Source organism: Paenibacillus sp. FSL L8-0436 (genome assembly GCF_038593025.1).
In the GTDB taxonomy this organism is placed as follows: domain Bacteria; phylum Bacillota; class Bacilli; order Paenibacillales; family Paenibacillaceae; genus Paenibacillus_AQ.
The window spans coordinates 2877402-3800147 of record NZ_CP151955.1; the positions used below are offsets into that span (position 1 = coordinate 2877402).

General features: G+C 48.6%; 844 protein-coding genes, 2 tRNA genes, 20 pseudogenes, 3 riboswitches and 4 other annotated features (2 of these 873 running past the window's edge). Of the genes and pseudogenes, 669 read left to right on the plus strand and 197 right to left on the minus strand.

Going from position 1 to position 922746, the window contains the following annotated elements; all coding sequences use genetic code 11:
- Together NSS79_RS13095 and NSS79_RS13100 are read left to right on the plus strand one after the other, a co-directional pair.
- Positions 1–325 carry the 3' end of an ABC transporter ATP-binding protein gene (locus NSS79_RS13095; protein WP_342439679.1) on the plus strand. 437 nt of this gene lie to the left of the window's left edge, so the window shows 325 of its 762 coding nt (coding positions 438–762); its start codon lies off the left edge, out of view; its stop codon occupies positions 323–325.
- A gap of 1 nt (position 326) precedes the next feature.
- A complete protein-coding gene (locus NSS79_RS13100; RefSeq protein ID WP_342439680.1) occupies positions 327–2666 on the plus strand; it encodes an FtsX-like permease family protein in 2340 nt (779 codons plus the stop codon).
- A gap of 72 nt (positions 2667–2738) precedes the next feature.
- Here the strand turns inward: NSS79_RS13100 and NSS79_RS13105 are convergent, their stop codons facing one another.
- Complete coding sequence (locus NSS79_RS13105; RefSeq protein ID WP_342439681.1) at positions 2739–3731, minus strand: acryloyl-CoA reductase; 993 nt, start codon at positions 3729–3731, stop codon at positions 2739–2741.
- Between the two features lie 83 nt (positions 3732–3814).
- Here NSS79_RS13105 and NSS79_RS13110 point away from each other — a divergent pair.
- The 7 genes and pseudogenes from NSS79_RS13110 to NSS79_RS13140 all read left to right on the plus strand — a co-directional run.
- Positions 3815–3898: pseudogene (locus tag NSS79_RS13110) on the plus strand (TetR/AcrR family transcriptional regulator); the annotation flags it as partial.
- Positions 3896–4351 carry a TetR family transcriptional regulator C-terminal domain-containing protein gene (locus NSS79_RS13115; protein ID WP_342440362.1) on the plus strand — a complete coding sequence of 152 codons (456 nt, stop codon included), beginning with the start codon at positions 3896–3898 and terminating at the stop codon, positions 4349–4351. The pseudogene NSS79_RS13110 and the gene NSS79_RS13115, both read left to right, overlap by 3 nt.
- A gap of 47 nt (positions 4352–4398) precedes the next feature.
- Positions 4399–5808, plus strand: coding sequence for an NAD-dependent malic enzyme (locus NSS79_RS13120; protein WP_342439682.1), 1410 nt, complete (start codon positions 4399–4401; stop codon positions 5806–5808).
- 170 nt (positions 5809–5978) lie between these two features.
- Positions 5979–6515 (plus strand): AAA family ATPase, encoded by a 537-nt coding sequence (locus tag NSS79_RS13125; RefSeq protein ID WP_342439683.1) that lies wholly within the window; start codon positions 5979–5981, stop codon positions 6513–6515.
- Positions 6516–6639: 124 nt separating this feature from the next.
- Positions 6640–7125, plus strand: a complete 486-nt coding sequence (locus NSS79_RS13130; protein ID WP_342439684.1) for a hypothetical protein — start codon at positions 6640–6642, stop codon at positions 7123–7125.
- A 3-nt stretch (positions 7126–7128) separates the two neighbouring features.
- Positions 7129–7677: a histidine phosphatase family protein gene (locus NSS79_RS13135; protein ID WP_342439685.1), complete on the plus strand. Its 549-nt coding sequence runs from the start codon at positions 7129–7131 to the stop codon at positions 7675–7677.
- Between the two features lie 20 nt (positions 7678–7697).
- On the plus strand, positions 7698–8141 hold the full coding sequence (locus NSS79_RS13140) for a GNAT family N-acetyltransferase (RefSeq protein ID WP_342439686.1): 444 nt from the start codon (positions 7698–7700) through the stop codon (positions 8139–8141).
- A gap of 196 nt (positions 8142–8337) precedes the next feature.
- Here NSS79_RS13140 and NSS79_RS13145 read toward each other — a convergent pair whose 3' ends face one another.
- Positions 8338–8565 carry a DUF2651 family protein gene (locus tag NSS79_RS13145; RefSeq protein ID WP_076114540.1) on the minus strand — a complete coding sequence of 76 codons (228 nt, stop codon included), beginning with the start codon at positions 8563–8565 and terminating at the stop codon, positions 8338–8340.
- 148 nt (positions 8566–8713) lie between these two features.
- On the opposite strand from NSS79_RS13145, the pseudogene NSS79_RS13150 reads away from it, so the two are divergent.
- Positions 8714–9209, plus strand: a pseudogene (locus tag NSS79_RS13150) (DinB family protein).
- Positions 9210–9286: 77 nt separating this feature from the next.
- Here NSS79_RS13150 and NSS79_RS13155 read toward each other — a convergent pair.
- Positions 9287–10963: an ABC transporter substrate-binding protein gene (locus NSS79_RS13155; protein WP_342439687.1), complete on the minus strand. Its 1677-nt coding sequence runs from the start codon at positions 10961–10963 to the stop codon at positions 9287–9289.
- A gap of 113 nt (positions 10964–11076) precedes the next feature.
- Here NSS79_RS13155 and NSS79_RS13160 point away from each other — a divergent pair, with 113 nt between their 5' ends.
- Positions 11077–12576 (plus strand): DUF4173 domain-containing protein, encoded by a 1500-nt coding sequence (locus tag NSS79_RS13160; protein WP_340898917.1) that lies wholly within the window; start codon positions 11077–11079, stop codon positions 12574–12576.
- An 89-nt stretch (positions 12577–12665) separates the two neighbouring features.
- Positions 12666–13364 carry a cyclic nucleotide-binding domain-containing protein gene (locus NSS79_RS13165; protein ID WP_340898914.1) on the plus strand — a complete coding sequence of 233 codons (699 nt, stop codon included), beginning with the start codon at positions 12666–12668 and terminating at the stop codon, positions 13362–13364.
- Positions 13365–13447: 83 nt separating this feature from the next.
- Here NSS79_RS13165 and NSS79_RS13170 read toward each other — a convergent pair whose 3' ends face one another.
- On the minus strand, positions 13448–13924 hold the full coding sequence (locus tag NSS79_RS13170; protein WP_342439688.1) for a M24 family metallopeptidase: 477 nt from the start codon (positions 13922–13924) through the stop codon (positions 13448–13450).
- Positions 13887–14147 (minus strand): M24 family metallopeptidase, encoded by a 261-nt coding sequence (locus NSS79_RS13175; RefSeq protein ID WP_256718296.1) that lies wholly within the window; start codon positions 14145–14147, stop codon positions 13887–13889. The genes NSS79_RS13170 and NSS79_RS13175 overlap by 38 nt, the downstream gene beginning before the upstream one ends.
- A 29-nt stretch (positions 14148–14176) precedes the next feature.
- Here NSS79_RS13175 and NSS79_RS13180 point away from each other — a divergent pair, with 29 nt between their 5' ends.
- Positions 14177–14446 (plus strand): helix-turn-helix transcriptional regulator, encoded by a 270-nt coding sequence (locus tag NSS79_RS13180; RefSeq protein ID WP_256718297.1) that lies wholly within the window; start codon positions 14177–14179, stop codon positions 14444–14446.
- Between the two features lie 233 nt (positions 14447–14679).
- Complete coding sequence (locus tag NSS79_RS13185; protein ID WP_076114546.1) at positions 14680–15129, plus strand: hypothetical protein; 450 nt, start codon at positions 14680–14682, stop codon at positions 15127–15129.
- Between the two features lie 128 nt (positions 15130–15257).
- Here NSS79_RS13185 and NSS79_RS13190 read toward each other — a convergent pair whose 3' ends face one another.
- Positions 15258–16481 carry an IS110 family transposase gene (locus tag NSS79_RS13190; protein WP_342437010.1) on the minus strand — a complete coding sequence of 408 codons (1224 nt, stop codon included), beginning with the start codon at positions 16479–16481 and terminating at the stop codon, positions 15258–15260.
- A 386-nt stretch (positions 16482–16867) separates the two neighbouring features.
- Between NSS79_RS13190 and NSS79_RS13195 the strand changes: the two are divergent.
- The 3 genes and pseudogenes from NSS79_RS13195 to NSS79_RS13205 all read left to right on the plus strand — a co-directional run.
- Positions 16868–17842 (plus strand): annotated as a pseudogene (locus NSS79_RS13195) (sigma-70 family RNA polymerase sigma factor); the annotation flags it as partial.
- A gap of 79 nt (positions 17843–17921) precedes the next feature.
- Positions 17922–18344: a VOC family protein gene (locus tag NSS79_RS13200; RefSeq protein WP_076114664.1), complete on the plus strand. Its 423-nt coding sequence runs from the start codon at positions 17922–17924 to the stop codon at positions 18342–18344.
- 169 nt (positions 18345–18513) lie between these two features.
- Positions 18514–18897 (plus strand): collagen-like protein, encoded by a 384-nt coding sequence (locus tag NSS79_RS13205; RefSeq protein ID WP_342439689.1) that lies wholly within the window; start codon positions 18514–18516, stop codon positions 18895–18897.
- Positions 18898–19203: 306 nt separating this feature from the next.
- Here the strand turns inward: NSS79_RS13205 and NSS79_RS13210 are convergent, their stop codons facing one another.
- Positions 19204–19641, minus strand: a complete 438-nt coding sequence (locus tag NSS79_RS13210; RefSeq protein WP_076114639.1) for a MarR family transcriptional regulator — start codon at positions 19639–19641, stop codon at positions 19204–19206.
- A 98-nt stretch (positions 19642–19739) separates the two neighbouring features.
- Between NSS79_RS13210 and NSS79_RS13215 the strand changes: the two are divergent.
- Positions 19740–20710, plus strand: a pseudogene (locus tag NSS79_RS13215) (aldo/keto reductase).
- A gap of 399 nt (positions 20711–21109) precedes the next feature.
- Positions 21110–21931 carry an acyltransferase domain-containing protein gene (locus NSS79_RS13220; protein ID WP_342439690.1) on the plus strand — a complete coding sequence of 274 codons (822 nt, stop codon included), beginning with the start codon at positions 21110–21112 and terminating at the stop codon, positions 21929–21931.
- Positions 21932–22123: 192 nt separating this feature from the next.
- Here NSS79_RS13220 and NSS79_RS13225 read toward each other — a convergent pair.
- Positions 22124–23301: pseudogene (locus NSS79_RS13225) on the minus strand (IS110 family transposase).
- A 394-nt stretch (positions 23302–23695) separates the two neighbouring features.
- On the opposite strand from NSS79_RS13225, the gene NSS79_RS13230 reads away from it, so the two are divergent.
- From NSS79_RS13230 to NSS79_RS13250, 5 genes are all read left to right on the plus strand, one after another.
- The gene (locus tag NSS79_RS13230) at positions 23696–24550 is read left to right on the plus strand and encodes a DUF1835 domain-containing protein (RefSeq protein WP_342439691.1); all 855 of its coding nucleotides are present in this window, start codon (positions 23696–23698) and stop codon (positions 24548–24550) included.
- A gap of 148 nt (positions 24551–24698) precedes the next feature.
- Positions 24699–24938 (plus strand) — a binding site (T-box leader).
- A gap of 164 nt (positions 24939–25102) precedes the next feature.
- Positions 25103–25969, plus strand: a complete 867-nt coding sequence (locus NSS79_RS13235) for a GNAT family N-acetyltransferase (protein WP_342439692.1) — start codon at positions 25103–25105, stop codon at positions 25967–25969.
- Between the two features lie 451 nt (positions 25970–26420).
- Positions 26421–26906 carry a VOC family protein gene (locus tag NSS79_RS13240; protein ID WP_342439693.1) on the plus strand — a complete coding sequence of 162 codons (486 nt, stop codon included), beginning with the start codon at positions 26421–26423 and terminating at the stop codon, positions 26904–26906.
- Between the two features lie 388 nt (positions 26907–27294).
- Entirely contained in the window at positions 27295–27741 is a 447-nt protein-coding gene (locus tag NSS79_RS13245) for a GNAT family N-acetyltransferase (RefSeq protein WP_342439694.1), read from the plus strand.
- Between the two features lie 136 nt (positions 27742–27877).
- Positions 27878–28426 carry a histidine phosphatase family protein gene (locus tag NSS79_RS13250; protein ID WP_342439695.1) on the plus strand — a complete coding sequence of 183 codons (549 nt, stop codon included), beginning with the start codon at positions 27878–27880 and terminating at the stop codon, positions 28424–28426.
- 183 nt (positions 28427–28609) lie between these two features.
- Here NSS79_RS13250 and NSS79_RS13255 read toward each other — a convergent pair whose 3' ends face one another.
- Positions 28610–30097, minus strand: a complete 1488-nt coding sequence (locus tag NSS79_RS13255; protein WP_342439696.1) for an alpha-galactosidase — start codon at positions 30095–30097, stop codon at positions 28610–28612.
- Positions 30098–30402: 305 nt separating this feature from the next.
- On the opposite strand from NSS79_RS13255, the gene NSS79_RS13260 reads away from it, so the two are divergent.
- From NSS79_RS13260 to NSS79_RS13275, 4 genes are all read left to right on the plus strand, one after another.
- The gene (locus tag NSS79_RS13260; protein ID WP_342439697.1) at positions 30403–32097 is read left to right on the plus strand and encodes a methyl-accepting chemotaxis protein; all 1695 of its coding nucleotides are present in this window, start codon (positions 30403–30405) and stop codon (positions 32095–32097) included.
- A gap of 595 nt (positions 32098–32692) precedes the next feature.
- A complete protein-coding gene (locus tag NSS79_RS13265) occupies positions 32693–36598 on the plus strand; it encodes a discoidin domain-containing protein (protein ID WP_342439698.1) in 3906 nt (1301 codons plus the stop codon).
- A gap of 283 nt (positions 36599–36881) precedes the next feature.
- Positions 36882–37802, plus strand: coding sequence for a cysteine synthase A (gene cysK, locus NSS79_RS13270; protein ID WP_342439699.1), 921 nt, complete (start codon positions 36882–36884; stop codon positions 37800–37802).
- Positions 37803–37826: 24 nt separating this feature from the next.
- Positions 37827–38822 (plus strand): hypothetical protein, encoded by a 996-nt coding sequence (locus NSS79_RS13275; protein ID WP_342439700.1) that lies wholly within the window; start codon positions 37827–37829, stop codon positions 38820–38822.
- A gap of 40 nt (positions 38823–38862) precedes the next feature.
- Here NSS79_RS13275 and NSS79_RS13280 read toward each other — a convergent pair whose 3' ends face one another.
- The 4 genes from NSS79_RS13280 to NSS79_RS13295 all read right to left on the minus strand — a co-directional run bounded on the left by NSS79_RS13280 (position 38863) and on the right by NSS79_RS13295 (position 42192).
- Entirely contained in the window at positions 38863–39360 is a 498-nt protein-coding gene (locus NSS79_RS13280; RefSeq protein WP_342439701.1) for a VanZ family protein, read from the minus strand.
- 38 nt (positions 39361–39398) lie between these two features.
- The gene (locus NSS79_RS13285) at positions 39399–40265 is read right to left on the minus strand and encodes a M15 family metallopeptidase (RefSeq protein ID WP_076112170.1); all 867 of its coding nucleotides are present in this window, start codon (positions 40263–40265) and stop codon (positions 39399–39401) included.
- A gap of 150 nt (positions 40266–40415) precedes the next feature.
- Positions 40416–41504, minus strand: a complete 1089-nt coding sequence (locus NSS79_RS13290; protein ID WP_076112169.1) for a HAMP domain-containing sensor histidine kinase — start codon at positions 41502–41504, stop codon at positions 40416–40418.
- Complete coding sequence (locus NSS79_RS13295; RefSeq protein WP_038590252.1) at positions 41497–42192, minus strand: response regulator transcription factor; 696 nt, start codon at positions 42190–42192, stop codon at positions 41497–41499. Before NSS79_RS13295 ends, NSS79_RS13290 begins: the two co-directional genes overlap by 8 nt.
- 292 nt (positions 42193–42484) lie before the next feature.
- Here NSS79_RS13295 and NSS79_RS13300 point away from each other — a divergent pair, with 292 nt between their 5' ends.
- From NSS79_RS13300 to NSS79_RS13310, 3 genes are all read left to right on the plus strand, one after another.
- Positions 42485–43261: a histidine kinase gene (locus NSS79_RS13300; RefSeq protein ID WP_342439702.1), complete on the plus strand. Its 777-nt coding sequence runs from the start codon at positions 42485–42487 to the stop codon at positions 43259–43261.
- Positions 43258–43926, plus strand: a complete 669-nt coding sequence (locus tag NSS79_RS13305) for a response regulator transcription factor (RefSeq protein ID WP_342439703.1) — start codon at positions 43258–43260, stop codon at positions 43924–43926. Before NSS79_RS13300 ends, NSS79_RS13305 begins: the two co-directional genes overlap by 4 nt.
- Before the next feature lie 65 nt (positions 43927–43991).
- Positions 43992–44642, plus strand: coding sequence for a DUF1775 domain-containing protein (locus tag NSS79_RS13310; RefSeq protein ID WP_342439704.1), 651 nt, complete (start codon positions 43992–43994; stop codon positions 44640–44642).
- 502 nt (positions 44643–45144) lie between these two features.
- Here NSS79_RS13310 and NSS79_RS13315 read toward each other — a convergent pair.
- Genes NSS79_RS13315 through NSS79_RS13325 form a run of 3 tightly spaced genes read right to left on the minus strand, consistent with a single transcriptional unit; the run spans position 45145 to position 48512 of the window.
- Positions 45145–47034, minus strand: a complete 1890-nt coding sequence (locus NSS79_RS13315) for a CotH kinase family protein (RefSeq protein ID WP_342439705.1) — start codon at positions 47032–47034, stop codon at positions 45145–45147.
- Between the two features lie 54 nt (positions 47035–47088).
- A complete protein-coding gene (locus tag NSS79_RS13320; RefSeq protein ID WP_342439706.1) occupies positions 47089–47799 on the minus strand; it encodes a DUF4956 domain-containing protein in 711 nt (236 codons plus the stop codon).
- Complete coding sequence (locus tag NSS79_RS13325) at positions 47799–48512, minus strand: polyphosphate polymerase domain-containing protein (protein ID WP_342439707.1); 714 nt, start codon at positions 48510–48512, stop codon at positions 47799–47801. The genes NSS79_RS13320 and NSS79_RS13325 overlap by 1 nt, the downstream gene beginning before the upstream one ends.
- A 277-nt stretch (positions 48513–48789) precedes the next feature.
- Between NSS79_RS13325 and NSS79_RS13330 the strand changes: the two genes are divergently transcribed.
- Positions 48790–50040 (plus strand): metallophosphoesterase family protein, encoded by a 1251-nt coding sequence (locus NSS79_RS13330; RefSeq protein ID WP_342439708.1) that lies wholly within the window; start codon positions 48790–48792, stop codon positions 50038–50040.
- Positions 50041–50280: 240 nt separating this feature from the next.
- Positions 50281–53610, plus strand: a complete 3330-nt coding sequence (locus NSS79_RS13335) for a X2-like carbohydrate binding domain-containing protein (RefSeq protein WP_342440363.1) — start codon at positions 50281–50283, stop codon at positions 53608–53610.
- Between the two features lie 152 nt (positions 53611–53762).
- Here the strand turns inward: NSS79_RS13335 and NSS79_RS13340 are convergent, their stop codons facing one another.
- Positions 53763–54503 carry an SDR family NAD(P)-dependent oxidoreductase gene (locus tag NSS79_RS13340; RefSeq protein ID WP_342439709.1) on the minus strand — a complete coding sequence of 247 codons (741 nt, stop codon included), beginning with the start codon at positions 54501–54503 and terminating at the stop codon, positions 53763–53765.
- Between the two features lie 127 nt (positions 54504–54630).
- Between NSS79_RS13340 and NSS79_RS13345 the strand changes: the two genes are divergently transcribed.
- The 4 genes from NSS79_RS13345 (at position 54631) to NSS79_RS13360 (ending at position 60208) form a co-directional block, all read left to right on the plus strand.
- Positions 54631–55515 (plus strand): LysR family transcriptional regulator, encoded by an 885-nt coding sequence (locus tag NSS79_RS13345; protein ID WP_342439710.1) that lies wholly within the window; start codon positions 54631–54633, stop codon positions 55513–55515.
- A 107-nt stretch (positions 55516–55622) separates the two neighbouring features.
- Positions 55623–56333, plus strand: coding sequence for an SAM-dependent methyltransferase (locus tag NSS79_RS13350; protein WP_342439711.1), 711 nt, complete (start codon positions 55623–55625; stop codon positions 56331–56333).
- Positions 56334–57226: 893 nt separating this feature from the next.
- On the plus strand, positions 57227–57850 hold the full coding sequence (locus tag NSS79_RS13355) for a hypothetical protein (RefSeq protein ID WP_342439712.1): 624 nt from the start codon (positions 57227–57229) through the stop codon (positions 57848–57850).
- 168 nt (positions 57851–58018) lie between these two features.
- Positions 58019–60208, plus strand: a complete 2190-nt coding sequence (locus NSS79_RS13360) for an alpha-galactosidase (RefSeq protein WP_342439713.1) — start codon at positions 58019–58021, stop codon at positions 60206–60208.
- A gap of 82 nt (positions 60209–60290) precedes the next feature.
- On the opposite strand, the gene NSS79_RS13365 is transcribed toward NSS79_RS13360, so the two are convergent.
- The gene (locus tag NSS79_RS13365) at positions 60291–60908 is read right to left on the minus strand and encodes a nitroreductase family protein (RefSeq protein ID WP_342439714.1); all 618 of its coding nucleotides are present in this window, start codon (positions 60906–60908) and stop codon (positions 60291–60293) included.
- Between the two features lie 326 nt (positions 60909–61234).
- Between NSS79_RS13365 and NSS79_RS13370 the strand changes: the two genes are divergently transcribed.
- From NSS79_RS13370 to NSS79_RS13445, 16 genes are all read left to right on the plus strand, one after another.
- Positions 61235–61672 (plus strand): DUF1641 domain-containing protein, encoded by a 438-nt coding sequence (locus NSS79_RS13370; protein ID WP_038590287.1) that lies wholly within the window; start codon positions 61235–61237, stop codon positions 61670–61672.
- Between the two features lie 40 nt (positions 61673–61712).
- A complete protein-coding gene (locus NSS79_RS13375; RefSeq protein ID WP_342439715.1) occupies positions 61713–62891 on the plus strand; it encodes an NAD(P)/FAD-dependent oxidoreductase in 1179 nt (392 codons plus the stop codon).
- Between the two features lie 201 nt (positions 62892–63092).
- Positions 63093–63836 carry an alpha/beta hydrolase gene (locus NSS79_RS13380; RefSeq protein WP_342439716.1) on the plus strand — a complete coding sequence of 248 codons (744 nt, stop codon included), beginning with the start codon at positions 63093–63095 and terminating at the stop codon, positions 63834–63836.
- A complete protein-coding gene (locus tag NSS79_RS13385) occupies positions 63833–63997 on the plus strand; it encodes a hypothetical protein (RefSeq protein ID WP_342439717.1) in 165 nt (54 codons plus the stop codon). The genes NSS79_RS13380 and NSS79_RS13385 overlap by 4 nt, the downstream gene beginning before the upstream one ends.
- A 4-nt stretch (positions 63998–64001) precedes the next feature.
- Positions 64002–64367 carry a DUF2785 domain-containing protein gene (locus NSS79_RS13390; RefSeq protein ID WP_342439718.1) on the plus strand — a complete coding sequence of 122 codons (366 nt, stop codon included), beginning with the start codon at positions 64002–64004 and terminating at the stop codon, positions 64365–64367.
- A gap of 93 nt (positions 64368–64460) precedes the next feature.
- Positions 64461–65090 (plus strand): SGNH/GDSL hydrolase family protein, encoded by a 630-nt coding sequence (locus NSS79_RS13395; protein WP_342439719.1) that lies wholly within the window; start codon positions 64461–64463, stop codon positions 65088–65090.
- Positions 65091–65471: 381 nt separating this feature from the next.
- Positions 65472–66218, plus strand: a complete 747-nt coding sequence (map, locus tag NSS79_RS13400) for a type I methionyl aminopeptidase (RefSeq protein ID WP_342439720.1) — start codon at positions 65472–65474, stop codon at positions 66216–66218.
- Between the two features lie 32 nt (positions 66219–66250).
- Positions 66251–66835, plus strand: a complete 585-nt coding sequence (locus tag NSS79_RS13405) for a DJ-1/PfpI family protein (protein WP_076112184.1) — start codon at positions 66251–66253, stop codon at positions 66833–66835.
- A 27-nt stretch (positions 66836–66862) separates the two neighbouring features.
- The gene (locus NSS79_RS13410; RefSeq protein WP_076112138.1) at positions 66863–67678 is read left to right on the plus strand and encodes a hypothetical protein; all 816 of its coding nucleotides are present in this window, start codon (positions 66863–66865) and stop codon (positions 67676–67678) included.
- Positions 67679–67742: 64 nt separating this feature from the next.
- Positions 67743–68165 carry an Rrf2 family transcriptional regulator gene (locus NSS79_RS13415; RefSeq protein WP_038590310.1) on the plus strand — a complete coding sequence of 141 codons (423 nt, stop codon included), beginning with the start codon at positions 67743–67745 and terminating at the stop codon, positions 68163–68165.
- Positions 68166–68586: 421 nt separating this feature from the next.
- Entirely contained in the window at positions 68587–68766 is a 180-nt protein-coding gene (locus NSS79_RS13420) for a hypothetical protein (RefSeq protein ID WP_076112136.1), read from the plus strand.
- Positions 68767–68782: 16 nt separating this feature from the next.
- Positions 68783–69331 carry a GNAT family N-acetyltransferase gene (locus NSS79_RS13425; RefSeq protein ID WP_342439721.1) on the plus strand — a complete coding sequence of 183 codons (549 nt, stop codon included), beginning with the start codon at positions 68783–68785 and terminating at the stop codon, positions 69329–69331.
- 11 nt (positions 69332–69342) lie between these two features.
- Entirely contained in the window at positions 69343–69729 is a 387-nt protein-coding gene (locus NSS79_RS13430; protein ID WP_342439722.1) for a hypothetical protein, read from the plus strand.
- A gap of 42 nt (positions 69730–69771) precedes the next feature.
- The gene (locus tag NSS79_RS13435; RefSeq protein ID WP_076112130.1) at positions 69772–70509 is read left to right on the plus strand and encodes a metallophosphoesterase family protein; all 738 of its coding nucleotides are present in this window, start codon (positions 69772–69774) and stop codon (positions 70507–70509) included.
- Between the two features lie 196 nt (positions 70510–70705).
- Entirely contained in the window at positions 70706–71581 is an 876-nt protein-coding gene (locus NSS79_RS13440; protein WP_342439723.1) for a VOC family protein, read from the plus strand.
- A gap of 67 nt (positions 71582–71648) precedes the next feature.
- Positions 71649–72524 (plus strand): beta-1,6-N-acetylglucosaminyltransferase, encoded by an 876-nt coding sequence (locus NSS79_RS13445; RefSeq protein ID WP_083675740.1) that lies wholly within the window; start codon positions 71649–71651, stop codon positions 72522–72524.
- Between the two features lie 120 nt (positions 72525–72644).
- Here the strand turns inward: NSS79_RS13445 and NSS79_RS13450 are convergent, their stop codons facing one another.
- Positions 72645–73400 (minus strand): MBL fold metallo-hydrolase, encoded by a 756-nt coding sequence (locus NSS79_RS13450; protein WP_342439724.1) that lies wholly within the window; start codon positions 73398–73400, stop codon positions 72645–72647.
- Between the two features lie 258 nt (positions 73401–73658).
- Between NSS79_RS13450 and NSS79_RS13455 the strand changes: the two genes are divergently transcribed.
- The gene (locus NSS79_RS13455) at positions 73659–75680 is read left to right on the plus strand and encodes a Na+/H+ antiporter (protein ID WP_342439725.1); all 2022 of its coding nucleotides are present in this window, start codon (positions 73659–73661) and stop codon (positions 75678–75680) included.
- A 2-nt stretch (positions 75681–75682) separates the two neighbouring features.
- Entirely contained in the window at positions 75683–76204 is a 522-nt protein-coding gene (locus tag NSS79_RS13460; RefSeq protein WP_342439726.1) for an N-acetyltransferase family protein, read from the plus strand.
- A gap of 155 nt (positions 76205–76359) precedes the next feature.
- On the opposite strand, the gene NSS79_RS13465 is transcribed toward NSS79_RS13460, so the two are convergent.
- The 5 genes from NSS79_RS13465 to NSS79_RS13485 all read right to left on the minus strand — a co-directional run bounded on the left by NSS79_RS13465 (position 76360) and on the right by NSS79_RS13485 (position 80279).
- Positions 76360–76782 carry a threonine/serine exporter family protein gene (locus NSS79_RS13465; RefSeq protein ID WP_339225855.1) on the minus strand — a complete coding sequence of 141 codons (423 nt, stop codon included), beginning with the start codon at positions 76780–76782 and terminating at the stop codon, positions 76360–76362.
- A gap of 24 nt (positions 76783–76806) precedes the next feature.
- On the minus strand, positions 76807–77574 hold the full coding sequence (locus tag NSS79_RS13470; protein ID WP_038590337.1) for a threonine/serine exporter family protein: 768 nt from the start codon (positions 77572–77574) through the stop codon (positions 76807–76809).
- Between the two features lie 130 nt (positions 77575–77704).
- The gene (locus tag NSS79_RS13475; protein WP_342439727.1) at positions 77705–78967 is read right to left on the minus strand and encodes a DNA polymerase IV; all 1263 of its coding nucleotides are present in this window, start codon (positions 78965–78967) and stop codon (positions 77705–77707) included.
- Between the two features lie 98 nt (positions 78968–79065).
- Complete coding sequence (locus NSS79_RS13480) at positions 79066–79647, minus strand: YitT family protein (RefSeq protein ID WP_342439728.1); 582 nt, start codon at positions 79645–79647, stop codon at positions 79066–79068.
- 113 nt (positions 79648–79760) lie between these two features.
- Positions 79761–80279: a DUF3231 family protein gene (locus NSS79_RS13485; protein WP_342439729.1), complete on the minus strand. Its 519-nt coding sequence runs from the start codon at positions 80277–80279 to the stop codon at positions 79761–79763.
- 185 nt (positions 80280–80464) lie between these two features.
- On the opposite strand from NSS79_RS13485, the gene NSS79_RS13490 reads away from it, so the two are divergent.
- Entirely contained in the window at positions 80465–80677 is a 213-nt protein-coding gene (locus NSS79_RS13490; protein ID WP_038599512.1) for a hypothetical protein, read from the plus strand.
- Between the two features lie 6 nt (positions 80678–80683).
- Here the strand turns inward: NSS79_RS13490 and NSS79_RS13495 are convergent, their stop codons facing one another.
- Positions 80684–81556: an AraC family transcriptional regulator gene (locus tag NSS79_RS13495; protein ID WP_342439730.1), complete on the minus strand. Its 873-nt coding sequence runs from the start codon at positions 81554–81556 to the stop codon at positions 80684–80686.
- Positions 81557–81726: 170 nt separating this feature from the next.
- On the opposite strand from NSS79_RS13495, the gene NSS79_RS13500 reads away from it, so the two are divergent.
- A complete protein-coding gene (locus NSS79_RS13500) occupies positions 81727–83691 on the plus strand; it encodes a beta-L-arabinofuranosidase domain-containing protein (RefSeq protein ID WP_342439731.1) in 1965 nt (654 codons plus the stop codon).
- 229 nt (positions 83692–83920) lie between these two features.
- Here NSS79_RS13500 and NSS79_RS13505 read toward each other — a convergent pair whose 3' ends face one another.
- Both NSS79_RS13505 and NSS79_RS13510 read right to left on the minus strand, forming a co-directional pair.
- Positions 83921–86356, minus strand: coding sequence for a glycosyl transferase (locus NSS79_RS13505; RefSeq protein ID WP_342439732.1), 2436 nt, complete (start codon positions 86354–86356; stop codon positions 83921–83923).
- A gap of 181 nt (positions 86357–86537) precedes the next feature.
- Positions 86538–87593 carry a LacI family DNA-binding transcriptional regulator gene (locus NSS79_RS13510; protein ID WP_342439733.1) on the minus strand — a complete coding sequence of 352 codons (1056 nt, stop codon included), beginning with the start codon at positions 87591–87593 and terminating at the stop codon, positions 86538–86540.
- A 390-nt stretch (positions 87594–87983) separates the two neighbouring features.
- On the opposite strand from NSS79_RS13510, the gene NSS79_RS13515 reads away from it, so the two are divergent.
- Entirely contained in the window at positions 87984–89003 is a 1020-nt protein-coding gene (locus NSS79_RS13515) for an ABC transporter substrate-binding protein (RefSeq protein WP_342439734.1), read from the plus strand.
- 106 nt (positions 89004–89109) lie between these two features.
- Here NSS79_RS13515 and NSS79_RS13520 read toward each other — a convergent pair whose 3' ends face one another.
- Both NSS79_RS13520 and NSS79_RS13525 read right to left on the minus strand, forming a co-directional pair.
- Positions 89110–89499 carry a hypothetical protein gene (locus NSS79_RS13520; RefSeq protein WP_342439735.1) on the minus strand — a complete coding sequence of 130 codons (390 nt, stop codon included), beginning with the start codon at positions 89497–89499 and terminating at the stop codon, positions 89110–89112.
- Positions 89496–89702 carry a helix-turn-helix transcriptional regulator gene (locus NSS79_RS13525; RefSeq protein WP_342439736.1) on the minus strand — a complete coding sequence of 69 codons (207 nt, stop codon included), beginning with the start codon at positions 89700–89702 and terminating at the stop codon, positions 89496–89498. The genes NSS79_RS13520 and NSS79_RS13525 overlap by 4 nt, the downstream gene beginning before the upstream one ends.
- Positions 89703–89877: 175 nt before the next feature.
- On the opposite strand from NSS79_RS13525, the gene NSS79_RS13530 reads away from it, so the two are divergent.
- From NSS79_RS13530 to NSS79_RS13560, 7 genes are all read left to right on the plus strand, one after another.
- Positions 89878–91479, plus strand: a complete 1602-nt coding sequence (locus tag NSS79_RS13530; RefSeq protein WP_342439737.1) for a helix-turn-helix domain-containing protein — start codon at positions 89878–89880, stop codon at positions 91477–91479.
- A 223-nt stretch (positions 91480–91702) separates the two neighbouring features.
- The gene (locus tag NSS79_RS13535) at positions 91703–91990 is read left to right on the plus strand and encodes a hypothetical protein (RefSeq protein WP_342439738.1); all 288 of its coding nucleotides are present in this window, start codon (positions 91703–91705) and stop codon (positions 91988–91990) included.
- A gap of 377 nt (positions 91991–92367) precedes the next feature.
- Entirely contained in the window at positions 92368–93579 is a 1212-nt protein-coding gene (locus tag NSS79_RS13540) for a copper amine oxidase N-terminal domain-containing protein (RefSeq protein ID WP_342439739.1), read from the plus strand.
- Between the two features lie 337 nt (positions 93580–93916).
- Complete coding sequence (locus NSS79_RS13545; RefSeq protein ID WP_342439740.1) at positions 93917–94546, plus strand: hypothetical protein; 630 nt, start codon at positions 93917–93919, stop codon at positions 94544–94546.
- Entirely contained in the window at positions 94539–95063 is a 525-nt protein-coding gene (locus NSS79_RS13550) for an accessory gene regulator B family protein (protein ID WP_342439741.1), read from the plus strand. Before NSS79_RS13545 ends, NSS79_RS13550 begins: the two co-directional genes overlap by 8 nt.
- Positions 95064–95065: 2 nt before the next feature.
- Positions 95066–95200 (plus strand): cyclic lactone autoinducer peptide, encoded by a 135-nt coding sequence (locus NSS79_RS13555; RefSeq protein WP_081965804.1) that lies wholly within the window; start codon positions 95066–95068, stop codon positions 95198–95200.
- A 16-nt stretch (positions 95201–95216) separates the two neighbouring features.
- On the plus strand, positions 95217–95612 hold the full coding sequence (locus NSS79_RS13560) for a LytTR family transcriptional regulator DNA-binding domain-containing protein (protein WP_076112094.1): 396 nt from the start codon (positions 95217–95219) through the stop codon (positions 95610–95612).
- Between the two features lie 192 nt (positions 95613–95804).
- Here NSS79_RS13560 and NSS79_RS13565 read toward each other — a convergent pair.
- Positions 95805–95876: transfer RNA gene (locus tag NSS79_RS13565), tRNA-Val, on the minus strand.
- Between the two features lie 136 nt (positions 95877–96012).
- On the opposite strand from NSS79_RS13565, the gene NSS79_RS13570 reads away from it, so the two are divergent.
- From NSS79_RS13570 to NSS79_RS13595, 6 genes are all read left to right on the plus strand, one after another.
- Positions 96013–96549: a cupin domain-containing protein gene (locus tag NSS79_RS13570; protein WP_342439742.1), complete on the plus strand. Its 537-nt coding sequence runs from the start codon at positions 96013–96015 to the stop codon at positions 96547–96549.
- A 168-nt stretch (positions 96550–96717) separates the two neighbouring features.
- The gene (locus tag NSS79_RS13575) at positions 96718–97152 is read left to right on the plus strand and encodes an NUDIX domain-containing protein (protein WP_342439743.1); all 435 of its coding nucleotides are present in this window, start codon (positions 96718–96720) and stop codon (positions 97150–97152) included.
- 21 nt (positions 97153–97173) lie between these two features.
- Positions 97174–97656 carry an NUDIX hydrolase gene (locus NSS79_RS13580; RefSeq protein WP_342439744.1) on the plus strand — a complete coding sequence of 161 codons (483 nt, stop codon included), beginning with the start codon at positions 97174–97176 and terminating at the stop codon, positions 97654–97656.
- A 199-nt stretch (positions 97657–97855) separates the two neighbouring features.
- On the plus strand, positions 97856–98593 hold the full coding sequence (locus NSS79_RS13585) for a creatininase family protein (RefSeq protein ID WP_342439745.1): 738 nt from the start codon (positions 97856–97858) through the stop codon (positions 98591–98593).
- A 182-nt stretch (positions 98594–98775) separates the two neighbouring features.
- Complete coding sequence (locus NSS79_RS13590) at positions 98776–98895, plus strand: aldo/keto reductase (protein ID WP_342439746.1); 120 nt, start codon at positions 98776–98778, stop codon at positions 98893–98895.
- Between the two features lie 31 nt (positions 98896–98926).
- Positions 98927–99148 carry an aldo/keto reductase gene (locus NSS79_RS13595; RefSeq protein ID WP_342439747.1) on the plus strand — a complete coding sequence of 74 codons (222 nt, stop codon included), beginning with the start codon at positions 98927–98929 and terminating at the stop codon, positions 99146–99148.
- 78 nt (positions 99149–99226) lie between these two features.
- Here the strand turns inward: NSS79_RS13595 and NSS79_RS13600 are convergent, their stop codons facing one another.
- Both NSS79_RS13600 and metG read right to left on the minus strand, forming a co-directional pair.
- Entirely contained in the window at positions 99227–99682 is a 456-nt protein-coding gene (locus tag NSS79_RS13600) for a hypothetical protein (RefSeq protein ID WP_342439748.1), read from the minus strand.
- A gap of 221 nt (positions 99683–99903) precedes the next feature.
- Positions 99904–101568 (minus strand): methionine--tRNA ligase, encoded by a 1665-nt coding sequence (gene metG / locus NSS79_RS13605; protein ID WP_342439749.1) that lies wholly within the window; start codon positions 101566–101568, stop codon positions 99904–99906.
- A 166-nt stretch (positions 101569–101734) separates the two neighbouring features.
- Positions 101735–102000 (minus strand) — a binding site (T-box leader).
- Positions 102001–102158: 158 nt separating this feature from the next.
- Between metG and NSS79_RS13610 the strand changes: the two genes are divergently transcribed.
- The 3 genes from NSS79_RS13610 (at position 102159) to NSS79_RS13620 (ending at position 103222) form a co-directional block, all read left to right on the plus strand.
- Positions 102159–102374 (plus strand): hypothetical protein, encoded by a 216-nt coding sequence (locus tag NSS79_RS13610; RefSeq protein ID WP_342439750.1) that lies wholly within the window; start codon positions 102159–102161, stop codon positions 102372–102374.
- A gap of 82 nt (positions 102375–102456) precedes the next feature.
- The gene (locus tag NSS79_RS13615; protein WP_076112079.1) at positions 102457–102900 is read left to right on the plus strand and encodes a GNAT family N-acetyltransferase; all 444 of its coding nucleotides are present in this window, start codon (positions 102457–102459) and stop codon (positions 102898–102900) included.
- Positions 102901–102985: 85 nt separating this feature from the next.
- Entirely contained in the window at positions 102986–103222 is a 237-nt protein-coding gene (locus tag NSS79_RS13620; protein ID WP_038590405.1) for a DUF3892 domain-containing protein, read from the plus strand.
- Between the two features lie 115 nt (positions 103223–103337).
- Here the strand turns inward: NSS79_RS13620 and NSS79_RS13625 are convergent, their stop codons facing one another.
- A complete protein-coding gene (locus NSS79_RS13625; RefSeq protein WP_342439751.1) occupies positions 103338–104075 on the minus strand; it encodes an MBL fold metallo-hydrolase in 738 nt (245 codons plus the stop codon).
- A gap of 167 nt (positions 104076–104242) precedes the next feature.
- Between NSS79_RS13625 and NSS79_RS13630 the strand changes: the two genes are divergently transcribed.
- Together NSS79_RS13630 and NSS79_RS13635 are read left to right on the plus strand one after the other, a co-directional pair.
- On the plus strand, positions 104243–104794 hold the full coding sequence (locus NSS79_RS13630) for a copper amine oxidase (RefSeq protein ID WP_342439752.1): 552 nt from the start codon (positions 104243–104245) through the stop codon (positions 104792–104794).
- 91 nt (positions 104795–104885) lie between these two features.
- Positions 104886–105209 carry a DUF1292 domain-containing protein gene (locus NSS79_RS13635; protein ID WP_019911532.1) on the plus strand — a complete coding sequence of 108 codons (324 nt, stop codon included), beginning with the start codon at positions 104886–104888 and terminating at the stop codon, positions 105207–105209.
- A 120-nt stretch (positions 105210–105329) separates the two neighbouring features.
- Here the strand turns inward: NSS79_RS13635 and NSS79_RS13640 are convergent, their stop codons facing one another.
- Positions 105330–106805 (minus strand): aminotransferase class I/II-fold pyridoxal phosphate-dependent enzyme, encoded by a 1476-nt coding sequence (locus NSS79_RS13640; protein ID WP_076112074.1) that lies wholly within the window; start codon positions 106803–106805, stop codon positions 105330–105332.
- A 90-nt stretch (positions 106806–106895) separates the two neighbouring features.
- On the opposite strand from NSS79_RS13640, the gene NSS79_RS13645 reads away from it, so the two are divergent.
- Entirely contained in the window at positions 106896–108185 is a 1290-nt protein-coding gene (locus NSS79_RS13645; RefSeq protein WP_076112072.1) for an MFS transporter, read from the plus strand.
- A gap of 108 nt (positions 108186–108293) precedes the next feature.
- On the opposite strand, the gene NSS79_RS13650 is transcribed toward NSS79_RS13645, so the two are convergent.
- Positions 108294–108497, minus strand: a complete 204-nt coding sequence (locus tag NSS79_RS13650) for a DUF1054 family protein (protein WP_340898841.1) — start codon at positions 108495–108497, stop codon at positions 108294–108296.
- A gap of 309 nt (positions 108498–108806) precedes the next feature.
- On the opposite strand from NSS79_RS13650, the gene NSS79_RS13655 reads away from it, so the two are divergent.
- The 3 genes from NSS79_RS13655 to NSS79_RS13665 all read left to right on the plus strand — a co-directional run bounded on the left by NSS79_RS13655 (position 108807) and on the right by NSS79_RS13665 (position 111781).
- The gene (locus NSS79_RS13655; protein WP_038590415.1) at positions 108807–109403 is read left to right on the plus strand and encodes a hypothetical protein; all 597 of its coding nucleotides are present in this window, start codon (positions 108807–108809) and stop codon (positions 109401–109403) included.
- Between the two features lie 266 nt (positions 109404–109669).
- Positions 109670–111082: an NADP-dependent phosphogluconate dehydrogenase gene (gndA, locus tag NSS79_RS13660; protein WP_342439753.1), complete on the plus strand. Its 1413-nt coding sequence runs from the start codon at positions 109670–109672 to the stop codon at positions 111080–111082.
- Positions 111083–111238: 156 nt separating this feature from the next.
- Positions 111239–111781: a shikimate kinase gene (locus tag NSS79_RS13665; RefSeq protein ID WP_342439754.1), complete on the plus strand. Its 543-nt coding sequence runs from the start codon at positions 111239–111241 to the stop codon at positions 111779–111781.
- A gap of 25 nt (positions 111782–111806) precedes the next feature.
- Here NSS79_RS13665 and NSS79_RS13670 read toward each other — a convergent pair whose 3' ends face one another.
- Positions 111807–112115 carry a rhodanese-like domain-containing protein gene (locus NSS79_RS13670; RefSeq protein ID WP_038590436.1) on the minus strand — a complete coding sequence of 103 codons (309 nt, stop codon included), beginning with the start codon at positions 112113–112115 and terminating at the stop codon, positions 111807–111809.
- A gap of 112 nt (positions 112116–112227) precedes the next feature.
- Here NSS79_RS13670 and aroA point away from each other — a divergent pair, with 112 nt between their 5' ends.
- From aroA to NSS79_RS13700, 6 genes and pseudogenes are all read left to right on the plus strand, one after another.
- Positions 112228–113520, plus strand: a complete 1293-nt coding sequence (gene aroA, locus NSS79_RS13675) for a 3-phosphoshikimate 1-carboxyvinyltransferase (protein ID WP_342439755.1) — start codon at positions 112228–112230, stop codon at positions 113518–113520.
- Between the two features lie 95 nt (positions 113521–113615).
- Positions 113616–114050: a CoA-binding protein gene (locus NSS79_RS13680; protein WP_340898839.1), complete on the plus strand. Its 435-nt coding sequence runs from the start codon at positions 113616–113618 to the stop codon at positions 114048–114050.
- Between the two features lie 233 nt (positions 114051–114283).
- Positions 114284–114952, plus strand: a complete 669-nt coding sequence (locus tag NSS79_RS13685; protein ID WP_342439756.1) for a hypothetical protein — start codon at positions 114284–114286, stop codon at positions 114950–114952.
- Between the two features lie 614 nt (positions 114953–115566).
- Positions 115567–117453: a glucose PTS transporter subunit IIA gene (locus NSS79_RS13690; RefSeq protein WP_038590448.1), complete on the plus strand. Its 1887-nt coding sequence runs from the start codon at positions 115567–115569 to the stop codon at positions 117451–117453.
- Entirely contained in the window at positions 117450–119216 is a 1767-nt protein-coding gene (gene ptsP, locus NSS79_RS13695; RefSeq protein ID WP_342439757.1) for a phosphoenolpyruvate--protein phosphotransferase, read from the plus strand. The genes NSS79_RS13690 and ptsP overlap by 4 nt, the downstream gene beginning before the upstream one ends.
- Before the next feature lie 204 nt (positions 119217–119420).
- Positions 119421–119666 (plus strand): annotated as a pseudogene (locus NSS79_RS13700) (sigma factor); the annotation flags it as partial.
- 249 nt (positions 119667–119915) lie between these two features.
- On the opposite strand, the gene NSS79_RS13705 reads toward NSS79_RS13700, so the two are convergent.
- Positions 119916–120440 carry a type 1 glutamine amidotransferase domain-containing protein gene (locus NSS79_RS13705; RefSeq protein WP_038590459.1) on the minus strand — a complete coding sequence of 175 codons (525 nt, stop codon included), beginning with the start codon at positions 120438–120440 and terminating at the stop codon, positions 119916–119918.
- A gap of 213 nt (positions 120441–120653) precedes the next feature.
- Here NSS79_RS13705 and NSS79_RS13710 point away from each other — a divergent pair, with 213 nt between their 5' ends.
- The 3 genes from NSS79_RS13710 to NSS79_RS13720 all read left to right on the plus strand — a co-directional run bounded on the left by NSS79_RS13710 (position 120654) and on the right by NSS79_RS13720 (position 123241).
- Positions 120654–121106 (plus strand): hypothetical protein, encoded by a 453-nt coding sequence (locus NSS79_RS13710; protein WP_342439758.1) that lies wholly within the window; start codon positions 120654–120656, stop codon positions 121104–121106.
- A gap of 336 nt (positions 121107–121442) precedes the next feature.
- The gene (ccpA, locus tag NSS79_RS13715) at positions 121443–122453 is read left to right on the plus strand and encodes a catabolite control protein A (RefSeq protein WP_038590464.1); all 1011 of its coding nucleotides are present in this window, start codon (positions 121443–121445) and stop codon (positions 122451–122453) included.
- Positions 122454–122545: 92 nt separating this feature from the next.
- A complete protein-coding gene (locus tag NSS79_RS13720; RefSeq protein ID WP_038590467.1) occupies positions 122546–123241 on the plus strand; it encodes a 5'-methylthioadenosine/adenosylhomocysteine nucleosidase in 696 nt (231 codons plus the stop codon).
- 19 nt (positions 123242–123260) lie between these two features.
- Here NSS79_RS13720 and NSS79_RS13725 read toward each other — a convergent pair whose 3' ends face one another.
- Positions 123261–123893 (minus strand): GNAT family N-acetyltransferase, encoded by a 633-nt coding sequence (locus NSS79_RS13725; RefSeq protein ID WP_342439759.1) that lies wholly within the window; start codon positions 123891–123893, stop codon positions 123261–123263.
- A 161-nt stretch (positions 123894–124054) separates the two neighbouring features.
- Between NSS79_RS13725 and acsA the strand changes: the two genes are divergently transcribed.
- Positions 124055–125779: an acetate--CoA ligase gene (gene acsA / locus NSS79_RS13730; protein WP_342439760.1), complete on the plus strand. Its 1725-nt coding sequence runs from the start codon at positions 124055–124057 to the stop codon at positions 125777–125779.
- Between the two features lie 101 nt (positions 125780–125880).
- On the opposite strand, the gene NSS79_RS13735 is transcribed toward acsA, so the two are convergent.
- On the minus strand, positions 125881–128790 hold the full coding sequence (locus tag NSS79_RS13735) for a transglycosylase domain-containing protein (RefSeq protein WP_342439761.1): 2910 nt from the start codon (positions 128788–128790) through the stop codon (positions 125881–125883).
- Between the two features lie 137 nt (positions 128791–128927).
- Positions 128928–129182, plus strand: a binding site (T-box leader).
- 68 nt (positions 129183–129250) lie between these two features.
- Here NSS79_RS13735 and tyrS point away from each other — a divergent pair.
- A complete protein-coding gene (tyrS, locus tag NSS79_RS13740; protein WP_342439762.1) occupies positions 129251–130504 on the plus strand; it encodes a tyrosine--tRNA ligase in 1254 nt (417 codons plus the stop codon).
- 400 nt (positions 130505–130904) lie between these two features.
- Here the strand turns inward: tyrS and rpsD are convergent, their stop codons facing one another.
- Complete coding sequence (rpsD, locus tag NSS79_RS13745; protein ID WP_038590482.1) at positions 130905–131504, minus strand: 30S ribosomal protein S4; 600 nt, start codon at positions 131502–131504, stop codon at positions 130905–130907.
- A gap of 391 nt (positions 131505–131895) precedes the next feature.
- On the opposite strand from rpsD, the gene NSS79_RS13750 reads away from it, so the two are divergent.
- From NSS79_RS13750 to NSS79_RS13770, 5 genes are all read left to right on the plus strand, one after another.
- On the plus strand, positions 131896–133908 hold the full coding sequence (locus NSS79_RS13750) for a diguanylate cyclase (protein ID WP_342439763.1): 2013 nt from the start codon (positions 131896–131898) through the stop codon (positions 133906–133908).
- A gap of 139 nt (positions 133909–134047) precedes the next feature.
- Positions 134048–134938, plus strand: coding sequence for a hypothetical protein (locus NSS79_RS13755; RefSeq protein WP_342439764.1), 891 nt, complete (start codon positions 134048–134050; stop codon positions 134936–134938).
- A gap of 98 nt (positions 134939–135036) precedes the next feature.
- Positions 135037–136152 (plus strand): aminopeptidase, encoded by a 1116-nt coding sequence (locus NSS79_RS13760; protein WP_038590487.1) that lies wholly within the window; start codon positions 135037–135039, stop codon positions 136150–136152.
- Positions 136153–136256: 104 nt separating this feature from the next.
- The gene (locus tag NSS79_RS13765; RefSeq protein WP_038590490.1) at positions 136257–136502 is read left to right on the plus strand and encodes an HPr family phosphocarrier protein; all 246 of its coding nucleotides are present in this window, start codon (positions 136257–136259) and stop codon (positions 136500–136502) included.
- A gap of 148 nt (positions 136503–136650) precedes the next feature.
- Positions 136651–136953: a YlaN family protein gene (locus NSS79_RS13770; protein ID WP_038590492.1), complete on the plus strand. Its 303-nt coding sequence runs from the start codon at positions 136651–136653 to the stop codon at positions 136951–136953.
- Positions 136954–137058: 105 nt separating this feature from the next.
- On the opposite strand, the gene cax is transcribed toward NSS79_RS13770, so the two are convergent.
- The gene (gene cax / locus NSS79_RS13775; RefSeq protein WP_342439765.1) at positions 137059–138129 is read right to left on the minus strand and encodes a calcium/proton exchanger; all 1071 of its coding nucleotides are present in this window, start codon (positions 138127–138129) and stop codon (positions 137059–137061) included.
- A 155-nt stretch (positions 138130–138284) separates the two neighbouring features.
- On the opposite strand from cax, the gene NSS79_RS13780 reads away from it, so the two are divergent.
- Positions 138285–138650 (plus strand): Asp23/Gls24 family envelope stress response protein, encoded by a 366-nt coding sequence (locus NSS79_RS13780; protein WP_019911482.1) that lies wholly within the window; start codon positions 138285–138287, stop codon positions 138648–138650.
- A gap of 132 nt (positions 138651–138782) precedes the next feature.
- On the opposite strand, the gene ftsW is transcribed toward NSS79_RS13780, so the two are convergent.
- Both ftsW and NSS79_RS13790 read right to left on the minus strand, forming a co-directional pair.
- A complete protein-coding gene (ftsW, locus tag NSS79_RS13785; protein WP_342439766.1) occupies positions 138783–140027 on the minus strand; it encodes a putative lipid II flippase FtsW in 1245 nt (414 codons plus the stop codon).
- Positions 140024–140371 (minus strand): YugN family protein, encoded by a 348-nt coding sequence (locus tag NSS79_RS13790; RefSeq protein ID WP_342439767.1) that lies wholly within the window; start codon positions 140369–140371, stop codon positions 140024–140026. Before NSS79_RS13790 ends, ftsW begins: the two co-directional genes overlap by 4 nt.
- 239 nt (positions 140372–140610) lie before the next feature.
- Between NSS79_RS13790 and NSS79_RS13795 the strand changes: the two genes are divergently transcribed.
- From NSS79_RS13795 to NSS79_RS13850, 12 genes are all read left to right on the plus strand, one after another.
- Positions 140611–141780, plus strand: coding sequence for a M20 family metallopeptidase (locus NSS79_RS13795; protein WP_342439768.1), 1170 nt, complete (start codon positions 140611–140613; stop codon positions 141778–141780).
- Between the two features lie 78 nt (positions 141781–141858).
- On the plus strand, positions 141859–142290 hold the full coding sequence (locus NSS79_RS13800) for a CBS domain-containing protein (protein ID WP_038590501.1): 432 nt from the start codon (positions 141859–141861) through the stop codon (positions 142288–142290).
- A 125-nt stretch (positions 142291–142415) separates the two neighbouring features.
- Positions 142416–144125: a DNA repair helicase XPB gene (locus NSS79_RS13805; RefSeq protein ID WP_342439769.1), complete on the plus strand. Its 1710-nt coding sequence runs from the start codon at positions 142416–142418 to the stop codon at positions 144123–144125.
- Entirely contained in the window at positions 144122–146110 is a 1989-nt protein-coding gene (locus tag NSS79_RS13810) for a helicase-associated domain-containing protein (RefSeq protein WP_342439770.1), read from the plus strand. Before NSS79_RS13805 ends, NSS79_RS13810 begins: the two co-directional genes overlap by 4 nt.
- Before the next feature lie 46 nt (positions 146111–146156).
- Positions 146157–146597: a YlbF family regulator gene (locus NSS79_RS13815; protein ID WP_340898813.1), complete on the plus strand. Its 441-nt coding sequence runs from the start codon at positions 146157–146159 to the stop codon at positions 146595–146597.
- Positions 146598–146636: 39 nt separating this feature from the next.
- The gene (locus NSS79_RS13820) at positions 146637–146900 is read left to right on the plus strand and encodes a YlbG family protein (protein WP_020432997.1); all 264 of its coding nucleotides are present in this window, start codon (positions 146637–146639) and stop codon (positions 146898–146900) included.
- Positions 146901–147411: 511 nt separating this feature from the next.
- A complete protein-coding gene (locus tag NSS79_RS13825; protein ID WP_342439771.1) occupies positions 147412–148323 on the plus strand; it encodes an EAL domain-containing protein in 912 nt (303 codons plus the stop codon).
- The gene (locus NSS79_RS13830; protein ID WP_342439772.1) at positions 148304–149272 is read left to right on the plus strand and encodes a GGDEF domain-containing protein; all 969 of its coding nucleotides are present in this window, start codon (positions 148304–148306) and stop codon (positions 149270–149272) included. Before NSS79_RS13825 ends, NSS79_RS13830 begins: the two co-directional genes overlap by 20 nt.
- Before the next feature lie 115 nt (positions 149273–149387).
- Positions 149388–149825: a hypothetical protein gene (locus tag NSS79_RS13835; protein WP_340899849.1), complete on the plus strand. Its 438-nt coding sequence runs from the start codon at positions 149388–149390 to the stop codon at positions 149823–149825.
- A gap of 186 nt (positions 149826–150011) precedes the next feature.
- Positions 150012–150911, plus strand: a complete 900-nt coding sequence (locus NSS79_RS13840) for a selenium metabolism-associated LysR family transcriptional regulator (RefSeq protein ID WP_342439773.1) — start codon at positions 150012–150014, stop codon at positions 150909–150911.
- An 85-nt stretch (positions 150912–150996) separates the two neighbouring features.
- Positions 150997–151566 carry a GNAT family protein gene (locus tag NSS79_RS13845; RefSeq protein WP_342440364.1) on the plus strand — a complete coding sequence of 190 codons (570 nt, stop codon included), beginning with the start codon at positions 150997–150999 and terminating at the stop codon, positions 151564–151566.
- A 22-nt stretch (positions 151567–151588) separates the two neighbouring features.
- Entirely contained in the window at positions 151589–152476 is an 888-nt protein-coding gene (locus tag NSS79_RS13850) for a PHP domain-containing protein (RefSeq protein ID WP_342440365.1), read from the plus strand.
- Positions 152477–152668: 192 nt separating this feature from the next.
- On the opposite strand, the gene NSS79_RS13855 is transcribed toward NSS79_RS13850, so the two are convergent.
- The gene (locus tag NSS79_RS13855) at positions 152669–154579 is read right to left on the minus strand and encodes an NFACT RNA binding domain-containing protein (RefSeq protein ID WP_342439774.1); all 1911 of its coding nucleotides are present in this window, start codon (positions 154577–154579) and stop codon (positions 152669–152671) included.
- A 192-nt stretch (positions 154580–154771) separates the two neighbouring features.
- Between NSS79_RS13855 and NSS79_RS13860 the strand changes: the two genes are divergently transcribed.
- The 5 genes from NSS79_RS13860 (at position 154772) to NSS79_RS13880 (ending at position 162735) form a co-directional block, all read left to right on the plus strand.
- Positions 154772–157588: a calcium-translocating P-type ATPase, SERCA-type gene (locus NSS79_RS13860; RefSeq protein ID WP_342439775.1), complete on the plus strand. Its 2817-nt coding sequence runs from the start codon at positions 154772–154774 to the stop codon at positions 157586–157588.
- 140 nt (positions 157589–157728) lie between these two features.
- Entirely contained in the window at positions 157729–158565 is an 837-nt protein-coding gene (gene dapF / locus NSS79_RS13865) for a diaminopimelate epimerase (protein WP_342439776.1), read from the plus strand.
- A 193-nt stretch (positions 158566–158758) separates the two neighbouring features.
- Positions 158759–160411, plus strand: a complete 1653-nt coding sequence (locus tag NSS79_RS13870; RefSeq protein WP_342439777.1) for a spore germination protein — start codon at positions 158759–158761, stop codon at positions 160409–160411.
- A complete protein-coding gene (locus tag NSS79_RS13875) occupies positions 160401–161612 on the plus strand; it encodes a Ger(x)C family spore germination protein (RefSeq protein WP_342439778.1) in 1212 nt (403 codons plus the stop codon). The genes NSS79_RS13870 and NSS79_RS13875 overlap by 11 nt, the downstream gene beginning before the upstream one ends.
- Before the next feature lie 19 nt (positions 161613–161631).
- Positions 161632–162735, plus strand: coding sequence for a GerAB/ArcD/ProY family transporter (locus NSS79_RS13880; protein WP_342439779.1), 1104 nt, complete (start codon positions 161632–161634; stop codon positions 162733–162735).
- On the opposite strand, the gene NSS79_RS13885 is transcribed toward NSS79_RS13880, so the two are convergent.
- Positions 162708–162965 (minus strand): hypothetical protein, encoded by a 258-nt coding sequence (locus NSS79_RS13885; RefSeq protein ID WP_340898794.1) that lies wholly within the window; start codon positions 162963–162965, stop codon positions 162708–162710. The two genes, NSS79_RS13880 and NSS79_RS13885, sit on opposite strands and share 28 nt — an antisense overlap.
- A gap of 384 nt (positions 162966–163349) precedes the next feature.
- Here NSS79_RS13885 and NSS79_RS13890 point away from each other — a divergent pair, with 384 nt between their 5' ends.
- The 16 genes from NSS79_RS13890 (at position 163350) to spoVM (ending at position 180631) form a co-directional block, all read left to right on the plus strand.
- On the plus strand, positions 163350–165224 hold the full coding sequence (locus tag NSS79_RS13890; protein ID WP_342439780.1) for a bifunctional homocysteine S-methyltransferase/methylenetetrahydrofolate reductase: 1875 nt from the start codon (positions 163350–163352) through the stop codon (positions 165222–165224).
- Between the two features lie 38 nt (positions 165225–165262).
- Entirely contained in the window at positions 165263–166159 is an 897-nt protein-coding gene (locus NSS79_RS13895; RefSeq protein WP_342439781.1) for a YicC/YloC family endoribonuclease, read from the plus strand.
- A gap of 51 nt (positions 166160–166210) precedes the next feature.
- The gene (locus NSS79_RS13900; protein ID WP_006209218.1) at positions 166211–166471 is read left to right on the plus strand and encodes a DUF370 domain-containing protein; all 261 of its coding nucleotides are present in this window, start codon (positions 166211–166213) and stop codon (positions 166469–166471) included.
- 18 nt (positions 166472–166489) lie between these two features.
- A complete protein-coding gene (gene gmk, locus NSS79_RS13905; protein ID WP_038590557.1) occupies positions 166490–167059 on the plus strand; it encodes a guanylate kinase in 570 nt (189 codons plus the stop codon).
- Positions 167060–167113: 54 nt separating this feature from the next.
- A complete protein-coding gene (gene rpoZ, locus NSS79_RS13910) occupies positions 167114–167314 on the plus strand; it encodes a DNA-directed RNA polymerase subunit omega (protein WP_038590559.1) in 201 nt (66 codons plus the stop codon).
- 338 nt (positions 167315–167652) lie between these two features.
- A complete protein-coding gene (gene coaBC / locus NSS79_RS13915) occupies positions 167653–168888 on the plus strand; it encodes a bifunctional phosphopantothenoylcysteine decarboxylase/phosphopantothenate--cysteine ligase CoaBC (RefSeq protein ID WP_342439782.1) in 1236 nt (411 codons plus the stop codon).
- Entirely contained in the window at positions 168888–171419 is a 2532-nt protein-coding gene (priA, locus tag NSS79_RS13920; protein WP_076111298.1) for a primosomal protein N', read from the plus strand. Before coaBC ends, priA begins: the two co-directional genes overlap by 1 nt.
- Before the next feature lie 111 nt (positions 171420–171530).
- Positions 171531–172016, plus strand: a complete 486-nt coding sequence (gene def, locus NSS79_RS13925) for a peptide deformylase (RefSeq protein ID WP_076111299.1) — start codon at positions 171531–171533, stop codon at positions 172014–172016.
- Positions 172017–172021: 5 nt separating this feature from the next.
- The gene (gene fmt / locus NSS79_RS13930) at positions 172022–172960 is read left to right on the plus strand and encodes a methionyl-tRNA formyltransferase (RefSeq protein ID WP_076111300.1); all 939 of its coding nucleotides are present in this window, start codon (positions 172022–172024) and stop codon (positions 172958–172960) included.
- The gene (gene rsmB / locus NSS79_RS13935; RefSeq protein WP_076111301.1) at positions 172957–174441 is read left to right on the plus strand and encodes a 16S rRNA (cytosine(967)-C(5))-methyltransferase RsmB; all 1485 of its coding nucleotides are present in this window, start codon (positions 172957–172959) and stop codon (positions 174439–174441) included. Before fmt ends, rsmB begins: the two co-directional genes overlap by 4 nt.
- Positions 174442–174620: 179 nt before the next feature.
- Positions 174621–175661 carry a 23S rRNA (adenine(2503)-C(2))-methyltransferase RlmN gene (gene rlmN, locus NSS79_RS13940; RefSeq protein WP_218642525.1) on the plus strand — a complete coding sequence of 347 codons (1041 nt, stop codon included), beginning with the start codon at positions 174621–174623 and terminating at the stop codon, positions 175659–175661.
- Positions 175662–175667: 6 nt separating this feature from the next.
- Positions 175668–176444 (plus strand): Stp1/IreP family PP2C-type Ser/Thr phosphatase, encoded by a 777-nt coding sequence (locus NSS79_RS13945; protein WP_076111303.1) that lies wholly within the window; start codon positions 175668–175670, stop codon positions 176442–176444.
- On the plus strand, positions 176441–178681 hold the full coding sequence (gene pknB, locus NSS79_RS13950; protein ID WP_342439783.1) for a Stk1 family PASTA domain-containing Ser/Thr kinase: 2241 nt from the start codon (positions 176441–176443) through the stop codon (positions 178679–178681). Before NSS79_RS13945 ends, pknB begins: the two co-directional genes overlap by 4 nt.
- A 106-nt stretch (positions 178682–178787) precedes the next feature.
- Positions 178788–179693, plus strand: a complete 906-nt coding sequence (gene rsgA / locus NSS79_RS13955) for a ribosome small subunit-dependent GTPase A (RefSeq protein WP_342439784.1) — start codon at positions 178788–178790, stop codon at positions 179691–179693.
- Between the two features lie 3 nt (positions 179694–179696).
- Entirely contained in the window at positions 179697–180365 is a 669-nt protein-coding gene (rpe, locus tag NSS79_RS13960) for a ribulose-phosphate 3-epimerase (RefSeq protein WP_342439785.1), read from the plus strand.
- 185 nt (positions 180366–180550) lie between these two features.
- Positions 180551–180631: a stage V sporulation protein SpoVM gene (gene spoVM, locus NSS79_RS13965; RefSeq protein WP_020431362.1), complete on the plus strand. Its 81-nt coding sequence runs from the start codon at positions 180551–180553 to the stop codon at positions 180629–180631.
- A 100-nt stretch (positions 180632–180731) separates the two neighbouring features.
- On the opposite strand, the gene rpmB is transcribed toward spoVM, so the two are convergent.
- A complete protein-coding gene (rpmB, locus tag NSS79_RS13970) occupies positions 180732–180920 on the minus strand; it encodes a 50S ribosomal protein L28 (RefSeq protein WP_019911441.1) in 189 nt (62 codons plus the stop codon).
- 191 nt (positions 180921–181111) lie between these two features.
- Between rpmB and NSS79_RS13975 the strand changes: the two genes are divergently transcribed.
- The 4 genes from NSS79_RS13975 to NSS79_RS13990 all read left to right on the plus strand — a co-directional run bounded on the left by NSS79_RS13975 (position 181112) and on the right by NSS79_RS13990 (position 186253).
- Positions 181112–182890 carry a DAK2 domain-containing protein gene (locus NSS79_RS13975; protein WP_342439786.1) on the plus strand — a complete coding sequence of 593 codons (1779 nt, stop codon included), beginning with the start codon at positions 181112–181114 and terminating at the stop codon, positions 182888–182890.
- 83 nt (positions 182891–182973) lie between these two features.
- Complete coding sequence (locus NSS79_RS13980; RefSeq protein WP_342439787.1) at positions 182974–183834, plus strand: DegV family protein; 861 nt, start codon at positions 182974–182976, stop codon at positions 183832–183834.
- A gap of 13 nt (positions 183835–183847) precedes the next feature.
- Positions 183848–185899 carry an ATP-dependent DNA helicase RecG gene (gene recG / locus NSS79_RS13985; RefSeq protein WP_342439788.1) on the plus strand — a complete coding sequence of 684 codons (2052 nt, stop codon included), beginning with the start codon at positions 183848–183850 and terminating at the stop codon, positions 185897–185899.
- 66 nt (positions 185900–185965) lie between these two features.
- The gene (locus tag NSS79_RS13990; protein WP_342439789.1) at positions 185966–186253 is read left to right on the plus strand and encodes a stage VI sporulation protein F; all 288 of its coding nucleotides are present in this window, start codon (positions 185966–185968) and stop codon (positions 186251–186253) included.
- A gap of 128 nt (positions 186254–186381) precedes the next feature.
- On the opposite strand, the gene NSS79_RS13995 is transcribed toward NSS79_RS13990, so the two are convergent.
- The 4 genes from NSS79_RS13995 to NSS79_RS14010 form a co-directional block, all read right to left on the minus strand.
- Positions 186382–187251, minus strand: coding sequence for a YitT family protein (locus tag NSS79_RS13995; RefSeq protein WP_342439790.1), 870 nt, complete (start codon positions 187249–187251; stop codon positions 186382–186384).
- A gap of 31 nt (positions 187252–187282) precedes the next feature.
- Positions 187283–188530, minus strand: a complete 1248-nt coding sequence (locus tag NSS79_RS14000) for a cation:proton antiporter (protein ID WP_038590603.1) — start codon at positions 188528–188530, stop codon at positions 187283–187285.
- A gap of 3 nt (positions 188531–188533) precedes the next feature.
- Positions 188534–189028 (minus strand): cation:proton antiporter regulatory subunit, encoded by a 495-nt coding sequence (locus NSS79_RS14005; RefSeq protein ID WP_342439791.1) that lies wholly within the window; start codon positions 189026–189028, stop codon positions 188534–188536.
- A 75-nt stretch (positions 189029–189103) separates the two neighbouring features.
- On the minus strand, positions 189104–189469 hold the full coding sequence (locus tag NSS79_RS14010; RefSeq protein ID WP_342439792.1) for a hypothetical protein: 366 nt from the start codon (positions 189467–189469) through the stop codon (positions 189104–189106).
- Between the two features lie 181 nt (positions 189470–189650).
- On the opposite strand from NSS79_RS14010, the gene NSS79_RS14015 reads away from it, so the two are divergent.
- Together NSS79_RS14015 and NSS79_RS14020 are read left to right on the plus strand one after the other, a co-directional pair.
- Positions 189651–190070, plus strand: a complete 420-nt coding sequence (locus NSS79_RS14015; RefSeq protein WP_342439793.1) for a DUF2500 domain-containing protein — start codon at positions 189651–189653, stop codon at positions 190068–190070.
- Positions 190071–190254: 184 nt separating this feature from the next.
- Positions 190255–192942 carry a calcium-translocating P-type ATPase, SERCA-type gene (locus NSS79_RS14020; RefSeq protein ID WP_342440366.1) on the plus strand — a complete coding sequence of 896 codons (2688 nt, stop codon included), beginning with the start codon at positions 190255–190257 and terminating at the stop codon, positions 192940–192942.
- A 104-nt stretch (positions 192943–193046) separates the two neighbouring features.
- Here NSS79_RS14020 and NSS79_RS14025 read toward each other — a convergent pair whose 3' ends face one another.
- Complete coding sequence (locus NSS79_RS14025; RefSeq protein ID WP_342439794.1) at positions 193047–193985, minus strand: NlpC/P60 family protein; 939 nt, start codon at positions 193983–193985, stop codon at positions 193047–193049.
- Between the two features lie 412 nt (positions 193986–194397).
- Between NSS79_RS14025 and NSS79_RS14030 the strand changes: the two genes are divergently transcribed.
- The 20 genes and pseudogenes from NSS79_RS14030 to NSS79_RS14125 all read left to right on the plus strand — a co-directional run bounded on the left by NSS79_RS14030 (position 194398) and on the right by NSS79_RS14125 (position 215693).
- Positions 194398–195468 carry an ABC transporter substrate-binding protein gene (locus NSS79_RS14030; protein ID WP_342440367.1) on the plus strand — a complete coding sequence of 357 codons (1071 nt, stop codon included), beginning with the start codon at positions 194398–194400 and terminating at the stop codon, positions 195466–195468.
- Positions 195469–195534: 66 nt separating this feature from the next.
- Complete coding sequence (locus tag NSS79_RS14035) at positions 195535–196461, plus strand: ABC transporter permease (protein ID WP_342439795.1); 927 nt, start codon at positions 195535–195537, stop codon at positions 196459–196461.
- Positions 196448–197242 (plus strand): ABC transporter ATP-binding protein, encoded by a 795-nt coding sequence (locus tag NSS79_RS14040; RefSeq protein WP_342439796.1) that lies wholly within the window; start codon positions 196448–196450, stop codon positions 197240–197242. Before NSS79_RS14035 ends, NSS79_RS14040 begins: the two co-directional genes overlap by 14 nt.
- A gap of 242 nt (positions 197243–197484) precedes the next feature.
- A complete protein-coding gene (locus tag NSS79_RS14045) occupies positions 197485–197730 on the plus strand; it encodes a hypothetical protein (RefSeq protein ID WP_342439797.1) in 246 nt (81 codons plus the stop codon).
- A 23-nt stretch (positions 197731–197753) separates the two neighbouring features.
- On the plus strand, positions 197754–197957 hold the full coding sequence (locus tag NSS79_RS14050; protein ID WP_342440368.1) for a histidine kinase: 204 nt from the start codon (positions 197754–197756) through the stop codon (positions 197955–197957).
- Positions 197929–198228 (plus strand): annotated as a pseudogene (locus NSS79_RS14055) (ABC transporter permease); the annotation flags it as partial. The gene NSS79_RS14050 and the pseudogene NSS79_RS14055, both read left to right, overlap by 29 nt.
- Positions 198229–198231: 3 nt before the next feature.
- A pseudogene (locus tag NSS79_RS14060) lies at positions 198232–199005 on the plus strand (carbohydrate ABC transporter permease); the annotation flags it as partial.
- Positions 198982–199968, plus strand: coding sequence for a rhamnogalacturonan acetylesterase (locus NSS79_RS14065; RefSeq protein ID WP_342440369.1), 987 nt, complete (start codon positions 198982–198984; stop codon positions 199966–199968). The pseudogene NSS79_RS14060 and the gene NSS79_RS14065, both read left to right, overlap by 24 nt.
- Positions 199969–200086: 118 nt before the next feature.
- Entirely contained in the window at positions 200087–200878 is a 792-nt protein-coding gene (locus NSS79_RS14070) for an SDR family NAD(P)-dependent oxidoreductase (RefSeq protein WP_076111320.1), read from the plus strand.
- A gap of 261 nt (positions 200879–201139) precedes the next feature.
- The gene (locus NSS79_RS14075; RefSeq protein WP_342439798.1) at positions 201140–201862 is read left to right on the plus strand and encodes an MgtC/SapB family protein; all 723 of its coding nucleotides are present in this window, start codon (positions 201140–201142) and stop codon (positions 201860–201862) included.
- An 86-nt stretch (positions 201863–201948) separates the two neighbouring features.
- Positions 201949–202941, plus strand: coding sequence for an aldose 1-epimerase (locus NSS79_RS14080; protein ID WP_342439799.1), 993 nt, complete (start codon positions 201949–201951; stop codon positions 202939–202941).
- Between the two features lie 182 nt (positions 202942–203123).
- On the plus strand, positions 203124–204929 hold the full coding sequence (locus NSS79_RS14085) for an LTA synthase family protein (RefSeq protein WP_342439800.1): 1806 nt from the start codon (positions 203124–203126) through the stop codon (positions 204927–204929).
- Between the two features lie 78 nt (positions 204930–205007).
- Positions 205008–206021 (plus strand): substrate-binding domain-containing protein, encoded by a 1014-nt coding sequence (locus tag NSS79_RS14090; protein ID WP_342439801.1) that lies wholly within the window; start codon positions 205008–205010, stop codon positions 206019–206021.
- 31 nt (positions 206022–206052) lie between these two features.
- Positions 206053–207912 (plus strand): sensor histidine kinase, encoded by a 1860-nt coding sequence (locus tag NSS79_RS14095; RefSeq protein ID WP_342439802.1) that lies wholly within the window; start codon positions 206053–206055, stop codon positions 207910–207912.
- A gap of 26 nt (positions 207913–207938) precedes the next feature.
- The gene (locus NSS79_RS14100) at positions 207939–209162 is read left to right on the plus strand and encodes a response regulator (protein WP_342439803.1); all 1224 of its coding nucleotides are present in this window, start codon (positions 207939–207941) and stop codon (positions 209160–209162) included.
- A 255-nt stretch (positions 209163–209417) separates the two neighbouring features.
- The gene (chvE, locus tag NSS79_RS14105) at positions 209418–210506 is read left to right on the plus strand and encodes a multiple monosaccharide ABC transporter substrate-binding protein (protein WP_342439804.1); all 1089 of its coding nucleotides are present in this window, start codon (positions 209418–209420) and stop codon (positions 210504–210506) included.
- Between the two features lie 40 nt (positions 210507–210546).
- Positions 210547–212097 (plus strand): multiple monosaccharide ABC transporter ATP-binding protein, encoded by a 1551-nt coding sequence (gene mmsA / locus NSS79_RS14110; RefSeq protein WP_342439805.1) that lies wholly within the window; start codon positions 210547–210549, stop codon positions 212095–212097.
- A complete protein-coding gene (mmsB, locus tag NSS79_RS14115) occupies positions 212084–213247 on the plus strand; it encodes a multiple monosaccharide ABC transporter permease (RefSeq protein ID WP_341092486.1) in 1164 nt (387 codons plus the stop codon). Before mmsA ends, mmsB begins: the two co-directional genes overlap by 14 nt.
- Before the next feature lie 169 nt (positions 213248–213416).
- On the plus strand, positions 213417–214085 hold the full coding sequence (locus NSS79_RS14120) for a TraX family protein (RefSeq protein ID WP_342439806.1): 669 nt from the start codon (positions 213417–213419) through the stop codon (positions 214083–214085).
- A gap of 93 nt (positions 214086–214178) precedes the next feature.
- Positions 214179–215693: a copper amine oxidase N-terminal domain-containing protein gene (locus tag NSS79_RS14125; RefSeq protein ID WP_341092491.1), complete on the plus strand. Its 1515-nt coding sequence runs from the start codon at positions 214179–214181 to the stop codon at positions 215691–215693.
- Positions 215694–215757: 64 nt separating this feature from the next.
- Here NSS79_RS14125 and NSS79_RS14130 read toward each other — a convergent pair whose 3' ends face one another.
- Positions 215758–215973: a DNA-binding protein gene (locus NSS79_RS14130; RefSeq protein ID WP_342439807.1), complete on the minus strand. Its 216-nt coding sequence runs from the start codon at positions 215971–215973 to the stop codon at positions 215758–215760.
- 30 nt (positions 215974–216003) lie between these two features.
- A complete protein-coding gene (locus NSS79_RS14135; RefSeq protein WP_342439808.1) occupies positions 216004–217425 on the minus strand; it encodes a metallophosphoesterase in 1422 nt (473 codons plus the stop codon).
- 270 nt (positions 217426–217695) lie between these two features.
- Here NSS79_RS14135 and NSS79_RS14140 point away from each other — a divergent pair, with 270 nt between their 5' ends.
- Both NSS79_RS14140 and NSS79_RS14145 read left to right on the plus strand, forming a co-directional pair.
- The gene (locus NSS79_RS14140; RefSeq protein WP_342439809.1) at positions 217696–218295 is read left to right on the plus strand and encodes a nitroreductase family protein; all 600 of its coding nucleotides are present in this window, start codon (positions 217696–217698) and stop codon (positions 218293–218295) included.
- Positions 218296–218370: 75 nt separating this feature from the next.
- Entirely contained in the window at positions 218371–218565 is a 195-nt protein-coding gene (locus NSS79_RS14145) for a DUF2188 domain-containing protein (protein ID WP_342439810.1), read from the plus strand.
- 78 nt (positions 218566–218643) lie between these two features.
- Here the strand turns inward: NSS79_RS14145 and NSS79_RS14150 are convergent, their stop codons facing one another.
- Both NSS79_RS14150 and NSS79_RS14155 read right to left on the minus strand, forming a co-directional pair.
- The gene (locus NSS79_RS14150) at positions 218644–219855 is read right to left on the minus strand and encodes a peptidylprolyl isomerase (RefSeq protein ID WP_342439811.1); all 1212 of its coding nucleotides are present in this window, start codon (positions 219853–219855) and stop codon (positions 218644–218646) included.
- A gap of 316 nt (positions 219856–220171) precedes the next feature.
- On the minus strand, positions 220172–220507 hold the full coding sequence (locus tag NSS79_RS14155; protein ID WP_038590681.1) for a hypothetical protein: 336 nt from the start codon (positions 220505–220507) through the stop codon (positions 220172–220174).
- A 223-nt stretch (positions 220508–220730) separates the two neighbouring features.
- On the opposite strand from NSS79_RS14155, the gene NSS79_RS14160 reads away from it, so the two are divergent.
- Entirely contained in the window at positions 220731–221840 is a 1110-nt protein-coding gene (locus NSS79_RS14160) for a lactonase family protein (RefSeq protein ID WP_342439812.1), read from the plus strand.
- 138 nt (positions 221841–221978) lie between these two features.
- Here the strand turns inward: NSS79_RS14160 and hfq are convergent, their stop codons facing one another.
- Complete coding sequence (hfq, locus tag NSS79_RS14165; RefSeq protein ID WP_038590687.1) at positions 221979–222200, minus strand: RNA chaperone Hfq; 222 nt, start codon at positions 222198–222200, stop codon at positions 221979–221981.
- Positions 222201–222311: 111 nt separating this feature from the next.
- Here hfq and NSS79_RS14170 point away from each other — a divergent pair, with 111 nt between their 5' ends.
- Positions 222312–222992, plus strand: coding sequence for a phosphatase PAP2 family protein (locus NSS79_RS14170; protein WP_038590689.1), 681 nt, complete (start codon positions 222312–222314; stop codon positions 222990–222992).
- Positions 222993–223041: 49 nt separating this feature from the next.
- On the opposite strand, the gene NSS79_RS14175 is transcribed toward NSS79_RS14170, so the two are convergent.
- Positions 223042–223512 (minus strand): hypothetical protein, encoded by a 471-nt coding sequence (locus NSS79_RS14175; protein WP_342439813.1) that lies wholly within the window; start codon positions 223510–223512, stop codon positions 223042–223044.
- Positions 223513–223715: 203 nt separating this feature from the next.
- Between NSS79_RS14175 and NSS79_RS14180 the strand changes: the two genes are divergently transcribed.
- The 3 genes from NSS79_RS14180 to NSS79_RS14190 all read left to right on the plus strand — a co-directional run bounded on the left by NSS79_RS14180 (position 223716) and on the right by NSS79_RS14190 (position 228816).
- A complete protein-coding gene (locus tag NSS79_RS14180; RefSeq protein ID WP_342439814.1) occupies positions 223716–224747 on the plus strand; it encodes an aromatic acid exporter family protein in 1032 nt (343 codons plus the stop codon).
- A 247-nt stretch (positions 224748–224994) separates the two neighbouring features.
- Positions 224995–227346 carry an RNA polymerase recycling motor HelD gene (helD, locus tag NSS79_RS14185; RefSeq protein WP_342439815.1) on the plus strand — a complete coding sequence of 784 codons (2352 nt, stop codon included), beginning with the start codon at positions 224995–224997 and terminating at the stop codon, positions 227344–227346.
- Between the two features lie 189 nt (positions 227347–227535).
- Positions 227536–228816: an MFS transporter gene (locus NSS79_RS14190; RefSeq protein WP_342439816.1), complete on the plus strand. Its 1281-nt coding sequence runs from the start codon at positions 227536–227538 to the stop codon at positions 228814–228816.
- A gap of 37 nt (positions 228817–228853) precedes the next feature.
- Here NSS79_RS14190 and NSS79_RS14195 read toward each other — a convergent pair whose 3' ends face one another.
- The 3 genes from NSS79_RS14195 to fsa all read right to left on the minus strand — a co-directional run bounded on the left by NSS79_RS14195 (position 228854) and on the right by fsa (position 231311).
- Positions 228854–230056, minus strand: a complete 1203-nt coding sequence (locus NSS79_RS14195; RefSeq protein ID WP_342439817.1) for an MFS transporter — start codon at positions 230054–230056, stop codon at positions 228854–228856.
- 8 nt (positions 230057–230064) lie between these two features.
- A complete protein-coding gene (locus tag NSS79_RS14200) occupies positions 230065–230514 on the minus strand; it encodes a MarR family transcriptional regulator (RefSeq protein ID WP_342439818.1) in 450 nt (149 codons plus the stop codon).
- A gap of 149 nt (positions 230515–230663) precedes the next feature.
- Positions 230664–231311 carry a fructose-6-phosphate aldolase gene (gene fsa / locus NSS79_RS14205; protein WP_342439819.1) on the minus strand — a complete coding sequence of 216 codons (648 nt, stop codon included), beginning with the start codon at positions 231309–231311 and terminating at the stop codon, positions 230664–230666.
- A gap of 274 nt (positions 231312–231585) precedes the next feature.
- On the opposite strand from fsa, the gene NSS79_RS14210 reads away from it, so the two are divergent.
- Genes NSS79_RS14210 through NSS79_RS14220 form a run of 3 tightly spaced genes read left to right on the plus strand, consistent with a single transcriptional unit; the run spans position 231586 to position 233107 of the window.
- Positions 231586–232053, plus strand: a complete 468-nt coding sequence (locus tag NSS79_RS14210; protein WP_342439820.1) for a hypothetical protein — start codon at positions 231586–231588, stop codon at positions 232051–232053.
- A gap of 4 nt (positions 232054–232057) precedes the next feature.
- Positions 232058–232591: a macro domain-containing protein gene (locus NSS79_RS14215; protein ID WP_342440370.1), complete on the plus strand. Its 534-nt coding sequence runs from the start codon at positions 232058–232060 to the stop codon at positions 232589–232591.
- 39 nt (positions 232592–232630) lie between these two features.
- On the plus strand, positions 232631–233107 hold the full coding sequence (locus NSS79_RS14220) for a GNAT family N-acetyltransferase (protein ID WP_342439821.1): 477 nt from the start codon (positions 232631–232633) through the stop codon (positions 233105–233107).
- An 8-nt stretch (positions 233108–233115) separates the two neighbouring features.
- On the opposite strand, the gene NSS79_RS14225 is transcribed toward NSS79_RS14220, so the two are convergent.
- A complete protein-coding gene (locus tag NSS79_RS14225) occupies positions 233116–233313 on the minus strand; it encodes a hypothetical protein (RefSeq protein ID WP_038590720.1) in 198 nt (65 codons plus the stop codon).
- Between the two features lie 84 nt (positions 233314–233397).
- On the opposite strand from NSS79_RS14225, the gene rpiA reads away from it, so the two are divergent.
- The 7 genes from rpiA (at position 233398) to NSS79_RS14260 (ending at position 240871) form a co-directional block, all read left to right on the plus strand.
- Positions 233398–234078 carry a ribose-5-phosphate isomerase RpiA gene (gene rpiA / locus NSS79_RS14230; protein WP_342440371.1) on the plus strand — a complete coding sequence of 227 codons (681 nt, stop codon included), beginning with the start codon at positions 233398–233400 and terminating at the stop codon, positions 234076–234078.
- Positions 234062–234565: a VanZ family protein gene (locus tag NSS79_RS14235; protein ID WP_341118634.1), complete on the plus strand. Its 504-nt coding sequence runs from the start codon at positions 234062–234064 to the stop codon at positions 234563–234565. Before rpiA ends, NSS79_RS14235 begins: the two co-directional genes overlap by 17 nt.
- Before the next feature lie 160 nt (positions 234566–234725).
- Positions 234726–235166 carry a GNAT family N-acetyltransferase gene (locus NSS79_RS14240; protein ID WP_038590727.1) on the plus strand — a complete coding sequence of 147 codons (441 nt, stop codon included), beginning with the start codon at positions 234726–234728 and terminating at the stop codon, positions 235164–235166.
- A 226-nt stretch (positions 235167–235392) separates the two neighbouring features.
- A complete protein-coding gene (locus NSS79_RS14245; protein WP_038590729.1) occupies positions 235393–235845 on the plus strand; it encodes a MarR family transcriptional regulator in 453 nt (150 codons plus the stop codon).
- A complete protein-coding gene (locus tag NSS79_RS14250; protein WP_342439822.1) occupies positions 235842–239000 on the plus strand; it encodes an MMPL family transporter in 3159 nt (1052 codons plus the stop codon). The genes NSS79_RS14245 and NSS79_RS14250 overlap by 4 nt, the downstream gene beginning before the upstream one ends.
- A gap of 195 nt (positions 239001–239195) precedes the next feature.
- On the plus strand, positions 239196–239729 hold the full coding sequence (locus NSS79_RS14255; RefSeq protein ID WP_342439823.1) for a sigma-70 family RNA polymerase sigma factor: 534 nt from the start codon (positions 239196–239198) through the stop codon (positions 239727–239729).
- Positions 239726–240871, plus strand: a complete 1146-nt coding sequence (locus tag NSS79_RS14260; protein WP_342439824.1) for a DUF4179 domain-containing protein — start codon at positions 239726–239728, stop codon at positions 240869–240871. The genes NSS79_RS14255 and NSS79_RS14260 overlap by 4 nt, the downstream gene beginning before the upstream one ends.
- 123 nt (positions 240872–240994) lie before the next feature.
- Here the strand turns inward: NSS79_RS14260 and NSS79_RS14265 are convergent, their stop codons facing one another.
- Positions 240995–241666, minus strand: a complete 672-nt coding sequence (locus tag NSS79_RS14265) for a hypothetical protein (RefSeq protein ID WP_341092535.1) — start codon at positions 241664–241666, stop codon at positions 240995–240997.
- A gap of 176 nt (positions 241667–241842) precedes the next feature.
- On the opposite strand from NSS79_RS14265, the gene NSS79_RS14270 reads away from it, so the two are divergent.
- Together NSS79_RS14270 and NSS79_RS14275 are read left to right on the plus strand one after the other, a co-directional pair.
- Positions 241843–242838: an aldo/keto reductase gene (locus NSS79_RS14270; protein ID WP_342439825.1), complete on the plus strand. Its 996-nt coding sequence runs from the start codon at positions 241843–241845 to the stop codon at positions 242836–242838.
- A gap of 177 nt (positions 242839–243015) precedes the next feature.
- Positions 243016–243177, plus strand: coding sequence for a hypothetical protein (locus NSS79_RS14275; RefSeq protein ID WP_342439826.1), 162 nt, complete (start codon positions 243016–243018; stop codon positions 243175–243177).
- Positions 243178–243262: 85 nt separating this feature from the next.
- Here NSS79_RS14275 and NSS79_RS14280 read toward each other — a convergent pair.
- Positions 243263–243736 (minus strand): annotated as a pseudogene (locus NSS79_RS14280) (manganese catalase family protein).
- A 184-nt stretch (positions 243737–243920) separates the two neighbouring features.
- A complete protein-coding gene (locus NSS79_RS14285) occupies positions 243921–244133 on the minus strand; it encodes a hypothetical protein (protein ID WP_342439827.1) in 213 nt (70 codons plus the stop codon).
- 241 nt (positions 244134–244374) lie between these two features.
- On the opposite strand from NSS79_RS14285, the gene NSS79_RS14290 reads away from it, so the two are divergent.
- The 15 genes from NSS79_RS14290 (at position 244375) to NSS79_RS14360 (ending at position 264187) form a co-directional block, all read left to right on the plus strand.
- Positions 244375–245736: an extracellular solute-binding protein gene (locus NSS79_RS14290; RefSeq protein WP_342439828.1), complete on the plus strand. Its 1362-nt coding sequence runs from the start codon at positions 244375–244377 to the stop codon at positions 245734–245736.
- A 145-nt stretch (positions 245737–245881) separates the two neighbouring features.
- Positions 245882–246835: a sugar ABC transporter permease gene (locus NSS79_RS14295; protein ID WP_340898740.1), complete on the plus strand. Its 954-nt coding sequence runs from the start codon at positions 245882–245884 to the stop codon at positions 246833–246835.
- Positions 246832–247695, plus strand: a complete 864-nt coding sequence (locus NSS79_RS14300) for a carbohydrate ABC transporter permease (protein ID WP_076111354.1) — start codon at positions 246832–246834, stop codon at positions 247693–247695. Before NSS79_RS14295 ends, NSS79_RS14300 begins: the two co-directional genes overlap by 4 nt.
- An 85-nt stretch (positions 247696–247780) precedes the next feature.
- On the plus strand, positions 247781–249505 hold the full coding sequence (locus NSS79_RS14305; protein WP_342439829.1) for a sensor histidine kinase: 1725 nt from the start codon (positions 247781–247783) through the stop codon (positions 249503–249505).
- Positions 249506–249543: 38 nt separating this feature from the next.
- Complete coding sequence (locus NSS79_RS14310) at positions 249544–250890, plus strand: extracellular solute-binding protein (protein ID WP_340898735.1); 1347 nt, start codon at positions 249544–249546, stop codon at positions 250888–250890.
- A 17-nt stretch (positions 250891–250907) separates the two neighbouring features.
- Complete coding sequence (locus tag NSS79_RS14315) at positions 250908–252503, plus strand: response regulator (protein ID WP_342439830.1); 1596 nt, start codon at positions 250908–250910, stop codon at positions 252501–252503.
- A gap of 114 nt (positions 252504–252617) precedes the next feature.
- A complete protein-coding gene (locus NSS79_RS14320; RefSeq protein WP_342439831.1) occupies positions 252618–252806 on the plus strand; it encodes a hypothetical protein in 189 nt (62 codons plus the stop codon).
- Positions 252807–252944: 138 nt separating this feature from the next.
- Positions 252945–254009, plus strand: coding sequence for a fatty acid desaturase (locus tag NSS79_RS14325; protein WP_342439832.1), 1065 nt, complete (start codon positions 252945–252947; stop codon positions 254007–254009).
- A 162-nt stretch (positions 254010–254171) separates the two neighbouring features.
- Complete coding sequence (locus NSS79_RS14330; RefSeq protein ID WP_342440372.1) at positions 254172–255308, plus strand: sensor histidine kinase; 1137 nt, start codon at positions 254172–254174, stop codon at positions 255306–255308.
- Positions 255308–255910, plus strand: coding sequence for a response regulator transcription factor (locus NSS79_RS14335; RefSeq protein ID WP_342439833.1), 603 nt, complete (start codon positions 255308–255310; stop codon positions 255908–255910). Before NSS79_RS14330 ends, NSS79_RS14335 begins: the two co-directional genes overlap by 1 nt.
- Positions 255911–256176: 266 nt before the next feature.
- Positions 256177–257616 carry an SWIM zinc finger family protein gene (locus NSS79_RS14340; protein WP_342439834.1) on the plus strand — a complete coding sequence of 480 codons (1440 nt, stop codon included), beginning with the start codon at positions 256177–256179 and terminating at the stop codon, positions 257614–257616.
- A 51-nt stretch (positions 257617–257667) separates the two neighbouring features.
- On the plus strand, positions 257668–259506 hold the full coding sequence (locus NSS79_RS14345; protein ID WP_342439835.1) for a HEAT repeat domain-containing protein: 1839 nt from the start codon (positions 257668–257670) through the stop codon (positions 259504–259506).
- A 23-nt stretch (positions 259507–259529) separates the two neighbouring features.
- Positions 259530–260633 carry an AAA family ATPase gene (locus NSS79_RS14350; protein WP_076111361.1) on the plus strand — a complete coding sequence of 368 codons (1104 nt, stop codon included), beginning with the start codon at positions 259530–259532 and terminating at the stop codon, positions 260631–260633.
- On the plus strand, positions 260630–262975 hold the full coding sequence (locus NSS79_RS14355; RefSeq protein WP_342439836.1) for a DUF5682 family protein: 2346 nt from the start codon (positions 260630–260632) through the stop codon (positions 262973–262975). The genes NSS79_RS14350 and NSS79_RS14355 overlap by 4 nt, the downstream gene beginning before the upstream one ends.
- Positions 262976–264187, plus strand: a complete 1212-nt coding sequence (locus NSS79_RS14360) for a VWA domain-containing protein (RefSeq protein WP_038590780.1) — start codon at positions 262976–262978, stop codon at positions 264185–264187.
- Positions 264188–264251: 64 nt separating this feature from the next.
- Here NSS79_RS14360 and NSS79_RS14365 read toward each other — a convergent pair whose 3' ends face one another.
- Complete coding sequence (locus tag NSS79_RS14365; protein WP_342439837.1) at positions 264252–264389, minus strand: hypothetical protein; 138 nt, start codon at positions 264387–264389, stop codon at positions 264252–264254.
- Positions 264390–264593: 204 nt separating this feature from the next.
- Here NSS79_RS14365 and asd point away from each other — a divergent pair, with 204 nt between their 5' ends.
- The 3 genes from asd to NSS79_RS14380 all read left to right on the plus strand — a co-directional run bounded on the left by asd (position 264594) and on the right by NSS79_RS14380 (position 266798).
- On the plus strand, positions 264594–265679 hold the full coding sequence (gene asd, locus NSS79_RS14370) for an aspartate-semialdehyde dehydrogenase (protein ID WP_342439838.1): 1086 nt from the start codon (positions 264594–264596) through the stop codon (positions 265677–265679).
- Positions 265680–265826: 147 nt separating this feature from the next.
- Positions 265827–266006: a DUF3934 family protein gene (locus tag NSS79_RS14375; protein WP_038590786.1), complete on the plus strand. Its 180-nt coding sequence runs from the start codon at positions 265827–265829 to the stop codon at positions 266004–266006.
- A 96-nt stretch (positions 266007–266102) separates the two neighbouring features.
- Positions 266103–266798: a pseudouridine synthase gene (locus tag NSS79_RS14380; RefSeq protein ID WP_342439839.1), complete on the plus strand. Its 696-nt coding sequence runs from the start codon at positions 266103–266105 to the stop codon at positions 266796–266798.
- Positions 266799–266909: 111 nt separating this feature from the next.
- Here NSS79_RS14380 and NSS79_RS14385 read toward each other — a convergent pair whose 3' ends face one another.
- Together NSS79_RS14385 and NSS79_RS14390 are read right to left on the minus strand one after the other, a co-directional pair.
- Positions 266910–268739 carry an ABC transporter ATP-binding protein gene (locus tag NSS79_RS14385; protein WP_342439840.1) on the minus strand — a complete coding sequence of 610 codons (1830 nt, stop codon included), beginning with the start codon at positions 268737–268739 and terminating at the stop codon, positions 266910–266912.
- A 33-nt stretch (positions 268740–268772) separates the two neighbouring features.
- A complete protein-coding gene (locus NSS79_RS14390; protein WP_342439841.1) occupies positions 268773–269228 on the minus strand; it encodes a MarR family winged helix-turn-helix transcriptional regulator in 456 nt (151 codons plus the stop codon).
- Between the two features lie 127 nt (positions 269229–269355).
- On the opposite strand from NSS79_RS14390, the gene NSS79_RS14395 reads away from it, so the two are divergent.
- Positions 269356–269901 (plus strand): GNAT family N-acetyltransferase, encoded by a 546-nt coding sequence (locus NSS79_RS14395; protein WP_342439842.1) that lies wholly within the window; start codon positions 269356–269358, stop codon positions 269899–269901.
- A 70-nt stretch (positions 269902–269971) separates the two neighbouring features.
- Here the strand turns inward: NSS79_RS14395 and thiE are convergent, their stop codons facing one another.
- The 6 genes from thiE to NSS79_RS14425 all read right to left on the minus strand — a co-directional run bounded on the left by thiE (position 269972) and on the right by NSS79_RS14425 (position 275376).
- Positions 269972–270631 carry a thiamine phosphate synthase gene (thiE, locus tag NSS79_RS14400; protein WP_342439843.1) on the minus strand — a complete coding sequence of 220 codons (660 nt, stop codon included), beginning with the start codon at positions 270629–270631 and terminating at the stop codon, positions 269972–269974.
- A complete protein-coding gene (gene thiD, locus NSS79_RS14405; RefSeq protein ID WP_342439844.1) occupies positions 270628–271446 on the minus strand; it encodes a bifunctional hydroxymethylpyrimidine kinase/phosphomethylpyrimidine kinase in 819 nt (272 codons plus the stop codon). Before thiD ends, thiE begins: the two co-directional genes overlap by 4 nt.
- A 25-nt stretch (positions 271447–271471) precedes the next feature.
- On the minus strand, positions 271472–272269 hold the full coding sequence (thiM, locus tag NSS79_RS14410) for a hydroxyethylthiazole kinase (protein ID WP_342439845.1): 798 nt from the start codon (positions 272267–272269) through the stop codon (positions 271472–271474).
- A gap of 533 nt (positions 272270–272802) precedes the next feature.
- Positions 272803–273861 carry an ABC transporter substrate-binding protein gene (locus tag NSS79_RS14415; RefSeq protein ID WP_342439846.1) on the minus strand — a complete coding sequence of 353 codons (1059 nt, stop codon included), beginning with the start codon at positions 273859–273861 and terminating at the stop codon, positions 272803–272805.
- Positions 273858–274634, minus strand: coding sequence for an ABC transporter permease (locus tag NSS79_RS14420; protein WP_342439847.1), 777 nt, complete (start codon positions 274632–274634; stop codon positions 273858–273860). Before NSS79_RS14420 ends, NSS79_RS14415 begins: the two co-directional genes overlap by 4 nt.
- The gene (locus NSS79_RS14425; RefSeq protein ID WP_342439848.1) at positions 274615–275376 is read right to left on the minus strand and encodes an ABC transporter ATP-binding protein; all 762 of its coding nucleotides are present in this window, start codon (positions 275374–275376) and stop codon (positions 274615–274617) included. Before NSS79_RS14425 ends, NSS79_RS14420 begins: the two co-directional genes overlap by 20 nt.
- A gap of 151 nt (positions 275377–275527) precedes the next feature.
- A riboswitch (TPP riboswitch) is annotated at positions 275528–275631 on the minus strand.
- 276 nt (positions 275632–275907) lie between these two features.
- On the opposite strand from NSS79_RS14425, the gene NSS79_RS14430 reads away from it, so the two are divergent.
- From NSS79_RS14430 to NSS79_RS14440, 3 genes are read left to right on the plus strand one after another with little or no spacing between them, the layout of a single operon-like run.
- Positions 275908–276741 (plus strand): amino acid ABC transporter substrate-binding protein, encoded by an 834-nt coding sequence (locus NSS79_RS14430; protein ID WP_342439849.1) that lies wholly within the window; start codon positions 275908–275910, stop codon positions 276739–276741.
- Positions 276742–276795: 54 nt separating this feature from the next.
- A complete protein-coding gene (locus tag NSS79_RS14435; protein WP_038590815.1) occupies positions 276796–277464 on the plus strand; it encodes an amino acid ABC transporter permease in 669 nt (222 codons plus the stop codon).
- Between the two features lie 12 nt (positions 277465–277476).
- Complete coding sequence (locus NSS79_RS14440) at positions 277477–278229, plus strand: amino acid ABC transporter ATP-binding protein (protein ID WP_342439850.1); 753 nt, start codon at positions 277477–277479, stop codon at positions 278227–278229.
- Positions 278230–278355: 126 nt separating this feature from the next.
- Here the strand turns inward: NSS79_RS14440 and NSS79_RS14445 are convergent, their stop codons facing one another.
- The 3 genes from NSS79_RS14445 to NSS79_RS14455 all read right to left on the minus strand — a co-directional run bounded on the left by NSS79_RS14445 (position 278356) and on the right by NSS79_RS14455 (position 280673).
- A complete protein-coding gene (locus tag NSS79_RS14445; protein ID WP_342439851.1) occupies positions 278356–279030 on the minus strand; it encodes an S-layer homology domain-containing protein in 675 nt (224 codons plus the stop codon).
- A 115-nt stretch (positions 279031–279145) separates the two neighbouring features.
- Positions 279146–279721 (minus strand): hypothetical protein, encoded by a 576-nt coding sequence (locus NSS79_RS14450; protein WP_342439852.1) that lies wholly within the window; start codon positions 279719–279721, stop codon positions 279146–279148.
- A gap of 79 nt (positions 279722–279800) precedes the next feature.
- Positions 279801–280673, minus strand: a complete 873-nt coding sequence (locus NSS79_RS14455; protein ID WP_342439853.1) for an AraC family transcriptional regulator — start codon at positions 280671–280673, stop codon at positions 279801–279803.
- Positions 280674–280885: 212 nt separating this feature from the next.
- Between NSS79_RS14455 and NSS79_RS14460 the strand changes: the two genes are divergently transcribed.
- Positions 280886–281356, plus strand: coding sequence for a transcriptional repressor (locus NSS79_RS14460; RefSeq protein ID WP_038590839.1), 471 nt, complete (start codon positions 280886–280888; stop codon positions 281354–281356).
- 98 nt (positions 281357–281454) lie between these two features.
- Here the strand turns inward: NSS79_RS14460 and NSS79_RS14465 are convergent, their stop codons facing one another.
- The gene (locus NSS79_RS14465; RefSeq protein WP_342439854.1) at positions 281455–282000 is read right to left on the minus strand and encodes a hypothetical protein; all 546 of its coding nucleotides are present in this window, start codon (positions 281998–282000) and stop codon (positions 281455–281457) included.
- Positions 282001–282098: 98 nt separating this feature from the next.
- On the opposite strand from NSS79_RS14465, the gene NSS79_RS14470 reads away from it, so the two are divergent.
- Complete coding sequence (locus NSS79_RS14470) at positions 282099–282689, plus strand: TetR/AcrR family transcriptional regulator (RefSeq protein ID WP_342439855.1); 591 nt, start codon at positions 282099–282101, stop codon at positions 282687–282689.
- A gap of 56 nt (positions 282690–282745) precedes the next feature.
- Here the strand turns inward: NSS79_RS14470 and NSS79_RS14475 are convergent, their stop codons facing one another.
- Positions 282746–283426: a TIGR00266 family protein gene (locus NSS79_RS14475; protein WP_341378370.1), complete on the minus strand. Its 681-nt coding sequence runs from the start codon at positions 283424–283426 to the stop codon at positions 282746–282748.
- A gap of 431 nt (positions 283427–283857) precedes the next feature.
- Positions 283858–284676: an AraC family transcriptional regulator gene (locus NSS79_RS14480; RefSeq protein ID WP_342439856.1), complete on the minus strand. Its 819-nt coding sequence runs from the start codon at positions 284674–284676 to the stop codon at positions 283858–283860.
- Between the two features lie 309 nt (positions 284677–284985).
- On the opposite strand from NSS79_RS14480, the gene NSS79_RS14485 reads away from it, so the two are divergent.
- From NSS79_RS14485 to NSS79_RS14520, 8 genes are all read left to right on the plus strand, one after another.
- Entirely contained in the window at positions 284986–285753 is a 768-nt protein-coding gene (locus NSS79_RS14485) for a sugar phosphate isomerase/epimerase (RefSeq protein ID WP_342439857.1), read from the plus strand.
- Positions 285746–286843 (plus strand): Gfo/Idh/MocA family oxidoreductase, encoded by a 1098-nt coding sequence (locus tag NSS79_RS14490; protein ID WP_038590903.1) that lies wholly within the window; start codon positions 285746–285748, stop codon positions 286841–286843. The genes NSS79_RS14485 and NSS79_RS14490 overlap by 8 nt, the downstream gene beginning before the upstream one ends.
- A gap of 44 nt (positions 286844–286887) precedes the next feature.
- Positions 286888–287958 carry a Gfo/Idh/MocA family oxidoreductase gene (locus tag NSS79_RS14495; RefSeq protein ID WP_342439858.1) on the plus strand — a complete coding sequence of 357 codons (1071 nt, stop codon included), beginning with the start codon at positions 286888–286890 and terminating at the stop codon, positions 287956–287958.
- Positions 287959–287997: 39 nt separating this feature from the next.
- The gene (locus tag NSS79_RS14500; RefSeq protein ID WP_342439859.1) at positions 287998–288966 is read left to right on the plus strand and encodes a sugar phosphate isomerase/epimerase; all 969 of its coding nucleotides are present in this window, start codon (positions 287998–288000) and stop codon (positions 288964–288966) included.
- Between the two features lie 4 nt (positions 288967–288970).
- Positions 288971–289951 (plus strand): aminoglycoside phosphotransferase family protein, encoded by a 981-nt coding sequence (locus tag NSS79_RS14505; protein WP_342439860.1) that lies wholly within the window; start codon positions 288971–288973, stop codon positions 289949–289951.
- 91 nt (positions 289952–290042) lie between these two features.
- Positions 290043–290582: an HXXEE domain-containing protein gene (locus NSS79_RS14510; protein WP_342439861.1), complete on the plus strand. Its 540-nt coding sequence runs from the start codon at positions 290043–290045 to the stop codon at positions 290580–290582.
- Between the two features lie 138 nt (positions 290583–290720).
- Entirely contained in the window at positions 290721–291791 is a 1071-nt protein-coding gene (locus tag NSS79_RS14515; RefSeq protein ID WP_342439862.1) for an ABC transporter ATP-binding protein, read from the plus strand.
- A gap of 186 nt (positions 291792–291977) precedes the next feature.
- Positions 291978–293411, plus strand: coding sequence for a glycoside hydrolase family 43 protein (locus NSS79_RS14520; RefSeq protein WP_342439863.1), 1434 nt, complete (start codon positions 291978–291980; stop codon positions 293409–293411).
- Positions 293412–293525: 114 nt separating this feature from the next.
- Here NSS79_RS14520 and fabF (NSS79_RS14525) read toward each other — a convergent pair whose 3' ends face one another.
- On the minus strand, positions 293526–294767 hold the full coding sequence (gene fabF, locus NSS79_RS14525; protein ID WP_342439864.1) for a beta-ketoacyl-ACP synthase II: 1242 nt from the start codon (positions 294765–294767) through the stop codon (positions 293526–293528).
- 136 nt (positions 294768–294903) lie between these two features.
- Between fabF (NSS79_RS14525) and NSS79_RS14530 the strand changes: the two genes are divergently transcribed.
- Together NSS79_RS14530 and NSS79_RS14535 are read left to right on the plus strand one after the other, a co-directional pair.
- The gene (locus NSS79_RS14530; protein ID WP_342439865.1) at positions 294904–295755 is read left to right on the plus strand and encodes a helix-turn-helix transcriptional regulator; all 852 of its coding nucleotides are present in this window, start codon (positions 294904–294906) and stop codon (positions 295753–295755) included.
- 118 nt (positions 295756–295873) lie between these two features.
- Positions 295874–296977 (plus strand): citrate synthase/methylcitrate synthase, encoded by a 1104-nt coding sequence (locus NSS79_RS14535; RefSeq protein ID WP_342439866.1) that lies wholly within the window; start codon positions 295874–295876, stop codon positions 296975–296977.
- Between the two features lie 308 nt (positions 296978–297285).
- Here the strand turns inward: NSS79_RS14535 and NSS79_RS14540 are convergent, their stop codons facing one another.
- Complete coding sequence (locus NSS79_RS14540) at positions 297286–297771, minus strand: MFS transporter (protein ID WP_342439867.1); 486 nt, start codon at positions 297769–297771, stop codon at positions 297286–297288.
- A gap of 138 nt (positions 297772–297909) precedes the next feature.
- Here NSS79_RS14540 and NSS79_RS14545 point away from each other — a divergent pair, with 138 nt between their 5' ends.
- The gene (locus NSS79_RS14545; protein WP_342440373.1) at positions 297910–298674 is read left to right on the plus strand and encodes an exodeoxyribonuclease III; all 765 of its coding nucleotides are present in this window, start codon (positions 297910–297912) and stop codon (positions 298672–298674) included.
- An 89-nt stretch (positions 298675–298763) separates the two neighbouring features.
- On the opposite strand, the gene NSS79_RS14550 is transcribed toward NSS79_RS14545, so the two are convergent.
- Positions 298764–299900: a VanZ family protein gene (locus NSS79_RS14550; protein WP_342439868.1), complete on the minus strand. Its 1137-nt coding sequence runs from the start codon at positions 299898–299900 to the stop codon at positions 298764–298766.
- Positions 299901–300089: 189 nt separating this feature from the next.
- Between NSS79_RS14550 and NSS79_RS14555 the strand changes: the two genes are divergently transcribed.
- From NSS79_RS14555 to NSS79_RS14580, 6 genes are all read left to right on the plus strand, one after another.
- Positions 300090–300437, plus strand: a complete 348-nt coding sequence (locus tag NSS79_RS14555) for a hypothetical protein (RefSeq protein ID WP_342439869.1) — start codon at positions 300090–300092, stop codon at positions 300435–300437.
- A gap of 144 nt (positions 300438–300581) precedes the next feature.
- On the plus strand, positions 300582–301073 hold the full coding sequence (locus NSS79_RS14560) for a sigma-70 family RNA polymerase sigma factor (RefSeq protein WP_342439870.1): 492 nt from the start codon (positions 300582–300584) through the stop codon (positions 301071–301073).
- A complete protein-coding gene (locus tag NSS79_RS14565; protein WP_342439871.1) occupies positions 301066–301716 on the plus strand; it encodes a hypothetical protein in 651 nt (216 codons plus the stop codon). Before NSS79_RS14560 ends, NSS79_RS14565 begins: the two co-directional genes overlap by 8 nt.
- A 111-nt stretch (positions 301717–301827) precedes the next feature.
- Complete coding sequence (locus NSS79_RS14570; RefSeq protein WP_342439872.1) at positions 301828–303060, plus strand: aminopeptidase; 1233 nt, start codon at positions 301828–301830, stop codon at positions 303058–303060.
- A 168-nt stretch (positions 303061–303228) separates the two neighbouring features.
- On the plus strand, positions 303229–303765 hold the full coding sequence (locus NSS79_RS14575) for a sigma-70 family RNA polymerase sigma factor (protein WP_342439873.1): 537 nt from the start codon (positions 303229–303231) through the stop codon (positions 303763–303765).
- The gene (locus tag NSS79_RS14580; RefSeq protein ID WP_342439874.1) at positions 303755–304903 is read left to right on the plus strand and encodes a DUF4179 domain-containing protein; all 1149 of its coding nucleotides are present in this window, start codon (positions 303755–303757) and stop codon (positions 304901–304903) included. Before NSS79_RS14575 ends, NSS79_RS14580 begins: the two co-directional genes overlap by 11 nt.
- Positions 304904–305247: 344 nt before the next feature.
- Here the strand turns inward: NSS79_RS14580 and NSS79_RS14585 are convergent, their stop codons facing one another.
- On the minus strand, positions 305248–305790 hold the full coding sequence (locus NSS79_RS14585) for a GNAT family protein (protein WP_342439875.1): 543 nt from the start codon (positions 305788–305790) through the stop codon (positions 305248–305250).
- Positions 305791–306500: 710 nt separating this feature from the next.
- On the opposite strand from NSS79_RS14585, the gene NSS79_RS14590 reads away from it, so the two are divergent.
- From NSS79_RS14590 to NSS79_RS14635, 10 genes are all read left to right on the plus strand, one after another.
- Positions 306501–306836 carry an antibiotic biosynthesis monooxygenase gene (locus NSS79_RS14590; protein ID WP_342439876.1) on the plus strand — a complete coding sequence of 112 codons (336 nt, stop codon included), beginning with the start codon at positions 306501–306503 and terminating at the stop codon, positions 306834–306836.
- A gap of 159 nt (positions 306837–306995) precedes the next feature.
- Positions 306996–308138, plus strand: coding sequence for a metal-dependent hydrolase (locus tag NSS79_RS14595; protein WP_342439877.1), 1143 nt, complete (start codon positions 306996–306998; stop codon positions 308136–308138).
- 13 nt (positions 308139–308151) lie between these two features.
- Positions 308152–309168 carry a LacI family DNA-binding transcriptional regulator gene (locus tag NSS79_RS14600; protein ID WP_342440374.1) on the plus strand — a complete coding sequence of 339 codons (1017 nt, stop codon included), beginning with the start codon at positions 308152–308154 and terminating at the stop codon, positions 309166–309168.
- 106 nt (positions 309169–309274) lie between these two features.
- Entirely contained in the window at positions 309275–311458 is a 2184-nt protein-coding gene (locus NSS79_RS14605; protein ID WP_342439878.1) for a serine hydrolase domain-containing protein, read from the plus strand.
- A 631-nt stretch (positions 311459–312089) separates the two neighbouring features.
- Complete coding sequence (locus NSS79_RS14610) at positions 312090–313334, plus strand: sugar ABC transporter substrate-binding protein (RefSeq protein ID WP_342439879.1); 1245 nt, start codon at positions 312090–312092, stop codon at positions 313332–313334.
- 163 nt (positions 313335–313497) lie between these two features.
- A complete protein-coding gene (locus NSS79_RS14615; RefSeq protein ID WP_342440375.1) occupies positions 313498–314352 on the plus strand; it encodes a sugar ABC transporter permease in 855 nt (284 codons plus the stop codon).
- A gap of 42 nt (positions 314353–314394) precedes the next feature.
- Positions 314395–315219: a carbohydrate ABC transporter permease gene (locus NSS79_RS14620; RefSeq protein ID WP_038590959.1), complete on the plus strand. Its 825-nt coding sequence runs from the start codon at positions 314395–314397 to the stop codon at positions 315217–315219.
- Between the two features lie 42 nt (positions 315220–315261).
- Positions 315262–316254, plus strand: coding sequence for a LacI family DNA-binding transcriptional regulator (locus tag NSS79_RS14625; protein WP_342439880.1), 993 nt, complete (start codon positions 315262–315264; stop codon positions 316252–316254).
- Between the two features lie 231 nt (positions 316255–316485).
- A complete protein-coding gene (gene bglX, locus NSS79_RS14630; protein WP_342439881.1) occupies positions 316486–318654 on the plus strand; it encodes a beta-glucosidase BglX in 2169 nt (722 codons plus the stop codon).
- Between the two features lie 70 nt (positions 318655–318724).
- The gene (locus NSS79_RS14635; protein ID WP_342439882.1) at positions 318725–322114 is read left to right on the plus strand and encodes a cellobiose phosphorylase; all 3390 of its coding nucleotides are present in this window, start codon (positions 318725–318727) and stop codon (positions 322112–322114) included.
- A gap of 103 nt (positions 322115–322217) precedes the next feature.
- Here NSS79_RS14635 and trpS read toward each other — a convergent pair whose 3' ends face one another.
- Complete coding sequence (trpS, locus tag NSS79_RS14640; RefSeq protein ID WP_342439883.1) at positions 322218–323207, minus strand: tryptophan--tRNA ligase; 990 nt, start codon at positions 323205–323207, stop codon at positions 322218–322220.
- A 727-nt stretch (positions 323208–323934) separates the two neighbouring features.
- Between trpS and NSS79_RS14645 the strand changes: the two are divergent.
- A pseudogene (locus NSS79_RS14645) lies at positions 323935–324312 on the plus strand (GNAT family protein); the annotation flags it as partial.
- A 12-nt stretch (positions 324313–324324) separates the two neighbouring features.
- On the opposite strand, the gene NSS79_RS14650 reads toward NSS79_RS14645, so the two are convergent.
- Both NSS79_RS14650 and NSS79_RS14655 read right to left on the minus strand, forming a co-directional pair.
- Complete coding sequence (locus NSS79_RS14650; protein ID WP_342439884.1) at positions 324325–325917, minus strand: DUF4179 domain-containing protein; 1593 nt, start codon at positions 325915–325917, stop codon at positions 324325–324327.
- Positions 325886–326467, minus strand: coding sequence for a sigma-70 family RNA polymerase sigma factor (locus tag NSS79_RS14655; protein ID WP_342439885.1), 582 nt, complete (start codon positions 326465–326467; stop codon positions 325886–325888). Before NSS79_RS14655 ends, NSS79_RS14650 begins: the two co-directional genes overlap by 32 nt.
- A gap of 121 nt (positions 326468–326588) precedes the next feature.
- Between NSS79_RS14655 and NSS79_RS14660 the strand changes: the two genes are divergently transcribed.
- The 4 genes from NSS79_RS14660 to NSS79_RS14675 all read left to right on the plus strand — a co-directional run bounded on the left by NSS79_RS14660 (position 326589) and on the right by NSS79_RS14675 (position 330216).
- Entirely contained in the window at positions 326589–327356 is a 768-nt protein-coding gene (locus tag NSS79_RS14660; RefSeq protein WP_342439886.1) for a nucleotidyltransferase domain-containing protein, read from the plus strand.
- A 126-nt stretch (positions 327357–327482) separates the two neighbouring features.
- Positions 327483–327574, plus strand: a riboswitch (cyclic di-GMP riboswitch).
- Between the two features lie 50 nt (positions 327575–327624).
- A complete protein-coding gene (locus NSS79_RS14665) occupies positions 327625–328680 on the plus strand; it encodes a hypothetical protein (protein ID WP_342439887.1) in 1056 nt (351 codons plus the stop codon).
- A gap of 139 nt (positions 328681–328819) precedes the next feature.
- The gene (locus NSS79_RS14670; RefSeq protein ID WP_342439888.1) at positions 328820–329179 is read left to right on the plus strand and encodes a hypothetical protein; all 360 of its coding nucleotides are present in this window, start codon (positions 328820–328822) and stop codon (positions 329177–329179) included.
- A 38-nt stretch (positions 329180–329217) separates the two neighbouring features.
- Positions 329218–330216 carry a ketoacyl-ACP synthase III gene (locus tag NSS79_RS14675; protein ID WP_342439889.1) on the plus strand — a complete coding sequence of 333 codons (999 nt, stop codon included), beginning with the start codon at positions 329218–329220 and terminating at the stop codon, positions 330214–330216.
- Between the two features lie 274 nt (positions 330217–330490).
- On the opposite strand, the gene NSS79_RS14680 is transcribed toward NSS79_RS14675, so the two are convergent.
- Together NSS79_RS14680 and NSS79_RS14685 are read right to left on the minus strand one after the other, a co-directional pair.
- A complete protein-coding gene (locus NSS79_RS14680) occupies positions 330491–331297 on the minus strand; it encodes an alpha/beta hydrolase (protein WP_342439890.1) in 807 nt (268 codons plus the stop codon).
- A gap of 16 nt (positions 331298–331313) precedes the next feature.
- Positions 331314–331859, minus strand: coding sequence for a PadR family transcriptional regulator (locus NSS79_RS14685; protein ID WP_342439891.1), 546 nt, complete (start codon positions 331857–331859; stop codon positions 331314–331316).
- 572 nt (positions 331860–332431) lie between these two features.
- Between NSS79_RS14685 and NSS79_RS14690 the strand changes: the two genes are divergently transcribed.
- Both NSS79_RS14690 and NSS79_RS14695 read left to right on the plus strand, forming a co-directional pair.
- Positions 332432–333514: a hypothetical protein gene (locus tag NSS79_RS14690; protein ID WP_342439892.1), complete on the plus strand. Its 1083-nt coding sequence runs from the start codon at positions 332432–332434 to the stop codon at positions 333512–333514.
- A 163-nt stretch (positions 333515–333677) separates the two neighbouring features.
- On the plus strand, positions 333678–333809 hold the full coding sequence (locus NSS79_RS14695) for a hypothetical protein (RefSeq protein ID WP_342439893.1): 132 nt from the start codon (positions 333678–333680) through the stop codon (positions 333807–333809).
- 42 nt (positions 333810–333851) lie between these two features.
- Here the strand turns inward: NSS79_RS14695 and NSS79_RS14700 are convergent, their stop codons facing one another.
- Positions 333852–335072: an IS256 family transposase gene (locus tag NSS79_RS14700; RefSeq protein WP_342435582.1), complete on the minus strand. Its 1221-nt coding sequence runs from the start codon at positions 335070–335072 to the stop codon at positions 333852–333854.
- An 81-nt stretch (positions 335073–335153) separates the two neighbouring features.
- On the opposite strand from NSS79_RS14700, the gene NSS79_RS14705 reads away from it, so the two are divergent.
- Both NSS79_RS14705 and NSS79_RS14710 read left to right on the plus strand, forming a co-directional pair.
- Entirely contained in the window at positions 335154–335894 is a 741-nt protein-coding gene (locus NSS79_RS14705) for a copper amine oxidase N-terminal domain-containing protein (protein ID WP_342439894.1), read from the plus strand.
- A 237-nt stretch (positions 335895–336131) separates the two neighbouring features.
- Positions 336132–336830 carry a thioredoxin domain-containing protein gene (locus NSS79_RS14710; protein WP_342439895.1) on the plus strand — a complete coding sequence of 233 codons (699 nt, stop codon included), beginning with the start codon at positions 336132–336134 and terminating at the stop codon, positions 336828–336830.
- Between the two features lie 251 nt (positions 336831–337081).
- Here NSS79_RS14710 and NSS79_RS14715 read toward each other — a convergent pair whose 3' ends face one another.
- The 5 genes from NSS79_RS14715 to NSS79_RS14735 all read right to left on the minus strand — a co-directional run bounded on the left by NSS79_RS14715 (position 337082) and on the right by NSS79_RS14735 (position 340487).
- The gene (locus tag NSS79_RS14715) at positions 337082–337378 is read right to left on the minus strand and encodes an ATP-binding protein (protein ID WP_342439896.1); all 297 of its coding nucleotides are present in this window, start codon (positions 337376–337378) and stop codon (positions 337082–337084) included.
- A complete protein-coding gene (locus NSS79_RS14720; RefSeq protein WP_342440376.1) occupies positions 337363–337977 on the minus strand; it encodes a histidine kinase dimerization/phospho-acceptor domain-containing protein in 615 nt (204 codons plus the stop codon). The genes NSS79_RS14715 and NSS79_RS14720 overlap by 16 nt, the downstream gene beginning before the upstream one ends.
- 14 nt (positions 337978–337991) lie before the next feature.
- Positions 337992–338789, minus strand: coding sequence for an ABC transporter permease subunit (locus NSS79_RS14725; protein ID WP_342439897.1), 798 nt, complete (start codon positions 338787–338789; stop codon positions 337992–337994).
- Positions 338782–339708 carry an ABC transporter ATP-binding protein gene (locus NSS79_RS14730; RefSeq protein ID WP_342439898.1) on the minus strand — a complete coding sequence of 309 codons (927 nt, stop codon included), beginning with the start codon at positions 339706–339708 and terminating at the stop codon, positions 338782–338784. Before NSS79_RS14730 ends, NSS79_RS14725 begins: the two co-directional genes overlap by 8 nt.
- A 104-nt stretch (positions 339709–339812) precedes the next feature.
- Positions 339813–340487, minus strand: coding sequence for a response regulator transcription factor (locus NSS79_RS14735; protein ID WP_342439899.1), 675 nt, complete (start codon positions 340485–340487; stop codon positions 339813–339815).
- Positions 340488–340721: 234 nt separating this feature from the next.
- On the opposite strand from NSS79_RS14735, the gene NSS79_RS14740 reads away from it, so the two are divergent.
- The gene (locus NSS79_RS14740; RefSeq protein WP_342439900.1) at positions 340722–341570 is read left to right on the plus strand and encodes an alpha/beta hydrolase; all 849 of its coding nucleotides are present in this window, start codon (positions 340722–340724) and stop codon (positions 341568–341570) included.
- 303 nt (positions 341571–341873) lie between these two features.
- Here NSS79_RS14740 and NSS79_RS14745 read toward each other — a convergent pair whose 3' ends face one another.
- A complete protein-coding gene (locus NSS79_RS14745) occupies positions 341874–342734 on the minus strand; it encodes an alpha/beta hydrolase (protein ID WP_342439901.1) in 861 nt (286 codons plus the stop codon).
- A 304-nt stretch (positions 342735–343038) separates the two neighbouring features.
- On the opposite strand from NSS79_RS14745, the gene NSS79_RS14750 reads away from it, so the two are divergent.
- From NSS79_RS14750 to NSS79_RS14775, 6 genes are all read left to right on the plus strand, one after another.
- Entirely contained in the window at positions 343039–343401 is a 363-nt protein-coding gene (locus tag NSS79_RS14750; RefSeq protein ID WP_342439902.1) for a BlaI/MecI/CopY family transcriptional regulator, read from the plus strand.
- Positions 343402–343403: 2 nt separating this feature from the next.
- Positions 343404–345470, plus strand: coding sequence for a M56 family metallopeptidase (locus tag NSS79_RS14755; RefSeq protein WP_342439903.1), 2067 nt, complete (start codon positions 343404–343406; stop codon positions 345468–345470).
- A 182-nt stretch (positions 345471–345652) separates the two neighbouring features.
- Positions 345653–346456 carry a MerR family transcriptional regulator gene (locus NSS79_RS14760; RefSeq protein ID WP_342439904.1) on the plus strand — a complete coding sequence of 268 codons (804 nt, stop codon included), beginning with the start codon at positions 345653–345655 and terminating at the stop codon, positions 346454–346456.
- Positions 346431–347075 carry a GNAT family N-acetyltransferase gene (locus NSS79_RS14765; protein ID WP_342439905.1) on the plus strand — a complete coding sequence of 215 codons (645 nt, stop codon included), beginning with the start codon at positions 346431–346433 and terminating at the stop codon, positions 347073–347075. Before NSS79_RS14760 ends, NSS79_RS14765 begins: the two co-directional genes overlap by 26 nt.
- Before the next feature lie 7 nt (positions 347076–347082).
- Positions 347083–348099 carry an alpha/beta hydrolase gene (locus NSS79_RS14770; RefSeq protein WP_342439906.1) on the plus strand — a complete coding sequence of 339 codons (1017 nt, stop codon included), beginning with the start codon at positions 347083–347085 and terminating at the stop codon, positions 348097–348099.
- Between the two features lie 121 nt (positions 348100–348220).
- Positions 348221–349288, plus strand: a complete 1068-nt coding sequence (locus tag NSS79_RS14775) for a GNAT family N-acetyltransferase (RefSeq protein WP_342439907.1) — start codon at positions 348221–348223, stop codon at positions 349286–349288.
- 77 nt (positions 349289–349365) lie between these two features.
- On the opposite strand, the gene NSS79_RS14780 is transcribed toward NSS79_RS14775, so the two are convergent.
- Positions 349366–350610: an MFS transporter gene (locus NSS79_RS14780; protein ID WP_342439908.1), complete on the minus strand. Its 1245-nt coding sequence runs from the start codon at positions 350608–350610 to the stop codon at positions 349366–349368.
- Between the two features lie 194 nt (positions 350611–350804).
- On the opposite strand from NSS79_RS14780, the gene NSS79_RS14785 reads away from it, so the two are divergent.
- The gene (locus NSS79_RS14785; protein WP_038591021.1) at positions 350805–351788 is read left to right on the plus strand and encodes a diaminopimelate dehydrogenase; all 984 of its coding nucleotides are present in this window, start codon (positions 350805–350807) and stop codon (positions 351786–351788) included.
- Positions 351789–351932: 144 nt separating this feature from the next.
- On the opposite strand, the gene gdhA is transcribed toward NSS79_RS14785, so the two are convergent.
- The 3 genes from gdhA to NSS79_RS14800 all read right to left on the minus strand — a co-directional run bounded on the left by gdhA (position 351933) and on the right by NSS79_RS14800 (position 355717).
- Complete coding sequence (gene gdhA / locus NSS79_RS14790) at positions 351933–353306, minus strand: NADP-specific glutamate dehydrogenase (RefSeq protein WP_342439909.1); 1374 nt, start codon at positions 353304–353306, stop codon at positions 351933–351935.
- Between the two features lie 418 nt (positions 353307–353724).
- Positions 353725–354777: a suppressor of fused domain protein gene (locus NSS79_RS14795; protein WP_342439910.1), complete on the minus strand. Its 1053-nt coding sequence runs from the start codon at positions 354775–354777 to the stop codon at positions 353725–353727.
- 19 nt (positions 354778–354796) lie between these two features.
- Positions 354797–355717, minus strand: coding sequence for a phosphotransferase (locus NSS79_RS14800; protein WP_342439911.1), 921 nt, complete (start codon positions 355715–355717; stop codon positions 354797–354799).
- 228 nt (positions 355718–355945) lie between these two features.
- Between NSS79_RS14800 and NSS79_RS14805 the strand changes: the two genes are divergently transcribed.
- Complete coding sequence (locus NSS79_RS14805; RefSeq protein ID WP_342439912.1) at positions 355946–356899, plus strand: NADP-dependent oxidoreductase; 954 nt, start codon at positions 355946–355948, stop codon at positions 356897–356899.
- A 416-nt stretch (positions 356900–357315) separates the two neighbouring features.
- A pseudogene (locus NSS79_RS14810) lies at positions 357316–357998 on the plus strand (AraC family transcriptional regulator).
- A 13-nt stretch (positions 357999–358011) separates the two neighbouring features.
- Here NSS79_RS14810 and NSS79_RS14815 read toward each other — a convergent pair.
- A complete protein-coding gene (locus tag NSS79_RS14815; protein WP_342439913.1) occupies positions 358012–358389 on the minus strand; it encodes a PilZ domain-containing protein in 378 nt (125 codons plus the stop codon).
- 185 nt (positions 358390–358574) lie between these two features.
- A riboswitch (purine riboswitch) is annotated at positions 358575–358685 on the plus strand.
- Between the two features lie 75 nt (positions 358686–358760).
- On the opposite strand from NSS79_RS14815, the gene NSS79_RS14820 reads away from it, so the two are divergent.
- Both NSS79_RS14820 and NSS79_RS14825 read left to right on the plus strand, forming a co-directional pair.
- Entirely contained in the window at positions 358761–359717 is a 957-nt protein-coding gene (locus NSS79_RS14820; protein WP_052092047.1) for a DMT family transporter, read from the plus strand.
- A 160-nt stretch (positions 359718–359877) separates the two neighbouring features.
- Positions 359878–360432: a CueP family metal-binding protein gene (locus NSS79_RS14825; RefSeq protein WP_342439914.1), complete on the plus strand. Its 555-nt coding sequence runs from the start codon at positions 359878–359880 to the stop codon at positions 360430–360432.
- 97 nt (positions 360433–360529) lie between these two features.
- On the opposite strand, the gene NSS79_RS14830 is transcribed toward NSS79_RS14825, so the two are convergent.
- The gene (locus NSS79_RS14830; RefSeq protein ID WP_038591044.1) at positions 360530–360892 is read right to left on the minus strand and encodes a helix-turn-helix domain-containing protein; all 363 of its coding nucleotides are present in this window, start codon (positions 360890–360892) and stop codon (positions 360530–360532) included.
- 123 nt (positions 360893–361015) lie between these two features.
- On the opposite strand from NSS79_RS14830, the gene NSS79_RS14835 reads away from it, so the two are divergent.
- Positions 361016–361642 carry a nitroreductase family protein gene (locus tag NSS79_RS14835; RefSeq protein WP_342439915.1) on the plus strand — a complete coding sequence of 209 codons (627 nt, stop codon included), beginning with the start codon at positions 361016–361018 and terminating at the stop codon, positions 361640–361642.
- A 94-nt stretch (positions 361643–361736) separates the two neighbouring features.
- On the plus strand, positions 361737–362807 hold the full coding sequence (locus NSS79_RS14840; RefSeq protein WP_342439916.1) for an ankyrin repeat domain-containing protein: 1071 nt from the start codon (positions 361737–361739) through the stop codon (positions 362805–362807).
- Positions 362808–362836: 29 nt separating this feature from the next.
- On the opposite strand, the gene NSS79_RS14845 is transcribed toward NSS79_RS14840, so the two are convergent.
- Positions 362837–363349, minus strand: coding sequence for a MepB family protein (locus tag NSS79_RS14845; RefSeq protein WP_342439917.1), 513 nt, complete (start codon positions 363347–363349; stop codon positions 362837–362839).
- A gap of 685 nt (positions 363350–364034) precedes the next feature.
- Between NSS79_RS14845 and NSS79_RS14850 the strand changes: the two genes are divergently transcribed.
- From NSS79_RS14850 to NSS79_RS14860, 3 genes are read left to right on the plus strand one after another with little or no spacing between them, the layout of a single operon-like run.
- A complete protein-coding gene (locus NSS79_RS14850; protein WP_342439918.1) occupies positions 364035–364646 on the plus strand; it encodes a TetR/AcrR family transcriptional regulator in 612 nt (203 codons plus the stop codon).
- Positions 364624–365322, plus strand: a complete 699-nt coding sequence (locus tag NSS79_RS14855) for an ABC transporter ATP-binding protein (protein WP_342439919.1) — start codon at positions 364624–364626, stop codon at positions 365320–365322. Before NSS79_RS14850 ends, NSS79_RS14855 begins: the two co-directional genes overlap by 23 nt.
- 36 nt (positions 365323–365358) lie before the next feature.
- Positions 365359–367602, plus strand: a complete 2244-nt coding sequence (locus NSS79_RS14860; protein WP_342439920.1) for an FtsX-like permease family protein — start codon at positions 365359–365361, stop codon at positions 367600–367602.
- Positions 367603–367724: 122 nt separating this feature from the next.
- On the opposite strand, the gene NSS79_RS14865 is transcribed toward NSS79_RS14860, so the two are convergent.
- The 3 genes from NSS79_RS14865 to NSS79_RS14875 all read right to left on the minus strand — a co-directional run bounded on the left by NSS79_RS14865 (position 367725) and on the right by NSS79_RS14875 (position 371616).
- The gene (locus NSS79_RS14865; RefSeq protein ID WP_342439921.1) at positions 367725–369788 is read right to left on the minus strand and encodes a methyl-accepting chemotaxis protein; all 2064 of its coding nucleotides are present in this window, start codon (positions 369786–369788) and stop codon (positions 367725–367727) included.
- Positions 369789–370073: 285 nt separating this feature from the next.
- Positions 370074–371054, minus strand: a complete 981-nt coding sequence (locus NSS79_RS14870) for a BtrH N-terminal domain-containing protein (protein ID WP_342439922.1) — start codon at positions 371052–371054, stop codon at positions 370074–370076.
- Positions 371044–371616, minus strand: a complete 573-nt coding sequence (locus tag NSS79_RS14875; RefSeq protein WP_342439923.1) for a PadR family transcriptional regulator — start codon at positions 371614–371616, stop codon at positions 371044–371046. Before NSS79_RS14875 ends, NSS79_RS14870 begins: the two co-directional genes overlap by 11 nt.
- Positions 371617–371839: 223 nt before the next feature.
- On the opposite strand from NSS79_RS14875, the gene NSS79_RS14880 reads away from it, so the two are divergent.
- Both NSS79_RS14880 and NSS79_RS14885 read left to right on the plus strand, forming a co-directional pair.
- Complete coding sequence (locus NSS79_RS14880; RefSeq protein ID WP_342439924.1) at positions 371840–372217, plus strand: BlaI/MecI/CopY family transcriptional regulator; 378 nt, start codon at positions 371840–371842, stop codon at positions 372215–372217.
- A 41-nt stretch (positions 372218–372258) separates the two neighbouring features.
- Positions 372259–374487, plus strand: a complete 2229-nt coding sequence (locus NSS79_RS14885; protein ID WP_342440377.1) for a M56 family metallopeptidase — start codon at positions 372259–372261, stop codon at positions 374485–374487.
- On the opposite strand, the pseudogene NSS79_RS14890 reads toward NSS79_RS14885, so the two are convergent.
- Positions 374474–374641 (minus strand): annotated as a pseudogene (locus tag NSS79_RS14890) (N-acetyltransferase); the annotation flags it as partial. The gene NSS79_RS14885 and the pseudogene NSS79_RS14890 overlap by 14 nt on opposite strands.
- A 200-nt stretch (positions 374642–374841) precedes the next feature.
- On the opposite strand from NSS79_RS14890, the gene NSS79_RS14895 reads away from it, so the two are divergent.
- The 12 genes from NSS79_RS14895 to NSS79_RS14950 all read left to right on the plus strand — a co-directional run bounded on the left by NSS79_RS14895 (position 374842) and on the right by NSS79_RS14950 (position 385528).
- Positions 374842–375576, plus strand: coding sequence for a LuxR C-terminal-related transcriptional regulator (locus NSS79_RS14895; protein ID WP_342439925.1), 735 nt, complete (start codon positions 374842–374844; stop codon positions 375574–375576).
- 92 nt (positions 375577–375668) lie between these two features.
- Positions 375669–376313: a hypothetical protein gene (locus NSS79_RS14900; protein ID WP_342439926.1), complete on the plus strand. Its 645-nt coding sequence runs from the start codon at positions 375669–375671 to the stop codon at positions 376311–376313.
- Between the two features lie 277 nt (positions 376314–376590).
- Positions 376591–377517, plus strand: coding sequence for a hypothetical protein (locus NSS79_RS14905; RefSeq protein ID WP_342439927.1), 927 nt, complete (start codon positions 376591–376593; stop codon positions 377515–377517).
- A gap of 439 nt (positions 377518–377956) precedes the next feature.
- Positions 377957–378253, plus strand: a complete 297-nt coding sequence (locus NSS79_RS14910; RefSeq protein ID WP_340893796.1) for a transposase — start codon at positions 377957–377959, stop codon at positions 378251–378253.
- 11 nt (positions 378254–378264) lie between these two features.
- On the plus strand, positions 378265–379122 hold the full coding sequence (locus NSS79_RS14915; protein WP_342440378.1) for an IS3 family transposase: 858 nt from the start codon (positions 378265–378267) through the stop codon (positions 379120–379122).
- 141 nt (positions 379123–379263) lie between these two features.
- Positions 379264–379770: a hypothetical protein gene (locus tag NSS79_RS14920; protein ID WP_342439928.1), complete on the plus strand. Its 507-nt coding sequence runs from the start codon at positions 379264–379266 to the stop codon at positions 379768–379770.
- Positions 379771–380012: 242 nt separating this feature from the next.
- Positions 380013–381383, plus strand: coding sequence for a hypothetical protein (locus NSS79_RS14925; RefSeq protein ID WP_038591087.1), 1371 nt, complete (start codon positions 380013–380015; stop codon positions 381381–381383).
- Entirely contained in the window at positions 381376–382011 is a 636-nt protein-coding gene (locus tag NSS79_RS14930; protein ID WP_038591089.1) for a hypothetical protein, read from the plus strand. The genes NSS79_RS14925 and NSS79_RS14930 overlap by 8 nt, the downstream gene beginning before the upstream one ends.
- Positions 382012–382105: 94 nt before the next feature.
- The gene (locus tag NSS79_RS14935; RefSeq protein WP_342439929.1) at positions 382106–382687 is read left to right on the plus strand and encodes a hypothetical protein; all 582 of its coding nucleotides are present in this window, start codon (positions 382106–382108) and stop codon (positions 382685–382687) included.
- A gap of 92 nt (positions 382688–382779) precedes the next feature.
- Positions 382780–383412: a hypothetical protein gene (locus NSS79_RS14940; RefSeq protein WP_342439930.1), complete on the plus strand. Its 633-nt coding sequence runs from the start codon at positions 382780–382782 to the stop codon at positions 383410–383412.
- Between the two features lie 95 nt (positions 383413–383507).
- Positions 383508–384089 carry a hypothetical protein gene (locus NSS79_RS14945; RefSeq protein WP_342439931.1) on the plus strand — a complete coding sequence of 194 codons (582 nt, stop codon included), beginning with the start codon at positions 383508–383510 and terminating at the stop codon, positions 384087–384089.
- Between the two features lie 218 nt (positions 384090–384307).
- Positions 384308–385528, plus strand: coding sequence for an IS256 family transposase (locus NSS79_RS14950; protein ID WP_342435582.1), 1221 nt, complete (start codon positions 384308–384310; stop codon positions 385526–385528).
- Between the two features lie 83 nt (positions 385529–385611).
- Here NSS79_RS14950 and NSS79_RS14955 read toward each other — a convergent pair whose 3' ends face one another.
- The 3 genes from NSS79_RS14955 to NSS79_RS14965 are packed head-to-tail and all read right to left on the minus strand — an operon-like array spanning position 385612 to position 387495.
- Positions 385612–386253, minus strand: coding sequence for an ABC-2 transporter permease (locus NSS79_RS14955; protein WP_342439932.1), 642 nt, complete (start codon positions 386251–386253; stop codon positions 385612–385614).
- Position 386254: 1 nt separating this feature from the next.
- Positions 386255–387118: an ABC transporter ATP-binding protein gene (locus NSS79_RS14960; RefSeq protein WP_342439933.1), complete on the minus strand. Its 864-nt coding sequence runs from the start codon at positions 387116–387118 to the stop codon at positions 386255–386257.
- Positions 387115–387495 carry a GntR family transcriptional regulator gene (locus NSS79_RS14965; protein WP_342439934.1) on the minus strand — a complete coding sequence of 127 codons (381 nt, stop codon included), beginning with the start codon at positions 387493–387495 and terminating at the stop codon, positions 387115–387117. Before NSS79_RS14965 ends, NSS79_RS14960 begins: the two co-directional genes overlap by 4 nt.
- 256 nt (positions 387496–387751) lie before the next feature.
- Between NSS79_RS14965 and NSS79_RS14970 the strand changes: the two genes are divergently transcribed.
- On the plus strand, positions 387752–388120 hold the full coding sequence (locus NSS79_RS14970; RefSeq protein WP_342439935.1) for a hypothetical protein: 369 nt from the start codon (positions 387752–387754) through the stop codon (positions 388118–388120).
- 326 nt (positions 388121–388446) lie between these two features.
- Here the strand turns inward: NSS79_RS14970 and NSS79_RS14975 are convergent, their stop codons facing one another.
- Together NSS79_RS14975 and NSS79_RS14980 are read right to left on the minus strand one after the other, a co-directional pair.
- Positions 388447–388911 carry a hypothetical protein gene (locus NSS79_RS14975; RefSeq protein ID WP_342439936.1) on the minus strand — a complete coding sequence of 155 codons (465 nt, stop codon included), beginning with the start codon at positions 388909–388911 and terminating at the stop codon, positions 388447–388449.
- Between the two features lie 235 nt (positions 388912–389146).
- The gene (locus NSS79_RS14980) at positions 389147–390229 is read right to left on the minus strand and encodes a YiiG family protein (RefSeq protein WP_342439937.1); all 1083 of its coding nucleotides are present in this window, start codon (positions 390227–390229) and stop codon (positions 389147–389149) included.
- A gap of 377 nt (positions 390230–390606) precedes the next feature.
- On the opposite strand from NSS79_RS14980, the gene NSS79_RS14985 reads away from it, so the two are divergent.
- The 5 genes from NSS79_RS14985 (at position 390607) to NSS79_RS15005 (ending at position 394981) form a co-directional block, all read left to right on the plus strand.
- The gene (locus NSS79_RS14985) at positions 390607–391362 is read left to right on the plus strand and encodes an N-acetylmuramoyl-L-alanine amidase (protein WP_342439938.1); all 756 of its coding nucleotides are present in this window, start codon (positions 390607–390609) and stop codon (positions 391360–391362) included.
- A 157-nt stretch (positions 391363–391519) separates the two neighbouring features.
- Entirely contained in the window at positions 391520–392389 is an 870-nt protein-coding gene (locus NSS79_RS14990; protein WP_342439939.1) for a copper amine oxidase N-terminal domain-containing protein, read from the plus strand.
- Between the two features lie 84 nt (positions 392390–392473).
- Positions 392474–393325, plus strand: coding sequence for a hypothetical protein (locus tag NSS79_RS14995; protein WP_342439940.1), 852 nt, complete (start codon positions 392474–392476; stop codon positions 393323–393325).
- Positions 393326–393434: 109 nt separating this feature from the next.
- A complete protein-coding gene (locus NSS79_RS15000) occupies positions 393435–394097 on the plus strand; it encodes a DUF2625 family protein (protein ID WP_342439941.1) in 663 nt (220 codons plus the stop codon).
- Positions 394094–394981: a metallophosphoesterase family protein gene (locus tag NSS79_RS15005; RefSeq protein WP_342439942.1), complete on the plus strand. Its 888-nt coding sequence runs from the start codon at positions 394094–394096 to the stop codon at positions 394979–394981. Before NSS79_RS15000 ends, NSS79_RS15005 begins: the two co-directional genes overlap by 4 nt.
- Before the next feature lie 181 nt (positions 394982–395162).
- Here NSS79_RS15005 and NSS79_RS15010 read toward each other — a convergent pair whose 3' ends face one another.
- The 3 genes and pseudogenes from NSS79_RS15010 to NSS79_RS15020 all read right to left on the minus strand — a co-directional run bounded on the left by NSS79_RS15010 (position 395163) and on the right by NSS79_RS15020 (position 399230).
- Positions 395163–397439 carry a DEAD/DEAH box helicase gene (locus tag NSS79_RS15010; RefSeq protein ID WP_342439943.1) on the minus strand — a complete coding sequence of 759 codons (2277 nt, stop codon included), beginning with the start codon at positions 397437–397439 and terminating at the stop codon, positions 395163–395165.
- A 121-nt stretch (positions 397440–397560) separates the two neighbouring features.
- Positions 397561–397743, minus strand: a pseudogene (locus NSS79_RS15015) (helix-turn-helix transcriptional regulator); the annotation flags it as partial.
- 626 nt (positions 397744–398369) lie between these two features.
- The gene (locus tag NSS79_RS15020) at positions 398370–399230 is read right to left on the minus strand and encodes a sulfurtransferase (protein ID WP_342439944.1); all 861 of its coding nucleotides are present in this window, start codon (positions 399228–399230) and stop codon (positions 398370–398372) included.
- A gap of 244 nt (positions 399231–399474) precedes the next feature.
- Between NSS79_RS15020 and NSS79_RS15025 the strand changes: the two genes are divergently transcribed.
- The 3 genes from NSS79_RS15025 to NSS79_RS15035 all read left to right on the plus strand — a co-directional run bounded on the left by NSS79_RS15025 (position 399475) and on the right by NSS79_RS15035 (position 402237).
- Positions 399475–400434 (plus strand): phosphotransferase, encoded by a 960-nt coding sequence (locus NSS79_RS15025; RefSeq protein WP_342439945.1) that lies wholly within the window; start codon positions 399475–399477, stop codon positions 400432–400434.
- Between the two features lie 202 nt (positions 400435–400636).
- Positions 400637–401197 carry an AAA family ATPase gene (locus NSS79_RS15030; RefSeq protein ID WP_342439946.1) on the plus strand — a complete coding sequence of 187 codons (561 nt, stop codon included), beginning with the start codon at positions 400637–400639 and terminating at the stop codon, positions 401195–401197.
- 68 nt (positions 401198–401265) lie between these two features.
- Complete coding sequence (locus tag NSS79_RS15035; protein ID WP_342439947.1) at positions 401266–402237, plus strand: alpha/beta hydrolase; 972 nt, start codon at positions 401266–401268, stop codon at positions 402235–402237.
- A gap of 76 nt (positions 402238–402313) precedes the next feature.
- Here NSS79_RS15035 and NSS79_RS15040 read toward each other — a convergent pair whose 3' ends face one another.
- Entirely contained in the window at positions 402314–402685 is a 372-nt protein-coding gene (locus NSS79_RS15040; RefSeq protein WP_076109215.1) for a hypothetical protein, read from the minus strand.
- Positions 402686–402899: 214 nt separating this feature from the next.
- On the opposite strand from NSS79_RS15040, the gene NSS79_RS15045 reads away from it, so the two are divergent.
- Genes NSS79_RS15045 through NSS79_RS15065 form a run of 5 tightly spaced genes read left to right on the plus strand, consistent with a single transcriptional unit; the run spans position 402900 to position 406424 of the window.
- Entirely contained in the window at positions 402900–403871 is a 972-nt protein-coding gene (locus tag NSS79_RS15045; RefSeq protein WP_342439948.1) for an ABC transporter ATP-binding protein, read from the plus strand.
- On the plus strand, positions 403864–404610 hold the full coding sequence (locus NSS79_RS15050; protein WP_342439949.1) for an ABC transporter permease: 747 nt from the start codon (positions 403864–403866) through the stop codon (positions 404608–404610). The genes NSS79_RS15045 and NSS79_RS15050 overlap by 8 nt, the downstream gene beginning before the upstream one ends.
- Positions 404610–404984 carry a GntR family transcriptional regulator gene (locus tag NSS79_RS15055; protein WP_341092758.1) on the plus strand — a complete coding sequence of 125 codons (375 nt, stop codon included), beginning with the start codon at positions 404610–404612 and terminating at the stop codon, positions 404982–404984. Before NSS79_RS15050 ends, NSS79_RS15055 begins: the two co-directional genes overlap by 1 nt.
- Before the next feature lie 13 nt (positions 404985–404997).
- The gene (locus NSS79_RS15060) at positions 404998–405699 is read left to right on the plus strand and encodes an ABC transporter ATP-binding protein (RefSeq protein WP_342439950.1); all 702 of its coding nucleotides are present in this window, start codon (positions 404998–405000) and stop codon (positions 405697–405699) included.
- Positions 405693–406424, plus strand: coding sequence for a hypothetical protein (locus NSS79_RS15065; RefSeq protein ID WP_342439951.1), 732 nt, complete (start codon positions 405693–405695; stop codon positions 406422–406424). The genes NSS79_RS15060 and NSS79_RS15065 overlap by 7 nt, the downstream gene beginning before the upstream one ends.
- A gap of 154 nt (positions 406425–406578) precedes the next feature.
- On the opposite strand, the gene NSS79_RS15070 is transcribed toward NSS79_RS15065, so the two are convergent.
- A complete protein-coding gene (locus NSS79_RS15070; RefSeq protein ID WP_038591155.1) occupies positions 406579–406953 on the minus strand; it encodes a PilZ domain-containing protein in 375 nt (124 codons plus the stop codon).
- 127 nt (positions 406954–407080) lie between these two features.
- Between NSS79_RS15070 and NSS79_RS15075 the strand changes: the two genes are divergently transcribed.
- From NSS79_RS15075 to cysK (NSS79_RS15110), 8 genes and pseudogenes are all read left to right on the plus strand, one after another.
- A complete protein-coding gene (locus tag NSS79_RS15075; RefSeq protein ID WP_342439952.1) occupies positions 407081–407686 on the plus strand; it encodes a pentapeptide repeat-containing protein in 606 nt (201 codons plus the stop codon).
- Positions 407687–407842: 156 nt separating this feature from the next.
- The gene (locus NSS79_RS15080) at positions 407843–409474 is read left to right on the plus strand and encodes a sensor domain-containing diguanylate cyclase (RefSeq protein WP_342439953.1); all 1632 of its coding nucleotides are present in this window, start codon (positions 407843–407845) and stop codon (positions 409472–409474) included.
- 522 nt (positions 409475–409996) lie between these two features.
- Positions 409997–410800: a glycoside hydrolase family 73 protein gene (locus tag NSS79_RS15085; protein ID WP_342439954.1), complete on the plus strand. Its 804-nt coding sequence runs from the start codon at positions 409997–409999 to the stop codon at positions 410798–410800.
- A 5-nt stretch (positions 410801–410805) separates the two neighbouring features.
- The gene (locus NSS79_RS15090) at positions 410806–411084 is read left to right on the plus strand and encodes a holin (protein WP_342439955.1); all 279 of its coding nucleotides are present in this window, start codon (positions 410806–410808) and stop codon (positions 411082–411084) included.
- A 135-nt stretch (positions 411085–411219) separates the two neighbouring features.
- Positions 411220–411611: pseudogene (locus NSS79_RS15095) on the plus strand (hypothetical protein).
- 178 nt (positions 411612–411789) lie between these two features.
- Entirely contained in the window at positions 411790–411924 is a 135-nt protein-coding gene (locus NSS79_RS15100; RefSeq protein ID WP_342439956.1) for a YjcZ family sporulation protein, read from the plus strand.
- 128 nt (positions 411925–412052) lie between these two features.
- Complete coding sequence (locus tag NSS79_RS15105; RefSeq protein ID WP_342439957.1) at positions 412053–412505, plus strand: GNAT family N-acetyltransferase; 453 nt, start codon at positions 412053–412055, stop codon at positions 412503–412505.
- 34 nt (positions 412506–412539) lie between these two features.
- Positions 412540–413478, plus strand: coding sequence for a cysteine synthase A (gene cysK / locus NSS79_RS15110; RefSeq protein WP_342439958.1), 939 nt, complete (start codon positions 412540–412542; stop codon positions 413476–413478).
- A gap of 1594 nt (positions 413479–415072) precedes the next feature.
- On the opposite strand, the gene NSS79_RS15115 is transcribed toward cysK (NSS79_RS15110), so the two are convergent.
- From NSS79_RS15115 to NSS79_RS15130, 4 genes are all read right to left on the minus strand, one after another.
- Positions 415073–415552, minus strand: a complete 480-nt coding sequence (locus NSS79_RS15115) for a ferritin-like domain-containing protein (RefSeq protein WP_038591176.1) — start codon at positions 415550–415552, stop codon at positions 415073–415075.
- Between the two features lie 365 nt (positions 415553–415917).
- Positions 415918–416355 carry a GNAT family N-acetyltransferase gene (locus tag NSS79_RS15120; RefSeq protein WP_342439959.1) on the minus strand — a complete coding sequence of 146 codons (438 nt, stop codon included), beginning with the start codon at positions 416353–416355 and terminating at the stop codon, positions 415918–415920.
- 1248 nt (positions 416356–417603) lie between these two features.
- The gene (locus NSS79_RS15125; protein ID WP_342440379.1) at positions 417604–418104 is read right to left on the minus strand and encodes a site-specific integrase; all 501 of its coding nucleotides are present in this window, start codon (positions 418102–418104) and stop codon (positions 417604–417606) included.
- 9 nt (positions 418105–418113) lie between these two features.
- The gene (locus NSS79_RS15130) at positions 418114–418809 is read right to left on the minus strand and encodes a phage integrase SAM-like domain-containing protein (RefSeq protein ID WP_342439960.1); all 696 of its coding nucleotides are present in this window, start codon (positions 418807–418809) and stop codon (positions 418114–418116) included.
- A 76-nt stretch (positions 418810–418885) separates the two neighbouring features.
- Between NSS79_RS15130 and NSS79_RS15135 the strand changes: the two genes are divergently transcribed.
- Positions 418886–419182 (plus strand): hypothetical protein, encoded by a 297-nt coding sequence (locus NSS79_RS15135; RefSeq protein ID WP_342439961.1) that lies wholly within the window; start codon positions 418886–418888, stop codon positions 419180–419182.
- Positions 419183–419433: 251 nt separating this feature from the next.
- Here NSS79_RS15135 and NSS79_RS15140 read toward each other — a convergent pair whose 3' ends face one another.
- Both NSS79_RS15140 and NSS79_RS15145 read right to left on the minus strand, forming a co-directional pair.
- The gene (locus tag NSS79_RS15140; RefSeq protein WP_342439962.1) at positions 419434–419808 is read right to left on the minus strand and encodes a hypothetical protein; all 375 of its coding nucleotides are present in this window, start codon (positions 419806–419808) and stop codon (positions 419434–419436) included.
- 611 nt (positions 419809–420419) lie between these two features.
- On the minus strand, positions 420420–420611 hold the full coding sequence (locus tag NSS79_RS15145; RefSeq protein ID WP_342439963.1) for a hypothetical protein: 192 nt from the start codon (positions 420609–420611) through the stop codon (positions 420420–420422).
- Positions 420612–420687: 76 nt separating this feature from the next.
- On the opposite strand from NSS79_RS15145, the gene NSS79_RS15150 reads away from it, so the two are divergent.
- On the plus strand, positions 420688–421044 hold the full coding sequence (locus NSS79_RS15150; protein WP_342439964.1) for a hypothetical protein: 357 nt from the start codon (positions 420688–420690) through the stop codon (positions 421042–421044).
- Between the two features lie 151 nt (positions 421045–421195).
- Here the strand turns inward: NSS79_RS15150 and NSS79_RS15155 are convergent, their stop codons facing one another.
- Positions 421196–421483 carry a helix-turn-helix domain-containing protein gene (locus tag NSS79_RS15155; RefSeq protein ID WP_342439965.1) on the minus strand — a complete coding sequence of 96 codons (288 nt, stop codon included), beginning with the start codon at positions 421481–421483 and terminating at the stop codon, positions 421196–421198.
- Between the two features lie 351 nt (positions 421484–421834).
- Entirely contained in the window at positions 421835–422224 is a 390-nt protein-coding gene (locus NSS79_RS15160; RefSeq protein WP_342439966.1) for a helix-turn-helix transcriptional regulator, read from the minus strand.
- 118 nt (positions 422225–422342) lie between these two features.
- On the opposite strand from NSS79_RS15160, the gene NSS79_RS15165 reads away from it, so the two are divergent.
- From NSS79_RS15165 to NSS79_RS15225, 13 genes are all read left to right on the plus strand, one after another.
- Positions 422343–422576, plus strand: a complete 234-nt coding sequence (locus NSS79_RS15165; RefSeq protein WP_342439967.1) for a helix-turn-helix transcriptional regulator — start codon at positions 422343–422345, stop codon at positions 422574–422576.
- Between the two features lie 129 nt (positions 422577–422705).
- Positions 422706–423038, plus strand: a complete 333-nt coding sequence (locus NSS79_RS15170; RefSeq protein ID WP_342439968.1) for a hypothetical protein — start codon at positions 422706–422708, stop codon at positions 423036–423038.
- Between the two features lie 106 nt (positions 423039–423144).
- Positions 423145–423435 carry a hypothetical protein gene (locus NSS79_RS15175; RefSeq protein ID WP_342439969.1) on the plus strand — a complete coding sequence of 97 codons (291 nt, stop codon included), beginning with the start codon at positions 423145–423147 and terminating at the stop codon, positions 423433–423435.
- Positions 423436–423469: 34 nt separating this feature from the next.
- Positions 423470–423820: a helix-turn-helix domain-containing protein gene (locus NSS79_RS15180; protein ID WP_342439970.1), complete on the plus strand. Its 351-nt coding sequence runs from the start codon at positions 423470–423472 to the stop codon at positions 423818–423820.
- A 212-nt stretch (positions 423821–424032) separates the two neighbouring features.
- The gene (locus NSS79_RS15185; protein ID WP_342439971.1) at positions 424033–424590 is read left to right on the plus strand and encodes a hypothetical protein; all 558 of its coding nucleotides are present in this window, start codon (positions 424033–424035) and stop codon (positions 424588–424590) included.
- 22 nt (positions 424591–424612) lie between these two features.
- Positions 424613–424921 carry a hypothetical protein gene (locus NSS79_RS15190; protein WP_342439972.1) on the plus strand — a complete coding sequence of 103 codons (309 nt, stop codon included), beginning with the start codon at positions 424613–424615 and terminating at the stop codon, positions 424919–424921.
- Positions 424918–425241, plus strand: coding sequence for a hypothetical protein (locus NSS79_RS15195; protein WP_342439973.1), 324 nt, complete (start codon positions 424918–424920; stop codon positions 425239–425241). The genes NSS79_RS15190 and NSS79_RS15195 overlap by 4 nt, the downstream gene beginning before the upstream one ends.
- A 202-nt stretch (positions 425242–425443) precedes the next feature.
- Positions 425444–425920 carry a hypothetical protein gene (locus NSS79_RS15200; protein ID WP_342439974.1) on the plus strand — a complete coding sequence of 159 codons (477 nt, stop codon included), beginning with the start codon at positions 425444–425446 and terminating at the stop codon, positions 425918–425920.
- Positions 425921–425939: 19 nt separating this feature from the next.
- Positions 425940–426428, plus strand: a complete 489-nt coding sequence (locus NSS79_RS15205; RefSeq protein ID WP_342439975.1) for a helix-turn-helix transcriptional regulator — start codon at positions 425940–425942, stop codon at positions 426426–426428.
- Between the two features lie 255 nt (positions 426429–426683).
- Positions 426684–427274, plus strand: a complete 591-nt coding sequence (locus NSS79_RS15210) for a hypothetical protein (RefSeq protein WP_342439976.1) — start codon at positions 426684–426686, stop codon at positions 427272–427274.
- A gap of 476 nt (positions 427275–427750) precedes the next feature.
- On the plus strand, positions 427751–428266 hold the full coding sequence (locus tag NSS79_RS15215; RefSeq protein WP_342439977.1) for a hypothetical protein: 516 nt from the start codon (positions 427751–427753) through the stop codon (positions 428264–428266).
- Between the two features lie 88 nt (positions 428267–428354).
- Entirely contained in the window at positions 428355–431228 is a 2874-nt protein-coding gene (locus tag NSS79_RS15220; RefSeq protein ID WP_342439978.1) for a phage tail tape measure protein, read from the plus strand.
- 263 nt (positions 431229–431491) lie between these two features.
- The gene (locus tag NSS79_RS15225) at positions 431492–431815 is read left to right on the plus strand and encodes a hypothetical protein (RefSeq protein ID WP_342439979.1); all 324 of its coding nucleotides are present in this window, start codon (positions 431492–431494) and stop codon (positions 431813–431815) included.
- 345 nt (positions 431816–432160) lie between these two features.
- On the opposite strand, the gene NSS79_RS15230 is transcribed toward NSS79_RS15225, so the two are convergent.
- Together NSS79_RS15230 and NSS79_RS15235 are read right to left on the minus strand one after the other, a co-directional pair.
- On the minus strand, positions 432161–432571 hold the full coding sequence (locus NSS79_RS15230) for a hypothetical protein (RefSeq protein ID WP_342439980.1): 411 nt from the start codon (positions 432569–432571) through the stop codon (positions 432161–432163).
- Positions 432572–432658: 87 nt separating this feature from the next.
- Complete coding sequence (locus tag NSS79_RS15235; protein WP_342439981.1) at positions 432659–433111, minus strand: DUF3102 domain-containing protein; 453 nt, start codon at positions 433109–433111, stop codon at positions 432659–432661.
- A 391-nt stretch (positions 433112–433502) separates the two neighbouring features.
- On the opposite strand from NSS79_RS15235, the gene NSS79_RS15240 reads away from it, so the two are divergent.
- From NSS79_RS15240 to NSS79_RS15270, 7 genes are all read left to right on the plus strand, one after another.
- The gene (locus NSS79_RS15240) at positions 433503–434867 is read left to right on the plus strand and encodes a hypothetical protein (RefSeq protein ID WP_342439982.1); all 1365 of its coding nucleotides are present in this window, start codon (positions 433503–433505) and stop codon (positions 434865–434867) included.
- A gap of 174 nt (positions 434868–435041) precedes the next feature.
- Positions 435042–435112, plus strand: a tRNA-Trp gene (locus NSS79_RS15245).
- Between the two features lie 94 nt (positions 435113–435206).
- Positions 435207–436019: an SEC-C domain-containing protein gene (locus NSS79_RS15250; protein WP_342439983.1), complete on the plus strand. Its 813-nt coding sequence runs from the start codon at positions 435207–435209 to the stop codon at positions 436017–436019.
- Positions 436020–436091: 72 nt separating this feature from the next.
- A complete protein-coding gene (locus NSS79_RS15255; protein ID WP_342435582.1) occupies positions 436092–437312 on the plus strand; it encodes an IS256 family transposase in 1221 nt (406 codons plus the stop codon).
- Positions 437313–437994: 682 nt separating this feature from the next.
- On the plus strand, positions 437995–438243 hold the full coding sequence (locus NSS79_RS15260; RefSeq protein ID WP_342439984.1) for a hypothetical protein: 249 nt from the start codon (positions 437995–437997) through the stop codon (positions 438241–438243).
- A 630-nt stretch (positions 438244–438873) separates the two neighbouring features.
- Positions 438874–439674 (plus strand): hypothetical protein, encoded by an 801-nt coding sequence (locus NSS79_RS15265; RefSeq protein WP_342439985.1) that lies wholly within the window; start codon positions 438874–438876, stop codon positions 439672–439674.
- Between the two features lie 52 nt (positions 439675–439726).
- On the plus strand, positions 439727–440104 hold the full coding sequence (locus NSS79_RS15270; RefSeq protein WP_342439986.1) for a helix-turn-helix domain-containing protein: 378 nt from the start codon (positions 439727–439729) through the stop codon (positions 440102–440104).
- A 528-nt stretch (positions 440105–440632) separates the two neighbouring features.
- Here NSS79_RS15270 and NSS79_RS15275 read toward each other — a convergent pair.
- Both NSS79_RS15275 and NSS79_RS15280 read right to left on the minus strand, forming a co-directional pair.
- On the minus strand, positions 440633–441928 hold the full coding sequence (locus tag NSS79_RS15275; RefSeq protein ID WP_342439987.1) for a site-specific integrase: 1296 nt from the start codon (positions 441926–441928) through the stop codon (positions 440633–440635).
- A 618-nt stretch (positions 441929–442546) separates the two neighbouring features.
- Positions 442547–442963, minus strand: coding sequence for a helix-turn-helix transcriptional regulator (locus NSS79_RS15280; RefSeq protein WP_342439988.1), 417 nt, complete (start codon positions 442961–442963; stop codon positions 442547–442549).
- A 107-nt stretch (positions 442964–443070) separates the two neighbouring features.
- On the opposite strand from NSS79_RS15280, the gene NSS79_RS15285 reads away from it, so the two are divergent.
- From NSS79_RS15285 to coaD, 43 genes are all read left to right on the plus strand, one after another.
- Entirely contained in the window at positions 443071–443292 is a 222-nt protein-coding gene (locus NSS79_RS15285; RefSeq protein ID WP_342439989.1) for a helix-turn-helix transcriptional regulator, read from the plus strand.
- A 143-nt stretch (positions 443293–443435) separates the two neighbouring features.
- Positions 443436–443738 (plus strand): helix-turn-helix domain-containing protein, encoded by a 303-nt coding sequence (locus tag NSS79_RS15290; protein ID WP_342439990.1) that lies wholly within the window; start codon positions 443436–443438, stop codon positions 443736–443738.
- A 170-nt stretch (positions 443739–443908) separates the two neighbouring features.
- Entirely contained in the window at positions 443909–444067 is a 159-nt protein-coding gene (locus NSS79_RS15295; RefSeq protein WP_342439991.1) for a hypothetical protein, read from the plus strand.
- Positions 444064–444612: a spore protease YyaC gene (gene yyaC / locus NSS79_RS15300; protein WP_342439992.1), complete on the plus strand. Its 549-nt coding sequence runs from the start codon at positions 444064–444066 to the stop codon at positions 444610–444612. Before NSS79_RS15295 ends, yyaC begins: the two co-directional genes overlap by 4 nt.
- A complete protein-coding gene (locus NSS79_RS15305) occupies positions 444605–444823 on the plus strand; it encodes a hypothetical protein (protein ID WP_342439993.1) in 219 nt (72 codons plus the stop codon). Before yyaC ends, NSS79_RS15305 begins: the two co-directional genes overlap by 8 nt.
- A 96-nt stretch (positions 444824–444919) precedes the next feature.
- A complete protein-coding gene (locus NSS79_RS15310) occupies positions 444920–445321 on the plus strand; it encodes a hypothetical protein (RefSeq protein ID WP_342439994.1) in 402 nt (133 codons plus the stop codon).
- Entirely contained in the window at positions 445318–446499 is a 1182-nt protein-coding gene (locus NSS79_RS15315) for a DUF2800 domain-containing protein (protein WP_342439995.1), read from the plus strand. The genes NSS79_RS15310 and NSS79_RS15315 overlap by 4 nt, the downstream gene beginning before the upstream one ends.
- A 42-nt stretch (positions 446500–446541) precedes the next feature.
- Positions 446542–447105 carry a DUF2815 family protein gene (locus tag NSS79_RS15320; protein ID WP_342439996.1) on the plus strand — a complete coding sequence of 188 codons (564 nt, stop codon included), beginning with the start codon at positions 446542–446544 and terminating at the stop codon, positions 447103–447105.
- Positions 447106–447169: 64 nt separating this feature from the next.
- Complete coding sequence (locus tag NSS79_RS15325) at positions 447170–447547, plus strand: hypothetical protein (RefSeq protein ID WP_342439997.1); 378 nt, start codon at positions 447170–447172, stop codon at positions 447545–447547.
- Between the two features lie 105 nt (positions 447548–447652).
- Complete coding sequence (locus NSS79_RS15330) at positions 447653–449596, plus strand: DNA polymerase (protein WP_342439998.1); 1944 nt, start codon at positions 447653–447655, stop codon at positions 449594–449596.
- Between the two features lie 38 nt (positions 449597–449634).
- Positions 449635–450279 carry a hypothetical protein gene (locus tag NSS79_RS15335; protein WP_342439999.1) on the plus strand — a complete coding sequence of 215 codons (645 nt, stop codon included), beginning with the start codon at positions 449635–449637 and terminating at the stop codon, positions 450277–450279.
- Positions 450280–450400: 121 nt separating this feature from the next.
- The gene (locus tag NSS79_RS15340; protein ID WP_342440000.1) at positions 450401–450910 is read left to right on the plus strand and encodes a hypothetical protein; all 510 of its coding nucleotides are present in this window, start codon (positions 450401–450403) and stop codon (positions 450908–450910) included.
- 4 nt (positions 450911–450914) lie between these two features.
- Complete coding sequence (locus NSS79_RS15345) at positions 450915–451271, plus strand: hypothetical protein (protein WP_342440001.1); 357 nt, start codon at positions 450915–450917, stop codon at positions 451269–451271.
- A 9-nt stretch (positions 451272–451280) separates the two neighbouring features.
- On the plus strand, positions 451281–453647 hold the full coding sequence (locus NSS79_RS15350; protein WP_342440002.1) for a virulence-associated E family protein: 2367 nt from the start codon (positions 451281–451283) through the stop codon (positions 453645–453647).
- 289 nt (positions 453648–453936) lie between these two features.
- Positions 453937–454437, plus strand: coding sequence for a VRR-NUC domain-containing protein (locus tag NSS79_RS15355; protein WP_342440003.1), 501 nt, complete (start codon positions 453937–453939; stop codon positions 454435–454437).
- Positions 454427–455809, plus strand: coding sequence for a DEAD/DEAH box helicase (locus NSS79_RS15360; RefSeq protein ID WP_342440004.1), 1383 nt, complete (start codon positions 454427–454429; stop codon positions 455807–455809). The genes NSS79_RS15355 and NSS79_RS15360 overlap by 11 nt, the downstream gene beginning before the upstream one ends.
- 6 nt (positions 455810–455815) lie before the next feature.
- Positions 455816–456286, plus strand: coding sequence for a sigma-70 family RNA polymerase sigma factor (locus tag NSS79_RS15365; protein ID WP_342440005.1), 471 nt, complete (start codon positions 455816–455818; stop codon positions 456284–456286).
- A 119-nt stretch (positions 456287–456405) separates the two neighbouring features.
- Positions 456406–456657, plus strand: a complete 252-nt coding sequence (locus NSS79_RS15370) for a hypothetical protein (protein WP_342440006.1) — start codon at positions 456406–456408, stop codon at positions 456655–456657.
- Entirely contained in the window at positions 456644–456916 is a 273-nt protein-coding gene (locus NSS79_RS15375) for a DUF2829 domain-containing protein (protein WP_342440007.1), read from the plus strand. Before NSS79_RS15370 ends, NSS79_RS15375 begins: the two co-directional genes overlap by 14 nt.
- Positions 456913–457140: a hypothetical protein gene (locus NSS79_RS15380; protein ID WP_342440008.1), complete on the plus strand. Its 228-nt coding sequence runs from the start codon at positions 456913–456915 to the stop codon at positions 457138–457140. Before NSS79_RS15375 ends, NSS79_RS15380 begins: the two co-directional genes overlap by 4 nt.
- Before the next feature lie 21 nt (positions 457141–457161).
- Complete coding sequence (locus tag NSS79_RS15385) at positions 457162–457845, plus strand: terminase small subunit (RefSeq protein WP_342440009.1); 684 nt, start codon at positions 457162–457164, stop codon at positions 457843–457845.
- A gap of 170 nt (positions 457846–458015) precedes the next feature.
- Entirely contained in the window at positions 458016–459836 is a 1821-nt protein-coding gene (locus tag NSS79_RS15390; RefSeq protein WP_342440010.1) for a hypothetical protein, read from the plus strand.
- Entirely contained in the window at positions 459830–460108 is a 279-nt protein-coding gene (locus NSS79_RS15395; RefSeq protein ID WP_342440011.1) for a hypothetical protein, read from the plus strand. The genes NSS79_RS15390 and NSS79_RS15395 overlap by 7 nt, the downstream gene beginning before the upstream one ends.
- The gene (locus NSS79_RS15400) at positions 460108–460353 is read left to right on the plus strand and encodes a hypothetical protein (RefSeq protein ID WP_342440012.1); all 246 of its coding nucleotides are present in this window, start codon (positions 460108–460110) and stop codon (positions 460351–460353) included. Before NSS79_RS15395 ends, NSS79_RS15400 begins: the two co-directional genes overlap by 1 nt.
- Positions 460346–462148, plus strand: a complete 1803-nt coding sequence (locus tag NSS79_RS15405) for a hypothetical protein (RefSeq protein WP_342440013.1) — start codon at positions 460346–460348, stop codon at positions 462146–462148. Before NSS79_RS15400 ends, NSS79_RS15405 begins: the two co-directional genes overlap by 8 nt.
- Positions 462149–462157: 9 nt before the next feature.
- Positions 462158–462814: a head fiber protein gene (locus NSS79_RS15410; protein WP_342440014.1), complete on the plus strand. Its 657-nt coding sequence runs from the start codon at positions 462158–462160 to the stop codon at positions 462812–462814.
- Between the two features lie 93 nt (positions 462815–462907).
- Entirely contained in the window at positions 462908–463702 is a 795-nt protein-coding gene (locus NSS79_RS15415; RefSeq protein WP_342440015.1) for a hypothetical protein, read from the plus strand.
- A 13-nt stretch (positions 463703–463715) separates the two neighbouring features.
- The gene (locus NSS79_RS15420; RefSeq protein WP_342440016.1) at positions 463716–464678 is read left to right on the plus strand and encodes a N4-gp56 family major capsid protein; all 963 of its coding nucleotides are present in this window, start codon (positions 463716–463718) and stop codon (positions 464676–464678) included.
- A gap of 60 nt (positions 464679–464738) precedes the next feature.
- Positions 464739–465089 (plus strand): hypothetical protein, encoded by a 351-nt coding sequence (locus tag NSS79_RS15425; protein ID WP_342440017.1) that lies wholly within the window; start codon positions 464739–464741, stop codon positions 465087–465089.
- Between the two features lie 50 nt (positions 465090–465139).
- A complete protein-coding gene (locus tag NSS79_RS15430) occupies positions 465140–465724 on the plus strand; it encodes a hypothetical protein (RefSeq protein ID WP_342440018.1) in 585 nt (194 codons plus the stop codon).
- The gene (locus NSS79_RS15435; RefSeq protein WP_342440019.1) at positions 465721–467895 is read left to right on the plus strand and encodes a hypothetical protein; all 2175 of its coding nucleotides are present in this window, start codon (positions 465721–465723) and stop codon (positions 467893–467895) included. Before NSS79_RS15430 ends, NSS79_RS15435 begins: the two co-directional genes overlap by 4 nt.
- Positions 467896–467952: 57 nt before the next feature.
- A complete protein-coding gene (locus NSS79_RS15440) occupies positions 467953–468948 on the plus strand; it encodes an acyltransferase (RefSeq protein WP_342440020.1) in 996 nt (331 codons plus the stop codon).
- A gap of 12 nt (positions 468949–468960) precedes the next feature.
- On the plus strand, positions 468961–470352 hold the full coding sequence (locus NSS79_RS15445; RefSeq protein ID WP_342440021.1) for a hypothetical protein: 1392 nt from the start codon (positions 468961–468963) through the stop codon (positions 470350–470352).
- Positions 470352–471107: a hypothetical protein gene (locus NSS79_RS15450; RefSeq protein ID WP_342440022.1), complete on the plus strand. Its 756-nt coding sequence runs from the start codon at positions 470352–470354 to the stop codon at positions 471105–471107. Before NSS79_RS15445 ends, NSS79_RS15450 begins: the two co-directional genes overlap by 1 nt.
- 43 nt (positions 471108–471150) lie before the next feature.
- On the plus strand, positions 471151–471678 hold the full coding sequence (locus NSS79_RS15455) for a hypothetical protein (protein WP_342440023.1): 528 nt from the start codon (positions 471151–471153) through the stop codon (positions 471676–471678).
- Positions 471679–471750: 72 nt separating this feature from the next.
- Positions 471751–473319 carry a hypothetical protein gene (locus NSS79_RS15460; RefSeq protein WP_342440024.1) on the plus strand — a complete coding sequence of 523 codons (1569 nt, stop codon included), beginning with the start codon at positions 471751–471753 and terminating at the stop codon, positions 473317–473319.
- Positions 473320–473717: 398 nt separating this feature from the next.
- Entirely contained in the window at positions 473718–478250 is a 4533-nt protein-coding gene (locus NSS79_RS15465) for an LPD38 domain-containing protein (protein WP_342440025.1), read from the plus strand.
- 112 nt (positions 478251–478362) lie between these two features.
- Positions 478363–478716: a hypothetical protein gene (locus tag NSS79_RS15470; RefSeq protein ID WP_342440026.1), complete on the plus strand. Its 354-nt coding sequence runs from the start codon at positions 478363–478365 to the stop codon at positions 478714–478716.
- A 2-nt stretch (positions 478717–478718) separates the two neighbouring features.
- The gene (locus tag NSS79_RS15475; RefSeq protein ID WP_342440027.1) at positions 478719–479396 is read left to right on the plus strand and encodes an N-acetylmuramoyl-L-alanine amidase; all 678 of its coding nucleotides are present in this window, start codon (positions 478719–478721) and stop codon (positions 479394–479396) included.
- Positions 479397–479398: 2 nt separating this feature from the next.
- Entirely contained in the window at positions 479399–479680 is a 282-nt protein-coding gene (locus NSS79_RS15480) for a holin (protein WP_342440028.1), read from the plus strand.
- Positions 479681–479815: 135 nt separating this feature from the next.
- On the plus strand, positions 479816–480214 hold the full coding sequence (locus NSS79_RS15485) for a hypothetical protein (protein ID WP_342440029.1): 399 nt from the start codon (positions 479816–479818) through the stop codon (positions 480212–480214).
- 520 nt (positions 480215–480734) lie between these two features.
- A complete protein-coding gene (gene rsmD, locus NSS79_RS15490; RefSeq protein WP_038599635.1) occupies positions 480735–481343 on the plus strand; it encodes a 16S rRNA (guanine(966)-N(2))-methyltransferase RsmD in 609 nt (202 codons plus the stop codon).
- The gene (gene coaD, locus NSS79_RS15495; protein ID WP_144024236.1) at positions 481327–481845 is read left to right on the plus strand and encodes a pantetheine-phosphate adenylyltransferase; all 519 of its coding nucleotides are present in this window, start codon (positions 481327–481329) and stop codon (positions 481843–481845) included. The genes rsmD and coaD overlap by 17 nt, the downstream gene beginning before the upstream one ends.
- On the opposite strand, the gene NSS79_RS15500 is transcribed toward coaD, so the two are convergent.
- Positions 481817–483046, minus strand: coding sequence for a nucleoside recognition domain-containing protein (locus tag NSS79_RS15500; protein ID WP_342440030.1), 1230 nt, complete (start codon positions 483044–483046; stop codon positions 481817–481819). The two genes, coaD and NSS79_RS15500, sit on opposite strands and share 29 nt — an antisense overlap.
- Positions 483047–483200: 154 nt before the next feature.
- Between NSS79_RS15500 and NSS79_RS15505 the strand changes: the two genes are divergently transcribed.
- Complete coding sequence (locus NSS79_RS15505; RefSeq protein ID WP_342440031.1) at positions 483201–484238, plus strand: SepM family pheromone-processing serine protease; 1038 nt, start codon at positions 483201–483203, stop codon at positions 484236–484238.
- Here the strand turns inward: NSS79_RS15505 and NSS79_RS15510 are convergent.
- Entirely contained in the window at positions 484228–485466 is a 1239-nt protein-coding gene (locus tag NSS79_RS15510; RefSeq protein ID WP_342440032.1) for a nucleotidyltransferase, read from the minus strand. The two genes, NSS79_RS15505 and NSS79_RS15510, sit on opposite strands and share 11 nt — an antisense overlap.
- A gap of 149 nt (positions 485467–485615) precedes the next feature.
- Between NSS79_RS15510 and NSS79_RS15515 the strand changes: the two genes are divergently transcribed.
- From NSS79_RS15515 to hydF, 18 genes are all read left to right on the plus strand, one after another.
- A complete protein-coding gene (locus NSS79_RS15515) occupies positions 485616–486125 on the plus strand; it encodes a DUF177 domain-containing protein (protein WP_038591190.1) in 510 nt (169 codons plus the stop codon).
- Positions 486126–486187: 62 nt separating this feature from the next.
- On the plus strand, positions 486188–486361 hold the full coding sequence (gene rpmF, locus NSS79_RS15520) for a 50S ribosomal protein L32 (RefSeq protein ID WP_019911234.1): 174 nt from the start codon (positions 486188–486190) through the stop codon (positions 486359–486361).
- A gap of 268 nt (positions 486362–486629) precedes the next feature.
- A complete protein-coding gene (gene fapR, locus NSS79_RS15525; RefSeq protein ID WP_038591193.1) occupies positions 486630–487226 on the plus strand; it encodes a transcription factor FapR in 597 nt (198 codons plus the stop codon).
- Positions 487210–488199, plus strand: a complete 990-nt coding sequence (gene plsX, locus NSS79_RS15530) for a phosphate acyltransferase PlsX (RefSeq protein WP_038591196.1) — start codon at positions 487210–487212, stop codon at positions 488197–488199. Before fapR ends, plsX begins: the two co-directional genes overlap by 17 nt.
- An 8-nt stretch (positions 488200–488207) precedes the next feature.
- The gene (locus tag NSS79_RS15535) at positions 488208–489197 is read left to right on the plus strand and encodes a beta-ketoacyl-ACP synthase III (protein WP_342440033.1); all 990 of its coding nucleotides are present in this window, start codon (positions 488208–488210) and stop codon (positions 489195–489197) included.
- Positions 489198–489294: 97 nt separating this feature from the next.
- Positions 489295–490227 carry an ACP S-malonyltransferase gene (gene fabD, locus NSS79_RS15540; RefSeq protein WP_342440034.1) on the plus strand — a complete coding sequence of 311 codons (933 nt, stop codon included), beginning with the start codon at positions 489295–489297 and terminating at the stop codon, positions 490225–490227.
- Positions 490228–490261: 34 nt separating this feature from the next.
- On the plus strand, positions 490262–491011 hold the full coding sequence (fabG, locus tag NSS79_RS15545) for a 3-oxoacyl-ACP reductase FabG (RefSeq protein WP_342440035.1): 750 nt from the start codon (positions 490262–490264) through the stop codon (positions 491009–491011).
- A 121-nt stretch (positions 491012–491132) separates the two neighbouring features.
- Positions 491133–491366 carry an acyl carrier protein gene (locus NSS79_RS15550; RefSeq protein ID WP_019911228.1) on the plus strand — a complete coding sequence of 78 codons (234 nt, stop codon included), beginning with the start codon at positions 491133–491135 and terminating at the stop codon, positions 491364–491366.
- A 221-nt stretch (positions 491367–491587) separates the two neighbouring features.
- The gene (fabF, locus tag NSS79_RS15555; protein ID WP_342440036.1) at positions 491588–492826 is read left to right on the plus strand and encodes a beta-ketoacyl-ACP synthase II; all 1239 of its coding nucleotides are present in this window, start codon (positions 491588–491590) and stop codon (positions 492824–492826) included.
- A 12-nt stretch (positions 492827–492838) separates the two neighbouring features.
- Complete coding sequence (rnc, locus tag NSS79_RS15560) at positions 492839–493543, plus strand: ribonuclease III (RefSeq protein ID WP_038591210.1); 705 nt, start codon at positions 492839–492841, stop codon at positions 493541–493543.
- Between the two features lie 278 nt (positions 493544–493821).
- Positions 493822–494172, plus strand: a complete 351-nt coding sequence (locus NSS79_RS15565; protein WP_342440037.1) for a Na-translocating system protein MpsC family protein — start codon at positions 493822–493824, stop codon at positions 494170–494172.
- 133 nt (positions 494173–494305) lie between these two features.
- Positions 494306–496450: a formate dehydrogenase subunit alpha gene (fdhF, locus tag NSS79_RS15570; RefSeq protein ID WP_342440038.1), complete on the plus strand. Its 2145-nt coding sequence runs from the start codon at positions 494306–494308 to the stop codon at positions 496448–496450.
- On the plus strand, positions 496447–497037 hold the full coding sequence (locus tag NSS79_RS15575; protein WP_342440039.1) for a 4Fe-4S dicluster domain-containing protein: 591 nt from the start codon (positions 496447–496449) through the stop codon (positions 497035–497037). Before fdhF ends, NSS79_RS15575 begins: the two co-directional genes overlap by 4 nt.
- A 32-nt stretch (positions 497038–497069) precedes the next feature.
- Positions 497070–498467, plus strand: coding sequence for a [FeFe] hydrogenase, group A (locus NSS79_RS15580; protein ID WP_342440040.1), 1398 nt, complete (start codon positions 497070–497072; stop codon positions 498465–498467).
- A complete protein-coding gene (locus tag NSS79_RS15585; RefSeq protein WP_342440041.1) occupies positions 498464–499048 on the plus strand; it encodes a 4Fe-4S dicluster domain-containing protein in 585 nt (194 codons plus the stop codon). Before NSS79_RS15580 ends, NSS79_RS15585 begins: the two co-directional genes overlap by 4 nt.
- A 36-nt stretch (positions 499049–499084) precedes the next feature.
- Positions 499085–500116, plus strand: coding sequence for a GTP 3',8-cyclase MoaA (moaA, locus tag NSS79_RS15590; RefSeq protein WP_342440042.1), 1032 nt, complete (start codon positions 499085–499087; stop codon positions 500114–500116).
- Between the two features lie 22 nt (positions 500117–500138).
- Positions 500139–501542, plus strand: a complete 1404-nt coding sequence (locus tag NSS79_RS15595; protein ID WP_342440380.1) for an aspartate ammonia-lyase — start codon at positions 500139–500141, stop codon at positions 501540–501542.
- 33 nt (positions 501543–501575) lie between these two features.
- A complete protein-coding gene (hydF, locus tag NSS79_RS15600; RefSeq protein ID WP_342440043.1) occupies positions 501576–502838 on the plus strand; it encodes a [FeFe] hydrogenase H-cluster maturation GTPase HydF in 1263 nt (420 codons plus the stop codon).
- Positions 502839–502926: 88 nt separating this feature from the next.
- Here hydF and hydG read toward each other — a convergent pair whose 3' ends face one another.
- The 3 genes from hydG to fdhD all read right to left on the minus strand — a co-directional run bounded on the left by hydG (position 502927) and on the right by fdhD (position 506396).
- Positions 502927–504342, minus strand: a complete 1416-nt coding sequence (gene hydG, locus NSS79_RS15605; RefSeq protein ID WP_342440044.1) for a [FeFe] hydrogenase H-cluster radical SAM maturase HydG — start codon at positions 504340–504342, stop codon at positions 502927–502929.
- A 100-nt stretch (positions 504343–504442) separates the two neighbouring features.
- Positions 504443–505519: a [FeFe] hydrogenase H-cluster radical SAM maturase HydE gene (gene hydE, locus NSS79_RS15610; RefSeq protein WP_342440045.1), complete on the minus strand. Its 1077-nt coding sequence runs from the start codon at positions 505517–505519 to the stop codon at positions 504443–504445.
- Positions 505520–505640: 121 nt separating this feature from the next.
- A complete protein-coding gene (gene fdhD / locus NSS79_RS15615) occupies positions 505641–506396 on the minus strand; it encodes a formate dehydrogenase accessory sulfurtransferase FdhD (RefSeq protein WP_342440381.1) in 756 nt (251 codons plus the stop codon).
- A gap of 270 nt (positions 506397–506666) precedes the next feature.
- Here fdhD and smc point away from each other — a divergent pair, with 270 nt between their 5' ends.
- The 13 genes from smc to NSS79_RS15680 all read left to right on the plus strand — a co-directional run bounded on the left by smc (position 506667) and on the right by NSS79_RS15680 (position 522754).
- Positions 506667–510236, plus strand: a complete 3570-nt coding sequence (gene smc, locus NSS79_RS15620; RefSeq protein WP_342440046.1) for a chromosome segregation protein SMC — start codon at positions 506667–506669, stop codon at positions 510234–510236.
- A 67-nt stretch (positions 510237–510303) separates the two neighbouring features.
- A complete protein-coding gene (gene ftsY, locus NSS79_RS15625; protein WP_038591243.1) occupies positions 510304–511302 on the plus strand; it encodes a signal recognition particle-docking protein FtsY in 999 nt (332 codons plus the stop codon).
- A 455-nt stretch (positions 511303–511757) separates the two neighbouring features.
- Positions 511758–513221: a circularly permuted type 2 ATP-grasp protein gene (locus NSS79_RS15630; RefSeq protein ID WP_342440047.1), complete on the plus strand. Its 1464-nt coding sequence runs from the start codon at positions 511758–511760 to the stop codon at positions 513219–513221.
- Positions 513222–513288: 67 nt separating this feature from the next.
- Positions 513289–514242 carry an alpha-E domain-containing protein gene (locus NSS79_RS15635; RefSeq protein ID WP_342440048.1) on the plus strand — a complete coding sequence of 318 codons (954 nt, stop codon included), beginning with the start codon at positions 513289–513291 and terminating at the stop codon, positions 514240–514242.
- Positions 514239–515105 carry a transglutaminase family protein gene (locus NSS79_RS15640; protein WP_038591251.1) on the plus strand — a complete coding sequence of 289 codons (867 nt, stop codon included), beginning with the start codon at positions 514239–514241 and terminating at the stop codon, positions 515103–515105. Before NSS79_RS15635 ends, NSS79_RS15640 begins: the two co-directional genes overlap by 4 nt.
- A gap of 207 nt (positions 515106–515312) precedes the next feature.
- The gene (locus tag NSS79_RS15645) at positions 515313–516122 is read left to right on the plus strand and encodes an SDR family NAD(P)-dependent oxidoreductase (RefSeq protein WP_038591254.1); all 810 of its coding nucleotides are present in this window, start codon (positions 515313–515315) and stop codon (positions 516120–516122) included.
- 65 nt (positions 516123–516187) lie between these two features.
- The gene (locus NSS79_RS15650) at positions 516188–516331 is read left to right on the plus strand and encodes a hypothetical protein (RefSeq protein WP_342440049.1); all 144 of its coding nucleotides are present in this window, start codon (positions 516188–516190) and stop codon (positions 516329–516331) included.
- A 169-nt stretch (positions 516332–516500) separates the two neighbouring features.
- Entirely contained in the window at positions 516501–517295 is a 795-nt protein-coding gene (locus NSS79_RS15655) for a DUF2087 domain-containing protein (protein ID WP_342440382.1), read from the plus strand.
- A gap of 49 nt (positions 517296–517344) precedes the next feature.
- Positions 517345–517728, plus strand: coding sequence for a GIY-YIG nuclease family protein (locus NSS79_RS15660; RefSeq protein WP_038591260.1), 384 nt, complete (start codon positions 517345–517347; stop codon positions 517726–517728).
- Positions 517729–517793: 65 nt separating this feature from the next.
- A complete protein-coding gene (locus NSS79_RS15665) occupies positions 517794–518192 on the plus strand; it encodes a DnaJ family domain-containing protein (protein ID WP_342440050.1) in 399 nt (132 codons plus the stop codon).
- Between the two features lie 189 nt (positions 518193–518381).
- Positions 518382–520871 carry an ATP-dependent helicase HrpB gene (gene hrpB, locus NSS79_RS15670; RefSeq protein WP_342440051.1) on the plus strand — a complete coding sequence of 830 codons (2490 nt, stop codon included), beginning with the start codon at positions 518382–518384 and terminating at the stop codon, positions 520869–520871.
- Positions 520872–521087: 216 nt separating this feature from the next.
- A complete protein-coding gene (locus NSS79_RS15675; RefSeq protein WP_342440052.1) occupies positions 521088–521663 on the plus strand; it encodes a general stress protein in 576 nt (191 codons plus the stop codon).
- Between the two features lie 731 nt (positions 521664–522394).
- Positions 522395–522754 carry a helix-turn-helix transcriptional regulator gene (locus NSS79_RS15680; protein ID WP_020432045.1) on the plus strand — a complete coding sequence of 120 codons (360 nt, stop codon included), beginning with the start codon at positions 522395–522397 and terminating at the stop codon, positions 522752–522754.
- 2 nt (positions 522755–522756) lie between these two features.
- On the opposite strand, the gene NSS79_RS15685 is transcribed toward NSS79_RS15680, so the two are convergent.
- Positions 522757–523320, minus strand: coding sequence for a conjugal transfer protein TraR (locus tag NSS79_RS15685; RefSeq protein WP_342440053.1), 564 nt, complete (start codon positions 523318–523320; stop codon positions 522757–522759).
- 186 nt (positions 523321–523506) lie between these two features.
- Here NSS79_RS15685 and NSS79_RS15690 point away from each other — a divergent pair, with 186 nt between their 5' ends.
- The 10 genes from NSS79_RS15690 to NSS79_RS15735 all read left to right on the plus strand — a co-directional run bounded on the left by NSS79_RS15690 (position 523507) and on the right by NSS79_RS15735 (position 534189).
- Positions 523507–523890 carry a DivIVA domain-containing protein gene (locus NSS79_RS15690; protein ID WP_038591281.1) on the plus strand — a complete coding sequence of 128 codons (384 nt, stop codon included), beginning with the start codon at positions 523507–523509 and terminating at the stop codon, positions 523888–523890.
- Positions 523891–523933: 43 nt separating this feature from the next.
- The gene (locus NSS79_RS15695; protein ID WP_342440054.1) at positions 523934–526681 is read left to right on the plus strand and encodes a CHASE3 domain-containing protein; all 2748 of its coding nucleotides are present in this window, start codon (positions 523934–523936) and stop codon (positions 526679–526681) included.
- A gap of 211 nt (positions 526682–526892) precedes the next feature.
- Positions 526893–527759 (plus strand): PRD domain-containing protein, encoded by an 867-nt coding sequence (locus NSS79_RS15700; RefSeq protein WP_342440055.1) that lies wholly within the window; start codon positions 526893–526895, stop codon positions 527757–527759.
- 22 nt (positions 527760–527781) lie between these two features.
- The gene (locus NSS79_RS15705; RefSeq protein WP_342440056.1) at positions 527782–528300 is read left to right on the plus strand and encodes a PTS glucose transporter subunit IIA; all 519 of its coding nucleotides are present in this window, start codon (positions 527782–527784) and stop codon (positions 528298–528300) included.
- Positions 528301–528334: 34 nt separating this feature from the next.
- Complete coding sequence (gene nagE / locus NSS79_RS15710) at positions 528335–529789, plus strand: N-acetylglucosamine-specific PTS transporter subunit IIBC (protein ID WP_342440057.1); 1455 nt, start codon at positions 528335–528337, stop codon at positions 529787–529789.
- A gap of 114 nt (positions 529790–529903) precedes the next feature.
- The gene (locus NSS79_RS15715; protein ID WP_342440058.1) at positions 529904–530218 is read left to right on the plus strand and encodes a hypothetical protein; all 315 of its coding nucleotides are present in this window, start codon (positions 529904–529906) and stop codon (positions 530216–530218) included.
- A gap of 400 nt (positions 530219–530618) precedes the next feature.
- Entirely contained in the window at positions 530619–531143 is a 525-nt protein-coding gene (locus NSS79_RS15720; RefSeq protein ID WP_342440059.1) for a sigma-70 family RNA polymerase sigma factor, read from the plus strand.
- Positions 531144–531197: 54 nt separating this feature from the next.
- Entirely contained in the window at positions 531198–532319 is a 1122-nt protein-coding gene (locus tag NSS79_RS15725; RefSeq protein WP_342440060.1) for a hypothetical protein, read from the plus strand.
- Entirely contained in the window at positions 532316–533305 is a 990-nt protein-coding gene (locus NSS79_RS15730; protein ID WP_342440061.1) for an ABC transporter ATP-binding protein, read from the plus strand. The genes NSS79_RS15725 and NSS79_RS15730 overlap by 4 nt, the downstream gene beginning before the upstream one ends.
- Positions 533302–534189, plus strand: a complete 888-nt coding sequence (locus NSS79_RS15735; RefSeq protein ID WP_342440062.1) for an ABC transporter permease subunit — start codon at positions 533302–533304, stop codon at positions 534187–534189. Before NSS79_RS15730 ends, NSS79_RS15735 begins: the two co-directional genes overlap by 4 nt.
- Before the next feature lie 94 nt (positions 534190–534283).
- Here NSS79_RS15735 and NSS79_RS15740 read toward each other — a convergent pair whose 3' ends face one another.
- Positions 534284–534610, minus strand: coding sequence for a helix-turn-helix domain-containing protein (locus NSS79_RS15740; protein WP_038591312.1), 327 nt, complete (start codon positions 534608–534610; stop codon positions 534284–534286).
- Between the two features lie 166 nt (positions 534611–534776).
- Between NSS79_RS15740 and NSS79_RS15745 the strand changes: the two genes are divergently transcribed.
- From NSS79_RS15745 to NSS79_RS15795, 11 genes are all read left to right on the plus strand, one after another.
- Complete coding sequence (locus tag NSS79_RS15745; protein WP_342440063.1) at positions 534777–535559, plus strand: GTP cyclohydrolase II; 783 nt, start codon at positions 534777–534779, stop codon at positions 535557–535559.
- A 165-nt stretch (positions 535560–535724) separates the two neighbouring features.
- The gene (locus tag NSS79_RS15750; RefSeq protein ID WP_340898532.1) at positions 535725–536789 is read left to right on the plus strand and encodes an ABC transporter ATP-binding protein; all 1065 of its coding nucleotides are present in this window, start codon (positions 535725–535727) and stop codon (positions 536787–536789) included.
- A gap of 70 nt (positions 536790–536859) precedes the next feature.
- Positions 536860–537654 carry an ABC-2 family transporter protein gene (locus tag NSS79_RS15755; RefSeq protein ID WP_341097659.1) on the plus strand — a complete coding sequence of 265 codons (795 nt, stop codon included), beginning with the start codon at positions 536860–536862 and terminating at the stop codon, positions 537652–537654.
- A 49-nt stretch (positions 537655–537703) separates the two neighbouring features.
- A complete protein-coding gene (locus NSS79_RS15760; protein ID WP_342440383.1) occupies positions 537704–538447 on the plus strand; it encodes an ABC-2 family transporter protein in 744 nt (247 codons plus the stop codon).
- A 182-nt stretch (positions 538448–538629) separates the two neighbouring features.
- A complete protein-coding gene (locus NSS79_RS15765) occupies positions 538630–539376 on the plus strand; it encodes an AzlC family ABC transporter permease (protein WP_342440064.1) in 747 nt (248 codons plus the stop codon).
- Positions 539373–539687, plus strand: a complete 315-nt coding sequence (locus NSS79_RS15770; protein WP_340898529.1) for an AzlD domain-containing protein — start codon at positions 539373–539375, stop codon at positions 539685–539687. Before NSS79_RS15765 ends, NSS79_RS15770 begins: the two co-directional genes overlap by 4 nt.
- A 28-nt stretch (positions 539688–539715) precedes the next feature.
- Positions 539716–541245 carry a PLP-dependent aminotransferase family protein gene (locus tag NSS79_RS15775; protein WP_342440065.1) on the plus strand — a complete coding sequence of 510 codons (1530 nt, stop codon included), beginning with the start codon at positions 539716–539718 and terminating at the stop codon, positions 541243–541245.
- An 82-nt stretch (positions 541246–541327) separates the two neighbouring features.
- Complete coding sequence (locus NSS79_RS15780; RefSeq protein ID WP_342440066.1) at positions 541328–542323, plus strand: ROK family protein; 996 nt, start codon at positions 541328–541330, stop codon at positions 542321–542323.
- A 35-nt stretch (positions 542324–542358) separates the two neighbouring features.
- On the plus strand, positions 542359–542841 hold the full coding sequence (locus NSS79_RS15785; RefSeq protein ID WP_342440067.1) for a hypothetical protein: 483 nt from the start codon (positions 542359–542361) through the stop codon (positions 542839–542841).
- Positions 542842–542890: 49 nt separating this feature from the next.
- Positions 542891–543403: a GNAT family N-acetyltransferase gene (locus tag NSS79_RS15790; RefSeq protein ID WP_342440068.1), complete on the plus strand. Its 513-nt coding sequence runs from the start codon at positions 542891–542893 to the stop codon at positions 543401–543403.
- 71 nt (positions 543404–543474) lie between these two features.
- The gene (locus tag NSS79_RS15795) at positions 543475–544011 is read left to right on the plus strand and encodes a hypothetical protein (RefSeq protein WP_342440069.1); all 537 of its coding nucleotides are present in this window, start codon (positions 543475–543477) and stop codon (positions 544009–544011) included.
- Positions 544012–544146: 135 nt separating this feature from the next.
- On the opposite strand, the gene NSS79_RS15800 is transcribed toward NSS79_RS15795, so the two are convergent.
- Positions 544147–544587 (minus strand): DUF4395 domain-containing protein, encoded by a 441-nt coding sequence (locus tag NSS79_RS15800; RefSeq protein ID WP_342440070.1) that lies wholly within the window; start codon positions 544585–544587, stop codon positions 544147–544149.
- Positions 544588–545090: 503 nt separating this feature from the next.
- On the opposite strand from NSS79_RS15800, the gene NSS79_RS15805 reads away from it, so the two are divergent.
- The 14 genes from NSS79_RS15805 to NSS79_RS15870 all read left to right on the plus strand — a co-directional run bounded on the left by NSS79_RS15805 (position 545091) and on the right by NSS79_RS15870 (position 559885).
- Positions 545091–545750: a response regulator transcription factor gene (locus NSS79_RS15805; protein WP_342440071.1), complete on the plus strand. Its 660-nt coding sequence runs from the start codon at positions 545091–545093 to the stop codon at positions 545748–545750.
- Positions 545751–545830: 80 nt separating this feature from the next.
- The gene (locus NSS79_RS15810; protein WP_342440072.1) at positions 545831–547123 is read left to right on the plus strand and encodes a HAMP domain-containing sensor histidine kinase; all 1293 of its coding nucleotides are present in this window, start codon (positions 545831–545833) and stop codon (positions 547121–547123) included.
- Between the two features lie 60 nt (positions 547124–547183).
- Positions 547184–548266: a hypothetical protein gene (locus NSS79_RS15815; protein WP_342440073.1), complete on the plus strand. Its 1083-nt coding sequence runs from the start codon at positions 547184–547186 to the stop codon at positions 548264–548266.
- Positions 548267–548473: 207 nt separating this feature from the next.
- Positions 548474–548749 carry a hypothetical protein gene (locus NSS79_RS15820; protein ID WP_342440074.1) on the plus strand — a complete coding sequence of 92 codons (276 nt, stop codon included), beginning with the start codon at positions 548474–548476 and terminating at the stop codon, positions 548747–548749.
- A 1327-nt stretch (positions 548750–550076) separates the two neighbouring features.
- Positions 550077–551225 carry an acyltransferase gene (locus tag NSS79_RS15825; protein ID WP_342440075.1) on the plus strand — a complete coding sequence of 383 codons (1149 nt, stop codon included), beginning with the start codon at positions 550077–550079 and terminating at the stop codon, positions 551223–551225.
- A gap of 87 nt (positions 551226–551312) precedes the next feature.
- Positions 551313–551957, plus strand: coding sequence for a phosphoribulokinase (locus NSS79_RS15830; RefSeq protein ID WP_342440076.1), 645 nt, complete (start codon positions 551313–551315; stop codon positions 551955–551957).
- 296 nt (positions 551958–552253) lie between these two features.
- Entirely contained in the window at positions 552254–553033 is a 780-nt protein-coding gene (locus NSS79_RS15835; RefSeq protein ID WP_342440077.1) for a CPBP family intramembrane glutamic endopeptidase, read from the plus strand.
- Between the two features lie 31 nt (positions 553034–553064).
- A complete protein-coding gene (locus NSS79_RS15840) occupies positions 553065–554225 on the plus strand; it encodes a sensor histidine kinase (protein WP_342440078.1) in 1161 nt (386 codons plus the stop codon).
- A gap of 26 nt (positions 554226–554251) precedes the next feature.
- The gene (locus tag NSS79_RS15845) at positions 554252–554881 is read left to right on the plus strand and encodes a response regulator transcription factor (protein ID WP_342440384.1); all 630 of its coding nucleotides are present in this window, start codon (positions 554252–554254) and stop codon (positions 554879–554881) included.
- Between the two features lie 259 nt (positions 554882–555140).
- Positions 555141–555710 (plus strand): TetR/AcrR family transcriptional regulator, encoded by a 570-nt coding sequence (locus tag NSS79_RS15850; RefSeq protein ID WP_342440079.1) that lies wholly within the window; start codon positions 555141–555143, stop codon positions 555708–555710.
- Between the two features lie 61 nt (positions 555711–555771).
- Complete coding sequence (locus NSS79_RS15855; RefSeq protein ID WP_038599661.1) at positions 555772–557226, plus strand: DHA2 family efflux MFS transporter permease subunit; 1455 nt, start codon at positions 555772–555774, stop codon at positions 557224–557226.
- A gap of 164 nt (positions 557227–557390) precedes the next feature.
- Positions 557391–557723 carry a PadR family transcriptional regulator gene (locus NSS79_RS15860; RefSeq protein WP_342440080.1) on the plus strand — a complete coding sequence of 111 codons (333 nt, stop codon included), beginning with the start codon at positions 557391–557393 and terminating at the stop codon, positions 557721–557723.
- Positions 557723–559057, plus strand: coding sequence for an FtsW/RodA/SpoVE family cell cycle protein (locus tag NSS79_RS15865; RefSeq protein WP_342440081.1), 1335 nt, complete (start codon positions 557723–557725; stop codon positions 559055–559057). The genes NSS79_RS15860 and NSS79_RS15865 overlap by 1 nt, the downstream gene beginning before the upstream one ends.
- A 57-nt stretch (positions 559058–559114) precedes the next feature.
- On the plus strand, positions 559115–559885 hold the full coding sequence (locus tag NSS79_RS15870; RefSeq protein ID WP_342440082.1) for a M15 family metallopeptidase: 771 nt from the start codon (positions 559115–559117) through the stop codon (positions 559883–559885).
- A gap of 64 nt (positions 559886–559949) precedes the next feature.
- Here NSS79_RS15870 and NSS79_RS15875 read toward each other — a convergent pair whose 3' ends face one another.
- A complete protein-coding gene (locus NSS79_RS15875) occupies positions 559950–560852 on the minus strand; it encodes a DMT family transporter (RefSeq protein ID WP_342440083.1) in 903 nt (300 codons plus the stop codon).
- 126 nt (positions 560853–560978) lie between these two features.
- Here NSS79_RS15875 and NSS79_RS15880 point away from each other — a divergent pair, with 126 nt between their 5' ends.
- The 3 genes from NSS79_RS15880 to NSS79_RS15890 all read left to right on the plus strand — a co-directional run bounded on the left by NSS79_RS15880 (position 560979) and on the right by NSS79_RS15890 (position 564732).
- Positions 560979–561857 carry a LysR family transcriptional regulator gene (locus NSS79_RS15880; protein WP_342440084.1) on the plus strand — a complete coding sequence of 293 codons (879 nt, stop codon included), beginning with the start codon at positions 560979–560981 and terminating at the stop codon, positions 561855–561857.
- A 21-nt stretch (positions 561858–561878) separates the two neighbouring features.
- Complete coding sequence (locus NSS79_RS15885; RefSeq protein WP_342440085.1) at positions 561879–563429, plus strand: YcdB/YcdC domain-containing protein; 1551 nt, start codon at positions 561879–561881, stop codon at positions 563427–563429.
- Between the two features lie 142 nt (positions 563430–563571).
- Complete coding sequence (locus NSS79_RS15890; protein ID WP_342440086.1) at positions 563572–564732, plus strand: Gfo/Idh/MocA family oxidoreductase; 1161 nt, start codon at positions 563572–563574, stop codon at positions 564730–564732.
- A gap of 119 nt (positions 564733–564851) precedes the next feature.
- Here the strand turns inward: NSS79_RS15890 and NSS79_RS15895 are convergent, their stop codons facing one another.
- Complete coding sequence (locus tag NSS79_RS15895) at positions 564852–565739, minus strand: AraC family transcriptional regulator (protein ID WP_342440087.1); 888 nt, start codon at positions 565737–565739, stop codon at positions 564852–564854.
- A 125-nt stretch (positions 565740–565864) separates the two neighbouring features.
- Between NSS79_RS15895 and NSS79_RS15900 the strand changes: the two genes are divergently transcribed.
- A complete protein-coding gene (locus tag NSS79_RS15900) occupies positions 565865–566752 on the plus strand; it encodes a sugar phosphate isomerase/epimerase (RefSeq protein ID WP_342440088.1) in 888 nt (295 codons plus the stop codon).
- 22 nt (positions 566753–566774) lie between these two features.
- Positions 566775–567839 carry a Gfo/Idh/MocA family oxidoreductase gene (locus NSS79_RS15905; RefSeq protein WP_342440089.1) on the plus strand — a complete coding sequence of 355 codons (1065 nt, stop codon included), beginning with the start codon at positions 566775–566777 and terminating at the stop codon, positions 567837–567839.
- A gap of 134 nt (positions 567840–567973) precedes the next feature.
- Here the strand turns inward: NSS79_RS15905 and NSS79_RS15910 are convergent, their stop codons facing one another.
- Complete coding sequence (locus NSS79_RS15910) at positions 567974–568180, minus strand: DUF1657 domain-containing protein (protein WP_342440090.1); 207 nt, start codon at positions 568178–568180, stop codon at positions 567974–567976.
- A gap of 207 nt (positions 568181–568387) precedes the next feature.
- Between NSS79_RS15910 and NSS79_RS15915 the strand changes: the two genes are divergently transcribed.
- From NSS79_RS15915 to NSS79_RS15975, 13 genes are all read left to right on the plus strand, one after another.
- Positions 568388–569248 carry a DUF421 domain-containing protein gene (locus NSS79_RS15915; RefSeq protein ID WP_342440091.1) on the plus strand — a complete coding sequence of 287 codons (861 nt, stop codon included), beginning with the start codon at positions 568388–568390 and terminating at the stop codon, positions 569246–569248.
- Between the two features lie 369 nt (positions 569249–569617).
- Positions 569618–570094, plus strand: coding sequence for a hypothetical protein (locus tag NSS79_RS15920; protein WP_342440092.1), 477 nt, complete (start codon positions 569618–569620; stop codon positions 570092–570094).
- Positions 570042–571586, plus strand: coding sequence for a right-handed parallel beta-helix repeat-containing protein (locus tag NSS79_RS15925; protein ID WP_342440093.1), 1545 nt, complete (start codon positions 570042–570044; stop codon positions 571584–571586). Before NSS79_RS15920 ends, NSS79_RS15925 begins: the two co-directional genes overlap by 53 nt.
- A gap of 49 nt (positions 571587–571635) precedes the next feature.
- Positions 571636–573261, plus strand: coding sequence for a hypothetical protein (locus NSS79_RS15930; RefSeq protein ID WP_342440094.1), 1626 nt, complete (start codon positions 571636–571638; stop codon positions 573259–573261).
- 100 nt (positions 573262–573361) lie between these two features.
- Positions 573362–574345, plus strand: coding sequence for an aldo/keto reductase (locus NSS79_RS15935; RefSeq protein ID WP_342440095.1), 984 nt, complete (start codon positions 573362–573364; stop codon positions 574343–574345).
- Positions 574346–574490: 145 nt separating this feature from the next.
- Positions 574491–575939 carry a spore germination protein gene (locus NSS79_RS15940; RefSeq protein ID WP_342440096.1) on the plus strand — a complete coding sequence of 483 codons (1449 nt, stop codon included), beginning with the start codon at positions 574491–574493 and terminating at the stop codon, positions 575937–575939.
- The gene (locus NSS79_RS15945) at positions 575936–577099 is read left to right on the plus strand and encodes a Ger(x)C family spore germination protein (RefSeq protein ID WP_342440097.1); all 1164 of its coding nucleotides are present in this window, start codon (positions 575936–575938) and stop codon (positions 577097–577099) included. Before NSS79_RS15940 ends, NSS79_RS15945 begins: the two co-directional genes overlap by 4 nt.
- Positions 577100–578212, plus strand: a complete 1113-nt coding sequence (locus NSS79_RS15950; protein ID WP_342440098.1) for a GerAB/ArcD/ProY family transporter — start codon at positions 577100–577102, stop codon at positions 578210–578212. It begins immediately after the preceding gene.
- A gap of 94 nt (positions 578213–578306) precedes the next feature.
- Positions 578307–579284 carry an AAA family ATPase gene (locus NSS79_RS15955; protein WP_342440099.1) on the plus strand — a complete coding sequence of 326 codons (978 nt, stop codon included), beginning with the start codon at positions 578307–578309 and terminating at the stop codon, positions 579282–579284.
- A gap of 3 nt (positions 579285–579287) precedes the next feature.
- Entirely contained in the window at positions 579288–580376 is a 1089-nt protein-coding gene (locus NSS79_RS15960; RefSeq protein ID WP_342440100.1) for a DUF58 domain-containing protein, read from the plus strand.
- Positions 580373–581698 carry a hypothetical protein gene (locus NSS79_RS15965; protein ID WP_342440101.1) on the plus strand — a complete coding sequence of 442 codons (1326 nt, stop codon included), beginning with the start codon at positions 580373–580375 and terminating at the stop codon, positions 581696–581698. The genes NSS79_RS15960 and NSS79_RS15965 overlap by 4 nt, the downstream gene beginning before the upstream one ends.
- Positions 581699–581732: 34 nt before the next feature.
- Positions 581733–582140, plus strand: a complete 408-nt coding sequence (locus NSS79_RS15970; protein ID WP_342440102.1) for a MerR family transcriptional regulator — start codon at positions 581733–581735, stop codon at positions 582138–582140.
- 88 nt (positions 582141–582228) lie between these two features.
- Positions 582229–583206, plus strand: coding sequence for an alpha/beta hydrolase (locus NSS79_RS15975; protein ID WP_342440103.1), 978 nt, complete (start codon positions 582229–582231; stop codon positions 583204–583206).
- On the opposite strand, the gene NSS79_RS15980 is transcribed toward NSS79_RS15975, so the two are convergent.
- The 3 genes from NSS79_RS15980 to NSS79_RS15990 form a co-directional block, all read right to left on the minus strand.
- Complete coding sequence (locus NSS79_RS15980; protein ID WP_342440104.1) at positions 583181–583507, minus strand: AzlD domain-containing protein; 327 nt, start codon at positions 583505–583507, stop codon at positions 583181–583183. The genes NSS79_RS15975 and NSS79_RS15980 overlap by 26 nt on opposite strands.
- Positions 583498–584235 carry an AzlC family ABC transporter permease gene (locus NSS79_RS15985; RefSeq protein ID WP_038591428.1) on the minus strand — a complete coding sequence of 246 codons (738 nt, stop codon included), beginning with the start codon at positions 584233–584235 and terminating at the stop codon, positions 583498–583500. The genes NSS79_RS15980 and NSS79_RS15985 overlap by 10 nt, the downstream gene beginning before the upstream one ends.
- Before the next feature lie 285 nt (positions 584236–584520).
- Positions 584521–586575 (minus strand): beta-galactosidase, encoded by a 2055-nt coding sequence (locus NSS79_RS15990; RefSeq protein WP_342440105.1) that lies wholly within the window; start codon positions 586573–586575, stop codon positions 584521–584523.
- Positions 586576–586722: 147 nt separating this feature from the next.
- Between NSS79_RS15990 and NSS79_RS15995 the strand changes: the two genes are divergently transcribed.
- From NSS79_RS15995 to NSS79_RS16015, 5 genes are all read left to right on the plus strand, one after another.
- Complete coding sequence (locus NSS79_RS15995; protein WP_342440106.1) at positions 586723–587556, plus strand: AraC family transcriptional regulator; 834 nt, start codon at positions 586723–586725, stop codon at positions 587554–587556.
- A gap of 185 nt (positions 587557–587741) precedes the next feature.
- On the plus strand, positions 587742–590345 hold the full coding sequence (locus NSS79_RS16000) for a hypothetical protein (RefSeq protein WP_342440107.1): 2604 nt from the start codon (positions 587742–587744) through the stop codon (positions 590343–590345).
- 23 nt (positions 590346–590368) lie between these two features.
- Positions 590369–591082 carry an ABC transporter ATP-binding protein gene (locus tag NSS79_RS16005; protein ID WP_038591437.1) on the plus strand — a complete coding sequence of 238 codons (714 nt, stop codon included), beginning with the start codon at positions 590369–590371 and terminating at the stop codon, positions 591080–591082.
- Positions 591079–592461, plus strand: coding sequence for an ABC transporter permease (locus tag NSS79_RS16010; RefSeq protein ID WP_342440108.1), 1383 nt, complete (start codon positions 591079–591081; stop codon positions 592459–592461). Before NSS79_RS16005 ends, NSS79_RS16010 begins: the two co-directional genes overlap by 4 nt.
- A 29-nt stretch (positions 592462–592490) precedes the next feature.
- Positions 592491–593591 (plus strand): efflux RND transporter periplasmic adaptor subunit, encoded by a 1101-nt coding sequence (locus NSS79_RS16015; protein WP_342440109.1) that lies wholly within the window; start codon positions 592491–592493, stop codon positions 593589–593591.
- An 89-nt stretch (positions 593592–593680) separates the two neighbouring features.
- On the opposite strand, the gene nagZ is transcribed toward NSS79_RS16015, so the two are convergent.
- The gene (gene nagZ, locus NSS79_RS16020; RefSeq protein ID WP_342440110.1) at positions 593681–595018 is read right to left on the minus strand and encodes a beta-N-acetylhexosaminidase; all 1338 of its coding nucleotides are present in this window, start codon (positions 595016–595018) and stop codon (positions 593681–593683) included.
- A 115-nt stretch (positions 595019–595133) separates the two neighbouring features.
- Between nagZ and NSS79_RS16025 the strand changes: the two genes are divergently transcribed.
- The 9 genes and pseudogenes from NSS79_RS16025 to NSS79_RS16065 all read left to right on the plus strand — a co-directional run bounded on the left by NSS79_RS16025 (position 595134) and on the right by NSS79_RS16065 (position 602735).
- Positions 595134–595637 (plus strand): ferritin, encoded by a 504-nt coding sequence (locus tag NSS79_RS16025; protein WP_038591439.1) that lies wholly within the window; start codon positions 595134–595136, stop codon positions 595635–595637.
- Positions 595638–595963: 326 nt separating this feature from the next.
- Positions 595964–596827 (plus strand): cation diffusion facilitator family transporter, encoded by an 864-nt coding sequence (locus NSS79_RS16030; RefSeq protein ID WP_038591441.1) that lies wholly within the window; start codon positions 595964–595966, stop codon positions 596825–596827.
- Between the two features lie 222 nt (positions 596828–597049).
- Entirely contained in the window at positions 597050–597958 is a 909-nt protein-coding gene (locus NSS79_RS16035; RefSeq protein ID WP_342440111.1) for an NUDIX domain-containing protein, read from the plus strand.
- A gap of 17 nt (positions 597959–597975) precedes the next feature.
- Entirely contained in the window at positions 597976–598458 is a 483-nt protein-coding gene (locus NSS79_RS16040) for an NADAR family protein (RefSeq protein WP_342440112.1), read from the plus strand.
- 584 nt (positions 598459–599042) lie between these two features.
- Positions 599043–599504 carry a bacteriohemerythrin gene (locus NSS79_RS16045; RefSeq protein ID WP_342440113.1) on the plus strand — a complete coding sequence of 154 codons (462 nt, stop codon included), beginning with the start codon at positions 599043–599045 and terminating at the stop codon, positions 599502–599504.
- A 182-nt stretch (positions 599505–599686) separates the two neighbouring features.
- A complete protein-coding gene (locus tag NSS79_RS16050; RefSeq protein ID WP_342440114.1) occupies positions 599687–600880 on the plus strand; it encodes a metallophosphoesterase in 1194 nt (397 codons plus the stop codon).
- A 139-nt stretch (positions 600881–601019) separates the two neighbouring features.
- Positions 601020–601256, plus strand: a pseudogene (locus tag NSS79_RS16055) (DUF3977 family protein).
- An 84-nt stretch (positions 601257–601340) separates the two neighbouring features.
- The gene (locus NSS79_RS16060) at positions 601341–601790 is read left to right on the plus strand and encodes a MarR family transcriptional regulator (protein ID WP_342440115.1); all 450 of its coding nucleotides are present in this window, start codon (positions 601341–601343) and stop codon (positions 601788–601790) included.
- A 135-nt stretch (positions 601791–601925) separates the two neighbouring features.
- Positions 601926–602735, plus strand: a complete 810-nt coding sequence (locus NSS79_RS16065; RefSeq protein ID WP_342440116.1) for an NAD(P)H-binding protein — start codon at positions 601926–601928, stop codon at positions 602733–602735.
- 6 nt (positions 602736–602741) lie between these two features.
- On the opposite strand, the gene NSS79_RS16070 is transcribed toward NSS79_RS16065, so the two are convergent.
- Positions 602742–603173 (minus strand): hypothetical protein, encoded by a 432-nt coding sequence (locus tag NSS79_RS16070; protein WP_342440117.1) that lies wholly within the window; start codon positions 603171–603173, stop codon positions 602742–602744.
- 202 nt (positions 603174–603375) lie between these two features.
- Between NSS79_RS16070 and NSS79_RS16075 the strand changes: the two genes are divergently transcribed.
- From NSS79_RS16075 to NSS79_RS16090, 4 genes are all read left to right on the plus strand, one after another.
- Positions 603376–604053: a response regulator transcription factor gene (locus NSS79_RS16075; RefSeq protein ID WP_342440118.1), complete on the plus strand. Its 678-nt coding sequence runs from the start codon at positions 603376–603378 to the stop codon at positions 604051–604053.
- Complete coding sequence (locus NSS79_RS16080) at positions 604050–605426, plus strand: HAMP domain-containing sensor histidine kinase (RefSeq protein ID WP_342440119.1); 1377 nt, start codon at positions 604050–604052, stop codon at positions 605424–605426. Before NSS79_RS16075 ends, NSS79_RS16080 begins: the two co-directional genes overlap by 4 nt.
- A 69-nt stretch (positions 605427–605495) precedes the next feature.
- Positions 605496–606614: an ABC transporter permease gene (locus tag NSS79_RS16085; protein ID WP_342440120.1), complete on the plus strand. Its 1119-nt coding sequence runs from the start codon at positions 605496–605498 to the stop codon at positions 606612–606614.
- A complete protein-coding gene (locus NSS79_RS16090) occupies positions 606611–607288 on the plus strand; it encodes an ABC transporter ATP-binding protein (RefSeq protein ID WP_038591465.1) in 678 nt (225 codons plus the stop codon). Before NSS79_RS16085 ends, NSS79_RS16090 begins: the two co-directional genes overlap by 4 nt.
- A gap of 82 nt (positions 607289–607370) precedes the next feature.
- Here NSS79_RS16090 and NSS79_RS16095 read toward each other — a convergent pair whose 3' ends face one another.
- Complete coding sequence (locus NSS79_RS16095; RefSeq protein WP_342440121.1) at positions 607371–608276, minus strand: LysR family transcriptional regulator; 906 nt, start codon at positions 608274–608276, stop codon at positions 607371–607373.
- 197 nt (positions 608277–608473) lie between these two features.
- On the opposite strand from NSS79_RS16095, the gene NSS79_RS16100 reads away from it, so the two are divergent.
- Positions 608474–609547 carry a YeiH family protein gene (locus tag NSS79_RS16100; protein ID WP_342440122.1) on the plus strand — a complete coding sequence of 358 codons (1074 nt, stop codon included), beginning with the start codon at positions 608474–608476 and terminating at the stop codon, positions 609545–609547.
- 14 nt (positions 609548–609561) lie between these two features.
- On the opposite strand, the gene NSS79_RS16105 is transcribed toward NSS79_RS16100, so the two are convergent.
- Entirely contained in the window at positions 609562–610392 is an 831-nt protein-coding gene (locus NSS79_RS16105) for an AraC family transcriptional regulator (protein ID WP_342440123.1), read from the minus strand.
- A 153-nt stretch (positions 610393–610545) separates the two neighbouring features.
- On the opposite strand from NSS79_RS16105, the gene NSS79_RS16110 reads away from it, so the two are divergent.
- The 8 genes from NSS79_RS16110 (at position 610546) to NSS79_RS16145 (ending at position 619089) form a co-directional block, all read left to right on the plus strand.
- A complete protein-coding gene (locus NSS79_RS16110; RefSeq protein WP_342440124.1) occupies positions 610546–611709 on the plus strand; it encodes a Gfo/Idh/MocA family oxidoreductase in 1164 nt (387 codons plus the stop codon).
- A gap of 45 nt (positions 611710–611754) precedes the next feature.
- The gene (locus NSS79_RS16115; protein WP_342440125.1) at positions 611755–612519 is read left to right on the plus strand and encodes a sugar phosphate isomerase/epimerase; all 765 of its coding nucleotides are present in this window, start codon (positions 611755–611757) and stop codon (positions 612517–612519) included.
- Positions 612520–612534: 15 nt separating this feature from the next.
- Positions 612535–613629, plus strand: coding sequence for a Gfo/Idh/MocA family oxidoreductase (locus NSS79_RS16120; protein WP_342440385.1), 1095 nt, complete (start codon positions 612535–612537; stop codon positions 613627–613629).
- Positions 613630–613662: 33 nt separating this feature from the next.
- Entirely contained in the window at positions 613663–614697 is a 1035-nt protein-coding gene (locus NSS79_RS16125) for a Gfo/Idh/MocA family oxidoreductase (RefSeq protein WP_342440126.1), read from the plus strand.
- Positions 614698–614777: 80 nt separating this feature from the next.
- Positions 614778–615290: a peptide-methionine (S)-S-oxide reductase MsrA gene (gene msrA, locus NSS79_RS16130; protein ID WP_038591490.1), complete on the plus strand. Its 513-nt coding sequence runs from the start codon at positions 614778–614780 to the stop codon at positions 615288–615290.
- 288 nt (positions 615291–615578) lie between these two features.
- Complete coding sequence (locus NSS79_RS16135; RefSeq protein ID WP_342440127.1) at positions 615579–616769, plus strand: cell wall-binding repeat-containing protein; 1191 nt, start codon at positions 615579–615581, stop codon at positions 616767–616769.
- A 233-nt stretch (positions 616770–617002) separates the two neighbouring features.
- Entirely contained in the window at positions 617003–617710 is a 708-nt protein-coding gene (locus NSS79_RS16140) for a response regulator transcription factor (RefSeq protein WP_342440128.1), read from the plus strand.
- The gene (locus NSS79_RS16145; RefSeq protein ID WP_342440129.1) at positions 617707–619089 is read left to right on the plus strand and encodes an ATP-binding protein; all 1383 of its coding nucleotides are present in this window, start codon (positions 617707–617709) and stop codon (positions 619087–619089) included. Before NSS79_RS16140 ends, NSS79_RS16145 begins: the two co-directional genes overlap by 4 nt.
- A gap of 90 nt (positions 619090–619179) precedes the next feature.
- Here the strand turns inward: NSS79_RS16145 and NSS79_RS16150 are convergent, their stop codons facing one another.
- Positions 619180–620217, minus strand: coding sequence for an alpha/beta hydrolase (locus tag NSS79_RS16150; protein ID WP_342440130.1), 1038 nt, complete (start codon positions 620215–620217; stop codon positions 619180–619182).
- A gap of 101 nt (positions 620218–620318) precedes the next feature.
- Between NSS79_RS16150 and NSS79_RS16155 the strand changes: the two genes are divergently transcribed.
- A complete protein-coding gene (locus NSS79_RS16155; protein WP_342440131.1) occupies positions 620319–620915 on the plus strand; it encodes a TetR/AcrR family transcriptional regulator in 597 nt (198 codons plus the stop codon).
- 39 nt (positions 620916–620954) lie between these two features.
- Here the strand turns inward: NSS79_RS16155 and NSS79_RS16160 are convergent, their stop codons facing one another.
- Positions 620955–621440, minus strand: a complete 486-nt coding sequence (locus tag NSS79_RS16160) for a DUF6803 family protein (RefSeq protein WP_342440132.1) — start codon at positions 621438–621440, stop codon at positions 620955–620957.
- Positions 621441–621520: 80 nt separating this feature from the next.
- Here NSS79_RS16160 and NSS79_RS16165 point away from each other — a divergent pair, with 80 nt between their 5' ends.
- The 7 genes from NSS79_RS16165 to NSS79_RS16195 all read left to right on the plus strand — a co-directional run bounded on the left by NSS79_RS16165 (position 621521) and on the right by NSS79_RS16195 (position 633642).
- A complete protein-coding gene (locus tag NSS79_RS16165) occupies positions 621521–622276 on the plus strand; it encodes an HAD family hydrolase (RefSeq protein WP_342440133.1) in 756 nt (251 codons plus the stop codon).
- Positions 622277–622766: 490 nt separating this feature from the next.
- On the plus strand, positions 622767–624680 hold the full coding sequence (thrS, locus tag NSS79_RS16170) for a threonine--tRNA ligase (RefSeq protein WP_342440134.1): 1914 nt from the start codon (positions 622767–622769) through the stop codon (positions 624678–624680).
- Positions 624681–624827: 147 nt separating this feature from the next.
- Complete coding sequence (locus NSS79_RS16175) at positions 624828–625424, plus strand: GNAT family protein (protein ID WP_231578440.1); 597 nt, start codon at positions 624828–624830, stop codon at positions 625422–625424.
- Between the two features lie 176 nt (positions 625425–625600).
- Positions 625601–627109 (plus strand): hypothetical protein, encoded by a 1509-nt coding sequence (locus tag NSS79_RS16180; protein WP_342440135.1) that lies wholly within the window; start codon positions 625601–625603, stop codon positions 627107–627109.
- Positions 627110–627120: 11 nt separating this feature from the next.
- Positions 627121–627879, plus strand: a complete 759-nt coding sequence (locus NSS79_RS16185; RefSeq protein ID WP_342440136.1) for a DUF6063 family protein — start codon at positions 627121–627123, stop codon at positions 627877–627879.
- Positions 627866–632350 (plus strand): hypothetical protein, encoded by a 4485-nt coding sequence (locus tag NSS79_RS16190; protein WP_342440137.1) that lies wholly within the window; start codon positions 627866–627868, stop codon positions 632348–632350. The genes NSS79_RS16185 and NSS79_RS16190 overlap by 14 nt, the downstream gene beginning before the upstream one ends.
- A 140-nt stretch (positions 632351–632490) precedes the next feature.
- Complete coding sequence (locus NSS79_RS16195) at positions 632491–633642, plus strand: TPM domain-containing protein (RefSeq protein WP_342440138.1); 1152 nt, start codon at positions 632491–632493, stop codon at positions 633640–633642.
- 90 nt (positions 633643–633732) lie between these two features.
- On the opposite strand, the gene NSS79_RS16200 is transcribed toward NSS79_RS16195, so the two are convergent.
- Positions 633733–634221, minus strand: coding sequence for a GNAT family N-acetyltransferase (locus NSS79_RS16200; RefSeq protein ID WP_342440139.1), 489 nt, complete (start codon positions 634219–634221; stop codon positions 633733–633735).
- 171 nt (positions 634222–634392) lie between these two features.
- Here NSS79_RS16200 and NSS79_RS16205 point away from each other — a divergent pair, with 171 nt between their 5' ends.
- From NSS79_RS16205 to NSS79_RS16215, 3 genes are all read left to right on the plus strand, one after another.
- Positions 634393–635514, plus strand: a complete 1122-nt coding sequence (locus NSS79_RS16205; protein ID WP_038591527.1) for a phosphodiester glycosidase family protein — start codon at positions 634393–634395, stop codon at positions 635512–635514.
- 106 nt (positions 635515–635620) lie between these two features.
- Positions 635621–636553: a LysR family transcriptional regulator gene (locus NSS79_RS16210; protein ID WP_342440140.1), complete on the plus strand. Its 933-nt coding sequence runs from the start codon at positions 635621–635623 to the stop codon at positions 636551–636553.
- Between the two features lie 15 nt (positions 636554–636568).
- Entirely contained in the window at positions 636569–637684 is a 1116-nt protein-coding gene (locus tag NSS79_RS16215; protein WP_342440141.1) for a 5-methyltetrahydropteroyltriglutamate--homocysteine S-methyltransferase, read from the plus strand.
- 71 nt (positions 637685–637755) lie between these two features.
- Here the strand turns inward: NSS79_RS16215 and NSS79_RS16220 are convergent, their stop codons facing one another.
- Entirely contained in the window at positions 637756–638325 is a 570-nt protein-coding gene (locus NSS79_RS16220) for an ABC transporter permease (protein ID WP_342440142.1), read from the minus strand.
- Between the two features lie 148 nt (positions 638326–638473).
- On the minus strand, positions 638474–639460 hold the full coding sequence (locus NSS79_RS16225; protein WP_342440143.1) for an aminoglycoside phosphotransferase family protein: 987 nt from the start codon (positions 639458–639460) through the stop codon (positions 638474–638476).
- Positions 639461–639565: 105 nt separating this feature from the next.
- Positions 639566–639829 (plus strand) — a binding site (T-box leader).
- A gap of 64 nt (positions 639830–639893) precedes the next feature.
- On the opposite strand from NSS79_RS16225, the gene lysS reads away from it, so the two are divergent.
- The 3 genes from lysS to NSS79_RS16240 all read left to right on the plus strand — a co-directional run bounded on the left by lysS (position 639894) and on the right by NSS79_RS16240 (position 642626).
- The gene (gene lysS, locus NSS79_RS16230) at positions 639894–641450 is read left to right on the plus strand and encodes a lysine--tRNA ligase (protein WP_342440144.1); all 1557 of its coding nucleotides are present in this window, start codon (positions 639894–639896) and stop codon (positions 641448–641450) included.
- Between the two features lie 91 nt (positions 641451–641541).
- Complete coding sequence (locus NSS79_RS16235; RefSeq protein WP_342440145.1) at positions 641542–642261, plus strand: YebC/PmpR family DNA-binding transcriptional regulator; 720 nt, start codon at positions 641542–641544, stop codon at positions 642259–642261.
- A gap of 185 nt (positions 642262–642446) precedes the next feature.
- Positions 642447–642626 (plus strand): hypothetical protein, encoded by a 180-nt coding sequence (locus tag NSS79_RS16240; protein WP_038591548.1) that lies wholly within the window; start codon positions 642447–642449, stop codon positions 642624–642626.
- Between the two features lie 88 nt (positions 642627–642714).
- Here the strand turns inward: NSS79_RS16240 and NSS79_RS16245 are convergent.
- Positions 642715–643194, minus strand: a pseudogene (locus tag NSS79_RS16245) (YdeI/OmpD-associated family protein).
- 207 nt (positions 643195–643401) lie between these two features.
- Between NSS79_RS16245 and NSS79_RS16250 the strand changes: the two are divergent.
- The 13 genes from NSS79_RS16250 to NSS79_RS16310 all read left to right on the plus strand — a co-directional run bounded on the left by NSS79_RS16250 (position 643402) and on the right by NSS79_RS16310 (position 653909).
- Positions 643402–643953 carry a hypothetical protein gene (locus NSS79_RS16250; RefSeq protein WP_342440146.1) on the plus strand — a complete coding sequence of 184 codons (552 nt, stop codon included), beginning with the start codon at positions 643402–643404 and terminating at the stop codon, positions 643951–643953.
- A gap of 425 nt (positions 643954–644378) precedes the next feature.
- Complete coding sequence (locus NSS79_RS16255) at positions 644379–644819, plus strand: NUDIX domain-containing protein (RefSeq protein WP_342440147.1); 441 nt, start codon at positions 644379–644381, stop codon at positions 644817–644819.
- A gap of 14 nt (positions 644820–644833) precedes the next feature.
- A complete protein-coding gene (locus NSS79_RS16260; protein ID WP_342440148.1) occupies positions 644834–644989 on the plus strand; it encodes a hypothetical protein in 156 nt (51 codons plus the stop codon).
- 96 nt (positions 644990–645085) lie between these two features.
- Complete coding sequence (locus NSS79_RS16265) at positions 645086–645385, plus strand: hypothetical protein (RefSeq protein ID WP_342440149.1); 300 nt, start codon at positions 645086–645088, stop codon at positions 645383–645385.
- A 162-nt stretch (positions 645386–645547) separates the two neighbouring features.
- A complete protein-coding gene (locus tag NSS79_RS16270; RefSeq protein ID WP_342440150.1) occupies positions 645548–646312 on the plus strand; it encodes a TSUP family transporter in 765 nt (254 codons plus the stop codon).
- 65 nt (positions 646313–646377) lie between these two features.
- Positions 646378–647553: a DHHA1 domain-containing protein gene (locus NSS79_RS16275; protein WP_342440151.1), complete on the plus strand. Its 1176-nt coding sequence runs from the start codon at positions 646378–646380 to the stop codon at positions 647551–647553.
- A gap of 276 nt (positions 647554–647829) precedes the next feature.
- A complete protein-coding gene (locus NSS79_RS16280) occupies positions 647830–648399 on the plus strand; it encodes a hypothetical protein (protein WP_342440152.1) in 570 nt (189 codons plus the stop codon).
- A 184-nt stretch (positions 648400–648583) separates the two neighbouring features.
- Complete coding sequence (locus NSS79_RS16285; protein WP_342440153.1) at positions 648584–649567, plus strand: aldo/keto reductase; 984 nt, start codon at positions 648584–648586, stop codon at positions 649565–649567.
- 9 nt (positions 649568–649576) lie between these two features.
- Positions 649577–651541: a translation factor GTPase family protein gene (locus tag NSS79_RS16290; RefSeq protein ID WP_342440154.1), complete on the plus strand. Its 1965-nt coding sequence runs from the start codon at positions 649577–649579 to the stop codon at positions 651539–651541.
- Between the two features lie 103 nt (positions 651542–651644).
- Positions 651645–652046, plus strand: coding sequence for an NUDIX domain-containing protein (locus NSS79_RS16295; RefSeq protein ID WP_342440155.1), 402 nt, complete (start codon positions 651645–651647; stop codon positions 652044–652046).
- A 173-nt stretch (positions 652047–652219) separates the two neighbouring features.
- On the plus strand, positions 652220–652645 hold the full coding sequence (locus tag NSS79_RS16300) for a DMT family transporter (protein ID WP_342440156.1): 426 nt from the start codon (positions 652220–652222) through the stop codon (positions 652643–652645).
- A 20-nt stretch (positions 652646–652665) separates the two neighbouring features.
- A complete protein-coding gene (locus tag NSS79_RS16305) occupies positions 652666–653364 on the plus strand; it encodes a cyclic nucleotide-binding domain-containing protein (RefSeq protein ID WP_340898431.1) in 699 nt (232 codons plus the stop codon).
- 50 nt (positions 653365–653414) lie between these two features.
- Positions 653415–653909: a DMT family transporter gene (locus NSS79_RS16310; protein WP_076109351.1), complete on the plus strand. Its 495-nt coding sequence runs from the start codon at positions 653415–653417 to the stop codon at positions 653907–653909.
- A gap of 85 nt (positions 653910–653994) precedes the next feature.
- On the opposite strand, the gene NSS79_RS16315 is transcribed toward NSS79_RS16310, so the two are convergent.
- Together NSS79_RS16315 and NSS79_RS16320 are read right to left on the minus strand one after the other, a co-directional pair.
- Positions 653995–655029 carry an anthranilate phosphoribosyltransferase gene (locus tag NSS79_RS16315; protein WP_342440157.1) on the minus strand — a complete coding sequence of 345 codons (1035 nt, stop codon included), beginning with the start codon at positions 655027–655029 and terminating at the stop codon, positions 653995–653997.
- A gap of 12 nt (positions 655030–655041) precedes the next feature.
- Positions 655042–655638 carry an ANTAR domain-containing protein gene (locus NSS79_RS16320; RefSeq protein ID WP_342440158.1) on the minus strand — a complete coding sequence of 199 codons (597 nt, stop codon included), beginning with the start codon at positions 655636–655638 and terminating at the stop codon, positions 655042–655044.
- 331 nt (positions 655639–655969) lie between these two features.
- On the opposite strand from NSS79_RS16320, the gene nirB reads away from it, so the two are divergent.
- From nirB to NSS79_RS16345, 5 genes are all read left to right on the plus strand, one after another.
- Complete coding sequence (gene nirB, locus NSS79_RS16325; RefSeq protein WP_342440159.1) at positions 655970–658399, plus strand: nitrite reductase large subunit NirB; 2430 nt, start codon at positions 655970–655972, stop codon at positions 658397–658399.
- A gap of 19 nt (positions 658400–658418) precedes the next feature.
- The gene (nirD, locus tag NSS79_RS16330) at positions 658419–658730 is read left to right on the plus strand and encodes a nitrite reductase small subunit NirD (RefSeq protein ID WP_038599708.1); all 312 of its coding nucleotides are present in this window, start codon (positions 658419–658421) and stop codon (positions 658728–658730) included.
- 29 nt (positions 658731–658759) lie between these two features.
- Positions 658760–659632 (plus strand): formate/nitrite transporter family protein, encoded by an 873-nt coding sequence (locus NSS79_RS16335; protein WP_342440160.1) that lies wholly within the window; start codon positions 658760–658762, stop codon positions 659630–659632.
- Entirely contained in the window at positions 659629–660396 is a 768-nt protein-coding gene (gene cobA / locus NSS79_RS16340; protein WP_342440161.1) for a uroporphyrinogen-III C-methyltransferase, read from the plus strand. The genes NSS79_RS16335 and cobA overlap by 4 nt, the downstream gene beginning before the upstream one ends.
- A gap of 132 nt (positions 660397–660528) precedes the next feature.
- Positions 660529–660849 (plus strand): iron-sulfur cluster biosynthesis family protein, encoded by a 321-nt coding sequence (locus NSS79_RS16345; protein ID WP_342440162.1) that lies wholly within the window; start codon positions 660529–660531, stop codon positions 660847–660849.
- 179 nt (positions 660850–661028) lie between these two features.
- On the opposite strand, the gene NSS79_RS16350 is transcribed toward NSS79_RS16345, so the two are convergent.
- Entirely contained in the window at positions 661029–661904 is an 876-nt protein-coding gene (locus NSS79_RS16350; protein ID WP_342440163.1) for a LysR family transcriptional regulator, read from the minus strand.
- Positions 661905–662032: 128 nt separating this feature from the next.
- Here NSS79_RS16350 and NSS79_RS16355 point away from each other — a divergent pair, with 128 nt between their 5' ends.
- Together NSS79_RS16355 and NSS79_RS16360 are read left to right on the plus strand one after the other, a co-directional pair.
- Entirely contained in the window at positions 662033–662815 is a 783-nt protein-coding gene (locus NSS79_RS16355) for a SagB/ThcOx family dehydrogenase (protein ID WP_342440164.1), read from the plus strand.
- 27 nt (positions 662816–662842) lie between these two features.
- Positions 662843–663175, plus strand: coding sequence for an antibiotic biosynthesis monooxygenase (locus tag NSS79_RS16360; protein ID WP_342440165.1), 333 nt, complete (start codon positions 662843–662845; stop codon positions 663173–663175).
- 161 nt (positions 663176–663336) lie between these two features.
- On the opposite strand, the gene NSS79_RS16365 is transcribed toward NSS79_RS16360, so the two are convergent.
- A complete protein-coding gene (locus tag NSS79_RS16365) occupies positions 663337–664059 on the minus strand; it encodes an SDR family oxidoreductase (RefSeq protein WP_342440166.1) in 723 nt (240 codons plus the stop codon).
- A 179-nt stretch (positions 664060–664238) separates the two neighbouring features.
- On the opposite strand from NSS79_RS16365, the gene NSS79_RS16370 reads away from it, so the two are divergent.
- Positions 664239–666251, plus strand: coding sequence for an FGGY family carbohydrate kinase (locus NSS79_RS16370; protein ID WP_342440167.1), 2013 nt, complete (start codon positions 664239–664241; stop codon positions 666249–666251).
- Positions 666232–666840, plus strand: a complete 609-nt coding sequence (locus NSS79_RS16375) for a hypothetical protein (protein WP_342440168.1) — start codon at positions 666232–666234, stop codon at positions 666838–666840. The genes NSS79_RS16370 and NSS79_RS16375 overlap by 20 nt, the downstream gene beginning before the upstream one ends.
- 7 nt (positions 666841–666847) lie before the next feature.
- On the opposite strand, the gene NSS79_RS16380 is transcribed toward NSS79_RS16375, so the two are convergent.
- Positions 666848–668092 carry an MFS transporter gene (locus NSS79_RS16380; RefSeq protein ID WP_342440169.1) on the minus strand — a complete coding sequence of 415 codons (1245 nt, stop codon included), beginning with the start codon at positions 668090–668092 and terminating at the stop codon, positions 666848–666850.
- Between the two features lie 112 nt (positions 668093–668204).
- Here NSS79_RS16380 and NSS79_RS16385 point away from each other — a divergent pair, with 112 nt between their 5' ends.
- The 6 genes from NSS79_RS16385 to NSS79_RS16410 all read left to right on the plus strand — a co-directional run bounded on the left by NSS79_RS16385 (position 668205) and on the right by NSS79_RS16410 (position 674698).
- Positions 668205–669992 carry an ABC transporter substrate-binding protein gene (locus NSS79_RS16385; RefSeq protein ID WP_342440170.1) on the plus strand — a complete coding sequence of 596 codons (1788 nt, stop codon included), beginning with the start codon at positions 668205–668207 and terminating at the stop codon, positions 669990–669992.
- 146 nt (positions 669993–670138) lie between these two features.
- Positions 670139–670912, plus strand: coding sequence for a DUF817 domain-containing protein (locus NSS79_RS16390; RefSeq protein ID WP_342440171.1), 774 nt, complete (start codon positions 670139–670141; stop codon positions 670910–670912).
- Between the two features lie 292 nt (positions 670913–671204).
- A complete protein-coding gene (locus NSS79_RS16395; RefSeq protein ID WP_342440172.1) occupies positions 671205–672170 on the plus strand; it encodes a zinc ABC transporter substrate-binding protein in 966 nt (321 codons plus the stop codon).
- A 1-nt stretch (position 672171) separates the two neighbouring features.
- Positions 672172–672900: a metal ABC transporter ATP-binding protein gene (locus NSS79_RS16400; RefSeq protein ID WP_342440173.1), complete on the plus strand. Its 729-nt coding sequence runs from the start codon at positions 672172–672174 to the stop codon at positions 672898–672900.
- The gene (locus tag NSS79_RS16405) at positions 672900–673823 is read left to right on the plus strand and encodes a metal ABC transporter permease (RefSeq protein ID WP_342440174.1); all 924 of its coding nucleotides are present in this window, start codon (positions 672900–672902) and stop codon (positions 673821–673823) included. Before NSS79_RS16400 ends, NSS79_RS16405 begins: the two co-directional genes overlap by 1 nt.
- Positions 673820–674698 carry a metal ABC transporter permease gene (locus NSS79_RS16410; RefSeq protein ID WP_342440175.1) on the plus strand — a complete coding sequence of 293 codons (879 nt, stop codon included), beginning with the start codon at positions 673820–673822 and terminating at the stop codon, positions 674696–674698. Before NSS79_RS16405 ends, NSS79_RS16410 begins: the two co-directional genes overlap by 4 nt.
- Positions 674699–674927: 229 nt before the next feature.
- Here NSS79_RS16410 and NSS79_RS16415 read toward each other — a convergent pair whose 3' ends face one another.
- A complete protein-coding gene (locus NSS79_RS16415) occupies positions 674928–675503 on the minus strand; it encodes an acetylglutamate kinase (RefSeq protein WP_342440386.1) in 576 nt (191 codons plus the stop codon).
- Between the two features lie 219 nt (positions 675504–675722).
- Positions 675723–678836, minus strand: a complete 3114-nt coding sequence (locus NSS79_RS16420) for a glycoside hydrolase family 2 TIM barrel-domain containing protein (protein WP_342440176.1) — start codon at positions 678834–678836, stop codon at positions 675723–675725.
- Positions 678837–679001: 165 nt separating this feature from the next.
- Between NSS79_RS16420 and NSS79_RS16425 the strand changes: the two genes are divergently transcribed.
- Positions 679002–679823: an AraC family transcriptional regulator gene (locus tag NSS79_RS16425; RefSeq protein WP_342440177.1), complete on the plus strand. Its 822-nt coding sequence runs from the start codon at positions 679002–679004 to the stop codon at positions 679821–679823.
- A gap of 84 nt (positions 679824–679907) precedes the next feature.
- Here NSS79_RS16425 and NSS79_RS16430 read toward each other — a convergent pair whose 3' ends face one another.
- Positions 679908–680498 carry an AAA family ATPase gene (locus NSS79_RS16430; protein WP_342440387.1) on the minus strand — a complete coding sequence of 197 codons (591 nt, stop codon included), beginning with the start codon at positions 680496–680498 and terminating at the stop codon, positions 679908–679910.
- 139 nt (positions 680499–680637) lie between these two features.
- Positions 680638–681435 carry a YheC/YheD family protein gene (locus NSS79_RS16435; protein ID WP_342440178.1) on the minus strand — a complete coding sequence of 266 codons (798 nt, stop codon included), beginning with the start codon at positions 681433–681435 and terminating at the stop codon, positions 680638–680640.
- Positions 681436–681742: 307 nt separating this feature from the next.
- On the opposite strand from NSS79_RS16435, the gene NSS79_RS16440 reads away from it, so the two are divergent.
- Positions 681743–683923, plus strand: a complete 2181-nt coding sequence (locus tag NSS79_RS16440; RefSeq protein ID WP_342440179.1) for a PEP/pyruvate-binding domain-containing protein — start codon at positions 681743–681745, stop codon at positions 683921–683923.
- 13 nt (positions 683924–683936) lie between these two features.
- Entirely contained in the window at positions 683937–684752 is an 816-nt protein-coding gene (locus tag NSS79_RS16445; RefSeq protein ID WP_342440180.1) for an N-acetyltransferase, read from the plus strand.
- 137 nt (positions 684753–684889) lie between these two features.
- Here the strand turns inward: NSS79_RS16445 and NSS79_RS16450 are convergent, their stop codons facing one another.
- Positions 684890–686602, minus strand: a complete 1713-nt coding sequence (locus NSS79_RS16450; RefSeq protein WP_342440181.1) for an ABC transporter ATP-binding protein — start codon at positions 686600–686602, stop codon at positions 684890–684892.
- A gap of 151 nt (positions 686603–686753) precedes the next feature.
- Entirely contained in the window at positions 686754–687803 is a 1050-nt protein-coding gene (locus NSS79_RS16455; protein WP_342440182.1) for a metalloregulator ArsR/SmtB family transcription factor, read from the minus strand.
- A gap of 233 nt (positions 687804–688036) precedes the next feature.
- On the opposite strand from NSS79_RS16455, the gene NSS79_RS16460 reads away from it, so the two are divergent.
- From NSS79_RS16460 to NSS79_RS16485, 6 genes are all read left to right on the plus strand, one after another.
- A complete protein-coding gene (locus tag NSS79_RS16460; protein ID WP_342440183.1) occupies positions 688037–688942 on the plus strand; it encodes an NAD(P)/FAD-dependent oxidoreductase in 906 nt (301 codons plus the stop codon).
- A gap of 80 nt (positions 688943–689022) precedes the next feature.
- Positions 689023–690222 carry a DUF4163 domain-containing protein gene (locus NSS79_RS16465; protein ID WP_342440184.1) on the plus strand — a complete coding sequence of 400 codons (1200 nt, stop codon included), beginning with the start codon at positions 689023–689025 and terminating at the stop codon, positions 690220–690222.
- A gap of 31 nt (positions 690223–690253) precedes the next feature.
- Positions 690254–690556: a metalloregulator ArsR/SmtB family transcription factor gene (locus tag NSS79_RS16470; protein WP_076109379.1), complete on the plus strand. Its 303-nt coding sequence runs from the start codon at positions 690254–690256 to the stop codon at positions 690554–690556.
- A 151-nt stretch (positions 690557–690707) separates the two neighbouring features.
- Positions 690708–691901 carry an MFS transporter gene (locus NSS79_RS16475; protein WP_342440185.1) on the plus strand — a complete coding sequence of 398 codons (1194 nt, stop codon included), beginning with the start codon at positions 690708–690710 and terminating at the stop codon, positions 691899–691901.
- A gap of 46 nt (positions 691902–691947) precedes the next feature.
- Positions 691948–693795 (plus strand): glycoside hydrolase family 13 protein, encoded by a 1848-nt coding sequence (locus tag NSS79_RS16480; protein WP_342440186.1) that lies wholly within the window; start codon positions 691948–691950, stop codon positions 693793–693795.
- Between the two features lie 33 nt (positions 693796–693828).
- Entirely contained in the window at positions 693829–696090 is a 2262-nt protein-coding gene (locus tag NSS79_RS16485) for an amylo-alpha-1,6-glucosidase (protein WP_342440187.1), read from the plus strand.
- Positions 696091–696538: 448 nt separating this feature from the next.
- Here NSS79_RS16485 and NSS79_RS16490 read toward each other — a convergent pair whose 3' ends face one another.
- Positions 696539–697411: an AraC family transcriptional regulator gene (locus NSS79_RS16490; RefSeq protein WP_342440188.1), complete on the minus strand. Its 873-nt coding sequence runs from the start codon at positions 697409–697411 to the stop codon at positions 696539–696541.
- A gap of 134 nt (positions 697412–697545) precedes the next feature.
- On the opposite strand from NSS79_RS16490, the gene NSS79_RS16495 reads away from it, so the two are divergent.
- From NSS79_RS16495 to NSS79_RS16515, 5 genes are all read left to right on the plus strand, one after another.
- Positions 697546–699279, plus strand: a complete 1734-nt coding sequence (locus tag NSS79_RS16495; protein WP_342440189.1) for a family 78 glycoside hydrolase catalytic domain — start codon at positions 697546–697548, stop codon at positions 699277–699279.
- Between the two features lie 222 nt (positions 699280–699501).
- Positions 699502–700179, plus strand: coding sequence for a DUF6273 domain-containing protein (locus NSS79_RS16500; protein ID WP_342440190.1), 678 nt, complete (start codon positions 699502–699504; stop codon positions 700177–700179).
- Positions 700180–700344: 165 nt separating this feature from the next.
- Positions 700345–703803 (plus strand): discoidin domain-containing protein, encoded by a 3459-nt coding sequence (locus NSS79_RS16505; RefSeq protein ID WP_342440191.1) that lies wholly within the window; start codon positions 700345–700347, stop codon positions 703801–703803.
- A gap of 189 nt (positions 703804–703992) precedes the next feature.
- Positions 703993–704763, plus strand: a complete 771-nt coding sequence (locus NSS79_RS16510) for an NAD(P)H-dependent oxidoreductase (RefSeq protein WP_342440192.1) — start codon at positions 703993–703995, stop codon at positions 704761–704763.
- A gap of 43 nt (positions 704764–704806) precedes the next feature.
- Positions 704807–705400, plus strand: coding sequence for a TetR/AcrR family transcriptional regulator (locus tag NSS79_RS16515; protein WP_342440193.1), 594 nt, complete (start codon positions 704807–704809; stop codon positions 705398–705400).
- 57 nt (positions 705401–705457) lie between these two features.
- Here the strand turns inward: NSS79_RS16515 and NSS79_RS16520 are convergent, their stop codons facing one another.
- Positions 705458–706261, minus strand: a complete 804-nt coding sequence (locus NSS79_RS16520; protein ID WP_342440194.1) for a polysaccharide deacetylase family protein — start codon at positions 706259–706261, stop codon at positions 705458–705460.
- A 194-nt stretch (positions 706262–706455) separates the two neighbouring features.
- Positions 706456–707661, minus strand: a complete 1206-nt coding sequence (locus NSS79_RS16525; protein WP_342440195.1) for an MFS transporter — start codon at positions 707659–707661, stop codon at positions 706456–706458.
- A 205-nt stretch (positions 707662–707866) separates the two neighbouring features.
- Between NSS79_RS16525 and NSS79_RS16530 the strand changes: the two genes are divergently transcribed.
- A complete protein-coding gene (locus NSS79_RS16530; RefSeq protein ID WP_342440196.1) occupies positions 707867–708457 on the plus strand; it encodes a TetR/AcrR family transcriptional regulator in 591 nt (196 codons plus the stop codon).
- A 49-nt stretch (positions 708458–708506) separates the two neighbouring features.
- On the opposite strand, the gene NSS79_RS16535 is transcribed toward NSS79_RS16530, so the two are convergent.
- Complete coding sequence (locus NSS79_RS16535; protein ID WP_342440197.1) at positions 708507–708692, minus strand: hypothetical protein; 186 nt, start codon at positions 708690–708692, stop codon at positions 708507–708509.
- Between the two features lie 198 nt (positions 708693–708890).
- Here NSS79_RS16535 and NSS79_RS16540 point away from each other — a divergent pair, with 198 nt between their 5' ends.
- The 7 genes from NSS79_RS16540 (at position 708891) to NSS79_RS16570 (ending at position 717157) form a co-directional block, all read left to right on the plus strand.
- Positions 708891–709400, plus strand: a complete 510-nt coding sequence (locus tag NSS79_RS16540) for a sigma-70 family RNA polymerase sigma factor (protein WP_342440198.1) — start codon at positions 708891–708893, stop codon at positions 709398–709400.
- A gap of 21 nt (positions 709401–709421) precedes the next feature.
- Positions 709422–710864: a hypothetical protein gene (locus tag NSS79_RS16545; protein ID WP_342440199.1), complete on the plus strand. Its 1443-nt coding sequence runs from the start codon at positions 709422–709424 to the stop codon at positions 710862–710864.
- A gap of 150 nt (positions 710865–711014) precedes the next feature.
- Entirely contained in the window at positions 711015–712004 is a 990-nt protein-coding gene (locus NSS79_RS16550) for an alpha/beta hydrolase (RefSeq protein ID WP_342440200.1), read from the plus strand.
- A gap of 180 nt (positions 712005–712184) precedes the next feature.
- A complete protein-coding gene (locus tag NSS79_RS16555) occupies positions 712185–712787 on the plus strand; it encodes a hypothetical protein (protein ID WP_342440201.1) in 603 nt (200 codons plus the stop codon).
- Positions 712788–712854: 67 nt separating this feature from the next.
- Positions 712855–715554, plus strand: a complete 2700-nt coding sequence (locus NSS79_RS16560) for a sensor histidine kinase KdpD (protein ID WP_342440202.1) — start codon at positions 712855–712857, stop codon at positions 715552–715554.
- On the plus strand, positions 715547–716257 hold the full coding sequence (locus tag NSS79_RS16565) for a response regulator (protein WP_342440203.1): 711 nt from the start codon (positions 715547–715549) through the stop codon (positions 716255–716257). The genes NSS79_RS16560 and NSS79_RS16565 overlap by 8 nt, the downstream gene beginning before the upstream one ends.
- Before the next feature lie 276 nt (positions 716258–716533).
- Complete coding sequence (locus NSS79_RS16570; RefSeq protein WP_038591713.1) at positions 716534–717157, plus strand: hypothetical protein; 624 nt, start codon at positions 716534–716536, stop codon at positions 717155–717157.
- A gap of 506 nt (positions 717158–717663) precedes the next feature.
- On the opposite strand, the gene NSS79_RS16575 is transcribed toward NSS79_RS16570, so the two are convergent.
- Complete coding sequence (locus tag NSS79_RS16575) at positions 717664–718422, minus strand: hypothetical protein (protein WP_342440388.1); 759 nt, start codon at positions 718420–718422, stop codon at positions 717664–717666.
- A gap of 472 nt (positions 718423–718894) precedes the next feature.
- Here NSS79_RS16575 and NSS79_RS16580 point away from each other — a divergent pair, with 472 nt between their 5' ends.
- From NSS79_RS16580 to NSS79_RS16700, 25 genes are all read left to right on the plus strand, one after another.
- The gene (locus NSS79_RS16580; protein WP_342440204.1) at positions 718895–719023 is read left to right on the plus strand and encodes a hypothetical protein; all 129 of its coding nucleotides are present in this window, start codon (positions 718895–718897) and stop codon (positions 719021–719023) included.
- 379 nt (positions 719024–719402) lie between these two features.
- Complete coding sequence (kdpA, locus tag NSS79_RS16585; RefSeq protein ID WP_342440205.1) at positions 719403–721079, plus strand: potassium-transporting ATPase subunit KdpA; 1677 nt, start codon at positions 719403–719405, stop codon at positions 721077–721079.
- Positions 721080–721098: 19 nt separating this feature from the next.
- On the plus strand, positions 721099–723132 hold the full coding sequence (kdpB, locus tag NSS79_RS16590; RefSeq protein WP_342440206.1) for a potassium-transporting ATPase subunit KdpB: 2034 nt from the start codon (positions 721099–721101) through the stop codon (positions 723130–723132).
- A 38-nt stretch (positions 723133–723170) separates the two neighbouring features.
- The gene (gene kdpC / locus NSS79_RS16595; protein WP_342440207.1) at positions 723171–723791 is read left to right on the plus strand and encodes a potassium-transporting ATPase subunit KdpC; all 621 of its coding nucleotides are present in this window, start codon (positions 723171–723173) and stop codon (positions 723789–723791) included.
- A 70-nt stretch (positions 723792–723861) separates the two neighbouring features.
- Positions 723862–726168: a histidine kinase gene (locus tag NSS79_RS16600; protein ID WP_342440208.1), complete on the plus strand. Its 2307-nt coding sequence runs from the start codon at positions 723862–723864 to the stop codon at positions 726166–726168.
- A gap of 175 nt (positions 726169–726343) precedes the next feature.
- Entirely contained in the window at positions 726344–726886 is a 543-nt protein-coding gene (locus NSS79_RS16605; RefSeq protein ID WP_342440209.1) for a TetR/AcrR family transcriptional regulator, read from the plus strand.
- A gap of 26 nt (positions 726887–726912) precedes the next feature.
- The gene (locus NSS79_RS16610) at positions 726913–727779 is read left to right on the plus strand and encodes a DegV family protein (protein WP_342440210.1); all 867 of its coding nucleotides are present in this window, start codon (positions 726913–726915) and stop codon (positions 727777–727779) included.
- 39 nt (positions 727780–727818) lie between these two features.
- Positions 727819–729156, plus strand: a complete 1338-nt coding sequence (locus NSS79_RS16615; RefSeq protein WP_342440389.1) for a voltage-gated chloride channel family protein — start codon at positions 727819–727821, stop codon at positions 729154–729156.
- A gap of 313 nt (positions 729157–729469) precedes the next feature.
- Complete coding sequence (locus NSS79_RS16620; RefSeq protein ID WP_340898366.1) at positions 729470–730948, plus strand: Lsa family ABC-F type ribosomal protection protein; 1479 nt, start codon at positions 729470–729472, stop codon at positions 730946–730948.
- Between the two features lie 170 nt (positions 730949–731118).
- Positions 731119–733500, plus strand: coding sequence for a polyprenyl synthetase family protein (locus NSS79_RS16625; RefSeq protein ID WP_342440211.1), 2382 nt, complete (start codon positions 731119–731121; stop codon positions 733498–733500).
- A 304-nt stretch (positions 733501–733804) separates the two neighbouring features.
- A complete protein-coding gene (locus NSS79_RS16630; RefSeq protein ID WP_342440212.1) occupies positions 733805–735457 on the plus strand; it encodes an ABC transporter substrate-binding protein in 1653 nt (550 codons plus the stop codon).
- Positions 735458–735471: 14 nt separating this feature from the next.
- A complete protein-coding gene (locus tag NSS79_RS16635) occupies positions 735472–736440 on the plus strand; it encodes an ABC transporter permease (RefSeq protein ID WP_342440213.1) in 969 nt (322 codons plus the stop codon).
- 1 nt (position 736441) lies between these two features.
- The gene (locus NSS79_RS16640) at positions 736442–737278 is read left to right on the plus strand and encodes an ABC transporter permease (RefSeq protein ID WP_038591770.1); all 837 of its coding nucleotides are present in this window, start codon (positions 736442–736444) and stop codon (positions 737276–737278) included.
- Positions 737279–737289: 11 nt separating this feature from the next.
- Entirely contained in the window at positions 737290–738117 is an 828-nt protein-coding gene (locus tag NSS79_RS16645; protein WP_342440214.1) for an ABC transporter ATP-binding protein, read from the plus strand.
- Entirely contained in the window at positions 738108–738710 is a 603-nt protein-coding gene (locus tag NSS79_RS16650; RefSeq protein WP_342440215.1) for an ATP-binding cassette domain-containing protein, read from the plus strand. Before NSS79_RS16645 ends, NSS79_RS16650 begins: the two co-directional genes overlap by 10 nt.
- Before the next feature lie 237 nt (positions 738711–738947).
- Positions 738948–739490, plus strand: coding sequence for a biotin transporter BioY (locus NSS79_RS16655; protein WP_342440216.1), 543 nt, complete (start codon positions 738948–738950; stop codon positions 739488–739490).
- Positions 739491–739496: 6 nt separating this feature from the next.
- Entirely contained in the window at positions 739497–740987 is a 1491-nt protein-coding gene (locus NSS79_RS16660) for an AMP-binding protein (protein WP_342440217.1), read from the plus strand.
- On the plus strand, positions 740984–742135 hold the full coding sequence (locus tag NSS79_RS16665; RefSeq protein WP_342440218.1) for a thiolase family protein: 1152 nt from the start codon (positions 740984–740986) through the stop codon (positions 742133–742135). The genes NSS79_RS16660 and NSS79_RS16665 overlap by 4 nt, the downstream gene beginning before the upstream one ends.
- Positions 742132–742506, plus strand: coding sequence for a hypothetical protein (locus tag NSS79_RS16670; protein ID WP_342440219.1), 375 nt, complete (start codon positions 742132–742134; stop codon positions 742504–742506). Before NSS79_RS16665 ends, NSS79_RS16670 begins: the two co-directional genes overlap by 4 nt.
- The gene (locus tag NSS79_RS16675) at positions 742499–742849 is read left to right on the plus strand and encodes a MaoC family dehydratase (protein WP_342440220.1); all 351 of its coding nucleotides are present in this window, start codon (positions 742499–742501) and stop codon (positions 742847–742849) included. Before NSS79_RS16670 ends, NSS79_RS16675 begins: the two co-directional genes overlap by 8 nt.
- Complete coding sequence (locus NSS79_RS16680) at positions 742849–743670, plus strand: SDR family NAD(P)-dependent oxidoreductase (protein WP_342440221.1); 822 nt, start codon at positions 742849–742851, stop codon at positions 743668–743670. Before NSS79_RS16675 ends, NSS79_RS16680 begins: the two co-directional genes overlap by 1 nt.
- A complete protein-coding gene (locus NSS79_RS16685) occupies positions 743671–744471 on the plus strand; it encodes an energy-coupling factor transporter ATPase (protein WP_342440222.1) in 801 nt (266 codons plus the stop codon).
- A complete protein-coding gene (locus NSS79_RS16690; RefSeq protein ID WP_342440223.1) occupies positions 744456–745304 on the plus strand; it encodes an ATP-binding cassette domain-containing protein in 849 nt (282 codons plus the stop codon). The genes NSS79_RS16685 and NSS79_RS16690 overlap by 16 nt, the downstream gene beginning before the upstream one ends.
- The gene (locus NSS79_RS16695; protein WP_342440224.1) at positions 745305–746108 is read left to right on the plus strand and encodes an energy-coupling factor transporter transmembrane component T; all 804 of its coding nucleotides are present in this window, start codon (positions 745305–745307) and stop codon (positions 746106–746108) included.
- 22 nt (positions 746109–746130) lie between these two features.
- The gene (locus tag NSS79_RS16700) at positions 746131–747090 is read left to right on the plus strand and encodes a nitronate monooxygenase family protein (RefSeq protein ID WP_342440225.1); all 960 of its coding nucleotides are present in this window, start codon (positions 746131–746133) and stop codon (positions 747088–747090) included.
- Here the strand turns inward: NSS79_RS16700 and NSS79_RS16705 are convergent.
- Complete coding sequence (locus tag NSS79_RS16705) at positions 747087–748310, minus strand: epoxide hydrolase (RefSeq protein ID WP_342440226.1); 1224 nt, start codon at positions 748308–748310, stop codon at positions 747087–747089. The two genes, NSS79_RS16700 and NSS79_RS16705, sit on opposite strands and share 4 nt — an antisense overlap.
- 48 nt (positions 748311–748358) lie before the next feature.
- Positions 748359–748718, minus strand: coding sequence for a MarR family transcriptional regulator (locus NSS79_RS16710; RefSeq protein ID WP_342440227.1), 360 nt, complete (start codon positions 748716–748718; stop codon positions 748359–748361).
- A 172-nt stretch (positions 748719–748890) separates the two neighbouring features.
- Between NSS79_RS16710 and NSS79_RS16715 the strand changes: the two genes are divergently transcribed.
- On the plus strand, positions 748891–749376 hold the full coding sequence (locus tag NSS79_RS16715) for a GNAT family N-acetyltransferase (protein ID WP_342440228.1): 486 nt from the start codon (positions 748891–748893) through the stop codon (positions 749374–749376).
- A 140-nt stretch (positions 749377–749516) separates the two neighbouring features.
- Here NSS79_RS16715 and NSS79_RS16720 read toward each other — a convergent pair whose 3' ends face one another.
- Positions 749517–750317, minus strand: coding sequence for a CPBP family intramembrane glutamic endopeptidase (locus NSS79_RS16720; RefSeq protein ID WP_342440229.1), 801 nt, complete (start codon positions 750315–750317; stop codon positions 749517–749519).
- Between the two features lie 442 nt (positions 750318–750759).
- Here NSS79_RS16720 and NSS79_RS16725 point away from each other — a divergent pair, with 442 nt between their 5' ends.
- From NSS79_RS16725 to NSS79_RS16775, 11 genes are all read left to right on the plus strand, one after another.
- Positions 750760–751482, plus strand: coding sequence for a response regulator transcription factor (locus tag NSS79_RS16725; RefSeq protein WP_342440230.1), 723 nt, complete (start codon positions 750760–750762; stop codon positions 751480–751482).
- A 211-nt stretch (positions 751483–751693) separates the two neighbouring features.
- Positions 751694–757552, plus strand: coding sequence for an alpha-amylase (locus NSS79_RS16730; protein ID WP_342440231.1), 5859 nt, complete (start codon positions 751694–751696; stop codon positions 757550–757552).
- Positions 757518–757880 carry a hypothetical protein gene (locus NSS79_RS16735; protein WP_340898346.1) on the plus strand — a complete coding sequence of 121 codons (363 nt, stop codon included), beginning with the start codon at positions 757518–757520 and terminating at the stop codon, positions 757878–757880. The genes NSS79_RS16730 and NSS79_RS16735 overlap by 35 nt, the downstream gene beginning before the upstream one ends.
- 536 nt (positions 757881–758416) lie before the next feature.
- Positions 758417–759004, plus strand: coding sequence for a histidine phosphatase family protein (locus NSS79_RS16740; RefSeq protein ID WP_340898345.1), 588 nt, complete (start codon positions 758417–758419; stop codon positions 759002–759004).
- Between the two features lie 43 nt (positions 759005–759047).
- On the plus strand, positions 759048–760367 hold the full coding sequence (locus tag NSS79_RS16745) for a maltose ABC transporter substrate-binding protein (RefSeq protein ID WP_340898344.1): 1320 nt from the start codon (positions 759048–759050) through the stop codon (positions 760365–760367).
- A 184-nt stretch (positions 760368–760551) separates the two neighbouring features.
- A complete protein-coding gene (locus NSS79_RS16750) occupies positions 760552–761862 on the plus strand; it encodes an ABC transporter permease subunit (RefSeq protein WP_342440232.1) in 1311 nt (436 codons plus the stop codon).
- Positions 761862–762701, plus strand: coding sequence for a sugar ABC transporter permease (locus NSS79_RS16755; protein ID WP_083675727.1), 840 nt, complete (start codon positions 761862–761864; stop codon positions 762699–762701). Before NSS79_RS16750 ends, NSS79_RS16755 begins: the two co-directional genes overlap by 1 nt.
- Positions 762702–762738: 37 nt before the next feature.
- Entirely contained in the window at positions 762739–763548 is an 810-nt protein-coding gene (locus tag NSS79_RS16760) for a histidinol-phosphatase (RefSeq protein ID WP_076111959.1), read from the plus strand.
- A 291-nt stretch (positions 763549–763839) separates the two neighbouring features.
- Positions 763840–764934 carry a methyl-accepting chemotaxis protein gene (locus NSS79_RS16765; protein ID WP_342440233.1) on the plus strand — a complete coding sequence of 365 codons (1095 nt, stop codon included), beginning with the start codon at positions 763840–763842 and terminating at the stop codon, positions 764932–764934.
- Between the two features lie 22 nt (positions 764935–764956).
- Positions 764957–765736 (plus strand): MgtC/SapB family protein, encoded by a 780-nt coding sequence (locus tag NSS79_RS16770; protein WP_342440234.1) that lies wholly within the window; start codon positions 764957–764959, stop codon positions 765734–765736.
- A 66-nt stretch (positions 765737–765802) separates the two neighbouring features.
- A complete protein-coding gene (locus NSS79_RS16775; RefSeq protein WP_342440235.1) occupies positions 765803–766828 on the plus strand; it encodes a LacI family DNA-binding transcriptional regulator in 1026 nt (341 codons plus the stop codon).
- A 50-nt stretch (positions 766829–766878) separates the two neighbouring features.
- Here the strand turns inward: NSS79_RS16775 and NSS79_RS16780 are convergent, their stop codons facing one another.
- The 3 genes from NSS79_RS16780 to NSS79_RS16790 form a co-directional block, all read right to left on the minus strand.
- A complete protein-coding gene (locus tag NSS79_RS16780; RefSeq protein WP_342440236.1) occupies positions 766879–767295 on the minus strand; it encodes a substrate-binding domain-containing protein in 417 nt (138 codons plus the stop codon).
- 157 nt (positions 767296–767452) lie between these two features.
- Positions 767453–768646, minus strand: a complete 1194-nt coding sequence (gene fabV / locus NSS79_RS16785) for an enoyl-ACP reductase FabV (protein ID WP_342440237.1) — start codon at positions 768644–768646, stop codon at positions 767453–767455.
- A gap of 1033 nt (positions 768647–769679) precedes the next feature.
- Complete coding sequence (locus tag NSS79_RS16790) at positions 769680–769994, minus strand: IS110 family transposase (protein ID WP_342440238.1); 315 nt, start codon at positions 769992–769994, stop codon at positions 769680–769682.
- Positions 769995–770241: 247 nt separating this feature from the next.
- Between NSS79_RS16790 and NSS79_RS16795 the strand changes: the two genes are divergently transcribed.
- The 8 genes and pseudogenes from NSS79_RS16795 to NSS79_RS16830 all read left to right on the plus strand — a co-directional run bounded on the left by NSS79_RS16795 (position 770242) and on the right by NSS79_RS16830 (position 780705).
- Entirely contained in the window at positions 770242–771954 is a 1713-nt protein-coding gene (locus tag NSS79_RS16795; protein ID WP_342440239.1) for a histidine kinase, read from the plus strand.
- Entirely contained in the window at positions 771951–773357 is a 1407-nt protein-coding gene (locus NSS79_RS16800; protein ID WP_342440240.1) for a response regulator, read from the plus strand. The genes NSS79_RS16795 and NSS79_RS16800 overlap by 4 nt, the downstream gene beginning before the upstream one ends.
- 366 nt (positions 773358–773723) lie before the next feature.
- On the plus strand, positions 773724–775460 hold the full coding sequence (locus tag NSS79_RS16805) for a sugar ABC transporter substrate-binding protein (protein WP_342440241.1): 1737 nt from the start codon (positions 773724–773726) through the stop codon (positions 775458–775460).
- Positions 775461–775520: 60 nt separating this feature from the next.
- Positions 775521–776435 (plus strand): ABC transporter permease subunit, encoded by a 915-nt coding sequence (locus NSS79_RS16810; RefSeq protein ID WP_342440242.1) that lies wholly within the window; start codon positions 775521–775523, stop codon positions 776433–776435.
- A 13-nt stretch (positions 776436–776448) separates the two neighbouring features.
- Positions 776449–777342, plus strand: a complete 894-nt coding sequence (locus tag NSS79_RS16815; protein ID WP_342440243.1) for a carbohydrate ABC transporter permease — start codon at positions 776449–776451, stop codon at positions 777340–777342.
- Between the two features lie 61 nt (positions 777343–777403).
- A pseudogene (locus tag NSS79_RS16820) lies at positions 777404–778844 on the plus strand (alpha-glucosidase).
- Positions 778845–778914: 70 nt separating this feature from the next.
- Positions 778915–779270 (plus strand): annotated as a pseudogene (locus NSS79_RS16825) (alpha-amylase family glycosyl hydrolase); the annotation flags it as partial.
- A gap of 1054 nt (positions 779271–780324) precedes the next feature.
- The gene (locus tag NSS79_RS16830; RefSeq protein ID WP_342440244.1) at positions 780325–780705 is read left to right on the plus strand and encodes a DUF488 domain-containing protein; all 381 of its coding nucleotides are present in this window, start codon (positions 780325–780327) and stop codon (positions 780703–780705) included.
- A 58-nt stretch (positions 780706–780763) separates the two neighbouring features.
- On the opposite strand, the gene hmpA is transcribed toward NSS79_RS16830, so the two are convergent.
- The gene (gene hmpA / locus NSS79_RS16835) at positions 780764–781945 is read right to left on the minus strand and encodes an NO-inducible flavohemoprotein (protein ID WP_342440390.1); all 1182 of its coding nucleotides are present in this window, start codon (positions 781943–781945) and stop codon (positions 780764–780766) included.
- Positions 781946–782096: 151 nt separating this feature from the next.
- Between hmpA and NSS79_RS16840 the strand changes: the two are divergent.
- Positions 782097–782525 (plus strand): annotated as a pseudogene (locus tag NSS79_RS16840) (Rrf2 family transcriptional regulator); the annotation flags it as partial.
- 13 nt (positions 782526–782538) lie between these two features.
- Here the strand turns inward: NSS79_RS16840 and NSS79_RS16845 are convergent.
- Positions 782539–782958, minus strand: a complete 420-nt coding sequence (locus NSS79_RS16845; RefSeq protein ID WP_342440245.1) for a hypothetical protein — start codon at positions 782956–782958, stop codon at positions 782539–782541.
- Between the two features lie 317 nt (positions 782959–783275).
- Here NSS79_RS16845 and NSS79_RS16850 point away from each other — a divergent pair, with 317 nt between their 5' ends.
- The 13 genes from NSS79_RS16850 (at position 783276) to ilvB (ending at position 798466) form a co-directional block, all read left to right on the plus strand.
- Complete coding sequence (locus NSS79_RS16850; RefSeq protein WP_342440246.1) at positions 783276–786950, plus strand: nitrate reductase subunit alpha; 3675 nt, start codon at positions 783276–783278, stop codon at positions 786948–786950.
- A complete protein-coding gene (gene narH, locus NSS79_RS16855; protein WP_342440247.1) occupies positions 786940–788511 on the plus strand; it encodes a nitrate reductase subunit beta in 1572 nt (523 codons plus the stop codon). The genes NSS79_RS16850 and narH overlap by 11 nt, the downstream gene beginning before the upstream one ends.
- A complete protein-coding gene (narJ, locus tag NSS79_RS16860) occupies positions 788504–789070 on the plus strand; it encodes a nitrate reductase molybdenum cofactor assembly chaperone (RefSeq protein ID WP_342440248.1) in 567 nt (188 codons plus the stop codon). Before narH ends, narJ begins: the two co-directional genes overlap by 8 nt.
- Positions 789067–789753: a respiratory nitrate reductase subunit gamma gene (gene narI / locus NSS79_RS16865; RefSeq protein WP_038591863.1), complete on the plus strand. Its 687-nt coding sequence runs from the start codon at positions 789067–789069 to the stop codon at positions 789751–789753. The genes narJ and narI overlap by 4 nt, the downstream gene beginning before the upstream one ends.
- A 49-nt stretch (positions 789754–789802) precedes the next feature.
- The gene (locus tag NSS79_RS16870; RefSeq protein WP_342440249.1) at positions 789803–790261 is read left to right on the plus strand and encodes a GAF domain-containing protein; all 459 of its coding nucleotides are present in this window, start codon (positions 789803–789805) and stop codon (positions 790259–790261) included.
- 11 nt (positions 790262–790272) lie between these two features.
- Positions 790273–791325, plus strand: coding sequence for a sensor histidine kinase (locus tag NSS79_RS16875; protein ID WP_342440250.1), 1053 nt, complete (start codon positions 790273–790275; stop codon positions 791323–791325).
- 7 nt (positions 791326–791332) lie between these two features.
- Complete coding sequence (locus NSS79_RS16880; protein ID WP_342440251.1) at positions 791333–791980, plus strand: response regulator transcription factor; 648 nt, start codon at positions 791333–791335, stop codon at positions 791978–791980.
- 24 nt (positions 791981–792004) lie between these two features.
- The gene (locus tag NSS79_RS16885; protein ID WP_342440252.1) at positions 792005–792532 is read left to right on the plus strand and encodes a hemerythrin domain-containing protein; all 528 of its coding nucleotides are present in this window, start codon (positions 792005–792007) and stop codon (positions 792530–792532) included.
- 215 nt (positions 792533–792747) lie between these two features.
- Positions 792748–793011: a transposase gene (locus tag NSS79_RS16890; protein WP_342440253.1), complete on the plus strand. Its 264-nt coding sequence runs from the start codon at positions 792748–792750 to the stop codon at positions 793009–793011.
- Positions 793012–793211: 200 nt separating this feature from the next.
- Positions 793212–793661, plus strand: coding sequence for a transposase (locus tag NSS79_RS16895; protein WP_342440254.1), 450 nt, complete (start codon positions 793212–793214; stop codon positions 793659–793661).
- Between the two features lie 567 nt (positions 793662–794228).
- Positions 794229–795719, plus strand: a complete 1491-nt coding sequence (locus NSS79_RS16900; protein ID WP_076111922.1) for a nitrate/nitrite transporter — start codon at positions 794229–794231, stop codon at positions 795717–795719.
- 19 nt (positions 795720–795738) lie between these two features.
- On the plus strand, positions 795739–796755 hold the full coding sequence (gene moaA / locus NSS79_RS16905) for a GTP 3',8-cyclase MoaA (protein WP_342440255.1): 1017 nt from the start codon (positions 795739–795741) through the stop codon (positions 796753–796755).
- A gap of 34 nt (positions 796756–796789) precedes the next feature.
- Positions 796790–798466, plus strand: a complete 1677-nt coding sequence (gene ilvB, locus NSS79_RS16910) for a biosynthetic-type acetolactate synthase large subunit (RefSeq protein ID WP_342440256.1) — start codon at positions 796790–796792, stop codon at positions 798464–798466.
- Positions 798467–798541: 75 nt separating this feature from the next.
- Here ilvB and NSS79_RS16915 read toward each other — a convergent pair whose 3' ends face one another.
- Positions 798542–799255: a YwiC-like family protein gene (locus NSS79_RS16915; RefSeq protein ID WP_342440257.1), complete on the minus strand. Its 714-nt coding sequence runs from the start codon at positions 799253–799255 to the stop codon at positions 798542–798544.
- Between the two features lie 200 nt (positions 799256–799455).
- Here NSS79_RS16915 and NSS79_RS16920 point away from each other — a divergent pair, with 200 nt between their 5' ends.
- Together NSS79_RS16920 and NSS79_RS16925 are read left to right on the plus strand one after the other, a co-directional pair.
- The gene (locus tag NSS79_RS16920; protein ID WP_038591888.1) at positions 799456–799635 is read left to right on the plus strand and encodes a hypothetical protein; all 180 of its coding nucleotides are present in this window, start codon (positions 799456–799458) and stop codon (positions 799633–799635) included.
- A 127-nt stretch (positions 799636–799762) separates the two neighbouring features.
- On the plus strand, positions 799763–800395 hold the full coding sequence (locus tag NSS79_RS16925) for a type 1 glutamine amidotransferase family protein (protein ID WP_342440258.1): 633 nt from the start codon (positions 799763–799765) through the stop codon (positions 800393–800395).
- A 19-nt stretch (positions 800396–800414) separates the two neighbouring features.
- Here the strand turns inward: NSS79_RS16925 and NSS79_RS16930 are convergent, their stop codons facing one another.
- A complete protein-coding gene (locus tag NSS79_RS16930; protein ID WP_342440259.1) occupies positions 800415–801263 on the minus strand; it encodes an AraC family transcriptional regulator in 849 nt (282 codons plus the stop codon).
- Between the two features lie 83 nt (positions 801264–801346).
- Here NSS79_RS16930 and NSS79_RS16935 point away from each other — a divergent pair, with 83 nt between their 5' ends.
- From NSS79_RS16935 to NSS79_RS16945, 3 genes are read left to right on the plus strand one after another with little or no spacing between them, the layout of a single operon-like run.
- Complete coding sequence (locus NSS79_RS16935; protein WP_342440260.1) at positions 801347–802405, plus strand: Gfo/Idh/MocA family oxidoreductase; 1059 nt, start codon at positions 801347–801349, stop codon at positions 802403–802405.
- A gap of 28 nt (positions 802406–802433) precedes the next feature.
- Entirely contained in the window at positions 802434–803291 is an 858-nt protein-coding gene (locus tag NSS79_RS16940; protein ID WP_342440261.1) for a sugar phosphate isomerase/epimerase family protein, read from the plus strand.
- A 41-nt stretch (positions 803292–803332) separates the two neighbouring features.
- Positions 803333–804208: a sugar phosphate isomerase/epimerase family protein gene (locus tag NSS79_RS16945; RefSeq protein ID WP_342440262.1), complete on the plus strand. Its 876-nt coding sequence runs from the start codon at positions 803333–803335 to the stop codon at positions 804206–804208.
- 116 nt (positions 804209–804324) lie between these two features.
- Here the strand turns inward: NSS79_RS16945 and NSS79_RS16950 are convergent, their stop codons facing one another.
- Complete coding sequence (locus NSS79_RS16950) at positions 804325–804474, minus strand: hypothetical protein (protein WP_342440263.1); 150 nt, start codon at positions 804472–804474, stop codon at positions 804325–804327.
- Between the two features lie 79 nt (positions 804475–804553).
- Positions 804554–805420: a MurR/RpiR family transcriptional regulator gene (locus NSS79_RS16955; RefSeq protein WP_342440264.1), complete on the minus strand. Its 867-nt coding sequence runs from the start codon at positions 805418–805420 to the stop codon at positions 804554–804556.
- Between the two features lie 145 nt (positions 805421–805565).
- Here NSS79_RS16955 and NSS79_RS16960 point away from each other — a divergent pair, with 145 nt between their 5' ends.
- Both NSS79_RS16960 and NSS79_RS16965 read left to right on the plus strand, forming a co-directional pair.
- Positions 805566–806585, plus strand: coding sequence for a Gfo/Idh/MocA family oxidoreductase (locus NSS79_RS16960; RefSeq protein ID WP_342440265.1), 1020 nt, complete (start codon positions 805566–805568; stop codon positions 806583–806585).
- A gap of 1 nt (position 806586) precedes the next feature.
- Positions 806587–807582: a Gfo/Idh/MocA family oxidoreductase gene (locus NSS79_RS16965; protein ID WP_342440266.1), complete on the plus strand. Its 996-nt coding sequence runs from the start codon at positions 806587–806589 to the stop codon at positions 807580–807582.
- A gap of 45 nt (positions 807583–807627) precedes the next feature.
- Here NSS79_RS16965 and NSS79_RS16970 read toward each other — a convergent pair whose 3' ends face one another.
- The 6 genes from NSS79_RS16970 to NSS79_RS16995 all read right to left on the minus strand — a co-directional run bounded on the left by NSS79_RS16970 (position 807628) and on the right by NSS79_RS16995 (position 815882).
- Positions 807628–808545 carry a VanZ family protein gene (locus NSS79_RS16970; RefSeq protein WP_342440267.1) on the minus strand — a complete coding sequence of 306 codons (918 nt, stop codon included), beginning with the start codon at positions 808543–808545 and terminating at the stop codon, positions 807628–807630.
- Between the two features lie 176 nt (positions 808546–808721).
- Complete coding sequence (locus NSS79_RS16975) at positions 808722–810467, minus strand: ABC transporter substrate-binding protein (RefSeq protein ID WP_342440268.1); 1746 nt, start codon at positions 810465–810467, stop codon at positions 808722–808724.
- Between the two features lie 76 nt (positions 810468–810543).
- Complete coding sequence (locus tag NSS79_RS16980) at positions 810544–811446, minus strand: carbohydrate ABC transporter permease (RefSeq protein ID WP_342440269.1); 903 nt, start codon at positions 811444–811446, stop codon at positions 810544–810546.
- A 9-nt stretch (positions 811447–811455) separates the two neighbouring features.
- Complete coding sequence (locus tag NSS79_RS16985; RefSeq protein ID WP_342440270.1) at positions 811456–812412, minus strand: ABC transporter permease subunit; 957 nt, start codon at positions 812410–812412, stop codon at positions 811456–811458.
- Positions 812413–812536: 124 nt separating this feature from the next.
- Positions 812537–814096 (minus strand): response regulator transcription factor, encoded by a 1560-nt coding sequence (locus NSS79_RS16990; RefSeq protein WP_342440271.1) that lies wholly within the window; start codon positions 814094–814096, stop codon positions 812537–812539.
- Positions 814089–815882, minus strand: a complete 1794-nt coding sequence (locus NSS79_RS16995) for a sensor histidine kinase (protein WP_342440272.1) — start codon at positions 815880–815882, stop codon at positions 814089–814091. Before NSS79_RS16995 ends, NSS79_RS16990 begins: the two co-directional genes overlap by 8 nt.
- 304 nt (positions 815883–816186) lie before the next feature.
- Here NSS79_RS16995 and NSS79_RS17000 point away from each other — a divergent pair, with 304 nt between their 5' ends.
- The 11 genes from NSS79_RS17000 to NSS79_RS17050 all read left to right on the plus strand — a co-directional run bounded on the left by NSS79_RS17000 (position 816187) and on the right by NSS79_RS17050 (position 831831).
- The gene (locus NSS79_RS17000; RefSeq protein ID WP_342440273.1) at positions 816187–818997 is read left to right on the plus strand and encodes a sugar-binding domain-containing protein; all 2811 of its coding nucleotides are present in this window, start codon (positions 816187–816189) and stop codon (positions 818995–818997) included.
- Positions 818998–819319: 322 nt separating this feature from the next.
- On the plus strand, positions 819320–820063 hold the full coding sequence (locus NSS79_RS17005) for an FCD domain-containing protein (RefSeq protein WP_342440274.1): 744 nt from the start codon (positions 819320–819322) through the stop codon (positions 820061–820063).
- 26 nt (positions 820064–820089) lie between these two features.
- On the plus strand, positions 820090–822135 hold the full coding sequence (locus NSS79_RS17010) for a hydantoinase/oxoprolinase family protein (protein WP_342440275.1): 2046 nt from the start codon (positions 820090–820092) through the stop codon (positions 822133–822135).
- The gene (locus tag NSS79_RS17015; RefSeq protein ID WP_342440276.1) at positions 822132–824111 is read left to right on the plus strand and encodes a hydantoinase B/oxoprolinase family protein; all 1980 of its coding nucleotides are present in this window, start codon (positions 822132–822134) and stop codon (positions 824109–824111) included. Before NSS79_RS17010 ends, NSS79_RS17015 begins: the two co-directional genes overlap by 4 nt.
- Before the next feature lie 72 nt (positions 824112–824183).
- Positions 824184–825353 carry an extracellular solute-binding protein gene (locus NSS79_RS17020; RefSeq protein ID WP_342440277.1) on the plus strand — a complete coding sequence of 390 codons (1170 nt, stop codon included), beginning with the start codon at positions 824184–824186 and terminating at the stop codon, positions 825351–825353.
- 42 nt (positions 825354–825395) lie between these two features.
- Complete coding sequence (locus NSS79_RS17025) at positions 825396–826523, plus strand: ABC transporter ATP-binding protein (protein WP_342435389.1); 1128 nt, start codon at positions 825396–825398, stop codon at positions 826521–826523.
- Positions 826520–827437 (plus strand): ABC transporter permease, encoded by a 918-nt coding sequence (locus tag NSS79_RS17030; protein ID WP_342435390.1) that lies wholly within the window; start codon positions 826520–826522, stop codon positions 827435–827437. Before NSS79_RS17025 ends, NSS79_RS17030 begins: the two co-directional genes overlap by 4 nt.
- Positions 827430–828263, plus strand: a complete 834-nt coding sequence (locus NSS79_RS17035; RefSeq protein WP_342435391.1) for an ABC transporter permease — start codon at positions 827430–827432, stop codon at positions 828261–828263. Before NSS79_RS17030 ends, NSS79_RS17035 begins: the two co-directional genes overlap by 8 nt.
- Before the next feature lie 5 nt (positions 828264–828268).
- Positions 828269–829483, plus strand: a complete 1215-nt coding sequence (locus NSS79_RS17040; protein WP_342435392.1) for a Xaa-Pro peptidase family protein — start codon at positions 828269–828271, stop codon at positions 829481–829483.
- 70 nt (positions 829484–829553) lie between these two features.
- On the plus strand, positions 829554–830750 hold the full coding sequence (locus NSS79_RS17045) for an MFS transporter (protein WP_342435393.1): 1197 nt from the start codon (positions 829554–829556) through the stop codon (positions 830748–830750).
- A 187-nt stretch (positions 830751–830937) separates the two neighbouring features.
- Positions 830938–831831, plus strand: coding sequence for a hypothetical protein (locus NSS79_RS17050; protein WP_342435394.1), 894 nt, complete (start codon positions 830938–830940; stop codon positions 831829–831831).
- A 185-nt stretch (positions 831832–832016) separates the two neighbouring features.
- On the opposite strand, the gene NSS79_RS17055 is transcribed toward NSS79_RS17050, so the two are convergent.
- Complete coding sequence (locus NSS79_RS17055; RefSeq protein ID WP_342435395.1) at positions 832017–833906, minus strand: PAS domain S-box protein; 1890 nt, start codon at positions 833904–833906, stop codon at positions 832017–832019.
- A gap of 179 nt (positions 833907–834085) precedes the next feature.
- Here NSS79_RS17055 and NSS79_RS17060 point away from each other — a divergent pair, with 179 nt between their 5' ends.
- On the plus strand, positions 834086–834625 hold the full coding sequence (locus NSS79_RS17060; RefSeq protein ID WP_342435396.1) for a GNAT family N-acetyltransferase: 540 nt from the start codon (positions 834086–834088) through the stop codon (positions 834623–834625).
- 151 nt (positions 834626–834776) lie between these two features.
- Here the strand turns inward: NSS79_RS17060 and NSS79_RS17065 are convergent, their stop codons facing one another.
- Entirely contained in the window at positions 834777–835793 is a 1017-nt protein-coding gene (locus NSS79_RS17065) for a CapA family protein (RefSeq protein ID WP_342435397.1), read from the minus strand.
- 304 nt (positions 835794–836097) lie between these two features.
- Between NSS79_RS17065 and NSS79_RS17070 the strand changes: the two genes are divergently transcribed.
- The 17 genes from NSS79_RS17070 to NSS79_RS17150 all read left to right on the plus strand — a co-directional run bounded on the left by NSS79_RS17070 (position 836098) and on the right by NSS79_RS17150 (position 858282).
- The gene (locus tag NSS79_RS17070) at positions 836098–837336 is read left to right on the plus strand and encodes an FprA family A-type flavoprotein (protein WP_342435398.1); all 1239 of its coding nucleotides are present in this window, start codon (positions 836098–836100) and stop codon (positions 837334–837336) included.
- A 16-nt stretch (positions 837337–837352) separates the two neighbouring features.
- A complete protein-coding gene (locus tag NSS79_RS17075; protein ID WP_342435399.1) occupies positions 837353–838567 on the plus strand; it encodes an FAD-dependent oxidoreductase in 1215 nt (404 codons plus the stop codon).
- 28 nt (positions 838568–838595) lie between these two features.
- A complete protein-coding gene (rd, locus tag NSS79_RS17080) occupies positions 838596–838778 on the plus strand; it encodes a rubredoxin (protein WP_342440391.1) in 183 nt (60 codons plus the stop codon).
- Between the two features lie 47 nt (positions 838779–838825).
- The gene (locus tag NSS79_RS17085) at positions 838826–839536 is read left to right on the plus strand and encodes a Crp/Fnr family transcriptional regulator (RefSeq protein ID WP_342435400.1); all 711 of its coding nucleotides are present in this window, start codon (positions 838826–838828) and stop codon (positions 839534–839536) included.
- A 110-nt stretch (positions 839537–839646) separates the two neighbouring features.
- On the plus strand, positions 839647–841056 hold the full coding sequence (locus NSS79_RS17090; RefSeq protein ID WP_342435401.1) for an extracellular solute-binding protein: 1410 nt from the start codon (positions 839647–839649) through the stop codon (positions 841054–841056).
- A 221-nt stretch (positions 841057–841277) separates the two neighbouring features.
- A complete protein-coding gene (locus NSS79_RS17095; protein WP_342435402.1) occupies positions 841278–842312 on the plus strand; it encodes an SGNH/GDSL hydrolase family protein in 1035 nt (344 codons plus the stop codon).
- A gap of 48 nt (positions 842313–842360) precedes the next feature.
- Complete coding sequence (locus NSS79_RS17100; RefSeq protein ID WP_342435403.1) at positions 842361–843917, plus strand: extracellular solute-binding protein; 1557 nt, start codon at positions 842361–842363, stop codon at positions 843915–843917.
- A 39-nt stretch (positions 843918–843956) separates the two neighbouring features.
- Positions 843957–846428 (plus strand): alpha/beta hydrolase fold domain-containing protein, encoded by a 2472-nt coding sequence (locus NSS79_RS17105; protein WP_342435404.1) that lies wholly within the window; start codon positions 843957–843959, stop codon positions 846426–846428.
- Positions 846429–846531: 103 nt separating this feature from the next.
- Positions 846532–846738: a tautomerase family protein gene (locus NSS79_RS17110; RefSeq protein ID WP_342435405.1), complete on the plus strand. Its 207-nt coding sequence runs from the start codon at positions 846532–846534 to the stop codon at positions 846736–846738.
- Positions 846728–847684 (plus strand): ABC transporter permease subunit, encoded by a 957-nt coding sequence (locus tag NSS79_RS17115; RefSeq protein WP_342435406.1) that lies wholly within the window; start codon positions 846728–846730, stop codon positions 847682–847684. The genes NSS79_RS17110 and NSS79_RS17115 overlap by 11 nt, the downstream gene beginning before the upstream one ends.
- A 21-nt stretch (positions 847685–847705) precedes the next feature.
- Positions 847706–848590 carry a carbohydrate ABC transporter permease gene (locus NSS79_RS17120; protein WP_341093201.1) on the plus strand — a complete coding sequence of 295 codons (885 nt, stop codon included), beginning with the start codon at positions 847706–847708 and terminating at the stop codon, positions 848588–848590.
- A gap of 65 nt (positions 848591–848655) precedes the next feature.
- The gene (locus tag NSS79_RS17125) at positions 848656–849687 is read left to right on the plus strand and encodes a response regulator (RefSeq protein WP_342435407.1); all 1032 of its coding nucleotides are present in this window, start codon (positions 848656–848658) and stop codon (positions 849685–849687) included.
- Positions 849687–851483: a histidine kinase gene (locus tag NSS79_RS17130; protein ID WP_342435408.1), complete on the plus strand. Its 1797-nt coding sequence runs from the start codon at positions 849687–849689 to the stop codon at positions 851481–851483. Before NSS79_RS17125 ends, NSS79_RS17130 begins: the two co-directional genes overlap by 1 nt.
- 46 nt (positions 851484–851529) lie before the next feature.
- The gene (locus tag NSS79_RS17135; RefSeq protein ID WP_342435409.1) at positions 851530–852291 is read left to right on the plus strand and encodes a glucose 1-dehydrogenase; all 762 of its coding nucleotides are present in this window, start codon (positions 851530–851532) and stop codon (positions 852289–852291) included.
- A complete protein-coding gene (locus NSS79_RS17140; RefSeq protein WP_342435410.1) occupies positions 852288–854372 on the plus strand; it encodes a heparinase II/III family protein in 2085 nt (694 codons plus the stop codon). Before NSS79_RS17135 ends, NSS79_RS17140 begins: the two co-directional genes overlap by 4 nt.
- 2 nt (positions 854373–854374) lie before the next feature.
- Positions 854375–856669, plus strand: coding sequence for a DUF4962 domain-containing protein (locus NSS79_RS17145; RefSeq protein ID WP_342435411.1), 2295 nt, complete (start codon positions 854375–854377; stop codon positions 856667–856669).
- A gap of 56 nt (positions 856670–856725) precedes the next feature.
- Positions 856726–858282 (plus strand): extracellular solute-binding protein, encoded by a 1557-nt coding sequence (locus NSS79_RS17150; protein WP_342435412.1) that lies wholly within the window; start codon positions 856726–856728, stop codon positions 858280–858282.
- A 141-nt stretch (positions 858283–858423) separates the two neighbouring features.
- Here NSS79_RS17150 and NSS79_RS17155 read toward each other — a convergent pair whose 3' ends face one another.
- A complete protein-coding gene (locus tag NSS79_RS17155) occupies positions 858424–859098 on the minus strand; it encodes a FadR/GntR family transcriptional regulator (protein WP_342435413.1) in 675 nt (224 codons plus the stop codon).
- A 310-nt stretch (positions 859099–859408) separates the two neighbouring features.
- Between NSS79_RS17155 and NSS79_RS17160 the strand changes: the two genes are divergently transcribed.
- From NSS79_RS17160 to NSS79_RS17245, 18 genes are all read left to right on the plus strand, one after another.
- On the plus strand, positions 859409–860365 hold the full coding sequence (locus NSS79_RS17160) for a sugar kinase (protein ID WP_342435414.1): 957 nt from the start codon (positions 859409–859411) through the stop codon (positions 860363–860365).
- Between the two features lie 31 nt (positions 860366–860396).
- A complete protein-coding gene (locus NSS79_RS17165; RefSeq protein ID WP_342435415.1) occupies positions 860397–861062 on the plus strand; it encodes a bifunctional 4-hydroxy-2-oxoglutarate aldolase/2-dehydro-3-deoxy-phosphogluconate aldolase in 666 nt (221 codons plus the stop codon).
- 3 nt (positions 861063–861065) lie between these two features.
- Entirely contained in the window at positions 861066–862214 is a 1149-nt protein-coding gene (dgoD, locus tag NSS79_RS17170) for a galactonate dehydratase (RefSeq protein WP_342435416.1), read from the plus strand.
- Positions 862215–862243: 29 nt separating this feature from the next.
- Positions 862244–865246, plus strand: a complete 3003-nt coding sequence (locus NSS79_RS17175; protein WP_342435417.1) for a glycoside hydrolase family 2 TIM barrel-domain containing protein — start codon at positions 862244–862246, stop codon at positions 865244–865246.
- A gap of 109 nt (positions 865247–865355) precedes the next feature.
- On the plus strand, positions 865356–867077 hold the full coding sequence (locus NSS79_RS17180; protein ID WP_342435418.1) for a sensor histidine kinase: 1722 nt from the start codon (positions 865356–865358) through the stop codon (positions 867075–867077).
- Complete coding sequence (locus tag NSS79_RS17185) at positions 867044–868270, plus strand: response regulator (RefSeq protein ID WP_342435419.1); 1227 nt, start codon at positions 867044–867046, stop codon at positions 868268–868270. The genes NSS79_RS17180 and NSS79_RS17185 overlap by 34 nt, the downstream gene beginning before the upstream one ends.
- Before the next feature lie 133 nt (positions 868271–868403).
- The gene (locus NSS79_RS17190; protein ID WP_342435420.1) at positions 868404–869738 is read left to right on the plus strand and encodes a sugar ABC transporter substrate-binding protein; all 1335 of its coding nucleotides are present in this window, start codon (positions 868404–868406) and stop codon (positions 869736–869738) included.
- Positions 869739–869771: 33 nt separating this feature from the next.
- A complete protein-coding gene (locus tag NSS79_RS17195; protein WP_038592004.1) occupies positions 869772–870653 on the plus strand; it encodes a sugar ABC transporter permease in 882 nt (293 codons plus the stop codon).
- A gap of 14 nt (positions 870654–870667) precedes the next feature.
- Positions 870668–871546: a carbohydrate ABC transporter permease gene (locus NSS79_RS17200; RefSeq protein ID WP_342435421.1), complete on the plus strand. Its 879-nt coding sequence runs from the start codon at positions 870668–870670 to the stop codon at positions 871544–871546.
- Between the two features lie 63 nt (positions 871547–871609).
- Positions 871610–873700, plus strand: a complete 2091-nt coding sequence (locus NSS79_RS17205) for a beta-galactosidase (protein ID WP_342435422.1) — start codon at positions 871610–871612, stop codon at positions 873698–873700.
- A 201-nt stretch (positions 873701–873901) separates the two neighbouring features.
- Complete coding sequence (locus NSS79_RS17210) at positions 873902–875062, plus strand: GntR family transcriptional regulator (RefSeq protein WP_038592008.1); 1161 nt, start codon at positions 873902–873904, stop codon at positions 875060–875062.
- 125 nt (positions 875063–875187) lie between these two features.
- Positions 875188–876525 (plus strand): glycoside hydrolase family 125 protein, encoded by a 1338-nt coding sequence (locus NSS79_RS17215; RefSeq protein WP_342435423.1) that lies wholly within the window; start codon positions 875188–875190, stop codon positions 876523–876525.
- Positions 876526–876573: 48 nt separating this feature from the next.
- Complete coding sequence (locus NSS79_RS17220) at positions 876574–877884, plus strand: ABC transporter substrate-binding protein (protein ID WP_076112899.1); 1311 nt, start codon at positions 876574–876576, stop codon at positions 877882–877884.
- Between the two features lie 72 nt (positions 877885–877956).
- The gene (locus NSS79_RS17225; protein ID WP_038592014.1) at positions 877957–878844 is read left to right on the plus strand and encodes a sugar ABC transporter permease; all 888 of its coding nucleotides are present in this window, start codon (positions 877957–877959) and stop codon (positions 878842–878844) included.
- A gap of 35 nt (positions 878845–878879) precedes the next feature.
- Positions 878880–879767, plus strand: a complete 888-nt coding sequence (locus tag NSS79_RS17230; RefSeq protein ID WP_038592017.1) for a carbohydrate ABC transporter permease — start codon at positions 878880–878882, stop codon at positions 879765–879767.
- Positions 879768–879809: 42 nt separating this feature from the next.
- A complete protein-coding gene (locus NSS79_RS17235) occupies positions 879810–880871 on the plus strand; it encodes a glycoside hydrolase family 76 protein (protein ID WP_342435424.1) in 1062 nt (353 codons plus the stop codon).
- Between the two features lie 24 nt (positions 880872–880895).
- The gene (locus tag NSS79_RS17240; protein ID WP_342435425.1) at positions 880896–881966 is read left to right on the plus strand and encodes a glycoside hydrolase family 76 protein; all 1071 of its coding nucleotides are present in this window, start codon (positions 880896–880898) and stop codon (positions 881964–881966) included.
- 314 nt (positions 881967–882280) lie between these two features.
- The gene (locus NSS79_RS17245) at positions 882281–882733 is read left to right on the plus strand and encodes a MarR family transcriptional regulator (protein WP_342435426.1); all 453 of its coding nucleotides are present in this window, start codon (positions 882281–882283) and stop codon (positions 882731–882733) included.
- A gap of 69 nt (positions 882734–882802) precedes the next feature.
- Here the strand turns inward: NSS79_RS17245 and NSS79_RS17250 are convergent, their stop codons facing one another.
- Both NSS79_RS17250 and NSS79_RS17255 read right to left on the minus strand, forming a co-directional pair.
- A complete protein-coding gene (locus tag NSS79_RS17250) occupies positions 882803–884416 on the minus strand; it encodes a DUF4179 domain-containing protein (RefSeq protein WP_342435427.1) in 1614 nt (537 codons plus the stop codon).
- Complete coding sequence (locus NSS79_RS17255) at positions 884400–884921, minus strand: RNA polymerase sigma factor (RefSeq protein ID WP_038592031.1); 522 nt, start codon at positions 884919–884921, stop codon at positions 884400–884402. The genes NSS79_RS17250 and NSS79_RS17255 overlap by 17 nt, the downstream gene beginning before the upstream one ends.
- 160 nt (positions 884922–885081) lie before the next feature.
- Between NSS79_RS17255 and NSS79_RS17260 the strand changes: the two genes are divergently transcribed.
- The 3 genes from NSS79_RS17260 to bshB2 are packed head-to-tail and all read left to right on the plus strand — an operon-like array spanning position 885082 to position 886464.
- Entirely contained in the window at positions 885082–885390 is a 309-nt protein-coding gene (locus tag NSS79_RS17260; RefSeq protein WP_038592034.1) for a hypothetical protein, read from the plus strand.
- A gap of 22 nt (positions 885391–885412) precedes the next feature.
- On the plus strand, positions 885413–885757 hold the full coding sequence (locus tag NSS79_RS17265; RefSeq protein ID WP_038592037.1) for a YojF family protein: 345 nt from the start codon (positions 885413–885415) through the stop codon (positions 885755–885757).
- A 23-nt stretch (positions 885758–885780) separates the two neighbouring features.
- Complete coding sequence (bshB2, locus tag NSS79_RS17270) at positions 885781–886464, plus strand: bacillithiol biosynthesis deacetylase BshB2 (RefSeq protein WP_342435429.1); 684 nt, start codon at positions 885781–885783, stop codon at positions 886462–886464.
- Positions 886465–886516: 52 nt separating this feature from the next.
- Here bshB2 and NSS79_RS17275 read toward each other — a convergent pair whose 3' ends face one another.
- Entirely contained in the window at positions 886517–887155 is a 639-nt protein-coding gene (locus tag NSS79_RS17275; protein WP_342435430.1) for a TetR/AcrR family transcriptional regulator, read from the minus strand.
- Positions 887148–887756: pseudogene (locus NSS79_RS17280) on the minus strand (MFS transporter); the annotation flags it as partial. The pseudogene NSS79_RS17280 and the gene NSS79_RS17275, both read right to left, overlap by 8 nt.
- Positions 887757–888034: 278 nt before the next feature.
- Between NSS79_RS17280 and NSS79_RS17285 the strand changes: the two are divergent.
- Positions 888035–889387, plus strand: coding sequence for a sodium-dependent transporter (locus NSS79_RS17285; RefSeq protein ID WP_342435431.1), 1353 nt, complete (start codon positions 888035–888037; stop codon positions 889385–889387).
- Between the two features lie 79 nt (positions 889388–889466).
- Here NSS79_RS17285 and NSS79_RS17290 read toward each other — a convergent pair whose 3' ends face one another.
- Positions 889467–890852, minus strand: coding sequence for an MFS transporter (locus NSS79_RS17290; RefSeq protein ID WP_342435432.1), 1386 nt, complete (start codon positions 890850–890852; stop codon positions 889467–889469).
- 110 nt (positions 890853–890962) lie between these two features.
- Between NSS79_RS17290 and NSS79_RS17295 the strand changes: the two genes are divergently transcribed.
- The 5 genes from NSS79_RS17295 (at position 890963) to NSS79_RS17315 (ending at position 894540) form a co-directional block, all read left to right on the plus strand.
- Positions 890963–891838 (plus strand): LysR substrate-binding domain-containing protein, encoded by an 876-nt coding sequence (locus NSS79_RS17295; RefSeq protein ID WP_342435433.1) that lies wholly within the window; start codon positions 890963–890965, stop codon positions 891836–891838.
- A gap of 248 nt (positions 891839–892086) precedes the next feature.
- Entirely contained in the window at positions 892087–892857 is a 771-nt protein-coding gene (locus tag NSS79_RS17300; RefSeq protein ID WP_342435434.1) for an amino acid ABC transporter substrate-binding protein, read from the plus strand.
- A gap of 29 nt (positions 892858–892886) precedes the next feature.
- The gene (locus NSS79_RS17305; RefSeq protein WP_038592058.1) at positions 892887–893546 is read left to right on the plus strand and encodes an amino acid ABC transporter permease; all 660 of its coding nucleotides are present in this window, start codon (positions 892887–892889) and stop codon (positions 893544–893546) included.
- A gap of 12 nt (positions 893547–893558) precedes the next feature.
- Positions 893559–894305 (plus strand): amino acid ABC transporter ATP-binding protein, encoded by a 747-nt coding sequence (locus NSS79_RS17310; protein WP_081965835.1) that lies wholly within the window; start codon positions 893559–893561, stop codon positions 894303–894305.
- A 106-nt stretch (positions 894306–894411) separates the two neighbouring features.
- Complete coding sequence (locus NSS79_RS17315) at positions 894412–894540, plus strand: DUF6254 family protein (RefSeq protein ID WP_231578275.1); 129 nt, start codon at positions 894412–894414, stop codon at positions 894538–894540.
- A 98-nt stretch (positions 894541–894638) separates the two neighbouring features.
- On the opposite strand, the gene NSS79_RS17320 is transcribed toward NSS79_RS17315, so the two are convergent.
- Positions 894639–894980 (minus strand): nitrous oxide-stimulated promoter family protein, encoded by a 342-nt coding sequence (locus tag NSS79_RS17320; RefSeq protein ID WP_342435435.1) that lies wholly within the window; start codon positions 894978–894980, stop codon positions 894639–894641.
- Between the two features lie 154 nt (positions 894981–895134).
- Between NSS79_RS17320 and NSS79_RS17325 the strand changes: the two genes are divergently transcribed.
- The 7 genes from NSS79_RS17325 to NSS79_RS17355 all read left to right on the plus strand — a co-directional run bounded on the left by NSS79_RS17325 (position 895135) and on the right by NSS79_RS17355 (position 903120).
- Positions 895135–895485, plus strand: a complete 351-nt coding sequence (locus NSS79_RS17325) for a hypothetical protein (RefSeq protein WP_342435436.1) — start codon at positions 895135–895137, stop codon at positions 895483–895485.
- A gap of 63 nt (positions 895486–895548) precedes the next feature.
- On the plus strand, positions 895549–896520 hold the full coding sequence (locus NSS79_RS17330) for an alpha/beta hydrolase (protein ID WP_342435437.1): 972 nt from the start codon (positions 895549–895551) through the stop codon (positions 896518–896520).
- Between the two features lie 290 nt (positions 896521–896810).
- Complete coding sequence (locus tag NSS79_RS17335; protein WP_342435438.1) at positions 896811–897791, plus strand: LacI family DNA-binding transcriptional regulator; 981 nt, start codon at positions 896811–896813, stop codon at positions 897789–897791.
- Between the two features lie 120 nt (positions 897792–897911).
- Entirely contained in the window at positions 897912–898814 is a 903-nt protein-coding gene (locus tag NSS79_RS17340) for an ABC transporter permease subunit (protein WP_342440392.1), read from the plus strand.
- Between the two features lie 16 nt (positions 898815–898830).
- Positions 898831–899724: a carbohydrate ABC transporter permease gene (locus NSS79_RS17345; RefSeq protein ID WP_342435439.1), complete on the plus strand. Its 894-nt coding sequence runs from the start codon at positions 898831–898833 to the stop codon at positions 899722–899724.
- Positions 899725–899794: 70 nt separating this feature from the next.
- Positions 899795–901540: an ABC transporter substrate-binding protein gene (locus tag NSS79_RS17350; protein WP_342435440.1), complete on the plus strand. Its 1746-nt coding sequence runs from the start codon at positions 899795–899797 to the stop codon at positions 901538–901540.
- Positions 901541–901650: 110 nt separating this feature from the next.
- Positions 901651–903120 carry a glycoside hydrolase family 32 protein gene (locus NSS79_RS17355; RefSeq protein WP_342435441.1) on the plus strand — a complete coding sequence of 490 codons (1470 nt, stop codon included), beginning with the start codon at positions 901651–901653 and terminating at the stop codon, positions 903118–903120.
- A 74-nt stretch (positions 903121–903194) separates the two neighbouring features.
- On the opposite strand, the gene NSS79_RS17360 is transcribed toward NSS79_RS17355, so the two are convergent.
- The gene (locus NSS79_RS17360) at positions 903195–906338 is read right to left on the minus strand and encodes an alpha-mannosidase (RefSeq protein ID WP_342435442.1); all 3144 of its coding nucleotides are present in this window, start codon (positions 906336–906338) and stop codon (positions 903195–903197) included.
- Between the two features lie 231 nt (positions 906339–906569).
- Between NSS79_RS17360 and NSS79_RS17365 the strand changes: the two genes are divergently transcribed.
- The 10 genes from NSS79_RS17365 (at position 906570) to NSS79_RS17410 (ending at position 920907) form a co-directional block, all read left to right on the plus strand.
- Positions 906570–908396, plus strand: a complete 1827-nt coding sequence (locus NSS79_RS17365) for a sensor histidine kinase (RefSeq protein WP_342435443.1) — start codon at positions 906570–906572, stop codon at positions 908394–908396.
- Between the two features lie 4 nt (positions 908397–908400).
- Positions 908401–909951 (plus strand): response regulator transcription factor, encoded by a 1551-nt coding sequence (locus NSS79_RS17370; protein ID WP_342435444.1) that lies wholly within the window; start codon positions 908401–908403, stop codon positions 909949–909951.
- A gap of 255 nt (positions 909952–910206) precedes the next feature.
- The gene (locus tag NSS79_RS17375) at positions 910207–911136 is read left to right on the plus strand and encodes an ABC transporter permease subunit (protein ID WP_342435445.1); all 930 of its coding nucleotides are present in this window, start codon (positions 910207–910209) and stop codon (positions 911134–911136) included.
- A gap of 25 nt (positions 911137–911161) precedes the next feature.
- A complete protein-coding gene (locus NSS79_RS17380; RefSeq protein ID WP_341118824.1) occupies positions 911162–912112 on the plus strand; it encodes a carbohydrate ABC transporter permease in 951 nt (316 codons plus the stop codon).
- Between the two features lie 70 nt (positions 912113–912182).
- Positions 912183–913715 carry an ABC transporter substrate-binding protein gene (locus tag NSS79_RS17385; RefSeq protein ID WP_342435446.1) on the plus strand — a complete coding sequence of 511 codons (1533 nt, stop codon included), beginning with the start codon at positions 912183–912185 and terminating at the stop codon, positions 913713–913715.
- 54 nt (positions 913716–913769) lie between these two features.
- Complete coding sequence (locus NSS79_RS17390) at positions 913770–916421, plus strand: discoidin domain-containing protein (protein ID WP_342435447.1); 2652 nt, start codon at positions 913770–913772, stop codon at positions 916419–916421.
- 251 nt (positions 916422–916672) lie between these two features.
- Complete coding sequence (locus NSS79_RS17395; RefSeq protein WP_342435448.1) at positions 916673–917674, plus strand: hypothetical protein; 1002 nt, start codon at positions 916673–916675, stop codon at positions 917672–917674.
- A gap of 136 nt (positions 917675–917810) precedes the next feature.
- A complete protein-coding gene (locus NSS79_RS17400; RefSeq protein ID WP_342435449.1) occupies positions 917811–918353 on the plus strand; it encodes a GNAT family N-acetyltransferase in 543 nt (180 codons plus the stop codon).
- A gap of 209 nt (positions 918354–918562) precedes the next feature.
- Positions 918563–918985, plus strand: coding sequence for a chemotaxis protein CheW (locus NSS79_RS17405; RefSeq protein ID WP_342435450.1), 423 nt, complete (start codon positions 918563–918565; stop codon positions 918983–918985).
- 266 nt (positions 918986–919251) lie between these two features.
- The gene (locus NSS79_RS17410) at positions 919252–920907 is read left to right on the plus strand and encodes a DUF6138 family protein (protein ID WP_342435451.1); all 1656 of its coding nucleotides are present in this window, start codon (positions 919252–919254) and stop codon (positions 920905–920907) included.
- A 44-nt stretch (positions 920908–920951) separates the two neighbouring features.
- Here the strand turns inward: NSS79_RS17410 and NSS79_RS17415 are convergent, their stop codons facing one another.
- Positions 920952–921227, minus strand: coding sequence for a hypothetical protein (locus tag NSS79_RS17415; RefSeq protein WP_342435452.1), 276 nt, complete (start codon positions 921225–921227; stop codon positions 920952–920954).
- Positions 921228–921630: 403 nt separating this feature from the next.
- Between NSS79_RS17415 and NSS79_RS17420 the strand changes: the two genes are divergently transcribed.
- A protein-coding gene (locus tag NSS79_RS17420; RefSeq protein ID WP_342435453.1) for a DHA2 family efflux MFS transporter permease subunit crosses the window boundary here: on the plus strand, positions 921631–922746 show its 5' portion. The gene runs 276 nt beyond the window's last position; the window shows 1116 of its 1392 coding nt (coding positions 1–1116); it begins with the start codon at positions 921631–921633; its stop codon lies off the right edge, out of view.

Genomic DNA, 922746 nt, shown 5'->3' on the forward strand with positions numbered 1-922746 from the left:
GCTCTCCGGCGGTGAAGCCCAGCGGGCTGGAATTGTGCGTGCGCTGATCAATGATCCCAAGATCGTATTCGCGGACGAGCCTACGGGAGCGCTGAATTCCGCATCAAGCACCAATGTGCTCGATATCATGACCCGGATCAACCGGCGCGGACAAAGCATTGTCATGGTGACCCATGATTTCAAAACGGCTTTGCGCGGGAACCGGATCCTGTACCTGCGCGACGGGATGATTTGCGGTGATCTTCGGCTGGATGCTTATGACGAAGGGCAGCATCAGGAAAGGCATGACAAGCTGGATGCCTTTCTTGCTGAAATGGGGTGGTAAGATGAACGTTCTCAACCTCTCCTGGGCCAATATCAAAAAAAGAAAAGGAGCAGCCTTTTCCCTGTTCATCCTGATCTTGACGGCTTCATTACTGCTTAATATCGGCATTACAATTGTCTCCTCAATGGGAAGGTTCTATGAGAAGAAGGCCGATGAGCTGCATGATGCGCATGCAGTGATTACGATGTCAGCCTCTCATTTTAAGCCCTCCACTGAGGATTATATTAAAGCCTATGAAGGGGTAAAGGAACAGGAAACGGAACGGATTATCCTCATCCCCAAGGCTGCTTTCCGCTATGACAAAAGCACCGATAATGATTTCAGTCTGCGTATCGCACTTCTGAATGCGGATAACAACCGCAACATCGCACCGCTTAAGCTGGTCGAGTCCTTGCCGGCAAAGGATGAAGCTGGTATTTACGCCCCTTATTCTTTGAAATCCAGCGGAGGCTATCATTTGGGTGACTCGTTCAGTTTTACCTATCAGAATGTGACTTACAGCTACAAGATCACCGGATTTTTCGAGTCTACCCTGATGGGTAAGCCAAATCTGGCCATGATGAAATTTTATTTGCCGGACACCACCTATCGTGAGCTTCAACACAAGCTGGGAGCTGAGGCAGAGGGGATCCTCCAGTCGGCAGTGTTCAAGGACAGCAGACAGTCTGCATCATTCTTAAGTGATTACAGCACCGAGTTTCCCCAGCTTAACGACTCGAACGATATCAATTACTGGAGCGGTGATATCGGACAGGCCGAAAGCTCGACACTCACAATCAATATTGTCGCGATGATTCTGATTGTTTTTGCAGCCATTATTGTGGTGGTATCGCTGATTGTCATCAAGTTCCGCATTGCAGACAGCATCGAAGAAGGAATGGTGAACATCGGTGTACTCAAGGCACTGGGATATACGAGCCGCCAGATTTCATCCTCTTTTGCTCTGCAATTTACGCTGACCGGTCTTGCCGGGAGCCTTGCCGGTGTAGCACTTTCCTACGCTGCGGTTCAAGCGTTCGGAGGCATCATCGCCACTCTGACGGGTCTGCGTTGGCCTGGCGGAACCCCATTAGGCAACTCGTTGCTCAGTATTGCTATCCTTATGGTGCTTGTGTGGGCAGTGGCGATGGGTTCAGCCTGGCGTATACGCAGACTGCAGCCGGTCGCGGCGCTGCGGGGCGGGATTCTGACGCATAATTTCAAGCGCAATCACCTTCCACTGCATAAGGCCAAGGGAGGCCTGCAATTTCTGCTGGCCTGCAAAACAATGCTTGCCAATAGCCGGCAGAACCTGTTAATTGGCTGTATTATAACGGCGATTACGTTTGCTTCTGTCTTTTCGGCTGTGTTCTACTATAATATTGCTGAGGATAAAACGGCCTTCTTTCAAATGACCGGTGCCGAAACACCCAATGTGGGCATTCAAGTTCAGCAGGGGCAGGACAGTGAACGGCTGCTGAAGGAGATTAAAGCGATGAACGGCGTCGAAAAAGCGGTCTTTCAGGATTACCTCACGGTAACGATCAACGGTCGTCAGGTGTCGTCTGATTTCTCCGATGATTATGAGCAGATGGACAATAACACAGTGGTGAAAGGCCGCCATCCGAAATATGATAACGAAATTGTGATTACCAGTACTTTGTCCAGGCTGCTGGGGAAAAGTATCGGTGATACGATAAATGTTGATTTGGGCAAAGTGTCCGAACCGTTTCTGATCACCGGCCTGAGCCAATCCTTAAGCACAGATGCATCTCTGGCGCTTGAAGGTGTGCAGCGGCTGATGCCGGGCCAACAGGCAATGTCTATTAACGTCTATCTGGATGGCACTACCTCTCCGGAGTTTATTGAAGCTGTGAAATCACAATATCCGGATAGGCTTCAGTCTGTAACCAATGCCGAAAAATCCATTGAAGATTCGATGAAAGTATATATATCAGCCATTTTCACCCTTATGGTTGTGATTTTGGCAATTACTGTACTTACTGTTAGCTTAATTCTCTACCTGGTAATTCAGACAGGCATCCTGAAACGGAAGCGGGAACTGGGCATAATGCGTGCCTTAGGTTATACGACATTCCAATTGAGATCGCAGATAGCTATGAGCTTTCTCCCTGTAGTAACGGTGGGCGTACTCGTCGGTACCTGCCTTGGCGGTCTTTATACCAATTCCTTGCTCGAAATGCTGCTGTCCAGTGCAGGAATCGCACAGGTGAACTTTAAGATACAGGCCCCGATGATCATAGGACTGGGCATAGGCCTTGTCTTGTTCTCTTACCTCATATCCATGCTGGTCTCCCGCCGGATCAAACGGATTACGGCTTATGAATTGATCACAGAGTAGACAGTTTCTTTATGCTTAAACAACAACAGCCACCCGGGTATGATTTCCCGGGTGGCTGTTGTTGTATTAGGACTAAGAGAGGCGGACAAGTACCCGGCCTCTGGTATTCGATTTAAGGATGTCTTCCAATGCGGCGGGCAGCTCACTCAAGGCGATCTCCCGGTCCACCAGCTCCTCCAGCACCGCAGGCTTCAAATCACTTGCCATACGCTGCCAAATCTTCAGCCGCTTCTCCATAGGGCAAGAGACGGAATCAATACCAAGCAGGCTTACGCCGCGCAGGATAAAAGGCATCACGGTCGTCGGGACTGCCGTTCCTGCAGTTAAGCCGCTTGCGGCAACGGCGCCGCCGTAGGCGATCTTGCTGAGTACCGCCGCTAGCGGGCCGCCGCCTACGGAATCAACGGCAGCCTGCCACAGCTGCTTGTCAAGCGGCTTGCCTGTACCATCGCCGACGTCTCCGCGGGAGATGACCTCGGCTGCACCCAGGGTCTGCAGATAACCGGCTTCTTCCGTTCTGCCGGTGCTGGCTGTGACCGCGTAGCCTTTGTGGGCCAGCATCGCTACGGCTGTTCCGCCGACACCGCCAGTTGCGCCGGTTACCAGCAGCTTGCCTTTGTCAGGCGCTGCTCCGTTATCCTCCAGCGCTTGAATCGACAAGGCAGCCGTTAAACCGGCAGTGCCGTAGATCATCGCTTCGCGCAGGGAAAGACCTTCCGGCAGCGGAAGGACCCATTCGGCAGGAATCCGGGCATACTCACTGAAGCCGCCGAAATGGGATACGCCGATGCCATAGCTGGTGGCAATGACGGATTGTCCTTCCTGGAACCGGCTGTCTGCTGAAGATACAACGATTCCGGACAGATCAATGCCCGGGATGAAGGGATAATTGCGGAGAATGTTTCCATTCGGAATGCTGGCTAAGCCGTCCTTATAGTTCACGCTGGAGTAGGATACCTTGATCAGCACCTCACCGGCAGGCAATTCCCCAAGTGTCACCGGTTGTACAGCTACCTTAAACGTGTCTGTTTTGTCCACAACCAAAGCTTGAAATGTTTCAGGCATGAGTTTTCGCTCCTGTTCTTCTACGTTCTGTTATAGGTAAGTCAGTTATATAATATTTATTCTGACCGGTCAACGGCTATGATTCCGTGACCTTGCAGACCATCGCAGAACATGCCGAAGTCAGTAAAGGGGTTGTGCATTACTATTTCGAGAATAAGGAGGCTGTGCTGGTTGAACTGCTGGCATGGCTGACAGGTAAAATATCGGCGAAAGAACAGACGGCGGTGCAGGAGCAGCATACGGCAACGGGCAAGCTTGCCGCCTATATTGATTCGGCGTTTGCCGGTCCCGCCCAAAACCGTTCATTTTACCGGGTGTACCTCGATTTCCTGGCCCGGGCGAGCCGGATTCCCGTGTACCGGGAAATCAACCAGCGCTTCTATGACAGCTGTGCAGCCATCAGCACCGAAGTGCTGAACCTGGGCCAGCAGGAAGGGATATTCTCCAGGGAGCTGACCCCGGACAAGACCTCGCCGGTGATCCGTGCAATAATCGATGGTTGTCTGATCCAGTGGCTGATGAACGATGACGATCACCTTCATGCCACTTTCAAAGAATCCTACATTGTGAACGTGGGACCAACAGTTTCACGGGAAAGTTTTCTTTTGTACATTCTGTGAACTGTAGTATATTGGTCATAGAACGCTTTGAGAAGGAGGCTTACTCTATGTCCATTGCGACAACGATGATTATCCGTCTGGAAATCCGTAAATCGGTTGCATCTTTTGGTGATGTTGCTTCAGCGCTTGCTTCAGCAGGCGGGGATATTGTGGCCATTGATGTCATCCGTGCAGGCAAGGATGTGACGACAAGAGATATTACCGTAAACGTCCAGGATGCGGGCAATAAGGAGATTATTACGATACTGTCGAACATGCCGGGGATTAAGGTTATCAATGTATCTGACCGGACGTTTCTGGCCCACCTTGGCGGGAAGATTGAGATCACGCCCAAAATGCCGATCAAAAACCGGGAGGATCTGTCACTGGTGTATACACCTGGTGTTGCCCGCGTCTGCATGGCGATTGCCGAGGATCCAGGTAAAGCCTATTCACTGACGATGAAAAGAAATACGGTTGCCGTCGTTACCGACGGAACTGCGGTACTCGGCCTCGGTGATATCGGACCGCAGGCGGCGATGCCGGTCATGGAGGGCAAGGCGATGCTCTTTAAACAACTGGCAGATATCGATGCGTTTCCCTTATGCCTGGACACCAAGGATCCGGAGGAAATCATCGCGATTGTGAAAGCGGTTTCCGCTGGTTTCGGCGGCATCAATTTGGAGGACATCAGCTCACCCCGCTGCTTCGAAATTGAACGGCGCCTCTCCGCCGAGCTGGATATCCCCGTGTTTCATGACGATCAGCATGGCACGGCAGTTGTTGCTTTGGCAGGACTGTTAAATGCCTTGAAAGTGGTGGACAAGCAAATCGCTTCCTGCAGAATTGTCGTGGTCGGCATCGGAGCAGCCGGCGTCTCCATCTGCCGCCTGTTGCTGGCAGCGGGAGCCCGCAGCATATATGCCGTTGACCGGGAGGGGATTCTCAGCAGAGAGCAAGCTTACGGGAATGCCGAATGGCGCTGGCTGGCGGATAATACCAATCCTGAGGGTTTAACCGGCGGATTGACGGAGGCGCTCCAGGGGGCGGATGTGTTTATCGGTGTATCCAGCGGTGGCATTCTGAACGTCAGCCACCTGCAGAGCATGGCCAAGGACAACATCGTCTTTGCCATGGCCAATCCCAATCCGGAGATCGAGCCTGAACTGGCAGAACCGTATGCCCGTGTACTGGCGACCGGAAGAAGCGATTATCCGAACCAGATCAACAATGTGCTCTGTTTTCCGGGAATTTTCCGCGGAGCGCTGGATTGCAGGGCAAGAGAGGTGAATCTGGAGATGAAGCTGGCTGCAGCACAGGCCATTGCTTCGGTTGTACAGGAGGATGAGCGGAATGAGCAATATATCATTCCGAGTATTTTTAATGAGAAAGTGGTGGAGCAGGTACGGCTGGCAGTAATCAAGGCAGCTATCACCACCCGTACGGCGCGCCGTATTCCTCCGGATATTTCGGACTGAGGTCACCAAAGAGCAAGCGAAAAACCTGCGGCCACAACGGTCTCGCGGGTTATTTGCTTTGCGTCCGCTTCAATATTTGCCGCCGGGGAGTGAAATGTGCCGCTGTATCTTTTATCTTCAAGTGAAAAATTATACAATTATAAATAATCATTACATGTTCAGGAGGAGCCATGTTCAGCAGGATACATATTATGGGGGCTTCCGGATCCGGCACAACCACGCTCGGTCAGGCGCTGGCAGAGAAGCTGCCGCATGTGCATCTGGATAGCGACGACTATTTCTGGGAGCACAAATTCACGAAGCAGAGTGACAAGACGCAGAGGCTGGCTGCAATCAAGCGGGACTTGGATTATGCCGGACCATGGATACTTTCCGGAGCTGTCTGTGGCTGGGGAGATGAACTTCGCGCTTATTTTGACCTGGTAATCTTTCTGTGGATTCCACCGGAGCTCCGGCTGGAGCGCTTAAAGGCAAGAGAATATGAGCGTTATGGGAAGGAAAGTCTGCCGGGCGGGAGCAAATTTACAGATGTGCAGGTTTTTTTGGAATGGGCCGCTTTATATGATACGGCAGGTGTGGAGGTCAGAAGCAGAACACTGCATGAGGAATGGATGTCTGAGCTGGGCTGTCCGGTACTGCGGTTAACAGGGGAAATGTCGGTAGATGAACGTGTGGAGGCTGTGCTGAGCTATCTGTCCAGTCAATGATAAAGGAGAGAAAGAGCGTGGTAAGAAGGAGCGGTTTGAACTGCGGGTTAAGGGATGACGGTTTGTAGGATCAAGGTGTGATGTGAAAGTCAAAAGTTGAATATAATCATAGGGAGTGTATAAGATGTACAACCGGGGGATTGCTTGTTGTCTTAGTGTAGTTCTGGCTGCTGTGGTGTTTGCCGGCTGCGGTGTCGACCAGAAACAGAAGGATGTGTATGGCAACAACAAGGTGATCGTGCAGAGCGGAGACAGCCTTACTTACAAGGATCGTGTAGGTGAAGTAACTGCACAGGATGCCGAGCTTACGTTTACCGGCTTCTATGGATCGGATACTTTGTGGAGCATTGAGGCAGCGGAGGAAGGTAAGCTTGGCATTGAGTTTGAGCAGGATATCACCAAAGGAAAGTTTAAAGTCGTATTCATAACTCCTGAAGAGGAAACGGTAGTCATTGCCGAAGGCAGCGCTGAAGGTTCGGTGGAACTGCCGCTTATCAAAGGAAACAGCCGGATTAAAATTGTCGGAAACAAAGGCAAGGGCAATGCGAACCTTCATCTGACAGCTGGAAAAGGAATTGAAGTCGATACCGTCGATTCAGGCGGGTGGTAGACGGTGAAATTCGGATTGGTCAGACATTTCAAAGTAGATGCTCCGCCGCTGCAGGGCTGGGTAAACGGCCGTCAGTTCAATGAATGGGTGAGATTGTATGATGAAGCGGATATCCGGACCGAAGAGTGGAAGCAGCCTGCAGAACTGTGGGATCATTGCCTGTGCAGCGATCTGCCCAGAGCGGTGGATACTGCCCGCAGCATCTACTCAGGTAGCATTACATTCACGGAGCAGCTGAGAGAAATTGAAGTGGCTGCGGTTAGCGTATCGGGTCCCAGGCTGCCGGTACCCTGGTGGCTGGCTCTCGGACGTCTGTCCTGGATATTCGGTCACCGCTCCCAGCCAGAGAGCAGGCGGACAACCAGTCAGCGCGTGAAAGCGGCTGTCGATCTTCTGGAGTCAGTACCGCAGCGCTCTGGTGTGCTGATCGTCACACACGGCGCTTTTATGAAGCAGCTGGAGCGGGAACTGCGGCGCAGATCCTATCAAGGGAAGCGGATGGGACATCCGCGAAATGGGCAGCTTTATACATATGAGAAGGTAGAAAACTAAATGAAAGCGGGATGCACAACATGGTCACCATTAAGGAAATTGAAGCGGATGCTCTTGAGGCATTAAATGAGCTGTACAGTGAATTGATAAGCCATCGAACAGATCAAGTGAAGCTGGCGGAAGCTTTTAACAGGATAAAGGCAGATAGCCGGTACATCTTGCTCGGCGCGTACGTGGATGGGAAGCTGCTCGGCTCCTTGATGGGGATCGAATGCCAGGATCTCGTCGGAGACTGCCGGCCGTTTATGGTGATCGAGAATGTAGTCGTATCCTCCCGCGCCAGACGCCAGGGTCTCGGCAAAAAGCTTATGACTGCCATTGAGCAAGCCGCCCACGAGAGAAACTGCTATTACATTATCCTCGTCTCCGGTGAGCAGCGTAAGGAAGCACATGTCTTCTATGAGTCTATGGGCTACCGGGATGAAAAGGTAGAAGGGTACCGCAAGCACCTAAGCTCACATTAAACATGAGGGAGGGAATGGCGTGTGGGCATTTTTTGAATTTATCTTCGATGCAATCACAGATACTCTCTGGGAAAACCGCAAGAAGCGAAAGAAGAATTAAGAATATCCCGCCAGCCTGCAGAGGCTGGTTTTTTTCGCTTAGGCATAGAAAAAACGACTCCAATATGGGGCCGTTAATCATTACGTTTGTTGATTTTTACTTTTTTGCTGACTTCATCATTAAACCTACGATGACTGATAATATTGCATAAACTATCGCCCAAATGAAAAAGGACTCATTGAAGACGGTAAAAGTTAGTGCTGTGAAAACAATAAAAGTTAATAACGGCATTACGAACCATCTTCTAATCAACATAAAACCAACAATTGAAGTGACTATAACGATTATAGGACAGATTACAAAAACCAAAAGCAACGGATTCACTCCTCAATATAAAATATTCTATAATTATATACTTTTTCCTGGAAGATGCTGTATGACAAGTATAATTATTTTTTCCATGCCATGCCGGTTCTGCTATATGTTAAACTGTCTGCAAGTGTGATGAATTTAACATTATTGGAGGGGTTGGATGGAGACGTTTTTCCGTTATAACTGGATGGTTCGCGAGCAGTGGTACAAGTGGTGTGAGGAGATACCGGAAGAGGAACTGCTGAAGCCGCGTACAGGCGGCGTTGGCGGGATATTGAAGACGCTGTTTCATATTGCTGATTGTAGAGTGGAGCTGGATCATGGTGATGGAGGGCAAGCCGGATTTTCAGGAGGATTTCGCCCGGTACAGCAGCCTGCAAAAGGTACGGGAGCTGGATGCAAAGTTTCGTCCCGAGGTGGAAGACTTTGTGCTGGCCTGGCATGAAGGTCTGGAGCGGAATGTTTTTGCAGATGAGCGCAGTGACGGCTCAGTGGTTACCGATGCCTGGGGCGAAATTATGCGCCATGTTATCGCTCATGAAATTCATCATACCGGGCAGCTCTCCGTCTGGGCCAGAGAGCTCGGGAAGCAGCCTCCTTCTGCCAATGTGATCGGCAAAGGGCTAGCGGACAGCCTGCCGGGCTTACGGAATTGAACTTTAACTCTGAAAGTCCGTCCGCTCATCGCCCCCTTCGGCCACTGGAATGACCAGGCCAACTGTCCTTGGAGGCTCTACAGCTCCGGCGGGAACCATAGATGGCGCAGGTCGACCCAGCCCTGGCTGTTGAAGCTTACACCGCGCACGGAAGGAAGGTAAGCCGTTTCGGTGGGCTTTTCGTACAAGATATGCAGCTGATGATCGCGGATCAGGCTGTCTTCGATGATCTTGAAGCCCTCGGCTCTGGCCTGGAAATGCGGCTCACGGGAAATAAGGCTTAGCCGGCCTTCGATATCGGCCCGGGTACGCGGCTCGATATGCTGCGCAAGCGTCAGATACAGGTCGAACAGCCGGAGCTGTTCATCCTGATCACGGAGCAGGGAGAAAACAATCAGGTCGGCTTGCAGGCGGATCGGACCTTTGAATTCCTCCGGGGAAACGGTCAATACTGTGCAGGCATAACCCTGGCGCTTCAGCCTTGCGGCAATGGATTCGGCATCACCGGAATATTGCGGGATCGTGGCAATTTGCAGCGCTGCCGGATGAGGCTCTGGCTGCTGTGGTCCATGCGTCTCCACATCCGCGTTCAAACAGGATACAATGTCTGCCCGAAGAAGGGGATCGCTTAGCGGTCCCTTTTTTTTCGTATTGAAGGTCACAAATTTCCGCACAGAGGACTCGGAATGAATCCGGCTCCAGGCCGAAGGGTCAGAGACAGAAGGATTCGTAACAATGTGGAAGCCGGAGCTTGTCTCCGGAGAAGAATTACTTATCCCCCACGGTACATAGAGAATTTCCACCCGGTCCAGATGGGCGCGGCCCTGAAAGTAATACGGGAATACCTCCAGTACGCAGGAATCCTCATGCATCTCCGCTACCTTGAACGGTCCGGTGCCTGCCGGTCTGCGCCCGAAGCTGCTCTCACCCTGGTTTTCCAGATCCCTTGGAACGACAGCTGCCCGGCTCGTGCACAGGAAAGGCAGGAAGAGCTCATTGGGTTTCTTGAGCAGAAATCGCACTGTGGTAGCGTTCAGGGCTTTCACTTCCTGAATCTCTTTGAAAATAGAGTTGTACAGCATCCGGTGCGACGAAGTCATCATCCGTTCGAAGGAATAGACCACATCTTCAGCAGCCAGTACCTTGCCATGATGGAAGAAGACATCCTTGCGCAGATGGAATGTCCAGCTGGTGCGGCTGTCATCTACATCCCAGGCATGGGCGAGCCCGGGAAGGATGTCGTCCCGTTCGCCGCCGCGTCCTACCAGCCCGTCGAACACATGGCTGGACACGAAGGACTCCGCCAATAAATTCATGTACAGCGGATCAAAGGTATGGAGCTGCTGGTTGACCGGCAGCCGTAAGCTGTCAATCCGTTTGTCGCTGCGGATCTCGGAGTGATGGCCGAAGTAGGACATCAGCCAGCCCTGCAGGGAATCCTGCAGCGAGGAGGAACGGGCATGTCCGCGGATGCCCTCCATGGCGCTGCGCATATCTCTGCTGCTGATCGCCTGCTTCATGGATTGCAGGGCGATAGACTCGGAATCCGTGAGAAATTTCAGGGAGGACCGGCGGCCCCGCCCCCGGCTGGGCGTCCAGACGATCCAGCCCTGCTCCGACATTTTATTGATAACATGTAATGCATTGCGGTGGGTGCAGCCCAGAGTTAATGCCAGTTCATCAAGGGTGACCATGATTTCCGCCGCCCCCCCATGATGGGAGTGCAGCTTCAGAAATTGGCTGTGCAGTTTCATTGTCGGCTGTTCCTTTCTTAAAATAGGAAATACAAACTCATTTCTTTCTCTTTTTCTTCTTATTTTATCAGCTAAAATTGGGATAAGAAAGCAATAAAATGGGGGGATTTACCATGGATCATGAAAATGAGGTTACAGCAATGCGGCCGCTTTACGCATTAATTGCTGCATTTCTGCTGGCTGACGTGCATCAGTATCTGTTCTACGGCCAGATGGCAGGCGTTTCTATACCGACTTTTGTATGCTTGCTCTATATCTTTGTGCTCTATGTTGCCAAGGATAGGTTACGTAAGAACACGTGGTTCAGCTACGTTTGGCTGGGAGCCGTATTTCTGCTCTCCTTGACGTATGCACTGTTTGCAAACTGGTTTTTCTTCGGGCTGAATTTCCTGGTGATTCCGGCGCTGATTTTCTTACATATGACCTATATGCTGAGCTATCGCCTTCCGTCCTGGAGCGGGTTAGCACTGATTGGCGCTGCGACCGAGCACTTTTTTGCACAGAGCCTGCGGCATTGGCCTACGGTGTTTAAGATTATCCAAAAAGCAGGAGGCAGGAATCTGCAAGGGGAGCGCAAGCAGGTGCTGGTCAAAGTGTTGATTGGACTGCTCATCTCCTGCCCGCTGCTGCTGATTGTAATCTCACTGCTCTCTTCAGCCGACGGTGTATTTCATGAGATACTGGCGGACGTACCGGCGCTGCTGGAGCGGATCTCATTCAGTAACGGCTTAGCCCGCATCTTATGGATCATCCTGCTCGGAATGGGACTGTTCGGTTTTGCCCAAGGGTTCGCTGATCCTAAACACTATGACTGGAGCGTGCCGCCGCTGGACGGCGAGCCGGTCCGTGAACCCTTCACCTTTTCCATTGATCCGGTAATTATCACCACAATCCTTGTGTCGATCAATACCGTGTATGTGTTGTTTGTCAGCGTGCAGTTTTCATATTTGTTTGGTGCATGGGATGGGGTTTTGCCGGAAGGCAGCACGTATGCTGACTATGCCCGGAGCGGATTTTTCGAGCTGATTCTGGTTACAGCCATCAACTTTGCGATTCTGCTCTTGTCGCTGCTGTCCGTAGGGGAAGTGAAGAAAACGCTGAAAAAGATCATTAACGTCCTGCTCTATACCTTGGTCCTGTGCTCCATGGTTATGTTGTATTCTGCCTACTCCCGTCTGGCACTGTATGAGGAAGCCTACGGCTACACCTATATCCGCTTTCTCGTGCACGCCTTTATGATCTTTCTCGGTTTGCTGCTGGTCATTGCGGCGGTGCGGATTAGCCGGGTGAACTTCCCGCTGGCCAAATGTTATATTGTGCTTGGTCTGCTTGCGTACGTGCTGATGAATTATATTGGGATGGACGGGATCATTGCCGGCAGAAATATGGAACGGTATGAAGCCAGCGGCAAGCTGGATGCTGCCTATTTGAGCGGACTATCCTGGGATGCGGTCCCGAAGCTGATTGAATTCAGCAAGAAAGAGGATGGGCTGCTGGATCAGAACCTGCGTGACAAGTGGCAGAGCAACACAATTGCTGAACAAGAATGGCCATCCTTCAATATATCCAAATACCGGGCGCAGCAGGCCCTGGAGCAATATTTCGCGGAATAGAGACTTTATTTTGAAATCGGGGACGGGTTATACTCTACTATATATTGTGGTACATTGAAGCCAGCATGAGGTCAAGGAGGAAGCACGGAATGAACACAATATTGGATCTTGAGGCTGTCCGTACACTGGCCGGGAAGAACGGGCTGGAAGAGATGTTCAGCACTGAGGTCATTGAAAGAATGGAGCTGCGTCGGTACAGCGACGGGGAAGCGGTCTGCTCGGTCGGAGACCGGCTGGAGAGCATGTTCATCCTGGTCCAAGGGAAGCTCAAAATTCACACGCTGCTCCCCAACGGAAAATCGATGCTGGTGCGGTTTGCCAGACCGATGTCCGTGATTGGGGACGTGGAGCTGCTGCGGCAGTATCCGGTTAAAAATGAGGTGGAGTCTGTCGGCGACAGCCTGCTGCTGGTGGCCGGCAGAAAGCTGCTGCTGAAAGAGATGGAAGAGAACACGGCGCTGCTGCGTTTTCTGGTCGGAGAGCTAAGCCACAAGCTGTACACGCTCGGCCAGACCTCCGCGCTGAATCTGCTCTACCCGGTGGAGAACCGGTTTGCCAGCTATCTGATGTCCATGTTCGCGGACAGCGTCGGCGGGCATCGTGTGGAGGAGCTCCGCACGGCAAGTCTTACGGAGACGGCGGATTTGCTCGGAACGAGCTACCGCCATCTGAACCGGATTGTGCGGCGGTTCATTGAGGATGGCATCATTGAACGCAGACAGGGCCGTTTGAGTGTGCTGGATGAAGCTAAGCTGGCCCGGCTTGCGAACGGGAATTTATATGAATAAACGGGATTGGAGAGAGCGGAATGGGCTGTTTTGAATCTGTCAATAAAACGGTAGTACAAGCAAATCGCTTTTCGGTGATTTGCTTAATGTACAGCTATCCTCTGATTTGACAAGGACATCATCTTCGATACGCACTCCGCCAACCCCTGAAAATATAATCCCGGCTCGATCGTCATAATGGTATGCTCTGCAAACTTATGCTCCGACTTGGAGCTGATATAAGGGGCTTCATGAATGTCCAGTCCGATGCTGTGACCGGCGCCATGGGTGAAATGGGCATTCATCCCTTCACGGATAAAGGGAGCCCGGGTGATCGAATCCAGCTCCGTGCTTTTCATTCCGGAACGGATTGCGCGAAGTCCTGCTTTTTGTGCCTCCAGCACCAGATAATAGCTATCGTCAAGTCGTGAATCTGGCTGACCTACGGCAATGGTTCGGGTGATGTCGGAAACGTAACCCTCGTAAGTTGCTCCAAAATCTAAGATCACCGTGTCGCCCCGCTCGATTTCTTTATGGCTGGCCTCACCGTGGGGATAGGAGGAGCGGATACCGGATGCCACGATGGTGGGGAAGGCCGTCTTCTCCGTTCCGCTTCATGAAGTATTCCATTTCTGTCGCCACATCGAGCTCGGTAACTCCCGGACGAATGTAGTTGAGAATATGCATAAAGGTCTTATCAGCTATACGTACGGCTTCCAGGGTACTTCGAAGCTCTTCTTCATCCTTGACCTCGCGGAATTTCTCCACCCAGCCTGTTACAGCCCACGTGTCCGCTTTGACCAAGGATTTGAACTGTCGTTACGATTGATAAAATTGCTGATCATTTCAAATACAACAAAAGCTATCTGTCGAGAATTTACAAAGAGAATACCGGGATCGGAATCTCCGAGCAAATCATTACCTTTCGATTGAAGCATGCCAAAAAGTTGCTAACGGAAACAGATTTGAGCATTGTGCAAATTGCCTCGGAGGTGGGTTACGAGGATTCAAAATATTTCATGCGTTTGTTCAAAAAATATGAGAGCATCACCCCCACCCAATACAGGAAAACATTTTTTAACAAGCATTACAATAAAAAATGAAGAGAGCCATAGTTGTGTTGTCCACTTAACCTAATACTCGGGAAGAGCTAAAGATATATGATCCGCTGGGCTATTCCTTTTTCGACTCAATCTATCCTGACCGGGCATTCCCGAAACCCTGGAGCAGCACGTCCAATAAGTTTTCCGTTCAAGACCTGCTGCCTGCTGCGGAGTGAAAACGAGCAAATATAGTTAAACAAAGTGGAAAATCCCAATTAAGTGAGCTGGTTAAAGTGCATGAGTTTGTAGTACGAGGGAAAAAGGGCTGTTTTGTACAAATCACGATAGAAGAGGCATTCGATTTTCCGAACATGACAAGCCATTTTGGTGGATATGATGTTAGAGGAATTGTAGAAATTAAGAGTGGGAACTATTACCTCAAGGGTCAGTTGTGGTTCTCAACAGGTGAAGTGTACCAGTTCTACGATCAGTTGATACGGTGTATGGCTGATTTAGACGGGATTGCAGCATTGATAAATTCTGAAGTGAACCTAAAGCTAGAAGTTAAGTTTAACAAGCGAGGGCAGGTCATCATTGAAGGTTACTTCAAGGAGTTTGCACACGAGGGCAATGAGTTAATATTTGAAATCGAAAGCGATCAAAGCTTTTTTGTGGAGACGCTCGACGGATTGAAACAAATCGTTAACCACTATGGGGATATGAAAGGAATATGTCCTAAGTAGCCATTAAACTACTATGAAAATTCATTGCGCCAAAGTGTGGAAAAAGGCAGCACTAAAGAAGACGCAACTCGTTCGTTTTTTTAAAGGGGAGAGCGCCTGAATAGCTTTTTATTGCAGCTTTATATAGATCAAGAGCCTTCTGGTTTAGTGATGGTAATGGAGTAGCCTAGTCCTTCAAGTCTGCGTAAAACATGTCGCACAATGGACTGTTCCCTTTGCTTATCGAAGTAGTCTTCCCCTAGATCAACATACATTTCTTTACGAGTTAGAAGGTAATAGGAGATTCTCAACATGGCATGAGCGACTACAATTCCTGCTCGTTTCCTTCCTTTTCGCGCTGCTGTACGCCTATACAGGGCGCCAAGGTAATTCTTAGATCCTTTTACGGAATGAGCTGCTTCGGTTAAGCCTGATCTCAAATATTTATTGCCCTTTTTGGTTTTAGCCGATTTCCTTTTGCCCGCACTTTCGTTATGGCCAGGAACAAGTCCTGCCCAGGAACACATATGAGCTGCGCTTGGAAACTGGTTTTTAATATCTGTACCGATTTCAGCCAGGATTTGTTCGGCCATTCGTGTTGATATGCCTGGAATTGAGTCTAATCGTTCAATATCTTCTTGGTAAGGATTTACTCGCCGTGCAACTTCTTGATCCAGCATATCAATTTGTTGAGTTAGAAAGTCGATGTGAGTTAGAATGGTTTTTATCATTAGGCGTTGATGGGGGCTTACGTATCCTTGGAGGGCAAGTTCGAGTTCGTCTTTTTTTCGTTTTAGTGTCCGAAGGGCCATGTTGGCCAGTTGCTCAGGATCATCTATACCTTCAGCAATCGCATAAAGCATGTTTTTAGAGGAAACTCCCATAATATCTGAGACAACGGAACCAAGCTTAATATTAGCTCCCTCTAATACTTTTTGGATTCGATTATGCTGTCTGGCACGTTCTTCGATGATACTCCGACGATAACGAACAAGCTCTCTTAACTCACGTTGATTACGGTCTGGAATGAAACTGGCTTTAATCAGTCCGTGGCGAAGGAGTTGGCAAATCCATTCTGCATCTTTAACATCGGTTTTGCGTCCAGGCACAGCTTTCATATGCTGGGCATTAACAACCAGAAATTCGATCTCCTCAGCCTCAATTAAATTTACAATAGGTTTCCAATAAACACTTGTGCTTTCCATGGCGACATGAGTACAGCTGTGCTCCTTAATCCAGTCCACTAACTTAAGAAGAAATACAGTTTTAGTTGAAAATGTTTGAATCTCCTTTCCTTCAGGTGTCATGATGCATGCAGTAATATTGTCTTTATGGACATCCATACCGCACGCCCGTTCAATAATTACATCCACGCCATTCAACCTTTCTACGGCATCATGATTGGAGACTGGTGCAACAACCAGAATAGGATTAATCTACTATGAGTGCTTCCCAGTGGGAGCAACATTCAGTGGTGCACCGTGGTCGTTGGAGTCAGACTAACGGATGGGCTCTAATCGCACCATAGTTCATCGACCTTCCTCTCCCAGCCGTACTTCCAGTATAAAATACCAAGCGAAAATTTTCATTCTCTGTGGTGCAGCGCTGATTTTGCGCTGCATGGTTGGCTAACGGGCCGGATAGTTTAAGATTATCCGCGGTGAACCGTATCACAAATAGAGGCAAGTTTTCTCGCTTATGAAATGTTAATATGAGTAGTAAGATATAAGTTTTTTGGACGCCAAAAAGGAGGAAACGTAAAATGAGCCAAAAGCATGGAATAGACATGCTCGAGGAGTTGCGTTCTGAACTAATCGGATATTGTTATCGGATGATGGGGTCCATTTTTGAAGCGGAAGATGCGGTGCAGGATACGCTGCTTCGCGCTTGGCAGAACTGGGACCAGATTAGGCAGAATTCTTCCCGTAAAGCTTGGATGTATCAGATTGCCACTAATGTTTGTTTGGATAGGTTAAGGAGTGCAAAGCGTCGGGCACTTCCGATGGATCTCTCAGAACCCGCGTCTATTATTATGGAACCAAGGGACAGCTTGCCCCGAAGTTCGTGGATCTGGCCGGCCCCCGATAACGTTGGTGACCCGGCCAATATCGTGGTTAGCAGAGAAACCATTCGATTATCTTTTGTTGCGATCCTGCAAATATTGCCGCCCCGGCAACGCGCCGTACTGATCCTGCTTGATGTCTTCCGATGGTCGGCGAATGAGGCAGCGAATGCGACGGGGATGACCACGGCAGCCGTCAACAGCGCTTTGCAACGGGCTCGCTCGACGATCGCTCGGTCGAATCTTCGGTCCGAAGAATTACAAGGGGGAGATGTTCAGGCAGATCAACAAGTGCTTGCAAGTTATATGGAAGCTTTCGAACAGTACGACATCGATGCATTGTTAGCATTATTCCACGAGAACGGTAGCTTGTCGATGCCGCCATTTAAGATGTGGGTTCGTGGCAGCTCTAATCTGTCTTCATTCTACAATACAACACGCAGCCATTGTTTGGGTTCCAGATTGCTGCCGATTCGGGCTAACGGGGATAGTCCAGCTTTTGCTCAGTATGTATCCACCGGAAGGGATGGGCTGCTGGCTCCGTGGAGCATTCATATTCTAGAGATAGAACAGGATAAGATCGCTCATATCCATTATTTCATTGACTCCGATTTATTTGTTCGATTTGGATTGCCTACAGGTTTGGACGCGAAGCAGGATTTTTCAATATAGCGATGAGTTTACGGTGGCCGGATCGTCTATACTTATGAACCACATTGAATCAAATCAAAATTTAAGGAGGAACAATCTTATGACGGTAAAACTTACCCCTTATATTACTTTGGAGGGCCGGGTAAAGGAAGCAATTCAATTTTATGAACAAGCCATCGGTGCAGAAATCCTCTCCATGGTGACTTACGGTGAAATGCCGGACATGCCTGGTACGTTCACTGACGATCTGAGTAATCTTGTAGCGCACGCCAAGTTAAAGGTCGGAGTAACGGAACTCATGTTATCGGATGCTCCAGGCGGTTCGCCTAGTGAAAACGGGAAACGGGTCACCATCTGCATTACAACGAATGAAGTAGAAGAATCAAAACGGATTTATGAAGCCTTGCGGCAAGAAGGTCAGGTCAATATGCCGTTTAAAGAAGAACCTTTCAGCCCTGGGTTTGGCGATGTAACGGACAAATTCGGCGTGACTTTTCAAATTTATACTGAAATTGAAGACTAAATTACGGATAAAGAGTTGCACAAGATGATGGTGCGACTCTTTTTTTGTAAAGCTTGGATTTGTGTCGAAACCATCCGTGTTGTGCATAGTCGATCTCTGTTAAATCTTATTGTTGGGCATCGGCCCAAGCGCCCTTTCCGCGAATGCATATGATGATTATGCCTAATCATTGAAAGGAGCGATCACATATGGGGTTTTTCCAACACCGGGGACCGGCGGAGGATTTCCGGGGTTCCCGGGCGGACCTGGCGGACCTGGCGTGCCGGGAGGACCGGGGCTTCCGGGAGGTGCACCGGGAGGCGTTCAAGCGCCGACGGCTCCTCCACCGCAATTCGTACCGCAAATGCCAGCTACCGCTTTTGCCATCGACCCCGGGGGAATCAGACGATGCCTGTTCCGTAACACATACATTTGGCTGAACAACGGCGAGCAATTCTGGTTCTTCCCGGTATTCGTCGGGCGTAATTCTATTGCAGGGTTCAGATGGACTGGTTTCTTCTGGGCGTACTTCGGCATTGATTTGAATCGGATTAGCTCGTTCACATGCTTCTAAGGCAGATAACAAAGAGAACAGCCTGCGGCTGTTCTCTTTGTTGTGCTAACGGATACGATTGTTGAACAAAGCGAGGGAAAAGAAAGAGCCATTCCACAAAAGGATGGCCCTAAAACTTGCCGTTAGAGACAGCGCGGTGAACCGTACCCTAAGTGACGCAAAATTTTGGAGTAGACATTGAACAGATTCTTATCCATAGATATATAAAGATTTATTGCTCTGGTCTACTGGAGGATGGCAGCGACGAAAAAAAGCCCCTTCAGAATAAAAGGGCTTTTTCCGCTCGAGATCTGAAATATGCTAAGCTCAAAGTTTTGTTCGTTCCGCCAGTTTCGTAATCGATTCGATGTCATGATCGGTTAAGTGATTGAGGAAGTGTGTCCGGATGGCCTTCGATACAATGGGAAGAGTCTCATTCAAGGCGGAGTGCCCGGCGGACGTAATGAGAACTTGAACACCACGCTCCGTGTCTAATGGTTTCCTTAGAACAAGGCCCCTTTTTTCCATCCGCGTCAAGTGGTGAGATAGCCGAGTCTTATCCCAGCCCATCGAGTCGGCAAGTTCTTGTTGGCGCATCTGGCCGTCCCTCGATTGGGCCAAACGATCCAAAATTCCAAAGTCCCCCTCGGACAGTCCGGTCTGATCGGACATATCTTTGACCACACGTCCAAAGATCCGCTTAAAGGAGCCCTTCCACATATTCCATATTTGCATTTCATCATCGTTCAGTTCGTTAGTCTCCATAGGCATATCATAACACGGTTGACACATCAACCACAAGATGGTAAAGTGACCCTAGGTTGACGTGTCAACCAATAAAGATAAAGGATTGGTGAAGCTCAATGGAATATGTGAGACTTGGCAGAACGGGATTGGAAGTTTCAAGGCTAAGCCTTGGAGGGATGAGCTTCGGAGTGCCGGAGCGCGGAAACACACCATGGGCACTGAATGAAGAACAAAGCAGACCGATTATTAAAAAGGCGGTTGAGTTGGGAATCAATTTCTTTAGTAGCGCGAATATGTACTCCGACGGAACAGGAGAAGAAATTCTCGGCCGTGCATTAAAGGATTTCTCCCGTCGCGATGAAGTCGTAATTGCCACGAAGGTGTTCGTTCCAATGCGCAAAGGCCCGAACGCGATGGGCCTCTCCCGCAAAGCGATCATGGCCGAAATTAATAAAAGTCTGTTACGGCTTGGGACAGACTACGTTGATTTGTACCAAATCCACCGTTGGGATTCTAATACGCCGATTGAAGAGACCATGGAAGCCCTTCACGATTTGATTAAGGCGGGCAAAGTCAGATACATTGGAGCATCCTCTATGCTGGCATGGCAATTCGCGAAAGCCCAGCATGTCGCGGAACGTAATGGCTGGACACGATTCGTCTCTATGGAAAATAGACTTAACTTACTTTATCGGGAAGAAGAAAGAGAAATGCTCCCCCTTTGCAAAGATGAGGGAGTGGGCGTCACCCCTTACCTGCCCATGGCTGCGGGGCGCTTAACCCGGGATTGGAATGAACAGACCTCAAGATCCGAGAAAGACCAGGTTGCAAAGGTTTTGTTTGCAAGAACGGAAGAGGCGGACCGCAAGGTTGCGGAAAGAGTGGCAGAGGTTGCCCGGAATCGGGGGCTTCCACGCGCACAATTGCCCTTGCTTGGGTGCTGCAAAAAGAAGAGGTCACAGCCCCGATTATCGGTTCGACCAAGATCAGCCATCTCGAGGATGCCGTTTCAGCGTTGTCGGTCAAATTGACACCTGAAGAAATTACCAGCCTAGAAGAGCTCTATGTACCGCATCCCCTTGTATAAATCGTGTAATACCTAACCATTCGTAGCGAAGAGAGTCCTAAAAAGGGACTCCTTTCGCTTTTAAGGTGTTACGGGGAACTGTAACATATGAATTAGAACAGGCAATTGAACTAAAGGGAAACGATAGCTCCATAACAATAAGGCAGCCGAGAACATCGGCTGTCTGTTCAATTAACGTACAGTTACACGTAAGGTTATGATAGAATATGTCTTTCTTTTAAGGAACAATCCTAATTCTAATAGTATTAAACCAATGTTATCTGCATTAAAGTTTAAATCGTTGTACTGTATGCTAGAATGGAGTTGTGGAAGTATATCTTGATTTGTAACCGTAATCCGGCTGAATTTGCTCCTAAATTAATTAAATGTTGTTATTATCTGATACAGGAGAATGTAAATATGACTTTAAAAGAAGTTTGTGAAAGTATTTGTTTACCGGAACAAATGAAAAGAAAAGTGCTTGGCTTTGCAGGCGGATTCGATGAGGAAACATTTAAACCTCTTTCTACTGCCTTGTATGATCCGTTTGCCTGGGAAAAGGGAGTTAAAGAAATAATAGGTGTTCTGGGAGAGGATCCAGATGGGAGCAAAATGCTAGCTTTTATGCTTGTACATGCAGTAAAGGCACATAAGCAATACGAAAAAAGAGGAATCAGCGAGACAATTTTTACGGATACGATGAAGTTCTGTACCAGATTTATTATGGAACATTACAAGGTGTATGGGACATATGCATTCACGTGGGGATGGTGGTTTCCTAGACAGATTTCACTTCATGAATTCCGAATCGGTGCACTTGAATACGAAATGATTGAGCAGAAAGAAAAGAAAATAATAAATATACATATCCCTGCTGATGCGGATATGAGGCGAGAGAGTTTGCGAAAGTCATATGAGGATGCTAGGGGATTTTTCGCAAAATATTATCCGGAGTATGGACAGTCGGATATGGTATGTGATTCCTGGCTGCTTTCTCCAGTCCTTGCTAGGCTGTTGTTAGAGAGTTCGAATATAGTCGGTTTTCAGAAGGCATTCGACTTGATAAGTGTAGATGATGCGAATGACAGCTCTATCAGATGGGTTTATGGAAGAACTGATATTCCAATACACGAACTTTCTGAACATACATCTTTACAGAAAAAAATCAAGGTTTGCCTGATGGAAGGCGGCAGCATCGGCACAGCCTACGGAAGACTGCAGGAAGATCCCTGGAAGGATTGATAGGAGAGGTTTAAGTATTAACTTCCTAGGTGATTCTCTAAATTTAGACTGTCTTGAAACAGCATCATTAAGCTACTATGAAAATTCATTGCACCAAAGTGTGGAAAAAGGCAGCACTAAAGAAGACGCAGCTCGTTCGTTTTTTTAAAGGGGAGAGCGCCTGAATAGCTTTTTATTGCAGCTTTATATAGATCAAGAGCCTTCTGGTTTAGTGATGGTAATGGAGTAGCCTAGTCCTTCAAGTCTGCGTAAAGCATGTCGCACATTGGACTGTTCCCTTTGCTTATCGAAGTAGTCTTCCCCTAGATCAACATACATTTCTTTACGAGTTAGAAGGTAATAGGAGATTCTCCACATGGCATGAGCGACTACAATTCCTGCTCGTTTCCTTCCTTTTCGCGCAGCTGTACGCCTATACAGTACGCCAAGGTAATTCTTAGATCCTTTTGCGGAATGAGCTGCTTCGGTTAAGCCTGATCTCAAATATTTATTGCCCTTTTTGGTTTTAGCCGATTTCCTTTTGCCCGCACTTTCGTTATGGCCGGGAACAAGTCCTGCCCAGGAACACATATGAGCTGCGCTTGGAAACTGGTTTTTAATATCTGTACCGATTTCAGCCAGGATTTGTTCGGCCATTCGTGTTGATATGCCTGGAATTGAGTCTAATCGTTCAATATCTTCTTGGTAAGGATTTACTCGCCGTGCAACTTCTTGATCCAGCATATCAATTTGTTGAGTTAGAAAGTCGATGTGAGTTAGAATGGTTTTTATCATTAGGCGTTGAAGGGGGCTTACGTATCCTTGGAGGGCAAGTTCGAGTTCGTCTTTTTTCGTTTTAGTGTCCGAAGGGCCATGTTGACCAGTTGCTCAGGATCATCTATACCTTCAGCAATCGCATAAAGCATGTTTTTAGAGGAAACTCCCATAATATCTGAGACAACGGAACCAAGCTTAATATTAGCTCCCTCTAATACTTTTTGGATTCGATTATGCTGTCTGGCACGTTCTTCGATGATACTCCGACGATAACGAACAAGCTCTCTTAACTCACGTTGATTACGGTCTGGAATGAAACTGGCTTTAATCAGTCCGTGGCGAAGGAGTTGGCAAATCCATTCTGCATCTTTAACATCGGTTTTGCGTCCAGGCACAGCTTTCATATGCTGGGCATTAACAACCAGAAATTCGATCTCCTCAGCCTCAATTAAATTTACAAAGCTGTGCTCCTTAATCCAGTCCACTAACTTAAGAAGAAATACAGTTTTAGTTGAAAATGTTTGAATCTCCTTTCCTTCAGGTGTCATGATGCATGCAGTAATATTGTCTTTATGGACATCCATACCGCACGCCCGTTTAATAATTACATCCACGGCATTCAACCTTTCTACGGCATCATGATTGGAGACTGGTGCAACAACCAGAATAGGATTAATCTACTATGAGTGCTTCCCGGTATAAAATACCAAGCAAAAATTTTCATTCTCTGTGGTGCAGCGCTGATTTTGCGCTGCATGGTTGGCTAACGGGCAGTATAGTTACAATGGTATTATATTGGATATGTCCCGTGAGGAGGATATCAATGGAGAAGTTCTACGATAGCGTACATCAATTTGATGGAAATGACCTGCGGTTGTTCTTTTACAATTTGTTAAATACAGTAGATCGTTATTGTAAGGACGGCAGTGTTGAAGAAAAAAGTTAGCAGAAGGACTTGTTAATATACTTCAAAGCCAGATAGAGGCGGTTCACAACCATAAATTACAAATGAATGAACTCCAACAATATGTCTATCTTGTTTTCAGTCTCTCTGATGCAGGTTCATTAAAAGTAACTCTAAGTGAAATCGGCAAACGGGAGCTATGCCAAATCTTAGCATTCAATGAATTGTTTTCAGTCGGACCAATATCTAACTTAGATACGATAACTGGACAGCAGAATAGACTATTTTGGTTGACGGAAAACGATGGGGACTTCAGCTATGACCCAGAGCATCTGCTTGTTAAAATGGTAGAGGCAGTAAAGAATATTCCAGAAAATAAAACCATTGTCATTTGGTGCGCGGATAACGCACATGATCAAACAGGCTTACGTTTCGTATTGCATTTGTTGAGAGATCGAAAACAGCCAGTTAATGTTGTCAATGTGACAGAGCTCTTTAATACTACTGGGCTTCGTAACAAAGAAGGATTTAATCCCTATTTTAGTGGTTTAATCGATCGAGAGCATTTTCAGGTAATCGTAAAAAAGTATTATGAAGGTGTTCCTCTTGATCCTAACCAAAGAAGAAGGTATGAATCAGAATGGCTAATGCTCTCGAATGAAAATCATGTGCTCCGTTTGTGGAAAGAAGATTCTGTTAAAGGTACTGATGAATCTGCTCTGGACGAAGTGATAATAAGGTCAGTCATTGAACTAGAGCAAGAACAAGATGAGAATGGGTTTATCAAGGCGGGGAGTGTCGTCGCGAGAGTATCTGATACGTCGCACCAACTCGTAGGGTATTCATTTATTACCAATAGAATATGGATCTTAGTTAACCAAGGAGTTTTAGAGTTTAGTGGACTGCCAAGGGCCTTGTATCAGTTCTCTGTTAAACTTGGCACCCATAGGTTGAGCTAACGGAAAACGATAGCACTATGACAATAGGCAGCCGAAATCATTGGCTGCCTATTTAGCTAACGGGCAGAGTAGTTTAATAATGTGAGTTGTTGTTTGAGCTATTTACAGAATATTCCGCATATCTTATATTAAACATAAATAATAATTAGCAAATGCGATGAAGAGGCCAAGTAGGTCTGGAAACGCCGTTCAGAGAACTGCCGGTTGGTGCGAGGCAGCGGATATCCGAATCAAAAAATCACCTCAGAGCTGTCCCCCGAATTATAGTAGATGGGACCGGGATTCTACCGTTACAAAGAAGCATCGTTGTTGGACGATGGCTAAGAGGGCGTTTCGTTTATTATAAACGTCAATCAGGGTGGTAACGCGGAGCAACTTCGTCCCTAATGGGATGTTTTTTTTTGCGTCTTCATAAATTAATTATTAAATTGGAGGTTATCGAATGAGTAAATTGATGGTTACAGAACGTTTGACATTGCGGCAACTGTAAGAAAGAAGGATTAGTTCGAAAAATCCGGATAAAAGTTGAGCAGATGAAAGGGTGATGTTGCAATGCAATTCAAGTTGTATACGGATGTGCATGAGTTTTACAATGATACCTATGATGTGCTGATGCGTCATGAAGCACAAAATTTGATTCCTCTTGGCAATATCATAATTGGGCATGAAGGAAAAGACAAAACAGACTGGCGTAACCCTGTAAATTGGCTTATGGCAACTATTTCGGATGCTAAGGGCATACAACTTAGCGCCATAATGACACCGCCACACAATATTACCCTTTATGCAACAGACAACATAATTAACCCAGAAGCTATAAACTGTCTAATAGATGGGCTGAAAGACCGTGAAATTCCAGGTGTGATCACCGAAAAAACCTTGGCAGAGTATTTTGCCAAAGAATATACCTTCCGCAAGGGAATAACCTTTAAAACAACCATGAGCCAACGTATATATGAACTTACGGCAGTAAACCCAGACATTCAAAAGGTTGGTATCATTCGATTGCTAGATGAAAAGGATATTCACTTTTTCCCATACTGGGCTGAAGCATTTTATGCAGCGGGGAGTTATGGCAAAACAGAAATGTCCATCCCGCAAGATGCAGACCCTTACCTCTACCGAATAGCATCGAAAAAACTCTATATTTTAGAGGACAACGGGATACCCGTTTCTATGGCAGGATATACAAGGGAAATGCAGACGGCTATTGGCGTGGCATTTGTATATACCCCTCCTTATAAGCGCGGGAAGGGTTACGCTACTTCAATTGTGGCGCAAATAAGCCAACTTGCATTGGATAAAGGGTTTACTAAGTGCGTCTTATATACGGACTTAGCAAATCCCACATCTAATAGCATCTATCAAAAGATAGGCTATATGCCAATTTGTGATTCGCTCCAGTTAAAATTTGAATAGTAGAATGATGCGGACAGAACTTCTACTACCTAAAAATAAGAGCATAATATGTAGTAAAGATACGGCGGCGCGTTATGGTGATGTACCGCAGGTTTTTCGTGAACCGGAACAGTAAAACAGGTGCAATCCGGTGTATTGCCGTTGATTCATCAATATTGATAATTAATCGGATTCAATTCAAGTATTAAGCTAACCGGAAACGTTAGTTCAATGAAAACAGCGACAGTCAAGGACCTTATTTTCTGCTGACACCGGCTCGGCTACCTCATTAAATAGTGTTATTTCGAATACAGCGATCCATAAGTGGTATGACGGTGTGTCTGATGTTCCTACGAAGGTCATAACGACAGTTAGTTTAATGATTTCGCAACTATGTAGAATATGCGAAGTTCGCAGATTAGCTGTTAGGCGAATCTTTCGAAAGCATATATTAAACCATGGGAGGAAAAAATTGATTAAATTCATCTCATCAGTTTTATTCGTTAAAGATATAGCAGTTTCACGGATGTTTTATGAAGAGATTTTAGACCAACAAGTAGAGATAGACTATGGTGTCAATATCGGATACCTTGGTGGCTTTTCAGTATGGAGGAAGGACGTAGCACATCAAAACATATTTAGAGATAACAAGGCTGAAATCGAATTAATAGGTAGCGGGAATCAGCAAATTGAACTGTATTTTGAAGTGGAATACATAGATGAGGTCTACAAAAAACTTAAAGATCATCAGATTGAATTCGTTCATGACATATTTGAACAACCTTGGGGACAAAGAGTAGTTAGAGTATATGACCCAGATAAATATATTATTGAATTAGGCGAACCGATGAATGTGGTAATCAAGAGATATTATGAGACTGGTATGACATTGGAAGAGGTAGCAGAGAGGTCTTTAACACCAATTAGTATTGTAAGAAGCGTAATTAATAACAAATAATTAGCACTAGCTCAAGCAGGTTAGAAGATTAAAACCTCCCTTTAGAAGCAAAACTAGATGTAATAGCTTCTAAGGGGAGGTTTTCTTATGAAGTTAAGTGAGTTGTGGCATCTATATGAGGCTGATATTCCTAAGTTTTTAACCGAGGAAGATGTTATTCACCTTAAGATCTCGTGTCTAAGCGATAGGACTCGAGATATCTTTTTTATAACAGTTTTATACTAATCGTAAAGTATTAACTAGTAGTATACTATTGGATGTGTTTCCCATTATTGAAGGGAGTGGTGTGGTATGAAGAATATCTTTGCTGTCGTGGTTGTTACGGAGGAAGTTCAATTATAATCACAGAGGAATTCCTCTGTGATATCAAAATTTTGGAGGGATTCATGTGGTTATTGAATTAAAGCCGGTATCAATTGAGAACTGGTACGATTGTACCAAGTTAAATGTAAAGCAAGAACAAAATAGTGTTTTTCCAGCTCCTGTTGTTTATTGGATTGCAGAATCTAAATTCGCTCCTGATTTTGATTTGCGCGCAATATATTCAGAGGCGTTGCTAGTCGGATTTATTGTCTTTTGTAAAACCCCCGACGAAGACGGTAACCATTGGATACCTGCACTCATGATTGATGAGAATCATCAAGGGAATGGTTTTGGCAAAAAAGCAATGAAAAAATTAATTGATCTTATGAGTCAAAATGGTTGTAATAGATTAATGATCGGGCACAGACCCGACAATTTGATTGCTGGGAACCTGTATGAATCCTTGGGGTTTCAGAGGGCTAGCGAAGAAATAATTGACGGTGAAATTATACGTTTTCTACAACTTAATTAAAGAATCCCCTTAGTAAATAAATATGGCTGTCAAATTACTGGCAGCGGTCGTTCAACTAATGAGAAAGTTAGCTCAATAAACGCTATGAGTATATTAGAAAATTTAAGAGCGGTATGTGATGTGTGGAGGATTTTTAATGACGCAATTTTATCTCATTCGCCATGGTGAACCTCTATGGGACATAAATGAACATTACAAATTAAAGGGACATGGCCGGGACATGGTTCCTCTTACGAATAAAGGGGTTAACCAAGTATATTTGACAGCAAAGGATGAACGGTTAAAAGAAGCTGAAATTGTTGTCTCTTCTCCTTACCCAAGAGCACTTCAAACGGCCGCTATTTTATCAAAGGAACTTGGTTTAGAAATAATGGTTGAATTCGATTTAAGGGAATGGCAACCTGACTTAACATTTGAATATGATTCATTGGAGAGGCTTAAAGAACTGGGGGATGATTATGATGCTAATCATGGAGTCTATCCTCCTGGGGTAACCAAGCTTTGGGAGTCTAAAGAACTACTGAAGAACCGCATGGAGAAGGTAATTAACAAATATCTCGAATTTCAAAAGGTGATAATTACTGGACACGGCATGGCTTTTCGTACCTTGGTAGGAGAGATAGGCGAAATTCCACATGCTTCAATTATCGAGTATTATAAACAAAGCCATGTCACTTTACTCTAACGGGATACACTAACTTAATAAACCAGCGGGAGTTCAGGATTTTATTTTCCAGAACAAGACTGCCGCTGGTTTTATATTGGAGCCAGTCTAATACTTCGGACATGTATATGGATAATATATAGGAGGTCCGGCAAACCATTTCATTGGTTTACCGGACCTCCTTATTGCAGAAGCGGCTGGCTGCTAGTCTGCCTCCAAAATAAAAATGCGAGACAGAAAATCGCCTCTTGGCACCTTGGAATGGTAATCACCAGATGTATGGTCATTTAAAACAATGCCGATCTCCATCAATTCATCCCCAAAATAGCCGTGTTCGCCTAAATGGGCGATGCGATATTTTTTATGAGGGTCCAGTCCGGCAAGCTTCAATCGCCGATAGCCGTCGTTTACCTTCGTAAGAATGCGGTAATAGCCGACGATCGCCTGGCTTCTGTCTCTGGATCGGACCATCCATACTGTTTCATTACCCTGGAAGGGACTGGCTAGCCGATAAAACGTCCCCCGCGCCATGAGACCACGGGACTTTTTCATAAAGGTGATTTGTTCCTGAACGGTTGCTTTTTCTTCATCAGACAGCTGGCTGATATCGAGCTCATATCCAAAGGTGCCAAAATAGGCGACACTGCCTCGGGTATTCAGGGAAACGCTGCGGGATGTCTGATGATTGGGCACCGCGGAAACATGGGACCCCATGTTGCTGAGCGGGTGTACCATGGACGTGCCGTATTGTGTTTTTAACCGTTCGACGGCGTCTGTATTATCTGAAATCCATCCCTGCGGCGAATAATACAGCATCCCAGGATCAAATCGTCCGCCTCCGCTGGCGCATGACTCGAATAAGACCTCAGGAAATTTACTGGTTAACCGTTCGTACAATTCATATATCCCAAGGATGTATTGATGGTAAACCCTTCCTTGAAAATCACATTCCCTTCCTTGGGAAAACACTTCTGACATAGAGCGGTTCATATCCCATTTCACATATATACGTGTTACATCATACGTATCCACTTCCGCCTGAGCCAAAAAATTGCCGCTGTACACTAAACTGAATCCGATTGCTTCGCCGAGAAACTCCGTAGTTTCCTTTCGCTTCAACCCGATGAAGGGGTTATAGTTGTGGCTGCTGTGCCCCCGCAGACTGTATATGCTTTGAATACCCTGGTGCAGAGGAACATTCTGAATATGCCGCTCCCTCCCCCAAGCACCGGTTAAGGTCAACATTTCATACTCCTTATCCGGAAGCTCCAGGCTGAAGCTCATAGCGGCTTCAAGGCGGATTTTCTCCGTGCCTGAATGGATTATTTTCATAGATCGGGTTAATACAGGCAACTGGTTGAAGAGAGTATATTGCAGTTCTACCTGACAGGAGAGAGTCTTGTCAATTAAACAAATACGCACGGTATCGGCCTCATTCTCCTCTTCGACATACGTTGCGGGCAGGCCCTCAAGTGTATTTATAAGTGGTGAGAATATGGGTTGCGCGTGTTTTGGTCCACAGCCAGACAAAGACGGGGGACAAGGCCAAGCCGAAAATGGTATAAATGGTTCCACTGATCCTGGAGCAATTTCAATTCCAAAAATATGACGATTGATTTTCTGATCGATAAAAATCGCCACAGTGGAAGTCAGCATGGTGGAATTCATGTTCGTATGGCTTTCATCGCTCATGGTTCTTCCTTCTTTCTGCGTATTTCTGAGAACGCTTTCCCTTTTAAAATATAGCAGATTCATTTCTGTAAAACGGTAGCGGATAGTTGGGATAGGTGGACATTTATTACCTATCGCGGAGGTATCCGTTTCTTTGTTATGCGGCTGAATCCCAAAATCCAATCACCTCCGCACTTTAAGCGAACATTCAGTTCAAACTCAGGTCAGCTTAAGGCTGGGGAGATAGGATAAGGGCAGAGGAAATGATTAGCAATACATAGGAAGAGGCAGCCCCGAGAATACATACGGATATGGAGGAAACACCTATGTTTACAAAAATTCGCGCAAAAATACTACTTGGCTTCGCAGTCGTCATTCTCGTATTCATCGCCGCAATCGCCGGAAATACCTTGTTTCAAGGCAAGGTTACCATGCTCACCGAGCAGATTAACCGCAACTACAGCAAGCTGTCGCTCGTTCAGCAGCTGACGGACAAGATCCGCACGGCGGACGGGCTAGGCGCCAGATATGTGATGAGTAATACAGATGAGGAAAGAACCACCTATCTGACCGCTTATGAGGCAATGATTCCGGAGATTACCGAGGCGATAACCGTGCTTAAGAATGCGGGCCTCAATGAAGCGGAGCTTGCCGGGATTACGAATCTCGAAAGTGAATGGAGCAATTATTTGACCGTGCTGGAAGGTGCTTTCGCTTTGGCCAAGGAAGGGAATTTCCCGAATGCGCAAAAGGAGTTCACGAATCTCTCGCTGGATACGATTATTGCTTCGCAGCTGGTCTTCGAGAATACGCTGAATGAGGAGATCCAGTATGCGCAAAGTCAGTCCGCGGAGCACCGCAGCTCGGCCATGGGTATCAGCTTTGGCGTGACGGGCTTGTCGGTTCTGCTGGCTATCTTCATCGCACTGCTGCTGTCCGGCAAGATTATTAAACCGATCCGTGATGTAAATAAACAACTCCAGGAGATTGCCGAAGGAGATGCCGACCTGACCCGCAAGCTGACAGTCCGGACCAAGGACGAGATCGGTGATCTGGCACTTGCTTTCAATAAAATGACGGATAATCTCGGTCTGATCATCGGACAGGTGAGCCAGTCAGCGGATGGTCTGGCGGCTTCCTCCGTCAAGCTTACCTCCGACAGCGGGCTGACAGCCGAGGCCACGGAACGGATCGCCGGCATTATGGGTACGGTTGCTTCCGGTTCGGAGAGACAAATGAATGATCTGCAGACCAACATGACGACGATTGTTGAAATGTCAGCCGGCATCCAGCAGATCGCCGCAAGTGTGCAGGATATTTCCGATGCATCACTGCGCTCTAATGAATTCGCCATGGCAGGCGACAAGTCACTGCAGGCGGCCGCCCGCCAGATGGCTTCGATTAACCAGTCGATTGGGTCGCTGTCCGAGCAGGTGCTTGGTTTTGCCAAACGATCCCGGGAGATCGGCAGCATAGTAGGGGTCATCCAAGGCATCGCCTCGCAGACCAATATGCTGGCGCTGAACGCAACAATTGAAGCGGCGCGTGCCGGGGAACAGGGCAGAGGGTTCGCCGTTGTTGCCGATCAGGTACGCAAGCTGGCCGAGCAATCCGGAGAATCGGCCAATCTTATTGCCGAGATGGCGGCAGGGATTCAGTCCGATGCCGATGATGCAGTCCTGGTGATGAAGAGCAGCATTGCCGAGGTGCAGGACGGTACGGAAATCATTGAAGAAGCAGGACATTCCTTCGGGGAGATCCGCATTTCTATCGATTCCCTGGCCGGACAAGTACAGGAGGTATCGGGAGCGGTCGAGGAGATCACGGCGGCTGCTGAAGAGATTGTGGAGTCGATCCGTACCGTCACACAAATATCGGAAACCACGGCTGCGAATACGCAGCAGGTGTCGGCAGCTTCACAGGAGCAGATGGCATCGGTAGAACAAATCGCTTCCTCGGCAGGTGCGCTGAACACATTGGCGCAAGGCTTGCAGGGGTTGGTGGCGAGGTTTAATGTGTAGCTTGACTGGAAATGCGCTCTTCAGGGAAATACGCTCTTCAGCAAATCTTTACCTTCATTTCATTTGGTTTTAAGCTTCAGGCGGTATATTCATCACATGACCCCCATACAATAGACCTTGACCCTGCCGGATGACGGCGGGGTCGCTTTTTTTATATGCTGCTATATATGAAGGGATCAGCTATCTCTTAAAGAACGAGAACTGATTGTGTTATCCACCCATTTTGGCCGGATAGAAAAGAATAACAATTAATGTGAACGTAATATTGCACATACTAAGCATAGAAACGGCCATTGGTTAAAATCTAGTTATATCTTATATTATTACCATAATTAGTTAGTTGATAGTCAGTCTCCGAGTTCGGTCAGTGTATCTTGCGATTGCGGCTAGTAGTTCTGCATGTTTGCGCAAGGAGTAGATCGTGCTTTTTGTTGTGGATGTACAGCATTGGGAGACGCTGCAGCTGGCTAATTGAAATTGGATTAGTGCGGGCAGGAGGGCAGCCTTTGAATCAAGGAGGTGAAGGGGGAAACAAATTGTTTGTGAATGCGCTTTCTTTAACATGATCCATAACATTATGGAAGGTGGCTCGTATATGTTAACAGGAAACAAGGCATCTGCCAGGAAAACATTCCTCATCTATGGTTTGATTGTTGCGTTGTTTGTAGGCCAATTGGTACTGTTTCCGGCTGTAAGCTCTGCGGCGGCCAATCTGGCGCAGGGCAAAACAATTACCGCAAGCTCGGTCGGCGACGTTTATGTGGCGGCGAATGCCAATGACGGCAATCAAGGGACATATTGGGAAAGTGCAAGCAATGCTTTTCCGCAATGGCTAAAGATAGATTTGGGCACAAGCAGCAATGTGAACCAGGTGGTGCTGAAGCTGCCTGCTGCCTGGGAGCCAAGAACGCAGACGTTAGCTGTTCAAGGCAGCACGAATGATTCTGCGTACAGCAACCTTGCGGCATCGGCGAGTTATACGTTTAATCCGTCAAGCGGCTCCAACACGGTAACCATTAATTTTACCGCAGCAAACGCCAGATACATCAAATTAAACTTTACTGCAAATACGGGTTGGCAGGCAGCACAGGTATCCGAGATTGAGGTCTATGGGACGACCCCAACGCCAACCGGCACTTATGAAGCGGAAGCTGCCGCATTATCCGGTGGAGCCAAGACGAACACCGACCATGCCGGCTATACAGGCTCGGCATTTGTGGACGGATATCTTGGACAAGGTGCAACCACAGCCTTTACGGTTACTGCTGCCACTGCAGGCAGCTACAATGTTTCGCTCAGGTATGCCAATGCTTCAGGCAGCACCAGAACATTAAGTGTCTACGTGAACGGAACAAAGGTTAAGCAGACTTCGCTTCCCAATCTGGCGAACTGGGACACTTGGTCCACACAAGATGAAATATTGACTCTCTCTGCCGGTAACAACACAATTTCCTATAAATACGATTCCGGAGATACCGGCAATGTTAATATGGATCATCTGGTTCTTACTCCGGCGGCTACACCTACGGCGACCCCAACAACCGTACCAACTCCAACAACCACACCGACAGCAACCCCAACAGCAACCCCAACAGCAACCCCAACAGCAACCCCAACAGCAACACCCTCACCAACGCCTACAGCCACACCAACGGTTACGCCAACACCAACGGTTTCACCTACAGCTACCCCAAGCACAGGTCCAGGATCGAATCTGGCCATCGGCAAAACCATTAATGCTTCCTCATCCATATTTACGTTTGTTCCTGGCCATGCGAATGACGGCGATGTCACCACTTACTGGGAAGGCGGGGCTGCCAGCTATCCGAATACGCTGACGGTCAACCTTGGGGCCAATGCCAGCATTACTTCTGTTGTCGTGAAGCTGAATCCGGCGGCGGCCTGGGCAACCCGTACCCAAACAATTGAGGTATTGGGACACAATCAGGCAACCTCCACCTTTACAAGTCTCGTTCCGGCTACCCTGTATACCTTTAATCCGGCCAGCGGCAATTCAGTGACCATTCCGGTTACGGCAACGGCCAGTGAGCTTCAACTGAAGTTCACCAGCAACTCCGGTTCAAATGCCGGCCAGGTTGCAGAATTTCAAATTACCGGCACGCCGGCAGCGAATCCTGATCTGACGGTGACGGCAATGTCCTGGAGCCCTTCTGCTCCGGTGGAAACGGATGCCATCACCTTAACCGCAGTCGTCAAAAATGCCGGAACCGCAGCATCCACAGCGACAAATGTCAGCTTTTATCTGGGCACGACCAAGGTAGGGACGGCTCCGGTAGGGGCACTTGCCGCAGGAGCCTCAGCCAATGTCTCGCTTAACATCGGTGCCCAAGATGCGGCCACCTATGCACTGGGCGCCAAGGTGGATGAGAGTAACACTGTTATTGAACTGAATGAAGGCAACAACAATTACACCCATCCGTCTTCTCTTACTGTTGCGCCTGTATCAAGCTCCGATCTGCTCGCTTCCCCGGTAAGCTGGACCCCGGGAAATCCGGCCGGAGGCAATACCGTAACCTTCTCGGTTGCCATCAAAAACCAAGGGACAGCAGCTTCCGCCGGCGGTTCGCATAACATAACGCTGACGGTGACTGATGCCACCACCAATGCCGTGGTCAAAACCTTAACTGGCTCCTACAACGGAGTAATCGCCAGCGGTGCCACAACGGCTCCGGTCACTTTGGGCACATGGACTGCGGCGAACGGCAAATACACGGTGAAGAGCGAAATTGCCGTGGATACCAATGAGCTTCCGGTGAAACGGGCCAACAATATTCAGACCCAGCCGCTGTTTGTCGGCCACGGGGCGAACATGCCTTACGACATGTATGAGGCCGAGGATGGTGTTGTCGGCGGCGGAGCTGTTAAGCTTGCCCCAAACCGCACCATCGGTGATCTGGCCGGTGAAGCTTCGGGCCGGAGGGCGGTAACGCTGAACACGACCGGCAGCTATGTGGAATTCACCACAAAGGCCAGTACCAATACGCTGGTTACCCGGTTCTCCATTCCGGATTCGGCCAGCGGTGATGGAACCAATGCCACACTGAACATTTACGTCAATGGAGTGTTCAACAAGGCGATCAGCCTGACCTCCAAGTATGCCTGGTTGTACGGCCCGGAAACCAGTCCCGGCAACTCCCCGGGCTCCGGTTCCCCGCGCCATATCTATGATGAAGCGAACATTATGTTCGACAGCACTATTCCGGAAGGAAGCACGATTAGGCTGCAAAAGGATGCGGCAAACACCTCGAAGTATGCCATCGACTTTATCAGTCTGGAGCAGGTGTCGCCAATAGCCAATCCGGACCCGGCTAAATATGCGGTTCCTGCCGGTTTCAGCCATCAGGATGTGCAGAATGCGCTGGATAAAGTCCGTATGGATAACACCGGCAACCTTGTGGGGGTATATCTGCCTGCCGGAACTTACGAGACCTCAAGCAAGTTCCAGGTCTACGGCAAAGCCGTGAAGATCGTCGGTGCAGGACCGTGGTACACCCGGTTTTATGCTCCAGTCAGCCAGTCCAATACGGATGTCGGATTCAGAGCCACCGATTCCGCCAATGGATCGACCTTCTCGGGCTTCGCTTATTTCGGCAATTATACTTCGCGGATCGACGGACCCGGTAAAGTGTTTGATTTCTCCAATGTGTCGAACATTACGATCGACAACATTTGGACCGAGCATCAGGTATGCATGTTCTGGGGTGCGAATACCGACTACATGGTGATCAAAAACTCGCGTATCCGCAATACCTTTGCCGACGGTATTAATATGACAAACGGCAGCACCAACAATCTCGTATCCAACAATGAAGCGCGGGCCACCGGAGATGACAGCTTTGCACTGTTCTCGGCGATTGATTCCGGCGGTTCGGACATGAAGGACAATGTCTATGAGAATCTGACCTCAATCCTGACCTGGCGCGCAGCCGGTGTGGCGGTCTATGGCGGTTATGCCAATACCTTCCGCAACATTTATATTGCCGACACGTTGTGCTATTCCGGGATTACCATCAGCTCACTCGACTTCGGGTATCCGATGAACGGATTTGGCGCTTCACCGCCGACGAACTTCCAGAATATTTCGATTGTCCGTGCAGGCGGACACTTCTGGGGCAGCCAGACCTTCCCGGCCATCTGGGTATTCTCGGCATCGAAGGTGTTCCAGGGCATCCGGGTCAGTGATGTGGACATTATCGATCCGACTTACCACGGCATTATGTTTCAGACCAACTATGTGGGCTCTTCACCGCAGTTCCCTGTCGCGGATACAATCTTCTCCAACATTACGATTTCCGGTGCGCAGAAGAGCGGGGACGCATTTGATGCCAAGTCGGGAGTGGGCATTTGGGCCAATGAATCGGCGGAAGCCGGTCAAGGCCCGGCAATGGGTTCGGTAGTCTTCAACAACTTGAAGATTACCAATACAGTCACTCCTATTAAAAATAATACGTCCACCTTTACGATCAACGTTAATCCTTAGACAGCCAGCTGAACAGACCCATAGAAACGGAGTGCTGCTGCTTTCATTAGCAGTGCCCGTTTCACAGCAGGGCCGCCTCCCGCCGACACAGGGGGGCGGCCTTTTGCCGGGGAATAAAGAAGCGGCATGAGCAGCCCGGATTCCCGGCAATCGACAAGTGCCGGGCCATAGCCTACAATGGGTGTTACAAAGTATATGGAGTAAAGCCCATGCTTCCGATGCCAGTTTTATACGAAGAACACTCATGGATGCAGCGCTCACAAAACTGTTAGGAGGATTTACTATGACACCCCTGGTAGTCAATAATATTACGGAACTGATCGGCGATACGCCAGCCCTGCGGTTGAACCGCCTTACCGGACCGGAAGATGCGGAAGTGTATGTGAAGCTGGAAATGTTCAACCCCAGCGGCAGCGTGAAAGACCGGGCCGCGTATAATCTGATCCGGCAAGCTGAGCTTGGCGGCTTGCTGAAACCCGGTGGAACCATTATCGAGCCGACGAGCGGAAATACCGGCATCGGGCTGGCGATGAACGCAGCGGCGAAGGGCTATAAGGCCATACTGGTCATGCCGGACAATATGACAAAGGAACGGATTAATATTCTGAAGGCATATGGTGCTGAAGTGGTGCTGACTCCGGCGGCGGAGCGGATGCCGGGCGCAATTGCCAAGGCGCTGGAGCTTGGCGCAGAAATCGCGGACAGCTTCATTCCCCAGCAGTTTGAGAATAAAGCCAATCCGGACATCCACCGCACGACAACGGCACCGGAAATTGTTGCCCAGATGGACGGCAGGCTCGATGTGTTCGTCGCCACTTCCGGAACCGGAGGCACGATTACCGGAACCGGCGAGGTGCTGCGCCGGGAGCTGCCCGGCATCAAGATCGTTGTGGTGGAGCCGCAAGGCTCACCGGTGCTTTCGGGCGGTAAGCCCGGCCCGCATAAGCTGGTCGGAACCAGCCCGGGATTTGTCCCCGCCATTCTGAACACGGATGTATATGATGAAATCGTCCAGGTGTCCGACGAGGATGCACTGGAAACAGTGAAAGCGCTGGCCAGCACGGAGGGGATATTGATTGGCCCTTCCGGCGGAGCAGCGGTGTGGACGGCATTACAGGAAGCGCGGCGTCTGGGGAGCGGCAAACGTGTTCTCTGCATCGCTCCGGATACCGGTGAGCGTTATCTGAGCATGGGGATATTTTAATACTTCTCTGGGGGGAAATGTAGAATGAAGCTTTTCCGGGGTATAGTGATTACTTGCGTGCTGCTGACAGGATGTTCTGCGCAAAATGCGGCTACAGAGGAAGGGACAACGTCCACTTCCTCGCCGTCTGACGTAGTAGCAAGTGCAACGCCGTCTCCGGCGGTTACGGATGAAGCCAGTGCACCGCCGGTCAAGGGAACCGATGGTGGAACAACTTCGAACCCTCCGGCCTCGGCTTCAGCATCAAAGGAATATATGGAAACTGCCAAGCTGCAAACCACGTTCGGGTTTGCCGATGCAGAAGGGAAGCATATCCTGATGACCCGGGAAGATGACAGTGAGATGGAACAGATGAAATCCCTGAACACGGCTGTCGGCAATAACGGCCAAATTCTCACGTTAACGTTCGAGAAATGGCAGGCTGGAAGCGAAAACAGTAACGGGCGGGAGTCGGCGAATAATTTTGCCAATCTGCGGGGGTATGTCTATACGGTAGATGAAGACGGCGCAGACCCGGATGAAACCTACTATTTGACCGATTCCGCTGAGTTTAAGCTCAAGTCACTGCTTGAGATTCAGCCGGCAGCAACAGATCGCGGACAGCTCAGCGCTGATGATCCTCTGCGAAAGAGCATTTCTGCGGTTAAACAGCGGGAAATCAAGGCCGCCTGGAAGCTGGCGGATTTGCCCCCGGACCGTGGCCTGTATCTGGTGCAATTCGTGAGACAGAACAAGAACATGCTGTTCAGTCTTGTTGTAGAGGATGGCGGGAAGCTCAAGTTCATGGATTATCCCGCCGTTGTTCAGGAGGATGAATATTCAGTATGGCGTGTAGATGACGGCGGTGAGGTCCTGCCGGAGATGTTCTCGTTGTTATTTGCTGCCGAGACTACAGACGGACTGCTGCTCGGGCTGAATTGGTGGGGCGCAGAGGGGATTAATTCCTTTTTCCTGTCCCAGGAAGGGGATACCTTCAAAGAGCTGGATATCCAGTACGGCCGTTATACCTCGCCTTTGTAGCTGCTGTAAATGCGTATCTGTGTTACACAAAGTCCAGCCGTCATGATTCTGTGGCGGGCTGGACTTTTTTCTTGTGCGCGAACAGTCGAAGCATATTATATCCGATTACTCCTCCAAGGGTATTCAGAATGAGATCGTCGACATCAAAGGTACCAATAGAGAGGAGAGCCTGTGCACATTCCAATATCAGACTTAAACCCAGGGAGCGAATTAACACATGCAATAATGAAATTCTCCGGCTGCTTGACTGGAGTATAAGGAACATGCCATACGGCAGGAATAAAGCGATATTTCCGCCCAGATTGAGCAGTGTGTGACTTGTCAGGTTATCGAGTGTGTTCGATATGGTGGCCAGCGGGATGAAATTGCCCCATTGCATCGCACGGTCGATGTTGTGCGGACTGTGTTGTAATTGATCCCAGAGAAAGATGAAATTTATGGAGCCGAACTTAAATAAAATGATTTTAAACAACGCATAGACATACAAGGCGAAAAAGATCTGCACTGCAATCTCTCTATTGGCTTGTGTACGCTTCATTTCTTATCCTCACTTTCTATTGATTACTGCCATGCCTGTCAGGGGAACACGGTCAAAATAACCCCGTCCATATTGTTGCCCGACAGCTCAAAACGGCGGTCAGCCGGTACCGGGATCGGTGTATTGCCGGTAACGGAATGATACGAAACCTGGTATGGCTCTCCATCCACCGTTGCCGAATAGGTCTGCTGCTCCTTGATGAATTCGAGATACTCTTCCAGTGTGAAATTGTTGTCCTGCATAATTCTGCTGTGCGGCAAACCGACATAGCGGAAATGCCAGGGTTCATACTGAATGCCGGTAATGGCCGTCTTGTCATTCGGGTAACGTAAAATAAATCCGTATTTCCAGGCATTCTTCTGCAGCCATTTGCCTTCTGGTGCGTTGTTCATCGCCGTCTGTGTAGATCCGATATCCAGCGACAAGCCAAGATTATGCTCGCTGTGGCCTGGCGGCAGCGCGTATTCGGCGCCTTTTTCCTCATATAGCCGCTTTTGTTCTTCCGTATCCCGGTACCCGCTGCTGATCAGAAAATTCGAAACGCCGTCGGTGGCAGCTGCTTCAATCATCTCTGAGAAGCGCTGCACCACGTTTTGCGACAGCATAATCGTGTTGTCCAGCAGCCCGTATCCTTGCACCAGTTCCTGATGCTCAAACAGGTTGACGATGTCCTTTGTAACTCCTGATTTATGTACTGGATAATTCTTGTTGACGAGTAACAGGTTTCCCTTGTAGATCTGTTTTGTGGAAATAACTGTAATGTCAGTTCGTCCGGGACCCGCTGTGATCACTTTGGACCTCTTGTCCGTAAGATCATTTCCTGTGATTTCCGCTTCCTTGTGAACCGCTTCATAGCCCAACAGCATCAGGATGACAAGCCAAAAAACCCACTTCTTTTTTTTCATTTCTGTCTCCTCCTTGTGTTCATTCTTTAAGGATAAGAGAGAGCGTTTAAAAAGAAGTGGGGTAAAAATAAAGTTTTTCTTAAATTATACTAATTCAATGCTGAAACGGATAATAAGCATGTTGAAATCCGTGTAACGAAAAGATTACAGCTACCGTGGCAGCCGAACCTCAAAAAGGGTGCGGATGATGTCACTTTGCACAGAGATGCTGCCGCCATGCTGTTCGACGATATTTTTGGCAATGAACAGGCCGAGTCCAGTTCCGCCTTCTTGGTGGCTGCGGGCCCGGTCTCCGGTATAGAACATGTCGAATAGATGGGGCAGTTGTTCTGCAGGGATGCTGCCGCCATAATTGATAACCTGAATGACGGTATCCTCCGCCTGCGGACTGCAGCTGACATCCACATACTGGCCATCTTTGCCGTACCGGGCGGCATTGGTCAGCAGATTCTCGAATACGCGTGCCAGCAGCTCACCGTCGCCCTCGATTTCGATCCGGGGAGGGGTGTTCAGGCGTGCTGTCAGTCCATTGCTCTCAAAGACAGGATATAATTCCTCATTTAATTGGCTCAGCAGTTCGCTTAGATCAAGCAGCTCTTTGTTGATGGTAAGCATACCGTAGTTCATTCTGGTGATTTCAAAAAGCTCATCAATGAGCTTTTCAAGCCTCTGGGATTTGGTATAGGCGATGGTCGTATAATGTTTGATCTGATCTGCAGAAAGCTGACCTTCCTTCAACACGAGATCCAGATAACCCAGCACAGAGGTCAGCGGAGTACGCAGATCATGGGCCAAATTCAAGACCAGCTTGTCCTTGCTGTTTTCGGCAAAATCTCCCCGTTCCACCGCTTTCTGCAGCATTTCACTCGCCAGATTCAGGTCTGCGGCAATATCGTCGAACTCGTCATTCGATGAGAGATTGAGCCTGCTTTTGAAATCACCGTTTGCCAGCAAATGAATATGCTTGGAAATCTCCCGGAAATAGGTGGCATAGGGTTTGGTAAAGAGGAAGAAAAAGAGGATGGCCAGCGGAATAAATAAGATCAGAAAGAAATTGAGATCGCCGACGCTGCCGATCATATACCGGAACCGGGCCAGCTTGTCCTCCAGCTTAACCTCTGATTGGTAATAAAGCTGAAGCACTTTATACAGCGCAAAGGTAAGGACACCTGAGCAAAACATGCTCATTATCAGCATCAAGATCATTTTAAAGCGGAAGCTGCGGATCATTTTAGCCATTGAATGTATAACCTACTCCCCAAATGGTTTTGATCCATTTATTTTTGTTTTGATCTTCGCCAAGCTTTTTGCGCAGGGTACGGATATGCACCATCACTGTGTTCCCGCTCTCAAAATAGGCTTCACCCCACACCTGCTGAAAAAGCTGCTCGGCACTGAAGACCTTCTTGGGGTAGCTGGCCATAAGGTATAGGATATCAAATTCTTTGGGTGTCAGCTCGATGTTGTTCCCGTATAACGTCACGGTGCGGCAGTCAGGATCAACAATCAAGCCGCCCGCTTCGAGCACAGCCTTGCTGCCGGAGACCGGCCGGCTCAGCTGCATGGAACGGCGCAGCTGCGCGTTCACTCTGGCGACCAGCTCCATGGGATTAAACGGCTTGGTCATATAGTCATCGGCTCCGATTACGAGGCCGGTGATCTTGTCCAGGTCCGAGGTTTTGGCACTCAGGAAGATGATCGGCATCTGGTGCTGCTCGCGGATCTGCCGGGTGACTTCATGCCCGTCCAGGCCGGGCATCATAATATCCAGAATTGCTAAATCAATGGAGTGGGTCTGGACCGCCTGCACGGCGGCTCGTCCGTCAGATACTTTGATCAGATGGTAGCCCTCTTTTTCCAGGTGCAAGGCAACCAGTCCGGCAATCTCGGCATCGTCATCGGCGATTAGAATCGTAATTCGTTTCATTTCATTTTCGCTCCTGTATAAGTTAACATGTAATGTGGACTTCAATTAACGCTTTGCTCCTAGTTTACCTTATCGGTTTAGCTTTCGCGAGCGGCGATTTTCGGTAATGTTAATATTTTAAATACTTATATTTGTAACATTTCAAAGAGGGTATAGCCCGAAAGAGTCATGCCGGCGCTAGCTTGGGAATGCTATTCTATACATTAAGATTTGGGAGGGGACAGCAACGTATACGAGAATCAAGCTGCTTATTCTGCTACTTCCGACAGTGATGGTCGGCATTTGGGAGATTGTGCGCCACCAGTTTCTGATGCCTTATATCTCTATGGACATAGGGAATTATCTGACGCCAGTGCTTGTATTCCTGTTCAGCATCGTGCTGCTGCTGCCGCTGTTCTCGTTATTGGAACGGAACCAGCGGGAGCTGGAGCAGGAACGGGCAGTCAAAACGGCGATGGAAGCCCGTGAGGGTCTGGCTAAAGAGCTGCATGACGGGATGGCGCAGTCGCTGTTTCTGTTGTCTGTGCGGATTGAGCGTCTGGAGCAGAACCGCAGGAATGGTGAGGTGAGCGGGGAAAGCATTGAGCAGATCAAAAAAACAGTGCATGAGGTCAATTCTTATGTACGCCAGGCCATTGCGAACCTGAAGGTTCCAGTCAGCGTTGCGCAGAACTTCACCCTGGAGCAGTCCGTTAAGGAGCAGCTGGCGCAGATGGCAAGTGAGGTGATGATAGAAGTGTCGCTGGACTGGAGTCTGGATGACGAAGCACTCACTTCCGCTGAAAAGGCAGAGCTGCTGTCCTGCATCCGTGAGGCTATCATTAATGTGCGCAAGCATACACGGGCGGGCAAAGTAGCCATATCCGGGCAAGGCGGCCGGGAGCGTTGGAGAGTAGCTGTCACGGATGACGGTGCAGGCATCCCGTATGAGGACCCTTTTGCAGTGAGCGGAAGTTATGGCCTGCAGATTATGAGAGAACGGGCAGAGCGGATGGGCTGGAGATTATCGCTGGGATCGGATGCCGCCGGGACCCTTGTTGAAATAACGAAAGGGGGAGACGCCGAATGAATCGCTGCCGGGTACTGGTTGTGGACGATCATGCTCACGCGCGTGAGGCGATGTGCGAGATTCTGGCGATGGATGAGCGTTTTGAGGTCATTGGAGCAGTGGCGAGCGGAGCCGAGGCCATGGTCTGGACCGCACAGTGGATGCCGGATCTGATCCTGATTGACATTGAGATGCCGGGGATGGACGGACTGGAGACGACACGGCGGATCAAGCTGGAATACCCTTATGTCAAAATCGTCATCGTGACCGTGTCGGATGAAATCTCCTATCTGTTCGAGGCGCTGAAGCAGGGCGCGCAGGGATATCTGCTGAAGAATCTGGCGCCTTCGACCTGGATTGAATATTTGCTGGCAATTGTCAGTGAGGAGGTTCCGCTGAGCCGGGAGCTGGCTTTTCAGATTCTGAAGGAGTTTGCCGTTACTTCGGTCAAGGAAGAGCGGGAAGCATTAACGGCGCGGGAGAAGGAAATACTGGGCTGTGTCTCCTCCGGTTCCACCAACAGGGAGATTGCGGCTGAACTCGGGATTTCCGAGCATACGGTCAAAAATCATCTGAAAAACATCCTGCAAAAGCTGCAGCTCCAGAACCGTACGCAGCTGACGCGGTATGCCCTGGAGCAGGGACTGGCCTCGCGGGAGCGGGATTTTCCGAGGAAACCACAGTGATAACGGGTATTAAGAGGGAACCTGACAGATACCATAGAAACTGAGAAGAGGGGAAATATACACATATGAATAAAATGCTTTGTAAACTGATGACTTTAGCCGCACCTTCCGTGGCAGCACTGATGCTGTTCGCGGCTGTGGCCAGCGCACATGTGACCGTTGCTCCGGCAGAATCCAGTACAGGTGCATGGGAGACCTATACACTGAAAGTGCCGTCGGAGAAGGATATCGCTACTGTTCAGGTGGATCTGCGCATCCCTGAGGGGGCGGAGTTCAAGCAATATGAGGCAACGCCCGGATGGAGTGTAACCATCGAAGGCAATAAAGTCAGCTGGACCGCAACCGGCGAAGGCATTCAAGCCGGACAATTTCAGCGTTTCTACTTCACGGCCAAGAACCCGGATGCCGCAGGCGATATTGCCTGGAATGCCTACCAGCATTATGCTGACGGCAGTTTGGTGCAGTGGTCCGGTGAAGAAGGCTCAGAATCGCCGCATTCCGTTACTTCGATTGTGCAGTCTTCCGGCAACGGGGACAGTCACTCCCACGGATCGGCGGACACGGGTGACTCCATGAGCATGGATGAGCACAAAGCCATTGTGGAGGACCTCGATAAATCCTCAGGTACCTCACCGCTGCTCTATATTGCTCTGGGGATATCATTGCTGTCCTTCTTACTGGCTGCCATCAGTTTGTTAAGAGGGCGGAAGGAATAAGGAAAGTCAGACATTTGCAGAATGCAGGTGGAACGTAGCTTTTGTCAAAATTCCAAAGAAATATTCTGTTGCAAAGGCTCCGCGCATTGACACTAAGATCCGAAGTGTACGGCATACGGCAGCTAACATATTCTAAAAACAAGAGAGCCTCAGACGATCACCCGTCTGAGGCTCCACTTGCCTGGAAGTTGCCTTCCACAAGTATTTAGTTGCTAGGCTGCACGGACACATGTCGAGAGGGTTGCTGAGCCGCGTCCTGCGAAATAACTGTATTTTGTGCAATTAAAAGTATCAAATAATACCCGTTTATTCCAAATGCCTCATTTTAAGTGCACACAGTGCAATTATTCTTCGATTCGATGCAATATCCTGGATAATAGCTGTATGAAATACAGTTAAATACAAAGCGAACTTAAGGATCTTTTCCCGTGAACCCAACTAAACTTATTTTATGGTATTCGCCGGTTTACATTACCTAGTTCTTATGTTCAGCTTGCACAGTTTACAGACGTTTGCGTTTATAGAAGGTGATAAACGCTGCTGCAAGCAGAAGCACAACGATGGACACACCGGTTGTGATGGCTTCGCTTGTGCTGCCCTGTTGCTGCGCACCGCCAGCTCCGCCAAACTCGCCGCCGCCAAAGCCACCACCACCAAAGCCGCCCATACCGCCACCGCCGAAGCCGCCGGCCATATCACCGCCCGGGCCGTTGCCGCCTTGAGGCATCGCCGGTCCGCCCATGGCACCCGGCGCACCGCCTTGCGCGGCCTGCCCGCCTACCGCTGCGCCGATGGCGCCTTGCCCGGAAGCCGCCGCGCCGTTAGCGCCTTGCCCCGGTGCCATCGCGCCGTTGGCACTTTGCCCCGGAGCCGCTGCGCCGTTGGCGCCTTGCCCCGGAGCCACCACGCCGTTGGCGTCTTGCCCCGGAGCCACCGCGCCGTTGGCGTCTTGCCCCGGAGCCACCGCGCCGTTGGCGTCTTGCCCCGGAGCCACCGCGCCGTTGGCGTCTTGCCCCGGAGCCACCGCGCCGATGGCACCTTGCCCCGGTGGCGCCTGCCCGCCTGCGCCGCCAAAGCCGCCGCCTGGACCACCGCCCATGCCGCTTCCCGTTCCGTCACCGGAGGAAGGAATGGTGCCGTCCAGCTGCTGGGAGACCGAACTGGCCATGGTGGACATGAAGGTCTCCACAGAGGTAATTCCACTCTCGTATTGCTCGAACGTGTAGAATGCGGATGGATCAGCCTTCACGTAGCTGGAGATCATCGTGTCCAGCTCCTGAATCCGCGCCTTGAACGTATCGTTCTGCAGATAACCGTCCAGCATTTCGCGGATCATCTCATGATATTTCGTTTTGTATTCCTCGTTCGCCAGCAGCTTGGCCACCAGCGGACGTTCGGCAAGAGCGCCTTGGGTTGGTTCGTCAATCAGCACATCCGAGCCGCCCATCCCGCCAAAAGCCATATTATAATCCCAAGGCAGAATCGAGAAGATTCCCTCATCTTCATAGAGGTAATAATTCTGCTTGTTTCCTCCAAGATAGCTGTCCATATTGCCGGTTACGGCATTCAGTGCAATATACCCCAAAGCATCGTCGATATCGATATACTTCTCATAGTCGGTGCCGTTGTTCAGTTCATCCAGCATGTCGACCACAACGTCATCGTTTGATTTTTCGGACTTCAGCTCAAGTCCCGTGTAGAGTGAAGCATCGTCGCCGAGCCAGGTCAAATCACTGCCTTGGCCGGTCATTACGCCTTTATATAACGCACCATAGGAATTACCGAAGTTGCGCTCCAGATAGGCGTCGCCGATCTGTTCCACCGCGAGATAGAAACCCTTCAGTTCATCGTTGACGTAGACGTTGACGAAGGAGTATTTCGGTGTCGGAAGACCGATGCTCTCCGCCAGCTCATAGGTCAGAAACTCCCGCATATAGGAGGCATCGCTGTAATTGTTGTTGAGGTTGATTTTGGTAATGCCGAATAAATTCTGGTTCACATACTCGTCAAAAGAAATCTTGAAGCTGTAACGGTCGGAGTCCGCCATCTGCACAACGCTGCGCAGGCTTAAGTTGCCTTTGGTCCGCACGGCCACATTGTCCATTTTGATCCCGTTGTATTCCACGGAGGCTGTCTTGTATTCCTCGGCGCTGGCATTGTCCAGCATATCCTGGAAATCATCCGGGTCCAGTGTGATTTTAACATCAACAACCTTGTCCTTCGGGAACACCTCCGTATCCAGACTTTGTTCCTCGCTTGATACCGCTTTTTCCTGCGTATCCGTAGTACTGTTATTGTCCGCAGAAGGATTTGCAATCTGACAACCCGCCATAGCGATAACCAGCAGCAGGCAACAAAGAATCAGCAGGGTCAGCTTACCGCGTGCTTTCATCTTCAGCACCGCCTTTCCTCATTGAATATTCTGTCGCTTCCATAAGGCCGGGACTTAAGATACATAGTCGCCGCTATAGCTGATCAGCAAGGCATTTTTGACCCCTGCAATATCGGAGACGGTGTTTACGAAGCCGCCTTCCTTGTCGTTCAGACGCAGCTCAAGCGTAAGCTCGATATTGCCTGCGGTTACGGTTTTTTGCTTGATGTTGTAACGTTTTACGGCTTTGTTCAGATGGCTGTGCACCTCGCGTTCGCTGTCATCGCCTTCACAGTTAAGCACCAGCAGGTACGGAGTTTCGACTGAAGAATGTTTAATGAACAGGAAGAGAATCAGACCGATAATGATCGAGCCGATAATCGCCAGCGTGAAAAAGCCTGCACCGGTAACGATCCCTGCAACGGCTGCCCAGAACAGGAAAATCAAATCCGTTGGATCTTTGATCGGCGTTCTGAAACGGACGATGGACAAAGCGCCGACCATACCGAGCGAGAGCACAAGGTTGGAGTTGATAGCGATAATGACAGTTGCGGTGATCATAGTCATGCCCATCAGGGACACGTTGAAGCTTTTGGAGTATAATACGCCGCTGAACACACGTTTGTAGAGCAGGTAGATGAAGAATCCGATCAGAAAAGCGACGCCGAGCGTGATCAGGATTTTGGAGATGCTGATATCGGAAACGAAGTTGTCTACGACCGAATTTTTAATCATATCGGAAAAAGTTGTGGCCGTGGCTGCCCCCAGTGTGGATAAAATGCTCATTAATAATCCTCCCAAGTATTGGTTTTTAGAAATTTGCGGCAAATGACGTATTTCGAAGCGGATTGCCGGTTTAAGCCGTTTAGCTGCAGCGCAATTTTGATGTATTCCGGTATGTATTCATCAAATTTGACCTCGAAAATAATGAAGTTCTCATCAAGCGCCCGGACCGGCTGAAGCTCTTTATTAAAAATATCCGTCCCATGCAGTCCCGTACGCAGCTCCTTGTCAAAAGTGATCCGCACATTGCCCTTATGGCAGACGTAAGGTTCGCGGACATAATCGACGATCACTTTGGGACGCAGTAAATTGTGGCGCATCTGGTTATAGAGCTCCATAAACAAAGGACTTTGCGGAACGTTCAGCACCTCGTAATTGCCGGCCATGATCTGATCATACATTTCGCGTGTCAGCGGTTCCTTGATCTTGGCGATGTAGTCGTCCATTTTGATTTTTTTCTCAAAGTGTATGACATCGTCCTGTACGTTATAGATGCGGATCCGGTATTTGGCGCGTTCCCTAAGTCCGCCTAGCTTGTCCGAAAGGGCCGAATTGTTAATATCATCAAAATACAGGCTGCGGATATGGTACTCCCCGCTGTCATTGGCGTTCTGGTCGGTATCTATCAAGCTCTGCAGCCGCTGCCGCAATATAAGGTATTGATGATAGTTAATGAAAAATTTCAATTCATGCCGGAATTGCAGCTTCTTATTCATCTCACACCCCATTTCTCTCTCAAAAGTTTGGTTTTGGTCACCGCTGCGCCTAAATCTTGCTGCTGAACCCATATTAAGTGACGGACCTTATGATTTTCTTAAATCTGCCTGAACGTTAGCTGAAAGTTTTTACACTGCGTTAACAAATGACGCCGTTATGTGAGGTTTAGGGAGGGTCATTTGACTTCTGTCTACAAGGGAGGCTATCTTTTATAGACAGAAGACTAGAATCCGTACTGTTGTTGATTGGATAGCAAGCGATGAGGGGGGGATGGGCATGAAGGATTTTAAAGTGTTGATTATTGTTGTAATCATCGTAGCTGTATTGATCTTGCTGGTCCTTGGCCTGGAATGGCTTAAATCAGAGCGGATTGCCCAACCTGGGGAAAGCAGTGCTCCGTATGATCTGGTCACTACCTTTAAGGAAGATGCGGAGAGCAGCCGTGCGTTCACCTGGTTTACCGGAGCTCCGGGCGCGGAGGGACGGCTTGAGGTTGTGAAAGGAAAAAGCGCCGTATTTACAGCAGGGAATGTTCTCAAGGTGCAGGCTATAGACAGCGTGATCAAAACAGATGATGGCAAAAGAGGCGTACATAAAGCTGAAGTGACCGGGCTTGAGCCGGGAACACTGTACACCTACAGGGCAGGCAGCGGGAAAGAAGGCGAATGGAGCACAGCAGCTACGTTCACCACGGCGGAAGCGGACAGCGACAGCGTAACCTTTATCAATGTAACCGATTCGCAAGGGGAGACGGCGGCGGATTTTAAATTATGGGGCAATACGCTGGACAAGGCGTTCCAGACCTTCCCGGCGGCAAAGTTTATCGTACATAACGGGGATTTGACGGAAGAGCCGGAGGATTCAGGTGCATGGGATGACTTTTTCGGCAATGTGCAGGCGTGGGTGCCGGGCATTCCGCTGATGCCTGTCACCGGCAACCATGATGAAGTCGACGGGCAGGCAGCAAGCTTTACTTCGCATTTCCACCTTCCGGATAACGGCGACCCGGAATCCATTGCCGGAACCTCATATTCTTTTGATTATGGACCTGTGCATGTGACGGTGCTGAATACGGAGAGCCACCTGAAGAGCCAAGCCAAGTGGCTGAAGAAGGATCTGGCCCTTACAGATAAACCGTGGAAAATCGTAGCGCTGCACCATCCGGCATATGGCGGGAACATGTATAAGAAGCTGGAGGACTGGACAGAGATATTTGACAAGTATGGGGTTGATCTGGTGCTCCAGGGACATAATCATGAATATTCCAGATCGTATCCGCTGCTTGCCGGAAAAGTTGTCCCGGAGGGCGGGAATTCTGCCGGTACCGGAGGAGGAACGGTGTACGTGGTGACCAACGCCTCCGGCGCAAAATTCAACGAGAAGAAAGAGGATCAGTACTATCATCAAATTCATTTCCAGAACAATAAGCAGATGTACGCCGGAATTACGGTCAGCGGAAATACATTGACCTATCAGGCCTATGATGTGGACGGCAACAAACTCGACGAGTTTCTGCTGAAGCATTAAGATAGTAAGACTCTTCTGACATTCTGTCAGGAGAGTCTTTTACTATAAATGTAATAATTAGTGTGAAAATGGTACGATAACAGAAGACGGAATTCTCCAAGTTTGAACCATTTTCCCTCACTATGAATCCTGCTTACACTCTATAATGAAAGCGTTAACAAAGTAAAGCAATCATAGGAGGCGTGGTTCGTGATTCGTAACCGTATCCGAAGAATGGGATTAATTGTCCTGCTGGCCGCGATGTCTAGCTCTTTGTTTACCGCCTTTCCGGCGGCTGCCCATGCTGCTGCAAGTGAAGCTTACAACTGGAAAAGTGTCGTCACCGGTGCGGGCGGAGGGTTTGTGCCGGGCATTATTTTTAACCAAACTGAACCGAATCTGATCTATGCGCGTACCGACATCGGGGGCGCCTACCGCTGGAATCAGGCCACTGGCAGCTGGATTTCCATCAGTGATGCCGTGGGCTGGGTCGACTGGAACAAGAACGGGGTGGATGCGCTGGCTACAGACCCTGTCGATCCGGACAAAGTATACATGGCTACCGGCACGTACACGAACCACTGGGATGACAACGGGCAGATTATGCGTTCCAGCGACCGGGGCAATACGTGGCAGACGACTGCGCTGCCGTTCAAGGTTGGGGGCAATATGCCCGGCCGTTCAGCCGGTGAGCGTCTGGTTATCGACCCCAATAAGAACAGCATTCTGTTCTTCGGGGCACGCAGCGGCAACGGGTTGTGGAAAAGTACGGACTCGGGAGTAACCTGGTCCAAAGTAAGCTCTTTTCCTAACGTAGGCACTTATATTCAGAACCCGACGCTCGATTACGGCAATGACCTCGTCGGATTATCCTGGATTACTTTTGACAAAAGCACAGGCACACCCGGCAGTGCTACGGGAACGATTTATGTCGGCGTAGCGGATACGGCAAGCAGCGTGTACCGCAGCACCGACGGCGGCGTTACCTGGTCCGCGCTTCCCGGACAGCCCACCGGTTTTCTGCCTCATCATGGCGTGCTTTCCTCAACCGGGGATCTGTACATTACGTACAGCAATGGCGTAGGACCCTATGACGGCAGCAAAGGTGAAGTCTGGAAATTTAATAAAACCAGCGGTGCCTGGACGAACATCAGCCCGACGACCGGAACGGATAATTGGTACGGCTTCGGAGGACTTGCTGTCGATGCCCAGAATCCGAATACGGTGATGGTCTCCAGTCTGAATGCCTGGTGGCCGGATGAGGTTATTTTCCGCAGTACGAACGGCGGAGCGACTTGGAGCCGGATCTGGGATTGGGGCAACTATCCGGAACGGACCTATAAATTCGCAATGAACATTACCGCAGCACCTTGGCTGGATCATGGAACGACCTCCACTTCACTTGATCCTTCACCAAAGCTCGGCTGGATGATGGGAGACCTGGAGATTGACCCGTTCAACTCCAACCGGATGATGTACGGAACAGGAGCTACAGTCTACGGCTCGAATAACCTGACTGCTTGGGATACGGGCGGCAAGGTCAATATTTCGGTCATGGCCAAGGGCGTAGAGGAGACTGCTGTGCTCGGACTGATCAGCCCGCCGTCGGGAAGTGCGCATCTGATCACGGCGCTTGGTGACGTCTCCGGCTTCCGGTATGAAGATGTGACCCAGGCACCGGTCAAGTTCCAAACGAGCCCTTCCTGGGCGACAACAACAAGTATTGATTATGCGGAGCTCAGTCCGGCGTTCGTTGTGCGCGTTGGCGGAGCCGATAAGGAAAAGACACCGAGCATGAAATCGCTTGGGATTTCGAATGACGGCGGCTCTAATTGGTATATGCCGAATGCCGAACCGTCGAATGGAACCAAAACAACGGCAGGACAAGGCCAGGTCGCAGTATCTGCCAGCGGCAATGCCATCCTGTGGAGTACCTCCGATATTGGTGTCTACTACACCAAATCCTCGGGCAACTCCTGGACGGCAAGCAGCGGGGTACCGGCCGGTGCCAAAATCGCTTCCGACCGCGTAAATGCGAACAAGTTCTATGCGTTCTATGCAGGAATATTCTATGTCAGTGTGGACGGCGGAGCTACCTTTACCGCTACGCCGGCAGCGGGTTTTCCGACGAATAATGTAGACGGTCTGCAGCCGAACCAGGCGCAGATCAGCTTGAAGGCAGTGCCGGGCATTGAAGGCGATATCTGGCTGGCCGGAGGCAATACAGTCGAGAACAAATACGGTTTATGGCATTCTGTGAATTCGGGAACCAGCTTCACCAAGCTGTCTAATGTCGAGGAAGCGGATCTGATCGGTTATGGTAAGGCCGCACCGGGCCAGAGCTATATGTCACTATATACGGTTGCTCAAATCGATGGCGTCAGAGGGGTCTTCCGCTCCGATGATGTTGGCGCATCTTGGGTACGGATCAATGATGACGCACACCAGTATGCGAAAATCAACATGGCCATAACCGGTGATCCGCGGATATACGGCCGGGTATATCTTGGAACAAACGGCCGGGGCACACTGTATGCTGATCCGGTGAATCCTCCGGCTACCGGATCCACCATTACGCCGGTCACGGCCAGCTTCGATAAGAAGACGGCGAATCAGGCGGATGTGGCCGTAACGCTGACGCTGAACGGGAACACGTTAAGCACGATCAAGAACGGAGCGGCAACATTGACTGCTGGAACGGATTATACCGTTAGCGGCACAGCAGTCACGATCAAGAAAGGGTATCTGGCCGCGCAGCCGGTGGGCACAACGACGCTGACCTTTAATTTCAGCGCCGGAGCGGCGCAGTCGCTGGCGGTTGCCGTAGTGGATACGACGGCAGCGAGCAATTCGGCGATTACGCCGGTCACGGCCGGCTTCGACAAGAAGACGGCGAATCAGGCGGATGTGGCCGTAACACTGACGCTGAACGGGAACACGTTGAGCACGATCAAGAACGGAGCGGCAACGTTGACTGCCGGAACGGATTATACCGTTAGCGGCACAGCAGTCACGATCAAGAAAGATTATTTGGCCGCACAGCCGGTGGGTACAACAACGCTGAGCTTCAATTTCAGCGCCGGAGCGGCGCAGCCGCTGGCGGTTGCCGTAGTGGATACTTCTGTGGTTGTGACCGGTGGTCTTAAGGTCCAAATGTATAACGGCAGCACAGCGGCTTCGGCGAATGTCTTGAATCCGCGGATCAAACTGCTGAATACGGGCACCAGCGCCGTTTCGCTGGCGGATGTGAAGATCAGATATTATTACACGATTGACGGCGAGCAGCCGCAAAGCTTCTTCTGCGATTGGTCACAGGCCGGCAGTGCGAATGTTACCGGCACCTTTGTGAAACTCCCGGCAGCCATAACCGGGGCGGATTATTATTTGGAGCTGGGTTTCACAAGCGCAGCGGGTTCCCTGGCAGCAGGGGAGGGCCTGGATATCCAGATGCGGGCATCCAAGGCGGATTGGAGCAATTATACCCAGACTGGAGATTATTCCTTTAACGCGTCAGGTACGGGTTATGCGGATTGGGCTGGCGTTCCGGCCTATCTCTCCGGCAGCCTGGTATGGGGGAATGAACCTTCCTGACCTGATCCGGCCGCAACCCGGATCGGCATAACAGGATTATCCATTATACAATGAGCTGCAAGAAGCCATGAATTTTCTTGAACCAACAGCCTCTTCTTCCTTTGTGAATTGGGAAGATGAGGCTGTTGGGCGTTTTTTTGCTGTGCCTGCTGCTATAAAGTCTGTCCGCTGTCAACGGTAATGATCTGTCCGGTTAAGGCCTCCTGCACAACAACCGAGCAAATGAACCTGGCGATATCTTCCGCTGTGGCGATCTGCTGCAGTAGAAGATTGGGAGCCAGGCGCAGCATCTGCGCTTCCCGGCCGGTCCACCATCTCGTCGCGACGGCTCCCGGAGCCACAGCATTGACTCGGATCTCCGGTGAAAGCGCGCGGGCCAGTGACTTGGTAAGTCCATGTACAGCGGCTTTGGACACCGCATAAGGAAGAGAGGAGCCGGAGCCGGTATTTCCGGCAATGCTGCCGAGGTTGACAATGGCTCCATACTTGCTTTGCTTCATATAAGGAGCCACTGCCCGGGCGCAAAAGAACATTCCTTTGACGTTGACATCCAATAATTGATCCCAGACTTCTTCCGTAGCTGCATCGAGGTCATCCAGAGGGATGTGCTTTGTAATGCTGGCATTATTGATGAGCACATCCACACGGCCGAATGTTGCCGCGATTTGTTCAACCATCGCCCGGACTTCAACGTCCCGGGAAACATCGGCCTGTACCGCGATGGCCTGTCCGCCTTGATCAATGATCTGTTGAACGGTTTCTAGCGCTTCCTGTTCCGAACGGGAATAATTAACAGCTACAACAGCCCCGAGCCGTGCCAGCTCGAGGCTTGTGGCTCTGCCTATGCCGGTACCCCCGCCAGTTACGAGCGCCACTTTGTTTGTAAGCTCCATCTGCATCCACTCCTAGAATATCTTTTTGGGTTGATACAGACTATTTTATAGAGCATACTTGGTTTTGTATAATTGAACTAATTGAAGTGATGATTCATTATTATTGAATCGTGATGGGGGAATGAAAATGGATTTCAAGGCGCTGATTACCTTCCAGACGATCGTAAGCACAGGAAGCTTTAACCGTGCGGCGGAGGAGCTGAATTATGCCCAGTCGACGATTACAATGCAAATACAAAAGCTGGAATCACAGCTGGGGGTACAGTTGCTCGAGCGCGGCAAGGGGATTAGCTTAACGGAAGCCGGGCGGCTATTCCATGAACAGAGCCTGCTCATTGTGAAGGACATGGGACGGTTGCAGAGCAGTCTCGCGGAAATGAAATCTGGCGAGGCGGGGAGTGTCCGTCTGGGTGCAACCGATCCGACTGCCAGCTATCGGCTGCCTCGTCTTTTGCAGCAATTCATGAGCCTTTACCCCAAGATTGAAATCTCGGTAGATATCGCCGGAACACCGGCGCTTACTGAGCGGCTGCTCCGCGGGGAACTCGACATGGTGCTGTGTTCAGCACCGGAGCTGGGAAAGGAGCTGCACTTTGAGCCTCTGTTCACGGAGAAATTCGTGCTGTTAATGCCGGAGGACCATCCGCTCGCTGACCTGCCGGAGGTGACTCCAGATCATCTTCGCAGACATCGGCTGCTGATTACGGCCGTCAATTGCCCCTACCGCAAAAAATTGGAGAGCGTACTGCAGGAATTCGCCGGACCGCCGCTGAATACCATGGAAGTCGGCAGTATGACAGCGCTGAAATTCTACGTAGAGGCTGGTTTAGGTCTTGCGTTTGTCCCTGAGTCTACGCTTGCGCCCGTACCGGCGGGAACGGCAGTGCGGCAGCTGGCAGGAGGAACTGTAGACATGGCCTGCGGAATCGCCTGCAGAGTGGCTGATTATCCGCTCCGGTCGTCCAGCTTGAGACTGTATCAATTTCTGAAGCGGGAGCTGTCGTTACGCTAACTTTGCAACAAGACAAGACGAGACAAGATGAAACAAGACAAGACAAGATGAAACGAGACAAGATGAAACGAGACGAGAAGAGAAGAGGAAAGGTGAGATGAGATCAGATGAGTGGAGCGAAACTGGATTTGCAGCGGATTGTTGTGATTGGGCGGACCTTTGAGGAATATTTGCGGATGTTCAATTTGCAGCGTGAGGAGCTGGCCGGGCGGAAAATACTCGATTGTCCTGCGGGTGTTTGCTCTTTCACGGCTGCGGCGAATCAGCTCGGCGCTGAAGCCGTCGCCGCTGATATTGCCTACTGCCATTCTGCGGAAGTCCTGATGGAGAAGGGAATCAAGGATATTCAGCACGCTATGCTGCAGCTTGGGAAGGTGCAGCAGAATTTCCTGTGGAATGAGTTTAAATCCATCGAAGAGCTGAAGCAGGCAAGAACCGAAGCGTTAACAGCCAGCACCTTGGACAGACAACAGAATGAGGAGCGTTATATTTCGGCGGTGCTCCCGCAGCTGCCTTTTGCCGATCTAAGTTTTGAGCTTACATTATCCGCGCATCTTCTGTTCATGTATAGTGACCGTCTGGACTATGATTTTCATCTCCAGAGCCTGCAGGAGCTGATGCGAGTGACAAGTGAAGAAATCCGCATCTTCCCGCTGATCGATCTATCCGGCCGCAGATATGAAGAAATGGACCGTTTAATAGAATATATTCACACTCAGGGCTGGAATACAGAAGAGCTTAAAGTCTCCTATGAATTCCAAAAAGGCGCTAACAGCATGCTGCGGATGACGAGGACCAGAGGAATGCAGTCTGCATAGAACGCAACTTGAAAAGCAACCCATGGAACTGCCCGCATTGCTGTGAGGCAAAATTTCATTTCACATCAGTTGAGCGCTATTGCGGTAAAAGTACCCGCTAATTTTAGCTGTAACCCCTTTTTGTCATAATATAGGGAATTGTTACCGCTAACATGGAGATAAACCCCAATGTTCCCTTGTATCATAAAATTAGAGGGCGGGATTCCCGTTAGTTGTTCATTTCTTGGAATAAGGACTATATTAGCGGCAGCATTTCCCGTTAATGAGGGTAGGCATCAAAATGAAGCAAGGGTGCTCCCGCATAACACACATAAACCCCTATCATTGATTGTTCATCAACAATAGAGGTTTATGTTGTAAGCACTATACCCATGTTCTTCTCAGACTCCTTATCCTATCCTTTGTTCTCAGCCGGGTAGAAATCGTCCGAGGCGGCAGTGTATTTGCCTATCCTGACCGTTAAATCTTCTCTAATCATCCTCAGGTAACGATTGGATTGATGATCAACGTTTGAGCTTTAAGAAGCTCATACCATTTCGTTCCGGGATAAATTGAAAGCTTTAATGCCAGGATCAAAGATATAGTCTCAAGCTCAGGGATTACAGCTGCAAAAGATTGCTCACGGAGAGATTTTACCTGTCCGCATTAGCGTTCCTTCTAGCAGTGTATGGTTCCTTGAGTTGATGTCTATATTATAGCCTGATCCCCATAAGCAGTAAAAAGCCGTATCATTTGAATCTGGAACCATTATACATATAACCCTCTTGTAAGCGCTATTATCCTTGCTTATTCTTAGTTTTTTAACTAATATTCCATGGATAATTGCTGCTGCTCTTAATGTATAATTCACTTATGGCGTAGGAGTTAGGAAGAATGGAAGGAGTAGAGCATATATGAAGCTGTTTCAGATGAAGACGGCGCCGTTTGGGATTGAGCGGATGACGGAGTTTGTGCAGGACAATTATGTTTGCGCCGGATATCCCGGCATCGGTGATTTGGAACAGGCAAGCCGCGAAGAAATCGCCAGACGGCTGCATCAGACCTCTGCCTACTACGGGCCGGAACTGGAAAAGGCGCTGGACAGCCTGGACATCTTTGTACATACAATGCAGGACGGAGATTATGTATTGATCTCAGACGGGGAGTGGGCCTACCTTGGTGATCTGGGCGATTATTTCTATGAGGAAGCCTGTGACCATCCCGAAGATGGCCGTTGTCACCGGAGAGGTGTAACCTGGCTGAAGAGCTTGTATAGTGCAGAGCTGAATCCCATGATGGGTGAACTGCTGGCAGATGCCCTGCCAGTCTCGCAGTATATAGGAACACTGCCGCCTGAAAGGCTGGACCTGTGGCTTGCGGATGCGGGTCTTGGAAGCAGTGAGCAAACGAAACACACAGTAAAAGTTGATGAAGAGATAATTGCTGAAGCACTGTCTGTTCTCACGGCTGCGCTGCACAGTGAAGATGCCGAACGGCGGGAGCGGGCGGCTGCGGCCATTCTCCATTATGCGAAATGAAAGCTAAACAGAGGTGAAATTAAAGCGATTTCACTATATAATAGAGTGATGTTGTACGAAGCCTATTAAGTAAGATGCTGCTCTACAAAACTAAGCTGATGCTTCCCAAGCGAGTTTGTACGATGCTAGTCAAGGAAGCAGATGCTCACAAACTTTCAGGAGGTTCCAATGGCAATTCAATATTTTTCCGACGAACGCATCTTTCATCTTCAGAGCAAGGCAACCAGCTACGTGATTCAGTTGCTGCCTACCGGAGTTCCGGCACATGTATATTGGGGCAGAAAAATCCGTTCAACCGGTCTGTCCTCCATCCTACAGCGGGCTGAACGCTGCTCCTTCTCGCCAGCCCCATATCCTGAGGACATGTCTATCTCTTACGACACGATAGCACAGGAGTACCCGGTATATGGTGTGGGTGATTTTCGTCATCCAGCCTACCAGATCCAGGCTGAGAACGGAACTACGGCCTCCGAGGCGCTGTATGACAAACACCGCATTTACCGGGGAAAGCCTGCTCTTGAGGGGCTGCCAGCTACATATACAGAGCATGAAGAGGAAGCTGATACACTGGAGATCGAGCTGCTCGATCCTGTGGCCGGGCTGCGGATTATCCTCAGCCATACCGTATTTAATGAATTGAATGCCATTACCCGTTCTGTGCGGTTTGTCAATGAAGGCAGCCAGTCGCTGAGGCTGCTGCGTGGACTCAGCATGAGCGTGGATTTCCGTGACTCGAATTACGATATGCTTCATTTGTCCGGGTCCTGGGCGAGGGAGCGATATGTGGAACGCAGAGCGCTTGCTTCCGGCATGCAGGGTATCGAGAGCCGCCGGGGAGCGAGCAGCCATGCGCAGAATCCATTTATCGCCCTGCTGTCCAAAGGTGCGGATGAAGACCATGGCGAGGTATATGGCGTCAGCCTGGTTTACAGCGGCGGATTTAGCGCACAGGCTGAGGTTGAGCCGTACAAGACAACCCGCTTATCCATCGGGGTTAATCCTTTCGACTTCAACTGGCTGCTGGAGCAGGGACAGGCATTCCAGACTCCCGAAGCCGTACTGGTCTTCTCGGCGGATGGCATCGGTTCGATGTCACGGACCTATCATAAGCTGTACCGTACCCGGCTGAGCCGCGGCACCCACCGCGACCGTACCCGGCCAGTACTCGTCAATAACTGGGAAGCGACTTATTTCAATTTCACCGCTGACAAGATTGAAGATATCGCCCGTGCCGGCAGCGAGCTTGGACTGGAGCTGTTTGTGCTGGATGACGGCTGGTTCGGTCACCGCAATGATGACCGCAGCTCGCTGGGGGACTGGTTCGTGGACGCGAATAAGCTGCCGGAGGGATTGGATGATCTGGCCAAGCGTGTAAACGGGCTGGGCCTGCAATTTGGCCTCTGGTTCGAACCGGAGATGATTTCTCCGGACAGCGAACTGTACACCCGGCATCCCGATTGGTGCCTGCATGTGCCGGACCGCCGCAGAACAGAAGGACGGATGCAGCTTGTGCTCGATTTCTCCCGTGAGGATGTCTGCCAGGCGATCGGCGACAGGATAGCCGATGTGCTGCGCAGCGCGCCAATCTCCTATGTGAAATGGGATATGAACCGCAATATGACCGAAATTGGCTCCGCGCTGCTGCCGCCGGAAAGACAGCGTGAAACGGCGCACCGTTATATGCTCGGTCTTTATGGAGTGCTTGAACGGATTACCTCGGAGTTTCCGGATGTCCTGTTTGAGAGCTGCTCCGGCGGGGGAGGGCGCTTCGATCCGGGAATGCTCTATTATATGCCGCAGACCTGGACAAGCGATAATACCGATGCGATCAGCAGACTCAAAATCCAGTACGGAACAAGCATCGTCTATCCGCTCAGCTCCATGGGCAGCCATGTCTCGGCCGTGCCGAACCATCAGGTACACCGCAATACTTCTCTTGAACTGCGCGGACATGTCGCGATGTCAGGCAATTTCGGCTATGAGCTGGATCTGACAAAGTTTACGGAAGAAGAGAAGGAAACGGTAAAAGCACAGGTAGCGCTCTACAAGGAGCTGCGGCCGCTGGTGCAGTTCGGGGAGCAGTACAGACTGCTCAGCCCGTTTGAAGGCAACGAGACCGCATGGCTGATTGCAGCTGAAGATAAATCCGAGGCTGTCGTCGTATATGCCCGGACACTGGCTGAGCCTAATGATTCGCTGTATTATCTGCGCCTGAAAGGACTGGATCCCGAAGCGGATTATGAGTGGCTGGAAGGCGGAGGCGTGTACGGAGGAGATCATCTTATGTATGCGGGGCTGCCACTGCCGAATCTGCACGGTGATTTCCAGAGCGTGCTCTGGCGTTTCCGCAGAGTCTAGGATTTAACTGGTTATTATTATCACAAAAAGGCCTTGCCGCGATACTGCGGCAAGGCCTTTTTGCAGGTTGCAAGGGTCCATCTCAGAAGAATTCAACAAACTCATTTACCGGCTTGCGGTAGCCGCGCGGTCTGATCTTGCGTTTGTAGTCTTTGCCGATGGTAATCATCAGAGCCGGCACAAGATGGTCAGGGATATTTAGGGTGGCCTTGATGGCATCGGGATCAAAGCCGATCATCGGGCAGGTATCCCAGCCTTTATCCTTGGCAATCAGCATGAACTGCATGGCGGACAGGGCGGCGTTGCGAATGGCTTCATCACGCTGGAAAGCATCATTTCCTTCATAGGCATCGTTGATGGATTGAATGGTGTTGTCATATTCCTCCTGGCCCATAGCGCCAAGCAATTTCAGTCCGCTGTAAATTTCGGGTGCCTGCTGATAGGCAAGCTTATCTCCGAGCACAATAATAACGGCGGAAGCCGTATGGATTTTATATTGGTCATAAGCACCTCGGCGTATTTCCTCCTTCAGTGCCGGATCGCTGATCACCTTGTAATGTGTATGCTGCAAATTGGAGCTTGAAGGGGCGAGCCGGGTGAGAGAGAACATGTCCTCCAGCTCGTTTTGCGGGATCTTGATCCCTTCCACGAAATTCATAGCTGATCTGCGGGATTGCACCAAATCTGTAAAAGTACTCATGATAAATACCTCCAAATGGTTATAAATTAATAGTTAATAAATATCAATAACTTATGTAAATAAACCTACTTACTAATGGTTACTTACTTAAGATAGCACGGCAATTGGGAATCGTCAATGATGAATTACACTAAATCGTGAAATTAAGTTCAAATAGAAGATAATTAATAAAAACGACAGAAAAGAAGTGATTTTAATCACAAAATAAGGTTATAGAGGCAAAAAGATTGTGACGTTTATTACATAATAGGTGTTATAATAGACGCATGGGTTATTGAATTGACTATTATCAAGCGTTACAAGCTAATGCAGAGGAGAGTCCAACAATGTCAGAAACAATTACGCAAACCACTCCTGAACAGGAAGCACCGAAAGCCTCTTTAACCAAAGAGGATGTTCTGGATCAGCTTTTGAAGCCGGAAGTTCAGGAATCATTAACAACCTTGATAGAACAGCTGCCGCAGCTTACACAGCTTGTAGGTGTATTAACGAAGTCTATGGACTTTGTACAGTCGGTTGCATCCGATGAAGTACTCAAGAATGATACGGTGGGCGCTATTAAAGAAATTGCCGAGCCGGTAGTAGGTTCCGTCAAGAATATGGCGGCTACTGTGATCGAGGCGAAAGACCGGGCAAATGAAAGCAGCGAGACGATCAGCGTGTTCGGAATGATGAAGATGATTAAGGATCCGCAGGTTCAGAAGCTTCTCCGTTTTATGAATGCTTACCTGCAAGTCAGCGGCGAACGCAGCCAGCAGAAATAATTAATTCTAATCTCATACGTAAGGACGGAGGAAACATCATATGTCAAAACATATTGTTATTCTAGGAGCAGGTTACGGCGGATTGCTGAGTGCCTTGACAGTGCGCAAATATATGAGCAAGGCTGAGGCAAAGATCACAGTTGTCAACCAGTATCCAACCCACCAGATTATTACCGAATTGCATCGTCTTGCCGCAGGCAGCGTGGAAGAGAAAGCTGTTGCTATGCCGCTGGCGAAGCTTTTTGCCGGTAAAGACATTGATCTTAAAATTGCCAAAGTAAAATCCTTCTCCGTTGAAAGCAAACAAATTTCGCTCTCGGATGGCACGAATCTTACTTACGACGCCCTTGTTGCGGGCCTTGGCAGCACGACGGCTTATTTTGGAATTCCGGGACTTGAACAATACAGCATGGTATTGAAATCGGCTGCCGACGCCAATAAAATTCATGGGCATATCGAAGACCGGATCCGTGAGTACGCAAAAACCGGCAATGAAGCTGACGCGACGATTCTAATCGGCGGTGGCGGATTGACGGGTGTTGAGCTTGTAGGTGAAATTGCCGACGTGCTGCCGAAGCTCACCAAACGTTATGGGGTGGATCCAAAAGCGATCAAGCTGCTGCTCGTGGAAGCAGGTCCGAAGATTCTCCCGGTACTGCCCGATCACCTGATCGAACGCGCTACATCAAGTCTTGCTGCACGCGGCGTACAATTCCTGACTGGTCTAGCCGTTACCAATGTGGAGGGCAACACCATTGATCTGAAGGATAGTCAGAAAATTGTGGCCAACACGTTCGTATGGACCGGCGGTGTACAAGGAAATCCGCTGATCGGTGAATCCGGTCTTGAAGTTAACCGTGGACGTGCAACGGTAAATGAATTCCTGCAATCCACATCGCATCCTGATGTATTTGTTGCCGGTGACAGTGCCGTTGTATTTGCTCCGGACGGCCGTCCTTATCCGCCGACTGCACAAATCGCCTGGCAGATGGGTGAGCTGATCGGCTATAATCTGTATGCTTATCTGAACAATAAATCGTTGGATACCTTTAGCCCGGTCAATTCGGGCACACTCGCCAGCCTGGGCCGTAAAGACGGGGTTGCTATTATCGGCGGCAACTCAACGCCATTGAAGGGCTTGCCTGCAACGATGATGAAAGAAGCAAGCAACATCCGTTATTTGACGCATATCAAAGGTTTGTTCAGTCTGGCGTATTAATTTTAATTAGCCAGCTTTGCTGGAAGCCAGTTCATAGGATCCCCTTTTAGTTACCCGAAAACACCTGGTTTTTTCTTGAGGTGCGGGTGCTGGAAGGGGTTTTTTTTCTGTGCTGAATTGCATAGTTAATAACTGGAAATTAATTTAAACTAAATTTGTTTTGGGATGTATATTGAATACGTGTGGTAACAGGAGGCCGGTATGATGCTGTTTTATAGATACACACGAAAAAGCGCACCGGCGGTTATTTTCATCTCCGGCTTGGGAGACGGGGGTGATTCCTGGAGTGGGGTACAGGATCGGATAGCGGCGTTAACGACAACCCTCTCCTATGACAGGGCCGGAATCGGTGCAAGCACAGCAGCATCGGGTCCCCGTACTTGTGATGATCTGGTTCAGGAACTGCATAGGTTACTGTCCAAGCTGGCAGTGGAGCCGCCGTATATCTTGGTAGGACATTCTTTTGGCGGATTGGTCGCCAGACAGTTTGCCGCAAAATTTCGCTCCCGCACAGCGGGACTTGTTCTGGTGGATGGCGTACCGGAGTATAAGGAGCTTGCTTATGAGGAGGTTCTGCCCGTGCATTTGATCCCGGCGAACAGGGCTTATCTGGAGAATCCCCTGCTGAACAGCGAGAATATTGACAAGCTGGCGAGTTATAGGCAGATAGCTGAAACTGAGCTCCAATGGCCGGGTACTCACCCGATGTCGATTATTACAAGAGGGCTCCCTGATGAAGGAGAAGGAGATTGGCCGTCGACTGCAATCCTCGAGCTGGAGCAGAAGCTGCAGAGGGGATTCCTGCGGTGGTCTGCGGCTGGCCGCCAGAGGATCGCGGGAGGCAGCGGGCACTATATTCACCATGATGAGCCGGAGATTGTCATTGAAGAGATTACGGCAATGATTGCACAATGTACCGATAGACCTGAAGGGGTGGAAGAATGACGGATACAAGAAACGGGTTAAAGCTGGATTTGCAAAGAATCGAGGAGGAACACTATCAGCTGCGTGATGGTGAAGCGGCAGGAGATTACATCAGCCGGATGCTGGAGTATATCGGCGACCCGGACCCGGAGCGCTGCCCACGCGGCAGATGCACTGGATGAACTGGTGAAGTGCCCGGAGAGTGATGCGGCGGTGCAGCTGGAAGTCCTGGATGCGGTACAGGGTATGCTCCAGAACGGCACGTACATTTTCAATGAAGAAGAGGATGAGCGGATAGCCACTATCATCGACTCCATGGTATTCCATAGCCTGCTTCCGGAGGAACAGCTTGCCGGCTGGATTAGTGCTCTCGGGGAATGCGGCAGCCTGCCGAGGACCCGCAGTGTGGATATTAACCGGATCAATTGCAAAAATTTCCTCCGGGCTCTCTATTTCAGACGGGGCAGCCATATCCGTGGACAACAGCTTGAGGAGGCTTTCATGTCTGCCGAAATAAATATAAATAAGTTCACAATGCGAAGTGCGCTTTGAAATCCTGCCATAATTGAGGGTGTCCGGAGAAATTCTATTTGATATAATGGATTATGTTTATACCATTCAGTGGTTTTATAGGAGGATTTAAACATGGGATTTAAAGAAAACGATATCATTTTGTTCCAGGGTGACAGTATCACCGATTGCGGGCGCAATTATGAAGACGCTTCATCACTGGGCGTAGGTTATGCAATGATGGCCGCCGCACGTCTCGGGCTGCAGTATCCGGAGAAGAATCTGACGTTCATTAACCGGGGAATCAGCGGCAACCGCATTACGGATTTGCAGCAGCGCTGGGATAAGGATTGCCTGGACTTGAGGCCGACATGGGTGTCCATTTATATCGGGATTAATGATACCTGGCGCCGCTTTGACTCCGGCCAGGAAACTACTGCTGCCGAGTTTGAAGCCGCTTACCGTGATTTGATCGAGCGTACAATGAGTGCGCTGGATGCCAAGCTGGTGCTGATTGAGCCGTTCGTACTGCCTGTGCCGGAAGACCGCAAGAATTGGCGTCAGGATTTGGATCCCAAAATCCATGTTGTGCGTGAATTGGCACGTGAGTACGGGGCCCCGCTGGTTCCGCTCGACGGCCTGTTCGCTGCGGCTTCCGTTAAAGCGGAGCCGGCGTTCTGGGCAGGGGATGGCGTGCATCCTTCTTCGGCCGGACATGCCCTCATTGCCGAAGCCTGGCTGAAAGCGGTAGGAGCAATTAACTAGAACGCCTAATGATTTTGTTAAAGCTATCCCATCTGAGTGTGTTCAGAGACCGGTCCGTTATTTTATAGCGAACCGGTCTTTTTGATGCGCGGAGCTGAAAATTGGATGAGGCAGACCAATACACGGACATTTCACTCTGCACCTGAAGACTGTTATAATTGTAGGGTACATATTTACCGATACTTCATCTAACAAGCTCATGGCTAAGCCTGAATAAACGGAAGGAATTCTCAGAGCCACCGGGCGTCAGCACAAACCTCAAGATGAAGCTAGTGTTCGGAGAAGCGTATCAGGAATACATTATTTATGAAGAAGTTAACAATCTATACCGAAATAATAAATATCGAGTACATCTTATAGAGCGAGAGGAATGTTAAAAGAATGACGAGCGATACAGCAGAGGATTTGCAAGGTCTGAAAGCAGCCGGCAAGGTGGTAGGTTACACTATCGCCGAGATGAAGAAACATGTAAAACCAGGTATGACGACTGCCGAGCTTGATGCGGTGGGGGCGAAAATCCTGGAGCAATTTGGTGCAAAATCGGCTCCGAAGGTTACCTATAATTTTCCGGGCAGCACCTGTATCAGCATTAATGAAGAGGTGGCTCACGGCATTCCCGGCTCACGAGTCATTAACCCCGGTGATCTGATTAATATTGACGTATCTGCCGAGCTTAACGGTTATTACAGTGACTCCGGCGTTTCTTTTCAACTGCCGCCCTATAACGAGAAGCTTGTACATCTGTGCCGCAGCACGGAGGAAACCATGATGAGCGTAATCAATCATCTTCGAGCAGGCATGAAGGTGAATGAGATTGGCAGAGCGATGGAGAGTGAAGCCCGCAAACGCGGCTACAAAATCGTACGCAATTTATGCAGCCACGGCATCGGGAAATCACTGCATGAGAAGCCTTTCGAAATTCTCCCGTTTTATAATCCGCGGGTAACTACGGTGCTTAAAGAAAATCAGGTCATTACGATTGAGCCGTTCCTGTCTACCGGGGCTGACTTTGTAGAACAGCAGTCGGACGGGTGGACACTGAGTGTGAAGGACAATAGCCGGGTAGCACAGTATGAGCACACCATTATAATTACTAAGGGCAAACCGATCATTCTGACAAGCGCATAGAACCCTGCCGAGGGTAAGAGGAGCGAGCGATGTTGAAGATGGCCTTTATTCTTTTTGATGGAATTACTTTTCTCGATTTTGCCGGATTCTATGATGTTATCTACCGGCTGGGACAATTCGCCCCAGGTGAAGGGCTGGAATGGGATATTTGCGGTGTTGCGGAAGAAGTGACCGATGAGCTGGGGCTTACGGTCAAGATCGGCACAGTATTGCCGGATCTGTCGCAATATGATTTAGTCTTCCTGCCCGGCGGGATGGGAACGAGACGGCTCAGGACTGATGAGTCCTTTCTCTCTTGGCTGCGGGGAGCCGCCAATGTGCCTTATAAGGTTTCTGTATGCACAGGCTCACTCCTGCTGGGAGCCGCCGGATTTCTGGAGGGACGCAGTGCAACGACGCATCCCGCTGCGTACGATCTGCTGGCGCCCTATTGCGGCAGTGTGGTGAAGAGTCGGATTGTACAGGACGGCAGTATAATTACCGGTGGAGGGGTGTCTGCCTCCATTGATTTGGGGCTGCATGTCATGTCACTGCTTGCCGGTGAAGAGGCCATGCTCTCCGTGAAGAAGCAAATTGATTATCCTTATGTGATGCAGGGCATTGTACAGCAGCAATAAGCTGTGCAGGAAAACGGGGGAATTAGGATGACTGTAACTAAGACGGTGCCAGTGCCGATTCGGGAATGGATGGAGACGGAGGGGCAGTGGCCCCTGCTTGCCGGTTATATGCTGGACGGGAGCGGCCTGCCCGGACCACGGGCCAATCTGGAGCTGGCAGAGAGCTTCGCGATGTCTTTTGCCCGGCCTTCTGTAACGGAGACCTCATGGGCAATGCTTTCGTCATGGGCGCTTATTTCGGACCACGAGGCTGCTGCTAATGATCCCCGCGAGTTTCTGCCTTTTTGTGCTGTACAGGCCAGCTGCGCGCATTACGGGTATGCTGATGCAGTGCGGCGCACCCTGACAGAAGGCCTGCTGAAGACTGCCATGAATGATTCCAGATGGCGGCTGCGCGAGGCCGCGGCGATCGGTCTGCAGACCATTGGAGAATATGATTTTTCGCTTCTGCAGGGACTGCTGGATTCATGGAAAGCGGAGGCTACACTGCCGGAACAGCGCGCCTTTGTTGCCGCTTTAGCCCATCCGCCGCTGCTCAAGGAGCAGACCAATGCACGGTATAGTCTGGATCTGGCCGGCGGCATTATGGAAGGCATCCTCTCCTCTGAGCCGGGACAAGGCGATCGGGAGCATTATCGCGTGTTGTCCAAGGGTTTAGAATATAGTCTCAGTCTGTTTGTGGCCAGCGAGCCGGAAGCAGGTTTTGCTATGCTCCGCAGATTTGCACAGAGCGGCGATCCCCGGATGCTGAAGATTGTGAAGAGCAATCTGGGCAAAGCCCGGCTGAGTAAAAAATATCCTGACCAGGTTGCGGACCTCCTCACAGCATTGACAATGTGCTAAAATGTAACTATTATTGTTGCATCCAAAGCATTCTTTTGTTTAGGGCAATAAAGGAGAGATTTCCATGAACATCAGCACCCGGTTCGCGGTGGCTATTCATATTCTTACGTTAATCGACAGCAACAAGGAAGGCAAAAGCACCTCCGAATGGATCGCTGGCAGTGTCAATACCAACCCGGTGGTCATACGCAGAATTACAGGCATGCTGAACAAAGCGGGACTGGTTGATGTCCGTCCCGGTGTGGCCGGAGCCAAGCTGAACCGCACTGCAGCTGAGATCACGCTGCTGGAGATTTATCGGGCGGTTAATGCGGTGGAGGAAGATTCCTTATTCTCCGTGCATGAGCACCCGAATCCCGATTGTCCGGTTGGCAAGAACATCGCCGGTGCCATCGTGCCTGTATTCTCCCTTGCCCAGAAAGCGATGGAGAATGTGCTGCAGGAGGTTACCTTGGACCAGATTATAAATCAGATCCCTGTTTACTGAGCAGCGAAGGGGATTAAGAGTAATTTAAGTAAACTTTTAGCAAAAACTTATGTTTCTTTAAGGTTTCAGGAGTATATTAAAGATCTCCACCCCCCAGTGGATGCATTTTTGCTAGGAGCCTGCCGTGCCTCGGCAGGCTCCAATTTTTTTGGTTTGCTGCAATCCGAGGGTTCTACAAAATTCAGCAAACCTTTATTAAATTTTCATCCGGATTTAAGCTTTGCCGGTTATAGTAGTCACATGACCCCCTTATAATAGACCTTGACCCTGCCGGACGCTGGCAGGGTCACTTTTTTGTCCCTGTATAAGGAAATGGAGAGCGCGATAACATAGCAGGAGCTTTACACAATATTCCAAATGAATTAGACTGACACAAGACATGTGAAATGGAATGATTTTTGTGAAAGAGGATGGGATTTGAATGATGACCTTTCTGGCTGTGATTCTAGGCTTGGTAAGCCTCTTGGTATTTATGCTGATTATTAGAAAAGCGATAGATGATTCGAAAACTTCGCACAAACTGGATATTTTGATTCAGGAGATCAGGCTGCTGCGTAAAGAAATTAAGGAGAATAAGCATATTATTGATAAACGCCTGTAAAAGGGGGAGTTTTGCAATGATCTTATATCACAATCAGGAACTAAGCGTTAGACTGGTGGCTCCCGATGCGGAGCTGCTTGTGAAATGGCTTTCCGATCCGCTTCTGTTGGAGTATTATGAAGGCCGTGACCGTCCGCATACAATGGAGATGGTGCTGGAGCACTTTTATGAAGAGGAAGCCGGGGGAATCACGCGGGGGATTGTCTGCTATAAATCGCAGGATGTTGGATACATACAGTTCTATCCTATTGATGCTGAAGAGAAAGCGGAGTACGGGTATACGGATTTTGAAGGCAGAATTTACGGCATGGACCAGTTTATCGGCGAAACTGCATTCTGGAATCAAGGAATTGGTTCGCAGCTCGTGGGGGAGACAGTTAAATATCTTACCAAGTCGAAGCAGGCAGACAAAATTGTGATGGACCCGCAATGCTGGAATCACCGGGCGCTGAGAGTGTATGAGAAACTTGGTTTTGTGCGGAGGAAGCTGCTTGTAGAGCATGAATGGCATGAGGGAGAATTCAGGGACTGCTGGCTCATTGAATATGCGGGCAGTACGAAATAAGGGGATACTTTATGAAAAATAACCATCTATCTATACTGGGGGCCAGCCTTATTCTTGGTGTTTGTTTTATTGTCGGCTGCCTGGTCATCAGCCATGAAAAAGCGGGTAGCAGCGGAAATGCTTTGCAAGCCCAGAATACTCTGCTGCAGCAACAGGACAAGGCATTAATGACGCTTCAGGAGGCTGCATATTTTCTGGGGCTGGAAGAAGAGCAGGTGCTCAATATTATGAAAGCGGAAAATGCAATTCTGAGCAATAATGGACCTTTTACAAAAGCAAAGCTTCCTTATATTAAAATTGATGACGAGTTCTTGTTCACCAGGGAGGACTTATTGAACTGGATTCGGACAGCCACCGCAGAGAAGAGAGTATACAGCGGCATCAAATTGCTGAATTGATTAAGCAAGACAATAAGAATGGACCCAAACGGAGGAACTTCAGTGGAGAAAATTGCAATTATTTCTGATATTCATGGCAATGTACCGGCTCTTGAAGCGGTACTCGCGGATATACACGGGCGTAATATCACCCGGATTTTTTGTCTCGGAGACATTGTTGGCAAAGGACCTAGCTCAGACCTGGCAGTTGATCTGGTGAAGAAGCACTGCGAAGAAGTTGTGATGGGCAACTGGGATGAATTCATCGGCCGTCCCAGCGAAATCGCCGTTGTACAATGGCATCGGGAGCTGCTCGGCCAGGACCGCCTGAATTATCTGAACTCCCTGCCGTTCTCGATTGAATTCTGGATGAGCGGAAAGTTCATCCGTTTATTCCATGCCTCACCGCGGAGCTTAAATGAGCGGGTCCAGCCCTGGGATGATTACGAACAGCGTTTATCCCTGTTCCTATCCTCCGGATTGTGCAAGGAACCAATCATGGCGGATATAGCCGGATATGGGGATGTTCATAATGCGTACCTTCAGCATCTGGACGGAAGGACGTTGCTGAATGTAGGCAGTGTAGGGAATCCGCTCGATCTTACCCAGGCCTCGTATTTAGTTATGGAGGGAAGGTATCAAGATCGTGCATTGGCACCGTTAAATCTGCAATTCGTCAGAGTTCCCTACGATATCGAACTGGCTGTGCAGCAGGCACAGGAATCGCATATGCCTGACTTGGAACCCTATATTAAGGAGCTTAGAACTGCTGAATATAGAGGTAAGGGCGTGGATCACTAATGCTAAGCCAGACCTGACGGGTCTGGCTTTTCTTTTTGAAAGTAATTGACAAACTTATGGAGTGCAACTATACTAAAGTTAGTTAATATGTAACGGAAACAGTTACAAGTGTGAATTGCAAAAATGGAAGGTGTAAAGACTAAGCTGCAATAAGCGGCTTAACACGGACACCAGCATTTATTCAGGAGGAGATATTATGACGGCAACAGCGACATTGCATGAGGGTGTGCAAATTGGTTTAGTGCAGATAAGAGTAAGCAATTTGGAGCGTTCGCTCGCTTTTTACCAGAATGTTGTGGGACTGAAGATATTGCGCCAGACCGGTCGCGAGGTGGAGATGAGTGCAGACGGGCAGCATGTACTGCTCATCCTGCGGGAGATCGAAGGCGCGCAAATTCTGCGCCGGAATTCGGTAGCGGGCTTGTACCACTTCGCCATTCTCGTGCCTGACCGCCCCAGCCTGGGGCTCACGCTGCGCAATCTGATTGACTCTGGGATTCATATCGGCCAGGGAGATCATATGGTAAGTGAAGCACTATACATTCAGGATCCGGATAATAACGGAATTGAGCTGTACCGGGACCGGCCGCGTGATACATGGAAACGTGATGCAGAAGGGGATTATATTATGACTACGGACCCGGTAGATGCCGACGGTCTGCTGGCCGCTGCTGAAGGCTTAACCTGGAACGGCCTGCCTGCCGGCACCGTGATCGGACATGTGCATTTTCATGTAGGTGATCTTGACCAAGCGAAGAAATTTTATGTGGATGCATTGGGCTTTGAGCCAACAACCCATTATGGAGACTCGGCGCTGTTTATCTCGGCGGGAGGTTATCATCACCATATGGGCCTCAATATCTGGGCGGGGCAGGGTGCTCCGGCGGCTCCGTCTGATGCACCCGGCATCGATTATTTCACACTGCTGCTGTCAAGCAGACAGGAGCTGGCGGAAGTGTCTGAGCGTATGCGGGAGGCTGGTTATACAGTAACTGAGGCAGACGGCACCCTTTCGCTCAAAGATCCATGGAACATCGGTTTGAAGCTGATGGTGAACTCGCAATCGGAATAATTTGCTTGTCCATCTTCACTCATTCCCCTATAATAATTGGAAATGAATGAGTGAAAGGGTGTAGATTTTGCAGAAATTCAAAATGGCATACGTAATCCTTTGTCATAAAAATCCTGAGCAGATCAATTTGCTGATTGATCGTTTAAGTGATGAACATGTGGATTTTTTCCTGCATGTAGACAAGAAGAGCGGCATAGAAGAGCAAATTGTTCACCGTGAACATATTCATTTTGTAAAAGATCCTGTTGAAGTGCAGTGGGGACATTACAGCCAGATTGAATGCATTCTTAAAGGTTTTGAGCTGATTAAGCAGCAGGGTTACTATAATTATATTCATATCATAAGCGGGCAGGATTTGCCCCTTGTCTCCAATGGAACGATTGTGGAGTTCTTCCAGAAGAACGAGGGGAAGGAATTTGTGAAGTATTTGCAATTGCCTAATGAAGCGGAGATGTGGGGCTGCTACTATCGGGTTTCTGTCTATTATCCAAAATTTCTTGTATCGCGGGTAAAAGCAGTCTCCGAGGTACGCAACCGGTACATTAATCTGGTGATGTCGGTGCCTTGGCTTAAGCGGAGTCTGAAGCATCTCCCGGATAAACTATATAAAGGCTCAAACTGGATGTCGATTACCGGTGAGTGCATGGAGTATATTCTGGAATTCACCCGTACTTCTCCAGGTTACATCCGTTTGTTCAAGAACTCATTCTGCGGTGACGAAATATTCTTTCATTCGATTATTTTGAACAGTCCGTTTAAGGATAATGTAGTGAATGAAATCAAACGTTACACAGACTGGGAGACCGGACCGGAGTTCCCAAGAACGCTCAGGGCGGTGGATTACGAACGAATCCGCACACAAGGACAGGGAAGCTTCTGGGGCCGCAAGTTTGACTTGGACGTAGACCGCAGTATTGTCGAGGATCTTCTGCAAAAGGGTTGAACCTTAGGACCACTGGGTCAAAAGCTCTTCAATCCTGATTCGATTACCGGGGCGGACGGGATTTCAGCAGGAGGCAAGGCCGGATCTACCGGCCTTGCCTCCTGCTTGTTCTGCATCCAGTTACGCTTCCCCCTGTGACAACGCGGCGATCCGGCGGCCCGCATCACCGCGGTACAATCCTCCGTGATAGCAAATCACCTGCCGGATCTCCAAATCGGCGAATTTCTGCAAAGAAGCAAGTGCGGTAGCCATGTCGGGTGTCGCCGCAGCATCTGGCCCGTACAGTTCTCCGCCGCGCACCGTGAGGGCATCAGCCGCAATCAGTGTGCAGCTAACCTGATGATACAGGCTCAGATGCCCGGGGCTGTGGCCGGGCGTATGGATCACAGTGATTCCCCCGCCACAAGGAAGCCGTTCCCCGCCAATGAGCGTTTGGTCGACCCTTCCTTTTGGTGGATGGGCAAGCACGGAGAGAAAGGCATGCCGCCATTCTTCCGGCACTGTAGGCGGCAGCATGGCTTCGGCGGCAGCCAGCGCTTCCGGCGTATGCTTGAGCAGCATTTTATCGCCCTCAATATAGGGCTTCTCAATTTCGTGCGCCAGTACGGTCAGCTCGGTTTCAGCCTGCTCCAGCAGAGCGGGCAGGCTCCCGATATGATCGAGATCCTGATGGGTAATCAGGATAGTGCGCAGCTGATTCCAGGGTACAGAGGCTTCTTCCATAGCCACCCTAAATGTGGACAGCAGCCCCGGGTAACCAGTATCTACGAGAGTGGCGGCTTGTCCGTCCCAAAGCAGGGTGGGGTAAATCGTTTCTGTTCCGCCCATAACTTGAACGGAAATCTCAAGCATGTCTATTCCTTTGGCGATATGCATAATGTTCCTCCTAAAAAGTTAGTGAGCCCGTGCTCCCATGCTTGATAAGATTCATGCTGTGAGGCTAATGCATATCATACTGAAAACAGAAATATAGCGCAATATAAAAATAAAATATTATAACATAAAAATATTATTTTGTCAATACATTAAACGGTGAACTTTTTCGGCTAAACATAAATATGAGAATTGCATTTTGCCCCTATATAAACGTTTAGGATATAATAATGGGAAAATCAGTTTTGGAGTTGATGCAGCTTGGAGACTTTTCTTGCCGTACTGTTAATTCTGGGGCTGATCGCGGCCTCCAACATCGTGAACCGGTTTATCCCGTTTGTGCCAATTCCGCTGATTCAGATTGGACTGGGCGTTATTGCTGCACTGATGCCCACGGGAATACATATGACCTTTGAGCCTGAGCTGTTTTTTGTATTATTTATTGCTCCGCTGCTGTTCAATGACGGCAAGCGGACACCCCGCGATGAACTTTGGAACCTTAGAGCGCCCATTCTGCTGCTGGCGCTGGGCCTTGTCTTTGTCACCGTCTTTGTTGCGGGATATGCGATCCATTGGATGATACCCTCGATTCCACTGGCGGCGTCGTTTGCGCTGGCGGCCATTCTCTCCCCGACTGATGCGGTGGCGGTAGGCGCCTTGGCCGGAAGGGTTCATTTGCCGAAGGGCATTCACCGGATTCTGGAGGGCGAGTCATTGATGAATGACGCCTCCGGTCTGGTGGCCTTCAAGTTTGCCATTGCTGCTGCGGTTACCGGGGTGTTCTCCCTGCCCAAAGCAACATTCAGCTTTATCCTCATCGCAGCGGGAGGGCTGCTGCTGGGGGCGCTGCTGTCATTTTTGCTTATCCGGCTCAGCGTGCTCATCCGCAGATTAGGCATGGAGGATGTTACCGTCCATGTACTGTTGCAGATTCTTACTCCGTTCATTATCTATCTGATTAGTGAAGAAGTCGGCGTATCCGGCATTTTGGCCGTTGTTGCCGGCGGTATCGTATATGCCATCGAGAAAGACCGGGCTGTATCTCCGCAATACAAGCTGCAGCTTGTGTCAGCGAGTACCTGGTCGGTGCTGCTGTTTATCCTGAACGGGATGGTCTTCCTCATTCTTGGCATCTCCGTTCCCGATGTAATTGAAGTCATCTACCGGGATGAAACGCTGAATAACTTTATGGTGGCCGGCTATGTGCTGGCAATTACGGCGCTGCTCATTGTACTCCGCTTCCTCTGGGTGTATGTCTATTCGCTAGTAGAGAGCCGCAGGCTGAAGACAGAGAAGTCACCGCTCAAAACCCAGCTGATTATCTCGATCTCAGGCGTCCGCGGAGCTGTAACCTTGGCCGGGGCCTTCTCTATTCCGCTAGTTGTTGGAGATGGTTCCCTGTTTCCGGAACGGGATTTAATCATTGCGCTCGCGGCAGGTGTCATTCTCATGTCGCTGGTGATGGCCAGTATCTTTCTGCCTATCCTTGCGGGAAAAGAAGAGGCGGTTGACGAAGCTGCCCAACCGCAGAACACGGAGCTTGCAGCCAGATCGGTGGTGATTGATGCAGGAATGACCATGCTGCGGAGCTTGGCGACGGAGAACCCCGGTTCCCCAACACAGCCTGCATTGCTGGAGTTCACCGATAAGATCGACAGACTGTGCGCTCCCCAACCGGAAAATGATGTGGCTACGGAGCGCTTCCGCCGGCTTGGTGTTGAAGCGCGGCTGAATGGTCTCGATGCGGAACGGGCAGCATTGCGGCGCATGCTGGAGCAGGGCCAGATTGAATCTCCGGTTGCAGTGAAGATGGAAGAGCTGCTGGATCATACGGAGGCCGTTCTGTGCCGGCGGTTCGATACACAGGTCAAATTCTCCCTGACAGAGATTCAACGCTTATTCTCGGGATTGTTCACGGGCCGTTTTAACGGTGAGGAAGGACTGCGGGCGGTTCAGAATGCCGAGAGTGCCCGGAAAGCGAAGATCGCGATGTGCCAGGCAGCCGTCTCAGCGGTCAGCGCCGAGATGAGCGAAGAAAACCGCCAGGCTTCGCAGCGGGTTATTGACAAATATGAGCGGCTGGAGTCACGGCTGGAGCAGGGGGAAGGCTGGAGTAAGGATGGCGTAATCGACGATGAGAAGCTGGAGCTGAAGCTAAAGGCGATTCAGGAGCAGCGCGACACGGTGCAGCAGATGTACCAGAACGGAGCGATTAATCTCAAGGTCGCCGGCAAGCTGCGCCGGTTCGTGGATCAATTGGAAACATCAATCTGGGAGGATTAACAATGGGCGAAATCACTGCGAGCGGGCTGTTATTTGAAGAAATCGGGGAAGCGCATTTGGCTGAAGTGATGGATATATATAATTATTACGTGTTGAACACTACAGTTTCTTTTCATACTGAGCCGCAGAGCCTGCCGGAAATGCGTCAGTCGGTGCTGAGCGGCGATCCGCGGTTCAAATCCTATGCCATTATGCAGGATGGCGAAATGGTGGGTTATGTGCTGATTGCCAGACATAAAAATAAGCAGGCCTATGATACCTCCGGTGAAATCAGCATCTACCTGAAGCCGGGCTGCGGCGGCCGGGGATTGGGCGGCCATGCGCTGCGCTTTATCGAAGAGCGGGCCGCGGAGCTCCGGTTCCATGTACTGGTGGCTACGGTGTGCGCCGATAACGAGCCGAGCCGCCGGTTGTTCGTGAAGCATGGATACGAGCAGAGTGCCCTGTTCAAAGAGATCGGCAGCAAGTTCGGCAGATGGCTGGATATTGTCAGCTACCAGAAGATCATTGGCCAGCTGCAGTAAATGTCCCTTATACCCAAAAGTCCGCCTGCGGCAAGGATGAATTCCTTGCCGCAGGCGGACTTTTTATGCGCTGTAGACCAAGCAGCTCTAGCCGGGGTGTCCCTGTAGTCATAGCTATAGGTGATCGGTAAGGGGAGGCTCTTTTCTGCGCGTGTCTACTTGTTCTTCCGGCGGAACATTTGTCCAAGCACTTCACTGAGCACAAGTCCCGTGGCGATCGCTCCAGAGAGCAGCAATGCCTGTACGGCGATCTGAATCGCTTGGTTATTGTCGTTCTCCACGAATTTGCGCATAGCGTCATATGCAAGTCCCCCCGGGACAAGTGGAATAATCCCTCCGACGCTGAAGATAATGACCGGCATCTTGAAGGAACGGGCAAAAAATTGGCTGATGACGCCGACGACTACGGTTGCCGCAAAGGTGGCGATTACCGTATCCCATCTTTCATCAAGCTCCAAATACAGGATCCAGCCTACCATTCCGGCCAAGCCGCATTGCAGCAGCGCGCGCCGCGGGGCATTGAACAGAATGCAGAAGGATGCAGCGGCGATAAAGCTGGTTATCAGTTGCAAAATCATGAATTGCTACCTCTTTCACATGGGTTAAAAAAGCGACAGCACAAGACCGATGCCAGTCCCGATCGCAAACGCGGTCAGGAAAGCATCGGCACCTTTGGAGAGGCCGGAAACCAGATGTCCGGCCATCAGGTCACGCACCGCATTGGTAATGAGCAGACCCGGGACCAGCGGCATAACAGAGCCGATGATAATCTTATCCATTTCCCGGCCAATACCAAATTTGACGGAGAAGAACGCAAACAGTCCGATCAGGAATGAGGCGGTAAATTCTGCAAAGAATCGGATCTGTACGAGCCGGTGCAGATAGGTAGCAGCGGCGAAGCCAAGCCCGGACACCAGCAAAGCCGGAAGGGCGTCCCACAGACTCCCCTTGAACATTACTGTGAAACAGGCTCCGGTGAGGGCGGCTGCGGCGATCTGCAGCCATGCCGGATAGGCATGTGCGGCATCGTCCACGACGCCGAGGCGCTCGCGGGCTTCTGCCGCGCTGAGCTGGCGTTCGCTCAGCCGGCGCGAGATGTCGTTGACCTCCGACACCTTCTGCAAATCGGTCGTCCGCTCGGCAATCCGGAACAGCTTCACCGGTTCGGTTCTGCTGGTTGTGAACATAATGACCGTTGGCGTCACGTAGCTGTGCGCCCCGGGAAAACCGAGTGCCTCCGCCATACGCGTCATGGTATCCTCCACACGGTAAGTTTCCGCACCGCTCTGCAGCATGATTTTACCGGCCAGCAGGCAGAGATCGATAATTTCATGCGTGGAAGTATTGCTGTTATTGCTTGTGCTATCCAACTTCTTTCGATCCTCCCCGGGAATGTTATATATTCGATTGTCGCCGCAATACCTGAAAATATCAACCCTTATTCATTTAATTTATTTTTTAAGTACTTTTCCCGTTCAGGCTGCATAAAAGCCGTACCCTTTATTTGTAGTGTCCTCCGATTTTGCCGGCCCGATCCTTAATTTGTCCTGCATCGGTGAAAGACGCAGCCCGGCCGATAATCGTATCTCCATATTTGTTCTTGAGATTGTCGGTAGCCCGTTCAAGCTCGCGGTAGCGGGGGCGGGATTCGAACAGTGTCAGCTGGTACTCACTTTCGTCAGTGAGCGTGGAAAGACTGAGGTTGACCCTGCGCACGGGCTGGTTGTCCCAGTGCCGCTGGAAAAGCTCTACGGCTGCTTCATAGACCAGATTGGTGGCATTGGTGGGGTCGTTCATTACGGTCTGGCGGGAGAAGCCGGTCGGCATCTCAAAGCTTGCACCCTGGCAGCCGACGGACAGGGCCGCGCCGTTCACCTTGAGGCTGCGGCAGCGTCTGCACACCAGCTCGGACAGCTCCAGCAGAATCGTCTTGATTTCCTTCAGTGTGCGGTAGTCCCGGGGCAGGGTCATCTGGTGCCCGACACTCTTGGGTGGAACCTCGTGGGTATGCGGGTTTACGGGACTGTCGTCAATGCCGTTGGCAATCCGCCAGTACAACTCGGCGTCTATATCGCAGTTCTTGCGGAATTTCTCGCGCATGCGCCACTTCAGCTCGGCCAGCGGCAGCTGGGCCACATGGCCAATGGTCGTAAGCCCCATGCTATGGAAATGGGCGGACATCCGGCGGCCGACCATGAACAATTGCGAAATCGGCAGCGGCCAGAGCAGGGTGGGCAGCTGTTCGCGGGTGAGTGTAAACCGGCCGCCTTCGTTTTTCTTGGCCCACAGATCGCAGGCCATCTTGGCAGTAACCTTGGAATAGCCGATGCCGATGCGCACATACACGCCTGTCTCCTGGCGGACGGTATCCTGGATCGCGGCCGCGATGGACAGCGGACTGCCGAACAAGGCGGAGCTGCCGGTGACATCAATGAACTGTTCATCAATGGAATAAGGCTCTACGAGATCACTGAAGCTGCGCAGAATATCGGTGATTTGCGAGGAAACGTTGATGTAGTGCTGCATACGGGGACGGACGACCACAAGCTCAGGGCATTTCGCCAGCGCTTCCTTTAAGGTCTCGGCAGTGGTAACGCCATGCTCTTTGGCTAAGGGGCAAGCGGCAAGTACAATCCCGCTGCGTCTGGCCGGATCGCCGGCAACGACCAGCGGTTTATGGCTGTAGAGAGGATTGGCAGCCTTCTCGACCGAGGCATAGAAGCTCTGGCAATCGGATAGTATAATGACACGATCTCTGTTCATAGGTTCACACTCTCCAGGTAAGCGGCTGAATTTGACCTTATTATAATACGAACATATGATCGTGTATATGCATAGTTATTTCCATTCAGTCAAGAGGCTTATTTTTCGAGCGTACATAACCCCGTGGCGACTCCGCCGGAAAAGATCGTCAGAATCGAATGCAAGAAGGTTTCCTTGGAGATCAGCAGGCCACCCGCGCCGATAATCAGGAAATCCGTCAGAAAAATAATGACGCCGACATTGAGCGGAATATAACGTTTCATAAACTTGGCGAGCAGATCCGTTCCGCCTGTGCTGGCCTTGAACCGCAGCATAATTCCGAAACCGCTCCCCATCAGAAAACCGCCAAGAATGGCGCTGGAGATGGAGCCGAGCTCAATATAGTACAGAAAGTGGTACTGGAGCGGTCCGAGGACTTCAATGAAAAACGAGGAGGTGAGCAAACCCAGCACGCTGTTATAAAAGATGTCCCGCTCTTTAAGCCAGGCAAGCAAGAAAATCGGCAGGCTGCACAGGACAATGGCCAGTCCAATTTTTGCGCCGGATATGTAGTTGATGATGAGGGCGATGCCGATGACTCCCCCATCAAGAATTTTGTAGGGGACCAGAAAAAAATTAGTTCCTGCAGCAATCAGCAAACTTCCCAGCAAAATAATGGCGTACCTTACACTTGAGCGCATATTCAACATCTCCACATTTAGGCCTGTCTTAATGAATATGCTTGGAAATGGGAAAAAATAGCTATACAGCAAAAAATCCTGCTTGCGCAGGATTAGGCGGGACGGGGATATTACTAGACCAAGGCAGGCTCCGGCTTTTTGAGCTGCAGCGGCGGAGGTACCAGCCAGCCCTTCTTTTTATTCAATTTCAGCACAGCCATTCCTAAAGCGGCCATTTGCGTATGATTTTTCATAAACATGGCCCCGATATCCTCACGGATGGAAGTCCCCATAATCTGGCTGCATACGACTAGGCTCAGGGAAACTGCGCCAGCAAGGGAAGCGGCAATTTCCGGATCGGAGAAACGGGCTCCGGCAGGAATATCCTCGAGCTTAACAGAGGGGCGGTCGGGCAGTGCAGGGGGCGGTGTGAAGCCATGGGTCTTCAGCAGCTTGTCGCAATCTTTTATTTCCAGCTGCGACTGGTCCATGAGATCATCAATTATTTTTTTGAGATCCTGATCGCCAGCGTGATAATGAAATGCCTGTAAGGTGGATAATGACATTTTGGCAGTAGCGGAAAATTGCCATAGATTAAATATTTCGCCATAGTGCAGCGGTTCGTCTTTGGGATTGCCGTTTAGAACTCCCATTATTACAAAACTCCTTCACTGATAAGGTGGTGAAACGTGAAGTTAGGTTGTCCGGCATCCTCTGTTTTATTCGAAGGAAGGGTTGGGTTAAGCAATTAAGACTTGTACAGGATAACAAAACAATATATATTAATAGTAAATATTACGATTAAATACATAAAGTCAGCAAGGCGGGTGAAGGTCGGATGGATTATACATATAAAGTGCTGGAGAGCGATATTGATTTGCTGGCGGCCGCGCTGTCAGAAGTCAAAGTGGCGGTCGCCGTGAAAGAAATAAAAGATGATATTCTGGAATTTGGCGGGCAGATTAGAGAATACACCCCTAATTGTGTCCGTATCGGGGAACTGTCCTACAGCCGGGAGTTGTATGAGTTTCGTGCTCTCGCTAATGAGTGATTCGGCTTACCGTGAATAACGCTTGCGGAAACGCAGCGGTGAGATGCCGACTTTGCGGGCAAAACGCCGTGAGAAGTAGGCAGTGCTCTCGAAGCCTGTACGCTCCGCAATCCCGGAAATGGGGATCTCTGTCTTGAGCAGCAGCAGCTTGGCCTGCTCCAGGCGGTAATCCGTCAAATATTCCATCGGCGTCAGCCCATAGACGCGCTTCATGCAGCGGGCGAGATAGTTATAGTGAAAATGGAGGGCATCCGCGAGCGAGCCATTGGTGAGCGCCTCTGCGTAATGGTTGCGGATGTAGGCTTCCGTCTGCTCCGCAATCTCGGCAGCATGGCTGCCTGCAGCGTCCTGCTGCGCAAGATCCATCATCCGCAGCATCTCCTCAAAGATCCGCTGTTGCTGCCATACCGCGCTTGACCGTCTGTCCCGGCTCAGCTGCAGGAGCAGCTCCGCCTGCCCGCTCCGCTCAAAGGGGTCCGGGAGCGGACCGAATTGCGGTACACGGATCGTGTACGGATGTGTGAGAAACTGCTGGAAATGTGCTTCACGGCCGGCATACACCGGATCGCCCTCGGCTTCAATCCATTCCCCCACCGTGTGAAAATGGATCCATACAAACGTGGTGATTTCCTCGCAAGGTTTGACAGCGTAGTGATAACGGTCTGGCAGCAGCAGCAAAGTGTGCCCGGCCGCAACCTCCCATTCTTTCTCATCTTCGCCAATGAACAGGGTGCCCTGTTCTACAATAATCAGATCGAATTTCCCCATACGGTTGCGGTTCGGGTGCTGATCCCCCGGCTGATATACGGTGCGGTCGCATTCCAGAAAGTAGGGGAACGGCGGAGCAGCCAGATGGATATAAGAAGGACTGAATGTCATGATTACTCCTTTCAAAGCAAATTGTCGGCAGCCTGCAGTTCTGGTGTCATTCGAAATGTTGAGTGTGAAATAGTACAAAAACAGGGTTGCTTATGATTGTATTTTTTATTTATTCTACCCTCTATAATTGCTAATAGCGAGAATGAAATATAGCGGAGGGGAAGAGGCAAATGAGCAGAACTATTAAAACGCAGCAGACAGACAAGCAGCAATCGGTAAAGATTCAGGATGAATTCTGGGGACGTTACATCAGGCTGGCGCAGGATGTAGTCATTCCGTACCAATATGAGGCGCTGCATGACCGGGTACCGGACGCAGAGCCCAGTCATGCGATTGCCAATTTCGAGATTGCCGCAGGGAGAAAGGAAGGAGAGTTTCACGGCTGGGTGTTTCAGGATAGCGATGTGGCGAAGTGGCTGGAGGCAGTAGCTTACTCCCTGAGCCTTAAGCGTGATCCCATACTGGAGCGGCAGGCAGATGAAGTTATCGACCTGATCGGCGAAGCGCAGCAGCCGGATGGATATCTCAATACCTATTTCACAATCAAGGAGCCGGGCAAACGCTGGACCAATCTGCAGGATTGCCATGAGCTGTACTGCGCCGGACATTTTATCGAGGCTGCGGTTGCGTATTACGAGGCGACAGGCAAAGACAAGTTGCTAAATATTATGCGCAGGATGGTCGATCATATCGATTCGGTCTTTGGACCGGAGGAAGGCAAGCTGAAAGGCTATGACGGGCATCAGGAGATTGAACTGGCACTGGTCAAGCTGTACCGTCTTACTGGAGAAGAGAAATATCTGAAGCTCAGCAGCTTTTTTATCGACGAGCGCGGCCAGGAACCGAATTTCCTGCGGCAGGAGTGGGAGAGCCGGGGGCGGATCACGCACTGGAGCGGGCAAACTGACCATCTCGATCCAGCCTACAATCAGGCGCATATTCCGGTCCGTGAGCAGAGCGAAGCGGTAGGGCATTCTGTACGTGCAGTCTATATGTATTCAGCAATGGCTGACCTCGCGAGGCTTAAAGATGATGACGCGTTGCGCGATGCTTGTGTGAGGCTGTGGAACAACATGACAGATAAGCAGATGTATATTACAGGGGGAATCGGTTCCACCCATCACGGGGAGGCGTTCACCTTCGATTATGATCTGCCCAACGATACGGTATATGCGGAAACCTGCGCTTCCATCGGCCTGATCTTTTTTGCCCGGCGGATGCTGGAGTTAACCCCGGAAGCCCGGTATGCGGACGTGATGGAGCGGGCGCTCTATAATAATGTGCTGGGGTCCATGGCGCAGGACGGCAAACATTATTTCTATGTCAATCCGCTGGAGGTATGGCCGCAGGCCTGCAGCTGCAATCCGGGTAAACATCATGTGAAGGCGGAGCGGCAGGGCTGGTTCGGCTGCGCCTGCTGTCCGCCCAATGTAGCCCGGCTGCTGACTTCGCTGAACCAATATATTTACACGGTTCACGGGGACACACTGCACACTAATCTGTACATTGGCAGTGAATGGAAGGGTACGCTTGGCGGAACGGAGGTTAAGGTTACCCAAGAGAGTAATTACCCATGGAAAGGCAAGGTATCGCTGAAGGTTGATCCGGCGGAAGCTGCGGAATTCGGCGTTGCCTTACGGGTCCCTTCCTGGAGCAGCGGCATGGAGATCAGTGTCAATGGCGAAGTGCTGGATCCTACCGCAGGCCGGGAACTGGGATACCGGGTGATCCGCAGAGTGTGGTCTGCCGGGGATACCATAGAGGTAAACATTCCGATGGAAGCGCACCGAGTTTATGCCCATCCCGAGCTGCGGGCTGATGCGCAGAAAACTGCTATTCAGCGGGGACCGCTCGTCTATTGCCTCGAGGCAACCGATAACAGTGAGCCGCTGAGCTCTATCTCCCTGAACGAGACAGGGGAGTTCACTGAGGTCTTTAAAGACTCGCTGCTTGGCGGAGCCGTAGTCGTAGAAGGAACCGGCTTCCGTGTCAATCCGTCCGGCTGGAGCGGAGGGCTGTACAGCAGGGAGAAAGCACCGCTGGAATCCGTTAAGGTTACAGCTGTCCCTTATTATCTGTGGGGCAACCGCGGCAGCGGAGAGATGAAGGTGTGGATACCGGAGGGCAAGGCTTAAGCTGCAGCACGTTATCTATGAGGAAAGCAACCCAAATGCACCCCGGTAGTATGGCGGATGTATTGGGTTGCTTTTTTTTAGAACATTGTCCTTGGATTGGTGGTAACGGCATTACTGTATCTTTTTGTGAACCGGAAAGTGAGCTTCCCACAAAAAACAGGCCCCGTCTTTTTGCAAAGACGAGACCCGTTTAAAAAACAAGCGGTTAAAATGTTGTCACGGCAGCTATTTAGCCCAGCTCAACTACCACTTGGTGCACTGCACCGTCGCAGGCAGGAGCGATGATGTTTCCTTCTACAGCGGCGCCGTCGAGAGTGAGGCTGGCTACGCCTTTAGAGACATGGTTAGGGTTCTTAATAGTGATTACATAAGTATCTCCACGGAAGACGCGGGTAATTTCGAATCCGTCCCACTCAGCAGGGATACAAGGATCTACTTTCAGACCGGCGAAATCAGCCTGGATACCGAGAATGGATTGGGTAATGGCTACATAGTTCCAGGCAGCGGTACCCGTCAGCCAGGAGTTTTTCGCTTCCCCGTGGCGTACGGCATCTTTACCAGCGATCATTTGCGAGTACACATAAGGTTCCATCCGGTGAACTTCGCTGATGTCTTCCAGGTAAGCCGGAGCGATTTTCTTATAGATATCGAATGCTCTGTCACCGTGTCCCAGTACCGTTTCAGCAATCATGATCCATGGGTTGTTGTGGCAGAAAATACCGGCATTTTCTTTGTAGCCCGGCGGATACGTAGAAATTTCACCCAGGTTCAGGTAGTACTTGGAGTATGGCGGCTGCTGCAGCACGATACCATAATCTGTGTCCAGACGTTCCTCAACGGAAGTCAAAGCTTTGGCTGCCTGACCGTCTTCCACGCCGATACCGGCCATTACGCAAATGCCTTGCGGCTCGATAAAGATTTGGCCTTCTTCGTTTTCTTTGCTGCCGATCTTGTCGCCGTAGTGGTCGTAAGCGCGCAGGAACCAGTCACCGTCGAAGCCATGGGTCAGCGTGATTTCACGCATGTTGTCGATCTTGGCTACGGCATCCGCAGCAACATCGTTAAGTCCGCGCATGCGGCAAATTTCCGCATAGTCCGGTCCAACAAAGACGAACAGACCGGCGATGAAGACGGATTCCGCTACACGGCCTTCGATGTTGGCAGTCGTCTGGAACGATTCGCCTGGTTCGGTAGAGAAGCAGTTAAGGTTCAGGCAGTCATTCCAGTCCGCGCGGCCGATCAGCGGCAGGCCGTGAGGTCCGAGATTGTTGGTGACATGCTCGAAGGAACGTTTTAAGTGCTCGAACAGGGTAGCAGTGTTGTCCGGGTTGCTGTCGAAAGGAACCTGCTCATCCAGAATGGAAGTGTCGCCGGTTTCCTTAATGTAGGCAGCCGTTCCCAGGATCAGCCAAAGCGGGTCATCGTTAAAGCCTGTGCCGACTTCGTTGTTGCCTTTTTTGGTGAGCGGCTGGTACTGGTGATACGCGCTGCCGTCTTCGAACTGGGTAGCGGCGATATCCAGAATACGCTCTTTGGCGCGCTCAGGAATTTGGTGTACAAATCCGAGCAAGTCCTGGTTGGAATCGCGGAAGCCCATACCGCGGCCAATCCCGGATTCGAAGTAGGAAGCGGAGCGGGACATGTTGAAGGTAACCATACATTGATATGGGTTCCAGATGTTAACCATACGGTTCAGCTTGTCGTCGCCGCTTGCGATCTGATATTTGGACAGCAGGTTATCCCAGTGTGCAGCCAGAACAGCCAGAGCAGCATCCACTTGAGCGTCTGTAGCGAATTGCTCGATGACAGCCTGCGCCGGTTTTTTATTGATGACATTCAGGGATTCCCATTTCTCATCTTCCGGGTTCTCGATATAGCCGAGTACGAAGATGAAGCTTTGCTCTTCGCCTGGTTCCAGCGTGATTTCCAGTGCATGAGAGCCGATTGGCGACCAGCCGCTGGCTACGGAGTTGGTTGCTTCCCCGGCAGCTACTGCTTGTGGAGCATCCAGGCCATTATACATACCCACGAAGGATTCGCGGTCGGTATCAAAGCCGGCGATTTCTTTATTTACAGAATAGAAAGCATAGTGGTTTCTGCGCTCACGGTATTCTGTTTTGTGATAGATTACGGAACCCTTGACTTCAACCTCACCAGTGCTCAGATTACGCTGGAAGTTGGTCATATCATCCTGGGCATTCCACAGACAGAACTCGGCAAAAGAGAACAGCTTCACCGATTTCTTAGCAGATCCGGTGTTCTTCACAACAAGGCGGTGAACTTCGGCATTGTGGCCCATCGGTACAAAAGCGAGCTGGTTCACAGAAATACCGTTGCGTTCGCCGGTGATGGAAGTATAGCCAAGACCGTGGCGGCACTCGTAGAAATCGAGGTCGCGTTTGACCGGCATCCAGCCCGGGGTCCAGAAATCGCCGTCGTCATACAGATAGTAGTAACGTCCGCCTGTATCCAGCGGAATATTGTTATACCGGTAGCGGGTCAATCTTCTCATCCGGGCATCGCGATAGAAGGTGTAACCACCGGCAGTATTGGAGATAAGGCCGAAAAATTGCTCGTTACCGAGGTAGTTGATCCATGGATAAGGTGTTTTAGGGGTGTTGATTACGTACTCTTTACGAGTGTCGTCAAAGGTTCCGAATTTCATAAGAGGAAAGTCTCCTTTCAATTGTGAACGCGCGTTTATAGAGCTGAGAAAAAATTCCCTCGGGGCAAAGGGATTTTCCTGCAAAACATTATAATAATGATTGCCACTCCTTAAAGAAATGCTGGTACATCAGCGAAATGGTATACGCTGGACGGATGATGCAGCATTCTTGCAGGGAGCCTTACTTCTTCGGCGGCAGGCAGGAGTCTCTTTCGACCAGCCTGGCCGGGAAGCTGATGGTGCTAAAGGTCGGCTGAGCGGAATCGCACAGCTCGATCACTTTCTCGACAGCGGCCTTGGACATTTCGTAAATCGGCAGACGTACGGAGGTCAGCTTGGGATGAATGCGCGAGGCAAGCTGCACATCATCGAATCCGGCAATAGACATATCCTCAGGCACGGATACTCCGTGTTCGGAGAACGCTTCCATCGCTGAAATAGCCATGTCATCATTGGACGAGAAGAAGGCTGTCGGTAATGGGCCGCCGGACTCCAGCAGCTTCTTGACCTCTTCGTAGGCCTTCTCCTTCAGGAAATCACCCTGCAGGATGAAGTTCTCATTGAGCTGCAATCCATGCCGCTTCAACGTATCCTCGTATGCCATATAGCGCTCCCGTCCGGAGTACGTGTTCATTCGTCCGCAGATCATGCCAATTTCTTCATGGCCAAGGCTGATCAAATACTCCATGGCTTCGACAGTGCCCTCATAGTCCTTGGAGTTCACAATGGCCAGATGATTGCGGTCCAGATGCTCCGACATAATCTCCGAAATGTCATAATCGATCAGCACTAGCGGGGATTCAAGTCCAACCATTTCCCGTACGATATCAATATCCTTCTGGGTGCCGACGATAATGCCGCCGTCAATCCGTTTCTGCAGGAAAGCCTGCTTAACCTTCAGGAAATCGTCGGGAGAGTATACGGTATGAATCAGTACATAACAGCCGCGGGCATTCGACGTGTCGACTACGGCATCGACGAAAGGCGCGAAGTAATTGTTCTGATAGATCCGGGTTGCATTCTCCTTCTCGTTCATGCTGATGGCGAAAAGGCCGATCGTATCGGTCTTCTTGCCGGCCAGAGCCCGGGCAAAGCTGTTTGGCTCGTATTGATGCTGTTCAATAACCTTCAGCACCTTGGCCCGGGTCTCTTCAGGGACATTGGAATAGTTGTTGATCACGCGGGATACCGTACTACGGGATACCCCGGCGAGCTTAGCAATATCTTCGCTGCGCATAGTGCCCCCTTTAAATAAACGCGCGTTTATGAGTTCATTGTAAAATAAATCGCTACAGAAATCAATCACCCGGTTAAAGAATTTTGCCTTGCTCATAATTTATCCATTCCGTGATTTCTTCACACACTCTATTAACAATCAGGTGTTAAATTGAAGATATCCCCAGCTTGTATGTAGTATATACGTTCATGAACTCTTGACTCTGCCAGCTACTGGCAGGGTCGTTTTTTTATAGCTTAGCAAATCGACGAGATACTATGCAATTTAGAAGTTTGTATAAGATTGCCGCAGAGAAAGTGCATTGAAAGCTGATGAAGACGTGCTACTATTGTCATTAAGGTTATTGAGAATGATAATCAATCACAATGATGTATAGGAGTGAAGAAATCAATGGCAAGTTGGGGTCGAAAATGTATTTGGACAGCTGTACTTGTACTGGCAATGTCCGCTTTGGCGGCTTGCGGCACGAATAATAATGCTGCCGGAGGAAAAAACGTTCAAACAGAGAATGCGGCGAAGCCAACCGCAGCAAGCAATACATCCACCGATGCAGGCACCGATACTTCAGCCGATAATGGCACACGGACTGTCGTCGGGGAATTCGGAGAGGTTGAAATCCCCGTTAGTCCTAAGAGGGTGGCAGGGATCTATGTGGAGGATTATCTGAAGGCGTTAGGCGTTACCCCGGTCGTGCAATGGTATCATCCCAGCTGGGGCAAGCAGGATTATTTGAATCTGGATGTACCGGAATACGATATTACCGGGAGCATTGAGGCATTGTTGGAAAAAAATCCAGACTTAATCATTGCCGACGGAGGAGCAGATGCAGCAAAATACGAACAATATTCCAAGGTAGCGCCAACCTACCGTCTGCCGGAGGAAGTGCTGCAGGATTCAAGACAAATGCTCACAGCTATCGCAGAGGCGCTTGGCATTCCAGAAAAGGGCGAAGCTGTACTTGCGGAGTATGACCAGAAGGTGGCGGATGGAAAAGCCAAGCTGCAGCAGGCGTTGGGACAGGAGAAGGTAGCTGTAATCCGGCTTAACGTTGCCGAGAAAACCTTTGCGCTATTTGGTGTCAAAAACCGCTTTACGGGTGTGATCTATGATCAATTCGGTCTGACTCCCGTCCCTATGGCTGCGGAGATGACTGAATTTCAGTCCATTATTTCCGAAGAAGTGATACCAGATCTTGAGGCGGATCATATCATTGTATTCCCTGACAACGGAGGATGGGATACTGCGGAGAATGAGGAAGCAATCAAAATTCTGGATGGCCCGTTGTGGAAGAATCTGCCTGCGGTGAAGAACGGGAATATTTACAGAATGGAACGCTCCCACTGGCAGTCCGGCGCGATTACAGCCAATTCGATGAAGCTGGAGGATCTGCTGAAAGCAATGGTGAAATAAAACGCCAGGCAAACTGATAGACTAACCCCCCTAAAAGAAACCGCGGCAGCCATGGACGAGAATTAAAGTTTTGGACTGCCGCTTTTTTATTGAACTGACGTGCCCGCTAGCGATACTTCTTACTCACTAAAAACTCAACAATGGGTAATGTAATCATTGCTAATCCTAATACCCCTAATAAAAAGATGTTCATTGTTTCATTTACGATTTCATCAGCAACTAAAGCTACAAGTATAAAAAAAAGAAGAAGAAAGTAACTTATTTTCGAGCTTCTCTCCGTAATCTTTTTTCCTAACTCATCATCCTCAAATATACCATCTTTGTCTGCCTTGGTTCCCCAGGTGATCATAGGAAAAAACATCATTAATAGCGTTGCGATTGTTATTATTTCGTTAAATCCAACGTCTTTTCCAACAATGACCTTATAGATGGTAAAAACCACCACAATTAGAGTGGCTGCCCCTACTGCGATTGCACCTATTTTTCGGGTGTTCATTCCTCTTCTCTCCCTTCATGTATGAATAACTTATCGATTCTAACTCCTAAATGTTTGGCAATATCAAAAGCTAATTGCAAACTTGGGTCATATTTGTTGTTTTCAATGGCATTTATGGTCTGTCTGCTTACATTACATAAATCTGCTAACTTGCCTTGTGATATATCTTTTTGCTCTCGAAACTTTTTGATATGATTTTGCATTGAATTCCACCTTCTTCGTTAGATGGGGTGTAAAAAAGTTTTTACATTTAGATTTTAAAATAACATGGTTATAGTGTCAAACATCTTTTACACCTCTAAACAGCATGCTTGATAGGCCCTCATTTTTGTTTTACACTAAGGGAATGAAAATGATTCTCAATTAGGGGGCGGGAGAATGGCAGAACAGCTCAGTGAAAGCACTGAAAAAAAGCTGTTATACAGCTTGACTAACATAGAAGCAATAGCCCAATCCCCTGCGGGAAACGGACAAATGGCTGTGTTTCAGGAGCACACATTAATCATAGTATCGGAAGGGCAGGGCTGGCTCGAAGCGGAGGAAAGGCGTTATCCTTTGGAAAAAGGCGCAGGCTTTCTGATTGAGGCTGGATCTATGAACAGAATTCAGGCCGGAGAGCGGGGGCTTAGCTTTTACCGGCTTGCTTTTGAGGTTATCGGCACTGGGGATGGCAGACACCGCGGAAAGGGGGAATTGCCCGGGAATGCCATGCTCCAGCCGGGTCTCTTAAGCTGCAGACCTTTTTCACAATGTGCACTGCTGCTGGATTCCATTTATCATAGCCGCAGGAGCCCCGATGACATCGAATGGTTCGCGGGTCATACCCGTTTTCAGGAGCTGCTGCTGCTGATCATGCGAGCCAACTCCCCGGCAGTTCAGACAAAGAATGATCATGAGGCGGTACAACGTTCCATTCACTATATGCAGGAGCATTACAGTGAACCGATATCCGTCGACCAGCTGGCAGAGATTGCAGGCATTGGGCGCGCGCGTTACACGCAGCTTTTTAAGGAGATTACCGGCAAGATTCCGTTGGAGCATTTGAACGGCCTCCGTATCGAACGGGCGCAGCAGCAGTTGCTTCTGACCAAGGACCGGCTGCATGATATTGCACTGACTGCCGGCTATAGCAATGAGTATTATTTTAACCGGCGTTTCAAGGGAGCGGTAGGTGTTACACCCGGTCAATACAGGAGCCTTCATCAGGATGGGGTCCGTGTATTCGCGCCTTTTCTGGAGGATTATCTGCTGGCTTTGGGCATTACTCCGGTGGCTCAATATTGTCATGCCCAGTGGGGCAAGCAGGAGTACCTGGGTCTGGATCAGGTGCCAACGTTTGATATTTCCCGCGGAGATTGGTCAGAGCTTTCCCGTTACACGCCCGAGCTGATTATACTGGATGACGGCTTTCAGCGCTGGCATTTAGGTGAGTGCCGCCGGATTGCTCCGCTGTTCAGACTCCCGTTTCACCAGGAAGACTGGCGTGCAACACTGCGTTCTGCAGCTGCTGTCTTCGGCAGAACGGAACATGTGCAGGAGGTCATCGGCCATTATGAGCAGCAGGCCCAGCAGGCCAAGCGGATCCTCAGCCGCAGCGTCCGGGGAGAGACGGTAGCCTTACTTAGGATATCTTCCTGCGGAGTCGCGCTCTATGGATGTGAGGAACTGGGATATACGGCAAGCGTACTGCATGAGGATCTCGGGCTCCAGCGGCATCATTTGGTCCGGCAGCTCACCCGGGGACAGAAGCGCGTGAGCCTAACAAGTGAAGAGTTGTCAGGCCTGACGGCGGATCATTTGTTCATTACTTTTGACCGGCAGGAAGGTGAAGGCCGGGAGCTGCTGGATACGCCGCTGTGGAGTAGCCTGCCTGCTGTGCGCAACCGCAACGTGTACGAGGTGGATTTTATGGCCTGGATGAATTATGGTGTGCTTTCGCATCAGCGGAAGATCGAGGATGTGCTGCGGGTACTGGCGTAAAGAGCCGGTTTACCCATGAGGGATAGGTTCATGAATGATTTGACTCTGCCGGATGCCGGCGGGGTCTTTTTTTATATCTAATTTCCATTGAATCTAGGCCATAGAAGATAGTTTTACCACTATTTAATAATCGTAAAATGTGTTTTAGTACTGATTCACTTATCTATTACATTTATTCTGTGGAAGAATAGAATACAATATCTAGTTCTAGGAGGTGATTCTTATGTCGATTCTCTTACCTCAGCAGTTTTACTCTCTGGCTGCCAATGTTGGTAAATCTTATTTTGAAAACTTGAACGGTGGAGCAAATGCTACAATTACCGTTAATAACAACGGTCCGTTTCCGATCCTTCTTGTAGTTACACGTGTCAATGCTCCTGTTATCACTTATGAAATACCTCCAGTCAATAGCCTCACGCTGGAAGTCGCTTTGCTGTTGGTAGCTGCTCTCCAGACCACAGCTGCTGGTCCTGCTACGGGTTCAATTCAAATTGCTACTGCTGATTTCTAGTTTTAAAAAAGACAATAGATAGATTTGAATGTAGAGCATGTGTATCATAACCCGTCGGGCATAGTGCCTGACGGGTTTGATATTGTTTATTCGGCTGCTGACATCATGAAGAATCAAGAAGCCCCATGTATGAAGCAGTTCCGAACGTACTATAAGAATTAATCATATCTTTGACGTATATTGGCACATTTTGTATGCTTATTGAACAACTAGGGGGAGGGAGCGCAAAATAAACGGATCAGAAAATATGAGGAGTCTTTGCGATATTATTTAGAAGTTGTATGAGCTGATCAATAGTGAACGAAACCATACAAGTACTAGGCAAAATATTATACATACACATAGTCATATCATTTTGAAACAAAGGAGTTTTCGTATTGAGAAATATAGTAAAAAGAGTGCTATTTATCATGTGTTTGATTTTGGCTTCCGCTGGCACAGGTAGTTATGTACATGCCGACATGAATCAGACAATCCAAGTAATGGTGAATGGTCAGCTTTTAAACATGAACCAGCCAGCCGTTTATAAAAATGGCCGGGTAATGGTACCTATGCGTGCTGTCACTGAAGCTTTAAATGCTACTATTAAATTCCAGTCTGCTAAGAAGCCGATTGTGATCAAAAGCGGTTCCTTCGAGGTTTCTTTTACTTTGGGGCAAAAAACGGCCTATACGAACGGTAAGAAGCTTGCTCTTGAGGTTCCGCCGCAGAACATCAACAATACCATGATGGTGCCTATTCAGTTAATTTCCAAAGGAATGAATACAGATGTGGTATGGAAAGATGTGTGGAAGACCGTAGCTATCGAATCGAAGCATGCGGCTAGTGAGGTAGTTACAACGCAAGCTGAAGCATTACAAAAAGCTAAGTACCTTATAGATGGAGACAACAGCACAGCAAAAATCAAGGGGCAGGAGCTTCTAAGATACTATAGCGTTAATCTGGACGGTTACAATAACGGTGTGTACCTTGTTGATAAGTACAACGGTGAAGTGCTTTATTATTCTATTTCTGATGGAGCTTTTCAAAGTATATCTCGAAGTAATGCCCTTGAAGTTTTGGAAGCAAAGATAGAATCTCAGTCACAGGAACTAACTATTGACGACAACGATGAGATTAAATTCATCAACGGGAACAAATACTACGCTTTTAATGTTGAAATAGGAGATGAAAAATATTTTAACTCTTATGTTGTTACCACTGTGTATGTCAGTGTAGATGGAGAAACTTTCCTCATGTTGAATAAAGACCATCAAGTTGCAGGTTTCTCTGACAAAGCTTTCTCAGAAAGTATGGATGCTGTTTCTTTGAGAGTAAAAGCTTTAGAAGTTCTTGATAAAAAAGTTAGATCCCTTCTTGGAAATGAACCTAATCTTATGGATGATGGTGAGATTAAGACAATCAATAAGCAAAATTACTATGTTATCGAAGTGTGTTTTGTAGGGGCAAATAATCCCTATTATTATGTGACTACTGCGTATGTAAGTGCTGATGCTAAAAGCATCTATATGCTGACGAAGGACAATAAGGTTGTTCTGTTCTCGGACAAATTGTTTGTTCAATATATAAATGCTGCTCTAGAGGGATGAACGCCGCTCTTGAATGGATATTTGATGTTTAGCTTATCCGCCTTGGTTTCGTGTGTTTGACCCAACGATATGATAACCCGCCGGGCTTTTTTGAGCTGGCGGGGTTTCTTCGTCTTCTGGTCTGCTGACTTACAAATAATTCAAAAAAATCTATCGGCGGGCATACGCGGGAGGGATAAGGGATATTGAGAGTCAGAACAGAAAGGAGCGAGTAAAACGTAACGATCAATTATCATGAGGAAGCGGACCTATTTCGTAGTAAATAAGTAGTATACGGTAACTCTATTTCGGATTTATAATTAATGCATTGAATGAAAATAATGTCAGGCGGTGTTGTGTGTTGCCATGGGAGCCAATGCTTTTCATGTTCTTTTCGACTATTGAACTCATGTCTATTTATTATTTGATTATGTCGCTCTTTAGATTCAAGTGGAAACATCATGCTTGGCAAGCCTTGTTTGTTACTTTAATTATAAATTTGCAGAGCTATTTGGTGAGGAAAGAGCTTGATATGAGCAATATCGCACCTTTAATATTGATAGTAATATTCATATTGTTTTTTGCTGCAGTTGTTAGGATGCCCCTCATACTGTCCGTTATTGCAACTATATCAGGATATGCTATTTTTGCAGTCATACAAACTGTTATTGTACTTATCTTATTCGGTTCAATAGGAGCAATAGAAGGGAATAAAAGCAATGGATACATATTACAAGTACTCACCTCCGTAGTTATTTGCTCCTTTTTTTGGCACTACTACAGAAAAGGCAAAGGCTTTACTTTTGACATAGAGAAACTTCGATTTAAATTAGAAGATATTTTTTTAACGACGATCATCATAATTTTCCTAATTGGAATCTCAATTCTTTTATACTACAACGAAATTTATTTGAATATATTGTTCTTTTTAGTGATCTCAATTTTCTTCATTTATTACTCTACTGGGAAGGAAAAAGAAAATGATTGATCGTATATCTGAGAGGATAGCCTACAACATAAAAAAAGTTGTTCCTGATCACCCCGCATCGCAAGCGGTTCTAAAGTATGCATTAGAGGTTGTGCTAAATATTGTTTTTATCATTGTCATTACACTTGCGATATCTTTGCTCACAGGTAATTTCTCTGAAGCTTCAACGATATTAGTTTCTTTTGCATTACTACGGCAATCGTCGGGCGGTGTTCACCTTAAGTCGGGTATAGCATGTGTCATATTTACTACGACGTTGTTTACTGCGCTATCGTTTATTAACGTAAATTTATTAGTTGTACAGGTTATGAATGCAATCAGTTTTTTGATCATCTTGTGGTTAGCGCCTATTGGGATTGAAAAGCAGACTAGAATTCCCAAGCGTCACTATCCGAAGCTTAAAATAATCGGTCTGGTCTTGGTTGCTACAAATATCATAATTTGTTCATCTGCTATAGCCGTGAGTTATTTTGCTCAATCTCTAAGTCTATTAATTGCCAGAAAGGAGGTGAAGTAAAAATGTTGAAAAAAGCGAATGTTCGAATCGTGTCTGGTTTGGCGACATGCTTATCGATGGTAGCGTTATTCATTGCAAATACAAACAGTGCGTTGTATGTGCATCAACCTGAGGTTCCAGAAGAACTACTTAAATAATACTGGAGTGGTCCGTTTGAGTATCATATCCGTGAATAAAGACCCAAAAGGCATTACCGGGTTGTTTTCTCTTGAAATACCTAAAATTAATTATATGGAATTTGAGAGAGACATATATAGGATACTCGTCCACACGATAGAAGGAGTTTACTATACAGTCGGCACATTGAAATACTGGCTAAGCACTCTAGAGGCATCGGGATATAACTTCGTGCTAGCAGACAGAAACACATTGATTCATGTTTCTAATATCTTTCAAGTGGATAAGTCGTTTCATGTGGCCTACTTCGGGGAAAATTTATCAGGAGTCGAGCAAAAGTGTTTCCTTTCTGAAAAAGGATACAAAGAAGTCAGAAAAAATATTAATTTAACAACTACAAAAATCAATTTCATTGAGTTGCCTTTATGGTAACTCTTTTTTTCTAAAATAATCACTCAGGATAAAACATATAAATTGATTATCAATAGCATCAGACTTATAAAAACAACCACTCTGACATGAGTGGTTGTTTTTATAAGCGAAAAATTCCGTCCCCAATGCGAGTGGGGAATAGAAAAAGAAAAACTCCTTATAAAATAAGGAGTTTTACGTAGTGATGCAGTATAGGACGGATGGGGTTCGAACCCATGACCCCTACCCTGTCAAGATAGTGCTCTCCCGCTGAGCTACCGTCCTGCAACGAAATTTATAATACCACAGGATGTGAGGAGATGGCAATGTTTTTTTCACGGCATATGAATTTACTCACTTACAACTTGTTCCATAGTCTCTATGCTCGGATTAAATTAACTTTTGCGTAGGGAGTGATTCCATGGCGACCATTTTTAATGAACAGAATATCTCTTTTAAACAAAGGCAGTCTCCGGTTCCGGAATTTGCTTGGCACACCAGCGAGAAACTGGCGGGGATGGTAGGGTCGAAGCATTTGATTTTTGATATCCGGTCATTGGACCCGGGCAAGTACTCGTATCCGTATCACTTTCATAGAAATGCTGAAGAGCTGTTTGTGATTTTGGCGGGCAGTGCTATGTTAAGAACTCCCGACGGGTTACAGGAAGTCCATGAGGGCGATACGATATTTTTCGAAACCGGTCCATCAGGTGCGCATCAGCTGTTCAATCATACGGAGACGCCTTGCCGCTATCTCGATTTACGGACGAATAACGGGTTGGATGTTGCGGAATACCCTGACTCCGGGAAAATCAATATTTTACCGTATGAAGAGCTGTATGAAACGGAGGATAGGGTGGACTATTATAAAGGCGAACATTTGACCCGGGAGATATGGGCGCAATTGAACGCTCAGGGCAAGGGTGAGGAGAAGCGGGGAGAAGACGGTGGTGAGTGATTCTTTTGCCGGCGGACTTATGAATGCTTCTATTATATAATAGATGAAACTGTTGGAAGAAATATCAAGGTATTCTATACATAGGTTAAAACCAGAGATAATAGGAACGTCACATCCGGTAATCCACCAAAACTCTATCGGTTTTGCCGTCTAAGGAGATGCTTGTGAATGAAAGTTACTATACACGAGACGGGAATAAAGGAGGAAAATCTAACCTACGTCGTTATTATCGTAAGGCATAATGAGCAGTGGATATTAGCTCGGCAGCGTGGTCGTACCACATGGGAATTTGCAGGTGGACATATTGATGAGAATGAAACGCCTGATGAAGCAGCGGCAAGAGAACTGTATGAAGAGACAGGAGCGGAAGACTATACGTTATTTCCAATAAGTATTTATTCGGTTACCGGAGAGTCAATGCCGGATAGTTTCGGAAAGCTCTACCTGGCCACCGTTAATAAGTTCGGACAATTGCCGGCTTATGAAATGGAAGGAATATGCGGGTTCACGGAGGTGCCGGAAGAGTTAACCTATCCGATGATCTATCCTGCATTGCTGTCCAAAGTCAATGAATTTGCTGAGCAGTGCAATATTCAACTATAAAGATCATAGGAGGTCAATAACATGGCTATGCCAACTCATATTGTGGCTGTCGGCGGGATCGTGGAGAATGAGCAGGGAGAAGTGCTTTTGGTCAAAACGTTTCATGGTGGCTGGGTGTTCCCTGGGGGGCAAGTAGAGGCCGGAGAGAATCTGATGGATGCACTCATCCGGGAGATCAAGGAAGAAAGCGGAATAGACACCGAGGTCTCTCACCTGATTGGAGTGTATTCGAATACCAGAATGTACAAATGGCATGACGGCATCACCGATGTTCCGACGAAAGTAATGCTGGATTATGTATGTAAGCCGGTGGGCGGAGAACTTGCCGTTTCAGAGGAAACGTCGGAAAGCTGCTGGGTGGCTAAGGAGCTTGTGCTGGACAAGATCACAAGCATGGCGATCCGCACGCGTTATCAGGCTTATTTGGATTTTGCAGGGATCGTATCCTACATGGCCTATGAGACCAAACCAGAGTTTGCCGTCTCGCTGAAACGGAAGATATAGAACCAGCGTGGCAATCCTGCTATTCTTCACTTCGATGGCTGCAGCTAGCCTTCTTTTCTCGTTAAGGGTATGGATCAGGAAATCCATAAGAATTCCTGCGGCAAGAAAGGTTCCGAGGGGCAGCCACAATGAAAATCTGCGCATAAACAAACACCTCGCTTCGACTATTTACTATTAGACAACCTAAGGGGAAATTCAAATGACAGTCGAATACGGAAAACTCACCTTTTTGGAAATTAAAGAAAAAGCAGCGGAAGGTTATCTGGCAATTATTCCGACGGGCTGTACGGAGCAGCAGGGTCCACACTCCACCGTTGATTTTGATACCTGGCTGGCCACAGAGCTGTCCATTGAAGCAGCGCAGCAGGCCAAGCTGAAATACGGAGTCAAGTCCCTGGTGATACCGACAATTCCTTTTGGACCTACGCCGGAGCACCGCAGCTTTGGATACGGCTTTATCGATATTCCGCAGAAGCTGTATGAAGATGTAATATACGCTGTTCTGACTTCCCTGGTGGACCAAGGCTTTAGACAGCTGGTTATTTTTCGCGGCTGTGGCGGTCACCTGCTGGGCAATGTGGCAGTAAGGTTCAATCAGGAATATGAGGGGAAAGCCAAGGTCGATATTCCCCATCATCCGTTTCATGAGATCTGGTGCAGGCATGCTGATCCCGACATTCCGGGTGGTCATGCAGACAGCTTCACTACTTCGCTGGGACTTTATAAACATCCTGAGGATATTAGGGAAGCGCAGATCTTTAATCCTGGCAGCAGCGAGCCGGAATGGGATGATCCCAATCTGGATTTTGGCAAATATTCCACAACAGGCGTTATAGGTGACCCAACCCATGCCAGTAGGGATCTTGGCGAGAAGCTGTGGAACGGCTCCGTTGAAGCCATTGCAGCAATGCTGCAGGAAATTGTTCTAGCTCAGTAAAAGTTGCACAAAAGTGTGTCCGCAGCAGTTGTGTTTATGACTGTTCGGGCACTTTTTTTATTCTGACGCTGCGGGGACGCGTAACGCGTAGGCTTGCACAATGAAATAGACGCCCTAACTCCCTGAAAGCTGCTGCTAATGAAGAATCGGTAGATACGATCCGTGGATCGCTGGAGCTGGGTGTGACACTTTTTGATACAGCAGATCTTTATGGTGAGGAATACCTGCTGGGCAGGGCGCTCAAAGGCCACAGGGATAAGGCTGTAATTGCGACCAAATTCGGGGTGACGCATACTCACTAAAAACCTTGAAGTCGTCTCCCTGATTGAAGCGATGGCCGTACAAAAAGGCTGCACGACTTCACAGCTTGCTCTGGCTTGGCTGTTGGCACAGGGCGACAATGTTGTTCCGATCCCGGGGACAAAACGGCTGGGTAGAGTGAAGAAGAACCTCGGAGCGCTTCAGGTATCCCTGTCGGCGGAAGAACTTGCCCAAATCGAAAGCATCTCACCGAAGGGGGCAGTAGCCGGCGGGCGGTTTCCCGGCCAGAATTAACCTGGATAACCGGTAGAATTAGAGAAAGCATGAGGAATACAGTGGTCTTTTGCGGTACAGCCGTTTTTTTCTACAGCCTTACGATATCAACCGGGCTATAGAAAAATCGGCTTTTTTCGAGAGACGGTACCAGTTATTGTGTTCCTGCATTGATAGTTTCAATGAATTCATAATCATAGTAGAACTGACCGCCGCTTCTGCTCCGAAATCGTTGTAAATGATCAGCCTCTTGTCGGGTAAATTCCAGTAATACCGTTGAAAATTGGCATCATTGCTATACTGCCCTACACCGTAGATGCCCGCGTATTTCTCCGACAGCTTCCGGACGAGTGCTGCTCTGGCCTCTTGATCCTGTATATAATAGATGTAACCGGCGCCGCCTAACTTGTGGTTCTGCTGTTCCGGGAACAAATAGTACACCCAAGCATCGTCAAACTCCGGTGACGGATATTTATATTGCAGAATCTTTAGAGCACCATCGCCGAGATCTTTGAAATCCAACGTTTCGCTTTCCCTAACCTCGGTAATGCTCATTCCCCAGTCGGCGCTCCGAAAGGAATGCTTCATTAGAAAAGAAGAAGAAGGCAGAAAAAGTAATATACATAAAATTGGAACTAGAGTTAGAGTTTTTCTCATAGTTTCACCTTTAATAGAATTGATATCATCCCGAATAAAAAGTTGCAACTTACAGGCGGAGGCTGCCTACTACATACTAAACTCATCCTCCGCCATATAGCCAGCAGGTGTAATAAGGATTAGTTACTTAGCATCTGGCTCTCCAGCCGGGCTGTTTCCTCTTCAATCCGTACAGTATCAATGCGTTCGAAGAGCAGCTTCAGTTCATTGATGGTTTGTCCTGCCGGAACAGAGGACTGCTGCCATCCAGCCTCATCAAGGGACAAGAAGGTGCGGAGCTCATCACAGGAAAAAGGAATGAACGGATTCAGCAGATTAGCCAGATTAGCAATGATCTGTACGCAGGTGTAGAGGGTATCTCCGCAGGCGTTGCGGTCTTCCTTGATCTGCAGCCAGGGTTTCTGTTCATCAAAGTATTTATTGGCTTGGCGAATATAACCAAAGATAAACTCCAGAGCCTCCTTAAAACGCCCGGATTCGATCAGCCTGCCGGCTTCAGCGTATAAGTTGTCGAAGTTCGCTCTCCACTTAGGCTCCAGTATTCCGTCCGGCACACAACCTCCGAAGGCTTTATTTATGAAGGCCAGGCTGCGGTTTACAAAATTGCCGAAGGCGCCGAGCAGCTCGCCATTATGGCTGTGGATGAACTCCCTCCAGGAGAAGTCGGTATCACGCTTCTCGGGGCCGTTTGCAATCAGGAAGTACCGGATTGAATCCGGCTGATAGCGGCTGAGAATATCCGGTACCCAGACCGCCCAGTTGCGGCTGGTAGAGAATTTTTGCCCTTCCAGTGTCATGTATTCGCAGGCAAACAGACGGTCAGGCAAATGCAGTCCGCCCGCTCCCAATAGTATACCCGGCCAAATCAGACTATGAAAAGGCACGTTGTCTTTCCCATGTACATAATAAGCGGTTGTCTTGCCATCCTCATCGATGCTGTCGCGATTCTCCAGCCAAAAATCCTCCCAGCGGTTTCCTGTCTCTGCGGCCCACTGCTTGCTGGCGGACAGATAGCCGCTGACCGCTTCGATCCATACGTAGATTTTTTTGCCGGTGAATCCGTCTACCGGCACATCCACGCCCCAATCGAGATCACGGGTAGCCGCGCGGTCTTGAAGTCCCTCTTGCAGATAACGCTGAGTCAACCGGACGGCATTATCCCTCCAGCCCTGAGATGATGCTGCATAGTCTGCCAGTTCCTTTTGAAAGCTTGAAAGAGAAAGATAGTAATGCTCTGTAGGCCGCAGCACCGGAGGGGTTCCGCAGATTTTACAGGATCTGTCCAGCAGATCGGACGGGTCGAGCAGGGTGGAGCAGTAATCGCACTGATCACCGCGTGCCTGCTGCCCGCAGACCGGACACGTTCCCTCCACGTACCGGTCGGGTAGAAACCGCTGATCCTGCTCGCAGTAGCACTGGAGTGTTGTCTTTTTGTACAGGTGCCCGTTGTCCAGAAGTTTAAGAAATAGCTCACGAACGACCGTGTGGTGGGTTTCCTGATCTGTCCGCGTGTATAAATCGTAAGTAAAACCAAGCTTGCCGAAGCACTCCACAAATTCCTCATGATAGCGGTCGGCGAATTCGCCCGGCGTTACGCCCTCTTTGGCTGCCTGGACAGCAACCGGTGTTCCATGGCAATCGCTGCCGGACACATACAGCACCCGATCACCTTTAGCCCGGTGGTAGCGGGCCAGAATGTCACCGGGCAGAATGCTTGCCAGCCTTCCCAGATGCAGAGAGCCATTGGCGTAAGGCCACGCCCCTCCGATAAAGATATTGGACATTTTATCTCCTCCTAAAGTTTTGTGAGCATTACTCCCAGATTGTCCTTCGAACAAAACTCGCTTCGGAAGCATATGCTAAAGTTTTGTGAGCGCTACTCCCTGAATTCCCTTCCAACAAAACTCGCTCCAGAAGCATTTTTGGGCAACAAAAAAGACTCCCGTCCCCAAAAGGGACGAGAGCCTGTGCTCACGTGTTACCACCCAACTTCATCAATGCCTTGCGGCATTCACCTCTTCAGGTACGTCCGCTGTTCGCGGGTATACCCTAGCATGATAACGGATGCGGGTTCCGGCGCAGCCTACAACCCTCCTGGAGGGGTTCGATGCGCAGCTCAGAGACCATATTCCCTTGGATTTTCTTTGCTCCTTTTCAGCGGCCGGAGCTCTCTGTGAAAGATTGGCCAAGGTACTCTTTCTCTTCTTAGCTTTTGTGGTTATCCTAATTAATGGTTATCTTACGGGAGGAACGTGGTAGAAGTCAAGCGTTAAATGCAGTTTTTGAATCTGGATTCAACAAAGACCGCTGAACAGTTTAATAACCTCACGAATCGTCAAAGCTGTGTAGAGCAGAAGACGATAGGAGGGAAAAGATGCGCAGAATTAAGATATGGGAAGCGGTAGTGTGTTTAATGCTGCTTCTGACGGCAGTTGGGTGTGCTTCGTCCTATCAGGCGCCGAGTGTTGTGGAGATCCAGAGCATGACTGGCTTGGATGGAAAGGCTGAAGGTTTAGACAGCCCTTTATCGCCTGTATTGGAGGATGTATACGACCGCTCGATTTCCACTGAGGTCTATTCGGTCGAATAATGGCGCTCTTCACAGCGTAATGAAAATTCTGTATAATGGGTCAACTATCGTTTTTATATAAAGAGAGGAGACCTGTGGAAGTATGGCGGCGGAAATCGTACATGTAACGACAGATGAACAGCTCCAGATGGGACTGGACATCCGCAAAAAAGTATTTGTTGAAGAGCAAAAGGTACCGGAAGAAGAGGAAATTGATGAGTATGATGTAATCGGCGACAATGTGCATCATATCTTGCTGATGGATGAGGGTCTCCCGGTAGCTACCGGAAGATTGATTTATTATAAAGCAGGCACTGCGAAAATGCAGCGTATAGCAGTCGACAAAGACTACCGCAGCAAGGGATACGGGCGTATCCTGCTGTTGGCACTGGAGGAGCTTGCCCGTGAGCTGGGCCTCGAATCATCCATCCTTGATGGACAATGCCAGGCGGAAGACTTTTATAACAAGCTGGGGTATGAAGTGATCTCTCCAGAGCCATTCTATGATGCGGGTATTTTGCATGTGAGAATGCAGAAAACGCTGTAAACCTCAAAGTACATATTCTTTCGTTAGCAGGGCAAGCTAGAGTTGAGCCTAATGGCCAATCCAAGCGCGAAGGAGTAGATCCTAAGTGATGAACAATGAACGCGAACGGTTTACAGCGGCCCAAAGAAACGGTGACGGCGACCTGATGAAGTTCCAGACCTCTTCAGGACGTGTGCTGGACTACCAGCAAGCGCTGCAGGAGGTTCAAGCGGGAAGCATAGCCGGAGTGAATGTGTTCAAAGGCAGAGATGGCGAACTATACATCCGTGGCGATGCGGATGGCGATCCCACGAATAATCTGGATCAGCTGCCGCAGTTCTAAAACTGCATAGATAAGAACAGCCGGACAGGCAGTGTCAGTTGACACTACCCATCCGGCTTTTTTTGCAGCTTCAAGGTTATAAACTGCGGTTAATAAAGATACGGGAAACTGAACCTCAAAGCTCATATATCTCATGCTGAACAAGAAACTCCATTTCTCCGGTCATCCCCTCAAATTCAGGCTTCCGGTCGCTGTAGTGCATTAAATAGATTAACTTGCGTACATCATCAGGCAAAGACATCAGTTCCCGGAGTGTAGTATGAACCTTACCCGATCCGCTGAGCTCACAGTCGTGAAAAATCTTCCGGACGCCATGCTTGCGGACAAGCTTGATCAGCAGCTCAGGCTGGAAGGTCATATCGGCGCTGTAAAAGATATCATCATTCAGCAGCAGCGAGTAGCTGTCCCGGCCGCGAATATGCGGGGTGCGAATCAATTGCAGTGTAATTTCCGGGGAAAGGGTATAAGACTCACCTGGACGCAGGGCAGTTATATTGAACATTTCTTCGAGGGAATCTGCACGGCCTTCCTTTGAGTGAGCGCTCTTGCAGATGTGATCCCATAGCGGTTTGACCAGTGTCGCTGACAACAGCAGCTGCATTTTCCGGTTATTATCCTGCATCAACTCTAGTGCCAGCTCTTCCAGTCCGCCGACATGATCATTATGGATATGTGTGATTAGCGTCGCGTTCACCTCACGGAACGATCTCCCTAATTGATGCATGGCGAGCGGGGCCGTAGCACCACAGTCTATGAGAAGCGAGAAGTTGCCATCCAGCAGCAGCCCGTTGTTATTATAGTAGTTATTGGAAAAAGCATCACCCGTACCTATCATTTGCAGTTGTATAGTCATACCGAAAATCCTCCAGTTCTAATTGTTGCCAAAGCAGGTTAACGTTTTATTTTCAATATAGTAACATTTTGATGACAGAAATGAAATTTTCATCTCACTTCGGCGCAACTTGTGTCACCCTTGGCAGTATATATTAACAGCATGAATTATTTGGAGGGTCTCTGCTTATGAGGTGGAAAAAAGTTGCTCTGTGCGTAGTTGTATTTTCCCTGATGGGAAGTTCATTATTGTTCGCGGACGCTGTAAATCAGAAAATCAGGGTATGGAGCAATGGGAAGGAAATGGCCGATGGCGGCTATTTGATTGATGGCAAGGCTTATATCCCGGCCAGGGAAGCTGGAGGCGTCGTGAACTGGGACGGTTCAGGCAAAGTGACCATTCTTAAGCCGAATGTACAGATTATTCTGTATAAGGGCGATGATGTATTTGGTAACGTGAATATCGGAAAACTCAAATTTAAGGTGTTGTCACAGGTGGACAGCTTGACAGATAGCATCGCAGCAGTAAAAGTAGCCATTACCGATCCATCGGGAAATTTGAAGGACATTCAGTCGCAGGAGCTGGGCGGTTCGAAAAAAGAAGATTTCTGGTTCTCCACCTCGGAGTTCACCTATGATTTTAAAGAGTCCGGGAAGTACCGGGTGGGCTTCTATATTAAAGCCTCCAAGAATGTAGATTACGTACTTGTGTCAGAGAAGGTAATCACTGCACTAGATTAGGTATTTTGCATTACACCCAAATTGACCTGAACTTATCATACGTGTTACGATACCAAATGTAGGATAATTCAATTCAAAGTGAGGTATTTCAATGAGCGATCACAAACATGAGCATGGCCATGAACATGGTGAAGCATGCGGTTGCGGACATGATCACGACCATGAGCACGAGGAGTTTGTGCTGACCTTGACGAACGAGCAGGGCGAAGATGTAGAAATGGTGCTGGTAGAAACGTTCGATGTGGGCGAGAAATTATACGCGCTGTTGCTGGAACGCGAAAACCCTGAAGCGGATGGCATCATTCTGCGCATGGAAGAAGAAGATGAAGAAATGGTGCTTTACAACATTGAAGATGAAGCTGAATGGAAAGCCGTTGAAGAAGCTTACAACGAGCTGCTTGCCCAGCAAGAATAGATTTCAGTGTAGCACAGCCTGAGGTTGCATGAATTCAGCACTGAGGCTTGCATGCAAAAACCCGATACCTAAGTATCGGGTTTTTGTATGAATGCCTATGTTTTGCGGAAGGCTGGCCGATCAAGAGATCGGATCAGCTTCCACGACTACCTTGACAAAGTTGATGCTGCGGTCCTCCGGACCTTTGACCGGCAGCCCGATTTCCACATGGTCGATGATATAATCAATGTTATCCTGGGTAATTATTTCACCGGGGAGCAAAATCGGAATGCCCGGAGGATAAACATAGATGAATTCCGCAATGATATAACCTGCGGATTCGCGGAACGGAACTACCTGAGTATCCGCATAAAAGGCATCTCTTGGAATAAGGGCAAGCTGTGGAATTTCCGGCACCTGCACCTTAAGCTCATAGATCTCACCTTTGCTGTAATGGATGGCTGACAATACCCGCAGGGCGGAAAGCAGCTTATCTACGGAATCTTGGGTATCACCAGGCGTAATCAGGCAAAGAATATTATACATGTCGCTTAGTTCTACTTCGATGTTATACTTTTGGCGCAACCAGTTTTCTGTTTCATAACCGGTTATTCCCAAATGGCGGACATGAATGTTAAGCTTGGTTGGATCAATATTAAAGGTGGCCTCTGTGCCAAGAATCTCTCTGCCAAAGCTGTACAGACCGTCGATGTTGTTGATGGTCTCCCGGGCATAATTGGACAAGGCTATTGTTCTCTCGGCCATTTCATGGCCGTTCAGAGCCAGATTGCGTCTGGAAGTATCCAGTGACGCAAGCAAAATATATGAGGTGGAAGTTGTCGTCAGCATACTGAGAATCGTCTGTACCCGCTGCGGGTTGACCAGCCCGGTTTTGGCATTCACGTTAAGCACCGAGCTTTGCGTCATGGAGCCGCCCAGCTTGTGAACGCTGGTTGCCGCCATATCGGCACCAGCCTGCATGGCTGATACCGGAAGATCCTCATGAAAATGAATCAATACTCCATGTGCCTCGTCCACCAATACGGGAACCCCGTAGCTGTGGGCCAGGTCAACAATCGAACGCAGGTCAGCGCATACGCCAAAATACGTTGGATTGATTACTAGAACTCCTTTGGCGTCCGGATGGCGCCTTAATGCTCGTTCCAGCGAGCTGGTGGTAATGCCGTGGTCTATCCCAAGATTCTCATCCTGTACAGGTGAGACGAAAACAGGCTTGGCTCCGGAGAAAATAATTGCCGACATCACGGATTTGTGAATGTTCCGCGGCACAATTATTTTGTCTCCTTCTGAGCAGACAGAGAGGATCATAGTCATGATGGCATTGCTCGTGCCCTGTACGCTAAAATACGTATAGTCGGCGCCGAAAGCCTTCGCAGCCAGCTTCTGAGCTTCTTGTATTACGCCGGTAGGCTGATGAAGATCATCAAGCGGTGCGATATTGATCAAATCTATGGATAGAGCGTTATCGCCGATAAACTCACGGAATTCGGCATCGGTTCCTAGCCCCTTCTTATGCCCGGGAATATGAAATTGAACTGGGTTTCCAGCGGCATGCTTTTTGAGAGCAGTGAAGAGGGGAGTACGGTGTTGATCCATTTAATGCTGTCACAACCTTTCGCGAATAGTTTTTTTTCAAGCAAGCATCAGTATAACAAATCAATCAACATAATACTAGGATGTGATCTAATGTCTGGCAAAGTAGCACAACGTATGCATATCAGCTTGGCCTCGCCCTTCATTATGGAAATGTGGGCTATTATCTTTTTGGTGGAATTTGTGAAAGGCTCGCTGCTTGTCGCCCTCCTGCCTGTGTATATGGAGAATATCCTCGGCTTGTCGGTAACGGTGGTAGGCTTTGCTTTTGCCTTGCAATATCTGGGGGACAACCTCTTCCGCAGCCCGTTCGGCTGGGTGATGGAGCGTATCGGCTACCGCTGGACAATGACGGGTGCCCTGCTGCTGCTGGTAGTAGCGGTAGGAATGATTGTCTATGCCAAAGATGCGGTCAGTTTATCCATAGCCTGCCTGATTCTGGGCATTGGAACATCGCCGCTGTGGCCTTGCACAATGACAGGGATTACGGAGCTGGCCGGTTCTACGAAGAGCGGCAGCAGCGGTGCGGCGATGGGCGCAGTAGAGATGGCCTCGCTGGCCGGAACCGGGATCGGGCCGATCACCATGAATTTTCTGATGGATCATGGCGGTCAAGGCTACCGCACGGTATTTCTTGTGCTTATGGGATGCGCAGCTGCTGTTGCTGCCGTTGCCCTGCTGCTCCCGTCCAAAATTGGTGGCCATGCTCCCCACGTTGTGCGTGACATCCACAGTGAAGAAGCTCCTGTAGAACAGCGCAGACCGTTTCAGCCGCTGCAGAGCCTCAAGCGGACGATGCACGCGGTTAGAAGCTCGCTGAAGGTAAGCCGGCTTCTGTTCCCGGCATTATTTCTGCAGGCTTTTGCCATTGGCCTTATGACACCGGTAGTTACGTTGTTTGCCCATTCAGAGCTGCATGTCACGCCGAATCAGTTCAGTCTGCTGCTCATTGCCGGTGGGGGGATCACTGTGCTGGCGCTCATTCCCGCCGGGAAATTGGTGGACAGGATCGGGACTACAGTGTTTCTGAACATCGGATTTCTGCTGGCAGCCGGTTCACTGGCCTTCTTCTCCCAGGTGCGCTGGCTGCCGCTGGCCTTCTGCGCCGTTGCCCTGGTTGGTGTAAGTTATGCGCTTATTCTTCCGGCCTGGAACGCCTTTATTGCTTTCCAGGTGCCTAAGGGGGAGCGGGGCACCGTATGGGGCCTTTTCCTGACACTCCAAGGCTCCGGCATGGTAGCAGGCCCTGTACTGTCAGGCAGACTGTGGGATTCAGTCAGCCATAGTGCTCCTTTTCTGGCCAGCTCATTTGTGATGGTGCTGCTCTTCGGACTGCATCTGCTTATTGTCCATCGGACAAAATTAAAGACAGGAACTAGCTGAGCTGGGGTGGGTTTAAACCGATCGGTGACACTAAATAAGCCGCAGGCTGACGGAATGAATTCATCCGTCTGCCTGCGGCTTTATTGCAGCCATAGACTATGTATGTGTCTAGAAGGACATACGGTACAGGGGCAGCAGCGTCTCGAAGGTCTGCCGAATAAGCTCAAGGAGCTTATCCTCATCCGACAGAATCGGATCATCCTTGTCGATCCGCAGACCGCACGTAATCTCGGCTTTCTTGACTTCCTTCAGCTTACGCCCCTCAATTTGAAATACTGCAAAATCATCATGTGTAAATCCTTGAAATGGCATTATAGCGTCTCCTTGTTCAAAAGATAGATTAGCATGCATATAAGGATCGCTGAAATTGCTGCAGCTGCAGCATATTTCCATCTCAAAGCCTCTAAATCCAGTAAAAACAGCGGGAAGCGTTTGGGATTAGCAGGAAACGGGTAAAATTAGTCAATAAACCAAGTTACCGCTACATAAAATGAAGTATAAAATAAGAGTAAGACGAACGCAAAGTAAAGATCGCAAGTGGAGGTCCGGCAGTCGATATTACCTAGGAAAAAAGCTAATAAAGCTGGTTTTGCAGAAGCGAAGCTGTTAGGGGGGAGTGCCGTGAACAAAAATGACGAAGTGGAGTATTGCAATCTGGAGCTGCGGTTTGACCGACAGCATATACAGGATCTTATCAAGGACTTGATAAAGGATGGCTATTCCCTTTACTGGAGTGAGAATGAAAGTGTTTTTTTGATTTCGGTGCGCACCGGCCGCAAGCTGGTAAAGCTCCGCTTCCAGCGGATTAAGGATGGCTACAAGCTGGTGGGCGATTATATGATCCGTGATGCGCGCCTGTCCGAATGGATGGAGAAGCTTATTGGCGATATGCGAGGGCATGCCGTAGTCAAACGTTTCCGCGACCGTCAGATTATCATTGAGAATATTTTATTTGGTGAAGTGATCCGTCTGGTGGAAATTTCCGGGTACCAGCAGCGTGTCCTGTATCAGAAAGGGCCGATGCTCACGGATCAGGAGCTGACAAAGCTTTTTTACTCCGGTGAAGGAGAAGAACGGATCCGCCAGCGGAGGATTGAGGTTGATGAACAGCTGGACCGGTTGAATGAGGCTCTTCGCAGTGAGGACGCCGAACTTGCAGAGTCCTGTATGGCGGAGCTCAGCTTTTTGCAGCGGGAGCTAAATATGCTTGAATGGTAACAAAGATCGGCTTCATTTGGTTAAGGGCATCCCTCAGCAGGGGTGCCCTTAACTTTGTATTTCAACTTGTGGACAGGGGTTCACTTCTGGCGGTAAAAACGTTAAAATAGTCATTGTGAGCAATTTCCTGCAACTTAAGGACTTTGTCAATGAAATTGCTCTCTATTTCGCAGGCGGAACTTTGCTGTATCTGACAAAGGGTGGTATTCTTATACTGCGAGAAATGGATTTCACAAAAATATAGGATGCAAAGGGTGGAGGACCAGATGGCAAAACAACAAATCGGCGTTATTGGCTTAGCGGTAATGGGTAAAAATTTGGCTCTTAACATCGAGAGCAGAGGCTTTACCGTATCGGTATTCAACCGTTCCCCGGAGAAGACACATGATCTTATTGCCGAAGCGGAAGGCAAAAATCTGGTGGGTACTTTTTCCATTGAAGAGTTTGTAGAATCACTCGAAGTACCGCGCAAAATTCTGATCATGGTTCAGGCGGGTAAAGCTACCGATGCCACAATTGAGCAGCTTTTGCCGCATCTTGACCAAGGCGATATTATTATCGACGGCGGCAACGCTTATTTCCCTGATACGGTTCGCCGCAGCAAAGAACTGGAAGAAAAAGGTTTTCGTTTCATCGGTACCGGAGTTTCCGGCGGTGAAGAAGGTGCGCTTAAAGGACCTTCCATTATGCCAGGCGGTCAAGAAAGTGCATATAAGCTTGTTGAACCTATTCTTACGGCAATTTCGGCCAAAGTGGACGGAGAGCCTTGCTGTACATATATCGGACCGGACGGTGCAGGACACTATGTAAAAATGGTGCACAACGGCATCGAGTACGGCGACATGCAGCTGATCTGCGAAGCTTACCAGCTTTTGAAGGATGTGCTTGGTCTGGATGCCAAAGAACTGCACAGCATCTTCAAAGAGTGGAACAGCGGCGAGCTTGACAGCTATCTGATCGAAATCACAACGGATATTTTCGCACAATATGATGAAGAAACCGGCAAACCGATGGTTGACGTTATCCTCGATGCCGCCGGCCAAAAAGGAACAGGCAAATGGACAAGCCAGAGCTCGCTCGATCTTGGCGTGCCGCTGTCCATGATCACCGAATCCGTATTCTCCCGCTTCCTGTCTGCAATGAAGGATGAGCGTGTAGAAGCCAGCAAAGTGCTGAGCGGACCGGAAACCGAGCCTTTCCAAGGGGACAAGGCAGAATTTATCGAAAATGTGCGCAAAGCGTTGTTCGCGAGCAAAATCGTATCCTATGCGCAAGGTTTTGCGCAGCTGCGCGTAGCTTCCGACGAATACGGCTGGGATCTGAAATACGGCAGTCTGGCCAAAATCTGGCGCGGCGGCTGCATTATCCGCTCCCGTTTCCTCCAGAATATCACCGATGCCTATGAAACCAATCCAGAGCTTAAGAACCTGCTCTTGGATCCGTTCTTCAAAGACATCATGGGTTCGTACCAATCGGCATGGCGCAAGGTTGTTGCCGCTGCTGTAACTCAAGGGGTTCCGGTTCCGGGATTCTCAAGTGCATTGGCCTACTATGACAGCTACCGTACGGAACGCCTGCCTGCGAATCTGCTGCAAGCACAGCGTGACTACTTCGGCGCCCATACTTTCCAACGTGTGGACAAGGAAGGCGTCTTCCACCACAACTGGCTCGCTGAATAGGTTATTTGGCTCAGCTGCAAACAGCGGCCCGAACGGCTTCCCGCACCCGGGAGGCTTTCGGGCCTTTTTTTTCGGAATCTACAGGACGGGAATCGCATTGTGCAAAGTTTTCACCCTGTGTTATGATATGACAAATGTCGCGGTTGGAGGGTAGTCATGACTGGGGAGTTAGAACAACAACAGAGTTTCAATACCTTGCATAAAAATATTATCCTTGTAGGAATGATGGCCACGGGCAAGTCAACAGTGGGTGCCATGCTGGCGGAGGAACTGGGCTTTGAACTGGTTGATTTGGATCATGTCATTATAGAGAGTGAAGGCCGGAGCATTGCCGATATTTTTGCCGATGGCGGCGAAGCGTATTTCCGGAAGGTTGAAACCGCAGTACTTCAGCGGATGCTTGAAGGAGAGGGCAGAATTATTTCGACAGGCGGAGGTGCAGCACTGGCTCCAGGGAATGCCGAGATGATGTTGGAAAAGGGGCTTGTTGTGGCGCTTACGGCCACGGAAGAAGTCATCTTATCCCGTGTCAGCGGAGATCAGAACCGGCCGCTGCTCGCTGGCAACGCGCAGGAAAGGGTCCGCACCATCATGGAGCAGCGCCGGGAGGCTTACCGTTTCGCGCATTGCACAGTCGATACTTCGGAGCTGAGTGCGGCAGAAGTGTCGCAGCATATTTTAATGCATTACCGCGGTTGAGCTTTTAAGTATACTTGTGTGCGGCTTACGCCTCTGCACTTTCATTCCATTCAATCATTCCGCCGCTGAGGTTGGAGCCTTTGAAGCCGAACTGCTGCAGATATTCGCAGACACGCTGGCTGCGGGCACCTGAGCGGCAAATGAAGACGATCTCGGTCTCTGCCGGGAGCTCTTCCGTGCGCTGCGGAATCTCGCCCATTGGGATATGCTGAGCGCCGGGAATCATCCCGAAGGCGACTTCATCATCTTCGCGTACGTCTATCAATACAAGGTCTTCGCCTGTCTCCAGACGTTTCCGCAATTCCTGCGGTGTAATTTGGGGGATCTCATTCATGGTTGTGACCTCTTTTCTATCGGAAGATTGGTTTAATGATAACACAAGTGGAGAATAGCCTGTCAAACGAAGCACTATATATCAACTACATTAACTAAGGAGCGCTTATATCATGGACGTTATTGTTAGGCCGACGCCAGCTTTGCAAGGAGAATTTGGAGCTTTGTCTTCCAAAAATTACACTACACGCTACCTGCTTGTCGCCGCTCTATCCGAGGGGGTCAGCACGATCTACTATCCTGCACATAGTGAGGACAGCGATGCGATCCGCAGATGTATTGCCGATCTTGGAGCAGTGCTTACGGAGGATGAAGAGAAGATTGTCATTCAAGGCTTTGGCCGGCATCCCCGTGACGTCAAGGAACTTAATGTAGGGAATGCCGGGGCTGTCCTGCGCTTTCTGATGGCTGTAGCTGCGCTGAGCCCGGAGGTGACTTTCGTTAACACGTACCCGGATTCTCTGGGCAAACGCCCGCATGACGATCTCATTGCAGCGCTCGGCCAGATTGGTGTTCAAGTGGAGCATAATAATGGAAGACTTCCGATTACCATTCGCGGCGGCAAGCCGGTTGGCGGCCGGATTACCGTCTCCGGTGCAGTCAGCTCACAGTATCTTAGTGCGCTGCTCTTCCTGACGCCGCTGCTGGAAGAGGACAGCGAGATCGTCGTACTGGATGATCTGAAGTCGAAGGTTGTTGTCGGCCAAACGCTGGAGGTGCTGGAGCAGGCAGGAATCGTAGTTCATGCTGCTGACGATTATATGTCCTTTAAGGTGCCGGGGCGCCAGGCTTATGCGGCCAAGTCTTACACCGTGCAGGGGGATTATCCGGGATCTGCAGCTGTGCTTGCGGCAGCGGCTGTCACCCAATCGGATGTGAAAATTCACCGGCTTGCCGAGAAGAGCAAGCAAGGGGAACGGGCAATTGTGGATGTGCTGCGTATGATGGAAGTACCGCTTACGCACGAGGACGGCACAGTACATGTACAGGGGAACGGCATTCTGAAGGCTGTGGAATTCGACGGCGATGCGGCAACTGATGCTGTGCTGGCGATGGTGGCGGCGGCGGTATTTGCCGAAGGGACCTCACGTTTCTACAACGTGGAGAATCTGCGCTACAAGGAATGCGACCGGATTACCGACTATCTGGCGGAGCTGACCCGTGCCGGAGCCAAGGTTGAGGAGCGCCGCGACGAGATCATCGTGCATGGCATGCCTGAGGGTGTCGAAGGCGGCGTAACGATTAATGCGCATTATGATCACCGGGTAATCATGGCGCTGACGGTAGTGGGCCTTCGTGCCCGCAAGCCGCTTCTGATCAAGGACGCCCATCATGTCGCCAAGTCCTATCCGCAATATTTCGACCACCTGCGCGCGCTTGGAGCAAATGTGGAGTGGGTACAATAACAATATAGGATGCTGATCCAGGCGAAGTCGGCTTATAATTAGGAAGTTTTGGTTTCACCTGCTGATTCGGCACTAAAGCGAAAGGGGTAACAAACATGAGCTTTGAGAACCCGACCCGGGAGCAAATCGGTGATATTCTTGCTTCCGCAGGTAATATTGCTGTTGTAGGTCTTTCCGACAAATCGGACCGTACCTCCTATATGGTGGCTTATGCGATGCAGAGCCGCGGATACCGGATTATTCCGGTTAATCCTACAGTAGACGGTGAGATTCTAGGGGAGAAATGCTACCATACGCTGGCTGAAATACCGGAGCCGGTGGACATTGTCAATGTGTTCCGCCGCAGCGAATACTGCGCCGAAGTGGCTCAGGAGGCAGCTGATATCGGCGCACATGTGCTGTGGCTCCAGCAGGGCATTATCAGCAAGGAGGCTGCTGACATTGCCGCAGAGCACGGCATGACGGCGATCATGGACCGCTGCATCAAGGTCGAGGAAGCAATCACGATGCACGGGCGCAGCCGGCAGTAGTATTTAGGGGGAGTCTGGGGAGGATCCAGTACTCTCGTAAATCCGGAACCCCGGAACCGTTTAGCCTAGGTGGGGAAGGAAGGTATACAGCAAGTTTTGCTGCTCTGATCCTATTTCATCTAGAAATAGCCAGGTTGTGTTGCTATACTGGCATTAGACGAAGAACGTCCATGTACCCGTGATTATTTTGCGGGAGGTGGGCGTTCTTTTTTTATTTACCGGGAGGGGATCAGATGGAGTTTGAGGCAGCACATCGTTTATTCATCGAGCAGCATACGTCGGAGAGAAGTGGGGAGCGTAAGGGGAGGCTGGTCAGAGGTCACAATTTTGCGGAGCGGCTGTTTTTGCAGAATGTGTGGTGGCCGCTGTTTGAATCGCTTGAGCATTTGCATCCGGAATATGAAGTTTACGATTGGAACCGCAAATCGCAGTTTCTGGATTTCGCCTTTCTGCCGCAAAATGGGGGCCGGTTCGGGATCGAATGCGACGGCTTTCAAAGTCATGTCAAAGACATGGACCGCGAGAAGTTCAGCTATTCCTTGAACCGTGATAGTTTCCTCACCGGGATGGGCTGGAGGATGCTCCACTTTTCCTTCGACGATGTTCAGCAGCGTCCTGAAGTATGCCGTATGCTCCTGCAGCTGGTGCTTGCGCCGTATTTAGCCAGAAAGACGCTAGCCGCAGATATTTTGTCCGAAGAGAAAGAAGTGCTGCGCCTGGCCTGGCGTATCGCTAAACCGCTCCGTCCCAAGGATGTGTGCGACCATTTCCAGATTAATTATCGTACGGCCCGGAGGCTGTTGCAGTCCCTCAGTGACAAAGGATTACTCAAACCGGTAAATTCAAAGCAGAGGGTGCGGTTCTACGAAGTAAAAGCAATGCAGGCTGATCAAATATGGTAAGTGGATAGGGAAATGAAAAGCAAATTTAAGTAATCTTGACTGCACTCTTGTACGCAGTCTGATTGAGGTACAGGTGGAATTAAGGAACTAAGTGAGGTTTGGTTGAATAGCAGGATAAAAATAGAATAAATGTACTTCATGCAACTAAATGATGCTAAAAGTTTCTTTTTCGAAGTTTAGCTGCACTTGGTACAACTAAAAGTTGCTGAATGGTTCTTTGGAGCAGAAAATGCGATTTGTAGATGTATAAAGTGCAGTTAAACTAATATTACTGTTTAAAAGTGTTGTTTTAGTTGTACAGAATACACTTAAGAGGCTGGAGTAGCTGGAGTAGCTGGAGTAGCTGGAGTAGCTGGAGTAGCTGGAGTAGCTGGAGTAGCTGGAACGTCTCCCCACGCCCACGCATGCTCCTTAATGATCGTTATAATGCCTCATAGAGCGCCTACTTCTCTGTTGCCTTCACAGCAGCGAACACCACATCCAGACCACACTAAATTACGAATAATGTTTCCCATAATCACGGGAACCGTGGTATCCTAATTCTTGCCGCATTCTTTTGACAAAAGCTGTCGCAGCGCGTACCATTCAATATAGAATGAAAGGAGAGGGTCACCTTGAATTGGCTCGGATCATTGCAGCAGTTGGGCAGAGCCATAATGCTTCCTACCATGGTGCTTCCGGCGGCGGCCATCCTGCTTAGTCTGGGCAGCTTACCGTGGTCTGCATGGGGACTTTCTTCGGTATCCGAAGTGACTACATATGCGGGGCAGGGAATATTTTATTTCATGCCTTATTTGTTTGCTGTCGGCGTAGCGTGGGGGTTGTCCAATCAGGCCGGACCGGCTGGGCTGGCTGCACTGGCTGGAATGTTCACTTATGACCGAATTGTTACCCATATGGGGAACGGGGATGTTCAGCCTGCTACATTAATCGGAATCATACTCGGGATTGTCGCCGGCGTGGCGCATAACCGGTTTAAAAATATCAAGCTTCCAGAAGCCATACAATTCTTCGGAGGTTCGCGGTTTGTCCTGCTGTTCATGGGCCTGTTCTCGGCCTTATTCGCTTGGGTGATGCTCGGCGTTTCTCCGCTGCTTCAGCAAGGGCTGGACGTGCTTTTCCGGGATATACAGGCGACCGGCGGATATGGCGTGTTTGTCTACGGGGTGCTTTACAGGGTGCTTACGGCCTTTGGCCTCCATCATATTTTAAATAATTTGTTCTGGTTTCAGCTGGGGAGCTTTGCTACTCCTGACGGCAGCGCGGTCGTCCAGGGGGATTTGCCGCGGTTTTTTGCGGGAGATCCTACTGCGGGCATCTTTATGGCCGGACTTTTTCCGATCATGATGTTCGCATTGCCGGCGATTGCCTTAGCTATTATTCAGGAAGCGCGGGAGGATTTGAAGCCGAAGATCCGCAAAACTTTTTTGCGTGCCGCAATGGTCTGCTTTTTGACCGGCGTGTCGGAGCAAATTGAGTTCGCTTTCCTGTTCGCTTCGCCATATTTATTCGCGCTGCACGTAGTCATGTCCGGTCTTGCAATGGTGCTGACCTATTCACTTGGCATCCATCATGGATTCTCTTATTCGGCGGGGGTCATTGACTTTATCCTCAACCTGCATCTGTCGCAGCGCGCCTGGCTGCTGATCCCGATCGGGATCGGTTATGGGGTTGTCTATTATAACGTCTTCCGCTGGGCGATCCGCCGTTTCCAGATTCCGACACCGGGGCGTGAGGAAGGCTCTGAACTGGGCGACTGGGCAGGGAATATCCCGTATCAGGCTCCGCTTATTCTGGAGGCGCTGGGGGGCAAAGAGAACATCGTACAAGTTCAGGCTTGCATCACCCGTTTAAGATTAACTGTGCATAATGACCGATTCATTGATACCGGGGCGCTCAAGGGATTGGGCTCGGCCGGAATTATAAAGCTGGGCGGCGGGAACGTGCAGGTGGTATTCGGCACCTACTCTGAGCTGATCCGTGAGGAGATTGACAAGCTGATGCTTCGTGATCTGCCGCAGGTGCTGTTCAGTTCTCCAATGCAGGGCCGAATGATGCCGATTGAGGAAGTGCCTGACCATATTTTTGCCGCGAAGCTGGTTGGGGACGGGGTGGCCTTTTTCCCGGACAAAGGGGAGCTGGTCTCACCCGTGTTTGGTAAGGTGATGCATGTATACCCTACAATGCACGCAGTGGGCATCTCAACGCCCGAAGGACTGGAAGTGCTTATGCATATCGGGATCGACACTTCACAGCTTAAGGGGCCGTTTGAGGCGCTTGTGCAGGAAGGGGACAGTGTGGAGCCGGGCCAGTTGCTGGTGAGATTTGATCTTACCTTTTTGCGTGAACATGCGGCTTCGCTTGCTACGCCGATGGTGATTACCAACCCTGACCGTGTGAAATCCTGGAGCTATGCTCCATTTAAAACTGTGAAAAAGGGGCAATCGTCCGTAATGTCCGTGGTATTACATGAAAGCAATGTTGGAGGGATTGAAGCATGATACAAGGCATAGGCGCTGCAGCAGGTGTTGCCATCGGGAAGGCCTTTGTTTTGCCGAACTGGGAATGGAGCCTGCCGGATACGCAGGTAAATCCGGTGGATCTGGCCAAGGAATTTGAGCGTTTATACGAAGGAATCCGCACCTCGAAAGATGAAATTGAGTTTATCAAAAAAGAATTCAGGGAAGTCGTGGGGCCGGAGGAATCGAGTATTTTTGACGCCCATCTGGCAATTCTGGATGATCCCGTGTTCATGAGTGAAATCCGTGGCATTATCGAACGCCAATACAAGGCGGCCGAAGTGGCGGTCAAGGAAGCCATTGACCATTTTGTAGCGATGTTTGATCTGCTGGACGATGAATATATGAAAGAGCGGGCAGTTGATATCAAGGATGTCGGCAACCGTCTGCTGAAGCATTTGCTGGGTGCACCCGAGGTAACTCTGCCGTCTGATACACAGCCCTATATACTAGTGGCGAAGGAGTTATCTCCCTCTCAGTTGGTTCATTTGAATCCGGTCTATGTGTTGGGAATTGTTACCATGATGGGCGGAAAAACTTCCCATTCCTCCATAATGGCCCGGGCGCTTGGGATTCCGCTGGTGGCTGGCTTGGAGAACAAACTGCCCAATCCGATTCAGACCGGAGATCTGCTGGTGCTCGACGGTGAAACCGGGATTCTGCAGCTTCATCCGGATGAGCTAACGGTAAGAGACTACGCAGCAAGACGCGATAAGCAGCAGCGTAAGAAAGAACAGCTGGAGCTGCTTGCTACAGTGGAGGCCATTACCAAAGACGGTGTATCTCTGCGGCTGGCCGGTAATATCAGCTCGGTCAAAGAGCTGGATATGGCGCTGAAGTACGGAGCGGAGGGCGTTGGTTTGTTCCGTACGGAATTTTTGTACATGGACCGCCATTCCTTCCCGACAGAAGAAGAGCAGTTTGAGGTCTATAAGCTTGTCGCCGAGAAGGTTGGAAGCAACACCGTTGTAATCCGTACCTTGGATATCGGGGGAGACAAGCATCTGGATTATTTCCAGCTTCCTGACGAGCAGAACCCATTCCTGGGCTACCGCGCCATCCGGATCAGTCTCGACCGCAAAGATATGTTCAAAACACAGCTGACGGCGATCCTGCGTGCCAGCCACTACGGCAATGTGAAGATGATGTTCCCGATGATTTCCTCCGTAGAAGAAGTACAAGCTGCCAAAGCGGTGCTGAACGAGGTCAAGGCAGAGTTGGACGAGCAAGACATTCCGTATAACCGCAATGTACCGGTAGGCATTATGATTGAGGTTCCGGCTGCCGTTATGATCGCGGATCTGCTGGCGGAAGAAGTGGACTTTTTCAGCATTGGGACAAATGATCTGGTGCAATATGTGCTGGCTGTTGACCGGATGAATGAACAGATCGCCCATATGTATCATCCTTATCATCCAGCGGTATTGCGCATGATTCGCATGACAGTGGAAGCTGCACGGCAAGTAGGCATCGGTGTGAGTATCTGCGGTGAAATGGCTGCCGATGAACGGTCTCTGCCGCTCTGGCTGGAGCTGGGAATCAGCGAGCTGAGTATGTCGCCGCAGGCGCTGCTCCGGGTGAAGCACCGTACACTGAACACACTGGCGTCGGAAGCCAGAGAGATGGCCAAAGCATGTTTCCTGCACCGTACCAGTCTGCAGACAGAAGAGATGCTAAGCGCATTTGCAGGACGGAGCGGCCTATCGCTGAGTGCGGGTGTAGATCCGAAAGAGAAGACATCCTAGTCTTTGGCAATCAGAATAATATTCGATGAAGTGAAGGGTCCGGCGAACGCGCCGGGCTTTTTGCGTTACTGGTCTTGAACCGCCATTTATAAAAAAAGTAAAACCGTTTTTCCCTTGGAAGAGTCAGTATAGATGAAAGTATAAAAGGCGCTTTTTGAGGCTGCTGTATGAGGGAGGTAAAGCAAACGGAGAATGGAAAATCTAATGGAGGCTGAACGGGTCCAGTTTGGTGATGAGAGTGGACAGGCTTTTATCCGGCTCGTATCAGAGCAGAAGAAAATACTATACGAGATCGCTTTCAGTTACTTCCGCAGTGAGTCAGATGCACTCGAAATGCTGCAGGAAGCTACGTACCGGGCGTGGAGCAAACGGAAAAGTCTCAAAGATCCGGAACGGTTTGCACCTTGGGTGACACGAATTCTGATCAATTGCTGCAACGATGAACTGAAGCGGAGAAAACGGTTAGTTTCGGTAGAGCCTGCGAATGCAGGCAGTACTGGAGTGATGGAAATGACCAGTGACCGCAAGCTGGACATGGAGCAGGCCCTTGACGTTTACCTTGAACGGATACCCGAATCCGCTGAAGGAAACGGTATCCCTCTCCATCCGCAAATAGCTGCCTTAACGCGGCAACAAGCCCTGCACCTCGGTAAGTTGAGAGGCAGGGCTTATTATCTTTGTGAAGAGCTTGCTTTCAGCTTATTCTCCGGCCAGTGCATCGCAGAAGGCTTTGCCGTAAGGCGGCAGATCCGGCGGCCGGCGGGCGGAGATAATATGCCCGTCAGTAACCACGGGCTCATCTTTCCAGATGGCTCCGGCATTTTCCATGTCATCACGGATACCGGGTGTAGAAGTAACGGTTACGCCTTCCAGGATTTTGGCTGAAATCAGCACCCAGCCTGCATGGCAGATTTGGCCGATCGGCTTCTTGGCTTCATTGAAATCCTGTACCAGCTTTAGTACCGCGCTGTAACGGCGGATCTTATCGGGCGCCCAGCCTCCCGGTACCAGAATGCCGTCGTAATCGGCTGCACTCAGCTCATCCCAGGAATATTCAGCTGTGGCGGGAACCCCGTATTTGCCGACATAAGTCTTGTCCTTCGTTAGGCCTGCCAGATGCACCTCGGCTCCTTCTTCTCTTACCCGGTATACGGGATACCAGAGCTCCAAATCTTCGAATTCATCGTCTACAAGTGCGATGACCTTTTTACCGGCCAGTCTCATGTTCAGCAGCTCCTTTCAGGAATGTGATTCTTGTCCTTTACATTCTATCAAATTTGAAATATGAAGTCATCTTACGGGATTGAAATCACTGGATTAATTACCAAATAAATCTTTATATGCAAATCAGAAGGGATTATGGAGAGAGAGGTCGAATATAGCTATTGAAAAGGCGGACTCTCTTGTTGTTTCAATATTATTCCTGAGGTGTGGGAGATGAAAAAAGACAATCTGGTAAAGAAGACATGCGGCTGTGGCGGAGTTATGACTATACATATGCATACATTGATTTATAGCGGTAAGATAAAGATTACCCATGTTCCGGTCTACACCTGCGGAGTATGTGCCCGTTACGAACCCTTGCCCTTTATCAAACGGGATCTGGGCGAACTGATCGGTGAGATGGGGGAGCATCCAGCCAAGCTCCATCTTTCTCTTGCTGACAGAAATGAATGGGCCAATGTGCTGAAGGAAACTTTCTCCTCGGGCTTTTTCCACGGCGATATCTCAGAGCTGGAAGAGAGCATTCGCTCAGCTATTCAAAGCCGTATTGATCTGTTACTTGATGTCTATCGCGTTGCAGGGGATCTGGCTGACCTGAAATGGATGGAAGAAACGGCTCAAAGACTGTCACAATTGACGTTACAATGTACAAAAAGCGCTAAATGAAAAGATTTTTCTGCAAAATCATTGAAAATTTTTCACGAATGTTGGATTTTTCACGCGCTTTTTGTTACGATAGTACTAGGTTAGTTGAATTGTGGCTGTGCGGATGAGAACTATTGCTGATTTTCACCCCTTCCCTGGCTGCTGACATTTTCAGTTTTGTGAGTGGAGAGCTATATTGAAGCATTAGTGAATACAGCACGCGTCAGGATGATGTGTTCAGCCTTTGAAAGAATTTTGAAAGGAAAATGAAGCGTTATCATTGCACAATTGTACAAAGTGTCGTATCATAATTTTAATTAGTCGAACGATAAAATTTATCGCAATGGAGAGAGTAATTTGACGGTAACCATTTACGATGTAGCTCGAGAAGCAGGCGTATCTATGGCTACGGTATCACGGGTTGTGAATAATAACCCCAATGTGAAACCGCAGACTCGGAAGAAGGTTTTTGAAGCGATTGAGCGTTTGGGCTATCGTCCAAATGCCGTGGCGAGAGGACTCGCCAGCAAGAAAACGACAACTGTTGGGGTTGTCATCCCCGATATCTCAAACTCGATTTTTGCTGAAATTGCACGCGGAATTGAAGATATCGCCAATATGTATCATTACAATATTATCCTGTGTAACGCAGATAAGCGCAAAGAGAAGGAAATCCGGGTCATTAACACCCTGCTTGAGAAACAAGTGGACGGGCTGCTCTTCATGGGCGGAACAGTGACGGAAGAACATATCCAAGCCTTCCAGACTTCTGCCGTACCGATTGTTCTTTGCGCAACGCGTGATGAGAAGGGAACCTATCCTTCAGTTGATATCGATCATGAGAATGCTGCATTTGACGCTGTCAACACACTTATCCGCCACGGTCATCGTGAGATTGCAATGATCAGCGGAACGCTGCAGGATCCTGCAAACGGTTATGCACGTTTCCATGGCTATAAGAAAGCACTGGAAGCTGCGGGTATTGAGTATCAGGAGGATCTCGTGCGAATCGGTAATTACCGGTACGAATCCGGTGTCGAAGCCATGAAGTACTTCCTGGGCCTTAAGAAGAAACCAACTGCGATCTTTGCTGCAACAGATGAAATGGCAATTGGCGCCATTCACAGCATACAGGATGAAGGCCTTAAGGTGCCGGATGATTTCTCGATCATCAGTGTGGATAACATCCGCATGGCTTCGATGGTTCGCCCTCTATTAACGACTGTAGCCCAGCCAATGTATGACCTGGGTGCGGTAGCTATGAGACTGCTCACGAAGCTGATGAAGAAGGAAACCGTTGAGAATCCACGCGTCATTCTGCCGCATGAAACGATTCTCCGCTTGTCCGTCAATCATGTAAACAAATAATACAGGTTACAAGTTGCATATAAGATCATAAAAAGCTCCTTTTGGGGCTTTTTATGCTGTATACATATAATTAATAATCAGGAGGAGTACCGATGAGTGAAGTGTTCGGATTAATCGGAGCCATGGATGAAGAAATAAAACTGCTGCTGGAGAGTATGGACAATAGGGTGACAACGGTTAAGGCAGGCATAAAGTATTACACAGGAACGGTGTTTGGCAAATCGGCAGTGTTGTGCAAATCAGGGGTAGGCAAAGTCAACGCGGCGGTCACGACGCAAATTCTGCTGGACACCTTCGGCGTCTCGCGGGTATTGTTCACAGGAGTAGCCGGTGCAGTTCATCCTGGACTGAACATCGGTGATATCGTGATTTCTTCGCAGTGTATTCAGCATGATATGGATGTATCTGCATTGGGATACCCCAGAGGGGTTATTCCTTATCAGGAGATTTCCGCCTTTCCGGCAGATCAAACACTGGTGCAGCTTGCTGAACAAGCCTGTCATGACCTTAAGCAGCAATCGGTGACCGGAGTTGTGTTGTCCGGTGATCAATTTATAGCCAGTGCGGAGTTGGTCGCCAAGCTGCGGCTGGAGCTGAACGGTGCCTGCGCCGAGATGGAAGGGGCTGCCGTTGCACAGGTGTGCTTCATGAATGAAATCCCCTTTGTCATCCTCCGTTCAATGTCAGATAAGGCTGACGGGTCGGCGAATGTCAATTACCACGAATTCACAGTAGAGGCTTCCGAACGTTCCCATGCCATACTTGAATATATGCTGAAGGCAATGTGATCAGGCAGAGCAGGTTATCCTAATACATAAAGCGCTGTCTGAAGCGCACTCTGTCAAAGGTTTCTTGAGACGACATCGGAACTTCCCGTCCGATACGGACCATAAGGCAGTTGGCCGGATGAGAGCAGATTTCCGGATCATCCGTAGCATACCATACCATATCTACGGTCTTCATCAGCTTCTCCATCATTTTCCGGTAGGCCCATACATCAAGTCCGCTGCCTTTCAGGTCCCAGTGCCAGTAATATTCCGTGGTGTATACGATGCAGTTCTCCAACTGTTCCCGCTCAAAGGCGGTGGAAATCAACAGCTTGCCAAGCCCGCTCCCTCTATACCCGTTAGCCACCTCTACAGCCCCCAGCTCAATGAGATCCATCATTCCCCCCTGTGACCAAAGCTCCAATTCATCCGGATAGTGAAAGGTTACATAGCCTATAACAGTTTGGTCCTCGACAGCGGCGATCACCCGCCCCTCGGGCAGGCCTGCGATGTCTATGAGCGCTTCCAGCTGTTCGCTTGGTTTGCGGAAGGCATCCAGATCAGGATGCATATGCAGGCCCTCCAGCAGGCCTGGAGATAAAGGTCCACTGACTGTAATATTCTTGCCGTTATATACAAAGGTATGGGAAACGCGGATTTTGCGGTGTTCCATGAATGGGCTCCCTTCACTTAACTAAAATATGGAATGTAACCGCTTGCTGTGATATACTAATTCCGACATAAAAACTTCACATTTAATACATTGACAGGATTTTCATGGAAATGAATCTCGCCCTTAAAGCTTAAATCAAACTAGTAAGGGAGGCAAGAGTAATGGGGCAAGTCCACAGCGAAATTTTGCCGGGCCGCGTGCAAAACGCAAATATGGCGGATTATTCCCAGGCAGTCAGCGAATTCCGGTGGGAGGATGTAGAGAGGGACTTCTCCTGGTATAGTACCGGCAAGGTAAATATGGCCCATGAAGCCGTGGACCGTCATGTGCAGGAAGGCCGTGGGGCGTCAACCGCCTTACTTTACAGCGATTCTTCGAGAGAGGAAAGATATACCTTCTCCGATTTGCAGGAACGCTCCAACCGGTTCGGCAACGTTCTGCGCAAGCACGGCATTGGTAAAGGAGACCGCGTGTTTATTTTTATGCCGCGGAAGCCGGAGCTGTATTTCAGTCTGCTGGGTATTCTTAAGATCGGAGCAGTGGCTGGTCCGCTATTCGAGGCATTTATGGAAACGGCGGTTAAGGACCGGCTTGAGGACAGCGGCGCAGTGGCGCTGGTGACTACACCGGAGCTGCTGCACCGGGTGAAGCAGAGTGAGCTGCCGGAACTGCGCCATATTATTGTTGTCGGCGGTGCAACCGATGTGGAGCAGGGGATATTGGGCTTTGAACAAGAGATGGTGGCAGCTTCAGCTGAACTTGAGCCCGAGTGGCTTAGTTTGGATGACGGGCTGATTATGCATTACACCTCGGGTTCCACAGGTAAACCCAAAGGTGTCTATCATGTACAAAGAGCAATGATCCAACACTATTATAGCGGCAAAATCGTACTGGACCTGCAGCCTGACGATGTCTATTGGTGTACGGCTGATCCAGGCTGGGTCACCGGCACTTCATATGGCATCTTTGCCCCTTGGCTGAACGGAGTAACCAATGTGGTGCGGGGCGGGCGTTTCAGCCCGCAGGACTGGTACAAGACGATTGAGCGTTTCGCCGTTACTGTATGGTACAGTGCACCTACCGCTTTCCGCATGCTGATGGGAGCAGGGGAAGCTAGCCTGGAGGGCATCGACCTAAGCAGCCTGCGCCATGTGCTGTCCGTAGGGGAGCCGTTAAATCCGGAAGTTGTCCGCTGGGGTGACAAATTCTATCATCAGCGAATTCATGATACGTGGTGGATGACAGAGACAGGTGCGCAGTTAATCTGCAATTACCCGCGGATGGATATTAAGCCGGGCTCCATGGGACGTCCGCTGCCGGGCATTGAAGCAGCGATATTGGATGACCGGGGCAATGTACTGCCGCCATATTCCATGGGCAATCTTGCGATACGAACCCCCTGGCCGTCCATGATGGGCGCCATTTGGAACAATAAGGCCAAATACGACGAGTATTTCCGGATTCCCGGATGGTATATCTCGGGTGACTCAGCCTACATGGATGAGGATGGTTATTTTTGGTTCCAGGGCCGGATAGATGATGTAATCAATTCCTCTGGTGAACGGATTGGTCCATTTGAGGTGGAAAGCAAGCTGGTAGAGCATCCGGCGGTAGCCGAGGCTGGGGTCATCGGCAAACCTGATGTGCTGCGGGGTGAGATCATCAAGGCGTTTATTTCCTTGCGGGAAGGTTATTACCCGACCACGGAGCTTAAGGAAGAAATCGCCGCTTTTGTCAAAGCCGGTTTATCCGCTCATGCAGCGCCCCGGGAGATCGAATTCAAGGATAAGCTGCCCAAGACACGTTCCGGCAAAATTATGCGCCGGGTACTGAAAGCCTGGGAGCTGCATCTGCCTGAAGGGGATTTGTCGACTATTGAGGACTAAGCCATGCGGCGGCATAACAAAATACACCGTTTCCCGCGAATCCGCGGAAACGGTGTTTTTGCTGTTCTGTATGGATCGCCTCAGGCAATCCGCTATTGCGGTTATTGTCCGTTGCCGGTAGCATTTCCTCCGGCAGCGTTACTTCCACTTCCGCTGTCAAGAGGTGTCTCCGTTCCGTTCACTGGCGGAACGATGATCATACCGGGATCTTCGGTGGCACCCGGTATAATCTCCCCTTCGGGCGTTGGTTCTGTCCCCGACAGTTCTGTCGGAGCAGGCGTCGCTTCGGGAGTCGGGGTAGCACCTCCGGCTACACTGCCGGAAGCTGACTCATGATCGGCCACATCAACGGCAGCCACGTAGAAGGCGGCATTCACACTGGAAGGTGTGCCTGATGAGAAAGCATTGCCTTCACCGGCTGACAGCACAAGCTGTTTCTTGAATGGGCCTCCGTTCATGGAACGGTACAGCCGGTAGCCTACAACGTCTGATGAGCTGCTAGGCGTAAAGCTGATTACGGCTTTGCCGCTGTTGTAGGACACGCTTACTTCGCCTGGAGCAGCAGGAGCCGTACCGTCGTCGACACGCGGATCCACCTCGGTCGGGAAATCGGTTTTGGCATCAGCCGGCATATAATATGACAAATCCTTGTGCTCTTTCATTGCAGGGAAAGCAGCGAGCAGCTCCTTGACCAGATCCTGAATCGGCTTCTCGCGTTTCACCACGATCTTCTCCTTCAGGAAATCCTCAGGGGTTCCTTCCAGCGGAATATAATTCACGCCTTTGTATGTGATGTATTTAGCTTTGGATATACCGTCATCACTTTCCGTCGGTACATACTTGGCATTGAACATGTCTGTAGTAAACTTGTCGGTTAAAGAGGTAGGCAGCTTGCCGCTGTACGCCGAAACCGTCTTTTTGACGATGCCGTCAGGCTTACTGAACTCTTTCGTTACGAACAGCTCAGGCCGCTTGTCAATAACCGCATTCATGACCTTGGTCCATAACGTCTGGGCCTGCCGTTTCTGGGCATCTCCCTGGAGCGTATTGATCTGCTCCTTATAGCCAACCCACATTCCGAGAGTGACATCCGGTGAATAGCCCATAAACCACACATCGCCGTAATTCTGGGTAGAACCAGTCTTGCCGACAATCGGTACGTCCTTGAAGTGTTTATAATTCTTTCTGACAGTGCTGGCAGTTCCGTCGGTAATGACTGTGCGTAGCATATCCGTCATGAGGTATGCCGTCTGTTTGGAGTAGACCTGCTCCGGATTGACCTTATGCTGGTAAACGACTTTTCCTTCCGAATCGACGATCTTCTCGATCATATAGGCATCGGTAAAAGCACCATTGTTTGCGATGGAGGAGTAGGCATTGGTCAGTTCCTCGACAGATACACCATAACGCAGACCGCCGATTACGCCGGTTTTTGCACTGTAGTCTTCATCCTGGATGGTCGTAATCCCCAGTTTCTTGGAAAAAGCCCAGGCGTCTTCGATGCCAACCTTCTCATTAAACAGCTTGAGCGCAGGAATGTTCAAAGACTTGTTAAGCGCATAGCGGGCAGTAACCAGACCCTGATAACGGTTGTTGGCATTCTTCGGGATGTGGAATCCCTTGGAGCCATCCTTCAATATGATTGGAGCATCGTCGAGGATGCCGGCAGGCTGGATCAGACCCGCATCAAGTGCAGGCAGATAAGCAGCAATCGGCTTCATGGTCGAGCCGGGCTGACGGACCATCTGCGTAGCATAGTTCATCTGTTCAATGTTGAAGTCCCGGCCTTCGATCATCCCCAGGATGGCTCCGGTCTTGTTCTCAATCATCATCCCGGCTGTCTGTTCCTTGCCTCTGGCCTTGCTGTCTTTTGTGAAATTATCACTGTTCTCGGAGATGCTGTGCATAGCGCTGTATACTTTTTTGTCAATCGTAGTGTATACGCGGTATCCGCCGGTCATTAGCTTCTGACGGGCTTCCTCCAGAAGCACTGTGTCTTCTGCCGGACTCGTGGTATCTTTCGCTTTTTTCTTGTCTTCGTTGATCGACAGTAGGATCTCTGCCGCCTTGCGTTCGGTTTCCAGCATCAAGTAAGGGAATGTAGCATAGGCCTTCTTAGAATGCGGTGCCAGAGAGCCTTTGATGTCAAAGAGGCGTGCTTCATCATACTGGGAGGAAGTGATTTTGTTCTCCTCCAGCATCCGCCGCAGTACGAGCTGCTGGCGCTCCATGGCTCTGTTAAAGGCCGTCTCGTTGAATTCACCCACTCCGTTAAATGCGGAATACTTGGAAGGAAGCTGGGGCAGACCGGCCAAATAGGCAGCTTGCGCAACATTCAGCTTCTCAAGGTCCTCCACACCGAAGATGCCCTTGGATGCGGCTTTGATACCGAACACATTATAACCGTTGGAGCCGTTCCCAAAGGGAACCTTATTGAGATATGCCGTAATAATTTCCTGTTTGGATAAAAAACGTTCAAGCCGCAGGGAGAGCAGGATTTCCTTCACTTTGCGGTCTTCTGTACGGTCCAGATTCAAAAATACACGTCTTGCGAGCTGCTGGGTAAGTGTACTGCCCCCGGTCTGGACCGATTCGTTGAGCAGCTTCTGCTTGACGGCACGAAGGGTACTGCTGAAATCCACTCCTTTATGGTCATAGAAGTTATTGTCCTCTATAGCGAGGACGGCATCAATCACAAGCTGTGGAATATCGTTGAATTCAATTAGCCTGCGGTCTTCTTCGGTGCGAAGCTGACCGATCGGTTGCCCGTCCCGGAAATAGGCAAACCCGGTGACGGCGTTCAAGCTGACTTGCTGCTGAATCAATTCCTCGGTGCGCACAGGATCATCTTTCACAATGGAAGTTATGTAGCCTGCCAAGGCACCACCAGCAAACAGAATGCTTAGTATGCCGAGTATAAACATCCACTTTACGACTGAACCGAACCTGCGGAGCCAGGATCTTCGGGGTGGATGCTGTTTTACGGTCTTCTTTTTATTCTCCTCAACCATCGACGATAATCCTCCTTTTAACGGAACTATTATAGCACAATTTGGCGTATTTGAATGCGCTTCTGCCTGAAAGTCGAATTCATGAGGTGTTGACTTTTTAAAAGGTCCTATGGTATAAGTTTACTCAATTGGATATTCGAAAAGCGTGGAAAGACATCAGTAGAAGGAAAGCCATGTGTTTCAGAGAGCCGGTGGGTGGTGCGAACCGGCAGCAGGCCCCTTTGAATTACAGTCTGGAGCTGTCCGGAGGAACTACAAGCGCTTTCGCTTGTTCAGTAGTCCTGGACCGGGTGCAAGCCCGTTATGGCAATGAAGTGAAAGAGAATGCTTGTGCTCCGGCACGGCAAATCTTTAATTAGGGTGGTACCGCGAGCCTCTTACTCGTCCCTTGGGATGAATGAGAGGCTCTTTTTGCGTTCTTTGGAATGATTAGTGTTGAAAAACTGGGAGGAATAAGGAAATGATATGGGAAGAGCTTACAATCAGCCAACAGCAGGAAGTCGAGCGTCAGATGGAAGTGATCACGCGCGGTGCCGTGGAAATAGTGCCGGAGGAGGAAATGAAGCGCAAAGTGATCAAATCCGTTGCTGCGGGTATTCCGCTAAACATCAAACTGGGTCTTGATCCGTCGGCGCCGGATATTCACGTGGGACACACCATTGTGATTCATAAGCTGCGCCAGTTCCAGGAGCTTGGGCATCAGGTGCAGCTGGTTATCGGAGATTTCACCGGACGTATCGGAGATCCTACGGGCAAATCCGAGACACGGAGGCAGCTTAGCGAAGAAGATGTGCAGCGTAATGCCGAGACCTACAAGAAGCAGATTTACAAGATTCTTGACCCGGAGAAAACAAAAATCTTCTGCAACTCGGAATGGCTCAGCCCAATGTCCTTCTCAGATGTTGTAAATCTGGCGGCAAAAGTAACCGTAGCCCGGATGATGGAACGCGACGATTTCTCCAAACGTTTCCAGGGCGGCCAGGCCATCAGTATTCATGAATTTTTCTACCCGCTGATGCAAGGGATGGATTCCGTTGCTCTTAAGACCGACGTGGAGATTGGAGGCACGGATCAGAAGTTCAATGTGCTGATGGGCCGTACACTGCAGAAGGAATATGGCCTGGAACCGCAAGCTGTTATGCTGATGCCGCTGCTGGAAGGAATCGACGGTGTGCAGAAGATGAGCAAGAGTCTGGGGAATTACATCGGCATTGATGAAGAGGCTAATGAAATCTATGGCAAGGCGATGTCTGTGCCGGACGAGGTGATGCTGAAATACTACGAAATGGCTACAGATATCAGCAATCAGGAGCTCGCTGCCTTGAAAGCGGGTCTGGCCGACGGGACGGCCCATCCGCGGGATGTCAAAATGCGTCTTTCATATACATTAGTACGAATGTACCATGGAACAGCAGCCGCGGAGGCCGCGCAGCAGCACTTCATTACGGTGTTCCAGCAGCGTGCGCTCCCGGAGGATATTGAGACAATCGGCATTCCGTCTAAAGAGTTGTTGAGCGGCACAATCAAGCTGGTCACGCTGTTAACGCTGCTTGGTTTTGCAGGCTCCAATGGCGAAGCTAAACGTTCGATCCAGCAGGGCTCAGTGAAGCTGAACGGGGTGAAGCAGGAGGATCCTAACGGGGAAATCCAGCCTCAGGAGGGCGACATTGTCCAGGTAGGCAAGCGGAAGTTTGCCAAATTAACATTAGCTTAGGGTTTTGAATCTCCATCTGCTTAAACAGGGAGCTGATAAGCATAGTAAGAAACGCACTCCTAAATCCTTGATTATGGTGATTGAAGTTGCAGATTTTAATGCCAATCTCTGCACAGTGCCCGGCTAATATTCTGAAGTTCATTTCTCCAACGGGCACATCATCGATTTCCAGGATCAGGCGATGGTTGCAGCCGGTAGCATTCTGAAGCATCTCCAGAGTCTCTTGGACTGTAGTACCGAGACCTTCAGGATATCCGGCATGGGCCATGATCATTCCATCGTTCCACCGGTTGCACAATGTTTGCGCATCTTCGGCAGTTGCTTCACGAATGACTAAAATACAAAAAAAGCCTCCGGAATTCTCCGGAGGCTGTGCTTTGCATTCGCTGTTCGCGAAATCTTAACGGTTGTAGAACTCGACGATTTGTTTCTCATCAATGTCTTGGGACAGCTCAGCGCGTTCTGGCAAACGGATGTATTTACCTTCGAAAGATCCGTCAGCATATTCCAGGTAAGCTGGAAGGTGGGAGCGGTTTTCCAAAGCTTCTTTGATAGAAGTCATAGCGCGGCTTCTTTCGCGAAGTCCGATAACGTCGCCCACGCTTACACGGTAAGAAGCGATGTCGACTTTTTTGCCGTTAACGGTTACGTGTCCGTGGGATACCAACTGACGTGCGCCTGCACGGGAGTTAGCGAAACCAAGACGGTAAACCAGGTTGTCCAAGCGGCTTTCGAGCAGGAACATGAAGTTTTCGCCCGCGATACCTTGGATCTTTTGTGCTTTAGTGAAAAGAGTTTTAAACTGCTTTTCGCCCAAGCCGTACATGTGGCGCAGTTTTTGTTTTTCCAAAAGCTGCATTCCGTAGTTACTTACTTTTCTGCGTTGGTTAGCGCCATGCTGTCCTGGTGGGAAAGGGCGTTTCAGGTCTTTGCCTGTACCGCTAAGGGAAATGCCCAGACGGCGGCTGAGTTTGAATTTAGGTCCGGTGTAACGTGCCATGTTATAGTAGACTCCTTTATATTTGAAATTTCATTGTAGGGCCTATTTGCGCCGCAATCCGTATCCGTGAAAGCGTCAAATGGTTTCACACTGCCAGGGAAGTTCAGCCGCTGCCCTGGTAGTAACGAAATGCGTAGAGGGTGACACAACGTTACGCCCAATTAAGACTTCTTACAGTCTTGTTCAACAATAAATATTATATGAAAACAACAGTTAAAGTCAAGTGCATCTTTAAGGAGATTTTGTCTATCTTTGTCGTTAGTTCTTTGGTCCTAAAAAAAATCCCTGAAATCAGGAAAATATAATGCAATACAGGAAAAAAGAGAGTAAAATATAGTTAATTAGATGTTATCGGAAGATTAATAATATGAGACGCAAAGGGGATCCGCTTATGTCAGTTCAGGAAGCATACGGCCGCAAAGACACTCGTATGCTGTTGCAGGACACTATGCAGTCAAGCGGAGATATGATAGATCCCGCCGCATGGCTCAGGGAAACGGATATTGTATCCTATGATTTCCCGTATGCAGCCAATTTGATTGCGGAAAGCTTCGCGGACTGGCGCGGACTGGCTGTTCCTCCCTTCGCGGAATCATGGTACTGGGGTCTGCTGGATTTTGAAGGGAAATGGATTGAACCTTTAGACTCAGATGCCGGCAATATCCGAGAGGAGGGCTGGGATGCGCAATGGGCGGAAGCCGCAGCGCTAAGCCTGCTTTCCGGAGAGGCAAATGCCGTCCCGGAGCAGAAGAACGGACAAGCTGTGTACTTTTTGACCTTGCCGGTGTTTACCCGAGGTCAACGGGAAATCTTTGCTCTGCTTGCCTGCTCCATGACTGCCGTGGAGTATGAGCAGGGCGGAAAGAATACGGCTGAAGCCATGGCCATGCATTTCCAGACCTGCTTTTACCGCAGGTTTGAGCATGTTTTTGTATCAGATCTAGCGGGAGTGTACCAGCATGCCGAGCGGGAGAGCATCCGCCGTTCGCTCCTGTTCCAGATTGTCCAGCGGATGCACGACAACATTGATGTCGATGCCGTGCTTACCGAGGTCATTGAGAGTATTGCTGCGATGTATCCGGGTGCCCGTCTGGAGCTGTTTATGTCACAGGACCACCGCAGTACGCATCCGCAGGTAAAGCCGCTTCCGCTGCTTTGGGATAGTGATGATGTCTGCGCGCGTGCCTTCAAGGACGGCCGGGTAGCACTGCATGCCGGGCGCGAGGACAGTCAGCATGTGGAGGTCGGCCTCCCGCTCGGAGGGAAGCAAGGCGTGTATGGTGTCTTTCATATGATTATGGATAAGCCGGTTTTTTCGGAGGTGGACCTGCGTTTCCTCTCGATGGTTGCCGATACGGCCGGGACAGCGTTTGAGAATGCCAAGCTGTATGAACGCTCCAACCAGCTTATTCGTGAATTGCGTATGAGCAATGAAATGACACAGCGTTTGAACCAAAGCCTGCGGCTCGGTGATATTTTTCAGTATGCCTTTGAAGAGCTGCTGGAGATGTTTGCTGCCGATTATTGCTGCATTCTGCATATGAATGAAGAGAAAGGCGGGCTGGAGGCGATTGCCTGCAATCATCTTCCGCTGCGCAATGAACTTATAGAAGTAGGGCAAGGGCTGGGAGGCAATGTCTACACTACAGGTGAGCCGATCATTTTGTCGGACTATTTAAATACGCCGGGACCCTCTTCGAAGCTCATGGACGCAACTTGCTCGCAGTCGCTGATTGCCACTCCCCTTAATGTAGGCGGAGAAGTACGCGGTGCTATTATGCTTGCCCACCGGGAACCGTATTTCTTCTCCTATGACAGTTTCAGGCTGCTGCAGGCGATGGCGGGCCACATCGGGCTTGCTGTAGGCAACGCCCGGCTGCATGCTGAGGTGCGGTTCCTGGCCAACCGTGACAGTCTCACCGGTCTTTATGCCCGCCATTACCTGGATGAGGAGATCAAGGAGAGGCAGACGTCGGACTTCTGCGGCTCTTTGATTGTCGTTGATATTGATCAGTTTAAGACGGTCAACGATACCTACGGCCATCAGAAGGGCGACAAAATTCTGAAGCAGGTGAGCGAAATTGTGAAGTCCTCCATCCGCCAAGGCGATATCGCTGCCAGATGGGGCGGGGAGGAGCTGGCGGTCTATTTGCCGCAGCTGGGGGTGCAGCAGGCTTTTTATGTAGCCGAACGGATCCGCAAACGGGTAATGGGTGAGACCGAACCTCGTGTTACCGTATCCTGCGGCATCGCGGAATGGAGTTGGACAGATGAACGGGTGAGTGTAGAGTCGCTGTTCTACAGGGCCGATATGGCACTTTACGAAGCGAAAAACAACGGCCGCAATCAGGTTGTCATCGATACCAAGAAAGTGGATAGTACGGCAAAGAATCCTCTGGCCTGACGGCGGGGATTCTTTTTTTTGAAATACAGTTCAAAGTATAAGCCCGGGCAGCAGGGGGAACCTATTATTAATTGTTCACCCGGGTACTTCTATTTGGCCTTGGCTCCGCCTCCGGGTGAATTTGTAGGAGCAACTACACTTGGACCGGAAAGGCTTGAACACGATGAAATTACCTTTATGGCGGCGCGAGGCGATCCTTGCCGTAGTTCTATCTTTATATTGCCTGCTATGCAGCGGCTGTGGTGCCGTTTCGGATAAGCCTGCTGACCAGGAGCTGAGTCTAGTTCTGGCCGGGATGGATGGTACAGACGGGGTATCTTTTGAAGGTGCCGCTACATTACTGCTGGGAGGGAAGCCGGTTGAGCAAACGGCGCTCTATTATGGTGGAAAGGTCGCAGATCACAACAAGGTAAGTCTGTATACTTTACTGCCGGATGAGAATGGGGAGACCAAGGCAGCGGCTAAAGCTGGTCTGAAAAAGCTTGAACAGAGACAAACTCCCGAGGCATACTACACGCAATTGGAGAAAAAAGACGGGGAATGGACGATGCTGACCGGTGCTCCAGCAGCGAATGCCGGTAATCCGCTTCCTGCGCTCAATCCGCTGCTTCAGCTGGAAGAACTGGAGGGCAATGAGAAAAAGGTAACGAAGCGGGCAGGAGCCGCCAGAGGGACCAAAGAACTTCGGGTCGAACTGACCCCAGGAGAGGCAAGGAAACAGCTGTCTGCCGAGCTGGAGAGAGAGATGCTGCTGATCCGTCCGTCCGGTGACAGCAAGCCACAGGAGGCCTCAGGCAAGCCCAAGAAGGTGAATGAGACAATGCTGGCATTATGGGAGCAGAAGGACGAGGAGCTGCGGCAGAGGCTCGAGCAAGCCGAAATTTCATCGGTGTATTATCTGAAGGTAGATGTGAAGCGCAATCTGCCCAAGCGGCTGACCTGGACCCGGAAGGTGAAATATCCATCTGCCGCCGGAAGTGACGCCGAAGAAACCTATATCACCAAAGTTGATTTTTATGGGTTCCGGTGAAGCAGAGCTGACTGACCATGAGATCTTGCGCTCTTTTGCGGGCGTGCTACAATAGAATAGTATGTTTATTTTTAGTGATGAGGAAGGAAGAGAGAAGAATGAAGGATCCAAGAATTCAGAAGCTTGCGGCAAACCTTGTAGGGTATTCCGTAAATGTGCAGCCGGGCGAGAACGTGCTCGTTGAAATGATCGGCAGCGAAAGAGATCTAATTAAAGCTGTTGTGGAGGAAGTCGGCAAAGCCGGAGGCAACGCATTTGTGCAGCTGACGGACCGGACTGTTCTGCGCAGCATGCTTCAATATGCTACCCGTGAGAGTCTGCAGACCTGGGCGGAGATTGATCTGAACCGGATGAAGCAAATGGATTGTTATATCGGTATCCGTGCAGGAGAGAATGTCAATGATCTGGCTGATGTGCCGGAAGAGAATATGAAGCTGTACAACTCCCTGTATTCCCACCCGGTACATAGTGAACAACGCGTGAAGCACACCAAATGGGTGGTTCTGCGCTATCCGAATGCGAGCATGGCCCAACTGGCGAATACGACTACGGAAGCATTCGAAGACTTCTACTTCGAGGTGTGCAACCTGGATTATGCCAAAATGGACAAAGCACAGGATGCGCTTGCCGAGCTGATGCGTGCAACCGATAAGGTGCGTATCGCGGGACCGGGAACAGAGCTCACATTCTCCATTAAGGGCATCGGTGCAGAGAAATGCTCCGGCCAAAAAAACATTCCCGACGGCGAGGTTTACAGCGCTCCAGTTCGTGATTCCGTCAACGGCACGATCAGCTACAACGCTGCGACACTTTATAACGGTGTGACTTTTGAAAATGTGAAATTCAAATTCGAGAACGGCAAAATTGTCGAAGCGTCCAGCAATGATACGGTTCGCTTGAACGAAATTCTGGATTCCGACGACGGTGCACGCCATATCGGTGAATTTGCCATTGGCTTCAACCCCTACATTCTGCATCCGATGAAGGACATTTTGTTCGATGAAAAAATCGCCGGCAGCTTGCATTTCACCCCGGGCCAGGCTTATGATGTGACTGATAATGGCAACCGCTCGTCCATTCACTGGGATCTGGTGCTGATTCAGCGTCCGGAATACGGCGGCGGAGAAATCTATTTTGATGATGTGCTGATCCGCAAGGATGGTATCTTCGTTATTCCGGAACTTCAAGGTCTGAACCCGGAAAACCTGAAATAAGATGTAATAAAAAGAAAACACCTTGCGCGAGTAAGCGGATTCAATGTATCATGGAATTGATTAGAAAAGACTTTGTTCCATAATCAAGTTGCGGAGGGATTCCTATGTCCAGTAACAATGCGGCAATCGTGGATATTGCCCAAACGGCAAGCCAGTTCAACTCTTCTATCGTTCTTCAAGCGGACAACAAGTATATTGATGTTAAGAGTATTCTTGGGTTGTTCACTACTCTGGTCTCCAGCCAGAGCTACGAGCTTCATGTTCATGGCACAGATGCCGAAGAAGCGAAAAAAGCAATGAGCGAAGTTTTTGCTAAACACGGTTTGAATTTTACAGTTGTTGCGGAGTAATCTACTATTTTCGAAGACGTCCTGCCCTTGCGGTGGGGCGTTTTTATATATATTAAAAACTGAATTCTTGTATTGGGTTCGGATTTCGACTAATATTAAATTAAATAGCATTTGCAGCTGTAACTTTTGGACATGGGGGGGAAAATGCATGACTTCATCGGATTTGCAGGAACAGCTTAATCTTAAAGCGATTACTCTTCTACAAGAAGATGCCGATAAAATTCAGAAGCTCATCGAAGTGCAGATGGAGAATCTGGCGACTCGTTACTGCCCTCTCTATGAGGAAGTGCTGGATACCCAGATGTACGGCTTCTCCAAAGAGGTCGATTTTGCGGTCAGAGCGGGACTGGTGCCTGAGCAAACGGGCAAGCTTGTGCTGAGCGAGCTGGAACGCAATTTGGCCGTGCTGTACGAAGCTCTGAATAAGAAGGCGGAAGAGCGCGAGCTGTAAGCCAAGTCTCTAACCATTTATAAAAACGCACATGAGGACCGCCGGGCCGCTCATGTGCGTTTTTTGTTTCGTACGAAGTGTAGCAGCTTCCGGCGGGGGTCAACCTTATACCAGGTAGAAAGAGACACCTAGAATCATATAAACAACGAGCAGCAGAAGTCCTTCGTACCAGTTGGTTGCACCGTCCTGAATGATCGATTTAGCGATAAACACTGAGACGGCGATGGCAACGATCTCGATGATGGTGAACACAATATCCATCGTATTGCCCATAAAGTAGCTGGCAAAGATCAAAACGGGGGCTACGAACAAGGCAATCTGCAGGCTGCTGCCAACGGCGATCTCCACGGCGGCGCCGATCTTGTTCTTCATCGCCAGCATGATCGCGGCACTGTGCTCCGCGGCGTTACCGATGATCGCCACAAGGAATGCACCGACGAACAGCTCACTGAACCCGAAACGTTCGGTTAACGTCTCTAGCGTCCCCACCAGCCATTCACTGACGAAAGCGACCATCACTGTAGCCAGCACTAGATAGAGAATGGATTTGTTCTTCGACCAGACGGGTGCATGCTCGTTCGGCAGCTCTTCGTCGCCGTCCACAGTGACATCCTCTAAGTATTTCTTATGTGTTATCATAGAGAAGACCAGCCAGGCGATATACGCAGCGATAAGCAGCCCTGCGACAACAAGACTTAGCACATCGGTATCCTTCTCCGTGATGGAGTGGGTGTTGAAGAACATGGCGGGAACAAACAGGGCAATGACGGCCACGATCATCAAGGAACCGTTCAGTCCGGCTAACGTGACATTGAAATTCTGAACCTTGAATTTCATGCCGCCGGCAAAGATGCTTAGCCCGAGAACGAGCAGCAGATTACCGATGATCGAACCGGTGAGAGAGGCTTTAACCATGTCATACAGCCCTTCCTTGACCAGGAAGAAGGCGATGATCAGTTCGGCCGCATTGCCGAAGGTTGCGTTAAGAAAACCTCCGAGCCGCTGACCGGCGTAGTGGGCTACGCTTTCTGTGGCCCTTCCGAGGAAGCCTGCCACAAAAATGACGGCGATGGCGGATACCACGAACTGAAGGGTGTGGTCCCAGTCTGCATAGTGACCAATTGCGCTAAGTAGGAAAGTAATGACCATAAGCGAAGGTGAAATCCATTTTTTCAAGTGTGGCACACTCCAGTCTTGTATGTGTAGGTTGAATTCATAATTCAATATAACCAAATTGATCCAGTGTGTAAACGGGCATGATAGAAAGTCATTTGCTTTTTAGCCTGTTTTCGAATTACAATAATTGATAATGAGTGTAGGGGGGATATGGCATGGCGGAACAACTTCAATTGGAAATGGGAAACATACGGATATCAAATGATGTCGTCTCGAAAATTGCCGGCTTGGCTGCCTTGGAGACTCCGGGAATTGCGGCCATGTCAGGCGGCTTGTCAGAAGGCTGGGCTAAGCGTCTGAGCGGTAAAAACGTGCAAAAGGGTGTTACCGTTGAAGTGGGACAGCTTGAAGCCGCAGTTGATTTGCGTATTATTGTTCTCTATGAAACTCCGATCCACGAGGTATGCCGGATGCTTCAGCAGAATGTGCGCGAAGCAGTGGAGAGCATGACAGGGCTTCATATTGTTGAAGTTAATGTCAAAGTGGAAGGCGTAGCCTTCAAGAATGACGAAATTTCGTAAGCGGTTATTCCCGTCTCTCCAAGTGAGTCGCGGGGCATGACAAAAAGGCAGTCCGGGAGGTTCTCTCCGGACTGCCTTTTTGTGTAAATATAATAATTTATATGCTTCAGGAAGAGTTCCTCCTATGTACCCTTAGCGGGCCCGGACACCTCTAACGGTGGTCACGGATTTCGTGACCTCCTCCTTGGCGGGACGGTTGGTTTCTCTCGAAATGCTGAGCATGATTCCCATGCACAGCATGGAAACAAGCAGAGAGGAACCGCCATAGCTGATGAAAGGCAGGGTTACCCCCGTCAACGGAATCGTCTTCGTCACCCCGCCGATGTTGACAAAGGCCTGGATGGCAATCAGCCCCATGACTCCGATGCCGACGAGTGTGCCGAAGGGATCGGTGCACCTGAGTGCAATCAGAATGCCTCGCCAGATAAAGTACAGATACAGCAGGAGAAAGATGGAGGTTCCAACAAACCCCAGTTCCTCACCGATTATCGCAAATATAAAGTCAGTATACGGATATGGCAGGTAATGAAGCTTTTGCACGCTTTGTCCAAATCCGGAGCCTGTTGTGCCGCCTTCTCCGAGGGCAATCAAAGACTGCAAGATATTATAGCCGCTGTCTGAAGCATCTTGAGCCGGATCCAGGAAGGCTGAAATCCGGTCTTTTCTATAATCATTGGCGGCTATGTTTTCACTTGTAGGCGGGGACAAGGAATCAATTGCTGTCTTTGCCCCCATGACAAGTCCAACCCCCAGCACTAGCAAGGCGATGGAACCGAGAATATGCTTCATACTGGCCCCCCCGGCATAAATGACAAGCCCGCTGGTAGCCACCAGAATAAGACAGGAGCCCAGATCCGGCTGCATCATAATTAGACCGGCCACAATTCCCACAATGACCATCACCGGAATATAACCGGTGCGCAAATCCCTTAGCCGCTCGCCTTTTTTGGAAATGAGTGCAGATAAATAAAGGATAATTGAAAGTTTGGCCAGCTCGGTAGGCTGGATGCCCAGCTTCCCGATGCTCAGCCAGCTTTTTGCACCGTTGATACGCTCCGTAAAAGCCACTACAAGCAGCAGAATCAAGGTAAGGATGAAGATGGGCACGTACCATTTTTTGAATTTGCTGTAATGGATATTCATGACCGTAAACATGACGATGGTTCCCAGTATGACAAAGACAACTTGTTTTTTTACAAAATACAACGAATCATTGCCGAATTTTTGACTGGCCAGAGTGAGACTGGAGCTGGTGCTGAAAACCATAACCAGTCCAAAGCCGACAAGGAGCAAAGTGAGAATAAGCAGTTGGAAGTCGGGTGTTCCTCTTTTGGGCAGGCTGACTTTTTTGGTTGTCTTTCCCTTTACGCTACTCAAGCTTCCAACAGCTCTTTCAGTTCAAGTATCCGCTTAGCGGCAGTGTCCAGTACAGGCTGCGGCACAGGGGATGTATACTCCAGGCCATGGGGAAAGGTTGCTTTGCCCAAATAAACGGCTTCAATGGTAAGCATAGTATCCGGCTTCTCCAGCTTTCCTTCGACAGCGCGCGTATTGATCCGCAGGAAGTATTCTCCTCCGTTCTGCTGATCTTCGATCTTACAGTCGTAAGTGGCGCGATAGTATTCCCATTGCCAGCGGATGAACCCGGCCTTGGCCGCGCTTTCGTCCAGATAGAGAAGATCGCTTTTCAATCCTACGAGGCCCGTGTTCTCAAATATCATAGCGCACATATCCCCTTTATGAAGTATAATGATTATTTCTGATCGCAATTATAGATGTCTACCTCATGATAGTATGTTTCCCAAGGTTGCGCAAGGGCAGGCGGGGCCTGGAGATACCCACTTTTTTGCGTTTCTGCTACAATAAAAGAAATATAGCTCTTTGCGGCCGGGATATGAAGATGCGGAGCGCTTGCTGTCTTGGCCGGAGCGGGTTATCGGGAGAAGGGAATGGAGCGAATATGGACAGGTTAGCAATCGAACAGCTGCTTCCGGAAATGGTGAAATGGCGCCGCCATCTGCACCGTCATCCGGAATTGTCATACCAGGAGAAGGAGACGTCAGCTTATGTAGCGGCCAGATTGGCCGAATTCGGAATTGAGGTCAGAAGAAGCGGAGCCGGTTATGGACTGACAGGAATCCTTAAGGGAATGCGGCCAGGCAAAACAGTGGTCCTGCGCGCGGATATGGATGCCTTGAATATCACGGAGGAGAACAGCAGCGAGTATGCCTCACAGAATTCAGGGGTCATGCATGCCTGCGGCCACGACGGGCATACAGCCATGCTGCTCGCCGCTGCTTCGTATTACAGCACCCGCCGTGAAGAGATCACAGGAGAACTGCGGTTTCTGTTTCAGCCGGCGGAAGAAATTTGCCCCGGCGGAGCGCAGGGCATGATTGCCGAAGGTGTGCTGGAGGGGGCAGATGCTATATATGGCCTGCATCTGTGGACTCCGCTTCCACTGGGCACCATCGGCAGTGCGCCCGGACCGTTGATGGCTTCTGCGGATGAGTTTTTTATTGATATTACCGGCAAAGGCGGACACGGCGGCATGCCCCATCGCACCATCGACAGCATTGTGGCCGGTGCCGCGCTTGTCACTGCACTGCAAAGCATTGTCAGCCGTTCCGTTGATCCGCTATGTCCCGCTGTTGTCAGCGTGGGAACGATCCAGGGAGGCTCTGCCCAGAATATCATCGCGGAACGCTGCCGGATAACCGGAACGGTGCGCGCGTTTGATGAGGAGACGCGTTACTTAATCCGGCAGAGAATCGAAGAGCTTACAGCCTCTATAGCCGCAGCATATGGTGCAGAATCCAAGATCGACTACCTCATGGGTTACCCGCCGCTGGTCAATCATGAAGCGGAATTCAACCGCTTTTTCCGGATGGCTCCTGAGGCACTGGGTGATTCCGCAGATGTTATCCTTATGGAGAAGCTTATGCCGGCGGAGGATTTCTCGTATTATGTCAAAGAGATTCCGGGCTGTTTCATCTTTGTGGGCGCAGGCAATCCGGATAAAGGGGTGGTTTATCCGCATCACCACAGCAAATTCGATTTTGACGAAGAGGCCATGCTGCATGGCGCCAAGCTGCTGGTGGCAATGGCTGATTCTTGTCTGAACGAATAATCTTTTACCGTATAATTTTAAGATATTGAGGAAACCCTACTCCCGTATAACATAGCGACATGACAGGAGGAAGGTTTCTTGAAGACAGTTAAAGAGGTAATGACCACGCACACCGCGACGGTTACACTGCTTGATAATGTATATGAGGTTGCCGTCAAAATGAGAGACTATGACACCGGATTTGTTCCCGTAGTTGATTCTAATGACGGAGAAACATTGATTGGCGTAATTACCGACCGGGATCTCGTGCTTAGAGGTTATGCGGACAAGCATTCCGGATCAACCTCCGTGGAAACGGTGATGAGCAAAGAGGTCATCACTGTTTCCGAATCTGCATCTGTGGACGAGGCGGCTGAACTCATGGCTTCAGCACAAGTTCGCCGCCTGCCGGTGGTCCAGGGGAAGAAGCTGATCGGCATCGTATCGCTCGGCGATTTGGCGGTGAAGCGTATCTTCGCGGACGAAGCGGGAGAAGCGCTGAGCGAAATTTCGCAGCGGCAGCTGCATTGATAAGATTACAAGGGAAGCTCATGTCCGCTGGTGCGGAGATGGGCTTTTTCCGCTATCCTGCGGGCGGGATACGGGATACATACCCCAACTCAGGTTGAACATGACATAAACACAGGAGGGATTCGATGAATGGAACAGGGGCCTGCATCACCCGGAAAGATCGGACAATCCTGCTGGATTGCGCTCATCCCGGGTTCGAGGCGGCAAGAATTGCACTGGCGGATTACGCGGAGCTGGTCAAAAGCCCTGCCGCCTACCACACCTACCGGATTACACCATTGTCGCTCTGGAATGCCGCCGCTTCCGGTCATACAGCGGAGAACATTATTTCCAGCCTGAAAAAGCTCTCCCGCTGGGGGCTTCCTGCCGAACTGGAGCAGGAGATTGGTGAGCTGATGTCCCGGTACGGCAGCTTGGAGCTGTATGCTCATACGGGGGATCCCCGCTATATTATTCTACGTGCCATTCAACCCGGACTGCTGGATGAATTGGAAGCGAACCAATCCTTACAGGCGTTGGGTATGCGGAGGCACCTCCCCCAGGAAAGCGTCTGTCCCGCTGAACAGCGCGGGATACTGAAGCAAGAGCTGACCAGGCTGGGCTATCCTGTGCTGGATTATGCCGGTTATCGTGAAGGGCAGACTTTAAGTCTCGCCTGGAGGGGAGCAGAGGGGCTGGAACCGGGGCTGGAACCGGGAGCCTCATTCGGACTTCGGGATTATCAGCAGGAAGCTGTCCGTATGTTTCGGGGGATTGGGGGCACGGGAGGCAGCGGTGTTGTCGTTCTGCCCTGCGGGGCGGGCAAGACGGTTGTAGGTCTTGCTGTGTTGGAAGATCTGCAATGCGAGACGCTGATTCTGACTTCAAGCTCTACCTCCGTAGGACAATGGCGTGATGAACTGCTGCGGTGGACGAATCTGGATGCAAATGCCGTAGGGGAGTATACCGGTGAGAAAAGAGAAGTACGTCCAGTCACTGTGGCCACTTATCAAATACTGACGTTTCGCCGGGCCAAAGACGGACCGTTTATGCATATGAATCTGTTTAATGAACGGAACTGGGGACTGATCATTTATGACGAGGTCCATTTGCTTCCGGCTCCTGTATTCCGGGCTACGGCGGATATACAGGCGACCCGCCGTCTGGGGCTTACCGCCACGCTTGTCAGAGAAGACGGGCGGGAAGGGGATGTATTCTCCCTCATCGGGCCGAAATGTTATGATCTGCCCTGGAAATCGCTGGAGAAAGAGGGCTGGATCGCCGCTGTGGATTGCATAGAGATGTTGATACCCATGAATTCCGGTTTAAGGAGCAAATATATCTATGCTGGCGGAAAAGAGCAGTTTCGGCTTGCTGCCGGGAATCCGGCCAAAGCAGCGGCTGCCGCTAAGATCATTAAGTCCCATGCCGGTGCTGCTGTACTGGTCATCGGCCAATACCTGAATCAGCTGGAGCAGCTGGCCGAAAGCCTGCAGGCACCCTTGATCACTGGGAAAACGCCACAGCGGGAAAGAAGCCAATTGTATGCTGCCTTCAATGAAGGGCAGCTGCGGGTGCTGGTGGTCTCCAAGGTGGCCAATTTTGCCGTGAATCTTCCGGATGCCTCGGTGGCGATCGAGGTTTCGGGAGCCTTTGGCTCACGGCAGGAGGAAGCCCAGCGGTTGGGCCGGATTTTGCGACCGAAGCCGGGTGAGAATAAAGCGTATTTCTATACACTTGTCTCGGAGGACAGCAGAGAACAGGATTTTGCTCTGCGGCGGCGGCTGTTTCTGACCGAGCAAGGCTACGATTACGCCGTCCGAGGCGTGGACACGCAAGAGGAGGCGGTTTTATGAACGGGTTATCGCCCGAAGCGCAGGAAGTGCTGAAAATGATATGCGCGGTCCATGCGGCCCAGCCCTTTGCGGTAGAGAAGGCAGACAGCTTGCGTCCTGCCACCCTGTGCCGAGCTGAGCAGCGGCTTGCACTGAAGGAGCTTCGTCAGGCTGGAATGCTGGAGCTGCGGCAGAAAATATGGGGGGAGAAGCTGTATCAAATTCCCGTGCGGCAGCTCGCAGCTATCCACCAGCATTTCTTCTCCATGAGCCCGTTGCCAGTGGCAGGCGACAGGGTAATGCTCAAGCTTGGCGCAGGCAGCGGATTGCCGGGTGAGCTGTTTCGTGCGTTGCTGTTCACAGCGCGTGAAGGATTGCCTCTGACTGCCAAAGGTGTGATCCACAAGAAGAATATCAGCCGTCTGACAGCACTGCTCTCTTTGCGCGAAGAGCATTTACGGGGTTTGATTCCCGGCGATGCTTATGCTGAGCCCCAGCCTCTGACAGCCATGGTTATGGTTGATCTTATGCTCATGCTTGGACTGATCAGCCGGAAGAGTGAGGCTTATGTGCTGGAGATAGAAAGGCTGGATCAATGGTTTGCGCTCAATGAGCCGCAGATGAACGATATTTTGTATAACCTGATCTTGAACCGCTACGGCTTGCAGGAGCCAGTCAGGCAGCATTTTCGATACTGTATTTCCGCTGGAGAGTTCGCGCCTGGTCAATGGTTCTCCCTGCCGGATATTCTGGACAGGTTGCATAAGTTAAATCTTGCGGCAGATTATCCTGAAACAGGAGTGGAAGCCTCCTGTCTGGCATGGTTTAGCTGTCTGGCCGGGTTTGGCTGGTGCGAGCTGGGGTATAGTGATTACGGGGACTGGTGCTTCCGCTGGACGGACTCCAAGCCTTCGTCCGATCCATGCGGGGAAGCAGGAGACGGCTGCGTGAATCTGTTCACTGCGGATAGGCCAGCTCCCGGCTGCGGGACAGTGGAAGACCTGAATGCTCCAGCGCCCGTGGAGAAGCAGATATTACAAGATTCCTCCCTTCAGTCGTTTATTGTTCAGCCGGATTTCGAGGTGCTGGTGCCGCCGGAAGTGCCATACACTATCCGCTGGACGCTTGGCGGTTGCGCGGAGCTGCTGCATAGTGATGATCTGTGGAGCTTCAGGCTGACCCGGGAAAGGCTGGAGCATGCCGCTGAACAGGGACTGTTGCCAGAAACGGCGATTTCCTGGCTGGCTGCCCATGCACAAGGGGGATTGCCGGAACAGGTGGACCTATCTTTAAGACAGTGGGCAAAGGGGATTGGCCGAACGGCATTCTCCGAGGTGATTCTGCTATCCTGCAGCAGTGAGGCAGATGGAGCGGATATTGCCGCCCATCCCCGGCTTGGCGGCAGCCTCACCCGTGTAGGTCCGCTTCATTTTATTGTGCAGGGTGATCAGGTGGAGCAGGTGCGCAAGGAGCTTGCGGCAGCCGGAATGGCCCCGCCGCGGATCATCGGCGGCAGGGAAGGTAACGTAAAGCAAAAACTATTTGATCTAGGCGATCCCGGCCTGCCATTGGCTGACTTCGTTCTCCCGTCTCCGGACCCCAAGCGGGGAATCCTTGGCGGGGAAGCTGTTTATCAGCCCTTACCGCTGTCCCCAGCTGAAGTGGAAGAGAGCAATTGGACAGGTGAAGAAAACGTTCCGCAAATGTGGATCAAGGAATGGCGGAAGTATCACGGCTCCACGGCCCAAAAGGTGATGGAGCAGGCGCTGAAGTGGGGAATTAAAGTCCGGCTTTCCATAAGAGATGAAGTTTGCGACTTTATTCCCGGGCGGATCAGCGGACATCCATGGAGAGTCTCCGGATGCCTGCTGGATTCCGATTCACAGATTCGTGATGCGGAAATGGAACTGGACCCGGGAGATTGGGATGAAATGAAGCTGTTGATTCCTGCGGAGCTGAGAAATTCTTCTTCTGCTGGAGCAAGTGGTTATGTTATGATAAGGTAGTCTACTGTGTACAGTAGAACATTAACGTAGAAAAGAGTTGAAGTTCATGAGCGTAGCGGAATTGAATACGGTCGATATGACCGAAGTGCTGACATACGCCTATGAATTAGGCGACATGATTAACCAATCGGCCGAAGTGTCGGATTACTTATACTGGAAAGGCCGGGTAGATTGCAACCCGGAAATCCAGGCCATGGTCAAACAGCTGCAGAACAAGAAGGAGCTGTTCGAAGAGACACAGCGGTTCGGACATTTTCACCCGAACTATCATTCGGCCAAGGATGAGGTATCGCGGGTGGAGCAGGAACTTGAACAGTTCGAGGAAGTTGCCCGCTTCAAGCTGGCCGAGAAGACGCTGGACGATATTCTTCATTCCATGTCGGAAGCGATTGCGTTCTCTGTATCGGAGAGCATCAAGGTTCCAAGCAATGACCCGAATCCTAAGGGCGGCGGATGCGGCAGCGGAGGCAAATGCTCCTGCGGATAAGCGCCTCTGAGGGGGAGAGAAAGAAAGGCGGATGAGCTAATGTTTGCGGAACGGACAGGATATATCGTATGGGTTAGCGACGTTAAGGCGGCGCGTAATCTGGAGAAATATGGAACACTGCATTATGTATCGCGGAAGATGCATTATGCGGTCATGTATGTGAACGCGGAACGCGCCGAGGAAGTTATGAAGAATGTCCGCAGACTTTCCTACGTGCGCAAGATTGAAAGATCTTACCGCAATGAGTTGAAGACGGAATACACCAGTAACGGACCGGACAAGTCCCGTTATTACGGATTGTAATTCCTGAAGCTGAAACTCTCGAAGGATGACAGGCGCCGCTGGCGCCTGTTTTTTTATGCACTCGGTTTGGCTTTCCACTTAATCCTTTGCCTGCTGTTGCAGGCAGAGGTTTTTTTGTTGGCGGGCTATATCAGTTGAACTAAAGAACTAGCTAGAGGCTAAAGCAGCGGAGGGGAATTTTGGAACTGTAGGAGCGATAGCGACCGCCTGAAAGCTTTCCGTAGGAAAGCTCGCTTCGAAAGCATAAGCAGTCTACGGATTTCAACCGCGAATAGCGGTATAAATCAAGAAATCTGTAGACAACAGCGGCCGGAAGTCCAAACATTCACCGCAGTTGCGTTCTATACCGGCCCGGTAAATCTAAAGTTCAACTTATATAACTTGAAGTCTTTAGCGGTCATATTAAAAGGGAAATAGAGCGTGTAGGACGGTCACTTTATCGCTGCTTAATATTTCCTGTTTATACTCGGAAGAGAGTGACAAAATTCACGTAGAAGAGCATATAGGTGATATGATGACCAAAGCGTGGGCAATGCCCCCAAAATTAGCAGTGATTTCCCAATACCTTCAGCATCTCAATGGAAGGATGAGAGGTGAAATCAAGGAACTGGGAAGATTGACCGCCTTCCTGGATATTATGAATAACAAACGGCTGGATACTTTTTTTCAACCGATACTGCAGCTGTCTTCCGGACGGACCATCGGACATGAGGCACTGAACAGGCCTCCTGGCTCGGTACATTTCCCGACTACAGAGCATTTCTATGAGTTTGCCGGACGGACGGAGCAGATGTTCCGCTTCGAGCAGGATTGCCGCAGGCTGTCGCTTTCACGGTATGTGGAGCGGTTTCCGAAATCAGGTGTGGAAAGTGAACGGCTTGTCTTCATCAATGTGCATCCGGGGGTGCTGAATGATGCCCGCCATAAAAGCGGAGAAACCTTGGGACTGCTGCAGGAGCTCGGGTTGTCACCTGAGCGGATTGTCTTTGAGCTGACCGAAAGGCAGGCTGTACAGGATTATGTAGGCTTTGAAAAAGTGTTGTCCCATTACCGCGAGCAGGGCTTCCGGATCGCTGTCGATGATGCCGGCTCCGGGTATAACAGCTTGAAGACACTGGTGTACTTAAAGCCGGAATTCATCAAACTGGACAAGTCTTTGATCCACGGGATTCAGGGCAACCGGGAACAGCAGGAACTTTTGGAGCTGGTCCGGGAATACGCCGAGCGTTCATCGACCCGGGTGATCGCCGAGGGAATCGAGACAGCCGGGGAGCTGCGATTTTTGCAGCAGGCGGGGATTGAATTCGGTCAAGGGTACGCTCTGGGCAGGCCCGTTCATCGTCCCGTGCATGGATCGTTCCCCTCCGATATCATTAAAGTTCCGGTGAGAGGAGGCTACAAGCATGTTTCTTCAGATCGGTGAAATCGCGGAGCAAATTCCGGAGATTTCCCCTCAGCATAAATGCGAATACGTGGATCAAATATTCAAAAGAAATCTCCAGCTCCAAGGAGTGGCGGTAACCGAAAACGGGCATCCGGTAGCATTAATTATGAGAATCCGATTTTACCAGCAGATAGGCACTTTATATGGTTATACCCTGTATATGGGAAGATCGGTATCGCTAGTGATGGACAGAAATCCGCTTGCCGTAGAGTACAAAACACCGATCACCGAGGTCAGTAGGCTGGCAATGAACAGAAATGAAGAGAATCTTTATGATTATGTGATCGTTATCCATGAAGGTGTAATGTTCGGAGCTGTGAGTGTGAGGGATTTACTGCTTAATTTTGCCGAGATTCAGGCTGTAGCCGCCAGTTTTCTGAACCCGCTTACCGGTCTGCCGGGTAATCTGAGCATCAATGAATGGATGGTGAAATCACTGCTGCAGGAGCAATTCAGCGTACTTTATATTGACCTTGACCATTTCAAAGCTTATAACGACACCTATGGATTTAAGGAAGGGGACCGGATGATTCAGGCGACTGCGGAAATTTTAAAGCACTGTGCGCTGCGTCTGGAGGGCTTTTTAGGGCATATCGGCGGGGATGACTTTATCATTTTCATCAATAATTATGATTATGAGGATTGCTGCAGGATCATCATCAGGGAATTTGAGACAGCGGTGAAGGGCTTTTATCATATCGGCCATCTCGCACAACAGTATGTGCTGACTGAAAGCCGCTCAGGAGTTATGGAGGAAATTCCGCTCGTCTCGATTTCCATCGCCATAGTGACCAACCGCTTCCAGCGTTTTGATTCCATCGAAGCCATTTCGGGTGAGGCGGCGCGGATCAAGAAAAAATGCAAAATGATCAAAGGCAGCAGTCTTGTGGATGACGCAGACAGAATTACAAGCGGGTCCGGCAACTAACACTGGTATTTCACATTCGCTGACTTGGGGTGTGCTTGAACAACCCGCGTCAATGCGGTAAGATTGACAACAATAAGAGAGCATGCCAAGACCCTTTCGGTGGAGTGTGATGATAATGCATGGCAAGGGGATGGAATGGTGGGGGGCGTTTGAACCCTTCCACATCATGCTGAATGACTACAGGGTAGCTGATATTGTGATTACCAATCATGCCAAGAGCCGCTATCTGGACCGGATTAACCCGGAAAGCAGTGACAGCGGACAACTCAGTGCATGGATGTGGCAATGCCTGAAGCAAAACCGGATCAAACCTTACCAGCAAAAGGAGCATAACGCGTATTTGATTGACGAGGATACGTTAGTCATTGCCGAGTTTAGGGAGCTGGAAGATGTAACGAGCCTCTCCGGGCGTCCGCTGTATGTTATGGTAATCGTATCTTATCTGGGGCGGATCTCCGCGACTCCCCAGCTGCGTGACCTGCAAGCTTATTATTCGCGTCTGCGCAACTCACGCCGCATGAAGCTGATGAAGAAGCGCCGCAAACGCAAATAATGCACAGCAATTACAAAGAAGGTATGCGGCGGGTGGCTGCATGCCTTTTTTAAAATATATGAATTTATATGCTTCACGCTATAAATTATCTTTCTATTTCTCGCTGAAACGGATACCGTCCTTTTGAGGACGGCAAAGCCGTTTCCACTTAGAATAATTTATGATCTATGAAGGGGCTTTGAGTGCATGAATTTTCATCAGCTTCATATTTTTTATACGGTATCTGAACGGGGGAGCTTCTCTGCTGCAGCCCAGACACTGCATATGACGCAGCCGGCGGTAACGATGCAGGTACAGGCATTGGAAGACTATTTCGGAGCCAAGCTGTTTGACCGTTCGAGTAAAAAAATTGTGCTCTCCGAGGCCGGCCGGACGCTTATGCCCTACGCGCTGCGCAGCATTCAGCTGATGCGGGAGACCGATCAGGCGATGTCGGCCTTTACCCATATGCTGGAGGGACGGCTGCAGCTCGGGGCAAGCCTGACGATTGGAGAATATGTACTGCCGCGTCTGCTGGGCCCTTTTGGCAAAGCGTATCCGAATATTTCGATCATGATGAAAGTGATGAATACGTCGCAGATCATGGAGGAAATTCACAAACACCAGCTAAATTTCGGGCTGATCGAGGCGCCGGTGTCCCATCCCGACATGGAGATTGAACCGGTCATGGGCGATGAGCTCAAGCTGATTGTTCCCAGTGAGCATCCGCTTGCAGACAGGGATGAAGTTACACTAGAGGAAGCGCTGGAGTATCCGTTTGTGCTGCGCGAACAGGGCTCGGGAACACGCCGGGTGATGGAAGAACAGCTGATAGCCAAGGGGCTGGATCCGGCCGCGATGCGAGTCGTAATGGAGCTGGGCAGCACAGGCGCGGTAAAATCAGCGGTGGAGGCCGGGCTGGGTCTGACCATAATCTCAGCCTCCTCGGTTAAGCATGAGGTGACGCTGGGGCTGCTGAAGATTGTGAATCTGTCAGATACTTCTTTTAAGAGACAATTCTATGCGATTCATCTAAAATCAACGCTGCTGCCGATCTCTGCGGTTACGTTTCTGACCTTTTTGCGCCAGCACGCGAACGACCAGTAGGCGATTGGGATGGTGCTGAGGAATTCTTAGGTATGAGTTTACGCTGAGAGGCAGGTTAAAAATAGTGGGATAGGGGAGTCTGATGATGGTCATTTTGCTGCGCGGAGAGAAGGTTGTCTTGCGGGACCTGAGGGAAGAGGATATCCGCAAAATCTATTATTTCTATTATGAGGCAGAAGATCGCGAGTTTCTGCAATGGGATGGTCCCTACGAACCGCTGGAGCAAGTAAGTTATGCGCAATTTGCGGAAAAATATAACGGGATGCTGGCACTTGTAGGTACGGATAAACCGCGGAACCGTTTGATTATCGAGATTGATGGTGAGATTAAGGGAAGTGTGGGCAGATACTGGGTTTCGGAAGTCACGAATTGGTTTGAAATCGGAATTGCTATTTATGACTCCCGTTATTGGTCTGGAGGATACGGTACCGAAGCCTTCAGCATGTGGATGGAATATCTGTTCAATTCGCTGGATACAGTTCGTCTCGGCATCGGCACCTGGTCCGGCAACGCCCGGATGAAGGGGTTGGCCGCCAAATGCGGGATGGTGGAGGAAGCCCGTGTCCGCAAAGCGCGGATTGTGCGGGGCGAATATTATGATGCCATAAAGATGGGGATTCTTCGTGAAGAATGGGAGTCTGCAGGTACATTATAAACTTGGGACAAGGAGTGGCATGATGGAGAACGATGTGGAAGCCAGCAACCCTATAGATGGTGCTAAACCAGGATTACAGGGCCGATGTGATTTACATACCCATACACAGGCTTCGGACGGAATGCAGCCACCGGCGGAAAATGTGCGGATTGCCTGTCATAAAGGGCTGGCCGCAGTAGCGATTACCGACCATGATACGGTAAGCGGCATTGCCGAAGCGCTGGAGGCGGGCCTGAAGTACGGGATTACGGTTGTACCCGGCGTAGAAATCAGCACCCGTGCAGAAGGTAAGGAGATTCATGTGCTTGGATATTATATCGATATACAGCAGGAACTGTTTCTCTCGCGGCTTGCAGAGCAAAGGGATACCCGTGCCAAGCGCAATGCGTCTATTATCGGCAAGCTGCGCGGACTCGGCATCAATATTACGCTGGACAATGTTATTGCAGGGATCGGCCGTGAATTGAAGCCTGATGAAAGTATCGGGCGGCCCCATATCGCTGATGAACTCGTGCGGCTGGGCGCGGCAGCGGATATGCGCGAGGCCTTTGATAAATATTTGGCAACTGGTGCGGCGGCATATGTCTCTCCCCCGCGGATTACACCTGAGCTGGCCTGTGAGTGGATTATTGAAGCCGGAGGCACTCCGGTGCTGGCTCACCCCGCCATTTACGGTGATGATGAGCTGGTGCGCAGCATTCTGACCCGAAGCTCTCTGAGGGGCATTGAGGTGTATCATTCCGATCATACTTCCGCCGATGAGGAGCGTTATCTGGCGATGGCCGAACAATTCGGCCTGGTTGTTACCGGCGGCTCGGATTTTCATGGTGCGCGGCAAGGTGTGATCTTCCACGGTGATCTGGGAAGCGTTACGGTTTCTGCCGATGTGCTGGAGCGGCTGAAGGGATAAAGAGTTAAGTACGCCTGCTTAATCCAATTAACCACAGGGGTCAATACAATAGCTGAAAGTAATAGTTATGAACATTGACGATTTGAAACACCGGAAAAGTTAAAGAACCTCCAAGCCCGAGACGATGTTTCGTCAGGCTTGGAGGTTCTTTGGTCTGTCCAGATATTTGAAATAACGAAGAAGGGCCCGGAGCTAGCTTCTCAAAGCATTCGGCAGACTTTTGATCCGCGCCTCATCCGGTGTGACAAACAGTGTCTTCTGGTGATCGTAAATGACAAAGCCGGGCTTTGCACCGCTTGGCTTGCGGACATGGCGGATCAGGGTGCAATCCACTGGCACGCTGCTTGACTGCTTGGCCTGACTGAAGTAGGCGGCAAGCTGAGCCGCTTCCTCCAGGGTGGCATCACCGAATTCCTCGCTGCGGATCACGACATGCGAGCCGGGGATATCTTTTGTGTGCAGCCAAGTGTCATTGGCAGAAGCCAGCCGGTTCGTGACGTATTCGTTCTGCAGGTTGTTTTTGCCGACATAGATGTCCACGCCCTCGGAGGAGGTAAACACCTGTAAGGTAGGACGGGTGGTTTTCTTCTTCTTTTTTCCCTTTTTGCTGCGGTCGCGCATGTAACCCTGGCTGACAAGCTCATCGCGGATTTCCTCAATATCATTGAGCGAGGCGTGGGCCAGCTGCTGCAGCAGTGTTTCCATGTAAGCAATCTCTTCATGGGTTTTGATCAGCTGCTCACCGATGATCCGCAGGCTGTTCTTGTATTTGTTGTATTTCTTGAAGTAACGCTGCGCGTTGTCCGAAGGCGTCAGCAGCGGATCAAGCGGAATGGTCGTCTCCGCCTGGTTCTCATCGTAATAGTTCACCAGCCGGGCTTCCTTGTCGCCCTTGGACACGGCATACAGTGACGCAAACAGCAACTCGCCCCAAATCCGGTAACGGTCGGCATCTTCCGCTTCTTCCAGGTCTTTCTGGAGATTGGCGAGTTTTTTAATATTTTTGCTCCGCTCATTGCCCAGGAAGCGAATCAGATCGCTGACGCGCTGCTTTACGGTATCCCGCTCCGCTTTATCCCCGTAATAGTCTTCCATGCAAGCGCTGATCGAGCTGTAATGCTTCAAGCTTTCATCCGGCAATGCCAGCGGAATTGCCGAGAAAACGGGTTTGCCTTTGGCATTCGTCCCTATAACCGGTGAAAACCGGAATTCCCGTACCGGAGCCAGCACCTGATTAAAGGCCTCCCACAACAGGAGCGGATTCCCGCTGCTGTCGTCAGAAGCATCATCCTGCTGATCGCGTCCGGGCTCCGCGGCTTCGGAACCGCCGGCGCTGCGCTGCCGCACAATTTCTCCGGCAATCAGCGGACTCATACCGCTGAAGGCATGCACCATCCATCCGATTGGATCGGCTGTTGGCGATGGACCGCCTGAACCATCCGCTTTGGGTTCTTCCAGAGACCGCAGCAGGTCCGCAATCTCGCCCTCAATGATTTCCGCGGGCTCCTCCTCCAGGGTGCCTGCCAGCAGTGCTGCTTCTTCTGCCGAGGAGAACAAAGTAACAAAATCCTCTTTGCCGATCTCCAGCGGATTCAGCTTGTGCTGCTGCGGCGGTTCCAGGTAGGCGATGCCGGGCATGACATTCCGGTAGCTGCTGATTGATGGGGTTACGTGATGAATACCGTCGATGATCGTGCCCGTGGAGAGATCGGTCAGAATGATATTGCTGTGCCGTCCCATGAGCTCAATAATAATTTTTTTGGCCGAAACGTCTCCCAGCTCATCCCGTGTCCTGATGTTTATATGAATGATGCGTTCCATGCCGACCTGGGTGATGCTCTCAATCGTGCCGCCTTCGCAGTGCTTGCGCATCAGCATGCAGAACATCGGTGCTTCTGCAGGGTTAACCGTGTTCCGGTCCGTCAGATGCAGTCGCGGGTAGGTTGGATTGGCCGACAGCAGCAGCTTGCCTCCGCCGCCTGCGCCGCGCAGGATGAAGATAAGGTCGTGAGCGTTTGGTTGATATATTTTGCCGACGCGTGCACCGATGAAAGGCCCAAGCTCATGCACGATCGCTCTTGTAACGATGCCGTCTAATGCCATGATAATGTTCTCCTGTCGCATAATAATGAATTTCTCTTCTCTATGATGCCATACTTTAACACATTCACGCAAAAGGAGAAGCTGCGAAGCTGTGATATTTTGGGACGACCATGAATAGACTTTGTCATGAACAGGTGGAAAAGCTGTGCGCCGCCGGAAGTCAAGAAACGACCGGGAGGGGAAAGAATAGTCATGGAACAAAAAAGTTGGCACCGGTTCGGTGCGGAGGAACTGCAGAGGATGCTGAACATTCATCCTGGAGTAGGCCTAAGCGGAGAGGAGGCGGAGGAGAGACGCAAAGAGAGCGGGTATAACGAGCTTTCGGAGGGGAAGACAATTTCTCCGATCACCTTGCTGCTGAATCAGTTTAAGGATTTTATGGTGCTTGTGCTGATGGGAGCGACGCTGGTATCCGGACTTTTGGGTGAATATCTGGATGCAATTACGATCATCGCTATTATTTTACTCAACGGAGTTCTGGGTTTTGTCCAGGAATTCCGTGCTGAGCGTTCACTCCGCGCACTCAAACAGCTCTCGGCACCTTCTGCCAAAGTGCTGCGGGGCGGAAAGCAGGAAGTTATACCGGCAAAAATGCTGGTGCCCGGCGACATCGTTCTGCTGGAAAGCGGCGACCGGATTCCAGCTGACGTCCGCTGGCTGGAGTGCAGCGCACTTTATGCCGAGGAATCTGCACTGACCGGTGAATCGCTGCCCGTCTCCAAGCACGCGGAACCGATTCATGCCGAGGAGATTCCCTTGGGGGACCAGAAAAATATCGGCTTCATGGGGACGATGGTAACACGGGGCACAGGTAAGGCGGTTGTAGTCCGTACAGGCATGGATACCGAGATGGGCAAAATTGCCGATCTGATCCAGAACACTGAATCACAGGAAACGCCGCTGCAGCACCGCCTAGAGCAGCTTGGAAAGATCCTGATCTACGTTTCGCTCGGTCTGACCATTGTCGTCGTCGTTGCTGGCATTCTACACGGTCAGCCCGCTACAGCGATGTTCCTGGCAGGCGTCAGTCTTGCAGTTGCAGCCATTCCGGAAGGTCTGCCGGCGATTGTCACCATCGCGCTCGCACTTGGCGTGCAGCGGATGATCAAACGCAAAGCGATCGTCCGCAAGCTTCCTTCGGTGGAGACTCTCGGATGCGCCTCCGTAATCTGCTCTGACAAGACAGGTACTCTGACCCAGAACAAGATGACGGTAACGCGGCTGTGGACCGGAGGACGAAGTCTGGACGTGACGGGCGAAGGTTATGCTCCCAGCGGACAAGTGATGGAGAAGGGGCGAGCTGTTGATCTCAAGCATGATCAAAGCCTGCGGCGCATGCTTCAGGTCGGGGCTTTATGCAGCAATGCCGAAATTGTTGAGTCTCTGTCCAGTGACAGCCGCGGGAAACGCAAGGGAAAGGATAAGGGTGAAACGGACAAGGCGGCAGACACCCAGTCGGTATGGGAGCTCAAGGGTGATCCTACCGAAGGCGCATTAGTCGCTTTATCCGCGAAGATGGGGCTCACTGCCCAGTCGCTTGCTGTAACGTATGCCAGAGAGAAGGAGTTTCCTTTCGATTCTGAGCGCAAGCTGATGTCTGTGATCGTGGGGCATCCCGGCGGACGTATGATCTGCACCAAGGGAGCGCCGGATGTGCTGCTGAGCAACTGCGCCTATATGCTGTGGGAAGGCGGGGTTGTCCCTTGTACGCCGACTTTGCGCCAGAAGGTGCTGGAAGCGAACGAGGAGATGGCTTCCGGAGCGTTGCGTGTACTAGGGATGGCGTACCGAGAGCTGCGATCAGGCGAAGCAGCAGACAGTGAAAAAGAAGCGGAATCCCAGCTGATATTTATCGGACTGGCCGGAATGATCGATCCTCCGCGCCGTGAAGTGCGCGACGCGATCAGCATTACCCGGCGGGCAGGAATCAAGACGGTGATGATTACCGGTGACCACGGAACTACCGCCGAAGCCATTGCCCATCAGCTTGGCATTCTGCAGCGGGGTGGGACCGTTCTGACCGGCTCCCAGCTAACGCGGATGACTGATGATGAGCTGGATAAGGTGTCAGACTCTGTATATGTATACGCCCGCGTCTCCCCTGAGCATAAGCTGCGGATCGTCAAATCTCTGCAGCGGCGGGGCCATGTTGTAGCTATGACCGGAGATGGCGTGAATGATGCTCCGGCGATTAAAGCGGCGGACATCGGGATTTCCATGGGCATCACCGGCACCGATGTCACTAAAGAAGCTTCAGCACTTGTTCTCGGAGATGATAATTTCTCTACGATCGTGGCAGCCATAGAAGAAGGCCGGAATATTTACGAGAATATCCGCAAATTTATCCGTTACCTGCTGGCTTCCAATGTCGGAGAGATCCTGACCATGTTCTTCGCTATGATGCTGGGGCTGCCGCTGCCGCTCGTGCCAATCCAGATTCTCTGGGTCAATCTGGTCACCGACGGACTGCCTGCGATGGCACTGGGCGTGGATCAGCCGGAGAAGGATCTGATGGAGCACAAGCCGCGCGGAGCGAAGGAGAATATTTTTGCCCGCCGCCTGGGCTGGAAAATCATCAGCCGGGGCCTGCTGATCGGTCTGTGCACCCTGGGCGCCTTCTGGTTGACGCTGCGTATTGATCCAGGCAGCCCGCAGCAGCTTATCCGCGCACAGTCGGTTGCTTTTGCCACACTGGTTATGGCTCAGCTTATTCATGTATTCGACTGCCGCAGTTCCCGTTCGGTGTTCCACCGCAATCCTTTCCAGAATAAATATCTGGTGCTCGCCGTGTTGTCCTCCGTTGTGCTCATGCTGGCTGTTATGTATCTGCCGCCGCTGCAACCGGTATTTAAGACCGTACCGCTTAGCTTCCGCGAATGGTGCCTGGTGCTGGTCACCGCCGGTATCCCTACCTTCCTGATGGGAGCGGGCAGCGTGTGGGGCGGCAAGAAGAACCGCAGCCGCAGCGGAGGCCGGACGATGATAAAAAGTACAAAAATTTCAGCATAAAGTCAATAGCTTAAGACCACTCCTTAAGGTATGCTAGTCTCACAGAAGCCTAAACATCGCGTAAGCTTCCGAAGCAAGTTTTGTACGATGCTTGTTCGGAAGATGTGAATGCTAACAAACTTTTAGGAGTGGGATTTTTAATGGAATTTACAAAAATGCACGGACTTGGAAATGATTTTATTATCGTATTCGGTGAGCAGGAGCTGCCGGGCAATGCTTCCGAGCTTGCAGTTACGTTGTGCAACCGGTTCTTCGGCATCGGAGCCGACGGTCTTGTCTACATTCTTCCGTCAGAGCGCGGAGACTATATGATGCGCATTATGAATTCGGACGGCTCAGAAGCGGAGCAATGCGGAAATGCAATCCGCTGCGTCTCCAAATATGTATATGAGCAGGGTCTCGTCAGCTCGGAGCAGATTGTGATTGAAACCATCGGCGCCGGTGAACAAAAGGTATCCCTGCAAGTGAAGAACGGCGTGGTGGAGACGGTTACGGTCGATATGGGAGAACCTGTATTGTCGGGCCCGCAGATTCCGGTAGCGATAGATGCCGAGCCTGTGCTGGACCAGCCCATCGAGGCAGACGGAACAGAATTCAAGTTCACGGCCGTATCCATGGGCAATCCGCACTGTGTAATCTATGTGGAGGACGCCGTGTCGTTTGATCTTGCGACCTGGGGGCCAAAGCTTGAGGTGCACCCGCTTTTCCCGAGAAAAGTGAATGTAGAATTCGCGACAGTGCTAAACCGCAGCCATGTCGATATGCGTGTCTGGGAACGCGGCGCCGGACCGACACTGGCCTGCGGTACCGGAGCCTGCGCAACGCTGATCTCATCGGTACTGAATGGCCATACAGACCGCTCGGCCACGATCAGCCTGAAGGGCGGCGATCTGTTTATCGAGTGGAATGAGAATGACAACCATGTCTATATGACCGGACCTGCCCAGGTTGTATATACCGGCTCGGTAGAAGTTTAATCCTGCAGGGATTTCGGTATCCAAACTGAATAAGGTGTGCATTACAAAAGGATGACCTCAAGCTGCCCGCTTGCAGGTCATCCTTTTTGCAAATATAAGCATTGATATGCTTGTTCCAGAATGGCATCCTATCCGAATAATGGCAGAGTTAACCGTGAATAATAAGAAGTAATACGAGAGAGGGGGGAGCCGGGTGAACTCGAAGCGATATCTTGCAAGAAACGGGGCAAAGGATGCCCGCGAGCAGCGTCTGGGCAGCGGCGGTCCAAAACTGTCAGAAAATCTTGGCCAGAGTATAGAGAACATACAGAGAGAGCTTGGTAACAGCCCTGATCTCAAAGTCCGCCAGATCCAAATTGGTGGAGTCCACCCTGTTCAAGCCGCGGCTGTTCATCTGAGCGGGCTCGCAGATACCGTCGCAGTCAATGAATTTGTGGTGGGGTCACTGCTCGATAATACCGCAGGGCTTACGGATGGCATGGACGAAGCTGACAGAGGGGTGGACTTGCCAGCACGGATCCTAAGCTCTGCCCTGGAAATAGGTGAAGCGGATTTCAAAGAGGAATGGAACGATATCATGCTGGCCGTGCTTTCCGGAGATACGGCGATTCTGGTGGAAGGTTACACATCAGCTATTGTGTGTGATACCAGAGGCGGCGAACAGCGCTCTGTCAGCGAGCCGTCTTCGCAGCTCGTTGTCCGCGGGCCTAAAGATGGCTTCGTAGAGTCCGTGGGCACCAATATTGCGCTGATCCGCCGGAGAATCAAGTCCCCCAAGCTGAGGCTGGAGTATATGAAAATCGGCTCGGAAACCCAAACCCATGTGGCTATCATGTATATGAAGGAAATCGCCGGTGAAGATTTGGTGCAGGAGGTCAGAGACCGCCTGCATAAGATCGCCATTGATGAGGTGCTGGAGTCCGGATTCCTGGAGGAGCTGATTCAGGACAAGACCTTTACGCCCTTTCCGACAATATATAATTCTGAACGGCCCGATGTGGCAGCAGGTAATCTGCTGGAAGGCAGAGTTGTAGTGATCGTGGACGGTACACCCTTTGTGCTGATTCTGCCGGCGGTGTTTACTCAATTTTTTCAGTCGGCGGAGGATTATTCCCAACGGTTCGATATTGCAATACTGATGCGGATCGTACGTTATATGAGCTTTGCTGTTTTGCTTCTCGGTCCTTCCATCTATATTGCTTTGACCACTTATCATTATGAGATGATTCCGACAACCCTGCTGATCAATCTGCTGGCCCAGCGGGAAAATGTACCTTTTCCGGCTTTTGTAGAGGCTATGCTGATGGAGAGCGCATTTGAAATTCTGCGTGAAGCGGGCGTGCGGATGCCACGTGTTATCGGACAGACGGTCTCGGTCGTCGGTGCGCTGATTCTTGGCTCGGCAGTTGTGGAAGCTGGAATTATTACCCCGATTATGGTTATTGTCATTGCATTAACAGGGATTGCGAGCTTCGCCATTCCTGCTTACAACATGGCGATTGCCGGACGGATTATCCGCTTCGGCTTTCTGCTGCTGGCCGCCATGTTCGGCTTCTATGGCATTACCCTTGGTTTAATTGTGCTGGTAGCACATATGAACAGTCTGCGTTCCTTCGGCATTCCCTATTTGTCGCCGTTTGTTCCGCTCTCTATAAAAGGGCAGAAAGATACGATTCTGCGGTTGCCCTTGTGGCTGATGAGACCAAGCAAATCCCCACAGCAGATGCGGGCGGAACTGCCGGACTACATGAGAGTCACGACAGGCCATGATTCTGAACTCGCACCTCTGATCCTTAAGGATTACGATGCTATGCCGGTCGATGAAGGAGGGCGAAATGAAGATTAAGCCTTCCTGTCTGATCTTATTGTCCATTCTGCAGATTATGCTGCCGCTTGTTCTCACCGGCTGCTGGGACAGTGTCGAGCTGAACAGGAGGGCTATCGTCTCCGGCGTGGCCATTGACAGAGGTCCCACGGAGAAAGAGAAGTATCGGCTGTCCTTCCAGGTGATTGTCTCGGAGGAAATCTCCGGAGAGAATACCCGGAGTACTTCACCGGTGTCTTTGTATACAGGCAGCGGCCGCACGATGTTTGAGGCACTGGCCAACGCTTCGCGGCAAACTGCGAGATTTCTGTCGCTTGCCCATGTCCGGGTGCTTGTCATCTCGGAGGCGTTTGCCCGTGAGGGAATTAAGGACATGCTGGATGTGCTGGAACGGGAGAGTGATACGCGGCTCACCAGCCTGATGTTCATTTCCAGAGGCCAGCCGGCGAGCGACCTAATGTCAACGATGACTGTGTTCAGCAAAATCCCCGCCAATGATCTGGTAGAAAAGCTGGAGACCACCTCAAAGCAGTTCGGTTACAACTTTAGGGTGGAGGTGGATGATGTCGTCAGGGGGATTCAGACCGTAGGCGGAGGTCCGATTATTAACGGGGTGTTTACCACAGGGGATAGGAATTCCGCAGACACCAACGATAATATGAAGACGATTGCTCCGAGTGCGATTCTGAGAGTGTCTGGTATGGCGGCGTTTAGGGATGATAAGCTGAAGGGTTGGCTGGATGGCAACGCTGCGCTCGGTACCGTACTTTTGCATAACAAAATTAAAGAGGTGCCTGTAATAGTAAAGAGCCCGGCAGGCGGCTATATTTCCTTCAATGTATATAAATCCCAGGTTCATCTGGAGGTTCAGGCGAAGGATCCGGAGCATCCTGTAATTACTATTAAAATCACCCAGCAGGCCGCGCTTAAGGAATCGGCTAACGTGCTTAATCTTACCTCTCCCAAGGTATTGGAAGAGCTTTCGGGCCGGCTGACCGATGAGACGAGAAAACAGATTGAGGCAGCGGTATCGGCTGCCAGGGGGCTAAAGAGCGATTATCTCGGCTTCGGAGAGGCAGTAGAACGGAGAAATCCGCGCGGCTGGAAAAAGATCAGAGATCACTGGGAGGATGTATTTGCGCATTGTGAGGTCAGAATCGAGGCGGATGCTGTGATCAGGCATACGGATATGAGGAGCAATTCTTTTCAGGTCAATAAGTAATGCGAAATAAAGGGGGGGTATGATGGGAACCATCAAAATTGGTCTAACCCAGTTTTTCAGCTTGACCTTGCTGTTTGAGCTGGGGACGGCACTTGTCGTTAATTTGGGAATGGAGGCGGGGAGGGATGCCTGGCTCTCAATACTGGTCGGCTGTCTGGCAGGGATTGTCGTGTTTGCGGGCTACGCTTATCTGTACCGGAAACACCCGGAGCTGTCTTTTACAGCTTATACCCGGAAACTGCTGGGCAAAACGCTGGGAATACCGGTTGCGGTGTTGTACATCATTTTATATCTCAACCTGGCAGCGCGGGATTTGCGTGACGGCAGCACGATGCTGGCCATGGCGACCATGCATAAAACCCCGATGTTCATTCTCAGCAGTCTGATGATTTTATCAGGAGCCTATGTCCTGCATAAAGGGATAGAGGTGCTGACCAGAACTTCGGTTGTTTTTGCCAGTATCGTCCTGATCATCGGTGTGTTCAGTACAATTATGCTGGTATTGTCAGGCTCGATAAACCTGCACCGCCTGCTTCCCATGCTGGAGGACGGGATCAAACCGGTACTGGTCTCAGTCGCACACCAGAACTTTATGTTTCCTTTTGGCGAAATGATCAGTTTTACAATGCTGATGCCCTACTTGTCCAATGTAAAAAAAGGCCCATGGATTATTGCCGCAGCCATGCTGGTATCCGCGCTGCTGCTGAGCTTTACCATGGCGCTTAATATATCGGTGCTGGGTGCAGATATCGTTCGGCGCTCGCCGCTACCGCTGATGCCGACGATCAGCAAAATTTCCATTTCTGATTTTATTCAGCGGGTTGATATTTTTGTGGTTATGGTGCTGATTATCGGCGTGTTTTTCAAAATGTCCGTGTTTTTTGCCGCCGCCTTGATTGGAATATCCGAGCTGTTCGGTATCCCTTACCGGAAAATGATCTATCCTTGCGCGCTGATTATCCTGTTCACCTCCATCCTGGACGCCCGCAGCTTTATCGAACATCTGGATGAAGGCGGAAGGCTGCTGTATATGGTATATCCTCTGTTTATAGTGGTTATCCCAGCCATTCTGATTATAATCACGGCGTTGAAGAGTTATTTCTCGGCCCCCCGCCCGGGCTGACTGCCGCGAACCCAATAGATTAGGTCTGGAACCAGCAGACACAGCAGCATGATTGCCGCAGCCAGCTTCTCTGAGGCGGAATAGAGCAGGTAGTTCAGGATATATCTGATGTTACCCATCCCATAGCCGAACAGCCAGTCGCCAAAATATAAGTAAAGCAAGGAAAGTGTGGATAACAACAGGATTACAGCGTATTTGCGCAGCAGCAGCCTTCTTGTTTTTTTTTTCAAGGTACTTCCTCCTTAATATAAGAATAAAGCTATATAGATTGAACATAAAACCTAGAGATAAGGGAAAGGAGCAACGGAGGGGAATTTTGGAACTGGAGGAGCGGTAGTGTCCGCCTTTGTCTTCGGATTTCTACCGCTAATAGCGGTATTGATCAAGAAATCTGAAGACAACAGCGGCCGGAAGTCCAAATATTCACCGTAGTTGCGAATGATCCTGTACTCTAAAACCATAAGTTCAATCTATATAGTATGAATCATTTCTTTCCTTGCCATGCAAAGGCAGTGATGGAGCGGTTAGGCTTTTGGGCTTTGAATGCTTATCATCCAACCCGATTTATGTTACATTAGTATGAAACTAATGACAGTTTAGGGGAGGTTCTTGCGGTGAAGCCGGATTTGCGCTCTGCGTGGAATACGAATGTTTTGGTCGGGGACGGAGCCATGGGAACCTTTTTATATCAAAAAGGGTTTCCTGTCGGCATCTCCTACGAGGAATTGAATCTGACCTCTCCGGGGGTCATTGAAGACGTGCATCGCAGCTATATTGAAGCTGGAGCCGTGCTGCTGGAGAGCAATACGTTTTCTGCCAATTATGACAGGCTGTCCAAATACGGATTGGAAGCAAAGGTTGGGGAAATCAACCGTGCAGGTGTGCGGATTGCCCGGCAAGCTGCCGGCGAAGCAGGATATGTAGTCGGAGCGGTAGGCTCCATTCGTGCCGGCAAACGGGCAAATCTTTCTTCGTCTGAGCTGAAGCGTTATTTCACGGAGCAGATCACCGCACTGCTGGAAGAGCAGCCGGACGGCATTATGCTGGAAACCTTCTACGATGTGGAAGAGCTGCATTTGGCACTGCGGACAGTGCGGAAGCTCAGCGGGCTTCCGGTCATTTGCCAGCTTGCTGTAGATGAAACGGCGCGAACGCTGGATGGATTGACATTGCCGGAAGCCTTCCGCATTTTGGAACAGGACGGAGCAGATGTGATCGGCTTCAATTGCCGGACCGGTCCCAACGGCATCAAGCGTGCGTTGAAGACGCTTCAGGGCAGTCTGACACTTCCGGCGTCGGTATATCCCAATGCCGGAGTAGCGGATTATGTGGACGGGCAGTACCGCTATGGCGCCACACCGGATTATTTCGGCCAAATGGCTACTGTGTTTGCCGGGCTGGGCAGCCGGATCATCGGCGGCTGCTGCGGGACTACTCCGCAGCATATCGCCGAAATCTCGGCGGCACTGCGTGATTATGCTCCACAGCCGTTGCCAGAACCGACTCAGAAGAAGAGCACGGAGCGGATTGTGGTGCAGGAACATCTCGGCGAGGATGAAGGCCGCAGCGGCGGCGAACCGACACTTGTCGATCTGGTCAAGGAGCGCCACACCGTTATTGTAGAGCTTGACCCTCCCCGTGACCTGGACATCGCCAAGTTTATGAGAGGTGCAGATGCGCTGCGCAGAGCAGGTGCAGATGCGCTGACCCTTGCGGATAATTCACTCGCCGTAACTCGGATGAGCAACATGGCTCTCGGGCATCTGGTTCAGGCCCACACAGGACTCCGGCCACTGGTGCACGTGGCCTGCCGTGACCGGAATCTGATCGGAACCCAGTCACATCTCATGGGTTTTGATGCGCTTGGCATCGACCATGTGCTGGCGGTGACCGGAGATCCGGCCCGTTTCGGGGATCTGCCGGGATCCAGCTCGATCTATGATCTTACTTCCTTTGAGATCATCCGGATGATTAAGCAATTGAACGACGGGATCGCTTTCTCCGGCAAGCCGCTGAAGCAGAAGGCGAAATTTGTGATCGGAGCCGCATTTAATCCCAATGTCAAACATTTGGACAAGGCGGTGGAGCGGCTGGAGAAGAAGATCGCTTCCGGCGCGGATTATATTATGACCCAGCCGGTGTATGATCCTGAGCTGATCGCCCGTATCGCCAAAGCGACCGAGCATCTGGATATTCCGATATTCCTCGGGATCATGCCACTGGCAAGCGGCCGCAATGCAGAATACCTGCATAACGAGGTTCCCGGTATTCAGCTCTCCGCAGAGGTGCGCAGCCGGATGCAGGGTCTTGAAGGAGAGGTTGGCCGGGCTGAAGGCGTGGCCATCGCCAAAGAGCTGCTGGACGCGGCGACAGAGCATTTTAACGGCATCTATCTGATGACGCCATTCATGTTCTACGAGATGAGCGTCCAGCTGCTGGAGTACATTTGGAAGAAACAAGGGCGCAAATTGTCCCCCTTGTTTCGCTAGTAATAATCAATTACAATAGTGTAATGGATGTGATTCCGTTGTCATTTAGCATGACCGGATACGGTCAATCATCCCTGCAATTCGGCGGTTACAAGATTACGTTCGAAGTCAAATCGGTGAATAACCGTTACTGCGAAGTTGTGCTGCGGATGCCCCGGGATTGGACGGGTTATGAGGATATGCTGCGAAGAAAGGTTCTGCATCATATCAAACGGGGACGGGTAGATGTCGTCATTAATAGAGAAATCACTGAAGAGACAGCCTCTGTTCAGATGCTGAACCGCCCGGCGGTCAAGTCCTATCTGAAAGCCGCGGAAGCGCTGAAGGACGAGTTCGGATTTACGGGCGAGTTGACTTTACGTGATATACTTTCTATGCCCGGTGTAATGGAGCTCAAGGAGGAGGCAGCCGCCACAGGATTTGCATCCTTTGAAGAGTACTCCGGGATGCTTGAACTGGGGCTGGAGCAAAGCCTTCAATCCCTGCTGGAAATGCGCGCCCGGGAAGGCGGTTATCTTGCCGCTGACCTAACGCGCCGGCTAGGGCATCTGGAGGAGCTGCACGCTGAAATGGCCGCACTTGCTCCTGCAGTAGTAGTTGAATACCGTGATAAGCTGCGGTTGCGGCTGAACGCGCTGAATGACGGGACTTTCCCTTTTGAGGAGCATAAATTCGGAATGGAAATTGCTACCTTTGCCGACCGCTGTAACATTGATGAGGAGCTTACCCGGCTGTACAGTCATTTTGAACAATGCAGAGCTTTGCTGAAGGGAAGCGAGCCGGCAGGACGCAAACTGGACTTTCTCATTCAGGAGATGAACAGGGAGACGAATACAATCGGGTCGAAATGCAACCATCTGACTCTAGTGAACCTCACGCTTGATATGAAAGCTGAGCTGGAGAAGATACGCGAGCAAGCAGCGAACTTAGAATAACAGGTAGTTCAATCAAGCAAAGATGTAACTTATGGGGGGAACAACCGGAACATGGCAATCAAATTAATCAACATCGGCTTTGGAAATATCGTATCGGCCAACCGCATTATTTCCATTGTCAGCCCGGAATCTGCACCAATTAAACGTATTATCCAGGAGGCCAGAGACCGGCATATGCTGATCGATGCGACCTACGGCCGCCGGACGCGGGCCGTCATTATTACAGACAGCGATCATGTCATTCTGTCGGCTGTTCAGCCGGAGACTGTGGCACACCGCTTATCCAGCAAAGATGACGATAACGACGAATAACAACAAATGGAGTGTACTATGTCAAAAGGATTGCTGATCATATTGTCCGGCCCTTCCGGCGTTGGTAAAGGTACCGTCTGTACCGCGCTGCGGCCGAAGATGCCCGAGCTTATCTATTCCGTTTCCGCCACCACACGCAGTCCGCGTGAGGGTGAGGAGAACGGCGTCAATTATTTTTTCAAGAGCAGAGAGCAGTTCACGGCAATGATAGAAGCGGACCAGCTGCTGGAGTATGCGGAGTACGTAGGCAATTATTACGGTACTCCGCGTGATTTTGTGGAGAGAACACTCGAGAGCGGAAGAGATATTATTCTGGAGATCGAGGTTCAGGGAGCTCTCAAAGTCAAAGACAAATTCCCGGAAGGCATCTTTGTGTTCCTTCTTCCTCCTTCCATGGACGAATTGAAGGACCGCATCCGCGGTCGCGGTACGGAGCATCCTGATGTGATTAACCACCGCATGTCCGTAGCAGAAGATGAGATTGGACTGATCCGGCATTATGACTATGCCGTAGTGAATGATGAGATTGATCTGGCCTGTAAGCGAATAGAAAGCATTATTATCGCCGAACATTGTAAGGTAAGATGATATGCACAGCAAGATTGATCGTATTTAACAGTAAAAGATGAAGAGGTGTCTTACGTGCTATATCCATCTATTGATGAAATGATGACCAAGGTCGACAGCAAGTATTCGCTGGTTGTCGCAGCTGCCCGCCGGGCAAGAGCTCTCCGTGAAGGCGGCAAGACTGATATCAAGTCGCCGAGATCCCACAAGTTTGTTGGCGTTGCCCTGGAAGAAATTTATGAAGACCGCATCATTGTAACACGCGGCGAAGAATAGTCCGGATAGCTTGCCATGCCTACTGTAGAAACGGACACCGCCTTTGTATAAGGCGGCGCTACCGTTTCTTCTTAGGTTAAGGGGCTGACAGCGCATGAACCTAGTGACCCATAGCCCGTACCGGGCTGTTCCTGACAACCGGAAGGTTGTTATTTTTTTAAGAGATAAGGCTAGAGGATTTACGCTATATTATCCTTATATTATTGCAGAAACGGATGCCGTCTCGAGATAGCCGACGCAGCCGTTTCTTCTTGCCCGAAATATTAGAATTTCAAGTTTTCTTCATTTTATATCCGAACTATAGAGCTTTGGCGCAGGAAAGGAACAGGGGGGAGATCATGTTGAACAACATCAAGGGTAAAACGATTATTCTTGGCATTACAGGGGGAATTGCTGCATACAAGGCAGCGGATTTGACCAGCAAGCTTACACAAAGAGGAGCCGAAGTCCATGTCATTATGACAGCCTCGGCTAAACAGTTCATTACTGAGCTGACACTGCAGTCACTCTCGAAGCAGCGGGTATACAGCGATACCTTCCAGGAACGCGACCCGTCATCGATATCGCATATTGACCTCGCCGATGCCGCCGACCTTGTCCTGATTGCACCGGCTACGGCCAATATCATCGCCAAAATGGCGCATGGCCTTGCCGATGATATGTTGTCCACCACACTGCTGGCCGCGACCGCTCCGATTATGGTTGCACCGGCAATGAACGTCCATATGTACCAGCATCCGGCGGTAATCAGCAATATGAATACTCTTGCCGGGCGTGGTGTGCAGTTTATTGAACCGGGTGAAGGGCTGCTGGCCTGCGGTTATGTAGGCAAAGGCAGGCTTGAGGAGCCGGCGACGATTGTGAGCTGTGTGGATGCGTTCTTCGCTCTTCAGAACAGCGCTGCATCCGGTCCGCTGGCTGGTAAAAAAGTTATTGTGACGGCTGGAGGTACGGTGGAGCGGATTGATCCGGTGCGTTATATCTCCAATGACTCCTCAGGCAAAATGGGCTTTGCCCTGGCCCGTGCTGCGCGGGCTATGGGTGCGGAGGTAACCTTGATTGCTGCGCGTACGGATGAGAAGCCCCCGCAGGACCCGGACATCAAAGTGGTACGGGTAGAGTCGGCCCAGGAGATGTATGAGGCGGTTGCCGGCCGGTGGAAGGCATGCGATATTCTGATCAAGGCCGCTGCTGTAGCAGATTACCGTCCTAAGCAGAGTGCCCCATCCAAGATCAAAAAAAGCGGAGAAACAATGACGCTTGAACTGGTTAAGACAACCGACATCCTGGAGAGTCTGGGGAAAATGAAGGACAAGCAGTTCCTGATCGGATTTGCCGCCGAGACAGGAAACGCCGAAGCCTTCGCGAAGGACAAGCTGGTCCGCAAAAATTTGGACCTTATTGTGGCTAACGATGTGGCTGCGGAAGGGGCCGGATTTGGCACGGATACCAATATTGTCTCTATTTATGGGGCCGAAGGCCTTGTGCTGGATCTTCCCCTGGTAAGTAAAGATGAAGTGGCGCGCCGCTTGCTGGGACTCGCAGCAGAGCGTATCGCTGGAGCTGCTTTATAATGGATATAGCCAAGGTCATTGTCGATGTTCCCGTGCGCAGCACTGACCGGCCATTTGATTATTTGATTCCCGCTGACCTGAAACTGTGGATTGAAGTGGGCAGCAGAGTGGCTGTTCCTTTTGGTCACCGGACTGTACAGGGTTTTGTAGTCTCACTGGAATCGGGAGAGACCGGCTCGGGCCCTACCCTTAAGCCCATCCAAGAAGTGCTTGATCTGCTCCCGCCTTTGTCGCCAGAGCTTGTAGAACTTGGGGACTGGATGAGTCAAAGATATGCCTGCAGACGGATCTCCGCTTTGCAGGCTATGCTTCCGACTGCCCTTAAGGGCAAAGCCGAGCGTCTGATCTCCCTCGGAGAAGCGGCAGAGGAAGCAGGGAGCCCTGAGGATGAACTGTTTCCGCTGTTTCTGGATACGGACCAGGAGGAGCAGCAGATCACCGATTTTGTCAGACGTGCCGGGGAGGTCTCCATGAAACAATTGACCCGGACGTTTCCAGATGCGGCGGAGACAGTGAAGTTCATGCTGCGGCGGGGAGTGCTGTCCGAGAGCCAGTCGATTAAGGATAAAATGGGCAAAAAGAAGCTGAAGGCCGTAGATTTGGCGATAGGCGTTGCCGCAGCCCGCGAATCACTGGGCAGCTTCCCGGCACGTTCAGCACGGCAGAAGGAAGTGCTGTCCTTCCTGATCGACATGGAGCCGATGCTACCCATGCCGATGAAGGATCTTTTGTCGGTGCTGCAGGTTACAGCCGGTACCGTGAAGTCGCTGGAAGACAAGGGCTTCATTGAGATCAGCGAAATTGAAGTGTACCGTGATCCCTACCGGGGACGCGATTTCAAACCGAGCACTCCGCTGCCACTGACAGACGAACAGGAATCCGTATATAAACGGATTGTCCGGACGGTGGATGAGCAGCGGCATGAAGTGTTTTTGCTGCACGGGGTAACCGGGAGCGGAAAGACGGAAATTTACCTGCAGTGCATCCAGCGGGTAGTGGATCAGGGCAGGCAGGCGGTGGTGCTGGTTCCCGAGATCGCGCTCACTCCGCAGATGGTTGAGCGGTTTAAGGGCCGGTTCGGAAGCGGAGTGGCGGTGATGCACAGCCGCTTGTCTGTCGGAGAAAGGTACGACGAATGGCGCAAAATCCGTGAGGGCAAAGCGGCAGTTGCCGTCGGAGCACGTTCAGCGGTATTCGCGCCATTCGCCAATCTTGGACTGATTATTATGGACGAGGAGCATGAAGGCTCCTATAAGCAGGAGGAGAATCCGAAGTATCATGCCCGCGATGTGGCTGTCCGCAGGGCAGAGCAGGGAGGGGCTGCAGTAATTCTTGGCTCAGCCACTCCTTCTTTGGAGAGCTATCATGCTTCCCGGGCACAAAGCGATATTCACTTCTCTCCAGTTCTGCTAGAGATGCCGAGCCGTGCGCTTGGCAATGAACTGCCGAAGGTGCATGTGGTAGACATGCGCGATGAACTCAAGGAAGGCAACCGCTCCATGTTCAGCCGCAGGCTGCACGCTGCGCTTGAGAGCAGGCTGGAACGCGGGGAGCAGACAGTGCTGCTGCTGAACCGCAGAGGGTTTTCCACCTTCGTGATGTGCCGGAGCTGCGGTTATGTCGCGGGCTGTCCGGAATGCGACATCTCACTGACCTATCATGCCCGCAGCGACAATTTGCGCTGCCATTACTGTGGCCATGCGGAACCTTCGCCGAAGGTATGCCCTGAATGCGGAAGTGAGCATATCCGCTTCTTCGGGACAGGCACACAGCGGGTGGAAGAAGAATTAGGCAAACTTTTTCCCGGCATCCGCGTAATCCGGATGGATGTGGATACAACGACGGAAAAGGGCTCGCATGAGAAGCTGCTGAACCAGTTTAGGGACAAAAAGGCGGATGTGCTGCTCGGAACGCAGATGGTGGCGAAGGGGCTGGATTTCCCCGATGTTACACTTGTCGGAGTTATTACGGCGGATTCCGCGCTCAACTTGCCCGATTTCCGCGCGGCGGAGAAGACGTTTCAACTGCTTACCCAGGTGGCTGGGCGGGCGGGGCGGCATCAGCTACCCGGTGAAGTTGTGGTCCAGTCCTATACCCCCGAGCATTATTCGATTATCCATGCCAGCGGCCATGATTACAGCTCCTTTGTCCGTGAAGAGTTGAAGCACCGCAAAGAATTGCATTATCCTCCCTATTGCCGGCTGATTCTCGTGACCCTGTCACATGAACAGCTGCCGCTGCTGCTGCGTCTGGCCGAGAATTATGCGCTGAACCTTCAGGGCAAAGCGAGACAGCTCCGCTGGTACGGCAGCTTGGATAAGCTGTCCACGGACGCGCTTGATCTGTTGGGACCGGTGGCTTCACCGTTGCCCCGCCTGAAGGGCAGATACAGATTCCAGTGCATCATTAAATGGCGGGGAGCCATAGATGCGATTGGGCTGGCCAAGCAGGTGGCTGAAGAGCTGGAGGATTCGGTCCGTGACACAGGACTGCAGGTCAGCATCGACGTTGATCCGCAGATGTTGATGTAACCGGAAGACATGTTACAATGGGTAAGGAAATATTGCCTCTAGGCATGATTTGGTTTATTAATTCGTTTTACTAACTATAGAAATGTTCAGAACAAGGAAGGTGTTTTGGTAATGGCAATCAGGCTGATCGTGAAAGAACCGGATGAAGTGCTGCACAAGACAGCGAAAACAGTAACGAAAGTAACACCCAATGTCCAGAAGCTGCTGGACGATATGGCGGACACGATGTATGACGCTGAAGGCGTTGGCCTGGCGGCACCGCAGGTGGGTATCCTGAAACGGCTGATCGTAGTGGATGCCGATGAGGAGCATGGTTTGATCAAATTGATCAACCCGGAAATACTCAGTATGGAAGGCGAACAATTTGGACCTGAGGGATGTTTGAGTATTCCCGGGCTAAATGGCGATGTGCGCCGCGCGGAGACTGTTACGGTGCGTGGCCTTGACCGTGAAGGCAAGGAAGTGACGATTACGGGAAGCGGTCTGCTGGCCCGTGCTTTTCAGCATGAAATCGATCATCTCAACGGAGTAGTGTTCACGGATATTGCCGAGAAGGTATATGAATATACAGCTGAACGCAGTGAAGCCGAGGAGTGAATGAAATGAAAATAGTGTTCATGGGAACGCCGGCTTTTGCGGTGCCCTCCCTGCAGATGCTGGTGGAGGAAGGTTACGAAGTTGTGGCCGTTGTCACCCAGCCTGACCGGCCGCAAGGCCGCAAGAAGACACTTGTACCAACTCCGGTGAAGGAGGCGGCGCTGTCTCTGGGGCTGCCAGTCCTGCAGCCAGAACGGCTGCGCCGGCCGGAAGCCGTAGCGGAGCTGGCTGCCTATAAGCCGGATTTGATTGTTACTGCGGCATACGGTCAAATTCTGCCCAAATCGGTGCTGGAGCTGCCCGTGAATGGCTGTGTCAATGTTCATGGCTCGCTGCTGCCGAAATACCGCGGTGGAGCGCCGATTCAGCGCTGTATTATCAACGGTGAGCAGGTCACCGGAGTCACGCTGATGTACATGGCGGAAGGGCTGGATACCGGGGATATGATATCGCGGGTTGAGGTTCCCATCGGAGATGAAGATACTTCAGGGGTATTGTTTGAGAAGCTGAGTCTTGCCGGACGGGATCTGCTGAAGGCAGAAATGCCGCGATTGGCTACCGGTCGCCTTCAGGCTACGCGCCAAGACGACAGTGAAGCCACCTATGCGCCGAATCTCAGCCGGGAAGACGAGCGGATTGACTGGAATGCCGGATCGCGCGAAATTTATAACCGCATTCGGGGACTGGTCCCGTTCTCCGGGGCGTTTACGCTCTGGAACGGTGAAACGTTCAAGGTGTGGGCGGCAGCAAAGCCTGACGGGAACAGCACGGGTGGAACGTCTGCGCCAGGCACGGTATTAGCTGTTAACGAGCGGGGCGTTGAGGTGAAGACCGGCGACGGAGTTGTGCTGTTGACCTCAGTGCAGCCTGCTGGCAAAAAAGCGATGAGCGCTGGCGACTTTAGCCGTGGCGCGGCCATGAAGCCCGGGACGGTGCTCGGTTGAGCGCGGGCGGCCACAATGGCGCAGGACGAAGTGGACAGGCCCCCTCTTCAAGAGGGGGGAATACGGGGACTGGCGCAAAAGGGGCAACTGCCAAACCAAACCGCAAGGGCGCTGCTGGCGGCAAATCGTCGGCAGATTCTGCCCGTGAGGTAGCTCTCGATGTTCTCGTCCGGGTCGAACAGCAGGGAGCTTACAGTAACCTGCTGCTCAACAGCAGCCTGCAGAAATCAGGGCTTAGCCGGGAAGATACAGGACTTGTCACAGAGCTTGTATACGGCAGCATCTCTAGGATGTTAACGCTGGATTATGTACTGGGAGATTTCGTGACCAAGGGAATCGCCAAGCTGCAGCCTTGGGTGCGTAATCTGCTGCGCCTGAGTCTGTATCAAATCATGTATCTCGACCGGATTCCATCACATGCAGCCGTAAATGAGGCTGTGAATATAGCCAAGAAGCGTGGGCACCAAGGGATTTCGGGAATGGTCAACGGGGTTCTCCGCAGCGTGCTGAGGGCCGGTGATCTGCCTGTACTAAAAGAAGGACTCAGCGGGGAGGAGCGGATTTCCATTCTCCATTCGCATCCGCTCTGGATGGTGCGGCGCTGGGCGGCTGAATATGGTATGGAAACGGCTGAAGCCATGTGTGCGGCCAATAATGAACCCCCTTCGGTCAGCGTGCGTGTGAACACAACGATGATCAGCAGGGACAATCTGCTGGCACAGATGCAGCAAGCGGGAATGGAAGCCTCTGTGTCAAGAGTAAGCCCGTACGGGATTGTTGTAAAAGGTGGAGGTAATCTGGCATTAACCTCCTGGTACAGTGATGGATACATCTCGATCCAGGATGAGAGCTCTATGCTGGTGGCTGAAGCTGTTGATCCTAAGCCGGGAATGAACGTGCTTGATTGCTGCGCTGCCCCGGGCGGCAAAAGCGCGCATATGGCTGAGCTGATGAAAGACGAAGGCAGCATCTATGCCAATGATCTGCATGAACATAAGGCAAAGCTGATTGCAGATCAGGCGCTGCGGCTGGGCCTGGAGTCCATAACAACAGGCAGCCGCGATGCACTTGAGCTTGAGGATACGCTTGAGCCGGAATCCTTTGACCGCATCCTGCTGGATGCCCCGTGCTCCGGCCTTGGCGTAATCCGCCGCAAGCCGGACCTGAAGTGGCGCAAGCAGCCGGAGGATGTCGCCAGTGTTGCCGTCCTGCAGGGCGAGCTGCTGCAATCGGTTGCCAGACTGCTGAAACCCGGCGGCGTGCTGGTTTACAGCACCTGCACGACAGAGCAGGCGGAGAACAGCGGCATTGTCGCTGATTTTCTAAAGAATAATCCCGGGTTTGCACCTGTGACTTTCAGCTCCCCTGTATGGGAGCGTCTTGAAGAAACTGCAGTTGCCGCAGGAGAGGGCATACAGCTCCTGCCGCAGCATTTTGGAAGCGATGGGTTCTATATTGCCCGGCTGGAACGACTCTCGTAAAATAGTAAATCGGCAAGGGATTTACAGTTGTCCCGCCCGCAGGGTATTGTGCGTGGCGGGCTTTCTTTTACCGTCTCTGAAATTTGTGTTAAAATAGGAAGAATGAGAAATAATACGCATATCCTAAGCGTATAATCAATACATTTTTATACTTCATGAAAGAACAGGTGCTGAATATAATGAAACCTTTAATATATGATTTTTCTTTGGAAGAGTTGCAGCAGTGGGCGAAAGATAACGGTGAGCCCGCTTTTCGCGGCGGGCAAATCTTCGACTGGCTGTATGTAAAGCGTGTAAGCGATTTTGAATCCATGAGCAATTTGTCCAAGGCGCTGCGCATGAAGCTGAATGATCAGTTCAGCATCATTGCCCTTACCGAGATTACGAAGCTGGAGTCCAAGGACGGTACAGTAAAATTCCTGTTCGGTCTGCATGACGATCATGCGATCGAGACAGTTATTATGAAACATAACTATGGCAATAGCGTGTGTGTAACGACACAGGTAGGCTGCCGGATCGGCTGCACCTTCTGTGCTTCCACACTTGGCGGGCTGAAACGCGATTTGACCGCAGGCGAGATTGTTGCCCAGGTCGTCCGTTCACAGCAAATTCTTGATGCGCGCGGCGAGCGTGTCAGCAGCATTGTAATTATGGGTACAGGCGAGCCCTTTGAGAACTATGACGCAACGATGAGATTCCTGCGTCTTATGATCCATGAAAAAGGCCTGAATATTGGCCAGCGCCATATTACCGTTTCTACCAGCGGAATTGTACCGAACATTTACAAATTCGCTGAGGAAGATACACAAATCAATCTGGCCATTTCCATTCATGCGCCAAATGATGCCCTGCGCTCCAAGCTGATGCCGGTAAACCGCCGCTATCCGTTTGACGACGTGATTGAATCTTTGCGTTACTACCAGGCCAAGACTGGGCGTCGCATCAGCTTCGAGTACGCACTGATCGGCGGAGTAAACGACCAGCCAGAGCATGCGAAGGAATTGGCGGGGGTGCTCAAAACAATGCTGTGCCACGTCAACCTGATTCCGGTTAACCACGTGCCGGAGCGCAAGTATGTAAGAACTTCACGTAACGATATCTTTGAATTTCAGCGTATTTTGGCCGATCAGGGTGTGAATGTTACCATCCGCCGTGAGCAGGGCCATGATATTGCGGCCGCATGCGGACAGCTGCGCGCCAAACATATGGAGTTGGGGTGAGGATATTTGATCAGAACAGTTCATGCCAGCGACATTGGCCGGGTACGTACCGTCAATGAGGATTCGGTCTGGATCGGCGCGACGCGCCACGGTTATACTCTCGGTATTATCGCCGATGGAATGGGCGGACATTTGGCTGGCGACACCGCAAGCCGGCTCGCCTTGGAGACGATGAGGAATGCCCTTGAAGGGTTACAGCCTGATCTTTCAGAGGAAGAGCTGCGGGAAGCGCTGGCTGCCGCAATTACAGAAGCCAATGGTATCGTCCACAGCGAGGCTTCGCGCGACGAGAAGTACCATAATATGGGAACTACAGTCGTTTCTGTTCTACTGAAGGGGTCAGCGGGATATATTGGCCATATAGGGGACAGCAGGGCTTATCTGGTTAAGGACGGTGCAGCTACGCAATTAACCGAGGATCACACGCTGGTCAATGAGCTGTTCAAGAACGGCCAGATCAGCCTGGAGGAGCTCGACAACCATCCGCGCCGCAACGTGCTGACAAGAGCACTGGGGACGGATCCCGAGGTCCATGCTGATCTGGCTCCTGTCAATCTGGCTATGGGGGAACTTCTGCTGCTATGCAGCGACGGCCTGAGTAATTTTGTCAGCCTGGAGCATATGGGTAAGGTTGCTGGAATACAAGAAATACCGTTAGAGGAAAGAGCGGATCGGTTGCTTCAGCTGGCATTGCTTGCTGGGGGCGGCGATAATATCAGCCTCGCTATGCTAGAACATCAAGGAGAGGCCGCTGTGCCCGAAACAAAGGAGTGGAATAGATGATCGGTCACGAATTGGGCGGCCGTTACCAAGTCATCGAACGGATCGGTGGAGGCGGTATGGCGCTCGTCTACAGAGCGCATGACATATTGCTCAACCGGAACGTCGCCATTAAAGTGCTGCGCAATCAATTTGTGCATGATGAGGAATTTATCCGCCGGTTTAGGCGGGAGGCGCAATCAGCCGCATCTTTATCACATCCGAATGTGGTCAGTATATATGATGTGGGGCAAGAAGACGAAGTTCATTATATTGTTATGGAATATATAGAAGGCAAAAACCTGAATGAGATCATTAAGGAACGGGCTCCGCTACAGGTAGATGAATCGGTGCGTATCGCTTCACAGATTTGCGATGCGCTCGACCATGCCCACCAGAACCAGATCATTCACCGCGATATTAAACCTCATAACATTCTGATCGGCCGCAATGGACGGGTTAAAGTAACGGACTTCGGGATTGCCCGTGCTGTTACTTCCACTACAATCACCCAGACGGGTTCAGTTGTAGGTTCAGTGCACTATTTCTCCCCGGAGCATGCCAAGGGTGTGACCACTGGAGAGAAATCTGACCTCTATTCTTTGGGGATTGTGCTCTATCAGATGCTGACGGGCGTGCTGCCGTTTCTGGGCGAAAGTCCGATCAGTGTTGCGCTGAAGCATCTGCAGGAGGAATTTGAGGAGCCACGTCTGCTCAATCCGCTGATTCCGCAGAGTGTGGAGAATGTAATCCTGAGATCCATGCGCAAAAATCCGGAGGAACGTTATCAATCAGCCAAGCAGATGCTGCAGGATTTAGAGACATGCCTGCTGCCTGAGCGGCGCAGTGAAGCCAAATCCCTGTTCCACGATGACGGGGATGACGAGGACAGAACACGGATTATTCCGGCGATTAAGCCGCTCCAGCGGGGGCTTGGCAACCGCAGCGGCGGTGAAGACCGGATGCAAATGCAGCGGGAAGAGGACGCAATCATTCCTTCCAACCCGGGTAAGCGGAGATGGGGCCGCCCAGCTTTATGGATTAGTCTTACACTTGTAATCTTGCTCGCTATGGGCAGTGTTGTGTGGTATGTAAATGCCAAGCTGGTCGTTGACGAAGTGACAGTGCCGGATGTGGTTAACCAAACGCTTGAGAAAGCCACTTCCATGCTGGATGAGGCAGGACTCATTGCGGAACCGGTTATGCAGTACAACCCTGATTTCGCTGAGAATATCGTATGGGAACAGGGTAAAAAAGCTGAAACAATCGTCAAAGAAGGAACGCATGTCATCCTGTCGGTCAGTACAGAAAAGACGCCATCTAAAATGCTGGAATTGTCCACACAAACCTACGACGAAGCCGTTAAAGCACTGATTGCAGAGGGTGTCGAGGAAGAACGGATCACCCCGGTAGAAGAGCACAATGATAACATTCCTGAAGGACAGGTCATTCGTTCTGAACCGGCTGCGGGGAGTGATTATGATCCCGAGACGAGCTCTATTAAGCTTTATGTCAGTCAAGGCAAAGACACGGTTACTATGCCTGATCTTACCGGTTCAACCCAGAAGCAGGCAAAAGCGAAACTGGAGGAGCTGGGCCTTGTTCTTGATGAGGTCAAGGAAGATACCAGTTATTCCGTTGAAAAGGGACAGGTCATGAAGCAATGGCCTTATGAAGAGGGGGATACTGCTGCACCAGGCGACAAGGTCTCCATTTCCATAAGCAAAGGGTTTCCGCCGGAAGCTATTGATTATGTCTTTAAAGTGCCTGTAGCTCCGTCAAGTGACGGTAAGAAGACTCAAATCCGTATTGTTTTCTCTGATGCCACCAAAGATGGAGCCCAGCAGGAATGGGGAACCCGCACGATCGCGAAGAGTCAGGTCTTATCCGTACCTCTGGTCCTTGCCCCGAATAAAGACGGAGCAGTCTCGATCTACCAGAACGGAGATTATATAGAGGCTTTTGAGATCCGTTACTCGGATGCCAAAAACGGAACTGTGCAGGTGCCTGAGCCTGCAGCGACAGCGACACCTGTACCTACACCTGAGCCTACTCAGGCGCCAACTGAAAGTCCGCCTGAAGAGACAATTGAACCGGAGATTCTGTCTCCGCCTACCGGCGAAGGCGAAAACACGGGCGAAGCGGGTCAGAATCAGACCGGATATTTGCCGGATAACTCCAAAAATGCAAATGTACTGACGAATGACAGCGAAATAAAGGGTAAAAATAAAGAAAAAAACAAATCCAAAGAGAAAAGCTGAAGCTGAACCGGTGAATTTGACCAGGGAAGCTGCGGCAGCGAAATGACCCGGGGAGCTTCAAGCTTGGGTCATTTGCGCAAAATCAGGAGAGGAAGGCTCACTATGTATGCCTGAAGGAATAATTATTAAAGCATTAAGCGGATATTATTACGTTAAGCCGCTCCGGGACGGAGTAATTGCGACAGAGGAAGAGGCAGTTCAATGCCGGGGGCGGGGGATTCTTAAGAAAAAAGGGGTTGCTCCGCTCGTCGGTGACCGTATAATCTATATTCTGACCGAAAACGAGGAAGGGATGGTTGACGAGTTGCTTCCGCGTGAATCGGAACTCATCCGCCCGCAGGTTGCCAACGTGAAGCTGGCTGTGCTGCTGTTCTCGGTGCGGGAGCCGGATATGAATTTGAATCTCCTGGACAAGTTTCTGGTCCACATCGAACATTCCGGTCTGAACACCCTGATTGTACTGACCAAACAGGATTTAGCGGATGACGATGGGAAAGCAACGCAAATGGTTAAAGAGCTTTATGAGCGTATCGGCTACGAAGTGATGGTTACTAGCTCTTTAACCGGCTCCGGCAGCGATGAGCTGCGCAACCGGCTTGCCGGAGTCATCAGTGTCTTCTCCGGACAATCCGGTGTAGGCAAGTCAACGCTGCTGAACCGGCTGGTGCCCGGTCTTGAACTGGAGACGGGTGAAATCAGCCTGCGGCTCGGCCGGGGACGCCATACCACCCGCCATGTGGAGCTGATGGATATCGGTAATGGCGGCTTTGTGGCCGATACACCCGGGTTCAGCCAGTTGGACTTTTTGGAACTCGGCGTGGATGAGCTGTCGGTCTGCTTCCGGGAGTTTGCTCCTTATGCGGAGAATTGCAAGTTCCGCGGCTGCAGTCATCTGCATGAGCCATCCTGCAGTGTCATCGAGGCATGGCAGGCTGGAGAAATTGCAGACAGCCGCTATGAGCATTACAAGCTGTTCTACAATGAAATGAAAGACAAGAAGCGGAGGTACTAACTGATGATTATAATTGCCCCATCTTTGTTATCGGCGGATTTCGCCGCAATTGGTACTGAAGTAGCGGAAGCGGAGGCCAGTGGTGCAGACTGGATTCACGTGGATGTGATGGACGGTCATTTTGTGCCGAATATTACGCTGGGTCCGCCCATTGTCAAAGCAGTGAAGTCCCACACGTCTTTACCGCTTGATGTGCACCTGATGATTGAGAATCCGGAACGTTACATTGCCGATTTTGCTGCAGCCGGTGCAGCGGTTATAACGGTTCACGCAGAGGCTTGTGTGCATCTCCACCGGGTTATCCATCAGATCAAGGAACTGGGCCTGATGGCCGGCGTGGCGATCAATCCGGGAACTCCGGCTTCAGCCGTGCGCGAGGTGCTTGAGGATGTGGATATGGTGCTTGTGATGACCGTGAATCCGGGCTTTGGCGGCCAAGCCTTCATTCCCCATACACTGCGCAAGATCCGGCAGATCCGGGAGTGGGCGAACGAAGCCAATCACAAAGGGCTGCGCATCGAGGTCGACGGCGGAATTGCCGAAGCAACGGCACCCCTGGCGGCTGAAGCGGGCGCAGACACCCTTGTCGCAGGCAATGCCGTGTTTGGACGCAGCGATCGTGCAGCCGCCATCAAAGCAATCCGTGAAGCAGCAGAGGCAGCAATCCGTTAATCGGGCGGCCGCCTAATTAGTCTTGAGGTATAGGCCAAGTTGTGGGTGCATAAATATGGTTACATGAGCAGAAATCTCATGCAGCCTTTTTTTGTTCCATAAGGGAGTTCTGCAGCTCGTTTGCGCAAACAGAAAAGACAGGAAAGTCTCCTAGCGTACGGCATGAATTGATGGGAGGGTTAATGATGAAATTTTACACGTTTAAGCTGCCAAGATTTTTGGGAGGTTTTGTTAAAGCGATTTTGAATACTTTTCAGAAAAGCTGAGGAAGGATCAGAACTGAAAACATGAAAAAAAGCACCTTACGTATGTAAAGGGTGCTTTTTGCTTCATATGAGATATCGCTAGGTCTAGGATAATCCAAGACTAAACGCGTTCAACTTTGCCGGCTTTCAAAGCACGGGTGCTGACGTACACGCGTTTCGGTTTGCCGTTCACTAGGATACGGACCTTCTGAACGTTAACTCCCCAAGAACGACGGTTGCGGTTGTTTGCGTGAGACACGTGGTTGCCGCTGCCCGGTTTCTTGCCTGTTACAGTACATTTGCGGGACATAGATTACACCTCCTTGTTACTAACACCTGCATAAAACAATACTTAAATATAATATCACAGCAAAATTTGCTACGTCAACCGATTCAAAAACATTTATTTCTTTTGGCTCTTATAGTACAATATAAATTAGTGTATTATGTCCAGTTAATCATAGAATTGATTAGGCATGAAGTTAGGAAGGGGAATTCTCATTGAGTAAGCGTTCTATAAACGGAGCAGATTTTACCGCAATGGTACTCGCCGGAGCGGAAAAGCTGCAGCAGCATGCAGAGCACGTCAATTCCTTAAATGTATTTCCGGTTCCGGATGGAGATACGGGAACTAATATGAATTTGACGATGACTGCAGGCGCGAACGAATTGAAAAAGAATAATACCGCCTCTGTCGGGCAATGTGCAGGAGTACTCTCCAAAGGTCTCCTGATGGGTGCACGGGGAAACTCTGGCGTTATTTTGTCACAGCTGTTCAGAGGTCTTGGACGTTCCGCAGCCCAATATGATGAATTGAACACGCAACAGTTCGCGGCAGCACTGCAGACCGGAGTGGATACGGCCTACAAAGCGGTGGTCAAGCCTGTAGAAGGCACTATACTCACCGTCGCCAAAGAAGCTGCCAGACATGCGGTGTACTACGCTCGCCGCACGACAGACATTACGGAGCTTATGACGGAGGTTCTGGCCAAAGCCAAAGAGGCATTAGCCAATACTCCTGAACTTCTGCCTGTCCTGAAGCAGGTTGGCGTGGTTGACTCTGGAGGCCAAGGTCTGGTCTACATTTATGAAGGATTTCATCAGTATCTGACAAGCGGAGTCCCCGCATCTCCGGCGTCTGTACAAGGACAAGCTCCGGCACCTGCCGCTGTAACGGCACCTGTGCTCACCAAACCTGAGAATATATTGTCCTCCGTGCAGTCTTCGGCGCAATCCCAGCTGTCCACGGAAGATATCGAATTTTTATATGATATGGAATTTTTCATCAACCGCCAGCTTGGCGCAGCCGTGAAAGCGGAATTTGATGAGGAAGCTTTTCGGAAAGCATTGTCAGTTAATGGGGATTCAATCATCGTCATTTCCGATGATGACACGATCAAAGTGCATGTGCATTCCAAGACACCTGGTGAAGTGATGAGCCTGGCATTGCTCTACGGCGAGATCACCCAGATCCATATTCTAAATATGCGTGAGCAGCATCGCGATCTGCTGACAACAGGTATGGATATCGCTCCAATGCCGGATCTGTTTGCAGATATCCCTAGCGAGAAGAGCACAGTGCCTGCCCCGGCGGTTCCTCCGGCGGACGATATGGCGCCGTACGGCTTCATCGCCGTATCCTCCGGCGGCGGGATTACCGATATTTTCAAAAGCCTCGGGGTCGATGCGGTTCTGGCAGGCGGACAGACCATGAATCCCAGTACGGAGGATTTCGTAAACGCGATCTCATCCATCTCTGCGAAGCATGTATATATTCTGCCTAACAACTCCAACATCGTGCTTGCCGCACAGCAGGCTAAAGAGCTGCTTGAGGACGAACGGGATATCACGGTGATTCCGAGCAAGAGCATCCCGCAGGGAATTGCCGCTGCATTTGCCTTCCAGGAAGATGATGCAGTGGATGCCAATACAAGCAACATGCTGGAAGCCATCGCACATGTGAAATCCGGCCAGGTTACGAACGCCGTACGTGATACCGTGATTGAAGAGCTGGAGATCAAATCCGGACAGTATATCGGTATTTCCAATTCGAAGATCGTTGCTGCTTCCGATGAATTGCTCGCTGCAAGCAAGCAACTGCTCACAAGCATGCTGGAGAACGGCGACGAGATCGTTACGGTTCTGACCGGTGCTGAAGCAGAAGCGGATGTAACCGCGTCACTCAGCAGCTGGCTGGAAGAGGCTTATCCTCAGGTTGAAGTGGAGGTTCATGAGGGCGGGCAGCCGCTGTATTATTATCTTTTCTCGGTAGAGCCATAGGCGGAGACTGAATTCCTTCTGTCAGCATCAAAGCATACTCCGCCTCGTGCGGACTGCTTAATCATAGTTTGGGGAGGAAACCCATGAATCGTACCGTAATTGTCACAGACAGCACCTCAGATATTCCGCCGGCTCTGGCGGAAGCATACGGCATTGAGGTCGTGCCGCTGACATTAATGTTCGGCGAGGAAGCGTACAGGGACAATGTGGATATGACACCGGAGCAGTTCTATGAGCGTCTTCCCCACTCACCGAAGCTGCCGACCACATCTCAACCGTCTCCGGTGGAATATATGAATTTGTATCGCAGTATTCTGGAGCGTAATCAAGGCAGTACGATTCTATCTTTTCATATATCATCCGGACTTAGCGGAACTTATCAGTCTGCAGTCCTGGCCAAATCGATGCTGGATGAGGAAGGGGACGCCATCACTGTGGTAGATTCCCTGTCCGCATCCTACGGTTTCGGCTTTATGGTAGTGGAAGCGGCCAGAATGGCTAAAGAAGGTATAAGCCCGGAGGAGATTCTGACAGCCGTGGAGAAGCTGCGCCAATCGCGCAAACTTTATTTCCTGGTAGATACACTGGAATATCTGCAAAAGGGCGGCAGAATCGGCAAAGCATCCGCCATATTAGGCACGCTGCTGAATATCAAGCCGATTCTCTCCATTGATGCAGAAGGCATTATTTATGCGGTAGAGAAGGTCAGAGGCCGGAAGAAGGCAATAGCCCGCATGATCGAGCTGTTCAAAAACGATCTGCCGGGTGTGGACAAAATCAATGTGGCTGTGGGTCATACGGCTGAACCGGCTTACGGCGAAGAATTCTTGCAGGAATTAGCCGTGCACTTCACCCTGAATGAGAAAGTGCTGACCAACATCGGCCCTGTCGTAGGCAGCCATGTCGGCAACGGTACCTTAGCCGTATTCATTTGGCCCGCGTAAATAGGGGATGAACATGAACCTGTCTTTGGAAAAAATTGAAGTGAAGCAAATAACTGGCGTGAGCGCTCAAAAGCAATCCGAGCTCCACGCCTTTGGCGTTTTTACAGTAAAGGATCTGCTGGAGTATTATCCATTCCGTTATGAGGATTTCCGCCCCCGCTCGCTGAGTGAAGTGAAGCATGGTGACAAGGCTACCCTGGTGGCTAAGGTGATTGGCATCCCCGTACTGCAGCGGTTTGGCGGCAAGTCGCGCTTAAGCTGCAAGATGGTGGCTGAACCCTGGATGTTCACCGCTACATGGTTCAATCAGCATTATGTGCGCGAGCAGTTGACTGTAGGCCGGGAGATCGTGTTAACCGGCAAATGGGACCAGAAGCGCAGCCAGATTACGGTGACAGATTATGAGTTCCCGGACCGCGGGGAGGGCAAGACAGGCACCCTGCAGCCGGTATACTCTGTGGGCGGCAAGATCACCCAGTCCTGGATCCGCAAGGTTATTAACCAGGGCATGCAGCAGTTCGGAGAGATGATTCCGGAAATATTGCCGCACGTCATTATGCGGAAATATGATTTTATGCCCCGCAAGCGGGCCATCGCAACGATCCACCAGCCGGAGGATACCCGCGAAGGCCAGCAGGGACGGCGCAGAATGGTGTATGAAGAGCTGTTTCTGTTCCAGCTTAAGGTGCAGGCCTTCAGGGTGCTGAACCACGGCAGAATGGACGGTGTAGTGCATACAGTTGATAACTCTACCGTCCGCTCCTTTGTGCGCAGTCTGCCGTTTGAATTGACGGATGCGCAGAAGCATGTAGAGCTGGAGATTCTGCAGGACATGAGGTCCGGGTACTGCATGAACCGGCTGCTGCAGGGGGATGTAGGCTCAGGCAAAACGGTGCTTGCGGCCATTGCGCTTTTTGCCACCGTGAGGTCGGGGTTTCAGGGCGCGCTGATGGTGCCGACAGAGATTCTGGCCGAGCAGCATATGCGCTCGCTGACCAAAATGTTTGAGCCGTTTGGCATTACGGTAGGCCTGTTGACGGGCAGTGTCTCAGGGCGCAAACGTAAGGATCTGCTGGCCTCACTGCAAATGGGCGTGCTGGACGTCGTGGTCGGCACCCATGCTTTGATACAAGATGATGTATTCTTCCGCGGGCTGGGGCTTGTGGTTACCGATGAACAGCACCGCTTCGGAGTGAACCAGCGCAGTGTCCTCCGGCGCAAAGGGTATAACCCGGATGTGCTGACGATGACGGCGACCCCGATCCCGCGGACACTGGCAATTACGGTCTTCGGGGATATGGACGTCTCGACTTTGTCGGAGCGGCCTAAAGGACGGGTTCCAATCACGACTTATTGGGTGAAGCATGATCTGATGGAGCGTGTGCTGAACCTGGTCAGCCGTGAGATTGATCAAGGCCGTCAGGCCTATCTCATCTGCCCCCTGATCGAAGAGTCGGAGAAGCTGGATGTGCAGAACGCGATAGACCTGCATGTCCAGATGTCCCAGGCCTTTCCGAACTATAAAGTTGGGCTGCTGCATGGACGGATGACGCCGGGTGAGAAAGATGAAGTGATGCGCGCCTTCTACAGCAACGAGCTTCAGCTGCTTGTCTCCACTACGGTCGTGGAGGTTGGCGTCGATGTTCCCAATGCCACGCTGATGATCATCATGGATGCGGACCGCTTCGGTTTGTCACAGCTGCATCAGCTGCGCGGGCGGGTCGGTAGAGGCCAGCATGCGTCGTACTGTGTACTTGTGGCTGATCCCAAGTCGGAGATCGGCCGGGAGCGGATGACCGCCATGACCGATACGGACGACGGATTCGAGGTCTCCCGCCGTGATCTGGAGCTAAGAGGTCCGGGGGATTTCTTTGGTACGAAGCAAAGCGGTCTGCCGGAATTCCGGCTGGCGGACATGACTGCGGATTTTGAGATACTGGAGCAGGCGCGTGACGATGCTGCGGAGCTGCTGAAGGATTCTTCCTTCTGGACATCCCCAGATTATGCACCGCTGCGGAGCTATCTGCAGAACGAACAAATATTCCAGGGGGATATTATCGATTAAATAGGCACATGCGGCAACCGGCCCTCATATACTGTGAATGATTGGATATGACGGGAGGTGCTGCGCTTGGGTTATCAGCAATACGGAATCAGCCCGCAGCTGGTGGAACGCATCAAGCTGAAGATGAAGAATCCGGCAGTCAAGGAACGCATCAAAAATATGATTAACGGTATTTCCAGGCAAGAGCTGCAGGACACAGGAGTTGTGCGCAGGCTGGTACGCAATGCTGCGGCAGTGATGGGTGAGAAGCTGTCTTCAGCCCAGGAAGAGCAAATCGTGAAATTTGTGATCGCACAGAAGATTGATCCGAGCAATACGTTTCACCTGATCCGGTTATGGGGGATGTTCCGTTGAAGAAACGGGCATTTGCTAGACCCGGATCTGGCAGATAGGAAAAGGCGTTCCCGCGCTGCAGCAGCGGGAACGCCTTTTTCATAGGTTATAGCCATTCACAGTTCAGGAAAGTCCGGCAGAGTCATCTTTCAGCTGATTTTTTTGCGGAAAAAATCGGCGATGCCCTGGCCCTTCGCTGCGCGCACGACAATGAGGCTGTCCTCGTCGCATTCCTTCACAATTGAAGTCAAAGTGGCTTCCTCCATCTTGCTGGCAAGACAGAAGAGTGTGCCTTTCTGTCCCTCCGGCCCGGAAGCCTGGACAAGTTTGGTCTCCCGCTCGAGCGATTGGTGGAGCGCTTTGGAGATTTCATCACAGTGGCTGCTGGTAATCCAGACAGCCCGGGAGCGAGTTAGGTCCCGAAGTGAGATCCGGATGCCTTCAAAGGCCAGCAGATAGGCGATAATGCTGTACATCGCCTGATCCCAGCCAAACAGCATTCCTCCGAATAGCAGGATGACACAGTTGAACAGCATAATGACGGTTTCCGCCGATTTCGGCAAGCTGCCGCTTAGCAAGACATAACCCTGTTCACTGGTCTTGTTGCTGATGCCGCCGAAGCGGATTGAAATACCGATTCCAAAGCCAAGGCAGAGACCACCAGCTATTGCTGCAGCAAGCGGCTCACTGACAACGGCTGGAAAGTGATGCAAGGCCAATGAGCCTATGGTCAAGCAGATCAACCCGAGCATCGTATAAAGGGCAAAGCGAATGTCAATCTGCCTGCGTGACAAAAGAATAAACGGCAGATTGAACAGAAACAGAAACAGGCCAAGCCGCATTTCGGTAAGATGGGCGAGCAGAGCAGACAGTCCGGCTATTCCGCCAGGGACCAGCTTATGCGGAATCAGAAACAGCTCTAGCCCGACAGCGGCCAGCAGTCCTCCGCCAATAACGGAGAGAATGCGGATTCCCTTGTGCTGTGGCGGGGTGTATTCCCCGCGTAAACGTTTTTTCATACACGTCCCTCCCTTCAACAGGGAACTCTATTTACTCTTTGTCGAGTACAGGGGCGGCTTGTTTCGCTTTGCGTGCGAGATGCCGCTTTTCGAATTTGAATACCTTATCCAGGAGCTTGTAAATCGTCTTAGACTCCTTTGTCAGCAGCGGACCAAGGATGGCCAGCATCAGAACGTACATGGCAGCGAATGGCTGAAGGATCGCCATCAGTCCGCCCGCTTTGCCAAGATTGGCCATAATTATGGAGAACTCCCCACGGGAGACGATAGTTAGGCCAATGTTGGACGAAGCCCGCGGACTGAGACCTGCACTGCGTCCCGCCAGCATTCCTGCCAAGAAATTTCCGAACAGTGTTATGATTACCGCAGCTAATGAATACCAGAACGCTTCTCCTCCGAGGGAGAGCGGGTCAATGGTCAAACCGAAGCTGAAAAAGAAGATGGCTCCAAAGAAGTCACGGAACGGAATGACCAGTTTCTCAATCCGTTTGACATGCTCGGTTTCGGCAAGCACCAGCCCGACAAGCAATGCTCCGATCGCTTCGGCGACATGGATCGTTTCAGAGAAGCCGGCAATGAGAAAGAGGGCACCGAAGATGACAAGCGCGAATAATTCACTGGAACGGATGTTCAGGACGCGGTTGAGCCAGGGAACTAGCTTGCGTCCAATAATGAGGAGGGCCAGCATATATCCTAACGCGAGGAGCGCGGACAGCAGTACGCCGCCAAGCGACGAAGAGCCGCTGAGGACAAGGCCCGAGAGAATGGAGATGTAGACTGCGAGAAATACATCCTCAAACATGATGATGCCGAGAATCATTTCAGTCTCGGGATTTGCGGTGCGCTTCAAATCAACCAATACCTTGGCTACAATGGCACTGGAAGAGATCGTGGTGATTCCGGCAATAATCAGAATCTCCTCCAGAGGGAAACCGAGTGCCCAGCCGAGGACCAGCCCCAGTGTGAAATTGATCAGGATATATATCGTACCGCCGGTTACGATCGAACGTCCTGCTTTGACAAGCCGGCCCACGGAGAACTCCAGCCCCAGATAGAACAGCAGGAAGAGTACGCCGATGCGGCCCATAAATTCGATCAGGGAAGCACTTTCGATAAAGCGGAAATCGAGATGCCAAATTTTGAAGGCGTGGGGCCCAACGGCCATCCCGATAAGAATATAGAAAGGAATTACAGAAAAGCGGAGTTTGGTGGAGATGATTCCGGCAAGCGCAATCAGGACAATGGCCAGGCCTACTTCAAAAATAATATAATGGCTCATCTATTAACCACATCCATTTCGTAGGATGTGTTTGAACTGCTTATGCTGATGTCTCTCCCCGGCAGCGATAACGGTGCAGTCTGCTTTCAGCAAAACTTCCGGTCCAGGACTCAGATGTTTCTGATGGTTTTTTTCAATGATCGCAATAATAGTGACGCCTGCACGTGCACGTACATCCAGTTCGCCGATCGTATGCCCGATACATTTGAAGCCTGACTCGAGGCGGTACCATTCGATGATCAAATCATCCAGTGCCACCTCAATGGACTCCAGGGCCTTGGGCTTGTAGGTGACTCCGCCGACAATGGCAGAGATATGCCTTGCTTCATCATCGTCCAGTGTAACCATGGATACACTCTGATCCGGATCATCATAATCAAAATGGTACAGCTCGCGTCTGCCGTCGTCATGCACAATGACCACTAGCTTGTCGCCGCTGCGCGTTTGCAGCAGAAATTTTTTGCCGATTCCCGGCAGATCTGATTCTCTATAGTTCATGAAAGTCCAGCCTCCAATTGATATGTCTTAAGATTGTTCTTCTGTGAGAGCCAATATGCATTTCTTTTTCTGTCGTTAAATAGGGCGATGCACCAAATTTGAAGTATATCTAAGCGGTTGCAGCAGCAGCCGCTTCAGCGTAATGTAAATAATTGGGGATAGCGAAACCACAAGTACAGGTACGGGAGTTTCCGGCAGAACTACCGGTGTGATCCCATGATGCGGTAAGCGGACAGCGGGTACAAATTTAATAGGTGTTGAATGTGCACGAACCGGCGTCGCCATATTATGCTCGTAGCGTTCAAATTTGTGGGTCTCCCCTTCATACTCCACAGTGCTGAAAGCACCGATGGCTCCTGCTATCAGGGTAAACAGAAGAATCGGAATAAATGCGGCCCGAAGCAGTTTTGAGTAGGGAAAATACGCTAGATATGCCCTCATGAGATCACCTCCTTACTGTATCTTGTATATAAAGCATAACATACGTTCTTGTGCCGGGCCAAATTCAAATCAGCTCTTTTTTCATTTTACAAGGCTGAAAAACTGAAACTGATGGAGAAATAAAGCGTATTTTAAAGTAAATCGCACTTTTAATATTTTTTTTGAAAGAGGAGAGATGGATTTGAACGGACAGAGCTTTATTAGCGGTTTTGGGCAATTTCCGCAGGGCAGTTTTTTTTGGAGTTTTATTTATGGAATGCCTTTCTTTTTTAAGCTGATTTTTTTGCTGGTGATTGGTTTTTTTATCTTTTTTATCATCAAAGCCATTAGCATCTGGAGTAGCAATAATGCCAGTCCCTTGGTCTCTGCGTACGCTGCGGCCGTGACCAAACGGACACAGGTCTGGGGCGGATCAGGCGACTCCGGGGCCCACACGAGCTACTATGTAACTTTTGAGTTTCAAGATGGACGCCGCGTCGAACTGCAGGTACCGAATAAGGCGTTTGGATTGATTGTTGAAGGAGACCGGGGGGAGCTTGTATATCAGGGAACCAGGTTTAAGGGCTTTGAGCATCCCGGTTTTCAAAATACTGAAGGCTAATCGTCGTTGTTTGCAGATGTTTTTGAGTAAGCTTTGAAAAATGTCCTTAAATTTTCAGAATTCTGCGGTTAATTTTGGGTAAAACTCCATATAAGTGATTTGCTATACACCACTTTAGAACATGGGAGGAGCTGACAGCTTGAATTCGAACTCTGCAAATCAACAAGATCAACAACCGTTTCATCTGCTGGAGAAAGAGGAAGTCCTGAAGCGGCTGGAGACAAGAGAAGAGGGATTAACTTCAGAACAGGCGGCGCAGCTGCTGGAGCGGTACGGGAAAAATATGCTGCAGGAGGCAAAGCCAAAGTCACTGCTGGCCAAATTTATTGAGCAGTTCAAAAATGTAATGATCTTTATTCTGCTGGCGGCCGCGGTGTTGTCGGGTATTCTCGGGGAATGGACAGATACAATCATTATCCTGCTGGTTGTTATATTGAATGCGGTGCTTGGAGTCATCCAGGAAAACAAGGCAGAACAGGCCCTGGAAGCGCTGAAAAGCATGTCTTCGCCGCATGCCCGGGTCCGCCGCAGCGGTCAGGTGACGGAGATCAAGAGTGAGGAGCTTGTGCCCGGTGATATTGTCCTGCTGGAAGCAGGCAATGTCGTACCTGCCGATGTCAGGCTGCTGGAAACAGCATCACTTCAGACAGAGGAAGCTGCGTTAACCGGTGAGTCGCTGCCTTCGGATAAGCATGCCGACAAACTGGAGGGGACAGATCTCGTAATCGGCGACCGGACAAATATGGCATATATGAGCAGCAGCGTCACGTACGGAAGAGCTGTTGGCGTCGTTACAGCCACAGGGATGAAGACTGAGGTCGGGAGAATTGCCGGCTTTATCGCAGAGGAAGAAACGGATGTCACTCCGCTGCAGAAAAAGCTGGATGAACTGGGGAAATACTTCACCTATATTATTCTGGGTGTGTGTGTAGTCATTTTTGCCGTAGGATTACTTCAAGGCAGAGAAATGCTGGATATGCTGCTCACCTCGATCTCACTGGCGGTTGCGGCGATTCCTGAAGGACTGCCGGCGATCGTAACGATCATTCTGGCGCTTGGCGTTCAGCGCATGGCCGGACGCAAAGCGATTATCCGCAAGCTGCCTGCGGTGGAGACGCTCGGTAGCACTGAAATTATCTGCTCTGACAAAACAGGAACATTGACACTCAACAAAATGACTGTCGAGAAGCTGTACGCCAATGGAGCAACTATTGAGGCGACCGAACAGCTCAAGGAAACTCCGGGCGGTGAGCTGCTGCTGCAGGCGATGACGCTGTGTAATGATTCCAGCATTGACGAAGGCAGCACTACCGGCAAGCAAGGTTCAGAGAACACAAAGGGGGATAAAGCCAGCGGGACCAAAAGCGGCAAAGCGATTATCGGGGATCCCACGGAGACAGCCCTTGTGGACTATGCGCTGAGCATCGGCACTGACAAGCGGGAGCTGGAGAAGCAGTATCCCCGGAAAAGCGAGCTGCCCTTTGACTCGGACCGCAAGCTGATGACAACGATTCATCAGGTGGAGGCAGGGAAGTTCCGCGGGCTTACGAAAGGTGCTCCCGATGTGCTGCTTTCCAAGTGCAGCCACATTTATGAGGCCGGGGAGCTCATTCCGCTCACGGAGGAGCATTCCCGCAAGATCACTGCAAGCAATAAGGCGCTTGCCGATGAAGCGCTGCGGGTGCTGGCTTTTGCCTACCGTGATTATGCAGAGCTTCCAGACAAACCTTCACCGGACACAACAGAGAAGGATCTGGTATTCATCGGCCTCGTCGGGATGATTGATCCCCCGCGCGATGAAGTGCGCGACGCTGTAGCGGTCTGCCGCAAGGCGGGTATCCGTCCGGTTATGATTACCGGAGACCACAGGGACACCGCTGCGGCTATCGCCAAACGGCTGGGTATCATCGATGACGACAAGAGTGTCCTGACCGGACGCGAACTGGATAAGATCAGCGAGGCGGATTTTGCCAATAGGGTCGAGGACTATTCCGTATATGCCCGTGTTTCTCCGGAGCACAAGGTAAGGATCGTCAAAGCGTGGAGAAAAAAGGGCAAGATCGTCGCTATGACTGGAGACGGGGTGAACGATGCACCGGCTTTGAAGTCAGCGGATATCGGTGTGGGCATGGGGATTACGGGGACGGATGTCGCGAAAGGCGTATCCGACATGGTGCTGGCCGACGATAACTTCACGACCATTGTAGTTGCGGTAGAAGAAGGACGGAAGGTATACAGCAATATCCGCAAATCCATCCAATTCCTGCTCTCCGCTAACCTTGGGGAAGTGCTGACCTTGTTCATCGCCACAATGATCGGCTGGCGGATTCTTGAGCCTATTCACATCCTCTGGATCAACCTGGTGACGGATACGCTGCCTGCGCTGGCATTGGGGCTGGAAAAAGCCGGGGAAGATGTAATGACGAAGAAACCCCGTAAGTCCAGCAGCAGTATTTTTTCCGGTGGTGTGGGGGCAGGGATTGTCTACCAGGGGATCATCGAAGCGGCACTGACACTGCTCGTCTATTACTGGGCGCATACCCATTATGATGAGGGTGTCGCAGTTACGATGGCTTTTGCCACCCTCGGTCTGCTTCAAATTACACATGCCTTCAACGTCAGATCCAATACGAAATCTCTGTTCCAGATCGGTTTGTTCAGCAACAAATATATGCTGGGCGCATCGGTGATTTCCGGACTACTGCTCGTGCTGGTCATCATTATTCCGGGTCTGAACGATTGGTTTGGTGTACAGCATCTGAACGGTTTGCAGTGGTGGATTGTCTGCGGGGCAGCCGTGTCCATCGTTGTTTTAGTTGAACTGGTGAAGCTGTTTGTCCGGCTGAGCGGCAAAGGCAAAGGTTGGGACTAGTGAAACCGGATCATATCCGTTAATTTAAAATGTAAAAAGAGCCTGGTCTTCTTTAGCAGGAGATCAGGCTCTTCTTTACTTCAGCAGCCTACGCTGCTATGTGGTTACAGCACGCGCTGCATATGCAGTATCACGTTGCTCCAATATCCGCTGTCCAGTTCGCTGATCTGTACGCCGGGATCACCCCAGGTATGGATGAACTTTCCGTCGCCGATATAAATACCTACATGACCCGGTATGGCGTCACTGTCAAAACGTCCTGGCACGGTGAAAAAAATCAGATCTCCGGCCTGCAGCTCACTGCGGCTTACCCGTCTGCCGATGTTGTCCTGGTCTTTAGCCAGCCGGGGCAGATCCACACCAAACTTTTTAAATACATGCTTTGTGAAGGAGGAACAGTCGAAACGTCCGGTATCCTCATATGGACCGGTGCCGAAATCGTAAGGTACACCCAGAAATCTTTTGGCAAAGGCGACTAGTTGACCGGTATCTACGCTCGAAGCGCTCTGGATGCGCAGCGGTTTGGCTATATTGGAGTTACCGTTTTTTTCAGTATTGCTAAGGGCTTCCTTGTCTGACGGCAAAGCGATATTGATCTCACCGCTGGTGGGGTTCCAGCCCACCTCAGTTTGGAGCAGCTTAGACAAAGCTGTAGGAGTGATATAGATTTGACCGTCACGGCGCACCGGCGCGTCAGGCAGGGTGATTTTTTCCCCCAGTGAAAAGACCTGAGTAGAGTTCGGGCGCAGCATGTACATCACATCCGTATAGCCGAGCTTGGCATAACCTCCGCTGGCGGTGTCATCCTTCATCCGGTAGCCGATTGAGGCAGCGGCGGGTTTCAGCGGAATCCAGAACTTTCCCTGCTTGTCGGTGACATGGGATTTCTCATAATAGCTGCCCGCAAAAGTGCCGGCAGGTGTCACCGAATTGACTTTTGGCTTTGCCTCGTTTTTGTAATACCCGCATGCGCTGGTGGACATAACAATGGCAAGGATCACAGCAGTTTTCGTGAATTTTTTAGTTGGATAAATAAATGTCATCGGACACACTCCATGTTCAGACTGTAAGTTCAGTTTGCGCAAGGAGATTTTTTTTATAAGATCAGGGGGAGTGAACATCTTGGCTTAGCTTCCTGATCTTGCAAGAAAAGCATCCTCTAAGGAAGGATTCGGCGACATCCCCGAAATGACATCAATCGAAGCTTTTCTTGTAGAGTCAGAAGGAGTGAACATCTTGGCTTAGCTTCCTGATCTTGCAAGAATAAATTGGAGAGTTGATAAGTCATTGACGGATAAAGGACCGCCATATAATATTATGTTTAATAGATTGGCTGTATTTTATGTGAGGTTAGTGTAAGCTTTTCGCTTTAACGCTTTTAAAGATGAAAGCGATAGTGCTGAGTCGCTCACTTTGATGCACGCGCTGATACCGTAAAAGAAAAGGGGTTATATGATGAAAAAAAAGAACATTTGGGTAGGACTAAGCTTGTGTCTGATGCTTGTAGCTTCGGGTTGCGGATCGAACAACAATGCTGCGGTGAATACGGAAAAAGCTGCTAATAAACCGGCAAATGCCACGGCTGCTCCTGCAGATGCAGGCAGCAAAGAAACCTACAGCATTGCCATCTCCCAATACGTAGAACATCCGTCGCTGGATGCGACACGCGAAGGCTTCATGGCTGCGCTTAAGGATGCCGGACTTATTGAAGGCGAAAACCTGAAGGTGGATCTCCAGAACGCACAGGCCGATCAAGCCAACAACCTGTCCATCGCACAGAAGATTGCCGGCGACAAAAACGATCTCGTGCTCGCGATTGCCACTCCTTCGGCTCAATCAATTGTGCAGAAGGTAGATAAGGATACACCGGTATTGTTCGCCGCTGTTACAGATCCGCTGGATGCCAGACTTGTAACCGATCTGGAACACCCGGGCGGCAATGTCTCCGGTGCTTCCGATACCAATCCGGAGGCAATCACCCGGCTGATGCAATTCATTGCGGCACAGTTCCCGAAGGTGAAGAAACTGGGTCTTGTCATTAATGAGGGCGAGCCGAATGCTGTAGTTATGGCAGGAATCGCCAAGGAAGAGCTTGACAAACACGGCATTGAGCTGGTGAAGGCTGCAGTCACGAATACTTCTGAAGTGAAGCAGGCGGCTGAATCGCTTGTCGGACGTGTAGACGCATTCTACATTACGCTGGACAATTCGGTGGTAAGCGCTGTAGATACGATCATTCAAACCGCGAATGAGAAGAAGCTTCCTTTCTTCTCCGCTGACCGTGATACGGTAGAGAAGGGCGCTTTTGCCACTGTCGGTTTCAAATATTATGACCACGGCTATCAGGTCGGTGAAATGGCTGTGGAGGTGCTGAAGAACGGCACAAGCCCAGGCGACATGAAAGTAACCATGCAGGAGAAGCTGGACCTTATACTTAACCTGAAGGCTGCAGAGGCGCAGGGCATTGAAGTTACAGATGCCATGAAAGCCGAAGTCGTTGACCAGACCAACAACATCATTCAATAAGTTCAGATATTATGACGGGGCGATTCGAGAAGAACGCCCCTTGCCGCTTGAGGGAGGAAGTCACCTATGTATGATTCAATAATGGGAGCCTTGGAATCGGGCTTGCTGTACGCTTTTATGGCTTTGGGGGTATATATAACTTTTCGGATTCTTGACTTTCCGGATTTAACTGTAGACGGAAGCTTTACAACTGGCGGGGCCATCGCCGCAGTGATGATTACTCAAGGTTATTCCCCTTGGCTGGCTACATTCTGTGCAATGGCTGGCGGTATGGCGGCCGGCATGTGCACGGGCCTGCTGCATACAAAAGGCAAAATTAACGGATTGCTGTCCGGGATCCTGATGATGATAGCTCTTTATTCCATTAATTTACGGATATTAGATAAGCCCAACGTTTCGATCATGGGCGAAGACACCCTGCTTAGTTCAATAAATCCTTTGCTGGTCATGCCGTTTATTGTGGTTGCTGTTAAACTGCTGATGGATCTGTTTCTGCGCACAGACCTTGGCCTGGCCCTGCGGGCTACAGGCGACAATTCAAGAATGATCCGCAGCTTCGGTGTAAACACAGATACAACGACTATTCTCGGCATCAGCCTGTCGAATGGCTTAGTGGCGCTCTCGGGAGCACTAATTGCTCAGTCTTCCTCTTTTGCCGATTCAACCATGGGTATTGGGATGATTGTTATCGGACTGGCTTCGGTAATTATTGGAGAGGCGATTTTTGGCGCCAGAAATGTGTTCCGTGCTACGCTGGCCGTTGTGCTGGGCTCGATCGTCTACCGGATTGTTGTAGCGCTCGCCTTGCGGGTTCCGTGGCTGAAGGCCTCCGACTTGAAGCTGATTACGGCAGTTATCGTCATTATTGCCCTGTTATTCCCGTCGCTTCAGCGGTATATGAAGCAGAAGAGAACAGCCCGCAGAAGAAGCGCTGAACTAGCGGCGCTGGCGCTAAGAAGCAAGAAAGGGGGAGCAGCCGATGCTAAAGCTTGATAATGTATCCAAGCTGTTTAATCCCGGCAGCCCGGATGAGAAGATAGCGTTGCTGGGCATCGACCTTCACCTTCAAGCCGGCGATTTCGTTACGATTATCGGAAGCAACGGGGCAGGTAAATCCACTTTGATGAACGTGATCTCCGGAGTAATGAAGCCCGATCTGGGGGAGGCACGGATCGAAGGCAGCTCGATCAGCCATTTGCCTGAGTATCAGCGCGCCCGCTGGATCGGACGGGTCTTTCAGGACCCGATGGCCGGTACAGCCCCGCATATGACGATTGAGGAGAATCTGGCGATGGCTTTCAAACGGGGCCAAAACCGTGGTCTGACCTTCGGAGTGAGCAGCACCAGACGGGCGCTGTTCCGTGAACAGCTGAGCCGCCTTGGCATCGGACTGGAGAACCGGCTGCGCGCCCAAGTGGGCCTGCTGTCCGGCGGAGAGAGACAGGCGCTCAGCCTGCTGATGGCGACCTTTACCCAGCCGCAGATTTTGCTGCTGGACGAACATACTGCAGCCCTTGACCCGGCCCGCGCGGAGCTGATTACGAAACTGACGGAATCGATTGTCCGTGAGATGAAGCTCACTACGCTGATGGTTACCCATAACATGGAGCAGGCCATCCGGCTGGGCAACCGGCTGATCATGATGGATAAAGGAACTATTATTCTGGACATTGATGCAGAGCGGAAAAAAGATCTGACCGTCGAACGGCTGCTTGGTGAATTCGAAACCATCAGCGGACATAAGCTGGCGGATGACCGGATGATGCTGGGATAATATGTGCTTTACTTAAATACGCATTTACAATCATCACCCTATAGACTTGGATATGCAGTTTCTCATGAAACTGCTATTCAGGTCTTTTTGGTTTATATTTCCATAACCGTGTCATTCGTTTATGATAATAATGTTCATGAAGCGAACTGGCCTTATAAATGATACGGAAAGGCGGATTGAAAAAAGAAATGTACTTGAGAAATAATAAAAGCGCTTACAGGAATTCGGGGATCTTTAACAAAATGATTCTGCTCATTTCCTTCTTACTGCTGCTGTCGTTTCTGTTTTCTCTTATATTTCTTCAGTACGTGTACCGGATGGTGGCTTTTGCGGGTGCGGAGAAGTATGTGTATTCCATGATGCTGATGGATGCAAATGACGGTGTGATGACAGCCGGCAACCGGGAAGGAGTATCGCAGTCCCTGCAGGATCAGCTGAAGCCGCTGGCTGTAGCACTTTGGAATCGATCAACTGGCTGGCCAAGGTGAACAAGCAGGAGCAGATTTCAGAGATGGTGGAGGCGCTGGGTTACCTGCTCCGCAGCTCGATAGGGCTGAAAGACCCGCTGATCACACTAGAGAAGGAGCTCAGTATTGTGAGGAGTTATGTCACGATTCAACGAACGCGTTTTGAGGAGCGGCTGGACTTCAGAATGGACATTCCTGCCGATCTGCAGGATGCGCTGATTCTTCAAAATAACGCTGCCGCTGCTTAGTTCGGTGATTCTGTTCAATCTGGTTATGCAGACGATCAGCGCATTTATGACATTTGTGCCGGCCTACATTATTTCCAAAGGCGAAGGCGGGCCGATGGACGGAACCATGCTTTATTCCCTGTATTTGTTCCGCCAGGCATTTATGTTCAACAATATGGGCTATGCGTCGGCTATGGCCTGGGTGATGCTCCTGCTCGTCGGAATTATGACTGGAATTCTGTTCAAAACATCCAGATCATGGGTTTTCTATGAATCAGGAGGAGGGAAATGAGCCATGGCGAAGAATAAAATGAAATGGCCGATCTATCACCTGCTTATCGGCGGACTCGCCATCATCATGCTGTACCCGATTGTATGGATGATCATGAGCTCCTTTAAGGAGAGCCGTTTGGTGTTCGTCACGGCGCAGCAGCTTCTCCCGCATCCATGGGAGTGGGGGAACTACGCCAAAGGCTGGGAAGGGGTCGCAGGATATTCGTTCGGCGTCTTTATCAAGAACTCATTCGTTATCGTCATTGTGGCTACTTTCGGTGCGGTGTTCTCTTCCTCACTGGTTGCCTTCGGATTCGCCCGCAACAAATTTGCCGGCCATGGCCTGTGGTTCGGGATCATGATGATGACGCTGATGCTGCCCTCGGATGTAGTGCTGGTGCCGCAATATATAATTTATACGAAGCTGAATTGGCTGGACAGCATCAGACCGATTGTAATTCCGCAATTTTTCGGTGTCCCGTTTTTTATCTTCCTGATGCTGCAGTTCATCCGCACGATTCCTGCAGAGCTGGACGAGGCGGCGACGATTGACGGCTGCGGTAAATTCAGATTGTATTACAAGATTATTCTGCCACTGATCCGGCCTTCTATGGCGACTGCAGCAATCTTCTCCTTCTACTGGCGCTGGGAGGATTTGCTCGGGCCTGTGCTGTATTTGAACTCTCCATCCAAATACACAGTATCCATGGGTCTCAAAATGTTTCTCGACAGTGAATCCGTTTCCAATTGGGGGCCGATGTTCGCGATGTCTGTGCTCAGTCTCACGCCGGTTATGCTGCGCGGAGACTGCTGCATTCCGCAGAAGGCGTTGTTTTTGGCGGATGTGCCGGACGGTATTTACCGCGTTACCGTGCTGGCCGGAGACAAGCTCGCCGATACCTGCACTGTAATCCGCACGGGAGCAGGCAAATTTGTGCTGGAACCGCTTGTTGTGCCGGAAGGTCAATATGTATGGGAGTCCTTCATTCTGAGGGTTAGCGGCGGACAGCTCAAACTCTCCTTCTCGGGAGCGGCTCCGAGGATTAATGCCGTAGAAATTCAGCCGGATCATGAGGCGCTGGTACTGTATTTGGCGGGGGATTCCACCGTGACTGATCAAGGGGAAGACGGTTATCCTTATGCCGGCTGGGGACAGCTGCTGCCGTTAGTTTTCAAACCGGGCGTAGCTGTGGACAACCGGGCCTTGTCAGGACGCAGCTCGAAGAGCTTCATCGGTGAAGGTCATCTGCAGGCGATTGCCGCCGACCTGCGGCCGCGCGACTATCTGTTTATCCAGTTCGGCCACAATGACTCCAAAAATGATGAGGCCCGTCATACCGAGCCATTCACAACGTACAAGGAGTATTTGGGGCAGATGGTGTCAGCAGCCAGGGAGGCGGGAGCCTATCCCGTGCTAATAACTCCCATGCAGCGCAGGTGGTTTGACCGTGAAGGAGCCATTATCGACAGCCATGGCGATTATCTGACTGCGATGAGGGAGCTTGCGGCTGAAGGAACCGTGCCGCTGATTGACCTGGAAGCGAAGAGCCGCAGGCTTTTTGAAACCTATGGGCCGGAAGGCTGCAAAGAGCTGTTCATGTGGAGTTATCCCGGAGAGTTCCTCAAACATCCTGCGGGAGTGCAGGACAACACCCATTTTCAGATCCTGGGTGCCCGCTTGCTGTCGCAGCTCGTGGCAGAAGGCATCCGCGAGGCAGGCCTGAGTGATTTGGTCATTCATTTGCGCCAGGGAGACTAACCGAAGACTAATGAAATTAGACTTGCCGATTCACTCCCCTGTATGTGAGGTAAAGGTTAAGGAAAGAACTTAACCGGTAAGCGTATACAGATGATCTAGATTGGGAGGATTGGCTAATATGACAGACCAGAAGCTGAAAGGCAAGGTAGCTATTGTTACTGGAGGCGGTTCCGGGATCGGAAGAGCATCGGTGCTGGAGTTCGCCAGAAACGGAGCAAAGGTGGTACTGCTCGACCGGACGGTTGAAAATGCCGAGAAGGTTGTACGTCAGGTGAAACAGGAAGGCGGGGAGGCCGTCGTCATTGAATGTGACATTGCCGAACCGCAGCAGGTGGAAGCGGCGGTGAAGCAAGCTGCCGCGAAGTGGGGGCGGCTTGATGTTGTGTTCGCCAATGCCGGGATAAACGGAGCGATGACTCCGATTGAAACGATGGATATTGAGTCCTGGGATCAGACGATTCATATCAACCTCCGTGGAACCTTTGCCACTGTCAAATATGCAATTCCGCATTTGAAAGAGAACGGAGGCAGCATACTGATCAACAGCTCGATTAACGGCAACCGTGTGTTCTCTAATATCGGTTTCTCTGCCTATAGCACGACGAAGGCCGGTCAGGTGGCTTTTATGAAGATGGCTGCACTGGAGCTGGCCCAATACAAAATTCGTGTGAATGCCATCTGTCCGGGGGCGATCAAGACGAATATTGATGACAATACGTATCCTTCCGACGATCTCAAAGAAGTGCAGATCGAGGTGAACTTTCCGGACGGCGGGCAGCCGCTGGAGGAAGGTCCCGGACGGCCTGATCAGGTGGCCAAACTTGCCCTGTTCCTGGCATCCGCCGATTCGGATCATATTACGGGAACAGAGATTTATTGTGACGGAGCCGAGTCGCTGCTGCATGGCTGATCTCTTCTAACCACGGGCAGCCAAGCATATAATGAATTGAATAGCTCTTCCTCAGAAGAAACGGAATCCGTTCCTTGTCATAGACTCAGCCCGAGAGGGCTGGATCGCTGACGCAAAAGGCCGGGGATGCCGTTTCTTCTTGTACATTAAGATTTAAATGTTTTATGAGGTTATCTTGCAATAAATAAAGCTAAGCTTTCATGTTGTTTTCAGGTATACTGATTCTATCTGTTTATTCATAATATACTTTTAGGAGGAGCTATGGAGATTGATCTGCACACGGAATCGATAGTAAAGCTGCTTGTGGCCATGCTGTTCGGGCTGTTCATCGGCATCGACAGGCAATTAAAACAAAAGCCGCTGGGGATTCGGACCAGTATGGTCATCAGTATCGCAAGCTGTTTAGTGACGCTTGTCTCGATCCATGCTTATGACAAGTTCGGGGGAACGGACCACCCCAACATGGACCCGATGCGCCTGGCGGCGCAGATTGTCAGCGGGATCGGATTTTTGGGCGCGGGTGTAATCCTGCGCAGAGGCGGAGACGCGATTTCCGGATTAACTTCGGCGGCGCTGATCTGGACGGCCTCGGGGATTGGCATCGCGGTTGGAGCAGGCTTTTATGTGGAAGCGGGGTATGCAGTGGTGCTGCTGATGTTTGCCGTCAATGCTGTGCCGCTGCTGATCAAAGCCGTTGGACCACAGGTGCTGAACAAGCATGAGATTTCCGTCAAGATCATAATGGAGCCCAATTATGTGCTGACCGAGGTGATCCAGAAGATCGAGGGACGTCAGATGACCGATCAACGAAAGACGAGAAGACCGGGGCGGACGATCCGGCGGATGAAGATCAAGGATCTGGATGACGGCAGACAAATGATTGACATGGTGCTGTCTGCGCCTGATCAGGATTATGCGACGGAAATTTATTATGATGTGAAGAAAATTGAACATGTAATGAGCGTAGAAGTGGAACAGTTGTAAAAATGACATGTTCCCTTCTGGGCAGATGTGGTAATCTATTTAGGAGATAGTCATTTCGAACATATGGAAGGGAGAATAAAGTTATCATGTCGATTACTGCATTCGAAGGACAATATGAAGGAGAAGCTGCAGTCTGGCTGAAAGCGGGACGTTACGAGGCAGCTATCCTGCCGGGCATCGGCGGCAATCTGATTTGCTTCCGTGATACCGAAAACGGTTACCGTTTCCTGCATGAGCCGGGCGCGGCAGAGATGGAGGCCTTTAAGGCCAGCCCTGGAATTCACGGCATACCTGTACTGTTTCCGCCGAATCGTTATGAAGATGGGGAATTTCCGTGGAATGGACAAACCTACAAGTTTCCGGTGAATGAGGCTGCAACAGGCAACCATCTGCACGGATTTTTACATACGGCTGCGTGGGAAGTTGAAGAATTCGGCAGCGGTAAAAGCGAAAGCTTCGTTACGGTGGCGATCAAGGTAGACGAGAATCACCCGTCCTATCAATACCTGCCGTTCAAATATACGGTCAAGCTGCGCTACACGCTGGGCGAAGCAACCGGGCTGTCCCAGCAACTGCTGGTCCACAATGACGGCGGCGAGCTGATGCCTTGCCTGCTGGCCTTCCACACGGCGATCAATGCGCCGTTTGCGCCAGACAGCTCGCCTCAGGATTACCGCGTGAAGGCAACCATTGGCGAGCGCTGGGAGCTCAGTGAGCGCATGCTGCCCACCGGCGCATTCCAGGAGCTGACGGCAGACGAAATCGCGTTGCGTGATGAAGGAGTTAATCCGTTCTTTGCGCCGATGGACAACCATTACACCGCTGTACCGCAAAACGGCCGCAACCGGATGGAACTGACGGACAGCAAGGCCGGCGTTACGCTCGTGTATGATGTCGGAACCTCCTACAAGCAATGGATGATCTGGAACAATGGCGCTACAGAAGGATTCTTCTGTCCGGAGCCGCAGATTAACCTGGTGAATGCACCGAAGGTAGATCTTCCTGCCGATGAGATCGGATTGTTCGGCCTGAAGCCGGGCGAATTCTGGGAAGAAACCAGCCGTCTGTATGTGAAATAGGGAGTAGAGATCCATAGCTGAACAACCCGGATGCATCTAACTGATGTGGCCCTGCTAAGGTCTTAAATGGTAAGTAAAGCCAAGCCTCACTTTTGTGGGGCTTTTTTTGTGCGTTCTTTTAATGCAGCTTTAAGCTAAATGGCGTATACTACACGTTTAGTATAGTTAGGAGTGAATTTTATATGCGCCATTTTATACCTTCCAAACGCTTGGGTTTCCTGCTGCTCGCTCTGCTGTTATGCGGCTTTGCTCTGAATTTCTTCATGCAGGCCGCTTCATTAAATATGGATGCGATGAGTGTTTTCAGCTGGATCGGAGAATATTACTGGCTGTACTTAGCCGGAGGCCTGTTCTTTTTCTTTCTCCTGCTGGTATTTTCTATGATATTGCCGAGCGTCTACGCCGGATCTGCGGTGGCTGCTGTGTTATGCACCATGCTGGGTATTGTCGATTACAAGAAATTGTCCACCACCGGAGAACCGCTGTTTCCCTGGGATTTGATGCTGCTCAAAAATGCCGGGGAGATGAGCCATATTACCAAAGGCATGATTCCGCCGCTTGCGCTGGCAGCTGCTGTTCTGCTTATTGCCTCTGTGGTCTGGCTGATTTTCAAACTGCCGAAGATTAAAGTGGCCTTGCCGCTGAGAATGTTCTTTGCCGTGCTTTCGGTGGCGATGATAACCGGATTTGTTTCGATGGTCGCCCATCAGTCTTCTCTGGCTGCTTCGATGAAATATCAGAACATTTTCTGGAACCAGAAGGTGAATTACAAACAGAACGGTCTTTTATTTGCCTTTGCCGGCAATTTGCGCCAGAGCCTGATCGAAGAGCCTAAGGGCTACAGTCGCAGAGTGATTGAGGAGATCGCCGCCAAATACAGCAAGCTGCCGGATCCGGTTCCGAACGTACAGGCAACGCAGCAGCCGAACATCCTGTTCATGATGGACGAAGCCTTCTTTGATCCTACCCGTCTGCCGGGGCTATCCTATAGTGAAGATCCGCTAAAGTTTATCCATGAGGAAGAATCTGTAACACCCTCCGGTTTCCTGCTCTCGCCTGAGTTTGGCGGCAATACGGCAAATATAGAATTTGAAGCGTTGACAGGGATGTCCATGTATTTTCTTAAGGACGGTTCCATTCCATATCAGCAAAAAATAGTGAAAATGTCCTCGCTGCCTTCAATTGTAAGCATTCTGAAGGAGCGTGGCTACCGGGCGCTGGCGCTGCATCCGTATGACGAGACGTTCTACAACCGCAACCGCGTGTACCCGATTCTCGGCTTTGACGCTTTTACCAGCGAGAAGGATCTGGACAATGCCGAACGCATCACACCGGAGGGATACATTTCCGATAAGGCGGCTGTACAGGAGGCTTTGCGGGAGCTGAAGGCGTCCTCTGACCCGGCGTTTTTGCATCTGGTGACCATGCAGAATCATTTTCCGTTTACGAAGGGGCACAATGGACCGAATACGATATCCGTTGAAGGCACTTCACCGTCCTATAAAGACGAGCTTGAAACCTACACACAGAATACCAAGCTGACCGATGAGGCGTTGGCGTATCTGCAGCAGGAGCTGCTAACTCTTGATCGTCCTACGATTGCCGTCTTCTGGGGTGATCATTTGCCGGCCTTGTCGGCCGGAATATACACGGATGCCGGCTGGGACAGCGAGCCAAGGCTCAAGCATGAGACAAAGCTGGTGATGCTGGCGAATTTTGATATTGGCAAAGAACCGCTGAACACTCTCAGCCCGGCCTTTCTGGGTCCTACAGTCTTTAGACTCTCGGGTCAGCCTATGCCCCCGTACTACAAACTTCTGGAGAAAGTGCAGGATGAGATGCCCGGTCTGAGCAAGCAGGTGCTGATCGGTTCCAACGGTGTACTGACAGCTTTTACTCCTGAACAGCAGCAGCTGCTGGATGACTACCGTATGGTAGAGTACGATCTGCTGGAGGGCGAGAATTATTCACAGGATTTGTTGTTCTGAGGGATTCCCATCTCTTATTAAACAAGGTATCATGGCAATAGCTGTGCTACCTTGTTCCTTTATGAAAGGGGTTACATTTTGAAAAAGCTATGGATGGTCTATGTGCTGCTAATCGGTATTTTTCTCCTATATGTGCTGAATTACAAGCTGCAGGCCGACGCTGCGGATCCATGGGAGACAGCCGGTCTGCGCGGCAATATAGAAGATAAATATGTGATGGTTACCTTTCAAAGTGGAATTGATTATTGGAAAAGTGTGCTGAAGGGCTTCGAAGATGCTGCGGAGGAACTGAACGTCTCCGTCGAATACCATGGCTCGACCCAGCATGATGCCAATGAGCAAATGACAGTACTGGAGCAAATGATAGCCAAAAAACCGGCGGGAATTGCCATTTCGGCAGTCAATTCCGAGCTGCTCACAGCTACGATCAATAAGGCTGTGGACAGCGGCATCCCTGTCGTGCTGTTTGACTCGGGAGCACCGGACAGCAAGGCCTACTCTTTCCTTGGCACTAACAACTACAATGCCGGAGTTGAAGCAGCGCGGAAGATGGCCCAGCTCACCGGCGGCAAAGGGGAGGTGGCGATTATTACGACTCCGGAGCAGCATAATCATCAGGAGCGTACGGACGGCTTCAGCGTCACCATCCGCAGCGAATTCCCTGAGATGAAGCTGGTAGCAATCAAGGATGGACGCGGCGATCAGGTGGCTTCCAGGGAAGCGGCGGAACAGCTGGTAGCGGAATACCCGGAGCTTACAGGTATTTTTGCTACGGAGTCCAATGGGGGGATAGGCGTAGCCGAGGCGGTGGAAATGAAGCAGGGAGCCGGATCATTACTCAAGATCATCAGCTTCGATACGGATAAAGGCACACTTGATCTTGTTAAAGAAGGCAGAATCGCCGCCACGATGGCGCAAGGTACCTGGAATATGGGCTACTGGTCGCTTACGGAGCTGTTTCATTTACACCGTGATCTGGATGAGGACCCTGCCGCCTACGCCAATAACAAGCCTGTTCCTGTGCCTGATACGGTAGACACCGGCATTGATGTGGTGACCCGGGCCAATGTGGACAACTATTATGCCAAATAGAAGCAGGCTGATGCAGGGGGGGGATTGTCTTATGCGGAAGAGCGGCTTGACGATGGAGAAGCTGAAGTTTAACAATCTGCCGATCCGGTATAAGCTGATCATCCATTTTTTGTTGATCAGCATTCTGCCTTCGATCGGGCTAGGATTGCTGATTGGCTGGACGGTGGACCGGATTATCGAAGAGCAGAGCAACGAAAATACGATGCAGCTGATCGGCAAGGTCAATACGGCGCTGGAAAATGATGTGGAGAATTTGCAGAAGATTACCTACCTGATTTCTTTTGATCCGGGGGTGCAGGCTTTTCTGGATGGCACCGAGAAGGCGGAAACGCGGTTGAAGGAAGCAGGCACAAGCGGAGAATCGGCAGAGTACAATATCCGCAAGTTTCTGCAGGGCTTTACTACGCTCAGCTCTGAAATTGCCGGAATTATGCTGGTCAACCGTGAAGGTGATTTCATCAGTAATGAAATGTATGCCCGCCCCGAAACCCGTGTGACTAATGAAGCATGGTACAAGGAGGCTGTTGATAATAAAGGGATATTCAAAATTGTCGGACATCCCTATGGGCGCGCAGTTATGTCCCATGTTGATTATAAAGAAAGCGAAGTGGTATCCGCCGTCAGAGCCATTGTTGATCCGGAGACGCAGGTGGTGCAGGGTGTGGTTCTGGTCGATTTGAAGCTGCGGGTCATCGCCGAGACGGCGCGCGATGTGACGCTGGGCAAAACCGGTTATTTGACGGTAGTGGATGACAGCGGGGAAATGATCTATGCTCCGCAGCATCCTTTTATGCAAAAGATTCCGGCCGGCCTGTTCAGTGAAACCTCCGGCATCACCTCGGAGACTGTCGACGGCCGCCATCTGCAGTTGATCTACAGGACCTCTGCCTTTACAGGCTGGACGACGATGGGCGTCTTTCCAATGGAGGAATCGGCTTATGGCGTGCGGGAGATTACGTTTAATGTCGTAACGTTTGTGTTTGTGGTCTGTATGCTGGGGATGACGGCATCCTTTTATCTGGCGTATTCGATTTCCCGCCCGATCGGCCAGCTCGCTTCCTTCATGAGCAAGGCGCAATCCGGCGATTTGACGATCCGCTACTGGGGCAGCCGCTCAGATGAAATCGGGCTGCTTGGCCGCAGCTTCAACAGTATGCTGGCCCAAATCAGCAGGCTGATCTCCTTGACGGAGCTGCAGGCCCGGCAGAAGCGGGAAGCGGAGCTGCGCAGTCTGCAGGCGCATATCAAACCGCATTTTTTATATAATACGCTGGATACGATCCACTGGATGGCCCGCAGCAAGGGGGCGGAGGATATCGCCGAGGTGGTCCAGTCTTTATCCAAGCTGTTCCGCCTTGGACTCAGCAAAGGCAGCGACATTGTCCCGCTCTCCGATGAGCTGGAGCATATTATCAGTTATCTGAAGATCCAGCAAGTCCGCTACAGCAGTAAGCTGACGTATAGCATTGAGGTGGAGCCGCGGCTCCGGGAGCTCTATGTGCTTAAGCTGCTGCTTCAGCCGATGGTAGAGAACGCGATTTATCACGGAATCAAGGAGCGGCGCGGTCCGGGCCAACTCACCGTTTCGGTGGTAGAACGTGAGGGGGATTTGTACTTGACAGTTACAGATGACGGAGCAGGTATTCCGGAAGCGCAGCTCTCCATTCTGAACGACCGGCTTGAGGCTGTCGGGAGCAGCAGTGACGCTGCGGAAGCGGAACAGCCGCTTCCCGGCAGCACAGGGAGCGGCTACGGCATTCTCAATGTCCAGGCACGGATTAGGCTGACCTACGGGCAGCCTTACGGACTCCGCATCGACAGCAGACAAGGTGAGGGAACCGCTGCAACGATCCGGCATCCTGTCGTTCGTGAAGCGTATCCCCGCGATTGATTATGGAATGGAGGGAGCAAGCACATATGGAATACTGGAAGGTCATGATTGCTGATGATGAAGACATCATCCGTGAAGGAATTAAGCAATGTGTGGACTGGGAAGGGCTTGGCCTGCAGGTAGTTGCGGAGGCGGAGGACGGCGAGGAGGCGCTTGAGCTTGCGCTTCACCATACCGTCCATATCGCACTCGTTGATTTGAATATGCCGATCATGCATGGAATTGAACTGATGAAGCGGCTGAGGGAGCAGCTCCCCGGATGTAAAATCATCGTGATTACCGGACATGACGAGTTTGTCTTTGCCCAGGAGTCGATAAGGCTGCAGGTGAATGATTATATTCTCAAGCCTGCCGAACCCAAGCAGCTGATGCAGGTGCTGCGGGGTGTCCGGGATGAACTGAATGCGGTGAGAGAGCGGAACCAGCATTTGCAGCAGGCCTCCAAACAGATTAGCAAAAACTTTCCATTGCTGCGTGAACGCTTCTGCCAGGAATGGCTGGACGGAAATCTGACCCGGGAAGAAATCCTTGAGCAGCTGCATTTTCTGCAGTTGCCGCTGGAGCGTCCTGAACTGATCGGCATCATCCGCTGGAGATGGGAAACCCACCCCTCGGGAATGGGGGAGAAGGAACGCCAGCTGTTTCTTTTCGCCATCGAGAATATTGCCGCCGAACTGCTGGAGACGTACCCGAAAGTTTTTTTTCGCGATGCGGCAGGACTAATCGTAATTCTTCTCTGGCATGAAGCGGGAGAGCGTATAATGGCCGGAGTTGAAGCTGCCGTACGCTGTCATCTCAAAATCGCCGTCGAAGTGGGAATTCAGCCCGTTGAAGGAGAGATGGAGGAGCTGGCCTCCTCATACCGTAAATGCAGAGCGGAGCTTGCCAAGGAGCAGCCTTTATCGCCGCTGGTTCGCCGGGCGAAGCAATATATCCTTGAGCATTACAGTGAATACGGCTTGACCCTGGAGGCGATGGCGGGCTCTCTTCAAGCCTCTCCGGTCTATCTCAGCCGCCTGTTCAAGCAGGAGCTTGGCGAAGCCTTTGGAACGTATCTGACACAGATTCGAGTGCGCAAAGCGGCACAGCTGCTGCATTCCACGGAAATGAGCATCCATGAGGTAGCAGAGCGTTCAGGATACGAGACCCAGCATTATTTCAGCACCTCGTTCAAAAAGCAGACAGGAGTGTCCCCCCTGCAGTTTCGTAAGGGCGTGCTTCCCGGAGAAGCCGGCCGTGATAACGAATAAGTGGCAGGGAGCAGAAAGTTAGAGTGCCCGTTGGGTACTTGAAGTCCATAGTTGTTCAGCAAGACGTTCCCACATGCAGGCTCCGGCCTCATGTGGTTTTTTTGTTTTTATGTAAACGCTGACAAAAAAGGTTTTGATTTTATAAAAACAGTAGTTTGAGTGTAAATACGGGGCCGTATCCCCCTTGTTATACTCGACTTGTCAAACGGGAAACGCCCGCGAAGGCAACAGAATAGTCCAGGGGGGAATACAGCAATGAAAAAATACTCATTGATCATGTTGACACTGGTAGTTGTATTGATCATGTCCGCTTGCGGCAACACAAAAAATGCAGGCGGCAGCTCGGATGATTCCAAAGGCAAGGTAGGGATTGCTATGCCGACGAAGTCGTCGGAGCGCTGGGTGAATGACGGCAACAACATGGTGAAGGAGTTCGAGAAGCTGGGATACGGCACGGATCTTCAATACGCCGAGGATGTCGTGGAGAACCAGGTGTCGCAGATCGAGAATATGATCACCAAAGGTGTAAAGGCAATTGTCATCGCTTCTATTGACGGTGAGGCCCTGACTGATGTGCTGCAGAAAGCGCATGACGCAGACGTTAAAGTGATCGCCTACGACCGCCTGATCAAAAAAAGTGAATATGTCGATTATTATGCCACCTTCGACAACTTCAAGGTCGGTGTGCTGCAAGGCTCCTATATCGAAGAAAAGCTTGGCCTGAAGGACGGCAAAGGGCCGTTCAACATTGAATTGTTCGGCGGTTCACCGGACGACAACAACGCCTATTTCTTTTTTGATGGCGCAATGTCCATTCTGAAGCCTTACATCGACTCCGGCAAGCTGGTGGTCCGCAGCAAACAGACTACGATGGATCAGGTCGCTACCTTACGCTGGGACGGTGCTGCCGCACAAGCGCGGATGGATAATCTGCTCAGCGCCAATTATGCGAGCGAGAATCTTGATGCCGTTCTGTCCCCATATGATGGCATCAGCATTGGAATCCTGTCTTCCCTAAAAGGTGTGGGGTATGGCTCAGATGACAAGAAGCTTCCGGTTGTCACCGGTCAGGACGCCGAGCTGGCCTCCGTGAAGTCGATTTTAGCCGGAGAGCAGACCCAGACCGTATTTAAAGATACCCGTGAGCTGGCCAAAAAAGCGGTAGAAATGACGGAAAGCGTACTTAAAGGCACAGAGGCAGAGGTCAACGACACAACTACCTATGACAACGGCGTAAAAATCGTCCCTTCCTACCTGTTGGAGCCGGTCTCCGTGGATGCAGGCAATGTGGATAAAGTGCTGGTGGATGGCGGCTATTATACCAAAGAAGAGCTGGGGAAATAATCGGCTGCAACAGTGACTATTGAAAGCTGGGTGAAAAGCAATGAGCGACTATATCTTGGAGATGAACAGCATTACGAAGACGTTCCCCGGCGTCAAAGCGCTCTCGAATGTGAATCTGCAGGTCAAGGCTGGTGAGATCCATGCGCTTTGCGGGGAGAATGGAGCCGGGAAATCAACGCTGATGAAAGTGCTGAGCGGTGTCTACCCGCATGGAACGTATGAAGGGGATATTTTATTCGAAGGCCAAGTCTGCCAGTTCAAGGATATCAAGGACAGCGAAAATCTGGGTATAGTCATTATTCATCAAGAGCTGGCGTTGATTCCGTACTTGTCTATTTCGGAAAATATCTTCCTCGGCAATGAGCAGGCAAAGCATGGGGTGATCAACTGGAACGAAACGACGGTAAAGACCAAAGAACTGTTGGAGACAGTCGGCTTAAAAGAATCACCGTTTACCGGAGTATCAACGATAGGCGTCGGTAAGCAGCAGCTCGTGGAGATCGCGAAAGCGCTCTCCAAGGAGGTGAATCTGCTCATTCTTGATGAGCCGACGGCGGCACTGAATGAGGATGATAGCGAGAACCTGCTCAACTTGATCCTAGAACTGAAAAAACGGGGGATTTCCTCGATTATCATCTCACATAAGTTGAATGAAATCGAGAAGGTAGCGGATTCTGTAACGATTTTGCGGGACGGCCAAACGATCCGGACACTGGATATGAAGCGAGATGGAGTGACCGAGGATGTCATTATCAAAGGCATGGTCGGACGCGATCTAACGAACCGCTATCCCGAGCGGACACCGGATCTGGGCGAAACGATCTTTGAGATCCGTAACTGGGAAGCGTATCACCCTACACAGGCTGACCGCAAAATGCTCCATGGGATCAATCTTCATATCCGCCGCGGGGAAGTTGTCGGCATTGCCGGACTTATGGGAGCCGGACGCACGGAGCTGGCGATGAGTGTCTTCGGAAAGTCCTATGGCAAAAAGATCAGCGGCCAGATCTACATGCATGGACAGGAAGTGCATTTGAACAACATCAATAAAGCGATAGAAAGCGGACTGGCTTATGTAACCGAAGACCGCAAGCAATACGGGCTTATTCTAATCGACGATATCAAGCGCAACATCTCGCTCAGCAATTTGCGGAAGCTTTCCCGCCGGGGGGTCATTAATGAGAATGAGGAAGTGCTGGTTGCAGAGGAATACCGCAGGAAGCTGAACATCAAGACGCCAAGCATTTTGCAAAAAACAGTCAACCTCAGCGGTGGCAATCAGCAAAAAGTGGTGCTCAGCAAATGGATCTACGCGCAGCCGGATATCCTTATCCTGGATGAACCTACACGAGGCATTGACGTAGGTGCGAAATATGAGATTTACTCGATCATCAACGGGCTTGCTGCGGAGGGTAAGGGAGTGCTGGTTATTTCTTCGGAGCTGCCGGAAATTATCGGCATGTGCGACAGGATTTATACGATGTGCGAAGGCCGGATCAGCGGCGAAGTGGAGCGGCAGGATGCGTCGCAGGAGCTGTTAATGAAGTACATGACACGAAGCAAGGGGGCAACACCGCATGGCAGTCATTAGTGGGATTTTCAAAAAGAATATCCGCCAATACGGCATGATCATTGCACTGATCTTTATTTCAATTTTCTTTCAAATCCTCACCGACGGCATTTTGCTCAAGCCGCTGAACGTAACGAATCTGATTCTGCAAAACAGCTATATCCTGGTTCTGGCCATCGGGATGGTGCTTGTCATCATTACGGGACATATCGACCTGTCCGTCGGATCGGTGGCAGCATTTATCGGGGCGCTTTCAGCGATAATGATGGTCGACATGCAGCTGAATCCGGTGCTTGCTGTCATTCTTTCACTACTGATGGGGGCGCTGGTTGGTGCCTGGCAGGGCTTCTGGGTTGCCTATATCAAAATCCCTGCGTTTATAGTCACCCTGGCTGGAATGTTATTGTTTCGCGGCTTAACGATGATTGTACTGAATGGGCAGTCCATTGCCCCGTTCCCCAAGACATTCCAAAAAATCAGTTCCGGGTTCGTCCCCGATATCGTGAGCGGCGGTTCGCTGAATGTGCTGACCCTTATTGTAGGCATCATTCTTTCCGTTCTGGTGGTGTACCAGGAATTCAGAACCCGTAAAATCTCTGTGAAATACGGTTTTGAGCAGTCGGCGGTCTGGTTGTCCATCGCCAAAGCGGGAGCATTGGTGATTGTAATCAACCTCTTTACCTTCGTGATCGCTCAATACAACGGGATTCCGAATATCCTCGTGATCCTGCTTGTGCTGATTGCGATTTACTCCTTCGTGATGAATCATATGACGATGGGCCGGCATATTTATGCGCTGGGCGGCAACGAAAAAGCAGCCAGCCTCTCCGGGGTAAAAACCAAACGAGTTACCTTCTGGGTGTTCGTCAATATGGGTGTACTCGCGGCCTTGTCCGGTCTGGTATTTGCCGCCCGCCTGAACTCCGCCACTCCAAAAGCCGGAACCAACTTCGAGCTGGATGCCATCGCGGCCTGCTTCATTGGGGGAGCTTCTGCTTCCGGCGGAATCGGCACAGTGGTGGGTGCGATCATCGGTGGGCTGGTAATGGGCGTCATGAACAATGGTATGTCCTTGGTCGGCCTGGGCGTCGATTGGCAGCAGGGCATTAAAGGGCTAGTGCTACTTCTGGCTGTAGGGTTCGATATTTACAACAAGTCGAAGACGGCGTAATTAAGGATGTGTCTGTCACAGAGCCATTCCTGCAACGGATGCGGGGAGGGCTCTTTTTGGCATAGTTGGAAAGAAGAGGCTGTTCAGATCTGTATCCGTACCTTACAATAGAAAAGACTTCTTGATGAATAGCTATATATAATGTAGATTATGAACCAGGAGGATAGACATGCAAATCATCGCGATGCTGACTATGCTGATCGACCATATCGGCTATATTTTTTTTCCGGGAGAGCTTGCCTGGCGGTATGTAGGGAGAATTGCTTTTCCAATTTACTGCTACGGACTGGTGCAGGGGCATATACATACATCATCAAGGGCCAGATACCTGCGGCGGCTTCTCTGGATTGCGTTGATTGCACAGGTGCCATATAATCTGGCGCTGGATCCCGGAGGCTGGAATGTCGTATTTACTCTGCTTCTGTCTGCTATTGTGCTTGTAATCCTGGATAAGTTGCCTAGCCTTTGGTTTGGGATTCCTGTGGTAATTGCAGCGGTTTTTCTCATGGATGTTCTTCCGCTCGATTATAATGCCTACGGTCTGTTGCTGGTGCTGATTTTCCGCTATGCGCGTTCCTATTGGCTAGTTCTGGCACATTTTGTTGTGAACGGGTTTTACCTGTTCTACAGCGGCTGGCTGGTCCAGATGGTCAGCATTGTGCCTACGCTGCTCATTGCTCTGGCCCCGGGAGTATGGGGGTTTATGGAGAAAAAACGCCTTCCGCGCTGGGTATGGTGGTCCTTTTACCCGGCACATTTAGCGGTGCTCGCCTTGTTGAAGATTCTGATTTTCCAGAATTGGGTAACTATAGATTGGCGAGGTTTGTTAACTTTATAGCTGGTTACCAAATGATGGCGTATCCTATGCAAATCCTTCCTCATTTTGAGTTGATGGATAGATCACAAAAATAAACGTAAGAGGAGACATGCTATGAAGAAAATGAAAGCAAGAACCAAGTGGTTACTCCCGATTCTCGCACTGCTGCTGATTCTGGCGGGCTGTCAGACGGTCGGCGGACTTGACGTCAATAAGGCGTTACTAGGGGATCTGGATGTTAAGTCTTCTGAATCCAGCACAACCTTTTCCTTGAATGCTGTACCTGCCGCTGGAATCAGCGCCGAGGATCAGGAAATGGTAGATCTTATCAATTCTTTTTCCGTTAATATTGCTCATGTAAAACTGCAGGACAACGGCAATGTATCTGCTGCCGGATCAGTTGGCTATAAGAAATTGACAGTGCCATTCACACTGTTTATGGATAAAGAAGCCATAGTGTTTACAGCGGAAGGGGCGAAGCAGCCGTTCTACTTCCCGCTTGAAAGTTATGAAGAAGAATTAGGTGTGGAAGGATTTGATCCGACAAAAGCACAGGAGATTTCCAAGCTCCTTACGACGTTTGTGGTGAAGAATCTTCCGAACCCTGGTGCAATTAACGTATCCTCCGTAAACGAAGCCGTATATGGTCAGCAATTGAACCTTACGAAGCTACATACGGAAATTACAGGTGACGAGCTGCCCGCATTAGTGAAAAGCTTCCTGAAATCTGTTTCCAAAGATACGGAAGGATTTACTGCGCTGATCAGCGGCCTCTATGATTATCTGTACCCGATTCTTAAGGCATCCGGAATGGAAGAAGGCTTGAGCGATTTCGGACTGGGTGATATCCCGTTGAATGACAAAGAAGGTGTCGTAACAGTCGCACATGATGCCGCCAAGCTGGCGGTGGATGCTCTTCTCCTGGTGTACGACAATCAGGTGAAGAACCTGTATAAGTCAACTCCTGAGCTGAACACCATTCTCGGCAAGGATACAAAACTGCAAGTGGATCTGTTCGTGGACAGCGGATTCCATATCCGCAAGCAAAACCTAGATCTGAAGGTAGCACTTCCAGCTAGTGAAGACCTGCCGCTTCAGAGCATTTCGGTTAAAGCAGAAACCCAGACCTGGAATGTAAATGGAGCGGTGACAGCCGATGCCATCAGCAAAGAGGGAGCATTGGACCTCTCCGAAACCCAGCTTACACCGGGTCAGACGCTGAGAAGCTTTGATCAGAATTCTGCAGTATACAAACTGCTGAAGGATGATTTTGGCATTACAGCCAAAGATATTGTAATTGCCCCGGATGATGATTATTATTATCCGATTGTAGAAAACGGCACAACGTATGTTCCCCTGCGCTACCTGGCAGAGGATCTGGATGCAGTGGTGAAATGGGATCCTGTGAACAAGGCGATTAATGTTACCGATGATGTGTATGGCGACGTTGTCGTGTTCAAGGTAGGCTCTGCACAGGTCTTGATCAACGGTAAGGCAGTGAAGATTTCAGAACCAGTATTCGTTGACGAGTACGGTGATGCCTATGTGCCACTCCGTCTGTTGGCGGAAGCTTTGCATGCTACAGTTAAAGTAGATGAGTACGGTTATATTGACATCCACCGTCCTTAAGCAATTGTGAAGCAATAGAAGAGAAGGCCGGAACTCCTGTACAATGGAGTTCCGGCCTTTTTAATTATTCGGCAAATGACAGCCCTTTGGCCGCAAGTGCCTGACGGATCTGATCCATCGCTTTGGGTCCCATGCCATGCAGCTTTAGCACCTCAGCTTCGCGGAGTGTAGTGAATTGCTCCAGGCGGCTGTATCCGGCAGCGGTAAGAGCACGTTGTGCCGGCTTGGACAATTTGGCGGGGAGCTCGCTGTCTAGCTTGGATTCATTGATGTCAGCCACTGGAAGTGCTCCTCTCTTTGCACAAGATTCCTATTGTTTGGTGAGGACAATCTTAAGTGATGTATGGCTCTGTTCCTGATTCTCGGCCATGCTGCGGATATAGCCTGACATGAAGCCGCCTTCCATACCTTCCCACAGTTTGTAGCCCGGCATGGCTTTAATCTCATCAATCGAACTAGCTGCAGTTCCTGCAAAGTAATTCACATTTAATTTGGCCATTACCTCAGCCATCGACTGCTTTTCTGCTTCGGTAAAGGATGTTTCTTTGAGCTTATTCATCGCCTTATTGTAGGATGATCCTGCAAAAGTTTCTTCTGCATATGTCTTAAAGTTTAGCAGATGGGGATCGTTAATTCCAGATGCTGCGGCCCAGCCCTCCACATCAACTGCAGCCGTATGATAGGTTACAGCGCGGGAGCTTGGATCAAAGGTCATAGCTCCATATTGATGGGGATTCACAGCCATAGCACTTGTAGCGATATCATATACCGGCAATGCTTGAGAGGCTGCCTTATTCTCTTCGTTAACGGGTGGATCACGGCGGATATCCTGCATATGAATATGCCCGGACAGTACCAGGTTCAGCCCGCTGCGGCGCAGCATCTTCATTGTTTCCTGGCTGTTGTTGAGCTTGAATCCGGAAACAGACATCGAGGTGTGGCTCAGCAGGTTATGGTGCATTACCGTAATGATCGAAGCATGCTGCTCGGCCGCCAGCTTTACACAGTCATCCATCCAGGAGAACGTACCTGGAAGAATACGCCCGTCGGTTTGCGGAAAGCCGTATTTCTCGTTGTTGTTGTATTGGCTGCTGTCAATCATCAGCAGATATAGTTCCGGCGCTGCCTTTACGAAATAACTCAGGCTGTTCTTGTCCCGGGATATGGCTTCATCATATCCGAAGTCTCCGTACATTCCGGTAAAGTCTTTATCAGTGATATGCTCTGCAACAAGCTGCTTGTCCCCTTCAAAGGATCTCGCCCAAGGGTTGAACAGATCATGATTGCCGGGTATGACATACACAGAGGTACCCATGTTCTCAATACGTTTCAGCTTCTCTGCAAGCTCCTTATGGCTGCTTGCTTCGCCATTATTGGTCAGATCGCCGCTGAGAATAAGAAATTTCGGCTTCTGCTGCTGCACATCATAGAGCAGAGCTTCCGCAAGCTCATCGCTGTAAGGCAGCATTTTGCCGTCGCCGCCGCTGACATAGGACTGGAAAGCAGTTCCGCCATCTTCCAGCGCTTTATCCAGGTAGTGGGTATCGGTTGCCACCCAAAAGGATACCGGCTCGGTATTTTGTTCCGAAGAAGACGGGACCGCTGTTGAAGATAGTGGCAATTTTGTGTCTTCGCATCCGCTGAGGCCTAAAGACGCTGCCAGCAATATAGATAAGGCCCAAGTCGTAGTGTTTTTTAGGGGAAAGGGGTACTTCAGAGACAATAATTTCATGGTTGAAACCTTCCTTCTGCACTTTTGCTGAATTATTGTAGCTTATTTCTAGCGGAATTGTATATCGGAAAGTAAGGCGATGTTTCGAAACCTGTATAGGTGATTATAGAAAAATAGTGGAGAGGGTATAAATATAGGGATTCCTGCGACAATAAGTGTTGGTGGAAAGAGAAGAAGCAGGAAATAGTTGTGAAATAGTATTGTGTTACCAGAATAAAAGTGTTAAGATTTAGAAAAGTTAGTTACTAAATAAATGGAGGTAGTTATTTTATGTCTAAAAATTTTCTGGAAGCAGTAAAAGAAAGACGTTCCATCTATTCACTCAGCAAAGAAACTCCGATTTCCGATGCTCAAATCAAAGAGATTGTTGAAGCTGCGGTATTACATAGCCCAACTTCATTTAATTCCCAAAGCTCCAGAGCCGTTGTTCTTCTGGGCGACAAGCATGATAAACTATGGGATATCACTGCTGAAACCCTGCGCAAGATTGTTCCAACAGAACAGTTTGAAGGCACTGCTCAAAAATTGGCTTCCTTCAAAGCAGGTTATGGTTCCGTATTGTTCTTCGAAGATCAGACAGTGGTGAAGAGCCTGCAGGAGAATTTTGCCCTGTACGCCGATAATTTCCCGGTCTGGTCCAACCAGTCTTCCGGGATTCTGCAGTTTGTAGTATGGACAGCATTCGCAGAAGCAGGCCTGGGTGCGTCACTGCAGCACTACAATCCGCTAATTGACGATGAAGTGAAAACAACCTTTGACATTCCTGCAGAATGGAAGCTGATCGCCCAAATGCCGTTCGGTAAAATTGCTACCGCTCCGGGCGAGAAAGAATTCCAACCGATTGAAGATCGTGTAAAAGTGCTTAAATAAGCATCCTATAGAGCTGTTTAGAACCTCCTTGACCGGGCTAATAAGTACTATAGCCTAATTAAGGAGGTTTTCATTATGCCGTGGAACAAGGATGATTACCCGGATTCACTTAAGAATTTTATGGCGCCTGTACGTAACAAGGCGATTGAGATAGCCAATGCCCTGCTGGAGGAAGGTTATGAGGAAGGGCGAGCCATCTCGATTGCGACAGCACAAGCTAAAGAGTGGGGCGAAAATCACGATAAGCAGATCCGCAAGAAAAATCAGTAGACAAGAAGAGGACCAGGCGGTTAACCGCCTGGTCCTCTTCTGTGGGAAAGCTTGTCCTGTTAAATATTGCGAACTGCCTTATTTGGCAGGGGGTGCTTCAGTTGCTGAAGGTTCTGCGCTTGTTTCTGGAGGTGCAGATGCTTTGGCATCAGTGAGCGAGTTGGTGATCTTTGCTTTGCTATTCAGCTCCGACAGCCAAGTGTTTGACATTTCGGATACCTTTTGTGCTTTAAGAGTCTTTTCGATTTCTGCTTTCTTTTCTGCCAGCGTATATTCTTTTGCTTCCTTGCGGTCGGTTACCTTAATAATGTGGTAGCCGAAATCACTCTTTACTGCACCGCTGGTTTCACCGACTTTAAGCTTAAAGGCCACATCGGAGAATTCAGCAACCATATCACTGCGTTTGAAGAAGTTAAGATCGCCGCCGTTCTCTTTGGAAGCAGTATCCGTAGACTTCTCTTTGGCAAGCTTGGCAAAATCCGCTCCTTCTTTAAGCTGCTTGACGATGGAGTCAGCTTCCGCTTTGGTGGCTACAAGAATATGGGAAGCCCGGACTTCTTCTTGCTGGTTAAAGGAAGCTTTGTTCTCATCATAATAAGCGGTAATATCTTTTTCCGTAACGGTTACTTTCGGTTCAATCAGCTTGCGGATTTTCACTTGCATCGGCATTTGCTTCTTCAGATCATCAAGGGTCATATTACTTTGTGACAATGCAGCGTTCAGGGCCTCTTCACCGCCGAGCTGAGTCTTAAGATCTTCAATCTCCGCATTGAGGTCCGCATCGGTAACGGTGACGTTGGCTTTCTTAGCTTCCTGATCCACAAGGGTAGTTGTGATCAGGTTCTTCAGTGTAGCTTCACCGCCGGCTTCAATCAGTTTATCGTAAAGCTGAGCTTTCGTAATGTCGGTTCCATTAACGGTTGCAACAGCCGTCTTGCTGTCGTCTTTTTGGAAAGGCGGTTTAATCAGTACAATGATAAGCGCAGCTGCGAGTACAATAGAAGCAATCATCCAGCCTTTTCCAGCCTTAGGGGAAGATGACGGTGGAGGAGCTCCAGCGCCCACTTTGTTCATTACTGGAACATTTCTTTCAGCTTCTCTAACAGCAGGTGTCTCAACGGATTCGGCTGTTTTAAACACTGGTGTTTCGGAAGCGTTGACATCACCGGTTGCTGGAGTAGATGCTGCTTCTTGGACTAACCCTTCATTGTTGTTTACGGAAGTGTTGCTTTCCTCCGTTGTTCCATTGTTGTTCTGGTGTTCGTTTTCGCCCAAATCTCTTTTGTCCATTATAATTAATGACTCCCTTCAATATAGGTGTTGCCTGTCTTTCTACAACTTTACCAGAAATCAGGATTCCAAACCTTAAGAAAGTATAAAAAAGTATATTTACTTTTTAAGATTCCATTAAGACAAGTGGAAACGGCTTCGCCGTCATCAAAAGGACGGTATCCGTTTCAGCGAGAAATAGAAGGATGATTTATAGCGTGAAGCATATAAATTCTTATATTTTAAAGGAAAAACCGGAGTTGCATGGTTGCACCACGCACTTCCGGTTTATGTAGAAGGTATAAGAATGTATTCGTATATCTCTGAGTGTATCCGCTTAGGAGCTGAGGCCTCTGAGCAGATGTCGAATACTTTCCTGCTTCCGTCTGGGAACACGGACATTTTTGGCGTACAGGCCCATTTCACCGAAGTAGATACAGTCGTCCTCAATTGCGCTGATCTTGTTCAGATTAACATAGCAGCCTCCGTACACATGATAATAGCTGGCATTGGATAATAAACGATTCAGTTGCTCGGCAGTCATTCTCTTTTTAATGTTGTAGTTTCTGCCGTGAAAAATGACTAAGTCGTGATCTCCGACTTTAAAGAACAGAATGTCCGTCTCCACCTCGAAGTCCTCATATACGTTTCTGGCTTCCAGCAGGCTGCTCATTCGTGTTCCCCCTTTATAAAAATTTACATTGATGTTAGCGCTTTCATTGTATCATATTCAGTCAGATTTGAGAAGGCTTATTTTTGAAATGTTTTTTGTCATTTTTTACGTTGCATTTGTCATAGACGCTGAAAAATTGTAAATTATAAAGATGACTGCCGTTAAAACTGCGGGCGGTTTGGATGAAACTATAGTTATGAAACCATGGAGGAGGAATACCGAGATGAATGAGAATACTAAACTGTTGTTGTTTACAGGTTCCTACGCAAGTGCGGAAGAGAGCGGAGTTCAGGTGTTTGAATTCAACGGGGAGGCAGGGGGCACACTGGAACTGCTGGATACGGTGCAAGGTATCACGAATCCCACCTTTGTTAATGTTGATGCTTCGGGACAACGGCTGTATGCCATTGGTGAACAGGGGAATCGTGAAGGCGTCAAGGAAGGCGAGGTTGTCTCCTTCGCCATTGATCCACAGACAGGCAAGCTGACCGAACTGAAGCGGATTCCAACGATGCCTGCCGCAGGCAAAACCCAAACCACCACCTGTCATATCTCCAGAGATCCGGAGAATGAATATATCGTTGTATGCAGTTACCATGGCGGAAGTATCGGTCTTGTGGCACTCGATAAGCAGGGTCTGCCGCTGGCGCTTACGGATACAGCTCAGCATACCGGACACGGCACGCATCCGGAACGCCAGGACCGGCCGCATCCGCATTCGTCCGTATTCAGTCCAGACGGGCGTTTCCTGTTTGTGTCGGATCTGGGGCTCGATCTGATTCGTTCCTACCGGATCAACCGGGAGCGGCAGACGCTCGAGATTCATGACGAAACCCCGCTACACAAGGGAGCAGGTCCAAGGCATTTTACCTTCCATCCGGACGGCAAATCTGCTTATGTTATCAATGAAGTGGATTCCACGATTACTTCTTTTACATATGACAGTAGTGCAGGAACCTTGCATACGGTTGTGACTGTACCGACACTGCCAGCGGATTATGAGGGGGAGAACACTTGCGCTGAAATATCTTTGTCACCGGACGGCCGTTACCTTTACGGCTCTAACCGCGGGCATGACAGTATTGTGGTCTATGCTGTGGATGCCGAATCGGCTGCGCTTACGTGGGTAGAGCATGTGTCTACACGCGGCGGCCATCCGCGCCACTTTACAGTGACCCCTGACGGAGCATATCTGATTGTTGCCAATCGTGACGGGAACAATCTGGTGGTATTTTCCCTCGATCCTGCCAGCGGGCGCCTTAGCTTCACGGGCAATACAGCAGAGGTGTCAAAGCCGGTATGTGTTAAGCCTGCTGTATTCTTCATCTCGTAAGTTATCACAAGACAAAGCGGTTAAGTGGACTTTATTCGGGCTAAATCCGCCAAAAGGAACACCGGGGAATTGCTCCGGTGTTCCTTTTGAATTAAGGCTGTAACGTTATGGTGGTTAGTGGTGATGTAAAATGGCTTGTTATTTAAGTGAGACGGGCTTAAGCGGCACAACCGTGGAAACTGCCGATTTAAAGAGCACATTTTGCCTGCCGTCACCCTGTCCGTGCAAGGTGATCGTGTAAGCGTCGTATGAGGTCACAATTCCCTGCATTTTAACTCCGTTGGTTGTAAAAATCGTCACGGGCACCTTTGTTGAAATACATTGGTTCAACAAACGTTCCTGTAATTTTAGACTTTCCACTTTGGCAGCACTCCATCTTTTTTATGAATTGACTTCCAGGCCAATTATAACACGGGAAAGACTCTTCCTGGAAATGTGGTGGACGGCGCGGAATTAGACAAGGAGGTAGTTATGCTTTATTATCAGTACTGGTCCAGAGGTTTTCGCTGGTTTTTATGGTTTTTGTTAGGATTTAGTGTAATTGCTACGCTTGTATTCCTGAACAAGACGGTTTCCTTTGATACCTATATTATTCATATTGTCCAATCTGCAGAATCTCCTGCACTTACTTCGCTGGCTAAAGGTTTGTCACTGGTGGGTTCCTCCAGTCTGGCGATCGGCATCTCGCTGTTGACGATGGCGTTGCTATTCTTTCTGCTGAAGCACCGGTTGGAGCTGATTTTGTTCCTCTGGGTTGCATTAGGTTCGCAGCTGTTGAATACAATGATGAAACTGTGGTTTCACCGGGAACGCCCCAATATTCACCGGCTGATTGAGCAGGCGGGATACAGCTTTCCCAGTGGGCACTCCATGGCTGCCTTTTCCTTATATGGTGCAATCGCCTATTTGCTCTGGCGGCATTTGCGGCGGCACCGTGAACGGTTTTTACTGATTTGTTTTACGGTCCTGATGACAGGCGGTATCGGGTGGAGCCGGATTTATCTGGGTGTGCATTACCCGAGTGATGTGATCGGAGGGTATACCGCAAGCGGTGCGTGGCTGATGCTGTCTATCGCATTATTTGAAGCCTACCGGAATTCACGAAAGCGCAAATCTGCCGGAACCATTAATCAAGCGGATACCCGCAGGTAGACCTGCGTTGTATCCGCTTGATGTTTGGTGGTTTTCTTTTCTTGAACGATTAGGGTTTGGCTTGATGAGCACTCGACGCATTGGCAATGCTCAGCTTCAGCAAAGCGGGCAGTCCGGCTTTTAGCTTCTGAACTTCGTCAGGTTTCAATTGTCCGTCTTTGATGGACTCATCCAGCTTCAGGCTGGCGGCCTCGCTCAGTTTTTGAATATACTGCTCCTCGGTCCAGCCCTTTTTTTCCTTAGCCAGCGTGTAGAGGGTTTTACCGCTTTTCAAACTGCGGATCAATTCTGTACGATCGATCTCGAGCAGCTTGGCCGATTCATTCAGAATAAAGTAACCTCCGGCTTTAAAGCCCCGCGCATGGTGTGGATGGGAGGAATGTTCTTTTCCCGCATGAATGCTGTCCGGTGCAGGTGAAGGTGTGCTTCCGGCAGCGTTGTCTGCAAATGCAGCGGCTGGAGCCAGACTGAGCATCACGGCTGCGGCAAAGGCTGTTATTCTTTTAATGTTGTTGCTCATGATTCACCTCTTGTTATCGTTATGGGTACTGCAGTACACAGTATTCCCTGGAAGCTGAAAGAATTCTGAAAGCCAGCTTAAGCCATACTAAAAATTCGCCGGCCTTCTCCATGGGTAATAGTGGTTGTACCCTATTAGAAATTGACTTAAGTTCTGCAGGATATACATAAAAGATGTTAATAAAATAGTAAGGAGGGATGATTTTGGCCTTCGGCGCCCGCATACTCAAGACAGGAATGGCTGTCACACTCGCACTTTATCTTTCTGCATTGTTGCATTTTACTTCTCCAGTTGGTGCGGCGATTGCAGCAATCTTTGCCATGCAGCCCTCCATCTACCGTTCATGGCGCTACTTCCTGGACCAGATACAGACCAGCACAATGGGGGCAGTCATCGCGCTGCTGGGGGGAATGGTGTTGTCCAATGAGCCCATCGCGGTTGGGCTGGTATGTATCCTCGTAATTATGATCAGCATGAAAATGAACCGTGCCGATACGATCGGACTGACACTCGTCACAGTAATTTCCGTAATGGAAGCTTCGGGGCAGTGGGAATTTGCATTGACCCGCTTTCTGCTTACGCTCACAGGAATTGTATCGGCATTTTTAATCAATATTACGGTCTTTCCGCCAAAGCCGCGTAAGCAGTACATCCAGCAGATCGAGAGCGTGTTCACCAGCTTGTCGCTGCTGCTGCGGACTGCAGTATCTCATGAGATGAAAGAGAGTGTCTTCCGCGACGAGAAACATGCGCTGGAGGGTTCGATTAAAGCGCTGGCAGATAAGTATGGACTGTTTGAAGAAGAGCAGAAGCAGCTGCGAAGAGCTAAATACAGCCAAACCCGGCAAATGGTGATGTACAAAAATCTGTTATCCTCCCTGCAGAAAGGTTATGAGGTGCTGGAGGCTGTAGACCGGCACTATTTCCAGGCAGAACGGACGGAGCGGACCGATGAGCTGTTCGACAGGCATCTGGAGCAGCTGATTAAATACCATGAATACATCCTGCTCAAATTCGAGGACAAGCTGAAGCCGGGTTCAAGTGACTCGGAGCCGCTTGGAGAGGACAATGACAGATTTCTGCAGCAGGCAATTGAGGGCTATGACGCTGAGAAATCAGGGCAGTTGCGGTTATCTGTTGTTGCAGCAGCTATCTATGATTACGGGTATCAACTTGAGCGCCTCGATAAAGTAGCGGATCAGATCAACCGTGCATCTGCCGATGAAAAAGAATAGCAGGCTTCAATCTGACATACTTACTCTATATAAACAAAAAATCCCGTCCCAAAGGACCGGATCATATACATAATAGGTTATGACATCATAAAGTATTATAATAATGGACTCAAAGACTTGATAAAGTCGGGTGGAATTGCTAAAATAAGAGGATATTGAATGAATATTGTAAAATATGCATAATTATACAAAATAATTATACCATGGGTAAAAATAAATGTCAACCTTCCAAAGGGGATGAAATGCAGTGGAGAAACATGATAGCGAGTGGAAAGAGGAGCAGGAGAGGGTAACGGGTATAACGAAGCTGCTTAAGGGCCATATCCGGCAGTTGTCTGAAGAGCTGGGTCTGCACCGCAGCGATGTTGTGGATATGCGCAAAGATTTCTGGGAAGAGGTCACGGTTAACTTCAGCAGCCCGGATGATCTGGGCGAGACTTCAACCAGTCTGCGGCAGCAGGCGCAAATATTAAATGAACGCGAGCGCCATCATCTGCAGTCAAGCAAAGCGCTTAAAAAATATAAAAAGCTTGTGGTGTCTCCCTATTTTGGACGGATTGATTTCGCTGAGACACCGGACGGAGAGGTAGAGAAGATCTATCTCGGAATTGGTTCCCTGATGGAGGATAACGGCACCTTCCTGATTTATGACTGGCGGGCCCCAATCTCCAGTCTGTACTATGACGGAGCGCCAGGTCCGGCAGCTTATGATACACCTGGAGGACTCGTGAGCGGTACGATGGAACTGAAACGGCAGTTCGTAATTGATGACGGGGTCATCGAAGTGATGTTTGATACCGGAGTAACCATCGGGGATGAATTGCTTCAACAGGTGCTAAGCCACAGCGCGGACGACCGGATGAAGAGCATTGTAGCGACGATTCAGAAGGAACAGAATGCGGTAATCCGCAACGACAAAAGCCGGATGCTGGTTGTCCAGGGTGCTGCCGGAAGCGGTAAAACCTCAGCAGCCCTACAACGGGTCGCCTATCTGCTCTATAAATACCGTGAGGTGCTGCAAGCCGATCAAATGCTGCTGTTCTCACCCAATCCGCTGTTCAACAGTTATGTCTCCACGGTTCTTCCGGAGCTTGGTGAAGAAAATATGCAGCAGACAACGTTCCAGATGTATCTGGAGCACCGGCTGGGCTACGAATTTCAACTGGAGGATGTCTTCAGCCAGACGGAAAGTTTGCTGAATACACCTGACGGACCGGAAGCCTCAGTGCGCAGAGAAGGAATCGGGTATAAATCATCAGTAGCTTTTCTGGATGCCATCCGCCGTTATGTGAATCTGCTGGAGCATGAAAGCATGCAATTCAAGCCGCTGATGTTCCAGGGCCGGGCGATCGTTGGAAAAGAAGAGATGGAGCAGCAGTTCTACAGCTATGATCCCAATATCAAGCTGGCGAACCGGATTGATCTGATGACAGGCTGGCTGCTCAAGAAGATTGCTGCGTTCAGCATGGAGGAGCGGAGTGCCCAATGGGTCGAAGACCAGATTGAGACGCTGGATTCCAGTGAATATCAGCGTGCTTACCAGATGATGCGGCGCAAGGGTGGCGGTCATAACGAGAGCTTTGATGATTTCGATACCGAAAAAAGCCTGCTCGCCCGGTATATCGTCAGCCAGCGGCTGAAGCCGCTGCGCGGATGGACCAAGCGGGGGCGGTTTGTCGATGTTAAAGGGCTGTACAGCCGGTTGTTTACTGACCGGGAGCTAATGGAAACCCTCAACAACAGCAATACTTTGCCGGAGGTTTGGGATGAGATTTGCAGACAAACGCTGCAATCTATAGGGGCTAACGAGCTGGCGTATGAGGATGCAACGCCGTTTCTATATTTAAAGGAGCTTAGCCAGGGCTTCCGGACCAATACGCTAATTCGTCATGTTATTGTGGATGAAGTGCAGGATTATTCTCCATTCCAGCTGGAATTTATGCGCCGTCTGTTTCCGCGGGCCAAGATGACGGTGCTTGGGGACCTGAATCAGGCGATTTATGCCCAGGGCGAGGTGCTTGGCGACCTGGCAGGACTGGTGAGTATTTACGGCGAGGAGAATACCGAGGTGATTTCTCTAACCCGCAGCTATCGTTCGACTTATGAAATTGTTGAGTTCACACGGGCGATGATTCCAGGGGGCGAGCGGATCGTTCCTTTCAACCGCAGCGGGGAAGCGCCACAGCTTACCGTTGTCGATAGTGAGGCGCAGCTGCTTGCCTCGGTTGAGCAGGATATTCTTAATCTCCATGCGGAGGGCTATCACTATGTGGCAGTTATCTGCAAAACGGCGGAGGAAAGCGCACGTGTACATGCCGAGCTGCAAAACAGGCTGCCGGTAAGACTTGTGACAAAGGAGACGCCTAATTTTCAAAAAGGGACTCTGGTGCTGCCCGCATACTTAGCCAAGGGCGTGGAATTTGATGCAGTCATTATTTATGACGGCTCAGCGGAGAGATATGGCAGGGAGAGCGAACGGAAGCTGTTTTATACCGCTTGTACCCGGGCGATGCATTTGCTGCATATCTATAGCCTGGGAGCGCCCAACCATTTCCTTCCGGCCGCCGTGCGCGAGTCTGTAACCGCCGGTTCGCTGTGAGCTGAATAACATCATATTGGCCGTTTTCGCACCTGATGCGGGAACGGCTTTTTTAAAATATAGAATTTATATGCTTCACGCTATAAAGTTTCCTTCTATTTCTCCGTTTCCACTTGCTGGGATGCATACCGGGTCAGCTAATAAACCACAATATAGGAGACTGTGAACGATAACAAAGGTGGTCAATCCATGAAGGACAGAAAATGGGATCTGGCAGCTCTGGCTTCCATTCCGCTTATTATGACGCTAGGCAACTCTATGCTGCTTCCGATTCTGCCGCAAATCTCCCGGGAGCTGAAGATCAGCTCTTTTCAGGTTAGTATGCTGATCACACTATACGGCCTCATGGCCATTCTGATGATTCCGGTGGCGGGTTATCTGTCCGACCGTTATGGGCGGAAAAAGGTTATTCTGCCGAGTCTGCTTATTGCTGCGGCCGGAGGAGCAGTTTGTGTTGCTGCTGCCTGGTTCACAGAAGGGCTGACCGCTTACTGGATCATTCTTGGCGGGCGTGTGCTGCAGGGCATTGGCGCAGCCGGAGCCTTTCCGATCGTGCTTCCCTTTGTTGGTGATTTGTTCAAGGATGAAAAGGTGGTCAGCAAAAGCCTGGGACTTATCGAGACCTCAAATACTTTCGGCAAGGTGCTTAGCCCGATTCTCGGTGCTTATTTAGGGTTGCTGCTCTGGTATGCGCCTTTTATTGCCATTCCGGTACTGTGTGTGATCTCGTTTATGCTTGTCTTATTTCTGGTCCGCAAGCCAGAAGAGCAGGAAGAGGCTGAGAAGACCTCCGTCCGGCAGTTTTTATCGGGCATTGCGGATATTTTACGCCAGCATGGGCGTTGGCTGTATGCTATCTTTGCCATCGGCGGCATTTGCATGTTCGTAACCTTTGGTGTTCTCTTTTATTTATCGGAGACACTTGAGGCGAAATACAACCTTCATGGTGCCATGAAAGGTTTTGTATTAGCGATTCCGCTGGCGGTGCTGTGTCTGTCCTCCTTCGGCGGCGGCAAGATCATCGGGCAGAACAAGTCAATGATGAAATGGCTGGGCTTCAGCGGGATGGTTTTGTTGACAGCGGCGATGGTTATTGCCGGATTCAGTAAAAGTATTTATATGATCATTGGGTTCCTTAGTCTGGGCGGGATTGGAATCGGCGCAGCATTGCCATGTCTCGATGCGCTGATTACTGAGGGGATTGAGCAGGAAAAGCGGGGTACCATCACCTCCCTTTACAGCAGCATGCGATTCATCGGCGTGTCGCTGGGACCGCCGGTGGTGTCGCTGCTGATGACAAGGGGGCACTGGGTGCTATTTGGTACGATGGCCGGAGTGGGGGCAATCGGCGGACTGTTGACATTGTTCGCCGTGACGCCCAGCAAAGGAGAAAAAGGGGAAAAGGGCCAATCGGGTACAAAAAGATTGTCCGAACGGATACTACAGATCTGGCCGCAGCGCGCCCGGTAGTTGTACTTCTATTATTTCGCTGACGGCCGGCTTGAAATTAAGCAGAGGAAACGGTGCTCCGGTTGCTTCTCCATCTGATGGTGAGATATGCAATATAAACCATCAGCAGAAGTGCGGGAGCCAGTGCAGAATAGCGGTACATGACCGCATAGGAATTATACAACGCAACAGATCCGAGGAGCATAGTACCGATTGCTACACCAAGATCCAGTGAGTTGAAGAACATGCCGTTGGCCATTCCCCGCTGGCGCGTGTCAACGGACTGAATCATCCAGGTTTGCAGGGCAGGCTGCATGGATCCGAACCCGATCCCGTAGCATAAAGCAGCCGGGAACAGGGCGGCTGTTGATGAGGCGAAGGAGAGCAGCAGCAATCCGCCGATGATGAACAGGCTGCCGGGAATTAGCAGGGCAGCTGGACCGAAACGGTCATAAATTTTGCCTGACAATGGACGAATGATAACAATGGCAACAGCATTAAACAGAAAGAAATACGCGATATGTTCCAAATGGGCTTCTTTGCCGTAAAGAGCGAGAAAGCCCAGCAGTCCGCCGTATGACACGGACAGCAGTAAGTTCAGCAGGCATGGGATAAACAGCCTGCGAAATGCCCCGCTTTTGAAATCCGCTGCCGGAACCGCAGCGGGTTCCTTGTGCTGACCCGGAAGCACTGCTGTCAGGCGGTGGCCAAGCGGGAAGATTAGCGCCAGTGCGGCCGCGGTAACGAGCAGCAAGGAGCCGAACCCGGGACCCTGCAGCAGGCTTAGACCGATCAATGGACCGGCAGACATCGCCAGGCTTGTCGACAAGCCGAAATACCCCATGCCTTCACCCATCCTGCGAATCGGGATCACGTCCGAAGCCATTGTCGGAAAGGCGGTGCTGGCCATCCCGAAGCCGATCCCGAAGAGCATGCGCATAAGCAGCAGTACGGTTATGCTTCCGGCCCAGTAATAACCGGTGACGGCTACAAGGGATACGGCCAGCCCGAGGAAGATCAGCAGGTTGCGGCCGCCTTTCTCCATGGCCTTGGCCGAGAACAGCCGTGAAGCGATAGCACTAAGCGCAAATAAGCTGGTAACCAGGCTAACCTGCACGGAAGAGGCGTTCAAGGATTCTTCGGCATAGGCCGGGAGAGTGGAAAGTGTCATTTGCAGTCCTGTAAACAGCAGCAGGTTGCAAATTGTCAGCAGAATAAACGATTTTGTCCAGAGACGATCAGGTGTTGTGTTCAATACCATTGCTCCTATTATTGGTGTGAATTTCCAGTGTTGTGATAGATCAGCTCCAGCATAACGCGAAGCTCTTCAAGTTTATCCGGTGAAAGTCCGGCAACCGCTGTTTGGATCGTCTGCTGCTCCAGAGGGATTGTGCTTTCGATCAGCGTCTGCCCCTCAAGGGTGGGATACAGCAGAAAGGCCCGCCGGTCGCTGGGACTTGTTGATTTTGTAATAAAACCTTTCTTCTGAAGCAGCTCCACGATCCGCGCAGTTGTGGGTTGATCTTTGGCTGCCGCTGCGGCAACTTCCTTCTGGTTAATGCCTTCTCGGTCAACAATCATTAACAGGACAGACCATTGTTCGGGGGTAATATCGTAAGGTTTCAAGGCCCGGGCAAACGCATTGGATATCCTCCGGTGGGTGGAGCCGAGCAGGAATCCGAGGAATTGCTGCGGAGAGGAAATAGGCAAAAAAATCATCCTTTCTGAAAATACTTGTTATAACAACTATAGTTAAGACAAGTAAATTAGTCAACCCGACGCAAAAAACACCCCATAGAAATGTATCGGACCCATTATGATCCAATAAGATTTCCACGAGGTGCTTTATGTTAACAGCAGCAGCTGTATTATACTTGCGGAACTTTCTCCCAATCTTTCAGGAAGCGTTCGATACCGTTATCTGTAAGCGGGTGTTTCCAAAGGGAAGGCAGCAAGGAGCCCGGGATGGTTGCAATGTGCGCACCGGCGATTGCCGCTTGCTCCACATGTGCGATGTTACGGATACTGGCTGCGATAATTTCCGAATTCAGGCCGTAGTTGGTCAGGATGGTCTTCAGATCCTTGATCAACTTCATGCCGTCAACGCCGATATCGTCCAGACGACCGACAAACGGGCTGATATAGGTAGCGCCGGCTTTGGCAGCCATGAGGCCTTGAGCCGCGGAGAATACTAGGGTAACGTTAGTCTTGATGCCTTTTTTGGTCAATTCGTAGCAGGCTTCCAGGCCATCTTCAGTCATAGGCAGCTTGATTACGACATTGGGTGCCCACTCAGCAATTTCATAGGCTTCCTTAAGCATTTCTTCTGCTGTAAGGCCAATGACTTCCGCGCTGACAGGACCAGGCACAATAGCCACGATTTCTTTGATTACATCTTTGAACAATCTGCCTTCTTTGGCGATCAGTGACGGATTCGTCGTCACGCCATCCACTAAACCGAGGCGGGTAATACGTTTAATTTCTTCAATATTTCCGGTATCCAAGAAAAACTTCATTGTAAATTTCCTCCCTTGATTTCTTATGGATTGACAAACAGTATGCACAACTTCATTATGGATCATGCCACAGAAAGTTTCAACTGTTAATATGAATATTTCAAAATAACTTTATAGAATATATATCGCTTTCAGTAAGGAGTGGCGTTCTTAATCATGAAGATTTCCTGTGAAAAAAGAAACTCAGCCCATTTTGACCATTCCCGGGCATGTTCTCTCCATGATAATATAGAAACGGTATTGTTGATTTTCTGAAGAATGGCGGGTGACAGAAATGATTACTGTAGTTGGGGGCGTCGTGTTGTTTCTGTTGTTTGCTGCAGGACTGCTTGCCTACCAGAGCAGCCGCATGATCTCTGAGCGGGAGGCGAGTGAATCTGCCGCTCCTACCGGTTCACTGATGTACTCCGTAGTTAATCAAGCGTTCGCAGAACATGAAGAACGGCCGGAGGCGGTTCCGTTATTTCAGTTCACTGTGCTTTCCGGACCGGGAGAACAGCTCGCTAAGGGAGAAAAGGGAACGACGTCCGCTTTATGCCGTGTACCGGCCGGCACGGGAGAGATGGTTCTGACCGACGCGGAGAATTGGATGAGAAGCAACCTCCGCAAAGCTTCCATTGAAGGAGCAAGGGTCGTGTTTGCTTCCTTTCCGGAAAAGGCGGACCGCAGGGGAGAGAAAGAGCTGATTCGAAACTTGGAGGTTACGGCGAGAGAGGAGGCCGAACATGCAAATCATCATTAATGATGTGGCGATATCTGTCCGCGAAGGTGACATTACGTCCTGGCAGGGTGATATGATTGTGAATGCATCCAATTCCGGCCTCTATGGAGGTGGTGGTGTTGATGGAGCGATCCACCGGGCTGCCGGACCACGAATAGCTGAAGAATGTGCGGTAATCCGCCAGAAGCAGGGAGGCTGTCTGCCTGGTGAGGCGGCATTAACGAGTGCAGGCAGGCTGCCTTTGCTGGGCATTATACATACAGTAGGGCCGATTTGGAAAGGCGGAGGCGCCGGGGAAGCCGATACTTTGGCCAAATGTTATGCCAGCAGCCTGGACTTGGCGTACTTAAAGGGTGCGCGGAGCATAGCCTTTCCAAACATCAGCACCGGGGTTTATAATTTCCCTAAAGCGTTGGCCTGTGAAATTGCGCTTCATACGGTCATTGAGTATGTGGCGGCCCAGGATTCCCGGTTGCTGCCGCTGAAAGAGATCTCATTTATTTGCTTTGAGAAGGGTAACGCTGAATTATATGAGGAAACGCTTAAAAATTATATATAGCTGGACTTGCGCGCTGGTTGAAGTGGAGGAGAAACGGTAATGACGTCCATAACTGATGTAATTTTTGTTGTAGTTGATCCCGGGAACGCGGATTTGCTTTCGTTAATTGACCGTCTGGATGAGGATCTGAAGTCCCGCTATCCGCATGAGACCATCTACGTTGTGGATTTCACCGATCCGAAGGTAAAAGAGATGACTTTCGTGGTAGCTTATCAAGGAGAGAAACCGGTCGGCTGCGGAGCGCTGCGCCCGCTTGACCCGGACAGTGCGGTGATGGAGCTCAAGCGTTTCTATGTGGACCCGGGCAGCCGCAAGCAAGGAATAGCCAACAAGATGCTGCTGGAGCTTGAGGCGAAGGCCATTAGTGCCGGCTGCCGGGAAATCCGGCTGGAGACTGGCATCAAACAGCCGGAAGCCATTGCACTCTACGTGAAGCATGGCTATCGGCCGATTGATTTGTTCGGACCTTATATTGGCGATCCGGATAGTTTATGTTACGGTAAGGAACTCTTCTAATCTGATGTTCAAGCGTGGTATTTGCCTGCTGGGGCATTCAGCACCCATTCCAGCATGAGCATCATATCCTCCAGCCGGGTAAGCTGGGCGTTTAGAGCTTCACGCTGCGGGCTGTCCTCGGCCAGTGGTGTCAAACGTGTCTCCAGAGACCTGCGTTGGAGTGTTAATTCATTGATTTTGGACTGAATCTGATTTTCGGTTCTCATCCGGAATCCTCCTGGTGATGATAATTTTATATTGTAAATCTATTTCATTATTATAACGGATAATATGGAGGTATTAAAATGAGTATCAATGTAAAGCAGCTGGCTGCGGAAAAAGCCGTGGAGTATGTGGAAGACGGAATGAAGATTGGCCTCGGCACAGGTTCCACCGCATATTGGGCTATCCGCAAGCTGGGTGAACGAGTGCAGCAAGGACTTAAGATTACCGCAGTAGCTACCTCACGTGCTTCGGAGGAGCAGGCCCGCGAGCTGGGCATTCCATTGGTTGCATTTGGTGATGTTGACCACCTGGATTTGACGATTGACGGAGCGGATGAACTCGATGGCCGGCTTCAACTGATCAAAGGCGGCGGCGGTGCATTGCTGCGCGAAAAGATCGTGGCCATGGGCAGCACGCGCATGATTGTGGTGGCGGATGAGAGCAAAGCAGTAGAAACGCTGGGCAAGTTTCCGCTGCCGGTTGAGATTGTTCCCTTCGCCTGGGAATGGACAGTCGCTGAACTAGCTAAGCAGGGCTGCAAGCCGGAGCTGCGGCGCAGCGGCGATGAATTGTACAAGACAGACAACGGCAATTACATTGCAGACTGCCGGTTTGAAGCGATTGCTTCTGCTCGTGAACTTGCGATGTCTCTGCATGGCATTCCAGGCGTTGTTGAACACGGCTTGTTCATAGGAATTGCCGATCTGGCCATTATCGGCAAGAAGGACGGCAGCATCGAGATAGTGGAAGGTGAAAGCAATCTCTAGTCCGCGTAAGACGCAGAAGCCCGGAAACCGTTCCGTCCGGGGAAAACTTCAGCCGAAGCCGCGCCGGATATGGGCGTGGATGCTGCTAATGCTGTACTGTGCAGCCGTTGTGTACTGGATGTTTATCGGTTTTGGCCGTGTCGTTCATCCGGACGGACCGCTACAATATAATCTGGAGCCGCTGCGGACCATAAAACTCTATTTTGATTTGGACAATGGGGTGCCCTTCTCCGGCCGGCTGGTGAATCTGCTGGGAAACGTCGCCGTGTTCATTCCCTTTGGCCTCCTGCTGCCGCTGCTGAAGCAGCGGCTTAACTCCATGTTTGGGTTAACCTTACATATGGCTTTATGGATATTGCTGCTGGAATCCATGCAAATGCTGCTGCGTGTCGGCAGCTTTGATATTGACGATTTGCTGCTTAACTTGCTGGGTGTGTGGATAGGTTATATTTTTCTTCATTTGGCATGGGGTAAATCGTTAAACTAAAGTTTCACAAAACTTAAGCGTATGCTTTCGAAGTGAGTTTTGTACGAAGTTTTATCAGGAAGCTGTGCTTACAAAACTAAAGCGTATGCTTTCGAAGTGAGTTTTGTACGAAGCTAATTCAAGGCTGTCTATGCTAACAAAACTTTTAGGAGGTTTAACTATGCTGATAGATCTGAAGCATCTCGTGGGTTCTCCCGAGGTGAACGAGCTGCTGGCTTATGCTGTTATTGATGAACCGGATGCACTGCAGCGTACTTCAGCCGAATATAGCGCTCAGGCTGCACTGCAGCTGTGCGGCTGGGAAGAGGAAGGCCTGCTGCTGGGGCTGGTGGGCTTTGAAGAAACGGAAGACGGCTCACTGGACATCCGCCATATCGCCGTACTGCCAGAGAACAGGGGCAAAGGGTATGCGCGCGGAATGATTCTTGAGCTGCTAACTGCGCGTCAGCCCCGTTACCTGCTGGCAGAAACTGAGGACGAAATTGCTGCTGACTTCTACCGCAGCCTGGGGTTCATGGTGTACAGCCTGGGTGAAAATGCCGCAGGAATTGAAATGTTCCGCTGCGTATATGAGGTCGAGGAGTCTGAAGACGAAGAATAACGAGAATAAGCTAAGGGGAAAGTAGAGAGAATTCTCACCTCCTTCCGGCAAACAGCCATTTACGCATGTCATCGTGCAGAATGGCTGTTTTTGTTATGCAAAATGCAAATAAACCGCAGCTGGAATACGAAAAGGAACATATTGACTTTTTGGGCGGCAGACCATATAGTTTTACTGTGAAATAGTTTCATACGTGAACTATTAATAGTGTTGGGAGGTTTGGATTTTGAAAGAAGAGGCAGAACACTGGATCAACCGCTATTTGGATGCGTACATGGTAGTAACTAGGCAGATTAGCGCCCGTGTCAAGGAGCGGATTCCGGAAGGGCTGACCAATGACCAATTTATTATTCTCCGGCTGATAAACAGTCAGGAGCTTTGTACTTCCACATTTTTGGCCGAGGCAGTTGCGGTAGGTAAGAGTTCGATAACGGCAATTATTAACCGGCTGGACGAAGCTGGACTGATTCAGCGGACCCGGGACGAGAATGACCGCCGCCAGGTGTATCTGACACTCACGGAGCATGGGAAGAGTGTGCATCAGACCGCCGAGAAGCAGGTTCAGGAAGTGATTTCTCCCTATCTGTTTGATTTTGAGGAAAAGGATATTGAGAAATTTATTACCATGTTTGAGAAGCTTGCATTTTTAATGCATGAAACAGGAGGGAGAAACAATTGAAGACCATACTGAAAGCTAGATGGGCTGTAATTACAGTCTGGCTGGCTGTGGCGGTCGTGTTATTTTTAACGGCGCCGGCGATGTCGGATCTGGTGCGCGAGAAGGGGCAGATTGCTGTTCCGGATGGCTACACCTCTTCGAGAGCGGCTGAGATTATGAGAGAGGTGGCCGACGCTAAGGGCGGTGAGACGCTGCACCAGGTTGCCCTTGTTTTTAATAAGCCGGGTGGACTGAGCGCAGAAGACACGGAGAGCATTAAGCAGGGCGTTGAGCAGCTTACGGCGAGCAAGGAATCGCTGAAGCTGGATTCCATTACCGACCCCTTTTCTCAATCCGAATTAAAGGATACGCTGATTGCGAAGGACGGGAAGACCATTATGGTCGCACTGTCGGTAAAAGGCGGAGAAGAAGGGGTCAAGGAACTCCCGGCTAAAGTAGCAGCCTTGTTAAGTGATGTAACTGCCGATCATTATCTGACCAGCGAAGGACTGATTACGGAGGATACCATTGTCAGCTCAGAGGCAGGGCTGAAGAAATCGGAGTATATTACCGTTGTATTTATTCTCTTGATCCTGTTCGTAGTATTCCGTTCATTCGTTGCGCCGTTTGTGCCGCTGCTTACGGTCGGACTGAGCTATATTGTATCGCAATCGGTTGTGGCCTTTCTGGTGGACCGGTTTGACTTTCCGTTATCCACATTTACGCAGATCTTTATGGTGGCCGTACTGTTCGGGATCGGGACGGATTACTGCATTCTGCTGATCAGCCGCTTTAAGGAAGAGCTGGCAACCTCTGAGGATACGAAAAGCGCGATTATCACCACCTACCGCAAAGCGGGGGGGACGGTATTCTATTCCGGTCTTGCGGTATTTGTAGGGTTCCTGGCCATTGGGTTGTCCAAATTCATGCTGTACCGTTCTGCGGTTGCAGTGGCCGTTGGGATTGCCGTGATGATGCTGGCGCTCGTGACTGTCGTTCCATTTTTTATGGCGGTATTGGGCAAAAGGATGTTCTGGCCATCCCGCGGGAAGCTGGAGCACAGCGAAAGCCGCATCTGGGGGGCCGCCGGTTCCTTCTCCTTAAAAAGACCGTGGGCTGCTCTGCTGATTGTAGCTGCGGTAGTGGTGCCGTTCCTGGTCACTTATGGCGGCAAGCTGTCCTTTAACAGCATGGACGAAATCGGCTCCAACTACGCATCGGTTAAAGGCTTCAATATTATCTCTGAGAGCTTTGGGCCGGGAGAATCGATGCCCGGCAAAATTATCATCAAAAATGATGACCGTATGGATACTCCTGAATATATGGGTCTGGCTGAAAAAATCAGCCGTGAGCTGGAAAAGCTCGACGGGGTCAAAGCTGTGCGCAGTATGTCGCGTCCTACGGGTGAACAGATCAATGACTTCCTGATCCCGACTCAAGTGGCTACACTGTCAGAGGGTCTGGACCAGAGCAATGAAGGGCTTACGAAGATTCAAACGGGGCTTGCGGAAGCGAGCAAGCAGTTAAGTGACAACGAGCCAAAGTTGAACGAGGCCGTATCGGGCAGCGCGAAGCTGACGGAGGGCACAGCTGAGCTGAAACAAGGTATCGCCGCGCTGGGCGATGGACTGTCCCGTATAGAGAGCGGCATTAAAAGCGGATCGGCGGGAGCCGGTGAGATCAAAGCCGGTCTGGCGCAGGCAGCGGCCAGCGCAGAGCAGCTTGCGGACGCCAATGCTGCACTTCTGGCAGGCTACAAGCAAATCGGTACGGGGCTGACCGCATTGGACGGAGGCGTTGCCGGGCTGCAAACCCAGCTCCAGGGCGTGGCTGCTGCACTTGCCGGGCTGGATGCTTCCTTCACGGGCCTGGAAGCCAGCCATCCTGATCTTCTGCAGGATGTCGATTACCAGACGATTAAAGGAACGGTAACACAAACCGGCACGGGTACAGCCCAGCTTGCCGCAGGACTTGGACAGATTTCAGGGCAGCTAAAAGCTGCAGCTGCCGGTCTGAACAAGGCCAACACCGGATATGCCAAGGCCGTTGCCGGTCAAACGGCGCTGGCACAAGGTCTGGGCAAGCTTGTCGCCGGAATCGGCCAGTTGCAGACGGGCCTGAATCAAGCGGCGGCGGGGCAAGGGCAAATTGTCGATCGCATTCCTTCGATCACAAACGGGTTCGACCAGCTGCAGGGCGGCCAGCAGCAGCTTGCTGACGGGTTCGGCCAGCTTACCGGACAAATCGGCCAGCTTACGGACGGTTTAAACGACAGTGCGGACGGCCTGAAGCAAATCACCGGCGGGCTGACTTCTGCCCAAGCGTACCTGGGGCAAATTCAGGAGGCCAAAGATGATGAACTGAGCGGATTCTTCGTACCGTCTGAGGCGCTGGAAGCCGAGGGTATCCAGCAGATTTTTGATACATACCTGGCAGGTGACGGCAAGGTGATGACGCTGGATGTTGTTTTCTCCGAGAATCCCTATAGTTCCGAAGCGATTGACAGCATTGGAGATATTCAGGCTGCCGTGGACCGGGCTGTGAAGGGCACGAAGCTGGAGAATGCGGAGACCGCGATCAGCGGAGTGACCAGCACCTATAGCGATCTGCAGAAGATTTCCAATGAGGATTACTCGCGGACCGTTATCCTGATGCTGGGCGGTATTTTCATCATTCTGGTATTACTGCTAAGATCGATTATCATGCCGATTTATCTGATTGTTTCACTTGTTATCACTTACTTTACGGCGCTGGGAATTACGGAAGCCATCTTTGTGAATCTGCTGAATTATTCCGGGATTACCTGGACTACTCCATTCTTCAGCTTCGTTATGCTGATTGCGCTTGGGGTGGATTACAGCATCTTCCTGATGGCCCGCTTTAATGAGAACAAGACCTGGGATGTGCGTGAAGCGATCCTGCATGCCATGCGCAATATGGGGACAGTCATTCTGTCGGCTGTAGTGATCCTGGGTGGAACCTTTGCCTCAATGTATCCTTCCGGTGTATTGTCGATGATGCAGATTGCTACTGTAGTTCTGGCCGGTCTTGCTCTTTATGCACTGGTCTTCCTGCCGTTTTTCGTCCCGGTTATGGTACGGATGTTTGGCCGGGCGAACTGGTGGCCGTTTTCTTCGGCATCAGCGGAGGATCATCCGAAAACATTAGATTTATAAGATTCGGCATGACTTGAATAACAGCAAAGAGCAGGCTTCCGGGACAGTGGAGCTTGCTCTTTGCTGTTTATGAAGAACCAGGGTGAAAAAATATTTCATACATAGAGGTAACCTTTCAGCCCTATGCTCCATCTAATCAGCTGTATGGAAGCAACAAGCAGAGTTTCAGCTTTCTGAACGAAAGGAGGGGATCGATTGAATAACGGACAAGAGGATCAGATTAGACGTGCGCAAGCAGGGGACAGTGAAGCTTTTATTCAACTGGTTAAGGGGCTGGAACGGCAAATGTACAGTATGGCCAAATCCATTGTCAGGAATGACGAAGACAGTGCGGATGTTATGCAGGAGACGGTTATGAAGGCGTACAAAGCATTGTCCGGATTGAAAGAGCCTGCTTTCTTCAACACTTGGCTATTTCGTATTCTGATCAATGAATGCAATATGATTCTGCGCAGACGGGATCGGGTAGTCGTCATGTCCGAACCTCCAGAGCATCTGCTGGTATCGTCTTCGTTTGGGGAGGATATGGATCTCCGTAATGCCGTCAGCAGTCTTGAGGAGATTTCACGGACCATTGTCATTCTTCATTATTATCAGGGGTTGACGCTGCAGGAAATTGCCGGGCTGCTGGAGCTGTCGGAGAGCGCAGTTAAAACGAGATTACACAGGGCAAGGAAAACCTTATATGAATCTCTGGCGGAGCCCGCGGAAAGGAAGATGAATGGATGAATCAGCAACAATTTGAGAGCAGGCTGGCAGGATTAAGGGAAGAGCCTCTTACAGAGCTGCCGGAGCTCGTACAAGCCCGTATGAATGATACCTACCGGGTAATTGGCGGAATGGAAGGAACAGATCCTAAGGTTCCAGAAACAGCAAAAACCTCTAGGAGCCGGAGAAAACGTTCTTGGCTTACCCGGGTTATGATCAGTGCTGCCTCTGTGGCTGCAGGGCTGGTGTTGATTATCAGCCTGGGGTTCGTGTCACCGGCAATGGCTGATACCTTGAAGCAACTGCCGTTCCTGGAAAGTGTGTTCAAGGTGGCAGGCGACGCCGGGCTTAAGAAAGCAAATGAGACTGGTGTAACGGCGGACATTCAGCAGAGCGTTACGCATGACGGCTTGACGTTCAGCGTGTCGGAACAGATGTATGATGGGAGCCGGTTGTCCCTGGTGCTTACCAGAAAGCAAGATGGTAAGGTTGGAGAGGAAGGACCCTTGTCTGATTTGTGGACTATTCCCGATCCTGAGACCGGCTTGTTGAATAGGATCGATTCTTATGTCAATGGAGCTGAGGTCATCACCGGAGGGGGGATCGCTTCAGGAGGCCCGGATGCGCCTGACTCCGTTATTGTTACAGTCTTTAATAATTCAGAGAATCAGCGGATTCCAGATGAGTTTGATTTCAAAATGTCATTTACCGTTCCGGGAATCCGGCAGCCGTTCGAGTTTGAATTTCCGGTGAGCAAGAATACAGCGGGAGGCTACATTCTGACTCCTGAAGTAACCAAAATCCATGATCATATTCATCTGCGGGTCAAGCGGCTGGAAGTTAGCGAAACCACGACCCTGCTGATGGCAGAGTTTAAGGGGGAACAGGGAGAGGATGTAAGGGCCTTTCAAGAAGCGATACCGGAAACATATAAGAATAACGGGTTTTTGTCTATCTTCTTTGATGTAATGGATGAACAAGGGCGGGAGGTTCACATGCTAAGTATGAGCGGTGGCTCCGGTGAAGGCGATACTTTAGATTCCAGCAATGTGTATGAGCCATTTCAAACCATACCGGAGAGTATTGTAATCAAGCCCTACGTCTGGAAGGATGGACGGAAGCTTTACATTCCTGAGTTTGAAATAACCGTTCCTGTAAAATAGCATAAAAAACCTCCGGCATGCACAAGTAGTGCAGAAGCCGGAGGTTTTTGCGTTTTGTGTTAATGATTGCAGGAAGGAATAGGCGTATAATGGAGCCATCCCGGTTATTTATGTACCGCTGAGTCAGCGCAGCTTTGCGAAATAACTGCGCAGCGCCCAGCCCCGTTCCTGCCGCTTCTTGTACTTTGGCAGTGAGCGGTAAATGGCTGTGGATTCGGCAAAAGCGCGTTTGGCGTCTTCATTTCTGCCCAGTGCCTTGTACATAGAGCCGGCCAAATAGTAGGCTTCACTGGAAGAGGACTGAATTTCCTGGAATTGTCCTACATAATAAAGAGCTTTGTCGTGGTCGATATTGCGGAAAGTCTCGGCGAGACGGAGATAAGGCTGCCCATATTGCGCTCTGCGGTTGATTTCCAGTCCTTGAAGCATTTGCGCTTCCCCCTCGGGAAGCTGTCCCAGCTTGAGATTCACATAACCAAGCTCCACCCAATATTCGGCAGATTGCTCGTACCGGTCAGCGATCTGCACAAGCAGCTCTTTGGATTCGCTGAAACGCTTGCGTTCAGTCATCAGCCGGGCCAGATCGAATTTGGCGGAGACATCATTCGGATTCAGCGAGATGGTTGTCCGCAGCTTGGAAATTTGCCGGCTCCGGCGGAACGGCTTCGTGATGCTTGGAAAGATTCCGACATATCGGCGGTCGAGGAAATACAGAATGACCAGCAGGATGATTAGGGCAAGAAAAGGATTGCCGACCAGATTTAACAGCATGAAAAAACCGAAGAATTTTAACATGAATTCCCTCCATTAATGATTGTGTTTCCATTCCGCAACACGGTTAGTTTGTAGTATGACGTTGCAGAGCAGGGTAATTATACCATATTTGCTAGCGGATCTGAGCTCTATTTTGAAGTGGTTTTGATTCTGGAGAGATTTTTATTATCCTGGTTCTGAAAGAAGGATGAAACTTGGTGACAGAGACAACAGCAGTAACTTTACGCCCCTTAGGCCAATCATCGTTATCCGTTTCACCGCTCGGGCTGGGCTGCTGGCAGTTCAGCCGGGGAAGCGGAATCGTAGGAAGATACTGGAGTAATCTTAAGGATGAAGATATTCTGGATATCGTGCGTGTCAGTCTGGAAGGCGGTATGAACTGGGTCGATACCGCAGAGATCTACGGCGGCGGTAAATCAGAAGAGGCGCTTGCCCATGCGCTGGATCAATTGCAGCAGGAGGGCAGTCTCCATGCCCAGCCGCTGATCGCCACCAAATGGTGGCCGATGCTCCGCACAGCGAAATCTATTACCTCTACAATTGATGAACGGCTCACCTGTCTGGGCGGGCGAAGCATCGATCTGTACCAGATTCACCAACCGTTTTCCCTGTCCTCAATAGCCAGTGAAATGAAAGCGATGGCCGGTCTGGTCAAGGATGGCAAAATCCGTTATGCAGGGGTCAGCAACTATTCGGCCCAACAGATGGTGGAGGCGCACAGGATATTGCAGCAGTATGGTCTGACTCTGGTCTCGAACCAGGTGAAATATAATCTGCTGCACCGGAAGATTGACGTGAATGGAACAATGGAAGCGGCGAAGGAGCTGGGCATCTCCATCATTGCATACTCTCCGCTGCAGCAGGGGATTCTGACCGGACGTTTCCATAAGGATCCTTCACAGATCCGTGCAGTTTCGAGGATGCGGCGGATGCAATCCGGACTGGATGAGAAGAGCCTGGCCCGCAGCAAGCCTCTGATTGATCTATTATCTGTTTTGGCCGAGAAATACGGAGTGACACCGGGCCAGATTGCCCTGAACTGGCTCATACATGTTCACGGGGATACAGTGGTCGCCATTCCGGGCGCTTCCAAGGTCCGGCATGCGGAAGAGAACATCGGGGCCATGAGTTTCCAGCTTGTTAGAGATGAGCTGGAGCAGCTGAATGAAGCTTCATGGGCAGCCTTGAAATAAACATTCGATACCAAGAAGATTATAGCCTCCTGCCGGATTATCGGTGCGGAGGTTGTTTTTTTTTCCTGAAAGTGCAAAAAAAATGTTTAGGGATGGAAATGATGGGTTAAATAAGTGATAAGAAAATGCGCAACCACGCAAATTTAGGTGCAGATTACGGAAGGAGGTTGAACCTTAATGAATATGACAGTACATAATCTTATGGCTTTCAATCATCAGTATTTTAGACCTCAACCCGTGGTCGAAGCCAAATCTTCTAACTCCGATGACAAGACTCGCAGCTTTCAGGATATCCTGAATGAGAAGCTGAAGACATCAACGAATGAGCTGAAGAGATAATTAGGAAGTTTATGACACAGTGATGACAATGATAGAAGCCGGACAAAGATCCCTCTGAGGGGGTCTTTGTCCGGCTTCTTTGAATTTAGCGGATATTGGCCGCCTGCTGCAGGCGTGCTGCAATGGCGAGGAAATCCTCCTCTGAAAAGCCCGGAGCAAATTCTTCCGGCACTTCCGGAGCTTCGGCAATCGGAAATCCTTTAGGGGAGTCTTCAATGACCTCTAATGGCTGGCCGTCTTCAGGGTGCGGCCGATTGGAATGAGCTTGCCGACATTTACACCGGTAGCCATTTCCAGCACTTTGGCGTAGACCACCACATGCACTCCGCCGCGTACCAGCAAATACCCGACCACCTCACGTGCAGCCGGATGGTCTGTCATTTCATAAACCTTCATCTTTTTTGCTGCGGAAATTGAAAGACTGGAACAGGTAATTGTTCAATGTGGACATTTCCCCGTATTTCCCGCCAAGCAGTTCCTGAACAGCAGCGGCAGCATTGGGATCGGGGCGTGCGACCTCAGGAATCTCAATAGCAATCTCGTCAAATCTTGTGAACATGGGAGCACCTCACTATGGATTCTTGTTGGCTGACCAGCCATTCCTTGCTCTATAGCGTCTCCCTGCCTGTCAATCTATACTCAGTGCTATAGTTAATTTCCGTGCGTAATGTTGGTTGCTCCAAAGCTGACGCCGGGTGCGGTGTCTACGAGATACAGTCCTCTCCATTCTCAAACTATTTGAGCTAGGGTCTGATCTCAAAAAATTCGCAGCTCCGCCGGGAATAGTAGGTTAAATCGCTGACCCGCGACTGGATGACAACATCCGAATCTGTAAATCGGACAACTGTCGCTCCGGAATTCACCAGATGATCGTCCTGAAAGACGCGCACAGGCAGCTTGCGGTCAACGGCATCCTGTAAATCACTGTCTGTCAGTAAAGGCCGGTTGATAGGCATGAAAGGTACTCTCCTTTGATGGGTGAATAATTGCTTGAAATAAAACCAGTATACCTGTGCAGAGGATAGAAATCCAATGGTTCCAAACGGGAGGCGGCTGTGGAAATGGGTGTATTAGAACCTGAATTTACCATATCGTAAATATTTCCACCTCAAATCGGAAGTTTGCCTCCTCAAAAAAAGATTTCTCCTACTGTACACTAAGACTTGTAAGAGAAACCTTTGAGAGGGGTACAGAGGAATGAAAAAAGCAAAGAATCTGGCGTTGACGCTTGCTTCAATCATGCTCGTTGGTTCACTGGCAGCATGCGGAGGTAACAACAACGCTGAAAACAACACTGCGAAAAATAATGCAGGTAACAACGTTAAAAGTACAGATGCACCGGCAACGGAAGGAGATAAAACGGAGCCGGCTGAGAAGGTTGAGCTATCATTCTGGACACTTGGCAGTGTTAACTATGAAGAGCTGGCGAAAGAATATACCAAGGAACATCCGAACGTTACAATCAAAATTCAGAACACCGGTGACCAGACTGCCCATCACAACAATCTGACAACTGCGTTGTCGGCGAATTCGGGAGCGCCTGATATTTTTCAACTTGAAATCGGTTTCATGGAACGTTTCCTGGGTGCTCAGGATAAATTCTACAACCTGAATGATCTGGGAGCAAAAGATATTCAAGCCAATTATCTCGACTGGAAATGGAAGCAAGCCTCCTCTGTTGACGGCAGCTTCCAGCTCGGACTTCCAACGGATATCGGTCCTACGGTTGTCTACTACCGCACGGATTTGGCTGAAGCAGCGGGATTGCCAAGCGATCCGGAAGGGTTCAGTGCTGCTATTGACTCATGGGATAAGCTCGCTACTGTGGCGAAAGCCTACAAGGACAAAACCGGTAAATACTTTTCTGACTTAACAGATCTGACGTATAACGCGCTCCGCGACCAATCTCCTGATGAAATCTACTTCAGCAAAACTGACGGCAAATTTATCGGAGATACCAATCCGCAAGTGAAAAAAGCTTACGATTTCACCGTTAAAGGCATTCAGGAAGGTTGGATCAGCAATATGCTGCTGTGGTCTCCTGAGTGGGGTCAAGGCATGACCGACGGATCGTTCGCAGTAGTTATGGGTCCTGCATGGATGGCCGGCTATATTAAGACCAACGCTCCTGATTCTGCCGGTAAATGGAAAATTGCTCAGCTGCCCGAAGGTGCCGGAAACTGGGGCGGTTCGTTCATCACCCTTCCTAAGGAAGGCAAACATCCGAAGGAAGCTTATGATTTCATTCAATGGCTCGTCAACAAGGATAATCAGCTTGAATCGTTCAAAGCTAAGGGTCTGATGCCTTCCATTCCTGCACTGTATGAAGATCCGGCATTCGTAGATTTCAAAGATGACTTCTTCGGCGGCCAACAAATCGCAGTTGAATTTGGTAAGGCGGCTAACCGTGTTAAACCGGTGTACTACGGACCGCTGCATGACCAAACCGATACCTTCTTCAAGAACGCGCTGAAGAACGTAATTGAGAAAAAAGCCGATCCTGCCAAAGAGTGGGATGAAGCAGTTAAACAAGCGAAAACACTGGAGGAACGCAGTTAAACATTTCAATTAGGAAATGATACCTGTAATGCCGGATTCATGGAGAGCCGCACCCTCTGTGAGTCCGGTTTTAGTGAAATAGGAAGACGTAATCATCGATCAAGACTCCTATCGGAGTTTTTGCTATATTCCCTGGAGGTGTGACATGGCTGAACCCGTAATTACGAGTCCACATGCCGAGAGCAAACGCCCTTTTTTAACTGAACAAAGACGGAGCCGCATCACTGCCTATACATTTATTTCTCCGTTCTTTATTCTGTTCTCGATATTTGGACTGTACCCGATCTTCTTTACATTTTATTTATCTTTCTTTAAGTGGGACGCGCTCAATCCGATGAAATTCGTCGGGATGAAGAACTACGATCTGGTCACAAGCGATCCGACCTTTTGGATTTCCTTCACCAATACGCTGATTATGGGCCTGATGGGCACGTTGCCGCAGGTGTTTCTGGCGCTGCTGCTCGCAGTGCTGCTGCATTCAGGAATGACGCGGTTTAAGAAAACCTTCCGTATTCTGTATTTCATGCCCAATATTACGTCGATTGTGGCTGTTACGCTAGTATTCAGCACCTTGTTCGGCAACAACGGGATGATCAACTGGATGCTGAACGGGCTTGGACTGGACAGCATGGCATTCAACTCCGGCTGGTGGGGCGTAAAGATTGCCATCTCCACCATGGTTATGTGGCGCTGGACGGGCTATAACGCGATCATCTTCCTGTCGGGCCTGCAGAGCATACCGATGGATCTGTACGAGTCCGCGCGGATTGACGGTGCGAACAGAAGACAGCAGCTGTTTTCCATCACGCTGCCGCTCCTCAAGCCATTCATTATTTTCGTATCCCTCCAATCTACGATTGGTGCGCTGCAGCTCTTCACAGAGCCATATGTATTCTTGGGCCAATCCGGGACCGGATCAACCCGCCAGGAAGGGATTACAATGGTTACTTATTTATACAGCGAAGCATTCCGCAACGGATTCTTCGGTACGGCGGCGGCTACGGCGGTTATGCTGTTCCTCGTCACTATTCTATTCTCCATCCTTAATATGCTGATTACCAGAGGCACAGGCGGAGAGTCTAGGAGGAGAAAAGCGTGAGCACATTGCGAATATTCAGAAAAAAACCGGATGACCTCGGTTTCTTCGGCAAGTTGGGGTTTTATTTCCTGCTCATTCTAGGAGCATTAATCTCTGTCTTTCCGTTCTATTGGATGTTTGTTGTAGGAACCAATGACAAGGGCGCCGTGTTCCATAAGCCACCTTTGTTAACCATCGGTGACCAGTTCTTCGACAACTTCAGCAGAGTGCTGGAACGGTCGGATATCTTCCTGGCACTCGGGAACTCGCTGTTCGTCTCGTCCATGGTCACGATTTCGGTTGTGTTCTTCTGTACCCTGGCGGGCTATGCATTTGCCAAATATGAGTTTCCGCTAAAGAATATGCTATTTGTGTTCGTCATCGCTACGCTGATCGTTCCCCAGCAGCTGGGTGTAATTCCGACTTATGTTATTATGTCCAAACTGCACTGGATCGACAGCTTCAAGGCGCTTATTGTGCCTGCGATGGTCAATGCCTTCGGGATCTTCTGGATGCGCCAGTATATCTCCTCGGCGGTGCCTACCGAACTGATCGAAGCAGGACGGATTGATGGAGGCGGACATTTCCGGATCTTCTGGAAGATTGCTGTTCCTGTTATTACTCCGGCAATGGCTACGCTTGGCATACTTAATTTTATGACGGTATGGAATGACTTCTTCTGGCCGCTCGTCGTCCTGAAGAATAAAGAGCATTTTACCATTCAGATCGCTCTGCAGCAGCTGTTCAGTGCACGTGATGGTCTTGACTACGGGATGATTATGTCAGCAACCTTTACGGCCACACTTCCGCTGCTCGTCGTCTTCCTGTTCTTCAGCCGTTGGGTAATTGCCGGTCTGACCTCAGGCGCAATCAAAAGCTAAACTGGTTTTTAATGTTAAACAAGGAAATAGGGAGTACCGTGAAGAATAATAATGGGCAGAGACAGCAGGAGGAAGGGAAAGGCATATGAAGCTCCGCCGCAAAATCTTGTTCGCTATTATTCTTCTCGTGTTCATTCCCGTGATCGTGATGGGAATTGTTACGTATGCGAATTTTTCCAGTGCCATGGAGAAGAAATCAAGCAATTTTTACTGGATCTCACTTCTGGAGACAGACCGCAAGCTTAAGTTTGCACTTAGCGAAATCTCATACATTACAAATTCGGCTATTATTTCGCCAAAAATTCAGGAAACGCTCAAACAGCCGGATTTTGTACTGACCTACGACATTAAGCAGGATATTAACAACCTGCTGATCAATCATCCGATGATCACTTCTTTCAGTCTTTACGGCAAGGATCGCCTGATCTATCAGTACAATGCCCCTATGCCCTTCAATGAGATGCGCCATCAGAACTGGTACCGCGCGATGGAGGAAGCGGAGGGCCGGCCGGTATGGTCGGGACCCGGAGAGAATGGCTCGGAAGCTACCGGCAATCCGGTACTGGTGCAGTCCAGAATTATCAAGGATTCTTATTCCCTGGAGGATATCGGTTATCTGGTCGTTTACGTTAAACCGGATTTGCTTGACCAAATTTTCTGGGAAGCTGCAACACTGAAGAAAGGGGATATTCTGCTGGTCAACAAGCAGGGGAATATCGTCTTTAACAAATCCGGTGAGCATATCGGGCAGCAAACCCATTTTCCTTTTCTGCAGGAGGGTTACGCCCAGGCTCAGGATTATTACATTGACAATTATCAAGGAGAGAAATCACTGATTACTTTCCTTCCTTCTCATAATTTGGACTGGAATTTGGTGGCCATCACTCCCATGAATCTGATATCCTCGGAATCGGACTCTATTCGCAATCTTGCCATCATTCTATCCACAGTATCGCTGCTGTCCGCCTTTTTGTTTGACCGCTATTTCATCCGAAGGCTTGTGCGCAGCATTAACAGCGCGGTCAACGGTATGAAGCGGGTCAAGCAAGGAATCTTTACTCCGATTACGACACCTTTGCGCTCAGATGATGAAAGCGATCTCTTGATTGACGGCTTTAACCGGATGAGCTCGCAGATCAGCGAACTCATTGAGCAGGTGCAAACGGAGCAGGGCCGCAAAAAGGAAGCGGAAATGCAGGCATTGATGGCGCAGATTAACCCGCATTTTATTTATAATTCACTGGAATCCATCAACTCTATGGCGGTGCTGGCGGGGAACAGGGATATCAGCAAAATGGTCGTTTCTCTCGGCAGGCTGCTGCGGATCAGCATCAGCCAGAATCAGGAGCTGATTCCGCTGCAAATGGAGTTTGAGCATGTCCGCCACTATCTGGATATTCAGAAATTCCGTTTTGAAGACAAATTCTCTTACGCCATTGACTTGCCCGATACCCTCAGAAATGTGATGACCCAGAAGCTGATTGTTCAGCCGATAGTGGAAAACGCGTTATATCATGCCATTGAGCAGATGGAAGAGCATGGGGTGATCACCATCGGTGCACAAGAGACAGGTAAAGATATTATTATCATCGTCAAGGATAATGGTCCGGGCTTCGATCTGGCCACACTGATGAGCCTATGGAATACAGAGCACAGCAATCCGAAAAAGTACAGCGACAGCGGCGTAGGCCTGAAGAATGTGCATGAGCGCCTGAACATCCGTTTCGGCAATCCTTATGGTATCCTCGTTTGTTCGTCCCCTGGACTCGGTTCGACAATCTGTATCCGTATTCCCAAAATCCAGCCATGAAAATAAGCGAAAACGGGATGAAAGAGGGGCGAGGAGCTGTGAAATGGGTGATGAAATGGGGCTGGATACTGCTCTATATCCTGCTTATGGCCGGAGCGGTATTATTTATAAATTTTGGCAACAGGGAGCCGATTGAAGATAACTCTCCGGAGAAGATTACACTGACCTTCCGCCATTTCTGGATAAAGGAGCATGATAAGCCGCTGCTTGCAATATATGAAGAGGTCGTTCAGGAATATCAGAAGGAACATCCCAATGTCAAAGTGAATTTCGAGGGACTCGACCAGACGATTCACCGTGAGCAGAAGCTGAAAAACGAGATGGTCACGGGTACACCGCCGGATATGTTCGTGCTGTTCGGCGGTGCGGAGATTGAGCCGTATGTCCGCTCCAACCGGTTGATGGATCTGACTGATTTTGTGCAGGAGAACGGGCTGAAGAACCAATTCAGTGATCTGCATCTATGGACCTTCAACCAGCATATCTACGGATTGCCGATTGAGGGAAATGCCGAGCCGCTGTATTTCAACAAAACGCTGTTCAGCAAGCTGGGCATCAAAATTCCCGGGACGGTTGCTGAACTGGATGTTGCGATTAAGACGCTAAAGAAAGCAGGGTACATCCCGTTTGCTCTCGGCAATGAAGACCGCTGGCCTGCCGGGATATTCGCCCATTATTTAATGGACCGGTATGCCGGACCGGAGCTGATTCAGAAGCTGGTTACCGGGGAGGATGGGAGTACCTTTGAGAATAATTTGTATTCCCAGGCTTTTCAGCATCTGGAGCAGTGGATTGAGGAGGATGCATTCAGCGCCAAATCCAATGATTTATCGACGGAGAATGCGGTGCGTTTATTTACAAGCGGTAAGGCTGCGATGTATTTGAACGGTAACTGGGATATTAATCTGTTCTCGGGAGACACGGCTCCGGCAGATTTTCAGAATCAGGTAGGAGTGATTCCTTTTCCCGCCCTGAACCAAGGGACAGAACCGTCCATCGCGGGAGGTTATACGATAGGAATCGGTCTCTCCTCCAGCCTGAGCGGAAGTAAGCGGGAAGCGGCGCTGGAGCTGATGAAAGCATTCTATACAAAAGAGATTCAGACACAGATTGTGTATGAGGGATTAAGAATACCTTCGATGCGGATCACCATTGATCCGGATAAGACAGGACCGGTATTTGCTCAGGTAATGGCTATGATGGAGGATAATCACCAGAGCTTTGTTCCGTACGACAACCTGCTGTCTCCAGAAGTGAAGAAGACCTTCCTCAGTGTCATCGAGGAGATGATCGGCGGAGGGATGCAGGCTGACGAGGCGCTCGCGCAGCTGCAATCCGCTTCGGAGCAATACTGGAATCTAATACAAAGTTCTACAGTTCAATAAACCTGGGGGTGCCGGAAATGACTGCACGGCAAGAGAAATACAAAGTGCTGCTAGTGGATGATGAGCCGATTATTCTGCGAAGCTTGAAGGTGGCGATTCCCTGGGATGAGCTGGGACTTGAGATTGCGGGAGAGGCCAGAAATGGTGAAGTGGCGCTGCGGCTGATTGAAGAGAAAGCGCCGCAGATCATCATCAGTGATATACGCATGCCTGTCATCGATGGTATCGCCCTAATGAAAGAGGTGCTGCCCCACAGCTCCAAGCTGATCTTTATTTTTATCAGCGGCTATGGGGAGTTCGAATATGCGCGTGATGCACTGCGGCTCGGGGCATTTGATTATTTGCTGAAGCCGATTGACCATGATGAATTAACGGAGATGCTGACCCGGGCGAAGGTGAAACTGGATAAACAGAAGGAGAACGAGCAGTTGATGCTCTCTGTACAAATGCTGTCGACGCTCGCAAGGGAGCGGATGTTTACGGAGTTCACGCTCGGTAATTCGCGGCCTTTGCAGCATTTAAAGTGGCTGGAGAACAGCGAGCTGGAGGGCGAATATTTCATGGCTGTCGTCAGGCTTGACGACTATGCGGCCCTTGCTGCAAGATGGAGCGCGGAGGAGAAGCATCTCTGGCTGTTCGCAATCCGCAATATCCTTGAAGAGTGGTCAATGGACAATGGCGCGCTTTCTGTGTTCCCGTTCTACAATGGAGAATGGGTGCTGCTCTTTCCGGGAAGACTCGGGGAAGGAAAAAGAGAGCTAGGCGAGAAGTTGGTTGCTGATATTAAAAGGTACTCCAAGCTGGCCTGCTCGATAGGGATTAGCCGCAGCACGCAGGGGATCGATCAATTGAGCACCGTATATCCGCTTGCAGCCAAGGCGCTGTTCCAGCGCTTCTATTCCGGCCAAGCAGGTGTATTTATTGAAGAGGAGACCCCGGATACAGGCGGCAGGGATGTGAAGTATCCGAAGGAGCTTGAGGTTTCGCTGATCGAAAGCATCCGCACGCTGAACATGGAACGGATGCTGGTGCTGTTCGATGAAATGGCCATCTTTATTGAGGCCCAGGCGTTGTCCAAGGAGCTGGCCGAACGGATCATCATCGAGATGGTTGTGGTGCTGTACAGGCAATTTGAGAACCTGAACATGCAGCCGGACTGGTCGCTGGAGGGGTTGCTTGGCAAGCTGCACGGCCTGGGAACCCTGACGGCAATGATTAACGTGCTGAAGCAGGAATTCCGTGAGTGGATGCTGGAGAGCAACAAAGTGATGGCCCGTGAAGACGGACGCAGCGTTGTTGAGAAAGCCAAACGTTATATTGAAGACAATTATCATAAAGATCTCAGTATTGAAGAGCTGTCGGAGGTAGCCGGCTTGAGCATCAGCCATTTCTGCACTTTATTTAAGCAAATATCCGGTTACACCTTTCTTGAATTCGTTACCAACTGCCGGATGGAAAAGGCCAAATATATTTTGCAGAACAGCAATGTGAAGGTCTACCAGGTAGCTCCGCTCGTTGGTTATCAGGACCCCCGTTATTTTACGCAGGTGTTCAAGAAAGCGACCGGCAAGACGCCGACAGAGTACCGCGAGGAATACACGAAGCAGGCATAGCAGCCTGGGGGTAATTTCCGGAACACTTGATAAAGCGCAGCAACGATTTGAATTCTATTTGATGAAGTGCACAGATTTCTCTGTGCGCTTTTTTTGCTGGCAGCTGGGCTGCTCATGAGTGCCGCAGGGACCATCGCTATGGGATCGGCGCATAATGTGCTGCTCGCGATTTTGCTTCAAGCGTTGACTGGCTTCTTTTATCCTTGTGTTCATATCGGCATCAATACACTGATTCTGCAAAATACGGAGACTGCCTATATGGGCCGGGTAGGCGGAATTATGGGACCGATGGTAGAAAGTTAGCTTAATTTGAGGAAAGTATGACATTTGTCATACTCCCTCCTTGATATTTATGACTTACGGGTATGACACTTCCTTCTCTATAATGAAGTTAGATGAATGTGACCGGAACCGGACACATCCGAGGAGGAAACAAACACGATGACTACGAAACAGACATCCCAGCTTTCCAGTTTGAAAAAAAGTGTGGCTCCCTATGAGAAAACAGACCGCAAAGCAAGCGTAAGGCAGCTTATTAATACACTTGGACCGCTTGTCCTGTTATGGGCGGCTGCATATTTCAGCCTGTCCGTCTCCTACTGGCTTACCCTCCTGTTTGCGATTCCGGCAGCGGGGTTTGTGATCCGGACCTTTATTATTTTTCATGACTGCTGCCACGGTTCGTTCTTCAAAAGCCGTAAAGCCAACGATATCATAGGCACGATCACGGGAGTATTAACCTTGGTGCCTTATCGCCAGTGGAAACACAGTCATTCCATCCATCACGCCGGAAGCAGCAATCTTGAGAAAAGAGGCATCGGCGATATCTGGATTATGACAGTTGAAGAATATGAGGCTGCCAAGCCTTTGAAACGTTTATATTACCGGATTTACCGCAACCCGCTGGTTATGTTTGTAGCTGGACCTATCGTCGTTTTCCTGATCCAATACCGTTTTAATGCCAAAGGGGCAAGACGCAAGGAGCGGATGAATACTTATCTGACTAACATTTTGATCGCAGCGCTTTATAGTGGTTTGATTTTGGCCATCGGCTGGCAGGCATTTCTGCTGGTACAGCTGCCGATCGTATTTGTCTCAGGTTTCCTCGGCATCTGGTTATTTTATGTACAGCATCAGTTCGAGGATTCGTATTTTGAGCATGAGGACGAATGGAGTTATGTAAGTGCCGCCGTAGAAGGCAGCTCTTACTACAAACTGCCGAGACTTTTACAGTGGATCACCGGGAATATCGGGTTTCACCATGTCCATCATTTAAGTCCGAAGGTGCCGAATTATAATCTGGAGCTGGCCCATAATGCCACTCCGCCGCTGCAAAAAGCGACAACGATCACGATTGGCAGCAGCTTGAAGGCCCTTCATTTCCGCCTGTGGGATGAAGAGAATAGAAGATTTGTAGGCTTTAAGGAGATCAAAGCAAGACTGCGGCAGCCGAAGCCGGCAGTGGAAGCGTTAAAGGTACGCAAACCCGGACTTCAAGGCGAATAGAACCAACTTTATCTTAAAAATGACACTATAACAGGAGAGGAAGCCAGAACCGCTGAACGCTGACCGGTGCTGAGCTTTCTCTTTTTTGTTGCGGGTTGCCGGTTGCTGCAAGGTTTATGCTAAAATGGAGGTACAATATTGCTGGCAAAAAGGATGGCTAACATGCAGAAGTGGCACCATATATTCCATAAAAGTACAGGTCTGAGCCCTTATGTATGGGTCATTTTTTACATTCTTCCCTTCTATTTTATCTTCCGTTCGTCCTCGATGGACCGGTGGGTATACGGAATTCTCATGATTATTGTATTTTTTGCCTGTTATGTCCTAGCCTTCAAATCAACGGGCTGGGTGGTCTACTTCTGGACAAGTGTGCAGATTATTGTTTCTATAACGATGACCTTGCTGTTCGGGTATATGTATTTTGCGTTATTCCTGGCTTTTTTTATCGGGAACATCCAGAAGCGGGTCGGATTCTTTACGCTGTATTCAATTCACCTGCTGACCACGATTATCGCCATCAACTATGAACTGATTACACGCAATCCGGTATTCCTCTCCCAGCTCCCTTTTGTGCTCGTGAGTATGATTGCGGTGGTCCTGTTGCCTGCTACAACGTATAACCGCAACAATCAGGATAAGCTGGAGGTCCAACTGGAGGATGCCAATAAACGGATCTCTGAACTCGTCATCATGGAGGAACGCCAGCGGATCTCCCGTGATCTGCATGATACACTGGGACAAAAGCTGTCGCTCATCGGACTCAAGAGTGATCTGGCCGGCAAGCTGATCAACAAAAATCCGGCGCAGGCCATCGTCGAAATTAACGATGTCCGCCAGACAGCGCGAACAGCGCTCAAAGAAGTCCGTGAGATGATTACACAGATGAGGGGCATCCGGCTTGAAGACGAGCTGGTGCGGATCAGGCAGCTCCTGCAGGCTGCGGAAATTGAATTCGTGCTGGAAGGCAGTCCCAAGCTGAAGAATACTTCGCTAATTACGGAAAATGTGCTGAGCATGTGTATTAAGGAAGCGGTGACGAATGTGGTAAAGCACAGCGGTGCCACGGTCTGCAAAATTATCATTGAACCCTCGCGCGTAGATTTGGTTGTTAAGATACAGGATAACGGCAAGGGAATTGAGGGGACTTCTTTATTTTATAAGGGCCATGGAATGCAGGGAATTCAAGAGAGGCTTGAATTTGTAAACGGTTTGTTGGACATTGTGAAGGACGGAGGGACAACGATTGTCATTAAAGTGCCCACAGTCATCCAGCAGACGGAACGGGAGGCGAATCACTGATGATCAACATTGTAATTGCTGAAGATCAGCGCATGCTGCTTGGCGCCCTGGCTTCATTGCTCGACCTGGAAGAGGATATGAAAGTGGTGGGCCGGGCAGCTAATGGTGAAGAGGCTGTAAAGCTGGTCCAGCAGCTCAAACCGGATATCTGCATCATGGATATCGAAATGCCGGCAATGACCGGACTTGAGGCGGCGGAGGCGCTGAAGCAATCCGGCTGCAAAATCATGATTCTGACCACCTTTGCCCGGGCCGGATATTTCGAGCGTGCCGTTAAATCTGGCGTAAATGCCTATTTGCTGAAAGACAGCCCCAGTGAAGAGCTGGCTCTCTCAATCCGAAGCGTTATGGCTGGCAAACGGTTGTATGCACCGGAGCTTATGGATGAAGCTTACAGCAACGAGGCCAATCCGCTGACCCAACGGGAGAAGGAAGTGCTGGGGCTGATTGCCGACGGCAAAAATACGAAAGAAATCGCGAGCCAGCTGTACATTACGACCGGTACGGTCCGCAATTATATTTCGGTTATTCTCGACAAGCTCGATGTGGGCAACCGGATTGAAGCGATTACTAGGTTCAAGGAGAAAGGCTGGTTTAAATGAGGAGCACTGGGGGACTTTCGGAGTCACCCTATTTTTTTGCTCATTTTCCGGGATTTCATCTGCAGAGGTGGGACGATTTTACTATTTTTGCCACGGATGAGGGATTGCCATTGGAACAGCAAACCATTTTTGTTAAGATAAATGCAAACATGTGATCTTATCCGTGTTAATTGGTTACGTGTTAATTGGTTAATAGAAGATATATCCAATTGTTTGCTTGATATCTTTCGATTTATTATGCTATCTCATTTGGGGAGGAAACTGATTTGCCTGAACTGACATCATCGTATGTAGATTCGCTCGCACCCAACGCCGCTGCCATGAAGAATGGTCAGGGGCTGGTGAAGAAGAAAAGCTTCGTGCAGTTGAACCGTTCGGAGAACGGGGAATTGCTGTTCGGGCAGTGCTCGGGAAGCGGAAAAACGCCTTATGAGTGCTCTGCGGACTTCATTGTGCCGGATAAGCCAGTGTTCCGCTGCACCTGCCCCAGCCGGCAGTTCCCCTGCAAGCATGCGCTGGGCCTGCTGTATGCCTATGCTGAGGGTCAGCCTTTCACAATAGCTGATGTACCCGGGGACATCTCCGCCAAACGCGAGAAGGCCGAGAAACGTGAAGAGACCAAGGTGAAGCAAGCTGTCGAAGGCGGGGAAGCTAAGCCTAAGAAAGTTAATAAATCTGCGCTGAAGAAAAAGATCAACGCTCAGCTTGAAGGGCTTGATCTGCTGGAGAAGCTGGTCCTGTCGCTTATCCGCAGCGGATTGTCGACCATTGACAGCAAAACGCTAAAGACGATTAAAGAACATGTGAAGCAGCTTGGCAATTATTATTTGTCAGGAGCACAGATTGAACTGCGCCGGTTCGCGCTGCTGCTGGATGAAGGCCGTGACCGTGAAGAGAGTTATACATATGCGATGGAGCAGTTGACACGGCTTCATGCTTTTATTAAGAAAGGGCGGGCTTATCTGACCGCAAGGAGTGAGGATCCCGAGCTTGCCCTGGATCATGAATCCACTATTGATGAATGGCTGGGACATGCCTGGCAGTTGTCTGAACTGAAGGAATATGGGCTGGTGAAGGAAGAGGTCGAGCTTCTGCAATTAGCCTTCTACAGCTACGATGATCTTGCCCGTCAGGAATATGTCGACCTTGGCTACTGGCTGGAAACGAACAGTGGAGAGATTCACCGGACGGTATATTATCGCCCTTACAAGGCAGCCAAACTGATGCGGGAAGAAGACAGCTTCTTTGAAGTAGGCCGGATTCCCTTGCTCTACAAATACCCCGGAGAGATGAATGCCCGGGTCCGATATGAAGAAATAACAGCGAGACCTGTTACTGAGGCTGATTTGAAGGAGGTTTACAGCAAGGCTCACCGCTCTTACGCGGAGGTGCTCAAGCAAGTAAAGAATCAGCTCAAGAATCCGCTGAGTGATAAATCGCCTGTGCTGCTTCTGCATGCAGCAAGTCTTGGGGTAACCGAAAGCGGCCAGTATGTTATCACAGATGAGTCCGGCAGCAGACTGGTGCTGGAGGATATCCCTTCGCTGCCTCAGGGGACGGTGGATTTACTGCCATTTCTGCCAGCTTCCTTTCAGACGGACTGTGCCATACTTGTGATGTTCGAGCATCATTTGGATTCAGGACGGCTGACTGCCCAACCGCTGACGATAATCAAGGACAAGGCGGTAACCCGGCTCTTGTACTGACCAATCATTGAGATCATAAACTTGATTTATATACCTATAGGGGGACAGCCCATGAGTACAGCATTATTGCAAGAGCTTCACCAAGAGGTGAGAAGACTTTATATCGCCGGAAGTGATCTGGCAGCCGGAGATTTCCGGCTGAAGCGTCTGCTTCCGCAGTTTCAGCAACTTGGTGAGCGTGCTCCAGTCTTCAAGAGACTGGGTGAGGGTATAACGGCTCTGATAGAGCCCGGCAGTACAGCGGAACCAGTATCCGCTGCAAAGCTGCAGGAGCTGACGCTGCTGCTGGAATCGGTGCTCTACACCCAGGGGGCTACGGCACCAGACGGAAATCCAGGTCCCTTGCGGGCGTTTTATTTCCCGGCGGAGACCCGGCTGCCTTACCGTAGGCTGGCCGCTGTGAGACAGGCATTGACCACGACGGGAAGCGGCAGATATGAGATCGTAATCGAAGCTTTTAAGGAAGGCGTATTTCAGGATATGCGCCTGCTTCCGCTGGCTATTGCCGCGTTGAAAGATCCTTATGCGGAGCTTGCAGATTTTGCGGCGGCAGAGATTCTTCCGTCTTACGGCCCGGCTATCGCCGAATATTTGATGGAGCACTTTGATCCGGCCGGCGGCAGAGGCGAGGTCCGCAAGCTGCAGGTGATTGGCAAAGTGGGGGGAGCCGGCGTGCTCGAGCAGATCTCCGCAGCCGCAGAGAGCGGCAGCGATGATGTCCGGGCGGCAGCCATCGGATGTCTTGCCGGGCATGAAGCCTATATCCCGTCACTGCTGGAATGGACGACGGACAAGAAGAAGACCATCCGGGAAGCTGCGTTTGCCGCTTTGGCAGCAGGCGGTTCCCTGCAAGGGGGGGAACGTCTGCTGGAAGCATTTTCGCTGAAGAAGGACCGGGCACTGGTGGCGGAGGCGCTCTGCAAGTGGCCTTCGGCCCGAATTGCAGACCAGCTGGCGGTTCGATTTATGGAGGAGCTGCGTGAAGCTCCTCGGGACAACGGGGACAAGAAAAAGACGGAAACATATTGGAATGGATTAGAACCCTATCTAACCGCTCTCTATAGGGAGCGGAATAGTCAACTAGATGAAGCATACAGTTATGTGATCGGAGAATATCCCCGTCTTGTCTCGTTTGGCTGGCTGCCGCTTATCGATCAGGCAGCCTGGTATACAGAAAAGTCGGATACTGCAGAATCGCTGGAGCTGCTGAAGGGACTGGCGAAACAAAACATGCGCTATCTGCCGAATGTTTTCCGTGCGGCTCAGCAGCAGTTGAACCCGGAGGAATTGTACAACCAGTTCGGCGGCACGATGTTGAACAAGTTGAAATCAATCGTCTCGAAGGAGGCGGCACAGCGTGATCAGCAGCTTCTGGAAACGCTGGAGCGGCAGATTATGAATGTGGAACGGGTGGCTTACGAAACACCTTGGAGTTCTTCTAGAGACAGGCTCCAATACTCGAGAGAGATGATGCCTGCGGAGAGAATTGCCGCAGAGTGGGACCCGCGCTGGCTGGACTGGTTCATTGACCGTGACGCACTGGAGCTGGTATGTGCCTTTGCCCAGCCGGGGCATGAGCGTGCCCGCAGCTACCTCATGGAAAAGCTCCAGGGGCAGAAGAAACGCAGAATGCAAGAATTTATCACGAATATCTTTATTGGTCTGGAGCGTACGGATATGCAAGAGGAGGAGCGCCAGGAGCTCCTAATGTCTGTGCTGGAGAACGATCGGCTTTATAATCCTTATATCTTTGATTATTACGTGTTCCAAATGATGCTTCGTTTTCCGGTCAGCTATATCAGCCGTATTGAAGCTATTGTTCCGGTATACAGATACGAATGCGCACAGCAGCTTGAGTATTTGCTTAACCATTTGCGGAGCCAAGAGTAAAGTCATTAGAGGGAGATGAGTATATGTCAACGGGACAAGAGCAGCTTCAGGATTACATGCGGCTGCCTGCGGAGGTATTATATCGTGAGGAACTGGAAGCGCTGCGCAAGGAGGACAAAGGGAAGATTCCTGCCGGCTGGCAGATGTCTCCCCGGGCGGTGCTGACCTTCATAACTGGCGGCAAAGCCGGGAAAACGATCATTACACCGAAATATATCGGCAACTCAAGGTTGATTGAAATGGCGGTTGCCACCCTGGTCACTGACCGGGCGCTGCTTCTGATCGGTGAGCCGGGAACAGCCAAATCCTGGCTGTCTGAGAATCTGGCGGCGGCGATCTACGGCAACTCGGGGCTTGTTGTGCAAGGGACCGCCGGAACCAGTGAAGAGCATGTGCGTTATTCCTGGAATTATGCGATGCTCCTGGCGAATGGTCCTACTCCGGAAGCGCTGGTTAAGAGTCCGATCATGCGCGCCATGGAGGACGGCGGAATTGCCCGCTTCGAGGAAATCTCCCGCTGTGCTTCCGAGGTGCAGGATGCGCTGATCTCCATTCTGTCGGAGAAGACGATCTCTGTTCCGGAATTGGGCAAGGAGGCGGGCGCCCGCAAGGGCTTTTCCATTATTGCCACAGCCAACACGCGGGACCGCGGAGTCAACGAAATGTCCGCCGCACTCAAACGGCGGTTCAATATTATTGTGCTGCCGGCGCCTTCCGATCTTGAGACGGAGCTGGCCATCGTGAAGAAGCGGGTTGCTGAAATTGCTTCTTCGTATGAGCTGCAAGCTTCCGTTCCGGCGGATGAGGCACTGCTGAAGGTAGTTACCATCTTCCGGGAACTGCGCAGCGGCATGACGTTAGACAAGAAGGAGAAGGTGAAGTCACCGGCTGGGGTTATCTCTACGGCAGAAGCCATTTCGCTGCTGACCAACAGTATGGCGCTGGCGGCAAGCTTCGGCAGCGGCGAGCTGACTGACGATGATCTGGCTGCCGGACTTCAGGGAGCGATTGTCAAGGATGATGATAAGGATAAACTGGTCTGGAAGGAATACCTGGACAATGTGATGAAGAAAAAAGGAGCAGAGTGGCGCGGCCTGTACCAGGCTTGTAAGGAGATGAACGAGTGATTAAGGCTGCTGAAGCTGGAGTGCATATTTTCGGGGTGCGGCATCTGTCACCGGGCGGCGCAAAGCATCTGCTGGAATACCTGGATCAGCTTCAGCCGACAGCGGTGCTGATCGAAGGTCCTAGCGATGCTTCCGATGAAATCCGCCATCTGACTCATAAAGTTACGAAACCTCCGGTGGCGATTTTAGCCTTTACTGATGAGCTGCCGGTGCGTACCGTTCTCTGGCCCTTTGCCGTCTATTCTCCGGAATATCAGGGCATGAAGTGGGCTAAGGAGAATGGAGCGGAGGCGTTATTTATTGATTTTCCTTCTTCGGTAACGCTGGGCTTGCAGGATATGAAGAGACAGCAGCGGGGCAGCGGGCAGGAAGCTAAGCCCGCTGCTGTTGAAGCCGAAGAGCCTTCTGCAGCAGTAATGCAGGACGAAGAATCGCTCTACAGCCGGATTGCCCGGCTGGCAGGCGAGTATGATTATGACATGTACTGGGAGCGTAATTACGAGCATAATGCGAATGCCGGGGCATACCGTGCAGCGGTCCTATCCTTCTCCGCGCAAATGCGTGAACTGGCGGAAGAGAAGGAGCTGCGGGAGCAGCCGTCCGAATATGCCTACAATGCGCTGCGTGAGTCTTATATGAGGCGGCAGATCAAGAAGATGATTGCCGCCGGGCATGAGCCGCAGAAGATCGTCGTCATCTGTGGTGCCTACCATGCTTCGGCTCTGGCCGATCTTACGGAGAGCATGAGTGATGAAGAACTGGCTGCGCTGCCTTCACGCAGTACGAAGCTGACGCTGATGCCTTATTCGTATTACAAGCTGTCCACGATGTCCGGCTATGGCGCGGGGAACGGGGCCCCCCATTATTTCCAAATGATGTGGGAAGCCATGGCAGCCGGGCGGCCGGAGGAGCTGCCGCATCTGTACCTGTCTTCGGTGGCGCGCCGTGTGCGCGGCTCCGGCACACACCGCTCAACCGCAGAGGTTATTGAAGCGGTCCGGCTGGCGGAGTCGCTGGCATCGCTGCACGGCGGCAGTGCACCCACGCTGCGGGATCTGCGCGATGCCGCACAGACGCTTCTCGGCCACGGTGAGCTGTCGGTTGTAGCCGAAGCTCTGGCCAGAGTAGACGTTGGCACAGCCATTGGCAGCCTTGCCGAAGGGGTCAGCCAGACTCCGATTCAGGATGATCTGAACAGGCTGCTTAAACGTTATAAACTGGAGAAATATAAATCGACGGTAGCCAGTGAACTGTCGCTTGATCTCAGGGAGAACCGCAGAGTGTCAAGCGTTGAGGCAGCCTATCTGGACCTGCACCGTTCTGTGCTGTTCCACCGGCTCACTCTGCTCGGCATTTCATTTGCCAAGAACCGGCCAAGCGGTCAGGAAGGAGCTACCTGGGCTGAGCACTGGGTGATCCAGTGGTCGCCCGAGGTGGAGATACAGGTTGTAGAATCCACCTTGCTGGGAGAGACGGTGGAAGTGGCCGGAGCCTATGTGCTGCGTGAACGGCTGCAGGAATGCCGCTCCATCGCCGAAGCTTCGGCGCTCATCCGGATTGCCTGCCAATGCGGCATGACTGCCCAGATGGAGGAGGCCAGCAGAGTGCTGCAGAATCTGGCTGCCCTCAGCCGGGATGTGGTCGGCATCGCAGCCGCCGCCAGCGAGTTGTCGACGATTATCAGCTTTGGCGATATCCGCAAGGTGGATACCGCGCCGCTGGTACCGCTGATGGAGGAGTTGTTCCGGCGCGGCTGCCTGTTCCTGCTGGATGCCAGCGGCTGCAACGACGAAGCGGCCGGCAATATGCTGACTGCCATCAATGAGCTGAACGGGATTTCACTTGAGCATGGCGAAACGCTCGATGAAGGTTTATGGCTGCAGGAGCTGCAGCAGCTAGCAGAGCGGGATGACCGCAATCCGCGGCTGTCCGGCTTCGCCTGCGCCATTCTGATGGAGCGGGCTGCAATTTCTGCGGAGGAAGTCGCAGCGGAAGTGTCGCGCAGATTATCTCCGGGGATACCGGCCGATCTTGGAGCCGGCTGGTTTGAAGGGCTCTCCATGCGCAACCGGTACGGACTGCTGTCGCGCATGAGCCTGTGGGAACAGCTGAACAACTATATCAATGCTCTTGCGGATGATGAATTCAAGCGTGCACTCGTCTTTCTGCGCCGGGCATTCAGCACCTTCTCTCCACGGGAGAAGACGATGATTTCCGAGCTGCTGGGCGAGCTGTGGGGTGTGAATGTGGAGCAGGCCGCAGAGATTCTCACCGGGGAGCTGAAGGAGGAAGAGGCCAAAATGCTGGATGAGCTAAATGATTTTGACTTCGGTGACTTTTAGATGACGGCGGAGAACAGGCAGGAGAATACGGTATCCCGCTGGCGGCTGATTCTGGGTCAGGAAGCGGAAGAAGCGTTGTCAGGCTATGGTGAAGGCGGCAGGCTTGCGCTGACAGAAGAGGAATTGATTATGGATGCAGCGCTTGCTGCCATCTATGATGAGACCGGTGCCGGCAGCAGCTCCGGGAATGCCGGCACTGCCAAGGGCAAAGGTGCCGGAACGGGGCGGAGCGCAGTCCACCTTTCGAAATGGCTTGGGGATGTGCGCAATTTTTTCCCGGAAGATGTAGTTTCGATTATTCAGAGCGATGCGATGGAGCGCAAGGGCTGGAAGCAGCTGCTGTTCGAGCCGGAGCTGCTGGCTGCCGTGAAGCCGGATATCAAGCTTATTGGTACCCTTCTATCACTAAAGGGCAAGATCCCGGAAAAGACCAAAGACACAGCAAGAATGCTGGTTCAGGCACTGGTCGACGAACTGGTCAAGCTGCTGGAGACGGATATCCGCCGGGCAGTGACAGGGGCTTTGAATAAGCGGCAGCACTCTCCTCTGCCATCGCTCAGCGGGCTGGACTGGAAGCTGACAATACAGCGGAACCTGAAACATTATGACTCGGAACGACGGATCATTATCCCCGAGCGGTTTTATTATTTTGACCGGGCGCGCCGCAGCAAAGAGTGGACGGTAATTGTTGACATTGACCAGAGCGGTTCCATGGCCGACTCCATTATCTGGGCTTCGGTCATCGGCTCGATCTTCGCCAGCATCCCGGCACTTAACACCCGTGTAGTAGCTTTTGATACAGAGGTTGTCGATCTTACCGAACAATGCGCCAATGATCCCGTAGACATGCTGTTCGGCATTCAGCTGGGCGGCGGTACGGATATCCATAAATCGGTGAAGTACTGTGAGCAGTTCATTGAAGAGCCTAAGAAGACACTCTTTATCATCGTCTCGGATCTGTATGAGAACGGCAATCAGGCCGGGCTGGTACGGCGGATGCGCGAGCTGCGCGAGGCGGGAGTCCGGACGATGACCCTGCTGGCTCTGTCGGATGAAGGGAAACCTTCCTATGATGAACGTCTGGCGGCGCAGCTGTCACGGGATGGAACCCCGTGTTTTGCCTGCACGCCTGCGTTGCTGCCGGCACTGGTCGAAGGCGCACTGAAGGGACAGGATTTGGGCGAGCTGGCCAAACGTCTGGGAGCTTCATAATCGCGTCTGGTTCGGTTTGAAGGGCGAGATAGATTGAACTGAAATGTTTAGAGTAAAGGTTCAGTCACGACTGCGGGTAATGTTTGGACTTCCGGCCGCTGTTGTCTTCGGATTTCTTGATTATGACCACCGCTGCTCGCGGTTGAAATCCGAAGACAAAGGCGGTCGCTATCGCTCCTACAGTTCCAAACTTCCCCTCCATCGCTCCCTTTCCTCAAGTTTATAATAATATTCCATACCAGCGGACTCTTCAGGAGATTGTGAAATTCCTGAATGAATGGGCTATATTTATTAAAGGAAATACTTACTTTTCGTTCACATATTGTGTAAGCTGCGTATATCATTTATAATCGGTTATTAAAAAGCACCTATCAATAGGAGCTGCTTGAAAGGAAATGAATTTCTTATGTCAAGTAAGTTAAGAGCGGGTATCGTCGGCGGTACCGGTATGGTGGGTCAACGGTTTATTGCACTCCTTGAGAATCATCCCTGGTTTCAGGTGACAGCTATTGCCGCCAGTGCCAATTCGGCAGGCAAAACGTATGAACAATCGGTCAAAGGCAGATGGAAGCTGTCTACACCTATGCCTGAAGCCGTGAAGGGCATCATGGTACAGGATGCTTCCAAGGTAGAGGAAGTGGCTGCGGATGTCGATTTGATCTTCTGCGCCGTGGATATGAAGAAGGAAGAGATCAAGGCGCTGGAAGAAGCTTATGCGCGTACCGGCACGCCGGTAATCTCTAACAACTCTGCGCACCGCTGGACTCCGGATGTTCCAATGGTGGTACCGGAAATCAACCCGGAGCATCTTGAGGTCATTGCACAGCAGCGCAAACGTCTGGGTACGGAAACCGGGTTCATCGCTGTGAAACCGAACTGTTCGATCCAGAGCTACGTGGGGATGCTGCATGCACTGAACGAGTTTAAGCCTTCGAAGGTTGTCGTGACAACTTATCAGGCGATTTCCGGGGCCGGCAAAACGTTTGCTGATTGGCCGGAGATGGTGGATAACGTGATTCCGTTCATCGGCGGCGAAGAAGAGAAGAGCGAGCAGGAGCCGCTGCGGATCTGGGGAACGGTTACGGACGGAGGGATTGTCAAGAGCGAACAGCCGGTGATCACTTCACAATGTATCCGTGTGCCTGTCGCTGACGGCCATATGGCTGCAGTATTTGCCTCCTTTGAGCAGAAGCCGTCCAAGGAAGAAATTCTTGAACGCTGGAACAGCTACAAAGGACGTCCGCAGGAACTGGAACTGCCAAGCGCACCAAAACAATTCATCACCTACTTCGAAGAAGATAACCGTCCTCAGACTCAGCTCGACAGAGATATCGAGAACGGCATGGGCATTTCTGCCGGCAGACTCCGCGAGGATTCGCTGTACGACTATAAATTCGTTGGCCTGTCTCACAACACTGTGAGAGGCGCTGCCGGAGGAGCTGTGCTGATTGCCGAGCTGCTGAAGGCTGAAGGTTATATTCAGCCGAAATAAACCGCCTGAACTACTGAATTTCATCCGCTGAATAACAACCCGCCGGACTCGTTCCGGCGGGTTGTTTGTGTATTTTCCTGACACATTGCCTATAGTAATGGTAAGATAGAGAAATGCAAGGCGAAAACTGAATACTGACGGAGTGATATTGTGGCAAAAAGCAAAGGCGGCGGCACAGGCAGAGGAACAGGCAGCAAGGGCTGGACGCGCTGGAACAAAACAGCGAAGCCGGTGAAACCGAAAGGTGTAGCTCCCGGTAGCCAAGGAAGCAAAGGAAATGCTGCTGCCAAGAGCAGCGGGGGAACTCCATCCGGTCGCAGCAAATAACAGAGCGTAGTGCTCATAGATTATGTGAACTGAAGCATCTGATTTTGTACGCTGAAATCAGATGTTTTTCATTTCCGGGACGGAAGCGGGATCAGCATGAGAATTAATAAGTATATCAGCGAAACGGGTCTTTACTCGCGCAGAGAAACGAACCGGATGATCACCGCCGGGCGGATTTCTGTCAATGGAGAGGTTTGTGAACCGGGTGCCACCGTAGAGCCGGGGGATGTTGTAGCGATTGACGGACAGACCGTAACCCCCAGCAAGGAGAAACCTGTATATCTGGCACTCAATAAGCCTGTTGGGATCACTTGTACCGCTGCGCGGCAGGTGGAGGGCAATATTATAGATTTTGTCGGTTATCCCTCACGGATCTTTGCTGTCGGCCGTCTGGACAAACATTCCGAAGGTCTGATCCTGATGACCAATGACGGAGAAATCGTGAACACCATGATGCGTTCAGAGAATGGACACGAGAAGGAATACAGGGTAACTGTGGATAAACCGGTGAGTGAAACCTTCCTGCAGGACATGTCCTCCGGTGTCGCGATTCTGGGAACGGTGACCAAACCTTGCGTGACCTATGCGGTTAGTGAATATGAGTTCGGAATCATTTTGACCCAAGGACTGAACCTGCAAATTCGCCGCATGTGCAAAGAGCTGGGCTACAGAGTGCTTAGACTGAAGCGGATACGGATTATGAATATTAGTCTGCACGGACTGGAACGGGGACATTGGAGACATTTGGGCGAGGAAGAGCGGGAGGAGCTTTTTTCCCGGCTGAATGGATAAGCAACAGCTGAATGCAGGCGAAAAAATCCGCATCAGAACGCTACTCTCAGCGGGCTGTGCGGATTTTTATGAATATAAGCATTTATACGCTTCCACTTGAATCAGAGATCCTCACGACAGTATCTTCGGTTCAAATTGCTTGTTATACAAATCCCTGTAGACCCCGTCATTCTTCAGCAGCGAGTCATGTGTGCCTTCTTCGACGATCGCGCCGGCCTTCACCACCAGAATCGTATCAGCGGCCATAATCGTGGACAGCCGATGAGCGATGACGAGGCTGGTCTTGTTCAGGAGCAGTACATGCATGGCCTGCTGGATATAGTATTCCGACACCGTATCGAGCGAGGATGTGGCCTCATCCATGATGATAATCGGCGGATTTTTGAGCAGCACCCGGGCAATGGAGATTCGCTGCTTTTCACCGCCGGACAGTTTAATGCCCCGGTTACCCACAACCGTATCATAACCCTCAGGCAATTCCATAATAAAATCATGAATATAAGCGGATCTGCAGGCATCCATGATCTCTGCTTCGCTGGCCTCTGGATTTGCGTACAACAAATTTTCCTTGATCGTTCCGTTGAACAGATAGGTATCCTGCGTCACCAGACCAATCTGTGAGCGAAGCGAGTCCAGTGTGAAATCGCGGATATCCTTGCCGCCGATGGTGATTGCACCGGAATCAAGCTCATAGAGGCGCGGGATGAGGTTCGTGATTGTTGTTTTGCCGGCACCGCTGGGCCCGACGAGGGCGGTTAGGGTTCCGGCAGCAGCAGTGAAGGAAATATGGCGAAGCGCCGGTTTATCCTGCTGATAAGCGAAGTTTACGTCACAGAATTCGATGTCCTTCCCGGAAGCGTTGATGTGCAGGGCAAGCGGAGAATCGACAATCTGTGGATCCATGTCAAAATAATCAAAGATTCGCTCAAAAAGCGCTGCGGAGCGTTTAATATCGACATACAAATTCGTCATTTGCAAGACCGGCCCGTACAGTCTGCCGAGTAAGGCGACAAAAGTGATGATCGTACCGACTGTTAGCTCACCTTGGATGAACAGATATCCGCCATACAAGTAGATCAGCAGCGGTCCAATGCTGGTAAAGGTGGAGAGGACCATCATGAACCAGCGTCCGGCCATGGATTGGCGGATTTGCAGATGTGTAGCTTCTGCATTAATCGTTTTGAAATTTGAATATTCCGCTTCTTCTTTGGTGAACAGCTTCATTAATAAATAGCCGCTGATACTTAACGTTTCCTCAATGACTTCATTCTGTTCAGAGAATTTCTCCTGTGTTTTTTTAGCCAGCTTCCAGCTCAAATTGCCCATTTTACGCGTAGGCAGTATGAATAGAGGAATAACAAATATTCCAAGCAGCGCCAGCTTCCAGTTCATAATAAAGAGCGTCACCGCAGTCGTGGCAAGGATAAATAAATTGCTGGCAAAATTAACAATCGTGTTGCTGAACACACCTTGAATTCCCGAGATATCGCTAGTCATCCGGGTGATGACTTCCCCCTGTTTGACACTGGAGTAGAACTGCAGCGGCATCCGCTGGAGATGACTGTACATCTGGTTTTTCATATCATGGACGATATTTTGCGATATAAAAGAATTCAAATAATTTTGCAGCACTCCCAGCAGTCCCGAGACAACGGTTGCGCTTAGTGAAGCCAGGACCAGCAACAACAGCAGATGCAGATTTTTGTCCGGCAGCGCCTGGTCGATAATATGCTGGATCAGGATGGGCGGCAAAAGCCCCAGAACTGCAGAAACACATAATACGATCATAACCAGCAGCGTTTGCTTCCAGTAGGGAAGAAAATACTTGGAAATCCGCAGCAGAAGCTGCTTGGAAATCTTCGGATGCAGCTCATCATCAAATTTTAGCTTGCCATGCCCAGGTCCGCCGCCAAATCCTGCTGCACCAAAACCTCTTGACATTACACATCACCAGCTTTGTGTGGAATTTTGTTGTTAAGTCTCTTGCTCCTGTGCCAACGCCAGCTTGTCGAGCAGTTGTCTGTTCATCCGCAGGAGGGTGTCAATCTCTTCCCCGGAAAACTGCTCCAGTGCCGATTCCAGTACTTTATAGGAAAAAGCCTCCCCGTTGTACCGCTTGCACAGCTCTTCTCCGGCAGGAGTAATATAGAGTTTGGTTTCTCTGCGGTCCTGTTCCGAAATGACCCGGGTGACCAAATTTTTCTCTGCCAGAGCATCAATGTGAGTGCTTACCCGGCTCTTGGCAAAAACCAGCCGTTCGGTAACTTCCTTCTGTGATTGGCCCGGATTGTCTTGAATAGAGTTCAGGATGCCGAGCTGATGCACCGTCAGCCCCAGTTTTGCTGCACTTTGGTGTGCAAGCTTCTTGAGCTGGCGGGACACCGCGAAAAAGGAATGATAAACCTCACTCGTCTGCTGCGGATCAATCATGTGTGCGGACCCCCTTTACTGAATATAGTTACGTTTGTGAACAGTTAACAAAGTAAACTAATAATACACCTGAAACAGCGGGATGTAAATGCTATAATTTACCTACCACTGTATAAAGGAGTAAAGCATGAACATTGACCAAAAAGGTTTTGAGGTAAAAGGCTTAAGCTACATTATCAGATCCGCCGACCCTGCAGATGCAGCGAATTTATCGCAATTAAGGCTGCAGATTGACGGCGAAACCGAAAATATGGACAGAGTTCAGGGTGAGGGAGTTATCGACACTTCCGGCTTTGAACAATTGATCGCCCGGGATACGGAAGATGACAGAAACTTATTTTTAGTGGCGGAAGCTGAGGACAAAATTGTGGCATTTTCGAGATGTGAGGGGAATCATCTTACAAGATTCTCGCATAAAGTGGAATTCGGAATCTGTGCAGCGCGGGAGTATTGGGGGTTTGGCATCGGGAAACATCTTTTGGAACAGTCGCTTGCTTGGGCGGACGCGAACGGAATCACTAAGATCATATTATATGTATTGGAAACAAACGAAAAAGCTGTGCAGCTGTATAAAAAGTTCGGTTTTGAAATCGAAGGGGTCATCACGAAGGACCGGATTCTTTCTGACGGCAACTACTATAACACGATAGTTATGGGAAGGTTTAAGTTATAAGTTTCCCCAACAAAAAAACGCAGGACCGTCTGTTACGGTCTCTGCTTTTTTTGTAATGGCAGCTCTGAAGTCATGTATACCGGATAATCTGCAACAAATTTTTTGCAGCTGCGTTAATGTCATCCGCCCGGGCAATGGCTGAGATGACGGATACTCCATCGGCTCCGGCTCCGATAACCGGCTGGGCATTACCCGGCGTAATTCCGCCAATGCCGACCAGCGGGATGGTAAGGCCGCAGCGCCGCAGCTCTTCAATGACCCGGGTGCCTTGCACCGCCTCAGCATCGTCTTTGGAGGAGGTCGGATAGACCGGGCCAACTCCAAGGTAGTCTGCGCCATCGGCGATGGCCTGCCGGGCTTCAGGCTGTGTGTGGGCGGAGACGCCGATGATCTTGTGATCACCGAGCACCTGACGGATGGAGCGGGCCGGCTCATCCTCTTGTCCCACATGGACACCGTCGGCATCAAGCGCGATTGCCAGCTCAATATCATCGTTCACGATGAAGGGGATACGATGCTCGCGGCATATCTGCTGAAGTTGTTTGGCCAGATTGAATGCTGCTGTTCCAGTCAGTGCCCCGGGGCCTTTTTCCCGGAACTGAAACAGCGTAATTCCGCCTTCAATGGCCTGGGTCAATGTGTCTGCTGGTGAGATCCGGCAGTTGACACTGCCCATTATAAAATACAGCTTCAGGAGCCTGCGCATCTCTTCGCTGTCGATTCTCTTCATCTCACATTTCCCCGCATTCTGTTGCCATAAGCAAAATGATTTGTCGGCCCATGTCCCGCTCCAATGCCAAGACTGTCTTCGATGGCCGCCTGGATAAAAGCTTTCGCGGTATGGATTGCTTCCTTAACGGTGTTGCCCTGTGCCAATCCGGCCGCCGCTGCCGCCGAGAAGGTGCAGCCCGTTCCATGGGTATGCCGCGTGGAGATGCGCGGGCTTTCCAGATAGATAAACTCGTTTCCGTCATACAGCAGATCGAGAACTCCTGTCGTTCCGTCATCATGGCCGCCCTTTAGAACAACAACGCGGGCGCCCATGGAATGGATGAGCACCGCTGCCTGTTCACGGTCCGCCAAGCCGGAAATCTTCATCCCGGTCAAACTTTCCGCTTCCGGTATATTAGGTGTTGCCACCAGGGAGAGCGGCAGCAATTCGGTAATCAGCGCCTGCACGGCTTCCTGCAGCAGCAGCGGTGAGCCGCCTTTGGCGATCATAACCGGGTCAACCACCAGCTTATCCCAGCCATACTGGCGTACCTTCCCGGCAACGGCGCGGATGATTTCACCGCTAAAAAGCATGCCGGTCTTGACCGCATCCGGCTGCAGATCGCTTCCGACGGAATCAAGCTGAGCGGTGACAGCCTCCGATCCGAGCGGATATACGCCTTGTACTCCGAGAGTATTCTGTGCAGTCACAGCGGTAAGTGCCGACATGCCGTACACGCCAAGCTCCTGGAATGTTTTCAGATCGGCCTGGATGCCTGCGCCGCCGCCGCTGTCGGAGCCGGCGATTGTCAGCGCTTTGAATACTTTTGTCATGTAGTCCACTCCTTTGCCGCAAGCATTATATTGTGAGCAGCTGTACCCGTGATCTCTCCTTGTAGGTGTCTGGAGTGACCAGGGCCAGCTGGTTGAGGAATTCAATCTGGAAGGCGCCGGGGCCTTTAAGAGCTGTCCGTTCGGCTGCGATCTCGGCCGCGACACCATAGAAGGAGAGCGCCTCGGCAGCCGCTTCCAGCCATGACCCGCCGCTGACCGCCAGAAAAGCTCCGACTACGGCGCTGAGCAAGCAGCCCGTACCGGTGACTTTGGTCAGGATGGGATCACCGTTGCTGACGACGTAGGTGCTGATGCCGTTGGTAATTATGTCATCTTTCCCGGTAATGATGACCACACATTCCAGCTTTTGTGCCGCTTTATTCGCCAATGCGATGACATCGCCATCGCCGACACCGGCGTCAACGCCCTTGATGGCCCAGCTTTCCCCGGCAACATGGGCCACCTCAGCAACATTGCCGCGCAGGGCGGTAATGTGCAGCTCGTGGACCAGCTTATGCGTGACCTCGGTGCGGTAGGCGGTAGCACCGGCTCCAACGGGGTCTAGCACCAGCGGTACCTTATGGCGCCCAGCCGCTTGCCCGGCCAGCACCATCGAGGTGATGGCATGCTCGTTCAGCGTGCCGATGTTAAGCACGACAGCTCCCGACATCGCGGCGATGTCCGCCACCTCCTCATGGGCATCGGCCATGAAGGGAGAAGCGCCCAGGGCCAACAGCCCGTTGGCGGTAAAGTTGGCCACCACAATGTTGGTGATGTTGTGCACAAGCGGATTGGCTTCACGTACTTTAGCTAAATAACTCATTATTAGTCCTCCTCAAAGTTTTGTTGCAGCGGATGCCCGTTCTCATCTCTATCATCCCTCTAAGCGGCAGTCCAAGGCACATTCTATTGTACTTTCTACAGCAGACGGCCCCTAAATCAGCCGCAAAACAGCTTCTATTGCACTCTGTACAGCAGAATCTAGCAGACAAGGGGCTTTTGCTCGGAAATGCAGAAATCTACTGCATGAAATGCAGCAGAATGTGATTCACCGCAGAATAAGGAGCAATCTGCTACAGAAAATACACTCATAATACAAAAAATGCCCTTTAGAAATTAACCTAAATGCCGAGGACTCTAGATTCAGCCTACATATAACAAATAGATCCTACAGTATCCAGATAACGCTGCTGCGTAAGCCTTTGAACGAAAATACTGACAAAATCCTGCTCCCGCTACCTCTGGATTAGTCCCCGTAACGAATGATCCACGATATAAGTCCCATACAAAAGTCCCCATACATAAGTCCAGTCCCCATACATGAATCTCTAAACTTCGGTCCTTTGAACTTAGCTCCTACAGATTAACAAAAGCTTCCTTGCTGTCCGTTTCTCCGCTCAACAGTCCGTTCTCGGACAGCCACGTGTGCACGTTCTCCCAGGATTTCTCCTCCTGCTGTCCAAAAGGCAGTTTTCCTGCATCCATCAGCGGCAAAAGGATTTCCAGACTTTTTGTCTCGATTGCTTGGTCGAGCGGGGCGGTAGTGTCTTCGTGTGCAAACAATATTTCAAGTGCCTGCTGAGGCTGCTCCTGTACGAATTGCTGTCCTTTGCGTGCCGCATTCATGAACTTCCGGTAGTCATCTTCCGAATCCAACAAGCCCTGTTCACTGGCAACAAGCACAAGCTCATAATAGTCCGGCACTCCGTAGTCCGTCGGATCGAATGAAGTGACGGGGTGGCCTTCTTTTTCCAATATCAATGCCTCATGATTAATAAATCCGCCGATAATTCCGTCAGCGCGTCCGGTAGAAAGGGCAGGAATAAGATCGAATCCCACATCAATCAGGTTCAGTAAAGCCGGATCGCCTCCGTCGTATTTGACCATTGTCCGGAGCATCGCTTCATACAGGGGAATGGAGGAGTATCCGGCATTTTTGCCTGTGAGTTCTTTCGGGCCGGTTATCCCGCTCTCTGCGGGGACCAGAAGATGATTGAGCGGATGCCTTACGAGCGCTGCGACAGATTTTACAGGTATTCCTTCACTCCGCGCCATTAGTACCTGTGGTTGGTAGCTGAGAGCCAGATCGACTTTGCCTGCGGCGACAAGCTTCAAAGCATCATTGCTGTCCGCTGGCATTTGAATGTCCACCTCCAGCCCTTCTTCGGCAAAATAGCCATTCTGCTGAGCAGCATACAGGAAGGAATGAACTGCGTTCGGATACCAGTCGAGCATTATAGTCAGCTTGTGCGGTTTGCCGCTGGAATTCTCTGAAGAAGCGGCGGAGGTATCCGGGTCTTTTGCGCTGACGCAGCCGCTTAAGAGGGTAAGCAGGCATAACAACAATAAGTATGGAATAAGGCGGTGTGATTTCTTATGTGTGGAAGGATTGCGATACAGCTCAGGATGGGTCATCGGTAAAATCCTCTTTTCTGCAAAATGAGTTTTTCGAGCACAGCGATACTGAGAAACAAGGCTACACCCAAAGCGGACAGCAGCAATACGGCGGCGAACATTTCTGCACTTTGCAGATTGCCGGCCATCCGCCGGCTGAAATAACCAAGCCCCCGGCTGCCGCCCAGCCATTCCCCGATCGTCGCTCCGATCACACAGTAGACGATAGAAAGCTTAAGTCCGGAGAAAAAGGAGGGCAGCGCCAGCGGAATCTGCGTCTTGCGCAATATCTGCCAGCGGTTTGCCCCAAGCGTCAGAAGCAGGTCTCTGTACAGGCTGCCGTTTTGCCGCAGGCCGTCATAGACGGCTACCACAACCGGGAAAAAGGCAGTCAGAAAGACGACAGCAACCTTGCCCCACAGGGTATAGCCGAACCACATAATAAAAATAGGTGAGAGCGCAATCAGCGGAATGGTCTGGCTGATAATCAGCATGGGATAAAGTGCTTTGGCGAGCGGAGCGAACATATGCATGCCGATACCCAGCAGTGTTCCGCAGACAACCGAGAGGGCAAACCCGATCAGTGTCTCCTGCAACGTGGCGGGCAAATGCTCTCCGAACAGCAGCCCCCGCTTTTCAATCAGCGCTGTCCAGATTGCACTTGGCGCCGGGAGAATAAATGAAGGGATCATGTTCAGCAGTGCTGTGATCTCCCATGCCGCAATAAGCAGCACCACAAGCAGTAGAAAGGGGCCATAAGTCCGCAGCTGTTTCTTATACCATAGAGCTCTCATGCAATCTACGCTCCAAATCCTCCCGCAGGGCAACAAACTGCGGTTCATAATTCATTTTGTAATGTCTGGGTCTCGGCAAAGTGACGAGCAGCTCCTGCAGCCCACCAGAGCCGCCGGTCATCAAATAAATCCGGTCGCTGAGCAGCAGCGCTTCTTCAAGATCATGAGTGATGAACAGAACGGACTTATCCAGCCCGCCCCACAGCTCCAGCAGCCAGCGGTGCATCTCCCGCTTGGTGATCGCGTCCAGCGCTCCAAACGGCTCGTCAAGCAGCAGCAGTTCGTTGCCTGCAGCTAGTGTGCGCAGCAGGGCGGCCCGCTGGCGCATCCCGCCGGACAGCTCCTGCGGATAAGCATTTTCCTTGCCGGAAAGGCCAAAGCGGTCCAGCATTCCGCGGATCCGGGCGAGTGCCTCGTGCCGGCTAGAGTCCTGCTTCACCTCCCAGGGAAGCAGGCAATTGTCCAGCACGGTCCTCCAAGGCAGCAACAGGTCCTGCTGCGGCATATAAGCGATCTGTCCAAGCCGCGAGCGTATCGAAGGAGAGCAGCGTCCATGTACGGTTATTTCACCGCCGGACGGCTCTAGCAGGCCGGCAATGATTTTGAACAGTGTGCTTTTCCCGCAGCCGCTGGCTCCAACAACGGAAATGAATTCGCCTTGGCGGACGGTCATTGAAAGACCGGAGAATACCGGATTCCTAGTCGCTGCAAACGAATAAGTCAGGTTGGTTATAGTGAGCATATTGGAATGTGGAAACCTCCTGAGGGCGTAGTTTGTTTGACGATACTTGCCTGACCGGCGGCAACAGCAAACACAAGAAAGACCCATTCATTTCCGGAGGAAATAAATGGGTCTGAACGTCACAGTCAGTTAGCTTAGTGCGGCTCCGCTGAACAATTCTGCTCCACTTCCCTCCGCTGGTATGATCCAGATCAGGTTCCAAGGGTCCGGAGCTTAAAGCTCCGTCTCAGTCGGCCGACTCCCCTAGTGAAATAACAGGTCAATATTGAATTTGCAATTGCTAATTAATATACCATATCCCGGCAGTTTGTAAAGAGAAGCAGTCGCTCACATTGCTGCAGTCCGGTTATGAACAGCGTGATCATACCGGCGGAAATCGCCTCTTTGCTGGAGCCGTACCGTTTCGGCTGGTATTAAGTAGAGATCCGGACTGAAGATGCAAAAAACTTGATGAAGCAGCGGTGCTTTTGGGCAAGATAAGCAAGTGTCCATGCAGTGAAAAATAGAGGGATTTTGAAAGGGGTTCATGTGATGAAGAAGCTTAGCCTGACTATCCTGCTGCTGCTAACTCTGCTGCCGGCCGGGGCATGCGGCAATAATAACAATACAGCGCCTGCGGCTACTGCCGCGCCCACAGAAGGAGCGGCGGCTCCGGCCGGGCAGAACTCACTGGAAGCTGTTAAAGCGAGTGGCAAGCTGCGTATTGGTACGGAAGGGACATATGCTCCGTTTACTTTTCATGATGCAGAGGGCAAACTTACCGGTTTTGATGTGGAGATTGCCAAGGAGATTACGAAACGGCTGGGAGTGGAACCCGAATTTGTGGAAACCCAATGGGATGGCCTGTTTGCCGGCATGGATGCCAAACGTTTTGATACGATATTCAACGAGGTTTCGATTACGGATGAACGCAAGGTGAAATATGATTTCTCTGAGCCGTATATCGTCTCTAAGGGAGTGCTGATCGTGCGCGAGGATAACCAGGATATTACAGCCTTCGCGGATCTTAAAGGCAAGAAGGCAGGTCAATCGCTGACCAGCAACCTGTCCGATATCGCCCGGGAGAACGGTGCGGAGATCGTCGCTGTGGATGGCTTCAGCCAGGCCATAGACCTGCTGACCTCCGGCCGGATTGATGCGACCGTAAATGACGGCTTGTCCTATCTCGACTTAAAGAAGCAAAAACCAGATGCAAAGATCAAACAGGTGGATGAAACGGCCGAGGGGTCGCAAAGTGCGGCAGTTTTCCTCAAAGGAAACGAAGAGCTGGTTAATGCTGTCAGCAATGCGCTGGCTGAAATGAAGAGCGATGGAACCTATCTGAAAATTTCGGAGAAGTACTTTGGGGCGGATGTGTCCAAATAACAAATGGAGCTGGCGCGAAGATGCAGCCGAGTGTCCAAAAAGGATGTCTGAACGATGGATGACCGGAAAATTGGGATTTTCATGGATTCACTGCTGCCCCTGTTTAAAGCGGGGGTGGCTTATACCCTTCCGCTGGCGCTTGTTTCCTTTGCGCTTGGATTGCTGCTGGCTGTTCTTACCGCGCTGTTCCGTCTCTCCTCATGGAGAATCCCGAAGCTGATCGCCCGGTTCTACGTCTGGGTAATCCGCGGGACACCGCTTCTGGTGCAGCTCTTTATTATCTTTTATGGACTTCCGGCGGCAGGGATTGTGCTGGATCCTTTTATTGCCGCTGTAATCGGTTTTACACTCAGTGTTGGAGCCTATTCTTCGGAAATTGTCCGGGCAGCCATCCTGTCCATACATAAAGGCCAATGGGAAGCTGCCTTTTCCGTCGGAATGAGCCGGGGGCAGGCACTGCGGCGGATTATTCTGCCTCAAGCGGCGCGTGTATCGGTTCCGCCCTTGTCGAACTCTTTTATCAGTCTCGTAAAGGATACCTCCCTGGCGGCAAGCATTACGTACGTAGAGATGTTCAAAACAGCGCAGCAGATCACGGCGACCACCTACGAACCGCTGCTGCTCTATAGTGAGGCTGCATTATTCTACCTGCTGTTCTGCTCCGTGCTGTCCGCGCTGCAAAATGTCCTGGAACAGCGGTTTGACCGTTATTCGGCGAGATAAGGAGGAAATCACTTGATTGAAATTCACGGCCTGCACAAATCCTTTGGTTCGCTACAGGTATTAAAAGGTATCGATCTCAGCATGGAGCATGGCAAGGTTCTGGTGATTATCGGGCCCTCCGGCTCCGGCAAAACAACGCTGCTTCGCTGTTTTAATCTGCTGGAAATACCGGATCAGGGCAGCCTGTCGCTGGGGGAAATAAGCCTTGAATTTACGCAAAACAGGAAAATCCCGCATAAGACACTGATGGCCCTCCGTCAAAAAACAGGGATGGTCTTTCAGTCCTACAACCTGTTTCCGCATATGACTGCGCTTGGCAATGTCATGGAGGGGCAGGTTACTGTACAGAAACGCAGCAAGGAGGAAGCCAGGAAGCGGGGGATAGAGCTGCTGGCCAAGGTAGGTCTCAGTAATAAAGTGGAGGCTTACCCCCATCAGCTGTCCGGCGGCCAGCAGCAGCGTGTGGCCATTGCCCGGGCGATGGCGGTCGATCCCGAAGTGCTGCTGTTCGATGAGCCGACTTCAGCGCTCGATCCTGAACTGGTGGGCGAGGTGCTGAAGGTCATCAAGCAGCTTGCAGCTGAAGGCATGACAATGGTGATCGTCACCCATGAGATGAAGTTTGCTGCTGATGTGGCTGACCGGATCATCCTGATGGACAACGGCGTGATCCTGGAACAGGGAACTCCGCAGCAGGTGCTGGAGCAGACGGAGAATCCGCGAGCCCTGCAGTTTCTGAACCGGCTGAGCGGTGATGATTTATGAGCCGGAGTGTATCCAAGCTGTGTGGAACAAGTAAAGGCAGTCCAGGGGGAGACCCGGACTGCCTTTGCTTGTATTTAGTTCATCTCATGATGCGCGGGGGAGCGCCTGAGATGCAGTCAATAGTAGTTAGTTCTGCGTGGATGCATCATTGACTGAATTCAGATATTCCAGTGCATTGTACAGCATAACAGCCGCTTCGGCGCGGGTGAGCTCGCTTTTCGGATTAAACTTGCCATTTGCATCAAGCGTGTTGATCTTGTATTTCAGCGAACGCTGTATGCTGCCTTGGTAGGAAGGCTCCAGTGCAGCTTCGTCAGCGATATCTACAGGAACAATATTGATCAGTGGCAGATTGCCAACCTTCTCCACGCCCTGAACGAGCAGGTTGGTGAACATCTCCTTAGTAATCAGCTTGGAAGGATCGATATCTGCAGGAATATCAACGTCGTTGTAATGGGCGTTGACGAAAGCTTCCGCATACCAGGCTTTGTCTTTTATCTTGGAGAATATAGCGCTGGCGAGAGGTGCCTTGTTGAAATCAATGGCAGCCAGACTGAGTTGAAGTCCGCCAGTGATAAACTGCACGCCTTGTGCTGTGGTCACTTTGGCACCGGGCAGAAACTGGGTATCGGAGATGCCTTTAATGAGACCTTGTTCCTTCAGGGAGTTGATTTTGGACTTTCCGGCTACATTGTCAATATCTTTAAAGCTGCCGCCAGCAGCAAACATCTGTCCTCCCAGCGAGAAGGAGAGAAGTGATACGGTTGTTATCACTGCAAAAGCACTTTTTTTCAGTTTCATGGAGATTCCACCTCTATAGTAGGGTAGGCCGCTTGGCCATTATCAACTCCTTTGACGTTATTGTTGGGGAGAAAGTTGCAGACAATTTAATTTTATATGGCTATGTCTGCGATTTCTACATCACTTCCTGAAACATCAGGTTGCGGTAAGGATACTTGCTGAGGCTGCTCTCGAACAATAGAGCGGCACCATACTCCTCTATCGTGACGGATTTCAGTGAGCTTGCCTTAACGAATCTGCGAACCAGCTTGTTAACGGCGGTCCTGTCGTTGCGCCGGATTGCGGCGGCAAAGCTTTCGGCGTAACTGCGGCTTCTGGCCAGCTTCCGGTAAAACGGAAGAACAGCTGCGGCAATCCTGCGGTGCATCCTTGCATTAAAAGTAAATTGTACGGTACCCGGCGGGATCGTCGTCCCGTTTGTATAGAAGGATACCGGCAGCGGAAAGGGGAAGGAGATAAAGTAGCCGATGCCGTTTGTGCCGTAATTCTCTACAGAAGCGAGAGTAGGAATCTTTGCGAGCAGTTTGCCCATAAGACTAAGGTCTGCGTTAACGATGGCGCTGGACCATTGCGCAGCAAAGCTGCCGCTTCCGGCAATCTTCCGGTAGAACGGCAGCATAGCCGCAGCAACTTTGCGCAGAATGGAGCCAGTCACAAGGGGCCTTGCTGTAGGTGCGATTGCATTTTCCATCCGGACCCTCCTCATATCAATAAAATAATCCCTCAATATAAGGTATGGAAGCCGGGTCTATTTCGGATTGGGCAGACGTTTAGTCTACAGGAATATAAATAGTTATTCGCATATAATCGGGATACGCTGAGTTCAACACATCCGTAATTTCAAAGTCCGGCCCCTCCCGCCGTTCATAATTGGTGTTCGGCAGCCAGGTTCCGTAGATATAGTCTCGGGTTGACTGGCTCAACCCGGCTGGGCCATGGGCCTTGAACATGGCATAGTTTCCTGCCGGGATATCGAATTGGACATAAGCTTCCGCTGGAACTTCTGCTGTATCCGCTACCGCTTCACCGATGATAAATGAGAAGTCTCCGTTCTCCTGATAGTGGCAGGCGATGCCGTAGGACATCCCTGGTGACTGTTTTTCCGGAATTGCCATGAACCGCCCGTTTCTTCCAAAGTCATCATAGAATCCGGGAATATCCTTGTAATGCGCGTCTTCATTTAGATTCGTTTTGTACTCTACGCCGATAATCTTTGTTCCTTCCCAGTGGATCAGAGTTGGTTTGTCCATTTCGTGTACATCTCCTTTGGTTTTTTTTTGGAGTTCCAGAAAATTGATGACAGGCTGTCCTTGGATAACGTCTGCAGTTTTGCGGTATTTACCGGGCGTCAGGCCGGTAAAGCTTTGAAAAGCCCGGGTGAACGCTTCCTGGGACTGGTACTGAAAACACAAGGCGATTTGCAGTACGCTTTCGTTGCTTCCACGCAGGCGGTTAGCCGCCTCGGACAATCTTCGTTTGCGAATGTACTCGTTGACAGTGAAGCCGGAGATCGCCAGGAACATCCGCTGGAAATGAAATGCCGAGAAATAAGCCCGGGCGGCAATCTCTGCAATCCGCAGTTCCTCCTGCAGATGTTCTTCAATGTAGTCGAGCGACTGCTGGATTCTGAAGTAATAGTCCATCGGCGTCATTCCTTTGCGCGTTAATTACAGCTTTAATTATGCGGGATATGTTGAAATGTTTTTTGATTCATTGTGCGGAAATTCGGCGGGTGATGTTATAATCATGTCATAGACTTTTCATTTATGGTCAATTTTGTTATGCTTATATCGTAACGATTACTAATTATAAGTACAAGATATAAGGAAATTCTTGCGGAAAGGCGGGAGAAGCCATGAACCCAATTGCGAATATCAGCCAACAGTTTGCTGCGCAAAACTATAAATTGACACCCCAGCGTGAGGCTATCGTGAAGGTGCTGCTTGATAATGAGGAAGAGCATTTAAGTGTGGAAGAGGTATACATGCGTGTGAAAACCAGTTATCCTCATTTGGGGCTGGCAACGGTATACCGGACCTTGGAGCTGCTATGTGAGCTGCATATTGTAGAAAAGATGAATTTCGGCGATGGCGTGGCCCGTTATGATCTGCGGGATGATCATGCCCACATGCATCATCATCTGATCTGCAATGTGTGCGGAAGGCTGGAAGAAATCAAGGAAGACTGGCTGCTGGAGCTGGAAAGACGGCTGGAAGTGGAGTACGGGTTTAAAGTCACCGATCACAGGCTCGACTTCAAAGGCACTTACAAGACATGCAAGCAGAACGGTTGTAAGGCAGACAAGCAGAAACAGGCGGTATCCTAAGACTCATGGAGATTAATATTGGGCTTAAAAAAGACGCAGAGCTCTGGCGGCCTGCGTTTTTAGGTGTATCATTCGTTGGAAAGAAATACTTATAATGGTTATTTCTCTACAATGCCTTTGGCCTGCTTGGGCCAGAAAGTGTAGCTAAAACTTATAAGGGCATCAATCCCTACAATAATTGCCCAGACTTTCAGCGTTGCGAACAGATTCTCTGTTCGAGAAGAATCACCAGTCACAACAATCATACCGTACATCACAAGTGCGCCAATGGCAAAAGCGAGCAGATGAAGCAGCCAGCCGATTCTTTCATTGCGTGCATGTGCTGTGCCGTGTTTTGGCTTGGGAGCAGGTTTTGGACCTCCGGCAAAACGGTAAGCAAACCGTTCATCCGCCCATTTGATCATCCGGTGGCCCCATGCGATGGATACGCCGATATAAATGGCGGAAAGACTATGCATGAATGTGGCTTCCGCGCCATTTCTCAGGTCAATTACCGCAACGGCGATAAGCACCAGATCAATCAATGGGGTGCAGAACAGCAATATGGCTCCTATCTGCTTCTTGCGGAGGATATAACGGAAGGTCAGCCCCGCCAGGACGAACACCCAAAAGGCGATCTCACAGCCAAAAATAAATAACGCCATTTTCGTATTTTCCTCCTAAATAGTACAAGTGTATTAAATCAATTGCTGTAAGTTTAGCATGGATGACCTTATAAATTCAACTATGATATAATTGCCTTATGCCAAAAATAGTGAATCATGAAGAACGGCGCCAACAGTTAGCCGAGGCCGCCTGGCGAATTATCCGCCGGGAAGGGATGGAGGCAGTCTCCGTCAGGAGTGTAGCGAGCGAGGCCGACATGTCATTGGGATCGCTGCGCCATTATTTTGCCACTCAATCAGAATTGCTTGCCTTCTCCATGAAGATGGTGTCGGATCGGGTCAACGCGCGTATGGAAGCTATGGAATTTACGGATCATCCACTGCAGGACATCGAGCGGTTTATCCGTGAGCTGATGCCGCTGGATGAAGAGCGGAGTGTGGAGGCCGAAGTCTGGCTGGCATTTTCCGTAAAGGCTGTTACAGACCCTGAGCTGCAGGTGCTGAAACAGGAGGTACATAACGCTATGTATGATGGCTTTAGCCAAGCCATTGAATATCTCGCGGCCCGGGGATTGCTTAAGGAGGGATTGGACCTGAGGGCCGAAGCCATGGCGCTGCATGCCTTGGTGGACGGGCTGGTGCTGCATCATATCAGCCAGCCGGAGCAAGTAACCCAGAAAGACCTCAGCATGCTTGTAACCTACCATTTGCGGGGTCTGCTTCAATAACACAAACAAGCTGCCCTGGAATTATGGCAGCTTGTTTGTGTTATTATTACTCAGGCCTAAGGCCGGTTTGGCACAAAAGATTTGATCCATGTTCCGAAGCTTCCCGGATTGCGGGTCTGCACCAGCACCACGCCTTCACCACGGAATCTGCAGACCAGAGCTTCACCGCTGGTCAAGCTGTTCAGCCAGCCGGAGGCGGCTTTTTCCACTTTGTAGTCCATATAATCCGGCCACGCCACCAGGTGACCGTTGTCGATAATTATTTCCTCTCCAGGGGCGAGGTTAATCGCATGGATCGCCCCGAAGGAGGATAGGAACACCGTTCCGCTGCCGCTGATTTCTATAATGAAGAATCCTTCGCCGGAGAACAGGCCGCGGGTCAGGTTCTGCATTTTGGTGTTGACCTGAATCCCATGGGTTCCCGCGAGGAAGCCGTCCTTCTGAACATACAGCTTGTACGACCCGTCAAGCTCAATCGCCTGGATATCGCCGATTGCCCCGGGGGAGAGCAGAACTTCGCTTTGTCCTCTGGTGGCAGTAAGCTCCTGGAAGAAGAACTTCTCCCCGCTCAGCATCCGGCCAAGCCCGCGCATCAAACCGCCGTCTACCGTACCTCTGATCTCAACATTCGGTGACATGGCGACCATTGCGCCCATTTCCGCTTTGACACTTTCACCCGGGTTCAAATGCACCTTGAGCATGGCAAAAGCGCCATCATACAATACATCGTATTTCATTGATTTCTCCTCCGATTCTGCCTAGCTTTTATAACGGAATTCCTGTAAAACAAGGATACTGTATTATACCATTTTCTGGTCTGCAAGCTTCTAGATTTAAGCGGGTACCAGATTTTTATAATTAACTATACCGGGAAATCAGGTTGTGAATATGTTAAAATTAAAGTATCGGCAGAGAGCTTGCCGGTCATAACGATACAAAAGGAGTGTTGCTGCAATGGCACGCACGAAAACACAAAAAGCTTTGCTCAAGGCAGAACGCGCCGGAACATGGTGCGCCGCAAGAAACCGGAGAACAAATGATGACTACAGCGCAATCTCCCAGCATGTACGTCTTACACCCAGCAAACAACAGCAATTGAATAAGATCAAACACAAGGAGCAGATCTTTCGGGATGGTGCTCCTTTGCATTTATACGGGGCCTCATCATTTAAGTCTGTGCCCTGCTGTGTATGCGGTACTGTTTTGGCGACATGCCAAACCGGCTGCGGAACACGCGGTGAAAGTAAGTATAGTTGGCAAAACCGCAGGTTTCAGAGACATGCTCCAGCGGCATCGGACTGAAGGTGATCCGTTCCCGCGCCATTTCCAGCCGGACGTCATTTACATATTTCACTATGCTGGTGCCAAAAGCTTCTTTAAAGAGATGCACCGCGCGGGAGACAGAAATGTCGACGTGGCCGGCCACATCCTCGAGCCGAAAAGAAATAGCGGCATGTTCCTCCACATATTGCTTCATCCGGTAGGCAAGATAACCTTTAGGTGAGATCACCGGCTGTTCGGTCATCAGTCTATCAATTTCCATACATAAAATCTGCAGATAACACGCTGAAATCTCTGGTGAGGAATCGGACAGCCTGCGCTGCTCCAGTACAAGTTGGCGGAATAAGCCGAGAAAATAATCGCTGCGCGGTAAGCGGAGAAGGGCAGGACGCTGTGTGCGTGTCCACCATTCCTCGATCCAGGGGCCGCCGCAAAAAATATGGTAATCCCCGCTTTCAATCCTTGGTTTACCAACAGGGTAGTTCTCTTTGTCGATGCTTAAATAGTAAGGATCATCCGGGGCGAAGAGCATGAGGTCGCCGGTCTCCACTGTGGAGATGACACCATCAATCCGTGTCCGGCTGCGCCCCTCCGTCTGTAACCGCAGGAGATAATTCTGAAGGCCTTCATTGAGTGACGAATGGAAAGGCTTGCGGTGAAAAGAGAATCCCGCGGAAAATACGTGGCAGGCAGTAGCAGATGTCATGAGTCCTCCTGGGTTTTTGAAATGATAAGCAGATTGTTCATGTTTTAATCATATTATTCATTTTATTATATACGCTTTCATATTACCATGTAGCTAAGGAAAAACATATAAATGATGCGAAGGAGGCTGCATGGCGGCTCTGGAAGCTACATAAGCAGGCGTGGGGTTCAGAAGGTGCAGGAAATAGATATATAGGACATTTTTGTATAACAGCCCTTTTGTTCAGGTGATTTCCATAGTGTGGCCGAAGCGGGGACGCCGTTTTGAATAACGCAGGTTAACTCTACATCGACAAGGAGTGAGGAAAGAATGCTGAAGATTGGATTACAGTTGTATACGCTGAGAGCAGAGCTGGAGCAGGATTTCGAAGGAACGCTGCGCAAGGTGGCTGAGCTGGGATATGCGGGAGTGGAATTTTACGACTTTTTCGGCCGAACAGCAGAGGAAGTAAAGGGACTGCTTCAGGAAACGGGATTGGTTGCTCTCGGAGCACATCGTCCATATGATGCCATGCTGAACGATACGGAGCAGGAAATCAGCTTTAATCTTGAGATCGGCAACCGGAACCTGATTGTGCCTTTCTTGACTGAGGAACAGCGTAACTGGGAAGAGGTTGTTGCTAATTTCCGCATAATCGGAGAGAAATGCAAAGCAAGAGGAGCGGTTTTTGCTTATCATAATCATGATTTTGAATTTACAGAGCATTTTGGAGAGCGCACCGCATTTGACGGTATCTTCGAAGAGGTTCCTGCTGAGCTGCTTCAGGTGGAAATGGACACCTGCTGGGTGTACTACGGCGGTTATGACCCTGTGGAGTATATTCACAAATATGCCGGCCGTTTGCCGCTTATCCACTTAAAGGATATGAAGAAGCTCGAAGATGGCTCGGCAGAAACTGTTGTATTGGGCGAAGGTGAAGTGAATCTTACCGCAATTCTGGAGGCTGGTGATGCGGCTGGAGTGGAATGGGCGGTAGTGGAACAGGATTATTGCAGCCGTCCGGCGCTGGAAAGTGTTGCGGACAGTATGAAATGGGTTAGAGGCTATGCCAATCAAGGGGGAAAAGTTCATGTCTAACAAACTTAAAATTGCTATTATCGGTTGCGGTGGTATCGCAAACGGCAAACATATGCCAAGCCTATCCCGTCAAGAGAATGCTGAAATGGTAGCATTCTGCGATATCGTGGAAGAACGTGCCCAGGAGGCTGCCAAAATCTATGGTGCCGAAGGTGCAGTCGTCTATACGGATTTCCGTGAGTTGCTCGCAGCGGGCGGATTTGATATCGTGCATGTATGTACACCTAATGACAGCCACTCCGAAATTACGGTTGCGGCGCTTGAAGCCGGTAACCATGTCATGTGCGAAAAGCCGATGGCCAAGACAACGGCGCAGGCACAGGACATGCTGGATGCTGCCCGCCGCACCGGCAAGAAGCTGTCAATCGCGTATCAGAACCGCTTCCGTGCAGATAGTGAATACCTGAAGGGAATGTGCGAAAGCGGGGAGCTGGGCGATATTTATTATGGCCGTGCCATTGCGCTGCGCCGCCGCGCCGTTCCGACCTGGGGGGTATTTCTGGATGAAGAGAAGCAGGGCGGAGGCCCGCTGATCGATATCGGAACGCATGCCCTGGATCTGACACTCTGGCTGATGGACAATTATAAACCTCGTGTAGTGGTCGGTTCTACCTTTCACAAGCTGGGTCAGCGTAAAAATGCCGCAAATGCGTTTGGTCCATGGGATCCTGAACAATTTAAGGTTGAAGACTCCGCCTTCGGCTTTATTACAATGGAGAACGGGGCAACCATCGTGCTGGAATCAAGCTGGGCACTGAATGTCGCTGAATTCGGTGAAGCGAAGACGCTGCTCGCAGGCACCGAAGGCGGTGCGGATATGAAAGACGGCCTGCGCATTAACGGAGAGCGCGCCGGACGCCTGTATGAAACGAAGGTGGACCTGTCTTCCGGCGGTGTTGCTTTCTACAGCGGGTCCGCAGAGACCGAGGCTGACCGCGAAGCCCGCTTGTGGCTTGAGGCGGTTATTGAAGACAAGGACCCGGTCGTCAAGCCTGAGCAAGCGTTTGTCGTGACGCAGATTCTGGAAGCTGTTTATGAATCCGCACGCACTGGCCGTGCAGTCTATTTTGACGGAAGTTCTGACAACTAAGAGGATTTAAGACGGATACAATAAGAAAAGCAGGAGTGGAATCCATGAGTTCAAACAAACATTCTGTAGTCATTGTCGGATATGGTGGAATGGGAAGTTATCATGCGCAATTGATCGGTGAGAATGAGCGCCTGGAAGTCGCAGGTACGTTCGATTTACTGGAAGTACGGCGCGAAGCGTCAGTAGAAGCAGGTTACAAAGCTTATGCCAGCTATGAGGAAGTGCTTGCTGACCCGGTTGTCGAGGTGGTTCTGATTGCAACCCCGAACGATGTCCATAAAGAAATAGCCATCCGTGCGCTCCAAGCCGGCAAGCATGTCGTCTGTGAGAAGCCGGTAGCTATGTCCTCTGCTGAGTTTAAGGAGATGACTGCGGCGGCCGATGGAGCCGGACGCGTGCTGATGGTTCATCAGAACAGACGCTGGGATGAGGATTTTCGGGTGATCAAGCAAATGTACGAGACGGAAACGATTGGAGCACTGTTCCAGATTGAGTCCCGCGTACATGGAGCCAATGGCATTCCCGGCGACTGGCGCCATGTGAAGGAGCAGGGTGGCGGTATGTTGCTCGACTGGGGCGTACATCTGCTGGACCAGTTGCTGTTTATGATCGACAGTAAAGTGATCAGCGTGACCAGCACGCTGAGCTATATTCTCGGCAATGATGTCGATGACGGATTTGAAGCGGTGCTGCAATTCGCAAATGGCATCAAGGCGATCGTTGAGGTCGGCACGACCAACTTCATCACATTGCCAAGATGGTATGTGAAAGGGATGGAAGGTTCAGCAGTAATCGAAGACTGGTCGCTGACCGGAAGAATTGTTACCCGCAACAGTGAAAGTGAACACCGGGAGCCCACGCCGATCCGTGCCGGTGTCGGCTTGACCAAGACGATGGCACCGCCTTCGGAAGGCTCGACCATTACCGAAGCGCTGCCGCCGGCAGCAGAGCTTGCGGACGGTTTCTACAACAATTTTGTCGCTGTAATTGAAGGTACGGCTGAGCCTATCGTCAAGAATGCGGAAGTGCTGCGTGTACAGAATCTGATTGAAGCGATTTTTGAGGCTGCGGAGAGCAATCAAGTCATTAAGGATTTTGATACTTACGGAGCTTAAAGAGCAGCGGAATATTACAATGTGAGAGGCGGCAGGGCAATGAAACTTGGTGTATTTATGGTGCTTTTCGGCGGTCGGGGGCTTGAGGATGCGCTGGATTATGTAGTTTCCAAAGGACTTAAGGCAGTGGAGATCGGCACCGGCGGCAACCCGGGTAACAGCCATTGTGATCCGAAGCTGCTGCTTGAGAATGAAACGGCGCTGAAGGAATTTAAGCATGCGGTGGAGTCACGCGGCCTGATGATCAGTGCGTTAAGCTGCCATGGCAATCCGTTGCATCCGCAGAAAGAGCTGGCCCGCAAGGACCATGAAGATTTCGTAAACTCTGTTAAACTGGCGCAAAAACTCGGGGTTCAGGTGGTAAACACCTTCTCGGGCTGCCCGGGTGACCATGAGGATGCCAAATACCCCAACTGGCCGGTTGCTCCATGGCCGAACGATTATCAGGAGATTCTGGCTTGGCAGTGGGAGAATAAAGTTATTCCTTACTGGAAGGAAATGGGCGCGTTCGCAACACAGCATGACGTCAAGATTGGCTTGGAGCTGCACGGAGGGTTCTCCGTGCATACGCCAGCGACATTGCTGCGCCTGAGAGAAGCTGCAGGTGAAGCTATCGGGGCCAACCTTGATCCCAGCCATATGTGGTGGCAAGGCATTGATCCGGTGCAGGCCATTCATATTCTCGGCCGCCAGGGCGCGATTCATCACTTCCACGCTAAGGATACCGTGATTGATCCGGTAAACGTGAACATGTACGGATTGACCGATATGCAGTCGTACACCAATATGCTTGACCGTGCTTGGCAATTCCGTTCAGTCGGTTATGGACATGACGTGAAGGTCTGGGCAGATATCATCAGTGCCCTTCGCTTGGTAGGTTATGATTATGTAGTCAGTATTGAACACGAAGATGGACTGATGTCCATCGAAGAAGGGTTCTCCAAAGCGGTAGACAATCTTCGCCAAGTACTGATTGAAGAGCCGCTTGCTGACATGTGGTGGGTATAAATCTATGGATAGCTTCACTAAAGTCAAATTGGATGACGGGCAGCGGGCGCTGCTGGTAGAGACGGCTTTCGGCAAAGATGCTAGGATTGTCTCTTGTTCGGAGCTGACCGGGGGTTTTTTTAATACGGCTTACGATCTTGAATTAAGCAATGGCCAGACTGTGATTCTGAAGATCGCTCCTGCAGATGAGACCGAAACGTTAAGCTATGAGAAGGATATTATGCGGGCAGAAGTAGAAGCTCTGCAGCTGGTCAAGGCAGCCGGTGGTATTCCTGTGCCAGCCGTATACAGTTATGACGAAAGCCTGCAGCTGATCCCTTCTCCCTATTTTTTCATGGAGAAGATTGAAGGGCAGCTCTACAGTGAAGTGAAAGATACTTTGTCCATCGAGCAAAGAGCCTCCATCGAGCAGGAGCTGGGACGGTATCAGCGGTTGATTAACGAGATTAAGGGACCGCGGTTTGGCCTGTTCGGACAGATGCCGGAAGGAACGGTAACCTCATGGCGTGAGAGCTTCACCTCGCTGATGAATAACCTGCTTGCTGATGCCGCCAGACTGGAAGCCAAATTACCGGCGTCCCACGATGAAATTAAACGGGTGCTGGAGCAATATTATCCCGCCCTTGATGAGGTGACGGAACCCCGGCTTGTGCATTGGGATTTGTGGAACGGCAATCTGTTTGTGAAGGATGGAGTTATTGTCTCTATTATTGATTGGGAGAGAGCGCTGTGGGGTGATGTGCTGCAGGAGTATTATTTCCGGCACTTCGAGGACTCAGCAGCTTTCCACAAAGGCTACGGTCTCACCTTCAACAGCCCGAACGAGATGCAGCGCAAGAAACTCTATGACCTGTATCTCGACCTCATCCTTGTGATTGAGTGTTATTCACGGCAGTATAAGGATGAGAATCATGTAAGCTGGACCTTGGATAACCTGGCGGAGAGCTGGAGAACATTCACCGGCAGCGGTGAAGCCATTAGATAGAACGCGGAAGGCCGGTCCTCTGAAGGGAGACCGGTCTTCTTGCTGCTCTGATTAACCGGAAACACTTGTTTTGTGGGAGGATGGTTTACAAATGCTGAGTTGGTTGAATCTTCATATCGATACGATAAGCTTGTTGTGGTTGCTGCCTGTATGCTTTATGTTTCATGATTTTGAAGAAATTCTTACTGTTGAGTCCTGGGCAGGCAAATACGGCAGCCGCGTGGAAGCGGCTCTGCCTAAGTACATGAGCACAATGTATAGGAGTACCATGCGCATGACGACGCGGGCTTTTGCTATGGATGTGCTGTTCGTGTATATTCTGATAGTAACAGTGACCTTACTTGCAGTATTCTTTTCTTTTTACTGGTTATATCTGGCGGTTCTTGCCGTTTTCCTGCTGCATGTTTTTACACATCTGGGGCAAAGTATCTATCTGAAACTGTATACTCCCGGCGTAGTAACCGCGGTGTTAGTAGCATTGCCTTATTCACTGTATGCCTTTTACAGGCTGCTGGAGGCAGAGACCGTTAGCTTTGCGGATATAGGCTGGTCGCTATTGCTGTTGCTGTGCCTGGCTCCACCGGCTGTCTGGGGCCTGATGAAGAGCAGAATGCGCCGCAATCAAGGGTGAAACCGCTTGAATCTCTAAAGACACATTTTCAGAAAGCACTTGACGTAAGACTATAAAGATAGATAAAATAATACTTATTGCCTTTCTATATACTGAGAATCATTATCATATTTTGAAAAGAGCAGAGAGGGTGACAGGATGGAGCGCCTTTTAGAGGTAAAGGACCTAGCAATATCTTTCAAAACACGCGGCGGAGAAGTGCAAGCAATCCGTGGCGTCAACTTCCATGTAAATAAAGGGGAAACACTGGCGATTGTAGGCGAATCCGGTTCCGGTAAAAGCGTAACTTCCCAAGCGGTCATGAAGCTTGTTCCTGAGCCGCAGGGTATTTATAAACGTGGACAGATTTTGTTCGATGGTCAAGACCTGATTAAGAAGAGTGAGAAGCAAATGCAGAAGATTCGCGGTAAGGAAATCGGGATGATCTTTCAAGATCCGATGACCTCGCTGAATCCGATGATGAAGGTTGGTAAGCAAATTACCGAGGTTCTGTTCAAACATGAGAAATTGTCCAAAGACGCTGCATACAAACGGGGTGTAGAATTGCTCAATTTGGTGGGAATTCCTTCACCTGAGCGTCGTTTCCAGCAGTACCCGCATGAGTTCAGCGGCGGTATGCGCCAGCGTGTCGTTATTGCCATGGCACTTGCAGCCAACCCTAAGCTGCTGATTGCCGATGAGCCGACAACAGCGCTCGACGTAACGATTCAGGCGCAAATTCTTGACCTGATGAAGGACATCCAGAAGAAAATTGATACGGCAATCATCTTTATCACTCATGATCTCGGTGTCGTGGCCCGAATGGCCGACCGTGTAGCCGTTATGTATGCCGGACAAATTGTCGAGATGGGCACAGCAGAAGAAATTTTCTATGACCCAAGACATCCATATACATGGGGATTGCTCGCTTCCATGCCGAGTCTGGAAAGCAAAGGCACCAAGCTTACAGCCATTCCAGGAACCCCTCCCGATCTGATCAAACCTCCTAAGGGCGACGCCTTTGCCTTGCGCAGCACCTATGCGATGCAAATTGATATGGAGAAAGAGCCGCCAATGTATAAGGTTTCGGACTCCCATTTGGTGAAATCCTGGCTGATGCATCCGATGGCTCCGGCTGTAGAGCCGCCTGAAGTTGTGAAGAAGAGACAACGCGTGCTGAAAAATGCTTATCCGGAGCCGGTTCTGATGGAAAGCTTCAGCGTGTATTAATTAGATCAAGTAATGGCATACTATTGAGATTAGCGTCAGGCCTTCGAAAGGCTTGGCGCTTTTTTGCGTGGGTCTAGAATTTATATTTTATATATAGTTAAAACGAAACTAATATGTGTAAATAAAAGTATTGACTAATTGTTATTTTCGCAGCAGAATGTAAGGGTATACATAGGAGGTAAGATAATGAAAAAATACACATTGACCACATTGATTTCGTTAACATTATTGGCAGGCTGCAGCGGTGACGGCGGTACGCCGAAGTTCGATAATGTTTCAGTACATGATCCTTCTGTTATCAAGGTGAACAATACATATTATGTATTCGGTTCCCATTTGGCTTCGGCCAAATCCAAGGACCTGATCTCATGGAAACAAATTTCCTCCGGCGTAGCGGACGGCAACGTGCTGATTCCCAACGTGACCGAGGAATTGAGCCAGACCCTGAGTTGGGCCCAGTCGGACACACTGTGGGCACCGGATGTGATTCAGCTGGCGGACGGGAAGTTTTACATGTACTATAACGCCTGCCGTGGGGATTCTCCGTTGTCTGCAATGGGTATTGCCGTAGCCGACAAGATTGAAGGACCGTATAAGGATCAGGGGATTATCCTGAAATCCGGCATGGCTGGTGTAGGCAATGACGGTGAAATTTATGATGCTACCGTCAAACCGAATGTGGTTGACCCTGATGTGTTTTTTGATAAAGACGGCAAGCTGTGGATGGTGTATGGATCTTATTCCGGCGGGATCTTTATTATGGAGCTGGATGCCGCTACCGGCTTCCCGTTACCGGATCAAGGCTATGGCAAAAAACTGCTGGGAGCAAATCACGCCCGGATTGAAGGCCCTTATATGCTGTACAGTCCTGAAACCGATTACTATTATCTGTTTCTCTCCTACGGGGGACTGGACACCAAAGGCGGCTATAATATCCGCGTAGCGCGTTCCAAGAATCCTGACGGTCCCTTTGAAGACTCCGAAGGCAAAGCGATGATTGACGCCAAGGGCACGGCCGGCAAGCTGTTCGATGATCCGGCCTATTCGCCTTACGGGGTGAAGCTGATGGGCAACTTTAAGTTCATCAATAGTTCAACTGAGAATGCTGTAAGCGAGGTTGGCTACTTGTCGCCGGGACATAATTCGGCTTATTATGATGCGAAGAAAGAGGAATATTATCTGATCTTCCATACGCGTTTCCCTAACCGGGGAGAAGAACACGAAGTTCGAGTACATCAGATGTTCATGAACAAGGACGGCTGGCCGGTTGTCGCTCCTCATCGTTACAGCGGTGAGAAGATCGGGACTTATACTGCAGCGGAAGTCACCGGAGATTACAAATATGTGAATCATGGCAAGGACATTACTGCAAATACAGTGCAGTCGGAACTGATTCAGCTGGGCAGCGACGGTAAGATATCAGGAGCGGTAACGGGAACATGGACGATAAGCGGAGAACATAACGCTGAGCTGACAATAGATGGGACTGTGTACAGTGGTGTCTTCCTGCGAGAATGGAATGAAGCTGTTGAGGCCCAAGTCATGACGTTCAGCGCACTTTCTGCCGAGGGGATTGCTATCTGGGGAAGTCATATCTCGCCAGCATCAGAGAGCAAATAAATCTATTACTATGTATTTGACCAAAAGCTCCAGCCCACTGTGAAGAACGGTGAGCTGGAGCTTTTTTTAAAAATATAAACATTTATATGCTTCACGCTATAAATTATCCTTATGTTATCCATTTTCGTACTTGCTTAGGGCGATAACAGCATTATGGCCGCCAAAACCAAAAGAATTGGAGATTCCAATTTTGAGCCCGCCTTTGCGGGCAATATTAGGCACATAATCCAGGTCGCATACTTCATCAGGGATTTCCTGATTGATGGTAGGCGGAATGATGCCGCTACTCAGGCTTTGAATCAGAGCGATGGCTTCCAGCCCGCCGGCAGCTCCGAGTGTGTGGCCGGTCATCGATTTGTTGGCGGTAACCGGAATGCGGTAAGCCGCTTCCCCGAAAAGCTTCTTAATCGCCAATGTTTCCGAGCGGTCCCCGATAATGGTGCTAGTTGCATGGGCGCTGATAACATCCACTTCCTCCGGGTTGATTCCCGCTTCGCGGAGTGCAAGCTTCATCGCCTGATAAGCACCGATGCCTTCCGGATGGGTGGCTACCATGTGATAAGCATCAGAGCTGGCGCCATAACCGATGACTTCTCCATGAATCACGGCATTTCTGCGCAAGGCGTGGGAGAGTGATTCCAGAATGACAATCGCGCCGCCTTCGCCGATAACGAACCCGTCACGCTTGCCGTCAAACGGGCGGCTGGCTCTCTCGGGCTCATCGTTGCAGGTGGATAAGGAAGTAGCGTTTCCAAAGCTGGCCAGCGAAATCTCGCTGACCGCGGCCTCGGAGCCTCCGGCAATTACACAATCAGCTCCGCCGTAACGGATTAACCGGAACGCTTCTCCGATCGCCGTATTGCCGATTGAACAGGCGGTGACCGGAGAGAGAGTAGGACCCAATGCTCCCAGCTTAATGCTGATCGTCGCAGCTGCCATGTTAGAGATCAGCATGGGTATCAAGGTGGGACTGACACGTTCCGGCCCACGAGTCCGCAGTACATCCCCTTGCTCCATCAAGGTATGAATGCCGCCTACCCCGGAACCTACATATACAGCAAGCCGTTCTTTGTCAATCTGATCACGCTGAAGACCGGAATGCGCCCACGCATCTTCGGCGGCAGCCAGTGCGAATTGGGTGAACCGGTCCATCCGGCGGGCTTCCTTGCGGCCGAATCTGCCCTCAGGATCGAAGTCCCGCACTTCAGCGGCAATTTTGGATTTGAAATGTGAGGTATCAAATGAAGTTATTTCGGAAATTCCCGATTCGCCTGCAGTCAGGCGGCTCCAGAATTGCTCTACAGTGTTGCCAAGGGGTGAGATCAAGCCCATCCCGGTAATTACAACGCGTTCCATAAATGTCTTCCTCCATCCTTGTATATAGGGGTTATACAAGTATTTTTCCACTTTACTTATCCTATTACAAGTTGTAGTTTATACTAGTATAATTACTACTATTTATAGGACGGTTTCAGAAAGGCAGGAACAGACATTGTCCAATCAGACGAGGCTTCAGGCATTATCAGATTTCTTAAAATCACGCCGGGCGGCGATCTCTCCCGCTGCCGCAGGCTTGCCGGAAGGGACGCGCAGACGAACGCCCGGGCTCCGCAGAGAAGAGGTAGCGCAGCTTGCCGGAGTCAGCAGCACATGGTATACCTGGCTGGAACAGGGACGTGATATTAGAGTATCGGCCTCTGTGCTGGATTGCATTGCCTCGGCACTGCAGCTGACCAAGGATGAGCGTAGCTATTTATTCGCTTTGGCCCTTGAGAATGGTCCCGGAAATATGCCATTTGAGCAGGTGGAGGTTTCCGTCATTAGCCCGCCACTGCAGAAAATTCTGCAGGAGCTTACCACCTGCCCGACCCTTATTTCGGACCGGCGCTGCGGCATCGTCGGCTGGAATGAAGCGGCGGCGCATGTTTTTCTGGATTTTGCCTCATTGCCGCAAGAAGAACGGAACATGATCCGCCTCTTGTTCGAACGCAAGGAATTTCAGCGGCTTGCCGTGAACTGGGAACAATTCGTCAGGGGTTATCTGGCTATATTCCGGGCGTACTACGGGCAATATGTTGAGGATCACTGGTATGATGATTTTATTGCGGAGATGAAGGGCAAACATCCTGCTTTTCAAGCACTTTGGGAGGAAAGCCAGGTTAGCTCAGCTCCCGATGTGGTGCTCGAATTCCGCCATGCCAAAGCCGGTAAGATGCTGTTTCATCTAACCTCACTTCAGGTTCACGGAAGCACGGATCTGCGCTGCAGCATCTATACCCCCGCAGGAGCTTCAAATACAGAAGCCAAGCTGAAGCAGCTTGTCGGGCAGTCCGCGATACATTAACCTGATAAATTATTTTTATGCATTCATAAAAAACTATAAATATGCAATATGGGATTTACAGCATATACTCCTAATATAGTGTTCAATTCCTATTGGATCGGAAAAGGGGTTAAGTGCAATGGCAACAGTAAGCGGGTTGGAAGGTGTAGTGGCTGGAGAAACAGAGATTGGTTTGGTAGACGGAGAAAAAGGTTATCTGGTTTACCGCGGATATTGGGCGAAAGAACTTGCAATAAGCCGAAGTTACGAAGAAGTAGCTTATTTGCTGTGGAATGGCCATCTGCCAAGTTCGGAGGAGCTGGAGATGTTGAAGCTGGAAATGGCGGCGGCCAGAGCGATGCCGGAATATCTGTGCAGAATTGTTGATCTGCTCCCGGCTTCGGTTCCGATGATGCTGGTTCTGCAAAGCTCAGTAGCTGCGTTAGGGGAGCAGGGGAATGCAACATGGCCGCCGACGCTCCGGCAAGCCGTGCGGTTGACTGCGCTATTGCCAACGATTATTGCTTACAGATACCGCAGGTTAAAAGGACTGTCTATTGTGGAGCCGCTTCCAGAGCTTGGGCATGCCGCTAATTATTTGTATATGCTGAATGGACAAATTCCGCAGGAAGCCCATGTGCAGGCACTTAGTGCGTATTTGATTCTTTGCATGGAGCATGGAATGAATGCCTCGACTTTTGCCGGACGCGTGGTTCTCTCCACAGAATCTGATATGTGCGCAGCCGTATGTGGTGCCATTGGGGCGATGAAAGGTCCGCTGCATGGCGGAGCGCCCTCCGAAGTTATCTCGAAGCTGGCGGATATTGGAACGAAGGAGCGGGCTGAGCCATGGATCCGTGAGGTTCTGGATAAAGGTGGAAAGATTATGGGCTTCGGTCATCGTATTTACAAGACCAAAGATCCCCGCGCCGAAGCGCTCAAGATTGCTACCGAGGAAATGATCGGCAAGGATCCTTCCTTTGATGTGGCGATTCATGTCGAGCATACGGCGATCCGCCTGCTTGAGGAATACAAACCGGGACGCCGGTTGTTCACTAACGTAGAGTTCTATGCTGCCGCGATCCTGCAGGCACTGGAACTGGACCCGGAGATCTTCACCCCTACGTTTACGTCCGGCAGAATCGTGGGTTGGACCTCGCATATTCTGGAGCAAGCCGCCAACAACCGTATTTTTCGTCCGCAATCCATATATACGGGACCTATGCCTGAAGGGGAGTTCTAAGAACAAGCTGTATGTAATCTGTTTATCCTTTAGCGCGCAAAACATCCCTGGCTGTTGAACGTCCAGGGATGTTAGCAGGGGGAGTGAAATGAGAGAGCATGGGCGGGATACTCTGGCATTACATTAGAAATCAGAGGCAGCTCTGCTTTCCAATGATAGAACATTATATTCTCTCTTTCTATTAATGCAGCAGCGAATGACTTAAGAGATTAGCACAATTTAGAATGTTCCACGAACGGACCGTTATTCCAATCGTTGTACTCTCCGGATTATATTGGTTCTCCTTAGCGCAGACACGCCTTCCGGTCTTATAGATTTGCTGCATGTTCTCCCTTACGGCTATGTCTACCATAAATCCGGTAAAGAATAAGGCCAAAGATCATGCCGGTAAAGGACATTGCTGATACGCATAAAAAGAACGTTTTGCCCCCAAACCTGTCATAAATGGCACCTCCCGCATATGAGGCCAGGATGCCCGACACCCCAAAGAACAGAAGCGCCAGCACTGTCTGGCCCGTAGCCCGCCATTCCTCCGGTACAATGCTGTACAAGCACTGGATAGCCGCCGAGTAGAAGACGGGAAATGTGAATAACTGCAGAACCTGCAGGTAAGTGAGCAGCTGCGGATCGGTAACCCAGGCAGAAATAAAGAAACGAAGGAAATAGAAGGCTCCCGCAAAAGCGATGATAATCAGCTCCTTGCCTTTGCGCAGCCACCAGAAGCTCAAGGCAAAGACAAGGATTTCGCTTATTGCCGCAAGGAAAAATGACTGTCCCAGTTTTGGTATATTCATCGCTTATAGGAACCCCCGCGTATTTTAGCAGATTGGAAGCAGCAAGCCCAGTTATTGTATCACGCATAGCAACTCTAAACAGCTTATAATATGTTACACTGGGGATAATTCTAGTGAAATGTAAGGAGAATGACGATGATAAAGCTGGTGTCCTGGAATGTAAACGGTCTGAGAGCTTGTGTGAACAAAGGATTTAACGATTTCTTTAATGAAAGCGGCGCAGACATCTTCTGTGTGCAGGAAACAAAGCTGCAGGAGGGGCAAATTGTCCTGGAGCAGGGTGAGGAATATTTGCAATATTGGAATTATGCCCTTAAGAAGGGGTATTCGGGAACGGCGGTCTTTACCAGAATCAAACCGCTCTCCGTACGATATGGAATAGAGGATGATTCAGAGCCGGAAGGCCGGATTATTACTTTGGAATTTGCGGGGTTCTATCTCGTAAATGTATATACTCCAAATGCCAAACGGGATTTGACCCGTCTGGAATATAGAATGGAATGGGAGGACCGGTTCCGCAATTATCTGCTGGCGCTGGATCAGCATAAACCGGTTGTAGTCTGCGGTGACCTCAACGTCGCCCATCAGGATATTGATTTGAAAAATGCGAAATCCAACCGGGGGAATTCAGGATTTACCGATGAAGAGCGCGGTAAAATGACGACATTGCTTGACTCAGGTTTTGTGGATACCTTTAGATATTTTTACCCTGACACAGAAGGGGCCTATAGCTGGTGGTCCTATATGCCGAAGATCAGAGAGCGCAATGTCGGCTGGCGGATTGATTATTTCCTGGCTTCATCACGGATGGCTCCGCAGCTGGTGGAGGCCGGTATCGAATGTAATGTCCTCGGCAGCGACCATTGTCCGGTGGTGCTGACGATTAAGGAACTGGATTCTTAGTTTTTAAATTACTTTCAAAATGCAAAGAGGCCGTGCGTCCCCGGTAAGTGGGGAACATGGCCTCTTATGCTATCCATGAAAAAACTCTCTTAATTGACAACTGAATTTGTAACATCCTTAGCGGCTTCCTGCGTCTTCTCCGGCCATGTAATTACGTTGCAGGTCTGGCTTATGTTCTCATAGAATAACACTCGTTTTTTCTTGAAGATTCCGATAAACAGATGAATACTAAATGCCATGTCCCCCAGAAATACAGCAATACGAACAACTGTGGCTAGGGCAGGAGTCAGACCGTCGAGCTGAGAAGAAACAAGAATTAGGCGGTTCATTCCAATCAGTAGCCCATACAGCAGCAAGTATCTGGTGATCAGCATCCATAGCCGGAGCCGTTCCCTTTGAGTGCTTATGCGGATGCGCACGATCCATTTGCCAAGTGTTCTTCCTCCCGCCAGACAAGGCACCAGGAGACAGAAGACACTGGTTGATATCCAGAATGCTCCTGATACAGACAAGGCATTCAGCAGGGTGAGCCCAGTCAGCCATACGAAGGCATCCAGCATAAAAGCGATGCTGCGGCGGGTGTAGGTGACTCTTTTTGCCTCTAGATCCTCGTGGTTGTCAAGCTGTTCGATCCGTGGGAGCAGTCCTGAAATCCACAAGGCAATTCTGAATCCGAACATCCCGCCAAGCGTATTTGTGATCAGGTCGTCGACATCAAAGATACGGTAAGGATAATCAAATATACCGTAGATGCCGGTGATTTGGGTGACCTCGAACAGCAACGAGAGCGAGAAGGACAGCAGAATGCACACCACCCACCGGGTGCGGAAATAGTAGCCCAGGAACAAGCCGAAGGGAATCGTCAAGACGATGTTGAACATGGTCTGAAGAAATGCAGGCTCGCGCAGCAATGTCAAATAGCTTGAGGGTTGCTGAACGGAAAAATTGCCTTCTTTCAGAATCTCCTGAATAAATTGCAGTGGGATATGCTGAATTGTATTGCCCGAAGGGGGCAGGTTATGCCGGGATGCCGGCATCGGCAGCATGACGAGATAAAAGGCGTTCAGCAGATAGAGCAGCAGCAAATAAAGAACAACTGTCCTGATCTTGTTGATATATCCATGCTTCCGGTATTGAACAATGAGAAAAGGCAGCGTGAAGAACAGCGCCGCTACAGGAAAGGTCATAAAGGCGTAAGAGATCGGAAATAGATACGATTGAAACATGGTTCACCTGCCGTTTTGTTAGTTTACTGAGCTTACCCGTACTTGAACATACCCTTGCGGTTAGACGTTGCTTTCTGGCGGAATCACTGCAGCAAAATCTATTTTATCACAGAAGTTTCTGGAATTGGGCTCAACTTATTTATTGGCCTCATCCGGCATACATATGTTTGGAGAGGAGCGTGAGCAACGATGGAGAAGAAGGTTCAGCAGTATTATAAACTCAAAACAAAACAAAAGGAGCTTGAGAAGGAATTGGCCGAGCTGCGGCAGGACATTTTGTCCTACTGCAGTGAACGCGGGGAGACGGAGGCAGTGATTGGCAGCTACAAGGTTAAGCTTGTCACACAGAACCGCAAGGAATATGATGATGAAAAGCTGTACAACACATTGTCTGACCCGGAGGTTTGGCGTCTGCTCTCAAAGACCGATCCGGTAAAGGTGGCCAGTCTGACCAAACTGAATATCATCGCAGAAGAAAAGATTCAGCATACTTACGCTGTGAAGACCGTGACCTTGTTGCAGGTGGATAAACAATAGACACTGATGTTGCGCGGGGTAATAGAACCTTTTGCCCTATCTATGAGAAGCAGACAGCGGCTCCTGCACGGGGCCGTTTTTTTTGTGAAGCAGTGAAACATATTCGCTGGTTCCGGCGTGTTATCAGTGAAGGGGGGAGACGGATTGGAGAAACAATTGCCCTGCACTGAGAAATACATAACTGAAATGGTCCGGAAACATTCGGACATGGTACTGCGGCTGGCCTTAGCCTATGTCAGGAATATGGCTGATGCGCAGGATATTTGCCAGGATGTTTTTATCAGACTGTTTCAGCATCATCCTGAGTTTGCAGATCAGGATCATGAACGCGCATGGATGATCAGAGTCACCATTAACCGGTGTAAGGACATGCTGCGAAGCCCATGGAAAAGGTACATTTCTGCTCTGGAAAGACCGGAATTGCCCATACCTGTAGCGGAGGAGAGGGAAGTGGTATCGGCAGTACTGAAGCTTCCCGTCAAATACCGGATAGTCATTCATCTCTATTATTTCGAAAATTACAGCACGGCAGAGATCGCCGCAATGCTGCAGTATAAAGAAGGTACAGTCCGCACGCAGCTGAAACGTGCAAGAGAGCGGCTGAAAGCCGTAATGGGAGGGATGGAGGATGAATAAATATGTAAATGGGATGAGGAAGATTACGGCTTCAACAGAGCTTGCAGAAGAGATAGTGAAGAAAGCCGTTCAGCAAAAAGCCGAATCGGATACAGGTAAGCCTGCACTAACCCGCCGTTATAGACTACAACCTGCCATATCCATCATCGCCGCAGCGCTGGTTCTTCTTTCACTGCTTAGTTTGTTTCTGATCCAGAGTAACGGCCAGCGCCAGCCGGGTCAACGCCCTTTCCTGTCAGACATCTTCGCGGTAACGGTGTACGCGGCAAACGGTGAGCCACAAGAGGTACAGCCGGAAATTAAGTTCCCCATCGGGGACTATCGTGTGACTAACAGCAGGTCGCCGGGATTTCCGATACAGATCACGGCTGACGGCGCGGATGAAATCAGGCTGCAGACAACAGAGGGCAGTTTTCTTCGCTGGACTCCGCCGGATTATGTGGTGCATGAGCTCGGAACAGAGACGGCCATTGCATCCGGAGATACGATTTATTGGTCGCCATTACCCAGCAAGAATAGGGAGAGTGAACTGACTCTTACTGCCTACAGCAATCATACTGAAATTGGCAGGGCGCTTATTAGGATACAGTCTGACGAATCCGGTACTTACTCTGGTAAACTGGTGGGGAATGGGCAACAGTAGAGGTCAAATCATAAAGAATCGCAACGAGGATCATTTTGCGTTAAAATAACAAGAGCAGTTCGTTTGGATTTGTAGAACTACAGCAATCTTAGATATGGAGGAAAAGAAGCCATGAAGGATTTTGAAGTGATGCTGGAGAAATATGCGGACCTCGTAGTGAAGGTCGGAGTAAATGTACAGCCTGGACAAGTGCTGATGATCCATTCTCCCTTGGAGACAGCCGAGCTTACGCGCCTGATCGTTGGCAAAGCCTATGAGGCCGGTGCTAAATACGTCATGGTTGACTGGGATGATGAGGCGGTTACGCGCATCCGTTACGAAAAGGCTCCCGAAGACTCTTTTGGTTATTACCCGCAATGGCATGCAGATATGCTGGAGGGTTTTGCCGAAGAGGGTGGAGCTATCTTACATATTAAAGTACCCGATCCGGAGCTTTTCCGCGGCATTGATTCCTCGAAGGTGTCAACAGCCGTCAAGGCTGCTGCAGTTGCGCGGAAGAAATATCAGAACTATACCCGGAACAATAAAATCAGCTGGTCCCTCATCAAAGCGCCGACACGTGCATGGGCGGATAAGGTATTTGCCGATCTTCCAGCAGAAAAACGAGTGGAAGCGATGTGGGAAGCAGTGTTCCAGATGAACCGCGTAGGCAGTGAGGATCCTGTTGCAGCCTGGCGGGAGCATATTGCCCAGTTGAAGCAAAGCCAGGACCGGATGAATGCCAAGCGCTACAAAAGCCTGCATTACCGCGCCCCCGGCACGGACCTGCATGTGGAACTGCCTGAAGGCCATTTGTGGCGCGGCGGCGGCGGGGAGAACGGCAGCGGCGTATACTTCGTAGCGAACATGCCTACGGAAGAAATCTATACGATGCCGCATCGCACAGGCGTCAACGGCACCGTGGCTAGTACCCTTCCGCTGAATTTGAACGGGCGTCTAGTGGATGGCATCACCGTTACTTTTACAAACGGCAAGGTTACCGCATACGATGCCGAGTCCGGGCGTGAGCATCTGACTTCACTTCTGGAAACGGATGAAGGTGCTTCCTACCTGGGCGAAGTGGCCCTGGTGCAGCACGACTCGCCAATCTCCCGGATGAGCCGGGTATTCTATAATACAGGCATCGATGAGAATGCTTCCTGCCATTTTGCGCTGGGCAGTGCCTATCCTGTCAATATTGAAGGCGGCGTTGGACTAAGCAGCGAAGAATTGCTGGCGAAAGGCGCCAACGTAAGTTTGACGCATGTTGATTTCATGGTCGGCTCAGCTGAGCTTGATATCGACGGCGAATTGGCGGATGGTACCATTGAACCCGTGTTCCGCAAAGGAAACTGGGTGTTGTAACATACATTTATCTTAAAGTCGTAGTCCCGCTGAAAGGCTGGGGTTACGGCTTTTTTTTGTCAATTTTCACTTTGCGGAGTGAAGAAAAGGATAAATTACAATTTAAGAAAACTGTTTGCGTGCTCTCCCCGTCTTAACTATGTAAGGTAAGGGGGAGGAGGAGGAAAGATGACGATGTCTGGGGTAGAGATGAAGAGGGTTAGCAGCACAGTGTCGCTGGAAGAATCTGCGTTCTATGACACTGTGATGGAGCATAGCGAGCAGCTGTATCGTATCGCTTACAGTTATTTGGGCAACCGGAACGATGCGCTGGAAGCGGTACAGGAAATGACCTGCCGGGCCTGGGTCAAGCGGAAAACGCTGAAAGATCCCAAGGCATTTAAATCTTGGATCATCCGGATTCTGATATATGTCTGCATAGATGAGCAGAGAAGACGCAAGCGCAGTGTTCCGACAGCGGACGAACAGATGCAGGAGCCCGTTACAATGCATAATACCAGCAGGATGGAAATGCTCTGGGCGCTTGAACAGGTGAAACCCAAGTACCGTCATGTGCTGCTGCTTAAATACTATAATGACATGACGTTGACAGAGATTGCGGAATTGCTCAACAAGCCGGAAGGGACAATCAAAACCTGGCAGCATAAAGGGCTTAAGCAGCTTAGGACGATTATCAGGAATCGGGGTGACTGGAATGATCAGTAACAAGGAAGAAGAGGAATTGCTGTCAAACGCGGTTCAGATGCACCAGCAGGTAGAAGTGGAATTGGAGCAGCAGAGCAGCGCGATAAGGTTTGCGGTTCAACAGGGGCTTGAGAGGGGTAAGCGAAAAAGCAAGATGGCTTTATTCACCAAAAGCACATTCATGGGATTTGCCGCAGCTGCTGTGGTCGCCATTCTGCTGTTTGTCCTTCCTTATCTCGAGTCAGAGCCGCAAACGGCCCGGCCGTTGCAAAGAATCGACTGGACAGGGCTGGAGGATTTCAAAGATCTTTCGTCATTTGACGTCGACGACGAAACGGTCTATTCCGCACTTAGAAACGGATATATTCAGAGGATCAACAAATCGGTGAGCAGCGAAGGCTTTACGGTGACCTTGAACGCCGTTACTGCGGATGAGAATAAGCTTATTATTCTATATACGGCTACCACAGATAACGCTCAGGAGATTCACAGTATTAATAGTGCAAAGCTTGAAGACAAGGCAACAAACAGTTATTTGAAAGATACGATGCGAGTGGCCAGCCATTTTAGGGGACCGGGTGTGAAGAGTTACAGTAAATTCATCGGGCGGAGCACGTTCGACCTCGACCGGAGCAAGCCATTCCCTGAACAGCTGGAAGCGGATTTTAAAATTGCTTTGGTAGACCCTGGTATGATGGAGGACCCCAATTCGGAAATTGCTTATGAAGATGTACAATATTCTCCCAGTCTTAAGATCAGTTTTACTTTAGCTTCCAAGTTTAAGGAGCATCCAACCCAAACCGTATATCCGGACAAGACTTTTACACTGGAAGGGCACGAGTTAACGCTGACCCAGGTTGAATTCTCCCCCTTAATGACCCGGGTAAATTTGGCGATGAAGGAGAACGAACGCGATCAATGGCAAATAAGAGACAAATTGTTTGTCGCAATCAAGGGAACAGAAATTGCCTCTGAAACGAAAAAGGGTGTAGATCAGCTTCTCTCGTACTCCGGAGGCGGGACGGATGAGGGTTTTAGTTATCTGCTCAGCAGCAATCTTTTGGATAACCCAAGGTCTATGGAGCTGTTAATTAAGACTGGATCAGAGGAAGAGGGCCTATCGGAGATCAAGCTTAAGATTCCTGTAGTTAATCAATAACCTTTGCCTTGTACACACTGAAACTATATAGATTGAACTTGTGGTTTTAGATTTCAGGATCAGTCGCAACTACAGTGAATATTTGGACTTTCGGCCGCTGTTGTCTTCAAATTTCTTGATTTTAACCGCTATAGCGGTCGAAATCCGAAGACTGCTTATGCTTTCGATGCTAGCTTTCCTTCGGAAAGCTTTCAGGCGGACACTACCGTTCCTCCAGTTCCAAAATTCCCCTCCGTTGCTCCTTTCCCTTTTCTCAAGTTTTTAAGTTCAATCTATATAGTAAGAAACAGGGTCAGCATAGTCGTGAGAGGTATCATTGAATACTTGTAGGGAGTGCTGCTGCCCTATTGATTAAGCTGGACCCAGTCTCTTTCAAGCATCGAATAGACCAGCTCATCACACCAGGTTTGATTGCAATATCTTGTCTCCCGGAGTACGCCATCCTTGATCATGCCCACCCGGATCATCAGGTTCTCAGAGCGGATGTTATCGGCGTTGGCATACGCTACGATTCGATGGGCTTGAAGAGATTCAAAGGCATAGCCGGTCATCAGCCTAACCGCTTCCGCAGCATAACCCTGCCGCCAATAATCCGGATGCAGCGCCCAGCCGATTTCCCATTCCCTGATTTCCGACCAGTTCAGCTTAAGGCTGACGCCACCTAAGGGTATGTTATCTGCAGTTCTGCAAATGATCAAATTGAAATGTTCACGGGGTTTGCACTTTGCATGTGATAAAGCTGCTTCAAAATCCTTTTGAATTTGTGCGGCATCCGGTCTGTGGTTCTCGAAACGGGTGGTTAGTTCATGGCCCTCCAATTCCCCGAAAAAAGTACGGTCGCTGCCGGTAAAATCCCTTAGCTGTATTCGCTCGCTTATAATTTCCATTCTCTATAGCTCCTGTCTGTCTCCATTATTAAATCTAAACACCATCTTAGGTCCGTCTACAGTCGTTTCAAGCTTCTCTTCATACTCGCCATTTGCATAGCCCGATACGGTCTTTCTCCAGAACTTCTGTCCGGTGATGTTCTTTTCCGGTTTACGAAGTAGTTTACACCTTTGACGCAATAAGGCGGGGTAGCGATGAATGCAAATCCGGCAGGTACAGCACCCACTTTGATTAAAAAAGGATACAGGCATCCCGGTTTCTCCCACCAAACATTCTGCACCTCGTATTGATCAGCCAAAGTTCGATTTCCTGGCTGTCTTCGAAGATGCCGTGCCTGTTAAGGGCGGGGCCATCCGTAAGTCCATAGTGATCGGATAAATCATGTAAGTATAAAGGATAGAGATTTTTGATTATATGAGCTTCGTTTGTGTCCGCAAGTTTAATCTGAACATTCATAACAGGCCAACTTTCTCCAGTAAAGTATGGTTGTAATTTATAACGAGTATATATTTGCCCGAAAACTCGTACAAGAGAGAGTTCAGTTAAAAAAGAAGTATGCACCTATTCAATAGAGAAAGACTGTTTTTCTATCCGACTGGAAATGATAACGATTATCAATTAAAATAAAACAGTGAGTTGAAACAAGAGAATATGCCAAGCAAAAGCAGCAGAGCTAAAGGCGCTTATGGCAACACAGGAGGAATCATTGATGTTTATTCAGACCAGATCCATCGTCATTGAGAAGGGGAACAGCGATAAAGTGATTGAAAAGTTCAGTGCACCTGGGGCGCTGGAGGAAATGGAAGGGCTCATTGATATCAGCATTATGCTGAACAAGAAGAGCAAGGATACTGAGGAGGTCTTGCTCCTGATCCGCTGGGAATCAGAGGAAGCGTGGAAGAATTGGGAGAAAAGTGATGCGCATATCCAGGGCCACCGCAACAGCAGGGGCCAAGAGAAGCCGGCTTTTATCATCAGCACAACGGTAAATAGGTATGAAGTACAGAAGATAAAAGAAGGCAAGGCCTATGGAAAACAAGTGTAGGATACAGACGGCCACGGTGGTTTACAAAAGAACCGCCGGCGGCTGGTTTGACAACTATGTCGGAAACGTTCCCGAAAACGACATTTACTTATTATAGATATACAATTATAATTATCGTAAAAATCGGGAACGTTTCCGAAAATAAGGAGGTATCTGATCATGATGCGCAGAAATGTGGTGTGGCTGCTCAGCACTATTATTGTACTCGGAGCACTGGCTGGTTTGTATCTGTGGAATGAGCAAGCCAAGGATATAGCAGACCCTGTGTTGGAACAGACAATACAGTCCACTATGCCCAATACAGCGGAACCTGCCGCTGCAGAAGCCAGCATTGCTCCCGATCAGGCAGACAATCCGCTGACAGATTTAGTTGCCAAGTATAAGGACCTGGGTCTTATCGACGCCCATAATCATGATGCCAGTCTAATGAAGTATATTCTTATGCTAAAGACTTGGAAAGATCATGGGGTGCAGCAAGTAGTACTGTTTGGTGATGTGTCTGAACCGAGTGCCGTTATTTCTGATATGTTTGCATGGAAGGCTTATCAGGAGCATCCGGAGACTATTATTCCGTATTTCTGCGGATTTGACCTGCATCGCGAAGAGAGCCTGACGGTAGTGAGGAATAATCTGGAGCAGGGATATATGGGCATTGGCGAAATCGCTGCTGCCTCCACGATGTCACCGGTTGTATCCCGGGTGGCCTGGAAGGCCAATCATCCTCTCGATGGCTATCTTCCGCAAATCTATGATTTGGCCGCAGAATACAAGGTGCCGGTGCTGCTGCACATTGATCCGCCTAGCGGTATGCCGGTTGAGAAGCTGGAGCAGGCACTGGAAGAGCATCCGGACACGATGATGATTTTTGCGCATATAAATGCCTACAATACACCGGAAGAGATTGAGCGATTGCTTTCCGCACACCCCAATTTATATGCTGACTTTTTTGCCGGGTTCTCTATTTATAATCCAGCTGGGGGAGGTGCGCCGGAACAATTCATTCCTGTCATGAAAAAGTTCCCCGACCGCTTTATGCTGAGCACAGACTCCGGGTATGGAATAGCGGGTGAAGAACAGGCGATAGCCGCGATGTACCAAATGCTTGAGCTGATGGAGGATCCTGTCCTTGCGCGGAAAATCGCTCATGACAATCTGGCCGCGCTCATAGAGCATCAACCCGCAACCAACACTCAGCGCGAAGCTCTGCGCAAGCTTGAGCAGGAAACCGGAAAGGACTATCATGTGGATACGCTCTTGAAGGTGGAGGCGGGTAAAATTTTGGCGGAAGCCGCAAAAGGATGAGATCAGCTTGGAAGTGACGATACAGCATATTGCGGAAAAGCTGGGCTTATCGGTCAGTACCGTATCCAGAGCGTTGAACGGCAGTTACGGTGTACATCCGAAAACCATAGCCCGCGTACAAGAAGCGGCCCAGTCCCTTGGATACGTCCCCAATTTGGGTGCCAAGCAACTGGTCACCCGTAAAAGCAACCTGGTTGGTGTATTCATGCCGGAGATGGAAAAGGAGTCGATTCGTGAGTTCGACGATATTTTTGCCACCTTAAGAAAGGCTTTACGGCTCTACCAGAAGGAGATTCTAATTTTCTCAGTGCCCTTTACGGAGTATAAGCCCAACAGCTTAACCGAATGGGTGCGGATGAGAAATCTGGAAGGCTGTGTATTCATGCCACCCTTTGCCAAGAATCACCCGCTCATCAAGGAAGCGGTAAAGCTACAGGTTCCCGCTGTAAATCTTGGCTCGGCTGTAGGACCACGCTGCTCGCTGGTTGCTTCTGACGACCGGGAAGGCGGGAAAATGGCAGCCGCCTATTTGATTGGGCAAGGACATCGAAGAATCGGCTATATTACTGGCCCCCCGGATGTAAGCATATGCGAGGAACGCTACAAGGGCTTCAGCGAGATATTTTTATCCAAAACAGGGACTCTCCATGATTCTGCCCAACTGGAATATGGAGATTTTGGCGGGGAGAGCGGAGCGGTGGCAGTTCTGAAACTGCTGGCAAGGGCACCTGAGCTGACGGCGGTTTGCTGCGCAAATGACTTAATGGCAATGGGTGCGATTATGGAGCTTGCCCGCAAAGGCATCTCCGTGCCTCAGGATATCTCGGTAATGGGCTATGATGGAGCATTTTTTACCGCATATAATAACCCGCCGCTGACTACAGTGCGGCATCAGTACGAACGCATGGGGACACTCGCTGCTGAAATGCTGCTTGAAGTGATGAACGGCGGAGCTGGCAGAACATTGAAACTAGTCCCTGAATTGATCTGCCGGGAATCGGTTAATGCTAACCGAATTTCAACGGATTAATAAATTGAATAGAAGAGCAGTCAGGTCATTTCAAGTCTGCTGCAATTGTTCAGAGAAAATAATGTATTAGACTGGCAATACCTAAAATTCGGAAATGGGAGTTTAGATGATGAAAAGTCGATGGATAACTGTAGCTGTGCTATTTTTGTGTCTGCTTTTGCTGTTAACCGCCTGCAGCGACAACACACCAGTAGCTGAGATGCAGAACACAGCAGGGGCACTAAATACATCTGAGGTGATTGAGTCAAGTGCTGCTCCGATAACTGTGTCAACGGCGGAAGTGGACTCGCCTTCTAACGAAGCTGGGCTCACCTACGATTTAACCATGAAAGCTGCCAAGGAGAAAGCCGAACTCCTCACGGCAGCTTACGATACGAACAGCGTGCAATACACCCTTATCGATCATGGCAACATCGTCGTATCCGGCCAGTTCGGCAAGAATGACGAGCAGGGACAGAAGCCGCTCACGACAGATACGATGTACGGAATCGGCTCGACGAGTAAAATGTTTACCACGGTTGCCGTCATGCAGTTGGTTGACCAAGGGAAAATCGATCTCGATACGCCGGTCGTCCATTATATTCCCGAGTTTAGGATGAAGGATGAACGCTATAAACAGATTACGCCGCGCATGCTTCTGAATCATTCTTCCGGGCTGAACGGGTCGACGTTTACGAACGCCTATTTATTCGAAGATAAAGATACCTACGCCCACGACACACTGCTGAAGCAACTGGCTGGTCAGACCTTAAAGGCAGACCCGGGCGCTTATTCGGTTTACTGCAATGACGGATTTACGCTGGCCGAGATACTGGTCGAACGAGTCAGTGGCATGGACTTCACCTCTTATATCCATCGATATATTACGGAACCTCTGGGTATGGCCAATACGGTGACGCCGCTCGATTCCCCGGACACAGCGAAGATGGCGGGGCTCTATTATCCTACCTATACAGGACAACTTCCGGGCGAGACGCTCAACATGATCGGAGCTGGAGGTATCTATTCCACGGCGGAAGATTTGGCTCGATTCTCGCAAATTTTTACGGGAGAAGCGGAAGAAATATTGTCCGGCAAATCGACTACGGCTATGGCGCAAGAGGAGTACAAGACGCCTTTATGGCCTGACGATGCGGACAACTCCTTAGAATACGGTCTCGGCTGGGACAGCGTCCATCTGTATCCCTTCAGCGAATATGGGATGAAGGCACTGACCAAAGGCGGTGACACGCCTCTCTATCACTCATCGCTAGTTGTGCTTCCTGAGCAGGACATGGCGGCAGCTGTTGTCACTTCCGGAGGGAGCAGCACGTACGATCAGCTTTTGGCGAACGAAATCTTGCTTCAGGCGCTGAAGGAGAAAGGGACAATTGCTGAATTCAAGCCTAAGAAATCATACGGCACGCCGGTAAAGGCTGATATGTCGGAGTCCGTGATGCAGTATTCGGGAATCTATGGGGCAACCAGTACAACGACGAACATAGAGATTACCGAAGGCGGCGTCATGTCCGTTACTTCGGAGCAGCCATCCGATAATCCAGTCCAGAGCTACGAGTATTCGGCAGACGGTACATTCCGGAGTACGAACGGGAATACAATGATCAGCTTCGTGACGAAGGAGAATGGCCGCACCTACCTATGGGTTCGTAAATACGTTTCGTTGCCGGGTCTTGGGCAGACTGCTGTGTCAGAGTACAGCGCCGAGAAGCTCCAGCCCCAAGATCTTCCGGCAGAGACAACAGCGGCATGGATTCAGCGCGACGGCAAGAGGTACTATCTGCTGAATCAGAAGTATACGTCGCTCGCTTATTTGGTGTCGCCAGTAACACACACTCAATTGAATTTGTCGAAACAATTGCCGGGATACGTGTTGGATAAGCGAATAACCGGCCCGAACACGGCCGTCTCCGAATTGCAAATTCCGGGAATGAGCGGGCGGGATCTCTCAGGTCTTACTTTCTTTACCCAAGACGGCGTTGAGTACCTGAATATGGGTGGAATCATCTTAGTGAGCGAGGATGCCGTGAAGCCCCTTAACTTCGCTAAGAAGTCAATCGTTACGATTCCGCCCAGCGGATACGCCAGGTGGTATACGATAAGCGACAAAGATGGGGGCAAGATCGTTAAGGTGAGCATGTCCCAGAACGCTTCCTTCGCTGTTTATGATGCCAAGGGAACATGCATCTATTTCAGTGTCATCGGAGGCAAGGATCCGGTCGTACTGCCCTTGGGAGGATCCATAGTTTTCGCCGGTGATGCCGGCACGAAGTTCGAGATTTCCGCTCAGTAACTTCGCAATAAGCATTTTATAACTGGCCAAGATATAGTCCTGCGTATAAGAAAGAAGATTCCTCAAGAAAAGTTGATGAAATTTGTCTAAAACTTATTTTTCAAAAGCTGAGTAATCTTCAATTCAAAAACCCCGTTAAATCAACGACTCCAGTTTAATACTATATTTTCGCCGAACAGCAATACAATTAGGACGCGCTGAGTTTTGTACAGCGCGTCCTTTTTTGTAAAGATTTATACAGCGGATTCCATTATTTACTTTTTAAAAGCTGAGATAAATCCAGATATTAACACTGCGTCCTTGAGTTGGCTGTGAAAAGCTGTTTTTTTTAATAAGCCACTTGAAATCGCTAACACATGGATTTATAATAGGGCTATCGAAACGATTCGAATCAACCATCGAATGAATTAGCAATATGTTCTCTGAAATGCTCATTCAATTCGAAAAATGTCTGAAAATTCGGTTCATCCTACATTTTTTTGGTTAATATTACCTGTAACTACCTCGGGGAATAAGAAAAAGATTGATAATATTTGAATTTTTTTTCGATAATAATCGAAACGTTTCGATGTAAGGGCTTTTATCATAGTTTTTTAAGTTTTGCACATACTAAAACAGGGGTGAAAGAGAAATGAAGAAAAAAACTGGAGTTACGATGATGGCAATGTTGATGAGTTTCTCATTAGTTGCGGCGGGTTGCGGCAACAATTCCAACAATGCAGCATCGGGAGACAACAAGACGCTTAAAGTATGGTTCATGGGTACATCTGATACCGTAGACCCTATTGCTAAAATGTATGAAGAAAAAAATCCTGGCATCAAAGTGGATGTGCAAGCGATCCCATGGGATACCGCACATGATAAACTGCTGACCGCAGTCGCTTCCAAAAACGGCCCGGACGTTATTCAGATGGGTACCACATGGATTCCTGAATTCGCCGCTGCCGGAGCTTTGAAAGATATGACTCCATACATCGAAAAGTATCCAAGCATGAAACCGGAGAACTTCTTTGACGGAGCCGTTGAAACGACCAAATATCAAGACCAGACGGTTGGTATCCCATTCTATGTTGAGACACGTGCGCTGTTCTACCGCACCGATATGCTTGGTGATGTTGGATACCCTGAAGGTCCAAAAACTTGGGACGAGCTGAAGGATGCAAGCAAGAAGCTGGTGAAAAAAGGCGGAGCCGGACATTATGCCTTGCCGATTGAAGGTAAAGACTCTATCTACCCTGTAATTTTTGCTTGGCAGAACGGCAGCGAAATTATTGATAGCAACCGTAAGCCGCAGTTCAATCAACCGGCCTATGTGGAAACTGTTAATTTTCTGAAAAGCTTCTACGATGAAGGATTGTCGCCTAAAGGCACTGACCTTGATACTGTAGCAGCATTCAAAGACGGAACAATGGCTATGTTCATCAGCGGTCCTTGGATGATCCAGACCGTAAAAGAGAAAAACCCTGAAATTGACGGAAAATGGGCTGTAACGACATTGCCTGCTAAAGTAACCAATACTTCTTCCATTGGTGGTGCCGATCTTTCCATCTTCAGTCACAGCAAAAATCCTGATGAAGCCGCAAAATTCATTGCTTTCATGGCCGAACAGGATGCACAGCTGAAATATTTCGAAACCTCTAACTCCATGCCGGCACTCAAAGCAGCTTGGGAAAACAAAGCGCTTCAGGATCCAATGATTGCTGCTTTCGGTAAACAGCTTGAAAATTCCCGTCCGGCTCCAACGGTCAGAGAATATGAAGAAATCGCTAAGGCTGCAATGGCTGCTTTCGAGCAGATTACCATGGGCGGAGCGGATACACAAACCGAGCTGGACAAGTTGAACGACAAAGCGAATGAATTGCTGGGCAATAAATAATTATTGATGTATTGTGTCAGGCTGACTGCCGGGATCTCTTTTTTACAGAGGTTCCGGCATTATGCCTGTATATCCTTCCACACGGAAGAAGTAAAAGAATGCGAAGGGGTGTGATGTTGTGAGTTCATTTGTCAAGCAGTGGAACAAGCATAAGTATCCATATATGTTTATCGCGCCTGCGGTAATCCTGCTGACCCTTTTTTCGATTATCCCGATAATTATCGCACTGGTCATCAGTTTTACGGATATGGATTTGGTGGGGCTTGCGGATTATTCGAATATTAGTGCAATTGGTTTTGATAACTATTTTAATATTTTCAAAGATCCTATTTTCTTAAAGTCGATGTACAACACACTTATTTATGTTGTGGTCGGGGTTCCCTGTGTGGTTATTGCTTCCATGGGGGTTGCATTGCTGCTGAATTACGGAACAGGCTGGCTGTTTAAAAGCTTCCGGGTAATATATTATATGCCTTCCATTACCAACATTGTGGCCGTAGCCGTAGTATGGGGTTATTTGTACAACGGGACGTACGGTTTGTTTAACTATGTTCTTTCCTGGTTTGACCTGCCTGCGCAGCAATGGCTTCAAGATCCTGTGCTGGCGAAATTTTCACTTATCCTGCTGGCATTCTGGAAATCAATTGGTCTCAATATGATCATCTTCCTGGCGGCCCTTCAGGGAATTCCGCGTTCATATTATGAAGCTGCGGAAATCGACGGTGCAACCGGCTGGAAGAAGCTGCGCTATATCACTGTGCCTTTGCTTGGATTCGCTACTTTCTTTGTGACCATTACGACCCTGATCGGCTGGATTCAGTTCTTCGAAGAGCCGCTCGTGATGACAAAAGGTGGACCGCTGAATGCAACGATGTCAATGGCGCTCTTTATTTACAATAACGGGTTCCAGCTGAGCAAATTCGGTTATGCGGCTTCGGGTTCATTCATACTGTTCATCATCATTATTATTGCGACACTTATCCAATTCGCGGTCAAAAAGAAAGAAGTGGAATACTAAGCTTCAGCGTGATGCTGCAGGCTTAAGAAGGAGGGAACTAGCATGGCACTGAAGATGAAGAAGATGGAAAAAGGAATTATGATTACCCTGCTCGTTGTCGGAGGACTTCTGATGATGGTGCCGTTTATTTGGATGATCGGTTCATCCTTTAAACCAGAGAATGAATTTACGGTAATTCCACCGTCGCTTTTCCCGGCGCACCCAACGTTTAACAACTACCGGGATTTGTTCGTGAAGATGGATTTTTTAATTTATTTGAAAAATACACTGATTATCGTGTTATGTTCTTTTGCCGGACTGTTTTTGAATGCGATGGCCGGTTATGCTTTTGCGAAATTTGATTTTCCGGGCAAAAACAAGTTCTTCTTTATTATCCTGGGTACGATGATGATTCCATCACAAGTAACCATGATCCCGACGTATCTGATTATTAATCAAATGCATCTCGTAAATACGATGGCGGGTATCGTTCTGCCCGGCTTGGTAGGGGCGTTTGCGATATTCTTGTTCCGCCAGTTTATGACTACCATTCCGATGGATCTGCTGGAAGCGGCAAGGCTGGATGGAGCGGGCGAACTGCGGATCTTTTTCCAGCTGATGGTGCCGATCGTGAAGCCGGTGTTTGCGGTGCAAGGGATTTTGACGTTTATCGGGGCCTGGAACAGCTTCCTGTGGCCGCTGATTATCGCCAATGACGAGAAACTGTATACACTCTCAGTAGGATTATCCTTGCTGAAAGGCCAATATGGTACAGCGTTTGGACTGCAGATGGCCGGTGCGGCATTTATGGTCATTCCAATTATTATCATATTTATCTTCTTCCAGAAGCATATCATAGAAGGATATACGATCTCTGGCATAAAATAGTATAGAGAGAAAAAATGCAGGGCTCAGGAAGGGTTGAAATGGATGGCAACAATCAAGGATGTAGCAAAGCTGGCGGGGGTAGCACTGTCCACAGCTTCGTATGCGATGAGCGGGGACAGCAAGGTTAGCGCAAAAACGAGAGAAAAAGTTCTGGCAGCAGCAAGACAGCTGAATTATCAAAAAAACGGCTTTGCCATGGATTTGAAGCGGAGCCGGACCAATACGATTGCACTCATATTAATGGATTTGTCCGGTCCTTATTATTCGGAGCTCATCCGCAGCATTCAGGATGTTGCGTTATCCAACTCCTATGACCTGATTGCCTGCAGCTCGATGGGTGGAAAAGATTCCACGGCTGTGCGTTATTTACTCGAAAAAAGAGTAGATGGCGCTATTGTGCTGGCTCATAATATTACAGTAGATCTTCTTCATGCAGCTGCGGGTGCGCGTTTTCCAATCGTCGTGATGGATCGGCTCATTTCTGGTGAAGGCCTTATTAATGTAGTGGTAGACAGCGAACAGGGTGGTTATAGTGCGACCCGTTATCTGATTGAAAAAGGGCATCATTCTATTGCTTATATTAGCGGACCTGCGAACTCTTATGACAATGCACTGCGTTATCAGGGGTATTTGCGTGCCATGCGTGAGGCGGGACTAAATGAAAAAACGAAGTGGAAGCTGAGCGGCAACTTTGTCCGTGAGGGCGGTTATAAAGCGACGAAGATGATGCTGGTGCAGGGTGAGCTGCCTTCGGCGGTGTTTTATGCCAATGACGAAATGGCAGTCGGGGGAATGAAGGCATTGGAGGAAGCCGGAGTTTCCGTGCCGGATGATCTTTCGGTCATTGGATTTGACGATATCCAGTTAGCCGAATACCTTCAGCCAAGGCTGACGACCATCCGTCAACCGATGTACGAATCCGGTTCGCTGGCCGGACATCTGCTGTTCCAAAGGTTGAACGGAGATGAGGTCAACGATTTCTACAAGCTCAAGATCGAACTGATTGAACGGAGCTCGGTTAAAACCAACAGTTAATCGGAGCTGGATGCGATATTCCCGCCGAACGCTTTGTTTTTGGCCTAGCGCGGCGGCAAGCTTCCGGTTATTTATCGGGCAAGAGAAGATTCTGGCACTCCTACTGCTCCGTATTGCTGTCGAAATTAATAGAAACGTTTATGAAAAAGAGACAACACATACTAGAAAAGACCATATAAATAAAGAGATAATAGAATAGAAACGTTTCGTTTCAGTGGAGGGAACACAACCATGACTGAACATCTCTATCACAAATATGTTAAGCACATGACACTTGAAGAAAAGATAGCCCAGCTGCTGCAGCTCGCAGCCCCCTTTTATGATGAACCGGGCGATCATTCGGAAATCACCGGACCTATGGAGGAGCTCGGTATCGGCAGCGAGACCAAACTTGCGGCTGGTTCTGTACTTGGAATAGCCGGTGCAGAGAAAATGATGGCTGTGCAGAAAGAACATCTGAAGAATAACAGACTTGGCATTCCATTGCTGTTTATGGCGGACATTGTACATGGATTCAAGACGATATTTCCGATTCCGCTGGCGATCGGCTGCTCCTGGAACCCGGAACTCGCTGAACAGAGCGCAGAAATCGCCGCGCGTGAAGCCGCAGTATCAGGACTTCATGTAACTTTTGCGCCGATGGTGGATTTGGTCCGAGATGCCCGCTGGGGCCGTGTGATGGAATCAACTGGTGAAGATCCCTATTTGAACTCTGTATTTGCCAAGGCATTTGTACAGGGATTCCAAGGGGATGACCTGGGAAATGATGTTTCCCGTGTTGCAGCCTGCGTGAAGCATTTTGCAGCTTATGGACTGGCTGAAGGCGGACGTGACTACAATTCAGTCGACTTGTCGGAACGCCAGCTGCGCGAATACTACTTGCCGGCCTATAAAGCAGCGGTAGACGCAGGAGTCGAGATGGTGATGACTTCCTTTAATATTGTGGACGGGATTCCGGCTACCGGAAACAGCAAGCTGCTGCGCAGCCTTTTGCGTGAAGAATGGGGTTTTGAGGGAATTGTCATTTCAGACTGGGCGGCTATTAAGGAAATCATTGCCCATGGTGCTGCCGAAGACGAAAAAGAAGCCGCCTTTAAGGCAATCTGGAGTGGCGTCGACATCGATATGATGACTACAAGCTACGTGAATCATCTGCCGGAACTGGTGGCAGAAGGTCTTGTGGATGAAGCGCTGATTGATGAAGCTGTGCTGCGGATACTGAAGCTAAAGGAAAAGCTGGGCTTGTTCGAGAATCCAATGCGTGGTGCGGATCCGGTTCTTGAACGCGAGATAGTGTTCTCCGCCGAGCATCGCCAGGTTTCCCGCAAGCTTGCCGAGAAATCCAGTGTACTGCTTAAGAACGAAGGTGTACTGCCGCTGGCGCCTGAGCAACGGGTTGCATTGATTGGTCCGTTTGCGAATAGCGGAGATATTCTGGGCTGGTGGTCGTGGACGGGTTCTAAAGAGACGGCGGTAAAGCTTGGAGAATCCATGCGTATACTGAGCGAAAATCCGGGCAATGTGATTATTGCCGAGGGAAGCGGCATCGACACGATCAGCGAGTCTCAGCGTAATGAGGCTTTGAAAGCAGCCGCAGATGCCGATGTAATCGTGCTTGCGGTCGGTGAATCTTCAGAGATGAGCGGTGAAGGCGGCAGCCGCAGCAATATCAAATTGCCGCAGGCACAGCTGGAAATGATTGAGCTGATGAAAGGGCTGGGCAAACCTTTAGCTGTAGTCCTGTTTAACGGCCGCCCGCTCGATCTGCATGGTGTGTATGATCTAGCCGATGCTGTACTTGAAGCATGGTTCCCGGGAAGTGAAGGCGGTGCTGCGCTGGCAGATCTGTTATACGGAAAGGTTAATCCATCCGGAAAGCTCAGTATGTCCGTTCCTTATTCCGTTGGCCAGATTCCGGTTTATTATAACTCCTTCAGCACCGGCCGTCCCAAACCGGAAGAAGAGACAGGCAACCGTTATATTTCCCAGTACCTTGATATTCCTAACGAACCGTTACTGCCATTTGGCTTCGGTCTAAGTTATACGGATTTCACCTATGAGGGACTTACACTTTCAGCGGAGACAATGAAGGCTGATCAACCGATTGAGGCGAAGGTGACTGTCACAAATACCGGGAAGATGGCTGGAACAGAAACGGTTCAACTTTATATCCGTGATGTATCCGCAGAAGTAGTCCGCCCGGTTAAAGAACTGAAAGGCTTCAAGCAGGTCGAACTGGCTCCGGGAGAAAGCAGCGAGGTCGTCTTCCAGATTGACGAAAGTATGCTCCGCTATCACCATAGTGACTTGTCCGTAAGCAGTGACCGCGGCCAATTCAGCCTGTTCATCGGCGCTAGCAGCAAGGATGTTCAGGCAGCGTCTTTCCGTTTGCTTAAATAGTGCAAAATGTTAAACCCAAATACTGACGAATAGCGGCAATCTGCCGCAGCAGATAAGGAAGTGAGTAGAAATGACAACTATAACAGGAACTGGCTCCAAGCTGTCGCTTCACGAGGATGGATTGACTTTTACTTTCCTGGAAAGCGGCGACCTGTACCAGGCTGTCGGCGGGACGATGATGATCAATCAGCTGCTGTCTAATAGCGTAGACGGTGCGCCCGGAAATCTTTATGCGCGTTTGCACCTGCAAGACGGCATTCAGGTCTTTCCACTGCTAGGTGTGAAATCGAGCAGCCGTTTCCGTCAGGATGGCAAACGCCTGATGTGGCAAGGTGAAATTACTGCGGGTCCGGATGTCCCAGGGCTATTGACGGATATCCGTTATCAAGTGATATTTACTTTGTCCAGCCGTGGGGTGTGGTTCTGGGATGTGAAGTTTGAAGGCAGCAATGTGCTGCTGGACGTCATCTATAGTCAAGATGTGGGGATTGCTTCCCCTGCAGCTGTCACCAGTAATGAAGCCTATTTATCGCAATATATTGATCATGCGGTATTTGAGGATGAGAAGTATGGATATGTGGTTTGCTCCCGGCAAAATCAGCCGCAAGGCGGCAAGTTTCCGTACCTGCAGCAAGGTACTCTCACCGGAGCTACCGGGTATTCCACCGATGGATTCCAGTTCTTCGGATTATCCTACAAGGAAACCGACAAACCGGAAGCATTGTACCAGGAACAGCTGGCCAATGAGATTTATCAATATGAATTTGCCTATACGGCGCTGAAATCCGAGAAAGTTCAACTGGATGGAACCGCACGTTTTACTTTTTATGGACTGTTCCGTGAAGACCATCCCGCAGCCATTACAGAGCTGGAATTTAATTCGGCACTGCGTCAAGCGTGGGATGAGGCTGAAGCCATGGGGGATGTTCAGGAGACGGGTCACTGGCTGAATCAGGCCTCCTTATCTTCACGTTTTGGAGCGCCGCTGCAAACTGTAGACATGCTGGAGGAAGAGCTGAGCTCATTGTTCCCGCAGAGATTTGAGGAAGAGCGTGATGGCGGCCAGCTGCTGGCCTTCTTTACCGGTACCTATGAGCATATTGTGCTCAAGCGTAAAGAATTGCTGGTCGAACGTCCGCATGGGCATATTCTGATGAGCGGGAACAATGCTCATCTGGGTGCTGAGGTCATGACCACAACCTCGTATATGTATGGGATTTTCAATTCCCAGGTGGTAGTCGGTAATACGAATTTCAATAAAATGATGTCCAACCCCCGTAATGCGCTGAATGTGTACAAGACTTCAGGACAGCGTATTTATGTGGAAATGGATGGACAATACCGTATGCTTACGATGCCGTCGCTATTTGAAATCGGCTTTAACTACGTGCGCTGGTACTACAAAACTCTTTCCGACACGCTTGTAATTACCAACTATACTACAGTTGATTCACCGGAAGTAAAGCTGCATGTACGATCTGTAAGCGGCCAAGCGTACCGTTTCCTCGTCAGCAACCAGATTACGATGAATGTGGCCGAGTATGAGGTGCCTTACCAAATGGCTCAGGATCCGAACGGAGTGATCAGCTTCCGTGGCGAGAAGTCCGGAACGAGTGCTCAGGTATATCCGGAGCTCACTTACAAGATGTTCCTGGATGGGGCTTCTTACCGTCTGGGAGATGAAAGTCTGCTGGCAGACGGACCGGTTCAGGGCAGTGCTTCGCTTGCTGTGCTTGAACTAGAGGAGAGCGCAGAGTGGACGCTGACACTACAGGGCTTGCTGGACGGCAAGGAACGTCCGCTCTCCAGTAAACCCGTCACAGAAGAAATCACCCGTTACCGTGAGTTTTTCTCCGGTGTCATGAATGGTTTCAAGCTGACACAGGAAAGCGGAGTCGAAGGCGGACTATTCAAAGTGAATGCGTTGGCCTGGTGGTACACTCACAATATGCTGGTCCATTACTCAGTGCCTCATGGTCTGGAGCAGTATGGCGGCGCAGCATGGGGGACACGTGATGTGTGCCAGGGACCGGTGGAATATTTCCTCGCCACACACAAATATGAGCAGGTGCGCGAGATACTGCTGACCGTGTTTGCCCATCAGTATGAAGATGACGGCAGCTGGCCACAGTGGTTCATGTTCGACAAATACACATCCATTCAGCAGGAAGAAAGCCACGGCGATATTATTGTCTGGCCGCTTAAAGTGCTGGGGGATTACTTGCGGGCAACCCTTGATTTTGCTGTACTGGATGAACAGATTCCATATACACGCAAGCACAGCTTCGACTTTACGGAAACGACAGCTTCGCTGCGGGAACATGCCAACAAAGAGCTGGATTACATTAAATCTCACTTCCTGCATGATACGTTCCTGTCCTCTTACGGCGACGGGGATTGGGATGATACGCTCCAGCCGGCGAACGCACAGCTGAAGCAGTATATGGTCAGCAGCTGGACAGTTGCACTTACCTATCAGACAGTGCTCGGTTTATCCGGAGTGCTGCAGAGCAATGATGAAGTTTGGTCAAATGAGCTGAAGCAGATGGCGGAAGGGATCAAAAGTGACTTCAACCGTTACATGCTGGGAACGGAAGTGATTCCAGGCTTCCTGTATTTCGAAGATCCGCAGGATGCCAAGCCTATGCTTCATCCAGAAGATCAGGAGACCGGTATTCAATACCGGCTGCTGCCGATGACCCGCAGCATGATCGGTGAGCTGCTCACACCAGAGCAAATGGAGTCGCATTACAAGCTGATCCTGGAGCAATTCCTCTGCCCGGATGGTGTGCGGCTGATGAACCATCCGGCGCAATATGCCGGCGGAGTCAGCACGCATTTTAAACGGGCGGAGCAGGCGGCTAATTTCGGACGCGAAATCGGACTTCAATATGTGCATGCGCATATCCGGTTCGTAGAAGCTATGGCGAAGATCGGCAAGCGGGATCAGGTATGGAACGGACTGGCGGTCATTAATCCGATTGGGATCCGCGATGCCGTGCCGAATGCTGAACTGCGTCAGAGCAATGCCTACTTCAGCAGCTCGGACGGGAAATTTGCTAACCGTTACGAAGCGCAGGAGCGGTTCAATGAGCTGCGGAATGGTTCGGTAGCCGTTAAAGGCGGCTGGAGAATTTATTCCAGCGGTCCCGGAATCTACATGAATCAGCTGATCTCCAACGTGCTCGGTATCCGTGAGGACGGCGGTGATCTCATCATTGATCCTGTACTGCCGGATGAGCTCGATGGAACCCGCTTTGACTTCGAATATGGCGGTTCACCGGTATCGTTCATCTACCACTGTGCAGAAGGCAGTCTCCGCTCTGTAACCGTGGGCGGCAAGGAGGTTCAGGCCGAACGGCTTGCCAACCCTTATCGTCTTGGAGGATTGCGGATCAAACAGGCAGACTTTGAAAATCTGCGCACAGCAGAAGGTACTGTAGTTGATATTTATATGTAACAACAAGAAGAAGAGGCCGCTGCTGAAGCGGCCTCTTTGCTATTCACAATTATTCAGCTGTTAAGTCATCTATTCCAGATCCTTCGTTGAAAGCATCCCGAGTTCATTTAAAATAATCAAGGCTCATCGCCTCGCGGACTTCGTTCATCGTTTCCTGGGCCAGAGACCGGGTATGGCGGGTGCCGGCCATTAATATATCATCGACAAGCTTCGGTCTGGCCGCATAATAGGCCCGGCGTTCCCGCATAGGTGCCAGAAGCATTTCCAGCGCGGTGGTGATCCGTTCTTTGCAGGCCGAACATCCGATGGTCCCGCGTTCGCAGCCTTCGCGGATTTCAGCGGCGTCTTGCGGAAGAAAGGCCCGGTGATAAGCATAAATTGGACAGATATCCGGATGCCCGGGATCATTTTTATGAACGCGGGCAGGATCTGTCACTGCTCTTTTTATTTTGTGGGTAAGGTCTTCCGTTGAAGCATCGAGCGTTATGGCGTTGCCGAGGCTTTTGCTCATTTTCGCGTTGCCGTCTGTGCCAATCAGCCTTGGTGTTTCACTGATCAACGCCTGAGGTTCCACAAATATAGGCTTATATAGCTCGTTAAACCGGCGCACAATTTTACGGGCCAGCTCCAGATGCGGCAGCTGATCCTCACCAACGGGAATAATGGTGGCTTTGCAAAAGGCAATATCGGCCGCTTGGCTTACCGGATAACCGAGGAAACCATAATACATTTCATCCAGACTGCCGTTTTTCGATTCTGCTTTTACTGTTGGATTGTGCCGTAGGTTATTCACCGTAACAAACATAGAGAAGAAGATCGTCAGCTCGGCGATTTCCGGAATCATGGACTGTACATAAAGGGTTGTCTTGCCGGGGTCAATGCCTACAGACAAATAATCGAGCATAATCTCGCGGATATGGCTGCGGATCAATTCGGGTCTATCGAAATGGGTTGTCAGTGCCTGAACATCCGCCAGAAATACATAGGATTCATATTGATCTTGTAAAATAACCCGGTTCTGCAGGCTGCCGGCGTAATGGCCAAGGTGAAGTTTGCCGGTAACCCGATCTCCTGTGAGTACACGTTTTTTCATCGTTAAAAAACCTCCTGGTATAATGTTGTTGTGTAGAAATTATAAATCGCCACCACCAGCCATCCTCCATGGCCATCACCCCCTTATCAACACAAAAAAACTCCGTCCCATAAGGACGAAGTTGTCGTTGTGCCACCTTAAATGACCGTCTCGCTGCATCAATTGCAAGCGTTACAGTCTTCGTTATACGGTGCGGAGATCGCTGAATACATGATCTCGAGACCGCTCCCTTGATAACGGCGGGATGCCCGGCATTTCCCTACAACATCGTAGCCGACGGTTCGGGAAAGCAACTCCAAAGTCCATTCGATCATATGCCGGACACCGGTTCGCAGCTACCACCGGCTCTCTGCAAGTCCTCTCACATATGTCTACTTACTCTTCTTCTGCGTTATTGATGATATATATGTATATTATTACCTGATCCCTGGAGATCGGTCAATGCTTTTAAAGTACTAAATAAAAAGGCAAAAGTAGCGGAGGGGAAATTTGGAACTGTAGGAGCGATAGCGACCGCCTTTGTCACCGGATTTCAACCGCATATAGCGGATTAAATCAAGAAATCTGGGGACAACAGCGCCCGGAAGTCCAAATATTCACCGCAGTTACGTCCTCGCCCAAATGGGGGAATCTTAAAATTTATGTAAATATCAATTCGGGCCGGAAAAAGAAACAAGTGTGATAAGTTATTTATAGACATTAAATGAAGAGGGATGCAATTACATAAATATTCAGCTGTAATAATAATGACAAATTACTTGGTATTATCGAGGCATTTGATTTTAATCAGAAAGTAAATAGGGTATCGGTCGGCTATTTTTTGGAGCAGGCCCATTGGGGGAAAGGCATTGCTTCAGAAGCGTTATTCCTATTGATAAATTACTTGTTTAATGATGCGGATATCAATAGGATTCAAGCTGAAGTAATGCCTCCCAATAGGGCTTCCAAAAAGGTGCTGCTGAAAAACGGCTTCATGAAAGAAGGAACTTTGAGACAAGCCAGTGTATGGTCAGGCAAAGGAATCGTCGATCTTGAAGTGTACAGCATCCTGAAAGATGACTACATCAAATGGCATATCGGATCAGAAGTTCCAGATCCACAATAGAATAGAAGCAACTCAAGGTTTTTTTATTTCGATTTTTGGCAGATCAAAGCTCCAGTTCACATCGGTAAATCTTTTATCCGTTATGACCCGGCGGAGCGTAAGCTCCTCGGGCAGCTCAGTCATGCCTTTGGCAATAAGATAGGCTTCATTCACATGATTGCCCGTCTCACCAAATGTGACTTTCTCATCCATAGTGTAACCACCTCTAAAAATAACCTTGTATTCTTTTCCTTGACCATCGAGGGCGACCCACTTGTCATTAGAAAATCTGTTGGTGAATTCGCCGCTGACCGACATCCAGCCGGATATTCCCGGTTCGTCCTTGATTTCCTTGATCTCTATCTTGTTCACCTTCAGCACATCACCTTGAGCACTAAATACTGCGGGTTTCTCATTAAGCTCATGAGGATGAAACGTCACTGAATCGTTAGACTTGACGGGACTATTGTAACCATCCAGGATGAACCGTACTTGCCGGCTGTCATATGGAAGGCTCTTGAAATAGTAGGTCCAGTGCAGCTTGCCGGCTTGTTCTGTTGATCTGACAGTGTAGCCGAAGGAAGTGTCGGTAATATATCCGGACTTGTAACGGTTGCTTCTTGAAACTTCTTCACCTTTCTCATCCTCAAAATGGAACATGAGCCCAAGAGCGTTATTAATATTGGCAGAAATAAGGCTGGCTGCCTCTCCAGTAAGCGAGGTGTTGAATTTCAGTGTGACACCTGCAGGTGTATGCATTACTTGATCCATCTCCAGCTTCATCCCATCCGGAGTAGTATAGACATGGTCCTTCAAATCTGTGGTTACTGTTAATGCCTGCGCTGCGGTCATATCCGCTTCATAGCTGAAGCTCCAGTCTCCGGCGACTACCTTTTCTGTTTCACTGTTTGAAGCCAGTTCATGAATATTGCCTTGAATAACTACGGTGCTTCCTGGGCCTTCATCAGGGAATACGTAAGTCAACAGCAGAGAGGCTTGACCAGAGTTTCCATAAATGTCACTGGCCAAGGGCATGATCTCTTTCAGTTCTCCGATGTTGTGTCCTTGTTCATCATGGATTTCCAATTGGCTGGTATTAAATTTGGACATTGCTTCGTTGGCAGCATGTCCGGTTTTATCCGTAATGCTAATGTTAAGCACCAAACGGGTAGGATCAGCCACTACGTCCTGCAGGACAAAGGTATAACCTTTATCGGTTTTCTCTATGCCAGGCTGCTGCACCACTCCGAGTATTCTGGCGTCCAGCAGACCAAGCTCTGCCCACTGGTTGGCAAGGAGGAACGGTTTCTGTGGAGGGTTGGACAGCGTCTCTGAGACCGTACCTGATCTGCCAATGAAAAACAGTAATGAAGCAATTCCTATCACTGCAGCAACAGTGCTGCCCCACTTTAAACCTCTTTTTAGGGTGCGGCCCTTTTGCATTCCGGATATCTCGGATAATTGTTGCCCGGAGGCGGGCAGTATCTCTGTATTGCGAACTTGTTCCATAACGCGCTCTGTGAAATCATCAGCTAGATTAGAGCTTGTATACAATTGTGAATCCGTCAATAGATCGTTATCAGTGCCGGACAAGTCATTGTGATTGGTGTAAGCCCATTTTTTCATTGGAACCCTCCCTGGATTTCGACCATTGTTTCTTCAGCTTTTGGCGGGCGCGGTGGAGACAATTTTTGACCTGGTGCATAGGCATTCCCGTTATCGCTGAGATTTCCTCATAGGATAATTCATTGGTATAGCGAAGCAGCAGTACAATCCGGTATCGTTCTGGAAGCTTGGACAATTTCCGGTGCATTTCAAGCTCGTCTTCCTTACGCATATACTGCTCTTCAGGGGTTGGCCCGCGATCCTTCTCCTCCAGTAAGTTACTGCTTGTTAGGCCTGGGGATTTCCGCCTTTTCAGTGACCTGAAGTGGTTGATCGCAATGGCGTACAGCCAAGCGGTAAAGCTTGATTGGCCATGATGCTCGCGGAGTTTCTGGTATGCTTTGATAAAAGTTTCCTGGGCCAAATCCTGTGCATCCTGGTGACTGGCGCCCATACCGAGCAGCAGACCATACAAGCTCGACTTGTATTTGTCTACGAGTACCGCAAAGGCCTCCTGGTTGCCCTGCAGCACTTCGGCAATGATTTGTTCGTCGTTTTCCTGTGCCTTCATCCAGTGCCTCCAATTGATTTATTTGTATATAAGACGCACCAGCGCCACAATATTTCTCACTTTTAATAAAAAAAGAAAGATTATGTTCAGATCATACTACACATTGCAGGGGGAAGAGAGAATGAAACAAGACGAAGCAATCCGTCTGATAGGCTTGGCCGTAAAGGGTGATCCGGCAGTCAGGGCAGTATTTCTGAAAGGCGCACATGCCAGAGGAGAGCAGGATGTTTACTCGGATGTTGATTTGTACTGTTTGGTCCACAGCGAGGGCTTGACGGATTTTTTAGCGCGCAGAATATCCCATATGGAGAGCTATAAACCGCTGATATTCTGGTCGGAAGCTAACTTTGTAGGGCCGCAAATTGTTGGCGTGTTTGAAGACGGTCTGCATTTCGATCTTTATACAGTGACTGAGGAGAGTCTGAAACAAATCGAGCAAATCCTTGTCCTGCATGATCCCGAGGGATGTCTTGCCAATTACAAGGCAGAGAGCTTCCCCATGTCGGATGCGGAGATTACGAGGCTCCTTTCCGGTTTCACTTTCAGCCTTCTGGAATTTGAGACCGCGTATCTTCGCGGCGATTTGCTCTGGGCACATCGGCTCGGCAGTCATCTGGCGGCAGATCTAATGACCGTTCTGCGGCATGTAATAGATCCTTTTACAGCGCAGCTCGGCATCAAGAGACTGCATCGCAAACTCAGTCCACAGCAACTGGATGAGTTAACAGGAGCGTTAAATGGTCTTGGACCGGATGCATTACCTTCAGTTGTCCAGAAGCTGGTGGACCTCGCTGCAGCGTTAATTGCAGAATTGACCGAAAGGCTGTCAGAGAACTGGAATCAGCGTTTTTTCGATTTTATGGTCAAACGGATCTACGCACTATCGTAACAAAACAGGTACAGCGAACAATATTTGAATGTGAGAAAAAAGGAGGATAATGACTACTCTTGTCGAATTATAAATTTAGATAGATAATAAATACCAAAATATGTTTGTGATTCGGAAGCGCCAGCTGATGAACAAAGGCAACTCCGCCGAAAGGCGGAAGACGCAAAGCCACCGGTCTAAACCGCTCACGAAAGCGGCATGACAGCGGGGACGCTCATGTAGTTTGGTTTTTTGTTGTCTAAATACAACAAAAGGAGAATAAAAAAACATGTTTTTGAAGATTCGCCACAAAATAAGGCCAGGCTTAGCGTTTATTCTGGCTGCGGTCTTGGCTGCAGGACCCCTGATTGCCAGTCCGGTCCACGCAGCTGCGAAGTACACTTTTACAGATGTCAAAACTGCATATAACATGCCGCTTGACTACAACTACAAGTTCACGGGTGACACGATCGCTTCACTGGAGAAGGATAGCAAAGGGGCTTATCAGCTGTACCTACATAACTGGAAGAAGAAGACGACGGAGAAAGTTACTTCTACTAACACGTTCAAAACGAACTTGCAGCTCCTGGGAGACAGTGTTTATTATTATGAGTCCACAATTGAAGTGACTAAACAAATTAATATCTATCCGAAGAAGCTGGTACAGTACAATTTGAAAACCAAAAAAACAAGCGAGCTTCCGCTGGAAGTGAAAACTCCGGAATTACTGGGTGTGGGTGACAAATATTATGTACACAGCAGTGGCTCAGATTTTTACTTCACTAACAAAACGACACTGGAAACTCAGACCATCAATGATCTCGGTTTTGATCAGGTCCACCAGTTTGTAGATGACAAGTTCATCTATAGCAAATGGGACACCGGCACGTTGTATCTGTATGATCTGCCAAGTTCAAAAACAACTGAGCTTTACAAGCTGAAAGAAAATGAATCCTTCAACCTCGTAGCTTCGAATGGTAAAGATATTGTCTGGATGATTGACTCCAAAGAAGTGGATGCTGCCGGGAAGACCAAAAATTACTTCATTTATATGACGATGGACCGCAGTAAAGCCGGAGCCCCGGTTAAAGTATTGCTCAAACGTGAATGGGTAATTGGCGACCGGAATGATCTATTACTTGTAGGTGACAATTATGCGGTGTTCTCGGAAATGATGAACAATAAACTGGTAGCCCGCGGAGTGAACCTCCGAAACGGGGAACTCTTTTTGCTTGGGGAACGAAACCGCAGTGCGGACAATTTTGTGTATTTTAATAAAGACACACTGATCTCACGCGACGCAAATGACTATATTGTGCTTCGTACAATAGTCAGAACGCCATAAATGAATTCTCAGAAACTATCAAAAAAACAGTGCAATTTGACGATAGTAGTAAAGCGGTAAATCTTGGGTATGAACCTATTTCCAATGAATCCCGCAACCGCAAATTGAAAAAAACAACTAAGAGGAGTGTCATTAAAAAATGATCGCAGAAACTAAAATGTACCCGGAATTCAACACCATCTTCATCAGCTTGCATGGATTTGCCGAATTGGCTGAAACGGTAAAAGAAGTGGAAATATTCGAGGTGTCCATGCCGACTTTGCCGATCCACGAGATGTCTCTGATTATTGACTGCAACGATATGGCGCCCTTCAAGCCGGAGATATTGCCGGTTCTGGAACGCTGCTATGTGCTGTATAACAGTTTTAAACATGCGGTTCTGGTGAATCCGAAGAAAGTAGTAGCCAAATCTCAATTACAGAGAGTAGCTCCAAGCGCCGGATTTAAAGGACATTTTGTGGATACGGTGGAAGAGGCTTGGGCAATCGTTAAATCCTAAATCGTATATCCTAAATCTAAAGCAGAGGGTGGTCAACCATGGCTAATGTCAAAATAGTAAGCACCGAAGTGTACCATCCTGCCTATAAGATCAGCAATGAGGAATTGGCTCTGCAGGCCGGAGCTTCAGCGGACAAGCTTATCGGCATTTGGGAGTTCTTTGGCCGTAAGGATCGTTATTACGCGGCGGACTATGAAGAGAGCACGCTTTATATGGCTATTGAAGCATCCAAAAAGTTATTGAAGAGCTGTGGGCTCAGCGGAAGCGATTTGGATATGATCGTATTCTCCTCAGGAACACATGATTTCAGCGCTCCGACAGATGCTGCATTTGTGCATCAGGCGCTGGAGGGTAAAGATTCCTGCATTATCTATGACAGCAATGCCAACTGTGTAGGTATGGTTGTCGCTGCTGACCAAGCAGCCCGATCCATGATATCCACGCCCAGAGTGAGATACGCACTCATTGTAGGGTCGGAGCAGATTGCCCGTTTCTACAAAGAAGGGGACCTGGCATCCAAGGGCCTTTGCGGAGATGCGGCCTGTGCGGTTCTGCTGGAGAGAGTGGAGGATACGGATTCCGGTCTGATAGATTCGGCGTACTACACCAATACGCAGAAGGCGGAGGATATGCAGTTCCCTGCCGGAGGCATGACGCAAATGTACGGAGAACATCTGTCGCTTGAAGAGAAGAAAATCTATCTTCATCCGGAGTACAACGTCAATGTGGCTTTCCCGACAGCAGTATCCAATATTGAGCAGCTGCTTCAGGAACATGGATATACAAAAAGTGATGTGAAGCACTATATCCTTAGTCAGTTAAACTTGAGCGTCATTAAAGATATCGCGGGTAAGCTGGATGAGGAGCTCGTTAAATTCCCTTACATTGGGGATATTTATGGCTACACGGGCACAAGCAGTCCGTTTATCACCCTTCACCATGCGATTAAGGACGGGACGCTGGTACCCGGCGACTTGTTTTTTATGTGGTCGGTAGGCGCGGGTATTACGAGTTGTGCTACCTTGTGGAGACTCTAACATCACCACTACAGTAATGGAACGCGATAGAAAAACAACGAAAGCCTGCGCTTTGGTGCAGGCTTTTTTGTCTATATAAGTTGAACTAAAGAACTACCTAGAGGCAAAAGCAGCGGAGGGGGATTTTGGAACTGGAGGAACGGTAGTGTCCGCCTTTGTCTTCGGATTTCTACCGCTAATAGCGGTTAAAATCAAGAAATCTGAAGACAACAGTGGCCGGAAGTCCAAACATTCACCGCAGTTGCGTTCTATGCCGGCTCGGTAAGTCTAAAGTTCAACTTATATGGTCTTTATTTAAGAATTCAATAATCAACTCTATAAATTCAGCAGGCTGCTCAAAATGCGGATAATGGCCGCATTGACGCAGCTGGACGAATTCTGAAGCTGGAATATTCTTATGTACGTAACTGCAGATCTGCTTGTTGAAGGGTAAATCCAGCCCGGCTTCCATAACAAGTGTTGGATGACTGATTTCATTTAAGCGACTGTAGGCCTGAGGCATTAAAGGACGATGCAAATTGGGCTTGCCTTGATAAAAGACTTCATTACTGACATAAAGCTCTTTGAATTGAGCCCGAAGCGTCTGATCTTGTGGAACGAGGTAGTGCCAGAAGCTGTTCTTCATAAAATGCTCCGCAGCCTTGTTGATTCCAACCCGGCGGACTCTCAGGAAATCCTTCATGCCTTCCCAGGACAGCCGCAAGGGATACTTGGCGCCGTTAACAGAAGGGGCAACAAGGATTAGCTTGCTGACACGATCCGGATAGGCCAGAGCGAAGTCAATCGCAGCACTTCCTCCAAAGGAAGAGGCGACAACACTGGCACGGGTAATCCCAAGATGATCCAGAACGGATTTCAGGTCCTGATAATAGGAGAAGGGGGTGGTGATAGCGTCGCTTTGTCCATATCCTCTCTGATCATACCGGATCACCTGATAAGCTTGAGCCAGTCTTTCCACATGGAGATCCCACACCTTGAGGTTGGAGTAGCCGCCATGCAGCAGCACAAGCGGTTCACCTGTTCCTTGTACTTCGATGTTAAAGTTTACACCCTGGATGTTATGCAGTTCACTCTGATTCACTTTTTTCACTCCCTCGTTAACGCTGTTGATTTAACCATTCAATTGATTCTTTGCACCACTGCAGTCTAGCTTCGGTTGACAGGATTCCATAGTTTAAGGTTAACATCCACATCGGTAAATCTTCCGGCGATTGCTTCTGTGTTATTAATGAACGCTGTTGTTCGCGGTAAACCTCCATGGCATTTGTGAGCTCACCCAGCTCATGTTCGAACAAACTTCTAATGACTTCTCTATCCTGAGGGGTTGCAAAAAAAACCTTCAGCAGCAATTCATCCCGGTAGTTAAGGGCGCCAATGGGGGCGGACAGCCATTCCCGGAAATGATCCATGCCTTCAGGCGTAATCTGATACTTTTTTTGCCCGCGTGTTTGATTGGGTGTGCTGGCTTCCACCGCATATCCTTGGGCAACAAGCTCCTTCAAAGCAGGATAAATCTGCCCGTAACTTTCACTCCAGAAATGATGAAGCGAGCCGCTGAAATGTTTCTTGATGTCATATCCGGAATAGACTCCTTTCGTTAAAACACCCAGAACTGCGAACATTGTATTTCCTGATTTGGCCATAACCCTCGCTCCTGACTATAATGTATCTATTAGATATGTAACTATTAGATATATCATACAACGTAGATCTTGTAATTTCAACCCTTGCAAACCATCTCATCGGCACAAAAAAACAGAGCAGCGGAGGTTGTGCCTGCCGTGCTTTGTTGTGCTATTTAATGAATTTAGCTTCTAAGACCTGCCTCAGGTCAATCAATTTTCCTGGTTGAAACATTTCAAACTATTAACATGAGTTATGCACTTTGTAGGAAATGCTAGTAAATCTGCGGTTTGGAAGTAGGCCAAATAAGTATGAGAGATATGGGATGAGTGGTTTGCCAGCAAAGGTGCATGTTCTAGGCCTGGGAGTTGGAAAATATACGATGAGTCGCTTGTTCTCGAACACTTGATTCTCTGTAACTCCTATATCTAAAATTCTATTTCAATCTATATATCCTTATATTTATCATATATAGAAAAAATAACCTGTAAATAAATAGAAATAAATAAAATAATGTGTTATTCTAAACTAGTAATATATGGGAGGGTATTGCGAAATCATTTTTCTCTTGGACTAAAAATAAAATTAGGAGATGTTTAATTGTGAAAAAAACTATTCCTGTATTGTTTTCATTTTTTTACTGGCAAGTATAATCAACCCTGTTAGTGCAGAACCGGTAACAGGAAAAATATCTATTGATTCTCAAATTAATGTTCGTGATAGATCAACTTTACGAACAATCATGGAAGGTCTAGATCCAGAAGATAGAGAAAATGTAATTTATCTTTATGAAGACGGAAGTTTTACGGCAAACAAAGTGGAACTGATAGACGAATTTAAGAAAGAGAACTCTCAAAATATTGGATTAGATGGGAAATTAAAACTAGAGCCTAACTATGAACTAGAGGGAAAAGTAGAAGAAACTTTTGAAAGTGTATCTACTAGCGCAAATGTTGATTTTCCCATTTCTACATATTCTTATACAAACCCGGGCTCACAATGTGTGGGTGATAACGCCGGACCGTTTAGAAGAGTTCTTTCTACTAAGGGTAAATCAAGAATAACAGCTAATATTTATCTTCCATCGAAAACTACATCTGAAGTGAGCATTATTAATTCGACTGAGAAGGCTCATATTTATATGGGTGCCTCCTCACCCTCCGGAGAGTTGGATATGGGATTAGCTTTAAACTATGACTCAGGAACATCACCCACTAACGAGACATGGGGAATGTTTGTTAAGGGTGACACTAATAATAACGCTAGTTTTGGTAACTTTAAAATGGGCTCAGAAGTGTTTATGAAGTTCTACGTAGTATCCAGTACTTCTGTTGCACTTTATGTTAACGGAGTAAATAAAGCTGGGGAGTCAAAAGAGTATACATTAGTAGCAGGAGTATCCTCAAGTAAAAATTTCAATACTAATGGTACAAACATGCAAGTGAAACGCTTAACAACTATTGCTCAAAAACCACAGCAGCTTGAATCGGGTTCTTATTTTTACAATACTCATTGGTATAATGTCAAGGTCGGGACAACTTCAGGAACTGAAGTGTTGATGGACTCTACAAATACTGCATCAGCATGTGGTTATCAAGTTGAAAATGTACTTGTTAATTATCTCTCCCAAAATAATGAGTATGTAAAATTAAAAGCAGGGATCCCTACTCCTTAACTGTTTTAATATATATTCATTGGCCTAATTTAGAATCAAATAAATTAGGCCAATCTATTTTTTAATTATTTGAAACATTACAAACTATGCATCGTCTAATTAATATCATATGTTTATCAAATAATTATAATTGTTATAAAAATAAAGGTTAGGAGAAAGAAAAATGAAAAAAATAAAATACGCATTTTTATTAGCTATTTCGATTATTACATTTTTAAGTGGATCTCAATACTCAGTAAATGCGAATGGTATTAGCAGAAACTCTTTAAAAGGGTCTGTCAATAATTTTGTGTAAACTCTTTTAAGCATAGATTCCCCCGAGGGGGAAGTCGCGAATCTAACGCAAGTGTTGACCGACCCGATCAGGAAAGAAGACGGACAACTGGAGCAGCATTTGCCCCCAGTTTTGTACACGTCCCGTCCATTTCCGAGTGACGTCAACGGTAGCTAAATAGAGCATCTTCAGCAATGCCTCATCCGTAGGAAAGATGCTTTTTCCTTTCGTTACTTTGCGTAGCTGGCGGTGGTAACTCTCGATCATATTGGTGGTGTAGATGAGTTTGCGGATCTCAGGCGGGTACTTGAAAAAGGTAGCGAGTTCGTCCCAATTTGTCCGCCAGGAACGGATAATAAGAGGATATTTAGCGCCCCAGACTTCCTGAAAACGGTCGAGTTCAAGCAAGGCGCCTTCCTCAGTAGCGGCCTTGTATATAGGCTTTAAGTCGGCGGTCACCTTCTTAATGTCCTTGTACGACACGTACCGTGTGGAACTGCGGATCTGGTGAATAATACACTTCTGGATTTCAGTTTGGGGGTAGCAGGCTGCAATCGCTTGAGAGAACCCGGACAGGTTGTCCACGCAGATAATGAGAATGTCCCCCACCCCGCGATTTTTCAGCTCATTGAGCACGCTCAGCCAGAACTTGGAGGACTCGTTCTCCCCGATCCACATGCCCAGCACATCTTTGTTTCCGTCCAAATCAATGCCAATGACCATGTAGGCGGCCTTGTTGATAATGGCCCCGTCTTGTTTGACTTTAAAGTGGATGGCGTCCAGATAGACGACCGCATAGACGCCCTGCAGAGGCCGGTTCTGCCATTCTTTAATGAGAGGAACAATCTTGTTCGTGACATTGGAAATGAGCGTAGGAGAGACTTCAATGCCATACATCTGTCCTAGATGATCCTGGATTTCTCTTGTACTGACGCCTTTGGCATACAGGGCAATGATTTGTTCTTCGATGCCCGTTACGTTCGACTGATGCTTCTTGACGACAAGTGGCTCAAACTCACCCAGACGGTCCCTAGGGATAGCGATTTCCTGTTCACCGTACTCACTGACGACCGTTTTTCGGCTCTTTCCATTGCGACTATTTGGAGTGAGTTTCGCCTTTACTTCATGCTTTCCGTAGCCTAAGTGAGTATCCATTTCGGCTTCCAGCATCTCCTGAATCGTCTCAGCGAATAGCTCTTTTAGAGCATTTTGCGCATCCTGTGCGCTTACCAAATTGTTTTCCTTAATAAATTCCCGTAACTGCTGTTTTGTCCAAAGTCCCATGTGTTCTCCCCAACCTTTCTCTTACTTCCATTTTAATGGGTTTGAGAGTTTACACAATATATTTTACAGACTCCTTTAAAATTGAAACTAAACAATTCATATGTTCTGTATTCAAATCAACAACTCCCCTATGCGGATTCTAACGGAAGGACCCTACTCCCCTTAAGATTAATTGGAGATGTGGTGGGGGCAGCAGTCTCATGGAGCGCCAAGGAACAAAAAGCATCGGTAACAATGGGAGCAGATAACATTTCTATCATTCTTAATGAAAAGATAGCACTTGTAAATGGTCAGAAGAAACAAATGGACACGGTTGCAGTGGTGAAAAATTCCACAATTATGGTTCCGGCAAGATTTATTGCTGAGGAATTTAAAATAAAAATTACATTTGACAAAATAACGAATGTCGTACATTTAGATGATCCAAGAATATTAAGTGCAGAAAGAATCAATAGAATTGATGAGATGGAACGAGTAGATGATAATTTTAATGGTGAAATAATTCCACTTGAATTCTCCTTTTTTAAAGACGTTAAGAATAGTGTGAAAAATAGAATCAATGTAAATCTACAAAATTATTCCTCTCAAGCAATAAAAAAAGATCAGTTGAATAGAAATATTATCTTTTTTGTTAGTAATTCTAAATTAGCTTTCATAGGTACTAGAGGTATGATCGCGCCTGACGGCTCAACGGGAGTAAACTCTATAAATATTAAAGCAAATAGTATTTATAATGATGAAATTTATATAGAATCTCTCAAAAATGATGAGGGAGAAGCGTTTCGCTATATTTTTGGTAATTATTTTATTACTACATCTTAAGTCAATTGGTTTTCGGAATGAATTTTCGTAGAAGGTTGTTTTAGATCTCTCATTTTCCTATACTTTATCTTTCTGAGTCGTGGAAATCACAAATGGCTATTTTTTACTGGAGCAGATATATCATATTGCTTTGCTTCATTTATTAAGTTTTCAATTTAAAACTTGCATGCTGGCATGATGTTGTTGATGTTAGATTTCTTCGAATATATTCAAAAATATACATGAGGGGTAGAAGGAATGGGCAAGATATCTAAAAAAAAATGGGCTGCATTTATTGGAGTGTTAGTTGTTTTTTTACTCGGGGCATCATCTATCTGGGCAATAAGTTCTGCACAGAAAGGCGAAATTGAAAAACTCCCTGCGCTTATGGATGCGAAAGGGAAAATAGAAATAGCGATTGGAGATTTCAAATTAGAAAAGCAACCTTTTCTTGGTGATCCTACTGCACCAATTAAAGTAATTGAGTTTATTGACTTTAAGTGCCCGTCATGTGCGAAATGGGAGAATGAAAATTTTCCTGATTTTAAGCAAGATTTTATTGATACTGGAAAAGTACAATTTTATGTTATAAACTTCCCATTCCTTGGACCTGACTCAATAGAAGCTGCACTTGCAGCAGAATCGGTATATAGACAAAACTCTGATAAATTTTGGGAATTTAAACACGAAATTTACCAAAATCAAGGTGATGAAGGAGAAATTTGGGCTACTGAAGAATATCTATTAAATTTAGTAACTCGAAAAATTGAAGGTTTAGATCTCTCTTTATTAAAGAACGATTTGAAAGAACATTCCTACCTACTTGATGTTAAAGAAGATTTTAAAGTTACTGCTGCAAATGGAGTCTATGGCACCCCTACATTTATAGTTAATGGAGTGAAAGTGAACGGAGATTATAATGAATTGAAAACTACAATTACTCAACAGCTAAAATAGAATCTAAGATAAGGATCTGGAGATTGATTTGGTTCGTAGACCATAGTACAAAATTAATAAAAAATTAAACGCTGATTGATAAATATTAAAGCCGGTAGTCACTTAGGATTTAAAGGACTTTCCGGCTTATTTGCTGTTTAGTCAGATGGGCCACAATGATTTTGTGCCTAAAGCTTGTTTATCTTCGAAGATTCTGAGAGGAGTTCTTCCATTTTCTCTTATTTTAGTTCGACTGGAAATCAGGAGGGTGATCACATATATAGAGGCAGCTCGACTCTTATCTCTAGCACCCCATCCTGAATGGAGGCGCTGGTGCTGCCGCCCGATTGTTCTGCAAGCAGCCGGACAATGGACAAGCCCAGTCCTGTAGTTGCGCCTCTTGCTTGATCTGCGGTATAGAAACGTTCGAATATACGCTGTATATCAATAGCAGTGGCATCCTTCACTGGATTTCTGAAGACGATAGCCGCTTGTTGACCAGCAAGAATCTGTATTTCCACAGCTCCGTCCGAGTGGGTGACACAGTTGCGGATCAGGTTCTGGACCATCCGTACGACCATTTTCTTATCGGCAAAAGCAAACACGGCGCAGCATCTACAAGATGCACCGCCAGATGTCTTTGCTCAAATTCAGTGATGGATTCCGCCAGGCATTCTGTCACAAGGTTTGTCAGATGGATGCGCTCCTTGTCAGGCACCGGCTCTGCATTTTCCAAATAGGCATATTCGAAAAACTGTTCAATTAACGCTCCCAGCTTATCGGCATGTTTTTGAGCCGTTTGAAGTTTGCGCTGCTGATCCTCAGACAGTCCACCCGTTTCCAATAGCTGCTGATAGCCTTTAATCGCGGTAAGCGGTGTGCGCAGATCATGCGAGAGATTCGCAATCAGCTCCTTGAATCTTTTTTCTTCCAGAATGCTGTCCAGACGCAGGTTCTCTTCCACCTTTAAGGATTTGTTGATATTAGCCGTTAAGCGGTTCAACTCGGGGTTGATGAGCTCCAGACTAAGCGGCTGACGTGATTGTATGCCCAGCCGCTTATCCAGCTGCCGGTTGATGCTGCGCAATTGCAGCTGAAGAACAACAATATACAGGATGAGCATAACTACACAACACCCCAGGAACCCTGCTGCAATTGCCAACATCATCACCAGCCTTTCTGCTATTTCATTTCCGATTTTCTGAATGCACTATAGGAGACAGCTAACATCAGGGCGATAAAAGCCAGGCTGACCGCTGTAGCCTTGAACAGTTCCCCGGCACTTGCATCCAGAGTCACCACCGTATAACCCGAGGCGAAAGGAGTATAGGAGAACAATTTTGCCACCGTCGGAAGATTGTTCCCCAGACCCAGGGACTGATCGAGAAGCATAGTACCGCCAAACCCGATGCCGACAACAAGTGAAGACTTCTTCAGTACAAAGGAAGAAAGGATGCAAATGCTCAGCCGCGCAGCATAAACCGCCAACAGGGTCAGCATGACCGCGATCAGCTTCAGCAGGGACTCAGCATCAAAGGGGATGTCGGATTTGTTATCCAATATTTGCAAAAACACCGAAGCGGCATAAGGTGTACTGAACTTTTCACCTGTACTGAAAGCAATGCTGGTGATCACAATGTAGGGGAGCAGCAGAACGGCAGTAGCTATGAAATACACAATTGCCTTGCTGAGCATAACCTTAAACCGGCTATGGCCGCGTGAAATGGCATCCTGTATGGTTCTATGCTCAAAATCTCCGCAGATGAAGCTGCCTGCAAGGAACGAGCCTAGAAGGGTCAGAATGAACAGATCGGATAAGCTGAAGGTGAGCGAACCCAGCTCTGCAGCCATCTGGCCTTGCCCAATCCAATAGGAAATCAGATTCATTCCTAAAGCACTTATAAATGACAACAAGCTGGAAAGTATAAAGGCCTTGGATTTGCGCAGCTTGTACCAATCGGCGCGGATCAGATTAGGCATTCCGGTCACCTCCAATAACCGAAATGAAATAATCCTCAAGGGTATCTCCCTCGATACTCAGGCTAGTAACCACGATCCCATTGTCAAAGAGAGTGCGTGCCACCCGTTCCTTTTCATTTAAATAGTCGTACAGCTTGACCGTCTGATCCGGCATAACCTTGTAGTTACCGGTGTGCAGCTGCATTTCCAGAATACTGACCAGCTTCTCCGGCTGATCACAGCTGATCCGCAGATGATGCTTGCAGCTTTCCTCAAGCTCTGCGAGGGTGATCGATTGTTTGAGTTCCCCTTGATGGATAATAAAATAGTCGGTTGCCACTTGATACAGCTCCGGCAGATTGTGGCTGGAGATGAGGATAGTCATTTGCCGTTCCTCGCACAGCTTGATCAGCAGCTTGCGTACCTCAACCACACCCAAAGGATCAAGCCCGTTAATCGGCTCATCAAGGATCAGCAGCTCGGGGTCGCCGAGCAGAGCGATGGCAATCCCGAGCCGCTGCTTCATGCCGAGCGAGAAGTTTTTGGACTTTTTCTTTCCTGTACCGCTAAGGCCAACCAATGCCAGCAGCTCATCTTCCAGGGTCTCGCTGGGGATACCGCGCATGATCCTATGAAAGGTGAGATTTTGCTTTGCCGTCATATGCGGGGTTAGTGCAGGATGCTCAATCATACAGCCCAGTCTTTTCCGTTCCGCCTGCAGCGCCGTTTCGCCGTTTTGGCCGAATAGCTCAATACTTCCGGAGGAAGGGAAAACGAGTCCGGCCACAATACGCATTAATGTGGATTTGCCGGCACCGTTTTGCCCGATTAAACCGTAAATCCGGCCGGCTTCCATCGTTAGGGACAGATCCTTAAGTGCATTTGCACCTTTGTAGCTTTTGGTCAAACCGTTTGTTCGCAGCACATATTTGTTTTTCATGCCCACCAATCCTTTCTGGCTATAGTGTAAAGGCGGCAGGTTTAGAAAAGGTTAAGCGGATACAAACAGTCGAAAAACTGCCGGAAAGCTACAGGGAACAGCATCTACTCCTTGTACAGGCGGTAGCCGAGGCCCCATACCGTTTCTATGTATTCTATAGCCGGGTTTGCTTTTTTTAGCTTGCTGCGCAGATTGCTGACATGAGTTTTGACCGTCTGCTCATCCCCTGCATCATCATCCGGCCAGAGCGTTTCGTACAGATTCGCCTTGGTGAACACCTTGCCGTGATGCTTCAGCAGCAGCTCCAGGATCATATATTCTTTGGCAGTCAGATCTATTTCGCTTTCATTTACCGTAACCCGTTTAGTCTGGTCGTCCAGTGACAGATCTTTATACCGGAACTGAATTTTTTGCTGTTGCTGTGAACGCCGCAGATTCGATTCTACCCGTGCCACAACTTCGCCTAAGTCAAAGGGTTTTGTAATATAGTCATCCGCCCCCAGCTTTAGCAGGTCGATCTTCGTACCCACCTTATCCTTGGCGGAAATTATGATCACGGGTGTTTCCGAAATACCACGGATTTCTTTAAGGAGCTCATCCCCGCTTAGGAATGGAAGCATAATGTCCAGCAAAATCAAATCATAACGCGTATTCTTGATTTCTGTTAATCCGTCAGCGCCGGTAAATAGTGATTTCACCTGATATCCCGCATCCTTTAATGCTTCGGCTAGCATTAGATTGATATCCTCATGATCTTCAATAATCAGAATAGTCCCCACAGCCCGATGCTTCCTTTCTGTTTTCAATTCCTTACATACATAACACAGGGTTTCCCTTGGTGGCAACTGTTTTGACTGGAGATGGTATAATAATACAAGTGCGCATAAATTTGCGCCAACGATTTGGTATAGGGGTGAGCAGAGTGCTGGAACGCTCAATGGAAAATATCATGGGTTCAGGAAGGGAAAGGAGGGATGCGCAAAAAAAACAAATGAAATGAGGATGATTATGAGATGAACAGAGGACAAGTGATAAGCAATGACGGTGTTAAACTGAATTATGTTGTACAAGGAACCGGGCCAAAGATATTGGTTATAGGCAGCAGCGTCTATTATCCGCAACTCTTCTCGGCAGAGTTATTTGCACAATTTCAGTTTATATTCCTTGATCATAGAGGTTTTGCCAGTCCGTCTGCAGCCTTGAAGCCGGAGCAGTACCGGCTGGACCGGGTGCTGGATGACCTCGAGCTCGCAAGGCAGCAGCTTGGCCTGAGTGATGTGGTCATAATGGGGCATTCAGGGCATGCTTTTATGGCGCTGGCTTATGCCAGGAAATATCCGGAGCAGGTTCACAAAGTAATTCTGCTGAATTCAGCGCCAAGCAATAGCCGGGAAAGGCAAAGTCAGAGCGCTGCATTTTTCAATGAGACTGCAAGTCTGGAGAGAAAGACAGGATTCGAACAGGATATGGCTCTGCTAGAAGGCGACATCAGGCTAGACCCGGAACGCCGCTTCGTTCACATGTGTATTCGAATGGGTGCACAGAGCTTCTACGACTATTCCTTTGATGCAGCCTATATGTGGGAACAGGTACAAACGAATATGCCGGTTATGGATTATTTGTGGGGCGAGGTATTTGCCGGGATGAATCTGCTGCAGATGCTGAAGGATGTCAGCATGCCGGTTTTTATCGGGCTTGGAAGATATGATTATCTGGTTGGACCTGTTTCTTTATGGGAGACTATCGACGAGACATATCCCCATGTGAAGAAGGTAATCTTCGAGCACAGCGGACATAATCCGATGTTTGAACAACCGGAGCTGTTTAATCAAATATTGATAGAGTGGATGACACAGGAGTAAGGTTTGTTTAGATACGCTATATGAGTTGAACTAAAGAACTACCAAGAGGCTAAAGCAACGGAGGGGAATTTTGGAACTGTAGGAGCGATAGCGACCGCCTTTGTCTCCGGATTTCAACCGCAAATGGCGGTATAAATCAAGAAATCTGGGGACAACAGCGGCTGGAAGTCCAAATATTCACCGCAGTTGCGTTCTATGCCGGCTCGGTAAAACCAAAGTTTAACTTATATAATCGTTTGAAAAAAGGATCAGAGAAGATCGCCGACGGCGAACTTTCCTGATCCTCTTTACGATTCCGGTTGCTTAAAGTTGACCTAAAAATCTATCCATATAGGCGTAAAACTCTTCCTTGTTGCTGAGATGCACATTATGGTCGGGATGGGACATTTCATAGGCATGACAATTGGTGAGCAGGGACTGCATTTTGTTATAATCCTCGTCCGGTACGCCCTCACTGTTCTTAGCTCTAATCAGTAAAACGGGACACTTGATCTCCGGCAGCAGGTGATACCAATCTGCATTGTAATGAATGTTGGCGGCCATCGCCTGGGGACTGAACATCATCTGGTATCCATCGACGGTTTCGATCAGACTGTTCATGAAATATTGATAGCTAAGCTCCGATTCCATGGCCTGCCGGATATAGTCCATCGATTCGTTTAGGCTGGAGAAGGGCAGCGGCCAGTCCTTGGTTACAGGCTCAACACATGGTAGCTGATCCAGTGGCAGCAGGCTTGGCGTGGCAGGCCCGGCTGGGGATTTATCCAATATCGCTAAGGCTTGTATGTAATTTGGGTACATGGCTGTCAGATATCCGGCTACCCTCCCGCCCATAGAATGGCCTACCAGAATGATCGAATCGATCTTCAGATGATCCAATAGTTCAATAATGTCCCCGGCCATTTCTTCACCCGTATACTTGGATACAGGTTTGCTGCTTAGTCCGTGACCTCTTTGATCGGGGGCGATAATTCTGTACTGTTTGCCGTAATGCCGCATGAAATCAACCCACGTTTCTGCTCTGCCCCATCTGCCGTGGAGACAAAGAATGACCGGACCTTCCGTTCGTGTATCCAGATAAAACATTTCCAGACTGTTCAGCTTAGCCAGGTTTCTGTAGATTTTTGGATGCTCCAGCTTTTCCTCTAAGATTGAATCCCGCATAATTAACCTCCAAGCGAATCTAATATATTTGGATGAATTATACCATGTGATGCAAATAAAGAGAACGTATGTTGCTTTTTGTGTGTGATTACTCCCAGTAGGGTGTGCCTGTGAACAGAAATTGTTCTTTGTTAACATAATGCTTAAACTCTCTGGAGGCCAGTCTTTGAATATGCTCCGGCATAAACTGCCCCAAATATAGCATGTGTTAAAAAGTGGAACTTCTGGTAGACAGAATGGTCTACAAGTTGTAAACTGAGACTACATTAGTCTACAGATTGTAGACTCAAAGGAGTTCTGTAAAATGGACAAAATCAGACTGACAGAGACGGAAACTAAATTTGCGGACCTCATCTGGAGCCATGAGCCTGTCCCGTCGGGTGACCTCGTGAAGCTATGCGAATCTGAACTGAACTGGAAAAAATCGACGACCTATACGATGCTGAAACGTCTGGAGAGCAAAGGGATTTTTAAAAACAAAGAGGGTGTGGTGGCAGCGCTCATCTCCAAAGATGATTTCTATGCCCAGCAGAGCAAGCAGTTTGTAGAGGAGACCTTTCAGGGATCGTTGCCGAAGTTTCTGGCCGCATTCACAAGGAGCCGTAAACTGAGCGACACAGAGATTGACGAGTTTCTTAAAGTGATTCAGGATCATAAGGAGGAATAGCGGTGGAATCGCTGTTTTCGCAACTTTTGAGTATGAGCCTTACCGGCAGCTACGTCATCGTGTTTGTAATTGTGGCCCGGCTGCTGCTTAGAAAAGTTCCCAAAATTTTTTCATATGCCCTGTGGTCAGTGGTGTTGTTCCGGCTCGTATGCCCGTTCTCCTTCGAAAGTGTATTTAGCCTGATTCCTGCCAAAGCGCAGGAGCTTCCGCTTCAGCGGATCGCCACACAGCCGCCCCAGATTCCAGGCGGATTAGCAGGAGGCGGGCAAGCATTAAATAACCTGCTGGCTGAACCTGCCGCTACCGCTGCATCTGTGGTGGATACAAGTACTGCTGCCGATACGAATATCTGGCTGCTTGCGGGCCAATATGTATGGCTGTTTGGGATTATGGTGCTGCTCCTCTACAGCATTAGGGCAACGGTCCGGTTAGTTCGGAGCTTGAAACCTGCACAGCAGATCAGCGGAAATATCTACGAGATGAAGGGACTCGCAACCCCATTTGTGTTCGGGGCAATCAGGCCCAAGATTTATCTTCCGGCAGAGCTTGGAGAACATGAGCGGGGGTATATTCTGAAACATGAACAGGTGCATATCAAAAGACTTGACCATCTGATCAAACCTTTAGCATTTGCTGTATTATGCATACATTGGTTTAATCCGCTGGTCTGGATAGCTTTTGTTCTAATGAGCGAGGATATGGAGCTGTCTTGCGATGAAAGTGTCATCCGGCAGCTGGGCAGCGGCATCAAAAAGGATTATTCCACTTCACTTTTAACACTTTCGGCGGGCAGACGGTTCATAGGCGGTTCACCGCTTGCCTTTGGTGAGAATAATACGAAAGGACGTATTCTCAATATCCTGAACTACAGGAAACCCGCGTTCTGGGTAGTGATCCTTGTTATTATTGCCATTGCTGCAGTCAGTGTGGGTCTTATGAGCAATCCGAAACCAAGCACATTAACTGAACGGGATTATGCCAAGCAGTTCGTTGAAGAGGAAATTGCGGGTTATGCTAGTAACGAGGCGAATAAATTCAAAATTGTGGACAGCAGCATTAAGAAGTTTGAAAAGCTGGCAGAGGTTGACGGGCTGTTACCTGCTTCTTTGCAAATCTGGCAGCTGGAATATCGCCTGAAGCCTGATGATCCGGATAAAGTGCCTCTGACGGGCGAAATGAGAGACGGAATGATCACCGAAAAGGGAAGCATGGGCGATCCGATACTGGTATTTTCCTATGAAGAGGGGTCTCCAAATTACCTAGGCTCATTCCGGAGCGCAGAATATGATTTAAGTACAATTGCCGGGCGGGAGACCGCACTTCGTATGTTCCTCGAAGGCAAACAGCTATTGCCTCATGAGACCTATAGCGGGAAGCATATTCTGGTCAAATTTCCGCTCACCCTAGGGGAGACCAGCCAACTGTTATTATCACAGCCCGTGAAAGCAGGAGATAAAGGAATTTGGGCCGTTGAGCGCTGGAAGGATACCCGTGGCCATGAGTACTATCATACGCCGCAAAGTGATCTCCCGCCTGCAGAATATTATGACCGTTTGCAGGCACAAGCTGATCAGGGGGAAGAGGCCTGGCTTCTTGATCCTCAGCAGGTGGCCATTCGGTATATCAAAACGTTTATCGGGCCAACGGTTGCCAAGGATAAGCTTGAGGTGGATTATAATGCAACAGCAGCAGACTTTGCCGTCACTCCGGAAAGCACTACTTTAGGATATGTTCTGAACTTCAGCTTGGACAGTGAATCCTTTGATTTTGACAATGTTGAGTGGCTGACACTTGAGGATTCTGCGCGGTTTAAGGATTTGAACATTACGGAGGAAAACTTGCCGGGCGGATTCTATATTCTTAACAAATATACATTTACAGACCTTATGAAAGTAACAGCTGAAACGAAGTACAGCCTCCTTGACCAGGAGAACTGGGGCTCTTATAAAGACGTAACCAAGCAGGGATTTATTGAATTTCTCAATCAATACTCTGACCATTCGCCCTTATGCAAAGTTACGTACAAGGATGATTTTGTTACCGGCATTTCTGAGGTGTATCTGCCATAATTTAAACCTTTGAATATTAGTTTCAAAAACAGCCCGTCTGCCAGTTTTGGGAGGGGGGCTGTTTGCTGTTGAATGTGCGTTATGCGCAGAGTTGGGTGATATCTTTGTATGTTTCGGTTGACCTTAGGTCAGACCTAAGGTTTATAGTGGAGATATCCAAAAGAGACAAAGGAGCCCCGTATATGAGAGATACCCTTACGATTAGCCAATTATCACAATTAATGAACGTTTCGGTTCATCAGCTGCGTTATTTTGAAGAAAAGGGCGTGCTATACCCGGCATTTACAGAAGACAATCAATACCGGATGTATGGGATCGATGAGATTTATCAGCTATCCCATGTTTTGCTGCTGCGCAAACTGAATATTCCGGTTAGTCAGATCGAGCAATGTCTCACTTCATACTCCGGCAGTCAGTACAAGCAGGTTTTTGAACAGTCGCTGACCAAAGTTCAGGAAGAAATCCACAGATTGGTTAAGCTGGAACAATTCATTCATAAGGTATTGAGTGAACAGGCGGAAATGGAGGGACGTGATCAGGAAGTTGTGATGGTTTCTTTGGGTCCCCGGTATTTGAGACACTGGCTGTCTCTTGATGAGCATCAAGTGCTTACTGCCGGAACATTGTATGAACACCGACCCGCTCCTCCGGATTTGTATGAACAGGATCTGCATTACTTAACAGGTGGCGGAGTGATCAGGATATGTTATGAGACCATGGAACCTGCCGATTACGTGCTTGAAGAAGGTGAATATCTGCTGAAGAACTTTTCTGTGTATCAAGAGGAAGAGATCGAACAAGAGGTTTTGCAGCTGGAACAATATATACAAGAACATGGGTATACTCGCCAAGGTCAAATTGTGGTGATTGAAAAGTCCTATTTGTCCATGTTCAGCAACGAGCAGCTGCATTATCAAATCCAAGCCAAAGTGGGCTTATCGGAAAGGGAGACTGAAAACTATGCATCCACCCCAGTTTCAGATTGAGCCTTTTCATGAGGATGATCATGAGCAGGTGTGCGAGCTGCTGGTTGACTCTTTCCGGAGTAAATTTCAAGCCCTTGTTCATTTGAGCGATCGAGAGATGACTGAATTATTAATGAAGCTTTGGACCTTTGACTGCGGAGATGCATCTGTTAAACAATTTGTTGCCCGAAAAGACGGGAAGATCGCCGGTGTGCTCTGTTTAAAATGGAAGCCTTCAGAACCCCGGAATAATCCGCAGAGTCAGGTGAATTTAGTCCAGTTGATCAGACAATATGGCCCCGCAAAGGTTCTGAAGCTGGTGACAGGACTGGGTGCGCTGAGCTATGCTCCGCATGAAACCGAATGCTACATTGAACATCTAGCTGTCAGTTCCAGGGAGCGGAATCAGGGGGCCGGACAACAGCTGCTGAATTATGCCAAGAATATGGCTGTACAATCCCGGTGCAAAGTGCTTTCACTGCATGTTTCATGCAGCAATTCTCAAGCGGTCCAGCTTTATCGCAAGCTGTCATTCGGCATCAGGAGGACCCGTTACAATGTGCTCAGGCATCTAATCTTCCGGGAACCAGCCTGGCATTTAATGACCTGGGAATCGAGTGTAATAACATGCAGGGAGTGAACATCACGTGAAGAAAGCGATGAAAATGACATTATGGATCATGGGCAGCCTGATCGCTGCCGCTGTTCTGTTTATACTCTATCAGAATGACTATGAAATGACTGAAAAGAGCGTGCGGATTGAAACGCCGCAAGGCATCTTAACGGGAACTTTGGTGCTGCCGGAGGAGTACTCCGGAAAGGTCGGGCTTGTTGTTTTTGTCCATGGAGACGGCCCGGTTAATGCCGATCATGAAGAAGGATACAGGCCTTTATGGGAGGTGTTGGCAACTAACGGATATGCTTCCTTGTCTCTGAACAAGCCTGGAATCGGGGGTGCTCCGGGCAATTGGCTGGATCAGAGTATGGAGGACCGGGCACAGGAGATTCAATATGCAATAGAATGGGCACAAACGTTATCAATGGTTGATGCCGATAACATCGGTTTATGGGGGGCCAGTCAAGCCGGATGGGTCATACCCAAGGTAGTGAGAGAAAACCGCCATATTGCTTTCAGCATTCTCGTCTCACCGGCTATAAACTGGATCACTCAAGGTCAATTCAATACTATGGAGGAAATGAAGCAGGCCGGCATAAGTACTCAGGAAATCATTCAAAAAGAAAAATACAATCAGCAAGTGTTGAACCTGCTTAAGGCAGGGGCTTCTTACAAGGAGTATTTGAGCATAGCCGATCCTGAACATCTCATCACGGAAGAGAGATGGACCTTTATCAGCAAAAATGTCCAGTCTGACGCTACCGCAGAATTAACCTATTTTAATTCACCGGTATTGCTTGTTCTGGGAGGCAAGGATATCAACGTGGATGTGGAAGAAACAGAGCAAGTCTACCGGAAAGAGATTTCAGCCGGACTGCTGACAGTAGTCAAAATCCCGGAAGCCGACCACTCCATGATGAATAAACCGCTTGCGGATTCACAGCTGCTGACCGTGATGACGGCTCTTTTTGCACCCGGGAAATTGACCAATTCCGAGTATTTAAACTCGATCTCCGGGTTTGTCACTCAGCAGAAAGCAGACAGATAGCCTACACCGGGGCTGGATTTATTAGTTATAACCAAACAATCCCTTGTAAAATATGGATGGGGGTCTGAAAATGAATATTATGTAATCATTGCAGTTGACAGCAGATCTGGAGGATTAAACTATGATTGTTTTGAACAAAGAAGAATATAATAAGGTAAGGCATCTTGTGGAAAGTCAGAACGAGTTGTCCGTATTTTCAGTGCTGAACGGAGAAATGCCGGGCGAGGTAAAAGTGAATTCAGCGGAACATCCGGATGCTGTACTTATTGCGACGAGTGAGACTATTTTGCTTGCCGGCAATGCAGGCGACACCGATTTTAATAAAGAAATTACTGAAGAGCTGGATTTTTGGGATAACGTAACCCCCGATTCGGGCGAGTGGCGAGACAAGATCCCAGCCATTCACCCCAATAGATTCATTAGAGAGTATACAAGGTATAAATACAGTCTCAGCAGCAGGGAGTTCATACAACCGGAGTTGTCGCTTCCTGAAGGTTATGTCATGGAGCCCGTTAACCTGAAAGATCTGAAGCAACAAAATTACGGCAATGCAGACCGGATCTTGGAGTGGGCCCAAGCCTGGGGAAGTGAAGAACGGTTTGAGGAAGGTGGCTGCGGCTGCTATATCCGTAAGGAGAATCAAATTGTCAGCTGGTCCTTAAGTGACTGCTCCGCAGGAAACGCCATCGCAGTGGGAATTCATACAGATGGTCCGTTTAGAAAGCTGGGATTGGCCAAGAAGGTTGTTTCCGGTGTCGTCCAGCTTTGTTTTGACAAAGGGTATAGCAGGGTTGAATGGTTGTGCGTCTCATCCAATGCCGGCTCCCGGGCCATCGCGGAGGGACTTGGATTTAAGAAGGAGAACGAATACGCCTCTTTTTCCTCCTACCCGCCAATTGAGAACCAGAGAGACTTAAGTGAAGAGGGCTGGTATGATTGGGGGACTTATCTGGAGAGGGCGTCCAAGGAGGAGCCTAAGCTGGCTATGGATTGCCTGTATTGTTATATCAAAGCTAATGAAGTTGAAAAGACAATGACCTTCATTCGGGAACTCACTGCGAGTGGAGTGGAAATTACTCCGCAGCGGTTGGCCGACGATATTTCCTGGTTTCAAAAAGAGGGATTATGTTCGGCGTTCAACAGTCCGCAGTGGGCCGAGTTTACCGCGGGAATGCTGCTGAAAAAGTAAATGTAACATACAATTGCATAGGAAAACCCAAAGAAGCCGGGCTGAACACGGCTTCTTTGGGTGGTTCTTTTACTTGATTAGGACGCCGAGCCTATAGCCTGCTTGCTGACTCGTTTGCGGTATAGATGCAGCAGAGCATAGGAGAGGACAAAGGCGGCGGTAACCAGCCACAGCGGAATCCGCGGGTCCAGCTTGTAAGCCCATCCGCCGATAATGCCCGCAGGCGAGGTGAAGAGAAGAATCAGCACGGACAGCATGGAAAAGACCTTGGCGCGTTTATCATCGTCGATGGCATTCTGGACAGCGGTTTCCAGATAAGGCGAACTGATCATTAGCCCCACAGCCGACAGGATGGTACTAAGGCCGATCCAGAGCAGGCTGGATGACGGGTAAAGCACAAGCATGACGCTTGATAAAGCAGACAACGCAAACCCCGCCATCATGGAGCGGTTCGCACCCTGCTCCGGAATTTTAGGCATAATCAGCCAGAGCGTCAGCAGCATAATGACGGAGGACACAGCCGGAAAGAGCGACAGAATGCCGTTGTCCAGCCGCAAATAGTCTGCCAGATAAAGAGACAGATATGTCGTCTTCAATGTGGCCTGGAAGTTGAACAGGATGTACACGGCGAAGATTAGCAACAGATTGCTGTCAGCCCACAGCTCGCGGAAAGCGCCGCTGTACTCGATCAGGCTCTGCTTTAGCCCAAGCTCGCGCGTCTCCTGTCTTTTTTGGAGCCCGGCTGCGGTTTCGCGGGTGGTCAGATGCCGGCCGACAAACTGGAACGTCATCAGGATAAACGCTAGAACGTACATAATCCTTACGCCTTGCACCATTCCGTACTGGGCGACGAGCAGACCGCCGAGCGGTGCGAACAGGCCGCCGATGACACTGATGATCTGCAGCAGTGTGAACACGTAGGTACGGTCGGCTGGCCGGGTATCTTCAACAATCAGGCAGTAGAAAGCAACATGCGGCACACGCTGAAAACCGTTGATGAAGGCAGCAGCCACAAAAAACCACAGGTTCTGCGAGAATGCCCACAACAGCGTCGCCAAGCTCCAGCTAAGCAGGTCAAAATATAAAATCGCCCGCTTGCGGCCCAGCCGGTCTGTTAAATAGCCGCTGATAAAAGAAGACAAAACTTGAACGATAAGTCCAATTGTTGTGATCCAGCCGATGTTCATCTCCGTAACGCCAAGCTCGTACATATACAAGGTTGCGTAGGTAGAGAACATGCTGAACGGGATCAGGAAAAAAGGCTCAAATGCGAGACAGCCCCGGCTGTTCCCCTGCAGACGGGCGAATAACGGTCGTGCCATGATGGTTCCTCCGGATGTTATAATTATTGGATTCAAGCTTTAATCGTATATGAATTTGCGGAAAAATAAAAGAAGGAAGTATAGGTATTATCCGATCCTATTTCTTGAAAAATGTTTACATTTCATGTGATGTATATATACTTGTAATTAAAGTTATTAAATTACCCGGAATTATCCGGCAGGGGAGGATCATCATGAGCAGCAACATTAGAGTAGGTATTGTAGGATACGGCAATCTGGGAAGAGGGGTACAGCAGGCGATTCAACAAAATCCGGATATGGAGCTGGTCGCCATCTTTACACGCCGGGATCCCGGCCCGTTGGCGGAGGAAACTGGTGTCCTGACAGAACGCCTTTCCGATGTTGAACAGTACATAGGCCGAATCGATGTAATGATTTTATGCGGAGGATCGGCGACGGATCTGCCGGATCAGACGCCGCAGCTGGTGAAGCTGTTTAATACGGTGGATAGTTTTGATACCCATGCAAAGATTCCGGATTTCTATGAAAAGGTAAACGCCGCTGCACAAGAGGGCGGAAAAGTCGGTGTGATTTCCACTGGTTGGGACCCTGGACTCTTCTCCATGAACCGCCTGTTAATGCAGGCCGTGCTGCCGGAAGGACAGGATTATACCTTCTGGGGTACCGGAGTCAGCCAGGGGCATTCCGATGCGATCCGCCGTGTGCCGGGCGTCAAGGCAGGAGTCCAGTACACTGTACCGGTGCAGGCAGTAATTGAACGTATTCGCTCCGGTGAGACGCCGCAGCTGTCCACCCGCGAGAAGCACCGCCGCGACTGCTTCGTCGTAGCGCAAGAGGGGGCAGATCAGGAAGCCGTACGGCGTACCATTACAGACATGCCTGATTATTTTGCCGACTATGATACGACGGTGACGTTTATTACAGAAGAAGAGCTTGCCGCAGAACATTCCGGCATGCCGCATGGCGGATTTGTTATCCGCAGCGCAGTCACGGGCAACGGCAGCAAACAAATTGCTGAATTCGGTCTGAAGCTCGACAGCAATCCCGAGTTTACGGCCAGCGTACTTATTGCTTATGCCAGAGCCGCCTACCGGTTGAGCAATGAAGGGGCTGTTGGGGCGAAGACGGTATTCGATATTCCGCTGGGATATCTTTCCCCGAAAGCTGCGGAAGTCCTGCGCCGCGAATTGCTGTAACAGCAGCACAGACAGATCAGGCGCGATGCACTCATAGGCAAGCTGAAAGTATCATCACAAAAAGACGTGCCGGGTTGCGGCACGTCTTTTTGTTAGCTGTTTTTAAGAATGTTCTTTAAGCAGTAGTCAGGCAGCCTGTCAGTCTTAGACGACCCCTTGGGCCAGCATAGTGTCGGCTACCTTCAGGAAGCCGGCGATGTTGGCACCGGCCACTAAGTTGCCGGGCACTTCGTATTCATCTGCTGCCCGGACAGCGCTGCGGTAAATGTTCTTCATAATCTGCCGCAGCCGTTCATCCACCTCTTCAAAGGCCCAGGACAGCCGCATTCCGTTCTGGCTCATTTCCAGACCTGATACGGCTACACCGCCGGCATTGGCTGCCTTGGCCGGTGCGAACAGGATTCCATGCTCCAGAAAGTAATCAATGGCCGGCAGTGTAGACGGCATGTTGGCGCCTTCTCCGACAGCCTTCACCCCACCTGCTACAAGCGTCCGCGCTGCCTCTTCATCCAGCTCGTTCTGGGTGGCGCAAGGCAAGGCAATCTGGCAAGGGATGGTCCAGATGGCTGTGCTGCCTTCCGTATATACCGTATGGGGATGCTCTTTAACATATTCGCTGATCCGCAGCCGGTCTTGCTCTTTCAAGCGCTTGACGGTATCGACATTGATGCCTTTCGGATCATAGATGTACCCGGCGGAATCGCTGCAGGCGACAACGAGTGCACCGAGCTGCTGTGCTTTTTCCATGGCATAAATCGAAACGTTGCCTGAACCGGAAACGACGACGGATTGCCCATGGAAGTCCAGTCCTTGCGCGGCCAGCATTTCCTGCACGAAATAAACGAGACCGTAGCCTGTAGCTTCTTTTCTCGCCAGGCTTCCGCCGTATAACAAACCTTTGCCGGTAAGCACACCTGCTTCATGGCCCCCGTGAATCCGTTTATATTGCCCGAACATATAGCCAATCTCACGCGCGCCGACACCAATATCACCTGCGGGGATATCCGTATCCGGACCGATATGGCGGTACAGCTCAGTCATGAAGCTCTGGGCGAAGGCCATGATTTCCCGGTCCGACTTGCCCTTGGGATCGAAATTGGCACCGCCTTTGCCTCCTCCGATCGGCAGGCCGGTCAGAGCATTTTTGAATATCTGCTCGAAGCCCAGAAATTTGACAATGCCCGAATAGACGGATGGATGAAAACGAATGCCGCCTTTATAAGGTCCGATAGCACTGTTGAACTGGATCCGGTAGCCGCGGTTGACGCGGATCTGACCGGAGTCATCACTCCAGGGAACACGGAAGGAAATGCTGCGTTCCGGCTCAACCAGCCGTTCCAGAATGGCATGCTCCATGTAATGGGGGTGGCGGGCCAGCACGGGTACTAGGCTATCCAGAATTTCTTTGACAGCCTGATGGAACTCGCGTTCCTGTGGATCGCGGCGTTTGACCTCTTCATAGATACGCCGTACATAACTTTCGGCCGAAGCTGAGGCTTCCGGTGTAAGGGTAGACACTTGATGAACACTCCTTGTCTGTATAGTGGATATGGTTAATCCATCGTTTACTAAGAATTTAAAAGAATTTTACTAAAACCTGACATCCTTTTGCCAATCAATTCTTTTTTGATGGCCTATCAATAATTTCTATGAAACTAACAAAAGGTGTTATATTTATGCAATGGATAGCTTTTATTCTGCGCCCGCCGCAGAATAAATATACGTGTGATCCGGCAGGGAGAAGACGATTACAGCGGGGGGAATGCGGGTAAACGTGTAGTGATTATGCACTGCGATCCACCTATGAAGTAGAGCCAAAGGGCCGAGTGTAATTCTATTGAAGGGTGTTTGAGAGATAAAGAAGCTTACTCCTGAAATTGAAGCCTTTCTCAAAAAAAGCATTAAAGCCTCTTAGCGCTTCAAATCTTTAAAGGGCTTATCCGATACTTTCGACGATATTTCCTTCACTGTCTTTGATATGGGTAGGTACGATACTCACAATGAGTTCCGGCCAAGCTGGAACCGCGAAAGTTCCGGCTACCGGGGTAAGCAGCTGGGCAATTGCTGTCGCCGCAGCAGGATCAAGCTTAATTGTGACTGAATCCTCTTGTTCATGTACTTCTCTGGCCTCACCCGGCTCGAAGACGATCCGGGTCTCCGGGCCGGATAAGGTCAAGTTACGCTTTTTCAAGATTCTTCCCCGCAGCAATTTACCAACAACCTCAGCCTGCTTTGCGCCGAGGGTCAATGTCTTGGAGATGCCCCCGGCAGGTGAAGGATTCCAGGACAACTGATCAACATAGAGAATTCCGGTATTTGAACCCTCCGTCTCATTACCAATCCGAACGGCTTCAGAAACCGCAGGGAGGCTCAGCAGCGAATCTCTCAGCAGATTAGTTGTATAGAGCGGTATATGCTCAGAGATTGCCGAAAGAACGCCAAGCGTATTCCAGACCTGCATAGCCAGCAGCTCTTCTTGCGTAATGCCGATCATTTGCAGAAACTCCACCCGCCCGTTCGGGGTCTCGATCTCCGGTAGCTGAGGATCGGCAATGAAGGAGAGGGCAGTCAGAAGCGTATCTGCTCCCTGACAAATAGGTCCATTCGCGTCCATGTAATCACCGGACCGGAAGATATTGCCGCTGCCAAACACATATCTCCCCATATTCTGAAGGAGATTCAATGCCCAGGCCGGGGGCTCATCTTCGTTGTCTGGTTTGGACAGCCTGAAGGTCAATTCAAACCCATAACCGCTGTATTCAGGATCACTGCTCACTTTATCGTAAAGCTCTGAGAACCCGTAGGTAACAAAATGCCAATGGGCTACAGGCTCTTTCACTTCATACACACTGATGCCATTCAGGGGATCAGGGCCTCCCAGCATATACGGAATTATAGTTCCATAGTGTTTGGGCTCTTGGTCTCCATAGATGTTCTGTAAAGCCGCGTCTATAGCGTCCCAACCCGAGGCGTTTTCTACTTCACTCATTTTCTGCAAACCTCCTTGTTTAATGTGGAAACAACTGTTTTTGCAACAACAGCCTTAATTCGTCTATGCTTGCTACACTATCTCTTGGGATGTCAATTCTTTCGAAATAATCCTTCAGGATGAAACCACAGAAAAGATGAATAGAAAGGCCTTTAATTAGTGCATCCGGGAACAATTCCCGGTCTTCTTCACCGATATATTCCGCCACCAGCTCTTGATCGCATAAGAACAATTCAAATATGATTGCAGGCAGCTCGTAATAGGCCGGAGCCATGATGCAGTCTGCAAAGTCGATTAGCGTAACGGAGCGATCAGTACCAATGATCAGATTATCCCTCGTGATATCACCGTGTACCAAAACCACTTCATCATAATCCAGGTTCTCAGCGTATCTTGCCAGCTCTTTGATGAGATTCGGATTCAACCCATCCATGCGGTTCATTCGGTTGTCTTGATTTCTGAGGTCAATACGGGGCAGCAAGTTTTGCGCCGGCTGATGGAGTTTTACAGAGATCTGTTTGATGTGATCTGCAAATTCTTTCTTCTCGGATGAAGAAGCTAATAAAAGTTCCTGAATGGAAAATGCGGCAGGTACATAATCCATAATAAGATAACGAAACAAATACTTGTCCATAAATTCACCGTGCCCGATGATCTTGGGGATGGAAATATTATGATTCATAGCAAATTCCATTACTGCCAGTTCAGTGGCGTAGTCTTGTTGCGTATCCATACTAGTTTGTATGGGGGCGTAGATTTTAATGATTAGCTCATTAGCTTTGAAGACTGCGTTGGTGCCTGGAGGAAGATTCTCTAAGGATTCTGCCAAAGGTAAACCTTCTTTATGGAAGATCGCATTGGCTAAAGGGAAAAAGGCTTCCTTCGATTGGAAAACGCTGCTCCAGGAATCCCACCCGTTCAAAGTATGTTCAAATAACAATAAATTCTCCTCCGAACCTTCAGATTATAGTTGCATAGAAGACTATACTCATTAGGATACACATTTTGCATCTATTTTCCAAAGGATTATTTCACTGTTAGCGGATTATTGCCTAATTCTCCAAAACTACACTTTGATACATTATACGGATAAACAACAAATTGTGGCAGAATCAGGTCTGGAGGGTAATCAATAAGGAACCTGGATTTGGTTCAGGAAGATATTCTCTTGAAGAGAGGCGTGATCCGAAGCATGAAGGCAGTAGTGATTGAACAATTTGGCGGACCTGAAGTATTGGTGGGCAAAGAAATTCCCAAGCCGGTGATTGAACCCAATCAGGTATTGATTCGGCTGAGGGCAACATCTGTAAATCCGGTGGATTTTAAAATTCGGCAAGGTGCTATGGGCTCTGCCACTGGTGATTTTCCATTAGTATTAGGCGGAGATGCCGCCGGTGTGGTCGTTGAGGTAGGCGAGAATGTAAGCCGGTTTAAGGCGGATGAACGTGTCTTTGCACGTCCGCGTGATTTCGGCACTTATGCCGAGTATATCGCGGTAGATGCGGATGTGGTGAGCAAGATGCCTAAAGCATTCAACTTTGAAGAAGCTGCAGCCGTGCCGCTGGCAGCGATGACAGCGTGGCAGGCGCTCGTTGACCACGGAAAGATTAAAGAAGGCGATAAGGTTCTAATTCACGCCGGTTCGGGCGGGGTCGGCACGTTTGCCATCCAGTTGGCTAAACATTTTGGAGCAGAAGTGGCCTCAACAGCCAGTTCCAGGAACAAGGAGCTGCTGGAATCGCTCGGTGCCGATCGTTTTATTGATTATAAAGAAGAAGATTTTTCAAAGGTCCTCTCAGACTATGACCTCGTGCTGGACACGATGGGCGGGGATCTCCAGCGTAAAAGCTTTGAGATTTTAAAACCCGGCGGCAGGCTGGTCTCTCTTGTTGAGAAACCCGATGAGGAGCTGCAGAAGAAATACCAAGTCACCGGCGTTCAATTCATGATGGAGCCCAGCGGCAGTCAGCTGGAGAAGCTTGCGGAGCTTGCCGATCAAGGCAAACTGCGGGCGGTAATTGACAGTACCTTCTGGCTGAACGAAGAAGGAATCAGGCAGGCGCATGAAAAAAGTGAAACCCATCATGCAGCTGGTAAAATTGTCCTCCGTGCCGAGCAATAGGGGGAAGGCTGCGGTATTGCCTAGCGGTGCGTTCAGCTATGGCAACTGCGGGCTGTGAACCTCCGCAAGTACGTCGAACAAACCGGAGGGAGTCTAAATAACGAAGCAAGAGCCCGCGTCTCTGGCCGGCTCTTGCTTCGTTGTGTGTAAAGTCAGAGCAGCAATAGGCTGCTAATCTGCCGCAGATATACTAAGAGGGCCTTACAACAAGTTAATTTATAGCGGTATCGGCCAGTTGTTCGATGGCAAAAAGGATTGTCCGTGCAACAGCCTCGGCCGGGAGTGCCTGCTTCCGGTATTCCTTCATCAGTTCTTTCGCATACTCCTCCGAAATGCTGTGGGCCAGCTCGGATTCAGTAACTCCCGGCGAAATTCGCCTAATTCTCCAAGCTGGATTACAGTAAAGAGAGAGAAAGATGAACCAGACACAACCGGAAGAAGAACTGTCCCTAGAAGGGCAGGGGGAGCTGGCTTCCTTGATTGAACGGCATTCAAGAACCGATGGAAAGCACTGGAGTGCAATACCTTCGCTGCATTTATTCCGCGCTTCCTGCGAGCAGGAGCCGCAGTTCGCGATCTATGAGCCGGCTCTTTGTATGATTGCCCTGGGAAGCAAATTAGTAATGCTGGCCAAGGAGAGCTACCGTTATGACCCGAGGTCGTATTTGCTGGCATCCGTACATCTCCCTATCAAAGGTCAAATTTTGGAGGCGACGGCATTTCGGCCGTATCTTGGCATTCGGCTGATCCGGGAGATTTTGTATCGGGTCATGCAAGGGGAACAGGGAGCGTCTATCAAGTCTTTTGTTGTCAGCGGCTTCAAATACATGATTTGGCTAAAATGGTCAACATGAGTGTATCTTCGCTCCACTATTATTTTAAAGAAGTTACTGCGATGAGTCCCCTGCAGTATCTGAAGCAGGTCCGGCTGCAGGAAGCCCGGCGACTCCTGTTGTCAGAGACCACAGAAGCCGCAGAGGCGGCATTTCAGGTGGGATACGAAAGCCCGTCGCAATTCAGCCGGGAATATGCCCGCCTCTTCGGGCAGCCGCCCATCAGGGATGTCAATCAGTTGCGGCATAGGTTGTCAAGGAGCTGACGCCGCATTCCCTCTATTTGACAATGATTTTGCTTTGCCCGGCCAGCAGCCGGAGTTCACGCGGAAGCCGGTCGCGTTCATGTACGGGGATGTCCAGCTGAACGCCGTAATAATGATTATCTGCTTCCTCACGGCCCCAGCGCAACGTGCCCTCCAACTGCAATGGTTCTTCATGCAGCACGAGATTTAAGCTGACCCGGATTTGATTGCTGTCTACTCTAAGCGCAAGCGGCATCTTAAGACCACAACCTGAACGGCTGATGTCATACATGAGCGCCTGTACGGGTTTGGCGGGAGCGGGTATTCCATTTATGCTTACAATAAACAAGTTGAAGGAGACCGGCTCTTTAAAGGTGTATCGGAAAGGTTCTTTTCTGTGATTGATCTTCATCGGTACCTCCATAATTTTCCTGGCAATATCAGCATATATCTATCATCGTCAGGAAACGTCCTGTGATGAAGAGTAACACTTCAGTTCCATTGCTAGATAGGGGTTCCTAAGACAAAATCACAAATTTAAAGAAATTAGTGTTGACGTCTGCTCACTTGCCGTGTAACATATGAACAGTCGAAACACAGAAAACTACATACTGTTCTCGTATAACCTCGCAGCCATTTGCTACATACAGGGCGAGGGTTTCTACAGGAAGCCTATTCTTCCTAACTACGATGACAAGGATCAAATGTTATGATCCTTGTCCCCGGAGTTAGGATTTTTTGTGTGCAGCGGCCGATTCAGAAGATTCAGGAGGATTAATAAATATGAAAGATTTGAAATACCTCATATCCGTCTTAGTGGGGGCCATGAGCTATGGTATCCTATCAACAATTGTTGTGCTGGCTTACGGAAAAGGATATCAGCTCGGGGAAGTGGTCGGTACACAGTTATTGACTGGCTGCATACTCGCTTGGCTGCTGGCTATCTATACAAAAGTCAAAGAAAACCGCAAACAAAAGAGCCGCGGCATTCCAGCCGCAGCAACGCAGCGTGTGTCAACAGCACTGACCTGGAAGCATAGACTGCTGCTCATGCTCGCCGGAGCTCCGACAGTGTTGACTGGTCTGCTGTATTATCAGTCGCTCCGTTATATTCCGGCATCGCTGGCGATCATCCTGTTGTTCCAGTTCACATGGATCAGCGTATTGATTCAAGCTGTAAGCAAACGCCAGCGTCCCGATAAAATTACACTGCTGACTTTGCTGCTGCTGTTCGGAGGAACATTGCTGGCTGCGGGGATTTTGGATCAAGGTGCCGCCCATTTCAATATCTTGGGGCTCACTTTAGGCCTGCTGTCTGCGGTAAGCTATTCGATGTTCATTATATTCAGCGGCAAAGCCGTTCCTGCCGCACACCCGGCCTACCGGAGTGCCTGGATGATTACCGGCGGATTTGTATTATTATGCATTTTATTTCCGCCAACCTTCATCTTTAACGGTTTGCTGTGGGGACAATTGCTGCTGTATGGTTTCCTGCTGGGTTTGTTCGGCGCTTTTATACCGCCTGTGCTGTTTGCTATCGGTGTTCCCCATATTGGAGGCGGAATGGCAGGGATTCTTGGTGCCGCCGAGCTGCCGGTTGCAGTTCTGCTGTCCTCATTTGTACTGCACGAGCATGTAAGCTGGCTGCAGTGGACTGGCGTTATTATAGTGCTGATCGGAGTTGTGCTTCCTGAACTGTATAAGCTGCGCTGGAAAAACACACGCGTAATAACGTCATAATCTTTTTGTTCCTTTGTCAAAGGCCGGTATCCACTCAGGATGAGTTGGACAACCGGCCTTCTTTGATATTGTTACTCTTTTGCGAATATCATCTGTGCCACGCGCACAATTGTACGATCTCGGTTACAATAAAATAAACGGACAAGGAGATGAATTGAAGATGAACAAAAAAACGCTGGCGGCTGCTGGAGTAGTTGCTATCGCGCTGGGGGCATACCTATTTGCGGGAAACACCGAAAAACAAAAACCTGAACATGACATAGCACCAAATATTAAACAAATGGTACATGATTTCAGTACAGGCAACACAACGGCCCAGTCGGCTTCCATCACTTCCGGGCAGCTTATCGTGACTGGTGACGATTCAAAAGAAATTACCTACAATCTGCCTGAGGATGAGTTTTTTCTGTCCATTGCGCCTTACATAGATAAAACACACCCTTGCGCAATCCATAGCCTGACTGGCTGTCAGGGCGAAATGACGGATGAAGAGTTCAGTGTAGCGATTGAGGATTCAGAGGGGAACTCCGTAAGGGACAAAACCACAATGAAATCACAAGACAATGGATTTATTGATCTGTGGCTGCCGCGGGACAAAACATACCATATAACGGTAGAGCATGACGGGAAAACCGCAGAATCCGCCATCTCCACTTTTGAGAATGACAACACCTGTATTGCAACCATGCAATTAAAAGACAAACAGAGCTTGTAAGCCCCCTTGAGAAGGAAGCTGTTTAGCTCTAGTAATGATCGGGGGGACTATCCGGCACAACTGGAAGGCCCCCACCGATACACCACCTTATGTCCTGCTATTGAGGATTATTTTGGTGCGTGCAGTAAAACTGTCCGTCTCGCTCTATTTCCTTCAACACTGCATATTCATGGCCCCAGTCACACATTGTATTTAACACGGGCACAAAAGATTGGCCCAACTCCGTTAGACTATATTCTACTTTTGGTGGAACCTCCTGAAAGATCTCTCTTTTTACAAGCCCGTCTTTTTCCAGCTGACGCAATTGATCGGTTAATACTTTTTGTGTGATCCCCGGAATATACTCATAAAACTCCTTGGTTCTAACCGGATTTCGGCTCAAAAAGAAAAGAATTAAACACTTCCACTTACCGCCTACAATATTCATAAATATATTTATCCCTGAATTATATTGGACCAAATCCCGTTCCTCCCTAATAGGCACTTAAAAGTGGGTAAACCACAATTTTGTGCGTTATTTTCCTGTGTAATCTTTACTACTATAATTTGAAAAGCAAGATAAATAAAGGTGGGAGTGAACAACATGAGTGTGAAAAATATTTTAGAACAACGGAATTCAGTCCGGCATTATGATCCGGATTATAAAATCAGCCCGGAACTGCTGGCTTCATTCATTGAAAGTGCAAGCAAATCACCTAATGGAAATAATGTACAGGCTGTGCGGTACCTGATCATTGATGATCCTCATATCCAAAAGTCACTATTGCCTATCGCATACAATCAACAACAAGTGGCAGACGCTTCCGCTGTATTGGTGATGCTTGGTGATTATAAAGCGTTCCAGGACGATAACATTATTCAGATTCACGAGGAAGGGTTTCAAGCTGGTTATTTCGATGAATCATTAAGAGACTACCTGGCAAATGCGGCCATCGGATATTATGCCAGTAAATCAGAAGAGGACCTCCGGATGGAATTAACCAGAGATGTAAGTCTTGCGGCTATGTCATTTGTGTTGCTGGCGAATGAAGCCGGACTGGACACGATTACAATGTCAGGTTATGATTCCAGGCAGCTAAAGACAACTTTGAATATTTCCGAAAGATATCTGGATGTAATGCTTATTGCTATCGGTAAAGGGATTAAAGCAGGGCATAGGACGGTGAGACATGAGGTAAATAAAGTGATTTATAGAAATAAACTGACTTAACTCAGACCGAATGAATATTTTGCAGATACTCTATAATCTATTATGATTATGGTGAGAGATCCCGCTAAAAGCGATGGAAAGGAAGTCAAACGTCATGTATAACTTAAACAGCATCGGAACTTTTCAGAACTTGCCGGAAATCGCCCTACATATCTATGAAGGAAATCTCAAGGCGCTGCAAACCGCATTGTCAGACGGCCTGGACATCAACACTGAGCTAGAACTAAGCAAATTCACTAAGGTTACTCCTCTGGAATTGGCGCTTATCAAAGACCGTTTGGACGTCGTCCAGCTGCTGGTGGAGCAGGGCGCGGAGCTGAATGCGCCGGTTAATCCTGCATTTCTAACAGCCGTTCGTTATGGAAGCGAGCAAACCATACGTTATTTGCATCAGCAAGGCGCGCGTATGGATCTGTTGAACCGGGTGAAGTCTGGCGCCTATCAGGAAGCTTATTACGGGGGCGCCAAGAATATCCCGCTTATTGTAGAGCTGGGGCTGGATATCCGCAAATATGGCGGCAAAACCTTACGTACTGCAGTCTCCGACCATAACATAAAGCTGGTTCATTATCTGCTGGATCAGGGCGTGGATGTCAATTACAACGAGGCTGACATGGTCTATCCATACCGGGCGACCCCGCTTACCGTTGCGGCAAGGCAAAATGATCTGACCATGGTCAAAACCCTCATTGAACGCGGTGCGGATGTAACCCTCGCCGAAAAAGACGGAGAACGTGCATACACCATTGCTGTCGCTAGTAAAAATACAGAAATGGCAGATTTGCTGAAGTCACTGGAGCCTGCGGATTTTCATGATTTGCACAATAAGCTGCATACCCTTAGAAGCTATAAGCTTCCCGCAGCATTGACCTCTTTCTTAAGCGGAGAGAATCTGCGTGTGAAGCTTCCGGCGAACGAATATGGGGTCGATTACATCGACTTCTTCACCCTGACGGACACGATTGAAATGAAGTCCGGCCGGCAAAAGCTGTTGCGCCTGTCGGCAGAAGTAGGCAATTACACGGATATCCTTATCGTGTGGCACCCGGGCTCACAAAAGATCGGCTACTACGATGTAGAGCACCAGGAATATGCTCCTTTGGCTAAATTCGCAGAGTTTATGGCCGATCCGGGCTTGTATATGACCAGAATTCTGGAAGGCTAGATTGCAGCCCCTACAAGCGGCACATGGGATCAGCTGGAGTATAATTCTATTAATTTTTTGTTTTGTAATAAATCGCCCTTCTGAGCAACCCTAAAATAGGGTAACTGCCAGCTTTGTGTAGCTATAGCTTGTTTGCTGGTGGGGGTATCCCAACTAGGGTAGACTCTAAGGGCCATTTTTCCATTTGCCTCAGTTGTTGTAAGGATATTATGTTTCACAAGAACCTCTTTTGGAAAAACGAATTGTCCAAAGCGATTATTAGGTGCATCAAAAGTATTAATAACCAATAAGTCTGTGGCCTTTTCATAGGAAAAGGCTTGGTTTTTATGATGACAATCCTTTTCCCATATTGCGACAAATTGTCCTGTTTTGGTTGGTGTTATTTTGGCAACTCTGAATCTGACCGATTTAGAATTCAGCTGGAATACACCAGCCCCATAATCTGAATTTTGGGGTTCTTCCCGGACGGATGCTATCGTTAATTGATTAGGTTCATACAAAAGTTCTTTTACATAGGATAATGCCTCATAAAATCTATTCATTTTACAACTCCTCATTTTAATGCTTCACAGAATTCCCCACAAAGACTAATCCCAGTCCATAAAAAATGTGGATTCCAACTTTCCATGTTCACACTCCGGGCAACTCAAATGAACAGGCACCAAATGTTCCAAGGGTGTAAGCCTCATGGTATCCTTGCATCTTTTACAAGTATAGTTCGTTACAAACTGAGATGTGCCCGAGCGCATGTTCATAAATAATTCATTTCGGACGGCATTACAGGATGGACAGACATATAAAGCTTTATAAGCGTCGAAGGTTGTGGAAGGATCTTTTTGAAAATGTTCAATCTGTTGTTTGAGCGCAAGGTCTTTTACAAATGAGGCAATGGACTCCAAGCTAAAATAATAGAAACCAATTCCAATATAAATATCTACATTGTATGTACAGTGATCACAGGTCAGTTTGTAGCCTTGTCCCATTTTTTTCACCTCTAGTAATTTAATGCGGATGTTCAAATGCCTAGTATAAGTGATTTTAGCACAGTTTTTGACCACGAGGATAGACGGATTGGTTATACTGTAATGTTCAACATAAAGTAGCGTTCATCCAGTCGTGGACAGACAAATGTACATTGACAAAAACGACAGTAGTGTCATAAAATTAAAAACGACAATGGTGTCACATTTATGAGTGGAAGTTCTTTTAGCGATTGGAGGAATGAGGATGGCCAAAAAATCAGTGGAAAAGAGACAATTGATTCTGAGTAAAACACTAGAGTTATTCATTCGCAAAGGATTTCATGCTGTGACGATGAGCGATATTGTAGAGGAGTGCCAGATTAGCCGCGGTGGTTTGTACCGTTATTACAGCTCTACAGATGATATCTTCCGCGAACTGTTGCGTGCAAATGCCATACATACAGAGGAAATCTTTGAATCTATGATGGGGGCAGGCAAGCCCTATCGTGAAATTATGGAGCTATTTTTGTCCGGGCAAAAAGCGGAGCTGCGCCAGATTAATAACAGCATGATGACTGCAGCCTATGAATTTTTCCTCTCACACAAAAGCAATTCAGACAGGGAGTTCTTACAGCAGCAGTACATACAATCAGCGGCTTTTCTCAGCAGGCTGATCCAGTACGGCAATGAACGGAAAGAGACGGAGGTACCCTCCCCGGATATAGTTGCCAATCAGTTGCTGATATTTTTAGAGGGCCTGAGGGTGCTGGGTTTATCCGTTGATCTTACAGATGAATTTCTGGAGGAGCAGTTCAAGTGGTTTCAAAATAATCTGTTCGGAGGCCATCCCCCTTATGAAAACAATCCTTACAGTTAACGAGGTAACGAAGCAATACAGGAACAATGAACTCATTCTCAAAGAGGTTTCACTGGAAATAGAGGAAGGAAGCTTCACGGTTATCATTGGGCCAAGCGGGTCAGGCAAATCCACCTTGCTCAACATCATGTCCGGATTACAAAAGCCGAGCAGCGGAACTGTATTCTTCGGAGACAAAGACATTACACAATTCAGCGAACATGAGCTTGCTGATTTTCGCAGACAAGATATCGGTCAGATTTTCCAGCAATATTTGCTGCTCTCCCATCTCACGGCAGAAGAGAACATCAGGATTGGTGCGCCTGCATCGGGTGGAGCGTATTCTGTGCAAGAATTGGCGGAGATGCTGGATATCTCTGGTGTTTTGGACCAATATCCAGGCGAACTGTCGGGAGGACAGCAACAGCGGGTAGCCATTGCCAGAGCTTTGATCAAGAAGCCGTGTATGCTGTTTTGTGATGAAGCTACCGGGGCTCTGGATGAAACAAACAGCAGGAAGGTTATTTCTTTGCTGCATCAGATTTGTGTTAAATATGGTGTAACTGTACTTTTCATCACCCACAATTACGAAATCGCGAGAACCGCAGATCGTGTGATTACGATTAAGGACGGATCGATGATTAAAGATATACATCAGAAGAATCCTATTCCTGTGGAACAAATAAGCTGGGTATAGCGCGTGCAGACTGAAGGGGAATGGGGCAGAATTGAATTGCACTATTTAAAAAAACAAATAGTTAGCCTGTTGAAGCAAAACCGTGCTTATGGAGCAGTGCTGCTGTTGATTATTTTGTTAACCTCTTTTATGTATTTTTTCGTGCAATTTTCAGTTGACCGGAATGTAACGAATATGGACTACTACTTGAGAAATCAAAACCAGGAAGATGTTAGATTCCAGTTCACCAGCACAGCAGACAAGAACAAGGTATTGAAGGGGTTTGAGAATCAACTGATTACCGAAGAACGCAGCATTAAGAAAGTGAAGAGTGAGAACAAGACTTATTTTTTGCTTACCGAACCTCGGCGGCTGAATATGCCCTATATCGTGAAGGGCAGGCTTCCGGAGGAAGTAGATGAAATTGCGGTCTTGCCGCAATTTCTGCAACAGAATAACCTGCAAGTTGGCGATTCATGGAGAATCGGAGAAGTAAGCTTTACGATTACTGGTTCAATGTATTTGCCGGATTACTTATCGTTTATACCTTTTGGTGAGGTTCAGCAAAATTATTCCGATGCTACGTTCGTTCTTGTCTTACCGGAAGTCTATGACAGACTAGAGGGGCAGGAAAGTCAATATTATGCCGGAGCCTTGCGAGAGGGCGTTGATCACCTATCAAAGGAAAGCCTGCTGGCAGAACCAGCTTTTTCTTATTTAGCATCGGCCGCTGAGATAGACAGCGATACAGAACTGCAAAAGGCGCTGGAATCAAATAATGGACTGGCGCAATCTTTTTTGATTGTGCTCGGTATAATATCTTTTTTCATCTTTTATATGTTTTTTAAACGATTCATGTCGCTGCACAAGCAAGATTTGGGCTGTTTAAAAGCACTTGGCTTTACCGGGAGGCAAATAACTTTTGTCCTGATAAGGTTTACCTTCGGAATTGCAGGCATAGGTTGCCTCTTGGGGATGGGGTTAGGATATCTTGGATCCAACGTGCTCATGGGTATGCTGGAAAGCACTTATTCCTTCCCGTTTTTTGAACGGGGGATTCATTTCGGGTCAGCCGTTAAAGGCATCTTATTTTCAGTCGGGGGAGCAGCTCTTATAACGTGTTATGCAGTGGTTCCGTTTTTGAAGCAAGAAACCCATGCTTTGTTAAACATTTCAGCGCAGCCGCGGCCGGTCAAGGGTGTCTTGCGGGCTGCCAACCGGGTAGTTAATCTATTGCCGGAGAAGTGGCGGTTGCCGTTCCGTGTTGCACTGCGAAAATGGAATGCCTTAATCCTTAGTGCTTGTGCGATTCTGCTGACTACCTTGTTGTTCTTGCTAAGTTATTCCTTATATCAATCCAGCGGTACAGCCATGAATGCCCAAATGGCTGGCATTGATTATACCTATGACATTACCTATCCGGAATTTCAGAATGATGATGAGAATGCCAGATCCTCCCGGATGTATTATCTCCAGCAACAAGTGCAACTAAAGCAAAAGAAAGGCAGTATCATCTCAGCGCAAATGCTGGGACTCGATAGCGGGGGGATGCTGTTCACGCTGCTCGATGCCAATAATAACGGACTCAGGATGGATAACCTGAAAGGAGTCATTGTCAGCCGCTCATTCAGCTGGTTATATGGCATCAAGAAGGGGGATACTCTCAACCTTATACTGGATCGGCAAAATGTGGAGGTTGTCGTTCAGACGATCAGTCAAAACGGGGATACGGATACGATATATACATCCAAAGATAACCTCGCTGGTTGGATGAAGGTGGAGCGTTCACTGCATTCGGGGGAGTTTAGTGATGAAATGAATTCATCCGCCAATGTTAAAGTGGTAACTGCTGCGGATAAAAGAACTGCGCTGGAAAGCAGCGCTGTTTCAAGTCGTTCAAGTGCTGTCATTAATCAAATGATTGGCGTTGTAATTGGCGTTTTACTGATATACCTGATTCTCCTGCTTAATTTTCAGGACAGTACCCGGGATATGAAAATACTCCGGCTGCTCGGTTACAAATCAGCCGAAATCAGCCGTTTGCTGATTGACGTGTACAGACCGCTGCTGGTATTGCTCTATGTTATTACTCTTCCGTTTGCGGTGTTTATTACAGAACGGATTTTGCGGGTTCTATCTCTTCAGACTGGTGATTATATGCCGTTTAACCTGAATATATGGATGCTGATTCTTCCGCTGGCGCTTATTATACTGCAATATATGCTGGTTATGCCGATATTCAAGGGTAAGCTGCGCAGAGGAAATAGAGACAACAACAGTATTGATACGAATACCTGTTGAAATTTTGCTGCTGCGGATCAAAAAGATAAATAAACACAAACAGCGCGCGCCGATGGACTATCGGTGCGCGCTGCCTGCTTAGCATGATTCTGTTATCGAGTTAACAGGGGATAACTTGAGCACTATTCGACCTGAAACTGGTTCAACTCATCCTGAAGCTTTTTGGACAAATGACTGAGTTGCTGGGATAGTTCAGCGACCTGTTCAATGCTGTCCAGTTGTTCCTGCGTGCTTGCACTAACCTCTTCCGTCGAAGCGGAATTCTCTTCTGTAGTGGAAGAGATGATTTCCAGTGCCTGGAGAATTTCATCTTTATGTTTATGGACTTTGGTAGTGTTGCTGCTGATCTGAATCATGCGCAATTTCAAGGCCTCCAAATCCTTGTTAATGCTAAAGAATACCTGCTTCGTAGCCTCCACAGATTTTGCGTTTTCTTCAGCAATTTCAAGACCTTGTGCTGTGTATTTAACGGATGCAACAGTTTTTTCCTCGATTTCATGTACCTTTCTGCCAATCTCCTGTGTGGCCTGTGCGGTTTGCTCCGCCAGCTTGCGAACCTCTCCGGCAACAACGGCAAACCCGCGGCCCTGTTTTCCCGCCCGAGCGGCTTCAATGGAAGCATTGAGCGCCAGCAGATTGGTTTGTGTAGCTATTTGATGTACTGTATCCACGATGCTTGAAATTTCATGGCGGCTTAGATCAATATCATGAATAGCTGACGATATCGACTGAGTGGAGTTGTGATTCTCTTCCGCCCACTTGGATAACTGATCCAATACACCCAACCCCAGCTCGCTTTGGTCAGCAGAAGCCTGCACCATCGTCTCTATGGCTATGGCATCACTGGCGATTTCGTCAATTTGGCCCGATAGTGATCCGGTTTTTTGCAATATCGTATCCGTTTCGATCGACTGATAATTGGTTGCATTGGCAATCTCAGTAATGGCCGTCGCTGTATCGTTCATGGTTATAGCCGTTCTGGAAGAAATGGATTGCAGATCCTTGGAAGACTGGTTCAATACCTCAGCGGAGGTGCCAACCATCTGGAGCATACCTTGAATTTTCTGGACCATGTTGAAGATTCCGTTTGAAATTTGTCCAATTTCGTTGTTGGAATGGGTATCAAACTGAACTGTCAAATCCCCGTTTTCCACCCGTTTGATTTTGGTGAGCAGTATGGGGATTGATCTGAGCAGGTAACGGAGCGTGATATAAGAAAATAGAACGAGCAGGATCGCAGCTGCAGTAAATCCGCCAATCGTAACCCAGGTGAACTTTTTTAATTCTGAAAGTACTTCACGCTCCGTAATGGTCAAACCTACGGACCATCCGGTATCTTTACTGATAGCATAGCCGATGTAACGGCTTTCCCCGTTGTCATCAATCAGTTGTACTCCGGATTCGCCAGCCATCATTTTCTTGCCGATCGCTCCAAGATCTCCAGGGAATTCATTAATCTTTTCCTTGGATACCTTAGCCTCGTCAGGGTGATACAGAATATCACCTGTTTTGGAGGCGAGAATGGAATAACCGGTGCTGCCGAGCTTATAGCTCTCCATAATGGTAGGGATGTTTTTAGATGCTATATCAACCGCCGCAAAACCGATTAACGCATTGTTGTCATCCTTAATCGGATAAAAGATACCCATCAGCATTTCACCCGAAGTGATGTCAATATAAGGATCGGAATAGTACAGCCCGTCTGTTGCAACTACCGGCTTGTAATACGGCCGTTCTTTAATATTAAACTTTGCATCGGATGCCTTGCCGTCGTTCAAGAGGTAAAAACCTTTGCCGTCAATACTTGCAATCCAAGCATCTGCAAAGGAGGGCTCTGCTTTTACAATGGCAGCCAAAGACTTAACTACTTCATCCGCATATGGAGAAGTTAGAGCCATTTCCGGAGATTCCGTGGTTTCAATGTATTGTTTAAATATATCATTCGTTGACATTTGTTTAACAAGTGAACCCTTTTCCTTAAATAGAGCATCGAATTGACTTACCAGTGCCTGGGTTTTGGTCTGCAGCATGGACTCTTGTTGTTTCACAAGTATGCTTCGAGTGCTGGAAAACATAAATGTTCCCAAGATCGAGAAGACGACAACAATAATAACTAAAAGTACAATGGACAAAGTATTTGCTATGCTTGGTGAACCGAATCGCCATTTCTTTATTTGTTGCAACATATTACCATCTCCCCCGAATCTTTTCTGAGCCATTAGGCTCATAAGAATATGTCGGAAGATTGTGACTTTTTTAATATAGCTTTCATCTAAATGAACGAAATTTAATTTAAAAAATAAGGATTTGGGATAAAAACTTCGCTAAGTGCAATATATGCTGTCCTTATTCTGGTTGTGTTTCCAGACAGGTGGAAGGAGGTGCGCTAATTAGACAATAAGCGGAAAACCTAAAACCAGCACAAAAAGCCCACGCTGGACGCGGGCAGCTCGTATTTTCCAGTCCTGAAGTTAAATTGTCAATAAAAGCTCCATGGCGGAACGTTCTCTCTGGGCAATATCGCTTAAAAGCTCGGATCCCCGTCTTAGCTCCTGCTGATTTCCGGTTGTTCCAGCATTGTCAATTGACGATGATACATTGTTCCACAAGAGGGCGATTTCCGTAAACAGCAGATAAGCCTTTTCTATTTTTGAATTACCGAACAATTCTACACATTCTTTGAGAAAATCTCTGTATAGGTTGCGAAATAAGGCACCTCCGGTTCCGGCCTTTTCCATTAACATAGCAGTCAAACATAGATCTTTCTCCAAGTCCTTACTGCGAGCAGGCCATTTCAGAATTTCATTGCTCATTTTTTCGATGCCTTTATTGCCCATATTACGGATCGGCGGATTCAAATAGTCGTGCGCATTATTAAGAATAGAGGATCGTATTGCAGGCAGAAGCGGTGGAAGGTCACCTGTCAGTTCAAGCGTAAAGGAACGGTTTCTGGAACTCATGGATCCCTTTGCATTCCTTGCCATGGCCAAACTGGATAACCGCGTGGTTGCAAGTCCGCCTTGTTGGCCTGTGTCTGACATGTAGGCGTATTCGTCATCCATACCGTAGATCACGGCATAGTGGGCGGCAAAGTGTATTTTATTCGTAAAGTAATCTAAATAATATGAATCTAATTTAAGGCCTACGGGTACACCTTGTTCTATGCAGCTTTGCACGTTCTGCCATGCTTTTGTGACAGAGGAAGTTTCTTTCACCTTCATGTTCAACTGGAGCCGGGATGCCAGGCATGCAGACAGTTCATCTGGCTTCGCTCTGCCTCCAATAAAAGGAAAGTCCATTCCCTTCGAATCCCAATATATAAATCCCAATCCTTGTCCAATTCCGAATAACATCGGCTCCGATAATTGAACACCTGCATGTTGAAGAAGATTACCCATGGCTGTGGTCTCGCAGTGTTCTCCCTGATAAGGAGCAAAGTTTTCAATCCTCATGAACTTGACCCTCCAATTGCCCTATTAGTTCGTTGATCAGATTGGCGACAAAGATCTTTTCATTCTCGATGAGACTCATCGGGTGAAGAAAAAGAGCCCTGACGTGCAACGGCAACCGGTAGCCGCCTTGTGATTCATATTTCTGCGCGATGTTCCTCAATGACTCCTCCAGAAAATTTTGCCGTGTCTGCAATGCTTCTACAGCTTCATTTATCCCGATAAAAGGGAGAGCCGCCAGCCCGAGATCGAAACGGTTATCCCGTTCCCGTGAGGTAGTTAGGCTAATGATGACTTCATTTCTCAAAGTGTGCATACCGTCTTCCAGCATGACAAAAGTGGACGGGAGAGGACCTTTGCCAGATTTGTGGCCCGATTGTTCGGATCGGATCAGGCCTTTGTCTTTCAATTTCTGCAAACCGTTGTAAATAGAAGTAGTGCCTATGTTCGCCCATTCCCGGTAACCCCGCTGCTCGATCAGCTTATTAATCTGGTAACCTGACGCTTGTTTGGATTCCGCAATAATTTGCAATAAGATGAATTCCACGTTGGAGAGACTATACATTTTCTTCCTCCTTATATTACATGAGTGTAATATAACACTAGTGGATTATAACGTCAATGGGGTTAATGTGGGGAACGGCCCAGTTCCGCCGGAAAACGCTGAACATGCATGAAACCTTCGCAGATAAGAACTGATTCCGGTTGACATAAATGAGATATACTTGTATATTATTGGCATCAGATTACAAATGTAGTCATGAAACGGAAAGAAGGGCGGAAAGAATATGTCTACGGAAACTCCAAAAATCTCGGATGCCGAGTGGGAAGTTATGAAGGTACTGTGGGTAGAGGCCCCGCGCACCGCAGGTGAGATTATTGAAGCGCTGGAAGGCAGCCGGGACTGGAACCCGAAGACGGTACGGACACTGATTAAGCGTCTGACCGAGAAGCAGGCCATCGGTTACAACCAGACAGGAAGGGTGTATTCATATTACCCGCTTGTACGGGAAGAGGAATGCGTTCAATCGGAGACCCAATCGTTTCTGAAACGGATCTACGGCGGAACTCTGCGCCCGATGTTGGTCAACTTTTTGCAGGATGAGAAGTTGTCCCGGGAAGATATTGAGGAACTGAAGAGAATTTTGGATGAACGAAAGGACTGAGCTGCTTGCTGGAAGCTGCATACAATCTGTTCGTCAAGGTAATGTCGCTGTCCGTGATGGCGAGCGTACTGGCTCTGCTGATCCTGGCTGCCCGGTTTCTGTTAAAGGATCGTTTAAAACCGGCCTGGACGTATCTACTATGGATACCGCTGATAGTGAGGTTGGCCATACCTTGGGCACCGGAAAGCGCGTTCAGCATTTTTAATCTGTTGCCGCTGGAGAAAGAACTGGTGCAGACTGGCTCCATTCCGTCAACGCAGCCGATGGTCGGCATTAAGCTTGAGGCCGGGTTGAGCGGTGGAGAATCCGGCTCCGTGCCTGACGCTGGAACAGCAGGTGCCGGACTTTCACCGCTAGCGACGACAGCGGCTCTAATACCGGATAATCCGACCTCGCCGGTTAATGTTATACAGCCGGGTGCAGGTAATGCTCTGGTTCCAGATGTCGGCTGGACGCCGCTATATTTGCTGGGACTGGAATGGCTTGGTGGAGCCGCAGTGGTACTTGGCCTATCGGTTCGGGCGCAAATGCGCTTCACGGTGAGGGTTCGGCGGGAACCGGAGGTCATTTCTCCGGACATCCGGCTGTTGTTCGAAACCTGTCTGCGCGAACTGCAGGTGCGTCGTCCGGTGAAGCTGATCGAGACGAGGCAGCTTGCCGTCCCGGCGCTGCTCGGCGTTATGCGACCCAAATTGCTGCTGCCGGCATCCACGCTGCATACTCTGGAGGCAAGCGGGCTCCGCCATGTATTTCTCCATGAACTGGCGCATGTGAAACGCCGTGACATTCCACTGAATCTGCTGACAAGCTTGCTGCTAGCCCTGCATTGGTTCAATCCGCTGCTGTGGTATGCCGTACGCCAAATGAAAGCGGATCAGGAGGTCGCATGTGATGCACTGGCCTTGACACATCTTGAACCGGAATGCCACAGAAGCTACGCGCTGACTCTTCTCAAACTGTTGGAAACATTACCTGGCCCGATCAGTCTGGCCGGAGCAGCTGGCATTTCGAGCAGTAAAAAGGAAATGGAAAGAAGGATAATTATGATCACAAGGCATAAGAAAATCACAGTAAAGAACACGCTGTTGGGCCTGGCCGTAATTATTCTCTTAAGCGGCTGTACCCTGACCGGGGCCAAGCTGACTTCTGCGCCGGTCCCGGAGAAGAGTGCTCCTGCTGCTTCCCCGGCAGCTTCACAGGATAAAGATACCCCTGCATCCGGTGTCAAAGGGACCCTGTTGGGAGAGAAAAACGGGATCACTGTGACCGCTAGGCCCACAGGGGAGAATACGCTGTTGCATGAAGTCACAGTTAATATACGGGCTGAAGTGAGCCGCACGTTCTTGTGGGATGCCGGTGAAGACGAGACGCGGCCTCCGCTTATTGATGAAGCCGACCTGAACGGGGACGGTACTAAAGAAATCTTCATTCGTATTACGACCGGCACCGGAACAGGACTTTATATGAATGACATTCATGTTCTGCAGCCTGTTACCCTGGAAGAGCTTGTGGTGGAGGATCCGGTCGAAGCGCTGAATCAGAGGCTGAAATCCTCCATTACACACCGCGATAACCATACCTATGTATCTGCTGAACTGGATGGAAAGCATATGAGCAAAGTTTATGATTACACGGAGGCAGCATGGGGGGAGAAGATCGGATTTGGCGCCATAGTTTCATATGAGCTGACAGGCGGCCGTATTGTGGCCCGCTTGGCCGGCGCTGCGTCTATGACTGAATTTCCGCTCGATGTTGTTGCCGTTTACGGCAAGGACCTGACCCTTGACAGCGTAAAGATGTACTATGGCTCGTTCATTGCTCCGCCGCTCAGCGAACAAGAGATCAAGTCCATGATGGAACAAAGGCTTCCGGCAACCGGCTGGACCTTTGGCAGAGACGGCGACCAATACACTGTGGATTTCACAGATCCGCCGAACGGCGAAGGGCAAGGCAACACCTATAAAATCAATCCGTTTACCGGAACGGTGTATGACGCTATCTCCGGCAATCCCTTGAGAAGTCTTGTAAACAGGGAAGCGATAGATTTGTGGGAGATCTCTGACGGCAGCAAATACCAGAAGGAGCTGTATAAGCTGCTCCAGCCCATCCTGGATACCGAAGGCTTCGAGCCGGTGAGCAAGGACTGGATTTCCGGCTTTACCGGGGATGGTTATTTGTTCGGTGAAGTCAGGAAAGAGGGCAGGGAATTCACAATTAAAGCCGATGTCTTTACCAGCCAGTGGGAAGAAATTCCTGATCCGTATAAATAGCAAACGGAAACGGATGTCCCCCATTGGTGGTCAGAACATAACATGAAGCCATACTTGACAGATTGGACGCAACATAACGGCGTTGGTCTTCTGAAACCTCCAGATTAAAGATGGCACGCCGGTTTTCCAGCGTGATTTTTCTGAGCGTAATCATGTAGTGTGTCTCCCTTCATTCTTTGTTTTGCGCCGCCAGAACCTTGGCGGCTTTTTTGCATTCTCCGCAAAAATATACTTCAAAGATTAAAATTTAAAGAGAGTTATTCATAAAATTTAAGTTCTCCTTCAGTTATTCCGATAAGTATTAAAGGAATATCCACAATCTGGATGAGCATATACGGAAGGAGAAATATAGTAATGATTAATATCATCGATACATCTTGCAGACTTGGAAAAGAAGACTGCTTGCTATCGAATACGCAGCAATTTATCCGGAGAAGTGCTCCGAATCAACTTTTAATTGAAGTTTTCCAGGACTGTATATTCAATATTAAAGAACATCTTTCCGGCACCTTCTTATTTCTTCTTACGGATGAAGAGGGAGTTCTGCTCGCGATGGATTACAGCCCTAACTTGGAGAGAACAGTGAGCAGGTCGCCTATTCACTTAGGGATGCTTTTTACAGAGGATCATTGTGGTGTAAATGCAATATCAGAGGCCATTGCCCAAGGCTGTCCCGTGTATTTACTGCCTGAAGATCATGTGAACCCTTTTTTTAAAGATTGGCATTGTTTTTCGATTCCTTTAATTATTAATCAAGAAATTATTGGTTATCTCGATGTCTCCACGATTAATGCGGATATGAAAAGTGAACTAATCGCGATTGCCAAGCTGATTCCGGCAGATATGTTGATCAATTACCAGGACCAGCTTGTAAATCAGGCCGCTGAACAGCTTTCAGCACAACTAAGTGAACGTCAATTAAACGTACTTGAACTGATTTCTCAAGGACTGACTGGAAAAGCGATTGCCTCAGAATTAAAAATTAAAGAGAGTACAGTGAATCATCATAAGAAAATTATTTTTGATAAGTTGGATGTTCGATCCAGCTCAGAAGCTGTTTCTGTCGCGACCCGGATGTCATTGTTTTAGCACTTCCCTATAGTTTTATATAGTGGGAAATGATGGGGCTACATGCTAAAATTATCTGGTGTTAAAAAAGAGAGAGACATCAGGAGGGTATAATGAAGAAAAAAGTTGGATTATTATCAATGGTAATGGTGTTAATGCTGATGATGGTTACGGCATGCGGGGGGAAAGATAAAGAAGTTAGCTTAGGTATGACTGAAAGCGGTACTTATAAAAATGATTACTTCGGTGTATCCCTTAACTTCCCAAAAGAATGGGTTTTCCAGAGCGCAGACGAAATGGTAGAGACTATGGAGGCTGGCTTGGAAATTGTTGCCGGTGATAATGCAGATAAGAAGAAAAAGTTGGATCTGGCAAAGACCAAAACACTTAACCTGTTGATGGCTTCCAAATTTTCGTTAGACTCAGGTGAAATCGGACCTTCCATTGTCTCTGTTGCCGAGAAGTTAAGCATGCTCCAAGGTATTAAGGACGGTAAGGACTATCTGGAAGCTTATATAAAGCAGGCGAAGGCAAGCCAGCTGCCGTATGAATTTGCAGAAATCACGACGGTAAAAGTCGGTGGCAAAGACATGGACATGTTGAAAGGTACCATTGATAACGGAGACTTGGGAGTAGTCACACAAGAATATTACAGCACATTAATTGAAGGCTATTCATTCAACTTTATTCTTACATACGTAGATGATGCGTCGAAGGCTGAAACGGATAAGATTTTGGAATCTGTTTCGTTTAAATAATAGGCTGGTATATAAATAGATCTTCTACGAGCGGAGACAGTCCTCTACATACTCCAAACCGTAATAAATCACAGAGCAGCGGTTCTCCTGTTATCGGAGAATTGCTGCTCTGTGTTTTTGGGTCATTAGCGGCTTGAAGTGGAGGGAATGACATCTCTTTATTGGCGAGAGAGCTGCTATAATGACGTGGAGGAATACTTGAAAAAATTTGGACGACGTATATAAACTGGGTTTTCCTGAGAGCAGATTGGCATTTATTATGAGAGGGGACAATCAGATGGTTACATTGAATCATACGGCGTGGAGCCGGTTATCCGGGCCTGAAAAACAACAAATGCTGCAGGAACGGCTGCCGAAAGGCTTCTCGTTCTGTCGGCTGGAGCGCTTTGAACGTTATGGGCAGAGTTTGGAAACGGGAGTGTGCGCCTATGAAGGGGTCGAATTTGTATTTGTTCCCGGCAACGAGGTAACCTTGGGCTGGGACGGATGGTCCGGGGAGCCGGACAGTACAGCCTCCAGGGTTATGGAAGAAAGTTTTGCGCTAATCGGGGTGGCGTCCGAGAAGGTGGAGGAGAGGCTGCGCGGAATAATGACTCCAGTCAGAAACGCTGTCATCCAGCCGATGTTGGTAGAACGTAATACCCAGTCTGTTGGCTGGACAGAAGTGACTGCCCGGGAGCTGGATGCAGAGAAACACGCCGAGCTGTTCGAGCGGTTGGATACGTTCAAGAACAACTCTAACGGAAACCGCGAATACTATCCTTCCTATCGTCTGGATCGTGATGGTGAACAGATCCGCATCTATCTGTTCAATGAAAGTGAGGATTTCGAGGATTGGGCCGATTACACATTGAAGCGGGAATTTGACATTCTGACTGAAGACGAATGGGAGTATTTGTATGGCGCTGGCTGCCGGACCTTGTTCCCATGGGGAGACGGAATGAACGATTCCATGTATCTTGAGCTGCCGAATGCTTTCGGGCTTTACTTTCTGGGAGATCCATATCAGAAGGAGCTGACCAGGACTGGAGACGGCGGGTCGATTGGCAAAGGAGGCGACGGTATGGTTATTCACAGCGGCGGTCCGGGCGAGTTTTTCAGTTATTTGACAACGGCTGTATATTACCATGACCATCATGAAGACGAACAGGAATGGATGGATTGGCTCGATCAGCTGCATTACCGGCGGATTGTGAGGCTGTAGTCTATACCTGGTAGATTTTAAGCTCCTGTTGAAATATTCTGTCTCCATAACGGAGGGTAAGGGGATATTGCTCAGGTCTTGTCAGCTTATAAAGTACAGACTGGCCTTCATGGTAAAAGACTGTGTGTTCGCACTCATCATACAGTTTTCGGGACAACTGCTGAATCAGCTTATGATTATTGGTAGCACGCCATCCGAACTGTACCATGCCCAGCTGGTCTATCGGATCTTGATAGGTGTCCAGGATAATGTAAGTTCCAGGTTGATCCTAATGGACATATTTAAGCACATGACCAGTATGGACAGGCTGTTCCAGAGCATATTCATAGATGTCATGAAAAGGGATTGTAATGTCCAGAGCGCTGCTTATGCTGTTAGAGTTAAAAGTGGACACTCCTTAAGAGAACAGGAATAATGAGATTAACGAGGAGGTGTCCACATGAGTGGAACACGAAAAAGCTACAATGATGAATTTAAAAAACAGACGGTAAAGTACATCCAGGAGCAGACCAAGACGGTGGCGGAACTGGCCCAGGAGCTGGATATCCCCGCTAAAACCCTGCATCAATGGCTGGGCAAGTTCCGGCAGTTCCCAGACGAGCCCGTGGCCAGCGCCGAAAGGGTACGAGAACTGGAACGACAGTTGCGGGAAAAAGAACAGCAACTAGCCGATATGGCGGAGGAAATGGCCATCGTAAAAAAAGCAGTGCACATCTTCAGCAATCCAAAGAACTGAGATTTCAGTTCATCGAAGATCATCGCTCCCGGTTTCGTGTGGAGAAGATGTGCAGTGTCCTTGAGGTATCGCGGAGCGGCTATTACAAATGGAGAACGGCAAAACCAAGCCCACAAGCGACCCGAAAGGCGTTGCTTCTTCAGCGAATTACCTATCATTTTGACGATACAGGAGGCTGCTACGGCAGTCCTAAAATCACGATTCTTCTCCAGCGCGAAGGCCACAAGATCAGTGAGCGTACCGTAGGGAAATACATGAGAGAGCTGGGCTTGCGCTCCTGTGTAGCAAAGAAATTCCGCGTAAACACGACCGACTCCAACCACACCTTACCGGTTGCACCTAATCTGCTAAACCAACAATTCTCCACCGAAAAGCCAAATCAAACATGGGTCGCGGATATCACCTACATTCCCTGCCGGGAAGGACGGATGTACCTTGCCAGCGTGCTTGACCTATGCACCCGGGAAATCGTAGGCTGGCGGCTGGACGACCGGATGACCACAGATCTGGTAATGGGCGCTCTAGAAGACGCCTACAAGGCCAAACGCCCAAAGAAAGGTCTCATTCACCATTCGGATCAAGGCTCACAGTATGCCTCAGCCGACTACCGTAAACGTTTGGTTGAATACCGCATGAAGGCCAGCATGAGCCGCAAAGGCAACTGCTACGACAATGCTTGCATTGAATCTTTTCACAGCCTATTGAAAAAAGAGTTTGTGTACTGTACCCGATTCAAAACGAAGAAACAAGCCTATGATGGCATCTACCAGTACATTGAATTTTTTTATAACCGCAAGCGAATCCATGGTGCTCTGGGCTACGTATCGCCGGTTCAGTTTGCAGCTAGATTCAAACGAAAAGCAGTCTAATTTCATTTTTTAGTGTCCACTTTCTTGACGGAGGTCCATTCCTCCTTTTATTTCACAGTACCTTCAAGTGTAAGAGAACAAGGTTTGCTTGTAAAGGGAGGGTTCATACTGCAGAGGCATTAATTACTCAGGGGAGGAAATATGATGAACCTAACTAATTTGTCAAAAAAAGAACGCGGGAGCCTGGCGATTGACTTTACGGAGGCCGAGCAGAAGGTTGGATTTCCATTATGCGAGGGCATAAAAAGCTTGTATACTCGCTCATTTGGGGAGATGGACAGCAGTGTTTTGAATCTCAGAGAGAAAGTTCATATCAAACCGCAAGGAACTCGCTGGGATACTTGGTTTTCGTTCAACAATTGTGAAGGAAACTGCGAGGTCATGTTGAGTATGCCCGGCTCGGAAAAAGAGCTTGCGGATTTTATTGCATACGGGTTTCGTGAATGGACCGGCGGCAATGATTTTGGCAAACGGATGATGATCGGCTCCTTGTTTGTCAATATCGGCGATATTTGTATCCTCCTTAATAATGACACAGGCAAGGTTGAGTGGATTGATTGCGGTTACGGTTATTTTGACACTTATGACGAAAATCCAAACGGTTTTCTAGCGGATTCGATTGAAGAATTTTTGGGGTTTTTCGAGTGAGAGGTAGAGTTTATCAAGCTGCTCGCTGTTAATGTCCCCGCACTAATAACTCAATCGGATTCAAGCGAAACTAAATAGCCAGTCGCCACTTCCGGCGACTGGCCTCTTTGACTTGTAAGAATTTTATTGTTTATATGGAATATAATGAAAAAATATCTTATAACCGATATACATAATAAAGGAAAAAATGGTTCTTTTGTCTTGAGGATATAATTGGAAAACTGGCGAATCGAGGTGGATGGATGGGACTTTCCATGAGAATTGAAGGGCTGGATACGGAAGACAACATCATTGAATTGTATGAAGAATCGTTAGTATCTACCGAATATCTACACAATACCATTGGGAATGCGATGGCAAGGACAGGGGATACGGGGTATGTCCTGAGAATAGTCGGAAGAATAGAACCTTCCCTTAAGAGTGCACAGCGGACTACTCAAAAAAGCATTTTGGAACTCACCAAATGGGCGTATTTACCCTATGCTCCTGAAGCGGACTTTTACCGGAAGGTGTCTATTGTCTATGAGAAAGGAGAACAGATTGTACGTGAATTGAACTTTACCAAAGCTTATGTACTTAATTATGAAGAGAATTATGACAACTACAGCGGTACAGGCAGCTTCCACTTAACGTTAGGACAAAAACGGGGTGAACAGGGCAAGATCAATTTTGGTGAGCAAGAGCAGGCAGACGCTGCAAAAGTGTTTACTCCTCTATTACCTAACGCATTTCCTCCGAAGCCCCCGGCTTATTATGATCTCCTGAAAATAAGGATACCCGAACCTGTGGATGCAACCTCGGGAGCCGCACCTACGAGAAAAGAGCTTATTGAAGCCTTATTCATTAAGAAGATGGGGACCTTTTCCGGGATGGCAGATCATGAGAAATATCTTAAAGAAGTGATTAAACGATATATGAAGGGCACACCTATTGCGCAGGAAGTATTTTTGAAGTATGTGAAAGATGACTCAATGAAAGAACTCACAGGTGTTGATGATGGTTCCTATTATCGTGATTCCAAAGAGACGGTTTTTCTAAATATTAATAAAGATTTCACCAGAAAAGGAACAGGTGTAGTCTTCTTTCATGAGTATGGACATTACATTGATCATGCTGCAGGCGATTTATCCGACGATAAAACCTTCCGGGAGAACTTAAGAGCTGATTTTAAAAATATAATGGAATCTCGTGCGAATGCAATGTACTTAAGCGAGCTGGATCCTAAACTAATATCGAAGCTCGGAAATATAAAAATAAGAGTCGAAGACATTATGAATCCGGATTATTGGAATGGGAAGCAGAAATCATCGATCGATTACAAGGAATTATACGAGAAAATAAGTAAGGAATTAACGCCAAATGAACTTTCTGCGATATCTGATCTGTACAGTGGATTAAGTATAGTAAAAGTAAACAAGAGCACGGAGCGAATAGAAGGTTATTGGCAACATCCTGTGAATTATTGGACGGAAAACCCTGACAAAATATACATAGAGGCTCTCGCTCATTGTTATGAAGCTCAGTTTGACGCTACTAGGCGAGCGAATTTTAGAAAATATTTCCCTACTGCCTATAAGAGATTTGAAGAGTTACTGGAGGGAGCTCATGACTAAGAGGAAATGGAAGTATTGTGGATTAATTGTGTTCATTGTCTTAATTACAGCCAGTGCTTGGTTATGGTATAGCCACTCCAGGCAGGAAGTTCGGTTATCTGGGGAAGCGGCTGAACGTAAGGAACTGGAGGAATCGTTAAGAGCGAAGGATAAACAGATCGATTTTTATTTTCGTAAAGTGAATGAATTGATACACGAATTGAATCAAAATAAATTAGAAGATAATCCAATAAAAGGAGAGAAAGATCTATATATGGAAGATCAATTGGTATGGGATGTATTGGAATCGGAAGAATACAAAGCTGTTCTTGAGGAGTACATTAAGCATTACGGTATCATTGATGAGTATATTATTCCCAAGACTGAGACTTTGGGAGGGTTCAGGTATAAAGTCGAGGAGAGTATCGCTGAGGGGTATGATTTGTTACCCAAGTATTATGGCTGGACCGAAGCTTTGATGAATATGGCTACGAAAGAGTTTCGAGATCTGAATACCCTATACAAAGAACATTTTGGTGAGGGTATCCCTACCGAGGTGATCTACGGAACAATGGAAGAGTTAATCGATATAGTGAATAGAAGTGTGAAAGAAGGCAGGGATTTGCTGCCGGAGTATTATCGGTACTAAAAAGCAATATAATACCGTATTTCCGTAACTTTAGCTGGAAATACGGTTTTATTATTATTCTGCAAGAGATTCGGAGAGTTACTGGAGGGCGTACATGACTAAGCGGAAATGGAAGTATTGTGGAATAATTGTGTTCATTGTATTAATTACAACCAGCGGTTGGTTATGGTATAGCCACTCCAGGCCGGAGGTTCGTTTATCTGGGGAAGCGGCTGAACGTAAGGAATTGGAGGAATCGTTAAGAGCGAAAGACAAACAGATCGATTTTTATTTTCATAAAGTGAATGAATTGATACATACGTCGAAAGATCAATTGGTGTGGGATATGCTGGATACGGAAGAATACAAGGAGATTCTAGAAGAATATAATAAACAGTACGGCTACATGGACGAGGACGGCATACCCAAAACTGAAACTCTTGGAGGATACCGATACAAGGTACGAGAAAGCATTGCTGAGGGTTATAATCTGTTACCCAAGTATTATGGCTGGACCAACGTCTTGATGAGTTTGGATACGAAAGAGTTTCGAGATCTGAACACCCTATATGATGAACATTTTGGTGAGGGTATACCTACCGAGCAGATATACGGAACTATGGAAGAGTTAATCGATATAGTGAATAAAAGTGTAAAAGAAGGCCGGAATTTACTGCCGGAGTATTATGGACTCTAAAAAGCAGGTAAGACCGTATTTCCGTAACTTTAGCTGGAAATACGGTCTTATTTTATTCTATAAGAGATTGAAAGAGTTGCTGGAGGGCGTACATGACTAAGAGGAAATGGATGTATTGTGAAGTAGTTGTGTTCATAGTCTTAATTACAAGCAGCGGTTGGTTATGGTATAGCCACTCCAGGCCGGAAGTTCGTTTATCTAGGGAAGCGGCTGAACGTAAGGAACTGGAGGAATCATTAAGAGCGAAGGACAAACAGATAGATTTTTATTTTCATGAAGTGAATGAATTGATACACGAGTTGAATCAGAAAAAATTAAGAGATGATCTTACAAAAGGAAAAGACATGAGCATAGACGACCAATTGGTATGGGATATGTTGGAATCAGAGGAATACAAGAATATTTTGGAAGAGTATAGTGTGTATTATGGCGTTCTAGATGAATTGAATATTCCTGAGACAGAGACAATAGAAGGGCTGCGCTATAAAGTTAAGGAAAGTATTGATTATGGATATGATTTGTTACCCAGGTATTATGGTTGGTCTAGAGCAGTGATGAATATAGATACGAAAGAGTTTCGAGATTTGAACACCCTATACAATGAACATTTTGGTGATGTTATTCCTACAGCGGTGATCTCCGGAACGATGGAAGAGTTAATCGATATAGTGAATAGAAGTGTGAAAGAAGGCAAGGATCTGCTGCCAGAGTATTATCGATATTAAAGCAGCGCATGACCATATTTCCGTGATTTTTGCTGGAAGTGTGGTTTTATTTTTATTCTTCTATAAGAGATTTGAAGAGTTACTGGAGGGAGCTCATGACCAAGAGGAAATGGAAGTATTGTGGAATAATTGTGTTCATCGTCTTAATAACAACTAGCGGTTGGTTATGGTATAGCCACTCCAGGCAGGAAGTTCGTTTATCTGGGGAAGCGGCTGAACGTAAGGGACTGGAGGAATCATTAAGAGCGAAGGACAAACAGATAGATTTTTATTTTCGTAAAGTGAATGAATTGATACAGACATCGGAAGACCAATTGGTGTGGGATGTATTGGAATCGGATGAATACAAAGCTGTTCTTGCGAAGTACATAAAGCATTATGGAATCATTGATGAATATGATATTCCCAAGACTGAGACGTTGGGTGGATTTAGATACAAGGTTGATGAGAGTATAATTGAGGATTATGATTTGTTACCTGAGTACTATGGATGGACCAATGTTTTAATGAGTTTGCAAACAAAAGATTTTGAGGTAACGGATGCTCTCTTTAGAGAGAATTTTAATGATGCTATCCCTACTGAGGAAATCTACGGAACGATGGAAGAATTAATTGATATAGTGAATATAAGTGTAAAAGAAGGCCGGGATTTGCTGCCGGAATACTATCGATACTAAACGGCAGCATAAGTCCGTATTTCTGTGATTTTTGTTGAAGTGCGGTTTTATTTCCAGCACAACGGCCCACGTCCTACGCGAGCTCGTTATGCCGATAAATATAATGGTTAAAAAAACTTATAAGTAATTCCAGCAAACAAGCTTAGAGTCTGTAAAATATATTGTGTAAACTCTCAAACCCATTAAAATGGAAGTAAGAGAAAGGTTGGGGAGAACACATGGGACTTTGGACAAAACAGCAGTTACGGGAATTTATTAAGGAAAACAATTTGGTAAGCGCACAGGATGCGCAAAATGCTCTAAAAGAGCTATTCGCTGAGACGATTCAGGAGATGCTGGAAGCCGAAATGGATACTCACTTAGGCTACGGAAAGCATGAAGTAAAGGCGAAACTCACTCCAAATAGTCGCAATGGAAAGAGCCGAAAAACGGTCGTCAGTGAGTACGGTGAACAGGAAATCGCTATCCCTAGGGACCGTCTGGGTGAGTTTGAGCCACTTGTCGTCAAGAAGCATCAGTCGAACGTAACGGGCATCGAAGAACAAATCATTGCCCTGTATGCCAAAGGCGTCAGTACAAGAGAAATCCAGGATCATCTAGGACAGATGTATGGCATTGAAGTCTCTCCTACGCTCATTTCCAATGTCACGAACAAGATTGTTCCTCTCATTAAAGAATGGCAGAACCGGCCTCTGCAGGGCGTCTATGCGGTCGTCTATCTGGACGCCATCCACTTTAAAGTCAAACAAGACGGGGCCATTATCAACAAGGCCGCCTACATGGTCATTGGCATTGATTTGGACGGAAACAAAGATGTGCTGGGCATGTGGATCGGGGAGAACGAGTCCTCCAAGTTCTGGCTGAGCGTGCTCAATGAGCTGAAAAATCGCGGGGTGGGGGACATTCTCATTATCTGCGTGGACAACCTGTCCGGGTTCTCTCAAGCGATTGCAGCCTGCTACCCCCAAACTGAAATCCAGAAGTGTATTATTCACCAGATCCGCAGTTCCACACGGTACGTGTCGTACAAGGACATTAAGAAGGTGACCGCCGACTTAAAGCCTATATACAAGGCCGCTACTGAGGAAGGCGCCTTGCTTGAACTCGACCGTTTTCAGGAAGTCTGGGGCGCTAAATATCCTCTTATTATCCGTTCCTGGCGGACAAATTGGGACGAACTCGCTACCTTTTTCAAGTACCCGCCTGAGATCCGCAAACTCATCTACACCACCAATATGATCGAGAGTTACCACCGCCAGCTACGCAAAGTAACGAAAGGAAAAAGCATCTTTCCTACGGATGAGGCATTGCTGAAGATGCTCTATTTAGCTACCGTTGACGTCACTCGGAAATGGACGGGACGTGTACAAAACTGGGGGCAAATGCTGCTCCAGTTGTCCGTCTTCTTTCCTGATCGGGTCGGTCAACACTTGCGTTAGATTCGCGACTTCCCCCTCGGGGGAATCTATGCTTAAAAGAGTTTACACAAAATTATTGACAGACCCCAAGCTTATCCAAAGAATTAAAATTCCTTATTCCTATGTATCTGTACCGATAGGAGATAAGATGCCACAAACATTACAACCGCAACAATTAAAGAGGCAATTCCTACCTCGCTGCCATTAAAATTTACATTATCCCATATCATCCTTAGAAGAACCCACACCACAATTCGGATAACCACTGACAAGCCTGACGACACAAAAATCATCATCTCACTTTTCTCAACTCCGAATCTTAAAATAACCGGATATAAAATGGAAATTGTTGAAATAGAGAGTGACAGGCCCATAGTATACCCAGATGACAAATTCAAATAACTAGTAGTATCTAAATCTCTTAAATAGAAAAGAACCGGAGTAAACAAGCTGATTGCAGTGCCCATTAATATCAACATGATAAATGAAAGGTATTTGGCATTGATAATAGTTTTCCTTTTTATTGGCAAGGTAATTTCTATCCTACTCCATTTGGATGCTTCATCGATCTGCAGAGAAGTACCTACATTCACAGGGAAAACCATAATCTGTGCAGCAATGACCGCATTAAGTACAGACGTATCGCCTGCCACAAAAGAAACAAACAACAAACATAAAGCTATTCCAAAGGATGTCTTTATGTTGTTCTGCATGGAATAAAAATTGTTCAACAGTAACCCTTGCACGTTATTCCTCCCCCTTTACCAGGAGCAGCATAATTTCATCAATAGATACATTGTCAACAATAATACCGTCATATTTTCGCTCAAACTCTTTTTTATCTTTTACAAGAACGTCTGTTTGAAAATTCTTTACTCTGTACGCAAGTCTATCGGCTTTATCAATACGATTGAAATGATCTATTTTGCAGCGGGCCACTCCGTATCCATAAATCAAATCATCTTTCTTCGCAGTAAGGATAATTTTTCCTTGATGAATAAAGGTTATAAAATCAGCGATTTTTTCCAAGTCACTTGTGATATGGGAAGACATAAGGATTGAATGACTCTCATCCTCCACGAACTCCAGAAAAACCTCCAAAATTTCTTCTCTGGTAATGGGGTCTAAACCGGAAGTTGCCTCATCTAAAATAAGTAACTTGGGATGATGTGATAATGCGACTGCAATAGCAAGCTTCATTGTCATTCCTCGTGAAAATTCCTTGATCTTTCTATCCATAGGAAGGTCAAACTTACTAGTGATATTTAAAAAGAAACCCTGATTCCATTGTTTGTAAATTCCGCCCATAACCTTTGCAAGTTTATTGGGTGTCACAACACCTGAAAAACTCGCAGCATCAAAGACAACTCCGATGTCTTCACGAATTCCTATGTCTTTGTCTGTCATAACCTGACCCAGAATTTTAATAGTTCCACTATCTTTTTTAACTGTGTTCAATATGGATTTAATGGTCGTTGTTTTTCCAGCTCCATTTTCACCAACAAACCCCATAATTGTTCCACAAGGAATAGAGAACGAAACATTATCTAAATGAAAATCAGAATTAGAATAGGTTTTAGTTAGTCCTGCTATTTCTAGACTATGATTCATTTTTTATCCTCCGCATAAAAGACAGTCAGCATTTCTACCATCTTTTCCAATTTAATTCCGCTCGTTCGGGCAATTTCAGCTGCAATAGTTAAGTGCTCTTCAATTTTCTTCTGTTGCTCTTCTTGAAAGACATCTTTATTGGGGGCAGATACGAAACTTCCACGTCCAACAGTTGTTTCAATGAATCCATCCCGCTGCAAATCTTCATACGCCTTTTGGACAGTAATGACACTGACTTGAATAGATTTTGCTAGTGACCGCATGGAGGGAATAGGGTCTCCCGCTTGCAGTTCTCCACTCATAATCATTGTTTTTATTTGCGAGGTTATCTGTTCATAAATGGGCTTATTCCTATTACTGCTAATAATAATTTCCAAAAAGGTCCTCCTTTCCGCAAACAGTGTACTTATTGTACCAGTACAATATAACTGATCTGCTTGCTTTTGTAAATAATTCCTGTGTAGGAAGGTGCAAGTTTTAGTGGCCCCGAAGTAAGTCCCCTTGCTTCCAGAAGCTGTAGCTGATTAAATAATTAAACTATTTTCCTTGAAAATCTCAATTGATTAAGGGGATTAACCGATAAAAGGTTTTAGATTCTGATGAATCAACCTATACATACTTGGAGGAATCAGCATGCCTTACACGATGGAAGTAAATGTGCAAAAAAATCAAGTGGTAGTAAAAGCATTTGGTCTTACAGAAGAGGATGTTCCGTCCTACATTTCCGATTTCGAAAAAGCAATGAAGCAACTAAAACCAGGTTTCACTGGAGTGACTGATGTATCAGGCTCACCATCTGTTCTTTCTCCTGAGGTTGCCGCTAAGCTTGCCCCCACAGGCGATATCGCTGTTGCAAATGGAGTAGGCGGATGGGTGTATGTGGCGAATTCTCCGGTTTGGAAAATGCAAATGAAGAGACTGTTCGGGCAATTTGCAGTGCATTATCCAACCTTTGAAGAAGCGGATGCTTATCTGCAAAGCCTGACTAACCAAGGTAAATAATTGATTATTTTTAGAGAAGGTCTTCGGGCCTTCTCTTTTTATTTAAGGTGAATTTAAAAAAACTATATGAGGACGGCTGCTGGCCAAATTTACTGATTTATGGCCGATCTGTTTGCTATCTCGGGTTGATGTTTGTAGGATAACGAAGCTAAGGCAGGGACGGGGCATTGTGGGTTTTGGTGGCGAGTGAAGTCACATCAATCTCAATCAACTCGTGTAAGCTGCGCTGTGACGCAGAGCCTGAACGGCTTTGCCGTGCGGAATATCAGGGTTCGACGTGGAGTGTCTTCTGACTGAATATGGCTAAAGAACACTGGTAGCCAGTGTCACAGGTCGTAGGACTTGAGTTGCTGTTCAAAGACGGTATTGTAGTGGAAAGTTCTCGAATAGGGGCCTTTTCTCAGTATATGGTAGAGTACACTCTGACCTTCCTCGTAGCGAACGGCATATTCGCATTCATCGTAGAAGTGCCTGGATAACTGCCGTATAGTCTCCCCTCTGTTCACGGTGCTCCAGCCAAACTGTATCATATCAAGTTGGTCCAACGGGTCTCGATAGGTATTCAGGACAATGCATTCCAAGGGTTGTTCCTGATTGCGGAATACCAGCATATCGCCAGTATGTACAGGATTGTTGAAATAGTGTTCATGAATCTCCTCCACAGGCACGGCTATGCCAAGCTCACTCAAGACCGCCTGGAAATTCGGGTGTGTCACATATTTATCAGCCCACTCATCGGGATAAAACACCAAATCGCTGATCGAAGCTGTAATCCAAAATTCAATATTCATTCTTTATGCCTCCGTACTCGAACTCAAGGGATAAATTACTTAGAGATCATTTTAACAACAAACGGACAAGGGGGTTAAAGGGTCAATGAAACAGAGAGCGCGAAAGCACAGCGAATGGAACAACGGTCCGTTCACGGAGTGTCTTCTTCATCAAGCCTAACGTTGAACCTACTAACAGAAGGGCTGATCCAAGTAGCCATTTCATGGCTTTGGGTCAGCCCCTGCATAGAGTAGCTTACTGCAATTGGTTGTATTCTGCGATTAATTCACTTAAAGACTTGCTGAATTTCTCGGGTGTGCCTGACTGATTTTCGCGGAAGAAGGAGCTTTTCAAATAAAAATCTTCTACACGCTGCTTCTTGTTGACACGTTCGATAATTTCAGCACCTGAAACTTTGACTTTCTTGGCTGCATCAACATACCTTTCGAGCGAGTGGCTGGAGAATCCTTCCGATACGACTCTTGTCTCGTCAGCCGCATATTCCATCAACAGCTTGAGATCTTCCGTCAGAACAGCGTATTTCGCTTTGAATTTCGCCATATCCAGCTTCAGAATGTTGTCCGCCAGAATTCCCTGGTCATCCATCTCCGTTGCCAGGCCTTCCGCATCCAGTAAAAAGAGCATCACGGTGTAATTCAGATCCTGACCTTTCTCCTTGTATTCCTTAAGACTGTTTCTTGTGCGCTCGTCCTCCATCTCGCCGAGCAGCGAGAAGAATTCGCTCGAAGCTTCTTCATAGGCAGCAGCGGCCTTGACAATTCGGGTATGCATCGTCTTGCTTCCAGCAAACTGGTCATCGACATAGCCTTTGATCTCGTAATACTCATGCGCTTCAGCCAGTGCGGCAAGCAGTTCTGTCAGGAGTGGCTCCAGCAGGCTGACCTGGGCATCCAGTTTCCCGAAGCTTGGCTTGTTGGCAGCGGCGGCAAACGCGGTGTGCATGGTCTTCTCACCGGATTCGCTTAGAGAGAGCATTGTGGCGCTGAAATACTTGTCAATCACCGGCTTGGCCTCATAACCGAACTCTTCAAAATAATCATTCAGCACATCCTGGAGCCGTCCTGTCATTGCGTTGTTCAGGTCTATATAGGCATTATATTTGGCCAATTCCTGGGCCTCGAGTTCTAACTTGGCAGCTTTCTCGTCGATGGCTTCAGTGGGGGCAGGCGTTGAGCTTGAACCTTGCGCGGTTTCCACGGCTGCCTTGGAGTTGTTGCCATTCCCACCTGTTTCATGTTCGGACTTGCTCATTGAACAGGAAGTCATTAGGGTGCTAATAAGTACTAAAGATGCAATCAGTGTAACATGGGACTTCACGATTATTATCCTCCAAATCTCTCAAAACAGTTAATATTATGTATTAAACATAATATATTCTTCGGCTGCTAATCCCTGAAAGTGAATATTTTGAAAGAAATCTACTCTAGTGGTCCCGGGCGATAGAGTCGGATTCGGGGATAGAATAATTCTCATTTATTGAATTGAAGCACAGTTTAGCAGAATATGAAGGGATATTTTGTATGATGTCGAATTATGTATTACGGTATAACTATTAAATAATAATACCACTAAGTTTAGATTGGAATGGGAGAATAAGGAAAGGGGGTACTAAGTCCCACCTGTTGCAGATGTTCCATTACGGAGTCAACAAATTATATAGTGGCGATCCTTGGCCTAACTGATAGGAGTTAAACATGCGCGCGAAATTGAATGCAATCCTCTTAGCTATTATGATTTTATTAACGTCAGCCAGTCCTCCAAATAGAGTAGAGGCGAAAACAGCAGATGTAACATCATTAGCCAGTACAATGGGAAAGAAGGTTATCTGCATAGATGCGGGACACCAGAGTAAAGGTAATAACTCTAAAGAACCCGTAGCGCCAGGAAGCAAAACGGTTAAACCAAAGGTGTCAAGCGGTACGCAGGGCATAGCTACTGGTAAAACCGAATACAAACTTACACTGGAAGTGGCGTTGAAACTGGAGCAAGCACTTCAGAAAGATTACAAGGTGGTAATGATTCGCCGCACTAATAATGTGGATATATCAAACAGCGAGCGTGCCATTAGATGTAATCAGGCAGGTGCCGATATGACCCTTAGACTACACGCAGATGGGAGCGTTAATCGCGAGATTCAAGGCATGTCCTTTCTCTATCCTTCTACTGACATCCCATCTACGAAGAAGATTGCATCGCAAAGTTTGGAGATCACCAAGGTTTTGTCTAAATCGGTGCTGAAAGAAACGCAGGCGGCATCGCGCGGGTTAATTCCTAGGAGTGATCTTACCGGGTTCAACTGGTCAACCGTACCGGTTGTACTCATTGAAATGGGCTTCATGACGAATCGTAAAGAAGACATGAAGTTAAGTGAGGATGCATATCAGGACAAGATTGTTCAAGGAATTAAAAAAGGTCTGGATTCGTATTATAAAGTTGCGGCGAAGAATTAAACTCTATATGTGAATCCCCCGTCCATATTTGATGAACGGATTTCTTTCTGTCTTTTGCGGTTTACATAGAATATATATAAAGGGGAATACCAACATATTTAAGACAATTACAATTAAATCATCAATTCTTTTAATGATGTTCATGTGTTTTGTAAGTGTGACTAGTGTAAATGCTGCAAGTAACGAAGTTACTGTGAGGCTCGATGGTACGAATTTGCAATTTGATGTTCCGCCCCAAGTAATAAATAATCGTGTTATGATACCGATGCGAGTTATTTTTGAAGCATTAAATGCTACTGTTAAATGGGATGATGCTACACTATCGATTACAGCCTTGTCTAAAAACGGTGATGTGGTTAAGCTCTCAATAGGAAATGAATATATTTATAAAAATGATAGAAAAGTGACTATCGATTCCCCGCCAGTATCGATAAATGGGCGTACATTAGTGCCCGTTCGTGTTATCGCAGAGTCATTAGGCAGAGCCGTAAGTTATAGACCAGATTCGCGGACGGTTATTATTGAGCCTGTTGACACATCAAAAGAAGACAATTTAATAGAAGACACATCAATAGATACTTCAATAGATACTTCAATAGATACTTCAATAAATACTTCAATTAACACAACAACACCTGTACCTACAGAAGAGGCTGCTTATGAAAAAATGATTGCCCTAAAGGAACAATATCCTGAGGGAATGGCATGGACAAACGGTAATGTATACGCGTGGAATGGTGGCATTTATAGTAGAGGGTATGGCTGTGTGGGATTTGCTTTTATATTAAGTGATGCGGCATTTGGTAACTTACCCGCTCGCAAGCATACGGATTTTAACAATATCCAAGTTGGAGATATTGTGAGGATTAATAATGATACCCATTCAGTGATTATTCTCAGCATAGATGACACAAATGTTACCCTTGCGGAAGGGAACTATAATTCATCTATTCACTGGGGACGTATGTTTACTTTGGAACATATAAAAGCTGTAGGGGATTATATTATCACAAGATACCCTGAGTAAAAATAAGGACCGGCTCCCGTAAAGGGGCCGGCTTTTTCGATCTGACAAATGAACATTTTATGTGAAAATGGGGCTATAGATTAAATGAGAACATTACATCTTTTACTACTGTTACTGTTGTGTATTACGTTGAGCGGATGTACTAACTACCAATCAAAACCGGATATAGGTTTGCCCCGTATTAACGAGTCGGACTCAAGCGGTTCCTATCAACCTGAATTAGAACAATTGAAAATTAAACTAAGTAACAGTAAAAATGAAGATTTAAAGAATGAGATAAGACAAAGTAATCTGGATCAGTTTACATCGGGGTTAGTTGCTCTATTGAACAAGCAAGACAGTATTCAAATAAAGGATAGTGAACTTAGTAACAAGTTTGATGAAGTAGTTTTTGCATCGACTAAAGCGGTAGTACTTAAAGGCGGAAAATTTAATATTAGAGTTGTTAACTTCCAGGCGCCATTTGGTCTAAAGGGTACGCTAGAGGGCAAATATACAGTTATTCAGTGGTGGAATGACGAGCAGCATGTACATGCCCAATTAGTTGTCAATGAAGATTCAGAGATAGTTAGAGATTTTGTGATTCGTACTTATAACGATAAGATAGAGCTTTTATTAGGAGGTTACCTATCTTTGTATTCACCTAAGCCCGTATTTGTATCGTCGTGGGAGCTGGACAATCAGAAATGGACTGAGAAGAAAAATAGTTTCACTAACACAATTAGCTCTAATGATTTTTGGGACCTGAGTATTGAAGATAACACACTTATTGTTGAAAACCAGCAGTATACAGAAATGAATATAGAGTTCTCAGAGGATACAAATGGATTTGTAATTACAAGTGATAAGGATGCACGTGTAACCGTACAATTTTCTGGAAAAGGTGTTGAGATAAGGCAAGCACTGAAATCATTTAATGTTGATGGGGGAAAGTGAATTAGGTATTATTGGTGTGTTAGATTTGGGTATATATTGGTAGAAGTACATATAGCCGCATTATTGGCGCGATCACGAGATACTTTATAAATGATAGAGGTGGAAGAATATGCACTCATTATCTGTAGCAGAATTGGTGGATTTGGAGAATCATGCTTGGGAAGAAGTCAGAGAGCTGCTGAGTCAAGGTACTCGCACCTATCGGCTGACTGCAGCGGAACCGGAAACAGCAGCACAGACGCTCGTTCGCTTACAGGTGAGCACCAAGTCTTATCTGGGAGCGATTGCTTACGAGACCGGAGGGATCGTTTTTGAGCATGGCTGGATTACACTTCTTGGCTCTGGCGGCGAAGGCATCTATGGGAGTCTTACTTCCTGGAATGGTTTTGCAGCCTCACAAGATATTCCTGCATTGCCCGGCCTGCTGATTTTGGCTTATGATGCTGCAGGCGGTTTTTTTGGACTTGATGTGGGACGGTTCGGGCAGAGCGGGCATGTATATTACTTTGCCCCGGATACGCTGGAATGGGAGTCGACCCAATTGGCCTATTCCGGGTTCATCGGCTGGCTGGCGGAAGGGGATCTTGATCTGTTCTATGAGACATTCCGCTGGGAAGGATGGGAAGAGGAGGCCCTGAAGCTTCAACCTGGTCAGGTCTTTGGCTATTATCCTCCGCTGTGGGCTAAAGAAGGCAGCGGTCAATTTAGCCGCAAAGCGCCAATTCCTATACTGGAGGCTTGGCAAGAGGCGAGGAGTGAAGGCAAAGCGTGAGCAAGAGAAAAGCAGGAAAAACAGGAAAAACAGGAAAAACAGGAAAAACAGGCAGAGCAGTGCTTAAGATCGTAAGTATTGCCGAAGAGCCGCTCGAGCAAATTCCTTATGTCAGTGCTGCGGCGGGCGGCCAAGGAATCTCATATGAATGGCTTCCTGTATATTGGGGAGAAATTCTGGGACTCCCTCAGGATGTGGATGCGCTGATACTGGCATCGGATCTTCAAGGTATGACCATTCATAGCACAACCGGTGAATATGGCGACTCACTGCTGGGTGAGGTACTTCCTGAATCGCTGGAGGTTTTGCTCCAAATCCACATGCCGGCCGTAGATCCCGAGAAGGTGCTAGTCTGTTTATGCGGTGATTTATACGGTGATCCCGCCAAAAGAGGATCAAGCGGTGACCCGCTTCCGGTATGGAAGGCATTCCGCAACAAGTTCGGCACGGTGCTGGGCGTTAACGGCAATCATGATTTGCTGTCCCGGGAAGGGCAAGCCGAGCTTGCGTCTCATACCGGAATTCATCTGTTCTCTGAACCTGATATTATACGGCAGAAGGGGCTACATATAGCAGGTCTTGGAGGTGTGACCGGAAGAGGGGATAAACCGAACCGGAAGCCTGAAGGTGAATATCTGGAAGCGCTGCGGAACCTGCTGCATCGTGGCCCGGATGTGCTTCTGCTGCACCAAGGCCCCGAGGTTCCCGAAGCCCGGCTTCCGGGCCATTCAGGTATCCGTGAACAACTGGAAGCCGGGCCCGAACTCTTATTGTTTTGCGGGCATGTCCATTGGGACCAGCCCCTGGCGGAGCTTGAGAATGGCACCCGGATTCTAAACACGGACGGAAGGGTGCTGCTGTTCACTGCTGCTAGTCTGCAATGAATGGATAACTGCTGAGACAATGCCGGTTGCTGCGATTCATTTCTATGAAGGGGAGAGTCTACGCTTCGCTTCGGAAAACATTTTCAGTGTAGGATGTATCGAGCTTTCGCTCTTAGCAGATCAGCCGTTATTTCGTGCAGCAAATGGGCGGCAACGCGATTATCCTTGAAGCTACGCTGCATCAATATTTTGACAGTCTGAACATCGGCCTCATAATCATGCGAATCCAATAAGCAAATACAGTCGTTCCGGTCCATGAGCTGCGCTTATTCTGTAGGTATTGATCGTTGATAATATAAGTCCGGGTGGAAGCAGGGCTCTTAAGACCGAACTTTTCCCACTCCGCCGGGTCATTTGAACCTCCGAGCCTTTCAAGCATATTCTCCGCCGCGCTATTTATTTTAGAAGGAATTTGCTCGTAGGCTTCGGTGATTTGCGCATGAAATTCGTCGATTGGATTACGGCTGGCAAGGCTCTCTAAGTGGATGCTTTCGCGAAGGTAAGAAACATACGCAAGATGTTCAGCCCAGAACTCGTCGATATAATAAAGCCTGACTCGCTGCTCCGAAGGACTCATCGGCTTCTCACCTTTCAAAATTGGGAGCCGCTCCGCGTATAGAATTCGCCTCTGATCCTCCACCATATCCGAATAACAGTTCAGTTCCTTGTGGATATCGAAGTTTTGGCTCATAACAATACGCTGAATACTTGTGATCTTACTACTGAGTACTGGCTCTTCAAGAGCCTCATCCTGCTTTGGAGCGCGAACCGCTTTATGGATGCCGAAGCGAAGCAGCAACTCGTCCTCCAAGCTTACATAAAAAACGGAAGATCCCGGGTCGCCTTGGCGGCCGGAACGCCCGCGTAACTGGTCGTCGATCCGCACGCTTTCGTTCACATGGGTGCCAATCACGTACAACCCGCCAAGCTTGGCGACTACCTCTGCTTGTGCGGGGGCGCCGCCGCCGAGCCGGATGTCGACGCCGCGTCCCGCCATATTTGTAGACACCGTCACTGCGCCGGGTTCTCCCGCTTTGGCGATGATGTCGGCTTCTTCCGCGTCGTTTTTCGCATTCAGAACATGGCAAGGTACGCCGGCAGCCGCTAGCGCCTCTGCCAGCATGGCAGACTCTTCGACGCTTGACGTACCAATGAGAATTGGACGTCCCGTCCTATGGACGGATGAGATTTCTTGTACGAGTGCCTTATGCTTGGCTTCTTTATGGGTATAAATCCGGTGCCGATGGTCGATCCGGATGTTTGGCCGGTTCGGCGGGATTTGCATGACCTGCATTGCATAAATATCTTCGAATTCTATTGCAGAAGCATGCGCGGTAGCCGTCATTCCGCAAATCTGCGGATACAGGCTGATGAAGTGTTGAATGGTGATCGTCCCGAGAATTTTCCCGCCGGCTATGGAGTACAGCCCTTCTTTGGCCGTAAGCGCGGCTTGCAGCCCGTCCGGCAAATACCGGTTCTCCGCCACGCGGCCGGTATATTCTTCGATCAGCTCGATTTTGCCGTCCCGGACGATGTAATCGACGTCTTTCTTTAATAATGATTCCACATGCAGCGCGCAATTTAATGACGTCAGCAAGTGACTGTTATGGCTATCGTACAAATTGCCGCATCCCAGCAGCGATTCCGCTTTTGCAGCGCCTGCTTCATTTAAGTAAACGTTCCGCTGGAACTCATCGAAGTCGTAATGCTCTGCTTGCTTGAGCTGCCGAGCCACTTCTGCGAAACGAAAGCCGTCGCTCCTGGAAGAGGCCGAATCGCCGCTGATGACTAGCGGCACCCGCGCTTCGTCAAGAAGCAGTGAATCCGCTTCGTCGACGATGACGTAGTGGAAAGGACGATGCACGGTATCAGCTTCGCTTAGTGCGATTGTGTCGCGCAAGTAATCGAATCCCGCTTCTTTGGCCGTAACATAGGTTACATCCTTGGCGTATGCTTCCCGTTTCTCGGACAGGCTCATGCCCGCTTGAACTGAGTTTACCGTTAACCCGAGGAAACGATAGATCGGGCCCATCCACTCCGCATCCCGCTTGGCCAAATAATCGTTAAAAGTCAGCACATGAACGCCTTTGCCGGTCAGTGCATTTAGATATGCAGGCATAACAGCAGAGAGTGTTTTTCCTTCACCGGTATGCTGCTCGATCAGAAATCTCTCATGTAGAGCTATGGCAGCCATGATCTGGACATCGTAAGGCTGTAATCCGAGCGTTCTCTTCGCTGCTTCACAAACTAGCGCATAGGCATCGACAAGCAGCTCGTCCAAAGGTATACCCGATTTTGCTTCTTCTTGCAGCCTGAGGGATTCCGCTTGAAACTGCCCATCGTCCCATGCTTCCAAATTCCGTTTCCTGATGAGCTCCGCTTTGCCCTGATAAACTTTCAGCTTATTCTGGTTATCGAGATCTTTGAATTTTTGCATCAACTTGCCGGCTATATTCATATTAATTTGATCTCCTCTCGGTAGAAATACGCTTATTTTTGAACAATATTTGCGATGGTGCCGGGAAACAACGGTTTGAAAGTAATGGAGAACACATAATCCGTTTTAACATCTTATATAAAAAAACTTCCTCGGCGGGTAACTTGAAAGCAGCGGCAATTTTAAGAGCGAGCGTTATTGAAGGGGAGTAAACTCCTTTCTCGATTAACCCTACTGTCTGGCGAGTGGCTCCGATGGCATCCGCTACGTCTTGCTGCAACCATCTGAAGCGTGCCCTCAGTTCGCGAACGTTGTTAACAAGCACACGAGAGCTCCTTTCCAGTTATTGGTTGGGAGTGATTGTAACTTATGTATTGTAAAATGTAAACACTATATTGCATTTTGGAAGCCATCTTAGTCATATAAAAGCAAAAAGAAGACAGCAACACGTTAAATCTGTCACTATAATGATCGGGCAGCTTTTTGCAACGAAGAACGACTACAAAAGCCACTACCGCTATCTGCAACGCTGGCTGGCCGAACAGTACCCGACACTTAAGTCGGAGAAACAGACCACCGACCACGTTCGGCAGTATGTCGGACACATGCTGACTGCCCTGCGGGCTCGCTTAGCCTTACGCTTGGAAGCTTCGGAACGTAAGACTGCGTAAGCTTTTAAATTAGCGCCGAGCAAAACGAAGGGAAGTGTTCCCAAAAGCGGCCAAGCTCCCGAAAGCTAGCTTGTGGATGGCCAAACAAAGCCCCCAAGCGTTCAATCAACTTGACCCGACAGCCCAGCCATGGCTGGTTAGGGGCCGTTTGCAACTGCTTTCGCCTTGTTCTAGTTTGCAGGTTGTTGATCGAAAAGCCCAAAGAGGGCTGGAACAGTCTGCCTCCCGGCAACCTGTCACAGCCCCCAAGCCCGCGTCCGACGCGGGCTCTTCAAGTTTTCTATTCACCAGTAGCCACCGGATTCCCCTCATAGCTAATCCAATCGCTCCAGCTCCCTGCATACAACTTCACATTCCTATACCCGGCCTTTTCCAGTGCCAGTACATTTGGACAGGCGGTGACACCGGAGCCGCAGTAAACAATAATTTCAGCGTCTTTGTCCAGCTCGGAGAAATGCTCCTGCAACTCCTCGGCACTTTTGTAGCTTCCATCAGCATTCTGCGTATCTTTCCAGAAGAAGCTGAACGCACCAGGGATATGTCCGGCTTTATTGTCCAAGGTTTCTTCCAGACCCAGGAAGCGTTCCCGGGCGCGGGAATCGATAAGGACCGGAGAGAGGCCAGTTGCAGAAGCCGAAGGCTCCATATTAGCAGATACCTGGTGTACCTTGTCCACGTCAACCAGCATCTGCAGCTGCACATTTGCCTGGAACGAGCTTGGCACCCGCACCGGCTGATGCTCCGTTACAGGGAATTTCTCTGCCTTCCATGCGCTGAAGCCGCCTTCCAGAATGAATACCTGTTCATGCCCCAGGTAACGCAGCAGCCACCAGAGCCGCGCAGCATTCATGCCGCTTTCGTCATCATAGGCGACAATGCGTGAATCATTTCCGATTCCCAGCTTCGAGAGGCGTGCAGCAAGTACCTGCGGGTCGGGGAGGGGATGGCGTCCGCCATGTTCTCCCACAGGGCCTGACAGATCCAGCTCCAAATCGAGATAGACCGCACCCGGAATATGCTCTTGTTCATAGCTTTCCCGGCCAGCCTGAGGTTTACCGAGCGTAAACCGGCAGTCCACTATGGTCTGCTCCGGCTCAAAGAGCCTTGCCAGCAGCCATCGTTTGGAAACAGTTGCGTCCATAAGTATCCCATCCTTTGCGTATATCAATATGAAATTTATTATAGCGTAAAAATCGGGGGTTCGCTGGAAGTAGTTATTTTAGTTGATTTGGCGATTTGACACAGCCAGTCACTGATTTTACAATTGCCTTTGAATTGATCAATATTTTTCACTTTATGGTAGACTCGTCACAATACATACAAGAGAGGGGCATAAGCCTACGGATACTATTGTAAGCCAAGTTTGGCCGGAGTGGAGTGGAACATTGAGGAAGCGGAGCGGGGGCTGGAATAATACAACCTATTTTGTAGAAAATAGCACTCGCCGCGCCGTGCTGCGAATCTATGATACACATAAAGATAGAGAGAAAATAGAATTCGAGCATGCCGTGCTGCAAAAGCTGGGGATGTTGTCTTTACCCTTCAGAGTGCCTGTTCCCATCGCGACACCGGCCGGAGAAACTTTGGTTCAGCTGGAGGACAGGGCTGGTAAATTTAGCTGCTTGTTCGAATACATAGACGGAGATTCGCCCACTGAGCAGGAGTCTGGCTATTTCGGATCCTTCGGGGAGGCGGCAGGTACATTGTCTATAGTGCTGGCAGAGATAAGTCCCGGACTTGCTCCGGTCTACCGGCCTTATTATGAGCTGCGGCAGGCTTATCCGCTATGTACCGGACAAGTAATCCGGGAGCTGTGTCTGCAACCGCCAGTCCCCTTTACTGAACTTGCTAAGGGATTGGAGATCCTTTACAACGCTTATGAAAATATTGCGGATTCGCTGGCTGAACTTAAGGGGTTGCCGCATCAGCTGGTGCATGGAGATTTGAATGCTTCCAATCTGCTGGTGGAGACAAGCGATCACCGGCAAGTAGCTGCGTTGCTTGATTTTGAATTTTGCACCTTTGATGTGAGGGCGATGGAGCCTGCGGTAATTCTGTCGGGGCTATTGGGTCATGCGGAGGAAGGAGCGGCGGTCCGGGATTTTTGCCGGGGTTTCAGCACCAGGGTCCGTCTTACCGAAGCCGAAATCAAGGCCGTTCCCGTGCTGATGTTGCTTAGAAAAGTTGATGTGTTCCTGCACTTTGTCACCCGCTATCTGGAGGGCACGGATGAAGCACAAGTGCTTCATGAACAAGTGAAACAGTTATCCGCAGAGGTAACCCAGCTGTCAGTTGGAGCTGCACAAATTCAAGAAATTCTACTGGAAGAGCAAGGCGGAGCTTGATACAGCTGTCTCCCGGTATGGATCATGGATCTGAGCTCTACAGCCAGCCCCCCCGGTTAAGCGCATTATCTTATTCGTCCAGCTTCAGCTGTAAGTATCGATCTCCGTAATAAACGGACAGCCAAAGTTAAATCTATGAATGGGTTCGCTGTATTTGCTTATTGAAGCTTATTGAATATTTTGGAGAATTGGAGTTGCATGGATGAAAAGGTTAGTGATCATTACCGTCGGTAAAACACATAGCGGGAAAACTACATTTGCTAAAAAATTAGAACAGCACTTACACAACTCAGTTGTGATTGACCGGGATGACCAGGCTGAATTTATCAACACTCATTACAAAAGCTTGCTGCCTAAACAAGGAGTCAATACCTTCAAAAATGCCATCTCACGGACAATTGTAGATTATGCTGTTAATGAGTCAAGTTCACATCTCATTTTATGTAACGCCAATCGTGGTCGCAAAGGTCGTTTAGAAATGCTCGAACGTTTTCATCACAAAGGTTTTGTCAGCATACTTGTTCATTTTGAAATCCCCGACGATATTCTTCATTCTCGTATTACCAATAGTCAGCGCAGTACAACTATTTTCAGAAGTGCGTCTAATTTTGAAGAAGTCCTTAGTCGGCAACAAGCAGAGTCTCATCATGGCGATGTGGTGGCACCAGCAGCAAGCGAAGCAGACCATTTGTTTGTAGTTAAGGATAGTCATGAAGTTCAGTCTATCATTCAAAAAATTACGAATATCTCTCAAGACTTATGAGTGAGAAACGTCTGAATATAACGTTATCGAGGTGAAGAGCAGCTTCAAACAAGGAATTGGAGGAGTGTATGTTAAAAAGAAGAGGTGTGAAAATTGCACTCTGCCTGTTGGCTGCACTGATTGTATTGGCCGGGTTAGGAGCCGCATATCAATGGTATGGTTCCACACAGGACAGGAAGAATTATTCACCCGCCGGAGACCTATATCAGGTAAAAGGAGGTAAAATGCACCTATATACTGAGGGTGCGGGATCGACGACTGTGGTGTTTGCAGCCGGATGGGGAACGGCAAATCCTTACGCCGATTTTTCTCCATTGTACGAGGGGCTGAGGCAGCATGCGAAAATTGCGGTCTATGACCGCTTTGGTTACGGATATAGTGACTTAACCGGCAGAAAGCGGGATATTGACTCCATCACCGATGAAGTTCACGAACTGCTGCAAGTTTCCGGCCAGAAGCCGCCTTATCTATTTGTCGGCCATTCGCTAGGCGCACTGGAAACCATCCGTTATGCCCAGCGGTACCCTGAAGAAGTGAAGGCGATTCTGCTGATTGACGGGGGAAGTCCTGAATACTATGAGTCCAGTCCGGAGCTTAAACTAGTGTCCGGAATATACAAGGGGCTTCGGGCGACCGGCATATTGCGGGCATTATATCACGTAAATGGATTCGCTGAATGGGTAGCCAGTGACAGCAATGGGGATAAGCTGCTGCCCGAGAAGCTGAAGGAAATAAACCGCAAAGCGGTACTGCTGCTGGCGGGCAACCGGAATATGACCGATGAAATTCGCCAGAGTCAAGAGAATGCCCGCGTCGTGCTGGCTGGCAGCAAACCGCTTCCGATTCCTGTCACTGTCTTGACTGCCGACTATTTCGGCAAGCTTGACGATGATGCCTCCTGGATGGACAGCCAAGCAGTTCTTCCTGAATGGTCCGTCAAGGGCAAACAAATCATCGTGCCTGACAGCTCCCATTACATTCACAGCTATCAGCCTCAGCGGGTGGTTGAAGAACTGCTGCAGTTAATTGCAGGGGAATAAGCAGATTCGAGTATAAGAGGGTACACCTTGCCGGGAGGCGGGGTGTACCCTCTTTTATAGCGGCTGCCCATAAACTCTAGATCAGACGATATCCGGCAGGCAGCTCTCCGCTGTCGCGGATATTGCGGATTTGCGCTAACGTCAGCCTTTGATTGGTGGAGATGATTGATTCCACGTCGTTGCCGTTGATGTAATCATCCAGATCTCGGATGCTGTGGTTTCCACGCAGTACACGGAAAATGCCTCTGAAGCGGGTTCTGCTGAACAATACAAGCGTAGCATTGCTGCTGGTGGAGAAGAAGCGCAGACTTTCGATTCCGTCGAGAATGTTGTCTGTATTACGGATCCCGAGATTGCCGGTATAAATTCTGCTCCGTCCCCTGTAGTTCTCTTCTGAGTATACGGTGAGCCGCGGGTAAGTTTGGGAAATATGAACCTCTCGTTTCATTTTCATTCCTCCTAAAAGTTTTGTGAGCATCGCTTCCATTATTCTATGTTTGCTTGAGAGGAAGTCTTGGACGAGGAACTATGGGGCCGCCTTTTAATGACACCCAATTCCTAAAAAATGGCTTTACATCACATCGTTACTAGTGTACTATGTAACTAACACACCGACACAGTATTTGTTTTTCCAATATTTTTACTTTTTCAGGGAGGTTGCTATGAAACAGTCAATGAGTACACAGGGACTTGCAACACAAGGGAAAGATTCCATTGTGTTGCAGATGAATCAGGTCAGTAAGGTTATCAAAGGAAAGGCGATAGTGGATCAGCTGTCTTTTGACATCCGCAAAGGAGAAATTGTCGGGCTGCTCGGACCTAACGGTGCCGGAAAGACAACGACGATCCGCATGATGACCGGCTTGATCAAGATGAGCGAAGGGGATGTGCTGGTTCAAGGACATAGCATCCGCAATGATTTCAACCGGGCAATAGCCCATATCGGAGCGATTATCGAGAACCCTGAGTTTTATCCGCATATGACCGGGCTGGATAATCTGAAGCAGTATGTACGGATGAGTGATGATGTTCCGGAATCGCGGATTGAAGAGGTTGTGCAATTGGTTGGGCTGCAGGAAGCGATGGGCAAGAAGGTAAAGGCTTATTCACTTGGTATGCGGCAGCGGCTCGGTATCGCCCAGGCACTGCTCCATTCGCCGAAGCTGCTGATTCTGGATGAGCCGACGAATGGCCTGGACCCTGCGGGAATACGCGAAATGCGTGATTATATGCGGACAATCGCTGAAGTTGAAGGGATATCCATCCTCATTTCTAGCCACATGCTTGCAGAGATTGAACAAATTTGCCATCGGGCCGTTGTCATTCAGAACGGAAAGCTGGTGACGGTAACCAAGCTGGGTGCCGGGGAAGAGAAGGAAGGAGAAGTGTCACTCACTGTCCGGGTAGGCGGGATGGAAGCCGCACAACGAGTTATACAAGAGCTGCAGGGAGTGGGGCTGGGCAGCGTGAATGAGGCCCGTTCTGAACTAAACATACGGCTGCAGGACATCAGGGTGCCTGAGCTCGTTGAGGCATTGGGAAGAGCCAATGTCGGCGTATATCGGATTACGGAGAACAAACAAAGCCTTGAAGAAGATTTCTTGAAATGGACAGGGGGCAACCGCATTGCGTAAATTTAACGATCTGGTGCTGAATGAATGGCTGAAGCTGTCGAAGAAACGTTCTTTTTTCGTGCCGCATGTGCTGCTGATTCTGCTGCCGCTTCTGTTAGGCTATATGATCAAAGCTTTTTCCAAAGAGTCATTCGCCTCTGCTTCCGAGTTTACGGCGGTGATGCTGCAGCCAACCGGAATAGGCCAGGTCATCGCTATACTCGCCATCATTGGAACAGCGGGGATTGTATCCAAGGAGTATAGCCAAGGAACGATCAAGTTTCTGCTTATCCGCGCACGCAGCCGTATGGCTATTCTAGCCTCCAAGTATGTAACGGTACTGCTGTTCGCGCTGAGTCTGACCGCAGTTGCCGCCGTGGCTGTGTATCTCTCGGGTGCTCTATGGTTTGACGTTGGCGGGGGAGAAGCGGGAATAAGAGATATACTACTTTCGCTGCTGTACGGCTGCGTGTACACGGTCGTATATGTAACGCTGGCGTTTATGATCGGGGTGCTGACGACCTCCACAGGAGTGACCATCGGGATTACGATGTTTGCACTGACCTTGGATAAAGTAGTTATTTACCGTGATTTCTACAAATACTTTCTGTTTCCGAATATAAATCTTAGTGTCTACCACAACAACGCAGCGCCGTTGCCGGGCATGACTCTTGGCTTTTCCATTGTTATGCTGGCGGTCTATCTGATTGCGTTTCTGCTGGCGGGGTTTGTGGTGTTCAGACGAAGGGACGTTGCTTGATGACCATTGAATTTGACAACAACCAGCCCATATATATTCAGATCATGAATTATATCAAAGGCGAGATTATCACAGGCAAGCTGAAACCCGGCGATAAAATCCCCTCGGTGCGGGAACTGGCCGCAGAATTGCAGATAAATCCAAACACGGTGCAAAGAACCTTTCAAGAATTGGAGCGTGAAGAGATTGTGGAAACACGGCGGGGTATGGGCAGATATGTTACGGGGAGGGAAGAGACCATTATGACCATTAAAAAAGAGATGGCCCAGGATGTCTTGGACCGGTTTATCCGCGGCATGGAGGAGCTGGGTTTCCAGGGAGAAGAGATCTTGACGGTCGTGGCGGAGAATATTGCACAAAGGAATAGTAAATAGGGGGATTGCCAGGGTGGACAGTATACTTCAAGTACAACAGGTTACTAAAAAATACGGCTCAAAACAGGCGCTGCGCGGGGTTTCTTTTGAACTCGGTGCAGGCAGAATCACCGGGCTGCTCGGCAGCAACGGCAGCGGGAAAAGTACACTCATGAAGCTGATTGCCGGGCTGGCACAGCCAACCTCAGGAAGTGTGTCTGTGCTCGGTGTTCCGGTAGGGAAACAGAGCAAAGCATTGGTTTCGTTTATGCCGGACCGGCCCCTGACAGACCCTTGGATGAGTGTAGGAGATGCGATGAAATTTCAGCGTGACTTCTATTCGGATTTTGACCCGGTCAAAGCCAAACGTATGCTGGAGTTTATGAAGCTTAGTGAACGGGATAGGGTGCAGACGCTCTCCAAAGGGATGAACGAACGGCTGCAGCTGACCATGGTCCTCTCGCGGCGGGCGAGTTTATACATGCTGGATGAACCTATTGGCGGAGTGGACCCTGTGGCGCGGACGAAAATTCTCAATGCGCTGATGGAATTTTACGAGGAAGACAGCAGCATTTTGCTCTCGACGCATCTGGTAACAGATATTGAACGGATCTTTGATGAAGTTATTTTTATAAAAGAAGGAGAAATCGTCCTGCAAAGTGATGTGGAGGAGTTAAGGCTGCAACGGGGAAAAAGCATTGACGAGCTGTTCAGAGAGGTGTATGCAGAATGCTGAAGCTGATAAAATACGATTTTAGACGGAGCCGTGACCGGATTCTTGCGTACTTTGTAATCGCAATTCTGGTGCATGCCGCCACATGGTATTGGAACAGAAACATGGGGGGTCAATTGGTCGCAATCAATCTGACCACGTATGTCGTAGTGGGGTGCAGCCTTCTGCTCACTAGCGCGATTACCTATGGCCGCAATTTGAAATCTTATCACCGCCGGCTTCTGCCGGTGAGTTCTCTGTATACCATCTTGTCACCGCTGCTGCTCTGCTGGACGCTGCTTTTATCCGTTGTTATCATCGCAACCTTGCATCTTGGGATCTATATTCTCGTATATTCGGCGGATTTCCTCCCGGGAAACTTCTGGCCGGTTGCCCTAAACTGCATACTGCAGCTTATCTGGTTCTCCGGTTTAATACTGATCTTCATTATGTTTGCCATCAAGGTGGCCAATAGTCTGCGGGTCAGAGGAAAGATATGGATCATCATCGCTGTATTGGTGGTACTCCAGAACGGGCTGTCTTATCTTGAACAGCTGATGTTTAAAAGTTCTCTCGCGGGTGTAGAGAACATGTTCGAGTTTGATGTTTATGAAGTGAAAACGATCCCTAGCGGGATTACATTCTCCTATCCCGATTTTAATTATTGGCCGATGTTGTTTGAAGCGGCAGTTGCAATCGTTCTAATCTATGCGATGATCGTGCTGCTGAAGAAAAGGGTGGAGGCTTAAATCGCCGCTCCATTTGTTAGGGAGGCTGGGGCAACTAACTACTCATGCGGTGTTTGCTGCTGAACAAAAGCAGGGCTAATTGCCCTGCTTTTCGTGTTTGCACAGCAAAAGACGTCCTCGAAGGAGGACATCCGGCTGTGCCCTATTAACCAACTTACTGGGCACTGCGCGTGTTAGTCCAGCTTTCCAGCTCCCGCAGGAGTTGCTCTTCTTCATCCTCCTGCAAATCCAATCTTACCCCATATTGATATTGGCCAAGTCCGAACATCCAGCCCCAGCGTACACTTCCCACAAACTGAAGTTTGTCTTCTGCCAGCTGAAAGTGGATAATTATCTTAGTATCGCCTGCAGTGAAGCGGAGATTCAGCGAAGTTCGGATTTTGCACCCTGAACGGCTAAGGTCAAGCAGTACGCCTTCCGTAAGCTTGCCTGCCCCGGGGCCGTTGTTACCAGCAGGAAGTTCAAGCCAGCATTCGATGGGCTGGTTCATTACATATCGGAACGGTTCTTTTCTGCTGGAGTCGTCCATTGTTCACCTCCGCTAGTTTATTTGCTATTATAACGAAATGGTTTCATTTGAACAATCTCCTAAAGTGCTATTTTTTAAAAAGAAAAGTTTTACTTATTTGTTGAAACGAGAGAGGAGCAGATACCCCGTGTATCAATATGACAATGAAAATTTTACCGGGCATAATTTTGATTACGCCGAATTGCGTGATGGAGAACTGAACTGCTGCACGTTTGATAGGTGTTCTTTTAAGGGAGCTTCTATGGAAGAAATGACTTCCGGCGGCTGCCGTTTTGTGGATTGTGATTTTACCGGCGCCTTGCTGAATGCCTCGCTCCATAAAGGAGCAGCGTTTACCAATTGCAAGTTCTCCGGGGCAAATCTGTTTGTGTCTAAATTCGAGGATTGCAAAATGGTCGGCTCCGATTTCTCCAATGCGTATATGGACGGCATTACGCTGATCGGCGGGGATTGGTCTTACACCAATTTGCGGCATATTAACCTCAGCAGGCAGGACCTGCGGGGCATCAGGTTCGCTGAGGCGGACATGCTTGGCTGCAATCTGCAAAAATGCGATCTGCGCGGTGCGGATTTAAGCCGGGTACAACTGGCCCAGTGCAAGCTTGCGGGAGCAGATCTAAGGGATGCTAAGCTGGAAGGGATTGACCTGAAAAGCCTGGACTTAAAGGGAGTAAGGCTCGATGTGGAGCAGGCGGTGCTGCTGGCACGTTCGCTGGGGGCCAAAGTCGGCTGATATTGGATACGCGAACAGCTCCGCTCTATAAGATAAGGGCGGAGCTGTTTCTCTGTCTACAAGGCTGACTTTAAGATTGCAGATTTATAATTCCTGCGGCTTTATCCGATAAAAAATTATCGACACTATTCTGCGAAAGATATGGGGAGAATGTGCATGACGTTTAACCTGCGGACTTTTTTTGCCAGTGCCTTTGCGGTAATTATTATCTTGCTGACTGCACTGCTTATTTATGTAATCGGGAATCAAGCTACGAAATCTGTGGAGGTAAGTATCGGGGGCTCACTTGCTGCAGAAGCATATCAAATGTCGGAGAAACTGGATCATTTCATGTGGTCGCGTTCCGGGGAAGTGGAAGTGCTGAGCAAGCTTAACGCTTTCCAGAAGCCGCTGGACACTCAAGAAATCAGCGGATTGCTGAATCAATTGAAGAGGAGCCTGCCGGTGTTCACCTGGGTCGGCTACCTTGACCCGAAGGGAACTGTGCTTTCCGCAACGGACAACATTCTCCTTGGAAAGGATATCAGCCAAAGACCCGTATTTCAGGAAGGCCGGAAGGGTTTGTTCACGGGTGATGTGCATGATGCCGTGTTATTGGCAAAGCTCCTGCCTAATCCATCTGGAGAAGCCCTTCAATTCGTGGACGTAAGTGTCCCGGTCTACGATAAGGTGGGAATGCTTAATGGTGTACTGGCAGCGCATTTGAGCTGGGAGTGGTCACGTGAGGTAGAGAAATCCATTCTGGACCCGCTCAAAGAACGGATGAAGGATGTGGAAATCTTCGTAGTCAGCCAGAAGGATGATACTATACTGCTTGGACCCTCTGGGCTGGTGGGGAAGAAAATGGCGAATGAAACGCTGCAGAAAGCCCGCGAGGGCGGGAATTCATGGATCGTGGACAGCGGCAGCGGAAAAGATTCTTATCTGACCGGATACGCTTACGGGGACGGTTATTTGAATTATCCGGGTTTGGGCTGGTCAGTGCTAGTTCGTCAACCCACAGATGTTGCTTTCGCAACGGTACACCAGCTCGAAAGATTTATCATATTAAGTGGATTGGCAGCTACGGTGATTTTCGGAATTCTGGGCTGGCTGCTTGCCGGATGGATTGCCCGTCCTCTGAATCAAATTGCCAAAACGGCAGATTTGCTCAGCTCCGGTGCCAATGTGGAAATCCCCGCCTTGTCCCGCTTTAAGGATGTGGCCATCTTGTCAACTTCACTGCGGAATCTGGTCAATAATCTGACCAAAACAGAGAATAAGCTGAGCTATATGTCGGATATGGCTCTGCACGATGTGCTAACAGGGCTGCCGAACCGGGCCGGATTGAACGAATTTTTGGTTCACGCAGTGAACAAGGCTAAATTGAACCGGACAACCCTCAGTTTTCTGTACATGGATCTGGACGGGTTCAAAAAAGTGAATGATACTTTCGGCCATGCTACCGGAGATGTTCTGCTCCAGCAGGTGGCTGTGCGGCTGCGGGAGTGCACCCGTGACAATGAAATCGTTGCCCGTCTGGGCGGAGATGAATTTGTGATTATTCTGAATACTTCTGCAAGCAAACCCATGCAGGAGTCGGAGGTTGTTGCAGCGCGCATCATCAGCAAAGTTAATCTGCCGGTCGTCATTGGAGGCGATACCATACAGGTCGGATGTAGTGTCGGAGCAGCCGTATGGACTCCAGACTGCTTGGATACGGCCGAAACTCTGCGGCTGGCGGACGAGGCATTATATATTTCTAAACGCAGCGGCAAAAATCGGATTACATTTGAAGCCGCTTGCTAATAAGCGCTGTGGAGCCAAAAAACCTTTCTGTGTAGATATAGCGGTTAACCTGCCGCTGTACCCTAAGAAAGGTTTTTTTTGTGTTGCTATTCGAATGAGATTCTTAGTTGTTAGTAAAAACCTTAGCGCAATTTTTTTCGGGGGGAAGCCCACCATTTGATCCAGAGGCTCCCTTCGTCATCATGAAATAATTTAATGCCAAACCATCTAAGGGGTGTCCACAACTCTTTAAAATAATATGATGGCATAGTCCAATAGACCCTCCTAAATAGTTAATTTTCACTATATACTACCCCAAATTTCAGTATCTAACAATAGCTTTTCTATCAAATACAGGTAAAGTTTTGGTAAAATCAGGGCTGTTTGTTTTTAAGCTGGTTGCTCTATGTATGGTGTAGGATGAACAATTGATAATTCATTACCCCTTTATTCATTTGGCTAAACAGCTATCCTGAATTCATAGAAATAAGCACAAGCTATTTGGCAGAATGCGCATTTAATATAGGGAGAGGATGTGATGAGATGACGGAGACCGAATTTATTTCCAGAATTATACCCTGCGCAGTCGAAGATATGAAGCGCAGTCATATTGCGGCCTCGCTGACCATTGCGCAGGCAGCGCTGGAATCCAGTTGGGGGAACAGCAGTCTAACGGTTAAAGCCAATAACCTCTTTGGCATTAAAGGCAGCGGACCTGCCGGAAGTGTGGCGGTACGGACAACAGAGTATAGAGACGGCAAAGCGGTGAAGGTGACTGCAGCCTTCCGTGCTTACAATAACTGGGGTGAATCTGTGGCCGATCATTCTGCGTTGCTCATCGGCGGGGTCTCATGGAATCACAGCCTATACAGCAAGGTGATTGGTGCGGATGGAAAAAAGGCCGCACGGGAAATTGCCGCAGCGGGATATGCGACTGATCCCAAGTATGCGGCAAAGCTGATTCAGATAATGAATACCTATAACTTGTACGCATATGATGAAATTAAGGAGGAGGACGAGATGTCAGCAGAAGATAAGCAAAAGCTTGCAAGTCTGGAAAAAGAACTGAAAGAGCTGCGGATTTTGTTGTCCGATCTTGCAGTCAGCAGAGATAAGCTGAAGACAGTTGTACAGGAGCAGGGGCAGGCGATCACTAGTGCGACTGAGCGCCTTTCCCTAATCGAAGGCCGGATGGTGATGAATGTCCCGGCATGGGCGGAGCCGGCTGTCAGTACAGCAGTGACGGCGGGACTGCTGGATACGCCCGCCGGCGGCAGCTTGGATTTCTACCGGGTTCTGACAGTATTGCACCGGGCGGGATTACTGTTATCCCGGAAGGAGGGGTAAACGTCATGTATAACGATGCGCTTAACAATGTGCTTGCTTTCGCATCGGTGTTAGCCGTGTTTGTAATGGCTCTCGTTCAGCTTGTGAAGAATAGCGTGAAGCTTCCGCGCAACCTTGTACCGGCGGTTGGTCTGGCAATAGGATTATTAGTCGGGGCCATTGCCTATCCTTTTACAGATATGAATCTGGTGCTGCGTCTGTGGTCAGGCGGACTGGCAGGATTGTCTGCCACGGGTCTGTTTGAACTGGCTTTTAACAAAAGAGATGGAACAACTAAAGATTAATATCCTGCGCCTGCCGATCCTTCCGAATCTATTAAAGATTTACTGTGAATTATTGAACCTAATGGTGATATGTACAAGCAATCAGTAATCTCTCTTAATACAATGAAATATGCAAAAAAGGAAGGGGTGCTCATCATGGGAACCTATCTTGATGCTCGAACCTCGCAGAACGCAAGCATAGCGAACTCTATTGCCATTCCGATTCTGCTGCTGAATACGCCGCAGGTGCTACGACGAATCCGCGAGTATTGTTAAAAGGAACAATTTCTATGTCGCTTCCGCTGGCGCTGGCTGGTATTACAATTACAATAGTGAGAGGAACGCTTAGTACCGATCCGGTTGTATATTCTGCTACCTCTACGTTTAGCCTTAGCGTCTTTACGCCACAAGTCATCACGTTTTCAGCTGCAGACTTTAACCCGCCGATAACTCCTCAATTGACGTACACTGCTTTCGTTAGTTCCAACCTGCTCGGCATGGTTCGTGTCGGTCCGGAGAGTTTTGACGGCATTCTGGTTTCCGATTAATTTAATTTTGTTTGAAGTGCATATCAAAAGAACCGGTGGGAGCCACACCATATATGGATGAAGCTATGCCTCAACATATTTTTTTGCCGTGGCCTAAATTTTGACCGTTTCGCCCAATCTGTTAAGCCAGCCAATACATATTCTACCTTGTAGTAATCATTATGAAGGAGGTAATCTCATGGGTGCAGATTGCGGATACGGTGGTAATGTTGGTGGCGTTAATAATTGTCCGGTAAGTCCTTTTACATCAACAGGTGCAATTCTGGTTCTTTATATCCTGTTGGTCATTATTTTGAGTGCCTGTTTCATCTAAGCTGGATAGCACATCGGCGTGTTCCCGGGCTTTTTGCCGGGGACGCGCTTTTTTCTGTGTCTAGTCCGATTTACATAATGCACCAAAACATTTATATTTGAGGATAATACCTTAACAAGGAGATCGTTATGGATTTCAGAAAAATAAAAAACGGTGAAGGTCTGCCGCTGGAGCTGCTGTTGTCAGCTGATCCTTCTCTGCCGAAAGTGGAGGATTATGCAAAAAGAGGTGATTGTTATCTCGCAGTTGACAAAGAGGACGTTGTGGGAGTGTATGTGCTGCTGCCGACAAGACCTGTTACGGTTGAACTGGCAAATATTGCGGTTGCTGAAGAGCAGCAGGGCAAAGGAATAGGTAAACAAATGGTGATGCATGCCATACAGATTGCCAGACAAGAAGGGTACAGCGTGATGGAAGTAGGCACCGGTAATTCAAGTGTAGGGCAGCTTGCGCTGTACCAGAAATGCGGCTTCAGAATAGTGGCCGTGGATTTGGATTTTTTTACAAAACATTATCCTGAAGAAATCTATGAGAATGGCATACAATGCAGAGATATGCTACGGTTATCCCTAGATATATGACTCGCTGTATCATTAACTTATTGGAGGAATTGTTGTGACAACTATTTATAAGAATCTAACCGATCTGATTGGCAATACACCGCTGCTGGAGCTGGCAAATTACAGCAATTCCCATCAGGTTGAAGCTAAGCTTATCGGGAAACTGGAGTACTTTAACCCTGCTGGTAGTGTAAAGGACCGTATCGGCTTTGCGATGATCAAAGATGCTGAAACCAGAGGGCTGATCCAAAAAGATTCAGTATTGATTGAACCTACCAGCGGAAACACCGGGATTGGACTGGCTTTTGCGGCTGCTGCACTTGGTTACAGACTGATGATCGTGCTGCCTGAATCGTTCAGTGTGGAACGCCGCAAACTGCTGAAGGCGCTTGGAGCTGAGCTTATTTTGACCCCGGCGGCTGAAGGGATGTTAGGCGCGGTTACAAAGGCGGAAGAACTGGCTGCAGCAATCCCGAATTCTTTCATTCCACAGCAGTTCAGCAATCCGGCCAATCCACAAATTCACCGCGACACAACTGCAGAAGAAATTTGGAAGGATACCGGCGGGGAAGTGGACATTTTTGTGGCTGGGGTAGGTACTGGGGGAACCATTTCTGGTGTCGGAGCAGTATTAAAAGCAAGAAAACCGGGCGTGCAAGTAATTGCTGTCGAGCCGGCAGATTCGCCGGTCCTTTCCGGTGGCAAGCCAAAAGGGCATCAGATCCAGGGCATTGGAGCCAATTTTGTGCCCGATAATTTTGACCAAGACGTGGTGGACGAAATTTTTCAGGTTAAGAACGAGGAAGCATACGAAACGGCGCGCAGTCTGGCCAGAACAGAAGGTCTTCTAGTAGGGATTTCCTCCGGAGCAGCTGTTTATGCCGCATCGCAAATAGCTAAACGCCCCGGGAATCAAGGGAAGAACATTGTTATTGTCCTGCCGGATACGGGAGAGCGCTACTTGTCTACACCACTTTTTGATGACGAGGAATAAATTCTTCGGCAGGATGTAACTCCGACGATAACAAGAATCTGATTATTCAAGGGGCAACCCAATATAATAAGCATAATTAGTCCAATGTTGGTGGGCCTCAGCTCCTCAGGATGGTGTTGTTAAACTTACTGTAAGTTGGAGCGAGATTTAAGTGGTTATACCCTGCCGCTGGTAGGGTTTTATTTTTTACACTGCCTGTTTTCAGCATTAAGCAACAGTGATTCAATAAGTGAAATAGAAGAGGTCAAGCCTAAGGAGACAGAGGGATTTGTCCCCTGTTTATTAGGAGATATGGATTATGATAGGGACTGTTTAGAACAAAAATTGGGGCCCTATATCTGGGGCCTTTACATATAACAACGATAAAAGAGCAGGATAGAATACAAGATTCAAAGCCGTACAAACAAAAAAATATCTGGACAACTATTTAATTTATTCTTTGTTATCTTTAACAAAAAACAGGTAAGTGCTAACAAGTGTAGATAAGCCAAATAGAATAATCGATGGTCTAAAGGTGGAGTCAAAAGGTATGAAAAACAATCCGGCTATAGCAAGACCATATTGTAATCGAGTTAGATAAATTCTGGTTTGTTCATAAATATTTCTCCTAACTTTATTAATACGATTATAGAGAGATACGCAAATGGCGGGTGGTTACAGCAGCAGTTATTTTAATCCCATACCTAATGCAATGTTGTGGAAAGCAAATCCAAAAGCAACAGCAAAGCAGATTCCTGCTCCCAAGCCGTAAAACTTTTTATTTTTATCCATATGTAGCACCTCGATTTCAAGTATTTAACAATTCTACGCGACTTATCTAATTTAGTTTCGAAAGGGCATAGCCTTGAACGTATATGAAATCACTTATCTGGGTGAAGTCGGTTAATATGAATCCTATTCTGTTATTCGAAGCGGACTGACACCTGGAAAAGTGAAATCTGCTGAGTACCGGGAATATTCAGACCCATGCTCCGATGCAACCCTATACCGAGTGTCTGAAGATGCTTCCTGCCGGAAGATAGGTCAATCAACGCCGCGGCCCGACGAGGAAGCTTTCCCGGCGCCAGAACGCATCGAAACGGCAAATAGGCTGATTTGAGAGATCGGCAGCCGTGGACGCAAGTTTCTATATCACGAGAAGAAGGGCTGATATGCGGCAAAGGCATGAAAGCTATAACCATCATACAGCCCTGGGCGACACTGATCGAGCTTGGGAGAAGCGATTTGAAAATCGCAGATGGGCGACAAAACACCGCGGTGAGCTGGCAATCCACGCCGGGAAGAAGGTGGACCGGGAAATGAGCCAACGGGGACCTTTTTAAAAGCGCGCTTGCCCGCCCATGGATATACAGCTGATAACCTGCTGACTGGGTGTGTAATCGCTGTTGCCGGGCTGGCAAGCGGCTATCAAGGGATGGTCCATTACTGAGGAATCTCTGGCAGAGGCACAGCAGACCCTAGCCCGGCAACGGATGCGCTGAAATTCAACGCAAAAATAAAGCTTAGATAGCCCATTTGAGTGGGCAGAAACAGCATGTATCACGCTTAGTATAAAGAATTGAACCGTGTAATTATGAATGGGTAGTCCATGGAATTAGTACGGAGTTGCGACTGAATTTAGTAGTAATAGATTATTATACTTCGCTGCATGCTTCTGCTCATCGAGGATAATTCCGTACAAAGTATCCTTATAAACGCCGTATGGAAGGCCGAACCATATCTTTCGATACTTTTCAACAGCAGACAATTCACCTTGGAAGGCTTTCTGCAACCCGGCAATATACGAATTAACATGTTCAGGAACTTCGCTGCTAACTCCTGTCACTTCATGTCCTGTTAATTCCCTGTACATTTGTCGGAACATTTGATTATGCCCTCGTTCATCATTCCGGATAGAGGTAATCACTTCAGCTTGTTCGTGGTTCGGAGCAAGTTTTATGAGTTGGTCATAAAAAAGTTCATCATTTCGCTCCCCTTGGACTGAATTCCTCATTAATTCAAGCGCATCTTGAGTTGAAGTTGCCCAAATGGGGACAAATTGTGATCGAAACCAATACGGATACACCATATACATGAGCTAAACCCTCCAATAGTTTGTAAGTATTCTACCAGCAATCATATGCACACTAGCCCAAGATGTGCATGATTTCTTTTTTTCTTTTTTCTTAAAGAACTATTCCTGGGAGTAGGAGTATCCCTCCTCTCCGAAAGGTTATGACCGAGTAGACGCAAACTGCACACTAGCGAATTCCATAGGAGCTCGTTTTGAGGGTTCCAAAAAAACCAACAGCTGTCTTAAAACGAAAAATGAAGTCCTAGACTACTGTTGGTTTATTGAACTAACGTTTCTCGTTAGCATAAGGTACTGAAACCTTTTAAGCCTCACCGTCCTGTTTAAAAAGGTGTGTGTCCCTGACAGGAAGTTTCGCAGCACCCTTATTAAATATTCATTGACATATAGTTTTTTCCTTCAATAAAACCAAGACCTTCATACATCGGTTTAGCCATATCAGATGAATGAAGCAAGATTTTTCTAATTCCTTGTGTCTTCAAATCAACTATTGCTTCGCTTACAAGCCTGGAAACTATACCTTGACGACGGTAATTTAGGATTGTGAAAACATTAGTCATATATGCAACCAATCCAGAAGGATTTTCAAATCGTGGTGCAAACCGACACAAGCAAAAACATACTGCTGATACAACTACTCCGTCATCTTCAGCAACCCATGCAACGAGTGACTTGTCCACTAATGAGGAATCAAAGTAATTTCTAAATGTTTCATCCATGCTAGGGTTGTCCTCATTACATAACAATATCTTACGAAATTTAATTAATTGCGGTATATCGGTTTTAATAGCTTTTCGAAATAGCACAAGTGACTTCCTTCCTGTTAATAAGTGATATCTAAAATAACTTCCAGTTAGTTGGACAGCGCGCGCCAATCTAATACTTTATTTCCTCAGTCTAATACTATATTTGACAGAAATGGTTCCGGAAGATGATGCGCAGTACGAAGAGGTAGCGCCAGTAAGACAGATAAGGCGTAACAAAGACTATTCTTTCTTCTTTTTATGCAATTTAACTGTCTCCCTTTTTTTAATTAGTTATAGCTACATTATCACTATTAACAAATTATGGGGAGGCTCGACTTTAAATAAATTATTGTTGCACAGTACGAGAGGAAATGCCATTAAGACACAAACTGTGAAGGAGGAATATAAATATCCATTTATGAATTGTTGACTTACCCGCCTACGTTGCTTGTATTATGCATTATTGCGTTGGGCTTTATATTCTATCAATGGTACAGAAATCAAGAAGATTGAATTCAAGTCTACTAATGAACAGTGCGAAGATACAGTAAAAAATAAGGAACTGAGAGGGTTAACGGCCCTCCTCTCCCGCCAAGGGAAGTACATTAAAGGTAAGCTGATTAAGATAGGGGAGGAAGCCCAATGACACAAAGGGACTGGCAAAAGGAAGTTGCGACAAACTCCAGCGAAATAAGGGCGGTCCTGGTGGGCCTAAGGGAAATAGTAAGGGGGAAAGATAAAAAAACTTATCCCAGTTGTAGTTGTAATTGAAAAAGAACACGAATTTCATTTTGCATAGGATCGATACGCAACTTACCTTTAAGCTCAATCTGCGGCCATGTCAGAGCTTCGCAGCGCGATTAAGAAATTAAAGGAAATAGCTCCGGAAGAAGATGGACGGCACATCAAGTTGGAAGGCATGCAGGCTCAGATCAAGAAGACATGAATTAAAACTGAACAGTTCAAAACGGAGACGGAGATTCTATTAAAGATGTTATTGAAGATTGGGTGAAGGCGGTGGAGAGCGATGCCTAAAAAATCACCAGAAACCAACAGCCGGTTCAACGCCTTCAAGAAAGTCCGTTCAGGACAAGGAGCAGGTGAAGGGTTCATAAAAAAAAATCGAGGCCCTATTTCTAGGGCCTCTTTCATGGGAGAGGAGTCAAAAGGGGGATTTTTAGTTTGTATAAAATATTGGGTCCCTTGGTACATTAGGATTTTCGCAAAAAGAAGAGAGGCGAAAAAGTGCTGTTTTTTGGTCGTTTTTGCAAATTTGGTGCCCACATGGTGCCCAGTTTCGTTCCCCGTTTAAGCTTTCTTTTTCGTAGGTATAATCATGTCATCGAAGACATCGGCTGCTGCCTGATCCACTGATTCGAATATATGGCCATATATCTCAAGCATCTTCGTATCCGTATGGCCTGCGCGCTTGGCAATTGCCTTAGAATGGACCTTTTTGTAGATCATCCAGGAGATAGAGGTATGCCGGAGGTCATGCAGCCGGATCGGTTTAAGACCATGTTTGCGGTGGAAGGATATCCAACGGCTTGTCAGGCGCTCCGGATCACAAGGGATACCGTTTGTTCTGCAAAAGATAAACTCCCAGTCCTTTGCTGTCCACTTGTCACCAAGCTGCAGCTTCATTTTTACCCACTCAGATCTGTAGAGCTTCAGTTCATCTACAACAGAAGGGGCGAGTGCAATTTGGCGCTTGGATTGTTTGTTCTTCGGGCCTTTGATTACCGGCAGCCCATCTTTGAAGAGTGGAACCGTCTGCTTTATGTCGATCGTACCTTTTACCAGGTCGATATTCTTCCATTACAGTCCGGCCAACTCAGCTCGGCGCATGCCGGTAGTGACGGCCAGAGTGATCAGGAGCCGGATGTGACTCGGCTCGTCCTGCAAGGCAGCAAAAAGCAGCTCGATCTCCTTCTCATCATAAACCTCCATTTCCTTGATGTCATCCTCTCGCGGCTTCTTAACCCCGATCATAGGATTCTCCTTTAGTACTCGCCACTCAACCGCCTTGGCGAATATGCTGCGCAGTACCCGGTAATTATATACGATGGTCGCTGACCCAAGTGGTTTGCCTTTCTTATTGATGCTGGCCTCCGGTGTACGGAGGTAGTCCAGGTAATCAGTGATGTGCAGCGTTTTGATCTTCTCCATGTGCATGGCTTTGAAGTAGGGGAGGATTCGGCGCTCAGTATGGAACTTGTAACTGATTTTTGTTTTTTCCTCAAGTTCATTCTCCACAAACTTTGTAATCCATTTCTTGATGAAGGTCTCGAAAGTGATTTTCTCAGGCCGCACATAATGACCGGCATCAACTTCCATTTGAAACTTCACAAGCTCGGCATCCAGGTAGTTCTGCAGCCGCCGGGGTGCGCGTAACAGGGTGGGATCATCTACTTTGACCGTTTTACGCTCCTGGACCCGTTTGCCTTGAGCATCATAGCCAAGCTCAGCGACCAACCGCCAGCGGTTCTCTCCTCTTTTCTGAATACTTGCCATATTACAATACCTCCCGGTGGAATAAAAATTTTGATTCTGGTACAATCTATATATCAAGTTTGAAGGAGCGGAGCACATGGACAATGATTTGGTACAGTTATTGCGGTCCGTCATACGGGAAGAATTAGTTCCCGTTAAGGATGAGGTGTCCTCTGTTAAGAAGGAATTAGTAACAGTCAATGAGCGCTTGGATCGGATGGAGATAGAGCAGCAGAGTATTAAACAAGACCAAGAGTTGATTAAACGTGCGGTGTTGGAAACGAACGAACGTTTAATCAACGTTGAGTCTTTACTGGAGAATCAGCACCGGATTATTGAGCTACTCTCAGTTCGGTCCATTGACCAGGAAGCCCAGCTTAAACGAATTAAATAGTAAACATGATCCGGTGCTCCCAGGCATCGGATTTTGTTTGCTCTCAGGGCGCTTTACTGCCATTCTCAGTGCTGTTGCACAAGAAAGATGTATTTGTACCTCCCGGCGCTGTGAGGGTGGATTTCCTGACTATATCGTCACGTTTTACGACTTAAAATGGACATCAGCTGAAGAGGTGCTATCAAACAGCTCATTTATGGATTGATTCTCTTAAGGATATTTCTGTAAATCGTTCCAAGTCTCACGGCGTTCTATTTAAGAAATGTATCGAAATCAAGAAATTTTGGATTCTGGCCTTCTAATTGAGAATACCATGCGCGATCTATTGTTATGATAACAGGCTCCGTTACTTCATCAAACTGATCAGCAGTGATATCAATTATGAGACCATCATACTCCAGCCAAGCATGGGATTGTTCACCTCGCATTCCCCAAACATACAAAGCCTTTACATAATGCTGCTCAAGTAGATACTTGGTCATTAATTTACTACAATCCCCACAGCAGCCAAGCGGGGAACGTTCAAAACATCCAGATTGTGGAAATTCCGTTATATCCATCTGTTCAATTGTTCTGCGAAAGAGTATGGCTGAATCGCTAATTTTTCTATGAAGTTCCTGTTCCATGGAAACCTCCTATTCATAAACCCTAAGGTTAAGGTCTTTCGCGTGCAGGGCACGCAAAACTATGTTACATCAGTTTTGTGCGAGCGCCGCATAAAAATAGTTTTCAGCGCCGAGTGCCAGAAAGTAGCCAATCCTGTTTGAAATTCTTTTTCTTCACGTGGTGAAGGAAACACAATACTTTCTGCCGAGCTTCGGCAAAAACATCAGATACCCCAATCTGACTTTTCACCAAAGCTCGGTGAAAACTTAATTTCAGTCGCCCAGCGACCAAAAAGGGAGTTTCGTACGCCGGGCGGACAAAACCAATTTCACCAACCGGTGGTGAAAACTATATTCATTGTGAGCACCCTGGATTTTCCGTCATGCCATGACGGAAAATCTCTCAGCGTCTTGTCCATTTTGTACGGACTCCATACGAAACTCCTGTTATGTTCACTGCATGAACGTAACTATTTTAGATCCTTACTGAACGGCATATAGTTTTCACTGCCGGGCGGTCAAAAAGGTTTGAGCCCATTCATGTGATTTTTGACGGGCTTCGTCAATAATTCCCGTTGAAGCACTTTTGATGTTTGCCAGAGTTTTTGCCACTCGGCAGCAAAAACTACATATCACTCACTATCTTTCATATGAACTTGTGCATGTTCTCTCAGATATTCTGATAAGGGTATCTTAAGATATGCTCCATGCTTAGCTAATGCCTGTCGAAGGTTCGGTTCAAAAGCATCTCCGATAAAACCAATAATATCTTCACAGGGTACTGAAACAAACTCAATATCAAGAGGCTTCTTCTCTCTTCTCATAATTTGCAGCTCCTTCATATTGCAGGATTTATCTTCCTTATGTCGAAATTTTATAGTTGGGAGGTGAGATACATAAATGAGTAATGAATGGAAAAACGAAATAACAGAGCAATTAAATGAGTACCGAAAAGAAAGAGCTGAGGTGGTATCAGGTATTTCTAGTGTTCTTGGCGAGTTTAGTCCTACGGCTTATGGTGTGGAAACTAAATTTAATGAGATCAAACCATTTCCGTACACAGCGCAAATTACCCTCACTTTTAAAGGTGCTGGATCTATAGTTTTTACTGTTTCGAAGGAAATTCTTTCTTCATATAATTTGGTGAAGGAAGAAAACGGTGCATCACGTCCATCGCAGCCTTCAAACGGTGAAGAAATTAAGGATGCTTTTAGAAAATTGATACTTGCTGAAGTAAAAAAACAAGTAACGGCATAACTTAGATTTAAGCACCTAACCGGTGCTTTTTCTATGTCTGGATAAAATGAGAAATCGGATTATACAATTCCAAAAGAAATTTCCTATTTTGCAATCCTCACTCGCCATTACTGGAGAGTCACCTTACTTCCTTCGCTTTACCTCCTTAATCTTAATCTTCGGATCTCCCTTCCAGCCATTCAATAAAAACCGCTCGTGATACAAGCATCCTGCGGCCCACCCGAGAAACATGGAATGCATCAGAATTCAGCAACTCATATGATTGCTTTTGACCGATCCCCAAAAACTTCTGTATATCAGCAGGCGAGAGTACTGGCGGCAGCAACTCCTCAGTCTTCGTAATGTTCAACTGCTGCGGTCGTACTAATTGGGGAGGTTCGGCGGGAATTGAGGGGGGCTCCCAAGGCGGCCGGATGTGAACCGTAACCTCTATCTTCATTTCCTTCAGCTCCTGCAGGGCTGTGAGCAGCAGATCGGCAGCGGGGGAATTGCTTGTGGGTTCACTGCTCATCAGTCTGGTTCGCTGTGATGTACTTGTCCAGTACTTCATCAAGATTGGTCACGATTACTCCGTGCTGTTGAAAAACCTTTTGAAGTTCTCTCCGGACCAAATTCTTCACGATGGCTGCTGACTGCTCAGGTGTTCCGACACGAATAAAATTGAGAGTAAAGCGTTTCTTTTACATGGCATATTCTCCTTTTGTAAGCCTTCTTCTTTAATACATTCTTCTTTCTTTGGTTGTTCTGCTGGTTGATTAAAAAGGGGTAGTTATTCCTTGAATATCTTAGGTTATTGTCTATCTAAGAACAAAGCTTCTAAATATAGGATAATAAGTTTTTTATCTTTTTCAGTTAATTCATGTTCTCCGTACAATATTTTATCTTGGTGCATAACGAACCCTAAATCTTTATGTTCAGCATACAAGGGGTCTGCATCCTCATCATTCATCCAATCCCAATATCCCGCCTCGTACATTAGATGTGAGTATTGAACACCTAAGGGTTCGGCGATTTTTTTTAATATGTCAGGTGAAGGGACACCGCCAGCTTTGCCATTTTCTATTTGAGATAAATATGGCTGAGAAACTCCAGATGCCTTATTCAAGTCAACTAAAGTAAGCCCCCTTGCTTTTCTAAGTCCTCTTAAGTAATGTCCAAATTCCAGTGCATCAACAGCCATTCTAATATCTCCCTTTCCGAAACACTCTAATTATCTTCATAATACAACATCAATTATTCGAATAACAATATTATGTGATATTATTATTTCAAATCCAATATTGAGAAGGTGATAATCAGTGAAAGCAAAGCTAAGAGATACCGATGAATTTAATTCTTTGATATTTGAAAAGGGCTATTCCAAACGTTCCTTCGCACATGCTGCCAAGATCGGAGAAGCAACAATGATACAGATTAGCAACGGAGACCGTTTCGCCGGTCCGAGAGTGGCAAAGAAAATTGTTGATGCTCTGCAAGTTCCGTTTGAATCAGTATTCGAGATCGTCAAAACGCCGCAGCAAACTGCCAAGTAACCCGCACCATCACACATCACAGGATTCCCCGCACCACCCGAATGTAAGCACCCCCCCCGGTGGCTCCCAGCCGCTAAAAACGTGCTTAGATCGTTAGTAAGTGATGCTCAAAGAAGGAGACAAGAAATCATGACAACACCAACCAAGCCCGCCGCCGTTCAGATTACGCAGCTCATGCTTACAGATCGCAACTGGCGCGCATTAAATCACCTGTTCACGCAGCACAGTTTGCTGCAGCGGTACCTGACCACTCAATACTTTGATATGGAAGAAGGCACAGTTGATTCCGCAGCGCTAGAGCGGCTATCCCGTCCGTGGAGCCAATCGGAGAAATTCATGCTTAACCTGGCGTTGCACTTGTTCAATGAGCGCCTCGCGAAGGTGAACCTGTCCGATATGGACTATCTGGACGATTTCAATAAGCGGCTTGTTATTGAGGCGTTGCGGTTACGTTTTAATTAAGATTTCACTACTGGCTTTTTGAGCCAAGCAATTATTCATTAAATGCACGTTTACTCGTAATTTGTATCAAAGAACATATGAAACAGAACTGAAAGGAGGAATTGAGATGTATTCAAACGAGGAAAAGGAGACAACGGCCGTTTTCGATTATGTGAGTAACAGCTGGGAGGTTTACAGTTGCGTCTCGCGTCACATGTCTAAGCTGCGGAAGATCGTTGCCCCCCATTGGGAGGAAACGACTGACGGCAAGGTAACTGCGGCGAAGTTTCGGCTTAGCGGGAAGCAAGTCAGTTTTGTAATGGGGAGAACATCAACTCTCACGGAAGAACAGCGGGAAGCTATTAGCTCCCGGATGAAAGATCTGCATCAAAAACGTAATCAAGAAGTTACAAAATAGCGCTAAGAATTGAAATGAGGAGGGACTTATTCATATGCGTAATCAAAGAGCAAGACGTAATACCCCGACAGTAATCATCCAGCAGGCAGCACCGAGATATCCGATGCCGGAGCTAGTAGAGCGGAAGCCGGAGATAGACCCGCAGCAGTTTCTTCAGCAGCTCGGTCAAATGATCATGCAGCAGCAGGTTCAGCAGCCCCGGCCGGAAACATTAGATGTGAAGGAGGCGGCGGCCTACCTAAGAATCTCGGCTTGGTCTGTGTACGACATGTGCAGAACCAAATCGTTACCATTTTTCCGCATAAGGTCAAGGATATTCTTCCGCCGGCATGAGCTGGAGAGCTGGATCAGCGAGAACACGAACCAGTGTGGCGTGGAGAGGTAGGCGAGGCGGCATGACAAAAGCACAACGATTTATCAGCCTACGCCTGCTGGCCCTGCCGAGCTTGATGGCTGGGGCCAGGGTGGTGGTGAAGATATGTGACAACTTGACGGGTAAATAAGAAGGGCGCTAAGGCCCCGCCGTTCACCCGGATTGTCAATGAATCGCTTCAGGACAATCGCCTTAGCTTCAAGGCCCGGGGGCTGCTCGCTTATATGCTCTCGAAACCGGACACATTCAAATTTCACATTGATGAGCTGGTGAAACATGGCACTGACGGAAAGGATAGCGTGCGCGCTGGCTTAAAAGAGTTGGAACAATGCGGTTACATCAAGCGATACTCTGTGAAGGAAAAGGGGAAGATTCAATCTTGGGAGATGGATATCTACGAGAAACCAGAATCGGGTTTTCCAGTTGTGGAAAATCCAACGCTATTAACTAATGATAAAGAACTAACGAATGAAAAAGAAAAAGATATTAAAAGATACATCGGTTTTCCAACCGACGATCATGTTTTTCTAAACATTTATAATTCTGAATTCAGAAGAGCGTTGAATAGGGATCATCCCAAGATCACTGAACAGCAGCTACTCCACATCATTCATCATATGCAGCTTTTACTGGAATGGGAGATTACTGCTGAGGAGTTCAGGCAGCAGGTGAGAGATCACTTTGAAACCTTGGCTAAGAAGAACAACGGCAGCATACTGGCCTTTATACCATCGTTCATGAGGCGGTTTGAGATTCCATATACAGGACTGGGGTTTGAATAAATCACTGAGGGGATTGAAATAAATGCTTGACAAAGTAATTGAAAAAGATGTTGTCCAATATCTTAGCCAGATTCGCCTTCTCTTGTTTCTTGAGAAGAGCGAGATAAAGACAGGCAAGGTTATGTCCGTTGTTGAAAAGATGCCTTCTTTTGAAAGGGAGATCATCATCCGCAAATACCTGGCACGTGAAGCCGAATATACCAGTCACCAGACAATCTATAAAGAGTTGGGAATTAGCACCGGCACATACAAGAAGTACCGGATGCGGGGTCTCACAAAGCTGGCAGCAGAGTTGGGGATCATATCCGTGGGAAAGGAGAACGAGGCATGAAGAAGATATTTGTTCTCAGCTTTGGGGCTAAAGGAAGAACCGAACAGAAGCGAGGCTATTTGATTGATGAATGCTTTGCAATCACTGCTGATGGTGATGCGGTCTACCTTGCAGAAGTCGTCCCTACTGAATGGCCAGGTGTTTTCCGTGCAAAGGCGCGATTCAATTCTATTCAAGTAGCCAAGGGAGGAAAGTCGACGGCATACCTTAAGCATGTAGTTGTTAGGCTCAAATCAATTTCAGCATATGAGCTGCTTACTCAGCATTACACGGATATCAGTCAAGGTATGTTCGATGTGATGCAATCAGAGGCTCAGTAAGTGCGGTGATCCTGAAGGGAGGTATCTATCATGTCCACAGAAGAACTGGCCCACCGCTGGCAGCACAATCCCCAGCAGTATGCCGTCATAATTCGGAATATCAAGCGGGGGAGTGCTAGAAGGTAGTCTTCAATGCACCAGCTTGAATTTCAGCTTCCGTAACAAGCAAAAATAAACTCAAAATCAAAGGGGATAGAGAATTATGGGACAAGGTAAGAGCATGCTTGAGCATAACTGGCAAATCACAGAAGGCGGAAGGCTGATCTCGTTCAAACAGTACTTGGAAGATACCGTCCGGGACCACATATCGACTCATTTGATGGCAAATGAACTGGAAGATACATTGGCTGCGGCAACTGCACCAGATGCGCAATGGACTGATGTCGTTGATTACATCGCTCCAATCGCTGGATATGTACTGAGCGAAGCCGTAGAGACTGACAGGGAGTTGTACAACGAACTGGTTACCTCGCTGAAAGATGCCTTTGTACAGCTTAGGGATAAATCACTGAGAGCGCCTCAGGCTGACAAGGTGTTTGAGCTGGACCGCTATCATGTCGATTTCATTGATGATCTAGATAACCTCATTCGAACCCTTGCCGGTGGAGGGCATGAAATTAAGTGTGTGGATAGCTCGGGTAAAGGCCAGTACAGCATTACTATCGCAAAAACTCAGTGAATGGGAAGGGGAATAGACTATGAATAACATCATTACACTGAATCAGTGCTCAACCCGGGCTGATCGTTCGAAGAATTTAGCGCAATCAGCAGTGTCGAAAGGCGGCCATATGATTACCCTTCGGGAAGCGCGCGAAAATGTGCGTGGTTCAACTAAGGATGCAGCTGTAGCTGCAGGAATCACAGAAAGGACTTTAAAAAAATGGGAGATCGACTGTGGAAGAGCTGATCTGTTTGCAATACACCGCCTATGTGCATTTTACGGTATATCAATGTCTCATGTCTTTCCTGGTAAGGAAGTGGAACTGCTGGCTGCGAGAAGGGAGGTGAGCATATTGGAAAAGAAGGTGGTTGAAGTTGATGACATTATTGCACATTTGAAACAAATGGGCTGTGATACAACGGAACTTGAAAGCTTTGTTGAAGAAATCAGAAAGAGCCGCGAAGCTGAAACGAAAAACGCCCCCAGTGTTGGCGCACCGGAGACGTTCAATCAATCGCATTTGTAATTGTTTCCCAATGAAGCAATTATAACGCATTCATCTTATAGGCTGCAACTATTTATTTGTGTCCATTTATTGTCAGGGGGAATAAGTCTGTGTGCAAAATCAGTCTAGTGGAGAGGGCGAGACCTCCCACATCGATTCTTAGCTGTATTTCGTGTGAATTACAGTGCGAATTACTGGCTCTGGCACCAAGTTAGGGTAAACGTAGCAAAGTCGGAAATAACCAGCTAACTATAAACAAACAGGGAGAGATTTAGAATGTTAAAGAGTAAGGGTTGGAAAGAACTTATGCAGGAGTTTAATGACAAAGTTGATAAGCGTGAAAGTCTGATTCAAAGCAATATCGATGGGCTTCAAGAGAAAGCTCAGGTCATCGAGACCAAGATAAAGGAAAACTCTGACCAAATGATTGAATCCGAAATGAATGAAGATAACAACGGTGTGGAGAAGTTCAAGAAAGAGAATCGTAGACTTCGACTTGAGCTTGAAGAGATCCAGGATTCAATTTCTGGATATGAAAATCAATTAGGAACTTCTAGAGCTTTCTATGCTAAAGACCTAGAAAAAGTTCGTATTGCTGCTAACAAAGCTGAGGAGGAGCGAATTCGCCGGACCGATGAAATTATTTCTAAACGGAAGGACTTGGAGTCGGAAATTAAGGGAATTGAGAAACAGATCAGTGAAATTAACAATGAGCTTATATTCAGCAGAAGTGTTACAGATCAAATGGATAATTACAGTTATCTTGTTACCCTTGATCCAAGAACTAAGAATCTTAAAGACTACGGTAAAGGGGAATTCATAAAATCATGGTTGTCAGGCGATGATGTGGAGCGGTATTTCAAATAAGATGTATAACCTGATTTCCGTATGATGCGGTATCTATAGATTGATTCATATTTCTAGATTGCGAAGGGAGTAAGTGCTGGTGGTTGGGACGAAAGAACAAAAGGGAGCGCAACGCGAGAGTTTCAAGCGGTGAAAAGCAAGGAATTCAATGAAACATAGGACTGGATACAGAGAACCTAAGCAGGTAGAGGGTAAAGGATATAAGCATTCCAAGAGCGGTTAAGTGAAAGAGCCGTCAGGCTCTTTTTGGGTCCCTCTGACCTAAAAAAAAGAATGCGGGTGCGCGTGAGCCCGAAAACCGTGCAGATTTTTAATTAAAAATTCACTTCCGTTTCCATTTCTGAAGGCTGGATTACGAATTAACGTGTTTTCACTACGATTAAATGACTTAAAAATCCCATCTTCTGCTAAAGCCTAAAAGCGGAAGTGGCATATCTCTACAGCCGGAAGTAAAACGGCAGAAAGGAGCAGTCCATTTGAACAATAATTCTCTTACAAACCGTATTCAGCGATTGGCCGAATATACAGAGTCCAGGAATGCGCAACTCAGCAAGAAATTATCCAAGGTGGACGATGTAAAGGCACAAAAGATCATTGAGCGGGAAGTGCCTGAAATATTGGCCTTGAATTTCATCCAGTTGCGGCAATGCGCCCAATTGAGAAATCAGGTAACTTCTCAAGGAGCTGAATTGTTCAGACAGAAGATACCAGTGCACCCAGAGATCGTCAGCCTATTAGCTTCTCTGGAGGAATTATGTAAAAATCGTATTTTTTCGGCATTGAATATAGAGCATATGGCTCAGAAGTCGGGTATCAAGATTACAGCACAGATTCTGTTTGAAGGTATTTCAAGGCGAAAGTTGCGCCGGCTTCTTTCCGATTCAGACCTCGCCTATTTCAAATCACTGCCGCAGGATGATCGAATCACAGTAAAGTCGTTTATGGAGAGTTTCAAATCAATTCATACTGGCAGTATAAGAAGTTCAAGATAGACAAAGTTACACAGTTATAGGAATCCCCTATGAAAGGAGGGGTTCTTATAAAAAAATGCAACATCCAAAATGAAAAGAGGTGACAACTATGGCAGGTAAAGAGTATCAGATAGCATTTGAGTTAAAGGCAAAGCTGGAAAGTTCTTATCCGGGTACTATACGTAAGGTGATGGACAATCTTGAACACATTGAAACGACGGCCCGCGCTATTGAAGGAATCCGCATCTCTGGTGATATGGTCCGTCCACTTCGCGAGGGTCTGCAGGCAGCAGAGCGAGAGTTCGATCAGCTGCGCCGGATGCCGCGCATTGATGGAATATTCACGGAGACGGTGAAAGAGTTGAAAGAAGCGGTCCGGGAATCCACACAACTGCATCGGAACTTGCAGGAGATTGCACGGATCCGGATGCCGTCCAATATGTTCGGCAGTGACTTGCAACGCTATACCCGCGATATGCAGGAGCTTGAGCATCGGATGCGGGAACTGAACGACATGCCAGGTCCGCAAGGCGGCGGTAATGGGGGAGGTTCTGGAGGTGAGGGAGCTGGCGGAGGCGGCGGTCTTCTTGGTGGTTTAGCCGGCGGCAGTGTTGTTGCTGGTTCGGGAGTAGCAGCTATTGGTGGCGTTGCTGTGGTAGGAGGATTGGCTTTAGGTGCTGCAGATGACTACCAGAAAGCAATGTCTTTTATTCAAGGTGCCACACTTACTACGAATGAAGAAATGAAAGATTTACGTGAAGCATCAAAGGGAGTTTACAGCGATAATATTGGTGAGGGTTGGATGGATGTCGCTGATGCCGTGAGCAAATCATACACGGCCTTTAAACTACAAGGGCAAGCATTACAAGATGCAGCAGCCGGGGCTATTCTCTTGAGAGATTCATCTGACTTTGATTATACAGAGTCCATCCGAAGTGCTGATGTAATGGTCAAAACCTTTGGTGGTGACGTAAACCAAGCATTTTCACTATTCGCTCAAGGAGCAGCTAAGGGAATAAATGGAGCCGAAGATATGCTCGACTCCATTACCGAGTTTTCACCAGCTTTTAAATCCATTGGGTACGATGCGGCGGGGATGCTCGGTGTATTTGCAAATGGTATAGATGCCGGTGTGAGAAACACAGACCTGATTGCCAATGCCATTAATGAATTTAGCATCAAATCAATAGAAGTCACACAAGCGACCAGCGATGCCTATAAGGGACTCGGCTTTGATGCTGATAAGATGCGGCAGACGTTTGCCAAGGGAGGTCCAGAAGCGCACAAGGCTTTCCAACAGGTGACACAAGCGCTCGAAGACATGAAAGATCCTGTTCAGCAGAACACGTACGGCGTTTCATTGTTCGGTACCATGTTTGAGGAGATGGGTATCAAAGGATTTTCAGCATTGAATGATGTCAATACACAGATTGATAAAAGCCGGGATGCTTTAGCTGAACTGAAGAAGGTAAGGTATAACTCTATGGGTGAAGCATTGCGGGGGGTAGGTAGAATTATTAATGCAGGCATCATTATCCCAATATCTGATAAGCTACTACCACTCGTGCAGAACTTCTCCGATAAAATTTCTGGTTGGCTACCTGTGGTACAGAGCACTTTTGGAAGGATTGGCAGTACTGTCTCAAAGACGATCGATACGGTGCGTAATTTGTTTACCAAGGGATTCGATATGGATACAACCTTGTCAGGTGTAAGCCTCCTTACTCGCTTAGGAATGGACAGTTCATCTGCCAAGGAAGTGGTTGGGACAGTCAAGGGTATCTTTGACAGCGTGAGCAATGTTGTCAAAGGTGTAAAAAAATTATTCACCGGCGAAATCAGCATCGGTGAGATGTTCGGTTTTAAAAAGAATGATATGCAAGGTGTCACTTCAGGCTTCAAAGATATAGTCCGCAGTCTTATGGGCCACTGGGCATCCTTTGGTAAAAATCTCCTCGGGGTGTGGCCGAGCATCAAAGGTATATTCGTTTCTATTGGTAACATCGTCAAAACGGTTGCCCCCATATTTGGGACGCTAGTAAAGACTGCCGTTGCTGGATTCAAGGCTGTTTACAATGCAGTAATGCCTATTGCTACTTATCTTTCGGGTAAACTCTGGCCGATCATCCAGAACATCTTTACGTATTTAGGCACTCAGGTATTCCCGCAGGTATCCCGGCTTATCGCTGCTCTGGTTCCGCAGATTATGAGTATTGCATCCAAGGCACAAGAGGCCTTCGGAGCTATCGGCGGTTGGATCAGTCGGATGTTTGAGGCAGTCAAGCCCACGCTGGACAGTTTATTCGCTTCCTTTCAATTTGTCTGGGGCGCGATAAAGACTGTCGTTTCCAATGCGATTGATGCCATAGGCGGAGTGATTAGTGGTCTGCTTACATCACTCGACGGAATCATTGACTTTGTGACTGGTGTTTTTAGTGGAGACTGGGGGAAGGCCTGGCAAGGTGTACGTACAGTGTTTGAGGGCATATTTGATGGTCTAGGTGCTGTCCTTGTCTTTCCGATAAACGTGGTCGTTGATGCGATTAACGCAGCCATACGGGGAATAAATAAAGTTAACTTTGATGTGCCTGATTGGGTTCCAGGCATAGGTGGAGAAAACTTCGGCTTTAGTATCCCCGAGATTCCGAAAATTGGCGGATACGCAAAGGGTGGATACGTAGATAGTCCAGAATTGGCATGGGTCGGAGAAGGTCGCTCGCCGGAGTGGATCATCCCGGAGAATAACTCTGCTCGCTCACAAGGTTTGCTACAGGCGGCTAACCGCAGTATGGGTGGTGGAGCTGGTGCAACCAATAACATGGTATGTGACTTTAACTTTAGTCCAACCTATATTTTCAACGGAAATGCTGATAAAGAAGCTGTGCAGCAGATGGAGAAGCGGACACAACAGGATTTTGGCAGAGAATTTGCTCAATACAAGAGAGATCGATTAAGAGTTAGTCTCAGTGAATCGTGGATTTAAGGCTATATAACTGGCGGGGCGCTTGCTTATCAATATACAAATGTTAGGTGAAAGGAGAGGTGCAGTTATGAGCGAAAAACAGCACGTATTGAACAATACTGAGTTAATGGAGTAATTGAAGAAGATTCCTAAATCAGTAATTCTAAATTTCATCATTCGGGACGTGTTAGCTTCTGGTCGAGATCTTACAGACATTTTCAATATCAGCCCCCCGCGTTCCAAATATAATGAATTCAGTTGATCCAACAGGAGGAGAATCAATTATGAGCAAATATACAGAGGAACAACGCATTAAGGACCTGGAGAAAATCCGAACATCTCGTAACGGTCATATCATTGATGCGGCAATTAAAAATGGACAGGTTGCAGAACATGCGGCGATGGAAACAATTAAGGGGGATTATCATCTTACGGATGAAGAGGCTGCAGATATTGATGTAGCTACAATGATTGAAGAAGCACACAGACTTATAGCTAAGAGTAATGGAAATATGCCGCGGGCTAAGGACCGAAGTAATCAGAGTCAGCCTTATATGTCTGATCGGGAACGGATAGATGCGATTGTAGCTGCTGTGAATTGGGATTAGGAATAGGAAGGAGCCTTCGAACATGAGGGCTCCTTCGTTGTTCTATTAGTAGTAGTCGCTTAACTTCAATTCTAAGCTGAGATTCTTGACTATATCGTTATGAAAAACGAGGTCCAGATACAGGTTGGTGTATTTCTATCTAAAAGGTTTCTTTATGAGTATAAATACATCAAATGAAGTCTTATTTTACACCATGTTGTAGGCTGCCTTCTTAGGATTCCTTAACCATCAATAGCCCCGGGGCGTCTTCAGGGCAGCGCGGCGAACGAGCTGACGTTTGATACTGGTGCGGGCGGCTACTCGGCGTTTTAGGTTTGGCTTGCGTATTCCAAATTTCATCGCTATTCAGTCTTCTTTTTTTACATAGTGTTGCATCCAAAGAATACAGCCATAGTTCGGTTTATCCTTCGTTCCTCCCGTTATCATATGAATTTTAGCCGTGAACTTTCCGCCGTTCTTCTCACTACGAGTTACTTTCTGCACTTGACTGTACTGTAAAAAACCGACCATTCCATACTTGGTCCATACCTCAATTTCTACTAAGCCATCATCATTTTGATTCTGTTTAAGGGTAACATCATCATTAGGCTTACACTTTGGAAGAAGAGTTTGGCGATTAATCTTACTATTTGACTCGGTAACTCTTTCAATCCGCACCTCATATTCTTGGGAAAGTTCGTAAAGGCCTAAATCTATTGATTCGGCATTTTTATTAAATCCGTTATCGTTACTGATCAGCTTTTTGAAGAAAGACATTCGTCCTCACTCCTATATTTTTCCTATTACGATAGTAAGGGGGAATGGATGAATTGTGCAATAACAAATCTTGTGTTGGAGGTGATGCTAAACGTAAGGAGTTGACTGAACTGGAGGCATCGAATAATCTCTCCAAGTTGCTTTAAGTGCATCGTCCTTGTCATGTTGTGTGCCCTTCAGCGCCTTCTTGACCTCCCGAAGTTCCTGGACGGTCATGCTCTCTACCTTCTTGGATTTGCTGGTTGATGGAATGACATGCTCCTGATTAACGAATTTAGAGCGGTCAACAGATTCGGGTAGAGAGAGCATTTCGAATAGTTTACCGACTGGCATATCTCGCGATGTCGCGAGGTTTCCGAATTGATCTACAGCTTGGATGAATTTCTGCGCCGTCTGATGGGACATACCTATTTCAGATAACCAAGCCATCCTTTGCCCATGTGCCAAGTCATTCTCTTTTACGTGCTTAAGCCGCTTTCCTATTTCAAAGAGTGACTGTCCAGCTACTTGCTTATAGCTGCTTATCTCGGTCTTCAGCACCCGACACTAACCAGTACCTGTTTGACGGCCACGAGCCGCAAGAGTAGCACAGGCGGGCAGGCTGTTCTTTTTACGTTCCTGTGTGAGTCAGCAAACACGCAGCTTTTCACAGCCTCTTGAGGGCGCGCAGCCGCGTTTTCTGAGAAAGAGGGGCAAATACACGTCCTATGAGTCCAGGCTGCATGAATGGCGTTCGTGCGGTCCGGCAGGGGCAATCTGTGGGGTTAGTGTAATAAACAATTAAAAGAATAGAAAAGCTAAGCAAATTTATTTTATCAAGTTTATGAAATCATTTTTGATGTGTAACAATTGTGATAAGATTTTTAGTGAACTAATTCGAAAGGACGTGTAGAATAGGGTCATATTTGGTAAATAAAGGGGTCATGTCCTAATGTCTCGATTTGATCAACGGTTTGAAAATCACTCTGTACATATCACATTGGATCAAATGAATAGTCTTATTACAGAAATGCTGGAGTTACAAAATAGCTCCGATTCGATTATTGAACTACAAAGGATAGAGCAGGTGGGTACCTTTACCCAGGGGGTCCTCAGTAATTGCGATCCTAGTCTTGTGGTAACTAGTTTCTTGGATAACGTTAATACCTATCTTAACCAAGTAGCTAACCATCTTCGAAATTATAGAAATGACAGAAATATAGGTCATCTTCAAAATGCCAACAATTCTATGGATTCGGTCCTACAAAATATCGCTAACTTAACAATTCCCACAACACCAAATGATTTCGAAGGGATTAGAAAATCGATTGTTACTTTTAGACAATCAGTTGCTCAGCACCTCAGACACACAGAGGAGGAATTTAATAGAATATCTGCTGCAAAACGAGAACTAGAGAATGCTCTGACTCAAGTATCATCGACTGTTGAAAACCAAAAAAGCCGTCTTGATAATGCTATAGCGGAATATCAAAACCAATTTTCACAAGCGGAAGTGGCAAGAAGGGAACAGTTCGCGCAAGCTGAAGCCGAGCGGCAAGATCGATTTGTAGCTCTTGAAGTAGACTGGGGAAAAACTGCTGATAGGAACGAGGCAGATAGAATTGAAATTTTCGAGGGAAATGAGGGCGAACGATCAAGAAGTTTCACAGAGTTAGCCGAATCTATAAAGGATGAGTACAACCAATCTCTCAATTTATTAAGTACGAAAAGAGCTGAACTTGAAGAAGAGTTCGTTCTCTCTGCAAAAGCTTACCTTGAACAAATGGAGGACTATAAAAATCAAGCTGCGCGTAACCTTAACATGATATCTATATCGAGTATGGCTGGAGGATATCAGGCTGTTGCTAATCAAGAAAGGGGCTCTCGTAAGTTGTGGCGGATCGTAACAATGGCTTCTATGGGAGCTCTTGCTGTTGCATCAATTTGGAGTTTTACTCATCCATTCGACCAAGGAACGATTTGGACTGAATTATCGAGAAGATTATTTATTGCAGGTACTTTTGCTACTCTTGCGGGTTATTCAGCACGTCAAGCAAAAATTCATTTGGATGCCGAGCGACGTTACAGAAAACTGGAGCTTGAGCTTACTGCACTGAATCCATATTTGGCTGAACTTGAAGATGAGAAGCGCAAAGCTGTAATAGAAGAAATGGCAGGAGTGTTTTTTGGGCAGAAGGAGAATGAGATAGAAAATAAGGAAGACAAGGAATCAACAGAGCCTACTAAGGAACTGAGTGCAAATATCATTGAACTAGGAAAATTGGTGGAGAACATTAAAGGACTCATTCAAAAATAAAAAGTGGGATATAACAATACAATTATTTGTACAAATATAGACAAAAAAATAACGCAATAAAAGGTTCCTGCGGCTACGCGCGGTAATGTTACCCAAAACTGAAACTCGTGTGTTGCTGCCTTGGGCTGCTGGCTGGTCTTTGGTGAGCAAGGATCGGCTGCAGCTCTTTAATATATCGAGGTCGGTTAATGGTAAACCTGCGGATTCCAAACCCGCGACTGGAGGTTCGATTCCTCTCCTCGGTTTTATGAAGGAATTGTCTTCTATATACAGAATATATATTTTAGAGAAATACGTTTCGAAGCGGTGTTTCTTCGTGATTATTTTAGGGGGATAGTTATGATTTATACTGGTAGGAATCAAAACTTGAAGATTGAGGCATATGAACTATGTCCTTGTGACTCTGGTGAAAAATATAAATTTTGTTGCTATAAAAAGACTAAAAGTGATGATGACCTTAAACGTAAAACAATGTTAAGTTATCCAGATAAAAGACTAGGTCATGTTACAAGTAGTTTTTGGGGGAAAAGTGATTTTAAAACTTGTTATGGATTTGATCTTGATAAATGTAATGGGAAAATAATAGGAGCCCATTCTATTCAGAATAATAGAATTCTAAATCGACTGAGTGAAGATTCTCACGTTTATTCTATAGACACACACGTTTCATTTAAACAAGTAAGACCAGAATTTAAGCGGATAAGTAGAAATGATGCGAGTACTTTTTTTGGATTTTGTAAGCACCATGATACTGAAATCTTTAAGCCGATAGAACTAAAAGAATATAAAAATGAGCCGTTACAAAATTTTCTATTTGCCTTTCGGGCTCTTACTATTGAAGTTCATAAGAAGCGAAGACAACTAACAACGATAAAAAATCTATTCAAAGAATTTCCTTCCTTAATGGCTTCTAATGAATGTGTTTATGTTTATAGAATTTCCCAACTTGATGATAAACACTATCAGTATTATCACACAATTTTTAAAACTATATATGAGTGTGAGGGGTTTAGAGATATAACCACTATAAATTACCAATTAAATTACGAAACGAGTTTTGCAACAAGTACTGCCTTTTCGGTTCAATTCGACTTAAAGGGTAAGGAAATTAATGATAAAAGTGATATTCATAGTAATGTAGCGTTGATTTAGAGTCTGTAAAATATATTGTGTAAACTCTCAAACCCATTAAAATGGAAGTAAGAGAAAGGTTGGGGAGAACACATGGGACTTTGGACAAAACAGCAGTTACGGGAATTTATTAAGGAAAACAATTTGGTAAGCGCACAGGATGCGCAAAATGCTCTAAAAGAGCTATTCGCTGAGACGATTCAGGAGATGCTGGAAGCCGAAATGGATACTCACTTAGGCTACGGAAAGCATGAAGTAAAGGCGAAACTCACTCCAAATAGTCGCAATGGAAAGAGCCGAAAAACGGTCGTCAGTGAGTACGGTGAACAGGAAATCGCTATCCCTAGGGACCGTCTGGGTGAGTTTGAGCCACTTGTCGTCAAGAAGCATCAGTCGAACGTAACGGGCATCGAAGAACAAATCATTGCCCTGTATGCCAAAGGCGTCAGTACAAGAGAAATCCAGGATCATCTAGGACAGATGTATGGCATTGAAGTCTCTCCTACGCTCATTTCCAATGTCACGAACAAGATTGTTCCTCTCATTAAAGAATGGCAGAACCGGCCTCTGCAGGGCGTCTATGCGGTCGTCTATCTGGACGCCATCCACTTTAAAGTCAAACAAGACGGGGCCATTATCAACAAGGCCGCCTACATGGTCATTGGCATTGATTTGGACGGAAACAAAGATGTGCTGGGCATGTGGATCGGGGAGAACGAGTCCTCCAAGTTCTGGCTGAGCGTGCTCAATGAGCTGAAAAATCGCGGGGTGGGGGACATTCTCATTATCTGCGTGGACAACCTGTCCGGGTTCTCTCAAGCGATTGCAGCCTGCTACCCCCAAACTGAAATCCAGAAGTGTATTATTCACCAGATCCGCAGTTCCACACGGTACGTGTCGTACAAGGACATTAAGAAGGTGACCGCCGACTTAAAGCCTATATACAAGGCCGCTACTGAGGAAGGCGCCTTGCTTGAACTCGACCGTTTTCAGGAAGTCTGGGGCGCTAAATATCCTCTTATTATCCGTTCCTGGCGGACAAATTGGGACGAACTCGCTACCTTTTTCAAGTACCCGCCTGAGATCCGCAAACTCATCTACACCACCAATATGATCGAGAGTTACCACCGCCAGCTACGCAAAGTAACGAAAGGAAAAAGCATCTTTCCTACGGATGAGGCATTGCTGAAGATGCTCTATTTAGCTACCGTTGACGTCACTCGGAAATGGACGGGACGTGTACAAAACTGGGGGCAAATGCTGCTCCAGTTGTCCGTCTTCTTTCCTGATCGGGTCGGTCAACACTTGCGTTAGATTCGCGACTTCCCCCTCGGGGGAATCTATGCTTAAAAGAGTTTACACAAAATTATTGACAGACCCTTGATTTATTTGAATATATATCCAGTGGACGGTGCCACTAACATTATTCTCTCATATCATATAAAGGATGAAGGGATTTACGGAGATTATTTCAAACAAATTAGCAATTTATCTGAGAATGAGCTTATTTTATATTTGAATTATTTAGTCATAGAGAGCACCGAGAATATCTTCTTTAAACAAAGCTTCATTGAAAAAATGTCAGATAAAGAGAAAGGCTCACTGTTAGATAGCTTCGAGTCTTCTTTACATCCACTTCAGAAATTAGAACTGATTCATGATAAACAATACTTGATCTTCGACCTATTTCAACATTAATGTGAGATTATCTTGTCTGAATATTCATGCGTATTATACATCAATTATGTATGCTCTTGGGGGAGGATTCTCCCCCTCAGAAATACGCTCCTAAAAACATCCTTGTGGGGGTGAATTGACCCCCACTAGAGGGGGAGGATTAGCCCCCCAAGAAATAAAAAAGAAATAAATAATAAGTAATATAAAGATATATATAAGAGACGTTCTCTCTTATCCATATACAATCGCATAAACCTATGCATAAAGGCTGCTCATAAAAGAGTGGCCTATTTGTATTTCTCAGAAAGAAGGTGAACCAGTGAAAAGATTCAGCGATAAACTCAGTGTCGTACTGATCATCATCCTGATCGTAACAATCAGTCTGAACATACTGAACGGCTGGAAAGGTAAGCAGCTCAATCAGAGGTATGAGGATTCTCATAAACAATATGAGGAATCCATTGAGCAGTACGTGCAGGCTAATAGGGAGTACATCGAGTATTTGAAGAGCTCCCGTGAACGGCTTGAGATACAGCTCAGGAAGGCGGATCAGGCTGCAGTAAATTAAATTGAGAGGAATGGTGAAGGCGAGGCTTAACCAATGCCCGGTTGAATCCCTTATTATAACCAAGACCAGTGCGGTAGGGCGGACAGAGGCAATACAGCCTGAGCAACAGGCGACCATGGGTGTCGATGCTGAATTCATAAAATATTTACGGAGGCGGGCATTTGAAACGCTGATGGTCCCCGAAAGTCTCTTGAAAAAAGCAGGTTTTGAGGATTTTGGGTCCCTCTGACCTAAAAAAAAGAATGCGGGTGCGCGTGAGCCCGAAAACCGTGCAGATTTTATTTTTGGAAATCACTTTCACTTCCCTTGTAACTGAGACGTAACACGTACCCCGCTGAGGGCTTTCTCTGCTGCAGTTGGATAAAAATCACTTCAACTAAATGTTCACTAAAAACGGCCTTGATGTAATCTGAGAATTTATGCTCTAAATAGAGACGCAAAAAGGAAAGTGAGGGAACGAATAATGAGGAAAGGAGAAAATGAAGCTGAAGGGAGGGACTGCACATCCAGTTTCGTTTTCGGCGTATGACGATCTCATATATCAGGGGGCTGATTGTATAGAAAGACATTGTCGTAAGTTGTAATGATATGTAATATCAGTATTAACCTACATATGAAAGGATTGCTAGTATGCGACCAGAATTTGAGCAGATCTTAAAATCAGGATTATATCATAAGGAATCTATTCCTCATTCTAATGAAAGGGATGCAATGAACTTTTTATTGTACGAAGTTAAATATGATTGTTACTGTCCTAGGTGTGGGAAAGAAAGTGTATTTATGACGGAATCTCAGGTGAAACCAACAATTGGATCGACATATGACACACCTAGAATAGGTAATAAAACCTATAGTCTAGAATTTTACTGTTCACGTAATAGAGATCACCGTCTATTATTCTTTCTTAAAACTGAGTTCTCCTTAGATGGGAATATATATATAACAAAAATTGGTCAGTTTCCATCAACAGCTGATATTACAAATGAGGACACTAAGAAGTATGTGAAGGTACTGGGGAGAGAAAGGAGCAGAGAATTCAATAAAGCTATTGGGCTTGTTTCACACGGCGTGGGTATAGGATCTTTCGTGTATTTACGCCGGATATTTGAAAATCTAATTGAAGAAGCACATAACGAGGCCCAGGGTGAAACGGACTGGAATGAAGAAGAATATTTAAAAGCTAGGATGAATGAAAAAGTTGGATTATTAAAAAGCCATCTTCCTGAGTTTCTCGTTCAGCATAAATCCTTGTATTCTATCTTGAGCAAAGGGATTCATGAACTAAGTGAAGAAGAGTGTTTAGATATGTTCCCTATTGTAAGGAGTGGTATCGAATTAATACTTGATGAGAAAATAGAACAACTCGAGAAAGCTAAAAAAACTGCTGAAGCAAGAAAGTCAATCGAAGCTCTTAGTGGTAAATATAAATAACAAATCATTTAGTCGCTCTCGTAGCGACTTTTTCTTATTAGGGGATAATCTTATGATACAACATCAAATCAACCAAGTAGAACAACGAATCAAGAACTTACAACGTTCTATGAACGCCGAAATGGACTCGATGCTTAGCCAACTACAGCACCTCAAGGAGTTGGCAACAAATGCGAATCCTGAAGCATCAGTTAGAAGAGGACAGGTGAAGGAGCAATCAGTAAATATGGAAACCAGTGTATGGGAGCACATACCCGAAGTTCTTAAGGTAAAGGATGTTCAGGGGATATTGAAGATAGGGAGAAACCAAGCATACATGTTGGTGGAATCTGGACAGTTCCATTTCATTAGGATTGGGCGGAGATTGGTCGTGCCAAAGCAGGGTTTTATTGAATGGCTGGAGGGTAATACATCAAATAATAATGGATAGGTGGAATTTTATGTTACACAGAAAGCATAGAGGGAAGATAGTCACATGCTACGAATATGGAGTGTTATCGCCTGTTCAGAAGTTGGTTGAGCTCGATGAGGAGACGTGGGCATTTAAATCCAACACCAATGATGATTTAATGATGAATTATACATTGTTGCAGGCTCTGGATAGCCTTTCAGTAGAAGGCTGGGACCTAGTGATTCCGTATGAGCTAGGATTTATTCTCCGAAAACAAATTCGGAGGCATGTTCCAGAGGCTCATTTGTAGAAGGTGAAATTTGAGCGCATTAAATAAATCGGTGCCCAATCGGTGCCCGAAAAGTGCGGTGATCGATGAATCCATTTCAATGGATTGCGAAAAACCCTTATAAATAAAGGATTAATAAACAAAAATCGAGGCCCTATTTCTAGGGCCTCTTTCATGGGAGATGATAAGGAGTGGGGTCATACAACATCATATAATAGTGGATATCCTTGTTTTATAAGGGCTAATGAGTATTGATGTACGTACACTATCACACTGTATTACACAATATCTTTAACTTTGCCACCTTCGTTGCCACCTTCGGGGGCGTCAGAAGCACTTTTAGTAAACACATCATCATACACAGCTGCCGCAGCGACATCAGCGGATCGAATTACATGTCCATATACATCCATTGTGGTGCTTATCTTAGAATGCCCAATCCGTTCAGATATAATCTTTGCATGGATACCTCGATTTATTAATATGGTAACTGACGTGTGCCGAATATCATGAAATCTGATATAGCGGATTCCACATTTCTTAACAAATGATTTCCACTTGTCTGTTAAAGATTTTGGATAGATAGGCATCCCATTGGGGTGGCAGAATAAGAAGTTATAACTTTCGTCGACCCATATATCTGCATTGTCAGATCGCATTTTGTCCCAAAGAACTTTATAAGCCCTCAGCGCAATTACTACTGACAAAGGAATGGAGACTATTCTTTCAGAACTCTTATTTTTAGGACGCTTGATAACAGGCTTAGAATTCTTAAAAGTTGGTATCGAATAATAAATGGTTAATTGCATCTTATCAAGATTAATGCGGGGCCATTCCAGTCCGAGTAGTTCCGCTCTCCGCATCCCCATAGTGAATGCAAGAGTAATTAGAATCCTAAATAGCTCAGCCAATCCATTTTTAAAGGGCATTGCTATTTGCTCTAATGCTTTAAAAACTAAATTCGATTCTTCTTCGTCGTAGACATCTAGGAGTTTTGTCTTTGGATCTTTCGGCTTGGGAACGTCGTCCATAGGATTATATTTAATCCCATACCACTCACAAGCTTTTGAAAAAATACTCTGTAAAACGCGATACACGTACACCTTTGTTGCATCACCTACGTTTTTTTCTGGGTTCTTCACCTCTTTTAATTCCTGAATAAACTCAATAATCTCATAAGGAGTAATGTCATCATCAAGATATCTGTCTCCAAAATGTACTAGAATCCTTTTGTTAGTGTGATGAAGGTAGCTTATTTGTGTAGTCTCTTCCAGTTCCGTTTCAACAAAGTGTTTGATCCAACGTTCCACATGGCCTCGAAAGGTTCTTCTATCGTTAGGAGCCTCCGGAATCATTAAGGTTGGATTCTTTTCCAGTAACTCGGCAATATAAGGGATCAGTGCTTTTTCTGCGGCTCTTTTAGAAGTGAGCTGAGTCATTTTTGTTTTACGCTTTCTTATTCTCTTTTTGGTTGGTTTGCCGTTATCGTCTAATACAAATCCCTGCCCCTGTTTAGGTACAAGATCAACACAAAGCCGATACATCCCATTATTTCGTTTCTCAACCCAAGGCATGTGAATCCGCTCCCTTTAGATGTTAATTATTGTATTTAATTACCTCTATCCAATGTGGGCTATTATGCCAAAATTCGACAGCTTCTGATAAGTGGATCTGTTATATTAAGCATATGAATTATCAGTTATGTATGGGCATGGAGTGAAAGTAACATGTGTAGGGTACTTGACGCCGTGAGTAGCTAAGCTACTCTGAAGCTACCTCATATCCCAGTCAAACAGATCATCGACTAAACAATCTAGGTGATAAGCAAGCAAGACAGCCTTCTTCATGCTAATGTTTTCGAAACGAAGGTGGACATAATCCGATATCCTCTGTTTACGGATACCTGTCTTTTCAGCCAACCACTGTTGGTTTTTATCGATGCGTGCAAGAAGTTCGGGAATGTGGCAGCGTACGGGTACAGGTCCCATTGTACGTCACCCTTGTTTAATTATAGTTTATAATAGATTTACGAACAAGTGTTCCTATGTTATTATGATAAAACAATCTACCATGACTGGACGTGACACCTATGAATGACGAATTCATGGATATATGTTGCGAAATCGAAGAACTGAAAGACGAACAACCAGAAGATGTGTATGCCTATATACGGGAGGCGTACAACCGACAACTCAATCTTCAGCAACAATCCTGATCATTTTCTCAAGCATATCTTTCTTTTTTGGGTCAGTTAAGTCGATGTTATACTTCTCAACTAGCTCTTTAATCACCCCTTCAGACACACTCTTAGGGATTCGTTTCTGCAAGTCTTCTTCCAGTTCATCGTATACGGATTCATCTGTATAACCGTCCGCATACATTTCACTCGGCAGGGTAAGCACGCTCTCTTGATGTGGTCTGCCTAAGAGGAAATCTACGGTGATTTTGTGAAAGGCTGCAAGTTTGTCAAGCATCTCAATATCGGGATTAGAAATGCTTTGTTCCCAAGCGTTATATCTTGCTCGTTTGACTCCAAGTGCTTCGGCAACCTGTTCTTGTGTAAGACCTTTCTTATTTCTCAATGCGGCGATTCTCTGGCCCAACTTCATGTTTTACCAACCTTCCACTTTTATTAGGTAAGAATTTTATCAAAACGTATTGACGATAATATTATTATCAAATATAATGAAGACACAGCCAGGAGGTGATGGTTAACATGGCTAAAAGGCGGCAACAACTAATCGATTGTCGTGAGAAAATCGGTGATCGAAACCAGGTCGCTACTGAGTTGGATATTTCCGTTGTTTATCTTAGGATGATTGAAACGGGGGCTCTTAAACCCGGGCGCGACTTGATGATTCGCATATCCAACCGATTAGGAAAACCACTTGAATTTCTTTTTCCCGATTTGTTTACTGCCGAAGACAGGTCTGTTTAGTTATGCCCTTCATGATAAAAATATTATCTTTTACGATTATAGGCGATAAAAATATTATCGTCAATATCTTTGGCAACTATTTTTCTTTTTATTCCAATTGATAATATTTTTATCAATTTATAAGGCAAGAAGGAGCTGATCCTATGACAGCAAATGACTTAATTTCAGAAATTAAGGATCGAATAATTCAGGAGATCCTGCCTGTAGTGAAAGAAAGTGCAGATCTTCAATATGCTGACCGGATTAAACGTGCAACGTTGTCAACAGAGGAGGCAGCAGAATACCTCGGGATATCTAAGACTCTTCTTCACGATATGGCGAAGAACAAAGATATCCCTTGGTTCCCTGTAGGTGTTTCGGGTTCTCTGAAACCTCAAAGACGTTTTCGGTTAGCAGCACTGGACCGTTGGATGGACGAACAGGAACAGAAAAATTGTGTGAGGTGAGAAATTTGAACATTAACATTCAAGCCGAACTGGCTGCCGCAAAGCTTCACCTGGACCGCGCCATTGAAGCTTCTAGGCAAGCAGGGGAAGCCCGACACCTTGGAAAGCTCGGCGCAGCTCGGTAGAAATCGCTGAAACGCTGATTCGAATGAACAAGGAGGCTGGCACTGATGTCCAAGCAAGCCGAGTCAGCTGACCAGATGTTGAGACGCTTGGAGCTTCGCCGGAGACGGTGGCAAATCCAGAACGGTCGGCTGATCGTTGAAGAGCCGGAAGCGGTCGTCTGGTGGCTGGATCGGGAGATTGAGGAAATGGAGGCGGGCCGTTGAAAACACGTAAGGAGATTGAGGCCCTAAGCCGGCAGTTGGAAGAATTGCTTCCCACTGATGTATCCAAATTAGCATTCCTATGCATCGGTACAGATCGTTCAACAGGCGACTCCTTGGGTCCATTGGTCGGTCGGTATCTTAAGCGGCGCGGGGTTCCAAATGTAATAGGTACTCTTCATGATCCGTGTCACGCAGTAAATCTTCAAGAGTGTCTTGATTCCTTAAAGGATTTTTTCGTAGTTGCGATTGATTCGTGTCTTGGATATTCAACCAGTGTAGGCGAGATTCGAGTGAAGGATGAACCTCTTCGGCCTGGAGCTGGTGTGGGTAAGCGGCTCCCTGAGGCTGGCAATATTCATATGTTCGGTGTCGTGAATGTCGGCGGATTTATGGAATACCATGTGCTGCAGAGCACGCGTCTTTCCTTGGTTGATGATTTGGCCACAGCAATCGGCAGGGCGATCTGTTTAGCACTGAAACGCAAAAGGATATCAGCGCTTACTGAGGTCGCTAGTGGAATAGAAGGGAGGCAGGCCAGTGAGTAAAGTAACCGGTCCACTAGAAGTCATTGACTTCTGCAGCAATCCGAAATGTCAGGCTGAAATCTTTTTTGGCCAAAGAGTAGTAAAGCACGGCAAAGATCTGTATTGCGGTAACAATTGCTTATGCGAGGGTATCGGCGCTGTGGTGATCAAGGCAGACGACAACCTTGGAAGGGGTGATGCAAAACAACCTGAAAATGACCCAACGGATTAGGGCCCGTCAGGTCATCGGTTTAAAACAAAACAGTTAAGCACAGTTTATCACCGCTTCATTTGATTTTCAAATTTAATTTTACAGGAGGACTCATATATGTCAGTAGAAATCAAGATTTTCGGTGAAAACGCCAAGGAAGCTTTGCAGGAAATCGGAGGGTTGGCTGCTGCTTTGGTTGGTGCTTCCGCCCCTGTAGCTGATAAGCCTGCTAAAACCACCAAGACACAAAGCACGCCGAAACCCACTGAAACGAAGCAAGATGAGCCAGAGACTACGAAGACTGAACCGCAGCAAGAGGAAGATGGCTCCGGCAGCGCTGGTGACCTGGTAGAAGTCACCGTTGAAGATATCCGCGCCAAGGCCGCTGAAGTCGGTCAAGCAGGCAAGAAGGATGAAATCAAGGCTCTGCTCGGTGAATTCAAGGTCAAGACCATTAGCAGTGTGCCTGCTGAGAAGAGAGCTGAGTTCCTTGCCGCGCTGGAGGCGCTGGTGGAATGACGGCCAGTCACGCAAGTCGGGCGCATGCTAAATTGTCTGCCAGTGGCTCCAAGCGCTGGCTCTCCTGCACCCCGAGTGCGGAGCTTGAGTCCCAATTTGAAGAGAGCACTTCTGATTTCGCGGAAGAAGGTACGGCAGCACATGAGCTCTCTGAAATCTGGCTGAAATATCACTTGGCTCAAATCAAGCCTTGGGAGCATGGGAAGCTGTGGGAGAAGGCCAAAAAGGGAAAATACTACTCCCGCGAGATGGAAGATTACGTGCAGGGCTATGTCTCCATTGTCCTTGAGCGTGTGAATGAAGCCCGCAAGCGTTCGAAGGATGCGGCCGTACTGCTGGAACAGCGTCTGGATTTTAGCGCCTGGGTGCCGGATGGATTTGGGACGGGTGACGTTCTCATCATCGCGGATGACACTATGGAAGTGATTGACCTGAAGTATGGCAAGGGTGTGCCTGTCTCTGCGGAAGATAACAGCCAGATGCGTCTCTATGGATTGGGTGCGCTTGATGGTTACGGCTATCTCTATGATATCCAGAATGTCCGCATGACGATTGTACAGCCTCGCCTGGACAGTGTGTCTACTGAGGACCTGTTGTCTGCTAACTTATTGGCCTGGGGTGACGATTATGTAAAGCCCCGTGCAGACATGGCCGCAGCAGGTGAAGGTGAATTTGCTGCTGGAGATCACTGCCGATTCTGCCGGGCCCGTTCAACTTGCAGAAAACGTGCTGAAGAGAACCTGGAGCTGGCAAAGTACGAATTCCGTGACGGCGCTCTACTTTCACTTGACGAGGTAGGAGAAGTTCTCGGCCGGATCGATCAGCTACAGAAATGGGCTGAAGACATCAAGAAGCATGCGCTGGATCAAGCAGAGAAGCATGGCGTCCGCTACCCCGGTTGGAAGTTGGTTGAGGGGCGCAGTAACCGGATCTATTCGGACCGGGATGCTGTACAGGCTGCTCTGCTGGCAGGTGGATTTGTTGAAGACAAGATCCTGACGCCTCGGGAGCTGCTTGGCATCACAGCGATGGAGAAGGCCGTAGGCAAGAAGAAATTCGAGGAGCTTCTGGCCGAACTGGTCATCAAGCCTGCGGGCAAGCCAACGCTTGCGCCAGAAAAAGACCCACGGCCAGAGCTTTCATCGGCCGCATCCGCTGCGGCGGACTTCACTGACTAATTTCACTATATGAAAAATTCATAATAAGGGAGACATATGATCATGGCGACAACAAACAAGGATACAAAGGTAGTTACAGGAAAGGTGCGTTTCAGCTATTGCCACATTTTCAAACCGCAGGCTATGGAGGTCGGTCAGGATCCGAAATACAGCTTGTGCATCCTGATTCCGAAATCGGATAAGGAAACGCTGAAGAAGATCCAGGCAGCCATCAACGCTGCCATTGAAGCAGGTAAGAGCAAATGGGGCGGCAAGATTCCACCGAATCTCAAGAAGCCGCTGCGTGATGGGGATACGGAAAAGGATACGGACGATTATCCGGAATACGCGGGTCACTTCTTCATCAATGCAACCAGCAAGCAAAAGCCGGGTGTTATTGATCGGGATAAGCAGGAGGTGCTGGATTCCACGGAAGTGTACAGCGGGTGCTATGGGCGGGTCAGCTTGAACTTCTACGCCTTCGACACGAAGGGTAACAAGGGCGTTGCCGCTGGCCTGAACAATGTTCAGAAGATGGCGGACGGGGATTACCTTGGCGGCCGCAGCTCGGCAGAAGATGACTTTGACGATGATCTGGGTGGAGACAGTGACGACTGGATGAACTAATCAGCTTTGAAGGGGATGCCGCAAGGGTCCCCTTTTCTTAACCAAAAATTAGGGAGGAATTCGTATGTTAATTAATGCGCTGGTTAAAGCAGCACACGTGAATGCTATCAGAAAAGGTTGGTGGGATGAAGATAGAAGCTTCGGGGAGATCATTGCACTGATCCATTCGGAGGCATCAGAGGCGTTGGAGGACTATCGGAAAGGCAATCACCCGGGAAACGTTTGGTACGAGCGGAGGCTTCCTGAAGGGGGCATTCAGACTGTTTTGGAGATGGAACGCAGCACTGATAAGCCCTGTGGTATCCCGTCTGAACTGGCTGATATCGTAATTCGAGTGTTCGATGTTTGTGGGCGGTACGGAATCGATCTGGAAGAGGCTATCCAAGAAAAAATGACCTATAACACCACACGGCCGCAGCGGCACGGTGGGAAAGTGCTATGAAGTACTGGTTCCGTAGAAGAATCTGGAGAATGATGACTTGGATTAGACGGAAGCAGAAGATCCTGAAGCTCAAGATAGAGGAAATTGAACGGGAGGAGTGGGAGAATGACAGTTCTTCAGATAGATATTGAAACCTTCTCCAGTGTGGATATTACCAAATCAGGCGTTTACCCCTATGTAGAAGCCCCAGATTTTGAAGTGCTGCTGTTCGGCTACGCCTTTGACAATGAGCCGGTGGAAGTCATTGACCTTGTAGATTTCGAGGATATTCCTGATCGGGTGGTAGATGCTCTCTGGAATCCGGATATCATCAAGACGGCCTATAATGCCAACTTTGAACGGACGGCGCTTGCTAAGCACTTCGGTCAGCCGATGCCCGCCGAACAGTGGCGTTGTACTTCGGTTCTGGCGCTGACCATGGGCCTGCCGGGTACGCTGGATCAGGTTGCCAAGGTGCTGAAGCTGGAACAGCAGAAGGACGCCGCAGGCAAGGCGCTGATCAAATACTTCAGCGTTCCTTGCAAGCCCACTAAAGTCAACGGGCAGAGGTCACGGAATTATCCGCATCATGCGCCGGAGAAGTGGGCTGAATATAAGTCCTACTGCGGCCAGGACGTAGAGACCGAACGGGATGTGCGGAAAAAGCTTCTGAAATACGAGCCTTCCGAGTTTGAGCACAAGCTGTGGGCACTGGACCAGAAGATTAACGATAATGGAATCCGGATCGATCCGTTGCTGGTTGAACGGGCAATAGAGTGTGACGCAGACTTTCAGCGCCGGCGCACAGAAGAGGCAAAGGCTTTAACTGGTCTGGAGAATCCTAATAGCGTGGCTCAGCTTAAGACCTGGCTGGAGGAGCAGGAGGGCATCACCGTTGAGGGATTAACCAAAGACACGGTACCGGTACTACTGGAGCAAGTGAAGGGCGAAGACGCCCGGCGCATGTTGGAGCTGCGGCAGGAAATGTCCAAAACATCGGTCAAAAAGTATGAGGCCATGTCGCGGGGATTGTGTTCTGACAGCCGGGTACGGGGGCTGCTCCAGTTCTACGGGGCCAACCGTACCGGGCGCTGGGCAGGACGGTTGGTGCAGGTGCAGAACCTGCCGCAGAACAAGCTGAAGGATTTGGAACTTGCCCGTGATCTGCTACTCGCAGGTGAGTATGAGCTGCTGGAATTATTGTTCGATAGTGTGCCCGGTGTGCTGTCTCAGCTCATCCGGACAGCGTTCATTCCGCTGGAGGGTAACCGGTTCATTGTCTCTGACTTCTCGGCCATTGAGGCCCGCGTCATTGCTTGGCTGGCGGGTGAACAGTGGCGGATTGACGTATTCAACTCGCACGGCAAGATATATGAAGCTTCTGCTGCTCAAATGTTTCACCTGTCCATTGATGAGGTCACCAAAGAGCTGCGGCAAAAAGGAAAGATCGCTGAGCTGGCGTTAGGATACGGCGGCAGTGTGGGGGCTCTGGAAGCGATGGGCGCTCTGAAAATGGGATTGTCAGAGGATGAGCTTCCACCGCTGGTGAAGTCTTGGCGGACTGCCAATCCAATGATCACAAAACTGTGGTGGGATGTTGACGCCGCGGCAATGGCAGCGGTGAAGGACCGGAAACGGGTGAAGCTACAGTTTGGGATCTCATTCCTCTATGAACACGGATATCTCTTCCTTCAGCTTCCCTCTGGACGCCGTTTAACCTATGTGAACCCTGAGATCAAAGAAGGCAAGTTTGGCAAACCAGCTCTTACCTATGAGGGCGTTGACCAGACGAAGAAGACCTGGGGCCGCGTGGACACCTACGGGCCGAAACTGGTGGAAAACATTGTTCAGGCGATTGCCCGGGACTGCTTGGCTGAGAGCATGCTGCAGCTTGACGCGAGGGGCTATCAGCTCCGCATGCACGTTCATGATGAAGTGATTATTGATGAGTCAGAGGATCAGGATTCGCTGGGAGAGGTTACGGAGATCATGGGTAAGCCAATTATCTGGGCCCCAGGACTTCCACTCCGCGCAGATGGGTTCGAGACCACGTTCTATAGGAAGGATTAATTTATGAAAAATTCATATAAGCTTGGAGGCGAAATGATATGGAGCATGCCGAAATAATGCATTCTGCTTCGTTAGCACCCATTGATCGGTTTAACCAATACAAGAGGTACGCTTTTTTCGCATTAAGTCTTCTTTGGCCCAGTCAATCACGTCAGAAAGTCGTAGCCAAAAAAATAGGAATGGATTGTGAAGATTTGGATCAGGTTGCCTTGGCTGAGCTTTGGCGTTGTTGCCTGAATTTTAAGGGTGATAACGAAGCAGCGTTCAGGGGGTACGTGAAAAAGTCCATCAAATTTGCGTTACTTGATCTGGTGCGCCGTAACGGTTCCTTAATTAAATATAGTGATGATATCAAAGAACGTGCAGAGATTATTTATTTCGAAAAACCCGCCCCTGAAAATAATAGAGGCGGTGGGGAAATCGACTTGTATTCTTTAATCGACAGTGGGCGGAGCGTTGAAAATAAGGTCATTACGAAGATTACTCTTGAAGAGAAGCTTTCAGTACTAAAAGAAAAGGAGAAACAAATCATTATTTATAAGCTGGCGGGCTTACCGCGAAAAGAGATCGAATCAAGAGGGATGACTCTTCAAGTGCAAAACCATAACATTCGGACTGCCTATGAGAAGCTTGGAATTTCGCGTAAGGTCTACAATTACAAGTCGAAAGCGGTGCAAGCGTGATGCAGCTGGACCCATTTTTTCAAGATATCCCTTGGGACATTATCACGGATGACAGCGGAAAGGTGCTTGGAGAGGTCTTCTTGACTCTCCCGGCTCAGCCGCCAAGGAGGCGAAAAGGAAAATGTCATATAACTACTACATTACGCCAGGAGACTACGAGACCGCAGCGGCCAACGGGATTAAGCGAGAGACGCTGGAGCAGCGAGTGAGAGTCTACGGCTGGGAAATCGAACGCGCTACCACGCAGCCCTTACGGAAGCAGAAGAACCGTAAGACTTGGCGGGCGCTGGCGGATCAAAACGGAATTACGCCAGATGCCTTTTACCGGAGATTGAAAGTCGGCTGGGATCCTGCAAGGGCTGCAACAGAGCCCATGGTGAGTAAAGCGGAGTCCTTGATCAGGGCGCGGGAGTCTTACAGGAAGTATCCTCAGGAGTGGCTGGATTTGGCTGCGCAAAATGGTATTTCCTTGACACTATTCCGTGCACGGGTGCGGGTTTTTGGCTGGAGCTATGAAAAGGCAGCAACAGAGCCGAAGGTTCATGCTTCTGTTAGTGGACGGCACGGCAAGGAAGCTTTAATTAAACGGTATGGAAACATAAATGCGCTGTTGTTTCGGAAAAGGGGATGAGCTTATGAGGCCTCTTACTTTAGAAGAAAAGGCGCAGAGCCAAGCGGCGAAGAAACGGGCGAATAAAGCACTCACTGCTGATCGAGCAAAGCGCGGGTATACCATTCGGCTTTTGAAGGGCTCTCCGGTTATTGTCCGTTTGGATGGCAGGGAGATCAATTTAGACTATGAACTGCTGCGTGGAATGCTTCAGAGGCTGAAAGGTCGGCGAGTGAATATAAGTTCGACCTTGACCTATGTGATGATTATTCATTCGGATCCCTGGAGCCGCAACAAGGGCGAGATTGTGCTTAACCAGTTGCCGGATTACCAAAGAGAGCATTTAACGGACTTGCCTATTATCGAATTGAACTTAGATTGAGGTGGCACCATGCAGGAGTTAGACATCAGTTTCGGTAAAAACCGCAGTGACACCAATTGGAAGCCGGAGTTTTTGACCTGGTGTGACTTCGTGGAACGGCTGCAGAAGGTGCGGCGGACCGGGGAGTCCATGGCCGAATATGACCGGATGAGCAATGCGGAGAAAGGGAAGATCAAAGACGGCAAGGCCTTTGTCGGCGGTCTGGTCAAAGGTGGACGCCGGAAAAAGGAGAACGTGGAATCTCGCTGGCTGCTGACACTTGATGCAGACAACTCCGACGAGGATTTCCTGTTCAATGTGGATATGGCCTTCGGTTCCTCGGCTTATGCGGTGTACTCCACGCACAGCAGCCGCCAAGATAACCGGAAATACCGCGTTGTCGCTCCTGTGGATCGGGCCATGTCACCTGATGAACATGCAGCAGTCAGCCGGCGATTAGCGGATGAAATCGGACTGGATTACTTTGACCGGACTACATTTGATGTGCATCGCCTTATGTATCTGCCCAGCTGCAGCCGGGATGCGGAACCAGAGTTCTACAGCACAGAGGGTGCAGCGTTGTCAGTGGATAGTGTACTGGCGGAGTACGCTGACTGGCGGGACCCGATGGAGTGGCCCCGGCATCCGGACGATGTGAAGCACCTGGAAGCCCTCCGGAATAAGCTGGGTGATCCCACGGAGAAGCCAGGCGTGATCGGTTCCTTCTGCCAGGTGTACAGCATGACCGAAGGGCTGGAGAAGTTCCTGGCTGATGTATATGAGCCGACAGTCCATGAGGACCGTTACACCTTCACCGGGGGCACCTCTGTCGGTGGGATGCGCATTTATGATGACTGGTGGGCTTATTCGGAACACCAAAGTGACCCGGCCAATGACGGCCATTGTCATAATATTTTTGATCTAATCCGTATTCATAAATTTGGCGACCAGGATCAGGACGTAAAGGATAAGACGAATACCAACAAATTCCCGTCTTATCAGGCGATGCTGGAATTCGCTACAGCAGATCCTCAGGTGAAGAAGATGGTTTTTGACAGTGAATTCGGCGATATCGAAGAGGACCCCGGCACAGACAAGTCATGGAGAGAGAAGCTGAAAACTCACCCAAAGAACCCAAAGCTTATTCTTCCTACAGGCGGGAATGTGGAACTCATATTGAGTAATGGGGTTTTCAAAGACACACTTGCTTATGACGCTTTTGGGAACACAGAGGTGATTCGCAAGGATCTGCCGTGGCGTGAGAAGGAACGTCCTTACACTCCCTATGAGCCCTGGCTTGGTGCAGATGACAAGCGTATGCAACATTATTTCAACAAAACCTACAATATTAAGTCGGCTTCCGTTATTCAGAATGCCTTTACCGAGGTCACCCACGTAAACAAATTTCATCCTATCAAGGACTTTATTGAATCTGTGAAGTGGGACGGTGTAGAGCGTTTGGACACATTCTTCCATGACTATCTTGGGTGCCCCGATGAGTTGTATGAACGGGAAGCGACTAGGAAGATAATGATTGCTGCGTGTAAACGCTTGTATGAGCCCGGTTGTAAATTTGACGAAATGATTGTGCTTATAGGTCCGCAGGGCTCCCATAAAAGTAGCCTCTTATCAAGATTAGGGGGCCCTTGGTTCAGCGATAGTATTAAGAATCTGGACAATAAAGAAGCAGGGGAGCAGCTTCAGAAAGCCTGGATTGTAGAGCTAGGAGAACTGTCTGCACTAAAAAAGTCGGAATTGGAGGAAGTCAAAGCCTTTCTTTCTAAGACGGAGGATCGGTATAGAGTTGCTTATGACCGAGTGGTTTCCGAATTTCCGCGTAAATGCGTTTTTTTTGGAACAACTAATACCTTCGATTTTCTTCGAGACTCGACAGGCGGACGGCGGTTTTGGCCTATAGTTGTAGACCCCGCGGTGCGTAAGCTGAATCACTTTGACCACCTGACAGATGATGTGCTTCATCAGGTGTGGGCGGAGGCTTTGCTTGGATACCGAAAAGGTGAATCTATTCGTCTATCGGCAGCCGCTGAGGATATTGCCAAGGAGCGTCAAGAGAATCATATGGAGATAGACCCCCGTTTAGGGTTAATCGAAGAGTTCTTAGATGTTCCGATTACAGAAGACTGGATGGATAAAGACGAATATGAGCGGCGGAACTACTATGACCAGCCAACAGGGAAGACAGTTCGTACCCGTATAAGCGCCATAGAGATATGGACGGAGTGTCTCCGGGAAAGAGGGCGCATCCCTAATTGGGAATCACGGTCAATATTAGGTTTGTTGTCCAGAATTCCTGGCTGGAAGCCTTACCCCAATAACCGAGGACAGGCCAAAGTACCTGGGTACGGGCTGCAGAAAGTATTTGTCCGTGATGAGTAAGCAGAGAGCGAAAATACAGGTAAGCAGAGTAAGCAGATGATTTTTAGATCGGTAAGCAGAGGTAAGCAGAGTATAAGCAGATATAGTTATCCTTTGCTTACCTCAAAAACCCAGTAGTAGCAAGCGATTAGGGGAGCGAGTAAGCAGAGTAAGCAGATAATATCTAATAGAAGGAAATATATAAGATAGCATACAGAATTAGCGCGCGAAGCAAGCGCACACGTATGCTAACGCACGTTTTGCGTAGGTACGCGTGCGGGAATATAAATGCATACCGGGTGGTGAGAGAATGCAAGGTTACAAAGATTGGGTAGCGAGATGGCTGGACCAGCAATCAATCGGGGGGAGTCTCGCCCGCAGGATTCACACAGATAAAGATTTTCCTAACGGTGCTAATAAGCAGGAGTTGAAATTGCGTTTGAAGCAGCTAGCAGCTCCAGAAAATGAAATAATGATCTTTATGTCTTCCTGGAAGCTTTATACCACGGATCAAAACAAAAATGTCAGAGAGGCTAACCTTGAGAAGAGACTTGTTCGAGAGGTGGAATCCCGTGGGGGCATTTGCTGGAAGTTCGTTTCACCAGGCATGAACGGCGTACCTGATCGGATTATTCTAGTGCCAAGCGGTAGGACCTATTTCGTGGAGATGAAAGCCCCAGGTAAGAAAATGCGGCCGCTTCAGAGAAAACGGGCAACTGAACTACAAGACGTTGGTTTTCAAGTTTATTGCCTTGATTCAAACCAAGGGATACATGATTTCATCCAGGAGGTCTTCGGAGATGAAATTTAAACCGCACGGTTATCAAGAGTACGCCATACAGCACGTCATCAATGTTCCAGGTTCAGCGCTGTTTCTTGAAATGGGACTTGGCAAAACCGTAATCACCTTGACGGCGCTGGAAGCACTGAAGAATGATTACTTCGACGCTGACAAGATCCTGGTAATTGCACCTCTGCGAGTGGCAGACGATACATGGGCCCGGGAATCACAGAAGTGGGACCACTTGAAACATCTACGGATTAGCAAGATCCTGGGCACAGCTATACAGCGTAAAAAAGCTCTTGCTGCGGATGCCGATGTGTACGTCATCAATCGGGAGAATGTTCCCTGGCTGGTAGCCCAGACCGGAAACAGCTGGCCGTTTGACACTGTAGTAATTGACGAGCTGTCGAGTTTTAAGTCCAGTAAGTCACAGCGTTTCCGGGCTTTGCGGAGAGTACGGCCGCTTATGACCCGTGTCATCGGGTTAACCGGGACTCCAGCACCGAACGGCTTGGAGGATTTATGGGCCCAGATGTACCTGATCGACCAGGGAGAACGGCTGGGTAAAACCATTACCGGCTTCCGGGATCGATATCTGACTGCCGGACAACGGGATAAATCAAACCCCCATGTCGTGTATGACTGGAAGGCGAAGCCAGAAGCAGAGGACAACGTGTATAGCAAAATTTCTGATATCGCCGTGAGCATGAAGTCAGAAGACTGGCTGGATATGCCGGATCGGATCGACCGGGTTGTCCCGGTTAAGCTGACTAATAAGGCCAGAGACCAATACAAGCAGCTGGAGCGTGATTTGCTTCTTCCCTTTCTGGATGCAGATGTGGTTGCCAATACCGCTGCCGTGCTGAGTAATAAACTCCTGCAGCTGGCGAATGGGGCCGTGTATGACGAGGTGAAAGGCGTCCGAGAGATCCATGATGCGAAGCTGGACGCACTGGAAGATATCATTGAAGCCGCGAACGGTCATCCGGTTTTAGTATTTTACGCCTATAAGCATGACTTGGAACGGATCCAGAGGCGTTTTCCACAAACCCGCATGCTGGGCAAAGGTGCTGAAAGCGTCAAGGACATCGAAAGTTGGAATGCGGGTAAAACCCCGTTGCTGGCAGCACATCCTGCTTCTGCCGGACATGGACTCAACCTTCAGGACGGTGGGAATATTATCGTGTGGTTTGGATTGAATTGGAGTCTGGAGCTGTACCAGCAGGCCAACGCCCGACTGCATCGCCAAGGGCAGCAACGAAGCGTGATCATCCACCATCTGGTAACTGAGGGCACGATGGACGAGGATGTTATGTCCGCACTGGAAGGTAAAGCCGTTGATCAGGACGCCTTAATGGCAGCAGTCAAGGCTCGAATAGATAAAATAGCGAAGGAGTGAAGCACTATGAGCATTATCAAAGCAACATGGATAGAGACACTGATCAGTCAATATGCTTCTGAGACTCACGTCCTGGAGCGCTATCGCGATACGCTGGATCTGTCAGACCCAGTAGCAGCAGAGGAAGCCGAAACGGTTTCCGGCATGTTGGCGGACATGAGATATGCGTTAACCTGGATGCGCCGCGGCAGACGGCCAGGGAGCCGCAGAGGTGCAGAGAAAACGGACGTCTATCGGCAGCGTGAGATACTGGTTAAGCTAGCAGGAGCCGAAATGAATAGTGCTGAGAAGTTGCAAATGGTAGACGCCTTACTTCTTTTGTCAGATAGGGAGCGAACTTGTTTCCTGCTTTATCTGGCTCATGGCTTGACGTGTCAAGAGATTTCGAATAAACTGGGTATAGCATCAAGTACCGTGTATATGTATGTCACACGGGCAAAAGACAAGTTACGAGTCAATACCCCAAAGCACTTGTAGTAGTTTTGTAGTAATTCGTGTAGTAACTCATACAGTGCTATAAGTCTGTCAACCAACGAGTCCTCCATTGCGGAGGGCTCTTTTTTGCGTTCAAATACAAGTTTGAGAGGGTGATTTAGATGGCTAATGCAAATATTGTTGATCGGATTGGCAGCACAGTTACCATTTGGACAAAAGACGGGAATGCGGCTGAGAACAGGAAGCTTCACACCGTAGACGAATTCGGGATTGTTGTTTCCAACCAGCACGGCAAATTGATGTTTGTACCTTGGGTTCAAGTGAAGTATGTGGATTATCATGATGACAGTCTTGCGAAACAGGCTATTAGCTGCCAAACCTCAGGAGGTCCAACCAGTTATGTCAACGGATAATCGGATCGACTTTGGAGAAGCGATCAAGGCGCTGAAAACCGGAAAGAAGGTCGCCCGCGCAGGGTGGAACGGCAAGGGGATGTGGCTGCAATTATGCACACCGCATGAGCAAGTGGGATATCTAACTGTGATTGAGGGAGAAGGCAGATGGCTTCCGTTATCACCGCATATCCTGATGAAGACCGCGGATCATAAATTCGTTCCCTGGCTTGCGTCACAAACAGATGTACTGGCCGAGGACTGGGAGGTTGTCGAATGATTCCAACAGTAGGACGTATCGTTTATTACAAGTCGTACGGAACCCCTAACGGCGAATACAAACCTGAGGATCGCGCGGCTATCGTTACGGGTGTGGTGGATGACACGACAGTTCATTTGTGCGTTTTGAACCCGACGGGCTTATTCTTCAACCTGAGCGTAAAGCAGGGTAGTGAAGGCGGTCAATGGGATTGGATGCCGTATCAGAAGCAACAAGCGAAATAAACCTGAAAGGAGCTGCTTGTGATGGCCGCATTGAAGTCAGCCAAACAGAAGCTTTTTGTCAAAGAATTCCTGGTTGATCTTAACGCCACACAAGCAGCGATCCGAGCTGGCTACAGCGCTAAGACAGCCAATGAGCAAGGATCACGACTGTTAGCAAATGTTAATATCCAGGAGGCCATTCAGAAGGGCATGGACAAGCGAGCCGCCAAGGTTGAGGTTACCGCCGAAATGGTGCTTCAACACTGGCTGGATGTCGCTACAGCTGATCCTAATGAGATTATCCATCACCGGCGTGTTTGCTGTCGTCACTGCTTTGGTCACGACCATGAATACCAGTGGATTGATCACGAGGAGTACGAGCGCGCAGTGACGGCAGTAAAGGCTGCCACGAAGAAAGGCAAGACTCCAGTGCTACCTTCTGACTACGGTGGTTACGGATTCGATCCTATCATTCGACCCCATCCAAAGTGCCCACAATGCCATGGTGAAGGTCACGGTCAGCTTCACGCTGCTGACACAAGGGATCTCAGCCCGCAGGCTAAGAAGCTGTATGCCGGAGCCAAGTACACGGTAAACGGGCTGGAAATCAAGATGAATGATCAGGAACAGGCGTGGGATCGCATCGCCCGGCACCTTGGCATGTACAAGGATGAGCTGAAGCTGAAGGGCGAGCTAACTGTTAAAAAACTGGAAGATTTAATGTGATTATGCGGCGTTATTCATACCTAATCTTGCATAAAAAGAAGCGAATAATTGTATAACACGCATTAATATACAACGCATACAGAATGTAGTGTCGGCAAGATATCAGGCCTACCACCTACATACATATGTACCAAATACAATATTTGGTGAACAAGTCTGGAGGCGAGTATATGTTAACCTGTCAGCAGATCATTGCTCGCCGCCGTGAACGGTGGGAAGAGCACCACAGCATTGAACAGGATCGGGAGTTCAGGGAATCCACAGCTCAATACTTGCTCGACAATCCAGCAGCTCGCGCAGAGGTCCGGGAACATCCGGAGTATCTGATCGAGCTGCTGTTTGTCATTGTAGATAAGGATAAGCAGACGGTGCCGTATTTCCTCAATGACGCACAGCGGTTGTTTGGTGACAGGTTGAATAAGGCAGTGAAGGAGTATCAAGAGGGCAGAAGGCTGCACCTTCGCTTCCTGGTTCTGAAAGGGCGGCAGCAGGGTTTCACGAGCTTTATCACAGCCTACCAGTTGGCCTGCACGGTGACCCGGAAAAACTTCGAGGGCTTCACGGCTGCTGACGAGGATAGCAATGCTACTGTTATTTTTGAAAACAAGGCTAAGTACCCGTACAACGCCTTGCCCGACAGCATCAAACCGACCGAGAAGTTCAACAACCGTAAGCAACTCCTTTTTGATAAGCTGCATAGTTCCTGGGAGATTAAGACAGCATCGAAGAACATGGGCCGCTCCCGTACCATCAACTTTTTCCACGGCTCCGAGGTCGCGTTCTGGAAGGACGGCATCAGCGGAGTGCAGGCAGGTCTGGGCGAGGCGCTGACCAAGGATGCCATTCAGATATACGAGTCCACGGCCAACGGCTACAACGAGTACAAGGACCTGTGGGACAGCAAAAGCTGGGAGAATTGCTTCTTCGAGTGGTGGCTGACAGCCGAGTACCGAATGAACTTCGAGAGCGCCGAGCGAGAATCCTGGTTCCGTGCGCAGGTCGCTGCGGGGTCAGGCGAACGTGCTCCGTGGATCTGGGAGCGGTGTTACTGGCTGCTGAACACTATCGGCCTGGATACCGCTCAGGTCTATTGGTACTACGTCAAGTGGGACGGCTATATCGACAAGGAAAAGATCAAGCAGGAGTATCCGTGTTCCCCACATGAGGCGTTCCTGGCGTCCGGGCGCTGCGTGTTCGATCAGGAGAAACTGGTAATGCGAATTGAATATCTCAAGCGCGTATACAAAGAGCTGCAGCCTAGACGGGGCTCTTTTCGTTTTAAGTGGGCCAATGCCGAGACACAGGACCGTATCCTGGACGAATCCATTGAGTGGGTAGACCAGAAGGACGGCTTCATCTCACTGTACGAGGATACACGGCTAGGATATCCCTACGTGATCGGCGGCGATACCAAGGGCGAGGGCAAGGACAAGTACGCGGCTACCGTCATCAACAATGCCACCGGCAAGCGCTGTGCCACGCTGCATATGGAACTCAGCAACAGTAAGCCCTTCACCTGGCAGATGTACTGTATGGGCCGATACTTCAACACGGCGCTGATCGGAGTGGAGATGAACTTCAACACTGCACCGATCGAGGAACTGGAGCGCTTGAAGTATCCGAAGCAGTACGTCCGGCAGAAGTACGATTCGATGGGCAAGCCTACGGAAAAGAAATTCGGCTGGAAGACAGACGGCAATACACGTCCGCTCATCATCGATAAGGAAATCGACCTGATCGAGAACAACATTCAGCTGTTCCAGGACATCACCTTCCTGCAGGAGTGCCTGACATTCGTGTATGACGATAAAAGCAGACCGGATGCTGAGTCAGGTAAGCATGACGACGTGCTGATCAGTGACATGATCGCCAATGAGATCCGGCAGCAGCAGAGTTTCATCGTGACCGCGCCGGTGATCGAGTCCAAGCCGCTGCCGTTCCCGTTTCAGAGTGATAACGACAATGATGAAGGAGGCTATATGACATGGTGAGGACAGCAGTAAAGTCTTACAGCGAGAATCAAAAGGTCAAGGGGATACTGGCGGATATGTCTGCTGTGGAAGTACAGCTTATGACCCGGTTATGCCAGATCAAGGCGCAAGGTGATCTGGAGATGCTAGGACTTTCCGATGAGTTAGACAACTTGTTCTGGAGATTTGAGCAGCGGTATCGCGGCGTAGTCAACGGTAAGCAAGTGCATGCTCCCATAGACTTTGACGGGGCTGAGCCGTATGTCCTTGTTGCCTGGAAGTTGGTGCCCTAATGAGTGAGCATCCAATCTGGATCATAGGTAATCTGCTCCAACTGCCTAACCTGGAGGACGACACAGTCAAGGACGTGAACCAAGCGCTGCGGGCACTAGTTGCTCCTTATATCCGCGCCAAGCCGCCAGACGAACAGCAGAGTGGCATGGATCCGTTCACCCAGACGCAGCAGGCCGTAATGGATCTTCTGGGGCCAGGCGTATTTGAAGAGTGGACAGAAGGCAAGGTGAAGACAGATGGCTGAGGAACAGAGACAGCTGGGAGAGGAAACGCAGATCCAGAAGCAATATAAGGAGGGTGTGAATTACCTTCGACGCATGGGCTTCCTGGATGCTTGGCCGATGTACGAGCGTTTTAAGGCTGGCGACCAGTGGCCACCGGTGACCGAACGGACGAAGATGCTGCCGCGTCCGGTGTTCAACATCATGGAGTACATCCAGAACCACAAGGTCAGCTCCGTGATGAATGAGAACGTCAAGATGCTGTTCAGTCCGCAGGAGTTCCTGGCTGATACTGATCTGCAGCAGATGGATCCGCAGCTTGCTCAACAGGCTATGCTTGCCCAGGAGGCAGGAGAGAAGTTTACTCGCTATTCTGATACAACCTGGGAGTTGATCGAGCAGGACGAGATTAACGAGGAAGTACTGGAGTCCGGAAGTAACTGCGGTACAGGCATCGCCCACTATTATTGGGACACCAGCAGCAAAGGCGGGATTAAGCGGCCCTGGATCGGCGATATGGCTGGGGAGATGCTGGACCCGATCAATGTGTTTTTCGGAAACCCGCAGCAGCGAAAAGTGCAGCGGCAGCCACACATTATCGTCAGCAGCCGTGAGGATCTGGCTGAAGTAAAGCGAATGGCGAAAGACGCTAAGCTCAGTAAAGAACAGATCGAGCTGATCAAGGCTGACAGCGATGTGCAGGATGAGGGCTATGATCGGGCTAAGGTTGAGGTGACCGGATCGGAGAAGGTCACAGTGCTAACGAAGTATCAGCGTAAAGACGGCATGATCTGGCTGTCTCGTGAAGCTTCTGGTCAAATGATCAAGCCGGAGAATAACACCGGCATGCGGAAGTATCCAATTGCGGTGTTTCAGTGGAAGCGCCGGAAGAAGTCAATCCATGGCGGTTCGGATTCAGAGGGGATCATCCCCAATCAGAAGGCGATCAATAACCTGATGGCAATGCAGCTCCTGTCTGTGCAGCTGACCGGGTGGCCGAAGGTGGTCTATAACCCAAATTACATCAATGCCAACGCTCTCAACAATGACCCTTCACAGCCGATTAGCGACACATCGCCTCCAGGACAGTCGACGCTTCGGTATCTGACTCCAGGCAGCGTCTCCAGCCTGGCGAATGGGCTGGTGGAAGCGTTCATGGATTACACTAAACAGTTGTCGAGTGCCCAGGATGCGGCCACAGGCGATATGCAGAAAGGGGATCTGAATGCCACGGCCATTATGCTGCTCCAAAAGGCAGCAGGCGTGCCGATCGAGTCTATCAAGAAACGGTTCTATCGGTTTATCAAGGACGTCGGCGAGATATGGGAGGAGTTCTGGAAAGTGAAGTACAACACTGCCAGACAGATCACGCTTAAGGACGATGACGGCCAGGAGTATTCTGAGGAATTCACGGGCAGTAATTATGCTGATATCGGGCTGAACCTGAAGATCAACGTAGGTCCCGCTTCCACTTACAGTGAAGAGCTGATGATGGCGAGCTTGGATAAGCTGTTCGACAGTCAAAATATTGATCTGGAGGACTACTTGGAGTATGCTCCGCAGAATGTCATTCCGTTCAAGGACCGGTTATTGAAGAAGGTCCGGGAGCGTAAGGAACAACAGGCTTTAGTGGAACAGCAGATGCAGTCGATGCAGCAGCAAATGCCACAGCCTGACCCAGCAGCAGAGCAAGAGGCTCAGCTCCAGCAGCAATTGGCCCTTAAGCAGGCCGATCATCAGAACAAGTTGGAAGTAGAGCAGTTAAAAGCGAATACACAGCTGCAGCAGGCCGCGATCAAACAGCCAGCGCAGCGATAGGAGGATGTCATGCCAAACGTAACCGCAGAGCCCGTAAGACAGTCCAACGGTGATTTGATTACGTCATTTGTCGATACCGTGGGAAAAGGTACTGTAACCTGGGCATATACAGAGCCGCAGGACCATATTCGTGTATGCAACAAAGGAGCTGAAGCAATCGAAGTCACCGTCAATTCAGAGGCATCTGTCCTTGAAGTTGGTGACAAGCTGGAGAAGGATGCCGCCGTGTCCTCATTTTCGGCCAAAACGGTTAATGCGGACAGTGAGTGGACCAATCAAATAAGCGTGGTGTCAGTAATTGACGCGCCTGCACCGGAAGCTGGTTCTGTGCCTTGGAGCGGAGTGACCGATAAGCCAGCTAATTTTCCGACAAATGCCGCTAGTATCACCGACGCCTCAACGGTTGGCCGGAATGTACTGAAGGCTGCTGACCCTGCAGCAGCAAGGACTGCTATGGGTGCAGGCACCTCAAGTCTTACACTTGGAACGACCAGCGCGACGGCAAAGGCTGGAGACTACACTCCACCTAACGCGGGAGCTGCTGTGCGTGGTATCGTCTTGCAGGCAGCGACACAAGCTAACAGCGCCGCTATAGACGTGGCAGGGCTGGTTGCTGACCATAACGCGCTGCTCGCCAAGCTCAAAGCTGCCGGCATCATGGCATAAAACTTAATCATTTTTAGCGGGTCATGGGTGAGAATCCTTTGGCCTATTTTCTATTCCACAGCGCCAACCATAGCGCGAAAGGGGATTTAAGCAATGTCCACATTACCTGAAGGTGCCAACCAGAGCGCCGCTCCAGAAGAAGTCATTACAGAACCAACAAATACGGCCGTTGCCTCCCCTGCTACCACACAGGAAACGCAAGCGCCGCAGGGTATCCCGGTCAAGTACAACAAAGAAGACCGTGTAATCCCATATGAAGAAGCCCCGACATGGATTCAGAAGGGGATGAATTACGACAAGCTGCAGGAGAGATCTACGCAGTTGGAGGCCCAGGCGAAGAACCTGGAACGAGTAGCTAAGGCATACGGCTTCCATGATGTTGACTCTTATATGACTGCTCTGGATCAATATGAGCGACAGCAGGAGATCGAGCAAGAGGCTCGTAGGCTAGGAGTAGAGCCGGACGTAGTGGCCCGATTCCGTGAAGAGCTAAATCCGCTCAAAGAAAAGCTGACAGAATATGAGACCCAAATGCAGACAGTCCGGGAACAGGAAGCTACCTTGCGTATTGAGCAGGAACTAATCGGCCTTCGTAGCCGCTACCCGGATTTTGATCAATACAAGGATCGCGCATTTGAGTTGGCGATTGAGTCCGGCTATAAGCTGGAGGACGCCTACAAGCTCGCATCCTATGAAGACAAGATGGCGAATACTGCCAAACAGACTGAAGCAGAGACAATCCGGAAGCTGCAGAACAACGCCAATTCTACACCTGGTGCGCTTGGTGCAGAGGGTGCGGAACACAAGACCGGCTTCGCTTCGCTTAGCCGAGAGGACCAGCGCAAGATGATTGCTGAGGTCAAAGCCGGTACAAGGAAAACACTATGAGGGGATGATTTAAATGGGTACAAACGTACAGTCTTATAACAATACAGCAGGAACAAATCAGCTTTCAGCGGAAAATGCAACATTCTATCAGACGGCCATGCTGGAACGTCTGCTGCCGGAATTGGTTTATGTGAAATACGGAGAACCAAAGAACATTCCTAAGCGTCACGGTGCTACTGCACAATGGCGGCGATTGAACAGCTTGGCCGTGTCCACCACAGCCGTTACTGAAGGCGTGACTCCCGATGGTGTCGACCTGGTGATTACTGCCGTGACAGCCACAGTGCAGATGTACGGTAACTGGACAAAGATTTCTGACTTCTTGGACCTGACTGGACTGGACCCGCTGCTGACCGAGACATCGGAGCTGATGGGGGAGAATGCTGGCGAGTCTATCGACACCATTGTTCGGGATATCATCTATGCAGGTACTAACGTCCAATACGCTAACAGTAAGGCTTCCCGTGTGACGGTGGCGGCTACGGATAAAATCACAGCACTGGAAATACTCAAGGCTCGCCGGACCCTGAAGCGCAACAAGGTCAAACAGATCAATATCCCTGGACGCGGCAGGGGATGGCTTGCATTCATTCATACCGATGTTGCCTTGGATCTGATGCAGACTGACGAGTGGAAGAAGGCCAATGTCGAGAACGGCACGAAGAACTTCGAGGACGGCATTATCGGCAAGCTGTATGGCATCTATTTTGTGGAAGTTGACAACGGTGTAAAGTATGCCGGAGCCGGTGCAGCTTCTGCTGACGTGTACGCAACCCTGTTTGTAGGCCGCGGCGCTTATGGTGTGCCTGATATCGAAGGCAGCTCTAAACCGGATATCATCGTTAAGGGCGCAGGTTCTGCAGGTACAGCAGATCCGTTGGAACAGTTCAACACGGTGGCGTGGAAAGCAATTCTTGCCGCGTTGCGGATTAATGAACTTTGCTTGGTCCGCTTAGAATCGGCGGCATCGGTCTAATATTCATAATCAAACCAGGAGGGGCTGAGGCCCTTCCTTCATCATAAGGAGGACAATACCATGAGTGAAACAGACGAACAGGTACAAAAGGAAGAACAGGCTGCGCAGAACGAGAAGGACCTGGCGGCATCTGAAAAAGCAGGAGAACGGCAGGTCGCTCGGCAAGAGAGCGCACTGATGAAGCAGCTTGCCAAAATGAAGAAGGTTAAGATTACCATTCCCGATGATCCGCTCAATCCAGATGACGTGGTGCCTGTCGGCTGGAATGGTATCATCTATGCGATTCCGCGTGGACAGGAATTCGAGGTTCCTGAAGTCATCTATGATATCTGGAAGGAAAGCTATACGAAGACGCAGGCGGTCAATAAGCGTGTTCGTGAGAATGCTAACAGGGAAATTAAGATTCTGTAAATGTGAGGGCTCCGGTGATGGGGCCTTCTTTCTTATGAGGAGGTGACCCGATGAATGTGCAGGAGATTCTGGGCGAGATCGATGAGAAGTATCCGCACGGACTGAGCAATTCAAGCCTGATTCGGAAAATTAACCTGGTGCAAAATGAGGTTTTCCGGCTGACATTTAAAAATCCAATGCTGTCTATTTTCAGCCTTATCAAAGGTGTTCACGTATACCAAGTCCCGTTTCCGCGCACCAATCTGCTGCGAGCAGTAGTTGGCGGTCACGATTACAGCTATCAGAACATTTACCACAAGTCGAATCATCCGTACTATTACTGGATTGGGAATCAGGTTTTAGCAATCAACCCAACGCCGAAAGACGACGTAGCGGACGGGCTGGCATTGTTCCATTATAAATACCCGATTCAGGTGACAGAGGATGATCTGGATGCGGTACCCGAGTTGGACGAGGATTTTCATATGCTTCTGGTATACGGTGTGTTAGTCCAGATCTGTGAGGTGTTTCAGGACACAGCTATGGTCAATAACTACACAGGCAAGTATAACGCACTCCTAGAAGAGTTGCAGAAAATATATGACAAAATGATTGATAGTCCACAGATTCAAAATGTTTGGGGGTTATGGGGATGAGTTCAAGTGAAGATATTGTGCGGCAGTTCTCGGGGCAAATCCCCGGTATGTCCACAGGGCAAAATTCCGTTGCTAAGACTTATGTAGATGGCGAACTAGCAATCCGTGATGCTGATATATCAGATGTAGCAAGCTCAGCAGCTGTAGCTCTTCATACAGCAAATACAGGTGTCAGTGCAGCAGGTGCAGCTCAGACCAGTGCGAACATTGCCGCAGGACTGGCTCAAGCAGCTCAGCAATCTGTCGACATTGCACAAACTCGGATAAATAACATCCTCGCTCATAACGGAGACGGGATGAAGGACACAGAGTTAATAGATGCTCGCCAGCCAGAGACGGGTGATGCTTTCCCGGCATTGGGTCCGCGGCTGAATAATTTTGATGCGCAGTTGGCGGATATTGTATACAATGTAACATCATTCGGAGCCGTTCCCGGAGAATCGGATTCAACACAGAAAATTCAGGACGCAATTGATTTTATTTCTATCCACTCACCTGGATCAAAACTTTTATTTCCTAATAATACTGTGTTTACGCTTCAAACGAAAAATGCTGCTGGAACATTCTTGGAATGGAAACCAGGTGTTAATTTCGTTGGGGGAGGCACTATTAAAGTCGGGTCCGGTGTTGGTGATTATCGCGCGGTGTTTGAACAGTCCGGTGATTTGCAGAATGTAAGTATGCGAGATATTACAATTGATGCTAATACACCTTTTAATCCACTTACTGCTGCGCCAACTGGAAACAGTAAAATCAGAACTGAAATATTCTTACGTGCAGGTAAAAACATTACTATTGACAACATCAAAGTATTGAATTCTGTGGGAATATGGTCAATCATCACAAATGAAGTTGAAGCAATGGAAATTACAAATTGTAAACTTGTGAATATGGGTAATACAAATTTCCATTATGATACTTCTGCGATTTATGTTGCAGGTAAAAACTCCCGGATTATTGGAAATCGGATTAATGCAGCAGGTAAGGGTGTAACAACCGCTATTGAAGTACATGCATCAAACAAGATAATTGCAGATAATTTCATTGATGGTTATCGTATCGGAATTATTAATGCTGCTGTTGATGAGACTGTTGACGACTCGCAGAATAATCAGATCATTGGTAATACTATTACTAATGTAATGACAGGAATATCTCTTTGGGCAATCAGCGGAATGATCAAAAACATTCACATTGAGCGAAATACCATGTTGATTAATAACCTCTACTTTGACGCTTACGGCGCGGAAGGAATTGTGTTAGTCGATGATTCGATGTTTGGTATTGATGGAATGTATGTGGATAGAAACGTCATTCGGTTTAACACTACGATGCTGTTCAATCCTGTTAACGCGCCTCGTAATGCTGGTATCGGATTATTTACAACGAACATTAAGAATTTGTTCGTGACAAAAAACATTATTGAAAATTCGTTACAGTCTTCAATTTCTATAGCGCTTTCTGGTACACTTTCTAATTCCTATATTTCAGACAATATCATTCTTAACACAGGCTTATCTTCGACTAGTTTTTACAGAATGGGAGTTGTTTTATCAAACATCACCTATTATCAAGATGTTTTTATTGAAAATAACATTATTCGAGATGAAAGAAGCACAAAACATTTACAATATGGTGTTGTGTGCTTAACTACTTCTCCTACTACTGATAATTCAAGATATGGTCTTTATATTAAGGACAATCTTATCAGTGGTGCAAGTGATAGTTCGTATAGTTTTGCTAATGCGCCTTATGTTAAGGCAATTATTAACGGATGGAGTCGCGGTTCTGGTATTGCGAATGCTGCATATTTATCGGAGATTTTTGACAGCGACAATGGATATATTTATACTCAAAAAATGGTTGGTGCTGGTGGAGAATGGAAACTACGTGCAGAATTATCTCAAAATAATAAGCCAACAACATTACCATTTACAGCAGCTTATGGTGATGTTATAAGAAATAAAAATATTAATCTTGGCGCTCCACTAGAATGGATATTTGTTGGTGACTGGATTGTAAGCACTTGGCAAGGTTATGGTGTAGGAGCTGTTACTCCGGTAGGTACCGTTGTTCCTTATGCAGAGGGTGAAGAATACCTGGATTATGTGAATAAGAAGTGGTATAAGGCTGTAGGTGTTACAAATGCTGATTGGGCGGTATTGAATTAATGTATTTACTGGTATCTTTATCTCCCCTATAATACTAAATTATGGGGGAGGGTATTTATGAAAAATATACAAGAATTGTCGCCAATTAATGAAAAGAGTTATATTTATGCTTTGAAAGTATTTGCTCTCTTTAGTATTGTATCAGCTCATTGTTGGACTATTGCAACAAAAACAAACCAAATCAACAATGTGTTTTCATCAATATTAAGTCAAATAGGAAGTATAGGTGTTGGGATTTTTTTCATTTTGTCTGGCTATTTGTTTTTCAAAAACAAAAGATCATTTAGTGCCTTTTTTCTAAATAAGATTAAAACAGTGATGATACCTTGGATATTAGTTGGAACAACTGTTTATTTTTATGTTTTCTTTAGAAAAGAAGGAGTAGAGTTAAACAGTTGGATTAATTTTCTATTAGGTAATGGAAGTTACTTGTATTATTTAACATTATTAATCGTATTTTATTTAATGTTTTTTTATACTTCGAAAAACAAGGTAATTATTTATAGTACATTTTTTATATCGATATTAAGTATTGTCTATACTTCTTTAGGTGGATTTGGGGCTATAAATCCATACATGAACCCGCTAAATTTTATGTGTTATTTTAGTTTTGGTCTGGTGATTGCCAATAAAGATGTATTACTAAAAATAGCCCATGGGTGTGCTAAGTATAAATTCGTGTTACTTTCTATCTATTCAATTTTAATACTATTAGTAGGAATACTAGGTATTACTTCAGGATATTGGGGGCATGCAACTTTAGTAGTGCAACCAATTGCTATTTCTATGATTTTTGGGTTTGCTACAATGAGATTTGTATATGACGAAAGAATAATCAACTTGGGAATGGAATCTTTTGCTATATATCTACTCCATACACCTATAGCTGGAATAATAACGTTCATATTTAATCACTATGATTTGTGGATTTTTACATTGTTGAGACCCTTCATAGTTATTGGTATCACTTTCACCTTTATTTACATTTATAAAACTATAGGGAGTAAGCTTAAAATTGAATTATTCACAAATAAATTATTAGGTATAAGATAGTGGAGGTGCATCATGCAGGGGTGGACAGCATCACCAAACAAGACCAGGCCGGTGACCGTCACACTGGCAGACGGCCTTAATCAAGCGGCGGAGCCAATTGAGATCGGAGACGGCCAGGCCGTTAGTGTCCTCAACCTGGACTCCGCGCTGTACCCAACTCTCCAGACACGTGAGGGATTCAAGCTGATCAGCCAGCACACCGGCTACATTAACCGCCTGTTTCGGTTCAAGCTAGAATGGTATTGTGGCAATCAGCGCGGCTTATACAGGCTTACAGGCGGTATATGGTCGACCGTCTATGAGTATGGTAATGATGACAATAACCGGCTGTGGGATGTAGCCATGTTTTTTGATGCAGGCAAACTATATTTCCTTGACGGCAGCCTACAACTACGACAGTGGGATGGTACGACACTGACGACTTTGGGATCAGCCCCAGCAGCCAGCTCCTTCCTCACGACACACGCAAACCGGTTCTATCTGGCTAATCGTAATGACAACCTGCTCAGTTTCTCCGGACTGCGGGATGCCGCAGATTGGACCAGTACAGACAAGTTCACCGGTACAGGCAAGATTACGGTGGAAACTTCAGACGGCGAGCTACCTACCGGGCTGACGATGTTTAGTAATCACGTCATATTGTTCAAGCGGTACACTTTACATGAGTTGTTTGGTGAGGATTCCACGAACTTCAATATGACGGATCCTTTCCCGGTTGGGTGTATATCGGACCGGTCAGTTACACAGTCCAGGACGGCACTTTATTGGCTCGGGCCTGATGGTGTTTATGAGTATCAAGGTGGATCTACTCCGGTACGTATCAGCGAACCAATCAAGGATTATATTGCTTCAATTAACCAGGCAAACGCCCGTCACTGCTGCTCCGGCACAGATGGGCGTTTTTTATATGTCTCTTTGGTAACAGGCGATGCACAGCTACCCACTGTAACGCTCAAATATGACATTGCAGGGCGGCGCTGGTGGCCTGTTAGCTTTGTGGCGACAGCGTATTACTTGGATGGGCAGACGCTTTATATGGGCACGGCAGATGGCCGTATCCTACAAGCTGGCGGCGTGTCGGATGCTGGAACTGCGATTAGTTGGAGCATTGAGCCGAAGCCGTGGAGCGATGGTGCAGAGATCAGTAGAGCGGCGCTTCATAAGTTCTGGCTGATCGCGGATATTGAAGTCGGGGCAACGCTCAATGTGGCTTACGCTCCAGGTACGGAGGGCGGCGACTGGACCACAGTACGGACAATTACGAACGGGGACGGCGTGATTCGGTCATATAAAATACCGATTGTAGTCCGGACGCCGGAGACCTGGTTCCGGCCTAAGCTGTTTGGCACGGGTCAGGTGAAGATTCACCGGATCATTCGGGAAGTTACAAGGAGGGAAGCTTAATGGCTAATGTACAGCTGCCGAATATTAATACGGCAGAGACGGACATCAAGGTATTGGTCCCGCAACTCCTTAATGCATATGCCAAGATGACCAAGGAGCTGACTTTCCTTCTGAACAACCTAGACACCCGAAACCTGAATTATGTGGATGGGGATCTGCTGGTTGAGGGTACAGTGACAGCCGCGAAGCTGATTGTTGATGAGCTGTCGGCAATCAGTGCGAACCTGGGTTACATCACTGCCGGTATTATTGAATCGATTGAGATTTACGGCTCCTATATGTCCACCAGGCGAAACGGGTATCCGAAAGCTGAGTTTAATGATAGCGGGGATCTGGTTGCCGTTTGGACAGATGAATTCAATTATGTAACCATTGAGCCAGGGATCACCGAAGAGCCGACGATGACCTTCAGGAAGGCTGGAGCTGTCTCATTGGTTTTAGGTCCTGCATTTGGACTGACTGCACTGCTTGCTAATGTGAGTTTACTAGTAGGTACTCAAAATGGAAGTTTGACTCTTAAGTGTGGAGATGGCATTTTAGATAAAGTAATCGTACCAACTTGGAGCAAATTTGCTAATTCTGATACAGGACAGTCATTGGATGCCGCACTTAATGAAAAAGCTACATTAGGTGCATCAACTGAACCAGCAGGCGGGGCGAATGCAGGGATTCCTATTGGTACGAAACTAACTGTGGACGGCGGAGGATATGTTGTGTGGAATGGCGTACCTTCTCATACACATATGCAAACGTAAATGCTATAATATGACAAAATAGTAGTTACGGGGAGTGATAGATATGAAGAAGGCAGTAGCTGGATTTATTGCGGGCATAGTATTTATGATTGGGGCTCAAGCTTTTGGAGATTCTATTTCAAAAATAGGCAAGAAGATCCAAACTGAACTTAGTGTTACGGTTGACGGAAAGAAATTGAATGCGCCTGCCATAGCAGTGGATGGTACAAGTTATGCGCCTGTCCGTGCTATCGGTGAGGCTACCGGATATGATGTTTCTGTTTCCGGGAAATCAATAGCTTTAAAAAAGGAGAGTGCTAATGTGACTTCGACAAATGAAACGACTCAGCCTGCGGCTTCTGCACCGGTACCTACGCCAAATGAAAACACCTCACAAGCTACAATAAATAAACTAGTAGCTTTAAATGGAAAAATCGCCTCAAAGGCTGCTGATATCGGCTTTACTGAAGCTCAACTCAAGGACGATCCAAACAACGCTGATCTAAAAGCAAAGCTGGAGAAATACAAAGCCGAGTATGCTGATCTATTGGCTCAGAAGGCCGCGCTTGAACAGGAAGAATTGAACAAGTAACATAGCATGTAACCGATAAGGGCTCTTCATTGTGGAGGGCTCTTTTTTATGCAAAGAAAGGAGGCTGACCCTATGGCTACAGGCTCAACGGGCACGTATGGCGGGGCAGATTACAATACCGCTGACGCAGCCACGAAGAAGAAGTTGGTTCAAACACAGATGAAACTCGGCACGGATCCAGCGTTCAAACAGAGCGAAACCACCCGAGCGCTGGAAGCATACAGAGCCCGGCAAGCCGCGGGGCTTGATACATCCGCTCAATCGAAATACCTGACCTCAAATCTTGGATACGCTGGTGCGCTTCCGACCGCTACGGCTGCTTCTGCTTCACCAGTAACAACGGCACCAGTGAGCGCACAAGCAGCAGTTAGAACGACAACTGATCAGAGCAGTGAACTGATGGATCTCATGAAGGCGTATGCCACTAAACAGGCAACGCCTTTTTCTTATGATGTAAAAAGTGATCCGGCTTATCAAGCTGCGCTTCAGCGGGCGCAGGCTGGCATTCAAACGGGTAACGCTCAAGTGCAGGCAGAAAACAACCGGAGGGGCATTCTGAACAGCACCATTACTACAGATCGTGGCTCTGAAATTGCGGCGGAAAAAATGGGTGAGGTGGAAACCACAGTCGTGCCGCAGCTTATGCAACAAGCCTATCAGCGATATGCGGACCAGCAGAACCAGGAGCAGCAGCAATTCGCGAATCTCGGCAGCTTGTCCCAGATGTACACCAACGAGGATCAGCGGGGCATCGACAATACAAATACACGGGCAGGCTTAACGGGGAACCTGCCGGGAGACGAACAGGCTCAGCAGCTATACTCCCAGCTCCTGACGCTCAAACAGCAAGCAGAGTCTTCCGGTGTCACTGCTGCTGAGCGCACAAAACTGAGTAATCAGGCAAATGGAATCCGGGCAACGCTCTCTTCCATGGGCGTCGATGTCAGTAAGCTTGGGGCCAACTCTAATTACAGCGCAGCCAGTCAGGTGACTCCCGCGGTCCGTACATTGCAAGGCCAACAGCTTGATCAACAGGCGGAACAGCAGCAGTGGGATAACCGGTTCAATTACGGCCAGGCTATTGGACGGTTTAGCAATGGTCAAAAGACACTTCAGGCGCAGCAGATGGATAGCGCAAATAACCAGTATTCTGAACAGTTTGCTTATCAGAAAGCGCGCGACGCGATCACAGACCAGCGCTGGCAAACGGAATTTGACGAGAATGTACGTCAGTATGGTCTCGGGTATGGGCTGCAGCAGCTCTCACAGTCCAGCGATGATGCGTATCGTCAGGCACAGATTGCTCTCTCGCAGGACGACAATTCCCGTGCCTGGGCTCAACTGGATTATGAACAGTCCCAGCCAGCGGCATCTAAGTATGTCGGCATGACAGCCAACCAGGTGCTGGATAACATCAAGTCGTTATACACAGAGCCTGTATATGAGGCAGATCCCGACGACCCGAGTGCTCGGACAAAGACAGGCGAGCAATTGACAAAGGATCCTGCGAAACGAACAGAAATGTTTGAATCTGTAGTAGATGCTGGTCTGAGTGATTCGGAAACCAAGCAGATTCTGCTGTCATTAGGCTATACGTCCAAAGACATTGATGCCCGCATTAAGCAATACTCGGGAAACTGAGTAGCCCCACAGCTTCGGCTAGTGGGGCTTACAACAATTACTACAAAGCTTCGGCGGACGCAAAATCTAATCCGAAAAATTATGCGATTGCATCATCGGCTATATCTCAATCCTTAAAAGCAGCAGGTAAACCAGCAGAATGGCAGAAACCCCTTGAAGAATTGGTGGCACGGGAGAGCAGCTTTAATCCTAACGCAAAAAATCCTAAATCTACGGCTGCTGGGTTATATCAGTTCTTGAATGGCACTCGTAAAAATTATGGTGGAAACAGCGTAGACTGGTCTGATCCAAACCAGCAAGCCAGAAAAGGACTTCAATATGTAATAGATCGTTATGGGGATCCTTACAAAGCCCTTCAATTTTGGGACAAAAATAAGTGGTACTAAGGAGTGGGCGGAATGTCAACGTTTGACGCGGTTCGTAATCGAAAGCGTGGAGAAGAGGCTAAAAAGAGAGTGCTGGAGCGGACATATTCCACAGCTCCAGATGCCGGTAGTTCTATTTCGGACAGCCTATTCACTGCTGTACGTAACCGGAGCTTCGTTGAGCCTGTGGAGGATCCAGCCGTGACCGCCGCAAAATCTAGACTCTTGCAGAACACTCTCTCAAGCGTAGGTGTCGGTCCGCAGGTGCAAGGATTCAAGCTGCCAGAAGTGAAGCCTATTGACTTCAAAGCAGAGCAAGCTCAGCAGAAACAGCTTGCTCCTTTTGAAGGCAAACTTCCCGCTCCTTCAGCGCTTCAGTTTCCACAGTCGACAATTCAGGATGCTATGAAGGATAAGGTCCCAGCTGCTTCCTTGATACAACAGACAGGGCGCGGCACAGTGCCAAAGACGCAGTATGAAATTAACAAGGAAAAGATCGAGAGTGCGCCACCAGTTATCAAGCAGTACGCCCAAGCTATGAACTTTTTGACGGAGGGTAATCCACTGGGCGTTGCCCTGGGTAATGCCTTCTCAGGCAACAGTGGGGCGACTCAGCGGGACAGCTCTGGCAACAAGACCGTTGATAAAATTGCGGATTTGGTGAATGACTTCGTCACTCCGCTACTCACGCCTACAGGTGCGCCTGTCGGGATGGGCCCGAATGTTGGTACGTATGAGGTGGCTGGCAAAGCAATGTCGAGCAAGACCGGTCAAGCTGCAGTTAACAAGGTCGCTCAAGGCATCAGCAAGATTGCTCCGAAGGTCAAACCAGATACCGCGCAAATTATCGCAAGACAGGGATTGACAGAGACCGTGGCAGGGCCGCTGCAAGGTGTTGCTGCGGGGTTAGCTAACCAACAGGACAGTAACGAGCAGATCAAGATGAATGCCTTGACCGGGCTTGCTGGGGGCGCTGTACTTGGCTTCGGTGGTGCGTCTATCGGTGCGGGCCTTCGAAGTCTGTTCCGGAGTAATGGTATTCCAGAGAGTGAAGCAGCTGAACTACTAGCGCTGCCTGAAGGTCGTGGCACGGTTAGACAATCAGCTGCAGCGGGTCGATCCGCGATTCCAGCGGGTACCGATCCGATTGTTAATCCGTATGCGTTAGAGCTTCCAGAGGCAACTGCAGGTACGCGGGCAGCTGCGGACAATGCCCTTAATGGTCGTTCTGGACTTCGGGAGATTGACCAGGCTGTCCATGAGTTGAATACACGTTATGAACAAGCCGTCATCGATGAATATAAGATCCTGAAGGAACAGCGAGATAACCGTGGCGGGATTCAGCAAGGATCCCTTCAGAGAGATGCTACTGGAGAAGTGATTGGCAGGTCAGGCAGACAATCCAATAATCCGCGATGGTATCAAGAGTTTTATGCCGCTAACGGCAAGCAGCCTGCAAACAAGGATCTTTATGAATTGGCCCGTGATCGGGTGGACAATGGGTTTATGGATGAGGTGGGGCAAGTGCCATCCTGGCGGTCGCAAACTGGGTATGACGAGCAGCTAGCAGGGTATCAGCAGGCAAGGGCTACACTGACCGGTAGTATCCGGGAGATTGATCCGGTGCTTCGGGTTACAGATTCGCCGCTTGTGAGCAAGGAGCTTAAGGATATGCGCCGTACAGGGTCGCAGCAAGTCCGAAAGCCTATCGGTGAGTCTGTAGCTCCAGCTAAATCACTGGAGGCAGAGCTAACGGCGCGAGAGCAGCAGATCAATACCAAGCCGCTCAGCGAGTGGACACAAGAAGATATCGATTATTTAATGGAGAGATCCAAGGAGACGCCTGCTCAGGATCCGGTTACCCCGGAGACAAAGCCCCTGTCTATCGGTGAGCCAATCCTACGTCCTGGACAATTCGATGAGCAGTCAGGGCTGGGTATCGCGGCAGGCCAGCGGGCAAAGCCATATGATTCACTCAAGACAGAGACACGTTCGCAGCTGGTGACCCGGCAGCAGAAAGACCCAGTGTCTATAAAAGGGACCAGTGACCGGGCATATACGGCACTGGTGGATGACCTCCATCCGCTCAATCAGCAAGATAAGATCCTGGAAGATTTGATGGAGGAACCGCTGAAAGCATCTGAACGGGTGCATACGCTGGGCCTGGCATCCCGTGGAGCTGATGTTATTTCCAAACGGATAATCACTGACGGCCTGGTTGATTCAAGTGGACAGGTGGTAGGGGACTCGCTGAAAAGCATCCTGAAACCGCTAAACACTTTAATGAAGAAGAACAAGCACATCTATGTGGACTTCGAGGACTATCTGATTAATAAGCATGCCTTGACTCGGGCAGAGCGCGGCGAAATGGTGTTCCGTGATGATCTGGCCTGGACACCTGATTACGGGACTCAGAAGGTAGCTGAGTATGAAGCCATGTTTCCAGAATTCAAGGAAGCGGCAGAGAAATTCTACACCTTCAACCAGCAAATGGTGCAGTCTTGGCTGGTAGACACCGGCATCATTACGCAGGACACCGCACAGGCTTGGATCGACAAAAATCCGTTCTACGTTCCGAATAAGCGCCAGTTCACCAAGCTTGAAAAAACAGGGAAGGGCTATGGCGGCGATAAGCAAGGCTTCGCGAACCAGTCCAATCCAGTCAAAGGTTATCAAAAAGGAGGCTCCCAGCGAAAGATTATCAGTCCGATCGAGGCGACCATCGAGAACGTGGATGCTTACGTAAAGGCAGCCAAGCGTAACCAGGTCATGCAGCAGTACGTGAAAAATATCGAAGTGGATCCGGCAGCGTTTCGGGATTGGGCTGAGATCGTGAAGCAGCCGGAGAAGCCTGTCGATGTCCGTAAGTTGCTTTTAACCGACGATATGGATACAGACGGTATCGATAATCTGCTTGCTCGCTTCAGCGACGACTTTGACGCCGCCATGCAGCGCACGAAGCTGGACAAGGACAATATTGTCCGGACTATGGTAGATGGCGAACCGGTTCATGTGCTAATTAAGGATAAGCAGCTACTGTCCGCTCTGACAGCACTTGGACCTGAGTCCGCGGGTTGGATGCTCAATCTGGTGGGTAAGGTGACCAACAACATGAAACTGTTGACCACCGGCAGCAATCCAGTATTTTCACTGACCCGTAACCTGTTCCGGGACATCCCGCAGGCTTACATTGCATCGACCACCAGAGATAATCCTATCGGGTTTATTTCTGATCTGGTCAGTGCAGCAATTGATATAGGCGGACAAAGAGGTGCTTACAAGCAGTTTCTGAATGCTGGGGGCGGACACGCTTCATCTATTGCAGCTGACCGGAACCTCTTGGCACAGAGCAAACGAGCTGTGCTACCCGGGATGAATGCACCGGTAAGAAGGAATTTGGGTCGGGCAAAGGATCTATATGAAAATATCTTGAACGCCGTGGAAATTGCCCCCCGGCTTGCCGAGTTTAAGCGAGCATATGAACAGACAGGCGATCTGCAGGCAGCTCTTGCGGCCGCTCAGGATGTGACGGTGAACTTTAAACGGCGCGGGGCGCTTGCCCGTGAGATCGATAAGGTGTTCCCGTACTTCAACGCAGCTGCTCAGGGTTTGGATAAGACGTTCCGAACCTATAAGGATAATCCGGCCAAGGCGCTTACCAAGTCGATCCTGGCTATTTCGATTCCGACTCTGGTGCTCTATGCGATTAACCGTGATGACCCAGCATACAAGCGCTTGAGCCGGAAGCAGAAAGATGCCTTCTTGATGATCCCTAAGGGAGGCGGTACATTTTTTAAAGTTGCCAAGCCACAGGAGCAGGGGACCATTTTCAGCGATATTCCGGAACGCCTGATGCGGCTCTTTGCCGAAGAGGATCCGGCAGCGTTTCGGGATTTCGCAGACCGGCTTCGCACTACATTCACGCCACCTGGAGTTCAGGGTGCGTTGAAGAAAGGCGGGGCCACTGATAAACTGCTGGGTGCTGCCGGTGATACAATTTTTGGGCCTATCGCAGATCTCGCAGCAAACAAGAACTTCAGCGGATCGGCTATCGTTCCGGGGTATTTGGATAATCTGTCACCAGAGCTTCAGTACGATGCGAAGACGACGATTCCGGCCAAGAAAATCGGCGATCTAACCGGTACATCTCCAAAGCAACTGGATTACCTTGCCCGGCAGTACACTGGCTTTCTTGGACAGTTTGGACAGCCTCTGCTTTCACCTGGGGGCGACGTAGGAAGTGCACTCAGTCAGCAGGTTACGGCTGATCCGGTGTTCACGAATGACCTGTCAACAGAGTTCTATCATTATAAGGATAGGCTGGATCAAGCCAATAATGATAGCGATCTCCGCGAGCTGCCTGACTGGTATTCTGATAGCCTGCGCAAAAAGTTGGCGAAGATCAGCAAGCAGATGTCAGCGATCCGTACAGACATGCGTGAGATACAAGATGACAAGTCCCTGAGTAACAATTCTAAGCGCGATGAGCTTCGCAAGCTGCAGCAGTCTATCAACGACATGGCAGAGCGAGGTAAAGATTTGGCCCGAGACAAAGTTCCATACTAATTGAGGCGCACTCTTCCTGGGTGCGTCTTTTATATACCAATAGATGAGGCAGAGAGGGGTCTTACCAATGGGAGATGGGGGAGCAGAACAACAAGGAGGGACTGATGATGTAATGCCATTACAGCGTCTGGAGGAAGTGGAACGTAGTTTGACTAACTTGTCGGGCGAATTTGCTAGGTTAGCGGCAGAGAATGTGACCTATAGTAATAAGTTGTTGTTCCTGGAAGAGAACGACCACAGGCATGACGAGAACATTAAGCACATTAAAGAATCCACGATCAAGATGGAGATTCAATTCAGTGCCATTATGGGCAAGTTCGACAGTCTGGAGAACAAGATATTTTCGTTGCTACAGCAAGCCAATAAAGACAGCGGATCCGAACGTAAAATGTGGCTTGATTTTGTCAAATACATCATCGGCATCACCATTGGTGTGATCGTCGCAAACCAATTCTTAGGGAGGTAGTTATGAATTATCGAATAGATCACATACCCGTTAACACACCGAATAAGCGCCGTTCAGGGCTGATCATGCTGGCAAGGACAATAACTATCCACAACACAGGCAACCCGTCCAGCAACGCCGCAGGGGAGCGCGCTTGGCTGACCAATCCAAGCAATGAGCGACAAGCCTCATTCCACATCGTCGTGGATGAGCGGGAGGCTGTGGAATGTATTCCGCTAAACGAGAACGCTTGGCACGCTGGAGACGGAAGTAAAGCGACATCCGGCAATCGGACATCCATCGGCATTGAGATCTGCGAGAGTGGCGATTATGCTAAGACGCTGGACAATGCTGCGGAGCTGGTAGCCTCGATGCTTAAAGCCAGAGGCTGGGGTGTGGACCAACTGCGGCGGCATTATGACTGGTCCGGTAAGATTTGCCCAAGGCTGATGTACGATGGTGGTAAATGGACCGGCTGGACAGAGTTTAAAGCACTGGTCCGAACCAAATTACAGGAGGATGAAGACGTGATGATAGATAAGGCAAAGGTAGTCATCAACGGCAAACCGTTTATTGGTGGGGTGGTGATTAAGGGTACGACCTACATTCCACTACGGGCAGCTGCTGAGGTATTCGAGGCGACAGTCGGCTGGGATGGAGTAACGAAGACTTCGACACTTACAACCAAGGAGGAAAAATAACTATGGAAACGAATGAAGTTTTGAACAACGTCTTGGCCTTTGCGACACTGATTTCGGTGTTCGTCCTGGCAGTGGTGCAGCTAGTGAAAACTATGGTGAACGTGCCGAAGAACCTGCTGCCCTTCATTGGCCTGGTCATAGGGTTGCTGGTTGGTGCTGCAGCCTATCCGTTTACGGACCTAGACCTCACGCTGCGGCTGTGGGGTGGCGGTTTGGCAGGCTTGTCGGCAACGGGTCTGTTTGAACTGGTGTTCAAAGATCGGCCGGGATCATCGAAAGAGTAGACAACCATCACTGGAACTGATAATATAAATTTACCAAATCCGGAAGCACCGGTAAGCCTCTGCCAAAACAGGGGCTTTTTTCTTGTGGATAAAAGAACATGTGTTCGCATATACTGGAGCCAGGAGGCGATAGTTATGAGGGTGAACACTGACGGGAAAATGCTCACGAATGATGAGAGGGAAATGGTTCGGGACTTAATACTGCTCCCTTACATAGATACGATGGTTGCCAAAAGCCTGAAGGAAATCGAACGATCGGGTAATGTACTCAGCAGATCATATATAATAGCCGGTCGCTATATCCAAAAACGGATTATTCAGGAGGTCTACCATCTGCGGCAAGAACTTAAACGCCGAAACATCAAAGTGATTGAGGATACTCAGGATGATTTCATTACTTACAATACAATCCACTTTCGCGGATATCAAGAGCGTTTTGGCATGACTCGTGATGTAATGCGTACCGAGATCAGCTTAAGGCTCACTCGATACACAGCTGATCTCGGTGATGTATTAAAAGAGCAGATGATATGAGCAAAGCCCCTGTCAGCCATTACGGCCAACAGGGGCTTTATTATTGACCGAAAGGTGGCGTAGTATCGGCTTCTGGTATAGAAGAAAACAGTATGATACAAAATGCCACCTCATTACAGAGAGATTAATGATTTGCCACCTTTTTTGCCACCTTTCATTATTTTTTAGGGTAGCACTTATCGTATTTATTGAATAAAATCGCGTAGATATAGGGTCTATAGAACAAAAATCGAGGCCCTATTTCTAGGGCCTCTTTCATGGGAGAGGAGAAACCGGACGAAGAGCTTATGGGGAAACGTAAGCCTGCTCCGCGGTTGTCTACGACATTTTGTGATGTCGATAGTTACATGATGTCCCGGTTGCTCCAGTCTTATACCTGTGGACGTTAAAAAAATCTGCTGGCCTCAATGTGACAACGGTAGACAATCTTTTTATTTCAATAGACAATTGTGGTACTATAGGCTTGGACTTGTGCCTTAATCGGCATAATAAACAGAGACATAGAGCAGGTGAATAATTGGTGAGAGTTGTATCGGGAAGTGCAAAGGGGAGGCCCCTGAAGAGTGTTCCGGGCAGCGGAACGCGGCCTACAACCGACAAGGTAAAAGAAGCGGTGTTCAGTATGATCGGTCCTTATTTTGAGGGCGGGGCAGCGCTTGATTTGTTTGCAGGTACTGGCGGTCTTGGCATTGAAGCCTTGAGCAGAGGGATGGACAGTGCGGTATTTGTGGATATGGAGCAGAAAAGCATCGACACGGTGCGTGCGAATCTGAAGGCAGCTAAGCTGGAAGCGCAAGCTGAGGTTTACCGCAATGATGCCGGCAGAGCCCTTAGCGCGCTGGAGAAGCGGGGACGTTCGTTTGATCTTGTGTTCCTGGACCCGCCGTACAGGCTGAAGCATGGTGATGAGCTGATGATGGCGATGGCGCAAAAAGGTCTGCTCAGATCAGATGCGGTCATCGTGCTGGAGCATGAATCAGGTTATGCCTATCCGGAGGATATTCCGGGGTTCTATAGAACCAGACAGGCCGTATACGGCGAGACGACAATTTCAATCTATCAGTATGAATCCGCTCTCCGTGAAGAGGCTGTGAGTGGTAAGGAGGGTAATGATGAGTCTGCAAATTAGAAAAGAACGTGTTGCCATTTATCCCGGGAGCTTTGATCCGGTTACGATGGGACATATGGATATTATCCGGCGTGCAGCCAAACAATTCGACAGACTGATTGTTACCGTGCTTAACAACCTAAGCAAGAATCCGATGTTTTCGGTAGAAGAGCGTACGGAGCTGCTGCGGCAGGCCACTGCGGATATTCCGAATGTGGAGGTTGACAGTTTCCGCGATCTGCTGGTTAATTATCTTCGCCAAAAGGATGCCCAAGTCATTGTCCGCGGGATCCGCACGGTCACTGACTTTGAATATGAATTGCAGAACGCATCCATTAATCATAATTTGGACCCTGAAGCGGAAACGATCTTTATGATGACCAATCCGAAATATTCCTACCTTAGCTCAAGTGTGGTCAAGGAAATCGCCCACTTTGGCGGGAATGTGTCGGATTTTGTGACCCCTGAGGTAGAACAGGCAATGAAGCTTAAATTCAGCCGTTTAGACGGCGGAGCCAAGTAACAGCAGATACAACGGCAGACAGAGCGATGATCATCATCAGCAGCAGCGATTGCAGGCCCAGCAGCTGGGGGACTACGTTCCATACGTTCAATGCTCCCAGTGTTGCGGTCGATTCGGCAACCTCGGGAACCGCCGCCGCCGGCAGTACGGTTTCACGGAGATTCATCAGCGGGTTCCATAATAATAGGGTAAAAGCAAAGGCAAATACTCCATGCAGCAAGCGGACGGCGGCATAAGGCAGGAAAGAGATTTTCGCCCTTTTTAGCAAGGTAAGTGCTTGGAGCTGGCCGCAAATTCCGCTCCAGCCGAGAGCAGCTGATAGCAGGGCCAGGCCTGTGATCCCCATGGAACTAAAGGCGTGAGGTGCTGTCAGTTCTGAGGTCAGTGCATTTGCTCCGAGATGAATCTCCAGAAAACTTGCCGCCAAAGCAGGAGGCAGCTGTGGTACTAGAGAAGTAGCAATATTTATAACAACAGCGAACATAATCATGTAGCCGCCGATAACCATCAGGCTTTGAACGGCAGTTGAGACGGATTCGCCGAGCAGCTTGCCGAATCCGCGGCCATCTCTTGCCCGGGCTTCTGATACAGCCTGATGAATCCGTCTGGGCAATGAAGCCGTTTTGCGCTGTGATGGAACTACCACCGGAGCTCCGGTTTTCGGCCGACCTGTGAGCAGGGTCGCGGTTACGCCTGCGGCAAGTCCCGAAATCCAGTGGATGGCCAGCAGGTTATATCCGGCGGCAGGACTGTGCAGAAAAGCAACGCCGACTACAATGAGCAGCGTAACCGGACTGGCGAAGTGGGCGATGGAAGCCAGGCGTCCGGCCTCCTTGTCCGTAATGCTGCCCTGCTTATGCAGCAATTGCACACCGCCTGCACCAGCCGGGAAACCGGCGGTCATTCCTAGTGCGAGTGTCCAGCCTCCGGCCCCCGGAAGGCGGAAAATCCTGGTCATCAACGGCTCCAGCAGTACTCCGAGTCCATGCACGAATCCCGTGGCTGTGAGCATTTCTGATAACATCAGAAAGGGCAGAAGCGCCGGGAAGACAAGTGTCCACCAGAGCTTCAGACCCTGAAGGGAAGCCTGGAATGAGGACTCCGGCGATAAGATAATCGCAATGGCGAGCACAATGGCAACGGCCCCGGACAGAAAGGGAACCGAGGCTGAAGTGAACCGGCGTATTTTAAAGTTATTCATTATGAGCATCACCTCTTCATAACTTAGGACATGGGCTGAGACTGTTATCAATTTATGCAGGGCAGACAACCATCATGCCACAGCGTAGAGGATACAGCTCCGAAGTTTATTTGGAGACATAAGTATAGAGCCGCGGGGAAAGAAGGGAATTGCATTGAGGCAACTGAAACGCCGGGTAGGCGTTCGCGCCATAGCCTACTTGTTTACTTTTGTGGTTATACTCTATGTTGCAGTATTTATGAATACTCCATATCTCGTGTATCAGCCGGGCAGTACCTCAGAGGTGGCGCCGATGATCAAGGTGGAGAATGCCGATCCGCAGGAGCAGGGCACATTCATGATGACGACCGTATCCGCGAGCTACGCCAATGTTGCCCTATTAGTGGCTTCTGCGTTTAATTCCAATGCGGAAGTCGTATTGAAAGAGACCAGGCTAGGGGACAAGAGTGAGCAGGAATATGCGGCTGAGCAGGTATATTATATGAGCAGCTCCCAGTCTTCTTCCGTTCAGGCAGCCTATCATGCTGCGGGCATTCCGTATGAGGATGTTGTAGACTATCTGTATGTCTTCTCGGTTCCGGAGGAAAGCAGCCAGGACCAATTTCAAATAGGCGACAAAATCATCCGTGTTCAAGGGCAAATTGTGCCTGATCCCACTGCGCTCTCCAAACTGCTCTCCTCAAGCAAGGTTGGCGATCAGGTAGAAGTCGTGCTGCAGCGGGACGGTAAGGAAGTCAAGGAACAGGTAACACTGGTGGAGGTTAAAGACAAGGAGACTGCAGCGGGCCGTCCTGGATTTGGGGTTGTGATTGGCGCGGTGCAGAAGGTACAGCCGAAGGAAGCAGGAAAAGCGGTCAGCTTTGTGGATACCAGTGTCGGAGGACCCTCCGCAGGCCTTATGTTTACGATGGAAATTTATAACCAGCTAACTAAGGGTGATTTAACCAAAGGTTACCGGGTAGCGGGAACCGGAACTATTGACGCTGAAGGCAAGGTAGGAGCCATTGGCGGAGTGAAGCATAAGATTGTTGCTGCAGACCGGGAGGATGCGGAGATTTTTTTCGTGCCGGTTAAGAATTATGATGAAGCCAAAGCCAGAGCGGATAAAATAGGCACATCTATGAAGCTGGTGCCTGTATCCACTCTGGATGAGGCGCTGAAATACATGGAAGAGCTCCCGGTCAAACCCTAACCGGCGGCAGTAAGAAATCGCTGTACAAATCAGTACGCAGAGGATTGGCGAAAGCTCCGGCATATGCGGCGGAGGCTTGGAGATCGCGTTCAAGCATGGGATGTGAGAAATGGGCAGGACTCAGGACAACGGGAAGGGAGGCACTTCTCTTCATGTTCTTGAGCAGCTTTCTGCCGCTTTCGCTGAACCCCAGAACCCTAATGTAACCAGGGCCTTGGGACAGCCGGGAAGGTGTCATTTCCTCCTTGTTGTGATTCAGCAGGGCATGCAGCAGCAATCTCTGCAGCCGTGTGTGCGTGTAGCGTCTGCTCTTTAATGCTTGCAGCAATGTGCTGACCGAGAATTGTTCAAGCTGCGGCATGACTCTCAGCAGCCGGTTCTCAAGCCCTTCATTCATATCCTGCAGGGACCTCAGATCTGCGGCAGTATGCGTAGTCAGCATATGACGGAGCTGGGTGCGGAAGTCTTCCAGGCTCAAAGGGCCTCTGCCGGCTGCATGCTCTCTTTCCAGGATGGACACGCTATATTCTGGCATGAATTCTGCAGGAGAGCCGCCTTCATTAAGAAGCCGGCGGATCGCTGTGGCGCTGGCAATGGAAGACCCCGTCTGCAGCGGGTCATGGAAGCCTGCGCCAGTGCGCGGCACGGTAAGAGGTCTGATGACACTGCCGAGCCGCCGCAGGGCGATCAGGTAATGCAGGCCGAGACTGTTGTTCGGCTGCCGCAGCAGTTCTTCGGCATCGAAGGGTTTCTCCTCTCCCGGGAGAGACCCTTCCCAGACTGCCGCCGCTGCTGCGCTGTATGCGGCGGGGAAGCTTGTGCCTAGCGCCATGAGGCGGCGGATCTCGCTCTGAAGCTCGCTGCTTTCTTCGGCCAGGAATCCGGCCAGCGGCAGCAGCTCACCCAAAGTGCCGGCTTCAGAGCCGAAGCACAGGCTGTCCACGACCCCGGTCGCTTCCAGCAGGGATACAGCTCCGAAGGCGAACCACTCTGCCGGTTGAAGCGCATAAGCGACCGGCAGTTCAATCACGAGATCGGCGCCCATATGCAGCGCCATCTCCGTGCGGGCCCGTTTACTGACCGCAGCCGGCTCGCCGCGCTGGGTGAACGGGCCGCTCATGACGACGATCACGCTGTCCGCGCCGGAGATTTTTTTGGCTTCGTTGAAATGGTGGACATGCCCGTTATGTAAAGGGTTATATTCTGCTATTATGCCGACGGTTGTCACAGCTGCTTCACTCCGTATTCTGAGAAATATGGTGATTTAATAGTTATATCATAAATTGTCCCTCTTCCTGAAACAATATAAAGGGAAAATGGTTGACAAAGTTCGGTAATAATAGGTATAATAAATTTTGTTTGTTTGGAGTGATGATTATGAAGATTCACTTTCGCAAAATGGCAAATGTCGATGAGCCTCTGAATATTCATGAAACTATGGATGTCAGCGAGCTTGTCAAAGGGCGAAAGGATATACTTGCTGTTGCACCGCTCTTGGTGGACCTTAAAGCGCTGCCCGCGGATACCGATTGTGTGAACGTGGTGGGAAGACTGAGTGGAGAGGTGGACATGTTATGTTCACGTTGTCTCACCGAGGTCAACAGTAAGCTGAACATTCCTTTTGCGGAGACTTTCAAGTGGCTTAAGGAGCCAATTCTTCCCGAAGATGAAGATGATGAACTCATTTACATCAAAGATGAGACTGTGGAGCTTGTCCCGTTCGTGGAAGAAAACTTCGTACTGCACTTGCCGGATTCGGTATTGTGCAAGGCAGACTGTCTTGGTCTTTGTCAGAAATGCGGACAAAACTTGAACGAAGGCACCTGCAGTTGCGACAACACAGTGATCGATCCTCGACTCGCTGGGTTGAAAGACTTTTTCAAATGAAGTATGACTAAGACCAAATCCCGCGATAGGCGGGTTAAAACCGAATTAGGAGGTGTAACACAATGGCAGTACCTCAACGGAGAACGTCCAAAACACGCCGTGACAAACGCCGCACCCACTTCAAACTGGTTGTGCCGGGCATGGTGAAATGCGAACAATGCGGAGAGCTGAAACTGGCTCACCACGTATGCAAAGTTTGCGGAACTTACAAAGCAAGAGAGATCATCAAACAATAGTTTCTAAATAAGAGTAGCACTTCATCTAATGGTGGGGTGCTATTTTTTTGGGGAGGGGTAAAGATATCCCTCCGTTACCTGTGTGGAAGCCGCGTGGTTATGCCGCTTTTCAGGCAAAGCTTTATTTTTGCCGCAGCATGCTTTATACTACATATTAGTACCAGGTTCTAAATGAAGTTTATGACCTTTATATTGATGACGATAGCGGCCTTCTCGCGGCCGGATGCTAGGTTCAGCATGTGCCAGGAGGTGAGCCGCCATAGAGCGGATGTCCAAGAAAGAGCGCCAGCAGCAGCTGCTGGGTATTATCGATGGCAATCCATTTGTGACCGACCGGGAGTTGACCCGGCAGCTCAAGGTGAGCATTCAGACCATCCGTCTGGACCGGCTGGAGCTGGGGATTCCGGAGCTGCGTGAACGGATGAAGCAAATGGCTGAACATTCTTATGATCAGGTGCGCTCCTTGCCAGCCAATGAAGTGGTCGGTGATATTGTCGATCTGCAGCTGGACAAGAGCGGCATTTCCATATTTGAAATTCGTGAGGAGCATGTCTTCTCCAGGAACGGGATCGCTCGTGGCCACTACGTGTTCGGACAGGCCAATTCGCTGGCGGTTGCCGTGATCAATGACGAAATTGCCCTGACCGCTTCAGCCGACATCCGGTTTGTGCGCATGGTCCGGTTAGGCGAGAAATGTATTGCCAAAGCGCAGGTGCGTTCGCTCGCTGGCCGGAACGGCAAAGCTGAGGTGGACGTATTTACGTATGTCGGAGAAGAACTCGTGTTTCAGGGCCATTTTGTGGTGTACCGGTCTGCAATTGAAGAATACAGCGAAGGGGGAAACCGCAGTGCTGATCGCCATTGATGCCATGGGGGGCGATAATGCTCCTGAATGCAATGTGGAAGGGGCATTGTCCGCGGCCGCGGAATGGAGCGATACGCAGATTGTGCTCGTCGGCGACGAAGCCAGACTTGAGCCGCTGCTGAAGAATAAGCCGTCCAATGTGACGGTGCGTCATGCGGGGGAAGTGATTGGCTCCGATGAAGAGCCGGTCAAAGCAGTCCGCCGTAAGAAGGATTCATCCATGGTTGTGGCTGGACGTATGGTGCGTGAAGGGGAAGCCGATGCCATGATCTCTTCCGGGAACACAGGCGCGCTGATGACCACGGGGCTGCTTGTGGTGGGGAGAATGGATGGAATAGAGCGCCCGGCGCTTGCTCCGATGATTCCCACGCTCGATGATGTCGGCGTACTCGCCCTTGATCTGGGTGCCAACATGGATGCCAAGCCCCAGCACCTTGCACAATACGCGCTGATGGGCAGCATCTACCGCAGCAAAGTGCACGGAATTGCCAAGCCGCGTGTAGGGCTGCTGAATGTGGGGACTGAGCCGGGCAAAGGGAATGAATTGACCAAGGAAGCGTATCCTCTGCTAGCCGCATTACCGGGAATTCACTTTGTCGGCAATGTTGAAGCACGTGATGTGCTGACGGGTAATTGTGATGTGCTTGTTTGTGACGGGTTTGCGGGCAACATTCTTCTGAAGACACTTGAAGGTACGGCGGGCGCTATGTTCTCTCTGCTGAAGGAACAGTTCAGCCGTTCGCTCAAAACCAAGCTGGGTGCGGCTATACTGATGCCGGAGCTCAGAAGCCTCAAGGGAAAGATGGATTACAAGGAGCACGGCGGAGCGCCGCTTCTCGGTCTTAGCGGTCTAGTAGTGAAAGGGCACGGCTCATCTGACGGCAATGCGGTCAAGAATGCAGTCAGACAAGCGCGGATTGCGCTGCAGGCGGGTCTCGTGTCCAGCATATCCAAGGAAATTAGCGGGAAGTGAGTGACGATATGAAACAGTTGCGTCCGGTAGGAATAATTGGTACAGGAAAATATGTGCCCGAAAAAATATTAACCAACAGCGATTTGGAAAAGATAGTCGAAACGAATGATGAATGGATTGTCAGCCGGACAGGGATCCGTGAACGGCATATTGCCGCTCCGCATGAGGCGACCTCGGATCTTGCTTATGAAGCTGCGCTGAAGGCGCTGGAATCAGCAGGCATGAAGGCGGAGGATCTGGATCTCATTATTATAGCAACAGTTACACCTGACAGCTCTTTTCCGTCTACAGCCTGCATTCTGCAGGACAAACTGGGGGCCAAAGGAGCCGCGGCCTTTGACTTGTCCGCAGCCTGCTCCGGTTTCGTCTACAGTCTGGCAACAGCAACCGGATTTATCCAGAACGGGATGTATAACAATGCATTGATCATTGGAGCGGATACCTTGTCGCGGATTACGGATTACACGGACCGCAACACTTGCGTGTTGTTCGGAGACGGCGCGGGAGCGGTTATTCTCGGCGAAGTTCCGGAAGGCAGAGGTTTCCAATCCTTTGATCTCGGTGCTGAAGGCTCCGGAGGCAGCCTGCTGAAGATGGAAGCGGGCGGCTCGCGTATGCCGGCTTCCCAGCAGACGATAGACGACAAGAAACATTTCATCTACATGAACGGCCGTGAGGTGTTCAAGTTCGCTGTTCGGGTGATGGGTACGGCTACCGAGCGTGTGCTTACCAAAGCAGGTCTTGCTAAGGAAGACATTGATCTGTTCGTGCCGCACCAGGCAAATATCCGCATCATTCAATCGGCTATGCAGCGTTTGGATCTGCCGGAAGAGAAATGCGTAATCAACGTCGACAGATACGCCAACACGTCTGCAGCTTCGATTCCGCTTGCGCTGGTTGAAGCAGCGGAAGAGGGCCGGATGAAGGAAGGCGACACCGTGCTGATGGTTGGCTTCGGCGGCGGCCTTACTTGGGGTGCCTCGGTACTGAAATGGTAAACATATAAACGAGCAATGAATTCAAAGAACTCGGTGTGCCTGCCGCTTGATTTGCAAGCCCGGCAGCTGCACTGTTTACGGGAAGGAGTTCGAACTTATGGGTAAAATCGCATTTGTCTTTCCCGGCCAGGGTGCACAGGCAGTTGGGATGGGTAAGGATGTATATGACGCTCTGCCGGATAGCCGTGCGGTGTTCGAGAAGGGCGATGAAGTGCTTGGGTTTCCGCTGAGTAAACTTGTATTTGAAGGTCCGGACAGCGAACTCAAGCAAACGGTAAACACACAGCCTGCGCTTGTAACAACCAGCGTAGCTTATCTGGAAGCATTGAATAAGCATGGACTGAAGCCAGACTACGTTGCGGGTCACAGTCTGGGTGAATACAGCGCTCTTGTGGCTTCAGGCGTACTGTCTTATGAGGATGCAGTCAGCCTTGTGCGTCTCCGCGGACGTTTCATGGAAGAAGCGGTTCCTGGCGGACAGGGCGCTATGGCAGCTGTATTGGGTGCAGAACGCGAAGCTTTGGCTGAGCTGTGCAACAATATTTCCGCAGAGGGCAACCCGGTTGAATTGGCAAACGTCAACTGTCCGGGTCAGATTGTAGTGTCCGGATCGCTCGAAGGTGTGAATGCTGTCGTTCAGCGTGTAAAAGAAGCCGGAGGCAAGCGGGCAATTCCGCTCGAAGTCAGCGGACCGTTCCACTCTTCTTTGATGAAGGAAGCTGCCGAGCGTCTGGCAGCTGAACTGAAAGGTATAACCTTCAATGCACCTTCAGTTCCTGTAATTGCCAATGTTACTGCCTCGCCGGTTACCGATCCCGAGGAAATCCGCGGGCTGCTGGTACGCCAGGTGTTCTCGCCAGTACTCTGGCAGGACAGTGTAGAGTGGCTGATTGCGGCGGGTGTGGACACCTTTGTTGAGATTGGCTCCGGCAGTGTGCTGGCAGGACTGATCCGCAAAATTGACAAGAATGTCAAGGTAATCAATCTCAATAGTCTGGAAAGCATCCAGACAGTCAATGGCTTGGCTTAATCACAGCGCAGGATAAAGGGAGGGGGAATACAGAATGTTCTCAGCATTAAGAGGCCAGACGGCCCTTGTAACCGGCGGTTCCCGCGGCATCGGCCGCAGCATAGCGCTTCTACTCGCAGAGCATGGCGTGAAAGTGGCCGTGAACTATTCCGGAAGTGAAGCTGCAGCGCAGGAAACAGTAGCCCGGATAGCAGAGCTAGGCTCCGAGGGGATTGCCCTGAAGGGGAATGTAGGCAAAAGCGATGAGGCGGAGAATCTCGTTAAAGAGGTCCTAAACACTTGGGGCAAGATTGACATCCTCGTTAATAATGCCGGCATCACCAGGGACAACCTGATTATGCGCATGAAGGAAGAGGAATTCGATCAGGTCATCGAAACGAATCTTAAAGGCGTGTTCAACTGTCTAAAAGCAGTCACACGTCCGATGATGAAGCAGCGTTACGGGCGGATCATCAATATTTCTTCGGTTGTGGGTGTGACGGGGAATCCTGGGCAGATTAACTATACTGCTGCAAAGGCAGGGGTAATCGGCATGACGAAAACTGCTGCCCGCGAGCTTTCTTCACGGGGAATTACCGTGAACTGCATCGCTCCCGGTTTTATAGACACCGATATGACCCGTGAGTTGTCCGATGAAGTCCGCAGTGAGCTGATTAAGGGAATTCCCCTTGCTCAGCTTGGGCGGCCGGAGGACATTGCTATGGCGGCGGTATTTTTGGCCTCGGAAGGGGCTGCTTACATGACCGGTCAGACACTTCATGTGGACGGCGGTATGTACATGTAAGATCAAACCAGCGTATAGGGATTATGGGAGAAGCGGGAAGAAGCGCCCGGAAAGCGTTTTTTACGCTCTATGGTATTTTGACTTCATATCTCGTATAATACCAAAAGAGGAGGTGAACCGGATGTCCGATGTATTGGAGCGTGTAAAACGCATTGTCATCGACCGCTTAGGTGCCGATGAAGCTGAGGTAACATTAGAAGCGTCTTTCAAAGATGATTTAGGTGCTGATTCTCTTGATGTAGTAGAATTGGTTATGGAATTGGAAGATGAATTCGATATGGAAATCTCTGATGAAGATGCAGAGAAGATTACGACCGTGGGTGAAGTTGTGAAGTACATACAATCTCATACCTAGAGTCATATGATTGAGGGTCCCGTTCCTGCTAGGGCGGGACTTCTCCTCATTTTACAGCACAAATGAAATACAAAAGGATGCATATTTGCACCTTTACGGGGAAAATAACAGAACCGCAGAGGGGTTAATTTTTGCGGCGACTGCAGTTTATATAGACTATTCAGAGAGCATGTATGTTCAATTATGTTGAAGTATACAGCCTACAGATGGGGTGATTGCGTTTGAGTCATAGAGTGGTTATTACCGGTATGGGCGTGATGACGTCACTGGGTAAAGATTTGGATACGTTCTGGGATAGCCTCATGAACGGGAAATCCGGTGTTTCCAAGGTTGAAGCCTTTGATGTCAGTGAATACACTACGCAAATAGCAGCTTCGGTTAAAAACTTTGATGCGGAAGAGCGTTTTGGCCGCAAGGAAGCCCGCAAGATGGACCGTTTCGTTCAGTTCGCGGTAGCAGCCGGAGAAGATGCGCTGAAGGACAGCGGACTTAAGATTGGTGAAGATATTGATGCGGAGAGAATTGGTGTGTCCGTCGGATCAGGTATCGGAGGTCTGGGTACTTGGGAAGACAATCATAATCTCCTGCTGGAAAAGGGGCCTAAACGGGTCAGCCCGTTCTTTATTCCCATGATGATTGCCAATATGGGCTCCGGCCAGCTGTCGATCAATCTTGGTGCAAAAGGTCCTAATACAACAACTGTGACAGCCTGTGCAACAGGAAGCCACTCCATAGGGGAATCCTTCCGTCTGATCCAGCGCGGTGACGCGGATGCGATGATCTGCGGCGGTTCCGAAGCTACCATCCGCCCGACAGGGATGGCAGGATTCTGTGCCATGCGGGCGATGTCCACCCGCAACGACGAGCCGGAGAAGGCCAGCCGTCCATTTGACAGCGCCCGTGACGGTTTTGTAATGGGTGAGGGTGCCGGGATTCTGATTCTGGAATCGCTGGAGCATGCTGAGAAACGCGGGGCGAAGATCTATGCCGAAGTGATCGGCTACGGTCTGAGTGCGGATGCCCACCATATGACGGAGCCGGATCCTGACGGCGCAGCACGCTGTATGAAGATGGCGATCCGAGATGCCGGTATCGCACCGGAAGAGATTGATTACATCAATGCGCATGGCACTTCCACGCCAGTAGGCGACAGATCGGAAACGGCTGCCGTGAAGAAGGCACTTGGAGATCATGCTTACAAGGTTGCAATCAGCTCCACGAAATCAATGACAGGCCATTTGCTTGGTGCTGCCGGCGGTGTGGAAGCGATCATTTGTGGTCTTTCCCTGCAAAATAACATCATTGCCCCAACCATCAATTTGGACAATCCTGATCCGGAATGTGATCTGGACTATGTTCCGAATGAACCGCGCAAAGCAGATCTGAATATTGTTATGTCGAATTCGTTCGGATTCGGAGGACATAACGCAACCGTAATTCTCAAAAAATATAATCAGTAAGGGGACAGTGCAGTGAAAGGAGACCTGAAGCAGTTACAAAGTCAACTTCAAATCCAATTTCACGATGCTGTACTTCTGAAGCAGGCCTTTACCCATGCCTCTTATGTGAATGAACACCGTTTCAATCAGCATCAGGACAATGAGCGTCTGGAGTTTCTCGGAGACGCGGTTCTGGAGCTTACGGTTTCTGAATATTTGTACAAGTTGCTGCCGGACAGACCGGAGGGTGAATTGACCAAGCTGCGGGCCGCTATTGTATGCGAGCCTTCGCTGGTCAAGTTCGCTGAGAGCTTGGGTTTCGGCAAATATGTATTGCTGGGCAAAGGGGAAGAACTTACGGGCGGACGTACTCGCCCGGCCTTGCTAGCCGATGTGTTCGAATCCTTCGTGGGAGCGCTTTATCTCGACCAAGGACTGGAAACGGCGCGGCGGTTTCTTGATCATCATGTATTTCCGCTGGTGGAGACGGACGGCAAGCTGCAAATGCAGATGAGCGATTTCAAGACGGAGCTTCAGGAGCTGATACAGCATCACGGATTGGGTACGCTGGAATATCGGATTATTGAAGAACGGGGACCGGCGCATGAGCGCGAATTCGTCTCTGAAGTTTATATGTCCAGCCAGTCACTCGGCAAGGGCAGCGGCCGTTCCAAGAAAGAAGCGGAACAACAGGCTGCAGCTGCAGCGCTTTTGCGTCTGAAGGAAGACGGCGCCTGAGTGATATGGAACTTAGATAAGGTAGCTAGCAAAGAGCGGTAAAGGTCTGAATCCGGCAGGGAAAGCGGAATTTAGACCTTTGCTGCTCTTTTTTAAATATCGTTAGATTGAACAAGCTTTTTAGGAATTTATGGATATCGTGTAAGAAGTGGATGAATTCACGTTGAAATGAAAGGATTTGCCCTTTTTTGTGGTTTGACAATCTTTATGGGGTAGGTTTAACATGTAATTAATTAAATAAATTACCATAATAGGGATGTTGAGGCTGGGATGTAGTGATGTCTGAGACTGTTTTTGAATGCCAGGAGAAGATGCGAAGACTTGCCGTTAAGATTGTGAAGCATTATCGCGGCAAAGGTCCGGAGAATGTAAAGGTTAGGATAGAGTATGAGTCCTTAATCATTATAGAGATTCGTGGAATTCTCTCCAGTTTATCTGAAATTTTGCTCAAAGAAGGTGCAGTACATTTAGTTACAGAATACTGGAAGGTGCTGAAGCCTTATTTGGAGAGAGAGTTTATGGCAGAGATCGTAGAAACGCTTGGCAGCCCCTTTACATATACCTGGAAGATCGAAGACCCGAATCCAGGGGATAGGGCAATTATTATTCAATTGAATAAATCGGTTTGATTAGAGAGAATGGACTTTTGCTCCTTAGCTTTTTAATAAGCCAGTACATTGTGTATTTCTGATTATACCTTGTATTGGCTTATTTTTTTGTTGCTATAATTGTGCAAAAAATCACAAGGAGAGGTGAGGAACTATGGAGAATAAAGTGCTGACTGTATGTCCGTATTGCGGAAGTGGTTGTCAGATGAATTTAATTGTTGAGGAGGGGAAAATCGTAGGCGCTGAACCAGCGGATGGAAGAACGAACGAAGGGAATCTGTGTCTTAAGGGTCATTATGGATGGGATTTTCTGAATGATCCGCAGATTCTTACCGCCCGTATCCGCAAGCCGATGATTCGTAAAGCAGGGACACTGGCAGAGGTATCCTGGGAAGAAGCCATTCAGTATACAGCCGAAAAACTAACAGCAATCAAGGAAAAGTATGGACCGGATGCAATCATGGGAACCGGTTCAGCCCGTGGCCCGGGAAATGAAGCCAATTATGTCATGCAAAAATTTATGCGCGCTGTTATCGGAACCAATAATGTTGACCATTGCGCTAGGGTATGTCACGGGCCGTCCGTAGCTGGGCTTACCTATTCGCTAGGGGATGGCGCAATGTCCAATTCAATTCCTGAAATTGAGGACACGGATCTGTTGTTTATTTTTGGATACAATGCAGCGGTTACCCATCCCATTGTGGCGAGAAGAATCGTTAGTGCAAAGCAGAAGGGCGCAACGATCATTGTAACCGATCCCCGCAAGACGGAGTCGGCCCGCATTGCAGATACTTGGCTGCCCCTTAAAGGCGGCACGAACATGGCGCTTGTCAATGCCTTTGGTCATGTGTTAATTGCTGAGGAGTTATACGACAAGCAGTATGTTGAGAAATATGTGGATGGTTTTGCGGAATATAAAGCCAGTGTACAGAAATATACACCTGAATATGCGGAGAGCATTACAGGTGTGCAAGCGGCTGAGATCCGTAAAGTAATGCGGCAATATGCGAGTGCGAACAAGGCGATGATCCTGTACGGTATGGGGGTATGTCAATTTGCCCAAGCCGTGGACGTTGTAAAGGGTCTGGCCTCACTGGCGCTTCTGACCGGCAACTTTGGCAGACCTGGCGTCGGGATTGGTCCGGTTCGCGGCCAAAATAATGTACAGGGTTCCTGCGATATGGGGGCATTGCCAAATGTCTATCCGGGATACCAGTCTGTTACAGATGACAAGATCCGTAAAAAATTTGAAAAGGCCTGGGGAGTGGCTTTACCTCGCAAAGTCGGGTATCGGATTACCGAAATTCCTCATCTTGTTCTAAAGGAAGACAAGGTGAAGGCCTATTATATTTTTGGCGAAGATCCGGTGCAGAGTGATCCGAATGCTTCAGAAGTGAGAGAGACGCTGGATAAATTAGAATTTGTAATTGTCCAGGACATCTTCATGAACAAGACGGCCCTGCATGCCGATGTGATTTTCCCAGCCACCTCCTGGGGTGAGCATGACGGGGTCTACTCCTCAGCTGACCGTGGATTCCAGCGGATCAGAAAGGCCATCGAGCCTCCCGGTGAAGTAAAGCCTGATTGGCAAATTATCAGCGAGCTTGCCACGGCGATGGGCTACCCGATGTCCTACAGGAACACGGAAGAAATATGGGATGAAATGAGGGGGCTCTCCCCGTCGTTTGCCGGAGCCAGTTATCGGAAGATGGAAGAACAGGGCAGTGTTCAGTGGCCTTGTCCGTCAGAAGATCATCCGGGCACACCGTATTTATATGAAGGGAACCGGTTTACCACTTCCAGCGGCAAAGGACAGCTGTTTGCCTGTGAATGGAGGGCACCGCTGGAGCAGCCGGATCAGGAATATCCGTTGTCCTTGTCCACAGTGCGTGAGGTAGGGCATTATTCGGTTCGGACGATGACCGGCAACTGCCGTGCCCTCAGTCAACTTTCGGATGAGCCTGGTTTCATCCAGATGAGCCCGGCGGACGGATCAAGCTTAGGGATTGAAGACGGCCAGCTTGTACATGTTGTATCCCGCCGAGGCAGAGTGTTAGCCCGGGCACAGATCAGCAACCGTGTCAAAACCGGGGCCACCTATATGACCTACCATTTCTGGATTGGGGCCTGCAATGAGCTGACGGGTGATTATCTGGACCCGGTCTCCAAAACTCCGGAATACAAGTATTGTGCGATCCGCATCGAGAAAATTGCAGATCAACTGCGCGCGGAACAACAGGTTCAGCAGGAATATGAGGCGCTCAGAGCGCAGATGCATGTGGAGGCGAGACCGGTATGAATAATGTACAGCCGAATCCGTTTGTCATTGCCGAAGCGGGCAAATGCATAGGCTGCAAGGCGTGTGAACTGGCATGTTTCGCAGTTCATAACGATCACAATGGGGTTGGGGCGGCGGTGGGTACTGTTACGGTACCGGTTATTCCCCGCCTGCATGTCATTCGAACAGAGAGCTTCACACTGCCGGTACAATGCCGCCAGTGCGAGAATGCGCCTTGTGCGGAGGCCTGTCCGGTTCAGGCGATCCGGCAGGAGGAGGGGACGATAGTTATTCATGAAGAGAGCTGCATAGGCTGCAAAGGCTGTGCCATGGCCTGTCCGTTTGGTGCCGTCAGTCTGTATAAAGCATACAGCAACGGCAAGGTAGTCCCCCAGATTCAACTGAAGGAGCGGCAGCATAGCGCGATGGTACATAGCGCCAAAGTGATCGCCTATAAATGTGATTTATGCCGGACCAGGGACCATAAGGACGGCGCTATGGGAAACGTTCCGGCTTGTGTAGAGGTCTGTCCGGTAGAGGCACTGTCACTGGTTCATCCGGATACCAGTGTATCCAGGTCACGGACAGCCGCCGCCATGCGACTGTAACACCACTTCAATTCAGAAAAGAAGGTTGCACTATGTCGTATAAGGATCCAATCATTCATATTGACGAACAATTATGTACCGGCTGCAGACGTTGCGCGGCTGTATGTCCTGTGGATGCCATTATCGGCGAACCAGGCCACCCGCAGACTATTGATGCTCATCGCTGCGTCGTTTGTGGACAGTGTGTGCAGATTTGTACCGCTTATGCTGCGGACAACGAGTCGACGACAGCCTCACGAGCGGTAAAGTTACAGGAAAGAGGGCAGCTCCCCAACGTGCGTGAGCCTTTGTTCGCTGCTTATTCGTCAGGGGATATCCAGAAGGTAAAAGCTGTTCTGGCTGATCCGAAACGGTTCAAGGTGGTCCAGTGCGCTCCTGCGATCCGAGTATCTCTGGCGGAGGAGTTTGGGCTCCCCTTCGGCACTTTAACCCCGGGGAAAATGGCGGCGGCGCTGAGACGGCTGAAGTTTGACCGGATTTATGATACGAATTTTGCTGCGGACGTGACGATTATGGAAGAGGGCTCAGAGCTGATTGGCAGAGTGATGTCAGGAGAGCGGCTGCCAATGTTCACCTCCTGCTGTCCGGCCTGGGTGAAGCATGCGGAGACGGCAGCACCAGAGCTGCTGGAGCATTTGTCCAGCTGCAAGTCCCCGATGCAAATGGGTGGAGCCTTGTTCAAGACCTACGGAGCGGAGCTGGATGGAATAGCACCTTCGGATATTTTCAGCGTCGCGGTTATGCCCTGTACCTGTAAAAAATTTGAATGCAGCAGAGAAGAAATGAGTGTGGATGGTTGCCGTGAAGTGGATCTCGTTATTACTACAAGGGAACTGGCCAGCTTAATCAAGGATCAAGGCATCGATTTCATTCATCTTCCCGACGAGCCGTTTGATTCACCGCTGGGCAAATACTCTGGAGCGGGCTCGATCTTCGGCGTCACAGGCGGTGTGATGGAAGCTGCGATACGAACGGGGTATGAACTGATCACCCATGAGCAGATTCCCAATCTGCAATTGGATTTTGTCAGGGGAGAGGAAGGCATCCGGACGGCAGAAGTTCAGATTGGCGATTTGGAGCTCAAAGTGGCAGTAGTTGCAGGACTGAAATATGTAGATGCTGTTTTGGCAAAAGTCGCAGAGGGCACCTGCCCGTATCATTTCATTGAAGTGATGGCTTGTCCCGAAGGCTGTGTCAGCGGCGGCGGACAGCCCAAGCTCCTGTTGGAAACGCAGCGGAAAATTGCTTATCAGGCCAGAAAGAGCGCCGTCTACCGCCACGACTCTCATCAGAAGGTCCGCAAATCTCATGAGAATCCAGATATTATTAAATTATATAAGGACTTCTTAGGTGAACCGTTAGGCCATACTTCACATCATTTGCTGCATACCAAATTTGTTGACAGAAGTTTTAAGGAGGAGATGTCATGAACCGGTTTGTCATTGCCGATCCCGATAAATGTATAGGTTGCCATACTTGTGAAGTAGCCTGCGTAGTTGCCCATGCCGGGAATAATATGTTTCTTCAGGAAGAGAGCGGGGCTGACTTCTATCCCCGGTTGACAGTCGTCGAGACCGATGAAGTTACCGCACCGGTGCAGTGCAGACATTGCGAGGATGCTCCTTGTGCCAATGTGTGCCCGAATGGCTCCATTACGAGCAAAGACAACAGTATTTTCATCAATCAGGATAGCTGCATTGGTTGCAAGACCTGTATGCTGGTATGTCCTTATGGGGCGATTACAATGGTTTCGGCACATAAAGGTGGCCAAAAGCAACTTCAATCCGGGCTTCGTTCCAATACAGCGGGTTCATGGAGCCGCAAGGAGAGAATTGTGGCGAACAAATGTGATTTGTGTGAAGACAGCGGCAAGGGCCCGGAATGTGTGCGGGTATGCCCCACCAATGCACTCCAATTCATCGTACCAAGCCAGATTGAGGATTCCATTTCCCGGAAAAGACTGGCAAGTGCGCAGTCATTACAGCAGTTCGGCGGTTTTTCGCGCCTCTAATTCAGTCACTATAACGCAGAAAGCAAGGTGGAGCGTTTGTCCGATATCTTGGTCGATCACTTTGGTCGTTTACATAATTATGTACGTATCTCCGTTACTGAGCGCTGCAACTTGGGCTGTCAGTATTGCAATCCGGGCAGAGTAGAAAAGGCTGTGGAGGGTAACCCGCTTACCTTTGACGAAATTGAACGGATCGTAAGGGTACTTGCTGAGATGGGGGTAACCAAGGTGCGTCTTACCGGAGGAGAACCGTTGATGCGTCCGAACCTGGAAGAACTGGTGGCCAGGTTAAGGGCTATCTCCGGGATTGAACGTGTCGGTCTGACCACGAATGGACTGCTGCTCGCCCCTAAAGTGCAGAAGCTGCGTGATGCCGGGCTTACAGATCTCAACGTCAGCTTGGATTCTCTAATTCCAGAACGCTATTCCAGAATCACTGGGGGCGGCGATGTCAGCAAGGTGTTGCATGCTTTAGCAGCTGGTTTTAAGGCTGGCTTCGAGGTACTGAAGCTGAATATGGTCTTGATGAAAGGTGTAAACGATGATGAAATTGAATCCTTTCTGCAGCTGACTCAGAAATATCCGCTGCACGTCCGCTTTATTGAATATATGCCCATGGGTCATGATATCAACGGATGGGAAGCGGGATATATGCCTTTGGATGGAATACTGGAGCGGTGTGCCAAGGCTGGTTTTAGTGTTGAAGCAGGTCCGGACCCGGGTAGGACAACTGGTGAGCCGGCTGAAAAAGCAGCAGATTCCGGCCCGGCCCGTTATTTTCGCATCCAAGGTGCGGCAGGGAAATTTGGCTTGATTCATCCGGTCAGCCAGCATTTCTGTAATTCATGTAACCGGCTGCGTATTACAGCAAACGGTCACGTTAAGCCGTGCCTCTTCTGGAACGAAGAGTTGTATATCCGGCCTTACATCGCTCAATCAGAGCTGCTGAAGCAATTGTTTCTGCGCGCCTTGGAAGCCAAACCTGGCCAGCATATAATGATGGACCAACCGGGCACCAAGCCACCCCTGAAGGCCACAATGCGCCTGATGTCGCAAATTGGGGGGTGAAAAACAATTGAACGACGATCCAATGTTTCGGGTGGAATCGGATGCTCTAGGGAGTGAAGCGGTTCCTAGTGGGGCTTATTATGGAATTCACGCGGTAAGGGCGCGGGATAATTTTGCGGTCAGCGGCCGGCCGGTGAATCCGCGGATCACGCGGGCCATTGTACTGGTGAAGAAAGCGGCAGCCAAAGTAAATGGCAGGCAAGGGGGTATTTCCGAGCAGGCGGCTGCGGGTATTCTATCTGCTTGCGATGAAATTCTGCAAGGCCAGATGGATAAACACTTTATTGTGGATGCGTATCAGGGCGGAGCGGGAACGAGTACGAACATGAACGTTAACGAGGTGATAGCCAATCTGGCCATCGAGAAACTTGGTGGCCATAAGGGGGATTACCGGCTGATCCATCCGATAGATCATGTGAATCTCTATCAATCTACCAATGACGTGTATCCCACTGCCATGCGAATTGCGATGATTCCGCTGCTTCGCTCGCTTAGTGAAGAGTTCGCCTCTCTTCAGGAGGCATTGCAGGAGAAGGAGCGGGAATACGCCGATGTGTTAAGGTTAGGACGGACGCAACTCATGGACGCACTGCCCATCATGGCCGGACAAAGCTTTGGTGCTTATGCCAAAGCGGTTGCACGGGACAGGTGGCGGCTGTACAAGGCGGAGGAACGGCTGCGGGAGATTAACCTTGGAGGAACGGCAGTGGGCACAGGAATGAATGCCCCCCTTGCTTATATTTATGCCATTGCAGAAGAGCTGCGGGAACTAACCGGAATGGGGCTGTGCCGCAGCGATTTTCCGATGGATGGCACACAGAATATGGATGTGTTTGTGGAAGTTTCAGGTTTGCTCAAAGCCGCTGCAGTGAACTTGCTGAAGATATCCGGCGATTTCCGGCTGCTTAATGCCGGGCCCTCCGGCGGAATTGCAGAATACATCCTGCCGCCTATGCAGGTAGGTTCTTCGATCCTGCCCGGTAAAATGAACCCGGTCATCGCTGAGATGGCCGGGTCAGTCGCTATGAAGGTGATCTCCAATGATACAGCAGTCACTTTGGCGGCGGCCAGCGGACAGCTGGAGCTGAATGCCTTTGCCCCTTTAATCGCAGAATCTCTGCTTGAATCTCTTGAAATTCTTACCCAGGCTGTACGGCTCTTTCATGAGCGATGCGTGCGTGGGTTGAAAGTCGATACTGCGCATTGTCTCGAGCATTTGGAACGCTCCGGCGTCATGGCTGCCGCAGCGGTGACGTATCTGGGTTATGACGCCGCAGCTGAACTGGCTACGTCTGCGGCGGCCTCGGGCCGGCCGTTAAAAGAGATTTTGCTGGAACAAGGACTGATGACGAAAAAGCAGATCGATGCCATTCTGCACCCGCTGGAGGTTACCAAACCAGGCATCCCTGGAAGATCAAGAGATTGATAAAGGTTCTAAGATAACGAAGGAGCGCATGTTATGAGCTTAAATAATACCCCGCGTGGAGAACGAATGCACATTGCAGTCTTTGGACGGCGTAATGCCGGGAAATCCAGTGTGATTAACGCTTTAGGCGGTCAGGAGACGTCCATTGTTTCTCCGGTAAGCGGTACAACGACAGATCCGGTTTATCAACCGATGGAGCTGCTGCCGGTGGGACCGGTAGTGCTCATTGATACCGCCGGATTGGATGATAGCGGAAGTTTGGGCGAACAACGTATTCGCAAAACAAATCAGGTTCTGAGCAAAACCGATCTGGCGTTGCTGGTGATAGACGCTGTCCAAGGAGTAGGCGAATTTGAGCACAATCTTTTTCAGAACCTGTCTGTCAAGAAGATTCCGGTCATTCTACTCTTGAACAAAGTAGACTTGCTCGAAGAGTATGGTGACGGTGAGGAACACACTGTAGTGGCGGCAAAGGTAGAAGAGCAGCTTCATTTGAAGCCAATGCTATTCAGTGCTCTCAGGAATACTGGGATCACGGATCTAAAAGCTGCAATCGTCCGGGAGCTGCCGAGGGACGAAGACCGGTTTCGGCTAGTGGGAGACCTGCTGAATCCCGGAGACTTGGCTATTCTGGTAGTGCCGATTGATAAGGCAGCACCCAAAGGAAGACTGATTCTGCCCCAGCAGCAGACCATTCGTGACATCATGGAATGTGATGCGGTTGCTGTTGTCACCAAGGAACAGGAGCTTGGACACACACTCAAGACGCTGGGGCGCAAGCCAAATGTGGTCATCACGGATTCACAGGCATTTCTTAAGGTTCAGGCAGATACCCCAAAGGATATCCCGCTCACGTCCTTTTCCATATTGTTTGCCAGGTATAAGGGGGATCTTCCTCAGCTTGTACGCGGGGTTCGCGCTATTGGTCGTTTGCAGGACGGAGACCGGGTACTCATTGCGGAAGCCTGCACGCATCACCGGCAATCCGATGATATTGCTTCCGTGAAGATTCCCCGCTGGCTGCGGGAACTGACAGGCAGGCAGCTTCAAATTGAACATGCCGCAGGCAGCGATTTCCCCGCAGGTCTCGGGGGTTATTCACTGATCATTCACTGCGGAGCGTGTATGTTGAACCGCAGGGCGATGCTGGGGAGGCTTGAAGAGGCGGAACATGCGGGTGTTCCAATTGTGAATTATGGTGTATTTATTGCCTACGTGCAGGGGGTGTTCCCAAGAGCTATCGAAATGTTTCCGTCTGCAATGCTGGAATGGGAGGAGGGGGTATATAACCATTAATGCGTATATTAAAGCGGGGGTGTTCCAAAAGCCATCTGAATGGCTGCTGGAACACCCCCTTTTTGTGACTGCGTACATTGGGTGCGGCCTAAAACCGTAGATCTCGTTCGCCGTTATGGATACGCTGAAGTTGCTTTAGGGTCGCTTTTTTGACCGATTCCTTGGGGATGCGCTCCAGATTGTCATGAATCGTCTGCTCTCCAATGGCCCGCATCTCCTCATCGGCGTAATCCAGCAGGTATTCCTGAAACGTCATCAGGGAGTTCGGCTGACAGACATTATGGATTTGGCCGGATTTGGCCAGCTGCATGAAACGGTCTCCCGTGCGGCCTTCCCGGTAACAGGCGGTGCAGTAACTCGGCACATACCCGTCCTGGCAGAGATTTTTGATGATTTCCATAGGGGAGCGGTGATCGCCGACCATGAATTGCGGTTTGTCATCTTTATCTTTGTTCACACTGTATGCGCCAACACCTGTGGCGGAGCCTGCGCTGATCTGGGAAATGCCCAGTTTGATTATCTGATCACGAAATTCGGCGTCTTCGCGTGTAGAGAGTATCATTCCTGTATAAGGAACGGCTATTCGCAGAACGGCGACGATTTTGGCGAAATCCGGATCGCTGACCAAGTAAGGGTAACTGTCCAGGTTCACATTCTCCGCTTCGCGCAGGCGGGGGACGGAAATCGTATGCGGTCCGCAGCCATAGGCCTGTTCCAGATGCTCGGCATGTTTTAACATGGCTATCGTTTCATATTTATAATCATAGAGACCATACAGAACACCAATACCAACATCCTCGATACCGGCTTTCATGGCCCTGTCCATGGCGGTCGTATGCCAATCATAATCACTTTTGGGTCCTTGCGGATGGTATTGCTTGTAACTAGGTCTATGATAAGTCTCCTGAAATAAAATATAAGTTCCAATTCCCGCTTCAGCCAGCTTGACGTAGTCATCGAATGTGGTTGCAGCGATATTGACATTGATCCGGCGGATACTGCCATTGTCCAGCTTCGTATCGTAAATGGTCTTTATGCAGTCGAGAATATAATCGATGGAACAATTGCGGGGATCCTCACCTGCTTCCAGCACAAGCCGTTTGTGTCCCAGAGACTGCAGAACGGTAACTTCCTGGGCAATTTCATCTGAGGTTAAGCGGCTGCGTGTGAATTCAGAATTGGAATGTTTGTAACCGCAGTACACGCAATTATTGACACAGTAGTTGCTGACATAGAGCGGTGCGAATAATACAATCCGGTTGCCGTAGATCCGTTCCTTGATATCTCTGGATACCTGATAAATCTCATTCAGTGTTTCCTGATCTTCCACATTTAAGAGGACAGCTGCTTCTTGTGAGGTCAGTCCTTTACATTGTCTGGCTTTCTCAAGAATTGCTGACACCTTGGCCCGATCCGATCCGGCTTTTTCTCCAAATCGCAGCGCTTCTTTGATCTCTTCGTCCTGAATGAAATCCGCCGGACGACTTTCATTTACTCGGCTCACGAACATCCACTTCTTTCTGGGTTCATTATTAGATTGACAAGCAGACTTGAACACTTCCAACTTGATTGCGAGATGACAACAGGCTGATTCGGTGGCTTCCTTACAATGGAACGTGCTGTGCAGAAGTGCGGGATAGATGATTCAGACTATCTCCCCGGCCCATATCCACATGGAATCCGGCAGCTTCAATCCGCTGTTCCAGACAGAATCTGCATTGGGCGGATTCGTCACCCAGACAGATTTTGTTATTGTAGAGCGTATATTGGGCTCGTACTGTCAAAGGAGAGAGATTAGGCATGACCACATTGGCGCCTGCTTGCAACGCCAGCTCCCGCCCGTTCGGGTGAGCGGTTCCCATGGCTGTTGTAGCAGGGATTAGGGCATTCGGCACGAAGAGCCGGGCAAGAGCAATCATATCCAGTGTATTTATTACTGTTCCGGCCGGCTCGTCCTTTAAGGGTGTGGCCTGATGCGGCAAAAAAGGGCCAATGCCGATCATATCCGGTTCAAGCGCCTTAAGATACAGCAGGTCTTCAGCCAAATCCCCGGGCGTTTGGCCTGGTAAACCTACCATGAAGCCTGCACCCACCTGATAGCCGAGGGACTTGAGAGCCTCCAACCGATTCCGGCGGCTGTCAAAGGTCATGGTCGGGTGGAGGGCTTGGTACAGCTTACGGGAGGCCGTCTCATGGCGCAGTAAGTAACGGTCAGCTCCGGCCGCGAGCAGTGTAGCGTAAGTCTCATCATCCCGTTCACCAATCGACAGTGTTACCGCGGTATCCGGATAGAGTGTTTTAATGCGCGCAATGAGCTCGGCCAGCTTCTCAGTGGTATACCAATCGTCTTCTCCGCTCTGCAGAACAAAGGTACGATAGCCCAGTTCATACCCTTCCCGGCAGCATTCCAAGATTTCTTCAGGTTGGAGCCGATAGCGGCTGACCGTCTTATTGCCGGAGCGTATGCCGCAATACAGGCAGTTCTGTTTGCAAATATTGGAGAATTCGATCAGCCCACGCAAAAATACACGGTCGCCATAACGTTCCATTCTTTTCAGATGGGCCAGGTGATGAAGCCGCTTTTTTAGATTCTGGTCCGGGTTCCTCAGCACAGCAATGATCTCTTGAGCTTCCAGTGATTCTTCTTCATATAATCGATCCAGCAATTGTTCCGTTGACATCACTCCCTATCCTGGAGGGGATTAATCATATAACCAAAAAATAACAATTGCTACGCCCTAGAAAAAATTGTAACAAAAGTAAAAATAGAGAACAGTGAGTTTTGTGCTTGAAATTTGAGTTTCATGGAGGGGGGAAAGCGGGACAGCCGGAGATACGATCCGGACGGGTATACACATTACATGAATTCTGACGAATGAAACCAACGGTGGTGATTCCTAACTGTTCGGCCAGCTCAAGCGCTAGTCCGGTGGGGGCAGATTTGGACAAAATCATTTCACAGCCTATTTTGGCTACTTTCAATAAGATTTCCGAAGAGATCCGTCCGCTGAAAACAACAATTTTGTCATTGAGTTTCAAATGTTGCTTCAGGCAGTAGCCGTAAATTTTGTCCAGTGCATTATGACGCCCAATGTCGCTGCGGGCCAGCAGCACACCGCCGGCATCGCAAATTGCAGCAGAATGGACGCCACCGGTGCGGTGGAACAGCTCTGATCCCGTTTGCACTTCCTCCATTAAGCGGAAACAATCGTCGAAAGAAAGTGACACATGTACCCCGTCCGCAATTTTGGCCGTTCTGGCATCATTAACGTAGACGAAGCCATGCCGGCTTGACCCGCAGCAGGAAGTTACATATCGCTTGGCGAACAGCTGACGGTGTAATGGGCTTAAGTGGTCTATAGTTACGTGGACGAAACCTTCTTCTTCCTGACTCCAAATCGCCTTGATATCCTGGAACCCTCTAATGATTCCTTCGGATGCCAAATAACCGATAACCATGTCCTCGATATATTCAGGCGTGCATACCAGAGTGACGAATTCATCACCGTTTATTTTGATTGTGACCGGATGCTCCGTAACGATAAGATCTTCTTCCATCGTAATATGTCCACTGCGGTAACGTATAATTTCCCCATGCCGCTCGGATCCGAGTTCCAATGCAATCACCCTTTTTCGTTAGAAATTGAATATCTCAACATTTCCATTAAATGATAAATAATACCATCTTAAAACACACTATTACTACATCACTTTTCCTAAAAAGTGTCAATTTAATATCTCACATACAGCCTTTGCGTTCTTCATGAATCAGAGCTATTTTAGGAGTTGAACGCTATGGTATAATGGGTCAGAGGTGATAGGCGAGTTATGTTTTTGAAACGGATTGAATTAGCGGGCTTTAAATCATTTGCCGACAAAACGGAAATGGAATTTGTACGCGGCATAACGGCCGTCGTTGGCCCGAACGGCAGCGGCAAAAGCAATATTTCCGACGGCATCCGCTGGGTGCTCGGTGAACAGAGCGCCAAATCGCTGCGCGGCGGCAAGATGGAGGATATTATCTTTGCCGGAAGTGATGCACGCAAAGCCGTGAATTACGGTGAGGTGTCGCTCACGCTGGATAATGAGGATCATGTCCTACCGCTCGATTTCAGCGAAGTTACAGTAACGCGCCGTGTGCACCGCAGCGGTGAAAGTGAATATTTAATCAATAAGCAGGCTTGCAGGCTGAAGGATATCACAGAGCTGTTTATGGATACCGGCATCGGACGTGAGGCTTATTCGATTATCGGACAAGGCCGGATTGAAGAAATTCTGAGTACGCGTTCCGAGGATCGCCGCGGTATTTTTGAAGAGGCCTCAGGTATTGTTAAGTATAAATCACGCAAAAAAGACGCGGGCCGCAAGCTGGACGAAACCGAGCAGAATCTGCTCCGGATTCATGATTTGATCAGCGAGCTGGAGGATCAGGTAGGTCCGCTCAAGGATCAATCGGAGAAGGCCATCCGCTATAAGGAGCTGCGCGAGCAGCTGAAACAGCTGGAAATCTCCGTGTACGTGCATCAGATAGAAGGCATTCATACCGCCTGGAAGGAAGGCAATGCCCGGCTTGAAACGCTGCAGGTCGAACAGCTTGAGCTGTCCACCGTCGTTTCGGCCCATGACGCCAAGCTGGAGAGCGGGCGTTCTGAGCTTCGCGCGCTGGAGGCACAGGTAGAACAGCTGCAGGAACAGCTGCTTCGTTACAGTGAAGCGAATGAGAAAAGTGAAGGTTACGGCGAAGTGCTGAAGGAGCGCAAGCGCAACCTGGAGAACAACCGCGAGCAATTGATGCTTACACTGGGCTCGGTAGGAGAGCGCTCAGAGGGTAGACAGCGCGAGCTGGCAGAGCTGGAGCATAAGCTGCAGCAGTCAAGACAGGCTCTGGAGGAGCTGCGCGCTCAACTGGCAGATGAGGAAGTCCGGCTGGAAGGAGTGGCCGGCGGGATTAGCCAAAGCAAGGAGGAGAAGCTGAAAAGCGCCTTGCTTGAGCTGATGAACCTGATGGCCCAGGCCCGCAACGAAATTCGATACGCGGATCAGCAGAAGGAAGCCTTGGAGCGGCGGATGAGCCGCAGCGTTGAGGAAAGCGGCAAATGGGTTGCGCGGCTTGCGGAGTTGTCTGCTTCGCAGAAGGGTCTGAAGGATACCATTGCCACACTCGGCAAAGAGATTGGAACGCTGCGCGGCGCCTACATCACGGAAAGCGAGCAGACCAGCAAACGCCAGAAGCTGCTGGAGGAAACGCAGAGCGGACTCCGTAAATGGGAACAGAAGCGCGAAGCCCAGGTTTCCCGGCATGAGACGATGAAGGAAATGCAGGATGATTTTGACGGATTTATGCTTGGAGTCAAAGAGGTCCTTAAGGGAGCGCGCAAAGGCCAGCTAAGCGGTGTGCACGGTGCAGTAGCGGAGCTGATCTCCGTGCCGGAACGGCTGGAGCTGGCTGTGGAAACAGCGCTAGGCGCATCGCTTCAGCATGTGGTTATGGATAATGAAGCCGTCTCCCGTCAAGCAATCACCTTCCTGAAGCAGCGCCAGCTGGGACGGGCTACATTTCTGCCGCTGGATGTCATCCGGCCCCGGCAGATTACCGGCAGCGACCGCAGTATGGTGGAAGGTGCGGAAGGATTTGTCGGCATCGGCAGTGATCTGGTCGGTTATGAGGACAAATATGCAAGCATTGTCGGCAGCTTGCTCGGAAATGTCGTTATTGCAGAAAGTCTGGAACAGGCTAACCGGATCGCCGCCAAATGCCAATACCGCTACCGTGTAGTTACGCTGGAAGGCGATGTTGTCAATGCCGGCGGTTCGATGACCGGGGGCAGTCAGCATAAGAAGAACAACAGCCTGCTGAGCCGTAAACGCCAGCTCGACCAGCTGTTCGGAGAAATTGAAGAAAGCGAACGTCAGATTGCCAAGCTGAAGCAAGGCATTGCCAAACTTCGCGAGGAGCAGGAGAACGCTGCGAAGAAGCTGGAGCAGCTGCGCCATGACGGTGACGAGAAACGTCTGGAGGAGCAACGGGTCTCCGGTGATTTGAAGCAGCTCGAACAGGAACTGCGCCATGTTCAGGAGCAGGTGGATGGTGCGGGTGCCGAACGCAGCGGCTTTGAGAGTGAAGTCCGCAGTCTGGACGAGAGCCGCAATCAGGCGGTTGCCGAGCTTGCAAGGCTGGAGAAAGAAGAGAAGGATGCCCATGAAGCTATCCGCAATGCCGAATCGGAGCGTAAGGCGAGTGAAACGGCTAAGGAAGAGCTGCAGGGTAAGCTGACCGGCATGAAGGTAAGTGAGGGGAAGCTGGACCAGGAGATTTTCTCACTGGAGGAACAGCTTAGACGCATGAGGCAAGATGCCGGATCGCAGGATAAAGAGCTGCGCCAGAGCCGCAGTCTGCTTATGACCATCGAGAAGGATCTCGAAGAGAATTCACGCGAAGCGGTCAAACAGAAGGAAGATCTGAACAACTACCGCCTGAAGAAAGAAGAGACGGCGGGTACGCTAGATTTGGCGCGCGCTGAACGGGCGGCGTTAACCCGCAAGCTGGAGCTCGCCGAAGGTGAAACCAAAGACCAGCGGCAGGCTTTAAAGGCCGTGGAGGACAAGCTGCGTTCCACCGAGGTAGCTGTAGGACGGCTTGATGTTGAGCTGGACAACATTCTCCGTAAACTGAGCGATGATTATGAGCTGAGTTATGAACTGGCGAAGCAGCGTTATCCGGTTCCCGAAGATGTGCCGGCTGCACAGCTGGAGGTGCAGCGTCTGAAGCGCAGTATATCTGCGCTTGGCGAAGTGAACCTGGGGGCCATCGAGGAGTATCAGCGCGTGCATGAACGTTATACTTTCCTCAGCAGCCAGAAGGATGATCTGGTGGAGGCCAAAACAACACTTTACCATGTCATTCATGAGATGGAAGAAGAGATGTCCAAACGCTTCAAGCAGACCTTCGATGCCATCCGCCGTGAATTCGGCACGGTTTTCTCGAAGCTGTTCGGCGGCGGACGGGCGGACCTGATGCTGCTTGATCCCGAGCATATGCTCGACACAGGCATAGATATTGTCGCCCAGCCTCCCGGCAAAAAACTGCAAAATCTGCAGCTGTTATCAGGCGGTGAACGCGCATTGACCGCTATGGCACTGCTGTTTGCCATCCTGCAGGTCAAACCTGTGCCTTTCTGTGTGCTGGATGAGGTGGAAGCGGCACTGGATGAAGCGAACGTAGTCCGCTTTGCCCAGTATCTGCGCGAGTTCTCGGAGCAGACACAGTTTATCGTGGTTACCCATCGCAAAGGAACCATGGAGGAAGCGGATGTGCTGTATGGTGTAACGATGGAAGAAGGCGGCGTATCGAAACTTGTCTCGGTGAAGCTGGAGGATGAGGAAGCGGAGATTGCCTAAATGAAAGCATTGTATTTCGGAAATGAACCGGGGAATCTGGTGTCTTAACGATAAGAGGAGGAAGAGCATGAGTTTTTTTAAGAAACTGAAAGAAAGTATTTCCGGTAAAACCGAAACGGTTACCAAACAGTTCCGCGACGGTCTGGAGAAAACCCGCAAGGGTTTCGTTGAGAAGGTATCCGACCTCATCATCCGCCGTAAAAAAATAGATGAAGAGTTTTATGAGGAACTGGAAGAGATTCTGATCGGTGCCGATGTCGGGGTAAATACGGTAATGTCGCTTGTTGAAGAGCTTCGGGCTGAAGTGAAGCAGAAACGGATTGAGGATGCCTCGGAGCTGCAGCCGATCCTCTCCCGCAAACTGATGGAGCTGCTGCGCGGCGATGACGACAACAGTCTGAAAGAGAATCCGGACGGAATTACCGTTATTCTGTTCGTCGGCGTAAACGGTGTCGGCAAGACAACAACAATCGGCAAGCTGGCACACCGCTACAAACAGGAGGGTAAAAAGGTTCTTCTCGCCGCAGGCGATACCTTCCGGGCCGGAGCGATTGAGCAGCTTGAGGTCTGGGGCCAACGGGCTGGTGTTGACGTCATCAAGCAGCAGGCGGGCTCTGACCCGGCTGCAGTGATGTTCGATGCGGTGCAGGCAGCCAAGCAGCGGAATGTGGATGTGCTGATTTGCGATACGGCGGGAAGACTGCAGAACAAGAGCAACCTGATGGAAGAGCTAAACAAGATCTTCCGGGTCATTCAACGTGAAATTCCCAGCGCTCCGCATGAGGTGCTGATGGTGCTGGATGCGACTACCGGTCAGAATGCCTTGACGCAGGCGAAGCTTTTTGGTGAAAAAAGTGGCGTTACCGGCCTGGTGCTGACCAAGCTGGACGGGACCGCCAAAGGCGGAATTGTTGTGGCGATCCGCCAGGAAATGAATCTGCCGGTGAAGCTGGTTGGACTGGGCGAGAAAATGGAGGATTTGCAGCCATTTGATTCCGGACAGTTCGTCCATGCCCTGTTCGCCGGGATGATCTCTGACGAAGATCAGAAGGAAGCGCAGGAGTAACTCGCCGCAGGCGCTTCAAACGAGGATGAACTGTGATTACCATAAAAGCCCTGCAGAACGATTCACGTTCTGCAGGGCTTTTGTCATGACCGATTGTGTGAAAAAAGCTGCCCCCTCTTAAATAGAAGGAACGGGTGCTTTTATATTTGGATACTTATATTAAAAAAACATTATATGAAAAATTCATAATAGTACTGCTTGTCAACTCACCTGCATACAATTCAATGTATAATTCACTTTCGCGCTCCCGAAAACTAAACTCATGAGAAAGGAAGCGACTCCACAAATGCTGGATGGGGTATAAACTCCATTTTGTTGTTATATATATTGACATGAACAATATCATTTACGTATTATGAGAGTAGTATTTAATATTTTCATACTTAATTCGTAAATTACGAACCAGCTTGTCAACAAACTTTACACATTATAATGATCCGAAAGGAGTCGGGCTCATGTCCAAACTTGATCCTTTGCCCGGTCTGTCTCCGTATCCGCTGCAGCATTTCTATGATGAAATGTATGCCGGTGAACGGAGCATCCGTCCTCATTACAAACATGTGAACCGCATGTTTTCCGGGATGAGCCCTGAAGAGCTGCAAGGCAAGCAGAAGCTGCTGCAGCGCCGGATGATGGAAGAAGGTATAACCTTTACGCTGTACAACCCGGCACAGGATCATCCGATGGAACGAACGATTCCTTTCGATATGATTCCGCGGATTATCCCCAAGGGGGAATGGGAGAGGCTTGAGGCTGGCATTGTCCAGCGGATTACGGCTTTGAACCTGTTCATCCATGATATTTACCACGAGCAATACATTGTAAAAGACGGGATTGTCCCGCGCCGCATGATTATCTCCAACTGTTATTTCCGGCCGGAGATGGCGGGACTGCGAGTCCCCGGCGGTGCTTATGTCACTACCTCGGGCATTGACCTGATCCGCCATCATGACGGAGAGTATTATGTGCTCGAAGACAACCTGCGTACTCCTTCCGGCTTTTCCTACCTGTTTAAAGGCAGATCACTCATGAATCAGCTTTTCCCCGAATTGTCTTTCGCCAGCTCTATCCGGGATGTGGATCATAGCTTAAACCGTTTTCTGTCTGTGCTGCGGAGTTTATCTCCGTCGAGGACCAAAGATCCGGTTATTGCGCTTCTGACCCCGGGAGAATATAACTCCGCTTATTATGAACATGCTTTCCTGGCACAACAGATGGGCATTCATCTTGTAGAAGGCCGTGATTTGGTGACCCAGGACCACAAAATTTATCTGAAAGAAATGAATAGGCTGCGCCGTGTCGATGTGTTGTACCGCCGTTTGGATGATGACTATATCGATCCGCTGGCGTTCCAGCCCAGCTCCCTGCTCGGTGTCGCCGGACTGATGAATGCCTACAGGGCAGGCAACATTGCCATCGCCAATGCACCGGGAACCGGAGTAGCCGATGACAAAGCCATGTATGTCTATGTTCCAGATATGATCCGGTATTATCTCAATGAAGAGCCGATTCTGGGCAATGTCCCCACCTACCTGTTATCACGTCCGCAGGAACGCCAGTATGTGCTCGATAATCTTGCGGAGATGGTCGTGAAAGAGACCTCACTCTCCGGCGGCTATGGCATGCTGATTGGAAGTGAAGCTACCAAGGAGGAACTGGTTGATTTCCGGCTCAAGATCCTCGCTGACCCTGCCCGTTACATCGCCCAGCCGATTATGTCGCTCTCAAGAGCACCGGTATTGTCAGGAGGGACAATGGCTCCGCGTCATGTTGATCTCCGTGCATTCGTACTCATGGGTGCGGACCGCAAACCGCATGTGATTCCGGGAGGGTTAACCCGGGTTGCCATGAAGGAAGGCTCGCTGGTCGTGAATTCTTCACAAGGCGGTGGGGTCAAGGATACCTGGGTAATGGCCTAAGGAAAATGCATATTGCGTCTGGATCATAAAATGCCGAATCACTATGTTAGATGAGGGAGTGGCGAGGATGCTGAATCGGAATGCGGAGGCTTTGTTTTGGATCGGCCGGTATATTGAACGGGCAGAGAATCATGCGCGGCTTATCGATGTGCATTATCACATTCAACAGGAAGAGGACTTCCAGGAGGAAGGACATAAATGGTCGAGGCTGATTGATGCGCTCGGGGTCAGAAATGAATACCTGCGGCAATTTGACAGCTTTTCGGAACAGGATGTATTGTCCTTCATTACGCTGGATCTGGGCAATTCCAATTCTTTATTCTCTTGTGTTCATCAAGCGCGCAACAATTTGCGCACCTTGCGTCAGCATTTGCCAAGCGAGCTGTGGGATATTGCCAACGGTTTTAATCTGTGGCTCGCAGAGCAGTCGGTAGTGGATATTATGCGGGGTCCGCATCATTTCTATCAGCAGGTCAAAGAGCGGGCGGCGATGTTCCTCGGGGCTGAGCAGTCTATCATGCTGAGGGGAAATGAATGGCATTTTATTGAGAGCGGCCGCTTTCTGGAACGGGCAGAGAACACGACACGGATTCTGCAGGCAGTCACTGTACAGTGCAAGTCTAAGGATATTAACGCAATTTATACCCAGCTTCAGGCGGTGCTGAAATCCGTGAGCGGATATCAATCCTTCCGAAGGTATTATGCAGATGCCATGTCACCGGAGAGTATTCTGGAGTTCCTCATTGTGAATGCCTCTTTTCCGCGTTCGATCCGCTTTTCATTCCATAAATTGGAGGAGCATTTAGCCAAGCTCGAGCTGGATACTTCTGAGAAGGGCTCCGGGCATGAGAAGGTCATTCGCCAGGCCGGAAAGATCAAAGCAGAGCTGGATTATATGGAGAAAGAAGAAATGTCCGGCGATCTCGTCGAGGATGTGCTGCATTCGCTGATGTTATCATGCCTGAGACTGGGCAAAACGATGGAAGGCGCCTTTTTTCGCCGTGAAGGAGTGCGGGTATGAAAATTCAGATCCATCATACGACCACCTACAGCTATCCCGAGCCGGTTACGGACAGTGTCAATGAAATCAGGCTGACGCCGCGCACGAATTACCGCCAGTCCTGCTACCATCATGAGGTTGAGGTGTTTCCCCCCGCCAATTTGCTGACTTACGAGGATTTCTTCGGCAACCGGGTTCATGCTTATTCTGTGAACAAGCCGCACACGGAGATGGTCATTCATACGAAGGCGACCGTAGTGACTTTAGATAAAGCACAGGGTAACGATCTGCCGCATCTTCCGCTGGAAGAGCAGGTGAGACTGCTCAATGATGAGAAATTCCAGAACCGGTATGTTGAGTTCATCTTGCCGACGCGTTATACGGAAGTGACTCCTGAGCTGGTTGAATTTGCTTCACAGCATCCCTTTGACGAAGCCGATGATATGTACGAGTGGACCAAAAAGCTGTCTTCGACCATCTACGAGCAATTTACGTATGATCCCGAGGCTACCAGTGTGAACACGACTGTGAAAAAAGCCTTAAAGCTGAAGCGCGGCGTCTGCCAGGATTACGCACACTTGATGATTGCGGTCTGCCGCAGTGTCGGTCTGCCTTCCAGATATGTTAGCGGGTATCATTTTGTTGGTGATTTGCAGGGAGCTAATGCCAATTTCGAGCAGGCTTCGCATGCCTGGGTGGAGACGCATATTCCCGGCACGGGCTGGCTTGGTTTTGATCCCACCAATAACGTGGAAGTAAGCTGGCGTTATATCAAACTTGGGCATGGCCGGGATTACAAGGATATTGTACCGGTCAAAGGTGTCTACCGCGGAGTATCGGGCACGCTCACCGTGAAGGTGGATGTCCGTCAGCTGGGAAACTAAATGTACAGAATCCAGGCCCCACATTGTGGGGCTTAGTTTTGTATCTGAATGAGACAAACGGGTTATATCCTCTTGTTTTGTGCATCTTTAGTGCAACTTGCTGCCTGGTTTGCACAAATTTTGCATAACCTGATTATAATCAAGGCCGATTTGGGTAATCTTGAAACAGAGCCACTTAGATGGACGAATCGGAAGGAGAGTGTACATATGAGCCCAAATATAGCTAAAAAGCAGCGTTTTCTTGGAAAAACAGCCATAATCACAGGTGCGGGCTCGGGAATCGGCAGAGCGACGGCGATTCAAATGGCGCGTGAAGGTGCAAATGTAGCCTTGTTTGATCTGGTGAATGAGCGTACTTCGATCCTGGAGCAGAAGCTGAATAAGCTCCGCAAGGATTGTGCACTGGCCATTGACGTAGACACCTCGGATGAGGAACGGATGAAAGAAGCAGTGCGCAGGACTGTTGAGCATTTCGGAGGTCTTGATGTTGTGTTCGCCAATGCTGGAATCAACGGAGCTGTGGGTCCGATTGAGGAACTCAGCCTTAGTGATTGGGAACGTACTATATCGGTCAATCTGACCGGAACCTTCCTGACGCTGAAGTACAGCATTCCCCATCTGAAGGATAAAGGGAAAGGGAGCATCATTATCACCAGCTCGATTAACGGCAACAGCAGATTTGCCAGCTTCGGCTGGTCCCCATACAGCACAACTAAAGCCGGTCAGGTAGCCTTTGCTAAGATGGCGGCACTGGAGCTGGCCAAGTTCAAAATCCGGGTCAATGTAATCTGTCCGGGTGCGATCTCCACCAATATTGATGAGAGCACGGAATTTAATGAGGATATGGAAGCTATCGTGATTCCGATTGAATTTCCGGAAGGGGCACAGCCACTCGCGGATGGACCGGGCAAGCCGGAAAATGTCGCGGATCTGGTTGCTTTCCTAGCCTCGGATGAATCCATTCATATAACGGGTGCACAGATTGTGATCGACGGTGCAGAATCCCTGTTGTCCTAACCCATACGCAGCAGGTGGTAATTCATCTGCTTCCCAGCAAACAGCCTTAACCGGTGATCAGATCAATGATCAGGGTTGAGGCTGTTTGCTGTGTTGTTCTTGTTGTAAACATACAGGTTATGGTCCATGCCTGGATTGACCCGGTATGCTATACGGTTGATTATGAGCTGCTGGGTGCATTGCTGAAACAAGCCTCAGCTACACTCTAGGGTAGTTTATAAAAAATCGGAGGCTGAACAATAAGAGGAATGAAACACTGCCGAAAGGTGGTGTTTTTTATTTTTTTTACAAGAACAAAAACCAAACAACCTAATTAGATAGTTGTAAAATAACAAACAAAATGATAATATGTTTATATTAAATAAAGTGGATTGGGTGATTGAGTTGCCGGAAGGAAAGGGTTCAGTCAGTATTTCGGAAAAATTCTGGAATGCCTCGATTGAGGAGCTAAAGCAAGGTTATATTTTTGAGACGCGAGACCGTTCAGGAATCTATACCTGTCTGGTATGCGGTGAAGAATATGAGAAGGGTATTATCTATAAGAATGACAACCATTACTATGAGGCAGAGAAATATGCTGCGCTTCATGTGGCCAATGTTCATGGCACCATGTTTAATTGGCTGCTCGGAATGGATAAGAAACTTATAGGGCTGACGGATCTGCAGAAAGGGCTGTTGCTTGCATTTCATCAGAGCCTCAGTGACGGGGAGGTTGCCAAGGAGCTAGGAATCGGCAGTACTTCCACGGTGCGGAATCACCGGTTCACACTGCGTGAGAAGGTCAAGCAAGCCAAATTGTTTCTTGCCGTCATGGAGCTGGCTGAGGAGAAACCGGGTGTTTCTTCACCATTTGTAAGTATCCCGCGCTCCGCTTCCATGATCGATGAACGTTTTGCTATTACGGAAGAGGAGAATGCCGAGATCCTTGGGACTTATTTTAAGGAGGGACTGGATGGCCCGTTATCCGAATTTCCCAAGAAGCAGAAGCGGAAAGCCGCCATTCTTCGCCAGCTGATTAAGAGGTTTGCCGCCGGCCGCAAATACAGTGAGAAAGAGGTTAACGCCATTCTGGGTGAAGCCTTCCCTGATCATGTCACTCTGCGGCGTTATCTGATTGATTATGGCCTGCTGGACCGCGAGGATGACGGCAGCAGCTACTGGGTTAAATTATAGAGCCTGTGCCCCGGGACAGAGCTTATTATTGAAGGAGAGATCAGGAATAATGGAAAAAGCAAGACGCAAAGAACTGGCCTATGATTATGCCCACTCTCATCGGCCGATGGGTGTGTACCGGATTGTGAATACGAAGAACGATAAGTCTTTTGTAGGCAGCAGTCTTAACCTGGAAGGCGTATGGAACAAGCATAAATTTATGCTCGATATTAATAGCCATGACAATAAATCGCTGATGGCCGACTGGGTAGAGTACGGGGAAGAGGCCTTCCGTTTTGAGATTCTGGAACAAATCAAACCGGAGGAGGATTTTGTGGCATCCGTGTCCGAGCTGGCCAAATACAGAAAGCAGCTTCCGGAGCTGGAGAGCAAATGGATGGACCAGCTGTCTCCCTATGGAGACCGCGGTTATCATAAACCCAAGCAGAAATGAAATGACATTCCGGCTGTGTTAAAATAAGAAGCAAAACGGGTTCTGAACACAAGGAGCGGTACGATATGGGCATGCTGTCATGGCTGGCGGAGCAGCGGATTCAGGAAGCGATGCGGAGCGGGGAATTCGAGGATCTTCCCGGGTCTGGAAAGCCGCTGGAGCTGGAGGACTTGTCGGGGGTTCCTGAGGAACTGCGGATGTCATTCAAGATTATGAAAAATGCCGGGCTGCTGCCGGAAGAGATCACACTTCGTAAGGAATGTGTAACTCTTGAGGAACTGCTGGCAGCATGCCGCAACAGCGGGGATACTGGTTCTGGTGAACAGAAAACGCTGGAGAACAAGCTCTCCATGAAGAGACTTCGGCTGCAGGAACTGCTGAGGCAGCGTGGGCTGGAGAGCAGCAGTTCCATCCTGGAGTACGGCGATAAAATTCGTCAGAAGCTGCTGAGTGAAGAAGAATAAGTCTGCGCCCGGAGGGGCGGCAGGCTTTTTTTGTCTTTCGGTATATGTGTATCCGGCTGTGAGTGTTGGAATGCAACTTTATGAGGCGTCTTGAAATTTAGGATCGTTTCGCCCATGATGATTAGGCAGGGTAGATGCAATACGCGCTGCCAATTATACCAAGTTAATCACAGATTATGGAGAGAAAAGATGAAACAGCTTCCTATTATGCAGGTGCTTCCTGACCTGAAATTGATACTGAATAAGAATAAAGCAGCTGTACTTATTGCCGAACCCGGTGCGGGGAAGACGACCGGAACCCCTCCGGCTTTTTTGAACGAGCCTTGGATGTCTGGCAAGAGTATTCTAATGCTGGAGCCCAGAAGGCTTGCAGCCCGTTCGGCGGCTGTTTATATGGCAGCCTGCCTTGGAGAGAGTGTGGGACAGACGGTAGGTTACCGGATGCGTATGGACAGCAAGGTTGGCAAAAATACACGGATTGTTGTTGTGACCGAAGGTGTGCTGACGAGAATGCTGCAAAGCGATCCTTCGCTTGGCGATGTTGGGCTTATTATTTTTGATGAATTTCATGAGCGCAGTCTTCATGCTGATCTCGGGCTGGCACTGACGCTGGAGGCACAGTCTGTGCTGCGTGAAGATCTGCGTATTCTCATTATGTCGGCTACACTGGATGGAGAACGGGTGTCGGCGCTGCTTGGCGGAGCTCCGGTAGTGGATTGTCCCGGCCGCACCTATCCGGTGGAGACGATTTATGTTCCGGGATCAGGCACAGCGCAACTGGAGCAAGCAGCGGCCATTGCAGTCCGCCGGGCCCTGGATGAGCAGCACGGTGATGTACTGGTGTTCCTGCCCGGCGAACGGGAGATCCGCCGTACCGAACGTGAGCTGCAAAGCGGGGCGCTTCCCCAAGGGACGGTGCTGCGGCCGCTGTATGGCCAGCTCCCGCAGGCCATGCAGGATGCGGCGGTGGCTCCAGCCGTGCCGGGTGAGCGCAAGGTCGTATTGGCAACTTCCATCGCCGAAACAAGCTTGACCATTGAAGGGGTGCGGACGGTGATAGACACCGGGCAGCGCCGTACGCAGGTATTCTCTCCGCGTACCGGCATGCCGCGGCTGACAACAGTGCCGGTATCGAAGGCATCGGCTGACCAACGCCGTGGCCGTGCCGGGCGGACTGCGCCGGGAGTCTGCTACCGGCTGTGGAGCAGCGAGGAGCATCAACGTCTTCCGGACGACAACGTGCCGGAAATCATGGAAACCGACCTGGCGCAGCTCGCGCTGGAGCTGGCGCTGTGGGGCGTGCGCGATCCTGCCGCGCTGCCCTGGCTGGATGCGCCGCCCGCCGCGCCTTACGCGCAGGGCGCTGCGCTGCTGCACCAGCTCGGCGCGCTGGATGCCGGCGGCGCCATCACGCCGCACGGCCGCAGCATGGCCGCGCTTGGCGCGCACCCGCGTGCCGCGCATATGCTGCTGCGCGCGGCAGAGCTTGGCGCCGCGCCGCTCGCCTGCCGGCTGGCGGCACTGCTGCAGGAGCGGGACCTCTTCAAGGGTCCCGCCGCTGCGGACAGCGACCTCACGCTGCGCGTGGAGGCGCTGTTGAGGTTTGAGCGCTCCGCCGGGACGGGCGGAGCGGACCCGGCGATCTTGCGCGCGGTGCAGCGCGAGAGCCGGAATCTCCTGGCGCAGCTGCAAGCCGCGCCGGAAGTGCCCCGAGACAGCAGCGGCACAGGACTGCTGCTGTCGTTCGCCTATCCCGACCGGGTCGGGCAGAAACGCGGCGATGGCGCGTTTCTGCTGGCCGGCGGCCGGGGGGCGGCGATGCGGGAAGGGCAGCCGCTGTCGCGTTCGCCCTATATTGTTGCCGCCGGCGTGGACGACCGCGCCGGGCAGGGGCGGATCATGCTGGCCGCAGATCTGCCTGAAGAAGAGCTGCTCCGTCATCATGCGGGCAGTTTTACAGAGGAACGGGAGGTTTACTGGGACAAAGAGAGCGGAAGCGTCAAAGCGCGCCGGCGTACGCTGCTCGGCGCTCTGGTATTGAAAGAGACCACGCATGAGCGGCCTACGGCAGAAGAGACGGAGGAAGTCCTGCTGGGGGTGATATCCGCAGAAGGTCTGGAGCTATTGCCTTGGGATAAAGGAACAGTGCAGTTGCGGCAGCGGATGGCATTCATGCATGGACTGCGGACGGATTGGCCTGATGTGGCGGATGAAGCCTTGCTTGGCTCGCTGGATGAATGGCTGAGGCCCTTCATCCAGGGCATGCGCAACCTGCGTGATCTTCAGCGTCTTCCCTTAAGCCGGGCACTTGAAGGAATGCTGGACTGGAACAGCCGACAGAAGCTGGACAAGGAAGCGCCGACACATATCGCGGTGCCCAGCGGATCTCGGATACCGCTGGATTACAGCAATCCGGGTGCGCCTGTGCTGGCAGTAAGACTCCAGGAGATGTTCGGGCAGGTAGATACACCGAGAATCGGCATGGGGCAAGTTCCTGTACTGCTGCATCTGCTGTCACCGGCGAGACGGCCGATGCAGGTCACCTCCGATCTGGCGAGCTTTTGGCGCAGTACCTATTTCGAGGTAAAGAAGGATCTCAAAGGCAGATATCCCAAACATTATTGGCCGGAGGATCCGCTGCAGGCGGCGCCTACAAACCGGACCCGTCCGGTTAAATAGGGACGATGAATCGTCCCACACGGATACATCCGGTTAAATAGGGACGATGAATCGTCCCACACGGATACATCTTGTTAAACAAGGACGACTGATCGTACGAAGAACAGAAAAACTATGAATTTTCAGGGAATTGTGAAGTCTTGCTCTGTAAACTGTTTGGTTCAGCCGCTAAAGGGTAATAATGTAGCGAACCACAATTACGAAGGAGGGCTTCAAGTGACTAACAAAATTGTAGGAGTTTTCGATACGGAACAAGAAGCGACCAGAGCAATTGAAGGACTTCAAAGTCGAGGAGTCAGCAATGACGAAATCTCAGTAATCACAAGAGACCGCGATGAATTAAAAAGCATTTCTGATGATACAGGTACGATGGCTCCCGAAGGGGTAGCGACAGGCGCGGCTACAGGTGGTGTGGTAGGCGGAATTACCGGGTTGCTCGCAGGAATCGGGGCATTGGCCATTCCGGGGATCGGTCCCATTCTGGCGGCTGGACCTATTGTGGCAACACTCACTGGAGCAGCTATTGGTGCAGGTGCCGGTGGTCTGGTAGGCGGATTGATTGGTCTTGGTATTCCTGAGGATGAAGCCAAGGAATATGAAGGATATGTCGACAGCGGCAAAATCCTTGTTCTCGTAGATGACAACGGCAGGGGCCGGGATATCCACGAGGTGTTCAGCGGCAGCCAATCCCTGAACTCTAGTCGATACAATAACCTCTACAGCGATACTACAGTGGAGGGCACCTTGATCAACAGGGATACAACCGATACTTATAACCGTAACAGATTGTAAATAAAGTTTGATTGCAAGGGGCTTTATCAGTCTCCTTGACCTATATTTGAACTAACAAAAACTGTTCTTCTGCTGACAAGCCGGAAGAACAGTTTTTTATTGTATAGAAGATTATACAGTGTGAAAATTGTGGATCACTCGAAAACATAATGAGGTACAGGCGGCTACTTCTGATCGCATAAAAGTGTCAGAAACTGTGTCAGTATGCTGCACAGAAAGCACATTAGAAATTGGAGGGACAGTCATCTGGATGGAATAAGAGGCATATATGCATCTGAATTCGCCGCACACACGCTACATGGCGGAATCCAGAAGTTACACAACAATATACTTCTATTTAGTCCACCAACTTCCCAATCTGTTCCAACTTGTCGCAACTCTATTCCCAAGCTGTCTTCAACTTTTCGTCATCGAAGGTTTTTTGAACACGGCGGCAGCGCACCATCCATCACAACAACTACTATAACCCTAATTTCATCATATGAAAATTTCACAATAGAAAAATCAAAAAAATCACTCGCCCACCTTACCACGAGAATGACAACCATTTTATCTTAACTTATGTCATACAAACAAGGAAAAAGTGGACCCTAAGCAAGCGGAGGCTTCAGGTTGTGAAAATTGGTAAATAGTGTTTTACTAGAGTTATGTAATAGAGGGTTCAATAGAGTTTACTGAAAAGGTTAGAAAGAAAACAGGTAAAGTCATTCCACTACAAGGAGGGGTTGCCGATGGCATTTATGATTGCCCAGCGGGCTTTTATTAAAGTATATCTGATTACGATGGTAGAACAGCACAAGGGATACGGTTATCAAATGCTGGAGGATTTGCGGAGAGATTTCAAAGCTCATGGCTATTCTCCTCCCCAAAGTGAAATCTACCGTGCGCTCCATGAACTGGTGCAGCAAGGAATACTTTACCGCACTAAGCAGTTGAAGGGAAATGATCCTAAGGTCGATTTTCAGGAAATCGTCTTATATCATTTCACGGCCGATGGGGAGGAAAAAGCCAGGCTCTATAAAAAGCAGGTGAAGACAGACCTTGACCGCTGCCTCGGTATATTAAACAAGGCGGTAGCGGATAATTTCTAAAGTTAGGAATCCTCTTTTTCTACATCCTGCCCGGGAGGTGTGACCGGAGAGCTGGCGCTGCCGTAGTCCTCAACGGAATCCCAGGCCCCGGCATCATCAAATCTTCCGCTATGCTCCTGACGTCCCTCCCCTGCCCCGGCAGGAGGAGGTGTCATTACCTGTTCTTCTACGGGACGGTCACTCGAGAGCTCTCTGCCGGGAGAGTATTCTACGGCATAGGCTGTGTAAGGAATGGCCTCTAAACGTTCATAAGGGATATTTTGTTTGCTGGCGATGCAGACACCGTAGGTTCCATCCTTCATTCGCTGCAGCGCGGCTTCTATCTCTTCGAATTCTTCTGAAAGAGTTTTGTTAATACCCAAATCTCTGCTTCTTTCGAAGGTCTCTGTGCCTGTGTCAGCCGGATGGTTGTCGACGGAGGAGAGTTCACCGGTTGAGATTTTGAGCGAATCACCGAGCAGGCTGTTTTCTTCACCATTACTGGAGAAATGTTGTTCCAATTCTTCCTTGCGCTCTTCTAAAGCAGCTTTAAGTGTGGCTAGCTGCGAGTTACTTAAGTGGCTCATTATGTGATCTTCCTTTCTGCGAAAAGAGTAGTATTGCTGATGTATTCTTACCTTACCCTTTTCGCGAGGAGAGCAATCAGTGAAGCTATGAAATCAGAACTGCAACTTTAGTGATATTTTCAGGTTGCACTCAGCCTGTTATAATGGTTACTGCCGGAGAACACAGATAACTTGGAGGTCACTTAAATGGATGAACATATGAAACGCCGATTGGACAAGCAGAGAAAGCTGTTCAGCCAGCTCGGCATTACACTTGATGCACTGACGATTCATGAGAAGGAATTTGGTATGAAGCTTCGTGGTTATGACGCGGAGGAAGTAGACACTTTTCTGGACAGCGTAATCAAGGATTACGAACGATTTTATGCGACGATTGCCGATTTGATGGATAAGTGGCAGGAACAGCAGATTGAACTCCGCGAAATGAAAGCTGAGACCAAGGCGATTCCAGTTGCTCCTCCGATCGTTAGAGGAATTGATCCCAGAGAGTTGGAGGATGTTATCATCAAACTTGAAAACAATATCCGTCAATTAAAAGATAGACTGCCACAAAGTGAAGGCTACTTGTGACAATAATAGTATATATCGGGATGCAAGATGGAGGTTGAAACCTTTGCCCAAGAAGCAAACTTGGAGCTTAAATATCCGTGGCAAAATTGCGGTAGGCTATGTCTTGATTTTATTAATGTTAGGCCTTTTTCTGCTGATCGTATCCAGTAGAATTACCGATCTTGAGAAGGAAACAGTATTCCTGAGTGACCATGATATAGAAGTGCACGAACTTACATATCAAATTGAAAAAAATGTCCTGGATATGGAGACCGGACAAAGGGGATATGCGCTCACCGGAGACAATTCCTACCTGGTTCCATTTAATAGCGGCCTTGCAGCTTGGCAGATCAATCTTGCCAAGCTGAATGGTCTGATTGCAGACAATCCGGACCAGATGCGGAATTTAGGCGTTATTAAAGAAAATATTCAATTATGGATCGATCTGGCGGGACAGCCAGTGGTTGATCTAAAGCGGAATGGTGAGGATCAAGCCATAGCTGAGTTTTTCCGTAATGATACCGGCAAATCGGTTATTGACTCGATCCGCTCGCAGTCCGACTATTTCCGGGATAACGAGCGGAAGCTAACCAATGAACGGAATTCGAATTTGAAGGAAAGTAATAGCAAACTTCTGATAACCATGTATATTCTATGGACACTGGTTGCGCTGCTCGCAGTCTTGATTACGTATTTAATCTCTGCAAGTATTGTAAATCCGCTGCAGCATGTCATTCTGGCAATTAATGGGATGGCTGGAGGCGGCAATATGTCTGAGCGGATAAAGGTAAAGACCATGGATGAAATCTATGATCTTGGTGAAGCTACCAATAGTCTGCTGGATACAGTGCAGCTGGAACAGTGGAGCAGTGAGCAGCAGACTGCCATGTCCGCGATTCTGCAGGAAGCAACAAATATTTATTTGTTATGCAGGACTTTTATGAATAAACTGGCAACAACCCTTGAGATGCAATACGGTGCCATTTATGTTATGGATCATAAGGAACGTTATAAATGTATGTATTCCTATGCCGGTGCTGAGAAAACAGAATTCCCGTTTGCAGAAGATTCGATCTTACCCGGTGTGGGTCTTGTGGGACAATGTGCAGTAGATAAACGTATAATTATAGTTGAAGATTTGCCGGAGAATTATATCAGCATTAATTCTGCACTGGGCAGAACGGCTCCCCGCTTCGCGGTTATTGCACCGATTATATTTGAGAATAAAACAGTGGCTGTATTGGAAGTAGCTTCTTTGACTCAATGGGCATCGTATCACCATGAGCTTTTGTCCAAGCTTTTGGACATGATGGCGGTTTCCGTGAATTCAGTGATGACCCGTATGGAAATCCAGAAATTGTATCATGATTCCCAGGTCATGAATGAAGAGCTGCAAGTTCAATCGGAAGAACTGCAGGTGCAATCTGAGGAATTGCAGGTGCAGACCGAAGAATTGCAAAATCAAACGAATGAATTGCTCACGGTCAACCGGGAACTGGAGAATCAGAAGACCGTTGCAGAGAATGCCGCAGTGGAACTGGAACGATATAATGAGCAGCTTGAGTTAAGCTCCCGCTATAAATCGGAATTCCTGGCGAATATGTCGCATGAGCTGCGTACTCCGCTGAATAGTATGCTTATTCTATCCCAACTGCTGGCCGAGAACCGCAATAACAACTTAAGCGAGGAAGAACAAGGTTATGCTTCGGTCATTCACAATTCCGGCAGTGATTTGCTGGTCATGATCAACGATATTCTCGATCTGTCCAAGGTGGAAGCCGGCAAAATGATGGTGGAAATGGATGCGGTCAATCTTACGGAGCTGCCTACATTGCTCAAGGGGTATTTTGGTAAAACCGCCGAACAACAGAAATTGGAGTTTTCTGTGAACATCGGTGCAGAAGTACCGGATCTATTTTATACCGACGAAATGCGGCTGCATCAAATTCTGCGCAATCTGCTGTCCAATGCCTTTAAGTTTACGGAGGTAGGTTCCGTGCAAGTTGACATTACCAGGGTTGAAGCCTATTCTGACCCGCAGTATAACCCAGCTGAGCCAGTTTTGGCTTTCTCCGTCAAGGATACGGGAATCGGGATTTCGGAAGAGCATCGTGAGCTGATTTTTGAAGCTTTCATGCAGGCAGACGGTTCAACTGTACGCAAATTTGGGGGAACCGGATTGGGTTTGTCAATCTCCCTGCAGCTGGCCAGATTACTGGGCGGGTATATTTCACTGCAAAGCGAGCTGGGCAAAGGCAGTACCTTTACACTATTTCTTCCTTGCCGTTGCCTTGAAGCTGACATAGAGGAGGGATTTCAGCCTCCGGGCTCCTGGTCAACCGTTGCGGCGGCATGGGAGCAGGAAGTCACTCAAAAGCCTGAGAAGGCCACTATAACTGTGGACACAAGTTTGTTTGAGAAACAATATGACATGCTCCAAGGCAGGACTGTGCTGATTGTTGATGATGATCTTCGTAATATTTATGCCCTTAAGCAAGGGCTGGAGCCTTATCAGATGAATATCCTGACGGCACAGTCAGGCTTTGAGTGTTTACAGATTGTCAGGGAACAGGCAAATGTGGATATCGTGCTGCTCGATATTATGATGCCGAATCTGGATGGTTATGATACTCTGTCTATCATCCGTGAAGAACTCCTGCTTCCGGATCTGCCGATTATTGCAATTTCAGCTAAAACCATGAAAGAGGACCGTGAGAAGTGCCTGGCGGCGGGCGCAACTGATTTCATAAGCAAACCTGTAGTTATGAAAGACGTGATTACCCGAATGTGCCGATGGATTACGGTTGAATAAGCTTAGTCTTATGAGTTTGCTTGACTTTTGAAAAATTAGCATTGACGGCGTTATGGACTATGATTTATGATGGGCTCATAAATGATCATTTATATGTAGTTGGCGTGTTACCGTAAAGGGCATGAGCCAAGGATTGTCTTCATTCATTTGAGACGATTCTTGGCTTTTTTTGTTGCCTGTAGCCTGAATATTAGGGGAAGGAGGGGAGAACTTGTCACGGGAAATCGAACAATTTCAAGTACAGCGTGTGATAGGGAATAACGTTGTAATGGTCCAGGGAGAAAAGAACGGCAAGGAATATGTCATTATTGGCAAAGGCATCGGCTTTGCGGTGAAAGATGCCGGTGTGATTGAAAGCAACGATCACCGGATCGAAAAGCTGTTTCGCCTGGAAGACCGGGAAGAATGGAGCCAGTATCAAATACTGCTCGAGGACATTGATCCTAAAATAATGAAAATCACCGATGAAATTATCGGAGATATCACCTGTCAGTTTCCCGGCAAGTTAAACGACAAGATTTATTTGGCGCTCCCGAGTCATATCCAGTTTACCATCTACCGTCTGCGCAACGGGATGGATATAATTAATCCTTTTTTACAGGAAACCAAAATGACCTTCCCGAAGGAATTTGAGATCGCTTTCAAAGCGGCGGAAAAAATCAGTGACGAGTTTAAAATACAGATTCCTGAGGACGAAGTAGGGTTCCTCACCTATCATGTTTACTCCGCTGTGAGCAATGTTCCGGTTGGACAGCTGGTGAAAGCCTCCAATATCGTGAATGAATTGATTGAGATGATCCGGGAAGAGCAGAGGATTACCTTTGAGCACGGCAGTATGAACCATGTCCGGTTGATGATTCATCTGCGTTTTTCGCTGGAACGGATACTGCAGGGATCCTTAATAGATAATCCCTTCGTGAAGCACATTAAGAAGGAGTATAAAGCGGAATATAAGCTGGCGCAGAAACTCGGGAAAGTAATGCAAAGTTCACTGGAAGTGGAAGTTCCTGATGAAGAATTATGTTTCCTGGCGATGCACTTGCACCGGCTATTCCAAACTTTAGAGAAGAACAAATAGCAGCTTGCGAGGAGTGGCGCGGATGTTTTCCAAATGGAAATCCAAAAAAGAAGAGCAGCATACTGAACAGATCATAGAAATTACAGCTCCTATCAGCGGGCAAGCGGTTCCTTTGAACCAGGTCCCTGATGATACCTTTGCCGGCGGACACATGGGCAGCGGAATTGCAATTGAACCTGCTGAGGGGAGGCTTAAGGCTCCGTTTGACGGCAAGATTGCCCATATCGTGAAATCCAATCACGCAGTGATTCTTGAGCATCCGTCCGGATTACAGCTGCTGCTACATATCGGAATCGATACGGTCAGCCTGAAAGGCAACGGATTTGTCAGCCATGTTGCTATCGGAGACAACGTAAAGGCAGGGCAGACCTTGATTGAATTTGATCTTGAGGCTATACAGGCGGCAGGACTTGCAACAATCTCGCCGGTAATCGTAACGAGTATGGAGGAACATCTACCGGAAGTAGAGAGTCTCTATGGTGCAGTCACAGCGGGAACGAATATCGTTCTACGGGTGGCTTCAAAGCACTGGCATACTTGAGCAGAACCAATCATGAAACCAAGGGGATGATATTATGTTGGCTTTTTTACAAAAGTTAGGTAAGTCTCTGATGCTTCCGGTCGCGACATTGCCGGCAGCAGGGATTCTGCAAGGGTTAGCTTTGATTAATTACGAAAAAGATTGGCATCTGGGGGCTAATGTAGGCGGATTCCTGAATCAATATGTTGCTCCATTCCTGAATGCTGGCGCGGGCGCCATATTCGGCAATCTCGCTTTAATATTTGCTATCGGTGTGGCCATAGGGTTCGCCGGAGATGCTGTAGCGGCATTGTCGGCGTTGATTTCATACCTGGTACTCACCAAAGTTCTGGCTATCGTACCCTTGCAGTTCTCATTTATTAACGACGACGTTGTTCTGAATATGGGGGTACTCGGGGGGATCTTCGCTGGTGCATGGGCGGCCTTCCTCTATAAAAAATACCACAATATCAAGATGCCGGACTGGCTGGGATTTTTCGCAGGCAAACGTTTTGTTCCGATCGTAACTGCCGGTTCCATGATGGTGCTTGCCATATTCGTAGGTATGATCTGGAGCCCTATACAGGATGTAATCAGTGATTTCGGGAACTGGGTTGTGGGTCTCGGCGCGGTGGGCGCATTTATCTTCGGTACAGCCAACCGCTTGCTGATCCCTATCGGATTACATCACGTACTCAACACGATTGCTTGGTTTCAAATTGGTGACTTTACCAATGCAACCGGTGAACTGGTACACGGGGACTTGACACGTTTCTTCGCCGGAGACAAAACCGCAGGAATGTTCATGACCGGGTTCTTCCCGATTATGATGTTCGCTCTGCCTGGTGCAGCCTTTGCTTTTATCCATACTGCAAAACCGGAGAAACGCAAACTGGTTGCCTCTATCTTTATTGGTTCAGCGATTGCTTCCTTTTTAACAGGTATTACTGAACCGCTTGAGTTTTCCTTTATGTTCGTTGCTCCGCTCTTATATCTGGTGCATGCCATTTTGACAGGGTTATCATTGGCCCTGATGTACGTCCTTGATGTTAAGATGGGCTTTGGATTCTCCGCAGGTTTGATTGATTCCTTGCTGTACCTGAAGCTTACTACTAATGCATGGATGCTTATCCCGATAGGACTTGCGTTCTTCGTCCTCTATTATGTGCTCTTCCGCTTCATTATAGTGAAATTTAAGCTGAAGACGCCTGGGCGGGAAGATGAGACCGAGGATGAAATCGAAGAAAAGTCCATCGGCGGGGCTTCGGCAGGTGTTTCTTCCCAAGCCGCAAAAATTTTGGAAAACATCGGCGGACCGTCCAACATCCGGAATATTGATGCCTGCATTACACGGCTGCGGTTGATCGTAAACGACGATAAGGCGGTAAAAGATGCTGCGCTTAAACAACTGGGCGCTTCCGGGGTTATGAGACTTGGTCAAGGTGCGGTGCAAATCGTATTTGGTCCAAAATCGGAACAGATTAAGGATGATATAAAGAAGCTTATGTAATAAATATCATGTGCGGGCATCTCTGATGTCCGCATTTTTTTGTGCTACACCTCTTGCAATATATACAATACCGAGTATAATACTTGGTATAACGGAATTAAGGAGTCGGTACACATGTCAGTCGATGATTATCTGGATCTTTTAAACTACGCCAAAGCAATTAACGATGGACAGTGGCAGGCTGACATCATTGAGAATCTAAAGAACTTCAAGGAAGCTTCCGAAGAGCGGGAAAGAGTGGAGAATGTCCGGGAACTCTGGAACCGGTTTGATCATATAAACCTGATGCTGCTGGAATTGTTCAACAAGTTGAGAGAACATGAGGATGCTGAGGACAGTTACCGGTGGAAAGAGAAGATTTGGGAGCTGAAGATGGAGCGGATTACAGTGGCTAAGCAAATTCAGGAGAGATATATCAAGATCAGATAATAGATGAATTGAGACCCTTAGTTGATCATACAAAATAAAAAAATGGCATGCAGTTAGTCTGCTCTGCCAAGACTTGCGAACTTTACGTTAAGGTGAATTTTGCGGATTCACATTAACAATCTGAAAGATGAATTATTTCGACATTTGCATTCCTTCATCGTCATACACATGGTCATCATTTCATCGCAGTCTTGCATGTTCTTTATCATCATTTCCATACACATCTTTTCCATTGTTAACGCCACCTCTCAAATTAATTAGAAGATACCGGCAGTTCCTTTTTTCATAAAAAGGGGCTGTTTTTTTTGTTTGTGGTAAGATGTTTTTGACGTTCTCTGATACAAAAAAGCTCCAGGCTTCGTCTTACTTATAGCTGCAGCTGATAAGGAGGATTTAAACAATGGATATTCCGGAATCTGATATATTCAAAGCTTTATTTTATGAACACTATCCTGTGGTGCGGCGCAAACTTGCTGCTTTGGTACGGGATGAGACGGCGGCGGACGATTTAGCCCAGGATGTATTTTTAAGACTTTACCGCAATCCGCCGGATGATCCCGGAGCGCTCGGTGCCTGGCTGCATAGAGTGCTTACCCGGGTCGGATATGATTATTTGAATAAAGTAGCCAGAGAACGGCGGCTGCAAAATAAGCAGGAGCTCCTCTTCGATATTGGGGCCTCTCCGCCTACAGGTGAAGAGGTGGTGCTCGCCAAGCTGGACCAGGAGGATGTCAGGACCTGGCTGGACAGCCTGCCGGACAGAGACAGACAGGCGCTGTTGCTGAGATATTCGGGTTACAGCTACGCGGAGATCGCCGGAGAGCTCGGTGTAAAGCCGCCGGTTGTCGGGACACTGCTAAGCAGGGCCACAACGAAGCTAAAACAGCATGCAGTAGAGGCGCTCCCGCAGACGACTAGACCGTGAGGACAGCGGCGGTTGGAAATTTTGCTTCTATATATTACTTAGGAGGAACGATCAATGACCAATCCTATAAAACATGAATCAGATCAGCTGAATATGGATGGAGCTTGGGCCAGGCTGCAAGACAGCATTGCGCAGGAACCGGTAAATCCGGTATGGGCAGCTTGGGGCCAGCAATCAACGACAAACAATGATCCCTTAATAAATGCTGCTTCTACAGCTGGTACAGCCGGCGGTAGGACTGCAATGACGCAGATAACAGGGCAGGCTGATTCTACTAGCGAAGGCAAGAAAACGGGAAGACGGACTCGGCGGCCTCAGATGAACCGCCGGCGGAAGTGGGCGGCAACAGCAGCCAGTGTAGCTATCTTCGCTGCTATTCTCGCCACTCCGGTAGGAAGCACGGCTATGGCAGCAATCCTGAACCAATTCCGGATGCAGGAACCAACAGTTGTGAATGAAAGCGATCTGCGGAATATCTTCAATCAGATTACCGAGGGGGGAACTGTCGGTGAAGCTGTCAGTAAATTCGGAGCGGTCTCGAGTTCGTCTGGAACCATTGATGGAGCGGTACCTATTAATGATTTGCAGAAAACGCTGGGGTACAGCGCAGTCAGCGGGGAAGGCTTTGACCAAGTCAAGTCTGCTTGGATTAGTCCTTCCCTGGAGATGACCCTTACGCTGAACGTCGACGCAGTTAATGAAGCGTTGCTGCGCCTGGGATCAGATCAATTGCTACCGGAATCTATAGATGGCAAGCCGATAACTCTGGCTATTCCTGAGATCGTCCGCTACGATTTATCCACGGACAATCAGCATTGGGCGAGCTTTACTCAGATGAATACGCCAGTAGTGACGGTAGATCCGTCTATCGACATAGAAGAAGCCGTAAAAGCTGTCCTTCACTTTCCGCTTCTCCCGGATCATCTGAAATCCAGTTTGCAGCAAAGCCGGATTCTATCCGGCGACATTCCATTGCCGCTGATTAAGGGGCAGTTCTCAGAAGAAATCACTATTGACGGGACACCGGTTATTTTCAATGAAAGTAAATATAGCAGTGGAGCACAATATAGTGCGACTTGGGTGAAGAACGGCCAGTTGTTCGATTTCTCCGGAGGAGAAGTGTATCCGGACAAAGCTAAGTTTATGACGAAACTGCAGGAGCTGATCACATCATGAGCATTCCCGCAATAGAAGCCAACTCGTTGACCAAAGAATACAGCAACGGGCGCGGTTGCCGGGATGTAACGATTCGTGTGGGGAAAGGGGAAGCCTTTGGCTTCCTCGGCCCCAACGGTGCCGGGAAAAGCACCTTTGTAAAGATGCTGGTTGGACTTATCCATCCTACAGGCGGAAGCGCCTCTTTGTTAGGACATAAAATTGGTACGATGGAAGCCAAGATGAGGATCGGTTATCTGCCTGAGCTGTACCGCTATCAGGAATGGCTGACCGGGGAAGAGGTTGTGCGGCTGCATGCCAGATTATGCCGGATTGATAAAACTGTGGCCAATCAAAGAATTCCTCAGCTGCTAAATGAGGTGGGTATTGGACAACGCGGACGGGACAGGGTCAAGCATTACTCCAAGGGAATGCAGCAGCGGCTGGGACTCGCTTGCGCGCTGGTGAACGAGCCGGAGATCGTATTCCTGGATGAACCTTCATCTGCGCTCGACCCGATTGGGCGCATGGAAGTCAGGGGTATTCTGGAGCGCTTGAAGGAGCGCGGGATCACTATTTTTCTCAACTCTCATCTGCTTGAGGATGTTGAGGTGCTGTGCGACCGGATGGCACTGCTGAATAACGGTCTTATCCTGCGGCACGGCACAGTATCAGAAATATTAAATAAGCGAACGAGCTGGCATTTTAAAGTGGGCGGCTTTTCGCCTTTTTTGCTGTCCTGGCTAAATGATTTTACCGGACTCTCAATCAACATCTCTTCGGGTGAAGATAAGCACGAACGGGACTCCTTGCAGGGAACGGATCCTGGCAGCGGAATTGTATGGCTGGAAGTAGAGCTTGATAGTGAAGAGCAGGTGGGCTGGCTGAATGCGGTTTTTATAGAACAGGGTTTGACTTTATATGAAGTGAAGCGTAAAAAAGAGCGTCTGGAGGAATGGTTTATGGATGCGGTATCCGGACTGAGCCACAGGGGGGAGCGGGAATGAGAATTATACTCGGGATGACCTGGAAGGAAATGCTCCGCAAAAGAGTGATGATGCTGACCCTGGTGATGACAGTGATCTTCCTGTTTGCTTTCTGGTTTGTGGCCGGCACTATCGGCGGAGATCGACGTTTTGGCGGCGGGTCCGGAATCGTGAATGGCAGTATTCTTATTGAGCGGTTTACGAATGGGGCATTTATACTGACGTTAGGGTTTTTCTTCGGATCTTTTGTCATCGCTTTTCTGGCGATCTTCAGCTCCTTCTCGGCCATTGCCGGGGAAGCGGAGCAGGGAGTGATGCAGGCGATGCTGCCCAGACCGATTCCACGCTGGAAATGGTATCTCGGCCGCTGGCTTGGCTATGTCACGCTGGGGTTACTCTACGCACTGATACTTTTCGCGGCTATTCTATTCATTACGAATGCCCATGCCGCAATACCTAAAGATATGGCAGCCTTGGTTAAAGCTTTCCTGATTTTTGCTTCAAGTGTTCCGCTGTTGATCACATTGTCGATGCTGGGCTCAGGATTTTTTTCGGCGCTCGGGAACGGGGTATTTATGACGATGCTTTACGGAGCGGGCTGGCTGGGAGGCATGATTGATAAGGTGAGCTCAGCGCTGAGCCTGGAAGGCAATGCACTTCATATGCTAAACAATATGACAGGGTTCATGTCAATGCTCATGCCGGTTGATGGTTTGCAGCGCAAAATGACAGCTGTGCTGTTCAGTCTGGACGATCTAGGCGGTATGGTCTCGTTCAGTGGCGGCGCATTTTCACTTCTTAATTTGAACTCAGTCCCCTCGAATTCATTTGTGGTCTACGCTGCGGTTTATACTGCTGCTCTTTTCATAATCGGCTTGCTGCGGTTTCAGCGGAAAGATTTATAAATACGGAGTTCCAGAAAATATGAACAACAATAGCGCCCTTTTTATTCCGGCTGCCGGAACAAAAAAGGGCGCTATTGATGCTGCGGACCCCATATCATTTGGTTGCGCCGATCTCGATCCACTCTGTAGACCAGTTGCTGATTTCTCCAAGAATAGGAGCCAGGGCAGTGCCTTTGTCCGTCAGCGAATATTCAATGCGTACAGGCATTTCAGGATAAACTGTACGCGTGATAATGCCCTCATTTTCCATTTCCTTCAAGCGGTCAGACAAAACCTTTCCGCTGAGATTGGACAAGCAGCTCTCGATTTCACCAAACCGGCGAGGGCCATTCATTAATACAAATACGATCAGTGCAACCCAACGTTTGCTAAGCACATCTACTGCTTTTTCAAAGCGTGGACACATCTCGAAGTCATTCATTAAGATCACCTCTGCATTCATTATATCATAAACTTACAATAAGTAATTATAATTATTTAAATATGTATTATAACTTGACGAAGTTATATTACAATGATAAACTAACTTACAAATAGTTACTTGAAGTTAAAATTAAAAGTATTTAAAACTTTAGGACGGTGCACTTATGATTAAACCTGATATCCTTTCTATATTGCAGAATAAGATCAAACGGATAACGATGGATGATTCCACTAATATACTGGTCGGACCGATTACGCTGCCGGTGAATCTCGATGGAGAAACAGTCACTTTTAAATGGTACAGCTGGTTGAAATCGGATGATGTTGAATTACAGGGCGGGGATTCTATAGAAGCAACTGAATTATTGATCTCCCGTTTGTCTTCCATGAATCTTGCTGACAGTCAGCAGTCCAGTGTACTTGTTTACGGTGATTTCGAAGACTCGGACGAAGCTTTGATCCGGATGCACAGCATCTGCCATACCGGCGATATTTTCGGCAGCAAGCGCTGTGATTGCGGCTTCCAGCTGCACCAGTCGATGAAAATGATTACCCAGCACGGCTCTGGTGCGTTGTTCTATCTGGCCAATCATGAAGGACGAGGCATTGGTCTGTTCAGTAAGGCAATGGCCTATATTCTACAGGAAGAAGGTTATGATACTGTGGAAGCCAATCTGGAGCTTGGCTTTGCCGATGATTCCAGAGACTATAAGGATGCCATCAGCGTACTGCAGCATCTGCGCAGCAAACCGGTGACATTGATTACGAACAACCCTAAGAAGATGGACGCCTTGAAGGCTGCCGGAATGAACACGGTGAAAAGAATTCCGCTATGGGGTGACGTTTCCGTATTCAATGAGAAGTACCTGCGCACAAAGGTAACGCGGTCCGGCCATTTGGAAGCTGTGAAAAGTAATGATTTCTTTGAAGGCAGAGTCGCCAAATAATGCTGTCATCCAGCTACATTCCTGATTTCCCCGCAGAAACGGATGCCGTTTGTAAATGGACGGTATAACCGTTTCTGCTTATTTTACGATAAACGGGTAGTGCTTTTGTAATCCGTGCATTATAATGGGGTACTGAACCCAATCTTTAGCTTAGCGAGGTACAATATGAACGCCATCCAAGTGCAGGACTTACGCAAAACGTTTAAAGTCCAAAAGAACCGCGAGGGCCTCAAAGGGGCCTTTGCTGATTTGTTTAAGAGGGAATACTCCGAAGTGACGGCAGTGAAGGACATTTCGTTCACGATTCCCCAAGGTGAAATTTGCGGATACATCGGTGAGAACGGTGCAGGCAAATCGACCACGATTAAAATGCTCACTGGCATTCTCGTTCCGACCGCTGGCAGCCTGACTGTAGGCGGGTTTGTTCCGTATGCCGAACGTGAGAAATTTGTGCAGAACATCGGGGTAGTCTTCGGGCAGCGCAGCCAGCTGTGGTGGGATATCGGCGTGATCGAGTCTTTTCAGCTGCTGCGCAAGGTATACCGGGTCTCCGAACAAGATTTCAAAAAGCGGCTCGATGAGCTAGTGGAACGTCTGGAGCTGCAGGATCTGCTGAACCGGCCGGTCCGCAAGCTTAGTCTCGGCCAGCGGATGCGCTGCGAGCTTGTGGCCGCACTGCTCCATAACCCCTCGATCCTGTTCCTGGATGAACCGACCATTGGTCTCGACATTGTCGTGAAATCGGAGATCCGCGAGTTTCTGAAGGACATGAACCGGGAGCATGGAACAACCATTCTGCTGACTACTCATGATCTGCAGGATATTGAAGCGCTCTGTTCACGGGTCATTATGCTTGATGATGGGCGGATTATTTATGACGGCGGTCTGGAGGACTTGAAACAGCGCTGGGGAACCGGACGTGAGGTGGTATTCCAATTCGGCACAGCTACGAAGCTCAGCCGGATCATGCAATGGACGGAAGGCATGCCGGTGACCTGGACGGCCGAGAACGACCTCGCCGCCAAAGTCTGGATTCCGCTGGAGCTGAATGTATCGGATGTGCTGGGACGCGTGGTAGGCCAGGCAGACATAACAGACATCAAGATTATCGAAACCAACACGGACGATATTGTCCGCAGCATTTATCAGTCCGGATCGGCGGAGAAACCGGAAGAGATGATCGCGGCTTTGCAGGAAGAGAAAGAGGTCATACATGTCGGACAAGCTTAACGCCGCTGTTTCCAGCTCCGCGGGTGGCTCTTCTTCCTCTGGAGGACAGCCGGAAAATGGACGCAGACTTTTGCTGGGCGCTTATTTTGATTTTATCCGCATCCGCTTTCTGACCATGCTCGCTTACCGTGTGAACTATTATTCAGGCATTCTAATCTATACGCTTAATATCGGGGTGAACTATTTCACCTGGAAGGCCATTTATGGGAACGGGGAGTCGCTTGGCGGGTTTACGGGAGCGCAGATGACCACCTATGTGGCCGTCTCGTGGATGGCGCGCGCCTTTTATTTCAACAACCTGGACCGGGAGATCTCCACGGATATCCGGGACGGCAGCATCGCCATCCAGTTCATTCGCCCTTATAACTACGTATTGGTCAAAATGATGCAGGGACTCGGCGAAGGGTTATTCCGCTTCATGATGCTGATGATTCCGGGGATGGTCATCGCCATTCTGTTATTTCCGGTGCAATTGCCGACAGAGCCTTCGGCCTGGGCCGGCTTTCTGGTCATGCTCTTCTTCAGCTTCCTGATCAGTTCACAGATTAACGTTATCACAGGGCTGTCCGCCTTCTTCGTGGAGAACAATGAAGGCATGATGCGCATGAAGCGGGTCATTGTAGACCTGTTCTCCGGCCTGATTATCCCGATCAGCTTGTTCCCGGACTGGCTGTCCGGTGTGCTGAAGGTTTTGCCCTTTCAAGCCATCACCTACCTTCCGGGCTCTGTGTTTACAGGCCGGGTACAGGGTGTGGGCATATGGAATGTGCTCGGTGTCCAGGTGTTCTGGTTCCTGGTGCTGCTGATTCCAATTGTCTGGCTATACCACGCGGCGCGTCAGCGGCTGTTCGTGCAGGGAGGGTGAGGAAGGTTTGTATTATCTGGGATTGTTAATCGAATATTTGAAAAATTATATGAAGACCCGGCTGACCTACCGCGCCGATTTCTGGGTGGAGGTCATTTCGGATCTGCTGTTTCAAGCGACTAATTTTATTTTTATCCTTGTGATCTTTATGCATACCGACAGCTTGGGCGGCTGGAATCAAAATGAAGTGGTGTTCGTATACGGCTTCTTTATGGTCCCGTACGGCGTCTTCAGCTGCTTCGTGAACATGTGGGGCTTCAGTGAGCGCTATATTGTCAAAGGCGAAATGGACCGGATTCTGACCCGGCCGGCGCATAACCTTTTTCAGATCTTTCTGGAGAATGTAGACCCGCCAGCCCTGTTTGGTTCGATCATTGGACTGATTATTATGGCAATCAGCGGCTCGAACCTCGGACTGCCGTTCGAGTGGTGGACGATACCGGCACTCATCCTCCTTACGCTTAGTGCGGTAGCCATCTATACGGGGATTTACACCACGCTGACTTCATTGTCATTCTACTCCGATGCCCCGACCGGCATTTTGCCGCTGATGTACAATATTCAGAGCTATGGCCGTTATCCGGTCACGATTTACAACCGGGCTATTCAGGTACTGCTCACCTGGGTTATTCCGTTTGCCTTCGTCGGTATTTACCCGGCAGCACTCTTTCTGGAACGGGATGAGATGCGCGGAATGGCACTGCTGACTCCTGTAGTCGGTGCGGTATTCCTTTGCCTTGGCCTTTTTTCTTGGAACTACGGGGTTAAACGATACAAGGGAGCAGGCTCCTAAAGCAGCTTTTCAGCCATAAAATAGTATCAGCAAGGCAGACAGGACGAAAGACACCCTGTCTGTCTTTTTTCTGTCTCTCTAGAATTGGTATGGTGGATAGAGTGCAAAGTGGTTATTTCCCGGCACAGACCGAACAGGTAAGCTGGCTGTGTGGTTTAAATGTGCTAAGGGAGTGATCGAACATGGGGGTCTTTGGAGCTGAGTTTAAAAAAGGGTGTTTGGATTCTTTGCCGATTGTCGCCGGTTTTATTCCTGCCTGTTTTACTTTTGGGCTGGTTGGCAAGGGACTTGGACTTGGAAGTCTGGAGGTTTTTCTGATGTCGGCATTGATGTATGCAGGCACAAGCCAATTTGCTGGTGTCAAGCTGCTTGCGGCAGGGACGGCGGCGCCTCTTATATTGCTGCTGACCTTGGTTATTAATTTAAGGTACCTGATGATCAGTTTGTCCTTTTCAGGGTCGGTCAGGCGAAACCTCAGTACTGCGGTGAAGGCGTGGATCGGCTTCAGTTTAACAGAAGAGGTCTATGCTGTAAGTATGCTAAGCCATAAGCAGAGTTTAGGGCAGAAAGCAGCAGACGGGCAAACACCGGAGTTGCCGCTGCATTATCTTCTTGGCCTGCAAATTCCTCCTTATGCTGCGAATCTTGTGTCCACAGCGGCTGGTATATCCCTTGCAGCCTATATCCCGGCCGCTTTTTTACCCGCGCTGAACACCTCGCTATATGCTTTATTGATTGCATTAATTGTTCCTCAGCTGCGGGGCAGCAAGCGCAATCTGGTAATTTGCCTGTGCTCGGCGTTGTTCTCCTGGCTTCTGCAACCCTACCTCGGGAGTTCCGCTGTGCTTGCCGCCATGCTGGCAGGAATGGCTGCCGGCCTTCTCGTTCCAGTTCGGGTTAACAGGGCTGTGGAGGAGGAAGCCGCATGAACATTGCAGTGATTGTTGGCATGGCGCTGATCACCTTCTTGCTGCGATTCGCGCCGCTGCTGCTTACCCGTGATTTCCTTCCGAAAACCGGTAAAATCAAGATGATGCTAGATCATTTGCCGCTGGCTGTACTGAGTGCCTTAACGGTACCGGGGATCTTTCAGGTAGATCCCAAAGCTCCGCTGATCGGTATCGCTTCCGGCGCTGCTGCTGTTATACTGGTCTTAGTCCGTAAAATACCGCTGCTGCTTGTTGTTCTGGGTGCGGTAACAGCGGCAGTTATAGTAAAGGTGATATCATTAAATTTCTGATATATGATGAAATGTGGAGAGGTGCCAGATGAAGCATGAACTGCTAATCACGCTGGACAGAGATAGGGCAGTGCCTTTAAACCGGCAGATCTATGAGCAGATTCGGACAGCTATCCATTCCGGAGCTTTAAGTGGAGGCGACCCGTTGCCGCCAACGAGAATGCTGGCCAAGCAGTTATTCCTCTCACGAAGCGTGGTTCTGCAGGCATATGAGCTGCTTCAAGCAGAAGGATATCTGGAAATGCGCAAAGGTGCTGGAACATTCGTTACGGGTCTGCGGCCAGAGTACGGGCTATCAGGCGATGACCCTGACATGGAAATGACCGCGGAGGAAGACCGGCAACTTCACTTAAAGAACGAACTGGACCTCTCTTTGCTTACTCCTGATCCAATCATGGATCATACAATCCCTAGTGCTGTGTTTTGTGATTTCCGCCATGGTGTGCCTGCCTGGGATGCCTTTCCCATGGATAGCTGGCAGAAAGCGCTCATGAACGCCTGCCGCAGCGCCACGCCGCAGACACTGGGCTATGGACCTGCGGAGGGCTCATTTTCCTTGCGTCAGGAAATTGCCCGGCTGCTTCGTTCAACACGTTCCATTCCCGTGACTGCCGAGCAAATTGTGATTACATCGGGGGCAACGCAGGCCTTGGATATTTTGGCGAGGTTATGTTTGAGCAAAGGCGACGGAGTGATTATGGAAGATCCCACCCACCATACGGTACGTGAAATATTTAGGTTCTCCGGCGCTGAGATTATACCGGTAACGGTGGATGAGGAAGGTATAACCGTTGAAGACTTCGACAAACGTGTTCTTCAAGCGGCTGAAACAGGGCAGGGCAGGGTTCCGAAGCTGATTTATGTCACGCCATCCCATCAGTTCCCGCTTGGGACAACGATGTCATTAAGCCGCAGGATTCAGCTTCTGAAATGGGCAAAGGCGCATGACGCGTTAATTATTGAAGATGATTACGACAGTGAATACAGATACGATGGTCCGAAGTTGTCTGCACTTGCAGGTCTGGATTCCAGCAGCGGGGTGGCCTACATCGGCAGCTTCAGCAAAATCCTGTTTCCGGCGCTCCGCATAGGCTATATTATCCTGCCCCCATCCATGATCCCGGGATTTCTGGCGGTCAAATGGCTTGCCGACCGGATGTCTCCTGCTCTGGATCAGGAAGCGCTGGCTGAGTTTTTGAAGTCTGGACAATATGCCCGTCATGTTGCCCGAATGAATAAGCTCTACGCCGGGCGCAGAAGTTGTCTGCTTCACAGTCTGCGGAAGGAGTTTGGCCCGCGGGTGCGTACGTTTGGTGAAGAGGCAGGCCTGCATGTGCTGGTTGAGCTGGATTCACCGGCAAATGAAAATGATATAGCGGCAGCTGCGCTTCGGTATGGTGTACGTATCTATCCAGCCTCTTCTTACTTCGTGGGCTCCAAGCCGCAGAAGCCCGTATTTCTGCTGGGTTACTCCAATCTTACGGAAAGCCAGCTGAAGAGCGGGGTGCAGGCGATCCGCAGGGCGGAAGCCGATGCGAAGACAATGGGGTTGCATTAATATGGCACTAATAGGGTTTTGAAAATGTTGAAAGATCATCACTACCATAAAAATGAAATTGGCGGAATTGAGGAGGTACTGGATGAAATCATATATCCTTGGGGTAGATTTGGGTGGAACGAATATCAAAGCAGGGCTGTTTGATACCGGTTTTACAGCAATTGGGGAATTGTCAACGGCTACTGAAGCCGCGAAAGGACCGCCATTTGTGCTCGAACGGATCCGAAATGCGGTTCAGCTGCTGACGGAGGAGCATGGAGTTGCTTTGGAGCAGATCCAATGCATGGGAATGGGCATCCCCGGTTTGCTTGATCCGGAAGAGGGACTGTCCATCTTCTCTCCCAATTTTCCGGATTGGGAAAACATACATATTGTAAATGAAATGAAAAAGTTCTACAGCTTTCCTGTATTTATCGATAACGATGTGCGAGTCAACCTGTACGGTGAATGGCAGTTTGGCGCAGGCAGAGGGTATAGAAATCAGGTGCTGCTTACGCTAGGAACGGGACTAGGTTCAGGCATTATCACTCAGGACAGGGTGCTTTACGGTACTACTTTCAGTGCCGGGGAAATCGGGCATATGAACATGTACAGGCACGGCCGCCCTTGCCGCTGCGGAAGCTCCGGCTGTCTTGGGAGGTACGTGTCCGCTGTAGGCATGGTCAACACCTTTAAGGAAAAGCTGGGAGAAGGCAGAACCAGTATCATTCAGACTTGGACAACCGGTAATAATGATGCCATAACCGCTCTGATGATCTCTGAGGCGTATGATCTTGAGGACAGCCTGGCTGTCGAGGTGATGCATGAGACAGGGGTTTTGCTTGGGTTTGGACTGGCCAATGTCATTAATCTGCTGAACCCGGACGTGGTTATTATCGGCGGGGGAATGGCGGCGGCAGGGGACAGGCTGCTGCGCAGTGTCCGGGAAACGGTAAATGCGCATGCACTGAAACTGGCGGGCGGCAAATGCAGGATTGTTCAGGCTCAGCTTGGCAGCAGGGCCGGAACGCTGGGGGCTGCATACTACGCGTATAAGAAGGATTGTGTTAAGCTGGGAGATGAAGGAAAAAAGGAGTAATCTAGTGATTACCGTAGACATCAGGAGGTTCAGGAATGAAGCTTAAATCCATCACACTCTTTTTGCTGGCGGCAGCTTTGCTATCATCATGTTCTAAGACGGAACCCTCTGCAGCAGACAATACTCCCGGCAGACCGGCCGTTCAGTCCATTAAAGACCTGGAGAAGCTGGAGAGCACAACCCTGTATACGGGACGGGCTACAATCAAGAGTATTGATAAAATCGAAAATGATATCGAACAGCCGCTTGCCGCTCCAGAAATGGACTATGTAATCCGGTTTGAGGAGCCTGTTAAGTTTGCCCAAGCACTGCCGGAAAGTGAAGATCCAACGGAACAGCCCATCTCGTCTGTCTATACGTCTGTTCCCGATACTCATATCTATAAACAGATTAATGGACAGCAGAGTGAATGGATCGGTCCTGAGTCGTTAAAAGCAGGAGATGAAATTGAACTCACTTATTTTTATCCGCTGACCCCTGTTTTTTTGGCGATGGAAATTAAAGTGCTGAGTGAATAGCAAACACTGAAAAAAAGCAGCATTCTGCTTGAATGGAGGAAGACATGCCATGAGTTTACCTGTACAGATCCGTCCTATGACCCAAGAAGACATAGAGATGATCTATGAAGGTTTATCCGGTCACGATATCAGTAAACCACTAGAGTATATCAAAAGCTGCTGGGAAGATAACCACAACAAAGAAAGAGTGACACTCCTAGTGTTCCATGAGCGCAAGCTTGCAGGCTGGGGACATGTGGTGCTTCACCCGCAGTACCCATACTTTAGAGAGCACGGAATCCCTGAAATCCAGAACTTTGACATTATCTCCCCGCTCCGCAAGCTGGGCATAGGGAGTCTGCTTATCGAGGCGCTGGAAAAAGAGGCATTTATGCAGTCGGACACGATAGGTATAGGCTTCGGGTTGTATGCTGACTATGGCACTGCACAAAGAATGTACATCAAGCGCGGTTTTGTCCCCGATGGCAGAGGGATGATGTATAACGATATGCCCGTAGTACCAGGAAGCCAAATTTGTGTGGATGATGATCTGACGCTATTTTTAATCAAAACTAAATCATAAAACATTTAATTCCGATCAAAATAGCGCATGCTATGCTATATAGAGCGGACAGAACAAGCAGGAGGGCGAAAATGAATCGAGAGATCCAGCATGTACCCTATGGCTATGAACCACCGGCCAGCGAACGCAAAGGAACGCTAGTTTTCTATGATTCCTTTGAGCATATAAGTGATCAGGAGCTGGCTGAGGCAGCACGGACGGCTACGGAACGCAAATTCACCAAGCTGGTGCTGTATCCGTTGCATGAAGAAACGGTAAGGCGGATGACGAAGGAGCCTGTACAGGCGTATTATAAGCGGGAAGACCGTTTGCATGAGTGGAGAAGAGAACAGGGACTTTCATTTATCACTGTGGAAACTCTGGAGGGAAAGCGGAAGAAATATACGCCGCTCGATTCTGCGCTCCGTCATATTAGCGAGGTGTATCCTTCGCCGTATTTCCTGTACCTGACACCAGAGATGGCGAATTTGTTTGCTTCTTATTCCTCCTTTGAGGAGTGGATCGTGAAGCTTCGGCTTATTCTGAGCGAAACTCCATCTACTGTTCATCCAAGGCTTGAGAAATTTCGCCATCGCTGGGATGTTGCGGGCGACGAAGAGAGGAAATAACCAGTGGCAGGAGTTGGCCAGCACATTCAATGCCATTCTCAAGCAGCAGTGAAGACCCAGGTCTCATTGCTGCTTGTTTTGTTGTTGCCGGTAACAATGTCCGCTGCGGCTGCTGTCATTACACGCTATACAGCGTTATTGAGTGCTTCCCTGTTTGCGTCTGTAGTTGAACATTCTCCACTGGTAATGGATAAAGCAGCCAATGCAGAATCCGAGAATAGCGACAGTTGCTGCGACCGCTACCAATGCGGTGAAGATATATGCGGCAACATTCCAGCCTGCCAGAAAGCTGATCAGACCAGCGGCAAGACAGAAGACGGCTATGCTTTGGTTAAATTGCTGCTGCTCCCAATCTTCGTGCACATAAGCAGAGCGTTCTTTTTTGAGGAAATTTACCCCAACCTTCATCACGGGATTGTATCCGAACAGTAGACCGGACAAGCCGGCGGCTAGGGGAATCGCAAGTATCCAATGTTGTCCTGTAAGCCAGGTTAACAGTACGGAGATCACGATAACTGCCTGGTTGGTTTTGACCAATGGTCTGGGGATTCCTTTGGATTTGATATCTTTGCCCATCTAATTCACACCTTTCACATTGGAATTAATTAAATTATAGCTGATCCCTCTGCCACTAGCAATCAGAAAAGACTTTTTTAATCTCAATATTTCCATCTTTTACGTTCGTGTAGGTAATGTCCATAGTCCACATGGCTCAGTCGGTTCAACAGTTCAAGTCAGATGAATTATTCTTTGACTCCTTCAGCGTTGAAAGTTACGCTATTTTTTGACTGCCAGTTTCCTTCTGCCAAAAAAAGAGACTTAAAAAAGTGATTTACAGCGCCAAACCTAAAGAGTCATGAAGAATTCTGAAATCTGGTATGTTAAAGTGTAAATAGTTAACAACACAGGAAAGAAGGGCTGAATATGATCTATGTTGTGCTGGACGACCGAGGCTTTACCGATACGTGACCGTCCGGATTGTAAAGAATGCGCCTTAAATTTGTAAGCTTATGCTAGCGGACGAAGTCTATGTGAACAGAAATGTTCGCTATTATAGGAATCAGGAGGATATTCAGTGGATGGCCCATATACTAGTGGTTGAAGATGAACAACCGATCAGTGATTTGATTACCATGAACCTTAAGCTGGTCGGACACACGTATTCCAAAGTTTATACCGGTTCAGAGGTTTCTGGAATTCTAGAACAGGAACGAACGGATCTTATTCTGCTCGATGTGATGCTTCCGGGTATGGACGGGTTTGAAGTGATGCAGCAGATTGCCCACTTGCGGATTCCGGTAATTCTGATTACGGCCAAAAATGCATTGGCAGATCGCATCAAAGGGTTCGAGTTAGGTGCAGATGATTATATTATAAAACCCTTTGAAATCCTTGAGCTGCTGGCCCGTATCAATGTCGTGCTGCGCAGGAACGAACAAACTGCCTCTGCTTTTATTTGCGATGAGGTGGAGGTCCGGTTTTCGGAACGTCAGGTCCGGGTAGATCAGTTGCCGGTGGATTTGACCACCCGGGAATTTGAGCTGCTCGAAGTGTTGATCCGCAACCGGAATATAGCCCTCTCGAGGGAAAAGCTGCTTGAATTGGCCTGGGGCTATGATTTTGCCGGCGACACCCGCACCGTGGATGTCCATATCCGTCAGCTGCGCAAAAAACTGGGCTGGGAAGAACGAATCAAAACCGTATTCAAGCTGGGCTACCGCCTGGAAGTTCAGGTCTAGCCATGCGGTTCTGGCATAAGATTCTCCTCTCCGTCCTCGTACTCTTCATTGCAGCCCTCGATGTAAGTGTAATTATGGTGATGAAAAAAAGCTGGCAGCTGAACATGGACAGCGAGACCAAGCGGGCGGCCAGCGAGCAGCTGCTGATTGCCAATAATATATACGAGAATCTTGATTCTATCCTGGCACGGGGCATCACCCTCACCCCTGTCTTGCTGCTCAGTGTGGCTGAATCATATGGTGAACACTACCGCACACAAGGAATTGGCTTGGAGCTGCGGGAGAACGGTCGGCTAATCTACCCGAATACAGGCGGAAAGGACGGTATGCAGGATGAACATACCATCCGGTTATCCATGCCGCTTCCTGCTCCTTACCAGCATATGGAGCTGGCCTATAAGCGCGACATCAGCGGACTGTATGCCCAGCAGCAGGAGCTGAACCGTTTCTTTGTAATGATTAACTGGATTGTAGGTCCGGTGCTGGCGCTGCTGCTCTATCTCCTCATCCGCCAACTGACCAAGCCGCTCAAGCAGCTGTCGGAGACGACCAAGACAATCGCTGAGGGCAATTATTCGAACCGTGTGGAGCTGCATAGCAGAGATGAATTCGGGGAACTGGCTTTTAATTTCAACCGGATGGCTTCGGTGGTGGAGCAGCGGATGACCGATCTCTCCGACATGGCCGAGGATAAACAGCGGATGGTCGATAATCTTGCCCATGAACTGCGTACACCGCTGACCAGTATGCAAGGGTTCGCTGAATTTCTCACTTCGGCGAACATTGGCCAGGAAGAACAGATAAAGGCCGGCCGCTATATTTGGAGTGAAACGGTCAGGCTGAAGAATCTTGCCTTTAAGCTGCTCGATTTGTCCGTCCTCCGGCACCAGCCTCTGGTGCAGTCAGAGGTGGATGTTTCCGGACTGTTCGAGGCGGTAGTGCAGACGGAACAGCAAAAATTAACAGAGAACGGAATACTGTTGCAGATTGACAGCTCCATCCCCACCGTGTGGGGAGATGCCGATCTGCTGGCATCCTTTCTGGTGAATTTAATCGAAAATGCCATTCATGCTTCAAAGCCAGGCTGCCAGATCCGCTTGCTAGCCTATAATCAGAACGGGGAGGCTGTGCTGGAAGTGCGTGACAGCGGAAGCGGGATGACGGCGGAACAGAGCAAGCGTGCCTTCGAGCCGTTCTATCGGGCAGACCCTGCACGTTCACGGACCTATGGCAATGCCGGTCTCGGTCTCTCCTTGTGCCGGCAAATTGCCGAGGCGCATCAAGCCAGAGTTGAGCTGCAATCTGTTCTTGGTGAAGGGACAAGCATCCGCATCTTTTTACAACTCCATAACAACTGTCCTCCTACTCCATAACATCTTGGGATTAAGGTATAGACAGATTCAACATCTTTGATCCCAATGGAGGTAATACAATTGAGCAAGAACAAACTGTCCGCTACGTTAGCTGTTATCCTATTTTCAGGAGCTGTGCTCACTGTCAGCGCGACTCTCGTCCCCAGCTTTGTGAACTCAGCAGTCGTCACCAAGAACAGCCCGGAAATTCAGGGTAGTGCCCAGCTGGCTTTAACCGGAAGTACCGTCCCTGTGCTGAAAGTGGAGGCACCGGCGCCGGTGTCCACTGTGAAAGAAGACCTGCTTACGCAGATGACTGATGCGCAAATCCAGCAGATCTATGACTTCATAGACAAGCCGGGCGATCCTCATAATTCAGGCCGGGAAATGACCGAATCAGAAGTGAACCGCAGACTGGTTCTGGATGACCAGTATGTGTATGATGGGCTCCGCCCCAAACAGAAGCTGCCGTTAAAGCCGGGACAAGCAGAAGTGTATCTGGATTTGGAGACCAATACGTACACATACCCGGAGCGGAGTTTGACCGATGAAGAGCTGCTGCAGCTGATTGACTGGTCCTACCGGGTCAATTACATCTTGTCCAAACGGAATGTGACTGCGCCCCCCCTGCCGCAGGAGTTCAGCAAGGCTGAAGCGCAGGTGCTGGCGGCTGAAAGTGTGCGCAAGCTGTTTGATGCCGATATTTCCAAGCTGCAAACGACAGTTATTCTAGATGAACTAAGACCGGACAAGCATCCAACCTGGAGCGTTCATTGGTCTCCTTATAAGTCGCAAACCCTGCGGGGACAAGGCAAGGAATTTTGGCAATATCACGTAATAATTGATGCGAAAACCGGGGTCGTGCTAGATACGACAGCAATTAATGTGGCGCTGAAAAGAACTCCCATCGACAAAGCCGCCGCCAGTGCCATTCAAAAGGATGCCAGCTGGATTCAAAAAGCCACCCAGATCGTTACGGACAAGCAGGGGGAAACAAGAAACATTGTCAAAGCTTATCTGACCGATACCGAGGTTAACAACAAACGCGGGATGGTGGCCGTGAAACTGTTGTTGGAAGACGGAAGCAGCTATACAGCGGAATTCCGCTATCCGAATCAGGCCCTGCGCTGCCTTATCTATGAGGCTGCCGACAAGGCCGATTAAGCAGAAAACGTTTCAAAAAAACGAGTACAAAGTTCCAAATAACAAGAAAACAAACTTTTCAGCCCTTTCGCTTCCCTGCAGGAAGCCGGAAGGGCATTATTCGTTCCGGGTGTATAGAGTTTTATATAGATTGAACTAAAGTAAAACATGGAACCACTTTTAAACAAAATCGTAGCATATTGTAAATAAATTGAATTGAGGTGAAATATGAAAGCTGCTTTTGATTACTTAAGAAGAGCCTATTATAGGCTTAGTTATTATTATCAGAAGTTTCAATTGATTGTAATGTCTTTTGTAGTTGTTGGAATAGTTGATTATTTTTTTATTTACGAGATTTTCGTTTCATTATCAGCATTATTTCCTGTTTTTATTTTAGAAATTGCTCCAGTCATTATTATCATTTTATCAATATTTATCATTCGAGGAATCGTTAGATTTATAAAGAAGATGAAAGAAAACAAACACTTACTATTTTTATTCTAACTAGAAATTATAGTTCAAACGCCAGATGAAGCTGGATTTGAAAAATTAGCACGGTTATACATAGATATAGAGGGCTTTATAAAAGACGACGGGATAGAGGTATTTGACCCAAACGAACCTGAGGTATTCATTCGGTGGCTGAGGAAGACGTGGATTGATTATTGAACTAACTATAAGACAGAAGATAGGGTTCTTTTCTCGTTGTAATCGGTGAGGACCTTAGCCAAAATGAAATTGAACTTTTAAACAAACAAAGATCCATTTATAGATCATCCCTTCTTAGAAGATCCGTCGATAGACAGATCCCCAACCTCTACACCGATATGCTTGAGGGTGCCTTTCTTACGATTGGTATGCTGAGTGGGGGGAAGGGCAGCGGCTTATGGTGGGGAACAAAGCGTGAATCCGTCTGGACGGAAAATCAATTAGACCTGTTCACCCTGTACACGATCAAGGAGCAGAGTATCTTGTTGTATGGTAAGTCCCATCTAGACAATGTGCCATCGTACTCGAGGGAAGAGTTCATTAGCTTTTTTAAAGAATATGCCAAGTGCATGCGGAAGTTTGGTAAGGGAAATAGCCTACATTCCGTTGACTGGCTCCTGTTAGCTTCCAAATTTATAGCTTGGTGGCAGGAAGGTGTCATTCTGTCTAAAAGCCAAGCAGCAGATTGGGGGCTATTACATCTTAGTGGCGGATGGAAAGAGAATTTGAAGCGATGCAAGAAGCTAAGGAAGGATCCATCCATGGTAACATGTCTAGAGTATTCCGAATGGCTGAGTAATTTGGAGCCAGCCATTATAGAAGCATCACATGATCTGGACAGAGCTCTCGAAACAACTATTCACTAAAGTAGAATCTTTACAGTCTATAAAAATACAGATAATAATAACTTTTCCGTTAACAGGAAACGCAAGCTCACGCAGGTTAGAAGATTAAAACCTCCCTTTAGAAGCAAACATAGATGTAATACCTTCTAAGGGGGGCGGAATAGTTTCTCATCTGATGGTTGTCTACAGCGAAAGAAGCTGCAACGTTGAGTGGAACTTACTGAAGCAAAGGCTAGTCTTGTTGAAGAAGGTATACCATTGTAATATAGTATTTTAACAATGAGATATTGGTTGTCTTCAGCTTACTATTATTCCGGGGACTGCAAGATTAGGAATCGGTTCTATGAACGACTTGGATTTGTTGCTAGTCATGAGGGCATATAACACTTTGATGGAAAGGGAATCAGTGAAATTTAAGTCGCATGTTATAATAGTTTTATCTGTGAAAGTAGAGGGGAAAATGAATAAAGAGACATCCGAAAAAAAAGCTCTTCTATTTGGATGGCATTAGAGGACTCGCGGCATTTGCCGTGGTTATTTCGCACTACATACAAGTATTTTATCCAGCTGCGTTAAATGGAAGACCGGAACAAGCTCATTTTGAATGGGATATCTGGTACGGACATTCTCCGATTAATTTATTTTATAATGGACAATTTGCCGTTTGCTTGTTTTTTGTGCTAAGTGGTTATGTGCTCAGTGTCAAAATGTTTGAGAAAAAGCTCGATAGTGAGAAATTTCAAAAATTGTTGCATTCCAGCGCCATACGAAGGTACATTCGGCTTGCCATACCGGCAGCGGCATCCATATTGCTTGTGTATCTAGCAATTATTACGAATGCCTTTCATCTCCAAGAAATATGGGGAACAACATGGACGGATATGAAAAAGGACTACTACGCTTTAGATACAAATGTATATACCCTTATCAAGGCTGCTATTTTTGATCCGTTTTTCCGTTTTAAAGCACAGCCTTACAATCCATTTCTTTGGACAATGAGCTATGAGCTATTAGGCTCTTTTTTAATTTTTGGTTTTCTTGCTTTATTTGGACGAGTGAAAAAAAGATGGATTGTGTATGTGATCTTATCCATTGCGTTGATTCAAACCTATTTTGTCGCTTTTTTGTGGGGAATGCTGCTTGCCGATTTGCTCAAGCAAAAATGGGGCCAAAGTAAAATAACGGCAGTACTTGTGCTTTTAATGGGGATTTACTTAGGTTCGGCGCCTTATACTGCATTATTGGGGACTATGTACGAACCCGTAGAAGTGTGGACAAAAAATATCAATGAATGGACTCAATTTAACATCGATCCACGACTTCTTGCACGAACCCTAGGTTCTGCTATGATTTTGTTTGCTTTGCTTCGTTTAAAAGTGCTGCAGCTTATGTTTGGATGGAAACCGTTTGCTTATTTAGGACAGATTTCATTTTCCATTTACCTCATTCATTTCACTTTCCTAAATACATTCTCCGCGTTCCTGTTTAGTAAAGTGATTCATCATTTTAGTTATAATCTTGCCTATGCAATTACGTTTATGGTTTCCATGGTGCCCTTATTTATATTGTCGCATTATTATATGAAATATATCGATCAGGGTGCATTAAAACTAGCTCGAAAAGTTGAAAAAAAGATGTCCGCATGACCAATGATAGCGTAGTGTTGAAACCAACAACTCTGCGCTTTTTTTGTGTTAATGAACATCAATTAATAGAATGAAATGGGGGTAAATATGGATAAGGTATTACAGAAGATAGCCAATTTGATCAGCGGTGAGGTTAAAAGAGTCACCATTGGAATTTCGGGTCATGGTGCATCTGGAAAGACAACGTTTGCCCATAATTTTTTAAAGCTTCTGGGACAGGATGATGTGAATTATATTAATACTGACCCCTATATTGTCAGCTCTCATCTTAGGAAATACACTTTTATCGACTATGAATATAACAATGAACATCATCATGAAAAAATGACGGCTTGTCACCCTGCTGCTCATAATATATTCGCTTTAGAAAGAGACATTCATATGTTAAGAGATGGTTTAGATTTTTATACAATAGGCACGAATTATACAAAGAATACATTAATATCTTCACACAACAAAATAAATATAGTGGAAGGCATGAGTGTTGCCTTTACAGACCCAAATTTGTATGACCTGAAAGTTTACTTATATACGGATGGAGAAACCGAGTTGATGAGAAGGAGTATACGTGATGTTTCTGAAAGAGGAACAGATATTAATTATTTAAGAAAATCTCATGAAGAGCGTAGAATTCAATATGATTTATTTATGCATCCGCATCATCAAAAATTTGATATAGTTTTAAAAAATTCCAACGAAGAGTATATTCTTGAAAAAAGCTGTTTTAATTAAAATGTGAAATAAAGACAAATCGGAAATTGAGATTATAAGGTGTTACGAGTTCTGGAAAAACATCAATAGTAGATGCTTACAGTTGAAATAGCACAGTAGGCACATCATTTTAAGACCCTCTTTCCTTCGGGATTGAGGGCTTTTTTCTGCTAATAACTGAACGACAGAAGCACCGTCCAATTGGGGGGAGAACTCCCTTCTTTCGGATGGTTTATGACGATCGTCACTTATCATATGACGGTCTTTTTTAATATATTTACGACGGGGAATATATTTGTCAAGAAGGAGCGGGAAGGTTGAATAACGAAATAGAAATCAAGCAGTATAGTGTCGGTAAAATATTGGGTTTATGGGCTTTAGTCACGTTGCCAATGTTCTTTATTCGATTCGGACTGATGCCGTTTCTGGTGCCAATCGTCAGTTTTCATCCGCTTATTGTCTTTTGGATGCTTATGATTGTCGGCATGATCTGGCAGTTTGTATTATCTGTCATCATCTTGAAAAAAGAACTGGGCAGTTTAAGCTGGGAGAAGCTGAAAAAAAGACTGTGGCTGAATCATCCGGTTCATCCGAAAAAGTTTAAAGTCTACAAAGTCGCTTATTCATTCACGCTTCCGATCATCCTATACGCTTTTTTCTTTGAAAACTCAGGTTTGTTCCAGTTTGTAGGAGAAGCGCTCAACCGGATTTTCCCGTTTATGGCTCCTCAGGAGTATACAAAGATACAAAATCTGATGGCTCCTGAATTTGTCGGTGCCTGGTATCTGCTCGGTATTGCGCTTGTCAGTTGTTTGTTTAATTATTTACTGGGAGAAGAGTTGTTCTTCCGTGGCATTCTGCTGCCGCAGATGAAGGGAGCCTTTGGAAGATGGGATTGGGCCATGAACGGCGTTTTGTTCGCTTTTTACCACCTGCATAAAATAACGGATATTCCTATGATTCTCATCGGATCGCTTTTTTTCGGCTTTTTAAATGTCAGATATCGCAGCTTTTGGCCATCCGTCATCATTCACGGGGTGGAAGCCATACCAGTGCTTGTAGGCGTCATTGCGGCCATTCTAGGAATCATGCTGTGAAGTGAGCGATTTCTAAAGGATGTGTGGTTTCATGAATATTTCAACAGTTCATACCCTAAGCAATACGAAAGTATCGAAATTATTTTTCTATGGACTGGCATGCTCTTACGTGGCCCTGCTATTGCTTTACTTTGTTTTATCTCAATATAAAGGCTTTGCGGTGGTTTCGATCCTGATCGCGCTTTATTTCTTAAGACACTCGAAACGAGTGTTAAATCATCCCGAGTATCATCCCATTGTAGCCGTATCCCCGATTGTCGAAATCGTTCTCCTCTTTCTTCTATTCCTGGGAAGCAGAACAGAAATCGAGAGTATCGTATTTGTTCTCTTTATTGCGGATCTTCTCTTACACTACAAGTCGTGGTACGCTTTTCCGTTTGCCTATGGTGGATATTTAGCCTACATTTTTTTGTGGTCACCAGGAGGAGAAGATTTATGGCGGAATATGTTCCATATTTTGAGCTATTCGTTTTTGGTAATACCAATCTGGAGCACCAAGCTGCTGCTCAATCAAAGGGATATGAACCTTCGATTAAACGAATCTTTGATCCAGGAAGCTAGAACGAGAGAAGAGATGGCGGCATTAAAAGAGAGAACGCGGATTGCGGAAGAGGTTCATGATACGGTGGGACACACGTTAACTACAGCGATCGTCGCCCTTGAGGGAGCCCAACTGCTCTTCGATAGAAAACCGGAGGAATCTCTTCGGAAGATCCTCATCGCACGCGAGCAGCTGAAGCAAGGACTCGGCAATATCCGTCAGGTTGTCAAAACATTAAAAGCAAAGGAAGGGACTATTGGCGACTTGGGGCTTAAGGAAGGAATACAGAAGATCATGACCGATACGGAAAAGCAGACGGGCGTTCAATTTATTTTACATTTTGAGGAGGTCACCCATCTAATCTCTCTTCAGAAGTATGTTATGATCAACTTCATAAAGGAATCGATCACCAATGCGCTAAAACATGGCAAAGCAAGTGCAATGGAGATCTCTGTCCTTGAGCAGCAAGATACGATTCATATTAGGGTAAAGGACAATGGAATCGGCAGCGATTCATTCATATTTGGGTTTGGTCTGAAAACGATGGAAGAAAGAATAGAGGCCATCGGAGGTCAGTTGAGTGTGCAAAGTGAGCCTATGAAGGGATTTGCACTCCATGTCCGGATGCCTGTTGCAAAGGGGGACGGTTAATGGATAGCGATCGCAAAATCAGCGTCATGCTTGTGGATGATCATAAAATTATGCTTGAAGGTCTGGAAACTTTGCTTTCGATAAGATCGGAGATAGAGATCGTTGGGACGGCCCAAACCGGCGAAGAAGCGCTTGAACGGCTTCACTCGGTTGTTCCGGATGTCATCCTGATGGACATTCGCATGCCGGGTATGGGAGGCGTAAAGGCAACCGAAGCCATTAAGGAGCTCCACCCGCATGTGATTATACTCATCTTAACAACCTTTGACGATGATGAGTATATTATAGAGGCTTTATGCAACGGAGCTTCCGGTTATTTGCTTAAAGACATCGATGGAGAGAAGCTTGTTCAATCCATCGATGAAGCGCTCTCCGGAAATTTGCTGCTTACTGGTAAAGTGGCAAAAAAGCTTGCTCTCACGATCCGCAATAAGAACAGGGGATTTGAAAAAGCAGGTAAGGAACTTGAGCTAACGCAAAAAGAACTTGACCTTGCAAGGCTGCTTATTGAAGGATATAACTCAAAGGAAATTGCCGGAAAATTATTTTTGACTCAGGGAACGGTAAAGAACTATTTAAGTGACATTTATTCCAAGATCGGTACCAATGACCGGGCTAAAGCAGTCTTGTTATTAAAAAGATATTTATCAACATGAGAGAGTGGTGTCAGGAACTGGATTAGTGACTCTGCTTTGAATACAGGTTAAAAACTCTGACCAAGTGGCTTTATCTTGGTCAGTTTTTTCATTTTCAAGTTCTTCAATTTGATCTGCAGTTCCTTATCTAGCTAGAGCGGTGATTTTCAATAGGCAGCGTAAAGTTTAATTTTAAAATAATTTCACGTTGACATTTAGGCCTCTTCCGTGGTTTTATTATGTAGACCGATTGTTATAAAAGTAAAAGGAAGTGTAGAGCTTGTCGAACAAGCACAATGCACGGGAGGCGATTGTGGACACCGCTTCAAGGTTGTTTTTTACCCAAGGTTACCATGCTACCGGGTTAAGTCAGATCATCAAAGACAGTGAATCGCCGAAGGGATCACTATATTATTATTTTCCCCGTGGCAAAGAGGAGCTGGCTTTGACCTGCATTAACCGGACCAGTGAGATCGTCGCTAAACAGCTGCGCCATTATGTGGAAAATGGCAAAAGTGCGTCAATCGCGATTCAGGATTTCATTCTGGGAATGGCTGCTGATGCTGAGAACTCAACCTTTAAAGGCGTTGTTCCGTTCAGCTTCTGGCTGTCTGTAGAAACCTCCTGCGTAAGCGAGGAGCTGCGGACAGCATGCCAAGCCGTATTCAACGACTGGCAGGACGTTGTCATGCAACAGCTGCTTGCTGAAGGCACAGATCAACAAATGGCAGCCGATAAGGCTTCCGTTGTGATTTCTTTGTTTGAAGGGGCACTGCTCCAGACATTGACGTACCGCAATACACAGCCGCTGCTTGCAGCTGCTAGAGCTATACCTGCCATACTGGATTGACAAGAAAGAATATAGAGAGAAAACTATACATTTTCAGGAGGATACAAGAGTGGAAGCAACGATGCAAGGAAAGAAGCAAACCCCAGAAAGAAAGTTCAAGACAATTCCGATCCTCGTCTCCTTATTGCTCGCCGGATTTATCGGCATGTTCAGTGAGACTGCGTTGAACGTGGCATTGACGGATTTAATGCAGGTTCTGAATATCACGCCTACAACGGCCCAATGGCTGACAACAGCTTACTTGCTGACACTCGGAATTCTCGTTCCGATCTCAGGTCTGCTGCTGCAATGGTTTACAACAAGACAGTTGTTTATCGCTGCAGTAAGTTTCTCAATTCTGGGAACCTTCCTGGCTGCCATTTCGCCAAGTTTTGAGTTTCTGCTCACGGCACGTGTCGTTCAAGCGATGGGAACTGCACTGCTCCTGCCGCTGATGTTCAATACGATTCTGCTCATCATCCCAGCCGAGAAAAGAGGGGGCGCGATGGGACTGATTGGACTCGTGATCATGGTTGCTCCTGCAATCGGCCCAACCATTGCCGGACTATTGATTGAGAGCTTAAGCTGGCACTGGATTTTCTGGCTGTCGCTGCCGTTCCTGGTAGCTGCACTGATCTTCGGAATTCTGTTTATGCAGAACGTTTCTGAAGTGACGAAGCCGAAAATTGATGCACTTTCCATTCTGCTGTCTTCGTTAGGTTTTGGAGGCATTGTCTACGGATTCAGCAGTGCCGGTGAAGAAGCCGGCTGGGGAAGCCCGAAAGTAATTATTGCCATCGCTATCGGTGTAGTAGCACTCGTGCTGTTCGCTGTTCGCCAATTAACGATGAAGCAGCCGATGATTAATCTGCGTGCATTCAAATATCCTATGTTTACAGTTGGCGTGCTTATGGTCTTCATCTGTATGATGGTTATCCTTTCATCCATGCTGATTCTTCCGATGTATCTGCAGCAAGGCCAAGGTTATACTGCCTTTAAAGCCGGTCTGCTCCTGCTTCCAGGCGGAATTATCAATGGTCTGATGTCCCCGATTATGGGACGCTTGTTCGATAAATATGGACCTAAGTGGCTCGTGATTCCAGGGTTGGTCATTGTCGCGGTATCCCTGTGGTTCTTCTCCAGCATCACTCCAACATCCACCGTTGTGTTCGTTATCGTGCTTCATAGTGCGCTGATGATCGGGATTTCGATGATTATGATGCCTGCCCAGACGAACGGGATTAACCAGCTGCCGCTGCAATATTATCCCGATGGAACGGCCATTATGAATACACTGCAGCAGGTAGCCGGTGCAATCGGTACTGCCTTGGCAGTCAGCATCATGACCGCTGGCTCGAAGAGCTTCATGAAGACCGTAACTAATCCGGCCGATCCTATCAATATTGTTCCGGCATTTACACATGGGGTTCAGAACGCCTTTATCTTCGGAATGATTATGGCTATTGTTGGACTGGTTGTCGCCTTCTTCCTGAAACGTGTCATTGTACAGCACAAAGCACAAGGCATGATGCACTAATAAGAACATTTGCAGTTTTCGAAGCACATCCGCAATGCGGGTGTGCTTTTTCCATATGCTGGACGATATTTGTGAAATAATGTATAGTATACATAGAATAACGATGTATTAAGGAACGGTGTCAGACTTTGGCCTAATTGAATCCTGAAGGGAGTGTTAACAAAATGAAAGTCAGCAAAGAAATGCTGAAGGGCAGCACAGGGACGTTGATTCTAACGCTTCTACTGGACAAGCCGCAGTACGGATATGAGCTGATCAAGGAGCTGGAGCAACGTTCCGAAGGTGTATTTTCCTTAAAAGAAGGTACACTGTATCCCATTCTCCATGCGATGGAAAGTGAGCGCTGGGTAGAGTCTTACTGGGTAGAGGTTGAGGGGCGGAAGCGCAAATATTACCGGATTTTGAAGGAAGGCGCGGAGAAGCTGAAGGAGAAGCAGTCCGAGTGGCGTTTATTTAAAAGAGCGGTGGATACTGTACTTGGGGAGGGTGGAGCATAGTGGAGTCGAAAAGTGGGCTGGAGCAGTATTTGGACAACGTATGCGGTGAAGTCAAAGCCAAGAAAATGCATGCCGAGATCCGCAGCGAGCTTAGCAGCCATTTGGACGATCTGATGCTTGAGCAGGAAAGTCTTGGTGCATCCAAAGCAGAAGCAGAAGTTTTGGCGGTTGCGCAAATGGGTGATCCGAAAGCTGTGGGAAAGGATCTTCATCATATTCATAAACCAAAAACTCCATGGGGTTTGCTGGGAGCTCTGCTGTTGTTCTCTGCGATTGGATTGCTGGGGATGAGTTCTGTGGATGCCAACCCGCTGGAGACCAGAATTCATGAAAGCTTGCTGTATAGACAGTCAGTCTTTATGCTATTGGGGATAATGTTGATGACCTTGCTCTACTTTTGTGATTTTCGCAGGCTTCAAAAGCTGTCCTGGCTGCTGTACATCTTTTCAATAGCAGGGATAATCGCAAGTTTGAAATGGGGCATCTATGCGAACGGGAGCCGGACTTATTTTTTGGCTTTTGGGGGAATCGTGATCAACCTGGTCTCCTATAGTCCATATATTGTGCTGGTTGCGCTGGCAGGCATCTTCTCAAAATTTAAAGCGGATGGCAAGCTGGGAACTAAGCGTAATTTGCTCCCGGAGTTAGTTATTCTCCTTGGACCAGCAGCGGCCTACATCATTGCCGGCCCCATACCTGTGTTGTTGCTGTATTTGGTCTGTTCTCTGATATTGTATACTTGGCTTTCCGGGGTCTGGTTGCGTTCGACGTTGATCGGTGGTTTTTTTCTAGCGGCAGGCCTCCGGTATGCGTGGAATAATCAACAGATGAGAGACCGGATTCTGGGTGCAATCAATTACAATATCAATCCGGAGTCCAGTGGATTTGTCTATAAGACCCTGAATGAGGTCATTGGTTCAGCAGGCTGGAGCGGACATGGCTTCGGTGCTGAATTCGGGAGGCTGCCCTATGCATATTCAGATATGCTCCCTGCTTATCTGGTATACTGCTTCGGCTGGGGCGGCGGGCTGGTGCTGCTGGGTATCATTCTTTGGTTTTTAATCAAGCTCTTCTCTTCAATTCATGCAGTGAAGGATTATTATGGCAAGAGTGTTATTATTGCTCTGTCACTCATACTTGCTATGGGGCTGTTCTACGGTCTGCTGGTGCTAAGCGGCAAAATGATTCTGACCAGCATTCCATTTCCGTTCATGAGCTATGGCGGCCATGTTCTCATTGAATATGCGGCGCTTGGACTGCTTATGGGCATCTACCGGCGCAAGGATATCACACCTGCTGAACCTGAATCACGTACTATACGGGAGGGATTATGAGTTTACTAATACGTACTTGGACCCGAACTGGGGGAAGGAAGGAGCTTTATCTTAATTATGAAGCAGCATAGGACAGGCAAATGGCTGACGGCGATCATGCTCTTGCTGATCTTGGGGATGACCTCAGGCAACACCGAAAGCTCTGCAACAGCGGCAGATGAACCTGGACAGAAGGCAGGCGAATTAGCACAGCAAGTTAGCACCCAGAAGAAGAATAACCTGCCCAGTGGTTTTGTTTATCTGGATGAGATCATTCCAACCGCACAATATGAAATTCGATATTATAGCGATAATAATTTTACCGGTACACGGGTTGACGGGTACAAAGCTCCTCTGGCGATCTTCTCAAAAACGGCGTCGGCGGCATTGAAGGAGGTTAGTGACGATTTGGAGCGAAAAGGATACATTCTTAGAATATATGATGCTTACCGTCCGCAAAAAGCAGTTAATCATTTTGTCCGCTGGTCGCAGGATGCCGGAGACATTAAGATGAAGCTGCAGTATTATCCGAAGCTGGACAAAAAGAATCTGTTCAAGCTTGGTTTTATCGCCAAAAAGTCGGGACATTCCAGAGGCAGTACGATTGATCTGTCGCTCGCCGACAAAAAAACGGGTGCCCTGGTCGATATGGGCAGCCCGTATGATTTTTTCGGCGAGATCTCCTATTATAATACCTCACTGGTCAGCGCCAAGCAGCATGCCAACCGCAAGCTTTTGAAAGATACAATGGTGAAACACGGGTTTAAGCCGTACAGCAAAGAGTGGTGGCATTTTACGCTGATTAAAGAGCCTTTTCCGAAACAGTACTTTACCTTTAATGTAGAATAACAAGCTGGGATGATCTACGAAAAATCCGAAATCCCTACGCAAAGCCTCCATAGGCATGACCGCTTCACAAATCCGCCCTGCTTTTTCTCGGCATTCGGTTCATGTTGGCGTTCAGCGGCATTTTCCCCAGCAGTTCGGAGGCGACGATCCCCAGCAGCACTAGCGCTGCCCCGGTGTAACCTTGCATGGACAGCTGCTCCCCGGCAAACCAGAAGCCGAAAAAGGCAGCAAACACAGGCTCAAGGGAGAAGATCAGGCCGGTGCGTGTCGGAGTAGTGTATTTCTGGGCTACCGGCTGTAAGATAAAGCCGCAGGCGCTGCAGAGAATGCCAAGCGCAAGAATGGCAATCCAGCCTGGCATGGAAGACGGCAATGACGGTGTCTCGAAGACAGCAGACAGCACAAGGGCGTACCCACCGGCAAAACCTAACTGCAAAATGCCGATATTCAAGGAGTCGCAGGTTTTCACCGCTTTGCCGGTGACAAGGATCTGCACAGCATAAAATACTGCTGACAGGATGCACAGCAGGTCACCCGGCTGCACATGCAGCGAGGAATTTAAGGTCAGAAGCCCGATCCCCGAAATGGCCAGCACAGCGCCAAAGATCTGCGGGGGAGCGACTCTTTTTCTGAAAACAAGCACATCGATCAGTGGAACAAAAATAACGGTCAAAGCGACCAGAAATCCGGCATTGGAGGTAGTAGTTGTCTTCAGTCCGAAGGTGATGCAGGTGAATACCACCAGCAGCAGGAATCCGAGCAGTGCTCCATATTTCAAGGTTCTAAGGTCTATTCTGCGTAGACGCTTGTGAAACAAAATGGCCGCCAGCACAAAAGCAAGGCCGAAACGCAGTGCAATCAGATTAAATTCCCCCAGTGTATCCAGTCCCATCTTCATGAAGATGTAGGAGGAACCCCAGAACATTGTTACTACAATGAGCATTAGCTCAGCCTTAAGCGGCTTCATCTCGTCATCATCCTTCTTTACGTCAAGTGATTATAGTATAATATGGCTTATTACATAAGGTAACTGAATGTTTATCATAGGAAGCATGAGGAAAATTCATGTAAGTTAAGAAGGGGGCCGGAGTCCTTGAGCATCACTAAATATGAGGTGTTTCTGAAGGTTGTGGAGTTGGGCAGCCTGACCAAAGCCGCTGAGGTTCTGGGCTTTACCCAGTCCGGGATCAGTCATACCATCAGCAGCCTGGAGATGGAATTCGACTTTTCGCTGCTGGTAAGAAACCGCTCGGGTGTCAAATTAACGGTCAACGGTGAGCAGGTAGTGCAGCCTATCCGTGAGATCCTGAAATGGAATGAGCAGTTGAAGCAGCAGGTTGCTGACATTCACGGGCTGGAAACGGGGACGATTACGATTGGCACGTTTACCAGTGTGTCTGTGCATTGGCTGCCGGGGATGATTAAAGAGTTCCGCAAGGAATACCCTTATATTGAATTCAAGCTGATGGAGGGCGGCTATCTGGAGATTGAGCAGTGGATTGAAGCTGGAGTCGTTGACTGCGGTTTTATTTCACTCCCCACCCGGGATAAATTTGAGGTGTTTCCCCTGAAACAGGACCGGATGCTGGCCATCCTCTACCAAGACCATCCCTTGAGCAAAGCACCCTATATGCCGCTTGCGCAAATGGCCTATGAGGATTTTATTATCCAGAAGGCCGGATCGGATTATGATGCCAGGCGTGTATTTGAGCGGGCGGGAATCCAGCCGAATATCAAATTCACGGCCGGAGATGATTATGCCATCATTGCTATGGTGGAAAATGGTCTCGGCATCAGTGTTCTCCCTGAAATGGTCATCTCGCGCCAGAATCATAATGTAGCTATGCTGGAGCTGGAGGAGCGCAGTTTTCGTTCACTTGGTATTGCCGTTCATTCTATGAAGTATGCATCACCGGCAACCCGGCGTTTTTTGAAGCATGTACAGGTTTGGCTGAAAGATTATTCGGAGTAACTCAATGGGCTGGAGGTTGAAATGGAAGCAAACTTTGATAGACTGCGCACGCAAGCAATGAACATTGTCGCAATTCCCCAGCATTACCGTTTGGTGATGGAAGACAGCACGCCAACGCGGAATGCGGTCAATCGCTCTTTTATCTGGGAAGACCCGGAGAACAAGGAATGGACCCTTGAGATCTCTCTGGATTTGGCTACCGGTTGTCTGATGGACCTGAATGTAGATATGGAACCTAATGAGGAAACCAATGACAGGGAAGATCCCAAGGGCATGGGGGAGGAAGCGAGGAAAATCGCAGATGCCTTTGTGGGCAAGCATGCACCGGACGCGGCTGGTTTGACTTGGATTCATACGGATGACAGCAGAAGACAAATTACGTACAGAGAAGAAGTCGGTGGCCTGCCTCTCCCAGACACAGGTTGTGAGGTGACGCTGGATCAAGGGCTGGGCATTATCCGTTACCGTCATCATCTTAAATCAGCTCCAAGACCGGAATGGCCTGCCGTCCTCGTTAACGAGGGTGCAGTAAAAGAACAATTGCTGTGTCACACCCATATGGAGCTGCAAATCACAGCATTATCTCCTTCCATTTACGATGTGCCCGGCACAGAAGATGAGTATCGGATGGTATATAATCCGGCTCCGTTTATGCGATTTATTGATGCTGTAAGCGGAAGGGACTGTTTCGGACCTGAACATTACGCTTTGCCATCAATTCATTCGCTCAAAGCCGATGAAGGGCCGGCAGAAACCGCGGGAAGTGGGCCGGAAGAAGCTAAAACGGGTGCAAACCGCAGCATTGCTGACTGGGAGCAGCTGCTTGGCATAAATCCGGAGCTATACGAGCTTGAGAAGTCTTCAGACGATGGCGAACGTATTATGTTGCAGTACAAGCATATAGATGAACTGGAAGATGAACCTGAGCAGGCAGCACTCTCTGTAGACGGATATATGAAGTATAGGTGGGGAGACAAGCTCAGGAATCTGGAATCTCCGTTTAAGCTGCAGATCGAAAAGACTACAGGAACCTTGCTCCGCTTTCATCGGGATGATCCGGGAAAGGAGCAGCCTCTTGCTCCCCTGATCCGGCAGCAATGCTGGGTTAAAGCGGAACGGTTTCTGCGTGAGGTGTTCCCGGACTATGCTTCCTATCTGCGGCTGGAAGTTGATAAGGATGACCTGGAGGATGAACCCCGCAGCCGTGAGTTTTTCTTTTTGCCTGTCTACATTGGCGACATCCCGGTTAACGGAGAGCGGGTAACGATTAGTATCAGCACAGCAACCGGGAATACCTGCCTTTATTCCGGCGTCTCTTGCGAGATGCTCCAACAGTTGGCTGAACACAGGCTTGCCCCGCTTCTAACACCCGAGGTAGCCTTAGAAATCTATAAGCGAAATATGGATGTCAAGCTTAAATGGATTAAGGTTTCTAACGCGGAGCGGCCGGTATACCGGCTGATTTATGAACTTGTTACTATTCCACGGTCTGAGCTTTCTAGTGAATTCGTCAACTGTAAATTGAGATACATTGATGCCCAAAGCGGCGAACCGATTTGGGGGAAGTACTAAAGGGTGAAAGAAATTTCAGGTTGACGAATGTGAAATGACATGAAAGAATGTACGCGTGTACATTAAGCGGTTACAAAGTTATTGGTCACGGAACTCGTCGTTTATACTTCATTGAAGAAAAGTGAACCAAAGGAGGAATAAGATGAAACAGCTTCGCATCGGAATGATCGGCTACAAGTTTATGGGCAAAGCCCACAGCAACGCCTACCGCAGCCTTCCCATGTTTTTTCCGCAGGCACTGAGACCGGAAATGTCTATGATATGCGGGAGGAATACCGCTGCGGTGCAAGAAGCAGCTTTACAGCTTGGCTGGACTGATAGTGTGACCGACTGGAAAGAGCTCATCTCCAGGGAAGATATTGACCTCATTGATATCAACGCGCCCAGCAATGCCCATAAGGAAATTGCTCTGGCAGCAGCCAAAGCAGGCAAGCATATTTTCTGCGAAAAGCCGCTGGCGCTGAATCTTGCGGATTCCCGTGAGATGCTGGAGGCTGCGACGGATGCAGGCATTATTCATATGGTCGGCTTCAATTACCGGTTCTCACCGGCAGTCAGGCTGGCGAAGCGGCTGATTGAGAGCGGAAGACTCGGGAAGATCTATCATTTCCGTGCCTGGTTTCTGCAGGACTGGATTATCGATCCGGATTTCCCGCTGGTGTGGAGACTGCAGAAGGAGATTGCCGGTTCCGGCTCGCATGGTGATCTTGGAGCACACTTGATTGATCTTGCCCATTTCCTGGTCGGCGATATGCAGGAAGTAATCGGTATGAGCGAGACCTTTATCAAAGAGCGTCCACTAGCCGCTGAGATGACTGGCTTAAGTGCGAAGGCAAGCAAAGATGCCCCAACAGGAGAAGTGACCGTTGACGATGCGACACTGTTTCTGGCCCGGTTTGTAGGTGGTGCTTTAGGCAGCTTTGAAGCTACTCGTTTTGCTGCGGGTCACCGTTCGACCAATTCTTTTGAGATTAACGGCAGTCTGGGCAGTGTGAAATTCGATTTCGAACGGATGAATGAGCTGGAGGTGTACCTGACCTCGGACGACGAGGATGTACAGGGCTTCCGGCGTGTGCTTGCCACCGACCCGGCCCATGATTACGCCGAAGCCTGGTGGCCGCCGGGCCATACCATCGGGTTCGAGCATACGTTTATCCACGAGATGCTGGAGCTCTCCACCTCCATTGCGGAAGGACGCCAGCCGGAGCCAAACTTCAATGACGGAGTAAAATGTCAGGCTGTTCTGGAAGCTGTTGAACGCTCTATTGAACAGAGACGCTGGGTGGAAATATCCGAAATGTAATTATCAATAAATCATCATTGTAGATGAAGGAAAGCTAATTATGATCTTCCTGCTCAAGAAACAGCACCGTTCGCTTCCCAGGAACGGTGCTATTTTACGTGTTATGGTGGAAGAGTGAGCTATTTGCGCGCCCCGGAAGGAGTAATCCCTTTGTATTGCTTGTAGAGTTTGGTGAAATAATTTGGGTTGTCGCAACCCACCTTGCCGGCAATTTCCGTCACGGTCAAATCCGACTCCAGCAGCAGACGTTCAGCTTCATGGATCCGGCTTAAGTTCACATAGTCGATAAAGGTACGTCCGGTCAGCTTTTTGAAGGTTTTACAGAAATGATAAGGATTCAGATTGACAAACTTTGCAGCCCATTCAATCGAGATCTTCTCATCAAAATGAGCTTCCAGATACTCCAGCAGCGGTTTAAAGCGTTCGCGGTTAATGGAATGGCGCTCGCTCTGATGCCTCTCTGACAATTGCTGCGGCGGAAAGCTGCGCGATAGCAGGGTAAAGAACAAATGCAATTGGTTCTTCACAACCAGTTGAAAAGCAGGGCCTTTACCGCGAACCTCGGTAATGATGGCTTGCAGCAGGGGATAATAACAGGAGCAAGCCGGGTTCAGATCAGCGGGTTTGACCGGAAACTGAAACCGGTTATTCAAATAGGGTGCTACGAATTGCTCATGCTGGGAATCCTGGTTTCTGTCTTTGAACAGTGAAGCATGGAACACGATGGATACGTAAGAAATATCTCCGCTGTATAAACTGTAACCGACATGCAAACCGCCTGAAGGAACAATAATCACATCACCCGGCCCGGCTTCATAAGGTTTGCTGTCCACATGAAAGATCGCATGGCCTTCCTGCATCACAATGATTTCGAAATGCTCATGCCAATGCAAGAAAAGGATATTCTGTTCCACTTTAGCCTCCCGGCACTCATTAAAAAAAAGGCGGAACGGATAGGTTTTCTCTTCGAGCTGCGGGTATTCCTTAAGCTCCTTCGGATAAGTCATGACTTCTTTCAACTCCCCCAATATTGAGCTATATTAACACAAGATAAGACGAGAATTCACACCAAATGAGCTATATACTTGATTTGCTGAACTTACTATAAACCAATATTGGAGTGATATACAAGATGGAAGATACAATGAGAATCGGAACACTGGTTGGCGGGGGAGATGCTGTAAGAGTGATTCCTCAAATAATTGGACACGGATTTGAATCCTTCAGTCTTACCTTTTGGCAGACCACCGGAGAGACGAATCTGACAGAAACCGCGGCGCGTGTGCGGGAACTGGCTGCAGAGCATGATTTTGTCATCTCCTCAGTCGGCATATTCGGCAACCCGCTAACCGGTGCCGGCGATAATGCGGATACCCTGGCCAGCTGGGAACGTTTGATTGATCATGCCCATCTCTTCGGCACCGATATGGTATCCGGTTTCACAGGACGTCTGACAGGGCAGTCAATAGATGAATCAATACCTAAATTCACGCAGGTCTTCGGGGAACTTTCCAAGAGAGCGGCTGACCGGGGGGTGCGAATTGCATTTGAGAACTGCTCGATGGGCGGCAATTGGGACTCCGGAGACTGGAATATTGCGCATAATCCTACAGCCTGGGAAAAGATGTTCAACGCGGTTCCGGCAGATAACCTCGGCTTGGAGTGGGAGCCCTGCCACCAGATGGTCGCGCTGATTGATCCGCTCCCGCAGCTGCGCAAGTGGACGGATAAAATATTTCATGTCCATGGGAAGGATGCTACAATCGCCTGGGATATTGTCAAGGAATACGGCATTCATGGTCCGAAGCCTTATGTATGGCACCGGACCCCGGGTTTTGGAGACACGAACTGGGCTGATGTGATCACGATTTTGCGCCAAGCCGGTTACAAAGGTACCATCGACATTGAAGGCTGGCATGACCCGGTATATCGTGATGAGCTGGAGATGACCGGACAAGTTCATGCCCTGAACTATTTGAAACACTGCCGCGGCGGCAGCTTTATACCCAATCCGGTCTAATACAGAAAGCGGGGAACTACCAATGACAGCAAAATACCGTGTAGCGATTGCCGGCTGCGGAGGAATGGCCAATGAATGGATCAGCTATGCGTTGAAACGACCGGAGGTCGAAATCGTCGCCCTTGTAGATATCAAGCTGGAGTCGGCACAGGCTATGGCCGGGAAATATGGGCTTTCCACTCCGGCCTTTACGGAGATACGGCAGGCAATTATAGAAACGGGTGCCAACCTTGTGTTTGACGTCACAGTTCCGTCCAGTCATTATTCTATCGCAAGTACATCACTTGAATTGGAATGTGACGTGTTCAGCGAGAAGCCCTTGGCTGAAACGATGGAGGAGTGCAATGAGATTGTTGCGTTGTCGGAACGCACCGGACGAACACATGCTGTCATGCAGAACCGCAGGTACGATCCGCGCATCCGCTCGCTGCGCGGGCTAGTCGAAACAGGTACGGTCGGCCGGACGGGTTATATCGGAGCGAGTTTCTTCCTCGCCCCCCATTTTGGCGGTTTCCGCGAGGTAATGAGCAGTCCGCTCCTGCTGGATATGGCCATCCATACCTTCGATCAGGCCCGTTTTATCAGCGGAGCTGATCCGGTTACAGTGTACTGCCAGGAATTTAATCCACCCGGCTCCTGGTATGAAGGCCAGGCTGCCGCTATTTGTATCTTCGAAATGTCGGATGGCTCTGTGTTTTGCTACCAAGGGTCCTGGTGTGCGGAAGGTGCACCCACCTCTTGGGAAGCGTCGTGGCGGATTCAGGGGGAGCAAGGGGTTATTCTCTGGGATGGTGCAGGCATGCCTTATGCTGAAGTAATCGCAGGCGGTGACCAGTCCGGCAAGTTCATCCGTGACTATGAGCAGGTAGAAGCACAGGCCGTTTCGATGGGTGAGACCTTCCACCATGGCTGTCTGGAAGAGATGTTCCTTTCGCTCTCCGAGCAGCGTCCTGCTGAAACAGACTGCAGGGATAACCGCTACAGCATGGCGATGGTATTCGGCGCCCTTGAAAGTGCCAAGACCGGCCGCAAGCTTGAAATTGCTGAGGTCATGAACCATTCTGCAAAGCATATGCAGCTTGGGTAGAAGCAGGTGGCATTGCTGGGCGTACCTGAATACGCCTGCTGTGGTCGCACAAGTGTTAATGTAAGTAAAGCAGCCGTATCCGCAGACATGTCTGCAGATACGGCTGCTTTTTGTTTACAAGTAAAGATTACATCCTAGAAGCCTTTGTATTGTGGCTCCTCTTGTTCAAGTTCGGTTACACGGCCTTCAACCTGCTGCACAATTTGCTGCGTTTGTTCCGCTGCGCTTGTGAACAAGGTTTTGGCCTGCTGGTTTTGAGTCTCCAGCGCGAATTGCTCCAGACTCGCTTGCGCGCTTTTCAGCGATGACAGGCAAGTCTTCACTTGTGAGGATACAGTCATTAGATATTGCCTCCTTTTAGGTAGTTAGCAAACTGAACGAATCATAGTATCCACCGGTGAAGACGCAGAAATACAGGAAATAAATTCTAATTCGAAGCATTGGTCTTTTGGATTAAACAAGAAATTATTTCTTGGTTAGGTCTGCGTCCTTTAACAAATAATGAGCATGTTGACATGCGGGGATTCTAAACTTAGGAGGTAGTAATCATGCCGGAATGGCTTGAGGTGATTTGGCGGACAATTTTCGCGGTGGTTGTGCTCTTCTTTTTGACAAAGCTGCTGGGGAAGAGACAAGTTTCGCAGCTGTCTTTTTTCGAATATATCACTGGAATTACAGTAGGTAGCTTGGCGGCTTACATATCCCTCGATACCGATAAAACATGGCATTTGGGGATAATTTCGCTGATTGTCTGGGTGGCGTTCTCCCTTGGTATCGAGTTTCTGCAAATCAAGAGCAAGAAGGCAAGGGATTTCATTGACTTCAAGTCAACTGTGCTGATCAAAGACGGTAAAATTCTGGAAGAAAATATGAAAAAAGAGCGTTTAACAACTGACGAACTGCTGGAGGAGCTGCGGAAGAAGGATGTCTTCAAATTGGCAGATGTCGAATTTGCGATCATGGAATCGGATGGAGCGATTAACGTCCTGCTTACCCGGGAGAATCAGGCACTGACACCAAAAGATATGGGGATTAAAGTGGCTCCTGAGAAGGAAACTCAAGCCGTCATTATGGACGGCAAGATCTTGGACGAACCTTTGGATACGCTGAATTTGTCCCGAGGCTGGCTGCAGGGCCAGCTTGAAAAGCAGGGATTAACCGCAGAAAATGTATTTCTCGGCCAGGTGGATTCCTATGGCGAACTTACTGTGGATCTATATGCGGACAAGGTGCAGGTGCCAAAGCCGCAGGATAAACCCCAGCTATATGCACTGCTGAAGAAATGTGAAGCCGATCTGGAACTGTTCAGCCTTTCCACCGACAAAAAGGAAGCCAAACAGATGTATGAAGAGTGCTCCGGGAAGCTGCAGACATTGCTGCAGAGTTTGAAACCTTATATCCAAAACTGAGTAGTTTAACTCCATATAGCCTTACAAGACGAGCAGGCCAACAAAAACGAATGTTTTTTGTTGGCTTTTCATATGCTCAGCAATGTACACCGAAGGTGATTACCCAAGTGTTCAATATTTCACATAAATGTAATAATGAGGGGTGAAAAAGACTGTACAATTCTCAATAAATACTTATGATTGAGATTAGGCTGACCACTGCAAAAGAGCAGGCTTTTGATTTTTCGGCAGTCTTAAGTTTAAAGTGAAGTGAGGGATGCGATGCCGGGATAGGTACTGTGCTGATTTGAAGAAGCAGAAACAGGGATGAATTCGTATATACCGCAACAGGTACTGAAAGAAAATAACCTATTGGAGGTAAATGTTAACGTGAAAATAAAAAAACGATTTGCATTCTCTGCAATGATTGCGCTTTCGGCTATGCTGGCTCTCTCAGGGGTGGGTGGAAGTATTCCATCCGTTCAAGCGGCAAGCATCTTCAGTGATGATTTTGAATCCGGCAATGCCGGCAGCTGGACCCACACGTCAGGCTCATGGACAGTGGTGCAGGACGGTAGCTCTCATGTCTATTATCAATCGGGTAATACGGAAGGGCGCTCCTCGGCTGGCAACAGTAGCTGGACTGACTACAGCGTGCAGGCAGATGTGAAAATTGACAACTTTAACGGCACAAACCGCACTTATCTCTGCGGCCGTTATACAGATGGCAATAATTATTATGCGGCTTCGCTCTCCAACAGCAATGGAGGTACGCTGGAAATCCGGAAGAAGGTCGGCGGCTCCAGCACTACACTTGCCACTAAAACAGACTTCCCTGTCACTTGCCGGTACAGTGTACACGGTTAAGCTAGAGCTAAGCGGAAGCACGATCAACTTTTATGTGAATAATGTCTTGCAATTGAATGCACACGATAACAATATGACTTCCGGCGGTATCGGATTGGTCGCTTATAAGACAGCAGCCAAGTTCGACAATGTAGTTGTTTCTACTACGGATTCTACGACTCCAACTCCTTCACCAACTGCAACTGCAACCGTGGCACCGACGGCTACAGCCAGTTCTACTCCAGCACCATCGGCTACTCCGACAGCTGTACCCACAGCAACAGCAACAGTTACACCAACACCAACACCAACCGTGGCACCGACAACGACACCCCCTCCGGCAACGGGTTCACTGTATGTCTCGCCGAATGGAGCGGCCGGAAATGCCGGAACCATCGGCAGTCCTACGACCCTGGATTCAGCTATTACTAGAGTAGCCCCGGGAGAGACTATTTATCTGCGCGGGGGAATCTATACTTTTTCCGCTCCAGTAACAATTGAACGGGAGAACAGTGGAAGCACCAGTTTGCGCAAAAATATTGTGGCTTACGGAAACGAAAAACCGGTGCTTGATTTCTTTGCCGAATCCTTTGGGTCTACTGAACGCGGACTGCAGATTTATGGCCATTACTGGAAGGTAAAGGGGCTTGAGATCAAAGGTGCCGGAGATAACGGGATCTTCATTGGCGGCAATTACAATATCATTGAGAATGTAGAAACGCACCATAACCGGGATTCAGGGCTGCAGATCAGCCGCTATTCCTCCTCACTCTCCAATATGAGCGACTGGCCCAGCTATAACCAGATCATTGGCGTATACTCCCACGACAATTTCGACCCGGACAATGGGGAGGATGCTGATGGTTTTGCCGCAAAGCTGACGATTGGACCGGGCAACGTCTTCGACAAGTGTATTGCCGCATGGAATACAGATGACGGCTGGGATTTATATACCAAATCGGAAACAGGCCCGATTGGTGTGGTTACGATCAAGAACAGCATCGCCTACAAAAATGGCCAGACCTCGGATGGAAGCAGCACGGCAAACAGTGACGGCAACGGCTTCAAGCTGGGCGGGGAGAAAATTTCTGTGAATCATATTGTGCAGAACAGCATCGCCTTCCAGAATAAAAAACATGGCTTCACCTACAATAGCAATCCGGGCTCCATTCAGCTGACAGGCAATACCTCGTGGAGCAACGGCCAAAGCAATTTTGCTTTTGACACAGGGACACACCAGTTTACCAATAATCTGAGCTTTGCCGGCGGCTCCAGTGACAAAACAAGCGGTACGGATGTTCTCAGTACCAATGTCTGGTGGAAGAGCAATGCCAGCACGAATGCCAAGGGCCTGGTCGCGAGCAGTGCCGACTTCGCCAGCTTGACCCCTTCAGTCGTCAGAAATGCGGATGGTTCCTTCACACTTGGCAACTTCCTGAAACTGGCCAGCGGCAGTGATCTCATTGGCTCGGGCACACCAAGCGGCACGAATATCGGAGCTACGCTCCAGTAATCGTTATTACAAGGATATGCATGCTATACAAACTTTGAGGAGGAGAAAAATGGCTTCCAAACGAATGAGATTAAGGCTGCTGAGCGGACTTGGATTCGCTGTAATTCTTGCACTGATATTTATTGTTCCGGCCAGCGCAGCTTCTTTAGTCAGTTATGATTTTGGAAATGAAGGCGCTAACAACTGGACCAGCACAACTGAAACCTGGTCTGTCGTTCAGGATGGAAGTTCCTCCGTCTACTATCAATCCAGCTCCTCGGAAGGGGGCACCTCTGCCGGTAACAGCGGATGGACCAATTACAGCGTGCAGTCCGCCCCAACACCATCAGCACCAGCAGACGCGCTCAGTGCATACAATTTGACTGGCTTCTCCACAGGCAACTCCGGCGGGGGCATTGTGAATGAATCGAATACCTCCCTTTACAAAAAGGTGTACACTGCGACTGATCTGGCCGCTGCCCTCAAGAAAGGGTCCGGTGTAAAGGTCATTGAGATTATGAATGACCTGAATCTAGGCTGGAATGAGATTCCTTCCGCCGCTCAAACCTCACCGTTTGCGGCCCATAATTCTCCGCTGACTCACCCGGTACTGCTGCAGACAGGAGTGAGTAAAGTTACTCTTGACGGCTTTGACGGTCTGACGATCTTCTCGGCTAACGGGGCTAAGATTAAGCATGCGGCATTTACAATTAAACGCAGCTCCAACCTGATTATCCGCAATCTCGAATTCGACGAATTATGGGAATGGGATGAGGCCAGCAAGGGGGATTTCGACAAAAACGACTGGGATTATATCACGCTTGAAGAGGACACCAACGTATGGATTGACCACTGTACCTTTAACAAGTCCTATGACGGACTGGTCGATTCGAAGAAGGGCACTTCCGGGGTGACCATCTCCTGGTCAACCTTCAAGGGCGATGACCGGAGTCCAAACAGCTGGGTGACCCGGCAGATCAACGCGCTGGAGGCCAACAGCTCTGCTTATCCGATGTATGCCTATCTGCGCAGCAGCGCCATCGGTTTAAGCAAGGCAGATATCATTGCAGTTGCAAGCTCGCAGAAAAAAGGACATTTGGTGGGTGCCACATCTTTTGATTCGGGAAATTCCAATTTAAGCATTACCCTGCACCATAATTATTATCTCGACATTCAGGACCGCTTGCCGCGTCTGCGTGGAGGCAATGCCCATGTCTATAACATTCTGGCGGACAATTCCGCTGCTTGGGCAGCGAAGTCAAGAATCACAACAGCGATGGAAACGGCGATTGCCGGCAAGGGCTACCACTTTGGCGTGACCAGTAACGGGTCCATTTCTACGGAAGGCGGGGCGGTATTGGTAGAGAAATCCAACTTCGTTGATATCTTGTATCCGCTGCGCAATAATCAGACAGATCCCGCAGATTCCAGCTACACCGGTAAAATCAAGGCGCTCGACACGATGTACTCTTTGAATGGCGTGTCTTTCAGAGGGAACAGCGACACCTCCGGAAGTCCGCTTGCCCCGGTACCGGCAGCTATTATGCCGTTCTCCTGGTCTGGAATTTCGGCTTTGCCTTACAGCTATCCGGTGGATGATCCCTCCACGCTAGCTGCCAGACTAACGGCTTCCAATGGCTCGGGAGCGGGTAAACTGAACTGGATGAAATCCAACTGGTTACAGACAATGTATTAAACGGACTGGGTGGAAGGGCGTTTCTATTTCTCGATTAACGGCGCTATACTATAGTAGAAAGGCTATTATTACATTTGGTATAGAGAGGAAGTTGTTGATCTTGGAATATGTGAAACTGGGATCTACCGGTCTGGATGTCTCGCGGATTTGCCTTGGGTGCATGAGTTATGGCATTCCTGAACGCGGGTCGCATGCCTGGACACTGAATGAGCAGGAGAGCCGTCCGTTTATCCAAAAGGCGCTGGAGCTGGGCATTAATTTCTTTGATACAGCCAACGTATATTCGGACGGAACCAGTGAGGAGATCCTTGGGCGGGCGCTGAAGGATTTTGCCTCCCGCGATGAAGTGGTCATAGCCACCAAGGTGCATGGCAAAATGCGGCCGGGACCCAATGGCGGCGGATTGTCACGCAAAGCGATACTGAGTGAAATTGACCACAGTCTTAAGCGGCTGGGAACGGATTATGTGGACTTGTATCAAATCCACCGCTGGGATAACCAGACGCCTATCGAAGAGACGATGGAGGCCCTGCATGATGTTGTGAAGGCGGGGAAAGCCCGTTATATCGGAGCTTCCTCCATGTATGCCTGGCAGTTTCTCAAGGCGTTGCATGTTGCAGAGCAGCATGGCTGGACGCGTTTTGTCAGCATGCAGAATTATGTGAATTTGCTGTACCGTGAGGAGGAACGGGAAATGCTGCCGCTTTGTGAAGCGGAAGGCATCGGCGTGATTCCCTGGAGTCCATTGGCCCGCGGCCGCCTTACAAGGGACTGGGAAGAAGCGAGCCCCCGTTCCGAGCGCGATGAATTCGCCAAGCAGCTTTATTCACAAATGGAAGAGGCGGACCGGATTGTCGCACTTCGGGTGAAGGAAATCGCGGAGGAACGGGCTGTCACGCGTGCTCAGGTAGCCTTGGCTTGGGTACTTCAGAAGAAACCTGTGGCCGCTCCGATTGTCGGAGCGACGAAGATGGCGCATCTGGAGGATGCAGCAGCAGCGGTGTCCCTTCATCTGACCCCGGAAGAAGTCCGCAGACTGGAAGAACCGTATATCCCTCATCCGGTAAGCGGCGGATTGAACTGATTCTTTACCCATGATGCATTAACCCTAAGAGCCTGCTATGGAGCAGGCTCTTTGTGCTGTGAGCGGAAAGGGAATAGATGCATAACTTCATCAACTATTGGAAAACTAAGTAAGATTCTCTAAAGGTCAGAGGAGGTGAAGCGAGATGACAGCCAGCATACTGGATAATATAAAAGAGCAGCTTACGGGATGCAGCGATGCCGTATACCAGTCTATTATCGTATATGGTCATGCCTGCATGCTGGTCTACATTCCTTCCATTGTAGATACACTCAGCCTGCAGGAGTTTGTGTCATCACCGCTCAAATCCGAAGCGAATTCCGAGCCGGATTGGCCGCGTTTTCTGGAACGGCTCGACCGGGGATCTGCTTTTGCCATTCCTTATATCAAGGTATTTGACCCTGATCGGGCGGTAGAGCTGATAGTCAGCGGCAATCCGGTGCTTTGTATCGAAGGGCTGCCCTATTTATATTATTTCGAGATCGCCCACTATCAGAAACGTTCGGTATCAGAATCACAGAACGAGCTGGTTGTCATTGGCCCCCAGGAGGCCTTCATCGAAGATATTGAAACCAATTTATCGCTGCTGCGCCACAAGATTAAACATGCCGATCTAAAGACCAAACATTTCTCTATCGGCAAATATACAAAAACCGATGTGTATGTGGTGTATATCGAAGGCCTGTACAAGCCGGAGCTTCTGGCTTCAATTGAAGATACGTTACGCAAAATGTCGATCGACGGTGTGCTTGGCATCAGTTATTTGGCAGAGCATATGAAGCAGGGGAATTTCTCGCCTTTTCCCGTGTTCCATTATACAGAACGCCCTGACTCAGTGGCAGCCTCATTAATGGAAGGGCGGGTGGGACTGCTGCAGGATGGGACTCCATCCGCTCTGCTGACACCGGTAACTTTGTTCTCGCTGCTGCAATCCTCCGAGGATTATTACCAAAGCTTTTATGCCGGCAGCTGGATTCGGCTGGTCCGCTTCTTTTTTTCTATTATATCCATGCTGCTGCCTGCGTTGTATGTTGCGATTACAACCTTTCATTCGCAGATTATTCCTTCTGATCTGTTGATTACCATTGCCGCGGCAAGAGAAAACATTCCGTTCTCTGCCCTAACCGAAGCGCTGATAATGGAGCTGACCTTTGAAGCACTTAGAGAAGCGGGAACCCGGATTCCTAAGCCGGTAGGGCAGACGGTATCCATCATTGGCGGAATCGTAATCGGGCAGGCTGCGGTTCAAGCGGGTATTGTTTCTGCGCCGATGGTGATTGTCGTTTCCATTACCGGGATTGCTTCCTATATCATTCCCCATTTGGAGCTGGGTTTGACCTTCAGATTACTGCGTTTTGTGCTCCTCATCCTGGGTGGAACGATGGGGTTATTGGGCGTATTTATGGCTACCTTTATGATTTACGGCCATTTGGCCAATCTTAAATCCTTTGGAACTCCTTATTTGCAGCCGATCGCTCCGCTTGTATTACAGGATTTGAAGGATACGCTGCTTCGTGTTCCGTCCCCGTTCATGAATAAGCGCAGCACATCCTTTACAGACCGGAAGAATCAAAGGAGACAGAAGCGGCAATGAAACTTTTAAAGCGGGCAGTCATTATCCTAATGCTGCTGAATCTGACCGGCTGCTGGTCCAAGGTGGAACTGGATGAATTGACTTTTGTTTATGGATTATACATTGATGTTGGCAAAGAACCCGGAACGGTTGAGGTATCCATCAGCTCACCTCTACCCAATAGGCTGATGTCAGGTACGCAAACAGGGAGCGGAACTGGAGACGGCAAATCCTACACAATGGTTTCAAAGACAGCGCGTACCCTCCAGGATGCGACCATCATGATTCAAAAGGATCTTTCACGCCGTATTGAGCTCTCTCACATCAAAATTGTCGTGTTGGGAAACGAATATGCCCGGCAGGGAATCGGGGAGGTGCTGGAATGGTTCGAAAGAAAACCTGAATTTCCCCTCGGCACATATATCATGGCTGCTCCCGGGAAGGCCAAAGATATTTTCAAGTTAACTCCTGTGTTCGAACAGCTTCCCGACCAAGTGCTGATGAATATTGCGAATGAGAATATCATGTTCAATACAAGTGTTATGGATTGTATATTAGCGGAAGTTTCAAATATGGGGTATGCGATGAACTATCTTTCATTCGGTAAGAAAGACGAAACGAGCGAGCAAGGAAAAACGGAGTATTGGGCAGGTGTACAAGGGGTAATGCTGTTCCATAATGCTAAGATGAAGGGCATTCTGGATGTAAAGCAGAGCAGGGCTTTGGCATGGGGGGCGGGACATCTGGCCGGAAGATTGAAGCTGCCTGAATATACGATAACCTGGGATGAAGAAGGTAAGGGCACTGCCAGCGCTATATTCCAAAGAAACTCCGCCTCAAGCTCTGTGAAAATGACAAGCGGAGGTCCTGTCTTTCATATAAAGGTGAAAGGGGGCGCAAGTATTACCTATTTTAAAGATTCAGAGGGCCGCAGTGCCAGCAAACTTAGTCCTTTAATAAAGAGAAGGCTTCAGGAGCAGGTTGTAAAAGAAATTTCGGACTCGCTCCGGACTGTGCAAGACGCGCAGGTTGACGTTCTGCAGCTTGGAATGCTGGTGGAATGGAATTATCCGAAGGCGTGGAGTAAGCTCCGCGAACGATGGACTGATTATTACGCCCATCATGCCGAGATCAAAGTAACAGCTGACTTCACTATAGAGGATTTTGGTTCGGAGAGATAAATGAATATTCAAGGAGACGTTATGACTACAACCAAATGGCAGATGTTCCGCTTCACCGTTGTCTACCTCACTTCACAAAGCTCCATGTTTCTGATCCCCGGTTTACTCTCAACTTCAGGCTATCAGGGCTGGATTGCGATCATTGCAGGCTGTGCAATGGGGATGATTCCACTTTTTTTTACTATTCAGGTGGGCAAGATAAAGCCTGGAGAGGCGTGGGTCGATTTTGGCAAGGAGATTATGGGGAAGTGGCTGCATGGGGCAATGGTTTTTCTACTGCTGATCTGGTGTGTTTATTTTGTCTCCTTTGATATTGAGAATTTTGTATTGTTTTTTGGTGCTAATTATTTGCGCGAGACGCCACCGCTGTTTGTTCAGATTGTTATTGGGCTGGTGATTATGTATACAGCTCACCTGGGCTTTTCGACGATGGTCTATATGACTGACGGGTTATTTCTGGTTTTTCTCTTCTCCACTGCGCTCAGTTATTATTTATTTATCCCAAATGCCGACTACTCGATGCTCCCTGCCCTGCTCCATTACCATGATCCCGGGATTGCTTTCAAGGATTCAATCACGACAATGTCCTGGTTTGGGGGATGGACGGTATTTTTATTCGTTGCCCCGGATCTCAAAATCGACAACAAAATGCAGAAACGGCTGATTGTTGCGGCGATTAGCGTAATGCTGACCGTACTGGCTGCATGGCTGATAACCATATTGAATTTTGGCCCGCATTTCGGCAAGGAACTGCAGTTTCCTTATTTGCAATTGATCCAGAGTTCTTCACATGATGATCTGCTGGGTAATTCGGACCCGATTCTCATCGGATTATGGTCTGCTTCAATGTTTATACACAGCGCTTTTTTGATATATGTAGCGCACAAATGTGCTTTGTACTTGACCAAGCAGAAAGCAAAAAAAGTAATGATCCCTTTCCTGACGATTGGTTCGATCACAATTGCCTATCTGTATTCGCTCAATCTCACTCAATACAACAAGAATTACAATGCCTTTGGCACTGTGATTATTTGGCTGATTGTGGAGTGCATCCCCGTGTATTACTTCATTGTTGCTTTCATCCGCTCCAAGATAAGTACGGCGTCCAAATAGCCGCAGGAGACTTATCTATTATAAATTGGAGGCGCTTTCTGGTATGATTAGGAATTAATACATACCACTAAAGCGATGGGATGGTGCCTGATTTATGAATCTTCAAGAAGCAACTCAATTAATAGAATCGATAAGAGTCAATCTGGCTAAAGTTATTGTCGGCAAAGAGGAAGGCGTGAACCTTCTGCTGACAGCATTGCTCGCCAATGGACATGTGCTGCTGGAGGATGTTCCCGGCACAGGCAAAACACTGCTCGCCAAAACACTGGCCCGCTCGCTGGACTGCACGTTCAAGCGGATTCAGTTCACTCCGGACTTATTGCCCTCTGACTTAAGCGGAATCAATTACTATAATCAGAAGACCGGTGAGTTTCAATTCCGTCCGGGCCCGGTATTCGCCAGCATTCTCTTGGCTGATGAGATCAACCGGGCCACGCCGCGGACCCAGTCCAGCCTGCTGGAATGCATGGAGGAGCGGCAGATTACGATCGATGGTGTGACCCATGAGCTGGAAGCGCCGTTCCTCGTCATTGCAACACAGAATCCGGTTGACAGTCAGGGGACTTTCCCGCTGCCTGAAGCGCAGCTTGACCGATTCCTGATGCGGATAATGACCGGCTATCCAACCTTTGAGCAAGGGGTTGATATTCTACAGCGGTTCCGCCAGAACAATCCGCTTGATCACACGACTGCGGTAGCAACCGCCCGGCAGATTCAAGAGATTCAGCAGCTTACGGCTGCTGTGAATGTCAGCGACGATTTGCTGGCTTATATGATCAGGATCGTCGAAGCAACCCGCACTGCACCGGGGGTCAAACTGGGAGCCAGTCCGCGGGCAGGCTTCGCCTTGCTGCGTGCTTCCCAGGGGTATGCATTGATTCAAGGCAGGAATTATGCGATTCCGGATGATATCAAGGCAGTGGCAGTTCCCGTCCTTGCCCACCGGCTGGTGCTGCAACGCGGCCCGGGATCCCGGGAGGGGCAAGCCGCAGAGCTGGTACTCCAGAAGCTGCGCGAAGTGGAGGTGCCGGCAGAGCCGATCCCGGCTACAAGCGGCGGAAGGGTGGAGTAATAGATGGCACTGCCCTGGTTCATTCTCAGCACGCTCCTGATGCTGCTGTTGATTTCTGCTGTCTATCAGCGACATGCGCTGAAGAAAGTCAGCTACACCCGCTATTTCTCGGCCAAAACCGCTTATGAAGGAGAGCAGGTGGAGATGGTTGAGGAGATAGCCAACAATAAGCTGCTCCCATTGCCCTGGCTGCGGCTGGAGTCCAGCATAGCCCGGGGTCTGGAGTTCGGCAGCCAGGAGAATCTCGGTGTCAGCAGCGGGGAGATTTATCAGAACCACGTAAGTATGTTTTTTCTGAGGTCTTACCGCCATATCAAACGTCGCCACCAGGTCCGTTGTCAGCAAAGAGGCTTGTTCAAGCTGGAAAGCGTCACGATGACCACCGGAGACCTCTTTGGCATGAGCCGGAACAGCAAGGCGTTCTCCCTGCAATTGGAACTGCTGGTTTATCCGGAGATTATAGACCTTTATGAGCTACCTCTGCCGGTACACAGCTGGCTGGGAGAACTGCCGGTCAAAAGATGGATTATTGAAGATCCTTTTCTGACGGCCGGAACCCGAGAGTACAGTCCGGGGGATTCGCTTGCATCTATTAACTGGAAGGCAACGGCCAGAACCGGGCATATGCAGGTGCATCAAAAAGATTACACCGCCGATTCCCGGCTGTTCCTCTGTCTGAATGTTGAGATCAGTGACTCCATGTGGAAAACCGTTACAGATAAGGAACGGATTGAGCTGGGAATCCGTTATGCAGCGACGATAGCAGAGTATGCAGTAGGGCACGGGATCGACACCGGGCTGCTTAGCAACGGGAGAATGGACGGTGGAGGTGAGCGGGAGCCGGTGACTGCAGACCCGATGGGCCAACTGGAGGATGTACTGGGGCTCTTGGCCCGGCTGAACCTGGACAGGACGCTGCCCATGTCAAGACTACTGGAGTTAGTTGCTGAAGAAGGGCATAAAGATAATGATTATCTGATTATTACCTGTCACCGAGGTCCAGAGCTTGAGCTGGCAGCTGAGCAGTTAAGACTGCTGGGAAATGGCGTGGAGTGGCTCGACATTCCGGATGAGGGGAGAGAGTCTGCATGAACACTGCTAGAGGTCCCCGAATGAAAGCGTCTTTGACTTTATGGTTAGCCTGTCTCATAGAATGGCTTCTATTTCTTCCGGTATGGGTTCTGCTTCAAAGCTACCAGCAGTCCGGGCAGGCAGTCCTGCCATGGATGTATATTCTGCCTCTCCTGGCGCTGGCCGGGGTGCTGTTGCGGCATTTATGTAACCGGAAGTGGAAGCAGCTGCTTTCCGCTCTGCTACTGGGGGTGGCGTCAGGATTTTTATTCGGTGAGTTGTCCATTTTTGCACTTCCTTTTATCGCTTGCAGCGTGTTGTTTGCTTATCTGGGGATGACTGCCGCTTCCCGGAATAACCGGAATGGAATGTACATTGCCGGAATTGCCGTTTATTTTACAGCTACAATCATCAATACCCGGATTCCTGTACTTGAGTCCAACCTGTCCTTGTTAACCTGGTGTGGAAGTCTGTGTCTGGTATTAGTACTGTTGGATACGAATACCAGCTTTCTTCGCTACAGCTCTTTTGCCGGTGAATCCGCGCGCCTGCCGGCAGGGATAAGACGGCATAACCGGATGTTTGTTCTGCTGTTTATTGTCGTGGCCGGCTTGCTTGCGGCAGGCGGGGGCAAAGCTGTAGGCATGCTTCTATGGAATACAGTCCGGATGTTTTTGAACTGGATCATCGCGTTGTTTAACGGAACAGAGGAGCCGATTCAGCCTGAAGCTGCTCCTCCGGCGCAGCCACTAGAGCTGCCTCCGGCCGAGACTCATGAACCGGGTTTGCTGGCAATGATCTTCGAAGTCTTGTTTTATGCCATTGGAGCGGCGGCAATTCTTGTTTTGCTTTATTATGTCTTGCGTTGGCTTTACAGAAATACAGGCGGAGTGCTGCGCAGAGCACTGGATGTCCTGCTGTCCATGCTGCGGAGAGAAACGCCGCAGGAGCATAATGCCTTTCAGGATGAAGAAGAGAGCATCTTCGCCTGGGGAAAGACTGTGCAAGGCATTCGGGACTACTGGAGCAGCCGGTTAAAGCTGCGTAGGCACAGTGACCGCTGGGAAGGAATGGATGGAGGCCGTGAGCGGGTACGCTGGATGTATCGCTATTGGCTTAACAGCAACCGGAACGAAGGATATGAAGTGAAAGGATTTCTTACTCCACAAGAGACGGGAGCGGATGTGGAGGAATGGACTGGCGGGAAGAACCGCCGCCGTAATGGAGACAGCAATATCCCGGCAGTTCCTGAAGGTTTGCTTAGGCTTTACAATCAGGCGAGATACGGAGAGGAGGAGCCGCAGGCAGCAGAAGTCACAGCTTTGAAGGACCGGCTGAAATAATTCTCATAGTTGGATACGAAGAGGAGTGGAGAGGATGGCCCGGTATTTGCGCGGGGAGCTGGCAAAAGAGGCTAACGTGAATATTGAAACGCTTAGATATTATGAGAAGCACGGGCTGCTTCCGGCACCAGAGCGGACGGCATCCGGTTACCGGCAATATACGCAAGAGACATTGAATCGAATCGTCTTTATCCAGAATGCCAAGTCTTGCGGGTTTACGCTGAGGGAGATTAAGAAGGCACTGGTAAGGTCGGCAGACGGAAGTATCGGGATCGCTGATTTTATCGCAGTTATTGAGCAGAAAGTCATCAGCATTGACCTCGAAATATCAAAGCGGGAAAAGACGAAGGCGCTGTTAGGCGATCTGAAGAGCAACCTCGAATCTGCCGAGAGACATCCGGGAGTGCAGGAAACCTTGCATATTCTTAAGATGGAGCCATAAAGAACCCGTAATACAGATTGCCTCTTGACTGCGTACCATACTACAGGGTTTACAATCCAGACAAAACCTTGTAGGAGGAATGAACAGGATGCAGACACCGATCGAACTGCTTCAAGCCATGAAAAACTTCTTAAAACAAACAGGCAGCAATTTGGGAAAGCCGGCAGAGCAAATTCGTTCTGAAATGGCCGAAGCCGCCAAGCAATTGCCGGCACTTCCGGGTGATGTACAGGTGAAGCCGGTAACGACCCAGCAGTTGACTGGTGAATGGGTCATCGCTCCTAGCATTAAAGCGGAAGGAAGAAAACGAGCAATCCTATATTTTCACGGGGGAGGGTTTATCTCCGGGAACTGTGAGATCTATCGTGATCTGGCAGCCAGACTATCTTCAGCCTGCAGTGTTCCTGTATTTATAGTGGAATATAGGCTTGCCCCGGAGCATCGTTATCCGGCCGCAAATGAAGATTGCCTCAATGCATACCGCTGGATGCTGGCGGAGGGATATTCGCCGGATGACATTATCCTTGGCGGCGATTCGGTAGGGGCCACTCTGGCCTTGATGACAATGATCAGTGTGCGGGATGCAGGAGAGAAGATGCCTGCAGGGGCGTTTCTGCTCTCGCCGCATAGTGATCTCGTACATTTGGACGGATATTCTTATGATAGCCTGGCTGATTCAGATCCAACGGGTAGCCGGGAGGGCAATCGGAGAATTCTGGAGGATTACTTAGGCGGTTCTTCCGGGGAGAAGCCTGTGATCCTCTCTCCGTTACGGCTCTATCTGCACGGTTTGCCCCATCTGTATATTCAGGTTGGCGATCAAGAAGTGCTGCTCAGTGATGCGGAACGTTTGGCCGATCGCGCACGTGCTGATGGAGTAGAGGTTACACTGGAAGTATGGGAGAACATGTGGAGTGTGTTTCAATTCATGGCCGCACTGCTGCCCGAAGCGCAGCAGGCGATCATGAACATCGGCAGCTATACAGGGGGAATCTGGGGAAAAACAGCTAACTTGTCTGATGACAGCAATCACGGGGGAGCTACATTAACAAGCGCAGAAGCATGAGTGAGAGAACCCCGGTAAGCACGGTTCCCAGCAAACTGCGCGTCTTTATGGCCACCCAGAAGGTGGGCAAGGCGGCGATCAGTTCCACATTGGATGACAGTGAAGTGAATTTGCCTTGCTCAATGAACAGCTCCTGGGCGACGAGCGCCGACATAATCGCAATGGGTACATAACTCAACCAGCGCATCCCCCATTCGGGAATGGTGATCCGGCTTAGCAGCATCATCGGAAGTACCCGCGGAATGAACGTAACCAATGCGGCTCCGAAGATAATCAAGAAGATATCCAGTCTTATTTCCATTTTTGCATCACCATCCCTATCGTAGGTGCAATTAGAGCTGCAGCGATCACGCCGAAATTAGGCGACCACAGGATGGAAACACCGACCGTAACCACTACGGCAATAGCTCCAACTATAAGATCCAGTGCATATTTGTTCCTGCTCAGTATGGTCAGCACCAATAGTCCGATGAACATAGCCGGAAGCGCGAAATCCAGACCCCACTGCTCCGGGCTTGAGATCCACTGTCCCAAAACGGCACCTGCGAGGTTCGCGAACAACCAATTCAGGTAGGCGGTGATATTGAGTCCATGCATCCATTTCTCGCTGATGTGTTTTTTTCTCGCACTCTCCTGAATGGCGACGCCAAAGGTTTCGTCGGTTAAGAGTGCGCCTATCAGCAGGTTTCTCATGGGTGTGAGGTGGCGGAAATAAGGGGATAACGCAGCACTTAACAGCAGGTGGCGCAGATTCACAAGCAGGATCGTAATGATAATGCTGGCCCCCGTGCTTCCTGCGGCTATCATTCCCGCCGCGATGAATTGGGCAGAGCCGGCGTAGAGAATGATGGAGATCATAGCAATTTCAGCGATGGAAAGACCGGCCGTTTTCTCGACAACCCCGGCGGCAAAGCCGATACTTAAATATCCGAGCAAAGTGGGGATACAATCCTTAACTCCCTGCAGGAAGCTGTCCTCCTTGCCCTGTGCGTCAAGTGTTTCTGACGCCTGTACAGGCTCCAGCTTCATGGTTGCTCCTCCTTTTTATCAATGGAATCATCAAGATGAAATGAAATCAGATTATATTAATATCTAATAATTAACGGTGGTTTGCAAGGATATTGTTCCTGAAATGCCCGATAATGAACCTGCCGGTGCTCTGAATGAGGCATTGTGAAACAAGAAAGTCAGCGAAGAAGTGATGATGGAGAGATCATCCACCTACTTCAAGTAATGTAATCTGTGCATTAACTTCACGAAAAAGTCCCGCTGCAGATAGTTCTGCAGCGGGACTTTCAAATTGTATTTATCCTATTATTTGAGCACCAGCACACCGAATCCTTCCATACTGTAGGTTCCCGAAATGCTTTCTCCTGTCAGCAAATCTGTTCTCTGTTCTTTGAGTGAGATCACTGCAGGCTCTTCGCTGTAGTTCAGCAGGAAGGTGAGGCTGCCAGATTCGCCTTGACGGATTTGCAGCTCGACCACACTTGGCAGCTCCAGCCAATGTTCAGCCGGTGAACGTAGATTTAGAGCACCAATGATTCTTGTTGCAGCTTCTTCATTGAATACAGCTCCGTAATACCACACCTCGCCTTTACCGCGGAGATTTCGGGTAACGGCCGGTTTTCCTTTATAATAATCGGAAGCGTAGGTCGCCATGACCTCCACGCTGTCTTCTTCCACGTGAAGGATATCGTTAAAAGCGTCGGCTCCTGTCAGTGCTTCCGGTTCTTCAGTCCAACTGATAAAGGTGGGACGCCGTGTACCTTTAACCACAGTGAATTCTTCCACTGTTACCCCGCAGAGCTGTCTTGCTGCCCCGGGAAAAGGCCGCATATAGCAATGTCCACGCTTATCCTTGTATCCGGTCCGGCAGCCGAAGATCAGTTTCCCGCCTTGCTGCACATATTCATCCAGTAATGCCGCTGTTTCATCCGTCATGATGGCCGGATGCGGATAGACCAGCACTTGATAACGGGCAAGTTCCTCTACGGTTGTAGCGCCGCCCAAGTAGACAATGTCACTTGGAATGTGCTGCCGCTGCAGCGCTTTGAACCATTCCTTGTTGCTCTGCCACATGAAAGGGCCGTGCCAGACATCATATTCACCGTCCCATTCATTGTCATAATCCCGCAGAATGGCTACTGTGGCCTTAGCGCGTGTCCCAATGATTTCTTGGCCGGATGCCGCCAGCTCCTGGCCGATCCGCGCCGCTTCCCGGACTCTCCGGTTGGGCTGGTTATGGTAATCATTGAGGCCATGCCAATAGATCTCATTGCCCATGGTTGCCGTTCTCCAGCGGAAGTACAGCACCATATCTGCGCCATGGGCGATGGACTGGTACGTCCAAAGCCGCATCTGCCCCGGTTTAGGTGAGGGCATGTCCATTCGGTTCACCCAGCCGCCTGGGCCGGATTGCTGTTCCATGATGCAGAAGTTGGGGCTGATGGAACGCACAACACTGAGGGACAGGCTCCAGCTCCGGTCACCCAGCGGATTTCGTTCAGCAGGATCAGTATGAATGCTGGAGAACTGAGGGTATGAATCATAGCTGAAAAAGTCCAGCAGCTCATTACTCATTTGATGACTGTCCAAATGGCCGAATAACCCGTTCGTCGTCACCCATTGATCCGGCGCCGCAGCACGGATAATGTCGGCCTGATTCTTGGCAAACGAAATCGTATTATCAGAGATAAACCGCTTCTCGTCCAGCGCCTGATGCGGATTAGGCTGTCTCGGGACCGGGGTAGGACGCGGTAAAAAGACCTGAGACCAGTTAGTGTAGCTCTGATTCCAGAAGACTGCACCCCATGCCTCATTCAGTTTCTCCAAGGAGCCGTATTTATCTTGCAGCCACTTCCGGAAAGACTTGTGGTCACTTTCAGAATAGAATTCACTGATCTCGCAGTTCAGCTCGTTATCGATCTGCCAGCCGGTTACTCCCGGGTGGTTGCCATAATGTGCTGCAAGCTGAGCGGCAATCCGGGCGCATAACTCGCGGTATTTGGGGCTGCTGTAATTGTAATGCCGGCGCATGCCATGCTGAAGAGTAACACCTTCATAAGTCACATTAAGCACTTCCGGGTATCGTTCGGTAAGCCAGGCAGGAGGCGTAGCCGTCGGTGTACCCAACACTACCTTGAGTCCATGGCGGTAAGCCAGATCAATGGCGCGGTCGAACAGTTCAAACTGATAGACGCCTTCTTCCGGTTCAAAAATAGACCAGGCGAATTCACCCATACGGACAATCGTGAAGCCTGTTTCCACCATCCGGCGGTAATCATCTTCCCACATCTCTTCCGGCCAATGCTCGGGGTAATAGCATACGCCCAGCTCGAACCGATCTGCTGCAACTGGTTTCTTCATAGGTTCCTCCAAGTGTAAAAATATGCTTTGAACATTCTACAAATCTATTGTATTATCAGGTACATCAAAACTGATATAACATAATATTGCTAATATATGACTATATTGCGTGCTTGCTTTTCAAGTATAGAATAGAGGGGGGACGAAATGAAAAAGCAATGGGTCTTGCCCGCCCCGGCTTACGCCCACTACGTATGTTATCCGGAATTTCTCGGGCATTACAATCATTTTCCGCAGCACGCGGAGCGGAGAAGCGAGGGAGTACTGAACAGCTACAATCTCCATCTGGTATTTGAGGGGACGGGTTATGTTTTTCAGGAGGGAGAACGGATTCCCATGGGAAGGGGAAGCGGCTTTCTGTTCCCCAGAGGGGCATATCAGCAATATGGCTCTGATCCCCGCAGACCCTGGGAGGTGCGCTGGGTTCACTTCAATACAGCCATTTCCTTGCCGCTACTGGAGGAAGCAGATCAGTCGCGCGGTTATTTCTTTACATTCGATCCGGATGCCGGGCTGGAGTCTATCTTTGATGAGCTGTTCGAGCTTAGCGCAGTCTATGAAACCCGGAGTGAACCTCGTTTCTCGGCTTTACTTTATGAAATTCTGGTTACACTGTTGCAAAATTCCGAGCCGCTTCACGGATCGGTGCCCCTGGAGATCCGACATTCCATTAGGCGTACAGCCGACATGATTCATAAGGATTGCCAGCGTCCATGGACACTGGAGAGCATGTCTAGGCTTGCGGGTTACAGCAGCTATCACTTTTTGCGGCTCTTCCGGTCCATCATGGGGAAGACACCGAACCGTTATTTGAGTGACTGCCGTCTGGCCAGGGCTAAGCTGCTGCTGGTCTCTTCCGATTTGTCTGTTGCGCAGATTGCAGATCAGACCGGGTTTCATCAATCCAGCTACTTCATTAAAGTGTTCAAACTGTCAGAAGGTATGCCTCCGAGCCAGTACCGCCGTACTTTCGGCTCTTAGTGACGCAGAAGATTAGGGTTTATTAACGGTCACCGTTCCAAAAACAGCGCATGTTGCGCTGTTTTTTTGCAACATTGGCACAAAAAGGTTACAAATTCGCATCATAGAGTTACAACTTGGTTACATTTACCTTCCAGCCAACAACTATAATAATTCTAGTTAATAGACTTGGGAGGGGAAAGAAAGTGAGAAAGCATAAAAATACATACGTTGCTCTGCTCTTAAGCACCATCGTTCTTGGTCAAGCGGCCGGAGGGATAGCTGCTCCTTCTTCGGAAGCAGCAGGCACAACACCAGCAGCAGCAACAGCAACCGTCAAAATCAATCCGATTCAATTAGGCCAAGGAGTCACTGCCGCATTGGAGGATGTTAATATTTGGCCGCAAACCGGTGGCAATATTCTGGCCTATACGCTTAAGCTCTCTAACAACGGCAGTTCTAGTGCCAATCTGGTGCATTATTTTCCGCGTATAGTCACTCCGGGGGGTTCAGCCATTCCCGCCAATCCAGTAACTGCTGATGCGCTTAAGAAAAAGGTCGGAGCCAAGGATAGCCTGCGTGTGACCTACTATGTGAATGTCGGCCAAACGACTTCGCTGCAGGGAATGAAGATTGCCATGTACGTATGGGACGCCAAAGCCAAGGGGTATCTAAAGAATGCGGGTTCTCTGGCGATTCCGGCGGGCTATTCCACAGCCGCTGAACGCGGCAAGATCCTGAGCACCGCCATGAATGACATTCCAGTTACAGCAAGTGCGGATTCCCTGCAGCTCTACAAGTTTAGCGGTAAAGTGTACGCCAAGGTAGGACTGAGCATTACCAATAAGGGGAGTAAAGTTCTGAATGAAGCCGGATACACTCCATATCTCCAAACGGCAAGCGGCACCTCTTTCGAGCTGACGGTGAACAGCGCACAGGCAGGTTACAAGATTCAGCCGCAGGAGAAAAAGAGCATTTACTATTTGGCGGAAATTCCCGCAGCCCTGAATACCAACAACATGAAGCTGCAGTTTACACAAAAGGATGAGACCCTGAAGCTTGAGCTTCCCAAAATGTCTTTCAAGCTTCCAGTTGCGTCTACTCCTAATTTTGTTGTGGGCCCAAGTGCTGTCAAAAAAGTCGGTATTAACAGCAATACAGTGGAAATGCAGCTGGTGAATGCTTCGGTTTATTCAGAAGACGCCCATGGAGTATGGTCCTTTCAGTTACGTCTGAAGAATGCCGGCAACAAGGCGGTGACCCTGCCAAACTACGAGCTTGCCGTGAAGTCGATTAAAGGGACCGCTTTCCCGGTGAACGCCAAGGCACTCAGCGGGCTCACGCTAAAACCGTTGGAAACCAAGGTTGTTCCGCTTACAGTGCAGGTACCCCTTGAGGTCGAGCAAGCCGGGCTGCAGCTGCAGATGATTGAAGCTGTCAGTGCCACAGAAACGGCCGGCCCAACCACTGGCCCAACCACTGGCCCAACCACTGGCGAAACTGCTGGTACACCTGGAACGGTAACGGCGGCGGCTCCCAAACTGATTTTTCCGGTAGCCTACTTTACCATTCCTTATGCGCTTCGTGCTGATGTACAGAAGGGGGAGGTCTATAATCGTACGAATCAATTTGGCTCCTTCTCTTACAACCTGACGTCTTTGCAACGTTATCCTTGGAAGGATGATGATATCGTCATGGCCAAGCTGAACATCACCAACACCCAGTCCGTAACCCTTACACTTCCCGAACTTACGGGAGCGATTAAGCTGGGTACCAACGATTTAGCGGCGACCACGGATCTGCTGATCGATAAAGAGGCCGCAACGCTGGCTCCGGGCAAGTCCGCCGAGATCGTAGTAATGTCTAAAGTTCCGTATACTGAGGAATTTGAAAATGTGCGAATTAATTTATTCAGCACGGTGAATACCGAGAAGGTGCCGTTCCTGGATCTCAGCATGAGTAATTCACTGAATGCAATAGATAATATTGACCGCGGCGGCACCTACAAAATCAGCGGCAAAGGTAAAAATGCCAATGTTCAGGAGAGCCGGACGACGGTTTATGAGGGGATCAATTCCAAAATTGTGTACACGGAACTGCTCATAAGCAGCCAGGAGAAAAGACAAAGCAAGATGGCGCGTCTGCAGGCGTATTACAGAACGAAGGACGGGCAGTTTTTTGATGCCAAACCTAATCAACCCGACAATGCTGCAACACCTGGCGGTATGCAGTTGGTTTCGTTCTGGGCGAAGCTGCCGAAGACGGCAAGTGCCGAAGACATCTCACTGGTATTAGGTTCTGGGGTGACCGGAAACAAGTTAAGTGAAAGCGGACAAGAGGCTACCGGCTTTATTAATGCAAGTGCCCTGCTTCTCACACCTAAAACCACAGCACCGGCGGGTAATTTAACGAAGATCGCATTCTTCCCCTATAATTTGTCGGTCATCAACTCAGAAGGCAGACTATTGGAACTAAACGACACTATCAACATCGTAATGACCTATGATCTGACCCGGGACAACAGTATCGACAGTGGCGATTTGGAGCATAAGCTTGTGCTTAGAATGACTGATCCCTATGGCGTATCACAGGATAAAGTGCTGACTATTGGCACGGATCTGACAGAAGGAAATAGTAATACCTTCTCGATGTCCTTCAGTAAAAATCTGTACACGAAGCTCAAGGGCGGCACTTACAAATTAACTTTGTTTGATGAATTCCAAGGCGAGCGGCAGGAGCTTGGGGGCCAGGTTTTCAACCTGTTCATCGACCGCCAGCTGATAACTCAGAAAGATACCAACGCTAAATGACAATGGAAGAAGGAGCAGCTTCTATGTTGCGAGTAGAAAATATCAAACACTCTTTTAAGACCGGCAACGAATGGACCCCCGTGCTTCACGATATCAGCTTCAATGTAAAGCAGGGTGAAATGGTTGCCCTGCTGGGCAGTTCCGGCTCCGGGAAATCTACAATGCTAAACCTGATGGCCGGCCTGATGAAGCCGACTGAAGGCCATATTTACATTGCGGATCACGATATTGTTAAGATGGGAGAAAACAAGCTTTCCGTGTTTCGCCGCAAGCATATCGGATTTATCTTTCAGGCCTATGAGCTGATCACCAGTCTTACCGTGCGCGAGAATGTGGAGCTGCCGCTTGTGTTCCAGTCCGTCTCGCCATCCATCCGTAAGCAAAAGGCGCTTGCGCTGCTGGAGCAGGTCGGCATTCCGGACAAAGCTGATTTATTTCCTTCCCAGCTGTCCGGTGGCCAGCAGCAGCGGGTTAGTATTGCCCGCTCGCTGATTACGGAGCCATCGGTCATCTTCGCGGATGAGCCGACAGGGAACCTGGACTCCAAGACTGAGGATGAAATCATCGACATCCTGCTCAAGCTCAATCGGACGATGAACACTACTTTTATTGTTGTCACGCATGAACATGAGGTAGCAGAGCAAATGCAGCGCATCTTTTCCCTGCGGGACGGTTATTTAATTACCGAAGAGCAAAAGGCGGCAGAAGCGGAACCTCAAGAGGAGGAGACGCAGTGAAGATCAGAGATATAACCCGTATGGCCTGGGATCAGGTCAAACGGCGCAAGGTGGTTACCGGACTGTGTATGACCGGACTTTCCATCGGTTGTGCAGCAATCATTGTTGCGCTTAGTGTTGGACAATCCGCACAGAACTATATGACCGATGAGGTCAATCGCAGTTTTAAAATGGATGAAATTATGGTCTCTCCAGGCGGCGGTATCCCCTCGCATGGCGGCGGAGACAGCAGTAAGGCTCCTGCCGAAACAAACGAGAACCTGAATCCAGGTAAGCTGACGGAGCAGAAGCTTGAGATTATCCGCGGTCTGGATCATGTAGTCGCAGCCGCGCCGTTTCAAGATGTCGGCTACATGCAGATTGTCACGGTCGACAACAAAATAGGCGATGCCAGAGTCATTGCAACAGACTTAGAGATGCTGAATAAGTACGGCCATACCTTCAAACAGGGAGGAGGCTCAAATCTCCCGGGTATGACTGTGCTGAACTATGGGGCAACACTTGGCCTGATTGACAATGAAACCCGTATGAAGCTCTATGAGCGTCTTTCGGCAGATCCTTTTAACCAGGAATTAAATGCTCAATACACCAGTATGAGCCTGCTCCCTTCAGAAATGTATAGGCAGCAGCTACAGATACAGGCGCAGGACTATAGCAGCGCGTCAGGAGCCATCAAACTCAGCTCACCGCTGCAAGTAGGGGGCATCCTGGCTAATCCGACGGGGACTAGCGATGAACGTGCTTCCTATGACAAGATTATGTATATCTCTCAGGATACTGCGGTTCAACTCGGGAAAGAGCTTGCTTTTGACAATATGTCGGTCATTAATGTGCCTGAGGAAGGCAGCTACAACTCAGTGACGGTTAAGGTGGACGACGTTGACAACATTAAGCAGGTAGAACAAATGATTCAGAAGCTGTCTTTAACGACCAGCAACAACCTGTATCAGATGGATATGCTTAAAGAGCAATTTGATACAATCAAAATGGCAGCGCTTGGAATAGGTGTTTTTATTCTAGTCATTGCTTCCATTTCTATTATTGTTGCCATGACCATGTCCACCCATCAACGCAGACGGCAGATTGGGATTATGAAGGTGCTGGGCGCGAATATGGGGCAAATCCGCAATATGTTCATCACGGAAGCTGCACTGCTGGGGCTTTTGGGCGGATTATTGGGCGTTCTCTTTTCCTACCTGATTGTAAGTGGTCTCAACAAGCTTGTAGGTACAGCTGGTGATGGTATACATTTCTTTATTCCGGAAACGAACCTTCCCATCGGGCTTGTATTTGCGATTATGACAGGTGTGCTGTCGGGGATCTATCCGGCGATCAGCGCTTCAAGAACAGATGCGCTTACAGCTATTAAGCGGGACTAGCTATTTTTAAATTGAAAGGACGCCGAACAATGAAGAGGATAATTAAAAAGAGCCTGAAGTGGCTCATTATTGCGGCCATCGTGGGTATCGGGGGATATCTGCTGTTCACCAAAGTGATCAAAAAAGAAGAACCTCAGATGGTGATGGAGCCTACGCAAGCGATCAGCTTTCCGGTTACTCAGGAGACCATAACGAGTACTGTTCAGGTGAAGGGGAAATCACAGTATCAAGAGGAGACTCTGGTCTACGCTCCTTACGCTTCAAAAGTTACAGCGTGGAAGGTGGAGAACGCCGGCCAGGTGAAAAAGGGAGATGTGCTGTTCACTCTGGACCAAAGCACATTGCAAAACGAAATTGCCACCACAGAGGCTGCCATTCGCAAAGCGCAGCTGGAGGGGGAACTGAATTCATTCGTCAGCCAACAGGACGCAGAAACTGCAGCTCCAATCGGAACTGAAGCAGAGCGGCTCAAAGCTCTGGCAGCCCAGGAAACGGCCCGCATGAATGAGGAATTGAATAAGGTCAACGCAGGCATTCAAGAGCGGGAGCTGGCGGACAAAAGGAATAAGCTCAAATCGGCGGTCTATCATGCGCCTGCAACTGGCATTTTCCTGTATGACAGCAGTAAAGAACGGCCGCAGATGGTGACGGACAATCAGTACATCGGCAAGATTGTTGATCTCAGCAAGCTTGAATTTATTGCACAGGTCGGGGAACAGGACATCTTCCGCATCAAGAAGGGCATGAAGGTTAAAGTCAAGATGACTGCAATGAAGAATCTTACGCTTAAAGGTGAAGTGACAGAGGTATCGAAATTCGCCACTACAACTAGCGGGCAGAACTCAGCAGCAAGCCAGTTGCCGCAATTTGAGGTGGTTATTTCTCTCCAGCCGGATGAACATTTAATCGGCGGCCTCAGCCTTAGCGGCGAAATTGAGACGTTGCGTAAAGAGAAAGCCACGGTAGTCTCCAGCATCGCTGTTATGCATGAAGGAGATCTGGCATATGTAATGCTGGATAAGGGAAACGAACAGTATGTACGTCAGGAAATCAAGGTCGGATTGGAAACTACGGACAAGACAGAAGTTCTCTCTGGACTAAAGGCCGGGGATAAAGTAGTTATTCAGTAATTAAAATAACGGGCAGTCTGTTGATATAACAACAGGCTGCCCGTTTAGCTTGTCGAAGGCTGTTGAGAGAGTCTCAACAGCCTCTTTGTTTACTTGGTAAGCGAACTTCGCCAGCTTGTGATATCCTGGTTCAGCTTCGTCAGATCGGGTACGGCTGTCGGCTGGTCGGTCAGACGGTATTTGTCCTTCAGTCCAAGAATGCGGTAGACACTCTCATCAATTCGTGACTCCTTGATGGTGCCGCTTTTTACACTGGCCAGCAGCGCTTTCCGAACCGCTTGCTCATTCCCGTATTCATGGGCAACAAGAAGGATATCACTGCCCGCCTGTACGGTATCGACAGCTGCGGCAGCCAGCGTGTAGTGCTCGGTGATAGCGCCCATTGTGAGGTCATCGGTAATAACCACTCCCTGAAAGCCCATCTCTTCACGCAGCAGCTTTCCGATAATGGCCCTGGACAAAGAGGCAGGCTTATCAGAATCAAGCTCCGGAAAAAGAATGTGCGCAACCATTACCGCATCCGCATTCTCCTGAATGGCCGCCTCGAACGGCTGCCATTCCAGTTTGGCCAGTTGGGCAGCAGTTTTGTTCACGACTGGCAGTTCCAGATGGGAGTCGACGGATGTGTCGCCGTGACCGGGGAAATGTTTAACAACCGGCACAACGCCTTCACCGGTGATTCCTTTCATCTCAGCGATTCCTAATCTGCTGACGAGGTCCGCAGTGTTTCCGAAGGAACGGTCGCCGATTACAGGATTATCGGGATTGCTGTTTATATCCAGCACAGGGGCAAAATTCATATTAAACCCGGCCGACAGCAGCTCTCTGGCGAGCAGCTTGCCCATCGTTCCGCCAGCACCGGAGTTGTTGGCTGCGCCAACGCTCCCGTTCGACGGTATTGCGGCATATTCATCAGGCATGCGGCTGACCTTGCCGCCCTCCTGATCTACGCTCATGAACAGCGGAACCGGATTCTCCGCGTTGCTCTTCTTCAGGTCATTGATCAGGCTGACCATACCCTTCAGGTTGCTGATATTATCTTTATACAGGATAATTCCGCCGATCTTGTCTTCGGCAATCATCCTTTTTGCTTGGGTATCTAGCTTGGTGCCGTCAATGCCGACCAGGAGCATTTGCCCGATTTTTTCCTCCAGTGACATGTTTGCCAATTTGCTCTCAATTATATCGCTGCCGCTGGCCGCTGATTGCATTGGTGTCGCTGGCGCTGTTGCTGTCGCTGCTGCAGCCGCTGTTGCGGAAGGTGATGCGGTTATGTAGTCCGTAGGAGAAATATTTCCTGTCTGCACATTGGTGCTTCCTGCGCATCCGTTGATGGCAAGCAAGCCGGTAAGTACGGCAGTCGCAGGAAAGAGTCTGCTCCAGTCTCGCGGGGTGAAGTGCCGGTATTTCAGCCAAATCATTTTCATTTGATAATATTCTTCCTTTCGTTTGCCGATTCACTGGCATGGATGATAAGATGGAGGAGACTTTACATAAGGCTTGTTTTAAGCAAATTACTCTAAAGGACGAGGTGAGGGACCCATGAAGGAAGAATTAATGAATACATTGAATGAGCAGATGAATTTTGAATTTTATTCTGCTCACGTTTACCTGGCGATGGCTGCTTATTGTTCAGGTGAAAGTCTGGACGGTTTCGCTAACTTTTTTCTGGTACAGGCCGAAGAAGAACGGTTTCATGCTATGAAAATTTACAAATTCCTTAATGACCGCGACTATCGCGCTACGCTCGCTGCCTTACCGGAGCCGAAGAACGAATATACATCCATGCTGGATGCCTTTGAACATGCCTATGCCCATGAACAGCAGAATACGCGGAAATTCTACCATCTGGCCGATCTGGCCCTGGATGCACGTGAGCACGCGACCATCTACTTCCTCAAGTGGTTCATTGATGAGCAGGTGGAGGAAGAGGCGTTGTTCAGCAATATTATCGCCAAGCTGAAACGGATTGAATCTGATAGTAACGCTTTCTACATGCTGGACGCTGAGTTTGCAGCGCGTTCATTTACTCCGCCGGCAGAATAAATGCTTAATGTATGAGCAGCTGTTCTACCATAGTTTAGCAGAAAAGGGATCTGTCTTATAGGACAGGTCCTTTTTTGTGTTTACCTTGTGAAGGGCGAGAGCCCGCAAAGCCTTTCTGTATAAGAGAATAATTCCGGTCCCCAAGACAAATCACTGTCTGATGTTGAACTAGGGCAAACAATGTTGCGTATTGCAAAACACTTCCTGCTTCCCAACTCTATTTGGCAGGGTTAACTAATGCGCCGCCCGGCAACACTGTTTCTCTAGACCCACCCGGATGTCAGCGTGTAGTATAGAACAATACTATTGTTTGGAGGTTCTTTTTTTTGGAAAACTACAGTGACATTAAACAAAGTGAAAAAGGGGCCTGGCTCAGTTTATTTGCCTACATTCTTTTATCCGCCGTCAAATTGTTCATCGCAAGTGTCTCGGGTTCCCAAGCTCTGCTTGCAGACGGATTGAACAATAGTACGGACATCATTGCGTCTCTCGCCATCCTGACAGGTCTTAAGATTTCCCGGAGACCTCCTGATTCCAATCACAGCTACGGGCATTTCAGAGCGGAGACGGTAGCCGCATTGATTGCTTCTTTCATTATGATTGCCGTAGGGTTGCAGGTTCTGTATCAGGGTGTCAACAAATTTGTCCAACCGGTGCTGGAAACGCCAGATCTTATCGCTGCCTGGACGGCTGCGGGGTGTGCGTTGGTAATGCTGGCCGTTTACGCGTACAATATCAAGCTTGCCCGTGAACTCAAAAGCAATGCCATGCAGGCGGTAGCTCAGGATAACCGTTCGGATGCGCTCGTAAGCATAGGTGCTTTTATAGGGATTATCGGTTCACAGTTTGGAATCCCTTGGCTGGATCCGCTGACAGCGACGATTGTTGGGCTTCTGATCTGCAAGACAGCCTGGGATATTTTCCGCAAGGCTAGCCATGATTTAACGGACGGCTTTGACGCAAGCGAACTGGAGCTGATGAAGCAAACCGTTGCCCAAATCGATGGCGTAGAATCGATAAAAGATATTAAAGCACGCATTCATGGCAACAATGTGCTGGTGGACACAACCGTGCTGGTGAACTCGAAGCTGAACGTGGTGCAGAGTCATGATATTACGGAAGAAATTGAAGACCAATTGAAGGACCGCCACCAGGTTTCCAATGTGCTTGTACATATAGAGCCGCTGTAAATATAGAATGGATACCAAAGTCTGATATGCCCGGCGAAAGCCGGAGCAGTCAGGCTTTTTTTTGCAATATAGCCTACGGGCAGGACCCTCATTGTAGCGCATTGCAATTTTCTGCATGAACACTCTCTTGCTTGACTTATACTTCTTGTATATGTATATAATAACACTATGATATTAACAAAAAGATAATAATTAAATCCTCAGCTGCAAAGGAGTTTGGCTATGTCAAAACAACCGGTCACTGACCGCAACGGTATAACCGAGGAACAATTCCTAAAAACATATGATGCTGGAATGTATGAACGTCCATCCGTGACGGTCGACATGCTGATTTTTACCGTGATGGAACGGGAACAGGATAATTACCGGAAGCTTTCCGAGAAATCACTGCAGCTGCTGCTGATTCAACGGGGCGAACATCCTTATTTGGGACAATGGGCGTTGCCTGGCGGTTTTGTCGGTGTAAATGAAAGCCTGGATGAAGCAGCACGACGGGAATTGTTCACAGAAACGAATATAGACAATATCTATATGGAACAGCTGTATACCTGGGGAGAGGTGCAGCGCGATCCGCGGATGCGGGTCATCAGCTGTTCCTATATGGCTTTGGTTGATCGTACCGCGCTGAATGTGCAGGCAGGGGATGATGCGGCGGATGCTGCCTGGTTCGAGGTATCACATGAGATCCTCGAAGCCAGCCGCAGAGAGCTGGAGCAAGGATATGAGCAGGACCAATTCATCAAGATCACTCTGCAAAGTGATAAGGTGACTTTATCAGGAGTGGTCAAAATTACCGAATCCGTTCAAGGCCATGTCAGCAAGATCCAGCGTGAGATCGTGGAGAGTGAAGGCTTCGCTTTTGACCATTTGATGATGGTTCAATATGCGATCGAACGCCTGCGCGGCAAGGTTGAATATACGGATATAATTTTTAATCTGATGCCGCCCCTGTTCACTTTGTCGGAGCTTCAGCGTGTCTATGAAATCATTCTGGGTAAAGAACTGCTGGCCGCCGCCTTCCGCCGGAAGATTGCTGACCGTGTGATGGAAACTGAGGATTTCACCAGGGATGCCGGACACCGGCCCTCTAAGCTGTACCGATATAACCTGAACAGGGGTTCCAATCAATGATATGAGGAGAGAGCAAGATGGAGAAATTCACCTATTTTTACCGCAGCGGCTCACCATTCTCACAATGGTATCCCTGCCGTTTCACGGTGGGAGAGCTTCACTTTAATAGCACTGAGCAGTATATGATGTACAGTAAGGCACAATTGTTTAAGGATGAAGAGCTGGGATTGAGAATCTTGCGGGCCACAACTCCCAGAGAACAGAAGGCTTTGGGTCGTCAGGTGAGAGGTTTCGACAAAATCATTTGGGAACAACACTGCAAAGAGATTGTTTATCAAGGAAACTGGGAGAAGTTTATTCAGAACGAGGACCTGCTGCAAGCGCTGCTGGATACTAAAGGCACAACGCTGGTAGAGGCCAGTCCGACGGACCGGATCTGGGGTGTGGGTTTAACGGAAGAGGATCCGAGGATACGAAGAAGAACTACCTGGCGCGGCACCAACTGGCTGGGGGAAATCCTGACGAATCTTCGCGAGGAGTTTACTCGCTCTACTATCTAATCGTTAAATAGATTACCAGTACAAGTAGACCAAAAGCTGCCATCCAGGACAGCGGGTGATTGGGATTTAACCCCCAGCCGAGCCCTGATGATTTCGGAACAAATATACGTTGCTTTGGCGCTTTCTTGCTGAACATATCGTGCACCTCTGTCCTCTGTAAATTATTACCTGTAAATACTAAGATAAGTATTGATCATTTGGTGAGAAAATGCAATAACTTCTGATGCTCAGCCTTTAGGCTATATAGAATGAACTTATATATATTTAGGGAAAAGTGCGGAGGGGAATTTTGGAACTGTAGGAGCGATAGCGTCCGCCTGAAAGCTTTCTGCAGGAAAGCTCACTTCGGAAGCATGGGCAAGGTTTGAATTTCTACCGCGATTCGCGGTTAAATTCAGGAAATCCAAACCTAACAGCGGCCGGAAGTCCAAACATTCTCTGTAGTCACAGCCAATCCCAAAATAGAAGAATTATAAGTTCAATCAATATAGCGCTTTTTTTGCGTCAACCCAAAAGAAATTTGTTACAAATTGTCGTGTGATGTTGTTAACAGAACTTTCTTGCGGAAATGTGGAGAATTAGAGATGTCTCTAAATATGCAAATTATGGTAAAGGATAAGGTGAGTGAGTACATGATTGAATGGAAGGATTCGTATGATATTGGCGTGGAGAAGATTGATTGCCAGCACAGACAGCTGCTTATGAAGCTTAATGAATTTTTTGATGCCTGCACGAACCAGAAAGGCAAAGAAAAGATTGAAGAAACACTGAAATTCCTTAAAGACTATACCCTTGAGCATTTTGGCAATGAAGAACAGTTGATGTCAGAGATTGATTTCCCTGAGCTTGCTGAGCACCAGAAGACTCATGCCGAATTCGTGCAGACTGTGCTTGAACTGGAAGAAAGCATAAAGACCAAAGGCGTATCCGTACTGTCCACAATCAAACTGAACCGCACCTTGACGGACTGGTTGATCAACCATATCCACAAATGTGACAGGCTGATCGGTGATTGTATTGCTGCCAAGGGCAATAAGGCTGTTTAACTTACATAGATAGATCATGAAGATGCCGCAGGGCATTTTCTTTTTTATGTTACTTGACTGTTGGGAGGTAGACCCTCTCATTTATTACAGTGCTCCGGCACAGTTTATACTCGGCTAATACTTTATGATATGATTTGAGGTAGAACGTATAGATATGAGCTGTACGCTAAAGGAGTGGTTGAATGAAAATACTGCGCATGCTATTTTCCGGAGCTGGAGTGCTGCTTGTATTGGGATTGGTTAATTTCTACATCGGCTTTCATCTCTGGGTTCTGCTGGAGAATGGGCTGCCGGGTATTTCAGCAGGTGCCTACTGGACGGTGTTTATGGTTATTGCTTTTGCCTATATGATCGGAATGGCGCCCTGGCCAAAGGCTGTGAAACCGGCGGCCAGATTCTTCAAAGTGATCGGGTCCTATTATTTGGCCTGTATGGAGTTTGCGGTAATTGTGCTGCCGTTAACTGATCTGCTCTATTGGGTGCTGGGACTTATAGGGGTTAACCGTTCGGCCTTTACTGATGAAGCAGGAGCGACGCTGGTTCTGTTGCTGGCTATCTTCCTCATCTGGGGTTCACGGAATGCCTGGAGTACTATTGTACGCACTCATTCGATCAAAATTGATAAATCCATTGGAACAAGCGCCCCCCTTACGGTAGCCGTTGCTTCGGATTTGCATCTGGGGAATATTGTAGGCAACCGTCATTTGCGCAAAATGGTCACCGAGATCAATAACATGAAGCCGGATGTCATCCTGCTGGCCGGGGATGTGTTGGATGACAGCATCGAGCCGTTTATCCGCAATCGAATGAGTGAACAGTTAAAGCTGCTTAAAGCCCGTCATGGCGTATATGCCGTACTGGGAAATCATGAATATTACGGCGGCTCGATCAAAGAGTATACTGAGCTTATGGATAGCATAGGTATCAAAGTTCTGCAGGACGAAGTGGTGGAAACTGCGGGCGTCTATATTGTCGGCCGGAAAGATAAAACCGCGGAAGCGATGGAGGCAGGCGGCAGACTTAGTGTCTCTTCGTTGCTGGAAGGTCTGGATCTCTCCCGTCCTGTAATCATGATGGACCATCAGCCTACCGGTTTTGACCTTGCAGCAAAGGCAGGGGTGGATATCCTCTTATCCGGACATACACACCGCGGACAGATTGCGCCGAATCACTGGATTACCAAACGCCTGTTTGAGCTGGATTGGGGCTATCTGCTTAAGGAGAAAATGCATGTAATCGTCTCCTCCGGCTATGGCACCTGGGGGCCGCCGATCCGTCTGGCCAGCCGCTCCGAGCTGATCAAGCTGGAAGTTTTGCTGGAGGGCAGCAAACAATACAGTGAAGAACCGCTGTCTTCACAGACAGTGCTCATTTAAGCTGTACATGAATTAAACATTAGACATTATATTGATTGAACTTGAGAATTTCATGTAGTCACGGCCAATCTCAAAATAGAACCCCTGCAGCTTCAATGGAGTAGCTGCGGGGGTTAATCATGTCCAAGGAGAGTTAATCTTGAAATACATAGAATTTGGAATCGGCAACCGGTGGATAGTCAGAACAGAAACAGAATTTGAGGATGGAACGGAGACGGAGCAGTAGGGAATTATCCGGCCGATTCATTTCCATTCGCTGTACCTGAGGATATGGATAGGGAAGACTGTATTCGTTGCTGATCTTAAAGAAGGCTGCAAAAAAACAAGGAAGAGCAGAAGCAAAATCAAAATAGTTATCGGAATCAGCAGTCATTAGAACTGTTATAGGATTGACAGACGCGGTAGATTCACGTACATTGAAGTAGTTAAGTTATTAACTATATGGAGCTGAGCGGAATTTATGGACGATCTACAAAGATATGTAATGGAGCAGCCGCTATATACGGAGGCATTCTTCACGTTGGTTGAGGCAACTGCGAATGTCGTGGCGGTATCCGAGAAATACTGGCAGAATCAGGGTCTGAACGGAGCGCGTATCCGCATTCTGGTGGAAATCGCCAAGCATGGCGGGACTATGCTGCCTTCGGTGCTTGCCGAGAAAATCGGCGTGACCAAAGCCAATATCAGCCTGTTGCTTTTGCCGCTGGAGAAGGACGGATTGATCAGCCGGGCAAGCCATGCTAGGGACGGCCGGAAATCAGTCATTTCGATCACTGGTAGCGGACGCGCACTGCTGAAAGAGCATCTTCCGGAGAACCGCCAGGCAGTTGCCGAAGTCATGAAGCGGCTGGATGAAGAGGAACTGCTGGAATTGATGTCATTGCTGCACAAACTGAACCGCTCTATATAAATTTGGAGGTAGTAAGCACCGGTGAAACTCTCATCTTAACATTCAATCTGATAGTAGAAGTACGTAACAGCTTTTTTTGCTCATATAGTTAATGACTTAACTAAATTCCATGAACCAAAGAGAGGGTGCAAACCGATGAAGACTATGATTACGGGAGCAACTGGCCAGTTAGGACGCCTGATTATTGATAATCTGCTCCAAAAAATGCCACAGGAGCAGATTGTTGCAGGTGCCCGCCATCCGGACAAAGCTATAGAACTACAACGTCAAGGAATAGAAATACGTTATGCCGATTATGATGTCCCTGAAGGGCTGGAAGCTGCATTCCATGATATATCCCAACTGCTGCTAATTTCAAGCTCACACACGGATGACGGCATTCGCCTTGCCCAGCACAAACGGGTTATTGAAGCAGCAGTCAAAGCAGGCGTTTCGCATATCCTCTATACCGGCTTTGCCTTCCCGCAACAACGGATTAATGTTGCTTCCGGCAATGTTCATACGCTTACAGAGCGGGTGATTCTGGATTCCGGCCTAGAGTACACCTTTCTCCGCAACGCCTTATATATTGATTTCGTGAATGTACTTGGATTAAAAGAAGCCATCCGCAGCGGTGAGCTGATTACACATCCGGGGGACTTTCGGTTTAACTCCGTTTCACGTGAAGATTTGGCCCTGTCTACAGCCGCTGTTCTTGCCGGCTCCGGGCACAGCAATCGGATTTATGAGCTGGCAGCACCACATACGTGGAGCTTCAATGATCTCGCAGCAGCGCTGACATCGCTGGCAGGCAAGCTGGTAACACATCGGGAGGATGCCAGCGTTCAGCACTGGATTTATTCTTTTCTGAAGAAGATTGATACAGTCTCTACTTCGAATGACCTGGAACAATTAATGGGGCGGAGCATCACTTCGCTGCAGGACAGTATAGTGCCTTTTGTTTAGTCTATACTATTTTTCCAATGGATACATTTCATAATGCATCCCGTCACTGGGAGCCATGGCTCCTGGAACTCCCCATACACTCTGGTGGATATTGTCCGCATTTACTACGGAATAGATATATGTCCAGTCTTTTTCGTTGCTGAAGCGAACCTCCAGGTGATAAGGGTTGTATTGTCTTCCAGCTTGCCGGCTGATTTCCCACTCTTCACCAGGATACTTTACCTCTAAATATTGGTTAAGTTGTTCTGTTTTTTGTGATACCTGATAATCAAGCCAATAGGGACGAACTGCAAAAAACACAAGCAATAGTACAGTTATCGAACCTGCAGTAATTAAACTGATCTTCCTAATCTTATCTGGTAAAAGCACTGCTATAACAAAAATAACAATGACAAAAATAACTGAGGCTGTGATTTCCATTGCTGTTATTGGATGCAAGAAAAGCCCTCCTCTTATGATCAAGCTGAATATTCATGTAGCCTCTAAAGTCTTAATAGTGCCTTAATATTAACATGCGGTGTGGCGATTTTCAGTAATTTAGAACAGAATGAAAGCCAGCTTGCCGGACTCCCGGTTGTCTTAACGGAGCAATGTTGCTACTATGGTGACAGCTAAGAAGGGATATGGGAGAGGTGTTCAGATGAAAAAGATATTGGTTGCCGATGATGATCTAAATATCCGTACACTGCTGCGGCATGTATTGACCAGGGATGGGTATCTGGTCGTTGAAGCAGGCGATGGCCGGGAAGCAGTAGGGCTGATGAAGGAGAGCACGGTGGATCTTGCCGTCGTGGATGTAATGATGCCGCAGATGGACGGGCTGGAGCTGTGCCAGTACATACGCGAAACGTATGACATTCCGATTATTCTCCTGACGGCGCGGCAGCAGCTCAGCGATAAGGAGCAGGGCTATTTGCGGGGGACGGATGATTATGTGACCAAGCCGTTTGAGCCAGAGGAGCTGCTATTCCGCATCAAAGCGCTGTTCCGCCGCTATTCGATAGCCTCCGATGACAAGATCCGTCTCAACTCGCTCGTGATCGACCGCAAAAATTATGAAATCAGTAACGGGAACGATGTGATGCTGCTGCCGGTGAAGGAATTTGAGCTGCTGGCGCAGCTAGCGCAGTATCCGGGGCGTCTGTTCTCGCGCAGCGAGCTGATTGAGCTGGTATGGGGAGCCGATTACGAGGGCGACGAGCGGACGGTGGATGTGCATATCAAACGTCTGCGCCAGCGGTTTGCTGACTATCAAGAGGACTTTGTGATCCGCACGGTGCGCGGAATCGGTTATAAAGTGGAGATGGTGAACGCATGAAGTCGCTTTATGTACGGATGAGTGTGCTGTTTTGCTCGATTATACTGATAAGCAGTTTTATGGGATTTTTCGCATCCAACTTCTATTATCAGGTCAAGATCAAACCGCAGAACGATGCCAAACTCACGAAAATGGCGATAGGTCTGCAGCAGTTTGTCCAGGACCATCCCGATGCGGTGGGAGAATATCTGCTAAGCACAGCATCCCTGGGGTATAAATTATACTTGTCCAACGGTCAGGGCGACGAGAAGTTTTATGGCTTGCCTTTCCGCAAAAATGATCTGGGCGAGGATGTGCTGCAAAACGTGCTTGCCGGAGAGGTCTACCATGGAGTGGCGGAGTTCCCGAGCCAGGCGTTTGTGACCGGTTTTTTTGATAATCAGCTCAGCAACTCGATAGGAGTGCCGGTGCATATCAACGGTCAGACCTATGCCTTGTTTATGCGTCCGGATGCCGAGGTGCAGTTTGGGGAGCTGCGGATCTTTTTTGCCGTGTTGCTTGGGGTAAGTATTCTGTTCAGCCTGTGGTTTGTCCTCGTTACCGTGCTGCATGTGGTTAAACCGATTACGAGGCTGACTGCCGCTACGAAAAGGATTTCCAAAGGAAGGTACGACATCCGGCTCAATACCCGGCGGCGGGATGAAATCGGCCAGCTGGCCTCCCATTTTATGATCATGAGCCAGGAGCTGGAGCGGACGAACCGGGCGCGTCAGGAATTTGTCGGCAACGTTTCGCATGAGATCGAATCGCCGCTGACCTCCATCCAGGGCTTTGCCCATGCGCTTAAAGATTCTGCACTGCCGGAGAACCAGAGACTGGAGTACCTCTCCATTATTGACGGGGAGAGCCGCCGCCTCTCGATGCTCAGCAAACAGCTGCTCACCCTGTCCTCTCTGGATTATGACGAGAATGCGCTGCAGAAGAAGAGCTTCGATCTTCGTGCGCAGCTGCGCCAGGTCGTGCAGATTATGGAGTGGAGACTTACGGAGAAGGAGCTGGCGGTTCGTCTGCATGTGGAGGATATAACACTTCAGGGGGATACGAATCTGCTCTATCAGGTGTGGATGAACCTGCTGTCCAACGCGATCAAATATACACCCTCAGGTGGAACCATCACCCTATCCGCGGAAGACACCGGGGGTAGCTGTAAAGTTACAGTCGCGGATACCGGGGAAGGAATATCAGCCGCAGAGCTGCCGATGATCTTCGACCGCTTCTACAAAGTGGACAAGGCGCGTACCCGTGACAGCAACAGCAGCGGGCTGGGACTGTCTATAGCGAAGAAAATAATCGAAACGCACGGCGGCACTATTGAAGCATCCAGCACGGTCGGTACAGGCACCACCTTCACCGTGAATCTGCCGCTTCTGTAATTATTTATTCATACTCCGTTCATTTTCATCCTCTACACTGTGTTTATACAGAGCAGAGGGAGTGGTTTTATGTTTTTAGCTTTAAGGGAAATGAGGCATTCCAAAGCACGTTACAGCCTTATCATGGTCATCATGCTGCTGGTTTCCTTTCTCGTCCTGTTCGTTACCGGGCTGGCCAGAGGACTTGCCTATGCCAATATTTCAGCGGTGGAGAATATGCCGGCTAACTATTTTGTCGTCCAGGGCGACGCCGATCATGCCTTCAGACGTTCTCAATTAAGTGATGCCGAGCTGATTGCGGCACGTTCAGTTGTGGGCGAAGATAAAGCAACACCGCTTGCGGTCCAGACGAGCACGGTAACATCGGACAATGGGGATGCGAAGGCGGACATTACTTTTTTTGCCGTCGATATGAATGGTATGCTTGCTCCTAAGGTGGTGCAGGGAACCGGGATATCGAATGAAGCCGGGGGCAGCGCAGTTGTTGACTCCCAGCTTGTACAGTCGGGAATTACCCTGGGAAGCACCATCGTTGATCAGGCTTCAGGGATGTCCTGGAAAGTATCCGGTATTGTGGACGATAGTTCTTACAGTCATACCCCGGTTGTCTATATCAATAATCTGGACTGGCAGGAAATGAAGCAAGGGGCACGGCAGGAGAAGGCTGATTCACAGTCTGTGCCTTACAATGTGGTAGCGCTCAGCGCATCTTCTGCACAAGCTGATGAAATTACCGCCAAACTGGACAATGTGGAGGTCATCACGCAAAAACAGGCGATCTCCAGTGTACCCGGTTATTCGGCGGAGCAGAATTCACTGATGATGATGATTGTGTTCCTGTTTGTCATCGCAGGCGTTGTACTGGCAGTATTCTTCTATGTAATCACAATTCAGAAGACGAGCCAGTTCGGTATCCTGAAGGCCATGGGCACCAAAATGTCCTATCTCGCCTGGAGTGTGGTAGGGCAGGTAATGATACTGTCCGTAGCCAGTCTGGCAATAAGCCTGCTGCTGACCTTTGGTATGAATAAGGGGCTGCCGGATTCAATGCCGTTTCAGTTGGAGAGCTCGACGATTATTTTAACCAGCGTGTTGTTTATAGGTATGTCTCTGCTGGGATCACTTATTTCTGTAGCAAGTGTTGCTAAAGTAGATGCATTGGAAGCTATAGGGAGGGCTGGAGCATGAGTGCCAAATTAATCATGAAGCAAGTGACCAAAACCTATGGAGACGGGGACAGCACGATGTCGGTCTTGAAGAACCTTGATCTGACGGTCAATGCCGGCGAATTTGTAGCTGTTCTGGGTCCTTCGGGCTCAGGAAAAAGCACCTTCCTCTCGGCGGCTGGAGCTCTACTGACACCAACAAGCGGGGAGATCCTTATTGACGGAGAGCCATTGGGCAATAAGGCAAAGAGCGAACTAACCGAACTGCGGCTGCAAAAAATCGGCTTTATGTTTCAAAGCGCACAGCTGCTGCCTTATTTAAAGGTTGAGGAACAACTGCTTTATGTAGCCAAGTTGGCGAAGCTCAGCACCAAAGAAGCCAAAGTGCGGGCTGCGTATTTACTCAAACGGTTAGGCATTTGGGAGCGCCGCAACCACTATCCCGAGCAGCTGTCCGGCGGACAGAAGCAGCGGGTGGCGATTGCCAGAGCGTGGATGAACAAGCCGGCGATTCTGTTCGCAGATGAGCCTACTGCAAGCCTTGATTATGAGCGGGGCAAGGAAGTGGTGCGGATGATTGCCGACGAAGTGAAGAGTGAGGGGAAAGCGGCAGTCATGGTAACCCACGATGAACGGATGCTGGAATGGTGTGACCGCGTGCTGCATCTGGAGGATGGAGTGCTGATTGAGTCTTAGGTTTATGTATGCCTTAATGGCCTGAACCCTCGAACAAGGGTTCAGGTTTTTTGCTATCCTGTAAAAATGTTGTCTATGAGAATTAGACTGGCGGTTTACGGTCTGGATTAACCGGTGCAAGCAGCTTCTCGATAAAGACGGTTATGGCCATGGTAGCAGCGTTTTCCTTGCGGCTGATGATTGAGAAATTTCTCTCCAGCAGCTGATGCCTGATTCGCAGCTCGCTGATTTCACCCCGGGCGAGCTCTTTGCGCACAATCCATCTCGAGAGCATGGCGATTCCTAATCCAGCCGAGACGGCTTCCTTAATCCCCTGGCTGCTGTTGAATATATAAGACCGCTTATGGGAGATTTGGGCATGCTGCAGAAAATGATCGCTGAAGGCACGGGTGCCGGAGCCAGGCTCCCGCAGCACCCATACCTGATTCTGAAGCATGTCTTTATCAACGGCATTTGCGGCCGAGAGAGGATGACTACACGGAGCTACAATGATCATTTCATCCTTCATATAGGGAATCACGGACAGCTCATGGTCCGCCGTTTCGCCTTCAATGAACCCGATGTCAAGGATGTTCGATTTAATGGCGGCAATAATCTCCTCAGTATTGTGAATCGTGACCTGCAGATTCACCTGCGGGTATTGATTGGCGAACTCGGCAATTCTGCCAGGCAGGACGTACTCTCCAATCGTAAAGCTGGCCCCGATATGAATACTCCCCGTGACTTCATCGCGCAGCAGTTGGATTTCCCTGCCCGCTTCTTCATAATGCGAGAGGATCTGCTTCACATGTTTATAGAGGATAGCTCCCGCTTCTGTCAGCCGGACTTCCTTCGGGGAACGGTGAAGCAGCTTGGTTCCCAGTTCATTTTCCAGGTTGCGGATATGCAGACTCACGCCGGGCTGGGAGAGATTTAACAGCTCTCCGGCACGGGAGAAATGGCGCTGTTCAGCAACGGTTGCAAATACACGTAATGCATCTACGATCATAATTAAACCTCATTATTAGCCTTGGAATTCTTTGTGTATGGCCGTTTATTATCCATTTTAACATAGTTATTATCATCAATCATAAGTTTTTGTAATGATAGAGATAGCAAAGACGTATTTCACTTCCCTGTTGGCTGCACTTATAGTGAGATTACAAGTTTGCAACGTAATTGAACGTAAACAGGGAGTGGTTTGAGATGAATCATGCACATCAGCTTCAGCGCTTGAACGATAAATACAGCGGATTTATTCTAGGAATCCTGCTTACAGGACTACTGGCCATAGCGGCCAAATATTTGGCGCTGCTGCCTTACCTGGGCATCATGGGCCAGCTGGTAATTGCCATTCTGTTAGGAGTTCTGCTTCGTACAGCAGGAGGGGTACCGCAGCAGGCAGTGCCGGGCATCAGCTTTTCCAGCAAGAGATTGCTCAGAGCGGGGATCATCCTGCTCGGGATGAGATTGAACCTGTTTCAACTTGTGCAGGCCGGTCCCAAGGTGTTGGCGATTGCCGTGATTAATATTGTATTTACGTTGTTCACCGTTTATGGACTCTGCAAATGGATGAAAATTGATAGGACACTTGGACTGCTGACCGCTTGCGGAACTGCCATATGCGGAGCGGCAGCCGTCGCGGCAATCTCTCCCCAACTAAAGGCCTCGGACAATGAGACCGCAATAAGCGCGGCAACGGTAGCTGTGCTGGGGACGATATTTACGCTGGTTTATACGTTGATTTATCCGGTGTTGTCCCTTAGTCCAGAAGGGTATGGGATATTTGCCGGAGCCACTCTTCATGAAGTAGCACATGTGATCGCCGCTGCCGCACCCATTGGTGAAAAGGCTGCAGACCTCGCGGTGATCGTGAAGCTGACTCGGGTAGCGATGCTTGTTCCGGCAGCTCTTGCTATCGGCGTCTGGGAAGCCTATAGACAGCGTAAAGCAGAGAGGGAGTGTAGGGGGCAAGTGGCGGCTGTACAGCCACCGCATTCCAAAATTCAGTGGAGGAAACTTCCGGTGCCCTGGTTTATCGGCGGTTTTTTGCTGATGAGCGGTGTAAATACGCTGGGAATAATCCCTGAACAAGTAACAGCTGATCTGATTATCCTGGCGTATATGCTGCTGGCCATGGCGATGGCGGGACTCGGGCTTGGTGTGGATATCAAGACCTTTGCCCTAATGGGTAAAAAACCGCTGCTGGCTGGCTTAATCGGCTCATTACTGCTCTCTGGACTTGGATTTCTGCTGGTTCATCTCCTTGGACTCGCATAGTCCGTTTATCCCCTCTACCTTGTGCTGTTCCGGTAGGCAGAGGGAGATACGCCGGTAGATTTCTTGAAATATTTCGAGAAATGGGCCAGCTCCATACCCACCTGCGCAGCGATATCGGAAATGCTGGAAGTGGAGTAAGAGAGCTGTCTTTTAGCCAGCTCCATCCGCTTGAGCTGCACATAATGCATGGGCGGAACCCCCATGTATTTCTTGAAGTAGGGGATGAAATAGTTCGGATGCAGATGAACCAGCTCGGCCAGTTCCTCTACCTCCATAGGCTGCGTAAGGCGCTGTTCAATGTATTGCAGGACGTTCGCTAGCTGTCTTTGACCATTGGTATGAGCCAGCTCACCCATGAAATCGGAATATCCGCCGTCCTCCAGGCAGAGTGCTAGCAGATGAAGTAGTGCGGCTTGATTCCGCATGGTGGAGAGCAGGTTCTCTTCCGGAAACCGTGTTATCATCTCTGTGAAAATCTCCCGAATGGCATCCGGCTCCGCAACATCGCATATGTACAGCTTGTTGCCTGTATGAAACAAGGGCCATTCTCCGATATGGGCATCAAAATGACAAAAGTACCGCTTATAGGGATTGTCAGGGGAGGTTTCTGTAGTTTGCGTCGAGCCTGCCGGCATGATCATCAATTGGCCGGGGCGCGGATAATGGGCTTGCCCGTTCAGAATCACCTTACCCTCGCCGCCATCAATGAAATAAAGTCTGTTAAAGGATGGCGTCTCATTCAAGCGGTTCCATCCGGGGTATCTGCTGCTTAAGTGGGCATGGGTAACGGTGACGGTCAGGTTCTGCAGTAACGCTCCTGTAAGGTTACCGGATTGATTCATCATATAACTCCTTTAATGTGTAATAAATCCAGTATACCGCTTTCATTTAACTAAAACATCTTAATTATGTACAAAAAAACCTTAATTCCGGTCATGTTCACTGTCTGGAAATAGGGTTATTCTCATATCATAACTCACATAGGAGTGATTCATAGGATGAAGAAGGTTCGTTATGGAATTATTGGAGTTGGAAATATGGGCCGGGCCCATGCGCTCGATCTGATTCATGAAGTAAAAGGGGCTGAGCTGGCGGCTGTCTGTGATACAAGCCCCGAACGCCTGGAGTGGGCGGCAGAGCACTTGCCTGATACGGTGCTCAGGTTCAGCACACCTGCTCAATTATTTGCCTCCAAAAGTATTGATGCCGTATTAATCTCCACTCCGCATTATGACCATCCGCCGCTTGCGATCGAGGCGCTGAAGCACGGCTATCATGTATTAATTGAAAAACCCGCCGGTGTATATACGAAAGCCGTGCAGGAGATGAACGAAGCCGCTGCGCAAAGTGACCGCAAATTCGGCATTATGTACAACCAGCGGACCAACCCGCTTTATCAAAAGCTGAGAGAGCTGATTCAGTCCGGTGAGCTGGGTGAGATCCGCCGCACCAACTGGATCATTACTGACTGGTATCGTTCGCAGAGCTATTACAACTCCGGGGGCTGGCGGGCTACATGGGCTGGAGAAGGCGGCGGTGTGCTGCTGAACCAGGACCCGCATCAGCTGGATCTTTGGCAATGGACAACCGGAATGATGCCGAAGCGTGTGCGTGCATTCTGCCAGTTTGGCAAGTACCGCAATATTGAGGTGGAAGATGATGTAACCGCTTATGTCGAGTATGAGAACGGAGCAACAGGCCTGTTCATCACCACTACCGGGGAGGCGCCGGGAACCAACCGCTTTGAAATCAATGGGGATAACGGAAAAATCGTCGTGGAGAACGGGAAGTTGACCTTCTGGCGTCTGCGCATCCCGGAGCCGAAGTTCAATGCCGAATTTGCCGAAGGCTTCGGAAGACCCGAATGCTGGAAATGTGAGATTCCGGTTCCAGAGGGCGGAGGAGAACAGCACAAGGGAATCTTGCGCAACTTCACCAATGCCATTCTGCATGACGAACCGCTGCTCGCTCCCGGGGAAGAGGGAATTCACGGCCTGACACTTTCGAATGCAATGTACCTGTCCGCTTGGACTGACAATTGGGTCGAGCTTCCGATTGATAGTGATTTGTTTCATGAGAAGCTCATGGAACGGGTGGAGAGCTCTACGTTCCGGAAGGAAGCTGTAGAGCAGCGGGCTTTTGACGTAAAAGGCACTCATTAATGTAATTATAGGACAGACAAACTTAATAAGGAGTGAATTGCTCATATGCAACGTTCTACAATAGCTGCACAAATGTACACGCTACGTGATTTTACCAAGACCGCAGAGGATTTAAGGGCTGCTTTCCAGAAGCTGAAAGTGATGGGTTATCAGGCTGTGCAAATTTCCGGAATGGGTCCGATTGATCCGCAGCTGGTCAAACAATACGCGGATGAAGCTGGGCTGACCATCTGCGCGACCCATGTGCCGTGGAACCGGCTGGTGAATGACCTGGATGCATTGGCTGCAGAACATAAGCTGTGGAATTGCAAATACATCGGTCTCGGCGGACTGCCGGGAGAATATCAGAGCAGCCAGGAGGGCTATCGGACATTTGCCAAACTTGCCTCCGGAATTGCGCGGACCCTGAAGGAGGAGCATGGGTTGCAATTCGTTTATCATAATCATGATTTTGAGTTCGAACGGATTGACGGGGTTACGGGTATGGAATTGCTGCTGCAGGAGTCCGATCCCGAGGTGTTCGGCTTTGAACTGGATATGTATTGGGTTCAGGCCGGGGGAGCTAATCCGGTGGACTGGGTTCACAAGGTGAAGGGCCGGATGCAGGTCATGCATCTGAAGGATATGGCTATCATCTCCAGGGGACAGGTTTTTGCTGAGATCGGTGAAGGAAACATGAATTATGAAGCTATTATTGAGGCCGGCCGTGAAACGGGTGTGGAATGGTTTGTTGTTGAGCAGGATGTCTGCCGACGCGATCCTTTCGAGAGTCTGGAGATCAGCCTCAAATACCTGATTTCGAAGCTGTGACCGGGAGGGTTGATGATGAGCAGAAAAGATGGAATGATGTATGCACCTACTCATGAAGCTAGACCGGTTGTAAAACCGGGTGAATTTATGATCGCTGCGATGGCGCTGGATCACGGTCATATCTATGGGATGTGCAATGGTCTGATCGAAGCAGGAGCCCGGTTGAAATGGGTCTTTGATCCCGATCCAGAGAAGGTGAAAACCTTTGTCAGCACTTATCCTGGTGTTCAAGCTGCACGCTCCGCCGAAGAAATTCTTGAGGATCCTGAGGTCCGGCTCATTGCAGCGGCCGCGGTTCCTTCCGAGAGAGGGGCGCTCGGACTCAAGGTGATGGCACACGGGAAGGATTATTTCACTGACAAAACGCCGTTTACGGCCATGGAACAGCTGGAAGCGGCGCGGACTCAAACTGCATTGACGCGGCAAAAGTACATGACTTATTTCAGCGAAAGATTGCATGTGGAGAGTGCGGTGTATGCCGGACAGCTGATTCGGCAGGGAGTGATCGGCCGTGTGCTTCAGATCATCGGAATGGGCCCTCACCGCCTGAGCGCACCAAGCCGTCCGGAGTGGTTCTTCCAGCGGGACAAATACGGCGGGATCCTCTGCGACATCGGCAGTCACCAGATTGAACAATTCCTGTATTATGCGGATTGCCGCGATGCCAAGGTACTGCACAGCAAGGTTGCCAACTACAACAATTCTGCTTACCCTGAGCTGGAGGATTTCGGCGATGCAACACTTGTCGGCGACAACGGGGCGACGCAATATTTCCGTGTCGACTGGTTCACACCGGACGGACTGGGCACCTGGGGGGACGGCCGAACGATCATTATGGGAACGGAAGGGTATATCGAGCTGCGCAAATACAGCGATATTGCCCGCTCCAACACAACGGATCATGTCTATTGGGCAGACCGTCAAGGAGAGCATTATGAGCATGTTTCCGGCAAAATCGGCTTTCCGTTCTTTGGCGAGCTGATACTGGATTGCTTGCAACGGACAGAATTTGCTATGACCCAGCAGCATGTCTTCAAAGCGGCGGAGTTATGCCTGGAAGCTCAGGCCCAAGCGGTAAATCTTACGCCCGAGACACTCATAAAGGCTTGATAGGAACGGAAATAAGATTGGAAGGTGCACAAGATGACAATACTTGGAGCAGCCATAATCGGCTGCGGAGCAATAGCTCCCTTGCATGCCAAGGCGATCGCGGCACAATCAGGGGGACAACTGCTGGCAGCTGTAGATATTGATGTGGCCCAAGCGGCAGCATTTGGAGAAGAATATGGCTGCGGCGCGCTAACAGATTATAAGGAGCTTTTGAACAGATCTGATGTTGATATCGTCCACCTCTGCACACCGCATGATCTGCACGCGCAGATGGCGGTCGATCTGCTGCAGGCGGGCAAACATGTCTTAACAGAAAAACCGATGGCGGTTGACCTGCCTTCTGCCCAGCGCATGCTGAAAGCTGCGGAGCACAGCAAAGGCCAGCTCGGCATCGTATTTCAGAACCGCTACAATGAACCCTCTATTAAGATTAAGGAGACCATTGAATCCGGTGTGCTGGGGCCGCTTGTATGTATGAAGGGGATTGTCACCTGGTACAGGTCACCTGAGTACTACAAGGAGAGCAACTGGAGGGGGAAATGGACCTCAGAGGGCGGCGGGGTGCTGATCAACCAGACGATTCACACACTGGATCTGCTGCAATGGTTCGGCGGTGAGATCTCATCAGTGCAGGGAAGCGTAAGCACAGATGTCTTGGACGGAGTTATTGAAGTGGAGGATACGGCACATGCCTGCATCAACTTCAGGAATAAGGTCAGGGGACTTTTTTACGGCAGCAATGCCTACCTGATTAACTCACCCGTCGAGCTGGAAATAGTGTTCGAACAAGGAACGCTACTGCTGCGGAGGGATTGCCTGTATCTGTGGAAGGACGGCCGGGAAACGCTGCTCAGTGAGCCGGGGGTGTCAGGTATTCAAGGCAAGTCGTATTGGGGAACGGGGCATCAAAGACTGATTCATGACTTTTATGACCATGTCCGCGAAGGAAGACCATTCTGGATTGACGGATCAGAAGGACTCAAAACACTGGAACTGATCGCAGGTATATACAGCTCCTCCGGGATTGAAAAAAAGACTCATCCTTGGCAGACCGCTCCCTCAAATTGACTTTAGGCAGATTTAACCTTATCTTTTTAACATACGTTATAGTATGTAGAGATATATAGATAGGGAGAGGGATTACAGGTATGGAACAGGCAATGTTTGCAGGAGGCTGCTTCTGGTGCATGGTTACACCCTTTGAAGAATTGCCGGGTATACACGGAATTGTATCAGGATACGCCGGGGGTTCAGTGGAGAATCCAAGCTATGAACAGGTCAAGACAGGCACTACAGGACACTATGAGGTAGTGCAGATCAGCTTTGACCCGGCACTTTTCCCGTACGATAAGTTGCTTGAATTGTTCTGGCCGCAGATTGACCCGACTGATGACGGAGGACAATTTCAGGACCGGGGAACGCAGTACCGGACTGCGGTGTTTTATTATAATGAAGAGCAAAGACTGGCAGCTTTGGCTTCCAAAGAACAGGTAGCGGCCAGCGGGCGTTTCGAGGGACCTGTCGTTACGGAGATCCTGCCCGCACCGGTCTTTTACCCGGCAGAAGACTATCATCAGGATTATCACAAGAAGAACCCGAAGCATTATAAGGAAGACCGGGAACAGTCCGGCCGTGATACTTTTATCGCGAAGCACTGGTAAGTATAGAAGAAGCTTGATCAGGATCAGCTGGACGGAGCACTTTCCGTTCAGCTTTTTTAATTATAAGAACTTATATGCTTCACGCTATAAATTATCCTTCTAATTCTCGCTGAAACGGATACCGTCCTTTTGAGGACGGCGAATCCGTTTCCACTTGCATTCACTTTCAGGCTGCTCCAATTCCTACTTAATACTCATTCTTAAATTGTTGGAATTCCACATTCTTTCTACACATTTGATGGGTAAACTTCTAAGTATCCGTGATAGCTATGAAATGGAGGGATACACATGAAGAAAATCATACAATTAAGCGCTGTGACCTTGCTGCTTGGTACGGTGCTGACCGCCTGTCAATCGGATAAGGAATCAGCAGCTCCGCAAAGTGAACAGAATCCTTCTGCTGCAATTTCTATGCCCTGGATTGCGACCAAAAACACGACCCGGATCAACACCTCAGACCCGGTTCAGGCAGCGGTACTGGTGTCCCGGTCTTTATGGACGGCAGAAACCAAAGCTAACCGGCCTGCAAGCGTAGTCCTGACCAATGCGGATAACTGGCAAATTGCTGCTGTGAGTACTGACTTAATCCACCATCCGAGCAACGGGCCAGTCTTGTTCTTGAGCAAAGATGGCGTTCCGGAGGTTACGTTGGAAGAGCTTAAACGGCTGAATCCGCTGGGTGCCGAGAGCAATGCGGGCATCCAGGTCGTTCTGGTCGGACCCGTCGCGGACGGTGTGGAAGAGCAGCTTAAGGCACTGGATTTAAAGGTGGACAAGATAGAAGGTGAAGATCCTGCTGCTGTAGCTCAGGCGATTGACGCTTATTATGCCAAAGTATCCGGCGAGCTGCCGCAGAGTGTAATTATCGGCTCAATGGACAGCCCCGAATATACGCTGCCTGCAGTCAACTGGATTGCGCATATGCCTGAGCCTTTGTTATACGTAGCGAAGGATGATATCCCGGCCCCCACGGCAGAGGCGCTCAAAAAGCGCGGAGGCGATGCCGCCATTTACCTTCTAGGCCCAGTTTCTGTTGTCTCGGGAAAAGTCGAGGAGCAGCTGGGAGCATATGGTACAGTAACTCGCATCTCCGGTGATGATCCTTATGCGAATGCGATTGCTTTTGCCAAGTTCAAGGATGAGGTTAGCGGCTTCGGCTGGGGTATCACGGCTCCGGGCCATAACCTATCCTTATTGACGAAGGATTCCACCATGCTGGCTATCGCCGCTGCGCCATTCTCCCATTTGGGAAAACATGCACCGTTAATCTTTACGGAACAAGACGGACTACCGGATTCGGTCATGAATTATATGATGGAGCTTCAGCCCAAGTTCAAGGATTCACCGGCAGAAGGTCCCTATAACCATGCCTGGCTAACCGGCGATACCGGCACAATAACCAGCAGTACACAGAGCGAAATAGATGACATGCTCGAAATCACCTCCGCCTCTGGAGACAATCCCCATTCGGGGCATTAAAGCAAGCTGGCTGGCTGCGGACATCCGTGGTCGGCTTGTTCTTTGTTTTTAGGTATAATTGAAAAAAGAATAAAGAAACTGTATAGATTGAACTTGAGAATTTCAATTAGGGAAAAGTGGCGGAATGGAATTTTGGAACTGTAGGAGTCCAAACTTTCTCTGTAGTCACGGTCGATCCCAAAATAGAAGAATTATAAGTTCAATATATATAGGCCACGAAAAGGGTGAACAGCTTGTCCAAAGCACAGGTTCTCATCGTTGACGATGAATGGAACATGCGGAATTTGCTGCGCATTTATTTGCTGCAGGAGGGTTTTTCTATTAAGGAAGCCTCCACCGGGCGCGAAGCCCTGTCCATGATAGAGAAACATAACTTCGACCTGATCCTGCTGGATGTAATGATGCCTGATATGGATGGCTGGCAGGTCTGCCAGGCGGTAAGGGAGAGCAGCCAGACGCCCATTCTGATGCTTACTGCACGGTCGGAAACGAAAGATAAAGTACATGGGCTGGGCATCGGTGCGGATGATTATTTAACCAAACCGTTTGAACCGGAAGAATTGCTTGCGCGAATCCATTCCCTCTTGCGGCGTTCGAATATGTTCCGGTTTTCCGCGTCACAGGAGCAGGTGCTGGAGCACCCGGAGTTAAGGATTTATCCGCAGGCACGGGAAGTACAGGTTCAAGGGGAGAGGATCCTTTTTACACAGAAGGAATTTGATCTGCTGCATTTGCTGGCGCGCAGCGGGCAGCGCGTGTTTACGCGGGAAGAATTGGTAGAACAGCTCTGGGGGAATGAATACGGCGGTGAGACGCGGGTTATTGATACACATGTTAAGAATATCCGCGAGAAGCTGCTGAAGGCAGGTCTTTCTTATGTTCCAGTGCAAACCGTGTGGGGGCTCGGCTATAAATTCCAGATTCCCGGTAATGTCGAATGAAAAACAACATCATCGGCTTTAAGCTGGGTGTCGTGATTATGTCGGTGTTTCTGATTGTTCTGCTCTCACTCGGGATAGTAATAGACCGGATGTTTACAAGCTTTTATTACCAGGAAATGCAGACGGAAGCTGAGGAACTGGCTTCCCATTTCACAGCGATGGCCGAATCCAAAGATACCACGAACGGTCAAATGATGATGTCCTTTGCGGAGTTTTCCAATGTCAGCATCTTTAACATCTCCTTGGATGGCAAAGTGTTGCTGCACTCCGGTGTTCATGATTCTACAGATCGCTCCTTTATCCGCGCTCAGGATATACAAGCTATTTTCACCGGACAAAGGGTGAGTTTCTTGTACAAAGACCCGTCCGGCTACCGTTATTTTGTTACAGGACAACCCATCTCAAGCGGTGACATTATTACCTCGGCACTCTATGTGATGTCTTCCACGGAGAATATGGAACATTCCTTGTCTACAGTGAGAGATATACTGCTGCTGTCTGGTCTGGGTGCCTTTGTGCTTGCTTTGGGCATCACTTGGTTCATCGCCCGCATATTATCGCGTCCGCTTGTCCAAATGCAGAAGGCTACGCGCAAGATTGCGGCTGGTGAACTGGAAACGCGGCTCACGATCAGCGGCAACGATGAGATTGGCTTTCTTGCTGGTGCCATCAACGATTTAGCTATGGATCTGCAGCACTACAGGGATACACGCCAGGAGTTTCTCGCTAATATTTCCCATGAGCTGCGGACGCCGATCACTTATCTGCAGGGGTATGCCAAGGTGGTTAAGGGAGGGCTGTATGAGACGGAAGAAGAAAAAACACTCTACTTGGACATCATCGACCAAGAGGCGCACCGGATTCAACATCTGGTAGACGATTTGTTCGAATTGGCCAAAATGGAAGAGGGGAAAATACCGCTGAATCTGGAAGAGGTCGATTTGGCGCTGCTTGTCGATCAGGCGGTCCGCAAAGTCGAATTGACCGCTAAAGAAAAAGGGTTGCAGCTAAATTCCAGCTGTACCGGTGAACCGATTGGTTTGCAAGGGGATGGCAAACGGATGGAGCAAATCGTAATGAATCTGCTGGAAAACGCTATCCGTTATACCGATGCAGGAGAGATCAGCGTCCAGCTGGATTTTCGCGTAGACTCAGCTGCATTTATCGTCGAGGACACGGGGATTGGCATTCCTGAGGAGGAGCTTCCGTATATCTTTGACCGATTCTACAGAGTAGAGAAATCACGTTCACGGCAGTACGGAGGCACCGGTCTGGGGTTGTCTATTGTGAACAAATTGGTAGAATTGCTCGGGGGCGAGATTGAGATTACTAGCAGGGCCGGAGCCGGAACACGGTGTAGGGTTGTTTTTTATAAATAGCCGGATTTCATGGCCGTCTCATTATATGGTCACGGACTTGGGACCGGTCCATAAACAAGACCGGGTCCGGGCCCGTGAGCATAATGTGAATTATTGAGGGGATGGTGACTGTAGTTGTGTCAGCAAGCTGCGGATCGTCTGAATGACGAGATCAGGTTCGTCGTGAATAATCATATGTCCGCTATGGGTTGCGACAGTCTGCTTGCTGTCTGTGGAAAGGTTCAACATTTTGCGCTGACCCTTTTTCCAGATATCTTCCAGCTTTTTACCGGCAGCTTCGGAGAAGCCAAAGCCTGCATAATCCTGAGGAATTCCTCGTGACAGGATTCTTACCGGAAGAGAACCAAGGTTCTGACCCCGAATAGCGTCCTCTGTGGTATGTGCCAGATTTCCTTCTTGTTCTTTAGCTTTGAAGAAACTAGGCTTTGAAATGACATTTATGAACTGCCCTCTATCTTCTTTCGCAACCATGCCATCCAGCAGCACATCCTGGAATATACGCATAGCGCCTGATAATTTCAACACTTGCAAGACTGCTGCGGGGGGATTGCCCGCGAATTTTTCCGCAGTCAGAATAGGTTTGGTCTCGCGCTCGTCATCTTCCGGTCTGGCATCAATCAGTACCATACCAGCAACCTCATCCCGGTAAGTATCAGCGAATAACCGGGCATACATCCCACCCAAAGAATGCCCAACTAGCAGGTAAGGGCCGTCGATTCCCTCCCGTTCTAATGCAGTATGCAGCTCACGAACGATATTTTCTCCCGTGCGTGCTGTAGGCGCTTTTTCACTCCAAGCATATCCGGCTCGGTCGTAGCTCACAACAGTTGCGAATTCGGACAGCTTCTCAGGAATATCCCTCCAGGACAAACTGGTTTCACCGCTTCCGGATTCAAGAATAATGGTTGGGGAGCCCTGCCCCAATTTGTTAATGTGCAGCTTGTATCCGCCTGCATCAACCAGCTTGCCGGGAGGCTGGTATTTCTGTTCTGCATTTCTGGATGCCAGCCATTCATAAGCAAATCCGGACCCGAGCAGTAAAATTATGCAGGTGAGCAGAGTGAGAGTTACTCTTTTCCAGATCTTTTTTTTGGATCGTTTCTTCGGTTGTTGTGGTTGAATAGTCATAAAATAATGCTCCTCTTTCGATGTTTTATTTAATACAAACGTATTATATAAAACATTATAGCACATTGTATTATAAAAAGATAAGCAGGTATAATAGAGATATGCCAAAAAAAGTTGATCATGAGAAACAAAGAAAACGGCTTGCCGACGCCGCTCTGAGAATTATACATAACTCGGGTCTTGAACAAGCCACTGTCCGCAATATCGCAAAGGAATCCGGTTTATCGGTAGGATCGATGCGTCATTATTTCTCTACGCAGGCAGAATTGTTCGCATTTTGCATGAATCTTTTTCTTGCGAGAATTGAACAGCGGGTGGAGGGATTCCAGCCGGAGGGCAACCTGCTGCAGGATATGAAACGTCTGCTGCTGCAACTGATTCCGCTGGATGAAGAGAGAATTATGGAAAGCGAGGTTTGGTTTTCTTTTAATGCCAAGGTGTTGATCTACCCGGAGTTATCGAAACTGAACAACCGGATGCAGGAAGAGGTGTATAAGGTTTCGATGTTTGTTATTACAACATTAGTGGAACAGAAGGCGGCGAAGCCGGAGCTCGATATTGATCTGGAAGCGGAGAAATTGTATGCGCTGATTGACGGGTTGGCCATGCATCAGCTGATGCAGCCCGGGAGGTTGTCCGATGAGCGCCTAGAGCAAATGCTTGAGCAGCATTTACTTATACTGTGTGATCTTAAATAGGGGCCATTCCAAAATCGGAGAGGCCCCTTCGAAGATGGATTAATGATTCATCCCGGCCATGCCGCCCATAATTTCCGGGTTAATCATGCCAAAGATCATGGCGATATGCGCCACCACCAGGAAGCCGCTGATCAGCATGAAATGCAGCTTCAGCTTGCGCTCTTCCGGATATTTGCGTCCAATCAGGCCGAGGTCAAGCAAGGCCAGCGGCAGCAGGAAGAACACGCCGCTCAGATAGAAGCCTACCGCTACTACGTCCACCCATGTATGCCACTCGCCATTTACGGTGAGCGGGACAAACGCGGTAGGAAACAAATAGAGAAAAACGCCGGTAAAGTAAAGTCCGGCAAGAATGCTGCAGATCCGGTTAAACGCTCGGAGCGGTCCATCCAGCTTCTTCGTAAACAGGATGATAAATTCTGTAACGGTGATCGTCTCTGCAAAAATGACCGGAATCGCCATGAAAAGAATTAAGTTCCAAGGCTGGTTGTCCGCAAGCAGGGACATGTAATGCGTCATATTCATGTTAAGTCCTCCAGGAAATAAAATCACTTCACCTGTAATGTTAAAAGATAAGTATGTGGAAAGTATGGAGAAACGCAGGTATGATTGAAAAAGCTGCAGCTGATGAGGGGAAAGAGACTGCGGCAATTGAAATTGGAGGGAGTAAGGCGTACGTCATGGGAGAACTGAAGAGTATTTTATTTGATTTGGACGGTACCTTAACCGACCCCAAAGAGGGGATTACCAAAAGCGTGGAGTACGCGCTGAGCAAGTTCGAAATAGAGGTAGAGCATCTCGATTTGCTTATTCCTTACATAGGGCCGCCGTTATATGAATCTTTTATCCAGATCCAGGGTTTTACCGCGGATAATGCCTTGAAGGCTGTTGAATTTTACCGGGAGCGTTACCGTACATTGGGGATGTTTGAAAACAGTGTGATTTCCGGTATTCCGCAATTGCTGGAAGAGCTCCGGCTGCAAGGATACAAGCTTTATGTAGCCACCTCCAAACCGACAGTATTTGCTGAGGAAATCCTCCGGCATTACGGCTTGGAGGGCTACTTTATGCACACTGTTGGCAGCAATTTGGACGGCACACGTTCCAAGAAGCAGGAGGTAATCCGGTATGTGCTGGAGCAGAACGAGATTGCCGCGGAGCAGGCACTGATGATTGGAGACCGGGAGCATGATATTATTGGGGCAAAAGGCTGCGGCGTGGCCTCGCTTGGGGTAACCTTTGGCTATGGGTCGGAGGAGGAGCTTGTGAATGCAGGGGCCGATTATATCGCACATCATGTAAAAGAGGTTGGTGAGATTATCTCACATCTCAAGCTCAATACAATGAGCAGCAGACGTTAATCTGTCGCTCAAAGTGCCTTTTACCCGTTTGCTTATCTTACAAGGACAAAAAAACTATTTTTAAACAGTGTATTGACTTTTCCGTGTTTGATTGCGTAATATGTAACCAGCAACACCATAAACACCATAAACACCATAAACACCATAACCAAGGCAATGACCAAAGACATGAGTTCCTTCACGGACTGACCAGAGAGAGAAGTGCAAGGTGAGAGCTTCTTACAGAACCGGCCGGAATTTACCCCTTTGCAGCCGTGGCACTGAACCCCTCCTGCTGTTAGGAAGGCTGTAAATGTCACCGTCTTATCCCCGATATCGGATACCAATAAGGATCTTGCAGCTTTACTTCCGCCGAACAGCAGGGGGTTGCTATTGCGCAGATCAAATTAGGGTGGAACCACGAGCTAAACGCACTCGTCCCTTTCTGGGATGAGATGCGTTTTTTTGCGTTCAAACATACAAAAAAACTTGAAGAAATGGAGGCTGAATCATGGAGATCAAAGCAACACTGCCGGATGGAACAATTAGGAGGTATTCGCGTAACACCACGATTGCACAAGTCGCAGAATCCATAAGTCCTACACTGAAGAAAAATGCAGTAGCCGGTAAACTTGACGGCAGACTTGTTGACTTTCATCAACCGATTACACAGGACAGCCTCGTTGAAATCGTAGTGCTGGACAGTGAAGATGGCCTGATGATCCACAGACATAGCACAGCGCATCTGTTGGCTCAAGCCATTAAACGTATATACGGTGATAAGAATGTCAAGCTGGGTATCGGCCCGGTCATCGAAGACGGATTCTATTACGATGTGGATATCGAGAAGCCTTTGTCTACAGAAGATCTGGCTGCGATAGAGGCGGAAATGGGCAACATTATCAAAGAGAACCTGCCCATAGTCCGCCGGGAGGTCAGCCGCAGCGAGGCGCTGAAGACTTTTGAGGCGTTTGAAGAGCCGCTGAAGCTGGAACTGATCCGGGATCTGCCGGAGGAGGCAGTAATCAGCATTTATGATCAAGGTGAATTTTCGGATCTGTGCCGGGGGCCGCATCTGGCCTCAACAGGTGCGATCAAAGCCTTCAAGCTGCTGAGTGTAGCAGGTGCATATTGGCGGGGAGATTCCAGTAATAAGATGCTGCAGCGGATTTACGGGACTTCTTTCCCGAAGAAAGCGCAGCTGGAAGAGCATCTGTATATGCTGGAGGAAGCGAAGAAACGCGATCACCGCAAGCTGGGCAAGGAACTGGAGCTGTTTATGTTCTCTGAGGAAGCGCCGGGAATGCCATTCTATCTGCCAAAGGGAATGATGGTCCGTACAGCATTGGAGGAATTCTCCCGGGGGCTTCAGCGGGAAAGGGAGTACAGTGAAGTCCGTACACCGCTGATGATGAACAATCGGCTGTGGGAGCAATCCGGACATTATGATCATTACAAAGATGAAATGTACTTCACAGATGTCGATGAGAACAAGTTCGCACTTAAGCCGATGAATTGCCCGGGGCATATGATGATTTATAAAAACAGCCTGCATTCCTACCGGGAGCTGCCAATCCGCATTGCGGAATACGGCCAGGTTCACCGCCATGAATTCTCCGGCGCGCTGAACGGAATGATGAGAGTCCGTACCTTTTGTCAGGATGATGCCCACTTGTTCGTTCTGCCAGAGCAAATTGAGGAAGAGATCGGCCGGGTACTCGCCTTGATCGACCATATTTATAAAGTATTCGGCTTTGAGTATAAGGTAGAGCTGTCTACACGGCCGGCAGATTATATGGGTGCGGAGTCACTGTGGGATCAGGCGGAGTCGGCGCTGCAAAAGGTACTGGAGAAACGCGGTATCCCTTATCGGGTGAATACGGGAGACGGAGCTTTTTACGGGCCGAAGATCGACTTTCATATTCTGGACGCGCTCAAGAGAAGCTGGCAATGCGGAACAATTCAGCTGGATTTCCAGATGCCGGAGAAGTTCGACTTGTCTTATATCGGAGAAGATGGCCAGAAGCACCGGCCTGTCGTTATTCACCGTGCGGTTTATGGCTCCATTGACCGGTTCATGGGTATTCTCATTGAGCATTACAGCGGGGCATTTCCGGTATGGCTGGCCCCTGTGCAGGCCAAATTGCTGCCTGTGTCCGAGCATTTTGCCGATTACGCTTATGAGGTGAAGCAAGCGCTGGAAGCGGCAGGAATCCGGGTCGAGCTTGATCACCGCAAGGAGAAGCTGGGCCTGAAGATCCGCGAAGCTCAGCTGGAAAAGGTGCCATACATGCTCGTCCTTGGAGAAAATGAGCAGAATTCCGCTACTGTCTCCGTAAGACAACGCGCAGTAGGCGATCTCGGCACTGTAAGTGTTCAGGAGATCATTCAGCGTATCGTTAGCGAGATTGCCGCCCGGCAATAGGTGTTTCTACATTATAATGTAACTCCAGTGACTGCTCCGTTTTCATAGACGGGGCAGTCATTTTACGTAAATAGGCAGACAAGGATGTTTCGGGTATTTTATAATAATCTCGGGCTTGATGAATAGACAATACTGGAGGCGTCCTTTGTGATTACAAACAACATCAAACAACTAAACGGCAAGTTTATCAAGCTTATTCCTATGGAAGCTGATCATAGGGCGGAGCTGCTCAAGCTCCTGCACAATCCGCAAATCTGGGAATACACCTGGCGGAAAATAACAACAATCCAACAAGTGGAACAACTAATAGAAACTGCGCTGCGCAATAAGGAGAATGGGGCCGACCTTCCTTATGTCATGATTGAACAAGCTTCTGGTAAAGTCGTCGGCACCTCGCGGATTATGCATTTGGACCGGATTCACCGCAATGCGGAGATTGGCTGTACGTGGATTTCACCGGAGTATTGGAGAACGCCAGTCAATACCGAATCCAAGTCGCTTTTGCTGCATTACTGCTTCGAAGAACTGGGGCTGATCCGGGTCAATTTTACGATAGTCGGATACAATCTGAGATCACAGAAAGCCATTGAACGTATTGGCGCTGTAAAAGAAGGCGTTCTGCGCAAGCACAGAATTACGTCGGAGGGCACCGTTCTTGATAATGTACTCTATAGCATTATTGACGAGGAGTGGCCTGCGGTCAAAGAGAATCTGCAATACCTGCTGAATGTTAAATATTCGTAGAACTATCCTCAATTCATTGGTATAATAGAAACATATATTCCCCAATAAACGTAAGTTATCAGTGGTACCCAGCCCATATTTCTCCCTTCATGGGGCAGATATGGGTTTATGTTATTTTGTGAGGGCTATGCAAAAATGCTCCTAAACTACGAAGTGATGGCGAGGTTGGCGCAAGGATGAACTGGTCTGATTTTGGTGAACGGAACAAACGCCTTAATCCACTGTGGACGCTGGGGGCGGGCATGAATCTTGGAGAGCTGCAGCCTTATAAGGAAATGATTGCGCTGAGTGTGTTGCTGCAGGTCTATTATCTCGAGCTGGAATCCAATGAAAGAAGAGCCAAAGAGGATATTATTGAGCTGGCCTGGAGTTCATTGGAGCGGTTTAATATTGCCAGGTTTGGCACCATCGAATCTGTGGAACGGCTGGTAGACGGGCTGTTGTGGAGCGGGGGCGGCGGGGATTTTGAAGCCTATTATTATGATGATCAGACCCGGCAGATGACTCTGCAAAAGTACAAATACTTTACGGTAGACGAGGATGCGACCCGTACCAGTTGGGAAGAGAGCGGCAAGACAGTTTACCGCCTTTCCGAATATGCGATGGAGCTTATCTTCATGAGCCATGAGATTATAGAAGAGTTCCAGATTAGCATTAAACTGCTGGAGATCCAAATGCATATTAAGCATGGACGCGTCACCCGGGCAATGCAGGATGTGGGTGAGCTGATCTCGCGGGTTCGGAAGATGACCCAGCAACAGCAGGAATACCGCAATGCGCTGCGGCGCAACCCGAAGCATATGTTCAGCGAATATGGGGTTATGCGGCATCAGCGGCTGGAGGAAATTCACCAGCAGTTTGATGAAGAACGCAAGCATTTTGATAATATCCACCGTTCCCTGGCCCGGTTGGCGAATGACGAGAAGGATGTTATCGACTTTAACGAGCTGCGTCTGTTATCCGAACGGGTGGAGCTGTCAAGAAAAGTGCATGACGAGCTCGCGGAGGTTGTGCTTAGCATTTTTGAAGCCGAAACCAATTTAAGATTGAACTTTCCAGAGCTGTTCTGGGGAGCTGCCGGTTTTAATTTCCGCACGAATGTATGGGAGGAATGGGTGAAAGCTGAAGGCCTGCCGAGCGGGGACAGTCTGGAAACCTTGATTAGCGGACTGTTCACACCGAGCCAGGACTTTATCTACCCCCTCGCCTGGGCTTGGGAAGAACAGGATGTCGGTTTTCTGCCGGAAGAATATTTGGATGAGCCCGATGAAGAAGGGGAGGAGCAACTTGCAACTTATACGCCTAAGTCTATACCTTGGACTGAGGTTGCGGAGCTGTGGAAACCGATTTTTACCGAGCTTGCCGGCAAAGGACGTTTTACGTTTAAAGCGGATGCTTTCTCTCCGGAGGAACAGTCCCGTTGGGCGCGGCTCCCGGATGCCATTGACCTTTGGGTACAATTCTTTCATACCGAGGTCATCGTACAGGAGTATAACGAAGACAACCCGGGCGGAAGTGACGAGTGCCAGAAGCTGATTCAGCGGCTGCTTACGGATTGTCCTGAGCTGGAGATGCTGCGGGGTAAAGTGCTGCGGACAACCATACTTGAACCGGATCAGGGGACAAGCGTGAGTTGGCCCGGTCTGGAAATGAGCCCTTATACCATTACTATAGTAGAGAGGTGAGAGAATACAGCATGAGCTATTCATTGGAACAATTGCAGCAGGCTTCACGGCTGTTTTTTGATCTGCTTCGGCGGAAAGTCATATCCCTGGATGATCCAGCCGCAGCGGAATGTCTGCAGGATACGGGGGCCTATGACGCCTTGCAGTATATGGCTAAAGAGGGAGGCTGCCGGATTATGAATTCCGGGCACCGCCTTCACCTGCTGGTCAATCCGCTGGGATCGGGGTTCGCGTCCAACTTCACACAGCTGCGGAATAAATACTCACGGATTGAACGTAAAACCCATTTACATATTATCAACGTCATTATCCTGGTTTTTCTGGCGGAAATGGATCAGGATGAGCAGCACTTTAAGCCCGGTCAGGACAGCATGTCCTATATCCAAATCTCCGATCAGGTATCCTCGCTTCTACAAGCATGGATCGAGCTGGATGAGGAAGGCAGCTTCAGCAAGCAGTGGCGTCTGGATATTCAGGCAATGCATAAAGTATGGGCAAGCCTTTATATGCAGACCAAAAGCCAGGAGGAAGGCGATTCCCTGTCGAGAGGCTCCGGTTCACGGATTGGACTGATTCATGAAGGGATGAAGCTGCTGGAGGAGGAACATCTGGTGTTTATTTCCGAGAACGAGAAGCGGATTTTCCCCCGGGAAGAGTTATATGAAAGAATGCGGTATCTGTACCACGATGTAGACCGTTACAAGGAATTGAAAGCTCTGATCGGCCGGACCTTGACGGAGAAGGAGGGGGAAGGCTATGCCGCGCATTGAACGAATCCGTATCGCCGGACTGAAATACGAGAAGATGCTTAAGAAGTATGATGATATGATTCTTGATCTTTGCAATGAGGAAGGCCCGGCCAATACCCTGATTACCCTGATGAACGGCGGCGGGAAAGGAGTGCTGCTGCAGTCCATCTTCCAGCTGCTCCTGCCTAAGGCGGCTTGGGGGAAAGACAACGAGAATCAGGTCGAGGCTTTTTTCCATAATCATAAAAAACAGCTCAAGCCCTATACCTTCCACGTAGCGATTGAGTGGTGGCTGGATAACAGTGAGCGTAATGAATACATGACGACCGGTATTGCTATGACTGCCCACAGCTCGATAGATCAGCTGGAGATTAAGGTTGACTATCTGCTCTACGCGCTGATGGATTATGAAGAGCAGGCTGAGCTGACCCTTTCAACGCTGCCGCTGTATGATCATGCGGAAGGCGGTCCTGTAAGTTTTGAGACGATTCAACAATTTGTACGGGAACGGCGGAATGAAATTGTTGCCTTCGGCAGCCACAGCTCTGATCTGAAGAAGTATTACAGCTTTCTTGCTGAACGGGATATTCATATCGGTGAATGGCGTAACATGAAACGGATCAATGGTGAAGAGGGCGGGATCAAGGGCTATTTTCAAAAAAATGAGGCCTTTACCAACCACAATCTGTTCGAGAAGCTGATTATTCCGGAGATTGGCTCCAGTCTGAACGAGGGTGTCAAAGAAGAGGATGGTTCGCTTCAGCGGATGTTTATCGATACCGCAACCATTGCCCAGAGACTTCCGATGCTGGAGCAGAGGGAAAAGGCTTTTGCCGAATTCACTACGCTGGCTGCACCGCTGTATGAGCTGGTCGAACAGGGAACGGAAGCCGAGCGGAGCTTCAGAGAGACTGAACTGCTGGGTCGGCAGATGTCCACGGTCATTCACGAGGAGCTTAAGAACGCAGAGGCGGAACGCAGCAAAACTGCCGATGCGTTGGTTCAGCATCACCAGGAGGCGCGCCAGCTGCGTTTTGAGGGCGATAATCTGAAATATTTGCGCAGCAAAGAGGAACAGGATCTTAAGCAGGATGAATTCACCAGGATTTCAGACAACCAGACACGGGCCAAGTTGCGGCTGGATGAGTCGAAGCTGAAAGAGAAAAAGCTTGAAGTAGCTTATTATCTGGCCAAACGCAGCGCGCAGCTCCGCCAGATCGAGCAATGGCAGAAGGAAATTGAAGCTATTGAAGGCTCGCTGGAAATGAAGGAACGCCAAGAGGTTATTCAGGGAGCGAAGGAAGAGCTGCGGCTGCAGTGGGACAAAGTCTTTCAGCTCTGGCAGGGACAGCTCTCGTCGTTCGTAACCCGCCAGCATTCCCTGACTGCTGAAGAAAATGGCTTACGCAAAGAAAGAGAAAGTTTGCTGCTGGAACTGGGCGGTCTGGATAACCGGATCAATGAACTTACAGGGGCCATCCGCCAATACACCGAGGAATTGGGTGTTTTTGCCTCACGCCATGGGCATGAAGCAGCCGGGGCGCCAGGAGCGGCACTGCAGCGCACGTTAATAGCAGCTAAGAGCATCGCAGACAATATCAGCGGCTTTAACGAGCAGCGCAAAACTGCTGAAGAGCGTAAGCTTAGTCTGCACCAATCGCAGACCGAGCTGAAGGTGAAGCTGAATGCCGGACAGAGCCAAAGCGATGAGCTTCAGAATCTGCTGGAGTCACAGATGAACAGGGAGTCTCAGCTCTGGTCACAGCTGGTCGTGCTGCTGGAAATGTATGAAGAGCATCACCAACTGGGAGTTACGGCGCTATTTGAAGCGAAACCGGCCATTCAGGAGCGGTTTATCCGCAGGATGGATGAAGCGGAGCAGCAGACGAAACGGCTGAGAAGGGATTATTACAACCAGCTGATCGATGTAGAGCTGCAGCAGGAGTCCTTCTGGCTACCGAATGCGGATATCCTGAGAGTGAAGGACACACTGGATTCACTCAAAATCAGTTCCATGACCGGCAGCTCCTACCTGAATGACCTGCCTTACCTGAGCCGTGAAGAGGAAATGGAACGGCATCCGCTTCTTCCTTACGGAATTATTGTGACGCAGCGCGAAGCTGACAAGCTCCAGCCGGATACGCTGAAAGAAGTCCTGCTCAAGTCAGCGGTGCCGGTTTTCATCCGGGAAGAGATGGCGGAAGCCGCATCCGGTCCTTTCCTGCAGCTAGCCAATCAAGGTCCGCAGATGGTTCTGCAGCCGGATCGTTTCCAGGCATGGAAACGCGGAATATCCTCCAGTCTTAAGCAACAGGAGGAAGAGCTTAAGGATGCGGAAGCCTATCTGTCCAAGCTGAAATCGGCGCGGCAGGAATTCGAGCGCTTGTTCCAGAGTGAACATACCTTGGCTCTGAAAGCCAAACTGAATACACTTGAATTACTGCAGAATGAGCTGAATCTAAAGCTCGGGGATTTGAACACGGAGATCAGCAGGAATGAAGACAGCCTTGCGGTTATTCAGAGAGAGCTGGTACAATCTGAAGCCGATCGGACCGAGCATGAAGAAAGAGCACAAGCGCTGCGCCTGTGGGATGAACGGACAAAGAAGCAGGAACAGGATTATAAGGATAAGCAAAAAGCGGTAGAACGCAAAAAAGAATTGAGCAAAGAAATTGCCAGCAAGGATCAGGGGCTGGTTCAGGTAAAAGCCGAGCTGGGCAGTACCGCGCAGCAGCGGGAGAAGTGGATTGGAGATACCCGCTATTCGCTTTTTCCAAGGCTGCAGAACTGGTTTCCCGAAATTGCTTTCCCCTGCGAATATCCGGCTGCTCCTGCTCTGGAAGAAGAGCCCGTACTTGATCCTGCTGCTCAAGATACGCTAATGCAGCTGCTCAGCACGGTGGAAAGCCTCCAGCAGTCCTTAACCCAGAATGAACTGGAGATCCGTACGAGAGCGGGGAATATCAAACGGGCCGGTGAACAACTGGCGGAGATCGAAGCTGCGGTGGTCCAGGTGGATCAAGATTGGCGGAATGCCCCTCTTCCAACGGATACAGCCGAGGTGATTTTGACGGCCAGAGCGAGACAGAAGAACGAGACGGTATATTTGGATGAGGACTACCAGCTTGTCCACGATTCGTTTATCCGCGCCCAGACCATTCTTGAGAATCTGCAGAAGGATCTCCGGAAATCCGAAAAAGCGATTAAGGAAAAACATGAACGTGCTGTAGAAATATGGCATGATCCGCTGGATCAGAAGGAAGAAGAGATCAGCAGGCGTTTCCGGGAGAACGAACAGCTGCTGAATAGCTGCAAACAAGCTTTGAGCGTTATGGATCAATGGATTCAAACATTGGTAAGCCAAAGCAAAATCATGGATACCCATATTGAGGGACGGGTCCAACTGCGGGATGTTCCTGAAGAGCTGCAGCAGCGGGTAAAAGAAAATTGTGAGCCGCTGGTAGCTGACTGGCTGCTGCGCAGCAAGGAAAGCCGCAGCGAGCGGTCGGAAATCTCCCGTAAGGTGAAGGAAGAGAAGACGTCTTTAAGCAGCAAATTGGCGAAAAGCGGCTGGAATGCCGAGCTGGAGACCAAAATCCAGGAGCGGCTGAACACCGTACATTGGGATGACTTCTCGATAGCCCGGCAGGTGCTTGATTCCATGCTCCAAAGCTCGCGTGATCAGATTGAGAGCATCCGTAGCGACAAGGAAGGGATGGAGCTGTCCCGCAAGCTGTGGGTTGGCCGCGCCGCCAAACGTGTCGTGCAGATTGTTGATATCCTGAAGCGTATGGAACGCCGGATGATCATTCTTAATGAGAATGGACATGCTTTTCCATTGGTCCGCCTGAATTACAAGAACATTACGGTGCCGAAGACGAGCGATGATATCGAGCCGCTGGTCAGTGATTATTTCAACCGCTGCATTAGCGGGCTGTTGGAGAAATATGCCAAGATCGAGCAGGTGCCAGCAGCCGCTGTCAAAGAGATGATCAATGACGGAAAGATCGTATACGCCGCGATGCAGAACCGTTTTCCGGTGCTTCAGGTCTACAAGCCGGTGACCGAGAACTATTTCCTGTATGCGGCTCCCGAAGAGTACCATTACTCCGACTGGGAAGTGATTAACCGCGGAGCACTGGATGAGGCTGTCGGCAGCGGCGGGCAACGCCAGTCTGTGCAGCTGCTGGTTGCTATGATGATCATGACCCATAAGCGGGTCAACCGCGAGAACAAGGGCTGGACGGTTTTCCTGTACGATAATCCATTTGGTGAGATGGTTTCGAACAACGTACTTGATCCGGTATTTGAAATATCCAAAGCACTCAAATTCCAGTGGCTGATCGTTACGCCGCCCGAGCTGGTGAAGAATGATGTCAGCATCCGTTTCGGCGTGTACTGGCAGCTGTATTTTGGGGGAGAGAAAGGAGAAATGCTGGAATCCACGCTCATTAAGGGTGGCCGAAAGCTGATCCCTGCCTCGTTGTTCTGACCATATCATAAGTCAATCGAGCTATCTGACGGCAACTATAGAAATAAAGTAAGAGACCCGGCATCACGCTGAGTCTCTTTTTGTTCTATCAGGCTATGTTTTGAATATACTATTTTCGTATGGAAGGAGAGATGAAGAACATGGAAATTCGGATGAATCAAAAGACGTTTATTATAGCTTTAATTGTACTGCTGCTGAGTATGCTGCTGCCCGCTTTTAGCTTGGCCCAAACTGCCGTGCCTGAGCACACGGATTCTTTTTACGTAAATGATTTCGCCAATGTGATTGATGAGAAAACCGAAAATTACATCGTCAACTATGGTATTCGTTTGCATCAGCAGAGCGGTTCACAAGTTGTGCTGGTGACAGTGGACTCTACAAATGGAGCTGCGATAGAGGAGTATGCAAACTCGCTGTTCAACGCCTGGGAAGTAGGCTCAGCTGACAACAATAAGGGTGTGCTGCTGCTCTTTTCGATCAAAGATAACGAGTACTGGGCGGTTAAGGGCAGAGGCCTGGAGGACGAGCTTAATGACGCTGTTTTATCACAAATTCTTTCCCAGTCGCTTGCGCCGGACTTTGCCAGGAAGGAGTACAGCTTCGGGGCACGTAAAACTTACGGGTCACTGATCCAAAAGCTGGGCGGAGTCTGGAAGGAGCAGGTTGGTTCTAAAATCTACGTGTCCGATAATGCCGGAGTTCTCAAAAAGGTCAGCAAGCTTTATCTCAACCAATCCAGCAACCGTTTCAAGACAACGACCGGAAGCGGCATTTATGTGGTTACGGTTAAAAATTCCGCAGACAAAAACCTGCAGGAATATACGTATTCGAAATTCGCCTCCATTGGGGCGGGTTCCAAGGATGTAATGCTGGTGCTGGACATCGGCGGGGACAATTACCATATACTGCAAGGCAAGGACATCGACGGAATGCTGACCAATGAGGCGATGCAGGAAATTCTGGATACGGTGCTTGAACCGGAATTTGCTCGAAAAAATTACGCAGGTGGTGCGGTAGCAACAGTCAATGCTTTGCACAAATTCTTGTTGGCCAGAGCAGATATTCCCCAGAGTTCCACAGTGGCAAGTTCAGAAACTATTGCCGTTTCCAGTACGGCTGCATTACCGGCTGACAAAGCAACGGTAGTGGAAAACCAGCCTGTTTCTATATCCAAAGGAATAGTCAGCGGTCTGTTTCTTGTGTTTATCCTGTTGTTTAGCCTTGCGATAGTATGGCGGAACAGAAAAATCGCACTATACGGTTATGGCAGCCGCAAGGAAAGACACGGATGAAATGATGGCGGAAAAGGCGATATCCAATGCCCGAGTGACCCTACAAGGTCAACGGGCATTATTTTTTATGTAAAGTTTAATATTACTTTGTTAGTCTAACTCTTTGATCATCTTGAAATTATGCAGGATAACACCTTTTCGCTCCACCGCCTGCATCTGAACGGACCTATAGCCGTGATGTTCAAAAAAAGACTTTGCCGTGATGCTTGCATCGGCAGTTACTTGGACCAGTCCCAAGCTTCTGGCCTCGGCTTCAAGTACTTTTAACAATCCCGAGGCAATGCCTTGCCCCTGAAAGTCTTTATGCGTAAATAGTTTGTCCAGATATCCCTCAGGTGACATATCCGCAAAACCGATGATGCTGTCATTCAACTGGACTATATAAGAAATGTGGCTGCTTAACGATTCTTTCCAGGCATTCTGCCGGGTTTCCCGGTCATTGTTATCTGCCCAGGCGTCAAGCTGCTGCTCAGAATAATCTTTTTTATTTACGGAATGAACCGTCTCATAGAACAAGGTAACAATTTGTTCGATATCCGAAAGCCGAAACTTTCTAATCTCAAAATCTTTAAAATTCATTGGCAATCCCCCTCCAAACGACAGTTAACCTCATTATAGTACACTGTCTCCTAACCTTCAGCAGCAGAATTGAAAAAAATGAAACTTTTAATCTTTCATTATCGTCTATGATGAAAGTACATGTTTTCATTCTTATTACCATTAATAGAAGTATTAGGGAGGCTTTACGAAGTGAGCTCATCATCATTACCTCAGCGCAATGCTGTAAGCAAGAAGAAGAAAAAACCGGTCCGCAAGCGCAAGAAAAAAAGCTTTTTACGCACACTCTCCAGACTTTTTTTAATCTTGATCCTATTACTAATCGCCGGGGGGAGCTGGCTGTATTTTGCGCCTTCCGCGCATAATCTTCGCTACTTGATCGCAGATACGCTGATTACCACACAGCACCGCTATATGGCGAAATATATCATTGGTGAAGATGAACTGAAAGACCGGGTTAAGGAGTACAATGAACGCTTTGTGCATATGGGAGATGAGAAGGACACCCATACCATTGTACAGCCGCCGGTGGAGGTGGAGAAACCTCTGGTCGAGATTGAGGAAGTGTCCGGCACGGGTTATTCCGGTTATGTCATGACCGTTAATGATCCGACCAAGGTACGGCTGGGTGTTCCCGGCAAAATTGGATCGGGCGAGAAAGTGTCCAGCATGGTGTCACGAACCGGCGCGATTGCCGGTGTGAACGGTGGCGGCTTCGCCGACCCGAACTGGAAGGGCAACGGATTTAAACCGATAGGTCTCGTGATTTCGCAAGGGAAATTGTTTTACAATGGCTTGGGCGGAAAAAAATCAACACAAATCGTCGGCCTCGATAAGCAAGGTAAAATGATCGCCGGCAATTATTCGCTGAATGAGCTCAGTGATCTTGGTGTACAGGAGGCAGTGTCCTTTCAACCGAGATTGATCGTCAATGGCAAGGGCCTCATTAAGAATGCGGCCGAAGGCTGGGGGATTGCTCCAAGAACGGCGATGGGTCAACGTGATGACGGTGCTCTTCTATTTGTGGTGATCGACGGACGACAGCCCGGATACAGCATCGGCGCCAATCTATATGATGTGCAGCAAATCATGCTGAAGCACGGAGCGGTGATCGCTGCCAATCTGGACGGAGGTTCATCCACCGTACTTGTTAAGGACAACGAGATCGTCAACAAACCTTCTTCGCAATACGGAGAACGTTATTTGCCTACGGCTTTTCTGGTGTTTGAGCACCCGGAGCAGGCGGATATTACGAACATCTGGGAAGGCCTGGACCCTGCCAAGATCGATGCTGGAAAGAAGCGGACACATTAAACTGCAGGTATCCTAGACAGAACAGACGTGGAACGTCAGAAGGTTCTATGCTACGATATCTTCTGTGATGCTGAATTATCGCTTAAGGACCGGAGGGGGAACAGGGTTGACATTGCAGCAGCTCCGCTACGCAATTGAAATTGCCAACAGCGGCTCGATGAATGAAGCGGCCAAAAGGCTTTTTGTGTCGCAGCCCAGTCTCTCCAACGCCATTAAGGAACTGGAGAGCGAACTGGGAATTACTATATTTGAACGAAACAACAGAGGGATCAGCATCTCTGCTGAAGGGATGGAATTTCTGGGCTATGCCCGGCAGATCATTGAACAAACCGAGTTTATGGAGAACCGGTATACCGGCAAAAAACGCAGCCCGATTTATTTTTCCGTATCGACCCAGCATTATGCTTTTGTCGTTGATGCGTTTGTCAGGTTGATGAACGAGCGTAATGTGGCGGAATATAATTTCAGCCTGAGAGAAACGCAGACTTATGAAATTATTGAAGATGTCCGCACATTGCGTAGCGATCTCGGTATTCTGTATATCAACGAGAGTAACTATAAAGTGATGAATAAGCTGTTCAGCGACGGGAACCTGAAATTCACCCCGCTGTTCAATACGAACCCGCATGTTTATGTCAGAACGGGCCACGCACTGACCGCTAAGGAACGGGTTACACAGGACGACATTCTTCCGTATCCCTATATTACCTTTGAGCAAGGGGATAACAATTCGCTGCATTTTTCCGAAGAGATGCTGAGCTTCACGCAGATTCAGAAAAATGTTAAAGTGACAGACCGGGCCACGCTGACCCACTTGTTGCTGGGGAGTGATTCCTATACGATAGGCACGGGTATTATGGCCTCTGAGCTGAACGGCGAAGGGCTCGTAACGGTTCCTTTTGACAGCAATGAAGTGTTCACGGTTGGCTGGATTGCCCACAAGGACCGCAAGCCAAGCGAAATCATGTCCGGGTTCATTGAAATTCTGAATGATCTGGTGTCTGAACAATATTTCGACTTCAATCAATCCTTACTATAACAGCAGGAGGGACGTATGATCAGTCCAGTTATCGGCTCCAAAAGAAATGCTCCTCCCTTTCGTTACGACATCGTCGGCAGCTTCCTGCGTACAGATGAGATTAAGACCGGCCGCAATCTGTTTGAACAGGGTGAAATCACGGCAGAGCAGCTTTATGAGATAGAGAATCAAGAGATTTCCAAGCTGCTGGAGCAGGAAAAGGCGCTGGGACTTAAGGCGGTCACAGATGGTGAGTTCCGGCGTTCCTGGTGGCATCTTGATTTCTTCTTCGGAATCCAAGGCACACAGAAAATCAGCCTGAACCAAGGCGGCGGCTCGAAAGAAACTGCCCAGCGGGCGGAGAGCTTCAAGATTGTCGGTAAAATCGCCTTTACGGATCATCCCATGATCGGACAATTTATCAAGACGCAGCAGTTAGCCGGAGATACGCCGGTAAAAATGACGATTCCTTCTCCTGCCTTGTTTCATTTCGTGCAGGATTATAACGGGAATGGAATTTATCCGGAGCGTGAAATGCTGTACGCAGATATTATAGCAGTGTACCGGGCAGCGATTCAGGCTTTCTATGATGCAGGCTGCCGCTATCTGCAGCTGGACGATACGACTTGGGGAACGCTCTGCAGCGGCAAACACCGGGCGCATCTGCGCAGCCGGGGAATTGATCCGGACCAGCTGGCGCAGGACTATGTGCGGCTGATTAACGAGAGTATCTCTCTACGTCCGGCGGATATGTCGATTGCCCTGCATGTATGCCGGGGCAACTTCCGCTCCACCTGGTTCGCCGCAGGGGGATATGAGCCAATTGCCGAAGTGCTGTTTGCTCAGGCGGAGGTCGATGCTTTTTTCCTTGAATACGATAATGAACGGTCCGGTGATTTCGCGCCGCTGCGGTTTATCCGTGATCAATTTGTAGTACTGGGGCTGGTGACTACCAAACATGGAGGCCTTGAGAGTAAAGAGCAGCTTAAGCTCCGAATTGAAGAAGCCGCCCAATATGTGAATATTGAGCAGCTGTGTCTGAGTCCGCAATGCGGATTTGCTTCCACGGAGGAAGGCAATATGCTGACTGAGGAAGAGCAGTGGGATAAGCTGCGCCTGGTTATTGAAACCGCTAATGAAGTCTGGATCTGAACAGAATACGAGTTACCCACTAAGAGACCGCTCCTGAAATTAGGAGCGGTCTCTTAGTGCAGATTCGCGAGTCAGCAAGGAGACGGGAATCTGGCAGCTTCGAAAGAAGTGGTGACAACAATTGAAAATTGATCTATAAAGCCTGGAGTTGTGGTGGTGGCAAAGATTTCAACCCGATCGCCGCCGTTCAGTTTCAAGATCGTAGAAACACTTGTAGCGTTGCTTCTGTTTACATTGGTGCCGAAAAAATCGTTGTCTACCGGTGTATTAGGAGATTGAATACCATTCACCAGGATCACAAGTGCAATGACGTAATTGACAGTAGGGTTTATCGGATTGACGGCAATCAATGAACTGATGGAATAAACGCCTGAAGTTTTTGGAATAAACACGGAGTGGATGGGATCATATTCACCGCATAAATCGAATTGAACCACAGGAAAAGGAATTTTGGTAAGCTGATCTGCTTTAGTTATGCTGACAACGCTGTTAGGGGCACCGATTGCCCTAAAAGCCGATGGACGGATTGTGCTCCAGATATCCAGAGGTCTTATTCTTTTCGGTTCAACTCTTTTATGTTTTTGGATTTTTATGACCAGAGGTCTTCTTCTGAAATTTTTTTTGCGGATCGGCTTATACATGATATCCCTCCTAAGTGTAGGTGTTTACCTCATTCAACTTATATATATGGCACTTGCAGTTGATTGAAATGGGTAAATAACAGGGGATATCAGCACATTTTAGGTATCTGTCTTCATGCTGTAGGAAGGTTGTTCAGGATAAAACACATCAGCGGAAGGGTAGGACAGTGTTCGCAACCAACTGCTGAAGATCCCTTATCCGGTTGGGAGTTTCTCTTGAAGAATGATTCAACAGTTCACATAGGGCAATGAGATCCTCCAGCTTGGAGAGAAGCCGCCAGTTCTTATCCAGAACCGTACCGTGCTCCAGATAGGCTGCAATAAAATGCTTCTCAAAGACAGAATCAGCCGCTTCATAACGCAGGATGTTGCCAATATCAACGTATCTGTTCCAGGAAAAAGCGAACTCCCAATCCAGAACAGCTGACACAGAGCAGTCTGCAGCATCACGCTGCATCAGAATGTTCAATCCGTTAAAATCAGAATGGACGAGGACGGGTCTGGCATGGCTCCGGCTTTCCTTCAAAGCTACAAGATTTGACTGGCAGAAGGACCAAACTGCTTGTGTCAGCTTATCACCAAGCCAGCTCCCGCAAGGTTTATGGAAGAGGCTGTCCTCAACGAAGGCGAGAAAACCTTCGGCATCAGTATTGAACGGCTCGGAGATCCGCAGGTCTTTGCCGAAGAAACCAAACTCCGGGAATGTGTAATTATGTATGCCGTTTAGAACTCTGCCGGTTGAAGCTGCGGCTGATGCGACATCCAGAGCTGTTCCGGTTTTTAATACATCACGTAAGTGAATTCCTTGTTTCCATTCCTGCACAGCCCACGGCTGATTAAAAATGGTGCAGCTTGTATCAACATGAATAAAATTCGCTACAGGGACAGTCGGACTTATAAGTCCGGCAATGGCCAGCTCTTTGTAAGCGATCCTACCATCCTCACTGTACAGGCGAAGCACAAAGGGGTCAGCCATTCCCTCCACAGTGATCTTATAGTTGGAATTTCGAAATCCAGTAGACATTGCTTCAGCATAGGTTACTCGTTTCCCGGAGAATACAGGCTCGACAATCTCCTTAATTTGCTTAAGCTCCAGTGAAACAGGTTGCTCTGTCCGTTCCCAGCTCTCTTTCATCTCATCAGCCTCCTTGAAGCTATCGTAACATACCCATTCATCAAAAGGATGTTATTGACAGATGTACATGAACCGGGTTACTATGGCTTACAATAACTTACATCAACAACAGCAATGAAGAGAAGAGTAATTGGAACGTATTGTTCACAGAGAGCTCCAGCCTGGTGAAATGGAGCAGCGATGATTCCAACGAATAAAGTCTCCGAGCTTCATACGGAATTGAGCCGGTTGCTCAAGGATGGTATGACGGGATCTCCCGTTACAGAGATAGGGTATAAGCGTAATGGCCGTACCCGAAGAGGTGAGCAGGGTAACCTGTTCGCAAACAGAGGTGGTACCACGACGCTAATTATAGCTCTCGTCCTCAAGATGACAATCTTGCGGACGGGAGCTTTTTTGCTTTTCCCAACTAAAAAAGTAGAGGTGATTGGTTATGCATTGGGCAGAAAAAATAGCGAGTCAGTTAATTGAAATGCATCCTGAGCGGCAAGCCTTTGTGTGTGCTTCGGGGATCAGCCCGTCGGGTTCGGTACATATCGGGAATTTCCGGGAGATCGCGACGACTTATTTTGTAAGCAAAGCGCTCGAAAAAGCGGGTAAGGAAGTGAGGTTTATTTTTTCATGGGATGACTTCGACCGCTTCCGGAAGGTTCCTAATCATGTAGATCCCGGCTTTGAACGATATATTGGATTGCCCTATTCCAAGGTTCCGTGTCCTTATGGCTGCCATTCCTCCTATGCGGAGCATTTCGAGCAAGAATTTGAACAAGCGCTGATGGCATTTGGGATTACACCCGAGTTTATCTATCAAAGCAGGGAGTATCAGTCGCGCCGCTACAATCCGGCCATTCTTCAAGCGCTGCGCCGCAGAGGGGAGATTTACGATATTCTCATGTCATTTAAAACAGGGGAAGCCAGTGCAGAAGACAGAGCCGCTTTTTATCCAGTTCATGTATATTGTGAGCAATGTGGAAAGGACAGCACTACGGTTGTGGATTTTAACGATCAGGCAGAAACACTAACCTATACATGCACATGTGGTCAGCATAACACTGTCTCTGTTCCGGAGGCTGCTATAATCAAATTGCATTGGAAAATAGACTGGCCGATGCGCTGGGGAATGGAAGGGGTAGCATTCGAGCCCGGTGGACGCGATCATTCCTCTGAAACAGGCAGCTTCAACGTAGCCAGTGTGATTTCCGCACAAATCTTTGAGAATAAGCCGCCTTATTACGTGCCTTACGAATTCATCAGCATCAAAGGCAGCCACGCCAAAATGTCCAGCTCGTCGGGAAATCATTATACGCCTGCGGATCTTCTGAAAGTGTATACCCCGGAGAATCTATTGTTTCTGTTCGCGAAATATCAGCCGAATGCTGCTTTTCATATTGGGATGGATGAAGATGTACTCCGAAATTATGCCGAATTTGAGCGTTTTCGTGAAGCCTACCCGTCTCCAGCGCTCCCTGAAGAGATCAAAGCTGCTTTGGAGCTGTCCATGAACCATGTTGCAGAGGCCAAGGCTCCAAGCTTCAGTCAGGTCTCCGGTATTTTGCCGCTTGTGGACTTCGATTTCGAACTGCTAAAGGAGATAATGGCACGTAACGGTGGAGGGCATGACGAGGAACTGCTGCAACAAACCGCAAACCGTGCGGAGTTTTGGATCAGACAATGGGTTCCGCAGCGTATGATTACAGTGAATACTGAACCTGACATCGCCTATTATCAGACTTTAGAGCCCGGCGAACAGGAATGGATTAAAGATTTTTGCAGCTTACTGCGAAGCGAAGGAATGGATGAACAAGAGCTGATGACGGAAATTTACGCAATTTGTCACGATAAGGACAAAAAAATAATGAAAAACAATCAAAAACGTTTGTTTAAACTCATCTATCAATTCACTCTCAATCAACAGGAGGGACCGCGGATTCCCGTGTTAATTCAGGTGCTGGGAGCGGAACAAATACTGGCTTTGTTAGACTTTTCCTAGCAAATGGGCTGCCCTTTACGTGATCGTTCGATCAGAGGTATAATAGAAGTCGACTGTTTATAATTAATGTTGGAAAGTGAGCGGAAACTATATGGGTCGTAAATGGAATAATATTAAAGAAAAGAAAGCATCGAAGGATGCCAATACAAGTAAGGTCTACGCCAAGTTTGGGGTAGAAATTTATGTAGCCGCGAAGAAGGGCGAACCTGATCCGGAATCAAACCGGGCGTTGAAGGTTGTTCTGGAACGCGCCAAAACGTACAATGTGCCGAAAGCCATTATCGACCGTGCTTTGGAAAAAGCTAAAGGCAGCGGTGATGAGAATTATGTTGAACTTCGTTATGAAGGCTTCGGACCAAGCGGTTCAATGATCATTATTGATGCGCTCACGAATAACGTTAACCGTACAGCTCCCCTGGTGCGTTCCGCGTTCAGTAAGAATGGCGGCAACATGGGTGTCAGTGGTTCGGTAACGTATATGTTCGATCAAACAGCCGTTATCGGTCTGGAAGGTAAATCTGCCGATGAAGTGATGGAAATGCTGATTGAAGCGGACCTGGATGTTCGCGATGTACTGGAAGAGGACGAGGCTGTCATTGTATATGCCGCGCCTGACCAGTTCCATGCGGTACAGGAAGTGTTCCGCAATGCAGGCATAACCGATTTCACCGTGGCAGAACTAACCATGCTTCCACAGAATTATGTCGCGCTTGCCGAAGATACCGAGGCTCAATTTGAGAAGCTGATTGATGCTCTGGAAGAACTGGATGATGTACAGCAGGTATATCATAATGTAGATTCCGAAGAATAGCAGCACTGATTTCATCCGAAGACGGCCAGCAGATATTTTATCTGCATTGGCCGTTTTTTTATATGAGACAGCAATCTTTATGTGGGGTTATTTTGTTAGGAGGCGCTGGAAAGAATAATTTGGCTGTGGAAATGCCAAAATAAGCTGGAACACTAATAAGTATCCAACTTAAAGGAGGCAACACAGTGCCGCATGAAACAACGCCGGATAAAAACCTGATCAATACGGTAGAAGAACTGGAGAATGCACCCGTCAACAGCCAGGAAGCCCAGCAAAGGGAGCAGAAAAAACTCGACAACCGCAAAGAGTCGCTCCGGGATGATAGGACGACTTATAAGAAAAATGAACAAAACACGTATAAGTGATCCTTCCACTTGAGTAGCTCCAAGAAAAGTGGCAGAAGATATTCTGCCGCTTTTTTTGTCATTTATACACCATTTGATCTAGCGCATCCTAATAATCCAGAAGGCGTCCATTATCATGCCATTGACCGTACATTTTATTTTCTTTAGTGTTTGTTATAAATTTGTCTAATCTACTCTTAAATAATTCGGGTTGCTTAATATTGCATTGTATCGTGTCGATCCGTACTCGTTGATAAAGAGCTGGAAATGCCAAAAAATTCTCATACACTTGCCTTTCCTCTTTAAGCCTTTGCTCAATAACCCTATCTATTTTAAAAGAATCGTGGTCCATATCAGGAAGTACCTTTCTTCCTTCATCAGTCATTAACCCCAACTTTTCGAGGCGTTTGACTCCATCGATCCAGCCAAAACACAAAGATTCTTCGACCGCGTCCAAGTATAGTAACGTAATTGGGCTTGGCGTCATACTCACGACGACCCAACATTATTTTTCAGTCTTAGCATTTTCCTGCAGCCAACCCCTCAACGCTTCTCTCGATAATGCTGTAATTAGATTTTCAATTTCCATAGATGAAAAATATTCTCCTTTCCTGGTATTCATACCTCTCCATCATAGCAAATGATACATAATCTTACTGCCTTCAGGGCTTCGGTAAAAGACGCACATCATTCCATGTAATTACATTTTATTAGTAACATTTGTAACTGACTTGATGGACAAAAATTGATAAATATAGATTGTAAGCGTTTTTATAACATGACTGGGGGAATGGTTGTGAAAAAGGTAACAAAGTTATTGCTGGTAGCCAGTATTTCATTGGCAGTTGTAGGAGTAGGCAATAGCAATGTGCTGAATGATGTATCATCAGCCGCCAGTGCACCGCTCAAGGTAGGCCGGGTAGAAGCGGCAGCACATGGCACAAAATGCTTCACCGTAGCTGTTGCCGTTGTTCAAAACGGTGTAATCGTGGCTGCCTCGCTGGATGATTATCAATTCCTGAGCACAGATGTGGCCAAGGGAGTCCCTAACTCCGATGCCGATTTCGGACAAAATTATAAAGACCCTGCAATGGTTCTGGCCTCCAAGAAGGCCAATAACAAATATTACAGTGATCATATGAAGGAAGAAGCCAAATCCACCGTTGCTTATGACAAAAACTTAGCTGCTGTTGAGAAATTTGCGACCGGCAAGACGATTAAATCGCTTGAAGCTACGCTAACTAAGAAGAGCAAAGAAGAAATGGTGGATGCCGTCAGCGGGGCTACGCTGGTGGATACCAAGGGTTACTTAACGGCTATTCTGAACGCAGCCAAAGCTGCCAAATAAACATTCGCTTCGATAGATGAATACTAGACTCCTTCACGGCTGCTGCTGTGAAGGAGTTTTTGTTTCTAGGTAAAGTTGAACTAAAGAACTACCTAGAGGCTAAAGCAGCGGAGGGGAATTTTGGAACTGTAGGAGCGAAAGCGTCCGCCTTTAGGTTTGGATTTCTACCGCGATTCCCGGTTAATTTCAGGAAATCCAAACCTAACAGCGGCCGGAAGTCCAAACATTCACCGCAGTTGCGTTCTATGCCGGCTCATTAAATCTAAAGTTCAACTTATATAGAACACCACCCTTATCAACTGCCAAGCCGCAGCTAAGTTATAGATGAAGTAGATAAGTGGAATTATTTATGCTATATTTTTCACATGGATTTTAACAAACGTACGTTCCTATAATATAACTAAAGAGAGAAGGTGCACCTCAGAATGTCTGAATTCCGCCTCTTAAGTGTTGTGCATGTCTTTATGATTAGAAATCAGCAGCTGCTGCTTCTCAGGCGCTTCAATACGGGACATGATGATGGATATTACGCGCTCCCTGCGGGACGTCTGGAACGTGGTGAAGGGGTAATGGCCGCCGCAATTCGTGAGGTTCAGGAAGAATGCGGCGCTGTAATTGCTCCCGGGGATTTAGAAATGACCGGAGTAATGCATATTAAAACTTCCCATGACGAACGGGTTGATTTTTTCTTTATCGCCAAGCAGTGGTCAGGTGAAATAAGCAACGCTGAACCCCACAAATGTGATGATCTTCGCTGGTTTCCATTAGACCGGCTGCCTGCTAATCTTCTGCCTGTTGCCGGTCAGGCGCTGGACCAATACAGGCAGGGAGTGTGGTTTTCGGAACATGGGTGGAACCAGCAATGAGAGAGGAGTAAATTATGCTGACTATGATAAAGGGGCCTTATTTGCAGTGGCCGACCGAAGAGTCTATGACCTTCATGTGGGAAACCTCTAAGCCTGCAACATCCAGAGTGGAAGTGATGAGGGCGGAACGAATACATAGCGGTTATCAAGGAAACTACAAGCAGCCGTAACAGATCCTTGCCAGTTTTCACTATTCTCCTTATGTTTCCGGCGGGTATCAGGTTGAAGCACTGCGGGCGCTTTGTCCATTGCTGGAGCAGCATAGTGTGGATCTTGTACTCAGTTCCCATACGATTGTGTATGAAAGAAGTTATCTGCTGCGCTCCGGCAAGCTGGATTTCAAGGACGGGATCCTATATGTCGTAGCTGGGAAAGCCGGTGCAATGCCAGAGTGGCTGCTGCCCAAGCGGGAATGGTTCACTTCACAATCGCTGGCAGTGCCGCATTTTCTGCAAGTAGCAGTAACTCCACGACAATTAGAAATTCGCGCAATCGATCATCAAGGAGCGTTATTCGATAAATTGAGTATTTTCAAGGATACGGATGGAGAGAAGAAGTTTATCTGAGGCTGACAAAGGTATGCGGAGCTAAGGAAATAAGCAGTAGACTCATTAGGTAGCTGAAGTTAGCAGGGAAATAAATCTATGGTGCGCTCATCCAAAATTGTGTATGCTGGAATTTGTTTGGAGGGAAGTTTCTGAAATACATAGCAGGAGGATTTGCGCAGTATGGAGCATGCAAGCCTAAGTATGATAGCTATTCTGGTCATTTGCGGATTTCTGGCCGGACTGATTGATTCTGTAGTTGGAGGCGGAGGGCTGATTGCAATTCCGGCACTGCTGTCTGCGGGTATCCCATTACCCTTACTGCTCGGGAGCAATAAATTAGCCGGGACGTTGTGCTCCTTCACAAGTACCGCCTCTTTTATGCGTTCGGGGAAGATCAACTTTCAACTGGTTAAAGTACTTATTCCTTTTTCCATTATTGGTGCAGTGGCAGGTTCACTTACAGTCAGGCAGGTGCCCTCGGAGTTTCTGAAGCCGCTGGTTATTGTCATGCTGGTTGTGATCACAATTTATACGTTGTTCAAAAAAGCTTGGGGAGATGTATCCACATTCGCCGGCAGCAGCAAAAAATCACGTCTAATCGGTATTGGAGTCGCTCTGCTTATCGGCTTCTATGACGGATTTTTTGGTCCGGGAACCGGTTCCTTTCTGATCTTTGCCTTCCTGATGATGGGGTTCGAGTTCGTGACAGCGGCAGGAAATGCTAAAGTGCTCAATTTCGCCAGCAATATTTCAAGCTTATTGACCTTTGTAGCGTTAGGCTCGGTCAGTTATTCCTACGGACTGATTATGGGAATCCCGATGGTGATCGGGGCCATTGTCGGGTCCAGAATTGCCATCCGCAAAGGTGCCGCATATATCCGTCCGTTATTTATTGCGGTGACGGTCATCTTGATCAGCAAGCAAATCTGGGATACGATGCATTAACAAGAAGAAATGTCGGAGACAGTTTTTCGGTACAACCGGAGACGGAAATGGAGTGGGACATAGTTATGACTAATAAGCTTTACTACGAATCTGCCTATTTGAAGGAATGGCAAACCAAAATCAGCCGTGTGGTTGAGAAAGAAGATGGCTTGTATTTAGCTTTGGAAGAAACGGCCTTTTATCCTCACGGTGGAGGGCAGCCCTGTGATACGGGGTTTATCGATGAACTTCCAGTCCTTGATGTTATTCTGGAGGACGATGAAGTACTGCACAAGGTAGAACGTTTGCCTGCAAACAACCAGCTCAGCTGCCGGATTGATTGGGACAAGCGGTTCGACCATATGCAGCAGCACAGTGGCCAACACCTGCTCTCAGCCATATTCCTCGATCTCTGCCAGGCCATGACATTAAGCTTTCACCTTGGCAGTGAATATGCCTCGATCGACATTGAACTGCCGGAGCTGGCTCCCGCTCAGCTGGCACTTGTAGAACGGGAGGTCAACCGGCACATATACCTGAATCACAGCATAACAAGCTATTTCGTTAATGAAGCAGAATTGGCACGTCTGCCTCTTGTGAAGCAGCCCAAAGTGACGGAGAACATCCGGATTGTCGAAATTGATAGTATAGAATATAACGCCTGCGGAGGGACGCATGTCTCTTCTACAGGAGCCATCGGCATGATCAAGCTGCTGAAAGCAGAGAAGCAGAAGGGCAATATCCGAATTACTTTCAAATGCGGAACCCGCGCACTGGAAGAATTTAATGAGAGTCTGCAAATTCTCAGCGTACTGTCCGCCAAATACAATACGGGCAAGGATGAAATCATTGACCGGATTGAGAAGTGGGAGCAGGAGCATAAGGACCAGCAGCTGGAGCTCACGGCATTGAAGGACCAGAATGACAGCTTCACCGCCCGGGAGCTGTTGTCAGCCCTGGAACCGGACAGTCATGTGATCTCACAGATCTTCGAGCAAAGATCTTTCAAGGATTTGCAGAGCCTGGCCCTTAAGCTGACTGCACTAACCGAGCTTCCGGTCTTGCTGCTCTCAGCAGCGGAGAATAAAGTGGTGCTGGCCCACAGCGGCAGCTCCGAAAATTCCTGTGGAGCCTTCTTCAAAGCTAGCCTGGCAGAATTCCAGGGTAAAGGCGGGGGCAGTGATAAGATGGCACAGGCCGGTTTTCCGGGATGGGAGAATGCACTTGCCTTTTATGAATTTGCCAAAAAAGAATTTATCTAGACGAGATCCCCTGATGCCATAGGTTCACGAAGCCGTACTTCGGATCAATGAAACAGAGGTGTTTCTCAAAAGTAAAGTATCTTTATAAAAAATGGCCGTACCGCTAAAAAAGCGAATACGGCCATTTGGCGTTGAGGGTTGCTTGTTTTGCAATTAATATTTTCCCAGCCACTTAAGGATTATTTAATAACTGCCCCTTTATAATCGCAATAGAGCTTGTATAATCTAAAATGTATTTCTGTTTATGTTTCCATGTCGGACTTCAGGAGAATTGTAATGAAAGAGCTGAACTACGAAGAGTATGAAATACTCGAATCTTTGTTTAACCAGAAAAAGCAGCATATTCCGGCGTTATCTGTGCTGCGGGGGAGTTATCCGGGGCGGGTATTTGCAGATGTAATGGAGAGGCCGAGCCTTGCAATAGTGTGGGCGACCGGCAGATGGATGTATGCCGCAGGCGACATCAACCCGGAGCAGAATAAAGAGGCAGTGAAGCTGTTTTTGCAGGATGTGGTAATTCCCGATTGCAAAGCTCAGAACCGCAGCTGGTTTGAAATTTATACGGACGATTCCAGGGAGTGGGAGAAGTTGTTTCTGGGCGGAATGGACAAATTGAACAAATGGAACGTGGATAAACATCTCGAGTCAGTGTATGTGTTCCATCCTGAGCAATTTAATCGGAGACAAAATGATGCAAAACCGGATATAACCAATAACCTGCGGATCGAATTCTCTGAGTATCCTGTTTTGCCTGATGCTTATCATCACCTGTCTTATGTGTGCAACTGCTTTAATCGACTATTATCTGACAAGAGGGATGGTTCCGCTTTGGGAAACTACACATGACAACCACCCTTCTCACAGACTAGCTTCTAAACTGGGGTTTGCCCCTGTTGAGCAATACCCGGTATTTTCTTTTGTGAGGGAGTAAGGTGCTACTTGTGTCTTGCACAGCGGACCGTTCATAATAGAAATGGATGGTTTGCTGTGCAAGTGTCGTTAACAATCTAATATTCCGGGAGGATCTCATATGAATTACCGTAAGCTTGGAAATACAGGACTATCGATCAGCGAAGTCAGCTTTGGCACTTGGGCCATTGGCGGCGACTGGGGAACAAGCCGGGATGAGGACGGATTGAAGGGGCTGGCGCTGGCTATTGAGCAAGGCGTGAATTTCTTTGACACCGCTGATGTCTACGGTTCCGGACATGCCGAAGAGCTGCTTGCCAAAGCCACCAAAGGCAAAGAAGATCAAATACAAATTGCCACGAAATTTTGCCGTGCCGGTGACATTCATGATCCTGAGAATTATTCAGCACGGAGAGTAAGTGAATACGCGGAACAAAGCCTGCGCCGCCTACAGCGTGAAGCGATTGACCTGTATCAGATTCATTGTCCGCCAATTGAGATTTTGCGTGAGGGTAGTGTATTTGCCGTTCTGGATCAATTAAAAGCCGAGGGGAAAATCCGCCATTACGGAGTCAGCGTGGAAACGATTGAAGAGGGACTTCTATGTCTCGAGTATCCTGGCGTGCAAGCGCTTCAGATTATCTTCAATCTGTTCCGCCAGCAGCCCGCACTGGAACTGCTGCCGCGTGCCGAAGCGCAAGGTGCGGGAATCCTGGTGCGTCTGCCGCTTGCCAGCGGCCTGCTCACAGGGAAGTTCAAGGAGGACAGCACCTTCCAGCCTGACGATCACCGCAGCTTCAATGCCAACGGTGAGCAGTTTAATGTGGGTGAGACTTTTGCAGGTCTGCCTTTTGTCAAAGGTGTAGAGCTGGCCCGTAAGCTGGATTGGATCAGCGAAGGCCGGGGGAACATGGCAAGAGCAGCGATGCGCTGGATTCTGGATCATCCTGCCGTCAGCTGCATCATTCCAGGATTTAAGAATGAAGCGCAGGTAGCCGACAATCTCGCTTCACGCGAAGTCCGATCCTTTACGGCAGAAGAGATGCAGCGGTTAAGCCATTTTTACAGCAACGATGTCGCTCTGCACATCCGTGGGGGTGTATAAGCCGACTCTATGACAAGGAACACAACCATCGGTCTGCTTGCCCATGTTGATGCCGGGAAAACGACCTTCGCCGAGCAGCTGCTCTATCATACGGAGGCCATCCGCAGCCGGGGCAGAGTGGATCATAAAGATACGTTTTTAGATACGCATGAAATTGAAAAAGCGCGTGGAATCACGGTATTTGCCGACCAGGCGGAATTTAGCATCGGAGATTCGCGCTACTTTCTGCTGGACACCCCCGGGCATGTCGATTTCTCGCCGGAGATGGAGCGTGCGCTGCAGATTCTGGACTACGCGGTGGTCATTGTAAGTGCTGTTGAAGGTGTGGAAGGACACACAGAGACCGTCTGGCAGCTGCTGCGCCAGCATGGAATTCCGACCTTTTTCTTCATCAATAAAACCGACCGTGCGGGCGCTGACCCGCAGCGTGTATTGAATGAAATCTGTCTACAGCTCAGCAGGGATGCTTTCATGCTGCCGGAACTTCGGGAAACCGGAGTAGACGAAGAGCTCAAGTCATTTATGGCTGAACGCGATGAGCGGCTATTCGAGGCTTATCTGGACGGAAGCCAAAGTGATTCTTCCTGGCGTGAAGCGCTCATTGCTTTAGTCCTTCGCGGCAAAATCTTTCCGTGTATGTCTGGCTCTGCCTTGCTGGACGAGGGTATCGACAGCTTTCTCCGCAACCTGGAATCTTTGGTACATACTGAATATGATTACCAGCAGCCTTTTTCAGGAAGAGTATATAAGATCCGCCATGATGAAAAGGGAACACGGATCACCTACATTAAAGCTTTACAAGGCGTACTTAAATCAAGAGAGGAACTGGCTTACGGTCCGCCTCAGGAACGGATAGCGGAACGGATTACCGGTATCCGCAAAATTTACGGGGCTAAGACAACAGCAGCGGAATGGGGCGCTGCGGGAGAGCTGTTTGCGGTCACGGGATTAACATCCGCTAAGCCTGGAGAAGGCGTCGGGTTGTTGCAGGATCACCTCAGCAGCGGGCTTGTCCCGACATTGAAATCAAAGGTGCGGTTTGAACCACCTGTGCACCTTAAGGAAGTGCATACTGCCTTCCAGCAGCTGGGTGCGGAAGACCCGTCGCTGAATGTGAGCTGGGATGAGGAATTGCAGGAACTGCATATTCAGGTGATGGGGCAAATTCAGTTGGAGATTCTGGAGCAGATTATGCGCGAACGCTTCAGTATCCCGGTGACATTTGGCGATCCGGAGATTCTGTATATGGAGACGATCCAGAACACAGTCTACGGTTGCGGCCATTTTGAACCGCTCGGCCATTACGCCGAGGTGCATCTGAAGCTTGAACCCGGCGCGCGCGGCAGCGGTATCTCTGTTCAGAATGAGTGCCACCCCGACGATTTAGCTGCCGGCTACCAGCACCAGATTGAGCAATATTTGCTGGAAAGCCGGCATCGTGGCCTGCTTACCGGCTCACCGCTGACGGATCTGCGTATCACCTTGCTAAGTGGAAGAGCGCATAATAAGCACACCCACGGCGGGGATTTCCGGGAAGCCGCATTCCGGGCTTTGCGTCAAGGACTGGAGCAGGCGGAGAATATTTTGCTGGAGCCGGTGTATGCGCTCAAGATCAGGATAAATATCGATCATGTGGGCAAAGTAATGGCGGATATCCAGCAGGCTAGCGGGAGCTTTGCCGCACCCGAGATGACGGATCAAGTGGCAGTCGTCACGGGCACGGTGCCTGTCGTCACCTTTATGAACTATTCCGTCAGACTGGCCTCAATGACGCAGGGCAAAGGCTCATTGTCGCTAAGGGTTGCCGGTTATCAGAATTGCCATGAACCGGAAATCGTTATCCTAAATAAACAATACAATAAAAATGCCGATCCGGCTTACACCTCTATTTCGATTTTTTGCGCGAAAGGGCAAGCTTTCTCCGTTCCTTGGGATGAAGCGGAGGAACATATGCATGTGAAGCGGCAATGGTAAGCACCCTCTGGCAGATTGCAACGAGGACATATGTCCTTTCCGTAGCAACGAATTTCGCTTTTAATTAAAAAGAGCAAAGGCCAAGATTTTGAGGGGGATTTACATGACAGTAACGATAGACAAGATCGCTTGGATTCACATCGTGGAAGGTAAAGTGTTGGCTGCCCGTTCCCACGGAAAGGATACCTATTATTTTCCCGGCGGGAAACGGGAATCGGGTGAAACTGACAATGAGACGTTAATCCGGGAGATCGAAGAGGAATTAACGGTCCGGCTTGTGCCGGACAGTATCCGGTCTTTTGGCACTTATGAAGCAGCAGCCCATGGCAAAGAGGAAGGCGTGCTTGTCCAAATGACCTGTCTCACCGCAGATTACACAGGGCAGCTTGCTCCGGCAGCGGAAATTGCAGAATTGGCATGGCTTAGCTATAAAGACAGGGAACATGTTTCCGCTGTCAGCCAGATTATTTTTGACCAATTACATGAAATGAAGCTACTCTTCTAATATTTGCTTTTCCAGGCCCGTTTCAGCCAATGCCATGGCTTGAAACGGGCTTTCGATTTATTGTCCAGTCTCCTACAAATCAACTCTTTTCTCCACTTAGGACATATGTCCTTCACGGATAACGCCAGATGTCATTTAATTAAAGCAGAGATCACATAGAGGAGAGAGAAGCAATGAGAGGAATTATTTTTGCATTCTTGGCCGGGGCCTGCATTACGCTGCAAGGGGTAGCCAACGCCCGCATCAGCCAGGATATAGGCACGTGGCAGGCAGCAACGATCACCCAATTAACGGGCTTTATTATGGCTTTTATCATCCTGCTGTTCGTTAGAGACGGGAAGAAACAAGGCTTCAAGCGGGTCAAACCCTTGTATTTAACAGGAGGTGCATTCGCCGCTTTTGTTATTTTTAGCGAAGTGACCGCAATTCAGAATATCGGTGTTACCTTTACCATATCGGCATTACTGATTGCGCAGCTGCTCCTTACATTTCTGATAGATAGTAACGGATGGTTTGGTGTGGCGAAGCAGAAGATGCGGCTGCCGCAATTTATCGGAATTGGCATGATGATCTTGGGTGTAGTCATTCTTAAGTTCTAGCCTTGGAGGGAAAGCCGGCCATGAAGGAAATTCAAGATCAAGGTCTGCTGCAGACCTATTTGCAGAAACATCAGCTGGAGCAGATTCTCATTGAACCGTTGAGGGCGCATCTGTCGCTGTACAGCTTTGCGCAGGGGGAAACGATTTGCTTCAAAGGAGATCCTTCCGAGTCGCTGTACGTGCTGGTTAAAGGCAAACTCAAGATTTATACGACGACGGCCGAGGGCAAGACGCTGATTATTTCCTTCAAAACACCGCTTGAGTTAATTGGGGATGTTGAATACATCCAGGGAACAGAATTGCTGAACACGGTTGAAGCCGTATCGCCGGTTCATATGATTTGCATACCGTACAGGTGGCTGAAAAAATACGGGCAGAACCATCCGCCCTTGCTGCAATTTTTGCTGGAGATTATTACTCAGAAATTCTACAGAAAATCCGATTTCCTCAGCTTGAACCTGATGCACCCCGTTGAGGTACGCTTGGCGAGTTATCTTTTATCCATTACGTATGATGAATCCGATCCTCAATTTACGGGGCAGTTAAGCACGATTAATCTGGTGGATACGGCGAATTTTATTAGCACCAGCTACAGGCATTTGAACAGGGTAATCCAGAAGTTCTGCCAGCAGGGGCTGACCGAGCGCAGCAAAGGCTACATTCTGGTGAAGGACCGGGAAGGGCTTAGCAGGCTGGCGCACCGTAATATTTACGAGTAAACCACACCATACTGATGAACATAAAGAAGATAAAAAAGGAGTAATAGATAATGATACTGGGACTACTACTGGCCATGTTTGCCGGGGCGCTTGTGAGCCTGCAGAACATATTCAACAGCAAAGTAAATGAACATACGGGATCATGGTCCACAACAACATTGGTACTGGGGATGGGCTTTATTGCTTCACTGGTAATGGGGCTGATCGTGGAAGGCAAAAATATGTTTACTCTTCAGCATATGCAGCCCTGGTACTGGATCAGCGGAATGATCGGTGTCGGTGTGGTCATCTGTCTGGTGCAGGCCACCAGGCTGCTTGGAGCGACATATGCGATTTCGATTGTACTGACGTCTCAGCTCGGCTTCGCCCTGTTGTGGGATTCACTGGGCTGGCTTGGTCTGGCCAAGGTTCCGTTCACATTGAATCAGCTCATAGGTGTTCTGGTGATTGTAGGCGGGATTCTGGTCTTCAAATTAGGAGGGGACCGCGAGCGGCAAAAGTCTGCCGAACCCCGCAAGCAGCGGCAAGCATTGCATACCGATTAATAGCAGTTTTCTTAGGCTTAGGTCTGTTTTGCAGCAAAAAGCGCGCACCGTATGCTTACGGTTGCGCGCTTTTTTTGTAACAGCTCTAGTGGAGAGCTTTACTGCCGAGCAGCGCGTTTTTCCACTTGCTGTAGACAGTCCAGGCGGCTCCATTGTCCAATAAATGCTTGCAAGTATACACGCCTTCTTCTATGGAATTGACCTTTCCGGCCACGTGAAGCCGGGCTGCGCCGTTCAACAGCGTTTGGTTGTAGAAGGCCATATGCCCGCCTCCCTGAAGCACTGCTTCAGCTGTCAGCAGCTGCCGCTGGGGAGTCCAGTCCATCTCAGGCACAACGGTTTCAAGTCCCAGGGCATCAGGATCAATGATATCCAGCTGCGCTGTGCCGTTCGCTATGGAGTATACACGGTTCGGGCGGTCGATATAGAGATCCTCGGAGCCTTCCACCCCTTGAACAACCAGCCCCTTTTGATAGCCGAGCTTCACAATCAGCCTGGAAATCCGGTCGAATACAGTATTGTGATAGATCCCGAATACGATGTAAGGAGAACAAGAAAAGTCGATCAATTTCTCGGCTGTATTCAGGATCGTTCTCATACCTATGTCTTCCCGGAGGCTGCGGATGGCCCCAAGCGGAGGACACCACTGCTCAGCCTTGGCGAAGAGGACGCCGCTTTCTTCTGCAGCTTCGATCGCGTCTGTCCGGGACAGCCTGGCAATCTCAATACCGGAGGCTTGAATAATGTCCTGCAACGTACCCCCCCACTTGGGCGGCAAGGAACGGGAACCATGCAGTGTGACCGGCACTCCCGCAGCAGAGAGCAAGAAGGCGGTAGGGAAGGTGGCGACAAAAGAATTCGTTCTGCCGTCATAAGGCCCGGCACAATCGAGGCCCTGCTGAACCGGCTCCCGGTGGGCAACCTTGCGGCAGACCGTTACGAAAGCTTCCAGCTCCTCGATGCTCTCCAGCTTGATGCGCTCCGCAATTAGAAAGGCGCCAATCTGCACGGGAGAGGCTGTCTGGCCCAGAATGGATTCCGCAGCATAATAAGCTTCATCATAGCTTAAATCCCGGGCACCCCGTTTGCCTCTGGCAACTTCTTTTAGAATATTGATCATATGGGATTCTCCTTAAGTTTGATCCTGCAGCAGCTGATATACTTTAACAATCGACGTGGCGACATCAACCATACGCTTGCGTTCATTCATCGCCTGCTTGCGAAGAAGGTCATAGGCTTCGGATTCACTGATGTTCTTCGCTTTGGAGAGGATGCCTTTAGCCATATCAATCCATTTGCGCTCTTCGATCCGGGACAGCAGCTGTTCCCGCTCCTTCAGCCATTGATGGCGTTCGAAGCACTGCTTGGCGCTGAAATGAAGAATCCAGTGAATCTCCTGCGGGTGCATAAAGGGGGATAATATCCCGTCGACCCTAATATTGTCTTCACAGGCCGAGACAGATAATGTCGCGGTCAGGGAAGTGCACCACCAGACCATTGGTGCAATTTTGTGCTGGATCAGCGGGGTGCTCCATTCATTGATTTCGGTGATAGGCAGATGAAGAATGGAGGCATCAGCATCGCTGATCAGGGTCAAGGCCTGTTCCGGAGTATCAGCTACCTCGACCACATAACCGCAGGAGCGAAGAATGACGTCCGGGCTCCGGGACGAGAGCGCTTCTGTATCGTTCTCTGTTGTACCATTATGAATGACGAGCAGGGAATGCATAGTTTGACGCTCCTTTTACATCGTAATGATCGACGTCATAGATCTGCTATTGAACGTACTATATAAGTTATAATGTTATATTATATAACACATATTGAGCGGTGTTGTCGATAAATTAAATATATAAAAATTTATATGTCATAATTGTTGACGTAATACGAATTCATGTAGTATAGTCATTTTAACAAATTCAACAAATCTACGAATACAACGATGTATTCGGTCGAAGCGGCAATGGCGCCTGCTCTCACATCTGTTACCTGGAAACGTAAGTTTCCGGCCGGAGTGAAGCGGGCTATTTCTGTTGTCTACATGGAGAGGAGAGAGACATATGTCAGCAATACGCAAAAAACTGATACTGGTCGGAAACGGGATGGCGGGGGTACGGGCGATCGAACATTTGCTCAAATTGGCTCCTGAGGCTTACGAGATTACGATTTTTGGTTCCGAGCCGCATCCGAACTATAACCGGATTATGTTATCTTCTGTCCTCGCAGGCGGAGCCAGCATGGATGAGATTATTATCAATGATCTTGAATGGTACCGCAGTTTCAATATTACGCTGTATACGGGCCACACTGTCACTTCCATAGATACTGTGGAGCGTAAAGTATATACGGATAAAGGGATTGAAGCCCGCTATGATGAGCTGATTCTGGCCACCGGCTCTAACCCGTTCATGTTGCCGCTGCCCGGAGCAGAGAAGGAAGGAGTCATCGCATTCCGCGATATTAAGGACACCCGGATTATGCAGGAAACTTCGCAAAAGTATAAAAAAGCGCTGGTCATCGGCGGAGGACTGCTTGGTCTGGAGGCGGCAAGAGGACTGCTGCACCTGGGGATGGAGGTTTCGGTTGTACACATCCATGATTATATTATGGAACGCCAACTGGATGAAGCGGCTTCGGTGATGCTCCGCAAAGAGCTGGAAGAACAGGGGATGAAGTTCCTGCTGAAGAAGCAGTCAGAGGCAATTCTCGGTAAAAAAAGAGTTAAAGGGCTGCTGTTCACAGACGGTGAAGTGGCCGAAACCGATCTGATCGTGATGGCAGTCGGCATCAAGCCGAATATTGAGCTGGCACGCAAGAGCTCTATAAAGATTAACCGCGGCATCATTGTGAATGATTATCTGGAAACCAATATTCCGGGAATCTATGCAGTCGGAGAATGTGCAGAGCACCGGGGTATTGCTTACGGACTCGTAGCTCCGTTATATGAGCAGGGGGCTGTGCTCGCCAAGAGACTGGCGGGGGTTCCGACCGAAGGCTACACAGGCTCCATTACCTCGACCAAGCTGAAAGTATCAGGGGTCGATGTATTCTCTGCAGGGCAGTTCACGGAGCAGCCTGGGTCAAGAGCTTTGCGCTATCAGGATGAGATTGACGGAGTCTACAAAAAGCTAGTCATTCAGGACGACAAGCTGATCGGTGCCGTATTGTTCGGCGATACGAATGACGGGGCACAGCTATTCTCCATGATTAAGAAAGGCGAGAATATTAAGGGGAAGGAAAAAGAACTGCTGCTTGGGATTTCCGGCGATGCACTTGCCCCGCCCAAAGGAAACCGGCTGGAGGGCATGGCTGATGACGAGATCATCTGCGGCTGCAACGGTGTGTCCAAAGGGGCGATAGCCGAGGCTATTCAATCCGGGGGCTGCACCAGCGTAGGCCAGATCAAAGCCTGCACGAAAGCTTCCGCCTCTTGCGGCGGCTGCAAACCGCTGGTAGAGGGACTGCTGCAGCTCTATGCCGGTGATCATGTGGTCACGGTCAAGGAAGGCATCTGCGGCTGCACTACGCTTGGACGGGACGAAATTGTCGCCGAGATCAAGCGGATAGAACTGAAGACAGTCAAGGAAGTCATAAATGTACTGGATTGGAGTAATGAAGAGGGCTGCGCCAAATGCCGTCCTTCATTGAATTACTATCTGGGGATGCTCTGGCCTGAAGAATATGTGGATGAGAAGGAATCCCGGTACACGAATGAACGCTACCATGCCAATATCCAGAAAGATGGCACGTACTCGGTGGTGCCGCGAATTTACGGAGGTGTGACCTCACCGGCTGAGCTGATCAAGATTGCAGAGGTTGCCGCGAAGTTCGAGGTTCCATTGGTGAAGTTCACTGGCGGGCAAAGACTTGATTTGCTCGGCGTCAAGAAGGAGGATCTGCCGAAAATGTGGGAAGAGCTGGATATGGCTTCCGGGCATGCCTACGGCAAGACACTCCGGACGGTCAAAACCTGTGTCGGCTCCACCTACTGCCGGTTCGGTACGCAAGATGCCCTTGGTATGGGCATTCGCTTAGAGAAAGCTTTCGAACGGCTGAATACGCCGGGTAAGGTGAAGCTTGCGGTCTCCGGATGTCCACGAAACTGTGCAGAAGCGACGATTAAGGATTTCGGCGTTGTCGCCATTGATGGCGGCTGGGAGCTGCATATCGGGGGCAACGGCGGTGTGCATGTACGGGCAACAGATCTCCTCTGTGTAGTGAAGACCGATGATGAAGTGCTGGAATGGGCTAGTGCATTTCTGCAATATTACCGGGAGAATGCCGGCTGGAATGAGCGGACAGCCCAGTGGGTCGAACGTGTAGGTCTGGACAGCATTAAGCAGGCCTTAGAGCTTAAGGAAGAACGGCTGGCGCTGCAGGAAAGAATTCAGAAGACGCTCAGTCTCACCACCGATCCGTGGAAACAAATTGTTAATGAGCCGGAGCTGCGCAAAAATTTCGAAGAACTCTCACAACCCGAGACGGTATAAGGAGGCCACTGCTATGACTATGACCAAAATGCTTGTTGGCAATTTGACGGATATCGACATCAGAGGCTCGCGCAAGTTCAAGGTGGGAGACAAGGAGATAGCCTTGTTCCGTCTCTCCGGTGGTGAGGTGCTGGCTGTTGAGAATAAATGCCCGCACAAAGGCGGCGTTTTATCGGAAGGTATGGTCTGCGGTTCAAAGGTGCATTGTCCGCTCCACGACTGGCGGATTGACCTTCATAGCGGTGCCGTGCAGGCACCCGATTCCGGTCATGTGACAACCTATGAGGTGGAGGTAGACCACAGCAGCGGGCACATCTATCTGACCATCTAGTACAAATAATGATTACAGGGGGGATAATCATGGATTATGTGAAGCCTAGTGAAGTGTTGTCCGCAATGATCGAAGCCGGCAAGGCCAAGGCGGAGCTGAGCATCATGCAGCTTATTGTACGCGGCAGCCTCGGCGGAGCGATACTGGCGTGTGCGACTACCTTAGCTTTTACAGCAACAGCCCAAACCAAGATACCTATGATCGGAGCACTTTTATTCCCTGTCGGCTTTGTAATGATTATTCTGCTTGGACTGGAGCTCGTTACCGGCAGCTTTGCTTTGATTCCGCTGGCGGTGCTGGAGAAAAAGACGTCTACAAGCCGGATGCTGAACAATTTCTTCTGGGTAATTATCGGTCACTTAATCGGCTGTGCAGTATATGCAGCCTTATATGGCCTCACTATTACAAAAATGGGGACCGATATGTCAAATCCGCTAATTCAGACGTTGATCACAACAAGTGAAGGCAAAACAACAGCCTATAAGAGTATGGGGGCAGAGGGGATGACGCTCGCCTTTATCAAGGCGATGCTCTGCAACTGGATGGTTACGCTCGGGGCAGTGATGGCAATGACCTCTAAATCCACAGCCGGAAAAATACTGGCGATGTGGCTGCCGATCCTAACGTTCTTCGGTCAAGGCTTTGAGCACACGGTGGTCAATATGTTCGTGATTCCTGCCGGAATGCTGCTGGGGGCAAAAGTCAGCTTTGGAGACTGGTGGATCTGGAACGGTATCCCCGTTCTGCTCGGGAATTTTCTCGGCGGGGTGCTGTTTACGGGCCTGCTGTTCTATCTTTCGCAAAAAAGCTTTAAGTCCGGAGCTTCTTCCGCTGCGGATCAGCCGTCCGGACGGGGAGATGCTGTTATCTCAAGCACGGCAGCATTGGAGAAAAGCCTATGAAACAGGGAAGCATAAGTATTGTTGGAGCAGGACCGGGGGACCCGGAGCTGATTACAGTCAAGGCGCTGCGGCGCATTCAGACTGCGGATGTTATTCTCTATGACCGGCTGGTGAATGAAGAATTGCTCGCTTATGGCAGGAAGGAGGCGCTGCGCATCTATTGCGGCAAAGCGCCGGGCCAGCATTCCATGCCGCAGGATGGCATTGAAAGGCTGATGATTAAACATGCTTCCGCCGGCAGCCATGTCGTCCGCTTAAAGGGCGGTGATCCCTTCGTCTTCGGACGGGGCGGGGAAGAAGCGCTTGCCTCTGCTGCCGCGGGAATTCCCTACGAGGTCATTCCCGGCATTACTTCGGCCATCGGTGCAGCGGCTTCCGCTGGAATTCCTTTGACTCATCGCGGCCTCGCCGCTTCATTTGCCATCGTAACCGGCAGCCGCTGCCACGATCATGCTGCTCCTGTCCGCTGGGATGCGCTTGCTCACAGCGTGGATACCCTTGTCATTTACATGGGGGTGAGCCAATTGAGCGGGATCCGTGAACAGCTGCTGAAGCATGGGAAGGATGCTGCAACTCCTGTAGCGCTGATCGAGAATGGGACTACAGCCCGTGAGCGGACGGTGACCGGTACGCTTGGCAACATCGACAAGCTGGCCACGGTTATGAAGATCAGCAATCCGGCACTTATTATCATCGGTGAAGCGGTGAAAGTGAGGGAACAGCTGCTGGCTCTGGAGAATGCCGCGCGTTCGCAAATTGGGTAATCGCACGGATTATAATTTTTAGGAACTGTCAAGATGTAAGTGAGTGCAGTCACAGGCTCCGGTTGAATATAAAATCTATACTTATTCCATAATCTATTTAAGAGCAACCTGCTCTAAAGGAGAGTGGAGGATATGCAAATTCAACTGGATCCCTTAACTTCCGGACGACTTGAAGAAAGTCTTAATGATAAACCCGGATCCTTCAAATTGTTCTATGACACGGAAGATTGCGGCTGCAACGGTGTTTTGGTTTTGTTGATCGTAAATGAACCTAATACAACGGATATCGTCTTCCAGCAGCAACCGTTCGTCTTTCTCTGCGACCGCCAGCAGGAATCATTATTTGATGAAGTGATGACTCTGGAGGCCGACGAACATTATCCATCCTACAAGCTGACAAGCGATTCCACTTTGTTCGGAAGTAATATCAGAGTCAGAGATGCACGGCTATAAATTTGTCAGAAGACAAGATCATAGTCCTTTAAGAATCCGCGCTCTGCGCGGTTTTTTCTGTTGTGAGGGACCCGGGTGTTTTCCTTTCCTCGGGACGAGAACTGGATCCCTTTGCCGGCGATATACTCCTGGAATTTCTGTGAAGTGTATTCCTTATGATGTCAGGCAGGCTCAATCTCTCAGAGTTCAGCTGTTTCCACTTTCTTCATATAATTTTGACTGTGTACAATAAACTCTGCGGCCACCGGAGAAACGTACTGAGAGTCACGTACGGCAAGTGCGACCTCGCGAGTTATGGCTGGTCGAAGGGGAACAGCCGTCACTTTTGGCAATACCTCAGGCATGAACAGTTCAGGCAGGATGGTGACTCCGACCCTTTCCTGCACCATGGAGAGGATTGTGGCCGGATCCCTCACCTCGAAGGTGATATTCGGTACATTGCCATGCTCCTGTAACAGTTTTTGGATGCCGTAGTCTTTAACCATAATAAAGCATTTGCCCCTCAGTTGATCGAAAGTGAGAAACGGTTCGTCTTTCAGCGGACTATCGTTTGAAACAAACACCTTCATTTGATCCTGAAGCAACGGAAAGGCCTGTAGCTCTTTATCAGGCGTGGTGGTAAAGCCGACATCTATTACGGAGCCGGAGATCCAGCTGTGAATCTCTTCGTAGCTCCCCTCAAACAAGACAATATCAATCTGAGGAAACTGCTCCCGGAACGAACCGATTAAGCCGGGAAGCACCTTAGCGGATACACTGGGAATGACTCCGATACGAAGTGTTCCCGCTTCCAATCCCAAGGAAGCAGAGGATTCCTCTCTCATGTTTGATGTAATACGCAAAATTTCCCGGGCATGCTGAATCATCCGTTCACCGATGTAACTCGTGGAGATGCCGCGCCGGTTGCGGTGAAACAACAAGATTCCCAATTCCTTCTCCAGACTGTTGATCATTTGCGATACCGCCGACTGCGTAAACCCTAATGCATCTGCCGCTCTGGTAAAATTTTTGTGCTCCGATACTGCAATTAGAACTTGTAGCTGCGTAAGTGTCATGTTTCCTCCTTAGACATTAGTAAATGCTTATTAACTATATAATAAAGCATAATTTCACTAATGGTATACTGCGTCGTATACTCTACCTTGTGAGCAGTGAATCAACTGTAAAAAGGGAGGAGTATTTTATGCATCCTGAGTGGAAGACCATCTGTAATGATTTTATCCAGGCAACCTCTTACGCTGTCGGCGATTTGGAAAAAGGTTGGGCGGCAGAGTACGACTTTTCTAAAGCTCCGCCTACGTATTTGCGGTATGAAGAGGCTATTGTGCATATCCCATTGGGAAATCCGGATTTTCCGGAAGCTCCAGCCCTGTGGGAACTGCTGAACAACCGCCGTACCAAGCGTAATTTCACCAATGTGCCACTTTCATTGAACGAATTAAACTTATTGCTCTGGGGAACACAGGGAATCACTGCAAATATGGACGGGTATCAACTTCGGACAACGCCTTCCGCAGGAGCACTTTATCCGATTGAAACTTATCTGCTGGTGAATAACGTGGTAGGATTGGAAAAAGGACTGTATCACCTGGATGTGGAGCGATGGACCTTGGAATGGTTAAAACTGGAGGACGTAGCGCAGGTTGCCTATCTGTTTACGGAGGAGCAGGAGATGACCCGCCGGGCGGCCGTTAACTTTGTTTGGACTGCAGTGGTTGGACGCACGGAAGACAAGTACAACGAAAGGGCATACCGGTACATATGGTGGGATGCAGGTCATGTCTCACAGAATCTTCATACTGTCGGGAACGGGTTGGGGCTGGGGGTAGCCACCATAGGCCACTGGTTCGACAAAAACATGAACGAATATCTGGGCATCGACGGGAGCAGTCATCTCTCTGTTCTGATGGCATCCGTCGGCAAAACAACGGGAAAAGGCTGGAAGCATGATAGACGGCCTACTTAAGTAGCGTAAGAGAAGGAGATGAATATAATGAGTAATTTTGCTAAAACACCACAACCGCCTTATTACGCGGTTATCTTCTCGAGTCAACGTACCGAAGGAGATCATGGATACGATAGCATGGCAGAGAATATGGTAACATTGGTGTCCAAACAACCAGGTTTTTTGGGTGTGGAAAGTGTCCGGGATTCGCTTGGTTTCGGGGTAACGATCTCTTACTGGGAATCCTTGGAGGCCATTAGAAATTGGAAAGCGAACGAAGCGCATGGATTAGCACAGGAAAAAGGGAAAACGGATTGGTACGAAAATTACATCACAAGAATTTGTAAAGTAGAAAGAGAATATTCCTTAAATGAATTGTGAAAAGTTCATTTATCTTTAAAATCCCGTCTTACGTTAACAAGAAGATCGAATCCTCGAGCGGATGCTGAGTGAGATGGAGTAAACATCATCTGCATGCCAAAAACCCACCTGTCTCAGCATTTCAGCATAGGTGGGTTTTTGGCATGTTCATTCGCGATCTTTTAATAAGCCGTCCAGCCGCCATCTGCTACGATGACGGTTCCGTTCACGAAACTGGATTCATCGGAAGCGAGGAACAGCGCTACTTGAGCAATTTCCTCCGGTTTGCCGACCCGCGGGTTCAGGGCCAGTCCCGGCTGGGTTCGCCCCATGCCAAACTGATTAATGTTTGTCATTGTAGAACCAATATTAGTCTCAACTGCGCCCGGTGCAATGGCATTACAGCGAATTCCCTGCTGGGCATACATAAAGCCGGTATTCTTGGTGAAACCCACAACGGCATGTTTAGAAGCGGTATAGGTAGCACCGGCCCGGGCACCGTTTAATCCTCCGGCCGAGGCAACGTTGATAATTACCCCTTTTTGTTTGTCAAGAAAGATGGGGAGAGCTTTGCGCGTTGAGAGCATTACGGAGTTCGTATTGATTGCGAAGACACGGTCCCATTTGTCATCTTCAATATCCCCGGCCGGTTCGAAATTATCCATAATTCCGGCATTGTTCACCAGAATATCCAATGTGCCATAGGTATTCACTGTAGTATCTATCAAATTCTGAATGTCTGCTTCGGATGCTACATTCGCCTTTACTGCAATAGCCTGGCCTCCGGCTGACTTGATTTCGTTTACGGTGCCTTTGGCAGCTTCTTTTGCATAAAGCAAAGCGATTGCCTTACCCATTCCTGAAGCTGCCCCCGTAACCACAGCTACTTTGTCCTGAAGTCTCATCTGAATTCCTCCAATGTCGCGAATATCTTCCAAACACTAGTATATTTTAAAGGTATCCAGTTTATGCAGAATCACTGTGCTGTACCTGTGGATCACTTCCTCAGGTTTATTTGCATGTTATCTGCTTTATGTTATTCTGGAAATAATTATGGAGTTTACTGGGAAGGAAGAGAGCGATTGTGAAGTATATCGGGCTGGATATCGGAACGACTTCAATTTCCGGATTGGTGTATGATCTGGAGCAGCGAACAGTGCTTCATACCACTTCGGATGAGGGAGGAAATACCCCTACTGGCTCAGCGGAGTGGGAAAGGCTGCAGGACCCTGAAAGAATTCTCCTGCAAGTGGAAGATATTCTGGAGCAACTGATATCATGGGAACCGGATGTGTCCGGGATAGGCCTGACCGGACAAATGCACGGTATCCTATATATAAATAGAAATGGGCAACATGTCAGTCCGCTTTATACCTGGCAAGATGGCAGAGGGGGTCTTCCTTACGATGCTTCGCTTTCTTATGCGCAGAAACTGAGTGAATCGACCGGCTACCCGGTCGCTCCAGGCTATGGGATGGCAACACACTATTATAACCTGCTGCATGATCTTATTCCGAATGCTGCCTCCAGCTTCTGTACGATTGCCGATTATGTGGCATTAAGGTTAGCAGGGTGCAAGGTGCCAATAATCGACGCAACACAAGCTGCTGCGATTGGCTGCTACAGCTTCCTTCTAAATGATTTTGACCGGGCAGCCCTTGCTGAGGCAGGAATGGATCCGAAGATGCTGCCACAGGTTGTACCCTCAGGAACGGTAGTAGGACTCACATCTAACGGAATTCCTGTATACACCTCGCTAGGAGATAATCAGGCAAGCTTTCTGGGGAGTGTGCCTGCTCCTGACCAATCACTGCTGCTGAACATCGGTACAGGTAGCCAACTGTCGGTGCTGCTGCCGGAGGGTATGGAGCAAGTAAACGGAATGGAAATGCGGCCTTATCCCGGCGGTGGTGTGCTCATGGTAGGTGCTGCACTCAGCGGAGGTAAATCCTACGCTCTTTTGGAGCATTTTTTCCGGCAAATCATCGAAGCTTATACCGGAGAAGCAGCGGAAGAAGTATACAGTATAATGGATCGGCTGTTGCAGGATAATCCGGCGGGCAGCCAGGGGCTGACGGTACACTCGCAGTTTCTCGGAACCCGAACGAACCCTGAGACACGCGGCAGCATAGAAGGCATTTCGCTGGACAATTTCACTCCCGGCAAACTTGCCCATGCCTTTCTGGAGGGGATGGTAGATGAGTTGCACGTATTCTATACGGCTCTTGGGATGAAAACCGGCAGAACCTACGATTATATAGTTGGCTCTGGTAACGCATTGCGTGCCAACACAGTATTATGTGCCAAAGTCCGGTCGGCGTTCAGGCTTCCTTTTAGTCTGAGTAGCTCACAGGAAGAAGCGGCAGTGGGTGCGGCTTTATGCGCAGCGGTAGGATCAGGTTACCTAAGCAGCTTCAGAGAAGCCGGAGAATACATTACGTTGGAACAAAGCAATCAAACCTGCGAGGTAGAGATAAGCAGCAAGGATAAACTTCGTCTGATGGACAAATACGGATTGTCTGCTCCAGAGCCACGGGAATCTGTTGCACCGCTAATTAGTGATGCCGAACAAGCAGGGCGTGCACAAATTCCGTTCACGCAGAGTGCAGATTCAATGGAGTCCGGTTCCCGGCTAATCCCTGTACTACCCGGGCAATCCATTGGCCCGCTGCGATTGGGAATGACCGAGGCGGAGATCGCGAAAGCCGCGGCGGACTTCCCGATATTTTATAAAGTAGAATATAACGGCGCCGGATCGGCGGTATTCATCGAAATCGCCAACCCTGGCGAAGAGTGGACCTGCAGTTTTGCCGGGATTGATCTATTTGCTACCATGGCTGAGAAGCTGGCAGTTATTCTGGATCCATTATCTCCCTATGAACGGAATCCTGCGGAAACCGGATGCACCTATACTTTTCCGCAGCTTGGTCTAACGTTATGGCGGTCTGATGCCCTTAGCGAAGCGGATCTGCTTACTGAAGAGTATTTGTCGCTTCCTCCCGATATTTACGAGGATGAGAAACGGCTGCTGTATTTTGAATCGGTGTCAGTGTTTGTTCTATTAAAGGAGGTTAACGATGAAACGGATGCCCTTTGAACGTCCAACCGAACATTATGATGCACGGATCATGGATATTGACGAGAAAATCTGTGCGCTTATCAAGCAACGGAAAGATATCTCCGGCAATAATCCGGGGTTTCCGCCCTTAGAGCAAATCTCTAAATGGGCGGCGGATTTCGAACTCTACGAGGATTTGTTAAAATCAGTATTCGGAACCTTGTTGAGTGAAGAGCATTTTAAACCCTTGATTGAGCCTTCCGGATTCAGACAACATATTCCTGTGCTTCAGTCCATTGAGCAGGGTGAGTATTTCTATACACTGACTTCCATGCGGCAATACAGCAATGCCAGCGTAATTACATTCAATATAGATTGGGATGTCACGGTAGATGATCTGATCAGACATTCCTATAAACATCACAAACATTTTGAACTTGATCTGGGTGAAGCGTATGACTGCCGAATGTCAGATGGCGGTAGTTCAACGGGGCATGCCGCTTATAATTATGTGGTCTCGCCTCCGCTGCCTGATGATTTATCAGGGATAGACCTTGCATTTAAGGAATACATCGGACCATTCAAGAACAAAGAGACAGGTACTGAAATTGTTTTTAGCGTGAAATGATGCTGATTTATCCCTTTATCGCCCCGCGATGTTTCCATAATGGACTAAACAGACAACCTGCGAATATAAGCATATTTATGCCTATCGTAATCAGGAACACCGTGCGCGGTCCCGACAGCTCAGAGATCCAGCCCGACGCCATAATGGCGAAGGGCATCCCCAGCTTGAAGATTGATCCCGTAATTCCGCTGACCCGGCCAATTAGCTGATAAGGTGTCGTCTCCTGGCGGAACGTCCAGATGCTTACCGTGCTTATCGTCTCAAACAAACCGTATAGAAACAGACCGAAGGCAAGTACATAAGCAGAGTGCGACCAATAAAAGATGATACTCGTCAACCCGACGCATAAACTGGATAACGTAATCAGCTGTCCAACTGTGAAATAACCCCGCAATTTACCGATCAGCAGGCTTCCTGCCAGTCCTCCGATTCCAGCAGCCGAGAAAACGAGGCCAAGTAGCGCATTCCCGAGCTTCAGTTCATCTTTTGCGAAAAAAATAATTGTCGTATCCACCATCCCTGACGTGCTGTTCAGAAAAATAACGGCGATCGTCATCGTCCATAATAACCGGTTCGTGCGTAATTCAATCCAGCCTGCATGCAGCTCTTTCCAGAACCCGTCTCGCTTCGAAGGAGGCGATGCGGTCTGTTCATGGGTTCGAATACAGGAAAGTGTAATGAAGGCCAAGGTGAAAGCAACCGACGTAATCAGCAGAGATACATGGAGACTGGGTAGGATGAGCAATAAGCCGCTTAATACGGGTCCGGCGATCCCGACAAAGGTCGTCACGAAATTGTAGGAAGCATTTGCCGGGGTGAGCATAGACTTGGGAAGCGACTGCTTCACCATGGCAACCCGGGCGTTGGAATAGGCATACCCAAAGGTCATCAGCAGAAAACCCGCAATGTACAACAGCCAAAGAGAATGAATCCCCATTTCGATAGCCGCGTACAACCCCGCAAGAATTACGATCTGCAGCAGAATAGCCGTTAAAGACCACCTTTTCTTATGTACCCTGTCTACCAACACGCCAATGAACATCGCGAGCAGCAAATTCGGAAGGTATTCAATGCCCCGCATCGTAGACATAACCACGGAGGACTTCGTGAGATCATACAAGATGAGCGGTAGGGCCAGCTCATAGATTTTGTTCCCCAGCGCCATGATCGCACCTGTCCCAAGTAAAATCATAAAAGCCGGACTGCGCCAAATGGATATCTCCGGCTGCGCTTGCGTTATGTTGGATGACATTATTTCATACACGCTCCTCTTTACGGATGGAATGACTCAAATTATACTTTTACAAAAGTGGTAGTAAAATAGAAAAGTTAATTTATTGATTTCGCCTTTTAAAGGAGTGACGATGATGGATATTGAAGATCACTACTTAACGCTGCATAAACAATATGAGTCAAAACCGGATAAAACCTGGTTTCCCGTGTCGATGGATGAGCTGTCGGTTATCTTTGACTGCACGCGCCGCAATACGCAATTTCTCGTTCAGAAGCTGAAGGAGCATGGTTATATTGACTGGAAATCGGGACTGGGCAGGGGGAATACTTCACAGCTTGTACTTCTCCGGGACAAAGAAGAGCTGATACTGGAAAAAGCGCGCAGACGGGCGCAGCAAGGCCGGATCCGTGAAGCCTTCGAATGTCTGCAGGCCAGTAGTGACGAATCTCTGCATACGCAGTTCCACAGCTGGCTTGGTGACCAGTTTGGCATGCATAAGCAGCGGAGTGATGAGGATGTGCTGCGGTTTCCCTTTTACAGGCCCGTGCCAGATCTTGATCCGCTGACAGTTGTCCGGAGAACGGAGGCACATATGATCCGCCAGTTGTTTGATACATTGGTGGAATACGATCCGCAGCAGCAGACCCTAAAGCCTGGACTTGCCCATCACTGGGAGTGTGACGAAACGAAAAGCCGCTGGACCTTTTATTTGCGCAAGGGCGTGATGTTCCATCATGGTAAAAGGCTGACAGCGGAGGATGTGAGGTTTACTTTCGAGCGTATCAGGAACTGGAGTGCCGGCGATTTTCTGGCACAAAGTGTGCTACAGGTGGAGATGAAGAGTGCGTATAGTGTTTGTTTCCAGCTGGCTGAGCCGAATGCGCTGTTTGCGCATTTTATAGCCACCGAAAGATTTTCGATCATCCCGAATGATTTAGAGCAGATAGCTGCGAGACAAAACTTCACCAGGCTGCCTGTGGGTACCGGCCCTTTTCAAATAAAGGAGAACAATGAATCCATCCTGGTGCTGGAGGCCAATGAACGTTATTTTAACGGACGGCCTTTCTTGGACAGGATTGAAATGTGGGTGTGGCCTAATTACGAAGAACAGCTGCGGAGCAGGGCGCGGTCTTCGGATCAAACACAGCTGCTGTATTTTGAAGCGCTTAGCAAGGGGGATTCTGACCGGACATTGAACCAATATGAGCTGGGCAGTACATTGCTAACGTTCAATTTGAGCAAAGACGGAGTAGTGCAAGACAGGCGATTACGGGAGGCAATTCATCTTACGCTGGACCGGAAGCAGATGATTCGGGAGCTGCAGGGGAAAAGAACCGTGACTTCTTCAGGCTTTGATCCCGGGTGGAATGACCCCGCATATGGGAAAGGTTCTGATTTGGATGCAGCCAAAGAACTGCTGCGATCCTCTACTTATGCCGGAGAAGTCTTGCAGCTGTACACCTATGAGTACTTCAGCAATGAAGAGGATGTGCGCTGGATCCGGCAGGAGTGCGGCAAGCTGGGCGTTAAGGTGGAAATAAATGTGCTGCCTATTCTGGAGCTGTCGCAAGCCGGGGTGATTGTGCAGGCAGATATGATCTTCGTTGGCGAAGTGCTGGGCGGGCAGCCCTCGATTGCATTAATTGAGATGTACCGGTCTCCTAACGGTTATATCCGTAACCATTTAGATGCTGCCACGTTGGCAAAAGTCGATGAACGAATCCGGGATGCTCTGGAAACTGCCGATCCGGAGCAGAGAATGCAGATTTTGCGGGGGATCGAGGCGGAGCTGAAGCGGGAGTGCAGTGTGCTTTTTATGTATCATAGTGTGCAGACAGTCGGGCATGAGAAGTCGCTGCATGGGATCGAGATGAATGCCTGGGGCAAAATCGACTACAAGGAAATATGGATGAAGTAAGAACATATAATAGCTTAAAGAAGGCTTGTTCTATCATAAAACAATCAAAATATATTGTAAAACGATAAATTATATGTTAAATTCAAAACGGTAATGCTTCATTCATTAAGAAAGGCTAAAAGCTGCCCGGCGAGGAGATAACATCATTGAAACCAATAACACAACTTCTGCATTTTGGCTATCATCAGGCGATGAGCTGCATTTTTCCGATTGCGATCTTTGGGACCTTAGCTCTTTCCGGTGTAATAGATGTGCCTTTCGTTTACCGTTATGATGCCATTCTTTTCGTGTTGCTTACTGTGCAGTACCTCATGTACCGCAGTGGATTAGAGACATGGGATGAGATTAAAGTGATCTGTATATTTCACTGTATTGGACTGTTGCTGGAAATATATAAGGTGAGTATGGGATCATGGTCATACCCGGAGCCCGGGCTTACGAAGGTATTCGGTGTACCGCTCTATAGCGGTTTTATGTATGCAAGTGTTGCAAGCTTTATGTGCCAGGTATGGCGTAGACTGAAGATGGACATGACCGGCTGGCCGGGGCTTACTTCTGCGGGATTACTGGGAGGAGCCATCTATCTGAACTTTTTCACACATCATTTCATTCCTGATTTTCGCTGGTGGCTGACGGCACTTGTACTCATTGTTTTTTGGAAAACCTGGATCATCTACCGGGTACGGACCGTTACATATCGAATGCCCTTGACACTGGCTTTTTTCATCGTAGGTTTTTTTATCTGGTTAGCCGAAAATATAGCTACATTCTTTAATGCCTGGAAATATCCTGACCAGTACCAAGCCTGGCAAGTGGTTAGCTTCAGTAAGATCAGCTCATGGTTCCTGCTGGTCATCATCAGCGTCATTATTGTGGCCCAGCTAAAACATGTTAAAGCTAACCGTATTACAAAAGGGTAAGGGTCCAGATAAGATTAAGCAAACGGGAGACGATAGTACAATAAGACAGTGGCAGTCCAGGACAATATTCTCGTCCATGGCTGCCGCTGTTTTTTGTTGTGTTCAGGTAACGCAGTGCATGAGTACAAGCTGGATTATTATAGCATAATTCTTTCCCTGGTGAAAATTAGTTTGACATTAGAAACAAATACCTTTATTTTTTTATATATAAATATGTTTCATCAGGGAAACATATTTTCCTTAATGCATATTATTGAATCTTATCTATTCTATGAACCAGGAGGAGAAACAAATGAGGAATCTGTGGGTGGAGAGAACGAGAAAAATAGGTATGGGTGCATTGCTGTCTTTGGCACTTGTAATCACGGCCTGTGGTGAAAAGGAGAGCGGGAACGCAGCAGAAGGGATAGGCAAAGACACCATTACTGTGGTTACGACCATTTCACAGATTGCAGAGCCTATAACGATTATTGGCGGGGATAAAGTACAGGTACAGAGTCTTATGGGACCAGGTGTGGATCCCCATCTGTATAATGCCACTCAAGGAGATATAGCCAAGCTGGGCGGTGCAGATCTGGTCCTGTACAGCGGCTTGCATCTGGAGGGCCAAATGCATGAGGTGTTCCAAGAGATCGGCAAAACGAGGCCGACAGTAGCGATATCTGAGAGTATCCCGGAAGACCAGCTGCTCAAAAATGAACTGGGAGACACGGACCCCCATGTATGGTTTGATATTGACCTCTGGAAGCAAGCCCTTGGCAATGCAGCAGAGGAGCTGAAGAAGCTGGCCCCGGAGCATGCAAAATATTTCGAGAGCAATAAAGCGAAATACTTCGCAGAGCTGGACATGCTGAACACGGATTCAAAAGCCAAATTGGCACAAATTCCGGAAGCCCAGCGCACACTGGTTACCGCGCATGATGCATTCAGCTATTTTGGCCGGGCAAATGGTATTGAGGTAATAGGCTTGCAGGGACTGAGTACAGAGGATGAATTTGGCGTCTCTGACATAAACGATACTATTGACTTGCTGATTCAGAACAAAATTCCTGCCGTATTCGTAGAAAGCAGTATTAACCCGAAATCCATAGAGGCTGTGATTGAAGGAGCCAAGAGCAAGGGGCTGGAGGTCAAGCTCGGCGGTGAGCTGTTCTCCGATGCCATGGGCAATGCGGATACCGCTGAGGGTACTTATCTGGGAATGTATAAACATAATGTGGAAACGATCTATACTGCACTCAGCGGGGGAGGGAAATAAGATGAGCGATGTTCTAGTAGAAGGCTTAAATGCCTCTTACCGGCAAAATAAAGTACTGCACGATGTTTCCTTCAAGGTGCAGCCCGGCACGCTCACGGCGATCATCGGCCCGAACGGTGCCGGGAAATCGACCCTGCTCAAAGTGATGCTGGGCCTGCATCCCAAGCTGTCGGGCAGCGTATCTTTTTACGGCTCCGCCTTCTCCAAGGTGAAATCACGTATCGGTTATGTGCCGCAGCGGGGCTCTGTGGATTGGGATTTCCCGACGGATGCGCTGGATGTAGTCATGATGGGACTGTATGGCAAAGTCGGGTGGCTGAAATGGCCCAAAGCCAGTCACCGGCAGCAGGCATTACACGCCTTGGACCAGATGGGGATGGCCGATTACGCGCACCGCCAGATCAGCCAGCTGTCCGGCGGGCAGCAGCAACGGGTGTTTCTGGCCAGGGCGCTGGTACAGGATTCTGACCTTTATTTTCTGGATGAGCCCTTGGCCGGGGTAGATGCCGCGACGGAGAAGGCGATTATGACGACACTCCAGCTATTGAAGGAGCAGGGCAAAACAGTGATGGTCGTACATCATGATCTACATACGGTAGAGGAGTATTTCGACCACGTGCTGCTGTTGAACCGTACGATTGTAGCCCACGGAAGTACCCGCGAGGCGTTTACCCAAGAGCAAGTGTACCGTGCCTATGGAGGTTCACTTCGCTGGATCGGAGGCACCTAATGGATATAACCGGCATCTCACCTAACACACTCTGGGTATTATTCAGTACTTTAATTCTTGGGATCGCCTCAGGTTTGATCGGTTGTCTGGCGTACTGGAAACGCCAAAGCCTGATGAGCGACGCCCTTTCCCATGCGGCTTTGCCGGGAATTGTGATTGCTTTTACGATCGTTGGTGTCAAAAGCGTTCCGGCAATGATCGCCGGAGCGGCGCTAAGCGCAGTGCTCGGTTTTCTCTTTATCCAGTGGATTCAATCGTCCACCAAAATTAAGGAAGATACGGCTATGGGAATCGTGCTGTCGATCTTTTTCGGACTTGGAATCATGCTGTTGTCCATTGTGAACCGGACGGCAGGGGGAGGCCAGAGCGGTCTGGATTCCTTCATATTTGGCCAGGCAGCTTCCATGACCGGTAAAGATGTTAAGATCATGCTGGTGCTGGCATTTATTGTGATCGCGTTCATATGGATCGGTTTCAAGGAGTGGAAGCTGTTTCTGTTCGATGCGGATTTTGCCAAGGGGCTGGGCTTGTCCGGGCGGGTGATGAACGGGATGTATATGAGCATGCTGATTCTTGTTATTGTCATCGGGATTCAGGCAGTTGGCGTCATCCTGATGTCGGCTCTCCTGATTATTCCCCCGGTAAGTGCGCGATACTGGACCCAGTCCTTCAAGCGGATGCTTATCATTTCCGCTGTATTCGGCGGGGGGGCCGGGGCCGCGGGAACATGGGTCAGCACACTGGGGAAAGGCTGGCCGACAGGACCCTTTATCGTTCTGGTCTCGTCTTCGCTGTTCCTTGTGTCGCTTGTCTTTGGCTTTCAGAAAGGCTGGCTGGCGAAGCTTCTTCACCTGCGGGCGCAAAAGAAAAAATCGGCGGAATCAGCGCATCTGCATACGCCTGAGGAGGGGAAAGCGGTATGAGCTACACAGCCTGGATCTTGCTTACAGCTTCACTTGTCGGCCTAACCTGCGGAATAATTGGAACGTTCCTCATCCTTAGACGAATGGCAATGATGGCGGATGCCATCAGCCATAGTGTGCTGCTGGGGATCGTCGTTGCCTTCCTGATCACCAAGCAGCTGAGCGGCGGACATATGCTGATCGGCTCCATCGTCGCCGGTTTGCTGACAGCCATGCTGGTCCAATTCCTGCACTCCCGCGGCGTAGCCCAGGATGCTTCCATTGGCGTAGTCTTCACCACATTGTTCGCAGTCGGTGTAGTTCTGATTGCAACAAAGGTAGGGAATGCACATCTGGATGTAAAACACGCATTGATGGGTGAAATTACATTTGTTCCGTGGAATACAGTGGAGCTGCCTTGGATAGGGGCCGTTCCTCAAGCAACGCTAATGCTGTTCATTGTACTCATTATTGTTCTTGCCGTTATTCTTGCAATGTATAAAGAATGGAAGATTACATCGTTTGATCCGGCGCTTGCAGCCAGTCTTGGACTTCCGGTCGTATTGATGCACTATCTGTTCATGACGCTTGTATCGGTAACAACGGTGGCCTCATTTGATGCCGTCGGGGCAATTATGGTCGTGGCCATGCTGATTACTCCGGCTGCGTCCGCTTATCTGTGGACAGACCGTCTATCGGTCATGCTGATGCTCAGCGCCGGTTTTGGCGTCCTCTCTGCAGTCGCGGGTTACTATATTGCAGTGTGGCTGGACACCTCAATTTCAGGCTCCATGGCCTTTGCTACCGGACTTGTATTTATAGCAAGCTTCCTGGGTTCTCCGTCAAGCGGTGTGTTGTCCCGGTTTTTCCGGGCTCCAGCAGTGATTGAGGAATAGCATAAGCCAGCACTTTCCTCTGTGATGCGGGCAGACCAGATTATTCTGCTTGAAGACGGATGTATTGCGGACCGTGGAAGCCCCAGCGAATTATGGAGCCGCAACGTGCTGTATCGGACACTTTTTCAGCATAATATGCAGGAGTCTGTATAACCAAGAAGCCCTCAGGTTTCCGCCTTGAAGCGGAGCAATGAGGGCTTGTGTTAGGCTTAAGAAGCAATAATCCGGTTTATACCCTCTGAGGGAATTGGATGAGTATGGCATTTCTTATCATATCCGCCATCATCAACGCTTCACGCTCGATACGGTCATACAGCTGAATACTGAAGTTGTAGTCCTTGTTCAACATCGCTACTGCTTCTGCTTTAGTTAGTGCCAGATGATCGTAGAACATTTTCCTGAACTCATCTTTTGGGAAAAAAGGGTTAATGCGGGCTAGAAATTCAACAATTTGATCCGCATTGGCAGCCCATTTTTTCTCTGCGGCGGCAACTGCATGGGTATCACCTGCTTTCGCAGCTTTGACAAGATCAGCAGCAATTACCAAGTGTTCTTTGATAAGATTGCTATAAGCATTAGCTATACTCTCTCCGTAAAAGGGCTTAAGCGCGTGGCCCATATCCGGCGCATTCTGCAGCAGGCGCGCCAGTACCGCATCGGTATCGGGCAATCCGAAAACAAGACTGGTGATGGCCATTCGTGTCCACGCCACATGCTGCTCCCATAATAAGCGCATATGATTTTTGAATTCAATCTGAGCTTTGGTCAGGCAGATCACCTGTGGACCTGCATGAACAGGAGCCATATTGGGCCATGCGTAGGACGTTCTATTTGCGGAGGGGCCAAAGCCCCCATAAGAATACATTCAATCTAACCTCCCCTGAATACTTATATCCCCATAGTATGGGAATTCCGCCTATGTGTTCACAGATGGCTGCAAAAGAAGGTGGTTTTTACGTTTTCCCCTAAACAAAAAAACGAGATATCCGCTGAGCGGAATCTCGCTTTTTGTTGCAATGGCAGATTAAATTCGAGCAAGCGTGAAGCGGAAGCTATACGGCCGGTTTGCAGGCAGAGTGAACCGTTCATGCGTCGGTGCACCCCAGCTGTCGTCCCCGCCGACACCCATTTGCTTGTAATTGACCCTCAGCACGGTTTTATCCGAAGCCGGCAATTTATAGACGTGATCGCTGGCTTCCAGTTCTTCTGGTTTCCAAGGGAGTACGTTGATTTCCAGCGATGTTGTATTTTCGATATGGATCCCTGATCCATCGCTGCCTTCTGTAACTGAAGCATATCTGACATCTGTCTTGTTCCCGCATTCCTGTGGCTTGAGGTAAGGAGTGAACTGTTCACTGACTTTGCCGCTAAAGCGTCCCAGACGGGCTCCGGTTTGCCGGTCCCAATAGTTCTCATGTGGTCCGCGTCCGTACCATGACACAGTGTCCAGGCTTCCATCAAGCACGAACAGCATTCCGAACTCGGGAATTTCCGGCAGCGAGCTGCTGCCCGGGTTCAGTTCCTGCGAAATCTCCACAGATCCGTCAGGACGGATTTCATAGGTGACCAGTAGAGTGGACACGGGATTGGTGGGCAGCAAGTAGGTTGCCGATACGAAACAAAGATTCTCTTGAGTCCGGGTAGTGAATTGAACAAGACTGCGTTCATAGGAAGCCTTTCTCCAGACAGCGGAACGTTCCTGCAGATGGTTGCCAAGATCATTATCGGTGACGGCTCTCCAGAAATTCGGTCTTGCAGGCTCAATCAGGCGTTCTTTGCCCAGGACTTGATAAGAGAACAAATCTCCGGTTGCCGAATTGAAAGAAAGTGAAAAGTCAGCTCCTGCAATGATCAATGCTTCCTCTTGCTCAGTGATGTGAAGGGGATCTCCTGCTGGAACGGAAAGATTTCCTGCAACTCTTGGAACTAGAATGAACTGTTCCCATGCAATCTCATGGTGGGCATCTGCCCATGCTGCTGCAGCAGGTTGAATGAAGGACAAGGTCAGCACTGCTTCTTTATCATTGGCTATAGAACTAAGCTCATACGGAATGACACAATCGACAGTCTCTCCCGGTGCAGCGGCAATCCGCAGAGAGCCCTCTTGCGAAGTTACGCCTTCCAATTCAATCTTCCAATGTAAATCATATTCTTCGATATCCGTAAATAAGAAGTTATTGCGGATTTGATAAAGACCTTTCTGAAGATCCTGGGCGGTGACTTTTATATTCTGATAGCATTTTTTGACCTCAAGCAGCTTAGGGGTTACTGTCCGGTCTGCAAACAGCAGGCCGTTACCGCTAAAATTCCCGTCATGTGGAGATTCACCGAAATCGCCGCCATACGCCAGATATTCAATCCCCTCTGGAGTTGTAGTGCGGATGGCCTGATCCACCCAGTCCCAGATGAAAGCGCCTTGGAACACATCATATTTGTCGAACATATCGGTGTAGAGATGCAGTCCGCCGCAGGAATTGCCCATAGCATGGCTGTATTCACAAAGGATATAAGGCTTCTGCGGATTGTTTGTCGCATATTGTTCAACGCCGGCAGGCTTAATGTACATCGTAGACTCGATATCGCTCGCCGCTTCCGAAGGTCTGTAATGAAAAATCCCTTCATAATGAACAGGACGGGTAGGATCGGCTGCCCGCAGATAGTCATGCATGGCAATAAAATTATCGCCGCCAAAGGACTCATTGCCGAGTGACCAGATGATAACGGATGGATGATTTTTGTCCCGTTGCATCATGGAATTACAGCGGTCGATGACATTGGCGCGCCATTCCGGCTTGCTGGCGGGAACATTCCCCTCATGCAGCTCTTGTTGTCCATATTGCCAGCTGCCGTGTGTCTCCAGATTGGTTTCGTCGATTACGTAAAGACCGTATTCGTCACACAACTCATACCAAACTGACTGATTGGGATAATGAGAGGTCCGTACCGCATTAATGTTATGGGATTTCATCAGATGAATATCGCGGATCATATCCTCTACGGACAATGCGCGTCCAGTGTCACAAGAGAACTCATGCCGGTTAGTGCCTTTCAGTACGATCCGTTTCCCGTTAATCTTCATTAAGCCGTCTCTAATTTCGAAGGAGCGGAAGCCAACCTTTGTGCTGACCGCCTCTTGAACGGCCTCCTGAGCATCCACTAGCGAGATCACCAGGGTGTAAAGGTATGGTTTCTCCGCACTCCATTTATGAGGCTGAGCTACAGGTGCCGACAGTTTAAGCTGCTGCAAATCTCCTTCCTGAAAAGATACTGCAGCAGCAACCGGAGCTGCCCAGACCCCTTGGCCATTGTTGTCAAAAAGCTGCATTTGCAGCGAGTAATCTCCAGCTTTGCGGCTAAAGTAATCTTCCACTTTGATGGCCACGTTCAGCTCCGCATGCACAAACTCGTTGTCCAGATCGGTCCGGGCCCAAAAGTCGGCAACACGTACGGGAGGTGCGGTATACAAATAAACGTCGCGGAAAATGCCGCTAAGCCGCCAGAAATCCTGGTCTTCCAGCCAGCTCGCATCACACCAGCGGTACACCTCAACGGCCAGCTTATTCTCTCCTGCCTGCAGATAAGCTGTAATATCGAAGTCCGACGGGGTAAAGGTATCTTCACCATAACCGACCAGTTCTCCATTCACCCATATATAAAAAGCAGACTCCACACCCTGGAAGCTGAGGAATACAGGCTGGCCGTCCCAAGCTTGCGGTACATCAAATGTACGTACATAGGAACCTACAGGATTATATAAAGTAGGGGCAAAAGGGGGCTTCAAATCCGGTTCTGACTCTGCCCAAGGATACCGCACATTGGTATATTGAGGGTAATCATAGCCCTGGAATTGCCAATGGGAAGGAACAGGAATATCCGCCCAACTGCTGTTGTCATAATCTGATTTATAGAAATCCTTGCTGCGCTTCTCAGGAGTTTCGGCAAAGGCGAATTTCCAAGTGCCGTTCAACGATTGATAACGGGAGGAGGATTGTTTATTTCCTTGGAGTGCTTGCTCAGCAGTCGGGAAAGACATCATCGAAGCATGCGCTTCCATTCGGTTCAATTGAAAAATCTCCGGATTGTTATTCCATTCGGGATATCCGTTGGCAGGTGGCTGATAGACTAGCTTCTTACGCACTTTAACATCTCCTTATATTGTTATATTCATATTATAGAATGAGAAAGTCTCAAGGTATATATAATGATATTCTTATCAAATAACACAATATGAAACTAAATAGGGCTTTCTTTCGCTAGAAATGAAGGCTAATATAGAAGCAACAATTAGAAACGGAGAATCCTTGTGAAAAGCAAAATGATTTTTTGCCAGACTGATGAGACGATGCTGCTGCCTTTATATGCCACAACCATCGGATATTGGGAGCATCAGGCTGAAACTTTGCGTCCGGCCGGTTTTCCGGATTATCAGATGCATCAGGTGCTTGAAGGCAAAGGTGAACTGAATATTAATGACAAAAGTTACATCGTAGGCCCCGGGGAAGTGTTTTTTCTATATCCTGAAATTCCGCATTTCTATTCTCCGGTTAGCAGGGAGTGGAGGCTGGCGTGGATTTCATTTAGCGGCAGGGAAGCTGCCCAGATGCTGATGTATGCGGGAATACGCGAGTCTGGACCCGGGAGATTAAGAGACGAAGCACTTTTGGAGCCTTTGCGGGAGATGCTTCTTTTGTCTAATGAACATCCGCTTGAAGATGATCTGGAATGCTCCAAGCTGCTGTACGCATTGCTGCTGGATCTGAAACGCAAACTGCTGCCTTCTTCCAATGAGGAAGATGAAATGGAACGGATTAAGCCTGTCCTGCGGCATATCGAACTCCATCTGCACCGGCCGCTGCAGTTAAAAGAACTGGCAGAAGTAGCAGCGGTATCGCCGCAGTATTTGTGCCGGCTGTTTCAGCACACGGTTCATGAGCGGCCGGTAACGTACATTAATAAACAGCGGATTAACCGGAGCAAGCAATTAATGTTTAACGTTCGCGGTAAAAAAATCTACGAAATTGCCCGGGATGTCGGTTTTGAGAATGCCAGCTACTTTTGTGCGGTGTTTAAACGGGTGACAGGGATGAAGCCTGAGGATTTTAAACGATTGCATGGTTTGGATTAAAGGTAAATGCAGGGGGGATATAATCGGACCCTTCATGAATACTACATAACAAAAAAAGGCAGCCCACGGCTGCCGTTCGTCTGCTCATTGTGCTGCATAAATAAAATGCTCTACTGTCCTTACAGTATCTTCGATCTCCGGATTTGAGTTGTCGATCATTGCGACATTCGACGCGGGCAGCGGCCACGCGACAGTGCGGCTGCCAAGCGAAGACCGGAATTCCTGCCAATGCTGAAATTTCCAGTCATCCAAAGACGAGTGCCTGCCTTGAATGCGTTCCCGGTACAAATCCTCGTTGGCCAGTCCGACCAGAACAACCTTGACCTCAACCTCGGGCAGCGTAAGACCAATCCGGGACAGTTCACTGCTAATCCAGTCTGGGTCTGCTGCTTCCTTGGTAAAGGGTCCAACCACGAATACATCGCTATTCAGGCCGATATTATCAAGTGCGGCGTCCATCGTAATGCGGTAACCGAGGTCGCGGCAAAGTCTTTTATATTCTGCGGAATCTCTGTCAGTCGGGTCCAGACCTTGCATGGTCATGATGGCGTCTGCCGCCGGCCGCAGCAGAATATCCATATCGAAGAAGGCGGCTTTGCGGCGTGAGGCTACCGCTTTGGCCAGCGTCGTTTTTCCCGCACCTGCCGGTCCCAGAAAAAATACCAGTTTATTCATCATTCTGCTCTCCTCAAATCCCGATTCATTTCACACCTCAACCAGTATATCCTATCATTTTTTGTAATCCAAAAAAAGGTTGAACAGAGCCAAAGAGGGCGCTCAAGTTCAACCTTTTTTATACCCGGTAGTGTTCACCTTATTTCACAACTTTCTTGCCGGAATTCAATAATTTATGCCACTTCTTGAGGTAGATCACTCTGCGGAACATCGTTTTATCCTTCAGTTGATTAAAGATATAAGCATCCGGCCGCGTATTTACCTCAATAATCCATGGCTTCAAAGCAGAATCCAATCCAATATCCAGGCCTATTTCCTTAAATCCGCTGTGGTTTTTATGGAATTCTTTCGCCACCTGATCCCCTAAAGCTTTTAATCCTTTGATATAGTCTTTTTTCTTGTCTCCTTGCAGGTAAGGACTAAGCAGCGTTTCCAGAGGAAGCGGTTTTCCGCTGTTGTGGAAATTCGTAACGATTTTCTTAGGATGTGCCATCCGCCCGATATATCCGGTACATTCCCAATGGTTCGTGCTGTTCATTTGCGTCATAATGCGCACATCAAAGATACGATTCTGATAAGTTAGCAGATTTATCCCTTGCTGAACCAAATATTCACGCTTTAATTTACTGCTGCCTAGCGAAGTGAACAGAGCGCCGTAAGTTTTAAAATAACGGGGAGTCTCACCCACGTGATAGGCATATTTATGTTCACTATACTTAATAACTTTAATGACACCATTTCCTCCGGTTCCTTTGACAGGCTTTACATATACCATCTTATGCTTGTTAAGCATGGACTGCAGGGCTTCATACGAATAGAGCCGGCTATCGGGCACGAATTGACGGAGCCGTGAATGATTAAGCAGCATTTTTGTTTTGGACCATTTGCTTGCAATGGTAATTGTTTTTTTGGTGGTCGCGGCTTTCTTGGACAGCATCAGCAGGTCACCTCGTTCTAATAGTGGAAGTATAGCTTTACACACTTATATTGCCTGTCTTACGGGAATGGATCATTCCGCAGCCTTCAGCACATAGGATATCGTATGTAAGTCACCGGTCATCAACCACAGGCAAAAAGACGGGGGGAAGCGCGGAAGTTTCATGTATAATTAAGAGAATATGTAGAGGGGTTTGGAGGCAATGTGCAGATGCGGAATTGCCCCTTTTGCCGGTTTCGAGCATTTTGCCTGTGAGGCCTGGTATATTAGGGAACTTGAAAATTAGCAGTAAAAGGAGGATTGCGGCTTGGAGTTATCACTGAAATCTCTGGATTTAAAAGCAGTGGAAGTTGGCAACAAAGCCTTGAATTTGTCCAAGCTAATAAACGAACAATTCAGCGTGCCCGATGGTGTAGTGCTGTCCCAAACTTATTTCGTATGTTCGGAAGCTGAACTGCAGCAGAAGTTGAATCGACTGTCTGAGCGTCTGGAGAGAATGCTTCCTTCCGCTGACGGCTGGGCCGTCCGCTCCACGGCAATCGACGAAGACGGCGGAACGAAGTCCATGGCTGGTCAATACAAGACCGTAATTATTCAACAGTCCTCTCAGCTGCCGGCTGCAGTTGCTGAAGTGCATGAGGGGGCAATTCCTGTGATCATTCAGACATTTATTGAACCGGATTATTCCGGTGTTCTGTTTTCCTGCAACCCGCTTACGGGAGAATCCGAAATAATCATTGAACTTGTAGAAGGAAGAGGAGAAGCTCTCGTGGGCGGGGACACCAATCCAATGGTCCATTACCGGGAAGGCAAATGGAGCGATTCCAGCCCACTGCTCGAACAGCTCCTGCTGCATATGGAACCATGGATTATGAAAGCAAAGGAGCTAATGCAGCAGCAGGTGGACATGGAGTTTTGCATCAAGAACAAATCGCTTTACTGGCTTCAGGTTCGTCCTGTAACAACCGGAGTCCATACCGATTCGTGGGACTACGATTTTGCACATATCCCTGACTCCTTCCTTGAAGAGGACTGGTTTCTTCTTGATCAGTGCACGGAACCCGTTACTCCGTTAGTAAAGAAGCTGGATCCGGGCAATTATTTTCAAATGCCTTATTGGGATATACGGTTCGTTCAGCATTACCCTTACATCAGTCTGAAAAAGAACGTTGGTGCCGCTGCGCCTTCACAACCGGACGACGGGACAAGCATGCTGCTTAGATGGCAGGCGCTTAGAAACAGATACGAGCCGATCTTCGATCAACAGCTGAACGAAAATATTACGCAAGCCTCACTTGAAGACTTATGGGAGAAGACAGCTGCTCGGGTAGAGATCAACCGGTCTTATGTGAGTGAGTATTTGAACCGGGACTGGTTCATGGCACGACGCATCATAGGGAAGGAGCTGGAACAGCTCGTCAGCCGCTATGCTGGAGAGAATGCAGACGTACCGCTTTTATTGTCCTCGCTGACTGGAGAAGTGAACACGATCACGTATCAAAAAACGTTGCAGCTTAACCAATTGGTAAACTCTGCGCGGAAATATCCTGACTTTGGAGAACTGTGCAACAAGGTTAGAAGCAGTGAACCTCATCCATGGGCAGACCAATTTGCTGCTTTCATTTCCCAGTACGGCTACGAGCTTCCGCATCCCTTGGCACTGCACCTGAAGACCTTGGCCGAGAGTCCAGAAACGTTGTTGTCCAGAATTGCCGCTGAACTCCATACCCGCAAGATTTCTCGTGAGGGGAAAGGTCAGGAAAGCTGGAAAGAAGTTGCTGCCAGGATTGGGCAACGGATGGAGCATGACGAGAAAACGGAATTTCATAGGCTGTTAACAGAGTATAGAGCCTACGTGATCCGAACAGAAGATGACGATTATCTGCTCCAGAAAGGTGCATCCTCCATTAGAAGAATCTTGCTCGAAATCGCTCAGCGATTAGTAGACTGCGGTAAAATAGAAAGCAGGGAGTCTTTATTTTTCCTCTATCCCGATGAAATACATAAACTGATCTCCGGTGCCCGCCAAAGTGTGGAAGAAACGGAACTCCTTCAACGGGAAAAAAGCTTTGCCGCAGCAACAGCAATTAACCCTCCATTACTTCTGAAGCCCGGAAATGCGCGGAAGGTGTCCGAAGACCAAAAGCTGCAGGGGGTAGCTGTGGCTCAAGGATGCAGAAGTGGAAAGGTCTTTAAATTAATGAATCCGCTGGACCGGGAAAGCTACAACCAGATTCCGGAAAATGCGGTCATCGTAGCTCCAATCCTGACGCCCAATCTGACTTATGCGATCTTGGAATGTGCAGCAATCGTAACCGAAGTGGGCGGTTTCTTATCGCACGGAGCTATTTTTGCCCGGGAGATGGGCATTCCGGCGATTGTTCAGGTAGAGGCTGCGACAAGTCTTCTCCAGAATGGCGATGAAGTACAGGTAGATGCAAAACGGGGAGTAATTGAAATACTGAAGCGAAACTCAAATCCATCATAGGAAGTGATCTTTCATGAAGCTGCCAGTCTTGAACCAAGGTCTTGCTGAACAAATCCAGCAGTCAGAAATTGACTATTTAACCTCAAGAATTAGCTCCATCCGCGAATGTGAAGGTAACCCGGAGGGTGTTGAGATTGTCCGTTTCGGCCACACCACTGGTTTCTATATCAGGACCATGCCATGGAGCCTGTTCAATTCCGTTAAAGGAATCTCTGATCAGGACGTGGACAAGCTGGAGGAGATCATCCGATTTTATGCTGCCAAAGACAGAGCTTTCCAGATCGATGTGGATCCTGTTCATTGCAGCTCCAGGCTTTTTAAAGGGTTAGCTGATTATGGACTTTACCAGAGTGGGTTTCATGCTGTACTGTATGGGCTGCCGCATCAAACGCCGTCTGAACTTCCATCCAAGATAACAATTGTCGAAATTGATAACGTAAATTCCTTTGACACTTATGCAGAAATCCATTGCCTAGCTTCCGGCATGCCGTTGTCCGATAAGATTCATTTCGTGAATAATAACATAGGATTGCTGAATAGGCCGGGGTGGAAGCTTTTCGCAGGTTATTGGGAGGGGCTTCCGGCAGGAGTGGCTGCGATGCATATAAACGGCGATATCGCCTCCTGCACACTCGCCGCAACAATTCTGGAATACAGAAACCGGGGGATCCAGACTGCACTATTGGACAAGAGGATGCACGAGGCTCACTTGGCAGGTTGCCGGCTCATAACGGCTCAGGCGGGTTTTGGTTCTACGAGCCAGAACAATATGGAACGGGCCGGATTTCAACTGGCTTGGACAAGAGCGGTTTGGACAGCCCGCCTTTAATTTTTATAGAATCAAATGGATTATCCGTTGTGATGACGTTCAGGGTTCAGTATGGTATTATTAACAGCATTTCTTGGCAGGGAAAAACAGCCAGTCTCCGGTTTATGGAGAGCTGGCTGTTTCATGATCTCACCTGATTATGCTTGAAGCACCTCCGCAACATCCCCCTTGTGCAATGAGCAAAAGGCTGCAAATCCGCCACCGCGCGCGCGAAGCTCCTGGAAGCTGCCAACCTCAGCGATTCGTCCGTTCTCCATATAAATAATTTCATCATACAATCCCAACAATTCCTCATTCATATTATGGGTTATCGTCATTAAGGTCAGCTCTTTAAGCGTGAGCAGTCTGCTTTCGATTTCATAAGCGGTCTGCATATCAATCGCGGAAGTTCCTTCATCCAGAATCAGGATCGGCTTGCTGCGGATCAGCGCCCGGGCAACGGCAATCCGCTGCCGCTGGCCGCCGGAGAGCTGTGAGCCGTTCTCACCAACGGTAGTCAGCAGTCCACTGGGCATCTTCTCCACAAACTTATGGACTCCGCTGGTATGAAGAGCAGTTTCCATAACTTCCTCGGAGAATTCCTCATGTAAGCAAATATTCTGCTTGATGTCCGTATCGAACATATAGACATTCTGATGGATGGTCGCTGTCATTTGCTGCAGCTGCTCTGGGTCAAGCTGTTTGAGGTTGATCCCATCAAGGGTGATGGAGCCTTCATACCTGTCATAATACCCGCTAAGCAGTTTAACAAGTGTAGATTTACCACAGCCGCTTCGTCCGACCAGTGCATATTTTTTTCCTTTTTGCAGGGAAAGGTTGATGTCTGAAAGCACCTGATTTCCTTGCTGATAGGCAAATTGTAAGTGGCTGACCTGCAGATTCTCGTTGAACACAGGTTCGAGCAAATCTGACTTCGGCTGTGCCTCTTCGCTTGTCAGATGATTGATCCGTTGCACAACAGGTTTGACACCTTGAATTTTGGGCAGATTCTGCATCACGACCAGAACAGGTCCCACAAACCCGCCGCTCAGCTGGACAAGGGCAACTAGGCTCCCCGCTGAGAAGTCTCCGGAAATAATCAGATAAGCGGCAATAAAGACTACTGAAAATTGAGTGAGAATGGCCAGCGTTTGGGAGAGGCTCTCATTGGCGGCAAACAGCCGGTCAGCGGCAAAACGGGTGTTTGCTGCTGCGGTGTTCTCGTGCTGGAATTTCTGCTCCGTGTGTTTGCCCATGGCATAGGATTTGATCACTTCATAACCCGATAATAAATCCTTAACGCTAGTGGTAAAAATGGACATCCGGGCAGATACGGCGCTTTGTTTGTCCTGCAGAGCTTTGCCGAAGAGGGAAGGGACGGCAAACATCAGAATCATGCATACCACCAGGATCAAGGTAACCAGCGGGCTCAGGTAGAGGAGTGCAATGAGGGAGGCTGCAAAAACCACAACATTCTGCAGGGTAAGCAGCAGGGGTTGGATATAGTTATCCTCCAGCAGTTTGATGTCATTGGTGAGTGCCGACAAATAATCAGCCGTGTTGGACGAAGTGAATTCTTCTGCATTTCTGCGGAATACTCCACGGAATACCCGCTCTCTCAGTGACAGGGTCAGATTGCGGATCAAGGCTTTGCTGCAAATGGCATATATGAAACCGAACAAGCTTAGCAGCAGCAAATAAGCAACCGACAGGATCAGAATTTTTTTGAAAAGTAACATGTCACCCTGCATGGCGGCATCGATTACCTTTTGCAGAATGATCGCAACCAGTACGCCTGCTGCCGAGGTAATGATGCTGAACAGCAGGGTAACCGCAAGCAGCATTTTGTTTTGACGGATGGACTGTTTCATCAAATAGCCAACTCCTAGAATTAGATTATCATTTAATTGATAAGGTGACAGTATCATATTAATATTAAATATGTCAAACACATTAGATGTTTATCTTATTCGTGCGCACAAAAAAACTTCCCTCTAAAAACTCTCGGGAAGTCTATCAATGCTATAGCAGAAAATGTTCAAGATCAGCAATTAACTGCCGCAAGTTGTCTGAGTCCAGATGATAATACACCTTGCCGTTTTTTTTCTCAATTCCGACCATACCGCAGGCCAGCAGCACATTCATATGATGAGACATGGTGGCAGCTGTTAAGCCCATCTGATCTGCAATTTCCAGATTGTATTTCGGACTGACCTTGAGCGACGCCAGGATTTGCAGTTTGCTGTTGTCCCCGAGTGCCTTCATCCGAAGCAGCAGAAAATCTTTGGAATCGGCATGGCCCTTGCTGGCTACCGGAAGCAGATCGACGAACAGGCCATAGTAGCAATGCTTGGCGAACATCACCTGTCCAAGCGGAACAATTAAAGAAGGATGGACAGAGGGTGCATCGCTAAACATCTCCACCAGCTTAATAAATTGTACATCGTCCTGCCTTTGCACGGATTGAACATACTTGGAAATCAGCTTATTCAGCGGCTTCTCCAGTTCCTGGCACACTTGTTCAAATGCAGACAAGTTATTGTTGATGATCCGGGTCAGCGCCAGGATTTGTGTACGCGGCTGCTGCAGCAGCCTCAACATTTTCCATTTCATCCCTTCTTCAAGAGGACTGTCGCTCAGGAAGGTGATAATATCAGCCAAAGATAGAATTCCGAACGGTGAGGTTTTCTGCTGTTGGTAATTTTGCATGACTTCCATATCGAGCAGGATATTCCATATTTCTTCATGAAGCACCTCATCCGGCACTTCTGCAAGCGAGTTTAGCCAAGCCGTATTTTCACTGAGCAGCAGATGGAGAACGGAGAAGAAGGAGTCATTTTCATCCCCGAAAAAGAAGTCTGCTTCCTTATCAAGCACACGATATTTAAGAAAGGTATGGATGTACTTGTCTACTATTTTCAAATGTTTGCTGTAGAAGGCTTCTCCGTCCAGCCCAAATTTGTTCAGGTCTTCAATCGTCCCTTTCTTGTAAGTCTCCACATGGCAACTGACGTAGAGCAAACCCAAGGTCTCAAAGACGGGATCCAGCCGTTCATGAATGTTGAGGTTCATAGGTCCTCCATAGTTTTTTTAGTTTGGTGCTTATCTAATTCATTATATTTTCATTAAATAGGATTATCAAGTTTCAACTTGACAGTCACAAGTATAAGGATATTATAGATATAGTAAGTCCTTGAAAATGAAAACTTACGATTTGAAAGTCTAGGTTAGCACTTCAAGAGTAAAAATATGTTGTATTCCCGGATATAAAAAGTCTTTAATAGCCATCAAGGAGGATGAGATTTATGATTTACGATTGCGCGATTATCGGTGGGGGACCTGCCGGGCTGAATGCTGCCCTAGTGCTTGGCAGAGCAAGGAGAAGTGTGGCTCTGATCGACAACAACCGGCCTAGAAATGCTGTTACGCATGCGTCTCACGGTTTTATTACAAGGGATGGAGTAACACCGGCTGAGTTCAGGCGCCTGGCACATGAGGAACTGCAGCGTTATCCGTCTGTAGACCATTTGCCGTTCGAGGTGGTCTCGGTCTCTCAAGCGCAAGGTGGATTTGAGATAGAGGATTTGGGAGGGGGCCGTGTTCAAGCCCGGAGGCTGATCCTGGCGACGGGTCTAAAGGAGATCTTTCCGGAGATCGAAGGTTTACGTCCTTTATACGGTAAAAGCCTGTTTAACTGTCCTTATTGTGACGGATGGGAGCTGAGGGATCAACCATTGGCCATTGTCTCTGAGTATCCGACCGTATTCCATATGGCTAAGCTGCTCCTCAATTGGAGCAAGGATTTGCTTGTGTGTACACATGGCCAGGCGTCCTTGACCGAGGAGCAAAAACAGCAGCTTGAATCTAAAGGAATCGTCGTGATCGAACAACCGGTTACGGCTTTCCACGGCCAGAACGGCCGGCTTGAGCACATTCGTTTTGCAGATGGAACTAGTGTGGCCAGAACCGGCGGCTTTGTAGCTCCGAAATTTGTGCAAAGCTCAACGTTAGGAGAGCAATTAGGCTGTGAAATAACGGAGCTTGGAGGGATTCGGACAGATGACAAGGGACAAGCTTCTGTCTCCGGTACATATGCCGCAGGTGATGCTTCGTACTTCGGACCTTCCCAATTAATTTTTGCCGCAGCCGATGGCAGCCGAATTGGAATGAACGTAAATATGGATCTGACAGAGGAAGATTTCAACAGTTGAAATCCTCTTTCCGGTCAGTTACCGAAACAAAACAAGCAATTCTTCGTCTATAGGTAAGTAATGGAAACGGAGGGTTTACCATGTCACTGCCTATTCAAAAGTCACAGAAGCAAGTCCGCATTTTCAGACTTACCGCTGCATGCATGTTATTGAGTATATGTCTTGCCACACCTGCCCGGGTATCTGCCGATGCCGGAGCAGTTTCCCGAATGAGTGGCGGGCAAGCAGCTAAGGCAATTTCAGGTTCTGCAATTAAACCTCAGGTTGCCGCTGCCGTCTCACCTTATGCTCCGGTTCTCACAACGTTCAACATTGAGGGTAAACAGCTGAAAGCACTGGCGTACAGTGCGGATGGAACCCTGTTGGTCCAGCTGATGCCGATTGCCCGGGCCATGGGATATACGGTGGAAGATCAGGCCGGGACCGGTGATCTAACGCTCAGCAAACCGCGGCGCGTGATCAAGTTAACTCTTTACAATAGTTCTTATAGTGTCAACGGCCTAACTTCTTCAGCCAAAACACCGTTTGTTAGAGCGGGTTCCACTTATGTGCCGCTCCGCCAGCTAGCTACAATGTCAGGTTATGATATTGTGCTGAAGGGCAAAAACAGCTATCTTCTCCATTCACGTCCGGAAAATGAGCTGACGATTTCCGCTTCCGGTGAGCTGGCGGTAACTACAGAGCCTTATTCATTTTCTATCCGTTATCCCGTTCTTTCCGGTTCTGCGCACAAAGAGGGTATTGATAAGATTAATCACTTCCTCCAGAACAAGGCAGAAGGCTGGAAAACACAGGCCGAGCAAGAGCTTGCGCAAGCTTGGGCAGCACATCCCAACAAGGACAAAATTATAGACTACGCGCATATCTTACCCTACGGGCTCCAAGTGGAGTGGACGATCGCTTACAATGAAAAGGGCCTGCTCAGTCTGTACGCGGATACTTATCAATATATGGGCGAATCCAAGCAGGACAAAAGCATCCGGTACAGCTGGACCTTCGATCTCGCCACAGGAGAGGAGCTGTCACTGCAGCAGCTTGCAGGGAATAATCCGAATTACCAGACACAGATTAATCAGTATATTAACCTGAAGATTGCTTCCGGGGAAGCAGGCTCTTTCGCACCGCTTCAGTTTCCGGGAATCGAAACCTCCAGTACTGGCTGGTATCTGCTGGATGGACGGATAGTTGTATATGTGCAGCAAGTCGCCGCCCACTTCATCCATGATGGAATCTTTGAAATGCGGATACCGCTCTCCAGGATTTCGGAAACTGAGAATTGACATATCGCAAAATATCGATATAATAAATTCCATGAAACCTATTGATGTATTTAAAGCATTGTCCAATGAATCGCGGATTCAGATCTTACAATGGCTCAAGGAACCTAATCTTCATTTTACACCCCATGAAGGGATTGATATGACGGAAACAGGGGTATGTGTCAGTCAAATTACCGATAAGCTGAATATGACTCAATCAACGGCCTCCCAGTATCTTTCGATACTGCAGAGAGCAGGGCTTATTACAACCAAACGTATTGGCAAATTTACGTATTACCAAAGGGATGAAGAAGCGATTCTCAATATGGCTGAATACATGAAGCAAGAAATGTAAGGCACAAACTGAGTTCTTGATCTAAGAATTCGGTTTTGTTTTAAGTTAACAATTCGATAATTCGTAATATGTAGATTTTTATGATTAATCATATCTATAATTCGCGAAATATCTTTATATACAACTACAACTTAGGAGCTGAACATTACATATGTCTACGAACTGGAAGATATACACACTCGCCATCATTAGTTTTTTAGTCGGAACCTCGGAATACATTTTATCCGGGATTTTAGATAAGGTTTCACTTTCGTTTGGTGTATCGCTAGCGTCTGCAGGTCAACTGATTACGATTTTCTCATTGGTATATGCGCTTTGCACACCTGTGCTTATGGCTTTGACAGCAAGCATGGACCGCCGCAAATTAATCGTCTCTGCACTCGGTGTATTTGTTGTATCCAACATTCTTGCTTTCGTGCTGCCTGGGTATGGACTATTCGTGGCTGCACGCATCCTGATGGCGCTTGGAGCCGGAGTAGTCGTGGTTACGGCCTTAAATATTGCTGCCAAAATCGCTCCTGAAGGCAAACAGGCCAGCTCCATCGCAACGGTCGTCATGGGATTTACGGCATCACTTATTATCAGAGTCCCTCTGGGACGGATGACCGCGGATATCCTGGGTTGGAAGTTTGTGTTTGGCGGAATTGCTCTGCTGGGCATCTTGGCAATGATCATTCTCTTGTTCACCATACCGAATATTAAAGGAGATTCACCTGTACCGCTGCGTAACCAATTAGCACTGCTGAAAAAGCCAAAAGTAGCACTCGGGTTGTCCATTTCTTTCTTCTGGCTTGGCGGTTATTCTATTGCTTATACGTATCTGTCTCCGTTTCTGCTCAAAGTATCAGGTATAAGCAGCGGTTACATCAGCGGGGCTTTGCTGGCTTTTGGGATCGCCAGTATGATTGGCTCAAAGGTTGGCGGCTACAGTACAGACCGCTGGGGAGTACAACGTACCTTATTCAGCGGAATGGCGCTTCATATCGTAATGCTGCTCTTGTTAGCTGTAGTTAAGGACTCTTTGGCCGGAGTATTGGCCGTATTGGTATTATGGTCATTTGCTGCCTGGTCGTCCGGACCGACACAGCAATATTATTTAACAACGATTGAGCCTGAAGCCTCTGGGGTTATGCTAGGTCTGAATCAGTCCATGATGCAGCTCGCGATGGCTGCCGGAGCGGGATTCGGCGGCATAGCCATCAATAAAGTTGCTTTGTCCTCCATTACATGGTTCGGTGCTGCCGGCGTTGCCCTGGCGATAATTGCTGCTTTTACGCTTTACCGTCTGGATTCCGCACATCAATTGACAGCCTGCTCATTAGAATCTTATAATAAAATGACTTAAACGTATAAGTTGACCTTTTAATATTAATTTATAAGGAGCGATTATTATGGAATTGGCAGCATTTATCCACGAACCGAAGGGGGCATTTTCCTATGCGGTTAATCAGGAGACCCTTCATATCCGTATCAAGACCAAAAGAGATGATATTCAAGCCGTTAAGCTTCTTCCTATTGACCCGTACAACTGGAAGCCTGTAAGCAAAGGTTCACATGTGTGGGAGTTTGCAGTAAAAACCATACAGCCTGTGGAGATGAAGAAGGAATATGTTACCCGTCTGCATGATTGCTGGTTTGCAGAGGTGCCGGGGTTCAAATGGAGCAGAATCCGCTATGGCTTTATATTGGATGACGGGCAGGAGCTGTGTTTTGCCGGATCCCATAGCTTCATCCCGCTGCAGAAAGACTCGCCGCCGCCTGCCGACCATACAAATTATTTCAACTATCCCTATATTCTCGAAGATGATCTTTATAGGGCACCCGCTTGGGTAAGGGATACCGTGTGGTATCAGATTTTTCCGGACCGGTTCAACCGGGGAGCTGCCGGGGAACAGGACAATCTGCTCGCTTGGGGCAGCGATGAACTGGACGGCCCTGAGAAGAAATTTGGCGGGGATCTGCAGGGCGTGACAGAGAAGCTGGATTATATCCGAGGTCTTGGTTGTGACGGGATTTACTTTACGCCTATCTTTGAGTCACCTAGCTCGCATAAATACGACACCAAAGATTATTTCCGGATCGACCCACAGTTTGGTGACAATGAGAGCTTTGGACGGCTGGTGGAGGAGGCGCACAAGCGGGGCATTAAAGTGATGCTGGATGCCGTGTTCAACCACTGCGGGCATGAGCATCCCTTCTGGCAGGATGTATTGAAGAATGGACAAGACTCGCTCTACTTTGATTACTTTTATATTATGGACCCGGACAAACCTGTGGTATCAAATTCTATGGCGGCTACGGCGGATGACGATGATTTGGGAGCACATCTGAACTACCGGACTTTTGGATTTGCCGAAAATATGCCAAAATGGAATACAGAAAATGCAGAAGCAAGAGAGTACCTGCTGAGTGTAGCTGTGTATTGGACTGAGCGATATAATATAGACGGCTGGCGGCTGGATGTTGCCAATGAAGTGCCCCATGATTTCTGGCGGGAATTCCGCAAAAAAATCAAAGGCATTAACAAAGAGATCTATATTCTCGGTGAAAACTGGTTTTACTCCAACCCTTGGCTACAGGGCGACCAGTTCGATTCGGTTATGAACTATGAGTTCACGGCAGCAGTTACCCGTTTCTTCGGGGTCCATCTTCAGAATCAGGAACGGTTTACAGCAGCAGATTTTGTATATGCGATTAACGGGCTGCTCGTCAGCTATCCCAAACCTGTGATGCAAAATATGTTCAACCTGCTGGACAGCCATGATACCGCACGAGTTCTCCACATCTGCGGGGACAATGCAGAACTGGTGAAGCTAGCCTATGTCTTCCAGCTTACGTACGGTGGTTCCCCAAGCATTTATTATGGTGGCGAAGTGGGTCTGGGCGGGGATGAACACCACAACCGGCAATGTATGCCATGGGATACTGCGAAGCAAAACCAGGATCTCTATCAGACCATCCGCCGGTTGATTGAATTAAGAAAGCAATACAACGTGTTCAAGGAAACTGATATCTCATGGCTGTCCATTGATGATGAGACCGGAAGCTTGATTTATTCAAAAGAATCACAAGGCAGCACTCTGTATGTGCTGATTCATAATTCACCGGTGGCGGCAAGCCTCAACCTTCCCGTTGAACTGAAGGATCAGTCGCTGCAGGACATTTTTGCCGGAGAATCCGTTCGCCTGTCAGATGAAATCAGCATGGAACCTTACTCCTTCCGGTTGCTGGTTCACTAAAGTAAAACGTAATTATTTTGGAGGTTAATGTTAATGAATGCAGAGGGCAAACCAGCTATTCTAGAATCGATGACAATGTTTGTACCACAAGACGCCAATCGCGGCATTTCTTTTACCAATAAGGAAGCGGCCTTTTACTTCACTCAATCGCACCTGACGAATCATCCGGAGCATGCCCATTTTGAAGGATTCAATGTGGCCAAGAACAGAATTTTCGGCGGATATTCTCTATTTATAGATAAGCAAAAGCTAGATAATCGAAAGTCGGATGTCTGGGTGTATCCCTATAAAATGCTTCGCAAACACGGGGAACTGACCGAAGAGCTCTGGATGTTTGATTACAAAAATGTAATAGAAGTAAGTCTGGAAGGCGGCTCCGGGCAGGCTGCCGGAATTGTTTTAAACGGTGAGGATGTTGAATGTATAGCACTAAATCATCAGATTGCTTTGTTTGCCTCCATGGAGGGAGACTGGATTATTGCTGTAGGCTCCAAAAACAACCAGCCGCTCTCTATGGACAACGGAATTGTAACCAGCTCTGGTAACTCAGATGGCTTTTACATTGCGGTTAGCAAATCGGCCGCTGAGGCAACTGCCTTGATTCAGGATGCCCAGAAACATGCTGCCCGCTGGAAAGCGGATCGTGTGAAGCGGATGGAAGACTTTTTGAACCATAATGTATATGTAGATTCCAGCTCGGAGTCGCTCACCCTTGCGCTGAATTGGCTGAATCTCACGATGGATCAATTGGTGACAAGGCAGCAGGGAGAGGGAATTTACGCCGGTCTGCCCTGGTTCAATGAGTACTGGGGACGCGATCAATTTATTGCTCTTCCGGGTGCAGCGCTCGTAAGCGGACAATTCGAGACGGCCAAACACATCCTGTTATCTTTTGCGGAATTTCAGGATACCGAGGAGTCGTCCAGAACTTTCGGCAGAGTGCCGAATATTCTCGCTCCCCAGAACATTGATTACCATACCACTGACGGTACACCACGTTTTATTATCCAGCTGCAGGATTATGTGAAATACTCCGGCGACACTGCAATCATCACACAGTTATACCCGGCGGTGCAGAACAGTATAGAAGGGTCGATCCGCAACTGGGTGGATGACAAAGGATATCTTACACATAAAGACAATGAAACGTGGATGGATGCCCGCGATGCCGATCTGAATTCTTATTCGCCAAGGGATACCCGGGCCAATGATATACAAGCACTTTGGTACAATCAGCTTCGGGCGGGCGTATATTTTGCGGAGGTTATGAATGATCAAGAAAATGCAGCCAAATGGGATGCCATTGCTGAGAAGTTAAAGGGCAATTTCGAGCTCGATTTCCGTGATCAGGCACATCCTTATCTGGCAGACCGGTTGACTGCGGAGGGTGAAGCGGAATTCTCCTTGCGTCCGAACCAGCTGTTTGCTCTGGATATGCTCGAAGACAGTGAATTTAAGAGCAAAGTTATCCGCACGGCATGGGAGGAACTGGCTTATCCTTGGGGAGTTGCCTCACTCGACCGTCAGCATCCGTTGTTCCATCCCTTTCACCTAACGGAGCTTTATCACAAAGATGAAGCTTATCACAACGGCGCGGTATGGACCTGGTTAAACGGCATCGCCATGCAGCGGATGATTGAAGCAGGCCAGCCAGAAACGGCATACAAGCTGTTCCGAAATATGAACTGGCAAGCGCTGAATCTCGGTGTGGTCGGAGGACTGAGTGAGAATCTGGATGCTTACCCTCAGGAGGGTGAGGACTGGGCGAAGCTAACTGGAGCTTATTTGCAGGCCTGGTCCAATGCGGAGCAGTTGCGGGTCTGGTACCAATATTTCCTTGGCATCCAGCCGGATATGATCCGCCGTACGCTTACGCTTGCACCCAGAATCCCTGAAGAGATCAAAGATTTGCACTATCAGGTCAAAGTAGGTAACGGCAGTATTAATGCAGCCTATTCCGCGGAAGCTTCCGGACAGACCTATCAATACAGCTTTAATGGAATTGGGCTGACTGTAATTATTGATATTTTGCCTTTTGAGATCGCGAGAATAGAGATTGAATCCAATACCATGCTGGAGATTAACCGGACTGAGCATACATTAAAGATTACTCAGCGTGATGCGGAGGGTAAGATCATTACAAGCACTGTCATACCACAATCAGATGAGAGAACCCGGTGGCAGTCGCAAAGCGATCAGATCTTTAAGGATGTGAAATTTGCAGAGCCATTGCCTCTGAATGCGCATCTGGTGATGCGGCGGTACAATGTTTCAGCAGAAAGCCGGAGTGACTAGAGGATGTCTTCAAACTGGAAGAGCTTTGGGGAAGCAGAGATTTAGCATTGAAAGTAGTGGCCCTAAAGCCCGCAGCGGGTTTGTTTGCTCGTTACGGACTCAGGAGGCGCTATGGAGAGTAAAACCCCTGTTTATTCTCTTTTGCGGACCCGGGCGACCTTATCTGCTCTGCATTCTATCTAAAAACGGCCAGCAGTGAGAAATAACTGCGCTGGAGTCCGTTTTCCTACTGTAACAGGCTAAAAGCTCCAGATAAGAGCAACCCGGTCCGTTCGTGCTCAGAGCACCCATGATTCCTTAGGGCATACAGCAGCAGGTTTTGGCGGGGAAGCGGTTTGAAGATACGCCGTAGAATAACAGAATGTTGAAGCCGCCCTTTTGGGCGGTTTTTTAAAACATAATTTATTTGAGGACGGCGAAGCCGCTTCCGCTTGTGACAGAGGAAAAGTTACGTACGATGTCGCTTTCGATACGCCATTGGCGGCTCACCGACAATTTTCTTGAATACGGAGTTAAAAGTGTCAATATCCCGGTATCCTACCGACTCGGCAATCATGCTGATCTTGAGATCAGAGGTGCGCAGCCGTTCGCAGCTTTTTTGAATCCGCAGATGCTGCAGATAGGAGCCAAAGGACTGGCCGGTATGCTTGAGAAACATACGTTGAAGATGCCGGCTGCTCCAGCGGGACATTTGGGCCAGATGGGCAAGAGTGATTCCCTCGGAAAGCTTCTGCTCCATAAATAGAATGACCTGGGCGAAATCGGAAGCCTCGATTGTGGACCTGTCTTGATCCGCATATAGTTGTCTGTATACGGTGACTATCAGCTGGCTCAGCAGTGTTTGCAGCATAGTTACGGAGCCGATGCCAGGCACAGACATTTCGCGGTGTAGATTCAGCATTAGTTTCTCTATCGAGCCGTCCCAATCCGAGATGGAAAAATAAGCTGAGCCGCTGCTGCCGAGTGACTGCAGATGTTCTATAATTGGTGATTCTTCTTGCAGCAGGATGGACAAACGGTCCAACATATGATCATCAAAAAGACAGTTGTAGACAATCAAAAGGTCCTGTTCTGGATGAGATGTGGCCGGCCGGAACACATGGGACACGCCCACCGGAATCACGAACAGCATGCCTTTGCGAACCGGAATCACAGCTTGATCCATGTGATGAAAACCCCGCCCTTCAGCGACGTAGCAATATTCAATAAAGTCATGGGAGTGATAAGGAGCGAAGAAGTTTTCCGCGTAGCGGTTGACCAGCAAGTGCAGATTGTTCTGCAGCAAACTCTCGCTTTTGAACAATTGTGCAGATCGTTGCATGTAATCTCCTCCCATCAAAAATGGCATGATTTCAGGGATATATTGACCGGATTACCGGGTAATGAAAGCGGTACCGAAGCTATAATTATAGAGCAATGCTTAAATTATAGCTATAGAGGGAGGATCACACCGATATGTTCGCAATAGAAAAACTTCGCTGTGAGTACAAACAAAACCCGCTCGGCATCGATCTCGCTGCACCCCGAATCAGCTGGCAGCTGGTAACGGATCGCAGAGATTGCAAACAGGCTGCTTACCAGATTCAGGTTGCTGTGGATAGCGGCTACCGTGAAATGAGCTGGGATTCCGGCAGAGTGGAGTCATCGCAGTCCATTCATGTCGAGCTGGATCAGGTGAAGCCGGACGCGCGCACGCGTTACTATTACCAAGTTAGGGCATGGGATCAAACCGGAGTGTGCTCCGGCTGGTCGGAGACTGCATTTTTTGAAACCGGGCTGATGGGTGAGCCATGGGAGGGAGAGTGGATCAGTGCTCCAACCGAGTATTTCACTGAAGATTCCGAGGTTTGCCCGCAGCTTCGTACATTCGTTGAGCTTAATGGGATGGTTGCAAGTGCAAGAATTTATGTTACCGCACTGGGTCTGTACGAGCTGCAGTTGAACGACCGGCGTGTAGGAAATCATTATTTTACTCCCGGTTGGACGAGTTACGGCAAACGCTTACAGTATCAAACGTATGACGTAACCAATCTCTTGTCCGGGGGGACAAATGTGCTAGGCGTACTGCTGGGGAATGGCTGGTACAAGGGACATCTGGGATGGAAAAAGGAGAAAAAAATCTATGGATCAACAACAGCGCTTTTACTGGAACTTCATATAAAATACATGGATGGCAGTACGCAGCGCATCCATACCGGTCAAGGCTGGGAGGCGGCAGAAAGCGCGATCCGCATGTCGGATATCTATATGGGTGAGACTTACGATGCACGGCTGGAGCGTAATCTTATGAGTACATCGGAAGCAGGATGGCATCCCGTTGCTGTCATCGGGCATTTCAAAGATATTATTGTGGCACAGGAAAATGTTCCTGTAACCCGGAATGAGAGTCTGCAGCCTATTGCACTCCTGACAACTCCCCAAGGCGATAAAGTTCTGGACATGGGGCAGAACATGGTCGGTTGGCTCAAATTTTCGGTACAGGGGAAGGCCGGAGAGACCGTTGAACTTCAGCATGCCGAAATATTGGACCGGGACGGCAATTTCTACCGGGAAAATATCCGTAGTGCGATGCAGCTCGTTCGCTATACGCTGAAGGGTGATGAAATAGAGAGCTATGAGCCTCATTTCACCTTCCAGGGGTTTCGTTATGTGAAGCTTACAGGCTTCCCGGAAACCGTTCAACTTGAGGATTTCACAGGTGTGGTGGTGCATTCAGATATGGAGCGTACCGGGGACTTCCAGTGTTCGGATCCATTGGTGAACCAGCTGCATCACAATATCCTTTGGGGGCAGAAGGGGAACTTTCTGGATGTGCCAACCGACTACCCGCAGCGGGATGAACGGCTCGGCTGGACCGGTGATGCGCAGATGTTTGTCCGCACAGCTTCGTATCTGATGAACACTGCGCCGTTCTTCACCAAATGGCTGCGGGATTTGAAGGCGGATCAGACCCCTGAAGGAGGCATTCCGTTTTATGTTCCCAACCTGACGGAAGCTTTCTCTGAAGGCTGGGGAAAGACAAGCAACTCGTCGGCAGCTTGGGGTGATGCAGCTGCAATCTGTCCATGGACGATCTATGAAATGTACGGCGACGTCGGGCAGCTACCAATTTACTTACGGGTATCCTTCGTAAATGCCGTAATTGCTGCTGTTCAGACTCGGCAGTGTCAGGTTCTTACTCCACAGTGAGAGCCTGCCGCTGTTTTTTTTCGCTTAATTAGACTTTATGATCTTTGCACTTACGCTCTGGCAAACGTCTTATCTGCATACAAAACCTAGAGGAAAACATTAAAGTACATAGCTAAACTTTTTTAAATTAATATTGCGGCTAATCAAGAGTATGCCGGCTTTAGCTTAGCACTTGCATAAATGTTGTACGATTAAATTAGAAACGTAAGGAGGAGATCTTACTTGGAAAAAGATGATTTTGCTTTGACGCTGCACTTGAGCGCAAAGCCCGGCGAAATCTTTACTTTCGGCACTTATCCGCAGACGGTTGGCGGCGAGGACAGAACACCGATTAAGTGGCGGGTGCTGCAAAATTCGGGTAGTGAGCTATTCATTTTGAGCGAGTACATTGTGGATTGCAGGCGATATCATGGGGAGTATGCTGATATTACATGGCGTGACTCTGATTTGCGAAGGTGGCTGAACGATGAGTTTTATAATGCCGCGTTCAATGACTCTGAGAAGAGGTTCATCAAGACTACACATTGCGCTGGCAATGGAGAGGGTAGTGCAGACACGGAGGACAAGGTTTTTTTGCCCAGTGTTTCGGAGGTGAAAGAACTGACCACTAAACTTGATGAAGTCACTTTAAGTGCGAAACGTCGGGCAATAGCAACAGAATTTGCCAGAATAAAAAAGAACGATGGATGCCACTTGTACGTGTATAATAAAAAAGTAAAAAATGACTACATCACCGCGGAGGGTGAAGAATTGGGCTGCTCCTGGTGGTGGCTGAGAACTCAGCTGGGCAGTTCTTCACGCGCGTTTTTTATTGGCCCTCGCAGCAGTATTCGCAGTTATGGACGTGTCACCTTAGCTTGTTACGGTGTGCGTCCCGCTTTAGTAATACATCTTCAATGATAACGATTGGCGCTGGATTATTCATGGAATCGGCCATCCTTTCCGTAGAAATACCTCTCTTAGGTTATGCTGCGTAATCTCTATAATGAAGGTGTATTGCATAGAAAGGAGGAGCATCGGCTACAGCTACGATCAAGCACCTACACATTTTGGAGGAGGAGTATAATGCGCAGCAAGTATCTTGCAGGCTCACTTGTAGTCATTCTGCTGATCTCAAGCTGGTTCCTGGCCGTTGGGCCTTTCGCACCCGTATCTGCGGCTGGCGGAACGAACCTGACGCTGGGAAAGAGCGTAACGTCGAGTGGACAATCTCAAACCTACAGCCCGGACTACATCAAAGACAGCAATCAGGAAACTTACTGGGAAAGCACAAACAGTGCATTCCCCCAATGGATTAGTGTCGATCTTGGAGCAAGTACAAGCATGGATCAAATTGTGCTCAAAGTTCCTGCAGGCTGGGAAACCCGTACGCAAATGCTGTCCATCCAAGGCAGTACGAACGGCACAACGTTTACAGATATTGTCGGTTCTAAGGAGTACGTATTTAAGCCGGCGGTGGCTGGCAATTCAGTTACCATTCATTTCACCGCTGTAAGTACACGTTACGTCCGTCTGAAAGTAACAGCCAATACCGGCTGGCCAGCTGCACAACTCTCTGAATTCGAAATTTATGGTACCGGCACCATTACACCAACACCAACGCCAACACCAACAGCGGCTCATACTCCTACAGCAACAATTACACCAACAGCTTCACCAACGGTTACACCGACACCAACAGTCAACCCGACAGCAACTCCAACGACTTCCCCGGGCAGCAACATTGCCACCGGCAAACCAATCAGCGCATCCTCAAGTACTCAATCGTTCGTGGCTGCTAAAGCAAACGATAATAATACAAGCACATACTGGGAAGGCAGCGGGAATCCAAGTACATTAACGCTTGATCTCGGCGCAAATTACAACGTTACATCGGTTGTGCTCAAGCTTAATCCGTCCACTGAATGGGGTACGCGCACACAAACCATTCAAGTGCTCGGCCATAACCAGGACACGACGACTTTTGGCAGTCTGGTATCTGCACAATCGTATACGTTTAATCCGGCCTCCGGCAATACGGTCACTATTCCGGTGACCGCAACGGTCAAACGTATACAGCTTAACATCACAGCAAATTCCGGTGCACCCGCCGGACAAATTGCTGAATTTCAAGTATTCGGCACACCTGCACCGAACCCGGATCTCCTGATTAGCGGCATATCTTGGACACCTGCTGCTCCTGTTGAGAGCAGTGTGATCACGTTGAATGCAACCGTTAAGAACAACGGCAATGCAAGTTCCGCAGCCTCTACGGTGAATTTTTACCTGAACAGTGAACTTGCCGGAACTTCCCCGGTAGGCGCATTAGCGGCAGGCGGGTCGGCGAACGTTTCGCTGAATATCGGAACAAAAGCCGCTGCATCCTACGCCTTAAACGCCAAAGTTGATGAGAGTAACCATATTATCGAGCAGAATGATACCAACAACAGCTATACGAACGCAGCATCGCTCGTTGTCGCTCCTGTGACTAGCTCAGATCTGGTGGGTACAGTATCGTGGACACCAAGCAACCCGGTTGCCAATAACGCTGTCAACTTTACTGTGAATCTTAAAAATCAGGGAACCATGGATTCAGCAAATGGTGCTCATGGAGTCACTGTAGTTCTTAAGAATTCTGAAGGTTCAACCATTCAAACCTTTAACGGTTCCTACAGTGGTACCCTCGCTGCCGGAGCATCTGTTCATGTTGCAATTCCGGGGACTTGGGCAGCGCTTAATGGAAACTATAGCGTAACTACTACCGTTGCCGCAGACGCCAACGAAGTGACGGCAAAGCAGGCTAACAATGTAAATACAACAAATCTGGTTGTCTATTCTCTTCGTGGGGCAAGTGTACCCTACACACGGTACGACACCGATGACGCTGCCCGAGGTGGAGCTGCAGCCCTGAAGAGTGCACCTACGTTCAATCAGGCATTGATTGCTTCGGAAGCTTCCGGCCAGCGTTATGTGGCACTGCCCTCGAACGGTTCTTATGCCCAGTGGACAGTAAGACCGGGTGAAGGCGGTGCGGGTGTAACCATGAGATTCACCATGCCAGATTCGGCAGACGGTAGGGGACTCAACGGTTCGCTGGATGTATATGTAAATGGAGTCAAGGCCAAGACTATTCCGCTGACCTCCTATTACAACTGGCAGTATTTCTCGGGCGATATGCCGGGAGATGCGCCTAGTGCAGGACGCCCGCTGTTCAGGTTTGATGAAGTGCATTGGAAAATGGACACAGCGCTGCAACCGGGAGATACGATACGCATTCAGAAGAATAACGGGGACAGCCTGGAATATGGTGTGGATTTCATTGAAATTGAGCCCGTTCCGGCGGCTGTCTCACGTCCGGCAGGTGCAGTCTCTGTAACGGATTACGGGGCAGTGGCGAATGACAATAAGGATGATCTTGCTGCTTTCAATTCTGCCGTTACTGCTGCAGTCGCAGGCGGGAGAACACTTTACATTCCGGCAGGAACCTTCAACCTCAGCAGCATTTGGCAGATTGGCTCGATCAGTAAAATGATAAGCAACATAACAATTACTGGAGCGGGTTACTGGCATACAAATCTCCAGTTTACCAATCCAAATGCGGCGGGTGGAGGAATTTCGCTCCGAATAACAGGCAAGCTTGATTTCAGTAATGTGTATCTTAATTCAAATCTGCGTTCCAGATATGGGCAAAATGCGATTTACAAGGGTTTCATGGACAATTTCGGAACCAATTCCATCATCCATGACGTCTGGGTAGAGCATTTTGAATGCGGCATGTGGGTAGGGGACTATGGGCATACTCCGGCAATCTATGCCAGCGGGTTGGTGGTCGAGAACAGCCGAATCCGCAACAACCTCGCCGACGGAATCAACTTCGCCCAAGGAACAAGCAACTCCACCGTACGTAACAGCAGCGTGCGGAATAACGGAGATGACGGTCTTGCGGTGTGGACCAGCAATACCAATGGTGCACCTGCGGGTGTAAACAATAGCTTCTCCTACAATACGATCGAGAATAACTGGCGTGCAGCGGCTATCGCCTTCTTTGGCGGAAGCGGGCATAAGGCTGATCACAATTACATCATTGACACCGTTGGAGGTTCCGGAATCCGAATGAACACGGTGTTCCCGGGATATCATTTCCAGAACAATACCGGCATTGTATTCTCGGATACAACCATAATCAACAGCGGAACCAGTAAAGACTTGTACGACGGAGAACGCGGAGCGATAGATCTGGAGGCTTCCAATGATCCGATCAAGAACGTAACATTCACCAATATTGATATCATCAACACTCAGCGGGATGCAGTTCAGTTCGGCTACGGAAGCGGATTCGAGAATATTGTGTTTAACAACATCAATATTAACGGTACTGGACTTGACGGGATTACCACCTCGCGGTTCGCGGGGCCTCATCCGGGTGCGGCAATCTACACTTATACCGGCAATGGTTCCGCAACGTTCAAGAACCTGACGACAAGTAATATCGCTTATCCAGCGTTATACTTCATCCAAAATGGGTTTAAGTTGACCATTCAATAAGATTAACTAAAGGCTTCTGCCTGAGAAGGATTCCATTAAGGGATATCTCGGGCAGGGCCTTTTTGTATAAACCTGGATATCAATCCTGACAGAGCCGAATATCCATGTTATGATATGAATGAATGATAAATAATTCATTCATTAACCACTAAGCTTGACTTAAACACAGAAGATACTGGAGGGGCTTCAATGAAAAAAGTTACTGCATTTATCGGAAATCATCAGAAGCATTCGACTTACAAGGCAGTATGTGAATTTGAGCGTAATCTCAAAGCTTATGGTAATATTGAGTTCGAAATCGTATTTCTGAAAGATTATCAGCTTGAATATTGCCGGGGTTGTAAGGTATGTTTTGATAAAGGGGAGGAATATTGCCCTTTGCATGATGATCGTGACATTCTGATGGAAAAGATGATCCAATCAGACGGAGTGATTTTTGCCACTCCCAATTACGCATTTCATGTATCCGCACCAATGAAGAACCTGCTGGACCGGCTTGCTTTTACATTCCATAGACCGCGTTTTTTCGGGAAGACCTTTACGGCTATTGTTAATCAGGGAATCTTTGGAGGCAACGCTATCGTTAAGTATCTTAGCAGTATGGGGGGGAACTTCGGATTTCGGGTCTCCAAAGGCTGTGTCCTGACGACGCTTGAGCCCAGGAGTGAAGCTGCGCAGAACAAAATAACCCGGGAAATTAAAAAAGCATCTGTGAGATTTTACAAGAACCTTATGCAACCAGCACCACCAATTCCTTCTTTTTTCAGGCTGATGACTTTCCGCATGTCCCGTACCAGCATTCAGCTAATGCTCGACGATAAGTCTAAGGATTACAGGTATTACAAGGAAAACGGCTGGTTTGAATCGGGATACTATTACCCGGTTTCCTTAGGGCTTGTCAAAAAAATGGCTGGTCGCATTTTCGATGGAATGGGAAAAAGAATGGCTAAACGCTCATAGCAAATTACAGTAACTATATATCTATCTATCGGAGGGCAATAGAGTGGAGGATAAGAAAACAGAGATTTTTAACAATGGTAAAGCAATCTTCAGTACGAAAGGTTTTAAACAAACCAATGTCTCCGACATTACAAAAGCGGCCGGGATTGCAGTAGGCACATTTTATAATTACTTTTCTTCTAAGGAGAAGCTGTTTCTGGAGATCTTCCTGGAAGAAAATGTGAAGCTGAAAAAGAGCGTTATGAAATCCATCGACTTAAACGAGGAACCTCTGCCGCTGATCAAAAAATTAATAGCATTAAACATTAATGGAATGAATTCAAACCCGATCCTTAAAGAATGGTTTAACAAAGATGTTTTCGTCAAGATTGAGCAACAATACCGTGAAGAGAACGGCGTCGAACAGGTTGATTTCTTATATGACAGTTTTGCAGAACTGTTCAGATGCTGGCAAGCTGAAGGAAAGATAAGAAATGACCTGGATGTTGAGCTAATCATGGCTTTTTTCACAGGAATTATTATTATAGACACCCATAAAGATGAAATCGGGATTCAGCATTTTCCGCAAATAATGGATTACATGGCGGAGTTTGTAATGAAGGGGCTGACTGATCATCCGCAGGCAAAACCTATGTAGATTGAAGTTAAGCAGCCGCAATAAGCTGCCGGGAGAACCGGCAGCTTGTTCACTGGATTACTTTGAGATATAGGTACCGCCGCCTTTAATGCAAACGGGCTCGTCATTAATGGATAACCAAACGTCCACGGAAGAAAGATTGCGGATAATCTTGCGGTCGACACTAAACTTCAAGGAACGGACAGCTTGAATATAATCCATGATTTCGACATTTGTTGCATACCATACATCGGAGTGACCGCCGGCTTTCCGGCAAAAGGCTTCAATCAGTCCCCAGTTGTTCTGGCGCTCGAACTCAAAGCTGTGCCCCCAAACATAGCAGAGCCTGAACTTCTGCGAAGGTCCTTCAGTAGTAAAGCGCTCCCAAATCCCCTCAAGCTCATCCTTGTGATGACAAGTGGGATGCCATTCCATAAAATCAAGAGGGACATCAAACTGCCTAGTGGAAACAACAGTACGGCTATATTCAATACCTGCTGCTTGTAGCGGAGGGATGATAGCTGCCGAATACGAACCATAGGGATAAGACATTCCCCGAATCGGATAGTCTACGAGCTGCTCCAGCCGTCTGCGGTCTTCCAATAGCTCCTCCACCACCATGGGTAATGGCAGTCGGTCCAAATGCGGGTGGGTTACAGAATGCGCCGATATTTCGTGATTGCGGGCTATGGCCCGTACATCATCATTCGTAAGGAATCCGGGAGCGTTCAGCATTGCGCTGTTGAGATGAAAGGTTCCTCTGATCCCGTATTGATCAAATATTCCGGCCAGACGAATATCGTGTTTATGCCCGTCATCATAGCTCATGGTGAGTGCTTTGGACATCCCGCCGGGAAATAAATTAAATTTCAGCTTCATCATTACCTCACTCCATTAATGTTCATTTATGTAAACAAGCCTTTTTAGCTTTATTATAGTGTAACTCCCCGGAAAATTGGGAGGTTTTTTACACTTAAGGCGTCCCTTCAGCTGAGTTTCTGCAGATGGGACGCCTTTTTTACCACTATGGGCCGTTTCAGAAAAGCACTAAATATCATCCGTGTCTCAGTAAAAGGTTAAACGTTGTTCACTCCGCTTTTTTTCTCCGTAAAAAAGTAAAGCAACGCCAGCAGCGGCAAGACCGTTCCGATCAGCGAGGTGAAGCTCCAGCCGCCATGAGCATAGGACCAGCCTCCCAAGGAGGATCCAATAGCCCCGCCCATAAAGAATATGGACATGAACAGACCGTTCAGCCGGCCTCTGGCCTCATTCCCGAGTGAATAAATTGCACGCTGTCCAAGCACGAGATTTCCCGACACAGCCATATCCAGGGTAATAGCGGCGAGTACAAGCAGGAGAAGAACTGCTCTGGAATGGCCTTGAAGCAGGAAAGCCAATAAAAAGGAGAGTGTAGCCAAAACCATCGCCAGTCCGGTTAAACGGCGGGTCCAGCCTTTGTCCGCCAGACGTCCGGCGATTGGAGCCGCTACGGCTCCTCCCACACCGGCTAAAGCAAACCATGCAATCCCTTGCTGGGACAATCCAAACTCATCTGCCAAATGTAAAGGGACCGCAGTCCAGAAAAGGCTGAAGGCTCCAAAAAGAGAAGCCTGATAAAAGGCGCGGCGCCGCAATACCGGCGTTTGCTTGAATAAAGTAACCAGCGACAGGGTTAACTTTCCATAGTTCATTGCCCGTGAGGGCATACGTTTCGGAAGAATCCGCGACAGCAAGACTGACAGTACAGCAATCAGAACCGCCGAGATTGCAAATACAGACCGCCATCCCCAGAAGCTTGCAGTAAAGCTGGCTAATGGACGGGAGAACATAATGCCGAGCAGAAGTCCGCTCATCACATTTCCCACCACACGTCCACGTTGTTCTTCAGAAGCCAAATAAGTAGCATAAGGGACTAGAATTTGAGCGACTACAGAACCTAATCCAATAAAAAAGGAAGCCGTCAGGAACAGTGCTGCGTGATGGACGAAAGTCGCGGCCACTAGAGCAATCACGACGACGATCAGCGAAACCACGGCAAGACGCCGGTTTTCGATAATATCACTAAGCGGTACAATGAACAGCAGACCCAGAACATAACCGATTTGAGTAATGGTAACTATTAATCCTGCTGCTGCTGAGGACAGCCCTGTTGCAGCACTGATCGGACCCACTAACGTTTGTGCGTAATAAAGATTGGCAACGATGATACCGCAAGAGGCCGCGAGCAGAAAGGTAATCCATCCCGGAATTGGCTGACCCTTCACTTCTTGTTCATTTTGCATTGTAATCCTCCTCATTTCATAAAAGTATGGTTTAAATAATATACTGAACGTTTAGTTCACTAATTCATAATTAAATAATATACTGAACGTATCGTTTTGTAAATAGGCAATATTGATTTTCTTTTTTATTGGCAATTAAGTATAATGAACGTATAGTATTTATAAGTGTGGGATTGTGATGTTATTTGCGAAGGGGACTGATAGTATGAATACCAAACGAGGGCGTCCACGCAATATGGAGACTCAGAGTTCGATCTTGAAATCGTCCTATGAACTGCTTCTTGAGCATGGTTTTGCGGCAGTAACCGTAGAGAAAATTGCAGAGCGTGCCGGGGTTAGCAAAGCTACGATCTATAAGTGGTGGCCCAATAAAGCGGCAGTTGTAATGGACGGCTTCCTTTCAGCGACTACAGAAAGGCTGCCGTTGCCGGATACGGGTTCGGTGTACGAGGACATCCTTATCCACGCCACGAATCTGGCCCGTTTCCTGATCAGCCGGGAAGGGAAAATGATTACCGAGATTATCGGTGAAGGACAACTCGATGAGGGTCTGGCAGAGGCGTACCGGACACGGTATTTTCAGCCGCGCAGGCTGGAGGCCAGACAACTATTGGAGCAAGGTGTCAAGCGGGGGGAGCTAAATGCAGAACTCGATATCGGGATATGTACGGATCTCATTTACGGGCCTATTTTCTACAGATTATTATTGACCGGTGAAACACTTGACGATGTCTATATTCAGAAACTAGTAAAGCTTGGTTTTCAGGGAGTTGCTCCCGATGCAACGTATAAATGAAAAATGGCCGTGTCCAGGTGAATTATCTGGATACGGTCATTTTATTGATCTAAAATATTTTGAAAAGCAGATATATTACAGCGATGATTCCGGCGATGATCAGCCAGCTGGATATTTCATCCCACAGACTGGGAACGCCCCGGGAGTGAAGCTTCTGTTCGTTTACATCAAAGTTGGCTTTATGGCCTAGATGGTCCGTTGTACGGGGCGGAGGAGAGTTATTGCCATCAAACATATAAATCAGCTCCTTGCTTCATTATTAGTTAATTATAACCTTTTGAGAACATTAAAGGAAGGTTGATCTGCGGTATAACATGTGAGCGCGGTAAAAATAAATCAATCGTTTTCCCGTTGAAAGGCGTCTTACTTACATGAACTCTTTCAGAGGGCCTCTTCTACATGCCAATACTAAAGAAAGAGAGGGGGAGTGGCGATGGTAGAAAATACGATGAAAGAGGTCAGAATGGTGGATGTTGCCGAGATGGATGAAGAAGCTTTTTTTCAGCGGCTGTATGTGGAGCACCGCAAGTTGTACTCGATCGCGTTCAGCTACCTGAGAAGTGAAGCTGACGCGCTGGAAGTGGTGCAGGAAGCGTCTTGCCGGGCATGGATCAAGCGCAAAAAGCTCAAAGACCAGCAAGCCTTTACATCCTGGGTGATACGAATTACCATCAACTGCTGCATGGATGAACTCCGGCGCAAAAAACGTGTGTTTCCGGCGGAGACGCTGATAGAAGAAGCGGCGCAGGAAATGAAAAGCAATGAACGGATTGACCTGGAACGGGCGATGGACCGGTTGAAGCCGAAATACCGGCATGCGGTGATTCTAAAATACTACCAGGACATGACAACTGCCCAAATTGCCAATGTGCTGCAGAAACCGGAGGGTACGGTTAAAACCTGGCTTCGCGAGGGACTTAAGCAGCTGCGGGATTATCTGTAGAGATACGGGAGGTGAAAGAACATGATTGACAAAGAAGAACGCGTTCTGCGCCAGAATGTGGATGAAGTAAAGCATAATGCTGAAGCCCTTGAGGAAATGAAACTCTATAATGCAATGCGAGGTGGAATCATGCAGGGAAAAAAACGTGAAAAGCGGCGCAGCTATTTCTACGGAATGGGTGTAGTAATCGCAGCCGCTGCAGCTGCACTGTTTCTTTTTAATATCAATGAGGCTCCAGGAACGGAAGTTGCGGAACAATCGCCGCAGAGCTACACGGCTACCACTAAATCATGGACCGATTCCGCAAAGTTTAGCGGAGCCTCCATGAAAGATAGGTCTTTTCAAAGCATACTAGACCGGAACCTTATAAAGCCAGTCTACCAGAGCGTGGAGAAAAACGGGCTGCGAGTCGAAGTCATGGGCGCTGTCGCAGACACCCGAAAGTTGTTTATTTTGTACAGTGTACACAACAATACGGACCAAACGGTATCTCACGCTGATTTCTCATTGGATTTTGGAGCTTTTGAAGCAGCGTCTATCGGGGCGAGTTTAGAGATAACTGCTCATAGTAGTCAAATCAACGCGGGCCAAACCTCCTATTTCATCTATACGAATAACCTGTCACCCACGGTTGACTATCCCAAGGAAGTGACATGGAATGTATTGCTGTACCAAACTTCAGGCAAGGGACTCCAGACTAACCTGTCAATTCCTTTCGAGCTTGATCCGGACATGTTCAAGGAACAGACACGAACGCTACATCCCGAAAGCAATCTGATCGTTGACGGTCAGATCATTAAAGTGAACCAGGTGCTCTATACTCCGCTGAACACCTATGTGGATTTGGAATTTGATAAGAAAAATGATAAACAAGTCTTCAGCCTGATTGAGCCTGTGCTGATTGTTAAAAGTGGAGGAAAGACGGTGAAATCGTACTACCCCGGCATCATCTCAGCCGATAATTCCGAGGTCTACTCGGATCGCTCCAAGTCCACGCTTTACTTCAAGAACACCCAGGACGGCCAGCCGGACGCTGCCACATTGAAGACCTTCGGAATTGCCGCTCTGGATAAAGATCAAATGAAAATTAAAGTCGATCTAAGCAAAAAGCAGATGATCGAAGCTCCGGGCACAGACCTTTCCATTATTAAGTCTGAAGAGGGGGCGGAAGCTGGGAAAATCCTGTTCCGGCAAACGTTTAACAAAGTCCCATTAAACAGTATCATTAGTATGCGGCTGTCCGATACCTTTACCGATGCCAATGGTCAATCCCACAAAACGGCGGGTGTGAACGCCCAAATCAGTAGAAGCTCTACGAATAAGGAGAGTAATGCCGTGGATCAATACCTCTATAATTTTGGAAAGGAAGCCGCTGATTACCCGCAACCGCTAACCTTAACTATTGAGCGGTATTGGAATCCGATTATGGAAACGCAAACTGTAGAGTTCTCATCGCAAAAATAGGTACTGTCTCCTGTAATTAGATTTTTATTTAAACGGAATTTAACCTTTCACCGACCCGGTTTTTAAACTACGTCTTTTACAATAGACGAGTAGGGTAGAGGCGATTATCCGTTTACGTTCAAACACTTGTTACAGGGAGCAGTGAAACCGATGGAAGAGAAAAAGAAAAAGAAGTTTAAATTTTGGGGAATTGTTAGAAATATTGTACTGCTATTATTAGTAGTCTTGATTCTCGGTGTGGTTGCCAATATGCTGGTGACCCAGTACGAACAAAAGAAATACCCTGCATGGGGCCAACTCGTGGAAGTCTCCGGCAAGAAAATGCATGTGTACACCAAAGGCGAGACGGGAAACACCATTGTTCTATTAAGCGGACTGGGGACAGCAGCGCCTGTCTTGGATTTCGAACCTTTGATGAATGAGTTGGCTCAAAACAATAAAGTGGTCGTCCTGGAGCCTTTTGGATCTGGCTGGAGTGAGCGGACTTCAAAACAACGAACGGTGGAAAACATCGTCGAGGAATGGCAGACCGCTCTGCAAAAGGCAAATGTAAAAGGTCCTTATATCCTAATGCCCCATTCTATATCCGGAATTTATAGCATGTATTATGCCAATAAATATCCGTCTGAGGTAAAAGCAGTTATAGGTATTGATCCAACCTTGCCGCAGGCGATGGAGTATTTTAAAGAGTCTGCGCCCACGCTGCCTAAATATTTTAGTATAGTGGCACCAACCGGACTTGCAAGATTGGCAACCTACGTCAGCCCTAAGAATGTTCTGCCGATATCTGCTGATGGAACTTATTCAGATGAGAATTTAAAGCTGACCAAGATCCTCACTGCATGGAATGCCTATAATAAGAATGTAGTAAATGAAGCAAGCGAAATTAACAACAATATCAAAAAAACAAAGAACCTGTCATTCCCTTCAAGCTTACCTGTAATGATTTTTACTACAAAACGGGACAAAGTCAATGAAGAAGGCAAATCCAACATTACCTTTTACGAAACTCAGCTGAAGAATGTAGCTTCTAACAAGCTCGTCGTATTGGAAGGGCATCATTATCTGCATTGGACCCATTCCAAGAAGATTTCAGAGGAAGTAAATGAATTCCTCGCTGCATATGCAGGGAACAAATAGTATAACAAGTGAGCCGCTTCAACAAATAAGTCAAGCCCCTCTTACGAGAGGGGCTTGGCTTTTGCAATTCCTGCCTAGATTTTTTTCTTGTGATAAAGTTGCTCTCGACTAAAACAGCAATATAAGCGAATATAAGTAAAGCAATACTATAACCTAGAAACAACCTTTGGAGGCACATATATGAGAAAGCCGATTATTGCCGTGGATATGGATGATACGATCTGTCATCTGGTTAAGCGGGCGATTTACCATAACAACAATGATTTTCCTACGCATCTGCTGCGGTATGAAGATATGCTTGATTGGGATACCGATCATCTGCGCCATCCGGATTGCACTCAGGAAATCTTCTACGGACGGCCCGGATTGTTTGAGGAGCTTGAAGTGTTCGACGAACATGTCGTCGGGGAGATGGAGAAGCTACATAACGCTTATGATGTAATTATTGTAACGGCTGCACAGCCGAAGACAGTCATCGAGAAGTGGAACTGGCTTCAGAAGCATATGCCCTTTATTCCAATCGAGAACTTCTTTCCTTGCAAGCGGAAGACGCTGATTAACTACGATCTGCTCATTGATGACGGGGTACATAATTTGGTGCCAGCATTGCAGGAGGGAAGGAAAGTACTCTGCATTCCACATCCTTGGAACCTGAAGGCCCGGGAGCAATATGCATTTCCGCTGCTTACCACCTGGCAAGGTGCCAAAGAGCAGGTTGATCTAATCCTCGGGGTCAGCCCGGTTCATCTTAATACAATCTTAATACCACAGCCAAAGTTGTAACACCATGCAGATTTGGCTCATGATATACTAGCGCTAAAAGCGAAGATATTGTAAAAGGGGTAGCCAAATGGCAACAAACCGCACCGGCTCAGCTTCTGTAGTTGAGCAGATTCCAGACCTGCCGGAAGAGAAAAGACTTGGAAGACTGAAAATATTCTTCGGTTACGCGGCAGGTGTCGGCAAGACTTGTGCCATGCTGAGTGCCGCCCATGAGGAACAAAAGGCCGGAATTGATGTTGCTGCAGGCTATATTGAGTCTCATCACAGGCCGGAGACGCTGATTCTGCTCAAGGGTCTGGAGCTTATGCCGCCGCTGGAAGTCACCCATAACGGTATCCTTACAGAGGAGTTTGATCTGGACCGTGCGATCCGGAGAAGACCTGATCTTATCCTTCTGGATGATCTGGCTCATATCAATGCGGCTGGCAGAAGGCATAAAAAAAGATATCAGGACATAGGCGAGCTGCTTCGCGCAGGAATCCATGTCTATACCACCATTAATGTGCAGCATATTGAAAGCCTGCAGGATGTAGTCGCCTCAATAACCGGCATTTCTGTAGAGGAGCGTATTCCTGATAGTGTATTCGATAGTGCCGATCAGGTTGAACTGGTTGATATTGAACCTGATGATTTGATCGACCGCCTGAACAAGGGGAACATCTATCCGGATGAAGAAGCACAAAAGGCAAATGCTCATTTGTATATCAAAGAAAAACTGACTGCCTTGCGTGAGATTGCACTGCGGTACACGGCAAATCAATTGAACAGAATCGCTTCACACATCGGTACTCAGGTAAAAACCAACGAATATTATGCCAAAGACCATGTTTTGGTCTGCCTTTCTTCGGCTGCTACCAATAAAAAGGTAATCCGCACGGCGGCGAGAATGGCGGAGGCTTTTCACGGGGAATTCACCGCATTGTTCGTGGAGACACCGAAGACGCAAAAGCTAACCCAAAAAAACAAGGCGGAACTCAGGGCGAACTTTCGGCTCGCAGAGCAGCTCGGCGCACAAATTGCCACCGTCTACGGAGAGGATATCCCTGGACAAATTGCGGAGTATGCCAAAGCAAGCCGGGTTTCGAAGATCGTGGTGGGGCGGTCCCATAACAAAAAGAAGTGGTTTGCAAAAGCGAATTTGGCTGATAAGCTGACCGCATCTGCACCCAATATCGACATTTATATTATTCCGGACACCCAGCCTACGTTCTATAAAAGATTTCCGCAATATGTGAGCTATCCCGAGCTGTCACTGGCTGATACAGCCAAGACAACTGGAATTCTGGTTGTCTGCACCTTAATCGGACTGTGGTTTAATTATCTCGGTTTCAGGGAAGCAAATATTATTACGGTCTATATTCTGGGCGTGCTGCTTAATGCGATGGTTACCGGAGGCCGGCTGTACAGTGCTGTGTCTTCGGTTGTCAGTGTGCTTGTGTTTAATTACTTTTTTACCAAACCTTATTTTTCTTTACAGGCGTATGGTTCGGGTTATCCGGTTACCTTCCTGGTGATGCTGTCCGCTTCCTTTATCACAAGCACTCTGACAATGCGGGTAAAAGAGCAGGCCCGGCAATCTGCGCAAAAGGCTTATCGGACAGAGGTACTTCTGGAGACAAGCCGTAAACTGCAGCAGGCCAAAGACACCACGGCAATCATTCATGAGACGGCACAGCAAATGGTGAAGCTGCTGGACAGAACGATTATCTTTTATCCGGTGCAGCAAGACAGCTTATCTGAGCCGCTCGTTTTTTTAAAGGAAGAGTCGGCTATGGATCCTCTAGAGTTTTCGGGTGGAAATGAACAAGCGGTTGCGGACTGGGTCTATAAGAATAACAAACGGGCCGGGGCTACCACAGATACTTTCTCGGCCGCCAGTTGCCTGTATCATGCGGTGCGGGGAGGCGATTGCGTATTTGCAGTGGCAGCCATCGCCATGGATAAGGAAGACCCGCTGGAGGTTTTTGAGAAAAGTCTGATGATTGCCATGCTGGGAGAATGTGCACTGGCGCTGGAGAAAGAAATGCTAAACGAAAAACAAAAAGAAATCTCGATCCAAATCCAGCAGGAACAGCTGCGGGCGAACCTGCTGCGCGGAATCTCCCATGATTTGCGTACCCCCCTGACCAGTATATCCGGCAATGCGGGAATCCTCATCGGAAACTCCAAGGTGCTGAGCGAGGAACAGAAGAAGGGGCTGTACACCGATATTTATGATGATTCCATGTGGCTTATTAATCTGGTGGAGAACCTGCTGTCCATCACCCGGATTGATAATGGGTCATTAAATCTGAATATGCAGGGAGAGCTTCTGGAGGAAGTTATTGCGGAAGCTTTGCTTCATATTCATCGAAGCAGCATAGATCATGTGATCAGCACCGTACTTGATGAAGAGCTGCTTATGGCTAAAATGGATTCCCGGCTGATTATTCAGGTCCTGATCAATATTGTCGACAACGCAATTAAATATACCGGGACCGGGTCGCATATTACAGTCTCGGCAAGACGCGATAAAGAAATGGTCAGTGTAGAGATTTCCGATGACGGTCCCGGTATCCCGGAGGAAGCGAAGGCCAAGCTGTTTGACATGTTCTATACGGCGGATAATATCCGCGGAGATGGCCGCCGCGGATTGGGACTCGGGCTTTCATTGTGTAAATCTATTATAACTGCTCATGGAGGCACAATAAGTGTGAAAGATAATGTTCCGCAAGGTACAGTATTCCGCTTTACCCTGCAGGCCGTGGAGGTGGTTGTTCATGAATAAGCCTTTAATTCTTGTCGTCGAGGATGACAAGCCCATCCGCAAATTGATTACTACAACACTGGAGACGCAGGGCTATAAGTACCATACAGCTGAAACAGGCCAGGCCTCGATTCTGGAAGCGGTCTCCAAGCAGCCGGATATTATGATACTGGACCTCGGACTTCCCGATATGGATGGCGTAGATATTATAAAGAAAGTTCGGGCATGGTCGAATATCCCGATTATTGTGGTCAGCGCCCGCAGTGAAGACCGGGACAAAATCGACGCGCTGGATGCAGGTGCAGACGATTATCTGACCAAACCCTTCAGCGTGGAAGAGCTGCTGGCGAGGCTCCGGGTCAGCCTGCGGCGCATCCGGTACGATAGTGACAAGCTGTTGAAGGATGCATCTATTTTTACTAACGGAAGTCTCAGAATCGATTATTCGGCAGGCATCGTATTGTTGGACGAAGAAGAAATCCACCTCACTCCCATTGAGTACAAGCTAATCTGCCTGCTGGCCAAAAATGTGGGCAAAGTATTGACCCATAATTACATCCTGCATGAAATCTGGGGCAGTCATACCTATGACATCCCTGCCTTGCGCGTATTTATGGCGACTCTGAGAAAGAAAATAGAGAAGCTGCCTTCTCAGCCAAAGTACATTCAAACCCATATCGGAGTAGGTTACCGTATGCTGCAGGTTGGCGACGATACAAAGTGACCAGAGTTAACGTTTAGAATTCATGAAAATGTCAGCGTAAACCTGGAAGAATTTAACGAGAAGATCAAATGGTATAGAGAATCAGATTGCTGTTAAGAGAATTGATTGGATGGGAAAAATACAATAAATGGTATAAAATACATGAAAAATACACTAATATGGTGTATCTATTGTTTTGTTATTATAATTATGTGTTAAAATGGTAATGTTACTATAATATAGGATAGGATGGTAGGTAAAAATTTTAGTGTCTAAAAATTTAGAAAGAAGGATGAAATGGTGAAAAATAAAAAAGTGTTTACAGTTTTAGCTACAGCATTTTTGTTAACTTCCATCTCTGTTTCTGTATCGGCGGCAAGTTCTACACCAAATGCTTCGGATGCACCTGCCAGAATTGCTCAGGTTGTTCCAAGTAGCAATTTCGTAGATAATTTAAATACAACACAGATTGAGACTAATTCTACTGTTCAAGTTACTGATGTCCCTAATATCACTGTCCCTCTATCCACAGAGCCTGTGCAAGTTCTGACTGAGAAAAACGTTGCTGCAAGAGGAAGTAATGCTCCAACTAACTTTTGGAACTTGGCAAATAACTCTTATTCAGGTTCTTTCTCTTATGTAGAGGACTATGTATTTACGAATTATTATTTCCCTGTTAATGGTGAGAAAATAATATATATCAATGTTACTACTACCCCAGTGAATCATGGGGCAACTGGAAAATATAGAATTGTTGCTTATGAACTTACAACTGGAAATGTTGCTGCAACCTATAAGGGGACTGTTGGCATAACTGCAAATGCGATGTTCTATAATCTCAATCAAAGTAAGACATATTACTTTGGTATTTTGAATGATATGGATAGCCCAATAGATGGATCGCTTACAGTTTTTCACTAATAAAATGTTATATATCTGCCCAACGGCTTCGGCTGATGGGCATTTTTTTAATTCACTTTGTGAAAGTTTTTTATTGAAAATAATGATTCTTTTATTGACAGCCCTTTAATCACTATATTTACAAATTGAGAAGGCTCTTTCTGTGGAAGGTCAAAAGATTTGTATTCAAGTAAATGACTATAATTATGCATTATATAGATTGAACTTGAGAATTACATGTAGGGAAAAGTGGCGGAGGGGGATTTTGGAACTGGAGGAGCGGTAGCGTCCGCCTTTAGGTTTGGATTTCTACCGCGATTCGCGGTTAAATTCAGGAAATCCAAACCTGACAGCGGCCGGAAGTTCAAATATTCACCGTAGTTGCGACTGATCCTGTACTCTAAAACCTTAAGTTCAATCTAAAGCAGCGTTATAAATAATGGAGATACTTGGTCTCCACAGAGAAAAGGATCACGAGCGGATAAAAAACCGCCTGTGATCCTACTATTGAATGATATTAAAATGAATTAGAATACCTCGTAATTATGGCCATAGTTATTATCCAAATACGTTTGACCGCCAGTTGTATACTCAATCGAATATTTAACATTTGTAGCACCCGGAACATTGATAGTGTAGTTCCAGTTTTCAACACTATTGAAATTGTTCAAGGAGCCAGTATAAACGGCGTAAGCCTCATGAGTCGTTGCCCAGTCGTCCGTTGTGTACAGTATTTTTACTGATTTCGCCGGATTCAGGTTTTTCACATAAATATTTCCGTTAAAATCACCATTGCTCAGACTACTATTGGCGTTAAGCACATTTGGTGCTCCCAAAATCACAGATCTAAGAGGCACGTTATGGTTCACTTGATTGTAATAATTCGCTCCCCCGTTGTTATCCCAATAGGTCTGGTTATTCACTTCGTATTTAATTGCGAATTTTATGAAGTCCAGATTCTTCAACTCGGAATGATCTGTTGTAGCATCAGTTCTGGAAATACTAAAACGCCATTTCTCATGGTCTGCATCCGTCGGCCCTACATAAGCCGCACTAGTATCATACCAATTTGTGTTATCTGTCGTGTAATGAACAGTCACTTTCTTCACAGGTCCCAGATTAGCAACTTCAATATTGCCGCTAAATCCGACATATCCAGGTTTGTAAATAACGCTGACATCCGAGTCAAGAAGCTTGACCTCATTACTGCTTGCAAATGCCGATCCGGCAAAGGATGCACCGAAAATCAGAGTAAACATCATCAATCCAGCAAAAAGTTTTTTCATTGCTTTCACAGTTCTCGCTCCTCTAATTTTAAATTTTTACACCTGAGTCTGCGCCGACAAGGAAGAAATACATTTGTACGCTTTATTGTTTGGCATCCCTCCTTTAACACTTCGAAACTATGTTGCAATTTCCGGAAAGTAAATCATTTCCTAATAATACAATAACTTTAGCGTAACTTGGTGTATATAGTCATAAAGTACCATATTTTGTATATTAAGTAACTCCGTTTCTGTGATATTCATCATTAGCGTGTCAGAGGCTCTGGCTTTTCAGATTAACTGGGTACTGTAGCACTGAATTAACCGCCTTGGGAGAAGGCGGTTTTTTTCGTTTCAAAAAAGGAAGGACTCGCCGTCTATACGATCAACTTAATGCAATCTTTATCCGCTCATACAAACCCTGACCCTGAATTAATGCCTTGAGTGCTATTCTAAACCGGTAGCTAAATATGACATTCAGGAAAGGATCTTTATGATGGATGAATTTTTGAAAAATACCGGGTTGATCGCAATCATGATCGTGGTGCTTTATACCATTAAGAAGATTTACGACTACATTGATTTAAAGAGGGCAGGCGACTATGAAGATGATGAATTCTGACAATCTTAATGCAATCTTTATTCTCTCATGCAAACCCTAACCCTGAACTTATGGCATAGATGTTACGCTGAATCAGTAGTTAAAAGCAGAGATGAGAGAATGTTGGAGAGGAGTGCGAAGGATATGATGGACATGTATATGGTGGTGGTACTCGCTGTGTTTTTCAGTATGTTCTATGCATTTGCACAGTGGTGTGGGCACGTCATCGACGATAAAGGGGGGAAAGAGCAATGACAGTGGTCCTGATCGCAACGATGCTGTTGTTTCTCTATTTGGTCTACGCCCTGATTCATCCGGAGAAATTTTAGGCAGTGCGGTAAAAAACAGCAAGACATATAGAGCATTGAGCTGAAGCTCATTAAATGAAGGAGGGTCATTCGTGGGTATTATACAAATCGTCGTAGTCATTGCCATACTGCTACTGCTGGTTAAACCGGTAGGAACTTATTTATATCATGTGTTCTCAAATGAACCAAACCGGTTGGACCGGATCTTTGGGGGATTCGAGCGAGGCATATACAAGGTAAGCGGCCTGAAAAACCGTGAAGGGATGTCCTGGAAGACCTATGCACTCAGCTTTCTTTCAACCAACATTGTGCTGGTTGTGTTCGGTTATCTGGTTCTCCGCCTGCAGGGCGGACTGCCTGTAAATCCGAATGGAATTACCGAGCTGGAGCAGACCCTTACGTTTAACACGGTAATCAGCTTCATGACCAACACTAATCTGCAGCATTATAGCGGGGAGACCGGTCTTTCCTATTTCTCGCAGATGGCAGTTATCACCATGATGATGTTCACATCGGCAGCCAGCGGTTTTTCCGTAGCAGCAGCTTTTGTGAGAGGGATTACCGGTAAAAATTCACTGGGGAATTTCTTCGAAGACTTCGTCAAGGCGATTATTCGGGTGTTCCTGCCGCTTGCACTGCTTGTAACAATGGCTTTAGTAGCACTGCATGTTCCGCAAACATTGAAACCTACACTGGAGGTAACTACGCTGGAGGGTGCTGCTCAACAGATTGCGATCGGGCCGGTTGCCTCACTGGAATCCATCAAGCATCTGGGAACGAATGGCGGAGGATTCTTCGGGGCGAATTCCACACATCCATTTGAGAATCCGTCACCGCTTACCAATGTCATTGAAATCCTGTCCATGTGGATGCTGCCCGCATCCTTGCCTTATATGTACGGACTGTTCGCTAAGAATAAACGGCAGGGCTGGGGCATCTTTGCGGCCATGATGACTTTGTTCGTATTGCTGTTGTCGCTCAATTATGCTGCGGAGATCAAAGGAAATCCGGCAATGGCAGACCTGGGCATTGAAGCTTCTCAAGGCAGCATGGAAGGAAAAGAGGTTCGCTTCGGTGTACCGCAATCCTCCTTGTTTACGGCAGTAACAACCGCAGCGACAACAGGTAGCGTCAATAATATGCATGATACCCAAACCCCGCTGGGAAGTATTACGCCGCTTGCGCTAATGATGCTGAATAACGTCTTCGGTGGCAAGGGCGTGGGCCTTATCAATATGCTGATGTACGCCGTGCTTGCGGTCTTCCTGTGCGGGCTGATGGTGGGGAGGACGCCGGAATTCCTCGGTCGAAAGATTGAAGCGAGGGAGATGAAGCTGATCGCGGTGGCGATACTGATTCATCCGCTGATCATTCTGGCACCGACAGCAGCCTCATTCCTGACAGATCTGGGGCAAGGCGCTATCAGTAATAGCGGGTACCACGGTCTGACGCAAGTGTTATATGAATACACTTCCTCTGCTGCCAACAACGGTTCAGGTTTCGAAGGACTTGCGGACAATAGCACATTCTGGAATGTGATGACTGGTATTGTAATGCTGCTAGGACGCTATATCTCAATCATTGCAATGCTCGCCGTTGCAGGTTCCATGATCCGCAAGCAGCCTGTACCAGAGACAATCGGCACATTCCGTACAGACAACGGTCTGTTCACCGGCATCTTGATCGGTACGGTGCTGATCATTGGTGCGCTGACATTTCTGCCGGTCGTGGTCCTGGGGCCGATTGCTGAACATTTGACTCTACGGTAGGAAAGAGGGAGAAATAGAGATGAGTACTGTACAAAAAAAGAAGCTGCTGAGTGGCCCTATTATACGAAGTGCAGTCAAGGACAGCTTTATCAAGCTGAATCCGATGACGCTAATGAAGAATCCGGTCATGTTTGTTGTTGAAATTGGAACGATTATTGTTCTGCTGATGATTCTCGCCCCTGGTTATTTCGACGCAGAGGAGGCTAGAGGCTTCAATATAGCGGTCTTCTTCATACTGCTGGTTACCGTATTGTTTGCCAATTTTGCGGAAGCTCTGGCGGAAGGCCGCGGGAAAGCGCAGGCGGATACACTGAAGAAGACCAAGCAGGATATCTCAGCGAATAGACTGGTAGGAGGCGTCATTAAGACTGTTGCTTCCTCCGAACTGCGAAAAGGCGATGTCGTTGTTGTCAGTCAAGGAGAACTTATTCCCGGCGACGGCGAGGTCATTGAAGGGCTGGCATCCGTGGATGAATCGGCTATAACAGGTGAATCGGCTCCCGTTATTAAAGAAGCCGGCGGAGATTTTGGCTCCGTGACAGGCGGTACGAGAGTCGTAAGTGATCAGATCAAGGTACAGATTACAAGTGAACCCGGCGAGTCTTTCCTTGACCGGATGATCTCACTGGTGGAAGGAGCCAAACGGCAGAAAACACCGAATGAAATTGCGTTGAACACGCTATTGATCAGCCTGACGATTATCTTCCTGATCGTGGTAGTCACCCTGCAGCCGATTGCCGCTTATCTGGAGGTCAACCTGGAAATTCCGGTCTTGATTGCGCTGCTGGTCTGTCTGATCCCCACTACCATTGGGGGATTATTGTCGGCAATCGGAATTGCGGGCATGGATCGGGTTACCCAGTTCAATGTGCTCGCCATGTCCGGTAAAGCGGTCGAAGCTGCCGGAGACATCAACACGATGATTCTTGATAAGACCGGCACGATTACCTTTGGTAACCGCATGGCCAGTGAATTTGTTCCTGTGGGCAATGAGACAGTAGAGGATCTGGCCGGATGGGCAGCTGTCAGCTCGCTGAAAGATGAGACGCCGGAAGGGCGCTCCGTCATTGAGCTGGCCAAGAAACAAGGATACAGTTACGACAGCAGCCTAATGGCTGGAGGCGAGTTTATAGAATTCCGTGCCGAAACGCGGATGAGCGGAATGGATCTGCAGGACGGCCGGATGGTTCGCAAAGGGGCCGTGGATTCCATTAAGCGCTGGGTGTCTTCTCAAGGAGGGCAGATTCCAGATCATTTAGATCAGCAAACGAATGCCATCGCCGGCAAAGGAGGGACACCGCTGGCTGTTGCAGTTGATAACCGGATATATGGACTCATCTATCTGAAAGACACGGTTAAGCCGGGGATGAAGGAACGATTTGATGAACTGCGTAAAATGGGCATCAAGACGATTATGTGCACAGGGGACAATCCGCTGACTGCTGCTACTATCGCCTTTGAGGCCGGAGTCGACGGATTCATAGCCGAAAGTACACCGGAGAATAAGATCGAGGTCATCCGCCGGGAGCAAAGTGAAGGCAAGCTGGTGGCAATGACTGGGGACGGCACGAATGATGCGCCTGCATTGGCACAGGCGGATGTGGGACTTGCGATGAACAGCGGAACCACAGCGGCGAAGGAAGCGGCCAATATGGTTGATCTGGACTCCGACCCGTCCAAGATCATTGAGGTTGTGGCGATCGGCAAGCAGCTGCTGATGACACGCGGAGCATTAACAACCTTCAGTATTGCGAATGATATCGCCAAGTATTTTGCGATTATTCCGGCCATGTTTACGCTGGCCATTCCAGAGATGGAAGTGCTGAACGTAATGGGACTAGGTTCTCCAAGCTCCGCGATTATCTCGGCACTGATCTTTAATGCAATTATCATTCCATTGCTTATCCCTCTGGCGATGAGAGGCGTATCGTATAAGCCGATGAGCTCCACCAAGCTGCTAAGCCGGAATATATTTATCTATGGGCTTGGCGGGATACTGGTTCCCTTCCTCGGCATTAAACTGATCGACCTGGTTGTAAGCATTTGGATTTAAGATGACTGCACTTGGCTAGAAGAAAGGATGAATAAATTATGCAAATCGTCAATTCAGGCGCTATAGAGCAAAAGCCTGTATCTAAAGGTTCTTATATATTTAGTGTGATAAGACTTAGCCTAGTGTTCGTTGTATTATGCGGGATCATCTATCCGTTGGCTTCTACCGCGCTTGCCCAGGTTCTTATGCCTTCCCAGGCTAACGGGAGCCTGCTGAAGAATGGAGAAGGCCAAGTGATTGGCTCTGAGCTGATTGGCCAGAACTTTAAGAATCCGGCGTTCTTCCAGGGCCGTGTATCCAGTATTGAATACAAGGCTGAAGCCTCGGGATCGAATAACTATGGACCGTCGAATCCGGATTTGCTAGAGCGCACCAGCGATTCTATAGCTGAGTGGAAAGCGAATAACCCTGACGTCCCGGTTAGTGAGCTGCCTATAGATTTGGTCACGAACTCCGGTTCCGGCCTGGATCCGCATATATCTCCCGCTGCGGCTACGGTACAGATCCCCAGAATCAGCAATCTGACCGGTATTTCAGCAGATAAGCTAGAAGCATTGGTGGCAAAATATACTGAAGGCCGCGATCTTGGGGTGTTTGGTGAGGAACGTGTCAATGTGCTGAAGCTGAATCTCGCTTTAATGGAAACAACGGCGAATTAGAACCGGCTCACCCCTGCCTGCGCATTCAGCGGGCAGGGGTAGTTTCCGCTTAAGGATTGGAGGTTAACGAGTGGCACCCTACAAACGCAAAACCCCGGAAGAAATTCTGTATTCCATTTACCGTTTACACCGGGGCAGGCTGAAGATTATTATCGGCTCCGTCAGCGGATCAGGCAAAACCTATCATATGCTGGAGGAAGGCAAGTTATTGAAAAAGCAGGGCATTGATGTTGTAATCAGTGCCGTATCAACGATGCAGAGAGCGGAAACCATGCAGCAGCTTGCCGATCTGGAGCGTGTCCCCAGCATTCATTGGCTGAAAGACGGCAAGGAGCAGAAGGATCTCCCTTTGGAGACTCTGCTGGAGCGCAATCCCGAGGTGCTGCTTGTAGATGGCTTGGCGCACCGCAACCGCAAAGAAGCCCGTTTTCAGACGCGGCTGGAAGATATCCGTTATTTGATGGACAACGGCATCAGCGTGATTACGACCATCAATGTGTATGAATTGGCCGGAGTGGGTGAGACCATCTTTCAAATGACGGGAATCCGTGCAGATGAAACCGTGCCGCTGCATACCCTGGAGCTTGCGGATGAGGTCCGCTTGATCGATGTCTCACCTGAAACCATTCTGAAGCGGATCGAGGAAGGTGTTTTAGGCCACGAGACGCATCCTGCACTGTCCCGACCCGGCAATCTCGGCGTGCTTCGTGAGCTGTCTCTGCGTCTGGTGGCCGAAGGTGTCAATGATTCGCTTGAGAAACATCGCGAGGAACATGGGCTCATTGGTCCTTCCGGCGCGATGGAGCGGATACTGGTATCCGCGCAGTACCATTGGAACGGGTCGCTTTATGTGAGAAGAGGCCAGCAAATCGCCAAGCGGCTCGGCGGTGATCTGATTGTGGTGACATTTGTTATTCCTAACCGGCCGCTGACGAAGGACCAGCAGACCTTTAAGCGTTCGATTGTAAAGCTGGTAGAGCGGGTGGGCGCCAGGTTTGAAGAGCTTCCTCTCACCCTTCAACGCCAGCTTCCTTCCGAACTGGTGCGTTATGCCATTCAAAACAATGTGACCCGGATCGTTATGGGCCACTCTCAAAAAAGCCGGTGGCAGGAGCGGTGGCAGGGCTCGATCGCTGACCGTGTGCTGCGCCAGACCCGCAATATTGATGTGTTTCTGATGGCCGACCGGGCCGAGCAGGAGGGAGAACGGATTCTGCCGATCAAACGTAATCCGCAAGGGAAGAAGGAGCCTTTCCACCGGTTGACCAGTCAAGAGATGGAGAAGAAGATTGAAGTGATCCGCCGTGGAACCTTTAAGGTATATATCGGTGCGGCTCCCGGAGTCGGCAAAACCTACAAAATGCTTCAGGAGGGAAATATACTTCAAAGCAGAGGCATCGATGTTGTCATCGGGCTGCTGGAAACCCATGGCAGGAAGGAAACCCAGGAGCAGATAGGTGAATTAATAACGGTACCCCGGGCTAAAATACTATATCAAAAAACGCATTTGGAAGAAATGGACACGGACGCAATTATTGCCCGCCGCCCGGAGGTCGTCCTGGTGGATGAGCTGGCACATACCAACGTGCCCGGCAGTATAACCAGAAAGCGGTATGAAGATGTGATCCGTCTGCTCGAAAACGGTATTTCTGTCATTACAACTGTAAATGTGCAGCATCTGGAAAGCTTGAACGACGCGGTAGCCCAATTAACCGGCGTACGTGTCAGGGAGACTGTGCCGGATGCGATTCTGAAAATGGCCAGTGAGGTCGAACTGATCGATGTAACGCCACAAATGCTGCAGGAGCGGATGCGGGAAGGGAAGATATACGCCTCAGAGAAAGTAAACCAGGCGCTGGAATCGTTTTTCAAGATCGGCAATCTCATTGCACTGCGTGAACTAGCCCTCCGCGAAATTGCGGATGATGTTGATGAACGGCTGGAGGCCTGGGACCGGGACAATTCCTTGCGGGGCCCATGGAGCAGGAAAGAGGTGATCTTCGTCTGTGTGGATCTGGGACCAAGGGCAGAGCGGCTGATTCGCCGCGGATTCCGCATCGCGCATCGCTTGAAAGCCGAGTGGTATGTTCATTATGTGCACTGCAGTTCGAAAGAAACACCTGAGGAGCAGAAACGGCTGGAGACGCTGCGTCGTCTAACAGAACAGCTTGGAGGGAATTTAGAGGTAACTATGGCAGAAAGCCGTAAGAACCTGTACGAGCATTTATTAATCAGGATCAATGAAGTGAAGACGACACAGCTGATCATCGGGCAGGTGCGGAAGCCGCTCTGGCGGACGCTCATCAAAAAAAGCTTCGTCCACTATCTGCTCCGTCATGCCCGGCATATGGATATGCTGGTGGTGGCTGATCAATGAGAAGAATGTAAAAGGAACTGGTCCTGTGGATCGGTTCCTTTTACATTCTTCTTTCAAAGTCTTATAATAGGAGAATGAATATTCATTCCGCTCTAATCTATACCGGTTTAATCCGGAACCATTCCAGTCTAAGGTAAGGGTGATTACACTGGCTACTAACAAACGGGAAGATATCATGAAAGCGGCCTTAGTGCTGTTTGCCGAGAGAGGATATGACGGCACAACCGTTCCGATGATTGCTGAAAGTGCGAAGGTAGGGGCAGGTACGATATATCGCTATTTTGCCAATAAAGAATCGCTTGTTAACGGATTGTTTCAGCATTGCGTGCAAGTGTTCTCGGACACGTTAAAATATGAGGGCATTCATTCAACGCCGGATATTCGGGAGCAATTTCATTATATTTTTCAGCGTTTAGTGAAGTTTGCCGATAATAATGTGAATGCGCTGCTCTTTATCGAATCCCATAACAGTGCTTATTATCTGGATGACCGAAGCAAGCAGGTGTTTGATGAGCTGCTCGGAACGTTTCGCCAAGTTTTGGAGAATGGTAAAAAAGTAGAGGTCATCAAAGAGTTCAACACAGATGCGCTGATTGCCATTGTATATGGTGCGTTTGTGCTGTTGTTCAAGCTGATTAAGTCTGGAGTGTTAACCGAAACCCCTGATCTGCTGGAAGGGGTCGAAGAAAGCTGTTGGAATGCCATTAGAATCCTGTGATTCTAGTGTTTTAAGGAGACTGCCAAATGACAAAAGTAAAGATATTTACAGATAGTCTTTCAGATCTGCCGTCCACCGTAATTGAACAATATGAGATTGGCATAGCTCCTGTATATGTTGTTTTTAGTAATGAGCTGATATTTCGGCATACGGTCGATATAACTACTGAGGAAATCTATACCTACGTAAGAGAGAAGGGGACGATTCCCGGTATTGCTGCTCCAACATCTCATGACTTAAGTACTCTCTTTGCTCCTTGTATTGCTGCCGGAGACAATGTATTATTCATCAGCATGGCCTCAGGGTTATCCCCAACCTACAAGAATGCAGTGGCAGCTGCCCAACAATTTCCGGAAGGGAGAGTCACTGTCATTGATTCCTCAAGCATTTCCTCAGGGACGGCGATGATGGTCCTTCGGGCAGTCGCAGCGGCGAGGAAGAGAAGGCATCCCGCAACTATAACCAAAGAGCTGCATCACTCCCGGACAAACCTGGAGGAAGAAATGCTGCTTGATAAGCTTAATTTTGTAAATCAGGGTGGAAATGTTTATGGTTTGCATAATCGGATAAAAAGTCCTTTGAATTTAAAAAGTCCGGCAACGGTCAGGTCGGGGCGCATGCATTTCTCCATGAATGAGCCACAAGGCGGCGCTACAAAAGCGCTGGATAAGATGCTGCACAATGCATTTGACAACAAAGACGAGATTGACCAGAAGCTTGTGCTTATCTCACAGACGATGGCAGAGCAGCCTGCTGAATATTTAAGGGAAGCACTGATTAAAAAAGTGGGATGCGATGAAGTGCTTGTGACTTCGAGCATCAGCGGCTTTCTCTCCCGCACCTCACCACGAAGTTTGGGTGTAAGCTACTACCGCAGAGCTGATCAGGACTGATATATTACGGAAAAGCGGGGAATACAGCAAATGAAGAACATGTATGCGAAATGGGCGGTGCTTACGGAAAAAAGCAGCCATCTGGCGCTGTGGAGCACTTTTCTGAAATGGGTTGTCCTGGGCGGCATAGTAGGCGTATTGTCCGGAACGGCCTCGGCTTTTTTCCTCAAGAGTCTGGATTATGTTACTGAGGTTCGGCTGAATCATGGATGGCTGCTCTTTCTGCTTCCGGCGGGAGGCGCGCTGGTAAGTTTGCTATACATGCGCTACGGCAAAAACAGTGCCAAGGGAAATAATCTGATTTTGGAGCAAATCCGGGAGGGTAATGAAACAATTCCCTTGCGGATGGCTCCTTTGGTGCTGTTTGGCACGCTTATTACTCATCTCTTCGGTGGTTCAGCCGGGCGGGAAGGAACTGCAGTACAAATGGGAGGTAGCTTGGCAGAAGGATTCGGGAGACTTCTTAAGATCAATGCGCTGGACCGGAAAATATTGCTGATGTGCGGGATAAGTGGTGGTTTCGGCTCAATCTTCGGGACACCTCTGGCCGGGACCATTTTTGGGCTGGAGGTGATTGCGATTGGACTCATCAGCCATAAAGCGCTGCTGCCCTGTTTCACAGCCAGTTTTGTGGGCGATCTGGTGACGACCCGCTTATGGAAGGTGCATCATATTCATTATCAGGTGGATGTATTTCCGGCTCTGGATCTTGTTGTGCTGTTAAAAGTGATTGCTGCTGCGATAGTGTTTGGTTTAGTCAGTATGTTGTTCAGCGAGCTGACCCACTTTTTAAAGCGAACGTTCACCTACATCTTTAAAAACCCGATGCTAAAGAGTGCGGTAGGCGGGCTCATTATTATTGCCTTAGTTTATGTCGTAGGTTCCAGGGATTACTTGGGACTTGGTATTCCACTCATAAGCGGGTCCTTTGAGACCGAAATGCCGCCTTTTGCGTTCCTGTGGAAGCTCATTTTCACTGCACTTACTTTAGGCACAGGCTACCAGGGCGGTGAAGTTACTCCTTTATTCGCTATAGGGGCGACACTCGGAAACAGCCTGGCTGGTGTACTTCATTTATATGCTCCTTTCCTGGCCTCACTGGGCTTTATTGCGGTATTCTGCGGAGCCACTAATACACCTATTGCCTGTTTCATAATGGGTATTGAATTATTTGGTTCCACCGGGGCGGTGTATATGTTTATTGCTTGTGTGGTCAGTTTTTTATTCTCAGGACATACCGGTATTTATACATCCCAGCAGATCGGCGTATCGAAAAGTCATCTGATCCCTATCCCAGAAGGGACTACCCTAGCCTCCGTCAAGGGTCTGCGCAAACGAAAAACAAAAGCCAGCGGAGAAAACCATACCAATCAGTAGATTTGCTGATCAAAACCATGCTTGGGTTGAAATTTAAAAAAAGGTATGGTAAAATTCTGTTACTTTAATGACTGGAGTTGAAAAGGATAATGTAGGAATTTTCTTGCGAATCTTTTAAACAATAAAACGACAAATGCGATTTTATTTCGCATGTGTTTTATTCTTTATACGCAAGAAAGTTACGCATTTCTTTTCACTCAGACGAATATCCTTGTCTAACTCCGTTTTGGGGCTGGATTTGCTGTATTTATTTGAGCTACAAGAAAGTAACTTTCTTGTAGCTCTTATTTTTTTATATACAGGAGGAATATTTATGTCATTAATCAATGTTGCGAACCTGACGTTTGCCTATGAAGGCAGCTACGATAATATATTTGAGAACGTAAGTTTTCAAATTGATACCGATTGGAAATTAGGATGTACGGGAAGAAACGGGAGAGGGAAAACGACCTTCTTAAGCTTGTTGCTTGGTAAATATGAATACAGCGGAACGATTTCGGCTAAGGTCGATTTCGACTATTTCCCGTTCCCTGTCGAGAATAAGGAAAATAATACCCTTGATGTAATCAGCGACATCTACCCGGATTATATTCACTGGAAGCTGATGCGGGAGCTTTCTTTACTAAAAGTGTCCGAGGATGTTCTATACCGGCCCTTTGATTCTTTGTCCAACGGTGAGCAGACGAAGGTGCTGCTTGCTGCATTATTTATTAAGGAAAACAGCTTTTTGCTCATTGACGAGCCTACCAATCATTTGGATCTGAATGCAAGAAAACTGGTCAGTGCTTATCTGAATACCAAAAGCGGTTTTATCCTGGTCTCCCACGACAGATCCTTTCTGGATAATTGTGTAGACCACATCCTGTCAATCAATAAAACCAACATAGAAATTCAAAAGGGGGATTTCTCCGCTTGGTGGGAAAATAAAAGGCGGCAAGATCATTTTGAACTGGCAGAGAATGAAAAACTAAGAAGAGACATCAAGCGCTTGTCGGATTCTTCTAAACGAACGGGTAACTGGTCGCATGAGGTGGAGAAAAGCAAAAATGGAACACGGAATTCCGGTTCCAAGTTGGATAAAGGTTATGTTGGCCACAAGGCTGCTAAAATGATGAAACGCTCTAAAGCCATTGAGCAAAGACAGCAATCTGCCATTGCTGAAAAGTCTAAACTGCTGAAAAATATTGAAAATTCCGACAGCCTGGAGATTTCACAGCTTGATTATCATAAAAACGAGCTGGTTGAGCTTGAACATGTCTCGATTCAATACGGGGAGAAGATCGTCTGCGCAGATATCAGCTTTTCGATTGAGCAGGGTGAGCGAATTGCGCTTTCCGGTATAAACGGCTCCGGTAAATCGAGCATTATCAAGCTGATTTGCGGCGAGGAGCTAGACTACACAGGCACACTCAGGAAGGACAGTCAGCTTACGGTATCTTACGTATCACAGGACACCTCGCATTTACAGGGCAATTTGACGGACTACGCCAGAAGCAGCGGGATTGATGAAAGCCTGTTTAAATCGATTTTAAGAAAACTTGATTTCTCCAGAGTACAGTTTGAAAAGGATATATCTGCGTTTAGCGGCGGGCAAAAGAAGAAAGTGCTTATTGCGAAAAGCCTTAGTGAGAAGGTCCATTTGCATATTTGGGATGAGCCGCTTAATTTTATTGATATTATTTCCCGGATGCAGATTGAAGAGCTGCTGCTGGAATACACACCAACTATTCTTTTTGTCGAGCATGACAGTGAATTTTGCAACAATATTGCTACAAAAATCATTCAACTGTAATCCATTACCTGAATTTCTTAGGACCGGTCACTGCAGACTTTTTCGGCTCACCCGAAATAACCCGTTACTCGTAACCCAATGATTTCTTTCGCGTATATGATATAACTATGATCCGACGAAGCTGCAGGGATTGAAGGTCCAAACTAAAAGAAGTTGAGGTAATCCATCTTATGAATGAATTTACACTGCATGCCGATACAGCGTATAAGCTGGCTGAGCAGAAAGCTGCTCAATATTTTGCATCACTTTTTACACAGGTCAAGAATAGGAGTTATGTGCCTGCCTTAACTGCAGACTTCCATTTGTGGAAGAAGAGCCATATTCATCATCATTCATGGCTGTCCTTTTTTTCGCGAAACCAAAGGAACCCCGGACCTGCGGATTACCACCGGTATATTCAATGGCTGAATTATACAGGGAAATTAAATGATTATCTTGACCGGAGCATTTCCTATATCTACATGAGGGATCTGGGCAAAGCGCTGGATTCTCCGGACACTCAAACCAGAATCCAACGGATGGTTGCCGATATCAAAGATCAGTTGATACCCTCAGCCGCAGCAGGCGGGGAAACACAGCCGGACATGCTGAATTTGGCAAAGCTGTACCGCTGGGCCCAGAAAGAAGGGGTAGAAACAGCCACGATCTGGGTGATTACTAAACTCAAAACCGTCTCCGCCAATCTGCCGGAGGAAATGAATCCCGAGCAAGCCCAGCGTAAGCTGATTAAGATTATTATCGGGGTTGTCATGCATGTGATGGAAGAGATGGAAGAAAACCTTGTCCCTGCAGAACGTGCCTTAAGACTTGAAGAAGCCATCCGGCTGGGGTATTCCTATGGACTTACCTATCCTTTCATTGACGATCTTTTAGATTCCGCGGTCCTAACCGTTCCTGAGAAAGAACAGTATTCCCGGTTGATCCGTCAAGCGCTTCTCAGCGGAATTGTCCCGGAGCTGGGTGAGTGGGACGGGGAAAAGATTCCGCTGATGGAGTACGTACATTCGGAGCTGCGGGAAGCCTTTGAGTACATTAAGAACCATCAGCGGATGGAGACGCAGAAATCGTTTTTTGAGCGTTCCTATGTGTTTTTTCACTCTCAGGAAATAGACCGGGCAAAAAATCTGTCCCATGATGGTTATACCAATGAGGAGCTCTATATTCCTGTGATCCTGAAATCATCTTCCTCCCGCTTGATTGTCCGCTCTGTAATCAGTGCGCCGCTAGATGACGGTTTTGATCATCGAACTTTCTATTATGGCTTATACAATCAACTGGCGGATGATTTTGCCGACATGTCCGACGATATGCTGGAAGGCGCGGTTACCCCGTATACCTATTATTTAAAATACCGCCAGCAGCGCAACGATTTGATCAATCCCTTTGAAATGTACTGGACGGTCATTTCCCATCTGCTCCATAATGTGTTTCATTCTGATCCCAAAACTTGCGAGGTAATTCTGGACCGGGTCGTTAACGGTCTGAAACGTTCCAGAGAACGTTTAGGCAGGGATAAATACAACGAAATCATGGAGATATTTGCGTCTGGCAACCCGGAATTCAAACGCCTGGTAGACCGGATGGTTCACAAAGCAGAGGATGTCGATTTCTTCGACAAATTGCTTCGGGACCAGCTGCTTAATACACTTCGTAACAACCGGAAGGAAAAGGAAGAGTTTCACGATACGATCAAAACGGTACGCGGAGTGATCAATAGCCAGCTCTTAATCCCAAAGCCTGAGGGAATGCCACCGATGAAGGAACTGCTTATAGATGCTGCTAATTACAGTCTCGAAGGAGATGGGAAACGAATACGTCCAGTCTTAACGTGGGTTATGGGCGTAAAAGAATATGGACTGGAGCCAGCGGAGATTGTGCCGCTGCTCAGATCCTTAGAATATATGCATACCGCTTCCTTGATCTTCGATGATCTGCCATCCCAGGATAATGCGTCAACCCGCAGAGGGCGTGAAACCCTGCATCAGGTGCATGATGCTGCGACTGCCGAATTAACCGGCCTGTTCCTGATCCAGAAGGCTACAGAGGAACAAGCATCTCTCCGTCATTTCGATCCGAAAACCGTGCTTGCCCTGATGCAGTATTCAGCACAAAAGACGGGGGATATGTGCATGGGGCAGGCGATGGATCTGCATTCCAAAGGCGAAGATTTGACTCTGGAGCAATTGAATGAGATCTGCTTTTACAAGACCGGAATTGCCTTCGAGGCGGCGCTGGTCATGCCAGCTATGCTGGCTCAGGTGAAGGAGGCGGAAATTGCGGCGCTGAAGAAATTCGCTTATCATGCGGGGATCGCCTTCCAGATTAAAGATGATTTACTCGACCAGGAGGGTGACCGGCTATTGCTCGGCAAACCCGTTGGCCAGGATGCCGGAAATAACACTTCGACTTTCGTATCCATTCTTGGGCTGGAGAACGCCCGGAAAGAGCTGTGGGAACACTACTGTCTGGCCTCGGAAGCATTGAGCGAGCTGCCCCGGAATATTGCTTTTCTGAAGCATTTATTGAATTATATGGTTAACAGGAACCGCTGAACTGCGGCTGAACCTGCCCGGAACGGGCAAATAGGATCATGCATTACCGGCACCCATACGGGTTGCCGGTTTTTTGTCGTTCTGCATGCTCCATCAGCTGTTATTCCGTTCATTATGAAAAAAAAAGTAAAGATTGACAGACTTAATAGTAATTATTACAATTAAACTCAATATTAATAGTAATAATTACTATTAAAACCACAATCCAATTCTAACCGCTTGGAAAGGAGTATATAAAACTTTCGGCATAGGGGTTCTGCCAGAAATCTTATCATTGCGAATTATCATTCTATGGAGGTATCAAATGAAAGAAAATCAAAAGAAACTAACAAACAAGCGAGCTTTTTCTTATGCAGCCTTGGTGTTTTCAGTGCTCTTATTGCTGGCCGGCTGTTCAACGGGTTCCAAGCAATCTGACCCTTCACCCGGCGCACAAAACACCAGCAAAGTAAAAGACGATTTAGTACTGGCCGTTGGTATCATGGACGGCGGACAATTTGACCCCAAGAAAGGCTGGGGGATGACCCAAATCCGTCTGACCCATAGCTCACTGCTGGCTATCGACTCTGATCTCAACTTTATTGGGGATCTTGCAAAATCCTATACGATCAGCGAGGATGCACTAACATGGACCTTCCCGCTTCGCGAGGAAGCCAAATTCTCCAACGGGGAGCAGGTTACTCCGGAAGATGTCAAGTATACATACGAAATGCTCAAGGAGGACGGCATTAAATTCGATTTGTCTTTCGTTAAGTCGATTGATGTATTAGAGAACAACACGATCGCTATTACGCTTAATGAACCGCGCTCCACCTTTGTAAGCCAGCTTACAGAGATCGGAATCGTGCCTAAGGCACATTATGATGAACATTATTCCGAGAACCCGGTCGGTTCCGGCCCCTATAAGGTGGTTCAATACAATGAAGGACAGCAAGTTATCATGGAATACAACCCGTATTGGTACGGCAAAGAGCCGCAGTTCAAAAAGTTGACCTTCCTGCTTCTTGAAGAAGATGCCGCCCTTGCCGCCGCAAAAGCTGGGGAAGCTGACATTGTCTACGTTCCGCCGACTTTCGCAGAGCAAAAGGTAGATGGAATGACCCTACGTAGCTATGAGAGTATTGATTCCCGCGGGATCATGCTGCCTGCAGTCCCTAGCGGCGGTAAAGGCATGACCAATGGCAAGGAAGTGGAAACAGGTAATGATGTGACGTCAGATCTCGCTATCCGTCAGGCCCTTAATGTTGGACTGGATCGCCAGAAGCTGCTGGATGTGGCACTTGATGGACATGGTAAAAAAGCATTTTCGCTCGCCGATGGTTTACCATGGTTCAACGAAAAAACCGTGATCGAGGACGGGAACATCGAAGCGGCAACCAAAATACTCGCCGATGGCGGCTGGGTAGATACGAACAAGGACGGCATTGTGGAAAAAGACGGCCGCAAGGCTGAGTTTGACATGTATTTCAGCTCCAGTGACCAGCTTCGCAGTGACCTATCCCTGGCTGCTGCAGATCAAGCGAGTGCTTTCGGCATCAAGATCAACCTCATCGGGGTTACATGGGATGAGATTTATCTTAAAGGCAAGACAGCAGCAGTGGCATGGGGAGGAGGAAGGCATCACCCTTACCAGCTGTATACGATGAATGCCTCAGACCAAATAGACAAGGGTATCGGCAATATGTCTAATTACCACAATCCCAAGGTGGATGAGTACCTGCATCAGGCGCTCACGTCTTCCTCACTCGAAGAGGCCAATAAATACTGGAAGCTTGCCCAATGGGATGGAGAAACGGGCTTCGGCGGCATCGGAGATGCTCCGATCGTTTGGCTGGTGCGCGTTGACCACTTGTACTTGGCCAATGAGAAGCTGGATCTTGGCAAACAGCCGATTCACTCGCACGGTCATGAGTGGGCATTATTCGGCAATGTAACCGAATGGACATGGGGTAAGTAGGAAGGGGAATTATTGTGGCCAAAAGCATCGTTATTCGCCTGATTCGCGTTGTAACCCTGCTGATCGGATTATCCATTCTGACCTTTTCACTTATTCATCTGTCTCCAATGGACCCGGTCAATGCCTATATCGGTGGGGACAGCTCAGCGTCGCCAGAGCAAATTGAAAAAATCAAACAATATTGGGGTGTAGACAAAAGCCCGGTGGAACAATACCTTGCCTGGGCAAAAGCATTGCTGCAAGGCAACTTTGGGATTTCAAAGCTGTATCGCAGCCCGGTCATCGACATTATCCAAAGCCGGTTTTTAACATCACTTGCTTTAATGGGGACAGCATGGATTTTATCGGGAGTCATCGGATATGTACTAGGAATGACTGCCGCAATGAACCGGGGCAAATGGATGGACAAGCTCATTAAATGGTACAGCTATACGCTGGTATCCACTCCAATCTTCTGGATGGGCCTCATTCTATTAATCGTATTTGCTGTCTGGCTTAAATGGTTTCCTGTGGGCTTGGCCATGCCGGCCGGGGTGATGGAAAGTGATGTGCGGTTCATCGACCGGATTCATCACTTTGTGCTGCCTGCTCTGACATTGAGCATTCTGGGAGTCGCCAATGTAGCGATGCACACCCGCGAGAAAATGATTGATATTCTAAACACAGAGTATGTCATTTTTGCCAGAGCAAGAGGGGAAGGCAAGTGGCAGATATTTAAAAATCATGGTGTTCGAAATTCGATCATTCCCGCGATTTCCCTGCAATTTGCCTACTTTGGCGAACTTTTTGGGGGCTCTATGCTGGCCGAGCAGGTATTTGCTTATCCCGGGTTGGGCAGCACCTTGACCACTGCAGGTTTAAAGGGGGACCTCCCGTTAATGGTGGGCATTATTCTGATTAGCTCCTTGTTTGTTTTTGCGGGGAATCTGGTCGCAGATATTTTGAATAAGGTTGTAGATCCGCGCATGAAGGGGGAGGCCTGAGATGCTGACCATACCTGAAGGAATGAATGTACGCAAGAAAATGATTCTGCTGCTTGCGTTGTCTTCCGGCTTTCTGCTGGCCATATTGATTCTCAGCTTTTGGCTGAGCAATGACAATCTCCGATTGAGTGCGGCAAGCAAGAATCTCGCCCCAAATCTTCAATATATATTCGGTACAGACTGGCTCGGCAGAGATATGTTCACACGTACCCTCAAAGGACTGCGCCTCTCACTGGCGGTAGGAGCGTTCGCCTCCATCCTCAGTGTCATCATCGCTACTGTAATGGGGATTTGTGCGGCGACCTTTGGCAAGACAGTAGATGCCGTCATTTCCTGGTTAATTGATTTGTTTATCGGTATGCCTCATCTCGTGTTTATGGTTTTGATCTGCTTCATTGCAGGTGGTGGAATACAAGGCATCGTACTCGGTGTATCCCTTACGCATTGGACAGGGCTGGCAAGGGTAGTCCGTTCCGAAGTGCTGCAAATTAAAGGTGCGGAATACATTCAAATCTCTAAAAGCTATGGGAAATCAGCTTGGTATATCGCAACAAAACATATACTGCCTTCTATTTTCCCCCAAATTATGATTGGCTTTCTGCTGATGTTTCCGCATGTGATTTTGCATGAAGCCGCATTAACATTCCTGGGTTTCGGGCTGTCTCCTCAAACTCCGGCTATTGGGATCATATTATCTGAAGCGATGAACCATATTTCAACCGGCAAATGGTGGCTGGTGGTGTTTCCGGGACTGCTTCTGGTCGTAGTGGTTAAGAGTTTTGACAGTATCGGCGAACAGCTTCGTATTCTGATGGAGCCTGCCAGTTCCAATGAATAGAGGGATGGATAATGACTAATGTACAGAATAAACGGCTGTTGAAGGTTGAGAACCTGTCCATTGGCTTTTCACAATATGTGAAAGGTACGCAAAGACGGATGATCCAACCGATCGTGGACATGCATGTGGACATCGCTGAAGGTGAAATTGTTGCCGTGGTAGGAGCGAGCGGTTCAGGGAAAAGCCTGTTGGCACATGCTGTGCTTGGGATCTTGCCAGGCAATGCGATCAGCAGCGGAAGTATCTTATACCAAGGAGAAGAGTTGACGCAAAAGAGAAAGGAACAGCTCCGGGGCCGGGAGATCTCATTCATTCCTCAGTCCGTCAATTATCTTGATCCGCTTATGCGAGTCGGGAAGCAGGTACAGATCGGGCTGGATCAGGCAACCGCACAGGCCAAGCAAGAAGAGCTATTCGCAAGGTATGACCTGAAAAAAAGTGATGGGCGTCTGTTTCCGTTTGAATTGTCGGGCGGGATGCTGCGCAGGGTGTTGTTCGCGACAAGTGTCAGAGAAGGGGTGAAGCTGGTCATTGCCGATGAGCCGACCCCCGGAATTCATCCGCAGGCACTCTCCGAAATCTTGCGGCAACTTAAGCAATTCGCTAAAGAGGGGGCCGGAGTAATGCTGATTACTCACGATATCATGTCGGCGCTGGAAATTGCTGACCGGGTGGCCGTGATCAAGGATGGAACAACAGTGGAAATCTCCGCCGTTGCGGCTTTTGAAGGCAAAGGGGAACGATTAAAAACCGATTACACCCGGAGGTTATGGCGGGCCTTGCCGCAGAATGATTTTGATTTGGAATTTAAGCGAGAGGAGGCGGAGTCATGTCTCTGATCGGAGAAAGCTTAGGTCATTATTATCAAAAAGACCGCTGGATTTTTAAAGAGATCAACCTGTCAGTAGCCCCGGGCGAGGTTCTTGGGTTATCAGGTTACAGCGGATGCGGAAAAACTACACTGTCCCGAATATTGGCCGGGTATATCACCCCGCGTGAAGGGAAGGTAACGTCAGATCAGATAGACATGAAGGGGCCGGGATTTCGGCCTGTCCAGTTAATCTACCAGCACCCGGAGAAAGCGATTAACCCCAAGTGGCGTATGCGCGATGTTGTAATGGAGTCCTATACTCCTTCTCAGGACATTCTGGATGCTTTCGAAATCCGCAAGGAATGGATGGACCGGTGGCCGGTTGAACTCTCAGGGGGAGAGAAGCAGCGCTTCTGCATCGTCCGTTCCCTGAATCCTGCCACCAAATATATTATTGCCGACGAGATGACCACAATGCTGGACGCTATTACACAGGCACAAATCTGGAACGCCTTTCTCCGCATTTGTAAAAGCAGGGAAATTGGAGTGATTGTAGTCAGCCACGAGACCAGCCTTCTGAACCGGATATGCGATACGATCTATAAGGTGGGCAACAGTTAAAAAAGGAACATCTGTAAGGCCATTAGCCCTACGGATGTTCTTTTTTTAGCCTGCATAGTTTTATAATGATAATAATGCAGATGATCCGTTGTTATTGTATTATTCGATTCAAATACCAGCCAAAAGTTATATGAATAAGGTTTACAATCCTAACATATCAAACTATGATTTAGCTTGAATATAGATGACAAATCTCATAGGAATTAATATTTACATCACACTAACGGAGGTTGCAAGTTGAAGACAAAAGAGATGGTATTTGCCGCTTTATTTGCTGCACTAATAGGGGTATTAGGTATGATTCCACCGATTCCGCTAGGGTTTATCCCGGTGCCCATTACCGCACAAACACTTGGTGTCATGCTGGCGGGAAGTTTTTTAGGTAAGAAGACAGGAAGTCTTAGCCTGATTTTATTTATCGTGTTAGTCGCTCTGGGTTTACCTTTATTATCCGGCGGACGTGGAGGTTTCTCTGCATTAGTCGGGCCGTCAGCCGGTTACATTCTAAGCTGGCCCGTAGCTGCATTTTGTATCGGATATTCGACAGAAAAAGTCTGGTCCAATGTAAAAACATGGAAAGTTATCGTCATTAACTTAGTTTTTGGTGTGATGCTAGTTAGTTTGATCGGTGCGCCGGTTATGGCTTTGATTACACATACCTCTATTTGGGCCGGACTTGTGGGAGCAACCGCATTTTTGCCGGGGGATTGTATTAAAGCGGTCATAGCTGCTATTATAGCGCTACAATTAAAAGCCGTCAGTCCAATCGAAGAGAAGTGATAAAAGATGAATCTGATTGAACCCTTACTGCGTTATGCAATCCAGCAGCCCGATCATATCGCCTTAACCGATGGAGAAGAGAGCCGTACTTATGGGTCATTGGTACAGCGTATGACTACAGTTGCACAGGGTATACGGCAAAATGGCCTTCACCATGATAAGATTGCCATTTTATCTGCGAACCGCATTGAATTTGTAGAGGTGTTTTTAGGAGCTATTTATGCCGGGTGTGTTCCCATCCCTTTGGATCCCAAATGGAGTATAAATCAAGTGAACGCTGTTCTACAGCAATGTCAGCCGAAAATGATTTTTGCAGAGACCCATTTGGCAAAGATTCTAGCCTTACAGGACACGGCAATTCAACTTCTAACTTTTTCTGATCAGGACATGGGTTCAGGTTCTTATGACAGCTGGTTGCTCACTCTTAAGCCGGAAGCTGAAATGGATGAAGCGAATGAATTATTGTTTATCGGCTTTACTTCAGGCACAACAGGAACACCTAAGGGTTATATGCGCACCCACTTGTCGTGGATTCAGAGCTTCGAGGCGACCAAAGAGGCTTTCCAGCTAAACCGCATAGAGCATATGTTAGCTCCAGGCCCCTTTGTTCATTCCTTGTCTTTATTCGCGGTAATGCAGAGCCTATACAGCGGTGCAACCTTTCATATTGTAAAAGAGTTCGATGCCGGCAAGGTTCTACAGTTGTGTAAACAGAATCCCGATGTTATTTTGTTCGTCGTGCCGACGATGATTGAAGCACTGCTCCAGCAGAAGGATAAATTTGGTCAGATGCAAATTCAGGCATTGATCAGCTCAGGCGGGAAATGGTCAGAGATGTCTAAGAATAGGTGCCGGGAGATATTCGGCGCAGCGAAGCTATATGAATTTTATGGCTCATCTGAAGCCAGTTATATCAGTTACCTGGATGTTCATGCCGACAACAAGCCGAATTCAGTAGGCAAACCCTTTTCCGGTGTACAGATCTCAATTCGTGATGAGCATCTTCAGGAGGTAACCCCAGGGAGCATCGGGCAGCTTTATATTCGGAGTGATATGATGTTCACAGGGTATTATCATTTGCCGGAAGAGACTTCAGCGGTTTTTCGTGACGGATGGCTGATCATCGGAGACTTTATGTATATGGATGAGGATGGATATTTGTATTTGGCTGGCCGCTCAAAAAATATGATGGTCTCCGGTGGTCTTAATGTTTTCCCGGAAGAAGTAGAGTCTGTGCTGCAGCAGATGCCGGAAATTCAAGAAGTGATGGTACTGGGAGTACAGGATGCCTATTGGGGTGAACAGGTGACAGCACTTGTGAAGTGGAGCGGACAAACGCGATTATCTGTAGAACAAATCAAGGATTACTGCTGCCGCCAAATCGCGAACTACAAAGCCCCAAAACAGCTCATCACGGTAGAGCAGTTCATTTATACAAGTAGCGGAAAAATTGCCCGGCAGGCAATGAAAGACTACGCGAAAAGATGGACGATATGATAGAGGCTGTAATTGTGATCGCTAAACGGACACCCATTGGCAGGATCGGCGGAGTACTAAGTGCTCTTGAGCCGGAAGCATTATTAGCACCGCTTATTCAGCATATTGTCGCAGAAACGAATGTGCCGAAGGAATTCATTGATGATGTCATCATTGGCAATGTAGTAGGTCCAGGCGGCAACATCGCACGGCTTTCTGCTCTGGAAGCAGGACTGCCAGTGACGGTCCCGGGTGTCACGGTTGACCGGCAGTGTGGTTCTGGTCTGGAAGCAGTCAATCTTGCGGCAAGGCTGATTCAAAGTGGTGCTGGTGAGATTTATTTGGCTGGTGGAGTTGAGAGTACGAGCCGTGCCCCATGGAAAATGGCCAAACCGCAAACGCTAACGGGTGCACCGCAGCTATATACACGGGCCCGTTTCACTCCAAGCGCCTACGGCGACCCGGATATGGGCATCGCAGCCGAGAATGTCGCCCGTAAATACGCGATTTCCCGGGAAGAACAGGACCGTTATGCTTTGAAAAGCCATCAAAAAGCCATTCATTCGCAGCAAACCGGCCGATTTCTGCAAGAGATCGTTCCTGTACAAGCGAATGGCGGATGGGTTACCCTTGATGAATGCCCCAGAGCCAATACTAGCCTGGAAAAGCTGATGCAGCTGCCGCCAAATTTTCTGGAACAGGGTACGGTAACGGCTGGCAATGCATGTCCTCTGAATGATGGAGCGGCTCTGGTTCTGATGATGTCCCGTGAGAAATGCCGGGAGCTTCAACTAAAGCCTATTTTGCGTGTCGTTGATGCCCAAGCGGCAGGTGTTGATCCCAATTATTTAGGTATGGGGCCTGTTCCAGCTGTTCAAAAGGTGCTTAACCGCCAGCACCTGAGTGTTGCCGATTTGGATATCGTGGAGTTTAACGAAGCGTTTGCCTCACAAGTATTAGCTTCACTACAGGAGCTTCAGATTCCGCAGGAAAAGGTGAATCGTGGAGGCGGAGCACTGGCCATTGGCCATCCTTTCGGTGCTTCAGGCGGTATCTTAATCACACGGTTATGCTCGGAGATGTTATATAAACCTTATAAATGGGGGCTGGCCACACTGGGCATTGGTGGCGGGATAGGTCTGGCCACGCTGGTGGAGGCGGTCCAATGAATAAAGTCCGGCATCAGGTTCATATCACTGCGGAGTGGATTTCTGACTTTGCACAAAGTATCGGAGCTCCCTTGCAAATGATAAAAGGTGATCTGATCGCACCTGCTACAATGCCGATTATATTCTGGCAGTTCTTCGATATTCCCTGGTTGAAGACGGATGCCCCCTTAATTCACGGCACGCAGCATTTCACTTACCAGGAACCAATTACCGCAGGGATGATCATGGATTGTGAATTATCCTTAACTAGGATGGATAAGAAAGAAGTTAGACAGGAATGGATGACCTTCTATTATCACACGCTTGTTTATACATGTGGCGGTAATCTCATAGGGACGGCAGATACCATATTAATCCGGGCAGGTGATTAAGATTAAGAAACGTATAACTGCCGAGGCTGTCCGGCAATATGGTGCTGTCTCTAAAGATACGGCTGCCATTCATCTGAGTGCCGAAGCTGCTGTTAAGGCTGGCTATAAGCGGCCTATAGCACATGGTATGTATATCATGGGGCTGGCACAATCGTTATATTTAACCGATCATCCAGCACAGTGGATTACAACGTATAGCATGAAATTTCATAAACCGCTTGTAGTAGATACGGATGTGGTGTTTCACTTTGAGCCTCACGACGGTCATATCGAAGTGAAAGTCACATTAGAATCTGGTGATGTGATTGCTTCAGGTACCTTTTCAGTGAAAGAGATGAAGTGATGGATAAAGTAGCCGTAATTACAGGAGCCACCAGAGGGATTGGGCGCAGCATCGCCTTAAAGCTTGGCCAATCCGGTTATCAAGTAATCGTTAACGGGACAAAGCAAGCGCTAATCGACGAGGTTGTGCAGGAGATTCACCGGACAGGCGGCGAGGCGCTGGGGATTTGTGCCAATGTCGCAGATCCGCTTGAGGTCACTGCGATGGTGGATGCTGTCATCGCTGAGTATGGCCGTATAGATGTATTGATACATAACGCCGGTAATTTGAGTGACCAGCAATGTCTGCATATGACGGATGAAGAATGGAATTCGGTGCTGGATGTGCATCTGAATGGAGCTTTTTATAGCATTCGCCGGGCACTGCCTCATATGCAAAATCATGGCGGGGACATTCTTCTGATGACCTCCACTGCCGGATTAACAGGTTCGATCAAGCAGGTGAATTACAGTGCGGCCAAAGCTGGGGTGCTTGGTATGATGTGGACGCTCGCAGCCGAACTAAAGCGCAACGGTATTAGAGTGAATGCCATTGCGCCTGCTGCCTTAACGGATATGACCCGGCCTGTCATCCAGCATATGAAGGAAAAGTATGCCAGCCGCAATGAGCCGTTCCCGGAGTTCTGGCAGGTGGGGGAAGCAGATGATATTGCCCGCTTCGCAGCCGCATTGCTGGAACAGCCGGATATTGAGTTAACAGGTGAAATCTTTGGTGTGAATGGTTCGAAGGTAACGAAGTGGCAAAAGCCGGAGCCTGCCTTTACCGAAACCAGCATAGAGGCATTTTTCACAACATGGCGGCAACAGAAGGGTAGTCATTAAATGCTGACATTCGATCACGTTCATTTTTATTATAAAAAAGGGCAGCCCGTCATAGAGGATTTAAGCTTTACGATTAAGACGGGGGAGTTCGTGGCAATTGTCGGGGCGAATGGCTGCGGCAAGTCTACAATTGCCAAGCTAATGGATGGATTGCTGCTTCCAAAACAAGGGAATGTAACCTTTCAGGATCTAAACACCTCCAGACCCGCAGACCTTAGGATGATCCATGAGCAAATAGGGTTTGTATTCCAGAATCCGGAGGACCAATTCATTACTACAACGGTGATGGATGAAGTGATATTTGGATTGGAAAACATTCGTGTGCCAAGGGAAGAAATACGCAGCCGTTTGGAGCAGGCCCTACAGGCTGTGCAAATGGAGGATTATTTGGAGTCGATGCCCCATCAGCTCTCAGGCGGTCAAAAGCAACGGGTAGCTATTGCCGCCATCCTGGCTATGCGGCCCCGGATTATTATTTTTGACGAAGCTACTTCCATGCTTGATCCGCAGGGGAGGGAGCAAGTGCTTTCGATCATGCAGGAGTTGCACCGCCAAGGCATGACCATTATCCACATCACCCATCATATGGAGGAAGTGCTGGCTGCGCGGCGTATTTTACTCATGGGTAAGGGGCGGCTTATATTTGATGGAGATCCGATTTCCTTTTTTGAAACGGTGCCCGTTGAAGACTACCAACTAGAACTTCCTTTTGCGGTTCGAGTATATCGAATGCTGCATCCGGGCATGCCGCTAATGGCAGATTGGAAGGAGATGATCCGCTCACAATGGTCTACCAGCTAAACAATCTAAGTGTGAGTTATGCCGATCGGGTAGCTCTGCAAAATGTCAGCTGCACGATTCAAGGAGGTAAGTGGATCTCTGTCATTGGGCATACAGGCGCCGGCAAGTCTACATTTGTCAAAGTGCTGAAGGGGCTGATTCCGGACATTGCCGGCGAGTATTTGATTAATGAGCATCCCATTCCCAAGGACCGTAAAGGACAAATAAAAGCCCTACCTGATATAGGCTACGTATTTCAATATCCCGAGCATCAATTATTTGAATCGACGGTGTACAAGGAGCTTGCCTTTGCTCCTAAGCTGCGTGGGGATACGCCTCAGCAGATAAAGAAGTCAATAGAAATCATTCTTTCGCAAGTAGGTCTGACAGAAGATATCCTGCCATTGGTTCCTTTTCAGCTAAGCGGGGGCCAAAAACGCCGTGTGGCTATCGCTTCCGTATTGATGATGGATCCGAAGCTGCTTATTCTGGATGAACCTACAGCAGGTCTAGATCCAGTAAGCCATGCCGCATTGCTTCAGCTGCTGAGTAAATGGCAGCAGCAAGGTAATCGCACCGTTCTCTTCGTATCCCATCAAATGAATGATGTTGCCGAATACTCGGATGAAGTCATGGTATTTCACGAGGGGCAACTCATGGGGCATTATGAGACCGGCACTTTATTTCTGGACCAAGCAGAATGGCTGGAGCAACTCGGTTTATCACTGCCGGAGCCTGTGCAACTGTTAAAGATAGTTGAGGAAATGTCCGGTGAGATAATTGAAGTGGCGAGCTGCAGAGAGCAGGATATATTCGCAAAAGTGCTGCCCATCTGGCAGGCAAGGAGACTCTAAATGTCTAATACCCTGTTAATGGGACAATATTTGGAGACGCATTCCATATTTCACCGTCTGGACCCGCGGACAAAGCTTGTGAGCATGATTATTATCATGCTGAGCTTCCTAATGCTGGACACGTTCGTCAGCTACGTTGTCGCAACCTTTTTTTTGGCCGGCATTATGTGGTTATCCAAAATCCCGTTACAGGTCTTTTGGAGAGGCATGAAGCCGGTCTTGTTTATTTTGATGTTTACTTTTCTCTATAATGCCTTATCCACGAAGGGGAATATCATTGGGTCCTGGTCCTTTATAGAGGTGACAGAAGAGGGACTGTTGAACGGGTTACGTTTCGTTTGGCGTATTGTCTTAATCATCTTGCTGGCTTCTATTTTAACGTTAACTACAAAACCGCTGACCTTAAGCCATGGGCTGGAGAAATTACTGGCCCCTTTATCCAAACTCAATGTGCCGGTGGAGCAGTTCTCACTAATGATTGTGATTGCGATCCGGTTTATCCCAACGATTATGCAAGAGCTTGATCGGATTCTCCTGGCCCAGAAGGCCAGAGATTATGATATTACGACCTTAAAGCTGCCAAAACGTATATTTGCCTATATTCCGATTCTCGTGCCTTTGCTTCTAACGGTGATTCAACGTGCCGAACAATTGACTCACGCCATTGATGCGCGTGCTTATGGGAATGGGAAAGGGAGAACTTCCTATAAGGAATTGACATTCCAGCGTGTCGATTATCAAGCAGGGGGAGCAGTTATTCTAATGACCGTGATCCTGCTGCTGTTGAAAATTCGGGGATTTTAAGTGTGTAGAAGGAGAGATAACGATGAAATGGGCTACACGGGTAACTGAATTATTACAAATAAAATATCCTATTATTCAAGGGGGACTTGCCTATTTAGCCTATGCAGATCTTGCGGCTGCGGTTTCAAATGCAGGGGGATTAGGCCAAATTACCGCTATGAGTCTCCCGGATGCAGATGCCTTGCGCTCGGAAATTGAGCGTGCACACACCCTGACGAACCAGCCCTTTGGTGTCAATTTTGCTATTGGCAACCATAATATTAATTATAGGGATCGGGTCCAGACCGCTATTGATGAGCAGGTCCATGCTGTGACGATCACTGGTGGAGATCCTTCAGCGATATTAGAGATGATGCAACCCACGGCTATTAAAACACTGGTGCTCGTTTCCTCACGAAGACAAGCTCAAAAGGCGGAACAGCTAGGCGCATCTGCGGTGATTGTTGTCGGGCAGGAAGGCGGCGGGCACTTAGGGCGTGATGATGTTGGAACCCTGGTGCTTGTCCCGCAAGTGGTTGATGCTGTTCAAATTCCCGTCGTTGCTTCAGGTGGAATTGGGGATGGCCGGGGCTGGATGGCTGCCCATGCCCTTGGTGCTGAAGGTATTGAAATGGGGACACGCTTTATCGCCACTCAGGAATGTGTGGACGCCTCCGCCTCTTACAAAAAAGCCTTGATTGAGAGTTCGGAGGCGGATACAACAGTGATCAAACGTTCCATCCATTCACCGGCCAGGGTATTGCGAAGTGCCTACACGGAGAAAATTCTCGAAATCGAGCGCGTAACCCCCACATATGAAGCATTAAAAGAATATATTAGCGGTGAAGCCAACAAACGCTGGATTTATGAGGATTGTGAAGAAGAGGGGTTTGGTTGGGCAGGTCAAGTGACCGGCATGATCCATGATATCCCAACCGTCGCCGAATTGATCAATAGAATGGTCCAAGAGGCGGAGAAGGTTCGCGGAAGATGGGGAAGTTAGCGTTCACGGAAAGTCCGGCGCAAGTCCTCGGTCCATTTGTCCGGGATTTCCCAGGGGATAAAATGTCCACCTTCTGCATGGGCTGTGATATTGACATGGTTATACCAGGGAGCGCGATCGCTGTCCAGGAAGTTCTGTACGCGGTTTTCGGTTGTGATCCCTGGCGGATTTTCGTAGCCCACGAAGCTAATACCGGTTGGTGCCTCAATGACAGGCCAGCGATCATGAGCAGGTGTCCACGGATAGCGGTTGGCGTTGGCGTAGACGCGTATTGAGGTTTCGATGGCGTTGTTAACCCAATAGATTGTTGCGTGTGTAAGGATGTCGTCCTTGGAAAAAACATTCTCGACGTTGCCTTTATTATCACTCCATCTTGCCCAGCGTTCCAAGATCCATGCGAGCATGCCTGCGGGCGAATCGCTTAGTCCAAAGGCGAGGGTGGAGGGATCAAGGACATGTACGGCGAGATGTGAGGCGAAACGGCGATCCAGATTTAGAATCCCCTTCCTGATGTCTTCAGGGATATCGCCGGGTATAGGGCGGCCTCCTGCGTAATCCCAAGCGCGCTCCCCGTTGAAGAAGTTAAGTTTCAGCGCTGACCCAATGTGTATCGCATAGAGCTCATCTGGATACTTATGTCCCAGTTGACCCGTCACGAGAGCGCCTACATCACATCCTCCTGCAGCGTATTTAGTATAGCCGAGGATATCTGTCATGAGTGTATGCCAGAGATCGGCAATTTTCCAAAAGTTCATATCCGGGTTGTCCGGCAGTGGCGCCGAAAATCCGAAACCGGGAAGTGAGGGGACAATTACGTCAAAGGCTTCGGCTGGATCGCCTCCGAAGGCGCCAGGATCCGCAAGCTGATCAATAACCTTGGACCAGTGCCAGAATGTCCAGGGCCAGCCATGAGACAAAATTAAGGGTGTAGGGTTTGGTCCTACGCCTGGTTTACGCATAAAGTGCACAGAAACTCCCTCAATGTCTACTTGATAATGTTCATAGACGTTGATCGCTTTCTCGGCTTTGCGCCAGTCAAACTCGTGAATCCAGTAATCAACGAGTCCCTCAAGATAGTTCCGGTTTACCCCGTAAAACCAGTCATCGTTACCGGCGTCTAAAGGCCATCTCATAGACTTCAGACGAGTTTGAAGATCAGCAAGCAATTCATCCGAAACGTGGATCGGAGTCGGTTCAAGCGCAAATGGAGCCTTTGTCATTACAGTACCTCCCTGTACGTATGAAATATTATTCCCCGCAAGAGACTGCTAATCGTTCCCCAGTTCGGCCAGATGCTGCAATGCGGGTATTGCGCATGCAATAGCCTGTTGTTCCTCCAGGCTGAGTCCTTGGGTGAACTTTGAGAGCTGTGCCATGCGGTCCAAGCGACGTGAATCGATCACATTTGCGCCAAGTCCGGTTATGTGCACTTGAACGACCCGGCCATCATTCGGATCCGGGCGGCGCTCAACGAGTCCGTCCCGTTCAAGCCGGGTTACGAGCTGTGTGATTGCCGACTGCGTAACCTGCTCAGAGGCTGTCAGCTCAGTCAGCCGCATGGGGCTTTTGCGCGACAAGGTGTGCAGGACAGATAATGTTGTGAAGCTTAGCTTTTCAATGGACGGCAACCGAATCAGGATCCTCGTCAAATTTTCGAGCACCAGGGTTAAATCGGCGACATTAAGGTCAGTAGGATGGTTTTTAGGTTTCATGATGAAATTATATCACTAATTAATATAAGTTACTAATGTAAATATGGATGAATTAGCTTCCTAATATCCACTATTGAGGTGAAGATCCATGAAGCAACCAGAGATAAGAAAAGCCGCCGTCAAAGATGGCATAACCATATCAAAGATTATTACTGAATCATTTAAAAGACGAACCGAATTACTTCTGGTATCAGATACAGAATATCCCAATCATGTTGCGTTCGAAACAGAAAGGATGGCAATAACCAGAATTAACAATTCAACAGTTAAAATTTTATTTGTAAATGATGAACCAATAGGGACCATAGGCACCCGGCAGGAAAAAGAGATTGGAATGATTGATAGATTGGCTATCCTCCCATCCTACAGAGGTGAAAATTACGGAAGGTTATTATTAGAGCATTCAGAAAATGAATTATTTAACAACGATTGTACAGAAATACATATTTCCTTAGTTGCCAGCTATCAAAATTTAAGGAGGTTTTATGTTGAACACGGGTATACCTGTATAAGTTCAACAACTCTATCAGGCTTGCCCTGTGACGTGCTTTTATTATGTAAATATAATAGATGAGTTGAGCTGAGAATGGACCATGGTGCATTACCGGGAAGAGAAGAAGGCCGATACAGGTTAACGCGACGTCAAAGTCAAGGGCGGAACCGGGATTTGGCTTGTTTAAAAAGCTATTCAACTTGTATTCTTTTGAATGCCTCTTACGTCATTCGCCCGGTTCTATGGTTGTTCAGCATAACGGTTCCAATGGAAACCAGAACAACTGCAGCATTGGCGGCAATCGTTCCCGCCCAAGTCATAGTCATCGTGCCCAAGAGCGGAGACGCCGCATTGAACAACGTGTGGAAGAATACGCTCATAAACACCCAGCCTTTGCCGGATATCCGATAGAGGGCACCGTGGAAAAAGCGAAACGCAAAGAGTTGCACGGTAAACATCCAGAAATTAGTCAGTCCCTCTCCGTGATTCGTCCCCGGAATGAAAAAAAGCGGGATATGCCATAAAGCCCAAATGAATCCAAAGGCAAGAGAAGAGATCAGATAGCCATATTTTTTGTCGAGCCCCGGTTGCAGGATGTACATCCAGCCCGCTTCCTCCAAGCCACCGATAATGAGATTACCCGGCAGGGAAAAGAAGATCATATAGAAGGGGAGCGCCAATTTCGTCTGGCCTGTAACGGCAAGATGGATCAAAAAATACAGGGCAAGCCCTGCAACAACGAACAGATAGAGAGAAATGTTGTTTTTGACGTAAAAAACTGTCTTCAACCATTCCTTAAAACCGGTTATTTTCTTGTTTCTCTTCAGAACAATATAACAAGCAATAGGGGGTGACAAAATATAAAGGGCAAACGGAATATTCATTGCAAATTGCGGCAATGTGTTCACCCAATTGTGAACCCGATAACCGAACGGCCCAAGAGCAATCAAAATGCCTGACACTAGATAGGTTATGCTAAAGGTCAGTAGGGTAAATTGGACTAAGATTTTTTTGTCTGTCAAAATATCTTCACCTCAGGTTTAGTATATATTATTTTCCGGCGATTGCCGATTTTCGGGTAATTCAAACGGAGAGAAGCGTTTTTCCCTCCAACTATAAGCTGCACATAAAATGGAAAGATTCAAATCTTCCGATAACTAATACCAGTTTCCTGAGTTTTTTGGGCTCTTGATTTAGAACTTTTCACTGTCCAGAATCTTGATTGTGGTCTATATAGTTGCGATATACCACAGCATATGATATTTTTGTATGAAAATAACAGGACTTTGTACACGCTCTAAAGTTCCCCTAGTAATGTTAATATCTACAAGAGGTTAAGATTGTTTTTAACTATTGTTTACATTAGGGATAGGCCAGCAAACGACCACCCTGGAAATGAAGTTAGGCTGTTTCTCTAACATTATTAAGAAAGCGCTTACACATCTTATGAAAGGAGAAAAATGAATGCGGGAAAAAATCATAATCATTGATGATGATACTGAAACTCGCAAAATATTGGTTCAATCCTTACTAGAGCATGGATATGAAGCTGTTGGATATCCTCACAGCGGACAAGCATTGGTAAGCTTCATTCATTCTCACGATCCTGATTTAATTATTCTTGACCTGTCAATGCCAGGGGCGGGCGGCTTGAACTTATGCACGGAATTGCGCAAATTCAGCGACAAACCAGTCCTTTTTACAAGTCATCATACCGAAGATTATCTTAGGATTGAAGCCTTGAACCGGGGGGCAGATGAGTTTATTGCCGAACCCTCCAGCTTTGAAGTATTGCTCGCCCGGATCAGAGCACACCTCCGCAGGTATAAACGGGCTTTTCCTGTTAATCAACGTCATTTAATAGTTTATCCAGGCCTGCAGATCGATCCTACTACCCACTCAGTAATGGTATATGGCAAGGAAGTCTCTTTATCCTCTAAAGAATTCCGACTCCTTGTTGTTCTGGCAAAGAACCCGAATCGCGTATTCCACCCCGAAACCTTATATGATCTTATTTGGAAAGACATTAAGCATGGGGACATAAGAACCGTTATGGTTCATATTTATAACTTGCGGCAAAAAATTGAAAAAAACCCGAGTGAACCGCTATATATTCACACTGTCAGAGGTGCCGGCTATAAATTTAACGGATCGGTTTCACTATTGATGGATTCCATGGATGCGTAGTATTAAAACACCGCTTATCGAATAATCGAAGACCTTGCTAAAAAAACTTATTTCATTACTTTAACTAGACTTTAACCTATGTTGGTAAGATGGACTTGGATGCAAACGATTGCAGTCCGCAAAAACCAGCTTTTTAGCAGTTTATACCTTGCTGGTTTACGGATCACGTACTCGTTTTCATACCAAAGGATACAGGAGGAGAAAAAAGCTAATGGTGAAAAAGAGTTGCAAAGTTTTCCTAAGCATGCTGCTGCTCTGCTCAATGCTGTGGAGCGTTGCAGTATTGCCAGCGGGCCAAGCAACAGCGGCCACAGTGACCCCGACAGCACCGTCCACAGCAGCGTCTGCAACAACCAGCAGCGCACCGGTTAATAACACGATGATGCAGTTTTTCGAATGGAATACACCTAAGGATGGTGGACATTGGAATCATCTTGCTGCCGAAGCAGCTAATCTGAGCGATGTGGGGATCACGGCAATCTGGATACCGCCTGCTTATAAAGGCCATGTGGGAACCGACGATGTTGGTTATGGTGTTTACGATTTCTACGATCTGGGTGAATTCAACCAGAAAGGTACCGTACGTACCAAATATGGTACGAAAGATGAACTGAAATCGGCGATTAGCTCGCTTCACAACAACAAGGTTCAAGTCTACGGCGATATCGTTGTCAACCATATGTTGGGCGGCGATCAAAGCGAGAACATTAAAGTGACGCAAGTACAGGGCAACAACCGCAACCAGACGATTGGCGAGTTCAATACAACCGTTTGGACAAAATACAATTTTGATGGCCGCAACAATGCCTATTCCAATTTCAAATGGAATTGGACGCACTTTGACGGTTCAGGTGACTACGATAAAATTTACCGCTTTCCAGGCAAAGCATGGGATTGGGAAGTTAGCACCGAGAACGGTAACTATGACTACCTGATGGGTACCGACATTGACTTTGACAACACTGCAGTTGCAGATGAAATAAAAAAATGGGGCGTATGGTATGTCAACGAAATGGGTCTGGATGGTTACAGACTAGATGCTGTTAAACATATCAAATACGGCTTCATGAAGGAGTTTGTAGAAAATGCCCGTGCCAAAACAGGCAAAGAGTTGTTCACTGTCGGTGAATTTATCGGTGGTACAGCTGAATTGAACTCCTACCTGGGCAAAGTGAATCAAAGCATGTCCTTATTTGATTTCCCGCTCCGCAACAACTTTGCGACAGCTTCCAGTTCCAACGGAGGTTATAGCATGCGCAACCTGGCCAGCGGAACATTGACGGGAACAAATTCGGGTAAATCCGTTACTTTCATTGAAAATCATGATACGCAGCCTGACCGTTCAGATGCTCATGGCGCACAGGTTCTTGATTGGTTTAAACCGCTAGCTTATGCGTACACTCTGACACGACAGGAAGGTTATCCTTCAGTATTCTATGGTGACTACTATGGAACCAGAAGCAGCAACACTGCTGGTCCTGGAACAGGAAAAATTAAATCGCTGAAGAGCAAGCTTGATCCGCTTCTGAAAGCACGCAAGGATTACGCTTACGGTAAACAAAATGACTATCTTGATAGTGATGACATGATCGGCTGGACTCGTGAAGGTTTGGCTTCCAAACCAAACTCGGGCTTGGCAACAGTCATGACAGACCGTGCCGGCGGATCGAAAACGATGTATGTGGGAACAAGCCATGCCGGTGAACAATGGAAAGATATCACAGGCAACTTCTCTGATAAAGTAACTATCGGCTCCAGCGGTAATGGTACATTCAAGGTTAAAGACGGTTCTGTATCGGTATGGGTACCAGATGTGGCAACTCCAACGGATCAAGCCCCTACAGTACCAACAAATGTACAAGGAACAGCAGTAGGCACTACATCTGTAAATCTGAGTTGGACAGCATCTACTGACGACAAGGGAGTTGCCAAATACGAGGTTTATCGTGACAGCGCTCTCATTGGTGAATCCACCGGCAGTACTTACAACGATTCAACAGTAGCAGCCAACAAGACCTACTCCTATACGGTCAAGGCTGTAGATACAATCGGACAGAAATCAGGCTTCAGCATTGCGGCTACTGTTACCGTCGGCGGCGGAGGAACGCAAGATCAGCTTCCAACTGCGCCAACGAATGTGAAGGGAACAGCAGTAGGCACAACATCTGTCAACCTGACATGGAGTCCTTCCACGGATGACAAGGGCGTTGTGAAATATGAGATTTACCGTGACGGTACGCTGAAAGGCGAAGCCACGGGAACAGCATATTCAGACAACACTATAGCGAATGACAAAACCTACTCCTATACAGTCAGAGCTGTAGATACGATTGGGCAGAAATCAGCATACAGTGTCCCTGCTGTCGTGAAAATCGGCAACGGTGGACAGCAGCAAGAAGTAAACCCATTCAGTTGGGATAATGCAAACGTTTACTTCGTCATGACAGACCGTTTCAATAACGGTAATACTAGCAATGACGGCGCTTATGGCAGACCTAAGACTGATGCATGGGGCTCGAATGTGGGTACATTCCACGGTGGAGATATTAAAGGTTTGACCAAGAAACTGGAGGAAGGCTACTTCACAGATCTGGGTACAAATGCGATTTGGATTACAGCTCCTTGGGAACAAATGCACGGCTGGGTAGGCGGTAAAGATGGTGACTTTGCTCACTATGGCTACCATGGCTACTATGGACTTGACTTTACTGAAATGGACAAGAGCATGGGTACCATTGACGAAATGCGCGAGTTCGTTGACCTCGCTCACACCAAGGGAATTCGCGTTGTCCTGGACGTGGTTATAAACCATGTCGCTTATCCGACACTTGTGGATATGGCGGAATACGGATACGGTGACCGCGGCGGACTCGCCAGCAGCTGGATTCCGGACAAAGGCCAAGGCCAGAACTGGCACACGCACAATAACATTATGAATACGAATAATTCCAGTGCATGGGCTTCCTGGTGGGGAAGTAGCTGGATTCGTGCCAACAATATTGCAGGTTACGATCAATGCGGTGGCAACGATCAGACGCTGTGTGTAGGGTTCCTGCCTGATATCAAGACCGAATCCACTAGTGGCACCGGTCTGCCACCGGTAATGAAGACGAAGTTCAACAAAGAAACAAGCGGTTACGACAACTGGATCGTTCCGGCTGCCAAGCAGTACCGCAAAGATTTGAACGCCGCTCCTAAGGATTACATGATTAAATGGCTGTCCTCATGGGTCGAAGAGTTCGGAATTGATGGTTTCCGTATCGATACTGCGAAGCATGTTCAAGCCGATAGATGGAAAGAACTCAAAACAAGCGCAAGCAGTTCCCTTGCGAAATGGAGGCAGAACAACCCAACGAAACCGGGAGCAGATTGGACAGATAACTTCTGGATGACCGGGGAAGTGTGGGGTCATGGCCTCGGAAGAACCGGCACTTATTTCGATAACGGGTTTGATTCCTTAATCAACTTCTCCTTCCAAAGCGCAAATATGAGCGACCTGGAAGGGCTATTCTCCCGGTATGCAAGTGAATTAAACGGAGATCTGCCTAACTACAATATGCTCAGCTACCTTTCTTCCCACGATAAAGGGTTGTACAACCGTGGAAACCTGATTCAAGCAGGTACCGCGCTGCTCCTTCTTCCGGGCGGAGTGCAAACATTCTATGGAGATGAGACGGCAAGACCGTTCGGGGCTACCGGCTCTGACCCGGATCAGGGTTCGCGTTCATCCATGAACTGGAGCGGCATTAACCAAGGAGTTCTATCACACTGGCAGAAGATTGGGCAATTTAGAAACAATCACATTGCAGTAGGTGCAGGAACTCATAAGAAAATTGCAGACAGTCCTTATACGTTCTCACGCACCTATGAGAAGGATGATGTTCTGGATAAAGTAGTCGTGGCTACAGGAGCTTCCGGAACTGTGGATGTGAATGTATCCGGCATCTTCCCGGATGGCACTAAGGTACGCGATACTTACACGCAGAACGAAGTAGTTGTAAGCGGAGGTAAGGCCAAATTTACCGCTGGAACCAATGGTGTTATTCTGATTGAAAATGTTGGCGTAAACAAAAAGTTCCCGGTTCTGACGGCTTCACCAGCAGGCGGTAAATTCAAAACCGAAACTACCTCTGTAACGCTTTCGATCAAGAATGCAGACAGTGGCAAGTACACGCTGGATGGCAGTGATCCGGTTAACGGAACTGCATTTACCAATGGAACAACAATCACAATTGGCGCAGATATGGCCATTAATGACACGAAAACACTGAAGATGTACGCCATGAATGAAAATGGCGAAGGTACGGCGTCGCACGATTTTACTAAGGGTGATCCTAACGCCAAGCTGGAAGTTTACCTCAAGAAACCGGCTGGATGGGGAACACCTTCCATTTACTTCTACGACACAGCACCTAAGGACAATGACCCAACCTGGGCTACAGCTCCAGCTATGATAAGCGCTGGCGGAGACTGGTATGTCTACAGCTTCGACAAAGCTGAACAAGCTACAATTATCTTTAAAGACAGCACAGGCAAACAAGTGCCTGCTCAGAACCAAGCTGGATTCACCAGAACAGCAACAGGCTGGTATGACGGAAACGCTTGGTCTGATACAGATCCACGTGTCGTGACTAAACCGACGGCACCGTCGAACCTGGTTAGTTCTGTAAAGACAGACAAGACAGTAACATTGACTTGGAATGCGTCCACTGACAGCTCCGGAATTGCCGGATACGACGTATACCGCAACAATGTAAAGGTTGGATCGGCTACAGCAGTAACTTATAAGGACACAGGCTTGACTGCAGAAACAACGTATACCTATAAAGTTATTGCCAGAAGCCAATCCGGCGGAACCTCCGATCCAAGTAACGAGCTCAGCGTTAAGACTAACCCGCCTGAACAAGGCACAGACAACACCGTTACGGTTTACTACAAAAAGGGATACGCAACTCCCTACATTCACTACCGCGCTGAAGGTGGCAACTGGACAGCCAGTCCTGGTGTGAAGATGGAGGATTCTGTAATTCCGGGATATGCTGTGCACACGATTGACCTGGGAACCTCATCGGCAACACGAGCAGAGGTAGCATTCAACAATGGCAGCGGTCAATGGGACAGCAACAATCAAAAGAACTATTTCTTCAATATAGGCGACAATACCTATGACACAGGTAAAGTGACCGCTGGTAAACCGGAAGGTCCAAAGCCAGGAAATAAGGTTACCGTCTACTACAAAGAGGGCTGGACAAATGTAAACATTCATTATCGCGCCGAGGGTGGTACCTGGACATCCGTTCCAGGTGTGAAGATGGAGAATGATTCGTTGAACCCCGGCTACAAAAAAATAACTGTTGATATTGGAACCGCTAGCCGTCTGGAAGCTTGTTTCAATAACGGAAGCAATGTTTGGGACACCAACAATCAGAAGAACTACTTCTTCAACGCAGGCGACAATATTTACATTCCTGGCAACAATAATGCTGCAGGACAAGTGAAGCTTGGGGAGAAACCGGTGGGAGTAGATACGATTGCTCCTTCAGTTCCAGCTAACCTGGCTGGCAATCTCAGCAGTGGAACTCCTAAGACGATCACCTTGACTTGGGGTGCCTCTACTGACAATGTTGGCGTAGCAGATTATCAAATTACCCGTAAGGCTGGTACAAGCACGGAGACATTTACGGTGAATGCAACAACTTTTATCGACAGCACGGTAACGGAAGGTACGACTTACAAGTACCAAGTCCGTGCTCGAGATGCTGCAAATAATTTCTCCGCTGCCAGCAACGAAGTAACCGTTGAAACTTCAGCCGGAACCGATACAGAGGCGCCAAGCGTTCCAGCCAGTCTTATATCGACCGGTAAGACAACTTCAACGGTGAGTCTGTCCTGGGCAGCTTCAACAGATAATGTGGCTGTAGCAGGTTACGACATCTATCGTGGTACAGTAAAAGCAGGAACATCAACAACACCTGCATTCACGGACACCGGTTTGGCTGAAGAAACATCGTATACCTACACCATAAAAGCTTTCGATGCTGCAAATAACTTCTCAGCAGCAATTTGCTAAAGGCAAAGGTTATACATCCCTGTGGGGCGTGAAAGATGCTGATGATGTTAATGATCCAAGCAAGCTTGTAAACCTCATGGCACTTGGCCACGATCCAAATCGTGACACGCTCTATGAAGCGAAAATTCCTCTCAGCGCACTCGGGAATCCGGATATTGAAAATGCAGGTATCGGCGTAATGCTGCACCAAGGCGAGTACTCGCCAATGGACACCCTTCCAAATGATTCAGGGACTTCGAACACGCCAGGGGTTTCGGATTCCAACTCTCCTAAAGAGTGGGGCGACATCGATTTATTGACTGCACCATTCGCACGTATCGGCAGATAATAGCGGAAGGCTATTATTGAATTACAAATTCCCCGCAACAACACAAAGAGGTCGGCCAGTTTTCTGGCTGACCTCTTTTCAATGAACCACCATCAATGAACAACAAAAACATATAGCATTCTTTTGCACATTGATATTTCCATCCGTATAAGTAGTTTCAGTAATGGAAAATCATTGGAATTCTAATAATATGTGAATCATAATGATTTGTTATCATGAAACAAATGATGAATAACAATGAAATAAACAAAGTTATTTTAGTATATATTTCACTAAAAGCATTACTATATTCTGAGTTCATGTCGATAATAAGGTCAATATAGGCGGAAATTTATAATATTTTGCTGAATTAAGGTAAAAACACTTCACAAATCTTAATATCTATGATTAAATGACTATGAAACGATAGTAAATATTTATGAAACGTATTTCACTATGATTGCATCACGGTGATAAGCGTTCATAGCTTTTATAATACGGAAAGGGGGTGAATACAACTATTGCATCTGTATGTCATTCGACATGGACAGTCGACAATGAATATCGGGAAAGGGGGAGGTGCGGATTGTGAGCTGTCCGCTATAGGTTATTGGCAAGCCGAACAAATCCCATCCTTCTTCCGAAACATTAAAGTTAGGGTCATTTATTGTAGTCCACTTCGAAGAGCGATTTTATCAGCATTGCCTCTTGCGCGGTTCTGTAATTTGCCGGTAATTCTTGTTCCTGAAATGTCAGAGATGTTCCTGGAGCCTTGGACGTATTATCGGGATTACGAGTGGCAGAGTTGCGCTCAAATTGAAAGCGGTTACCAAAATGTGCGATTCATACATACACATGATGAAAGCAAGCGATGGTGGCCGGTATGGCCGGAAGTACCGAGCTCAGTTAGAGTAAGAGTTCAGTCCTTCTACGATGCTCATATTGCTCCGGAACTCGGGACGGATGAACATATTGTCGTATTTGGGCACGGGCAGTCCACAGCGGACTTGAAACAAATCGCTAACCCTGGCGACCTCATCCCTGTCTACAATGCGGGAATTGTACAGTTCGTTATGAATGCTGCTGGTAAATGCGAGTCTGCCGTAGTCCATACAGAACATCTTGGGGTTCATGTGTCTGATTAAAACTGCAACAACAAACACAATAGATTGAAAGGGGTTTCACACAATGGAATTCAAAAAGGCAACATTACTGTTGACAGCACTTATTACAGCTTTTTCTGTTAGTGCATGTTCATCTAATAAAGACAATACGCCGACGTCAAGCGCAAGTCCTGCTGCTGCAAACAATACTCAAGGAGCTGCAGAAAACGTAGGGGAAGAGGGGCTTGCTCCTGAAGCCGGCGCGAAGTTAGTAGTCTGGGAAGCTAAAGATGAGAAACCTTTCCTTGATGCGATTGCAAAAGAGTTTACAGCTAAATACAATATCCCGGTTGAATTCCAGGAAGTACCGTCAACGGAGCAACGTAAAAAATTGAAAACTGACGGCCCTGCAGGACTGGGCGCTGACGTTCTGGTTATGCCTCATAATACGCTTGGTGATGCAGTCGCTTCCGGGATCGTCCTTCCTAACGATTTCTACTCAGAAGATACAGTGGCTAATTATCCTGAAAAATTAGTTGATGCCGTATCACTGGACGGTATGATCTATGGTTACCCTCGTAACGTAGAAACGTACCTATTGTACTACAATAAGAGCCTCGTGAAAGAGGAAGATCTCGCATCATGGGACAACATTATCAAATTTGCCAAGGGCTATAATGACGTAGCGAATAACAAGTTCGGCTTTATGTGGCAAGTGACCGATTTCTACTATAACTATTCATGGATTGCCGGAAGCGGCGGGTATGTTTTTGGTGCTAACGGCACAGATCCAACCGATATTGGTTTGAACAATGATGGAGCTGTTGAAGGTATGAAGTTTTTCCAAAGCCTGCGTGAGGCGCTGCCGATTAAAGGTGTAGATGCTACCGCAGACGTAAAAACGAACCTGTTCCAAACCGGTAAGCTGCCAATCAATATGGATGGCGTTTCCCAATTGAGCAACTTTACAACTGAAAAACTTGGATTTGAAGTAGGAGCTGTTCCGCTTCCTCCTATGCCAAATGGTAAAGCACCGATCAGCTTCTCAGGCGTTAAAGCTTATTATGTAAGCTCTTTCAGCCAATACCCTAACGCTGCGAAACTCTTCATTCATTTTGCCACTACTGAAGCTGCTGCGAAGAAAAACTTTGAATTGACGGGTCTCATTCCTTCACGCAACGGTATGGATTCGGACCCGGCTGTTGCAAACAATGAAGTTGCAAAAGCCTTCACCGAACAAATTAAAAACTCCCAGCCAATGCCGAACATTTTGCCTGCAACTCAAATTTGGGGACCATCGACTGCTTCACTGGAATTAATTTGGGATGGTGCAGATGTGAAGGAGACTTTAGACAAGTCTGTTGCTGATATTAAGACCGGTATCGAACAACAAGGAAAGAAATAGATTTCGAAGCAGAATACAAAATTGGCAATTGTCCGCTGAATAAGTGGGTATAAGATGAACTTGAGAATGAGGCGGCGAAATGGCTGGGAAGCCCTATGTACCGGGTAATCAGCCATTTTAAAACGTAAGATTCTCAAGTTCACGTTCATTAATTGCTTCATTTAAAGGAGATGTGTCACTGAAGATGAACCAGAATAGGAAGATGGCTACAATTCTCTCCGTTCTAGCAATGGGTTTAGGGCAAATCTATAATCGCCAATACATAAAGGGAATTCTGATGCTCCTATTATATGGTTGTGGATTATATTACATTATCTTTAACCTGAAAGAAGCATTATGGGGGATCTTTACCCTTGGCGAGAATGCGCAGCACTTAGAACTTGTCGGTAAAATATATAAGATGGTTCCCGGAGATCATTCGATTTTCCTTATTGTTCAGGCCTTGATTGTCCTATTCGGACTTATTGTCTTTGTTTATATGTACATTGCGAACATTAAAGATGCATATACAACAGGGAAGTCCCGCGAACAAGGGATTACACCCCATACATTCATAGAAACGGTACATTATGTTAATCAGCATAAATTTCCACAGTTCATAATTGCTCTCCCGCTTGTATTTGTATTGTTCTTCACTGTATTGCCTCTAGTATTCTCGGTAATGATTGCTTTTACGAATTACTCTTCGCCAAAGCATCTGCCTCCAGCCAATTTGATAGACTGGATTGGCTTCGATGCCTTTAAAGAACTGTTTACGTTAAGCAAATGGGCCAAGACATTTTATGGAGTATTCACTTGGAATGTCATCTGGGCAATACTTGCAACGCTATCCACATTTTTCGGGGGCTTTGCGGTAGCGCTGCTTGTACAGAATTCGCGTACCCGCATGAAGCCTTTATGGCGCACAATCTATATCCTGCCATTTGCAATTCCGAGCTTTGTCTCCTATTTGGTTATGCGCAACATGTTTAACTCCCAGTTTGGTCCTATTAACCAGTATCTGAAGTGGTTTGGTATACAGGGCCCGTCGTGGCTCTCGGATCCAACTTGGGCCAAGGCAACGGTTCTGCTGGTTAATCTATGGCATGGTTATCCTATATCCATGCTGCTCATTATCGGGATTCTGACCACCATCTCCAAAGAGCTGTATCAGGCTGCGGATGTTGATGGAGCATCGGCATTTCAGCAGTTCAAAATGATCACCTTCCCAAGTGTCATGTTCTCGTTATCTCCGATTCTTATTGGTATGTTCGCTGGCAACGTGAACAGCTTCAGCGCTATATTCCTGTTGACTAACGGTAATCCGGCCAATAGTGAATATCAATTTGCAGGAAGCACGGACATTCTGATCACATGGTTGTATAACTTGACGATGAACCAAGGAAATTACAATTTCGCTTCCGTAATTGGAATCATTATATTTGTCATTCTGGCGACCTTGTCCATTTGGAATGTGCGCCGGACACGTTCGTTTACAGAGGAGGAGATTAACTGATGGTTAGTAAACTGAAACTCAAGAATATGTTCAGCACTGTAGTCCACCATATTCTGCTGGCAGTTATCGCCATTATAACCATCTACCCGGCAATATGGGTTGTGTTAGCCTCCTTTCGGCCAGGGACTGCGCTGTACAGTGAGCACCTGCTTCCTGATCGATTTACAATAGAGCATTACAAGGAACTGTTTAAATCTTTCCCCTTTTCACAGTGGTACGTGAACACACTGAAGATTGCTGTTGTTTCAATGATTTGCAGTACTTTTTTTGTATTGCTGACGGGCTACGCGTTTTCACGGTTCCGTTTTAAGGGGCGGAAAACCTTAATGTCGGGGTTGTTCGTTCTGAATATGTTCCCATCCTTTATGAGTATGATTGCGGTCTATATTTTGCTCCTGAACATGAACTTGCTGAATACTCACTCTGCACTGATATTTGTATATTCCGCAGGGGCAGCTATGGGATATTTGCTTGTTAAGGGTTTTTTCGACACCATTCCAAGGAGTTTGGAAGAAGCGGCAAGAATAGACGGGGCCAACCATTGGATCGTATTCTTTAAAATATTTATGCCATTATCCAAACCTTTAGTTGTGTACTTGGCTGTTACCTCGTTTGCAGCGGCATTTAACGACTTTATCTTCGCCCAAATGGTACTGCGTACCAAGGAGCAGCAAACACTCGCAGTGGGATTGTATAACATGGTAAATACTCAGTTTTCTACGCAGTTTACCATTTTTGCCGCAGGATGCGTATTGGTTGCATTGCCAATTACAATCGTATTTATGTGCTTCCAGCGCTTCTTGGTGGAGGGGCTGACTGCAGGAGCCGAAAAAGGATAACCGTTAAATTGTTTAAGGAAGATTGGAGGAGAAGCAGTTGTTTGATTTGCATACACATCACGAACGATGCGGCCATGCTGTAGGTTTGCTGGAGCGATATATAGAGAACGCAATTTCAAAAGAAATAAAGATTCTTGGAATTTCGGATCATTCACCTTATTTTTTCTCGGAGGAGGACAGACCTTTTCCGGGACTGGCAATGGCCAAAAGTGAATTTTTCAAATACGTAGAAGAAATTATCAGGTTGAAGAAGAAATACGAGGATCGCATTGAGCTGCTGATTGGCGTGGAATCGGATGTTTTTAAAGAGCACATCGATTTATATGGCCAAATCTACAGCCGATTTCCTCTTGACTTTGTAATCGGATCGATCCACTTTACATCCCCATCTTGTATTATGAGAGGGCTGGACTGGAGTATCGCTTCCGAGGAAGAACGTGAAGCAGAGTTCAGGCGGTTTATTGAACTCATACAGCTCACTGTTCAAAGCGAGTGGGTTAACATTATCGGACATATGGACAGGTTCAACCGGGGATATCAGTCATTTACTGATTTGTACAAGCCACATATCGCTCCTACGCTTAAAATGATGGCAGAACGGGGCGTGGCTATGGAAGTGAACACAGGCGGCTTCCGGACGGCTTTAGAGGACTGGTATCCAGCGATGGATGTGATTGAGCAAGCCCACTATTATGGGGTGGAAATTACATTTGGTTCGGATGCTCATAAGCCTGAGCGGGTCGGCAATGAATGGGAGCAGGTTCGTGACACACTGGAACATATAGGCTATAAAAGATGGGTTATTTTTAAACAACGGAAGCCGTATTATTTAGATCTCAAATCCTAGAAATCTGGAGGAGTCCATGAAAAACAGAATGTCAGGTGCGAGATTGCTCGGCAGCCTTAAAAGATCGGTCGGAATAAAACTCTTTTTCATGTTTTTTTGCACTATAGTTGTACTGGTATCCATACTTGGAGTAGCTTCCTACACTGTCTCAAAGAATGTTATTAAGAAAAAGGTTGCTGCAGCCTCGTTGCAAACGGTTGTACAGGCGTCAGACAAGCCAAAAACATTATCCAAATCACGATGATTATCGCCATACTCTCTGCTCTTGTAAGCATTGGTATTGGATTGATTATGATACGGATGGTAGCTAAACGGCTGGTTAAACTCTCATCCTTGATGGAAGAAGGGGAAAAAGGGAACCTGTCCGTGCGTACGAATTTTAAGGGACAGGACGAAATTGGCCGACTGGGACAAAGCTTTAACCAAATGATGGGACAAATTTCCCTGCTGGTGGAGAAAACCAATGATTCCGCGCAACATGTATTGCAAACCGCATTTGAGTTGTCTGAAGTTTCCCAGAACACTTCCACGATGGCGAAAGAGGTCGCTGTCGCAGTCGAGGAAATTGCACAAGGGGCAATGGGGCTTTCGATGGAAGCAGAGAACGGGATGAATTACGCTGACAACATCGGGATGAATATGAATAAAGTAATTGATTTCAATTCAAAGATGGAAGGCGCGGCTGATCGGGTGTATCAAATCAGTAATGAGGGAACCGAATATATGGGTGATCTCATCACAAAAACGAATTCGACTGAAGAATTGACCAGATCCATGATAGGTAAAGTGGATAAGCTCAAAGACAGCACAAGCTCGATTCGAAAAATTCTGGATGTGCTCACAACAATGGCACAGCAGACGAATATTCTGTCCTTGAATGCGTCAATAGAGGCGGTCAGAGCCGGTGCGGCAGGGAAAGGATTTATGATCATCGCGGATGAGATTCGAAAACTTTCGGATCATTCCAAAGTATCGATAAGCGTTGTTCAGAACATTACAAACGATATTCAAAAGGAAGTTGAGGAAACGGTTGATTTATTGCTTACGGCTTCTCCGTTGTTAACCGAGCAAATTCGCTCGGTCAAGGAAGCCTCAACTATCTTTGACAGCGTTCGTGAGGAGATGGGCTTGTTTATCCAGGAAAGTGCATCATCAACGGCTTCCATCAGGGAGCTAAATCAATCACAGCTTATATTATCCGAATCAATAAGCAATGTAAGCGCAGTGGCCGAGCAATCATCAGCAGCCTCGGAAGAAGTAGCTTCTATAGCGACCGAGCAATTAAATATTAGTGGAAAACTGGTATTCCTTTCTGACAAATTGGAGAATTTGTCAGAGACGCTTAAAGAATCCCTGGTTCAATTCCATACGAATAGGGGAGAGTGAATACGAAGGGAAGTGGAAGTGAATGAGTAGCGCAAGCTCAGCTATATGGCACATCAGCTATTGGGATATGACGCTGCGAATTCTGATGGCCTTATTACTGGGCGGATTGATCGGATTTGAACGGGAAGTCAATAACCATGCGGCCGGATTCCGGACCCACATTCTTGTTTGCGTCGGTTCTGCAACAATTATGTTGTTGTCCATCTATGGATTCAGTGATTTCGCGGATCAGCCCTATGTCAGAATGGACCCTGCACGGTTAGCGGCTCAGGTCATTACAGGTATCGGATTTCTAGGTGCAGGAGCAATTATTCGCACGGGTTCGTATGTTTCCGGTTTGACTACAGCGGCTTCCATCTGGGTTGTGGCAGGCATCGGCCTTTGTGCCGGTGCAGGGTTTTATTTCGGAGCTGTTCTGGCTGCTTTTCTTGTACTCGTCAGCTTGTTTGTATTCAATAAGTGGGAGAAATACATGTTGCGTAAATATCGAAAATATGAAATGAACATCAGAATGTATAATAGACAAGACTTATTAGCACAAATTGTGGCTGAATTAGGGACCCAAGGGATACAAATTTCTGAAATGCTGGTTCAATCCAGCCAAAAGAAGGAAGAAAATCAGCAGACAGTCCTTGTTCGCTTAAATGTCAAACTGACCCGCGGGGATAAAATTATGAGTGCGGTTAATAGAATCTTCACTTTTGAAGATGTTCTGTCGGTTGAAATACCTAATTTCACCAACCTTTCAAAAGAAACCGTTGATTGGGGTGAATCAACAAAGAGAAAACTGGATTTAAACTGAATATTCATAGTAGAATAAACAGATAGGGAATGTTGTTATAGAAAAAAGTTCTTTCATTTTTCGGGGGTGGTTGAAATCACTACTATAAAAGACGTAGCTCTCCTAGCGGGTGTATCGCCCGCGACTGTTTCCAGAGTGATTACCCAAAAGGGCAATATCGCTAGCGAGACCAGGGCTAAGGTTTTCTCTGCTATGGAGCAAATAAATTATGTACCGGTACAATCTCAATTACAGCATAAATCCGGAACGATCGGCTTCTCGATTGCAAGAGATCCTAAGGAGATGCTCGAGAATCTATTTTTTAGCGATGTGCTGTGCGGGATTTCGAATGCGGCGAAAAAGTTAGATTATAACGTACAGTTCTCGCTTTATTATAATGTTGAAGAACAAATCGAGAAGTCGATTCAATTGTTTAAGAAGAACCAGGTAAAGGGATTTATCTTTACAAGCGTGAGGTCTTCGGATAAGGATTTATTGTTAAATAGCATGCAGGAGAACAATATTCCTTTTGTCATGATCGGGAGCAGTCTGAACCACAATGTATTTTCCGTACACAATGACAATATCCGTGACAGTTATATGGCGACCCGATACTTGCTTGATAAAGGGTACCGCAATATTTTGTTCCTGACAGCGAACGTGAAGCAGGATTTCACTTACGATCGTATTCACGGCTATCAGAGAGCTATTGAAGAGAGTGTGGAAGAGGCTTCTACGAACATCGTTTACTCCAGTAACGAAGAGGCAGACATAACGAATGCGCTGGACAAAGTTCTCGGAGAAGGGACCAGCTTCGATGCGATCCTGACGATGGAACCTATTGTGTCTCTAATCGCGACGAAATATTGTCAACGCAAGCAGATGAGAGTGCCGGAAGACGTCGGTATGCTTACCTTCAATGATGCAGCCTATTTGGATAAAGTGTCGCCATCAATTACCGGCTTGAACCTCAATCCATCAGTGCTTGGAGCCGAAGCATTCCAGCTCGTATATGAGTTGATATATACTAATTCGCCAGCCTTAGTACACAAGAGTGTAACAATTCCCTCGGAAATTATCGAACGGGAGTCCACGAATCGTATTGTTGTTTAGATCGCTGTTCTATCACTATAATTAAATGAAGCACCTAGCTTGCAGAATTTTTATATTCTGTGAGCAGGGTGCTTCTTTAGTTCGTTCGGTATGGTGTGGCCTGTAATTTGACAGGCCAGATAGGTTCGGGTCAGATCGTCCTGTGAAGCACACAAGAAGGCAGTAGGGGCATAGCGGTTAATCTTTTCCTGCCATTTGCCTGTCCGTTTATCCTGCGGCCCATCCAGCTCAAAGATATGGAACTCATCTAAGGGTAAGCTCATTCTAGCTTCATCTATTGCAGTGTTCAAGGCTTGCCAGCGCATCCGGTATCCCCGGCTCTGCCGGATATCTCCGATATACATGATGCGGCGGTGTCCCATGGCAATTAAGTGCCTGGTTGCTTGGTGCATAGCGTCATACACATTCCAGATCACGCTGTCCACACCTGCTCCCGGAGGCGGGAAATGAAGCAGAATGGGCGGCATGGGCAATCCAATCAGACGGGCTTCCAGGGCTTCAGGGATAACCGGAATGATGCTCCGACTTCAGTCCCAGGTCAGTCGCGATCAAGAATATAAAGCGGCGTCCCGCTCCCGCATAACAGCACTTCTTTCTTATCTAGTTATGTGATGCATCTCAGACTTATTGATATAAGTTTGGTATAGCGACTTCCGGGTTCGTGTCCGCTTCGTAGTTGATATCTGCGTTCTCAAAGCCAAACAACTGGAAGAACTCTCTGCGGTAGCCTTGCAGGTCGGTAAGTTCATTCATATTCTCTGTGGACAAAAGGTTCCAGATGCGGGTTACCTCAGCTTGAACGGCAGGCGACATTTCCCAGTCATCAATACGAATACGTCCTTCCTCATCCAGTGGAACTTCTCCATCAGTATACAGACGATCTGCAAACAGGCGGTACGTCTGTTCAATACAGCCTTCATGCAGTTCTAGTTCCTTCATGACTTTGTACAAGACTGAGATGTATAAAGGAACAACCGGCAAGGCGGAACTCGATTGGGTCACCAACCCTTTACTAACCACGACGAATGCGCGACCGCCATGAAGCTTCATCTGCCCGTTAAGCTCTCTGGCGGTGGCTTCCAGATGATCCTTAGCCCGGCCGATGGTTCCGGAGCGGTAGACCGCATCCGTAAGCTCCGGCCCGATATAGGAGTAAGCTATCGTTGTCGCATCGTCTGCCAGTACACCCGCTTCCCGGAGAGCATTAATCCACAGCAGCCAATCTTCACCGCCCATCACTTTGACCGTGCCGCGGATTTCCTCTTCTGTGGCAGGCTCAATAGATATGGTGCTTACTTCACCGGTATGGAAGTCTACCGTTTTATTAGTGTAGGTGCGCCCGATGGGCTTCAGCGCAGATTGATACACCTCACCGGTCTGCGGATCACTCCGTCGTCCAGTAGAAACACTGTAGACCACAAGATCGACCTGTCCCAGCTTCTGGCGGATCAGCTCAATCGTTCGCTCTTTGGTTTCTTGCGAGAAAGCGTCACCGGCGACACTGTATGACTGCAGGCCTGCTTCTTCGGCAAGCCGTTCAAACGCCGCTGAATTATACCAGCCAGCGGATGCAGTCCGTTTTCCGGTTGGACTACTCTGCCGGTACACGCCCACTGTGCTTGCGCCCGCACCGAAGGCAGAAGTAATTCGGGAAGCAAGACCATATCCGGTTGAGGCTCCAATTACCAGAACATTACGGGGGCCCTGGATCTTCGGCCGTTTTGTTATCGCTTGTATTTGCTGCTTAACTTGGCTGGCGCATCCCTCTGGATGTGCAGTTGTGCATATGAAGCCGCGTGTTCTTGGTTTGATTATCATGGTCTATGCTCCTCACTTTATGTATATTGACGTGACAGGAAACACTTGTTTGTATTCAATACTTTTCATATGTTTATTACTGCAAATTCGACAAAAATACAATATACTCCCTTTTTATTTCAAATGCACAAAAGGAAGCTATTCCTAAATTTTGAATGGTGTCTAATAAAGACTATTAAAAAAAGGGGGAGGGTGGTGGCTTTTTGGAATACAGGACCAATTGAAAATATCGCATGAAGTCCTCCGTAGTGAACAATCTGATTCGTCTGAGACAAAATAAATCATTGAGTGAAAGATGAAGGACAGTTGAATCAAACAAGGAGTAGTTTGCCACGGCAGAGCTGCTCCCTTGTTTTCATTAACCTCAAATTAGGTAAGAGGCTGGTGCAACAATCAGAGTAGGATTAATCTCCCGTGAGTGCTTCCAGATAGGAGTGACAATCTGTGATGCACCGCGATCGTTGGAGTCAGACTAACGGATGGGCTCGTTGGCACCATAGCTTATCCACCTTCTTCTTCCAGCCATAGTAGCAGTATAACAGATACATATATTTTCATCATCTGTGGTGCGTCGTTTGCGCTGCATGTATGGCTAACGGGAAACGATAGTTGAAAAAACCAAACCAACTCGGCAGCCGTCCAAAAGGAACGGCTGCTTTTGATTGAACTACTATGAAAATTCATTGCACCAAAGTGTGGAAAAAGGCAGCACTAAAGAAGACGCAGCTCGTTCGTTTTTTAAAAGGGGAGAGCGCCAGAAAAGCTTTTTATTGCAGCTTTATACAGATTAAGAGCCTTCTGGTTTAGTGATGGTAATGGAGTAGCCTAGTCCTTCAAGTCTGCGTAAAGCATGTCGCACAATGGACTGTTCCCTTTGCTTATCAAAGTAGTCTTCCCATAGATCAACATACATTTCTTTACGAGTTAGAAGGTAATAGGAGATTCTCAACATGGCATGGGCGACTACTATTCCTGCTCGTTTCCTTCCTTTCCGTGCAGCTGTACGCCTATAAAGTGCACCGAGGTAGTTCTTTTAACCTTTTACGGAATGAGCAGCTTCAGTTAAGCCTGATCTCAAATATTTATTGCCCTTTTTGGTTTTAGCCGATTTCCTTTTGCCCGCACTTTCGTTATGGCCAGGAACAAGTCCTGCCCAGGAACACATATGAGCTGCGCTTGGAAACTGGTTTTTAATATCAGTACCGATTTCAGCCAGGATTTGTTCGGCCATTCGTGTTGATATGCCTGGAATTGAGTCTAATCGTTCGATATCTTCTTGGTAAGGATATACTCGCCGTGCAACTTCTTGATCCGCTGCATGGTTGGCTAACGGGCAGCATTGTGGCACCGTTCAGTATGAAAGTGTTTGACTAATTTGAATATCAATCTATAATTATGAAAGAAAATTGGACTTGGACAGGACACAGACAGATTGTCCTGATTTGTGCCCTCCTGAATGGATTGAAATACCGGCATGCTTCAAAATGGCCGGGGGCTATGAGGAAAACGATAATCGGTATAGCTGTATGTATATTCACAGAAGCTTCCATAAGTAGGAGCTTGTTGTTTCATTTTTAGAAGGAGAACAGGTCAAAATGACACTTAAAAAAAGAATCTTTTTATTGTTCTTTCTCAGTGCGTTTATCCCCTTTATCAGCATATTTGCAATTTCTTACTATACCATTGACTCCATTTTCGCAAATAAGATCGATGATGGCATCCGTAGCAATTTACAGGAGGTGACATCCTCATTGGAGAATTCAATCACCAATCTGAATCACGTTACGCAGCAATTGTCTTACAGTGGCACTGTAGGCAAAAGGATGGATGGATTTTTGAATCCGTCCTCCGATATCTTCGAATTGATCGAGGCCAGGGACGAATTAAAGAGCGAGTTAAGCGTTGTCACGTTTACCAATCCAAATATCGGTTTGATCTTATATTACTTCCAGAAAGAAGGCACTACGCAGTTCGGTAACTTTCCGATCAAGGATCATTTTTCTCCTGAGTCTTTGCCTGTGCTCTTCCAAACCTATGGAATTAAGTACTATGGTCCCCATATCAGCATGAATCAATTCGATGACAAACTCGTTCTGTCTGCTATGCGAAGAGTACAACTTCCCAAAAGGGACGATGCATACATTTACGTAGAATCCGGCTTTCGTCTTACAGAGGATATCTTGGGTTACAATCAATACAAGGGCGCTTTATCTCATCTGATCCTGGATGGAGAAGGCAACATTGTGTACAGTGAAATACCGGAAGCCATGAAGGTCGGGGAGAATTTCTCCAGCTTAACAGTCGACCCTGTGAAGGACGGAATATCCCGCGGGTACCACTGGTTTAAAGAGGATTCCTCACAGAAATGGAGTGTCGTGTCGGTTATTTCACAGGCTCAATATCAACAGGAGAAAAACCAGTGGCTGCTTCAAATATTGCTGGTCGCTTTATTTTTCCTTGGCTTTACCGTATTTCTTGCTTGGCTTCTGTGGAAGATGGTCTACAAACCACTCGGACTCTTCCATTCCGAAATCAATGGGATGTCCAAGAATCCACAATCGACAGGGAGCCGAGCTCGAACTCAGATTCCCGAATTTGATTTTCTGCTGGGTGAATTTTCCAATATGCAGCATCAAATCGGTAACCTCTTCAAGGAAGTGCAGCAGAAAGAGAAGATTCGTGCAGACCTGGAAGTGGAAAAACTGCTCTATCAGATCAACCCGCACTTTCTGATGAATACGCTGGATACGGTGCACTGGCTGGCCGTCATGAACGGACAAGGGGAGATCGACAAGCTGGTGCAGTCCTTGAACAAGCTGTTGTATTACAATTTGGGCAAATTAGGGCAAGTATCCACGATGGAAGAGGAAATTGATGCGTTAAGGCAGTATCTGATTTTGCAGCAAATTCGATATGACTTTGAATTTGACGTCCGCATTACTGCAGATGAACAAGTGCTTCAAATTCCTGTGCCTCGCTTTATTTTGCAACCGCTGGTTGAAAATTCGCTATATCATGGATTGAGTGACGAAGGTTTTATTCAAATTGAAGTTACACGCACTGAAACGTTGAACATTATGATACAAGATAATGGTGCAGGCATGACCGAGGAAGCCATTCATAAACTGCTGAACAATCGTGTAGCTGAACAACAAAAAGTAGGGATGGGTATAGGACTCAATTACGTTCACCGTATGTTGAAGGCACAGTACGGGGATCAGGCACAACTGGTGATCGAGAGTGAAGTGGGAACGGGGACAAGCATACTGCTCATATTGCCTATTAAAGGAGAAGATATCCCGGCATGATTAAGGTATTGATTGTGGATGACGATAAGCTGGTACGCAAAGGCATTAGCTCTGCGATGCCATGGAACGAGTTCAACATGGAAGTTGTAGGAGAAGCAAGTAACGGGGCGAAAGCACTGGATTTTCTGAAATCCCAACCGGTCGATCTAATGTTGACGGATCTTGCCATGCCGGTAATGTCAGGGATTGAACTGATGCATGCTGCGAGGCAGCTCTATCCGGAACTTCATATCGTTGTGTTAACACTGCATCAGGATTTCGATTATATCCAGGAAGCGCTCAGGCTGGGAGCCATCGACTATATAGCCAAAGTCCAGCTGGAGAAAGAGCAATTCGAACATGTTCTGCATCGGATACATACCCGAATTAACGGGTTGACGAACACGAAAATAAAGATGCCTTCACAGAATGCAATTAATGTCCATTATCGAAATGTGTATGCACTTGTTTCACTGGATCGCAAATCAGAACATACGTGGACAATGGAGCTAACTGCGCATGAAGATGAGATAAGGTGGGAGGTTGAGCGGAATAGCTGGATGTGGGCAGTACCCCAGTACGAAGAGGATCAACTATTTCATCAATTAAAGGAATCCCTGAATCAAGTCCCCCAAAGTACGTTGTTGGTTTTGTCTGATGTACAAGAGCGAACGTGGTCGCAAATCAAAAACTGGATTATGAATTATACAGAGACGTCTTTATTCTATGCGTACAACCCCAGTGACCAAGTCATTCCCGTTTCGATGAAAGAGGGAGACATATTTTCAAAAGAACCGCAGGATGAGGACATTGACCGGATTAAGCAAAGTTGGTTCCAAACACTATGGACCCATCATGACAGTTACTACAACCAACTTATTGACCAGTTCAAATCATTACGATTACATAAAGGTCAGTTGATGGGATTGCTGTACTCGATCGTTATGGAGTGGAACCACCTTTTTGCCCAAACTACGCTTGGAAGAATCTCCATGATCCATTCTTTCGAGTCCTGGTTCGAGGTCGAAGAGTGGATCAAGCAGACTGCTGCAGGCATTCGAAAGACCGATGAACAGACTTCATATTCACCGGAAATCATCGATGCCGTGAAAAAAGCGGTGATGATCGTGCAACATGATTTGGAGCAGGCATATACAGCTTCAGGTCTCTCCCAACAACTTAACATCAGCCGAAGCTATTTCAGTCAATGTTTCAAAGAACTGATGGGGAAAACCTTTAATGAGTACTCCCGGTTCATCCGGGTAGAGAAGTCCAAAGAGTATTTGCTCAATACGAACAACACGATTTTCTGGATTGCGGAGCGAGTGGGTTATACGGATGAAAAATATTTCAGCCGGATTTTCCGTGAACTGACAGGTCTTCTGCCAAGCGAGTATCGGCAGCTAGGCAGAGGAAATAAATAGCGGATATCTTCCCAATGACCGGACATCCATTTAATGAGAAAAGTGACCGTATTCCATGATCGTTGTAGGCTGTCATGTAAATGATACGAAAGACATTTTATCGATTTTTGATAAATGAAGGCCGACAGCTTCCTGTTTTAGGAGCTGCCGGCCTTTGTTTTTGATCAAGAATAAGGATAGATAGACGAATGTAGGTCAGTAGGTAGGGTATATGCTCACAAGCTAACCAATGTATTATAATACCGACTGAAAACTGTAACCATTTCTCTATCCAAACGGACGTGCAATCCCTATCTCGATTGGTCTTCACTCTATTTTATAATGAAAGCGTAAACATAATTGATAATCAAAGGGGAATCGAACTAGATGAGAACAAAATGGTCCATGAAAAGCAAACGGTTGACGAAACGTCTGGCCGTGCTGTCCATGTCTGCCTTGATGGTTGCAACCCTCGCGGCATGTGGAGACTCTTCCAATCCTCCTAGTGCAGAGGAAGCAGGCAAATATGAGGTAACGCCGGGAGATCCGTTCAGTGCCTATAAAGACGAAATCACCGTAACCATGGGACGGGTGACCACAGCCAACCCAAAACTGCCGGCTGGAGATACCTATGAGAACAACGCGTATACTCGGCTGGTCAAAGACACGTTTAACGCTCAGATTACAGATCAATTTGAAGCCAATGGTGAAGATTATAGCCGTCAAGTTTCGCTCGCCATCGCCTCCGGGGAATTGCCTGACATGATGCGCGTCGATTCCAAAGATGAACTGAAAGAACTGGTGGATAATGATCTGATTGAGGATCTGACAGCCATTTATGATCAATATGCTACGGATAACATCAAGCAGATGTACGATTCCTATGATGGCCGTGCATTAGACAATGCGACGATCGATGGACGTTTGATGGGCCTTCCGGCGACTTCCCTGGATTCCGCACCAACGATGGTTTGGGTCCGTCAAGATTGGCTGGATCTGCTGGGAATTCAACTTGATGTAGACGGAGACGGGACCATCTCGCTGGATGAAGTGGAGAAGACGGCGCTGGAATTCCTGAAAAGAGATCCTGGCCAATCCGGGAACCCGGTAGGTATTCCATTTGTGAACACGCTGAATACAACAGATTATAATGGCTCTGCTTATACCATGCTGGGTGTTGCCTCAACCAAGGGAGCGTTCCCGCAATATTGGATCAATGGTGAAGAGGGCAAAATCGTGTATGGTTCCACGACAGAAGAAACCAAGCAAATGCTGGGCATCATGGCGGATTGGTTCAAGAATGGCATCATTGACCCGCAATTTGGGACCCGCACGTTTGATGACATTACTGCACTCTACACCAATGGCCAAAGCGGTATCGCTTTTGGACCGTGGCATATCCCTGACTGGGGACTGATCAGCGTGAAGAAGATGGATAAAAATGCAAAATTCTCGGCGTATACGTTGGAGGATGCAGACGGCAATGTCAACGTGGCACATGCCAATCCATCCAATCAGTTTATCGTGGTGAGAAAAGGATATGAACACCCTGAGCTGGCCGTTAAGATTGTAAACCTGTTCTACGATAAACTGGCTAATGATAAAGATGCCGCAGCAACCATGCCGGAAGCTGCCAAGTATCAAGAGACCGGGGTAGACGGTTCTACGAGACCTTTTAATATCGAAGTCAACTCGGCTACATCGCTGCTGGATGATTACTCTGACGTCGTTCGTGGGATTAAAGGAGAGATTGGCGTGGATGAGGTTCGTACAACCGAATCGAAGAACAATATCGGAAGCATCAAAACCTATTTAAGCGACATGGATACGGATGACGCGACTGCTTGGTCGAAATATCATTCGCGGATCAACGGAGTTGGACTGATCGACAAACTGACACAGGAAAACAAATTCGTCTGGATGACACCTACTTTCTCTGGAACTACATCAAGCATGAAACAGACGTGGGCCAATCTGACGAAGTTGGAGCAGGAATCGTTTATCAAAATCGTGACCGGTTCAGAACCGCTCGATTACTTCGATACATTCGTCAGCAATTGGAAGAAACAAGGTGGTGATCAAATCATTCAGGAAATTGAAGACGAGGTCGCATCAAAACAATAAACATCATGAACAGTGGCAGGGCTGCGATACGCAGCCTTTCTTCGAGAAAGGGGTTCATCCATGAAACAGGAAAATTTGAAAGCAAGGGGCCGGCTTGGCGAAGGTGCCATGTACCATATGATGATGCTGCCAGGCATTTTGTTTTTGCTTATATTCAGCTATGTTCCAATGGTCGGCATCATTACGGCCTTTCAGGACTATATACCCGCCAAGGGCATGTTCGGCTCCGAATTTGTAGGGCTGAAGCATTTTATTTATATGTTTAAGCTGCCGGATATCGCGCAGGTCGTCAGCAATACGTTGGTGATTGCTATTGGCAAGATTCTGCTCGGAACGATGATGGCCATCATTTTTTCTGTTTTGTTAAATGAAATTCGTATTAAATACGTAAAAAAATCCGTGCAGACGATTGTTTATCTGCCGCACTTTCTATCTTGGGTTGTACTGGCATCCGTCGTTGTCAACATGTTTAGTTTGGACGGAATTGTAAATCAAATGTTGGCGTTCTTTGGCCTGGAAAATATTAATTTCCTTGGCAGCAACACCTGGTTCCAGCCACTGATTATCGGAACAGACGTGTGGAAGGAGTTTGGTTACAGTTCCATCGTCTATTTGGCTGCTATTACGTCGATTGATCCCGGTCTGTATGAAGCGGCAGGAATGGATGGAGCCAGTTGGTGGAGAAAAGTATGGCATATTACGTTGCCGGGCATGCTCCCTATTATTCTGCTCATGGGTGTAATGAGCCTGACCAATATTTTGAGCGCCGGTTTCGATCAAATCTATAATCTGTATAACCCGGTTGTCTATGAGTCGGGCGATATTCTGGATACCTATGTCTACCGGATCGGTCTCGTTGGGCGACAGTATAGCTTCGGTACGGCTGTTGGCTTGTTCAAGTCCGTGATCGGCATTGTTTTACTCTTGTCTGCCAACCAGTTGGCCAAAAAATATACGGACCGAAAAATATTCTAAGGAGGCAAAACCTGTGTCCTATTCTGCAAACTTTAAAGATCGAATTGGCCGGTTTGTCATCTATGCCATCGTCATCATGCTAGCATTGGCCTGCCTTCTTCCGTTATGGAATATCGTTGCCATTTCATTCAGTAGCAGCGAGGCGGTATCAGCGAATGCTGTAGGTCTCGTTCCGGTCAATTTTACAACTGCAGCGTATACCAAAATTATTGATGATCCACAGTTCTGGCGTTCCTTTGGCATATCTGTTCTACGTGTCGCGCTTACCCTTGTGCTTAACATGACTCTGATTATTTTGATGGCTTATCCGTTATCTAAATCGAAAAGGGATTTTAAAGGCAGAAACATTTATATGAATATTATGATTTTTGCCATGTTGTTCAGTGGAGGCATGATTCCGAGTTACCTGCTGATCAAAAACCTGGATATGTTGAATACGATTTGGGCACTTGTTCTGCCAGGCGCTGTCCCGATATTCAGTGTCATCCTCGTGATGAACTTCTTCTCCGCTGTACCTAAAGCGCTTGAAGAAGCAGCGTTCATCGATGGGGCGAATCCGCTCCAGGTCTTGTTCAAAGTGTATGTTCCTGTGTCCATTCCTGCGCTGGCAACAGTCGCTCTATTCAGTATCGTGGGTACATGGAATGACTTCTTCAGCGGTTTGATCTATATGACCAAAGTCAGCAATTATCCTCTAATGACCTATATCCAGTCCCTTAACGTGAATATTGCCGATTTGCTTCAAGCCGGCACGAATTCCAGTGAGCTCAGCAACCTGACTGAAATTTCGAAAAAGAACCTGAATGCGGCCAAAATCGTAGTCGCTGTCATCCCGCTATTGCTGATTTATCCGCTGCTGCAAAAATACTTTGTGACTGGCATTGTCGTAGGATCCGTCAAAGAATAACGAGATGCTGTGAGTTGATGTAAATAAACACGTTTCGTGTGAAAGAGAGGTTGAATGGAACATGAAAAATAAAAAATGGTGGAAAGAAACCGTTGTATATCAAATATATCCACGGAGCTTTCAAGATAGTAACGGAGATGGAATCGGCGACTTGGAGGGCATTGTGTCCCGATTGGATTATTTGCAGGAACTCGGCATCGGTTCGATTTGGTTATCACCCGTTTGCAAGTCCCCTCAAGATGATTATGGGTATAATAAGGAGAGATGGCGTTGAAGGAACGCCTCCGAACGACTTGGGGTCCACATTCGGTGGATCAGCCTGGGAATGGGTGCCTGAGATCGGGCAATATTATTTACATCTATTTTCTGTAAAACAGCCGGATCTTAACTGGGAAAACCCCAAAGTCCGGCAGGAGATATACAACATGATCTATTGGTGGATCGACAAGGGTGTTGGTGGTTTTCGACTTGATGTGATCGACTTAATCGGTAAAGAACCGGATTTGAAGATTACGGGAAACGGGCCTAATCTGCATAAATATATCAGGGAACTGAGCAAAGCGACGTTTCAAAAAGCGGAAGACCTGCTAACCGTTGGAGAAACATGGGGCGCCACTCCGGAAATCGCCAAACTGTACAGCAACCCGGACGGCAGTGAGTTTTCAATGGTATTTCAACTTGAACACATCGGCTTGGATGAACAAGAAGGCAAAGGAAAGTGGGATCTAAAGCCTTTAGATGTTATGTCATTAAAAAAAGTGCTGTCCAAATGGCAGACGGAGCTCAAGGGTGACGCCTGGAACAGTTTGTTCTGGAATAACCACGACTTGCCTCGAATCGTTTCACGTTGGGGAAATGATGGAGAATTCAGGATCGAATCAGCTTAAATGTTGGCCACCCTTCTTCATGGCATGCAAGGTACACCATACATTTATCAGGGTGAAGAATTGGGCATGACGAATGTTCAATATGCTATTGAAGATTATCGGGATATAGAATTGCTCAATTTTTATAAGGAAAGAATGGGGAAAGGTTATCCTGAACGCAACGTTATGGAGTCCATCTACGCCAAAGGACGCGATAACGCACGAACACCTATGCAATGGGATACTTCCGATAACGCTAGTTTTACACGAGGGGAACCATGGATTAAGGTGAATCCGAATTATAAGCACATCCATGCCGAACAAAGTTTGAATAACCCCGAATCCATATTCCATTATTACCGGAAGTTAATTCAATTAAGGAAAGATCATGAAGTAATCGTATATGGTGAATATGAGCTGATCTTTCCAGAGAATCAAGACGTGTTTGCATATACCCGAACATTGAATGGTACCAAAATTCTTGTCGTATGCAATTTCAAAGGATATACGACCGAACTCCCGCTTCAGGGACAATTGGCACAGACGAATCAGCTGTTGATATGCAATTATACAGGTGATATGACGGAGAGCGAATTGCGTCCATACGAAGCAAGAATGTACCTTAGCCATGATTAAAGCATAATACGTTAAATAAAGTTTAGTCCTTTAGAAAGAAGGATTCTATCAAATCTATCCCAGAAGTTTTATGGATTCCAACGAAGATGAGGTTGGTGACATTATGGGGATTATTTCAAAACTGGATTATATTCAAGATCCGGTATTGATCTGATATGGATCTGCCCGATGTATAAGGCACCCAACGATGATAATGGTTATGACATCAGCGATTACTGTTCCATTATGGCTGAATTCGGCACGATGGCGGACTTTGATCAATTACTAAATGAAGTTCATCACCGCGGCATGAAACTTATTATGGATTTGGTGATCAATCATACAAGTGACGAACACCCGTGGTTTATAGAATCCAGTGGTTCGCTGGATAACCCTAAACGAGATTGGTACATCTGGAGTTATGATAGAAGAAATAACGGAAAAATTAAAAAGAAGATTTGGAAAAGTGAATTTGATCCGTCTAACAGGCGGATACACTAATCTTACATTTCTTATCGAGGGTATTGGTAATTTATTGGCACTTCAAATACATACCAACCACTTTAATGAAAATGGCAAAGGGATAAGAAAAAGTAATATTGCTATGTTAAAGGAAAAACGAATGGGTTAGACGTTTAGAGTGGACAATTAATACAGATTTTTCTGACGTATGTCAAATGATTTCTTAACGGTCTACATAAAAGGGGAATTCTATCCAAAGAAAAGCCAAATCCATTGTTAGGATTGGCTTTTCTTCTTTATATGCTGATATATATTTTGTGGTCAAACTGTACTTTGTGTTAAGAACGTAAGACGAAGTTAGCTGGTGTTTATTTTGTTCGTTGATGGTTTGAGAATCGGGCATACATAAAATAATCCACCGAATTAAAACAAGCTTTTTTTCTGCAGCGTGTCTAGTAGCTAGGACGGAAACGCGACTTTTTTAACATGTCTAACTTATATGCATTGATTTGTTCAGATGTACAGGAATGATAATACTACTATATCCTACTATGAAATTGGGATGAGAATGAGCGGATTCTACAGCGGTTGGAAGTCCAAACATTCTCTGTAGTCACGGCCAATCCCCATATAGAAGAAATGTTTATATAAAGGATATTCTACAGCGTCCGCGAATTAGACACTATCCGGAATTTCGAAAGCCCGTATTAACAGGGGGATACGAATAGAACTCCGGCAAGCATATTAGTCGTAGACAACATCAACGTGCTGCATGAGGTAGTGCTGAATTGGCTCTGCTCAATTGGGCTTGGGCCAGCCTCGCCCCGCTTAAGCGATTGCCAGGACATCATAAAGTAGATTTATTGAAAGGTTTCTGATTGAGCTTGTTCAGGAGTGTCGTACTTAGACTCCTGAATAAGCTCTCTCTTTATGGAGGAGTTGCCGGAAACTGGCACCACAAATCGAAGCTTTTATTTATATACTTAATAAGCCTTGATTGTTTATAATATGATGACAAAAACAAGGAGGATCGTTAATCATGGTGCTGCATAAAAAACAAAATAATCATCTCAGGCTGAAGCGGATTTATGAGGAAGCTGAGCCAGAGGATGGGTACCGGATACTGGTAGACAGGCTGTGGCCCCGTGGCATTTCCAAACAAAAAGCCGCAATTGACGAATGGATGAAGGAGATTGCCCCCAGCCCGGAGCTGCGAAAATGGTTCGGCCATGAGCCAGGGCGGTTTGCGGGATTCACAAGCAGCTATATCAAGGAGCTGGAGGAAGACCCGGAGCGCGGCAGACTTGCTGCAAAGATTGATGAACTGGTGCTGGAACAAGTGGTTACTTTGGTCTATGGAGCAAAAGATCCCGTTCATAATCATGCGAACGTCCTGCTTGAATGGCTTGTTTCCCGATAAAATACAGGCCGCCCCCAGATCGACTAAGATCCGGGAAGCGGCCTATGTGTTTTTATTACTAGTTGTTGTCCAACTGCAGGGCCGGGCCGAAAAACTCATAATGAATTTGTTCTTCTTTCATTCCGAGCGCATGCAGTTCACGAATCATCGCTTCCATAAAAGGTACCGGACCGCAAACATAGGCATCCCCTGTAATGTCTACATATGTCTTTAGGACTTCACCTGTAATTACTCCATCCGGACCACCGGAATAGAAGGTTTTGGTCTTAACATTGCTCATAGCAAATGCATGTTTCTCGACATCTTTACGGAAAGCGGCCAGTGCTTCATTCCGCGCAGAATGCAGGAATACAGTCGGCCGGTCCGGCGTAGTTGCCGCAACGGTTTCGAACATGCTTATCATCGGCGTGATGCCTACACCACCAGAGATAAAGGCCACAGGCGTTGTTTTGGCGGCATCCAGTAAAAACTCACCCGCCGGAGCGCTTACTTCGACGGTATCTCCTTCTGCAACCTGCTCATGAAGATAAAGCGAGACGACGCCATTCGGATCATTATCGGCTTCGCGTTTCACGGAAATGCGGAATTCATCCGCTTTTGGCGCTTGCGAAAGGCTGTATTGGCGGATCATGGTGTACTTCTCGCCAGGTATTAAGACACGCACAGAGATATACTGTCCTGGCTTATAATCCGGTACATTGGAACCGTCTGCCGGTTTGAGGTGGAACGATGTAATGTTGGTGCTTTCTTGTACTTTACGCGCAACAGTGAACGGTTTGAAGAAATTCCAGCCATTTTCCTGTTCACGCGCTTCTTTATACATGCTGTCTTCAACGCCGATAAAGGCACCTGCGATGACACCGTAGGCTTCTTCCCATGCTTTGAGAATTTCATCAGTGGCGGCATCACCCAGCACTTCCTTGATGGCTTTCAGTAAAAATTCGCCGACGATCGGGTAATGCTCCGGTTTAATGCCAAGACTGACATGCTTGTGTGCAATCTGGACAACCGCAGGCAGGATATTCTCAAGGTTGTCAATGTGGACGGCTGCTGCGTACACCGCATTGGCAAGTGCAGCTTGCTGGCGGCCTTGCGCCTGGTTGGCATGGTTAAATACATTAAGAAGTTCTGGATGGGCTTCGAACAAATTCCGGTAAAACACTGATGTAATGGTTGTGCCATGTTCGGCCAATACGGGTGCTGTGGATTTGACAATATCCCTGGTTTCCTGTGATAAAATAACGATCAGCTCCTCTCAAATGTTACAAATTTAATATATACTCATTTTAAGTTAAAAGATATATTTTAAATACCACTTTAACAAAATGGACAATATATATGATATTATTTGTAATAAATATCACTTACTATACCTACAATTGGAGGGAAATATGAGACTTACTTTGTATACAGATTTTTCTTTGCGAATCCTCCTCTATCTTGGATCAAAGCAGCGAAATGAGCTTTCAACCATACAAGACATATCGAACGCTTATCATATCTCCAAAAATCATTTGATGAAGGTCTCACACGAATTAGGAAAGGCGGGATATATTGAAACTGTAAGAGGGCGGGGGGGAGGTATACGGCTTGCCCGGACACCTGAAGAGATAAACATTGGGGAGGTCGTACGCCGGATGGAAGACGACTTCTATCTTGTCGAGTGCTTCAATCCTTCAGGCGGCAGCTGTCCGATCTCCCCGGTTTGTGGACTTAAAGGAGCACTTGCCAGAGCGCTTCAAGCCTATCTGCAGGTGCTAAATGAATATACGCTGCAGGATTTATTAATCAACAAAGATGACCTGCGTGCTATTCTTCAACAGCAGGAGAAGGTCACACCTCCGCTAACAACAGCTGTTCTTCATCCCGGCTATGAATGGAGTTCACAACCAACAGGGCATGGAACTGATGAATCACCTCAGGAGTGAGTCCGTCTTCAGCAAGCATTACTTTCACATCTTTTACTATGATTCGCAGCAGTTCATGATCACGTGTCAGCTGCTTAACTGCGTCTTGCAAGTGGGGATTCTTATCGGCTACTTCCTGATAGAATCCGTCTTCCTCCGCATCGGCGTGGCTAATGATTCGTGTCTCCCAATACTCAATCAAATGATCGGCCGCTTGGCGCGCCACCTCGAATTCTTTTGCTTCCAGAAGTTCTTCCACTTCTTCAGTTTTAGCTATAGCACCGGACAGCCCGCCTTGATGAATGGCATGATGGGCGTGCAACTGGCGCAATGAAGGACCTGTCATGTGGCTCATCCTCTCGTTTTTTTTCAGTATAGCACACCAGAATGCAGTGGAATTCCCGCTAAGGAATTCCCCGGATCACAAACAGGGAACTCCCTAATAGGAGCTAATATCCTTAATCATCAAGTACACCGCACAGCTTTTCTCTCAGCGAGGAAGGCTTTTTTTGCTTTTTATTCAGATCAAGGGAATTCCCGCGGCGCAATAGGCAATTCCCTAATGGGAAGTATCGCCAGGGGGATCCATAATGAGATTAATTGAATGAATGTATATTTTTACGCAACCCTGTCCTTCATTCTGCAAAGGAGTGTTCGTAATCGATGAAGAAAAAATATGGTCTCAACTTTTTCAAGCCAATTGAAAGCTATTCCGGGAACTGGTCCATTCTTGAGGAGAAAAACCGGGATTGGGAGAATATGTACCGCCAGCGCTGGTCTCATGATAAAGTAGTCCGCACCACTCACGGAGTCAATTGTACAGGTTCCTGCAGCTGGAAGGTATTTGTGAAGAACGGAATTATTACCTGGGAGAACCAGCAGATTGATTATCCTTCCTGCGGGCCGGATATGCCGGAATTCGAACCGCGCGGCTGTCCCCGTGGAGCTACATTTTCGTGGTACGAATACAGTCCCCTGCGCGTGAAATATCCCTATGTAAGAGGGAAGTTGTGGCGTCTGTGGCAAACGGCGTTGTCCGGGCATGACAATTACGTCGACGCATGGGCCAGCATTGTAGAAGATCCTGCGAAGGCTGACCTTTACAAGAAGGCCCGCGGCAAAGGCGGTCATATCCGAGTGGGATGGAACGATGTACTCCACCTCATTTCGGCACAACTGATTTATACCATTAGAAAATACGGTCCCGACCGGATTGCCGGCTTCACACCTATTCCGGCCATGTCGATGGTCAGCTACGCTTCGGGTGCGCGCTTCATCTCGCTCCTGGGCGGTCAAATGCTGAGCTTCTATGACTGGTACGCCGATCTTCCACCGGCATCTCCGCAAATTTGGGGCGAGCAGACAGATGTGCCGGAATCATCTGACTGGTACAATGCTGGCTATTTGATGATGTGGGGCTCCAATGTGCCGCTTACCCGGACACCGGATGCACACTTCATGACGGAAGTGCGGTATAAGGGAACCAAGATAGTATCGGTGGCACCGGATCTCGCGGAAAACGTCAAATTCGCCGACAACTGGCTGGCGCCGAATCCCGGTACGGATGCCGCGCTCGCCCAGGCTATGACGCATGTAATTCTGAATGAGTTCTATAATGAGCGCCAGGAACCGATGTTCCTGAATTATGCCAAGCAATATACAGACATGCCTTTTCTGATTTTGCTGGACACGCATGAAGATGCCTTGAAAGGCGGACGTTTTCTCCGGGCGAGCGACCTCGGTGAGACATCGCAGCATTCAGACTGGAAACCGGTCATCTTTGACGAGTCAGCCAGTGAATTCATCGTTCCCAATGGGACCATGGGCCAGCGCTGGGAAGAGGGCAAGCAATGGAACCTGATCCTTGAACGTGAAGATGGAAGCAAAGTGGAGCCGGCGCTGAGCATTGAAGGTCATGGAGAAAAGTGGGCAGAAATTGTATTCCCTTACTTCGATAATGCCGGTAACGGTACGTTCAGACGGATGATCCCGGTCAAAACAATTCAGCTGGCAGACGGTACAGAACGGGTTGTTGCCACTGTTTATGATTTGATGATGAGCCAATACGGCATCGCTCGTACAGCCAGCCCGCTGAACGCCAAGGACTACACTGATGAATTCTCTCTTTACACGCCTGCCTGGCAGGAGAAAATTACGAGTGTGAAATCAAGTGTTGTTGTTCAAATTGCCCGTGAATTTGCCCAGAACGCGATTGATACGGGCGGACGTTCGATGATTATCATGGGGGCTGGGATCAATCACTGGTTCAACAGTGACACCATATACCGTTCCATCTTGAATCTGGTGATGCTCACCGCTTCACAAGGTGTCAATGGCGGGGGCTGGGCGCATTATGTCGGTCAAGAGAAATGCCGCCCGATCGAAGGATGGTCAACTATTGCCTTTGCCAAAGACTGGCAGGGTGCGTCCCGTCAGCAAAATGCCACATCGTTTTTCTACTTTGCAACTGAGCAATGGCGTTATGAGGAGAGCGGCACGGATTCGCTGAAATCGCCGACGGGCGGAGAGGTAGCTTATCAGCATCCCGCTGACTATAACGTGCTGGCTGCACGTCTCGGCTGGCTGCCGTCCTTTCCGCAGTTCAATAAGAACAGCCTGCTGTTCGCGGAAGAAGCTGCGCAGCAGGGCAAGAAGTCCAATGCTGAAATTATTGGCCACACTCTGGAAGAGATCAAATCGCGTAAAACCCGCTTTGCAGTGGAAGATCCGGGCGCTCCTGAGAATTTCCCTCGTTCACTGTTTATCTGGCGCTCGAACCTGATCTCAAGCTCCGCGAAAGGGCAGGAGTATTTCATGAAGCATTTGCTGGGAGCTTCCGACGGGCTGCTCGCCGAGCCGAATGAAGAGCAGAAGCCGGAGGAAATTATCTGGCGGGAAGATGTGGAAGGCAAGCTGGATCTGATGGTTGCCCTGGATTTCCGGATGACTACAACGCCGCTGTATGCGGATATTGTTTTGCCTGCGGCCACCTGGTATGAGAAAACAGATCTGTCATCAACAGACATGCATCCCTTTGTTCACCCGTTCAATCCGGCTGTGAACCCGCTGTGGGAATCGCGTTCGGACTGGGATATTTACCGCCAGCTTGCGGAGGTTTTCTCCGAAATGGCGAAATCACATCTGCCTGGCGTCTACAAAGACCTTGTCTCAACACCTCTCGGCCATGACTCGGTAAGCGAGATTTCACAGCCTATGGGTCTTGTCAAAGACTGGGCCAAAGGCGAGATTGAAGCGATCCCGGGTAAAACAATGCCAAACCTAAGCATTGTAGAACGGGACTATACCCAAATACATGATAAATACATCTCGCTCGGACCCAACCTCGCAACCGGCAAAGCAGGGGCACATGGCATCAGCTTCTCTGTCGCCGAAGAATACGAGGAATTGAAGCAGATAAGCGGGGTTCATTTCGACGATTCAATCAAAAACGGACTGCCAAAACTTCAAACTGCCCGCCAGGCGGCAGATACGATCCTTCATCTGTCATCGGCTACCAATGGCCGTGTATCCCAGAAGGCTTACGCGCAAGCGGAGAAAGATTCGGGCGTTGAGCTCAGAGATATCTCGGCTGACCGGGCAGCAGAGAAGATTACGTTCCAAAGCATCACCGCTCAGCCGAGGGAAGTCATTCCCACACCGGTATTCAGCGGCTCGAACAAGCAGGGCCGCCGTTATTCGCCGTTCACAACTAATATTGAACGTCTTGTTCCTTTCCGTACCTTGACCGGAAGACAGCATTTCTATATTGACCATGAGATTTTCCTGCAGTTTGGAGAATCGCTGCCAGTCTATAAGCCCACCTTGCCGCCGATGGTCTTCGGACCACGTGACAAGGCAGTGAAAGGCGGACAGGATTCGCTTGTTCTACGGTATTTGACACCGCATGGCAAGTGGAATATCCACTCTACCTACCAGGATAACCAGCACATGCTGACCTTGTTCCGCGGGGGTCCAACCGTATGGATCAATAATGAGGATGCCGAAGCGCATCAGATTTCGGATAATGACTGGCTGGAAGTATACAACCGCAACGGTGTCGTAACCGCACGCGCAGTCGTCAGCCACCGGATGCCGAGAGGCACCATGTTTATGTACCACGCCCAGGACAAGCATATTCAAGTACCAGGCTCTGAGATCACGGATACTCGCGGCGGAAGTCATAATGCTCCTACACGAATTCATTTGAAGCCTACTCAGATGGTGGGCGGATACGCACAGCTCAGCTACGGTTTCAACTACTATGGTCCAATCGGCAACCAGCGGGATGTCTACGTAGCCGTACGCAAAATGAAGGAGGTTAACTGGCTTGAAAATTAAAGCGCAAGTAGCAATGGTAATGAATCTGGATAAATGTATTGGCTGCCACACATGCAGTGTCACCTGCAAGACAACCTGGACTAACCGTAAAGGCGCGGAATATATGTGGTTCAACAACGTTGAAACGAAGCCGGGGATCGGCTATCCGAAACGTTGGGAAGACCAGGAGCTCTATAAAGGCGGCTGGAAGCTGCGTAAAGGAAAGCTGGAGCTGAAGTCAGGCAATAAGCTATCCAAGATCGCGCTCGGCAAAATTTTCTACAATCCAGACATGCCGGAAATGAAGGATTACTATGAGCCGTGGACTTACAATTACGAACATTTGACGAATGCAGGTGAACAAAAACATTCCCCGGTCGCACGGGCACATTCGGCGGTAACGGGTGAGAAGATGGATCTGGAATGGGGGCCGAACTGGGAAGATGATCTCGCGGGAGCGCATGTAACCGGACCGCTGGATCCGAACATCCAGAAAATTGAGGAAGAGATCAAATTCAACTTCGAAAAATCCTTTATGATCTATCTGCCCCGCCTTTGTGAACACTGCCTTAATCCGAGTTGTGTCGCATCCTGTCCTTCCGGTGCGATGTACAAACGGGATGAAGACGGAATTGTGCTCGTCGACCAGGAAGCCTGCCGCGGCTGGAGATATTGCATGACGGGCTGTCCGTATAAGAAGGTGTACTTCAACTGGCAGACCAACAAGGCGGAGAAATGTACCTTCTGCTTCCCCCGCGTGGAAGCGGGCTTGCCAACGGTCTGCTCCGAGACTTGTACCGGCCGTATTCGTTATTTGGGCGTTTTGCTGTATGACGCCGACAAAGTCCTTGATGCCGCTTCGACGCCGGACGAGAAGGACCTGTATAAAGCACAATGTGATCTGTTTATGAATCCGCATGATCCGGAAGTGATTGCCCAGGCAAGAAAAGACGGCATTTCGGAAGACTGGCTGGAGGCAGCCCAGAACTCCCCGGTCTACAAGCTTGCCATCGAGCACAAGCTGGCATTCCCGCTTCATCCGGAATACCGGACGCTGCCAATGGTTTGGTATGTGCCGCCGCTTAGTCCGATCATGAATTATTTTGAAGGAAAAGATTCGCTTAAGAATCCGGATCAGATCTTCCCGGCTATCGAAGAAATGCGCACTCCGATCCAGTATTTGGCTAACATGCTGACTGCAGGTGACACGCAGACGGTCAAAGAAGCCTTGCAGCGGATGGCAATGATGCGCTCATATATGCGCGCCAAATCCACAGGTCAGGAATTCGACCTGAGCCGTCTGGAACGTGTAGGCATGACTGCGCATCAGACGGAACAGATGTACCGGCTGCTTGCCATCGCCAAATATGAAGACCGCTTTGTGATTCCGACTTCCCACAGAGAACAGCATATGAACCCTTATCGTGCCCAAGGTTCGACCGGCTATGGCAATAGCATGGGAGATATGGGCTCCGGCTCAGGCTGTGACGGCTGCGGCCCGGCCAGTGATGCAGGAACCACGATGAAGAACGGCAAGGAAATGTATGAAGAGAACTTCTACGGAGGGATTTGGCGTGATTGATCTGATCAAATTGTACGATTACAAGCAATCCTTCGGATATTTCGCCCTGCAGCTTATGTACCCGGAGAAGCTGGATTTTCATCCGGCTTTACTGGAAGAGGCGTTCAGCAGCGGCCACCCGGGTTACGCCCATGTGCACACCTACTGGTCACTGATGCAAAACTTCAGCCTGGAAGAGATTCAGGAGAGTTATGCGGCCACTTTTGATTTCCAGAAAGACTGCGCCCTGTACATGACCTATTTTAAATTTGAAGATGCCAAAGAACGTGGACAGTTGCTGGCCAAACTGAAGCTATTATACGAAATGTTCGGGCTGCAAATGCCGGAAGGGGAGCTGCCCGATTATCTTCCGCTGATGTGTGAGTTTCTGTATGCTGCAGAATGGCTTGAAGATCCGTCAGCGCCAGAGAATTTCGGGATGCTGATTGCGATCCTTGAGGATGGCACCTATCATCTGCTCAAGGCGCTTGATAAGAATAAAAGTCCCTATTTCCACCTGGTGAAGGGATTGCGTGAAACATTCAAAGCTTGTGCCCGACAGGAGGCCCCCAGTCAATGAATATGTTTGCTCAGTTTCTATGGGTTATTTTCCCTTACATTTGTATGGTGGTCTTTATCGGCGGACATATCTTCCGCTACCGCAAGGATCAGTTTAACTGGACGGCGAAATCCAGCGAATTCATTGAAAAGAAACAGCTGAAATATGGAAGTATCTTATTCCATCTTGGGATTATTCCGGTCATTTTTGGCCATGTCGGCGGTCTCGCCATACCGAAGTCATGGATGGAGGCAATCGGTGTCAATGAACATCTTTACCACATAGGCGCGGTGTATATTGGCGGGTTTTTCGGTGTAGCCACGTTGCTGGGGATGATCATTCTGACCTCCCGCCGCTTTACGATCAAGAATGTCCGCCGGCTCAGCAGTGCCTCCGATTTGATTGTCAATTCCCTGCTGCTTTTTATCGTCTTTATGGGAATGTACTCCACGATCGTAACCAATGCCGTACAGCCCGAGTTTGATTACCGTGAGACGATTTCCGTCTGGTTCCGGGGCCTCTTCATGTTCAGACCGGACCCGTCACTTATGGAAAGTGTGCCGTTTTCTTTCAAGCTGCACATCCTGTCCGGTTTTGCTATCTTTGCCTTTTGGCCGTTCACCCGCTTAGTCCATGTATGGAGTGTTCCATTGAATTATGTAGGCAGAAGTTATATTCTATACAGAAGAAATAAATCGAATTAAAGGAAAGCAAGCGAAAACTTCTTTCCCTGTTCAATTAGGAGAGAGAACGATGACAAATACGGTGAATTACCAAAAGGAGCTAGATCAGATCCGCAAGGTTTTAGGTTATGATTTTATGTCAATGGCCCTTGCTGAACCGGCAGAATATGACTATGTGATCCGATGGAAATATGCCTCCGGCAATACGAATGACCGTTTCAAACGGATTGTGCTGCAATCGGGAAGAGGAATTGCGGGAATCGTGTTCAAGACCGGAAAACCGTTTTTACTCTCTTCTGTACAGAAACATGTTCAGCCAGATACCTTGTTTAACTATCCCATTACTAAGATGGAGAATTTGAACAGCATTGGTGCTGTCCCCATATGGAACGATGCCCGCGTCGCTGGTGTACTGCTTGGAGGATTCAGGGGAGAAGAGCAGGTAACCGATGAAATGCTGCACGCCTTGGAGACAGTTGCGCGTAAAGGTATTGGAGACTTGAACGGGAAGGAATTGTTGCTGAGTTGAGGGTACCCGGAATGGATCTGCCGAATCTGTTAATGACGAAGCTGTTTGAGAACAGCATGGAGGCCATGTTCTTTTTTGACCGGGAAGGGAAGGCCCTGGCAATGAATCCGGCTGCCGAGAATATCGTAGACAAGGATATCCTGAAGCAGCTTTATCAGGGAAATCCCCAGGCTCTTTGTGGAACTTGCCGGGGGTATACCAGTGAAACGGAACTGCGCACCTGCCTAAACTGTTATTTCAATACACCGGACTCCGAGGATTTCACATCCTATCAAGTTTACCTGGAAACCAAAGACAAAGGGATTGTTCCTTATGCCGCTACGTTTCATACCATAGATTACGAGCAAGGTATCCGGGTATTTATGCTGAGAGATTTAACGAGACAGTTCAAAACGCAAGAGAAGTTTTATCAGAACAAAATGATGAAACATGTGATAGAAGCGCAGGAGAATGAACGCAAACGGATATCCCGTGAGCTTCATGACAGTGTTGCCCAGGAGTTGATGAGCGCCGTCATTGATCTTCGCGTACTCAAATATATGACATCTGACGAGCAGCTGCTGAGGAAAGTGAAGCAGACTGAGGTATCAATGACCCGGCTGCTGAATGATATCCGCAACCTCTCAGTAGAGCTTAGACCTGCGGCACTCGATGATTTCGGATTGGAAGCTGCATTCCGGTCCCACTTCAAACGGATGGAACAAAGCTATGGCCTTGTAATCGAATATAAATCTCAGCTTTCAGAGAAGCGTTATGAGAGTGAAATCGAGACCGTCATGTACCGGGTTTGCCAGGAAGCCGTTTTGAACGCGCTAAAATATGCCCAAGTGGACACGGTCAAAGTTTCTCTTACAGAGAAAGAAGGTGTCCTGCGGCTCCTGGTCGAAGATGAAGGAACCGGCTTCAAATTGGGGGACGAACCTAGCGGAACCGGACTTGGCCTCTTTGGCATGCAGGAACGGGCGGAATTGGTAGGCGGTACTTTCAATGTAGATTCAGGTATTGGCAGAGGTACAACAATCCTTTTACAGGTTCCTGTAGGATTTGCTCAAGGGAAGGAATGAGATTCTGATGAAGATCGTCATTGCAGACGACCATGCGATAGTACGCAGCGGATTCTCCATGATCCTGAATTTTCAGGATGATATTGAAGTGATCGGAGCGGCGGCAGACGGAAGAGAAGCTTATGCCATGGTAGCCAAATTCCGGCCGGATATTCTGATCATGGATCTGAGCATGCCGCCGGGAGAAAGCGGACTGATTGCGACAGGCAAGATTAAAGAAGATTACCCGGATACCAAAATCCTGATTCTGACGATGCATGATGATGAGGAATACTTATTCCATGTACTCAAGAACGGAGCTTCCGGATATGTCCTCAAAAGCGCGCCGGACGAGGAGCTATTGCTGGCCATTCGGACCATTTATGAAGGCGGCACCTACATCCATCCCAAGATGGCGACTTCTCTAGTCCGTGAGTTCATTAAAAAGGATAAGTCCGTCAGTACAGAGGACCTGTTCGAATTGTTGTCGAAACGGGAGCTGGAGATTCTACCGCTAATCGCCAAGGGATACGGCAACAAGGAAATTGCTGAGAAGCTGTTCATTTCCGTGAAAACGGTCGAAGCCCACAAGGCTAAAATCATGGAGAAATTAAATCTTAAAAGCCGGCCTGAGCTGGTTGAATATGCATTAAGGAAAAAAATGCTGGATTTCTAACCGGTGAATGGAGGTTATGCTTGCGTGCCGGATTTTGCAGAATTGCAGTTTACAACACCCGCCATGCGCATTCTTGAGAACGAACACCGTTATCTGTCCTTTCTTATGGAAGAATGGCATGCCATCGTGCTTTGGTTTGAACAGGAAAAGATAAGTGTGGAAGAAGGCAGGACACGGGTTCAAGAGCTGCGTAAAGGGGTCCTCGATTTTACCGGTCCGCTGAAAAAGCATAAAGCGAAGGAAGAAACACACTTTTTTCCGCTGCTGGGCACTTATATCGGTTTTGAACAAGGGCCGCTTGTCGGTATCCAGGAGGAACACAGCGAAATTGACGGATATATCGGCCATTTCCTGCATCACACGAATAGCGGGATAGAGCTGATGTCACTTGAAGAGATCCGTGAAGCTGTGAGATATGCCGGTGAAGCTTTTGAAGTATTGACTGTGCACTTTGTAAAAGAGGAGAATGTCATTTATCCGATGGCCGAAAATCAGATGAATGCTTTAGACAAAGAGCGGTTAAGCCAGAAACTAAATACGCTCATCACCTGAAACACAGGAGGGGCTGTCCCAAAAGCCTTGAAATGGCTGCTTGGGACAGCCCTTGTTTTTGAGTAAGATCAACTTGAGCACTTAGTGTGGACGCTCCGCGAACGGACCGTTGTTTAAGCGGGAATTGTTTCTACAATCTTCTAAAAAAACAACAAAGAAATCGCCCTTTTGGTAAAATGGAAGTACCACCAACCATCCCGAAAGGAGCGATTTCTTTGTACATTCAATATACCATGGACCAACTTTGCTTGCCAATGGATTTAGAAGAAGACATCCCACAAAATCATCTCGTTCGTGTCGTTAACGCAGCCGTAAATCGGCTGGACGACGTTATCTTTGACGCTGTCTATCCTGGCGGCGGCCGTGATAGTTACCACCCCAAAATGCTCACCAAAGGCATTATTTACGCCTACACCCAGCGCATCTATTCCTCCCGGAAAATTGCCAAAGCCGTCCGAGAGAACCTTCCCTTCATGTAACTAGCCGGACGGGAGCAACCGGATTTCTGCACGATCAACCATTTCCATTCCCAACGAATGAGGGACGTCCTCGAAACCGTATTTACCACAGTCCTTCAATTTCTCGCAGACGAAAAATACGTCTCCCTGGAGCATTACTTTGTAGGCGGCACTAAGATTGAGGCAATACCTATCGCTACACATTTGTTTAGGGGAAAGCCGTGAGTAAACACAAGGCTAAATTGCAGGAGAACGTCCATGCTCTGTTTGCTGACATTGAAGCGGCAGAGCACCAGGAAGAACGGGAATGCCAGGGAAAGGGACTCGCCGAACTCGGCGAATCTTACGAGATGAGCAGTGAGAAATTGGAACACCTGACCCTGGCTGCCGAGTACGACCAGTACCAAACGCTGCTTGGTGACAGAAACAGCTTCAGCAAGACTGACCCGGATGCGACCTTCATGCAGATGAAGGAAGACCACATGCGAAACGGTCAACAGGCTCGGGACATCCTGCGAAGTGAGGAAGGTTACGCCCTGGCCGTACGACGAATGACGGAACCGGAAAGTGTATTTGGACAACTGAAGAATAACCGGGGCTTTAGGCGATTTCTGCTTCGCTGCATGGGAAAAGTGACGCCCCCAGGTCAGTTGGCTTTTACTTGCTCATAATCTACTGAAGCAGGCTGCAAATGACCAAAACCGCAGAGCAGCGATCCTCCAATAATAGGAGAATCGCTGCTCTGTTGAATTTTACGGTTTTGAGAATGAATGTGGTCTGTCTCCGCTCGTAGAAAACTACTTTTGGGACAGCCCCTTTTTTATGCTTTGTAGCTATATAGATTGAACTTGAAACTTGAGGAAAGGGAGCGGAGCGACGGAGGGGGATTTTGGAACTGTAGGAGCGATAGCGACCGCCTTTGTCTTCGGATTTCAACCTCAAACAGCGGTCATAATCAAGAAATTCTTACGACAACAGCGGCCGGAAGTCCAAATATTCTCCGCAGTTGCGACTGAACCTTTACTCTAAACTTTTCAGTTCAAGTTATATAGAACTTAAGAAGGTGATTCCAGTGTCTTCATACAGGGCGAAGCCGTTCCAGCCATTTTCAGGGTTTACCCTGTCAGGGAAAGGGTTCTCCCCTATATCTGAACAGGGGGATCGGCGGATACAATGAGATCAGGAAATACGTATCTAGATAAACAATCAGGAGAATAAATGGCGAAAAGGTGAGTTGAATGATTAAAAAAATGCAGTTGCCGCTACAAACATTAAACTTGATTCTCGGATTCATGGTATGGGTTATTATTTCCTCCCTGATGCCTTTTATTTCCGAAGACATCAGCATTCCACCCGGAAAATTGGCGATGGTCACCGCAATTCCGGTTGTCCTGGGTTCGATTCTAAGAATTCCGCTTGGCTATTATGCAAATATTTTAGGAGCACGGATTATCTTTATGACCAGCTTTATTCTGCTCTTATTTCCGGTCTACTTTATTAGTGAAGCTTCTACAATGACTCATTTAATTATTGGAGGAACTTTTCTTGGAGTCGGCGGGGCTGTATTCTCAGTAGGGGTTACTTCACTGCCTAAGTATTTCCCTAAAGAAAAACATGGTTTGGTAAACGGGGTTTACGGAATAGGCAATATCGGAACTGCCGTCACAACCTTCTCGGCCCCGTTCGTAGCCGCACAAATCGGCTGGTCACCGACTGTGAAGATGTACTTGATTCTTTTACTTATCTTTATTGCATTGAATTTCTTTTTCGGGGACCGGCACGAACCCAAGATGAAAACACCGATCATCGAGCAAATCAAAGGTGTTGCCAAAAATGAGAAGCTCTGGCTGTTCTCGCTGTTCTACTTTATTACCTTCGGGTCTTTTGTGGCGTTTACGATTTATTTGCCGAACTTCCTGGTCTCCAATTTTGGACTGGAAAAGGTGGACGCAGGCATGCGCACAGCCGGCTTCATAGCGGTTGCTACTTTTTTCCGGCCGGTAGGTGGCTGGCTCGGGGATAAATTCCAGCCTTTGTTCCTGCTGATTGGCACATTCAGTATCTATACGGTAGCAGCTATCATTCTTGCATTTATGCCTTCCATGGGTCTGTACACAGCGGGCTGCCTTGCCATTGCGGTAAGTGCGGGAATCGGAAACGGTGTTATTTTCAAATTGATGCCTTTGTACTTTAATAAGCAGGCTGGGATTGCTAACGGGATTGTGTCAATGATGGGTGGTCTTGGCGGCTTTTTCCCGCCGATTATGCTGTCGTTGATTTATTCGGTCACAGGTCAATATTCCATTGGATTCATGCTGCTCTCGCAGGTGGCCCTAGCCAGTCTGGTGCTGGTGGTATGGCTGTATTATCAGGATCGGCTTGCGCTTACCTCTGAAGTGTTCAACTCGACCGGACAGGGGATTCTGGTAACCGATGTATCAGGACTTATTAAAACCGTGAATCCGGCATTTACGAAGCTCACGGGCTTCACCGAAGAAGAGGTACTCGGCAAACAACCCAGCATCCTGAAGTCAGGCCGCCAATCCAAGGATTTCTACAACGGCATGTGGAGTGAAATCAGGGCGAAGGGGATGTGGCAGGGCGAAATCTGGAACCGACGCAAAAATGGTGAGGAATATTTGCAGTGGCTAAATATCAGCGCTGTCAAAGACGAGACAGGCGAAGATGTCCGCTATGTGGGCACGTTTAGCGATATCACGCAGAAGTAACCGAAAGGGACGATGCCAGATGAATGTACATCCACCACAAGATCAACTGCGGCGGCCCATCCACGATTTGCGGATATCTGTAACCGACCGGTGCAATTTCCGGTGTTCCTACTGCATGCCAAAAGAAGTGTACGGTGAAGATTATGCCTTCCTTCCGACAAGTGAGCTGCTGACATTTGAAGAAATTCACCGCTTGACGAGGTTGTTTGTTTCGCTTGGCGTAAGCAAAATCAGGCTGACCGGCGGTGAACCGCTGATGCGGCGGGGTCTGCCCGAGCTTGTTGCCAAGATTGGCTCTTTGGACGGTGTAGAAGATATCGGTTTGACGACCAATGGGGTACTGCTAGGGCAACTGGCGGAGCCTCTATACGAGGCGGGACTACGCAGACTGAATGTTAGCCTGGATGCACTGAATCCTGAGCTTTTTGGGAGAATAAACGGGCGTGGCATCAAACCTGGTTTTATTTTAAAACAGATCGTACATGCTATAGAGGCCGGTTTTGAGGTCAAAGTGAACATGGTGGTGCAAAGAGGTCTGAACGAATCGGAGATTCTGCCGATGGCCCGCTATTTCAAAGAAAGAAATATAACGTTGCGGTTCATCGAGTTCATGGATGTCGGCAACGACAATGGCTGGAGCTTTGAAAAAGTCGTAACGAAAAAAGATATCATGGAGCGCCTCCAGAGTACATTCGAGCTGGAAGCACTCGACAACAATTATTTCGGCGAAGTTGCCCAACGCTACCGCTATAAGGGCTGCAAGGCAGAGGTTGGTTTTATTACTTCGGTATCCGAGTCGTTTTGTTCTTCCTGCACGCGCGCCCGGCTGTCCTCTGACGGCAAATTTTATACCTGCCTGTTCGCATCAAGCGGTTTTGATCTCAGGAAGATGATTCGCAGCGGGGCGGATGATCAAAGCTTGCTCAAAGCTATTAGGAACGTCTGGGAGCAGCGTACAGACCGCTATTCTGATGACCGGACGGAACAAACCGTAAGGAATAGAACAAAGATAGGGATGTCCTATATTGGAGGTTAACGACTGATAGTACGATGGGAGATGAATTGTGCCAATGAACGGAGCACAGCTGCTAATTCAGATGTTGATAGAGAAGAAAATTGACACCCTCTTCGGATACCCCGGCGGTGCGGTATTACCTTTATATGATGCGTTGTATGATTGCGACAGCATACAGCATGTTCTCGTTAGACATGAGCAGGCAGCGGTACATGCCGCTGATGGATATGCCAGAGTAACGGGACGCCCGGGAGTAGCGCTTGTTACCAGCGGGCCTGGTGCAACAAATGCGGTTACCGGTATTGCTACAGCCTTTATGGACTCGATTCCGTTAATCGTCCTGACGGGCCAGGTTTCCACCGATCTCATAGGTCTGGACAGCTTTCAGGAAGTAGACATTTATGGCATGACGATGCCCATCACCAAACACAACTATATTGTCAGGGAGGTCGCCGATCTTCCGAAGATTGTGAACGAGGCATTCCATGTCGCAACAACGGGACGACCCGGCCCAGTCCTCATTGATTTGCCGAAGAATGTAATGGCAGCAGAATTTAACATGGAGGAACAATCTGGAAATCAGGTTTCCCAGCCATATATCCGGGGTTATCAGCCAAAGCATTCTATTGATCCTCTGGACATCCAGTTCGCAGCTGATCGGTTGAACCGATCTGAACGCCCGCTTATTCTTATTGGTGGAGGCTGTATGACAGGTAATACTCCGGCATTGTTAAAAGAGTTCGCCGAGCAATTCAACCTTCCTGTAGCCAGTACGCTAATGGGTTTGGGTGCTTTTCCATCCGGGCATTCCCTGCATCTGGGTATGGTTGGGATGCATGGAACAGTCGGAGCCAATCGTGCGCTGCAGGGTGCGGACGTTGTGTTATGTCTCGGGGTTCGTTTCAGTGACCGTGTTACAGGCAACCGTAAGGCATTCTCGCCGGGTTCTTATAAAATCCAAGTCGATATCGAACCTTCCGAATTAAATAAGAACGTTGCAGTCGATCTTGCTATCACAGGAGAATGCGCAGATCTGCTTGCCGGACTGTTGGGAAAAATACATATACAAGAACCTGCTGTATGGAATCAGCAAATCCGGATCTGGTCCAAGCGTTCAACAAAATCACCCCGGGTGCAGGATAATAAGCTGACTCCGGTTGAGGTGATAAGGTGCATACAAAATGCAACAGATGGCGATGCCATCATCTCTACCGACGTAGGACAGCACCAAATTTGGACGGCCACACATTATAATTTCTCAGAGGCCCGCTCTTTCCTGACCTCCGGCGGGCTTGGGACAATGGGCTATGGCCTGCCGGCTGCAATTGGTGCTGCAGTAGCTTTTCCTGACCGCCAAGTGATGTGCATCACGGGAGACGGAAGCATCCAGATGAATATGCAGGAAATGATGACAGCGGTCGATCTGGGCCTGAACGTCAAAGTCGCTATCTTCAAAAATGGCTACCTGGGCATGGTCAGGCAGTGGCAGCAGCTGTTTCTTGGCCGCCGTTATTCTTCCGTACGTATCAGTTCACCCGATTTCGTAGCTTTGGCCAAATCCTTTGGCGCCCAGGGGCTCCGGGCCGATAATCTTGCTGATGCCGAGCATATTATTGATCTTGCTCTCCATACGGACGGACTTGTCGTCATGGAGTTCGATATTACCGAGGAAACGAATGTATATCCGATCGTACCTCCGGGGTCCAGCAATCAGGACATGATTGTTGAATAACCTCAGGCCAATTCAAAAAGGATGTTTCTCTATCGAATCACCGGTAGAGGAACATCCTTTTTTTGCTGACAACCACTAGAAGTACAGCACAAGCACAGACACATACAACATAAGGGAAAAACCTATTTCAATCATTCCGGTACGCTTGGCGGTGATCCCTGTCTTGGGGAGAATGGCTGCCCGAAGCAGCAGGATAACAAGTGGAGCAAGCAATGTAGGGAATAGCAGCAGACCAGCCACTGCAAACAGCAAATGATACAGAACAGATCCGTAATAGAAGCGGATGTTGTTTCGTTCACGAATAACCGTTTTGACATACAAGGCGGTCCCGGTAAAATAGAGTAAGCTGAGCAGGAACAGCTCTGTCACGGCTCCCCAGCTTTCTCCTTTGCCGACATAAAAGACAGGATAAATGATCAGACAAAATGCCAAAATGGCGCAAATATCATTAAGCAAGGCACGTTCATTTTTGGTTTTTGCATAATACAGATTAACAGCGAACAGGGGAACAAGCGGCAGAACAAATCCTAACAGCTTAGGTTCAGCAATCACCAGATAAAGGATCAAGGGCAGAAGCAGAATCCCGTAAACCCGCATGGGCGGGAGGTAACGCTCCAATTTCCCTGTCTTTACCCATTGCAGCAACGGGAAACTGAACAAATAGATCAGAAGCCAGCAAACAAACAGGGGAATATGTATAACTTGCCCTTTCGATGAAGCGACTCCGAACAGAAATGGAAGGATAAGCATCGCCCAAGCCCCGTGCTGGTTGGGTATATACTTCCTCATGAGAACAAAACCCCCTTCCCTGAAAATAAACGACAACCTTAGGTTGCCGCACTACTTAACTATACGTCCTTACCTAGGTTGTTATAGTGATTTGAGACACTACGTATCGATAATAATGTATGAATAACAGTCATTTACCTTGTACATAGTAAAGGAGAACGCTGCTCATAAAGTGGAAGAAGAAGGGAGTGCTGTGGAGCATGAAAGAAAAAGAAATTAAACAGAACGCTATTGAAGCGGACCAGTTGAACTTTCACGACCAAACAGACGATGTAGTCCGTAGTGTGTCTGCCCCAAAGGGGATCGACGAAGCCGTTGTAGCTATGACCTCACATATCAATAAATACGATGTGCCGGATGAGCTGGAAGACAATAATTAATGAATCAAGCGCGTGCAGGTTAACCTGATACGCGCTTTTTTATATGGCTTGATAAACTTCCCTGACGGTAGCTGTCAGGGAAGTTAAATTATAATAGGCTTATCAAATGTGATTGGAGTGTTATAGAATGCAAACCCAAAAAGCTTATCTTTATGTATTTAATACAATGTCAGACTGGGAATACGGATATTTAATTGCTGAACTAAACACAGGCAGATATTTCAAAAAAGATTTAGCACCTTTAAAAGTAGTTACGGTAGGTGCTAATAAAGAAATGGTTACTACGATGGGAGGACTGCATATCAAACCGGATATTTCCATTGATGAGTGTACAATTCAGAGTAACGATCTTTTAGTGTTGCCCGGAGGGAATACTTGGGGAGAAGATATTCATCAGCCTGTCTTGAAAAAAGTTGGCCAAGCTTTACAGCTAGGCACTATTGTTGCTGCAATTTGTGGGGCAACCGAGGGGCTGGCGAACAATGGATACCTGGATTCTAGAAAGCACACAAGTAATAACTTAGAGTATCTTAAAATGGTCTGTCCGAATTATAAAGGAGATAAATTCTATGAGATAGGACCTGCTGTATCTGGTGAGAATTTGGTTACTGCCTCAGGGGTAGCCCCACTGGAATTTGCGATGGAGGTACTGAAACAATTAGATGTATTTACACCAGATACATTGCATTCATGGTACAACCTCAATAAGACTCAACAACCTGAATACTTTTTCCAGTTAATGAATTCAATGTCCTTGTAAGCGTGCAATCAACATGTGATTATACATTATTGCGAAAATGTTGGGGGGAAACACCTACATATTTTTTGAATAGCCGCGAAAAGTAAAAAACATCATTGTATCCAAGGGAAACGGCAGTATCTTTAATCGATCGATCTGTATTCAGCAGTATATTTTTGGCTTCGGAAATTTTGAGACGGTGAATGTACTTATTAAGTGAGTACCCGGTATGTTTCTGAATGATACGCCGGAGCGTGGATATCGAAATGTGGTAGCGTTCGCAGAATGCATCAGCATCAAAACTTTGATGCAGGGATGCCGCAATATCATCCATGAGCTTGGTGATGTAGTCGGTCGAATCGGTATTAGGCTGGCTGCTTTGTACAAATTCGTACAAAAGGGATTCAAGGAGTAAGGAAGCCCGGTCCAGATTGCTTGGAAGGCCGCTTTCCATCAACATGAAGATTCGATCAATTTTGCTCTGCTGTGCATCATCGAGTCCTGTCTGGCGGACACGGTAAGGTTCGGTTAACCAGGTAGAGAGCCACTCCGCAGTTCGTGATCCTTCTACTGTGAAATAGAATTCATCCCAAGTCTCTTGCGGGTCGGGTCCATAGTCAAAGGTGGCATCTGGAAAAAAGACAAAAAAAGAACCTTTATGAACAGGCTGCTTTTCCTTGTTGTTAACCTGATATGTGCCCTTGCCGCCCGCAATGTAAACGAAAGCATAATATTGGAATTGGGCTTGGGTTCGATACAGCGACCGGTTGGGGAGGTGCCCGACATTGACGATCGATAATGATTTTAGCTGCAGCTTACTTTCATCTGTCGTGCGATCAATAATGCGAATAGGCTTAGAACTGATTGTATAGTCCATGTAGGTGGTCATGATGGTTATTCTACCTCCAGAAGAGTCATGTTATCTTAATTGTATAATAAAATATGACCAATATATAGGAGGGTTCATGCAGCATGAGTAAAAAGAAAATTGGACTGATCGGAGCGGGATCCATCTCCGACTTGCATTTGCAAGCCTACCAGGGGAATGAACATGCAGAACTATATGCTATATGTGACTTGAATCAGCAACGGGCAGAAGATAAAGCGAAGCAGTACAATATTCCGAACGTGTATACAGATTATCATGATTTATTAGCTAATCCCGAAGTGGAAGCGGTCAGCATTTGTACGTGGAACAACAGTCATGCAGAGATCAGTATTGCAGCCCTGCGTGCCGGTAAGCATGTACTAGTGGAGAAACCTTTATGCCGCAGCGTTGAAGAAGCGAATGCCATCCAGGATGCGGTACGTGAAACTGGCAAATTGTTGCAGGTCGGATTTGTGCGCCGTTACGACGCCAATGCGCAGCTTGTAAAGAACTTCATTGAGAAAGATGAACTGGGTGAAATCTATTATGCTAAAGCTTCTTGTATCCGTAGACTTGGGAATCCGGGTGGCTGGTTTGCAGATGTTGAACGTTCCGGGGGCGGTCCATTAATTGATCTCGGAGTCCATGTTATTGATTTGTGCTGGTATATGATGGGGCGTCCAAAGCCCGTTTCGGTTAGCGGCAACACGTATCACAAATTGGGCAACCGCGCGAATGTGAAGAACTTATCCTTTTATCAGGCAGCCGATTATGATCCAAGTACCAATGGAGTGGAAGATATGGCAAATGCATTAATCCGTTTCGAGAATGGGGCATCGCTTATGGTTGATGTCAGCTTTACCCTTCATGCGAAGTCGGATGAGCTTGCTATTCGTTTATACGGTGATAAGGGCGGAGTGGAAATTGAACCTGAATTGACCATGATTACTGAAAAATATGACACCATTCTGAATGTAGCTCCGCAAACAGACAGCAAATCCATAAATGTGCCGGAAGCATTTTGTAATGAAGTGAATCACTTTCTGGACTGCCTGCAATCTGGAGAAACACCGATCAGTCCGGTAGAAGACGGCTTGCAAATCATGAAGATATTGTGCGGTATCTATGAGTCTGCGAACAAAGGACAAGAAGTTCAGCTCTAATAGAATTTAAGAAAAAGAGGGTGAAACCATGAAACTGGGAATCAGTTCATACAGCTTGGTAAATGAATTGGAATCAGGTGAAATGGATATTTTGGGTGTAATTGATTGGATTGCCGACCAAGGTGGCGAGCATATTGAGATTGTACCCATTGGATTCGAATTGACTGGTAATCCTGACTTAGCGGACGCTATTCGAGAAAAGGCAAAGTCGCGAAACATAGATGTGTCCAACTATGCCATCGGCGCTAATTTTGAAACGGATTCCGAAGAAGCCTTTGAGCTGGAAATCAAGCGGGTAATGGGTGAAGTCGACGTTGCCGCAAGCCTGGGTGTAACCCGTATGCGCCATGATGTTGCCAGCAGCAGCGATACTTCGATCGGCAACTTCCATCGTCAATTGGACCGCCTGGCAGAAGCCTGCGGGCGCATTGCCGATTATGCAGCACAGTATGGTATAGTAACCAGCGTTGAGAATCATGGCTATTTTATACAAGCCAGTGACCGGGTGCAAGCATTGATTCAGCGGGTGAATCGGACAAATTTCCGTACAACGCTGGATGTGGGCAATTTCATGTGCGTGGATGAGAACTCTGTGGTTGCCGTGAAGAACAATATTGCATATGCTTCTGTGGTGCATGTAAAGGATTTCTATTGGAGACCTTCGTATCAGAATCCCGGGGAGGGCTGGTTTCAAACGGCAAGCGGTAATTTTTTAAGAGGTGCAATCGCAGGCCATGGAGATATTGATATGCGTGAAGTGCTTCGTGTGGTTAAAGCGTCAGGATATGACGGATATATTTCACTGGAATTTGAAGGGCTTGAGGAATGTAAACGGGGAACCCGGATAGGTCTTGATAATGTGAGAAGACTTTGGAACGAAAGTTAATCTGCGATGAGATCAGAACCCGATTAAGAGGAGGCTTAAGAATGAAATTGGCAAACCCGATTGGTATAATGGTCGATAGTCTGCGTCTTAACTTGCGGGATGGACTGGCGAAAGCTAAAGAGCTGGGGGCAGATGGTGTACAAATCTATGCAGTAGAAGGTGAGACGGACCCTGAGAATCTGTCCCCGCGAGACCGAAAGGAATTGAAGAGTTATATTGAATCCATAGGTCTGCGAATTTCAGCATTGTGTGGTGATCTGGCTGGCCATGGCTTTCAAGATGCAAAGGTAAATTCGGCGAAAATCGAAAAATCGAAGCGTATTCTCGATTTAGCCGTTGATCTGGGAACACAGATTGTTACCACGCATATTGGTATTGTTCCGAATCAGGTGAATGATCCAGTCTATGATACGATGCAGCGTGCGTGTGAAGAGCTTGGTGTCTATGCCAAGAGCTTGGATGCCTATTTTGCAATTGAGACTGGACCGGAAAAATCTGCACATTTGAAGCAATTCCTCAACTCGCTTAGTACGAATGGCGTTTCTGTCAACTTTGACCCTGCCAACATGGTCATGGTAACGGGGGACGATCCTGTTCAAGGGGTGCACAATCTGAAAGATTACATTGTTCATACGCATGTGAAGGATGGCATCCGCCTGCGGGAAGTAGATCCCCGTGAAGTCTATGGAGCGTTAGGCTATGAGCCAATGAGTCACGACCGTATTGCCGAAGATGCTGCATCTGGTGCAAGCTATCGGGAACTGGCTTTAGGGGATGGCCATGTGGATTTTGATAACTATTTCAAAGCGCTCCAGGATATTGGCTACACCGGATATTTGACCATTGAACGCGAAGTGGGTGATCAGCCGGAAGCTGATATTGCCAAAGCGATTGATTTTATCCGGCGCTATCGTTAAAGAAATAGGGCACTGATGAATACAAAAAAAGGCGAGTCTCTGAATAATGGAGACTTGCCTCTTTTTGTTGTTCCGCGTTTAGCTTAGGCAACCTAGTAAATGAATCGCTCGATTTTTTATCGAAGAACTAATTCCCCAGAACCGATATACTTATTTGTTTTAGGATTCCAAGTGAACACACCTTCGGCTAAATCCCAGCCACCGTCAGCCTTGAAATTTTTCCAATTTTGATTTTGTGATGATGAAGCTTTCATTCTTTTTGTCATTATTAAGATCTGCTGTTTTGATGATTCTGATGTTTTGATTCCGGATGACACGAATCCCGGGAAATGGAAGACGGTGGCATTATAAGTCATGCATCATTTCATTAATGTAGGTGCATTTGAACGATTGAACTGCGGATTCCCTGTTTATTGAATAAGAAATTTTATAGATACAGGAGTATATCACATTAAGGACGTATTCAAATGCTATTTGCGAGGAAAAGGTTCCGATCTTGGCATGTTTTACTTCGTCATTTGGCACTTGAATACAGAGCGTACTGAGTTTTGCCAGTTCACTTTGAGTGGTAGCTGTGATGGTGATAAAAGGGATCTGTTCACGTCTGAAGTGCTGAGCTGCTCTTACATAAATCGGTGACTTTCCGTGGTAAGTCAAGAAAATCGCGCAATCCTCTTCCGTCAAATTAACGGTATGATACGCCCATTCGTACAGCTCAGTAGCGATCACTACATATTTGTTGATTTTAATCATTTTATTCTGAAAACTCTTCGCGCGGATTTGGGAATCTCCCAAGGCATAGATAAAGATTCTTTTGGCTTGGTCCAGCATCCCGGCTGTTTGGGACAGCAAATCATCATCCATGTAGGCAAAGGTTTTGTCGATCGTTTCTTTCATCAATTCAGCAATTTCTTTCGCCACTTGAAGTGGAGATTCCTCATCACTAAACGGATAATTAGGGTCGACGCTGGAAATGTTCTGGGTATATTGCTGGAATTCCCGGGCAAGATTAATGATGAACTCTTTAAAGCCGGACAGCCCAAGTTTATGGGTTAAGCGATTGACCGCTGAATGCGACGTATAGGTAGCCTTTGCAAGCTCCTGAATATTTAAATGCAGTATGCTTTCTTTATGCATCAGAATATAGGCAGCGATACTTTTTTCGTTTGGTGTAAAATTATGCATTTCCGATAATTGGGTCAATATCTTCAACAGATTCACTCCTATAAACATTTTGTTCAAAAAGCTGCCGGGATCTAACCAAGGAATTGGTGGAATGTACCGTTTTGCCGGCTGATCCTTTACGCTAGGCTGAGTTCTTCTATAATAAATGAAAAAGACCTGAGGGGGAACTCATATGCTTACGATCGGATATATCGGGAATGGCAAAAGCACAAACCGTTATCATCTGCCTTTTTCATTAAACCGGGAAAATTTGAAGGTGAAGACGATCTACGCCCGTAATCCGGGTAAAGGAGAGTGGGAGAAGGCGCCTGGCGTCCTTTACACCGATGAACTTGAAACGTTAATGAACGATGAAGAGATTCAGTTGATCGTGATCTGTACACATATAGATTCGCATTATGCTTATGCCAAAATGGCGCTTGACCACGGGAAGAATCTGCTTGTCGAAAAACCTTTTATGCCAACCAAAGAAGAAGCAGTCTCAATCTTCCAATACGCCAAAGAGAAAAATCTGGTACTCCAATGTTATCAGAATAGACGTTACGACTCGGACTTCCTCACGACCCAAAAGGTTATCGAATCAGGCAAACTGGGTGATTTGCTGGAGGTGGAGATGCATTACGATTATTATCGCCCGGAGACCCCGAATTCAGTTACGCATTACTCCAAAAATAACAGTTACTTATACGGACATGGGGTTCACACCATTGATCAGGTCTTATCCTACTTTGGGGAACCGGGATATATACATTACGATGTTCGTCAACTGCTGGGAACCGGCAGAATGAATGATTACTTTGATCTGGATTTCTATTATTCTACACTCAAGGTATCGGTTAAATCGAGCTTCTTCCGCTTGAAGGCGCGGCCCAGTTTTGTTGTATACGGAAAGAAGGGGGTATTCGTTAAACAAACGCAGGACCGCCAGGAAGAACACCTGAAATTATTTTATTTGCCTAAGGGACATGCTGATTTTGGCATTGATTTGCCGGAGCATTATGGTACCCTGACTTATCTGGATGATGCAGGCCAATATCATGAAGAAAAAGTTGTCTCTGAGAAGGGCGACTATGCCCGGTTATATGACGATATGTATCAAGCTATCCTGCAGGGCAAAGATAAGACAATAAAGGATGAAGAAACGATTGCCGTTATGGAGATCATCGAGAATGGGATAGAGGGGTGCAGCTAGAATGAAATTAGGAATCGTGGGAGCCGGCAATATAGTGATGGAGTTATTAAGTTTTGTTCGTGATATTCCTACTATTTCATTACAGGCCATCTGTTCAAAACCTGACCACCAGGAAAAATTGCTGACCCTGCAAAGCCAATATGGAATCTCTCAGATCTTCTACAATTATGCTGAGATGCTTGAGAGTGATGAAGTGGATACGGTCTATATCGGGCTGCCCAATCATCTGCATTATTCCTATGCGAAAGAAGCTTTACTGAGAGGCAAGCATGTCATTTGTGAGAAGCCGTTCACATCCAATTTGGGTGAATTTCTGGAGTTGAAAGAGATTGCACTTCAGAGTGGATTAATACTGGTAGAAGCCATCACGAATCAATATTTAAAAAACTATCTAAGCATGAAGGAATTTCTGCCCAAGCTTGGAGAACTCAAAATCGTGGAATGCAACTATTCCCAATATTCCTCCCGCTATGATGCCTTCAAAGCAGGAGAGGTGCTGCCTGCCTTTAACCCGGAACTGTCCGGGGGAGCGTTGATGGATATCAATATTTATAATATTCATTTGGCGATAGGCCTCTTCGGAAGCCCGGAGAAGGTGGAGTACTTTGCGAACATGGAGCGTGGGATAGATACTTCAGGCATTCTGATGCTTGATTACGGTAATTTCAAATGTGTCTGCATAGGTTCAAAAGACAGCGCAGCTCCTAGTGCAGTTAACATTCAAGGCAATAAAGGATATATCCGCCTGACAGGCTCGACTAACAGTATAGATTGCTTTGATTATGTTCCCAATAAGGAGCAACCCATCCGGGTAGATCGTAAAGATCATCCCCACCGGATGTATGATGAATTCATCGCCTTTGACCGAATGATAAATGAAATGGATATGGAAAAGGTTACGGATAGGCTCGAACATAGCGAGAGAGTCATGCGTGTGATTGAGCTTGCCAAGCTGTCCGCCAATCTGGTGTTTGGTCCGGACAGATCGAAGCAATAAATATAAAAAAGGGCCACTGACATATTCAGTGGTCCTTCTCTATGTTCACTCCCACCAATGCTTCATTTCTGTAATTCCAACATCCCACAGTTTAGCATTGCCGGAAACTATAATCGTAATTTCGTTGATTGTATCAAAGGGAATCTCCAGAGGTTCGGCTTCTTTACTATACTCATCATTGTATTGAGCCACCATGTTCCCGTCTGCCATTACAGTGACCGCACCCTTAGAATCTCCATTGTCCTGAATGCCATAATTGGAATAGAACTTTACATCTATTTTGTTCCCCAAGATATAGGTGTACTTTTTATCTTTGTCGCCATCACTGCTATATATGTTAAATTCAGGTTCAATTCTCTTGCCTGCTACAGTGAAAGTTGGAAGGTTCCCGGTCATAGGAATATTACCTGTAACTTCCTTCAGTTCATGTAGAGCCCGGATAGGGCCTTCTTGTTTCACTAAAGCATAATTGACAGTTTCAGAGATTATAATTATCCCTACAAAAAATAGAACAACTGACAAAGCTGCAGCCATGAGCTTTTTATAAGTGATTTTCGGAGAAAATCCAACCTTGTATGCGAAAAATCCTATTGCGCCACCTAATGTATTGGATATTACATCATCTACATCAAAGCTGCCGAGATAAGTTAAAGCCTGCAACGTTTCCAGAACGAGAATCGCCAAGACAAACAAAGAAATGAACTTCCTGAATCTGACACGATACAACAGGGGGAAAAGTACGCCGAAAGGGATAAAGGCTGCAATATTGCCAAAATCATATACCCATGAAAAAGTCAGTTTTGGAAAACGAAGCGGAATGGTTTCTGGAACAAGTATAAATGTGTATCCAGATTGACCCGTTGCATTCTCTAATCTGTTAAAAGCAAAGAATATAAAATACAAAATTAAAATGGTGTATAAAATGGTTCCTGCAGAGATAAACTTTCGCCATTTCGTTTCCATAAATATCTCCTTAATCTCATACTAAAACACACTTTGATGCACACAACTTAATATTATAATATTTATATTGGTGGATGTAAACGAAGTGAGGAACCCATTCACCTTCTGTAATCGAATAGGGGTGACCCACAGCCATAAATGACTGCTTGGGACACCCCCGTTTACACATGATACCCTTATTTACCGCTCCATAAGGCTACACGGTCCTGAACGTATTTGGTGTAGCCTTTTTCCATTTTCTCAACGCCGGCTTTATCCAGTTCAGCCATGTAGGCATCCCAGATTTTATCGAATTCGGCCGGTTTCGCCAGGATGGCCTGAGGAATGCGTTTCCACGTAATATCCCTCATTTTGTTACCCAGAATGGAGACTTCATCCTCTCCCGGAATCGCGATATTCCATGCCGCTCCATAAGCTTTTTCCGGGAATTCTTCTTCTTTCGGGAACAAATCCTTCCAGGTGGTAGCCTTGTAAGCAGCCAAGGTTTCTTTTTCAACATCGCTGTATCCCAATACAAGCTGTTCCGGGAAATTTCTAGTGTAATAGTTACCGGTTGAGTCCTTGGCGCCATCACCGTAGTGGACCATCATATTCCAGTAGAAGCCGAGTCCGGATTCTTTGGTAAACGCCGTATTGTCGTTGTTAATCCGGTCCTGAACTTCTGCAGGAATGACGCGTTTGCCGTTTTCCACTACATAATGCTTGCCTTCAATTCCCCAGTTGTTCAGGATTTGCCCTTCGTCGGAAGCGAGGTAATCCAGGAACTTAATCGTACGGACCGGATCTGGATTCGTGCTGGAGATCGAGATGCCGTAACCACCCATAAAGCCGGTAGGCCAGAAGCTGGTTTCCTTATATTCTTTCGTAAGCGTTACCGGATAATGGCCGTAGGTTTGATCGAATTTGCCTGCCGTCTTGAGTGCCTGCTGGGCGTCGTTGTAGTCCCAATCCTGGTCAATCAGGCCGAGCACCCGTCCGGTGGCTACTTTAGCCTTGTATTGGTCATACTTCTGGACGAAGCTTTCCTTATCGAGCAGGCCGATGTCATTCATATGGTTCAGCCAGCGGAAATATTCTTTCTCCTCCGGACGGCGGAAGTGGTAGATGGCCTCATGGGTCTCCTGATCGACGTAATATTCCCCGTCATCCGAGCCGCCTGTCGTGGCAACCGCAGGGTTGGTGACGGAAATGTACATATGCCAGTCATCTGCGTTCAGGGAAACCCCAATGTTTTTGTTGCCGTTCTCATCAGTGGGATGCTTCTCCAGATAAGCTTTGATCACATTCTCATAATCGGCAACCGTTCTGATTTCCGGATATCCGGCTTCCTTCACCACACGGTGCTGCAGTTCGAACCCGCCCCCGGCCACGAATTTCTTCTCATCCACTGCTGCCCAGGTCGGAATGGCATAGATGGACTGGTCTTCATTGGTATACTTGGCCCGGGCGAGGTTGTCGCCGAGCACACGTTTGATATTGGGCGCATATTTATCAATTAATTCGGTCAGATCGATGACCGCTCCGGCATCGACAAGCTTGCCGATATCCGCTTTGGCGGAAATAATATCCGGATATTCGCCGCCGGCTGCGATCAATGCGATTTTTTGCTGAGGGTCACCGACAGCAAATTCCGCATCGAGGGTGACACCTGTTTTCTCTGTAAGTACTTTACTGACTTCGTCTTTCATATTGTTCCAGTTCGGATTCGGGTCCTCCGCGAAGAAGGAGAGTGTAAGCGGACTTAAATCTTCGGCTTTCGCCGTAGCCTCTGCGGTGGCGCTGTCACCCTTTGTAGCCTTAGTGCCTCCGGCATTCTCTGCCGTATTCTTGGTATTGTTCGAGCCGCCGCAGCCTGCCAGCACACTGAGGAGCAAGGTCAAGACCATCAGTACGACGTACGGTTTCGCTGTCTTTCTTGTCATGAATAGAAACCCTCCCTTTTTCTGGTCACAAAATGTATTGTATACACAGGCTAAGCCTGCCGATACCGGAGACGGACTAGCTTTTTACCGAACCCAAAGTCATACCTTTGACGAAATAGCGCTGCAGAAACGGATAGACGACCAGAATAGGTACAGTGACGACGATCGTGATTGCCATTTTGACCGATTCCGGGGAAATTTGCGCCATAACCTCGGTCATATTGCGGCCGCGGAAATTATCCGCATTGGTCGTCGTGCTCTGGATGACCTTCATCAGCTCAAACTGCAGGGTGGTCAGCTCATCCTTGGAACCGTTATAGAGGTAGGTATCTAACCAGGAATTCCACTGGCCGACAGCCAGGAACAGGGCGATGGTTGCCAGCGCCGGTTTGGTTAGCGGGAGAATAATCCGCCAGTAAATCGTGAAGTCGTTGGCCCCGTCCAGCTTGGCGGATTCCTGCAGGGCGTAAGGGAGGCCATCGATGAAGGAACGGATGACGAAGACATTAAATGCACTTACGAGACTGGGGAGGACATAGACACCGAAGGTCCCCATCATATGCAGATTTTTGATCAGGATGTAGATGGGGATCAGTCCGCCCGAGACGTACATAGTAAGCGCCAGAAATGTGGAGACAAATTTGCGGGCCTGAAAGTCCACCCGGCTCAGGGTGAAGGCAAGCATGGAGGCACTGACTAGCCCGAGGATCGTGCCGATGACGGTGCGCAGGACAGAAATTTTAAGTCCGGTCATCAGCCCGGAATAGGCAAAGATCGTCTCATAGTTCTTGAAGGTGAACACACGGGGGAAAACCGTAATCCCGCCTTTGATGCTGTCTGTGGAGTCGTTGAAGGAAATCGCCAGCACATTCAAAAAAGGATATAACGTGGCTATGGTCACCACAGTAATCGCAACATAGACTACCAAATCGAAGATGCGGTCCGACCAAGACGCAGCGGCCATTTTTTTATTCAGCATAAGGGCCTCCTATATGATGCTTTCCTTCGTTATTTTTTTGAAAATTCCATTGGCGACAAACAGCAGAATCACACTCACCACAGAGTTGAAGATGTTAATAGAAGTACCGAAGGAGAAACGTCCCATGCCCAGCCCATAGTTCAGTGCATACAGATCCAGTGTCTGCGAGAAGTCGCGCACCAGATTATTTCCCAGCAGGAACTGCTTCTCGAAGCCTATACTGATTAGATGCCCGATTGAAATAATGAGCAGTATAACAATCGTAGTCCGGATGCCGGGCAGTGTAATGTTTCGCACCTGCTGCAACCGGCTCGCACCATCCACCCTTGCGGCTTCATACAGCTCCGGTCCGATACCCGAAATGGCTGCTAGATAGATAATCGTGTTCCAGCCTGTTTCCTTCCAGACATCCGAAGCCGTGACAATTCCCCAGAAGAAATGGCCTTTGGCCATAAATTGAATGGGTTCACTGATAAGATGGAGGCCCATCAGCAGATCGTTCACCGCACCGTTGTCGGTAGAGAGCATCTTGGTGATAATCCCGGCGGCAACTACCCAGGATACGAAGTGGGGAAGATAAGAGACCGTCTGTACGAAGCGTTTCAGAATTTGCAGCCGCAGCTCATTCAGAAGGATGGCGAATATGATGGGAATGATGAATCCGGCAAGCAGGCCCATGATACTCATAGCGAGCGTATTGCGCAGTGCATTGAAGAATTGCTCATCCTGGAAAAGCTCTCTAAAGTACTGCAGACCCACCCATTTCTGCTCGAAAAAGGATTTGCCGGGTTTATATTTTTGAAAGGCCATAGTCCATCCCCATAAAGGCAGATAGTTAAATACAAATGCCCAGAGCACAAACGGTATGGCCATCATATAGAGATATTTCTGCTGCAGGAACGTTGGCCAAAAGCGTGAGGCAGGCTTCTTCGGCTCCGGCTTTACTTTGGTGGTAATCGCTTTCATTTATGTCCCTCCTTCGATATGGCATTATCATAAGCTACAGAAAATCAGGGAAACACCCGAACATTTTCTATAAAAAACAGGGAGAAATCAGCTCTTTTCGTAAGCGTTTTCTGAAACTGCGTGCTCACACAGAGCTTCCTCTGCGGTAGACGGAAGGAGAGATACCTTCAACTTTTTTGAACTTTTCGCGAAAATAATCCACATCGCTGAATCCGACTTCGCCCGCGGCCTGATGGATTTTCCAGCCCTGATCCAGCAGCTCTTTGGCTTTCTCAATACGGACCTTGTCCAGATAGCTATTGAAGGAAAGGCCTGTACTGTTTTTGAAAAGCTTGCCCAGATACGCGCTGCTGTAAGTAAACACATCCGCCAGCGTTTCGAGTTTCAGGTTCTCATTGTAATGGCGGTGAATAAGGTCTAGCATTCGCTTCATTAAGACGTCCATATCGTCTCGGGTAATTCCGCCGGCATGCTGCTCCAGCATAGTAGTGATGTAGCGGTACAGCTGGGGCAGGGAGGTATGTTTATAGATTTGCTGGATTTGCTCATCCATCCGGTTGTGCTGCAAAGCCAGCTCACTGTATTGGAGCGAGAGTTTGTTGATCAAATAAGTGACCATTCGTACATAACGTGATTTCACAGCCATCTCGGAGTAACTGGCGGCGATCATCAGTTCACCGGTTTCCTGGATTAAGGAAGGGAGTACATCGAAGCTGCCGATTTCCATGGCGAAATATAGGCGCTCCACCACAGAATCAAGCCTGCATTCCACTTCCTCTGATCTGACCTTGAGTACTTTCTTCAGCTTCAGGGAATCCGGTCCGATCATACCCGGCTCATCGTAGAAAAAATGCTCCTTCATCCGTACCAGTGCGGATTGGCGGGAGACGGGAAGCTCCTCAAGGGTATTTACCATATCACCCGCGGTGATGATGCATTCAAGTCCATGGGCCGTTACGGCTTGCAGTATATTCTGGACCATTAATTTGCGTACAAGCTCCTTCTGATAAGAGGGCTGCAGCAGAACCCCCAAATAGGAGTCCAGCGAGAAGACAATCCCCCACGCCTGTTCATCAAAGCTTGCTGCAAGTCTGGCTTTAACGGCCGTTGAAGGCCCGTTGTCCGCATTGTCCTGGAGCAGCAGCCGGATCAGGACTACCTGATAGGAATCCCATAGCAGTCCTGCTTCATGGATGGATGCCTCCATTGATGGCAGCATCTGCGGGCTGTTCTCCATCAGCAGGGATTGGACCAGCATTTCGCGGCTCCACACCTTTGCGGCGGCATGATTCTTACGATGGGCGCTCCGCGCATCCAGCTTTGCGGACAGTTTTGCCAGATATAACTGCAATTCCAATTCATCTACCGGCTTAAGTAAATAGTTATCAATGCCAAAAGCCAGTGCACGCTTAGCATAGTCGAAATCGGCATAACCGCTGAGGATAATGATGTGCATCTCCGGATCGTTTTCCCGCAGCTCTTTAATAAGCTCCAGACCATCCCTGCCGGGCATCCGGATATCTACAATCATTAGATCAGGACTATAGAGTTCATATTTATACTTGGCTTCTATGGCGTTCGCCGCTGTATCTATAATCTGATATCCACAGCTCTCCCAGTCCAGCAGAGCAGTAAGTCCCTCACGGATTGCCTGCTCATCATCCACAATCAACACTCTATACATAAGAATCGCTCCTCAGGGGGATGGCAAAGCTAATCTGCGTTCCGAATCCGGTTTGACTGGACAGGGTAAGTCCGCATTCCGGGCCGTAGGTTAACTGAAGCCGCAAATGAATATTGCGCATCCCGATATTATTGGTTTCATAGTCATCCTTGTTCTCCAGCATCTGCCGGATTTCTTGCATCCGTTCTTTGGAAATACCTATGCCATTGTCGGATACCTGCACCTTGAGCTGTTTGTCTTCTATGCGGATATCCACCCGGACCATACCGCCGTCAATCCGGTTCTCCAGCCCGTGGATCACACAATTCTCCACCAGGGGCTGAATGATCAGCGGCGGAATCTGAATACTGTGAGCCTTGGGGTCTACTTGAAGCTCATAGGCTAGCCTATCATCATAGCGGAATTTCTGGATGACCAGATAACAGTTTACGGTCTCCAGCTCACTGTGCAGACTGATCATCCCATTGCCGACCTCCAGGTTTTTGCGCATCATTTTACCGAGCAGCTGCACGACCTGGGATATATCAGACTGGCCCCTGACTAGAGCTTTCATGCGGATGGATTCCAGAGCATTGAACAGAAAATGGGGGTTGATCTGGCTGGCCATCATTTTGAATTTAATCTCATTCTGCTTCAGCTCGATTGCATTCTTTTGCCGGTTGGATTCCTGTACCTCGCTCATGAGGTCGTTAATATTCCGCACCATATGATTGAACTGTCTCGCCAGCTGGCCGATTTCATCTTTACCGTCAATTACCAGCGTAGCACCCAGATTACCGGAAGCGACCTTGGAAATATGTTTACTTAAGTGCAGCATCCGTCCGGTGAGTACCCGGGAGAAATAATAGATAAGCAGAATTGCCATCAGTAATGCAGAAATAATGACAGAGGAAGCCAGTGAGATAATCCGGTTGGGTTCGCTCACGATACTTTCAACGGAAAAAATGGAGATGATGCGCAGACTGTTCAGGCTTCCCCCTGGATGCCAATCATCAATCAGCATTTTAAAAGGGTTGCCATCAATCGTTATATCATAGGGACCTTGTCCGGCGGTGGCGGCAGATACAGGGCTGAAGTTAATAGCATCCAGCGATTTGCCCAGTGTATCTGTACGGTTGGAGGCTACTATATTGTCGTTCTCATCTACAATTATGGTTTCAAAAGTCTCCTGATTCAGGATGGCATTAAGTTCGTCTGTATTCACATTTACAACTAAAACTCCGGCGGTACGCTGCTTCAGAAAATCTACTTTGCGGATCAGACTGAGATAATATTGGCCGTCGCGGTTGTCACGGATATAATTCCAGCAGACCAGGCCTTTCTTGGCGATAGCGGTTTGATACCACTGCTCCTGTGTGACCGTCTCATCCGCCTGCAGAAACTCCCAGTTGTCAAGAATTGTGGGATTATTGATATACAGGCGGATGCTGGAGATCTCTTTGTACAGGCGGATAAAATCACGAAAGTCAGGATAGTCCCAATAAGCCTTCACAACTTCATAGACCGACTCGTACCGGTGGTTGGCAGCTTCCTCCAGTCGGCTGTCATTGGACAGCCGGTAAGCAATGTCGAGCGGGACGCCCAGCAGTTCGCCGGTCCGTTTTTTCACCCGGTCCACATTGGCTGTAATTTGCTCCAGAGCATTGCCCATCGCCATATTCCGCAGTTCACTCGTCAGAAATACCCCAACAATCAACACCGGAATTAAGGCGACACAGCCAAAAGACAAGAACAGCTTCGTCCTGAGCCGCAGATTGTTCATTAGGGTGATGATTCGGGCATACACAGAAACATACACCTCCATTAATATATTTGATAGCGCTTACAACTAAGAGCATCGTAAACTACCATCCATTAAATGTAATATAATATGCATCTATTGTCTCGTGAGAGAACCATTATATAGATTGAATTTATAAACATGAGATAAGGAAAAGAAGGGAGGGGGATTTTGGATACTTACGGAGCGACTAAAGAAGCTGAGAAGTAAAATGGGTGAAGCAGGAAACAGCTATGTTCAAGCAGAAAGTAATGGAGAACCAAAGATCAGGAGCAACAATATAGGGTTGCATAGATTACCATGATTAGGAGTGAGATTGTTGCAGACAAAGATTAGTCTTGAAGGCGAGTGGGAATTGCAATTAGATAAGGAGAAACAGGGACTACAGCTGCCTTTTTCCGATGTCATTACCTTGCCGGGAACGACATCACATGCCCGCAAGGGACCGAAGAACGAAGAGGTTCTGGTCAGTGCACTGACAGATGAATATCTGTTCGAAGGGTCGGCTTGGTATTCGAAGGTAGTAGTCATTCCAGAAGAACTCGCAGGAAAGACTTGTTTCCTATATTTAGAGCGCACCAGACTTACGACGCTCTGGCTGAACGGTCAAGAGATTGGCAGCCGTGATAGCCTGAACACCGCGCATGTATATGATTTGACAGGGAAGCTTCAGTCTGGCAGTCAGACACTCACCGTCCGGGTCGATAATACCGGTTATCCGACCAAAGGCGGACATATGACTTCGCCGGACACTCAGACCAACTGGAACGGAATCACTGGACGCATCGAGCTTCAGTTCTACGGCAAGTCCTATTTGAGTGGAATCCGGCTTGATCCGAATCTGCCCGGACGTTCTGTCCGAATCACAGGAACACTGGAAGGAACGGCTGTAACAACGATTGCTGTATCAGCTTCCAGTTTTAATAACGAGACAGCCCATTCGGTGGCTGAGCAGGAATTCACAATCTCGCCGGGGAACTTTACGATCGACTATGCGTTAGGTTTGGATGCGCTTCCTTGGAGTGAAAACGCACCCAATCTTTATAACCTTAACATCCTCCTGAAGGATGGAGAAGGCGGAACCGGCGAATTGCATGAGTCGTTCTTCGGCTTGAGGGAGTTCAAGGCGGAGGGCGATAAATTCACGATCAACGGGGAGAAGACTTTTCTCCGCGGCAAACATGACGGACTGATCTTCCCATTGACCGGCTATGCCCCGACAGACGTAGAGGAATGGCTTAGAATTCTGGGGATATCCAAATCCTATGGTATCAACCATTACCGGTTCCACACCTGCTGTCCGCCGGAAGCAGCCTTTACCGCTGCCGATATGCTCGGGATCTATATGGAGCCGGAGCTGCCGTTCTGGGGAACGATTACAGAGCCATTGGACGAGGGTCATAATCAGGCTGAGCAAGACTATCTGGTCAGCGAAGGATATGAAATTCTTAAAGCGTTCGGCAATCATCCGTCATTCGTGATGATGTCGCTCGGCAACGAGCTGTGGGGCAGCAGAACCAAGATCGATTCCATTCTCAAAGACTATAAAGCATTCGACGACAGACCCCTGTATACTCAAGGCTCGAACAACCACCAATGGGTACCGGAAATTCTGGAGCATGAAGATTTCTTCTGCGGAGTGCGTTTCTCGAAGGAACGTCTGTTCAGAGGTTCTTATGCGATGTGCGACGCACCGCTCGGTCATGTCCAGACCGCTCTGCCGGGTACGATGAAGGATTATGACGACCAGTTCGTTCCTCCGTCCCTGCAGAGCGGGGAGGTAGCAGAAGCGGGAGGTACTGTCCAAATTCAGTATGGTACTGAAGCCAAGACGGTGCAGGTCGGAGATACGTCCGGTGAATGGATTCCGCATATTCCTGTTATCTCGCATGAGATCGGGCAATACGCGACCTATCCAAATTATGAGGAAATCGGCAAATATACAGGACCGCTCAAAGCTGGCAATTTCAAAATTTTCCAAGAACGGCTGGAAAGCAATGGCCTGGGGCATCTCGCGGGCAAATATTTCGAGGCTTCTGGACAGCTGGCGGCTGCTTGTTACAAAGAAGAGCTTGAGGCCGCTTTCCGCACCCGGAGACTTGCCGGATTCCAGCTGCTGGATCTGCAGGATTTCAGCGGACAGGGTACCGCCTTGGTTGGTATCCTCGATGCCTTTATGGATTCCAAGGGAATGATCACGCCTGAAGAATGGCGCACCTTCTGCAGCGATGCTGTTCTGTTGGCAAGATTCCCGAAATACAACTACGTCTCCGGAGAAGTCTTCAGCGCCAGCGTCGAGTTGAGCTGGTTCCGGTCCGGAACACCAGAATCTCTTGTACTGCAATGGGAGTTGACCGCAGACGGCGGAACGCTGGCCGAAGGCTCAAGTGCAGTAAATATCCCGGCGGGTTCGAATTACATCGATATCTGCCAGCTGGTCATTGATCTTCCTGCCGTCCAGAAGATGACCAAAGCTGTACTTACTCTGAGAACCGCCGGATCAGACATCCGTAAATCCTACGACCTGTGGGTATATCCAGAGAATAGCGGTTCCGGGCTGGACGGTATCCGCATTTTCGAAGAGCTTTCCGATGAGGCGCTTTCGCTGCTGGAGCAAGGTGACAACGTGCTGCTCATGCCGAAACCGGAGTCTCTTCATAACGCTGTTGAAGGCTTATATTGTACGGATTTCTGGTGTTATCCAATGTTCCGCTCCATCTCCGAGAGCATGAACCGTCCGGTACCTGTTGGTACCATGGGGCTTCTGATCGACAACAGCCATCCTGTGTTCCGTGATTTTCCGTGCGAACAATATTCCACGTACCCTTGGTGGAGTATCATCGAGAACTCAAAATCAATTATCCTGGACGGAACCGACCGGGAGTGGAGCCCGATTGTACAGACAATCGACAACTTTGAGCGTAATCATAAGCTGGGGTTCCTGTTTGAGTGCCGAGTAGGGGCGGGCAATCTGCTGGTCTGCGCCCTCGACGCCAGTAAAGCAGGCGAAACGCCGGAAGGAAGACAATTCCTGTCCAGCGTAGCCGGTTATATGGCATCCAGCGAATTCAAACCGCAGTACACAGCAAGCGTATCAGAGCTGCACAAGCTTATTCAATAAGCATCTGGGCCAGCTCGATTTGAATAGATCTTTAGTTCAATTTTACAGGGAGCCGTTTATCGGCTTCCTGTTTTTTTTAGATAAACAGAAGTAGAAGAAGAGAGTTTGATAGGGAGATTAATCAAACGTATTGAAAAATAGATATCAAATAATAACCTTGCAGAGTAAGTTTTCTTGCCCGTTAGTGCTCATTAAAATAAATTGTCAAAATCATGCTTTATTTGGAATTATTTTGTTGTTAATTTGTCATTATTTAGTTATAATTCTATTAATCATCAATGAGTAACGACGTCAATTCTAGCAACATGAAAGGATGAACAGAGTGGCACTTGAATCGCATCATCTGCAGCTCGAGTATGAATTCTTAAAGGCTCTGAGGAATGCCGAAGTTCCGCTTGGAGCCAGCACTCTGGTTCATACGCTGGGGAAGAAATATGAACTCAGCCAGGCAACCATCGGACGCAAGCTGATGGAATTTGATTTCGAGGGCTATACCGTTCTGGAAGGCCGGAAAGGGCGTATTCTGACGGAAAAAGGAACAAGGCGCATTGCATATTTGGAGAAAGAGCTGCACCAGAAAAATGTAAATTCCCAGTTCCTGCAGCTATTGAATAATTCAGGAAAGTCCGCATTGGTGGATGTGCTAGTGGCCAGAAGGGCGCTTGAGCGGGAAATTGCCGCACTGGCTGCACAGCGGGCTACAAAGGAAGAAATCAGTCTGCTAGAGGCTTCTATTGCCAGTCAGAACGAGCTATTATCGCAAAATATCATTCCCTATGAAGAAGACCGTGAATTTCATACTTTACTAGCGCTTGCGGCGCGTAATCAGGTATTACTCCATGCGGCTCAGCTGGTATGGCAAACCGGCAAGGACTTCCTGGAAACCGCCTATATTCGCCGTAAGGTGGGCAGCGCGCTTGTGGTTGACCACCGTAAAATTCTGGATGCCGTTGCTGCGGGTTCACCTGAGCAGGCGGAAGCGGCAATGGTTCTGCATATCAATCAAATGATAGAGGATGTTAAACGTTATTACGCTATCCAAAATCAGGAACAGCGCAATTCGTAAATGCTTTGAATAAAGGAGTGGAGATTGTGGAGATCCATTACCGCTTAGGTATAGATATCGGCGGAACCTTTACGGATGCCATTGTTACAGACGGGCAGGGCCAGATTGTCGCGGTGCTCAAAATACCCTCGATAGCCGATGCTCCCGAACAGGCGATATTCCAGGCATTAGACCAGCTGCAGTCGAAGGGAGTGGACACACGCAAAATCGAACTCTTCGTGCATGGTACTACACTTGGCGTAAACACGCTGATCGAACGCAGTGGTGCAGTTACCGGGCTGCTCGTGACCAAGGGTTTCCGGGATGTACTTGAAATACGCCGCTTGCGGCTTGAAAATACAACTAACCTCTATGGGGATAAAACGCTGCCGCTTGTCCCGCGCCAGCTTGTAAAAGAAATCGATGAACGTCAGCTCGCAGACAGCAGAGTGCTCACCCCGCTGGACCCGCACCAACTGCTCCAGGCAGTGGATGAATTGGTGCAGGAGGGGGTTACGGCACTAGCCGTCAGCTTCCTGCATTCTTATGCCAATGCCGGGCATGAGCAATTGGCCGAAGAGCTGATCCGTGAGCGTTACCCGCAGCTGTTCATCTGTAGAAGCAGTGCAATCTGGCCGCAGCAGCGAGAGTTTGAGCGGACGCTGGCCACGGTGATGAATGCTTATGTAGGCGAACGGATGGGGTCTTATTTCAAACGTCTGCAAGAAGGAATCGGACCCTACGGCGTATCGGCGACGCTGCTGTCCAGCATGTCAAACGGCGGTATGATGACCGCTGCCCGCGCTGCGGCCGAGCCAGTAAGGACGCTCCTGTCCGGTCCTGCCTCGGGTGTGATTGGCGCAACCTTTATCGCTGAGCAGGCAGGGATTAACCAGGTCGTTACCTTCGACATGGGCGGGACAAGCGTAGATGTCGCCTTAATCGACAAGGAGCCTGCCTACTCCACAGAGAATCAGGTGGGGGATTTCCCGGTCATCATTCCGGCGGTAGATGTGACCGCCATCGGAGCGGGCGGAGGCTCGATCGCCTGGGTTGATTCGGTCGGAGTATTGAAGGTAGGGCCGCGCAGTGCAGGCGCCAAGCCGGGCCCGGCGTGCTACAACCGCGGCGGCAAGCAGGCGACAACCACTGATGCCTATTTGCATTTGGGTATTCTGCAGGCCGACCGTTTTCTCGGCGGCCAGATGCAGCTGTTCCCTGAACTGGCTGAACAGGTGCTTACAATTTTGGGTGACCAGCTCGGACTGACTGCCAAGCAGACGGCGCAGGCCATTCTGGATGTGGCCACCGCGAATATGTATGCCCAATTCTCACCGCTGATGGCGCGAAAAGGAGTCGATCCCCGTGACTTCACTCTGCTTGCCTATGGGGGGGCGGGCCCGATGCATGCTTTTCTGATGGCGCGTGAAGTTGGCATCCGCCGGGTGCTAATTCCACCTTCTCCTGGAACACTTTGTGCTCTGGGCTGCACGGTTGCAAATTTGCGCAACGACTTTGTCTTCACACTTCACAAGCGCAGCTGTGGACTGGATGCCGGAGAACTTCAGACACATTTCTTTTCGCTTGAGCAGCAAGGACGCCGCTGGATCGAGGATGAGGCCAAGGGCGGAGTAACCCTGGGCGGTACATACGTCATTTACAGCGCGGATATGCGATATGAAGGACAGGCATTTGATCTGGAGGTTACCCTCTCAGATTCTGATATTTCTGATCCTGAAGAAGCGGAGATTAAATTCCACCGCAAATATGAATCTGTCTTCGGAATCAGCCAGCCGGAGGCGGAAGTCATGTTCGTCAATCTGCGGGCAAGTATCGTCGGGCTTCTGCCAAGCAAGATTAGGGCAGCTTCTCCGCAGGTAGCAGGTAGTGGAAAACCTGTGGAGTCCCGGGGAATCACGTTTGACGGATTGGATTACCAGGCTAAGGTGCTTAACCGGGAGCATCTGAACACAGATACAAGAATCTCCGGTCCGGCTATCCTTGAGGAATATGATACGACGGTGTTTGTACCTCCCGGCTACACAATACACAGAGATGCTAACGGAAATATTATCGGGGAGGCAGATCTATGATTACGGATAAAGTCTTCCTCGAAATCTTCAACAACCGGATTCAGGCAGCGGTAGAGGAAATGGCCAACGTCGTGCTGCGCACCGGCTTTACCGCCTTTGTCAAAGAAACGGGTGATTTCGGCACTTACCTGTTATCGCCGGAAGGCGAGACGTTCGGCTCTCCGCTGAATACGGGATACAACCTCTCCCTGGGAATTCCTGCGGCTACCGCCATCAAAGCAATACACCAGTGGCAGGAAGGTGACATAGTCATCTGCAACGACCCCTATACCACTGGGGGGATGGTGACCCATCTGCCGGATATTCACCTGATTAAGCCTTATTTCCATGACGGCAGGATCATTGCTTTTGGACTTTGCTTCGTACATTCTTCGGATGTCGGCGGAAAGGTTCCGGGCAGCGTATCGCCCAGCGCTTATGACATACATATGGAGGGCATCCGGATTGCGCCGGTCAAGCTGTATGAGGCTGGCCGTAGGAATGAGCAGGTGCTCCGGCTGCTGCTGGACAACAGCCGGATCCCCGAGCAGAATCTTGGCGATCTCAAGGCGCTTATGGCTGCGCTGAACAGAGGGGAGCAGCGGCTAAAGGAACTCATCTGCAGATATGGTGCGGAGCAGGTGGAGCAAGGCATTGAGAACCTGCTGGAGTATGCGGAGCTTAAAGCCCGGGCGATCATTCAGGATATTCCCGACGGCTCCTATGACTTCTGGGACTATCTGGAGAAGGGGCCCGGCGGCTATCCGATCCGGCTGCGCTGCCGCATGACAATTACCGGCACGGATATCTATCTGGACTTTAGCGGAACCGACCCGCAGGTTAGAGCTTCGTTTAATATTCCGACGCATAACCAGCAAGGGCACTATATGCTTGTGCCGGCGTTGATCCGCTACTTCCGGACACTGGATCCGGCGATTCCATGGAATTCCGGGATGGTGCGGATGGTGCGCAACTACGCGCCTCCGGCATCGGTGCTCAATCCGGAGCCGATGGCGGCGGTAGGTGCGCGAGCGGCGACCTTTATCCGGGTGATGGATGTGATTACAGGGGCGCTGAGCCAGGCGCAGAGCAGCAAGGTGCCGGCTGCAGGAGCAGGTCAAGCCTGCATTGTGATGATGGCAATGACCGATGCTTCCGACGGCAAAAGCAAAGTTGGTGTAATTCAGCCGATCTGCGGCGGATCGGGGGCAAGACCGATGAAGGACGGAATTGACGGGATGGATTTCGCCGTAGGCCATTTGCGGAATATCCCGGCTGAAACGGTTGAGGCGGAAATGCCTGTACTGATTGAACGTTACGGCTTAAGGGCGGATTCAGCCGGAGCCGGCAAATTCAGAGGCGGCAGCGGCATTGACCTGCGCGTCAGGATTCTCAATCCGGATACCGTGATGACCGCAAGAAATATGGAACGGATGGAATTCCAGCCCTGGGGCCGCTTGGGAGGTGGTGTAGGTAATCATGGAGAAGCGATATTTAATGAAGGCCGGCCAGATGAACGCAACCTTGGCAGGATTGATGAGCTTTTGCTACAACCGGGAGATACCGTGACTTTTCTGTCCCAGGGCGGCGGCGGATATGGAGATCCTTATGAACGGGACCCTGCATTCGTGCGGAATGATGTGCAGAAAGGACTTTTGTCGGAAGATCAGGCGCGTGAACAATACGGCGTAGTGCTAAATTCAAAGGGCAAAACCATTGATGAAGCATCCACTAAGCTGCTGCGTAATGGCCGCAGTAAGAATCGGGAAGCTTTCAGCTTCGGGGAAGCCCGGACCGCGTTTGAAACGGTCTGGACGGATAAAATGCAGCTCGCCGTGAACGCTGCTCTGAGCAGCTATCCGCTGGCACTCCGGGATTATTTGAAGAGACAGACAATGGCAGAAGCAGAGTACAGAGTTGCTGCGGGGCATCCAGTTTCGGCTTCAGCAGTACCAGAGATCATGGAAGAATTGCGCAGGGGAATAGGGCTGCGCTGATGACAACAGCAGCCGTGACCGGAAGGCGACAAAATTAGGAATTATATTAAATAATCTGAAGGAGAGAACCGAATGAGTACTCAAAAACCTAAACGCTCTTATATCTTGCCGGCAATGTCGCTCGCCATGATTGTGGCACTATCAGCTTGTGGAGGGGGAAACAACGCGAATAACGCTACCGGAAACAATGTTGCTAACAACAATGCTGCCGGGAAATCGGAAGATTCGACAGCAGCCGGCAGTGGTGAAAAGGTCAAGCTGACCATGTTTATCTGGGCCGGCTCCAATCAGGATGTGGTTCCTAAGGAAGTCGTAGCAAAGTATGTGAAGAACCATCCGAATGTTGAGGTGACCTTCGAAGAATCCTCCAATGCTGTAATGTATCCGAAAATGCTGGCAGGCAAGCAGGCTGACCCGAACAATCCGATTGTAAACTTCGGTTATTTCAACGCAGATGCTTCAGCCAAAGGCATCAATGACGATATGTGGGTGCCGCTTGACCCGGCCATAGTCACCCATATGAAGGACATTCCCGAAGCCTTCCATACCGCTGACAATAAGGGCATCGTCTGGGGCGTGTCGAGCTTTGCGCTGGTCTACAACAAAGATCTGGTAAAAACACCGCCGACAAGCTGGAACGACCTGTGGGGAAACGAAGAGTTCAAAGGAAAAACTGCATTGTGGGATTACATGTTCTATTCTTATCTGTCCCCGCTTCTGGCTGTAAAAGGGGAAGAACTCGGCGCATCCTACGAGAATCCAGAGCCGGCCTTCCAGTTCTGGGCGGATAACAGCGAGCAGATCGGCACACTGGTTACCTCGAACGACCAGCTTAAGGGTCTGCTCGATTCGGGCGACGCCCTGATTGCTCCGTTCAGCTCACAAGTAGCACAGACTTGGATCGACGGCGGCTCGCCGCTGGCCGTAGCTTATCCTAAGGAAGGTGCGATTTCCTTCCCTTACTCGCTGCAGGTTGTCAAAGGTTCTACGCCGGAGCAGGCAAAAGTGGCCAACGAGATCATTAACGAGCTGCTAAGCGCAGATGCGCTGTCCCGTTACGCCGAGGCGACAGGAACTCCAGTAACGAGCACGGCAGCAGTCATCCCGGATAAATACAAGGATGATCCGTCCTTCTCCGTTGAGGAGCAGAGTAAGGGAATGAATCCGGACTGGGATACGCTGGCCAAGAACAGCTCCGCCTGGAAGGAACTGTGGGACCGTCTGGTCAAAACAAAATTATAAACCGGCTGCTGGCAGCAACCGGAGAGATGGGAGTTGGGGACAATGAGTGACGGAGTGGGGCCGATTGCAATCGAGACGCGTGATGTGAGCAAGCGTTATGCGGGAAATACGGCCGTTAATCAGGTGTCGCTACAGGTGAAACGGGGAGAATTCGTCTCTCTGCTCGGGCCCAGCGGCTGTGGGAAAACTACGCTGCTCCGGCTTCTCGGCGGCCTGGAGCAGCCTGATGAGGGGACTGTGCTGCTGTCGGGACAAGATGTCTCGGGGATTCCGGCCTATGGACGGAATACAAATATGATTTTTCAGCAACTGGCGCTGTTCCCGCATATGGATGTCTACAATAACATCGCTTACGGTTTGAAAGTCAGAAATACCCCGAAGCACGAAATCAAACAGCGAGTACAGGAGATGCTGGATCTGGTACAGCTTGGCGACTACAGCCAACGCGCCGTCTCCCAGCTATCCGGCGGACAGGCGCAGCGCGTTGCCATTGCCCGCGCCTTAATCAACAAGCCGGAGGTGCTGCTGCTGGACGAACCGCTGTCAGCACTGGATTTGCAGCTGCGGCTGGATATGCAGCGTGAGCTGAAAAGGATACAACGTGAATTCGGGGGCACGTTTATCTTCGTTACCCATGATCAGCATGAGGCGATGAACATGTCTGACCGCATCGGTGTCATGCGGGGCGGCAAGCTGCTTCAATATGCAACACCCGATGAAATCTACGAACGGCCGGTGGACAGCTTTGTTGCCAAGTTTATCGGCGACACCAACCTGCTTCGGGTGAAGGTACTTGGTGCGGAAGAAGGCCGGGTCTGGGTTCAAGCCGGCGGCTTGAAGCTTGCCGTGCGCCCGCCGGAAGGGCAGCCTCCGCTCCCCGCGGGGAGTACGGGTTCACTCTCCGTGCGTTACGAGTATCTCCGGATCGGAGAAGCGGCAAGTGGCTGCGACAACCGGCTGGAAGGAAGAGTGACCGAATGTGCATATGGCGGTGCAAGCATCAAGTACACGCTGGATATGGGTGGCCATATCCAGCTGCATGCCAGCACTCTGTCTCAGCGGGGAGATGCCCGGTATGCTCCGGGCGACTCGCTGCAAATCGGATTCAATCCCGAAGACGGTCTGCTCCTGCCCGTTGATGGACCACCTCAAAGAGTAGGTTCTTTATGATGAAAGCTACCGGCAAGCTCGTGGGGCTGTTCTCTCCGGGGAACCGAACCTGGGCGGCTCAGCTGCTGCTGCTGTTGCCTGCGCTTGCCTTGATGGGCATCGTGTATCTAGGTGGACTGCTGATCTTCGGCCGGTACAGTTTTGACCTCTACGAGAACGGGAGGCTGATCCGGGACTGGAATCTCGATTCCTACCGTTCTTTCCTGGGAGACCCCTATTATTGGACCTTGATAGGTACCACCTTTCGAGTCGCCGCCAAGGTAACTTTATGGAGTCTGCTGCTTGCCTACCCGCTAGCCTACTGTATTGCCGGCCTGAAACGGCCAGGCATACAACAGTTCTTCTTGCTGCTAACGTTTCTTCCGCTTCTCGTCAGTGCTGTTGTCAGATCATATGGATGGCAGCTGCTGTTGTCCAAGCAGGGCTTTATGAACTGGTTGTTCATGCAACTGGGACTGACGGATAGCGGATTTGAGATGATGTATAACGAGACCGGGGTTACCGTTGCGCTTGTACATATCTTTCTGCCGTTTATGGTGTTCCCGGTCTTGAATGTGCTTACCCAAACCGATGATTCACTGAAAGCGGCAGCCCATGATCTGGGCGCAGGCAAATGGCGCACGTTTCTAACCATTACACTGCCCTTGTCCGCGAGGGGCATTGCGAGCGGGGTGCAGATTGTCTTCACACTCTGCCTGACCGCATTTACAACGCCTCAGCTGATCGGAGGTGGGCGTGTCATGACGCTTCCGGTACTGATCTATCAGCGGACATTGGATACGAACTGGCCGATGGCGGCCGTGGCGAGCCTCTTTTTGTTTGCTTCATCAATCCTTGTATCCCTGATTGTGAACAAGGGAGCCGACTGGCTGATGTTCCGGCGTACCCGGACGGGAGGGCAGGCCCATGACTAAAAAACCACGGGATTACAAATGGATTCTCTACGTATGCGCCGGCGCGGTCGGCTTGTATCTGCTGCTGCCGTTGTTGATGATCCTGGTGACCTCAGTGAGCAGCGGAGCCTCCAGCAAGTTTCCGCCCGAGGGGCTGACGCTGGAATGGTACAGCCGTCTGGGTGAACAGAAGCAGTTTCTGGAAGCCTTCCGGAACAGTATGCTGTCTTCAGCGGGTGCAGTTCTGCTGGCACTGGTTACTGGCACAATGGCTGCGCTGGCGATTGTCCATTATCCTTTTCCGGGCAGGGGACTGTTGCGCGCCTTTTTCATGTCGCCAATGGTAATGCCCAAGATTACATTAGGTGTGGCGTATCTGATTTTGTTCTCAAAAATGCACATCGCTGGCGGATTATTTGCCCTGATCCTGGGAGAGGCAGTCATCGTCCTGCCGTTTGTCCTGTCCATTGTTGGCAGCGCTCTCGCCAATCTCAATCCGGCACACCGCGAAGCTGCCGCCGATTTGGGGGCGGGACCGTTTCGCATTTTCTTTACGATCACATTGCCGCAGCTGCGGCTTTCGCTTGTTTTAGCCGGTTCGATTGCCTTTGTCTTCACCTTTGATCAGGTCGAGACGGCACTGCTTATCTTACGTCAGGGAAGTTACACCTTGCCTATACAGCTCTTCTTGTACATGGAAAAATGGCAGGATCCTACGGTCGCAGTCGTGTCCATGGTGCTTATCGCTTTTGCACTTGTTCTGTTTTTTGCAATCAAACTGCTCATCCGCTCCGCACCGGGTCTGGAAAAACTGCTCGGCAGCCGAACGAATAAAAGGAGGTCTTGAACCTGATGGACAAGCAAATCTCGAATCCTGTTTCCGGAGCCAACCGGCCGCGTGCCGCTGAACTTATGGCAACCAGAGGTCTGGCCGCTCTTGTGGCGACCACGCCGGAAAACATCAACTATATTCTTGGCTCGCAGCTGCGGGCCAGCAACTGGACGATGCAAATTTATGCTGTACTGCCGCGTAAACCGGAAACCCGTCCCTGTGTCATTATCCCTACCAACCGGTTGGGTGTAATCGCGCAGCTGGGGATTACCGGAGCGGATTTATATGTGTACAGTGATTTCTTTGTTGAGGGGTCTGTCGAAGGCAAACCATCCACTCCGGATATCGATCTTTTTTACGCTTTGCTGCAGAATACGACAACCTATGCGGGGCCGCTTGAAGCGTTGGAGGCGGCTCTTGAAGATCTTGGACTCAAAGGACAAGCAGTAGGAGTGGACGAAATGAGGATCGCTCCGGATCTGCTTGCCAAATTTGCCGCAGGGCTTCCCGGCGGACAGGCTGTAGCAGCCTACCAGCTGTTCCGCCAGATCCGGCAGATTAAGACCCCATTTGAAATCGAACGTCTGCGGAAGTCTGCAGTTCTAAACGAGACGATTGAGCAGCAACTAATCGATCTGATCGCCGCGGGTGTACACGAGAAGGATTTGGCCGACCATTACCGGCTTGCCGTGATGAAAGCAGGGGGCACCCCCGCGATGACTGCAGTTGGTGCGGGTCCGCGCAGCGCTCTGCCTCTGATTGAGAATTATTTCCGCGTCATCGAGCCGGGGGACCAGATCCGTTTTGATCTTTGCCTTCAGTTGGACGGATACTGGGGAGATACAGGCCGGACTGTAGTGCTTGGAGAAGCCACACCTTGGATGGAACAGCACTTTCATGCGGTGTGCAGCGGCTGGGAGCAGGCGCTTGAAATGATCCGCCCCGGCGTAAAAGCCTCTGATGTCTTCCAGGCTACCGTAGCCAGAGTTCAGAAGGAAGGCATTCCACATTACCGGCGCCAGCATGTGGGGCATGCCATCGGCCTTGAATTGTACGATGATGTAACTCTGTCGCCTGGAGATCACCGCATTCTGGAACAAGGGATGGTGCTGTGTGTGGAAGTTCCTTATTATGAACTGGGTGCAGGCGGATTTCAGATTGAAGATACGATCGTGGTGACAGCAGACGGCTACGAGTTCTTAACACAGATGGAACGAAAGCTGTTCCGCAAATAACAAGGAGGGTTCCGGTCACCCTGTCCTGTTCCGACTATCGGAGTTTCTCCAGCAAAGAAAGTAGGGAGCAATGAAAATTCAGCAGGGTTCAAAATCGTTCCGAAATATTAGTCTTGCACTGTTTGCCGGAGGTTTTGTCACATTTGCGCTTCTTTATACCCTGCAGCCTTTGATGCCGGAAATTACCGAAGCGTTTGGAATCACGCCGAAGGAAGCCAGTTTAACCTTGTCGGTCACCACTCTATCCATGGCATTGACCATGCTGTTCATCGGTTCCATATCCGATGCGGTTGGCCGCAGAGCCATTATGACGGCCTCTCTGGTTGCAACTTCCGTGATCGCCGTCATTTCCGCTTTTAGCCCGCTTTTCCCCGTATTACTGCTGTTGCGTATATTGCAAGGCATTGCGCTCGCCGGATTACCCGCTATAGCAATGACTTATCTTGTGGAAGAAATCGAACCCCTCAGTCTGGGTTATGCAATGGGTCTTTACATTAGCGGCAACTCCATTGGAGGGATGGGGGGCCGGATCATCAGCGGGTTGTTGACCGACTGGTTTGACTGGCGCGCAGCTGTCGGTGTCATAGGCGTGTTGGGTCTGGCAGCGGCTTTGATATTCTGGAGGGTGATTCCGCCTTCACGCCATTTCGTGAAGCAGACAGGCAAGCTGGGCCAGGTAATTCCACTGCTCTGGTCGCAATGCCGTAATCCGCGGCTCCTTTGTCTGTATGGGCTAGGTTTTCTGCTAATGGGCAGCTTTGTCACCTTGTTTAATTATATTGGCTTTGAGTTGACCGGTGAACCGTACAATCTTAGCCAGTCACTGGCCGGCAGCATTTTCGTCGTGTATCTGATGGGAACCTTCAGTTCCACCTGGATGGGGCGGCTGGCTGACCGGTATGGCCGTACCGGTGTCATTAGATTAGCCCTTGCCATCATTTTAACGGGAGCACTTTGCACGCTGCAGCCCTTCTTATGGGTCAAAATCATCGGCCTTGCGCTGTTCGCCTTTGGTTTCTTCGGTGGGCATTCCATTGCCAGCAGCTGGGTGGGCCTGGTGGCTGATGAACATAAGTCGCAGGCCAATACACTATATCTGTTTTTCTACTACGTAGGCTCTAGTGTGAGCGGTACAGGCGGCGGGGTGCTGTACAGCCATTTTGGCTGGTTCGGTATCATTGGCATGATCGCAGCCTATGTGGCAATTAGTCTGACGTTATGCGGCTTCCTAGTGCACAAGAGCGGGGAAGGCACTCAGAAACTTTAATTCCATAAACTAAGAAGAGGCAGCCGCCTGATGGCTGTCTTTTTTGTATGATCGCCGACTGAGGATAGACTATAAGTTCATCAATAGACGTCCGTTTTCAGCAGTGAAGGAAATATCTGCTTGTCTACTTTCCTTAAAAAACTTGGTAAGGTAGAGGTTAGCAATTAATAAGAGGTGAAAAGTTGTCATGAATAAGAAACACTGTTTGTTCTGCGATGAGATTGTTCCCATTAAACCGGAAGGCGATTACGATAGATATATTAGCTGTGCCTGTTCACCCGGCGGTTTCTATAGCCTGCGGAGAGACAGCTATGAACCTATTAATTCGTTGCCGCACCCCAAGAAACGCGATATGCTTCATTTAATATCAGCTTATATCCGCGAGCTGACCGATTGCGATGAAAAGGTCACTCTTGCGGCCAACGACTTAGAGCCGATTGCAAATTCTCCGAAAATACCCGTTACCATTGAAGATAAAGGAAACCGTCTACTGCAATATTTGTACAGACATTCCGAAGGGCCGGAGGAACCCGTGGTCATTCAACCACTCTCCAGCAGCTATAATTTGACCTATTCGCCCAATCTGCAAGAGCTGGTCTATATCATTGATAAGCTGATCAATGAGCAGTTGCTCATCAGGGAAGGTATGTCGTTTAAGCTTACCGGCAAAGGATGGAGTGAAGCCGCTGCGAACGCCGGAGGAAAAAAATTAAAGCCTTGCGTCGTTCTCATCTCGGATGAGGGGGATATGCGCACGGAGTGGCTGGAAATACTGTTGCCGAAAATCGAGCAGTACGGTTATCTGCCGCGATTGCTTACACATACAAAAACGCAGAACCGTGAACAGTATTCCTTGGAGCTTATCGCGGACAGTAAACTGATGATAGCGGACTTATCCGGTCAATCCCCCGAGGTGTATTTTGCAGCGGGATATGCGCTCGGTTTAAACATTCCGGTGATCTGGACCGTAAACGGCAGCGATGCCGATAACCTTTTTGTACAAATCCAAGATATCCGTCCGATGGTTTGGGATACAGCCGAGGAGCTGGCAGTACTACTCCAGCAGAAGTTGAGTTTATAGAGAATTTCCAGGACATGACCCGGTAAACGAAGCCAAAATAAATAACAGGCGTCTCTCCTAGAGGAGGGCGCCTGTTATTTATTTTACTTTTATAGAGTTCTCCAAATAACGAGGTAGGCATCATGACACGTCTGAGATGATAAGGTCGTACAGACTGTTATACATCAAATCATATGCCTTTATCATTATCTGTTCACAAGCTCGTTAATTAGCTTCAGGATGACTTCCCGCTTAATAGGCTTGCTGACATACTCGTCCATCCCGGCAGCAAGACATTTTTCCCGGTCACCTTTCAAAGCATTGGCAGTGACTGCGATAATCGGGGGACAGTTCTCCTTGTGTTCTTCTCTTATCAACTTCACCGCATCGAAGCCGTTCATAATCGGCATGTGCAGATCCATTAAAATAAGATCAAACTTTTCTTTGCGTGCTGCTTCAACTGCATCTATTCCGTTTGTTACAGTAGTGATTCTATGACCTATTTTTTCAAGTGTTTTGGTTAACACCAGTTGGTTGATGTAATTGTCTTCAGCAAGCAAAATGTTTATTTCCCGTGTATTAGGGTGCTTGTACAAGGAAGATTCTTGAGCGGGTACTGCCGCTGTTTTTTTAGGCTTGATGGTGAAGAAGAAAGACGAGCCACTCTTGCCGTCACTCTCCACGTATATCTCGCCGCCCATCATATCGATGATTCTGCGGCTGATCGCAAGGCCCAGACCAGTGCCTTCGTGATTGCGCGTCATAAAGCTGTCAATCTGCGCAAACGGTTCAAAAATGTCATTCAGCCGCATAGGATCAATCCCAATGCCCGTATCAGTTACCGTAAAGGCCAGCTTTGTCGGATATTCCTTTAGCAGCTTCACTTTTACCGATATGCTGCCCTTGGAGGTGAACTTCACGGCATTGCCGAGCAGGTTCAGGAGGACCTGTTTCAAACGGTCGCAATCTCCGTAGATATAGTCCGGAACATCATGATTTATAGTACTGGAGAGCTCAATTTGCTTTTGATCGGCTTTCATGGAAATGACGGCGAAGCTGTCCTTGATGCATTTGCGAAGATCGAATGAATCCTCTTGCAGTTCTGTCCGGCCTGCCTCGATTTTTGAAAGATCAAGAATATCATTGATGATATTGAGCAGCGTTTCCCCGCTTTTGCGGATGATCTCTACATAACCCCGTTGCTCTTCATCAAGGTTAGTAGTCTCAAGCAGAATATCCGTCATGCCGACTACCCCGTTCATAGGGGTGCGGATTTCGTGGCTCATCATCGCAAGAAACTCACTTTTCGCTCTGTTCGTAGACTCGGCAGCCTCTTTTGCAAGCAACAACTGCCGCTGTTCAGAGATGTCCTTACAGATGAGGTAGAATCCGATATTTTGATTACTCACATAAATCGGTGCAATACTGGTGAGCACTTCAACAATCTGGCCACTTTTGGTTCTAAGCGCATTAATGTGCTGTTCAACCGAATCATCGTACAGCGCTCTTTTCAGAATCTTCTGGACATTCTCGTGGCCAATTAGACTCGAAAGCTCCATCCCAATCAGGTCGGCCTCTATGGAGTAGCCTGTGATCTTTTCCGCCATACTGTTGGCGTTAATAATTCGGCCGTCTAGGCCAAAGGAAATCACGGCGTCATGGTTGTATTTTTTGAGTGACGTATACCGCTCAACTGATTCCTGAAGGCGCTGTTCGGATTCTTTTTGCTTGGTGATGTCAATGATTTGGCAAATGTAATACAATGCCTGGTCCGCCTCATCGCTGAAAAGCTTAAGAGAAAGCAACCCCCACATATTATCCCCATTTTTTGAAATAAACCGCTTTTCGAGTTGTACTTTGGTTTGGTCACCCATGAGCGTCTTTAGTTCGTGTATAGTTCTAAAATCATCATCGGGATGGGAGAGGTCTTCCAACCTCATGCCGTCCAATTCTGCTTTAGAATAGCCAAATATTTGTTCAAAGGCGGGGTTAACGGTTAAAATCACACCTTCTGGCCCAACAAGGGCGATGCCAAAGGAAGCGTGATCAATGACCTGTTGGTTGTATCGTTCCTGGTTCAGGTTTACGCGATGCATGGCAGCCTCCAAGGGTTAGGTAATGTGTGCGTCAAAAATAGACCTCCTATTTGGAAGGCCTGAATCTAATGAGATGAATATAACTCCGAAATTGAATTACCCGATTGATTTTTTATTGAAACAGGAAGAAAATTGAAAATACCCGTAATATAATTTCAAGCTGGGAGATGATTAGAACAATGTACAATCAAGCCCAAAGAACGCTTACTACCGGACGATTGATTTTAAGACCCTTTAAAGAATCTGATGCACAACGAGTCAGTGAGCTCTGCAATAATTACAATATTTATAAAAGTACATTAACTCTACCTTATCCATACTCCATTGATTGTGCATTATCATGGATTCAAACACAAGCGGTTAATTTTAACAATAATAAATCCTATGAGTTCGCCATTACTGACAAAAATACATATGAGCTTTATGGAGCTATTGGCCTGTCCAATAACCAAACACACAAAAATGGCGAACTCGGGTATTGGATAGGTGAAGAATACTGGGGTAAAGGATATGCGACCGAAGCAACAAAAGCTATCCTTGAGTTTGCCTTCACAGAAAAGCATTACCATAAAGTGTACGCGAGATTTTTTGCTTCAAATCCAGGCTCTGGACGGGTTATGCAGAAATCGGGCATGGTGAAGGAAGGTGTTTTATTGCAGCATGTCTATAAAGAAAATAAATTTGTAGACCTTATTCATTATGGAATTATTAACACTTGAGGGTGAGCTTTTTTTATATACAAATGACCAATTGAAACAGCGGCAGCCATGGACGAGAGATACAATTCTGGACTACCGCTGTTTAGATAATAACGATGGCTATCAGCATATCCGCAATGTTACAGACGAAACTGTTCATTATAAAACGGCTCTACCCCCGCTTTAAGATAGTCTCCGTATGCTTCAACATACTATTTAAGGCATTTCGCTTCCCCGTGTTTAAATCAGAGGCATTCCGCTTTAACGCATCGCGGATGGGGATGACCTCTGTCACTTTTCTGCCGCTTTTCACTTTACGAACTACGCAGGTCGGGATGTAATCGACGTTAGTGATACTTGTGTTTCCTTTTTGATCCTTTTTGATTTTAAGAGTAAGAATGATACTGCTTTGGGTATAAGGAATATTCATGAGTTTAGTTGAAACAAAATTACCCAGCGAATAGATAACGAATTGTTTCTTTCCCCGAACCGCTAACGGTTGAAGAACATGCGGGTGAGATCCCAGGATGATGTCTGCGCCATTTTTAAAGAAGAGGTTGACCAGCTGCTTTTGCCGCTTGTTTGGAGTGTACTTATATTCGTTTCCGAAATGCAGATAAAGCAAGACCAGATCGGCTTTCTTTTTTAAATTTCGAATTTCTCGGATGATTTTATCGGTTACTATCCGATTGACCAGCCATGGCTGACTTGCCGGTACAGGAATTCTGTTGGTTCCTGCCGTGTAAGAGAGAATTCCGATCGTAATCCCTTTTACGTTTTTAATAAGAGTTTTCTTGGATTCTTCTAATGACTTAGATGTTCCGGTATGGTCGATTCCAGTATGATCCAGAACTTTTAACGTGCGAATCAGACCCTGGGTACCATAATCCATGCAGTGATTGTTCGCAGTTACTAATACATCGAATCCGGCTTCCTTAAGTGCCGGGGCCAATTCGTCTGGGCACTTGAATATCGGACCGCTTGAACGCAGACTTTTCCGGCTATCCCGCCCGTTTCCGGCAAAGGTGGTTTCGAGATTGCCAATCGTCAAATCAGCCTGTTTCAGATAAGGAGCTACTTTTGCGAACAGGGGGCCGAACGAATAGGTACCGTCAGCTTGTTTGGCATCTGAAATAATATGACGTTTGACCATAAGGTCTCCTACAGCATTTATTTGTATTTCCGTCATCGTTATCCACCTTTTTATTGTTTTGATTAGGATATGGCGGAAGGGGGATATGGGTTATTAATATTCACATCAGAACAAGGGCTGTTTCCGGGACATCGAAAGCTCGGATAGAGGTTTTATTTTTTCTTTTTTATATAAAATGTGACCCTACGCATAATCACTTCATTTAAATCGTCTAAATTTAAGGTATACGAACTTTTCTCAAACTTTCATAATTTGATTCAAATCCTCTTTTTTGTTTGGCGGCCATAATAGAATATGGTTATTGATAAACATTATCAACCAAACATTGGAGGTTAACGAAATGAGTACACAATTCAAAAAAATCGCCGAGGATATTTTCTGGATAGGCAAAATCGATAACCGTCAGGTTCCCTTTCACCGTCTGGTTCTTTCAAAAGGAACGACCTATAACTCATACCTGTTAAAAACAGGCAAGCCGACCGTCATTGATACCGTAGATATGGAATTCGGACGTGAATATGCCGAGTGTCTGGGTGAAATGATTGATCTTCTGGATATTCATTACATCGTGATTAACCATACAGAGCCTGATCACTCCGGTGGATTGGCGGCGCTTGCTGGTAAGGCTGCAAATGCCACAATCGTATGCACCGAGATTGCCGTACCGGAATTGCAGGAAATGTACAAGCTTCATAGCCGGAACTTCCTGGTGGTTAAAGACGGAGATAAGCTGGATATCGGAGGAAAGACACTGCTGTTTAAAGAAACACCGTACCTTCATACTGCTGAAACGATGATAACCTATTGTATCGAAGATCAAATCTTATTTCCTTGCGATATCTTCAGCACGCATGTTGCGGTGGAGAATCTGTTCAGCGATGAAGCCGGGTTTGATATCACGGAAGATTTCCAGGGTTATTACGCCGCCATCATTCACCCTCACAGAAGATATGTAAGAACGCTGCTGGAGGCTGTCAAGGATCTTGAAATCCGGATGATTGCTCCTTCCCACGGATTTGTGATCCGGGAGGACATCCGCAAATATATCGAAATGTACGCCACGTTGAGCCGCGAAACCACTCAAGGAAAAAAAGCAGCCATTGTATATACCACCATCAAAAACAGTACCAAGAAGATGGCCAAAATTATACAAGACTGCTTGCAGGAAAATAATATTGCGACAGAGGTCTGGGATGCGGACAAAAGCAGCGCCGCCGATATTCTGAACAGCATTGCTTCAGCCGATGCGGTCTTTATCGGCAGCTCCACTAAATACGCGGACATGATCGGGAACCTGGAGAACATTCTGAAAGAAATGCAAAACATGAACCTGGAAGGCAAGCTTGCTGCAGCCTTTGGCTCATACGGCTGGAGCGGTGAAGCCATTGAAGTCATTCAGGATTATCTGAACGGAACCAACATGACGGTACAAAGTACTTCTGATGTGATTAAATCCACAGGGATGACACATGTGGAGTTCCCTTTAAGAATCAGATTTTCCCCTAAAGAGCCTGAGAAAGTACAAAAAATTAAAAATGCGGCTGAATTTGTATCGGATTTGCTGCTGAGTTCATTTTAGGGAGGAGGATTATAGGATGACAAAACATTACGTTATTGTCGGCGGCGGAGTAGCCGCCGTCCATGCTGCCAAAGCGATCCGTGATCAAGACGCAGAATCGGAAATCTCGATCCTCGGAGAGGAAGACCAACTGCCCTACAACCGGATTAAACTGACCAAAGGCCTGTTTACCGACCTGCACAGTGAGAAGGTGCTGATCAAGAAGGAAAAATGGTATCGCGATAATCGGATATCCGTAAAGACCTCTACCCGAATCAGTTCTGTCCACCCGGACCGGCAGCTGGTGGAGACAGAAGACGGGCAAAGTGTATCGTATCATAAGCTCCTGTTGTGTATGGGAGCAAGGAACCGCGCGCTACCGATTGAGGGTGCGGGACTAAACAATGTTCATACCCTCCGTGATATGAACGACGCGGACCGGCTGAAAGACAGCCTGCAGGATGGCAGCCGTGTAGCCGTAATCGGCGGGGGAGTACAGGGAATCGAAACCACTTGGGCGCTGCATGAAGCAGGATATCAGGTAACGGTGATCGAAGCTTTTCACCGCCTGATGGGCAGACAGCTTGATGAGAAATCCTCACAGCTGCTTAAGGACACCCTCGAACGATCAGGTGTTAAGGTTATTCTGCAATCAGGGGTGGCATCTATTACAGGGTCAGAGTTTGTTACCGGAATTACGCTGGACGATCAGTCTCACTTTTCCTGCGACCATGTAGTTTACTCTATAGGTATCGTGCCGAATACGGCGCTGATAAATGGCTCGAATATTCTAGTCCGGCAGGGCATTCTCGTAAATGAACAAATGCAAACAAGTGATCCGCATGTGTACGCAGCCGGAGATGTTGCTGAAATTAACGGGCATGTGGAAGGACTGTGGGGCGGAGCGATCGAGCAGGGCCGGATTGCCGGCAATAATATGGCCGCCAATCTCACTGTTTATCGTGGAGCTGTTCCAGTGACCTTGTTTAACGCTTTTGGCCTCTCTTTATTTTCAATAGGCAACGTTGATGAACGGCAATGCGATATGGCGGTGTGCGGAGAAGAAAATGGAGCGTATACGCTCATCTATGTGAAAGATAACACAATTACCGGGGCGATATCCTGGCAAGGCGCAGCTGCTTCCCTGGTATATAAAGCCGCTGTCGAGCAAGGCATCAGACTTACGGGCATTGATCTCAACGGGAGCAATATCGTGGAAATTATGGCTGAAGTACAAACCAGATTGAACTAAACTACCAACTTTTTAGGAGATGATAATGATGAAGAAATACATCTGCCAACCCTGCGGCTATATCTATGATCCGGCAATAGGCGATCCCGATGAGGATGTGGATGCAGGCACAGCGTTTGAAGACTTACCTGAGGATTGGGTTTGTCCGGTATGTGGTGAGGATACGAGTCACTTTGCGCCGGTTGAGGACAAAAAGTCTTCTGCTTCCTAAAGAGAAGCAGGAGTTGTACAAAAAAACGAACAAAAGGGGGGACAGTTATGAATGAGCATTCTTGCCAACACGCTGCAGAACCTTGTACCCGCAAGGTGCCGATTTTTGCTGCGTTGAGCGATGACGATCTCTCCCGGATCAGCGCCATGATCAAGCACCGTAAGTTCACTAAAGGTCAACCGTTAATTCTGGAAGGGGCGCCGTCGGATACGCTGTACATCATTCAGCGGGGGCATGTGAAATTATCCAAAACAACTCCTGAAGGCAAGGAACAAATTTTGCACATCTTGACGAACGGAGATTTTTTCGGGGAACTGAGCATATTTAACAGCGATGAGCTGAGCAACTTCAGTGCTTATGCGCTGAAAGAGACCAATATTTGCCTGCTGACCCGAACCGATATGGAGCAGCTAATGACTGATAATCCGGATATTTCGCTTAGGCTGTTGAAGAGTGTTACCAAAAGACTGGCCCATACAGAAAATCTGGCGCAAAGCCTGGCAACCAAAGATCCGGAAATACGGATTGCTTACATGATCATGGAACTCAGCGACAAATATGGCAAGCAACGTGGTGATCATATTCATATTGACCTTCCGCTGTCTCGTGAAGAACTGGCCAGTTATGTCGGGGTCACCCGCGAAACGATTAGCAGAAAATTCTCAAGGTTCGAAGATTCGGGTCTTATTGAGCTGATTGGAAACAAGCAGATGGTTATTACAGATCCGGCTGGTTTGGAGAGTTATATGGGGTATTAAGATATGGAGCAAGCTCCGATACTTGTCGTTCCCAGAGGATTTCAGTATGATGAATACTGTATAACTTGTCCCTATGGGCTCGATTAATCGGAAGATGGCGAGGAACCCCAATGCAGAAAAGGAATAGCAGGAAATTTTTCCGTATTCGGTTAGAGGAAATGATTCAAACCTTGCGGCATGAAATTCGTTCCGGGAGTATTGCAATCGGCAGTTTTCTCCCTTCGGAGAGCGACCTGGAGGTGCGCTTCGGACTTAGCAACGCTTCCGTGCGCAACGGGCTCAAGGTGCTGGTGGACGAAGGCTTAATTGAGAAAATCCCTCGTGTTGGCAATCGGGTACTCTCTCCGGTGCCGGAGGGCAGAACGGCGATCAAGTTCGGATATGTGAACACGATCCCAAAGCTTGTAGAGATGCAAGAGCTTCTGAATGAGTTCGGCAGGCGGTATCCGCATATCGAAGTTCAGCCGCTCGAGTTGTCTTCAGGAAACTACTCATCATCGCTAAAGGAACATTTGCAATCGGAAATCATGGATGTCGTACTGATGAACAATAATAATTATCAGGATTTTGTGGAGCAAGGCTGTACGGAGCTGCTGGAGCCGCTGGAGGAGCAGCCGGACACCTACCGTTTTCTTTCCGATCCGTTCCGGTATGGTGAGCGTAATCGCGTTCGGCCCTTTATTTATTCTCCGGTCGTGCTTTGTTATAATAAACACCATTTTAAAGAAGCCGGCGTATCACCGCCTGACAGCAGCTGGACCTGGGATGATTTGTTCGCTTACGGTCGGAAGGTAGCTGAGGGTCAGGATTGGTACGGATTTTATTTTTATTTGCCTTCCCGCAACCGGTGGCCGTTGTTCCTGCTTCAGAGCGGCACGACGTTTGAGGCAGAACAGGACGGCGAAGGCAAATTCCGGCTCAGTGGCTCAAAGCTAATCGACAGTTTAGGTACCATTCGAAAGCTGATCGGCATGAAAGATGTATTTCCAGCCGTACTGTCCGAGAGCGACGCCGATGCGGAAGCGTTATTTTTGCAAGGCAAAGTATCCATGATTATGACGACTTATTACTTCTTGAATCAATTGCTTCATTCCGATCTGGCATTCGATATTGCCCCGCTGCCCAGGCTGCAAAATGCCAATACGCTGCTGATCATAAACGGGCTGGCGGTTAACAGCAAATCGCAGAATAAGGATGCTGCCACGCTTTTCGTCGATTTTCTCACCTCGCATGAGGCGCAACTGCTGCTTCGGCGCAAGACGCTGAATATTGCAGCCAACCGTTTGGCAATGGAATGGGAAGGCGAGGAAGCCGGTTATCGTCCGGCCCGCTTTCAGTTATACCGCGAGATCTTTCCCACCTATCGTCTGGTCACGGAGCTGGGCTTAAGCAACCGCCAGTTAAAAGACATTCAGCGTGATATCATGATGTTTGTTTCTGGCTTGCTGAATAACGATGAGTTATGCGGCAGGTTAGAGGATACATTGAACATGATGGATCAGGAGACTCCGCTCTCTTGAGTAGTGCATTGTGATTTGAAAATTCCGGCACAGGTTCAGTTCTGAACCTGTGCTTTTTGCTTTGTTGAATTATTTGTTCATCTACAATTACTGACTCATAAAAGACTCATATAAAACATAAATACATATTGACTGCGCTTACATTGTTATTATATGATTCTTTAGAAGTCAGATATGAGTTAATACTGACTCATAATCATTAAGGTGGTGTAGCTGCAACGATGGAGAAGGACGGCGTTTATTTTCACAATGTTTCGGAGCTGGTACATAAACCCTATCAATCTGGATTGCACCTGCAGCGTTTTCCGCAGCAAGTGCGTACCGGTTTGTCAGAGAAAGGACGGAGCAAGGCCATACAATCGAACGGCTGTGAATTGCGGTTTGTCACCGAATCCAAACATGTCAGAGTGACCGTCGGCTCGAATGATAGCAATGGCCGCGTCGTGGTATGCAGAGGGGATTTTTTTCATTCCCAGCATTTTCTGCAAGCCGGTACGGTAACCACCCTGCATTTGGAGCAGCCGGAACGTTTCGCGGAGGTGCCGAGCGGACGGCTGAATCAGTCTGGATTTTCCTCTAATGTGTGGCGTTTGCATTTTGACCGCTTCGGGGCTGTCTTCTACGATGTGGATGCATTTGGTTGCGAAGTGCGCGTGCCAACTCCAGATGAGGTACCGAAGCTTACGATGCTGGCATACGGATCTTCCATCAGTCAGAGCGCAGGATCCACGCATCATTTCAATGGATACTTGCAGCAGACGGCGCGCAGACTCGGCGTGGATGTGCTTAACCTTGCACTCAGCGGATCCTGTTACTGCGAGAAAGTTGTTGCCGATCATCTGGCGGAACGCGAGGATTGGGATTTCCTGTTTCTGGAGCTTGGTGTCAATATGCGCGCAGTCGTGTCTCCCGAGGAATTTAAGCGTAGAGTGTCTTACCTGCTGGACCGGGTTATCGGACACCATCCCGGCAAACCTGTTTTTGTCACTACGATTTACCCGAATCGAGCAACTTATTTTCTTGATACAAGTCATCTTCTTCATGTCCAAGAGGGGATTTTTAACGAAGCGCTGCTTCATTGCTTTGAAAGCAGTAAACATCCGCAGCTGCATCTGCTGGATGGCGCAGCGATTATGCGCGATCTTACATCGCTCACGTCCGATTTGATTCATCCTTCGGATTACGGACACACGCTGATGAGTGAGCAATTAGCAAAGCTGCTGCAGCCGGTGATCGAGCCGCTCCGAAAGTTCTAGTCATTCTAGTGCCGCTGACCAAAATTTTGTAACAGGGAGTTGATGGACATGAAACGTTGGATGCTTACCATGGTGGGAGTTTCATTATTAGCCGCCTCTATGAACGGATGTTCCACTTCAAATAAGGGAGAAGAGGAACAAACAGGGGAGAATCCGGGTAAGAACACTGCTTTCTCCATATCGTTCCGGAGCGGAAACATTTCGTATGCAGACAATCATCCGAATATCAATGATGACAAATGGGTTAAAAAGCTGGAGGAACTTACCCATACAGATCTTAACATCCGTTTGATGCAGCAGAAAAATTTTGACTCGCAAATGATCCAAATGTTCGCGATCAACGACATTCCGGATGTCGTTCAAGCAAGCTCCGGGCTGACGAATCCCCAACTGGCCGGTTCCGTGGAGGCCGGAGTATTCATGCCCCTTAATGAATTGCTTGAGAAGTATGGGCAAGACCTGCTCAAGAAGGTTCCGAAGGAGGCTTGGGAAAAGGAGACCGATGCGAAAGGCAACATCTACGCGATTCCCGAATGGCTGTCCAATCCGTCACGCCGGGCGACTTGGATTCGTGAGGATCTTCTGGAAAAAACGGGGCTGCCAGAGCCGAAAACAGTGGACGACTTCCTGAACGTTATGCGTGCCTTTAAGAAGATGGGTGTGGAGAATCCTTATATGGGCCGGGAGGACTTTGTATATTCGGATATGTTCTTCGGGTCTTACGATACCTTTGGCAATTTCTTTATGAAACAAGGGGAACAAATCGTACCAAAATTCATGAATATCGAGAATATGCAAAAGACGATCCAAACGTATAAGACAATGTTTGACGAAGGACTGATCAACAAGGAATTCGTTACGATTAATCCCACGAAATTCAAGAACGATATTCTCTCAGGCAAAGCGGGCATCTGGAACATGAATGCCAATCTTTTGATCCAATGGGACCAACAGCTAAAGGAACAGGTACCTACCGCGAAAATGAAACTGATCGCTTCGCCGACAGGGCCGGATGGGAAGGGTGGACTTCGCCTTGTCGGTACGGTGCCGAGAGCCTATTTAATCAACAAGAATGCGAAGGACCCTGCCGGAATCGTCAAGTTTTTCAACTGGATGGTCAGTGACGAAGCGGAGAAGTTCTTTACCTTCGGGATTGAAGGGGAAAATTATACGGTAGAAAACGGCAAGATTAACTACAATAGACCGAAAACCGCCGATGAGGTCGACGAGGAAACGTTCCGGCAAATCCTGCTGTGGTTTGTACAGGATACAACCTACAATAAAGGCGCGCTCAGCCTCACCCCTGAAGGAAAAGACTTGATGAAGCTCTACGATACGGTACTTGCGAGTGAAGGCCGTGACGGGATTCAATTCGAACCCCAGGTGCAGGGCTACCAGAAAAACCCGGATATTACTCCAGGGGGAGATAAACTGCCGCCCGTCATATTGACGCATGTGATCAATATGGTATACGGTAAGGAGCCAATTTCTGATTATCCGAAGGTGGTGGAGGAATGGCTGCAGAAAGGGGGGAGTGATGTCGTCAAGGAAGCAACAGAACGTTTTAACAACAACGACGGTGTCATTTTGTCCCGGCAACAATAAGCGTTGATAATACCTATACCTTGTCAGGGAGGAATTCATTTGAGAAACGGACTGCGCAGGAAAGCTATTCGATTCGGAACAAGAGTACTGTTGGCCTTGACTTTGTTATGTCCCCCTCTTGAATTGCAAGCGCTTACTCAGGTACATGCAGAGACACCGGTGCCGATTCCTCCACCGGCTGAACCTCAGCCGTTTCCGGTTCCGGAGGGCGTTGAGCTGTATGAAGATGTGCTGATTGGAAATGCTGGAACGCGTCCAATTTATACTTCGATAGCCGTACCGAAGACCACGCCCAATGCACCGGTGCCGGTGATGGTATACATCCATGGGGGAGGCTGGAACCACGGAGACCGGAAGCAAGCCCTTGCCAGCATCTGCAGCTATGTGACCAAGCGGGGATACATCGGAGTTTCACTGGATTACCGGTTAACCCCGGAAGCGCCGTTTCCGGCGCAAATTCAGGACGTGAAGCTGGCAATTCGTTATTTGCGCGCACATGCAGCAGAATATCATCTGGATCCTAATCGAATCGGTGTATGGGGAACGTCCGCAGGCGGTCATCTGGCCTCGCTGCTCGGTACGACAGGGCAGATCACTTCAGGTGATACGATCACACTGGATACAGGACATGTCGTAAACGTTCCGGATTTGGGCGGGAATGGCGGTTGGCAGCAATATTCCGATCAAGTCCAAGCCGTTGTCGATATGTACGGACCAGCGGATTTTACCACAAACTTCGCCAATAGCTACAAATCCGTGAAAGCGCTTTTAGGCGGGAATAACGCCTTCTCTGTGCCGGACCAAGCTCGGCTGGCCATGCCCGGCACTTATGCCTCACCGGACGATCCGCCTTTTTTCATCCGCCATGGTGATGCCGATGCGACGATCCCATACACGGATAGCGTTACGTTCGCCAATCAATTGAAGAATGCAGGCGTGAAAGTGGTCGATGTCAAAATCGTGCCAAAACAAGGACACGGCTTCACCGGCGAGGCGGCTGAGCAGGCAAGCGCCGAGGCGTGGGCCTTTTTGGATCAATATGTGAAGAACCGTATCACAATAACACCTCCAAGTGATGTAGCCAGTATTCCGAACTTTACGCCGGGTCCGCCCCGGGAACCGGTCCCGTTCACAGCTCCGGGATTAACCGAAGCTGATGGAACAGTGCATCCGGTTCATTCCCCGCATGTGACAACCGGCCGTGTTCTGAATGTGCTGAACTATCATGCCGATCCCGCTGATAACGATGCAGACGATGGCCTTGCCATTCAAGCTGCCATAAACAGTGCCCAGCCCGGTGACGAAGTCTATTTGCCGTCCGGGGTTTATAATTTGAACTCGACACTAGATACCCTTGTCAATTTGAAGCTCAAGTCTGGTGTGAATCTTCGCGGCGAAAATCAATCCGCAACCATTCTCAAAACGTCACTCAACAAAGTGAAAAACAGTTCGCTTATGAAAGTATCCGGTCAGCATGATCTGTCCATATCCAATCTCACCCTTACTTCCACCTGGAAGGGTGTCTACCGGACAGATCATAAAGTGAACAATCCGGACGCCGGCGGTCCCGACAGTATGATCACCATCGCGAATTTTGGCGGGCTTCCGTCATACAACATCACGGTTGATGGGGTTACTGTTGAGAAGTATTCACGTATGGGCATGCGTATCGACAACAGCCGTGATATTGTCGTACGCCGCAGTACGTTCCGCAACGCGACGGATGTAGGTCCTGGCGGTGCCGGCTACGGCGTGTCGATTCAGGGCATAGCCAAACAGGATCGTAACGGATACGATAACGACACCCTCTGGAATGTTGTCGAGGACTCCCGATTCGAAGGACCTTATTTGCGGCATGGCGCACTGATCCAATTTGTCGCACATAACAATGTCCTGCGAGACAATCAGTTTACGAATACAAAGCTGGATGCCATCGATCTGCACGGGGAACTCGAATATTTGAACGAGATATACGGCAATGTGATTAGCGATATTCCTTACGGCGCTGCGGTCGGACTGGGAAACACCGGCGGAACAGCACCCAGCAACCACAGTAAGACAGGACCACGCAACTATATCCATGACAATACGATTCGCAATACAAGAGAAGGAATCAATGTAACTATGGGTACCCCGGATACAGTCATCGAGCGTAATCTGATTGAAAATACAAGCGGCATAGAGGATGCCAAGGGCATTCGGATTTTGAATGGTCCGGGCACGATCATCAAGGAGAATGTCATTCGCAATAATACCTCATCGAATTATTGGGCTGTATCGCTTGAGCATGATCCCGGCGACAGCAAAGCAAATAATATCGGAGAAGGTGACCCGCAGAATGTTCAATTGATCGGGAATTCGCTGACCGGCAATACGAACGGCATACGGCTTCTTGCGGGAACCGGGATCACCCTGCAGGGGAATCTCGTTGACAGCGTAAGTCTCAATTATTTCAAAAGTGAACATGTGGTGGTAGAAGGCTGGCCTTTAAACAACGAAGCTAACCCCTAAAGAAAACACAAGTACACTCACAGAAACCCCATATTGCAAGCGCTTTATTGTAGGTAGAATAAGGATAGATTCAATCACTATTCGAGGAAATGGAGGAAAGACGATGCCACATATTGAGATCAGAATGTACGAAGGCCGAACGCGTGAGCAGAAGGAGGAGATAGTCACTGTATTCACGCGGGAGCTATCCCGGATTATAGAACGGGAGGAACGGTTCATCACCGTCGAATTTGAGGAAATTCCCCTAGATGAGAATGCTCCGGCAAACCTGTTGAAAACAGGACCTGGAGGAAACGGTCATGAAGACTAAGTTAACTGCGGTAGACCTTATTAACTACAAGGCCGATACGAAAAAGTCCCTGCTTTTAAACATGTGGAAATTCAGAGCGCTGTACGTGATCGCGATACCCGGGATTTTGTACTTTATCATTTTTAAGTATGTTCCGTTGGCCGGTTCAGTTATTGCGTTTCAGAACTACAACATTTTTAAAGGCTTCACAGGCAGTGAATGGGTGGGACTTGAGCACTTTAGAACCATGTTTCAATACCAGGATTTCGGACGGATCTTAAGCAATACGATTCTGCTGGGCTTGTATGATCTTCTATTCGCCTTCCCGGCTCCGATATTGCTCGCACTCCTGCTGAATGAAATCCGTCTTGTGTTTTACAAACGTTTTTTGCAAACAGTGGTGTATATGCCCCATTTTCTCTCCTGGGTAATTGTAAGCGGAATCGCTTTGGGCATTCTCTCCCCAGGAACAGGGATCGTGAACCAGGTTTTACAGGTCTTCGGGTTTGAACCGATTTATTTTCTTGGTGAAAATTCATACATTCGCACGATTCTGATCAGTTCCGGCATTTGGCGGGATTCCGGGTATGGTACGATCATTTACCTGGCCGCATTGGCAGGAATCAACCCGGACCTGTATGAGGCTGCAGAAGTAGACGGAGCCGGGCGCTGGAAGCAAACCATGGCGATTACGCTCCCGTCTCTTATACCGACAATTATGATTTTGTTCCTTCTCCATATCGGGAGATTTCTTGATCTTGGCTTCGAGCGGGTCTGGGTATTCCTGAACGCGCTTAATACCGGGAACGGGGAGATTCTGGACACTTATATCTATAAGGCGGGGCTGCTGTCTCAGCAATACAGCTATACAACAGCAGTGGGGCTATTCAAGTCGGTAGTGGGACTCATTCTGGTGCTCATCGGCAACATTTTGAGCAAGAAAACAACCGGTGAATCGCTGTATTAATCGCTCTTTATGGAGGTAGGGATGATGAGAGTACGCTACACTCGCGGCCAGAATCTATTTAATGTGTTTAATCTTTTGTTTCTGACCGCCCTTGCTTTGGCTATGTTTCTGCCGTTTCTGAATGTGATTGCCCAGTCCTTCAGCAGCTCCGAAGCAATTATTAATGGCAGGGTAGGCTTGCTGCCCAAAGATTTTACGGCGATCAATTATCAGTACGTCTTCAGCGATCACTCCATTTGGCGGGCGTTTGGTGTCTCCGTCTATATTACGGTGCTGGGCACCGCCATCAATCTGATTGCGACAGCGTCTCTCGCTTATCCGGTGTCGCGTCCGGAATTCGTAGGGCGTAAATACATCGTCATGATGGTATTATTCACCATGGTATTCAGCGCCCCCCTAATTCCGAACTTTATTCTGATTAAGAATTTGGGGCTTATGAACTCGCTATGGGCACTCATGATTCCCGGCGCCATCAGCGCATTTAACTTCTTCGTGATGAGAAGCTTCTTTATGCAGCTGCCGCAGGAACTGATTGACTCCTCCCGGATCGACGGGTGCGGCGAGCTGCGGATCATCGTCAGTATGGTACTGCCGCTGTCCAAGCCGGTCATGGCCTCATTGGGGATTTTCTACGCCGTCGGACATTGGAACACTTACATGAGCGCGTTGTATTACATCAACAAGCCGTCCTTATGGCCTCTGCAGGTGATGTTGAAGAAGCTCTTCGAGACGGACGATATCAGCATTGACCCGGCTTCTTCGGTCTATAGCTCTCTGGCACACACATCGCCTGAGGGTATCAAAATGGCCGTTATTATTGTCGCAACTATTCCGATTATCATGATTTATCCGTTTCTTCAACGCCATTTCGTTAAAGGAATGATGGTCGGCTCCGTGAAATCCTGATCTATTATAATGTGATAGAATAGGAAACGCATGTAGCGAGACGAATCGGAAGGTGGTATCCATGGATGAGATGTGTATTGATCGTAGACGACGAGCCCATGATTCGAAAGGGACTTTCTATCATGATCTCTCAATGCGGCGGGCATCCGTATAACATCAAGCTGGCCCAGAATGGAGAAGAGGCAATTCAGCTCATTATGGAGGAAGCGCCGGATTTTCTGTTTACAGATATCCGTATGCCTAAGGTAGACGGACTGGAGCTGTGCCGGCGATTGTCGGAGATGGAGACGGATATTCAGACCGTTGTCGTCTCAGGCTATGGAGATTTTGAATACGCCCGCCAATGCGTGTCTTATGGAGTGAAAGAATATCTCCTGAAACCTGTAAGCAAAGGGAGCCTTCAAAATGTGATCGCCAAATTAGAGGCGAATAGAGTGAAGCTGGAGAGCTTTGTCTCTGTCGCCAAACTCGATGAATGGGTCGTGCGTATGGATGATGCCATCTGGACCTTGGATAAAGAGAAGCTTCACCTTGTATTAAAGGAATGGGAAACGGACTTCCTCCAGAGGAAGATGAGCCGAAGCCAGCAAAAAGAACTTCTGGAAGAGGGCTACACCTTGCTCGTGAAGAGGCTCCATATCAATTCGGTCACACCCCGTAAAAGCGTGCTGGACTTGTCCGCAGCATCCGGACCTGATCAGTTATTCCACTGCTTCGCAGAAGCGTCGGCAGCTATACTGGAAGAGCTTCGGATCAAGCGCAAGGGCAAGGCAAAGGACCCGATAGAGGAAGCTAAAGCTTTCATAGAAAAACATCTCGCCCAGGAAGTATCGCTGGAGGAGGTGGCGGAGGTGCTTGGTCTGAATGCCTCTTACTTCAGCCAGTTGTTCAAACATTCGACAGGAGAAACCTTTGTACACTACCGCATTAAACGCAGAATGGAGAAGGCCAAAAGACTGCTTGCCGATGCAAGCTATCGGATAACCGATATTTCCTATGAGGTCGGATATGCGGACCACCCCCATTTTACGAAGACGTTCAAGAAGTTCACGGGGCAGGCTCCCTCCGAGTACCGCAACCGGCTGGGAATTGATTGATGAGAAAGAGCCTGTCGAACAAGCTGTTTGCCTCATTTCTGACCGTCATTGTTCTATCCTTGGCCATGGTAGGGTTTATCTCTTATTTTCAGGCTTCGGCTGAGCTTGATAAATCTTCGGAGAAGTCCATTGCCCAAGTGATCAGGAGCGCGTCCTATCAAACGGACCTGTATTTGCAAAATTATGAAAAGGCCAGCGATTCCATCCTGTCCTACAATCAGGTCAAACAGTTCCTGGATATGGACCCGGAGGACAGCTACTCTTATTATCAATATACAAATGACATACAGAAGGATTTATTTCGGTCTTTATTCATTCTTTATCCTCAAATTAACCTGATGTACGTTATTGGTGAACACGGCAAGGCCATTAGCGACGATAACTCATATCAGGCGTATAGCCTGAAGTTCCATCCGCTGGAACGCTACCGGTTCTTAAGCGAGCACACGCCGGAGAGCGGCCGCATCACCATTCTCAACACGAATGTGATGAATGAAGGGGATCAGAACATTATAACGATGGTCCGCCGGATCAGAGGGGTCTCATCCTATCACCCCAAAGGCATAGTGGCTATCGAATTCAAGGCAGAAGACCTGGCCCGTATATGGGAACCTCTTGATCTGGGACAAGGCGGGTCCTTCTTTATCATGGACGAATTCGGCAAACTCCTATATCAGCCCGAAGGAAATGAGAACCATCCAGGGTTATCTGCCGGTCACATCCGAAATGTATTTCAGCACCCTAATGACTCTGTTGTGGAGAAGGTAGACGGGAAAGAGTATTTGTTCGTGTCGAGAAAATCCGATTATTCCAAATGGCAGCTTGTGGTATCCATACCGGTTGGCGAGCTGCGCAAGCCCATCTCTACCATTCGTACGACCACGCTGGTTGTAGGAGTTCTCACCCTTATCGGTACTTTGTTGCTTGCCACCTGGTTCGGACGATCCATCACGAAGCCGATCCTGATTCTCAAGGAGGGCATGAGGCAGACGGAAAAAGGTAATTGGCGCAGGCTTGAGATGAACGGCCGTCAGGATGAGCTGGGGGGATTGATGCACAGCTACAATCTTATGGTATCCAGGCTGTCCGAAATGATCGAGCGGGTATATGAAGCGGAGCTTACAACCCAGAAGGAGGCCCTGGAGCGTCATCAGGCTGAATTTCAGGCACTTCAGCTGCAGATTAACCCGCACTATCTGTATAACACGTTAGAAACTATTAAATGCTACGCCGTTGTTCAGGATTCGGACGAAATTACAGAAATAGTGGAGGCCATGGCGTTCATGCTTCGTTACTCTATCCAGACCAATCTGGAGGAGATTACGATTGCCAATGAGCTTAATCATGTACTGAGCTACATGACGATTCTCAAGCACCGGAACGGCAGGGAATTCGAAATTGATGTTGTGATTCCGCCGACGCTGCTGCTGGCCAAGATGGTCAGGCTGACACTTCAGCCTTTGATTGAAAATATTTTCCAGCACGCGTTTCCCGATGGGATTGAAGACAGGCATTATATTCGTATCGACGCCAGGATAGAAGGGGACAGGTTTCTCGTTCTCGTAGAGGATAACGGAGCAGGGATGTCCCGGGAACGGCTAGATAAACTCCGCGAGAAGCTGAACCTGAACCAGCTGGCGGATACGGAAGGCGACTCTCTCTATCATCGAGGTGGGATCGGGCTGATGAACGTCCACCGGAGAATCCAAATGGTATTCGGAGAACAGTACGGGTTAAGCGTCGAAAGTGAAGAGAATGAAGGAACACGGATGATCCTATCCATGCCTGCGGAGTGAAAATACGGATGATTAAGAAAAAAACTACTACTTGGAGGAATATGTAATGAAAATTGATTTGACTGGTAAAATCGCGCTGGTTACAGGGTCCAATGCAGGGATAGGCCGGCAAATTCTAGAGACGCTTGCAGCTTCCGGCGCCAAAGCCGCCGTAAACTATCTGTACGGTTCTCCGGAGGAAACGGTCGAAGCCGTCCGCCAGGCTGGAGGAGAAGCTTATGCATTTCAGGCGGATGTCACAAATCCAGCCCAGCTGGACAACATGGTGAAGGAAATAGAGGCGCAATTCGGCGGAACCATCGATATCCTCGTCAACAATGCCGGAGGTATGGTCAAGCGGGTTCCCAATACCGAAATGGACGAAGAACATTACAACAAGGTGATGGACGTCAATTTTAAATCATGCGTGTTTGCCTGCAAAGCAGTTGCAGCGGGAATGATCGCTAAGAAAAGCGGTAAAATCATCAATGTATCCTCTCTCGCGGCTCATGACGGCGGAGGACCGGGCGCTTCCATCTATGCAGCAGGCAAAGCGGCGGTATGGTCTTATACCAAGGGGCTTGCCAAAGAGCTCAGTCCTCACGGGATTAATGTAAACGCTATCTCTCCCGGATTTATCGGTCAGACCGCATTCCATGCCACCTTTACTGCAGATGCGGCAAGACAGGCGACAATTGCAAAGATTCCATTGGGCCGGGAAGGCGCACCGCAGGATGTGAGCAACGTGACACTCTTCCTCGCTTCAGAGCTGTCGGATTATCTGACTGGCGAAATCATTGAAATTAACGGAGGCTTGTTCATGCGATGATGAACCTTAAGGAGAAAGCAGACACTTTTTCCTGGGTTGGCCCTGTGGTGGATAAATTGAAGAGGGAGCTGGACCTTTTCCGGGAAGAAGAGATTCGGCTTCCGGCAGAACCCGGCGGCTGGTGGCACCAATATGTGTGCCCCCGGCATCATACCGAGCTGATCTTTGATGCTGCGGAGCAGGACGCGTTTGTCTTTACTTGTCCCCAAGGCTGCAAGCTGGAAGGCGAGCCTTACCGGGGAGCCTGGCTGGTATACCGGCATCAGGCGATAGCGCGTTACGCACTGCAGGCTGCCGCGGTATTCGCCGCAGACGGGGAAGACTTCTATAGCGGCTTGGCCCAGAGGATTCTTGTCGGATATGCGGAGCAGTTCCCGCTGTATCCGGTTCATCCCGATGCCCAACCCTGGATGCTTAGCGGCCGTGCCTTTCATCAGGCGCTGACGGAAGCGATCTGGTCCACCACACTTATTCGGGCCTATCTGCTTCTTGTGGACCATGGAGTAACGTTCACGGAAGAGGAAGAGTTGAAACTGCAGGTGTTCTTCACGATGCTGGAGGAGAGCATGGAGCAATACCGTCACATTCTCATTCACGAGAAGAAGAATGCAGAGAACAATTATACCGCATGGCTGAACGCCAGCCTGGCCTGTGTATATGCCGCCAAAGGTACCCGGGAAAAACTCGGTTCCCTGCTGGAGGGGGAAGGCGGCTTCTATCATCATCTGACTATCGGCGTCAAGCCGGACGGCTTTGAATTTGAAGGCAGCACGTACTACCATATTTTTGTACTGCGGGCTTACCTCATAGCAGCCGAGATGGCCGGACGCTTCGGAGTTGACCTATATGATGCCAAAGGAGCGCAGGGACAATCCATCCGCGGTATGTTTCAGCTGCTGGTCGAGCTTAGCGGCGACAACGGGGAGCTTCCAGCTGTGCATGATGGTCCTTATGCACGTGTTCCTTTCGCGCGGGAAATCATTGAAGTACTTGAAATAGGGTGTACGGCTTACAAAGACCCCACCTTTCAGCCTATACTGGCGAATGCTTACCGGTATTTATACGGACAGGAAGAGCGGAGCGGTCTGGAGGCGGTGCTGTATGGAGAAGGAGAGCGTAAGGTGCTTCATTCCGCCTCCCGGGCAAGGGCTTCTATCCTGCTGCCGGATTCGGGCTTCGCCGTGCTCCGTCATCCGGGCAACCCGCTGTCCGTACTGGCAGACTTCGGTGAGCATGGCGGATCTCATGGGCATTATGACAAGCTTCATATCACGATTATGCACCGGTTGGGAGAGGTTGCTCCCGAGCTGGGCATGGTTCCTTACGGTTCTATTTTGCGCAAGGAATGGTATGCCGAAACCGCGAGTCATAACACGGTCACCATCGGAGGCTGCTCTCAAGCAGCCCATACAGGTAGCTGCAGAAAATTCCGGCAGGAAAGCGACGATACGTACTTATGGATCCGCTCGGATGGCGCCTATGAAGGAGCGGTTCTCGACCGGCATCTTTTGTTGACTGACGGTTGGCTGCTGGACTGGTTTCATGTTGAGCAGGCAACGGACCGGAAGCAGCATCAGGAGGTGGACTTATGGTTACATCCAACAGGAGATTTGCTGTTACCGGTGGAGTCCCGCCGTATCCGGAAGGACTCCCCGGCAGTCCTCGGACAGGAAGCGGGCTACGGTTCGGTAGAGGTACTGTCCGTACTGCAGAATGAGACGGACTGTGCATTAAGCGCCGGGTGGAGCAGCCGTTATGATGGAGTGGGCCACGATGCGGAATATGAAGTCTCCGCGTGCACTCTGCTGGCACCCGGCTCCATTCTGCATGAAATCCGCACACCGGGTGTTGCTGAAGACCCGAGCAGTCTGATCCGGGGCATCATGCTTCGGCACAAAGGCCCGTCGGTTGAATTTATTACAGTTTATCGGGCCGGTCATGAATCTGCTTCACTAAAGCTTGTGAGTCAGGCGGGTGAAGAGGCCCGAATCCAGATAGAAACAAACGGGCAAAGAGTTATCTACTGCCTGAATCCCAAAATGGGACTGATTCAGGAAGAGTCCCTGAATACGGAGGAGTAGAGATGTCAGAACCTTTATTTCAACCTGCCAGCGGCGTACTCGACCTGCCTTATGGGCCTGATGAACATTCGGCTGTTGGAGAGAACCCGCCGCGTTTTACATGGATGCCCGCAAGTCTGGAAGAAGGGAAGTATGAGCTGCAGATCTCCTCAAACAAAGAGTTTGAGCCTGAATACACGCTGACCTACAGTCAAATTCCCTATAATCTGTTTACTCCGGACAAACCGCTGGAACCAGGCATGTATTATTGGCGGTACACTCTTATCGGAGAGAACGATATCCGTTCCGAGTGGAGCAAAGTAAGAGCTTTCGTGGTTGCAGATGAGCTGCCGCTAACGCCTCTGCCATCCAGAACAGAACGGTATACCGCTGCTTCCGGCAATCATCCGCGGCTTTGGCTCCAGGCGGAACAACTTGAGTCCTACCGGGAAAGCATCCGCCAAGACCCTGAGTTAACAGGCTGGGCTGATTTCCTCAAGCATTCCGTACTGCCCTGGACAGAACGTCCGCTTATTCCCGAGCCTGCACCGTATCCGGATAACAAGCGTGTCGCCAAGCTATGGCGGCAGATGTATATGGACTGTCAAGAAGTTTTCTATGCTGTTCGGCATTTAGCCATAGCAGGGGTTGTGCTGGAGGACGAAGGTCTTATCGCTAAAGCCAGAGAGTGGCTGCTTCATGCTGCAAGCTGGAACACGGAGGGTACCACCAGCCGGGACTACAATGATGAATGCTCCTTTCGCATAGCCGGAGCGTTGGCATGGGGCTATGATTGGCTGCACAGCTCTCTGACAAAAGAGGAACGGCTAATGGTACGGCAGGCACTGCTGCGGAGAACCGGTCAGATCGCCTTCCACGTCATCGAACGCTCCCGAATTCATCAAGTGCCTTATGACAGTCATGCCATCCGTTCTTTATCCTCCGTGCTCGTTCCCTGCTGTATTTCCATGTTGGGCGAGGAGGAGGAAGTTCAGGAATGGCTTGATTATACGCTGGAGTACTTCTCCGCCATGTATACTCCATGGGGTGGCAAGGATGGCGGCTGGGCCGAAGGCCCGATGTATTGGACCACTCAGATGGCTTTCGTTACGGAGGCGCTTAATCTGGTCCGCAAATACATGGGCATCAACTTCTATGAGCGTCCCTTCTTCCGCAAAACCGGCGACTTTCCGCTCTATTGCTTCAGCCCGGATACTTTGAGGGCCAGCTTCGGAGATCAATCGTCGCTGGGAGATCCGGTCAGTCTCAAGACGGGCTTCAATATCCGCCAGTTTGCCGGTTTAACGGGAAATGGACAATACCAATGGTACTATGAACGGACAAAGGAATTGAATCCCTATAGCCAGATGATCTTCTATAACTACGGCTGGTGGGATTTCCGGTTCGATGAGATGGTTTACCGCACGGATTATCCGCAGGTTCCTTCAGAACCACCGGTGGCCGCAGAGCCTCTCAAGTGGTTTCAGGATGTTGGCTGGGTCGCCATGCATCACCGGATGGAAGCTCCGCAGGAACATATCATGATGCTGGCCAAGAGCAGCCGTTATGGTTCCGTGAGCCATAGCCACGGGGATCAGAACGCCTTCCTGCTGCATGCCTTCGGCGAGCCTCTGGCTATCGAAAGCGGCCATTACGTCGCATTCAACAGTACCATGCATATGCAGTGGCGCAAGCAGACCCGCTCCAAAAACGTAATTCTTATTGACGGAAAGGGCCAATATGCCGGCACGGACAAGTCGAAGAACATGGCAGCCTACGGCAAGGTGCTGAAAGCGTCCACTGCACCTGGGATCAGCTACACGCAAATGGATGCAACGGAAGCCTACCGGGAGAATGTACCCTATATCAAACGGTATGTGCGGGAGATCTACTTTTTTGACAACGCTTATTTTGTCATTACAGATAGTGTCGATCTGGAGCGTCCCGGAAAATTGGATTGGTTGTTCCATACGCTCTATCCCATGAAGTTAAAGGACCAAACCTTCAAAGTAAATGGCCAAAAAGCTCAAATGGAGGGCAGGTTTGTCTACAGCTCCTCCGGAGATATGGCGCTTAGTCAAAACAATCAATTTACCGATGTAGATCCGAAGGAATGGGAAGGGCTGCCCGAGCACTGGCATTTGACCGCATCCACCCAAGAGGTTATAAGCCATCGGATCGTTACGCTTCTGATTCCCCAAAAATCTGGAAGCCGGGATTACGTATCATACTTCATGGACGATCAGGACCATGGGGTTCATGTTTACTTTACCCATCAGGGGGTTACCCGCCGGGTTGAGATTCCTAAAGCATATTAGTCTAAAAAACATTTTCATTTGCGTATGGCACCCCATTGTACAAGGAGAGGGTTATCATGAAAAAATGGATTGGCGTCTGTCTGACTGCTTTATTGGCTGCTACAGCCGTTGCAGGTTGCGCGGACAAGGACAAAGAAGAGACTGCCAGAGGCGCGTCAAATGCGCCGCAGAAAACTAAATTCTCCATCTCGATGCGGACACTGGCTTTTAACTATGTTGAGAAATCACCTAATCTGAATAAGGATAAATGGGTGAAAAAACTGGAGGAGATGACAAACACCGATCTGGACATTGTGCTGGTGCCTCATAAAGAATTCGAGCAGAAAATGGTTCAGATGTTTGCCACTAACGATATTCCGGATGTGGTTCAAGGCTCGGGCGGTGTAAACGGCAAGGAAATGGCCGGTTCCGTTGAAGCCGGCGTGTTCATGCCCTTGGATGATCTGCTTGAGCAACACGGTCAGAACCTGTTGAAAGTAATCCCGAAGGAAGCCTGGGAAAACGTCACCTATCAAGGAAAAATCTACGCGATACCTGAGTTCCTGTCCAATCCGTCCCGTCGCGCGACTTGGATTCGCAAGGACCTGCTGGATCAAACCGGCTTGCAGGTTCCAAAAACAGTCGATGAGTACTTGAATGTGCTGCGGGCTTTTAAAAAACTGGGTGTTGATAACCCTTACATGGGCCGCCAGGATTTCAAATATGCCGATGCTTTCTTTGGCGCTTATGATGTTTTTCCGTACCTGACGATGTTCGAGGAAGTAAACGGCCAGGTTCAGCCGAAGTTTATGGATAACGAAAATATGATGAAGGCGTTACAAACATACAACACCATGTATAAAGAGGGGTTGATCAACAAGGAATTCGCCACCATCAACCCGACCAACTACAAGAATGCGATTCTCTCAGGCAACGCGGGCATGTGGACGATGAATGCCAACGAGCTGCTGCAGTGGGAGCAGCAATTGAAGGCTACAACGCCATCCGCCAAGCTGGAGATTATCCCGTCGCCAGTTGGCCCAGACGGAAAAGGCGGCTCTTATTTGTACGGCTCCGCTACGCGCACCTACTTTATCAAGGAAGGCACGAAAAATGCTGCGGATATTGTGAAATTCTTTGACTGGATGCTGAGCGAAGAGGCGGAAACCTTCTTTACCTTCGGGATCAAGGGCGAATCCTACAAGGAAGAGAACGGCAAAATCGTATATACGGCCCCCACGGATTCCGCTGCCATAGATGAAGAGCGCTACCGTCAGTCTTTCCTGTGGCTGGTGCAAGACACCACTTATAACAAGGGTGTCCTGAACATGACGGAAGAAGGCAAAAACCTGATCAAAGTATATGATACGATTCTGGCTAATGAAGGCCGGGACGGGATTCAATTCGACCCGCGTCTGGACGCACTGGTGAAGAATCCGGACATCGCGCCCAACTCGGACACGGCTCCTCCGGTGCTGCTGACGCATATGGTGAAGATGGTGTATGGCAAGGAACCCATCAGTGACTGGCCGAAGGTTGTGGAAGAGTGGCTTTCCAAGGGCGGCGAGGACGTCATCAAGGAAGCTACGGAAAAATACAACTCTAAAACCGGCGTCACCATGCCCCGCAGATAAGATTGCCCTCCTGACGGTTCTAACCGGTGCGGATGCCAGTTCTTCGGATGAGGTATCTATTGCTACAGAGAGCTTATAGGCGTGTTAAACAAGCTGTCGAGATTAATCTCGGCAGCTTATTTGCAGCGTCACAGGGTGAATCTACTTCTTCAGGGTTGTCAGCATACTCTGGATATGGCTCTCCATTAGCTGCCGGGCTGTTTCGCTTTGTCGTTCCTCGATGGCAATGGCGATCAGAATATGATAATTGGAAGCTTTCGTCCGCATATTGGGCAGCGTATTAGTCTGCTTGCGCCCTTCGGCCAGCAATGGAAGAATCGAATTCAGCATCCGCGCCACTACCGGATTTGCTGCCCCTTCGGCGATTAACTGATGAAAGGCAAGGTCTGTCTCGAAGAAGGGGCTACCTTCCTCCATTTGCCGCACCATTCGCTCTGCCAGTACCCGCAGCCTGCGGATCTGATCGTCATCGGCCCGCTTCGCGGCCAGAGCGGCAAGCTCAGGCTCAATGAGCAGTCTAGCTTCCAGCAGATCCACTATCGAAATGTTTTCCAATTCCTCTAGGGCTACCGCCGGATCATCCAAGAGCAGCGGATCGTTTCGTACATACATCCCTCGTCCGTGCTCAATGCTGACATTCCCCTGACTCTCTAATATCCGCAGCGCTTCGCGTACTGTAGTAACGCTAACGGAAAATTCAGCAGCTAGCTGCTGCAGAGTAGGGAGCCGATCCCCCGGAGCCCATTCCCCATCGAGGATTTTCTGTTTCATAAGCTCTATTGTAGCCTGAAACGCGGTCTGTTTGATCTGTTTCATGTTTAGCCGTCCTTATCACTTGGAATGAATTCATTTTAGCATAGGAGCTTCTTGAGGATAAGCAGATATGCCTAAGTATTGATTTAGTATTGATTTAGTATTGACTAGTAAACAACAAGATAATATGATTGTAACATAAAGATCGTATCTATGTCGTAAAGACAATTACATTTCACGTTAAAAACAATGAATCGTACAGGTTATTTTGTGTAATAAGGCAAAAAAGTAAGTGATTTAATTTTACCCAAGAATAAAGATATGATCTTTATGCAGAAACTCTATCAGTGATGAAGCAGAAGGAGGAGAGGCAATGGAGGTAGTAACCTTTGGGGAAACCATGGTACTTCTGGCACCGGACCGGATGGTTCCCCTGGAGTATGTGAACGGCTTTCACAAGCATGTTGCCGGAGCCGAGACCAATGTGGCAGTTGGGCTTGCCCGTATGGGGCATACTGTGGGCTGGTTCAGCAAGCTCGGAAATGATCCATTTGGACGCTATATTAGGCAGGTCGTAAGAGGACATGGCGTTGATACTTCCGAAGTCAGGATTACAGACGAAGCGCCGACGGGAGTGTTTTTCAAAGAACAAATATCCCCGGACAAAATACAGGTGTACTACTACCGCAAACAATCGGCTGCCAGCCTGATGCACGAGGATGAGCTTAATGAGGTTTATGTTGGCAAAGCCCGCATCCTGCATGTTACCGGCATTACTCCGGCGCTTAGCCCGGAGTGCAGGAAATTAACCTTTCGGGCCCTTGAAGCGGCAAAAAAACACGGTGCGGCCATTGTGTTTGATCCCAATATCCGCTGGAAGCTTTGGAACAGAGAAGAAGCCTGCGTTGTGCTTAACGAAATGGCGGCACTTGCCGACTACGTGCTGCCCGGTATTGAGGAGGGACAGTTTCTGACAGGATGCTGTACGCCTGCAGACATCGCAGATCGTCTGCTGAAATCCGGCGCCGGTGCTGTCGTAATCAAGCTCGGCGCCAACGGGGCTTATTACAGTAACGGACGAATCGCGGGAAATGAGCCAGGGTTTCCGGTGAAACGGCTCATTGATCCGATGGGGGCCGGAGACGGTTTTGCTGCCGGATTTATAAGCGGATTGCTGCAAGGGGAGGACCTGCCCTCAGCGGTGCGACGCGGCAACGCGGTAGGTTCCATTGTTGTCGGGGTAAGCGGCGATGTGGAAGGTCTTCCGACACGGCAGGATGTAGATCTTCTCCTGGCAGGGGGATCCGACATGGAGGATATTATCCGGTAAATGAGAGGCATTCCAAAGGAGGAGGAAAGAAATGGACAAAAAAATTCAGATTGAGCGGTTGATAACTTCCGGTCTGGTAGCCGTTATTCGCAGACCTGAGCCTGAAAGGGTGGATAAAATTGCCGCGGCACTGGCAGATGGCGGTGTCGGGGCGCTGGAGATTACAGCCGATACGCCGGAAGTGAACAGGTTGATCGCGGACATAAAGGCGAAATATGGAGATCGCCTGCTGGTGGGAGCAGGTACGGTGCTGAAGTTGACGCAGGCCGAGCAGGCTCTCGCGGCAGGAGCCGATTTTATTTTTTCGCCAAATTTGAATGAGGCGATTGTGGAGCTGACCTTAAAGTACGGGCGAATCTCCATCCCAGGCGTAATGACGCCGACCGAAGCTGTCAGAGGGCACGAAGCTGGTGCAGACCTGCTTAAGGTGTTCCCCGGCGGTTCGCTGGGCGCCTCCTACATAAAGGAACTGCAGGGGCCCCTTGGTCATATCCGGATGATGCCGACAGGAGGGGTGACACTTGCGAATGTCGGCTCCTTCATTGCCGCCGGATCTGTTGCTGTCGGTTTAGGAAGCGCTCTCGTAGACCGGAAAGCGGTGGAGCAGGGCGACTATGGGAAGATAACAGAGACGGCCCGCCTATTTGCGAACGAAGTCAGCAAGGCCAGATTGAACAACACAAAAGGAGCTAAATAATCGATGAAAATAACCGGATTTGAAACCTTTATCGTTCCTCCCCGCTGGCTGTTTCTGAAGATTGAAACCGATGAGGGCATATCCGGCTGGGGAGAGCCGGTGGTCGAAGGTAAGGCTCACACTGTTCAGACCGCAGTGGAAGAGATGATGGATCTTTTGATCGGACAGGATCCTCAGCGGATTGAAGACCTATGGCAGTTGATGTACCGGGGAGGTTTTTATCGTGGCGGGGCTATTTTAATGAGCGCGATAGCCGGGATCGATCAGGCGTTGTGGGATATTAAAGGGAAAATCTACAATGCGCCCGTGTACCAGCTGCTCGGCGGCGCTTGCCGCAATTCAATGCGGGTTTACTCCTGGATAGGCGGAGACCGCCCCATCGATGTCGTCAAATCTGCTCTGGAGAAAAAAGCCGCCGGTTTCACGGCGATTAAGATGAACGCCTCGGAAGAGATGCAGTTTATTGATACACATGACAAGGTGTATGCAATCGTTGAGCGGGTCGCCGCCATTCGGGAGGCCTGTGGACCGGAATTCGGGATCGCTGTCGATTTTCACGGGCGGCTTCACAAACCGATGGCAAGGGGACTGGCCAGAGAGCTGGATCCGTACCGTCTGATGTTCATTGAAGAGCCGGTGCTGCCGGAAAACAACGAAGTACTGCGGGAAATCGCACATCATACCAGCACTCCGATCGCGACGGGTGAGCGCATGTTCTCACGCTGGGATTTTAAAAATTTGCTGAAGGATGGGGTGGTCGATATTATTCAGCCCGACCTGTCCCATGCGGGCGGCATCACGGAATGCAAGAAAATATTCGCCATGGCCGAGGCGTTCGATGTTGCGGTCGCTCCGCACTGTCCGCTTGGGCCGATCGCTCTTGCCGCCTGTCTTCAGGTGGATGCGACGTCTTATAATGCGGTCATTCAGGAACAAAGCCTCGGCATCCATTATAATGAAGGAAATGACCTGCTGGATTATATCACCGATCCTACCGTCTTTGCCTACAGTGACGGTCATGTCAATATTCCTTCCGGACCGGGTCTTGGCATTACGGTGAACGAGGAGTATGTGCGGAAGATGGCGGAGACGGGCCACCGTTGGAGAAATCCGGTATGGCGGCATCGGGACGGCAGCATTGCTGAGTGGTAAGACCTATAACAATATTCAGGAGGATGGTCATGTCATTTATTCCGAATTACTGGGAAGATACCGAGACGCTGCAGATTAACAGGAAAGCAGCCAGAGCTTATTATATCCCTTACGCGTCAGCTGCAGACGCGCTCCGCAGAAAGCGGGGGCGTTCCCCGTATTATCAGACGCTGAACGGCCGCTGGAAGTTTAAATATCACACCAGTGTCAGAGAGGTCAAGGAAGATTGTGTGGCCCCTGACCATGACATTAGCCGATGGGATGATCTGGTGGTTCCGTCCTGCTGGCAAGTTAACGGTTATGATCAACTGCATTACACGAACATCAACTATCCCTTTCCGTTTGACCCGCCCTTCGTGCCCAATGATAATCCTGCCGGACTTTATATCAGGGAGTTCACACTGCCGGATAATTGGAACGGCAAGGAGAAGGTTGCGGTATTTGAAGGAGTCAATTCCTGCTTCTACCTGTGGGTGAACGGACAATTTGTTGGCTACAGCCAAGGAAGCCGGATGCCGGCCGAATTTGATGTATCGACTTATGTCCGTCCTGGTGTGAACCGGATGGCTGTCATGGTGCTGAAATGGTGCGACGGAAGTTATGTGGAGGATCAGGATCTTTGGAGATTCTCTGGTATTTTCCGGGACGTCTACCTGCTTGCCAGGGAGTCCGCTCATATCTCCGATGTATTCAACCGCACGTCTCTGTCCGCAAGCTTCGATAGTGCGGAGCTAAACTGCGAGGTGGAGACAACAGGCAGGCTTGAGGTTGAAGCTGTTCTGCAGGATGCAGACGGTGCTGAGATAGAGCGGACGCAGGCCGTGATCGAAGGCCAAGGTACGCTGAAGCTGCATGTGCAAAATCCCGTGCTGTGGAATGCAGAGAACCCGCATTTATACCATTTATACTTGTTCGCAGGTGATGAAGTACTGCATTTTCCCGTAGGCTTACGCGAAATATCCATTCAGGATGGCGTGTTCACGATCAACGGTCAAGCGGTAAAGCTTAAGGGTGTCAATCGTCATGACTCCCACCCGGAGCTTGGACAGACGATTCCGGTCAATCATATGATCAAAGATTTGCGGCTGATGAAACAGCATAATATCAATACCATTCGAACCTCGCATTACCCGAACGACTCCCGTTTTCTGGAGCTCTGTGACGAATACGGCTTCTATGTGATCGGAGAAGCCGATCTGGAATGTCATGGCGCGCTTCCTGCAGGGGACTTCAACTGGTTCACGCGCAACCCCGAGTGGGAGAAAACTTTTGTCGAGCGGGCAACACGGATGGTGGAGCGGGATAAGAACCACCCATGTATCATCATTTGGTCCATGGGCAACGAATCCGGTTATGGAGAGAACCATATGGCAATGGCCCGCTGGACCAAAGCAAGGGACGCTTCACGTCCTATTCACTACGAGGGTTCGGATCCCCGCCACGGCGGCAGCCCGGATACGGAGGTGCTCGACATGGAGAGCCGGATGTATGCCTCCAGCGGGGCGATTGCAGCGTACGCGTCCGATCCGGATACGACCAAACCGATGTTTCTGTGTGAATACAGCCATGCCATGGGCAACGGGCCCGGTGATTTGCAGGATTACTGGGATGTGATCAACCGGTATCCGAAGCTGATGGGTGGATGTGTCTGGGAATGGGTGGATCATGGCATCAAGATTATGAAACACGGACGGCCTTATTATGCTTATGGGGGAGATTTCGGCGATCAGCCTAATGACGGCAACTTCTGCATTGACGGTCTGGTTGCCCCCGACCGGAAGCCGCATTCCGGACTGCTGGAACTCAAGCAGGTGATTGCACCCGTTATATTTGAAGCCAAAGAAATCGGATCGGGGCTCATAGAAATTCACAACCGCTATGATTTCAGAGATCTATCTCATGTGAGAGTTCTGTGGAAATTGGAAAAGGACGGTGAAACGGTAAGTCAAGGTGAAATCAGCGGTTTGTCGGCCGGCCCTCACGGCTCGCAGACAATCGAAGCTGGTTTCGGGATTCCGGAGGAGCCGGGAAGGTACTTTGTTACTCTGTCGTGCAGGACGGCGAAAGAAACCTGGTGGGCATCACCCGGCCATGAAATTTCCTTCGGCCAGTTTGAACTGCCGGCTCCGCAGCGTGAGCTGTTCCAACCCGAGGCCCGGTCACCTCTCCAGGTGGAGCGCCGGGACGACCGGCTTGTCATCACGGGCTTCGATTTTGAATATGGCTTTAATCTTGGCGCCGGCATGTTTGACAGCCTGGTCAAGAACGGAGTGGAGATGCTGCTTGCGCCGCTTTCTTTTGCGGTATGGCGCGCCCCGGCGGATAATGACCGGTTCGTGAAGCACGAATGGATGCAGGAGGGGTATGAACGGGCTGTAACCCATATTTACCGCGTGGACACGATCCGGCAGGACGGTGAAGCCGTAGAACTGGAAGCGTTCTTCTCGATGGGAGGCTATTTACGTCCGCCGTTCTTACGGGGAACGTTCCGCTGGAAGGTGGACGCAACAGGAGAGCTTTATCTCCGTACTAACGTAACGACCAGAGACGGTATTCCATTCTTGCCCCGGTTCGGGCTGTGCGCTGTGATGCCGGAAGGGAATGAGGAGATCGAATATTTCGGCAGGGGTCCCCATGAAAGCTACATCGACAAGGGACATAGCACTAAAATAGGAAAATACCTGACTACCGTCGATGAGCAGTTTGTGGATTATATCATGCCGCAGGAGAACGGTTCCCACAATGAAACGGAATGGATTATTGTCTCGAATGAGCTCGGCATGGGACTGAGATTCCGGAGTGACCGTCCATTCTCCTTCAATGCATCGCATTATACACCGGAGGATCTGACCCAAACCTCGCATCAATACGATCTGGCCCGCAGGCCGGAGACAATTGTTCATCTGGATTATCAGATGAGCGGCGTAGGCTCCAATTCCTGCGGTCCCGCGCTGCTGGCTCCCTACAGGCTGGATGAGAAGGAGTTCCAGTTTGAGCTGAATATTGCACCGGTGTTCAAAGAAGACGAATAAACCGGGATTAACCGGATTTGCAGAAATAGGCAAGGGGGACCGGATCACGTAGATCCGGTTGCCCTTTTTACGCTTTGGTAAGGCCAGTCGATGCTGTGGAGGGAACGGAATGAAAACGAAAGCTTCACACCCCCGGAACAAAGGCAAACCGCAGGCATTATCAATAGGCAGAAGCATGTACGCCAAGCTGCTGATGTTCTTCACAGTCATTGCGCTGCTTCCGTTGGCCGTAATGGGTTATTTCTCTAATCATAAATCGTCGCAGATCGTGAATTCACAGTTCGGGAGCTACGGAATGAACGCCATTGAGGAGCTTAAGCTCCATTTGGATACCAGCATCGCGCAGATGGACAATATTACGGGCAATCTACTGAATTATTTAATCTCTACACCCATGGTCATCGAAGATGGCGGAACGCTGAACTATAGCCGGTATAAGGAGGAACAGGCGCTCCAGCGCTATCTTATATCTTTTGAAACGGTCAATATTGTAAGTGTTTCAGTTGTGATGCCTTCGGGGAAATTTATCGGAAGCGGCGGACTTGATCAGGCAAGGCTTACGGACTCCTCCTTCTGGCACCAAGTTTCCGGGAATGGCGGAAGACAAGTTATCATCCACCGGCCGGATTACTATTACAGCTTTGTAAATGACAATATGGTCATCAGCCTGGTTGTGCCGGTCAAGGATCACTTCGGACTCCCGCCAGGCAGCCGGATTCTAATCGATACGAAGGCGGATTCCGTGGTGAATCTGCTTCGGGCGTTTCAGCATAATATGAACGCTCACCTGCAAATACGGGCAGCGGACGGAAGCGTGCTGCTGCAAAGCTCGGAGAAAAACAGTAGTTCGGAGGACGATATTGTCTGGTCCGGCGTTATGGAGCGGGAGGGCTGGACTGTTGAGGCCAGGATGCCGCATGCTGAGTTCTATCGCTCCTCGGGCGTGATCCTGAACTATACGCTGATCGTTGCGGGCTGCACGCTGCTCTTCGCCATCGCGATGGCCCATTTCTTCTCGCTTCGGCTTACGCGGCCCATTCAAAAGCTGACCCATTCGATGCGAAGATTCGGACAAGGGGAACTGTTCATCCAGACCCCGGTGCTCACCAGCGATGAGCTGGGCTATTTAAGCCAATCCTTCAACCGGATGACCGGACAAATCCAGGATCTGGTGCGTGAGATCAGCCGGAGCGAAAAGCTGAAGAGCGAAGCAGAACTGCGGGCGCTTCACTACCAGATCAACCCCCACCTGCTATTTAACACTCTGAACAGCATTCAGTGGAAGGCGAGGTTGGCCGGGCGCCGCGATATTCAGAAAATGATTGAGCATCTGGTTGCCGTCCTGGAGAGCACTTTTGCAGTGACTAAAACACTGGTACCGCTTGAGGAGGAACTGGCTTTAGTGCTTCATTTTATCGAAATCCAGCGGCTCCGGTACGATGATGCCTTTAGTTTCAAGCTGGAGGCCAAGCCGGAGCTGATGTCCTGCCTGGTGCCGCGGATGGTGTTCCAGCCGCTATTGGAGAACATCTTTTTTCACGGCTTTACAGACGGAGCAGGTGAAATTAGGCTGTCACTCGTCTCCGGAGCAGGCGAAATTAAGGCGGAGTTAACTGACAACGGGATCGGTATCAAGCCGGAGCATTTGCTCTATGTGAGGAACGGCCAAGTCATTCCGGGCAAAAAAGGAGGACTTGGCATGCGGAATGTCAGAGAGCGCTTTAACATGCATTTCGGCGAAAACTGCGATTTTACGATAGAGTCCGAACGAAACCACGGAAGTAAGGTGATCATACGATGGCCAAAGACTTACGGAGAGATTTACCCCTGAAGGTGCTTATCGTTGATGATGAACAGCTTGTGAGAAAAGGGCTGAGGATGACAGTGGACTGGGGCAGACATGGCATGGCAGTCGTCGGCGATGCACCTAACGGCATCTTGGGTTGGGAGAAGGTGGTCAATCATGAACCCGACATTGTCATTACTGATATCGTGATGCCCGAGATGGACGGAATCGAGCTGGCTCATAAAATTAGACACAGATATCCCCATGTCAAAATCCTGTTTCTGAGCTGTCACCGCGACTTTGCTTACGCACAGCAGGGGATCCAGCTCGGTATCTCCGACTATATTGTAAAAACCAGTATGGGCGACGAGGAAATGGAGCGATGCCTCGATAAAATCCGGCGTGAATGCGAGCTTCATCTGCAGAATCAGTCCTCCATGGCAGCATCTGAGGACGAGATGCAAATTGTGATGGAGTGGCTTCGGGTACAGGATATCACTGCAGAAGAGAGGCTGGTAGCCAAGCTGAATGGAGATTGGAGCTGGATGACCCGAGGCGGCTGCATCTTTCATTTGTATGATAATGGAAGCGCTAACAATTCCAGTTTTTCGATGTCTGAGCAAAAAACCTTTCTAAAGATTAGGGAGGCATTTGCATCCGGGGCACCAGGACGTGCGTTCTTACCGTGTCCAGACGGTACTGCGCTGCTGGCCTGCCACTGGGCGGAACGGGATACGGCGGAGCATGAACTGCTGCATCTGAAGAGTTCACGTAATCCCGGATTGGGATGGAGACTGGAGGGGCCGGTTGAGGGCGGGGTACGATGGATTGAGGGCGTGCTTCGTCTGATGCGCCTGCGGGCAATCGAGCGCGAGACCCGTCTGGTTAGCCGCCAGCATAAGGAGGATATTCTCAGCGCCATTGACTATATCAACCACCATCTGCATCTCGATCCCCGAGTCGGCGAAATCGCCGACCGGATCGGTATAAGCCGCAGTTACTTCAGCACCGTATTCAAAGAAGCAACAGGCAGCAGCCTGATTGATTTTCTTTCCCAGAAAAAGCTGGAACGGGCACAGAATCTGCTGGCAATGACAGACTACCGTATGGAGGAAGTAGCGGAGAAGATCGGGATTGGAGACGTCAAATACTTCGCCAAATGGTTTAAGAAAAGTGTCGGATTCGCTCCGGGACAATACCGCCAACAAACAAAAAGACACCAAAATCCAATGAATTGACCTTTCGCCCGTGTAGAAAACGGGCTTTTTTATTACATTCCAATAAAAGTGAACCTTTTTCGAACGGCAGTCGGATTTGAAAACCCTTACATTTCTCTTATGATGGTATCAACCCACTCAAGGAGGTCAAACAATGCATAACAAAAGAGGGAAAATGCTGCTTTCCATGCTTTTTACAGCTTCCATGCTGTTAAGCGCCTGCTCTGGTTCCAACACACAGAGTAATTCCGGATCGGCTGGAACGGATCAGGGGGGAGAGGAGAAGGTGAAGCTTGTCGTCTGGATTTGGGAGCAGGCCAAAGCCGGGATTGATCTAAATATGGACCGGTTCAAGGAAGCTTATCCCAATATCGAAGTTGAGTTCCAAACCATGAAATCCACCGATCTTTATCAGAAGTATTTGGTGTCCTCCAATACTGACGACGCGGTGCCGGATGTGCTGGCGCTCGAATCGACGAATCTATCGCAGATGGTTGAGATCAATTCGCTGCTCGACATTACCGAACGTGTGGCTCCATATAAAGATAATATCGTGCCCTACAAATGGAAGGACGCCACCATGGACGACAAAATTTATGCCATGCCATGGGACAGCGGACCGGTGGTGATGTTTTACAGGAATGACTTATTTGCTAAGGCTGGTCTGCCGACCGATCCGGATGAGGTCGCCGCCAAGATTAAGACTTGGGACGATTATTATCAAGCCGCCAAGCTGGTGAAGGAGAAGACAGGAGCGTTCATGTACGGCGATTCGAAGACCAATTCCAGCAACCGCGTGTTCGAATCTATGATGTGGCAGCGCGGATACTGGTATTTTGACGAGAACGGCAAGGTCACGGTCGATAGCCCGGAAGTGAAGGAGATCACAGATTACTTGATCAAGATGCAGCAGGAAGAACTTGTCTATGACGCCCGCGCCAACTCCGACCCTTGGGGCAATGCCATCGGTGAGGGTAAAATCGCCAGCGTAGTCGGCGGTTCCTGGCATGATGCGATCATCGAAAAGCAGTACTCGCCGCAGGATTCGGGCAAATGGTCAGTTACGACAATGCCGAAATGGTCAGCAGACGATAAATATGGCGGGGCTAACCAAGGCGGGTCCAACATGGCGATAAATAAAAGCTCGAAGCACCCGGAAGAAGCCTGGAAATTCATCGAATTCATGCTCGGCGATAAGGAGTCTCAGACCAAAATGATGCTGGAAGCGGGGCTATTCCCCTCGTTGAAGACGGTATATTCCGACTCAGCAATGGACAAGCAATTTGATTACTTCAAGGGCCAGCCTATCTTAAAAGTGTATGCCCAATCACTGGAAAGCACCTATCCGCTTGCTTACACCTCCGATTTCCCGATGGCCAACAAGCTGATGACGGACGTGTGGGCAAAGGTGTTCCTGAATGACGCCTCCTCTGGAGATGCGTTAAAGACAATGGCCGATGAACTCCGGCAAAAGACCAAAAGAGAGTAGACAGCAGCAAGGAACAAGGAGGTGAGAATATCTATGGGCAAGACAAGATGGAACAGACAGATGCGTTACGCTCCGTATCTGTACATTTCCCCATACTTTATTTTATTTGGCATCTTTTCACTGTATCCAATTATTTATTCGTTTTATCTCAGTCTCACGGAATGGAACGGTGCAAGTGACAAGCTATTCATCGGGCTGGACAACTATACGGCGCTGCTGAAGGATCATTACTTTTGGCTATCGCTGTGGAACTCCTTAGTCATCTTCCTGATGTATGTGCCGCTAATGCTCTTTCTTGGCTTAATCTTTGCCAGTATGCTTAACGCCAAATGGATGGTGGGCAAAGGGTTTTTCCGGATGGCTCTGTTTGTGCCGAATTTTGTGTCGGTGGTCGCCGTATCCTTCGTATTCGTGCTGCTATTCAATACCCAAGACGGGCTGATCAACACGTTCCTGCTTAACCTCAGTTGGATCAAGTCTCCGCTTCCTTGGCTTGATTCCCCGTGGTGGGCGCGCTTTTCTGTGGCGTTAATGGTACTGTATCGTTGGCTCGGCTACAATATGCTGCTGCTGCTGACCGGTCTGCAAAGTATTCCGAAGGATCTGTACGAAGCAGCTTATGTCGACGGAGCGACGAAAGTAAAAAGCTTCTTCTTCATTACCATTCCTTTGGTCAAAAAAATGCTGCTATTCTGCACCGTGCTGTCCACAATCGGCACCTTCTCACTCTTTACCGAGCCGTACATTCTCACCAAAGGCGGTCCGCTAAATTCGACGCTGACGCCGGTGCTGATGCTGTATAACGAAAGCTTTCAGAATTTCAACTTCGGCTACGCCTCGTCAATCGCTGTCTGCTTCTTCATCTTGATGATGAGCATATCGCTGATCCAGATGCGTCTATTCGATGAGAAATAAGGGGGGAGAACCGAATGACGCTTTTGACTCAAACGAAAAAGAAGTCTGCGGCGAAAAGGGCCAGCCGTTCAGGTGAGAAGGGCCTGACCGCTGGTGCAGCATTTGTCCTGATGGCCGTGGTCTCCCTCATCACGTTGTTTCCGCTGCTCTGGTTATTCAGCTCATCGCTGAAAGATATCAGCCAAATCTTCGTCAATCCTCCGATCTGGCTGCCGACAACGCTGCATTGGGAGAACTTCACTGAATTGTTCGTGAACCGTAAATTTGGCATTATCACCTGGAACAGTCTGCTGCTGTCCACGACGATGACGATTACTGCGCTGCTGTTCTGCAGCCTGGCCGGGTTCGCCTTTGCCAAATATCGGTTTCGCGGCAAGGACATTCTGTTCGTCTTCGTGCTCGCTTCGCTAATGATTCCTCATGAAGCAACGATGGTTCCACTGTTCATCATTTATAAGAACCTGCATCTCATCGACAACATCTGGGGAGTGATTTTACCCGATTTGGCCAATGCTTTTGGAATCTTCTTCATGCGGCAGTACTGCAGTTCCATTCCCGATGAAATGATGGAAGCGGCACGAATCGACGGTTGCAGCGAGATTGGCATGTTCCGCCGGATCATTCTACCCAACCTGAAATCGGCATTCGCCGCCCTGGGGATTATCCTGTTCGTCAAGCAGTGGAACAACTTTCTGTGGCCGTCCGTTATTTTGCGCTCCCAGGAGCATATGACGTTGTCCGTGGCGCTCAAGGCGCTGGAGGACAGCAACAATACACCTTATCATCTCATCATGGCCGGTTCGGTTGTAAGCGTGCTGCCGCTGCTTATTATCGTTCTGATTTTTCAGAGACAGCTTATTTCCGGCATGATTGACGGTGCGATTAAAGGATAAACAAACACGAATTGCTTAAAGAGCTGGACATAACCTCGTGAATGGGAAGGAGTTACGCAAGCCATGAAATTTGGTGTTGATTATTATCCCGAGCACTGTCCGCCCGACTTGTGGCAGCGGGATGCAGTAATGATGAAGGAGATGGGTATCGAGGTTGTGCGGATGGCGGAGTTCTCATGGGCGAAGATGGAGCCGAGTCCGGGCATCTATGAATTCGGCTGGCTGGACGAAGCCATTGAACTGCTGGGAGAGCAGGGGATTACAACCATGCTGGGCACGCCGACGGCGGCTCCGCCGGTGTGGATGATGGAGCTTCATCCAGATCTGTATCCCCTGAATGCGGAGGGTCAGAGGGTAGGCTTTGGCGGCCGGCATCATGACTGCCAGTCGCATCCACACTACCGGAAGCATATTAAAGAATTTGTGCGGACCATGGCCCTTCGCTACCGGGACAACCCCTATGTTGTCGGCTGGCAAATTGACAATGAGCTGGGTAACAGTCACCGTAATTTGTGCTATTGTGATTACTGCCGGGCAAGGTTCCACCGATGGCTGGAGGAACGGCATGGGACGATCGAAGGCCTGAACGAGGCGTGGGGAACGGTGTTCTGGAGCCAGACCTATACCTCTTTCTCGCAGATTCCCGTTCCACTTGCTACACCTAACAGCCATAATCCATCGCTTCTGCTAGATTGGAAACGATTCTGCTCCAGTCTGGTCGTCGAGTTCCAAAAGTGGCAGGCGGATATACTGCGGGAGGTATGTCCCGGCCATCTTATTACGCATAACTTTATGGGCTTCTTTGACAAGACTGATTATTTCGAGCTGGCGAAGGATCTGGATTTCATCTCCCACGATCAATACCCGATGCTGTTTCTGGAGGAACGGATCAAGCGCAGCTCGCCCTCCCACCTCGGCATGGCGCTCGATCTTATGAGGGGAACCAAAGGGAAGCCGTTCTGGGTGATGGAGCAGCTCGCCGGACCGACAGGGACGGAAATTCTCGGCTCAACGCCCCGGCCGGGGCAGATGCGGCTCTGGACCTTTCAATCCGTTGCCCATGGTGCGGATACCATCGTCTATTTCCGGTGGGATACCTGCCTGTTCGGCAGCGAGCAGTACTGGCACGGCATTCTGCCCCACAGCCGTATTCCGGGTCGCCGATACGAGGAAATCCGCGACAGCATAGCTGAACTGGCTCCTCATATGGAGGCTTTCCGCGGGGGACTTCCCGAAGCCGAGGTTGGGATTGTGTTCAGCTACGACCAGGAATGGGCGCTGCAAATCCAGCCGCATCATCCCGACCTGAACTACGTCGCACATCTGCACCGTTATTATAAAGCATTATTTGATCACAATATCCCTGTAGATCTAATTTCCGAAAATGACGATTTCTCAAAGTACAAAGTGCTGATTTTTCCGCTTCTGTTCGTCACCGATTCAGAGCTATGCCGAAGACTATATGAATATACAGAAGCGGGCGGGCATGTCCTGCTCGATATGCGGACCGCAGTCAAGGACCGGAATAATGCCGCTATTCCACTGACGCTGCCGGGAAAATATTCGCAGCTGCTGGGTCTAAGCATCTACGATTACGACTGTCTGCGCCAATTCGGGCAGAGTGTGAGCTGGCTGAATGATGAGGGGATTTCCAGAGCAGCCCAAACGGAAGATGGAGGCGGGAGGTCTGAAGAGGAAGCGGAGCTGTGGTGCGATGTGATCACAGTGGAAGGCGCAGAGGTACTCGCCGTATACACCAGGGATTTCTATGCCGGGACACCGGCGGTTACCCGCCATACATACGGCAGGGGACGAGCCTATTATGCCGGCACGGAATTGGGGCCGGAGACGATGGAAAAGCTGGTCTTGGAGATGATTGGCGACGCTGGGGTCAGTGGAATCGCAGCCGCACCGGAAGGTGTCGAGATTACCCGGAGACGGGGAAAGGACGGTACTTATTTCTTTGTCCTGAATCATAACCGGACGGTGTGCGAATTGGATGTTCCAAAGGGATGGAGTCTGGTTTCGGAAGTAAGTGGAATGAACAAGGGCTGCAACCCGAAATCGAAGTCTGAATCCTCCAAGGAATGGCATGAATCCAATCCCATCCTGCTTCAGCCTTTTGATTGTGCATTGTTTCTTGAGATCACCTGATTAACTTGAACTACATCAGCGGCAGTTCAAAAAATCTACCTAACTGACGGACATAGCTATTCTGCGTCCGTCAGTTAGGTTTTTTTGCAGCCAGATCTATAATGAATACAGAAAGACTAGGTATGCATCGACATTCATAATATATCATGATATATTATTATGTAAATCACGAATAATAAGAGTCAGGAGATAGTGAAGGTCATGAACGAACCGACGTCTTCTAAGCCGATGTATGAGAAGATCTTTGACGAAGTGAAGGAGAGCATATTGACTCAAGCCTATAAGCTTGGAGAGCGTGTTCCTTCCGAGAAAGAACTGGCTGATAGCTATAATGTAAGCCGTATTACCAGTAAAAAAGCACTTGAGCTGCTGGCCGCCGAGCATTTGATCGTCCGTAAGCCGGGCAGGGGTTCGTTTGTGGCCGATCCGGTCGCTGAACTTCAGGAGCTGCCTCCCGGAACAAGTACCGGAATCCCTGCAATCAATGTAGAAGAGAAGACCATCGGGCTGATCATCACCGATTTTGGCAACAGCTACGGTACGGGGCTGATCTATGGCATGGAGCAGGCTTCACGCGATAATGACTGCTTTCTGGTCTTGCGGAGAACCTTCGGTATTCCCGAGAATGAAGAGCAATCCATCCAGAAGCTGCTCAACCTGGGTGTGGATGGACTGATTATCTTCCCGGCGCAGGGCGAATATTTCAACGCGGAAATCCTCAAGCTGGTCATTGGCCGTTTCCCCCTGGTGCTAGTGGACAGACATTTAAAGGGGGTAGCCGCCGCATCGATCAGCACGGATAATCTTCAGGCAGCGCTTGAAGCCACAGAGTATTTGTTTGATTTGGGACATACCCATATATCATTTCTTTCGCCTCCGCCGGTCGATACCACTGCTGTCGAGGACCGGATTGAAGGCTTCATACAAGCACACGCCCAGCGGGGAATCATGGTAGATAAGGAGCTGTGGGTCAGTGACTTAACCTCGACATTGCCGAAGTTTTTTAACCCGGATAATATTGAACATGATCTCGCGCGCCTGGAATCCCATCTGAAGAGTCACCCAGACATTACTGCGCTGTTTGCCATTGAGTACAATATTGCCTTGCTCGCCAAGACAGCGGTGGAACGCCTGGGACTGCGCATCCCCGAGGATATCTCCATTATTTGCTTCGACAGTCCGCCGACACAACTTGGAGGAGGTTATGCCTTCACCCATATGCGCCAGAATGAAGAAGAGATGGGTCGGCTTGCGGTAGAGAATGTGCTGACAATTATGAACGGGCATTCTGTGCCGAATAAGGTAATGCTGGAGGCGAAGCTGATCCCCGGCAGCTCGACCGGACCTGCAGTTCGAAAGTAACGGCAACAGATAACGACGAACCCATTCAACCGGATGGGTTTTTTTATATCCAGATTCTTGAAATGATATATCATTAAGTCTAAAATATTGATTGACATATTATTTATATACCAATATACTATTTAATGAAAGCGCTTAATAACAATACAAAAGGGAGGTTGTTTCTACTGTACTCCTCAAATGAATTACCCCAATCCATACAACGGCTGGCTGCACAGGTTCGGACAATATTGCAAGACAGTCCAAAACTGGCGGACATGTTCGAACAATGTTTATCGAACACCTGGAATACAACAATAAAACGTAATAAAGACGGAAAGACCTTTGTCATTACTGGTGATATTCCTGCCATGTGGCTGAGGGATTCCGCCGCACAGGTCAGGCCTTTTCTGATCCTTGCCGCTGAAGATGAAGAAATAGCAGACATGATCGAAGGATTGGTTAAGCAGCAATTTGCTTTTATCGAGATTGATCCTTATGCAAACGCTTTTAATCAGGAGGCGGATGGACGGGGGCATCAGGAGGATCTCACAGCAATGAACCCCTGGATCTGGGAGAGGAAATACGAAGTAGATTCCTTATGTTATCCGATCCAGCTCAGCTATTTACTGTGGAAGAATACCGGACGGACCAGCCAATTTGATGCCGCTTTTGAAAAAGGGGTCCGGCGGATTATTGAACTGTGGACCACCGAACAGAACCATGAGCGCGATTCCCTCTATACGTTTCAACGCCTACATGGAGCACCAACGGATACGTTGGTCCGTGAAGGCAAAGGCAGCCTGACGGCCTATACAGGAATGACCTGGTCCGGGTTTCGACCAAGCGACGATGCCTGCGAATACGGCTATCTCGTCCCGGCCAATATGTTCGCTGCCGTTGTTCTCCGGTATGTGTGTGAAATTGCCGCTGAGGTGCTGAACAGCTCTGAGCTTGCAGCTTCCGCGCAACACCTGCTGGAGCAGATTGAAGGAGGTATCAGGCAACACGGTACTGTGGATCACCCTGAGTTTGGGACTGTGTATGCCTATGAGACAGATGGACTTGGTAGTGTGAATTTGATGGATGATGCCAATGTTCCCAGCCTGCTCTCCATTCCTTATCTCGGCTACTCTCCAGTTGATGATCCTGTATATATGAATACCCGCAGCTTCATTTTGAGCAAGCGTAATCCCTATTTCTATTCAGGCATAGCCGCAGCAGGCATTGGCAGCCCCCATACCCCAAACCGCTATATCTGGCCAATCGCCTTAGCAGTACAAGGAATGACTTCAGGAAATATAGAGGAACAGCAATCCATTCTTGACCGGCTGGTGCAGTGTGATGACGGTACCGGGTTTATGCATGAAGCTTTTCATGCAGATGATCCCAGCGCGTACACCCGTCCCTGGTTCTCTTGGGCCAATATGATGTTCTGCGAGCTGGTGCTCATGCGCTGCGGAATCGAAGTAAAGCGCAGCTAAATGAACGGCAACAATGACATACCAAATAGTCTGAGGGGGATGAAAACAATGAAGAAATGGTTGATTACAGCACTAACTCTGGTGACGGTCTCTGGCCTGGCCGCCGGGTGTGGCGGTAATTCTGGCAATTCCGGGGATGCCAATGCAGGGAAAAGCGGAACAGAGCAAGGCGGCAAGAGTGCAAAGAAGACAGAGCTTACTTTCTGGGGGGACTGGGGCGGAGAAGGCCAGAAGCAGTTCGAAACGATGGTCGATGCTTTTAACAAATCGCAGGATAAGATTCACGTGAAATACGTGCTGCAGCAGGATATGATCACTAAATTCCTTACTGCGGCCACGAACGGCGGTGCTCCTGACATACTTTTCTGGGACCGCTGGCGGACTTCACTTTATGCGCCCAAAAATGTGCTGCATCCGGTGGATGACTATTTAACACGTGATGGGATCTCCAAAGATGATTTTTACAGCGAATCCCTGAACGAACTTTCTTACGACAATAAATTGTACGGTCTGCCGCTTACAGTAGACGCTCGTGCACTATTCTACAATAAGAAGCTGCTGGCCGAGGCCGGGCTTCAGCCGCCGACGACTTGGGATGAGCTTGAAGCGGCGGCTGCGAAGCTGACCAAATGGAACGGAGACAAGCTTGAAGTAGCAGGCTTCTCCATGGCAGACCTGGGGTTGTTCAACATGTATCTCCAGCAGGCGGGCGGCACCATGCTGACCGAAGACGGGAAGACCAACTTCAACAATGAGCAGGGTAAGCAGGTGCTCGAATTCTGGGACCGGATGATGAACAAAGATAAAGTGTACAAAGTGGGCTTTGAGCTGGGGCTCGGAGAAGGCCAGGATGCTTTTGTTACCGGAAAAGTCGCTATGCTCTATTCAGGCCCATGGATGCTCAGCACTTACAATAAATACGGCAAAGACCTGGAATACGGCGTTGTTCCTCCGCCAGCAGGCCCTAACGGTGACAAGGGCAGTGTGATGGGCGGCTTCGGCCTGGTTATTCCTGAAGGCTCCAAGCATCACGATGAGGCCTGGGAATTTATCAAATGGTGGACGGCTAACAAAGACAACGCTCTGCTGTGGGCTAAGACCAGCTTGAACCTGCCTGGCTTCAAGCCTTCGATGGAGGACCCGTTCTTCAAGGATGATCCGCTGTGGAAACCTTTTATGGAAACCCTGGAATTTGCTAAGGTCCGCCCGTCGCATCCCGGCTATTCCGTGATGGAGACGGACGCCTTGGCGCCGAATCTTCAGCTTAACCAGCAGAACAAACTGAGTATTGAGGACACACTTAAGAAGTCTCAGGAGCAGGGAGACCAAATGCTTAAGGATAACGAAGTTGTGAAGTGACAGTTGTAGCAGCAGGGAGGCGGTGCCTCCCTGCTGTTATGAACCTTGCCGCATAATGAAGGGGGGAGTTGTATGGCTTCCATGAGAAAAGTGGAAAGACATCAGGCGCGGACTGCTTATTTGTTCATCACGCCTACAGTGCTGCTGTTCGTGGTCTTTACAATTATTCCAGTAGTAATGGCCTTATATCTCAGCTTTACCAATTATGATGTGCTTAGCCGAAATGACTGGATCGGGCTTGATAACTACCGGCGGCTGGCTCATGATGATCTGCTGTGGAAAACCTTTCGCAATGTGTTTCTGTATTCGCTGATTTTTGTGCCGCTCAATATCCTAATCTCACTGCTACTGGGACTGCTGCTCAGCCGGGCGTGGCGCGGGGTGAAGCTGTTCCGCACCTTTTATTATCTGCCTACGCTGACTTCAGCTGTCGCGGCAGCAACGGTATGGATCTGGCTGCTGCACCCGGAATTTGGGCTGATTAACGGTTTGCTCTCCTACGTTGGGATTACAGGACCGGCCTGGTTGTCCGAGACAAGAACGGCCATGCTCTCAATAGTCCTGCTGACACTCTGGCAGTCCGTCGGCTCTAATATGATTATTTATCTGGCAGGTCTGCAGGGCGTTCCGGATTATCTGTATGAATCGGCCCGGCTGGATGGTGCAAACAAAATGGATTGCTTCCGGTATATCACTTGGCCGCAGTTACGGCCGACAACTTTCCTGGTCAGTACCATGGCCATCATCGGTGCACTGCAGCTGTTTGACCAGGCTTTTGTTCTGACGCAGGGAGGGCCGGCCAATGTCACGAAGACACCGGTCTATCTGATCTACCAGCAAGGCTTTAACCAGCTGCAAATGGGCTATGCTTCTGCGCAGGCATTTGTGCTGGCGATGGCCATCCTGGTCTTTTCACTGATCAATATGCGGATATCCAAAGCGGAAGAGTCAGTCATTTAAACAGGGCTGCCCAGGAAAAAAGGAGGCTTACAGCTATGGGTGTTACCGGCGGCTCCGCCCTGAAGCGGGGCATTAACAAATCCATTTATTATATCGTATGTATCGTTATTGCTGTTGCCATGTTCCTGCCATTCTATTGGAGCGTACTAACGTCCCTGAAACCGGATGAGGAGATCTTTGCGATGCCGATCCAATGGTTTCCGAAGCATTTGACCTTTGATCATTACCGCAAAGCATTCTCGACCGTGCCATTTGCTTTATTTTTCTGGAATTCGCTTGTTCTTGCCGTATCTGGTGTATTGGCCAATTTATTCTTTGGCTCACTCAGCGGCTATGCTTTTGCGAAGCTGAAATTCAGGCTCAATAAGCCGGTATTCCGGGTGCTTCTGGCAGCGATGATGATCCCCGGCATCGTAACCATGATTCCGACCGTTTATGTGATGCGCCATATTCCATTCGCCGGAGGCAATGATCTTTTCGGCAGTGGCGGCAACGGACTGATGAACTCCTTCTGGGGCATTATTCTGCCGGGCGCATCCGGGACGTTCGCGGTGTTCTTCATGCGGCAATTTTTCCTCACCCTGCCCAGCGACATGCTGGAAATGGCCCGGATTGAGGGCTGCGGTGAATTTAAGATCTTTTGGCGCATTTATCTGCCGCTCACGAAACCTGCACTGGCTACCTTAAGCATCTTTACCTTTCAGGCAGGGTGGAACAGTTTCCTTTGGCCGATGATCGTCTTAAATGATCCGGATAAAGCGACCATTCAAATGGGGCTGCAGGCCTTTTCCTATAACTTTCAGACCGATTACGGGCCGATGATGGCCGGTGCGCTGGTCGCAATTCTGCCGATATTGGTGCTCTTTTTGGCCCTGCAGCGTTATTTTGTACAGGGCATTGCGTTCAGCGGTATTAAAGGGTAAGCAGCTACTGAAACCAGATCAGATATGAGGAGAGAGAGCCTTATGAAGCAATTGAAAATTGAGCCACGACTATGGGAGGAACGGGCGGACAAGGCGCAGGAAGCGCTGGATCATTATTTCTGGAACGAAGACATGGGCATGTACAACATTGAGACGCCTTGCCCGTATGGAGAATGCAACACTATATTTCACTATTGGTGGATGGCCCATGCCGTGGACACACTGGTGGACGGTCTGCTGCGGACAAGAGACAGACGGTACGAAGAACGTCTCGCCTCGCTGCATGAAGGTCTTCTCCGCCGCAATGGCGGAAGTTGGCCGAATGAGCTCTATGATGATATGGAATGGATGGCATTATCATGGCTACGTGCGTATCAGGCAACGGGGAAGGAGAGCTACAAGCAGACCTCATTAATTCTGTGGCAGGATATCAAGACGGGCTGGAACGATCATATGGGCGGCGGCATCGCCTGGCAGAAATCGCAGCTTGATTATAAAAACACCCCGGCCAACGCGCCTGCCGCCATCCTGGCTGCCCGGCTGTATCAGGCCTTCGGTGATCCGCAGGATCTAGAATGGGCAGAACGGATTCTAAGCTGGCAAAAGAAACATCTCGTCGACCCGGAGACCGGTTTTGTCTGGGATGGGCTGAACCGTGAGGGGGATGGCACAATCGATAAAGACTGGAAATACACCTACAATCAAGGAGTGTATATAGGCGCCGCAATTGAACTGTACCGGATTACGGATCAAGCCGGCTACCTTGAAGATGCCCGGCAGACCTTCGCCGCAGCCGTTGAAGAGCTAACCGGCCCGCAGCTCAGGGTGTTGCCGGATGAAGGAGGCGGAGATGGCGGTCTGTTCAAGGGCATACTGGTCCGCTATACCGCCGAACTTGTAAAGTCCGATCCTGAGGCCAGAGAGGCTGCATCCTTTCTACAAAGAAATGCGGAACTGCTTTGGGAGAGAGGGAAGGCGGAAAGTGCGTTGTTTGGAACGGACTGGTGCCGCCCGCCCGGCGGCATTGTGCAGCTAAGCTCCCAGCTCAGCGGCATAAAGCTGCTGGAGCGGATGGCTGAGCTTGGCACTATTATCGGTGAATAATTAACGCCAGATGGGGATGATCCTATGGACATTTTTGCTGAAGTTTCAGCAAAGGCTGACTGGAAGGGACGTGCGGACTGGTTCCAGCGCTGCCTTCAGCAGCATTATTACAATGAAGAGACCGGTATTATGAATCAGTGGTTTCCCAAAGCGTATATCCGTCCGGACGACAACTTCTATTATTGGTGGCAGGCCCATGTGATGGATGTGCTTGTCGATGCTTATGAACGTACGGGAGATCCCGCAGCTCCCCTGCGTATCCGCGAATTCAGCCGTTGTCTGCGTGCTTATAATGGCGGTACCTTTTCCCATAATTATTATGATGATATGGAGTGGACGGCACTTGCGCTGCTGCGGGCGTACCAGGCTACCGGGGAAGAAGAATACAAGAATGCGGTGCTGGAGCTGTGGTCTGATATTCAAACCGCGTGGAACAGCCATTTCGGAGGAGGAATGGCCTGGAAGAAGGATCAGCTGGATTATAAGAACACCCCGGCTAATGCACCAGCCGCCATTCTGGCTGCCCGTTTGTACGGATTGTTCCGGGATCCGGAGGATCTGGAATGGGCGGTCCGCATTTACGAATGGAACAAAGCCCATCTGGTGGATCCCGGCTCCGGCTTTGTATGGGACGGAATTAACAGGCTGGGAGACGGCCGGATTGATTATGACTGGGAATTCACTTACTGCCAGGGAGTGTTTCTTGGAGCGGCGCTTGAACTGTACCGTGTTATAGGAGAGCAGCAATATTCAGACGATGCTCTGCGGACAGCCGACACAAGCATACGCCGATTGTGCCACCCGGTTACATTCATGCTGCCTGATGAAGGCATTGACGACACCGGATTGTTCAAAGGAATTCTGATCCGCTACTGGGTGCAGCTGGAGAAGCAGTTTCCTGGAACACTGCCTATCCGTAAAGTTATCCTGGCGAATGCCCATGCTTTATGGACGAAAGGACTGGACCACGAGCTGGGACTCTGCGGCCCTTCTTGGGAGCATAAGCCTTTACTGCCGGTTCAGCTCAGCGTGCAGCTGAGTGGATTGATGCTGCTTGAAGGTGCAGCCGCTTTGGAAAATCAGCGGAACGAGTGAGCAGGGGATTTCAGCTTATCTAGGATACATTTCTAATCTAACCATACTGAGAATTGCAAACAGCATGTCTCCATTCCTACTGGGAGACGTGCTGTTTAATTTGCAGGCTTCTATTCTTTCGTCATAAAAACACTATGGGGTCTTCAATGTAATCCGTAAACGGACTATAGTATTCAGCTCTTGTACTCACTTGCCCGCTCCATTCTGTATTTATTTTTTATGTAAAGAACGTCATAATGAACTAACGACAATTATAAGTATATATAAATTAATATCGTTGTAAATACAACAATATTGGACTGGCAGGTGATTGAATGAAGGAGATACTTCGTGAAGTTGGAATGATTGCGAGGGCATTAGATTCTATAAGTAATATAGAGTTCAAGGAACTAGATCTTACAAAAGGGCAGTATTTATATCTGGTTCGAATATATGAGAATCCGGGAATTATTCAAGAAAAGCTGTCGGAAATGATAAAGGTGGACCGAACAACAGCAGCACGTGCGATTCAAAAGCTTGAAATCCAAGGCTTTATTGAAAAGAAAGACGATGAAACGAACAGGAAAATTAAAAGGCTATTTACAACTGAAAAAGGTAAGCAAGCGTACTCTTTTCTAAAGAGAGAAGGGGATCATACCGATTCGGTTGCGTTAGCAGCATTTTCTGAAAAAGAACAAGAAACATTGTTTCGTCTTCTACTAAGAGTCAGAAAAAATGTTGAGGTTGAGTGGGAATCCGTAAAGAAGGGGAATAAAAGGGAGTACTGATATCAGAAGCGGCAGTCTAGGATTTTATTATCCAATCCAAGACTGCCGCTGGTTTATTATTGAATTCAGTTAGAGTTTAACTTCTTCGTTCCGGCTTGGATCGCTGTATTTATAGATACCAGGGTTCAGTTCAATCTTTTCATCAAAGGGAATACCTTTGTAGCTATCGATATTAACCCCTGTAGATACCATACCCTTAGGTGTAATTTCAGGTACTATTTCTTTGCCATTAATCCGTACCGTAGTTTGGTTAACACCCTTGAAGCCAGGGGATTCGGAATGGGACTCGACCATCAAATTTCCGCCCTCAATATAATACGTGAATTGAATATCAAATCCATCCACATTAAGTTTGGCGAACTGCTTTTCTTTCTTTGGTTTATTTAGCGTGATCCAATTCTTAGAGGTATCCCGTTTTTCAATGACAGCATCTTTTAATTTAAGTTTCATTGGAACATCAGACCAGTCCTTATACCACTCCGAAGATTCAAATTCAAATAAATGCTGATAGCTTCCGGGCTGATCTCCTTTTAAAACCCGATCCCCGGCGATTGTTTTATCCCCTATAACCAGTTGAGCAGTTTTATAGTGGACAATTCCTTTTTTAAGCGATTCTTCTTCATTGATTAGGATCTGGATAACTAAAGGGGTGATCACCAGCTGATCGAACGTTATGCCTGTCTTTTTTTGGACTTCAGGACTGGTGTACAATTTCTTAGTGAACATAGCTTCACTTGCCTTTTTTCCATCTGCTTTAAAATCAAACTTCCAACTGCCCGAAATCCGTTTAGCTTCTTCAATGTAACTAAAATGAAGACTGGCATCCTTCCAATCGGGTTCAGTCATATCGAATACCTGTTCAATAAACAAATCCGAACCTTCGCTAGGCATGATGGTGGGAACTGCTTCTTTCACTTGCCCACCAGCATTAACTACCAGTTGCGGGGTGCCGCGTCCCAAGTCAGATGGTGAAGCAGCGACTCTATAGCGGATAATGGTTTGATTTGAAGCTTGTCGAACGGATTCAATATGGAGGGTTGGATACTGTGTAGATCCGGTAACAATCGTATCTCCTCCTTGAGGTTTAGATTCTAAGGGAATATCCCTTTTACGGAGAAAAATAAGATTTTGCGCTTCAAATTTGTAGTCTTTTTTATCATCCTTTAATGTATCAGGGGTTTCGTATACACCAAGGAGTTTCTTGCTTTCCGGGTCGTATTCTAAATTGCCGTATACTTTTGCCTCGCTACCGGATTCACTTGTCATGGTATTTTTCTCTGTAGCAATTCCAATATATTGGCTTAGGTCGGTTTTAGTGTCCAGAGATATGAGCATTTTCATTTTTTCTCCATCTGTCACCACACCGTTCAAGTTCATTGTAACTCCAGAACTGGAAGCTTGGAGATCATACTGCTGGCCGATACCGTTTTTTAATGCATTGGTCACACTACGGCCACCAATTTTATCCCAATTGATCGTCATACTAGCGTATACAGGAATGGCGACAAGCAAGATACATGAGAAAACGATACTGATGGGAACAACCTTCATACGATGTCTAGGAATATTCTGCGAAGGCTGCAGATTTATTTGGCGTTGATATGCTTCTTTTTCTATGGCTGTCCACATTAAATCATAATCCGGCAGGGGAATGTTCTTATCCTTTTCAATATACTGATTCATTGCTGCTCATCTCCTTTAGTTGAGTTCCAACCATTTTGCCCTTTAACAGCTTGAGCCCCTTATTTAGTCTGGATTTTGCAGTTCCTTCGGGTATGTCCATCACTTTAGAGATCTCGGGTACAGTTAATTCGTTAATAAAACGAAGGACTACTACCATTCTGATTTTGTCGGGAAGCTTACTATATAAGCCTTGAATTTCTTTTTTTGTTTCCCGGCGATTTAAATGCTCTTCGACAGGGTTGGAATCCTGAGACCTGGATAGTAAATAATTACGTAATTCTTTCATCACTCCTGTTTTACGCCTTCTGATCAGGCTGTTACACTCATTCGACGCAATTCGCAAAATCCACGATTTCAGGTTTCTTACCTTTGATCTATCTGCCAAAATCACTTTGACAAATACCTCTTGGCTAATATCCTCAGCATCAGCCTGATTTTTCATCAAATAGTAGCAAAAATAATAAACATCTTCTTTATAGAGCTCGAAAATTTCCCGGTCAGTCATTCTGCTGCACCTCCTTTTTTGTTGTTCTCATGAATAAGACAGATAGAGGCTAGCCATCGTTCATTTTATGTACACTATAGTTTTGACAGTAGACTCCGAGAATGAGAGAATATTGTTTTGTAGAAGCTACAGATTTCAAAAAAATTTTGGAGGCATATCAATGAATCAGCGTTTTCGTATCACACGATCAATGCAGGAAAACAATGCGGAGCCATCCATCTCTTTGGATGAATGCAAAGATTACTTTGCAGCTAAGCCCGACTTTGCATACTCACAGGTTTTTACCGTAAAAGGCCCGGAAAGCAACATGTCCATTGATGGAGACTTTTTTATGTGGAAGCAGGGGGATGTGGAAATTCCTTTCCGGCTTTACATGGGTGATTTGTATGTAGCTATTTCCAACGAAGCTGTAGTTCCCAAAATGATTGAAATTGCAACGGAACTGCAAGCTGATATAGTTGAAGGGTAAAACACCAATCAAGGAGGCCATTATGCTGCCGATACATCCTCAAGACATCCAAACTGTAATCGACCGCCTCACCGGTCAGGAACTTTACCTGCACCTTGAACTCACCACAGGCGCCTACGCCAGTCATTTGGACAGCAGCCGGCCAACGGCTTCGGCGTTCATCACCAACGCGGCCGTCTCATATACGCATGGCTCCATCTCCGGTACAGGTCCTTACCGGGTCGGATTAAAGACAGCAAACGGCTGGATCTATGCAGAGGGCCTTACGCATGTTGATGAGAATGAGCATGAACGCCTAATCATGGCTGGGCACGACAGTCAAGGAAAGCTAATTGTGTCATTGCAATTAAGCCGGGAAAAGTTCTAATGAAAGCGGAGGATCAAGCAGCCATGAATACTAAACAAGCCAAACATGAGCGCATCTTAGTGATATTTCCCCATCCCGATGACGAAGCATTCGTTGCATCAGGGACATTGGCTATGTACATAGAAGGCGGCGCTCAAGTCACCTATGCTTGTCTGACACTAGGGGAGATGGGCCGAAATATGGGCATCCCGCCGTTCGCGAGCCGTGTCAGCTTGCCAGCAATCCGCAAGGAGGAACTGACAGCGTCTTGCCATGCGATTGGCATTCAAGACTTAAGGATGCTCGGCTTCCATGATAAGATGATTGAGTTCGAAGACCAGCAGCTGCTGGACTCCCGCATCCTGTCACTGCTCCAGGAATTGACCCCGTCGCTGGTCATCACCTTCTATCCAGGGTACAGTGTGCATCCCGATCATGATGCCACCGGGGCCGCCGTCATCCGAACCATCAGCCGGCTCCCCGCGGCAGAACGGCCGCTTGTGTACTGCAGCGCCTTCGCCAGCAATCACGAGAGGGTAATCGGGAAAGCAGATGTGACCGTAGACGTAACATCATTCCTTGTTAAGAAAATGGCCTCGATTACGGCGCACCGTTCACAATTCCAAGCGGCGGAACTTGTCGGCAACCGGGAGCTGAGTGAGGAAGAAATCCGCGACCGGTTCGGCACAGAGCAGTTCTGGACCTACCGGTTCGATTCATCTCTATGATATAGAAACAGGTTTATGGACAAATCCCCCTGCCTAAAGGCAGGGGGATTTGTTAAATTCCACTTAAATGCTGAACCAACATTCCAACAAACCGCTTAGCCATTTGTTTATCCTGAAGTTCGCTGTTCCAACCGCCCTTGGGAACCAAGCTCATTTTCTGAAGTAAACCCATCATAGACATGAAGATAAAATGAGCGGTTTTCAAGGGCTCAGTATCTGACTTTAACGATCCATCTTTAAACCCAATGTCCAGAGCATCCAATAGGAAATGGCGTTCTTTTTCCCGGTTCACAAAATTATTGTACTGCTCTTTGAGCTCATCACTTGAGTCGTAGGCTTCATAATGCAGGTCGAAGAGAAGAATAAACTTGATGTACTCTGGATGTTGCGAAGCATAATCAATCCAAGCCTCCAGCATCGAAGTAAGCATTTGTTTACCATTCATTTCGGCTGAAGCTGCTCTTCCGACAAATTGGGTCATACTCTGGAGAATTTCCATCTGGATCTCAAAGATCAGTTCATCCATAGATTGAAAATGCTTATAGAATGTAACCCGGCTTACACCGGCCACGAGGCATACATCTTTAATATTAACTTTGAGAAAGCTTTGCTTCATAAAAAGTTCCTTAGCCGCAGCAATTAGTTCTTCCCGGTTTTTGTTTCTCAAATTCTGATGCCAGTTCTCAGTCATAGGCAGCAATCCGTTCTTTATCATTTTTTGGCTTTCGCAAGGTTAAGAAAAGAGCAGATGTAAGGATAAGTGCACCAAAAATATAGGGTATATTCATGTGTTTGTCAAACAATTGCCCCGCTAAAATCGGCCCAAGTATATTTCCTATGCTGGTATACGTTGTATTTAATCCGGCAGCATATCCTTGCCGATCACCAGCTGAGTTGGCAATCAGCGTACTTACCGTTGGTCTTAAGAATGCATTAAAGGCAAAAATGATGGCAGATACTACGATCAGATAACCTAAATTAAACTTGATGATCATCAAGAGCAAACTTATTGCCGTGATCACCAAAGATAGACGTATAAGTTTCATCTCGCCTAGCCGCTTAATAAGATAATCAAGCAGCCAGATCTGCACAATGATGCCTATAACTGCACCTACCGTAATGATAATTGAGATTTTAGCGGCATCAAAACCATACTTTTGTTCGACAAATAAGGCATACACCGTTTCATAATTCATCAAACCAAATGTCATGATTAGAATGAGTAGGAGATAGCGGAAATACGAAGTCCGGAATGAATTTAGGATCAGGTTGCGAAGGGGCTCCCGGCGTACCCGTTTACCATCCAATACCTATGCTGAATCTGTTTATCGCTTTATTGGGACAAGGTATGGTCATCCCCATTCTTCCTGAATGCCCTCCTGCGAATGGTTTACACTAAGTAAAGAATAACACAATGTAAATCATTCTAATTGAAAGAGAGAACATTGTAAATAATAAATACAATTCTTTTAACTTGAATGAATAGTTGAGAAATTAGAAATTACCATATGACTCCGAGGGGTACTTAAGCTATAATGAGTTCTAAAAAAAGAAAATGGGGCGTTATGAAATGAATCAGTATAAAGGTGAAAAAAGCCTGCTCTCGGAGAAAAAGGAACGTTTCTCCTCCAGCGGCTTTATTTTGGCGGCCATCGGCAGCTCGGTGGGTCTGGGAAATATGTGGAAATTTCCTTATATTACAGGAGAAAATGGCGGAGCGGCTTTCTTCCTGCTCTTCATCGTCTGTCTGGTGCTGATCGGCTTGCCTGTGCTATTGGCCGAACTCGCCATCGGACGCAGCGGCCGCGGAAGCGCGGCAACGTCGTTCATCCGTGCCGGAGGCGGGAAAGGGTGGAAGGCAGCTGGAATACTGCAAGTGATTGCGCCTTTTCTAATTCTCTCCTTTTATATCATTGTTGCAGGTTGGACGCTGCACTATGCAATGATTGCTTTCAATGGACAACTGTTCAGCACGACTGATTATGCAGGTGAATTTGGCTCATTTATCTCAGGGTACTTGCCGATTGTCTGGCAGGGTGTAGCCATCCTGATTACTGCGGGAGTAGTTATCCTGGGGGTATCGGGCGGAATAGAGAAATTCAATAAAGTATTGATTCCCGGCCTGATTGTACTCCTTATCGTATTGATGATTCGTGCATTGACCTTGCCGGGTGCAGATAAAGGGGTTTCCTTCTTCCTCAAACCGGACTTTTCGGTACTGACGGCAGAATCCGCGCTGGTCGCCTTGGGACATGCCTTCTTCTCGTTGTCGCTCGGAATGGGGATTCTTTTGACTTACGGTTCATATGTGGATAAAAATCAGTCGCTGGGCACCGCTACACTTGCGATAGGAGCCGGAGATTTGATCTATGCGTTTATCGCCGGATTGATTATTTTCCCGACTACATTCTCGTTCGGCATTGCTCCTGACCAAGGACCTTCGCTGATTTTCATCGCTCTGCCGGCGGCTTTCTCAGCTATGCCGTTAGGTTCGTTCTTCGGTGGTCTGTTCTTCATCCTGCTGGCGATTGCCGCCTTGACCTCAGCTGTATCCCTGCTTGAAGTGCCCGTATCCTTCGCGATGGAGCGCTGGAACTGGAGCCGTCAACGTTCGGTTTGGGTATTGTCTCTGGTGTGTTTTCTGCTCGGTATTCCTTCAGCAATGTCGCTGGGAATGTTCCCTGAACTTACGTTTGGCGGCAAAGCCCTGTTCGACTGGATGGATTTCATTACCTCCAACATTATGCTGCCGCTTGGCGGTCTGCTGATCACCATTTTTGCCGGTTATTTCTGGAAGGGGGCAGCAGAAGCGGCTGGACTACAAGCGCGCTGGTTCCGCATCTGGTTGTTCATGCTCCGGTATATTGCGCCTATTCTGGTATTCCTGGTGTTGCTGCATACCTCGGGAATCCTTAAATTCTAATTCAACAACCTCATTGCAGAATGAACAAAAGAACTCTACAACCCATGTGGTTGTAGAGTTTCTTTGTTTAGAGCATCACCTAAGATTCTTCCAGTTGTCGCAAGTTCCTGTGCCGCCAACTCATGAATACCAGAGACAATGCAATGACTGAGAGGATCACACCAAGCAGTCGAAATCCCCCAGCGCTGAACTTACCTCCCATTATGATGCCCAGCAATAAGGAAGAGAGAATAGTTCCCAGATATCTTGATGTCATAAATACGCCGGATGCTACACCTATCATTTCTTTTGGCGAGCTTTTGAACAGAGCCACTTGCATACCGACATTATTTAACCCGTTCCCAATACCGAATGCAGCCAACGACACGCATACACTGATAACCGGTGAAGTTGGATTCATGGTCACCATCCATACCGATCCTAGTGTCATTAGTATTCCGGATGTCAGCAATGCGGGCCCTGGTCCTGATTTATCTATCCATCGCCCGGCTAGTGGAGAAACAATGAGCGAGCATAAGCCTAAGCTTAGCATCAGAATCCCTGTATGGGATTCGCTGACATGACGTACCATTTGCAAGTAGGACGGAAGCCCGAAAAAGAGTGAGTAATATAGTACGTTAACAAGCATGAATTCGAGATTAACCCAAGTCATTTCAGGATATTTGGCGAATGTGCGTAAAGGAATAAAGGGTGAGGCCGCTTTTAACTCATGGCGTACGAAAGCCACCAGTGCAAAAAGGCCAATCAGTCCGATAATGACAGGACCCAACGAGACATGGCCAGATGATTTTGCTGACAGTAATCCCACCAGCAAGGCGACCAGACCCACGATAAAGAGCAGAATCCCTGTCGCATCAATCAAATCACACCATTTACGGAACGACATCTGGGATGAAACGGATGTTGGCGGTTCGTCCTTAGGAATCATCCTCCAAGCTAACACAAAGCTCGTAACCACGAACGGAATATTAACGAGAAAAATCGCAGACCAATCCCACCATTGAATCAAAACTCCACCGATAAAGGGACCGATAGCGGCCGCACCGGATAGGAAAATGGACATCACGGACAGCGCAGCCGCCTGTTTCTCAGTAATATGAATTCGTACAATGGCCATTCCAACTGCAACCATCATGCTTGTTCCGATGGATTGCACAATGCGGAATACAATGAGCCACCCAAAGGTGGGGGATAGCGGAGCTAATAATGATGCAACGAAGGCTACAACAAGACCGGTTAGAAAGATCTTTCTGCGCCCGAATAGATCACTGGCCTTCCCCATGACAGGTTGAGCGATAGCACTCGCAATATAGAATGAGAAAATGATCCAGGATACCTCTGTAAAATCAAGCTGATACACCTTTTGCAGCCTTGCTATAGCCACGGAAATCATCGAAGAATTTAATGGGTTCAATAGGATCCCCAGACCCACGGAGATCATCAGCCACCTGCTGCGAGCATTCATTTTTGGTCCTCCCCAAGTGTATTGATATTATCGTACTTGAGATTGATTATTTATTCCAACGCCTTTTATGTTATTATTTCATAGACTGGAAGGAATGAGAGGGGGATGAAATGGAACTTCTTCAACTGCAGTATTTTCTCGTAGTAGCCCGGCTGGAGCATGTGACCGAAGCAGCGCGGACCCTGCACGTTACCCAATCCTCATTAAGCAAAACGATTCAACGTCTGGAAGAAGATCTGGGAGTCCCGTTATTCGACCGGATAGGAAGGAAGCTACGCTTGAATGAGTTCGGAAGCCAATTCCTCCGCAGGGCAGAAAGGGCTTTGTTTGAACTGGAACAGGGAAAGCAGGAGCTGCGTGATTTATCCTCCCCGGAACAAGGCACACTTGAACTTGCGGTGACTGCCGCGAGCACGTTGCCAAATATCCTTCGGGAGTTTCGAAAAAAGCGGCCAAATGTCCAATTTCATGTGCAAATGCTGACTACGCATGAAATGGTTAAGCTTCTTCACAGCGGAGAAGTCGATTTCTGCTTGTCCTCACCTGCCATAGAGGAGGAGGATATTGAATGCCAAATAGTCTTCATTGACCCCATTCTTGTAGCGGTTCCCAAAGGCCATCGCCTGGCAGACCGAAGCAGCATTTCCCTGACAGAATTAAGGGATGAAGAGTTTATCGGTGTAAAGAGAGGTTATGGTACCCGCGATTTAGTGGACAATGTATGTAAATCTGTTGGCTTTGAACCTAGATATGTGTATGAGGGGGATGAACCAGCAAGGCTAAGTGCCCTTGTGGAGGCAGAAATCGGCATCGCTTTTATACCAAGCACGGCAAGGAATTCTAGGGAACAGATTCACTATCTCCAAGTTGAAAATCATGACTTGGCGCGTGAGATCGCATTATTGTGGCACAAAAGCCGCTACATTTCGCCGGCTGCTCTGGAATTCCGTGAGGTCGTTGTAAACTATTTTAAGCCATTGACCTGAACATACAGGCGATGGCTTTTTTTAAAATATAAAAATTTATATGCTTCAGGGTATAAATTATCCTTCTATTTCTCGCTGAAACGGATACCGCCCTTTAGAGGACGGTATCCGTTTCACTCGTTTGACACAGAAGTGTTTCTCTTCTCTATCGACGCCGCTCAGATGATATGTTATCATGATAAACTGATAACGTGTTAATGAGCTAAAGCGCAGCATACAGTGTGTCATTTACTAGGGGGATTAGAGAGATGAAGAGAAAAGGATTATTGATTTTATTCGTAGCTATGGCAATTGCAGTGATCGCAGGCTGCTCCGGTTCAAAAGGTGATGACGGCAAACTGGTGATCGGTATAGATGATAAGTTTGCTCCGATGGGCTTCAGAGATGACAACAATGAAATTGTCGGTTTTGATATTGACTATGCGAAAGCAGCAGCCGAGAAAATGGGCAAAGAGATCACCTTCCAGCCCATTGACTGGTCGGCTAAGGAATCGGAACTGAACAGCGGACGCATTGATATGATATGGAACGGGTACACCATAACAGACGAGCGTAAAGAGAAGGTGTTGTTTACCAAGCCTTATCTGGAGAACAGCCAGGTTGTAGTCGTGCTGGCGGATTCGGCGCTGTCGAAGCTGAATGATCTGGCCGGAAAAGAAGTCGGACTGCAAAGTCTTTCGTCGGCTGCCGATGCCTTGAATGCCAGTCCAATCAAAGCAGAGATTGACAAGGTATCCGAATTTCCGGACAATGTGCTTGCCCTGACGGACCTGAAGTCGAAACGCCTGGATGGAGTGGTTATTGACGAAGTGGTGGCAAGATATTACATGTCTAAGGAGACCGGTACTTATAAGCTTCTGGATGAATCACTGGCTCCTGAGCAATATGGTATCGGGATTAAGAAAGGCAATGAAACACTGCTTACTGAGCTGCAGAAGGCTCTGGATGAACTAAGCAGTGATGGAACGGCTGCCGAAATTTCAACGAAGTGGTTTGGCGAGAACAAAGTACTGAACTAGATTGTTTCCTTTAGGAGTCGGTTGAAGATATGAATATAGATTACATTATAAAAATTGCCGGGCCGATGCTTGAAGGTGCACGGACGACCGCCTTGCTGTTTCTGATTGTCATCGTGCTGTCCATTCCGCTAGGGATGCTGGTCACACTGATGGCCAAGAGCTCAATTAAACCGCTAGCTTGGCTTGCGCACACTTATATTTACGTCATGCGCGGAACTCCGCTACTGCTGCAGCTGTTATTCTTCTGCTTCGGCTTGCCGCAGATTCCGGTCATTGGGGAATATCTGGTCATGGACCGCTTCGTTGCGGCCAGTCTTGGCTTCATCCTTAATTATGGTGCTTATTTTGCCGAAATCTTCCGTGGCGGGATGCTCTCGATTGATAAAGGACAACATGAGGCGGCTAAGGTTCTCGGGCTCAGCAAATGGCAGACCCTGCGCAAGGTAATTCTTGCCCAGATGTTCCGGGTTGCATTGCCTGCGGTAGCCAATGAATCCATTACTCTGGTCAAGGACACTGCGTTGCTCTATGCCGTAGCTGTACCAGAGCTGCTGAATTACGCGAAGACGGCGGTGAACCGCGATTTTACGGTGACCCCATTTGTAGTTGCCGGCGTTATTTATTTGCTGATGACATTAATACTAACGCTGTTCTTCAAGGCACTGGAGAAACGTTTCAAATTTGAGTAGAAGGGCTGTCCAATTATGAGTAGTATGATTGAAGTTAAGCAATTGCAGAAATCTTTCGGCAGCCTCGATGTGCTGAAGAAGATTACCTTTGATGTGAAACCGGGAGAAGTCGTGGCAGTGATCGGTCCTTCCGGTTCCGGAAAAAGTACGATGCTGCGCAGTCTTGTTCATCTGGAGGAGGTTACCGGCGGAAGTATCCTTATCCATGGCAAACCGTTGGTAGAGAACGGCAAATACGCCAGCAATGCAGATATAAGGGAGATTACCGCGACCATGGGCATGGTGTTTCAGCACTTTAATCTGTTCCCTCACCTTAGCGTACGGGGGAATCTGGAGCTTGCTCCACGAACGCTGAAGCGGGAGGGCACTCAGGATATTGCCGCCAAAAGTAAGGAATTACTCTCCAAAGTGGGTCTTGCCGATAAAGCGGAGGTGTACCCTTCCATGTTGTCAGGTGGACAGAAGCAGCGGGTAGCTATCGCCAGAGCGCTGATGCTGAACCCGGACATCCTGTTGTTTGACGAGCCGACCTCGGCACTTGATCCCGAGCTGACCGGTGAGGTGCTGCGTGTCATCCGCCAGCTTGCGGACGAGAACATGACGATGATTATCGTCACGCATGAGATGAACTTTGCCCGCGATGTGGCGGACCGAGTATTCTTCATGGATAACGGGGAAATTGCCGAATCGGGAACACCGGAGCAGATCTTTGGCAGCCCGCAGCTGGAGCGGACCCGGACGTTTTTGAATCAGGATTAGCAAGAGTATCAAATATGAAAACAAACTTGCACGTATGAATAAACGCAATATACAGCATCCTATTACTGTAGTATACATGATGCATTTCCAGAGGAGGCTACCCGAGATGAGCCAGCAGAAGCAAAGAAAAGAAGCTGGGTGGAAATCCCGAAAGCAGGACCAGCACCCCCATGGTAAAATCAAGTCGCTGAAAGAGCTTTCCAGCGAGTATGATGCGGAACATACTACGTCGTAACCTGGCACAAGGCGGTAGGTTGCCGATTCCCTTCGGCAGCCTATTCGGACCGCCCGCTGATCTGGAACATTTGTCAGAATACATAGTTCCAGACTGGGTTATTTTCTTCCTTTGCCTGGGATTGGAATATGCCTAATGGACTCAATGGGGTGGTATAGCAGCATCCATGGACCTGAGTAACGCATTACATCCTTAATTCTTTGACGGTAATCCTGTTTGTAACAATGGATTGGGCATTTTGCGCAAGCCGTTTTCTCCTCACCGAATCGACAGAGCGATAGTCTGTTCCTCGCATATACATTTAACTCCTGACATTCGTCGCAGAAGGCTGTTTGATGATGTTTTTTCCTGCAATAGATACGAATCATTTTTGATACCAATTCTTGTTCTCTTCGAATTCTAGGCCCCTCATTTAATTGCTTTTTCACTTCTCTTGTCATGTGCGAAAAGTTCCTTTCAGTGTTATAAGAATACATTAACTCTATTTAGTAAAGAAAATGGGTATTACTCTTTACATTTTCAAGGCATTTTGCGAAGGCCAACATGCATTTGTCCTACTCAGGACAGGTGCTCAAGCAGGAAGTTAGAGAGAACGTGAGTGGCTATGGAAAAAACAGGCTAAAGGTATATGATCATTACGGCATCAAACGAACGGACACCAAACCGGCTCCCGCGGAGGAGTTCAAGGTGAAACTTCAAGGGACCAAGGCTACATTAACCTGGAAAACGCCTTTCACCAGCAAGGAACAGGTAAGGGGATTCCGTATTTATGAAAAGGATGATAAAATCAGCAAGTATTGGAGCCTTTATGTGCCGGTAAAGCCGGGAACGACGCAATATAGCACCGTTATCGAGCATTTAAATCCAGAGCTCCAATTGCATTTATTTTGTTTGTTCATACTCCGTTCATATTGCCGTTACAGGGAGTACATGTTTGTCATGTAAACTTTGCAATAACGGCCCGCTTAAGGCAGTCCAATACACAGATAAGGACAGGAGAAGATGAGTATGAAACGACAAGAAGAGGGTACAAAAAAAAGGATGCGCAAACCACTTCGCATAATCCTTAAATCTATAGGAGCTTTAGCAGGATTAATGGTACTTTTTCTAGCCATTGTTTTTATTGTTAATCTGGTTTGCAACAAGGTGGAGCAAGGTAAAATAGAACCCTATGGCCAGTTAGTATCTGTAGACGGAAAACATATGAATGTGCTGATCCAAGGGGAAGGCAAAGAAACAGTCGTGCTCCTGCCGGGTTTTGGAACAGCATCTCCAGCACTTGATTTTAAGATGCTGGTAGATGAACTATCTCCGTTCTACAAAGTTGTCGTGGTTGAGCCTTTCGGCTATGGATTAAGTGATGAAACCGATAAGGAGCGGACTGCAGACAATATGGTAACTGAAGTTCATGAAGCTTTGCAGCAGCTCAATATTGACCGGTTCACGCTAATGGGCCATTCCATTGCAGGTATTTACGGATTGAATTATGTTAACAAATATCCAAACGAAGTAAATGCATTTATCGGAATCGACAGCAGTGTGCCAACCCAAGGCGGAATGGATGCTGGATTCCCATTAAAAACGTTTAAATTCCTCAATAAATCAGGTCTCTTAAGATTGATCAAAAAAGTAGGGGAGGACCCCTATGCTTCGTTAGCATTTGATGCCCACACCGTAGAGCAATCGAAAATGATTGCTAATAAAAATAATAATAATGACACTACTTTAAATGAAATGAAGAATATTTCTTCTAATTTTAAAGCGGCTCAACAGTTGAAATTCCCAAAAAATCTTCCCGTTCTATTGTTTATCCAAGCGGATAATAAATCTGTTGAAGGCTGGATACCACTGCATGAAGCGCAGGCCAAAGACTCTGTACGTGGAAAAGTCATAAAACTTGAAGCAGATCATTATTTGCACCACACCAAATCCAAAGAAATCGTTGAAGACTTCAGGGAGTTCATGAAGCAAGCAAGCTGAGACAAGCAGAGGAGCGGACATTTAGCGTAACTGCAAAAAGAGATCACAAATAATAGCGGTCTTTAGCAAAACTTCCCGTCGCCAGACGGGAAGTTTTTTAATTTGCCCATCAGTTAACCTAGGTAATCCCGATAAAACTTCCTGGGCAAATAAGCAAATAATTGGTGCATATAAAAAAATAAAATATCCTATTGAAACGTTTCCAAAATGGTGATAGAATAAATTCAACAAGTGAATGAAACGTTTCATTCAGTAAATGAAACGTTTCCAAATAGAAAGGCAGGTGCAACATGGCTAGTATTAAGGAGGTTGCTGATATTGCCGGCGTTGCAGTTGGGACCGTTTCCAGAGTCATTAACAACCACCCTTCAGTCAAACAGGAGACCCGCGAGAAGGTACTAGCTGCGATCAAAGAAATAAATTATGTACCGAATGAGGTGGCAAGAAATTTCAAGATGCAGAAGTCTATGATGATTGCACTTTTGCTTCCTACAATAAGGCATCCCTTCTTTTCCGAGCTTACCTACTATATTGAAGATGAATTGGATCATCATGACTACAAATTGATTCTGTGCAACAGCAAGGGCAAGCCCGAAAAAGAACTATATTATTTTGATATCCTGAACCAGAATAAGGTCGCAGGGATCATAGCTATTACTTACAACGATATCGAACATAGTGTTGTGAAAGACATCCCGCTGGTTTCAATAGACCGCCATTTCAAAGATGAGATTTCCTGCGTTACCTCGGATAACTATAACGGCGGGCGTATCGCGTTACAAGAGTTGCAAAAGGCAGGGGTACGGCATCCGGCCTACCTAGGTTATATCGCGACGTCGATCCAGGGCGAAGTGGACTTGAGAAAAGTCGGTTTTATGGATGCTGCCAAGGAGTTGGGACTGCCCCAAGCCGATTATGAAATACCTGATCTCGATGAGGATTTATTGAACCCCCATCTTGATCAGATCTTAACAGCTGCACAGTATAAAGAAGTTGACGGGGTGTTTGTGAATGGTGACATGCTGGCAGCTCGATATATTAAGCGGGCACGAGAACACGGAATCCAGGTTCCGGAAGACGTGAAGGTAGTAGGTTATGACGGAATTCAGAAAGATGATTTGTTTTATCCTTTCTTATCCACCATTGTACAACCTGTTGAAGAAATGGCCCGGACGGCAGTACGTCTACTAATCCAAAAAGTAGAGGGCGTGGAGCTTCATAAAGATCTCTACCGCCTACCGGTAACATTCAGACAAGGCGGGACCACTTAAGGTTATAACATTCGCTATAGAACTTTGTTCTTATAGCGGATGTAACAATATATGTAAGTGCTTTATATGTTAAATATGCATAAAGGAGGAAACTTAGTGGTGGGGTCTAAACTGAAAAATATGCCATTAAGGCTAAAGAAAAATTCAGAAATCAAGCATTATTGGTTCATGCTCATTCCGGCTTTGGTTTGGTTGATCATGTTTCAAATCGTTCCTATGTTCGGTGTTGTAATGGCTTTCCAGGATTATAATCCGGGTGCCGGTTTTCTTCATTCCGAATTTGTTGGATTAGAGAATTTTCGGTACATGCTTGAGTTAGACGATGTGCGTCAGGCCTTAATCAATACGCTTATCATAGCACTGGGGAAAATTTCAGGAAATTTGCTCATTCCTCTCATTTTCGCTCTTATGCTTAATGAACTTCGCCAAAAATACATGGTTAAGTTCGTGCAAACTAGCGTCTATTTGCCGCACTTCTTATCATGGGTTATTTTGTCAGGGATCATGATTCAAATCTTTGGCTTCAACGGCCCGTTCAACCGGGTATTGGAAATGTTCGGATTTGAACCGGTTCAATTTTTCCAACAGGCTGGTTTGTTCAGAGGATTTATTATCGGTTCGGATGTGTGGAAAAACTTCGGCTACAACTCCATCATATATTTAGCTGCCTTAGCGGGCATTGACGGTACTCTCTATGAAGCGGCAGGTATTGATGGGGCAAGCCGCTGGAAAAAATTATGGCATATTACTTTACCGGGAATACGCACAACCGTTGTTCTATTAGCCATTTTGTCACTCGGAAGCGTTCTCGATGCTGGTTTCGACCAAGTGTTCAACTTATATAATCCGCTGGTGTACAGCACGGGTGATATTATTGACACTTATGTTTATCGCGCCGGGTTACAAGATTTGGACTTCAGCTTGGGTACAGCGGTCGGATTATTGAAATCGGTCGTCAGCTTTATTCTTATTGTTAACGGTTACTTGTTAGCCAAGAAGCTTTTAGGGTATCGGATATTCTAATTTAGGAGGGAGAAAGTTGGTAGAGAACAGATCACTGGGGTCGAGGGCTTTCGACATTTTCAATCTAGTATTCCTTTTGTTAATGACACTGCTTTGCCTGGTTCCCATATGGTATTGCTTAATGATCGCTCTGAGTGACAAGGCAGCGGTCCAGGCAGGCAATGTGTTTTTTTATCCTATCGGATTTAACTTGTATTCATTTCAAGTGATTCTGTCCGAAGCTAAGTTTTTTAGAGCGATATTTGTATCGTTCGAACGCGTTATTTTGGGCTCCGCTTTCACGATGCTGGCATTAGTACTTGCTGCCTATCCTTTATCAAAGCCGGGCAAGCTTTTTCCGGGACGCAATCTACTAATGTGGCTATTCGTATTCTGCATGCTCTTTAACGGCGGGTTGATTCCTTGGTTCATTACTCTGAAAACATATAATCTGATCGATAACATCTGGGGATTAGTGTTATGCGGAGGAGTCCCGATATTCAACTTGATCTTGATTATGAACTTCGTTAAGAATTTGCCGGAGGAGCTGGAAGAAGCAGCGAAGATAGACGGGGCTGGTCCTTGGAGATACCTGTTCAGCATATTATTACCTCTCTTAAAACCCGTACTGGCTACCGTTGTTTTGTTTACCATAGTGGGATACTGGAATGACTTCTTCCAAGGCATGGTTCTCTCCACCCGGGAGGAAAGTTATCCGTTACAAACCTATATCCAGCAACTTGTAGTTTCCACTAATCTGCAGCAAATGGCTTCCATGTCCCTTGAGCAAATGAATCGTTTGTCTAAATTGAATAACGACTCGTTGAATGCTGCCAAAATTTTCGTAGCGATGATTCCTGTATTGATTATCTACCCATTCTTACAGAGATATTTCGTGAAAGGCATCACGCTTGGTTCCGTAAAAGGTTAATTTGTAGTCTAAGGATGTTGTCCGAGGAGGAATCCTTGAACATAAAAAACAAAAGGGGAGTTATATGCAGATGAAAAACAAAAAGGTTTATGCTGCAACTTTGTCGTTCGCTTTGCTACTCATGGGGTCACTCACGGCGTGTACTGGAAATGCTGACAATGGCAAGTCTTCTTCGGAAAACAGTTCTAATCCTGCTTCCAACAATAGCGCTGCAGAAGTACCGGCAGATCCGCTTGGAAAACAACCTCAGTTAACCACGCTTACAAGAGGAGTCCCGCTCGATCCGAACCAGAAGTACCCTGACGGTCAAGACGTAGATGACAATGCGTATACGAGAATGCTGAAGACAAAATTCAACATTGAAATTAAAAATGCTTTTACCGCATCCAACTCAGGCACGGATTATCACCAAAAGGTTGATCTTGGGATCGCAACCGGAGAAATTCCGGATTACTTGACCGAGCTGACTTATACAGAATACAAAGCGATCGTTAAAGCAGGCTTGGCAATGGACATTTCCGAAGTCTGGGAAAAATATGCGAGCACGAAAACAAAAGAAGTGTACAAATCTAATCAAGAACTCTTTGATAGCTTAGTAAAAGAAGACGGTAAAATGTATGCCATTCCTTCCTCGAATCCGATGCCGGATTTCCTGTCCGTGATGTGGGTTCGCCAAGATTGGTTGGATAAATTGAAATTGAAAGCGCCTACGAATTTGCAAGAGCTGGAAGCCGTTGCAAAAGCATTCGTTGAGCAAGATCCAGACGGAAACGGAAAGGCAGATTCGGTTGGACTTGCAGGTCCTTCAATTGACGGTAAATTATATCAAGACATGACGAATTCCAACTTCGCTTATCACTTTGATCAAATTTTCGCTACGTTCAATTCCTTCCCAGGCATCTGGGTCAAAGACAGTGAAGGTAAGGCCGTCTATGGATCCATTGTGCCTGAAACTAAAACAGCGCTGCAGAAATTAGCCGATATGTACAAGGCAGGGTTGATTTCACAAGGCATGCTCACTTCGAAGACGGAAGAATTGGTGTCGAACAATAAGGCAGGACTGTTCTTTGGTCCTTGGTGGTTCCCGTTCGGGGATCTTGGAAACAGCTGGAAGAATGACAAAACCGCGAACTGGCAGCCTTATTCACTGGCTTCCGGCAGTGATGGAATCTACTTGGCGAAGGGAGGCAACGCAGCCCGTACCTTCACGGTCATCAGTAAGGATAACAAAAACCCTGAAGCCGTCATCAAAATGCTTAACATTTATAAAGATGGTCTCTACAAACATGTTGATCCGGCAGAGCAAAAGGTACTAGGAGATGCTTCATTCCCGATGTACCAAACCTTCTCTATGGCTGATGGTCCTGCCATGGTCCTGAAAGAGACAACCAATTATCTCGAAGGCAAAAAGACAGCGGATGAGATTCATACGTATTTCCAGGACTTCGATGCTTACACAGATGATGCATTCAGTAAGATCATCGCTTCCAAAACGGAACCTTTTGATAATATGAGTATCTCAGGCTGGGATTTCTCCGGAGCAAAAGCGGACGATTTCGGTACGGTTTGGGCATTTGGCGTAGGCTTGAAGCCGTACGTGGAAGGTAAATTCCAGTTCGTAAACACCTTGACCTATGAGCAAACCAAAACAATGGAAAAACGTTGGTCGAATCTCAGCAAGCTGGAGTATGAAACCTTTTCCAAAATTATCGTAGGCCAAGCTCCAATTAGCGCATTTGATGAATTCGTAAGCAAGTGGAAATCTCAAGGCGGCGATCAAGTCACGAAAGAGATCCAGCAATCGTTAGATAAGTAACACGTTAAGAGAATACTGAACAACAATGAGTTCTGTCAAAAACAGAACTCATTGTTTCGATAAGACCCAGTACACTATAGAGATAAAACTAAGTTGTGAGGAGAGAAGAGATGTCAGCTGAAGTTATACAAGCAGAGAAATACAGACCCAAGTTCCATTTTAGTCCACCAGCGAATTGGATGAACGATCCGAATGGTTTGGTTTATTTTAAGGGGGAATACCACCTCTTCTATCAGCATCACCCTTATGGAACCAGCTGGGGACCGATGCACTGGGGACATGCAGTGAGTAAAGACCTGGTCACTTGGGAGCATCTCCCTATTGCACTTGCTTCCGACGGGCTGGGAATGATTTTTTCGGGTAGTGCAGTGGTGGACTGGAACGATTCAACCGGTTTTTTCGACGGGGAACCCGGTCTTGTCGCTATTTTCACGCATCACGCCCATTCTCCTGGAGGGATTTCAATAGAGAAACAAAGTATTGCCTTCAGTAGAGATGAGGGAAGAACTTGGATTAAGTATGAAGGGAATCCCGTCCTTGCTTCGGATAAGCATACTGATTTCCGGGATCCTAAGGTGTTCTGGCACAAAGAAACTGAGCAGTGGGTGATGATTGTTGCCAGTGGTCAAACCGTTTGTTTATACCGTTCTCCGAACCTGAAAGAATGGAGCTTCAGCAGCGAGTTTGGGCAAGGGATGGGTTCACATGACGGCGTTTGGGAGTGCCCGGATTTATTTGCATTACCTGTTGACGGAGCGGAGACGGCATTGAAATGGGTCATGTTCGTGAGTATTGGAAATGAGCCACATGTTCCGGAAGGGTCTAGAACCCAGTATTTCACCGGACACTTTGACGGTTTAGCTTTCATACCGGATCAATCCTCTCAAACGACTCGTTGGATCGATTATGGAAAGGACAATTACGCTGGCGTGAGCTGGTCTGACGTCTCTGCTAAAGATGGGCGCCGGATTTATATCGGCTGGATGAATAATTGGAAATATGCAGGCGACACTCCAACTGAGGGATGGAGGGGGGCCATGACATTTCCAAGGGTACTGACTTTGGAAACGAGGAACGGCGACATTGCATTGATTCAGCATCCCGTCAATGAATTGGAATCCATCCGAGTGCCTCAGATTGAATCAGAAGGGAATTCCTCTGCTAAGCTCGATTCAATTTGCGAAGGTATGGAATTAGAAACCTTTGAGCTTGTTGCCGAATTCAAATGGACTGAGACCGTGGATTCTATAGGCTTTAAGATCAGAGCCTCGGGCCAGGAGGCAACGCTCGTCGGTTACTCCGTTAAAGATGAAAGCTTATTTATCGATCGTACCCGTTCCGGAAATATTGATTTTCATGATGATTTTTCGGGTAGACATCAAGCAAAATTACAGTCCAGCCAGCAGTGCGTGAAATTTCAACTTATAGTGGACCGGTCATCCGTCGAAGTCTTTGCCAACGATGGAATCCTCGCGATGACGGATCTGATCTATCCTTCCTCCGACTCATTGGGTTTATCGTTCTTTTGTGATGGCGGGGAGTTACTGTCCTATAAAATTGCAATCCATAAATTAGGCTGAAAATTAGAACAAGGCGAACTCACAGGAGTTCGCCTTGTTCTGTATCCTAGAGGAAAGCCATCGTTACATGACAGTTAGCATCGTAGGTCGATTTCAAAGGTTTTAATCTCATAAGGTTCAAGGACGAAGCAGATGCCAGCATCGTTATGCATTTCGCCATCTGGTTGTTCCATCAAGTTCGTTTCTCTCCATCCATGAATCTGCAGGCTGCTCGTCAGCTCCAGCATGTTGGAGCTTCCGGAGTAATCGTGAATACGCACGATGAGGCAGTCCGAATCCTCTGCTTTTTTCACAGCAGAGATCATGGCCGTATCGCCGGACAAGGCGAACATGGAACGGCTTGGCTGCTCTGCATGTCCCTTCGTATAGCGAATCGGGGCATTCAGGAACCAGGCTTGCTTCACGGTCTGACCGGTCAGCCAATCCCCTTGATGCGGTAGAAGGGCATAGGTGAAGCGATGCAGCCCCTGATCGGCATGCGGATCAGGATGTGTGGCGCTTTTGATCAACGTGAGCCGCAGGACATTGTTTTTAATATCATAACCGTATTTGGAGTCGTTCAACAGGCTGACACCATAACCCTTGTCAGACAAATCTGCCCATTGATGCCCGACAGACTCGAAGCGCGCCCAATCCCAGCTCGTATTCCAATGTGTCGGCCGTTTCACGTTGCCGAACTGAATATCATAGGTTGCTTCAGTAGAGCGGATGCCGACGGGGAAAGCCACCTTCAGCAATTGCTGCTTCTCGTGCCAATCCACTTCGGTCACATAGTCGATGCGCCGTTTCCCGGCATAGACGATCAGGTTCTGCGTAATTATAGAATTACGGTACTGCCAATTGAAGCGGATGACGGCCCGAAGCGGACCGGTCTCAATCACTTCGATTGCTGTGCAATCTCGAATCTCAGTCATTTTTTCCTGATAGAAGATATCAATATCCCAAGCTTCATGTGCCAGAGGTTTATCCTCAAACACCTGCAATAGATTGCCGTTAGCACCCTTGGCCAGTACTTCCCGTCGTGCTGCTTTATCGTAAATGCGGGTCAACTGCCCGGCTTCGTTCCATGCCAATTGATAAAAAGGGGTTTCGATTCCAAGTTCTGTATGGCTGAATGGAGACAACTCTGAATGAATAGATTCAGCTTCGCCATGGAAATGTATGGTTGTATACCCGAGCGAAGGAATATCTTGCACTTCAATATACCAAATGCCTGTATCCAGCTGTGCATTCAAGCGTAGCCCTGCATCGCTTAACCAATATCCCTGCTCCATCCCCGCAGAAGCGGGAATAGCGACTAGCTCCGTAATACTCCATGGTGAGGAATTCCACACCGAGAAACTGCCTGCCGTTTTCTCTGCTGCGATCGCAGTCCGGGCTTGTGTGTCGACCTGACTGCCGATCTGCCACGCTTCCTCGTATTCGACTGTACTGTCTTCGTACACCTCACGGATGGAGGAGCCTGGAATGATGTCATGGAACTGGTTGCGCAGAATGATTTTCCATCCTGAGGTCAGCGGTTTGGCTTGATACAGATTCCAGTCTTCCTGCACAATGCTTTGCAGGGCATTCAGCCACTCGGCTTCACGATAGGCCAGTTCGAGTTTGCGGTTCATCTGTTTGTTGTAAGCTTGGCTGGTATATGTCCCGCGGTGATACTCCAGATACAATTCGCCGTCCCAGGTATGGATGTATGAACCGGTATCCGCTACCGTCTGCTGCAGCTTTTCGAAATAGGCATCTGCACGTCCGGTAGTCACCTTGGGTAGTCCAGGCAACTGATCCAGCCGCCGGCGCATCTCGAGCATTTCGCGGTTCACGCCACCGCCGCCGTCACCATAACCATAGGACAGCAGCAGCTCCTGATTCATCTCCTTGTCGCGGTAGGCATCCCATATTCCTTTGACCGTCTTGGGGGTGATCTTCCCGTTATAGGTATAGAACCATGAACCCGGCTCAGACCACGGTTCAGGAGTGGTGATGAAATGGGTCAATACCTCGGAGCCGTCTATGCCGCGCCAATGGAACGTATCGAATGGCATCCGGTTATACTGGTTCCAGCTGATTTTCGTAGTCATGAACGTATGAATGCCCGATTTTTTCAAAATTTGCGGCAGGGACCAGCTGTAGCCGAACACATCCGGCAACCATAAGTACCTGCACTCCGATCCGAACTCCTCCTTCAGGAAGCGTGTACCGATCAGCAATTGCCGAACCAGCGATTCGCCCGAGGTCAGATTGCAGTCCGCTTCAAGCCACATGCCACCGCCGGCTTCCCAGCGGCCTTCCGCAATGCGCTCCTTGATGGATTCATACAGCTCCGGGTAGTCTTCTTTCACATATTCATATAGCTGGGGCTGTGTCTGCAGGAAAACATACTCCGGGAACATCTCCATCAGCCGCATCACCGTAGAGAAGGACCGCGCACATTTCTCACGTGTATGCTTAAGCCGCCACAACCAGGCAACGTCAATATGGGTATGGCCAATACAGGTGATGGTCACATCGGATAGTTTGTCCATGGCTTCCAGGCGGGCGCTAAGATTGTCTCTGGCTTCGTAGACAGAGATGAAAAACGCCTCTGATTCGGAGTCTGCCCAGTCAATCATACGTAAGGATTGCTGAAGCGCCTGCAGCAGCTTCGTGCGCTCCGGCGCATTTGCATCCAGGATTTTTACGGTTTCGAGAATGGCCGTCCCGGTGAACACAAGATCGTCCATTTTCTCATCAAGCCAGCACAGCTCCGCCTGTTTGAAGGTATGCGTCTGATTACGCGGTTGTCCGCCTCCTTCAAGACCGGACCATAAGCGGAAGAGCAGCTCAGCTGAATTGCCTGCCGCCGAAGCAGGAAGGAATACTTCCTTATGATTGGAATCGACGCCTTGAAAAGGCTTGCCTTCCCAGTAGAAAAGGGATTCAAAGCCGGAGTTATTGCCACCCCCGGTATCGCCGAAATCAAACAAGCCGACGATTCGCTTATTTTCCCAGGATACAGGGATTTCAGCATCTGCACGCAGCCACAAATAGAGATCCCGGCCAGTCCAGGTCTCGTTAATATGCATTGGTTGCCAATTGGCTTCGGCACCTGGAACCGTAGGATTAATATCTTCCCGGCGGTCTTCACAAGCAAGAAATACGCTCAAGGTCTTCTTGTCCCGGTAACGGAGTGCGGATAATTCATGAATACGTGCCTGTAATTTGTTTTCGGTAAGAAACATCGAGTGGACCCCCAGTTCATATTATCGGAGGGTGAATGATTTATAGGGAAAGATCCAAATTGGGATAAAAAGTGAATAGCATAGGGGAATGCGCTCATTATAGCGCTTTCTTTTCTTTTTGACAATTGAAAGTTGAGGGGAAGGCACTGCATGTTCTATTTATTGCGCAAATTTAACGAACGGTGATACACTGAGTTGAAAATTGGCTCCCAAGGAGGCGGTCAGGCGCGAATGTCCAAGATCCGGACCTTTTATCAAAATCATCTGAAGAAAAAAATGTTTAACAAGATCCTCCTGTTCTACTCTATGGTCATGGTTCTCTTGTTTATTAGTGTCTCTATTCTCGCTTACCGCTATTATGAGCAGCGGCTCGTACGCGAGCAGATGGATGCGAGTCTTCAGGAACTAGACATCATCAGCATCAGTCTGAATCAGCAGAACGAACGGATGTATGGCGCGGTGCAGCAGATTTATACGGATGCGATGATTGGAGATGATCTGAAGTATTTCTTGACTCATGAGTATGAGAACTTCCTCAAGTGGCGTCTGAATCAATATGCAAACAGCTACCGGACGGAGCGCAACAGCTTTGATTATCATTTACGCCTGCTGCTGAAGGAGGAAGCCTCCATCTCGAACATCGTGCTGTACAGCTCGGACCAGGACTTTTATTACCTTCTAAACCGGGAAACGCAGCATTTTTACGATCAACCGGCGTTATCCGCCGCACATCAGGACTGGTACGAACGTTTCCGGAATCAGCCCTGGCAGTATATGGGCAACGAGCCGCTGTTCAAGGGAAAAGCCGCCGGGGAATCTACACCCTACAGCTACGTGAATGTCCTTAAGGACCCTGTGACGCTGAAGGAATACGGTGCCATCCTGTTCGAACTCAATACAAGCCGGATTAAAGGGCTGCTGCGGGAAAAATTAAACAATACGAGCAGTCGGATCATGCTGATCACATCGCAGGGGCAAGTGATTTTTGACTCGCAGGGGCGTTACGATCATACCGTCTATCCGTATTGGAAGCAGATGACTAAGCCGGGGGATTGGGTGAATCTGGAGGAACGCTCCAAAGTACAATTGCTGAATATCGGGAACACAGGGATGGTCGCTGCTGCCATCATTCCGGAGTCTCAAATCGTACAGAGCCTTCAAACCTTACGTTTTAGTCTCACAGGGATCGTGATCTTATGCATCATTATCAGCATCTCAGTCACGTTCACCGTTATCCGCCGCTACTCCAAAAAAATCCACAGAATTATCGTCTACATGAGGCGCTGGCAGGATGGCGATTTGAGCAAGCGGATCAAAATGGAGGGAGAGGACGAACTGCAGCAGATCTCGCAAAGCTTTAACTATATGTGTGACCGGCTGGAGTCCTATATCCAGACCGTCTACATCTCGGAGATCAAGCAGAAGAACGCACAGCTCGTGGCTCTGCAGGCGCAGATCAATCCGCATTTCCTGTACAATACGCTCGAGAGTATACGCATGAAGGCTATCAGTTCAGGGGCCAGGGATGTCGGTCAAATGATTTATATTCTCGCAACAATGTTCAGGCATTTGATCAAAAAACAAACACATGTCACTCTGTCCGAAGAAATCGAGCTGTGCGGGATGTATTTGGCCTTAATCCAATACCGGTATGAGAACAAGCTACAGGTGGAAACGAACATCGAGATGCCGGTCGCCGGAAGTATCGTGGTTAAACTGCTGATTCAGCCGATTATTGAAAATTACATCGTTCACGGCTTTCGGGCGAATGACGACGATAACCGGATTTCCATAATGGCTGCAAAACAGGAGAGACACATCATTATTCGAGTGAAGGATAACGGGAAAGGCATTGCGCAAGAGAAATTAATAGAGCTACGCAAGGCGCTGCAAAGTGAGGGGGAAGCACCTTCGCGATCAAGTGATTCCCTGGGTCTAAAAAATGTACATGAACGCATTCGTTTGAATTATGGCAGCGAGTTTGGAATACGTGTGATCAGTGAGCAGGATAAAGGCTGTGAGGTTATCATCGAAATTCCATTCACAAGGGAGGACTAACCGAATGAGGAACGTATTGCTGGTAGATGACGAGCCACTCATTGTCGAAGGAATGCAGTCCATCATTGATTGGAATGCGAATCATATGCAAATTGCAGATACAGCGCGCAATGGTGTGGAAGCGCTAGCAAAACTGGACGGCTTATCCGTAGATCTGGTTATCACAGACATCATGATGCCCCAGATGACAGGACTTGAGCTGATCCGTGAGGTCAAAGTACGTAGTCCCCTCACTAAGTTCATTATTCTGAGCGGTTACGAGGAATTTAATTACGTGCGGGAAGGTATTACGCTGGGTGTCGAGAACTATTTGCTCAAACCGGTCAATATCGACGAATTGGAAGCGACGATTAAGCATATGCAGCATGATTGGGAGCGCGAGGAAATCAGACAAATCCAAATGGATCAGAGCTGGAGGATTCTGAGGAATAATATATTGCAGCGGTGGGCTAACGAAACCATTGATGCCAAAGAGTTCCGGGAGCGCGCGCAGCTGCTGGAAATCCCCTTGACCAAGTCAAGATACTGCGCTGCTGCGCTGCGAATCGTAACCGATCACGAAATGGATGATCCGCAGTTTTACAGACCCGTAATCGCCGAGCAGTGTGAAATCATAGGTAATAAACATTTACCGGACGGCTGTAAAATCATCTGCTTCCCTGATCAGGAAGGGGATATCATCGTGCTGTTCGCTTCAACCGGCATGGAAGAAGAAGAATGGCAATATCATGCGCTTCGCGGGATGAAGCAGTGGATCGCGTCTGATACAGGCGCCTGTGTATGGGGCGTGAAAGGGCAGTCCGAGCAATCCTATCTGGGGTTTCCGCAAAGCTGCAAACAAGTAAAGCTGTGGCTTCAGAATCATTTGTTTGGCGAGTCAGAGACTCTAATAGTGACATCGGACAACGAAGGAGAAGCCGCATATGAGCATAGGGAGCCCGCTATGGATCAATTCCATAAGTTGCTCCGGGACGGGAAAAGTCTTGAGGTTGACCGGTTCATCGACGACTTCTTTGATGTTCAGGCAGAGGATGGGCACTCGGCAAGAACGCCGTTCTTCAACTCCGCAATCCAGCTTATGCTGGCGGCCAAGACTTTGGAAAAGACTCCGGACTACGGAGGCGTATTCGCTCCCTTATCCAGAATCCATACTCGCAGCGGGCTGAAGCGGCTGGTGAAAAGGGTGATCCATCAAACACTTGATACATACCATGCGACTGAAAGGGACTATAGCCCGCATGTGATGGCTGTACTGGATTTCGTGAAAAACACTTACAAAGAGGAGCTTTCGCTGAAGACGCTCAGCCAGAAACTGGACCTTCATCCCAACTATCTGGGGCAGTTGTTTCAACAGGAGGCGGGCACGAGCTTCTCCGATTATGTGAACCAGTACCGGATCGAACGTGCCACCCATCTGCTGCTGTACACAGACAAAAAGACGGCGGAGGTGGCAACGGAGGTAGGCTATTGGGATACATCGTACTTTTACAGGCAGTTCAAAAAATATGCCGGCGTTTCCCCGACAGAACTGCGTTCGATGTATATGAAAAAGTAGGCCGCGACCTGTCGGTTCTAAAAAAAACACACCTTGCGGAGGTGTGTTTTTTAGTGAAATGAATGCGCTATCTTTAATTAATCCATCATTTTATTGTATTTTTCAACTATCTCGGCGGCTGCCCGGCTTTCATAATAAAGACAGGGGTGAACGGGAAAATCCAAAACACCAAGTGAGCTGAAGTCTACCATTGTTGATTATAGGGGATGAACAGTGGATGAACTCAGCTACAAGCGAATCAAAGGAGGGACAGCCGTGCTAGGTATCTTGAAGAAACTGATGAAGAATAGGGCGTTTCTTCTGCTGGTACTGCCGGGAGCAGCGTGGTTTATTATTTTTGCTTATTTGCCGATGTTTGGGACGATTATTGCCTTTAAGGATTTCCGGATTCATCCGGGAGGTTTTCTTGAAAGCGTTTTAAAAAGCGAGTGGGTCGGCTTCAAAAACTTCGAGTTTCTGTTCTCGACCGACGATGCTTATATCATAACGCGCAATACGATTCTTTATAACGTCAGTTTGATCCTGCTTGGACTGGTTCTCGCGGTTACGCTTGCCATCATTATGAATGAGCTGTTAAATAAACGGCTGGCGAAATTATACCAAACCGCGATGTTTATGCCGTATTTCCTCTCATGGGTTATTATTAGCTATTTTGTATTCTCGTTCCTCAATGTCGAAAAGGGCGTGTTCAATCAGCTCCTTGTCTTCTTTGGCGAAGATCCGGTCAGTTGGTACAGCGAGACGAAATTTTGGCCGTATTTTCTTATCTTTCTGGGTCTCTGGAAAAATGCCGGATACGGGAGCGTCGTCTATCTTGCAGCAATTGCCGGCATCGACCGCTCTTATTATGAGGCAGCAATGATCGACGGCGCTACCAAATGGAATCAGATCAAGTTTATTACACTGCCGATGCTGAGGTCGCTTATGATCATTTTGACAGTTCTGGCACTCGGCGGCATCTTCCGCTCGGATTTCGGCTTATTCTACCAGGTTCCGCGGGATTCCGGCGCACTGTATCCGGTCACCAACGTTATCGACACATTCGTGTATCGGGGGCTGACGATCATGGGCGATACAGGTATGAGTACGGCTACAGGCCTTTATCAATCCGTTGTCGGTTTGATTCTCGTTCTGCTCGCGAATTACGCTGTACGCAAAATTGAAAAGGATTATGCCGTATTCTAAAAAAATCGGCAAGGGGGTGCCTGCAATGAATGACTTAAGCGAATCTATGGAGAGAACGTTGCTCTATGCTCCCAGGAAGAAGACCAGGGACATCAATGCGATTAGTCCATTATGGAATTTTATATTTAATGTGGGGGTGTGCTTATTCGCCCTATCCTGTATCTTCCCGTTTATTTTTATCATTATCATTTCCTTTACGGACGAGAAGACGTTGGCCATCAACGGCTTCAGCATCCTGCCCGAGGTGCTCAGTCTGGACGCCTACCGGTTTCTGATGCGGTCCGGTGAGCAAATGGTCCAATCCTTGGGAGTGACCCTGGCCGTAACGGTCATTGGAACAGTTCTGACGCTGTATCTCGTTTCTACATATGCGTACGCAATTTCACGCAAGAACTTTGACCAGCGCCGGTTCTTCAGCTTTCTCGCCTTCTTCACCATGCTGTTCTCCGGGGGACTGGTCCCGGGATATATCGTCGTTACGCAAGTACTTCATTTGCGGGATTCCATCTGGGCGCTGATATTCCCATCCATTCTGAACGCCTTCTATATTATCGTCATGCGCACCTTCTTTACGACGACTGTACCGGATGCGATCATCGAATCGGCCAAGATCGACGGAGCAACCGAATTTGGCATCTACACACGTATTGTGCTGCCAATCTCGCTGCCGGGTATTGCGACTATCGGGCTTTTCAGTACACTTGGCTTCTGGAATGACTGGTTCAATGCGCTTCTGTATATTGATAATCCAAATTTAATTCCACTGCAAACACTGTTAATCCGGATTCAGAACAATATGGACTTCATCGTACAGAACAGCAGCCAGGTAGTATCTTACGACATTGCTGCGACCTTGCCGACAGAAACGGTCCGTATGGCGATGGTTGTGCTGGCTACGCTGCCAATCGCGCTGGCGTATCCGTTTTTTCAAAAGTATTTTATCCAAGGACTTACGATTGGTTCGGTTAAGGAATAAGTTGGATAAGTTGTAGCTGCCCGAAGCAGGGCAGTAACAATAGATATTTATATTGATTAGGGGGAGACATATGAAGTCCAAGAAAATTGTATTGCTGATGGTTGTGTTTCTGTTTGCACTTGCTTCCACGTTGGCTGGCTGTGGCGGCAACAACACGAAGGAGAACAGTAATGGGAATACGCCCTCCGAGACCCAAGCGGCTAGTCCAACGGAATCTGGCGACCAGACCGGGGATAAGCTGGACCCTGTAAAGCTCAAGGTATACCTGATCGGTGGTCCACAGCGTGACCTGCCAAAGATTCAAGAGGAAATGAATAAATATTTGACGGACAAAATCAACGCAACCGTCGACATCACAATGATTGACTGGGGCGACTACTCGAAACGGTTACCGGTTATCACTGCTTCCGGGGAGAATTACGATATCGCTTTCACCTCATCCTGGGCTTTTGACTACCTGCCCAACGCGACTCGGGGTGCATTTTTGCCAATCAATGATTTACTGGAAAAATACGGTCAGGATATTATAAAAGAGCTCGACCCGCGTTTCCTGACTGGATCGCAGGTGAATGGCAAAAATTATGCCGTGCCGGTGAACAAGGAGCTGGCTTCGCAATGGGTATGGCGTTTTAACAAACAGTATGTCGACAAGTACAAGATGGATATTACAAAAATCCGCACCCTAGAGGATCTCGAACCTTATTTGAAACAAATCAAGGAAGGCGAGCCGGCTGACATTACACCACTGGCCGTACCGAAAGGCTTCAAGCCTTATATGCCGTTCGACTTCCTCCTGGGCGATGAGTTCCCGGTTGGTATGAATATGAATTCAACGGATGGCAAATACGTCAATATCCTTGAATCCGACGAACTGAAAAGCTCGCTCAAAACCATTCGCAAATACTATCAAGCCGGATATCTGCGCAAAGATGTTGCAACTCTGGAAGGCATTGATAACATCAAGACAGGCAAATGGTTTGCTGACCGCGAGCAAACGCAGCCTTATGCAGAATTGGGCTGGTCGAGAAGTGCGGGTTATGACATTGTGACCTCACCGATGCAGGATCCGGTTATCTTCACAGGCTCCGCTACCGGTTCTATGCACGCAATCTCGGCGAATTCCAAAAATCCGGAGCGTGCGATGATGTTCTTGAACCTGCTTAATACGGACAAATATTTGCGCAATCTGATCAACTACGGTATCGAAGGCACGCATTATAAGAAGATCTCTGAAGACGTCATTGAAGATCTGCCGGCTATGAAAGACGGGTACCAGATGCCGGGATTCGCATTAGGAAATCTTTTCCTGACCTACAGCCACAAGGAAGACCCTGCGGATAAATGGGAAGCGTTCAAGGAGTTCAACAATTCCGCCAAGGTTGCTCCAAGCTTCGGCTTCAACTTCAACCCCGATCCAGTAAAGACCGAAGTAGCATCCATCTCGGCGATTGTAAAAGAATTCTATCCACCTATCATGACAGGTGCAGTCGACCCGGATGAATATCTGCCGAAGGCAATCTCCAAGATGAAGGCTGCAGGGCTAGATAAAGTCATAGCAGAAGCACAGAAGCAATACGACGAGTGGAAAGCAGCCAATAAATAAAGCTGGCATTATTCTACTATTAACAACACAGATGATCAATTGGAGGAGGATGGCATGAAAAAGATAGGTGCAGGTTTTATCTTTTTAGTTGTGATGTGTGCTGCATTATCCACTTCTGCGTTCGCAAAACAGCCTTATTCATCCTATTGGTTTCCAGAGCAATTGCTTCAGTGGAGTCCGGCATCCGACCCGGATGCAACATTCAACCGCAGTACAGTCCCGCTGCAGGACCGCTTTGTGGGAGCAGGAGCCAACTCGCATGCGACTAAAGCGCCGAAGGTTATGGCTTTATCGGCACTCAATTCGGGAACAAGTGGAGTACCCTCACAGGGCTCGGACAAATTCGGGGTGAACACGTTTACCTATTGGCAATATGTTGACAAACTGGTCTATTGGGGCGGCTCGGCCGGCGAAGGGATCATCGTGCCTCCAAGCGCCGATACGATCGATGCAGCTCATAAGAATGGCGTGCCGATCATCGGAACGGTGTTTTTCCCGCCAACGGTGTATGGCGGGAAATATGAATGGGTGAAGCAGATGCTTCAGCAGAATAGCGACGGCTCCTTTCCTGCCGCTGACAAGCTGATCCAGGTTGCGAAGCATTACGGATTTGACGGCTGGTTCATTAACCAGGAGACCGAGGGTGGAACGCCGGCTGATGCACAGAAAATGAAAGCTTTCCTGAGTTATCTTGAATCGCACAAGTCTACATCTATGCACATCGTATGGTACGATTCCATGACCAAAGAAGGCAGTATCAGCTGGCAGAATGCCCTAAATGACAAAAATGCGATGTTCCTGCAAGACAATGGGAAGCAAATAACAGACAGCATGTTCCTGAACTTCTGGTGGAAGGATCTTAAAAGCTCGGCAGAGAAGGCCGCAAGCTTGGGCAGAAGTCCGTTTGACCTGTATGCAGGCATTGATGTTGAAGCCAAGGGTTACGATACGAAGGTGAACTGGAATCTGCTGTTCCCTGAAGGAGAGCCTGCAGTCACTTCTCTGGGTATTTACCGCCCGGACTGGGCTTTTAACAGCGCAGAGAGTATGGAGGATTTCTTCATCCGCGAGAACAAATTCTGGGTGGGTCCAAACGGAAATCCGGGCAATACCGCGAGCAGCCAAGCCTGGAAAGGAATCGCGAACGATGTGGTCGAAGCATCCCCGGTAAATGAGCTGCCCTTCATCACGAGCTTCAACACTGGAAGCGGACAGAAATATTATGTTCGAGGGAAGCAGGTGCGGGATAAGGGATGGAACAACCGGAGCCTGCAGGATGTCCTGCCGACATGGCGCTGGATCGCAGACAGCAAAGGAACACCGCTTACTCCGGTGCTCGATTGGTCCGATGCTTATTACGGCGGCAGCTCGCTGAAGGTATCAGGTGTGCTGAACCATGACAATGCGACACATCTGAAGCTCTACAAGACAGATCTGAAGATCGAAGCAAGAACGAAGCTGTCGGTTACGTTCAAAACGCAGAGTAAGCCGAGCCTGAAGGTTGGCCTTGCTTTCGCAGACCATCCCGGCCAATTTGTCTTCCTTAACGTGAAGGATAAGACATCACCAGGCTGGACTACAGAAACATTGAATTTGACCCCTTATAAAGGGAAACGGATCGTGGCGTTGTCACTGTATTTTGACACCAAGGATACGATAAGTGATTATGCCATACAAATTGGCCAGCTCTCCATCCAAAATGCCAACGACCCGATTCAACCGCTCCCGGCGGTTCGGGAGTTTAAAGCCACTCAATCCGATTTCCGCAATGGAATCTATGGAGATGCCAGATTGCAGTGGAAACCGCTTGATCAGCAGGTGAAGCAGTACGAAATCTATCGTGTACTGCCGGATGGCAATGAGGTGCTAATGGGTGCAACGCCAAATCATGTGTTTTACGTCCCTGAGATGAGAAGAATTGACAAGGAAGCGGTCACGGTATTGAAGGTCGTTGCGGTCAATGGAAGATACGAGCAAGGTCAGGCCTCCAGCGTGAAGGTCAGCTGGCCGGCCTATCCGAAGCCGGCTGCGGAGTTCAAAGCCGATCGGACGCTGGTGGCTCCAGGTGAGAGTGTAAACTTCACCGACCTGTCGACCGAAGTGACAGAAGGATGGTCATGGACCTTCGAAAGCGGAAGTCCGGCTGTCAGCACCTCGAAGAACCCGGTGGTAACGTTCAATCAGGAAGGCGTGTATAGCGTGACCCTGACTGCAACCAACAGCTCGGGCCAAGACACAGTGACGAAAAAGGCGCTCATCACCGTAAGCAAGGAAGCCGGTGCGGTGAAGAATCTGGCACTTGGCAAAACTGCAACAGCCGATCATGCCTGCGGGGAAAAGGAAGGAGCGCCTAATGCCGTAGACGGTAGAGTGTCGGACAACAGCAAATGGTGCGCACTTGGCAATCTGCCTCACTGGCTTCAAGTCGATCTGGGTGCCGAGCATCAAATCAGCACCTTTGTCATCAAGCATGCTGAGAGCGGAGGAGAGTGGTCCGGGTTTAATACCAGCGATTATACCATTCAGGTGAGCAGCGACGGTACGAACTGGGCCGATGCCGTCAAGGTCCAAGGAAACACAGCAGCCGAGACGACTGATGCGATTGCGCTACTTAAAGCCCGCTATGTAAAATTAATCATTACTAAGCCCTCGCAGGGTGCCGATACAGCCGCGCGAATCTATGAGTTTGAAGTTAAGGGACTGTAATATTACACTTAAAATATCATCCTTATAATGAAGCAAATAAACCGCAGCCCTTCAAAGGCGTACGGTTTATTTGCTTTGTCTATTGGATCAATTCATTCCGAAGAGCAGCGGCGTCAAAAAGAAATCTTCCGGCCAACACTGGCCGAGGCTATATTACCAGCGTCAGCAATTGAAGGCCGCTCCCCACACCGCTGCATGTAAAGGCAGAGGAAAATAATCCCTTTTGTCGAATATATGTATAATGAGAGAGCTTGAATTATTTTCTGGGGAGAACTAGAATCGCTCCAAATCTTGAACAAGCACCCGAATTAAAAATTAGAGTCCAAAATATCGATTACCCTAAACCCTTTGAACCTTTGACAATCTTTTGGGCAAAAGATAATGAGGGGCTGTATAAGACAATTTTCGGTCCGGGCAAGACGAAGACTACTATGGTCATGACCGGTATTTACAGCAATATCTTGTATGAAGATTACGAGACATTATATTTTCTGAAGCATGGGGTTAACCAGACAAGCGATATCTACAAGCTAGAAGTGTCCTCCAAGAGATTGACGCGCCTGACCAGCTTAGGGGAAATCGATCAATTTTTTCTCAAGAACAAGAGCATCTATTATGTCACCAATGGCATGACTATCGAACCTGGCGTATACCGGATGGCGCTGGATGGAAAGTCGAAGGTCAGAGTTAGTTCAACCCTATTGGATGCGCAGGATAAAAGGTATCGCTATTACATTGGCTCAGGAATACAAACTGATGGGTTGGACGTCTATTTTCCGCTTATGCGACAGCCCTTGCCGTCCACTGGCGAGAAGTATATCGTGCAGAAAGACGATGAAATCGAATATAACTGGAAAACCGCGAAGAACAATGAGGAGCAACTCTCTACTTATTTTTTCTATATGACAGATTACATGGGTGATGCAGGTTCCGATTCGTTCGTTTTTGTAGAGCATGATGAGGAGGCAGACACGACTTACCTTCATCTGTTTAAAAAAGGTAATGAAATTGTTCGTAAAATAATAGGTTGGGAACTTGAGCCTTTGGACATCTTGCACGGATGGGCGTATTTCACCGCAAAGGCTGAAAACTTGGAAGCGGGAGGGACTTTCGCCATTCGGCTGGACGGTTCAGGACTGCGTCAGGTCGGTAACAATGAATTTTTACTATCCGACTACTTAGGAAGCATTAAGCGGAATCTTGTGTTCCAGAACCGTAACGACGGCACATTTACGATTATGAAGGAATTATGATTTCATTAGAAGTCGCCATATTGGCGACTTTTTTTGTAGTAACGATATAAGCCGAAAGTGGCAAAATGCTAATATCCCAACCTTTCTTCCTGTGATATGATTATTTAAATATATTTGTTAGTAGGGGATGGTGCAAATGTTAGATCAGCGAGTGTACGTCCGATTCCCGGAGGAAGCGGACGCCGAACAATTGACAGCAATGTTCAAGCAAAATCGGGAGTTTTTTGAGAAGTTTTCACCAACCAACCCCGATGAGTTCTATACGGAGGAGCAGCAGCTCCAAATGATTAAGAAGAGTAAGGCTGATAGAGCGGAGGACCGGAAATATGACTTCATAGTATGCCACATGGCGGACGACCGGATTATTGGTAACGTAGGGCTGTCCTTTGTGGTGCGGGGCCCGCTTCAGTGCTGCATGATCGGATACTGCCTGGACCAGGATTATAACGGCAAGGGTTATATGACGGAGGCTGTGAAGCAGGTGGTGCGCTATGCCTTCGAGGAGCTGAAGTTTCACCGGATCACAGGGGAAGCCTCTCCCCGGAATCCCGGATCCATGCGCGTGCTTGAGAATGCCGGGTTCCACAAAGAAGGCATCGCTCAAAGTAATGTGAAGATCAATGGGGTCTGGGAGGATCATCAGGTTCTGGCCATTATCAATCCCTCCGAGCGCAGCTAACTTGAACGATTATATAATCGACCTTGATTGGCGTTGTGCCTTTCAAGGTTTTTTCAACAATCCATTATAAATAAAAAAATTATCGTATCATATCTTCGTCACTTCCTTCCGAAAGTAAATAGAAAGACTTTAATCAAAGTGTGATACATTTGTTTGACTATTCTAAACAACAAAGAGCTTATTTGACATCAGAAGGAGCTGGCTAATTTATGGATCAAATCATTGTATTCAAACTCGGAAATGAAGACTTTGGACTCGATATTAATACTATCGGGGAAATCCAAGATTCTAAAAAATCCACACCGCTTCTATTCGCCGAACCTTGGCACGAAGGATTCACAACTATTTACGGAGAACTCTACACTGTCATTAACCTGAGAATAAAACTGAATATTTCTCGTCAGGAACGCCGTGAACAAGACAAGTTCATCATTTTGCATACACATAAATTAGCTTTAGTTGTTGATTCTGTTGAAGACATTGCCTCCGCTGCTGATTCTGTCGTTCATGAACCACCTGATAATCCCAATAAGCAAGTGATCGAGTGTAGGTATGAATCCAAGAATCGTATGATTTCGGTCTTGAATGTCCAAGCACTCATTGATTCAACACTTCTTAAGGCAAGTGAGTAACGATATTCATACAATTATCTGCTGAAGTAAGGGAAAGATCAAATTAAGTAGACTATTTATTTCATTTTGGACGTCCTAAGCAGTTAAGGGACGTCTTTTCTTCGTACACGGGACGTCCAACCACGCTGGCTTTAAAACCTGTTTCCGATCAATTTATAGGAACCCAGCATAGAACTGGGTCTCGCGCCTAATTGTTCTGCCTTGGAGGACAGGCTATGATAGAAAGTAACTTATAACAGCACTAAATAAAGGAGCACTTTATGGAAATGGATTCCACGTTAGAAACGATTCTGGACGAAATGAAACAGGAAATTGATAATTGGATAGCCTATATTAGCAATAAGGATGCAGATAAAATCGTAAAACGTACCACACTGCAGGTGGGAATTCACGGTCATGCTCTGCTCGAATATGCCAAGGGCAGGGTTGACGTGACGGATGATGAGCTCAATCTCACTTTGCCTGGAGGTAAGGCTATCCCCGGCGAGCTGCTGAGCAAGGAAGAAGTGCGAGAGCAGATTGTCCCTGAGCTTGCTTCTTATATGCAGCATAAATTGAATGCGCTGCCTTCGGCGCTAATCGATTATCAATTTACTTTTGACGGCAAGTTTCGGACGCGGGAGGGCGGAGTCAACGTTCGTATTCTCGAATTCGTTGACGAGACAAAGAAGCAACAATTGCTGGAACGAATCTCCATCTATATTGCGGATAAGCTCAAAGCGGGAAAGTTTCCGACCAAACCTTTGGAGACATTTTTCCTTTCCAGACACCTGTTGGACGAGAGGCTCTTCCCTGACACAGATCCCGGTGTAATCATTTCTATTTTCGAGAACATTCAACAAGTGAATAAAGGGAACAAGCATCTTGCTGAGCATCGGAATAATGTTACCGGGGCTTTGAGGAATTGGGTAGAGAGTCATTGGTTGCCCTGTTATTTCGATAATATAGGGACACAGTGGCAGAAAGAATATAAGAAAAGAAGCGATGCCCGGCTGGAAAATACGGAGCAAGGTGCGATCGAGCTGGCCCTCTATGCTGCAATCCTGATTCTTAAATACGAACCTTCCTATAGTAGAAGTGTGGGGCTGACCATTTTGAATTGCGCTATCGAATTGGGAAGCGCCAAGGCAAAACTTCTGACAAAGGAAGGCAGTGGAACGTTCGCCAAGGAGGACGTCAGCTTTCGCGATGAACTGGCGGAATGCACGGCCAACGATGTGTTTGCCGAGGTGACCATAGCCATTAAGCAAGAAACGGAGGAGAGCTACGCGCGGGCACTCCGGTTTCTGACTCACTTGCTAAGCCTGGGCTTCCCGAAAAGCTATCAAATCAAACTGAAATCAAGCGTCAAGCAATGGCTGCCGATGAAAGGGTTGGCAAAGTCGAGCACGCACCGATTCTTTGCCAACGCCCTGGAATATCCGAATTTGCACCCCTTGCTGGAGGAGTACGCCCGGGTGGCGATGGAAACATTCGAATGGTATGCGGATACGGAAGGCGAAAAAAATTGCATGCCGGGCAGTTATGCGGTCTTCGGCCTTGGGCTTACAGATCAGGATTATTTTCCATTAGTAGAACAATACATGGGGATGGTTGACGAAGAACACCAGTCCGTTCAGAATCACTTCACAGTCGCGTTGGCCGAACGGCATGGCATTCACTTGGAGACAATTCCTACGCTGGTGAAATGTATGCTGCACAGCACGGATTCGATGAAGCTGAAGATTCAAACCGATATAGAAAATGAGGCTCATCTCCGGCTGCTGCTCGAACAAGTACGCGGTCTGCAGAACTATGAGGTGGAGCATATCGTTTATTTGATCTGGGGCGGAACGGACAAACTGAAGAAGATAGCCGCCAAAGCCGAAGGGGATCGGGGAAAATGGCTTTCTGAGCTGGCACAAGCCACCCGCTGCAGTTAGCCTTGGCGATTATCCTGCGAAGTGTTTTCTAATTGAGCGTTAGGTTATCTGGATGGCAAAAGTTTAATTTGGGGAGCATCTTCATTCTTATAAATCGGAATGAGCTGAACGAGACCTTTGTCTTCGTCAACCACCGGAACTTCAATCAGATTCCGATCTGAAGTTGGAAGGTGGGAATCAGAAACTAATTCCGAGCTAACGTTGTCTACTATTGGTGATTCTACAAATTGTTCATTTAGCGTATCCGACTTTCCAAAGATGAAGACAGCAGTAAATAGTATGGCACTCAAACTTATATACTTGATACGTAATTTCATCATTCCTACCTCCGTAAACGATTAATTTGAAGCCTTAACTATATTCTACATTAAAGTGGGTGAGGATCGTAGCAATATCGTGGAGGTTCGAGTCCTCTCGACCGCATCATTTACTATCAAAGATCCGTTAACTGCTCTAGAAGCAGTTAACGGATCTTTTTGTTTTATAAGGGCAAGCACATGAATAAGTGAAAATTAGATTGACAAAATAATCTATTAGATATATTGTGGATATTCGAAGTCTATTATTTATCTTTATTATAGATATATTGTATCTATAATGTATTTTATCAATCTTGAAAGGATGATTCATAACTCATTCAATCGAAAGGGATAACTGTATCCATACACGCGTTGCAGCAGCTCGCTGCATCCGAATAGTACTTCTGAAAGCGGTGAAGATAGCTTGACTAATAAACCCAGCATTATTGTTGCCTCCCTGGTGGTTGCCAATTTTCTAGCCCAATTGATGCAAACGATGTTAAATACGGCGTTGCCGCGTGTCATGCAGGATCTTGCAATTCATGAGAATCAAGCGCAGTGGCTGATTACAGTGTATTACCTGATGATAGGTATAACTGTTCCTATTGCCGGATTTTTGATCGGAAAGTTTACCACGAGGGCCTTGTTCATGGCCTCTGTCGGAGCGTTCACAGCAGGAACATTGGTTGCCGGGATCGCCTGGAGTTTCCCGCTAGTCCTGACGGGGCGTTTGGTTCAAGGCATCGGTGCGGGCCTGTTGTTTCCGCTGTTTCAGACGACAATACTCAGAGTCTTTCCGAAGGAGAAAATCGGTGCAGCGATGGGAGTAGTCGGTTTGGTCCTGGGGCTGGCTCCGGCGCTTGGGCCCACTCTGTCTGGGTTCGTGGTTCAGAACCATTCATGGAGACTGTTGTTTTACGCTGTGGCGCCGCTTGCAGCCGCCAATTTATTCTTAGCGCATTTCACGCTGCGGAATGTAGGAGAGACTCATCAGACCAAACTCGACTCCAGGTCCATTATCTATTCTTCACTCGGATTCGCTGGTATTTTGTATGGATTTAGCATTGTCGGGGAAGAAATGGGAAATTCCGCTGTCGCTGGGGTCATCCTTCTGGCCGGATTCCTGATCGTGGCGGTGTTTATTAAAAGACAGCTCAAGCTCACGGCACCTTTGCTCGATTTCAAGCTGTTTCGGCACCGCTCCTTTACCCGATCTTCCATTGTGGGGGTGATCTTGTTTGCGGTGATGGTGGGGGTTGAGATGCTTCTTCCTCTGTATGCACAGACGATAAGAGGCTTAACACCTCGGGAGTCCGGGCTTATGCTGTTACCGGGTGCATTGCTGATTGGTGTCTCCGGTCTGATCTCAGGCAGGCTATATGACCGGTTTGGGGTTAGCCGCGTAACTCAGGGAGGATTTCTGCTCATTCTGATCATGGCATTGACTCTTGCCCTCACGTTATCAACAGAGACGTCCTTTAATCTACTGGTTATAATGTATGCCCTGCTTATGTTTGGAGTAGGGGCGGTAATGTCTCCA

What these genes read in the sequence shown, in the direction of transcription:
- NSS79_RS14425 (WP_342439848.1), bottom strand. Translation starts at nt 275,376, where the DNA reads ATGCTCACTATAACCAACCTGACTTATTCGTTTGCAGCGACTAGGAAT.
- NSS79_RS14690 (WP_342439892.1), top strand. Translation starts at nt 332,432, where the DNA reads ATGTTTAATTGTGAAAAAAACTATTCCTGTATTGTTTTCATTTTTTTA.
- NSS79_RS13335 (WP_342440363.1), top strand. Translation starts at nt 50,281, where the DNA reads ATGTCTAGCTCTTTGTTTACCGCCTTTCCGGCGGCTGCCCATGCTGCT.
- NSS79_RS16195 (WP_342440138.1), top strand. Translation starts at nt 632,491, where the DNA reads ATGGAAATTCGGATGAATCAAAAGACGTTTATTATAGCTTTAATTGTA.
- NSS79_RS15460 (WP_342440024.1), top strand. Translation starts at nt 471,751, where the DNA reads ATGGCTACAGGCTCAACGGGCACGTATGGCGGGGCAGATTACAATACC.
- spoVM (WP_020431362.1), top strand. Translation starts at nt 180,551, where the DNA reads ATGAAATTTTACACGTTTAAGCTGCCAAGATTTTTGGGAGGTTTTGTT.
- NSS79_RS13375 (WP_342439715.1), top strand. Translation starts at nt 61,713, where the DNA reads ATGTCAAAACATATTGTTATTCTAGGAGCAGGTTACGGCGGATTGCTG.
- NSS79_RS13315 (WP_342439705.1), bottom strand. Translation starts at nt 47,034, where the DNA reads ATGAAAGCACGCGGTAAGCTGACCCTGCTGATTCTTTGTTGCCTGCTG.
- NSS79_RS16260 (WP_342440148.1), top strand. Translation starts at nt 644,834, where the DNA reads ATGCTGACTATGATAAAGGGGCCTTATTTGCAGTGGCCGACCGAAGAG.
- NSS79_RS14670 (WP_342439888.1), top strand. Translation starts at nt 328,820, where the DNA reads ATGATCGCAGAAACTAAAATGTACCCGGAATTCAACACCATCTTCATC.
- NSS79_RS17155 (WP_342435413.1), bottom strand. Translation starts at nt 859,098, where the DNA reads ATGAAACAGATCAAACAGACCGCGTTTCAGGCTACAATAGAGCTTATG.
- NSS79_RS14095 (WP_342439802.1), top strand. Translation starts at nt 206,053, where the DNA reads ATGCGGAAGAGCGGCTTGACGATGGAGAAGCTGAAGTTTAACAATCTG.
- hydF (WP_342440043.1), top strand. Translation starts at nt 501,576, where the DNA reads ATGAGCTTAAATAATACCCCGCGTGGAGAACGAATGCACATTGCAGTC.
- NSS79_RS16295 (WP_342440155.1), top strand. Translation starts at nt 651,645, where the DNA reads ATGACAGTAACGATAGACAAGATCGCTTGGATTCACATCGTGGAAGGT.
- NSS79_RS15475 (WP_342440027.1), top strand. Translation starts at nt 478,719, where the DNA reads ATGAATTATCGAATAGATCACATACCCGTTAACACACCGAATAAGCGC.
- NSS79_RS17350 (WP_342435440.1), top strand. Translation starts at nt 899,795, where the DNA reads ATGAAAAACAAAAAGGTTTATGCTGCAACTTTGTCGTTCGCTTTGCTA.
- NSS79_RS14500 (WP_342439859.1), top strand. Translation starts at nt 287,998, where the DNA reads ATGAAACTTGGTGTATTTATGGTGCTTTTCGGCGGTCGGGGGCTTGAG.
- NSS79_RS16455 (WP_342440182.1), bottom strand. Translation starts at nt 687,803, where the DNA reads ATGAACCTCAACATTCATGAACGGCTGGATCCCGTCTTTGAGACCTTG.
- NSS79_RS13125 (WP_342439683.1), top strand. Translation starts at nt 5,979, where the DNA reads ATGTTCAGCAGGATACATATTATGGGGGCTTCCGGATCCGGCACAACC.
- NSS79_RS13570 (WP_342439742.1), top strand. Translation starts at nt 96,013, where the DNA reads ATGGCGACCATTTTTAATGAACAGAATATCTCTTTTAAACAAAGGCAG.
- NSS79_RS16305 (WP_340898431.1), top strand. Translation starts at nt 652,666, where the DNA reads ATGAAGGAAATTCAAGATCAAGGTCTGCTGCAGACCTATTTGCAGAAA.
- cobA (WP_342440161.1), top strand. Translation starts at nt 659,629, where the DNA reads ATGAAACAGGGAAGCATAAGTATTGTTGGAGCAGGACCGGGGGACCCG.
- NSS79_RS16110 (WP_342440124.1), top strand. Translation starts at nt 610,546, where the DNA reads ATGAAGAAGGTTCGTTATGGAATTATTGGAGTTGGAAATATGGGCCGG.
- NSS79_RS16395 (WP_342440172.1), top strand. Translation starts at nt 671,205, where the DNA reads ATGAGGAATCTGTGGGTGGAGAGAACGAGAAAAATAGGTATGGGTGCA.
- hydE (WP_342440045.1), bottom strand. Translation starts at nt 505,519, where the DNA reads ATGTCAACGGAACAATTGCTGGATCGATTATATGAAGAAGAATCACTG.
- NSS79_RS13820 (WP_020432997.1), top strand. Translation starts at nt 146,637, where the DNA reads ATGTTTGCGGAACGGACAGGATATATCGTATGGGTTAGCGACGTTAAG.
- NSS79_RS17075 (WP_342435399.1), top strand. Translation starts at nt 837,353, where the DNA reads ATGACAAAACATTACGTTATTGTCGGCGGCGGAGTAGCCGCCGTCCAT.
- NSS79_RS13365 (WP_342439714.1), bottom strand. Translation starts at nt 60,908, where the DNA reads ATGAGTACTTTTACAGATTTGGTGCAATCCCGCAGATCAGCTATGAAT.
- NSS79_RS17385 (WP_342435446.1), top strand. Translation starts at nt 912,183, where the DNA reads ATGAAGTCCAAGAAAATTGTATTGCTGATGGTTGTGTTTCTGTTTGCA.
- NSS79_RS13295 (WP_038590252.1), bottom strand. Translation starts at nt 42,192, where the DNA reads ATGAAACGAATTACGATTCTAATCGCCGATGACGATGCCGAGATTGCC.
- NSS79_RS16105 (WP_342440123.1), bottom strand. Translation starts at nt 610,392, where the DNA reads ATGATGAATCAATCCGGTAACCTTACAGGAGCGTTACTGCAGAACCTG.
- NSS79_RS14910 (WP_340893796.1), top strand. Translation starts at nt 377,957, where the DNA reads ATGAGTGGAACACGAAAAAGCTACAATGATGAATTTAAAAAACAGACG.
- gmk (WP_038590557.1), top strand. Translation starts at nt 166,490, where the DNA reads ATGTCAAAAGGATTGCTGATCATATTGTCCGGCCCTTCCGGCGTTGGT.
- NSS79_RS17265 (WP_038592037.1), top strand. Translation starts at nt 885,413, where the DNA reads ATGCTGCCGATACATCCTCAAGACATCCAAACTGTAATCGACCGCCTC.
- NSS79_RS14240 (WP_038590727.1), top strand. Translation starts at nt 234,726, where the DNA reads ATGCTGATAGATCTGAAGCATCTCGTGGGTTCTCCCGAGGTGAACGAG.
- NSS79_RS13385 (WP_342439717.1), top strand. Translation starts at nt 63,833, where the DNA reads ATGACGGATACAAGAAACGGGTTAAAGCTGGATTTGCAAAGAATCGAG.
- NSS79_RS14850 (WP_342439918.1), top strand. Translation starts at nt 364,035, where the DNA reads ATGGCCAAAAAATCAGTGGAAAAGAGACAATTGATTCTGAGTAAAACA.
- NSS79_RS17050 (WP_342435394.1), top strand. Translation starts at nt 830,938, where the DNA reads ATGAATAAGAAACACTGTTTGTTCTGCGATGAGATTGTTCCCATTAAA.
- rlmN (WP_218642525.1), top strand. Translation starts at nt 174,621, where the DNA reads ATGAAACCTTTAATATATGATTTTTCTTTGGAAGAGTTGCAGCAGTGG.
- NSS79_RS15950 (WP_342440098.1), top strand. Translation starts at nt 577,100, where the DNA reads ATGAATATTCAAGGAGACGTTATGACTACAACCAAATGGCAGATGTTC.
- NSS79_RS15725 (WP_342440060.1), top strand. Translation starts at nt 531,198, where the DNA reads ATGACCAATCCTATAAAACATGAATCAGATCAGCTGAATATGGATGGA.
- NSS79_RS14575 (WP_342439873.1), top strand. Translation starts at nt 303,229, where the DNA reads ATGACGATGTCTGGGGTAGAGATGAAGAGGGTTAGCAGCACAGTGTCG.
- NSS79_RS16380 (WP_342440169.1), bottom strand. Translation starts at nt 668,092, where the DNA reads ATGTCATCCAACATAACGCAAGCGCAGCCGGAGATATCCATTTGGCGC.
- chvE (WP_342439804.1), top strand. Translation starts at nt 209,418, where the DNA reads ATGAAAAAATACTCATTGATCATGTTGACACTGGTAGTTGTATTGATC.
- NSS79_RS14665 (WP_342439887.1), top strand. Translation starts at nt 327,625, where the DNA reads ATGTTTTTGAAGATTCGCCACAAAATAAGGCCAGGCTTAGCGTTTATT.
- NSS79_RS17305 (WP_038592058.1), top strand. Translation starts at nt 892,887, where the DNA reads ATGAATATAGATTACATTATAAAAATTGCCGGGCCGATGCTTGAAGGT.
- NSS79_RS15870 (WP_342440082.1), top strand. Translation starts at nt 559,115, where the DNA reads ATGAAGCAGCATAGGACAGGCAAATGGCTGACGGCGATCATGCTCTTG.
- NSS79_RS13490 (WP_038599512.1), top strand. Translation starts at nt 80,465, where the DNA reads ATGGATTATACATATAAAGTGCTGGAGAGCGATATTGATTTGCTGGCG.
- NSS79_RS16945 (WP_342440262.1), top strand. Translation starts at nt 803,333, where the DNA reads ATGAAATTGGCAAACCCGATTGGTATAATGGTCGATAGTCTGCGTCTT.
- NSS79_RS16075 (WP_342440118.1), top strand. Translation starts at nt 603,376, where the DNA reads ATGAAAAAGATATTGGTTGCCGATGATGATCTAAATATCCGTACACTG.
- NSS79_RS17060 (WP_342435396.1), top strand. Translation starts at nt 834,086, where the DNA reads ATGTACAATCAAGCCCAAAGAACGCTTACTACCGGACGATTGATTTTA.
- NSS79_RS15325 (WP_342439997.1), top strand. Translation starts at nt 447,170, where the DNA reads ATGTTAATTAATGCGCTGGTTAAAGCAGCACACGTGAATGCTATCAGA.
- NSS79_RS15905 (WP_342440089.1), top strand. Translation starts at nt 566,775, where the DNA reads ATGACAGCAAAATACCGTGTAGCGATTGCCGGCTGCGGAGGAATGGCC.
- NSS79_RS14785 (WP_038591021.1), top strand. Translation starts at nt 350,805, where the DNA reads ATGAGCAGCAACATTAGAGTAGGTATTGTAGGATACGGCAATCTGGGA.
- NSS79_RS14880 (WP_342439924.1), top strand. Translation starts at nt 371,840, where the DNA reads ATGTCTACGGAAACTCCAAAAATCTCGGATGCCGAGTGGGAAGTTATG.
- NSS79_RS14950 (WP_342435582.1), top strand. Translation starts at nt 384,308, where the DNA reads ATGGGACTTTGGACAAAACAGCAGTTACGGGAATTTATTAAGGAAAAC.
- NSS79_RS15275 (WP_342439987.1), bottom strand. Translation starts at nt 441,928, where the DNA reads ATGCCTTGGGTTGAGAAACGAAATAATGGGATGTATCGGCTTTGTGTT.
- bglX (WP_342439881.1), top strand. Translation starts at nt 316,486, where the DNA reads ATGACTGAACATCTCTATCACAAATATGTTAAGCACATGACACTTGAA.
- NSS79_RS13750 (WP_342439763.1), top strand. Translation starts at nt 131,896, where the DNA reads ATGTCAGTTCAGGAAGCATACGGCCGCAAAGACACTCGTATGCTGTTG.
- NSS79_RS15575 (WP_342440039.1), top strand. Translation starts at nt 496,447, where the DNA reads ATGAATAATGTACAGCCGAATCCGTTTGTCATTGCCGAAGCGGGCAAA.
- NSS79_RS13410 (WP_076112138.1), top strand. Translation starts at nt 66,863, where the DNA reads ATGACTGTAACTAAGACGGTGCCAGTGCCGATTCGGGAATGGATGGAG.
- NSS79_RS17040 (WP_342435392.1), top strand. Translation starts at nt 828,269, where the DNA reads ATGGACAAGCAAATCTCGAATCCTGTTTCCGGAGCCAACCGGCCGCGT.
- NSS79_RS13210 (WP_076114639.1), bottom strand. Translation starts at nt 19,641, where the DNA reads ATGGAGACTAACGAACTGAACGATGATGAAATGCAAATATGGAATATG.
- NSS79_RS14700 (WP_342435582.1), bottom strand. Translation starts at nt 335,072, where the DNA reads ATGGGACTTTGGACAAAACAGCAGTTACGGGAATTTATTAAGGAAAAC.
- NSS79_RS16510 (WP_342440192.1), top strand. Translation starts at nt 703,993, where the DNA reads ATGAAAAAAGTTACTGCATTTATCGGAAATCATCAGAAGCATTCGACT.
- NSS79_RS16880 (WP_342440251.1), top strand. Translation starts at nt 791,333, where the DNA reads ATGAAGATCGTCATTGCAGACGACCATGCGATAGTACGCAGCGGATTC.
- NSS79_RS13420 (WP_076112136.1), top strand. Translation starts at nt 68,587, where the DNA reads ATGATGACCTTTCTGGCTGTGATTCTAGGCTTGGTAAGCCTCTTGGTA.
- NSS79_RS14045 (WP_342439797.1), top strand. Translation starts at nt 197,485, where the DNA reads ATGATTCTGCTCATTTCCTTCTTACTGCTGCTGTCGTTTCTGTTTTCT.
- NSS79_RS16360 (WP_342440165.1), top strand. Translation starts at nt 662,843, where the DNA reads ATGAGTAATTTTGCTAAAACACCACAACCGCCTTATTACGCGGTTATC.
- NSS79_RS14035 (WP_342439795.1), top strand. Translation starts at nt 195,535, where the DNA reads ATGTATGATTCAATAATGGGAGCCTTGGAATCGGGCTTGCTGTACGCT.
- NSS79_RS14760 (WP_342439904.1), top strand. Translation starts at nt 345,653, where the DNA reads ATGAGAGATACCCTTACGATTAGCCAATTATCACAATTAATGAACGTT.
- NSS79_RS13425 (WP_342439721.1), top strand. Translation starts at nt 68,783, where the DNA reads ATGATCTTATATCACAATCAGGAACTAAGCGTTAGACTGGTGGCTCCC.
- NSS79_RS13555 (WP_081965804.1), top strand. Translation starts at nt 95,066, where the DNA reads ATGTTGAAAAAAGCGAATGTTCGAATCGTGTCTGGTTTGGCGACATGC.
- NSS79_RS15800 (WP_342440070.1), bottom strand. Translation starts at nt 544,587, where the DNA reads ATGGGCAAAGATATCAAATCCAAAGGAATCCCCAGACCATTGGTCAAA.
- NSS79_RS14190 (WP_342439816.1), top strand. Translation starts at nt 227,536, where the DNA reads ATGAAGGACAGAAAATGGGATCTGGCAGCTCTGGCTTCCATTCCGCTT.
- NSS79_RS14420 (WP_342439847.1), bottom strand. Translation starts at nt 274,634, where the DNA reads ATGAGAGCTCTATGGTATAAGAAACAGCTGCGGACTTATGGCCCCTTT.
- NSS79_RS15040 (WP_076109215.1), bottom strand. Translation starts at nt 402,685, where the DNA reads ATGAAACGAGAGGTTCATATTTCCCAAACTTACCCGCGGCTCACCGTA.
- NSS79_RS15030 (WP_342439946.1), top strand. Translation starts at nt 400,637, where the DNA reads ATGAAAAGGTTAGTGATCATTACCGTCGGTAAAACACATAGCGGGAAA.
- NSS79_RS16285 (WP_342440153.1), top strand. Translation starts at nt 648,584, where the DNA reads ATGAATTACCGTAAGCTTGGAAATACAGGACTATCGATCAGCGAAGTC.
- NSS79_RS14295 (WP_340898740.1), top strand. Translation starts at nt 245,882, where the DNA reads ATGGCTGAACCCGTAATTACGAGTCCACATGCCGAGAGCAAACGCCCT.
- NSS79_RS13995 (WP_342439790.1), bottom strand. Translation starts at nt 187,251, where the DNA reads ATGAAAAAACGTTTACGCGGGGAATACACCCCGCCACAGCACAAGGGA.
- NSS79_RS13255 (WP_342439696.1), bottom strand. Translation starts at nt 30,097, where the DNA reads ATGAGCGATGAAAGCCATACGAACATGAATTCCACCATGCTGACTTCC.
- NSS79_RS15200 (WP_342439974.1), top strand. Translation starts at nt 425,444, where the DNA reads ATGGGACAAGGTAAGAGCATGCTTGAGCATAACTGGCAAATCACAGAA.
- NSS79_RS16100 (WP_342440122.1), top strand. Translation starts at nt 608,474, where the DNA reads ATGAATCATGCACATCAGCTTCAGCGCTTGAACGATAAATACAGCGGA.
- NSS79_RS14415 (WP_342439846.1), bottom strand. Translation starts at nt 273,861, where the DNA reads ATGACCCATCCTGAGCTGTATCGCAATCCTTCCACACATAAGAAATCA.
- NSS79_RS14995 (WP_342439940.1), top strand. Translation starts at nt 392,474, where the DNA reads ATGAGAACATTACATCTTTTACTACTGTTACTGTTGTGTATTACGTTG.
- thrS (WP_342440134.1), top strand. Translation starts at nt 622,767, where the DNA reads ATGGAGATCAAAGCAACACTGCCGGATGGAACAATTAGGAGGTATTCG.
- acsA (WP_342439760.1), top strand. Translation starts at nt 124,055, where the DNA reads ATGGGGCAAGTCCACAGCGAAATTTTGCCGGGCCGCGTGCAAAACGCA.
- aroA (WP_342439755.1), top strand. Translation starts at nt 112,228, where the DNA reads ATGGACGTTATTGTTAGGCCGACGCCAGCTTTGCAAGGAGAATTTGGA.
- NSS79_RS17330 (WP_342435437.1), top strand. Translation starts at nt 895,549, where the DNA reads ATGAAACGACAAGAAGAGGGTACAAAAAAAAGGATGCGCAAACCACTT.
- NSS79_RS16930 (WP_342440259.1), bottom strand. Translation starts at nt 801,263, where the DNA reads ATGACCACCTACATGGACTATACAATCAGTTCTAAGCCTATTCGCATT.
- NSS79_RS14010 (WP_342439792.1), bottom strand. Translation starts at nt 189,469, where the DNA reads ATGAGGGCATATCTAGCGTATTTTCCCTACTCAAAACTGCTTCGGGCC.
- NSS79_RS16220 (WP_342440142.1), bottom strand. Translation starts at nt 638,325, where the DNA reads ATGTATAAGCCGATCCGCAAAAAAAATTTCAGAAGAAGACCTCTGGTC.
- NSS79_RS17095 (WP_342435402.1), top strand. Translation starts at nt 841,278, where the DNA reads ATGGAGAAGGACGGCGTTTATTTTCACAATGTTTCGGAGCTGGTACAT.
- NSS79_RS15225 (WP_342439979.1), top strand. Translation starts at nt 431,492, where the DNA reads ATGAGCAAATATACAGAGGAACAACGCATTAAGGACCTGGAGAAAATC.
- NSS79_RS16900 (WP_076111922.1), top strand. Translation starts at nt 794,229, where the DNA reads ATGATTAAAAAAATGCAGTTGCCGCTACAAACATTAAACTTGATTCTC.
- NSS79_RS14730 (WP_342439898.1), bottom strand. Translation starts at nt 339,708, where the DNA reads ATGAAAAACAAATATGTGCTGCGAACAAACGGTTTGACCAAAAGCTAC.
- NSS79_RS14595 (WP_342439877.1), top strand. Translation starts at nt 306,996, where the DNA reads ATGATGCGCAGAAATGTGGTGTGGCTGCTCAGCACTATTATTGTACTC.
- NSS79_RS15365 (WP_342440005.1), top strand. Translation starts at nt 455,816, where the DNA reads ATGAGCATTATCAAAGCAACATGGATAGAGACACTGATCAGTCAATAT.
- NSS79_RS16695 (WP_342440224.1), top strand. Translation starts at nt 745,305, where the DNA reads ATGTCTAATACCCTGTTAATGGGACAATATTTGGAGACGCATTCCATA.
- NSS79_RS14025 (WP_342439794.1), bottom strand. Translation starts at nt 193,985, where the DNA reads ATGACATTTATTTATCCAACTAAAAAATTCACGAAAACTGCTGTGATC.
- NSS79_RS16165 (WP_342440133.1), top strand. Translation starts at nt 621,521, where the DNA reads ATGATTGAAAAAGCTGCAGCTGATGAGGGGAAAGAGACTGCGGCAATT.
- NSS79_RS16375 (WP_342440168.1), top strand. Translation starts at nt 666,232, where the DNA reads ATGAAACGGATGCCCTTTGAACGTCCAACCGAACATTATGATGCACGG.
- NSS79_RS15170 (WP_342439968.1), top strand. Translation starts at nt 422,706, where the DNA reads ATGACAACACCAACCAAGCCCGCCGCCGTTCAGATTACGCAGCTCATG.
- NSS79_RS13220 (WP_342439690.1), top strand. Translation starts at nt 21,110, where the DNA reads ATGACTTTAAAAGAAGTTTGTGAAAGTATTTGTTTACCGGAACAAATG.
- NSS79_RS16320 (WP_342440158.1), bottom strand. Translation starts at nt 655,638, where the DNA reads ATGCATTCCCTGCTCGTCATTCATAATGGTACAACAGAGAACGATACA.
- nirD (WP_038599708.1), top strand. Translation starts at nt 658,419, where the DNA reads ATGACCAAAATGCTTGTTGGCAATTTGACGGATATCGACATCAGAGGC.
- NSS79_RS16870 (WP_342440249.1), top strand. Translation starts at nt 789,803, where the DNA reads ATGACAAATACGGTGAATTACCAAAAGGAGCTAGATCAGATCCGCAAG.
- NSS79_RS16270 (WP_342440150.1), top strand. Translation starts at nt 645,548, where the DNA reads ATGGAGCATGCAAGCCTAAGTATGATAGCTATTCTGGTCATTTGCGGA.
- NSS79_RS16830 (WP_342440244.1), top strand. Translation starts at nt 780,325, where the DNA reads ATGGTGCTGCATAAAAAACAAAATAATCATCTCAGGCTGAAGCGGATT.
- NSS79_RS13345 (WP_342439710.1), top strand. Translation starts at nt 54,631, where the DNA reads ATGGATTTCAAGGCGCTGATTACCTTCCAGACGATCGTAAGCACAGGA.
- NSS79_RS15010 (WP_342439943.1), bottom strand. Translation starts at nt 397,439, where the DNA reads ATGAATATAGCCGGCAAGTTGATGCAAAAATTCAAAGATCTCGATAAC.
- NSS79_RS16060 (WP_342440115.1), top strand. Translation starts at nt 601,341, where the DNA reads ATGGACGATCTACAAAGATATGTAATGGAGCAGCCGCTATATACGGAG.
- asd (WP_342439838.1), top strand. Translation starts at nt 264,594, where the DNA reads ATGTCAAGTAAGTTAAGAGCGGGTATCGTCGGCGGTACCGGTATGGTG.
- NSS79_RS15660 (WP_038591260.1), top strand. Translation starts at nt 517,345, where the DNA reads ATGGAAAAAGCAAGACGCAAAGAACTGGCCTATGATTATGCCCACTCT.
- NSS79_RS14655 (WP_342439885.1), bottom strand. Translation starts at nt 326,467, where the DNA reads ATGAAGGCACAGGAAAACGACGAACAAATCATTGCCGAAGTGCTGCAG.
- NSS79_RS15265 (WP_342439985.1), top strand. Translation starts at nt 438,874, where the DNA reads ATGCGACCAGAATTTGAGCAGATCTTAAAATCAGGATTATATCATAAG.
- NSS79_RS15360 (WP_342440004.1), top strand. Translation starts at nt 454,427, where the DNA reads ATGAAATTTAAACCGCACGGTTATCAAGAGTACGCCATACAGCACGTC.
- NSS79_RS15790 (WP_342440068.1), top strand. Translation starts at nt 542,891, where the DNA reads ATGAGTTTACCTGTACAGATCCGTCCTATGACCCAAGAAGACATAGAG.
- NSS79_RS14390 (WP_342439841.1), bottom strand. Translation starts at nt 269,228, where the DNA reads ATGATTGATCCGCAGCAGACGAGTGAGGTTTATCATTCCTTTTTCGCG.
- NSS79_RS13900 (WP_006209218.1), top strand. Translation starts at nt 166,211, where the DNA reads ATGGCAATCAAATTAATCAACATCGGCTTTGGAAATATCGTATCGGCC.
- NSS79_RS15240 (WP_342439982.1), top strand. Translation starts at nt 433,503, where the DNA reads ATGTCTCGATTTGATCAACGGTTTGAAAATCACTCTGTACATATCACA.
- NSS79_RS15150 (WP_342439964.1), top strand. Translation starts at nt 420,688, where the DNA reads ATGAGTAATGAATGGAAAAACGAAATAACAGAGCAATTAAATGAGTAC.
- NSS79_RS15185 (WP_342439971.1), top strand. Translation starts at nt 424,033, where the DNA reads ATGCTCTCGAAACCGGACACATTCAAATTTCACATTGATGAGCTGGTG.
- NSS79_RS15945 (WP_342440097.1), top strand. Translation starts at nt 575,936, where the DNA reads ATGAAACTTTTAAAGCGGGCAGTCATTATCCTAATGCTGCTGAATCTG.
- NSS79_RS15155 (WP_342439965.1), bottom strand. Translation starts at nt 421,483, where the DNA reads ATGAAGATAGAGGTTACGGTTCACATCCGGCCGCCTTGGGAGCCCCCC.
- NSS79_RS16430 (WP_342440387.1), bottom strand. Translation starts at nt 680,498, where the DNA reads ATGAATAAACTGGTATTTTTTCTGGGACCGGCAGGTGCGGGAAAAACG.
- NSS79_RS14975 (WP_342439936.1), bottom strand. Translation starts at nt 388,911, where the DNA reads ATGAATATTGAATTTTGGATTACAGCTTCGATCAGCGATTTGGTGTTT.
- NSS79_RS13495 (WP_342439730.1), bottom strand. Translation starts at nt 81,556, where the DNA reads ATGACATTCAGTCCTTCTTATATCCATCTGGCTGCTCCGCCGTTCCCC.
- NSS79_RS14155 (WP_038590681.1), bottom strand. Translation starts at nt 220,507, where the DNA reads ATGAGCAGCCTGCTGGAAGCCAGAAACGTATATGAGGACTTCGAGGTG.
- NSS79_RS16025 (WP_038591439.1), top strand. Translation starts at nt 595,134, where the DNA reads ATGAAGGAAGAATTAATGAATACATTGAATGAGCAGATGAATTTTGAA.
- NSS79_RS15705 (WP_342440056.1), top strand. Translation starts at nt 527,782, where the DNA reads ATGTTTTCCAAATGGAAATCCAAAAAAGAAGAGCAGCATACTGAACAG.
- NSS79_RS16805 (WP_342440241.1), top strand. Translation starts at nt 773,724, where the DNA reads ATGAGAACAAAATGGTCCATGAAAAGCAAACGGTTGACGAAACGTCTG.
- NSS79_RS13735 (WP_342439761.1), bottom strand. Translation starts at nt 128,790, where the DNA reads ATGGTTGAGGAGAATAAAAAGAAGACCGTAAAACAGCATCCACCCCGA.
- NSS79_RS13265 (WP_342439698.1), top strand. Translation starts at nt 32,693, where the DNA reads ATGTTAACAGGAAACAAGGCATCTGCCAGGAAAACATTCCTCATCTAT.
- NSS79_RS16180 (WP_342440135.1), top strand. Translation starts at nt 625,601, where the DNA reads ATGAACTGGTCTGATTTTGGTGAACGGAACAAACGCCTTAATCCACTG.
- NSS79_RS16335 (WP_342440160.1), top strand. Translation starts at nt 658,760, where the DNA reads ATGGATTATGTGAAGCCTAGTGAAGTGTTGTCCGCAATGATCGAAGCC.
- NSS79_RS17195 (WP_038592004.1), top strand. Translation starts at nt 869,772, where the DNA reads ATGGGCAAGACAAGATGGAACAGACAGATGCGTTACGCTCCGTATCTG.
- NSS79_RS14365 (WP_342439837.1), bottom strand. Translation starts at nt 264,389, where the DNA reads ATGGAGGGGAAGTTTGGAACTGTAGGAGCGATAGCGACCGCCTTTGTC.
- def (WP_076111299.1), top strand. Translation starts at nt 171,531, where the DNA reads ATGGCAATCAGGCTGATCGTGAAAGAACCGGATGAAGTGCTGCACAAG.
- NSS79_RS14815 (WP_342439913.1), bottom strand. Translation starts at nt 358,389, where the DNA reads ATGAAGATCAATCACAGAAAAGAACCTTTCCGATACACCTTTAAAGAG.
- NSS79_RS16965 (WP_342440266.1), top strand. Translation starts at nt 806,587, where the DNA reads ATGAAATTAGGAATCGTGGGAGCCGGCAATATAGTGATGGAGTTATTA.
- NSS79_RS15960 (WP_342440100.1), top strand. Translation starts at nt 579,288, where the DNA reads ATGGCACTGCCCTGGTTCATTCTCAGCACGCTCCTGATGCTGCTGTTG.
- NSS79_RS14875 (WP_342439923.1), bottom strand. Translation starts at nt 371,616, where the DNA reads ATGTATAGTCTCTCCAACGTGGAATTCATCTTATTGCAAATTATTGCG.
- NSS79_RS14845 (WP_342439917.1), bottom strand. Translation starts at nt 363,349, where the DNA reads ATGAATAGATTTTATGAGGCATTATCCTATGTAAAAGAACTTTTGTAT.
- NSS79_RS16145 (WP_342440129.1), top strand. Translation starts at nt 617,707, where the DNA reads ATGAAAAACAACATCATCGGCTTTAAGCTGGGTGTCGTGATTATGTCG.
- NSS79_RS16690 (WP_342440223.1), top strand. Translation starts at nt 744,456, where the DNA reads ATGGTCTACCAGCTAAACAATCTAAGTGTGAGTTATGCCGATCGGGTA.
- NSS79_RS15020 (WP_342439944.1), bottom strand. Translation starts at nt 399,230, where the DNA reads ATGGACGCAACTGTTTCCAAACGATGGCTGCTGGCAAGGCTCTTTGAG.
- NSS79_RS16795 (WP_342440239.1), top strand. Translation starts at nt 770,242, where the DNA reads ATGACACTTAAAAAAAGAATCTTTTTATTGTTCTTTCTCAGTGCGTTT.
- NSS79_RS16115 (WP_342440125.1), top strand. Translation starts at nt 611,755, where the DNA reads ATGCAACGTTCTACAATAGCTGCACAAATGTACACGCTACGTGATTTT.
- NSS79_RS17255 (WP_038592031.1), bottom strand. Translation starts at nt 884,921, where the DNA reads ATGACTGACCGGGAAATTTTCGAGCTCTATAAAGAAGATGTTTATTAT.
- NSS79_RS14450 (WP_342439852.1), bottom strand. Translation starts at nt 279,721, where the DNA reads ATGGAAAATGCAATCGCACCTACAGCAAGGCCCCTTGTGACTGGCTCC.
- NSS79_RS13325 (WP_342439707.1), bottom strand. Translation starts at nt 48,512, where the DNA reads ATGAATAAGAAGCTGCAATTCCGGCATGAATTGAAATTTTTCATTAAC.
- NSS79_RS15640 (WP_038591251.1), top strand. Translation starts at nt 514,239, where the DNA reads ATGAAAATTCAGATCCATCATACGACCACCTACAGCTATCCCGAGCCG.
- NSS79_RS13260 (WP_342439697.1), top strand. Translation starts at nt 30,403, where the DNA reads ATGTTTACAAAAATTCGCGCAAAAATACTACTTGGCTTCGCAGTCGTC.
- NSS79_RS16365 (WP_342440166.1), bottom strand. Translation starts at nt 664,059, where the DNA reads ATGAGACTTCAGGACAAAGTAGCTGTGGTTACGGGGGCAGCTTCAGGA.
- NSS79_RS17340 (WP_342440392.1), top strand. Translation starts at nt 897,912, where the DNA reads ATGCCATTAAGGCTAAAGAAAAATTCAGAAATCAAGCATTATTGGTTC.
- NSS79_RS16345 (WP_342440162.1), top strand. Translation starts at nt 660,529, where the DNA reads ATGCAAATTCAACTGGATCCCTTAACTTCCGGACGACTTGAAGAAAGT.
- NSS79_RS13530 (WP_342439737.1), top strand. Translation starts at nt 89,878, where the DNA reads ATGGCAGAACAGCTCAGTGAAAGCACTGAAAAAAAGCTGTTATACAGC.
- NSS79_RS15130 (WP_342439960.1), bottom strand. Translation starts at nt 418,809, where the DNA reads ATGGCAAGTATTCAGAAAAGAGGAGAGAACCGCTGGCGGTTGGTCGCT.
- NSS79_RS15855 (WP_038599661.1), top strand. Translation starts at nt 555,772, where the DNA reads ATGCAAGGAAAGAAGCAAACCCCAGAAAGAAAGTTCAAGACAATTCCG.
- NSS79_RS13155 (WP_342439687.1), bottom strand. Translation starts at nt 10,963, where the DNA reads ATGAAACTGCACAGCCAATTTCTGAAGCTGCACTCCCATCATGGGGGG.
- NSS79_RS15990 (WP_342440105.1), bottom strand. Translation starts at nt 586,575, where the DNA reads ATGAAGAAACCAGTTGCAGCAGATCGGTTCGAGCTGGGCGTATGCTAT.
- NSS79_RS13585 (WP_342439745.1), top strand. Translation starts at nt 97,856, where the DNA reads ATGACAGTCGAATACGGAAAACTCACCTTTTTGGAAATTAAAGAAAAA.
- NSS79_RS17090 (WP_342435401.1), top strand. Translation starts at nt 839,647, where the DNA reads ATGCAGAAAAGGAATAGCAGGAAATTTTTCCGTATTCGGTTAGAGGAA.
- NSS79_RS17165 (WP_342435415.1), top strand. Translation starts at nt 860,397, where the DNA reads ATGGACAAAAAAATTCAGATTGAGCGGTTGATAACTTCCGGTCTGGTA.
- NSS79_RS13875 (WP_342439778.1), top strand. Translation starts at nt 160,401, where the DNA reads ATGAAGATTAAGCCTTCCTGTCTGATCTTATTGTCCATTCTGCAGATT.
- NSS79_RS16620 (WP_340898366.1), top strand. Translation starts at nt 729,470, where the DNA reads ATGTCATTAATCAATGTTGCGAACCTGACGTTTGCCTATGAAGGCAGC.
- NSS79_RS15285 (WP_342439989.1), top strand. Translation starts at nt 443,071, where the DNA reads ATGGCTAAAAGGCGGCAACAACTAATCGATTGTCGTGAGAAAATCGGT.
- NSS79_RS14620 (WP_038590959.1), top strand. Translation starts at nt 314,395, where the DNA reads ATGGCACTGAAGATGAAGAAGATGGAAAAAGGAATTATGATTACCCTG.
- NSS79_RS16660 (WP_342440217.1), top strand. Translation starts at nt 739,497, where the DNA reads ATGAATCTGATTGAACCCTTACTGCGTTATGCAATCCAGCAGCCCGAT.
- dapF (WP_342439776.1), top strand. Translation starts at nt 157,729, where the DNA reads ATGGAATTTACAAAAATGCACGGACTTGGAAATGATTTTATTATCGTA.
- NSS79_RS14750 (WP_342439902.1), top strand. Translation starts at nt 343,039, where the DNA reads ATGGACAAAATCAGACTGACAGAGACGGAAACTAAATTTGCGGACCTC.
- NSS79_RS15310 (WP_342439994.1), top strand. Translation starts at nt 444,920, where the DNA reads ATGTCAGTAGAAATCAAGATTTTCGGTGAAAACGCCAAGGAAGCTTTG.
- NSS79_RS15730 (WP_342440061.1), top strand. Translation starts at nt 532,316, where the DNA reads ATGAGCATTCCCGCAATAGAAGCCAACTCGTTGACCAAAGAATACAGC.
- NSS79_RS16485 (WP_342440187.1), top strand. Translation starts at nt 693,829, where the DNA reads ATGAATGCAGAGGGCAAACCAGCTATTCTAGAATCGATGACAATGTTT.
- NSS79_RS17130 (WP_342435408.1), top strand. Translation starts at nt 849,687, where the DNA reads ATGAGAAAGAGCCTGTCGAACAAGCTGTTTGCCTCATTTCTGACCGTC.
- NSS79_RS14170 (WP_038590689.1), top strand. Translation starts at nt 222,312, where the DNA reads ATGCTTTATTATCAGTACTGGTCCAGAGGTTTTCGCTGGTTTTTATGG.
- NSS79_RS14660 (WP_342439886.1), top strand. Translation starts at nt 326,589, where the DNA reads ATGAAACAAGACGAAGCAATCCGTCTGATAGGCTTGGCCGTAAAGGGT.
- NSS79_RS16770 (WP_342440234.1), top strand. Translation starts at nt 764,957, where the DNA reads ATGAGTAGCGCAAGCTCAGCTATATGGCACATCAGCTATTGGGATATG.
- NSS79_RS16120 (WP_342440385.1), top strand. Translation starts at nt 612,535, where the DNA reads ATGAGCAGAAAAGATGGAATGATGTATGCACCTACTCATGAAGCTAGA.
- NSS79_RS13670 (WP_038590436.1), bottom strand. Translation starts at nt 112,115, where the DNA reads ATGAATGAGATCCCCCAAATTACACCGCAGGAATTGCGGAAACGTCTG.
- NSS79_RS14820 (WP_052092047.1), top strand. Translation starts at nt 358,761, where the DNA reads ATGAAAGATTTGAAATACCTCATATCCGTCTTAGTGGGGGCCATGAGC.
- NSS79_RS14225 (WP_038590720.1), bottom strand. Translation starts at nt 233,313, where the DNA reads ATGAGAACCGAAAATCAGATTCAGTCCAAAATCAATGAATTAACACTC.
- NSS79_RS14540 (WP_342439867.1), bottom strand. Translation starts at nt 297,771, where the DNA reads ATGAATATACCAAAACTGGGACAGTCATTTTTCCTTGCGGCAATAAGC.
- NSS79_RS16235 (WP_342440145.1), top strand. Translation starts at nt 641,542, where the DNA reads ATGGGTCGTAAATGGAATAATATTAAAGAAAAGAAAGCATCGAAGGAT.
- NSS79_RS16080 (WP_342440119.1), top strand. Translation starts at nt 604,050, where the DNA reads ATGAAGTCGCTTTATGTACGGATGAGTGTGCTGTTTTGCTCGATTATA.
- NSS79_RS13720 (WP_038590467.1), top strand. Translation starts at nt 122,546, where the DNA reads ATGAGTGAAGTGTTCGGATTAATCGGAGCCATGGATGAAGAAATAAAA.
- NSS79_RS13230 (WP_342439691.1), top strand. Translation starts at nt 23,696, where the DNA reads ATGAATGAACTCCAACAATATGTCTATCTTGTTTTCAGTCTCTCTGAT.
- map (WP_342439720.1), top strand. Translation starts at nt 65,472, where the DNA reads ATGACGAGCGATACAGCAGAGGATTTGCAAGGTCTGAAAGCAGCCGGC.
- NSS79_RS13790 (WP_342439767.1), bottom strand. Translation starts at nt 140,371, where the DNA reads ATGATATTTGAGAACACGGGCCTCGTAGGATTGAAAAGCGATCTTCTC.
- NSS79_RS15845 (WP_342440384.1), top strand. Translation starts at nt 554,252, where the DNA reads ATGCTTGTGGATGATCATAAAATTATGCTTGAAGGTCTGGAAACTTTG.
- nirB (WP_342440159.1), top strand. Translation starts at nt 655,970, where the DNA reads ATGTCAGCAATACGCAAAAAACTGATACTGGTCGGAAACGGGATGGCG.
- NSS79_RS15515 (WP_038591190.1), top strand. Translation starts at nt 485,616, where the DNA reads ATGAAGATTCACTTTCGCAAAATGGCAAATGTCGATGAGCCTCTGAAT.
- NSS79_RS15595 (WP_342440380.1), top strand. Translation starts at nt 500,139, where the DNA reads ATGTTTCGGGTGGAATCGGATGCTCTAGGGAGTGAAGCGGTTCCTAGT.
- NSS79_RS16040 (WP_342440112.1), top strand. Translation starts at nt 597,976, where the DNA reads ATGGAGAAATTCACCTATTTTTACCGCAGCGGCTCACCATTCTCACAA.
- NSS79_RS16355 (WP_342440164.1), top strand. Translation starts at nt 662,033, where the DNA reads ATGCATCCTGAGTGGAAGACCATCTGTAATGATTTTATCCAGGCAACC.
- NSS79_RS14455 (WP_342439853.1), bottom strand. Translation starts at nt 280,673, where the DNA reads ATGGACTATTACTTCAGAATCCAGCAGTCGCTCGACTACATTGAAGAA.
- NSS79_RS14120 (WP_342439806.1), top strand. Translation starts at nt 213,417, where the DNA reads ATGCAAATCATCGCGATGCTGACTATGCTGATCGACCATATCGGCTAT.
- NSS79_RS13475 (WP_342439727.1), bottom strand. Translation starts at nt 78,967, where the DNA reads ATGAACAGAGATCGTGTCATTATACTATCCGATTGCCAGAGCTTCTAT.
- NSS79_RS13360 (WP_342439713.1), top strand. Translation starts at nt 58,019, where the DNA reads ATGGCAATTCAATATTTTTCCGACGAACGCATCTTTCATCTTCAGAGC.
- NSS79_RS16625 (WP_342440211.1), top strand. Translation starts at nt 731,119, where the DNA reads ATGAATGAATTTACACTGCATGCCGATACAGCGTATAAGCTGGCTGAG.
- NSS79_RS15175 (WP_342439969.1), top strand. Translation starts at nt 423,145, where the DNA reads ATGTATTCAAACGAGGAAAAGGAGACAACGGCCGTTTTCGATTATGTG.
- NSS79_RS14220 (WP_342439821.1), top strand. Translation starts at nt 232,631, where the DNA reads ATGACGTCCATAACTGATGTAATTTTTGTTGTAGTTGATCCCGGGAAC.
- NSS79_RS14885 (WP_342440377.1), top strand. Translation starts at nt 372,259, where the DNA reads ATGTCGCTGTCCGTGATGGCGAGCGTACTGGCTCTGCTGATCCTGGCT.
- NSS79_RS14495 (WP_342439858.1), top strand. Translation starts at nt 286,888, where the DNA reads ATGAGTTCAAACAAACATTCTGTAGTCATTGTCGGATATGGTGGAATG.
- NSS79_RS15775 (WP_342440065.1), top strand. Translation starts at nt 539,716, where the DNA reads ATGAAGCATGAACTGCTAATCACGCTGGACAGAGATAGGGCAGTGCCT.
- NSS79_RS15565 (WP_342440037.1), top strand. Translation starts at nt 493,822, where the DNA reads ATGTCTGAGACTGTTTTTGAATGCCAGGAGAAGATGCGAAGACTTGCC.
- NSS79_RS13645 (WP_076112072.1), top strand. Translation starts at nt 106,896, where the DNA reads ATGTCTGGCAAAGTAGCACAACGTATGCATATCAGCTTGGCCTCGCCC.
- NSS79_RS15740 (WP_038591312.1), bottom strand. Translation starts at nt 534,610, where the DNA reads ATGAATGACTTCGAGATGTGTCCACGCTTTGAAAAAGCAGTAGATGTG.
- NSS79_RS15895 (WP_342440087.1), bottom strand. Translation starts at nt 565,739, where the DNA reads ATGACTTATCCGAAGGAGCTTAAGGAATACCCGCAGCTCGAAGAGAAA.
- moaA (WP_342440255.1), top strand. Translation starts at nt 795,739, where the DNA reads ATGAATGTACATCCACCACAAGATCAACTGCGGCGGCCCATCCACGAT.
- NSS79_RS17230 (WP_038592017.1), top strand. Translation starts at nt 878,880, where the DNA reads ATGGGTGTTACCGGCGGCTCCGCCCTGAAGCGGGGCATTAACAAATCC.
- NSS79_RS16985 (WP_342440270.1), bottom strand. Translation starts at nt 812,412, where the DNA reads ATGAAAGCGATTACCACCAAAGTAAAGCCGGAGCCGAAGAAGCCTGCC.
- NSS79_RS15585 (WP_342440041.1), top strand. Translation starts at nt 498,464, where the DNA reads ATGAACCGGTTTGTCATTGCCGATCCCGATAAATGTATAGGTTGCCAT.
- NSS79_RS15455 (WP_342440023.1), top strand. Translation starts at nt 471,151, where the DNA reads ATGAAGAAGGCAGTAGCTGGATTTATTGCGGGCATAGTATTTATGATT.
- NSS79_RS14040 (WP_342439796.1), top strand. Translation starts at nt 196,448, where the DNA reads ATGCTAAAGCTTGATAATGTATCCAAGCTGTTTAATCCCGGCAGCCCG.
- NSS79_RS16550 (WP_342440200.1), top strand. Translation starts at nt 711,015, where the DNA reads ATGGAAGAGAAAAAGAAAAAGAAGTTTAAATTTTGGGGAATTGTTAGA.
- NSS79_RS16875 (WP_342440250.1), top strand. Translation starts at nt 790,273, where the DNA reads ATGGATCTGCCGAATCTGTTAATGACGAAGCTGTTTGAGAACAGCATG.
- NSS79_RS16940 (WP_342440261.1), top strand. Translation starts at nt 802,434, where the DNA reads ATGAAACTGGGAATCAGTTCATACAGCTTGGTAAATGAATTGGAATCA.
- NSS79_RS14840 (WP_342439916.1), top strand. Translation starts at nt 361,737, where the DNA reads ATGTATAACTTAAACAGCATCGGAACTTTTCAGAACTTGCCGGAAATC.
- NSS79_RS14900 (WP_342439926.1), top strand. Translation starts at nt 375,669, where the DNA reads ATGAAGAAAAAAGTTGGATTATTATCAATGGTAATGGTGTTAATGCTG.
- NSS79_RS13710 (WP_342439758.1), top strand. Translation starts at nt 120,654, where the DNA reads ATGAAAAAAGACAATCTGGTAAAGAAGACATGCGGCTGTGGCGGAGTT.
- NSS79_RS15635 (WP_342440048.1), top strand. Translation starts at nt 513,289, where the DNA reads ATGCTGAATCGGAATGCGGAGGCTTTGTTTTGGATCGGCCGGTATATT.
- NSS79_RS17160 (WP_342435414.1), top strand. Translation starts at nt 859,409, where the DNA reads ATGGAGGTAGTAACCTTTGGGGAAACCATGGTACTTCTGGCACCGGAC.
- NSS79_RS17035 (WP_342435391.1), top strand. Translation starts at nt 827,430, where the DNA reads ATGACTAAAAAACCACGGGATTACAAATGGATTCTCTACGTATGCGCC.
- NSS79_RS15770 (WP_340898529.1), top strand. Translation starts at nt 539,373, where the DNA reads ATGAACATTGCAGTGATTGTTGGCATGGCGCTGATCACCTTCTTGCTG.
- NSS79_RS13285 (WP_076112170.1), bottom strand. Translation starts at nt 40,265, where the DNA reads ATGAAAAAAAAGAAGTGGGTTTTTTGGCTTGTCATCCTGATGCTGTTG.
- NSS79_RS16495 (WP_342440189.1), top strand. Translation starts at nt 697,546, where the DNA reads ATGTTCGCAATAGAAAAACTTCGCTGTGAGTACAAACAAAACCCGCTC.
- NSS79_RS14335 (WP_342439833.1), top strand. Translation starts at nt 255,308, where the DNA reads ATGATCAACATTGTAATTGCTGAAGATCAGCGCATGCTGCTTGGCGCC.
- NSS79_RS15420 (WP_342440016.1), top strand. Translation starts at nt 463,716, where the DNA reads ATGGGTACAAACGTACAGTCTTATAACAATACAGCAGGAACAAATCAG.
- NSS79_RS17085 (WP_342435400.1), top strand. Translation starts at nt 838,826, where the DNA reads ATGAATGAGCATTCTTGCCAACACGCTGCAGAACCTTGTACCCGCAAG.
- NSS79_RS15390 (WP_342440010.1), top strand. Translation starts at nt 458,016, where the DNA reads ATGTTAACCTGTCAGCAGATCATTGCTCGCCGCCGTGAACGGTGGGAA.
- NSS79_RS14430 (WP_342439849.1), top strand. Translation starts at nt 275,908, where the DNA reads ATGAAGAAGCTTAGCCTGACTATCCTGCTGCTGCTAACTCTGCTGCCG.
- NSS79_RS13830 (WP_342439772.1), top strand. Translation starts at nt 148,304, where the DNA reads ATGTTTCTTCAGATCGGTGAAATCGCGGAGCAAATTCCGGAGATTTCC.
- NSS79_RS16460 (WP_342440183.1), top strand. Translation starts at nt 688,037, where the DNA reads ATGATTTACGATTGCGCGATTATCGGTGGGGGACCTGCCGGGCTGAAT.
- NSS79_RS15535 (WP_342440033.1), top strand. Translation starts at nt 488,208, where the DNA reads ATGAAACAGTTGCGTCCGGTAGGAATAATTGGTACAGGAAAATATGTG.
- NSS79_RS14935 (WP_342439929.1), top strand. Translation starts at nt 382,106, where the DNA reads ATGACTAAGCGGAAATGGAAGTATTGTGGAATAATTGTGTTCATTGTA.
- NSS79_RS17335 (WP_342435438.1), top strand. Translation starts at nt 896,811, where the DNA reads ATGGCTAGTATTAAGGAGGTTGCTGATATTGCCGGCGTTGCAGTTGGG.
- NSS79_RS15745 (WP_342440063.1), top strand. Translation starts at nt 534,777, where the DNA reads ATGATTAAACCTGATATCCTTTCTATATTGCAGAATAAGATCAAACGG.
- NSS79_RS14740 (WP_342439900.1), top strand. Translation starts at nt 340,722, where the DNA reads ATGAACAGAGGACAAGTGATAAGCAATGACGGTGTTAAACTGAATTAT.
- NSS79_RS17140 (WP_342435410.1), top strand. Translation starts at nt 852,288, where the DNA reads ATGATGAACCTTAAGGAGAAAGCAGACACTTTTTCCTGGGTTGGCCCT.
- NSS79_RS13340 (WP_342439709.1), bottom strand. Translation starts at nt 54,503, where the DNA reads ATGGAGCTTACAAACAAAGTGGCGCTCGTAACTGGCGGGGGTACCGGC.
- NSS79_RS16435 (WP_342440178.1), bottom strand. Translation starts at nt 681,435, where the DNA reads ATGCTGTCCAAGAAAGCCGCGACCACCAAAAAAACAATTACCATTGCA.
- NSS79_RS17220 (WP_076112899.1), top strand. Translation starts at nt 876,574, where the DNA reads ATGAAGAAATGGTTGATTACAGCACTAACTCTGGTGACGGTCTCTGGC.
- kdpB (WP_342440206.1), top strand. Translation starts at nt 721,099, where the DNA reads ATGAGTACTGTACAAAAAAAGAAGCTGCTGAGTGGCCCTATTATACGA.
- NSS79_RS13290 (WP_076112169.1), bottom strand. Translation starts at nt 41,504, where the DNA reads ATGGCTAAAATGATCCGCAGCTTCCGCTTTAAAATGATCTTGATGCTG.
- NSS79_RS13705 (WP_038590459.1), bottom strand. Translation starts at nt 120,440, where the DNA reads ATGAGACTGGCCGGTAAAAAGGTCATCGCACTTGTAGACGATGAATTC.
- NSS79_RS13505 (WP_342439732.1), bottom strand. Translation starts at nt 86,356, where the DNA reads ATGAAATTCGGAACCTTTGACGACACTCGTAAAGAGTACGTAATCAAC.
- NSS79_RS16135 (WP_342440127.1), top strand. Translation starts at nt 615,579, where the DNA reads ATGAAGAAAATCATACAATTAAGCGCTGTGACCTTGCTGCTTGGTACG.
- NSS79_RS15115 (WP_038591176.1), bottom strand. Translation starts at nt 415,552, where the DNA reads ATGTATATGGTGTATCCGTATTGGTTTCGATCACAATTTGTCCCCATT.
- NSS79_RS16970 (WP_342440267.1), bottom strand. Translation starts at nt 808,545, where the DNA reads ATGGAAACGAAATGGCGAAAGTTTATCTCTGCAGGAACCATTTTATAC.
- NSS79_RS16755 (WP_083675727.1), top strand. Translation starts at nt 761,862, where the DNA reads ATGGTTAGTAAACTGAAACTCAAGAATATGTTCAGCACTGTAGTCCAC.
- NSS79_RS16475 (WP_342440185.1), top strand. Translation starts at nt 690,708, where the DNA reads ATGTCTACGAACTGGAAGATATACACACTCGCCATCATTAGTTTTTTA.
- NSS79_RS14535 (WP_342439866.1), top strand. Translation starts at nt 295,874, where the DNA reads ATGGCAACAGTAAGCGGGTTGGAAGGTGTAGTGGCTGGAGAAACAGAG.
- NSS79_RS14445 (WP_342439851.1), bottom strand. Translation starts at nt 279,030, where the DNA reads ATGAAACTGAAAAAAAGTGCTTTTGCAGTGATAACAACCGTATCACTT.
- NSS79_RS14265 (WP_341092535.1), bottom strand. Translation starts at nt 241,666, where the DNA reads ATGTTAAAATTCTTCGGTTTTTTCATGCTGTTAAATCTGGTCGGCAAT.
- NSS79_RS14725 (WP_342439897.1), bottom strand. Translation starts at nt 338,789, where the DNA reads ATGCCTAATCTGATCCGCGCCGATTGGTACAAGCTGCGCAAATCCAAG.
- NSS79_RS14485 (WP_342439857.1), top strand. Translation starts at nt 284,986, where the DNA reads ATGCTGAAGATTGGATTACAGTTGTATACGCTGAGAGCAGAGCTGGAG.
- NSS79_RS15350 (WP_342440002.1), top strand. Translation starts at nt 451,281, where the DNA reads ATGCAGGAGTTAGACATCAGTTTCGGTAAAAACCGCAGTGACACCAAT.
- NSS79_RS15400 (WP_342440012.1), top strand. Translation starts at nt 460,108, where the DNA reads ATGAGTGAGCATCCAATCTGGATCATAGGTAATCTGCTCCAACTGCCT.
- NSS79_RS16255 (WP_342440147.1), top strand. Translation starts at nt 644,379, where the DNA reads ATGTCTGAATTCCGCCTCTTAAGTGTTGTGCATGTCTTTATGATTAGA.
- NSS79_RS13160 (WP_340898917.1), top strand. Translation starts at nt 11,077, where the DNA reads ATGGATCATGAAAATGAGGTTACAGCAATGCGGCCGCTTTACGCATTA.
- NSS79_RS13595 (WP_342439747.1), top strand. Translation starts at nt 98,927, where the DNA reads ATGGCCGTACAAAAAGGCTGCACGACTTCACAGCTTGCTCTGGCTTGG.
- NSS79_RS16490 (WP_342440188.1), bottom strand. Translation starts at nt 697,411, where the DNA reads ATGCAACGATCTGCACAATTGTTCAAAAGCGAGAGTTTGCTGCAGAAC.
- NSS79_RS17190 (WP_342435420.1), top strand. Translation starts at nt 868,404, where the DNA reads ATGCATAACAAAAGAGGGAAAATGCTGCTTTCCATGCTTTTTACAGCT.
- NSS79_RS13835 (WP_340899849.1), top strand. Translation starts at nt 149,388, where the DNA reads ATGCATGGCAAGGGGATGGAATGGTGGGGGGCGTTTGAACCCTTCCAC.
- NSS79_RS17245 (WP_342435426.1), top strand. Translation starts at nt 882,281, where the DNA reads ATGAAGGAGATACTTCGTGAAGTTGGAATGATTGCGAGGGCATTAGAT.
- NSS79_RS15160 (WP_342439966.1), bottom strand. Translation starts at nt 422,224, where the DNA reads ATGGCTGTTGATGCACTGGAATTTGGACATTACTTAAGAGGACTTAGA.
- NSS79_RS15100 (WP_342439956.1), top strand. Translation starts at nt 411,790, where the DNA reads ATGGGTGCAGATTGCGGATACGGTGGTAATGTTGGTGGCGTTAATAAT.
- NSS79_RS16035 (WP_342440111.1), top strand. Translation starts at nt 597,050, where the DNA reads ATGTCAAAACAACCGGTCACTGACCGCAACGGTATAACCGAGGAACAA.
- NSS79_RS14505 (WP_342439860.1), top strand. Translation starts at nt 288,971, where the DNA reads ATGGATAGCTTCACTAAAGTCAAATTGGATGACGGGCAGCGGGCGCTG.
- NSS79_RS14150 (WP_342439811.1), bottom strand. Translation starts at nt 219,855, where the DNA reads ATGGACAAAAGAGATTTGGGCGAAAACGAACACCAGAACAACAATGGA.
- NSS79_RS15885 (WP_342440085.1), top strand. Translation starts at nt 561,879, where the DNA reads ATGGAAGCAAACTTTGATAGACTGCGCACGCAAGCAATGAACATTGTC.
- NSS79_RS14140 (WP_342439809.1), top strand. Translation starts at nt 217,696, where the DNA reads ATGTCTAAAAATTTTCTGGAAGCAGTAAAAGAAAGACGTTCCATCTAT.
- NSS79_RS16400 (WP_342440173.1), top strand. Translation starts at nt 672,172, where the DNA reads ATGAGCGATGTTCTAGTAGAAGGCTTAAATGCCTCTTACCGGCAAAAT.
- NSS79_RS17110 (WP_342435405.1), top strand. Translation starts at nt 846,532, where the DNA reads ATGCCACATATTGAGATCAGAATGTACGAAGGCCGAACGCGTGAGCAG.
- NSS79_RS15355 (WP_342440003.1), top strand. Translation starts at nt 453,937, where the DNA reads ATGCAAGGTTACAAAGATTGGGTAGCGAGATGGCTGGACCAGCAATCA.
- NSS79_RS16560 (WP_342440202.1), top strand. Translation starts at nt 712,855, where the DNA reads ATGGCAACAAACCGCACCGGCTCAGCTTCTGTAGTTGAGCAGATTCCA.
- NSS79_RS16465 (WP_342440184.1), top strand. Translation starts at nt 689,023, where the DNA reads ATGTCACTGCCTATTCAAAAGTCACAGAAGCAAGTCCGCATTTTCAGA.
- NSS79_RS14305 (WP_342439829.1), top strand. Translation starts at nt 247,781, where the DNA reads ATGAAGCTCCGCCGCAAAATCTTGTTCGCTATTATTCTTCTCGTGTTC.
- NSS79_RS15830 (WP_342440076.1), top strand. Translation starts at nt 551,313, where the DNA reads ATGGATAAGGTATTACAGAAGATAGCCAATTTGATCAGCGGTGAGGTT.
- NSS79_RS14175 (WP_342439813.1), bottom strand. Translation starts at nt 223,512, where the DNA reads ATGAGCAACAACATTAAAAGAATAACAGCCTTTGCCGCAGCCGTGATG.
- NSS79_RS16630 (WP_342440212.1), top strand. Translation starts at nt 733,805, where the DNA reads ATGAAAGAAAATCAAAAGAAACTAACAAACAAGCGAGCTTTTTCTTAT.
- NSS79_RS14775 (WP_342439907.1), top strand. Translation starts at nt 348,221, where the DNA reads ATGATTGTTTTGAACAAAGAAGAATATAATAAGGTAAGGCATCTTGTG.
- NSS79_RS15385 (WP_342440009.1), top strand. Translation starts at nt 457,162, where the DNA reads ATGGCCGCATTGAAGTCAGCCAAACAGAAGCTTTTTGTCAAAGAATTC.
- NSS79_RS13855 (WP_342439774.1), bottom strand. Translation starts at nt 154,579, where the DNA reads ATGGCATTAGACGGCATCGTTACAAGAGCGATCGTGCATGAGCTTGGG.
- NSS79_RS13105 (WP_342439681.1), bottom strand. Translation starts at nt 3,731, where the DNA reads ATGCCTGAAACATTTCAAGCTTTGGTTGTGGACAAAACAGACACGTTT.
- NSS79_RS16090 (WP_038591465.1), top strand. Translation starts at nt 606,611, where the DNA reads ATGAGTGCCAAATTAATCATGAAGCAAGTGACCAAAACCTATGGAGAC.
- NSS79_RS14625 (WP_342439880.1), top strand. Translation starts at nt 315,262, where the DNA reads ATGGCAACAATCAAGGATGTAGCAAAGCTGGCGGGGGTAGCACTGTCC.
- NSS79_RS15280 (WP_342439988.1), bottom strand. Translation starts at nt 442,963, where the DNA reads ATGAAGTTGGGCCAGAGAATCGCCGCATTGAGAAATAAGAAAGGTCTT.
- NSS79_RS15330 (WP_342439998.1), top strand. Translation starts at nt 447,653, where the DNA reads ATGACAGTTCTTCAGATAGATATTGAAACCTTCTCCAGTGTGGATATT.
- NSS79_RS16050 (WP_342440114.1), top strand. Translation starts at nt 599,687, where the DNA reads ATGAAAATACTGCGCATGCTATTTTCCGGAGCTGGAGTGCTGCTTGTA.
- NSS79_RS13650 (WP_340898841.1), bottom strand. Translation starts at nt 108,497, where the DNA reads ATGCCATTTCAAGGATTTACACATGATGATTTTGCAGTATTTCAAATT.
- NSS79_RS15840 (WP_342440078.1), top strand. Translation starts at nt 553,065, where the DNA reads ATGAATATTTCAACAGTTCATACCCTAAGCAATACGAAAGTATCGAAA.
- NSS79_RS16555 (WP_342440201.1), top strand. Translation starts at nt 712,185, where the DNA reads ATGAGAAAGCCGATTATTGCCGTGGATATGGATGATACGATCTGTCAT.
- NSS79_RS14290 (WP_342439828.1), top strand. Translation starts at nt 244,375, where the DNA reads ATGAAAAAAGCAAAGAATCTGGCGTTGACGCTTGCTTCAATCATGCTC.
- NSS79_RS16410 (WP_342440175.1), top strand. Translation starts at nt 673,820, where the DNA reads ATGAGCTACACAGCCTGGATCTTGCTTACAGCTTCACTTGTCGGCCTA.
- NSS79_RS15425 (WP_342440017.1), top strand. Translation starts at nt 464,739, where the DNA reads ATGAGTGAAACAGACGAACAGGTACAAAAGGAAGAACAGGCTGCGCAG.
- NSS79_RS16300 (WP_342440156.1), top strand. Translation starts at nt 652,220, where the DNA reads ATGAGAGGAATTATTTTTGCATTCTTGGCCGGGGCCTGCATTACGCTG.
- NSS79_RS15985 (WP_038591428.1), bottom strand. Translation starts at nt 584,235, where the DNA reads ATGAAGCTGGAGCCTGTACAGGCGTCAGAAACACTTGACGCACAGGGC.
- NSS79_RS17240 (WP_342435425.1), top strand. Translation starts at nt 880,896, where the DNA reads ATGGACATTTTTGCTGAAGTTTCAGCAAAGGCTGACTGGAAGGGACGT.
- fmt (WP_076111300.1), top strand. Translation starts at nt 172,022, where the DNA reads ATGAAAATAGTGTTCATGGGAACGCCGGCTTTTGCGGTGCCCTCCCTG.
- NSS79_RS16740 (WP_340898345.1), top strand. Translation starts at nt 758,417, where the DNA reads ATGAATATCGGGAAAGGGGGAGGTGCGGATTGTGAGCTGTCCGCTATA.
- NSS79_RS17215 (WP_342435423.1), top strand. Translation starts at nt 875,188, where the DNA reads ATGAAAGCGCTTAATAACAATACAAAAGGGAGGTTGTTTCTACTGTAC.
- NSS79_RS16350 (WP_342440163.1), bottom strand. Translation starts at nt 661,904, where the DNA reads ATGACACTTACGCAGCTACAAGTTCTAATTGCAGTATCGGAGCACAAA.
- NSS79_RS15690 (WP_038591281.1), top strand. Translation starts at nt 523,507, where the DNA reads ATGGATGAACATATGAAACGCCGATTGGACAAGCAGAGAAAGCTGTTC.
- NSS79_RS13275 (WP_342439700.1), top strand. Translation starts at nt 37,827, where the DNA reads ATGAAGCTTTTCCGGGGTATAGTGATTACTTGCGTGCTGCTGACAGGA.
- NSS79_RS15055 (WP_341092758.1), top strand. Translation starts at nt 404,610, where the DNA reads ATGACCATTGAATTTGACAACAACCAGCCCATATATATTCAGATCATG.
- NSS79_RS15340 (WP_342440000.1), top strand. Translation starts at nt 450,401, where the DNA reads ATGTCATATAACTACTACATTACGCCAGGAGACTACGAGACCGCAGCG.
- NSS79_RS16700 (WP_342440225.1), top strand. Translation starts at nt 746,131, where the DNA reads ATGAAATGGGCTACACGGGTAACTGAATTATTACAAATAAAATATCCT.
- NSS79_RS14590 (WP_342439876.1), top strand. Translation starts at nt 306,501, where the DNA reads ATGTTTATTCAGACCAGATCCATCGTCATTGAGAAGGGGAACAGCGAT.
- NSS79_RS16640 (WP_038591770.1), top strand. Translation starts at nt 736,442, where the DNA reads ATGCTGACCATACCTGAAGGAATGAATGTACGCAAGAAAATGATTCTG.
- NSS79_RS16800 (WP_342440240.1), top strand. Translation starts at nt 771,951, where the DNA reads ATGATTAAGGTATTGATTGTGGATGACGATAAGCTGGTACGCAAAGGC.
- NSS79_RS16445 (WP_342440180.1), top strand. Translation starts at nt 683,937, where the DNA reads ATGAAGCTGCCAGTCTTGAACCAAGGTCTTGCTGAACAAATCCAGCAG.
- NSS79_RS14100 (WP_342439803.1), top strand. Translation starts at nt 207,939, where the DNA reads ATGGAATACTGGAAGGTCATGATTGCTGATGATGAAGACATCATCCGT.
- NSS79_RS15765 (WP_342440064.1), top strand. Translation starts at nt 538,630, where the DNA reads ATGGGGGTCTTTGGAGCTGAGTTTAAAAAAGGGTGTTTGGATTCTTTG.
- NSS79_RS16125 (WP_342440126.1), top strand. Translation starts at nt 613,663, where the DNA reads ATGACAATACTTGGAGCAGCCATAATCGGCTGCGGAGCAATAGCTCCC.
- NSS79_RS15270 (WP_342439986.1), top strand. Translation starts at nt 439,727, where the DNA reads ATGATACAACATCAAATCAACCAAGTAGAACAACGAATCAAGAACTTA.
- NSS79_RS14210 (WP_342439820.1), top strand. Translation starts at nt 231,586, where the DNA reads ATGATTACTGTAGTTGGGGGCGTCGTGTTGTTTCTGTTGTTTGCTGCA.
- NSS79_RS14350 (WP_076111361.1), top strand. Translation starts at nt 259,530, where the DNA reads ATGTCAACGGGACAAGAGCAGCTTCAGGATTACATGCGGCTGCCTGCG.
- NSS79_RS16680 (WP_342440221.1), top strand. Translation starts at nt 742,849, where the DNA reads ATGGATAAAGTAGCCGTAATTACAGGAGCCACCAGAGGGATTGGGCGC.
- rpe (WP_342439785.1), top strand. Translation starts at nt 179,697, where the DNA reads ATGATTATAATTGCCCCATCTTTGTTATCGGCGGATTTCGCCGCAATT.
- NSS79_RS14920 (WP_342439928.1), top strand. Translation starts at nt 379,264, where the DNA reads ATGATGAACCTAACTAATTTGTCAAAAAAAGAACGCGGGAGCCTGGCG.
- NSS79_RS17070 (WP_342435398.1), top strand. Translation starts at nt 836,098, where the DNA reads ATGAGTACACAATTCAAAAAAATCGCCGAGGATATTTTCTGGATAGGC.
- NSS79_RS15000 (WP_342439941.1), top strand. Translation starts at nt 393,435, where the DNA reads ATGCACTCATTATCTGTAGCAGAATTGGTGGATTTGGAGAATCATGCT.
- NSS79_RS13575 (WP_342439743.1), top strand. Translation starts at nt 96,718, where the DNA reads ATGAAAGTTACTATACACGAGACGGGAATAAAGGAGGAAAATCTAACC.
- NSS79_RS13280 (WP_342439701.1), bottom strand. Translation starts at nt 39,360, where the DNA reads ATGAAGCGTACACAAGCCAATAGAGAGATTGCAGTGCAGATCTTTTTC.
- NSS79_RS16975 (WP_342440268.1), bottom strand. Translation starts at nt 810,467, where the DNA reads ATGACAAGAAAGACAGCGAAACCGTACGTCGTACTGATGGTCTTGACC.
- NSS79_RS15970 (WP_342440102.1), top strand. Translation starts at nt 581,733, where the DNA reads ATGGCCCGGTATTTGCGCGGGGAGCTGGCAAAAGAGGCTAACGTGAAT.
- NSS79_RS14070 (WP_076111320.1), top strand. Translation starts at nt 200,087, where the DNA reads ATGACAGACCAGAAGCTGAAAGGCAAGGTAGCTATTGTTACTGGAGGC.
- NSS79_RS16190 (WP_342440137.1), top strand. Translation starts at nt 627,866, where the DNA reads ATGCCGCGCATTGAACGAATCCGTATCGCCGGACTGAAATACGAGAAG.
- NSS79_RS16610 (WP_342440210.1), top strand. Translation starts at nt 726,913, where the DNA reads ATGACAAAAGTAAAGATATTTACAGATAGTCTTTCAGATCTGCCGTCC.
- NSS79_RS14650 (WP_342439884.1), bottom strand. Translation starts at nt 325,917, where the DNA reads ATGAAAAAATGGGCTTACACCAATCACAATGACTTGTCCGGCACTGAT.
- ptsP (WP_342439757.1), top strand. Translation starts at nt 117,450, where the DNA reads ATGATACAAGGCATAGGCGCTGCAGCAGGTGTTGCCATCGGGAAGGCC.
- NSS79_RS15435 (WP_342440019.1), top strand. Translation starts at nt 465,721, where the DNA reads ATGAGTTCAAGTGAAGATATTGTGCGGCAGTTCTCGGGGCAAATCCCC.
- NSS79_RS14000 (WP_038590603.1), bottom strand. Translation starts at nt 188,530, where the DNA reads ATGAGCCATTATATTATTTTTGAAGTAGGCCTGGCCATTGTCCTGATT.
- NSS79_RS17115 (WP_342435406.1), top strand. Translation starts at nt 846,728, where the DNA reads ATGAAGACTAAGTTAACTGCGGTAGACCTTATTAACTACAAGGCCGAT.
- NSS79_RS15965 (WP_342440101.1), top strand. Translation starts at nt 580,373, where the DNA reads ATGAACACTGCTAGAGGTCCCCGAATGAAAGCGTCTTTGACTTTATGG.
- NSS79_RS13510 (WP_342439733.1), bottom strand. Translation starts at nt 87,593, where the DNA reads ATGCGCAGCGAAGATATTGCTAAGCTCGCCGGGGTATCCCGTAGTACG.
- NSS79_RS17025 (WP_342435389.1), top strand. Translation starts at nt 825,396, where the DNA reads ATGAGTGACGGAGTGGGGCCGATTGCAATCGAGACGCGTGATGTGAGC.
- NSS79_RS13430 (WP_342439722.1), top strand. Translation starts at nt 69,343, where the DNA reads ATGAAAAATAACCATCTATCTATACTGGGGGCCAGCCTTATTCTTGGT.
- NSS79_RS15820 (WP_342440074.1), top strand. Translation starts at nt 548,474, where the DNA reads ATGAAAGCTGCTTTTGATTACTTAAGAAGAGCCTATTATAGGCTTAGT.
- NSS79_RS15085 (WP_342439954.1), top strand. Translation starts at nt 409,997, where the DNA reads ATGACGGAGACCGAATTTATTTCCAGAATTATACCCTGCGCAGTCGAA.
- NSS79_RS14275 (WP_342439826.1), top strand. Translation starts at nt 243,016, where the DNA reads ATGAATATGACAGTACATAATCTTATGGCTTTCAATCATCAGTATTTT.
- NSS79_RS14125 (WP_341092491.1), top strand. Translation starts at nt 214,179, where the DNA reads ATGAAGAAAATGAAAGCAAGAACCAAGTGGTTACTCCCGATTCTCGCA.
- NSS79_RS14865 (WP_342439921.1), bottom strand. Translation starts at nt 369,788, where the DNA reads ATGTTGCAACAAATAAAGAAATGGCGATTCGGTTCACCAAGCATAGCA.
- coaBC (WP_342439782.1), top strand. Translation starts at nt 167,653, where the DNA reads ATGTTGAACAACATCAAGGGTAAAACGATTATTCTTGGCATTACAGGG.
- NSS79_RS16470 (WP_076109379.1), top strand. Translation starts at nt 690,254, where the DNA reads ATGAAACCTATTGATGTATTTAAAGCATTGTCCAATGAATCGCGGATT.
- NSS79_RS15470 (WP_342440026.1), top strand. Translation starts at nt 478,363, where the DNA reads ATGCCATTACAGCGTCTGGAGGAAGTGGAACGTAGTTTGACTAACTTG.
- NSS79_RS13845 (WP_342440364.1), top strand. Translation starts at nt 150,997, where the DNA reads ATGGTCATTTTGCTGCGCGGAGAGAAGGTTGTCTTGCGGGACCTGAGG.
- NSS79_RS15810 (WP_342440072.1), top strand. Translation starts at nt 545,831, where the DNA reads ATGAAAAAAAGCTGGCAGCTGAACATGGACAGCGAGACCAAGCGGGCG.
- narI (WP_038591863.1), top strand. Translation starts at nt 789,067, where the DNA reads ATGAATATGTTTGCTCAGTTTCTATGGGTTATTTTCCCTTACATTTGT.
- NSS79_RS16850 (WP_342440246.1), top strand. Translation starts at nt 783,276, where the DNA reads ATGAAGAAAAAATATGGTCTCAACTTTTTCAAGCCAATTGAAAGCTAT.
- NSS79_RS16715 (WP_342440228.1), top strand. Translation starts at nt 748,891, where the DNA reads ATGAAGCAACCAGAGATAAGAAAAGCCGCCGTCAAAGATGGCATAACC.
- NSS79_RS14745 (WP_342439901.1), bottom strand. Translation starts at nt 342,734, where the DNA reads ATGCGGGATTCAATCTTAGAGGAAAAGCTGGAGCATCCAAAAATCTAC.
- NSS79_RS14330 (WP_342440372.1), top strand. Translation starts at nt 254,172, where the DNA reads ATGCAGAAGTGGCACCATATATTCCATAAAAGTACAGGTCTGAGCCCT.
- NSS79_RS14320 (WP_342439831.1), top strand. Translation starts at nt 252,618, where the DNA reads ATGAGTGCCGCAGGGACCATCGCTATGGGATCGGCGCATAATGTGCTG.
- NSS79_RS13100 (WP_342439680.1), top strand. Translation starts at nt 327, where the DNA reads ATGAACGTTCTCAACCTCTCCTGGGCCAATATCAAAAAAAGAAAAGGA.
- NSS79_RS14960 (WP_342439933.1), bottom strand. Translation starts at nt 387,118, where the DNA reads ATGAATCATAGTCTAGAAATAGCAGGACTAACTAAAACCTATTCTAAT.
- NSS79_RS14075 (WP_342439798.1), top strand. Translation starts at nt 201,140, where the DNA reads ATGGAGATTGATCTGCACACGGAATCGATAGTAAAGCTGCTTGTGGCC.
- NSS79_RS14080 (WP_342439799.1), top strand. Translation starts at nt 201,949, where the DNA reads ATGTCGATTACTGCATTCGAAGGACAATATGAAGGAGAAGCTGCAGTC.
- NSS79_RS15685 (WP_342440053.1), bottom strand. Translation starts at nt 523,320, where the DNA reads ATGAGCCACTTAAGTAACTCGCAGCTAGCCACACTTAAAGCTGCTTTA.
- coaD (WP_144024236.1), top strand. Translation starts at nt 481,327, where the DNA reads ATGAGTCTGCAAATTAGAAAAGAACGTGTTGCCATTTATCCCGGGAGC.
- NSS79_RS13320 (WP_342439706.1), bottom strand. Translation starts at nt 47,799, where the DNA reads ATGAGCATTTTATCCACACTGGGGGCAGCCACGGCCACAACTTTTTCC.
- NSS79_RS16275 (WP_342440151.1), top strand. Translation starts at nt 646,378, where the DNA reads ATGACTAATAAGCTTTACTACGAATCTGCCTATTTGAAGGAATGGCAA.
- metG (WP_342439749.1), bottom strand. Translation starts at nt 101,568, where the DNA reads ATGTCCAATATCTTTATCGGAGGGGCGTGGCCTTACGCCAATGGCTCT.
- NSS79_RS16765 (WP_342440233.1), top strand. Translation starts at nt 763,840, where the DNA reads ATGATACGGATGGTAGCTAAACGGCTGGTTAAACTCTCATCCTTGATG.
- NSS79_RS16915 (WP_342440257.1), bottom strand. Translation starts at nt 799,255, where the DNA reads ATGAGGAAGTATATACCCAACCAGCACGGGGCTTGGGCGATGCTTATC.
- NSS79_RS15465 (WP_342440025.1), top strand. Translation starts at nt 473,718, where the DNA reads ATGTCAACGTTTGACGCGGTTCGTAATCGAAAGCGTGGAGAAGAGGCT.
- NSS79_RS15550 (WP_019911228.1), top strand. Translation starts at nt 491,133, where the DNA reads ATGTCCGATGTATTGGAGCGTGTAAAACGCATTGTCATCGACCGCTTA.
- NSS79_RS13460 (WP_342439726.1), top strand. Translation starts at nt 75,683, where the DNA reads ATGGGCGAAATCACTGCGAGCGGGCTGTTATTTGAAGAAATCGGGGAA.
- NSS79_RS14510 (WP_342439861.1), top strand. Translation starts at nt 290,043, where the DNA reads ATGCTGAGTTGGTTGAATCTTCATATCGATACGATAAGCTTGTTGTGG.
- rpmF (WP_019911234.1), top strand. Translation starts at nt 486,188, where the DNA reads ATGGCAGTACCTCAACGGAGAACGTCCAAAACACGCCGTGACAAACGC.
- NSS79_RS16545 (WP_342440199.1), top strand. Translation starts at nt 709,422, where the DNA reads ATGATTGACAAAGAAGAACGCGTTCTGCGCCAGAATGTGGATGAAGTA.
- NSS79_RS15035 (WP_342439947.1), top strand. Translation starts at nt 401,266, where the DNA reads ATGTTAAAAAGAAGAGGTGTGAAAATTGCACTCTGCCTGTTGGCTGCA.
- NSS79_RS14835 (WP_342439915.1), top strand. Translation starts at nt 361,016, where the DNA reads ATGAGTGTGAAAAATATTTTAGAACAACGGAATTCAGTCCGGCATTAT.
- NSS79_RS14315 (WP_342439830.1), top strand. Translation starts at nt 250,908, where the DNA reads ATGACTGCACGGCAAGAGAAATACAAAGTGCTGCTAGTGGATGATGAG.
- fapR (WP_038591193.1), top strand. Translation starts at nt 486,630, where the DNA reads ATGTCCAAGAAAGAGCGCCAGCAGCAGCTGCTGGGTATTATCGATGGC.
- NSS79_RS16535 (WP_342440197.1), bottom strand. Translation starts at nt 708,692, where the DNA reads ATGTTTGATGGCAATAACTCTCCTCCGCCCCGTACAACGGACCATCTA.
- NSS79_RS17235 (WP_342435424.1), top strand. Translation starts at nt 879,810, where the DNA reads ATGAAGCAATTGAAAATTGAGCCACGACTATGGGAGGAACGGGCGGAC.
- NSS79_RS17065 (WP_342435397.1), bottom strand. Translation starts at nt 835,793, where the DNA reads ATGACGGAAATACAAATAAATGCTGTAGGAGACCTTATGGTCAAACGT.
- NSS79_RS17295 (WP_342435433.1), top strand. Translation starts at nt 890,963, where the DNA reads ATGGAACTTCTTCAACTGCAGTATTTTCTCGTAGTAGCCCGGCTGGAG.
- NSS79_RS15900 (WP_342440088.1), top strand. Translation starts at nt 565,865, where the DNA reads ATGGAAGATACAATGAGAATCGGAACACTGGTTGGCGGGGGAGATGCT.
- NSS79_RS14940 (WP_342439930.1), top strand. Translation starts at nt 382,780, where the DNA reads ATGACTAAGAGGAAATGGATGTATTGTGAAGTAGTTGTGTTCATAGTC.
- NSS79_RS16730 (WP_342440231.1), top strand. Translation starts at nt 751,694, where the DNA reads ATGGTGAAAAAGAGTTGCAAAGTTTTCCTAAGCATGCTGCTGCTCTGC.
- NSS79_RS14475 (WP_341378370.1), bottom strand. Translation starts at nt 283,426, where the DNA reads ATGAAATACGATGTATTGTATGATGGCGCTTTTGCCATGCTCAAGGTG.
- NSS79_RS13535 (WP_342439738.1), top strand. Translation starts at nt 91,703, where the DNA reads ATGTCGATTCTCTTACCTCAGCAGTTTTACTCTCTGGCTGCCAATGTT.
- NSS79_RS13635 (WP_019911532.1), top strand. Translation starts at nt 104,886, where the DNA reads ATGAGCGATCACAAACATGAGCATGGCCATGAACATGGTGAAGCATGC.
- NSS79_RS13165 (WP_340898914.1), top strand. Translation starts at nt 12,666, where the DNA reads ATGAACACAATATTGGATCTTGAGGCTGTCCGTACACTGGCCGGGAAG.
- NSS79_RS13395 (WP_342439719.1), top strand. Translation starts at nt 64,461, where the DNA reads ATGGGATTTAAAGAAAACGATATCATTTTGTTCCAGGGTGACAGTATC.
- NSS79_RS14395 (WP_342439842.1), top strand. Translation starts at nt 269,356, where the DNA reads ATGAACATTGACCAAAAAGGTTTTGAGGTAAAAGGCTTAAGCTACATT.
- NSS79_RS15430 (WP_342440018.1), top strand. Translation starts at nt 465,140, where the DNA reads ATGAATGTGCAGGAGATTCTGGGCGAGATCGATGAGAAGTATCCGCAC.
- NSS79_RS16315 (WP_342440157.1), bottom strand. Translation starts at nt 655,029, where the DNA reads ATGATCAATATTCTAAAAGAAGTTGCCAGAGGCAAACGGGGTGCCCGG.
- NSS79_RS13615 (WP_076112079.1), top strand. Translation starts at nt 102,457, where the DNA reads ATGGCGGCGGAAATCGTACATGTAACGACAGATGAACAGCTCCAGATG.
- NSS79_RS15760 (WP_342440383.1), top strand. Translation starts at nt 537,704, where the DNA reads ATGAAGACCCGGCTGACCTACCGCGCCGATTTCTGGGTGGAGGTCATT.
- smc (WP_342440046.1), top strand. Translation starts at nt 506,667, where the DNA reads ATGTTTTTGAAACGGATTGAATTAGCGGGCTTTAAATCATTTGCCGAC.
- NSS79_RS17410 (WP_342435451.1), top strand. Translation starts at nt 919,252, where the DNA reads ATGGATTCCACGTTAGAAACGATTCTGGACGAAATGAAACAGGAAATT.
- NSS79_RS14695 (WP_342439893.1), top strand. Translation starts at nt 333,678, where the DNA reads ATGAAAAAAATAAAATACGCATTTTTATTAGCTATTTCGATTATTACA.
- NSS79_RS14515 (WP_342439862.1), top strand. Translation starts at nt 290,721, where the DNA reads ATGGAGCGCCTTTTAGAGGTAAAGGACCTAGCAATATCTTTCAAAACA.
- NSS79_RS16980 (WP_342440269.1), bottom strand. Translation starts at nt 811,446, where the DNA reads ATGCTGAATAAAAAAATGGCCGCTGCGTCTTGGTCGGACCGCATCTTC.
- NSS79_RS15480 (WP_342440028.1), top strand. Translation starts at nt 479,399, where the DNA reads ATGGAAACGAATGAAGTTTTGAACAACGTCTTGGCCTTTGCGACACTG.
- rpmB (WP_019911441.1), bottom strand. Translation starts at nt 180,920, where the DNA reads ATGTCCCGCAAATGTACTGTAACAGGCAAGAAACCGGGCAGCGGCAAC.
- NSS79_RS16280 (WP_342440152.1), top strand. Translation starts at nt 647,830, where the DNA reads ATGAAAGAGCTGAACTACGAAGAGTATGAAATACTCGAATCTTTGTTT.
- NSS79_RS14795 (WP_342439910.1), bottom strand. Translation starts at nt 354,777, where the DNA reads ATGAGTGAAGTAGAAAACGCCTCGGGTTGGGACGCTATAGACGCGGCT.
- NSS79_RS15955 (WP_342440099.1), top strand. Translation starts at nt 578,307, where the DNA reads ATGAATCTTCAAGAAGCAACTCAATTAATAGAATCGATAAGAGTCAAT.
- NSS79_RS15380 (WP_342440008.1), top strand. Translation starts at nt 456,913, where the DNA reads ATGATTCCAACAGTAGGACGTATCGTTTATTACAAGTCGTACGGAACC.
- NSS79_RS14470 (WP_342439855.1), top strand. Translation starts at nt 282,099, where the DNA reads ATGCCAAAAATAGTGAATCATGAAGAACGGCGCCAACAGTTAGCCGAG.
- NSS79_RS16505 (WP_342440191.1), top strand. Translation starts at nt 700,345, where the DNA reads ATGCGCAGCAAGTATCTTGCAGGCTCACTTGTAGTCATTCTGCTGATC.
- NSS79_RS14925 (WP_038591087.1), top strand. Translation starts at nt 380,013, where the DNA reads ATGGGACTTTCCATGAGAATTGAAGGGCTGGATACGGAAGACAACATC.
- NSS79_RS14565 (WP_342439871.1), top strand. Translation starts at nt 301,066, where the DNA reads ATGAATAAATATGTAAATGGGATGAGGAAGATTACGGCTTCAACAGAG.
- NSS79_RS15090 (WP_342439955.1), top strand. Translation starts at nt 410,806, where the DNA reads ATGTATAACGATGCGCTTAACAATGTGCTTGCTTTCGCATCGGTGTTA.
- NSS79_RS15805 (WP_342440071.1), top strand. Translation starts at nt 545,091, where the DNA reads ATGGCCCATATACTAGTGGTTGAAGATGAACAACCGATCAGTGATTTG.
- thiE (WP_342439843.1), bottom strand. Translation starts at nt 270,631, where the DNA reads ATGAAGAGAATCGACAGCGAAGAGATGCGCAGGCTCCTGAAGCTGTAT.
- NSS79_RS16615 (WP_342440389.1), top strand. Translation starts at nt 727,819, where the DNA reads ATGTATGCGAAATGGGCGGTGCTTACGGAAAAAAGCAGCCATCTGGCG.
- NSS79_RS16405 (WP_342440174.1), top strand. Translation starts at nt 672,900, where the DNA reads ATGGATATAACCGGCATCTCACCTAACACACTCTGGGTATTATTCAGT.
- NSS79_RS16650 (WP_342440215.1), top strand. Translation starts at nt 738,108, where the DNA reads ATGTCTCTGATCGGAGAAAGCTTAGGTCATTATTATCAAAAAGACCGC.
- NSS79_RS15335 (WP_342439999.1), top strand. Translation starts at nt 449,635, where the DNA reads ATGGAGCATGCCGAAATAATGCATTCTGCTTCGTTAGCACCCATTGAT.
- NSS79_RS13780 (WP_019911482.1), top strand. Translation starts at nt 138,285, where the DNA reads ATGGCGGAACAACTTCAATTGGAAATGGGAAACATACGGATATCAAAT.
- NSS79_RS13140 (WP_342439686.1), top strand. Translation starts at nt 7,698, where the DNA reads ATGGTCACCATTAAGGAAATTGAAGCGGATGCTCTTGAGGCATTAAAT.
- NSS79_RS15375 (WP_342440007.1), top strand. Translation starts at nt 456,644, where the DNA reads ATGTCAACGGATAATCGGATCGACTTTGGAGAAGCGATCAAGGCGCTG.
- tyrS (WP_342439762.1), top strand. Translation starts at nt 129,251, where the DNA reads ATGATATGGGAAGAGCTTACAATCAGCCAACAGCAGGAAGTCGAGCGT.
- NSS79_RS15860 (WP_342440080.1), top strand. Translation starts at nt 557,391, where the DNA reads ATGAAAGTCAGCAAAGAAATGCTGAAGGGCAGCACAGGGACGTTGATT.
- NSS79_RS15230 (WP_342439980.1), bottom strand. Translation starts at nt 432,571, where the DNA reads ATGTCTTTCTTCAAAAAGCTGATCAGTAACGATAACGGATTTAATAAA.
- NSS79_RS15315 (WP_342439995.1), top strand. Translation starts at nt 445,318, where the DNA reads ATGACGGCCAGTCACGCAAGTCGGGCGCATGCTAAATTGTCTGCCAGT.
- NSS79_RS17100 (WP_342435403.1), top strand. Translation starts at nt 842,361, where the DNA reads ATGAAACGTTGGATGCTTACCATGGTGGGAGTTTCATTATTAGCCGCC.
- mmsB (WP_341092486.1), top strand. Translation starts at nt 212,084, where the DNA reads ATGGCAGTCATTAGTGGGATTTTCAAAAAGAATATCCGCCAATACGGC.
- NSS79_RS17125 (WP_342435407.1), top strand. Translation starts at nt 848,656, where the DNA reads ATGAGATGTGTATTGATCGTAGACGACGAGCCCATGATTCGAAAGGGA.
- NSS79_RS15680 (WP_020432045.1), top strand. Translation starts at nt 522,395, where the DNA reads ATGGCATTTATGATTGCCCAGCGGGCTTTTATTAAAGTATATCTGATT.
- NSS79_RS15045 (WP_342439948.1), top strand. Translation starts at nt 402,900, where the DNA reads ATGAAACAGTCAATGAGTACACAGGGACTTGCAACACAAGGGAAAGAT.
- NSS79_RS13480 (WP_342439728.1), bottom strand. Translation starts at nt 79,647, where the DNA reads ATGCGCTCAAGTGTAAGGTACGCCATTATTTTGCTGGGAAGTTTGCTG.
- NSS79_RS15140 (WP_342439962.1), bottom strand. Translation starts at nt 419,808, where the DNA reads ATGGAACAGGAACTTCATAGAAAAATTAGCGATTCAGCCATACTCTTT.
- NSS79_RS15875 (WP_342440083.1), bottom strand. Translation starts at nt 560,852, where the DNA reads ATGAAGCCGCTTAAGGCTGAGCTAATGCTCATTGTAGTAACAATGTTC.
- NSS79_RS13235 (WP_342439692.1), top strand. Translation starts at nt 25,103, where the DNA reads ATGCAATTCAAGTTGTATACGGATGTGCATGAGTTTTACAATGATACC.
- NSS79_RS16185 (WP_342440136.1), top strand. Translation starts at nt 627,121, where the DNA reads ATGAGCTATTCATTGGAACAATTGCAGCAGGCTTCACGGCTGTTTTTT.
- gndA (WP_342439753.1), top strand. Translation starts at nt 109,670, where the DNA reads ATGGCAAAACAACAAATCGGCGTTATTGGCTTAGCGGTAATGGGTAAA.
- NSS79_RS16745 (WP_340898344.1), top strand. Translation starts at nt 759,048, where the DNA reads ATGGAATTCAAAAAGGCAACATTACTGTTGACAGCACTTATTACAGCT.
- NSS79_RS13760 (WP_038590487.1), top strand. Translation starts at nt 135,037, where the DNA reads ATGAAGGATCCAAGAATTCAGAAGCTTGCGGCAAACCTTGTAGGGTAT.
- msrA (WP_038591490.1), top strand. Translation starts at nt 614,778, where the DNA reads ATGGAACAGGCAATGTTTGCAGGAGGCTGCTTCTGGTGCATGGTTACA.
- NSS79_RS17150 (WP_342435412.1), top strand. Translation starts at nt 856,726, where the DNA reads ATGAAAAAATGGATTGGCGTCTGTCTGACTGCTTTATTGGCTGCTACA.
- NSS79_RS15500 (WP_342440030.1), bottom strand. Translation starts at nt 483,046, where the DNA reads ATGAATAACTTTAAAATACGCCGGTTCACTTCAGCCTCGGTTCCCTTT.
- NSS79_RS16015 (WP_342440109.1), top strand. Translation starts at nt 592,491, where the DNA reads ATGAAGAGGATAATTAAAAAGAGCCTGAAGTGGCTCATTATTGCGGCC.
- fdhD (WP_342440381.1), bottom strand. Translation starts at nt 506,396, where the DNA reads ATGGAAGAAGATCTTATCGTTACGGAGCATCCGGTCACAATCAAAATA.
- NSS79_RS17020 (WP_342440277.1), top strand. Translation starts at nt 824,184, where the DNA reads ATGAGTACTCAAAAACCTAAACGCTCTTATATCTTGCCGGCAATGTCG.
- NSS79_RS14615 (WP_342440375.1), top strand. Translation starts at nt 313,498, where the DNA reads ATGTTTATCGCGCCTGCGGTAATCCTGCTGACCCTTTTTTCGATTATC.
- NSS79_RS16095 (WP_342440121.1), bottom strand. Translation starts at nt 608,276, where the DNA reads ATGATCGTAGATGCATTACGTGTATTTGCAACCGTTGCTGAACAGCGC.
- NSS79_RS16160 (WP_342440132.1), bottom strand. Translation starts at nt 621,440, where the DNA reads ATGAATATGACGCATTACATGTCCCTGCTTGCGGACAACCAGCCTTGG.
- NSS79_RS14945 (WP_342439931.1), top strand. Translation starts at nt 383,508, where the DNA reads ATGACCAAGAGGAAATGGAAGTATTGTGGAATAATTGTGTTCATCGTC.
- NSS79_RS13795 (WP_342439768.1), top strand. Translation starts at nt 140,611, where the DNA reads ATGGACAGGTTAGCAATCGAACAGCTGCTTCCGGAAATGGTGAAATGG.
- NSS79_RS16845 (WP_342440245.1), bottom strand. Translation starts at nt 782,958, where the DNA reads ATGACAGGTCCTTCATTGCGCCAGTTGCACGCCCATCATGCCATTCAT.
- NSS79_RS16215 (WP_342440141.1), top strand. Translation starts at nt 636,569, where the DNA reads ATGATCAGTCCAGTTATCGGCTCCAAAAGAAATGCTCCTCCCTTTCGT.
- NSS79_RS14385 (WP_342439840.1), bottom strand. Translation starts at nt 268,739, where the DNA reads ATGTCAAGAGGTTTTGGTGCAGCAGGATTTGGCGGCGGACCTGGGCAT.
- fabV (WP_342440237.1), bottom strand. Translation starts at nt 768,646, where the DNA reads ATGATAATCAAACCAAGAACACGCGGCTTCATATGCACAACTGCACAT.
- NSS79_RS17360 (WP_342435442.1), bottom strand. Translation starts at nt 906,338, where the DNA reads ATGTTTCTTACCGAAAACAAATTACAGGCACGTATTCATGAATTATCC.
- NSS79_RS14870 (WP_342439922.1), bottom strand. Translation starts at nt 371,054, where the DNA reads ATGAGGATTGAAAACTTTGCTCCTTATCAGGGAGAACACTGCGAGACC.
- NSS79_RS15135 (WP_342439961.1), top strand. Translation starts at nt 418,886, where the DNA reads ATGGACAATGATTTGGTACAGTTATTGCGGTCCGTCATACGGGAAGAA.
- NSS79_RS16150 (WP_342440130.1), bottom strand. Translation starts at nt 620,217, where the DNA reads ATGACTATTCAACCACAACAACCGAAGAAACGATCCAAAAAAAAGATC.
- nagZ (WP_342440110.1), bottom strand. Translation starts at nt 595,018, where the DNA reads ATGAAAATGATTTGGCTGAAATACCGGCACTTCACCCCGCGAGACTGG.
- NSS79_RS15145 (WP_342439963.1), bottom strand. Translation starts at nt 420,611, where the DNA reads ATGAGAAGAGAGAAGAAGCCTCTTGATATTGAGTTTGTTTCAGTACCC.
- NSS79_RS17290 (WP_342435432.1), bottom strand. Translation starts at nt 890,852, where the DNA reads ATGAATGCTCGCAGCAGGTGGCTGATGATCTCCGTGGGTCTGGGGATC.
- NSS79_RS17225 (WP_038592014.1), top strand. Translation starts at nt 877,957, where the DNA reads ATGGCTTCCATGAGAAAAGTGGAAAGACATCAGGCGCGGACTGCTTAT.
- NSS79_RS14610 (WP_342439879.1), top strand. Translation starts at nt 312,090, where the DNA reads ATGAAGAAAAAAACTGGAGTTACGATGATGGCAATGTTGATGAGTTTC.
- NSS79_RS14905 (WP_342439927.1), top strand. Translation starts at nt 376,591, where the DNA reads ATGGTTACATTGAATCATACGGCGTGGAGCCGGTTATCCGGGCCTGAA.
- NSS79_RS13515 (WP_342439734.1), top strand. Translation starts at nt 87,984, where the DNA reads ATGGCAAGTTGGGGTCGAAAATGTATTTGGACAGCTGTACTTGTACTG.
- NSS79_RS15715 (WP_342440058.1), top strand. Translation starts at nt 529,904, where the DNA reads ATGTCAGTCGATGATTATCTGGATCTTTTAAACTACGCCAAAGCAATT.
- NSS79_RS17030 (WP_342435390.1), top strand. Translation starts at nt 826,520, where the DNA reads ATGATGAAAGCTACCGGCAAGCTCGTGGGGCTGTTCTCTCCGGGGAAC.
- NSS79_RS17320 (WP_342435435.1), bottom strand. Translation starts at nt 894,980, where the DNA reads ATGACAAGAGAAGTGAAAAAGCAATTAAATGAGGGGCCTAGAATTCGA.
- NSS79_RS17365 (WP_342435443.1), top strand. Translation starts at nt 906,570, where the DNA reads ATGTCCAAGATCCGGACCTTTTATCAAAATCATCTGAAGAAAAAAATG.
- NSS79_RS17285 (WP_342435431.1), top strand. Translation starts at nt 888,035, where the DNA reads ATGAATCAGTATAAAGGTGAAAAAAGCCTGCTCTCGGAGAAAAAGGAA.
- NSS79_RS15785 (WP_342440067.1), top strand. Translation starts at nt 542,359, where the DNA reads ATGAAGCTTAAATCCATCACACTCTTTTTGCTGGCGGCAGCTTTGCTA.
- NSS79_RS15065 (WP_342439951.1), top strand. Translation starts at nt 405,693, where the DNA reads ATGCTGAAGCTGATAAAATACGATTTTAGACGGAGCCGTGACCGGATT.
- NSS79_RS14550 (WP_342439868.1), bottom strand. Translation starts at nt 299,900, where the DNA reads ATGTTTCAATCGTATCTATTTCCGATCTCTTACGCCTTTATGACCTTT.
- NSS79_RS16665 (WP_342440218.1), top strand. Translation starts at nt 740,984, where the DNA reads ATGATAGAGGCTGTAATTGTGATCGCTAAACGGACACCCATTGGCAGG.
- NSS79_RS15975 (WP_342440103.1), top strand. Translation starts at nt 582,229, where the DNA reads ATGCAGACACCGATCGAACTGCTTCAAGCCATGAAAAACTTCTTAAAA.
- NSS79_RS15915 (WP_342440091.1), top strand. Translation starts at nt 568,388, where the DNA reads ATGCCGGAATGGCTTGAGGTGATTTGGCGGACAATTTTCGCGGTGGTT.
- NSS79_RS14605 (WP_342439878.1), top strand. Translation starts at nt 309,275, where the DNA reads ATGATGAAAAGTCGATGGATAACTGTAGCTGTGCTATTTTTGTGTCTG.
- NSS79_RS13130 (WP_342439684.1), top strand. Translation starts at nt 6,640, where the DNA reads ATGTACAACCGGGGGATTGCTTGTTGTCTTAGTGTAGTTCTGGCTGCT.
- NSS79_RS16450 (WP_342440181.1), bottom strand. Translation starts at nt 686,602, where the DNA reads ATGAAACAGTCCATCCGTCAAAACAAAATGCTGCTTGCGGTTACCCTG.
- cysK (WP_342439699.1), top strand. Translation starts at nt 36,882, where the DNA reads ATGACACCCCTGGTAGTCAATAATATTACGGAACTGATCGGCGATACG.
- NSS79_RS15255 (WP_342435582.1), top strand. Translation starts at nt 436,092, where the DNA reads ATGGGACTTTGGACAAAACAGCAGTTACGGGAATTTATTAAGGAAAAC.
- NSS79_RS16575 (WP_342440388.1), bottom strand. Translation starts at nt 718,422, where the DNA reads ATGAAAAAACTTTTTGCTGGATTGATGATGTTTACTCTGATTTTCGGT.
- NSS79_RS14555 (WP_342439869.1), top strand. Translation starts at nt 300,090, where the DNA reads ATGGAGAAGAAGGTTCAGCAGTATTATAAACTCAAAACAAAACAAAAG.
- NSS79_RS14985 (WP_342439938.1), top strand. Translation starts at nt 390,607, where the DNA reads ATGCGCGCGAAATTGAATGCAATCCTCTTAGCTATTATGATTTTATTA.
- NSS79_RS15795 (WP_342440069.1), top strand. Translation starts at nt 543,475, where the DNA reads ATGAATCGAGAGATCCAGCATGTACCCTATGGCTATGAACCACCGGCC.
- NSS79_RS14085 (WP_342439800.1), top strand. Translation starts at nt 203,124, where the DNA reads ATGCGCCATTTTATACCTTCCAAACGCTTGGGTTTCCTGCTGCTCGCT.
- NSS79_RS16045 (WP_342440113.1), top strand. Translation starts at nt 599,043, where the DNA reads ATGTCTCTAAATATGCAAATTATGGTAAAGGATAAGGTGAGTGAGTAC.
- NSS79_RS16480 (WP_342440186.1), top strand. Translation starts at nt 691,948, where the DNA reads ATGGAATTGGCAGCATTTATCCACGAACCGAAGGGGGCATTTTCCTAT.
- NSS79_RS17405 (WP_342435450.1), top strand. Translation starts at nt 918,563, where the DNA reads ATGGATCAAATCATTGTATTCAAACTCGGAAATGAAGACTTTGGACTC.
- NSS79_RS15080 (WP_342439953.1), top strand. Translation starts at nt 407,843, where the DNA reads ATGACGTTTAACCTGCGGACTTTTTTTGCCAGTGCCTTTGCGGTAATT.
- NSS79_RS15440 (WP_342440020.1), top strand. Translation starts at nt 467,953, where the DNA reads ATGAAAAATATACAAGAATTGTCGCCAATTAATGAAAAGAGTTATATT.
- NSS79_RS15780 (WP_342440066.1), top strand. Translation starts at nt 541,328, where the DNA reads ATGAAATCATATATCCTTGGGGTAGATTTGGGTGGAACGAATATCAAA.
- NSS79_RS15910 (WP_342440090.1), bottom strand. Translation starts at nt 568,180, where the DNA reads ATGACTGTATCCTCACAAGTGAAGACTTGCCTGTCATCGCTGAAAAGC.
- NSS79_RS15450 (WP_342440022.1), top strand. Translation starts at nt 470,352, where the DNA reads ATGGCTAATGTACAGCTGCCGAATATTAATACGGCAGAGACGGACATC.
- NSS79_RS16520 (WP_342440194.1), bottom strand. Translation starts at nt 706,261, where the DNA reads ATGATGAAGCTGAAATTTAATTTATTTCCCGGCGGGATGTCCAAAGCA.
- rd (WP_342440391.1), top strand. Translation starts at nt 838,596, where the DNA reads ATGAAGAAATACATCTGCCAACCCTGCGGCTATATCTATGATCCGGCA.
- NSS79_RS14005 (WP_342439791.1), bottom strand. Translation starts at nt 189,028, where the DNA reads ATGAACTATAGAGAATCAGATCTGCCGGGAATCGGCAAAAAATTTCTG.
- NSS79_RS13465 (WP_339225855.1), bottom strand. Translation starts at nt 76,782, where the DNA reads ATGATTTTGCAACTGATAACCAGCTTTATCGCCGCTGCATCCTTCTGC.
- NSS79_RS15445 (WP_342440021.1), top strand. Translation starts at nt 468,961, where the DNA reads ATGCAGGGGTGGACAGCATCACCAAACAAGACCAGGCCGGTGACCGTC.
- nagE (WP_342440057.1), top strand. Translation starts at nt 528,335, where the DNA reads ATGTTGGCTTTTTTACAAAAGTTAGGTAAGTCTCTGATGCTTCCGGTC.
- NSS79_RS14585 (WP_342439875.1), bottom strand. Translation starts at nt 305,790, where the DNA reads ATGGAAATTATAAGCGAGCGAATACAGCTAAGGGATTTTACCGGCAGC.
- NSS79_RS16960 (WP_342440265.1), top strand. Translation starts at nt 805,566, where the DNA reads ATGCTTACGATCGGATATATCGGGAATGGCAAAAGCACAAACCGTTAT.
- NSS79_RS17315 (WP_231578275.1), top strand. Translation starts at nt 894,412, where the DNA reads ATGAGCCAGCAGAAGCAAAGAAAAGAAGCTGGGTGGAAATCCCGAAAG.
- NSS79_RS15580 (WP_342440040.1), top strand. Translation starts at nt 497,070, where the DNA reads ATGTCGTATAAGGATCCAATCATTCATATTGACGAACAATTATGTACC.
- NSS79_RS14380 (WP_342439839.1), top strand. Translation starts at nt 266,103, where the DNA reads ATGAGAATTAATAAGTATATCAGCGAAACGGGTCTTTACTCGCGCAGA.
- NSS79_RS16750 (WP_342440232.1), top strand. Translation starts at nt 760,552, where the DNA reads ATGAACCAGAATAGGAAGATGGCTACAATTCTCTCCGTTCTAGCAATG.
- NSS79_RS15370 (WP_342440006.1), top strand. Translation starts at nt 456,406, where the DNA reads ATGGCTAATGCAAATATTGTTGATCGGATTGGCAGCACAGTTACCATT.
- NSS79_RS13850 (WP_342440365.1), top strand. Translation starts at nt 151,589, where the DNA reads ATGGAGAACGATGTGGAAGCCAGCAACCCTATAGATGGTGCTAAACCA.
- NSS79_RS13630 (WP_342439752.1), top strand. Translation starts at nt 104,243, where the DNA reads ATGAGGTGGAAAAAAGTTGCTCTGTGCGTAGTTGTATTTTCCCTGATG.
- NSS79_RS14855 (WP_342439919.1), top strand. Translation starts at nt 364,624, where the DNA reads ATGAAAACAATCCTTACAGTTAACGAGGTAACGAAGCAATACAGGAAC.
- NSS79_RS13825 (WP_342439771.1), top strand. Translation starts at nt 147,412, where the DNA reads ATGATGACCAAAGCGTGGGCAATGCCCCCAAAATTAGCAGTGATTTCC.
- fsa (WP_342439819.1), bottom strand. Translation starts at nt 231,311, where the DNA reads ATGAAGTTTTTCTTGGATACCGGAAATATTGAAGAAATTAAACGTATT.
- NSS79_RS15940 (WP_342440096.1), top strand. Translation starts at nt 574,491, where the DNA reads ATGACAGCCAGCATACTGGATAATATAAAAGAGCAGCTTACGGGATGC.
- NSS79_RS16570 (WP_038591713.1), top strand. Translation starts at nt 716,534, where the DNA reads ATGGTGAAAAATAAAAAAGTGTTTACAGTTTTAGCTACAGCATTTTTG.
- NSS79_RS15405 (WP_342440013.1), top strand. Translation starts at nt 460,346, where the DNA reads ATGGCTGAGGAACAGAGACAGCTGGGAGAGGAAACGCAGATCCAGAAG.
- NSS79_RS14570 (WP_342439872.1), top strand. Translation starts at nt 301,828, where the DNA reads ATGAAGGATTTTGAAGTGATGCTGGAGAAATATGCGGACCTCGTAGTG.
- NSS79_RS13810 (WP_342439770.1), top strand. Translation starts at nt 144,122, where the DNA reads ATGAACGGGTTATCGCCCGAAGCGCAGGAAGTGCTGAAAATGATATGC.
- NSS79_RS16925 (WP_342440258.1), top strand. Translation starts at nt 799,763, where the DNA reads ATGCAAACCCAAAAAGCTTATCTTTATGTATTTAATACAATGTCAGAC.
- NSS79_RS13450 (WP_342439724.1), bottom strand. Translation starts at nt 73,400, where the DNA reads ATGCATATCGCCAAAGGAATAGACATGCTTGAGATTTCCGTTCAAGTT.
- NSS79_RS16540 (WP_342440198.1), top strand. Translation starts at nt 708,891, where the DNA reads ATGGTAGAAAATACGATGAAAGAGGTCAGAATGGTGGATGTTGCCGAG.
- NSS79_RS13980 (WP_342439787.1), top strand. Translation starts at nt 182,974, where the DNA reads ATGAATCGTACCGTAATTGTCACAGACAGCACCTCAGATATTCCGCCG.
- NSS79_RS15750 (WP_340898532.1), top strand. Translation starts at nt 535,725, where the DNA reads ATGAACGCCATCCAAGTGCAGGACTTACGCAAAACGTTTAAAGTCCAA.
- thiD (WP_342439844.1), bottom strand. Translation starts at nt 271,446, where the DNA reads ATGACAAAAGTATTCAAAGCGCTGACAATCGCCGGCTCCGACAGCGGC.
- NSS79_RS16065 (WP_342440116.1), top strand. Translation starts at nt 601,926, where the DNA reads ATGAAGACTATGATTACGGGAGCAACTGGCCAGTTAGGACGCCTGATT.
- NSS79_RS14520 (WP_342439863.1), top strand. Translation starts at nt 291,978, where the DNA reads ATGAAAAAATACACATTGACCACATTGATTTCGTTAACATTATTGGCA.
- NSS79_RS13685 (WP_342439756.1), top strand. Translation starts at nt 114,284, where the DNA reads ATGGAGTTTGAGGCAGCACATCGTTTATTCATCGAGCAGCATACGTCG.
- NSS79_RS17390 (WP_342435447.1), top strand. Translation starts at nt 913,770, where the DNA reads ATGAAAAAGATAGGTGCAGGTTTTATCTTTTTAGTTGTGATGTGTGCT.
- NSS79_RS13380 (WP_342439716.1), top strand. Translation starts at nt 63,093, where the DNA reads ATGATGCTGTTTTATAGATACACACGAAAAAGCGCACCGGCGGTTATT.
- ftsY (WP_038591243.1), top strand. Translation starts at nt 510,304, where the DNA reads ATGAGTTTTTTTAAGAAACTGAAAGAAAGTATTTCCGGTAAAACCGAA.
- NSS79_RS13330 (WP_342439708.1), top strand. Translation starts at nt 48,790, where the DNA reads ATGAAGGATTTTAAAGTGTTGATTATTGTTGTAATCATCGTAGCTGTA.
- fabG (WP_342440035.1), top strand. Translation starts at nt 490,262, where the DNA reads ATGTTCTCAGCATTAAGAGGCCAGACGGCCCTTGTAACCGGCGGTTCC.
- NSS79_RS14050 (WP_342440368.1), top strand. Translation starts at nt 197,754, where the DNA reads ATGGTGGAGGCGCTGGGTTACCTGCTCCGCAGCTCGATAGGGCTGAAA.
- NSS79_RS15250 (WP_342439983.1), top strand. Translation starts at nt 435,207, where the DNA reads ATGATTTATACTGGTAGGAATCAAAACTTGAAGATTGAGGCATATGAA.
- NSS79_RS14930 (WP_038591089.1), top strand. Translation starts at nt 381,376, where the DNA reads ATGACTAAGAGGAAATGGAAGTATTGTGGATTAATTGTGTTCATTGTC.
- NSS79_RS17015 (WP_342440276.1), top strand. Translation starts at nt 822,132, where the DNA reads ATGATTACGGATAAAGTCTTCCTCGAAATCTTCAACAACCGGATTCAG.
- NSS79_RS14480 (WP_342439856.1), bottom strand. Translation starts at nt 284,676, where the DNA reads ATGACATCTGCTACTGCCTGCCACGTATTTTCCGCGGGATTCTCTTTT.
- NSS79_RS15195 (WP_342439973.1), top strand. Translation starts at nt 424,918, where the DNA reads ATGAAGAAGATATTTGTTCTCAGCTTTGGGGCTAAAGGAAGAACCGAA.
- NSS79_RS13580 (WP_342439744.1), top strand. Translation starts at nt 97,174, where the DNA reads ATGGCTATGCCAACTCATATTGTGGCTGTCGGCGGGATCGTGGAGAAT.
- NSS79_RS15220 (WP_342439978.1), top strand. Translation starts at nt 428,355, where the DNA reads ATGGCAGGTAAAGAGTATCAGATAGCATTTGAGTTAAAGGCAAAGCTG.
- NSS79_RS17135 (WP_342435409.1), top strand. Translation starts at nt 851,530, where the DNA reads ATGAAAATTGATTTGACTGGTAAAATCGCGCTGGTTACAGGGTCCAAT.
- NSS79_RS13350 (WP_342439711.1), top strand. Translation starts at nt 55,623, where the DNA reads ATGAGTGGAGCGAAACTGGATTTGCAGCGGATTGTTGTGATTGGGCGG.
- NSS79_RS15930 (WP_342440094.1), top strand. Translation starts at nt 571,636, where the DNA reads ATGGCTTCCAAACGAATGAGATTAAGGCTGCTGAGCGGACTTGGATTC.
- NSS79_RS14030 (WP_342440367.1), top strand. Translation starts at nt 194,398, where the DNA reads ATGAAAAAAAAGAACATTTGGGTAGGACTAAGCTTGTGTCTGATGCTT.
- NSS79_RS14285 (WP_342439827.1), bottom strand. Translation starts at nt 244,133, where the DNA reads ATGCCTATCAACCGGCCTTTACTGACAGACAGTGATTTACAGGATGCC.
- NSS79_RS16605 (WP_342440209.1), top strand. Translation starts at nt 726,344, where the DNA reads ATGAAAGCGGCCTTAGTGCTGTTTGCCGAGAGAGGATATGACGGCACA.
- NSS79_RS13525 (WP_342439736.1), bottom strand. Translation starts at nt 89,702, where the DNA reads ATGCAAAATCATATCAAAAAGTTTCGAGAGCAAAAAGATATATCACAA.
- NSS79_RS13600 (WP_342439748.1), bottom strand. Translation starts at nt 99,682, where the DNA reads ATGAGCATTACCGAGGTTAGGGAAAGCGAAACGTTGGATTTCAAAGAT.
- NSS79_RS16950 (WP_342440263.1), bottom strand. Translation starts at nt 804,474, where the DNA reads ATGACAAAAAGAATGAAAGCTTCATCATCACAAAATCAAAATTGGAAA.
- NSS79_RS17380 (WP_341118824.1), top strand. Translation starts at nt 911,162, where the DNA reads ATGAATGACTTAAGCGAATCTATGGAGAGAACGTTGCTCTATGCTCCC.
- NSS79_RS14160 (WP_342439812.1), top strand. Translation starts at nt 220,731, where the DNA reads ATGAATGAGAATACTAAACTGTTGTTGTTTACAGGTTCCTACGCAAGT.
- rsgA (WP_342439784.1), top strand. Translation starts at nt 178,788, where the DNA reads ATGCCTGAAGGAATAATTATTAAAGCATTAAGCGGATATTATTACGTT.
- NSS79_RS13415 (WP_038590310.1), top strand. Translation starts at nt 67,743, where the DNA reads ATGAACATCAGCACCCGGTTCGCGGTGGCTATTCATATTCTTACGTTA.
- NSS79_RS15410 (WP_342440014.1), top strand. Translation starts at nt 462,158, where the DNA reads ATGCCAAACGTAACCGCAGAGCCCGTAAGACAGTCCAACGGTGATTTG.
- NSS79_RS14490 (WP_038590903.1), top strand. Translation starts at nt 285,746, where the DNA reads ATGTCTAACAAACTTAAAATTGCTATTATCGGTTGCGGTGGTATCGCA.
- NSS79_RS15980 (WP_342440104.1), bottom strand. Translation starts at nt 583,507, where the DNA reads ATGGAAATAAGACTGGATATCTTCTTGATTATCTTCGGAGCCGCATTG.
- NSS79_RS14580 (WP_342439874.1), top strand. Translation starts at nt 303,755, where the DNA reads ATGATCAGTAACAAGGAAGAAGAGGAATTGCTGTCAAACGCGGTTCAG.
- NSS79_RS16225 (WP_342440143.1), bottom strand. Translation starts at nt 639,460, where the DNA reads ATGAAAGAGAGCTGGGAACGGACAGAGCAACCTGTTTCACTGGAGCTT.
- NSS79_RS16005 (WP_038591437.1), top strand. Translation starts at nt 590,369, where the DNA reads ATGTTGCGAGTAGAAAATATCAAACACTCTTTTAAGACCGGCAACGAA.
- NSS79_RS16725 (WP_342440230.1), top strand. Translation starts at nt 750,760, where the DNA reads ATGCGGGAAAAAATCATAATCATTGATGATGATACTGAAACTCGCAAA.
- NSS79_RS14675 (WP_342439889.1), top strand. Translation starts at nt 329,218, where the DNA reads ATGGCTAATGTCAAAATAGTAAGCACCGAAGTGTACCATCCTGCCTAT.
- NSS79_RS16525 (WP_342440195.1), bottom strand. Translation starts at nt 707,661, where the DNA reads ATGCAAAATGAACAAGAAGTGAAGGGTCAGCCAATTCCGGGATGGATT.
- NSS79_RS15290 (WP_342439990.1), top strand. Translation starts at nt 443,436, where the DNA reads ATGACAGCAAATGACTTAATTTCAGAAATTAAGGATCGAATAATTCAG.
- NSS79_RS17120 (WP_341093201.1), top strand. Translation starts at nt 847,706, where the DNA reads ATGATGAGAGTACGCTACACTCGCGGCCAGAATCTATTTAATGTGTTT.
- dgoD (WP_342435416.1), top strand. Translation starts at nt 861,066, where the DNA reads ATGAAAATAACCGGATTTGAAACCTTTATCGTTCCTCCCCGCTGGCTG.
- NSS79_RS14710 (WP_342439895.1), top strand. Translation starts at nt 336,132, where the DNA reads ATGGGCAAGATATCTAAAAAAAAATGGGCTGCATTTATTGGAGTGTTA.
- NSS79_RS17055 (WP_342435395.1), bottom strand. Translation starts at nt 833,906, where the DNA reads ATGCATCGCGTAAACCTGAACCAGGAACGATACAACCAACAGGTCATT.
- NSS79_RS14195 (WP_342439817.1), bottom strand. Translation starts at nt 230,056, where the DNA reads ATGGTATTGAACACAACACCTGATCGTCTCTGGACAAAATCGTTTATT.
- NSS79_RS16920 (WP_038591888.1), top strand. Translation starts at nt 799,456, where the DNA reads ATGAAAGAAAAAGAAATTAAACAGAACGCTATTGAAGCGGACCAGTTG.
- NSS79_RS14200 (WP_342439818.1), bottom strand. Translation starts at nt 230,514, where the DNA reads ATGATTTTTTTGCCTATTTCCTCTCCGCAGCAATTCCTCGGATTCCTG.
- NSS79_RS13440 (WP_342439723.1), top strand. Translation starts at nt 70,706, where the DNA reads ATGACGGCAACAGCGACATTGCATGAGGGTGTGCAAATTGGTTTAGTG.
- NSS79_RS16085 (WP_342440120.1), top strand. Translation starts at nt 605,496, where the DNA reads ATGTTTTTAGCTTTAAGGGAAATGAGGCATTCCAAAGCACGTTACAGC.
- NSS79_RS16290 (WP_342440154.1), top strand. Translation starts at nt 649,577, where the DNA reads ATGACAAGGAACACAACCATCGGTCTGCTTGCCCATGTTGATGCCGGG.
- NSS79_RS17355 (WP_342435441.1), top strand. Translation starts at nt 901,651, where the DNA reads ATGTCAGCTGAAGTTATACAAGCAGAGAAATACAGACCCAAGTTCCAT.
- NSS79_RS14720 (WP_342440376.1), bottom strand. Translation starts at nt 337,977, where the DNA reads ATGATGTTGGCAATTGCAGCAGGGTTCCTGGGGTGTTGTGTAGTTATG.
- NSS79_RS17300 (WP_342435434.1), top strand. Translation starts at nt 892,087, where the DNA reads ATGAAGAGAAAAGGATTATTGATTTTATTCGTAGCTATGGCAATTGCA.
- thiM (WP_342439845.1), bottom strand. Translation starts at nt 272,269, where the DNA reads ATGAGTTATTTAGCTAAAGTACGTGAAGCCAATCCGCTTGTGCACAAC.
- lysS (WP_342440144.1), top strand. Translation starts at nt 639,894, where the DNA reads ATGCATTGGGCAGAAAAAATAGCGAGTCAGTTAATTGAAATGCATCCT.
- NSS79_RS17415 (WP_342435452.1), bottom strand. Translation starts at nt 921,227, where the DNA reads ATGATGAAATTACGTATCAAGTATATAAGTTTGAGTGCCATACTATTT.
- NSS79_RS13770 (WP_038590492.1), top strand. Translation starts at nt 136,651, where the DNA reads ATGACTTCATCGGATTTGCAGGAACAGCTTAATCTTAAAGCGATTACT.
- NSS79_RS15070 (WP_038591155.1), bottom strand. Translation starts at nt 406,953, where the DNA reads ATGGACGACTCCAGCAGAAAAGAACCGTTCCGATATGTAATGAACCAG.
- NSS79_RS16530 (WP_342440196.1), top strand. Translation starts at nt 707,867, where the DNA reads ATGAATACCAAACGAGGGCGTCCACGCAATATGGAGACTCAGAGTTCG.
- NSS79_RS17205 (WP_342435422.1), top strand. Translation starts at nt 871,610, where the DNA reads ATGAAATTTGGTGTTGATTATTATCCCGAGCACTGTCCGCCCGACTTG.
- fabF (WP_342439864.1), bottom strand. Translation starts at nt 294,767, where the DNA reads ATGGAACGCGTTGTAATTACCGGGATGGGCTTGATCTCACCCCTTGGC.
- NSS79_RS13550 (WP_342439741.1), top strand. Translation starts at nt 94,539, where the DNA reads ATGATTGATCGTATATCTGAGAGGATAGCCTACAACATAAAAAAAGTT.
- NSS79_RS16780 (WP_342440236.1), bottom strand. Translation starts at nt 767,295, where the DNA reads ATGCCGCCCATTCTGCTTCATTTCCCGCCTCCGGGAGCAGGTGTGGAC.
- NSS79_RS13485 (WP_342439729.1), bottom strand. Translation starts at nt 80,279, where the DNA reads ATGGGAGTTCTAAACGGCAATCCCAAAGACGAACCGCTGCACTATGGC.
- NSS79_RS15205 (WP_342439975.1), top strand. Translation starts at nt 425,940, where the DNA reads ATGAATAACATCATTACACTGAATCAGTGCTCAACCCGGGCTGATCGT.
- NSS79_RS17275 (WP_342435430.1), bottom strand. Translation starts at nt 887,155, where the DNA reads ATGACTGAGAACTGGCATCAGAATTTGAGAAACAAAAACCGGGAAGAA.
- NSS79_RS16415 (WP_342440386.1), bottom strand. Translation starts at nt 675,503, where the DNA reads ATGGCTCCTGTTCATGCAGGTCCACAGGTGATCTGCCTGACCAAAGCT.
- bshB2 (WP_342435429.1), top strand. Translation starts at nt 885,781, where the DNA reads ATGAATACTAAACAAGCCAAACATGAGCGCATCTTAGTGATATTTCCC.
- NSS79_RS17200 (WP_342435421.1), top strand. Translation starts at nt 870,668, where the DNA reads ATGACGCTTTTGACTCAAACGAAAAAGAAGTCTGCGGCGAAAAGGGCC.
- NSS79_RS14765 (WP_342439905.1), top strand. Translation starts at nt 346,431, where the DNA reads ATGCATCCACCCCAGTTTCAGATTGAGCCTTTTCATGAGGATGATCAT.
- NSS79_RS13355 (WP_342439712.1), top strand. Translation starts at nt 57,227, where the DNA reads ATGAAGCTGTTTCAGATGAAGACGGCGCCGTTTGGGATTGAGCGGATG.
- NSS79_RS13665 (WP_342439754.1), top strand. Translation starts at nt 111,239, where the DNA reads ATGACTGGGGAGTTAGAACAACAACAGAGTTTCAATACCTTGCATAAA.
- NSS79_RS15395 (WP_342440011.1), top strand. Translation starts at nt 459,830, where the DNA reads ATGGTGAGGACAGCAGTAAAGTCTTACAGCGAGAATCAAAAGGTCAAG.
- NSS79_RS16990 (WP_342440271.1), bottom strand. Translation starts at nt 814,096, where the DNA reads ATGTATAGAGTGTTGATTGTGGATGATGAGCAGGCAATCCGTGAGGGA.
- mmsA (WP_342439805.1), top strand. Translation starts at nt 210,547, where the DNA reads ATGAGCGACTATATCTTGGAGATGAACAGCATTACGAAGACGTTCCCC.
- NSS79_RS14135 (WP_342439808.1), bottom strand. Translation starts at nt 217,425, where the DNA reads ATGAAATTATTGTCTCTGAAGTACCCCTTTCCCCTAAAAAACACTACG.
- NSS79_RS16385 (WP_342440170.1), top strand. Translation starts at nt 668,205, where the DNA reads ATGATGGATATTGAAGATCACTACTTAACGCTGCATAAACAATATGAG.
- NSS79_RS14435 (WP_038590815.1), top strand. Translation starts at nt 276,796, where the DNA reads ATGGATGACCGGAAAATTGGGATTTTCATGGATTCACTGCTGCCCCTG.
- NSS79_RS17045 (WP_342435393.1), top strand. Translation starts at nt 829,554, where the DNA reads ATGAAAATTCAGCAGGGTTCAAAATCGTTCCGAAATATTAGTCTTGCA.
- NSS79_RS15650 (WP_342440049.1), top strand. Translation starts at nt 516,188, where the DNA reads ATGATCAGGGTTGAGGCTGTTTGCTGTGTTGTTCTTGTTGTAAACATA.
- NSS79_RS15415 (WP_342440015.1), top strand. Translation starts at nt 462,908, where the DNA reads ATGTCCACATTACCTGAAGGTGCCAACCAGAGCGCCGCTCCAGAAGAA.
- NSS79_RS15720 (WP_342440059.1), top strand. Translation starts at nt 530,619, where the DNA reads ATGGATATTCCGGAATCTGATATATTCAAAGCTTTATTTTATGAACAC.
- fabD (WP_342440034.1), top strand. Translation starts at nt 489,295, where the DNA reads ATGGGTAAAATCGCATTTGTCTTTCCCGGCCAGGGTGCACAGGCAGTT.
- NSS79_RS13640 (WP_076112074.1), bottom strand. Translation starts at nt 106,805, where the DNA reads ATGGATCAACACCGTACTCCCCTCTTCACTGCTCTCAAAAAGCATGCC.
- NSS79_RS17145 (WP_342435411.1), top strand. Translation starts at nt 854,375, where the DNA reads ATGTCAGAACCTTTATTTCAACCTGCCAGCGGCGTACTCGACCTGCCT.
- NSS79_RS16565 (WP_342440203.1), top strand. Translation starts at nt 715,547, where the DNA reads ATGAATAAGCCTTTAATTCTTGTCGTCGAGGATGACAAGCCCATCCGC.
- NSS79_RS13625 (WP_342439751.1), bottom strand. Translation starts at nt 104,075, where the DNA reads ATGACTATACAACTGCAAATGATAGGTACGGGTGATGCTTTTTCCAAT.
- NSS79_RS14360 (WP_038590780.1), top strand. Translation starts at nt 262,976, where the DNA reads ATGACGGCGGAGAACAGGCAGGAGAATACGGTATCCCGCTGGCGGCTG.
- NSS79_RS15995 (WP_342440106.1), top strand. Translation starts at nt 586,723, where the DNA reads ATGAAAAAGCAATGGGTCTTGCCCGCCCCGGCTTACGCCCACTACGTA.
- recG (WP_342439788.1), top strand. Translation starts at nt 183,848, where the DNA reads ATGAACCTGTCTTTGGAAAAAATTGAAGTGAAGCAAATAACTGGCGTG.
- NSS79_RS14465 (WP_342439854.1), bottom strand. Translation starts at nt 282,000, where the DNA reads ATGGCGTTATTTATTTTTGGCTGTGAGATCGCCTTTTGGGTGTTCGTC.
- NSS79_RS13765 (WP_038590490.1), top strand. Translation starts at nt 136,257, where the DNA reads ATGTCCAGTAACAATGCGGCAATCGTGGATATTGCCCAAACGGCAAGC.
- NSS79_RS13805 (WP_342439769.1), top strand. Translation starts at nt 142,416, where the DNA reads ATGAATGGAACAGGGGCCTGCATCACCCGGAAAGATCGGACAATCCTG.
- NSS79_RS13610 (WP_342439750.1), top strand. Translation starts at nt 102,159, where the DNA reads ATGCGCAGAATTAAGATATGGGAAGCGGTAGTGTGTTTAATGCTGCTT.
- NSS79_RS13520 (WP_342439735.1), bottom strand. Translation starts at nt 89,499, where the DNA reads ATGAACACCCGAAAAATAGGTGCAATCGCAGTAGGGGCAGCCACTCTA.
- NSS79_RS16310 (WP_076109351.1), top strand. Translation starts at nt 653,415, where the DNA reads ATGATACTGGGACTACTACTGGCCATGTTTGCCGGGGCGCTTGTGAGC.
- NSS79_RS15320 (WP_342439996.1), top strand. Translation starts at nt 446,542, where the DNA reads ATGGCGACAACAAACAAGGATACAAAGGTAGTTACAGGAAAGGTGCGT.
- NSS79_RS15485 (WP_342440029.1), top strand. Translation starts at nt 479,816, where the DNA reads ATGAGGGTGAACACTGACGGGAAAATGCTCACGAATGATGAGAGGGAA.
- NSS79_RS16645 (WP_342440214.1), top strand. Translation starts at nt 737,290, where the DNA reads ATGACTAATGTACAGAATAAACGGCTGTTGAAGGTTGAGAACCTGTCC.
- NSS79_RS17260 (WP_038592034.1), top strand. Translation starts at nt 885,082, where the DNA reads ATGAATCAGCGTTTTCGTATCACACGATCAATGCAGGAAAACAATGCG.
- hrpB (WP_342440051.1), top strand. Translation starts at nt 518,382, where the DNA reads ATGAAACAGCTTCCTATTATGCAGGTGCTTCCTGACCTGAAATTGATA.
- NSS79_RS17175 (WP_342435417.1), top strand. Translation starts at nt 862,244, where the DNA reads ATGTCATTTATTCCGAATTACTGGGAAGATACCGAGACGCTGCAGATT.
- NSS79_RS15180 (WP_342439970.1), top strand. Translation starts at nt 423,470, where the DNA reads ATGCGTAATCAAAGAGCAAGACGTAATACCCCGACAGTAATCATCCAG.
- NSS79_RS13815 (WP_340898813.1), top strand. Translation starts at nt 146,157, where the DNA reads ATGAGCGTAGCGGAATTGAATACGGTCGATATGACCGAAGTGCTGACA.
- NSS79_RS13250 (WP_342439695.1), top strand. Translation starts at nt 27,878, where the DNA reads ATGACGCAATTTTATCTCATTCGCCATGGTGAACCTCTATGGGACATA.
- priA (WP_076111298.1), top strand. Translation starts at nt 168,888, where the DNA reads ATGGATATAGCCAAGGTCATTGTCGATGTTCCCGTGCGCAGCACTGAC.
- NSS79_RS14260 (WP_342439824.1), top strand. Translation starts at nt 239,726, where the DNA reads ATGAATCAGCAACAATTTGAGAGCAGGCTGGCAGGATTAAGGGAAGAG.
- NSS79_RS17370 (WP_342435444.1), top strand. Translation starts at nt 908,401, where the DNA reads ATGAGGAACGTATTGCTGGTAGATGACGAGCCACTCATTGTCGAAGGA.
- ilvB (WP_342440256.1), top strand. Translation starts at nt 796,790, where the DNA reads ATGAACGGAGCACAGCTGCTAATTCAGATGTTGATAGAGAAGAAAATT.
- fdhF (WP_342440038.1), top strand. Translation starts at nt 494,306, where the DNA reads ATGGAGAATAAAGTGCTGACTGTATGTCCGTATTGCGGAAGTGGTTGT.
- NSS79_RS17400 (WP_342435449.1), top strand. Translation starts at nt 917,811, where the DNA reads ATGTTAGATCAGCGAGTGTACGTCCGATTCCCGGAGGAAGCGGACGCC.
- NSS79_RS13840 (WP_342439773.1), top strand. Translation starts at nt 150,012, where the DNA reads ATGAATTTTCATCAGCTTCATATTTTTTATACGGTATCTGAACGGGGG.
- NSS79_RS15345 (WP_342440001.1), top strand. Translation starts at nt 450,915, where the DNA reads ATGAGGCCTCTTACTTTAGAAGAAAAGGCGCAGAGCCAAGCGGCGAAG.
- NSS79_RS14345 (WP_342439835.1), top strand. Translation starts at nt 257,668, where the DNA reads ATGAGTACAGCATTATTGCAAGAGCTTCACCAAGAGGTGAGAAGACTT.
- NSS79_RS16935 (WP_342440260.1), top strand. Translation starts at nt 801,347, where the DNA reads ATGAGTAAAAAGAAAATTGGACTGATCGGAGCGGGATCCATCTCCGAC.
- NSS79_RS13725 (WP_342439759.1), bottom strand. Translation starts at nt 123,893, where the DNA reads ATGGAACACCGCAAAATCCGCGTTTCCCATACCTTTGTATATAACGGC.
- NSS79_RS15210 (WP_342439976.1), top strand. Translation starts at nt 426,684, where the DNA reads ATGTTAAAGAGTAAGGGTTGGAAAGAACTTATGCAGGAGTTTAATGAC.
- NSS79_RS14895 (WP_342439925.1), top strand. Translation starts at nt 374,842, where the DNA reads ATGATTAATATCATCGATACATCTTGCAGACTTGGAAAAGAAGACTGC.
- NSS79_RS17185 (WP_342435419.1), top strand. Translation starts at nt 867,044, where the DNA reads ATGGCCAAAGACTTACGGAGAGATTTACCCCTGAAGGTGCTTATCGTT.
- NSS79_RS14325 (WP_342439832.1), top strand. Translation starts at nt 252,945, where the DNA reads ATGACTACGAAACAGACATCCCAGCTTTCCAGTTTGAAAAAAAGTGTG.
- NSS79_RS13310 (WP_342439704.1), top strand. Translation starts at nt 43,992, where the DNA reads ATGAATAAAATGCTTTGTAAACTGATGACTTTAGCCGCACCTTCCGTG.
- pknB (WP_342439783.1), top strand. Translation starts at nt 176,441, where the DNA reads ATGATCGGTCACGAATTGGGCGGCCGTTACCAAGTCATCGAACGGATC.
- NSS79_RS15665 (WP_342440050.1), top strand. Translation starts at nt 517,794, where the DNA reads ATGGGCATGCTGTCATGGCTGGCGGAGCAGCGGATTCAGGAAGCGATG.
- NSS79_RS13200 (WP_076114664.1), top strand. Translation starts at nt 17,922, where the DNA reads ATGACGGTAAAACTTACCCCTTATATTACTTTGGAGGGCCGGGTAAAG.
- NSS79_RS13120 (WP_342439682.1), top strand. Translation starts at nt 4,399, where the DNA reads ATGTCCATTGCGACAACGATGATTATCCGTCTGGAAATCCGTAAATCG.
- NSS79_RS15295 (WP_342439991.1), top strand. Translation starts at nt 443,909, where the DNA reads ATGTCCAAGCAAGCCGAGTCAGCTGACCAGATGTTGAGACGCTTGGAG.
- NSS79_RS15190 (WP_342439972.1), top strand. Translation starts at nt 424,613, where the DNA reads ATGCTTGACAAAGTAATTGAAAAAGATGTTGTCCAATATCTTAGCCAG.
- NSS79_RS17250 (WP_342435427.1), bottom strand. Translation starts at nt 884,416, where the DNA reads ATGAATCAGTATATTGAAAAGGATAAGAACATTCCCCTGCCGGATTAT.
- kdpC (WP_342440207.1), top strand. Translation starts at nt 723,171, where the DNA reads ATGCAAATCGTCAATTCAGGCGCTATAGAGCAAAAGCCTGTATCTAAA.
- NSS79_RS16580 (WP_342440204.1), top strand. Translation starts at nt 718,895, where the DNA reads ATGATGGATGAATTTTTGAAAAATACCGGGTTGATCGCAATCATGATC.
- NSS79_RS14685 (WP_342439891.1), bottom strand. Translation starts at nt 331,859, where the DNA reads ATGGCCAAATCAGGAAATACAATGTTCGCAGTTCTGGGTGTTTTAACG.
- NSS79_RS14635 (WP_342439882.1), top strand. Translation starts at nt 318,725, where the DNA reads ATGACAACTATAACAGGAACTGGCTCCAAGCTGTCGCTTCACGAGGAT.
- NSS79_RS15890 (WP_342440086.1), top strand. Translation starts at nt 563,572, where the DNA reads ATGAAACAGCTTCGCATCGGAATGATCGGCTACAAGTTTATGGGCAAA.
- NSS79_RS14780 (WP_342439908.1), bottom strand. Translation starts at nt 350,610, where the DNA reads ATGGCACGACCGTTATTCGCCCGTCTGCAGGGGAACAGCCGGGGCTGT.
- NSS79_RS14715 (WP_342439896.1), bottom strand. Translation starts at nt 337,378, where the DNA reads ATGGTCCAGAACCTGATCCGCAACTGTGTCACCCACTCGGACGGAGCT.
- rpsD (WP_038590482.1), bottom strand. Translation starts at nt 131,504, where the DNA reads ATGGCACGTTACACCGGACCTAAATTCAAACTCAGCCGCCGTCTGGGC.
- NSS79_RS13880 (WP_342439779.1), top strand. Translation starts at nt 161,632, where the DNA reads ATGATGGGAACCATCAAAATTGGTCTAACCCAGTTTTTCAGCTTGACC.
- NSS79_RS14825 (WP_342439914.1), top strand. Translation starts at nt 359,878, where the DNA reads ATGAACAAAAAAACGCTGGCGGCTGCTGGAGTAGTTGCTATCGCGCTG.
- NSS79_RS15735 (WP_342440062.1), top strand. Translation starts at nt 533,302, where the DNA reads ATGAGAATTATACTCGGGATGACCTGGAAGGAAATGCTCCGCAAAAGA.
- NSS79_RS16200 (WP_342440139.1), bottom strand. Translation starts at nt 634,221, where the DNA reads ATGAATTTTAAAGATTTTGAGATTAGAAAGTTTCGGCTTTCGGATATC.
- trpS (WP_342439883.1), bottom strand. Translation starts at nt 323,207, where the DNA reads ATGAAAAAACGTGTACTCACAGGAGATCGGGTTACCGGCAAACTTCAC.
- NSS79_RS13305 (WP_342439703.1), top strand. Translation starts at nt 43,258, where the DNA reads ATGAATCGCTGCCGGGTACTGGTTGTGGACGATCATGCTCACGCGCGT.
- NSS79_RS17210 (WP_038592008.1), top strand. Translation starts at nt 873,902, where the DNA reads ATGAACGAACCGACGTCTTCTAAGCCGATGTATGAGAAGATCTTTGAC.
- NSS79_RS13680 (WP_340898839.1), top strand. Translation starts at nt 113,616, where the DNA reads ATGAGCTTTGAGAACCCGACCCGGGAGCAAATCGGTGATATTCTTGCT.
- NSS79_RS13370 (WP_038590287.1), top strand. Translation starts at nt 61,235, where the DNA reads ATGTCAGAAACAATTACGCAAACCACTCCTGAACAGGAAGCACCGAAA.
- NSS79_RS14970 (WP_342439935.1), top strand. Translation starts at nt 387,752, where the DNA reads ATGCCTTACACGATGGAAGTAAATGTGCAAAAAAATCAAGTGGTAGTA.
- NSS79_RS16735 (WP_340898346.1), top strand. Translation starts at nt 757,518, where the DNA reads ATGCTGCAAATAACTTCTCAGCAGCAATTTGCTAAAGGCAAAGGTTAT.
- NSS79_RS17180 (WP_342435418.1), top strand. Translation starts at nt 865,356, where the DNA reads ATGAAAACGAAAGCTTCACACCCCCGGAACAAAGGCAAACCGCAGGCA.
- NSS79_RS14145 (WP_342439810.1), top strand. Translation starts at nt 218,371, where the DNA reads ATGCCGTGGAACAAGGATGATTACCCGGATTCACTTAAGAATTTTATG.
- NSS79_RS16155 (WP_342440131.1), top strand. Translation starts at nt 620,319, where the DNA reads ATGCCAAAAAAAGTTGATCATGAGAAACAAAGAAAACGGCTTGCCGAC.
- NSS79_RS15645 (WP_038591254.1), top strand. Translation starts at nt 515,313, where the DNA reads ATGAGCCCAAATATAGCTAAAAAGCAGCGTTTTCTTGGAAAAACAGCC.
- NSS79_RS16705 (WP_342440226.1), bottom strand. Translation starts at nt 748,310, where the DNA reads ATGACAAAGGCTCCATTTGCGCTTGAACCGACTCCGATCCACGTTTCG.
- NSS79_RS13860 (WP_342439775.1), top strand. Translation starts at nt 154,772, where the DNA reads ATGGAACAAAAAAGTTGGCACCGGTTCGGTGCGGAGGAACTGCAGAGG.
- NSS79_RS15105 (WP_342439957.1), top strand. Translation starts at nt 412,053, where the DNA reads ATGGATTTCAGAAAAATAAAAAACGGTGAAGGTCTGCCGCTGGAGCTG.
- NSS79_RS16810 (WP_342440242.1), top strand. Translation starts at nt 775,521, where the DNA reads ATGAAACAGGAAAATTTGAAAGCAAGGGGCCGGCTTGGCGAAGGTGCC.
- NSS79_RS16670 (WP_342440219.1), top strand. Translation starts at nt 742,132, where the DNA reads ATGAATAAAGTCCGGCATCAGGTTCATATCACTGCGGAGTGGATTTCT.
- NSS79_RS13500 (WP_342439731.1), top strand. Translation starts at nt 81,727, where the DNA reads ATGAGCAGAACTATTAAAACGCAGCAGACAGACAAGCAGCAATCGGTA.
- NSS79_RS14460 (WP_038590839.1), top strand. Translation starts at nt 280,886, where the DNA reads ATGAACCCAATTGCGAATATCAGCCAACAGTTTGCTGCGCAAAACTAT.
- NSS79_RS15630 (WP_342440047.1), top strand. Translation starts at nt 511,758, where the DNA reads ATGTCCAAACTTGATCCTTTGCCCGGTCTGTCTCCGTATCCGCTGCAG.
- NSS79_RS16685 (WP_342440222.1), top strand. Translation starts at nt 743,671, where the DNA reads ATGCTGACATTCGATCACGTTCATTTTTATTATAAAAAAGGGCAGCCC.